Annotated in this window: 965 protein-coding genes, 9 tRNA genes, 102 pseudogenes and 1 riboswitch (1 of these 1077 cut by a window edge); of the genes and pseudogenes, 637 read left to right on the plus strand and 439 right to left on the minus strand. The window is 54.6% G+C overall.

What is annotated here, in order from left to right; translation table 11 throughout:
* The first annotated feature begins 681 nt into the window (after nucleotides 1-681).
* The 13 genes and pseudogenes from ACQ86N_RS03645 to ACQ86N_RS03705 all read left to right on the plus strand — a co-directional run bounded on the left by ACQ86N_RS03645 (nucleotide 682) and on the right by ACQ86N_RS03705 (nucleotide 18,755).
* Nucleotides 682-1,398: a hypothetical protein gene (locus ACQ86N_RS03645; protein WP_431213993.1), complete on the plus strand. Its 717-nt coding sequence runs from the start codon at nucleotides 682-684 to the stop codon at nucleotides 1,396-1,398.
* Between the two features lie 5 nt (nucleotides 1,399-1,403).
* Nucleotides 1,404-2,540 carry a RagB/SusD family nutrient uptake outer membrane protein gene (locus tag ACQ86N_RS03650; RefSeq protein WP_431213994.1) on the plus strand — a complete coding sequence of 379 codons (1,137 nt, stop codon included), beginning with the start codon at nucleotides 1,404-1,406 and terminating at the stop codon, nucleotides 2,538-2,540.
* Nucleotides 2,537-3,136 carry a RagB/SusD family nutrient uptake outer membrane protein gene (locus tag ACQ86N_RS03655; protein ID WP_431217971.1) on the plus strand — a complete coding sequence of 200 codons (600 nt, stop codon included), beginning with the start codon at nucleotides 2,537-2,539 and terminating at the stop codon, nucleotides 3,134-3,136. The genes ACQ86N_RS03650 and ACQ86N_RS03655 overlap by 4 nt, the downstream gene beginning before the upstream one ends.
* Nucleotides 3,137-3,289: 153 nt before the next feature.
* Nucleotides 3,290-4,300, plus strand: a pseudogene (locus ACQ86N_RS03660) (TonB-dependent receptor plug domain-containing protein); the annotation flags it as partial.
* Between the two features lie 115 nt (nucleotides 4,301-4,415).
* Complete coding sequence (locus ACQ86N_RS03665) at nucleotides 4,416-6,197, plus strand: SusC/RagA family TonB-linked outer membrane protein (RefSeq protein WP_431213995.1); 1,782 nt, start codon at nucleotides 4,416-4,418, stop codon at nucleotides 6,195-6,197.
* Between the two features lie 91 nt (nucleotides 6,198-6,288).
* Nucleotides 6,289-7,914, plus strand: a complete 1,626-nt coding sequence (locus ACQ86N_RS03670) for a GH92 family glycosyl hydrolase (RefSeq protein WP_431213996.1) — start codon at nucleotides 6,289-6,291, stop codon at nucleotides 7,912-7,914.
* The gene (locus ACQ86N_RS03675; RefSeq protein ID WP_431217972.1) at nucleotides 7,878-8,633 is read left to right on the plus strand and encodes a glycoside hydrolase domain-containing protein; all 756 of its coding nucleotides are present in this window, start codon (nucleotides 7,878-7,880) and stop codon (nucleotides 8,631-8,633) included. Before ACQ86N_RS03670 ends, ACQ86N_RS03675 begins: the two co-directional genes overlap by 37 nt.
* Nucleotides 8,624-10,786 carry a GH92 family glycosyl hydrolase gene (locus ACQ86N_RS03680; RefSeq protein ID WP_431217973.1) on the plus strand — a complete coding sequence of 721 codons (2,163 nt, stop codon included), beginning with the start codon at nucleotides 8,624-8,626 and terminating at the stop codon, nucleotides 10,784-10,786. The genes ACQ86N_RS03675 and ACQ86N_RS03680 overlap by 10 nt, the downstream gene beginning before the upstream one ends.
* Before the next feature lie 24 nt (nucleotides 10,787-10,810).
* A complete protein-coding gene (locus ACQ86N_RS03685; RefSeq protein ID WP_431213997.1) occupies nucleotides 10,811-13,612 on the plus strand; it encodes a discoidin domain-containing protein in 2,802 nt (933 codons plus the stop codon).
* A 2-nt stretch (nucleotides 13,613-13,614) separates the two neighbouring features.
* Nucleotides 13,615-15,087, plus strand: a complete 1,473-nt coding sequence (locus tag ACQ86N_RS03690; RefSeq protein WP_431213998.1) for a sialate O-acetylesterase — start codon at nucleotides 13,615-13,617, stop codon at nucleotides 15,085-15,087.
* On the plus strand, nucleotides 15,088-16,215 hold the full coding sequence (locus ACQ86N_RS03695; RefSeq protein ID WP_431213999.1) for a hypothetical protein: 1,128 nt from the start codon (nucleotides 15,088-15,090) through the stop codon (nucleotides 16,213-16,215).
* Nucleotides 16,216-17,463: 1,248 nt separating this feature from the next.
* Nucleotides 17,464-17,793, plus strand: coding sequence for a hypothetical protein (locus tag ACQ86N_RS03700; protein ID WP_431214000.1), 330 nt, complete (start codon nucleotides 17,464-17,466; stop codon nucleotides 17,791-17,793).
* Nucleotides 17,772-18,755, plus strand: coding sequence for a hypothetical protein (locus ACQ86N_RS03705; protein WP_431217974.1), 984 nt, complete (start codon nucleotides 17,772-17,774; stop codon nucleotides 18,753-18,755). Before ACQ86N_RS03700 ends, ACQ86N_RS03705 begins: the two co-directional genes overlap by 22 nt.
* Nucleotides 18,756-18,913: 158 nt before the next feature.
* On the opposite strand, the gene ACQ86N_RS03710 is transcribed toward ACQ86N_RS03705, so the two are convergent.
* Both ACQ86N_RS03710 and ACQ86N_RS03715 read right to left on the minus strand, forming a co-directional pair.
* Entirely contained in the window at nucleotides 18,914-19,555 is a 642-nt protein-coding gene (locus tag ACQ86N_RS03710; RefSeq protein ID WP_431214001.1) for a helix-turn-helix domain-containing protein, read from the minus strand.
* Nucleotides 19,489-19,809: a hypothetical protein gene (locus ACQ86N_RS03715; protein ID WP_431214002.1), complete on the minus strand. Its 321-nt coding sequence runs from the start codon at nucleotides 19,807-19,809 to the stop codon at nucleotides 19,489-19,491. The genes ACQ86N_RS03710 and ACQ86N_RS03715 overlap by 67 nt, the downstream gene beginning before the upstream one ends.
* A gap of 42 nt (nucleotides 19,810-19,851) precedes the next feature.
* On the opposite strand from ACQ86N_RS03715, the gene ACQ86N_RS03720 reads away from it, so the two are divergent.
* The gene (locus tag ACQ86N_RS03720; RefSeq protein ID WP_431214003.1) at nucleotides 19,852-20,277 is read left to right on the plus strand and encodes a DUF1810 domain-containing protein; all 426 of its coding nucleotides are present in this window, start codon (nucleotides 19,852-19,854) and stop codon (nucleotides 20,275-20,277) included.
* A 150-nt stretch (nucleotides 20,278-20,427) separates the two neighbouring features.
* On the opposite strand, the gene ACQ86N_RS03725 is transcribed toward ACQ86N_RS03720, so the two are convergent.
* Nucleotides 20,428-20,844: a hypothetical protein gene (locus ACQ86N_RS03725; RefSeq protein ID WP_431214004.1), complete on the minus strand. Its 417-nt coding sequence runs from the start codon at nucleotides 20,842-20,844 to the stop codon at nucleotides 20,428-20,430.
* Between the two features lie 977 nt (nucleotides 20,845-21,821).
* On the opposite strand from ACQ86N_RS03725, the gene ACQ86N_RS03730 reads away from it, so the two are divergent.
* Together ACQ86N_RS03730 and ACQ86N_RS03735 are read left to right on the plus strand one after the other, a co-directional pair.
* Complete coding sequence (locus ACQ86N_RS03730) at nucleotides 21,822-21,953, plus strand: hypothetical protein (protein WP_431214005.1); 132 nt, start codon at nucleotides 21,822-21,824, stop codon at nucleotides 21,951-21,953.
* On the plus strand, nucleotides 21,926-23,755 hold the full coding sequence (locus tag ACQ86N_RS03735; RefSeq protein WP_431214006.1) for a LamG-like jellyroll fold domain-containing protein: 1,830 nt from the start codon (nucleotides 21,926-21,928) through the stop codon (nucleotides 23,753-23,755). The genes ACQ86N_RS03730 and ACQ86N_RS03735 overlap by 28 nt, the downstream gene beginning before the upstream one ends.
* Before the next feature lie 3 nt (nucleotides 23,756-23,758).
* Here the strand turns inward: ACQ86N_RS03735 and ACQ86N_RS03740 are convergent, their stop codons facing one another.
* Complete coding sequence (locus tag ACQ86N_RS03740; RefSeq protein WP_431214007.1) at nucleotides 23,759-24,268, minus strand: hypothetical protein; 510 nt, start codon at nucleotides 24,266-24,268, stop codon at nucleotides 23,759-23,761.
* Nucleotides 24,269-24,511: 243 nt separating this feature from the next.
* Here ACQ86N_RS03740 and ACQ86N_RS03745 point away from each other — a divergent pair, with 243 nt between their 5' ends.
* Together ACQ86N_RS03745 and ACQ86N_RS03750 are read left to right on the plus strand one after the other, a co-directional pair.
* Complete coding sequence (locus ACQ86N_RS03745; RefSeq protein WP_431214008.1) at nucleotides 24,512-25,993, plus strand: ABC transporter permease; 1,482 nt, start codon at nucleotides 24,512-24,514, stop codon at nucleotides 25,991-25,993.
* 32 nt (nucleotides 25,994-26,025) lie between these two features.
* Nucleotides 26,026-26,943 (plus strand): ABC transporter permease, encoded by a 918-nt coding sequence (locus tag ACQ86N_RS03750; protein WP_431214009.1) that lies wholly within the window; start codon nucleotides 26,026-26,028, stop codon nucleotides 26,941-26,943.
* Nucleotides 26,944-27,389: 446 nt separating this feature from the next.
* Here the strand turns inward: ACQ86N_RS03750 and ACQ86N_RS03755 are convergent, their stop codons facing one another.
* The 4 genes from ACQ86N_RS03755 to ACQ86N_RS03770 all read right to left on the minus strand — a co-directional run bounded on the left by ACQ86N_RS03755 (nucleotide 27,390) and on the right by ACQ86N_RS03770 (nucleotide 32,313).
* Nucleotides 27,390-27,995 carry an OmpA/MotB family protein gene (locus ACQ86N_RS03755; protein WP_431214010.1) on the minus strand — a complete coding sequence of 202 codons (606 nt, stop codon included), beginning with the start codon at nucleotides 27,993-27,995 and terminating at the stop codon, nucleotides 27,390-27,392.
* Entirely contained in the window at nucleotides 27,953-29,710 is a 1,758-nt protein-coding gene (locus tag ACQ86N_RS03760; protein WP_431214011.1) for a lipase maturation factor family protein, read from the minus strand. Before ACQ86N_RS03760 ends, ACQ86N_RS03755 begins: the two co-directional genes overlap by 43 nt.
* A gap of 177 nt (nucleotides 29,711-29,887) precedes the next feature.
* Nucleotides 29,888-30,448, minus strand: a complete 561-nt coding sequence (locus ACQ86N_RS03765; protein WP_431217975.1) for an ABC transporter permease — start codon at nucleotides 30,446-30,448, stop codon at nucleotides 29,888-29,890.
* The gene (locus ACQ86N_RS03770) at nucleotides 30,448-32,313 is read right to left on the minus strand and encodes an ABC transporter permease (RefSeq protein ID WP_431214012.1); all 1,866 of its coding nucleotides are present in this window, start codon (nucleotides 32,311-32,313) and stop codon (nucleotides 30,448-30,450) included. Before ACQ86N_RS03770 ends, ACQ86N_RS03765 begins: the two co-directional genes overlap by 1 nt.
* Nucleotides 32,314-32,516: 203 nt before the next feature.
* Between ACQ86N_RS03770 and ACQ86N_RS03775 the strand changes: the two genes are divergently transcribed.
* From ACQ86N_RS03775 to ACQ86N_RS03810, 8 genes and pseudogenes are all read left to right on the plus strand, one after another.
* The gene (locus ACQ86N_RS03775) at nucleotides 32,517-33,041 is read left to right on the plus strand and encodes an RNA polymerase sigma-70 factor (RefSeq protein WP_431214013.1); all 525 of its coding nucleotides are present in this window, start codon (nucleotides 32,517-32,519) and stop codon (nucleotides 33,039-33,041) included.
* Between the two features lie 61 nt (nucleotides 33,042-33,102).
* On the plus strand, nucleotides 33,103-33,576 hold the full coding sequence (locus ACQ86N_RS03780) for a hypothetical protein (RefSeq protein WP_431214014.1): 474 nt from the start codon (nucleotides 33,103-33,105) through the stop codon (nucleotides 33,574-33,576).
* A gap of 89 nt (nucleotides 33,577-33,665) precedes the next feature.
* Nucleotides 33,666-34,256 carry a FecR family protein gene (locus ACQ86N_RS03785; RefSeq protein WP_431214015.1) on the plus strand — a complete coding sequence of 197 codons (591 nt, stop codon included), beginning with the start codon at nucleotides 33,666-33,668 and terminating at the stop codon, nucleotides 34,254-34,256.
* A gap of 299 nt (nucleotides 34,257-34,555) precedes the next feature.
* Nucleotides 34,556-35,131 carry a carboxypeptidase-like regulatory domain-containing protein gene (locus ACQ86N_RS03790; protein WP_431214016.1) on the plus strand — a complete coding sequence of 192 codons (576 nt, stop codon included), beginning with the start codon at nucleotides 34,556-34,558 and terminating at the stop codon, nucleotides 35,129-35,131.
* The gene (locus ACQ86N_RS03795; protein WP_431214017.1) at nucleotides 35,074-35,283 is read left to right on the plus strand and encodes a hypothetical protein; all 210 of its coding nucleotides are present in this window, start codon (nucleotides 35,074-35,076) and stop codon (nucleotides 35,281-35,283) included. Before ACQ86N_RS03790 ends, ACQ86N_RS03795 begins: the two co-directional genes overlap by 58 nt.
* A complete protein-coding gene (locus ACQ86N_RS03800; protein ID WP_431214018.1) occupies nucleotides 35,244-37,919 on the plus strand; it encodes a SusC/RagA family TonB-linked outer membrane protein in 2,676 nt (891 codons plus the stop codon). The genes ACQ86N_RS03795 and ACQ86N_RS03800 overlap by 40 nt, the downstream gene beginning before the upstream one ends.
* Before the next feature lie 9 nt (nucleotides 37,920-37,928).
* Nucleotides 37,929-39,152, plus strand: a pseudogene (locus ACQ86N_RS03805) (RagB/SusD family nutrient uptake outer membrane protein); the annotation flags it as partial.
* Nucleotides 39,153-39,273: 121 nt separating this feature from the next.
* On the plus strand, nucleotides 39,274-39,735 hold the full coding sequence (locus ACQ86N_RS03810) for a RagB/SusD family nutrient uptake outer membrane protein (protein ID WP_431214019.1): 462 nt from the start codon (nucleotides 39,274-39,276) through the stop codon (nucleotides 39,733-39,735).
* Between the two features lie 101 nt (nucleotides 39,736-39,836).
* Here ACQ86N_RS03810 and ACQ86N_RS03815 read toward each other — a convergent pair whose 3' ends face one another.
* The 4 genes from ACQ86N_RS03815 to ACQ86N_RS03830 all read right to left on the minus strand — a co-directional run bounded on the left by ACQ86N_RS03815 (nucleotide 39,837) and on the right by ACQ86N_RS03830 (nucleotide 42,927).
* Nucleotides 39,837-40,415, minus strand: a complete 579-nt coding sequence (locus tag ACQ86N_RS03815; RefSeq protein ID WP_431214020.1) for a molybdopterin cofactor-binding domain-containing protein — start codon at nucleotides 40,413-40,415, stop codon at nucleotides 39,837-39,839.
* Nucleotides 40,334-41,923: a molybdopterin cofactor-binding domain-containing protein gene (locus ACQ86N_RS03820; protein WP_431214021.1), complete on the minus strand. Its 1,590-nt coding sequence runs from the start codon at nucleotides 41,921-41,923 to the stop codon at nucleotides 40,334-40,336. The genes ACQ86N_RS03815 and ACQ86N_RS03820 overlap by 82 nt, the downstream gene beginning before the upstream one ends.
* Before the next feature lie 108 nt (nucleotides 41,924-42,031).
* The gene (locus tag ACQ86N_RS03825; RefSeq protein ID WP_431214022.1) at nucleotides 42,032-42,568 is read right to left on the minus strand and encodes a hypothetical protein; all 537 of its coding nucleotides are present in this window, start codon (nucleotides 42,566-42,568) and stop codon (nucleotides 42,032-42,034) included.
* Nucleotides 42,568-42,927 carry a hypothetical protein gene (locus ACQ86N_RS03830; protein ID WP_431214023.1) on the minus strand — a complete coding sequence of 120 codons (360 nt, stop codon included), beginning with the start codon at nucleotides 42,925-42,927 and terminating at the stop codon, nucleotides 42,568-42,570. Before ACQ86N_RS03830 ends, ACQ86N_RS03825 begins: the two co-directional genes overlap by 1 nt.
* A gap of 1,290 nt (nucleotides 42,928-44,217) precedes the next feature.
* Between ACQ86N_RS03830 and ACQ86N_RS03835 the strand changes: the two are divergent.
* The 6 genes and pseudogenes from ACQ86N_RS03835 to ACQ86N_RS03860 form a co-directional block, all read left to right on the plus strand.
* Nucleotides 44,218-45,692, plus strand: a pseudogene (locus ACQ86N_RS03835) (M36 family metallopeptidase); the annotation flags it as partial.
* Between the two features lie 45 nt (nucleotides 45,693-45,737).
* The gene (locus ACQ86N_RS03840; RefSeq protein ID WP_431217976.1) at nucleotides 45,738-46,091 is read left to right on the plus strand and encodes a hypothetical protein; all 354 of its coding nucleotides are present in this window, start codon (nucleotides 45,738-45,740) and stop codon (nucleotides 46,089-46,091) included.
* Between the two features lie 134 nt (nucleotides 46,092-46,225).
* Nucleotides 46,226-46,417, plus strand: coding sequence for a hypothetical protein (locus ACQ86N_RS03845; RefSeq protein WP_431214024.1), 192 nt, complete (start codon nucleotides 46,226-46,228; stop codon nucleotides 46,415-46,417).
* Nucleotides 46,372-46,563 (plus strand): annotated as a pseudogene (locus ACQ86N_RS03850) (hypothetical protein); the annotation flags it as partial. The gene ACQ86N_RS03845 and the pseudogene ACQ86N_RS03850, both read left to right, overlap by 46 nt.
* Nucleotides 46,564-46,729: 166 nt before the next feature.
* Nucleotides 46,730-47,206, plus strand: coding sequence for a T9SS type A sorting domain-containing protein (locus ACQ86N_RS03855; RefSeq protein ID WP_431214025.1), 477 nt, complete (start codon nucleotides 46,730-46,732; stop codon nucleotides 47,204-47,206).
* Nucleotides 47,207-47,275: 69 nt separating this feature from the next.
* Complete coding sequence (locus ACQ86N_RS03860; RefSeq protein WP_431214026.1) at nucleotides 47,276-48,652, plus strand: aspartate kinase; 1,377 nt, start codon at nucleotides 47,276-47,278, stop codon at nucleotides 48,650-48,652.
* A 9-nt stretch (nucleotides 48,653-48,661) separates the two neighbouring features.
* Here the strand turns inward: ACQ86N_RS03860 and ACQ86N_RS03865 are convergent, their stop codons facing one another.
* From ACQ86N_RS03865 to ACQ86N_RS03910, 10 genes and pseudogenes are all read right to left on the minus strand, one after another.
* Nucleotides 48,662-49,579 (minus strand): lanthionine synthetase LanC family protein, encoded by a 918-nt coding sequence (locus tag ACQ86N_RS03865; protein WP_431214027.1) that lies wholly within the window; start codon nucleotides 49,577-49,579, stop codon nucleotides 48,662-48,664.
* A complete protein-coding gene (locus ACQ86N_RS03870; protein ID WP_431214028.1) occupies nucleotides 49,576-49,833 on the minus strand; it encodes a hypothetical protein in 258 nt (85 codons plus the stop codon). The genes ACQ86N_RS03865 and ACQ86N_RS03870 overlap by 4 nt, the downstream gene beginning before the upstream one ends.
* A gap of 103 nt (nucleotides 49,834-49,936) precedes the next feature.
* Nucleotides 49,937-50,227 (minus strand): LytR/AlgR family response regulator transcription factor, encoded by a 291-nt coding sequence (locus tag ACQ86N_RS03875; RefSeq protein ID WP_431217977.1) that lies wholly within the window; start codon nucleotides 50,225-50,227, stop codon nucleotides 49,937-49,939.
* A gap of 114 nt (nucleotides 50,228-50,341) precedes the next feature.
* Nucleotides 50,342-50,512, minus strand: a pseudogene (locus tag ACQ86N_RS03880) (LytR/AlgR family response regulator transcription factor); the annotation flags it as partial.
* Between the two features lie 162 nt (nucleotides 50,513-50,674).
* The gene (locus ACQ86N_RS03885; protein ID WP_431214029.1) at nucleotides 50,675-51,121 is read right to left on the minus strand and encodes a sensor histidine kinase; all 447 of its coding nucleotides are present in this window, start codon (nucleotides 51,119-51,121) and stop codon (nucleotides 50,675-50,677) included.
* Nucleotides 51,070-51,396, minus strand: a complete 327-nt coding sequence (locus tag ACQ86N_RS03890; protein WP_431214030.1) for a histidine kinase — start codon at nucleotides 51,394-51,396, stop codon at nucleotides 51,070-51,072. The genes ACQ86N_RS03885 and ACQ86N_RS03890 overlap by 52 nt, the downstream gene beginning before the upstream one ends.
* A 481-nt stretch (nucleotides 51,397-51,877) precedes the next feature.
* The gene (locus ACQ86N_RS03895; protein ID WP_431214031.1) at nucleotides 51,878-52,051 is read right to left on the minus strand and encodes a hypothetical protein; all 174 of its coding nucleotides are present in this window, start codon (nucleotides 52,049-52,051) and stop codon (nucleotides 51,878-51,880) included.
* Nucleotides 52,052-52,129: 78 nt separating this feature from the next.
* Complete coding sequence (locus tag ACQ86N_RS03900) at nucleotides 52,130-53,989, minus strand: thiopeptide-type bacteriocin biosynthesis protein (RefSeq protein ID WP_431217978.1); 1,860 nt, start codon at nucleotides 53,987-53,989, stop codon at nucleotides 52,130-52,132.
* A 19-nt stretch (nucleotides 53,990-54,008) separates the two neighbouring features.
* Nucleotides 54,009-54,668 (minus strand): annotated as a pseudogene (locus ACQ86N_RS03905) (lantibiotic dehydratase); the annotation flags it as partial.
* Between the two features lie 10 nt (nucleotides 54,669-54,678).
* Complete coding sequence (locus ACQ86N_RS03910) at nucleotides 54,679-55,254, minus strand: lantibiotic dehydratase (RefSeq protein ID WP_431214032.1); 576 nt, start codon at nucleotides 55,252-55,254, stop codon at nucleotides 54,679-54,681.
* Between the two features lie 229 nt (nucleotides 55,255-55,483).
* Between ACQ86N_RS03910 and ACQ86N_RS03915 the strand changes: the two genes are divergently transcribed.
* From ACQ86N_RS03915 to ACQ86N_RS03990, 16 genes and pseudogenes are all read left to right on the plus strand, one after another.
* Nucleotides 55,484-56,578, plus strand: a complete 1,095-nt coding sequence (locus ACQ86N_RS03915; protein ID WP_431214033.1) for a carboxypeptidase regulatory-like domain-containing protein — start codon at nucleotides 55,484-55,486, stop codon at nucleotides 56,576-56,578.
* Nucleotides 56,517-56,954 (plus strand): annotated as a pseudogene (locus ACQ86N_RS03920) (outer membrane beta-barrel protein); the annotation flags it as partial. The gene ACQ86N_RS03915 and the pseudogene ACQ86N_RS03920, both read left to right, overlap by 62 nt.
* Before the next feature lie 22 nt (nucleotides 56,955-56,976).
* A complete protein-coding gene (locus ACQ86N_RS03925) occupies nucleotides 56,977-57,888 on the plus strand; it encodes an outer membrane beta-barrel family protein (protein ID WP_431217979.1) in 912 nt (303 codons plus the stop codon).
* A 26-nt stretch (nucleotides 57,889-57,914) separates the two neighbouring features.
* Nucleotides 57,915-58,112, plus strand: coding sequence for a class I lanthipeptide (locus tag ACQ86N_RS03930; RefSeq protein ID WP_431214034.1), 198 nt, complete (start codon nucleotides 57,915-57,917; stop codon nucleotides 58,110-58,112).
* A 34-nt stretch (nucleotides 58,113-58,146) separates the two neighbouring features.
* Nucleotides 58,147-58,344 (plus strand): class I lanthipeptide, encoded by a 198-nt coding sequence (locus ACQ86N_RS03935; RefSeq protein WP_431214035.1) that lies wholly within the window; start codon nucleotides 58,147-58,149, stop codon nucleotides 58,342-58,344.
* Between the two features lie 35 nt (nucleotides 58,345-58,379).
* Nucleotides 58,380-58,580 carry a class I lanthipeptide gene (locus ACQ86N_RS03940; RefSeq protein WP_431214036.1) on the plus strand — a complete coding sequence of 67 codons (201 nt, stop codon included), beginning with the start codon at nucleotides 58,380-58,382 and terminating at the stop codon, nucleotides 58,578-58,580.
* A gap of 73 nt (nucleotides 58,581-58,653) precedes the next feature.
* Entirely contained in the window at nucleotides 58,654-58,857 is a 204-nt protein-coding gene (locus ACQ86N_RS03945) for a class I lanthipeptide (protein ID WP_431214037.1), read from the plus strand.
* 38 nt (nucleotides 58,858-58,895) lie between these two features.
* Nucleotides 58,896-59,096, plus strand: a complete 201-nt coding sequence (locus tag ACQ86N_RS03950) for a class I lanthipeptide (RefSeq protein ID WP_431214038.1) — start codon at nucleotides 58,896-58,898, stop codon at nucleotides 59,094-59,096.
* Between the two features lie 29 nt (nucleotides 59,097-59,125).
* Complete coding sequence (locus ACQ86N_RS03955; protein WP_431214039.1) at nucleotides 59,126-59,998, plus strand: lanthionine synthetase LanC family protein; 873 nt, start codon at nucleotides 59,126-59,128, stop codon at nucleotides 59,996-59,998.
* A gap of 351 nt (nucleotides 59,999-60,349) precedes the next feature.
* Nucleotides 60,350-61,435, plus strand: coding sequence for a lanthionine synthetase LanC family protein (locus tag ACQ86N_RS03960; RefSeq protein WP_431217980.1), 1,086 nt, complete (start codon nucleotides 60,350-60,352; stop codon nucleotides 61,433-61,435).
* Nucleotides 61,432-61,716, plus strand: a complete 285-nt coding sequence (locus ACQ86N_RS03965) for an LLM class flavin-dependent oxidoreductase (RefSeq protein ID WP_431214040.1) — start codon at nucleotides 61,432-61,434, stop codon at nucleotides 61,714-61,716. Before ACQ86N_RS03960 ends, ACQ86N_RS03965 begins: the two co-directional genes overlap by 4 nt.
* Entirely contained in the window at nucleotides 61,716-62,033 is a 318-nt protein-coding gene (locus ACQ86N_RS03970) for a hypothetical protein (protein ID WP_431214041.1), read from the plus strand. Before ACQ86N_RS03965 ends, ACQ86N_RS03970 begins: the two co-directional genes overlap by 1 nt.
* On the plus strand, nucleotides 61,987-62,349 hold the full coding sequence (locus ACQ86N_RS03975; RefSeq protein ID WP_431214042.1) for a hypothetical protein: 363 nt from the start codon (nucleotides 61,987-61,989) through the stop codon (nucleotides 62,347-62,349). The genes ACQ86N_RS03970 and ACQ86N_RS03975 overlap by 47 nt, the downstream gene beginning before the upstream one ends.
* On the plus strand, nucleotides 62,346-64,658 hold the full coding sequence (locus ACQ86N_RS03980) for a lantibiotic dehydratase family protein (RefSeq protein ID WP_431214043.1): 2,313 nt from the start codon (nucleotides 62,346-62,348) through the stop codon (nucleotides 64,656-64,658). Before ACQ86N_RS03975 ends, ACQ86N_RS03980 begins: the two co-directional genes overlap by 4 nt.
* Nucleotides 64,643-65,476, plus strand: a complete 834-nt coding sequence (locus ACQ86N_RS03985) for a thiopeptide-type bacteriocin biosynthesis protein (protein ID WP_431217981.1) — start codon at nucleotides 64,643-64,645, stop codon at nucleotides 65,474-65,476. Before ACQ86N_RS03980 ends, ACQ86N_RS03985 begins: the two co-directional genes overlap by 16 nt.
* Nucleotides 65,477-65,496: 20 nt before the next feature.
* Nucleotides 65,497-67,680 (plus strand): peptidase domain-containing ABC transporter, encoded by a 2,184-nt coding sequence (locus ACQ86N_RS03990; protein ID WP_431214044.1) that lies wholly within the window; start codon nucleotides 65,497-65,499, stop codon nucleotides 67,678-67,680.
* 113 nt (nucleotides 67,681-67,793) lie between these two features.
* Here ACQ86N_RS03990 and ACQ86N_RS03995 read toward each other — a convergent pair whose 3' ends face one another.
* Nucleotides 67,794-68,771 carry an MBL fold metallo-hydrolase gene (locus tag ACQ86N_RS03995; protein ID WP_431214045.1) on the minus strand — a complete coding sequence of 326 codons (978 nt, stop codon included), beginning with the start codon at nucleotides 68,769-68,771 and terminating at the stop codon, nucleotides 67,794-67,796.
* A gap of 123 nt (nucleotides 68,772-68,894) precedes the next feature.
* Between ACQ86N_RS03995 and ACQ86N_RS04000 the strand changes: the two genes are divergently transcribed.
* The gene (locus tag ACQ86N_RS04000) at nucleotides 68,895-69,296 is read left to right on the plus strand and encodes a winged helix-turn-helix transcriptional regulator (protein WP_431214046.1); all 402 of its coding nucleotides are present in this window, start codon (nucleotides 68,895-68,897) and stop codon (nucleotides 69,294-69,296) included.
* Nucleotides 69,297-69,435: 139 nt separating this feature from the next.
* Here ACQ86N_RS04000 and ACQ86N_RS04005 read toward each other — a convergent pair whose 3' ends face one another.
* Together ACQ86N_RS04005 and ACQ86N_RS04010 are read right to left on the minus strand one after the other, a co-directional pair.
* Nucleotides 69,436-70,608, minus strand: a complete 1,173-nt coding sequence (locus tag ACQ86N_RS04005; RefSeq protein WP_431217982.1) for a S9 family peptidase — start codon at nucleotides 70,606-70,608, stop codon at nucleotides 69,436-69,438.
* Nucleotides 70,499-71,449, minus strand: coding sequence for a TolB family protein (locus ACQ86N_RS04010; RefSeq protein ID WP_431214047.1), 951 nt, complete (start codon nucleotides 71,447-71,449; stop codon nucleotides 70,499-70,501). The genes ACQ86N_RS04005 and ACQ86N_RS04010 overlap by 110 nt, the downstream gene beginning before the upstream one ends.
* A gap of 153 nt (nucleotides 71,450-71,602) precedes the next feature.
* On the opposite strand from ACQ86N_RS04010, the gene ACQ86N_RS04015 reads away from it, so the two are divergent.
* The 4 genes from ACQ86N_RS04015 to ACQ86N_RS04030 all read left to right on the plus strand — a co-directional run bounded on the left by ACQ86N_RS04015 (nucleotide 71,603) and on the right by ACQ86N_RS04030 (nucleotide 77,182).
* Nucleotides 71,603-71,836: a hypothetical protein gene (locus ACQ86N_RS04015; RefSeq protein ID WP_431214048.1), complete on the plus strand. Its 234-nt coding sequence runs from the start codon at nucleotides 71,603-71,605 to the stop codon at nucleotides 71,834-71,836.
* A gap of 123 nt (nucleotides 71,837-71,959) precedes the next feature.
* On the plus strand, nucleotides 71,960-72,808 hold the full coding sequence (locus ACQ86N_RS04020; RefSeq protein ID WP_431214049.1) for a hypothetical protein: 849 nt from the start codon (nucleotides 71,960-71,962) through the stop codon (nucleotides 72,806-72,808).
* The gene (locus ACQ86N_RS04025; RefSeq protein ID WP_431214050.1) at nucleotides 72,771-73,451 is read left to right on the plus strand and encodes a hypothetical protein; all 681 of its coding nucleotides are present in this window, start codon (nucleotides 72,771-72,773) and stop codon (nucleotides 73,449-73,451) included. The genes ACQ86N_RS04020 and ACQ86N_RS04025 overlap by 38 nt, the downstream gene beginning before the upstream one ends.
* A 179-nt stretch (nucleotides 73,452-73,630) precedes the next feature.
* Nucleotides 73,631-77,182 (plus strand): gliding motility-associated C-terminal domain-containing protein, encoded by a 3,552-nt coding sequence (locus tag ACQ86N_RS04030; protein WP_431214051.1) that lies wholly within the window; start codon nucleotides 73,631-73,633, stop codon nucleotides 77,180-77,182.
* Between the two features lie 142 nt (nucleotides 77,183-77,324).
* Here ACQ86N_RS04030 and ACQ86N_RS04035 read toward each other — a convergent pair whose 3' ends face one another.
* Nucleotides 77,325-78,317: a phytanoyl-CoA dioxygenase family protein gene (locus ACQ86N_RS04035; protein ID WP_431214052.1), complete on the minus strand. Its 993-nt coding sequence runs from the start codon at nucleotides 78,315-78,317 to the stop codon at nucleotides 77,325-77,327.
* Between the two features lie 128 nt (nucleotides 78,318-78,445).
* Here ACQ86N_RS04035 and ACQ86N_RS04040 point away from each other — a divergent pair, with 128 nt between their 5' ends.
* The 3 genes from ACQ86N_RS04040 (at nucleotide 78,446) to ACQ86N_RS04050 (ending at nucleotide 83,383) form a co-directional block, all read left to right on the plus strand.
* Nucleotides 78,446-79,336: a helix-turn-helix domain-containing protein gene (locus ACQ86N_RS04040; protein ID WP_431214053.1), complete on the plus strand. Its 891-nt coding sequence runs from the start codon at nucleotides 78,446-78,448 to the stop codon at nucleotides 79,334-79,336.
* A 29-nt stretch (nucleotides 79,337-79,365) separates the two neighbouring features.
* On the plus strand, nucleotides 79,366-79,857 hold the full coding sequence (locus ACQ86N_RS04045) for a ChbG/HpnK family deacetylase (RefSeq protein WP_431214054.1): 492 nt from the start codon (nucleotides 79,366-79,368) through the stop codon (nucleotides 79,855-79,857).
* A 541-nt stretch (nucleotides 79,858-80,398) separates the two neighbouring features.
* Nucleotides 80,399-83,383, plus strand: a complete 2,985-nt coding sequence (locus tag ACQ86N_RS04050; protein WP_431214055.1) for a T9SS type A sorting domain-containing protein — start codon at nucleotides 80,399-80,401, stop codon at nucleotides 83,381-83,383.
* A 72-nt stretch (nucleotides 83,384-83,455) separates the two neighbouring features.
* On the opposite strand, the gene ACQ86N_RS04055 is transcribed toward ACQ86N_RS04050, so the two are convergent.
* The 31 genes and pseudogenes from ACQ86N_RS04055 to ACQ86N_RS04205 all read right to left on the minus strand — a co-directional run bounded on the left by ACQ86N_RS04055 (nucleotide 83,456) and on the right by ACQ86N_RS04205 (nucleotide 115,267).
* A complete protein-coding gene (locus ACQ86N_RS04055; protein ID WP_431214056.1) occupies nucleotides 83,456-84,175 on the minus strand; it encodes an ATP-binding protein in 720 nt (239 codons plus the stop codon).
* Nucleotides 84,156-84,788: a hypothetical protein gene (locus tag ACQ86N_RS04060; protein WP_431214057.1), complete on the minus strand. Its 633-nt coding sequence runs from the start codon at nucleotides 84,786-84,788 to the stop codon at nucleotides 84,156-84,158. Before ACQ86N_RS04060 ends, ACQ86N_RS04055 begins: the two co-directional genes overlap by 20 nt.
* A gap of 146 nt (nucleotides 84,789-84,934) precedes the next feature.
* Nucleotides 84,935-85,627, minus strand: a complete 693-nt coding sequence (locus tag ACQ86N_RS04065; RefSeq protein ID WP_431214058.1) for a hypothetical protein — start codon at nucleotides 85,625-85,627, stop codon at nucleotides 84,935-84,937.
* A gap of 6 nt (nucleotides 85,628-85,633) precedes the next feature.
* Nucleotides 85,634-85,897: a hypothetical protein gene (locus ACQ86N_RS04070; RefSeq protein ID WP_431214059.1), complete on the minus strand. Its 264-nt coding sequence runs from the start codon at nucleotides 85,895-85,897 to the stop codon at nucleotides 85,634-85,636.
* Nucleotides 85,879-86,373 carry a hypothetical protein gene (locus tag ACQ86N_RS04075; protein ID WP_431214060.1) on the minus strand — a complete coding sequence of 165 codons (495 nt, stop codon included), beginning with the start codon at nucleotides 86,371-86,373 and terminating at the stop codon, nucleotides 85,879-85,881. Before ACQ86N_RS04075 ends, ACQ86N_RS04070 begins: the two co-directional genes overlap by 19 nt.
* Before the next feature lie 4 nt (nucleotides 86,374-86,377).
* The gene (locus ACQ86N_RS04080) at nucleotides 86,378-88,048 is read right to left on the minus strand and encodes a DUF4157 domain-containing protein (RefSeq protein WP_431214061.1); all 1,671 of its coding nucleotides are present in this window, start codon (nucleotides 88,046-88,048) and stop codon (nucleotides 86,378-86,380) included.
* A gap of 11 nt (nucleotides 88,049-88,059) precedes the next feature.
* The gene (locus tag ACQ86N_RS04085) at nucleotides 88,060-88,587 is read right to left on the minus strand and encodes a hypothetical protein (RefSeq protein WP_431214062.1); all 528 of its coding nucleotides are present in this window, start codon (nucleotides 88,585-88,587) and stop codon (nucleotides 88,060-88,062) included.
* Nucleotides 88,588-88,605: 18 nt separating this feature from the next.
* Nucleotides 88,606-89,514, minus strand: coding sequence for a hypothetical protein (locus ACQ86N_RS04090; protein ID WP_431214063.1), 909 nt, complete (start codon nucleotides 89,512-89,514; stop codon nucleotides 88,606-88,608).
* Nucleotides 89,456-91,126, minus strand: a complete 1,671-nt coding sequence (locus tag ACQ86N_RS04095; RefSeq protein WP_431214064.1) for a hypothetical protein — start codon at nucleotides 91,124-91,126, stop codon at nucleotides 89,456-89,458. The genes ACQ86N_RS04090 and ACQ86N_RS04095 overlap by 59 nt, the downstream gene beginning before the upstream one ends.
* Nucleotides 91,123-93,288, minus strand: a complete 2,166-nt coding sequence (locus ACQ86N_RS04100) for a DUF4157 domain-containing protein (protein WP_431214065.1) — start codon at nucleotides 93,286-93,288, stop codon at nucleotides 91,123-91,125. Before ACQ86N_RS04100 ends, ACQ86N_RS04095 begins: the two co-directional genes overlap by 4 nt.
* Nucleotides 93,285-94,553: a hypothetical protein gene (locus ACQ86N_RS04105; protein ID WP_431214066.1), complete on the minus strand. Its 1,269-nt coding sequence runs from the start codon at nucleotides 94,551-94,553 to the stop codon at nucleotides 93,285-93,287. Before ACQ86N_RS04105 ends, ACQ86N_RS04100 begins: the two co-directional genes overlap by 4 nt.
* Before the next feature lie 6 nt (nucleotides 94,554-94,559).
* Nucleotides 94,560-94,670, minus strand: coding sequence for a contractile injection system tape measure protein (locus tag ACQ86N_RS04110; protein WP_431217983.1), 111 nt, complete (start codon nucleotides 94,668-94,670; stop codon nucleotides 94,560-94,562).
* 13 nt (nucleotides 94,671-94,683) lie between these two features.
* Nucleotides 94,684-95,169 (minus strand): annotated as a pseudogene (locus ACQ86N_RS04115) (contractile injection system tape measure protein); the annotation flags it as partial.
* Entirely contained in the window at nucleotides 95,166-96,254 is a 1,089-nt protein-coding gene (locus ACQ86N_RS04120) for a contractile injection system tape measure protein (RefSeq protein ID WP_431214067.1), read from the minus strand. The pseudogene ACQ86N_RS04115 and the gene ACQ86N_RS04120, both read right to left, overlap by 4 nt.
* Nucleotides 96,255-96,257: 3 nt before the next feature.
* Nucleotides 96,258-98,921 carry a hypothetical protein gene (locus ACQ86N_RS04125; protein ID WP_431214068.1) on the minus strand — a complete coding sequence of 888 codons (2,664 nt, stop codon included), beginning with the start codon at nucleotides 98,919-98,921 and terminating at the stop codon, nucleotides 96,258-96,260.
* Nucleotides 98,922-98,926: 5 nt separating this feature from the next.
* Nucleotides 98,927-99,814, minus strand: coding sequence for a hypothetical protein (locus ACQ86N_RS04130; protein ID WP_431214069.1), 888 nt, complete (start codon nucleotides 99,812-99,814; stop codon nucleotides 98,927-98,929).
* Nucleotides 99,789-101,108: a hypothetical protein gene (locus ACQ86N_RS04135; protein WP_431214070.1), complete on the minus strand. Its 1,320-nt coding sequence runs from the start codon at nucleotides 101,106-101,108 to the stop codon at nucleotides 99,789-99,791. The genes ACQ86N_RS04130 and ACQ86N_RS04135 overlap by 26 nt, the downstream gene beginning before the upstream one ends.
* Before the next feature lie 4 nt (nucleotides 101,109-101,112).
* Entirely contained in the window at nucleotides 101,113-102,345 is a 1,233-nt protein-coding gene (locus ACQ86N_RS04140; protein ID WP_431214071.1) for a hypothetical protein, read from the minus strand.
* Nucleotides 102,282-103,112 carry a hypothetical protein gene (locus ACQ86N_RS04145; protein ID WP_431214072.1) on the minus strand — a complete coding sequence of 277 codons (831 nt, stop codon included), beginning with the start codon at nucleotides 103,110-103,112 and terminating at the stop codon, nucleotides 102,282-102,284. Before ACQ86N_RS04145 ends, ACQ86N_RS04140 begins: the two co-directional genes overlap by 64 nt.
* A 657-nt stretch (nucleotides 103,113-103,769) precedes the next feature.
* Nucleotides 103,770-105,410: a hypothetical protein gene (locus ACQ86N_RS04150; protein WP_431214073.1), complete on the minus strand. Its 1,641-nt coding sequence runs from the start codon at nucleotides 105,408-105,410 to the stop codon at nucleotides 103,770-103,772.
* A complete protein-coding gene (locus ACQ86N_RS04155; protein ID WP_431214074.1) occupies nucleotides 105,407-105,832 on the minus strand; it encodes a GPW/gp25 family protein in 426 nt (141 codons plus the stop codon). Before ACQ86N_RS04155 ends, ACQ86N_RS04150 begins: the two co-directional genes overlap by 4 nt.
* A 39-nt stretch (nucleotides 105,833-105,871) precedes the next feature.
* Nucleotides 105,872-106,162, minus strand: coding sequence for a PAAR domain-containing protein (locus ACQ86N_RS04160; RefSeq protein WP_431214075.1), 291 nt, complete (start codon nucleotides 106,160-106,162; stop codon nucleotides 105,872-105,874).
* 222 nt (nucleotides 106,163-106,384) lie between these two features.
* A complete protein-coding gene (gene vgrG / locus ACQ86N_RS04165) occupies nucleotides 106,385-107,944 on the minus strand; it encodes a type VI secretion system tip protein VgrG (protein WP_431214076.1) in 1,560 nt (519 codons plus the stop codon).
* On the minus strand, nucleotides 107,937-108,653 hold the full coding sequence (locus ACQ86N_RS04170; protein ID WP_431214077.1) for a hypothetical protein: 717 nt from the start codon (nucleotides 108,651-108,653) through the stop codon (nucleotides 107,937-107,939). The genes vgrG and ACQ86N_RS04170 overlap by 8 nt, the downstream gene beginning before the upstream one ends.
* Nucleotides 108,643-108,813 carry a DUF5908 family protein gene (locus tag ACQ86N_RS04175; RefSeq protein ID WP_431214078.1) on the minus strand — a complete coding sequence of 57 codons (171 nt, stop codon included), beginning with the start codon at nucleotides 108,811-108,813 and terminating at the stop codon, nucleotides 108,643-108,645. Before ACQ86N_RS04175 ends, ACQ86N_RS04170 begins: the two co-directional genes overlap by 11 nt.
* A gap of 3 nt (nucleotides 108,814-108,816) precedes the next feature.
* Nucleotides 108,817-109,278, minus strand: coding sequence for a phage tail protein (locus tag ACQ86N_RS04180; RefSeq protein ID WP_431214079.1), 462 nt, complete (start codon nucleotides 109,276-109,278; stop codon nucleotides 108,817-108,819).
* A gap of 13 nt (nucleotides 109,279-109,291) precedes the next feature.
* Nucleotides 109,292-109,753: a phage tail protein gene (locus ACQ86N_RS04185; protein WP_431214080.1), complete on the minus strand. Its 462-nt coding sequence runs from the start codon at nucleotides 109,751-109,753 to the stop codon at nucleotides 109,292-109,294.
* Between the two features lie 71 nt (nucleotides 109,754-109,824).
* The gene (locus ACQ86N_RS04190; protein ID WP_431214081.1) at nucleotides 109,825-110,793 is read right to left on the minus strand and encodes a hypothetical protein; all 969 of its coding nucleotides are present in this window, start codon (nucleotides 110,791-110,793) and stop codon (nucleotides 109,825-109,827) included.
* Nucleotides 110,794-110,811: 18 nt separating this feature from the next.
* Nucleotides 110,812-111,837, minus strand: coding sequence for a hypothetical protein (locus ACQ86N_RS04195; RefSeq protein WP_431214082.1), 1,026 nt, complete (start codon nucleotides 111,835-111,837; stop codon nucleotides 110,812-110,814).
* Between the two features lie 17 nt (nucleotides 111,838-111,854).
* On the minus strand, nucleotides 111,855-114,650 hold the full coding sequence (locus ACQ86N_RS04200; RefSeq protein ID WP_431214083.1) for a phage tail sheath family protein: 2,796 nt from the start codon (nucleotides 114,648-114,650) through the stop codon (nucleotides 111,855-111,857).
* Entirely contained in the window at nucleotides 114,650-115,267 is a 618-nt protein-coding gene (locus tag ACQ86N_RS04205) for a DUF4255 domain-containing protein (RefSeq protein ID WP_431214084.1), read from the minus strand. The genes ACQ86N_RS04200 and ACQ86N_RS04205 overlap by 1 nt, the downstream gene beginning before the upstream one ends.
* A 593-nt stretch (nucleotides 115,268-115,860) precedes the next feature.
* On the opposite strand from ACQ86N_RS04205, the gene ACQ86N_RS04210 reads away from it, so the two are divergent.
* The 3 genes from ACQ86N_RS04210 to ACQ86N_RS04220 all read left to right on the plus strand — a co-directional run bounded on the left by ACQ86N_RS04210 (nucleotide 115,861) and on the right by ACQ86N_RS04220 (nucleotide 117,662).
* Nucleotides 115,861-116,706 (plus strand): aldo/keto reductase, encoded by an 846-nt coding sequence (locus ACQ86N_RS04210; protein WP_431214085.1) that lies wholly within the window; start codon nucleotides 115,861-115,863, stop codon nucleotides 116,704-116,706.
* Entirely contained in the window at nucleotides 116,691-116,879 is a 189-nt protein-coding gene (locus ACQ86N_RS04215; RefSeq protein WP_431214086.1) for an aldo/keto reductase, read from the plus strand. Before ACQ86N_RS04210 ends, ACQ86N_RS04215 begins: the two co-directional genes overlap by 16 nt.
* 135 nt (nucleotides 116,880-117,014) lie before the next feature.
* Complete coding sequence (locus ACQ86N_RS04220; RefSeq protein ID WP_431214087.1) at nucleotides 117,015-117,662, plus strand: START domain-containing protein; 648 nt, start codon at nucleotides 117,015-117,017, stop codon at nucleotides 117,660-117,662.
* Nucleotides 117,663-117,679: 17 nt separating this feature from the next.
* Here ACQ86N_RS04220 and ACQ86N_RS04225 read toward each other — a convergent pair whose 3' ends face one another.
* From ACQ86N_RS04225 to ACQ86N_RS04245, 5 genes are all read right to left on the minus strand, one after another.
* A complete protein-coding gene (locus ACQ86N_RS04225) occupies nucleotides 117,680-118,066 on the minus strand; it encodes a response regulator (RefSeq protein WP_431214088.1) in 387 nt (128 codons plus the stop codon).
* Nucleotides 118,054-119,064 carry a sensor histidine kinase gene (locus tag ACQ86N_RS04230; protein ID WP_431214089.1) on the minus strand — a complete coding sequence of 337 codons (1,011 nt, stop codon included), beginning with the start codon at nucleotides 119,062-119,064 and terminating at the stop codon, nucleotides 118,054-118,056. Before ACQ86N_RS04230 ends, ACQ86N_RS04225 begins: the two co-directional genes overlap by 13 nt.
* Entirely contained in the window at nucleotides 119,061-119,423 is a 363-nt protein-coding gene (locus tag ACQ86N_RS04235; RefSeq protein ID WP_431214090.1) for a hypothetical protein, read from the minus strand. Before ACQ86N_RS04235 ends, ACQ86N_RS04230 begins: the two co-directional genes overlap by 4 nt.
* A 112-nt stretch (nucleotides 119,424-119,535) precedes the next feature.
* Nucleotides 119,536-119,679, minus strand: a complete 144-nt coding sequence (locus ACQ86N_RS04240) for a hypothetical protein (RefSeq protein ID WP_431214091.1) — start codon at nucleotides 119,677-119,679, stop codon at nucleotides 119,536-119,538.
* Between the two features lie 5 nt (nucleotides 119,680-119,684).
* Entirely contained in the window at nucleotides 119,685-120,143 is a 459-nt protein-coding gene (locus tag ACQ86N_RS04245) for a hypothetical protein (protein WP_431214092.1), read from the minus strand.
* Nucleotides 120,144-120,192: 49 nt separating this feature from the next.
* Between ACQ86N_RS04245 and ACQ86N_RS04250 the strand changes: the two genes are divergently transcribed.
* On the plus strand, nucleotides 120,193-120,771 hold the full coding sequence (locus ACQ86N_RS04250) for a hypothetical protein (RefSeq protein ID WP_431214093.1): 579 nt from the start codon (nucleotides 120,193-120,195) through the stop codon (nucleotides 120,769-120,771).
* Here the strand turns inward: ACQ86N_RS04250 and ACQ86N_RS04255 are convergent.
* Nucleotides 120,761-121,645 carry a sugar phosphate isomerase/epimerase family protein gene (locus ACQ86N_RS04255; protein WP_431214094.1) on the minus strand — a complete coding sequence of 295 codons (885 nt, stop codon included), beginning with the start codon at nucleotides 121,643-121,645 and terminating at the stop codon, nucleotides 120,761-120,763. The genes ACQ86N_RS04250 and ACQ86N_RS04255 overlap by 11 nt on opposite strands.
* Before the next feature lie 220 nt (nucleotides 121,646-121,865).
* On the opposite strand from ACQ86N_RS04255, the gene ACQ86N_RS04260 reads away from it, so the two are divergent.
* The 10 genes from ACQ86N_RS04260 (at nucleotide 121,866) to ACQ86N_RS04305 (ending at nucleotide 129,667) form a co-directional block, all read left to right on the plus strand.
* A complete protein-coding gene (locus ACQ86N_RS04260; RefSeq protein WP_431214095.1) occupies nucleotides 121,866-122,291 on the plus strand; it encodes a hypothetical protein in 426 nt (141 codons plus the stop codon).
* 65 nt (nucleotides 122,292-122,356) lie between these two features.
* Complete coding sequence (locus ACQ86N_RS04265) at nucleotides 122,357-122,965, plus strand: hypothetical protein (protein ID WP_431214096.1); 609 nt, start codon at nucleotides 122,357-122,359, stop codon at nucleotides 122,963-122,965.
* Nucleotides 122,966-123,049: 84 nt separating this feature from the next.
* Nucleotides 123,050-123,634, plus strand: coding sequence for a YncE family protein (locus tag ACQ86N_RS04270; RefSeq protein WP_431214097.1), 585 nt, complete (start codon nucleotides 123,050-123,052; stop codon nucleotides 123,632-123,634).
* Nucleotides 123,635-123,639: 5 nt separating this feature from the next.
* The gene (locus ACQ86N_RS04275) at nucleotides 123,640-124,212 is read left to right on the plus strand and encodes a YncE family protein (RefSeq protein WP_431214098.1); all 573 of its coding nucleotides are present in this window, start codon (nucleotides 123,640-123,642) and stop codon (nucleotides 124,210-124,212) included.
* 64 nt (nucleotides 124,213-124,276) lie between these two features.
* On the plus strand, nucleotides 124,277-124,825 hold the full coding sequence (locus ACQ86N_RS04280) for an AAA family ATPase (protein ID WP_431214099.1): 549 nt from the start codon (nucleotides 124,277-124,279) through the stop codon (nucleotides 124,823-124,825).
* Nucleotides 124,822-125,145: a hypothetical protein gene (locus ACQ86N_RS04285; RefSeq protein ID WP_431214100.1), complete on the plus strand. Its 324-nt coding sequence runs from the start codon at nucleotides 124,822-124,824 to the stop codon at nucleotides 125,143-125,145. Before ACQ86N_RS04280 ends, ACQ86N_RS04285 begins: the two co-directional genes overlap by 4 nt.
* Entirely contained in the window at nucleotides 125,093-126,430 is a 1,338-nt protein-coding gene (locus ACQ86N_RS04290; RefSeq protein ID WP_431214101.1) for a DPP IV N-terminal domain-containing protein, read from the plus strand. The genes ACQ86N_RS04285 and ACQ86N_RS04290 overlap by 53 nt, the downstream gene beginning before the upstream one ends.
* A complete protein-coding gene (locus ACQ86N_RS04295) occupies nucleotides 126,337-127,083 on the plus strand; it encodes a prolyl oligopeptidase family serine peptidase (protein ID WP_431214102.1) in 747 nt (248 codons plus the stop codon). Before ACQ86N_RS04290 ends, ACQ86N_RS04295 begins: the two co-directional genes overlap by 94 nt.
* Nucleotides 127,038-127,397, plus strand: coding sequence for a TfoX/Sxy family protein (locus ACQ86N_RS04300; protein ID WP_431214103.1), 360 nt, complete (start codon nucleotides 127,038-127,040; stop codon nucleotides 127,395-127,397). The genes ACQ86N_RS04295 and ACQ86N_RS04300 overlap by 46 nt, the downstream gene beginning before the upstream one ends.
* 671 nt (nucleotides 127,398-128,068) lie before the next feature.
* A complete protein-coding gene (locus ACQ86N_RS04305) occupies nucleotides 128,069-129,667 on the plus strand; it encodes a hypothetical protein (protein WP_431214104.1) in 1,599 nt (532 codons plus the stop codon).
* Here the strand turns inward: ACQ86N_RS04305 and ACQ86N_RS04310 are convergent.
* Nucleotides 129,648-131,231, minus strand: a complete 1,584-nt coding sequence (locus ACQ86N_RS04310) for a glycoside hydrolase family 43 protein (RefSeq protein ID WP_431214105.1) — start codon at nucleotides 131,229-131,231, stop codon at nucleotides 129,648-129,650. The two genes, ACQ86N_RS04305 and ACQ86N_RS04310, sit on opposite strands and share 20 nt — an antisense overlap.
* A 60-nt stretch (nucleotides 131,232-131,291) precedes the next feature.
* On the opposite strand from ACQ86N_RS04310, the gene ACQ86N_RS04315 reads away from it, so the two are divergent.
* From ACQ86N_RS04315 to ACQ86N_RS04335, 5 genes are read left to right on the plus strand one after another with little or no spacing between them, the layout of a single operon-like run.
* Nucleotides 131,292-132,605, plus strand: coding sequence for a serine hydrolase (locus ACQ86N_RS04315; RefSeq protein WP_431214106.1), 1,314 nt, complete (start codon nucleotides 131,292-131,294; stop codon nucleotides 132,603-132,605).
* A 32-nt stretch (nucleotides 132,606-132,637) separates the two neighbouring features.
* The gene (locus ACQ86N_RS04320) at nucleotides 132,638-132,799 is read left to right on the plus strand and encodes a hypothetical protein (protein WP_431214107.1); all 162 of its coding nucleotides are present in this window, start codon (nucleotides 132,638-132,640) and stop codon (nucleotides 132,797-132,799) included.
* A 53-nt stretch (nucleotides 132,800-132,852) separates the two neighbouring features.
* A complete protein-coding gene (locus ACQ86N_RS04325; protein ID WP_431214108.1) occupies nucleotides 132,853-133,158 on the plus strand; it encodes a hypothetical protein in 306 nt (101 codons plus the stop codon).
* Nucleotides 133,155-133,994, plus strand: coding sequence for a serine hydrolase domain-containing protein (locus ACQ86N_RS04330; RefSeq protein ID WP_431217984.1), 840 nt, complete (start codon nucleotides 133,155-133,157; stop codon nucleotides 133,992-133,994). Before ACQ86N_RS04325 ends, ACQ86N_RS04330 begins: the two co-directional genes overlap by 4 nt.
* A gap of 14 nt (nucleotides 133,995-134,008) precedes the next feature.
* A complete protein-coding gene (locus ACQ86N_RS04335) occupies nucleotides 134,009-134,803 on the plus strand; it encodes a hypothetical protein (RefSeq protein ID WP_431214109.1) in 795 nt (264 codons plus the stop codon).
* Nucleotides 134,804-135,280: 477 nt separating this feature from the next.
* Here ACQ86N_RS04335 and ACQ86N_RS04340 read toward each other — a convergent pair whose 3' ends face one another.
* The 4 genes and pseudogenes from ACQ86N_RS04340 to ACQ86N_RS04355 form a co-directional block, all read right to left on the minus strand.
* A complete protein-coding gene (locus tag ACQ86N_RS04340; RefSeq protein ID WP_431214110.1) occupies nucleotides 135,281-138,340 on the minus strand; it encodes a glycoside hydrolase domain-containing protein in 3,060 nt (1,019 codons plus the stop codon).
* Entirely contained in the window at nucleotides 138,333-139,073 is a 741-nt protein-coding gene (locus ACQ86N_RS04345) for a glycoside hydrolase domain-containing protein (RefSeq protein ID WP_431217985.1), read from the minus strand. The genes ACQ86N_RS04340 and ACQ86N_RS04345 overlap by 8 nt, the downstream gene beginning before the upstream one ends.
* Nucleotides 138,997-139,299, minus strand: coding sequence for a glycoside hydrolase domain-containing protein (locus tag ACQ86N_RS04350; RefSeq protein ID WP_431217986.1), 303 nt, complete (start codon nucleotides 139,297-139,299; stop codon nucleotides 138,997-138,999). The genes ACQ86N_RS04345 and ACQ86N_RS04350 overlap by 77 nt, the downstream gene beginning before the upstream one ends.
* A pseudogene (locus ACQ86N_RS04355) lies at nucleotides 139,193-140,376 on the minus strand (glycoside hydrolase domain-containing protein). The gene ACQ86N_RS04350 and the pseudogene ACQ86N_RS04355 overlap by 107 nt, the downstream one beginning before the upstream one ends.
* Nucleotides 140,377-140,676: 300 nt before the next feature.
* Between ACQ86N_RS04355 and ACQ86N_RS04360 the strand changes: the two are divergent.
* The 9 genes and pseudogenes from ACQ86N_RS04360 to ACQ86N_RS04400 form a co-directional block, all read left to right on the plus strand.
* Nucleotides 140,677-141,153, plus strand: a pseudogene (locus ACQ86N_RS04360) (carboxypeptidase-like regulatory domain-containing protein); the annotation flags it as partial.
* A 52-nt stretch (nucleotides 141,154-141,205) separates the two neighbouring features.
* Nucleotides 141,206-143,125 (plus strand): SusC/RagA family TonB-linked outer membrane protein, encoded by a 1,920-nt coding sequence (locus tag ACQ86N_RS04365; protein WP_431214111.1) that lies wholly within the window; start codon nucleotides 141,206-141,208, stop codon nucleotides 143,123-143,125.
* Nucleotides 143,126-143,166: 41 nt separating this feature from the next.
* A complete protein-coding gene (locus tag ACQ86N_RS04370) occupies nucleotides 143,167-143,619 on the plus strand; it encodes a hypothetical protein (protein WP_431214112.1) in 453 nt (150 codons plus the stop codon).
* A gap of 18 nt (nucleotides 143,620-143,637) precedes the next feature.
* Nucleotides 143,638-143,982 carry a hypothetical protein gene (locus ACQ86N_RS04375; protein ID WP_431214113.1) on the plus strand — a complete coding sequence of 115 codons (345 nt, stop codon included), beginning with the start codon at nucleotides 143,638-143,640 and terminating at the stop codon, nucleotides 143,980-143,982.
* On the plus strand, nucleotides 143,885-144,337 hold the full coding sequence (locus ACQ86N_RS04380) for a RagB/SusD family nutrient uptake outer membrane protein (protein ID WP_431214114.1): 453 nt from the start codon (nucleotides 143,885-143,887) through the stop codon (nucleotides 144,335-144,337). The genes ACQ86N_RS04375 and ACQ86N_RS04380 overlap by 98 nt, the downstream gene beginning before the upstream one ends.
* On the plus strand, nucleotides 144,231-145,154 hold the full coding sequence (locus ACQ86N_RS04385) for a RagB/SusD family nutrient uptake outer membrane protein (protein WP_431214115.1): 924 nt from the start codon (nucleotides 144,231-144,233) through the stop codon (nucleotides 145,152-145,154). Before ACQ86N_RS04380 ends, ACQ86N_RS04385 begins: the two co-directional genes overlap by 107 nt.
* Nucleotides 145,155-145,184: 30 nt before the next feature.
* Nucleotides 145,185-145,661: a fibronectin type III domain-containing protein gene (locus ACQ86N_RS04390; protein ID WP_431214116.1), complete on the plus strand. Its 477-nt coding sequence runs from the start codon at nucleotides 145,185-145,187 to the stop codon at nucleotides 145,659-145,661.
* A gap of 151 nt (nucleotides 145,662-145,812) precedes the next feature.
* Nucleotides 145,813-146,538, plus strand: coding sequence for an aryl-sulfate sulfotransferase (locus tag ACQ86N_RS04395; protein ID WP_431217987.1), 726 nt, complete (start codon nucleotides 145,813-145,815; stop codon nucleotides 146,536-146,538).
* A 345-nt stretch (nucleotides 146,539-146,883) separates the two neighbouring features.
* Complete coding sequence (locus ACQ86N_RS04400) at nucleotides 146,884-147,519, plus strand: c-type cytochrome (protein WP_431214117.1); 636 nt, start codon at nucleotides 146,884-146,886, stop codon at nucleotides 147,517-147,519.
* Here ACQ86N_RS04400 and ACQ86N_RS04405 read toward each other — a convergent pair.
* The 3 genes from ACQ86N_RS04405 to ACQ86N_RS04415 all read right to left on the minus strand — a co-directional run bounded on the left by ACQ86N_RS04405 (nucleotide 147,476) and on the right by ACQ86N_RS04415 (nucleotide 149,795).
* Nucleotides 147,476-148,066, minus strand: a complete 591-nt coding sequence (locus ACQ86N_RS04405; protein ID WP_431217988.1) for a phosphotransferase enzyme family protein — start codon at nucleotides 148,064-148,066, stop codon at nucleotides 147,476-147,478. The two genes, ACQ86N_RS04400 and ACQ86N_RS04405, sit on opposite strands and share 44 nt — an antisense overlap.
* Nucleotides 147,972-148,586 (minus strand): phosphotransferase, encoded by a 615-nt coding sequence (locus tag ACQ86N_RS04410; RefSeq protein ID WP_431214118.1) that lies wholly within the window; start codon nucleotides 148,584-148,586, stop codon nucleotides 147,972-147,974. The genes ACQ86N_RS04405 and ACQ86N_RS04410 overlap by 95 nt, the downstream gene beginning before the upstream one ends.
* Before the next feature lie 171 nt (nucleotides 148,587-148,757).
* Nucleotides 148,758-149,795, minus strand: coding sequence for a LacI family DNA-binding transcriptional regulator (locus ACQ86N_RS04415; protein WP_431214119.1), 1,038 nt, complete (start codon nucleotides 149,793-149,795; stop codon nucleotides 148,758-148,760).
* Nucleotides 149,796-150,523: 728 nt separating this feature from the next.
* Between ACQ86N_RS04415 and nudK the strand changes: the two genes are divergently transcribed.
* From nudK to ACQ86N_RS04445, 6 genes and pseudogenes are all read left to right on the plus strand, one after another.
* On the plus strand, nucleotides 150,524-151,105 hold the full coding sequence (gene nudK / locus ACQ86N_RS04420; RefSeq protein ID WP_431214120.1) for a GDP-mannose pyrophosphatase NudK: 582 nt from the start codon (nucleotides 150,524-150,526) through the stop codon (nucleotides 151,103-151,105).
* Between the two features lie 104 nt (nucleotides 151,106-151,209).
* Nucleotides 151,210-152,751: a carboxylesterase/lipase family protein gene (locus ACQ86N_RS04425; protein ID WP_431214121.1), complete on the plus strand. Its 1,542-nt coding sequence runs from the start codon at nucleotides 151,210-151,212 to the stop codon at nucleotides 152,749-152,751.
* A 115-nt stretch (nucleotides 152,752-152,866) separates the two neighbouring features.
* Nucleotides 152,867-153,675 (plus strand): annotated as a pseudogene (locus tag ACQ86N_RS04430) (dipeptidase).
* Between the two features lie 8 nt (nucleotides 153,676-153,683).
* Complete coding sequence (locus ACQ86N_RS04435) at nucleotides 153,684-153,851, plus strand: membrane dipeptidase (RefSeq protein WP_431214122.1); 168 nt, start codon at nucleotides 153,684-153,686, stop codon at nucleotides 153,849-153,851.
* Between the two features lie 75 nt (nucleotides 153,852-153,926).
* On the plus strand, nucleotides 153,927-154,631 hold the full coding sequence (locus tag ACQ86N_RS04440; RefSeq protein WP_431214123.1) for a hypothetical protein: 705 nt from the start codon (nucleotides 153,927-153,929) through the stop codon (nucleotides 154,629-154,631).
* 417 nt (nucleotides 154,632-155,048) lie between these two features.
* Entirely contained in the window at nucleotides 155,049-155,354 is a 306-nt protein-coding gene (locus tag ACQ86N_RS04445) for a YciI family protein (protein ID WP_431214124.1), read from the plus strand.
* A gap of 260 nt (nucleotides 155,355-155,614) precedes the next feature.
* On the opposite strand, the gene ACQ86N_RS04450 is transcribed toward ACQ86N_RS04445, so the two are convergent.
* A complete protein-coding gene (locus ACQ86N_RS04450; protein WP_431214125.1) occupies nucleotides 155,615-155,989 on the minus strand; it encodes a MarR family winged helix-turn-helix transcriptional regulator in 375 nt (124 codons plus the stop codon).
* Nucleotides 155,990-156,048: 59 nt separating this feature from the next.
* Between ACQ86N_RS04450 and ACQ86N_RS04455 the strand changes: the two genes are divergently transcribed.
* The 3 genes from ACQ86N_RS04455 (at nucleotide 156,049) to ACQ86N_RS04465 (ending at nucleotide 158,306) form a co-directional block, all read left to right on the plus strand.
* Nucleotides 156,049-156,375: a YciI family protein gene (locus tag ACQ86N_RS04455; protein ID WP_431214126.1), complete on the plus strand. Its 327-nt coding sequence runs from the start codon at nucleotides 156,049-156,051 to the stop codon at nucleotides 156,373-156,375.
* Between the two features lie 304 nt (nucleotides 156,376-156,679).
* Entirely contained in the window at nucleotides 156,680-156,892 is a 213-nt protein-coding gene (locus tag ACQ86N_RS04460; RefSeq protein ID WP_431214127.1) for a hypothetical protein, read from the plus strand.
* A 43-nt stretch (nucleotides 156,893-156,935) separates the two neighbouring features.
* Entirely contained in the window at nucleotides 156,936-158,306 is a 1,371-nt protein-coding gene (locus ACQ86N_RS04465) for a hypothetical protein (RefSeq protein ID WP_431214128.1), read from the plus strand.
* Here ACQ86N_RS04465 and ACQ86N_RS04470 read toward each other — a convergent pair.
* The gene (locus ACQ86N_RS04470; RefSeq protein ID WP_431217989.1) at nucleotides 158,281-159,012 is read right to left on the minus strand and encodes a GNAT family N-acetyltransferase; all 732 of its coding nucleotides are present in this window, start codon (nucleotides 159,010-159,012) and stop codon (nucleotides 158,281-158,283) included. The two genes, ACQ86N_RS04465 and ACQ86N_RS04470, sit on opposite strands and share 26 nt — an antisense overlap.
* 151 nt (nucleotides 159,013-159,163) lie before the next feature.
* Between ACQ86N_RS04470 and ACQ86N_RS04475 the strand changes: the two are divergent.
* Nucleotides 159,164-160,206 (plus strand): annotated as a pseudogene (locus ACQ86N_RS04475) (AI-2E family transporter).
* Here ACQ86N_RS04475 and ACQ86N_RS04480 read toward each other — a convergent pair.
* The 3 genes from ACQ86N_RS04480 to ACQ86N_RS04490 are packed head-to-tail and all read right to left on the minus strand — an operon-like array spanning nucleotide 160,168 to nucleotide 161,450.
* The gene (locus ACQ86N_RS04480; RefSeq protein ID WP_431214129.1) at nucleotides 160,168-160,581 is read right to left on the minus strand and encodes a DoxX family protein; all 414 of its coding nucleotides are present in this window, start codon (nucleotides 160,579-160,581) and stop codon (nucleotides 160,168-160,170) included. The pseudogene ACQ86N_RS04475 and the gene ACQ86N_RS04480 sit on opposite strands and share 39 nt — an antisense overlap.
* A gap of 12 nt (nucleotides 160,582-160,593) precedes the next feature.
* Nucleotides 160,594-161,016: a VOC family protein gene (locus ACQ86N_RS04485; RefSeq protein ID WP_431214130.1), complete on the minus strand. Its 423-nt coding sequence runs from the start codon at nucleotides 161,014-161,016 to the stop codon at nucleotides 160,594-160,596.
* Nucleotides 161,013-161,450, minus strand: coding sequence for a hypothetical protein (locus ACQ86N_RS04490; protein WP_431214131.1), 438 nt, complete (start codon nucleotides 161,448-161,450; stop codon nucleotides 161,013-161,015). Before ACQ86N_RS04490 ends, ACQ86N_RS04485 begins: the two co-directional genes overlap by 4 nt.
* Before the next feature lie 162 nt (nucleotides 161,451-161,612).
* Between ACQ86N_RS04490 and ACQ86N_RS04495 the strand changes: the two genes are divergently transcribed.
* The 6 genes from ACQ86N_RS04495 (at nucleotide 161,613) to ACQ86N_RS04520 (ending at nucleotide 169,921) form a co-directional block, all read left to right on the plus strand.
* A complete protein-coding gene (locus ACQ86N_RS04495; protein ID WP_431214132.1) occupies nucleotides 161,613-162,392 on the plus strand; it encodes a GlxA family transcriptional regulator in 780 nt (259 codons plus the stop codon).
* 31 nt (nucleotides 162,393-162,423) lie between these two features.
* Nucleotides 162,424-162,591 (plus strand): helix-turn-helix domain-containing protein, encoded by a 168-nt coding sequence (locus tag ACQ86N_RS04500; protein ID WP_431217990.1) that lies wholly within the window; start codon nucleotides 162,424-162,426, stop codon nucleotides 162,589-162,591.
* Nucleotides 162,592-162,652: 61 nt separating this feature from the next.
* Nucleotides 162,653-163,219: an RNA polymerase sigma factor gene (locus ACQ86N_RS04505; RefSeq protein WP_431214133.1), complete on the plus strand. Its 567-nt coding sequence runs from the start codon at nucleotides 162,653-162,655 to the stop codon at nucleotides 163,217-163,219.
* 180 nt (nucleotides 163,220-163,399) lie between these two features.
* Complete coding sequence (locus ACQ86N_RS04510; protein ID WP_431214134.1) at nucleotides 163,400-164,596, plus strand: FecR family protein; 1,197 nt, start codon at nucleotides 163,400-163,402, stop codon at nucleotides 164,594-164,596.
* Nucleotides 164,597-164,927: 331 nt separating this feature from the next.
* Nucleotides 164,928-167,768 (plus strand): SusC/RagA family TonB-linked outer membrane protein, encoded by a 2,841-nt coding sequence (locus ACQ86N_RS04515; RefSeq protein WP_431214135.1) that lies wholly within the window; start codon nucleotides 164,928-164,930, stop codon nucleotides 167,766-167,768.
* A gap of 551 nt (nucleotides 167,769-168,319) precedes the next feature.
* Nucleotides 168,320-169,921: a SusD/RagB family nutrient-binding outer membrane lipoprotein gene (locus ACQ86N_RS04520; RefSeq protein ID WP_431214136.1), complete on the plus strand. Its 1,602-nt coding sequence runs from the start codon at nucleotides 168,320-168,322 to the stop codon at nucleotides 169,919-169,921.
* 52 nt (nucleotides 169,922-169,973) lie between these two features.
* Here ACQ86N_RS04520 and ACQ86N_RS04525 read toward each other — a convergent pair whose 3' ends face one another.
* From ACQ86N_RS04525 to ACQ86N_RS04540, 4 genes and pseudogenes are all read right to left on the minus strand, one after another.
* A complete protein-coding gene (locus ACQ86N_RS04525; protein WP_431214137.1) occupies nucleotides 169,974-170,888 on the minus strand; it encodes a bestrophin family protein in 915 nt (304 codons plus the stop codon).
* 54 nt (nucleotides 170,889-170,942) lie between these two features.
* A pseudogene (locus ACQ86N_RS04530) lies at nucleotides 170,943-172,191 on the minus strand (S41 family peptidase).
* Between the two features lie 200 nt (nucleotides 172,192-172,391).
* A complete protein-coding gene (locus ACQ86N_RS04535; protein ID WP_431214138.1) occupies nucleotides 172,392-172,679 on the minus strand; it encodes a hypothetical protein in 288 nt (95 codons plus the stop codon).
* Nucleotides 172,680-172,823: 144 nt separating this feature from the next.
* Entirely contained in the window at nucleotides 172,824-174,134 is a 1,311-nt protein-coding gene (locus ACQ86N_RS04540; protein ID WP_431214139.1) for a hypothetical protein, read from the minus strand.
* A gap of 148 nt (nucleotides 174,135-174,282) precedes the next feature.
* On the opposite strand from ACQ86N_RS04540, the gene ACQ86N_RS04545 reads away from it, so the two are divergent.
* Nucleotides 174,283-175,425 (plus strand): hypothetical protein, encoded by a 1,143-nt coding sequence (locus ACQ86N_RS04545; protein ID WP_431214140.1) that lies wholly within the window; start codon nucleotides 174,283-174,285, stop codon nucleotides 175,423-175,425.
* A gap of 106 nt (nucleotides 175,426-175,531) precedes the next feature.
* Here the strand turns inward: ACQ86N_RS04545 and ACQ86N_RS04550 are convergent, their stop codons facing one another.
* Nucleotides 175,532-176,095, minus strand: a complete 564-nt coding sequence (locus ACQ86N_RS04550; RefSeq protein ID WP_431214141.1) for a hypothetical protein — start codon at nucleotides 176,093-176,095, stop codon at nucleotides 175,532-175,534.
* A gap of 96 nt (nucleotides 176,096-176,191) precedes the next feature.
* On the opposite strand from ACQ86N_RS04550, the gene ACQ86N_RS04555 reads away from it, so the two are divergent.
* A complete protein-coding gene (locus tag ACQ86N_RS04555; protein WP_431214142.1) occupies nucleotides 176,192-176,815 on the plus strand; it encodes a 3-keto-disaccharide hydrolase in 624 nt (207 codons plus the stop codon).
* Here the strand turns inward: ACQ86N_RS04555 and ACQ86N_RS04560 are convergent.
* Complete coding sequence (locus ACQ86N_RS04560; RefSeq protein WP_431214143.1) at nucleotides 176,750-177,514, minus strand: hemerythrin domain-containing protein; 765 nt, start codon at nucleotides 177,512-177,514, stop codon at nucleotides 176,750-176,752. The two genes, ACQ86N_RS04555 and ACQ86N_RS04560, sit on opposite strands and share 66 nt — an antisense overlap.
* 238 nt (nucleotides 177,515-177,752) lie before the next feature.
* Here ACQ86N_RS04560 and ACQ86N_RS04565 point away from each other — a divergent pair, with 238 nt between their 5' ends.
* Nucleotides 177,753-179,129: a glycosyl hydrolase family 18 protein gene (locus ACQ86N_RS04565; RefSeq protein ID WP_431214144.1), complete on the plus strand. Its 1,377-nt coding sequence runs from the start codon at nucleotides 177,753-177,755 to the stop codon at nucleotides 179,127-179,129.
* A gap of 113 nt (nucleotides 179,130-179,242) precedes the next feature.
* Here the strand turns inward: ACQ86N_RS04565 and ACQ86N_RS04570 are convergent, their stop codons facing one another.
* Both ACQ86N_RS04570 and ACQ86N_RS04575 read right to left on the minus strand, forming a co-directional pair.
* Entirely contained in the window at nucleotides 179,243-181,600 is a 2,358-nt protein-coding gene (locus ACQ86N_RS04570) for a M14 family metallopeptidase (RefSeq protein WP_431214145.1), read from the minus strand.
* A pseudogene (locus ACQ86N_RS04575) lies at nucleotides 181,584-181,916 on the minus strand (peptidase); the annotation flags it as partial. The pseudogene ACQ86N_RS04575 and the gene ACQ86N_RS04570, both read right to left, overlap by 17 nt.
* Nucleotides 181,917-182,002: 86 nt before the next feature.
* Between ACQ86N_RS04575 and ACQ86N_RS04580 the strand changes: the two are divergent.
* The 7 genes from ACQ86N_RS04580 to ACQ86N_RS04610 all read left to right on the plus strand — a co-directional run bounded on the left by ACQ86N_RS04580 (nucleotide 182,003) and on the right by ACQ86N_RS04610 (nucleotide 192,580).
* The gene (locus ACQ86N_RS04580) at nucleotides 182,003-185,416 is read left to right on the plus strand and encodes an amidohydrolase family protein (RefSeq protein WP_431214146.1); all 3,414 of its coding nucleotides are present in this window, start codon (nucleotides 182,003-182,005) and stop codon (nucleotides 185,414-185,416) included.
* 3 nt (nucleotides 185,417-185,419) lie between these two features.
* The gene (locus tag ACQ86N_RS04585; RefSeq protein WP_431214147.1) at nucleotides 185,420-187,420 is read left to right on the plus strand and encodes a gliding motility-associated C-terminal domain-containing protein; all 2,001 of its coding nucleotides are present in this window, start codon (nucleotides 185,420-185,422) and stop codon (nucleotides 187,418-187,420) included.
* An 89-nt stretch (nucleotides 187,421-187,509) separates the two neighbouring features.
* Nucleotides 187,510-188,292: a hypothetical protein gene (locus tag ACQ86N_RS04590; protein WP_431214148.1), complete on the plus strand. Its 783-nt coding sequence runs from the start codon at nucleotides 187,510-187,512 to the stop codon at nucleotides 188,290-188,292.
* Between the two features lie 183 nt (nucleotides 188,293-188,475).
* Complete coding sequence (locus ACQ86N_RS04595) at nucleotides 188,476-189,069, plus strand: hypothetical protein (RefSeq protein ID WP_431214149.1); 594 nt, start codon at nucleotides 188,476-188,478, stop codon at nucleotides 189,067-189,069.
* A gap of 57 nt (nucleotides 189,070-189,126) precedes the next feature.
* The gene (locus ACQ86N_RS04600) at nucleotides 189,127-189,549 is read left to right on the plus strand and encodes a gliding motility-associated C-terminal domain-containing protein (RefSeq protein WP_431214150.1); all 423 of its coding nucleotides are present in this window, start codon (nucleotides 189,127-189,129) and stop codon (nucleotides 189,547-189,549) included.
* A gap of 63 nt (nucleotides 189,550-189,612) precedes the next feature.
* Nucleotides 189,613-192,282: a hypothetical protein gene (locus ACQ86N_RS04605; protein WP_431214151.1), complete on the plus strand. Its 2,670-nt coding sequence runs from the start codon at nucleotides 189,613-189,615 to the stop codon at nucleotides 192,280-192,282.
* Nucleotides 192,283-192,361: 79 nt separating this feature from the next.
* A complete protein-coding gene (locus ACQ86N_RS04610) occupies nucleotides 192,362-192,580 on the plus strand; it encodes a hypothetical protein (RefSeq protein WP_431214152.1) in 219 nt (72 codons plus the stop codon).
* A gap of 35 nt (nucleotides 192,581-192,615) precedes the next feature.
* On the opposite strand, the gene ACQ86N_RS04615 is transcribed toward ACQ86N_RS04610, so the two are convergent.
* The 6 genes from ACQ86N_RS04615 to ACQ86N_RS04640 form a co-directional block, all read right to left on the minus strand.
* Nucleotides 192,616-192,738 carry a hypothetical protein gene (locus tag ACQ86N_RS04615; protein WP_431214153.1) on the minus strand — a complete coding sequence of 41 codons (123 nt, stop codon included), beginning with the start codon at nucleotides 192,736-192,738 and terminating at the stop codon, nucleotides 192,616-192,618.
* Entirely contained in the window at nucleotides 192,702-193,547 is an 846-nt protein-coding gene (locus tag ACQ86N_RS04620) for a quinone oxidoreductase family protein (RefSeq protein ID WP_431214154.1), read from the minus strand. Before ACQ86N_RS04620 ends, ACQ86N_RS04615 begins: the two co-directional genes overlap by 37 nt.
* A 59-nt stretch (nucleotides 193,548-193,606) precedes the next feature.
* On the minus strand, nucleotides 193,607-194,182 hold the full coding sequence (locus ACQ86N_RS04625; RefSeq protein ID WP_431217991.1) for a Crp/Fnr family transcriptional regulator: 576 nt from the start codon (nucleotides 194,180-194,182) through the stop codon (nucleotides 193,607-193,609).
* Between the two features lie 178 nt (nucleotides 194,183-194,360).
* On the minus strand, nucleotides 194,361-194,897 hold the full coding sequence (locus ACQ86N_RS04630; protein WP_431214155.1) for a hypothetical protein: 537 nt from the start codon (nucleotides 194,895-194,897) through the stop codon (nucleotides 194,361-194,363).
* Nucleotides 194,898-195,923: 1,026 nt separating this feature from the next.
* Entirely contained in the window at nucleotides 195,924-197,417 is a 1,494-nt protein-coding gene (locus ACQ86N_RS04635) for a protein O-mannosyl-transferase family (RefSeq protein WP_431214156.1), read from the minus strand.
* Between the two features lie 4 nt (nucleotides 197,418-197,421).
* Nucleotides 197,422-199,818, minus strand: coding sequence for an ABC transporter permease (locus ACQ86N_RS04640; protein WP_431214157.1), 2,397 nt, complete (start codon nucleotides 199,816-199,818; stop codon nucleotides 197,422-197,424).
* Nucleotides 199,819-200,019: 201 nt separating this feature from the next.
* Here ACQ86N_RS04640 and ACQ86N_RS04645 point away from each other — a divergent pair, with 201 nt between their 5' ends.
* Nucleotides 200,020-200,775 (plus strand): NADP-dependent oxidoreductase, encoded by a 756-nt coding sequence (locus ACQ86N_RS04645; protein WP_431214158.1) that lies wholly within the window; start codon nucleotides 200,020-200,022, stop codon nucleotides 200,773-200,775.
* Between the two features lie 15 nt (nucleotides 200,776-200,790).
* Nucleotides 200,791-200,955 carry a zinc-binding dehydrogenase gene (locus ACQ86N_RS04650; RefSeq protein ID WP_431214159.1) on the plus strand — a complete coding sequence of 55 codons (165 nt, stop codon included), beginning with the start codon at nucleotides 200,791-200,793 and terminating at the stop codon, nucleotides 200,953-200,955.
* Nucleotides 200,956-201,000: 45 nt separating this feature from the next.
* On the opposite strand, the pseudogene ACQ86N_RS04655 reads toward ACQ86N_RS04650, so the two are convergent.
* Both ACQ86N_RS04655 and ACQ86N_RS04660 read right to left on the minus strand, forming a co-directional pair.
* Nucleotides 201,001-202,509: pseudogene (locus ACQ86N_RS04655) on the minus strand (DUF6770 family protein); the annotation flags it as partial.
* A 102-nt stretch (nucleotides 202,510-202,611) separates the two neighbouring features.
* The gene (locus tag ACQ86N_RS04660; protein ID WP_431214160.1) at nucleotides 202,612-204,054 is read right to left on the minus strand and encodes a M48 family metalloprotease; all 1,443 of its coding nucleotides are present in this window, start codon (nucleotides 204,052-204,054) and stop codon (nucleotides 202,612-202,614) included.
* A gap of 184 nt (nucleotides 204,055-204,238) precedes the next feature.
* Here ACQ86N_RS04660 and ACQ86N_RS04665 point away from each other — a divergent pair, with 184 nt between their 5' ends.
* The 3 genes from ACQ86N_RS04665 to ACQ86N_RS04675 are packed head-to-tail and all read left to right on the plus strand — an operon-like array spanning nucleotide 204,239 to nucleotide 206,353.
* Nucleotides 204,239-204,508, plus strand: coding sequence for a hypothetical protein (locus tag ACQ86N_RS04665; RefSeq protein ID WP_431214161.1), 270 nt, complete (start codon nucleotides 204,239-204,241; stop codon nucleotides 204,506-204,508).
* Nucleotides 204,418-205,458, plus strand: a complete 1,041-nt coding sequence (locus ACQ86N_RS04670; RefSeq protein WP_431214162.1) for a family 16 glycosylhydrolase — start codon at nucleotides 204,418-204,420, stop codon at nucleotides 205,456-205,458. The genes ACQ86N_RS04665 and ACQ86N_RS04670 overlap by 91 nt, the downstream gene beginning before the upstream one ends.
* 46 nt (nucleotides 205,459-205,504) lie before the next feature.
* Nucleotides 205,505-206,353: a hypothetical protein gene (locus ACQ86N_RS04675; RefSeq protein WP_431217992.1), complete on the plus strand. Its 849-nt coding sequence runs from the start codon at nucleotides 205,505-205,507 to the stop codon at nucleotides 206,351-206,353.
* Here the strand turns inward: ACQ86N_RS04675 and ACQ86N_RS04680 are convergent.
* On the minus strand, nucleotides 206,318-206,629 hold the full coding sequence (locus tag ACQ86N_RS04680; protein WP_431214163.1) for a hypothetical protein: 312 nt from the start codon (nucleotides 206,627-206,629) through the stop codon (nucleotides 206,318-206,320). The two genes, ACQ86N_RS04675 and ACQ86N_RS04680, sit on opposite strands and share 36 nt — an antisense overlap.
* Nucleotides 206,630-206,928: 299 nt before the next feature.
* On the opposite strand from ACQ86N_RS04680, the gene ACQ86N_RS04685 reads away from it, so the two are divergent.
* The 3 genes from ACQ86N_RS04685 (at nucleotide 206,929) to ACQ86N_RS04695 (ending at nucleotide 209,883) form a co-directional block, all read left to right on the plus strand.
* Nucleotides 206,929-207,864 (plus strand): DUF1800 family protein, encoded by a 936-nt coding sequence (locus ACQ86N_RS04685; protein ID WP_431214164.1) that lies wholly within the window; start codon nucleotides 206,929-206,931, stop codon nucleotides 207,862-207,864.
* A gap of 12 nt (nucleotides 207,865-207,876) precedes the next feature.
* Nucleotides 207,877-208,512, plus strand: a complete 636-nt coding sequence (locus tag ACQ86N_RS04690) for a DUF1800 family protein (protein WP_431214165.1) — start codon at nucleotides 207,877-207,879, stop codon at nucleotides 208,510-208,512.
* 102 nt (nucleotides 208,513-208,614) lie between these two features.
* On the plus strand, nucleotides 208,615-209,883 hold the full coding sequence (locus tag ACQ86N_RS04695) for a DUF1501 domain-containing protein (protein ID WP_431214166.1): 1,269 nt from the start codon (nucleotides 208,615-208,617) through the stop codon (nucleotides 209,881-209,883).
* A gap of 157 nt (nucleotides 209,884-210,040) precedes the next feature.
* Here the strand turns inward: ACQ86N_RS04695 and ACQ86N_RS04700 are convergent, their stop codons facing one another.
* From ACQ86N_RS04700 to ACQ86N_RS04710, 3 genes are all read right to left on the minus strand, one after another.
* A complete protein-coding gene (locus ACQ86N_RS04700; protein WP_431214167.1) occupies nucleotides 210,041-210,400 on the minus strand; it encodes a hypothetical protein in 360 nt (119 codons plus the stop codon).
* 202 nt (nucleotides 210,401-210,602) lie between these two features.
* Nucleotides 210,603-210,998, minus strand: a complete 396-nt coding sequence (locus tag ACQ86N_RS04705; RefSeq protein WP_431214168.1) for a hypothetical protein — start codon at nucleotides 210,996-210,998, stop codon at nucleotides 210,603-210,605.
* Between the two features lie 226 nt (nucleotides 210,999-211,224).
* Nucleotides 211,225-211,386, minus strand: coding sequence for a DUF2059 domain-containing protein (locus tag ACQ86N_RS04710; RefSeq protein WP_431214169.1), 162 nt, complete (start codon nucleotides 211,384-211,386; stop codon nucleotides 211,225-211,227).
* On the opposite strand from ACQ86N_RS04710, the gene ACQ86N_RS04715 reads away from it, so the two are divergent.
* The 4 genes from ACQ86N_RS04715 (at nucleotide 211,385) to ACQ86N_RS04730 (ending at nucleotide 212,996) form a co-directional block, all read left to right on the plus strand.
* A complete protein-coding gene (locus ACQ86N_RS04715; RefSeq protein WP_431214170.1) occupies nucleotides 211,385-211,642 on the plus strand; it encodes a hypothetical protein in 258 nt (85 codons plus the stop codon). The two genes, ACQ86N_RS04710 and ACQ86N_RS04715, sit on opposite strands and share 2 nt — an antisense overlap.
* Nucleotides 211,643-211,715: 73 nt before the next feature.
* On the plus strand, nucleotides 211,716-211,952 hold the full coding sequence (locus ACQ86N_RS04720) for a hypothetical protein (protein WP_431214171.1): 237 nt from the start codon (nucleotides 211,716-211,718) through the stop codon (nucleotides 211,950-211,952).
* Nucleotides 211,953-212,046: 94 nt separating this feature from the next.
* The gene (locus tag ACQ86N_RS04725; RefSeq protein WP_431214172.1) at nucleotides 212,047-212,478 is read left to right on the plus strand and encodes an MFS transporter; all 432 of its coding nucleotides are present in this window, start codon (nucleotides 212,047-212,049) and stop codon (nucleotides 212,476-212,478) included.
* Nucleotides 212,448-212,996 (plus strand): MFS transporter, encoded by a 549-nt coding sequence (locus ACQ86N_RS04730; RefSeq protein WP_431214173.1) that lies wholly within the window; start codon nucleotides 212,448-212,450, stop codon nucleotides 212,994-212,996. The genes ACQ86N_RS04725 and ACQ86N_RS04730 overlap by 31 nt, the downstream gene beginning before the upstream one ends.
* Here ACQ86N_RS04730 and ACQ86N_RS04735 read toward each other — a convergent pair.
* Nucleotides 212,993-213,409 (minus strand): hypothetical protein, encoded by a 417-nt coding sequence (locus ACQ86N_RS04735; protein ID WP_431214174.1) that lies wholly within the window; start codon nucleotides 213,407-213,409, stop codon nucleotides 212,993-212,995. The genes ACQ86N_RS04730 and ACQ86N_RS04735 overlap by 4 nt on opposite strands.
* Nucleotides 213,410-213,444: 35 nt before the next feature.
* Entirely contained in the window at nucleotides 213,445-214,074 is a 630-nt protein-coding gene (locus ACQ86N_RS04740) for a DUF2652 domain-containing protein (protein WP_431214175.1), read from the minus strand.
* Nucleotides 214,075-214,098: 24 nt separating this feature from the next.
* On the opposite strand from ACQ86N_RS04740, the gene ACQ86N_RS04745 reads away from it, so the two are divergent.
* Together ACQ86N_RS04745 and ACQ86N_RS04750 are read left to right on the plus strand one after the other, a co-directional pair.
* Nucleotides 214,099-214,533 (plus strand): hypothetical protein, encoded by a 435-nt coding sequence (locus ACQ86N_RS04745; protein WP_431214176.1) that lies wholly within the window; start codon nucleotides 214,099-214,101, stop codon nucleotides 214,531-214,533.
* Nucleotides 214,515-215,420 (plus strand): serine hydrolase domain-containing protein, encoded by a 906-nt coding sequence (locus ACQ86N_RS04750; protein WP_431214177.1) that lies wholly within the window; start codon nucleotides 214,515-214,517, stop codon nucleotides 215,418-215,420. Before ACQ86N_RS04745 ends, ACQ86N_RS04750 begins: the two co-directional genes overlap by 19 nt.
* Here ACQ86N_RS04750 and ACQ86N_RS04755 read toward each other — a convergent pair.
* Together ACQ86N_RS04755 and ACQ86N_RS04760 are read right to left on the minus strand one after the other, a co-directional pair.
* Entirely contained in the window at nucleotides 215,417-216,283 is an 867-nt protein-coding gene (locus ACQ86N_RS04755; RefSeq protein ID WP_431217993.1) for a Gfo/Idh/MocA family protein, read from the minus strand. The genes ACQ86N_RS04750 and ACQ86N_RS04755 overlap by 4 nt on opposite strands.
* On the minus strand, nucleotides 216,181-216,414 hold the full coding sequence (locus ACQ86N_RS04760) for a hypothetical protein (protein ID WP_431214178.1): 234 nt from the start codon (nucleotides 216,412-216,414) through the stop codon (nucleotides 216,181-216,183). The genes ACQ86N_RS04755 and ACQ86N_RS04760 overlap by 103 nt, the downstream gene beginning before the upstream one ends.
* A 266-nt stretch (nucleotides 216,415-216,680) precedes the next feature.
* Here ACQ86N_RS04760 and ACQ86N_RS04765 point away from each other — a divergent pair, with 266 nt between their 5' ends.
* Entirely contained in the window at nucleotides 216,681-217,829 is a 1,149-nt protein-coding gene (locus ACQ86N_RS04765; protein WP_431214179.1) for a hypothetical protein, read from the plus strand.
* Between the two features lie 46 nt (nucleotides 217,830-217,875).
* Here the strand turns inward: ACQ86N_RS04765 and ACQ86N_RS04770 are convergent, their stop codons facing one another.
* Nucleotides 217,876-218,925, minus strand: coding sequence for a CsgG/HfaB family protein (locus ACQ86N_RS04770; RefSeq protein ID WP_431214180.1), 1,050 nt, complete (start codon nucleotides 218,923-218,925; stop codon nucleotides 217,876-217,878).
* A 240-nt stretch (nucleotides 218,926-219,165) separates the two neighbouring features.
* On the opposite strand from ACQ86N_RS04770, the pseudogene ACQ86N_RS04775 reads away from it, so the two are divergent.
* From ACQ86N_RS04775 to ACQ86N_RS04805, 7 genes and pseudogenes are all read left to right on the plus strand, one after another.
* Nucleotides 219,166-220,160, plus strand: a pseudogene (locus ACQ86N_RS04775) (pectinesterase family protein).
* Complete coding sequence (locus ACQ86N_RS04780) at nucleotides 220,130-220,279, plus strand: hypothetical protein (protein ID WP_431218058.1); 150 nt, start codon at nucleotides 220,130-220,132, stop codon at nucleotides 220,277-220,279. Before ACQ86N_RS04775 ends, ACQ86N_RS04780 begins: the two are co-directional and overlap by 31 nt.
* A gap of 83 nt (nucleotides 220,280-220,362) precedes the next feature.
* Nucleotides 220,363-220,998 carry a helix-turn-helix transcriptional regulator gene (locus ACQ86N_RS04785; protein WP_431214181.1) on the plus strand — a complete coding sequence of 212 codons (636 nt, stop codon included), beginning with the start codon at nucleotides 220,363-220,365 and terminating at the stop codon, nucleotides 220,996-220,998.
* A 216-nt stretch (nucleotides 220,999-221,214) separates the two neighbouring features.
* Nucleotides 221,215-221,772, plus strand: a complete 558-nt coding sequence (locus ACQ86N_RS04790; protein WP_431217994.1) for an SDR family NAD(P)-dependent oxidoreductase — start codon at nucleotides 221,215-221,217, stop codon at nucleotides 221,770-221,772.
* A 73-nt stretch (nucleotides 221,773-221,845) separates the two neighbouring features.
* The gene (locus tag ACQ86N_RS04795; protein WP_431214182.1) at nucleotides 221,846-222,706 is read left to right on the plus strand and encodes a sugar phosphate isomerase/epimerase family protein; all 861 of its coding nucleotides are present in this window, start codon (nucleotides 221,846-221,848) and stop codon (nucleotides 222,704-222,706) included.
* A gap of 633 nt (nucleotides 222,707-223,339) precedes the next feature.
* Complete coding sequence (locus ACQ86N_RS04800; protein WP_431214183.1) at nucleotides 223,340-224,530, plus strand: TIGR03118 family protein; 1,191 nt, start codon at nucleotides 223,340-223,342, stop codon at nucleotides 224,528-224,530.
* 191 nt (nucleotides 224,531-224,721) lie between these two features.
* Nucleotides 224,722-225,612, plus strand: coding sequence for a c-type cytochrome (locus ACQ86N_RS04805; protein WP_431214184.1), 891 nt, complete (start codon nucleotides 224,722-224,724; stop codon nucleotides 225,610-225,612).
* A 232-nt stretch (nucleotides 225,613-225,844) separates the two neighbouring features.
* Here ACQ86N_RS04805 and ACQ86N_RS04810 read toward each other — a convergent pair whose 3' ends face one another.
* From ACQ86N_RS04810 to ACQ86N_RS04840, 7 genes are all read right to left on the minus strand, one after another.
* The gene (locus ACQ86N_RS04810; protein ID WP_431214185.1) at nucleotides 225,845-228,418 is read right to left on the minus strand and encodes a DUF3857 domain-containing protein; all 2,574 of its coding nucleotides are present in this window, start codon (nucleotides 228,416-228,418) and stop codon (nucleotides 225,845-225,847) included.
* Nucleotides 228,419-228,704: 286 nt separating this feature from the next.
* Nucleotides 228,705-229,640, minus strand: coding sequence for a RagB/SusD family nutrient uptake outer membrane protein (locus ACQ86N_RS04815; RefSeq protein WP_431214186.1), 936 nt, complete (start codon nucleotides 229,638-229,640; stop codon nucleotides 228,705-228,707).
* Between the two features lie 20 nt (nucleotides 229,641-229,660).
* Nucleotides 229,661-230,071, minus strand: a complete 411-nt coding sequence (locus ACQ86N_RS04820; RefSeq protein WP_431214187.1) for a hypothetical protein — start codon at nucleotides 230,069-230,071, stop codon at nucleotides 229,661-229,663.
* 12 nt (nucleotides 230,072-230,083) lie between these two features.
* A complete protein-coding gene (locus ACQ86N_RS04825) occupies nucleotides 230,084-231,277 on the minus strand; it encodes a hypothetical protein (protein ID WP_431214188.1) in 1,194 nt (397 codons plus the stop codon).
* The gene (locus tag ACQ86N_RS04830; RefSeq protein WP_431214189.1) at nucleotides 231,274-231,801 is read right to left on the minus strand and encodes a hypothetical protein; all 528 of its coding nucleotides are present in this window, start codon (nucleotides 231,799-231,801) and stop codon (nucleotides 231,274-231,276) included. The genes ACQ86N_RS04825 and ACQ86N_RS04830 overlap by 4 nt, the downstream gene beginning before the upstream one ends.
* Complete coding sequence (locus ACQ86N_RS04835) at nucleotides 231,777-232,079, minus strand: hypothetical protein (protein ID WP_431214190.1); 303 nt, start codon at nucleotides 232,077-232,079, stop codon at nucleotides 231,777-231,779. Before ACQ86N_RS04835 ends, ACQ86N_RS04830 begins: the two co-directional genes overlap by 25 nt.
* Nucleotides 232,076-233,197 carry a TonB-dependent receptor plug domain-containing protein gene (locus tag ACQ86N_RS04840; RefSeq protein ID WP_431214191.1) on the minus strand — a complete coding sequence of 374 codons (1,122 nt, stop codon included), beginning with the start codon at nucleotides 233,195-233,197 and terminating at the stop codon, nucleotides 232,076-232,078. The genes ACQ86N_RS04835 and ACQ86N_RS04840 overlap by 4 nt, the downstream gene beginning before the upstream one ends.
* Nucleotides 233,198-233,342: 145 nt before the next feature.
* Between ACQ86N_RS04840 and ACQ86N_RS04845 the strand changes: the two genes are divergently transcribed.
* Both ACQ86N_RS04845 and ACQ86N_RS04850 read left to right on the plus strand, forming a co-directional pair.
* Nucleotides 233,343-234,602 carry a hypothetical protein gene (locus ACQ86N_RS04845; RefSeq protein WP_431214192.1) on the plus strand — a complete coding sequence of 420 codons (1,260 nt, stop codon included), beginning with the start codon at nucleotides 233,343-233,345 and terminating at the stop codon, nucleotides 234,600-234,602.
* Nucleotides 234,593-234,916 (plus strand): hypothetical protein, encoded by a 324-nt coding sequence (locus ACQ86N_RS04850; RefSeq protein ID WP_431214193.1) that lies wholly within the window; start codon nucleotides 234,593-234,595, stop codon nucleotides 234,914-234,916. Before ACQ86N_RS04845 ends, ACQ86N_RS04850 begins: the two co-directional genes overlap by 10 nt.
* Before the next feature lies 1 nt (nucleotide 234,917).
* On the opposite strand, the gene ACQ86N_RS04855 is transcribed toward ACQ86N_RS04850, so the two are convergent.
* Both ACQ86N_RS04855 and ACQ86N_RS04860 read right to left on the minus strand, forming a co-directional pair.
* Entirely contained in the window at nucleotides 234,918-235,526 is a 609-nt protein-coding gene (locus tag ACQ86N_RS04855) for a hypothetical protein (RefSeq protein WP_431214194.1), read from the minus strand.
* On the minus strand, nucleotides 235,445-236,032 hold the full coding sequence (locus ACQ86N_RS04860; protein WP_431214195.1) for a hypothetical protein: 588 nt from the start codon (nucleotides 236,030-236,032) through the stop codon (nucleotides 235,445-235,447). The genes ACQ86N_RS04855 and ACQ86N_RS04860 overlap by 82 nt, the downstream gene beginning before the upstream one ends.
* A gap of 84 nt (nucleotides 236,033-236,116) precedes the next feature.
* Between ACQ86N_RS04860 and ACQ86N_RS04865 the strand changes: the two genes are divergently transcribed.
* The 3 genes from ACQ86N_RS04865 (at nucleotide 236,117) to ACQ86N_RS04875 (ending at nucleotide 239,172) form a co-directional block, all read left to right on the plus strand.
* The gene (locus tag ACQ86N_RS04865; protein ID WP_431214196.1) at nucleotides 236,117-237,190 is read left to right on the plus strand and encodes a proline iminopeptidase-family hydrolase; all 1,074 of its coding nucleotides are present in this window, start codon (nucleotides 236,117-236,119) and stop codon (nucleotides 237,188-237,190) included.
* Between the two features lie 75 nt (nucleotides 237,191-237,265).
* Complete coding sequence (locus ACQ86N_RS04870; protein WP_431214197.1) at nucleotides 237,266-238,543, plus strand: gamma-glutamyltransferase family protein; 1,278 nt, start codon at nucleotides 237,266-237,268, stop codon at nucleotides 238,541-238,543.
* On the plus strand, nucleotides 238,540-239,172 hold the full coding sequence (locus tag ACQ86N_RS04875; RefSeq protein WP_431214198.1) for a gamma-glutamyltransferase: 633 nt from the start codon (nucleotides 238,540-238,542) through the stop codon (nucleotides 239,170-239,172). The genes ACQ86N_RS04870 and ACQ86N_RS04875 overlap by 4 nt, the downstream gene beginning before the upstream one ends.
* A 306-nt stretch (nucleotides 239,173-239,478) precedes the next feature.
* Here the strand turns inward: ACQ86N_RS04875 and msrA are convergent, their stop codons facing one another.
* A complete protein-coding gene (gene msrA, locus ACQ86N_RS04880) occupies nucleotides 239,479-239,922 on the minus strand; it encodes a peptide-methionine (S)-S-oxide reductase MsrA (protein ID WP_431214199.1) in 444 nt (147 codons plus the stop codon).
* Nucleotides 239,923-239,958: 36 nt separating this feature from the next.
* Nucleotides 239,959-240,356, minus strand: a pseudogene (gene msrB, locus ACQ86N_RS04885) (peptide-methionine (R)-S-oxide reductase MsrB).
* Nucleotides 240,357-240,705: 349 nt separating this feature from the next.
* Between msrB and ACQ86N_RS04890 the strand changes: the two are divergent.
* Both ACQ86N_RS04890 and ACQ86N_RS04895 read left to right on the plus strand, forming a co-directional pair.
* Nucleotides 240,706-241,905 carry an ABC transporter permease gene (locus ACQ86N_RS04890; RefSeq protein WP_431214200.1) on the plus strand — a complete coding sequence of 400 codons (1,200 nt, stop codon included), beginning with the start codon at nucleotides 240,706-240,708 and terminating at the stop codon, nucleotides 241,903-241,905.
* Complete coding sequence (locus ACQ86N_RS04895; protein ID WP_431214201.1) at nucleotides 241,902-243,065, plus strand: ABC transporter permease; 1,164 nt, start codon at nucleotides 241,902-241,904, stop codon at nucleotides 243,063-243,065. The genes ACQ86N_RS04890 and ACQ86N_RS04895 overlap by 4 nt, the downstream gene beginning before the upstream one ends.
* 6 nt (nucleotides 243,066-243,071) lie before the next feature.
* Here the strand turns inward: ACQ86N_RS04895 and ACQ86N_RS04900 are convergent, their stop codons facing one another.
* Genes ACQ86N_RS04900 through ACQ86N_RS04910 form a run of 3 tightly spaced genes read right to left on the minus strand, consistent with a single transcriptional unit; the run spans nucleotide 243,072 to nucleotide 244,677 of the window.
* On the minus strand, nucleotides 243,072-243,875 hold the full coding sequence (locus ACQ86N_RS04900) for an ABC transporter permease (RefSeq protein WP_431214202.1): 804 nt from the start codon (nucleotides 243,873-243,875) through the stop codon (nucleotides 243,072-243,074).
* 20 nt (nucleotides 243,876-243,895) lie between these two features.
* Nucleotides 243,896-244,147 carry a hypothetical protein gene (locus tag ACQ86N_RS04905; RefSeq protein WP_431214203.1) on the minus strand — a complete coding sequence of 84 codons (252 nt, stop codon included), beginning with the start codon at nucleotides 244,145-244,147 and terminating at the stop codon, nucleotides 243,896-243,898.
* Nucleotides 244,099-244,677, minus strand: coding sequence for an ABC transporter ATP-binding protein (locus ACQ86N_RS04910; RefSeq protein ID WP_431214204.1), 579 nt, complete (start codon nucleotides 244,675-244,677; stop codon nucleotides 244,099-244,101). Before ACQ86N_RS04910 ends, ACQ86N_RS04905 begins: the two co-directional genes overlap by 49 nt.
* A 245-nt stretch (nucleotides 244,678-244,922) precedes the next feature.
* On the opposite strand from ACQ86N_RS04910, the gene ACQ86N_RS04915 reads away from it, so the two are divergent.
* Nucleotides 244,923-245,270, plus strand: a complete 348-nt coding sequence (locus tag ACQ86N_RS04915) for a hypothetical protein (RefSeq protein WP_431214205.1) — start codon at nucleotides 244,923-244,925, stop codon at nucleotides 245,268-245,270.
* Nucleotides 245,271-245,338: 68 nt separating this feature from the next.
* Here ACQ86N_RS04915 and ACQ86N_RS04920 read toward each other — a convergent pair whose 3' ends face one another.
* Nucleotides 245,339-245,749 (minus strand): hypothetical protein, encoded by a 411-nt coding sequence (locus ACQ86N_RS04920; RefSeq protein WP_431214206.1) that lies wholly within the window; start codon nucleotides 245,747-245,749, stop codon nucleotides 245,339-245,341.
* Between the two features lie 344 nt (nucleotides 245,750-246,093).
* On the opposite strand from ACQ86N_RS04920, the gene ACQ86N_RS04925 reads away from it, so the two are divergent.
* Both ACQ86N_RS04925 and ACQ86N_RS04930 read left to right on the plus strand, forming a co-directional pair.
* The gene (locus tag ACQ86N_RS04925; RefSeq protein WP_431214207.1) at nucleotides 246,094-247,371 is read left to right on the plus strand and encodes a hypothetical protein; all 1,278 of its coding nucleotides are present in this window, start codon (nucleotides 246,094-246,096) and stop codon (nucleotides 247,369-247,371) included.
* Nucleotides 247,347-249,242: a S41 family peptidase gene (locus ACQ86N_RS04930; RefSeq protein ID WP_431214208.1), complete on the plus strand. Its 1,896-nt coding sequence runs from the start codon at nucleotides 247,347-247,349 to the stop codon at nucleotides 249,240-249,242. Before ACQ86N_RS04925 ends, ACQ86N_RS04930 begins: the two co-directional genes overlap by 25 nt.
* Before the next feature lie 54 nt (nucleotides 249,243-249,296).
* On the opposite strand, the gene ACQ86N_RS04935 is transcribed toward ACQ86N_RS04930, so the two are convergent.
* The 8 genes and pseudogenes from ACQ86N_RS04935 to ACQ86N_RS04970 form a co-directional block, all read right to left on the minus strand.
* On the minus strand, nucleotides 249,297-250,082 hold the full coding sequence (locus ACQ86N_RS04935; protein WP_431214209.1) for a response regulator: 786 nt from the start codon (nucleotides 250,080-250,082) through the stop codon (nucleotides 249,297-249,299).
* Nucleotides 250,083-250,332: 250 nt separating this feature from the next.
* Nucleotides 250,333-250,509, minus strand: coding sequence for a hypothetical protein (locus ACQ86N_RS04940; protein ID WP_431218059.1), 177 nt, complete (start codon nucleotides 250,507-250,509; stop codon nucleotides 250,333-250,335).
* A 36-nt stretch (nucleotides 250,510-250,545) separates the two neighbouring features.
* Nucleotides 250,546-250,920, minus strand: a pseudogene (locus tag ACQ86N_RS04945) (molybdopterin cofactor-binding domain-containing protein); the annotation flags it as partial.
* Nucleotides 250,904-251,446 (minus strand): annotated as a pseudogene (locus tag ACQ86N_RS04950) (molybdopterin cofactor-binding domain-containing protein); the annotation flags it as partial. The pseudogenes ACQ86N_RS04945 and ACQ86N_RS04950, both read right to left, overlap by 17 nt.
* Before the next feature lie 38 nt (nucleotides 251,447-251,484).
* Nucleotides 251,485-252,228, minus strand: a complete 744-nt coding sequence (locus ACQ86N_RS04955; RefSeq protein ID WP_431214210.1) for a hypothetical protein — start codon at nucleotides 252,226-252,228, stop codon at nucleotides 251,485-251,487.
* Complete coding sequence (locus tag ACQ86N_RS04960; protein WP_431214211.1) at nucleotides 252,170-252,511, minus strand: twin-arginine translocation signal domain-containing protein; 342 nt, start codon at nucleotides 252,509-252,511, stop codon at nucleotides 252,170-252,172. Before ACQ86N_RS04960 ends, ACQ86N_RS04955 begins: the two co-directional genes overlap by 59 nt.
* 9 nt (nucleotides 252,512-252,520) lie before the next feature.
* Entirely contained in the window at nucleotides 252,521-253,027 is a 507-nt protein-coding gene (locus tag ACQ86N_RS04965; RefSeq protein ID WP_431214212.1) for a (2Fe-2S)-binding protein, read from the minus strand.
* Between the two features lie 230 nt (nucleotides 253,028-253,257).
* Nucleotides 253,258-253,749, minus strand: a complete 492-nt coding sequence (locus ACQ86N_RS04970; RefSeq protein ID WP_431214213.1) for a DUF488 family protein — start codon at nucleotides 253,747-253,749, stop codon at nucleotides 253,258-253,260.
* A gap of 194 nt (nucleotides 253,750-253,943) precedes the next feature.
* Between ACQ86N_RS04970 and ACQ86N_RS04975 the strand changes: the two genes are divergently transcribed.
* A complete protein-coding gene (locus tag ACQ86N_RS04975) occupies nucleotides 253,944-254,477 on the plus strand; it encodes a hypothetical protein (RefSeq protein WP_431214214.1) in 534 nt (177 codons plus the stop codon).
* 165 nt (nucleotides 254,478-254,642) lie between these two features.
* Here ACQ86N_RS04975 and ACQ86N_RS04980 read toward each other — a convergent pair whose 3' ends face one another.
* From ACQ86N_RS04980 to ACQ86N_RS05005, 6 genes are all read right to left on the minus strand, one after another.
* Entirely contained in the window at nucleotides 254,643-255,149 is a 507-nt protein-coding gene (locus tag ACQ86N_RS04980) for an SRPBCC family protein (protein ID WP_431214215.1), read from the minus strand.
* A 1-nt stretch (nucleotide 255,150) separates the two neighbouring features.
* Nucleotides 255,151-255,471, minus strand: a complete 321-nt coding sequence (locus ACQ86N_RS04985; RefSeq protein WP_431214216.1) for an ArsR/SmtB family transcription factor — start codon at nucleotides 255,469-255,471, stop codon at nucleotides 255,151-255,153.
* Nucleotides 255,472-255,744: 273 nt separating this feature from the next.
* A complete protein-coding gene (locus ACQ86N_RS04990; RefSeq protein WP_431214217.1) occupies nucleotides 255,745-257,316 on the minus strand; it encodes a M1 family aminopeptidase in 1,572 nt (523 codons plus the stop codon).
* On the minus strand, nucleotides 257,313-257,957 hold the full coding sequence (locus ACQ86N_RS04995; RefSeq protein WP_431214218.1) for a molybdopterin cofactor-binding domain-containing protein: 645 nt from the start codon (nucleotides 257,955-257,957) through the stop codon (nucleotides 257,313-257,315). The genes ACQ86N_RS04990 and ACQ86N_RS04995 overlap by 4 nt, the downstream gene beginning before the upstream one ends.
* The gene (locus ACQ86N_RS05000; RefSeq protein ID WP_431214219.1) at nucleotides 257,902-259,593 is read right to left on the minus strand and encodes a molybdopterin cofactor-binding domain-containing protein; all 1,692 of its coding nucleotides are present in this window, start codon (nucleotides 259,591-259,593) and stop codon (nucleotides 257,902-257,904) included. Before ACQ86N_RS05000 ends, ACQ86N_RS04995 begins: the two co-directional genes overlap by 56 nt.
* Before the next feature lie 12 nt (nucleotides 259,594-259,605).
* Nucleotides 259,606-260,112, minus strand: coding sequence for a (2Fe-2S)-binding protein (locus ACQ86N_RS05005; RefSeq protein WP_431214220.1), 507 nt, complete (start codon nucleotides 260,110-260,112; stop codon nucleotides 259,606-259,608).
* Between the two features lie 109 nt (nucleotides 260,113-260,221).
* Between ACQ86N_RS05005 and ACQ86N_RS05010 the strand changes: the two genes are divergently transcribed.
* Complete coding sequence (locus ACQ86N_RS05010) at nucleotides 260,222-260,905, plus strand: DUF1345 domain-containing protein (protein ID WP_431214221.1); 684 nt, start codon at nucleotides 260,222-260,224, stop codon at nucleotides 260,903-260,905.
* A 1-nt stretch (nucleotide 260,906) separates the two neighbouring features.
* Here the strand turns inward: ACQ86N_RS05010 and ACQ86N_RS05015 are convergent, their stop codons facing one another.
* Both ACQ86N_RS05015 and ACQ86N_RS05020 read right to left on the minus strand, forming a co-directional pair.
* Nucleotides 260,907-261,515, minus strand: a complete 609-nt coding sequence (locus ACQ86N_RS05015) for a hypothetical protein (protein WP_431214222.1) — start codon at nucleotides 261,513-261,515, stop codon at nucleotides 260,907-260,909.
* Nucleotides 261,516-261,521: 6 nt separating this feature from the next.
* Entirely contained in the window at nucleotides 261,522-262,421 is a 900-nt protein-coding gene (locus tag ACQ86N_RS05020) for a hypothetical protein (RefSeq protein WP_431214223.1), read from the minus strand.
* 31 nt (nucleotides 262,422-262,452) lie between these two features.
* Between ACQ86N_RS05020 and ACQ86N_RS05025 the strand changes: the two genes are divergently transcribed.
* The 29 genes and pseudogenes from ACQ86N_RS05025 (at nucleotide 262,453) to ACQ86N_RS05165 (ending at nucleotide 288,837) form a co-directional block, all read left to right on the plus strand.
* Nucleotides 262,453-265,218, plus strand: coding sequence for a VCBS repeat-containing protein (locus tag ACQ86N_RS05025; protein ID WP_431214224.1), 2,766 nt, complete (start codon nucleotides 262,453-262,455; stop codon nucleotides 265,216-265,218).
* Nucleotides 265,146-265,424 (plus strand): annotated as a pseudogene (locus ACQ86N_RS05030) (hypothetical protein); the annotation flags it as partial. The gene ACQ86N_RS05025 and the pseudogene ACQ86N_RS05030, both read left to right, overlap by 73 nt.
* A 409-nt stretch (nucleotides 265,425-265,833) precedes the next feature.
* Nucleotides 265,834-266,376 (plus strand): RNA polymerase sigma factor, encoded by a 543-nt coding sequence (locus ACQ86N_RS05035; RefSeq protein ID WP_431214225.1) that lies wholly within the window; start codon nucleotides 265,834-265,836, stop codon nucleotides 266,374-266,376.
* A gap of 66 nt (nucleotides 266,377-266,442) precedes the next feature.
* Nucleotides 266,443-266,934: a hypothetical protein gene (locus ACQ86N_RS05040; protein ID WP_431214226.1), complete on the plus strand. Its 492-nt coding sequence runs from the start codon at nucleotides 266,443-266,445 to the stop codon at nucleotides 266,932-266,934.
* Nucleotides 266,935-266,975: 41 nt separating this feature from the next.
* Nucleotides 266,976-267,473, plus strand: coding sequence for a FecR family protein (locus ACQ86N_RS05045; protein WP_431217995.1), 498 nt, complete (start codon nucleotides 266,976-266,978; stop codon nucleotides 267,471-267,473).
* 4 nt (nucleotides 267,474-267,477) lie between these two features.
* A complete protein-coding gene (locus ACQ86N_RS05050) occupies nucleotides 267,478-269,577 on the plus strand; it encodes a SusC/RagA family TonB-linked outer membrane protein (RefSeq protein ID WP_431214227.1) in 2,100 nt (699 codons plus the stop codon).
* 91 nt (nucleotides 269,578-269,668) lie between these two features.
* The gene (locus ACQ86N_RS05055) at nucleotides 269,669-270,910 is read left to right on the plus strand and encodes a hypothetical protein (RefSeq protein WP_431214228.1); all 1,242 of its coding nucleotides are present in this window, start codon (nucleotides 269,669-269,671) and stop codon (nucleotides 270,908-270,910) included.
* Between the two features lie 24 nt (nucleotides 270,911-270,934).
* A complete protein-coding gene (locus ACQ86N_RS05060) occupies nucleotides 270,935-271,606 on the plus strand; it encodes a RagB/SusD family nutrient uptake outer membrane protein (protein ID WP_431214229.1) in 672 nt (223 codons plus the stop codon).
* The gene (locus tag ACQ86N_RS05065) at nucleotides 271,585-271,746 is read left to right on the plus strand and encodes a hypothetical protein (protein ID WP_431214230.1); all 162 of its coding nucleotides are present in this window, start codon (nucleotides 271,585-271,587) and stop codon (nucleotides 271,744-271,746) included. The genes ACQ86N_RS05060 and ACQ86N_RS05065 overlap by 22 nt, the downstream gene beginning before the upstream one ends.
* 188 nt (nucleotides 271,747-271,934) lie before the next feature.
* Complete coding sequence (locus tag ACQ86N_RS05070) at nucleotides 271,935-272,162, plus strand: hypothetical protein (RefSeq protein ID WP_431214231.1); 228 nt, start codon at nucleotides 271,935-271,937, stop codon at nucleotides 272,160-272,162.
* Entirely contained in the window at nucleotides 272,159-272,512 is a 354-nt protein-coding gene (locus tag ACQ86N_RS05075; RefSeq protein WP_431217996.1) for a RagB/SusD family nutrient uptake outer membrane protein, read from the plus strand. The genes ACQ86N_RS05070 and ACQ86N_RS05075 overlap by 4 nt, the downstream gene beginning before the upstream one ends.
* Nucleotides 272,394-274,376: pseudogene (locus ACQ86N_RS05080) on the plus strand (alpha-N-acetylglucosaminidase); the annotation flags it as partial. The gene ACQ86N_RS05075 and the pseudogene ACQ86N_RS05080, both read left to right, overlap by 119 nt.
* A gap of 97 nt (nucleotides 274,377-274,473) precedes the next feature.
* Nucleotides 274,474-274,698, plus strand: coding sequence for an alpha-N-acetylglucosaminidase C-terminal domain-containing protein (locus ACQ86N_RS05085; protein ID WP_431217997.1), 225 nt, complete (start codon nucleotides 274,474-274,476; stop codon nucleotides 274,696-274,698).
* A complete protein-coding gene (locus ACQ86N_RS05090; RefSeq protein ID WP_431214232.1) occupies nucleotides 274,682-275,077 on the plus strand; it encodes a beta-galactosidase in 396 nt (131 codons plus the stop codon). The genes ACQ86N_RS05085 and ACQ86N_RS05090 overlap by 17 nt, the downstream gene beginning before the upstream one ends.
* Nucleotides 275,064-275,246, plus strand: a pseudogene (locus ACQ86N_RS05095) (beta-galactosidase); the annotation flags it as partial. The gene ACQ86N_RS05090 and the pseudogene ACQ86N_RS05095, both read left to right, overlap by 14 nt.
* 302 nt (nucleotides 275,247-275,548) lie before the next feature.
* The gene (locus ACQ86N_RS05100; RefSeq protein ID WP_431214233.1) at nucleotides 275,549-276,505 is read left to right on the plus strand and encodes a beta-galactosidase; all 957 of its coding nucleotides are present in this window, start codon (nucleotides 275,549-275,551) and stop codon (nucleotides 276,503-276,505) included.
* Nucleotides 276,506-276,592: 87 nt separating this feature from the next.
* Nucleotides 276,593-276,913 (plus strand): hypothetical protein, encoded by a 321-nt coding sequence (locus tag ACQ86N_RS05105; protein WP_431214234.1) that lies wholly within the window; start codon nucleotides 276,593-276,595, stop codon nucleotides 276,911-276,913.
* Nucleotides 276,855-279,017 (plus strand): glycoside hydrolase domain-containing protein, encoded by a 2,163-nt coding sequence (locus tag ACQ86N_RS05110; protein WP_431214235.1) that lies wholly within the window; start codon nucleotides 276,855-276,857, stop codon nucleotides 279,015-279,017. Before ACQ86N_RS05105 ends, ACQ86N_RS05110 begins: the two co-directional genes overlap by 59 nt.
* Nucleotides 278,992-279,921: a hypothetical protein gene (locus tag ACQ86N_RS05115; protein ID WP_431214236.1), complete on the plus strand. Its 930-nt coding sequence runs from the start codon at nucleotides 278,992-278,994 to the stop codon at nucleotides 279,919-279,921. Before ACQ86N_RS05110 ends, ACQ86N_RS05115 begins: the two co-directional genes overlap by 26 nt.
* 26 nt (nucleotides 279,922-279,947) lie before the next feature.
* The gene (locus ACQ86N_RS05120) at nucleotides 279,948-280,166 is read left to right on the plus strand and encodes a hypothetical protein (protein ID WP_431214237.1); all 219 of its coding nucleotides are present in this window, start codon (nucleotides 279,948-279,950) and stop codon (nucleotides 280,164-280,166) included.
* The gene (locus tag ACQ86N_RS05125; RefSeq protein ID WP_431214238.1) at nucleotides 280,163-281,113 is read left to right on the plus strand and encodes a glycoside hydrolase family 95 protein; all 951 of its coding nucleotides are present in this window, start codon (nucleotides 280,163-280,165) and stop codon (nucleotides 281,111-281,113) included. Before ACQ86N_RS05120 ends, ACQ86N_RS05125 begins: the two co-directional genes overlap by 4 nt.
* Complete coding sequence (locus ACQ86N_RS05130; RefSeq protein WP_431214239.1) at nucleotides 281,014-283,329, plus strand: glycosyl hydrolase family 95 catalytic domain-containing protein; 2,316 nt, start codon at nucleotides 281,014-281,016, stop codon at nucleotides 283,327-283,329. The genes ACQ86N_RS05125 and ACQ86N_RS05130 overlap by 100 nt, the downstream gene beginning before the upstream one ends.
* A complete protein-coding gene (locus ACQ86N_RS05135) occupies nucleotides 283,256-283,717 on the plus strand; it encodes a hypothetical protein (protein ID WP_431214240.1) in 462 nt (153 codons plus the stop codon). Before ACQ86N_RS05130 ends, ACQ86N_RS05135 begins: the two co-directional genes overlap by 74 nt.
* 58 nt (nucleotides 283,718-283,775) lie before the next feature.
* Nucleotides 283,776-284,714, plus strand: coding sequence for a M20/M25/M40 family metallo-hydrolase (locus ACQ86N_RS05140; RefSeq protein WP_431214241.1), 939 nt, complete (start codon nucleotides 283,776-283,778; stop codon nucleotides 284,712-284,714).
* Nucleotides 284,696-285,124: a hypothetical protein gene (locus ACQ86N_RS05145; protein WP_431214242.1), complete on the plus strand. Its 429-nt coding sequence runs from the start codon at nucleotides 284,696-284,698 to the stop codon at nucleotides 285,122-285,124. The genes ACQ86N_RS05140 and ACQ86N_RS05145 overlap by 19 nt, the downstream gene beginning before the upstream one ends.
* 52 nt (nucleotides 285,125-285,176) lie before the next feature.
* Nucleotides 285,177-285,485: an ABC transporter permease gene (locus ACQ86N_RS05150; RefSeq protein WP_431214243.1), complete on the plus strand. Its 309-nt coding sequence runs from the start codon at nucleotides 285,177-285,179 to the stop codon at nucleotides 285,483-285,485.
* Nucleotides 285,470-286,612: an ABC transporter permease gene (locus ACQ86N_RS05155; RefSeq protein ID WP_431214244.1), complete on the plus strand. Its 1,143-nt coding sequence runs from the start codon at nucleotides 285,470-285,472 to the stop codon at nucleotides 286,610-286,612. Before ACQ86N_RS05150 ends, ACQ86N_RS05155 begins: the two co-directional genes overlap by 16 nt.
* Nucleotides 286,596-287,606, plus strand: a complete 1,011-nt coding sequence (locus ACQ86N_RS05160) for an ABC transporter permease (protein ID WP_431214245.1) — start codon at nucleotides 286,596-286,598, stop codon at nucleotides 287,604-287,606. Before ACQ86N_RS05155 ends, ACQ86N_RS05160 begins: the two co-directional genes overlap by 17 nt.
* A gap of 76 nt (nucleotides 287,607-287,682) precedes the next feature.
* Complete coding sequence (locus ACQ86N_RS05165) at nucleotides 287,683-288,837, plus strand: AI-2E family transporter (RefSeq protein WP_431214246.1); 1,155 nt, start codon at nucleotides 287,683-287,685, stop codon at nucleotides 288,835-288,837.
* Between the two features lie 75 nt (nucleotides 288,838-288,912).
* Here ACQ86N_RS05165 and ACQ86N_RS05170 read toward each other — a convergent pair whose 3' ends face one another.
* From ACQ86N_RS05170 to ACQ86N_RS05185, 4 genes are all read right to left on the minus strand, one after another.
* The gene (locus ACQ86N_RS05170; protein WP_431214247.1) at nucleotides 288,913-290,814 is read right to left on the minus strand and encodes a PDZ domain-containing protein; all 1,902 of its coding nucleotides are present in this window, start codon (nucleotides 290,812-290,814) and stop codon (nucleotides 288,913-288,915) included.
* A complete protein-coding gene (locus ACQ86N_RS05175) occupies nucleotides 290,811-291,773 on the minus strand; it encodes a hypothetical protein (protein ID WP_431214248.1) in 963 nt (320 codons plus the stop codon). The genes ACQ86N_RS05170 and ACQ86N_RS05175 overlap by 4 nt, the downstream gene beginning before the upstream one ends.
* A 76-nt stretch (nucleotides 291,774-291,849) precedes the next feature.
* Entirely contained in the window at nucleotides 291,850-292,059 is a 210-nt protein-coding gene (locus ACQ86N_RS05180) for a hypothetical protein (RefSeq protein WP_431214249.1), read from the minus strand.
* 23 nt (nucleotides 292,060-292,082) lie between these two features.
* On the minus strand, nucleotides 292,083-292,508 hold the full coding sequence (locus ACQ86N_RS05185) for a VOC family protein (protein WP_431214250.1): 426 nt from the start codon (nucleotides 292,506-292,508) through the stop codon (nucleotides 292,083-292,085).
* 67 nt (nucleotides 292,509-292,575) lie between these two features.
* On the opposite strand from ACQ86N_RS05185, the gene ACQ86N_RS05190 reads away from it, so the two are divergent.
* Genes ACQ86N_RS05190 through ACQ86N_RS05200 form a run of 3 tightly spaced genes read left to right on the plus strand, consistent with a single transcriptional unit; the run spans nucleotide 292,576 to nucleotide 294,291 of the window.
* On the plus strand, nucleotides 292,576-293,487 hold the full coding sequence (locus ACQ86N_RS05190; protein ID WP_431214251.1) for an SAM hydrolase/SAM-dependent halogenase family protein: 912 nt from the start codon (nucleotides 292,576-292,578) through the stop codon (nucleotides 293,485-293,487).
* 6 nt (nucleotides 293,488-293,493) lie between these two features.
* The gene (locus tag ACQ86N_RS05195) at nucleotides 293,494-293,898 is read left to right on the plus strand and encodes a helix-turn-helix domain-containing protein (RefSeq protein ID WP_431214252.1); all 405 of its coding nucleotides are present in this window, start codon (nucleotides 293,494-293,496) and stop codon (nucleotides 293,896-293,898) included.
* 9 nt (nucleotides 293,899-293,907) lie between these two features.
* The gene (locus ACQ86N_RS05200; protein ID WP_431214253.1) at nucleotides 293,908-294,291 is read left to right on the plus strand and encodes a VOC family protein; all 384 of its coding nucleotides are present in this window, start codon (nucleotides 293,908-293,910) and stop codon (nucleotides 294,289-294,291) included.
* Nucleotides 294,292-294,321: 30 nt separating this feature from the next.
* Here the strand turns inward: ACQ86N_RS05200 and ACQ86N_RS05205 are convergent, their stop codons facing one another.
* The 3 genes from ACQ86N_RS05205 to ACQ86N_RS05215 all read right to left on the minus strand — a co-directional run bounded on the left by ACQ86N_RS05205 (nucleotide 294,322) and on the right by ACQ86N_RS05215 (nucleotide 296,294).
* On the minus strand, nucleotides 294,322-294,912 hold the full coding sequence (locus ACQ86N_RS05205; protein ID WP_431214254.1) for an alpha/beta hydrolase-fold protein: 591 nt from the start codon (nucleotides 294,910-294,912) through the stop codon (nucleotides 294,322-294,324).
* 341 nt (nucleotides 294,913-295,253) lie between these two features.
* On the minus strand, nucleotides 295,254-295,646 hold the full coding sequence (locus tag ACQ86N_RS05210) for a hypothetical protein (RefSeq protein ID WP_431214255.1): 393 nt from the start codon (nucleotides 295,644-295,646) through the stop codon (nucleotides 295,254-295,256).
* A 90-nt stretch (nucleotides 295,647-295,736) separates the two neighbouring features.
* Nucleotides 295,737-296,294, minus strand: coding sequence for a MarR family winged helix-turn-helix transcriptional regulator (locus ACQ86N_RS05215; protein WP_431214256.1), 558 nt, complete (start codon nucleotides 296,292-296,294; stop codon nucleotides 295,737-295,739).
* A gap of 334 nt (nucleotides 296,295-296,628) precedes the next feature.
* Here ACQ86N_RS05215 and ACQ86N_RS05220 point away from each other — a divergent pair, with 334 nt between their 5' ends.
* Nucleotides 296,629-296,826: a hypothetical protein gene (locus ACQ86N_RS05220; protein ID WP_431214257.1), complete on the plus strand. Its 198-nt coding sequence runs from the start codon at nucleotides 296,629-296,631 to the stop codon at nucleotides 296,824-296,826.
* Nucleotides 296,801-297,534, plus strand: a pseudogene (locus ACQ86N_RS05225) (SMP-30/gluconolactonase/LRE family protein). Before ACQ86N_RS05220 ends, ACQ86N_RS05225 begins: the two are co-directional and overlap by 26 nt.
* On the opposite strand, the gene ACQ86N_RS05230 reads toward ACQ86N_RS05225, so the two are convergent.
* The 5 genes and pseudogenes from ACQ86N_RS05230 to ACQ86N_RS05250 form a co-directional block, all read right to left on the minus strand.
* Complete coding sequence (locus tag ACQ86N_RS05230) at nucleotides 297,535-297,930, minus strand: response regulator (protein WP_431214258.1); 396 nt, start codon at nucleotides 297,928-297,930, stop codon at nucleotides 297,535-297,537.
* A 9-nt stretch (nucleotides 297,931-297,939) separates the two neighbouring features.
* Entirely contained in the window at nucleotides 297,940-301,593 is a 3,654-nt protein-coding gene (locus ACQ86N_RS05235; RefSeq protein WP_431217998.1) for a CheR family methyltransferase, read from the minus strand.
* 6 nt (nucleotides 301,594-301,599) lie between these two features.
* Nucleotides 301,600-302,084 (minus strand): annotated as a pseudogene (locus ACQ86N_RS05240) (chemotaxis protein CheB); the annotation flags it as partial.
* Nucleotides 302,065-303,573 (minus strand): GAF domain-containing protein, encoded by a 1,509-nt coding sequence (locus ACQ86N_RS05245; protein WP_431214259.1) that lies wholly within the window; start codon nucleotides 303,571-303,573, stop codon nucleotides 302,065-302,067. The gene ACQ86N_RS05245 and the pseudogene ACQ86N_RS05240, both read right to left, overlap by 20 nt.
* Nucleotides 303,551-304,123 (minus strand): biliverdin-producing heme oxygenase, encoded by a 573-nt coding sequence (locus tag ACQ86N_RS05250; protein WP_431214260.1) that lies wholly within the window; start codon nucleotides 304,121-304,123, stop codon nucleotides 303,551-303,553. The genes ACQ86N_RS05245 and ACQ86N_RS05250 overlap by 23 nt, the downstream gene beginning before the upstream one ends.
* Nucleotides 304,124-304,259: 136 nt before the next feature.
* On the opposite strand from ACQ86N_RS05250, the gene ACQ86N_RS05255 reads away from it, so the two are divergent.
* From ACQ86N_RS05255 to ACQ86N_RS05280, 6 genes are all read left to right on the plus strand, one after another.
* Nucleotides 304,260-304,700, plus strand: coding sequence for an alkaline phosphatase family protein (locus ACQ86N_RS05255; RefSeq protein ID WP_431214261.1), 441 nt, complete (start codon nucleotides 304,260-304,262; stop codon nucleotides 304,698-304,700).
* The gene (locus ACQ86N_RS05260; RefSeq protein WP_431217999.1) at nucleotides 304,655-306,181 is read left to right on the plus strand and encodes an alkaline phosphatase family protein; all 1,527 of its coding nucleotides are present in this window, start codon (nucleotides 304,655-304,657) and stop codon (nucleotides 306,179-306,181) included. The genes ACQ86N_RS05255 and ACQ86N_RS05260 overlap by 46 nt, the downstream gene beginning before the upstream one ends.
* Nucleotides 306,178-306,579 (plus strand): phospholipase domain-containing protein, encoded by a 402-nt coding sequence (locus ACQ86N_RS05265; RefSeq protein ID WP_431214262.1) that lies wholly within the window; start codon nucleotides 306,178-306,180, stop codon nucleotides 306,577-306,579. Before ACQ86N_RS05260 ends, ACQ86N_RS05265 begins: the two co-directional genes overlap by 4 nt.
* A gap of 186 nt (nucleotides 306,580-306,765) precedes the next feature.
* On the plus strand, nucleotides 306,766-307,515 hold the full coding sequence (locus ACQ86N_RS05270; protein ID WP_431214263.1) for a S10 family serine carboxypeptidase-like protein: 750 nt from the start codon (nucleotides 306,766-306,768) through the stop codon (nucleotides 307,513-307,515).
* A complete protein-coding gene (locus ACQ86N_RS05275) occupies nucleotides 307,457-308,011 on the plus strand; it encodes a hypothetical protein (protein WP_431214264.1) in 555 nt (184 codons plus the stop codon). Before ACQ86N_RS05270 ends, ACQ86N_RS05275 begins: the two co-directional genes overlap by 59 nt.
* The gene (locus ACQ86N_RS05280) at nucleotides 307,929-308,393 is read left to right on the plus strand and encodes a hypothetical protein (RefSeq protein WP_431214265.1); all 465 of its coding nucleotides are present in this window, start codon (nucleotides 307,929-307,931) and stop codon (nucleotides 308,391-308,393) included. The genes ACQ86N_RS05275 and ACQ86N_RS05280 overlap by 83 nt, the downstream gene beginning before the upstream one ends.
* On the opposite strand, the gene ACQ86N_RS05285 is transcribed toward ACQ86N_RS05280, so the two are convergent.
* The 4 genes from ACQ86N_RS05285 to ACQ86N_RS05300 are packed head-to-tail and all read right to left on the minus strand — an operon-like array spanning nucleotide 308,362 to nucleotide 311,594.
* Nucleotides 308,362-309,690 carry a molybdopterin dinucleotide binding domain-containing protein gene (locus ACQ86N_RS05285; protein ID WP_431214266.1) on the minus strand — a complete coding sequence of 443 codons (1,329 nt, stop codon included), beginning with the start codon at nucleotides 309,688-309,690 and terminating at the stop codon, nucleotides 308,362-308,364. The two genes, ACQ86N_RS05280 and ACQ86N_RS05285, sit on opposite strands and share 32 nt — an antisense overlap.
* Nucleotides 309,647-310,693, minus strand: a complete 1,047-nt coding sequence (locus ACQ86N_RS05290; protein WP_431214267.1) for a molybdopterin-dependent oxidoreductase — start codon at nucleotides 310,691-310,693, stop codon at nucleotides 309,647-309,649. The genes ACQ86N_RS05285 and ACQ86N_RS05290 overlap by 44 nt, the downstream gene beginning before the upstream one ends.
* A 35-nt stretch (nucleotides 310,694-310,728) precedes the next feature.
* On the minus strand, nucleotides 310,729-310,791 hold the full coding sequence (locus ACQ86N_RS05295; protein WP_431218000.1) for a hypothetical protein: 63 nt from the start codon (nucleotides 310,789-310,791) through the stop codon (nucleotides 310,729-310,731).
* Nucleotides 310,779-311,594, minus strand: a complete 816-nt coding sequence (locus ACQ86N_RS05300) for a formate dehydrogenase accessory sulfurtransferase FdhD (protein WP_431214268.1) — start codon at nucleotides 311,592-311,594, stop codon at nucleotides 310,779-310,781. The genes ACQ86N_RS05295 and ACQ86N_RS05300 overlap by 13 nt, the downstream gene beginning before the upstream one ends.
* A 109-nt stretch (nucleotides 311,595-311,703) precedes the next feature.
* Between ACQ86N_RS05300 and ACQ86N_RS05305 the strand changes: the two genes are divergently transcribed.
* The 8 genes from ACQ86N_RS05305 to ACQ86N_RS05340 all read left to right on the plus strand — a co-directional run bounded on the left by ACQ86N_RS05305 (nucleotide 311,704) and on the right by ACQ86N_RS05340 (nucleotide 318,390).
* On the plus strand, nucleotides 311,704-313,380 hold the full coding sequence (locus tag ACQ86N_RS05305; RefSeq protein ID WP_431214269.1) for a penicillin acylase family protein: 1,677 nt from the start codon (nucleotides 311,704-311,706) through the stop codon (nucleotides 313,378-313,380).
* 272 nt (nucleotides 313,381-313,652) lie between these two features.
* Nucleotides 313,653-314,120 (plus strand): penicillin acylase family protein, encoded by a 468-nt coding sequence (locus tag ACQ86N_RS05310; RefSeq protein WP_431218001.1) that lies wholly within the window; start codon nucleotides 313,653-313,655, stop codon nucleotides 314,118-314,120.
* A 164-nt stretch (nucleotides 314,121-314,284) separates the two neighbouring features.
* Nucleotides 314,285-314,533, plus strand: a complete 249-nt coding sequence (locus ACQ86N_RS05315) for a PDDEXK nuclease domain-containing protein (RefSeq protein WP_431214270.1) — start codon at nucleotides 314,285-314,287, stop codon at nucleotides 314,531-314,533.
* Between the two features lie 118 nt (nucleotides 314,534-314,651).
* Nucleotides 314,652-314,981 carry a hypothetical protein gene (locus tag ACQ86N_RS05320; protein WP_431214271.1) on the plus strand — a complete coding sequence of 110 codons (330 nt, stop codon included), beginning with the start codon at nucleotides 314,652-314,654 and terminating at the stop codon, nucleotides 314,979-314,981.
* The gene (locus ACQ86N_RS05325; protein ID WP_431214272.1) at nucleotides 314,908-316,545 is read left to right on the plus strand and encodes a S53 family peptidase; all 1,638 of its coding nucleotides are present in this window, start codon (nucleotides 314,908-314,910) and stop codon (nucleotides 316,543-316,545) included. Before ACQ86N_RS05320 ends, ACQ86N_RS05325 begins: the two co-directional genes overlap by 74 nt.
* 129 nt (nucleotides 316,546-316,674) lie before the next feature.
* Nucleotides 316,675-317,556 carry a hypothetical protein gene (locus ACQ86N_RS05330; RefSeq protein WP_431214273.1) on the plus strand — a complete coding sequence of 294 codons (882 nt, stop codon included), beginning with the start codon at nucleotides 316,675-316,677 and terminating at the stop codon, nucleotides 317,554-317,556.
* 6 nt (nucleotides 317,557-317,562) lie between these two features.
* A complete protein-coding gene (locus tag ACQ86N_RS05335; protein ID WP_431214274.1) occupies nucleotides 317,563-318,213 on the plus strand; it encodes an RNA polymerase sigma factor in 651 nt (216 codons plus the stop codon).
* 18 nt (nucleotides 318,214-318,231) lie between these two features.
* Complete coding sequence (locus ACQ86N_RS05340) at nucleotides 318,232-318,390, plus strand: hypothetical protein (RefSeq protein WP_431214275.1); 159 nt, start codon at nucleotides 318,232-318,234, stop codon at nucleotides 318,388-318,390.
* Between the two features lie 3 nt (nucleotides 318,391-318,393).
* Here the strand turns inward: ACQ86N_RS05340 and ACQ86N_RS05345 are convergent, their stop codons facing one another.
* On the minus strand, nucleotides 318,394-318,654 hold the full coding sequence (locus ACQ86N_RS05345) for a hypothetical protein (RefSeq protein ID WP_431214276.1): 261 nt from the start codon (nucleotides 318,652-318,654) through the stop codon (nucleotides 318,394-318,396).
* A gap of 124 nt (nucleotides 318,655-318,778) precedes the next feature.
* Here ACQ86N_RS05345 and ACQ86N_RS05350 point away from each other — a divergent pair, with 124 nt between their 5' ends.
* The 20 genes and pseudogenes from ACQ86N_RS05350 (at nucleotide 318,779) to ACQ86N_RS05445 (ending at nucleotide 334,523) form a co-directional block, all read left to right on the plus strand.
* Nucleotides 318,779-319,966: a flavin monoamine oxidase family protein gene (locus ACQ86N_RS05350; RefSeq protein ID WP_431214277.1), complete on the plus strand. Its 1,188-nt coding sequence runs from the start codon at nucleotides 318,779-318,781 to the stop codon at nucleotides 319,964-319,966.
* Nucleotides 319,956-320,351, plus strand: coding sequence for a flavin monoamine oxidase family protein (locus tag ACQ86N_RS05355; protein WP_431214278.1), 396 nt, complete (start codon nucleotides 319,956-319,958; stop codon nucleotides 320,349-320,351). The genes ACQ86N_RS05350 and ACQ86N_RS05355 overlap by 11 nt, the downstream gene beginning before the upstream one ends.
* A 61-nt stretch (nucleotides 320,352-320,412) precedes the next feature.
* Entirely contained in the window at nucleotides 320,413-321,588 is a 1,176-nt protein-coding gene (locus tag ACQ86N_RS05360) for a pyridoxal phosphate-dependent aminotransferase (protein WP_431214279.1), read from the plus strand.
* 32 nt (nucleotides 321,589-321,620) lie between these two features.
* A complete protein-coding gene (locus tag ACQ86N_RS05365) occupies nucleotides 321,621-322,622 on the plus strand; it encodes a Hint domain-containing protein (RefSeq protein WP_431214280.1) in 1,002 nt (333 codons plus the stop codon).
* A 7-nt stretch (nucleotides 322,623-322,629) separates the two neighbouring features.
* Complete coding sequence (locus tag ACQ86N_RS05370) at nucleotides 322,630-322,758, plus strand: hypothetical protein (RefSeq protein ID WP_431214281.1); 129 nt, start codon at nucleotides 322,630-322,632, stop codon at nucleotides 322,756-322,758.
* A gap of 10 nt (nucleotides 322,759-322,768) precedes the next feature.
* A complete protein-coding gene (locus ACQ86N_RS05375) occupies nucleotides 322,769-323,392 on the plus strand; it encodes a hypothetical protein (RefSeq protein ID WP_431214282.1) in 624 nt (207 codons plus the stop codon).
* Nucleotides 323,377-323,802, plus strand: a complete 426-nt coding sequence (locus ACQ86N_RS05380; RefSeq protein ID WP_431214283.1) for a PUA domain-containing protein — start codon at nucleotides 323,377-323,379, stop codon at nucleotides 323,800-323,802. The genes ACQ86N_RS05375 and ACQ86N_RS05380 overlap by 16 nt, the downstream gene beginning before the upstream one ends.
* Before the next feature lie 4 nt (nucleotides 323,803-323,806).
* Complete coding sequence (locus tag ACQ86N_RS05385) at nucleotides 323,807-325,051, plus strand: glutamate-5-semialdehyde dehydrogenase (protein ID WP_431214284.1); 1,245 nt, start codon at nucleotides 323,807-323,809, stop codon at nucleotides 325,049-325,051.
* Between the two features lie 137 nt (nucleotides 325,052-325,188).
* Nucleotides 325,189-326,490, plus strand: coding sequence for an alpha-N-arabinofuranosidase (locus tag ACQ86N_RS05390; protein WP_431214285.1), 1,302 nt, complete (start codon nucleotides 325,189-325,191; stop codon nucleotides 326,488-326,490).
* A 40-nt stretch (nucleotides 326,491-326,530) separates the two neighbouring features.
* On the plus strand, nucleotides 326,531-326,707 hold the full coding sequence (locus tag ACQ86N_RS05395; RefSeq protein ID WP_431214286.1) for an alpha-L-arabinofuranosidase C-terminal domain-containing protein: 177 nt from the start codon (nucleotides 326,531-326,533) through the stop codon (nucleotides 326,705-326,707).
* Between the two features lie 24 nt (nucleotides 326,708-326,731).
* Nucleotides 326,732-326,827: riboswitch (TPP riboswitch) on the plus strand.
* Nucleotides 326,828-326,897: 70 nt separating this feature from the next.
* Entirely contained in the window at nucleotides 326,898-327,104 is a 207-nt protein-coding gene (gene thiS, locus ACQ86N_RS05400) for a sulfur carrier protein ThiS (RefSeq protein WP_431214287.1), read from the plus strand.
* Nucleotides 327,105-327,120: 16 nt separating this feature from the next.
* Nucleotides 327,121-328,638, plus strand: a complete 1,518-nt coding sequence (thiC, locus tag ACQ86N_RS05405; RefSeq protein WP_431214288.1) for a phosphomethylpyrimidine synthase ThiC — start codon at nucleotides 327,121-327,123, stop codon at nucleotides 328,636-328,638.
* Nucleotides 328,635-328,763, plus strand: coding sequence for a hypothetical protein (locus ACQ86N_RS05410; RefSeq protein WP_431214289.1), 129 nt, complete (start codon nucleotides 328,635-328,637; stop codon nucleotides 328,761-328,763). The genes thiC and ACQ86N_RS05410 overlap by 4 nt, the downstream gene beginning before the upstream one ends.
* Nucleotides 328,763-329,425 carry a thiamine phosphate synthase gene (locus ACQ86N_RS05415; RefSeq protein ID WP_431214290.1) on the plus strand — a complete coding sequence of 221 codons (663 nt, stop codon included), beginning with the start codon at nucleotides 328,763-328,765 and terminating at the stop codon, nucleotides 329,423-329,425. The genes ACQ86N_RS05410 and ACQ86N_RS05415 overlap by 1 nt, the downstream gene beginning before the upstream one ends.
* A pseudogene (locus ACQ86N_RS05420) lies at nucleotides 329,418-330,175 on the plus strand (hydroxymethylpyrimidine/phosphomethylpyrimidine kinase). The gene ACQ86N_RS05415 and the pseudogene ACQ86N_RS05420 overlap by 8 nt, the downstream one beginning before the upstream one ends.
* Nucleotides 330,160-330,345: a hypothetical protein gene (locus ACQ86N_RS05425; protein WP_431214291.1), complete on the plus strand. Its 186-nt coding sequence runs from the start codon at nucleotides 330,160-330,162 to the stop codon at nucleotides 330,343-330,345. Before ACQ86N_RS05420 ends, ACQ86N_RS05425 begins: the two are co-directional and overlap by 16 nt.
* 38 nt (nucleotides 330,346-330,383) lie before the next feature.
* Nucleotides 330,384-330,803, plus strand: coding sequence for a thiamine phosphate synthase (locus ACQ86N_RS05430; protein WP_431214292.1), 420 nt, complete (start codon nucleotides 330,384-330,386; stop codon nucleotides 330,801-330,803).
* 2 nt (nucleotides 330,804-330,805) lie between these two features.
* Nucleotides 330,806-331,569: pseudogene (locus ACQ86N_RS05435) on the plus strand (thiazole synthase).
* Nucleotides 331,570-331,581: 12 nt separating this feature from the next.
* Nucleotides 331,582-332,709, plus strand: a complete 1,128-nt coding sequence (thiH, locus tag ACQ86N_RS05440; protein ID WP_431214293.1) for a 2-iminoacetate synthase ThiH — start codon at nucleotides 331,582-331,584, stop codon at nucleotides 332,707-332,709.
* A gap of 425 nt (nucleotides 332,710-333,134) precedes the next feature.
* Nucleotides 333,135-334,523, plus strand: coding sequence for a M61 family metallopeptidase (locus tag ACQ86N_RS05445; RefSeq protein WP_431217284.1), 1,389 nt, complete (start codon nucleotides 333,135-333,137; stop codon nucleotides 334,521-334,523).
* A gap of 34 nt (nucleotides 334,524-334,557) precedes the next feature.
* Here ACQ86N_RS05445 and ACQ86N_RS05450 read toward each other — a convergent pair whose 3' ends face one another.
* Nucleotides 334,558-336,564, minus strand: a complete 2,007-nt coding sequence (locus ACQ86N_RS05450; RefSeq protein WP_431214294.1) for a LamG-like jellyroll fold domain-containing protein — start codon at nucleotides 336,562-336,564, stop codon at nucleotides 334,558-334,560.
* Nucleotides 336,565-336,770: 206 nt separating this feature from the next.
* On the opposite strand from ACQ86N_RS05450, the gene ACQ86N_RS05455 reads away from it, so the two are divergent.
* From ACQ86N_RS05455 to ACQ86N_RS05465, 3 genes are all read left to right on the plus strand, one after another.
* A complete protein-coding gene (locus ACQ86N_RS05455; RefSeq protein ID WP_431214295.1) occupies nucleotides 336,771-336,962 on the plus strand; it encodes a hypothetical protein in 192 nt (63 codons plus the stop codon).
* Nucleotides 336,925-337,785, plus strand: a complete 861-nt coding sequence (locus ACQ86N_RS05460; RefSeq protein WP_431214296.1) for a phytanoyl-CoA dioxygenase family protein — start codon at nucleotides 336,925-336,927, stop codon at nucleotides 337,783-337,785. The genes ACQ86N_RS05455 and ACQ86N_RS05460 overlap by 38 nt, the downstream gene beginning before the upstream one ends.
* A 479-nt stretch (nucleotides 337,786-338,264) precedes the next feature.
* Entirely contained in the window at nucleotides 338,265-338,651 is a 387-nt protein-coding gene (locus ACQ86N_RS05465) for a response regulator (RefSeq protein ID WP_431214297.1), read from the plus strand.
* Nucleotides 338,652-338,991: 340 nt separating this feature from the next.
* Here ACQ86N_RS05465 and ACQ86N_RS05470 read toward each other — a convergent pair whose 3' ends face one another.
* The gene (locus ACQ86N_RS05470) at nucleotides 338,992-339,372 is read right to left on the minus strand and encodes a hypothetical protein (protein ID WP_431214298.1); all 381 of its coding nucleotides are present in this window, start codon (nucleotides 339,370-339,372) and stop codon (nucleotides 338,992-338,994) included.
* A gap of 22 nt (nucleotides 339,373-339,394) precedes the next feature.
* On the opposite strand from ACQ86N_RS05470, the gene ACQ86N_RS05475 reads away from it, so the two are divergent.
* The 23 genes and pseudogenes from ACQ86N_RS05475 to ACQ86N_RS05585 all read left to right on the plus strand — a co-directional run bounded on the left by ACQ86N_RS05475 (nucleotide 339,395) and on the right by ACQ86N_RS05585 (nucleotide 367,158).
* A complete protein-coding gene (locus tag ACQ86N_RS05475) occupies nucleotides 339,395-339,661 on the plus strand; it encodes a sugar transferase (protein ID WP_431214299.1) in 267 nt (88 codons plus the stop codon).
* Complete coding sequence (locus tag ACQ86N_RS05480; RefSeq protein ID WP_431214300.1) at nucleotides 339,639-339,950, plus strand: sugar transferase; 312 nt, start codon at nucleotides 339,639-339,641, stop codon at nucleotides 339,948-339,950. Before ACQ86N_RS05475 ends, ACQ86N_RS05480 begins: the two co-directional genes overlap by 23 nt.
* 51 nt (nucleotides 339,951-340,001) lie before the next feature.
* Nucleotides 340,002-340,925, plus strand: coding sequence for a glycosyltransferase family 2 protein (locus ACQ86N_RS05485; protein ID WP_431214301.1), 924 nt, complete (start codon nucleotides 340,002-340,004; stop codon nucleotides 340,923-340,925).
* Nucleotides 340,926-340,931: 6 nt separating this feature from the next.
* Nucleotides 340,932-341,942, plus strand: coding sequence for an NAD-dependent epimerase/dehydratase family protein (locus ACQ86N_RS05490; protein WP_431214302.1), 1,011 nt, complete (start codon nucleotides 340,932-340,934; stop codon nucleotides 341,940-341,942).
* Between the two features lie 6 nt (nucleotides 341,943-341,948).
* Nucleotides 341,949-343,079: a glycosyltransferase family 4 protein gene (locus ACQ86N_RS05495; protein WP_431214303.1), complete on the plus strand. Its 1,131-nt coding sequence runs from the start codon at nucleotides 341,949-341,951 to the stop codon at nucleotides 343,077-343,079.
* Nucleotides 343,080-343,082: 3 nt separating this feature from the next.
* Nucleotides 343,083-343,841, plus strand: coding sequence for a class I SAM-dependent methyltransferase (locus ACQ86N_RS05500; protein WP_431214304.1), 759 nt, complete (start codon nucleotides 343,083-343,085; stop codon nucleotides 343,839-343,841).
* A 24-nt stretch (nucleotides 343,842-343,865) separates the two neighbouring features.
* Nucleotides 343,866-344,969: an acyltransferase family protein gene (locus tag ACQ86N_RS05505; protein WP_431214305.1), complete on the plus strand. Its 1,104-nt coding sequence runs from the start codon at nucleotides 343,866-343,868 to the stop codon at nucleotides 344,967-344,969.
* 311 nt (nucleotides 344,970-345,280) lie between these two features.
* The gene (locus ACQ86N_RS05510) at nucleotides 345,281-345,478 is read left to right on the plus strand and encodes a hypothetical protein (RefSeq protein ID WP_431214306.1); all 198 of its coding nucleotides are present in this window, start codon (nucleotides 345,281-345,283) and stop codon (nucleotides 345,476-345,478) included.
* Entirely contained in the window at nucleotides 345,468-350,723 is a 5,256-nt protein-coding gene (locus tag ACQ86N_RS05515) for a fibronectin type III domain-containing protein (protein ID WP_431214307.1), read from the plus strand. The genes ACQ86N_RS05510 and ACQ86N_RS05515 overlap by 11 nt, the downstream gene beginning before the upstream one ends.
* 202 nt (nucleotides 350,724-350,925) lie before the next feature.
* Nucleotides 350,926-351,258, plus strand: a complete 333-nt coding sequence (locus tag ACQ86N_RS05520; protein WP_431214308.1) for a hypothetical protein — start codon at nucleotides 350,926-350,928, stop codon at nucleotides 351,256-351,258.
* A 168-nt stretch (nucleotides 351,259-351,426) separates the two neighbouring features.
* Complete coding sequence (locus ACQ86N_RS05525; RefSeq protein ID WP_431214309.1) at nucleotides 351,427-352,467, plus strand: hypothetical protein; 1,041 nt, start codon at nucleotides 351,427-351,429, stop codon at nucleotides 352,465-352,467.
* On the plus strand, nucleotides 352,461-353,675 hold the full coding sequence (locus tag ACQ86N_RS05530; RefSeq protein ID WP_431214310.1) for a fibronectin type III domain-containing protein: 1,215 nt from the start codon (nucleotides 352,461-352,463) through the stop codon (nucleotides 353,673-353,675). Before ACQ86N_RS05525 ends, ACQ86N_RS05530 begins: the two co-directional genes overlap by 7 nt.
* The gene (locus ACQ86N_RS05535; protein ID WP_431214311.1) at nucleotides 353,587-355,932 is read left to right on the plus strand and encodes a fibronectin type III domain-containing protein; all 2,346 of its coding nucleotides are present in this window, start codon (nucleotides 353,587-353,589) and stop codon (nucleotides 355,930-355,932) included. The genes ACQ86N_RS05530 and ACQ86N_RS05535 overlap by 89 nt, the downstream gene beginning before the upstream one ends.
* Before the next feature lie 366 nt (nucleotides 355,933-356,298).
* Complete coding sequence (locus ACQ86N_RS05540; RefSeq protein ID WP_431214312.1) at nucleotides 356,299-356,616, plus strand: hypothetical protein; 318 nt, start codon at nucleotides 356,299-356,301, stop codon at nucleotides 356,614-356,616.
* A gap of 923 nt (nucleotides 356,617-357,539) precedes the next feature.
* Nucleotides 357,540-358,619, plus strand: a pseudogene (locus ACQ86N_RS05545) (fibronectin type III domain-containing protein); the annotation flags it as partial.
* Nucleotides 358,620-358,692: 73 nt separating this feature from the next.
* Nucleotides 358,693-361,332, plus strand: coding sequence for a fibronectin type III domain-containing protein (locus ACQ86N_RS05550; RefSeq protein ID WP_431214313.1), 2,640 nt, complete (start codon nucleotides 358,693-358,695; stop codon nucleotides 361,330-361,332).
* 90 nt (nucleotides 361,333-361,422) lie between these two features.
* Nucleotides 361,423-363,669: a GumC family protein gene (locus tag ACQ86N_RS05555; protein ID WP_431214314.1), complete on the plus strand. Its 2,247-nt coding sequence runs from the start codon at nucleotides 361,423-361,425 to the stop codon at nucleotides 363,667-363,669.
* 155 nt (nucleotides 363,670-363,824) lie between these two features.
* Nucleotides 363,825-364,456 (plus strand): annotated as a pseudogene (locus ACQ86N_RS05560) (acyltransferase family protein); the annotation flags it as partial.
* Nucleotides 364,414-364,770: an acyltransferase family protein gene (locus tag ACQ86N_RS05565; protein ID WP_431217285.1), complete on the plus strand. Its 357-nt coding sequence runs from the start codon at nucleotides 364,414-364,416 to the stop codon at nucleotides 364,768-364,770. The pseudogene ACQ86N_RS05560 and the gene ACQ86N_RS05565, both read left to right, overlap by 43 nt.
* Nucleotides 364,767-365,267: a lipopolysaccharide biosynthesis protein gene (locus ACQ86N_RS05570; protein ID WP_431214315.1), complete on the plus strand. Its 501-nt coding sequence runs from the start codon at nucleotides 364,767-364,769 to the stop codon at nucleotides 365,265-365,267. The genes ACQ86N_RS05565 and ACQ86N_RS05570 overlap by 4 nt, the downstream gene beginning before the upstream one ends.
* A 64-nt stretch (nucleotides 365,268-365,331) precedes the next feature.
* Entirely contained in the window at nucleotides 365,332-366,132 is an 801-nt protein-coding gene (locus tag ACQ86N_RS05575; protein ID WP_431214316.1) for a lipopolysaccharide biosynthesis protein, read from the plus strand.
* The gene (locus ACQ86N_RS05580; protein WP_431214317.1) at nucleotides 366,104-366,250 is read left to right on the plus strand and encodes a hypothetical protein; all 147 of its coding nucleotides are present in this window, start codon (nucleotides 366,104-366,106) and stop codon (nucleotides 366,248-366,250) included. Before ACQ86N_RS05575 ends, ACQ86N_RS05580 begins: the two co-directional genes overlap by 29 nt.
* Nucleotides 366,247-367,158: a hypothetical protein gene (locus ACQ86N_RS05585; protein WP_431214318.1), complete on the plus strand. Its 912-nt coding sequence runs from the start codon at nucleotides 366,247-366,249 to the stop codon at nucleotides 367,156-367,158. The genes ACQ86N_RS05580 and ACQ86N_RS05585 overlap by 4 nt, the downstream gene beginning before the upstream one ends.
* A 115-nt stretch (nucleotides 367,159-367,273) precedes the next feature.
* Here ACQ86N_RS05585 and ACQ86N_RS05590 read toward each other — a convergent pair whose 3' ends face one another.
* Nucleotides 367,274-367,477, minus strand: coding sequence for a hypothetical protein (locus ACQ86N_RS05590; protein ID WP_431214319.1), 204 nt, complete (start codon nucleotides 367,475-367,477; stop codon nucleotides 367,274-367,276).
* 262 nt (nucleotides 367,478-367,739) lie between these two features.
* On the opposite strand from ACQ86N_RS05590, the gene ACQ86N_RS05595 reads away from it, so the two are divergent.
* Nucleotides 367,740-368,486 (plus strand): TolC family protein, encoded by a 747-nt coding sequence (locus ACQ86N_RS05595; RefSeq protein WP_431214320.1) that lies wholly within the window; start codon nucleotides 367,740-367,742, stop codon nucleotides 368,484-368,486.
* A gap of 12 nt (nucleotides 368,487-368,498) precedes the next feature.
* Complete coding sequence (locus tag ACQ86N_RS05600; protein ID WP_431214321.1) at nucleotides 368,499-369,773, plus strand: glycosyltransferase; 1,275 nt, start codon at nucleotides 368,499-368,501, stop codon at nucleotides 369,771-369,773.
* Here the strand turns inward: ACQ86N_RS05600 and ACQ86N_RS05605 are convergent.
* Nucleotides 369,704-370,804 (minus strand): glycosyltransferase family 2 protein, encoded by a 1,101-nt coding sequence (locus ACQ86N_RS05605; RefSeq protein ID WP_431214322.1) that lies wholly within the window; start codon nucleotides 370,802-370,804, stop codon nucleotides 369,704-369,706. The two genes, ACQ86N_RS05600 and ACQ86N_RS05605, sit on opposite strands and share 70 nt — an antisense overlap.
* A gap of 671 nt (nucleotides 370,805-371,475) precedes the next feature.
* On the opposite strand from ACQ86N_RS05605, the gene ACQ86N_RS05610 reads away from it, so the two are divergent.
* The 6 genes and pseudogenes from ACQ86N_RS05610 to ACQ86N_RS05635 all read left to right on the plus strand — a co-directional run bounded on the left by ACQ86N_RS05610 (nucleotide 371,476) and on the right by ACQ86N_RS05635 (nucleotide 377,266).
* Nucleotides 371,476-372,000: a hypothetical protein gene (locus ACQ86N_RS05610; RefSeq protein WP_431214323.1), complete on the plus strand. Its 525-nt coding sequence runs from the start codon at nucleotides 371,476-371,478 to the stop codon at nucleotides 371,998-372,000.
* On the plus strand, nucleotides 371,960-374,218 hold the full coding sequence (locus tag ACQ86N_RS05615; RefSeq protein WP_431214324.1) for a PKD domain-containing protein: 2,259 nt from the start codon (nucleotides 371,960-371,962) through the stop codon (nucleotides 374,216-374,218). The genes ACQ86N_RS05610 and ACQ86N_RS05615 overlap by 41 nt, the downstream gene beginning before the upstream one ends.
* Before the next feature lie 28 nt (nucleotides 374,219-374,246).
* A pseudogene (locus tag ACQ86N_RS05620) lies at nucleotides 374,247-374,336 on the plus strand (hypothetical protein); the annotation flags it as partial.
* A gap of 51 nt (nucleotides 374,337-374,387) precedes the next feature.
* Complete coding sequence (locus tag ACQ86N_RS05625) at nucleotides 374,388-375,371, plus strand: PKD domain-containing protein (protein WP_431214325.1); 984 nt, start codon at nucleotides 374,388-374,390, stop codon at nucleotides 375,369-375,371.
* Nucleotides 375,329-375,475, plus strand: a pseudogene (locus ACQ86N_RS05630) (PKD domain-containing protein); the annotation flags it as partial. The gene ACQ86N_RS05625 and the pseudogene ACQ86N_RS05630, both read left to right, overlap by 43 nt.
* Before the next feature lie 9 nt (nucleotides 375,476-375,484).
* Complete coding sequence (locus ACQ86N_RS05635; protein ID WP_431214326.1) at nucleotides 375,485-377,266, plus strand: PKD domain-containing protein; 1,782 nt, start codon at nucleotides 375,485-375,487, stop codon at nucleotides 377,264-377,266.
* A 73-nt stretch (nucleotides 377,267-377,339) separates the two neighbouring features.
* Here ACQ86N_RS05635 and ACQ86N_RS05640 read toward each other — a convergent pair whose 3' ends face one another.
* From ACQ86N_RS05640 to ACQ86N_RS05650, 3 genes are read right to left on the minus strand one after another with little or no spacing between them, the layout of a single operon-like run.
* Nucleotides 377,340-377,756: a T9SS type A sorting domain-containing protein gene (locus ACQ86N_RS05640; RefSeq protein WP_431214327.1), complete on the minus strand. Its 417-nt coding sequence runs from the start codon at nucleotides 377,754-377,756 to the stop codon at nucleotides 377,340-377,342.
* Nucleotides 377,753-378,646 (minus strand): hypothetical protein, encoded by an 894-nt coding sequence (locus tag ACQ86N_RS05645; RefSeq protein ID WP_431214328.1) that lies wholly within the window; start codon nucleotides 378,644-378,646, stop codon nucleotides 377,753-377,755. Before ACQ86N_RS05645 ends, ACQ86N_RS05640 begins: the two co-directional genes overlap by 4 nt.
* Nucleotides 378,540-379,007, minus strand: a complete 468-nt coding sequence (locus ACQ86N_RS05650) for a hypothetical protein (protein ID WP_431214329.1) — start codon at nucleotides 379,005-379,007, stop codon at nucleotides 378,540-378,542. The genes ACQ86N_RS05645 and ACQ86N_RS05650 overlap by 107 nt, the downstream gene beginning before the upstream one ends.
* Before the next feature lie 284 nt (nucleotides 379,008-379,291).
* On the opposite strand from ACQ86N_RS05650, the gene ACQ86N_RS05655 reads away from it, so the two are divergent.
* The 7 genes from ACQ86N_RS05655 (at nucleotide 379,292) to ACQ86N_RS05685 (ending at nucleotide 386,765) form a co-directional block, all read left to right on the plus strand.
* The gene (locus tag ACQ86N_RS05655; RefSeq protein ID WP_431214330.1) at nucleotides 379,292-379,837 is read left to right on the plus strand and encodes a gluconate 2-dehydrogenase subunit 3 family protein; all 546 of its coding nucleotides are present in this window, start codon (nucleotides 379,292-379,294) and stop codon (nucleotides 379,835-379,837) included.
* Nucleotides 379,838-379,866: 29 nt separating this feature from the next.
* A complete protein-coding gene (locus ACQ86N_RS05660) occupies nucleotides 379,867-381,546 on the plus strand; it encodes a GMC oxidoreductase (protein WP_431214331.1) in 1,680 nt (559 codons plus the stop codon).
* Between the two features lie 33 nt (nucleotides 381,547-381,579).
* Nucleotides 381,580-383,253 (plus strand): PKD domain-containing protein, encoded by a 1,674-nt coding sequence (locus ACQ86N_RS05665; protein ID WP_431214332.1) that lies wholly within the window; start codon nucleotides 381,580-381,582, stop codon nucleotides 383,251-383,253.
* A gap of 205 nt (nucleotides 383,254-383,458) precedes the next feature.
* Nucleotides 383,459-383,995 (plus strand): hypothetical protein, encoded by a 537-nt coding sequence (locus tag ACQ86N_RS05670; RefSeq protein WP_431214333.1) that lies wholly within the window; start codon nucleotides 383,459-383,461, stop codon nucleotides 383,993-383,995.
* Nucleotides 383,904-384,647 carry a hypothetical protein gene (locus ACQ86N_RS05675; RefSeq protein WP_431214334.1) on the plus strand — a complete coding sequence of 248 codons (744 nt, stop codon included), beginning with the start codon at nucleotides 383,904-383,906 and terminating at the stop codon, nucleotides 384,645-384,647. Before ACQ86N_RS05670 ends, ACQ86N_RS05675 begins: the two co-directional genes overlap by 92 nt.
* On the plus strand, nucleotides 384,622-385,644 hold the full coding sequence (locus tag ACQ86N_RS05680; protein WP_431214335.1) for a PKD domain-containing protein: 1,023 nt from the start codon (nucleotides 384,622-384,624) through the stop codon (nucleotides 385,642-385,644). The genes ACQ86N_RS05675 and ACQ86N_RS05680 overlap by 26 nt, the downstream gene beginning before the upstream one ends.
* A gap of 143 nt (nucleotides 385,645-385,787) precedes the next feature.
* Entirely contained in the window at nucleotides 385,788-386,765 is a 978-nt protein-coding gene (locus ACQ86N_RS05685) for a T9SS type A sorting domain-containing protein (RefSeq protein WP_431214336.1), read from the plus strand.
* A 38-nt stretch (nucleotides 386,766-386,803) separates the two neighbouring features.
* On the opposite strand, the gene ACQ86N_RS05690 is transcribed toward ACQ86N_RS05685, so the two are convergent.
* The 5 genes from ACQ86N_RS05690 to ACQ86N_RS05710 form a co-directional block, all read right to left on the minus strand.
* Nucleotides 386,804-387,976: an ArnT family glycosyltransferase gene (locus ACQ86N_RS05690; protein WP_431214337.1), complete on the minus strand. Its 1,173-nt coding sequence runs from the start codon at nucleotides 387,974-387,976 to the stop codon at nucleotides 386,804-386,806.
* A 10-nt stretch (nucleotides 387,977-387,986) separates the two neighbouring features.
* On the minus strand, nucleotides 387,987-388,592 hold the full coding sequence (locus ACQ86N_RS05695; RefSeq protein WP_431214338.1) for an HAD family hydrolase: 606 nt from the start codon (nucleotides 388,590-388,592) through the stop codon (nucleotides 387,987-387,989).
* 86 nt (nucleotides 388,593-388,678) lie between these two features.
* Entirely contained in the window at nucleotides 388,679-389,326 is a 648-nt protein-coding gene (locus tag ACQ86N_RS05700; RefSeq protein ID WP_431214339.1) for an SDR family oxidoreductase, read from the minus strand.
* Nucleotides 389,327-389,346: 20 nt separating this feature from the next.
* The gene (locus ACQ86N_RS05705) at nucleotides 389,347-389,499 is read right to left on the minus strand and encodes a hypothetical protein (protein WP_431214340.1); all 153 of its coding nucleotides are present in this window, start codon (nucleotides 389,497-389,499) and stop codon (nucleotides 389,347-389,349) included.
* On the minus strand, nucleotides 389,462-390,151 hold the full coding sequence (locus ACQ86N_RS05710) for a UbiA prenyltransferase family protein (RefSeq protein WP_431217286.1): 690 nt from the start codon (nucleotides 390,149-390,151) through the stop codon (nucleotides 389,462-389,464). Before ACQ86N_RS05710 ends, ACQ86N_RS05705 begins: the two co-directional genes overlap by 38 nt.
* A gap of 602 nt (nucleotides 390,152-390,753) precedes the next feature.
* Here ACQ86N_RS05710 and ACQ86N_RS05715 point away from each other — a divergent pair.
* The 18 genes and pseudogenes from ACQ86N_RS05715 (at nucleotide 390,754) to ACQ86N_RS05800 (ending at nucleotide 403,834) form a co-directional block, all read left to right on the plus strand.
* Nucleotides 390,754-391,071 (plus strand): hypothetical protein, encoded by a 318-nt coding sequence (locus ACQ86N_RS05715; protein WP_431214341.1) that lies wholly within the window; start codon nucleotides 390,754-390,756, stop codon nucleotides 391,069-391,071.
* Nucleotides 391,072-391,091: 20 nt separating this feature from the next.
* Complete coding sequence (locus ACQ86N_RS05720) at nucleotides 391,092-391,940, plus strand: hypothetical protein (RefSeq protein WP_431214342.1); 849 nt, start codon at nucleotides 391,092-391,094, stop codon at nucleotides 391,938-391,940.
* Between the two features lie 87 nt (nucleotides 391,941-392,027).
* Nucleotides 392,028-392,336 (plus strand): hypothetical protein, encoded by a 309-nt coding sequence (locus ACQ86N_RS05725; RefSeq protein ID WP_431214343.1) that lies wholly within the window; start codon nucleotides 392,028-392,030, stop codon nucleotides 392,334-392,336.
* Nucleotides 392,337-392,438: 102 nt separating this feature from the next.
* The gene (locus ACQ86N_RS05730; protein ID WP_431214344.1) at nucleotides 392,439-393,638 is read left to right on the plus strand and encodes an ATP-dependent DNA helicase RecG; all 1,200 of its coding nucleotides are present in this window, start codon (nucleotides 392,439-392,441) and stop codon (nucleotides 393,636-393,638) included.
* Nucleotides 393,635-394,069, plus strand: coding sequence for a hypothetical protein (locus tag ACQ86N_RS05735; protein WP_431214345.1), 435 nt, complete (start codon nucleotides 393,635-393,637; stop codon nucleotides 394,067-394,069). Before ACQ86N_RS05730 ends, ACQ86N_RS05735 begins: the two co-directional genes overlap by 4 nt.
* Before the next feature lie 102 nt (nucleotides 394,070-394,171).
* Nucleotides 394,172-395,338, plus strand: coding sequence for a hypothetical protein (locus tag ACQ86N_RS05740; RefSeq protein ID WP_431214346.1), 1,167 nt, complete (start codon nucleotides 394,172-394,174; stop codon nucleotides 395,336-395,338).
* Complete coding sequence (locus ACQ86N_RS05745) at nucleotides 395,305-395,829, plus strand: hypothetical protein (protein WP_431214347.1); 525 nt, start codon at nucleotides 395,305-395,307, stop codon at nucleotides 395,827-395,829. Before ACQ86N_RS05740 ends, ACQ86N_RS05745 begins: the two co-directional genes overlap by 34 nt.
* The gene (locus tag ACQ86N_RS05750) at nucleotides 395,826-396,440 is read left to right on the plus strand and encodes a hypothetical protein (protein ID WP_431214348.1); all 615 of its coding nucleotides are present in this window, start codon (nucleotides 395,826-395,828) and stop codon (nucleotides 396,438-396,440) included. The genes ACQ86N_RS05745 and ACQ86N_RS05750 overlap by 4 nt, the downstream gene beginning before the upstream one ends.
* Before the next feature lie 123 nt (nucleotides 396,441-396,563).
* The gene (locus ACQ86N_RS05755; protein ID WP_431214349.1) at nucleotides 396,564-397,922 is read left to right on the plus strand and encodes a PKD domain-containing protein; all 1,359 of its coding nucleotides are present in this window, start codon (nucleotides 396,564-396,566) and stop codon (nucleotides 397,920-397,922) included.
* 26 nt (nucleotides 397,923-397,948) lie between these two features.
* Entirely contained in the window at nucleotides 397,949-398,176 is a 228-nt protein-coding gene (locus ACQ86N_RS05760; RefSeq protein ID WP_431214350.1) for a hypothetical protein, read from the plus strand.
* A gap of 51 nt (nucleotides 398,177-398,227) precedes the next feature.
* Nucleotides 398,228-398,938, plus strand: coding sequence for a hypothetical protein (locus tag ACQ86N_RS05765; RefSeq protein ID WP_431214351.1), 711 nt, complete (start codon nucleotides 398,228-398,230; stop codon nucleotides 398,936-398,938).
* On the plus strand, nucleotides 398,920-399,423 hold the full coding sequence (locus tag ACQ86N_RS05770) for a hypothetical protein (protein WP_431214352.1): 504 nt from the start codon (nucleotides 398,920-398,922) through the stop codon (nucleotides 399,421-399,423). The genes ACQ86N_RS05765 and ACQ86N_RS05770 overlap by 19 nt, the downstream gene beginning before the upstream one ends.
* A 946-nt stretch (nucleotides 399,424-400,369) precedes the next feature.
* Nucleotides 400,370-400,756, plus strand: a pseudogene (locus ACQ86N_RS05775) (PKD domain-containing protein); the annotation flags it as partial.
* A gap of 154 nt (nucleotides 400,757-400,910) precedes the next feature.
* Nucleotides 400,911-401,024, plus strand: a pseudogene (locus ACQ86N_RS05780) (hypothetical protein); the annotation flags it as partial.
* Nucleotides 401,025-401,033: 9 nt separating this feature from the next.
* The gene (locus ACQ86N_RS05785) at nucleotides 401,034-401,633 is read left to right on the plus strand and encodes a gliding motility-associated C-terminal domain-containing protein (protein ID WP_431217287.1); all 600 of its coding nucleotides are present in this window, start codon (nucleotides 401,034-401,036) and stop codon (nucleotides 401,631-401,633) included.
* Nucleotides 401,634-401,758: 125 nt separating this feature from the next.
* Nucleotides 401,759-402,679, plus strand: a complete 921-nt coding sequence (locus ACQ86N_RS05790) for a PorP/SprF family type IX secretion system membrane protein (protein WP_431214353.1) — start codon at nucleotides 401,759-401,761, stop codon at nucleotides 402,677-402,679.
* A 205-nt stretch (nucleotides 402,680-402,884) separates the two neighbouring features.
* On the plus strand, nucleotides 402,885-403,505 hold the full coding sequence (locus tag ACQ86N_RS05795; RefSeq protein ID WP_431214354.1) for a hypothetical protein: 621 nt from the start codon (nucleotides 402,885-402,887) through the stop codon (nucleotides 403,503-403,505).
* Between the two features lie 47 nt (nucleotides 403,506-403,552).
* Nucleotides 403,553-403,834 carry a hypothetical protein gene (locus ACQ86N_RS05800; RefSeq protein WP_431218060.1) on the plus strand — a complete coding sequence of 94 codons (282 nt, stop codon included), beginning with the start codon at nucleotides 403,553-403,555 and terminating at the stop codon, nucleotides 403,832-403,834.
* Here the strand turns inward: ACQ86N_RS05800 and ACQ86N_RS05805 are convergent.
* Nucleotides 403,753-404,094 (minus strand): annotated as a pseudogene (locus tag ACQ86N_RS05805) (LOG family protein); the annotation flags it as partial. The gene ACQ86N_RS05800 and the pseudogene ACQ86N_RS05805 sit on opposite strands and share 82 nt — an antisense overlap.
* 42 nt (nucleotides 404,095-404,136) lie before the next feature.
* Between ACQ86N_RS05805 and ACQ86N_RS05810 the strand changes: the two are divergent.
* From ACQ86N_RS05810 to ACQ86N_RS05840, 7 genes are all read left to right on the plus strand, one after another.
* On the plus strand, nucleotides 404,137-405,273 hold the full coding sequence (locus tag ACQ86N_RS05810; protein WP_431214355.1) for a sodium:solute symporter: 1,137 nt from the start codon (nucleotides 404,137-404,139) through the stop codon (nucleotides 405,271-405,273).
* Nucleotides 405,270-405,647: a hypothetical protein gene (locus ACQ86N_RS05815; RefSeq protein WP_431214356.1), complete on the plus strand. Its 378-nt coding sequence runs from the start codon at nucleotides 405,270-405,272 to the stop codon at nucleotides 405,645-405,647. The genes ACQ86N_RS05810 and ACQ86N_RS05815 overlap by 4 nt, the downstream gene beginning before the upstream one ends.
* A 101-nt stretch (nucleotides 405,648-405,748) precedes the next feature.
* Nucleotides 405,749-406,399: an O-methyltransferase gene (locus ACQ86N_RS05820; protein WP_431214357.1), complete on the plus strand. Its 651-nt coding sequence runs from the start codon at nucleotides 405,749-405,751 to the stop codon at nucleotides 406,397-406,399.
* Nucleotides 406,400-406,414: 15 nt separating this feature from the next.
* The gene (locus tag ACQ86N_RS05825; protein WP_431214358.1) at nucleotides 406,415-407,506 is read left to right on the plus strand and encodes a glucosaminidase domain-containing protein; all 1,092 of its coding nucleotides are present in this window, start codon (nucleotides 406,415-406,417) and stop codon (nucleotides 407,504-407,506) included.
* 8 nt (nucleotides 407,507-407,514) lie between these two features.
* A complete protein-coding gene (gene hpt, locus ACQ86N_RS05830) occupies nucleotides 407,515-408,051 on the plus strand; it encodes a hypoxanthine phosphoribosyltransferase (RefSeq protein WP_431214359.1) in 537 nt (178 codons plus the stop codon).
* Between the two features lie 50 nt (nucleotides 408,052-408,101).
* Nucleotides 408,102-408,866: a VWA domain-containing protein gene (locus ACQ86N_RS05835; RefSeq protein ID WP_431214360.1), complete on the plus strand. Its 765-nt coding sequence runs from the start codon at nucleotides 408,102-408,104 to the stop codon at nucleotides 408,864-408,866.
* Complete coding sequence (locus ACQ86N_RS05840) at nucleotides 408,836-409,870, plus strand: YfbK domain-containing protein (RefSeq protein WP_431214361.1); 1,035 nt, start codon at nucleotides 408,836-408,838, stop codon at nucleotides 409,868-409,870. The genes ACQ86N_RS05835 and ACQ86N_RS05840 overlap by 31 nt, the downstream gene beginning before the upstream one ends.
* Before the next feature lie 62 nt (nucleotides 409,871-409,932).
* Here the strand turns inward: ACQ86N_RS05840 and dnaJ are convergent, their stop codons facing one another.
* The gene (gene dnaJ, locus ACQ86N_RS05845) at nucleotides 409,933-411,009 is read right to left on the minus strand and encodes a molecular chaperone DnaJ (RefSeq protein ID WP_431214362.1); all 1,077 of its coding nucleotides are present in this window, start codon (nucleotides 411,007-411,009) and stop codon (nucleotides 409,933-409,935) included.
* A gap of 100 nt (nucleotides 411,010-411,109) precedes the next feature.
* A complete protein-coding gene (locus tag ACQ86N_RS05850) occupies nucleotides 411,110-411,667 on the minus strand; it encodes a nucleotide exchange factor GrpE (RefSeq protein ID WP_431214363.1) in 558 nt (185 codons plus the stop codon).
* 139 nt (nucleotides 411,668-411,806) lie between these two features.
* On the opposite strand from ACQ86N_RS05850, the gene ACQ86N_RS05855 reads away from it, so the two are divergent.
* The 3 genes from ACQ86N_RS05855 to ACQ86N_RS05865 are packed head-to-tail and all read left to right on the plus strand — an operon-like array spanning nucleotide 411,807 to nucleotide 412,979.
* Nucleotides 411,807-412,118: a hypothetical protein gene (locus ACQ86N_RS05855; protein WP_431214364.1), complete on the plus strand. Its 312-nt coding sequence runs from the start codon at nucleotides 411,807-411,809 to the stop codon at nucleotides 412,116-412,118.
* Nucleotides 412,027-412,347, plus strand: a complete 321-nt coding sequence (locus tag ACQ86N_RS05860) for a hypothetical protein (protein WP_431214365.1) — start codon at nucleotides 412,027-412,029, stop codon at nucleotides 412,345-412,347. Before ACQ86N_RS05855 ends, ACQ86N_RS05860 begins: the two co-directional genes overlap by 92 nt.
* Nucleotides 412,314-412,979: a class I SAM-dependent rRNA methyltransferase gene (locus tag ACQ86N_RS05865; RefSeq protein WP_431214366.1), complete on the plus strand. Its 666-nt coding sequence runs from the start codon at nucleotides 412,314-412,316 to the stop codon at nucleotides 412,977-412,979. The genes ACQ86N_RS05860 and ACQ86N_RS05865 overlap by 34 nt, the downstream gene beginning before the upstream one ends.
* 17 nt (nucleotides 412,980-412,996) lie before the next feature.
* Here ACQ86N_RS05865 and ACQ86N_RS05870 read toward each other — a convergent pair whose 3' ends face one another.
* From ACQ86N_RS05870 to ACQ86N_RS05925, 12 genes and pseudogenes are all read right to left on the minus strand, one after another.
* Entirely contained in the window at nucleotides 412,997-413,299 is a 303-nt protein-coding gene (locus ACQ86N_RS05870) for a T9SS type A sorting domain-containing protein (protein WP_431214367.1), read from the minus strand.
* 207 nt (nucleotides 413,300-413,506) lie between these two features.
* Nucleotides 413,507-413,980, minus strand: a complete 474-nt coding sequence (locus ACQ86N_RS05875) for a peroxiredoxin (protein WP_431214368.1) — start codon at nucleotides 413,978-413,980, stop codon at nucleotides 413,507-413,509.
* Between the two features lie 117 nt (nucleotides 413,981-414,097).
* The gene (locus ACQ86N_RS05880) at nucleotides 414,098-415,096 is read right to left on the minus strand and encodes a PorP/SprF family type IX secretion system membrane protein (RefSeq protein ID WP_431214369.1); all 999 of its coding nucleotides are present in this window, start codon (nucleotides 415,094-415,096) and stop codon (nucleotides 414,098-414,100) included.
* Between the two features lie 97 nt (nucleotides 415,097-415,193).
* The gene (locus ACQ86N_RS05885; RefSeq protein ID WP_431217288.1) at nucleotides 415,194-415,349 is read right to left on the minus strand and encodes a gliding motility-associated C-terminal domain-containing protein; all 156 of its coding nucleotides are present in this window, start codon (nucleotides 415,347-415,349) and stop codon (nucleotides 415,194-415,196) included.
* Nucleotides 415,350-415,742: 393 nt separating this feature from the next.
* On the minus strand, nucleotides 415,743-416,114 hold the full coding sequence (locus tag ACQ86N_RS05890) for a PKD domain-containing protein (RefSeq protein WP_431217289.1): 372 nt from the start codon (nucleotides 416,112-416,114) through the stop codon (nucleotides 415,743-415,745).
* On the minus strand, nucleotides 416,008-418,317 hold the full coding sequence (locus ACQ86N_RS05895) for a PKD domain-containing protein (protein WP_431214370.1): 2,310 nt from the start codon (nucleotides 418,315-418,317) through the stop codon (nucleotides 416,008-416,010). The genes ACQ86N_RS05890 and ACQ86N_RS05895 overlap by 107 nt, the downstream gene beginning before the upstream one ends.
* Nucleotides 418,318-418,337: 20 nt before the next feature.
* Nucleotides 418,338-418,460, minus strand: a pseudogene (locus ACQ86N_RS05900) (PKD domain-containing protein); the annotation flags it as partial.
* A 124-nt stretch (nucleotides 418,461-418,584) separates the two neighbouring features.
* A pseudogene (locus tag ACQ86N_RS05905) lies at nucleotides 418,585-418,794 on the minus strand (PKD domain-containing protein); the annotation flags it as partial.
* A pseudogene (locus tag ACQ86N_RS05910) lies at nucleotides 418,779-419,591 on the minus strand (PKD domain-containing protein); the annotation flags it as partial. The pseudogenes ACQ86N_RS05910 and ACQ86N_RS05905, both read right to left, overlap by 16 nt.
* A 101-nt stretch (nucleotides 419,592-419,692) precedes the next feature.
* The gene (locus tag ACQ86N_RS05915) at nucleotides 419,693-420,022 is read right to left on the minus strand and encodes a hypothetical protein (protein WP_431214371.1); all 330 of its coding nucleotides are present in this window, start codon (nucleotides 420,020-420,022) and stop codon (nucleotides 419,693-419,695) included.
* A gap of 109 nt (nucleotides 420,023-420,131) precedes the next feature.
* Nucleotides 420,132-421,247: pseudogene (locus ACQ86N_RS05920) on the minus strand (carboxypeptidase M32); the annotation flags it as partial.
* A gap of 40 nt (nucleotides 421,248-421,287) precedes the next feature.
* A complete protein-coding gene (locus ACQ86N_RS05925) occupies nucleotides 421,288-421,644 on the minus strand; it encodes a hypothetical protein (protein WP_431214372.1) in 357 nt (118 codons plus the stop codon).
* 107 nt (nucleotides 421,645-421,751) lie between these two features.
* Between ACQ86N_RS05925 and ACQ86N_RS05930 the strand changes: the two genes are divergently transcribed.
* The 12 genes and pseudogenes from ACQ86N_RS05930 (at nucleotide 421,752) to ACQ86N_RS05985 (ending at nucleotide 431,623) form a co-directional block, all read left to right on the plus strand.
* On the plus strand, nucleotides 421,752-424,055 hold the full coding sequence (locus ACQ86N_RS05930) for a hypothetical protein (RefSeq protein WP_431214373.1): 2,304 nt from the start codon (nucleotides 421,752-421,754) through the stop codon (nucleotides 424,053-424,055).
* A gap of 127 nt (nucleotides 424,056-424,182) precedes the next feature.
* Nucleotides 424,183-424,775 (plus strand): annotated as a pseudogene (locus ACQ86N_RS05935) (Nif3-like dinuclear metal center hexameric protein).
* The gene (locus ACQ86N_RS05940; RefSeq protein WP_431214374.1) at nucleotides 424,736-425,278 is read left to right on the plus strand and encodes a Nif3-like dinuclear metal center hexameric protein; all 543 of its coding nucleotides are present in this window, start codon (nucleotides 424,736-424,738) and stop codon (nucleotides 425,276-425,278) included. The pseudogene ACQ86N_RS05935 and the gene ACQ86N_RS05940 overlap by 40 nt, the downstream one beginning before the upstream one ends.
* Before the next feature lie 38 nt (nucleotides 425,279-425,316).
* Entirely contained in the window at nucleotides 425,317-425,559 is a 243-nt protein-coding gene (locus ACQ86N_RS05945; RefSeq protein WP_431214375.1) for a hypothetical protein, read from the plus strand.
* Nucleotides 425,484-426,071: a zinc ribbon domain-containing protein gene (locus ACQ86N_RS05950; protein ID WP_431214376.1), complete on the plus strand. Its 588-nt coding sequence runs from the start codon at nucleotides 425,484-425,486 to the stop codon at nucleotides 426,069-426,071. Before ACQ86N_RS05945 ends, ACQ86N_RS05950 begins: the two co-directional genes overlap by 76 nt.
* Before the next feature lie 58 nt (nucleotides 426,072-426,129).
* Nucleotides 426,130-427,431, plus strand: a complete 1,302-nt coding sequence (locus ACQ86N_RS05955) for a tetratricopeptide repeat protein (RefSeq protein ID WP_431214377.1) — start codon at nucleotides 426,130-426,132, stop codon at nucleotides 427,429-427,431.
* Between the two features lie 74 nt (nucleotides 427,432-427,505).
* Nucleotides 427,506-427,628, plus strand: a complete 123-nt coding sequence (locus tag ACQ86N_RS05960) for a hypothetical protein (protein WP_431214378.1) — start codon at nucleotides 427,506-427,508, stop codon at nucleotides 427,626-427,628.
* A gap of 111 nt (nucleotides 427,629-427,739) precedes the next feature.
* On the plus strand, nucleotides 427,740-428,888 hold the full coding sequence (locus ACQ86N_RS05965) for an AAA family ATPase (RefSeq protein WP_431214379.1): 1,149 nt from the start codon (nucleotides 427,740-427,742) through the stop codon (nucleotides 428,886-428,888).
* Nucleotides 428,882-429,394, plus strand: coding sequence for a hypothetical protein (locus tag ACQ86N_RS05970; RefSeq protein ID WP_431214380.1), 513 nt, complete (start codon nucleotides 428,882-428,884; stop codon nucleotides 429,392-429,394). The genes ACQ86N_RS05965 and ACQ86N_RS05970 overlap by 7 nt, the downstream gene beginning before the upstream one ends.
* Nucleotides 429,395-429,457: 63 nt before the next feature.
* Nucleotides 429,458-429,661 (plus strand): hypothetical protein, encoded by a 204-nt coding sequence (locus tag ACQ86N_RS05975; protein WP_431214381.1) that lies wholly within the window; start codon nucleotides 429,458-429,460, stop codon nucleotides 429,659-429,661.
* 36 nt (nucleotides 429,662-429,697) lie between these two features.
* Nucleotides 429,698-430,510, plus strand: a complete 813-nt coding sequence (locus ACQ86N_RS05980; protein ID WP_431214382.1) for an enoyl-ACP reductase FabI — start codon at nucleotides 429,698-429,700, stop codon at nucleotides 430,508-430,510.
* 456 nt (nucleotides 430,511-430,966) lie between these two features.
* A complete protein-coding gene (locus ACQ86N_RS05985; protein ID WP_431214383.1) occupies nucleotides 430,967-431,623 on the plus strand; it encodes an ABC transporter ATP-binding protein in 657 nt (218 codons plus the stop codon).
* 41 nt (nucleotides 431,624-431,664) lie between these two features.
* Here the strand turns inward: ACQ86N_RS05985 and ACQ86N_RS05990 are convergent, their stop codons facing one another.
* The 4 genes from ACQ86N_RS05990 to gatC all read right to left on the minus strand — a co-directional run bounded on the left by ACQ86N_RS05990 (nucleotide 431,665) and on the right by gatC (nucleotide 433,395).
* Entirely contained in the window at nucleotides 431,665-432,060 is a 396-nt protein-coding gene (locus ACQ86N_RS05990) for an ATP:cob(I)alamin adenosyltransferase (protein ID WP_431217290.1), read from the minus strand.
* Nucleotides 431,976-432,299, minus strand: a complete 324-nt coding sequence (locus ACQ86N_RS05995) for an ATP:cob(I)alamin adenosyltransferase (RefSeq protein WP_431217291.1) — start codon at nucleotides 432,297-432,299, stop codon at nucleotides 431,976-431,978. The genes ACQ86N_RS05990 and ACQ86N_RS05995 overlap by 85 nt, the downstream gene beginning before the upstream one ends.
* A gap of 32 nt (nucleotides 432,300-432,331) precedes the next feature.
* The gene (locus ACQ86N_RS06000) at nucleotides 432,332-432,991 is read right to left on the minus strand and encodes an ABC transporter ATP-binding protein (RefSeq protein WP_431217292.1); all 660 of its coding nucleotides are present in this window, start codon (nucleotides 432,989-432,991) and stop codon (nucleotides 432,332-432,334) included.
* A 110-nt stretch (nucleotides 432,992-433,101) separates the two neighbouring features.
* Nucleotides 433,102-433,395, minus strand: coding sequence for an Asp-tRNA(Asn)/Glu-tRNA(Gln) amidotransferase subunit GatC (gene gatC, locus ACQ86N_RS06005; RefSeq protein WP_431214384.1), 294 nt, complete (start codon nucleotides 433,393-433,395; stop codon nucleotides 433,102-433,104).
* A gap of 44 nt (nucleotides 433,396-433,439) precedes the next feature.
* Between gatC and trpS the strand changes: the two genes are divergently transcribed.
* Together trpS and ACQ86N_RS06015 are read left to right on the plus strand one after the other, a co-directional pair.
* Entirely contained in the window at nucleotides 433,440-434,447 is a 1,008-nt protein-coding gene (gene trpS, locus ACQ86N_RS06010; RefSeq protein WP_431214385.1) for a tryptophan--tRNA ligase, read from the plus strand.
* Nucleotides 434,448-434,468: 21 nt separating this feature from the next.
* Nucleotides 434,469-435,104: a deoxynucleoside kinase gene (locus ACQ86N_RS06015; RefSeq protein ID WP_431214386.1), complete on the plus strand. Its 636-nt coding sequence runs from the start codon at nucleotides 434,469-434,471 to the stop codon at nucleotides 435,102-435,104.
* Between the two features lie 212 nt (nucleotides 435,105-435,316).
* Here the strand turns inward: ACQ86N_RS06015 and pckA are convergent, their stop codons facing one another.
* Complete coding sequence (gene pckA, locus ACQ86N_RS06020; protein WP_431214387.1) at nucleotides 435,317-436,960, minus strand: phosphoenolpyruvate carboxykinase (ATP); 1,644 nt, start codon at nucleotides 436,958-436,960, stop codon at nucleotides 435,317-435,319.
* 192 nt (nucleotides 436,961-437,152) lie between these two features.
* Between pckA and ACQ86N_RS06025 the strand changes: the two genes are divergently transcribed.
* The 10 genes from ACQ86N_RS06025 to ACQ86N_RS06070 all read left to right on the plus strand — a co-directional run bounded on the left by ACQ86N_RS06025 (nucleotide 437,153) and on the right by ACQ86N_RS06070 (nucleotide 442,674).
* Complete coding sequence (locus ACQ86N_RS06025; protein ID WP_431214388.1) at nucleotides 437,153-437,590, plus strand: aminopeptidase P N-terminal domain-containing protein; 438 nt, start codon at nucleotides 437,153-437,155, stop codon at nucleotides 437,588-437,590.
* Nucleotides 437,485-438,099: a M24 family metallopeptidase gene (locus tag ACQ86N_RS06030; protein ID WP_431214389.1), complete on the plus strand. Its 615-nt coding sequence runs from the start codon at nucleotides 437,485-437,487 to the stop codon at nucleotides 438,097-438,099. The genes ACQ86N_RS06025 and ACQ86N_RS06030 overlap by 106 nt, the downstream gene beginning before the upstream one ends.
* Nucleotides 438,100-438,137: 38 nt before the next feature.
* Nucleotides 438,138-438,452 (plus strand): M24 family metallopeptidase, encoded by a 315-nt coding sequence (locus tag ACQ86N_RS06035; protein ID WP_431214390.1) that lies wholly within the window; start codon nucleotides 438,138-438,140, stop codon nucleotides 438,450-438,452.
* A 27-nt stretch (nucleotides 438,453-438,479) separates the two neighbouring features.
* A complete protein-coding gene (locus tag ACQ86N_RS06040; RefSeq protein ID WP_431214391.1) occupies nucleotides 438,480-439,286 on the plus strand; it encodes a CDP-alcohol phosphatidyltransferase family protein in 807 nt (268 codons plus the stop codon).
* A 6-nt stretch (nucleotides 439,287-439,292) separates the two neighbouring features.
* Nucleotides 439,293-439,538 (plus strand): phosphoribosylformylglycinamidine synthase subunit PurS, encoded by a 246-nt coding sequence (gene purS, locus ACQ86N_RS06045; RefSeq protein WP_431214392.1) that lies wholly within the window; start codon nucleotides 439,293-439,295, stop codon nucleotides 439,536-439,538.
* 8 nt (nucleotides 439,539-439,546) lie between these two features.
* Nucleotides 439,547-440,116, plus strand: coding sequence for a 16S rRNA (cytidine(1402)-2'-O)-methyltransferase (rsmI, locus tag ACQ86N_RS06050; RefSeq protein WP_431214393.1), 570 nt, complete (start codon nucleotides 439,547-439,549; stop codon nucleotides 440,114-440,116).
* Nucleotides 440,117-440,279: 163 nt separating this feature from the next.
* On the plus strand, nucleotides 440,280-440,741 hold the full coding sequence (locus ACQ86N_RS06055; RefSeq protein WP_431214394.1) for a PepSY-like domain-containing protein: 462 nt from the start codon (nucleotides 440,280-440,282) through the stop codon (nucleotides 440,739-440,741).
* 3 nt (nucleotides 440,742-440,744) lie between these two features.
* Nucleotides 440,745-441,791, plus strand: coding sequence for a hypothetical protein (locus tag ACQ86N_RS06060; protein WP_431214395.1), 1,047 nt, complete (start codon nucleotides 440,745-440,747; stop codon nucleotides 441,789-441,791).
* Nucleotides 441,788-442,183 carry a hypothetical protein gene (locus tag ACQ86N_RS06065; protein WP_431214396.1) on the plus strand — a complete coding sequence of 132 codons (396 nt, stop codon included), beginning with the start codon at nucleotides 441,788-441,790 and terminating at the stop codon, nucleotides 442,181-442,183. Before ACQ86N_RS06060 ends, ACQ86N_RS06065 begins: the two co-directional genes overlap by 4 nt.
* The gene (locus ACQ86N_RS06070) at nucleotides 442,153-442,674 is read left to right on the plus strand and encodes a hypothetical protein (protein WP_431214397.1); all 522 of its coding nucleotides are present in this window, start codon (nucleotides 442,153-442,155) and stop codon (nucleotides 442,672-442,674) included. The genes ACQ86N_RS06065 and ACQ86N_RS06070 overlap by 31 nt, the downstream gene beginning before the upstream one ends.
* 205 nt (nucleotides 442,675-442,879) lie before the next feature.
* On the opposite strand, the gene ACQ86N_RS06075 is transcribed toward ACQ86N_RS06070, so the two are convergent.
* The 8 genes from ACQ86N_RS06075 to ACQ86N_RS06110 all read right to left on the minus strand — a co-directional run bounded on the left by ACQ86N_RS06075 (nucleotide 442,880) and on the right by ACQ86N_RS06110 (nucleotide 447,661).
* Complete coding sequence (locus tag ACQ86N_RS06075) at nucleotides 442,880-443,398, minus strand: LuxR C-terminal-related transcriptional regulator (protein ID WP_431214398.1); 519 nt, start codon at nucleotides 443,396-443,398, stop codon at nucleotides 442,880-442,882.
* A 388-nt stretch (nucleotides 443,399-443,786) separates the two neighbouring features.
* A complete protein-coding gene (gene rsmG / locus ACQ86N_RS06080) occupies nucleotides 443,787-444,266 on the minus strand; it encodes a 16S rRNA (guanine(527)-N(7))-methyltransferase RsmG (RefSeq protein ID WP_431214399.1) in 480 nt (159 codons plus the stop codon).
* 338 nt (nucleotides 444,267-444,604) lie between these two features.
* Entirely contained in the window at nucleotides 444,605-445,366 is a 762-nt protein-coding gene (locus tag ACQ86N_RS06085) for a glycosyltransferase (protein ID WP_431214400.1), read from the minus strand.
* Between the two features lie 57 nt (nucleotides 445,367-445,423).
* Nucleotides 445,424-445,639, minus strand: a complete 216-nt coding sequence (locus ACQ86N_RS06090; protein ID WP_431214401.1) for a hypothetical protein — start codon at nucleotides 445,637-445,639, stop codon at nucleotides 445,424-445,426.
* Complete coding sequence (locus tag ACQ86N_RS06095; RefSeq protein WP_431214402.1) at nucleotides 445,636-446,079, minus strand: hypothetical protein; 444 nt, start codon at nucleotides 446,077-446,079, stop codon at nucleotides 445,636-445,638. Before ACQ86N_RS06095 ends, ACQ86N_RS06090 begins: the two co-directional genes overlap by 4 nt.
* Nucleotides 446,067-446,180 carry a polysaccharide deacetylase family protein gene (locus ACQ86N_RS06100; protein WP_431217293.1) on the minus strand — a complete coding sequence of 38 codons (114 nt, stop codon included), beginning with the start codon at nucleotides 446,178-446,180 and terminating at the stop codon, nucleotides 446,067-446,069. The genes ACQ86N_RS06095 and ACQ86N_RS06100 overlap by 13 nt, the downstream gene beginning before the upstream one ends.
* On the minus strand, nucleotides 446,167-446,430 hold the full coding sequence (locus ACQ86N_RS06105) for a hypothetical protein (RefSeq protein WP_431214403.1): 264 nt from the start codon (nucleotides 446,428-446,430) through the stop codon (nucleotides 446,167-446,169). Before ACQ86N_RS06105 ends, ACQ86N_RS06100 begins: the two co-directional genes overlap by 14 nt.
* Before the next feature lie 88 nt (nucleotides 446,431-446,518).
* A complete protein-coding gene (locus ACQ86N_RS06110) occupies nucleotides 446,519-447,661 on the minus strand; it encodes a glycosyltransferase (RefSeq protein WP_431214404.1) in 1,143 nt (380 codons plus the stop codon).
* A gap of 133 nt (nucleotides 447,662-447,794) precedes the next feature.
* Between ACQ86N_RS06110 and tgt the strand changes: the two genes are divergently transcribed.
* The 3 genes from tgt to ACQ86N_RS06125 all read left to right on the plus strand — a co-directional run bounded on the left by tgt (nucleotide 447,795) and on the right by ACQ86N_RS06125 (nucleotide 451,479).
* The gene (gene tgt, locus ACQ86N_RS06115) at nucleotides 447,795-448,934 is read left to right on the plus strand and encodes a tRNA guanosine(34) transglycosylase Tgt (protein WP_431214405.1); all 1,140 of its coding nucleotides are present in this window, start codon (nucleotides 447,795-447,797) and stop codon (nucleotides 448,932-448,934) included.
* Nucleotides 448,935-448,979: 45 nt separating this feature from the next.
* A complete protein-coding gene (locus tag ACQ86N_RS06120) occupies nucleotides 448,980-450,074 on the plus strand; it encodes an LptF/LptG family permease (protein ID WP_431214406.1) in 1,095 nt (364 codons plus the stop codon).
* Nucleotides 450,075-450,153: 79 nt separating this feature from the next.
* On the plus strand, nucleotides 450,154-451,479 hold the full coding sequence (locus tag ACQ86N_RS06125; RefSeq protein WP_431214407.1) for a citrate (Si)-synthase, eukaryotic: 1,326 nt from the start codon (nucleotides 450,154-450,156) through the stop codon (nucleotides 451,477-451,479).
* Between the two features lie 72 nt (nucleotides 451,480-451,551).
* On the opposite strand, the gene ACQ86N_RS06130 is transcribed toward ACQ86N_RS06125, so the two are convergent.
* Together ACQ86N_RS06130 and ACQ86N_RS06135 are read right to left on the minus strand one after the other, a co-directional pair.
* Nucleotides 451,552-452,715, minus strand: a complete 1,164-nt coding sequence (locus ACQ86N_RS06130; protein ID WP_431214408.1) for a trans-sulfuration enzyme family protein — start codon at nucleotides 452,713-452,715, stop codon at nucleotides 451,552-451,554.
* A 9-nt stretch (nucleotides 452,716-452,724) separates the two neighbouring features.
* Nucleotides 452,725-453,186, minus strand: a complete 462-nt coding sequence (locus tag ACQ86N_RS06135) for an OsmC family protein (RefSeq protein ID WP_431214409.1) — start codon at nucleotides 453,184-453,186, stop codon at nucleotides 452,725-452,727.
* A gap of 164 nt (nucleotides 453,187-453,350) precedes the next feature.
* On the opposite strand from ACQ86N_RS06135, the gene ACQ86N_RS06140 reads away from it, so the two are divergent.
* Nucleotides 453,351-454,385 carry a homoserine O-acetyltransferase family protein gene (locus ACQ86N_RS06140; RefSeq protein ID WP_431214410.1) on the plus strand — a complete coding sequence of 345 codons (1,035 nt, stop codon included), beginning with the start codon at nucleotides 453,351-453,353 and terminating at the stop codon, nucleotides 454,383-454,385.
* Here ACQ86N_RS06140 and ACQ86N_RS06145 read toward each other — a convergent pair.
* Together ACQ86N_RS06145 and ACQ86N_RS06150 are read right to left on the minus strand one after the other, a co-directional pair.
* A complete protein-coding gene (locus tag ACQ86N_RS06145) occupies nucleotides 454,364-455,839 on the minus strand; it encodes a TolC family protein (protein WP_431214411.1) in 1,476 nt (491 codons plus the stop codon). The two genes, ACQ86N_RS06140 and ACQ86N_RS06145, sit on opposite strands and share 22 nt — an antisense overlap.
* Before the next feature lie 10 nt (nucleotides 455,840-455,849).
* Nucleotides 455,850-456,514: pseudogene (locus ACQ86N_RS06150) on the minus strand (ABC transporter ATP-binding protein).
* A gap of 163 nt (nucleotides 456,515-456,677) precedes the next feature.
* Between ACQ86N_RS06150 and ACQ86N_RS06155 the strand changes: the two are divergent.
* Nucleotides 456,678-456,884 (plus strand): hypothetical protein, encoded by a 207-nt coding sequence (locus tag ACQ86N_RS06155; protein WP_431214412.1) that lies wholly within the window; start codon nucleotides 456,678-456,680, stop codon nucleotides 456,882-456,884.
* Between the two features lie 6 nt (nucleotides 456,885-456,890).
* Nucleotides 456,891-457,040 carry a hypothetical protein gene (locus ACQ86N_RS06160; RefSeq protein WP_431214413.1) on the plus strand — a complete coding sequence of 50 codons (150 nt, stop codon included), beginning with the start codon at nucleotides 456,891-456,893 and terminating at the stop codon, nucleotides 457,038-457,040.
* On the opposite strand, the pseudogene ACQ86N_RS06165 reads toward ACQ86N_RS06160, so the two are convergent.
* The 3 genes and pseudogenes from ACQ86N_RS06165 to ACQ86N_RS06175 form a co-directional block, all read right to left on the minus strand.
* Nucleotides 456,984-457,250, minus strand: a pseudogene (locus ACQ86N_RS06165) (ABC transporter permease); the annotation flags it as partial. The gene ACQ86N_RS06160 and the pseudogene ACQ86N_RS06165 sit on opposite strands and share 57 nt — an antisense overlap.
* A complete protein-coding gene (locus ACQ86N_RS06170; RefSeq protein ID WP_431214414.1) occupies nucleotides 457,186-458,196 on the minus strand; it encodes an FtsX-like permease family protein in 1,011 nt (336 codons plus the stop codon). The gene ACQ86N_RS06170 and the pseudogene ACQ86N_RS06165, both read right to left, overlap by 65 nt.
* Complete coding sequence (locus ACQ86N_RS06175) at nucleotides 458,193-459,125, minus strand: ABC transporter permease (RefSeq protein ID WP_431214415.1); 933 nt, start codon at nucleotides 459,123-459,125, stop codon at nucleotides 458,193-458,195. The genes ACQ86N_RS06170 and ACQ86N_RS06175 overlap by 4 nt, the downstream gene beginning before the upstream one ends.
* 2 nt (nucleotides 459,126-459,127) lie before the next feature.
* Between ACQ86N_RS06175 and ACQ86N_RS06180 the strand changes: the two genes are divergently transcribed.
* Nucleotides 459,128-459,283 carry a hypothetical protein gene (locus ACQ86N_RS06180; RefSeq protein ID WP_431214416.1) on the plus strand — a complete coding sequence of 52 codons (156 nt, stop codon included), beginning with the start codon at nucleotides 459,128-459,130 and terminating at the stop codon, nucleotides 459,281-459,283.
* Between the two features lie 31 nt (nucleotides 459,284-459,314).
* Here ACQ86N_RS06180 and ACQ86N_RS06185 read toward each other — a convergent pair whose 3' ends face one another.
* The 10 genes and pseudogenes from ACQ86N_RS06185 to ACQ86N_RS06230 all read right to left on the minus strand — a co-directional run bounded on the left by ACQ86N_RS06185 (nucleotide 459,315) and on the right by ACQ86N_RS06230 (nucleotide 468,621).
* On the minus strand, nucleotides 459,315-460,796 hold the full coding sequence (locus ACQ86N_RS06185) for an FtsX-like permease family protein (protein ID WP_431214417.1): 1,482 nt from the start codon (nucleotides 460,794-460,796) through the stop codon (nucleotides 459,315-459,317).
* Between the two features lie 115 nt (nucleotides 460,797-460,911).
* Nucleotides 460,912-461,541 carry an ABC transporter permease gene (locus ACQ86N_RS06190; protein ID WP_431214418.1) on the minus strand — a complete coding sequence of 210 codons (630 nt, stop codon included), beginning with the start codon at nucleotides 461,539-461,541 and terminating at the stop codon, nucleotides 460,912-460,914.
* 9 nt (nucleotides 461,542-461,550) lie between these two features.
* Nucleotides 461,551-462,450, minus strand: a complete 900-nt coding sequence (locus tag ACQ86N_RS06195; RefSeq protein ID WP_431214419.1) for an ABC transporter permease — start codon at nucleotides 462,448-462,450, stop codon at nucleotides 461,551-461,553.
* Nucleotides 462,410-462,604: a hypothetical protein gene (locus ACQ86N_RS06200; protein ID WP_431214420.1), complete on the minus strand. Its 195-nt coding sequence runs from the start codon at nucleotides 462,602-462,604 to the stop codon at nucleotides 462,410-462,412. Before ACQ86N_RS06200 ends, ACQ86N_RS06195 begins: the two co-directional genes overlap by 41 nt.
* A 307-nt stretch (nucleotides 462,605-462,911) precedes the next feature.
* Nucleotides 462,912-463,121: pseudogene (locus ACQ86N_RS06205) on the minus strand (ABC transporter permease); the annotation flags it as partial.
* 97 nt (nucleotides 463,122-463,218) lie between these two features.
* Nucleotides 463,219-463,941, minus strand: a pseudogene (locus ACQ86N_RS06210) (ABC transporter permease); the annotation flags it as partial.
* Between the two features lie 7 nt (nucleotides 463,942-463,948).
* Nucleotides 463,949-466,387 carry an ABC transporter permease gene (locus tag ACQ86N_RS06215; protein WP_431214421.1) on the minus strand — a complete coding sequence of 813 codons (2,439 nt, stop codon included), beginning with the start codon at nucleotides 466,385-466,387 and terminating at the stop codon, nucleotides 463,949-463,951.
* Between the two features lie 71 nt (nucleotides 466,388-466,458).
* Nucleotides 466,459-467,137, minus strand: a pseudogene (locus ACQ86N_RS06220) (ABC transporter ATP-binding protein).
* Nucleotides 467,138-467,410: 273 nt separating this feature from the next.
* Nucleotides 467,411-467,968 carry an efflux RND transporter periplasmic adaptor subunit gene (locus ACQ86N_RS06225; protein ID WP_431214422.1) on the minus strand — a complete coding sequence of 186 codons (558 nt, stop codon included), beginning with the start codon at nucleotides 467,966-467,968 and terminating at the stop codon, nucleotides 467,411-467,413.
* Nucleotides 467,968-468,621, minus strand: a complete 654-nt coding sequence (locus ACQ86N_RS06230) for a hypothetical protein (protein ID WP_431214423.1) — start codon at nucleotides 468,619-468,621, stop codon at nucleotides 467,968-467,970. Before ACQ86N_RS06230 ends, ACQ86N_RS06225 begins: the two co-directional genes overlap by 1 nt.
* Nucleotides 468,622-469,020: 399 nt before the next feature.
* Between ACQ86N_RS06230 and ACQ86N_RS06235 the strand changes: the two genes are divergently transcribed.
* The 3 genes from ACQ86N_RS06235 to ACQ86N_RS06245 are packed head-to-tail and all read left to right on the plus strand — an operon-like array spanning nucleotide 469,021 to nucleotide 471,694.
* A complete protein-coding gene (locus ACQ86N_RS06235; protein WP_431214424.1) occupies nucleotides 469,021-469,488 on the plus strand; it encodes a response regulator in 468 nt (155 codons plus the stop codon).
* Complete coding sequence (locus tag ACQ86N_RS06240) at nucleotides 469,488-470,381, plus strand: sigma-54 interaction domain-containing protein (protein WP_431214425.1); 894 nt, start codon at nucleotides 469,488-469,490, stop codon at nucleotides 470,379-470,381. Before ACQ86N_RS06235 ends, ACQ86N_RS06240 begins: the two co-directional genes overlap by 1 nt.
* 2 nt (nucleotides 470,382-470,383) lie before the next feature.
* Nucleotides 470,384-471,694 (plus strand): sensor histidine kinase, encoded by a 1,311-nt coding sequence (locus tag ACQ86N_RS06245; protein ID WP_431214426.1) that lies wholly within the window; start codon nucleotides 470,384-470,386, stop codon nucleotides 471,692-471,694.
* 38 nt (nucleotides 471,695-471,732) lie between these two features.
* On the opposite strand, the gene ACQ86N_RS06250 is transcribed toward ACQ86N_RS06245, so the two are convergent.
* A complete protein-coding gene (locus tag ACQ86N_RS06250; RefSeq protein WP_431214427.1) occupies nucleotides 471,733-472,047 on the minus strand; it encodes a LytR/AlgR family response regulator transcription factor in 315 nt (104 codons plus the stop codon).
* A gap of 16 nt (nucleotides 472,048-472,063) precedes the next feature.
* On the opposite strand from ACQ86N_RS06250, the gene ACQ86N_RS06255 reads away from it, so the two are divergent.
* Complete coding sequence (locus ACQ86N_RS06255) at nucleotides 472,064-472,321, plus strand: hypothetical protein (protein ID WP_431218061.1); 258 nt, start codon at nucleotides 472,064-472,066, stop codon at nucleotides 472,319-472,321.
* Here ACQ86N_RS06255 and ACQ86N_RS06260 read toward each other — a convergent pair.
* The 5 genes and pseudogenes from ACQ86N_RS06260 to ACQ86N_RS06280 all read right to left on the minus strand — a co-directional run.
* A pseudogene (locus ACQ86N_RS06260) lies at nucleotides 472,220-472,495 on the minus strand (LytR/AlgR family response regulator transcription factor); the annotation flags it as partial. The gene ACQ86N_RS06255 and the pseudogene ACQ86N_RS06260 sit on opposite strands and share 102 nt — an antisense overlap.
* Nucleotides 472,496-472,635: 140 nt before the next feature.
* Complete coding sequence (locus ACQ86N_RS06265; RefSeq protein WP_431214428.1) at nucleotides 472,636-472,794, minus strand: hypothetical protein; 159 nt, start codon at nucleotides 472,792-472,794, stop codon at nucleotides 472,636-472,638.
* Nucleotides 472,791-473,639: a sensor histidine kinase gene (locus tag ACQ86N_RS06270; protein ID WP_431214429.1), complete on the minus strand. Its 849-nt coding sequence runs from the start codon at nucleotides 473,637-473,639 to the stop codon at nucleotides 472,791-472,793. The genes ACQ86N_RS06265 and ACQ86N_RS06270 overlap by 4 nt, the downstream gene beginning before the upstream one ends.
* A 648-nt stretch (nucleotides 473,640-474,287) precedes the next feature.
* A complete protein-coding gene (locus tag ACQ86N_RS06275; RefSeq protein ID WP_431214430.1) occupies nucleotides 474,288-475,706 on the minus strand; it encodes a SusD/RagB family nutrient-binding outer membrane lipoprotein in 1,419 nt (472 codons plus the stop codon).
* 32 nt (nucleotides 475,707-475,738) lie between these two features.
* Nucleotides 475,739-478,810, minus strand: a complete 3,072-nt coding sequence (locus ACQ86N_RS06280; RefSeq protein WP_431214431.1) for a TonB-dependent receptor domain-containing protein — start codon at nucleotides 478,808-478,810, stop codon at nucleotides 475,739-475,741.
* Nucleotides 478,811-478,974: 164 nt separating this feature from the next.
* On the opposite strand from ACQ86N_RS06280, the gene ACQ86N_RS06285 reads away from it, so the two are divergent.
* The 6 genes from ACQ86N_RS06285 (at nucleotide 478,975) to ACQ86N_RS06310 (ending at nucleotide 486,313) form a co-directional block, all read left to right on the plus strand.
* Nucleotides 478,975-481,095 (plus strand): amino acid permease, encoded by a 2,121-nt coding sequence (locus tag ACQ86N_RS06285; protein ID WP_431214432.1) that lies wholly within the window; start codon nucleotides 478,975-478,977, stop codon nucleotides 481,093-481,095.
* Nucleotides 481,004-481,633 carry a hypothetical protein gene (locus ACQ86N_RS06290; RefSeq protein ID WP_431214433.1) on the plus strand — a complete coding sequence of 210 codons (630 nt, stop codon included), beginning with the start codon at nucleotides 481,004-481,006 and terminating at the stop codon, nucleotides 481,631-481,633. Before ACQ86N_RS06285 ends, ACQ86N_RS06290 begins: the two co-directional genes overlap by 92 nt.
* On the plus strand, nucleotides 481,630-482,781 hold the full coding sequence (locus ACQ86N_RS06295) for an iron-containing alcohol dehydrogenase (RefSeq protein ID WP_431214434.1): 1,152 nt from the start codon (nucleotides 481,630-481,632) through the stop codon (nucleotides 482,779-482,781). The genes ACQ86N_RS06290 and ACQ86N_RS06295 overlap by 4 nt, the downstream gene beginning before the upstream one ends.
* Entirely contained in the window at nucleotides 482,778-483,413 is a 636-nt protein-coding gene (locus tag ACQ86N_RS06300) for a gamma-glutamyl-gamma-aminobutyrate hydrolase family protein (RefSeq protein ID WP_431214435.1), read from the plus strand. Before ACQ86N_RS06295 ends, ACQ86N_RS06300 begins: the two co-directional genes overlap by 4 nt.
* 68 nt (nucleotides 483,414-483,481) lie before the next feature.
* A complete protein-coding gene (locus tag ACQ86N_RS06305) occupies nucleotides 483,482-484,846 on the plus strand; it encodes an aldehyde dehydrogenase family protein (protein WP_431214436.1) in 1,365 nt (454 codons plus the stop codon).
* A 441-nt stretch (nucleotides 484,847-485,287) separates the two neighbouring features.
* Nucleotides 485,288-486,313, plus strand: a complete 1,026-nt coding sequence (locus tag ACQ86N_RS06310) for a T9SS type A sorting domain-containing protein (protein WP_431214437.1) — start codon at nucleotides 485,288-485,290, stop codon at nucleotides 486,311-486,313.
* Nucleotides 486,314-486,525: 212 nt separating this feature from the next.
* Here ACQ86N_RS06310 and xseB read toward each other — a convergent pair whose 3' ends face one another.
* The 10 genes and pseudogenes from xseB to ACQ86N_RS06360 form a co-directional block, all read right to left on the minus strand.
* Entirely contained in the window at nucleotides 486,526-486,921 is a 396-nt protein-coding gene (xseB, locus tag ACQ86N_RS06315; protein ID WP_431214438.1) for an exodeoxyribonuclease VII small subunit, read from the minus strand.
* A complete protein-coding gene (xseA, locus tag ACQ86N_RS06320; RefSeq protein WP_431217294.1) occupies nucleotides 486,899-488,200 on the minus strand; it encodes an exodeoxyribonuclease VII large subunit in 1,302 nt (433 codons plus the stop codon). The genes xseB and xseA overlap by 23 nt, the downstream gene beginning before the upstream one ends.
* On the minus strand, nucleotides 488,124-488,876 hold the full coding sequence (locus ACQ86N_RS06325) for an NUDIX hydrolase (RefSeq protein WP_431214439.1): 753 nt from the start codon (nucleotides 488,874-488,876) through the stop codon (nucleotides 488,124-488,126). Before ACQ86N_RS06325 ends, xseA begins: the two co-directional genes overlap by 77 nt.
* Before the next feature lie 138 nt (nucleotides 488,877-489,014).
* Entirely contained in the window at nucleotides 489,015-490,649 is a 1,635-nt protein-coding gene (locus tag ACQ86N_RS06330) for a sodium:solute symporter family transporter (protein ID WP_431214440.1), read from the minus strand.
* A 13-nt stretch (nucleotides 490,650-490,662) separates the two neighbouring features.
* Nucleotides 490,663-491,301 carry an L-arabinose isomerase family protein gene (locus ACQ86N_RS06335; protein ID WP_431217295.1) on the minus strand — a complete coding sequence of 213 codons (639 nt, stop codon included), beginning with the start codon at nucleotides 491,299-491,301 and terminating at the stop codon, nucleotides 490,663-490,665.
* Nucleotides 491,278-492,184: pseudogene (locus ACQ86N_RS06340) on the minus strand (L-arabinose isomerase family protein); the annotation flags it as partial. The pseudogene ACQ86N_RS06340 and the gene ACQ86N_RS06335, both read right to left, overlap by 24 nt.
* A gap of 15 nt (nucleotides 492,185-492,199) precedes the next feature.
* Nucleotides 492,200-492,898 (minus strand): L-ribulose-5-phosphate 4-epimerase, encoded by a 699-nt coding sequence (locus ACQ86N_RS06345; protein WP_431214441.1) that lies wholly within the window; start codon nucleotides 492,896-492,898, stop codon nucleotides 492,200-492,202.
* The gene (locus ACQ86N_RS06350; protein ID WP_431214442.1) at nucleotides 492,891-493,151 is read right to left on the minus strand and encodes an FGGY-family carbohydrate kinase; all 261 of its coding nucleotides are present in this window, start codon (nucleotides 493,149-493,151) and stop codon (nucleotides 492,891-492,893) included. The genes ACQ86N_RS06345 and ACQ86N_RS06350 overlap by 8 nt, the downstream gene beginning before the upstream one ends.
* Nucleotides 493,142-494,008 carry an FGGY-family carbohydrate kinase gene (locus ACQ86N_RS06355; protein WP_431214443.1) on the minus strand — a complete coding sequence of 289 codons (867 nt, stop codon included), beginning with the start codon at nucleotides 494,006-494,008 and terminating at the stop codon, nucleotides 493,142-493,144. The genes ACQ86N_RS06350 and ACQ86N_RS06355 overlap by 10 nt, the downstream gene beginning before the upstream one ends.
* 153 nt (nucleotides 494,009-494,161) lie before the next feature.
* Nucleotides 494,162-494,545, minus strand: a complete 384-nt coding sequence (locus ACQ86N_RS06360) for a hypothetical protein (RefSeq protein ID WP_431214444.1) — start codon at nucleotides 494,543-494,545, stop codon at nucleotides 494,162-494,164.
* 87 nt (nucleotides 494,546-494,632) lie between these two features.
* Between ACQ86N_RS06360 and ACQ86N_RS06365 the strand changes: the two genes are divergently transcribed.
* The 25 genes and pseudogenes from ACQ86N_RS06365 (at nucleotide 494,633) to ACQ86N_RS06485 (ending at nucleotide 511,041) form a co-directional block, all read left to right on the plus strand.
* On the plus strand, nucleotides 494,633-494,869 hold the full coding sequence (locus ACQ86N_RS06365; RefSeq protein WP_431214445.1) for a hypothetical protein: 237 nt from the start codon (nucleotides 494,633-494,635) through the stop codon (nucleotides 494,867-494,869).
* Nucleotides 494,870-495,111: 242 nt separating this feature from the next.
* Complete coding sequence (locus tag ACQ86N_RS06370) at nucleotides 495,112-495,381, plus strand: helix-turn-helix transcriptional regulator (protein WP_431214446.1); 270 nt, start codon at nucleotides 495,112-495,114, stop codon at nucleotides 495,379-495,381.
* A 96-nt stretch (nucleotides 495,382-495,477) separates the two neighbouring features.
* Entirely contained in the window at nucleotides 495,478-495,927 is a 450-nt protein-coding gene (locus tag ACQ86N_RS06375; protein WP_431214447.1) for a hypothetical protein, read from the plus strand.
* Nucleotides 495,911-497,287 carry a tetratricopeptide repeat protein gene (locus ACQ86N_RS06380; RefSeq protein ID WP_431214448.1) on the plus strand — a complete coding sequence of 459 codons (1,377 nt, stop codon included), beginning with the start codon at nucleotides 495,911-495,913 and terminating at the stop codon, nucleotides 497,285-497,287. The genes ACQ86N_RS06375 and ACQ86N_RS06380 overlap by 17 nt, the downstream gene beginning before the upstream one ends.
* Before the next feature lie 43 nt (nucleotides 497,288-497,330).
* A complete protein-coding gene (locus ACQ86N_RS06385) occupies nucleotides 497,331-497,804 on the plus strand; it encodes an Lrp/AsnC family transcriptional regulator (protein WP_431214449.1) in 474 nt (157 codons plus the stop codon).
* A 5-nt stretch (nucleotides 497,805-497,809) separates the two neighbouring features.
* The gene (locus ACQ86N_RS06390) at nucleotides 497,810-498,781 is read left to right on the plus strand and encodes an EamA family transporter (RefSeq protein ID WP_431214450.1); all 972 of its coding nucleotides are present in this window, start codon (nucleotides 497,810-497,812) and stop codon (nucleotides 498,779-498,781) included.
* 112 nt (nucleotides 498,782-498,893) lie between these two features.
* Nucleotides 498,894-499,460: an HD domain-containing protein gene (locus tag ACQ86N_RS06395; RefSeq protein WP_431214451.1), complete on the plus strand. Its 567-nt coding sequence runs from the start codon at nucleotides 498,894-498,896 to the stop codon at nucleotides 499,458-499,460.
* Nucleotides 499,450-499,623, plus strand: a complete 174-nt coding sequence (locus ACQ86N_RS06400) for a hypothetical protein (protein WP_431214452.1) — start codon at nucleotides 499,450-499,452, stop codon at nucleotides 499,621-499,623. Before ACQ86N_RS06395 ends, ACQ86N_RS06400 begins: the two co-directional genes overlap by 11 nt.
* Nucleotides 499,620-500,219 carry a Pycsar system effector family protein gene (locus tag ACQ86N_RS06405; RefSeq protein ID WP_431214453.1) on the plus strand — a complete coding sequence of 200 codons (600 nt, stop codon included), beginning with the start codon at nucleotides 499,620-499,622 and terminating at the stop codon, nucleotides 500,217-500,219. Before ACQ86N_RS06400 ends, ACQ86N_RS06405 begins: the two co-directional genes overlap by 4 nt.
* A gap of 128 nt (nucleotides 500,220-500,347) precedes the next feature.
* Entirely contained in the window at nucleotides 500,348-500,758 is a 411-nt protein-coding gene (locus tag ACQ86N_RS06410; RefSeq protein ID WP_431214454.1) for a hypothetical protein, read from the plus strand.
* Nucleotides 500,742-501,305 (plus strand): hypothetical protein, encoded by a 564-nt coding sequence (locus tag ACQ86N_RS06415; protein WP_431214455.1) that lies wholly within the window; start codon nucleotides 500,742-500,744, stop codon nucleotides 501,303-501,305. The genes ACQ86N_RS06410 and ACQ86N_RS06415 overlap by 17 nt, the downstream gene beginning before the upstream one ends.
* Nucleotides 501,272-501,697: a hypothetical protein gene (locus ACQ86N_RS06420; RefSeq protein WP_431214456.1), complete on the plus strand. Its 426-nt coding sequence runs from the start codon at nucleotides 501,272-501,274 to the stop codon at nucleotides 501,695-501,697. Before ACQ86N_RS06415 ends, ACQ86N_RS06420 begins: the two co-directional genes overlap by 34 nt.
* 133 nt (nucleotides 501,698-501,830) lie before the next feature.
* The gene (locus ACQ86N_RS06425) at nucleotides 501,831-502,145 is read left to right on the plus strand and encodes a hypothetical protein (RefSeq protein WP_431214457.1); all 315 of its coding nucleotides are present in this window, start codon (nucleotides 501,831-501,833) and stop codon (nucleotides 502,143-502,145) included.
* The gene (locus ACQ86N_RS06430) at nucleotides 502,132-502,404 is read left to right on the plus strand and encodes a hypothetical protein (RefSeq protein ID WP_431214458.1); all 273 of its coding nucleotides are present in this window, start codon (nucleotides 502,132-502,134) and stop codon (nucleotides 502,402-502,404) included. The genes ACQ86N_RS06425 and ACQ86N_RS06430 overlap by 14 nt, the downstream gene beginning before the upstream one ends.
* A complete protein-coding gene (locus tag ACQ86N_RS06435) occupies nucleotides 502,362-502,619 on the plus strand; it encodes a hypothetical protein (RefSeq protein ID WP_431214459.1) in 258 nt (85 codons plus the stop codon). The genes ACQ86N_RS06430 and ACQ86N_RS06435 overlap by 43 nt, the downstream gene beginning before the upstream one ends.
* Nucleotides 502,620-502,690: 71 nt before the next feature.
* Nucleotides 502,691-503,419 carry a hypothetical protein gene (locus ACQ86N_RS06440; RefSeq protein WP_431214460.1) on the plus strand — a complete coding sequence of 243 codons (729 nt, stop codon included), beginning with the start codon at nucleotides 502,691-502,693 and terminating at the stop codon, nucleotides 503,417-503,419.
* A 50-nt stretch (nucleotides 503,420-503,469) separates the two neighbouring features.
* Nucleotides 503,470-504,315 carry a metallophosphoesterase family protein gene (locus ACQ86N_RS06445; RefSeq protein WP_431214461.1) on the plus strand — a complete coding sequence of 282 codons (846 nt, stop codon included), beginning with the start codon at nucleotides 503,470-503,472 and terminating at the stop codon, nucleotides 504,313-504,315.
* Nucleotides 504,258-504,842 carry a hypothetical protein gene (locus ACQ86N_RS06450; protein ID WP_431214462.1) on the plus strand — a complete coding sequence of 195 codons (585 nt, stop codon included), beginning with the start codon at nucleotides 504,258-504,260 and terminating at the stop codon, nucleotides 504,840-504,842. Before ACQ86N_RS06445 ends, ACQ86N_RS06450 begins: the two co-directional genes overlap by 58 nt.
* Complete coding sequence (locus tag ACQ86N_RS06455; RefSeq protein ID WP_431214463.1) at nucleotides 504,839-505,099, plus strand: hypothetical protein; 261 nt, start codon at nucleotides 504,839-504,841, stop codon at nucleotides 505,097-505,099. The genes ACQ86N_RS06450 and ACQ86N_RS06455 overlap by 4 nt, the downstream gene beginning before the upstream one ends.
* Nucleotides 505,047-505,757 carry a hypothetical protein gene (locus tag ACQ86N_RS06460; protein ID WP_431214464.1) on the plus strand — a complete coding sequence of 237 codons (711 nt, stop codon included), beginning with the start codon at nucleotides 505,047-505,049 and terminating at the stop codon, nucleotides 505,755-505,757. The genes ACQ86N_RS06455 and ACQ86N_RS06460 overlap by 53 nt, the downstream gene beginning before the upstream one ends.
* The gene (locus ACQ86N_RS06465) at nucleotides 505,750-506,835 is read left to right on the plus strand and encodes a hypothetical protein (RefSeq protein ID WP_431214465.1); all 1,086 of its coding nucleotides are present in this window, start codon (nucleotides 505,750-505,752) and stop codon (nucleotides 506,833-506,835) included. Before ACQ86N_RS06460 ends, ACQ86N_RS06465 begins: the two co-directional genes overlap by 8 nt.
* Nucleotides 506,836-506,942: 107 nt before the next feature.
* Complete coding sequence (locus tag ACQ86N_RS06470; protein ID WP_431214466.1) at nucleotides 506,943-507,095, plus strand: hypothetical protein; 153 nt, start codon at nucleotides 506,943-506,945, stop codon at nucleotides 507,093-507,095.
* Nucleotides 507,096-507,278: 183 nt separating this feature from the next.
* Nucleotides 507,279-507,560, plus strand: a pseudogene (locus ACQ86N_RS06475) (ligand-binding sensor domain-containing protein); the annotation flags it as partial.
* Nucleotides 507,561-507,574: 14 nt separating this feature from the next.
* Nucleotides 507,575-510,418 (plus strand): two-component regulator propeller domain-containing protein, encoded by a 2,844-nt coding sequence (locus ACQ86N_RS06480; RefSeq protein WP_431214467.1) that lies wholly within the window; start codon nucleotides 507,575-507,577, stop codon nucleotides 510,416-510,418.
* Nucleotides 510,379-511,041, plus strand: coding sequence for an ATP-binding response regulator (locus tag ACQ86N_RS06485; RefSeq protein ID WP_431214468.1), 663 nt, complete (start codon nucleotides 510,379-510,381; stop codon nucleotides 511,039-511,041). Before ACQ86N_RS06480 ends, ACQ86N_RS06485 begins: the two co-directional genes overlap by 40 nt.
* 34 nt (nucleotides 511,042-511,075) lie before the next feature.
* Here ACQ86N_RS06485 and ACQ86N_RS06490 read toward each other — a convergent pair whose 3' ends face one another.
* On the minus strand, nucleotides 511,076-512,122 hold the full coding sequence (locus ACQ86N_RS06490; protein ID WP_431214469.1) for a LacI family DNA-binding transcriptional regulator: 1,047 nt from the start codon (nucleotides 512,120-512,122) through the stop codon (nucleotides 511,076-511,078).
* Between the two features lie 298 nt (nucleotides 512,123-512,420).
* On the opposite strand from ACQ86N_RS06490, the gene ACQ86N_RS06495 reads away from it, so the two are divergent.
* The 5 genes and pseudogenes from ACQ86N_RS06495 to ACQ86N_RS06515 all read left to right on the plus strand — a co-directional run bounded on the left by ACQ86N_RS06495 (nucleotide 512,421) and on the right by ACQ86N_RS06515 (nucleotide 516,907).
* Complete coding sequence (locus tag ACQ86N_RS06495; protein WP_431217296.1) at nucleotides 512,421-513,785, plus strand: xylulokinase; 1,365 nt, start codon at nucleotides 512,421-512,423, stop codon at nucleotides 513,783-513,785.
* A 294-nt stretch (nucleotides 513,786-514,079) separates the two neighbouring features.
* A complete protein-coding gene (locus ACQ86N_RS06500; RefSeq protein WP_431214470.1) occupies nucleotides 514,080-514,925 on the plus strand; it encodes a hypothetical protein in 846 nt (281 codons plus the stop codon).
* Nucleotides 514,898-515,131: a hypothetical protein gene (locus ACQ86N_RS06505; RefSeq protein ID WP_431214471.1), complete on the plus strand. Its 234-nt coding sequence runs from the start codon at nucleotides 514,898-514,900 to the stop codon at nucleotides 515,129-515,131. Before ACQ86N_RS06500 ends, ACQ86N_RS06505 begins: the two co-directional genes overlap by 28 nt.
* Nucleotides 515,132-515,220: 89 nt before the next feature.
* Nucleotides 515,221-515,939: pseudogene (locus ACQ86N_RS06510) on the plus strand (sodium:solute symporter family transporter).
* Nucleotides 515,936-516,907 (plus strand): sodium:solute symporter family transporter, encoded by a 972-nt coding sequence (locus tag ACQ86N_RS06515; protein ID WP_431214472.1) that lies wholly within the window; start codon nucleotides 515,936-515,938, stop codon nucleotides 516,905-516,907. Before ACQ86N_RS06510 ends, ACQ86N_RS06515 begins: the two are co-directional and overlap by 4 nt.
* A gap of 52 nt (nucleotides 516,908-516,959) precedes the next feature.
* Here the strand turns inward: ACQ86N_RS06515 and ACQ86N_RS06520 are convergent, their stop codons facing one another.
* From ACQ86N_RS06520 to acpP, 5 genes and pseudogenes are all read right to left on the minus strand, one after another.
* The gene (locus ACQ86N_RS06520) at nucleotides 516,960-517,445 is read right to left on the minus strand and encodes an acyl-CoA thioesterase (protein WP_431214473.1); all 486 of its coding nucleotides are present in this window, start codon (nucleotides 517,443-517,445) and stop codon (nucleotides 516,960-516,962) included.
* Nucleotides 517,446-517,549: 104 nt separating this feature from the next.
* Nucleotides 517,550-517,687: a M13-type metalloendopeptidase gene (locus ACQ86N_RS06525; RefSeq protein ID WP_431214474.1), complete on the minus strand. Its 138-nt coding sequence runs from the start codon at nucleotides 517,685-517,687 to the stop codon at nucleotides 517,550-517,552.
* Nucleotides 517,688-517,767: 80 nt separating this feature from the next.
* Complete coding sequence (locus ACQ86N_RS06530; protein WP_431214475.1) at nucleotides 517,768-518,268, minus strand: M13-type metalloendopeptidase; 501 nt, start codon at nucleotides 518,266-518,268, stop codon at nucleotides 517,768-517,770.
* A gap of 65 nt (nucleotides 518,269-518,333) precedes the next feature.
* A pseudogene (locus tag ACQ86N_RS06535) lies at nucleotides 518,334-519,445 on the minus strand (hypothetical protein).
* A gap of 343 nt (nucleotides 519,446-519,788) precedes the next feature.
* Nucleotides 519,789-520,046, minus strand: a complete 258-nt coding sequence (gene acpP, locus ACQ86N_RS06540; RefSeq protein WP_431214476.1) for an acyl carrier protein — start codon at nucleotides 520,044-520,046, stop codon at nucleotides 519,789-519,791.
* Nucleotides 520,047-520,267: 221 nt separating this feature from the next.
* Here acpP and ACQ86N_RS06545 point away from each other — a divergent pair, with 221 nt between their 5' ends.
* Genes ACQ86N_RS06545 through ACQ86N_RS06555 form a run of 3 tightly spaced genes read left to right on the plus strand, consistent with a single transcriptional unit; the run spans nucleotide 520,268 to nucleotide 523,190 of the window.
* Nucleotides 520,268-520,426: a hypothetical protein gene (locus ACQ86N_RS06545; RefSeq protein WP_431214477.1), complete on the plus strand. Its 159-nt coding sequence runs from the start codon at nucleotides 520,268-520,270 to the stop codon at nucleotides 520,424-520,426.
* Nucleotides 520,402-522,009 carry an SNF2-related protein gene (locus ACQ86N_RS06550; protein WP_431214478.1) on the plus strand — a complete coding sequence of 536 codons (1,608 nt, stop codon included), beginning with the start codon at nucleotides 520,402-520,404 and terminating at the stop codon, nucleotides 522,007-522,009. The genes ACQ86N_RS06545 and ACQ86N_RS06550 overlap by 25 nt, the downstream gene beginning before the upstream one ends.
* An 8-nt stretch (nucleotides 522,010-522,017) precedes the next feature.
* Nucleotides 522,018-523,190 carry a DEAD/DEAH box helicase gene (locus tag ACQ86N_RS06555; RefSeq protein ID WP_431214479.1) on the plus strand — a complete coding sequence of 391 codons (1,173 nt, stop codon included), beginning with the start codon at nucleotides 522,018-522,020 and terminating at the stop codon, nucleotides 523,188-523,190.
* On the opposite strand, the gene ACQ86N_RS06560 is transcribed toward ACQ86N_RS06555, so the two are convergent.
* Entirely contained in the window at nucleotides 523,187-524,044 is an 858-nt protein-coding gene (locus ACQ86N_RS06560; protein WP_431214480.1) for a CvfB family protein, read from the minus strand. The genes ACQ86N_RS06555 and ACQ86N_RS06560 overlap by 4 nt on opposite strands.
* A gap of 88 nt (nucleotides 524,045-524,132) precedes the next feature.
* Here ACQ86N_RS06560 and ACQ86N_RS06565 point away from each other — a divergent pair, with 88 nt between their 5' ends.
* Nucleotides 524,133-524,663, plus strand: coding sequence for a FecR family protein (locus ACQ86N_RS06565; protein ID WP_431214481.1), 531 nt, complete (start codon nucleotides 524,133-524,135; stop codon nucleotides 524,661-524,663).
* A gap of 54 nt (nucleotides 524,664-524,717) precedes the next feature.
* Here ACQ86N_RS06565 and ACQ86N_RS06570 read toward each other — a convergent pair whose 3' ends face one another.
* The gene (locus tag ACQ86N_RS06570) at nucleotides 524,718-525,104 is read right to left on the minus strand and encodes a VOC family protein (protein ID WP_431214482.1); all 387 of its coding nucleotides are present in this window, start codon (nucleotides 525,102-525,104) and stop codon (nucleotides 524,718-524,720) included.
* Between the two features lie 83 nt (nucleotides 525,105-525,187).
* On the opposite strand from ACQ86N_RS06570, the gene ACQ86N_RS06575 reads away from it, so the two are divergent.
* The 10 genes from ACQ86N_RS06575 (at nucleotide 525,188) to ACQ86N_RS06620 (ending at nucleotide 533,361) form a co-directional block, all read left to right on the plus strand.
* Nucleotides 525,188-525,964: an RMD1 family protein gene (locus ACQ86N_RS06575; RefSeq protein WP_431214483.1), complete on the plus strand. Its 777-nt coding sequence runs from the start codon at nucleotides 525,188-525,190 to the stop codon at nucleotides 525,962-525,964.
* 259 nt (nucleotides 525,965-526,223) lie between these two features.
* Complete coding sequence (locus tag ACQ86N_RS06580; protein WP_431217297.1) at nucleotides 526,224-526,673, plus strand: carboxypeptidase regulatory-like domain-containing protein; 450 nt, start codon at nucleotides 526,224-526,226, stop codon at nucleotides 526,671-526,673.
* Nucleotides 526,615-526,917, plus strand: coding sequence for a TonB-dependent receptor plug domain-containing protein (locus tag ACQ86N_RS06585; RefSeq protein ID WP_431214484.1), 303 nt, complete (start codon nucleotides 526,615-526,617; stop codon nucleotides 526,915-526,917). The genes ACQ86N_RS06580 and ACQ86N_RS06585 overlap by 59 nt, the downstream gene beginning before the upstream one ends.
* Nucleotides 526,914-529,361 carry a SusC/RagA family TonB-linked outer membrane protein gene (locus tag ACQ86N_RS06590; protein WP_431214485.1) on the plus strand — a complete coding sequence of 816 codons (2,448 nt, stop codon included), beginning with the start codon at nucleotides 526,914-526,916 and terminating at the stop codon, nucleotides 529,359-529,361. Before ACQ86N_RS06585 ends, ACQ86N_RS06590 begins: the two co-directional genes overlap by 4 nt.
* Nucleotides 529,362-529,466: 105 nt before the next feature.
* Complete coding sequence (locus ACQ86N_RS06595) at nucleotides 529,467-530,222, plus strand: RagB/SusD family nutrient uptake outer membrane protein (protein ID WP_431214486.1); 756 nt, start codon at nucleotides 529,467-529,469, stop codon at nucleotides 530,220-530,222.
* Nucleotides 530,156-531,217, plus strand: a complete 1,062-nt coding sequence (locus ACQ86N_RS06600; RefSeq protein ID WP_431214487.1) for a RagB/SusD family nutrient uptake outer membrane protein — start codon at nucleotides 530,156-530,158, stop codon at nucleotides 531,215-531,217. Before ACQ86N_RS06595 ends, ACQ86N_RS06600 begins: the two co-directional genes overlap by 67 nt.
* A gap of 127 nt (nucleotides 531,218-531,344) precedes the next feature.
* On the plus strand, nucleotides 531,345-531,647 hold the full coding sequence (locus ACQ86N_RS06605) for a hypothetical protein (protein ID WP_431214488.1): 303 nt from the start codon (nucleotides 531,345-531,347) through the stop codon (nucleotides 531,645-531,647).
* Nucleotides 531,581-532,759, plus strand: a complete 1,179-nt coding sequence (locus ACQ86N_RS06610; RefSeq protein WP_431214489.1) for a glycoside hydrolase family 97 N-terminal domain-containing protein — start codon at nucleotides 531,581-531,583, stop codon at nucleotides 532,757-532,759. The genes ACQ86N_RS06605 and ACQ86N_RS06610 overlap by 67 nt, the downstream gene beginning before the upstream one ends.
* Nucleotides 532,692-533,018, plus strand: a complete 327-nt coding sequence (locus ACQ86N_RS06615; RefSeq protein ID WP_431214490.1) for a glycoside hydrolase family 97 catalytic domain-containing protein — start codon at nucleotides 532,692-532,694, stop codon at nucleotides 533,016-533,018. The genes ACQ86N_RS06610 and ACQ86N_RS06615 overlap by 68 nt, the downstream gene beginning before the upstream one ends.
* Nucleotides 532,987-533,361: a glycoside hydrolase family 97 C-terminal domain-containing protein gene (locus tag ACQ86N_RS06620; RefSeq protein WP_431214491.1), complete on the plus strand. Its 375-nt coding sequence runs from the start codon at nucleotides 532,987-532,989 to the stop codon at nucleotides 533,359-533,361. The genes ACQ86N_RS06615 and ACQ86N_RS06620 overlap by 32 nt, the downstream gene beginning before the upstream one ends.
* A 39-nt stretch (nucleotides 533,362-533,400) precedes the next feature.
* Here ACQ86N_RS06620 and ACQ86N_RS06625 read toward each other — a convergent pair.
* A pseudogene (locus ACQ86N_RS06625) lies at nucleotides 533,401-535,031 on the minus strand (DUF6377 domain-containing protein).
* A 321-nt stretch (nucleotides 535,032-535,352) separates the two neighbouring features.
* Between ACQ86N_RS06625 and ACQ86N_RS06630 the strand changes: the two are divergent.
* Nucleotides 535,353-535,832 (plus strand): nucleoside deaminase, encoded by a 480-nt coding sequence (locus tag ACQ86N_RS06630; RefSeq protein WP_431214492.1) that lies wholly within the window; start codon nucleotides 535,353-535,355, stop codon nucleotides 535,830-535,832.
* Nucleotides 535,833-535,883: 51 nt separating this feature from the next.
* On the opposite strand, the gene ACQ86N_RS06635 is transcribed toward ACQ86N_RS06630, so the two are convergent.
* From ACQ86N_RS06635 to ACQ86N_RS06645, 3 genes are all read right to left on the minus strand, one after another.
* Complete coding sequence (locus ACQ86N_RS06635; protein ID WP_431214493.1) at nucleotides 535,884-536,342, minus strand: hypothetical protein; 459 nt, start codon at nucleotides 536,340-536,342, stop codon at nucleotides 535,884-535,886.
* A 440-nt stretch (nucleotides 536,343-536,782) separates the two neighbouring features.
* The gene (locus ACQ86N_RS06640) at nucleotides 536,783-537,436 is read right to left on the minus strand and encodes an alpha/beta fold hydrolase (protein WP_431214494.1); all 654 of its coding nucleotides are present in this window, start codon (nucleotides 537,434-537,436) and stop codon (nucleotides 536,783-536,785) included.
* 54 nt (nucleotides 537,437-537,490) lie between these two features.
* Nucleotides 537,491-537,973, minus strand: coding sequence for a DUF1348 family protein (locus ACQ86N_RS06645; protein WP_431217298.1), 483 nt, complete (start codon nucleotides 537,971-537,973; stop codon nucleotides 537,491-537,493).
* Between the two features lie 128 nt (nucleotides 537,974-538,101).
* On the opposite strand from ACQ86N_RS06645, the gene ACQ86N_RS06650 reads away from it, so the two are divergent.
* From ACQ86N_RS06650 to ACQ86N_RS06675, 6 genes are all read left to right on the plus strand, one after another.
* Nucleotides 538,102-538,434: a hypothetical protein gene (locus ACQ86N_RS06650; RefSeq protein ID WP_431214495.1), complete on the plus strand. Its 333-nt coding sequence runs from the start codon at nucleotides 538,102-538,104 to the stop codon at nucleotides 538,432-538,434.
* A gap of 15 nt (nucleotides 538,435-538,449) precedes the next feature.
* On the plus strand, nucleotides 538,450-538,596 hold the full coding sequence (locus ACQ86N_RS06655) for a hypothetical protein (protein ID WP_431214496.1): 147 nt from the start codon (nucleotides 538,450-538,452) through the stop codon (nucleotides 538,594-538,596).
* 25 nt (nucleotides 538,597-538,621) lie between these two features.
* Nucleotides 538,622-539,377, plus strand: coding sequence for a helix-turn-helix domain-containing protein (locus tag ACQ86N_RS06660; RefSeq protein WP_431214497.1), 756 nt, complete (start codon nucleotides 538,622-538,624; stop codon nucleotides 539,375-539,377).
* A gap of 129 nt (nucleotides 539,378-539,506) precedes the next feature.
* Nucleotides 539,507-540,244: an SDR family oxidoreductase gene (locus ACQ86N_RS06665; RefSeq protein ID WP_431214498.1), complete on the plus strand. Its 738-nt coding sequence runs from the start codon at nucleotides 539,507-539,509 to the stop codon at nucleotides 540,242-540,244.
* A 51-nt stretch (nucleotides 540,245-540,295) separates the two neighbouring features.
* On the plus strand, nucleotides 540,296-541,048 hold the full coding sequence (locus ACQ86N_RS06670) for an SDR family oxidoreductase (RefSeq protein WP_431214499.1): 753 nt from the start codon (nucleotides 540,296-540,298) through the stop codon (nucleotides 541,046-541,048).
* Between the two features lie 13 nt (nucleotides 541,049-541,061).
* The gene (locus ACQ86N_RS06675; protein ID WP_431214500.1) at nucleotides 541,062-541,340 is read left to right on the plus strand and encodes a hypothetical protein; all 279 of its coding nucleotides are present in this window, start codon (nucleotides 541,062-541,064) and stop codon (nucleotides 541,338-541,340) included.
* A gap of 133 nt (nucleotides 541,341-541,473) precedes the next feature.
* Here the strand turns inward: ACQ86N_RS06675 and ACQ86N_RS06680 are convergent, their stop codons facing one another.
* Nucleotides 541,474-541,872: a GNAT family N-acetyltransferase gene (locus tag ACQ86N_RS06680; protein ID WP_431214501.1), complete on the minus strand. Its 399-nt coding sequence runs from the start codon at nucleotides 541,870-541,872 to the stop codon at nucleotides 541,474-541,476.
* A gap of 81 nt (nucleotides 541,873-541,953) precedes the next feature.
* Here ACQ86N_RS06680 and ACQ86N_RS06685 point away from each other — a divergent pair, with 81 nt between their 5' ends.
* The 3 genes from ACQ86N_RS06685 to ACQ86N_RS06695 all read left to right on the plus strand — a co-directional run bounded on the left by ACQ86N_RS06685 (nucleotide 541,954) and on the right by ACQ86N_RS06695 (nucleotide 543,510).
* A complete protein-coding gene (locus tag ACQ86N_RS06685; RefSeq protein WP_431214502.1) occupies nucleotides 541,954-542,196 on the plus strand; it encodes a GntR family transcriptional regulator in 243 nt (80 codons plus the stop codon).
* Nucleotides 542,197-542,356: 160 nt separating this feature from the next.
* On the plus strand, nucleotides 542,357-543,208 hold the full coding sequence (locus ACQ86N_RS06690) for a PLP-dependent aminotransferase family protein (protein WP_431214503.1): 852 nt from the start codon (nucleotides 542,357-542,359) through the stop codon (nucleotides 543,206-543,208).
* Between the two features lie 5 nt (nucleotides 543,209-543,213).
* Nucleotides 543,214-543,510 (plus strand): aminotransferase class I/II-fold pyridoxal phosphate-dependent enzyme, encoded by a 297-nt coding sequence (locus ACQ86N_RS06695; protein WP_431214504.1) that lies wholly within the window; start codon nucleotides 543,214-543,216, stop codon nucleotides 543,508-543,510.
* On the opposite strand, the gene ACQ86N_RS06700 is transcribed toward ACQ86N_RS06695, so the two are convergent.
* Nucleotides 543,505-543,873, minus strand: coding sequence for a DoxX family protein (locus ACQ86N_RS06700; protein ID WP_431214505.1), 369 nt, complete (start codon nucleotides 543,871-543,873; stop codon nucleotides 543,505-543,507). The genes ACQ86N_RS06695 and ACQ86N_RS06700 overlap by 6 nt on opposite strands.
* 377 nt (nucleotides 543,874-544,250) lie before the next feature.
* Nucleotides 544,251-544,511, minus strand: a complete 261-nt coding sequence (locus ACQ86N_RS06705) for a hypothetical protein (RefSeq protein WP_431214506.1) — start codon at nucleotides 544,509-544,511, stop codon at nucleotides 544,251-544,253.
* A 24-nt stretch (nucleotides 544,512-544,535) separates the two neighbouring features.
* Between ACQ86N_RS06705 and ACQ86N_RS06710 the strand changes: the two genes are divergently transcribed.
* The 3 genes from ACQ86N_RS06710 (at nucleotide 544,536) to ACQ86N_RS06720 (ending at nucleotide 545,943) form a co-directional block, all read left to right on the plus strand.
* A complete protein-coding gene (locus ACQ86N_RS06710; RefSeq protein WP_431214507.1) occupies nucleotides 544,536-545,096 on the plus strand; it encodes a Crp/Fnr family transcriptional regulator in 561 nt (186 codons plus the stop codon).
* Between the two features lie 62 nt (nucleotides 545,097-545,158).
* Complete coding sequence (locus tag ACQ86N_RS06715) at nucleotides 545,159-545,449, plus strand: hypothetical protein (protein WP_431214508.1); 291 nt, start codon at nucleotides 545,159-545,161, stop codon at nucleotides 545,447-545,449.
* Nucleotides 545,404-545,943, plus strand: coding sequence for a hypothetical protein (locus tag ACQ86N_RS06720; RefSeq protein ID WP_431214509.1), 540 nt, complete (start codon nucleotides 545,404-545,406; stop codon nucleotides 545,941-545,943). The genes ACQ86N_RS06715 and ACQ86N_RS06720 overlap by 46 nt, the downstream gene beginning before the upstream one ends.
* Here the strand turns inward: ACQ86N_RS06720 and ACQ86N_RS06725 are convergent.
* Nucleotides 545,936-546,478 (minus strand): RNA polymerase sigma factor, encoded by a 543-nt coding sequence (locus ACQ86N_RS06725; protein WP_431214510.1) that lies wholly within the window; start codon nucleotides 546,476-546,478, stop codon nucleotides 545,936-545,938. The genes ACQ86N_RS06720 and ACQ86N_RS06725 overlap by 8 nt on opposite strands.
* A gap of 107 nt (nucleotides 546,479-546,585) precedes the next feature.
* On the opposite strand from ACQ86N_RS06725, the gene ACQ86N_RS06730 reads away from it, so the two are divergent.
* The 8 genes and pseudogenes from ACQ86N_RS06730 (at nucleotide 546,586) to ACQ86N_RS06765 (ending at nucleotide 555,794) form a co-directional block, all read left to right on the plus strand.
* Nucleotides 546,586-547,170, plus strand: coding sequence for a hypothetical protein (locus ACQ86N_RS06730; RefSeq protein ID WP_431214511.1), 585 nt, complete (start codon nucleotides 546,586-546,588; stop codon nucleotides 547,168-547,170).
* On the plus strand, nucleotides 547,167-547,763 hold the full coding sequence (locus tag ACQ86N_RS06735; RefSeq protein WP_431214512.1) for a FecR family protein: 597 nt from the start codon (nucleotides 547,167-547,169) through the stop codon (nucleotides 547,761-547,763). Before ACQ86N_RS06730 ends, ACQ86N_RS06735 begins: the two co-directional genes overlap by 4 nt.
* Before the next feature lie 198 nt (nucleotides 547,764-547,961).
* A complete protein-coding gene (locus ACQ86N_RS06740) occupies nucleotides 547,962-551,459 on the plus strand; it encodes a TonB-dependent receptor (RefSeq protein WP_431214513.1) in 3,498 nt (1,165 codons plus the stop codon).
* Nucleotides 551,460-551,470: 11 nt separating this feature from the next.
* Nucleotides 551,471-551,800: a hypothetical protein gene (locus ACQ86N_RS06745; protein ID WP_431214514.1), complete on the plus strand. Its 330-nt coding sequence runs from the start codon at nucleotides 551,471-551,473 to the stop codon at nucleotides 551,798-551,800.
* Nucleotides 551,776-553,260, plus strand: a complete 1,485-nt coding sequence (locus ACQ86N_RS06750; RefSeq protein ID WP_431214515.1) for a RagB/SusD family nutrient uptake outer membrane protein — start codon at nucleotides 551,776-551,778, stop codon at nucleotides 553,258-553,260. Before ACQ86N_RS06745 ends, ACQ86N_RS06750 begins: the two co-directional genes overlap by 25 nt.
* A gap of 456 nt (nucleotides 553,261-553,716) precedes the next feature.
* A pseudogene (locus tag ACQ86N_RS06755) lies at nucleotides 553,717-553,863 on the plus strand (hypothetical protein); the annotation flags it as partial.
* A 532-nt stretch (nucleotides 553,864-554,395) separates the two neighbouring features.
* Complete coding sequence (locus ACQ86N_RS06760) at nucleotides 554,396-554,794, plus strand: MFS transporter (RefSeq protein WP_431214516.1); 399 nt, start codon at nucleotides 554,396-554,398, stop codon at nucleotides 554,792-554,794.
* Between the two features lies 1 nt (nucleotide 554,795).
* Complete coding sequence (locus ACQ86N_RS06765; protein WP_431214517.1) at nucleotides 554,796-555,794, plus strand: MFS transporter; 999 nt, start codon at nucleotides 554,796-554,798, stop codon at nucleotides 555,792-555,794.
* A 33-nt stretch (nucleotides 555,795-555,827) separates the two neighbouring features.
* On the opposite strand, the gene ACQ86N_RS06770 is transcribed toward ACQ86N_RS06765, so the two are convergent.
* The 7 genes and pseudogenes from ACQ86N_RS06770 to ACQ86N_RS06800 all read right to left on the minus strand — a co-directional run bounded on the left by ACQ86N_RS06770 (nucleotide 555,828) and on the right by ACQ86N_RS06800 (nucleotide 560,325).
* Nucleotides 555,828-556,244, minus strand: coding sequence for a SusD/RagB family nutrient-binding outer membrane lipoprotein (locus tag ACQ86N_RS06770; RefSeq protein WP_431214518.1), 417 nt, complete (start codon nucleotides 556,242-556,244; stop codon nucleotides 555,828-555,830).
* Nucleotides 556,245-556,264: 20 nt separating this feature from the next.
* Nucleotides 556,265-557,260, minus strand: a complete 996-nt coding sequence (locus ACQ86N_RS06775; protein ID WP_431214519.1) for a SusD/RagB family nutrient-binding outer membrane lipoprotein — start codon at nucleotides 557,258-557,260, stop codon at nucleotides 556,265-556,267.
* Between the two features lie 5 nt (nucleotides 557,261-557,265).
* Nucleotides 557,266-557,754 (minus strand): hypothetical protein, encoded by a 489-nt coding sequence (locus ACQ86N_RS06780; protein WP_431214520.1) that lies wholly within the window; start codon nucleotides 557,752-557,754, stop codon nucleotides 557,266-557,268.
* Nucleotides 557,681-558,097, minus strand: coding sequence for a hypothetical protein (locus tag ACQ86N_RS06785; protein WP_431214521.1), 417 nt, complete (start codon nucleotides 558,095-558,097; stop codon nucleotides 557,681-557,683). The genes ACQ86N_RS06780 and ACQ86N_RS06785 overlap by 74 nt, the downstream gene beginning before the upstream one ends.
* Before the next feature lie 79 nt (nucleotides 558,098-558,176).
* Nucleotides 558,177-558,788: pseudogene (locus ACQ86N_RS06790) on the minus strand (TonB-dependent receptor domain-containing protein); the annotation flags it as partial.
* Nucleotides 558,728-559,531 (minus strand): hypothetical protein, encoded by an 804-nt coding sequence (locus ACQ86N_RS06795; protein WP_431214522.1) that lies wholly within the window; start codon nucleotides 559,529-559,531, stop codon nucleotides 558,728-558,730. The pseudogene ACQ86N_RS06790 and the gene ACQ86N_RS06795, both read right to left, overlap by 61 nt.
* Before the next feature lie 113 nt (nucleotides 559,532-559,644).
* A complete protein-coding gene (locus ACQ86N_RS06800; protein WP_431214523.1) occupies nucleotides 559,645-560,325 on the minus strand; it encodes a TonB-dependent receptor plug domain-containing protein in 681 nt (226 codons plus the stop codon).
* 372 nt (nucleotides 560,326-560,697) lie between these two features.
* On the opposite strand from ACQ86N_RS06800, the gene ACQ86N_RS06805 reads away from it, so the two are divergent.
* Nucleotides 560,698-561,543 (plus strand): amidase, encoded by an 846-nt coding sequence (locus tag ACQ86N_RS06805; protein WP_431214524.1) that lies wholly within the window; start codon nucleotides 560,698-560,700, stop codon nucleotides 561,541-561,543.
* Nucleotides 561,512-562,126, plus strand: coding sequence for an amidase family protein (locus ACQ86N_RS06810; RefSeq protein ID WP_431214525.1), 615 nt, complete (start codon nucleotides 561,512-561,514; stop codon nucleotides 562,124-562,126). Before ACQ86N_RS06805 ends, ACQ86N_RS06810 begins: the two co-directional genes overlap by 32 nt.
* Before the next feature lie 9 nt (nucleotides 562,127-562,135).
* Here ACQ86N_RS06810 and ACQ86N_RS06815 read toward each other — a convergent pair whose 3' ends face one another.
* The 3 genes from ACQ86N_RS06815 to ACQ86N_RS06825 all read right to left on the minus strand — a co-directional run bounded on the left by ACQ86N_RS06815 (nucleotide 562,136) and on the right by ACQ86N_RS06825 (nucleotide 562,900).
* Entirely contained in the window at nucleotides 562,136-562,405 is a 270-nt protein-coding gene (locus tag ACQ86N_RS06815) for a Crp/Fnr family transcriptional regulator (protein ID WP_431214526.1), read from the minus strand.
* 130 nt (nucleotides 562,406-562,535) lie between these two features.
* Nucleotides 562,536-562,733 (minus strand): hypothetical protein, encoded by a 198-nt coding sequence (locus ACQ86N_RS06820; RefSeq protein ID WP_431214527.1) that lies wholly within the window; start codon nucleotides 562,731-562,733, stop codon nucleotides 562,536-562,538.
* 93 nt (nucleotides 562,734-562,826) lie between these two features.
* Nucleotides 562,827-562,900, minus strand: a tRNA-Ala gene (locus ACQ86N_RS06825).
* Between the two features lie 193 nt (nucleotides 562,901-563,093).
* Between ACQ86N_RS06825 and ACQ86N_RS06830 the strand changes: the two genes are divergently transcribed.
* Complete coding sequence (locus tag ACQ86N_RS06830) at nucleotides 563,094-563,267, plus strand: DUF6728 family protein (RefSeq protein WP_431217299.1); 174 nt, start codon at nucleotides 563,094-563,096, stop codon at nucleotides 563,265-563,267.
* Between the two features lie 80 nt (nucleotides 563,268-563,347).
* Here ACQ86N_RS06830 and ACQ86N_RS06835 read toward each other — a convergent pair whose 3' ends face one another.
* Both ACQ86N_RS06835 and ACQ86N_RS06840 read right to left on the minus strand, forming a co-directional pair.
* Entirely contained in the window at nucleotides 563,348-563,671 is a 324-nt protein-coding gene (locus tag ACQ86N_RS06835; protein ID WP_431214528.1) for a hypothetical protein, read from the minus strand.
* Nucleotides 563,649-564,487, minus strand: a pseudogene (locus ACQ86N_RS06840) (lipid-A-disaccharide synthase). Before ACQ86N_RS06840 ends, ACQ86N_RS06835 begins: the two are co-directional and overlap by 23 nt.
* A gap of 131 nt (nucleotides 564,488-564,618) precedes the next feature.
* Here ACQ86N_RS06840 and ACQ86N_RS06845 point away from each other — a divergent pair.
* The 5 genes and pseudogenes from ACQ86N_RS06845 (at nucleotide 564,619) to ACQ86N_RS06865 (ending at nucleotide 567,399) form a co-directional block, all read left to right on the plus strand.
* A pseudogene (locus tag ACQ86N_RS06845) lies at nucleotides 564,619-565,886 on the plus strand (APC family permease).
* A gap of 25 nt (nucleotides 565,887-565,911) precedes the next feature.
* Nucleotides 565,912-566,325 carry a glycoside hydrolase family 125 protein gene (locus ACQ86N_RS06850; RefSeq protein WP_431214529.1) on the plus strand — a complete coding sequence of 138 codons (414 nt, stop codon included), beginning with the start codon at nucleotides 565,912-565,914 and terminating at the stop codon, nucleotides 566,323-566,325.
* A 19-nt stretch (nucleotides 566,326-566,344) separates the two neighbouring features.
* Nucleotides 566,345-566,695 carry a glycoside hydrolase family 125 protein gene (locus ACQ86N_RS06855; protein WP_431214530.1) on the plus strand — a complete coding sequence of 117 codons (351 nt, stop codon included), beginning with the start codon at nucleotides 566,345-566,347 and terminating at the stop codon, nucleotides 566,693-566,695.
* Between the two features lie 14 nt (nucleotides 566,696-566,709).
* On the plus strand, nucleotides 566,710-567,021 hold the full coding sequence (locus ACQ86N_RS06860; protein ID WP_431214531.1) for a glycoside hydrolase family 125 protein: 312 nt from the start codon (nucleotides 566,710-566,712) through the stop codon (nucleotides 567,019-567,021).
* Nucleotides 566,972-567,399, plus strand: a pseudogene (locus ACQ86N_RS06865) (glycoside hydrolase family 125 protein). Before ACQ86N_RS06860 ends, ACQ86N_RS06865 begins: the two are co-directional and overlap by 50 nt.
* A gap of 40 nt (nucleotides 567,400-567,439) precedes the next feature.
* Here the strand turns inward: ACQ86N_RS06865 and tyrS are convergent.
* Nucleotides 567,440-568,711, minus strand: a complete 1,272-nt coding sequence (gene tyrS / locus ACQ86N_RS06870) for a tyrosine--tRNA ligase (RefSeq protein WP_431214532.1) — start codon at nucleotides 568,709-568,711, stop codon at nucleotides 567,440-567,442.
* A gap of 302 nt (nucleotides 568,712-569,013) precedes the next feature.
* Between tyrS and ACQ86N_RS06875 the strand changes: the two genes are divergently transcribed.
* From ACQ86N_RS06875 to ACQ86N_RS06910, 8 genes are all read left to right on the plus strand, one after another.
* Complete coding sequence (locus ACQ86N_RS06875) at nucleotides 569,014-570,153, plus strand: PorV/PorQ family protein (RefSeq protein WP_431214533.1); 1,140 nt, start codon at nucleotides 569,014-569,016, stop codon at nucleotides 570,151-570,153.
* Nucleotides 570,154-570,182: 29 nt separating this feature from the next.
* Entirely contained in the window at nucleotides 570,183-570,641 is a 459-nt protein-coding gene (locus tag ACQ86N_RS06880) for a hypothetical protein (RefSeq protein WP_431214534.1), read from the plus strand.
* Nucleotides 570,611-572,323, plus strand: coding sequence for a C25 family cysteine peptidase (locus ACQ86N_RS06885; RefSeq protein ID WP_431214535.1), 1,713 nt, complete (start codon nucleotides 570,611-570,613; stop codon nucleotides 572,321-572,323). Before ACQ86N_RS06880 ends, ACQ86N_RS06885 begins: the two co-directional genes overlap by 31 nt.
* Before the next feature lie 62 nt (nucleotides 572,324-572,385).
* Entirely contained in the window at nucleotides 572,386-575,286 is a 2,901-nt protein-coding gene (locus tag ACQ86N_RS06890; protein WP_431214536.1) for a hypothetical protein, read from the plus strand.
* A gap of 41 nt (nucleotides 575,287-575,327) precedes the next feature.
* A complete protein-coding gene (locus ACQ86N_RS06895; protein ID WP_431214537.1) occupies nucleotides 575,328-576,518 on the plus strand; it encodes an SGNH/GDSL hydrolase family protein in 1,191 nt (396 codons plus the stop codon).
* Between the two features lie 1,196 nt (nucleotides 576,519-577,714).
* Entirely contained in the window at nucleotides 577,715-579,544 is a 1,830-nt protein-coding gene (locus ACQ86N_RS06900; RefSeq protein WP_431214538.1) for a carbamoyltransferase family protein, read from the plus strand.
* Between the two features lie 15 nt (nucleotides 579,545-579,559).
* Nucleotides 579,560-580,078, plus strand: coding sequence for a DUF5989 family protein (locus ACQ86N_RS06905; protein ID WP_431214539.1), 519 nt, complete (start codon nucleotides 579,560-579,562; stop codon nucleotides 580,076-580,078).
* Nucleotides 580,079-580,086: 8 nt separating this feature from the next.
* A complete protein-coding gene (locus ACQ86N_RS06910) occupies nucleotides 580,087-581,526 on the plus strand; it encodes a hypothetical protein (RefSeq protein ID WP_431214540.1) in 1,440 nt (479 codons plus the stop codon).
* Between the two features lie 59 nt (nucleotides 581,527-581,585).
* On the opposite strand, the gene ACQ86N_RS06915 is transcribed toward ACQ86N_RS06910, so the two are convergent.
* Together ACQ86N_RS06915 and ACQ86N_RS06920 are read right to left on the minus strand one after the other, a co-directional pair.
* On the minus strand, nucleotides 581,586-582,701 hold the full coding sequence (locus tag ACQ86N_RS06915; RefSeq protein ID WP_431214541.1) for an SGNH/GDSL hydrolase family protein: 1,116 nt from the start codon (nucleotides 582,699-582,701) through the stop codon (nucleotides 581,586-581,588).
* Entirely contained in the window at nucleotides 582,685-583,275 is a 591-nt protein-coding gene (locus ACQ86N_RS06920; RefSeq protein WP_431214542.1) for a riboflavin synthase, read from the minus strand. Before ACQ86N_RS06920 ends, ACQ86N_RS06915 begins: the two co-directional genes overlap by 17 nt.
* A 185-nt stretch (nucleotides 583,276-583,460) precedes the next feature.
* Between ACQ86N_RS06920 and rpsU the strand changes: the two genes are divergently transcribed.
* From rpsU to nusG, 14 genes are all read left to right on the plus strand, one after another.
* Nucleotides 583,461-583,658, plus strand: coding sequence for a 30S ribosomal protein S21 (rpsU, locus tag ACQ86N_RS06925; RefSeq protein WP_431214543.1), 198 nt, complete (start codon nucleotides 583,461-583,463; stop codon nucleotides 583,656-583,658).
* 229 nt (nucleotides 583,659-583,887) lie between these two features.
* A complete protein-coding gene (locus tag ACQ86N_RS06930; protein WP_431214544.1) occupies nucleotides 583,888-584,046 on the plus strand; it encodes a site-specific integrase in 159 nt (52 codons plus the stop codon).
* Nucleotides 584,028-584,348: a site-specific integrase gene (locus tag ACQ86N_RS06935; protein WP_431214545.1), complete on the plus strand. Its 321-nt coding sequence runs from the start codon at nucleotides 584,028-584,030 to the stop codon at nucleotides 584,346-584,348. The genes ACQ86N_RS06930 and ACQ86N_RS06935 overlap by 19 nt, the downstream gene beginning before the upstream one ends.
* Entirely contained in the window at nucleotides 584,308-584,787 is a 480-nt protein-coding gene (locus ACQ86N_RS06940) for a tyrosine-type recombinase/integrase (protein ID WP_431214546.1), read from the plus strand. The genes ACQ86N_RS06935 and ACQ86N_RS06940 overlap by 41 nt, the downstream gene beginning before the upstream one ends.
* A gap of 201 nt (nucleotides 584,788-584,988) precedes the next feature.
* Nucleotides 584,989-585,282: an HPF/RaiA family ribosome-associated protein gene (locus tag ACQ86N_RS06945; protein ID WP_431214547.1), complete on the plus strand. Its 294-nt coding sequence runs from the start codon at nucleotides 584,989-584,991 to the stop codon at nucleotides 585,280-585,282.
* Nucleotides 585,283-586,050: 768 nt separating this feature from the next.
* On the plus strand, nucleotides 586,051-587,205 hold the full coding sequence (locus ACQ86N_RS06950; protein ID WP_431214548.1) for a hypothetical protein: 1,155 nt from the start codon (nucleotides 586,051-586,053) through the stop codon (nucleotides 587,203-587,205).
* A gap of 252 nt (nucleotides 587,206-587,457) precedes the next feature.
* A tRNA-Thr gene (locus ACQ86N_RS06955) sits at nucleotides 587,458-587,530 on the plus strand.
* Nucleotides 587,531-587,564: 34 nt separating this feature from the next.
* Nucleotides 587,565-587,646: transfer RNA gene (locus ACQ86N_RS06960), tRNA-Tyr, on the plus strand.
* 70 nt (nucleotides 587,647-587,716) lie between these two features.
* A tRNA-Gly gene (locus ACQ86N_RS06965) sits at nucleotides 587,717-587,789 on the plus strand.
* Nucleotides 587,790-587,854: 65 nt separating this feature from the next.
* A tRNA-Thr gene (locus tag ACQ86N_RS06970) sits at nucleotides 587,855-587,926 on the plus strand.
* Between the two features lie 119 nt (nucleotides 587,927-588,045).
* A complete protein-coding gene (tuf, locus tag ACQ86N_RS06975) occupies nucleotides 588,046-589,233 on the plus strand; it encodes an elongation factor Tu (protein WP_431214549.1) in 1,188 nt (395 codons plus the stop codon).
* A 152-nt stretch (nucleotides 589,234-589,385) separates the two neighbouring features.
* Nucleotides 589,386-589,456, plus strand: a tRNA-Trp gene (locus ACQ86N_RS06980).
* A gap of 94 nt (nucleotides 589,457-589,550) precedes the next feature.
* Nucleotides 589,551-589,748, plus strand: coding sequence for a preprotein translocase subunit SecE (secE, locus tag ACQ86N_RS06985; protein WP_431214550.1), 198 nt, complete (start codon nucleotides 589,551-589,553; stop codon nucleotides 589,746-589,748).
* A gap of 22 nt (nucleotides 589,749-589,770) precedes the next feature.
* Nucleotides 589,771-590,373: a transcription termination/antitermination protein NusG gene (gene nusG / locus ACQ86N_RS06990; protein WP_431214551.1), complete on the plus strand. Its 603-nt coding sequence runs from the start codon at nucleotides 589,771-589,773 to the stop codon at nucleotides 590,371-590,373.
* 178 nt (nucleotides 590,374-590,551) lie between these two features.
* Here the strand turns inward: nusG and ACQ86N_RS06995 are convergent, their stop codons facing one another.
* Nucleotides 590,552-590,806: a hypothetical protein gene (locus ACQ86N_RS06995; RefSeq protein WP_431218062.1), complete on the minus strand. Its 255-nt coding sequence runs from the start codon at nucleotides 590,804-590,806 to the stop codon at nucleotides 590,552-590,554.
* Nucleotides 590,807-591,532: 726 nt separating this feature from the next.
* Between ACQ86N_RS06995 and ACQ86N_RS07000 the strand changes: the two genes are divergently transcribed.
* The 14 genes and pseudogenes from ACQ86N_RS07000 (at nucleotide 591,533) to ACQ86N_RS07065 (ending at nucleotide 600,928) form a co-directional block, all read left to right on the plus strand.
* Nucleotides 591,533-591,850 carry a hypothetical protein gene (locus ACQ86N_RS07000; RefSeq protein WP_431217300.1) on the plus strand — a complete coding sequence of 106 codons (318 nt, stop codon included), beginning with the start codon at nucleotides 591,533-591,535 and terminating at the stop codon, nucleotides 591,848-591,850.
* Nucleotides 591,763-591,978, plus strand: a complete 216-nt coding sequence (locus tag ACQ86N_RS07005) for a hypothetical protein (protein WP_431214552.1) — start codon at nucleotides 591,763-591,765, stop codon at nucleotides 591,976-591,978. Before ACQ86N_RS07000 ends, ACQ86N_RS07005 begins: the two co-directional genes overlap by 88 nt.
* Before the next feature lie 88 nt (nucleotides 591,979-592,066).
* Nucleotides 592,067-592,579, plus strand: coding sequence for a 50S ribosomal protein L1 (gene rplA, locus ACQ86N_RS07010; RefSeq protein WP_431217301.1), 513 nt, complete (start codon nucleotides 592,067-592,069; stop codon nucleotides 592,577-592,579).
* Between the two features lie 171 nt (nucleotides 592,580-592,750).
* The gene (rplJ, locus tag ACQ86N_RS07015) at nucleotides 592,751-592,984 is read left to right on the plus strand and encodes a 50S ribosomal protein L10 (RefSeq protein ID WP_431214553.1); all 234 of its coding nucleotides are present in this window, start codon (nucleotides 592,751-592,753) and stop codon (nucleotides 592,982-592,984) included.
* The gene (gene rplJ, locus ACQ86N_RS07020) at nucleotides 592,969-593,283 is read left to right on the plus strand and encodes a 50S ribosomal protein L10 (protein WP_431214554.1); all 315 of its coding nucleotides are present in this window, start codon (nucleotides 592,969-592,971) and stop codon (nucleotides 593,281-593,283) included. Before rplJ (ACQ86N_RS07015) ends, rplJ (ACQ86N_RS07020) begins: the two co-directional genes overlap by 16 nt.
* A 126-nt stretch (nucleotides 593,284-593,409) precedes the next feature.
* Nucleotides 593,410-593,571, plus strand: a complete 162-nt coding sequence (locus ACQ86N_RS07025; RefSeq protein ID WP_431214555.1) for a hypothetical protein — start codon at nucleotides 593,410-593,412, stop codon at nucleotides 593,569-593,571.
* Nucleotides 593,572-593,630: 59 nt separating this feature from the next.
* Nucleotides 593,631-593,792, plus strand: a complete 162-nt coding sequence (locus tag ACQ86N_RS07030) for a ribosomal protein bL12 (RefSeq protein ID WP_431214556.1) — start codon at nucleotides 593,631-593,633, stop codon at nucleotides 593,790-593,792.
* A gap of 342 nt (nucleotides 593,793-594,134) precedes the next feature.
* Nucleotides 594,135-595,559 (plus strand): hypothetical protein, encoded by a 1,425-nt coding sequence (locus ACQ86N_RS07035; protein WP_431214557.1) that lies wholly within the window; start codon nucleotides 594,135-594,137, stop codon nucleotides 595,557-595,559.
* Nucleotides 595,525-595,608: pseudogene (locus tag ACQ86N_RS07040) on the plus strand (hypothetical protein); the annotation flags it as partial. The gene ACQ86N_RS07035 and the pseudogene ACQ86N_RS07040, both read left to right, overlap by 35 nt.
* 76 nt (nucleotides 595,609-595,684) lie before the next feature.
* Nucleotides 595,685-596,788 (plus strand): hypothetical protein, encoded by a 1,104-nt coding sequence (locus tag ACQ86N_RS07045; RefSeq protein ID WP_431214558.1) that lies wholly within the window; start codon nucleotides 595,685-595,687, stop codon nucleotides 596,786-596,788.
* 43 nt (nucleotides 596,789-596,831) lie between these two features.
* Complete coding sequence (locus ACQ86N_RS07050) at nucleotides 596,832-597,860, plus strand: hypothetical protein (RefSeq protein ID WP_431214559.1); 1,029 nt, start codon at nucleotides 596,832-596,834, stop codon at nucleotides 597,858-597,860.
* 107 nt (nucleotides 597,861-597,967) lie between these two features.
* Nucleotides 597,968-598,984 carry a M48 family metalloprotease gene (locus tag ACQ86N_RS07055; protein ID WP_431214560.1) on the plus strand — a complete coding sequence of 339 codons (1,017 nt, stop codon included), beginning with the start codon at nucleotides 597,968-597,970 and terminating at the stop codon, nucleotides 598,982-598,984.
* A gap of 109 nt (nucleotides 598,985-599,093) precedes the next feature.
* Nucleotides 599,094-599,327: a hypothetical protein gene (locus ACQ86N_RS07060; protein WP_431214561.1), complete on the plus strand. Its 234-nt coding sequence runs from the start codon at nucleotides 599,094-599,096 to the stop codon at nucleotides 599,325-599,327.
* Between the two features lie 29 nt (nucleotides 599,328-599,356).
* Nucleotides 599,357-600,928, plus strand: a complete 1,572-nt coding sequence (locus ACQ86N_RS07065; RefSeq protein ID WP_431214562.1) for a DUF6770 family protein — start codon at nucleotides 599,357-599,359, stop codon at nucleotides 600,926-600,928.
* 552 nt (nucleotides 600,929-601,480) lie between these two features.
* On the opposite strand, the gene ACQ86N_RS07070 is transcribed toward ACQ86N_RS07065, so the two are convergent.
* From ACQ86N_RS07070 to ACQ86N_RS07110, 9 genes and pseudogenes are all read right to left on the minus strand, one after another.
* Nucleotides 601,481-602,044, minus strand: coding sequence for an acyltransferase family protein (locus tag ACQ86N_RS07070; RefSeq protein WP_431214563.1), 564 nt, complete (start codon nucleotides 602,042-602,044; stop codon nucleotides 601,481-601,483).
* Between the two features lie 32 nt (nucleotides 602,045-602,076).
* Complete coding sequence (locus ACQ86N_RS07075; RefSeq protein ID WP_431214564.1) at nucleotides 602,077-602,475, minus strand: hypothetical protein; 399 nt, start codon at nucleotides 602,473-602,475, stop codon at nucleotides 602,077-602,079.
* Nucleotides 602,466-602,798, minus strand: a complete 333-nt coding sequence (locus ACQ86N_RS07080; RefSeq protein WP_431214565.1) for a hypothetical protein — start codon at nucleotides 602,796-602,798, stop codon at nucleotides 602,466-602,468. The genes ACQ86N_RS07075 and ACQ86N_RS07080 overlap by 10 nt, the downstream gene beginning before the upstream one ends.
* Nucleotides 602,799-602,824: 26 nt before the next feature.
* Entirely contained in the window at nucleotides 602,825-603,376 is a 552-nt protein-coding gene (locus ACQ86N_RS07085) for a hypothetical protein (protein ID WP_431214566.1), read from the minus strand.
* 2 nt (nucleotides 603,377-603,378) lie between these two features.
* Nucleotides 603,379-604,296, minus strand: coding sequence for a homoserine kinase (locus ACQ86N_RS07090; RefSeq protein ID WP_431214567.1), 918 nt, complete (start codon nucleotides 604,294-604,296; stop codon nucleotides 603,379-603,381).
* A gap of 14 nt (nucleotides 604,297-604,310) precedes the next feature.
* A complete protein-coding gene (locus tag ACQ86N_RS07095) occupies nucleotides 604,311-604,982 on the minus strand; it encodes a hypothetical protein (protein WP_431217302.1) in 672 nt (223 codons plus the stop codon).
* 85 nt (nucleotides 604,983-605,067) lie between these two features.
* Nucleotides 605,068-605,787 (minus strand): annotated as a pseudogene (locus tag ACQ86N_RS07100) (ACT domain-containing protein); the annotation flags it as partial.
* A 179-nt stretch (nucleotides 605,788-605,966) separates the two neighbouring features.
* Nucleotides 605,967-606,233: pseudogene (locus ACQ86N_RS07105) on the minus strand (bifunctional aspartate kinase/homoserine dehydrogenase I); the annotation flags it as partial.
* Entirely contained in the window at nucleotides 606,148-606,759 is a 612-nt protein-coding gene (locus ACQ86N_RS07110; protein ID WP_431214568.1) for a hypothetical protein, read from the minus strand. The pseudogene ACQ86N_RS07105 and the gene ACQ86N_RS07110, both read right to left, overlap by 86 nt.
* 328 nt (nucleotides 606,760-607,087) lie before the next feature.
* Here ACQ86N_RS07110 and ACQ86N_RS07115 point away from each other — a divergent pair, with 328 nt between their 5' ends.
* From ACQ86N_RS07115 to ACQ86N_RS07125, 3 genes are read left to right on the plus strand one after another with little or no spacing between them, the layout of a single operon-like run.
* On the plus strand, nucleotides 607,088-608,839 hold the full coding sequence (locus ACQ86N_RS07115; RefSeq protein WP_431214569.1) for a phosphoenolpyruvate carboxylase: 1,752 nt from the start codon (nucleotides 607,088-607,090) through the stop codon (nucleotides 608,837-608,839).
* Complete coding sequence (locus ACQ86N_RS07120) at nucleotides 608,803-609,321, plus strand: phosphoenolpyruvate carboxylase (protein WP_431214570.1); 519 nt, start codon at nucleotides 608,803-608,805, stop codon at nucleotides 609,319-609,321. Before ACQ86N_RS07115 ends, ACQ86N_RS07120 begins: the two co-directional genes overlap by 37 nt.
* A gap of 7 nt (nucleotides 609,322-609,328) precedes the next feature.
* Nucleotides 609,329-609,667 carry a phosphoenolpyruvate carboxylase gene (locus ACQ86N_RS07125; protein WP_431214571.1) on the plus strand — a complete coding sequence of 113 codons (339 nt, stop codon included), beginning with the start codon at nucleotides 609,329-609,331 and terminating at the stop codon, nucleotides 609,665-609,667.
* A gap of 846 nt (nucleotides 609,668-610,513) precedes the next feature.
* Here ACQ86N_RS07125 and ACQ86N_RS07130 read toward each other — a convergent pair.
* The 15 genes and pseudogenes from ACQ86N_RS07130 to ACQ86N_RS07200 form a co-directional block, all read right to left on the minus strand.
* Nucleotides 610,514-610,756, minus strand: coding sequence for a Na+/H+ antiporter NhaA (locus ACQ86N_RS07130; RefSeq protein WP_431214572.1), 243 nt, complete (start codon nucleotides 610,754-610,756; stop codon nucleotides 610,514-610,516).
* Between the two features lie 28 nt (nucleotides 610,757-610,784).
* Nucleotides 610,785-611,582: pseudogene (locus tag ACQ86N_RS07135) on the minus strand (Na+/H+ antiporter NhaA); the annotation flags it as partial.
* Nucleotides 611,488-611,745, minus strand: a complete 258-nt coding sequence (locus ACQ86N_RS07140; RefSeq protein ID WP_431217303.1) for a Na+/H+ antiporter NhaA — start codon at nucleotides 611,743-611,745, stop codon at nucleotides 611,488-611,490. The pseudogene ACQ86N_RS07135 and the gene ACQ86N_RS07140, both read right to left, overlap by 95 nt.
* 251 nt (nucleotides 611,746-611,996) lie before the next feature.
* On the minus strand, nucleotides 611,997-613,460 hold the full coding sequence (locus ACQ86N_RS07145; RefSeq protein ID WP_431214573.1) for an ammonium transporter: 1,464 nt from the start codon (nucleotides 613,458-613,460) through the stop codon (nucleotides 611,997-611,999).
* A pseudogene (locus ACQ86N_RS07150) lies at nucleotides 613,364-614,623 on the minus strand (outer membrane beta-barrel protein). Before ACQ86N_RS07150 ends, ACQ86N_RS07145 begins: the two are co-directional and overlap by 97 nt.
* Before the next feature lie 519 nt (nucleotides 614,624-615,142).
* Nucleotides 615,143-616,507: a glutamate synthase subunit beta gene (locus ACQ86N_RS07155; RefSeq protein ID WP_431214574.1), complete on the minus strand. Its 1,365-nt coding sequence runs from the start codon at nucleotides 616,505-616,507 to the stop codon at nucleotides 615,143-615,145.
* Entirely contained in the window at nucleotides 616,504-616,644 is a 141-nt protein-coding gene (locus tag ACQ86N_RS07160; RefSeq protein WP_431214575.1) for a hypothetical protein, read from the minus strand. The genes ACQ86N_RS07155 and ACQ86N_RS07160 overlap by 4 nt, the downstream gene beginning before the upstream one ends.
* Before the next feature lie 100 nt (nucleotides 616,645-616,744).
* A complete protein-coding gene (locus ACQ86N_RS07165) occupies nucleotides 616,745-617,563 on the minus strand; it encodes a hypothetical protein (protein WP_431214576.1) in 819 nt (272 codons plus the stop codon).
* A gap of 220 nt (nucleotides 617,564-617,783) precedes the next feature.
* Nucleotides 617,784-618,077, minus strand: a pseudogene (locus ACQ86N_RS07170) (glutamate synthase-related protein); the annotation flags it as partial.
* Nucleotides 617,968-618,324: a glutamate synthase-related protein gene (locus ACQ86N_RS07175; protein WP_431214577.1), complete on the minus strand. Its 357-nt coding sequence runs from the start codon at nucleotides 618,322-618,324 to the stop codon at nucleotides 617,968-617,970. The pseudogene ACQ86N_RS07170 and the gene ACQ86N_RS07175, both read right to left, overlap by 110 nt.
* Nucleotides 618,325-618,436: 112 nt before the next feature.
* Nucleotides 618,437-618,718, minus strand: a pseudogene (locus ACQ86N_RS07180) (glutamate synthase-related protein); the annotation flags it as partial.
* A gap of 353 nt (nucleotides 618,719-619,071) precedes the next feature.
* A pseudogene (locus tag ACQ86N_RS07185) lies at nucleotides 619,072-619,419 on the minus strand (glutamate synthase central domain-containing protein); the annotation flags it as partial.
* Between the two features lie 127 nt (nucleotides 619,420-619,546).
* A pseudogene (locus ACQ86N_RS07190) lies at nucleotides 619,547-619,657 on the minus strand (hypothetical protein); the annotation flags it as partial.
* A gap of 112 nt (nucleotides 619,658-619,769) precedes the next feature.
* Nucleotides 619,770-621,280 (minus strand): annotated as a pseudogene (locus ACQ86N_RS07195) (glutamate synthase central domain-containing protein); the annotation flags it as partial.
* Nucleotides 621,281-621,529: 249 nt separating this feature from the next.
* Nucleotides 621,530-621,736, minus strand: a complete 207-nt coding sequence (locus ACQ86N_RS07200; RefSeq protein ID WP_431217304.1) for a hypothetical protein — start codon at nucleotides 621,734-621,736, stop codon at nucleotides 621,530-621,532.
* Here ACQ86N_RS07200 and ACQ86N_RS07205 point away from each other — a divergent pair.
* Nucleotides 621,726-621,908, plus strand: coding sequence for a hypothetical protein (locus tag ACQ86N_RS07205; RefSeq protein ID WP_431218063.1), 183 nt, complete (start codon nucleotides 621,726-621,728; stop codon nucleotides 621,906-621,908). The genes ACQ86N_RS07200 and ACQ86N_RS07205 overlap by 11 nt on opposite strands.
* Nucleotides 621,909-621,911: 3 nt before the next feature.
* Here the strand turns inward: ACQ86N_RS07205 and ilvA are convergent.
* The 18 genes and pseudogenes from ilvA to ACQ86N_RS07295 form a co-directional block, all read right to left on the minus strand.
* Nucleotides 621,912-622,813 (minus strand): annotated as a pseudogene (ilvA, locus tag ACQ86N_RS07210) (threonine ammonia-lyase IlvA); the annotation flags it as partial.
* Nucleotides 622,797-623,872, minus strand: a pseudogene (ilvC, locus tag ACQ86N_RS07215) (ketol-acid reductoisomerase). The pseudogenes ilvA and ilvC, both read right to left, overlap by 17 nt.
* Before the next feature lie 68 nt (nucleotides 623,873-623,940).
* On the minus strand, nucleotides 623,941-624,258 hold the full coding sequence (locus tag ACQ86N_RS07220) for a hypothetical protein (RefSeq protein ID WP_431217305.1): 318 nt from the start codon (nucleotides 624,256-624,258) through the stop codon (nucleotides 623,941-623,943).
* Nucleotides 624,242-624,532 (minus strand): acetolactate synthase small subunit, encoded by a 291-nt coding sequence (gene ilvN, locus ACQ86N_RS07225; protein ID WP_431214578.1) that lies wholly within the window; start codon nucleotides 624,530-624,532, stop codon nucleotides 624,242-624,244. The genes ACQ86N_RS07220 and ilvN overlap by 17 nt, the downstream gene beginning before the upstream one ends.
* A gap of 3 nt (nucleotides 624,533-624,535) precedes the next feature.
* The gene (locus tag ACQ86N_RS07230; protein WP_431214579.1) at nucleotides 624,536-624,688 is read right to left on the minus strand and encodes a hypothetical protein; all 153 of its coding nucleotides are present in this window, start codon (nucleotides 624,686-624,688) and stop codon (nucleotides 624,536-624,538) included.
* 36 nt (nucleotides 624,689-624,724) lie between these two features.
* Complete coding sequence (locus ACQ86N_RS07235; protein ID WP_431218064.1) at nucleotides 624,725-624,913, minus strand: hypothetical protein; 189 nt, start codon at nucleotides 624,911-624,913, stop codon at nucleotides 624,725-624,727.
* 66 nt (nucleotides 624,914-624,979) lie between these two features.
* Nucleotides 624,980-625,308: pseudogene (locus ACQ86N_RS07240) on the minus strand (class I SAM-dependent methyltransferase); the annotation flags it as partial.
* A 6-nt stretch (nucleotides 625,309-625,314) separates the two neighbouring features.
* A pseudogene (ilvB, locus tag ACQ86N_RS07245) lies at nucleotides 625,315-627,007 on the minus strand (biosynthetic-type acetolactate synthase large subunit).
* Between the two features lie 178 nt (nucleotides 627,008-627,185).
* A pseudogene (ilvD, locus tag ACQ86N_RS07250) lies at nucleotides 627,186-628,864 on the minus strand (dihydroxy-acid dehydratase).
* Between the two features lie 3 nt (nucleotides 628,865-628,867).
* Complete coding sequence (locus ACQ86N_RS07255) at nucleotides 628,868-629,764, minus strand: branched-chain amino acid transaminase (RefSeq protein WP_431214580.1); 897 nt, start codon at nucleotides 629,762-629,764, stop codon at nucleotides 628,868-628,870.
* A gap of 304 nt (nucleotides 629,765-630,068) precedes the next feature.
* The gene (locus tag ACQ86N_RS07260) at nucleotides 630,069-630,332 is read right to left on the minus strand and encodes an isocitrate/isopropylmalate family dehydrogenase (protein WP_431214581.1); all 264 of its coding nucleotides are present in this window, start codon (nucleotides 630,330-630,332) and stop codon (nucleotides 630,069-630,071) included.
* 37 nt (nucleotides 630,333-630,369) lie between these two features.
* A pseudogene (leuB, locus tag ACQ86N_RS07265) lies at nucleotides 630,370-631,147 on the minus strand (3-isopropylmalate dehydrogenase); the annotation flags it as partial.
* Between the two features lie 26 nt (nucleotides 631,148-631,173).
* Nucleotides 631,174-631,764 carry a 3-isopropylmalate dehydratase small subunit gene (leuD, locus tag ACQ86N_RS07270; RefSeq protein WP_431214582.1) on the minus strand — a complete coding sequence of 197 codons (591 nt, stop codon included), beginning with the start codon at nucleotides 631,762-631,764 and terminating at the stop codon, nucleotides 631,174-631,176.
* Nucleotides 631,765-631,773: 9 nt separating this feature from the next.
* Nucleotides 631,774-632,894: pseudogene (locus ACQ86N_RS07275) on the minus strand (3-isopropylmalate dehydratase large subunit).
* Nucleotides 632,788-633,171, minus strand: a complete 384-nt coding sequence (locus ACQ86N_RS07280; RefSeq protein ID WP_431214583.1) for an aconitase family protein — start codon at nucleotides 633,169-633,171, stop codon at nucleotides 632,788-632,790. Before ACQ86N_RS07280 ends, ACQ86N_RS07275 begins: the two are co-directional and overlap by 107 nt.
* Nucleotides 633,172-633,190: 19 nt before the next feature.
* A complete protein-coding gene (locus ACQ86N_RS07285; RefSeq protein ID WP_431214584.1) occupies nucleotides 633,191-633,403 on the minus strand; it encodes a hypothetical protein in 213 nt (70 codons plus the stop codon).
* Entirely contained in the window at nucleotides 633,387-633,626 is a 240-nt protein-coding gene (locus ACQ86N_RS07290; RefSeq protein ID WP_431217306.1) for a homocitrate synthase/isopropylmalate synthase family protein, read from the minus strand. Before ACQ86N_RS07290 ends, ACQ86N_RS07285 begins: the two co-directional genes overlap by 17 nt.
* A pseudogene (locus ACQ86N_RS07295) lies at nucleotides 633,603-634,364 on the minus strand (2-isopropylmalate synthase); the annotation flags it as partial. The gene ACQ86N_RS07290 and the pseudogene ACQ86N_RS07295, both read right to left, overlap by 24 nt.
* A 195-nt stretch (nucleotides 634,365-634,559) precedes the next feature.
* Here ACQ86N_RS07295 and ACQ86N_RS07300 point away from each other — a divergent pair.
* From ACQ86N_RS07300 to ACQ86N_RS07310, 3 genes are read left to right on the plus strand one after another with little or no spacing between them, the layout of a single operon-like run.
* Nucleotides 634,560-634,841: a hypothetical protein gene (locus tag ACQ86N_RS07300; RefSeq protein WP_431214585.1), complete on the plus strand. Its 282-nt coding sequence runs from the start codon at nucleotides 634,560-634,562 to the stop codon at nucleotides 634,839-634,841.
* Between the two features lie 52 nt (nucleotides 634,842-634,893).
* Nucleotides 634,894-635,292: a hypothetical protein gene (locus ACQ86N_RS07305; protein ID WP_431214586.1), complete on the plus strand. Its 399-nt coding sequence runs from the start codon at nucleotides 634,894-634,896 to the stop codon at nucleotides 635,290-635,292.
* Nucleotides 635,292-636,110 carry a hypothetical protein gene (locus tag ACQ86N_RS07310; RefSeq protein WP_431214587.1) on the plus strand — a complete coding sequence of 273 codons (819 nt, stop codon included), beginning with the start codon at nucleotides 635,292-635,294 and terminating at the stop codon, nucleotides 636,108-636,110. Before ACQ86N_RS07305 ends, ACQ86N_RS07310 begins: the two co-directional genes overlap by 1 nt.
* A gap of 24 nt (nucleotides 636,111-636,134) precedes the next feature.
* Here ACQ86N_RS07310 and ACQ86N_RS07315 read toward each other — a convergent pair whose 3' ends face one another.
* Nucleotides 636,135-636,725 carry a hypothetical protein gene (locus ACQ86N_RS07315; RefSeq protein ID WP_431214588.1) on the minus strand — a complete coding sequence of 197 codons (591 nt, stop codon included), beginning with the start codon at nucleotides 636,723-636,725 and terminating at the stop codon, nucleotides 636,135-636,137.
* A 659-nt stretch (nucleotides 636,726-637,384) separates the two neighbouring features.
* Here ACQ86N_RS07315 and ACQ86N_RS07320 point away from each other — a divergent pair.
* The 11 genes and pseudogenes from ACQ86N_RS07320 to ACQ86N_RS07370 all read left to right on the plus strand — a co-directional run bounded on the left by ACQ86N_RS07320 (nucleotide 637,385) and on the right by ACQ86N_RS07370 (nucleotide 646,510).
* On the plus strand, nucleotides 637,385-638,434 hold the full coding sequence (locus tag ACQ86N_RS07320) for a hypothetical protein (protein ID WP_431214589.1): 1,050 nt from the start codon (nucleotides 637,385-637,387) through the stop codon (nucleotides 638,432-638,434).
* Nucleotides 638,352-638,807 (plus strand): hypothetical protein, encoded by a 456-nt coding sequence (locus ACQ86N_RS07325; protein ID WP_431214590.1) that lies wholly within the window; start codon nucleotides 638,352-638,354, stop codon nucleotides 638,805-638,807. The genes ACQ86N_RS07320 and ACQ86N_RS07325 overlap by 83 nt, the downstream gene beginning before the upstream one ends.
* Before the next feature lie 4 nt (nucleotides 638,808-638,811).
* Nucleotides 638,812-639,084 (plus strand): hypothetical protein, encoded by a 273-nt coding sequence (locus tag ACQ86N_RS07330; protein ID WP_431214591.1) that lies wholly within the window; start codon nucleotides 638,812-638,814, stop codon nucleotides 639,082-639,084.
* On the plus strand, nucleotides 639,041-640,051 hold the full coding sequence (locus tag ACQ86N_RS07335; protein WP_431214592.1) for a hypothetical protein: 1,011 nt from the start codon (nucleotides 639,041-639,043) through the stop codon (nucleotides 640,049-640,051). The genes ACQ86N_RS07330 and ACQ86N_RS07335 overlap by 44 nt, the downstream gene beginning before the upstream one ends.
* Nucleotides 639,993-641,333, plus strand: coding sequence for a hypothetical protein (locus tag ACQ86N_RS07340; protein WP_431214593.1), 1,341 nt, complete (start codon nucleotides 639,993-639,995; stop codon nucleotides 641,331-641,333). The genes ACQ86N_RS07335 and ACQ86N_RS07340 overlap by 59 nt, the downstream gene beginning before the upstream one ends.
* Nucleotides 641,305-641,496 (plus strand): hypothetical protein, encoded by a 192-nt coding sequence (locus ACQ86N_RS07345; protein WP_431214594.1) that lies wholly within the window; start codon nucleotides 641,305-641,307, stop codon nucleotides 641,494-641,496. Before ACQ86N_RS07340 ends, ACQ86N_RS07345 begins: the two co-directional genes overlap by 29 nt.
* An 81-nt stretch (nucleotides 641,497-641,577) precedes the next feature.
* Nucleotides 641,578-642,168, plus strand: a complete 591-nt coding sequence (locus tag ACQ86N_RS07350) for an OmpH family outer membrane protein (protein WP_431214595.1) — start codon at nucleotides 641,578-641,580, stop codon at nucleotides 642,166-642,168.
* A 50-nt stretch (nucleotides 642,169-642,218) separates the two neighbouring features.
* A complete protein-coding gene (locus ACQ86N_RS07355; RefSeq protein ID WP_431214596.1) occupies nucleotides 642,219-643,703 on the plus strand; it encodes an APC family permease in 1,485 nt (494 codons plus the stop codon).
* 23 nt (nucleotides 643,704-643,726) lie between these two features.
* Nucleotides 643,727-644,716: a bifunctional heptose 7-phosphate kinase/heptose 1-phosphate adenyltransferase gene (locus ACQ86N_RS07360; protein WP_431214597.1), complete on the plus strand. Its 990-nt coding sequence runs from the start codon at nucleotides 643,727-643,729 to the stop codon at nucleotides 644,714-644,716.
* 172 nt (nucleotides 644,717-644,888) lie between these two features.
* Nucleotides 644,889-645,836, plus strand: coding sequence for an isoaspartyl peptidase/L-asparaginase family protein (locus ACQ86N_RS07365; protein ID WP_431214598.1), 948 nt, complete (start codon nucleotides 644,889-644,891; stop codon nucleotides 645,834-645,836).
* 2 nt (nucleotides 645,837-645,838) lie between these two features.
* Nucleotides 645,839-646,510, plus strand: a pseudogene (locus ACQ86N_RS07370) (IspD/TarI family cytidylyltransferase).
* 25 nt (nucleotides 646,511-646,535) lie between these two features.
* On the opposite strand, the gene ACQ86N_RS07375 reads toward ACQ86N_RS07370, so the two are convergent.
* The 3 genes from ACQ86N_RS07375 to ACQ86N_RS07385 form a co-directional block, all read right to left on the minus strand.
* Nucleotides 646,536-647,576 (minus strand): hypothetical protein, encoded by a 1,041-nt coding sequence (locus ACQ86N_RS07375; protein ID WP_431214599.1) that lies wholly within the window; start codon nucleotides 647,574-647,576, stop codon nucleotides 646,536-646,538.
* On the minus strand, nucleotides 647,576-647,809 hold the full coding sequence (locus tag ACQ86N_RS07380; protein ID WP_431214600.1) for a hypothetical protein: 234 nt from the start codon (nucleotides 647,807-647,809) through the stop codon (nucleotides 647,576-647,578). The genes ACQ86N_RS07375 and ACQ86N_RS07380 overlap by 1 nt, the downstream gene beginning before the upstream one ends.
* Before the next feature lie 249 nt (nucleotides 647,810-648,058).
* Entirely contained in the window at nucleotides 648,059-648,193 is a 135-nt protein-coding gene (locus ACQ86N_RS07385) for a hypothetical protein (RefSeq protein WP_431214601.1), read from the minus strand.
* Between the two features lie 145 nt (nucleotides 648,194-648,338).
* Between ACQ86N_RS07385 and ACQ86N_RS07390 the strand changes: the two genes are divergently transcribed.
* Nucleotides 648,339-648,482 (plus strand): hypothetical protein, encoded by a 144-nt coding sequence (locus tag ACQ86N_RS07390; protein ID WP_431214602.1) that lies wholly within the window; start codon nucleotides 648,339-648,341, stop codon nucleotides 648,480-648,482.
* A gap of 195 nt (nucleotides 648,483-648,677) precedes the next feature.
* Here ACQ86N_RS07390 and ACQ86N_RS07395 read toward each other — a convergent pair whose 3' ends face one another.
* The 13 genes and pseudogenes from ACQ86N_RS07395 to ACQ86N_RS07455 all read right to left on the minus strand — a co-directional run.
* A complete protein-coding gene (locus ACQ86N_RS07395; RefSeq protein ID WP_431214603.1) occupies nucleotides 648,678-648,956 on the minus strand; it encodes a hypothetical protein in 279 nt (92 codons plus the stop codon).
* 8 nt (nucleotides 648,957-648,964) lie between these two features.
* Complete coding sequence (locus tag ACQ86N_RS07400) at nucleotides 648,965-649,603, minus strand: hypothetical protein (protein ID WP_431214604.1); 639 nt, start codon at nucleotides 649,601-649,603, stop codon at nucleotides 648,965-648,967.
* 47 nt (nucleotides 649,604-649,650) lie between these two features.
* The gene (locus ACQ86N_RS07405) at nucleotides 649,651-650,844 is read right to left on the minus strand and encodes a M1 family aminopeptidase (protein WP_431217307.1); all 1,194 of its coding nucleotides are present in this window, start codon (nucleotides 650,842-650,844) and stop codon (nucleotides 649,651-649,653) included.
* Nucleotides 650,808-651,395: a hypothetical protein gene (locus tag ACQ86N_RS07410; RefSeq protein WP_431214605.1), complete on the minus strand. Its 588-nt coding sequence runs from the start codon at nucleotides 651,393-651,395 to the stop codon at nucleotides 650,808-650,810. The genes ACQ86N_RS07405 and ACQ86N_RS07410 overlap by 37 nt, the downstream gene beginning before the upstream one ends.
* The gene (locus ACQ86N_RS07415; RefSeq protein WP_431214606.1) at nucleotides 651,392-651,799 is read right to left on the minus strand and encodes a hypothetical protein; all 408 of its coding nucleotides are present in this window, start codon (nucleotides 651,797-651,799) and stop codon (nucleotides 651,392-651,394) included. Before ACQ86N_RS07415 ends, ACQ86N_RS07410 begins: the two co-directional genes overlap by 4 nt.
* Before the next feature lie 23 nt (nucleotides 651,800-651,822).
* Nucleotides 651,823-652,332 carry a sugar transferase gene (locus ACQ86N_RS07420; protein WP_431214607.1) on the minus strand — a complete coding sequence of 170 codons (510 nt, stop codon included), beginning with the start codon at nucleotides 652,330-652,332 and terminating at the stop codon, nucleotides 651,823-651,825.
* On the minus strand, nucleotides 652,332-653,243 hold the full coding sequence (locus ACQ86N_RS07425; protein ID WP_431214608.1) for a nucleoside-diphosphate sugar epimerase/dehydratase: 912 nt from the start codon (nucleotides 653,241-653,243) through the stop codon (nucleotides 652,332-652,334). Before ACQ86N_RS07425 ends, ACQ86N_RS07420 begins: the two co-directional genes overlap by 1 nt.
* 7 nt (nucleotides 653,244-653,250) lie before the next feature.
* Nucleotides 653,251-653,379 (minus strand): hypothetical protein, encoded by a 129-nt coding sequence (locus ACQ86N_RS07430; protein ID WP_431214609.1) that lies wholly within the window; start codon nucleotides 653,377-653,379, stop codon nucleotides 653,251-653,253.
* Between the two features lie 148 nt (nucleotides 653,380-653,527).
* Nucleotides 653,528-653,935: a Gfo/Idh/MocA family protein gene (locus ACQ86N_RS07435; RefSeq protein WP_431217308.1), complete on the minus strand. Its 408-nt coding sequence runs from the start codon at nucleotides 653,933-653,935 to the stop codon at nucleotides 653,528-653,530.
* Nucleotides 653,930-654,222 (minus strand): annotated as a pseudogene (locus ACQ86N_RS07440) (Gfo/Idh/MocA family protein); the annotation flags it as partial. The gene ACQ86N_RS07435 and the pseudogene ACQ86N_RS07440, both read right to left, overlap by 6 nt.
* 122 nt (nucleotides 654,223-654,344) lie before the next feature.
* A complete protein-coding gene (locus tag ACQ86N_RS07445) occupies nucleotides 654,345-655,181 on the minus strand; it encodes a hypothetical protein (RefSeq protein WP_431214610.1) in 837 nt (278 codons plus the stop codon).
* A gap of 227 nt (nucleotides 655,182-655,408) precedes the next feature.
* Complete coding sequence (locus tag ACQ86N_RS07450) at nucleotides 655,409-655,945, minus strand: hypothetical protein (RefSeq protein WP_431217309.1); 537 nt, start codon at nucleotides 655,943-655,945, stop codon at nucleotides 655,409-655,411.
* Between the two features lie 48 nt (nucleotides 655,946-655,993).
* Nucleotides 655,994-657,477 (minus strand): annotated as a pseudogene (locus ACQ86N_RS07455) (glycoside hydrolase family 65 protein); the annotation flags it as partial.
* A 51-nt stretch (nucleotides 657,478-657,528) separates the two neighbouring features.
* On the opposite strand from ACQ86N_RS07455, the gene ACQ86N_RS07460 reads away from it, so the two are divergent.
* From ACQ86N_RS07460 to ACQ86N_RS07490, 7 genes and pseudogenes are all read left to right on the plus strand, one after another.
* A complete protein-coding gene (locus ACQ86N_RS07460) occupies nucleotides 657,529-658,623 on the plus strand; it encodes a vitamin K epoxide reductase family protein (RefSeq protein WP_431214611.1) in 1,095 nt (364 codons plus the stop codon).
* 37 nt (nucleotides 658,624-658,660) lie between these two features.
* A complete protein-coding gene (locus ACQ86N_RS07465; RefSeq protein WP_431214612.1) occupies nucleotides 658,661-658,942 on the plus strand; it encodes a hypothetical protein in 282 nt (93 codons plus the stop codon).
* Nucleotides 658,939-659,094, plus strand: a complete 156-nt coding sequence (locus ACQ86N_RS07470; protein WP_431214613.1) for a hypothetical protein — start codon at nucleotides 658,939-658,941, stop codon at nucleotides 659,092-659,094. Before ACQ86N_RS07465 ends, ACQ86N_RS07470 begins: the two co-directional genes overlap by 4 nt.
* Before the next feature lie 79 nt (nucleotides 659,095-659,173).
* Nucleotides 659,174-659,547, plus strand: a pseudogene (locus tag ACQ86N_RS07475) (cysteine peptidase family C39 domain-containing protein).
* Nucleotides 659,544-661,109, plus strand: coding sequence for a DUF6734 family protein (locus ACQ86N_RS07480; protein WP_431214614.1), 1,566 nt, complete (start codon nucleotides 659,544-659,546; stop codon nucleotides 661,107-661,109). The pseudogene ACQ86N_RS07475 and the gene ACQ86N_RS07480 overlap by 4 nt, the downstream one beginning before the upstream one ends.
* A gap of 284 nt (nucleotides 661,110-661,393) precedes the next feature.
* The gene (locus tag ACQ86N_RS07485) at nucleotides 661,394-661,585 is read left to right on the plus strand and encodes a hypothetical protein (protein ID WP_431214615.1); all 192 of its coding nucleotides are present in this window, start codon (nucleotides 661,394-661,396) and stop codon (nucleotides 661,583-661,585) included.
* Nucleotides 661,552-662,295 (plus strand): GyrI-like domain-containing protein, encoded by a 744-nt coding sequence (locus ACQ86N_RS07490; protein ID WP_431214616.1) that lies wholly within the window; start codon nucleotides 661,552-661,554, stop codon nucleotides 662,293-662,295. Before ACQ86N_RS07485 ends, ACQ86N_RS07490 begins: the two co-directional genes overlap by 34 nt.
* Nucleotides 662,296-662,326: 31 nt before the next feature.
* Here ACQ86N_RS07490 and ACQ86N_RS07495 read toward each other — a convergent pair whose 3' ends face one another.
* From ACQ86N_RS07495 to ACQ86N_RS07550, 12 genes and pseudogenes are all read right to left on the minus strand, one after another.
* A complete protein-coding gene (locus tag ACQ86N_RS07495; RefSeq protein ID WP_431214617.1) occupies nucleotides 662,327-663,109 on the minus strand; it encodes an FG-GAP repeat domain-containing protein in 783 nt (260 codons plus the stop codon).
* Entirely contained in the window at nucleotides 663,106-663,729 is a 624-nt protein-coding gene (locus tag ACQ86N_RS07500; RefSeq protein WP_431217310.1) for an FG-GAP repeat domain-containing protein, read from the minus strand. Before ACQ86N_RS07500 ends, ACQ86N_RS07495 begins: the two co-directional genes overlap by 4 nt.
* An 86-nt stretch (nucleotides 663,730-663,815) precedes the next feature.
* Nucleotides 663,816-664,397 (minus strand): FG-GAP-like repeat-containing protein, encoded by a 582-nt coding sequence (locus tag ACQ86N_RS07505; protein ID WP_431214618.1) that lies wholly within the window; start codon nucleotides 664,395-664,397, stop codon nucleotides 663,816-663,818.
* A gap of 136 nt (nucleotides 664,398-664,533) precedes the next feature.
* A pseudogene (locus ACQ86N_RS07510) lies at nucleotides 664,534-665,697 on the minus strand (FG-GAP repeat domain-containing protein); the annotation flags it as partial.
* Nucleotides 665,697-669,038 (minus strand): FG-GAP-like repeat-containing protein, encoded by a 3,342-nt coding sequence (locus ACQ86N_RS07515; RefSeq protein WP_431214619.1) that lies wholly within the window; start codon nucleotides 669,036-669,038, stop codon nucleotides 665,697-665,699. The pseudogene ACQ86N_RS07510 and the gene ACQ86N_RS07515, both read right to left, overlap by 1 nt.
* A 105-nt stretch (nucleotides 669,039-669,143) precedes the next feature.
* Nucleotides 669,144-669,755, minus strand: coding sequence for a RagB/SusD family nutrient uptake outer membrane protein (locus ACQ86N_RS07520; protein WP_431217311.1), 612 nt, complete (start codon nucleotides 669,753-669,755; stop codon nucleotides 669,144-669,146).
* Nucleotides 669,721-670,254, minus strand: coding sequence for a hypothetical protein (locus ACQ86N_RS07525; protein ID WP_431214620.1), 534 nt, complete (start codon nucleotides 670,252-670,254; stop codon nucleotides 669,721-669,723). Before ACQ86N_RS07525 ends, ACQ86N_RS07520 begins: the two co-directional genes overlap by 35 nt.
* A gap of 32 nt (nucleotides 670,255-670,286) precedes the next feature.
* A complete protein-coding gene (locus tag ACQ86N_RS07530; RefSeq protein WP_431214621.1) occupies nucleotides 670,287-670,790 on the minus strand; it encodes a hypothetical protein in 504 nt (167 codons plus the stop codon).
* 21 nt (nucleotides 670,791-670,811) lie between these two features.
* Nucleotides 670,812-671,267, minus strand: a complete 456-nt coding sequence (locus ACQ86N_RS07535; protein ID WP_431214622.1) for a hypothetical protein — start codon at nucleotides 671,265-671,267, stop codon at nucleotides 670,812-670,814.
* Nucleotides 671,268-671,464: 197 nt separating this feature from the next.
* Complete coding sequence (locus ACQ86N_RS07540) at nucleotides 671,465-672,643, minus strand: TonB-dependent receptor domain-containing protein (RefSeq protein WP_431214623.1); 1,179 nt, start codon at nucleotides 672,641-672,643, stop codon at nucleotides 671,465-671,467.
* The gene (locus tag ACQ86N_RS07545; protein WP_431214624.1) at nucleotides 672,627-673,796 is read right to left on the minus strand and encodes a TonB-dependent receptor plug domain-containing protein; all 1,170 of its coding nucleotides are present in this window, start codon (nucleotides 673,794-673,796) and stop codon (nucleotides 672,627-672,629) included. Before ACQ86N_RS07545 ends, ACQ86N_RS07540 begins: the two co-directional genes overlap by 17 nt.
* 180 nt (nucleotides 673,797-673,976) lie before the next feature.
* Complete coding sequence (locus ACQ86N_RS07550; RefSeq protein ID WP_431214625.1) at nucleotides 673,977-674,849, minus strand: hypothetical protein; 873 nt, start codon at nucleotides 674,847-674,849, stop codon at nucleotides 673,977-673,979.
* A gap of 215 nt (nucleotides 674,850-675,064) precedes the next feature.
* Between ACQ86N_RS07550 and ACQ86N_RS07555 the strand changes: the two genes are divergently transcribed.
* The 13 genes from ACQ86N_RS07555 (at nucleotide 675,065) to ACQ86N_RS07615 (ending at nucleotide 688,915) form a co-directional block, all read left to right on the plus strand.
* Nucleotides 675,065-675,301 (plus strand): hypothetical protein, encoded by a 237-nt coding sequence (locus ACQ86N_RS07555; RefSeq protein ID WP_431214626.1) that lies wholly within the window; start codon nucleotides 675,065-675,067, stop codon nucleotides 675,299-675,301.
* Nucleotides 675,302-675,469: 168 nt separating this feature from the next.
* A complete protein-coding gene (locus ACQ86N_RS07560; RefSeq protein ID WP_431214627.1) occupies nucleotides 675,470-675,739 on the plus strand; it encodes a hypothetical protein in 270 nt (89 codons plus the stop codon).
* Nucleotides 675,723-676,499: an NUDIX hydrolase gene (locus ACQ86N_RS07565; RefSeq protein ID WP_431214628.1), complete on the plus strand. Its 777-nt coding sequence runs from the start codon at nucleotides 675,723-675,725 to the stop codon at nucleotides 676,497-676,499. Before ACQ86N_RS07560 ends, ACQ86N_RS07565 begins: the two co-directional genes overlap by 17 nt.
* Nucleotides 676,500-676,512: 13 nt before the next feature.
* The gene (locus ACQ86N_RS07570; RefSeq protein WP_431214629.1) at nucleotides 676,513-676,737 is read left to right on the plus strand and encodes a CBU_0592 family membrane protein; all 225 of its coding nucleotides are present in this window, start codon (nucleotides 676,513-676,515) and stop codon (nucleotides 676,735-676,737) included.
* A 153-nt stretch (nucleotides 676,738-676,890) separates the two neighbouring features.
* Nucleotides 676,891-679,329 (plus strand): hypothetical protein, encoded by a 2,439-nt coding sequence (locus tag ACQ86N_RS07575; RefSeq protein WP_431214630.1) that lies wholly within the window; start codon nucleotides 676,891-676,893, stop codon nucleotides 679,327-679,329.
* 38 nt (nucleotides 679,330-679,367) lie between these two features.
* Nucleotides 679,368-680,672, plus strand: coding sequence for a serine hydrolase domain-containing protein (locus tag ACQ86N_RS07580; RefSeq protein WP_431214631.1), 1,305 nt, complete (start codon nucleotides 679,368-679,370; stop codon nucleotides 680,670-680,672).
* A 17-nt stretch (nucleotides 680,673-680,689) separates the two neighbouring features.
* Nucleotides 680,690-680,863 carry a hypothetical protein gene (locus ACQ86N_RS07585; protein ID WP_431214632.1) on the plus strand — a complete coding sequence of 58 codons (174 nt, stop codon included), beginning with the start codon at nucleotides 680,690-680,692 and terminating at the stop codon, nucleotides 680,861-680,863.
* 249 nt (nucleotides 680,864-681,112) lie between these two features.
* Entirely contained in the window at nucleotides 681,113-681,634 is a 522-nt protein-coding gene (locus tag ACQ86N_RS07590; RefSeq protein WP_431214633.1) for an RNA polymerase sigma-70 factor, read from the plus strand.
* A gap of 121 nt (nucleotides 681,635-681,755) precedes the next feature.
* Complete coding sequence (locus tag ACQ86N_RS07595; RefSeq protein ID WP_431214634.1) at nucleotides 681,756-682,424, plus strand: hypothetical protein; 669 nt, start codon at nucleotides 681,756-681,758, stop codon at nucleotides 682,422-682,424.
* Nucleotides 682,319-682,783, plus strand: coding sequence for a FecR domain-containing protein (locus ACQ86N_RS07600; RefSeq protein WP_431214635.1), 465 nt, complete (start codon nucleotides 682,319-682,321; stop codon nucleotides 682,781-682,783). Before ACQ86N_RS07595 ends, ACQ86N_RS07600 begins: the two co-directional genes overlap by 106 nt.
* Nucleotides 682,784-682,926: 143 nt before the next feature.
* The gene (locus tag ACQ86N_RS07605) at nucleotides 682,927-685,965 is read left to right on the plus strand and encodes a SusC/RagA family TonB-linked outer membrane protein (RefSeq protein ID WP_431214636.1); all 3,039 of its coding nucleotides are present in this window, start codon (nucleotides 682,927-682,929) and stop codon (nucleotides 685,963-685,965) included.
* 13 nt (nucleotides 685,966-685,978) lie between these two features.
* Complete coding sequence (locus tag ACQ86N_RS07610) at nucleotides 685,979-687,562, plus strand: RagB/SusD family nutrient uptake outer membrane protein (RefSeq protein WP_431214637.1); 1,584 nt, start codon at nucleotides 685,979-685,981, stop codon at nucleotides 687,560-687,562.
* Between the two features lie 201 nt (nucleotides 687,563-687,763).
* A complete protein-coding gene (locus ACQ86N_RS07615) occupies nucleotides 687,764-688,915 on the plus strand; it encodes an acyltransferase family protein (protein ID WP_431214638.1) in 1,152 nt (383 codons plus the stop codon).
* Here the strand turns inward: ACQ86N_RS07615 and ACQ86N_RS07620 are convergent.
* Nucleotides 688,912-689,208: a hypothetical protein gene (locus tag ACQ86N_RS07620; protein WP_431214639.1), complete on the minus strand. Its 297-nt coding sequence runs from the start codon at nucleotides 689,206-689,208 to the stop codon at nucleotides 688,912-688,914. The genes ACQ86N_RS07615 and ACQ86N_RS07620 overlap by 4 nt on opposite strands.
* 375 nt (nucleotides 689,209-689,583) lie before the next feature.
* On the opposite strand from ACQ86N_RS07620, the gene ACQ86N_RS07625 reads away from it, so the two are divergent.
* The 10 genes from ACQ86N_RS07625 to ACQ86N_RS07670 all read left to right on the plus strand — a co-directional run bounded on the left by ACQ86N_RS07625 (nucleotide 689,584) and on the right by ACQ86N_RS07670 (nucleotide 699,524).
* Nucleotides 689,584-690,285, plus strand: coding sequence for a serine hydrolase domain-containing protein (locus ACQ86N_RS07625; RefSeq protein WP_431214640.1), 702 nt, complete (start codon nucleotides 689,584-689,586; stop codon nucleotides 690,283-690,285).
* Between the two features lie 11 nt (nucleotides 690,286-690,296).
* Nucleotides 690,297-690,938, plus strand: a complete 642-nt coding sequence (locus ACQ86N_RS07630; RefSeq protein ID WP_431214641.1) for a hypothetical protein — start codon at nucleotides 690,297-690,299, stop codon at nucleotides 690,936-690,938.
* Nucleotides 690,898-691,107, plus strand: a complete 210-nt coding sequence (locus ACQ86N_RS07635) for a hypothetical protein (RefSeq protein ID WP_431214642.1) — start codon at nucleotides 690,898-690,900, stop codon at nucleotides 691,105-691,107. Before ACQ86N_RS07630 ends, ACQ86N_RS07635 begins: the two co-directional genes overlap by 41 nt.
* On the plus strand, nucleotides 691,107-692,141 hold the full coding sequence (locus ACQ86N_RS07640; RefSeq protein WP_431214643.1) for a hypothetical protein: 1,035 nt from the start codon (nucleotides 691,107-691,109) through the stop codon (nucleotides 692,139-692,141). The genes ACQ86N_RS07635 and ACQ86N_RS07640 overlap by 1 nt, the downstream gene beginning before the upstream one ends.
* A 16-nt stretch (nucleotides 692,142-692,157) precedes the next feature.
* A complete protein-coding gene (locus ACQ86N_RS07645) occupies nucleotides 692,158-692,433 on the plus strand; it encodes a hypothetical protein (RefSeq protein WP_431214644.1) in 276 nt (91 codons plus the stop codon).
* Nucleotides 692,405-693,763, plus strand: coding sequence for a DEAD/DEAH box helicase (locus tag ACQ86N_RS07650; RefSeq protein ID WP_431214645.1), 1,359 nt, complete (start codon nucleotides 692,405-692,407; stop codon nucleotides 693,761-693,763). The genes ACQ86N_RS07645 and ACQ86N_RS07650 overlap by 29 nt, the downstream gene beginning before the upstream one ends.
* 52 nt (nucleotides 693,764-693,815) lie before the next feature.
* On the plus strand, nucleotides 693,816-695,009 hold the full coding sequence (locus ACQ86N_RS07655) for a sodium:solute symporter family transporter (protein ID WP_431214646.1): 1,194 nt from the start codon (nucleotides 693,816-693,818) through the stop codon (nucleotides 695,007-695,009).
* Nucleotides 695,010-695,100: 91 nt separating this feature from the next.
* Nucleotides 695,101-695,412 carry a hypothetical protein gene (locus ACQ86N_RS07660; RefSeq protein WP_431214647.1) on the plus strand — a complete coding sequence of 104 codons (312 nt, stop codon included), beginning with the start codon at nucleotides 695,101-695,103 and terminating at the stop codon, nucleotides 695,410-695,412.
* Between the two features lie 17 nt (nucleotides 695,413-695,429).
* A complete protein-coding gene (locus ACQ86N_RS07665; RefSeq protein ID WP_431214648.1) occupies nucleotides 695,430-697,580 on the plus strand; it encodes an alpha-galactosidase in 2,151 nt (716 codons plus the stop codon).
* 12 nt (nucleotides 697,581-697,592) lie between these two features.
* Nucleotides 697,593-699,524, plus strand: a complete 1,932-nt coding sequence (locus ACQ86N_RS07670) for an alpha-galactosidase (protein ID WP_431214649.1) — start codon at nucleotides 697,593-697,595, stop codon at nucleotides 699,522-699,524.
* Here ACQ86N_RS07670 and ACQ86N_RS07675 read toward each other — a convergent pair.
* From ACQ86N_RS07675 to ACQ86N_RS07765, 19 genes and pseudogenes are all read right to left on the minus strand, one after another.
* The gene (locus ACQ86N_RS07675) at nucleotides 699,516-700,532 is read right to left on the minus strand and encodes a GntR family transcriptional regulator (RefSeq protein ID WP_431214650.1); all 1,017 of its coding nucleotides are present in this window, start codon (nucleotides 700,530-700,532) and stop codon (nucleotides 699,516-699,518) included. The genes ACQ86N_RS07670 and ACQ86N_RS07675 overlap by 9 nt on opposite strands.
* Before the next feature lie 264 nt (nucleotides 700,533-700,796).
* Nucleotides 700,797-701,906, minus strand: coding sequence for a sialate O-acetylesterase (locus ACQ86N_RS07680; RefSeq protein WP_431214651.1), 1,110 nt, complete (start codon nucleotides 701,904-701,906; stop codon nucleotides 700,797-700,799).
* Nucleotides 701,819-702,991 (minus strand): sialate O-acetylesterase, encoded by a 1,173-nt coding sequence (locus ACQ86N_RS07685; RefSeq protein ID WP_431217312.1) that lies wholly within the window; start codon nucleotides 702,989-702,991, stop codon nucleotides 701,819-701,821. Before ACQ86N_RS07685 ends, ACQ86N_RS07680 begins: the two co-directional genes overlap by 88 nt.
* The gene (locus tag ACQ86N_RS07690) at nucleotides 702,940-703,341 is read right to left on the minus strand and encodes a hypothetical protein (protein WP_431217313.1); all 402 of its coding nucleotides are present in this window, start codon (nucleotides 703,339-703,341) and stop codon (nucleotides 702,940-702,942) included. The genes ACQ86N_RS07685 and ACQ86N_RS07690 overlap by 52 nt, the downstream gene beginning before the upstream one ends.
* Nucleotides 703,238-703,906, minus strand: a pseudogene (locus ACQ86N_RS07695) (glycoside hydrolase family 27 protein); the annotation flags it as partial. The pseudogene ACQ86N_RS07695 and the gene ACQ86N_RS07690, both read right to left, overlap by 104 nt.
* Nucleotides 703,795-704,823, minus strand: coding sequence for a glycosyl hydrolase family 95 catalytic domain-containing protein (locus ACQ86N_RS07700; RefSeq protein WP_431217314.1), 1,029 nt, complete (start codon nucleotides 704,821-704,823; stop codon nucleotides 703,795-703,797). The pseudogene ACQ86N_RS07695 and the gene ACQ86N_RS07700, both read right to left, overlap by 112 nt.
* Nucleotides 704,824-704,860: 37 nt before the next feature.
* Nucleotides 704,861-706,133, minus strand: a pseudogene (locus ACQ86N_RS07705) (glycoside hydrolase family 95 protein); the annotation flags it as partial.
* A 26-nt stretch (nucleotides 706,134-706,159) separates the two neighbouring features.
* On the minus strand, nucleotides 706,160-707,371 hold the full coding sequence (locus ACQ86N_RS07710) for a DUF4998 domain-containing protein (protein WP_431214652.1): 1,212 nt from the start codon (nucleotides 707,369-707,371) through the stop codon (nucleotides 706,160-706,162).
* Nucleotides 707,372-707,387: 16 nt separating this feature from the next.
* Nucleotides 707,388-708,296 carry a DUF5126 domain-containing protein gene (locus ACQ86N_RS07715; protein ID WP_431217315.1) on the minus strand — a complete coding sequence of 303 codons (909 nt, stop codon included), beginning with the start codon at nucleotides 708,294-708,296 and terminating at the stop codon, nucleotides 707,388-707,390.
* Complete coding sequence (locus tag ACQ86N_RS07720; protein WP_431214653.1) at nucleotides 708,205-708,675, minus strand: DUF4959 domain-containing protein; 471 nt, start codon at nucleotides 708,673-708,675, stop codon at nucleotides 708,205-708,207. The genes ACQ86N_RS07715 and ACQ86N_RS07720 overlap by 92 nt, the downstream gene beginning before the upstream one ends.
* Nucleotides 708,676-708,697: 22 nt before the next feature.
* The gene (locus tag ACQ86N_RS07725) at nucleotides 708,698-709,702 is read right to left on the minus strand and encodes a RagB/SusD family nutrient uptake outer membrane protein (protein WP_431214654.1); all 1,005 of its coding nucleotides are present in this window, start codon (nucleotides 709,700-709,702) and stop codon (nucleotides 708,698-708,700) included.
* Nucleotides 709,703-709,852: 150 nt separating this feature from the next.
* Nucleotides 709,853-710,614 (minus strand): RagB/SusD family nutrient uptake outer membrane protein, encoded by a 762-nt coding sequence (locus tag ACQ86N_RS07730; RefSeq protein WP_431214655.1) that lies wholly within the window; start codon nucleotides 710,612-710,614, stop codon nucleotides 709,853-709,855.
* Nucleotides 710,615-710,634: 20 nt separating this feature from the next.
* Nucleotides 710,635-712,998 (minus strand): SusC/RagA family TonB-linked outer membrane protein, encoded by a 2,364-nt coding sequence (locus ACQ86N_RS07735; protein WP_431217316.1) that lies wholly within the window; start codon nucleotides 712,996-712,998, stop codon nucleotides 710,635-710,637.
* Nucleotides 712,923-713,315, minus strand: a complete 393-nt coding sequence (locus ACQ86N_RS07740; protein ID WP_431217317.1) for a TonB-dependent receptor plug domain-containing protein — start codon at nucleotides 713,313-713,315, stop codon at nucleotides 712,923-712,925. The genes ACQ86N_RS07735 and ACQ86N_RS07740 overlap by 76 nt, the downstream gene beginning before the upstream one ends.
* Nucleotides 713,312-713,845, minus strand: a complete 534-nt coding sequence (locus ACQ86N_RS07745) for a carboxypeptidase-like regulatory domain-containing protein (protein WP_431214656.1) — start codon at nucleotides 713,843-713,845, stop codon at nucleotides 713,312-713,314. The genes ACQ86N_RS07740 and ACQ86N_RS07745 overlap by 4 nt, the downstream gene beginning before the upstream one ends.
* A gap of 291 nt (nucleotides 713,846-714,136) precedes the next feature.
* On the minus strand, nucleotides 714,137-714,742 hold the full coding sequence (locus ACQ86N_RS07750) for a GlxA family transcriptional regulator (RefSeq protein ID WP_431214657.1): 606 nt from the start codon (nucleotides 714,740-714,742) through the stop codon (nucleotides 714,137-714,139).
* A gap of 10 nt (nucleotides 714,743-714,752) precedes the next feature.
* Entirely contained in the window at nucleotides 714,753-714,998 is a 246-nt protein-coding gene (locus ACQ86N_RS07755; protein ID WP_431214658.1) for a hypothetical protein, read from the minus strand.
* Between the two features lie 78 nt (nucleotides 714,999-715,076).
* Entirely contained in the window at nucleotides 715,077-716,543 is a 1,467-nt protein-coding gene (locus ACQ86N_RS07760) for a T9SS type A sorting domain-containing protein (protein ID WP_431214659.1), read from the minus strand.
* Nucleotides 716,530-716,796: a hypothetical protein gene (locus tag ACQ86N_RS07765; protein ID WP_431214660.1), complete on the minus strand. Its 267-nt coding sequence runs from the start codon at nucleotides 716,794-716,796 to the stop codon at nucleotides 716,530-716,532. The genes ACQ86N_RS07760 and ACQ86N_RS07765 overlap by 14 nt, the downstream gene beginning before the upstream one ends.
* A gap of 627 nt (nucleotides 716,797-717,423) precedes the next feature.
* Here ACQ86N_RS07765 and ACQ86N_RS07770 point away from each other — a divergent pair.
* A complete protein-coding gene (locus tag ACQ86N_RS07770; RefSeq protein WP_431214661.1) occupies nucleotides 717,424-719,745 on the plus strand; it encodes a beta strand repeat-containing protein in 2,322 nt (773 codons plus the stop codon).
* 178 nt (nucleotides 719,746-719,923) lie between these two features.
* On the opposite strand, the gene ACQ86N_RS07775 is transcribed toward ACQ86N_RS07770, so the two are convergent.
* Together ACQ86N_RS07775 and ACQ86N_RS07780 are read right to left on the minus strand one after the other, a co-directional pair.
* A complete protein-coding gene (locus tag ACQ86N_RS07775) occupies nucleotides 719,924-720,265 on the minus strand; it encodes a hypothetical protein (RefSeq protein ID WP_431214662.1) in 342 nt (113 codons plus the stop codon).
* A gap of 65 nt (nucleotides 720,266-720,330) precedes the next feature.
* Nucleotides 720,331-722,616, minus strand: coding sequence for a TonB-dependent receptor (locus ACQ86N_RS07780; RefSeq protein ID WP_431214663.1), 2,286 nt, complete (start codon nucleotides 722,614-722,616; stop codon nucleotides 720,331-720,333).
* 110 nt (nucleotides 722,617-722,726) lie between these two features.
* Here ACQ86N_RS07780 and ACQ86N_RS07785 point away from each other — a divergent pair, with 110 nt between their 5' ends.
* The 6 genes from ACQ86N_RS07785 (at nucleotide 722,727) to ACQ86N_RS07810 (ending at nucleotide 726,622) form a co-directional block, all read left to right on the plus strand.
* Nucleotides 722,727-723,929, plus strand: a complete 1,203-nt coding sequence (locus ACQ86N_RS07785) for a ketopantoate reductase family protein (RefSeq protein ID WP_431214664.1) — start codon at nucleotides 722,727-722,729, stop codon at nucleotides 723,927-723,929.
* An 11-nt stretch (nucleotides 723,930-723,940) separates the two neighbouring features.
* Nucleotides 723,941-724,480 carry a hypothetical protein gene (locus ACQ86N_RS07790; RefSeq protein WP_431214665.1) on the plus strand — a complete coding sequence of 180 codons (540 nt, stop codon included), beginning with the start codon at nucleotides 723,941-723,943 and terminating at the stop codon, nucleotides 724,478-724,480.
* A complete protein-coding gene (locus ACQ86N_RS07795) occupies nucleotides 724,386-724,709 on the plus strand; it encodes a S41 family peptidase (protein WP_431214666.1) in 324 nt (107 codons plus the stop codon). The genes ACQ86N_RS07790 and ACQ86N_RS07795 overlap by 95 nt, the downstream gene beginning before the upstream one ends.
* Complete coding sequence (locus ACQ86N_RS07800; protein WP_431214667.1) at nucleotides 724,615-725,043, plus strand: S41 family peptidase; 429 nt, start codon at nucleotides 724,615-724,617, stop codon at nucleotides 725,041-725,043. The genes ACQ86N_RS07795 and ACQ86N_RS07800 overlap by 95 nt, the downstream gene beginning before the upstream one ends.
* 228 nt (nucleotides 725,044-725,271) lie before the next feature.
* Nucleotides 725,272-725,547: a hypothetical protein gene (locus ACQ86N_RS07805; protein ID WP_431214668.1), complete on the plus strand. Its 276-nt coding sequence runs from the start codon at nucleotides 725,272-725,274 to the stop codon at nucleotides 725,545-725,547.
* Nucleotides 725,519-726,622 (plus strand): peptidoglycan-binding domain-containing protein, encoded by a 1,104-nt coding sequence (locus tag ACQ86N_RS07810; protein ID WP_431214669.1) that lies wholly within the window; start codon nucleotides 725,519-725,521, stop codon nucleotides 726,620-726,622. Before ACQ86N_RS07805 ends, ACQ86N_RS07810 begins: the two co-directional genes overlap by 29 nt.
* Nucleotides 726,623-726,837: 215 nt before the next feature.
* On the opposite strand, the gene ACQ86N_RS07815 is transcribed toward ACQ86N_RS07810, so the two are convergent.
* The 8 genes and pseudogenes from ACQ86N_RS07815 to ACQ86N_RS07850 all read right to left on the minus strand — a co-directional run bounded on the left by ACQ86N_RS07815 (nucleotide 726,838) and on the right by ACQ86N_RS07850 (nucleotide 731,836).
* A complete protein-coding gene (locus ACQ86N_RS07815) occupies nucleotides 726,838-727,365 on the minus strand; it encodes a DUF2199 domain-containing protein (RefSeq protein WP_431214670.1) in 528 nt (175 codons plus the stop codon).
* 1 nt (nucleotide 727,366) lies between these two features.
* Nucleotides 727,367-727,909, minus strand: coding sequence for a hypothetical protein (locus tag ACQ86N_RS07820; RefSeq protein ID WP_431214671.1), 543 nt, complete (start codon nucleotides 727,907-727,909; stop codon nucleotides 727,367-727,369).
* Nucleotides 727,910-728,125: 216 nt separating this feature from the next.
* A complete protein-coding gene (locus ACQ86N_RS07825; protein ID WP_431214672.1) occupies nucleotides 728,126-728,635 on the minus strand; it encodes a hypothetical protein in 510 nt (169 codons plus the stop codon).
* 353 nt (nucleotides 728,636-728,988) lie between these two features.
* Nucleotides 728,989-729,282, minus strand: a pseudogene (locus tag ACQ86N_RS07830) (nucleotidyl transferase AbiEii/AbiGii toxin family protein); the annotation flags it as partial.
* A gap of 104 nt (nucleotides 729,283-729,386) precedes the next feature.
* The gene (locus ACQ86N_RS07835) at nucleotides 729,387-729,635 is read right to left on the minus strand and encodes a nucleotidyl transferase AbiEii/AbiGii toxin family protein (RefSeq protein WP_431214673.1); all 249 of its coding nucleotides are present in this window, start codon (nucleotides 729,633-729,635) and stop codon (nucleotides 729,387-729,389) included.
* 77 nt (nucleotides 729,636-729,712) lie between these two features.
* Entirely contained in the window at nucleotides 729,713-730,540 is an 828-nt protein-coding gene (locus tag ACQ86N_RS07840; protein WP_431214674.1) for a type IV toxin-antitoxin system AbiEi family antitoxin domain-containing protein, read from the minus strand.
* A gap of 432 nt (nucleotides 730,541-730,972) precedes the next feature.
* On the minus strand, nucleotides 730,973-731,500 hold the full coding sequence (locus ACQ86N_RS07845) for an Arm DNA-binding domain-containing protein (protein WP_431214675.1): 528 nt from the start codon (nucleotides 731,498-731,500) through the stop codon (nucleotides 730,973-730,975).
* A 262-nt stretch (nucleotides 731,501-731,762) separates the two neighbouring features.
* Nucleotides 731,763-731,836 (minus strand) — tRNA-Asp (locus ACQ86N_RS07850).
* 152 nt (nucleotides 731,837-731,988) lie between these two features.
* Between ACQ86N_RS07850 and ACQ86N_RS07855 the strand changes: the two genes are divergently transcribed.
* The 5 genes and pseudogenes from ACQ86N_RS07855 to ACQ86N_RS07875 all read left to right on the plus strand — a co-directional run bounded on the left by ACQ86N_RS07855 (nucleotide 731,989) and on the right by ACQ86N_RS07875 (nucleotide 734,315).
* The gene (locus tag ACQ86N_RS07855; RefSeq protein ID WP_431214676.1) at nucleotides 731,989-732,408 is read left to right on the plus strand and encodes a glutamate--tRNA ligase family protein; all 420 of its coding nucleotides are present in this window, start codon (nucleotides 731,989-731,991) and stop codon (nucleotides 732,406-732,408) included.
* A gap of 56 nt (nucleotides 732,409-732,464) precedes the next feature.
* Entirely contained in the window at nucleotides 732,465-732,881 is a 417-nt protein-coding gene (locus ACQ86N_RS07860; RefSeq protein ID WP_431214677.1) for a glutamate--tRNA ligase family protein, read from the plus strand.
* Nucleotides 732,878-733,816: a sulfatase-like hydrolase/transferase gene (locus ACQ86N_RS07865; RefSeq protein WP_431214678.1), complete on the plus strand. Its 939-nt coding sequence runs from the start codon at nucleotides 732,878-732,880 to the stop codon at nucleotides 733,814-733,816. Before ACQ86N_RS07860 ends, ACQ86N_RS07865 begins: the two co-directional genes overlap by 4 nt.
* Nucleotides 733,807-733,911 (plus strand): annotated as a pseudogene (locus ACQ86N_RS07870) (hypothetical protein); the annotation flags it as partial. The gene ACQ86N_RS07865 and the pseudogene ACQ86N_RS07870, both read left to right, overlap by 10 nt.
* Nucleotides 733,912-733,976: 65 nt before the next feature.
* On the plus strand, nucleotides 733,977-734,315 hold the full coding sequence (locus ACQ86N_RS07875; protein ID WP_431214679.1) for a hypothetical protein: 339 nt from the start codon (nucleotides 733,977-733,979) through the stop codon (nucleotides 734,313-734,315).
* Between the two features lie 73 nt (nucleotides 734,316-734,388).
* Here the strand turns inward: ACQ86N_RS07875 and ACQ86N_RS07880 are convergent, their stop codons facing one another.
* Nucleotides 734,389-734,844 carry a class I SAM-dependent methyltransferase gene (locus ACQ86N_RS07880; protein WP_431214680.1) on the minus strand — a complete coding sequence of 152 codons (456 nt, stop codon included), beginning with the start codon at nucleotides 734,842-734,844 and terminating at the stop codon, nucleotides 734,389-734,391.
* Between the two features lie 45 nt (nucleotides 734,845-734,889).
* Here ACQ86N_RS07880 and ACQ86N_RS07885 point away from each other — a divergent pair, with 45 nt between their 5' ends.
* Nucleotides 734,890-735,123 carry a hypothetical protein gene (locus ACQ86N_RS07885; protein WP_431214681.1) on the plus strand — a complete coding sequence of 78 codons (234 nt, stop codon included), beginning with the start codon at nucleotides 734,890-734,892 and terminating at the stop codon, nucleotides 735,121-735,123.
* Nucleotides 735,124-735,229: 106 nt separating this feature from the next.
* Here ACQ86N_RS07885 and ACQ86N_RS07890 read toward each other — a convergent pair whose 3' ends face one another.
* The 5 genes and pseudogenes from ACQ86N_RS07890 to ACQ86N_RS07910 form a co-directional block, all read right to left on the minus strand.
* Entirely contained in the window at nucleotides 735,230-735,574 is a 345-nt protein-coding gene (locus ACQ86N_RS07890; RefSeq protein WP_431217318.1) for a formylglycine-generating enzyme family protein, read from the minus strand.
* Nucleotides 735,456-736,391: pseudogene (locus tag ACQ86N_RS07895) on the minus strand (SUMF1/EgtB/PvdO family nonheme iron enzyme). The gene ACQ86N_RS07890 and the pseudogene ACQ86N_RS07895 overlap by 119 nt, the downstream one beginning before the upstream one ends.
* Before the next feature lie 182 nt (nucleotides 736,392-736,573).
* A complete protein-coding gene (locus ACQ86N_RS07900) occupies nucleotides 736,574-737,434 on the minus strand; it encodes an MFS transporter (RefSeq protein ID WP_431214682.1) in 861 nt (286 codons plus the stop codon).
* 11 nt (nucleotides 737,435-737,445) lie between these two features.
* A pseudogene (locus ACQ86N_RS07905) lies at nucleotides 737,446-737,679 on the minus strand (MFS transporter); the annotation flags it as partial.
* Between the two features lie 4 nt (nucleotides 737,680-737,683).
* The gene (locus ACQ86N_RS07910) at nucleotides 737,684-738,121 is read right to left on the minus strand and encodes a DoxX family protein (RefSeq protein ID WP_431214683.1); all 438 of its coding nucleotides are present in this window, start codon (nucleotides 738,119-738,121) and stop codon (nucleotides 737,684-737,686) included.
* A gap of 73 nt (nucleotides 738,122-738,194) precedes the next feature.
* On the opposite strand from ACQ86N_RS07910, the gene ACQ86N_RS07915 reads away from it, so the two are divergent.
* The 9 genes and pseudogenes from ACQ86N_RS07915 (at nucleotide 738,195) to ACQ86N_RS07955 (ending at nucleotide 743,171) form a co-directional block, all read left to right on the plus strand.
* Nucleotides 738,195-738,581 carry a GntR family transcriptional regulator gene (locus ACQ86N_RS07915; protein WP_431214684.1) on the plus strand — a complete coding sequence of 129 codons (387 nt, stop codon included), beginning with the start codon at nucleotides 738,195-738,197 and terminating at the stop codon, nucleotides 738,579-738,581.
* Nucleotides 738,560-738,868: a hypothetical protein gene (locus tag ACQ86N_RS07920; protein ID WP_431214685.1), complete on the plus strand. Its 309-nt coding sequence runs from the start codon at nucleotides 738,560-738,562 to the stop codon at nucleotides 738,866-738,868. The genes ACQ86N_RS07915 and ACQ86N_RS07920 overlap by 22 nt, the downstream gene beginning before the upstream one ends.
* A gap of 69 nt (nucleotides 738,869-738,937) precedes the next feature.
* Nucleotides 738,938-739,465 carry an aminotransferase class I/II-fold pyridoxal phosphate-dependent enzyme gene (locus ACQ86N_RS07925; RefSeq protein ID WP_431214686.1) on the plus strand — a complete coding sequence of 176 codons (528 nt, stop codon included), beginning with the start codon at nucleotides 738,938-738,940 and terminating at the stop codon, nucleotides 739,463-739,465.
* 29 nt (nucleotides 739,466-739,494) lie between these two features.
* Complete coding sequence (locus tag ACQ86N_RS07930) at nucleotides 739,495-739,761, plus strand: hypothetical protein (RefSeq protein WP_431214687.1); 267 nt, start codon at nucleotides 739,495-739,497, stop codon at nucleotides 739,759-739,761.
* Nucleotides 739,762-739,796: 35 nt separating this feature from the next.
* Nucleotides 739,797-741,026: a GrpB family protein gene (locus ACQ86N_RS07935; RefSeq protein WP_431214688.1), complete on the plus strand. Its 1,230-nt coding sequence runs from the start codon at nucleotides 739,797-739,799 to the stop codon at nucleotides 741,024-741,026.
* 3 nt (nucleotides 741,027-741,029) lie between these two features.
* Nucleotides 741,030-741,278 (plus strand): annotated as a pseudogene (locus ACQ86N_RS07940) (DUF6597 domain-containing transcriptional factor); the annotation flags it as partial.
* Between the two features lie 70 nt (nucleotides 741,279-741,348).
* Complete coding sequence (locus tag ACQ86N_RS07945; protein WP_431214689.1) at nucleotides 741,349-741,819, plus strand: helix-turn-helix domain-containing protein; 471 nt, start codon at nucleotides 741,349-741,351, stop codon at nucleotides 741,817-741,819.
* A gap of 104 nt (nucleotides 741,820-741,923) precedes the next feature.
* The gene (locus tag ACQ86N_RS07950) at nucleotides 741,924-742,865 is read left to right on the plus strand and encodes a nitrilase family protein (protein WP_431214690.1); all 942 of its coding nucleotides are present in this window, start codon (nucleotides 741,924-741,926) and stop codon (nucleotides 742,863-742,865) included.
* 153 nt (nucleotides 742,866-743,018) lie between these two features.
* A complete protein-coding gene (locus tag ACQ86N_RS07955) occupies nucleotides 743,019-743,171 on the plus strand; it encodes a hypothetical protein (RefSeq protein ID WP_431214691.1) in 153 nt (50 codons plus the stop codon).
* A 5-nt stretch (nucleotides 743,172-743,176) separates the two neighbouring features.
* Here the strand turns inward: ACQ86N_RS07955 and ACQ86N_RS07960 are convergent, their stop codons facing one another.
* Both ACQ86N_RS07960 and ACQ86N_RS07965 read right to left on the minus strand, forming a co-directional pair.
* Nucleotides 743,177-743,548 (minus strand): hypothetical protein, encoded by a 372-nt coding sequence (locus ACQ86N_RS07960; RefSeq protein WP_431214692.1) that lies wholly within the window; start codon nucleotides 743,546-743,548, stop codon nucleotides 743,177-743,179.
* 285 nt (nucleotides 743,549-743,833) lie between these two features.
* Complete coding sequence (locus tag ACQ86N_RS07965) at nucleotides 743,834-745,234, minus strand: MFS transporter (RefSeq protein ID WP_431214693.1); 1,401 nt, start codon at nucleotides 745,232-745,234, stop codon at nucleotides 743,834-743,836.
* A gap of 196 nt (nucleotides 745,235-745,430) precedes the next feature.
* Between ACQ86N_RS07965 and ACQ86N_RS07970 the strand changes: the two genes are divergently transcribed.
* The gene (locus ACQ86N_RS07970) at nucleotides 745,431-745,823 is read left to right on the plus strand and encodes a cupin domain-containing protein (RefSeq protein WP_431214694.1); all 393 of its coding nucleotides are present in this window, start codon (nucleotides 745,431-745,433) and stop codon (nucleotides 745,821-745,823) included.
* Between the two features lie 147 nt (nucleotides 745,824-745,970).
* On the opposite strand, the gene ACQ86N_RS07975 is transcribed toward ACQ86N_RS07970, so the two are convergent.
* Nucleotides 745,971-746,044: transfer RNA gene (locus ACQ86N_RS07975), tRNA-Asp, on the minus strand.
* A gap of 155 nt (nucleotides 746,045-746,199) precedes the next feature.
* Here ACQ86N_RS07975 and ACQ86N_RS07980 point away from each other — a divergent pair.
* The 4 genes from ACQ86N_RS07980 (at nucleotide 746,200) to ACQ86N_RS07995 (ending at nucleotide 749,709) form a co-directional block, all read left to right on the plus strand.
* Nucleotides 746,200-747,213 (plus strand): acetyl-CoA carboxylase carboxyltransferase subunit alpha, encoded by a 1,014-nt coding sequence (locus ACQ86N_RS07980; RefSeq protein ID WP_431214695.1) that lies wholly within the window; start codon nucleotides 746,200-746,202, stop codon nucleotides 747,211-747,213.
* Between the two features lie 105 nt (nucleotides 747,214-747,318).
* The gene (gene dapA, locus ACQ86N_RS07985) at nucleotides 747,319-748,203 is read left to right on the plus strand and encodes a 4-hydroxy-tetrahydrodipicolinate synthase (RefSeq protein ID WP_431214696.1); all 885 of its coding nucleotides are present in this window, start codon (nucleotides 747,319-747,321) and stop codon (nucleotides 748,201-748,203) included.
* A 76-nt stretch (nucleotides 748,204-748,279) separates the two neighbouring features.
* Complete coding sequence (locus ACQ86N_RS07990) at nucleotides 748,280-749,407, plus strand: hypothetical protein (protein ID WP_431214697.1); 1,128 nt, start codon at nucleotides 748,280-748,282, stop codon at nucleotides 749,405-749,407.
* Nucleotides 749,401-749,709: a hypothetical protein gene (locus ACQ86N_RS07995; protein WP_431214698.1), complete on the plus strand. Its 309-nt coding sequence runs from the start codon at nucleotides 749,401-749,403 to the stop codon at nucleotides 749,707-749,709. The genes ACQ86N_RS07990 and ACQ86N_RS07995 overlap by 7 nt, the downstream gene beginning before the upstream one ends.
* Here the strand turns inward: ACQ86N_RS07995 and ACQ86N_RS08000 are convergent.
* The 3 genes from ACQ86N_RS08000 to ACQ86N_RS08010 form a co-directional block, all read right to left on the minus strand.
* A complete protein-coding gene (locus ACQ86N_RS08000) occupies nucleotides 749,706-749,840 on the minus strand; it encodes a hypothetical protein (RefSeq protein WP_431214699.1) in 135 nt (44 codons plus the stop codon). The two genes, ACQ86N_RS07995 and ACQ86N_RS08000, sit on opposite strands and share 4 nt — an antisense overlap.
* A 98-nt stretch (nucleotides 749,841-749,938) precedes the next feature.
* Nucleotides 749,939-750,607: an MBL fold metallo-hydrolase gene (locus tag ACQ86N_RS08005; RefSeq protein WP_431214700.1), complete on the minus strand. Its 669-nt coding sequence runs from the start codon at nucleotides 750,605-750,607 to the stop codon at nucleotides 749,939-749,941.
* Between the two features lie 972 nt (nucleotides 750,608-751,579).
* Nucleotides 751,580-751,885 carry an STAS domain-containing protein gene (locus ACQ86N_RS08010; protein ID WP_431214701.1) on the minus strand — a complete coding sequence of 102 codons (306 nt, stop codon included), beginning with the start codon at nucleotides 751,883-751,885 and terminating at the stop codon, nucleotides 751,580-751,582.
* A gap of 167 nt (nucleotides 751,886-752,052) precedes the next feature.
* Here ACQ86N_RS08010 and ACQ86N_RS08015 point away from each other — a divergent pair.
* Nucleotides 752,053-754,579 (plus strand): annotated as a pseudogene (locus ACQ86N_RS08015) (ATP-dependent Clp protease ATP-binding subunit).
* A 66-nt stretch (nucleotides 754,580-754,645) separates the two neighbouring features.
* Complete coding sequence (cmk, locus tag ACQ86N_RS08020) at nucleotides 754,646-755,323, plus strand: (d)CMP kinase (RefSeq protein ID WP_431214702.1); 678 nt, start codon at nucleotides 754,646-754,648, stop codon at nucleotides 755,321-755,323.
* A gap of 170 nt (nucleotides 755,324-755,493) precedes the next feature.
* Here cmk and ACQ86N_RS08025 read toward each other — a convergent pair whose 3' ends face one another.
* The 5 genes and pseudogenes from ACQ86N_RS08025 to ACQ86N_RS08045 all read right to left on the minus strand — a co-directional run bounded on the left by ACQ86N_RS08025 (nucleotide 755,494) and on the right by ACQ86N_RS08045 (nucleotide 760,264).
* Nucleotides 755,494-757,215: a glutamine synthetase III gene (locus ACQ86N_RS08025; protein ID WP_431214703.1), complete on the minus strand. Its 1,722-nt coding sequence runs from the start codon at nucleotides 757,213-757,215 to the stop codon at nucleotides 755,494-755,496.
* Between the two features lie 79 nt (nucleotides 757,216-757,294).
* Nucleotides 757,295-757,687, minus strand: a pseudogene (locus tag ACQ86N_RS08030) (glutamine synthetase III); the annotation flags it as partial.
* Nucleotides 757,688-757,885: 198 nt separating this feature from the next.
* Complete coding sequence (locus ACQ86N_RS08035; RefSeq protein WP_431214704.1) at nucleotides 757,886-759,127, minus strand: hypothetical protein; 1,242 nt, start codon at nucleotides 759,125-759,127, stop codon at nucleotides 757,886-757,888.
* Nucleotides 759,128-759,132: 5 nt separating this feature from the next.
* Nucleotides 759,133-759,576, minus strand: a complete 444-nt coding sequence (locus ACQ86N_RS08040) for a glycosyltransferase (protein WP_431214705.1) — start codon at nucleotides 759,574-759,576, stop codon at nucleotides 759,133-759,135.
* Complete coding sequence (locus ACQ86N_RS08045; protein ID WP_431214706.1) at nucleotides 759,554-760,264, minus strand: glycosyltransferase; 711 nt, start codon at nucleotides 760,262-760,264, stop codon at nucleotides 759,554-759,556. The genes ACQ86N_RS08040 and ACQ86N_RS08045 overlap by 23 nt, the downstream gene beginning before the upstream one ends.
* Before the next feature lie 81 nt (nucleotides 760,265-760,345).
* Here ACQ86N_RS08045 and ACQ86N_RS08050 point away from each other — a divergent pair, with 81 nt between their 5' ends.
* From ACQ86N_RS08050 to ACQ86N_RS08060, 3 genes are read left to right on the plus strand one after another with little or no spacing between them, the layout of a single operon-like run.
* Nucleotides 760,346-760,507, plus strand: coding sequence for a hypothetical protein (locus ACQ86N_RS08050; protein ID WP_431214707.1), 162 nt, complete (start codon nucleotides 760,346-760,348; stop codon nucleotides 760,505-760,507).
* Nucleotides 760,508-760,533: 26 nt separating this feature from the next.
* A complete protein-coding gene (locus ACQ86N_RS08055) occupies nucleotides 760,534-761,685 on the plus strand; it encodes an AIR synthase-related protein (RefSeq protein WP_431214708.1) in 1,152 nt (383 codons plus the stop codon).
* Entirely contained in the window at nucleotides 761,604-762,623 is a 1,020-nt protein-coding gene (locus ACQ86N_RS08060; protein ID WP_431214709.1) for an AIR synthase related protein, read from the plus strand. The genes ACQ86N_RS08055 and ACQ86N_RS08060 overlap by 82 nt, the downstream gene beginning before the upstream one ends.
* Here the strand turns inward: ACQ86N_RS08060 and ACQ86N_RS08065 are convergent.
* Nucleotides 762,620-763,705, minus strand: coding sequence for an acyltransferase family protein (locus tag ACQ86N_RS08065; protein WP_431217319.1), 1,086 nt, complete (start codon nucleotides 763,703-763,705; stop codon nucleotides 762,620-762,622). The genes ACQ86N_RS08060 and ACQ86N_RS08065 overlap by 4 nt on opposite strands.
* A gap of 48 nt (nucleotides 763,706-763,753) precedes the next feature.
* Here ACQ86N_RS08065 and rfaD point away from each other — a divergent pair, with 48 nt between their 5' ends.
* A complete protein-coding gene (gene rfaD / locus ACQ86N_RS08070) occupies nucleotides 763,754-764,749 on the plus strand; it encodes an ADP-glyceromanno-heptose 6-epimerase (protein ID WP_431214710.1) in 996 nt (331 codons plus the stop codon).
* 4 nt (nucleotides 764,750-764,753) lie between these two features.
* On the plus strand, nucleotides 764,754-765,536 hold the full coding sequence (gene proC, locus ACQ86N_RS08075; RefSeq protein WP_431214711.1) for a pyrroline-5-carboxylate reductase: 783 nt from the start codon (nucleotides 764,754-764,756) through the stop codon (nucleotides 765,534-765,536).
* A 15-nt stretch (nucleotides 765,537-765,551) separates the two neighbouring features.
* Here the strand turns inward: proC and ACQ86N_RS08080 are convergent, their stop codons facing one another.
* Nucleotides 765,552-766,565, minus strand: a complete 1,014-nt coding sequence (locus ACQ86N_RS08080) for a hypothetical protein (RefSeq protein WP_431214712.1) — start codon at nucleotides 766,563-766,565, stop codon at nucleotides 765,552-765,554.
* 212 nt (nucleotides 766,566-766,777) lie between these two features.
* Between ACQ86N_RS08080 and ACQ86N_RS08085 the strand changes: the two genes are divergently transcribed.
* From ACQ86N_RS08085 to ACQ86N_RS08100, 4 genes and pseudogenes are all read left to right on the plus strand, one after another.
* Nucleotides 766,778-767,047, plus strand: a complete 270-nt coding sequence (locus ACQ86N_RS08085; RefSeq protein WP_431214713.1) for a hypothetical protein — start codon at nucleotides 766,778-766,780, stop codon at nucleotides 767,045-767,047.
* A 372-nt stretch (nucleotides 767,048-767,419) separates the two neighbouring features.
* Nucleotides 767,420-768,942 (plus strand): annotated as a pseudogene (locus ACQ86N_RS08090) (CTP synthase); the annotation flags it as partial.
* A gap of 313 nt (nucleotides 768,943-769,255) precedes the next feature.
* A complete protein-coding gene (gene yidC / locus ACQ86N_RS08095; protein WP_431214714.1) occupies nucleotides 769,256-771,088 on the plus strand; it encodes a membrane protein insertase YidC in 1,833 nt (610 codons plus the stop codon).
* Nucleotides 771,089-771,271: 183 nt separating this feature from the next.
* Entirely contained in the window at nucleotides 771,272-771,937 is a 666-nt protein-coding gene (locus ACQ86N_RS08100) for a hypothetical protein (protein WP_431214715.1), read from the plus strand.
* Between the two features lie 239 nt (nucleotides 771,938-772,176).
* On the opposite strand, the gene ACQ86N_RS08105 is transcribed toward ACQ86N_RS08100, so the two are convergent.
* Entirely contained in the window at nucleotides 772,177-772,545 is a 369-nt protein-coding gene (locus tag ACQ86N_RS08105) for a hypothetical protein (RefSeq protein WP_431214716.1), read from the minus strand.
* A 371-nt stretch (nucleotides 772,546-772,916) separates the two neighbouring features.
* On the opposite strand from ACQ86N_RS08105, the gene ACQ86N_RS08110 reads away from it, so the two are divergent.
* The 5 genes and pseudogenes from ACQ86N_RS08110 (at nucleotide 772,917) to ACQ86N_RS08130 (ending at nucleotide 775,967) form a co-directional block, all read left to right on the plus strand.
* On the plus strand, nucleotides 772,917-774,338 hold the full coding sequence (locus tag ACQ86N_RS08110) for a tetratricopeptide repeat protein (RefSeq protein ID WP_431214717.1): 1,422 nt from the start codon (nucleotides 772,917-772,919) through the stop codon (nucleotides 774,336-774,338).
* A 120-nt stretch (nucleotides 774,339-774,458) separates the two neighbouring features.
* Nucleotides 774,459-774,917, plus strand: a complete 459-nt coding sequence (locus ACQ86N_RS08115) for a phosphosulfolactate synthase (protein ID WP_431214718.1) — start codon at nucleotides 774,459-774,461, stop codon at nucleotides 774,915-774,917.
* Complete coding sequence (locus ACQ86N_RS08120) at nucleotides 774,917-775,228, plus strand: phosphosulfolactate synthase (RefSeq protein WP_431214719.1); 312 nt, start codon at nucleotides 774,917-774,919, stop codon at nucleotides 775,226-775,228. Before ACQ86N_RS08115 ends, ACQ86N_RS08120 begins: the two co-directional genes overlap by 1 nt.
* Nucleotides 775,228-775,380 (plus strand): annotated as a pseudogene (gene aroE / locus ACQ86N_RS08125) (shikimate dehydrogenase); the annotation flags it as partial. The gene ACQ86N_RS08120 and the pseudogene aroE, both read left to right, overlap by 1 nt.
* A 56-nt stretch (nucleotides 775,381-775,436) precedes the next feature.
* Nucleotides 775,437-775,967, plus strand: a complete 531-nt coding sequence (locus ACQ86N_RS08130; RefSeq protein ID WP_431218065.1) for a shikimate dehydrogenase family protein — start codon at nucleotides 775,437-775,439, stop codon at nucleotides 775,965-775,967.
* Nucleotides 775,968-776,048: 81 nt separating this feature from the next.
* Here ACQ86N_RS08130 and ACQ86N_RS08135 read toward each other — a convergent pair whose 3' ends face one another.
* The 4 genes from ACQ86N_RS08135 to ACQ86N_RS08150 all read right to left on the minus strand — a co-directional run bounded on the left by ACQ86N_RS08135 (nucleotide 776,049) and on the right by ACQ86N_RS08150 (nucleotide 778,569).
* Nucleotides 776,049-776,480, minus strand: coding sequence for an acyl-CoA thioesterase (locus ACQ86N_RS08135; protein WP_431214720.1), 432 nt, complete (start codon nucleotides 776,478-776,480; stop codon nucleotides 776,049-776,051).
* A gap of 13 nt (nucleotides 776,481-776,493) precedes the next feature.
* Entirely contained in the window at nucleotides 776,494-777,363 is an 870-nt protein-coding gene (rdgB, locus tag ACQ86N_RS08140; protein ID WP_431217320.1) for an RdgB/HAM1 family non-canonical purine NTP pyrophosphatase, read from the minus strand.
* Nucleotides 777,264-777,596: a GrpB family protein gene (locus ACQ86N_RS08145; RefSeq protein ID WP_431214721.1), complete on the minus strand. Its 333-nt coding sequence runs from the start codon at nucleotides 777,594-777,596 to the stop codon at nucleotides 777,264-777,266. Before ACQ86N_RS08145 ends, rdgB begins: the two co-directional genes overlap by 100 nt.
* Nucleotides 777,597-777,747: 151 nt before the next feature.
* Nucleotides 777,748-778,569 (minus strand): hypothetical protein, encoded by an 822-nt coding sequence (locus ACQ86N_RS08150; protein WP_431214722.1) that lies wholly within the window; start codon nucleotides 778,567-778,569, stop codon nucleotides 777,748-777,750.
* A 115-nt stretch (nucleotides 778,570-778,684) separates the two neighbouring features.
* Here ACQ86N_RS08150 and ACQ86N_RS08155 point away from each other — a divergent pair, with 115 nt between their 5' ends.
* The 8 genes and pseudogenes from ACQ86N_RS08155 (at nucleotide 778,685) to rpsJ (ending at nucleotide 786,551) form a co-directional block, all read left to right on the plus strand.
* Nucleotides 778,685-779,749, plus strand: coding sequence for a branched-chain amino acid aminotransferase (locus tag ACQ86N_RS08155; protein WP_431214723.1), 1,065 nt, complete (start codon nucleotides 778,685-778,687; stop codon nucleotides 779,747-779,749).
* A 160-nt stretch (nucleotides 779,750-779,909) separates the two neighbouring features.
* Nucleotides 779,910-780,308: a 30S ribosomal protein S12 gene (gene rpsL / locus ACQ86N_RS08160; protein ID WP_431214724.1), complete on the plus strand. Its 399-nt coding sequence runs from the start codon at nucleotides 779,910-779,912 to the stop codon at nucleotides 780,306-780,308.
* Between the two features lie 33 nt (nucleotides 780,309-780,341).
* Nucleotides 780,342-780,809 (plus strand): 30S ribosomal protein S7, encoded by a 468-nt coding sequence (gene rpsG / locus ACQ86N_RS08165; protein ID WP_431214725.1) that lies wholly within the window; start codon nucleotides 780,342-780,344, stop codon nucleotides 780,807-780,809.
* A 430-nt stretch (nucleotides 780,810-781,239) separates the two neighbouring features.
* On the plus strand, nucleotides 781,240-783,387 hold the full coding sequence (gene fusA / locus ACQ86N_RS08170) for an elongation factor G (RefSeq protein WP_431214726.1): 2,148 nt from the start codon (nucleotides 781,240-781,242) through the stop codon (nucleotides 783,385-783,387).
* Nucleotides 783,388-783,554: 167 nt separating this feature from the next.
* Nucleotides 783,555-783,863 carry a hypothetical protein gene (locus ACQ86N_RS08175; protein WP_431214727.1) on the plus strand — a complete coding sequence of 103 codons (309 nt, stop codon included), beginning with the start codon at nucleotides 783,555-783,557 and terminating at the stop codon, nucleotides 783,861-783,863.
* A 226-nt stretch (nucleotides 783,864-784,089) separates the two neighbouring features.
* Nucleotides 784,090-785,156, plus strand: a pseudogene (locus ACQ86N_RS08180) (DPP IV N-terminal domain-containing protein).
* A gap of 218 nt (nucleotides 785,157-785,374) precedes the next feature.
* The gene (locus tag ACQ86N_RS08185) at nucleotides 785,375-786,118 is read left to right on the plus strand and encodes an alpha/beta hydrolase family protein (RefSeq protein ID WP_431214728.1); all 744 of its coding nucleotides are present in this window, start codon (nucleotides 785,375-785,377) and stop codon (nucleotides 786,116-786,118) included.
* Between the two features lie 127 nt (nucleotides 786,119-786,245).
* On the plus strand, nucleotides 786,246-786,551 hold the full coding sequence (gene rpsJ, locus ACQ86N_RS08190; protein WP_431214729.1) for a 30S ribosomal protein S10: 306 nt from the start codon (nucleotides 786,246-786,248) through the stop codon (nucleotides 786,549-786,551).
* Nucleotides 786,552-786,823: 272 nt separating this feature from the next.
* Here rpsJ and ACQ86N_RS08195 read toward each other — a convergent pair whose 3' ends face one another.
* Entirely contained in the window at nucleotides 786,824-786,964 is a 141-nt protein-coding gene (locus ACQ86N_RS08195) for a hypothetical protein (protein WP_431214730.1), read from the minus strand.
* 27 nt (nucleotides 786,965-786,991) lie between these two features.
* Between ACQ86N_RS08195 and rplC the strand changes: the two genes are divergently transcribed.
* The 29 genes and pseudogenes from rplC to ACQ86N_RS08340 all read left to right on the plus strand — a co-directional run bounded on the left by rplC (nucleotide 786,992) and on the right by ACQ86N_RS08340 (nucleotide 802,628).
* A complete protein-coding gene (gene rplC / locus ACQ86N_RS08200) occupies nucleotides 786,992-787,609 on the plus strand; it encodes a 50S ribosomal protein L3 (RefSeq protein WP_431214731.1) in 618 nt (205 codons plus the stop codon).
* 47 nt (nucleotides 787,610-787,656) lie between these two features.
* On the plus strand, nucleotides 787,657-788,295 hold the full coding sequence (gene rplD / locus ACQ86N_RS08205; RefSeq protein ID WP_431214732.1) for a 50S ribosomal protein L4: 639 nt from the start codon (nucleotides 787,657-787,659) through the stop codon (nucleotides 788,293-788,295).
* A 174-nt stretch (nucleotides 788,296-788,469) separates the two neighbouring features.
* Nucleotides 788,470-788,769: a 50S ribosomal protein L23 gene (gene rplW, locus ACQ86N_RS08210; RefSeq protein WP_431214733.1), complete on the plus strand. Its 300-nt coding sequence runs from the start codon at nucleotides 788,470-788,472 to the stop codon at nucleotides 788,767-788,769.
* A gap of 53 nt (nucleotides 788,770-788,822) precedes the next feature.
* Nucleotides 788,823-789,197 carry a hypothetical protein gene (locus ACQ86N_RS08215; protein WP_431214734.1) on the plus strand — a complete coding sequence of 125 codons (375 nt, stop codon included), beginning with the start codon at nucleotides 788,823-788,825 and terminating at the stop codon, nucleotides 789,195-789,197.
* Entirely contained in the window at nucleotides 789,115-789,663 is a 549-nt protein-coding gene (gene rplB, locus ACQ86N_RS08220; protein ID WP_431214735.1) for a 50S ribosomal protein L2, read from the plus strand. Before ACQ86N_RS08215 ends, rplB begins: the two co-directional genes overlap by 83 nt.
* A gap of 14 nt (nucleotides 789,664-789,677) precedes the next feature.
* Nucleotides 789,678-789,950: a 30S ribosomal protein S19 gene (rpsS, locus tag ACQ86N_RS08225; RefSeq protein ID WP_431214736.1), complete on the plus strand. Its 273-nt coding sequence runs from the start codon at nucleotides 789,678-789,680 to the stop codon at nucleotides 789,948-789,950.
* 10 nt (nucleotides 789,951-789,960) lie between these two features.
* Nucleotides 789,961-790,317 carry a 50S ribosomal protein L22 gene (gene rplV / locus ACQ86N_RS08230; protein ID WP_431214737.1) on the plus strand — a complete coding sequence of 119 codons (357 nt, stop codon included), beginning with the start codon at nucleotides 789,961-789,963 and terminating at the stop codon, nucleotides 790,315-790,317.
* A gap of 26 nt (nucleotides 790,318-790,343) precedes the next feature.
* A complete protein-coding gene (gene rpsC / locus ACQ86N_RS08235) occupies nucleotides 790,344-790,931 on the plus strand; it encodes a 30S ribosomal protein S3 (protein ID WP_431214738.1) in 588 nt (195 codons plus the stop codon).
* Nucleotides 790,885-791,196, plus strand: a complete 312-nt coding sequence (locus ACQ86N_RS08240; protein WP_431214739.1) for a hypothetical protein — start codon at nucleotides 790,885-790,887, stop codon at nucleotides 791,194-791,196. Before rpsC ends, ACQ86N_RS08240 begins: the two co-directional genes overlap by 47 nt.
* 72 nt (nucleotides 791,197-791,268) lie before the next feature.
* Complete coding sequence (gene rplP / locus ACQ86N_RS08245; protein ID WP_431214740.1) at nucleotides 791,269-791,688, plus strand: 50S ribosomal protein L16; 420 nt, start codon at nucleotides 791,269-791,271, stop codon at nucleotides 791,686-791,688.
* A 95-nt stretch (nucleotides 791,689-791,783) separates the two neighbouring features.
* Nucleotides 791,784-791,990, plus strand: coding sequence for a 50S ribosomal protein L29 (rpmC, locus tag ACQ86N_RS08250; RefSeq protein WP_431214741.1), 207 nt, complete (start codon nucleotides 791,784-791,786; stop codon nucleotides 791,988-791,990).
* Nucleotides 791,991-792,068: 78 nt separating this feature from the next.
* Nucleotides 792,069-792,311 carry a 30S ribosomal protein S17 gene (rpsQ, locus tag ACQ86N_RS08255; RefSeq protein WP_431214742.1) on the plus strand — a complete coding sequence of 81 codons (243 nt, stop codon included), beginning with the start codon at nucleotides 792,069-792,071 and terminating at the stop codon, nucleotides 792,309-792,311.
* 62 nt (nucleotides 792,312-792,373) lie between these two features.
* Entirely contained in the window at nucleotides 792,374-792,742 is a 369-nt protein-coding gene (gene rplN / locus ACQ86N_RS08260) for a 50S ribosomal protein L14 (RefSeq protein ID WP_325587660.1), read from the plus strand.
* A 111-nt stretch (nucleotides 792,743-792,853) separates the two neighbouring features.
* On the plus strand, nucleotides 792,854-793,129 hold the full coding sequence (gene rplX, locus ACQ86N_RS08265) for a 50S ribosomal protein L24 (RefSeq protein WP_431214743.1): 276 nt from the start codon (nucleotides 792,854-792,856) through the stop codon (nucleotides 793,127-793,129).
* Nucleotides 793,126-793,704 carry a 50S ribosomal protein L5 gene (rplE, locus tag ACQ86N_RS08270; RefSeq protein ID WP_431214744.1) on the plus strand — a complete coding sequence of 193 codons (579 nt, stop codon included), beginning with the start codon at nucleotides 793,126-793,128 and terminating at the stop codon, nucleotides 793,702-793,704. The genes rplX and rplE overlap by 4 nt, the downstream gene beginning before the upstream one ends.
* A 24-nt stretch (nucleotides 793,705-793,728) precedes the next feature.
* A complete protein-coding gene (rpsN, locus tag ACQ86N_RS08275) occupies nucleotides 793,729-793,998 on the plus strand; it encodes a 30S ribosomal protein S14 (protein ID WP_431214745.1) in 270 nt (89 codons plus the stop codon).
* 72 nt (nucleotides 793,999-794,070) lie between these two features.
* Nucleotides 794,071-794,469 (plus strand): 30S ribosomal protein S8, encoded by a 399-nt coding sequence (rpsH, locus tag ACQ86N_RS08280; RefSeq protein ID WP_431214746.1) that lies wholly within the window; start codon nucleotides 794,071-794,073, stop codon nucleotides 794,467-794,469.
* 134 nt (nucleotides 794,470-794,603) lie between these two features.
* Nucleotides 794,604-795,158: a 50S ribosomal protein L6 gene (rplF, locus tag ACQ86N_RS08285; protein ID WP_431214747.1), complete on the plus strand. Its 555-nt coding sequence runs from the start codon at nucleotides 794,604-794,606 to the stop codon at nucleotides 795,156-795,158.
* 73 nt (nucleotides 795,159-795,231) lie between these two features.
* Nucleotides 795,232-795,585: a 50S ribosomal protein L18 gene (rplR, locus tag ACQ86N_RS08290; protein WP_431214748.1), complete on the plus strand. Its 354-nt coding sequence runs from the start codon at nucleotides 795,232-795,234 to the stop codon at nucleotides 795,583-795,585.
* A 41-nt stretch (nucleotides 795,586-795,626) separates the two neighbouring features.
* Nucleotides 795,627-796,144: pseudogene (rpsE, locus tag ACQ86N_RS08295) on the plus strand (30S ribosomal protein S5).
* A gap of 22 nt (nucleotides 796,145-796,166) precedes the next feature.
* A complete protein-coding gene (locus ACQ86N_RS08300) occupies nucleotides 796,167-796,424 on the plus strand; it encodes an uL30 family ribosomal protein (protein ID WP_431214749.1) in 258 nt (85 codons plus the stop codon).
* Complete coding sequence (gene rplO, locus ACQ86N_RS08305; protein ID WP_431214750.1) at nucleotides 796,421-796,870, plus strand: 50S ribosomal protein L15; 450 nt, start codon at nucleotides 796,421-796,423, stop codon at nucleotides 796,868-796,870. The genes ACQ86N_RS08300 and rplO overlap by 4 nt, the downstream gene beginning before the upstream one ends.
* A 102-nt stretch (nucleotides 796,871-796,972) precedes the next feature.
* Complete coding sequence (gene secY, locus ACQ86N_RS08310) at nucleotides 796,973-798,310, plus strand: preprotein translocase subunit SecY (RefSeq protein ID WP_431214751.1); 1,338 nt, start codon at nucleotides 796,973-796,975, stop codon at nucleotides 798,308-798,310.
* A gap of 79 nt (nucleotides 798,311-798,389) precedes the next feature.
* The gene (gene map / locus ACQ86N_RS08315) at nucleotides 798,390-799,208 is read left to right on the plus strand and encodes a type I methionyl aminopeptidase (RefSeq protein WP_431214752.1); all 819 of its coding nucleotides are present in this window, start codon (nucleotides 798,390-798,392) and stop codon (nucleotides 799,206-799,208) included.
* A 29-nt stretch (nucleotides 799,209-799,237) separates the two neighbouring features.
* A complete protein-coding gene (locus ACQ86N_RS08320; protein ID WP_431214753.1) occupies nucleotides 799,238-799,492 on the plus strand; it encodes an NAD(P)/FAD-dependent oxidoreductase in 255 nt (84 codons plus the stop codon).
* Nucleotides 799,392-799,760 (plus strand): NAD(P)/FAD-dependent oxidoreductase, encoded by a 369-nt coding sequence (locus ACQ86N_RS08325; protein ID WP_431214754.1) that lies wholly within the window; start codon nucleotides 799,392-799,394, stop codon nucleotides 799,758-799,760. The genes ACQ86N_RS08320 and ACQ86N_RS08325 overlap by 101 nt, the downstream gene beginning before the upstream one ends.
* 11 nt (nucleotides 799,761-799,771) lie before the next feature.
* Nucleotides 799,772-800,650 carry an aminoacetone oxidase family FAD-binding enzyme gene (locus ACQ86N_RS08330; protein WP_431214755.1) on the plus strand — a complete coding sequence of 293 codons (879 nt, stop codon included), beginning with the start codon at nucleotides 799,772-799,774 and terminating at the stop codon, nucleotides 800,648-800,650.
* Nucleotides 800,651-800,868: 218 nt separating this feature from the next.
* Nucleotides 800,869-801,981: a 30S ribosomal protein S1 gene (locus ACQ86N_RS08335; protein WP_431214756.1), complete on the plus strand. Its 1,113-nt coding sequence runs from the start codon at nucleotides 800,869-800,871 to the stop codon at nucleotides 801,979-801,981.
* Nucleotides 801,978-802,628: a S1 RNA-binding domain-containing protein gene (locus ACQ86N_RS08340; protein WP_431214757.1), complete on the plus strand. Its 651-nt coding sequence runs from the start codon at nucleotides 801,978-801,980 to the stop codon at nucleotides 802,626-802,628. The genes ACQ86N_RS08335 and ACQ86N_RS08340 overlap by 4 nt, the downstream gene beginning before the upstream one ends.
* A 53-nt stretch (nucleotides 802,629-802,681) precedes the next feature.
* Here ACQ86N_RS08340 and hxpB read toward each other — a convergent pair whose 3' ends face one another.
* The gene (hxpB, locus tag ACQ86N_RS08345; protein ID WP_431214758.1) at nucleotides 802,682-803,377 is read right to left on the minus strand and encodes a hexitol phosphatase HxpB; all 696 of its coding nucleotides are present in this window, start codon (nucleotides 803,375-803,377) and stop codon (nucleotides 802,682-802,684) included.
* Between the two features lie 88 nt (nucleotides 803,378-803,465).
* Between hxpB and ACQ86N_RS08350 the strand changes: the two genes are divergently transcribed.
* The 3 genes from ACQ86N_RS08350 to ACQ86N_RS08360 all read left to right on the plus strand — a co-directional run bounded on the left by ACQ86N_RS08350 (nucleotide 803,466) and on the right by ACQ86N_RS08360 (nucleotide 806,044).
* Nucleotides 803,466-804,245 (plus strand): lysophospholipid acyltransferase family protein, encoded by a 780-nt coding sequence (locus tag ACQ86N_RS08350; RefSeq protein ID WP_431217321.1) that lies wholly within the window; start codon nucleotides 803,466-803,468, stop codon nucleotides 804,243-804,245.
* A 91-nt stretch (nucleotides 804,246-804,336) separates the two neighbouring features.
* A complete protein-coding gene (locus ACQ86N_RS08355) occupies nucleotides 804,337-805,905 on the plus strand; it encodes a hypothetical protein (protein WP_431214759.1) in 1,569 nt (522 codons plus the stop codon).
* Nucleotides 805,898-806,044: a hypothetical protein gene (locus ACQ86N_RS08360; RefSeq protein ID WP_431214760.1), complete on the plus strand. Its 147-nt coding sequence runs from the start codon at nucleotides 805,898-805,900 to the stop codon at nucleotides 806,042-806,044. Before ACQ86N_RS08355 ends, ACQ86N_RS08360 begins: the two co-directional genes overlap by 8 nt.
* 3 nt (nucleotides 806,045-806,047) lie before the next feature.
* On the opposite strand, the gene ACQ86N_RS08365 is transcribed toward ACQ86N_RS08360, so the two are convergent.
* On the minus strand, nucleotides 806,048-806,569 hold the full coding sequence (locus ACQ86N_RS08365; RefSeq protein WP_431214761.1) for an acyl-CoA thioesterase: 522 nt from the start codon (nucleotides 806,567-806,569) through the stop codon (nucleotides 806,048-806,050).
* Nucleotides 806,570-806,587: 18 nt separating this feature from the next.
* Between ACQ86N_RS08365 and ACQ86N_RS08370 the strand changes: the two genes are divergently transcribed.
* Nucleotides 806,588-808,117: a sulfatase family protein gene (locus ACQ86N_RS08370; RefSeq protein WP_431214762.1), complete on the plus strand. Its 1,530-nt coding sequence runs from the start codon at nucleotides 806,588-806,590 to the stop codon at nucleotides 808,115-808,117.
* Nucleotides 808,118-808,139: 22 nt separating this feature from the next.
* On the opposite strand, the gene ACQ86N_RS08375 is transcribed toward ACQ86N_RS08370, so the two are convergent.
* The 4 genes and pseudogenes from ACQ86N_RS08375 to ACQ86N_RS08390 form a co-directional block, all read right to left on the minus strand.
* Nucleotides 808,140-808,289 (minus strand): hypothetical protein, encoded by a 150-nt coding sequence (locus tag ACQ86N_RS08375; protein WP_431214763.1) that lies wholly within the window; start codon nucleotides 808,287-808,289, stop codon nucleotides 808,140-808,142.
* Between the two features lie 40 nt (nucleotides 808,290-808,329).
* Nucleotides 808,330-808,413, minus strand: a pseudogene (locus ACQ86N_RS08380) (hypothetical protein); the annotation flags it as partial.
* On the minus strand, nucleotides 808,374-808,628 hold the full coding sequence (locus tag ACQ86N_RS08385; RefSeq protein ID WP_431214764.1) for an enolase C-terminal domain-like protein: 255 nt from the start codon (nucleotides 808,626-808,628) through the stop codon (nucleotides 808,374-808,376). The pseudogene ACQ86N_RS08380 and the gene ACQ86N_RS08385, both read right to left, overlap by 40 nt.
* Nucleotides 808,537-809,319, minus strand: a complete 783-nt coding sequence (locus ACQ86N_RS08390) for a hypothetical protein (protein WP_431214765.1) — start codon at nucleotides 809,317-809,319, stop codon at nucleotides 808,537-808,539. Before ACQ86N_RS08390 ends, ACQ86N_RS08385 begins: the two co-directional genes overlap by 92 nt.
* 59 nt (nucleotides 809,320-809,378) lie before the next feature.
* Between ACQ86N_RS08390 and ACQ86N_RS08395 the strand changes: the two genes are divergently transcribed.
* From ACQ86N_RS08395 to ACQ86N_RS08405, 3 genes are all read left to right on the plus strand, one after another.
* A complete protein-coding gene (locus tag ACQ86N_RS08395; protein ID WP_431214766.1) occupies nucleotides 809,379-809,858 on the plus strand; it encodes a hypothetical protein in 480 nt (159 codons plus the stop codon).
* Nucleotides 809,858-810,547 (plus strand): proline dehydrogenase family protein, encoded by a 690-nt coding sequence (locus ACQ86N_RS08400; protein WP_431214767.1) that lies wholly within the window; start codon nucleotides 809,858-809,860, stop codon nucleotides 810,545-810,547. The genes ACQ86N_RS08395 and ACQ86N_RS08400 overlap by 1 nt, the downstream gene beginning before the upstream one ends.
* A 154-nt stretch (nucleotides 810,548-810,701) precedes the next feature.
* Nucleotides 810,702-810,775 (plus strand) — tRNA-Val (locus ACQ86N_RS08405).
* Between the two features lie 239 nt (nucleotides 810,776-811,014).
* On the opposite strand, the gene ACQ86N_RS08410 is transcribed toward ACQ86N_RS08405, so the two are convergent.
* The 12 genes and pseudogenes from ACQ86N_RS08410 to ACQ86N_RS08465 all read right to left on the minus strand — a co-directional run bounded on the left by ACQ86N_RS08410 (nucleotide 811,015) and on the right by ACQ86N_RS08465 (nucleotide 816,083).
* Entirely contained in the window at nucleotides 811,015-811,245 is a 231-nt protein-coding gene (locus ACQ86N_RS08410; protein ID WP_431214768.1) for a hypothetical protein, read from the minus strand.
* A 7-nt stretch (nucleotides 811,246-811,252) separates the two neighbouring features.
* Entirely contained in the window at nucleotides 811,253-811,696 is a 444-nt protein-coding gene (locus tag ACQ86N_RS08415) for a DUF6625 family protein (protein WP_431214769.1), read from the minus strand.
* An 11-nt stretch (nucleotides 811,697-811,707) separates the two neighbouring features.
* Nucleotides 811,708-812,175: pseudogene (locus tag ACQ86N_RS08420) on the minus strand (DUF6625 family protein); the annotation flags it as partial.
* Nucleotides 812,156-812,410 (minus strand): annotated as a pseudogene (locus ACQ86N_RS08425) (DUF6625 family protein); the annotation flags it as partial. The pseudogenes ACQ86N_RS08420 and ACQ86N_RS08425, both read right to left, overlap by 20 nt.
* On the minus strand, nucleotides 812,406-812,546 hold the full coding sequence (locus tag ACQ86N_RS08430; RefSeq protein ID WP_431214770.1) for a DUF6625 family protein: 141 nt from the start codon (nucleotides 812,544-812,546) through the stop codon (nucleotides 812,406-812,408). The pseudogene ACQ86N_RS08425 and the gene ACQ86N_RS08430, both read right to left, overlap by 5 nt.
* A complete protein-coding gene (locus tag ACQ86N_RS08435) occupies nucleotides 812,546-812,812 on the minus strand; it encodes a hypothetical protein (protein WP_431214771.1) in 267 nt (88 codons plus the stop codon). Before ACQ86N_RS08435 ends, ACQ86N_RS08430 begins: the two co-directional genes overlap by 1 nt.
* Nucleotides 812,784-813,692 (minus strand): hypothetical protein, encoded by a 909-nt coding sequence (locus tag ACQ86N_RS08440; RefSeq protein ID WP_431214772.1) that lies wholly within the window; start codon nucleotides 813,690-813,692, stop codon nucleotides 812,784-812,786. Before ACQ86N_RS08440 ends, ACQ86N_RS08435 begins: the two co-directional genes overlap by 29 nt.
* 185 nt (nucleotides 813,693-813,877) lie before the next feature.
* A complete protein-coding gene (locus ACQ86N_RS08445; RefSeq protein WP_431217322.1) occupies nucleotides 813,878-814,363 on the minus strand; it encodes an ATP-binding cassette domain-containing protein in 486 nt (161 codons plus the stop codon).
* Nucleotides 814,364-814,418: 55 nt separating this feature from the next.
* Nucleotides 814,419-814,595: an ATP-binding cassette domain-containing protein gene (locus ACQ86N_RS08450; RefSeq protein ID WP_431214773.1), complete on the minus strand. Its 177-nt coding sequence runs from the start codon at nucleotides 814,593-814,595 to the stop codon at nucleotides 814,419-814,421.
* 328 nt (nucleotides 814,596-814,923) lie between these two features.
* On the minus strand, nucleotides 814,924-815,448 hold the full coding sequence (locus tag ACQ86N_RS08455; protein ID WP_431217323.1) for an ABC transporter transmembrane domain-containing protein: 525 nt from the start codon (nucleotides 815,446-815,448) through the stop codon (nucleotides 814,924-814,926).
* 48 nt (nucleotides 815,449-815,496) lie between these two features.
* Nucleotides 815,497-815,784, minus strand: coding sequence for a hypothetical protein (locus tag ACQ86N_RS08460; protein ID WP_431214774.1), 288 nt, complete (start codon nucleotides 815,782-815,784; stop codon nucleotides 815,497-815,499).
* Nucleotides 815,781-816,083 (minus strand): cysteine peptidase family C39 domain-containing protein, encoded by a 303-nt coding sequence (locus tag ACQ86N_RS08465; RefSeq protein ID WP_431214775.1) that lies wholly within the window; start codon nucleotides 816,081-816,083, stop codon nucleotides 815,781-815,783. The genes ACQ86N_RS08460 and ACQ86N_RS08465 overlap by 4 nt, the downstream gene beginning before the upstream one ends.
* A gap of 186 nt (nucleotides 816,084-816,269) precedes the next feature.
* On the opposite strand from ACQ86N_RS08465, the gene ACQ86N_RS08470 reads away from it, so the two are divergent.
* Nucleotides 816,270-816,494, plus strand: coding sequence for a helix-turn-helix domain-containing protein (locus tag ACQ86N_RS08470; protein WP_431214776.1), 225 nt, complete (start codon nucleotides 816,270-816,272; stop codon nucleotides 816,492-816,494).
* 221 nt (nucleotides 816,495-816,715) lie between these two features.
* Here the strand turns inward: ACQ86N_RS08470 and ACQ86N_RS08475 are convergent, their stop codons facing one another.
* Nucleotides 816,716-817,576, minus strand: coding sequence for a TlpA family protein disulfide reductase (locus ACQ86N_RS08475; protein ID WP_431214777.1), 861 nt, complete (start codon nucleotides 817,574-817,576; stop codon nucleotides 816,716-816,718).
* Nucleotides 817,577-817,814: 238 nt separating this feature from the next.
* Between ACQ86N_RS08475 and ACQ86N_RS08480 the strand changes: the two genes are divergently transcribed.
* From ACQ86N_RS08480 to ACQ86N_RS08495, 4 genes and pseudogenes are all read left to right on the plus strand, one after another.
* Nucleotides 817,815-818,378, plus strand: a complete 564-nt coding sequence (locus tag ACQ86N_RS08480) for a hypothetical protein (RefSeq protein ID WP_431214778.1) — start codon at nucleotides 817,815-817,817, stop codon at nucleotides 818,376-818,378.
* A pseudogene (locus tag ACQ86N_RS08485) lies at nucleotides 818,357-818,623 on the plus strand (hypothetical protein); the annotation flags it as partial. The gene ACQ86N_RS08480 and the pseudogene ACQ86N_RS08485, both read left to right, overlap by 22 nt.
* Before the next feature lie 36 nt (nucleotides 818,624-818,659).
* Complete coding sequence (locus ACQ86N_RS08490; RefSeq protein WP_431217324.1) at nucleotides 818,660-819,385, plus strand: DsbA family protein; 726 nt, start codon at nucleotides 818,660-818,662, stop codon at nucleotides 819,383-819,385.
* A gap of 101 nt (nucleotides 819,386-819,486) precedes the next feature.
* Complete coding sequence (locus tag ACQ86N_RS08495) at nucleotides 819,487-819,687, plus strand: hypothetical protein (protein WP_431214779.1); 201 nt, start codon at nucleotides 819,487-819,489, stop codon at nucleotides 819,685-819,687.
* Nucleotides 819,688-819,746: 59 nt separating this feature from the next.
* Here the strand turns inward: ACQ86N_RS08495 and ACQ86N_RS08500 are convergent, their stop codons facing one another.
* Both ACQ86N_RS08500 and ACQ86N_RS08505 read right to left on the minus strand, forming a co-directional pair.
* Nucleotides 819,747-820,172 (minus strand): DUF1801 domain-containing protein, encoded by a 426-nt coding sequence (locus ACQ86N_RS08500; protein WP_431214780.1) that lies wholly within the window; start codon nucleotides 820,170-820,172, stop codon nucleotides 819,747-819,749.
* Between the two features lie 14 nt (nucleotides 820,173-820,186).
* A complete protein-coding gene (locus ACQ86N_RS08505) occupies nucleotides 820,187-821,089 on the minus strand; it encodes an MBOAT family O-acyltransferase (RefSeq protein ID WP_431214781.1) in 903 nt (300 codons plus the stop codon).
* Nucleotides 821,090-821,099: 10 nt separating this feature from the next.
* Between ACQ86N_RS08505 and ACQ86N_RS08510 the strand changes: the two genes are divergently transcribed.
* Nucleotides 821,100-821,510 (plus strand): hypothetical protein, encoded by a 411-nt coding sequence (locus ACQ86N_RS08510; RefSeq protein ID WP_431214782.1) that lies wholly within the window; start codon nucleotides 821,100-821,102, stop codon nucleotides 821,508-821,510.
* Between the two features lie 160 nt (nucleotides 821,511-821,670).
* Here ACQ86N_RS08510 and ACQ86N_RS08515 read toward each other — a convergent pair whose 3' ends face one another.
* The 5 genes from ACQ86N_RS08515 to ACQ86N_RS08535 form a co-directional block, all read right to left on the minus strand.
* On the minus strand, nucleotides 821,671-821,826 hold the full coding sequence (locus ACQ86N_RS08515) for a hypothetical protein (RefSeq protein WP_431214783.1): 156 nt from the start codon (nucleotides 821,824-821,826) through the stop codon (nucleotides 821,671-821,673).
* A gap of 86 nt (nucleotides 821,827-821,912) precedes the next feature.
* On the minus strand, nucleotides 821,913-822,695 hold the full coding sequence (locus tag ACQ86N_RS08520; protein WP_431214784.1) for a hypothetical protein: 783 nt from the start codon (nucleotides 822,693-822,695) through the stop codon (nucleotides 821,913-821,915).
* Between the two features lie 189 nt (nucleotides 822,696-822,884).
* Nucleotides 822,885-824,012, minus strand: a complete 1,128-nt coding sequence (locus ACQ86N_RS08525) for an ABC transporter permease (protein WP_431214785.1) — start codon at nucleotides 824,010-824,012, stop codon at nucleotides 822,885-822,887.
* A gap of 113 nt (nucleotides 824,013-824,125) precedes the next feature.
* The gene (locus ACQ86N_RS08530) at nucleotides 824,126-824,974 is read right to left on the minus strand and encodes an ABC transporter permease (RefSeq protein WP_431217325.1); all 849 of its coding nucleotides are present in this window, start codon (nucleotides 824,972-824,974) and stop codon (nucleotides 824,126-824,128) included.
* A 51-nt stretch (nucleotides 824,975-825,025) separates the two neighbouring features.
* Nucleotides 825,026-825,274, minus strand: a complete 249-nt coding sequence (locus ACQ86N_RS08535) for a hypothetical protein (protein WP_431214786.1) — start codon at nucleotides 825,272-825,274, stop codon at nucleotides 825,026-825,028.
* Between the two features lie 99 nt (nucleotides 825,275-825,373).
* Here ACQ86N_RS08535 and ACQ86N_RS08540 point away from each other — a divergent pair, with 99 nt between their 5' ends.
* From ACQ86N_RS08540 to ACQ86N_RS08575, 8 genes are all read left to right on the plus strand, one after another.
* Nucleotides 825,374-825,733 (plus strand): hypothetical protein, encoded by a 360-nt coding sequence (locus ACQ86N_RS08540; RefSeq protein WP_431214787.1) that lies wholly within the window; start codon nucleotides 825,374-825,376, stop codon nucleotides 825,731-825,733.
* Nucleotides 825,658-826,020, plus strand: coding sequence for a hypothetical protein (locus tag ACQ86N_RS08545; protein WP_431214788.1), 363 nt, complete (start codon nucleotides 825,658-825,660; stop codon nucleotides 826,018-826,020). The genes ACQ86N_RS08540 and ACQ86N_RS08545 overlap by 76 nt, the downstream gene beginning before the upstream one ends.
* A 131-nt stretch (nucleotides 826,021-826,151) precedes the next feature.
* Nucleotides 826,152-826,808, plus strand: coding sequence for a hypothetical protein (locus tag ACQ86N_RS08550; RefSeq protein ID WP_431214789.1), 657 nt, complete (start codon nucleotides 826,152-826,154; stop codon nucleotides 826,806-826,808).
* A 23-nt stretch (nucleotides 826,809-826,831) separates the two neighbouring features.
* On the plus strand, nucleotides 826,832-827,002 hold the full coding sequence (locus ACQ86N_RS08555) for a twin-arginine translocation signal domain-containing protein (protein ID WP_431214790.1): 171 nt from the start codon (nucleotides 826,832-826,834) through the stop codon (nucleotides 827,000-827,002).
* Nucleotides 826,936-827,583: a Gfo/Idh/MocA family protein gene (locus ACQ86N_RS08560; RefSeq protein WP_431214791.1), complete on the plus strand. Its 648-nt coding sequence runs from the start codon at nucleotides 826,936-826,938 to the stop codon at nucleotides 827,581-827,583. Before ACQ86N_RS08555 ends, ACQ86N_RS08560 begins: the two co-directional genes overlap by 67 nt.
* On the plus strand, nucleotides 827,481-828,161 hold the full coding sequence (locus tag ACQ86N_RS08565; RefSeq protein WP_431214792.1) for a hypothetical protein: 681 nt from the start codon (nucleotides 827,481-827,483) through the stop codon (nucleotides 828,159-828,161). Before ACQ86N_RS08560 ends, ACQ86N_RS08565 begins: the two co-directional genes overlap by 103 nt.
* A gap of 196 nt (nucleotides 828,162-828,357) precedes the next feature.
* On the plus strand, nucleotides 828,358-828,612 hold the full coding sequence (locus ACQ86N_RS08570) for a hypothetical protein (RefSeq protein ID WP_431214793.1): 255 nt from the start codon (nucleotides 828,358-828,360) through the stop codon (nucleotides 828,610-828,612).
* On the plus strand, nucleotides 828,612-829,238 hold the full coding sequence (locus ACQ86N_RS08575) for a phosphatase PAP2 family protein (protein WP_431214794.1): 627 nt from the start codon (nucleotides 828,612-828,614) through the stop codon (nucleotides 829,236-829,238). Before ACQ86N_RS08570 ends, ACQ86N_RS08575 begins: the two co-directional genes overlap by 1 nt.
* Nucleotides 829,239-829,257: 19 nt before the next feature.
* On the opposite strand, the gene ACQ86N_RS08580 is transcribed toward ACQ86N_RS08575, so the two are convergent.
* The 5 genes from ACQ86N_RS08580 to ACQ86N_RS08600 form a co-directional block, all read right to left on the minus strand.
* Complete coding sequence (locus tag ACQ86N_RS08580) at nucleotides 829,258-829,986, minus strand: ThuA domain-containing protein (RefSeq protein ID WP_431214795.1); 729 nt, start codon at nucleotides 829,984-829,986, stop codon at nucleotides 829,258-829,260.
* Between the two features lie 120 nt (nucleotides 829,987-830,106).
* Nucleotides 830,107-830,451, minus strand: coding sequence for a c-type cytochrome (locus ACQ86N_RS08585; protein WP_431214796.1), 345 nt, complete (start codon nucleotides 830,449-830,451; stop codon nucleotides 830,107-830,109).
* A 127-nt stretch (nucleotides 830,452-830,578) separates the two neighbouring features.
* Nucleotides 830,579-831,634, minus strand: a complete 1,056-nt coding sequence (locus ACQ86N_RS08590) for a sugar phosphate isomerase/epimerase family protein (protein WP_431214797.1) — start codon at nucleotides 831,632-831,634, stop codon at nucleotides 830,579-830,581.
* A gap of 31 nt (nucleotides 831,635-831,665) precedes the next feature.
* Nucleotides 831,666-832,400, minus strand: a complete 735-nt coding sequence (locus ACQ86N_RS08595; protein ID WP_431214798.1) for a Gfo/Idh/MocA family protein — start codon at nucleotides 832,398-832,400, stop codon at nucleotides 831,666-831,668.
* A gap of 50 nt (nucleotides 832,401-832,450) precedes the next feature.
* Nucleotides 832,451-832,828 carry a Gfo/Idh/MocA family protein gene (locus tag ACQ86N_RS08600; protein WP_431214799.1) on the minus strand — a complete coding sequence of 126 codons (378 nt, stop codon included), beginning with the start codon at nucleotides 832,826-832,828 and terminating at the stop codon, nucleotides 832,451-832,453.
* A gap of 114 nt (nucleotides 832,829-832,942) precedes the next feature.
* On the opposite strand from ACQ86N_RS08600, the gene ACQ86N_RS08605 reads away from it, so the two are divergent.
* The 3 genes and pseudogenes from ACQ86N_RS08605 to ACQ86N_RS08615 all read left to right on the plus strand — a co-directional run bounded on the left by ACQ86N_RS08605 (nucleotide 832,943) and on the right by ACQ86N_RS08615 (nucleotide 836,911).
* Complete coding sequence (locus ACQ86N_RS08605) at nucleotides 832,943-834,271, plus strand: MFS transporter (RefSeq protein WP_431214800.1); 1,329 nt, start codon at nucleotides 832,943-832,945, stop codon at nucleotides 834,269-834,271.
* Between the two features lie 156 nt (nucleotides 834,272-834,427).
* Nucleotides 834,428-835,198, plus strand: a complete 771-nt coding sequence (locus ACQ86N_RS08610; RefSeq protein WP_431214801.1) for a hydroxypyruvate isomerase family protein — start codon at nucleotides 834,428-834,430, stop codon at nucleotides 835,196-835,198.
* Between the two features lie 30 nt (nucleotides 835,199-835,228).
* Nucleotides 835,229-836,911, plus strand: a pseudogene (locus ACQ86N_RS08615) (GMC oxidoreductase).
* A 23-nt stretch (nucleotides 836,912-836,934) separates the two neighbouring features.
* Here ACQ86N_RS08615 and ACQ86N_RS08620 read toward each other — a convergent pair.
* Nucleotides 836,935-837,204: a hypothetical protein gene (locus tag ACQ86N_RS08620; protein WP_431214802.1), complete on the minus strand. Its 270-nt coding sequence runs from the start codon at nucleotides 837,202-837,204 to the stop codon at nucleotides 836,935-836,937.
* Here ACQ86N_RS08620 and ACQ86N_RS08625 point away from each other — a divergent pair.
* Nucleotides 837,112-837,519, plus strand: coding sequence for a gluconate 2-dehydrogenase subunit 3 family protein (locus ACQ86N_RS08625; RefSeq protein WP_431217326.1), 408 nt, complete (start codon nucleotides 837,112-837,114; stop codon nucleotides 837,517-837,519). The two genes, ACQ86N_RS08620 and ACQ86N_RS08625, sit on opposite strands and share 93 nt — an antisense overlap.
* 70 nt (nucleotides 837,520-837,589) lie before the next feature.
* Here ACQ86N_RS08625 and ACQ86N_RS08630 read toward each other — a convergent pair whose 3' ends face one another.
* Nucleotides 837,590-837,901: a hypothetical protein gene (locus tag ACQ86N_RS08630; protein WP_431214803.1), complete on the minus strand. Its 312-nt coding sequence runs from the start codon at nucleotides 837,899-837,901 to the stop codon at nucleotides 837,590-837,592.
* A gap of 228 nt (nucleotides 837,902-838,129) precedes the next feature.
* On the opposite strand from ACQ86N_RS08630, the gene ACQ86N_RS08635 reads away from it, so the two are divergent.
* The 21 genes from ACQ86N_RS08635 (at nucleotide 838,130) to ACQ86N_RS08735 (ending at nucleotide 857,499) form a co-directional block, all read left to right on the plus strand.
* Nucleotides 838,130-838,468 (plus strand): carboxypeptidase-like regulatory domain-containing protein, encoded by a 339-nt coding sequence (locus ACQ86N_RS08635; protein ID WP_431214804.1) that lies wholly within the window; start codon nucleotides 838,130-838,132, stop codon nucleotides 838,466-838,468.
* 109 nt (nucleotides 838,469-838,577) lie between these two features.
* The gene (locus ACQ86N_RS08640) at nucleotides 838,578-838,904 is read left to right on the plus strand and encodes a TonB-dependent receptor plug domain-containing protein (RefSeq protein ID WP_431217327.1); all 327 of its coding nucleotides are present in this window, start codon (nucleotides 838,578-838,580) and stop codon (nucleotides 838,902-838,904) included.
* A 50-nt stretch (nucleotides 838,905-838,954) separates the two neighbouring features.
* A complete protein-coding gene (locus tag ACQ86N_RS08645; protein WP_431214805.1) occupies nucleotides 838,955-841,318 on the plus strand; it encodes a SusC/RagA family TonB-linked outer membrane protein in 2,364 nt (787 codons plus the stop codon).
* 29 nt (nucleotides 841,319-841,347) lie between these two features.
* On the plus strand, nucleotides 841,348-843,165 hold the full coding sequence (locus ACQ86N_RS08650) for a RagB/SusD family nutrient uptake outer membrane protein (protein ID WP_431214806.1): 1,818 nt from the start codon (nucleotides 841,348-841,350) through the stop codon (nucleotides 843,163-843,165).
* Between the two features lie 86 nt (nucleotides 843,166-843,251).
* The gene (locus ACQ86N_RS08655; RefSeq protein ID WP_431214807.1) at nucleotides 843,252-845,672 is read left to right on the plus strand and encodes a CRTAC1 family protein; all 2,421 of its coding nucleotides are present in this window, start codon (nucleotides 843,252-843,254) and stop codon (nucleotides 845,670-845,672) included.
* The gene (locus tag ACQ86N_RS08660) at nucleotides 845,647-846,600 is read left to right on the plus strand and encodes an FG-GAP repeat domain-containing protein (protein ID WP_431214808.1); all 954 of its coding nucleotides are present in this window, start codon (nucleotides 845,647-845,649) and stop codon (nucleotides 846,598-846,600) included. Before ACQ86N_RS08655 ends, ACQ86N_RS08660 begins: the two co-directional genes overlap by 26 nt.
* The gene (locus ACQ86N_RS08665; protein WP_431214809.1) at nucleotides 846,561-846,809 is read left to right on the plus strand and encodes a hypothetical protein; all 249 of its coding nucleotides are present in this window, start codon (nucleotides 846,561-846,563) and stop codon (nucleotides 846,807-846,809) included. Before ACQ86N_RS08660 ends, ACQ86N_RS08665 begins: the two co-directional genes overlap by 40 nt.
* Nucleotides 846,810-847,124, plus strand: coding sequence for a hypothetical protein (locus ACQ86N_RS08670; protein WP_431214810.1), 315 nt, complete (start codon nucleotides 846,810-846,812; stop codon nucleotides 847,122-847,124).
* On the plus strand, nucleotides 847,118-847,903 hold the full coding sequence (locus ACQ86N_RS08675) for an FG-GAP repeat domain-containing protein (protein WP_431214811.1): 786 nt from the start codon (nucleotides 847,118-847,120) through the stop codon (nucleotides 847,901-847,903). Before ACQ86N_RS08670 ends, ACQ86N_RS08675 begins: the two co-directional genes overlap by 7 nt.
* A complete protein-coding gene (locus tag ACQ86N_RS08680) occupies nucleotides 847,825-848,178 on the plus strand; it encodes an FG-GAP-like repeat-containing protein (protein WP_431214812.1) in 354 nt (117 codons plus the stop codon). The genes ACQ86N_RS08675 and ACQ86N_RS08680 overlap by 79 nt, the downstream gene beginning before the upstream one ends.
* Before the next feature lie 25 nt (nucleotides 848,179-848,203).
* Nucleotides 848,204-848,350, plus strand: coding sequence for a hypothetical protein (locus tag ACQ86N_RS08685; protein ID WP_431214813.1), 147 nt, complete (start codon nucleotides 848,204-848,206; stop codon nucleotides 848,348-848,350).
* Between the two features lie 16 nt (nucleotides 848,351-848,366).
* The gene (locus tag ACQ86N_RS08690) at nucleotides 848,367-849,383 is read left to right on the plus strand and encodes a zinc dependent phospholipase C family protein (RefSeq protein ID WP_431214814.1); all 1,017 of its coding nucleotides are present in this window, start codon (nucleotides 848,367-848,369) and stop codon (nucleotides 849,381-849,383) included.
* A gap of 89 nt (nucleotides 849,384-849,472) precedes the next feature.
* Nucleotides 849,473-849,904, plus strand: coding sequence for an EamA family transporter (locus ACQ86N_RS08695; RefSeq protein WP_431214815.1), 432 nt, complete (start codon nucleotides 849,473-849,475; stop codon nucleotides 849,902-849,904).
* A 138-nt stretch (nucleotides 849,905-850,042) separates the two neighbouring features.
* Nucleotides 850,043-850,471: a hypothetical protein gene (locus ACQ86N_RS08700; RefSeq protein WP_431214816.1), complete on the plus strand. Its 429-nt coding sequence runs from the start codon at nucleotides 850,043-850,045 to the stop codon at nucleotides 850,469-850,471.
* A 297-nt stretch (nucleotides 850,472-850,768) separates the two neighbouring features.
* Nucleotides 850,769-851,365, plus strand: coding sequence for an RNA polymerase sigma factor (locus ACQ86N_RS08705; protein WP_431214817.1), 597 nt, complete (start codon nucleotides 850,769-850,771; stop codon nucleotides 851,363-851,365).
* A gap of 99 nt (nucleotides 851,366-851,464) precedes the next feature.
* Nucleotides 851,465-851,920, plus strand: coding sequence for a hypothetical protein (locus ACQ86N_RS08710; RefSeq protein ID WP_431214818.1), 456 nt, complete (start codon nucleotides 851,465-851,467; stop codon nucleotides 851,918-851,920).
* Nucleotides 851,859-852,518 (plus strand): FecR family protein, encoded by a 660-nt coding sequence (locus tag ACQ86N_RS08715; RefSeq protein ID WP_431214819.1) that lies wholly within the window; start codon nucleotides 851,859-851,861, stop codon nucleotides 852,516-852,518. Before ACQ86N_RS08710 ends, ACQ86N_RS08715 begins: the two co-directional genes overlap by 62 nt.
* A 244-nt stretch (nucleotides 852,519-852,762) precedes the next feature.
* On the plus strand, nucleotides 852,763-854,007 hold the full coding sequence (locus tag ACQ86N_RS08720) for a TonB-dependent receptor plug domain-containing protein (protein WP_431214820.1): 1,245 nt from the start codon (nucleotides 852,763-852,765) through the stop codon (nucleotides 854,005-854,007).
* Nucleotides 854,004-854,663, plus strand: coding sequence for a hypothetical protein (locus ACQ86N_RS08725; RefSeq protein ID WP_431214821.1), 660 nt, complete (start codon nucleotides 854,004-854,006; stop codon nucleotides 854,661-854,663). The genes ACQ86N_RS08720 and ACQ86N_RS08725 overlap by 4 nt, the downstream gene beginning before the upstream one ends.
* Before the next feature lie 255 nt (nucleotides 854,664-854,918).
* Nucleotides 854,919-856,085, plus strand: coding sequence for a hypothetical protein (locus tag ACQ86N_RS08730; protein ID WP_431214822.1), 1,167 nt, complete (start codon nucleotides 854,919-854,921; stop codon nucleotides 856,083-856,085).
* A gap of 10 nt (nucleotides 856,086-856,095) precedes the next feature.
* Nucleotides 856,096-857,499 (plus strand): RagB/SusD family nutrient uptake outer membrane protein, encoded by a 1,404-nt coding sequence (locus ACQ86N_RS08735; RefSeq protein ID WP_431214823.1) that lies wholly within the window; start codon nucleotides 856,096-856,098, stop codon nucleotides 857,497-857,499.
* A 319-nt stretch (nucleotides 857,500-857,818) separates the two neighbouring features.
* Here the strand turns inward: ACQ86N_RS08735 and ACQ86N_RS08740 are convergent, their stop codons facing one another.
* Nucleotides 857,819-858,256, minus strand: a complete 438-nt coding sequence (locus ACQ86N_RS08740; protein ID WP_431214824.1) for a MauE/DoxX family redox-associated membrane protein — start codon at nucleotides 858,254-858,256, stop codon at nucleotides 857,819-857,821.
* Between the two features lie 438 nt (nucleotides 858,257-858,694).
* Here ACQ86N_RS08740 and ACQ86N_RS08745 point away from each other — a divergent pair, with 438 nt between their 5' ends.
* Complete coding sequence (locus ACQ86N_RS08745; RefSeq protein ID WP_431214825.1) at nucleotides 858,695-859,108, plus strand: CAP domain-containing protein; 414 nt, start codon at nucleotides 858,695-858,697, stop codon at nucleotides 859,106-859,108.
* 506 nt (nucleotides 859,109-859,614) lie between these two features.
* On the opposite strand, the gene ytxJ is transcribed toward ACQ86N_RS08745, so the two are convergent.
* Nucleotides 859,615-859,947 carry a bacillithiol system redox-active protein YtxJ gene (gene ytxJ / locus ACQ86N_RS08750; protein ID WP_431214826.1) on the minus strand — a complete coding sequence of 111 codons (333 nt, stop codon included), beginning with the start codon at nucleotides 859,945-859,947 and terminating at the stop codon, nucleotides 859,615-859,617.
* A gap of 516 nt (nucleotides 859,948-860,463) precedes the next feature.
* Here ytxJ and ACQ86N_RS08755 point away from each other — a divergent pair.
* The 7 genes from ACQ86N_RS08755 (at nucleotide 860,464) to ACQ86N_RS08785 (ending at nucleotide 865,236) form a co-directional block, all read left to right on the plus strand.
* Nucleotides 860,464-861,822: a UDP-N-acetylmuramate--L-alanine ligase gene (locus tag ACQ86N_RS08755; RefSeq protein ID WP_431214827.1), complete on the plus strand. Its 1,359-nt coding sequence runs from the start codon at nucleotides 860,464-860,466 to the stop codon at nucleotides 861,820-861,822.
* A gap of 29 nt (nucleotides 861,823-861,851) precedes the next feature.
* A complete protein-coding gene (locus tag ACQ86N_RS08760) occupies nucleotides 861,852-862,619 on the plus strand; it encodes an exonuclease domain-containing protein (protein ID WP_431214828.1) in 768 nt (255 codons plus the stop codon).
* 32 nt (nucleotides 862,620-862,651) lie between these two features.
* On the plus strand, nucleotides 862,652-862,972 hold the full coding sequence (locus ACQ86N_RS08765; protein ID WP_431214829.1) for a glycosyltransferase: 321 nt from the start codon (nucleotides 862,652-862,654) through the stop codon (nucleotides 862,970-862,972).
* Complete coding sequence (locus ACQ86N_RS08770; RefSeq protein ID WP_431214830.1) at nucleotides 862,902-863,471, plus strand: glycosyltransferase; 570 nt, start codon at nucleotides 862,902-862,904, stop codon at nucleotides 863,469-863,471. The genes ACQ86N_RS08765 and ACQ86N_RS08770 overlap by 71 nt, the downstream gene beginning before the upstream one ends.
* 6 nt (nucleotides 863,472-863,477) lie before the next feature.
* Nucleotides 863,478-863,987, plus strand: a complete 510-nt coding sequence (locus ACQ86N_RS08775; RefSeq protein ID WP_431214831.1) for an EamA family transporter — start codon at nucleotides 863,478-863,480, stop codon at nucleotides 863,985-863,987.
* Nucleotides 863,950-864,357: an EamA family transporter gene (locus tag ACQ86N_RS08780; protein WP_431214832.1), complete on the plus strand. Its 408-nt coding sequence runs from the start codon at nucleotides 863,950-863,952 to the stop codon at nucleotides 864,355-864,357. The genes ACQ86N_RS08775 and ACQ86N_RS08780 overlap by 38 nt, the downstream gene beginning before the upstream one ends.
* A 183-nt stretch (nucleotides 864,358-864,540) precedes the next feature.
* Nucleotides 864,541-865,236 (plus strand): lytic transglycosylase domain-containing protein, encoded by a 696-nt coding sequence (locus tag ACQ86N_RS08785; protein ID WP_431214833.1) that lies wholly within the window; start codon nucleotides 864,541-864,543, stop codon nucleotides 865,234-865,236.
* Nucleotides 865,237-865,325: 89 nt separating this feature from the next.
* Here ACQ86N_RS08785 and ACQ86N_RS08790 read toward each other — a convergent pair whose 3' ends face one another.
* The 8 genes and pseudogenes from ACQ86N_RS08790 to ACQ86N_RS08825 form a co-directional block, all read right to left on the minus strand.
* Nucleotides 865,326-865,898 (minus strand): hypothetical protein, encoded by a 573-nt coding sequence (locus ACQ86N_RS08790; RefSeq protein WP_431214834.1) that lies wholly within the window; start codon nucleotides 865,896-865,898, stop codon nucleotides 865,326-865,328.
* A 43-nt stretch (nucleotides 865,899-865,941) separates the two neighbouring features.
* Nucleotides 865,942-866,171, minus strand: a pseudogene (locus ACQ86N_RS08795) (2-oxo acid dehydrogenase subunit E2).
* Nucleotides 866,113-866,526, minus strand: coding sequence for a 2-oxo acid dehydrogenase subunit E2 (locus ACQ86N_RS08800; protein WP_431217328.1), 414 nt, complete (start codon nucleotides 866,524-866,526; stop codon nucleotides 866,113-866,115). The pseudogene ACQ86N_RS08795 and the gene ACQ86N_RS08800 overlap by 59 nt, the downstream one beginning before the upstream one ends.
* Nucleotides 866,418-867,245, minus strand: coding sequence for a biotin/lipoyl-containing protein (locus tag ACQ86N_RS08805; protein ID WP_431214835.1), 828 nt, complete (start codon nucleotides 867,243-867,245; stop codon nucleotides 866,418-866,420). Before ACQ86N_RS08805 ends, ACQ86N_RS08800 begins: the two co-directional genes overlap by 109 nt.
* A 171-nt stretch (nucleotides 867,246-867,416) precedes the next feature.
* Complete coding sequence (locus tag ACQ86N_RS08810; RefSeq protein ID WP_431214836.1) at nucleotides 867,417-868,217, minus strand: nicotinamide-nucleotide amidohydrolase family protein; 801 nt, start codon at nucleotides 868,215-868,217, stop codon at nucleotides 867,417-867,419.
* 2 nt (nucleotides 868,218-868,219) lie between these two features.
* Complete coding sequence (locus tag ACQ86N_RS08815) at nucleotides 868,220-868,669, minus strand: competence/damage-inducible protein A (RefSeq protein WP_431214837.1); 450 nt, start codon at nucleotides 868,667-868,669, stop codon at nucleotides 868,220-868,222.
* A 17-nt stretch (nucleotides 868,670-868,686) separates the two neighbouring features.
* Entirely contained in the window at nucleotides 868,687-869,097 is a 411-nt protein-coding gene (locus ACQ86N_RS08820; protein WP_431214838.1) for an acyl-CoA thioesterase, read from the minus strand.
* Nucleotides 869,098-869,219: 122 nt separating this feature from the next.
* Complete coding sequence (locus ACQ86N_RS08825) at nucleotides 869,220-869,516, minus strand: DoxX family protein (RefSeq protein WP_431214839.1); 297 nt, start codon at nucleotides 869,514-869,516, stop codon at nucleotides 869,220-869,222.
* 175 nt (nucleotides 869,517-869,691) lie between these two features.
* On the opposite strand from ACQ86N_RS08825, the gene ACQ86N_RS08830 reads away from it, so the two are divergent.
* From ACQ86N_RS08830 to ACQ86N_RS08860, 7 genes are all read left to right on the plus strand, one after another.
* The gene (locus ACQ86N_RS08830; RefSeq protein ID WP_431214840.1) at nucleotides 869,692-870,444 is read left to right on the plus strand and encodes a tetratricopeptide repeat protein; all 753 of its coding nucleotides are present in this window, start codon (nucleotides 869,692-869,694) and stop codon (nucleotides 870,442-870,444) included.
* A 41-nt stretch (nucleotides 870,445-870,485) separates the two neighbouring features.
* On the plus strand, nucleotides 870,486-872,756 hold the full coding sequence (locus tag ACQ86N_RS08835; RefSeq protein WP_431214841.1) for a tetratricopeptide repeat protein: 2,271 nt from the start codon (nucleotides 870,486-870,488) through the stop codon (nucleotides 872,754-872,756).
* 24 nt (nucleotides 872,757-872,780) lie between these two features.
* Nucleotides 872,781-873,941, plus strand: coding sequence for a hypothetical protein (locus ACQ86N_RS08840; protein WP_431214842.1), 1,161 nt, complete (start codon nucleotides 872,781-872,783; stop codon nucleotides 873,939-873,941).
* A gap of 16 nt (nucleotides 873,942-873,957) precedes the next feature.
* Nucleotides 873,958-874,233: a hypothetical protein gene (locus ACQ86N_RS08845; protein ID WP_431214843.1), complete on the plus strand. Its 276-nt coding sequence runs from the start codon at nucleotides 873,958-873,960 to the stop codon at nucleotides 874,231-874,233.
* 341 nt (nucleotides 874,234-874,574) lie between these two features.
* Complete coding sequence (locus ACQ86N_RS08850; RefSeq protein WP_431214844.1) at nucleotides 874,575-875,036, plus strand: hypothetical protein; 462 nt, start codon at nucleotides 874,575-874,577, stop codon at nucleotides 875,034-875,036.
* A complete protein-coding gene (locus ACQ86N_RS08855) occupies nucleotides 875,029-875,178 on the plus strand; it encodes a hypothetical protein (protein ID WP_431214845.1) in 150 nt (49 codons plus the stop codon). Before ACQ86N_RS08850 ends, ACQ86N_RS08855 begins: the two co-directional genes overlap by 8 nt.
* Before the next feature lie 16 nt (nucleotides 875,179-875,194).
* On the plus strand, nucleotides 875,195-876,088 hold the full coding sequence (locus ACQ86N_RS08860) for a methyltransferase domain-containing protein (RefSeq protein WP_431214846.1): 894 nt from the start codon (nucleotides 875,195-875,197) through the stop codon (nucleotides 876,086-876,088).
* Nucleotides 876,089-876,133: 45 nt separating this feature from the next.
* Here ACQ86N_RS08860 and ACQ86N_RS08865 read toward each other — a convergent pair whose 3' ends face one another.
* The 3 genes and pseudogenes from ACQ86N_RS08865 to ACQ86N_RS08875 all read right to left on the minus strand — a co-directional run.
* A complete protein-coding gene (locus ACQ86N_RS08865; protein WP_431214847.1) occupies nucleotides 876,134-876,283 on the minus strand; it encodes a glutaminyl-peptide cyclotransferase in 150 nt (49 codons plus the stop codon).
* Nucleotides 876,284-876,305: 22 nt separating this feature from the next.
* Nucleotides 876,306-876,512, minus strand: a pseudogene (locus tag ACQ86N_RS08870) (glutaminyl-peptide cyclotransferase); the annotation flags it as partial.
* A 22-nt stretch (nucleotides 876,513-876,534) separates the two neighbouring features.
* Nucleotides 876,535-876,846: pseudogene (locus ACQ86N_RS08875) on the minus strand (glutaminyl-peptide cyclotransferase); the annotation flags it as partial.
* A 397-nt stretch (nucleotides 876,847-877,243) separates the two neighbouring features.
* On the opposite strand from ACQ86N_RS08875, the gene ACQ86N_RS08880 reads away from it, so the two are divergent.
* The 3 genes from ACQ86N_RS08880 to ACQ86N_RS08890 are packed head-to-tail and all read left to right on the plus strand — an operon-like array spanning nucleotide 877,244 to nucleotide 878,491.
* Nucleotides 877,244-877,756: a hypothetical protein gene (locus ACQ86N_RS08880; RefSeq protein WP_431214848.1), complete on the plus strand. Its 513-nt coding sequence runs from the start codon at nucleotides 877,244-877,246 to the stop codon at nucleotides 877,754-877,756.
* A gap of 55 nt (nucleotides 877,757-877,811) precedes the next feature.
* The gene (locus ACQ86N_RS08885; protein ID WP_431214849.1) at nucleotides 877,812-878,345 is read left to right on the plus strand and encodes a M43 family zinc metalloprotease; all 534 of its coding nucleotides are present in this window, start codon (nucleotides 877,812-877,814) and stop codon (nucleotides 878,343-878,345) included.
* The gene (locus ACQ86N_RS08890; protein WP_431214850.1) at nucleotides 878,339-878,491 is read left to right on the plus strand and encodes a T9SS type A sorting domain-containing protein; all 153 of its coding nucleotides are present in this window, start codon (nucleotides 878,339-878,341) and stop codon (nucleotides 878,489-878,491) included. The genes ACQ86N_RS08885 and ACQ86N_RS08890 overlap by 7 nt, the downstream gene beginning before the upstream one ends.
* Nucleotides 878,492-878,527: 36 nt before the next feature.
* Here ACQ86N_RS08890 and ACQ86N_RS08895 read toward each other — a convergent pair whose 3' ends face one another.
* The gene (locus tag ACQ86N_RS08895) at nucleotides 878,528-879,823 is read right to left on the minus strand and encodes an NAD(P)/FAD-dependent oxidoreductase (RefSeq protein ID WP_431214851.1); all 1,296 of its coding nucleotides are present in this window, start codon (nucleotides 879,821-879,823) and stop codon (nucleotides 878,528-878,530) included.
* Between the two features lie 80 nt (nucleotides 879,824-879,903).
* On the opposite strand from ACQ86N_RS08895, the gene ACQ86N_RS08900 reads away from it, so the two are divergent.
* Genes ACQ86N_RS08900 through ACQ86N_RS08910 form a run of 3 tightly spaced genes read left to right on the plus strand, consistent with a single transcriptional unit; the run spans nucleotide 879,904 to nucleotide 881,603 of the window.
* Nucleotides 879,904-880,455 carry an AraC family ligand binding domain-containing protein gene (locus ACQ86N_RS08900; protein ID WP_431214852.1) on the plus strand — a complete coding sequence of 184 codons (552 nt, stop codon included), beginning with the start codon at nucleotides 879,904-879,906 and terminating at the stop codon, nucleotides 880,453-880,455.
* Nucleotides 880,452-880,877, plus strand: coding sequence for a helix-turn-helix domain-containing protein (locus ACQ86N_RS08905; RefSeq protein ID WP_431214853.1), 426 nt, complete (start codon nucleotides 880,452-880,454; stop codon nucleotides 880,875-880,877). Before ACQ86N_RS08900 ends, ACQ86N_RS08905 begins: the two co-directional genes overlap by 4 nt.
* Nucleotides 880,878-880,937: 60 nt before the next feature.
* Nucleotides 880,938-881,603 (plus strand): hypothetical protein, encoded by a 666-nt coding sequence (locus tag ACQ86N_RS08910; protein ID WP_431214854.1) that lies wholly within the window; start codon nucleotides 880,938-880,940, stop codon nucleotides 881,601-881,603.
* A 72-nt stretch (nucleotides 881,604-881,675) separates the two neighbouring features.
* Here ACQ86N_RS08910 and ACQ86N_RS08915 read toward each other — a convergent pair whose 3' ends face one another.
* Nucleotides 881,676-882,122: a hypothetical protein gene (locus tag ACQ86N_RS08915; RefSeq protein ID WP_431217329.1), complete on the minus strand. Its 447-nt coding sequence runs from the start codon at nucleotides 882,120-882,122 to the stop codon at nucleotides 881,676-881,678.
* Here ACQ86N_RS08915 and ACQ86N_RS08920 point away from each other — a divergent pair.
* Nucleotides 882,040-882,216, plus strand: coding sequence for a hypothetical protein (locus ACQ86N_RS08920; RefSeq protein WP_431218066.1), 177 nt, complete (start codon nucleotides 882,040-882,042; stop codon nucleotides 882,214-882,216). The two genes, ACQ86N_RS08915 and ACQ86N_RS08920, sit on opposite strands and share 83 nt — an antisense overlap.
* Nucleotides 882,217-882,286: 70 nt before the next feature.
* Here the strand turns inward: ACQ86N_RS08920 and ACQ86N_RS08925 are convergent.
* The 6 genes and pseudogenes from ACQ86N_RS08925 to modA form a co-directional block, all read right to left on the minus strand.
* Nucleotides 882,287-882,454, minus strand: a pseudogene (locus ACQ86N_RS08925) (hypothetical protein); the annotation flags it as partial.
* The gene (locus tag ACQ86N_RS08930; protein WP_431218067.1) at nucleotides 882,430-882,600 is read right to left on the minus strand and encodes a hypothetical protein; all 171 of its coding nucleotides are present in this window, start codon (nucleotides 882,598-882,600) and stop codon (nucleotides 882,430-882,432) included. The gene ACQ86N_RS08930 and the pseudogene ACQ86N_RS08925, both read right to left, overlap by 25 nt.
* On the minus strand, nucleotides 882,597-883,100 hold the full coding sequence (locus ACQ86N_RS08935) for a molybdate ABC transporter permease subunit (protein WP_431214855.1): 504 nt from the start codon (nucleotides 883,098-883,100) through the stop codon (nucleotides 882,597-882,599). Before ACQ86N_RS08935 ends, ACQ86N_RS08930 begins: the two co-directional genes overlap by 4 nt.
* Nucleotides 883,028-883,267, minus strand: coding sequence for a hypothetical protein (locus ACQ86N_RS08940; RefSeq protein ID WP_431214856.1), 240 nt, complete (start codon nucleotides 883,265-883,267; stop codon nucleotides 883,028-883,030). Before ACQ86N_RS08940 ends, ACQ86N_RS08935 begins: the two co-directional genes overlap by 73 nt.
* Nucleotides 883,260-883,463, minus strand: a complete 204-nt coding sequence (locus ACQ86N_RS08945) for a TOBE domain-containing protein (protein ID WP_431217330.1) — start codon at nucleotides 883,461-883,463, stop codon at nucleotides 883,260-883,262. The genes ACQ86N_RS08940 and ACQ86N_RS08945 overlap by 8 nt, the downstream gene beginning before the upstream one ends.
* Nucleotides 883,394-884,476 carry a molybdate ABC transporter substrate-binding protein gene (gene modA, locus ACQ86N_RS08950; RefSeq protein WP_431214857.1) on the minus strand — a complete coding sequence of 361 codons (1,083 nt, stop codon included), beginning with the start codon at nucleotides 884,474-884,476 and terminating at the stop codon, nucleotides 883,394-883,396. Before modA ends, ACQ86N_RS08945 begins: the two co-directional genes overlap by 70 nt.
* A 111-nt stretch (nucleotides 884,477-884,587) precedes the next feature.
* On the opposite strand from modA, the pseudogene ACQ86N_RS08955 reads away from it, so the two are divergent.
* From ACQ86N_RS08955 to ACQ86N_RS08970, 4 genes and pseudogenes are all read left to right on the plus strand, one after another.
* A pseudogene (locus tag ACQ86N_RS08955) lies at nucleotides 884,588-885,591 on the plus strand (NADH:flavin oxidoreductase/NADH oxidase).
* Nucleotides 885,592-885,702: 111 nt separating this feature from the next.
* Nucleotides 885,703-886,020, plus strand: a complete 318-nt coding sequence (locus ACQ86N_RS08960; protein WP_431214858.1) for an MBL fold metallo-hydrolase — start codon at nucleotides 885,703-885,705, stop codon at nucleotides 886,018-886,020.
* Nucleotides 886,017-886,382, plus strand: coding sequence for an MBL fold metallo-hydrolase (locus tag ACQ86N_RS08965; RefSeq protein ID WP_431214859.1), 366 nt, complete (start codon nucleotides 886,017-886,019; stop codon nucleotides 886,380-886,382). The genes ACQ86N_RS08960 and ACQ86N_RS08965 overlap by 4 nt, the downstream gene beginning before the upstream one ends.
* A 156-nt stretch (nucleotides 886,383-886,538) precedes the next feature.
* Nucleotides 886,539-887,339: an arylamine N-acetyltransferase family protein gene (locus tag ACQ86N_RS08970; RefSeq protein ID WP_431214860.1), complete on the plus strand. Its 801-nt coding sequence runs from the start codon at nucleotides 886,539-886,541 to the stop codon at nucleotides 887,337-887,339.
* On the opposite strand, the gene ACQ86N_RS08975 is transcribed toward ACQ86N_RS08970, so the two are convergent.
* Both ACQ86N_RS08975 and ACQ86N_RS08980 read right to left on the minus strand, forming a co-directional pair.
* On the minus strand, nucleotides 887,336-887,542 hold the full coding sequence (locus ACQ86N_RS08975) for a hypothetical protein (RefSeq protein ID WP_431214861.1): 207 nt from the start codon (nucleotides 887,540-887,542) through the stop codon (nucleotides 887,336-887,338). The two genes, ACQ86N_RS08970 and ACQ86N_RS08975, sit on opposite strands and share 4 nt — an antisense overlap.
* Before the next feature lie 65 nt (nucleotides 887,543-887,607).
* Nucleotides 887,608-887,895 (minus strand): annotated as a pseudogene (locus ACQ86N_RS08980) (glycosyltransferase); the annotation flags it as partial.
* Nucleotides 887,896-887,944: 49 nt separating this feature from the next.
* Here ACQ86N_RS08980 and ACQ86N_RS08985 point away from each other — a divergent pair.
* Nucleotides 887,945-888,196, plus strand: coding sequence for a hypothetical protein (locus ACQ86N_RS08985; RefSeq protein WP_431214862.1), 252 nt, complete (start codon nucleotides 887,945-887,947; stop codon nucleotides 888,194-888,196).
* Here the strand turns inward: ACQ86N_RS08985 and ACQ86N_RS08990 are convergent.
* A complete protein-coding gene (locus ACQ86N_RS08990) occupies nucleotides 888,193-888,480 on the minus strand; it encodes a hypothetical protein (RefSeq protein WP_431214863.1) in 288 nt (95 codons plus the stop codon). The genes ACQ86N_RS08985 and ACQ86N_RS08990 overlap by 4 nt on opposite strands.
* Nucleotides 888,481-888,573: 93 nt before the next feature.
* Nucleotides 888,574-889,272, minus strand: a complete 699-nt coding sequence (locus tag ACQ86N_RS08995) for a DUF5020 family protein (protein ID WP_431214864.1) — start codon at nucleotides 889,270-889,272, stop codon at nucleotides 888,574-888,576.
* 244 nt (nucleotides 889,273-889,516) lie between these two features.
* Here ACQ86N_RS08995 and ACQ86N_RS09000 point away from each other — a divergent pair, with 244 nt between their 5' ends.
* The 4 genes from ACQ86N_RS09000 to ACQ86N_RS09015 all read left to right on the plus strand — a co-directional run bounded on the left by ACQ86N_RS09000 (nucleotide 889,517) and on the right by ACQ86N_RS09015 (nucleotide 891,119).
* The gene (locus ACQ86N_RS09000; protein ID WP_431214865.1) at nucleotides 889,517-889,957 is read left to right on the plus strand and encodes a hypothetical protein; all 441 of its coding nucleotides are present in this window, start codon (nucleotides 889,517-889,519) and stop codon (nucleotides 889,955-889,957) included.
* On the plus strand, nucleotides 889,954-890,151 hold the full coding sequence (locus ACQ86N_RS09005; protein ID WP_431214866.1) for a hypothetical protein: 198 nt from the start codon (nucleotides 889,954-889,956) through the stop codon (nucleotides 890,149-890,151). Before ACQ86N_RS09000 ends, ACQ86N_RS09005 begins: the two co-directional genes overlap by 4 nt.
* Nucleotides 890,148-890,429, plus strand: a complete 282-nt coding sequence (locus tag ACQ86N_RS09010) for a hypothetical protein (protein WP_431214867.1) — start codon at nucleotides 890,148-890,150, stop codon at nucleotides 890,427-890,429. Before ACQ86N_RS09005 ends, ACQ86N_RS09010 begins: the two co-directional genes overlap by 4 nt.
* A 108-nt stretch (nucleotides 890,430-890,537) precedes the next feature.
* Nucleotides 890,538-891,119, plus strand: a complete 582-nt coding sequence (locus tag ACQ86N_RS09015; protein WP_431214868.1) for a hypothetical protein — start codon at nucleotides 890,538-890,540, stop codon at nucleotides 891,117-891,119.
* A gap of 52 nt (nucleotides 891,120-891,171) precedes the next feature.
* Here ACQ86N_RS09015 and lpdA read toward each other — a convergent pair.
* Nucleotides 891,172-892,311 (minus strand): annotated as a pseudogene (gene lpdA, locus ACQ86N_RS09020) (dihydrolipoyl dehydrogenase); it runs 208 nt beyond the window's last position.

Below are 892,311 nucleotides of genomic sequence, written 5' to 3' on the forward strand. Positions count from 1 at the left end.
CCTGCTCAACTACGATATCCCGTCGCAGATGACGAATTTCGCGGGTAAGGCAGCCTATAACTACAGGGAGAAATACTTCGTTGAAGGCGCGGCCAATTACAGCGGGTACAACCGGTACGCGCCCGGTCACCAGTACGGACTCTTCTACGCGGGCGGTCTCGGCTGGAATCTGGCTAAAGAGAACTTCCTGAAAGGTCAGTCCAAATGGCTGGACAATTTAAAGCTACGCGTCACCTACGGCCGCACCGGCAACGCCAACGTCGACTACTACGGCTATTATATCTGGCGTCAGCATTTCTCCGCGGTAGCGGGTACCTATCCCATCGGCAGCAACTATCCCAATGGCGGAGGTCTCGCCGAGCAGGGCAACCCCGGGAGCCAGGTGCTGGCCAATGTCAATGCCACCTGGGAACGCGCCGACAAACTCGACGCCGGCCTCGACGTCGCCGTCTTACACAACCACCTGCAGCTGACGGCCGACTACTATCACGAAAGATATTTCGACGTCATGCAGACCCGGGCCGCAGCATCGCGCTCATCGGTAGCGGATATCCCGTAGAGAATATCGGCATAGATCTCTATCAGGGCGGCGAGCTGACGCTGACCTGGCAGGACCATATCGGCGACCTCAACTATTTCTTCACCGCCAACGGATCGGTCCAGCAGTCGAAGGTCCTGTTTATGGACGAGCAGTACCAGGCCTATTCCTGGAACGTCCATACGGGCCATCCCGTAGGGCAGCGCTACGGACTCATCGCAGACGGGATCTTCCAGACGGCCGCGGACGCGACCGCCGCGGCGACGATCGCGGGCTATGCGCCCCATGCGGGAGATATCAAATACAAGGACCTCAACCACGACGGGGTCATCGACCAGTTCGACGTCGCGCCCATCGGCAAACAGCGTCCGGTCATCTGGTACGGACTGACGGGCGGGCTTAGCTATAAAGGCCTCGAGCTCAGCGTGCTCCTGCAGGGCGTCGCCGACCGGGACGAATACGTGAACAATTCGTATCTGGACGCCGGGTTCCAGGGCCAGAACAACGGCTACTCGCAGGCCTATATCCAGTCGCTCAACCGATGGATACCCGAGGTCTCCACGACAGCGAGCTACCCGAGGCTGACTGCCGGCGGCAACGGCTACAACTATTCGCCGCTGTTCACGTCGAGCAGCTTCTGGCTGCGGGACGGCAGCTATATCCGCGTCAAGAACGTCAGCGTCGCGTACAATCTTCCCTACGACTGGATCAGGAGACTGAAATTAAGAGGCATCCGCGTCTTCGCCAACGCGCAGAACCTCTTCACGCACGCGGGTTACAGAGGCGTCGACCCCGAAGTCGCCATGCCCGCCTATCCGCTGCAAAAAGTCATCAACACCGGCGTCACCGTCAAACTCTAACGATCATGAAAAAATTGCTGTATATACTTTTAGTCCTGACAGCGGCCGCCTGTCAAAAATCTTATGAAAGCGTGCCGCTCGGCCAGCAGCAGACGCTGGACCTGGCCTTCGATACCCGTGACTCGCTGGGCAAGCAGGCGATGGCCTATCTGCTGACCACCTACCAGCAGTGCACCTACAACGGGCACAACCGCATCAGCGGCGCCTATCTCGATGCCGCCTCCGACGACGCGGTATCCTCCGCCCCGGGCATACCGGCGGTGCAGTCCATCGCCACCGGCGCCTATTCTGCGGCCTCACCCAACAACGACGACCTCTGGGCGCGCAACTACACCGCCATCCGAAACGCCACGGTCTTTATCGTTTATATCAACCGGGTGCCACTCCTCGAAAAGCTGCCCAACGGCTACCCCGCCCGGTCAGCCTACCGCAGCGAAGCCCGCTGGCTCCGCGCCCTGCTGTACTTTCAGCTGCTGAAACGCTATGGCGGCGTCCCGCTGCTCGGCGATACCATCCGACAGATCACGGACAACGTACAGCTGCCGAGAAATAGTTTTGGAGACTGCGTCAACTATATCGTCAGCGAATGCGACAATATCAAAGACAGCCTGCGCACCGCCCCGATGGTCAACCCGACCACCTATGGCCGCATCACACAGGGCGCGGCGATGGCGCTGAAGGCCGACGTGCTGCTGTACGCGGCGAGCCCGCTGTTCAACGGCGGCAATATCGACCCCAGCAACCCGCTGACCGGCTATACCAGCTATGACGCCAACCGCTGGAAGCTCGCCGCCGACGCCGCAAAGGCTATTATCGACAAGGGCGATTACCAGCTGATGAAATCTTTTAACGACGTCTTTGTCACGCAGGCGGCGCCCGTCGGCACCAACACCGAGACCATCGCCTGGATGCAGCTGGGCAGCCCCGCCAACAGCGTCGAGTCGGCCAACGCCCCCGTAGGCTTTACCTCGCAGGGCGGCAACGGCGCAACCAGCCCCACGGAAAACTTAGTCGACGCCTTCCCTTCCGATTCGGGATACGCGATCACCAACCCGCAGGCCCATTTCAACCCCAACGACCCCTGGTCGCACCGGGACCCCGTCTCAGTCTCACCGTCTTTCACAACGGTTCGCTCTGGCTGAACAGAAGCGTACAGACCTTCGACGGCGGACTCGACAAACCAGGCGGCAGCGTACAACAGACGAAAACGTCCTACTATATGCGCAAATTTATGGGCGCCTTCGAGAGCGTGAGCAGCAACCCGCCCTCGTATTCCGGGACCTTCCACGACTGGATCTACTACCGCTATGCGGGTGTTCTGCTCAACTACGCCGAGGCTACCAACGAGACGGCGGGACCCACCACCGATGTCTACAACGTGTTATACGCCCTTCGCAAGCGGGCGGGTATCCTGACGGGCCCCGACAATACCTACGGGGTACCACAGGCCATGACCCAGGCGGATATGCGCGAATTCATCCACAACGAACGCCGGATCGAAATGGCCTTCGAAGAACAGCGCTACTGGGATATCCGGCGCTGGAAGACCGCGGCGACAGTCTATAATGCCGCACCCCTCCAGGGCCTCGACCTCCAGCTGTCCAGCGGGGGCCAGCTGTTCTACAATCCGATACCCGTGCTGACGACTAAGTTCCGCGACCCGCAGATGTACCTCTATCCCATTCCTTATTCGGAGGTCATCAAGAACGGTCAGATGAAACAAAACCCCCAATGGTAGAATCACGCCAAACTATTTTATATGAATAAGCTTTTTATATTTTTATTAATCCTGCTGCTTCCGGGTCTGGCTCACAGCCAGACGGGCGGCCAGCAAAAGGTCATCACGGGCGCGGTGAAGGACGCCAACGGCCCGCTGGCCGGCGCCACGGTCATGGAGAAGGCGCAGCCCAGGAATCAGGTCGCGGCGGACGAACACGGAAAATTCCGGATCGTCCTGCACACCAGCACCATCGTCATTACCTATACCAACTACCAGCGGCAGGAGGTCACCGTCAAAAAGTCGGGCGAAATACAGGTCGTGATGGAACGCTCGAGCCAGGGCCTCGAAGAGACCGTCGTCGTCGGCTTTGGGCGTAAGAAGAGGATCACCAACACGGGCGCCGTCAGCAGCATCAACGCCGACGAGATCCGCGACGTTCCGACCTCCAGCGTCCAGAACGCACTCGCGGGCAAACTGCCGGGCTTCTTTACCCAGCAGCGCTCGGGTCAGCCGGGTCACGACGCTTCCGACTATTTCATCCGCGGCGTCAGCTCGCTGAATCCCGACGGCAACCGCCCCCTCATCGTAGTCGACGATATCGAATATACCTACGAACAGCTGGCACAGATCAACGTCAACGAGATCGAGAGCATCTCCATCCTGAAGGACGCCAGCACCACCGCGATCTATGGTATCAAGGGAGCGAACGGCGTTCTCGTCGTCACCACCCGCCGCGGCGCCGCGGGCAAGCCGAAATTCGACGTGAGACTCGAAGGCGGCGGCCGGGCTCCGGTCCGCACCCCGAAATTCCTCGACGCTTACCGTACCGCGACACTCGTCAACGAGGCCTATACCAACGACGGCCTCAACCCGCTGTTCTCGCAGGCGGACCTCAACGCCTTCAAGGCCAACAATGACCCCTATGGGCATCCCAACGTCAACTGGTACAAGGAGATCATGCGCCCCTATTCGCTGCAGGCGAACACCAACCTCGATATCTCCGGCGGGACGTCCAACGTAAAATATTTTATCAGCGGCGGCGCCTTCACCCAGAACGGTTCCATCCGGAATTTCTCCACCAATTCGGACGGCGTCAACAGCAACTATTTCTACAAAAGATACAATGTCCGGTCCAACCTCGACATCCAGGCCACCAGAAACCTCAGCCTGCGGCTGGACGCCACCGTTCGTATCGGCGATATCAACCAGCCCTACGGGTTGAACGCCATCGGAAGTATCTACGACTTCACCAAGATACACCCCTATTCAGCGCCCTTTATCAATCCCAACGGCAGCTATGCCTACGCCTTCGACACGCAGAACCAGCTTGCCGACCATCAACGCCTCGCTGGCGACGCAGGGCTATACCCGCAACCGCCGCACGGACTTCAACGTCCTGATGGGTTTTACCGAGAAGCTCGACGATATCACCCGCGGTCTCTCGCTGATCGGCCGCGTCGCCTATGCCAGCGTCGAACAGAATACGCTCACCCTGTTCCGCGGTTTCCCGCCGACCTATCACTATGACCCGAGAGATCTCAGCTATCACCTGAATACCGGCGTCAGCAGTGGCGGCTATACCTATGGCACGTACCGGACCCTGGGCAATACGGACCTCGACAACCAGCGGACCAATATACAGATCTATCTCAACTACGACCGGATGTTCGGCGCCGACCACCACGTCTCTTCGCTGCTGCTGTGGAATCAGGAGAGCTATCGCGTCGACGAGGACGCGACGGGCATCTTCCCGATCAGCGGCCAGGCGCCACAGAAATATCGCGGCTATTCGCTGAAATTGGGCTATGACTACAAGCAGAAATACCTGATCGATTTCAATGGCGCGCTGAATGGCTCGGACAGATTTCAGGCGGATAAAAGGAACGGCTTCTTCCCTGCCGTCGGCGTGGGCTGGAACGTCTCGCGCGAAGACTTCTTCAGCAAGCGCCTGCCCTCCGTCAATCTGCTGAAACTTCGGGCGACCTATGGCGTGGTGGGTTCGGACGTCGCTCCCGGCAACCAGTACCTCTACAACCAGGTCTATATCCAGGGCGCGAATCCCTATAGCTTCGGCCAGACCAACCAGACCGCCGGCGTCATTTCCGAGGGCGCGCTGGGCAACTATAATGTCACCTGGGAGAAAGCAAAGAAATGGGATGCCGGTCTCGACCTCAATCTGTTCAATGACAAGATATCCCTCTCGGCCGACTATTTCCACGAATACCGCTATGACCAGCTCGTAACGCCGGGCAACACCCCGCTGATCCTCGGCATCGGCGTGTCTCCGTCGAACGTGGGCATCACCGTCAACCGCGGATGGGAAGAGACGATCACCTACCAGGACAAGATCGGGGCGGTGCAGTACAGCATCGGCCTCGTCTGGTCGTACGCGAAGAACAAGATCTTGTATATGGCGGAGGCTGCTCCGCGCTTCCCATGGCTGGCAAAAACGGGCCATTCCATCAACCAGCCCCAGGGCTATAAATTCGCCGGCTTCTACAGCGCCGCGGACGTAGCGGATACCAAGGTGGCAAAGCCGGTAGGTGGAATCGCCATCCAGCCCGGAGACCTGAAGTACAAGGATCTCAACGGCGACGGGATCATCGACCAGAACGATATTACGAATATCGGGAAGCCCAACCTGCCCAACACGACCATCGGCATGCCGATCAAAGTCCGGTACAAGGGTTTCGACGCGAGCGTACTCTTTCAGGGCGCATTTGGCTATAGCCTCGGTCTGACGGGGACCGCCATCGAACCCTTCAAAGGACAGTTTCAGCCGCTGCACGAGCTGCGATGGACGCCTGCTACGGCTGCAAGCGCCGAGTTCCCGCGTCTGACCTCCAACCCATCCACGATCAACAGCCCGGGCTCGTACAACTCCGACTTCTGGGTGATCAACGCCCACTATATCCGCCTGAAAACCGTCGAGCTCAGCTATATCCTCCCGCGGAAATGGCTGCCGCTAAAGATCAACAACGGCCGCATCTACCTGAGCGCCTACAACCTGCTCACGTGGAGCAACGTCAGCAAAAAATACCAGTCCGACCCCGAAGCTGGCCAGCAATTCTGCCGGTGATGCTTACCTGACACAGCGCGTGCTCAACCTCGGATTGCAGCTGGGCTTATAGAATGAACAAGTTATGACGATACAACTGAAAATGTCTTTCATGCCGATCTGTTCCCTTTTACTAACGACCTTATCCTCTCCGGGGCAGCCGCCGGGGCACGCCGCGGGACCGGCGGACTTTGTCAACCCCTTTATCGGCGCCAGTACCAGCGTCGCCAAGGCGGGTGCCAGTCACGGCCTGGGAAAGACCTTCCCCGGAGCGGCCACGCCCTTCGGCATGGTGCAGGTCAGCCCCAACACGATCACGGGCGGCGATAACGGATCGGGATACAGCTATGAACACGAGTCGATCGAAGGCTTTGCCTTTACACAGTTGAGCGGTATCGGCTGGTACGGCGACCTGGGAAATTTTCTCGTGATGCCGACCACGGGGCCGCTGAAGACCGTCGCGGGCAAGCTGGGACATGAAGACGACGGCTACCGGTCCGTCTATGACAAGCAGACCGAAAAGGCGAGCCCTGGCTATTACACCGCGACGCTCTCCAAATACCACGTGAAGACCGAGGCGACGGCCGCGCCGCATAGCGGGATGCTGCGATTTACGTTCCCGGCGGGTCATACGTCCCGTATCCAGATCGATCTGGCGCGCAGGGTAGGAGGGACTTCGACCCTGCAGTCCGTCCATGTCGTCGACGACCACAGCATCGAGGGTTATATGCAGTGCGAACCAGGGGGCGGAGGATGGGGCAACGGCGAAGGACACGCCAGCTATACCGTCTATTTTTATGCGCAGTTCAGCAAACCCCTTAAGGACTGGGGCGTCTGGAGCGCGGACATCCCGGACGAATGGTCGCGTAAAAGAGAAGACGTGGAGAGCGATCGGTACCAGCAGCGGGTGGCCGCGGCGACCGTCACGCGCCGGCCGTCGAAAATGACAGGGAAGCATCTGGGATTTTTTACGGAGTTTGCCACCGCGGCCGGCGAGCAGGTGCTGATGAAGGCCGGTATCTCTTTTACAGACATTGAACACGCCCGTCTGAATCTACAAAGCGAGATCACGGGCTGGGACTTCGACGCGGTGCGCCGCGATGCGCATTCCCGCTGGAACGAAGCGCTCGGCAAGGTACAGGTCGAAGGCGGAACCACGGACGAGAAGACGATCTTTTATACCGCGCTGTATCACACGATGATTGACCCGCGTGGCGTATCGGACGTGGACGGTAGTTATAAGGGAGGAGACGGTAAGATACATAAGGGCCCGGGCGTCCGCCGCACCGTCTTCAGCGGCTGGGACGTATTCCGCAGCCAGATGCCGCTGCAGACGATCATCAATCCGGCCGTAGTAGACGAGCAGCTGCGCTCGCTGACCGAACTCGCGGACGAGACCGGCCGGCACTATTTCGAACGGTGGGAGCTGCTCAATGCGTATACAGGTTGTATGATCGGTAACCCCGCCGTCTCCGTGCTGGCCGACGCCTACGCCAAGGGCATCCGCGGCTATGATATTCAGAAGGCCTACGAGTACGCGCGCAATTCCTGCGAGCGCTTTGGCAACGGCGACCGTGGCTGGAGCGATATCTGCGAGCCAGAGGACCACCGGCGCAATTCCTATGGCAATTCCCCTTCGTCATCTCCAACACGCTCGAGAATGCCTATTCCGAATGGTGTCTCTCGCGTCTTGCGGGCTGGCTGGGGAAGAACGAGGACCAGGAAAAATATGCCCTGAGAGCGGCGAGTTATAAAAATATTTTCGACCCAACCCACCGCTGGTTCCGGCCAAAAAAGGAAGACGGCACCTGGGAAGACTGGCCTTCGGAAGGCCGGCTGAGACAGTTCTACGGCACCGTCGAAAGCAACCCCTACCAGCAGGGCTGGTTCGTACCGCACGATATACCCGGCATGGTCCGGCTGATGGGCGGACGGGACAGCGTGATCGCGGACCTGCTGCGTTTCTTCCAGGGAGCACCCGCCTCCATGCTGTGGAACGATTATTATAACCACGCCAACGAACCGGTACACCACGTGCCTTTTCTCTTCAACCGCCTGGGCGTTCCCTGGCTCACCCAGGAATGGACGCGCCGGATCTGCCAGCGCGCCTATCACAACAGTGTGGAAGGGCTGGTCGGCAACGAGGACGTGGGCCAGATGTCGGCCTGGTATGTGCTGGCGGCCGCGGGGCTGCATCCCGTATGTCCGGGCGATACGCGGTATGAGATCACGAGTCCTGTTTTTAGCAGGATCGAAATCGCCCTGGACCCGCACTATTATAAAGGGAAGCGGCTGACCATTGTCACGCACAACAACTCTCCGGAGAACGTATACATCCAGAGCGCCCGCTGGAACGGGCAGCCCTGGGCCAACTGCTGGCTTGACCATGCCGACCTCGCCGCGGGCGGCGTCCTCGAACTCGAGATGGGGCCGAAGCCCAACAAGGCCTGGGGGTAGAGCAGGACCTCGTCCACTATGCCAACACCCTGCAGGGCACGGCCAGCGATTTTGGTCTTAGTTACGGCAATACCTATCCGACGACGGCTCTTCCTTTCGCCATGAACGCCTGGAGCCCCCAGACCGGCCCCAACGGGGAAGGCTGGAAATACCAGTACAGCGCCCCGACTATCCGGGGTTTTGGACAGACGCACCAGTGCAGCCCCTGGGTCAGCGACTACGCGGTCTTTAGCCTGATGCCCGTGACCGGCCGGCTCGTCACGGACCAGAATGCCCGCGCTACGGGTTTTCATCATTCGAGGGAGACGGGCAACCCCGACTACTATACCGTGACCCTCGACGATTCTATAAAAGTCGAGATGACCCCGACAGAAAGAGGGGCGCATATGCGGTTTTCGTATCCACGCGGCGCCGATGGCTGGCTCGTGCTGGACGGGTATATCAGGAATCATAGCATGAATATCGACTCCGCTCACAGGAGGGTTGCCGGCTGGGTCGACAACGCGCGCTGGGCACCACAAGGCTTTCGCAACTATTTTGTGATGGAGTTCGACCAGCCTTTCGCCGGGGCCGGCGTCTGGGACGGGGGCGCGTGGCTAAGATTTCCCGGAGGCTGCGTGGTACAGGTAAAGATCGCCTCTTCCTATATCAGCCCCGAACAGGCTTCGCTGACACTGGACCGTGAGCTGGGTGGTTTCGCGGGTTTCGACCAGACCAGGTCCGAAGCACACCGTGTCTGGAACGAACTATTTAACCGCGTCCTCGTCGAGGGCGGCACCGAAGAACAGCGGGCTACTTTTTACTCCTGTCTGTTCCGCGCGAATTTATTCTCTCATCAGTTCTTCGAATACGGCCGCGACGGCAAACCGTACTATTATAGTCCCTATGACGGCAAGATCCACGACGGATATATGTATACGGACAATGGTTTCTGGGACACATTCCGGTCTCAGTTCCCGCTGAATACGATCCTGCATCCCACGATGGAGGGCCGCTATATGCAGGCGCTGCTGGCGGCACAGCAACAGTGCGGCTGGCTCCCGGCCTGGTCGTTCCCGAGCGAGACGGGCGGCATGCTGGGCAATCATGCCATTTCTTTGCTGACGGACGCCTGGGTCAAGGGAATCAGGACCTTTAGTCCCGACTCCGCGCTGAAAGCCTATCTGCACGAGGCCACCAATAAAGGGCCCTGGGGCGGAGCCAACGGCCGGCAGGGCTGGAAGGACTACTACGAACTGGGCTATGTGTCATATCCCGCCAGCCAGGGCTCGACGGCGCAGACGCTGGAATATGCATACGACGACTTCTGCGGCTATCAGCTGGCGACGGCGACCGGCCGGCCCTTTTATGCGGGCGTCTTTGGCAAGCAGATGTATAATTACAGGAATGTCTATGATTCTGCCACCGGATTTATGCGCGGTCGCGGCGCCGACGGCCGCTGGACTTCGAATTTCGATCCCCTCGACTGGGGCGGGCCCTACACCGAGGGCAACGCCTGGCACTATACCTGGTCGGTCTTTCAGGACGTGCAGGGGCTGATCAATATCATGGGCGGCGAGAAGAAATTTGTCATGAAAATGGACAGCGTGTTTACCGTGCCTTCAACGATAAAGGTCGGCACCTATGGCACGGTCATCCACGAGATGAAGGAAATGCAGCTGGCGAATATGGGTCAGTATGCCCACGGCAACCAGCCCATCCAGCATATGATCTATCTCTACGACTACGCGCGCCAGCCCTGGAAGGCCCAGCAGCACGTTCGCGACGTGATGGAGCGGCTCTATAATGCCGGCGAGAAAGGCTTTCCGGGCGACGAGGACCAGGGCGGAATGTCCTCCTGGTATGTCCTCAGCGCGCTGGGCATCTATTCTGTTACTCCCGGCACCGACCAGTGGGTCATCGGCAGCCCGGTGTTCCCGAAGGTGACGATATCGCTGGACAACGGCAGGCGATTTACCATCGAGGCCGCGGGCAATAACAAACAAAACGTCTATATACGCCGGGCGACGCTCAACGGCGTCCCCTATACGCACAATTTTATCCGGCACCAAGACATCCTCCGCGGCGGCCTGCTTCGCTTCGAAATGAGCGACACCCCCGCCTACGACAGGGGCATTCAGGATTCCGATAAACCATTCTCTTTAACAAAATAATGATGGGTATTTTCAAATGGATGGGTGTGCTGCTGCTCTGGGCCACCGTTAGCGCTACAGCTCAAAAAAGTCGCTCTTTCGAACTGGCGGCTCAGGCCGGCGGATAGCACTATCGGGGGATGGATCCCCGCGGTGGTGCCGGGCTGCGTCTTTACCTCCTATGTTCAGGCGGGTATCGAGAAGGACCCCAACTATGCGGACAATATCTATAAGGTCGACAAGAGCAAATATGACCGGGACTTTGTTTACACGACGGAGTTTGCAACGCCCGCGATAACGCCGGGCCAGAAGGTTTGGTTGCGTTGTGACGGGATCAATAGGAGGGGAGAGTTATTTGTCAACGGCCACCGGCTCGGGCAGCTCGACGGATTTATGGACCGGGGTTGTTTTGACCTGACGGGTTTGCTGGCTTCGGCCGGGCGAAATACACTTGTGGTTGTCGTGGGGTGGCCCGGACGTCCAATCGCGAATCACGCGAGTCCTACCTATATATCGAGCGACAGCTGGGACTGGATGCCCTCCGTTCCGGGACTGTTGCAGGGTATCACCGGGGATATATATCTGGAAGTTACGGGTGGGGTTCGGATCGCCGATCCCCGGGTCAGGACTTCTCTTGGCGCCGATACTTCGGTGTCTGTTAGCCTTGGGCTGGATAACCATGGAGGCGCCTCCGACTCTGGCATCGTCACTTGTACGATCGAACCGGGGAATATCGTGGTGACGCAAAAGGTGCGGCTGCGGGCCGGGGAGCATACCGATATCGGATTTCGGACGGTTATTAAGAACCCGCGGCTGTGGTGGCCCAACGGGTACGGGGAACCGAATCTTTATACCTGTAAGGTGGCTTTTTCCGGCTCCGACAGCCGGGCGATCTCCTTTGGCATAAGAAAATATAGCTACGATACCCTCGGCGGTGTGCTTCATATTTCCGTCAACGGCCGTCGCATCTTCGTCCGGGGCGGCAACTGGGGCATGAGCGAGTATATGCTGCGTTGCCGGGGCGCCGAATACGACCTCAAGGTCAGGCTGCACCGCGAGATGAATCTCAACATGATCCGCAACTGGATCGGCAGCACGACCGACGAAGAGTTCTACGACGCCTGCGACAAATACGGCATCATGGTATGGGACGATTTCTGGCTCAACTCGCATCCCAATCTGCCGGACGACGTTGATGCGTTCAATCACAACGCCGTGGAGAAGATCAAACGCCTGCGCAACCACGCCTCTATCGCCGTCTGGTGCGGGGACAACGAAGGCTATCCGCTGCCGCCGCTGAACGGCTGGCTTCGCGAGGACATTACTACCTATGACGCCGGCGACCGGCTCTACCAGCCCAACTCGCATTCCGATGCCCTCACCGGCAGCGGGCCCTGGGCCAATTTTCACCCGACCTGGTATTTCACCAAATATCCCGGCGGCTTCGGCGGCAGTCCAGGCTGGGGTTTCAGGACCGAGATCGGTACCGCGGTATTCACTACCTACGAGAGTTTTAAAAAATTCATCCCGGATAGCTCGGCCTGGCCGATCAACGAGATGTGGAACAAACATTTCTTTGGTCCTTCCGCTGCCAACGCGGGACCCGACCGCTACGACGACGCCATCAACAAAGGCTATGGAGTCGCTACGGGCATCGAAGACTACTGCAAAAAGGCGCAGCTCGTCAACATCGAGACCAACAAGGCCCTCTACGAAGGCTGGCAGCACCATATCTGGGACGACGCCTCGGGTGTGATGACCTGGATGAGCCAGCCGGCCTATCCGAGTTTTGTCTGGCAGACCTATGACTACTACTACGACCTGACGGGCGCCTACTGGGGAGTGAAGAAGGCCTGCGAGCCGCTGCATATTCAGTGGAGCTATGCCGACAATTCCGTCAAGGTGGTGAATACTACGCCCACGGATCGCACGGGCCTCCGCGCCGAAGCGATCGTCTATGGCCCCGATGGCCGGGTCCTGCCCCGCTATGGAAAGAACGCCACCGTCAATGCTCCCGCTGATACGGCGGTGCGCTGTTTTGATATCAACTTTGCGACGGAGAACCTCGCTTATAAGAAGCCCGCCTTCGCCTCTTCCGGTGCACCCGAGGCGCCGGATGCCGCGGCTGTATCCGACGGCAGCAGCGGTTCGCGCTGGAGCAGCCGACACTCGGATTCGGAATGGGTCTATATCGATCTGGGGCAGCCAACGCAATTCTCCGCGGTGACCCTCAACTGGGAGGCCGCCTATGCGAGCGCATATAAATTGCAGGTCTCATCCGACGCCTCGCGATGGACGGATATCTATCGTACTTTGGAAGGCAGGGGTGGGGTTGAGCAGGTGCGGTTTGCCCCCGTGACCGCTCGCTATGTGCGGATGTTGGGCGTTAAAAGGGCGACCCATTTCGGCTATTCATTGTATGATATCGAAGTTTATAAGGGTGGAAGACCTGTCTTGCCCGATGTACATTTTATCCGACTTTTGCTGAAGGACGCGGAGGGCAGACTGGTATCGGATAATTTTTACTGGAGAAGCAATAAGTTGGGGGACTATACCGCCTTGAACAGCCTGGCGCCGGCGCGGCTGCGGGTTAGTTCCCGGATGGTGACGCGCGGTGACCGTGACGTCATCGTCGCAACAGTGAACAATCCCTCTTCGCCCGTAGCGTTTGCTGTTCGCGTTCAGGCGGTGCGGGCTGTCGATGGCGAGCGGCTGCTGCCGGCACTGATGAACGACAACTATTTTACCTTATTCAAGGGCGAGAGTAAGACCATCGAGATCGACTTCGATCCATCCCTGCTCAAAGGCGGCAGCTACAGACTGATCGTAGAACCCTATAATAAATAACTATGCGAATATTTTTTCTTTCATGCTCCCTGGTTATTACACATCTTGCCTTTGCCGGCATCCGTCTCGGCAGCGGGCTTCAGGACGGGATGGTCGTGCAGCAAAATAAGCCCATGACCGTTTGGGGCTGGAGCGATCCCGGTGCATCGGTGGCCATCCTGCCGGACTGGGCCGCCGGCGCGACGACCGTCGTCGCCGATGCTTCGGGATATTTTTCGGGCATCGTGGCGGTACCCGCCGTACGCGCGGGGGACTACGGTGCTCATGCGCTGACCGTCAGCAGCGGGGCTTCACAAATACGCCTTTCCGATATCCTCATCGGCGAGGTATGGCTTTGCAGCGGTCAGTCGAACATGCAGTTCGCGCTGCGCGAGGCGCTCGACTCCACTGCCGAGGTCGCCGCGGCCCGGCATCCGCATATTCGCCTGCTAGACGTCGCCCTCAATTTCAGCGCGGCGCCGATCGATAGTTTCAGAGGCAAATGGACCGAATGTACGCCAAAGACGGCGGCCAGGTTCAGCGCCGTAGGTTATTTCTTCGGCCGCCGTCTCCAGCAGGCCCTCGACCTTCCCGTCGGCCTCGTCTTCTCCGGCATCGGCGCCTCCGCGGCCCAGGCCTATGTACCGCAGGACGTGCTGGCGGGCGATACGATGCTCGACAGGCTATACCTCGAACCGTATCTGAATAGTTCCCGGTCAAAAGAGATCGTCAACGGCGGTTTCTCCTTCGAAAAGGTCACGCGGCCGTATCTGTTGTATAACGCCATCATCTATCCGCTGCGGCGCATGTCCATAAGGGGGATTTGCTGGTACCAGGGCGAGGCCAACCGGCTGGAGCGGCACCCGTATACGCATTTGACACAAACCATGATCGCCAGCTGGCGCCGCCTCTTTGGACAGGGCGAGCTACCTTTTTATTATGTGGAGGTCGCGCCCTTCTTCTGGGATAACAAAGACTCCACGCTGGCGGACTATGCCTTCTTCCGCGAGGCGCAGCGCAGGATCTCGGAGCTCGGCAATACGGCAATGGTTTCCACCGTCGACGTCGGTGAGGCAAAAAATCTGCATCCGCACAACAAGAAGCCCATCGGCATCCGCCTTGCTCAAACCGCGCTGAACCGCACCTATGGACGGCTCGATACGCCCTGCTGCGGACCGCGCTACCAGCACCTCGAAATAAAGGGGCGTAAGGTCACGGTCTTCTTCGAACCAGGGACGGCTGATGGCCTGCATACGGACGGTGGCTCGGAACCGCGCGATTTTGTGGTGGCGGGCGCCGACCAGCGCTGGTATCCGGCGAGGGCAAGCATCGAAGGGGATAGGATAGTGATTTGGTCGGACGAGGTGAAGAAGCCCGTGGCGATTCGATATGCTTTTACCAATGCCGCGGTGACTGACCTGCGAAATGCCGCCGGATGGCCCGTGCCGCTGTTCAGAACCGACGCCTGGCCCGAACCGCCGATAAAAACGAAGTAAATGAAAAGATTACTCACGCTTCCGCTGCTGCTGGCTTCCCTTATCGGCGCCTCTCAGACCGGCGCCTCTCAGACCGCCTACTTCATCGACGGCTACCACGGCGGGATCTACGGCCATCTTCCCTCCCGGCAAACAAAGTTCATGGTCGAACAACTCGCGGCGCATCCCGACTGGAAGATCAACCTCGAACTCGAGCCCGAGTCCTGGGATTCCATTGAAAAATCCGATCCCGTCAACTACGCCGCCTTCCAGCGGCTGATCGCCGACCAGAGCGCCGGCGGCCGTATCGAGTACGTCAACCCCGCCTACGGGCAGAGCTATCTCTACAATATTTCGGGCGAGAGCATCATCCGGCAGTTCGACTACGGCATGAAAAAGTTGCGACGGCATTTTCCAGGAATAGTTTTTAGCACCTATTCCTCGGAGGAGCCCTGCTTTACGAGCGCCCTGCCGCAGATCCTGCGTTCCTATGGTTTCCGGTACGCCTCGCTGAAGAATCCCAACACCTGCTGGGGTGGGTATACGCGGGCTTTTGGCGGCGAGCTCGTCAACTGGATCGGCCCCGACGGGAGCTCGGTCCTTACTTCGCCGCGATCCGCGGTGGAGGCGCTCAAGCCCCGGTCGATATGGGAGACCATCGCCTCTTCCAACAGCGAGGAATATGTAAAAGCGGCCTTCGCGGCGGGTATCAGCCATCCGGTCGGCATGTGCTTGCAGGACGCGGGCTGGTCTTTTGGTCCCTGGCTGAGGGGACACGGATATGCTCCGACAAAGTACGAGACCTGGAGGGGCTATTTCGCAAAATGTTCTTCACAGCCTGCAGACTGGCATTTCTCGCAGGAAGACGTATTGGTAGGATTGATGTGGGGTTCCCAGTGTTTTACAGCGTATAGCCCGAAGCGTAAGACATTCGGAGAACTTATTGATTCAGGCCGAGAAAATGGCCGCCATGGCGGGTATCTGGAACGGGGCTCCCCGGCCATCGGTATCGCTCGACGAAGCCTGGCGAACCCTGCTGCTGTCTCAGCACCACGACTGCTGGATAGTACCCTACAACGGCAAGCCCGGCGACACCTGGGCCGACAAGGTTCAGCGCTGGACCGCAGGCACCGACGCGCGCGCCGATAGCATCATCAGGTCATCAGCCGGGTACGGCTCGGGCTGGGTTCGAGTGTACAACACTACCGGTGTGGCGCGTAAGGAATGGGTCAGCTATGACGGACACCGCTTCCCCGCCGATGTGCCTCCCATGGGGTATACTAGCTACAGAGCCGATGCTCTTCGATCCGATGCCGCTCGCGTCTCCCGTAACCCCAACGGAACCGTTACGATAAGATCCGACCTCCACACGATCGTGCTGGACCCCTCGAAAGGCGGGACCATCACCAGCTGGATCTTCGACGGACATGAATTGGTCGAACCAGGCAAGGGCCTCGGCGAACTACGCGGCAATTTTTACAACGACGGAGGCTTCCGCAGCAGCACCGAGGCCCATGCGGACATAAACACAGATCCCGACGGCTCCGTCACCGTCAGCGGCAAAATCGCGGGCCATCCGTTTACACAGAAGATAATAGTCCGCCCGGGCGAGCCCCGCGTCGACTTTCACCTGCGCATCGACTGGAAATCCAGCCCCGCCATCGGCGAATATGCCGACAACCCCAAAGACCAGGAAGTACGGAAAGCCTACTACGACGACCGGTACAAGTTGCTGGCGCTGTTTCCCGTGAATCTGGGCCCTGCAAAGATCTATAAAAATGCCCCCTTCGACGTGACGGAAAGCCGCCTGAGCAGCAGCTTTTACAATCGCTGGGACAGTATCAAGAACAACGTGATCCTCGACTGGGCGGACCTTGAAGGGCCCGCCACCGGTCTTCGCGCTCTTCACCGACCACACCACCAGCTATGCCCACGGCGACAGCATCCCCCTCGGGCTAACGGTTCAATATTCCGGCAACGGCATCTTCTACCGGAACTATACCCTCGACGGTCCGACCGAGCTCAACTATGCCCTGCTGCCCTCCATACCGGCCGCTGGGACTCGGCGAGACTCTGGACCGCAGCGACAAAATGGAAGGAGCCGCTGATCGTGACGGAGGCCGGCGAAGGAGGCTCACGATCGCTGCTGCGCCCCGACCCGGGTATAGAGGTCGAGCCCGTGCAACGACAGACCGACGGATTACTCGTCCGACTTTTCAACGCCGAATCCTCCCAACGCGAGACGGTACTGCGCCTGGGCTTTCTTCCACGGGTGGCCGAAGAGATCGAACTCGACGGGCGAAAGATAAAGGAACTAAAAATCCACCGCGACCGACACGGCGCCTGGGTCCGGCCTCGAACTACCTCATTTTGGAATCAGAACAATAAAATTTGAACATGAATAAGTCCACGATCTTTTTCCTTGCGGCAACTTTGTCCTGTTGCCTGACATCCGCCCAACCCCAGACCGCTGTTAACGCTCGCGGGTCCCAGCCGATCACCCCCTTCCAGACCGGCGACCGCGTCGTCTTCGTCGGCAACAGCATCACCGAAGCGGGCTACTACGAGTCCTATATCTGGCTTTACTATATGCTCCACTATCCAGGCCGCCGGATCACGGTATACAATGCCGGCATCGGCGGCGACCGTGCGAAAATATCAATGCCCGCCTCGACGACGACGTCTTCGCAAAGAAGCCGACCATCATCTGCCTCACCTTCGGCATGAACGACACCGGCTATTTTGAATTTCTCCAGGCCAACGCCGACTCGACCGCGAAAGCGCGTATCCGCGAAAGTCATCTCTACTTTGACAGTATCCGCGCGCGCCTTAAAGCCTACACGCCGGCGAAAAAGATCATGATCAGCAGCTCCCTCTACGACGAGACCGTCAAAAATCCAAAGAACTATTTCCCCGGCAAGAGCCGCGCGATGCAGCAGATCGCGGCCTTCCAGCAGGAGGCGGCCAAACAGGAGGGCTGGGGCTTTGTCGACTTCCTCAATCCAATGACCGAGATCACGCTTCGCCAGCAGCAGAAGGATACGGCCTTTACGCTGACGGGCTCCGACCGCATTCACCCCGGCAACGCGGGTCATTTTGTCATGGCCTGGCTCTTCCTCAAACAGCAGGGCATGTCGGGCAAGGCCGTGGCCGAGATCGCCGTCGACGCCAGGACAGCAAAGGTTCTGCAATCCGACAATTGCAAGCTGTCGAACCTTACGACCAAACGCAACCAACTAAGCTTCGACTATCTCGCTGCCTCCCTTCCCTTTCCCCAGGACAGTCTCCCCCGGCTTTGGGAGAACCCCCACCGCCAGACAGAGGCGCTCGACGTCATCCCCTTCAATGAAGGGATGAACAGGGAAATGCTCACCGTCAAAGGACTTGGCAGTAACAATTACAACGTCCTCATGGACGGTCACGCCATCGGCTCCTGGACCGGCGAACAACTGTCTTCCGGCATCAACCTCGCGTTGGTGCAGACAACCCCCGAATACGAGCAGGCCATGTCCATACTCTGGCTCAACGAAAGAAGGATGGAACTCGAGTCCAAACTCCGCGCGTACTACTGGCTCCAGTTCGACTATTTCCAGGACCGCGGAATGAAATACAACGACGACGCCCGCGCCATGGACTCGGTCCTCGTCAAAGCAAAAGACCGACTGGGCCGTCGCCTCCAAACGAGATAACTACCGCGCCGCGCGCTACCCCGCCGTCCGCGCCTCCTGGCAGAAGGAAATGGACGGCATCGTCGACGAGATCTATCGCCTCGCCCAGCCGAAAACACATACAATTACAGTGAAGGCTCAATAACTATCCTCGGGGGCGGCGGATCCCGCCGTCCCCTTTAAAAAAACCTCCTCTCCCTCACATTCCCATGCCGGGCCCGAAATTCCTTCGGGGTCAGGTCCTTCTCCCTTTTAAAAGTCCGGTTGAAATTCGAGATATTGGTAAAGCCGCAGGACGCGGCGATTTCGGTAATGGGGTCCTTGGTATCGATCAGCATACGTACAGCGTGTCCGAGGCGTATCTCGTTGAGGAAATCGACAAAATTGACACCCGTTTTGGCCTTAAAAAACCGGCTAAAAGCCGTCTCCGCCATACCCACCAGCTCCGCCGCCTCCGCCAGCCGCACCGGCCGGTCGAAATTGGCGTTCATGAAGTCGATGAGCTTTTCCATCCGCACGCTGTCCATATAGATATAGTCGGCATTGTAGATCTTGTCGCCGGAGAGACAGCGCGCACCCTCGTCCTTCGCCAGCTCGTTGAGGATGGACATCAGTTCGATCACCGAGTCGAAACCGCTCTGGTTCTCGAGGTCCCGGAAACGCGGCGCCAGCCGCCGGATGGTCTCCGTAGAGAAGAGGATGCCCTTGAGGGATTGCTCGAAAAGGCCGCGGATCGAGCTTAGCTGGGTCCTTTTCAGGAAGATTTCATGAAAAAGGTCGCGGTGGAACTGGATCGTGATCTCAAAAACTCCGTTTTGCACTTGTGCGTAAACCAGGCGTGGGGAATATTGGGGCCGATCAGCACCAGTTCCCAGTCCTCGATCTCCTCGACGCTGTCGCCGACGATCCGTTTGACGCCTTTGGCGTTCTCGATAAAGTTCAGTTCGTATTCTTCGTGGTAGTGGACGGGGAAGTCAAACTCCGTTTTTGACCGGGCAAAGACGGAGAAACAGTCGGCCTTTTTCAGGGGCGGCGACTCTTTAAGTATGGACTTGGACGACATAGGCTGCCCCAAGGTAATATAATTTTCTACCTTTGTTAGGAGAAATTCCCCCATATGGTTAACCAGCTAAACCGCTTTCTCACCGCGCAGGAGCAGGACTACGACCAGGCCCTCTCGGAGATTCGCAGCGGGAGAAAGAGAACACACTGGATCTGGTATATTTTCCCGCAGATACAGGGGCTGGGATTCAGTACCAATGCCGTCTACTACTCCATCACGGATCTCCAGGAGGCAGCCGCCTTCCTCAAACATCCGGTCCTCGGCCGCAGACTCGTCGAGATCTCCCGGGCCCTCCTTGCTTTGTCCTCCAGCAACCCCACACAGGTCATGGGCAGTCCTGACGATATCAAACTGCGCTCGAGTATGACGCTGTTCTCGCTGGTACCGGGAACGGACCCCGTTTTTGGCGAGGTGCTGGAGAAATTCTTCGGCGGGGTGAAGGATGACCGGACCGTGGCGATCGTGTCCACCAAAAGGTGAACCACCCTCCGGCCTCGCGTGAACTGTCACACTCCAGCCGGCGTGAACCGCGGCCACCCTCCGGCCCCCGCGTGAACCAGCGCGGGACCCGGCCCCGCTTGAACCGTCCGTGAACCGTCACACTCCAGCCGGCGTGAACCAGGGTCCCCCTTAATTCAACCCCACCGTCAACTCCAAATGCTGCCGCTCCGTATCATTAAACAAAATCCATTTATCTCTCTTCCTCACATACGTATTTGGCGAGATCTCGATGTGGTCCTCCTTTGACGCCTCATACATTTTCCCCGAGAACGGCCGCATCAGCCGAAAACTAAATATGCTCCGGTAGTCCGCAAAGTACAGCGTATTCTTCGCCGGCAGCGTCACCGCCACCAGGTCCGTCTTCAGCATCGCCGCCGCCCGCCGCCAAAAATCATCCACCAGCATCACCGACGAATCGAGGTGGTTGCCCATCCGCACCCGGTAAAAAGGCTCCGCCTCGGGAATCGAGGAGGAAAAATCCATCCTTTCGATATTGATCCTGCCGTCTGTCCTTGCCAGAAGGTTGCGCGCGAGACAGCGCGGCAAGATCCTGATTGGTGATTCCAAACTTCTTGCACTGATTGGGGCCGATCATCTCATAACTCCCGCCAATGTCCAGGCCATAGGCGACGACAATACCCTCCGCGAGCTCCCGGGTAATAATGGGATTGGACGTGAATCGTGACGCCAGCAGTCTGCTATCGTCCACAGCCCTGATCATCGGAAAAATACTTTTGCCTACGGTGATACTCTGGCGGTTCCTTAAATAGTCGTCGGTTGTCTGGTCGAGCGGAGAACGTGAATTTGTGGTTGAATTCTTTCGGAGGAAGCTAAAGAAGCCCATGCGGGAATTAGTTTTTTTAGGTTTGGATTAGAGGTCACACCACACAATATAGAACGACCGTTTTCAAATTTTGCACTGCATAAACAATTTAACCTCCGCCAGAAGACATTCGGATCAACACACAATAAAAAAATCGCGACCCCCACAATAAGGCGTCGCGATGTTAAAGACCAAATTAATCACTGTGTGCACCCCCTTCTATGGGAAGGCGGGCAGATCGGTGTCGTGCCCACGTTTATTCGACCGCTGGGACAGAAAGTATTCTCTTGCTTTTCTCAGTCCAATCTCAATCGCGCGGGCTTCGTCTACACCATTCATCAACAGATTGTTTGCAATTTCCACAGCCTTCTGCCGCAGCCGCACGGGCTGGTGCCGGTAAGAGGGGGGTAATTGCCATTGTGCCGGGGCATAACCATTTCCTTTTTACAGTCACCATATAAAATATCGTGCCATTCGGCGGTTTCCGAGCTCCCATCGGGAACTGGAACAATAATTGCACCTAACGTCTATACTCAGCCCAGACCCGGGCTGATCCTTTACAACTTCCTGTCTTGTTTTCCCCATGCGCCGCAGAACAGTCTTCTGCGGGCATTGCCTTTTGCGTCGCATACTAATCCGCTACCTTGGTCTAATGCTCTGATTCAGCACTAACTATGTATTTATTGGAAAATTAATGCTCATGAAAATAGTCTTTACCTGCCTGTTTTGGACCGTCCTCTTTGTTCTCTCCGGCACCAGCCTTTCTGCACAGAACAACGCCATGAACATCCCCAGCGGCATGCGGTGGACTGCGGAAATAATTCCGCACTGAACGCCAATAATATTAAAACCCTCGAATGCTGGATCAAATTCGGCAACCTCACCAATGACCAGGAGATCATGAGCCGCAGTATCGCCGGCCAGGGGATCGAGTTCCTCGTGTATGCCAACAATCTGGCCATGTATGTCATGAAGGATGGCAGTAACTACGCCTTTACCAGCTATCCCATGACCAATTTCGTCACCGGCGTATGGTATCATATCGCGGCCTCCTGGGATGGCGCCAGCGGGACGACCCTCGCGATCTATGTCAATGGCGTCAAGGTCAGCGGCGTCCCCACCTCCGCCGGCAGTCTGGCCACCGGCCCCACCACTCCCACGGGTACCTTCAAGATAGGCGACTGGTCCGACCCTACCCACCGCTACCTGATCGGCACCGTCGACGAGGCGAGGGTATGGAGCACGCAAAGGACCGCCGCCCAGATAAAGGCAGGTATGTATGGCACCGTACCCGGTACCTCCTCCGGCCTCATCGCCTACTACAACTTCAACGAAGCGAGCGGCGCCGCCGTCAGCGCCACGGGCGTAACCGCACTCAACGGTACGCTCAACGGCACCGCCGCGAGGGTCACCTCGCCCGTTCAGTTCTCACAGAATATGGTAAATTTTGATGGGGTCGACGATGTTGCCGTAGCTCCTGCGAACAGCGCCTATGACCTTAGTTCGGGCACTGTAGAGCTGTGGGCACAGCCGACCGCGATCAACACCGTGCACCAGACCGTTTTCGGGGTTCGGGGTGCCGGCGGATCACGCTACAGCTTCCACCTGGACAACGCACACGTTGGGATGTGGAACTCCGGCGGATACCTCACACTCAACTATGCATTTACCAACAATACCCGGTACCATCTCAATTTCGTTATGTCGTCCACCAATACGGAAGTCTATGTCAACGGCACCGACATCGGCGGCATACCGCAGGGGCCGGGCACAGCCACCGGACAGGCGCTGCGCATCGGAGGCACGGAGACGGCCGGTGAAAACTTTACCGGAAATATCGAAGAGGTCCGTCTCTGGAATTTCCAGATGACTCCCACCCAGGTCACCACCTATATGAACACCAGTCTCACCGGCGCCGAAGCCGGTCTGATAGCCTGGTATCCTTTCAACGAAGGCAGCCCCGGCGCCGCCAACAGCGGCCTGACTTACGCCATCGACTATTCGCCGACCAGCAACCATGCAGTGCTGAACAATTTTGCCCTGACCGGCGCTACCTCCAACTACTCCCTGGCCACGATAGGGACGCTGCCGGTAACATACAGCTATTTCAAAGGCGCGCCGTCCGGGGACAACGTTCTGTTGACCTGGCAGACGGCCCAGGAGCAAAACAGCAGCAATTTCGTCGTCGAACGCAGCACCGACAATCAGAATTATACCGAGTTGGGCACCATTGCGGCATCGGGTAATTCGGCCGCGCCGGTCAACTACAGCTACACCGACAATTCTCCCGTTACAGGCAGCAACTACTATCGTCTGCGGGAAGTGGACCTGGACGGGAAATCGATGTATTCATCGACCGTACAGATCAATATGATGACCGGCTCCGGCAGGGCCCTGCGGACATATCCCAATCCTGCCAGGGAGACGATCAACTACATAGTCAGCGGTCTCAAAGGCGAAGGACAGGTGATGATAACCGACCTCTTCGGACGGCTGATGTTGTCCCGCGGCGTGAGCCTCGATTCCGGCACCAATTCTCTGCAGACAGGAAGCCTGCCCGCCGGCAGCTATCTGCTCAGGGTGGTCCCGGCAACAGGCAGCCCGGTCGTCACGCAATTCCAGATAGTAAAATAGTGCTTACTTCTTCCAGGGTACGTAGAAGTCGCCGTTAGTAACCGTCTTTTTCGGCGAAGACGGATCGCCGTTGAGGTAAAAATCGCCGCTGAAACTGCCTCTGACGGCAGTAGAATCGATAGAGCTGATGGTCAGTTTCATGTGGGTGCCACCGGTCATTATCGAACTTCCGCTGACGTACGTCACGCTGATGGAGGGATTATAGTTGCCTCCGATCGCGTATTTGGACGAGGTATCGCCATAGGTGCCCACTACGAGGTTTTGTCCGGCATAAAAGGAATTCCAACTGACGGCCATCACCTGCGGGTTACTCTGGTTGCCGGCAAAGCCTTCGAAAGCGATCATTGACACACCGGCGTTCGAGACCTTTACGGCAAGTGGAGAGGTGTTGAAACTTTGGGATTGTCCGTCGATGGTGGCGGTAAAATGGTAGTCGGAAGAAGAGCCGCCACTCTTTTTACAGGCCGCAAATACACACAAGGAGAGCACGCAGAAAAAACTGAGCTTTTTCAAGATCATTGGTTTAGGGGTTTTGTCAAAAATAAACTTCTTCCCTTACCGTATCGGGAAGACTGTATAGACGTGTCGAAAAAGCGCACAGTCGTGTTACTTCGGGGGATAGACGTGTCCGAAAGCGGACAAAAAATGTACGATAATGAACCCTCAGACACCCCGGGGCCATGGCGACGGTCTGGCTTTCAGTAGTTTGTAAGGTGGCACCGGGATTGGAGCGGATAATTATCCAAAACTTCTCCCATGCTCAGAGACTACTTCAGGATCGCCTGGCGCAACCTGCTGAAGAACCGGACCTCTTCGTTCATCAATATCAGCGGACTTGCGGTAGGCATCGCCGTCGCCATACTCACCGGCCTCTGGCTGTATGACGAGTTCTCCTTCAATACGTATCACGACAACTACGATCGTATTGCCAAAGTCGAGCTGAAAGGCGTCGGCCCCCACGGCCCCTATATGAGCCCGTCGCTTTCTTATCCCCTGGTCCTGGAGCTCCAGGAAAAGTACAAAGAGGAATTCCGCCGCATGGTACTGGTTTCCTGGACCTCTGGTAAGGTCCTGTCCTCGGGTGATAAGCAGCTGTCCTGTGACGGTCAGTACATGGGCAGTGAAGCGCCCGATCTGTTCGGTCTGAAAATGGTATGGGGCAGCCGGGCTGGACTGGCGGATCTACACTCCATATTATTAGCCCGCAGCGTGGCCAGGTCATTGTTTGGAGACTCGGACCCCACGGGTAAGATCATAAAATTGCAGGACGAGAGCGTAAAAGTCACGGGAGTATACGAGGACCTGCCGCTGAATACCGACCTCAGCAAGACCAAATTTATATCGCCGTTCGGCCTATGGCTCAGCAAGAATGACTGGACCCAAAAGACGAATACCGAATGGTTCAATCACTATATGCGGATGTTCGTTGAAGTTAGGTCCTCATCGGACTTTGCCTCCGTCGATCGCCGGATAAAGAATATCGTGATGGACAATATCCGGGATGCTACAGACGCCAATACGGTCGGCGAACGCAACACCAAGCCCGAAGTGGTGCTCTATCCCATGCCCAAATGGCATCTGGACGCGGCAGACCAGCGCCGACATGATTCTGATATCGCCCCAGGTCGTCTGGTCTGGCTTGTCGGGCTCATCGGCGCCTTTGTCCTGATCCTCGCCTGCATCAATTTCATGAATCTCTCCACGGCCCGCAGCGAGCGGCGGGCGCGGGAAGTCGGCATCCGCAAGGCGGTAGGCTCACTGCGCATCCAGCTGATCACCCAGTTCTTCGGCGAATCGGTGCTCATGGTCGCTGTAGCTTTTGCGGTTGCACTGGCGCTGACCTCGGCGACCCTGGGCTGGTTCAATCAGCTGGCGGCAAAACAAATGACCATTCCCTGGGCCAGCCCCTGGTTCTGGATGGTCAGTCTGCTCTTTATTCTTATTACCGGTGTCATCGCCGGCAGCTATCCCGCCCTGTATCTATCCTCCTTCCGGCCCGTAGTGGCGTTGAAAGGAAATGTCCGCCTGGGCCGCGATTCAGTAATGCCGAGGAAGGTGCTGGTCGTCCTGCAATTCACCATCTCCGTTGCGCTGATCAACTGTACCATCATCATCCTGCAGCAGGTGCAGCACGCCAAAGACAGGCCGGTTGGCTATGACCGCGAGGGGTTGCTCACCATGGAAATGCGCAGCGGCGAGTTCTATACCAAAAAGACCTTATCCGCAGCCAGCTGCTGAAGACCGGCGTCGTCGAAGAGGCCGCGCAGTCGATGGGTAAAGTGACGGAGCTGGCTTCCAACAACGGCGGGTTCTCGTGGGCTGGCTACGACCCCGATAAAGAACAGAACTACGGCACCATCGCCGTCTCTCCGGAATATGGAAAGACAGTAGGGTGGCAGTTTGTGCAGGGGCGTGATTTCCGCCGGGACTCGCAGCTGGACTCGTCGGGTATGATCATCAATGAATCGGCGCTGAAGTCGATGGGCCTGAAAGATCCTATCGGCACCGACGTCACCTGGACCTGGTGGATGGACAAGACACAGGTCATGCACTATAAGATAATCGGCGTGATTAAGGATATGGTCGTGGAGTCGCCCTACGCGCCTACAACAGCAACGGTGTACTACCAGAAGGGCCACAACGGCGGCTATAGCAATATGGAGATAAAGGTTCGTCCCGGCGTCGCCATGAGCCAGGCCCTGCCGAAGATCGCCGCCGTCATGAAAGAGTTGGTACCCTCAGCCCCGTTTGATTATAGGTTTGTCGACGAAGACTATGCAAAAAAATTCGCGCTGGAGGATCGAATGAGCAAACTGGCCGGCTTCTTCGCGGCCCTGGCGATCTTCATCTCCTGTCTCGGGCTCTTCGGCCTGGCGTCGTTCACGGCCGAACAACGCACCCGCGAAGTGGGCATCCGTAAAGTGCTCGGCGCCTCCGTCGTGGGCGTCTGGAGACTATTGTCCTCCGAGTTCGTGATCCTCGTGGGCCTCTCCCTGCTGATCGCCATGCCCGCCGCCTGGTATATCATGGGCCGCTGGCTGACGAGCTACAACTACCGTATATCGATCTCTGTTTGGGTCTTCGTCGCCTCCGGCGCGGGCGCGCTGCTCATCAGTCTGGTCACCGTCAGCTGGCAGGCCATTAAGGCGGCTGTCGCCAATCCTGTGAAGAGTTTGAGGACGGAGTAGGGAGGCTCCCGCCGGTGATGTCGAATCCTTCTTCGTCGTGTCCGCGCGTGGCGCCGCGGAATCTTTTGGTACCGTCGCGCTGTCCACTTTTACCGCGGGGACAGCCGCACTGTCAACGTGAACCGTCGCTGAGTCCGCGTGAACCGCCGCTGAGTCCGCGTGAACCGCCGCCGAATCGGCGTGAACCACTGCTGTATCCTTCGGAGACGCCACAACCGTATCCTTAGCCACCGTCACTACCGAATCCTTCGGGGCCGGCACCGCCGCAGCAGGCTTCGCAACCACCACTGGCACCTCCTCATCCTCCTGGCCTTTCTTCCTCTCCAGCAGGCGCAACAACTGCTCCGTCGGCGGAACGATCACCGCCCTCACCCGACGGTTGGCCGCCCGCCCTTCGGGCGTCTCATTCGGCGCCACCACCACATATTCACCATGCCCCGAAGCCGTCAGCCGGCGGGGGAAATATTATAGTCGTTCTGCAACGACCGCACGATAGCGGTCGCGCGTTTGACACTGAGGTCCCAATTGTCGAGCAATATGTCCTGGGGATAGGCGATACTATCGGTATTCCCTTCAACGATACAGCTGACCTCGGGATGGTCGTTCAGCACCCGCGCCAGCCGGCCCACGGCCTGTTTGGCCTTTTCTCCAAAGACATAGCTGTTGCTGTCGCTGCTGAACAGCAGCTTGTCGGAAAAGTCGACATTGACAAGGCCGCGCAGCACTCTTATATGGACATCCTCGCCAAGGCTGCCCATAGCCGCCTTCAGCTCGATCAGCACCGCCAGATTTGTCGAATCGCGCCGCGAGACCGCCATTTGCAAGGTCTGGAGATAGTCGTCCTTGGAGTTGATATTGTCGATCGACTTCTTTATACTTTCGGCTTGTGCGCTGGAGATCGCGGAGAGGGACTGCAGCTGCTTTTTCAGCTGCGCATTGTTCTCCTGCGTGACGGTCAGCATCAGATCCTGATCGCTCATTTTGGTCTGGATATCGATCTTTTGTTTCTTCAGCTGAGCGTTGTCGTCCTGGCAGGCCTTGAGGGTGCGCATCGACCAGGTGTACAGGGTGTCGTACTTATCGGCCTCTTTCTGCGCAGCCTTATACTGGCTGGAGCTGACGCAACCGACGAAAAAGGGTACTGTGAACAATAGGGTAAACAGACTGGGATGGACAGATCGCATATTGACGGTTTAAGATACGGGTCAAAGATAATAATATTCGCCGATCCGACCGATCCGGGGAGACACCCCTCCACTCCGACCGATCCGGACAGCCACTCCTCCACATTCAGTATCTCGCGCAGCTTCGGATTGTCGGTCGACATCGGCGGTATCCACGGGTTCCCCACCTGCTCGCGCCGCCACCAGTGCCCCGACCTGACAAAACTATAGCGGTAGAGGATTGCCCTTATATACCTGGGCGGCCTGTCAGGAAAAGGGTTGCCCGCGAACAGCCGCAGCGCCCCCGGGTCGTTGTGCAGCAGTTTCCAGACGAGGTGATAAGTCCAGGCGTATTCCTCGGGAGTGGCCATGGCCGCAAACCACATCTGCCAGTCCAGCCGCAGATGATACGGCGCGATCTGCGGTGGACGCTTGTCAGGGTCGGCCGGCAGTCCCTTATAGGGATAGGGTTTCCATACACCGGTCGTGTCATCCGCCCCCTCAAACACCACGTTCAGCCGTTCCCTTCCCACCGACCCAAAAGCTCCATAAGTATTCACCAGGTCCAGCGGGTCGTACGACGTATTCATTATCTGACGTGAAGAGAGAATATTCAGCGCCGGCTCGACGCTCAGCAGGACGACGATGACGGTAACGCTCCAGATGACGGCACCCGCGTCCCGTCCGGGTTCGGCGGCACGCGCCTGAGCCTGCTCCGCCATGCGAACGAGACGCCGGGGCAATACGCGGGCCCACCAGCCGTCGTCAAAACACGCGAGTGCCGGGACGATGGTGAGCCAGTTTAAAAAGGAGAGGTTGCCGCTGAGGATAAGGATCACCTGCAGCAGTATGATCACGCATCCCGCGATATGACGCCCGATCCGCGGCCAGAAAACGAACCATGGCGCGACCAGCTCAGCCAGCCAGTTGAACCACACGCCGACTTGCAGCGTCCACCTCGGCAGGAAATGAAACCAGCGGCTGAAAGGCCCGGGCATCGGCTGGGTCTCGAAATGATAATAGAGCGCCGTCCGGTTGGTCCACGTCTCGTCGCCCCTCAGCTTGATCATCCCCGAGCCGACCATGATCCGAAAGATCAGCCAGCGGAAGAGTATGATTATCTGCAGTGGCGGAGGCATCCGCGGAAACGGCCGCGGGTCAAGCAGCGGACAAAGAAAAATGGCGAGAAAGCCGGTCTCCAGCAGCTGGATCTCCCAGCCGTATCCATACCAGTCCTGTCCCACGTGGACAATGGACATGTACAGGAACCATAGTACCGTCATGACCAGCGCGTTTGCGTAACCGGCAAGTAATATACAGGAAAGTATCAGGCCCACCCAGGCCGTCGTCAGAAGGGCCGTATCGGAATGTACCAGCCAGAACAGCGACGGCAACCGTCTAAAACCCGCGCCGGCAGACCCCAGCGTCCCGCTCACCCGGCGTAGAAAAGTTCCGACAGGCAGCAACCCATCGGAACCTATCAGGGGAATGATCTGGTTGATCGCCGCAAGAAAGGCGACCGCATACACCAGTCCCAATAGCCGGAGAATAACGAATCTTGTTAGCCAGTAGGTAGGCTGACCGCCCTCAGTACCGTAGACCATAACAATTAAGTCTACCAGTAATTTACTGAATTATACCCAGGCGGTAAAATGCTAGTTGTACCAGGCGTCAAAAGCTGCTCTCACGGTATCTTCCACGGACGGCGCCTGCGAGTTGGCTATCTGCGTGTAGTGTATCTGGCCGAAGCGGCCCCGCCATTGATGGATGGTTTCATCGGCTTATTCGGATCGTAAACTATTGACCGGATTGACTACGGCCGCCTTTGCCGACTGAAATACCGTAGTAAGCGCTGCTATCGAAAAAACAATACCCGCCGCTCCCACAAAGATCCAGACGGAGATATCAGTGCGGTAGGCAAAATTCTCCAGCCAGCGGTGCATCATCCACCACGACAATGGGACGGCGATACAAAGCGCCACGGCGATCAGCCGGGCGAAATCTCGCGACAGGAGCCCGACGATCGATGGTACGCCGGCGCCCAGCACCTTGCGAATGCCAATCTCCTTTGCCCGCTGCTCCGCCGCATAGGCCGCCAGACCGAAGAGGCCGAGACAGGCGATGAATATGAGCAGTCCGGTAAGCACACCGATCAGCCCGCCCATCCGCTGCTCGGTCCGGTAGACGGCGTCAAAGTCCTGGTCCATGAAACTATAGTTGAAGGCCCGGTTCGGCTCGAATGCCTTCCATTCCGCTCTCACTTTTTCCAGGACATCGGGGATATGCCCCGGGGCGATCCGGATGGCGAATCCCGCCTGGTTGTCCTGCGGACGGCAGACCATCACCAGGGGCCTATACTTGTACGGATGGATGAATAGTTGAAGTCTTTTACGACACCGACGACATGAAAGTCCTTTGTGCCGCCGAGATAGCCGGGATAGCGGACGGTTTTCCCAAGGGGATCGCCGGCGATGCCGAATTTGCGTGCGGCTGATTCGTTGATGATGATGGCGGTGCTGTCGGTTGCCATTGTTTGGGAGAAATTTCGGCCGGTTACTATGCGCATATCCATGGTGGGGATATAGTCGGCGTCGACGATCCACAACTCGGTCTGAAGGTACATTCCTTTGCCGTCTGCCTGGCCGTAGTTGTGCCAGCGGCGGGTTCCTGTGGGCAGGTAGTCGGTCATGGTGACGCCTGTGACGCCGGTCAGCCGGCCCAAGGCTTTTTTGAGGTCTTCGGCGTGGGGCATGCCGTCGAAGTCGGAGATGACCAGCATCTGGTCGCGGCTATAGCCCTGGTCGCGGTGCTGTATGAAGTTTAGCTGCCGGAAGACCACGAGGGTGCCGACGATGAGGAAGACGGAAATGGAAAACTGCAGGACGACCAGTCCGCTGCGCAGCCCGCTGCCTTTGCCGCCTAAAGCCAGCTTGCCTTTTAGCACCTGGACGGGCTTGAAGGCGGACAGGAAGAACGCGGGATAGGCGCCGGCAAAAAGGGACATTGCTATGACGATCAGGAAGAGGAGGAGCCATGGGGTATTTGACAGCCGCAGCTCTTTTCCGGTGAGGTCGTTGAACCATGGTAAGGACAGCCAGGTAAGTGCGACGGCTATGATTGTCGCGGCCGTTGTAAGCAATAGCGCCTCGGTGAGGAACTGGCTGATCAGCTGCCGGCGCAGTGATCCGAGTACCTTTCGGACCCCTACTTCACGGGCGCGGTTGGCCGAACGGGCGGTGGACAGGTTCATAAAGTTGATGCCCGCGATGAGGAGGACAAAAACTGCGATCGCGGAGAATATCCACACGTATTGGATGCTCCCGTTGACGGCCAGCTCGTCGGTGCGGTGGGAATGGAGGTGGATGTCGGTCAACGGCGTCTCGCTGAGGGTTATCATAAATTCGCCTTTGGTCTCTTTCTCCATCTGTGCGTATTTGGCGGCATAAATGTTCATGAGCCCGGCGAGCTTTGTATCAAATGCCGCGCGATCGGTCCCCGGACGCAGCAGCACAAAGGTGGACATTGGATAGATGGCGAAAAAACTTGGGTTGTCGTCCAGCTGGTGGGCGGCGTGGATCGAGACCAGGAAGTCGAACTGCCAGCTGGATTGTTTTGGGACGTCGCGCAGGACGCCTGTGATCCTGAATGGTTTGTTGTCCTCTGCGTTTATGATGGTGCGACCGATGACGTGGGTGTTGTTGAAGTATCTTTTCGCTGCGCTTTCTGTGAGGACGATGGAGTGCCTGTCCTTCAGGGCGGTTAGGGGATCGCCTTCGATCAGCGGCAGGCCAAAGAAGGGGAAGACGTTGTCGTCGGCCCGGGCAACATTGGGTTCGGCTATGGCGAGCTGGTCTTTGTAAAAATGCGCGTCGGGATAGCGGGCGATGCGGGTGGTAGCTTCTACTTCCGGGTAGTGCTGTCGCAGGGTCGCCGCTATGACGGGGGAGGCGTTGGCCAGCTCTGAGACGGCGCCGTTGGACTTTACGTCGGTATTCAGCCTGACGATACGATCGGCGTTGGGGTGCCAGCGATCGTAACTTCGCTCGTCGGTCACATACAGTACGATCAGCAGGAAGGTGGTCAGGCCGACGGTCAGGCCAAAGATATTCAGGGCGGTAAACCCCCTGTTCTTCTGTAGCTGGCGGAGCGCCAGTTTGAGGTGGATGCTGGACATAGGCGTTAGGATGCGGCGCCCGCGGATTTCCATACGCCCAAACCGCGCGTGCCATGAATTATAAGGGTCCCCGAACGATCCGAACCGGCGCTCCACCGCGAGGATACCCCCACATTATTATGAGTTTATTAACTTTTACTCATTATATTTAGAAAATGTCCCCCGCATTTTAATTTGTGGGCGGATTTAATCTTAACTATCTGCCGGAAGGAATGCATCAAGAGGATACTATATGGATGGAAAGGCTCAGGAATGGGGACATGCAGGCCTTCGAAGTGCTGTTCAAGGCGTATTACGAAAAGCTTTGTCTGTTCGCCAACCGCCTCACGGATGACCTCCACGTAGCCGAAGAGATAGTGGCAGATACCTACGCCTTCATTTGGGAGAAAAGGGAGACGCTGCTCATCAGTTACTCCTTCCGCGCATATATGTATAGGGCCGTCCAGAACCGTTGTCTCAACCACCTCAAGCACCGCAACGTCGTCCGCGAATACGTCGACCACGTCCTCCAGGCGCACCTGCCCACCCACGACTACCAGGACCTCGTAAGGGAGGAGGAGCTCGAACGCGAAGTGGCCGAGGCCATCGAGAGCCTGCCCGAAAAATGCAGGGAGATCTTCAAGCTCAGCCGCTACCAGCATCTCCGGTACTCGGAGATCGCCCGGCAACTCGGCCTCTCGCCCAAGACCGTCGAGCGCCAGATGTCCATCGCCCTGGAAAAGTTGCGGCGCCACCTCAAACACCTCCTCGCCCCGGCCTAAAAAATATTTTTCCCCCTTTGAGGGTATCCGCCCATCCGGTTGTCTTAGGCTTCGTCCAGCTATGAACGAACAGATCCAGACACTCATAATCAGGTATATCACAGGCGAGGCCGACCAGGAGCAGCGCGAATTCGTCCGGCAATGGATTGCCCGGAGCCAGGAGAATATGGACTACTATATCCAGCTGAGAAGCACCTGGGACGACGCCCTGCACCACCCCGGCCAGCCCGCCGTCGATACCAATAAAGCATTCGAACAGTTGAGGCAGCGTTTGCAGGCCGGCCCGGATCCCGTTACGGGTCCGGTCGCCGCTCCTCATTCGTCGCCGGCCAGCGCGCCGCCCGCCACCTCGGCCAGCGGCCGAAGCCGCCTGATCACCCCGATAAAGGCCGCCGCTGCCATCCTCATCCTCCTGGCAGCAGGCACGGCAACCATCCTGCTGTCAAAAACAAAAACCGACCGCAGCCGCCACCGCCTTCGACACCTTCGTCGGCAACGGCAAAAAGAAACGACTCGTCCTGCCCGACAGCACTGAAGTCTGGCTCAACGCCGGCACCCATTTCAGCTATTCGGCGGGCTTCGGCCAGACCGACCGGGAAGTGGCCCTCGACGGAGAAGGATATTTTGCCCGTACACCACGACGGGAAGCTCCCATTCGTCGTAAAGGCCCGCGGCTACCGGGTCCGCGACGTCGGCACCATCTTCACCGTCAGCGCATATCCGGGCAGTTCCAGCTGGGTGGCCGCCGTAATGGAGGGCAAGGTCGAGGTGTCCGCCGACGGAGACAGCAGCAACACCGGCGAACAAAAAGGCGTCGTCCTCACCCGCAACGAAGTCCTGAAGATCCGGCAAAACGCCGGGGCAACCGTCCGCAGCAACGGCGCCAGGTATACGCCAGACCGGCAGAGCATCGACATCGGCACGCCCCAGGTCACCACCGCCGAACATATGGAGAAATACCAGGCCTGGCGCGACAACACCCTCGTCTTCGAAGAAGAGTCATTCGATGACGTCGCGCGCCGGCTCGAAAGGACGTTTAACGTAAAGATCAGGATCGTCAGCGCCGGCCTGAGCAGGATCATATACACCGGGAAATTCACGCGCGTACAGTCGATAGAAGAAGCCATGAAGATCATCCGAGAGACGACTCCCATCGTCTACGAGATAAAAAAAGACACGGTTACTATTCGCCAAACTAAAACTACAATCGAATGACACAGCCATAGCCCTAAAAAAACGCCGGGAAAAGTTGCAGCTTTCCCCGGCCAGAAAGATCATCAGCTAATAACGTACTGTTTTACCAAGGCAGTTATTAACTAATTAATCCATAACTAAAGGTATGCATTTGCACGCTATTTCAAAACAGCGAAAGGATTTTTTGCGTCAAACCCAAAAGATCATGAGGCTCACAGTATTCTTAATTCTTACCGGACTGATGCACGCGTCTGCGACACGTATACTCGCAGGACGCACGGTTCAATATTCAAGAAAGCAACGTCTCCCTTCATAAAATATTGAAGGAGATCGAGTCTTCCAGCGACTACAGCTTCTTCTACCGCCTGGACCAGATAGACCTGAGACAAAAGGTCAATATCTCCATCCACGACGGCCTGCTCGAGGCGGTGCTCAAACAGGCCCTCCACGGCCGGGCCCTGACCTACCACGTCATCGGCAACGTCGTCGTGATCAAGCCGATGGTAGAAAAAGAGAACCCCAACTCAGTCATCACCATCACCGGGGTCGTAACCGACTCCTCGGGCAAACACCCGCTGGCCGGCGTATCCGTCCAGGTCAAAGGATCCAACAAAGGCGACGTTACCAACGAGCACGGACAGTTCGCCATCAGCGCCCCGGACTCTTCGGTCCTCGTGTTTTCGCTGATCGGCTTCCAGCAGCAGGAAGTGCCTGTGGGTGGACGGAATAATATCTCGGTACACCTCATTGGTGCAAACACCGGTCTCAACGAGGTGGTAGTCGTGGGTTATGGTTCGCTCAAACGATCCAATATCACCGGCGCGGTATCCAGGTCGATATGCGGGACGTCGACGACCGGCCTATCTCCAATATCGGACAGGGCCTGCAGGGCGTGATCCCCAATCTGAACATCACTTTCAGCGACGGTCACCCGGGCGCTACGGCCAATCTCAACGTCCGCGGCTTTACGTCTATCAACAGAGGATCCCCCTGGTCGTCATCGACGGAATGCCCGGCGACCTCAACAATATCAACCCGAAGGACGTAGAGACGATCACCGTGCTGAAGGATGCCTCTTCGGCGGCTCTCTATGGCGGAAGGGCGGCCTACGGCGTGATCCTGGTCTCGACCAAACACGGAAAAATAGGGAAGGTCCAGGTCAACTACAACGGCAACTACTCCATCGCCACGCCCACGACCAGCCATTCCTTTATGACCGACGGCTACGCTACCGATCAGCTGATCGACCAGGCCTTCCAGATAGCAACGGGCAGCCCCTATACCGGCTATACGGCGGCGGACTATCAGCAGATGCAGGCGCGCGAGACCAATCATTCACTGCCTTCTGTCGTCACCGACACCCGCAACGGCCGTCAGCAATACATCTACTACGGCAACACCGACTGGTGGCATTTTATCTTCCGTAATACCCTGCCTTCGATGAGCCATTCGCTAAGCTTCTCCGGCGGCTCCGACAATATGGACTACTATGTTTCCGGCCGTTACTACCAGCAGAAGGGCATGATGCAGTTCAACCGCGACGCGTATACCAACTACAATATCCGCGCGAAGATCAACGCGAAGATGAATTCCTGGCTGCACCTGACCGAGAACCTGTCGTTCATGACCTCTACCTATAATTTCCCGGGATGGGGCATCAATACCACCTTCGTGGAAATGGGTGTACACGCCCTGCCTTCCTATGTGCCGACGAACCCGGACGGGACCTTTACCTACCGCACGCAGCTAAACAACTACGGCATCGCCGACGGTATGGCAGCGGATATCCAGTACGGTAAGTCAAAGGGACAGAACCAGAACTTCGACATGACCAATGTCGTCACCCTTACAGCCGGCCTGACGCATGATATCAGTCTCGTAGGCAGCTATGGTTTCGACCTGAATACCTATGGCAGCTGGCAGCGCCGCACCGAGGCGCCCTGGTCGGTCTACCCCGGCGAGACCGACTACGCCGGATCGGACTCCTATACCGAGAGCTCCAACACCGATCAGTACCACGTGATCAACGCCTATGGCACCTATACCCATTCTTTTGGCGATCACAACCTCAAGGTGACGGCGGGGTATAACCAGGAGTTGAAAAAATATAAATCCATCTCCGGCTCGACCATCAACCTGCTCTCGGTCGACCTCAACTCGCTCGACCTGGGTACTTCGGCGCCGACTACCAACGGCAACCAGGTGGAATGGGCGCTGCTCGGCTTTTTCGGGCGTGTCAACTATGACTACAAGAGCAGATACCTGCTCGAACTCGACGGCCGTTATGACGGCAGCTCGCATTTCCCGCCCGGACAGCGTTTTGGCTTCTTCCCGTCTGTCTCCGGCGGCTGGAGGATCAGCGAAGAGAATTTCTTCGATCCGCTGAGGGACATCTTCTCCGACCTGAAGATCCGCGGCTCCTGGGGCTCGCTCGGCAACCAGACCCTGAACACCAACCTGCGCGCGTCGGACTATCCCTATATCCCCACCATCGGCACCGGCACTTCCAACTGGCTGATCGGCGGCAACAAACCCCAGATACTGGCGGGTCCTACCCCTGTGAGCCCCAATCTGACCTGGGAAAAAGTCGCCAGCACGGACATCGGTACAGATATCGGCCTGTTGCGCAACCGGCTGAATATCGTGTTTGACTGGTACAATCGTACTACAAAAGACATGCTCATCCCGGGGCCCACGCTGCCCGTTATCTTTGGCGCGGCAACGCCCCAGCAGAACGCGGGCGACCTGGACACAAAGGGATATGACCTCGGCGTCGGCTGGCAGAGCAGCGTCCGCGCGGGAAGGAAGACGCTCAACTACCACGTTGGCATCGTCCTGTCCGACTTCAAAGCGCATATCACCCGTTTCAACAACCCGACAAAGCTGCTCAGCAATTACTATCCCGGTCAGCGCATCGGCGATATCTGGGGGTATACCGTGGACGGCTACTTCAAGAGCGACGACGAGGCGCAGCACTACTCCGTCAACCAGAAGGCGGTCAACTCCAATATTGGCGGCTCTCCCGGCGACGGTCACCTCCTGCACGCCGGCGATATGAAGTTTGTGGACCTCGACGGCAACGACACCGTCAACGCCGGACAAAATACGCTGGACAGGCACGGCGACCAGAAAATACTCGGCAACTCCCTGCCGCGCTACTCCTTTGGCTTTACGGCCGGCGCGGACTGGAACGGTTTTGACGTCTCCATTTTCCTTCAGGGCATCGGGCACCAGGACTGGTATCCCGGCAGTGAGACCTATATGTTCTGGGGCTTTTATGGCCGTCCGTACTACAGCTTTATTCCAAAGGACTTTCAAAGCAAGATCTGGAGCCCGCAAAACCCGAACGCGTATTTCCCCAAGCTGCGTGGATACGAGGCACTCAACGGCAACAACGAGCTGACCAGCGTGAACAATCGGTATATGCAAAACCTCGCTTACATCCGGTTGAAGAACCTGCGCGTGGGCTATACTCTGCCTGAGCGGATGACCAGGTGTCTCATGCTGACCAGGGTCAAGTTCTATGTCAGCGGCGACAATATGTTTACCATCTGCGGGCTGAAGACGAAGTATATCGATCCCGAGCAGGTGAGTGCCGACGCCAACAACGTCAGGGGAGACAACAATGCCCGCGACTATCCTTTTATGAAGAATTACTCGTGCGGACTGGACATCACTTTTTAAAAATGCGAAATGAAAAAATTACTCATATTCTTTGCACCCTGCGTGCTCCTGTTGTCCTGTAGCAAGTTCCTGGACCGCAAGCCCGTGTCGCAGATCTCGCCTGACAATGCGTTCAGCAGCGAGAGCGAGCTGCAGCTGTACCAACACTCTTTTTACGGGATGTTCCCGACGGCAGACGGTCAGTTTCCCTATGGTATCTATAATGAATCGATCGACAATATCGTGCTGGGCAGCCTGCCCAGTCAGTCGACGGGCCAGCGCGTGGTTCCGGTGACGGACGCCAACTGGAGCAATACGACGTCCTATGGCGCCGCTTCCAGCCCCAATGGCAGCTGGGGCAACCTCCGGAACGTCAACTTCTTTCTGCAGAACTACCAGAAGGGAAAGCTTCCGAACAATATTGCGGCTCCCTATGCAGGCGCCGCCCGGATGTTCCGCGCCTGGTTCTATTACAATATGGTCGCCATGTACGGCGCCGTTCCCTGGATCGGAACGGCCATTGATGCCAACGACACGACAGCGCTGAAGAGGCCACGGGATTCGAGGCAACTGGTGATGGATTCGGTGCTGGCCGATCTCAACTATGCCATCGCCAACATGACGTCCACCAAGACCATCGACCAGGTGTCGAAATATACGGCCATGGCGCTGAAGGCGCGAGTATGCCTCTTCGAGGGGACGTTCAGGAAATACCATGCGAACGACCTGTTTGGCCAGGGCCTGACGGGTGCTAACGACCTGCTGCAGCAATGCGCCGACATCTGTGACACGCTGATGAGGACGGGAGGCTACAAGCTGCACACGAGCACACCCGCCGCAGCCTACGGCGAGCTTTTCTCCGCGCAGGCTTCCGATCCGGGCGAGACCATCCTCGCGCGTACGTACAGCGCGCCGCTCGCAGTCTATCATAACCTCAACTACTATACGTTGTCTCCCTCCTACGGCAAACCGGGCCTCGAGAAACGGCTGGTCAACAGCTATCTGATGAAAGACGGCAGCCGTTTCACAGACATTGCGGGATACGATACACTGACATTCTACTCCGAAACCCAAAATCGCGACCCGCGGCTTGCGCAGACCGTGCGTGCGCCCGGTTACACCCGCATCGGAGCTACGCTTCAGCTGGCGCCTGACTTCAGCGCGACCACGACGGGCTACCAGATGACAAAATTCGTCTCCGATGCGTCGCAGGACGCGAATTCGAGGTCGGTGACCCCGCTGCCACTTTTCCGCTATGCGGAGGTGCTGTTGAACTTCGCAGAGGCGAAGGCCGAGCTCGGGACGCTGACCCAGTGCGGACATCGACCGCAGCATCAAGTTGCTGCGCGACCGCGTCGGGATGCCCGACCTGAACATGGCCCTTGCCAATGCCAGCCCCGACCCCTATCTCGCCGCCCAGTATACGCAGGTCTCGGGCGCGAATCAGGGCGTGATCCTCGAGATCCGCCGCGAGCGCCGTGTCGAGCTGGTGATGGAAAGCTTCCGCTGGAACGACCTGATGCGCTGGAAGGAAGGGCATCTGCTGACGCTGCAGTTCAAGGGCGAATATTTCCCCGGTCCCGGAACTTTCGATCTGGACCATAACGGTACGCCGGACGTGTGTATCTACACCGGTACCAAGCCCGTCGCGCAGCAGGGCGTAGTGTATCTGAAGCTGGGTAGCGACGTCGACCTCGAGAATGGCGCTTCCGGCGGGGATGTTGTAATTAATAAGACGATACCGAAGACGTTCCGCGAGGACAGGGACTATCTGTTCCCGATACCGTTGCAGGAGATCCTGCTGAATCCTCGGCTGACGCAGAATCCGAATTGGTAAATTCTACAGGGCGCCCCGGTCGGGGCGCTTTTTTTCCGTTCACTTTTTTCCGTTCACCGGCAAATGTCTGACCCGCTGTCCCGTGACACGATAGACCGCGTTCACGATCGCCGCCGCGGCCGGACCCTGAGCCGCCTCACCCGCACCCAGCGCGGGTTCCATCGGGCGGTCCATGACGGTAACCGAGACCTCGGGGGCCTGGCTGATATTAAACACGGGATAGGTTGCCCAGTTGAGACTCGTGACCCCTGGCTGTCGAAGGACACCTGCTCCTGCATGGTCCAGGAGGCGGACTGAACCATACCGCCTTCCGTCTGGTTTTTGATCCCGTCCATATTGATCACCTCGCCGGCGTCGATGACGGCCCACATTCGTAACACGCGCAGGTGATTGGCGACGCGCGCCACTTCGGCGGCGACCGCGCAGTATGCTCCGTTGTTCTTATATCGGGAGAAGGCGATGCCTGCCGTTGGCACGTCTCTGACCAGTTTTCGCAACTGCCCGACCACAGCCCTCGCGCGTGGGTCGTCGAGGTGTGCCAGTCTGAACTCGAAGGGGTCCTTACCCGCCGATGAGGCGAGCTCGTCCATGAACGATTCTATCGCGAACAGGTTCGCATAAGCGCCGAGGCTTCGAAGGGAAGAACTGCGCAGCGGTCCGTCGAAGAAATGCGCTTCCACCTGTTGGTTGGGAATAGAATAATAGGGCTGGGCGTTGCGGTAGGCCCCCCGCTGAAGCCGGATGCCCGCTCGGGAACCGGCTTTTCGATATAGTGTGCGGACAGCAGATTGGCGGCGTTGCCTCCGGGCCGGACGCCGTGCGTATCCGACCAGAGATCGTATTTCCAGTGGCTGATCTTCCCCGATGCGTCGATCAACGCCTCCAGCTCCATGACCATCGCGCTGCCGTAGGGCTCCCATCCGTGCTCTTCGTCCCGCGTCCACTGTACGCGGATATGTTTGCCGGGAAGGGCGATGGCTGCCAGCGCCGCGTCTGCGGCGACGTCGTCGGCGCCGTTGTGTCCATAGCAGCCGCTGCCGGGTACGCCTTTTATATGGATATTCTCCTCCGGCATATGGAGGAGGTTGGCGATCGTCGCACGCAGCGGATATACGCCCTGGCTATGGCTCCAGATATGAAGGTGGTTGTCGGTGTCGAATAGTGCGACGGCGCAGGAAGGGCCGATGGCGCCGTGCATGATATAGGGTTTGGAATAGCGGGATTTAAGGCTATGGGAGGGTATGGGTTCTCCTTTCTTTGTTACCTCTTCCGTCTTTACGGGAAGGGTCTGGAGATAGTCGGGCAGCTGCTGGTCGCGGAGATCCGGCAGCGGCGGGCCGTCCGACCAGCGTGAATTTTTTCGGAGTAAGTTTTGCGCCTGTATCGCCGAATATTCCCTCGCGGCGATGACCGCGACCCAGCTGCCGTTGACGATTGTTTGAATATAGTCGGGAATATTCTTTTTCAGTTGCTCGTCGTCCCACTGCAGCAGCTTGCCGCCAGGATTTGGCGGACGGAGTATGCGGGCGTGGACCATACCGGGCCAGCTGAGATCGTGTACATATACGGGTTCGCCCTTCGTTATTCGGGGGACGTCGCTGCGCGGGATAGCCTTGCCTACGAGTTGGTAACTGCTTTTGGGCTTTAGTGTCACCGATGCGGGAACGGTACCGGTCAGTTGTTTGCCGTCGAGTACTTCGTCGATGGTCAGTCCTCTGCCGCCGCTGCGCGGGATGATGATTCCTTTCGATAGCGTGAGGTTCTCCGTTGAAGTATTCAGTCGTTTCGCGCCTATCTCGAGCAGACTCTGGCGCGCGGCCGCGGCGGCGCGACGTATCGACATAGCGCTGCTTTCGATGGAGTTGCTGCCTGCGGTATAGCCTTCGTCGGGAGTACGGCCCGTCTCGGCGATGAGGACTTCGACCTGGGAGATTTCCATATCCAGCTCGTCGGCGGCCACCTGCGCGACCGCGGTGCTGATGCCCTGGCCGAGTTCGATCTTTCCGGTGAGGACGCGGATGCGGCCGTCGGCCAGCACTTCGAGCCAGGGCGTTGATGGTGGATTCGGCGGGCGGAGACGCTGCCTCTGCGGCGCCCTGCGTCGCGGCAAGCCCTGTCTCAGCGAGATCAGTCCGCGGCGAGATCGTCCCCGGATACAGCGGGTCCCTGTCCGGTCTGGACCTTCCACCGAGACAAAAGCCGATAGTAAGACTTCCGGCCGCCTTCAGGAACTTTCTTCGGGAGATAGACATAACACAGGATTGGTCGACGGGTGTCGTAAAAAGTTACAACAAAATCAGCAATAATAATACCATGCGGTAGCCGACCCATTGGCTGACAAACCCCATCCCAGCCCGAGAAGTTTGGTCCTGCGGATATGTTCGAGCAGCATACCACCCGCTACAAGAAGAAAGTAGCCCGCGGCGAGGGTAGGGGTGAGGATCGAATGGGCCGCCAGGCCAGGTCTGAGGATCGAGTGAGCCAGCAGGGCGGGTACCAGTAGCAGCGATCCCGCGAGAGATATCGTCATCATGTTGCCGAGATAATCCCATAGGGTTCGGCGGTTGCGGCTGATCAGGGCCGCCATCAATCCCTGAAAGACGATCTGTCCCACGCAGATCAGGTATTCCCGGTAGGCGCCGCCCGGTGTTACTACACCCGTCAGGAGGCGGGCATATCGGGTGAGGATGAATCCGGAAACCAGGACGGCGACGACGAGCCAGGCCAGCCGATTCCGCAGGCTGAAAGAAGGCTGTAAGGAGGCGTTGCCGGACGACGGCGCGGGGATAATGACTTTGCGGTTATAGGAAATAAAGGAGTAGAACTTGCGCATCAGCCAGGCGAATGGCCGGCATGCGAACAGGGGGCGGAAAAAGGGAATGAATGGCCGATGACTTTGAACAGACTATCGATCCCGTAGCTGACGGCCCCCGTCGTCGTATCGACCAGCGCGATCTCGTTGACGGCCCTCTGCCGGTCTACGACGGGGCAGACGCCGCCGCCCGCTACTACACCAGCGCCGACGATCTTCCCACCTCCTCCCAGCACCGTCCCACCTCCTCCCAGCACCTCCTGATAAGGCTCGCGGCCATCCCCGTCCAGCATCCCGCTGGCCACAAAACCACGGGAATAGAGATCACACATCGGGCACTCGGCGTCAAAAAGGATGATATGGTTTCTAAGGGTCCTCATAACTTATGGTTTTGTTATACAAATTTAATTAAAGTTTCTGAAGTTTCAGTAAGTAATGAAAATTAAGTAAAAATGATTTTCGAATAGGACCTTCTTATAATGTATAAAAAGACCTAATTTCACGGTATACCGCACCCGTTCCGGTATATCGCACCCGTTCGGCCCGTCCACCAAGCCGAAATTTCTTACCAAAATCGTCTCCTTCAATTTATTATCCTACAAAAGATCGTCGTCCCCAGGGTCATCCAATAACTGAAACCTGCCAACGGCTAAATGGTTAGAGTCCGGGGTTGGAATACTCGGTAACTTTTTCGCCCGAATCACTAACCATGACTATTACAGCTATCTATGAACTCTAATTTTACCCCTCTCCGGAAATTGATTTTCCTGTTCATCCTTCTCCCTCTTATTTCGACCGCCGTCACGGCGCAGGTCAAAAGCCAGCCGCCGACGAAGCCGGCAGGCCAGCCGCCGGCCCAGCTGCCTGTCCAGCTGCCTGTCCAGACGCAGATAAGTCCCAACCAGACTACCGGCCCGCAGGCACAGGCGACAAAGCTTCTGCAAAAAAATCTTCGGCCCGCCGGCCTCACCCAGGCAGACGTCGGCAGCTATTTCATTACCGACGCTTACGCGGACAAAAAGACCGGCCTGTTCATGGTCTACCTGCAGCAGACCTGGTCGGGCATCCCCGTCTACAGAAAGATCGGCGTCTTTGTCTTCCGCAACGATACCCTGGTCTCGAAAACCACCAATTATATTCCCGCAAGGGAAAGAGCGGCAGGACTGTCCCCCACGCCGGCCATCGACCCGACATGGGCCATCAGGGCCGCCGCTACTCATCTGTCGCTGCCCATGTCCCAAACGCCGCGCCTGCTGAACAAGACGGTCCTCCGACAGCATTTTGTCTACAGCGGATCCGGCGTCTCGAACGAGGACATCCCGGCCGACCTCGTGTGGCTCCCCGGCGATAGCACCAGGCGGCTCAGGCTCGCCTGGAACCTCCGTATTGCTACTCCCGACGGCAGCAGCAACTGGTGGATCAGGGTCGACGCCCAGTCTGGTGAGGTTATCGACAAAAGCAGCCTTATCGTCAGCGAGAAGAACAGCAATGACTGCACGCCGGCGACCGCGCCGGCCACCACGCCCGCGACCCGGCCCACGCTGCCTCCGGCAACAAGGCCCGCGCCCACGACCGTACCCGCCGGAAAGTCTTCCGCGATGGCCGAACCCTCCGCCTCATTCGGATCCCCCTCCGCCACCAGCGTCTCCTACCGCGTATATCCCTTCCCGATGGAGTCCGCCAACTTCGGCAACCGTGTCCTTGACCTCAATCCCTGGCTGCGCGCCGGCAGCGGCAATGACGCCGTGACGCTGGGCTGGCACTACGACAATACCAATAACTATAACTATACCCGCGGCAACAACGCCTGGGCAATGACAGATTTCAACGGCAGCTACGATATCGGCGGCTATGCCGATACCTCCACCACGCTGAGCCCCAGCCTGACCTTCGACAAACTGGTCGATACCAGCCAGACGGCGGGGACGTCCGGGAATATCCACGGCGGCCTCGACAATATGTTCTACTGGGTCAACATCATGCACGATATCAGCTACCAGTATGGTTTCGACGAGGCTGCCGGTAATTTTCAGGCCAGCAACCAGGGCAGGGGAGGGGAAGAGAACGACTACGTGCTGGCCTTTGCGCAGGACGGCGCCGGCATCAACAACGCCAACTTTCTTACCCCGCCCGATGGCTACAATCCGAAGATGCGGATGTATCTGTGGGACCTGACCAAGACCACAAAATTGCATATCTCCGCTCCCGCCGCCGCCGCTGGCGACTATAACGCAAGCGAAGGGGACTTCAGCTTCAAGAACAGGCTCGCCGATATCGGCCCCATCACCGGCAGCATCGTATACCTCGCCGACGCCACCGGCGGCACCCATCTCGCCTGCGGCAGTATCAACCCCACACCCAGCCTCACGGGTAAGATCGCGATGCTCGACAGGGGCACCTGCAATTTTACCGTAAAAGCAAAGAACGCGCAGAACGCCGGCGCCATCGCCGTCATCGTTGTCCAGAACTCCGCTGCCGCCATCGGCATGAGCGGCACCGACACCACCCTTACCATTCCGAGCATCATGATATCCCAGGCCGACGGCGCCACGCTGAAGGCCAACCTCACCAGTCTCAGCGGCACCCTTTCTTCCGGCGGTACCTATCGCGACGGCGCCATAGACAACGGCGTCATGGCCCACGAATTCACACACGGTATCTCCAATCGCCTGACAGGAGGCGCCGCCAACGCGGATTGTCTCGTCAATGCCGAACAGATGGGCGAGGGTGGAGCGACTATATGGCCCTGATGGTCACCACCGACTGGTCCGCCGCAGCCGTCACGGATGGCACGAAGAGCAGGGCCCTCGGCACCTATGTGCTGGCCGAACCTGCAACGGGAGGGGGTATACGCACCTACCCCTATAGTACCGATATGTCGGTCAACCCGTGGACCTACGCCATGCTGTCGACGAATACGGGCGGCGAGGTCCACACGATCGGGGAGATCTGGTGCGCCACCATCTGGGACATGACCTGGAATATCATCCAGCAGGAAGGCATCGACGCGGACATCTACCACGGCACCAAAGGAAATAATATAGCGCTACAGCTGGTCGTCATGGGCCTGAAACTGCAAACCTGCAGCCCGGGCTTCCTCGACGGCCGCGACGCCATCCTGAAGGCCGACTCCCTGCTGTACGACAACCGTCACAAATGCGCCATCTGGAACGCTTTCGCGCGCAGAGGCATGGGCAAGAGCGCCATCGAGGGCAGTTCCAACAGCTATACGGACCAGACGGCGGCCTTCGACCTGCCCAAAGGACTGGGTCTGGCAATTACGGCGAACAAGAGCCTGCTTTCGCAGGGCGACAACGTCACCTATACCGTCAAGGCCTCCTGCGACTGCCAGGCGCTGACCAGCATCTCGGTCGTGGATACGCTCTCCGGCAATCTGGCCTATGTCTCGTCCACCGGCGGCAGCGGGTCTACCTATACCGCTCCGGCCGTACACTGGGACAACAACAACTTCTCCGCGGGTGAGACAAAGACATTCACCGTCACGGCGAACGTCACCGGTCAGTATCGTGCCCTGATACCCTGATCTACGATTCGCAGGACCCATCAAAATACACCTGGACGCCATCGGCGATCGGCGCCTATCAGTTCGCCGTCTCGGGCGCAAGAGCGCACACCGGCACGCATTCCTGGTTTGCCACGGATCAGACCAACCAGGACATGCGCCTGACCTCCGGCGACCTGGTGCTCGACACCGCCTCGACACTTTCCTTCTGGCACTACTATGATACCGACCCGGCCTATGACGGCGGCGTTGTGGAGATCTCCACCGACGGAGGCACCACCGGCAGGACCTCGGATCCTATATGTCGGTCAACGGCTACACCGGCGCGCTCGACCCGACCACGCTGAACCTTAGCAACAGACCCGCCTTCTCAGGCAGCAGCGGCGGCTTTATCCAGACGGTCGTGACGCTGAGCAGCTTCGCGGGGAAGACGGCGAAGATCCGGTTCCGATTTGCCAGCGACGCCAGTTTTACCGTCGACGGATGGTATATCGACGATATCCTGCTGACCAACGAGAGAGGCGCTGTGAATCTTACCAGGTCTTTCAACGGCGCCTCGCTGTTATCGACCTCCAGCTTCACGTCCAAATTCGCCGTCGCCCCGCTGCCCGTCAACTTCGTCGGCTTCGAGGCTAAAAAGATCAACGGCTCGTCGCAGCTTGCACTGGACCGTCAACAGCGAGATCGACGCGGAGAAATATATCATCGAACGCAGCACCGACGGCTCCGCCTACACCGCTATCGGAGAAGTGCCGGCGACCAACTCGGGCGACTATTCCTTTACCGACGCCGCGCCGAAGGACGGCAGGGACTACTATCGCATCCGCGAGCAGGACTTCGACGGCAAGCCGACCCTGTCGGTGATCAAGCTGCTGCAGTTCAACAGCAAGTCCTTTGTGGTCAGACTTTCGCCGGTGCCGACCTATACGCACAGCGTTCAGCTCGAGATCGACGCCGACAACAATTCACCCGTGACCGCGACCCTGCTGAGCATGACCGGCCAGACGCTAAAAGTCTTTGTCGTCAGACCCGGTACGAACCAGCTGAATCTTGATAATTTTTCAAAAGGGATGTACTTTTTGAGAATTCGAACTAATACCGACGACACGCAGATCAGGAAATTAATCATTCAATAAACCTGCCATAGGAGGGCCAGAGTATGCAAAAATGTCATAGCTTTGGCCCTCTTTAAAGTAGTTTTTGTAATGTTAACAGTTGAGAAGATAGGCGGCACGTCGATGAGTGCCCTTCAGGAAGTTATTGACAACATTGTTTATTTCGACCGTTCAGGAGACAAATTATACAATCGCGTGCTGGTGGTCTCCGCATTTTCCGGAGTTACCAACATGCTGCTGGAAGACAAGAAGACGGGCGCTCCCGGCGTCTATCACCGCATCGTAAAAAGCGAAAATTTCCACGACTCGCTGAAAGAGATGGTCGCGAAGCTGAAAGAGATCAACAGGAAATACGTAGGTCTGGGGCTGGACCTTGCCGTCGCTGATAGTTTTATAGAGCAGCACGTCGCCAAGGCGCAGACCTATCTGGAGAACCTGGCCAATATTCTCGCCTCCGGCTACGTCAGCCGCGAAGGCATTCTGCAGGCCGCCCGCGAGATCCTCGCCTCCATCGGCGAGACCCACTCCGCCTTCAACCTCACCAATATACTCGTGAAGAAGGGACTCAACGCAAAATTGGTCGACCTCAGCGGTTTTGACGACCAGCGCCCCTTCACCATCGACGAGCGCATCAAGGACGCTTTCTCGGCCATCGACCTTCCCGCCTGCATCTGCATCGTTACCGGCTATGCCAAGGGCACGGAAGGTATCATGCGCGAGTTCGACCGGGGCTACTCCGAGGTGACGTTCTCCAAGATCGCCGAGATCCTCAGGCCGCAGGAAGCCATCATCCACAAGGAATACCATCTTTCTACGGCCGACCCCGCACTCGTCGGCGTCGAGAACGTAAAGCCCGTGGGATACACCAACTACGATATCGCCGACCAGCTGGCGGACGTAGGCATGGAAGCCATCCATCCCAAGGCCTCGAAACCTCTGGAAATTAACGGGATCAACCTCCGTATCAAAAATACTTTCGAACCGGCCCATCCGGGTACGCTCATCACGCGGGAATACGTCAGCGACACGAAAAGGGTGGAGGTCATCACCGGGATGACAAAGCTGATCCTGATCGACGTCTACGACCCGTTGATGGTCGGCAATGTGGGCAGCGACTTCCAGATCATGCAGCTGTTCCATGACCACCATATCAGCTATACGTTCAAGACGACCAGCGCCAACAGCATTTCGATCGCTATATGGGAGGCGGACTTCAAGCAGGAATTGATCGACGACCTGAAGAATGCCTTCGAAGAGGTCACGGTCGAGCCGGTAGCGATGGTCTGCCTGCTCGGCACCAATATGGACCAGCCCGGTCTGCTCGCCAAGAGCGCGGCGGCCCTGGCGGCGGAGAATATCAATATCGTAAGTGCGGGATTTGCGCTGAGGAAGGTCAACTTCCAATTCCTGATCGCGAGAGAAGATTTTAAGGGGGCGATCATCGCGCTGAACAAGGCGATGGGGTAACGCGGGCCCCTACAACAACAACGATCTACTCCACCCCAGCTTACGGTCAGATATATACGAAAGCAGCGAGAAGCCAACCCCCACCAGCCCATCCAGCAGCTGGTGTTCCTTCCCGTCGTACAATCCGCCCGCCATATCCTTCTCCAGATAGATCAGCGTCCTCTCCGTCCAGTACTCATAGGCTTCCTTATAAGCAAGCAGCGACCTCTCGGCGTACAACTGCCGATAGAACTGCGCCAACCCCGACGCCCCGTGACAAAAACTACTGTCGACAACCAACGTCGACCTCTGATCCTTCCGCATCAGCGTCTGCGCCCCGATCAGATCCGCCAGACCCGTCAGCTCCCTATCGCCAAAAGCTTCCCCCGCCCGATAGAACAGCAACACCTGATTGAGGTCTCCATAACACCAGCCCAGCCGGTTGGGAGCCGTGATCTCGGTTGCCTCCTGTCTGAATAGAGTTGGAAAGAAAGAATATTCTTCGTTGGAATAGTCGATATCCATTTTGTACTTCCGGATAAAGCGGATCCCTTCCCGCACGACCTTTTCGATGAGGTCCTTATGAACGGACAGCCGGTAGGCATTCAGGAGGATCAGCAGGATCCCGCTGAGCCCGTGCGAGAGTCCGAAATTGATATAGTCCTCTTCGCCCGTGCGAACGAGATAGTTGCGGAACCAGTATCCGGCGTCCTTTCTGACGGCCCGGTCGCAGAGCGCCCCGATCAGCTGGTCCAGACGGCGCAGGGTGTCAGGAGAAGGCTTCCTGCACGTGAAATAGTGGATGACCCCGATCGCCCCGTGCAGGTAGTCGATAAAGTCTTCGTCCATCTGGTGCAGGGCCATATTGAACAGCGACTCGTCAAGGTCGGCAAATTCGCGGTCGATATCGAAGTCCACGAATCCCTCCTGCTGCAGAACGCTCATCACATAGCCGAGACCCGATCCGCCGCTGCCGAACGATGCACCCGCCAGCCTGGAGACTCGGCGTTCAGACCGGTCATCACCGCGTCCAGCATGTCTTCGGCCTTATTGCCGTATTCCTGCTCGCCGGTTACCTTATAAAGATGGAAATAATAAAAGATCAAACCCAGCTTTCCGTTCAGGAAAGAGTCGTCCCTGCTGCTGGCCCCCCCGATGGCAGCATTTATCCTATCCAGCTGTGTTTGAACGATATGTCTCATTAAAAATCCGGTTTTCTTAGCTTCTGTAAAACTACGCCGGGGGTGTAAATGAGCTACTATTCTACACGAACTGGCCGATTGTCGGTACGTAAACGGTTTTTCGCTACAACAACTTATGTTTCATCGTCTCCAGGAATTCCGTCCGGTAGGTGTCCCCGAGGAGTATTTCCGCCCTGATATTGTTGAGGTGGATCCGGTTGCCTTCGACTGCGGTGATCTTGCGGAGAGAAACAATAAACGACTTGTGTACCCGCATAAAACCTTTTTTCGGAAGACGGTCCTGCAGGTCCTTCATATTCAGCAGCGCCATCGTCTTGTGACCATTGTGAACGATCGCGACATAGTTCTTCATCCCTTCGATATAGTCGATCTCGCCGAGATTGATCTTCAGCATCTTTCCCTTGGACTCGGTCTTCACGAAGATATAGTCGTCTTCGATGGGCTCCTCGGTCGGGCTGGGCGCAGACAGCGTGATCAGGTTGAGCGCCCGCTGGGCCGCCCTCAGGAATCTGGGCAGCGATATAGGCTTCAGCAGATAGTCGACCACGTCCAGATCGAATCCCTCCATTGCGAACTCGCTGTAGGCCGTCGTCAATATTACGCGGGTCTTGCCCTGCATGGCCCGGATAAAATCGAGACCCGAGATCTCGGGCATTTGAATGTCCAGAAAAAGGAGGTCGGGCTTTTTGGTATCTCACCAGGCTGAGCCCTTCTATCGGATTGGCGGTGGCGCCCGCCAGCGTCAGGAAAGGCGTTTGCCGGATGTGGTGGGTCAGAATGTCGATAGCGTGTTGTTCATCGTCGACGATCATGCAACTGATCATGGTAAAATGGTTTTAGATTAAGGTTTATTTATCGTCAGCTCAACAGAATAGTGCTGTTCTTCGTCGGTGACGACCAGCCGGTAGTTCTCGTGGTAGGCGTAGTCCAGTCTTCTGCGGATATTGTCCATTCCTATCCCGTGTCCCAATTCTTTGGGGCCGGTCTTTTTACGGTTGTGAATCGAAAAATGGATCCCCCCGCCACTGCTATCCATACACAGCCGGATTCTCACGGGATCATTCGGATTGATCAGCTCGCCGTGCTTGAAGGCATTCTCGAGCAGCGTGATCAGCACCAGCGGAATGATCCGGACGCTATCGATACTGCCCGTCACAGAAAAGTCGATGTTGAGCCGGTTGCTGAACCGAAGCTCGTTGATCTTGATGACCTTTTTCAGATTGTCGACCTCCCGGCTCAGCAGGACGCGTCCGTTGTTGTCGTCTTCCTGCTCCAGTGAATAGCGCATGATCTCGGAAAGCGTGAGGATAGCGTCGGACAAGTTCGGGCGAGGACGCGCAGTGATTTGGCGTAGAAGAAATTCAGGGTATTGTGCAGAAAATGGGGGTTGATCTGGCTCCTCAAAAAGGAGTATTCGGCCATCAGCGTCTCCTGTTGTGCCTGCATGCTTTTCTTTTCTGCGATCCGCAGCTCTTTCTGCCGCCTGATCGACTGGAAGGCGAAATAGTAGCCGAAAGAAAAGGCGGAGTAATTGAAGAACACCCACAGGGACGCGACGAGCATGCGAACCGCATTGAACGCAGGGACCGTCGAGTTGGCCAGGAGTAGCGGCGCGATCCGGTACCCGATAAGATAGGCCAGCGTAACGTAGGAAAAAAGAGCACGATCTCCGCGAACACCAGGCGGATATATCTCCGGGAAGGCAGACAGCGGAAGAAGACAAATGCGCTGCCATAAAAAACATAGATCCCGGGCAACTGGGTCAAAAGGATATCGGCGACATTGATCGGGAGATTGGGATGCTGGGTCACCTTTTGCAGGGTCCCAAGGAGCATGTAGGCCAGCCAGGCTATGGCATGGAGCAAAACGACCCGGTATTTTTTTTCGCCAGATAAGGTGATCATACTTTGCACGTCCTCTTCCCAAATATAGTAAAAATTGCGCTCCATCAATATTGGTTTGAATCGGTGACCTGGACCAAACTACTACGGGAGTCCAGACTTCGCTGGCTCCCGCGGGTAGCAAAAAGTAAAGGACGGCAGTACTATGGTGTGACGATGCCAGTCGCGCCGGTGATCGTATCGCATTCCGGAATGGTCGATACTACAGTCGGAATGACGTAATTCCTGATCCCGTTGTCGCTGGCGACGGTGTTTCTGATGACGGAGATAACGACTTTCTCAAAGGACAGTTTCTTGGGTTCGCGTTGTGTTGTCATGGCTTTAAAGTTAAATGGTTTGTGTTTGAGTTTTTTGTCTGCGTTTGTATAGTAAAGATAGTACGCAGAATACCCGGTCTAAAATTCGTTACACAAATCACTCTTTTCGATATACGAACGCGTCACATAATTTCTGCAGAGGAAATCGTATATAACTAACTCGTGTAGCCGAGAGTCGGAAGTGACGATCCTGTTCACCATCATATGTATATAGCTTCCCAGCAGACTGGTCAGCGAAACCTCGAGTTTTCCTTCGGCCACCAGCGAGTTGATGCGGTCGGCGATGGGCTGCATTTGCGCGGACCTTTCTTTCAGTACCGACACCAGCGGATACCACCTTCCGTCCAGCGGTCCCGCGCCTTCCATGAGTCCGGCGATATCGATCCTGTACGATCTGTATTTGTCGTTGAGCTGCGTCTTCAGCTGCTTGTCGAGACGGAACTCGACGGCAAAAGCGTCCCGCAGGTGCTGCAGCAGGGCTAGCCTTTCCGCGGCGCCCAGGCCAAAGCAGTCCAGCAGGTGGTCGATGGCGGGAAGCGCCCACATCCATCTCACCGTACCCCTTTCTTCTTCCGGGGTATGGGCCAGCATCTTCAGACAGGCCTCGCTGTCGCAGTGGAACAGCGATTCGGCCAGACCGGTAGCGAGCCGCCCGTATCTTTCCAGCTCGCGCGTATATGTCTCCGTCTGCAGGCGCCAGATATAGCCGTCGTTCTCGAAGCCCTGCAGCCAGGAATGCACGATCAGGATCACGTCTCCGATATGACGGGTGTCTTTGAGGCGAAACCTCACTCGCAGATGAAACTCCGGGTCGTTATACCGGATAAAGAACCATTTGTCGATGAGCCCGAACTGCCGGAGCTCTTCCGTCAGCGGAGCGATGGCCTCTGTAAGGATCCTGTCGGCTGACCGGATGCCGCAATAAAGTTTGAAATAGAGCCATTCCGAACCCAGCGTAAAATCTCTCTTTTCTGCTGTCTCCTCCGCCGCAGCCGGCCGCTGCGCCGCACCGGCTGCATAGCTACTGCTATTGCGGTGCAGCACCGCGATGAACTGACCCGAATAGACTGCCCCATTCCCGTCGCTGACGATCCCCTCCGGACGAATGAATTCTTTCAGCAAAAAATTTTCCCTGCCACGGACACTATCCAGGAGAAGCCGCACCATCGTCATATCCCCGAGGTCCAGGGGCAGCTCGTTATCCCCTTCGCAAAGCAGCACCTGCGCCGGCAGTCCCCATTTCGCACGAAGTTCCGCAACACGTGCAGCCAGCTCCCCCGCAGCCCATGTCCTTCCAACCTTCGATATCCTTCGACGCGGAAGATTCCAGCTGGCCAGCGACAGGATTACATTTCTATAACTGACGCGCGGCAGATGAGCGTGCTGCATTCTCAGGCTTCCCCAGCTGAACGTCAGGCTGGATTTTTTGCCCTGCGTCTGCAGGTCACAGAGCAGGCGATACACAGGCAGCGTGCTCAGTGCATAGTTGTGTGCGGTGCTCAGCCGCGGGACGATCGTTTTTCCCAGCCGGCGCGACCGGAGCACGACCTTTCCATTCTTCACGGACATATACAGGTCCTGCAGGTCGAGCTGAAATTCTTTTTCCACCGACGACTGCGCGAGATAGGGTATCTCGTACGCACGAAAGGCGGGATGAAGAAGGATATTCCCCGTCCTCGATTCCGGAAGATGCGCGATCTCGGCAAACACGACGTCCGGGTCCTGCTGCTGCTCGCCACAGGCGATATCTGTGGCCAAATCATTTATAGCCGGGTCGGCGTGGGCAAAACGGCCGAGGAGGTTGACGGCGCTCGACCCACCGGCGAGTTCGAGATAGACAGAGTCGGAGCCGGCGCACCGGAACATCACCGGCAGCGACGCCGGCAGGTCCCCCGACGGGGCCGGCAGTTTTCGCAGGTCCTCGTCCGTGAGACGGATGCCGGTCCCCTTCGCCCTCGGCTTCCTCCAGCCGCTGGTGCAGCAGCATCTCCACTTGCCCCCACCCCAACTTTTGTTCCGGAGTGGCCGTGCTGATCTGCAGGTCGCCTACCAGCGGACAGACGCCCATGCCACTGCCTTCGAGATAGCCGATGCCCGTCTCCGTATCCAGCACTTCGGGAAGCGACATCTCCTTGTCCCCATAGCGCTGCGTATACCGGCTGGCAAACGACCGGAGGGCCTCTCCACTTCTCGCCGGAGAAAGCCTGTCGAGCGCGTCCAGCGCTTCCGTGATCCGCGTTTGGACACCGGCGGGCATACCGCCCTCAGGCGCGAGTACCGCGTCGGTCTGGAACAGCCTGCTTTCATTATAGGCAACGCCAAGTCCGTCCAGTTGCTGCATGATCGACTTATACCAGGAGAGGTCTCCGCTGCGGTCTTCGTCCAGCCGGTCGAGAAGGAGCCGGACATGATTCAGCGCGCGCAGAACGGCCTTTATTTCCGGCGCGTCTTCCGAGACCACTCTCCGAAGGGTGACGAGCAACTGCTCCATATATTCCTTACCCGTTATACAGGGCTCCAGTTCGCTGACCAGCAACTGGCTGCTGATCAGTTTGTCTACATATTCTCCCGCGTCGCGCGCCGGGATATCGTCCTTCATCAGGAATTCGGTGAGCACTGCCGGATGGTCACGCCTTCTTCCGCCAGACCGCGGATGGCCTCCAGATAGTCGTTGGTGACGACCGAACTGATATGATAGCTGCGCGTTCCTCGGAATGCGCGTACTCTACATAGCGCAGCTCTTTGCCGATACGGTACAGACTATTATTGGGAAAATACAGCAGGCGGCTCCTCAGCAATGGCTGCGCCGAAAGATGCCGGGCCAGCGCGCAGAGATACTGCATATCCAGCCGGGTATGGCGCCGGACGCCTGTGCTGTCCATCCGGATGGCCGCACCGTCCTCTCCCCACTGCGTCACGGCACAACCGGAGAAAAGGCCGAAGGGCGTACACCTGCTGCTCATGCGCAGATAGTATTTGCGCACAGACCGCATCAGCCTGTCCACATCCTTTTTGGCCGTAAGCGTTCCGTTCTTCCATTTGATACATTCTTCATATAGTACGGTGGAGGCGAGGTAGAGGGCTTCGAGAAAAATGGGGTCCTGCAAAAGACGGTGGGTGTCGATATCCTGACCAGATTGGGGCAGCGGTAGCAGTGGAGTTCTGATGACCAGACGACGATCAAAGGAATAAGGAATTGGCATGGTGGATAGAGTTTTATCTAATATATATCCTTGCTGACCACCGGCATAATCGACTGTACGAACGGGCCGATTCGCGGTACCAACTCAGGAGGCCTCCCCGGGTGCCAACGCCACTGCAGCCAGAGGACAGTAAGGCGTTCGTACGGCGAAACAGCTTGTAGATGTATCAAATTTCCAAAGGGGTGTCCGCGATCTATTTTCGAATCAGCAAACACAAAAATCCCAGATCATGACACACCAACATCACCTCCTTCGGCCGCTGCCCCTCCTGATCGGGCTAGCCCCGGCAAGTTCTGCAACCCCGGGGCAGACCAGCCTGAAGGGGCGGGTCACGGACAACGGAAACAATCCCGTAGGGTTCGCCAACGTATCGTTGAAGGGCGGCGAGACAGCCGTCAACACGGTATCGGACAGCCTGGGACGCTATTCCTTCTCCAATCTCAAGCCACAAAACTATACCCTCGTCATCAGCTTCCTGAAAAGCGCAAGGACGATGACCATCCAGCTGAATCATGACACAACGATCGACGCGGCCCTCGACGTCTCCGAAAAAAGCCTTGCAGGCGTCACCGTCAGCGGAAGAAAGCCCCTCATCGAAAGAAAGGTCGACCGCCTGGTCTTCAACGTAGACAATTCGGTTGCCGCGACCGGAGGAGACGGCCTGGATGTACTAAAGATCACGCCGGGAGTAAAAGTCACCGACGACCAGCTGCAGATCATCGGCAAGAGCACCCTCAAGGTGATGGTCAACGGGAAATTCGTCCAGCTCTCGGGAGACAACCTGATCGCCTATCTCCGGAGCCTGCCGGCATCCAGCATCCAGTCCATAGAGGTGATCACGACCCCGCCGGCGAAATACGAGGCCGAGGGCAACAGCGGACTGGTGAATATCGTACTGAAGACCGCGCGGCTGGACTCGTGGAATGCCTCCGTCCGGGGTTCGCTCACGCAGAACTCGCTGCTGGGATACGGCGCGGGAGGCAGGATCGACTACCAGAAAGGCAGGCTATCCCTTTTCGCAGACGCCGGCAACGCGGAATACCAAAAGACCAACCACTACCACAACGAAATATATTATCCCGTCCAGACCTGGTCCAGCGATCGCGCTACACCGTCTTCCTTTAAAAACACCTATGCGAGGGTCGGGATCGACTATGCCCTTACACACCGATGGTCGGTCGGCGGCCAGTACGAAGGGGACTTCAGCCGCTCATCGCTAAACACCAGCTCGACGACCACTATCCTCAGCAGCGCGCAGCCAGGTGGACAGCTTTATCCGGTCGCAGGGCTATACCCAGTCCCGGAACACCGGCAACTCCTATAATATTCACAGCATCTATAAGATCGACTCTTCCGGCCGCCGGCTGTCGGTAGACCTCGACCTCTTCGACAACCACGGCAGCACCGGCGGGTATATGAGCGGTCTCAACCTCTATCCCACCTCCAAACCCATCGGTAACTCCGACTTCAGCAATTCGAACACCAACAACAGCTCGATCCGCAACTATTCGGCCGGCGCCGACCTCGAATGGCCGACGAAATGGGCCAGCCTGGACCTCGGCGGAAAAATATCCTCCAACGCCGTCGACAACGACTACCGCTTCACCAGCACCGGCGGGGTGTGGGATACCGACCAGAACAACCTCTACCGGTACAAGGAGGATAAACAGGCCGTCTATATCTCCGGCTCCCGGAAATTCGGCAGCCGCCTCGGAGACCCAGCTGGGGCTAAGGGCCGAGAATACCCGAACCTCCGGCTATTCCCGCGACTCCGACTCCACCCACACCAACAGCTACCTGAAATTTTTTCCCACGGCCTATCTTACCTGGCACCTGGGCGACAATAGATCACTATCCGCCGCTTATAACAAACGGCTCGACCGGCCCGGCTTCGGGATGCTCGATCCGTACAGGACCTACCTCAACTCGCAGACCAGCGCCCAGGGCAACCCGCTGCTGCAGCCATCCTTCACCGACAACGCCGAGCTGGTCTTAAATTTCGGCAACAACGAGACAAAACTCTACTACTCCTATACGACCGGAGGATTCGACCAGATCGCCTATATCGACCCGAACAACAATACTACGAGCTATACCTACGAGAACTACCTGAGATCCCGCACGTGGGGCATCGAACAGTCCCTCAGCATCAAACCGACGAACTGGTGGACCTCCAGCAATACCGTCAACCTCAGCTATTATCAGAACCGGTCGACCAATCCCTCCACCCCGCAGAAAGCCGACCTGCTGTCCGGCTACTTCTCGACCAGCAACGACCTTACCCTCAATCACAAAAAGAACCTGTTCTTCTCCCTGGGATACTGGTACAACCTGCCGCAGGTCAGCGGAGTGACGCATATCTCGGCCATGGGATCCCTCTCCGCCTCCTTCAAGGCCCTGCTCTTCGACAAGAAGGTGACCGTCGGACTGTCCGCCACCGATATCCTGAAGACACAGCTCGCGACCTGGAAATATGCCTCCAACGATATACAGGCTTCCTCGCGGAACTATTTCGACGCCCGGCAGGTAAGGCTCTCCGTCAGCTACAAATTCGGGAATAAGAATATCAGCGTAAAGAAAGAGACTTCGGCAACCAGGAAGATCGCAGCAGATCAGGCAACTAACAGTCACTAACCATTCATCTATATAAAATAAAAAAAATGAAACCTTCAAAGCTCAAGCTCGACAAGAACAAGCCGTTGAAGCTGGACAAGGAAGCGATAACCAAGCTGCAGGAGACGCAGCTGGCCAATATCAAAGGCGGCAACGCCGATGTGATCGATTCCTGTCTCGCCGACTCCTGTATCAAGTCCTGCAATCAGAACAGCTGTAACCACGCAGCCATCGAAAACATTTAGTAAACTCTTTTTTCACCATTTAAATCAAAACAAAATGAAACAAAGCAAAATCAAGCTCGACAAGAGCAAAGGTCTGAACCTCGACAAGGAAGCAATCACCAAACTGCAGGAATCTCAGATCGACGGCGTCAAGGGCGGTAATGCCGAAGTAGTTGGCTCATGCGCCGACGTCTCCTGCACGAAATCCTGCGCTGAGCAGAGCTGTAACACACACGCCGCTCTCGACGCCTAGTAAACAATTTTTATTCACCAACAAAAGCGATCGACATGACACCAAAGAAGATCAAGCTCGACCAGAACAAAGGCCTCAATCTGGACAAGGAAGCAATCACCAAGCTCCGGGAAACCCAGATCGAGAACATCAAGGGCGGAAACGCTCAGGAAGTAGGCACCTGTGTGGACGTCTCCTGTACCGCATCCTGCAACAAGGGATCGTGCAACACCGGCGCGGCTGAAGCTGCTGCGTAGCACAATATAGGGGCGTTAAGAGTGGCGATCCCATTTGATACGCCCCTATTATTCACCAATCAAACAATTAAAAATGAAAAGGAAGATCAAGTTAAAAAAGACGCTTTTCTTTCTCGACAAAGAGTTCATCACGAAACTTCAGGAGACGCAGATCGCCCATATCAAAGGCGGGAACGTCCCGACCAACCAGAACTCCTGCTACGTGCAGTCCTGTACGGGTACGGGCCCCGGAGGCACCAAGTCCTGCAACAACAATAGCTGCGACATCCCGGAATAAGCAATCAACCATCTATTTAACAAAATCAATCATTGTTTATGAAACAGAAGAAGATCAAGCTCGAACGCAGACTCACCCTCGACAAGGAGTCCATCGTCAAACTGCAGGAATCCCAGCTGGCGCACATCAAAGGCGGCAACTTCGCCGAGGCCCTGCCCTCCTGCGCTGCCTTTACCTGCAACCAGTCCTGCGACAAGAATACCTGCAATGGAGTCGCAGAGCCTGTCAACGACCTCTAACCTTTTCTTTCCATCTAAAAAGAACAGCCATGAAAGACAAGATAATCGAACAAATAAAGGAGGCTATCGGAAATAAGTTCCCGATCCTTTCGTCGATGGGCGTGTGCAACGGGCTGGCCGGTGTGTCTCTGTTCTACTATTATTACGCGACGTACAAAAAGGACCCCGACTACCTGGAGATGAGCGTCCGGTTCCTCGAAGAGTCCATCGACGGGCTCAACGACTGCTACAACGGAACCACCATCCTTCGGGACATCGTGGAGATCGGTACGCTGCTCAACTTCTACGCGAAGGAGAACGTGATCGACAGATCCGACATCGACTTTTTCTATATCAACTTCGATGATACGCTGGTGTCCTTTTTCAGGGAGAGCCTCTCGGCGGCCGACCTCAGCCCCATCTCCGGCGCCATCCACTACGGCTACTATTTCATCGACCGGCTTCGCGACAAGGACTTCTCGGCCGAACTGAATAACCTGATCGACCGAATCGAAGAACTTTCCTGGACCGATGCCAAAGGCATCTACTGGTACTCCAGCATCGAACGCCGGGGACACCACCTGATCGAACTGGGAGGCTCGCACGGCATCGCGGGTATCGTCAGCTTCCTCCTTCACGCCTGGGACAACGGGATCCAGCGGGACCGCGTCGGCCAACTCATCACCGGCGCCCTCGAATACCTGCTGCAATTCCGTCACGAGGACAGCAGCCTGTATACCTTCCCTTTCGACACCACCGAAAAAGGGCCAACCCCGGGATCAACCTGGCATACGGGGACCTCAGCATCGGCTATGCCTTCTATAAGGCGGGCAAACTGCTCGGCATCGACAAATACAAACTGGCCGGCATCGAGATCATCACCAAGTCGGGCAACGTCAGGGACGACAAGGGCGCATTCGTAAAGGACGCGATCCTGCTGTACGGCTCCGAAGGCATCAGCTCGTTCTTCTCCCTCTTCAGAAGCGAGCTGTCGACCGACCGGTTCGACGACGCTATCCACTACTGGAAGGACAAGACGCTCGGCTTCAACAACCACAGAAATGAGTTCGCCGGCTACAGGTCCTACTTCAACCAGTTCGACGTCAATACGCCCCTGTCGCTGATGAACGGTATCATCGGCATCGGGATCTCCCTGATGGCCGAAGAGATCGGCCCCAACGGCTACGAATTCCTCAAATATTTAAGATATACGTTATGAACACCGCCATCGACGATATCCTCGGCGAACTGCATTCCGAAATTACCGGCGCCGACTGGCTGGGACTGCAGGACGACGGACTGCTGGGGGGCAAGCTGGGCCTGGTCTATTTTACCACACCCTCTACAGGCAGTCGGGAGACGCCTTCTACCGGGACAAGATAGACGAGATCCTTTCGCACCTGCTCGACGAAATAGCAGACAACCGCAGCAGCGTGCTGCTGAGGTCCTCCCTAATGAGCGGTTTGACGGGGTTCGGGTATATCCTGCACCTCCTCGCGGAGGACGGCATCATCGACGAGGGGTTCCTGGGCCAGCTGGACGCCATCAATGACCTGGCCCTCAACGAATGCCTGCTGCTCATCGGGAACAGTAACTTCGACTTTTTCAACGGGTCCATCGGCATCCTCTTCTATTTTACGGTCATCGGCAGCCGGGAGAACGTGGCGATGATCGTCGACAGGCTCTACGAGGCATTCATCGCCGGCGACGGGACCTTTTACAACAACGCGGGCTACCTGGAAGGCATCCACCTCGGATATGCGCACGGGCTCCCGGCCATCATAAAAGTACTGGATGGGGTGAGGGACAACGAAAAGAGCGACCTCATGATCCGCCGCCTGCTGGAAGGCCTTCAGGAGATCGTCAAAGGCGCGGACGTGACCCTGGCCGAACGCCGGTACTACCTGCCGCGGAGCATCCACAGGGGCGCCGCGGAACAATACGAACACAACTGGCGGCCGGTGCTGGCCTGGTCCAACAGCGACCTCAACTTCTCCACGCTGGTGTATTCGATCGACGCCAGGCGCGGGGGCGCATACCTTCCCCAGGCGCTGGATCTGGCGAGGGGTACCACCGACAGAAGACATGAGTCTCAGACGCGGGTCTGGGACTACCGCTTCAATTTCGGCAGCGCGGGCGTAGCCCAGATGTACGGGAGGCTGTACAAGGAGACCGCCGACCCGCAGCTACAGGAAGCTTACCGGTTCTGGATAGACGAAAGCATCCGGCTCTACAGGGAGCCCGGAAAAATAAAAGAGCACAAGCTCAGTCTCATCGATAACCTGCCGGGCCTGTACCTGGTACTATTAGAATACAGCAACCCCGCCGTTGCCGGCTGGGACAAAATCTTCCTGTTATGACAAACGTAAAAATAGGGATCCTCGAGCTTGGGTACCGGACGGGTTCCGACTCGTTGTCCATCGTCAACGACATCCTGCAATACGGGATAAAGGCAGAGGAACTGAATTTCTCCCGGCTCTGGCTGGCGGAGCACCACAATGCGCATCCGCTGCATCCCTATACCAACCCCGAAATAGTCATGACCCTGCTGGCGGGCTTTACCGACAGGATCCGGATCGGCTCGGCCGGCGCGCTCATCGGCTACAGCTCCCCTATTTTCTGGCCAGTAACTACAAGTTGATGAACAATCTGTTCAACGATCGCATCGACTTCGGCTTCTCCAAAGGCCGGCCGGCCAACTACTCCAAACACGACTATTTTGGAGGCAAGGGCCAGGAGCATATACAGCTGTTCCGGAACAACCTCAACGATATCTGCGACCTCTACCTCAACGAGAAGACAAAATACGAGGAACAGGATATCGTACTTCCTCCCTTCGCCGGCCAGCTTGCCCCAGCTGTGGTACCTCTCCAACAGCTATACCGACGCGACACTGGCCATCGCCAAAAGAATGAATTATTGCCGCTCGCTGATACACGGCCTCGGCATCCTCAATAAGAACTATCATAAAGACCAGCTCGACGAGTACCGGGGACGATTCTGCGAGGCCCACGGCTACTGCCCCGGCACGTCGATCGCCATGGCCGTCAGCTTTACAAAGACCGCCGAAGAGATCGCGGAGACCGAGTCCCGCGCCGTCAATCCGCGCGAGGCCTTCTCTGTCATCGCCGTAACTCCCGAATCCCTCGGCGCACTCGTAGAGACATACAAGGACCTCTACGGCATGGACGAGTTTGTCATCTACGACACCGAAATGGACCCGGTCAGAAAAACGGAAAACCTTTTTAAAATCAGTGAAACCTTTGACTTATGATCAACAGCGCCATCTTTAAAGACAAGATCCTCCGGGAGCCCCTGTTCTCGCTCGACCACCTGCTCCGGATCCCGGAAGAGAAAAAGGCCTTCGACGCCTTTGTGGACTCCCTGTATGACAATATCCGTTTCAGGGACGCGATCTTTCTTTCTTCGCCCGAGTTGTTCCGGGAATGGGAGAAGGTGAGACAGGGCAAGGACAGAGGGACGGTGAGCCTGTCGATCATGAAATTCTTCCTGCGCAGCATTTCCAATACAGTGCCGTTCGGGCTCTTCGCCGCGTATTCGGTCAACAACGAAGCACCCGGGCACGCCGCGACCGCCGGAGAGTTCACGCGGTTCAGCGATATCGACTCGGACTACCTGATCAAGCTGATCGCCCGGCTGAACGACCACCCCGCCGTGAAAAAGATCGTCCGCTTTCGCAACAACAATACCATCTATCAGGTCGGCGAAAAATACCGCTATATCGAACCCAGCGTCGTCAACCGCAAGCTCAACTATACGCTGACGTCGATAGAATTCAGCGAAGTCGTGAGGCTGCTGCTCGACCTCAACCGGCAGGAACTGGCGTTCGACGAACTCGTCTTGGCCGTCGTAGACAACGTGGAGGACGTGGACGCGGAGACCGCCGCGGGATTTATCGACGAACTCATCCGCTCGAAAGTATTTCTGAGCAGCCTCGAGCTGGCGCTCAACGAAGGAGACCTGCTCGACCAGGTGATCCGGGTGCTGGAAGACGCGGGCGGGATGGTGCGCAGCGACGAATACCTCAATATAGTCATTGAGTCGCTGACAGAAGTCCGGGACAGGCTGATCGCGCTGGACCGCGAGGTGTTCAACGACCACGAGTCCTATACGGCGATCTTCGCCGCGCTCGAAAAGATCGGCATCGAATTCGATCGCAAGCTGATCGTGTGCTCGAACCTCCGCAGGAATGGCGCGAAATTCGAAGACCTCGAAGGGAAGGTGCAGCAGCTGATCGGCGCCCTCGAACGACTGTCTCCTCCTCCGTCGGGCAACGACAACCTGGTCAAGTTCAGAGAGCGGTTCTACCGCCGCTATGAAGACGCCGAAGTGCCGCTGCTGGAAGTACTGGACAACGAACTGGGCATCGGCTATCTGCCCGACCTCGAAGAACATTTTGTCTTCTCGGACCTCACCGACAATATCGAGCTGCCGGCCAAAAAGGTGACGCAGCAAAAGATCACCATCACCCCCGCGATATATCAGTTCTGGCAAAACTGCCTGCTGTCGGGCGAAAAGACCATCGACCTGAAACAAAAGGACCTCAGCTGCTTCGGGACGGAGTCGACATCCCTTGGGACCTTCTCGGTCATGTTCAGCTACGCCAATGGCCGGATCTCCCTGAAAAATGCGGGCAATTCGAGCGCGACCATGCTGCTAGGGCGATTCAGCTCGCGGGATAACTCGGTAAGAGATATGCTCAACGGAATAGCCGACGTCGAAGCCGGGTATTTTAAAAATGAAGTGCTGGCCGAGATCGTACACCTTCCCAACAACCGGACCGCCAACGTGACCATCCGGAACATACGGCGCAAGGCCGAGATCAGCATCCTCTCGAAGAATTCGGGACACGCGGAGAATATTCTGCTGGAAGACCTGGGCGTCAGCGTAAAGGGCGACAAGATCGTACTACGGTCCAGGACCAGCGGGAAAGAGGTCATTCCCTTCCTGACCTCCGCGCAGAACTACAGTTTCGACTCCCTGCCCGTCTACCAGTTCCTCTGCGACCTGCAGATGCAAAGCAGGAGGAATTATTTCACGCTCCATTTCGGTGGGCTGAGGCTTGGAATGATCGACTTTTTCCCAAGGGTCAGCTACGGAGACGATATCATCCTGCGCAAGGCCAGCTGGAGACTGAGGAAGAGTGAAGTGCTGAAGCTGGCGGGCTCCAAAGCCGAAAAAATAACATCCGATCAGCTGCTCGCCTATGTGCAAAAGGCGGAGCTACCCAAATACGTCTACTTTACCGAAGGCAATGAGGATAAGATGATCATCGACACGACCAACCGGACCCTGCTCGAGATCCTCGTCCAGGAGATCAACAAAAGGAGTATGTCGAGACGGTGGAATGCATCTACGATATCACCGAAGAACAGAACTACGCCAACGAATACATCTATTCCTGCTATTCGAAGAACGAGATCCCCGTGGGCCGGGCGGGTGGGGCAGGGCAGAAGGAGGTTCGCAGACAGTTTGTACCCGGCGACGAATGGCTCTATTTCAAACTCTATACGGGCCGTGTCACCGCCGACAATATCCTCATCGGCATGCTCACGCCGCTGATGAAAGATCTGCTGGGTCAACAACTGATCGACAAATGGTTCTTCCTCCGCTATAACGACCCCGACTTCCACCTTCGCGTCCGTCTGCACCTGAAGGACCTGGCCGCGATCGGCCCCGTCATATCCCGGATCAACAACGCATTCCGCGCACCGCTGGACGAAAAGAAGATCTGGAAGCTGGAGTTCTCGACCTACAATCGCGAGCTGGAACGGTACTACTGGGACAATATCGAGCGGACCGAGACCCTTTTCTTTTATGACAGCGAGTTCTCCTTGTCGCTGCTGGCATGGCTGCGGCTGAACAGACAGCCGGAAAAGGTCTGGCTATATATCCTCCGGTCGGTGGATGCGCTGTTCGACGCCTTCAATATCCCGCTGACCGAAAAGCTCACGATCGTCTCCGGGATGTTCAATTCCTTCTGGCTCGAATTCGGCGGCGACAAGGGCGTTCGCCAGCAGATCGCCAAAAAATACCGGCAGTACTACCCGGATATCGAACGCGTGTTCGGCGACCTGCCGCCGGGCCTCGAAGACATCTTCCGGAGGCGCGCGAACAAGCTGGGTACGCTGGTCTTCGACGGCTATAGTCACGCGCAGGTGGTCAATCTCTTGTGGAGCTATATCCATATGAACGTCAACCGTCTGGTCAGGTCCAGCCCCAGATTTCACGAGATGGCCATCTACGGGCTGCTGGAGAAGCAGTATAGCCGGAAAGTGGCGCTGGCCAACCAGGCTCTGAACGCGGGCCAGGCTCTGAACGCGGGCCAGGCTCAGAACGCCAACCAGCGGCAGGATGCCGCGGAAGCACTGCCCGTATAACAACTATTAAATCGTTTTGTATGAAACATATCAGACAGTATGACGCCATGGACTGCGGTCCGTCCTGTTTGGCGATGATCGCGGACTACTACGGGAAAAAATATTCACTGCAATACCTCAGGGACAGCTGCCATATCACCAAGGAAGGCGTATCCCTGCTGGGGATCACCGAGGCGGCCCACGCGATCGGCCTCGAGACGACCTCGGCCCTGGTCACACCCGAGCAGCTGGCGAAGATCAACCAGCCCTGCATCCTGCACTGGAACCAGAACCATTTCGTCGTGCTCAAACACGTGGGCAAGGGCCGCAAACGCTGGCGCATAGCCGACCCCGGCCACGGCATGATCTCCCTGAGCGACGAGAAGTTCGTCAAGGCATGGATAGGAGAGGGCCGGTCCAGCGGTATCGTCCTCCTCCTCGAGCCCACTGAAAAATTCTACGAACTGGACCCCTCCGGCGGAAATTCGCTGTCGGTCAAATACCTAGTCAATTACCTGAAGGCTTATAGCCGGCAGCTGATGATCCTCTTCAGCCTCCTCCTGCTGGGAAGCCTGATCACCTTCGTCTTTCCCTTCCTGTCCAGATCGCTGATCGACAGAGGCGTTTCGGGTAAGAACATCGGCATCATCAAGCTGATCCTCCTGGCGCAGCTGGCGCTTTTCACCGGCACCATCGTCATCGAGATCTTCCGCAACTGGATCATGCTCGTCATAGGGACCAAACTGAGCATCAATATCATTTCGGACTTTCTCGAGAAAATGCTGAAGCTGCCCATGAAATTCTTCGAGACCAAGATGATGGGAGACTTCAACCAGCGGATCCAGGACAACGAGCGGATAGAGTATTTTCTGACCTCACAGAGCCTGCTCACGCTGTTCTCGCTGATCACCTTCTCGGTCTTCCTCGGCGTACTGAGTTTTTATGACTATAAGGTACTGCTGATCTATATCGGTCTTACCGCGCTGTCCGTCGGATGGTCGCTGTACTTCCTGAAGAGGAGGAAGACCCTGGACTACTACCGCTTCCAGCACCAGAGCAGCAACCAGGAGTCCATCTACGAGATCCTCAACGGCGTCACGGAAATGAAGCTCAATAATTTCGAGGACTACAAGCGGTTCGAATGGCGGAAGATCCAGCACAAGCTGTTCCAAATCAATATCAAGATCCTCAAGAACGACCAGCTGCAGCTCTCCGGGTTCGACTTTCTCAACCAGCTGAAGAATATCCTGGTCACCTTTCTCGGCGCCACCTTTGTGGTCAGGGGCACGATGACGCTGGGAACCCTGTTGAGTATCTCCTATATCATCGGTCAGATGAACGCCCCCATCAGCCAGCTGGTTGGCTTCTTCAAGTCCCTCCAGAACGCCCGGCTGAGTCTCGACCGGCTCAACGAGGTCCAGAATCATCCCGACGAGGAGCGTCCCACCGACGTCGCGCTGGAGCCCGCTCCTCCTCACCGCATCAGCCGGGGCATCGAGCTCCGCAACCTGAGCTTCCAGTACGAAGGACCCCGTTCGCCCTATGTGCTGAAAAACGTCAGCCTCCACCTCCCGCACGGCAAGGTCACGGCCATCGTGGGCGCCAGCGGAAGCGGCAAGACCTCCCTGTTGAAACTGCTGCTGAAATTCTATCCGCCCACCCATGGACAGATCTTGTACGACGGAATGGATATCGGCGACCTATCCGCCCGCAGCCTCCGCGGCAACGTCGGAGTGGTTATGCAGGACGGCTTTATCTTCTCCGACACGATCGAACGCAATATCGCAACCGGCGACGACACCATCGATACTGCCCAGCTGGAGCGCGCGGTGAAGATCGCCAATATCGAGTCGTTCATCGCTGGTCTGCCCCTGCAATACAAGACCAAGATCGGAGCCGCGGGCAATCCCATCTCGGGCGGCCAGCGCCAACGGATCCTCATCGCAAGGGCCGTCTACAAGAACCCACACTATATCTTCTTCGACGAGGCCACCAGCGCGCTGGACGCCGAGAATGAAAAGGTCATCCACGGCAACCTGACCGAGTTCTTCAGGGGCAAGACCGTCGTGATCATCGCCCACCGCCTGTCAACCGTAAAAAATGCCGACAATATAGTCGTGCTGAAAGGAGGCGAGGTCGTCGAGAACGGCAATCATACCAAGCTGATCGGGGAGAGGCACGTCTATTTCAATCTGGTAAAGAACCAGCTGGAACTGGGGGCGTAGGCTGGGGGCCCGGGCCCCTCGGCTAGGTGAACCGGGCCCCTCGCGTGGCCGGGCCCCTCGCGTGAACCGGGCCCCAGGTCTGAATTCGCCCGAGGCCCCTCGCGTGAACCGTGTTACCCCGGTATCGGATAGCTCTCCACTACCCACTCGAAATTTTCTTCTTTTCTCCTCGCATGGCCGATCCCGGGCCAGGGCAGGTGATAGGCGAACACCTTTGATCTGGACGCCGCCAGCCGAGCCAGCACCCTCTGGCGCGTCGCCGCCGCCTGGGCCCCATCGGTATCGCCATAGAAGCCCCAGTCCGGATGCGCGAACTGCAATACGTCGGAATGCAGAAGGTCGGCAATATGTACCAGCTCCTCCCCATCCGAGAAGACATGCACCAGCGTATGACCAGGCGTATGCCCGGCTGCCGTTTGCAAACGGATACAGCTCCACAGTTCGTCGCCGTCCGCAAAGAAGTGCAGACGCGGCTTCAGTGTCTGCAGAGCGGCATGTGTGCTGCCGATGATCCCGCGAAGCACCTCCGTGTTGTTCAGACTGCTCTTCGAGAAGTCGGGTGCGTCCTGCATCCAGAACTGGTATTCTATTTCTGAAATATGGACCTCCGCCTGCGGGAAGACCAGGCTCTTATCGGGCTTCAGCAGCCCGCCGATATGGTCGGGATGCGCGTGTGTGATCACGATATCGGTCACGTCGGCAGGATTCATGCCCGCGTCCGCAAGAGAAGAGGGCAGCCAGCCGGAACCTGCGCCGAAGCCCGCGCCGCAGCCCGTATCCACGAGGATCAGTCTTGTGCCGGTCCGGATAGCCAGGACGTTTATGCCCAGCTCGATGGCTTCCTTCGAACGGAAATTATTCTTTAGCAGACTGTCGACGGCGGCGGCGGGCACTCCCTCGGCAAAACTTGGCTGTACCGGACTCATCCTTAACGACCCGTCTGTCACGACGGTCAGGTCGAGCTTACCCAGTTGGAAGTGATGAAAAGGGCGTGTAGCATTCGCTGCGGGACCGGCAGCGGCCGCCCATTTTGTAAAATAACTCCCCACTCCCAATAAAAATATGTTCTTCAACAAAACTCGTCTTTCCATTATGTGTTAATTTAACTGGCAAAATTATCCGGCCCGATTTTAGCAAACAAGTAGGTACCAAACGGTATCCTGGATACTAAAACGATACTAACACTGACAATCAGGGAAATAAATATGACAACGGTGGCAAAAAATCAGGAGACGGGCGTCTGCAGCATCGACTACGCCTTCCGCCGCCTCGGCGGCAAATACAAGGCGCGGATACTGCTATACCTCTGGCACAATAAAGTGCTGCGATACGGCGAGCTGCGAAGGAATATCACGGACATTACGCCCAAGATGCTGACCCAGACCCTCCGCGAACTGGAAGAGGACCGGCTTGTCAGCCGGACCGTCTACAGCGAGAAACCGCCGCGGGTCGAGTACGCGATCACGGAGACAGGACTGCGATTTATTCCTTTTATCCACCAGCTGAAAGAGTGGGGGGATACCCTCCTCGCCAGCGCCGATATTTCCACGCTTCCTCCGCTGGGATGTAAAGAGTTTGAGCGGTATTTTGGCCCGGGTTCGGACAAGGAGGCGTGAACCACGCAACTGCCGGCGCACCCTCAGCGTGAACCGCACCGCTACTTCAAGAATTTCCTCACAAAGAAATCCGCCGCCGCACCATACACTTTCACCGCATTCTCAAACCGCATCCAGTGGTGCGTATCATCCACGATCATCAGCGTCTCATACGGCACCCCCTTTTTTCGAGCCGCTGCACCAGGTCCACGCTCTGACTGAATCTTACGTTGCGGTCGTCGTCACCCTGTATGATCAGCACCGGCGAATGCCAGGTATTGACGGAAGCGACAGGAGAGGAGAGCCAGGCTGTCTTTTGCGCGGCGTCGAAATCGGGAGCTTTCTCGTATTTGTCCCTGCCCGATGCTGTGTTGCCCTGGACCGACCAGTCGTGTACGCCATGAAAATCCACCCCCGCCGCGAACAGCCGCGAATCGCGCGCCAGCGCCAGTGCGGTCAGGTATCCGCCGTAGGAACCGCCGTATATTCCGATCCGGCCGCTGTCCACAAAAGACTGACGGCGCAGCCACTCCCCGGCCGCCCGGATATCTTTGTATTCTGCCGCTCCCGCAGCACCCGCCTTCGCGGGCTTGTGAAACTCATATCCATAGCCGATCCCAAGGCGATAATTGACGGACAGCACCACAAATCCGAGGCTCGCGAGGTATTGATTGCTCGAATAGGCGTTGGAGTAATAGTCGGAATAGTGCCAGCCCAGCAACATTTGCCGCGGCGGTCCGCCATGGACAAAGACGATAGCGGGTTTTTTGCCCGCTCCGCCCGGTGGCATAAACAGATCGGCGTGTACCACCACACCGTCTTCCGACTTGAACAGCACCTGCTGCGGCGTCACGAGACCCGATGGATAGTCCGCGAGCTTATCGGCAGAGAGCAACTGTATCTTTCCCCCCTTCAGGACGGCGGGCAGCGGTGGCCGTTTGGCCGTCGCGCTGAGGAACACATACGCCGACCCGTCACCCGTCAGCGCGGGCGTCCATTCCAGCCCATCGCCTGGCGTCAGCACCCGCATATCGGGATGGTCCACGCTTACAACGGCAGCATGTCTTCTCTCGATATCGAGCGCGTCGGGCCCGGCGTTCGCGCTGAACAGCAGACGACGCCTGTCGGGGCTTAGCCGGATATGCTCGCACATAAAATTACCGGGCGTCAGCAGGGTCGGCTCCCCGCCTCCCGCGTCGACGGAATACAGGTGCGGCCACCCGTCATGGTAAGAAAGGAAGACGATACGGTTGCCGGCCGCCCAGTGCAGGTTGGCTCCGCCGTCCGTCGTGGGATACGACCCCCTCAGCGTCGCGGGCGCCTTCCAGAGCAGCGCGGGGGCGCCGCCCATGGTGTCGGCGATATAGATGCTCCGAGGGCTGGTGTCTCGCCGCGAGCAGCGAGTCGGGAGCGCCACCCAGTCCCGGCCTTCTGACAAATACGATCAGCCTGCCGTCGGGCGACCACTGCGGGTCCTCGTCCCTGCTGAAAGAGGGCGCGATCCATTTCAGCCCGGCAGTCCCTTTCGTATAGATGCCTATGACGCTGTGGTCGACGCGGCTGGCGACGAACAACAGCCGCCTGCCATCGGGTGACCATTGCAGTGATCCGACCCTGCCCCGTGTCGTGAACATACTCTTTGCAGCGGAACTGCCGTCCAGCGGCGCCGACCAGACCTGGTCGTTTTTGATGAATGCGACCTCCTTGCTATCGGGAGAAATGACGGGGTCATCGCCTTCCGACAAATATTTTACCGGGCCGCCGGAGAAAGGCGCGACGGCCACCTGCACCTTGAAGGGCTGCGTCTCGAAGGAAGGATTCACGGGCAGGTCGTTGTCCCAGTTGGCACCATGATCACCGCCCCGGACAAATAACACCCATTGCCCGTCCGGCGACAACGACAGGCTCGAGATCTCCTGTCCGTCGTCCTCCGTATAGCTGGTCAGTTGCCGCGGGATAAAGGCGCCACCGGTCGTCACGTATACATTGCGGCGGCCCTCCTCGTTGATGGCCCACGCGATATTCGATCCGACAGCGGCAGCCGTCAGCTCGGTTGGAAAGGGATATTTTTTAAAGGAAAGATAGGGCTGGCTTTGGGTTTGGGTTTGGGTCTGAGTCTGGGTTTGGGCGAACAGCTGCATCGGAAGCAGCAGCAGGAACAACAGCTTTCTCATGAGTATTCTTTGTCGTTTGGCGGGAAAAGGTACGGTTAATAACATGGAGTACCAAACGATAAGTAGAACCAATTAATTTTTCCGAAATGGCCTCTTTTCCGCAGCCCGGGCCCGTTGCATACGACTAATTTTATATCCTAAATCAATCGAACCATGTCCAGAATTTGGCGCAACCCCAACAACCTCACCAGCATCTCCTTCATCTTACTGGCCCTCGCGGGCGGTCTGGCCGTAGAAGCGTTTATGCACAACGGCTCTGTCTTGTATATCCTCGGATCGGTAGGTTTTCTCCTGCTGGCGATCACGGCATTTACAAAGGCGTTCCTGGAAAGCCAGCGGACCCTGGCCACGGCACGGCCTACCCGCCGCCCCAGCGACCACAACTAAGACCCAACGACCACAACTGAACACCGACCGTCCGTTAGCGGACATCCCGGGCCGAAGCCGTTACCTAAACCTCTGATTTTTACCTGACTACCACTCTGGCACCATTTTTCCCGCTGGTAGGACATGAAGCGTAATTTCCTTCTCTTCCTACTCCTTTTTTCGGCAGGAGCCTATAGCCAAAACGTACAAAAGATCATTTTTGAGCCCAGCGACAGCCTTAACGGGTACTACCTCGCCATTCCCCCATCGTCGGGGACCGTCAGGGGCGTAGTGGCCCTATTTTGTCCTTTTCAGAAGGCCGAAAGCATCCTGCCTGAGACGAGGCTGCACAATATCGCGGCAGCTACCGATCTGCTGACCGTCTATTGCTCTACGGGCCTCCGGCTGCTGCCGGACAGTCCGGCCATCCACCGGATGGATCGCGTACTCGCCCATGCCGCGGCCAAATTTGGCGCCGACACCAGCCATTTTGCGGTGGGAGGCTTTGACCTGGCGGGCACCGGCGTACTGCGCTACGCGGAACTGGCGCAGGAGCATCCACAGGATTTTTTCATCCATCCTCACGCCGTATTCGGCATTGCCGCCCCCGTCGATCTCACGGGACTCTACCACCTCTACGAACGGCAGATCAAAAAGAACTATTTCCCGCCCGCGGTGGGCGACGCGAAATTCATACTGAATTATTTCAACAAGGAACAGGGAACCCTTGCCGAACATCCGGAGCACTATAGTAGGCTTTCGCCGTTCAGTACGGCTTCGTCGGAACCCGGCAACGAACGGTGGCTGCATCGCCTGTCGCTGCGGCTGTACTACGACACCGATATCGAGTGGCAGTTGAGGACGCGCCGCAACGGATACTATGATACCGATCTTCCCGACGCTTCCGAGCTCGATCGACCGGGTGTTGCTGCAGGGCAACGGGCGCGCGGAGTTTGTGGCGTCGCGCCTGCCCGGTATGCGGAGCAATGGTAATCGCCATAGTTCCTCGTATTCTATCGTCGACGAGACCGACTGTATCCGGTGGATCATTCGATCGCTGCATATCTTCAGTCCTTCGAATCCGATGTCTTTCGCCGGTCCATATACTTTTACAGCGCCCGAGAGATGGGCTATCGAGCGGTCGTCGTTCCCTCCGCCATTCGCTCCCGACGTTGCGCTCACGGGCGTCGAGGAAATTCGCTTTATGCCGGGCTGGGGCTCGGCCGGCGCGCCCGACTACTGGTCGCTGGCCTATATGTTCTGGCTGGACGCGGGACAAAAGGTCGACGCCGCCGTCCTCAAGGAGAACATACGGCGCTACTACGACGGCCTCATCGTCAACGGCGGAGGCGGCGGCCCGCGAAACATTCCCAAAGACAAACTGATCCCTACCAAAGTCGGCATCCAGCAGGTGAAGCCGGAACCCGGCGACACCGGCACCTGGACAGGCACGGTAGACATGCTCGACTATATGGCCATGCGGCCGATGCGGCTGTACTTTACTGCGCACGTCAGACCCTGCGACGACAGGCAACACTTTCCGTTATTTCTCGAGCTGTCACCGCGACCATTCGAAGACCCTATCTGGCTGCAGTTGAAGCAACCAAAAGAGAATTTTGTTTGTTTACCTGAATAATTTTTTAAGCTATGCTAAAAACCGGCCGGTATGGGCCTCACCGCCGCAGGATGGTGAATTCGTCAAAGGGCGTCTCCGGCAGGCGACGCCCTGGACCCTGCCTTTTATAAGGAGATGAACGGTTGGCATAGACGCAAAGGTACACAATACCGTTTTTTTTGTATTTTGTACCCATCTCCATGAAACTCTTAACCCTATTACTGCTTTTTAGCCTTATCACAGTCGGTTTGCGTGCCCAGCGGGATATTGTCGAAAAGGCTCGCCTGAACACCCCGCATTTGCGTATCGATGCATCGGCACTGACGCAGCCGGCCAGACTGGCGGCCCTGATCGACAACGCGGAAAGAAGGCTGGATCCCGCTGCGCGACCCACCGCCAGCACCCGCCCCACCACCAAACCCGCTGCCGCTGGTGGTACCCGATCGACCACCACCGGCCCGCGCACCCTCTCCGCCAACTGTACCAACAACTCATTCCTCCAGACCATCGCCCTCACCAACCGGGTGATCTACCTGACCTCGATAGCCCATACCTCCGACGACGCTGTGCTCATCGGAGGCGAAATGTACGACAGCACGGTCCTTCACGGCGCCTGGAACAGCGACGCCTTTCTCATCAAGGCAGACGCCAGCGGAAATATCATCTGGACCAATTCCTTCAAGGACCTGCAGGGTGACCAGTTCTATTTCCTGAATATGTACCGCATGAAAGAGCTGTCTAATGGAGACATCATCGCGATCACCCATATCGATATCACGGGCGGAGCGAATACGATAGAGGTGATCTACCGGCTGACTCCAACAGGCAACGTCATCTGGCATACCGACCTCAACTCAATAATGCTCCAGAACGCCGTCAACCCCAGCCATGTTTACGTTGCGGTCGGCGATATCCAGGAGGGACACAACGGTGAACTCGTGCTGACCGGCACCAGCATCAGCCAGACCCATGGCGCACAGACGGCGACCGTCATCCGCCTCGACGCCAACGGGCAGTACCTGTCGGACACCAACTTCGGAAATCTGGGCAGCGACTACGACCTCGGCGTGGAGGGGCTCTCGTCCTATATCTCGGGCAATAGTATCGTCCTGACCGGCATCTCACACGGCAACAGCTATACCTGGTCGGAGGCCATTTTCTTCGTTACCATGGACTATTACACCGGCGCCACGCAGAACAAGCGTTTCTTCGTCTTTGACTATACCAACAACGACGCCCTGTTCAAATCTATCAGCTATTATTACAACGCGGCCATCCGCCAGGTCAACGGCCACACGCTGGTATATGGGCTCACCTTCCAGGCCACGTCAATGCCCTACGATACGACCGACTATTTCGACGTTGTCGATTTCGACGCGAACTATAATCTCGTGAACTCCTACAGCATCAGTTCGAAGATGCACACCAACTATGAGAACGAGATGATCTATTTCGACAACAAGGGGAACGGGCTGTATTCCATCGCGCACGAGACGTCTATGCCGGGGGGCGAGGCGACCGTATTCGGATCGGTGAGGGGAGGCTGGCTCTCCAAAGAGAGGGCCGCCGACTACGGAGCCAATATCATCACCGGCAACCGTATATGTCCCACTTTTTTCAACGATGGTGGATATGTCTTCGCGGATGGGTGGTACGACCGCACGCAGGGCAGCATGATAATGTATAAAAAGATGTACGATACGGACACAGGTACCGTGTGTCTCGGAAGAGATACCGCGATCATGTTCCTGCGGCCGGTGAAAGTAAAGGAAAATCCAGCTTATCCCTTTCTCAACCAACCCACGTTCGGTTTTATCAGGCCGGTCAGCTACAACCTCGGAACGGGGCCTACCCCGGCCAACAGAATGATGAGTCCCTGTCTTCAAACCAGCCACTGCGACCTGGTGAAGATCGACGGGCCGGCCACCTTCTGCGGCGCCGGCCAGCCTCACGAGTTCGTCGTGCACAGAAATCCGGAATGCGGAGCAACTGCGAGCTGGACCATCGACACGACCGTCGTCGAAAACCTGACTACCGTCAACGACTCTACGATATCGATCACGTTTAAGAACATCAACTGGCAGGGCAAGCTGCACGCCGACCTGCTGCCGGGCGTCTGCCAGCTGCCGCCGGCCGACTCCCTGACGGTGCAGATCACCGGCGTTCCCGAAGCCGTCGATCTGGGAGCCGACACTACCATCTGCACGGGGAATACCATCATACTCCACGCCGGCGCCGCCTACTCTTCCTATGCACTGGCAGGACGGGACCACCGGGCCGCAGGACTCGACCTATACCATCACGGCCGCGATGGTGACGGCCCCCACGGACTATACCGTGACGGTGTCCGACTTTTGCGGCAACAACAGCAGCAGCACTGTGCGCGTATCACCGGCCAACTTCCCGTTCACGGCCGGCCCCCCATATCCAAATGCAACGATGACGGCGTCGAACTAAAGGCTACAGGCGGGTTTACCAACTACCACTGGACCGCAGGCGCCTTCGATGAAAGCGGATCTGTGGACAGCATCGTTTACGTCATTCCCGTCACGAGCACCGACTATAGTGTCGCGGCGGAAAAATGGGCGGGCTGTACGGTCAATGCCTCTGTTCACGTCGACGTACTGCATTCCTCGGCCATCGACCTCGGCGCGGATATCGCCCTGTGCGAAGGCGGATACCGGCAGCTGGACGCCGGAGCCGGCTTTGACAGCTATGCCTGGAATACAGGACAAACAACCCGATCTGTAAATGCAGGCCAGGCAGGTACTTATTCTATCATTGCGACCGCGGCCAACGGCTGCAAGTCTTATGATACGCTAAACATAACGAATGTCTGGCCGCTGCCGGCTGTTGTTCTCGCGGGTGCACCCGATACCGCCATCTGCAGCGGCCAGCCGCTGCGTTATATTCTGCCGTCGAATGGCAACAGCTATCGGTGGAGCGACGGCAGCCAGTCTCCGTCGTATGTAATAGACAAGGCGGGCAACTATGCGTTGACGGTGACGACTCCCCACGGCTGTATCGCTACTGCCGCTGTCGTGGTGGCCGTCAAGCCTTCCCCGACGGTCCACCTGATCGCGGATACGACGCTATGCAAGGATAAAACACTCCTCCTGGATGCGGGCTTTAGTGGCGCGACCTACCGCTGGCAGGACGGCAGCACGGCCGCGCAGTATGTCGTTACAAACGCCGGCTTGTATTCGGTAAGCGTCGACCTGTCGGGCTGCGTCACGACGGGCTCTTCCCGCGTAGACTATACCGACGTTCCAAAATTCTCTCTCGGTAAGGATACCTTCCTCTGCGAGGGGCAGCAGTTCGTGCTGCAGCCCCCACCGGATCCCCAGACCCGCTACCTCTGGCAGGACGGCAGCAGCCGGGACTATTTTATTGTGAAGGATACCGGCCTTTACAGCCTTTCTGCTTCTAATGTCTGCGGTACCGGCTCCGCGTCATTGTACGTCGCCGAGGGCCTTTGCCGGCTGGTGATGCCATCGGCCTTCAGCCCCAATGCCGACGGAAAGAACGACCTGTTCCGCGTAAAATATCCTTTTGCCGCACGGGCATTTTTAATGGCGGTCTACGACCGGTTTGGCCAGCCCGTGTTCCAGACAAAGAATATGAGCGAGGGCTGGAACGGCACCTTTCACGGACAAACCCAGCCGATGGGCACCTATGTGTGGTATATTTCTCTCACCGATATACACGGGATCCGGCAGGAAGCAAAGGGTACGGTGTTGTTGGTGCGGTAGTGGCCGCTCCGAGGCTGCCTCCCGCGTGAACCGTTCCCCCCGCGCGTGAACCGTCCCCCTTCGCGTGAACCATCTCCCCTTCGCGTGAACCATCCCCCGCGCATAACCCGCGTGAACCACGTGAACCACCCCTACAGGGTCCCTACCAGCGGTCCAGCCCCAGTAACTTCCTCCCTAACGGTGACAACTCTGCGACCGGATTCCGGTGTTCCCGCTGCAGCGGGTCGCCGGGAAAGGCATACCCCTCCATCGCATCCCGGTTGCGCCAGCTGTCGATCCTCCACTGCCTCAGCGCGTCGTTGTCTTCCTGCGCCGGCATCATCGAGATATACTGGGCGATCCTGACTTTGTCGCCACTGGTGTTTGGACGGATACCGTGCGGTTCGAGACTGTTGAAGATCAGCAGGTCCCCGGCCTCCATCTTTACCTTGACCAGCTGAAACCCCGTCGTGTCGGGCTTGTAGTGGTCCCTGTCCTCCGGCTGGGTCAGCTTCCACGCGTCATAGGTGCGGTACAACTCGGGGATACACTGGAATCCTCCCATATTTTCGTCGGTCTGGTCGGCAAGCGCCAGCACACCCTGTACGTTGACCGGTCTCGTCTCGGGGTCATAGTCCCAGTGGATAAAACCCTTGTATTCAAATCCGGGGCGCAGCGGGAAGTTGAGGTTGGCCCTGTCGATCGTGACCCACAGCTTCTCCGTGCCCCAAACGTCGGCGAAAGCCTGGTGAACCCGGGGGAACTGCCGGTTGTCCCACATATACTGGTGGTTGTAGATCTCCACCATACCCGTATTGTTGAGCTCCTTCATCTGCATCGTGGCATTGGGCTTTTTGTACCAGCTCTCGATATCGTTGGGGTCCTTGTCCTCGTACTCCCAGAGATAGTCGGCCAGCCTTTTGACCTGCTCTTTCGGGACCGCGTTCTTTATGACGACATAGCCGTTGGTGACCCAGAAGTTCCAGTCCTCTTCGCTGAGTACCCGCAGGGGCTCCCCGTTGCTGCGGTCGTTGAGTTTCATCTGGCTCGACTTGGCGGTGGATGGGTTGCCGGGTATCTCTTTGTGCTCGTTGACCAGCGGCTGCGGAGACATCGCATTCGCGGCGGGACCAGGAGTCATCGATGGAGTATTCATAAATTTTCAGTTTTATAATCCAAAGGTCGGACAGTACTAAAAATCGGCCGTCCTGTCCGTTGACCACTCTTTGCGCTGTATTGACATTTTTTGGTAAATTCAGGGGGCAAAACCGGGCAATACAGCGCATGGGTACCCCAAATTCCATCAAACTCGAAAAAATAGACTTCAAGCCGGGACGGTCTTTCCGTCTTTTCTCGCCCCGGCTGCGGAATACTTTTTTCTGGCACTACCATCCCGAATTCGAGCTGGTATGGGTGGAAGCCGATGCCGGTATCCGCCACGTGGGCACCCATATATCCACTTATACCCGCAACGACCTGGTCTTTATCGGCGGTAACCTGCCGCACCTCAATTTCGACTACCGCGTCCGCAGCGAGTACCACCAGGTCGTCATCCAGCTGCGCACCGATTTCCTTGGCACGGCGATCGGTACTACTCCCGAGTTTGCGGGGATCCACAAGCTGTTTAAAAAGGCGCAATACGGGATAGCCTTTCACGGCACGACGAAACTATCCGTGGGCGGGCAAATGAAAGACCTCCCGAGATTGTCCCCGATGCACCAGCTCCTGCAGCTGATCAGCATATTCAATCAGCTGGCGAACGCGGAAAAACACGAACAGGAGGTATTAAATACCGGCCTCACCAGCACCAACTTTATTATCAGGGACAAGATCCGTATGGGCGCCATATATGAATACATCGACGCCGAATACCACCGCGACCCCGACGTCAACGAAGTCGCAAAAAAGGTCAACCTCACCACGCCGGCCTTCTGCCGGTATTTCCGCCGCCAGACCAATATGACCTTTACCGAGTTTGTCAATCAGTACCGGATCGAGCGCGCGAAGAGCCTCCTGATACAGGACAACAACGTCAGCGAGACCTGCTACGCCGTCGGTATTGGCAGCGTCAGCTATTTCAATAAGCTGTTCAAGGACATTGTGGGGGTAAACCCAACGGAGTTCAAGAGGTTGTACGACTTCGATACCTTCGAAGACGAGGGTACCCTCGATTAATGTGTATATTCAGACACCAAACCCATCTCATGAAACATAAATACTTATTCCTACTTCCTTTTCTATTCCCTCTCTTCTCCCGCGCCGGCGACACCACCTACGCCGAACGGCTCGGCTACCCCAAGGGCGCGAAAGTCCTCATCCTCCACGTCGACGACGCCGGCATGAGCTACGAGTCCAACGCGGGGGCGATCAACGCCCTCACAAAAGGCGCTGCCACCTCCGTCAGCGTGATGATGCCCTGTCCATGGGTCCCCGGTTTCGTCCGGTGGCTGAAACAGCACCCTGGCAAACGAAGGGACTTCAGCGACTATGACATCTCCACGCTGACCATGACCCCGACAGACACCACCGTTAGAAGCCTCGGCCCGCTGATCAACGACGGCGTCGCCCACCGATGGGGCGAATACGTCTCGCCCGAAGGCAAATATCCTTTCTACTCCCGCGGAACCAGCCCAAAAGATTGCCATGTATACTGGGTCCGCTTCGATACCCTCCTCAAAAAACTTACTCCGCGATAGCGCTTCAAAAGACAGGCGGCCTCCTTCAACCGGTAAGGACAGGCCCCTACCGGCAGGAGGATGCGATCAGTCCGGTAACGCCAATCACCGCCGCCGACCTTTTCATTGGCGCGGCCGCCGCGTCCACAAACGCCAAAAGGCCGCTCTTCTCAAACGGCCCCTGGCTGGTTTGTCGAACCAAGACAAACTATCACTGTGAACCCCCGGCTCGACTGCGTATAACTTAATGGATTCTTACATTCAGCCAGGTAAAGTTAACTCCACAAAGTCTCTCATTCAGCACAAATCACCCACCGGCGGTGAACAACCGATATACGGCAATTGACGATTATCAAGCGGTCCTAAGTAATACCCTTAATTAACTTTTTCTTTTCTGTTTTGAAGATATTGGCACGCCTTACTGGCAACATTATTGGATAGTGTAGGAAAATCCTCAGCGTGTATAGGTACTTCCACAAAAGCCTGGAAGTAGTTGGTTGAGGAAGAATATATCCAATTATAGCCGTCGTAATTTAGCGCCGAAATCCAATATCAGCATCTGATGAAGAGAATCCGTGCCGTTGTTACCCTATGGGTATGCCTATTATTTGCCCTCACCTCAGCCAGCAGAGCCAGCGCCCAAATGATCTCCGTTTATGCGTCACCGAATGGAAGTGCCTCCGGAGATGGCAGCATCAGCTCGCCCGTCAGCCTTGACCGCGCAGCAGCGATCGTCAGGACCCATCCGCAAACGCCCTGTACCGTCTGGCTCGCCGACGGAACTTACAAGCAAGTGAAGCTGGGCCCATCCGACTCCCGCTCGTCATCCGCCGCTGTAACCTACCAGGCCGTCAGTCCGCACGGCGCCGTCATCCTGCCTGAGAACGTAATGGACCTTCATCAGTTCAAACCCATTCCCGACAGTATACGCAATCGCATCATCAACACTACTGCAAAAGGAAAAGTCAGACAGTTGCCTCTGTCTGCGCTCTCACTCAACGATACGGCCGACTGGCCGCTGATGTTCACGCTCTCCAATCTGAGATCGCCGAAATTCTATAGGAACGGTAATCCACTGCCGATGTCCCGCTACCCGCAGGACACCACCATGACCATGGGCGAGGTCATCAGCAAGGGAAAATACAAAACCACGCCCGGTGGCAGCTTCCGGTTCAAAGACGACCGGGTGCAACAATGGCAGAAGGCCATCGAAGACGGCGGCCTCTTCCTCTGCGGCAACTGGCAGTTCACCTGGAAACTGGACGTGGTAAAGACCCTTTCTGTAGACACGAAGGGCAAACTGATCAAACAGGCCATCGGGTTGCAGGACGGCATCGGGACGCAGGACCCTGGCAGACTGGCGCCCGGAACGGAGCCCTACTACGCCCTCAATCTTGTAGAGGAGATCAACGCCGAAGGACAGTGGAGCATCAACTTCAGGACAAAGATGCTTTATATGTGGGTTCCGGAAACCGGCTCGGTAACTATGGATGGCGATTCCCAGACGCCGTCGGTCGATCTGGACAGCGTGAGCAATACTAGTTTTATAGGCATTGACGTCCGCGGGGGATCGGGTGACGCCTACGAGCTGAACCATTGCAAAAATATACTGATCGCCGGTTCGCATATCAGCCTGTGTTCGGGATATGGAGTTCGAATAGCAGATGGCAGCTCCTGTACGGTACAGAGCAACGATATCAATCAGGTCGGGGCGGGTGGTGTCATCATAACGTCGTCATCTCTTGAAAATGACCAGTCGGCACTCCGCGGCTCGGGGCACCAGGTCATCAATAACCATATCTACAACTATGCGACCGAGGCTCCCGTCTATTCGGCAGCCATCGACGTCAGTTCGGCAGTAGGCGCTTATGTCGCCTATAATAAGGTACACGACTGCCCCCACGTCGGCATCATGCATGGTGGTAACAATAATATCCTCGAGTACAACGAGGTCTATGACGTCGTCAAAAAATATACGGATATGGGCGCCTTTTACAAATTCCAGAAGACCCCTACAGGATGGAATGCAAGAGGCAACAAGATCCGCCACAACTATATCCACGATGCCCCCCGCGCCAATGGAGTGTACGAGGACGACTGTGCTTCGGGCGACAGCATCAATCACAATATCATCGCGAACACCGTCATGGCGACCTACAACCACAACGGTTATTTTAACAACTACTCCAATACCATCTACTTTGGGAATACCTATCCCGCGACCAGCATGGTGGAGACGCCGGGCAGCGCGGGTTATAGCGAGAGACACTCTGGTCTGGGCAAGATCTGGAATAATAGTTCCGCCTACAAGGGTGCTTATCCCGAGGTCGGCGATATGATCGGATCGGCTGGGCGTAATAATAAATACAACTCCCGGATCTGGCCCTCGATCATAGGCAGTGTGTTCGTCGGTGCGGAAAGCCTCTCCAACGTCAACGGGGACAAACTCTTCAATGCCGACGGAACGACCAATCCCGAGTACGCCGAGACCGGCGCTCCTTTTAAGAAGGATAATGTAGTGTTTAAGAATAATAGAAGAGTGTTGAACAGACTACAACAGCCGATCGTTCCATTCCGGATCGACAGCCTCCGTGCGGCCGGCGTTTTTGCGATGACCGGGGACAGCGACTGGCATATCAACCGTATCGGGCTTCACAAGGATAAATACAGGACCGATATTTCGTCGGTTAAGACCGAGGGTATCGATCCTTCCCTGACGGTGGCAGTTACGGGTAAACCCGGTGGGGCCTCGGCATCGGGTGGGGCGGCCTCGGGTGCAGGCTCTGCCCCGGGTGGGACGGGCTCGGGTACTTCCGGTTCCACAGTTTTCAAAACCTCGGACACCGTCCGCCTTACAGCCGGCATCAAAAGCCCCAATGCGGGATATATTTTTTCTTCTGTAAAGTTTATGGAAAACAACAAGGACATAACGAAGGACCTCATCGTCTCAAAAAAGCTGGTGTCCTATGATTCCGTGAAGTACAATATCGAATGGAAGAACCCCGCCGTCGGCACACATCGGCTGACTATGCACGGGTATGACGGAACGATTTGGGAGTACACTTCGAATGCGGTGGTGTTCACGGTGGAGGGAGATACGACGAAGAAACCCAAAGATTCCATCGTCACGCCGAAGCCGAAGCCCGAGACGCCAAAGACCACACCTGTACCCCCCACGACTACGCCAGTCCCACCGGCCGCCACTCCCGCGCCACCCGCGGACTCCACACCCGTAGCACAACCCTCAAAACAGGGTTCCTCGAATATCGACAACATCGATATGGGCCACAGGAAAATGGTTGTCTATCCCAACCCTGCCAGCAGCGTCCTCAACCTGGCCTACTGGAGCACCCAGCCGCCGGGCAACGTCAAAACGATGATCTACGACAACGGCGGCCGCCAGATCACCGGCAAAGCGGTCTTTATGCAAACCGGACAAAACCAGGTGAGCTATAACGTTACGTCTCTGGCGAACGGCATCTATGTGCTGCTGGTCGAGAACCCGGACCATACGATCGCTTCGCAACGGTTTATCGTCGCGCACTAGCCGGCCGGCCGCGTGAACCGCGTAACACGTCAACCGCCGCGGGACCCGGCCTGCCTCGTGAACCACGCAACACTACGGCGTAAACGGTTTGCCGTGCTTGTTCAGCTCGATCTGTATCCCCTTGTGTACATCGGACAAATAAATTACCGGCAGGTGGTTCACGCCCTGGCCGTCCCCGGGGCCATTCGCGCCGGGAGCCCCGGCCGACCCGTTCACTGCGGAGCCATTCGCGCCGGGAGCCACGGCCGCCACCCCATTCACACTCCTCTCCACCGCCTTCAGCGACGCGTAGTGTACCACATTGATAATGCTACCGCCGGCCAGCTCATATTTCTTCACCACTTCAGGCAGATCAACAACCCCGGCCCCGCCGACCCCAACACCAGCCCCGCCGTTCGCCCCAGGCGCCGCCGCAAACTCCGCCCCAGCCGGAAACGATTTCTTCCAGATCAGCTTGCGCTCCGCCGCCTCAGGGAAGGGGAACCGCAGGATCGCATTAAAGCGCCGGATAAACGCCTCGTCGATATTATTCTTCATATTCGTCGCCAAAATGATCAGCCCGTTGAAATCCTCGATCCGCTGCAGCAGATACGAGACCTCCTGGTTGGCGTACTTGTCGTTGGCGTCGCGGACGCTTGTGCGCTTGCCGAACAGCGCATCTGCTTCGTCGAAGAAGAGGATCCATCCCTTATCCTCGGCGCGGGCAAACAACAACTCGAGGTTCTTCTCCGTCTCGCCGATATACTTGGAAACGACCATCGAAAGGTCGATCTTATAAACGTCCTTCCGCATCTCGTTGCCAAGCAGCGCCGCAGTCAGCGTCTTCCCCGTACCTGGGGCCGTAGAACAGCGCGCGGTAACCTTTCTTCAGCCGGTCACCCATGCCCCAGTGCTTCAGGAGATGGTCGTTATACTTGAGCCAGTTGATGATCTCGCCGATCTGCGACTGCAGCTCGTCGCCGATCACCAGCGAATCCCGGCTGCGCTTCTCGGTGATCAGCCGCGCGGGGAAGCTGCTGTTGAAATGTGGTGGCGACGGACGCCCCAATAAAAATACGTCGATATAGTCCTGCGAGATGATGATCCTCCCGCTCATGACCGGCTCGCCATACGGCACCTCTTCCAGCCATAGTATTTTTTTCTGTCCCAGGAAATCCTCGACGCCGAACAGCGACTGCATCGCCAGCCGCTGCCGCCTGTCTTCGCCCGCCAGCAGGAACAGCGCCGTCTCTCCCGTCGGCAGGAAGCTGCGGGAGTTCTTTCCCCGCACACCACCCAGCTTCGGAAAATTACCCGCCCCCGGGATCTTGCTCTCTATTACTTCGTCAAACAGCTCCGGCTGGAAATGCGGCGCCAGCGCGATCAGCAACAGCGTGGCCTCGCCGACGTTGAGCCCGTTGTCCAAAATAAATTTCCCCAGGGGTAAATGCCACCCCGAAGGATGTGGCATCGCGGGTAGGGCTCCTTCCCCCGCACCCCCGGAAAATAATCATTCAACCGACTCCGGATCAGCTGCTCTAAATACATAAATTCTGGAAGACTATTCATACGCTATGAAGGTGTTTTCGAATCAATAACATTTGGACTCATTCCATTGCTGCAACAGCTCCAGTGATAGCTGAGCTCGTGCGGTATCGCCGGCGAGACATTGCCGCCAAGCCGCGGATCCTGCGTGCTCGACAACAGCGCCCCCGCGGCGGTCTTCGGATTGTTGCGCACCATATGGCCCGGGATCTCCGACTCACCGACATTGTCATGATAAGTCGCCGCCGCGGTCCAGAGCGCAGACCCATAGGTATGCGCCGTATGGTCCCGCGTCTCTACGTTGAAGAAGAAGCTGTCGGCATTCTCCGGCGTGATCTCAGTAGAATTGGGTTCCACCCGCCAGACCTCATAGTAGTGGAGCGGCATCTTTTTGTGCAGCGATATCGGACGGTTGTGGCAGTCGAACGCCAGCGCCATGATCGTGATGTCCTGAACGATATACCCGCCCTTCGCCGAAGAATTCCCCGAAAGCTCCCAGTTGATCCCCGATTTCAAATCGCTGCAGCCGTCGTTGGTGAGATACGATGGTTTGGCGGCCAGCGTCGGCGCCGTACTGGCCGGGTTTGCCTTGCTGCCGGACTTCACCGGCTGCGGAGTAAAGAACGCTTTCTCCTTTTTATCCCCGATACTCTTGTCCGCCGGGCCTCCGCCACGCATGGCGCCAGACTTACTGCTTCTGTAACTTCTGCTTCTGAACATGATATTTTATTTATTGAACACCCCCTCCACAGTACTAAATCTGTGTTCGCGATGATATTTATTGATATCGGCCGTCGGATAAAGAACCAGTGCCTGCCGCTGAAACTCCTGGATCAGCGTGTCTTCGCTGTCGACATGATGGGTCGGCGGGAACAGGAAGGACTGCAGGGCCGTATAGGCCGCTGCCGCTTCCGGGCCGGCAGCCGTAGCCGCGGCCTTGTCGATCGTGATCTGGCTTTTTTCTTTTGTGTTTATGGTGCTTCCCCACAAGGAGCCGCTGGCTCAGCCGGTTTAGGCATACTATCCACCACCGCCTTGACCAACTCCGCCGTCCTGGCCTTCGGATCGGTGCCGGAATCAAGAGCCCGCCACAGCGAATACTGCACCCAGGCAGGCCGGTTGACGCCGAGCATGATGGCATTGGCGACCGCCCTCTCCGAAGAAAGAAAATCACCCACGGTAGAAGTATTATCCGGCGCACTAACGACGACCTTGTGTTCGCCGTCCGCCTCGAAGCTGGCCGTTTCATTCCCCGGCTTGTAGCCTTTGCCAAGCCTGCCCATACCCGTTGCTCCGGGCCAGACGGTGTGCGACTTGAACTCGGCGATCCAGTCGTGCGCCGCCACCAGCTGATAGGTCCTCAGGTCGGTATCGGACCCCAGCACGCCGTGCATGGCCGTTTCGACCTCTCCACCCGTAGCGCGTTTTCCTGCGAGCGTGATAAATCCATCCTTGTCTATGTCCATGCCCTCATTCGTGCAGGCAGCCCAGTGCGTCGACGTACAGGTGCTGTTCCTCCGTCCGGTCGGCGGACTTGGTCTTTTGCGCTTCCGTCGCCCTGTTCTTCAGGTTTTTAAAAAACATCGCCAGGCTCGAGGAGGCGTCTTTTTTATTTCGCAGCATCCCCCACTGAAAGATCCCCAGACTCGCCATGATGTCCTTCGACGCGGCGCCCCCGCTGGTGGACCCAAATCCACCCTCGACCGTGCTCACGACGCCCAGCGTGGTCAGCTGCGGTTCGATATCGCCCTTCAGATTGTCCGGCAGCTTTCCGCCCTGGTCCGTCATCACCTTCTGCTGCGCCTTCGTCGATTTTGCCGGGACCCATCTGGCCTTGTCCGCGGTCTCTCCGTGTTTGTGGAACGACATCAGCATCCACGCCTGCCCGTTGCTCAGGGTGATGAAGGAACCCTCCCCGATATCGGACTTAACATCGGCGGGCAGCTTGTCGAACTCCGCCGGAGAAATGGCGCCTTTGGCGGAAACGCTCAACAGCTGGTCGCTGAAATTACCCTCTACAGCGTCAAAAACTACCGTTCGGGCATGACCGCTATTTTTGAGATGGACAGACTTGTTGTCCCCACCCGCATCACCCATCTCTGTCGCCGTCACCTCTCTGATCCTTACAATACTGCTGTCCCCGTTATTCGCGCCGCCTTTCAACCGCACTACACCAATGGCAGCCTCGCCCGCCGGCGCGATATCCCCCTGCTTATTGACAAAGGCGAATTGCTTGCCGTCCTGCCGCACCCCGACCCGGTGTTCGTCGCCCATCGCGGCATCGTTGAAAAGCGCGCCGTCACCAGCCTCGAAGAACACGGGTTCCGGCTTTGGCGCGGCCGCGTGCTTTGGCGCCGACGCGTGCTTGTGATGGGTATGCGGCTTGGCCTGAACCATCGCTCCCGACGCGCCCTGCTGTACGACGTGCGTCAGCTCATGCGCAAGCAGGTGCTTGCCCGTCGAACTGGACGGATTGAACTTGCCGGTATTGAAATAGATATCGCTGCCATGGGTAAAGGCCTGCGCCCCGAGTTCGCGGTTCATGCTGACCGCGTCGGAATCCGTGTGGATATTCACGCCGCTAAAGTCCCGGCCGAAGGAGGACTGCATCTCGGACAGCGTGGATGAGGGTAGGGGAGCGCCCCTGCCCCTGCTGCCGTCGACGCGGCCGGACACCGAATCCGGCGCCACCCGCGAACCGGAAGCCACCCTCGAATCCGTGGCGGCGGGCGAACCCGGCTTCATCTGAACCCCCATCTTCTCTTCCTCCTCGCAGTGCGCGCACTTCATCTGTACCTCCGGCTTCTCGCGGAGTTCGCGGTCGCGCCTCATCCGCTCGTCGTTGGTCGCGAAATTCTCGTCCTCTTCCGGCGTGGCCAGCCGCTGTATGCTGCTGATCTCCTGGCGCTGGATCGCCGGCTCGTCGTCCATATCCTTTTTACTGATCACCTTGTCGGCGACGCTGTCGGCCTCTTTTTCGTATTTGTCCCCGGCCTGACCGATGGACAGTTTGGTCTGGAAGAATGGTGTTTCTTCCTTTTCCTGTACCGGCGCCTGGGGCGTAAAGAAGGCCTCCTGTTCCGGTGACTGTGTCGCCGAATACGCCGCTTTTGTGCTCCGATAACTGCTGCTCTTATGCATCTTCGATGATTTTATAAATGATAGACTTCTACGGTCAGATCGAGATCGTCCAACAGTTCGACGAGCGTATGACCCGTAAAATTCGCGACTAGCCTCGTCAGCCCGGTCTGGTTCGCGGAAAGGCCGCCGTCGTACTCCGTCCCGCCGCCATAGTCCAATAATGTCTCTCCTCCGGAGACGCTGTTGACCCTGACCCTTTCCCCTCCGGAAAAGATCGAGTAGGCATAGGTGCCGGAGCCGCCGTCGATGAGAAAACAGACGATATCCCGTTCTTTGGACAGCGCTGCCAGGTCAAGGTCCAGAGCGGACTGCTTTTCGCCCTTTTCAAATGAGCAGGCATAGGGAATATCGCGTCCCAGGACGACGACAGCGTCATCGACCCGGGCGATTCCGATGCCTTCAAATTCCCGTGACGTAGCCTCGTCCATATTGGTGGTCCCTCCGTCCGAAGCATCGGCGTGGCCCAGGATAGCCAGTATCTTTTCGTCGCCGATCGACTGCCCTTTTTTTAATAACAAACCACCCATTGAAATTCCCATATCGATAAGTTTTATTCATTAAAGCCCTGACGGCCTTTCTATGTCCACTGCCATTGCTCTAAAGTTCGGCATTTTCTTGCCTCCGAATGCTTTTATAGCGTGCGGTCCGGACGGCCTCAGCTTGTCGAGCTCACCCTTTCGTAGCCTGTCGTACACGATATCCTGCGTTCCTTTATTTTCTTCCGCCGTATCGGAGGACTTGAATTCTTTGTAAGCTACCACCTCGTCGCCCTTCAGCAGGACGGCGTCGAGCATCGCGTAGTCTCCTGTCTCCCGTCCGTGGTCGTCCAGTATATTGATGCGGACCTCTCTTATTACTTCGTAGGTCTTTCCGTACACTTTCGACTTTGCGGCAGCCCAGGCTTCGCCGATGATATTGTTCTTCTGAATGGTGACGAGGTCGGTATTCTCGAACATTTCCCGGACCATCCTCCACTTCATCGGGTCGATGGCCGACCCGTCCGGCGTCAGGATTTGTTCGAGTATGGCGTCGATATGCGCATTGACGTACGCCCTGGCCTGGTCCCCCGCTTTTTTCCCTTTGAGGGATTCGCCGATGAATACCTTTATCTTTTTCCCTGTGGGCGTTTCCTTCGTCTCGACCTTCCGGACCTTGTCTCTGAAGATCTTTCTGGCCAGCGCCTCCCCGCCTTTCGAGAAGGCTTCCTTCAGCTCGATCTCGAACTTCAGCTGCTCTCTGATCTGTGCGGGAGTAAATTTGCCTTCGCCCAGCTGTTCGAGCGCTTTTTGCAGCTTTGCCAGTCCCATTTCTCCCGGGTCTGCCTCGTTCAGCAGGTCGAATACATCATTCCGGCTTCCTTTTGTGCGCGCAACGACCAGTCCGAGGGCCTCTCTGAAGTCCTTGTCCTTACCGGCCGGATATTTTTCCCGCAGGTTGCCGACGTCGGCAAAGCTCAGGGCGTCCATGATGACATTTATATCCTGATTGTTGGCCCTTCTTCTCATCAGGAACTCGGCCCCCTTGTAGCTGCCCGGAGTGGCAAGTCCTTCCATGAGGCTGTCGAACCTGGGTTTGCCAAGTGCCGTCTGGTCCTGACTGAGGAATAGATTGAAGTCGCCCAGCACGGCGTTCGGGTTGGGATACCGGTCGGCGATATTGTGCATGACCTGGAGGATCGTTGCGTCGGGGACATTGGCCTGTCTCATCTTCTGGAGGCAGTGATCCAGCAGCGGCGGCCTCTTGCCGGGCTGCTGCCAGTGTCGTAGGCAGAGACTCCTCGAAATTCTTTGGCGCGGGCCTGACGTCCGGCTTTGGATCCGTACCGGTGCCGGGCGGTTTTTTGCCGGAACCCGTCGGGTCGGAATCGGTGTCCTTAGCCGTGCCGATCAGCTTCATTTTTGCGCGGATAAAGGGCGGCGCTTCGTCGGTAATGATCGTCTTCCCGCCCACCTTTTTGATCCAGCCGCGAGCCTCCCAGGTATGCCAGGAAACGCCCGCGGTCTTCGCCTTGAAATGTTCGAAAACTCCGCGGCCCATGCTGTAGGCCGACACCGCCATCATAGCGCCCTGCTGTATCGCCTCTAAATTGACCTGCGCAAGCAGCTCTTCTTCCTCCGCCTTTGGGAGGTGCATGGCTCTTATCGCGTTGGCGTCCTCCTTGACCTTTTCATTGATCAGCCAGACATTTGCGCCGATATTCACCGCGTCGTAGATAAGGACAAGACCCCTCGCCTTTTCGATCGTCATCAGCAGATTGACCGATCTCGAGATCACCTGCGTCAGTTTGATTGCGGTCCCGGCCGCGAGGAAAACGCCGGCGATAATATTGATGATGTCCAGCGAGGTCTCGGCATCCCATTCAAAGGTCCCTTTCTCCCTTCGCTCCTGGATATTCCGGATGGACAGATAGGCTCCCGCCACGCCGACCGCCACCCCGAGCGCCGATACGACGGCAGCGGCCGCAGGCGACAACAGGCCACCCGACGCGACCACGCCGGCGATCAGCAGCACCAGCCCCAGCGCGGCCACGGCCATTTTCAGATAGTCCGTCCACTTGGTATACGAATCGAGGTTGCCCTGGAAGTCGGTACCCGGTACGCGATAGATGATCCTTCCTTTTCCGTAGTGGTGGCTGCCCGCAAAATTGTGGAATGCGCTGGCGATGCCGTCTCTTTCACCACTGGCCTTGTCACTGGCTTCGACGGTATCGCCGACGTAGATCATGTCGCCGGGTTTGGGCGCATCGAAGGTCACGTCCACCAGTTTCATCTTGTATTTTCCCTTCTCCGGTTCTGCATCGGGGTGATAGCCCGCCAGCATGATCAGGGGAACCAGGTTGCCGTCCTTCTCCTTGACCAGCCCTGCAACAACGCGGTAGACGGGCGATCCGCCTTTAAAAGCTTCACCCGCAGTGATAGTCCGCTTCCTCAGTTTCTTGATATCCTGCTCCTGGTTCCTGAGGGTTGCGATATATTCTTCGACGGCATGCTGGTCGCCGTATTTGTTTTCGGGGTAGGTCTGGCGGATCATGGCGAACAGTTCGTACAGCACGTGGTCCTCTTTTTTCAGCTGTATCATAAAGGGGTCGGCCGTTTTACTGCCATAGTAGGGCTCTCCTTTTTGCGATACTTTATGATAAAATTGAGGAGCCTCTGGGCATTGGCCAGCAGCGTTCTCGTATCTTCCAGGTCCGCCTTCGTCAATACCATCAGATCCGTCGTCTCCCGCTGCTGCAGCCGGTCGATCTCTTTTTCGAGCGCGGCTTTGGCGATCGGGTCCTTTTCTGTCGCGGCCTGTTTCTTCAGTCTGTCGATCTGGTCCGGGTTCTCGAACGCCGAGCTTCTGGCCAGGTTCACGGCTGTAGTGACGAAGAAGGGGAATCCCGCTGTGCTCGGAGGCTGGACATAGTCTTTTTTGTAGGAAGGCACGGCCTTGCCCATAAGCACAAAGTCGCCGAAGCCCAGCGGCTCCATATTGATCCTTCTGTCGGGGTCTTTGTCCGGCTCGTAACTGTCCACCGGGTCTCCGAGGTTTTGCGGCGAGTTCTTTACAAATTCATTGGTGAGATTTTCCATGTCCGCGGGGCCGGCGCCGGCGTCCTGTACCTTTTTGAGGGATACGGGCATTTTGAACACCTTCCAGGAATGATACAGTTTCATACTCGTGTCCATGGCCATGAGGACGCCGTTCAGCAAATTGGCGCCGTGTACCTCGGAGAAATCCGTGACCATGACGAACCGGTTGTGGGCGGTGTCTACGGTCGAGTGGTCCGGATTCAGGTCGGTCGCCCGGATAAAGGACGGGAAGGGCGGCAGCATCTGGATGGCGTCTTTGGGAATATTGTATTCATCGGCGAAAGTCGTCAGCAGCCGGACCCTGCCCTTGGACTGTGTCCTGGCCTCGGTGGCCATATCCTCGTGTTTGTGGGCCACCCCGATAAAGGCCATCGTTCCGCCCAGGCTTCTCAGCGCAACCGGAGTCTTGCCGGTTTTCTGGTCCTTGTCTATCTCCCAGATAAAATAATAGGCGAGCTGCGTATCCGGATTTTGGGCGAGGAATGCGTCCTTCCGGATCTCTTCGAGCAGGACGACCTCGTCGTATATCGGCTGGAATATCTGGTTGACCGTGGCAAGGCCCATATCCGCGGCGTCCTGGCTATTCGATTTTTGGAAGTCTTCCAGCGCCTTTCCATAGTCATCCAGCAAGGGGATATACTGTGACATCTGCACGTTAAAGACCTCTCTGCTATACCATTTGGGCAGGGGATATCCCGTCTCTTTAAAAGTCTGGACGATATCGGCCCAGAGGCTCACGTTGTTGACTGCCCGCCGGATCTTTTTCCTTTCGTCATCCGACAGCCGCAATTCCAGCCCTTTTTTGGTGAGGAAGGATTGGAAATCGAGGAAGACAGTGATGCCGATAAAGAGATCTTTCATCCTTTCTCCCTGTATGGCATCTTTGGTATCGCCGAAATGTCCAAATCTCTGGATATTCTTGTCGCCGAGCAGTATTTTGGACATGGGTTCCACCAGGGATTCGTCGTACTTGTCGTCCACGAGTTTTTTCAGAATGACTCCCAATAGTTGGGGAAGTTTCGGTCCCGGCTGGAAACTGGCGTCCGGAGAGACGACAAAGGTCACATACCCGAGGTTGCTGAGATCGAGCGTGGAATTGGGAATGAACTGATAAAAATCCTTGTCGATCTTTTTCTCCGGCGTTTTAGCCTGGGGAGCGGGCTGTCTTTGAATGGACGCTGCCGGGCTGCCTCCCTGCTGTACCGTATGGGTCAGCTCGTGGGCCAGCAGGTGCTGGCCGGCGCTGCTGTTCGTGTCGTATTTGCCCTTATTGAAATAAATATCGCTGCCATGGGTAAACGCCTGCGCCGAGAGCTCGCTGCTCATCTGCACGGCTTCCGGGTCCTGATGGATCCGCACCTTGCTGAGGTCGGCCCCGATCGAAGATTCCATTTCCTCCATCGTATCTTCCGGCAGGGACTCGCCGCGTCCGCGGTTGGAACTCAGCCTGCTTTCCAGAGAGGGAGCGGCTTTCGGTGCAGGCGCAGGTGCCGGGGCAGCAACCGGCGCCGCAACAGGCGCTGGCGCAGAAGCCGCGGCAGGCGCTTTCTGAATCACAGGACCGGAAGCGCCGGGCACAAAAAAGTCCTGCGCCGCCTCCTTCCCGAAGAAGGGCGTATTCGATTTGGCCGGCGTGGCCTTTTGCGATGATTCCGTTGTCTTCATTTGACGTCCCATTTTGCGTCCGGCTTCCCGGTGGCGGCCTGTATCTCCGGTCTGGTCATCGCGTCTATCGCTGCGACAAACATGACATAGTGTCCTCTTTTTACGGTATTACCCCTCGACATGATATTGGACGAATCCGTGATCTTCAATTCATCGGCGGCGTCCTGCCCGATCAGGTCTTTCACGGGATCGTAGTGCGTCGGCTTGTCTCCAAAGAATTTTGCCCTCGCCCCCGGCACGTCGGGCCTGGTGTCGACGTATTCGTCGCCAAGCCCGATCATATGCCCAAATTCATGGGCCGCCACATTCTGTTGATCGGTCTTTGGCCTGGTGCTGTCCTGTCTGAAAACGCCCACGCTGACATGCCTGAAGCTTGCGTCGGTCGTGGCCTCTTCCTTCCCCGCCGCCAGTCCGATAGTTAGGCATAGTCCCGGCAGCCCGTCCAGTTCTTTACTCACCGAGTCCATCCTCCGCTGGCTGAGCGCCTTGTTATAGGCTACGCTGCCCTCCGCGCTTGCCCTCCCCGTAAACTGCAGCGAGAAAGTGCAGTCGTTCGGGTCTTTGGCGGGCGGGATAGTAGCGATGAAATCTTTGATCTTTTTTATTGCCGCCTGACAATCCGTGTTGAGGTCGGCTTTGTCAAAATCGAAATTGCCGACGTCCTGGAGGAAATCGGGTTCATTCAGTTTAGTATCCTCCGCAACGGTCGGATCGCGGAGGTCCATTCTGGCCTGGTGGGTAGTGATGCTGCCCGCGGGCGCCGCCTGACCCGTCACCCTGGACCGGAATCGTTTTTCTTTGGCGCCGGGTTTGACGACATGGATGACCGTATGGGCATCCCCGGCCTTTGCCTCGGGAACCGCCGTCACGTCCACATTGGCCCTGTATTTGGAGAATCCGGGTTCGTTGAGCGTGAGCAGGTGCTTGTTGCTCCATCCGTCGTGGATACTCTTCACAAAATCGGTTTCGAATGTCGTCTGTTCCGGCTTTGTAACGCTCCTGGGGAAATCGAAGAACACATGGTGCGAAATAAAAAGGGTTCCCGTTGCCGGTTCAGGCCCGACTACAGCGTACTGCGAGTTGAAGAAGCCAAAATTGTGAACGAAATTATTGACCGAAAACTCGGGAGTTTTTGCCTGGGGCTGTCGCTGAATAGCGAAAAAAGGTTCTCCCCCTCCCATGTCTTTTTGAAAGAAGGGCTGTCCGGTGTCTTTGGCCGGGGCTTTTGTCGAAGTGCTCGTATGTGTCGCATCGGCAGCCTTCATAGATGATCACCAGTCGAGATGAATGGCCTGTTGCAGCCAGGGTAATTTAATGATACTCATATTCCAAGGGAAAGGATAGGTACGCACGAGAATATCCACCGCGTGCTTCTCGATCACCAAGCTGCAGCTTGTCGTTCTTCGGACTCAGCTTGCCGCTGCGCATGAGAAAATTCGCCCGCAGCCCTTCTACCGTTATATTTTTGACACCCCAGTGGGCGAGCAGACCTTCCAGCAGGTCGTCCGCCTCCTTCAGCTCTTCCAGGGTGATGAGCGACTGTTTCTCTACCGGGTATTCCAGCGGGCACCCGCAGAGGACCTTCGCGGCCGTCAGTTCGAACTCCCCGGCGACCGTGCGGCCGGTCGCGAGATAGTGCAGCAGGTGGATCGCTTTCTGCCGCGCTTCGTCGGCGATGAACTTTCCGCCGGCGAGCAGACCGCTGAGCTTAAACAGATGGCTAAGGAAAGGGTGGGTGAGGACGACGCCCGCATTCAGCAGGAAGAGTCCCTCCTCCGGCAATTGTTCGATGCTGAGATGGGTGGGCATGGCCGGGGGAAAGGGTATCGCTTTCCCCGGGATTGTGCTGGTAGCCGCTGCGGCGGGAAGAGGCGTGCTCATGGGAGCGCTGCTGTCGGCGCCCGGCCTCGCCCCCGGACCAACTGCGACTGATCTCCTGCTACGCCCGGAGCCGGTAACGCTGCGCGTCCGCCGATGGCCGGTGCGTCGGGAGGGCGCAGGTCCGCAGGTGCGGAGCCCTCCGATGCTTCGGGGTGACTTGCTGTCCCGGCGGGGCGCGGCTCGCGCGTTTCGGAAGACTGCTCAGTGCCCGCCGCAGGCGGCTCCACTATATCCCTTGCAATAGGATGCGTCGTCAGATAGTCCTGCAGCCCGGGTAGAAATTTCGCATAGTCGGCCCAGTAGTGCGTCAGCAGCCGGTGGGCCAGGGTTTCCGTGCTGGCTTCCTTTCCAAGACTTGCCGCCAGCATCAGCGCGTCCTGCCAGGCCTTCCCGGGCGTGGGGATGAGCAGCCCCGGCTGATAGTCCACTGTCTCCAGATTGACCGCATAGATCAGCAGGCGGCGCAACTCCTGCAGCGTCTGGGGCAGGGGAGACTGTACCACGGTGGTCAGTATCTCCGTAAGTCGCATCAGAAAAATATCGTCGTGCTGCTGCGCGATACGCGTCAGCGTCGCAGGCCGGTTGGTCAACAGACTCCGGACGCGGGTGATGGCGGGATAGTCGGTGGCCAGTGTCTCCAGCACCTTGTGCTCCCATTCCGGGGTCACGCGCAGAAGGCTCCATGGCAGATAGCCCTTCTCCATATACCAGATCCATTGTTCGAAAGCGTTATGACGGGCGCTCCGGCGCTGCACGCCACCGCCACCAGCCGGCGCAGAACCCTGCCCGGCGGAGAGTGCTTCCACCCCTATCGTCCGGGTGATATCGGGCGAACTCAGTTGTTCGATCAGCCGTTGCTTCAGAAGCCGGTCGTCAAAATCCCTCCTGCTGAACTCCCCCAGATCCAGTACCAGTCTGTCGATGAACAACACCTCTTCATCCCCCGCCAGTTGGTCGAACCATTTTTCGAGCACAGGCAGCAGCGTCTGATAGTACTGATCGCTCAGCCTGTTCTGCAGGTCGAAGGGTGGCTGTCGTCCGTCGAGTGTCAGCTCGAGCAATTGCCGGCGAATGATGTGGTCCATGGACTATTGATTTTGTGGATGAGGCCAGCAGTACAGCTCACTCACCTGCCCGGAGAAGGCAGGCAGCGCGTCCCAGCGGGTATTGAAAAGGTATTGTATGAAGTCGCAGCCGTTGTTGCCCGCAAGCCAGCCCTTGTATCTTGTTTCGAACTGGTGACAGTCCTTCGGGTCCAGCCATAGTACCCGCAGCATGACGTGCGCCGGCGCCTCCCTGTATAAGGCATTTTCGAGAACGAGCTTGTTGTCCGGCGGATAGAATTTCTCCGGCCATGCGGGCAGCACTACCGTGGCGATAAAGGACCACGGATCGTTGCCGGGTATAAAGGTCGGGCTCACCACCGGCGCGCAGGGGTCTGCGTCAGCATCGGGCAGGGTCCAGTCGTAGCTGCAGGCCGGAGGCTCACCGCAGTAGGCGACGCCGAGACAGGCGCAGTCCGCCTTGTCGCTATGACGCAGCAGAATATGTTCTATCAGGTGCAGCCCTTCCGTATTGACGGCCTTCTTCATGCGGCAGACGGCCGCAACCACCGCCTCGCGCGCATTATAGGACTGCGGATGCACGGCGATGACCGTCCCCGGATCCAGCAGGAATATGCCAAAACTCCGGCAGTCGCAGCCGAACTCGGGCAGGAAATTCGCGGCGACAGACACCAGGGGTAATGCGCCGTCGAGCGCCGCCTGCGCGCTGGCCTGGCTGTCATAGGTCGCCGTTCCGATCCAGGCCTCGGGCATATCCGTCAGGTCGATCGCGATGGACCAGCGCCCGTCACGACCCTGTACGACCGACTGCGTCCCCGTCTGTCCGATAAGCGTCGCGATAGCCGCGTCCCGCTGCCCAGGCGTGGAATAAGTATAAGGATGTTTCAGTACCGGCAATCCACCGACGACCAGGAAGCTATTGGAACAATCTGTCTTTCTGTAGTCCACAATCGTACCCTCTATGCGAAGCGCCGAAATGTACCCGTCCACCCCCGTCCACGCATCGTCTTCCGTCTTAAATCGCCCCGCGCTGAGGGCCAGCACCTCGGCCACATAAATATGATATACGGGGGCGCCGGAAGCAAGCTCCGTGAACAGATTCACCGGATTGCGCAGCAGGCTCATCAGATACGCAAAGTCCAGCTGGGCTTCCGCGATCGTCTTGTGCTGACAGGCGCATTTCAGTACAAATGGGGTCGTATCCGGAATCGTGAGACTGCAGTAATAAATATCGCCCGATTTTTTTATCGGATAAGCCCCCGTCATCGCGACGAGTCTGGCGATCACGTCCGCGTCCGCGCCGCCCAGCGAGACCTTTGTTTCTTTCGGGATATAGACCAGCGGGCCGTCGGGAGGAGGATTATTGCTGAAGACCTCCGTAAGACTGATCAGCGGACCGTAATTGCTCTCAAGCCCTGCGCCCTCGAGCAACATGAGATAGGCCGCGGTAAACGCCTGTTTGGCTTCATCCTCCGAAGGATAGCCTTTTACGCTTTCGAACAGTATCAGCTGTCGGCCGGAAGAATAGTAATAATTATGACTCTTTATCTGCCAGTGATAGCCGAAGACGCCCGTCACCGGGTCCCTTCTTTTTCGGGTGATCCTGCCGTCTACACAGACCTCGAGATATTTGATCCCCTGCGTGATCAGGTCGGAGAGCCGTTCTTTGGCGGCATCGGCGCTGGCCTGGTCGGGATAGTCCTGCGTGCAGAAGGCAACGCGCTGGTCGACGTCCGTGCAGAGCCAGGAGTATTGCCCCTGCTGGCTGACCGGGTCCATCCGGATCTCCGTATAATCCGCCGGGTTTTCTGAGCCCACGGCTTTCTGTATATCCTGATATAGTTTTAACCCCGAAACGTCCGACGTCCCCACCTCCACCACACTGGCGAGGTCCTCCGGCTTGCTCCACAGCGCGCGCAGCGCGTCCATGGCCGCGGCCGAACTCTCATAGTCCGCCTTGCTGTCGAGGGTGACCCTGCCGGCGTCCTCAAAGCCCAGATAGAAATGGAATTTCCATCGCGAAGGCTCGCTGCCGGTCTGTACTGTATAGAGTTGCCGGCGTACCTGGTCCTGGATCTTCGAGGCCAGCGCGGCCGACTCCGCCTGGGGCTGCCCGGTTGCATATCCCGCCACCTTGCGTCCTGCATTCGTGATCCAGATCGTGCAGGTCCCGGCTACCCCCTCCTCGACATAATAGTTAGCCGGTACCGTGAGTAGTAAGATCAGCTCTTTCGCGCCGGCCATCGCCGCGTCCCGCGTGTCATAGTCGTCGGCCGCCTGGAATTTGTATCCGTTGGGGGCCGGCTGGCCGTTCGCGACCGCCTGACCATTAGCCACCGGCTGCAGAGAGTAGTCGACCCGCCCCGGCTTGTCGGCTATCGTGTCGTTGATATCGATCCTGAACGCGTCCTGGTCGATATATTGTTCGGTGTCGGTTGCCAGCGTATTCCTGGTGAGCGTATCCGCCGTGCGGGCGGTGCTGCGTTTGGAGTAGTCGACGAGCCGCGTCGTCTGGGCAAAAGCGCTGGCGAAAACGTCGCGCGGCGAAGGCCGCTGCCCGAACAGCGCAGACAGTCTGTCCGCGATCGTATTGGCATATTCCTCGGTCGGATATTTGTCGGCGAGTATGGCGTTCCCTACGGTGATCGTTCCATCCGCGGCGACCGAATAATTGGACCGGTCGGCCATCTGCTTCAGCAACGCCGCGGCAGCCTGACGCGCCGCGTCTTCCGATGCGAATCTTTCAGGCGGGCTAAAAAGGTCTTGCCCCCGATCTTCAGCGAATAGCTATACTGGGGATCGGTCTTGCTGACGATAAAATTGCAAAGGCTATGACGGCTTTCGATAGGCGCGCCGATCAGCCCCTTCCATTTCTTCCCGAATCCATCGGCCTGCCCGCGCGTGCTGCTGAGGACGGCATAGTCGGACAGGTAGCGCTCTTCGGCGGCGTTAATATCCCCCGGCCTGAACTGCAGCAGCGCGTAATCTGTAAATCGCTCTGCAAACCGTGACAGCAGATGGTCCAGAAAATACTTGCGGCGTTTGTGATACAGCGCCGGCTCCTCCAGCTCGCCCCGCAGGACGGTCTGAAGATCGACGGTCTTGTAGTCGACCGTGAACGTAAATTTGTCCCCCGCAATGCTGAACAGGGAGTAAAGCGAATCCCCCATTCCGTTGCCCACCACATAGGCCGCGTGTTTCTGCGCGTCTCCCGCGTTCGCGAAAGTTCTTTTACTTACGAGCACCATGTCCGTGGAGGACGTCGTAATAGTATAGTAAAAACATTCCTGATACTGTAATACATTGACGGAACTCCGGTCCTCCAAAAGATCGGACTTCAGTATCGCGATCGCGTCCCGCATATCGCTCCAGTTGGTGAAGTCCAGAGCCGCAATATCGGCCGGCGCGACAGCCTGCCCCGGAGTACCCGCCGGCCCCGGCGCCGCGGGAAATACAAGTGTCGTTCCAGCCGGGCCCAGCAACCCCGCCAGATCGCCGGCCACATAATTCCCCCATAACTTCCGGACATCCGGGACATAATTCGGTCCATCCGGATCATCCCCATTGTCCAGAAAATTCAAAAAATAGCTCGATCCCCCTCCGCGGCCCATCGAAAAAAGCTCGCGTATATTCGCCAGCTGCGCCAGGTAGTCCGCCAGCAAGCTGGTCAAAGAACAGCAAAAAGCCTTTCAGCTGAAGCGCCCACGCCTGTCTCGCCTTAGGCGCATCTGCCGGAACACCTTCCCTGCTGATGCCGTACGCGTATGGAAAATCGTTCTGTATGGAATAGTAGTCGCCCAGGTCCGGCCGGTAATTGCCTTTGGGGAAGGGCAGGTCCAGATTGGGCAGCAAAGAATTAAACATATTCTTCTTCGCCCCAGCCGCCAGCAGGGCTTCATACTGCGTCGGGTCGAAAGGCACCGGCTTGCCGTTGCGCATGAACTGCAGACTGCAGCACCCCACTGTAAAATCCACCACACTGTTCTCGGGAATATTGAACTTCCATCCGGCACGGGCCGGGCTGCCGCAGGGCTTCCACTGCAGGTCGCGGATAGTTGTGATACCGGTAACCCCGAACAGCGCTTTATACATATCGGAAAGATGGATCTCCTTTTTCAGCTGGATCTGCTGCAACTCATCGGTGTCGAGAAAGCCATGGCTCACGCTGGTAGCATACGGACGACCCGCAAAGATCGCGTCGATCGGCCTGCCCTTGTCCAGCAGCTCCTGCAGCGTATAAAAATGCGGCGAAGGCGAGAGGAAGGCCCCCAGCGCCGCCATCATGTCCAGATAGACCTGTGCAACATCCGCTTCTGTCCCGAGCTCAACGATGGCATAAACCCCGAGCTCCAGTTTCCCCAGGACTATAACATCAGCCAGATCCTCGCAGAGATTGCGGTGCTCGCGCATCGCGTCCTTTACCGCCGCGACGACCGCCGTCTGATCCACGCCGTCTTCCAGCTCGACGAGGACGTGATAGAGCCCATTCAGGTGACCCGGCTTCCTGCCCTCCGGCAGGCAATTGTCCGGCTGGTCCAGCGCCACTTCCAGCCAGGCGTTGCGGACGCCGTCGATATCGGACAATAACTTGCGGTAGTCGACGATGGTCAGCGGATTGCACGCGAGTATCTGTGCCGGTGAATAGAAATTGTCGTCAGCTGCGCCGGCCCCGGCCGCCGCCGGATGGCGTGCAAAGATATCGGCCGCCGGCAACTTCGTCCTGTAGTCGAGGTCCAGCAAGGCATAACACAAAGCCTCCAGTATCGTAATACCAGGATCGTGAACATTATAGTCGGTCCAGAGTTTCCCCGTCAAATTTCCCAGATGGGTGATCCCTTCATTGCGGAGGTCGTTGAAATCAAGATAGGTAGTCATTTGATTAAATTTTTCCGCCCCATTTCGGGCAATCGTCCTGGACGATCGTTATATCAATATTACCCGCTATCAGTATCGAGCGCGGCGTCATCGGGAAGACCTCGGCCTGGTCGGAAGGCGTCAGCACAACCTCATCCTCCTCATGCCTCCACTTCCAGTCGAGAACATAGTCGAGATAGTCCCGGGTCTCTAAAAATCGGATCACGTCCGACCGGTTGACTACCTGGCCAAACCGGAGTTTGTCAAATTCTCCCACCGCCCACGGCGCCATGAACTCCCGTATATCGTCGCTGAGCTTCTGTTGATAAAAGACCGGGCCCTTCCCGCGAATGAGCTTTACCTGCAACACAAAATCCACCTTCTCGTACCTTGGATTCATCGCGCGGAACCGGACAAAGGGCGAGGTCACTTCCTGCATCTTCTGTTCGAGCTGCTCCAGCAGACTCAGCGGCGCACGCGGCTCAAAGCTCGCAGCCGCCTTCAGTTGGTTCAGGTCCGGAATGACGGCCATCAGCACATATCCCGGAGCCATCGGATAGTCGTTGGCGTATTTGTGCGCATTCAGCCCGATGCTATGGTTGATGCACTTGGCCTTGAACAGCTGCGGGAATGAATCCAGCGCTATTCTTTCATAATCGCAACGCTGGATCGCCCGGCCCTTGTGCCGCAGCGTCTCACTGACGCGGACATAAAAATAGCCGTCCGTCTCCGGCACCCTGCCTCCAAAGGAATCGTATGGCTGGTCGACCTTCTTCACATTCGCATCGGCGACCTCCAGCCCCTTTAGCGCGCCGGCGGCCAGCGGTACAGACAACCTCGCTTCGTCGTCGCCCGGCGCATCCGCGAACGTGGCGCGTATCGCCTGCGTAAAGACCTGGAAGGTCTCGGCGACGATCTTGCTGTTGCCGGCGATAGCAGCCTTTATCCACCAGTGACCGGCCGGCATCACCGTATTGTCGTTGGTTATATTGTCGGGTATCGCAAACTTGATGATCCCCGAAGCAGAGAGCTCGTCCGTAGCGTCGTCCAGCACTTCGAATCCCTTCCGCAGCGGCTTCCAGACATTGTGCCCGAGATAGCTCCATTCGACGGGTACAGGGTCCTCTTCCGTATCGGAGGTCGCCTCCGCCAGCTGGAAGAGCACGTTGACATCGCTGCCGGGGATGAGTCCGTTCATACCCAGGAACAGCGTCCCTTCGTCAAAGAAGGCCGGGAAGAGGGCGGGCGACTGCGACAACTCTTCTTTTTATACGTGCCGGCAAAAGGATAGAGATGGATCAGATCGACATCCGTCGCCGCGGCCGTCGCCGAATAGTCCAGCGAGATCCCCTGAATGATCGGCGTCCATGGCTCGTTGGGGATGATGGCCTGCTTCTGGTCGGTGCCGTCGATGATCTTCTGTCCGCTCGCGACATCCGCCTGTATCTTCTCGACCTCTGCCCGGAAATCGCTTCCCGGCCCCGGCGTGTACAGTCCGTGGCGAATATCGTCCGCCGTATTCGGACCGATGCCGGTACCGGGCGTGACGTCGACATTGGGCAGGATATCGGTCATCAGTCGCTGGTGAATATCGTCGATCGTCGCGCCGATATCGTTGACGCTCGACCGGATGGCATTGCTGCTGAAGACGATCGGCTCGCCGGTCTTGTCATAATAGACGGCGTTCTCGAGTCGCAGCTCGTCGTTATTGCCGTCGCTCTTTCCCGACAGCTTGCTCAGCGCCATCATCTGCCGCGCCAGCACGTATGCATAGTCCTTCTGTAAAAAGTCCTGGTTGCGCAGGTTCACCTTCAGAAAGCCATACATGGTCGCCGCTTCGTATTTGGTCAACGGCGTGGCGGGATCGATATGAAACCCTGGCGTGAGCCCCGGAAATCCACCGCTGCTGACCCCGATGGTCTGCTGGTATCCGGCCGGCGGACAGCCCAGCTGCACCGCGCTGTTGTCGAAAAGCCGCCGATCGGCCGACTCGGGCAGCCAGCCCTGTCTCTGCAGCGCTGCCACGTTGACGTGAAACCCGTCGGCGTCGAGCCCGTAGTGGCCGTGGTCATTGGGGTCTACCCAATAAGCCCGGTAGTATTCGTTGAAGCTGGAAGGCTTGTCCTTCCAGTTGAGATTGATATTTACGGAAGTCCATTTCTTACAGAAGATCTCCTGGCTGCCGATATAGAAATTGGGCCCGATCAGATTTTTCGGGGGCGGTGGGGGAGGAGCTTCGACCCCCGGCGGAGGGGGGAGGCGCCGGCAGCTGCGGCTCTGTCACGATATCAAAATCTATGATCGTAGGCCGTGTGCCGAAAGGATATATCGGCTTGTTGACGTCCTGAAGGCTCTCGTCGTTCTGTACCACGAATTTCCTGATACCGCAGGCGCTCACGTCGATATGGGTGTCGGTGATCGTAACATTCCGGAAGAAATGATACAGGGAGACTTCCGTTTGCTCCGTCGAAGGCGGCCGCAGACAGCAGCCGGCGTCCGAGGCGTTTGGCGGGTCGAGATAGACCTTTACCTTATCGTTTAGGCTTATGCGCGCGGCGGGGTTGGTGGTATTGATATCCTCTTTCAGGGCATCCTTATTGTAGAACGTGACGGCCGGCTCTTCGGGATCAAGGGTGACGGATACAGTCAGCGTGAAGACCCCGTCTGCCAGACCGCCGGGCGTCAGGGTAGGCAGCGCCTTCGGCGTGATCCAGTCTTTGGCGCCGCTAAGCCCAACCAGCAGACTACGCTGTGGCGGGAAAAAGGATAAAGACTCGCCAGCACCGCCGCACTGAACGCGGGCCACCGCGACGAATCCACCGTCACCTCATACTGGGTGGATGGCAGCAGGGCCCTCAGCTGGGCTTCCGTCGCAGGATCGACACCGGCCTTGACGGCCTGTTTGATCAGGTCCTGATTGAGGTAGTAATACGTCTTTGCAAAGGAGTCGGCCACCGCCTGATAGATCGCCGACAAATTGAAGATCGGCGAGACCCTGCAATTGAACGTGACCGTTATCGTCCTGAGCCCCTCGTTCAGTAACAAGACGGGCGAAGCAAGTACAAAAGCCAGACGCGCATTCGGATAGGCGCGCAACAGCCGGTCCGGATCGGTATACTTGCTGTACCGGTCTCCCAGCGTAGGCCAGCTGCCGGGGTCGTCGGTCTTGAAATCCTTGTCGATCCCGTCGGCCTTCGTGGCGTTCGGCGCCATATAGACTCCCTGAACATAGCTCTGGTCCAGTACGGCCTGGTCGTTGACATACAGCGTGCGCAGATCGGTGACCTGCGCCTGATTGACGACGATCTCGTCGTCCAGTGCGAAGAGGATATCCGCCTTGTTGGCGTCTTTCGGTCCCTTCACATTGACCCCTTTGGCAACCCGGTATTCCGACAGCTGCTTCTGGATCGTCAGGACGATATGCGCCTTGTCCGGAGTCGCCCCCTTCGGCTGCAGGGCCAGCACCTGCCGGTAGAAAAAGTCCAGGTGGTTCTTTGTGAATCCGTTGAGGCTGTCCTGAAGATGCCGGAAAAGATTTAAAAAGGCGAAGATCAGCGCGAGATGGGGCTGGTGCCGCTGCTTCAGGTCGTCGCGCAGGCCCTCGAAACTCTGCTGAAGGCTCAGCGAGGCGGCGCCCGTGCTACTGTTGATCGCCTTGAGAAAAGGCGTCATGCCGCCGAGGATAGCGTTGTATAGCGCGATCAGCCGGTCCCTCCGCGTACGCCCCAGCGCCTGAAATTGGTCGGAGGTCAGCGTCGCCGTCAGGTCGTCCGGCGTCAGACCCCATGTGGCGGTAAAGCTGGAGAATCCCACCGGCCGTATTCGAAAACATTTTACCCCGGAGTTGATATTAATGACCAGCGTCCGGATGGCATTCGGCAGATTCTTCTTGATCAGACCGTCGAGCACGTTCTCGATCGGCAGCCCCGTGTCGTTGAACTGGCTGTCCCAGCCGTTCAGCGGGCTGAGCACCGTATTATAGACATAGTTGACCAGAATGTCGAGCCCCGCTTTTGTCGGGCGGCGGAGGAATTTTTTCTGATAAGCCGCCACCTTCGAGGTAAAAACGTCCTGCCTGAAGTTGAGTATCGAGGCCGCGACAAAGGGAAGGCTGTCCCGGAAAAAGGGCTGCCAGTTCTTTATGCTGAGGTCTTCGTCATAGAAGTTGATCTGCCGCGAGAACTTTACGAAATATCCGAGCATATCCGCGATGGTACGGCCGTCCAGTTGTGCGGGGCCCTCCAGCAGATCGTCCATGATCCGCTGGCTCTGGCTCGTACCGGTATCGTACTGAAAGGGATGTATTAGCGCTTTGCAGTTCATATAGGTTGTGCCGCTTCGTTGAGATAATAGTCGAATACGTAGTTGAATCTGGAGTTGACGTTGGGTATCGTATACTCCACGGCGATCGTAAAGCGGCCTTCCAGGTTATCGACTGACCCGGCCGGCGTCACGCTGATATTCTCCACCGAAATACGCGACTCGTAGAAGAGTATCGATGTCTGCACCCTGTCCTTCAGATAGCCGATGACGGAGGCGTCGAGCGCGTCAAAAACGTGGCTGACCAGATTGCAGCCATATTCCGGTTGCATCACCCGTTCGCCAAGCGACGTGGACAAAAGAATATTCAGGCTTTGCTCTATGTCCTGGACCCCACTCACCAATTCAATCTTCGCTGTCTTATAGTTAAATACCGGCGGAAAGGCCCAGCCGGTGCCCAGGAACGGAAATGAGTTATCAGGCATAAGTTTAATATTTATCCGGCCGCTCTCGCGGCGCGGGATTTATCCCCCGATCTGCACGGTGGGAAGGCCGGCGACAATGACCCCGCTGTGCGCGGTCATATCACCCTGTCTTGCTGCCGGACGCCCTCCGATCAGCACAGATGTCGACCCCATGACAATGACGTCCGGAGGACCCACACAGACCAGCATATCCCCCACTACCGCGGCGGGAAGCCCGCCGATCAGGACATTGGGGACGCTGGGTCCGACCACGGGCCCGCCTACATGGGGTACCGGTCCGTTCGACAACGGGCAGGTATGCATATCGGTGATTCTTGCTGCGGATGGCATCGTCGGCTAGTTTATTTTTACGATCGAACCGCTGATCTCCATGATCCCCTGCGCGGCCAGTTTCGCCAGTGGCCCCTTCGACGTCCAGGTCGGCATCAGCCTTTACGGAGACAGACGCGGCGCTGATCGACAAAGAGGCTCCGGCGGAAATAGTAAGATTGGCGCCGGCCTTGATAGTCACATCCATAGGACTATTGACCGTGACGCCGCTGGTATCCATGGTTATCTGATTGCTGTTCTGATCCTTGATCTCGATCTTTGTCCCCTGCTCGTCCAGCTGTATGCTGTTGCCTGCGGGAGTATCGATGGTAATGGTCCTGGTCTGGTCGTTGAAATGCACGCGCATCTGACTGCGCGTCGTAATACCTTTTTCATTATTGGCGTCGGCGGGGTTATCGGCGCCGTCTTTGCGCTGCTATGCAGCATACCCAGTATTACCGCATGACGGGGGTCGTCGTTGATAAAGCCTACGATCACCTCGTCCCCGATCTCGGGCATAAAGAAGGCACCCCTGTTGGAGCCCGCGTCGAGACTGGCGACCCTCGTCCACAGCCCCTGCGCATTGTTGTCGATGACCGGCACCTTCACCAGTATGCGGAACTCGCCGTCCGGATCGTTGCCGAGCTGGACGACCACCCCGACCTGGAGCCCGTGTACGGAGCCGATCAGCCCCGCCGCCTGCCTGTCGTCGATATTCCTGTAGGTCTCCGAATACCGTTCGGGATCGAGACCAAATTGTATCTGCGTGTCCCAGGAGCCCTGCGTCACGTCCTGTCTGACGGCGGTCACATATACATTGCCGTTCCACCGGTCGCCGACGCCGTCGAGCTTCGCCATATCGCCGGGATTGATACCCGAAAAGCCCGTGACCCTGACGCGGCCCCTGGTCTTGGCGAGCCGGCTTCGAAGCATCAGCCCGTCCACCCAGTCCTGCAGCTCCTGCTCGAGCAGGTAGCCGCTGTGGTGCATTTCGTAAGAGTCGGGGCTGACTGCCCCCGCGAGGTCGCTGCCAGCGATATTACCCGGCTGCTTAAAGGCGGAGGCCTCGGTCGTATCCGCGTTGAACAGCTGCTGACCCGCATAGTCCCACGAATGCGCCTCGACCTTCTTCCACTGCTCGCGAGCGTCCATATCCGCCTCGAACTCCATGATCGAATAGCCATAGGCGACATTGACCACCGGACTCGTCGTCGTGTCGGGTGGACCGATCTTTATCGTCCCGTCCTGTACGTTCACCAGCATGCCGTTAGCCTCCGCGCGCAATAGCAGAAAATCCCAGTCCGAGACGTGGTGCTGGACTATCTGCTTGTGCGTCAGCTTCGTCGTTTTCAGGTCACCGCTGATTCCCGGATAGCGGGCAATGATATCGTCAAAGAGTTCGCTGTCCTTTTTGTTCTGGAAGTAGCGGCTATGCCTCCCAAGCGTCATCCTTACCGCCTCGTCGCGGCATTCGATGGTCAGGTGCGTATTGCCGCTCTCCTGGATGCACACCGACTGGCGCGTGATGACCCCTTTGAAGGCCTGACCGTTCTGCCCGTCGAATCCGATCCTGACGACAATCTTCTTCCCGGGAATAAAACTACCGGAGTCACTCACCTCGAATTTCCGCTGCGCGGCGTCCCCGTCCCTGACGATGATACGGGCCGTCGGTATCCTGTTCACCTCCTTCATGATGCTGATGCTCATTATCTGGTAGGTGGCATCGATCGTCTGGCCGTCTACCTGTATCGAAAAGGTGACGACGTCGTGCTTCGAAGGATTGGGTATTAACAGATCATCCATTGGGACTTAGCTTTATCAATGGTGGAAGAGATAGCTGAACACCGGCTTTCAGCTTTCTTATCGTCGTCAGCCCGTTGTAACCGGCCAGTTCGGTAAGGAATCCCGGATCGTCATACACGGAGAAGCTCAGGTTGTCCAGTCTGTCGCCCTGCTTCACCTTCTGATAGTGCGTCAGGTCGGGCGAAGTGGGTTTGGCCTCCGCCAGTATCTCCTCCCTGGACTTGTGGTGCAGAAAAGTCGCACTGATCTTCGCCCGGAGAGGACTCCCGTCCGGCTCGAACAGCGTGTAATTGATATCCACGTTGGACAGCACACAGCGGAAATTGATCTCCGACCCCCACATCACGATCAGGAAATTGGGCCGGTGGATCGGACCGTTCATGTCATAGCAGCACTTCAGGAAGTCCTGCGCTCGCAGCGTGACCGGCCTGGCGGTGTAACCCGCGGGAAAATTCGAATAACCCTCCATCGTATTCGTGCCGTCGAGGACGAAGTCCAGCTTCAGCTCTTCCGGAGCGGTACTCCTGTAGCGGATCTCCGTGCCCTCGTTGCCGTGCGCCTGCTGCTTGTCGACGCTCACCTTAAAATTCCTGGTGAACGTCTCCGGATTGATGGGGGCGACGAACATAAGGGTGGTCAGCTCCTGCTTGAACTGTCGGTCCTTGAATGACCGGATGCGAAGTTTTTCCAGATTTTTCCTATCGCCCATTTTTTTCTTTTAAAATTTCCAGTATCCTGTCGACGCACAGTTTGACGATTTGCTCCGGGGACTGAACATCCCCCGAGCCGGCGGCCGGCGCCGGGCTGCCCGATTTGCCGTCTTCGGTGACGGTAGCCCTGATAACCAATTCTCTTATCTCTACCGGCATAGTCTATCCTTTTTCTGCAAAGATCAAACGATTGTAATTTAACTCCAGCGTCTCCAGCAACACCTCTCCGCGCTCGGCGTTGAGCTCGCCGATCTTCCAGCTGCGGGGCCATACATTATTGATGGTCCAGTGGAGTATCGGCTTGTGCGTCTCGCCCAGCAGATAGATGTTGACCGTTGCCAACGGCTGGTATTTTTCCTCATCGAATGTCTGTTTCAGCCACGTCGTCACGCCCGAGCTGTCGGGGCCCAGCAACCCTCTCTTCAGGATCAGGGGCCCGTATTTTCTCCGCGTGGGCAGGACGTGCTCAAATCTGTTCTCTCCACCCTCGCGGATCGTCTCCGTATCGATCGTCGAGTCCAGCCCCGTGACGGACTGGAAACCGACGTCCACGGATTTGGCCGTAGACAGCGTGAAATTCACGCGGAAGTGGAAATTGACATTCTGATAAATAGTGTCAGCCATGGGGTATTTTTTATTACTGTGCCTCCACGATCCTCAGGCCTTCATGCACCAGATCCATCGACTCGATAGCGACCTCGTTGGCGTCCGCCTTCAGATTGGTAGACTGCACCTTCGACGGCCAGGCCTTGGTCAGGGCCCAGGTGATGATGGGCTTGTGCTCTTCGTCCAGCAGCTTGATCGTGATATCCCTTCTGTACTGGGCTGCGCCTTCCTGGAACATCATCGTCTTCTTCCACAATTCGAAGAACTTGAAGTCGCCGAGGAACGTACCCCTCTTCAGCGAAATATTGGCGTACTTGGTGAGACCCGGCTGTTTTGTCTTGTGATACACGGGAGCATTGCCTTCGCGGTACTCGATGACCTCGGTCTCGAAGTCGAGGCCGCTCACTTCGGTAAAGCCAAATCGATCTTCCCCCCATTCTACCTGGAAGTGAAATTTCGGGAGGGGATAATTCTTTTTAGGATCGTCTGCCATAAATTAATTTTTAAAACGTGAATAGATGATTTGAATGTTTAACTCCTGTCTGGCCACGGGCCGGCTCCTGCTTATTTGGCCGGTGCGCACCTTGTTGCCGGATCGACTGCTTTTATGACGGCGTCCAGTCCGTCCTTCCAGGCTTTGAACTTGTCGCGTTCCTTGGTCACCTCGAGCAGCTGCGTATTCAGCTCGTCCACGAGTTCGCTGTCTTCGTCGAAGATATCCGAGATCTCGTCGTAGTACTCGCTGTCGCAGATGGGGAACTGGAGCATCGGCGTGAGACCGATGTCCTCGATCTGGCCCTCGCCCTGTACGTGGTGATGGCGGTGACGGTGCTCCTTCTCTACCCGTCCGCCATAGCAATGCTCCTCGCAGTGGAAGGCTTTCTTCCATTCCTGCAGCACCGTATGGAGACCGAAATGGTGGCCGAGGTTCTTGTCGAGCCGGTTGGCCAGGTCGATGACGGCGATAAAGGCGTCGAGCAGCCCGTCGCGCGTGGCGATGAGGGCGTCCAGCTTCTTTCCGTAGTCTTCGATGACGAGGCGGATCCCCTGTCCTGCGGGCAGCGCGGGATTATTGATACACTGGATACAGGCGATGAGCGCGTCGTACTTTCTCTTCAGCAGGTCCAGCTGCATATAGAAGTCCCGGATCATACAGTAAAGTATCTGTATCGACTTTACCGTCAGCCTCGAATTCTTCTCGATGCGGTGGAGATGATGGATGAGGATCTCCAGCTGGTGGCAGATCTTGCGGGCGGAGTCGTCGATCTTCGTGAGCTCTTCGTACCACACGCCCCAGAAATCGCGCTGGGTCTTTATATAATTGAGATGCCCGGTGACGGACGCCACTTCCTTGTCGGCGGCGTTCAGCTGCGCGGTGACCTCGTTGTATTCTTCCATCCAGCCGTCATAGCAGCAGTCGCCCGTCGGAGGAGGTGGTTCATCGGGCTTCCCCTGGTTTCTTTTTTCACAACATTCCTTCACCTTGGGTTCCCATTCAACTATTTCACAGTTTTTATAGCTAAGTATGAGCATGGCATTGTTTTTAAATAGTTAAGTGTTGGGCGTTTGCGGCTGCTGTCCTCCGGTCTTGCCGGTCAGGTCCGAGAACGTGTCCCTTACTTCACCGCAGATCTCGCATACCTCGCAGAGACAGTCGTCGAGCCGGGGTTCGCAATTCCCCTTGCCTGCAGCGACGCATCCGCACTTCGGACAACATATCTCAGATACCGTGTGGTAGACGCCGTCATAGTCGCATCTCTGGTTATACAGGTCGATGATAGAGTCGGTCCTGTCGGCGAGGGACTGGACCAGATCTTTTTGCGCATTGTCCAGATCTGTTTTGCGGGTTTTGATGATGGTTTGCAGCAGCGTATCGAAGTCGACGGTCCTGGTGGAAAGCTCCGTCTGGAGCGCGACCAGGCTGACGACATTGCCGAATTTCTGGATGCCGATAATGTCCGAAGAGGCTTTGAAGATCGAGTCGATATCGAAGGCCAGCGCCTTGGGCATACAGACCAGCAGCTTCAGGATCTCCTCGGCGTCCTTGCACCCTTCCTCGGGATTGGGCGGCGGTGGGTTGTCGTCCTTGCAGTTGTCGGGATTCTTCCCGGTGATGATGCTCCACTGCGCGGCGCTGCAGCTGTCGTTGAGAGAGTTCTCGAGCTTGACCGCGGCGTCCCTGAGGTCGCCGACCTTTGTCTTCACGTCCTTGATGGTCGCAAAGACGCCTTTCATCGCGGTGGCGAGACTGTCGTCCCAGGTCTTGTAGTTGCCGACATTGGTCGTGATCCTCTTATTGGCCTGCATCAGCTGCGAGCCCATGGAGATCTCCGTGTTGATATAGCGGGAGAGGTTGTCCTGCGTGCGGAGGAACTTCTTTTCCTTCTTTTTATAGAGCGTCTCTTTTCCGTCGTAGGCGATCTCCAGTTTCTTCACGTTATCCCGGGCGGTGCCGAGATTGGTGCAATAGACCTTTTTCACAGCATTTATCTTCTTCTGCGTGGCGTTATCCTTTTCCTCGCAGTCGGGGATGCTGCTGGGTGGTTGCTGGGATGATCTTTGGTATGAAGTAGCCATAAATACTATTTTTTAGATTAATTTTCTGCGAGCATTTTGTGCATGAACTGCAGGATGATGAACTCGGCTGGCCTTACGGCTGCGAGTCCGATCTGGATGATCAGGCGTCCTTCCCAGATATCCAGCTCGGTCATCGTCTGTCCGAGCCCTATATGGACGAAATAGGCTTCCTTGGTAGACGCCCCCATGAGCGCTCCGGCCTTCCACTGCTGGGTGAGGAAATTCTCGATCATCGCCTTGATGCGCGTCCAGGTGTTCTCGTCGTTGGGTTCGAAGACGAATTGCTCGGCGGCGTTCTTCACCGAGGTCTCCACCATGATGAAGAATCTGCGGACCGAAATATAGCGCCACTCGTTGTCGTTACCCGCCAGCGTACGCGCGCCCCAGATGATGGCAGGTCCTCTGCCGGGGAAGGTGCGGATGACGTTGATCGATTTGCCCGCGATGGGGTCCACGTTCAGCGTCTGCTGGTCGTTGTTGGTGATCGACAGCTCGGGCTTGATCGCGTCGATGATATTCACGTTGGCCGGCGCCTTCCACACTCCGCGGTTGCTGTCCGTGGCGGCATATACGCCCAGGGCTCCCGAGGAGGCAGGCAGCAGCATGTTGAAGTCGAGGATGGCCGTCTGCGCCATGAAATAATACGTATTGGCCGTGGCCTTTGCGCCGTCCATCTTGCCGCTGAATACCGTTGCGCCAGTGGCGTCCTTCACCGTCAGCGTAACGTCCGAATCCTTGTAGACGAAGCTGACGTCCGTATAGATCCGGGGATAGTACACGGCCGCATATTTCAGGTCTTCCGGCGCCTGGAAAAGGCTCGCGCTGCGCAGATTGTCCACGTTGGAAGGATTGCCCGGCGCGATCGGCGTGGGGCTCATCCATACGTCCAGCACCGTGAACCGGTCCTTGAGATTGACGCATTGCTGGATGGCTTTGGAGTGGATCGTATAGTAGTCCTGCATCGACATGCTCATGGCGTCCGGGAAATGGATCAGCGTGACGTCCTGCAGCTTCTCGATCTCCGTGAGACCGGCTTCCAGGTCGGGCAGCTGTGGCGCGCCCTTGCTGTAGTCTCCGACCGAGACGATATAGCAGTCGCCGCCGCCGTTGTTGAAATACATCTGCAGCGCATAGTAGAGCATGAATACCGGCATAGCCTTCGGCTTGGTCACCACGCTGGGGGTGGTAAGAGAGAGATCGATGCTGACGACGATATCCGTCTCGGGCAGCGCCGGGGTCTTGACGCCGGGTGTACAGAAGATCTGCTGGTATTCGAAGATAGAAGATATCTTGACGGGCTTTTTGATCGTAGTGCCCGGCTCGGTCTCTCCGAGCGCGATCTCCGTGTAACCGATGAACGCGGGAATTGCTGTCTCGACGGACGCGATGGAAGGCGGGAGCTTTGGGATCTCTTCTATATACACTCCCGGCGTTTTGTAATCTGCCATAAATTTTGTCTTTTTTTTGTGTGAAGAATTTAAAATATTTGGGTGGGAGGGGGTGTTCTGGCTGAATGGGCCTGTCAGGGCCCCAATGGAAATACGTCGGATGCCGGAACAATGATATCTGCAAAGATTTGCTGTCCTTCCGGCTTGACCGGGAAGAATGGCTTTGGATTGGGCAGCTTCTGCGTCTTTACCGGTGTAGGCGCGAACGTATGAGACTGCGGCGCCAGCGAGACGAGATTGCCCCCGGTCAGTTTGAGAACGGCGGGGTAGCTGTCCTTTAGCGGCTTGCCCTGGTCGTTGATGTAGCGCCAGAAGGAATAGCGGCTCTTCATCCATACCCTCGAATACCGGCGGCGCGATAGCTACCGTGTAGTCCGTATTCCTGCGGGTGATGAGCAGTCCTTTGTCGTCGATGATGCTGAGGGGTGTGTTGCCGGGTTGGTTGATTATATTGACCATACCCCACGCATTGCTGCCGGCATAGATCCCGGAGAGAAAGACCAGCTTATAAGTTCTGTTATAGCCGCCGTTGCCGGTGACGGCGAGATTGTAAACGAAGAAATTCTCGGCGACCGTTGCGGGAACCGTATTGACCTTCTGTTCGTCTATGCGGATGGAGACCGACTGGAGTATGGCGATGCTGTTCACTGTTTGGGTATAGACGGTCTTATTGCTCATGTCGGTAACAGTGAAGCTGGCATTCTTTACCCCGTCCGCGGCGTCGAAATAGTACTGGAACTCCGGCGTCACCAGGATGCGGTCGGCCTCGCTGAGGAAGTTCTTTCCGGTGATGGGGGCGAACTGACTGGCGCCCCCGGCGTCGACATAGAAGGCGTTCACCGTGTTATTTGCCTGGGACAGTTCGCCCTGTTCGTAGTTGACAGTGGCCGACTGCTGGGGGATGGGGTTGGTGAGAAATGGCGCAGTCTTCGCGCCGGTGACGATGCCGTTGGAGAAATAGCAGAGACTGTCGAAGGCGGGGTTGAGCCGCCGGTTCGTGTATAGGTCAAAATCCGTATTCGTACGCGTGAGCAGCACGGGAATGCTCATGCCCTGGGAGAGGTCGGCCACCGGCGCATAGGCGATCTTCCCGCTGTCGGTGGTGGGGGTCACCTCGATACCGACCTTGAACCCCGAATAAGTGCGGATCAGCTTGAGCCGGTAGTCCTTGAACAGGCGTTGCGACGGGACGTAGTAGTCGATATCGCTGTTGATGCTCCGCTGATTGCGGTCAAAATAATCTTGCAGGAAGGCGTCGCGGGCCGCCGGGGACCCGACGCCGAAGATAGAGGAGCCGTCGGCGTTGGTGAGATAGAATTCGTGCAAAAGCCGTACTTCGAATAATATTTTATAGATCGTTTGCATTATCCCTTGTTCGTTGTATTGGATAGATTGGCGTTTACCTCTTCGACCAGCGGTATATCGCGCAGGCGCTTGCGTCCGGAGATGGCCACCAGCCTCAGTTTGTACATCACCGACGGCATCTGTTTCCCGCCGAGGACACCCCAGAGGTGGTTGATCTGTTCGAAGGTCAGCGTATATAGCTCGGGCTTTATCTTGAAATCCGTGATATCGTCATAGACGCTGAGCTTTGCGGGATCGTAGGCCGTAAAGGAATTCTTTCCCTGGAAGAAGCGGATCACGTGCGACAGCTTGGTCAGCGTGTCGAGGTATTCGTTATTGCTGGATATATTCTTGTTGACGCAGGATACCAGCAGGTATAGGTTGAGATACACCGGCGGGTTCTCGTACCGGGCCCTTCCCGAAGCGTCCTTCTTGAGTGCGGGGGCGTTCTTGAGCGTGCTTTCCTCTTCGATATTGACGACGGAGAAGACGATGCTGTTGTTCAGGTTGGTGGTCGTGTCACTGTCCAGCAGCGCAATATTTTCTACGGCAACCAGCGTTTCCGGCTGGGTGTATCCGTTAGCTCTTAGGTACTCGACGAACTCGTCCCGAAGTAATGAGATAGTTGTGTCTATCATATGTCAGTATCAGACTTTTGACAGGTAAGGGCAATACGGTTCCGTCGCGGGGAAGCCCATTTTTTCCCGCGCGGATGCAGGAGGCTATTTTTTAGCCACTTGCAAATAATGGTGGATCTGAGCTACAGGTAAGCCTTACGGTACCAGATGACTAGGGTCGAGCCAGGAGCAATGTCCCGGATCAGTAGAGGGGATAGTGTCATAGTTGGGCGTTGCGAGAGTCTCGGCACCCTGGACGGACGGGAGTTAAAGGGAACCCGGATAGTTGGTCCTGTTTGAGAGATGGTTTGTTAGATAGTTCGGATGCAAATCTGAAAAAACTATTTCATATTGTCAATACCATTTATCGGTAATAGTACTTTTCCGTGTTAAGTATTGCGCCGACTACGCTGATCGCGATTGCCGAAAGGCAGGACGAAATCACCCAACGGACCGCCGCCGCAGAATGTAAACAATTGAATTATAAAATCCTCCGCCGCGGCCTTCACCTCCCGCGATTCGCATAGTTCACGCGTCCTCCTCCATCAGTTGTTCACGCGGTTCACACCCTCCTGGACCAAAAATTGCGGCAAAATCAAATAAAATCCCCGGATATGAAATACAAACTTCTCGGTAACACGGGTCTCAAAGTGTCCGAGCTCTGTCTCGGCACAATGACGTTCGGAGGCAAGGGCTGGGCAAAGATGGTGGGCTCCCTCGACCAGCAGGCCGTCGACAAGATCATGCGGCGGTCCATCGACGCGGGTATCAATTTTATCGACACGGCCAACGTCTACTCGGAGGGACTTGCCGAGGAGCTTACCGGAAAGTCAATCAGGAACCTGGGCCTCAAACGCGACGATCTTGTCGTTGCGACAAAAGTGCGGGGACAGATGGGGGAAGGGCCCAACGACAGCGGCCTGACCCGCAAACATATCCTGACACAGGTGGACGCCAGCCTCAAAAGGCTCGCAACCGACTACATCGATCTCTATCAGATACACAGCTTCGATCCGCTGACGCCACTGGCAGGAGACGCTGTGGACCCTCGACGATCTGGTGAAAAGCGGCAAGGTTCGCTACATCGGCGCCAGCAACGTCGCGGCTGGCGGCTGATGAAGGCGCTGGACTTCTCCAACTACACCCGTGTGGAGGCTTTCGCATCCCTGCAGGCCTACTATACCATCGCGGGCCGCGACCTCGAAAGGGAGATGATCCCCCTGCTGAAGGACCAGCGGCTTGGATTGCTGGTATGGAGTCCGCTGGCGGGTGGCCTTCTTAGCGGCAAATACCGGCGTGGCGAAGAGAAGGGTGATACAGGTCGTCGGTCGGGCTTCGATTTTCCGCCGGTAGACAAGGAAAGGGCGTTTAACATCATCGACGTGCTGCGCCCGATGGCAGAGAGCAGGAAGGCATCGGTCGCCCGGCTCGCCCTCGCCGGCTGTTGCAGCAGGAAGTAGTGACTTCCGTCATCATCGGCGCGAACAAGATGGAGCAGCTGGAAGACAACCTTGCCTCCGTCGACATAACCTTCACGCCCGACGAACTCAAACGCCTCGACGAGGTAAGCCAGTTGCCACCCGAATACCCCGGCTGGATGCTGAGCTGGACGGCAAAGGACCGACAGGCGTGAACCATCTCGGGACCCCTGCGGTGAACCATTTCGGGACCCCGGCGTGAACCATCTCGGGACCCCGGCGTGAACCATCTCGGGTAAATTTTGTTTTTGCCAGAGGACAGGCTTAATTTACCTTAGTTTATTCCTGATATGACCTATAGAATCGGCTTTATTATCCTCCTCCTTCTTTGGGGGCCGGCATCGCTGCGGGCCCAGGAAGGCTGGCGACTCAAAACAGACAAGGACGGCATCGCCGTCTATACCCGTCTCTTTCCCGAATCCAAATTCAAGGCGATAAAAGTCGACGTGGAGGTCGACGCCACGCTGTCCCAGCTGGTCGCCGTCATTCTCGACGTCAACACCGGCGCCGAGTGGGTATACAGCACCAAGTCCTCCGTGTTGCTGAAACAGGTGTCTCCGTCGGAGCTGTACTACTATTCCGAGGTCAGCATCCCCTGGCCGGCAGCCAACCGGGACTTTATTGCACAGCTGAAGGCGGTGCAGGATCCCCATACAAGGGTCGTCACCATCTACGGGCCCGTCTTCCCCGACTATCTGCCGGAGAAAAAGGACATCGTGCGCGTGCGGCATTCCGAGGGAAAATGGGTTATCACACCCGTGGGCGGTCATCGCGTAAAAATAGAGTATACGCTGCGGGCCGACCCCGGCGGCGATCTGCCGGCATGGCTCGTCAATATGTTCGTGACAAAGGGCCCCTATGAGTCATTTAAAAAATTAAAAGAGCAGCTGAAGAAGCAGGTCTACATCAACGCGAAGCTGCCGTTCATAACGGACTAATCCCACCGCGTGGGCGATCAGTTCTTCCCTAAATGTAAAAGGATATTCCGGTGCATCTCATCGGGCTGAAAAGGCTTGTGCAGATAGCCGTTGAACCCGTGTTTCTGGAGGTCATCATACATATTCTCATAAACCGCAGCTGTAAACGCTATCGCCGGTATCTCTTTGTTGACCGACCGCACCTGCGTCAGCAGCTCCTTCCCGTCCATGAGCGGCATCTCGAGGTCGATCAGCAACAGGTCGAAGGACTGCTGCTGGAACATCTGCCAGGCCACGACCCCGTTCTCCGCCGTATTGATACTGGCTCCCCAGCTGTGCAGAAACCTCCGGGCGATCTTCATATTCACCGCATTGTCCTCGACGAGCAGGATCTTTACGCCATTTAGTTTTTTCAGGCTCTGCAAACTATCTTTCGGGACGATGGCCGACCGCGGTCTGAAGGACAGATAGATCGTGAAATAAAAAGGCTGCCCTTCCCCGGCTGACTCCTCACCTGCAATTGCCCGCCCATCTTCCAGACCAGCTCTTTACAGATGCTCAGGCCGAGCCCCGAGCCGCCATATTTACGCGTCGTCTCAGCGTCCGCCTGTGTAAAACTATCAAAGATCAAATGTATCTTCTCCTCCGGTATACCGATGCCCGTGTCCGCAACGGCGAAATAGATCTCGGCCCCCGAGTCCGTCAACTGTTTGACATGCGCGATCAGCCGGACCGAGCCCGTCTCAGTGAACTTGACGGCGTTGGACAGGAGGTTGAGGAGCACCTGCTTGAGGCGCATCTCGTCGCCGACAACCTTCTGGTCCTGCGGGACCGAACTGGTGTCGAGCAGCAGGTCGATATTTTTCTGTTGTATCGTGCTCGTGAACGTATCCGCGGCCTGGCGCAGCATCCCGCCCAGGTCGAAAGGTTCGTGGACCAGCTTGAGCTTGCCCTCATCCAGCTTGTTGAAGTCGAGTACCTCGTTCACGAGGTGGAGCATATGCTCCGAAGAATCCTTTAGTATTTTGAAATGATCGCTGTCCTGCAATTGTTCGTGCTCCTGCATCAGGAGATGCGTCGTGCCGATGATGGCGTTTAGCGGCGTGCGGAGCTCGTGACTCATATTGCTCATGAACCGCGTCTTGGCGGCGGCCGCTTTTTCGGCCCTGTCCTTTGCCTGCAGGATCTCGAATTCGGCCTGCTCGAGCGAGGCGATATGCTTCCTGTTCCGTTTTTCCTTGGCGTCGAGCAGCCTCAGCACCACATAGAAAAAGACGATCACCAGCAGGAAGTTGATGATGATATTCAGCTTGCGGTGGTTATAGGCGATGGCCGATGCCACGTCCTCCACAGCGGAGTGCTGGGGCAGGAAAAGAACGATCACCAGCAGATTGAGAACGGTGCCGATGGCGAATATGGTCACGACCAGATCGTTCCTGCGGACCCGCAGAAAAAGATCATGGCCATGACAAAGGGGAAAAGATATAGGAAAGAGCCCTGGTCGGAGCCCTGAACATAACAAAGGGAAAAGGCGTGAAGGTTGACAAAAAAGATGCTTAGCAGGGTCGGGACGGCCGAAAGCCCCTTTAAATTGAATAGAATAAAGATCGATAATACGAAGATCCCGGCGATTTCGATGATCGCGCTTTGCGTCATTCCGTCCGCGATATAATATATGAAATTGATGAGATTGCAACACATGGCCAGCACAATGAAGGTATTGAGCTGCCAGAATCTGGACTGGGGACTCGGTTTAGAGAGTAGTGTTTCCTGGTTTTTCAACTAGTTATAAAGATTGGCCAGGGCTAAAATATACTAAAATTTTAGTATATGCAACACAATAAAATTTGTTCCCCAGGCGTCCTCCGCGGTTCACGCGAGCACGCCGCGGCGTCTACATCTTCACCACCGGAAGATAGAACGAACCGTTGGAAATAACTTTTTTACCCGGACCCACCGTCTGGGTCGTGCTATTGACATAAATAAAATCGCCGCCGAATGTCCCCGTAGCGGTCTTACCATCTATAGAACTAATCACTATCTTTAGCGGATTGCTGGGGTTGCTGGAGATGACGGCGCCGGCGGCATAGACCTCGGAAGTACTGCCCGGATTATATACACCCTGGACCAGATAGTTGAGTATATCGGTTTGTGTGAGGTACCTGTTCCAATGGGATTGTCGCTCGGAGCATTATTGATGATGAGGCTTATATTCTCCAGACCGCCGCCGGCACTGGAACCCGCGACGAATGTGAGGACGGTCGCGCCCAGAGCATTAGTCATCAGCGCCTGCGGCTGTACGTCGAAATTCTTGGCGGTGCCGTCCAGCGAGAACTTGATATAATAGTTCGTATTGGTGTTGCCCCCGGTATTTCCTCCGGTGTTGCCACCTGTATTACCGCCGTTGTTATTATTGTTGCCGGTATTGACCTCGATGGATGTGTTCTTGCTGCAGGCGGCAAATAACAGGATCGTCAGGCAGAGTGCGCCGAGCTTTTGCATGGAGTTTAGGGTTTTGCGGGGTAGACCCGGCCCACAAGATATATAAAATATGGAAAGGATCATAGGCATATTATCGGGGTTGATCATCGGCAGCGCACAGCTGATCTATCTGGCGAACACGCTGCGCAGAAAGGTGAGACCCAGTGTTTTATCCTGGCTGGGATGGGCATTTCTGATGGGGACGAGCCTCGTCTCGCAGATCGTCGTAAAAGGATGGCAGTGGAGCCTTTCGTCCATACTTTGTTCCACCGCGGGTTGTGTGGCCATCGTTCTTTCGGCGCTGTTGAGCCGCAACTTTTCGCTCGTCAGGCAGGACTGGATCTTTCTCCTGCTGGGCCTATCCTGTATGGGGCTGTATTACTGGTCGGGGGACGCCTGGGTCACCACCGTATTCGCGATCCTGGCCGACGCCCTACTGGCCGTACCCACCTTCCTGAAAGCCTGGCGCGATCCCTCGAGCGAGCGCTCCGTCGCCTGGCTCCTCGGCGTAATCTCTTCCGTGCTGGCGCTGATCATCTGTATCGGCCACGATCCGCTGTACTTTATGTTCCCGGCCTATCTTCTTTTTCTGAATGGCTGGCTGGCCTGGATAACGAGGCCCGGCATCCCTTCTCCTTCTAACCAATAGCCTTTTGCAGCCGCGCGAGCATGGCCAGTATCTTCGGTTTCGGGTCGCCGTTACCAAGGGACTCGATGGGCAGGTATCCGTGATAGGACGAGGCTTTGATCATATTCACGATCCTGTCTACGTCGGTATCGGTCTCGACGCCGTTGACAAAGATCTTTTCCTTTAGCTGCCAGTTGATGGCATAGGGCAGGGACGCTGCGATCTCTTCATAGGGATCGTGTACCCGGTAGCTGCCGGTGTCGAGGATGAGGCCGAACCATTCCGAGTTGATCTCTTCGATCATATGCGTGACCTGCTCTGCCGTCTGTATAAAATCGTTGTGGTTCTGGATCCCGATGATGACGCCGTGCTGCTTCCCGTATTCGACGCAGGTAAGGATATCCTTCAGCATCCAGTCGGTGACCGTCGCGGGGCTGACCCCCTCATTCTTCTGGCTGCCCGCAAAGATGCGGAGCACCGGCGCACCCAACTTCGCCGCGACTTCGACCCAATTCTTTACAAGCGCCACCTCCTCCGCGCGTTTGACGGGGTCGGCGATGGTAAGATCGTTGCGTACTCCCGTGCCGCTGATGCCGACCCCCAGCCGGAAGGCCTTCCTCTTTATCGCATACAGATAGTCGTCGGGCGGCGGGGCAGGGTAGCCGCTGAGATAGTAGCCGGTGATATCCACCCCCTCGAACCCCGCTTCCGAGCAAAACGCGAGCATGTCTGCGACGGTCATCTGCCCGGCCATCAGCGGGGCGTTAAATGAATACGCGTTGAGGCTGGGTTTGATCTTTTTCGCCGCGGCAGGCGTCGAGCCGGGCGGGGTCATCCCCGTCGCAGCGAGCGCCGGAACACCCAACAGCGAGGTCAGAAAAGATTTACGGTCCATATGGCGGTTTTGAAATAAATATAACAAAGTTCCAAAAATCCGCCTCCCATCATTTCAGCGCTGAAGACGAAGTATTCTTTGGAAAGCTTCTCGGTATTGACGACCTCGTAAGTTTCGAAGGCGCCTCGGTCAGAGACCCCGACCGACCCCTACCGAACGGAACGATATTTGCTTGTAAGTCTAAATTTATCTTTCTATATTGCGGCATTCCAATGATCGTATGAAAAGAATACTTCTTTTTACCCTCTTTATTCCCTTCGTCGGCGGGTCCGGCTTTGCAAGGGCTACTACCTCTTCAGAGATGACTCTCGCAGACGTGCGGACGGGCAAATGGCCCATCAGCCTCGAAAAATGGAGCGGTCACCGCGATACATCTTTCGTATTATTATTCCGTGATCAGGGCGTTATGATGGAAGAAGTGATGGACACGCTGCCTTTCAAGGACTTGCGCCAGCTTCGCTATCTGGACAGCGCCTTTTCCCTGCTGAAGAACGACGGCGATATCGCCAATTTCGACCGCTTCAGCGTCAAGCGCACCACCACGCGGATATATGGAACCTCTTACCTACTGCGATATCAGGAGGGAGCAACGGAGTTCAAGCAACCCGAGGTGACGATCCTGCGCGGCACCATCAAAAAACTCTGACCGCCTTCACTCGCGAGTTATCCACAAATACAATATTCATTACAAACATCCGTTATAGCACAACTATGAAAAAGCTCATATTAATCGCATTGATAGTTCCCTTTTTCACGAAGAAGTCTGAGGCTCAGTTTACGCTTTCCAATTCTTCAACGGTCAGCCTGGTCGAGCTGCGATCGGCTTCCGACGCATGGCCTCTCGACCTGCAGCGGATAATCAAACAGACAGATACTTCCTATGCGCTCAATTTCCGCGACCAGCAGTACGCGAATACGGTGGTCATGTCGACACTGAAGTTCAAAGACAAGGCGCAGGTAAAATATTTTCAACAGGCCTTGTCCTCCCTTACGTCGCTGGGCACGGGGACCACGGCCAATTTCAAGGGTTTTAGCATCAAGCGGGCCGATAAAATGAATTTTGCCGAGGCCGACCAGCCGGTCGTTGCACCGGATCCGGCGCCCGCCCCCGTCACAAAAACCACTACCGCCAGATCCGGCGGAAAGACGGCGAAAAAGCCCGCCACCGTTGTGGCTCAACCCGCACCTCCGGTCGCTACAAAGAAAGTATCGAAGAAGGTCGACGAGGTTTGGTATCTGCTGACCTGCGAGGACGGGACAGTGACAAATTTCCAACAGTCGGAAGCTGACAGAATGATCGCGGCAATCCTGCCTTTGTAGGCATTATGTCGTTATAATAGAGCGCTGGGCCGTACCAAATTCGGTGCGGACCGGGCTCGCCAAAACATAGTATCTTTAGGTACTATGAAAAAATATTGCTTAGCCACACTGCGCTCACTCCTGGTCGTTCTGCCGATGATCTTCTGCAGTGCGATCCCCCGGGACGCCACCACCGGCCCCGGTCCACTAAGGGTCCCACCCAACGTCCATCACTATCTCTATGTCGCCGCGCCCGGTATCCGCAACTATCTTCAGTACGGAGGCCACGGTCTGCTGGTATACGATATGGACGATCATTTCAAATTCGTAAAACGCATTTCAACCGCCGGCCTCGACAAAGGCCAGCCGTCCAATGTCAAAGGCGTAGCGGTCAGCCTCTATACCCACTGTATCTATATCAGCACCATCCAGACCCTTCAGTGCATCGACCTCCTCACGGAAAAATCCCTCTGGGAAAAACAATACGAAGGCGGCTGCGACCGGATGTCGGTGAGCCCCGACGGCAAAACCATCTATCTCCCCTCCTTTGAAGGCGACGACTGGAAGGTGCTGGACGCGCGCACCGGCGACGTACTCCACAAGGTCGTAACCCATTCCGCGTCTCACAATACCATCTACGGCCCCGACGGAAAAAGGTCTACCTCGAAGGACTGCACTCCAACTACCTGACAGTAGTGCGCGCCTCCGACTACTCGACCTCGTTAGCAGGTCCCTTCTTCAACCATATCCGCCCGTTCACCATCGATGCGAGGCAGCAGCGCTGCTATGTCAACTGCGACAGCCTCCTCGGATTTGAGGTCGGCGACCTCGTCACCGGCAAGATGATCGCCCACGTCGACGTAAAAGGCTTCAGCATGGGACCCGTAAAAAGACACGGATGCCCGAGCCACGGCATCGCGCTGACGCCGGACGAAAAAGAACTCTGGCTCGCCGATGCCTTCAACGAGTCCGTACACGTTTTCTCCCTCGGGCAACCGGGTGACGAGACCGCCGGCCAGCTGAAGATCCGTCAGGCCAGTACCATTAAACTCACCGACCAACCCGGCTGGATCACCTTTAGCCTCGATGGAAAATATGCGCTTCCCTCGACAGGCGACGTCATCGACTCCCGCTCGAAGGCCATTGTCGCCACCCTCCGCGACGAAAAGGGCGCCCAGGTACAGAGCGAAAAGATGGTCGAGATCGGTTTTGCCGGCGGCCGGCCCGTAGTGGCCGGTGATCAGTTTGGGATAGGGAGGAAGAAATAGTGAATATACAGCTAACGAGATCAGGTAAATTACCGTAATTTCCGACCTTCAAGCGGTCAACATCGTGATTAGTAATAATGCGTACTTCATAATTACAGGCGGACCGGGCGTAGGCAAGACGACGCTGCTGGCCGAACTGAAAAGACGGGGCGCGCGTTGTGTGGACGAGGTCGCGCGAGATATTATCAGACAACAGGTGAGGGACGGCGGGAACGCGCTGCCGTGGGGTGATACGATGCGCTATGCGGAACTGATGCACCGGCGTTCGGTAGAAACATATCAGGAGGCCGGCGACGAAGGCCCCGTATTTTTCGACCGGGGGATACCCGATACCCTCAGCTACCTCCGGCTGATCGGTCGCGACATACCCGCGGCAATGGACGAAGACGCGCGGAACATCAGGTACAACAGCACCGTCTTCATCCTTCCTCCCTGGCAGGAGATCTACGGGACGGACACGGAAAGAAAACAGGACTGGCCGGAGGCGGTGAGAACCTTCGGACAGCTGCAAAAGACCTATGGGGAATACGGATACCAGCTGGTCGAACTGCCAAAGACCAGCGTAGGTGAGAGGGCCGGTTTATTACTTCAGAGAACCAACACACACATATGAGAAAACAACTACTTACACTGGCTGGATTCGCGGTGGCATTGACCACATCCGCGCAGCAGCCCGCGAGACTTACGACAAAGGACTATGAACGCGCCGAGAGCATGCTTGGCTACAGCGCCGAGCAACTGGTGGACCGGGCCAATGTCCGGCCGAACTGGCTTCCGGGAGATAAATTCTGGTACCGGATACTAACGGCCGAAGGGCATGAGTTCGTCCTCGGTCGATCCGGCAAAGGCTACGAGAACGGCCGCCCCCGACCTGGCAAATTTGGGCGTCGAAGCGCCCGCAAAAGCAGAGGGGCGCCGCGGCAGGGTCAATGAGGTGCTCTCTCCCGACGGGACGAAGGCGGCATTTATAAAGGACTACAATCTGTGGGTTCGGGATGTCGCGTCCGGCGCGGAGACGCAGCTGACCACCGACGGTGCGAAAGATTTCGGCTATGCGACCGACAACGCGGGCTGGAAGAGCAGCGACCGGCCGATACTGTCCTGGTCGGCGGATTCCCGCAGGATCGCCACGAACAGGCAGGACGAGCGCAATGTCGGAAATATGTACCTGGTGACGACCAACGTCGGCCACCCCGTACTGAAGGCCTGGAAATATCCGCTGCCGGGCGACAAAGACGTTGCCATGATCCAGCGGGTGATCATCAACGTGGATACGCCGAAGGTCGTCGTTCTCAACGTTCCCGCCGATCCCCACCGCGCCACGCTTAGCGACGATATCGCCAGCAGCGGGACCCTGGACGACGTGGAATGGACTTCGGACGACGCTCAGCTGGCATTTGTGTCTACCAACCGGGATCACAGACAGGAGAAGTTCAGGATCGCCGACGCCGCTACCGGCACAGTCCGCGAAGTCTTCGAAGAGACCGTCCCCACGCAATACGAGTCGGGCCGCGGCGCCATCAACTGGCGCTATCTCCCGCAGTCCGGCGAGGTCATCTGGTACTCCGAGCGCGACAACTGGGGCCATCTGTATCTCTATGATGCAAAAACAGGGCAGCTGAAGAACCAGATCACGAAGGGCGAATGGGTGGTATCCCGCATCGTAAAGGTCGACGAGAAGAGAAGGCTGATCTATTTCCTTGCCGCGGGCAAAGAAGCGGGTAACCCCTATTTCAACCATCTCTACCGCGTGAGCTTTGACGGCAAGAAGCTGACCGCCCTGAGCCCGGAGGAAGGCAATCATACGATAACCCTGTCTCCCGGCGGCAATTATTTGATCGACAGCTATTCGCAGCCCGACGTTCCGCCCGTGACCGTCCTGCGCAATCTCGACGGGAAATTGCTGACCACCCTCGAAAAGGCGGATATCTCCCGCCTGCTGGCGACGGGATGGAAGGCGCCCGCACAGATAACGGTAAAAGCGGCGGACGGCAAGACCGATCTCTACGGCCTGCTTTTCACTCCTTCCCATCTGGACAGCTCAAAAAACACCCGATCATTGACTATATCTATCCTGGCCCGCAGGGCGGCAGCGTTGGCAGCTGGTCATTCAGCGCCGGGCGCGTGGACGATCAGGCCCTCACCGAGCTGGGCTTTATTGTGGTCGCCATCGAAGGCACCAGCAATCCCTACCGCAGCAAGAGCTTTCATGACATGAGTTACGGTGACATGTCCACCAATACCCTCGCGGATCAGGTGGCCGGCATCAAACAGCTCGCCGGTCAGCACTCGTATATCGACCTCGACCGCGTAGGCATCTGGGGGCATTCCGGTGGCGGCTTTGCAACGGCGGGCGCCATGTTCAGGTATCCCGATTTCTTCAAGGTGGGGATCTCCGAGTCCGGCAACCACGACAACCGCAACTACGAGGACGACTGGGGCGAGCGCTACGACGGGCTGCTGACCATGGGCGCCGACGGCAAATCCAACTACGAAGCCCAGGCCAACGAGAACTATGCAAAAAATCTGAAAGGAAAGCTGATGCTGGCGCACGGTTTGATGGACAACAACGTTCCGCCTTACAATACCCTGCTGGTCATCGAGGCGCTGACAAAGGCGAACAAGGACTATGACCTGGTGGTATTCCCGAACGCGCCGCACGGCTATGGCGTCTACAGCCCCTATATGATGCGCCGCCGCTGGGACTATTTCGTGAGAAATCTGGCGGGTATGGAGCCTCCGGCAGGTTACGAGCTAAAGACGAAGACGGACCCCGCAGCGATGGGGAGGAGATGCAGGGGAGGAGAAGGTAGACAATACTATTTATGCCTTATAATGAAAAACTGGCCGACCGCATCCGCGAGGCGCTGATGGACACGCCCAAAGTGAAAGAGAAAGTGATGTTCAGCGGGGTGGCATTTATGGTGAACGACAAAATCTGCATCACCGTCGGGCCGGACAGGATAATGTGCCGGATCGACCCCGCGATCCACGACCAGTTGCTGGAAGAACGAGCCTGCCGGCCCATGATCATGAAGGGGCGTGAGTATAAGGGGTATATTGTTGTGAACGAGGAGGACGTACAGCGGAAGGCCGAGCTGGACTATTGGATAGGGCTTTGCCTGGATTTTAATCCGATGGCTAAATCGTCGAAGAAGAAAAAATCAGCTAACCGAAAAAAATAAGCCTGCTATGGAAAACTTAAGCGAAACCTTTCACCCGATCAGGGAACTACTCCATCCCAAAGCGCTGAAAGAAAAAGACCTCATGTCCCATGAAAACCCCATCAATCTTAAAGCGGAGAAGTCCTGGCCGGTAACCCTCCAGGACATTACCTTCTCCTTTGGGGCTGGCTCGGCCATGAAAGTAGGCCTGTTCAACGACGAGGATGACAAGGACGACGACGCATTCATCGCCACAAAGGACAAGACCCCCAACGCCCCCATCGTCCTGGACACCGCCAACGACGCCTATCTGAAATATACCAACTCGGTGTCCGCAAAGGCCAACGGGCAGCTGACCATGGCCAGCATCGGCTTCAATCTCAACCTGTCCCCCGGCGGCAGCGCCCGGTCGGTTTTCTATAAGCGGCACCCCAACACCCAGCTGGTACGGGACGCCTTCGCCGAGGACCTGAAAAGCTTCAGGACCATCTTCAAATTCGAGGACGTCGCCGCGCTCGAATCCGGCAACGGACTGGGATTCGCCGTCAACGGCACACTCAGCTGCAACCTGCAGATCCAGCGGTCCAATATCATCGCCACGGGTATCTCCGCCCTGAGCAGCCACCTGCCACTTGCCGGTAACACTCGACATCAGCCTTACCCCCAGTCTGACGGCGAACTTCAACGTTTCGGTGACGGACGATTTTGCCTACCTGCTGACCAAACTACCGGACGGGCGCTACCGGATCTGCGTCACCAAAAAGAAGACTACTTCAGAGAACGTTTCGCTCGGCGCGTCGATCGGTGTTCAGTTCGCCGACCCGACAACGCTCGGGCAGCAGGTCGGCGCCATCTGCGACAAAGTAATCCAGTCGGTGCTGGGCAACACCATCACCGAGATCAACACCGCAGTACAAAATTTCCGACAGGGGAAAAAATCACCGATTGTCGAAAAGCTGTTTAGTCTGTTCCACCTCGACCAGCTGCCGCAGCCCATCGACCTCCTCACCCCAAAACTCAAACAACTGGAGACGGATATTTCCAACACCGTCACGAAGCTGGCCACCGACAGCGTCCATCTTTCCTTTTCGTATCAGTATGGCCGCATCCAGGACGACCAGGAGATCCTCTCCATCCTGATCGGCGGCGACGACCTGAAGAACTACCATAGCGATCTGCTGAAGTTCAAGACCGGCGCGCTGCTCGACTCGATCCGAAAGAACGCGATACCCTATACGCTGGTCTCCTATCTGAACCAAAAGGTGCTGACCATCACCAAATCCTGGGGACTGGGTCTTACCCTCTTTGACTTCACCCTGCTGACCAGCAGCGACTATGAAAAGTCGACCACCAACGTCCAGACCGACCTTCAGGGAACCAACAGAAAAGTACAGATCGACAGGGAGAAGGGATACAAGTGGCGGCTGTTAAAGGCTACCGGCTCATGGAGCGGACAGATCAGCGCCGCCATGACCGATTTCTCACCGACTCCTACGCTGGAAAAATTCGGCTATACCTTCCTGTTGAATACGGTGTTGAAAGACCCCAGCGTCGGCGACAACGACCTCCGTTCATACCTCGACAGCGCCGCCGTCTGGATGGCGGTGAATCCCTCCGACATCGAAGGACTGGTGCAGAAATATGCGGCGGTAAAGGGGAAGGAAGTCCTTATAGAAGGCAAGCTGGTGTTCCCCGACAAGGTCATACGCACCCTGCTGCAGCAGATAGCCGCCGACGGCTGGGGGACGGCCAGCAAGAAACAGCTGCCCCGGGCAATGGGCGCGGCAATGACGTGGCTGCCCGACTATAGATCAAGGTCGAATATGCAGGCCCGGCAGGACATGTACGCGCCGCTGTTTGCTGAATACCTCGACAACCCCGACCAGGAGATAGAAGACCTGGCCTCCCTCGCCGAGACCGAGATACAGGGGCTTGGTGACGAAGACCACCTGGCCGAGTTCGAGGCCGATCGCGACAACTGGACCTTCGGCAATACCTTTGCCGGCGTCATCCGGAGCAACCCCGGACTGCAGGGCTGTCTGAAGAATTTTGTCACGGGCATGATCGATCTGCAGAATAAGATGGAGAAAGGCGCTGCATACACCGTTTTTGATCAGGCTTACGACAATATCAGGGACTGCCTGCAGTATTCGTTTGCTTCGATCACAGTGGGACGCTTCCTTCTGCTCTATGCCTCCGACCTCAATCTGTTAAAGGACGTGCGGCGTGTGCTGACCCTTAGCTACGGTCCCGACAACAACAGGACGGTGATCAGTTGCTCCGTCGTATAGTACGGGCTTCCACCCCTTCTTTGGTGATCTTTACGGGCTTTATCGTTCCGTCGGGGTCGAAATACATATGGTCGATACAGGTGACGCGGTGGTTGCCGTCGGTCTCTCCCAGCGGGCGGCGATGATAGACGATATAATAGTCGTCGGTCCCGGGAACATGGAGTATCGAATGGTGTCCGGCGCCGGTCGCGACGGCCATATCCTGCTGTAAGATCTTGCCGATACGTTTGAAGGGCCCGACAGGAGAGTCGGCTATGGCATAGGCAACAGAATAGTCGGGGCCGGTCCAGCCACCCTCGGACCACATGAAATAGTATTTGCCATTCCGCATGAACATATAGGGACCCTCGACATAGTGTTCGGGTGTTATCTCTCTGAACGTCGTCCCGTCGCCGAACGGCAGAAAGCCGGTGAAGTCGGATTTGAGCCTGGCGATATTGCAGTGCCGCCAGCCGCCGTAGATCAGATAGTTTTGTCCGTCCTTGTCCTGAAAAACGGCCTGGTCGATGGGCTGTGCGCCATTGTGGAATTTGTCGATCAGCGGGTGGCCGAGATAGTCCCTGTACGGCCCCTCCGGCTTGTCCGCTACGGCTACTCCGATGCCGCCGACCGACGAATCGTTCTGGATATCGTTGGCGCCGAAGAAGAAATAATATTTGCCGTCTTTTTTTGTGATCGCTGGAGCCCACATGGCGCGCTTTGCCCAGCGGATGGCGGTAGTGTCTAAAATATTCCTGTGCTCCTGCCAGTGGATCAGGTCGGTCGAAGAGAACGCGTCGAAATGGACCTGGTCTTTATATTTAGCCGAGTAGGTAGGGTAGACCCAATACGTCTTGCCAAAGATGGCGGCTTCGGGGTCGGCATACCAGCCTTGAAAGATGGGATTGCCGGAGGTCGGCGGCGCGGGCGTTTGGGCTGAGGCGAGCCTAACGGTCACCCAGACTAAAGTTGCCGCAATAGAGAGGAAGAAGATCCTCTTCCCATGGTGTCTTGCCCAGTGCGGATAGACGGGGACGGTCCGGCCATCAGGCAGGGTCTTTCGCGTATACGCGAAGATATATCCGATGATCAGCCCGAAAAGCCCTCCGAAGACGGCGCAGAAATATCCGAGGACGATCCAGCCCATATGCGTCCGCTCGGGGCGCGAAAGCTCTCTTATCCGTTGCTGTTTGAGGTCTTCGGCCTCGTCGCGCGTAATGGCCTGCCCCCTTTCTGCCAGTAGCTGTTTGGCCAGGGCGTAGTCGAAATGCCCCCATTCGTCCGGTTTGGCGATGATGTCTTTCAACTCTTCGTTATTGAACGATAATAAATAATAGCCGGGATCGACGTCGTGTAGGTGTTGACGGTAGTATTTTTCAAGCGACTCGTGGGCCCGGTCGAAATCCCGCGACCGCAGTTTGAGGTGGATCGTAGGCTCGACGACGTTGGTGACAAAACTTGGGTTGAAATTAGGGTTCTCGTCGACTATCTCCGAAGGAATGCCCAGCTCCGTTAGCTGTCCCGCGATAGTTTGGGCCAGCTGCGGATCGTTGAATTTCTGGAAGGTCTGGTAGTCTTCACTCATATAAACCGAAAATTACGTTATTTTAGACCAAATAATGAATATGAGAACCAACCCCTCCCGGTGCGACTGCTGCTGTCCGTCTGGCTTCTTTTGCCCTGCGTCCTTTTCGCGCAGACCCCATCTTTTGTCACCGACAGCCTCGACTCCTACGTGCGTCAGGGTATGAAGGACTGGCAGGTGCCGGGGCTGGCACTGGTCATCATAAAGGACGGAAAAGTGGTCGTTGCAAAAGGGTATGGAGTGAAAGACCTGAAGACGGGCGAACCGGTGGACGAGAACACGCCCTTCATGATCGCCAGTAATACGAAGCTGTTTACCGCTACGGCGCTTGCTCAGCTGGAGTACGACCACAAGTTGTCTCTGGACGACAAGGTCTCCAAATACATCCCCGACTTTCGGTTATTCGACCCGGTTGCCAGCCAGTTGGTATCCATACGCGATATCCTCAGCCACCGTATCGGCACAAAAACTTTTCAGGGCGATTTTACTTTCTGGAACAGCAACCTTAGCCGGGAGGAGATCATCCGCCGTATCCGGCTGCTAAAGCCGTCGCGTCCCTTCCGGCAGACCTGGGGATACTGCAACAGCTGTTTTCTGACGGCGGGACAAATCATCCCGAAAGTTGCGGGCAAGGCCTGGGAAGACTATATACAGGACAGCCTGCTAACGCCGCTGCAGATGACCAACACCTATACGAGCCTGCGGCTGGTGCCATCCACGGTACGACTGCCCACGCCATATACCACTGCCTTTACCGGAGACCTGCATCCGGTACCGCCTGACCACTGGGACAATCTCGGACCCGCCGCCGACCTGATCAGTACCGTCGCCGACCTCAGCCACTGGCTGCAGTGTCAGCTGGACAGCGGGCGCTGGCAAGGAACGAGGGTGGTTCCCTTCCAGGCGATGCTCGCCACGCGCGACATCAACTCCCTGATGACGAGCCGCAAGTCTTCCGAAGTTCCGCAGAACTTCATGGGCTATGGCCTCGGCCTCGTCGTCAGCGACTACAACGGCCACCAGACCTACTGGCATACCGGCGGAGCCGCGGGGATGGTGAGCATCCTGACGTTCATTCCCGACGAACGCCTTGGGCTGGCCATACTCACGAACCAGGACAACCAGGATTTTTTCGTCCTGCTGCGGCACCAGATACTCGACGCCTATCTCGGCGTCCCTTACAGGAACCGAAGCGCTGCCGCCCTTCCCGGTTTCCGCCGGGTGATGAAGGACACGCTGGCCACGATCAACGGCTGGAAGGCCCGCGTTACCGGCGCGAAGCCTCCGCTGCCTTTATCCGCCTACACCGGCCACTACAGCAATCCGGTATATGGTTCGATGGATATTCGTCAGAATGGGGGGCGCTCGCGCTGAAGTTCAACAGTCACGACAACCTGACCGCGAAGATGGAGTATATGGACAATGGGGAGTGGTTATTGTCCTACGACAATATCGAGTATGGCATCTATTCGACGAAGTTCATTGTGAAGGATGGAAAGGTGACGGGTGTGGAGACAAGACAGAGTGATTTTGTGGAGTACGATGGATATACGTGGAAGAAGGAGTAGAGAACATTAAACTTTTTTCACCCCCGTCAGTCTATTACTCCAAACCATCTTATATGAGGCTACCGGGAGTATACCTAATACTACTATTGAGCGTCGCCGGCGTCGGCCGCGTCAGCGCGCAGGATCGCTGGGGGAAGCTGGACGACTGGATGGCGGATAACGCGAAGGAGATGGGTGGCCGGGCCATCCTCGTGGTGTATAAGGATGGTAAGGTAGCGTATATGAGGTCGGTGAATGACATGAGCCGCCGGCAGAAGATGGTCACCAAGTTCATCAGCAGACGCCGGGGAAGGAAACGGATCCGGGCGACTATACCATTGAGAGCCGGCAGCCCATTGCGAGCTGCAGCAAGTGGCTGAGCGCCGCGCTCGTGATGACGTTTGTGGACGAGGGGAGGCTGGACTTAAATGACACGGTAGGAAAATATCTGCCGGTATTGTCGGAACACGGAAAGGGCGGGATCACGGTTCGCGAATGTTTGTCCCATCTCACGGGCATCAACGAGCCACCGCTGAAGCAGTCGATAAAGGAAATGAGAAACATCGCCAGCATGGACCAGGCGATAGCGACCATCGCGGACATGCCCATGGAGGGCCAGCCGGGAAAAGTATTTCACTACAGCAGTGCCGGTCTTCAGATCGCGGGAGCCATTCTGGAAAAGATCGGCGGGAAGTCGTTTGAGACGCTTTTCGCGGAGCGCATCGCGCAGCCGCTGGAGATGAAGAATACGGATTTTGGAAAGGGACCGGTAGCAATGCCCGCGGGCGGCGCGGGGAGCACGCCGGAAGACTATATGCATTTTCTGGTGATGATACTCGACAAGGGAATGTATAAGGGGCATCGGATTCTCAGCGAAACAAGCATAAATGAGATGCAGATCAACAGGATCACTCCGGACGTGACCATCGCGTATTCACCGGCGCAGGCGCTTGGCCTCAACGGTCTCGGGTATGGCTACGGCGAGTGGATCATGGGGACGGCGGTGACGAGTCCGGGTCTGTTCGGCAGTTTCCCGTGGGTGGACAGGGACAAAGGCTACTGCGCATTTCTGATGACGGTGTATATTAAGAACGACGGACGCGGCGAAAGATATACAACATTAAAACAGCTCGTCGGAGAGGCCACTGGAGCCCAGCCGGTAAATAAATTGTTAAATAACGAGCCGTTATCGTCATCCCGGCAGGTGCCGCGTTAGTTTGGTAGCCGCAAATGAAACAGGCAAAACTTCTGCTCCTCATCTTATTTTCATGCGTCGCGGCGGAATCGCAAAACGTCCGCCTGACCGGTACCATCTACGACGCTTCCGCGCGTTTTACCCTGCAGGGCGTCAGCGTAGTCGGGACCTCGGGCAAGGGAACCACCACCGACACCCTCGGACGCTACAGCATCAGCCTCCCCGCGGGCGATAGCGTATCCTTTTCCTATCTGGGCCGGGCTACGGCAAAAATACCGGTAAAAGAGATCCCGGAGGGAATCCCCTTCGACATGAGCCTGGACATTGCGGTCGACTCGCTGCCTGCTGTATTCGTTCGTTCACACAACTACCTGCTGGACTCCCTGGAGAACCGAAGGGAATATAAAAAGGTATTCGACTATGACAAGGGTTATGTCGACGGACTTAAATCGGGCCGCGGTGGCCGCGGTCTGGGCGTTGGGATCGATTTCGACATGCTGCTCGACGGAAGGAAGAACAGACAGATGCTGGCGCTGCAGAAAAGACTGGAATACGAAGAGGATGAAAAATATATCGACCACCGCTGGAACAGGTCCCTGGTACACCACATTACCGGGCTGGACACACCGGCGATCGATACATTTATGAGGGCGTACCGTCCTACTAAGGAATTTATCCTCAGCTGCGAGACTGAATACCAGTTCGATCACTTTATCCAGGAATGGGGGAAGTATTTTGCCGACGACTGGGTAAAAAGCCACGCGATGGCATCCGATTCTACCGCTCCAGAAATAGCCTTCAACAACTCGTCCTCGCGGCGCAGGTCCTGATCGGCGGGATATGGCTCGCCGACACCGAGATTCTCGGGCCATTGCTTCGCTGCGGCGACGAGCCGCTTCGCCTTATCAAACTGGCGCTTTTGAACGCATTCTTCGGCTTGTGCCAGCAACGCATCACGATACACGTCGTGGGCGACGGTGGCGCCTTCGAATGGAATAATCGTCAACTTGCGCAGAACCCCGACACTGGTGGCGTATTGTCGGCTGGCCAGGAGTGACCTGGCATACAACAGACCCATGATATAGTTGTCGGGATGTGATGAATAGAAGTTTCCCGCCAGTGCAACGGCGTGGGATATATTTCCATGCACCAGCTCATACTCCGCAAGCAGTTTCGTATACCTCCATGTCGGATCGAGCGCAACTGCCTTCTCAAGGTCCGCCTCGGCGCCCGAAGAATCCAGCACCGCGCGGAATGCATAAAAAGGCGCGAACGAAGGACTCAGCCCCGCTACCAGCCGCCGCGCTTCATCGAGTCTGTTGCGGTCTCTGTAGATCAACGCCAGTTGGTATCGAAGCAGCCACGACGAGCCCTTGCCAACCATGGACTCGAGCACGGCCGCTGTTTCCGAACGAAAGGAAAAGCCCGCACCGGATCGAGCGCCGTCGTATCCAGCGGCTCGAGTGCGTAAGCCAGGCCTGCCAGATCTTCACCTCGGCCACCGGCGGAGCAAGCGCCAGTACGCGGATGGCATCGCCGGAAAGCCCGCAGCCATGATACCAGATGGCCAGCTCGAGGTAGGTCTCCTGCGGCAGTTCGTTGCGGATCAGCGCCGTGACGGCTGCGCCTTCGTTTTCGAATCTCGCGAAATGATTTAGGTGGATCCAGCGTCGCAGCAGCGTCGCCAGCGTCGAGCGCCACGAGCGGGAATCCCCGCGCTGACGCGCAATCACGGCCTGCAATTGAAGCGCGTCCATATTCTGCGGCTGCGCCACAAGCGCTTTTTCGGCAGACACGGCCGCCCGGGGCCAATTTCCGGAAATCAAATACAGCCGTGCCAGCTGCGTATACGCCGCACTCCTCCAGGCCGGACTCAGGCTCGCGATGTCAAATCCATCGGCGGCGTCCGCATTCTTCCCCAATTGCATATTCACGAGCCCATAAATAAAATTGGCGCCGCCGTCTTCGGTATTGACGCTAAGCGCGCGCCGCGAGTAATCCAGCGCCTCCGCATACCGCATATTGCGATACAGCAGCCCGGCCTTCTTCACCAGCGCCGGCAGCAGCCACGCGTCCCGCAAAAGCGCGCTGTCGAACGAAGCCTCCGCTCCCGCATAGTTCTTCTGGTCCATATCCTCACACCCGGCGAGGTAGTGGCCGTAAGCCGAAGTCCAGTCAAAATTCGCGGGTGCGTCGACCGGACGCGACAAGTCACCCGCCGTCGGAGACGAAGACCAGGTTAGTAGCTGGCGTCCGAGGGTGGCAGTCAGCGAATCCGGGCCCGCCAAAGAGAACGAATCTACAAACAACTGCAGCGGCGCCAGATGCAACGCCCTGAGATAAGAACCGACCCGCAGCGTATCGTCGATCGCCTGCGTCGGTGAAAGCGGATCTTCACCCAACCCCCTTCCCGCACGATATTCAGCGCGCCGACATCGCTGGCCGACACGATTCCGCGCGTGCCCAGCACCGGATACCAGTACTCCTTCCAGCTGTCCGTCTGGAAAGGCGCCAGGCCGAGGTGCTTGAAAGGCGTCAGGCTGCTCTTCTCCCGTATTTTGATTGAACAGGCGGCCCGACTGCAGCTCCACATACTGGCCGTCTGTGTCGGTGAGCAGCCGATCCCAGATCATCCCCTGCCGCGAGAGCCCCCAGATCCAGATCTTCTTCCCGGCCTTGTCATCGTGTGTGCCATACCTCACCATGCCGTAGTCGTCGTTATGCCAGTAGGCCCCGGCGAAATCGGTATACTTGCCAAAGACGTGATATGACTTGTATCCGCCAAAATCATTGTTCTTATAGAAGGCGACGTTCTTCCCGTTGGCAGGATTGATTGGCCAGCTGCCATATTCGCCGTTATGACCGAGGTATTTGTTGCCGGGATACACGAACTCCAGGTCGCCATCCGCCTTGAGACCCGCGTTCATCCAGTGATAATAGGGCTGGTAGAGTGGCGTGGCATTGTACCAGAACGAGCGGGTCGTAAAATAGGCCTTGTCGGCGGGCAAGCGGATCTCCACGCGCCAATAGCTGCGGGTCAGCAGGTCGAGCGTGCCGATAAAACAACTGACGCTGCCGTCGTCGTTGGTCCGCGTCAGGTAGTCCACCGGCGTCGCGCAGTTGGGGGTATGGCCGATGATGCCGTAGTTGGCTTCCAGGCCGCCGCTGGTCCAGGGGCCCCGCATAGCGATATCGCGGAACTTGACCGCGTGGTTGTAATAAAGGAAGGGCTTGTTCGTCGACTTCTCGATGGCAGCCCAGACCTTGCCGCCAATTTCGGGAAGGATCAGCAGGCGTATCCACTGGTTCTCCAGCTCCACGACCTTCCATTGTTTGTCGACGGCCTTGGTCGTGAACCCGTCATAACGGAAATACGGATATACCGCCGTGTTCATCGGGATGGGGCTGGGGTCGGAAAATGGATAGGTCGGGAAGTCTTTTTTATATTCCTGAACTTTAGCGACTGCCGGTGCGGCTTTGATGATCAGCAGCCAGCCTTTTCCTTTACCGACGCTGATCGCGTCGCCCGGCCGGAAGTCCGCCGCGGGCTGGAAATTGCGGATCGCCGGCGCCTCGATCACGGCGCGGGAAGAGTCGATGCCCAGCCGCGCCCAGTCGATCTTAAGCCTGACGGTGGTGTCGGATAAGGCCCAACTCGCGATCGCGACGAGGGCAGCGTTCCGCCTCTTATAAACGGTAGAGAGAATGTTATTATTAGTGGTCGACACAGGACAACGCCCACTCCAATACCCAATCATCTCCGTCCCCTTCATCCCAAACTCATCCCATACTTTCCATATGGCCCGCGGGTCCGCATTATCCGACCAGGGCATCCGGTTCGTCATCCCATAGACCATTCCCCGCCAGGGGTTGCCGCCGTCCTGCAGCATCTCGCCCATGAGCCCAAACGGTATTCCGCTAACTTCAGTCAGAAAAAAGGAAGGATCGTTCTTCTCATAGTCGAAATATTCCCCGAACCACAGCCGGTTGAGATAGGGGAAATGCTCCATATAGAGATTGGCGCTGTTGTTGAAACCGTCGCTCTTGTTGTACTGGTTGGCGGAGTGGAGGTCGATGATACCGGGGTGCCCGTCGCGGGTCAGGACCCGTTTGATCCGCTTCATCGTCACGCGATCAAAGGCTACATCGTCCAGATAGATGCCGTCGATCCCGACATTCTGCACCAGCCAGTTCATCCCCTCCACATAATAGTTATGCCAGCGCGACATGCCGCTGTTGATCAGCGCCGCATCCTTTATCTCCGGGACGAACCACGCGGGGATATAGTCGTCGCCAACGTGCTCCTGGAGCCAGCTGAAACCTCCGCCCTTACCGGGTGAATAGATCTCGTGGCCAAGGCTACGCATCGGGAAAAAGTTCCCAGGCCCTGTCCGACAATTCACGGACCGTGTTATAGATCTTGACCTTTAACCCCTTTGCATGCGCCTCGTCGATATAGTTTTTCATCGCCTTCCACTCGATAAAGGGATAGTTGATCCAGGGATTGATCGGCGTCGCGTGATGAATATTGACGACGGTGGCGCCGGTAGCCGCAATGCTGTCGATCTTATTATAGCGGTGATAAAAACGCGTTGCCCACTGGAAGTCGGTATTGATAGTATGGAAAGGTGTGATCAGGAACGTAACATTATAATATAGCGTGTCGCCCTTCTTCATCGCGCGGCTGCCGCTGTAGTTATGGACAAGGAATGAATTCTCGTTGGTCGACATGCTGATACCGCCTTTTTCTTCGTTGCCCCAGCTGGAGGGCAGCAGCAGCGGTTTCTGCAAGTAGAAATTGGTGTTCAGCGGCCGCGAGTACTTTTCGTCGCGGAGCGAATACTGCAGACCCGCGTTGACCGAGCCGATCCATGCGCCGTCCTGGTTCTTCGTCGCCACCTGCCATTTCCAGTCAAAACTATCCGGACAGTCGCCGCCCTTTCTCCCGAGTCCCATCATATACCGCGCCATCGTTTTCTTAAAAGGCATGTTCAGGCTGATATCGTCAAACGAAACCGCTTCATTAGCGACCAGTCTTATCTGGTACTGGAGGTAGCCGTCGAACTCCAGATGGGCCGAGGTCAGTACACCGGACCCCATCACCGGTAGCCGTCGTTGTCCACTCTACTGTTCCCGCTTCTTTTTTGGTAAACACGACCGGATCATACTGCAGCGCACTAACCCCCGCAATATCAAAGGACAGAGGAGCACTGAGCAGATCACTCGGCGTGGCGCCAATCCCCGTCATCTCGGGAGTGAAGAAAGTCTGTATCTGGGCGGGCAGGCCGGACGGCGCCAGCGTCAGGCGGCGACCCAGCAGTGAGATCGTGTTGCCTTCCAGCTTTCAGGTCGGTATAGGGAGCGATCACCGTATTCTCCTGCATCAGGGTAGAGTTCAGCCATTTCAGCCGGGTTTGTTCTTCGGGCTGACCGATACCGCCGTCATCGAGGATGGTCTGGTTGATCTGAAGCGTGATGGGGACCTTCGTCTGGGCGGCGTCTGCGGGTGAGATAGTGACGGTGCCCTTGTAAATACCGGCAGGAATATCCTTTGGTATATCCGCCAAACACCAGAGTGCCTGCACCTGGCCGGCCGGGACATCGACTGTTTTTTCAAATGACTTTCCCGTATAGTCGACCCCGTTAGTGTTTAGGCAGGATAGGGAACCTGCCGGAATCGTTGCGTCATTTTCTCCGAGAAGATCGCTGAAGGTAAGGTGTAGACTGGATATTGGTTTCAGAGTGTAAATCCCCAGCTGAAAAGAATAATTCTCCCCCGCGAAGCGGTCCCCGCAAAAGTAGCACGATACCCACGGCTCGTCCATCGCTGAGGCAACCGGTCCCTCATTCGTATGGGATAGCGCCGGTCCTCGGGGAAGACGAGATATTCCTTCTGTCCGCTGGCTTTTATGATGGCAGCGGTCTCTCCAGGCGTCGCGATCACCTGCATCGGCGAATAACTATTGAAAGAGTCGATGGGTTCGATGGACCTGCATACCGCAGTAGCCGGTGTTCCCGCCGGCTTCCAGTCACCGGCAAGAGGAGGGAGATAGACGCCCTTCGGATAATTGCTGCGGCCTTCATTCCGGTAGGGCATATAATAGACATAGTAGAGCCCTTTGCCGGAGGGCACCTGAAAGGTGACCTCCCCCGATGCATTGCTGATGGCGCCGACGGCAACACCGGAAACAAGAGCGCCCGTACTGCTGTCCTGCACGATGATCCTTTTCTGTTCGGGATGCACGTCGGGCCGGCGCCAGGGAATCACAACGCGGGTGTACTGGCCGTCGGATGTGACGGCGACAACGGCGCGGATATTGCCGAGAGAATCGGCGTTCCATTTTGGCTGGGCTTGCAGTGTAAGAGCCGTGCAACAAACAATGACAGAGAGTATTCCTTTCATGTACAGCTGAATTTTGGATGCTCTAAGGTAAAGGAGGCGTTTCGGGCAAAAAATGCGCAAACGTTTGCGCGAAAATATCAAACGTTTGCATTGACCCAAAACGCCGACCCGTCGCGGTCCCCGAATTTTTTTAATAAAGAAAACCTCTACTTTTATTTCGACCAAAACTATAATTGTATGAGAACGGTTTCCCTTCTTAGCTTATTCCTTCTAATGCTCTACGCAACCTTATCCGTCAGCGCGCAGACTAAAGTTACCAAAGAAATTACGGGTACTGTGACAGACGCCAAAGGCGTGGCGATGTCCGGTGTGTCGATCAACGAAAAAGGAACACAGCGGGGTACTGTGACCGACGCCAACGGATTCTTCAGGCTTCGTGTAACAGGCAAGTCGCCGGTGCTGGTGGCCAGCTATGTCGGCTACGAAGACCAGGAGATGAAGGTCGGCAGCCTGACCATCCTGACATTCGCGATGCAGGAAAGCACAAAAAAACTCGAGGAGATGGTCGTTATCGGTTATGGCGCGCAGAAGCGCAAGGACCTTACCGGATCGGTCAGCTCCATCAGCGCCGACCATATGAACCTGGGAGGCACCAGCGGCAACGTAGGGCAGGCCATCGCGGGCCGCGCGGCAGGTGTGCAGGTGCAGCAGTCCGATTTTTCGCCGGGCGCCGGGATGAATATCGTCGTGAGGGGCGGCAACTCCATTAATACGTCTAACCAGCCGCTGTATGTCATCGACGGCTTTACCTCCGACAACGGGTCTTATATCAACCCGAACGATATCGAGAGCATACAGGTATTGAAAGACGCCTCCGCAACCGCTATCTATGGCGGCGCGCGGCGGCAACGGCGTCGTCATGATCACCACAAAAAAGGGCAAGACCGGCAAGATGCTGGTCGACGTCGACAGTTCCGCCGGCACCCAGAGACTGACCTACAAGCCTTCGCTGATCAGCGGCAGCCAGTACCAGTCGATACAGAATGCGATCGCTGTGGAGAACGGCACTACCCCGCCTTTCAATGCCAGCTTCCCCAGCACCAACACCGACTGGTATGGCCCGGCGACGCGGAACGCCACGATCCAGAACCTCAGCGTCAGCGCCAGCGGCGGCGACCGGAATGGCCATGTCTATATCAACGGCAGCTATATGAAGCAACTGGGCGTACTTCGCAATACGGATCTCAACCGCTACAGCGCCCGTATCGGCGCGGACAGGACGGTCAGCGACAAGATGAAGGTCGGCGGCAACGTCTACATCGCGAGCAGCAACTCCGATGTTCAGAAATATTCCGGCGATATCACCGCGCCGTTGTATTCGATACTGACCTATGGTACCAATATCCCCGAGTTCAACAAGGACGGCAGCTACTACCGTCTGAACGGAAAGGACAACCCCATGGCCACCCTGCTGCTGCCGACCAATACCTCGGGTAACAAGCTCGTCAATGGCAATATCTTCCTCGACTACGATATCATCAAACACCTCACCTATCATGTCAGTGTCGGCGGGGAATTCTCGCAGACCACCAACGGCCAGTACCTGCCCCTTTCGCTGGTTGCGGGTCAGGCCAACGGCGGCGTGGCCTCCGAGCAGATGTTTACCACCGAGAGATGGCTGGTCGAGCAGTACCTGACCTATAAATACGTTATCGGCGACCATTCCTTCACTGCGCTGTTCGGTACGACCAACCAGAAGGACATTCTGCAGTCGTTGCTCGCGGGCAGCAAGGGCTACTCCACGGACGTGTTCCTGAATAACAATCTGGGCGCGGGCGCTACGAGTTACCCGGCGCCGGGCAGCTACAAGGACGAGATCAAACTGAGCAGCTATTTCGGCCGTCTCAACTATTCTTATAACGACAAGATCCTGGCGACCTTCACCCTGCGTGACGACATATCATCAAGGTTCGGAGCGAACTACCGGCACGGTCTTTTCCCTTCCGGCGCGCTGGCCTATCGCTTCACGGACGAGGGCTTTATCAAGGACAGCAAGGTGATCTCCAACTTAAAAGCCCGTGCCAGCTATGGCGTTACCGGTAATGACCGCATCGGCAACCATTCCTATCTCCCCACCTTTACGCCGTACAATACCGTGTTGTCCGACGGCAGCACCTTGTCTACGGGTATCGAGCCTTCGGGTCTGGCCAACCCCAACCTGAAATGGGAGAGCACGGCGCAGTTCGACTTCGGCGTGGACCTCGGCTTTGCCAACAACAGGGTCAACGCGACCGTCGACTACTATCACAAAAAGACCAAGGACCTGCTGCTGGCGGTGCCCGTAGGGCAGTGGTGGGGCTTCGGCTCGCAGACGGCCAACGTTGGATCCGTGCAGAATCAGGGCGTCGAACTGGGCATCAATACCGAAAATATCAGCGGGAAGGATTTCTCCTGGAACACCACCTTCAATATTGCGTACAATCGGCAGAAGGCCCTGTCGCTGGCCCCCAGCATCGCCTTCATCAGTAGTATCACGGCCAACCCCAGCGGCGTCGTTTCCGCGCAGGAATTCACCAGACTGGTGCCGGGAAGAGAACTGGGTGAGATCTACGGCTACAAGTACCTGGAGTCATCAAGACCGGCGACCAGCATACGACCGAGCCCAACGCCAAACCGGGCGACCCGCTGTTCGAGGACGTCAACCACGACGGCAAGATCACGCCCGATGACCGCACCTATCTGGGCAATACCAATCCGCACTGGATCGCGGGCTTCAGCAATGATTTCCGCTACAGGGGGATCGACCTGAGCGTCTTCTTCCAGAGTGCATTCGGATACCATCTGTACGACATGAACAGACTGGTACTGGAGTCCACTACGGGCGCAGCGGCGCTCGACCGGTGGGTGGCAGGTACCCACGAGAGTACCAGCGTGCCGAGGCAGGGCTATTTTCTGACTACCTATGGCAGCTATGTCAACTCGCGATTTGTCGAGAATGCGTCCTATGTCCGGTTGAAACAGGTGTCTCTCGGCTATACCCTGCCCGAAAGCCTGATCCGCCGCCTGCATTTCTTCGAAGGCATCCGGATCTATGCTACGGGTCAGAACCTTTGGACCATCACCGGGTATAAGGGTACGGACCCCGAGGTCAACGTTCACGCCGGCAACAATCCTGTGGGCGGCAGCCTTTCCGGATCGGCTGTCGTCAACGGTACCGTCAGCAATATCGCCGGCGGCCTCGACTTCAACTCATTCCCCGCATTCCGCACCTATACGGTGGGTTTAAAACTGACTCTCCACTAAAATTCAAACTCTGCAGATATGAAAAGATATTTTGCTCTTGTTGCGGCTGTGCTATTCCTCGGCGCCTGTAACAAATCGCTGGACCCGAAAGTATACAGCAGTCTTACCAGTACCAACGCATTCGTCACCAAATCCGACGCGATCGCCGCCGTCAACGCCGTCTATGCCCGTCTGAAGGGGCCAAGCGTGGGCGACAACTTTACCTACTGGACCGTGCGCCATTTCGCGCTGACCGATCTGTCGACCGATATCGGTCACTGCAGCTATGGCGGCGACCCGGGACAACTCTCGCTGGGGCAAGTGGAATTCCGCGAACGGTCTCATCGGCCAGGACTGGCAGTACGCCTACAAGTTGGTCTCTGACGCGAACAACGCGATCTATAACATCAGTTCGATGACGGGTATCACCGACGCCGAGAAGTCCCAGTTCCTTTCAGAGATCAGGTTCTGCCGCGCCGTGGCTTACAGCGATCTGACCGATGCTTTCGGGCCGGTGATCCTCGCTACCGAGAAAGACCTCGGCGAGCCCCAACTACACGGGCCAGCCGAAGCCGTCTCCCGTCGCCAGTGTCGACAGCCTGCTGGTCAGCGATCTCACGGCCGCCGCCGGTGTGCTGCCCCTCAACTACCAGAACAATCCGATCTATTCCACCAACGACGTGGGTCGCGCCACGAAGGGTGCGGCGCTCACGCTGCTGGCCAAGCTCTACCTGCGTGAAAACAACTGGCAGAAGGTAGTCGACCTTACACAGCAGGTCATGAACCTCAACACCTACAGTCTGTTTCCTTCCTATCTGGGGTTATTCAGTGAATCCAACAAATGGTGCAGCGAGAATATCTTTTCGGTGCTCTGTGACGCCAACACCAACGGAGCCGAGCTGATGAACCACTTCGGACCGCTGAACCACCCCGTGGTACAGAACCGCTGGCAGTACTATGCCGTGACCTGGGATTTCTGGAACAGCTTCGACACCGTGGATGACCGGAAATGGTGTTTCTATCCGGTGTATAAAGGAGTGGATGACCTGATCTACAAGCAGGGGCCGACGCTGACCGCGACCGCGCCTCCCGGATTCAGCTATATGGCCGATATCGCCACGAAGAAATACGCCGACTCGCTGGGTTCCGTGACCTCTTACTACGATGGTCACAGCGTGGACATCCTGCGCTATGCTGACGTTCTGCTGAGCAGGGCAGAGGCGCTCAACGAACTCAACGGACCTAACGCGGAGGCTTTTAGCCTGATCAATCAGGTAAAGGGACGTTCGCACGCGAAACTGCTGGATCCGGCGGGAGGATATACAAAGGATAGTTTTCGGGACGCGCTGCTGAAAGAAAGGGGCTGGGAGTTTTTCTATGAGGGCAAGCGCCGGGCCGACCTGATCCGCATGAACAAATACGACGTTCTCGTCAACGCCTACCTCACGCGCGTAGGACAGACTCCCGCGATCTCGTTGCCAAAGAATAAATATTTCCCCTACCCACTGAGCCAGGTACAGGTGAACCCCAATCTGAGCAATGCCGACAGACAATGATGAGAAATTTTGCGATAGGTTGTATGGTGCTTGCCGCCAGCTCGCAGATACGGCGTTGGCGGCGCCGTTAAGGAGATCCATATCGGAAGGCACCATAACAACGCCCTTCAGATAGAAGTGGACGCTTCGACGGCGGACTCTGTCGACGCCTATGTTCGCTACTGGCCGGATAGCGCGGGAGAGGCAGCGGCTTTGTCGTCGCCTTCTTCGCCGAAGGGCCTGGAGCACCGGATGGTCCTGCTGAACCTGGTGCCGGGTACGAAGTACTCTTATCAGGTGGTGGCCGGCGGCGTGGCGACGAAGACATATGGGTTTGCTTCCCCCGTGTTGCCGATGTGGTTGCAGGAGCAGTTCAAATACAGCAGTGATTCGCTGGCGCTGATACCGCAGGTCTTTAAGGAAGGGTTTATGCTGCTGAACAAAAGGGAGACGCCCGGCGTCGACTATATCGTCGACTACAAGGGCCGCATCCGCTGGTACCACGAAGCTGGACGGGACGGGTTTTAAGGTGACGCATTTTACCCGCGACCATACAGTGTTGTCCATCCTCGGGGAAGAACGACGAGCCGACCAGCTACGGCAGCGAGATCCCGGAGATCGATCTGACGGGAGATACGGTGAGATACCTTCCTAGGGGACGGGTGACCTTCGGTATTCGATCCACCACGAGATCCTGAAGGATTCGCTGGGGCGGTATCTGACCTTGTTCGTAGACCAGCGGCTGCTGGACCTGCGCCCGGTCGGCGGCGGCGCCAGTGATACGGTCAACGGCGACGGCATCCTGATACTGGATTCAACGGGAAAGGCGCTCTGGCGCTGGAGCGTGTTCGACGTGGTCGACCCGCTGCGCGACCCGCATTTGCTAAAGACCCGGCGGGACTGGATGCACGCGAACAGCCTCAACTTCGACAGGGACGGAAATTTCATCGTTAGTTTTTATAACAACGGACAGATCTGGAAGGTCGACGCGCATTCGGGGAAAGTGCTGTGGAAATTCGGGAAGGGCGGGGACATCGCGATGCCGGCGGAGTGCAAATTTACGCAGGCCCACGCCGTGCATATCAACCCTTCGGGGGCGCTGATGTTCTTCGACAATGGGGTCGAGAACAGGCTGTCAGAAGTATTTGCGGTACGGCTGGACGAAGCCCGACACAGCGCCGATATGGACCTGCACGTCAAGCTGCCTCCGGATATTTACAACGACCGGATGGGCAGCGCGTATATGATCACCGACAGCACGGTATTGTGCTGCAGCAGTAAGAGAAAGATCACCGTCCTGGTCAACAGGAAGGGAACCCTGCTATGGGATATGGAGACGGCGATACCGCCCTACCGGGTCGAATTTTTAAAGAAACAACAGGTGGCGCCCTGGCTGGTGCCGTGATAGTATATGAAAAAGTTACTAGTTGTCGCGGGAGGAGTTCTGGCTTTTGGGCCTGTACCAATGGGGTGAGTGAAGTTCCGCCGAAGGCGGCTGTCGTCGACGCCGTGCTTACCGTTGATACCTCCGCTATCCCGAATGATAAATTTGGAGAGCTGGTTCGCTATGGCAAGGAGTTAATGTACAACACGGCCTACTATATCGGTCCCGAGGGGGTCAACGGTCACTATACCCGGAATAAGATGAACTGCACCAACTGTCACCAGAATGGGGGCACCAAGCCGTTCTCGTTCAATCTATTGGCGTCACACGCCAGCTATCCCCAGTACAGGGCGCGGGAAGGGGAAGGTGCTGACGCTGGCCGAGCGGGTGAACAACTGCGTGATGCACCCGCACAATGGCCGGCCCCTGCCGCTGGACAGCAGGGAGATGGTGGCTTTTCTCTCTTATCTGAAATGGATCAATGGCGCGACGGGCGGCCGCGCTCACTTCAAAGGAGAAAAGAATCTGGAAGTGCAGTTCCCTTCAGTTGCCGCCGATCCGCAGCGGGGCCGGCAGCTGTATGCGGCCAACTGCGCGCGCTGTCACGGCGCCGACGGGGAGGGGATCATGCGCGGCGACAAGTCGACCTATGCCTATCCGCCGTTGTGGGGGCCGAACTCCTACCAGCCGGGCAGCAGCATGCACCGGATCATCAAGGAGGCGCAGTGGCTGAAGGCGAATATGCCTTATGACAAGGCCACCTGGGAAAAGCCTTTCCTGACCGACGCGGAGGCGCTGGATCTCGCGGCCTTTATCAATGACGACCGGCAGCACAGCCGCCCGACCGTAAAGAATTTCGACTATCCGAATATCGGCGAGAAGTCGATCGACTACGACCGTGGACCGTTCGTAGACCATTTTTCCGAACAGCAGCACAAGTTCGGGCCGTATAATGATATTATTGCAGAGTGGAGGAAGAAGGGAATGCGACCTGTCTGGTGATCGTCCGCAGCCGCGGGGCCATCTCGTTGTATTTTCTCAGCAGCGTAGCCTGATTGAGTGCGCGTACGTAGTTGTGGTCTTCGTACCTGCGTCCATAGTAAACGTCGTCATTCAGATAGTCGGACAGGAACCGGAGGGCCTGCATATACATCATAAACGCCCCGGCATACACGAAGGCGTCCTTCTCGGTCGGAGTCAGTTCGCCCCTCATCTCCTCCATATACCCTTCGACGATAGCTTTGAAATAAGATTCCCGGACTGTTATCTGTGTGAGGTCCTTTTCCTCTTCCGAGACCGGGGACAGATAGGTGCGCAGCATGTCCCCCACGTCGCTGATAAAATAACCCGGCATCATCGTGTCCAGATCGATCACGCAGATGCCCTTGCCCTGACGGTCGAACAATACGTTGGAGATCTTGGTGTCGTGGTGGGTGACGCGAAGCTGAAACCCTTTATTGGCACGGATATCCTCGTATTCCGAGACGATATTGTTCTGCGATTCGAGGTAGCCGATCGAGCCGTCCTGCGCTGCGGATTCGCTGTATATTGCCCTCGTCCAGCGCCGTCCGGAAATCCCGGTAGCGGCGGGACAGGTCGTGGAAGCCGGGCAGGGTCTGGTGGAGATTGTGGGCCGGGAAGCCGGACAGCAGGCGCGTGAACTCGCCGAATTTTTTGGCCGCTTCATAAGCCTGTGAGGGTGTGTCGGCGACGTCGATCGTTACGGAATTACCGACAAAGGGATAGAGCCGGAACCAGGCAGGGGCCGCTGCCTGCGACTCCGCGGTTGAGTCCTGCGAGCCGGCCTTCACGAGCGGCTGACCTTTCAGAGATAAGACAGGCCGGGGAAATATGGCGTCCGGGTAGTGCTTCGACAGGTAATTGCCCACCTGCCCGATATTATCGGCGATCGTCGCCGGGTCGGTGAATACCTCGCTGTTGATCTGCTGCAAAACAAAATCCCCTTTCGGACTCCTGATCCGCCAGGTGCGATTGATGAGGCCGCTTCCATGGGGAATGATTTCACAATCCGGGGAAAAACCATAAGCAGACAGGATCTGATCCAGCATAAGGTGTTTATTCTATCTCCAAACATAGGTAAGTTATCGGAGCTTTCCATGCGCAAACGGTTGCGCGAACAACCGACTGGAAGGAGGTTGGCGCCGCGGCAGCGGCGCAAAAAAATGGCCCCGGTATAGCCCTCGCTCGCGAGGGCGTAGCGGAGAGGGTAACAGATGCGCTTATTTCTTTCCGTGTACGATGAGTTGCCCGTTGATGACGACATTCTGGAAGGATTCCGGCTCGTCGGGCCGGGTCGGTTTTTCCTCTTCGGAGAGTATCCCGATCAGCATATCGGCGGCCTGCGCACCCTGTTCGTAAGGGTACTGTTCGACGCTGGCCATCGGCGGATTCTCCAGATAGCTGGTGATGGGCAGGTTGGCATAGCTGACGAAGCAGACGTCCTTGTTGATCTTCAGTTTTTGCTGGCGCGCGTACTGCATGGCGTCGAGCGCGATATAGTCGTTGATCGCGACGATGGCGGTGGGACGGGGACGCTGGCTCAGCAGGTCCTGCATGGCCCTGTGCGTGCTCTCGCGGGTGAGGTCCGTGGATACGACGAGTCCCATATCGATCTTGAGGCGGCGTTTTATCAGCACCTGTTTGTAGGTCTCGGTCCTTTCCTTCGAGGACCGCATCTGTTCGGGGCCGTTGAGGACGCCGATACGCCGGTGCCCCTTTTCGATCAGGAACTCGATCGCCTCGCGGGTGCCGCTGTTCATATTGGAGTAGACCTTGTTGAAGTCGGGCAGCGAAGGGACCCTGTCGAAGAAGACGACGGGAATATTGTATTTCTTCAGCGCCGTGAAATGGTCGTAGGTCGTCGTCTGTTTGCTGAGGGAGACGATGATGCCGTCGACGCGGTTATTCTTAAGGGTTGTGACGATGCGCCGCTCTCGGTCGATGTCGTCTTTGGACTGGCTGATGAGGACGCTGTACTTGTTGCGGCTGGCCGTTTCTTCGATTCCGTCGATGGCCTGGGAGAAGAACTCTTCCTTTAGATTCGGGATGATCACGCCGATGGTGAAGGTCCTGCGCTGTTTGAAGAAGATGGCCGTCTGGTTGGGTTCATAATTTAACTGCTGCGCCAGCTGCTGTACCCTCATCCTCGTCCGGAGGCCGATGCCGGGGTGGTCGTGCAGCGCCCGCGAGACCGTGGAGACCGAAACATTTAGCTGTTTGGCTATTTCCTTAATAGTAGGGAGTTTGGCATCCTTCATGGGATAAAGATAGGGGTTTCCTTTTACGGCCGCCCCGGAGTGGTCTTATCCCCGCGGTTCACGCCTTGCCCTCACCCCGGAGCCCAAAAAACCCGCCAGGGTCATGGCGGGTTAATTCATTCACTGTAAAGGGTTAGACGTTTTGTGGTACAGTGGTTTCAGAGACAGGCGCCGGATGCGCCACCGACGGCTTTCATTTGGATTGGATCACGGTTCTCAGGGATTGGATTACAGTTTTCAGGGAATTGGATCATTGGTTCATAGGGACTGGATTCATGGGTTCATAGGGGTGGATCGTTGGTTTCATAAGGATTGGATCACGGGTTCATAGGGACTGGATCGGTGTTCTCAGGGTAAAGACCATTGGGGTTCATAGATACTGGATTCGGGCTTTCCCGGGTACTGGATTCTGGGTTTTTCGGGTACTGGATTCTCGGTTTTTCAGGAATTGGATTTTGGACTTTTCAGGTATCGGATTTTCGTTTTTCGGCTTTTCGGATTTGGACTTTGCAACGGGTGTCTTGCGCTTTGACAACACAAAGATGCTACGGAAATCAGGGCTTTCCGAGTTTTTTCACATGCTATTCACATCATTGCCTGGTTAACTTAAAGGGCTTTACGAACAAACACCTAAAATGGGGTTTACCCTATCGGGGACCTTCGTATATTTACGATAGTTTGATGCCCCTAAAAGGTCAGATATTGCCCTAAAATCGGGATATTTGAATATGGCAACCAGCAAGACCACCATTCTCCAGACAGATATTCTTTCCGATAACTGGTATACACTAAAGAAGATCACCTATCAGCGGCAGAAAAGCGACGGGACATCAGAAACACATACCCGCGAAGCATACGACAGAGGCAACGGTGCAGTTATCCTGCTATATAACCGCCAGACAAGAACCGTCATTCTGACGCGACAGTTCAGGCTACCTACCTTTATCAACGGGAATCCCGACGGGATGCTGATCGAAGCCTGTGCGGGACTTCTGGATCTGGACCACCCCGAAGTCGCGATCCGCCGGGAGACGGAAGAAGAGACGGGGTACAAGCTATCCGCGATAGAGAAAATATTCGAAGCCTATATGTCTCCCGGTTCGGTGACGGAGATCCTCTATTTCTTTATCGCCGAATATTCCAGCGATATGAAAGTGCACGAAGGAGGAGGCCTCGCGGCGGAGGACGAAGACATCGAGGTCCTCGAATTGCCTGTCGACCGCGCGATGCGCATGATAGAAAGCGGCGAGATCAGGGACGGGAAAACGATCATGCTGCTGCAGTACGTCAGACTAAAGAACATCTTATAATATACAATCCACATGAAAAAACTTGCCTTATTCGCATCCAGCCTTTTGATCCTGGCCGGCACCACCGGCGCTCAGTCCGCGACACCCAACACCAGGCCCCTCAGGTGACGACAGCCAACGGCGTCATCGAAGGCGTCAAAGAAACCAACGGCATACTAACGTTCAAAGGCGTTCCTTTTGCCACCCCGCCGACCGGCGACCTGCGCTGGAAGGCGCCGCAACCGGTGAAGAATTGGAGCGGCGTGAAAAAATGCGACCACTTCGGACCACAGGCCATGCAGGCCCGCATCTACAGCGATATGATCTTCCGCTCCGCGGGCGTCAGCGAAGACTGTCTCTACCTGAACATCTGGGAGCCGGACGGCGACGCGAAAGACCTTCCGGTGCTCGTCTACTTCTATGGCGGCGGATATATTGCGGGAGACGGTTCGGAACCCCGCTATGACTGCGAGAGTATGGCGAAACAGGGCATCATCGCCATTACCGTCAACTACCGGCTTGGCGTATTCGGATTTCTGGCGCATCCCGACCTCACAAAGGAATCACCGAACCACGCCTCGGGCAACTATGGTCTGATGGACCAGTGCGGCGGCCCTGGCCTGGGTACACCGGAATATTCGTGCTTTTGGTGGCGATCCCTCGAGGGTGACGATCGCCGGCGAGTCGGCTGGCTCCTTTTCCGTGAGCGCGCAGATGGCCTCACCCCTGTCGAGGGGCTTATCGCCGGCGCTATCGGCGAGAGCGGCTCGCTACTGGGCGACAAGACCAAAACTCTGGCCGAAGCTGAGCAGAATGGCGTTGCCTTTGCCCACAGCTGCGGGGCATCGAACATCGCCGATCTCCGCGCCATGACGGCGGAGAAAGTACAGGACGCGGCGAAAACATTCAGCAACTACCGTTTCCCGGTCACCGTAGATGGCTATTTCTTCCCCAAACCCCCTGTCGATATCTATCAGTCGGGCGAGCAGGCGCACGTACCTCTGCTCGTGGGCTGGAATTTCCAGGAAGGCAGTTACAAATCTATTACGGGCAACGATGCGCCGACACGGGACAGCTATGAAAAAGGCGTCCGCAAGATGTACGGCTCCACGGCCGACGACGTGCTACGGCTCTATGCCGCGGCGGGCGACGCCGACGTAGAGGAGCTGGCGACAGAACTTGCAAGTGACAAATTTATCGCATATAGCACCTGGCGCTGGTCCGACGTCCAGGCGAGGACGGGCGGCAAGCCGGTATATCGCTATTTGTTTGGAGACTTCCATCCCGCGACCTTCCCGAGCGAAGCGAAGGGAACGAACGAGAAGGAGCAAGGGACGACGCTCCGACGAAGTCCCGCGCGTCAGCCGACGCATTCGGCGGAGATCGAATACGCACTGGGCAATCTTCCGCTGAACAAAGTATATTCCTGGACTCCAGTCGATGAAAATATCTCGTCGACCATGCAGGGATATTTTGTCAACTTCATCAAATCCGGCAATCCCAATGGCAAGAGTATTCGTATGGCTGCTTTACCGCAAGTGGCCCGCGGTAAAGCCCGGAGTACCCGCGACGGTTATGCATATCGGTGTGGAGACAGGAGCAAAAGTCGAGCAGCACCGCGACCGGTATTTGTTCTGGCAGAATCAATAAAACTATCATATGCGTAAAGTCTTGATCCTGGTAACGCTATTGCCCCTCTTTGCAACCGCACAGTCCTGGCAGAAACTGCACGATAAGGCCGTCGTGGTGGACACGCACAACGACGTGCTGAGCTCGGCTACGATGAATGGGCTCGATATTGGTACCGACCTGAAAGGAAAGACGCATTCCGACCTGGCGAGGTTCAGGAAGGGTGGGGTCGACGTACAGGTCTTCTCCATTTTTTGTGACGACAGGTATGGGGTGGGGAGCGCCTTCCGGCGGGCCAACCAGGAGATCGATTCGCTGTACGCAATTGCTGCGAGAAATCCGGACAAGATGCAGATCGTGTCGAGCCCGGAGGGGCTGGATCAGGCGGTTAAGCGGCACCGGCTGGGGGCGATGATGGGCGTCGAAGGCGGGCATATGATCGAAGACAAGATGGACTATCTCGATAGTTTGTACAAAAGGGGGTTCGGTACATGACCCTGACCTGGAATAACAGCACGTCCTGGGCTACCTCGGCGGTAGACGAGACGAGCAGGGCGTTTACCGTGACCCCCTATGGCCTGACGGAGAAGGGTAAGGAAATAGTCCGGCGGATGAACCGGCTAGGGATGATGGTCGACCTTTCCCATGTTGGCGAGCAGACCTTCTGGGACGCCATTCATACGACGAATAAGCCCGTGCTCGTGTCCCACAGTAGCGTATACGCGTTGTGCCCCGTTCCGCGCAATCTGAAGGACTCCCAGATCAGGGCCGTCGGGTTGAATGGAGGGGTGGTCATGGTCAATTTTTACTCGGGCTTTCTGGACAGCGCCTATGGCAGGAAATTGCAGGCCTTTTTGGCCAGACACAAGCCGGAGCTCGATTCGATGGCGGCGGCCAAAACTACCAGCTATGCGGTCAACGAGTTCCTGTCCAAAAATACCCCGAAGAGGCCGACTCCCTGAGGGCGCCCTTGTCGCTGCTGATGGACCATATCGACTATATCGTAAAGCTCGCCGGCATCGACCACGTGGGTCTGGGTTCGGATTTTGATGGGATAGAGTCTCCGCCCAGAGGACTGGACGACGTGACGACCTATCCATTGGTCACGGCGCAAGCTGGTGAAGAGAGGATACGGTAACAGGGATATAGAAAAGATACTGGGTGGCAACTTTATCCGGGTATATAAAGCCAATGCCATAAATTTACAACCATTATGACCTCGGGACCTATACTCATCTGCATCTCAGCGTGCGCTTTTCTCTTTTCCTGCCAGCAAATGGAGACCAGCGATACGAATACCACACCAACAGACAGCCTCGTGGTGACCAGCGTCTATCCCGTGCAGCCAATGCAGCTGGTCGCGCCCGTCGGTCTTAAACTCTCCTATACCGGCAGGACGACCACCGACAGCTCGGTCTTCTACCAGGTGATGTCGACCTATAACGGGGAAACATATGGGTTCAACCTCAGCGTCCCGAAGAAAGAGACCGGCACTGCCTATCTTTCCTCAAAAGGCAAGGCCAGCGATGACCTGCTACATTTTATGCAGCGGCTCTATGGACAACCCGTAGACTCCGCCAGCCGTATGGGCGACTATATCCCTGCCAGCTACTCCGCCCTTGGCGCGCTGATCGAGACGAAGACCGATACCACCGTCGGCAAGGCTGCGGGGGCTGCGGCGGGCGTGGGAACAGCAGGGAAGCCGGGGGCCGCGGTGTCCGCGGTCAGATCCGTGGACACTCTAAAAGTTCAAAAACCAGTCAGTCTGGGCACGCAGAACAAGCTCGTCTTCAGAAACGCCGCCGGCGACCAGGCGGAGATCTATCTCGACATCGACGAAAAGACGCACCTGATCGGTCTGATGGAAAAAGACTCCGTCAACCGGGCGCCCCTGATCAGGTGCCTTCAGCAGAAATAGCACTATGGATCTCGCGATCACTGGCGCGCGCTGTCCCGCCGCCGGGCGGGCCTATTTCCTTTGAAAAGGAAACCCGATAGGGGTTAGCTATCGGGCCTTTAATAGTTTGTACAATTGGACCAGAGCAACGGTAAAATGACTGAGAGGTTAGGGGTTTCCCGGTAAAAATTATACCGCACTAAAAGTATTTGATTCTGAGGAACTAAAAAATAGACCCCGGGGTTTGTTTTGGTTTTTTTGGCCGGCGGTCCCCCCGCCGACGATTCATATCCCCATCCTACCGCCTTCGATGGTTCACGGACCGGTCGAAGGCCCAAACCAAGACGGTCCCCATCCGACGGTTCCGTTCCCCGCCACCTCTCCCTGCGGTCAAGCATCCGTATGGGGAAAAGGAAAATCCGCCAGAAAAACGCTATTTTGGAGACAACTATGGACAAAAAATACTTCTTCCTCCGCCTGAACCCCGTCCGGCCTGATTTCACGCAGACGATGACCGACGCCGAGCGCGTGACGATGCACCAGCATGCTGCCTACTGGCGCCAGTTTATGGAAGAGGGAAAGATCGTGGTTTTTGGACCCGTCTTTGACCCGAACGGGGCGTTTGGGATGGGAGTGGCCCAGGTAGACGAGGAGGAGGAGCTGAAGCAATTCATTGCCGGGGACCCCGCTCTTGCCTTGAGTACGATCGACTATTTCCCGATGCGCGCGGTAATGCCGGGTTGACCCGCGGCCGCCGGACGTGAACCAGCCGGACGTGAACCAGCCGTGAACCGTCCGTGAACCAGCCGTGAACCAGCCGTCCGTGAACCAGCCGTGAACCAGCCGGACGTGAACCAGCCGTGAACCAGCCGGACGTGAAACACACGTCCCGGCCTACCCCAAAACCCGCCGCAGTGCGGCACCCCGATCCTCTGTCAGCAACCCACCAAAATCTTCCTCGATCCCATTCAGGTAACGCAACAACTCCTCCCGCACCCGCGCCGTCATCTCCCCAAAAACGAATCAGCGATCCGCCCTGCCAGCCGCTGCGCCCGCCGCAGGATTGCCTTCCCCTCCTTCGTAATGCCAAGCAGCCGCGCCCGCTTGTCCGCCGGATCGACGGCTTCAGTCACCAGCCCCGCCTGAATCATCCGGTTCAGGATATCGATACCCGTCGTTGGCCCGAAGAGGAGATTGTAGCTGATGATATCCGTCTTGCGGGCCGACCTCTTACTTTCGATCGCGTGCAGGAAGAAATACCATTCCACCTCGATGTCCAGCTGCTCTTTCAGCGCCAGCTTCAGATAAGTGCGCTGCAGCGAGGCGATACGCCCCATCATGCGGGACAGCTGAAAATTGGTTGCGTTTGACGATGCCATGCGACAAATATATCGAATCCGATGTAATTTTCTCCTACCTTCGCGCTATAAATAAGACCATGAAGAATTTTCTCGTACTATTCCGGGAGCCGGATGGAAGGACAGAACAACACAGCGAAGCCGACATCGCCCGTCACCGGGAGAACTGGGCGGAATGGATGACACGCTGGGGCGCGAGCCTCGCCGGAGGCAGCGGGCTTACGCTCAACGGCAGGCTGATCAAAGACGGTAACACCAGCGACGACATTCATCGCGTCGGGACGGAGATCGTCGGAGGTTTCCTGATACTAAAGGCAGAAAGTCTCGATGAGGCAGCAGGCATCGCCGGGACCTGTCCGATTTACGAATTCGACGGCTACGCCGAAGTGCGGGAAATGCAGAAATAAATGTCGGGCAAACGGTTTTTAGGCCGAATAAGGTAAATTAAGCTGGTAGCACTTATTGTAAATGAATTTAAAATGTCGTCACTTTAGACGATCGGGACATTTAACGGTATAGTGTACCCGAAACTTTTGCTCCCTATTTACTCGATGATCCTACCAACGCCGTAATGCGGGGGCAAACGCGATTTTCCAGCAGGCCGCGAATAAATACCTGATCGACTACTATCTCGGTGCGGCCGGCCATACCAACTATACTACTTTCCCGATCTCGCCGAAAAGCCGGTTTAAGCTGCGGGTATTGAAAGATATGCCCCTTCATCAATCCGCCGCTGTCGGCTCGGCCACGCTGGAAACACTGAAGAAAGGCTCGGAGGTATATTATGTGGACCGCAGCCCTAATACGGACTCGGTCGCCAATGTCGGAAAATGGGTCTGGTATAAGGTGAGTACGAAGACCGCGCATACCGGGTGGGTCTGGGGATATCCGTCCGGGATACAGGAAGCGACAGATGAGCGTTGAGAACCTTATATTTGCGGCCAAAACCTATCACCAACACTCTCTGATGACCGAAAATAAAGCGCTTACCCGATCGCTGCACGCGGTCCTTTTCCTGTTGTTCTCCGGCTGGCTTTACCTGTTCGTTACCACTCCCGTTCGAATCTGCCCGGACTCCTACGGATATTTTGCCGACGCCGATCACCTGTTCGAGCCAGGATACCAGACCATAAGGCCCGTCCTCTTCCCACTGTTCCTTCGGGTCTTACACGGTACCCCGCTAAAAATGAGCATAGTCGCCTATTTACTCAATTGTGGGAGCCTGTTATACATGGTAAAGCTAGGCAGTGGGAAGGCCCGCCCGCTGTTCTCGCGGCGGAATACTATCGTACTGATCAGTTTCCTGATGCTCATAGGGATATGGAGTTACTGCGGAACCTATCTGACTGAGTCCATTCTCTTTGCCGTACAGATATGGATCTTCATCTTTCTTTATAAGATCGTATTCCCCATAAAAGCCCCAAATGTCCTGGCGGCCATCGGCTATGCCCTGGCGATATGTCTGCTGGCAACCACGCTCAAGCCGTGGATAATGATCATGGTATTGCTGACCGCAGTTAGCCTGTTCATCGCAAGTCTTGCCATCCGGTCATTCCGGTCAAAAATGCTCTCTTCCTTTATACTGCTTGTCGTTGCAATCGTTGCGTTCGGCGTCAGCATGGGATATAACAGAAGTAAAAGCTTTGAAAAGGCCAATATAGTCGTCTTTATGGCCGGCTCGGGCTTCGAACGGACCCTGCAGGAAAGACTGACGGGCGACAAAAGCCTGAATAAAGAGGACTCTTCATTTCTGGCAGCGGTCCTTTCCGACATGGACCTGATCCTCCACAAATACGACCGGAATCCGTGGGATGCCTCAAAGGCCCGCGAACTCCGAGTATTGAATGTTCTCGATCCAGCATATGGACCAGGCATCGACAAAGCCTATCGGCTCGTGTATTTTCAGCGGTTCAGGGATTTTATGGGATTGGTCGGCCTGGCCTTCGAACGGCATATATCGGACCTCCGTCTCGACACGTCCTGCTTTGAGATCGCATACGGTCCCGAATTACCGGGCCTGCGGAACCTATCCGTCATCCTCATCGTCGGATTTGCAGTGCTGCTGCAGGCCTGGAACTCTACCAGGCCAGATCCGTCCACCGGGCGAAGGACCGGACTGCGGCCTATCGGGAACTATCTGAAAGAAAATAGACAGCTTTCGGTCTTCATCGGCGTCATGCTGTTGTCGGGAATTATTTTCAGCCTGCTGCTTACACTGGCCGGCGCGTTCGAGCTTAAGCGCACCAACCTTCCCTCCGCCATTTGCCAGGCGATCGCTATCGCGTGGATCGTTGTGAGTTACCCGGGCTCCGCTAAAACTCCTCCAAAAACGCGATGATATACCCGTCCGGATCGGAGATATAAAACTCACGTCCATACGGCATCTCCCGAAGGGGCTGGACCACATCGACCGAAGAGGCGGCGAGCCCGGCATAAAGATCGCCGACGGCCGCGACGGAGAACGTTATGTCGACGTGTTCATTTTCCCTTTTATATTCCCTGTCCGCGGCCGGCGGCTGCGCCGTCTGCTTGAGGTGAATGGAATAGCCATCCCGTCCGATGCCCGCATAGAAATCCTCGTAGCGGAACTGCACGCTAAATCCGAGGACGCCGGTGTAAAAGCCGATCGACCGGTCCAGGTCGGATACGAGCAACAGCGGGCTCATACCTTTCAATGACGGACGTGTGGCCGCGGGAATCGTTAACCCCATCCTCATTTCTATAAGGTGTTTGATAAACCCGGCCTTTTCATATGCGGCGATCGCGGGCTGGTTGTCGTAGTAGACGTCCAGGCGCAACTCGTTGATATTTTGTTCGATGGCCCAGTTTTTGAGGGCTTCGATAATGAGGCGGTTGACGCCTTTTCCGCGGTGTTCGGGGACGACGTACATAAATCCGAGATAGGCGTGATGGGTATGTTTGAGATAGTGCCTTCCCTTTTCGATGCGGGCATAACCCGATGCGATGAGGACGCCGTCGAGTTCGGCGACCATGAGCCGGATCTCCGGCGCGCTCAGCATATAGCGGATGTCGTAGTAGTTGATCGCCCCCCGCGGATGGTCGGGTCGAACGGGCGCTCTGCAGTAATGACTCCCTGCTCAAACACTAACAGGGCCGCGAGGTCCGATTTAGCCGCCTGTCTTACGTTGATAGATGACATGAGTAAATTTAAGGCAATAACACTACATTTATACTATGGCGGACCGATATAACGACCGACTGCGTCAGCTGCTGCTGCTCGCCGCGATACTGGGGCTGGCTTTGCTGCTGTTCCAGGAACTGTGGGCTTTCTTCCCGGGTTTTCTGGGGGCCGTCACCTGGTATATCCTGTGCCGCCGCATGTACAACTATCTGACGGAGAAAAAGCACTGGAACAGGTCGCTGGCAGCCTCTCTTTTCCTGGTAGGATTCCTCGTCTGCGCGGGCCTGCCTGTCTACCTTGCGGTCCGTCTGATGACGGCCAAGCTGAATACGGTCTTCTCCGATACCCACGAAATCATGCAGGTATTGCGGACCTTCTCCAATCAAATAAAGAACTGGACCGGTGAGGAGCTCCTCACCGATGAAAATCTTAAACAGCTGCAAAAGGGAGTCACGGGTTTTATACCGACCCTGCTCAACAGTACGGCGTCGATGCTGGGCAACCTGATCATGCTGCTGTTCCTTTCCTTTTTATGTTTACGGGCGGACAGCGGATGGAAAAAGGCCTGCGACCATGGATGCCCATGCGGGACGACAATATCCGGGTCCTGACGAAGGAGACCCACAACATGATCCGGGCCAACGCCATCGGGATACCGCTGATCTCGATGATACAGGGGCTGGCCGCGATGCTTGGCTACGCGCTGTTCGGCGTAAAGGACTATGTACTCTGGGGATTCCTGACGGGTCTGTTCGCCTTCTTCCCGGTCGTTGGGACGATGGCCGTCTGGATACCGGTCGTCGTCTATCTATCCGCGTCGGGCCATGGCGGCGCGGCGATCGGACTGGGGATCTATAGCCTGGTCGTAACGGGCAATATCGACACCGTGGCGAGGATCACGATACTGAAAGGTCTGGGCGATGTACACCCGCTGATCACGGTCCTCGGTGTGATCGTAGGGCTGAAGTTGTTTGGATTCTGGGGATTCATTTTCGGTCCGCTGATGGTCAGCTATTTCCTGCTGTTGTATAAAATATACTGTTCCGAATACGGAGCCTTACATGCTGAGGCCAGGGACTCTGGCGGAGCCGGCTGATATGCGGCTGCCGGTCAGCAACCTGTTATAGCATACATACGATACCATGAGAATTGCCAGCACTACCAGCGGAAACCAGGTCTGTCCGTCGGCGATGCCGTCGACCATGCCGTGCGAGATAGAGGCGAAGATGAAATCGAACGTAAATCCGGCATAGGCCCAGTCTTTTACGCGGCGGGGCAGGCGGGGAAGGATAAGGAGGATAGCACCGATAACTTTAAAGACGGTGAACCATACCCGGAAATAGTCGGGGTAGCCGAGGTGGCTGACACCCTGTCTGGCGATCTCCGTATTAAAGGTCAGCGCAGGCACCAGGCCTTCGAAGAGCACGATAAGGATCGTGCTGGTCCAGAAGATGATCTTTGTACTTTTCATGATGGTTGATTTTTAGCGTTGATTAATTTTTGTGTAGTTGAGCATCCATTTGATGCCATACCGGTCGGTGAGCTCTCCGTAAATACCGCCCCAGATGGATTGGTGGGGAGGCATCGCGACAAGGCCGCCGGAGGAAAGTCTGTCGAAACATTTGTTGAGTTCTTCGTTGCTGCTGCAGTGCAGGCAGAGCGCTATCGAATTGCCCTGTTTGAGCCGGGCGCCCATCAGGTCGGAGCCCATGACGATGGTGACTCCGTCCTTTGTCAGGCTCCCGCGAAGGATATTGGCGTCGGCCTTCGAGGGCATCTGCGCCCCCATGGCGGATTCGCCGACCTTTTGCATATTGAGCTCGCCGCCCAGGCACTGCTGGTAGAAGGTCAGTGCTTCCCGGCACTGGCCGCTGAAATGGAGGTAGGCGATCAGTTGTGTCATCATTTGTTGGTTTGGTTGGGGGTTAGTTGGGGGGCGAGGCGGACCATACAGCGAACTTCTTTTTCGCTGAGATACATTTCCACTCCCGCGCCCTGCGGGTCGATTCGCGGGTCGGCGGTCAGTTCGCGGAAGGCCCTGCCAAAGACGGAGGTGTCGGCCATAAAATCGTGGAGGACGATGCTGATATAGTCGCCTTTTTTTACGACGAAAGTTTCCGCGCCGAGTTTTTCCGTCTCGCCGGGGTAGGCTTCCTCTACGCAGGCCTTATAGACTATGGTGCCTTTGCTGTCCATCCAGGAGATGCCGAAAAAATGACGTCCTCCGGTTGGCGGGACCAGGGAGTGCAGTTTCTGGTATGCTGCGGCGACCCCATCCGGGAAACTGGCGGCCGGAATGCAGAGCAACTTGATGTCGTGGTCGAGTTTGTATGGTTCCATCTGGGTTATTTTGATACATCAAAGCTACCCCGCAATTTCTGTACGCGCGGGGCGGTAATCCGTCAATGTGAGGGGTTGTTTACGACAGTAAATGGGGTTATCTTTATGATCCAGGCGGCCTTTTGGAAGGACCGCCAATGACAATCAAAAAATGCTCGCACTATGAAGAATATAGCCATCCTTGTCCCCGAGACCGCCGTTATAGAGGCGGTCGCCGATCCACGTTATCTTTTCACGGCCCTCAACGAGTTTCTGAAAAGCCAGGAGCGCGAACCGCTGTTCAACGTGCAGCTGGTCGGGCTTACGCCGGAAGTCAGGCTGAACGATGGCATATTCTCTATTCATGTCGACGCCGTGCTGAAGATGGCAAGAAAACCCGACCTGATCATCGTCCCGGCCGTCAGTGGGGATATGGAGCACGCGGTGCGGCTGAATAAAGATTTTCTGCCATGGATCGTCAAGCAGTACAAGGAAGGCACCGAAGTGGCGAGTCTTTGTCTCGGAGCGTTCCTCCTCGCGGCTTCGGGGCTTCTCGATGGCAAACCGTGTTCGACGCACTGGCTGCTGGCCAATCAGTTCAGGACCATGTATCCCGACGTCGAACTCTGCGACGACAAGATCGTCACCGAACATAACGGTCTTTACACCAGCGGTGGCGCCAACTCCTACTGGAATCTGCTGCTATATCTCACCGAAAAATATGCCGGGAGGGAAATGGCCATTCTTGCTTCCAAGTTCTTTGTACTGGATATCGACCGCAACAGTCAGTCGCCCTTTAGCATCTTCAAGGGGCAGAAAATACACAACGACGCGGATATCGTAAAAGTGCAGGAGTTCATCGAGACCAACTACCAGGACAAGATCACCGTCGACGAGCTCTGCGAAAAGTTTGGGATAGCGCGCCGCACGTTCGAGAGAAGATTCAAAGAAGGCGACCAATAATACGGTACTCGAATACTGGCAGCGCGTCAAGATCGAGGCGGCCAAGCGGCAGCTCGAGCTGAGCCGTAAGACGATCGGCGAGGTCATGTACGAGGTGGGCTACAACGATACAAAAGCCTTCCGGGACATATTTAAAAAAGTCACCTCTATGTCGCCTGTGGATTACCGGAATAAATACAATAAGGAAGCATTCAATTAACAGTCTTGGTGGGGGTGCACAAATTCGTAAATTTGCACGCTAAAATCAACTTTACAGCCCTTTGTTGCCTTCCTCCATCCTGCATGACGAAAAGGTTCTCTTACAGCAAATAGCTCATGGAGATGAGGCTGCTTTTTCCACTTTGTTCTATGCGTACTATGCGAGCCTGCATCCTTTTATCATGAAGCTGACGCGGTCCGCGGAGGATACGGAGGAGGTGATACAGGAGACCTTCCTTCGTTTGTGGCTGGGCCGGGACCGGCTGCTGGAGGTGGAGACGCCCCAGGCCTGGATCCATACGGTCGCGGTGAACGAGTGTTATAAATATCTGAAGAAAAGAAGCAGTCGGAAGGACGGGCTTGCCGGGCTGAGGATGGTTCGGTCTGAGGATGGGGAGGAGACGCTGCACGCGGTGCAGCTGAAGGAGATAAGACAGCTCGTCGCGGAGGCCGTGAACCGCCTGCCACATCGCCGCCGGAGAATATTTCAGATGAGCCGGGATGAGGGGATGACGATACCGGAGATCGCGGAGGTGCTGAGGATCTCGCCGAATACGGTTAAGAATACGCTGGTTACTTCTCTCCGGAAGATCCGGGAATATTTGGCCGCGAAGGGGCATGGCGTGTAGGGGAGGGTTCCCCGGGGCACCCCCAAAAAAATATTTTTCCCCCCAATAGTCCTGATCCCCGTCCCGGTGTTCTTATTATACCGGAGGACTTCTATGCAATCTCAAAACATTCTTTATCTGCTGGAGCAACATCTGGCGGGACAATTGACGGAATCACAACGGAGTCAGCTGGATGAAATAATGCAAAATCCTGATTACGAGGATGTTGTGAAAGAGTGTTTGTTGCAGTTGATGCAAACGGCAGACGAAAGCGCCCAGCCCGGCGGCGACCGGATCCTCCAAAATATACTGTCGGTCGATAAGACAGCCGGCCAGCCGGCGGAGACCCGCGGGGGACCCTTCTTCTTCCTGCGCCGCCCGCTGGTGAAGCGCTTTGCCGCAGCCGCCGTGGTCCTGGTCGCAATAGCCGGAACCTGGTTCTTCCTCCACACCCCAAAATCCACCCCCGCGGTAGCCACTGTACCCCCAAAAGCCACAACCATCAAACCGGGCACTAACCGGGCCATACTCACCCCGGCCAACGGACAGCAGATCGTCCTCGACGACGCACAGAAAGGCGTACTCGGCCAGCAGGGAAAGACCCGCGTAATAAAATTGGATAGTGGCCAGCTCGCCTACGCCGATGCGGACGGGCCCAACGCGGGAGCCGCCGGAAATCCGGCCGGCACCGGAAACCCCGGAACCGCCGGAACCAACGCGGGAACTGCCGGAAATCAGGCCGGGACCCCCGGAACCACCGCCATCCTCTTCAATACCATCGCCACGCCCCGCGGGGGACAATACCAGGTGACCCTCCCCGACCACACCAGGGTCTGGCTGAACGCCGAAAGCTCACTTCGCTTCCCCACCGCCTTCACCGGGAAACAACGGACGGTCGAACTCACCGGCGAAGCCTACTTCGAAGTCGCCCCCAACAAAAACCAGCCCTTCCTCGTCAGGGCGGGCTCCACCGAGACCCGCGTCCTCGGCACCCAGTTCAACGTCATGGCCTACGGCGACGAAGGCCCTGTGAAAACTACGCTGCTCGAGGGCTCCGTTCAGATGGGCCGGGGGCAGGCTAATGCACTGCTCGTACCGGGCCAGCAGGGACAGTGGGACGCCGCCGCCGGCAAAATGGCGACCCGGATGGTCAATACCCGCCAGGTCACGGCCTGGAAGGATGGATACTATTATTTCGACCGTACCCCGGTGCAGAGCGTCATGCGCCAGATCGCCCGTTGGTATGACGTGAAGATCGTCTATCAGGGCCAGGCGCCCAAAGACGAGATCGTTGGGAAAATACCTCGTACGGCCGACGTGTCGGAGGTCCTCCATGTCATGGAACTCATCGGGATCCGGTTCAAAATAGAAGGCAGGACGATCACCGTGCTCACCTAGTTCAACTACTACACATAAGGCGCGCTCCAGAAATGCCGGTCAAAACAGGATTGCCTAATCATATAAAAACCATTGCGATATGAAAACTTAACCGCCTAACTCAATTCCCCCTCATAAAAAATGCCGGAGGTGCTACCAACACCCCCGGCGAATAACCTGGCTGTGACCAGGGAGAGGGTCCCGAAAAACACGTCAGCGTAACGACTATTTCACGGTTCTAAAACCCAATCTTAACAAAGTTATGAATTCTCCGATCTTCTGCTCCCCATTATATAATGGGCGGCAGACGCCTGCCATCAGACGCGGGTTGTTTGCTAAAACGTTTTTGATTATGAGGTTGACCACCTTTTTATTATTAGCCACCGCCCTTCAGATCTCCGCGACGGGCCTCTCCCAGAAAATATCCATTTCCGGGAAGAATATGTCCCTGGAGAAGGTCTTCTCCACCATCGAGAAACAGAGCAACTACTCTTTTCTCTATAAATACAACGACCTCCAGAACACCCGGCCCGTGGACCTCCATCTGAAGAATGCCGATATTCGGGACGTTCTCGACGCCTGTCTGAGAGAACAGCACCTGGCCTACACCATCGAGAACAATATCATCGCCATCCGAATCGCGGCGGCGGCAACAAAGGCATCGGCGACAGAAATAGTGGCCGAACAGCCCCCAGCCGTCGTCAACGGCGTCGTTTTGAACGAAAAGGGCGAGCCCCTTGCCGGCGTCACCATTCTGGTGAAAGGCACCCAGCGCCAGGCGCTGTCCAACGACAAGGGCGAGTTCAGGATCCAGGCCGACGAGACCGAGACGCTGGTCTTCACCTATGTCGGATACGCTCCCAAAGAGGCCCGCGTCGTGTCGGGGCAGCCGATGCAGATCAGCCTCAGCCTCGCACAGGCAACGCTGAATGATATCGTCATCACGGCACTCGGTATCCGCCGCAGCGAAAAATCGCTGACCTATGCGACCCAGCAGGTGAAGGGCGAAGACCTGACCACGGTAAAGTCGGACAATCTGATGAACACCCTCAATGGTAAGGTCGCCGGTCTTACGATCAGCCCCAGCGCCTCGGGAGTGGGCGGGTCCGCAAAAGTGATCCTGCGCGGCAGCCGCAGCGCCAACGGGAACAACCAGCCCCTGTATGTTATCGATGGTATTCCCATCTCCAACGGAGCTAACGGCAACGGCCAGCCCGGGGGTACGTTCGGCGGCACACCCGACGGCGGCGACGGCATCTCCAACCTGAACCCCGAAGATATCGCCAGCATCTCCGTACTGGAAGGCGCCAGCGCGGCCGCCCTTTATGGCAGCCAGGCGCAGAACGGCGTCATCCTGATCACCACCAAAAAAGGCAGGGCCGGTCAGACGCAGATCAACTTCTCTTCGTCCGCGTTTGCCGAAAGCCTGGCCTACAAGCCGCAGTTCCAGAACTCCTACGGCCGCACCACGCCTACGGCGACGGACAGCTGGGGTGTAGCCACCAGCGGCGGCCAGGACAACCTGAAGGACTTCTTCCGGACCGGCACCAATTTCACCAACGCCCTCAGCGTCAGCGGCGGCGGTCCCAATGCACAGACCTATTTCTCCTACGCCAACACGCTGGCGAACGGCGTCCAGCCGAACAACAAGTTGCAGCGTCATAACTTCACGCTGAGAGAGACGGCGCGTCTGTTGCACGACAAGCTGACCGTAGACGGTAATGTCAGCTATATCACCCAAAAGATCAACAACAGCCCGGCCCTCGGTATCTATCAGAACGCGCTGACCGGTCTCTACCTTTTCCCGAGGGGATTGAGCATCCAGCCCTATAAGGACCACTACCTGAACACGGACAGTACGGGCTTCGCCCGCCAGAACTGGCCCTTCCAGGACGGTCTCTACCAGCAGAACCCCTGGTGGGTCCTGAACCAGCAGCCCAGCGTCGCCAACCGCAACCGCATCCTCTTCCAGGGAAGCCTGCGCTACGAGATCGCTTCCTGGCTGAATGTCCAGGTTCGCGGCAACGTAGACCATATCGCGGATGACTACGAGTCCGATCTGTACTCCGGCACCAACGGTCTCTACAACAGCAATGGCCGCGGTCATATGGTTCTCAACAACCAGACCTCCGAGCAGAAATACGGCGACGCCATAATCAACTTCAATATCCCCAGCCATTCCGCTGTCAAAGTCAACGGTCTGGTGGGTACGAGCATCACCGACTACAAGACGAAGGGTATCTACCTGCAGGGCGACCTGTCCACTCCCGACTTCTTCACCACCGGGAATATCATCGCGGCTCTTCCTGGTCTGACCACCGTGACGACGAGCCCTGCTACGCAGAACATTCCGGCTAACGGGATCAACAGCGTGTTCCCCGTCCATAACCAGATACAGTCCGTTTTTGGCAACGTCGACGTCTCCTATAATGACTGGGCCTACCTGACGCTCACGGGCAGGAACGACTGGTCCTCCAACCTTTCGTTCACTCCCAACGAGTCGTTCTTCTATCCTTCGGTCGGTCTGTCCCTGATCCTGTCACAGCTGCTGCACCTGCCTTCCTTTATCAACTACGGCAAGGTCCGCGGCACGTATGCGGAGGTCGGCAATACCGTTCCCGCCTACCTGACCCAGGTGCAGAACACCCAGAACTCTTCCGGTCAGCTGGTCTTCAATACGGCCAACGCCTTCCGCACGCTCAAGCCGGAGAAGACAAAGTCCATCGAGCTCGGCACCGAATGGCGCATGTTCGACAACAGACTGAACCTGAGCTTTACTTATTATAAGACGAATACCCGCAACCAGTACTTCCCGATACAGCCCGTCACGGCATCCCTGTTCTCTACGGGTTATGTCAACGCCGGGAATATCCAGAATACCGGTATCGAGTTTACCGTCGGATACGCCGTCATCCGCGAGCGTGACTTCACCTGGACTACCTCGGTCAACGGGGCGCTCAACCGGAACAAGATCATCGACGTGGACAGCCGCGACAGCATCAATACCTTCCAGCTGACGCAGAACGGGAACAACGCCTATGAGTCACACATCACGAAGGGCGGCCAGTTCGGCGATATCTACGGCTCATGCGCTGCAGAAAGACGCGCAGGGACGGATCCTCTTCAGCGGCAGCGGTACTTCCGCCGATCCCTACATTCCGAAGAGCAATGGTACATTCAGCCTGATCGGTAACCCCAGCCCGAGGTATCAGCTGGGATGGCGCAACGATTTTACCTATAAGAAATGGACGATGGGCCTGCTGGTCGACGGCAAATTCGGCGGACACGTGTTGTCCCTGACCCAGGCCATCCTGGACCAGTATGGCGTATCGAAAGAGACGGGTGACGCGCGGAATGCCGGAGGCGTAAAGGTCAACGGTGTAGACGGCACGGGCAAGCTGGTCTCTACTGTCGATCCCAAGACCTGGTACGAAGCCATCGGCGGCCGCAACGGTATCTCCGGAGAATACATCTACAGCGCTACGGTTGTCCGTCTGCGTGAAGCATCCATCGGATATACCCTTCCAATACCTGACGGTTTCTTCAAATCCATCAAGGTATCCGCGGTAGGGCGTAACCTGGTGTACTTCTCGAAGAAGGCTCCTTTCGATCCCGAGCTGACCCTGTCTACCGGCAACGGTCTGTCCGGCGTCGACGTGTTCAACCAGCCCGCTACGAGGAATTTTGGTCTGAGTATAAATGCAAATTTCTAATTCAAAGTGAGCCACAGGCTCAAGCACAAATATGAAAAAATATATTTCCATTCGTACAATAGGGTTGTTTGCCGCGGCGGCGATTGCCGGCAGCAGCTGTACGAAGAATTTTGAATCCTATAATACGAATCCGACTTCGCTCACCAACAGTCAGTCGCTGGCCATCATCAATTCCGCCTACGGTCCCCTCGAGCAGGAGATCTATCATAACTACCAGGTCGCCCAAAATCTGAGTGCGGATGGTTTTGCAGGCTACCTCATGTCTCCGACGCCCTTCAAGGCCTCCTACGACCTCAACTATGGCCTGGTCGATGGCTGGGACCGCAACGGATTTGTAGACCAGTACAACTATATCATGGCTCCCGTCAGCAAGATCGCGGCGGCGGGCGCGCGCAGCGGCCGGCCCGAGCTGTGGGCAGTGGCGCTGGCGATACAGGTGGATGCGATGAACCGGGTCACCGACAGATTTGGTCCCATTCCTTACAGCAAGGCGGGTACATCGCTGACGGCCGTCCCCTATGATGCGCAGAAGGACGTTTATAATATGTTCTTTGCCCAGCTGGATACGGCGGCTTCCAATCTGAACACGTATATCGCCGCCCACCCGAACGATACGACCTCGCTCGGCGCCAACGACCTGGTCTATCAGGGGCATATGGATAAATGGCTGAAGTTCGTCAACTCGCTGCGTCTCCGGCTGGCAATGCGCATCGTAAAGGCCGACGCTACTACGGCCCAGGCCCAGGCCGAGAAGGCGATGACGGCCGCCGGTGGTCTGATGTCTACGCCTGCCGACGACGCAAAGTTTCAGCAGTCGGGTGGCCGCAACAACGATATCTGGATCGTGGCTTTTCAGTATCAGGGTGACTGCCGTCTCAATGCGGCGATCGCTACCTATATGAACGGCTACAACGACCCGCGTCTGCCGAAATATGCTTCTCCCGCGACGGACCCGACGGTGGTGGCTGCGGTAGGTTCCGGTAAATACGTGGGCATCCGCATCGGCATCAGCATCGCTGCAAAGGCCGACTACGTCAACTATGCCGGTCCCAATACCGACCAGACCTTTACGCAGACCGCGCCCCAGACGCTGATGACGGCAGCCGAGAGTTGGTTCCTGAAGGCTGAGGCCGCAGTACGTGGATGGAACGGCGCAGGCGATGCGAAAACCGACTATGAGACCGGTATCAACACCTCCTTCCAACAGTGGGGTGTATCCGCCGGCGGCTATCTCTCCGACGCCACCAGCACGGAGACCGCCTATGTGGACCCAAAGAACGCCGCCAATAATTCACCGGCTTTGTCGACGATCACCATCCAGTGGGATCCTGCGGCAGCCAACGAGACCAAGCTCGAGCGGATCATCACGCAGAAATGGATTGCGATGTTCCCCGACGGACAGGAAGGCTGGGCCGACTATCGCCGTACCGGTTACCCGCGCCTGTTCCCCGTGGTCAATAATACCAGCGGCGGGACGATCAGCACGACTACGCAGATCCGCCGTCTGGCTTTTCCGCAGAGCGAGTACACCTCCAACGGCGCGGCCGTGCAGAATGCTGTATCGGGCCTGCTGAATGGACCCGACAATGGCGGGACCCGTCTCTGGTGGGACGTGAATAAGGGGAACTTCTAGGACTAAGGGAGATTCGAATATGGAGGGCGGACCGTAGTGGTCCGCTCTTTTTTTATGTCAAATAATATTTGTCTTCTTCGTCCTCGGGGTCAGGGTTAAGCGGCCGCTCGTCCATCTCGAGCAACGAGTTCTCGAGGTTGCGGCACATCGCGTCGAGGGCCAGGTCGTTGGGGGCGGTGCCGAAAGGGTCTTCCAGTTCGTCGGCGATGGCCTCGAGCGCCACATAGGTATAGGCGATAAAGGTGACGACGATGGGTGTCATCCAGCCCAGGCTCTCGACGAGGCCGAAGGGCAGCATGAAACAGTAGACATAGACGGTCCGGTGCAAAAGGACGCTGTAGGAATAGGGCAGGGGAGTGGAGGCGATGCGTTCGCAGCCGCCGATGATATCCGACAGTTGGTTCAGCTGTTGGTCGAAGGACTGCTGGCGGATGGAGTCGATATTCCCGCACTGTTTGACAGACTGGACCCAGTAGCCGAGTGTCTTCAATAAGAAGACGGGCTTCCAGCGCGCGGCTTTGGCGCGGGAGGCTAGGTTTGCGGGCAGGAGACGGTCGAGGTCTGGGTCGGGGTCGGTCTGGCGCAGCTGGTGTTTCAGCGAGAAGGCCAGGGCGATAAGACAGTTGACGAAAGGCGCGGGCTGGCTGGGCTGGTCGACGAGGGTATGCGCCTGGCGGGTCAGCGATCTGCCCGTGTTGAGGAGGCCGCCCCAGAGGCGGCGGGCTTCCCAGAACCGCTCGTAGCTCGCGCTGTTGCGAAAGCCGAGGAAGAGGGCCAGCGCAATACCGAAGAGCGTAAAGGGCGCCGGGTTCATATGGATATCCCATCTGGCCAGGGTGGGCTCGTAGTAGACGACGGCGATGGCGACGATCAGCAGCAGGACCAGACGCGGCAGCAGGCGCGGCAGAACGGAGCCCCGCCAGATGAATAGCATCAGGAACCAGTGTTCTTTTTTGCGGATGATCATATAGGTAAATATCGTGAAATTTTTTGGGAGCTGCGGCCCCGCGTGAACCGCGGGTTATTTCCCCGCGGATAGCATCTCCTTCACCGCGGCCTCGATCTGCTGGTCCTCGCCGGCCAGGACGCGGCCGTATTCGTTGGGCACGCGGATATCGGGCTCGAGCTGGTGGTTCTCCGTGGGATGGTCCTCGCCGGCGCCGTAGCTGGCCACCATCGGGATGCCGAAGACGATGCGGTTGTTGATCTGCGTCTCCCACCAGACGGCGGTGCCGGTGCCGGCGACGGGCATGCCGATCAGCTTGCCGATCTTCAGCTCCTTATAGGCGTAGGGGAACATAAAGGCGTCCGAATAGTTGCCTTCGCTCATGACGACGCAGCTGGGTTTGGTCCATTTGTTCAGGGACTCTCCCCCTGGTCGTATGATTCTGCGGGTGGAGGGTGAAATACAACTTGCCGCCGAGGAAGGTGACCAGGTCGTCGTGGAGCCAGCCCCCGCCGTTGTACCGGGTGTCGACGATCAGCGCGGACTTGTCGATATTCTTCCCGAGCACCTTGTCGAAAGTGACTCTAAAACTTGGGTCGTCCATGCTCCGCACGTGCACATATCCCACCTTCCCGCCCGAAAGGCTGTCGACCATATGCTCCATCATCCGCGTCCAGCGGTTGTACAGCAGCGTGGAAGTCTCCACCTGTGGTTTGATGGGTTTGATATTCTCGTCATACGAGGCGCCGCCGCCACCGTGAAAGGAGATCAGCGTCAGCTGTCCCGCTTTGTGGTTCAGCAGCGAGGCCCAGTCGGCGCCGGCGGTGATGGGCTGTCCGTCTATCCTGTCGATGACCATACCCGGCGCCATATGCGTCCCGTCGATATCGAAGGGGCCGCCCGCAATAACTTCTTTCACGACCAGTCCATCGCCTCTTTTTGAAAGGTCATAGAGCAGTCCGAGCGCCGCCGTCTCGTCCCCGTTGGGGAAGTCCGGACGGTAACGGCCGCCCGTATGCGAAGCGTTGAGCTCGCCCAGGAACTCGCTGAGCAGGACCTGAAAGTCGTAGTAGTTGTTGATATGCGGGAGGAACTGCCGGTACAGCGTGTGGTAGTAGTCGAAATCCACGCCCTGCAGGTGCGGGTCGAAGAGCTTCTTCTTCACCTGGCGCCACGCGTGGTCGAAGATATAGGCGCGTTCGCCCGCGGCGTCGAGCTCCATTTCCGTATTGATGCGAACCGGCGAGATCTTGCCGTCTTCCGTCGTCACGCGGTACATACTGCCGCCCGCCAGCACGAACAGGAATTTCCCGTCGCGCGACATCTCGAGGCGGCCGCCTGCGGCGTCCAGTTTGGCCAGCTGCCGGGTCTCGTGCGTACGGAGCGTGGCGACCCACAGGTCGAAGCCTTTTTCATAGCTGGCGAGGTAATAGAGTTTTTCGCCGTCTTTGGAGAGTTTGGCGCCGCTGATCAACGTGGAGGTCGAGGTCAGGCGCTGGGTGCGGTCTTCCAGATTGCGAAGGTTTATGACGGGTAGCTCGGGGGTTTTTTGGACGCCGAGTCTTTCTTCTCCATCTCCTGGCGGAGTTCGAAGTCTTCCTTACTCAGCTGGCTGCGGTCCCAGGCCCGCGGGTCGAAGAACATCGCGTATACGTCTGTCTGGCTGCCGCGGCTGAGGTTCTTCATTCCCTGCCGGTTGTTGAGCCAGTACATCATTTTGCCGTCGAGTCCCCACTGCGGGCGCTCGTCGTCGAAGCCGCTCCATGTGAGATTGGTGCGTTTGCCCGAGCCGTCGTCCTTTATCAGCACCACCTCGTGGTTGTTCCAGCCGCCCCCTCGCCGGACTGGGCGAGAATATATTTGCTGTCGGGGGACCAGGCATAGTACTGGTCGCCGTCGGCATAGGAATAGTTGACGCCTTCGGGGATCAGGACCGTGCTGTTGTGCGAAGCCAGGTCATAAGATTTGAGGATATTGCGCTCTTCGAGGTAGGCGATCTTCTTGCCGTCGGGGGAGTAGACTCCGCCGAACTCTTCTTTTCTGGTGGCGATGACGGGTGTGGTCGTCGAGCTGCGTGGCCGCGTAGAAATACAGCTCGTCCTTAGCGGCTATGCTCACCTGCTGAATGTCCCAGGAATCGTGCGCTTCCGCCGAGTAGAGGAGGCTGCGGCCGTCGGGGCTGAAGTTCAGCATCCTTTCCTGGTACGGCGTGCTGGTAATGCGGCGGGTAGTGGCGCCGTCGGCCGAGGTGACGAATATATCTCCGCGGTAGACGAATGCTATCTGCTTGCCGTCGGGGGAGACCGCCATTTCCGAGACTTCTCCTTTTACGGGGATGATCGCCGTTTCGTCACCGGAGAAGTCGGCGTTGAGTATGATGCTCAGCTTTTGCGGCTGGCCGCCTTCCGTCAGCGTATACAGGTCACCGGCATAGGTAAAGACCAGCAGCCCGTCGTTGCTGCGCGAAAGCTGGCGCACGGGGTTTTTGTCGAAATGTGTCAGCTGCTGTGCCTGGGCGGGGTTGTCCAGGGAGGCCCGAAAGATATTCTGATTACCGGCCCTTTCGCTGAGATAGTAGAATGCGCCGCCCTTGCCCCAAACGGGCTCGCGGTCTTCTCCTTTAAAGTCGGACACCTTTGTATACTCGCGCGTTGCCGTATTGTAGACCCAAATATCGCGGGTGACGGCAGAGCTGTGGTGTTTGCGCCATGGGTCCTCATAGCCCTTGCGGTCCTGGTAGATGAGCCTGTCGCCTTTGTCGTTGTAGTGCGCGAATTCCATTCCGGCGCTGTTGAGCATAATGCTCGATCCGCCTTTCACGGGAACGTCGTATAGCTTCATGAAATTCCCGTCCGATGGGTAACGGGCAGAAGTATTGATATCGTGCCTGTCGGTCCCAAAAATGACGGACAGGTCGTCCGGGGAAAAATCGTAGGGGATATCCCGGGCCGAGTTGGTGGTGAGGCGGGTGGCTTCTCCGCCGCCCGCGGACATGACGTATATATCGAAATTGCCGTAGCGGTCGGAGGCGAAGGCGATCTTTTTGCTGTCGTGGCTCCAGACGGGGTAGCCGTTGTAGGCGTTGTTCAGCGTGAGCGCGACGGCGGCGCCGCCGGAGGAGGAGACCTTGAACAGGTGGCCCTTGTAGCCGAAGGCAATCCATTTTCCGTCGGGGGAGACGCTGGGTTGTTGAATCCAGCGGGGCTGGGACTGGGCAATAGTATGAAGGGATAAGGCCAGCAGGCACAGGGGCAGCAGATTTCTCATGGCGTGATTAATTTTTGGTCAGCCTAATGTAGGTAAAAATGGGTGACTTTGCTTTTTATGAGTTGTGATTGGCCTTGAACTAATTTGAACTGCGCCTGAACAGCGATTGTGCGCTGGCTTTCCCAATTTGCGGGAAAGTATAATTAAAATGAAAAGACTATTTTTCTTTTTGGGGTTGTTGCCCTTTATAACAGTAATGGCGCAGCGGAAGGCTGCGGGTGCTCCGCCAAAGGCAGATGCGGTGCCGCTGACGGCGGAGAACTGGGACTTCAGGCCGGGCGCCGTGGAATTTACCGATAGCGCCGGCGCACCCGCGATGAAGATCGTGGGGGACGGGCTCGTGGTGCTGAAGAACACCGATTTTGGCGACGGGACTATTGAATTTGATGATGTACTGGCCGAGAGAGGGTTTGCGGCATTCTATTTCAGGTGGCAGGACACCCTCGAGAACGAGAACTTTTATTTTCGAACACCGGTTGGGGCCGGGCATCCTTATGCCATCCAGGGCGTGCAGTATGCGCCGACCATCAAAGGCGTCAACTGCTGGGATCTGCTATATCATTTCCAGACCGGCGCTACCTACGACGTGGGGACGCCGCACCACGTTAAACTGGTGATCAGCGGCAGGCAGATGCGCGTGTATGTCGCCGGCCAGCCCGTGCTGGACGTGCCGAGGCTCGAGGGGAACACGACGCATGGCACGCTGGCCATTTCCGGCAACCGAATCATCTCCCATCTCGTACTGCGGCCGGGTCAGACCGAGGGTCTGTCGTCCGTTGAAGGAGCGGATCCTACTGCCGCCGACACGAGGTGGCTCCGGCGCTGGCGGGTGACGAAGGCCGAGACCATGCCTGCGGGCATCGATTTTGGTATGTCGATGATGCCGGGGAAGGACGCGGCATGGACCCCGATAGTCGCGGAGCGCCGCGGCCTGGTCAATCTCACGAGGCTCTATGGGGGCAATCCTTCGAACCGGAATCAGCCGCGTCGTATCTGCTGGCTGAAGACGACGATACACGCGGACAGCGCGCGGCCGGTCAACCTGCGGCTGGGGTTTGTGGACGATGTGTGGATGTTCCTCAACGGCCAGTGGTTGTACGCGGACAAGAATCACTATGGGGAGCCCATTGCAAAGAAGCCGGCCGGAAGGATCTCACTGGACAATGCCCAGGTGACCCTGCCGCTGAGAAAGGGGGATAATGAGCTGCTGGTCGGTATCGCTCATGATTTTTGGGGATGGGGGTTCGAGGCCCGTCTCGACGACCTGGACGGGATTGGATTGGAGCGGTAGGACGCGGTTCACGCGTGGTTCACGCCGCTGCGTGGGTCCCGCGGTTCACATGGTTCACGCCGCTGCCTGGGTCCCCCGGTTCACGACCGTTCACGCGACCCCCGGTTCACGCCCCCCTCAACCTCTTGGCCGTCAGCAACGACCAGGCCACCCGAAACGCGACAAGACTCTGCGCCGGCGCGCCACCCGCGACAAAGACGTGTTCGTACCGAAGACCAAAATTCAGTGGGACGGAGGAAGACGGGATGATATATCCCACACCCAGACCGGCCGCGGGGCCGCTGGCCCTGACGTCTTTTTCCGTCCCATCCGTATTGTACAGCGGGTTGCCGGCGGCGTCGGTCTGCTGGATATCGGTGGAGCCGATAGTATAGCCGGCGAGGGGCTCGACATAAAAACCGGTTCCGTTGGGGCTGAAGGCATGACGAAAGCTGACCAGCAGCGGCAGGAAGAGCAGGTGGCTATTCGCCGTGGCGTTAAAGGCATAGATGCCGGCCTCGAGACCGATATCGTCGGCCTTACCTACAGGAATGGCGCCATGGATAAAACCGCCAAAGCCGGTGGAAGACAATCCTTTTGTTGTTAAATGGGCTACTTCGATCTGCGCCTGCAGGGTGGCGCTAAAAATTACGGAGAATACAGACAGGAACAGGATCTTGCTGAGACGCATGATGGACAGATATTGGATTTGACCGAAAAATAGCATTTGTTTATTTGCTAAAGAAAAATATCGATACTTTTATTATTGCAGGTCAAAACTTACTATATGAAAAAAGTCTTATGTATAGCAGCGTTCGCGGCCCTGATGGCCGCGACTCCGAAGGAAGCCGCCTGGATCTCTCTGTTCGACGGCAAGACACTCAATGGCTGGAAGGTAGGTAACAACGCCGCTACTTTTTCCGTAGAGGACGGGGCGATCGTAGCACATGGCCAGACCGCTCACCTCTTTTATGACGGCGCCGTAAAGAATCACAACTTTAAAAACTTCGAATTCAAGGCCGACGTGATGACAGAGCCCGGCTCCAACTCGGGCATCTATATCCATACGCAGTATCAGGAGAGTGGCTGGCCCGCGAAAGGATATGAAGTACAGGTAAACAACTCACATACGGACTGGCGCAGGACGGGCAGCCTCTATGCCGTCGAGGACGTGAAGGAAGTGTATGTTAAGGACAATGTATGGTTCACCGAGTATGTCAGCGTGAAAGGAAAGCATATTACTATTAAGATCAATGATAAGACGGTAGTCGACTACACCGAGCCCGACAACGTTCAGCGGCCAAAGGATATGGCGGGACGCGTGCTGTCCAGCGGGACCTTTGCACTACAGGGCCATGACCCCAACAGCAAGGTTCATTTCAAAAATATAATGGTGAAGCCGTTGGATTAGTACAACGGTCCCCCTCTGGTCAGTTGAGGGGGCGAGATACACCAACTGATTATTCAAGTCCTTCTCCAGCCGGCGGGCCATGGGGATCAGCACCTCTTCTTCGATATGGGCGTGGACGCATAGGTCCTGCTCGAATATCTGCAGCTGTGTCAGCAGGATGCGGTAGAGCGATTCGTTGTCTTTCGGCGGCTCATACAGACGTATCGTCTGACGGATATCCTTCAGCTCGTCTTCGGTATCGTGGTGTTCACTGAGAAATCGGTCGATCGAATAGTCGCGGCGCGCGATGAGGATCCGGGAGAAGTCCGCGGGGCTTTCTTCGGCCTCGCGCAGCAGCTGAATATATGGGAGGAGGCGGGCTTCCTCTGCCTGGATATGCTCGGAGAGGTCCTGGACATACCGGCGGAAGAAGTTTTGAAGCGCGATGAGTATGGGGTGACCGGTCTCGTAGTGGCCGGACAGCAGCAGTATACTTTGCTCGATCTCGGGAAGCTTCTTCTCGAAGTAATAGATATGAGTTCGCTGGATATAATCCACGATCATCCCAATGGGAAAGGGGTCAAAGTCCCGGGCGTTGAATATCTTCTCTTCGAACACGCGCAGCAGGGTGGCGATAAATTCCGTCTGTTCTCCATCCGTCACCTGCTGAGTCTTATAGCGTTGCATCACCTGGGGATAAAAATCGCTGTTTTCGGGCATAGCCTTCCTACATTTAAACTAACACCAAATTTAGGGGAAATTCCCATAATTAGATGTGAAAAGGGATGAGGGGAAATCCGGAGAAAAGCTTCCCACGGCGGGGCGCCCGCGGCAAGACTGCGGGTTAACGAAAACGTTTGCGGAAAATCGGGCATTTGAAGTAGTAATGAAGTGGTGCCTGGAAAGGCCCGGACAGGTCAAAACAATATCTTTAGCCCTCATTAAAACCTATCTTATCATGAGAAAAAATTCAGTGCTTACCTGGGCCGCTGCGCTGGTCCTGCTCCTTTCGTCATGTCGTAAAGACATCAGTGTCAGTAGTACAACGGGGACCGTCCCCCGGGCGGCGACGGCCACGAACTTCAAGGTCATGGGCTATCTGACCTCGTGGGCGGGAAATGTCAGTCAGGTGCAGTTCGGGAATCTTACCCACGTCACCTATGCCTTTCTGATCCCCACGTCCAGCGGTGGTTATCAGCCGGTCGACAACCCTTCGAAGCTGTCCAGCATGGTCTCGTCCGCGCACGCCAGTGGGGTGAAGGCCCTGATCTCCGTAGGCGGCGGTGGAGGCGGCGGCGGGTTTGCGGGCATCGTGGCCAGCCCGGCGAACATCACCAACTTCGTCAACAACATGCTTGCTTTTTGCAACCAGTATGGACTTGACGGCGTGGACATCGACTGGGAATACCCGTCGACGGGGACCCAGGCCACCAATTTTCAGACCATGCTGACGCAGCTGTCGACGGCGCTGCACAACAGCGGCAGGATCCTGAGCATCGCCGTTATCGGGCTGGGCGGCGACTATGTGCTGAGCGGCGTATTCAACGTCGTGGACATCGTCATGGTCATGGCCTATGACGACAACAATTTCCAGCACTCGACCTACGAGTTGGCGACGCAGTGTATGGCGTACTGGCTCGGCAGGGGTTGTCCGGCTTCGAAGGCCATTCTGGGCGTGCCTTTTTATGGGCATGACTCTTCACAGGATCCCAATTCGGATGCGGCGGAGGTCAACTATAACACGATCCTTTCGAAGGGGGCCAGTCCTTCGCTGGACGTCTACAGCACGTTCGGTTACAATGGGCTGCTGACCATGAAGAGCAAGACCAGCTATGCGATGAGTGTCGGCGGAGGCATCGGCATCTGGGAACTTTCGGGGGATGCGACGGGCGCCAGTTCACTGCTGTCGGCTATCAAGTCGGTGGTGAATGCGGGTGGCGCGGTGAACACCAATGCGCCAACGGGGACAACGGTTACTTTCAGGGGCAATAACGGACTGTATGTCAGCAGTGAGAACGGGACAAAGGCCATGACCTGTACGCGCACGGTGGCCCAGGGCTGGGAGAGCTTCCTGGTCGTAGACGCGGGGCATGGCAAGGTGGCGCTGCAGGCGATGAGCAAGTATGTTTCATCCGAGGACGGTCAGCAGGCGATCACCTGCAACCGTACTGCCTACAGCACCTGGGAGGTCTTTGACTGGATCACGGCGGCGGACGGCAACGTGACGCTGCGGAGTACCAACGGGCTGTTCGTTTCGAGCGATAACGGAGCGAAGAGTATGACCTGTACGCGAACTGCGGCCCAGGGATGGGAAGAGTTCGGGATCAATCAATAGGCAAGGAGCCTGGGATCCATCAATAGGCAATCGTTCATACATATAGCAATCGTTAAAGGCCCGGGTTTATACCCGGGCCAATTTTGGACGTCGGCGCCGCGTGCGGCGGCCCACTATTTTGTTGTGTACAATTGGTTGAACAATAATTTAAACGTCCCGTGTGTCTGGGCGCGGAAGGTGATCTCCGGGCCGAAGGCGTAGAGTTGGCCCTGGCCGATGGTGGCGACGAAGGCGGCGACGCCGTCGCGAAGATAGGCCTGACCCCAGGCCCAGCCGCTGCGCAGCGGTTTGTCACTGGCGAACCACGCGATGGGGCGGACGCTGCCGTTGGCGACGGCTTCGGGGTTGATATTGAACACGGGGCTTTGGTCGAAATAGGTGTCGGCTTCCCTGGGCATGCCCCAGGTGGCGGCGGCGGTGCTGCCGGGGTTGACGCCAGGGGCGCTGGTGTCGAGAGTGACGCGCAGGACGCTGCCGGGGATATAGAATTTCTCGTTTGGCAATTTGCGCTCCTTCGCGCCGACCATCTCGACGAGGGCGTCGTGTACCGGTACGCCGAGGTGGTACGCGAGACTGGTGCTGCTGCCGATGGTGATGATGCGGCCGCCGGCCCTGAGGAACTGTTCCAGCTGCGGAATGGATTTCTGCGGAGTGATGCGTCCGAGATGGCTGCGGTACTCGGCGGGTATACTGTCGGGGTTGGGGTCTGTCCGGTTGAAGCCGCCGCCGCGCGCGTTGCTTTCCGCGCCGGGTGCAGCAGGGATGGCGCCGCCGACGAAGATGATGACGTCGTATTTGCTGCGGAGGTTGCCGGAGTCGATGCTTTTGCTGTAGATAATTTCGTAAGGGAAATGGTACTGTTCGAGAATATATCGGGTCCAGCCGGAGGGCATCGACCCGCCGTAGCTGTCCCAGAGGGCGACCCGCGCGGGAGTGATGCGGGAGGAGTTGGCGTGGCTGCCGATATAAAAATCACCGTTGGCATTACTTCTGGAGACGGACTTGCCGGCTTTCAAAAGGTCGTTGACGGCGGTATAGGATGCATTGCTTCGGGTATCGAGCCGCCCGTCTTTCGGAGTCGCCGGCGCTGCCGTCTGCGGCTGGCCGTAGGGAATACGCTCGAAGGGACCGTCGAAAGCCTCCACCAGCCGGTCAAAACGGATGCCCATGGTATAGGCCGAGGTCCAGCCGGCGGCGTCGTAGGGTGGTATCGGCGGTCCGCCGGGATAGGCGAAGTCGTTAGGGTGGTCCTGCGGTTCGAAGAGGTCGAGGACGTGGGGACGGAAGGCCTGATTAGTCCTGACGATATAGGAGCCGGCGGGGTAAGTCTTTCCGGCCACTGTAAAGGAAGCCGTAGCTTTTTCGACGGCGATGCCGGTGCCGATGAGGGCGTTGATGAATCGGATGGCGGTAGGGAAGTCGGGTTGATCGGAAGGCAGTATATAGCCGCGGGCGTCGCGGTTGGCGGGGTTCTTTAACACGCTATCATAAAATCGGACGGCGACTGTGTCCACACGGCGGCGGGCCGAGTCGCGGGAGTTGCGGGTGACGGCGAGGTCGGCGAGCCGGTTGATCTCCTCACTGCGTTTTGGCGAGAGCGTCCAGTTGTCGCGGCTGCCGCGTACTATGGAGTTGCGGCCCATCTTATAGATGTTGTAGAGCAGCTCGTCGCGGTAGCGGACGGCGTAGTCGAGTACCGCATAGTTCAGCGAGACGGAATAGTCGATGGATTGCCGGAAATGCCATTTCTGCGGGGTGACGGGGTTCGGCGTCGCGCCGCTGGGGATCAGGCGCTGCGGTACGAGGGGTATATCGGTGGGAGTCGGGCTGCCGATGATCTCCGTCAGCAGGCCCACCATATTGTGGAAATAGGTCGTGGTACGGAGGCCGCCGTTGTACCAGGTGGAATAGACGGAGCCGGCGCGCTGGGTATAGCCGGGTTTGCCCTCTATATTGAGGCGGTTGTTCATGGCTGCGCCGACGGCGTCGAGGCTGGTGATGACCAGCGGGTCGAAGACATAGTTGAAGGGGTCGCGGTACGGCGGCCCGGCAACGACCGAGCCGGGAGGTCCCGTCTGGTGGTGGTTGTACATGATCTGGGGGATCCATTCGACGAACAACTGGCGGCAGATATTCTGTGTCTCCCTGAGATTGAGCATATAGAAGTCGCGGTTGTTGTCGTGGCCGGCGTATTTCTCGTAGAGCCGGGGCACCTGCTCGAGCGACCTGGACTCCGGCCGCTGGCTGCGCATATACCAGTCCGATACCAGCTGCTGTCCGTCGGGGTTCACCTGGGTGAGCAGGACGATCACGTTGTCGAGTATGTGCTGTGTTTCGGCGTCGTTGCGGCTCAGCAGCTGGTACGCTATTTCGATGAGCTGCTGGGTGGCGACCAGCTTCGGTGGCGTGGAGGCCGCCGTCGATCCATACGACCGTCTTTCCTTCTTCCGCCAGGGCATGGGCCTGTTCATCGGTGATGTTCTCCGCGTGCGCGAGCTGCTGGGAGATGGTCTTATAGCGGTCAAGGTTCTTCAGGTTGGCGGGAGAGGAGATGATCATCATCAGCTGGTCGCGCCCTTCTTCTGTCTTTCCGATGACCGTATATTTCGCCCGGTCCGAGGCGGCCGCGATCGTTTTGAGATAGGCTTCTTCACGGGTATAGTTGGCGAGCTGATAGTCGTCGCCGATGTTCCAGCCGAAGAAGGACTTTGGGGTCGGGATATTCTGTGCCCTGGTTATCAGGGTCAGGACAAGGAGGGGGAGCAGAAGGAGGCTTTTCGGTCTCATGTGCAGTCTAAATTTTGAGGTGATGACTCCCTGCCGCAGGGAAATCGCCGTTAGGTGAATATCGTAATAAAATAGTAAATTTCGGAATGACACTGCTTATAACATTGTTGTTTGCACCGCTAATATCGGCAAACCAGCCGGTCGACTCTACCGGGAAAGACACCAGCAAATATGAAAAATTTACCGACCTGCCGTTGAAACCCCAGCGCAGTATTCAATTCACCACCACCGAAGGGACCTGGACATCCCTGGACGTTAGTCCGGACGGGAAAACCATCGTCTTCGACATGATGGGCGATCTGTTCACCGTGCCGATAGGCGGCGGAACGGCGACGCCGGTGACAAAGGGCCTGGCCTTCGACTCGCACCCGCGCTGGAGTCCGGACGGGAAGAAAATCCTCTTCTCTTCCGACCGCAGCGGCGCGGAGAATATCTGGTGGATCGATCTGGAGAAGAAGGATACCTTCCAGGTGACAAAGGAAAGGGACCAGAACTTCCCGAGCGCGGCCTGGACGCCCGATGGCGACTATATCGTGTATTCGAAAGGGAAGATGCAGGTACAACTATATATGGTACACAAAAATGGAGGCGGCGGCGTTCAGCTGATCAGCACGCCGCCGACGCTGAAGACCATCGATCCGGCGGTGAGCCCGGACGGACGCTATATTTATTTCTCGCGCCGCACCGGCCCGTGGAACTATAACGCGGGCCTCCCGCAGTACGAGGTCGGCTGCTACGACCGGGAGAACAGCAGGATGACGACCGTCACTACCCGCTATGGCTCCGGCTTTACCCCCGTCCTTTCCAAAGACGGAAAATGGATGGTATACGGAAGCCGGTTCGAGGACAAGACCGGACTGGTGATCCGCGACCTCGCCAATGGAGACGAGCGGTGGCTGGCCTATCCGGTACAGCGGGACGACCAGGAGTCGATCGCGACGATGGGCGTGCTCCCGGGGATGTCATTCACGCCGGACAGCAAATTCCTGGTGGCGGCCTATGGCGGCAGGATCCACAAGTTGCCCGTCGATGGCGGCGTTCCGCAGGACATTCCCTTCAGCGCCGACCTGCGGCTCGAACTGGGCCCGAGGCTGGCCTTCAAATATCCCATTGCCGATACGGCCTGGGGGCTGGCGACGCAGATACGCGACGCGGTGCCTTCGCCGGACGGGAAGAGGCTGGCCTTTACTGTGCTCGACAGGCTCTACGTGATGGACTATCCGAAGGGGACGCCGAAGCGGCTTACCAATAATAATTTTATCGAAGCGCAGCCGGTGTGGAGCCGGGACGGCAAGTCGATCGTCTTCGTGTCCTGGGCGGCTCGGGGCGGAGAGCTCTGGAAGTCAGGCGCCGCGGGCGGACCCGCGCAACAGCTGAGCAAGCTGCCGGCTTTGTATCAGAACCCGGCATTCAACAACGATGGGTCGAGGATAGTTTTTGTCCGGACGCACGCGCAGCGCTTTAGGAATGCGATCGAGATCTCCTATGACGACGCCGAGGACGAGCTCTGCTGGATGCCCGCGGGCGGCGGCGGCGTTACGGTGATCGAACGCGCGAACGGGCGATCGAATCCGCATTTCGTGCAGGGAGAGGACCGGATCTATCTGAATAACGGGAATGGGGATCTGCTTTCCATTAAATGGGACGGGACGGACGAGAAGACCATCGCGCACGTGACGGGGATCACCACCTATGGTATCAGTATCTACAAGAACGGCAGACCGGTGGGCGGCGGCGAAGGCGAGGGCAGATACGATATGCTGAGCGAGTCCATCGGCGAGGCGGGAGAGGTGAATACGCCGTCTCCGGCGGCAGTCATCACGATGGCGCCCAACGGGAAAAGGGCGATCGCGGAGATCAACAACGAGATCTATGTAGCCACGATCCCGCGTACGGGTAAGCCCCTCAATATATCGCTGGCCGAGGCGGGTTCGGCGCAGTTCCCGGCGAGGAAGCTCACCGAGCTGGGCGGAGAGTTCCCATTCTGGGAGTCCGACGGCAACAAAGTACACTGGTCGCTGGGCAACGCGCATTTTGTCTACGACGTGAATGCGGGCGAAGCGTATGACGACAGCGTGAAGGCGGCAAAGAAGGACAGCGTCGCTGCCAGAGCGCTAATGGACAGTGCATCAAGGGCTAAATCCGACAGTATAGCGAAGAAGGCCGGCCCCAGGCCGCCGGCGCTGTTCCATCCCACGGAGAACCAGGTCAAAGTATACTATCAGCGCGATATGCCGAAAGGCGCGGTCTTGCTGAAGGGCGCGCGGGTCATCACTATGGAAGGCGAACAGGTCATCGAGAACGGCGACATCCTGGTGGAGAACAACCGGATCGCAGGGATCGGCGCGTCGGGCAGCCTGACCGTGCCGGCGGGCGCGAAAGTCATCGACGTGGCGGGGAAGACCATCGTTCCGGGGTTCGTCGATACCCATGCGCATATGTGGCCGCAGTGGGGGATCCACAAGAATCAGGTCTGGAAATACGTGATCAATCTGGCCTATGGCGTCACGACGACCCGCGACCCGCAGACGGGGACCACCGACGTGCTGACCTATGCCGACGAGGTCGACGCGGGCAGCGTCATCGGGCCGCGGATCTATTCCACGGGTCCCGGCGTGGGATTCTGGGACTACAACGTCAAGGACTCCGCGCAGGCCGAGAGCATCCTGCGCCAGTATAGCAAGTACTACAATACCCACTATATCAAGATGTACCTGACGGGCAACCGGCAGCAGCGCGAGTGGATCATTATGGCGGCGAGGAGCCAGCAGCCGATGCCGACCACCGAGGGCGGGCTGAATACCAAGCTCAATATCACCAATCTGCTGGACGGCTATCCCGGGCATGAGCACGCCATTCCTGTTTTCCCGCTATACAACGACCTCGTCCGGTCGATCGCCGAGTCGAAGATGTGCGTGACGCCGACGCTGATCGTCTCCTACGGCGGACCTTTTGCGGAGAACTATTTCTGGGAGACCGAGAATCCATATCATGATACGAAGGTCCAGTACTTTATGCCCTATGAAGAGCTGGCGGGCAAGACGCGGCGGGTCAAGGCCGGATGGTTCATGCCGGAGGAGCAGGTGTTCCCTCTCCACGCCAGGTCGATGCGGTCGCTGGTGGAGAAGGGCGGTCTCGCGGGCATCGGCAGTCACGGGGAATTCAACGGCCTGGGTTATCACTGGGAAATGTGGGCGATGGGTTCCGGCGGGATGAAACCTTTTGACGTGTTGCGCACGGCAACCATCCTTGGCGCTACGGGTCTTGGTCTGGACGGCGATCTGGGCAGCCTGAAGACGGGGAAGCTGGCTGACCTGGTCGTGCTGGACGCAAACCCGCTGGAGAATATCCGGAATACAAATACCGTAAAATATGTGATGAAGAACGGCCGGCTGTTCGACGGAAATACCTGTAATGAAGTTTATCCGGCCGCGCATGCCCTGGACATGAGCGAATGGAAATATGACAAACCCGCGAATACGACGGGCTTGAAGGAGTAGTAAGTGAAATACGCCATCACCATCATCATCTCTTCTCTTTTCCTTTGGCAGGCGCCCCGTGCGCAGACCTGTCAGGGCGGGCTCGGGGATCCGATCGTCAACATCAGTTTTGGCAGCGGGTCGGGTGTGGGCCCTGCATTGGCGAATGGTATCACCACGCTGCAATACGTCACTTATCCCTGTCCGAATGACGGGCAGTATACGATCACCAGTTTTACCAGCGGTTGTTTCAGCTCCTGGTTGACGATCACGCAGGACCATACCGGTGACGCCAGCGGCTATTTCATGCTGATCAATGCGTCCTATAACCCGAGCGATTTTTATGTGCAGACCATCAGCGGGCTTTGCGGAGGTACTACCTATCAGTTCGGAGCCTGGATGATGAATGTGGGAGTGATCTCCAGCCAGATACGCCCCAACGTTACATTCAGGATCGAGAAGACCGACGGGACGGTCCTCCAGACCTATAACACCGGCGATATTCCACTGACCTCGACGCCCAACGAATGGACGCAGTACGCCTTTTACTTCGACACGCCGCCGGGTGTTTCGTCGGTGGTCCTGCGCATGATCAACAATGCGCCGGGAGGCGTCGGCAATGACCTTGCGCTCGACGATATCACCTTCCGCGCGGCGGGCCCTTCTGTCATGTCTCACGTCGCCGGATATCCGAACGATACAGTCACACTTTGTGACGGCAGTGTGCCGGTACTGCACCTGGCCTCGACGGTGGAGACCTATTGTTATACCTCGGTGGTCCGGCAGTGGCAGCTGAGTACCGACGGGGGAACCAACTGGAATGATATCGCGGGGCAGAGTGCGCTCATCTTTGACGTGCCGCCGGCCGGTCCGGGCAGCTACCTCTACCGGATGACCGTTGCCGATGCGGGCAATGCCGGTATAAAGACCTGCAGCGTGTCTTCCGACCCGGTGGAAGTGGACATCCTCCGGCTGCCGAAGCCTTCCGTGAACATATCTTCGTCACCCTATGTGTGTACGGGTCAGTCAGTAATTTTTGCCGCAGCGCCGGTGGACGGCGGGCCGGGGCCTGCCTTTCAGTGGAAGCTGAATGGTTTTAGCACTGGCATGGTTACGGGGGATTCGACTTTCGTCCTTTCCGCGCCGGTCAGTACGGACGTCGTCAGCTGTGTGATGACGAGCACCGCGGCCTGTGCGGTCGATCCGGTGGCGGTCAGCAACGAGTTGTCTGTTCCGGTGATTCCTATCCCGGTGACGGGTGTGGATATGATGACTTCGGCGGACCATATCTGTCAGGATAGTCTTGTCGTCTTCACGGCGACGCCTTCCAATGGGGGCGCCAGTCCTTCCTTTTTCTGGCTGGTCAATAATTCTGTAGTGGATTCGTCCGGTGCGGTCTATTCGACCTCGCGACTGCGTAATGGGGATGAGGTCAGTCTGATTATGAAAGGAAGCCTGCGATGCAGCCCGCCGGTGGGTGCGCCGGAAGTGGTGGCAATGACCGTCTGGGGTCTGCCGACCATCTCGGTGTTCTCAGATACTATCATTGCGGGTGGGTCTTCGTTAATGCTGTCTCCTGCCTACACCGGCGATATAGCCAGCTATCTGTGGAGTCCTGCGCAGGGGCTGGACGACGTGGGGGCGGCGAGGCCCATGGCTCGTCCGGCGGTGACGACCGCTTATCGACTGGACGTCGTTAGCGCAGAAGGCTGCCGGGCTTCGGCTACGGTGAAGGTCGAAGTCTACTACGACCTGCAGCTGCCGGGGGCGTTTACGCCCAATGGCGACGGAGTTAACGACGTATTTCGTATTCCTCCCGTTGTACCTGTACATATAAGGCGTCTGGCAGTGTATAACAGGCAGGGGGCGATGCTGTTTCTGTCGGAGAATGCCGGTGCCGGCTGGGACGGGACTGTTGGCGGCGTCGCACAGCCTACTGGCGTATATGTATGGTATGTCGAGTACGACGATCCGGTGACGCGTCGGGTGGAGAGGAAGAAAGGGACGCTGGTGTTGATAAGATAATTGCCAGGGCCTCTTGCGAATCTCATATATAAACTGTAAATTCAGTGAGACTCTTTCAACACTGCCTTTTACACCGTATGTTTCGGCGAATGAGCGTGGCGGAGCGACAAGGTGCGATACGTAGCAATCATCTTTTTCATTTCCCTTTGGCGGATGGCGGATGGACAGACTTGCCAGGGGGGCTCGGAGACCCTATCGTCAACATTAGTTTTGGTAGGGGGGCAGGGCTTGGCCCTCCGTTAGCCCCTGGTATCACCAACCTGCAATATGTCACCAACCCCTGTCCTTCCGACGGAGAGTATACGCTGGTCAGTCGTACCAGCGGATGCCACAGGAATACGTGGATGACGGTTAACCATGACCACACGGGCGATAACAGCGGCTACTTCATGCTGATCAACGCCTCTTTCAAACCAAGTGATTTTTATGTCCAGACCATCAGCGGACTTTGCGGGGGTACCAGCTACCAGTTCGCGGCCTGGCTGATGAACGTGGGATATCTGGTTCTGCAGATACGCCCCAATGTCACCTTCCGGATCGAGAAGACCGACGGGACGATCCTTCAGAGCTTTAATACCGGAGACATTGCGATCGGAGCGATATGGAGGCAGTATGCTTTCTATTTCGACACGCCGCCGGGTGTGGAGTCGGTGGTCATACGTATGATCAACAATGCGCAGGGAGGGCCGGGCAATGACCTGGCGCTGGACGATATTTCCTTTAGGGCGGCGGGGCCGCTGGTGACCGCGGCCGTTGCGGGATACAATACCAGGAACGTTTCCATATGCGACGGCGCCGTGTCCGTGCTGCACCTGACCTCGGCGATCGAGAACAATTGCTATCCTTCCGTAGTATACCAGGTGGCAGACTAGCGCCGATGCCGGAAAGAACTGGAAGGATATAGCCGGGGGCAATGCAAGGAATTATGATCTGCAGCTCGGGGGTACCGGACGCTGTCCGTCTCCCCAAATCCGCCGGGTAGTTACCAGTACCGCCTGGCAGTAGCGGAAGCGACTAATGCCGGTATAAAGAACTGTACCGTCGCTTCCGATCCGGTGACGATCGATATCGTTGCGCGGCCCCGCGCTTCGGTGAGCATATCTTCGTCTGCCTATGGCTGTGAGGGGGTTCCGCAGTTGTATGTTGCCGCGCCCGTGAATGGCGGGCCGGGACCGTTATTTCAGTGGAAGCTGAATGGTTTTAGCACGGGTGGGGCTTCGGCCGATTCGAGCTTTATGCTGCCGGCGCCGGTCAGTACGGATGTCGTCAGCTGTGTGATGACGAGCAACGAGACCTGCGTTTCCAATCCTGTGGTGGTGAGCAATTCGATCACGGTACCGGTCGAGCCGGTTCCCGTGACGGGTGTGGATATGACGGCGTCGGCCGACCATGTCTGTGAGGACAGTCTTGTGGTGTTTGGCGCCAGGCCCATCAATGGCGGGAGCAGTCCTGCTTTTGGGTGGCTGGTGAATGGGAAGGTGGTCGACAGCTCGGGGCCCGTATACGCGACGAGGTCGCTGAAAAATGGGGATGTGGTGGGGCTGGCGATGAGGGGAAGTCTGACCTGTAGTCAGTTGGTGCGGGCGCCGGAGGTGGTGTCGATGACAGTTTGGGATGCGCCGACGATCGCTCTTTTTCTGACACGGTAATAGCGCCGGGGGCTTCGCTGCTGCTGGATCCTGTGCTTACGGGTAATATCGTTTCTTATGTCTGGAGTCCCGGGACGGGGATTGAGTGACGTTTCGGCGCCGCGTGTCATTGCGCGTCCGGCGGTGACCACCGGATATCGTCTGGATGTCACTACCGTCGACGGATGCCGGGCTTCGGCGGAGGTGAAGGTGGGGGTTTATTACGATATGAAGATGCCGGGGGCGTTTTCGCCGAACGGGGACGGTCATAATGATCTGTTTCGTGTTCCGCCGGTGGTGCCGGTGAAGATTAAGAGGTTATCCGTGTTCAACCGGTCGGGAGCGATGCTATTCTCTACGGAGAATGTGGGCGTGGGGTGGGATGGTACGGTGGATGGAATTGCCCAGCCGGCGGGTACATATGTGTGGGAGGTGGATTTTGACAATCCAGTGACGCATATAGGTGAGAGGAGGAAGGGGGCGGTGGTGCTGGTGAGATAATTTCAGAAATGCTGTGACCGGCCGGAAGATATGCGTATATTACCGGGCAATCGGATAATTACAATGAAACCTCTATTCCTGGTGCTTGCAGCACTGCTACCCGTATCCGCCCTGTTTGCTCAACAGTGGACCGCGATCGACCCTCCTGATAATATTTTCAATAACGTTATATCTACTACGGTCATTGACAAGGCCGGAAATGTCTATGCCGCCGGCGAATTCACCAACGGCAGTCACAAACACGTAGTCGCCACACTGTCCAATGGCAAATGGATCGAGCTGGGCGGGTCGGCTTCCCTGCAGGCCAGCGGCGGCGTTTATGCGCTGACGACCAATCCCGCGGGGAACCTTATCGCAGCGGGCGGCTTTGTCGATGCCACGGGTAATTATTATGTCGCGAAATGGGACGGGACGCAGTGGACTGAGCTGGGGACCGGAGCCAATGCACTTCACATCAACGGAATCATTTATGCGCTCACGACGGACCCGGCGGGGAACGTCTATATCGGGGGGAGTTTTAGCGACGGCGCGGGCAATTTTATAGTCATGAAATGGGACGGCGTCCACTGGACAACGCTGGGCAGCGGCAACCAGTCGCTGCGGGCCAATGGTCTTATCTATTCGATCGTAGCCGATGGCGCGGGCAGCGTTTATGCGGCGGGCTCCTTTACCAATGCGGGCGGCGCCTACTATGTCGCCAGATGGGACGGCAGCTCGTGGACCGAAACAGGCAGCGGCGCAGGCGCACTTGGCGCCAACAGCTGGATCAATTGCATCAGGGGCGATAAGTCGGGAAAGATTTACGCGGGAGGGGATTTTCATGACACCAACGGCGACCGGTATGTGGCCGTCTGGGATGGCAGTGGATGGAATCGCCTCGGCGGCACCGGGTCCGCGCTGCAATTCAACGACGCTATCCAGTCGATGGTTATTGACCCCGCCGGGAATCTCTATACCGGCGGCCGCTACAACGACGCGATATCGGGAGCTTTCTTTGTTGCAAAATGGGATGGCGCGACGTGGACCAGCGCGACGGGTGTCAGCGTGACGGCGACTCCCAACGACGTCATCAATTCCATTTCGGTGGACAGTACAGGGAAAATATATGCAGCGGGCCGCTTCAAAGACTTCAACGGAGACTATTATGTTGCGGTTTGGGATGGTGGTAAATGGAACGAACCCGGACTCTATGGCGCCAAACTTCATGTCGGGGGCCACGGAATATCGGCGTTGACAGTGGACAAGGCAGGGTATGTGTATGTTACGGGTGATTTACAGGGCAATGCTAATGGCGTTACTCCGGTTGTCGAGCGATGGGATGGCACGGGTTGGTCGCAGCCGGGCGGCGGGGAGAATTTCGCCGGTGCCGCCGGAACGGCGACCTGTGTCCTGGCAGACGGCGACTACGTTTATCTGTCCGGAGATTTTCAGCTCGGAAACCAGCATCACTATCTCGCGAAATGGGACGGCAGTACATGGAGCGAGGTGGGTGATTTTATGACAGCGCTTGGCCCTACCGGTAAGGTCGACTGGATGGCCAGAGACGGCCGGGGAAATATTTATCTATCAGGAAATTTCAGCACCGGATACAAGGCGGCCAAATGGGACGGAAAGTCCTGGCAGCCATATATTGGCGGCGTGGACTGGCTGCCTTATTTTGTTTCAGATCCCGCCGGTGATCTGTACTATGGCGACTCTTATTATGAGCCGGTAGGCGGTCTCAGGGAGTTCAGCAACGGCGGCTACAACTGGACAGAACTGGGTGGTATCCGATATCCGGACGCCACTAATAAGTTCAATGCGCTGGCCTTCGACAGCAAGGGTAATCTGTACGCGGGCGGCAGCGTGACCAATGCGGCAGACGATAGTTATGTCATGAAATGGAACGGCCAGTTCTGGGACACGGTGGGCGGGTCCGCGGCACTGAGCGCAAGCTACCCCATCAATTCGATAGTGGTCGATGCGGCCGACAACGTGTACGTGGCAGGAGGGCTGTCGAAGGGTTTGCAGGAACATATGGCTAAATGGAACGGTAGTTCGTGGAGCTGGATCGACATGCCGATTGATTACACAGGCCCTGGAAGTGGCCCGGTTAACGCGTTGACCCTGGACGGAAAAGGGAATCTTTTTGCCGCCGGATCGTTCTATGACGAACACGGCAATTTTTATGTAATAAAGTATCAGCTGGCCGACACGCAGTACCCGGTGATCTCTGCGATTCCGCCTGTCTATTGCAGCACCCAGGGAGTGCAGACGGCCAGTGTCGTCAATTTGCCGGGCGATGCCAGCGTAGGGGTAACGGTGCAGCTGGATGGCAGTCCGATCGTATTACAAACGGGAGGAAGCTTTAGCTATGACGTCGATCGGCTGTCGGCGGGCACGCACCGGATCGTCGTCGGTTTCTCCTATGGCAGCGAGGTCAGGACCAGCACCGATAGTTTTCTGGTCAGGGTAGCGTCTACGCCCGTTGTCAGACTTAGCGCCAGTCAGCAGACGGTTGCGGGCGGCGATGTCCCCGTGCATCTGACAGCTGTCAATGCCGGCGGGGAGGAATCAGTCCCCTTTTCACGTTTGCGGGCGACCGGTCGTTCAGGGATATTCTGCAGGCCTCTTCGTCTGTTAATACGGTTGCCGTACCCGTCGACGGACTCGTTGCCGGCGTCAACAGGATCTATGTGCAGATGCAGACCAGTGACAGTTGCTACACTGCTGCTGTTGCGATCGATAGCATAGATATTACCAAAAAGGCGGCAACGGCATCGTCGATCCGGACAACCCGGGCCGGACGATCACCGCGGGGCCCAATCCTTTCGTGCAGGACGTCCGTTTGACGGGGCTCAGCGAGACAAAGGCCTATACATTGTCTATCCGGAGCCCCAGCGGGAATGAGGTGTTCAGGGTGGCTGTTACCGGGCAGACGAGTGCGGTGCTGGAAGTTTCGTCGCTGAATCCTGGATTTTACTGGCTGGAGGTATATGATAATACGCGTAATCGCAGGATCGGTCATTTGTCGTTGTTGAAGGTGCAGTAAGCGTGAGCCGCCGCGCGACCCTGGGGTTGGGGCCATCAGACGATCACGACTAACCGCTGACCGCCGGGGACGTCGACGTCCCAGACTGAGGCGATATCTTCCATCTTCAGGGTCGCAGCCTTCAGCCGGAGCACACCGCTCTCCGCCAGCCGCAACATCTCCGGTAATATTTCTTTGAAAAGCACACCGACCTCGGACCGGGACCAGGCGCCGAGACCGGAACCCGTCGATGCTGGAGGTTGGCGCTTCGGAGGCTGGCTGCGTACAGCTGGATGGCGTCTCCCGACATGCTGCCGACGGATACATATCTTGTAAAGTTGGTGAACCCGCCGTTGCCTTTCAGACAGCCAAGAATCATTTCGGCGCTGTGGCCCCACAGGTAGTCGATGACAATATCGATGGGCGTCGCGGCGTGGATCGCGGCGAGTACCTGCTGGAAGTCGGCTTGGGACAAAGAAATCGTCTGGTCCGCTCCGAGGCCGGCCAACTCATTCAGCGACTCCGGGTTTCTTCCGGTCGCGATCACCCTCGCCGCACCGTAGTGTTTGGCGATCTGTACGGCGATTCGCCCGGTAAATCCGGTTGCGCCGTTGACGAGTACTGTGTCGCCGGGTTGGATGGCGGCCTTGAACCGGAGACCCATCGCCGAGCCGATGACGGCGTTGGGGAGGGCTGCCGCTGTGGCGTCGTCGAGGCCGTCGGGTATCAGCACCAGGGTGTCTTTTCTCAGGCTGGCTGTTTTGGCCGGGGTTCCGTTGAAACCTATGCCGTAGACACGGGTGCCGTCAGGGAGTAGGCCGACCCCGTCGCTGCCAAAAATTGGAGTGGGGATGGCTCCAGCCCCTTTCCCAGTCGGGGCCTTCCTTGAATAGTGGGTTCCAGCGGCTCTGGATCTGTCCAGGTGTTTGATGGCTACGGCTTTCATGGCAACCATTACTTCATCGCTGGTAATTACTGCTGCTTTCATTTCTTTTTTGACAAAGCTAGACCGGAGGGGTGCACGGACGATAACATATGTTATCCAATTCAGAAATGGGCCTTTCCTTTTGCCAGCTTGCTCTTGATGCGGCTGAGGTGCACCTTGCTCACGCCGAGATAGGAGGCGATATAGTGCTGCGGTACGCGGCGGATGATATGTGGTCGTTGCTTCAGAAGATTCTGATACCGCTGTTCGGGCGTGTCGCGGATGAAGGAGACAAATTCATTCATATAGCGCAGCTGCCGCTGGGCCATCATCTGCAGCATCATCTGTACAAACCCGGGTTCGAGACTCAGCTCGTCCATCAGCCGCGTAACGTGTTTCTTGTGCAGCAGGTAGACTATGGACGGCTCGATCGTTTCGATCGTGACGGGACTGGGGACATTGTTGATAAAACTTTCCAGCGAGCTCAGCCCCTCGCCCTCGAAAAAGAACTGCACCGTCTTGTCGGCGCCGTCCTTGTTGAAAAAGGTCCTGACACAGCCTTTTTCGATATAGATATAGTGCTGGGACCTGCGTCCTTCTTCAAGCAGGACCGTCTTTCGCCGGCGCCTCCATCCGGCGTTGCAGGGGCAGGTATCGTTCCCAATAATCGTTGAGTGCGGGAAATTTATTTCTGAAATGAAATAGCATGGATAAAGCTAATTTTTTCTACGCAGACGCAGCAACCCGACGTCCTGAAGGACGCAGCTCAATACAAAAAAGCGAAAAAGGCGACGCCAATTATTTTTCCACAATAAAACGGCTCACCGGTATCGATGAGCCGCAATACAATCAGTTTGTATGGAAGTTGATCCGCTCTTAGTTCGCGCCTCCCGGCCGCGGCTGATATTTCTGTTTCATCTGTTCCAGCATCATCAACAACCGGTAGGCCGATAAGATATCCGTGGCAAAATTCAGCTGCCGCTCGTCAAGGCTGCTGCCCTTTCCCTGCAGCGCCTCCTGCGCGTTGACTGCCAGTTCCTCGTCCGTCATCGGCGGACCATCACTCAGCGATTGATAGTAGACCATCTGCTGCTGCAGGTCCTTCTTTACCGAGGCGGCGACCTTCGCCGCGAGCCCGTAGTCCCCCGACTCATAACAGTCCTGGAGGAACCGGGCAGAGGTCTGGTTGTCGATATTGCCGATATTGCAGGTCATGCCATAGGGGAAATTGGATTCGCTGACGCCGGCGTCGTAGTGTTCCAGCACCTTTCTTGCTTCGTCCTTCCGGCCGGCGGAGATAAGACTGGCGGCCAGTTCGGCGTGGGCCTGTTTGATGATGTTGAGCCTTCTTCTGTTCTCTTCGTCAAAATAAACGCCGGGCCGGGCGGCGTTTCCGTAGCGGAATTTCTGCATGACGGTATTGTAGGCGGGCGCTGTTGTCGACGCGCTGGTCGGCGACGGGCACCAGTTGGTAGGCCATGCCCCTGCTGCGCGCATAGCGGGTGAGGCCGAGGGCGTCGAGTTCATTTGTGGAGGTGAAACAGACGGGGCGCTGCCATTTGTTGGCGGCGATGAGGGCGAGCATGGTCAGCTCGTTTTTCAGCAGATACCGTTTGTTCGGACTGATATCCAGGTTCAGTTGTGGGACGATGGCGTCGTCGCGATGCGCCGTGCCGTTGGCGACAACCCGGCCCGCGTCCACGGGGACGGAAAATTTCCGGGTGGGCAGGGTATTCAGCGGAGTGCCGTTGTTCGCCTCGACCATATACCGGGGATCGTCATTGGCCAGCACCGTCCTGAAGGTATCATAGAGGTCATAGTATTTGTTCTTGTCATAACCCGGGTGGTCGGCAAAATAGACGATGCTTTTCCTGTCGCCCATCACCTGTTCCGGTGTAAAGATCACGTCGAAGGGTGCGCTGTTGTTGATCTTATACCGCAGCTGGTTGATATACCAGTCGGAGCCCGTGAGCGTATTGACCATGACGCGGACGTCGGGGCGAATGCCCTCCACCTCCTGTGCATACCACAGCGGATACGTGTCGTTGTCTTCAAAAGAAAAGAGGATGGCGTTGGGCGGGCAGCTTTCGAGATAGTCGACGGCGAAGTCGCGGGCCAGGGTCTTCCTGCTCCGGTCGTGGTCATCCCATTCCTGTGTTCCCATCAGAACGGGGACGGCCAGGAGACAGAGCAGCGCGGCGGCGTAGGGTGCGAGGCGGCCGGCAGCGCGGAACTTCAGGCGTTGCAGCATATTCGCGACGCCGATAACCCCCAGCCCGATCCATATGGCAAAGGCATAGAAGGACCCGGCAAAGGCATAGTCCCTTTCGCGCGGCTGCATCCCGGCCTGGTTGAGATAGATCACGATCGCCCATCCGGTAAAGAAGAACAGCAGACCGGTGACGAGGAGGTCGCGGCGGTTGTGCTTCCACTGCACGATCAGGCCGAGCAGGCCCAGCAGGAAAGGCAGCATATACAATTTATTCCAGGACTTGTTGTGGGCGCGGGCGGTATCCGGCAGCTTCGACTGATTGCCATAGAGCAGGTTGTCCACGACGGGGATGCCGCTGATCCAGTTGCTGTCGCGGGGATTGCCGAAACCCTGCAGGTCGTTCTGTTTGCCGGAGAAGTTCCACATAAAGTAACGGAAGTACATCCATCCCGTCTGATAGCGGAGGAAGTATTTGATATTGTCGGCCATGGTCGGCTGGTCGCCCTCGTCCAGTCCTGCCCAGCGACGGTAGGTGCCGATCTCGTCGCGCTGGGTCGAATTATCGTACATACGGGGAAAGATATGCGCGGATGGGGTGTTCGCCCAGTCCATGGTATATTTCTTTCCGGCGGTCTCGTATTTGTCCTGTCCCTTTGCGAGGAAGTCGCCGGCTTCGACCATCGGGGGGTGTCCGTAAAGTCGGGGCCGTATGCGATCGGCCAGTCGCCGTAGTATTCGCGGCTGAGATAGCTGACGAGGCTGATGGGATTGTCGACGTTGTACATGTCGACGGCGGTGTCTGCGTTGCTGCGGATGAGGGTAGTGAAATAAGTGGAATAGCCCAGCAGCATAAAGGAGGCACACCAGAGGCCGAGCTTCATGAAGGGCCAACCCCTTTTCGTCGCCCAGCGGATGAGCAGGAAGATCGTAATGGCCAGCAGGATGAAGAAGGTGGTGAAGCCCGAGAAAAAGGGCAGTCCCATCGAGTTGACAAAAAAGATATCAAAGGAGCTGGCGCTCTTTATCGTGGACTGGATGACAAATTTCTGTACGACGCCGGTGATGACACAGCCGATGAGGAAGGCAATGATCCCGCCTTTCAGGCTGGGTTTGTATCTTCTGAAATAATAGACCATCACGATGGCGGGGATGGTGAGCAGGTTCAGCAGATGGACCCCGATAGAGAGCCCCATCATATAGAAGATAAAGACGATCCATTTATCGGAGCCCTTCTCGTCGGCGTGTTCTTCCCATTTGAGGATGGCCCAGAAGACGAGGGCCGTGAAAAAAGCCGAGGATGCATATACTTCTCCTTCGACGGCGCTATACCAGAAGGAGTCGCAGAAAGTATAGGCCAGGGCGCCGACTACGCCGGCGCTGAGGGCCGTGAACACATTCGTTGTCAATTTCCGGGCAAAATGGGTGATCGTCCAGAACAGGAACAGGATCGACAGGCCGCTGGCGATCGCGCTCATGAAATTCACCGCACGGGCTGCGGTATGCGGATCGTCGCCGAATAATACAATAAAGAATCTACCCAGCAGGATGAACAGCGGCGCGCCCGGCGGGTGCGGGATCTGCAGTTTGTAACAGCTGGCAATAAATTCACCGCAGTCCCAGAAACTGCCGGTAGGCTCCATCGTGAGGATATAGACAGTACACGCAAAGAGTCCTACTATCCATCCCGTGATCCGGTCGAGACGCTGAAAATTTCCCTGCATATGCTTATTCGGTTTTTAGTGTTTCAGATGGATTGCGGCTGCCGACTTTCAGCGAGTGAAAGCTGACCGTCAGGAAGGCGAGCAGAATGCCTCCGGCGCCGGCCAGTAAAAAGATCCATGGCTCGACGCCGACGCGATACGCAAAGCTCCCGAGCCAGCGGGAGACGGCCAGCCAGGCCAGTGGCGTAGCTATCAGCAGCGCCAGGACGACCAGCACTACGAAATTTTTGGCCATCAGCAGCGTGATATTGAGAAGGCTCGCCCCGAGTACTTTGCGGATGCCGATCTCCTTCGTCCGCTGGATGGCGGCGAGGGCGGACAGGCCGAACAGTCCGAGACAGGCCAGCAGAATGGCCAGCGAGGCAAATATCGAGAACAGACTGGCCGTGCGGGTCTCGGTCTGATAGAGACGGTTATAGTCTTCGTCGAGAAAATGGTATTCGAATGCCTGTTCGGGCGAGTATCCCTTCCAGATAGTCTGGAGCGAAGCGATCGTCGCGGGCATCCGGTCGCCCTTTAGCCGGACCAGCATATAGCGGACCCATTGGGTATCGGCGAATAGCATGAGGGGGCCAATTTCGTCGTGCATCGAGGCGAAGTGAAAGTCCTTTACGACGCCCTTTACGATGCCGGGGATGCCGCGGGAGATCTTCTGGCCGATGGCCTGCTGGGGTGTCCAGCCGATCTTGCGGACGGCCGTCTCGTTAAGTATGAACCGGTAGACCGGAGTGAGGGAGTCGTTGTCGTCGACGTGCGTGGGAATATCCGAGGCTGTAAAGTCTTCACCGGCGAGTAGCTGCATCTTCATCGTCTTCAGAAATCCGAGGTCGCAGGGAATGGCTTTGACAGGAAAATGAACCTGCTGACGGCCGTTGTCGGCCTGGAGGATATCCCCCCAGCGGGCGGCAACGGGAAGGTCGTGGGCGCCGGAGATGCTTTCGACACCGGGACTGGACAGCATGGCCGTCTTTATCTGTTCGTAGCGGGAGAGCGCGCGGTTGTTGACATGCACCACAAGGACGTGGTCGCGGTCGAGACCAAGCTTTTTGTTCCGGATAAAGTCGACCTGCCGGAGGATGACGATGGTTGCGCTGATGAGGAAGAAGGAGATGACGAACTGCAGTACTATCAGCGTGCGGCGGAGTCCGCCTTTTCCGCCGCCGATGCGGAAGCCTGACCGAAGGATGTTGACGATCCGGGTATTTGCCAGCACGAGGGCGGGATAGGCGCCGGCCAGGACGCCGATGACAAGACCCGTCAGAAGCAGCGTCGCCAGCGGACGCAGCCGCAGCAGACCGGATGCGTGCAGCTCTTTGCCCGTGAGCCCGTCAAAGACTGGTATCAGCTGGGTCGCCGCGATCACAGCGAGGACCAGCGCGATCATCGTGATCAGAAGGGATTCGCCTGCGAACTGGATGAAGAGTTGTGTCCTCACCGCGCCGAGCACCTTGCGGACGCCTATCTCTCCCGTGCGGCTGGAAGACTGGGCAATGGCGAGATTGGTATAGTTGAAGCCCGCGATGACGAGGATGAGGACAGCGATACCGGTCAGGATCAGGACATAGGTGATACTGCCGTTGGGGGTAAAACCTTCGAGCGTCGAATACAGATGAACCCTCTTCAGCGGTTCGAGGTGGTAGTGGAGATAGTCTGTCCCGTGGAGTTCGGCGTTCTGCCGGGTGGAAGGCTTTTCCATATAGGTGTTCACCTGATGTTCCAGGGCGGGAATGCGCCGGCCGTCTCTTACCAGCAAATAAGTCACATAATTGGCGGTGTACCATTGTTCGTACCGCGAGGCGCCCAGGTTGTTAAAGCTGACGATAAAGTCGAATTGCAACTGGGTATTGGAAGGTGGGTCCGCCAGGACGGCGGCGACCCGGTAGTCTTTATCGTCGTTGATGCGAAGCACTTTGTTCAGCGGGTCAGCGGCGCCAAAATATTTTTTGGCCGCGGAGGCGGTCAGGGCAATATTTGTTAGTTCCCCGAGTGCGTTGGCGTCCCCTTCCAGGACGGGGAAGCTGAAAATGTTGAAAAAGGAAGCATCGGCGTAGAGGAAACGGGGCTCTGTAAACGAAGTCGCCCCGTAGCTGACCTTCGAACCGTAGACGAGCGTCCGCGTATAGTCTTCGACTTCCGCGAAGGTTCTTTTTAACTGCGGACCCGCTTTGGTGCCTGTGGTGGCGAAGGCGGAGATCGTTCCGCCGCTGGACCGCTCGCTGGTGATCCGGACTATGCGGTCTGCTTTTTGATGCATGCTGTCGTAGCTAAGCTCGTCGGTGATATACAGACCTATCAGGATACAACTGGTCAACCCTATCGTCAGACCGAAAATGTTAATAAAGGAAAATATTTTTTTCCGGGCCAGATGACGAAGGGCCAGTTTCCAGTAATTGCTGAACATGCGAATCGGTTTGCGTTGAAAGCCAGCTTCAATGCCTGTGCCAGTTCTGTAATCGATTTACAAGCAGGTAATTAGGGGGTGAATGTGGAAAACTGTCCGAAAGCGGACAAAACATTGTTCGAAATTGAAAGCTATATTCGCGGGTAAGGCGGCACAGGGGCATTACTTTTGTGACAGGTTATTCACCAAATAAAAAAATTTATGAAAGCGATCGTTTTAAAGGATTTTGGCGGGGTTGATCAGCTGCAGGAAATGGAGCTGCCGGCCCCAGGAATTAGCGACGGTGAGGTTTTGGTAGAAGTGAAGGCCATTAGCATCAATCCTGTGGATATAAAGACCCGGGAGGGCAAAGGACTGGCGGAGAATCTGAAAGGCAGCAGCCCGATGATCCTGGGATGGGATATTTCCGGGGTGGTGACGGAGTCGAAGTCCGACCTGTTCCAGGAAGGGGACGAGGTCTTTGGGATGATCAATTTCCCGGGGGTAGGGCGGGCCTATGCCCAATACGTGGCTGCGCCGGCGGACCAGCTGGCATTAAAGCCCGAGCAGGTCAGTCATCCCGCGGCGGCGGCGGCCGGTCTGGCTGCTCTGACGGCGTGGCAGGCATTTGCCGACCACTCCAGACTGAAATCCGGGCAGCGGGTTCTGATACACGCGGCATCGGGCGGGGTTGGACATTTTGCGGTACAGATCGCCAAACATATCGGCGCCTACGTCATCGGGACCTCTTCCGCGGAGAACAGGGACTTTGTCCTGGGGCTCGGGGCCGACGAACATATCGATTATAAGACACAGGACGTGGGCGCGGTCGTAAAGAATGTCGACCTCGTTCTCGATCCGCTGGGTGGCGCCAATATCGACCTGTCCCTGAAGACCCTGAAAAAGGGGGGACACTGGTCAGCCTCGTTGCCGAGCCGAAGGATAAATTGGAGGAGAAGGCAGCGGCCGCGGGTGTGACGGGAAAGAAGATGTATGTACAGTCCAGCGGGGAAGATATGGAGGGTATCAGCGCAGCTGCTGGCCGATGGTGATCTGAAGCCCGTCGTTCTGAAACTGTTTCCGTGGGATAAGATCGCAGAGGCGCACCTGCTGGTGGAGTCGGGCAGGGCCCGGGGTAAAGTGGTGGTAGCCGTATAAAATTTAAAAGCCCCGGTTCTTCGCCGGGGCTTTTTTGGGCTCTGTTTACAGCGCTTCGATCGAGAATCTTGTTTGCCTTTCCTTCTGGTTGTATTCCGATATCATCACGTGTCCCTCCTTGGCGGGGAATACCGCGACAAAACTGTTGCCGTCCTTGTGCGGGATCGTGCGGGCAACCTTATTCTGGTTCGTATTATAGATAACGATGTTCTTTTGGTCGTCGACGACGAGGTAGTTGGTTTTCGTGTCGGAGTTGCTCACCGTATAAAAGGTACGGTTAGCGTAGTCGTCGGCCCGCCACCTCGCAGCCGCCGGGAAGCCGCCGAATGCCGGAAGGGATTTTTCGACGGTCAGCTTGCCTTTGGGGTCCTGTTTGAGCAGCAGAACCTTTCTACTCACATAAGAGTGCGTGCCGCCTCCCATCAGAACGGCCGGGATGACGATGCTCCAGCAAGTGGCAACCGACACGCCGACCGCTACCGCCCTGAATCTGCGGTGTATGCCGTCGCCGGTGAACCAGGTATTGCCCTCGAAGTCCCTGAAGGAGCTTTTGAGATAGGCATACCCGCGTGACTCTTCATAATACCCGTATTTGTCGATCGTCTCGCCCTGCGATCCGTCTGCCCAGTAGGAGAAGGAGGCCTGGATGTCGTTGCGTTTGTGTCCGTTGAGGGCGATAGAGAAGACGCCGCTGTAGGGTCCATGACGCAGATTTCTTCCGCTCATGTAGTGCATCCCGTAGATGTATCTCCTCGCGTTGCCTTTGACGGGGTCGATGACCAGGCCGGATACGAAGGGTTTGCCGGTGGTGGGATCGTTGCCGAAGGCCAATACTTTCAGGGAATTGCCCTTTCTGTCCTTCAACAGGAATTTGGGGTAGGTGGTCGTGTCGACCGCGTTGTAGCTGGCGACCTCATAGCCGCCTTCTTCCATCTTGTCCTTTTTCTGCATGAGCAGGGACACTTCCTGTCCGGAGGTCAGCAGGGTGAAGCTATTGGCCACGTCTTTCACCGTCTTTTTCCAGTAGAGATTGCCGTTGGCGTTGAAGATAAGGAGATTGTTTTTGTTGTCGTCGCCATAGAAGACGGCAAAGCCTTTGCCGGCGACGTTGCTCATTTGTACCTGCTGTTTCAGGCGGCCGCTGCCTTTTATAGTTTTGTAGCCGTACCAGTACGATTCCTGGACGTCTGCTTTCACGTCGAGCCTTTCCGTATACTTATTGAGGATCTTTCCGTGCAGGTCGACGAACTGGGCAAAGAGGTCTTCCTTAAAATTATCTTTCTGGCGGCGGAATTCCTTGTTGGAGCGGAACTCCTTTCCGGCGTAGTTGCTTTTTACATACACCAGGCAGATGACGTCCTGTTCAAAAGCGACGGACTGCAGGAGCAGTCGTTCTTCGTGGAAGTTGACCGAGCCGATGTCGTTGAGGTTCTCGTCCATGATCGAAAGACGGTAGTTGAACGAATCAGCGCTTACCCTTTCCAGTTGGGTGAAGACGAGATAGCCTACCAGATTGCCGTCCTGGCGGATGATCTGCAGCGATGACGAGACGCTGTCGGCGACCTCTTTGAAGACCTTGGTCTGGGCACTGGGTCATCATAGGAATGATAAGAAGAGAGAATAGCAGGGTTTTTAATAGGGGGTTCATGGATGGATTTATTTTTCAAAGTTGTTGGCAAATTCACAGTACATGCTGTTCGCGTTGGCGCTTGTGAATGCGCGGGCGGCCCAGGCCTTGTTCTTGTCCGAGTTGTCGGGGTCGAGGGCCAGGGTGCCGAGCAGGGCTCCGAGGTCTTTTTCGTCGGGCGACCGCCAGAAGGCCTGGGTCTGCATGCTCTGACAGTATTGTTTCAGGTTGTCGCGGGGTATCTGTTCCAGCATGGTCTGCAGTGCGTAGTAGTCCTTCGAGATCAGTTCTTTCTGGACGATGCCGATGGCGTTGAAGCGGGCGAGCTCGCGGTCTGCGTAGTAGAGTCCGGAGAATACGTTGCCGGCCATGAAATCGTACCAGGGGTCCTTGTCGCCTTTGTCCTTCAGCTGGAGGATGCGGTAGAGGCATTCGGTGAGGTCGGTCGTCGAATAGAGGTCCCAGATGATCATTTTATTGACCTTTTCCACTATGGGCGCGGGTATCGGTGTCTGCCGCGCCGTGGCGACGGACAGGGCCTTTGTACGGTTGTATCGGATGAGGCAGTCCGGGTGGGTCTTCAGCGAGTCCGCGATGCTTGTCGTATCGGTGAAGGCGTATGCGCGGGAGGAGAGTCCTTTCGATCGGCGTTGGGCCCAGGCGTCTTCGTAGGGGAGCTTCCACGCGGCAAAATAGTCTTTCAGGGGGTGGTGGAGCGGCTGCTTTGGCTGCATGTCCGAGCTGTCCAGCCGAAGGAAGAACCTGGCGTTGAAGGGAATATTGGTTTTCTTCAGCAGGATGACGGCCAGCGAATCGGCGTCGGTCTCGAGGTACCGGTCGTGACGGTTGCGGCTGAACGTATACCCCTGAACGACTTTCGAAAGTCGGGAGAAGCGGTCGTATTTCGAGTCGAGGACGGCGTTGAGCGATTTTTTGTAGTCGTCCGACCCCAGCCACTGGGCACGGAGATAGATGGAGGTCTCGACGTGGTGGAGAATATTGTGCGACAGTTCGTGGGCGATGATCAGTGCGAGCTCTTCGCGGCAGGAGGCAAAGGCGATGATGCCGACGTTGACGGCCAGTACGTTGCCGCCTGTGGAGTAGGCATTTATCGCGGGACTGCGGTCGATGAGCAGCAGGGGTTTTACGGGGATCATGGTCTTGTTGGCGTCGACCAGCTGACGGACGATATCGTCGACATAGCTGTAAACCTCCCGGTCATGCACATAGTCGTTGTCCGTGAGCGCGCCGATCACCGAGTTGGTACGGCGGTCCCATAGTTCCCTGTATTCCTTTTGGGTAGCCCTGTCCCTGAAGGCGTCGGGGCATGACCATGCCTTTTTCAGCGAATCCTTTTGTTTTTCGTAATAAAAATGGGAGAGGTCCTGGTAGTTGTACAGGTTTTTTACCTGGGCGCTGGCGACGGAGCCGGCGAGGACCAGAATGAGAGGCAGTAACTTTCTGAAGGACATGGATCTGCGGGTTTACATTTAGGTTACCCATAATAACGAAAATCCGGTCGGAATATTTTTCCACTCTAGTAGTAAAAGCGTAGTCGATTATTTGGCGCGGAGCCTCTTTGGAAGCATATTTGGTTATTCGCGGAGACGCTGTTTCCGCGGGGTATTATAATCTTATCACTTAAAATGTTTGCTTATGAAATTCGCAAAGGTCACATGTCTGTGGGCCCTCGCCCTCGGTACGCTCACCCTCTTTTCCTGCAAAAAAGACGTAAAACCCTCTGAGACAACCAGTGCCGTCACTACGCCGCGCGCCGCGACCTACACGCTGGTCTGGTCCGATGAATTCAACGGCACCGGCGTCGACGGCGGTAAATGGAACATCGACAACGGGAATCCCGGTGTCAACAACGAAAGGAGTATTACCAGGCGGCCAATGCTACCGTTACCGGCGGCAATCTCGTGATCACGGCCCGCCAGCAGTCGATGGGTGGCCAGCCCTACACCTCCGCAAAACTGGAGACCTACGGCAAGTTCTCCACCACCTACGGGCGTATCGAAGCCCGGATCAAACTCCCGATGGTACAGGGCACTGGCCGGCCTTCTGGATGCTGGGTAACAGCATTAACCAGGGGAACCCGCTGGCCCGACTGCGGGGAGATCGACATCATGGAGCATGTCAACACCACCAACACGATCCTGGGAACCATGCACTGGAATGGCGGCAGCGGGCATGTCCAGTATGGCAGCAGCACCAACACCACGCCCGGCGACTATCACGTCTATGCGGTGGAGTGGGACGCCCAGGGTATCCGCTGGTATGTCGACAATACCCTGTACGTCAACGGGAACATTGCCAACAACATCAACAACACGGGGGCTTTTCACAATCCCTTCTACATCATTCTGAATCTGGCCATCGGCGGCGATCTGCCGGGGAATACCATCGACAACGGGTCGTTGCCGACGACCATGATGGTAGACTATGTCCGCGTCTACAGTATGACCAATTCGGGTGGTTCGGGCGCGCCGATCGGGCAGACCATTACGCTGAAGGGCAGCAACGGACTGTATGTCAGTGGCGAGGATGGTACGAAGGCGATGACCTGTACCCGGACTACGGCGCAGGCACTGGGAGCAGTTCCTCGTGGTCGATGCAGGCAACGGGAAGGTGGCGCTGCAGAGCATGGGACAGTATGTCTCCTCCGAGAACGGGGTCAATCCGATCACCTGCAACCGTCCGGGCTTTTCCGATTGGGAGGAGTTCACCTGGGTCAGCAATGCGGACGGGACCATCTCGCTGCAGGGCAACAACGGAAAATTTGTATCTTCCGAGAACGGGACCCAGGCGATGACCTGCAACCGGGCGACGGCGCAGGGCTGGGAAACTTTCCGGGTAAATCAATAGGATTATGAATGTTGAATATTTTCATCCGGCGGTTCGCTGCCGGATGTTTTTTTGGTGTTGTTGTTTGGTGGTGTTGCGGCCTTTGGACAGGGGGATGACGCACGCTTTACGGTCGATGCGACCGGCGGCTATCAGCGCCAGGATCTTCGCTGGTCGATTGCCGGGAATAGTGCGGGGACGTCTCCCAATGTCTATTCCGAACTGAAATGGAAGGGGGTAGGGCGTGTATCGACCGGTCTGGATATTTCGTGGAAGGCGTGTAAGAATTGGGTGGTATTCGGTGAGGGCAGCAGGTCGTTCACGGTGTCAGGGGCGGTATCGGACAAAGACTATGGGGCTGATGACCGGAGGGACGTGATCTATGACCAGTCCTTCGGCGCGAATAAAGGTTATGCGTATGCGCTGTTCTTTGGACTGGGATATCGATGGCGGGTTGGTGGCCGACTTCGCCTGACGCCAGTTGCTGGCTATGGCCTTAGCGGGCAGCGGCTTTCGATCACCGACGGCGGCCTGCTCGACAGCTATTACAGGACCCGGTGGAATGGTTTTGGGGGCCGGCTATCGGGGGATTGGCAACTGGGTGCAGGGTGGGGCCTCCTGTTCAGGGCAGCGTACCATCAGGTGAACTACCGGGCTGAGGGAGACTGGAATGTTATACAGAATTTCCGTCATCCGGTGAGTTTCAGGCACTGGGGGGATGGATACGGGCTGGAGGGGCGGCTGGGGGTAAGCCGCAGTCTTGGTGGTGTAGTTGTTTTTTTAGAGGGGGGTTATGCCGGCTGGAGCACGGGTAAGGGCGTGGACGAACTCTATCTCGCCTCGGGACAGACGAGTCAGACGCGGCTGAATGAGGTCGTTTCCGGTGAATCAGGGATTGGTGCCGGGGTCCGTATCGGCTGGTAGTCTTTTATTTCCTTTCCGTTTTTGTCTTTGTTCGTCTTTTAGCAACTCATATTTTGCGCGCTGGTCGTTATTGAGGACCGCTGAGATCTTTGCGTCGGTGTCCTGTGCCAGACCGCGCCGGGCCTGTCCGTCCTGTCTTTTTTGTCCGGAAGAGTGGTTGCGGAGGCTGTCGAGTGAGACGGTGGCATCGGCGAGGATCGACCGGATCTTTTCGACCTGGTCCTCGTTGAGACTGAGTTGTTTGGTCAGGGTGGTCAGCCGGTGCGCGGCCCGCATGGCGGGAGAGGCCGGAGTTTTTGTCGCGCAGTGTCCGGGGTCTGGGCAAGAAGGGTGGTGGTCAGGGTCGACGCGAGGAGTACAAATAAGAGACGATTCATGCTGTGTAATTTAGGTGCTGGCAACTGAGACCGGATTTATGCGCCGGAGTTTAAAATAGATTAAAAACGAATTAAACCTTAGGGGCCTGTCAGCGTCAAAACGGGCACGGAGGCCTTTTTGTTATGAGAACAGCTTTTTTAATATTCGCGATCATCGGCGTGGCGTGGGGGTCCGGGCCGGAAGGCGGGGGCTCTAAAATGTCGTTTCCCTATCGGAAAGCGGGTCTTTCGGAGCGTCAGGCCGCAGCGCATCTGCTAAGCCGTTTTACCTACGGTCCTGGTCCGGGGCAGGTGGACGAGGTCGTCAGCATGGGTCTGGAGAAATGGTTTGCCCAACAGCTGGACGGGGCGGAGCCGGACGACTCGCTCGGACAGGTGCTGGACCGCTATGACGCGCTCAAACTAACCAATGAGCAGGTGATCAATATCTACCCACGTGCCGGGCAGGTGGTCCGGATGGCTATCCGCGACGGCGTGGTAAACAAAGATTCGGTGAAGGCCGACCGGAAAGAATACCGGGACCTCATCCAGTCGTATATGCAGGAGAAGGGATACAAGCGCGAGCAGGAGTTGTTCCGTCAGTTCATCTGCCAGAAGATACTTCGCGCGGCCTACTCGCAGAACCAGCTGCGGGAGGTGATGACGGATTTTTGGTTCAACCATTTTAATGTTTCCATTACGAAGAATGACTGTGCTGAGTTCATCCCGGCTTACGAGCGGGATGTGATCCGGCCTTCGGCGCTGGGCAGCTTCAGCGATCTGTTGATAAAGACTGCCAGTTCCCCGGCGATGTCATACTATCTGGATAATTTCAACAGCAGCGTGCCCATGAACAACCGCGGCCTCAACGAGAACTACGCGCGCGAGGTAATGGAATTACATACGTTGGGTGTGGATGGGGGTTATACGCAGCAGGACGTGACGCAGGCGGCGAGGGTGCTGACGGGATGGGGCGTCTATCCGATGACGGAGCAGGCGCGGGGGGTTGTGGCGCGCTTCAGCGAAGACCAGCTGGCTAGAAAAGGTTTTGTGCACAACGGCGATTTTTCTTCAACGCCAACCGCCATGATAAGGGAGAAAAGATGGTACTTGGACACGTTTTTCCCGCTGACGGAGGATATGAAGAAGGCGTAGAGCTGCTGCAGCTTGCTGGCGCACCATCCCTCGACGGCAGCTTTTATCACGCGGAAAATAGCCGTGCGTTTCGTCAGCGACAACCCGCCGCAGTCCCTGCTGGACAAGATGGCGAAGACCTTTCGGGAGAAGAATGGCGATATCCGGCAGGTGCTGATCACGATGGTCACGGCGCCGGAGTTCTGGAGCGCGGAGGCGGTAAGGGAGAAGACTAAATCACCATTCGAACTGGCGATCGGCGCGGTGCGCAGCCTTCATGGGACGATAGAACAACCTTTTCAACTGTACAACTGGGTCTCAAGAATGGGCGAGAAGAAATACTACTATCAGGCGCCGACGGGCTTTCCGGACAAGGGTGCGTACTGGATAAACACCGGCTCGCTGCTGAACCGGATGAATTTTGGACTGGCCCTGGCCACGGGACGTATACCGGGAGTGCGCATCGACCTGGGGGCGCTGAACAACGGGCACGAGCCGGAAAGCGCGCAGGCCGCATTGGTGACCTATGGCAGGATCATATTGCCCGAGCGTGATCTGGAGCCGACGATCCGGCGCCTTACGCCGATGCTGACCGATCCCGCGCTGGCGCAGAAGGTGGATGAGGCAAGCTCGAAGGCCACTTGTGGCACCGGGCGAGGGGCAGGTTGACAAGGCGATGGGTAGCGGCAATCCGATGCTGGGACAGGTAGTGGGTATCATTATCGGATCACCGGAATATCAAAGACGATAACCTTTAAAACTATTACCAGCATGGTATCGAGAAGAGGATTTTTGAAGGGAGGCGGACTGGCTCTTTTTGGCGTAGGCCTGATGGGCGGCATCCCGGCATTTATGGCGGAAGCGGCGGCAAGCGACAAGATCGTCGCCCCGTACAAACGAAGGAAGGCGCTGGTCTGCATTTTTCAGCGGGGGGCGATGGATGGGCTGATGGCCGTGACGCCTTTCGGAGACAGCTATCTGCGGTCGGCGAGGCCGGGGCTCTTCATGTCTGCGGCTGCCAGCGACAAGAATCCGCTGATCGATCTGGATGGTCGCTGGGGGCTTCATCCGGCCATGAAGGCATTTGAGTCATTGTATAAAGAAGGGCGGTTGGGCATCGTACACGGCATTGGCTCGCCGAACAATACGAGGTCACATTTCGACGCGCAGGATTATATGGAATCGGGAACGCCTTTTAACAAGGGTACGGCCAGCGGCTGGCTGAATCGCGCGGTCGGACTGTTGGGGCATGACGCCGCAACGCCTTTTTCCGCGGTCAGCCTGACCTCGGCGCTGCCAAGGTCCCTCTATGGCGACAATCCTTCGGTGGCGATCAGCAACCTGCAGGACTTCGCAATCCAGCTGAAGGGCAATCCGGGTGCGGCAAGCACGGCGGCCCGAAGTTTTGAAGACCTCTATGACCAGACCTCGCCGGGGCTTCTGCACGAGACGGGTAAAGAATCTTTCGAAGCCATGAAAATGCTGCAGCAGGCGGACGTTCGGAACTATCAGCCTTCCGGCGGGGCGGTCTATCCTCCCACACCGTTGGGCAACTCCCTTCGTCAGGTGGCGCAGCTGATCAAAATGGATGTGGGTCTGGAAGTCGCGTTTACGGAGTCCGGTGGATGGGACACGCATTTCAACCAGGGTACGGACAATGGCATATTTGCAAGGAATGTGACCGACCTCAGCAACAGTATTGCGGCGTTCTGGAAAGACCTCGGGGCTTATCAGGATGACGTGACTGTGATGACGATGACAGAGTTTGGGCGTACGGTCCATCAGAACGGGACAGGGGGCACTGACCACGGTCGGGCCTCCTGTAATTTTATTCTTGGTAATAATGTGGCCGGGGGCAAAGTATACGGTAGCGTTCCCGAGCTCGCCGTCGAAAACCTCGAGGACAGGCGCGACCTGCCGGTAACCACGGACTTCCGCAGCGTGTTCAGCGCGGTGGCGGATGCACACCTGAAGATAGCTGATGATAAAGCATTATTTCCCGGTTGGGATGGAAAGAAAGCCGAATTGATGAAGGCTTAAAATTGAACCGCCGCATCGGGGACGCGGCGGCACGGTGAGGTCGTCGCGCAAATACCCTAATTTTAATGAGCCGGTGCAAATAGAGGAACTGCGTTTTTGAGGTGCCTTGCGGCATAGGCGCAGGGTAGCCCTATCGCGATCATCAATATTATCATATTTACAAGGACGAATGAAAGAGAAGGGGCCTGCGCGCTGCTTTCGACAACGGCACAACCACAAGGTTCATGACGACCCAAACCAACAGGCCATACGCTGCAGCATCGACAATTATCCCTGAGTGCATCCATGGATATATAACGAAATAGCAAAGCACCCAGCACATCGCAATGACAAAATGGAAGAGTACGCCCATCGCTACCATACCGGCGCCGCCGGTGAATGCCGTCTTGCCGAAAACGGCGCTGGCGATATAGCGGAATAGTGCTGACGGTTGTTTGTTGCCCCTGGCGATAAAAAAGAGCGTGGCAGCGAGCAGGTCAAGAGCTCCGGCGATCAGGCCGGTGACGAGAATGGTCATATTTTTTTCTCAAAAGTATTGGGTACCCGCTATTCCCGTTTTGTAAAAACGCGACAATTCGGAGGGAGGATGCCTGCGTATTTTTTGAATTCGTTGGTGAGGTGGGCGTGGTCGTAGTAGCCGAGGTCGAAGGCGATGCGGAGAAGGCTTTCTTCGGTAGCGGGCGTGGAGGTTTCGCGCGTGCCGGCCTGCCGCAGCTGTTTTAGTACTTCCTGGAACCGGACGATCCGCAGAAATTCCTTTGGGGGATGCCTACATTTTCCCTGAAGATCCGTTCGAGGGTTCGGATGCTTACATGGGCTTCGGCGGCGAGGGACTCGACAGGGATTTGCCCGCCGGAGTGGAAGGCTATTGTATAAAGGGTAATAAAATTGTGTTTTTTATCGATTGTGATGGGGTGACTGGCGAACCATGAGTCCAGTTTGTCGGGCTGGGCTTCCTTCAACAGTTGTTGCAAATCCTCGTTGTGAAATTCCAAAAGGGTGTCGACCGCTGGTTCCATCGGGATGCCGAAGTAATGATAGAACCCGCCGGGTTTGAAACGGATTCCGCTGAGAATGGCGCCTGCCTCGCTATGAACCACGCCATAGGCGGTCATCGTTCCACCGAGGTAGAGCCGGCTCTGGGTGTAAGGGGATCATCTCTTCGGGGCGAGCCATGGGATTGAAGTGGACGGTGGTATTTCCACTGTTGAAGATCAGGTCGGAGCAGCCGTCAGCATATACCCTTCGGCCGGAGGATGAGGGGGCCGGTCCTGCGGATCCAGTAAGCGGCAATATGGTCCTGCAGGGCTTCCGCGGGTATGTGCTCAGTATAAGGCATCTCTAGGAATTCTTAATGTACCCCTTCTGCTTCAGCTGCTCGATCACTTTTTCGCTGAGTTGTTTGCCCCATTCCGAGCCGATCTGCATCGACTGCTGCATGATGATGGGCATTTTGTCGATCATTTTTTTGCCGACGGGTGACTGGTAGAAGGCGATCAGCATGCTGGATGTCGTTGTCGGTAAAGTTTTGCTCGTAGACGGGGATTACCTTTTCGAAGAGATCCGACATGTCGGCTTCTTTCATGAAGGCGTCCCAGAATTCGGTGGTTGCGGCGGGGTAGTTCTGTTTGTAGGAGGAGACGATATTGGTCATCATCTGGTTGCCCAGTTTGGCCATGCCGGTGAGTTCCATCAATTGGCGAATATGTTTGACCTTTGTGCTATCCTGGGCTGCAAGACTGAGGGAGGAAAGGAATAAGGCTGCGATAATAGCAGTTCGGAGCATAAAAATAGGTTTAGGTAAATTTAACGTATAATTGGAGAAATAAAGTATGGGAGACACCAGGCAGGGAGTATTCCCGATAATTGCCGACAATTTTACCATTCTGCGGAACAGGGATATCCGGATCTATCTTTCCGGCAATGCGGTCAGCCTGATCGGCGACTGGATGCAGCAAACGGCGCAGGCCTGGGTGGTCTGGGAGATGACCCATAGCACGGTGGCACTGGGGATCGTTGCCTTCTTTGGTCAGATACCTTTTTTCTTTTTGGCCCCTGGGTCGGGGTAGTATCGGACAGGTATGACCGCAGAAAGATCCTTCTGATAACGCAGTTCCTCATCATGCTGTGCGCTTTTGTGCTTGCCGGCCTGCTGCAGGCCATTTGCTAAAGCTGTGGCATGTCTACGTGCTGGCCTGCGTGCTCGGGATCGTTTCGGCTTTCGACGTTACGGCCGAACAGGCTTTTATCAGCGATATAGCCGGGGATGGGAATATCCGAAAGGCCGTGGCGCTGAATAATTCCATTACCCAGCTGACGAGGCTCGTTGGGCCGTCGATTGCCGGCTATCTGATCGCGAAGGTCGGGGTTGCGCTTTCCTTCTGGCTCAATGGGCTGACCATCATCGTCACTATCCTGAGCATCGCCGCCGTACACACAAGGTCGAAGCGGTCGGTGGCGGCGGGCAACGGACTCAAACAATTTCTCGAAGGCTGGCGCTATTTCCGGAAACACGGTCTGCTCAAGTTGATCATGGTCTTCGCGGCGACCCAGGCATTTTTGGATTGTCTACTATTCAGTTGTTGCCGGCGGTAGCGTCGGATATCCTGAAAGGGAATGCGGCCACCCTGGGTAGGTTGCTGGGCGCCGCCGGCGCGGGTGCGCTGGTAGGCATCGTCTTTGTCATGCCTTTTGTCGAAAGGATCAAAAGACCCTGCATGGCTATCGGAGGGGCTTTGATGTGGTCGGGGGTCTGGTATATCCTGTTTTCGCGGAGCAACAATTTTTACCTTACCCTGGCCTGTCAGTTCATGACGAGCCTGGGCGCGGCCAACGTAGTAACCCTGTCCATCGGACTTTCGCAGGAGCTGACGCCTCCCGGTATGCGGGCACGAATCGTGAGTACCTTTCTGATGATCATTTTTGGGTTGCAGCCCGTGGCTTCGTGGCTGATAGGGACCGGGGCCCACAAATGGGGACTTCAGCCGATGATCCTGGTGAATGGTATACTGATGGTCCTGGTACCGGCGATACTGCTGACGCTGCCGCGGCTCAACCAATTGCGGCGACCGGACAATGCGTCGAAGGGGCATGACCGCTGTGTCGGATTTTAGGTCACTTCGTATGCGAAGGAGGGTATTTCCTGCAGCAGCCTGTCCAGATTGAGCAGGGATTGCTGAAGGCCCGCGGCTTTCTTTTTCTTTTGGGTAAGATTGAACAGGGAAGCGGCGAGGATATTGTTCTTTATGTACAGTTCGATGGTCAGCCTTGTTTCGGTCGGGCCCAGTTTTTCGAGAATATAGTAGGTCGAGGTGGTCCGCTGCTCGTCCGTTTCGCTGAACTCGATCCTGTCTGACTGGTAGGAATAGCTGCTGGCGTATACGGCGGACTGGCCATTAGCCAGTATGAATCGGGAGCGCATGCCGATGCGGGGCAGATAGTGGTCGATATCTTCTACTTTTACGATGCCTTCCTGCCATCGGCTGCGATAGCTGAGGTCACCGGTCGCGTGAAAGAGGGTGATCATGTCTGTCTGGTAGGTGCGGGTTAGTGAGAGGACCTTTAGTCTTTTGGCCAGCCCCAGTTGAGGTGAGGGGTCGGGGGAAGGCTGTTTTTCAGATGGCTCAGCTGGGTATATTGGAAGGGTATATCGCCGGTTTCCGTCTGTTTGACGCTGTCATTCCATTCCATCCACTGGGTGAGTGCGGCCAGCGGTCGTTGCGGGGCAAGGTTTTGGGTGACGAGCCAGTATTCGTGCTGCTCTATGTCGTTCTTGAGCAGCTGATGGGCGACGATGACGTCCCTGCCGATCAGCTTGTTAAAGTTCTTTACGTTGTAGCCGGTGAACTCGCCGTAGTGGGTAATCACCTTGAGTGTAAGTGAAATGGCGGATTTGCAGGCCTTGCACTGGCAGAACCGGCTGTTGTCGTAGGCGACGAGGTGCTGGTGAAAACGGCAGAACATCTTTTCGACCTGTTTGTAGATCGATTCAAGGCTGGGGATCTCGCCAAATTTGTAAAAGAGGATGGCGTCGCCTTCGATCTCGGACACCTCGAGTCCGATCTGGTTCGTATTGATCAGGATCTCCAGCAGTTCCTGAATGATGAGACGGCTGTGACCGATATCGTTCTCGTTGACGAACTTTGTAAAGCCGCTGATATCTGGAATAAAAAGAAGGCCTTTGTCCTCCATTTTTTTCTTTAAAGTTAACTACTTATGCGCGCACAGCTGAGGCTTTTTATACGGTGTTTGTCGCTGGTCCTGGGCGTTGTCTTTCTGATCTTTATCTGGAAGAGCCTTCCGATCGTTAGTGGCTATGCCGCAAAAGTCGTGGCTTCGGGTGTCTTTGTCGCGGGGAGACCGGCGAAGGATGTCGTCATGCAGGACCTTGTAAGCTTTCCGGCGAACCTGGCCTCTTGTAGCGTGGACAGCAGTGATAGCAGCGTGACTGCAAGTGTTTGGGGGCTGGCGCGACGAAAGGCTATATACCGGAAAGGACTTGGGGCAACGCTTGTCAACGGTGTGAGCGAGGCAGAGTTAAGGGGACAACAGCCGGTGCTGGCGTCGCCGCCCGCGGTGGATCAGGATACGGTAGACTGGCCGATCGGGGATAGAGGGGGGCGGGTGTTGGTGTGGATGAGGCGGGTATGAGCGGCGCGATGGGATTGGCTTTTGGAGGGCGGGAGAATACCGGAACAAGGGCAGTGATAGTGATCTATCATGGGAAAATAGTAGCTGAGCGTTATGCACCCGGCTTTGACCGGCATACCCGTCTCGCGGGCTGGTCGATGACGAAGGGGGTGACGAGCGCGATGGCCGGCATCCTGGCAGGGCAGCACGGCCTGGACGTGGGCGAGGCTGCGCCGGTGGAGCGATGGAAGGCAGATGACAGAAGCGGGATAAGAGTGGAAGACCTGCTGCACATGAACAGCGGCCTCAGCTGGTGGGAGCTGTATGCTGGTCCCGCGGCCGCCACGCGGATGCTGTTCGAAGAAAAGGATATGGGTGACTTTGCCGAACGGTCGGCACTGCGTCATCCACCGGGAAGCGTGTTCAATTATTCCAGCGGGACCGCCAATATTCTCTCGTCGGTCATCCGGGACAGGATCGGGACCGGCTACTACCGGTGGCCGTATGAACAGCTTTTTTACAGGATAGGTATGTATAGCGCCGTGCTCGAACCGGATGCAGGCGGCACTTTTGTCGGGTCGTCCTATTGCTACGCCACGGCGCGGGACTGGGCGCGGTTTGGGCTGCTGTACCTGCAGAACGGCGTGTGGGACGGGCAGCGGATACTTCCCGCGGGGTGGGTTGACTATACAAGACGGGGCAGCGGTTACGGCGCGATGTGGTGGCTGAACGCGGACGGACGACGGTTTCCCGAAGTACCGAGGGACTGTTATTCCTGCGAAGGCTATGAGGGGCAATACATTTGGGTGATCCCGTCCCGCGACCTTGTGGTGGTCCGGCTGGCGATGGAGCATGGCCCGCGACTGAATGGTGCCGTCTTTCTAAAGAGTATATTGTCAGCCCTCTAGTCCAGCATTATCTTCTTCCCCTCTTTTGCCGACCTGGTTGCGGCTTCCAGTATCCGCACGACGATGAGGTTGGTGGGCAGCGAGGTCAGGTCGTTACCCGGGTCGAGTTTGCCGCTGAGTACGTCGGCCAGGTAGGGGATATTGTCTCTGTAGACGGCGGGATGAACCGAAACGCTGTCATAGCTGCGGTTGTTCCTTTGCAGCAGTGACTTGTCGTTGAGCGCATGCAGATAGCCGGTAGTCCCGAATACTTCCCAGTCTTTTATGCTGAAGGGCCAGTTCGAGGAGGCTTCGATGATACCCGTTGCGTCGGGGTATTCGAGGAGGATAGTGGCATCGTCCTCGACCTTCGGATAGACGGAGGGTTTGATGTGGTGGGCGATCGTAGTGACGGAGATGGGTGCCTTGCCGTGCATGAGCCATGTCATCAGGTCCGCGCCATAGCAGCCGAAGTCACGGAGTGCGCCGCCGCCGTTCATGACCGGGTCGGTCAGCCAGTTGAGGAAGTCGGGGCTGCACCCTATCTCTTTCGGGCCCTGGTGTCCGTCGTGGACGATCATCTTGCGGGGTGCGCCGATCGAATTGTTGTTCACCATTTCAAAGATCTGCTGGTTGGTATCGTACCAGGTCGTCTCATAGTTGGTGAGGACGTGGATATGGTATTGTTTGGCGAGTGCGGCAATACGGTCTGCGTCTTTTACCGTGGTTGCCAGCGGCTTCTCGACCATGACGGAGATGCCTTTCGGGGCGCAGGTCTCGACTACTCCCAGGTGCAGGGAGATAGCGTTATAGGCCAGTACTGCGTCGGGATGCGTATGGTCGATGAGTTCTGTGAGGCTGTGATAGAACAGCGAGTCCGGCAGCTGGTAACTTTTTTATACCGGGCGATCAGCTGCTGATCGGATTCGGCAATGCCGGCGATAATGACCTGCCCTTTTTTGAACTGACGCATAACGTTGTGGACGTGATCGTGGGTCAGACCGGCTACCCCCACGCGTAGAATTTTTTGCCCGGTGGCGGCGTGGATAACCAGCATATTTATTGCCAGGAGGATGGCTGGTTTTCTGCTAAAAAAACGGCTAAATAAAGAGTTGATAGTCATAACGATTGATTGTTCGGTGTAGCAAGTCTTAACAGACTCTTTGCAATATATATGCTTTTATACTTAATCTCTGGCTGCAATATTGTATCTAATAATGCAGGATCAAATTTAATGTTATGAAACACACAGTGTTCGCTAACACCTATAAAAATACAATTATGTCAGTTAGCAAAAAGACCATTTTATCACTCAGTTTATTGTTAGCGGTTTCCCTTGCCGCTACAAAAGCGAGTGCTCAACTTAGCGTTGGTATTTCAATCTATACTGCACCACCTGTCATACCCGTATACACGCAGCCGCCCTGTCCGGTGGACGGATACATCTGGATTCCTGGCTACTGGGCATGGGACTCTGATATGGAAGGATATTTTTGGGTGCCGGGGTATTGGGAAGCACCGCCTCAGGTAGGGTTTTTATGGACACCAGGTTACTGGGCCTTTGCAGGCAGCGTCTATAGCTGGCACGCCGGCTACTGGGGACCTCATGTAGGCTACTATGGTGGTATTAACTACGGATGCGGGTATGGAGGCAGCGGTTACTATGGCGGCGAATGGTACAACGGGCGCTTCCGGTATAACACGGCTGTGACGCGCGTCAACACGACCGTCATACACAATACTTATATCAACAGAACAGTGATCAACAATGTGACCGTCAACAAGGTCAGCTATAACGGCGGCCCGAACGGGGTGAGTTATCGGCCAAATGCCCGTGAAGAAGCGGCTATGCGTGACCGGCATATCGAGCGGACGGCGGAACAGCAGCAGCATCAGCAGACGGCTATGCGGGACCGTAACCAGTTTGCTTCTGTGAACCACGGACGGCCCGGAAGTATGGCAGTAGCGAGGCCCGCGGTATATCATCCGAGCGCGCCTATAACGGCGAATAACAGACCCCGTCCCATGGAGAACCGGGCTCAGCCGCAGCAGCAGAACAGCAGACCGCGGCCCGAGATGAACAGGCCTACTCCGCGGGAGAACCGTCCTCAGCCACAGATGAACCGGCCCCAGCCGCAAATGAATCGTCCGCAGCCTGAGGCCAACAGACCGCGGCCCGAGATGAACAGGCCTACTCCGCGGGAGAACCGTCCTCAGCCACAGATGAACAGGCCTCAGCCGCAGATGAATCGTCCACAGCCGCAGATGAATCGTCCGCAGCCGCAGATGAATCGTCCACAGCCGCAGATGAACAGGCCGCAACCTCAAAACAGGCCTCAGCCGATACAGCGCCCGCAGCCACAACCACAACGGCCCCAGCCGCAGCATGGGGGAGGTGGGGGCCACGATGACCATCATAACGGCAGATAGCCGGTAAAATACAAGAAAGCCCTCCGGAGGGCTTTCTTGTTGCGTGCTATTTCACCTTCATTTCGATCTTGCCTGCTTCTTCTCCGGTGACCTCGTAGTTGCTGCCCAATTTCCTGGTGATCTGGGCGAGGAGGTCGTCCGTCGATCCGCTATGGACGACCGAATAGTTGCCAACGCCGCCGGAGAAGGACTTGTCCATCGACTTATAGCCGGGTACTCCGGAAATGATATTGGCGAGGGCGGTATAGGTGGCAAAGCTGGCGTTGTTGAGGGTTATCTCGGTGGATTTGTCGCCGTTGGAATTGCCGTTGCCCGCAAAATTGCCGTCGGCAGTGATGTTGAGTGAATCCCGGACTTTGGCCATATACTGTACGGCTTCCACGATCCCGTCTTCCATAACGGCGGCTACAGCCGGGTCGGTATCACCTGTCTTGACCAGACCGAGTACCGAAACGCTCTTGCTTGCCCTCGATTCCACCCGGAATACATGGGAGATGATGATGTCGCGGGTCTCGGGGTTGATCATCTTCAGGTTGAATCCCATCTTGACATATTTCTTATTGCTTCCGACACCTACGACGGATACGCCTTTAGTCTTTTCGCTGTACTCGATAACCTCGCCGGTGACAACGATCTGCGCCCCCAGCTGCTTGCCTGCCTTTGGTGTCTTCTTGCTGCTGTAGCCGTTGCTGCCGGCGTCGATCTCCCCTGTAAGGTCCTTGTTGTTGCTGAGGCTTTCCAGGACCCTGTAGCAGTTGACCTCCTGGAGGGCATTGGTGAGCATGGTCGTCAGGTTGTCACCGAGTATCGGGGGGATCTTGTCTGCCTCCGGGGCCTGCCCCTTGTTGAAGATCGTTCCCAGGGCTTTGAGTCTATTGTTGGCGGCGGCGTTTTGCTGGGTCTGTCTGCCTGGTTGTACCGTTGTCACCGTGAATCGGGTGACGCTGAGCCTGGCCCTTTTTTCCAGCGGCAGTGCGTTGCACTCCTGTTTGACCGCTTCCATCTTGACTTTTTCATCTTCCTGCGCAAACAGGACGTGGCAGAAGAGGATCAGGCCGGGGATCATTCTGATCGATCTGGAGAAGATTGCATTCATAAACTTTACAATTTGAGTTATGGGTTAAGAAATACACAGTGAGGGACTGGGATTGGGTGGGATAAGAAGGGATGGGAAGAAGGTCGGAGGACGGAGTAACCCGAGTCGTTGGTCGACGGTATTCGATTTTGGATAGTGGAAAATGGATAGGATGGATCCGGACGGACGTAGTAAAATGAGAAGAAGCTCTTTGTGGAGGAAGTAAAGTCTATTAATTTACGTACTCTAATGTAACAAAAAATGTCGAAAAGCTGGTTATTGGTCCTTTTATTTATACTGCCGGGTATATGGGTATTTTCCCAGCCGACCACCTATCCCGCATCCTTTACCGTAGCCCAGGACGGCACCGGAAACTTCAAAACCATTCAGGAGGCCGTGAATGCGGTTCGTGATCTGTCGCAGCAGTGGGTCACCATTCATATCCGCAAGGGAGTGTATCGTGAGAAAGTCGTTATTCCGTCCTGGAAGACCATGGTCCGGCTCGTCGGCGAAAACCGCGACAGCACGACCATCGAGTGGGATGACTTCTCCGGAAAGCCCAATCCGGGTGGAAAGGACGCTTTTGGCCGGGACAAGTTCACGACCTATACCTCCTATACCGTACTGGTTGCCGCCAATGATTTTTCGGCGGAGAATCTGACCATCAGGAACACCGCGGGCCGCGTTGGGCAGGCCGTTGCCCTGCACGTGGAGGGCGACCGGTGTGTGGTCAGCAACTGCAAACTGCTGGGTAACCAGGATACGCTATATACGGGTACTGAGGAGAGTCATCAATATTATAAGGACTGTTTTATTGAGGGGACGACGGACTTTATCTTCGGCGAGGCGACGGTCGTCTTTAGTCACTGCGTGTTCAGGAGCCTGATCAATTCCTTTCTGACTGCGGCGTCCACGACGCCCCGTCAGGCTTTTGGTTTTGTGTTCATGGATTGCCGGCTGGAGGCTGACGATTCGGTAAAAAAGTGTTTTTGGGGAGGCCGTGGCGACCGTATGCAAGGACGGTCTATATACGGACAGAAATGGGGCCGCAGATCGCGGCTGCGGGTTGGGATAACTGGCGGAATCCGGAGAACGAAAAGACCGCTTACTATGCCGAATATGAAAGTCGTGGACCGGGTGGGGCGTCTGACCGGCGGGCGGCGTGGTCGCACCAGCTGACGGCAAAGGAAGTCAAACAGTACACGGTCGAAAATATCCTGGGACAATGGATAAAACAATACCAGCCTACTCGCTGAAGCAAAATAGTCGGGACGGGCATTCGCTGATAGAGGTCGCGCATATGGGGAAAGGCATCCATCCCGAGCCTGGCTTTCTGATCCCGCATCGGAAAGACTATTTTCTTTTGTCTTTGTAAAGAATGGCAGCAGCCGGCACTGGGTCGACTTTATTCCGTATACGCTGGCGCCTGACACGCTGTATTTTACTACCCCGCACCAGGTGCATTTAAAAGAGGAGCTGCGGCCTGCGGAAGGAATGGCGTTGCGTTTCACCGAGGAGTTCCTGCGTCTGGAGGATATCCGCTCGCTTATGGACCTTCCCATCATACAGAATCCTGCCAACGGACACGTGCTGAGGCTCGCGCCGGAAAACGTCCAATTTTGCGGGGATTCGTTCCTGCGGCTGATAGCGGAGTTTGGGGCCGATGGTGCGTGGAAGAACCGGATGCTCGCGGCCCTGTTGCAACAGCTGCTGGTTTATATGAGCAGGCTCTATCAGGAACAATATAGACAGGGCACTGCACCCAATCCGGTGCTCCGTGCGTTTCAGAACCTTGTCAACCAGCATTTCGGAGAGTTGCATGCGGCAGCCGACTACGCGGGACTTCTGCATCTCAGCGCCGATCACCTTAACGAAGTAGTCAGGCGCCACAGCGGAAAGACGGTACTCACGCATATCCATGAACGCATACTTGTCGAGGCAAAGAGACTGCTGCTTCATACCGAACATTCCGTAAAGGAGATCGCCGACCAGCTGGGATTTGCCGACGCTGCCTACTTCAACCGGTGGTTCAGGCGGATGGAAGAGACGACACCGTTGTTATACCGGGAAGGCATCCGGGAAATGTACCGTTGATGCCCGGTAATGTGCAGGGGTTATTTGTCCGTAGCGATCGACCTTTGGTGCATGAAAACACAGACAGCACTTCGTTACGGGCGCCAATAAGAGTATTGGCTTTGAAGTCGTCCGCCTTTTGGCCGGCGCAGGATATCATGTTTTTTTAGGCAGCAGGGACAGTGAAAAGGAGAGGCAGCCGTCCGCCGACTGGCCGGGATCGGCCGCGTAGAGCTGCTGGTCGTCGACGTTAGCAGTGAGGGGTCGGTGAAGGCCGCCGCGGAGGAGCTGGAGCGGCGGGTCCCTTGTCTGGACGTACTGGTGAACAATGCGGGCGTTCGCGGTAGTCTGCCGCAGACGCCGTCGGCTGCGGGCGACGACAATATGCACGAGGTATTCGAAACAAATTTCTTTGGTCCGGTGAGGATGGTCCGTCATTTTATGCCGCTGCTCGGAAGGTCGGAGCTGCCGCGTATCGTCAATGTGACCTCCGATCTGGCTTCGCTGACCCTGCACAATGATCCGCAGTGGCGTTATTATCCCATCAAGGGGGCGGCCTACGGACCTTCCAAAACGGCGCTGAACGCATATACCGTGGCGTTGGCTTATGAGCTCAGGGATAAAGGCTTTAAAGTGAATGCGGTGAATCCGGGGTATACGGCGACGGCGTTCAATAATTTTCAGGGGCATAAAAAGGTGGAGGATGCCGCCGCGATCGTCGCGGAGTACGCCCGGCTGGAGAAGGACGGCCCGACCGGCAGGTTTGTCAGTGACTATGGGGAATCGCCGTGGTAACGAAATCGTTTCCGTGGAAATCCTGTCTGTAAAGGCGGGATTTGTTCTATATTGGGAAAAATTGAATTGACATATGGAAAGAAGAAATTTTTTGCGGGGTGCGGGGATGGCGGCCGCGGCTGCGGGGTTTGGTCTTAAGGGAGTAGCGGGGACGGTCGCCGGGTCCGCGGCGGGTCCCGGTGCTGGTCGTTCGTCCCTGTCTGTGACACAGCTGGGGATCGCGGGATATACGTTTGCTAAAATACCGCTGGACCAGGGGATAGCGATGATGAAGAGGGTGGGGGCAAACGCTTTGTCGATAAAGGATTTTTATCTGCCAATGAACAGTACGCCCGAGACGATACAGAGTATGAAGGAAAAGTTCACTTCCAGCGGGATAAAGATCTATGCGGCCGGGGTTATTTATATGAAGACGCAGGCCGAAGTGGACAGGGCTTTTGAATATGCAAAGGCATTGGGCGTGGACCTGATCGTCGGGGTCCCGAATCCTGAGCTGTTGAGCTATACGGAAGGAAAGGTGAAACAATACAATATCCGGATCGCGATCCACAATCATGGTCCCGAGGACAAATTGTATCCTTCGCCGGTGAATGTTTATGACCATATCAAGGGGCTGGACAACAGGATGGGGCTTTGCCTGGATATCGGCCATGCGGCCCGCGCCGGCGCCAATCCCGTTGAGGTCATTGGAAAATATGGGAACAGGATTTTCGATCTGCACATCAAAGACCTGTCCGAGATCGCGGTAAAACCAAAGCCGATCGAGCTGGGGAGAGGAGTGCTGGATATTCCGGGAGTGGTGAAGGCGCTGGCGAAGATCCGTTATGCGGGGTATTGCAGTATCGAGCACGAGATGGATATGTCGGATCCCCTGCCGGGTATTGCTGAGTCGGCTGGATATTTCAGGGGCGTGGTGAAGGGAGAGGCTTATTAAGCTGTGTTCGGTTATTCGCAGGTGAAATGAGGTCGTAAGGTCTGTTAAATGCCTCCTGCGAGACCTTAAAATATTCTGCCAGCCGGCGAATGCCCTCCTTGGAAAAGGAATAATTCTCAACGGTCTCACTTTTTATCAGGTTGACTTTCATAAAGGCAGAGTTTTTATTTATAAGTTCTCTTTTTGAGAACTTATTTTTTTGTTCCTATAAATTTTTTTTGTGTGGGGTAAACAGCCTGGAAATTAGAATGAAAGGAAGAGAGTGGCGCAGCGGGAGGTCGTAGTAATTCGGAGGAAGTTTCGGAAAAATACGCTGATTTTGGAGAGTTTCTGAAGGGGGCGGCGGAGTTAGGCGGCGTCACGGTGACTGCGTTGGGAGGGAGGGGGCGGCGGGAATTTAGATAATTCGGGGCAGGCAACTCCTGCCGGAGAAGCGCCGTTTGTAGTTGTACCTGCTGAAACCTTCTGTGCAGGACTTTCTTCGGCAGGAAGCCCTTTCTTTGATTTGTTTTGCGTTGTTCTATGGCCATGGGATCGAGTCCCCTTACCCTCTCCTTCGGTGCGGCGACTGCCAGGCGGCGGTCGTCTGGTGATCTTTTTTGGTCTACTCATCCAACTTAAAAAATCTAGGTTATGAACAATGTCTTCACTCAACTTTTATGGGAAACGCGGTCCCGCCGGCATGCGGCTGGGCTGGCATTGGCGTCACTTCTGCTTTTGACGATTGGCTGCCGGAGGCAGGTCATCGACAAAGACGACCTGCGTAATTTTCAACAGGTGAATCTGGTGGCGAATAGCTGGAGTTACGGTCCGAAACTAAAGGACTCGACTTTAATGAATGCCTGGGGGCTGGCTTTTTCGTCCAATGGTATTGCGTGGGTCAATTCGAATGGCGCCGGGCTCAGCGAGTTGTATACTGCTGAAGGGGCCATCGTCCGTGCCCCGGTACTGATCCCCTCCCCTACAGACACGATGGGGGGTACGCCTTCCGGTATCGTATTCGCGGGTGGAAAGGGTTTTAAACTGGCCAACGGTCAGGCGGCGGCCTTCCTGTTCGTCGGCGAGGACGGCGTCGTTTCCGGCTGGAATGGCGCAGCCAACAACAAGGCGCTGCGGATTGGCAACAATTCGGCTACGTCCTCGTACAAGGGGCTCGCTCTGGCGTCGAATGGCGGGCACAACTATATTTACGCCGCCAATTTCAAGACCGGAAAGATAGACGTCTGGGATACGACCTTTACGGCGGTGTCGATGCCGTTCAAGGATCCGGGTATCCCTTCGGGATTTGCTCCCTTTAATATCCAGGCGATCGGTACCTGGCTTTACGTCTCGTATGCGAAGGTCAAGCCGGACGGTGACGATCAGGCGGGACCGGGCAATGGTTTTGTCAGCATCTTTACGACCAACGGAACCTTTGTAAGGCGGTTTGCGAGCCGGGGATCCCTGAACTCGCCATGGGGACTGGCTATGGCGCCCGCCGGCTTTTTGGAATCCAAAGACATGGACGGGGATGACAATAGCGGAAGCAACAGCGGGCCTGGCAAAGACGGGGAGATCCACGACATTATTCACCATTTCTTCGACAAGAACCAGCCGACTATCCTGGTGGGTAATTTTGGGGATGGCACGATCAATGTCTTTACCCAGGACGGGACATTCTGGGGACATCTCCGGTCACACAGCAAGACGATCGTTATCCATGGGTTGTGGGCCTTGTCCTTCCCTCCGTCCACGGCGACTGCCATCGATCCAAATCGGCTGTATTTTACGGCAGGACCTAACGATGAAGATGACGGACTCTTTGGTTATCTGATCAAGCAATAATTGTGGTGTCCCGGTGATAGATGGGGGATTGGTTCCCCTTGTGTCCGATGGGGAATCGGGTGCCCCGGCGGTGTCCCGGGGTCCGGTAAAATAAGTTTAGGGTTCGCGCCTGGCGAACAGGGTTTAGAGGGCGGCTGACTTTTTCAGGTCGGGCTGTCCTCTTTTTTATATTTTTGGCCAAAAGCTAACTTATGAGAAAGGTTCTTAGGGTTCTGTTACTGATAGTTGCCGGGCTCGTGGTTGTCGTTGCGCTGCTGGCCCTCTACGTGAAGAAGGGGCTGCCACATGTGGCGGTGGTCAAAGAGCTAAAGGTCGAGGCTACGCCGGCGCGGGTCGAACACGGACGCTATCTCGCGAACTCCGTTGCCGCGTGTATAGTTTGTCACAGTAGCAGGGACGAGCATATCTATGCGCTTCCCGTGAAGGACGGCACGCTGGGAAAGGGAGGGGAGGTCTTCAGCCGCGAGTTTGGTTTCCCCGGCAATATCTACGCAGCCAATCTCACCCCCTACCATCTCGGCAACTGGTCGGATGGGGAGCTGTTCAGGGCGATCACCTCGGGGGTCAGCAAAGACGGACATGCGTTGTTCCCCATTATGAACTATCCGGCCTACGGGCGGATGGACCAGGAAGACGTCTTCAGCATCATCGCCTATGTCCGCAGCCTGACTCCCATCAGTCATGACGTGCCGCCTACCGAGCTGGATTTCCCGTTGAATTTTATCGTCAATACTATTCCTTCGCCGGCGACGCTGAGTCCGCAGCCAGATTCCAATAATGCGTCGGCCTACGGCAAATATCTGGTGACCATGGCCAGTTGTGTTGAATGCCATAGCAAGGCGGACAAGGGGAAGATCATTGAAGGGACCGAATTTGGGGGAGGAAGGGATTTCGGGGTCGTGAACGGGAAGACCATTTATTCCGCGAATATCTCGCCGGATACGGCGACGGGTATCGGCAACTGGACCAGGGAGTTGTTTATCCGGAAGTTCAAACAGTATACGGACAGCAGCTATAAGCCCAGGACCGTGGCCCAGGGGAATTCAATACGCCGATGCCCTGGACTGCCTATGCGGGGATGAGGGAAAAGGATCTTGCCGCGATATTCGCGTATTTGAGGTCCGTGAAGCCGATCCACAACGCAGTGACGAGAATCGCCAACCCGTGAACCATGTGAACTGTGGAGTCAGTGAACCATGTGAACCGTGGAGTCCGTGAACCATGTGAACCATGTGAACCATGTGAACCATGTGAACCATGTGAACCAACCCGCGAACCAGGGAACCAACCGTGAGCCATGGCCAGGCGGCTCCATCAATAGGCATATGGCTCCAGAAATGTACTCTTCACCTGTTCCGACCGGATGATATAGTACACCCATACAAAACCGTATACGCAGTTGCGGACAAGCCCGAACGTCAGGTCCTCCCTGTATGCGTCAAAACCCGAAGGCATGGGGATAAGGTGATAGAGGAGGATCAGCAGCAGCTGTCCCGAAAGCAGTATGCCTACCTGCCAGATGAACATGCGGGGAAAGATGTCCCTTCTCCGGAGAAACCAGACCAGCGTGGCCCCGGAGGCGGCCAGACAGCTGAGGTGGACGGCCATCCTGCCGAGATAGAGGTACTGAAGGGCGCGGCCGCCGGCGCTGCCGTATGCGGCCCAGTTGCTGTCGCTGTAGTAGTTGGAGCTCAGAAAATTGTACAGGTTGAAGCCCAGGCCCACCACGAGGCTCGCGCCAAGGAGCAGGAGCCATCCGCCCAGCGGGTAGCCCGAACCGGGAGAATAGAGTGTCTCTACGCTGCGGCGGTTTAGCCAGACGAACAGCCGGGAGAACAGAAGCGAGAAAAAGAATGTCAGCCAGATGGCGGGCCAGCAGGCCTTTATGTTCTCTGACGGCGGCATGGACATGGAACCCGTCCGCTCACCGGCGGGCTTTTGGGCTGAAGGGAGGCCGGCCGGGACTTCATTCACGGTGATCTGGAAGGAGACCGACTCTTCCATTTTGTTGTAGTCGTCCCTGTATTGTTTCACGGCTGCCGCGGGTATCCGGTCTTTGAAGGTCCGCAGCGTGTAATAGAGTGACACGTGCGAACCGTTGGTTTCGGGAACGAAGTCGAACTGATAGAACTCATTTTTAATATGCACCGGTGTCCATTCGATCTCGTTGGATTCGGGCAGGTCGAGGTTCAGCGTAAAGTGGATATTGCGGGGATACGAGAGGAGGACGGGCTCGTTTGCTTCGATGTCAGAAGGGTCAGGGATGTATTGTTTAACCTGTCTTGCATAGTAGTCGAAAGACCTTGCTCCCTTTCCGCCGGTCTGCCACAACTGGGGTATGGTATAGGTTTCGGTGACCCTGAATTCGTTCTTTATGCTGTCGTCGCTGTAGACAACATTCGATTTCATTTGAATACCGTCGAAGGTGGGGGCGTAGTACTGGCGGTACGATTCTTCGATATCTTTTATGCTGTTCTCCGCGAACACCTGCCGCTCGTCGTCGGCCGCTCCTCCCGTATAAACGCTGTTGATGGTATAGCGGGCGGTATCGTCAAACCGCGCATCGAGCTTTTCGATAATAGTATAGTCATAGATATGTCCGGGAGTGACGGGCACCAGCCCTTGTTCGCCTTCCTTCAGCATCAGCGCGTAGCCGTAGGCGGGGACGTAGATGCTGGTCAGTTCGCCCCTTTGCTCCGATATTGTGGGATCGATGAAGAGCCAGCTGCTATCGGGCCGGTGGATGCCGACGATGGAGTGGTCAAAAACGGCCGGTGAAGGCCCGGCATCGACCAGTTCGCTGCGGTCGCCGGTACTGATTAACGCAACGTAGGCGGGTATCCCCTCCTGTTGCAGGATGACGGCCAGCAGGAGCGCCTTGTCCTTGCAGTCGCCAAACAGCTGGCCGAAGACCTCGGCGGGGGCGTGGGGGCGGTGGGTATTGGCGCCGATCTCCAGCCCCAGATAGCGGACGTCGTTCTGTACAAAACGGGCGGCCTGGTTGGCGAAGAGGTCTTTGTCTCCCTTTGCAATGGCGCGCCATGACGCCATTTTCTTCAAAAGGGCCGCGGGCAGCTGATAGTGATAGTTGTTAAAGGTGGTAAGCCCCCATCCGACCACTTCTTTCCACCCGGCGTATTCCGAGATATAGGTCGTGGAGTTGTTGCTGTAGGGCGGATTGTCCCAAAAATAGACCAGTGAGCCGGCCTGGAGCGACTCTTTGGGAGCGGGGGCCTTGTCCCGGGGCAGGATATGCAGTCTGCGGGAAGGGGTTGTGACGATGGCCTTATAATAATTACAGACGGCGGTCGCCCTGTTGAAAGTATACTCGTCCGAATACTTATTGCCAAATACGGGGTTGAAGCCGACAACGGAATACGCTACTTCTATCCGGTCGTTCTTTCGTACGCCTTTCAGTGTCATAAAAGCCCGTTTGAGCCCGGTGTACTGAAATTCGTCCGCGTCCGTCTCTTCCTGGACTACCTTGATCTGGTCGTTCCGCAGCTGATCAAGTGCGGCGCCGTCCCGAAAGATGGTAATACGGTGAAAAATGACCTGCTGAAACTGGGGAGAGAAAGTCACGGAGACCTCGGATTCGTTCTGGACCCCCGTTTCATTAATGATGTGTTTAATATAATGCGTGTATTCCGTATTGGCGGGCAGGCTGGTTTGTTCTTCGAGGAGCTCGAAGTAGAAGCCGTCGCTGATATCGCGCTGAACGGGGCTTTTCCCGCAAGTGGGTGTACCGGGAATAGCCAGGACGGGAGGGTGCCGGTCCGGACTCCGGGTGCTGCCTGGCTGTTGTAGCCGATAAGGGCCAGGCTTAGGATAATGGACAGTGCGATACGCATGAAAGGATTTTATATTTAGCGGTCCAAACTTAGTCAATAAGGTGCATTAAAAGAAAAAGGGCCCGGATAGAAATCCAGCCCCGTTTTTAAATCCAATATCCTATGAAAAACCGAGTAGGATAATACAAGCTGCGTGCCGGAAGGCCAACCCCGACCCCAGGGTCATAATTATTTATTTATGCAATTGATTTGTATGGGGTTATGTTTTTAATATTTCCGTGAGGACTGGGACAGGATTGTGGCATAGCCACCATTTTTCTCCCACGGATGGAAAAAAATTCCAGCGGGGGGAATGGGGTGAATCAGCCCTGGGATGAAGCCAGTTACTGGTATCCCGGATTTTGAACCAGGTGAGAGTTGGCCAGGATCTCGGTTCTCGGAATGGGGAGAACGAGTTTGTCGTTGTCAAAGTCAAGTCCGGTGATATCTGCCCTGATCCGCCGGAGGGTGGAAAGGCGGTCGCCTTCGAAGGCAAGTTCGCGGAAACGTTCTTCGACAAAGTCGGCAGCGGCAACCGTGGTCAGTGCGGCTGCGCCGGCCCGTTGTCTGACTGTATTAATATCCGTCAGGGGCTGGGTACCCCCGGCCGGGCTGCCGGCCCGCAGGTTGCCTTCACCGCGGGTAAGGTACATTTCAGAGAGCCGGATGACGGGGATTGCCTTGAAGAATTTTACCCATTTGTTGGTATAGTCGCCGGTAAAGCCGGAATTGCTGGACCCGGGACTGACGAAGCCCAGCCGCACGTCGTTGGGGTCGTCAAAAACCCCGGAATAGAGGGGGCTGACCTGTGCGTCGCCGCGTCCGCCGGTCTCGTAGGGAGAGTAGAAGGTTGTAAGGCCGTTGTTGGCCGTGCCGGCGTTACTCTGGGTATTCTGCTGGATGGCAAAGACGTCTTCGGTCGAGTTGCCGTCGATATTGAAGGTCTTGTCGAACGTCGTGAGGGCGAAATTCTTTGACGCGATCACGGTATCGGCGTGGGCGGCGGCGTCTGCATAGCGTCCCATATTCAGGTATACGCGGGAGAGCATGGCGTGTGCGCTGTAGACGTCCGCCCGGAAATCGCTGTTGGAGGAGGGAAGCAGCGCCGCGGCGGCGGTGAGGTCTGCCACGATCTGCGAATAGGTTTGCTGGACGGTTGCCCGGGATGGCTTGCCGGCGGCGGAGGAGTCATAACTATAGGTGGGCTTCAGCACAAGAGGAAGGCCCGGGTTGGCTGCTGCGTTGCCGTCGGACCAGGGTTTGGCGAAGAGGTTTACCATCTGGAGAAAGGTCGTACCTCTTATAAACAGCGCTTCCCCTTTGTCGCCTGGCGGTCGCCGGCGTCGACCAGGTCGATCTTGTCGATGATGGTATTGCAGAGGTTGATGATGCTGTAGCCGACGCCCCAGGCGTTCTGGGCGATGATATTGTCCGCTTTAATTGTTTTATGCTGGACGGCCTGGTAGTCCTGGAAGGTGCCTATGAATACGACCTGGCTGTCGGACGCGAGGAGGTCGGGGGTGAGGATAAAGGCCTCGCCGAATGCCCCGGGCGACTGCATCTGGCTGTACGCGCCGAAGAGCAGGGCTTTTACGTCATTGGATGTCCTGATCTGGTCGGCGGTCAGGGAGTTCTGGGGGACGGTATTCAAATTTTTATTACAGGCTGTGAACAGCGCGAGGGAGATGAGGATGTATATTCTGAGTTTCATACTGATCGGAGATTAGAATTTGACGTTCAGACCAAAGGTGAATGTTCTGGGTTGCGGAATGGTATAGAAGTCCACGCCGCCCGAGGTAGATCCTGAAGGCAGGCCTGTGCCGTTGAACAGCGTGCTCACTTCGGGGTCCGATGGATACTTCGTCCAGGTCATCAGGTTGGTGGCCATGAAGTACACCCTGACTGCACTGACCTTTAGCGCCGTCGCCGCGGCTGCGGGCAGCGAATAGCCCAGCGTCAGGTTTTTCAGCCGGAGATATTTTCCGTCGTAGAGCCAGCGGGTGGAGGTACCTCCTCCGGTAGCGAAGCTGTAGCCGTCGGGTGTGATGCTGAGTCCTGCCCTGGGAACGTGCGTCTTCTGACCTGGCGTCTTCCATGCGTTGAGGATGTCGGTGGTCTGGTTGTCGAAATTGGAATTGGCAAATCCATCTGACATGTACTTACCCGCAGAGTTGAAGATCTTGTTCCCCGTGACGGCATAAAGGAAGAAAGAAAGGTCGAAACCTTTGTACGAGAAGGTATTGGTCAGGCCTGCGGTATAGTCGGGGGTATATTTCCCGACGGTGAAGAGGGCCGCGTGGCCGGTGTAGTCATTGGTCGGTTTGCCGTCTGCGTCCGCGTAGAGGGCGTCCCCGTTGGCCGGATCGACGCCGAGGTATTTTTGCATATACCAGCTGCCGATCGGCTGGCCGTCCACGGCGCGCTGCAGGCCATCGCCGGTGGTGACGACCTGGCCGCCCAGACTGCCGACCCGGTTCCTGTTATAACCAAGATTGAAGGTCGTCGTCCATTTGAACTGGCCCGTGAGATTTTGCGAGGCAACGCTTAGTTCAAATCCCGCGTTGTTCATTTTACCCAGATTTTCATAAATGGTCGTGGAAGCGGGAAGGAATTGGTAGTATCCGGTCGTGGCGGGGATCGATGTTTGCAGCAGGAGGTCGGTTGTGCGTTTATTGTAATAGTCGATCTCTCCGGTGATGCGATTTTTCCACAGGCCAAATTCCAGGCCGATATCCGCCTGAGCCGTCTTCTCCCAGCGGAGGTCGTTGCTCGCGAGTTGTCGGGGAGTGAAGCCTGGAAGGTTGGGGTAGTTGGTGACCGAGTAGAGCGACTGGTATTGGTTCTCGCCGATCTCCGAGTTGCCGGTGAGGCCGTAGCTGGCTCTCAGTTTGAGGAGGCTGACCGGACTGTGTTTCATGAAGTCTTCCTCTGATATGATCCACCCGGCGGATGCCGCGGAAACCAGCCGTAGCGACGCTGGGAGGAGAAGCGGGAGGACCCGTCGGTTCGGATACTGGCGGTAAAAAGGTATCGGTTCCTATAAGAATAATTGGCTCTCAGAAAATAAGACAGGAAAGTATAGCGGTCGCCGATGGTGGAGGCGTTGGTGATGTTGGTGGCGCCGGAAAGATTTTTTATGGCGTCGGAGGGATAGTCGCGGCCCTGGGCATTGCTTTGGCTGAGGTCGTTTTGCAGGTAGCTCATACCGATGACGGTATTTAGCCGATGATCGTCTCCGATAAGCGGGGTATAGGTGAAATAATTATTGGTATTTAAGGATGTGCTTTGGGCATTGATCGTCTGTCCCTTGCCCACTCCTGCGCCGTCTTGGCTCTCTTTTCCCCTGAACAGGAACTCGTTGAGAGAAAGGATGTCGGCGCCCAGTTCGGACCGGAAAGAAAGTACGGGCAGGATCGTTAAATTGGCATAGGCGTTGCCCATAGTACGGTAGGTAGTCTGACGATCGAAATCATAGAGCGCATCGTAAATGCCGCTTGGATAAAGGGGATTTGGGTTGGGAAGTCCCGTGGATGGGTCGGTGGCCGGCGCAAAAGGCAGTTCGGCAACCAGCTGACCAGGGTAGAGAATTCGTTGTCATTGGTTACTTTATTCAGTTGTGACCGGTCGACGGCGAGGTTGACGCCGAATACCAGCCGGTCCGTTGCATTGTGGTCGATGTTGAATCTCCCTCCATACCGCGTGAAACTGTTGTTGATCACAATTGCGTCCTGCTTATTATAGAATCCTGAGATAAAGAAACGGGTTTTGTCGCTGCCGCCGCTTGCGGAAAGATTGATCTGATGGGAAGGAGCATTCCTGTGAAAGCCCGCGGCCTGCCAGTCCGTATTGATGGCGGCATTCTGCCAGTCGGTACCCAGTGAAAAGTTATCGTACACATATTGGTAGTCATTTGCCCAGTACCATTTGACGGCCGAGTCGGCGGATGGAAAGCCGGTGATTTGGTTGTTGAAGTCGTAGGCGCCGTCTGTCTCCGACGCCTGTCTGGCGAGTGCGAGGTATTGACGGGCGTCGAGGAACCGTCGTTTTCTGGCGGGGTTGCTGATGCCGGTAGTTGTATTGAGCTCGAAGATCGTCCTGCGGCTGTTCTTTCCTTTTTGGTGGTGATCAGTACCACGCCGTTGGCTGCCCTTGCGCCGTAGATAGCGGAAGCGGAAGCATCCTTCAGGATATCAACGCTTTCGATGTCGTTGGGGTTGATATCGGTCAGCGGATTGGTCGGCTCGTTGTTGCCGTCGGACATGGTGGCGGTGGTTACGGGCAGGCCATCGACTACGAACAGTGGCTGACTGCTCGCCGAGATGGAGGAGATGCCGCGAATATTGATCTGGATGGCCTGGCCCAGCTTGCCGCTGCCGGACTGTACCACGACGCCGGGCGCCTTTCCCTGGAGGGCGGATTCAAAACTGGGGGCGGGGTAGTTCTCAACCGCTTTTGCGTCGAGCTTGCTTACCGAACCCGTGATATCCCTTTTGGCAGCCTTGCCGTATCCTACGACCACGACCTCGTTGAGGGCCTTTTGAGAGGAGGAGAGTAGTATCGTCAGGGGTTCATTTTCAGCAGACAGGGTTAGTTGCTGGTCGTCATAGCCAATATAGGAGATATTGAGAGTGGTGGTTTTTGGGGAGACGCGAAGGGAAAAGCTCCCGTCGGGTCCCGAGACGACCGTTGTCCGGGATCCCCTGGCGTTAACCGTGACTCCCGACAGAGGGGACTTATCAGCGGCATCCAATACCTTACCGTAAACCTGCCGTGACTGGGCCGAAGCCTGACACCAATGGAATAGCAGAAGCCATAGGACACAGTGGAATTTTCTCATAAGAGCGTCAGTTAACAGTGAAAATTTTGAGTCCGTGAAATTAAAAAAAACATTACGTAGAAGTCCTTTTATTTATATATAAAATTCCGTAACTTCAAAAAGCACGCTTGTCGCCATGGGATGGAAGTTCGTCATATCAGTAAGCTTGTATATCACTTTTTATTGTCCTTCTCTCTCCGCTCAACGGGTCTATTACTGTGAACCGTACAGTGATAGATTTACGATAAAGGAAGAGTTACTGGGCAAGGTAGCGGAGTATTATTGGGTAGCTTCGACCACCCGAAAACGGCTGCCGAAACACAGTACCGAACTGGCGGAAGAGAGGAATTTCGCGGTATACAATACCCGGATGAACCTGGTCAACTTCATCGGAGAGGCTTCCTCTTATCCGGGCGATCCCATCAAGGAATACCTTATTACTACCAACGATCATTTCGACCAGGTACATCTCCTGAAGAACGACCGCAAGCAGGTCGACGTTTTCCTGCAGCGCTATGAGGCCGACGGAAAGCCGACTGTCCCGGGTGTGGTCATCGGGACCTTTCCGTTTGACGAGCCAGGCAACAGCTTCATGCTCGTTCGTTCGGAGGACCGCAGCAAGCTACTCCTCGTCGGTTACGAATTTATTGCCAACTCCGCGCCCAGGATACATACGATGCTGTTCGATCAGGACTGGCAGCTGCTGGCCGAGAATGTGTACAGGCATCCCTATCTCACACAGCCGATGATACAGGACGACTATACCAGCTTTCCGCTGGAGGATTTCAACAGCGCACCCGTGAAGCTGGCCAACAACGGAGAGTGGCTGATGATGGCGCCTTCGAGGAAGGACCATAATTTCCTTTTGTTCCATTTCAGCCCGACAGACACGACGGTCAACTGGAAAGGCATTTTGCTACCCGGCACGTCCGATATGGAGGACGTTTGTTTGTCTATAGACAATGTGCACGGAGATGTAGTGGCAGGCGTCCTCTCTACCTTTCACTATTCGACGCTGAAGAACGTGCAGGTCGTGCACTACTCGATGCAGTCCCGGGCTTTCGATTTTGATTCTTCCTACCGGCTGACGACGCTTGGCGGTAAGAAGGTAAAGAACGGCAATCTGGTGAAGGAGAATTTTATGGCGGTGCCCGGCAGGGGGTTCCTGCTGATGAAGGAATACGGAAGGCCATTCGATCTGGATATGGACGACAATACCTATGACGACGGGTGGGATCCTGCGATGCTCTTTACGAGCAATGGGATCCCCGACGCGGGCTCAGCCGCCGGGCGTCTCCGCTGGCCGGCTCCGAAGTATGGGTATTCGCGTTATAAGTCGTCGGTCAATCCCCGTATCACGACAGGGGTGACCTCAGCCTGTATTATTTCCCTGCCACCAGAAAGGACAGTTCCTGGATGGGGATGATCAGTCAGGAACAGGTGACCGAGCTCAATTCGCCGAGTCTTTCCTATATGGTGGTGCCGTTGCAGGACAAGCTGTTCTTTCTCTACAATAGTTTTGTACACGGGCAGAGTATGTATGCTTCCACGACCGTGATCAACCAGCAGGGCGAGCTGGTGTCCGACGAGGGGATCCTGTTCTGGGGACTGAAGAACACGCTGAATTTTCAGCAGTCCAGACAGATGGCGCCGGACCAGATCGTCATTCCCTACGACCGGTATCTCAACGGCAGCGGGAATGTGCAGGGCAGGATCGGGTTTGCCGTCGTTCAGTTCTAAACTATTTCTTTGCCAGCCCCTGCTTCGGCTCGGAAGCTTTCATCAGTTCCACCAAATAATTGCCCCAGATGGTGGGGTTGGAGTGCGTGCCGTGACCGGAGGTCAGCTCGGTGGTGGGCAGCAGGATATATCTTCCTTTTGGTACTTTCTTTATACAGGTGTCGAGGATGCCCATTTCGGGGGGATTGCATTCGTCATCGGCGGAATTGACGGCGTAGAAGGTGCATTTGATCGTGCCCAGCCGCGGCTCGGGGTTGTAGTAGCGCGAGGCGTCCATGGCGTAGATAAAATCGTTGGCGTCCTGGCGGCGGATAAAGCCTTCGACGGCCATGTCAAAACCCTTTTCTGTCTTTTCGCGCGTTGGCGATCTCCGCTGCATCTGCCAGGGACTGCTGGTCATCCACATCATCGAGGTATAGGCGCCGCGCAGCCCTTCTGCCGGTGGCTCCGTGTATTCTCCGCCCTTCCATGCCGGGTCGTTCTTGACACACTGGATGCCGGCGTAGCGGGTCATCCGGTTACGGCCTGCTATCTCGACGGGCAGACTGGCGTTGGCCATACAGGCGTCCATGAAGTCGGGATAGGTCTCCGCCCAGACCCAGCAGTGCATAGCGCCCATCGAGGTCCCGATGATGAGGCGCAGGTGGTTGATCCCCATTTTTCGGTGAGCACCTTATAGTCCGCCTGGACCATATCATCGTAGGTATATTTCGGGAATTTCATGTGCAGGCCGTCGCTGGGCTTGCTGGACTTGCCGTGGCCGATGCCGTCGGGCAGGATGATAAAATATTTCGAGGCGTCGAGGGTCTGGCCGGGTTCGAAGAGGTGACCGCCAAAACCCTGGTTGACGAAGTTATGGCTGTTGCCGGTGGTCCCGTGCATGATATAGACGGCGTTGGCCACTTTACCGTTCTTGTCCTTTACCGGTTTGCCAAAGGTCGTGTAGTGCAGGCGGAGGGCGGGAATGGTCTCGCCGTCCTGAAATTTAAAATCTTTCAGCTCGTAGTCGACTTCGGCGGAGTCGGTGAGATTCAGGGGGGCAGAGTTCCCCCGTTGCGCTTGCGTGACCAGGTTCGCCATGCCGAGGACGGCGATGATGAAGAGTTTGATTTTCATGGAGTGAATGTATCGAATTAATCGGTCCTGCGGTAGACGGATATTAATCCGGTTTTTACGTATTTTGATGGACAAAATCAACATATGAGAAAATTATTGTTTGCGGCAATTGCCCTGGTGGTCTTTGCTTCCTGTCAGCACCCCGCCGGTCTGGTCACGGTGTCCAGCTATTTTGCGACGCAGGATTCGGGGGTGCAGAACGGGAATATCACAATGGTGCCTATCAAAACGCCAAAGGGTGTGTTCAGGGTCTGGACCAAAAGGTTTGGGCTTCATCCTACCATCAAGGTATTGCTGTTGCACGGCGGACCCGGCGGGACGCACGAGTTCTTCGAGAGTTTCGAGAACTTCCTGCCGAAGGAAGGGATCGAGTTCATCTATTATGATCAGCTGGATTCCTATTACAGCGACCAGCCCAATGACAGCAGCCTCTGGACGACGGAACATTTTGTAGAAGAGGTAGAGCAGGTGCGTCAGGCGCTGGGACTGAACAAGGACAATTTCTATTTGCTGGGGCACAGCTGGGGTGGAATTCTGGCGATGGAATATGCGTTGAAATATCAGGATAACATGAAGGGGCTGATCATCTCCAATATGATGGCGAGCATACCGGAATATGAAAAATACAATGGGGTGTTACGGTCGAAGATGCGCAGGTCGCTGGTGGATTCCCTGCAGGCGTTTGAAGCGAAGGGAATGTACAAGGACAGCGTCTATCAGTCGCTGGTCATAAAGGAATATTATAATGAGCATCTATGCCGGGTGAAACCCGAGTGGCCTGACCCGGTGATGCGGGGTTTCAAACACCTGAGCGAGGGTATCTATGTAGCTATGCAGGGGCCGAGTGAGTTCAAGACCGGCGGGCGGCTGATCAAATGGGACCGGAGCGCAGACCTCCCTAAAATAAAGGTGCCGACGCTGACCATCGGCGGAGCGTTTGACACTATGGACCCGAAGTATATGGAGTGGATGAGCAAGCAGGTACAGCATGGGTCTTATGTTTTCTGTCCGGAGGGCAGTCATTGTGATATGTGGGATGACCAGGCGCATTATTTTCCGGGGCTGATCGGTTTTCTTAAGGAAGCTGGATGCCGGTACTGCCCACTGAGGCGGGACGCCCCCGACCTCACTAAGCAAAAAATGAGGGACCCTGGCTAATATACGGGTAGGCCGGAGTTTATTAGTCATTACCTTTCCATCTTCTAAATCATATTGCAGATGAGAACATTTTGTTTGGCCATTTTACTGCTGGCGGTCGTAGCCAGCGGGATGGCGCAGTCCACAGAAAAGCCGCCGTTACACGGCAATCACTGGATGGCGGTGACGGGTAAGCCGCTGGCGGCAGAGGCCGGAGCGCAGATTTTTCAGAAGGGAGGAAATGCGATAGACGCGGCTTGCGGGATGCTGGCGGCGGTTTGTACCATGTGGGATGTACTAAGTTGGGGCGGGGAGACGCAGGCGATCATTTATAACCCGAAGACGGGGAAGGTGATTGCGATCAATGCGCTGGGCTGGGCGCCAACCGGGGCTACGCCGGCATTTTTTAAGGGGAAGGGATATGCTTTTCCACCGGAATACGGTCCGCTGGCGGCGGTGACGCCGGGGACGCCGGGCGGGCTTTGTTATATGCTGGCCGAATATGGGACGATGAGTCTGAAGGAGGTGCTGGCACCTGCGATGGAGATGGCGAAAGGCTATGCGATAGAGGCGCAGACCGCGAATAGTTTTGAGGCGCAGAAAAGGCGACTGAAGGAATGGCCATACAGCAAGGCGCTGTTCCTGCCGCATGCGGGTGAGGGCAGAGAGGCTCCGGAGGCAGGGGAAGTATTCGTGCAGAAAGACCTGCTGGAGACCCTGACGAAGATGGTGGACGCCGAGCAGGACGCGCTGAAGCATAAGAAGGGTAGGAAGGAGGCGATCATGGCTGCATTTGACCGTTTTTACAAAGGCGATATCGCGCAGGAGATCGTTCGCAGCAACCGGGAGCAGGGTGGGTTGTTCACGATGGAGGATCTGGCGCAGTGGAAGCCGATCGAAGAAGAGCCGCTGCATGTGAGCTACCGGGGTACGGAAGTTTACAAGCTGCAGCAATGGACACAGGGGCCGTCGATGCTGCAGGCGCTGAATATCCTGGAGAATTTCAACCTTAAGGATATGGGCTTTAACAGTACCCGGTACATACATACCGTCTACCAGGCGATGAATCTGGCTTTCGCGGACCGGGACTTCTACTATGGAGACCCTTATGTGACGACGGGGCAGCCGATGAAGGGGCTGCTGAGCAAGGAGTATGCCGCGGCGCGGGCCAGGCTGATCTCGTATGATAAGAACAATGCGACGGCCGCGCCTGGTGATCCTTATCCGTATGAGGGGCGCACGAATCCTTTTACGGATCTTTTGAAGCAGCGGGAGAAGATGAGTCTGCCGCCGGTGCGGGGATTTGGGGGGCCGAATACGGGTGGATCGATGAATTCTGTTGTAGGCGTTCCGGCGGGGACCTGGCTGGCGTGAACCGCGGGACCAGCAGCGTGAACCGTGACGACCTGGCCTTCGACCATACCGACCCCTCAGCGGGGACCGACGAGAACCTCTATCATGACCGTCTGTGGCGGGGTACGACGAGCATCGAGGCGGCGGACAAGGACGGCTGGGTGATCTCCGTCACTCCGAGCGGCGGGTGGAATCCGGCCTGTGTTGCGGGGCATACCGGGGTCGGAATGTCACAGCGGATGCAGAGCTTTGTGCTGGACTCGATCGTCTGTCCCTTTAACGTCGTGGCTCCGCATAAGCGGCCGCGTGTGACGCTGACGCCGAGCATGGCGCTGAGGAATGGCAAACCGTTCCTTTGTTTCAGCGTACAGGGGGGAGATACGCAGGACCAGAATCTGCTGCAGTTCTTCCTCGACGTCGTGGACTTTGGGATGACGGTGCAGGAGGCTACGGAAGCGCCGAATATCAACTCGGATCAGCTGTGGCTGTCGCTGGGTGGAGAAAGAATGGAAGACCGCAGGCCGAGGCCGGGGCATATCCTGCTGGGTAGTGTGACGCCGCCTTATGTACGAAAAAGACCTGCGGCAGTTGGGCTATACGGCGACCTATGGAGACAGGACGAGCGGGCCGATCAATGCGATAATGGTTGATGACAAACACAGCACCTTCTGGGGTGGGAGCAGTAATAACGGGGAGGATTATGGGATAGGGTGGTAGAAAATAGTAAAGGGACCTTACGGTCCCTTTTTTATGGCCACTGGCCGGATCAGGATTTGAAGGGCGCACCCTTGAAGGTTTTTTTGAATTCCAGCCAGTCTGGTATCGAGACGTGCTGTACGTATGGGTTTTCGGGGTGATTCTTTATATACTCCTGGTGGTAGCCCTCTGCGGGATAAAATCCGGTGTAGGGCAGTACCTGGTGACGATCTTCGCGTGGTATTTTTTCTGGTCACGTGTTACTTCCTCGTCGATGATCTTTTTTCGTTGTCGTTGCGGTAGAAGACGGCGGAGCGGTATTGGGTGCCTTCGTCGGGTCCCTGGCGGTTGAGTTCCGTCGGGTCCATGCTGGCGAAGAAGGCAGCGACCAGGGTGGCGTAGGATATTTTGGCGGGGTCGTAGAACACCTGTACCGTCTCGGCGTGGCCGGTGGTGCCGGTACATACCCTTTCATAGTCGGGGTGTTTGTCTGTCCCGCCGGCGTAGCCGCTGACGGCGTCGCGCACGCCTACCAGGCTCTGGAAGACGATCTCTGCGTGCCAGAAACAGCCTTCTGCGAAATAGGCGACCTGTTCGTTGGCGCCGGGTTTACTGGATTCCTTTGCGGGAATATTTACGGGTTGTGTCTGGCCGCAGGCGGCGAGGAACAGGATGCTTGCGGCGGTAAATAGAAATTGTTTCATAATTATTTAAGGGCTTTTGAAGTTGATTGGGCCGGTCTATCTGAGGGCTTTTGAAGTTGCCGGGGGCTGGCCGCCTTCCGGGACAAAGATCAGCGCCGCGGAGTTCATGCAGTAGCGTTTGCCGGTGGGGCTCGGGCCGTCGTCGAAGACGTGTCCCAGTGCGAGCCGCTCTTGCTGTCGACCACTTCCCATCTTACCATGCCGTCGCTGTTGTCCTTTACCAGGCGCACCGCGTCGGGGTTGATCGGCGCCCAAAAGCTGGGCCAGCCGGTGCGGGAGTCGAATTTCTGTTCAGAGCTAAAGACGGGTTGAAGGGAGGCTGCGGAATAATAGGTACCCTTCTGGTAGAAATGGTCGTATTTTCCGGTGAAGGCCCTTTCCGTACCTGCTGGCGCAGGATATAGTACTGGTCGGGGGTGAGCCGGGCCTTCCACTCCGTGGGGGTAAAGGCCATCGGGTATTTGGCACTGGTGTTGGCTATCGGCGGGTCGGGATATTTTTGGGACTGGGCCTGGGCGGCGAAGCTGCCCAGCGCAAAAAGAGAGATCAGTGTAAATGCTGGAAATTTCATGACGCGTTGTTTTACGTATAATAAACGAAAGATGACCCGTAAGGGTTTTGTCCAAAATGTTAAGGTATTAAACATATTCAAGATTTTTAAATTTGTAAACCGCGGGGAACCGCCGGCCGGGATCCAGGGAGTTAGTCGTGGCCGACTGAAATAACTTACAGGCATTTGCAACATTTTAACAGTATGGGCGACCCTATAGGAAATGGCAATCCATGTTCAAGAACTACCTGAAAGTCGCTTTTCGCAATCTTTGGAAAAATAAGGGCTTTTCCTTTATCAATATCATCGGTCTGGCGATCGGGATGTCGAGTGCCATCCTGATCCTGTTATGGATCCAGAACGAGGTGACCTATGACGGGTTTCACGAGAAGAAGGACAGGATCTACGAGGCCTGGAACCGGGCGGCGTTCAGCGGCGCCATGCATAGCTGGCATACCACGCCAAAGGTGCTGGCTGCTGCCATGCAGCGGGACTTTCCGGAGGTGGAGCATGCGACGAGGGTCAACTGGTCGAGCCGGCTGCTGTTCACGGTCGGCGAGAAACGACTGATGGAGCAGGGGAATATGGTGGATTCCGTCTTCCTGCAAATATTCAGTTTCCCGATGCTGCAGGGAAACCCGGCAACGGCATTGAATGACGGGCATTCCATCATACTTACGCAGGGTTTTGCCAGGACCCTTTTTGGAAGCGCCGACCCCATGGGAAAGGTGGTCAGGATCGACAACAAAGAGAATTTTACGGTGACGGGTATCCTGAAGGACCTGCCGAACAATACGCGTTTTGACTTTAAATACCTTTTACCGTGGGCTTACCTGCGGCGTCAGGGGAATGAGGACGCCAACTGGGGCAACAACAGTACGCGGACCTATGTATTGCTGAAGTCAAATGCGACCCTGGCATCGATAGAGCCCAAGATGAAGGTGATCAAGACGCGGTACGACAGCACCGAGAAACACTGGGAAATGTTCCTCTATCCCATCAGCCGGTGGCGGCTGTATTCCAATTTCAAGGGCGCCGTGGAAGACGGCGGCCTGATCGTGTTCGTTCGGTTGTTCGGAATCGTTGCCGCCTTTATCCTGCTGATCGCCTGTATCAATTTTATGAATCTGTCGACGGCCCGCAGCGAGCGACGCGCCAAAGAGGTCGGCATACGAAAAGTCGTGGGCGCGCCGCGGGGCACGCTGATCGGGCAGTTCATCGGAGAGTCGGTGCTGTTGTCCTTTATGGCGGCGATACTTGCGATAGGGATCGTGCTGCTGAGTCTCCCGGCATTCAACGAGCTGACGAAAAACACCTGTATATTCCTTTCGGGAGTGTCTGGTTCTGGGTATCGGGTATTGGATTCATTCTTTTTACCGGGCTGCTGGCGGGCAGCTATCCGGCCTTTTTCCTTTCGTCCTTCCGGCCGGTGAAGGTCCTCAAGGGGACTTTCAAGGCGGCGAATGCGCTGGTAACGCCGCGTAAGATCCTGGTTGTTCTGCAGTTCACGTTTGCCATCACCCTGATCATCTGTACCATCATCGTCTCGCAACAGATAGACTACGCGCGCAACAGGGATACCGGTTATGAGCGGGGCAGTCTGGTCTTCCATTTTATGACGGGCGATATCGAAAAGAAATACGAACTGATCCGGCAGGACCTGTTGTCGTCCGGTGCGGCTGTCGCGGTGTGTAAGACGAGCTCGCCGCTGACCGAGAGTTATAGCGATACACTGGGGTTTCAGTGGGAGGGGAAGGACCCCGGTGACAAGACGGATTTTAACTTTTTCTGCAGCGACCAGCATCTGGCGAAGACCACGGGAATACAGCTGGTGAAGGGGCGTGACTTCGATCTGCGGCAATACCCGACTGACAGCACGGCTATGATGCTGAACGAGTCGGCGGTAAAAGCGATGCATTTCAAAGAGCCGATCGGGCAGATCGTCAGGGAAGACAATACCGCCTATCACGTGGTTGGTGTCATAAAAGACTTTATCATGCAGTCGCCCTATGAGCCCATTCGGCCGATGGTGGTCATCGGGGCGAAGGGCTGGTTTTCCGTGATAAATTTCAAATTGCCCGCCAATGCGCTGACGTCGGCCAGTCTGAAAAAGGCGGAGGCCATTTTCAAACGGTACAATCCCGACTACCCGTTCGAATACCGTTTTGCCGACGCCGAATACGCGCAGAAGTTCGACGACGAGCAGCGGATCGGGACCCTGGCGGGGCTGTTTGCCGCGCTGACCGTGTTCATTTCCTGTCTGGGGCTGTTTGGGCTGGCGACCTATATGGCGGAGAACCGGATCAAGGAGATCGGCGTAAGAAAAGTCCTCGGCGCATCAGTAGCCGGCATCGCTGCCCTGTTGTCGAAAGATTTTCTAAAACTCGTACTGCTGTCCTTCGTGGTGGCGGCGCCGGTAGCCTGGCTGGCGATGCATTCCTGGCTGAAGGACTATACCTACCGGGTAGAGATCAGGTGGTGGGTATTTGCAATGGCTGCGCTGTTGTCGATGGGGGTTGCCTTGCTAACCGTGAGCTATCAGGCCGTGAAGGCGGGGCTGGCCAATCCGGCGAAGAGTTTGAGGTCCGAGTAAAATAAATTATTTAGTACTCCACCTGAACCAGCGCACACCCATCGTGGTGAAGACCAGGGTATAGCCCAGGTTGCCGAGAAGGTTCATATAATTTGTACTGGTCCAGCTGCCTGGCGTCAGGGCCGAAGCAATGAGGTTTTTTGTGGTACCATAGGGTGACCAGTCTGCGACCTTTCCCCAGACGTCTCCGAGCATTCCGAAGGAGGCGAACTGTCCGATCATGATAAAGGCGAAGAAGACGAGTCGCGTCGTGACGTTGACCATCTCCGGATTCTTTACCAGTCCCACGATCATCTGACCGAGGGCGAGGTAGACGGCGCCTCCAAGGATAGCGGCGAGAAAGGCGAAAACATAATCGGCGACCCCCAACTTGATATGGTCGATCTGGTAGCCGATATAGAAGAGCACGAGCGTCGTGATCATGATCATGACGAGCTGAACGATCAGGCGGCTCACGATGATGGTCCACCGCGGGGCCGGCGTGACGCGCAGCCGCTGGAAGATACCTTTGTCGCGGTCGCGGGCAATGGCGTTGGTATAGCCCATCAGGCCGATGGCGTTGAGGCCGACGGTGATGCAGTTGGACAGCGCGAAGGCGCCGCCAAATTTGTCGACCAGCCCTTTCCATGAGATCAGGATGATGGAGGGAATGAGGATGACCAGGAGGCTTGCGCGCCGGTTGCGCCACTGGGCGGTAAGGTCGGCCTTGAGCAGACTGGAGAGGACGGTGCCCGCCGGGGGAAGGTTGGCCAAAGGACGGTCGTTGTCAATTGGAATGGTCGTAGTAGCCGGAGTAGTAGTGGTTGACATGTCTTTTGATTATAATAGGATTATGATCGTATAGCGGTTCCTGTTAGTCCGATAAAAACGTCCTCCAGCGTGATCTTGCCCTTGCGGGAGGCGCGGATGACCTCGGGTCGGTCGCGGTTGTCGTCGATGATCGCCTGGGGGGTATCGGTGGTGATGATCTGGCCGTGGTCGATGATGGCGATGCGGTCGCAGACGGACTCCGCCTCTTCCATCGAGTGGGTGGTCAGCAGGATGGAGTGCCCCTGGCGCGCATGGCTTCTATTCTTTCCCATAGCTGGCGTCGGGACTGGGGATCGAGCCCCGTGGTGGGTTCATCCATCAGCACCAGTGGTGGTTGGTGGATGGTCGCGATCACCAGCGACACGCGTTGCTGCTGCCCGCCGGAAAGCTGCCCGAATCTTTTAGATCCGGAATCTTCCAGCTTGATGTCAGCGAGTATATCGGCGGTCCGTTCCGCGGAGAGGCCAATGCCGTGGATGCCTGCATAGAGGCGGATGATCTCCGACACGGTCAGCTCGGGCTGAAAACTCGTGGACTGGAACTGGACGCCCATCGACGCCCGGGCCTGCAGGGGGTGTTTGCGGTTGTCGTAGCCTGCAATGAAGACGGCGCCGCCGGTAGGTTTCACCAGCCCCTCAATGGCGCTGAGCGTGCTGGTCTTGCCGGCGCCGTTGGGACCGAGGAGACCGAATATCTCTCCCTGGTGTACTTCGAAGGAGACGTCCCGCACGGCCTTGAAACTGCCATAGCTGACGCTCAGATTGGCGACCCGGAGGACCGGGGGATTTTGGTTGCTGTTCATAGGACTAAGTTAATCCGTTGGACGGGAAGGCCAAAGGCAAAGGCGGCGATTTTTGGGAGATTCCCGGTAAGTGGTGGCCCCGGGGCGGTGAACGGGTGGTAGCGGCAGCGGGGAATGGCCAGCGACGTGGTGGGGGAGGGTGGGGTAGGCCAGGAGTTGAAATGAGAATGTTACCTTATCGCTAACATTGACCAATGACCGTTGCCGGGGAATGAGAACCTATAACTTAGGCGCAAATTTTTGTTATGCATAAGTTAGCAACAAGTCTTATCGCTCTGTTTTTGTCTGTAGCCTTTTGCGGTGGGCTGCACGCTCAGTCCCTGAAGAACACCGCGTGGAAATTTTATGTCGACCAGCTGCACGACTCGCTGGTCTTCCATATCGGTATGGATTCCAGCTATACTACGACGGTTACGGGTGAAGTGGTGGTCCGGTCGTTCTGCAGGATCGACAAGGATACCGTAAAGATCAAGGACTTTGAAGGGCAGTATAATTGTCCGGACGGAGAAGGTGTTTACCGGTATGTAGTGGAAGGGGATGTGCTGAGTTTTTCCTGGTCACCGATCCCTGTCCAACGCGGGCCGAAGTCTTAAATGGTGTAAAATGTAAAAAAACCCCGGCATAACCGGGGTTCTTTATTATTGCTTTTTGCGTTTACAGATTACAGGCGGGTTACAACTGTGCTCTCGGTCAGCGTCCTGTTGACTTCGAACTGACGTACGATCTCGTTGTTGGCACCCGTGCGGATGATGAACGTGGGGTGGATCTGAGCATCAGTGTTCTGGAAGAATACAGACTTGGAGAAGTGTGCATCCGAGAACTGCTGGTGGTATACTACGTCGCCGTTATCATTCTTGATGATCAGGGAGAATTTCTCAGAAGTGGGGTTCTCGAATTCTACCTTGAAGATGATGTTGTTCTCGGTAGTACCCTGGTATTTAACAGAAACCTGTTCTTCGGTTACAGAAGATGTCTTTTTGCTGTTGATGCCGCCTTCGTTTGCGCTTGCTGCGTTGCTGAAGAAAACTACGATGGCGGTGAGTGCTGCTGCGATTGATTGCTTAGTGTTCATAATATTATTCTTTTATTTTTTACGATGTTGTTAACTAAAAATGTTATAGGCGACAATCGTGTGAGTTTACCGGCGGCAATCGTAAGAAGTATATGGCAGAAGCAAAAGGCAGGCAGTTCGGTTGGACTTATTCAGGAGCAGGACGCTTATCATCTGAATTGTTACACAAATTTAGAGTGCCGTGGAGGCGTATACAAACCCACTTTAATCGTTTTTTATTACGCCAACCGGAGAGGGTTATGGTTTATTTTGTTGATAATTAGTTATTTGTATCGCCTTTTTGAATGATAACCAACCCTTTTTTGTTAAGGAAATATGAATGGATATTGCGTATTTTCGATTCCATGAAGCCATTAACCATAACCCTTGCCGCCTGTCTGCTGATGGGATTGGCCTTTGGGCAGGACAGTCCATTATGGATGCGTTATCCTGCTATTTCACCGGATGGTCAGACCATCCTTTTTAGTTATAAAGGAGATATCTGGTCGGTACCGTCCCGCGGCGGTTCTGCCGTTCCGCTTACGATCAGTGAATCCTATGAATACGCTCCGGTATGGTCGCATGATGGGCGCTGGATCGCTTTTGCTTCGGACAGGTACGGGAATTTCGACGTCTTTGTCATGCCGGCTGCCGGAGGCGAGGCCAAACGGCTAACTTATTTCAGCGGCAGGGAGATACCGAGCAGTTTTACCGCGGATGATCGGCGGGTACTGTTCAGCGCCGTGAGGCAGGATCTGGCGACAAATGCGCAGTTCCCCACCGGTGCTATGTCCGAGCTCTATAGTGTTCCCGTTGCCGGGGGCAGGGTCGACCAGATATTGCCCGTACCGGCGATCAATGCGACTGTTAACTCGACGGGAGACAAGATCATATACGAAGACAACAAGGGATATGAGAGCTATTGGAGGAAACACCATACCTCCTCTGTGACCAGGGATATATGGTCCTACGATACTCGGTCGGGGAAATATGACAGGCTTACGAGTTATAAGGGCGAGGACCTGAATCCGGTGTTTGATGTCAACGACAAGGACTATTATTATCTGAGCGAGCAGGGCGGCTCGTTCAATATATATAGGGGTGGCGGCGCAGCGCTGACACATTTTGCCAAACATCCTGTACGGTTCCTGACCCGGGCGAAAGACAATACCCTTTGTTTCGGTTTTGACGGCGAGATATACACGCTGAAGCCTGGCGGCGAGCCGCAGAAGGTCGCAATCCGCCTCGCGGCGGACGGTAGGGGTTCGATGGAACGGATACTGCCTTTCAGCGGCGGCGTCACCGAAATGAAACTATCTCCCGGCGGCAAGGAGATCGCTTTTGTATTCAGAGGCGAGATCTTCGTGGCGGCTGTGGAAGGGGGCATCGTCAAGCGGGTCACCAATACGCCCTGGCAGGAGCGAAGCGTCAGCTGGAGCCCGGATGGACGCCAACTGCTGTATGCTTCGGAGAAGGACAATAGCTGGAATATCTATACTACGGGCATCGTTCGGAAAGAAGAGCCCTATTTTTACGCGTCTACCGTGCTGAAGGAAGAGCCCGTTATTGCAACGCCGGCCGAAGAGTTTCAGCCCGCGTTCTCGCCCGACGGAAAGGAGTGGCCTATCTGGAGGACAGGGTAACCCTGAAAGTGGTCAATCTGGCCAGCAAAAAAACCCGCACCATCCTGGCTGCCGAGAACAACTATTCCTATTCTGACGGGGACCAGTACTATCAGTGGTCGCCGGACGGCAAATGGTTCCTGGTACAGTATGGGCTGGCCAATCGCACGATGAGCTCGGAAGTAGGGCTGGTGGCGTCTGACGGGAGATCACCTTTGACAAACCTGACCCTTAGTGGCTATGACGATTTTACTCCCAAATGGGCGATGGGCGGGAAGATGATGATCTGGGGGTCGAATCGCGAGGGTGCGAGGGTACAGGCGGGTTATGCAATAACGGGGGATGTATTTGGGATGTTCTTTTCGAAGGAGAGTTTTGACCGGTTCAAGTTGTCGAAGGAAGATTTTGCCCTGCTGAAGGAGGTGGAGGATAAGAAGAAGGAGGATAGCACGAAGGCAGTGAAGGGGGCCAAAGGGAAGAAGGATACAGCCGGCGCTGCAGCGAAAAAGGATTCCACGATAAAGATCGACTGGGACAATCTGACCGACCGCAAACTGCGGTTGACCACGCACACGTCCGACGCGGTGGACTGGCTGCTGTCGAAGGACGGAGAGAAGCTGTACTATCTCAGTCGGTTTGAGAAAGGGTACGATCTCTGGATGACGGAGACGCGTACGAAGGAGACGAAGTTGTTTGCGAAGTTGGGCGCAAAATACGGCGGGATGGAGTTGTCGGCGGACGGGAAATTCATTTTCCTGCTGGGAGACGGCCGCATAACGAAGATCGACGCTGCCAGCGGAAAGGCGGAGCCGATGGGGATCAACGGAGAAATGGCGCTGAAGGACGCCGAAGAGAAGGCCTATATCTTCGACCATGTCTGGCGCCAGATCAAGGCGAAGTATTATGTGGTGGACATGAACGGGGTGGACTGGAGCTTCTACTACACGGCGTATAAGAAATTCCTTCCTTATATAAATAATGACTATGACTTTTCGGAGATGCTGAGCGAGATGCTGGGCGAACTGAACGTGTCTCATACCGGGTGTTATTACTTCGGCGGCGGCCGGCCCACGGCGGACAGGACGGCTTCGCTGGGACTTCTTTTCGACTATAAGCACAGGGGCAATGGACTGAAGATCGCGGAGGTCCTCGACGGCGGGCCGCTGGATAAATTTTCCGAGCGGGTAAGGCCGGGCGTGGTGCTGGAGAAGATCGACGGGGAGGATATTACCGATACGGTAGACCACTATAAATACCTGAACAGGAAGGATGGCAAGCTGCTGTTGCTGTCGCTGCTGGATCCCGGGACGGGTGTGCGCTGGGAGGAGACGATCAAGCCGATATCCATGGGTGAGGAGAACGAACTTTTGTATAAGCGCTGGGTGAGGCTGCGCCGTGCGGAGACCGATTCGTTGTCGAAGGGGAAGATAGGTTATATACATGTCCGGGCGATGGATGACGAGAGTATGCGTACGGTATTCGAGGAGGCGCTGGGCAGGAATTTCGGGAAGGATGCGATCATCGTCGATACCCGGTGGAATGGCGGGGGGAATATACACGAGCAGCTGTCGGATTTTCTCAACGGCAAGAAATATTTTGATATTATACCGCACGGGCAGTATGTGGGTTCGGAGCCTTATGATAAGTGGGTGAAACCGTCGATCGTGCTTATTGGTGAGTCGAACTATTCCGACGCGCATCTTTTCCCCGCCGCCTACAAGCTGAAGAATGTGGGCAAGACCTGGGTATGCCGGTCCCGGGTACGGGGACCTTTGTCTGGTGGGAGGTGCAGATCGATCCGGGTCTGGTTTATGGCAATCCCATGGGCGGATGGAGGGCGCCGGACGGCCTGTTCGAAGAGGGGCACCAGCTGGAGCCGGATATCCTGGTGAGGGATGAGCCGGAGAAATTATCGGCCGGTCATGACCAGCAGATAGAGGAAGCTGTTAAGGAGTTGATGAAGAAGTAGGCGGGGCACCCCATTTTGTGAGCATGGCGGTGAGTTCGGAGAGGTCGATGGGTTTGGACAGGTAGTCGTCCATGCCGGAGGTGAGGCATTGTTCGCGGTCCTGCGGGGTGGTGTTGGCGGTCATGGCGATAATGATAGGGTTGGGCGCCGCGGGGAGTTGGGCTGTAGCGGAGGTGGAAAGGGACGCTGCAGCCGCGGCCCGTTTTTGTGTCCGGATGGTGCGGGTGGCTTCGAGTCCGTCCATCTCGGGCATCTGGACGTCCATGAAGATGAGGTCATAGGGTTCTTTGTGGAGGAGTTCGAGTACTTCTTTTCCGTTGTTGGCGATGTCGGGAGAGTAGCCCATTTTTTTGAGGAGGATGAGGGCGAGTTGTTGATTGATGGGGTTGTCTTCTGCCAGGAGGATATGGAGGGGGTATTGTTCTGCGAGTGATGGGATGGTCGAAGGGCTGGATGATAAGGAAGACCTGAGGCAGGTGTTTCCCGGCTGGTTATCGGGATGATCGGGATGGTCGAGTGTGATACTGGCTACTTCGAGTAACTGGTCGCAGCAGGTGCGGATGGTGCTGAGGTAGTGGCGTTGTTCTGTGTTGAGGGAGGTCTGGTCAAGTAGTGTGGACATGCCGATGATACCGTTCATGGGGGTTCGTATCTCGTGGCTGAGCCAGGAAAGGAGGCTGCTTCTCCGGAGCTGCATACGGCGGATATACAGCAGACAAAGGCACAGAGCGATAAGGAGTATGGCTACCAATAGGAGTAGCATTGGCCAGGGTTTTCAGAGCATTAACGAATGAGGACAAGGGGCCCTGTGACGACCAGGGGCGGCAAGATAACGATAGTGGGAGGTATGTATTTTTTATTGAGGCCCTTTTTTGGATAGGGTAGGTGTTTTAACTTATTTTTTGCCAATACAAATTGGAGTGGGCCTTACCGTTAGATGGGCGTAGCAGGGATGACGGGGTTGTCGCCGGTTGGCGTTAACATCCCCTGGGTACTTGCGGGCGGTGTTGGCTCTAGACCTCGTCCAGGTGGAAAGGCAGGCGCCGGATGCGTTTGCCGGTAAGGTCGAAAATGGCGTTGCAGAGGGCGGGTGCGAGTGGTGGCAGGCCTGGTTCGCCAACGCCGCCGGCTTTCTCATTGTTCTCAGCGATATGGACTTCTATATCGGGGATTTCATTAATGCGAGGCATTCTGTATGTGTCGAAATTCTTCTCTACGGCCATGCCGTCCTTGAAGTGGGTGTCGTGTTTGATCGCGGCGCCGAGTGCCATGACGATACTCCCTTCCACCTGAGCCCTGATCGTGTCGGGATTGACGTACCAGCCGCAGTCGATAAGTGCGGTGACCTTGTCGATCCTGAGCTTGCCGTCCGGTTTTTTCGAGACTTTTACCACTTCGCCGACGATGCTGCCAAAACATTCGGTGACGGCGGCGCCCCAGCCTTCGTTCTTCCCGCGCTGGCGCCAGCCCGTGAGGTCCATCGAGCTGATCGATGAGGGTCTGATAGCGTTCTTCGCGGAGGTATTGTCTCCGGAATGCCAGCGGGTCTTTGCCTGCCGCGTGTGCGAGTTCATCGATAAAGCTTTCGTAGGCGAAACCATTGGTCGAGGAGTAGACCGAGCGCCACCACATTACGGGAATGGGGGATTCTGTCGGGATATCCGAGATGCTGTAGTGGGGAATGGATTCGAGCCAGGGTTTGGGGAAGCCTTCGAGGGCGCTGTTGTTGTAGGCGCCTTTGTCGGCGCCGGCGTTCTCGTGGTCCATGTTCTGTGCGGCGATCTTTGTCTGGAAGGCGTTGATCTCCCCTTCCTTGCTGAGTCCGGCCTTACAGCCGTATACCGCTGCCGGCCGGAATGGTCCCTGCGTCATGTCGTCCTCTCTTGTCCACACTACCTGTACGGGGGCCTTTATTTCCTTCGAGATCAGTACTGCCTCGTGGGGATAGTCGAGGAAGGCCTTGCGGCCGAAGCCTCCGCCGAGGAAGGTCATATTGACCACGACTTTTTCGAGCGGCAGGCCCATGCGCTGTGCCAGGTCGGACTGTACCCAGTCGGGTCCCCGGATGGGTCCCCATACTTCGATGCCGTCGTCTTTGACGTGTGCGATACAGTTGAGGGGTTCCATGCAGGCGTGGGATTCGTAGGGTGTTTCATAGACGGCCTCTATCTTTTTTCTGATTTTTCAAATTCTCTTTCGAAGTTGCCGGCGCTGCGGTCGTTGAGTCCGGGTTTGTTGAGGTCGTCGTGCATGCGGGCAAAGAGCTGTTCGGTATCGAGGTGTTCGAAGCCGGTGTCGTCCCACTCGATCTTTAGGAGTTTGCGGGCCTGCATAGCTGACCAGAGGTTGTCGGCAACGACGGCTACGCCTTCCTGGAGGTGGTCGAAGACCGTGCGTTTCACTAAGAAGACGTGGGTGACGCCGGTGATCTTTTTGGCGGCTGTATCGTCGAAACTTTTGACCTTGCCGAGGATGCGGGGACTGCGTTCGACCACCGCGTAGGACATATTTGGTAATTTTTTGTCTATTCCGAAGATCGCTGTACCGTTTGTTTTTAGCGGGTTGTCCTGGCGGGAAAGGGGTTTGCCGATGAGCTTATAGTCTTTTCGTTGTTTGAGCGGTGGGTTCTTTGGCGGTTCGAGTCTTGCGGCGTCCTCTACCAGTTCGCCATAGGCGAAGCTTTTGCCGGAGGTTTTGTGGAGGATCCGGCCTTTTTCCGCATAGCATTCTTCTTTTGGCACGCCCCATTTTTTTGCGGCCGTTTCGATGAGCATTTCGCGGGCGCATGCACCTGCGTGCAGCAGCTGCTGGTAGGACCCGCGGACGGAAGAGCTACCGCCGGTGATCTGGCTACCGTATTTCCTGTTGTTGCCGGGGGCGAAGGAGATGCTGACCTGGCTGAGGTCCACTTCCAGCTCTTCGGCGATTATCTGCGGAATGGCCTGGTAGGAGCCCTCGGCCCATTTCGGCGCGGTGGTTCCAAAGGGTGACCTTGCCAGTCTTGTCGATGGAGATCCAGGTCATGAGTTCGATGGACTGGCCTTCGGAGATGGCGGGGTTGATGATACCGGGGTTAGTGGGAGAGGTGCCATCCGCGTTCTTCGGGAATGCCCGGATGCCGAGTGTAAGTGCGATGCCCGAGAGGCCGGCGTTTTTGAGGAAGGCGCGGCGGGAGTTGGTAGTTGGTTCCATGGCTGGAAATTATTTGTTGGTTTTGGCAGGGGGGTTAGGGGCCTGGGTGGTGGAGGTCTGAGGGGCGGCTGCGGCGGTATGGATCGCTTTTCGAATGCGGTTATAGGTGCCGCAGCGGCAGATATTGCCTTGCATGGCGATGTCGATGTCTTTATCGGTGGGGTGGGGGTTCTTTTTGAGCAGGGCCGCAGCGGCGAGAATCTGACCGCTCTGACAGTAGCCGCATTGGGGTACCTGTTCATCGAGCCAGGCCTTCTGCACGGGGTGTGAATTGTCCGGGGAGAGTCCTTCGATCGTGGTGATGGGCTGGTTGGCCACCATCGACGCGGGTATCGAGCAGGAGCGGACGGGATTGCCGTTCAGGAGGACCGTGCAGGCGCCGCACTGAGCTACGCCGCATCCGTATTTGGTGCCTGTGAGGCCGGCGAGTTCGCGGATGGCCCATAGCAGAGGCATTTTCTCGTCAGCGGTAACGGGTGTTTTTTTCCCGTTGATCAGCAAGGTAAATGTTGGCATGGCAGGGCGGTTGAAGTGTGCTTAAGGTAGCGAATTTGGAGGAGCCTCTGTGTGAATTTACGTCAGTGGTAGGGCGTTATTTATCGGGGGAACGAACGGTTCACGCCGATGGGCGGAGGCTCCGCGGTTCACGCGGACGGAAGCTCCGCGGTTCACGCGGCGGGAGGCCCCGCGGTTCACGCCGATGGACGAAAGCTCCGCGGTTCACGCGGACGGGGGTGAATGCGGCCCTATTGAAAGAGAAGCAGTGCGGGGTTGACGGAGAGCAGGGCCTGGTGGACGAGGGTTCCTTCTTCGTCGATATGCTGTACGGGAATTTCCCGTTGTTGCAGGGACTTGCCGATCAGTTTGCTGCGGTGGCAGTTGGCGGGTTTGCTTTCGCTGCATAGCAGCGCCACGCGAATGCCCTTTTCGTGGGCGGTGACGATGCGTTCGAGTCCTTCGAGGAAAAAAGGCTGGACGCGTACGAGGTCATAGTCCAGTTTGCCGTAACTATTATAGCATCCGGGGTCGGTAGGGCGACCGCCAAGGCTGTTGCCCATATAAATATAGCGAAAGCCTGCTGCGCGGATGGCGGTGACCAGTTCGGGCTGTCGGTATTGGGGGTTGAAGGTGGAGTAAGGGACCGACCTGACGTCGATGACGAACTCGATGGAATATTGTTCCAGAAGCTCGAGGAAGGTGGATAGCGGGCGGGTGCCGTGGCCGATTGTGAATATCATAGCGCTAAGGAAGTTGGTTGAACAATGCTAATTTAATTAGTAATCCCGAAATATAAAAATGTTTGCGTTAATTTTCTCTTTAACATTTCTTTACAGATTGTTATAGATAAGTTATAGTCTTTATGTGTCGCCCTTTAGTATTAAACCTGGCGGTATTTTTACGTTCTCATATACGCACATTAAATCAGAGAATCATGAAAAAGCTATTAATCATACTGTTCTCGCTCGGCCTCGCTTATGGGGCTTCGGCTCAGCGGGGTCATGGCATCGTCCGCGGCGGCGGTTATCATTATTATCCCCGGACTTATGTTGGAGTTGGGGTGGGACTGGGATACGGTTTTTACCCCTGGGGTTATCCCTACGGATGGTATGGTCCCTATGGCCCGTACCCGTCCTGGTACTATGGCTACGGGGCGATGCCTTCCCGTCTGGCGCTTCAGATAGACGATATCAAGAACGACTATAGCGCGCAGATCAGGGATGTGCGTCACGATAAATCGATTGTCCGGAAGGACAGAAGGGCTAAGATCGACCAGTTGAAACACGACCGTGATGCAGCGATCATACAGGCCCGCAGGGATTACTACTATAATTCCCGCAGGAATAACAATAACAACGCCCGGCCGGGCCAACCCGGTAGTGCACCCAATGATCAGAAGAATGGTTCGTCGTCGAATGACCAGCCGGAGTATCAGGATCAGAGGGGTTCAGATAATGCCGGTCAATAGGTAAATGAATTCCGACACCCTGTCCAAGGTAAATGGATTCCGACACCCTGTCCAAGGTAAATGGATTCCGACACCCTGTCCAAGGTAAATGTATTCCGACACCCTGTCAAGGATTCAGTATCTTATAAGTCAAACACGTGTGGTCCGCCTCGGCGGACCACTTTTTTATTTGATCTTTTTCTGCAGGAATAACTGTTCCAGTTGGTTCATGCACATCGTGATGCCCTGTTCCATGCCCATTTCGATGACGGTCTTCAGGTCGTTCTCGCTGGCGTAGTACATTTTGAATTGCACGAAGGTGCCGGTGGGCGTTTCCGTAAAGGTATTGCTGCCGGTCGAAGAAGGAAGCGCAGGATTCGGCGCGGCGTTCTCGTCGGCGAAACTATCTCTTATACTATAGCTTTTGTGATGGTCGATGGCGAGATAGTCCATTCTTGCCCAGTGCTTCTCGCCTTCGGGGCTGACCATCGCATAGTGCCAGTAGCCGCCTACAGCAAAGTTCATTGACTTTGTCTCCGCCCTCCAGGGATGGGGTGCAAACCACTGGTCGAGCAATTCGCTCTCGGTATAAGCGCGCCATACAAGGGCGAGCGGGGCGTTGAATTCACGGGAGACAAGAAGCGATTTTTCCTTGAAGTCTTTCTCAACTTTGGTCTGGCTGTTAGTTACCATTTTATTTGTTTTTAAGGTTGTTCAATACATTTTCGAGCTGGTTGAACTTGGTGTCCCACATCGAGCGGAACTGTTCGATCCATTGGTCTATCTCTTTTAGCCGGGGTGCATCTAATTCGTAATAGACCTCCCTTCCGGAGGATTTGTGCTTCACGAGCTGGCATTCTGTGAGGATGCGGATATGTTTCGATACCGCCTGTCTGCTGGTATTGAAATGGTCGGCCAGGGCGGTCGGGGTCATTGCCTGTGCTGCGATCAGCACCAGGATCGCTCTTCGTGTGGGGTCGGCTATCGCCTGAAATGGGTCTCTTCTTGTTTCCATCGTTTCGTTTTTGGCAACTATCTGGTTGCAAATATAAGCGCAACCATTTGGTTTATCAAATTTTATTTTGAAAAATTTACAATGGGGGGTGGGGCGGACCCGGCGGGGATTTGACGCGCTGGAAGCCGCGCGGAATGCCGGGTGGACCGAAAGCGGGGACGCGCAGGGTGGACCGAAAGCGGGGACGTGTCGCGTGAACCGAAAGCGGGACGTGACGGGTGAACCGAAAGAGGGGACGTGCCGGGCTGGCGGGGCATTGCCCCGCGGGTGCGCTTAGTCGATCACGCTGACCAGTGTATTTGCATGAGGATCGATCCGGATTTGTGTTGGTTCTGCTGCCAGCGATATTTTTACGGTGGTGGCCCTGTCGCTGATATCGACGTTATATGGCGTTCCGTCGAGGGTGTACGCGAGTGGAAAGTCCCAGGAGCCGGTGGCTGTCTGTGTAAATGTCAGTGTAAGTTGTTTTTTATCGGTATCATAGCTTCGGCTCACCCGCAAAGTTGGATGACCGGGCTGTTCGAGCCATTGATGGAAGAAATTATGGAGATCCTGACCACTGATCTCAGACATGATCTTTTCGAAATCGCTGCTTGCGGCATTTTTGTTCCTGTAAGCGGTGTAGTAGGCCGAGATGCCCTTCCAGAAGAGTTCGTCGCCGATGCGGCGACGGAGCATATGCAGAACCCAGCCGCCTTTCTCGTAGCTGTTGGGGTTCAGGAGTGTCATAAAATCGGTCCTGACGCTGCTGTCTATTACGGGCGTGTGTCTTTTCGCCTCGAAGGCGATCACTTTCTCCCTGTCTTTCCGCATTCTTTTTTCCAGCGTATCGGCGCCGTATTTATTCTCCAGATAGCAGTGGGTCATATAGGTGGCGAACCCTTCGCTGAGCCAGAGGTATTCCCAGCGGGACTCCGTGGCCGCGTCGCCGAACCACTGGTGCGCTATTTCGTGCGCCATCAGTGACTCTACGTCGGGAGAGTTGACAGAATTTTCGAAATAGCAGATGGCGCTGGCGTTTTCCAGTCCGCCAAAACGGGTTTTCGACTGTACGTTCCCGCATTTCTCATACGGATAGGGGCCTATGTGCTTTATGTAGAAAGGGAGTATCTCAAGCGCATAGGAGTAGCTTTTGAAACCGGCTTCCCTGTTCTCTTTATAGACATAGTCCATAACGGGAATGCCCATCGCGTCGCCGGGATGGTCGACGGCAAAGTCGGAGACGCCGATCATCATTACCTTGGGGGCCAGCGGTACGGCTTCCTGCCAGTGCGTTAGCTTCCTGTTGCGGCCAATCGTCTTTTCTTCTTTGAGCGCGCCGTTGGCGACGACGGTATAGTGTTCGGGTGCGGTGATATGCCAGTCGAGCGTCGCCTTGTCGGAAGGATGGTCGACGCAGGGCAGCCAGTTGTGGGCGCGGTTGGGCCAGTTGTCGCCGAAGAAGCCGCGGTTCCCGAATTTGTTTTTGGAAATGATGAGGCCGTCTGCGGGTATGCCTTCGTAGACGATGGAATAAATATGCTTTTCCCCGGCTTTGGCACTAACATGGAAAAGGAGCTCGCTGACGTTCTGGGTAAAGCGGACTCCGGCGCCGTTCTCCGTGATCTTTTTAACCACCATTCCCTTGCCGGATTCATTCTTTCGCGTGAGGTCCAGCTGGAAGCCTGCTGCGGCGTCTGTCCGGAACAGCACGGTCACGGCCGCCGTGCCGCGTATGACGTTGGTGCTGTCATTGAGGTCCAGGGAAAAATCATAGTGCTGGACGTCGATGGAGGGATTATATGGTTGGGCATGCGCGGAGACCACGAGGCCAGCCGCCAGGATGAGGAAATAGAGCTTTATCATGCTACGAATATACGTTTCGCACAACAATAATGCTTTCCCGTTTGTATCCAATGGTTAGCCCATTTTAACTGGCCGCGGGTCCTGGATGAGCCAGATCGATCGGCAAGCGGCGGATTCTTTTGCCGGTGGCGGCAAAGATCGCGTTGGCCAGCGCCGGAGCGACAGGAGGCAGGCCGGGTTCCCCGACGCCTTTGATCACCGGGCCGCCGTCGGCGAGTATGTACGTTGAGGGCGGGCATTTCATTGATCCGCAACATCCGGTTGTTGTGGAAGTTGCTTTGTATGGACCGGCCTTTTTCGAAGACGATGCCGTCTTTTGTCGCTGCGATGATACCCATGACGATCGCGCCTTCCGTATTGGCTTTCGCCATATCGGGATTTACGACCGTGCCGAGGTCGAGTACGCAGTGGACCTTTTCGATCCGGATGCTGCCGTCCTTTCGCGCCGATACTTCCACGACGTGTGCGGCGAGGCCGGCGAAGAACTTATACTGCGCCACGCCGCGGCCCCAGCCCTGCGGGAGGGGCTTGTCCCATTCCGAGATCTCTTTGAGGCGCGTCAGCAGTCTTTTTGTATCCGTCTCTTTAGTCAGCATTTCCAGACGGAAGGCCATCGGGTCTTTTCCCGCCGCTACCGCCATCTCGTCGATAAAACATTCGTGGGCGAAGGCCAGCGTCGAGCTCGTGACCGAACGCCAGGGCTGCATCGGGATATGTATATCCGCGAAGACATAGGCGTTCTTCATATTGGGAATCTCGTATTCCTCGGTCGCTGATGCCTTCGGTCATCGAACGGTCGGGTTTGCTTTTGTCGTAGTTGGCGTTCTTCGTGGCATTGATGGAAGGCGAGATCACCTTGTGCTGGAAGGCCACGGCCTTGCCGTCTGAAGAGACGCCGCCTTTCATGGCCGAGAAGGTCATGGGTCGGAAGGGCCCCAGCTGGATATCGTCTTCGCGTGTCCAGATGACCTTGACGGGTTTGCCGACGGCCTTCGATATGCCGGCTGCTTCGCCCGCGTAGTCGGCTGCCAGGCGACGGCCAAATCCGCCGCCGAGGAAGGATATATGCGGAGTGATGTTCTCCTGGGGGATGCCGAGAGATTCCGACAGCTCGCGCTTGACGATCGACGCGCCCTGTACCGAGGTCCAAATGTCCACCTTGTCGCCCTCCTGCCAGTGCGCGAGACAGTTCATCGGCTCCATCGTGGCGTGGGCGACGACGGGCGTTTCATACAGGACGTCCAGTTTGTGCGCGGCCCCGGCCATCGCGCCGTCGAAATCACCGCTGTTGTGTGCAACCAGTCCGTCGGTCTTTGCCAGCTCGCGCAGGTGTACTTCGTAGTCTTTTGTATTGAAACTGTCGAAGCCCTGGTGATCCCAGACCACCTTCAGCGCCTTTCTTCCTTTCAGCGCCGCCCAGTAGTTGTCGGCGATAACGGCTACACCCTCATAACGGTTCTTGCCCAACACGCGCTCGGCCTTTACCGTGCGGATAACGCCTTTTACCTTCAGGGTCTCGCTGTCGTCGTAGCTGACGAGCTTGCTGCCGAACACGGGGCATCTTTCGACCGAGGCGTACACCATTCCGGGCAGCTCCATATCGATGCCGTATACGGCCTTACCCGTCACCTTCAGCGGAATGTCGGGACGGGGCGTGGACTTACCCAGTATCTTAAAATCTTTGGGATCCTTGAGTGTGGGATTGGCGGGCACTTCCAGCGTGGAGGCTACTGCTACCAGTTGCCCATAGCCGAGACTTTTGCCGGATGCCTTGTGGACGACGTTTCCGTTCTCCGCCCTGCACTCTTCGACGGGGACATTCCAGGCGCGCGATGCCGCGGTGCATAGCATTTCCCGGGCCGAGGCGCCGACCTTCCGCAGGTTCATATAGGAACCCCTGACGGACGAGCTGCCACCGGCGGACTGGCCGGGTATCTCTTTTTGCCCGCTGCTGTTGATGATGGTCACCTGGTCGAGGGAGACCTCCAGTTCTTCTGCTATAAGGGAGGGAATGGACTGCCAGGTGCCCTGGCCCATTTCCGGCTTGGGATTGATGATGGTGATCTTACCCGACGGTTCGATGCTGATATACGGCGTGATGCCAAAATGTTCGGGCAGGTCCGTCAGACCGGTAGGCGGGATATCGCCCGCTGACATCTTTTGAATACCGGCTGCGTCGGCGTTGTTCACCGACGATACGCCAAGGATGAGGGCCAGACCGGAAAGACCCGTATGTCTCAGGAAATCGCGGCGGGCTATTTTATTTGTGGAAGACATAGTATTGAATTTTTATATCCGGGTAAGGGACTTTTTCACAGATGTGGGCGCCGTGGGTTTGGCGGCGGAAGCGGCCAGATGAATGGCCTTGCGGATCCTCTCATAGCATCCGCAGCGGCAGATATTCCCCTGCATCGCGACGTCGATCTCGGCGTCGGTGGGGTGGGGGTTGCGGTGGAGCAGGGCCACCGCGCTCATGATCTGACCCGACTGGCAATAGCCGCACTGCGGTACCTGCTCGTCGACCCATGCCTTTTGGACCTCTTCGCCCTGTTTGTTGCCGGTCAGCCCTTCGATGGTCGTGATCTTCTGTCCCGCGACCGCGGAGATGGGAAGGCCGCATGACCTGACCGCGCTTTCACCGAGGTGTACCGTGCAGGCGCCGCACTGCGCGATCCCGCACCCGAACTTGGTGCCTTTCAGCCCGATAATATCACGGATGACCCAGAGCAGCGGCATATCGGGCTCGGCTTCAACCTTCACGGGTTTATTGTTAATGGTAAGCGAATAGGAAGGCATAGTCTGAATTTTACTATGAATTTACTATTAATTTGGGAGACGAATATTTTCCCGCGGGAGCCGGGGGCTAATTTTTTGCTTAGGAGGCTTTGTGCTAATTTACAACGTTATGGCGAACTATATCAATTGTCCCAACTGGATGCACCGGTTACCAGCTGTTTACAAACTTATCGTCAGTTTTGCGGTCGCCACCATCATCTCGGCCGGACTTCTGCCGATCCGTATGGAGGGGCTGACGCGCATCATGATCGGATGGGACTGTTTCAGCATTTGCATGATCGTTATCAGCGGGGTCATCTTCGCCAGCATGCGGCCGCGACAGATTCGGGTACTGGCCAAGACGGAGGACGCCGGCCGGATCGTGGTCTTTTTTATCGTTCTTGTGGCGATCATCGGCAGCCTGCTCGGGGTAATGCTGCTGCTCGGCAACAGGAATGCGTGGCTGCTGAACAAAAGCATCGAGACCTTTATATACCTGTCCGGGGTCGCCTGCTCCTGGGTGTTACTGCATACCATGTTCGCCTACCGCTACGCCCTGCTCTATTACGGCGACCATCCGCTGGACCCCGATATACACACCGTCGGACTGCAGATCCCCAACGAGCTGTGGCCGGACTACCTCGACTTCGCCTACTTCGCCTTTGTGATCGGTATGACCTTTCAGGTTTCCGATATCGAGATATCCTCCAGGGTGATCCGGCGCGTCGCGCTGGTGCATGGGGTGCTTTCCTTTCTTTTCAATACCGTGATCGTGGCGCTGACGATCAATGTGATCGTGGATATAAGGAATTGATCTACCTGAACCTGTCCGAGATCGTATACGCCACGCGGTCCGTCACGCGGCGGAACGTCTCCGCATTGAACTTCCGGATGCGGCGCAGGCGGCGGCCGACGAGGAGGCGGCCTTCGGCGTCGTAGTACTGGGGCTGCTGGAAGTAGGTGAGGATATAGTATTTTTTGTTGACGAAGGGGGAGTTGAAAACGCGGGGCCAGAGGGAGATGTAGACGAGGGAATGTTTCTTTACGTCGGGATAGGTCCAGTAGTTCAGGTTGTCGACCCAGGTACATTCCATCGAGCGCATATTGGAGATAATGTAGTTGATGGCGGCGGTGTCGTAGCCATAGCGGAGCAGGGTGTCCTGGAGACGGGGTTCGCCTACATTGTATTCGTAGATATAGGTGAGGGTGTCGGTGATGAGCTCGAGCGAAAGGCGGTTGAAGGGCCGGTCTGTGAATTCGATCGAGAACGGTTTTTGGGCATAGGCCGAGCGGAAGGTCTCTTCGATGCTGTCGAGGATCGGCCGGTTCTTGCGGTAATAGTTGGAAATATTGATGGTCGTACAGGACATGCCCTGGATGAGCACCAGCAAAAACACGATATATAGTCCAGGTCGATGGCGCATAGAGTTTTATTTTGTCGTTGACGGAGGCGAGCAGTGCGTCACTCCAAAAATGATCTTTTTAAGAAACCGGAGGCTGACCTGTCTTAGTGTGCGGCCGCCATAGTCCCAGTATACGATATCGACCATATCGCTCTCCGGGTCGTCGTCCGCCTTCCGGATGGAGGAGAGTACGATAAAATGCGTGGGGAAGCTGTTCCTGAACCGTCCCTTGTCGTGATTCTTCTTGTGCAGATAAGTGTTGTTCACATAAAGATAGGTATACCCACTTTTCAGTTGTTCGGTCAGATAGCCGTAGAGGTCCTTAAAGTGGGGACGAAAGATATCCGATCCTGTAGCATCGACCTCATAGCCGATAAGGTCCCTGATCATACGGTTGAACTTCCCATAGCTGACGGCGGCCCAGAAAGTGTCTTCCGCTCCGGGCTTGAAACGGCACCAGAAGAAGTTGAGATAGGACCGGAAATGATCCGCCAAAATGAGGAACCAGATCTGGTCGGCGGGGCGGATGTCGAGGATGCCTTTGAACCGTAGTGTTCCCGCGGCCCGGTGTACTTCTTTGGATGGTGTAAAGGTGATCCTGCCCCATGTTGCCTCTCCCTTTACAAATAGCTCAACCATGAACCGGGTATAGGTCAGCGGGTCGTCGTGCAGCGGCAGATAAGAAAGCGCCGCGTAGCCGCAGAAATTGGTATTGCTGCCCTGGTAGATAGCCAGCGGAGCCGTGATATTGGCTTTCAGGTTCTCGATAAAAAGGCTGCGTCTGACATTGGGCCAAAATTTACTGGAATCGGGCAGTTTGGTCTTTTCCAAAAATTCCAGCGCTTCATTGGGTGTAGACGGGGGTGATGCGGTCAGCCGGGAACAAAGCAGTAAAAGGCCGGCGAGAAGGGCATAGGTGTTGTTCATGCGGAGTAAATTTACTGTAATATTGTCTAATATGAAAAGAGTCAAACCCTGCCTGGTCCTTCTGGCGAGCACAGTATTATTGTCCTGCGGCAACGGTGACGGCAGGGGTTCCGGCGACTCGACGACTGTATTTACATCGATGCCGGCGAGCTCGACACATATCGATTTCCGGAATGATATCAAGGAAGACGAGGACTATAATGTACTTACGTACGAATACATTTACAACGGCGGGGGAGTAGCCGTGGGGGATGTCAACGGCGACGGACTGCCCGATCTTTATTTTACGGCCAATATGGGGCCGAACAAGCTTTATCTGAATAAGGGGAACTTCCGGTTCGAAGACGTTACCGAACGGGCTGGAGTGCAGGGGAGGCCGAAATGGAAGACGGGGACGGTGATGGCGGATGTCAACGGCGACGGACTGCTGGATATTTATGTCTGTTATTCCGGACCCGGGACGGACGCTGACCGGGCGGACGAGCTGTATATCAATAATGGGGTGAAGGACGGAGTGCCCAGCTTCACCGAGTCGGCGAAGGCCTATGGGCTGGATGCGCCGGGTACCTATACGACGACGGTGGCTTTTTTCGATATGGACAACGACGGCGACCTGGATATGTTCATGGTCAATCACGCCGCGATGTTCTACAATCCTTTCTACAATACGGACAAGCTGAGGGCGAAAAGGCATCCGCAGTTCGGCAACCGTCTCTACCGCAATGACAACGGGCATTTTACGGATATCAGCGAGCAGGCGGGTATCTATGGCAGCGGGCTGAATTTCGGGCTGAGTGTTTCGGTCGGTGACGTCAATGGCGACGGCTGGCCGGATCTCTATACCACCAATGACTATGACGAAAGGGATTTTCTTTATCTGAATAACCATAACGGTGGGTTCCGCGAAGTATTGGACAAGGCGGCTGGTCATATTTCGGAGTTTTCGATGGGCTCGGATATTGCTGACTACAACAATGACGGGCTGGACGATATTATGGTTTTGGACATGCTGCCCGAAGGCAACCACCGGCAGAAGCTGCTCCGTGGGGCCGACTCCTACGACAAATACGTTATGCGGGTTGACCACGGCCTGCACCACCAGCAGATGCGAAACACCCTTCAGCTCAACAGGGGTATGGACAGCAGCGGTATGCCGTTGTTCAGCGAAGTGGGGCAGATGGCCGGGGTCAGCAGTACGGACTGGAGCTGGGCGCCACTGTTCGCGGACTTCGACAACGACGGCTGGAAGGACCTTTTTGTCTCCAATGGCATCCTGAGGGATATCACCAATCTCGACTTCGTGAAATATACTTCCGGTTATTCGTCTGGTTACAAGGAAGTCGGAGGCGACAAAAAGGAAATGTGGCGGCTGGTGCAGGATATGCCTTCGACCAAACTCCGCAACTATCTTTTCCGGAATGACCACCGGCTGGGTTTTTCGGATGTGACGAAAGAGTGGGGGATCACGGAGATGGGTATACATGACGGTGCGGTATATGCTGATTTAGATGGGGATGGAGATCTGGATCTTGTGGTCAATGATCTTAATGGACCGGCGCTGGTTTATAGAAATAACACCATGCAGTCATCGAAGGCGCACTATCTGCGGCTTCGGCTGAAGGCTGACGGCAAGAATACATTTGGCCTGGGGACGAAGGTGGAGGCAATTGCGGCGCACGGCAGGCAGGTCCTGGAGGAGTTTACGGCGAGAGGATTCCAGTCATCCGTAGACCCGGTAATGCATATCGGGTTAGGGGAGGACAGTGTGGTATCCTTATTGGTAACCTGGCCTTCGGGGAAGACGGGATATATGGCTAGTGTAAAAGCCGATACGCTGCTGACGCTGGATGAGGGTAGCATGGGCGCTGCCGACGTTGCACAGAAGGCGGCGGCGGGTGGGGTTGTTTTCAAGGATGTGACGGGCGTCAGCGGGGTGGATTTTGTCCATGATCAGGCGGCGACGATTGATTTCAAGATATCTCCTTTACTGCCTTTTCAGGTGTCAAAGACCGGTCCGGCGATCGCCCGCGGCGACGTCAACGGTGACGGTCTCGACGATCTTTTTGTCGGCGCCTCGGCCGGATTCGCCAGTCAGCTATATATACAGACCGCGAAAGGAAAATTTGTGGCGGCGGCCGACCAGCCCTGGAACGCCCCGAAGGACTACACCAATTCGGATGCGCTGTTCTTCGACGCGGATGGAGACGGCGATCCGGACCTTTATATCGTCAGCGGCGGCGCGGACTATCCTCTTAACGACAGAAGATACCAGGACAGGTTGTATGAGAACTATGACGGACGCGGACATTTTCGCCTTGTAGCCGGTGCGCTTCCGGCGGAGACCACCAGCGGCTCGTGCGTACGCGCGGCCGATATCGATCATGACGGGAAGCCCGATCTGTTCGTTGGCGGATATGTACTGCCGGGGCAGTGGCCGGCGCCACCCGAAAGCTTCGTCCTAAAGAATAAGAGTACAAAAGGTTCGATCCGATTTGAAAAAGACATGATTGACACCACGCTCAGCCGTTGCGGAATGGTGGCGGACGCGATGTGGATGGACCTCAACAAGGACGGATGGGAAGACCTGGTCGTCGCCGGACCGTTCATGCCGATCGAAGTCTTCGAGAATCACAGCGGGCGGCTTGAAGACCGCACAAAGGTCTATGGCCTGGGGAGACGGCGGGCTGGTGGTGCCGCCTTGCAGCGGCAGATGTCGACGGGGACGGAGACAGCGATATCGTGGCGGGGAATATGGGACTCAATACCCAGTTCAGGTCGGGGCCCGCGACGCCGCTGACGGTCACCTATGGCGATTTTGACGGGGACGGGGTTATGGACCCGATATTGTGCTATTACAGTGAAGGGAAGAGTTATCCCTATATGACCAGGGACGAACTCTTTGACCAGATGCCTTCGAAACAAAAGAAATACAGCAGGTATGCGGACTATGCGGATGTACAGTTGACGGACCTTTTTACGCCCGGGCAGCTCGGCGACCGGTAAGACGATCAGGGTCAATACGACCCGGTCTCCTGCTGCTGCTGAAAAAAGGGAAGGAATTCCGTACGCAGTCTCTTCCGGAAGAGGCGCAGGTCAGCGCTGTCAATGGAATAATTATAAAGGATATGGACGGCGACGGAAAGCAGGATCTCCTGCTGGCCGGTAATTTTTTCCCCTTCAAGGTACAGCAGGGTCCACTCGACGCGGGGATGGGTGTTTTTTTGAAAGGCGACGGCAAGGGAAACTTCGATGCGGAGCCAAATAGTTTGACGAAGTTGTCTATTATGGGAGATATTCGTAATATTACGTCGTTAAAAACGACTGCCGGCCTTCTGATAGTAGCAGCAAAGAACAAGGGTGCGGTGCAGCTCGATAAGGTATCAGGTGAAATAAATCTATGCAACCCTCACTATTGCATCGAATACAGTTTGACAATGATGAGACTGCTTTCCGGCAGTTCTATACGGATAATATGTTCCGTCTGTTCCAGTTCGCATTCACCTTTGTACAGAACAGGGAGCAGGCCGAAGAGATCGTCAATGATGTCTTTTTGCGGCTGTGGCAGAACCGGTCGCGGATCAGTCAGATCGAGAATATCTCCGTGTACCTCTATGTGGCGGTGAAAAATACGGCTGCCAATTACCGGCGGCAGAGTAAACCCAGGGATCTCGGGGCGGTGCACCATTTTTACCTGAGTCCCGACCCCGAACAGATACTGATCACGGACGAGCTGCGGAAGAAAATAGCCGCATCGATAGACGGCCTGCCCGCACGCTGCAAGCTGGTATTCAAATTGGTAAAAGAGGACGGTCTTAGCGCCGCCGAGGTTGCCGCCATATTGGATATCTCCTACAAAACGGTTACCACACAACTGACCATAGCACTTAAAAAGCTGGAAGAAGCGCTTAGACCTTCCCTTCCGAAAAATTTTTCGGCTTCTTTTAAGAAAAAGTAGGAATTGCTGTGTCCTGCTCTCAGAATGAGAGATAATTCAACCGAATATGACCGGGTCATTGAACTAATGGCTAAACGACTGGGGAAGACGGCCTCGTTGGGCGAGCTTGATGAGCTGGATCGACTTTTGTCCGTCAATCCTTCATATTCGTACCTGGCAGAGGTGGTTATGTCACTGAAGGGGAATTCCGAACACGTGGAAAAAAGCATGCCGGAGGCCGAGCTGGCCAGCAATGGCTGGGCCCATCTGGCAGAGCGGATGAATAATGCGACCGGCGGCAGACGCAAGGCCGGCGTGATAAGGCTGATGCGGTGGAAATGGGCGGCGGCGGCTGTGGTATTCGTGACGACGGGATGGGGTGTTTACCGGTGGAGCAGCGAGCCGGCGCAGTCGACGATGTATGGTTCCACACAGGTGGAATACGGGAAGAAGACGATGCTGGTGCTGGAGGATGGGACGCAGGTCTGGCTGAATGCGGGCAGTCGCCTGCTGTACCCCAAAACCTTTAGCGGGAAGACGCGGGAGGTCCAGCTGGAAGGAGAGGCTTTTTTGACGTAGCCGAGCGCGCTCACCAGCCATTCTTTGTTCATACGGGTAAAATAACGGTACGGGTATTGGGGACAAGGTTCGACGTGAAGGCTTACCGCGAGGACGAGAAAGTTTCGGCGACGCTGATCAGCGGGAAGATACAGGTGATCATGAACGACGATCCCGAAAAGAAGATATTGCTTTCCCCGCACGAGAAGCTGACGGTAGTGAAAGGAGAAGTGAAGGGCGGTACGATCGTGGAGAATGAACTCCGCTATCAGGTGCAGTTGCTTCCACAGGCCGATCGCACGGAGACCGTCGCGGAGACCGCGTGGATGGATAACAAGATGGTGTTCAACAACGAGACCTTTGAGGATGTGGCCGTGCAGCTGGAACGGCGGTATGCGGTGCGTGTCGAGTTCGGGGATGACGGGCTGAAACACGAGCACGTCAGCGGCGTATTCGAGAAGGAGACCCTGCAGCAGGCTCTGGACATTCTAAAGATGACGACGAAGTTCAATTATCAAATAGACAGCAACATGGTAAGGATTGTTGCCAACCAAAACTAAATTTATGGTGCGAGTATGTTTTGTCCTGCTGATGGCGGTCTGTCTGCAGGTGTCAGCTCATGGCTATTCCCAGGAGACGTTCAGCTTTCACCTCAAGCAGGTGGGAGCGCACGAGATCTTCAATGCTATTCAGAAAGAAAGCAGGTACCGATTCTTTTACAACAACGACTATCTCCGGCAGCTCGGAAAGGTGGACCTCGATGTCACCGACGCTTCGCTTCCCAGTATCCTCGACCGGGTGCTGGCAGGGAAGTTCGGGTATACGATCAGGGACGGCCGCAAAGTCATCATCATTCCCGTAAAACAGCCGGATCCGCCTTCGCATGAGGCCAAACCCGATACGGCCGTTAAGGGGAAGATCACCGATGAAGGCGGTAAGCCGCTGGGCGGCGTAACGGTGAAGCTGGGTCGTGGCGGACGCGCCGTTCAGACGGATGAGAACGGTAATTTCAGCATCGATGCTTTGGCGGGAGACGAGTTGGTGATCAGCTATGTCGGCTACAAGGAGCAGCGAATTGCTGTAGGCTCCGATAAAGCTGTCGCCGTACAGATGCAGCCCAATGCTACCGGTCTTGCCGATGCGGTCGTGGTGGGATATGGCGCGCAGCGCAAACGGGACGTGACCGGCAGTATCGCCACTGTAAAAGGCGAGGATTTCAGGAATCTGCCGGTGAGCAATGCGGGTGATGCGCTGCAGGGGCGTGCTGCGGGTGTGGATATCATCAGGGACGATGGTTCTCCCGGCAGCGAGCCCAGCATTCGTATCCGTGGTACGGGTACGCTGAACAATTCGGATCCGCTGGTAGTCATCGACGGCGTACCGGCTACGGGTCTGAATGATGTAAACCCCAATGATATCGCCTCCATAGAAATACTGAAGGACGCCAGCGCCTCGGCCATCTACGGAAGCCGTGCGGCGAACGGCGTTGTACTGATAACGACAAAGAAGGGAAGTTTCGGCGAGCAGATGAAGACCAGTGCGGGTTACTACTGGGGCTTCGACAAGGCGGCCAGGTATCTGGACCTGCTGACTGCGCCTGATCTTGTGAAACTGAAACAGGAAGCCTACAACAACGACGGCCTGCCGGTGCCCGGCGTATGGCTTGGAAATACCTACAGCACTCAGAAGACGGACTGGCAGCGGGCGCTGTTCAATACCGGGCATACGCAGAATGCGGACTTTGCGGTGAGGGGCGGGAATCCCAACAGTACCTACAGCTTTTCCGGCAACTATTTCGACCAAAAGGGGATGATCGTCAATTCCTATTTCAAACGATACAGTTTCCGCATCAACTCGGAGCACAAGATATTCGACCGGCTGAAGGTGGGCGAGAATATCGTCTATTCGCATACGGACGGGGCCGCGCCGAATACAAAATCGTCTCAGACGGGGTTGGTGTGGAGCGCGATCCGATTTAATCCCGGCATACCGGTAGTCAATCCGGATGGCAGCTGGGGCAGCTCGAAGGCGGACAACCAGCTGGGGGATATCAACAACCCGGTAGCGACGGCCACAGAGGTAGACAAGTCCGATAAATTCGACCGGATCCTGGCCAACGGATACGCAGAACTGGAAATACTGAAGGGGTTGAAACTTAGGGCCAACTATGGCTATGATCAGCAGACGGAGGACTTTTATGAGTTCGACAATGCGCTGGCCAACCAGACCCGCGGCCCTTCTACTGCGACCCTGACCCGGGGCTCGGGCAAGAGCTGGTCGTTCCTCGAGGAATACTATCTGACCTATAACAAACTGTTCGGCTCACACAGCCTGACCTTCACGGGTGGATACTCCGCCCAGACCTTCAAGGGAAATTATTTCAACGCGACCCGCGTGGGATACGACGACACCAGCGCCTATCAGCGGGTGCTCAACCTGGGCAACAGCAGCAGTGCGGGCAACTCCGGATTCAACGTGCCGACGGCGGGTCTGCAGTCGTATTTCGTACGCGCCAACTATTCCTTCATGGGTAAATATTTGCTGACGGGCACGTTCAGGGCTGACGGCAGCAGCAAGTTCGCGCCGGGCAAGCGCTGGGGCTATTTCCCTGCGTTCTCTGCAGGATGGCGGATCTCCGACGAGGACTTTTCCGCGACAACGTGAAATTCGCTAAATACCCTGAAGATCACGGGAGGGTGGGGACAGCTGGGTAATCAGAATATCGGCGACTTCCAGTACCTCAGCGGTATCGGGTATGGCGGCGGCGGCGGGCTTCGGCGGAGGTGGATACGGCTACAGCACGGGCACGGGAACCGTCTACCAGAACGGCGCCTATGTGATCAGCATCGCGAACCCGAATATCACCTGGGAGCGCGCGGTCATGACGAATATCAGCGCGGAACTGGCGACCCTGAACAACCACCTCACGGCGACCATCACTTACTTCAATAAGAATACTTCGGACATGCTGATACCCTATCAGCTGGTAGAAACCTTTGGCGCACAGAACGGCGGTAATGGTCTGGCCAGCGACGACGCCGGGAATATCCGGCTGCCCGACCTCAATCTGGGGAAGATCAACAACCATGGCATCGAGCTCGAGCTCAACTATTCGAACACCGCAGGCAAGCTGGGCTATTCGTTCGGCGCCAACGGATCGTTCCTCAGAAACAAGGTGACCAAACTGTTCGGGGATGCCGCCTATATCGGCGCTCCGTTGTACGGACGTGAGAACGTGGATATTTCGAGGACTTATGAGGGACAACCGATCGCCTCCTTCTATGGCTATAAGACGAATGGTCTCTACCAGACCCAGGCCGATATCGACAAGTCCGCGGATGTCGCCAACGATCCCAACAAAGGTGATATCAAGCCGGGGGACGTACATTTCCGGGACATCAACGGGGACGGCGTGATCGACGACAAGGACAGGGTGAGACTGGGAGATCCTAATCCCAGGTTTGTATTCGGCGTTCATGGTTCGGTCAACTACAAGGGATTTGACCTGAGTTTCAATTTTACGGGCGCTACCGGATTTCAGCTGTACGACGCCGACCGTCTGGTCGGGCTGGACGCGACGCAGGTATACAACTGGTATGCGGAGCAGAACGGCCGCTGGCATGGGGCAGGTACGAGCAACAGCATTCCGAGGCTTTCCACCTATAACCTAAATGACAACTACAGGTCGTCCGACCTCTGGGTAAAGAACGGAGCCTATGTCACGCTGAAGAGTGCGTCGATCGGGTATACCCTACCTAAGCAGCAGATCGGCGACGTGAAGCTCCCCGAGATAAGGGTCTATGTCAGCAGCTACAATGTCTTTACCCTTACCGGGTACAAGGGATATACTCCGGAACTGGGTTATACGAATCCCGGTTCTTCCGGTCCCAGCGAGCCGCATCCGTATTCCTCTACGCCAGGAGTGCAGCGTGGAGTGGATGTAGCGCAGTATCCCCAGTCGCGTAATATCACTTTTGGGGCTACCGTAAGCTTTTAACCTTAACCCTTCAAAAAAGACAATATGAAACTACGCAACAATATAATATTGGGTTCCCTGGTGGTGGTGACGGCTGCGGTGGTCGCGGGCTGTATCAAGCATCCGCTGGACCAGGTGCAGAGCGGGCAGTACAATACCGGCAACTACTGGCGCAACCAGGCCGACGTTATTGCCGGCATCAACGGTATCTATAACGTTCTTTATACGGAAGACTGGATAGGACATCATATCTATGTTTTCGACGACCAGTCGGATGATATCTATGTCGCGGGCGACCACCCCGACTTCAAGGCGGTGGGCGTATTCAACGCGGATGCGACGCAGCAGATCATTGGAGTCACCTGGTCGTTTGCGTATGAGCAGATCGCCAGGGCCAATAATGCGCTGATCTATATCCCGAAGGTGCCGGTGATGGATGATGCGATCCGTCAGCGTTCGCTGGGTGAAGCGCATTTCCTGAGAGGCTACGCCTATTTTGTCCTCAGTGAGATCTACGGTGAAGTGCCGATCATTACGGAGAAGAATGTGACCGACGTCAACTATAATGTGGCCAAGTCTTCGGTCGACAGCGTTCGTGCGCTGGCGGAGGCGGATTTTCTGGCGGCGGCAAGCATGCTGCCGGAGACCTATCAGGATGCGGACAGGGGCAGGGTGCCGCAGGGGCTGCATGGGGGATGCTGTGCAAGTTGTATATGACCGAAGACCGGCTTGCCGATGCGATCAAATACGGCACTTTTGTTTTCAACGACAAAAACTATGCACTGGCCGGAGACTACACGGATAATTTTACTGTAGGCAATCAGGAGAGCAACTCTGAGATCTTATTTGCCGTCTGAATAACAGCCAGCTGACCTCGAATGTTCCGAGCTCGGCCATCGGCCAGTATTTTACGATCCGCGCCTGGCAGGGCTGGGGTTTCCACCAGCCGACCGAGAATTTCGCGGAGGAGTTCGAGAAGGCGGATAGCGTTCGCAAACGGGCTACGCTGATATCCGTCGGCGACTCCCTTCCCTACCAGAAGAATATGGTTCAGATCGAGGCCCCGGATGCAGTCCAGATGTTTACGGGCATGACCGGCCAGTCGACGGGCCGGATGCTGCCGTCCATGTCTGCGACGGGCTATGCGGTCCGGAAATATACGGCCTTTGTGTCCGATGGCAACCCCACGCACGATGGCATGATCGATTTCAACCTCAAGCAGCCCTGCTGCGCAGCGCGGATGTTTATCTGCTGCTTGCTGAGGCTAAGATAAGGCAGAGTGGTCCCGGCAGCGGAGATGCAGAGTTGAACAAAGTGCGGATCCGCGCCGGGTTGCTGCCGAAGAGCGGGGCGACGATGCGGGACCTGGTGCACGAGCGCCGGGTAGAGCTTGGCGCCGAGAACACGCGCTGGCAGGACCTGCTTCGCTGGGACAAGGACAAGCTGGTCAATATCGATACGATAGTGAGCAAGCCGATGGCGGCTTCACCTTTGCCGCCATTTAATGGCGCTACTGTCATTCCTCCCCGTACCTTTACGAGGCCAAAAGATTATTATATGCCGATACCTCAGCAGATCGTCGACGAGAGTAAAGGCATTATCAAACAAAATCCGAATTACTAATTTGAGAAGATTCGTCGTCGTCGCTATCGCCCTGGTCTGTGGTCAACTTGGTTATAGTCAGCTGGACAAGGCTGCCGTGGGAGCTTTTGTTCAGCGGGTGGTTGGGGACAGGGCCTCAGCATTTGTGGTCGAGTATATTGCGCCCGCGGGTGGCAGGGATGTCTTTGAGCTCGAAAGCAGGGGCGGGAAGATCCTTTTGCGGGGGAGTAACGGGTTGAGTGTGGGTTCTGCGCTCAATTGTTACCTGCGGGAATACTGCCACAGTCTGATCACCTGGAATGGAGTTGACCTGCGGCTGCCGGCTGCTCTGCCTCTTGTGAAGGGACGGGTTCACCGTGAGACACCGTATCAGTACAGGTATTATATCAACTACTGCACGTTCAACTATTCGATGGCCTGGTGGGACTGGGCGCGGTGGCAGCGGGAGATCGACTGGATGACCCTCAACGGGATCAATATGCCGCTGGCCCTTACCGGTGAAGAGGCGATCTGGCAGCAGGTCTACCGGAAAATGGGCTTCAGCGACGGCGAGCTGGACCGGTTCTTTTGCGGGCCGGCGTATTTCAGCTGGTTCTGGATGGGGAATCTGGACGGATGGGGCGGCCCCCTGCCGCAGCACTGGATGGATTCGCACCGCGAGCTGCAGAAGAAAATACTCGGGGCTGAGCGGTCGATGGGCATGAAGCCGGTGCTGGCGTCGTTCACGGGCCATGTACCGGCCGGGTTCACGCAGCGCTTCCCGGGTGCAAAAGTGAAGAAGACGAATTGGGGAGCGGGTTTTGACGACGTGTATATACTCGACCCTTCAGACCCGATGTTCGAGAAGGTCGGGCATCTTTTCATCGAGGCGCAGACAAAGGAATACGGCACCGATCATTTCTATTCCGCGGACACCTTCAACGAGAATACGCCTCCGACGGATGATTCCACCTATCTCAGCGGGATGAGCAGGAAAGTATTCGCGTCCATGGCGGGCGCGGACCCAGGGGCCGTCTGGGTGATGCAGGGGTGGATGTTCCACTATAACGCGAGCTACTGGAAGCAGCCGCAGATACAGGCCCTGCTGAAAGCCGTTCCGGATAACCAGATGATCGTACTCGATCTCTACAGCGAGAGTCACCCGGTATGGAACCGGACTTCGGCCTACTACGGAAAGCCCTGGATCTGGGATATGCTACAGAATTTTGGGGGTAATATCTCGCTATGGGGAAGGATGGATGCTGTGGCGGCCGGGCCTTCCAGGGCTCTGCATGATCCGTCGGCCGGGAAGATGAGGGGAATTGGACTGACACCGGAAGGGATCGAGCAAAACCCCGCCCTGTTTCAGCTGATGCTCGACAATGTGTGGCGGGACAGTGTTATCGATCTTTCGGACTGGCTTCGCCGGTATGCCGTTCAGCGGTATGGTCTGGAGGATGAGAAGATCGGGGAGGCGTGGAAGATATTGTCAGAGACAGTTTATAAGGGTGGGTTGGGTGAAGGGGGGCCGGAGTCTATTATCGTATCGCGGCCGATGACGGACGTGTGGGGAGACCGGGTGAGGACGGTGCTGGACTACGAGCCGGTACAGCTGGTGAAAGCATGGAGCCTGTTCGTGGGAGAGGCGGATCTGCTGGGCGCAAGCGATGGCTTCCGGTATGACCTTGTGGACATAACGCGGCAGGTGCTGGCGAACTATGCACTACCCATACAGCAGAAATGGGTGCTGGCCTATTTGCAGCATGATAAGGCGGGATATGATAAATACACCGGGGAGTTCCTGGAATTGATGGACGATATGGACAGGCTGCTGGCGACGCGGAAGGAATTCCTGCTTGGGCGCTGGATCGGCGATGCGCGTCGTTGTGGCGCCGACGCCGCGGAGAAGGACCTGTATGAGAAGAATGCGCGGGACCTGGTGACGCTGTGGGGAGACAAGGAGAGCGGTCTCGCACGAATACTCCTGCCGGCAGTGGGCGGGTTTGATAAAGGATTTTTACAAGCCGCGCTGGCAGAAGTATTTCGACGTCCTGCGGCACAAGATGGAAATTGGCGACCGGATGGAGACCACGGTGTTCGAGCAGAATATAAAGGACTGGGAGTGGAAATGGGTGAACAGCACCGGGGGAAATTATTCGGAAGAACCGGTGGGGGATGCGGTCGAGGTCGTGAAGGGGATCTACAAGAAATATGCGTCACGTTTATAGTTGGTTGTTGGCGGTGCTGTGGCTTGGCATAGTCCAGGCACAGGAGCCGAATGATCATATCTTTCCGGAGGCGGCAATTGCGAGTCGCTATATTCATTTCGACAGTAAGGGATTCTTTATCCATGGACGGCGGACCTTTTTGGTATCGGCGGGGATAGAGTATGCGCGGGTGCCCAGGGGTTTGTGGGAGGACCGGCTGCTGCGGCTGCAGCGGGCGGGGTTTAACTGCGTGGAGGTATATGTCTTCTGGAATTTTCATGAGCCAGCCGGTGGGAAATTTGAGTTTGGCGGGGACAAGGATTTGGGGGAGTTCCTGCGGCTGGTTGCCCGGATGGGGATGTATGCCATTGTGAGGGTTGGCCCCTATGACTGTGCGTGAGTGGGACAACGGGGGTTATCCGTTGTGGCTGAAGTTTAAGACCGGGGTGCGGGTGCGGGAGCACAACGCTGAATTCGAAAAATATGTGGGGCGCTTTTTTGACAGGGTGGTGCCGATCGTTGCCGCGAATCAGATACATCGGGGCGGACCGGTGATCATGGTGCAGCTGGAGAACGAGCATCCGCTGGGATGGGGGACGGACAAGCCGAATGCCTATTTTGATTTTTTGCAGCGGAAGGCGCTGGAACTGGGCGTTGAAGTGCCTTATTTTTTTAGTGGTCTGCACCATTCGAGCGATCCTGCGGGGGATGCCCCGACACTCTACGACCCGGCACGGCCGAATCCCTGGTTCACGACGGAGTTCTGGAGCGTGTGGTATAACGGATATGGGTCCGGGCCCGCGGAGGCGCGTCTTTTGAGGCGCGGACTTGGAAGATCATCCAGCGGGGTGGTGGCGGATACAACTACTATATGGCTTATGGCGGAAGTAATTTTGGCTATACGAATAATGATGAAGACGCTGCTTCCTACGACTATGGGGCGGCTGTCGGGCAGGCGGGTGATCTGCGGCCGATATACTATAGTTTTAAAAAAACGGCTCTGTTTGCGAGGAGTTTTGCGGAAGAGCTGGCCGGGCGGAGGGTTCATTTTTCGGATAGCGGCGTTGCCGTTGACGGCTATGTCCGGGTGACGGGGGATTCGGCGAAGTTGCTGGCCCGGTGTGGCGCGGGACTGGTGGTGTATGGAAAGGCAGGGAGTATGATGGTACTTAGGTTTGAGGGTGGTAAGGAGATCAGTGTGCGGGTGCCGGATGGGTTGTTGCCGGAAAAATATGATGTTGGTGGATCGAATGTGCTGGTGACGAACTTTGAGGGGGCGGAACGTTGCTGGGTCATTGGGGACACGATCGTGTGCGGGCCGAAGTTTGTGGGTACTCTGCGGTTGGCGGAGGGATCGATGGTGACGGAGGATCCGGATGATACCGTTCATGCGGTTGTATATACGGCGCATGGCGTGCGGCAATTTTTTTCCACCGGTAGTCATTCGCTGCCGGCTACGCGGGTTGGTCCGTGGAGCTGGACGAGGGCGCCGATGACGAGGATGGCTATGCCGGGCTTCGACGATCATGACTGGAAGTCGTCGCCGGAGCCGCTGCAGATGGGCGCGGATGGAGACAGTACCGCGGATGCCTGGTACAGGACCTGGGTGGAGGCGCCGGGCGATGGCGATTATACTTTACTGGTGGAAGGCGCAGACCGGGGGCTGGGGTTTCTGGACGGAAAGGCTCTGGGTGCGGTGAATATAAAGGAGGGGGGCAATTGCCCTGCATTTGACGAAGGGCCGTCACCTGCTGGCGGTGTTTACCGCGCACGACGGAAGGGACAAGCTGGCGGCGTATATCGGGGGACTGGATTCCGTGGCGCGTAAAGGGTTGTTTGGAAGAGCCCTGCTGGTAGGGGGAAGCCGGCGGTCAGGACTTTGGATGGGTGGCGGGTGTTGAAGGGAGGCGTTTGGGTGCCATATAAGATAGGCGATGACGTTTTTGACAAGAAGGCGGGGAAGGCGTGGTTTGAGGCGGAGCTGCCGGATGTGGCGCCGGGGGTGCGACAGGCCGAGCTGAGGTTTGCCAGCGTCGACGAAAATGCGGACGTGTATATTAATGACAGAAGGTTGGTACGCCACGAAGGATGGAATACGCCTTTTAGCGTGTTGCTCGACCGGATAGATACGATGCGGAGGCCGGTGCGGCTGAAGGTATTTATTGAGAACTATAGCAATGAGGGGGGATCGATCAGCCGGTGCGGTTTTCGCCCTGGGCGTCGCCGGCAGAGGTGAGGGGCTGGAAGATGAAAGGTGGGCCTGGGGCGGCGGGGGTGGTTTTGGCGTGGGGCCGGTGCTTTGGAAGACGAAATTTACTGTGCCGGCTAACCGGGGTTGGGTGAGTATCTGGCGCGTGGTACCGGATGGCCTTGGGCACGGCTCTGTGTGGGTGAACGGGCATAATCTTGGCCGGTATCCGGAGAAGATACCGGTGAATGGGCTTTATATACCCGAGTGCTGGTTGCGGGCAGGGGAGAATAGCCTGGAGATATTTGACGAGGACGGAAAGGATGCGAGCCGTGTATACATCGGATTGGAGACGGCTGCGAGCAGGAAGGTCTCTGTGCTGAAAGGGCTTGGGGCTGTCGGTGGCAGCCGGGCTGCGGAGGCTGTGGACCTTGTGCGGTGGGTCAATCCTTTTATCGGTACGGCGAAAAGTGACGTATTTACTCGCTGGGGTAATGAGGGTGGGACCTATCCGGGGGCAGTGGCGCCGTGGGGGTATATACAGCTTTCGCCTGAGACGAGAGCTGGCGGCGGGTATGACTATGGGGACAGCGTGATACGTATGTTTAGTTGTATGCGTCATCCGAGCGGGTTTCCCAATGGTTCGGCGGGGAGGTTTTTTGTAATGCCAGTTCGGGGTGGTAGCCTTCCGAAGGGAAGGGTTGCCCGCGCTTTCTCGCACGCCGACGAGATGGCTGAGCCGGGGTACTACCGGGTTCGGCTACGCGATGATGGTACCCTTGTCGAGGCGACGGCGGACACCCTGTCCGGCCTTTTCAGAATGACCTTTCCCGCGGGAGTTGCGCGCGGGATATTTGTCGGTGACACCGCGGGTCTGCATTTCGGATTTAGCGAGCGATATCTGTCCATCCGATCTGTGGAGGGAGGAGAGGTCTTTTCTTTTCCGGCGGGAACGGGACCGATACTGGTGTGGGTCGGCGGGGAGGAGAGTGATTTTGAAGGGATGCGTGCCTCCGTTAAACAGAAATGGAATAAGGTCTTGTCGGTGGTGGATGTTGATGGGGAAAGTGACAGGGACAAGACGATATTTTATACCGCATTGTATCATTCGCTGCTGGTGCCCTGGGTGGCGCCCGGCGGTGGCTATGGTAATTTTTCTCCCTGGGATACTTACAGGAGTTTGCATCCTTTGCTGACCCTGTTGTATCCGGAAAGGCAGGCGGCGATGATGCGGTCGATGATGGAGATCTATCGCAAATACGGGCATCTTCCGACCGAGTCGATGACCGGGAATCATGCGGTATCCATATTGGTGGACGCGTATTTGAAAGGGGTAAGGGCGGTGGATGCGGGTGTCGCCTATGAAGCCATGATGAAGAGTCTCGTCAGGGGACCTTTCCAGCAGGAAGACCGTCAGGTGTATGCTGACAGCGGGTATGTGCCGATGACCTGGCCGGAGTCGGTGACCCGCACGGTGGAATATGCGTACGACGACTGGGTGCTCGGGCAGTACGCGGGGTTGGTCATGGGTGATGGGGAGAAGGCGGGGGTGTTGAAAAGCCGCTCGATGGGCTGGCGGAAGAGCCTGTATGTTCCGTCCCTGCTGTTGTTGCCGCGTGCGGGGGACTCTTTCCGGGTAAGGCCGGGCAACACGGGATACAAGGAAGGGGACGCCTGGGTATACAGCTATTTTGCGCCGCAGGATGTGGAAGGGCTGATCGATATGATGGGCGGGGACGGGGAATTTGCACTCCGGCTGGACTCCGCGCTGAGGGACAGAAGGATCGTATTCGACAATGAGACCGTATTACATCTTCCTTACCTTTTCAATTTTGCGGGCAGGCATGATCTGGCGGTGTATTGGTTGGATCAGATCATGCACCACCGGTATACCGACCAGCCGGGGGGCCTGCCGGGTAATGATGACCTGGGGGCGATGTCGAGCTGGTATGTATTCAGCGCGCTGGGCTTTTTCCCCTGGTGTCCCGGGCGGGCGGAATATGCGGTCGGAAGGCCGTTGTTTGAGAAGGTGGTGTTGCACCTGGCGGGAGGAACAGATCTGGTGATCAGGCGGGGCGGGGGTGGTTATGATGGGTTGACGATTCCTCATAGTATGATCGCTGCCGGTGGTGGAGCTGGTAATTGGAGATAGGGTAGAGGCACCGGAAAGGCGGCGACCGGAATTTATAGTTTCGGGGGTAAGGCTGGCGTCGTCCCGGGTGCGTCCGGGGCAGGTCAATATGGTGAAGTTCTTTATCGAAAATAAGGGAGTCGAGGGTGTGAGGGTCCTTCGTCTTTTTGTCGGCGGACGTGTGGTGGGCAGTGTTAACTGTCTGGCCGGGACGGGCATGCGAATTGAGGATTCGATACGGTTCAGGTGGTATCCGAAGGGTGAGTTTCGGGTTTGTCTGGATAGTGCGGGGGCGGGAGTCCTTACCGTGGCCCCCGAGCCTGGTGTTCCGCTGCCTTCGGCACCGGAAGTGCAGGAGTTGGATATGCGGGCAGTATTTCGGATAGGCGATAGTGTTAGATTGTCGTTTGTGGCTCAAAATGTCGGCTGGAATCCCGGGAGTTTCCGGGTTCCGGTCATGGTGGATGGGAAGCCGGTAGCGGTGGATACTATGCGGCTGGGGGCGGGAGAGCGGAGCTCGCGCCGGATGTCGTGGAGGGTGGGCTCGCGGGGTTGGCATCAACTTTGGGTAGGTAATAGCCGGAGGCGTTTCAGGGTTTACGACAGCGCGGCCTCGGCCCTTGTGCTCGATCTGGACGGAGGCTGGAAAGACAGGTCGGGTTTTGGGAATAACGGGGTTGTTTCGGACGGACTGGTGCGTCTGCCGGGCAGTTACAGCCTGAATGATCTGGGCCGGCGGCTGACGATGCTGCTGTGGGTATATCCGGAAAAAAGCGGCCGGGGTCTGACGGATATATTTACCAACGGTGACAATCACGTCCTTCAGGTCGTGGATGGCCGCCAGCCGACTTTCTTCGCCGGTGGCTGGGGAAGGGGGACTGCACCGTCGACCTGCCGTCCGACTGGGAGGGGCACTGGCATCTGATAGCCGGGGTTTGTGATGACAGCGGGTTGAAGGTATATATTGACGGTGTGCGGCGGGGCTTTACGCCGTTGGAAAAAACTGTACATTTATCCGGGGGAGAGAATGTGTGGATGATCGGAGGCAATGAGGAATTTCCCGGGCAGCGGATCTATAAGGGGAAGGTGCGGAGGCCGAGGATTTTCCAGGAGGCCTTGTCTGACGGTGAGATCGGCGAGATCTATCAAAAAGAAAGTAAGAATCCATGAAGTATTATCTGACCTTTTTTACCCTGACTTGCATGACGGTCGGGGTTTTTGCGCAGGGGAAGCCCGGCGCCGCGGGGTTGCAGAAGCCCGGGGCTCCGGCGCCGCAGGACAACCGGCTGTGGTACCGGCGTCCGGCGGACGTGTGGACGGAGGCTCTGCCCGTCGGCAACGGAAGGATGGGTGGGATGGTTTATGGCCGGGTGGGCGATGAGGTGGTATCGCTGAATGAAGCGACGCTTTGGTCGGGAGGTCCGGTCCGCGACGGTGTGAACCCCGAAGCGAAACAGTATCTGAATCCACTTAGGATGGCGTTGTTCACGGAGAACTATGAAGAGGCCGGGCGTTTGGCGAGGAAGATGCAGGGGGGCTGGTCGGAGAGCTATCTGCCTCTGGGCGATCTGCAGCTACACCAGGAGACCGGGAAGCCCGCCTCTTATTCGAGAGAGCTGAATATCCGCGATGGCATTGCGCGTACTGCCTACACGGTCAACGGAGTGAAATATATTCGGGATGTGTTCGTCTCGGCGCCGGACCAGGTGATGGTGATCAGGTGGACCAGCAGTGGAAAGGGCGCCATCAGCCTGAGGCTTGGCGCCTCGAGCCTTCTGCGGAACAGCCATGCGGCGAAGGACAGTGTCTGGACGATGCGGGGAAAGGCTCCGGCGCATGTAGATCCCAGCTATGTGGACTATACCAAACAACCCATCGTTGATGACGATGTGGATAGCTGCCATGGAATGCCCTGGGCGATGTCCATGCGGGCGGTGAGCAGGGATGGGGCAGTGACCGTAGACACGGCAGGTATAGCAGTCAGCAGGGCTTCGGAAGTTGTGCTATATGCGTCTCGATGCGGACGGGATTCAGGGGTTACGACCAGTGTCCCAATGGAAGTGTCGAGGAGGCAGGGGTTATCGAAAAGGCGGTTCAACTGGGGTATGACGAATTAAAGTCCAGGCATCTAACGGACATGCACAACTATTTTGACAGAGTGACGCTGAATCTGGGCATCGGATCCGCACTACCCACCGACGAGCGGCTCGCCGCCTACACAAAAGGCGCAGCCGACCCCGGTCTGGAAGCACTCTATTTCCAGTACGGCCGGTATCTTCTGATCAGCAGCTCAAGGACTCCGGGTGTACCTGCCAACCTGCAGGGTATCTGGAATGCCGAGTTGCGGGCTCCGTGGAGCTCCAACTATACGACCAATATCAACTTGCAGATGAACTACTGGATGGCGGAAGAGTGCAACCTTCCGGAGATGGTGCAACCCCTTATCGGCCTCATCGGGGACATGTCGGTGACGGGCGCCCGGGCCGCGAAGGAATTTTACGGTGCGAAAGGGTGGGTAGTCCATCATAACAGTGATATATGGGCGATGGCGACCCCGGTCGGAGACAAGGGCAGGGGTGAGCCGAAATGGGCCAACTGGCCGATGGGCGGCGCCTGGCTGGTAAGGCATCTCTGGGAGCACTATCTGTACACTGGTGACAGGACGTTCCTGAAAGATACGGCACTGCCGCTGATGAAGGGTGCGGCGGAATTTATCGGAGACTGGCTGATACCGGATGCGCGCGGGCGTCTGGTGACGGCGCCGTCGATGTCGCCGGAGAATGATTTTATCTATAAAGACGATAAGGTCGCTGATGTTTCGGTCGCGACCACGATGGATATGGGGATCATCCGGGACCTGCTCGACAATCTGGCTGCCGCGGATAGCGTGCTGGGGGATACCAGCCTCTCCGGTCTGCTGGCGTTGCGCGCCCGTCTGATGCCTTATCAGGTCGGCAGCCAGGGCCAGTTGCAGGAATGGTACAAGGACTATGCTTCCCCCGACCCGCACCACCGGCACGTATCGCATCTTTACTCCCTGTATCCCGCACACGAAATATCCGTGGCGCGGACCCCCGATCTGGCCGCTGCGGTGAAGCAGTCGCTGATACTGAGAGGGGATGTAGGCACCGGCTGGAGTATGGCCTGGAAGGTCAATCTCTGGGCGAGGCTGCTGGACGGCAACCATGCTTATCAACTATTCCGGCATTTGCTGCGGCTCACACGGGTCAACGAGATCCGCATGGGTGGCGGCGAAGGCGGCGGCGCTTATCCCAATCTGTTCGACGCACATCCCCCTTTCCAGATAGACGGTAATTTTGGGGGTGCGGCGGGTATAGCGGAGATGCTGCTGCAGAGCCAGGACGGGGACCTTCACCTCCTCCCGGCCCTGCCGGATGCGTGGGCAGGCGGTTCGGTGGCGGGGCTGGCCGGAAGGGGCGGATTTGTGGTGGATATGAACTGGAAGAACGGCCGGCTGGTCTGGGCCGAGGGTTCTTTCGAGGCTCGGGGGAAGGTCGTCATCCACAGCGGCACGCCCCTGATAATGAATGAAATGCGATCGAGGGAAGGATGGGGCGGGCTATGTATTGGAACTGGACACCAAAGAAAATGTAACTTTTTATCTCAGCGGGACGTAGTAGATATCAGTCGCGTGCAACATTGTTCACGAGGCGGTGACTTTAACAAAAACATCTACTATATGAAGCGTATTCTTATCGCGTTAGCTTGCGGTCTGCCCTTTATCACACTAAGTGCGCAGACTCCCTATATGCAAAAATCTTTTCCCCGCGACGCCGTACATCAGGTGGAGGCCGAGACTTCCGGTGGGAATATATCGGTAATGGGTGAGTCGTCAGGGGAAGCCCGCATCGAGGTATATATAAAGTCCAACAACGGCCGCGAGGTCTCCAAAGAAGAGATACAGCAGCGTCTCAACGAGCAGTTCGACCTCACGGTGGGCCTCGAGGGCGGAACGCTGAAGGCGATAGCTAAGCATAAGATACGCGATATCAACTGGAACAGGACGTTGTCGATCTCTTTCGTGATCCATACGCCTTCGGCGGTCGGCTCTTCGCTGAAGACCAGTGGCGGCAATATCGATCTGGCGAATCTTTCCGGGAAAGAAGACTTCAGGACCAGCGGCGGCAATCTACATATCGACCAGCCGAGGCGGTATGATCACCGGCCGGACCTCGGGCGGCAACGTCGCGATCGTCAATTCGAAAGACAATATCGACCTTCAGACCAGCGGCGGCAACATGAGCGCGCAGCACTGCGAAGGGACGATCCGTCTCCAGACTTCGGGCGGCAATCTCGACCTGGCAGATGTTAAAGGTAACGTCAGGGCAACGACGTCCGGCGGTCATGTCGGCGGCACGAATGTTACGGGTGACCTGCAGGCGCGGACTTCGGGCGGCAATATAGATTTCGATAATATGAACGGTAGTCTGGCGGCCTCGACCAGCGGTGGCAATATTCATGTCACTATCAACCCGGCAAAATTTGTCGATCTTTCCAATTCAGGCGGCAATATCACGCTCGAGCTCCCGAAAGACAAGGGTATGGACCTGAATATCTCGGGCGACCAGGTACACTCCACGGCGATGACAAATTTCAAAGGGGACGTGGACAAGCACCGCATTAGTGGCAGCCTCAATGGCGGGGGTGTATCGGTGAAGGTTGATGGAAATGGCGGAAGCGTGCATTTGAGTTTCAGATAAAAACACGGAGATAGTATATTTGTGATAGCCCCCGGCCAAATCCCGGGGGCTACTGCATATGAGAAAATATATTCTTACAGTCCTTGTTTTCGCCGGCTTCTTTACCGGACACGCACAGGTGATCGTCGACAGAGACCCCGAGATAGCAAATATGATAAAAGAAGTGAATGCGGATTCCCTTCAGTCTTATATCAAAACGATGGTGTCCTTTGGGACGAGGAGCACCGTGAGTTCGGTCACTGACCGGAAAAAGGGCATCGGGGCCGCCAGGGAGTGGGTGCTGTCGAAGTTCAACCAGTTTGCGGCGGCATCCGGCGGACGACTGACGGCATTTGTGGATACTACTACCTATGCGGCGGATGGCCGACGGGTGAAGGAGCCGATCAATCTGGGCAATACGGTGGCGACCCTGAAGGGGACCGACCCCAGCGACAACCGGATCTTTATTATCAGCGGTCACCTGGACAGCCGGCGGACGGACGTAATGGATGGAGTGGCTGATGCGCCGGGCGCCAATGACGATGGCAGCGGAAGCGCGGCGGTGATGGAGTGCGCGCGGGTGATGAGCAGGCATTCTTTCCCTGCGACGATCGTCTTTGTCACGGTCAGTGGGGAAGAGCAGGGGTTGCTGGGTTCGGGGTATATGGCAAGGAAGTCGAAGGCGCAGGGCCGTACTATCGAAGCGGTGCTGAACAACGATATCATGGGCAGCAATAACAGCAACGAGACCAATATCATCGACAATACGCGCGTGAGGGTTTTCAGCGAAGGGTTGCCTGCCTACGATCTGGACAAGCAGGCCAAACAGATCAGGCAGCTGGGGCTGGAGAACGATGGGGCGGCCAGGCAGCTGGCGCGTTATGTAAAGGAGGTTGGGGAACGGTATGTGGACAATCTGGAGGTTGTGATGGTCTACAGGAACGACAGATTCCTGCGCGGGGAGATCATTCACCTTATGTCGAGAACGGCTATGCGGCGGTGCGGATCACCGAGATGAATGAGAACTACAATCACCAGCACCAGGACGTGCGGACGGAGAAAGGGGTTGTTTATGGCGACCTGGCCGAGTTTATGGATTTCGAATACCTGCGGAAGAATACGGCCATGAACCCGGCCAGTCTGGCGAACCTTGCGAAGTCGCCGGGGATGCCGCAGGAGGTGCGGGTGGAGGTGCGCAGCCTGACCAACGGGACGCAGCTCAGCTGGAAGGCGCCGGCCTATGGTAAGGTGAAGGGGTATTATATACTGATGCGGGAGACCACCAGCGCGGTCTGGCAGAAGAAAATATTCTCCGCGTCGACTGATATTAAATTACCCTTTTCGAAAGACAATTATTTCTTTGCTGTTCAAAGTGTTAGTGAGAATGGGAACGAGAGTTTACCCGTAGTGCCCTTGCCGGGGAGATAGCGGGTGTAACCTTTTTCCCGTGATAGGCGTCCAAGGGGATTAACCTTCAACTATGTTTTCCAACTACTTCAAGACTGCGCTCCGCAACCTGTGGAAGAACAAGGGTTTTTCTGCCATCAATATCGTCGGCCTGGCCATTGGCCTTTCGACCTGTCTGCTGATCCTGATATTCGTAATGGACGAAACGGGATACGACAAGTACAATGAGAATGCAGACAGGATCTACCGGCTGGATGGGGACATCAAATTCGGGGGAATCATTTCATTCTGGCAACTGCGCCGGCGCCGGCGGGCCCCGCGATGCTGCGGGATTTTCCCGAGGTCGAGAAGGAAACGCGTTTTCGGATGTACGGGGGGCTGACCGTGAAGAAAGGGAATCAGAATATCCGCGAAGACGCGGTTATACATGCGGATTCCACGCTGTTCGATGTGTTCACGCTGCCTGTGCTGGCCGGGGACCCGCATACGGCGCTGGTCGAGCCACGTACCATCGTCATCAGTGAAAAGATAGCCAAAAAATATTTTGGGGATGCGCCGGCGGTTGGGCGCAACCTGATCGTCAACGACAGCATACCCTACAAGGTGACGGCCGTTATCAGGGATATGCCGGAGCAGTCGCATTTCCGGTTCGATATTTTTGTAAGCCTTTCGGAATCGAACGAGGCAAAGAGCACGACGGAGTGGGTAAGCAATAATTTCAATACGTATGTCCTGCTGCGGAAGGGTGCGGATCCCAAAAAGCTGGAAGCGAAGTTGCCGGGGATGGTCCGCAAATATGTCGGTCCGCTGCTGATGAGTGTGGTGAACACCTCCCTGGATGATTTCTTTAAAAGCGGCAATTTCGTGGGCTTTTATCTGACCCCGCTGACCTCGATACATCTGCACAGCAATAAGACCTCCGAACTGGGGGCTAACGGGAATGTCCAGTACGTTTATATTTTCTCCGCGATAGCCCTGTTCATACTGTTGATCGCCTGTGTCAACTTTATGAATCTGTCGACCGCGCGTTCGGCCAACCGTGCCAAAGAAGTGGGTGTCCGCAAGGTGCTGGGCTCTTTGCGCGGCCATCTTGTCTCGCAGTTCATGATGGAGTCCCTGCTGATCAGTCTGGTATCCATGCTGCTTGCGCTGGGGCTGGCGTGGGCGTTGTTACCCGTCTTCAACAATCTTGCCGGGAAGCATATGTCGATCGGTCTGTTCTCCCGGCCCTGGCTGGCGCCGTCGATACTCGTGCTGGTTGTGGTGGTTGGCATTCTTGCCGGTAGTTATCCGGCGTTCTTTTTGTCGGCGTTCCGTCCTATTGCGGTATTGAAGGGGAATTTGGCTTCGGGTTTCAAGACCAGCTGGCTGAGAAACTCGCTGGTCGTCTTTCAGTTCGGTATCTCGATCTTTCTTATCGTGGGTACTGCGGTTATCTACCGGCAGGCTGGGCTATATCCGCGAGCGGTCGCTGGGCTTCAACCGGGAGCAGGTGCTGATCATCAATAATTCCTATACGCTGGGTAACAAGGTCAGGGCCTATAAAGACAATCTGCTGAAGCTGCCCGGTGTAAAAGGCGTGACCATGACGGGTTTTCTGCCAACGTCGGATTCGCGCAATGACGATGCCTTTTTCTTTACGCCCGACCTGGACCCGAAGAAGGCTATATCGATGCAGGACTGGAACATCGATGAGAGTTATATCCCGGTTCTTGGAATGGATATGGCGGCGGGAAGGAATTTTTCAAAGGATTTTCCGACCGACTCCAATGGTGTCATCATTAACCAGGCGGCCGTACAGCTAATGGGTGGCGGAGACGTAATTGGCCGCAAACTCTATGAGCTGGAGAGTGCGACGAGCAAGAAGCTGATCGAATTTCATGTGGTAGGGGTAGTAAGAGATTTTAATTTCAACTCCCTCCGGCAGGTGGTGACGCCGGTGGGTTTGTTCCTGCACAACGACAGGGGAAGTATAGCGCTGCGGCTTGGTACGGGTGGCGATCTTTCGCGGCTGGTGAAACAGGCGGAAATGGAATGGCGGAAATTGGCGAATGGGCAGGAGTTTAGCTATGTCTTCATGGACGACCAGTTCAATTCCATCTATAAGGCCGAACAGCGGATGGGAGGGATATCGCTGTCCTTCTCGCTGCTGGCTATATTTATCGCCTGTTTGGGGCTTTTTGGTCTGGCGGCATACGCGGCGGAGCAGCGAACGAGGGAGATCGGCATCCGAAAGGTGCTGGGTGCGAGTGTCGGCGGAATTATTACGCTGCTGTCAAAAGATTTTCTCCGGCTGGTGCTGGTAGCGGCCATACTGACTTTTCCACTGGCGTGGTGGGCCATGCACGGCTGGCTGCAGGATTTCGCCTACAGGATCAGTATTGGCTGGGAGGTATTCGCGCTGGCGGCTGCGCTAGCGGTATCGATCGCGCTGGCGACGGTGAGTTTTCAGGCGGTGAGGGCGGCGCTGGCAAATCCTGTAAAGAGTTTACGATCGGAGTGAGCCATGGAGAGCCTGCCCGGCCGGGGTCTATGTTTGCGCTAAAATTTATATTAACTTTAGTCGCAAGCCCTGAATTATGAGCAAATCTATGCAAAACAACTCCCGTAGTATTATAGAGACCATTCTGGTGCTGCTATTGTTGTTGAGCCTGATGCTGGCATTGTATGACGTGCTGAAGGTCTTCTTCGGCGTCCTGACTTTCGCGCTGATCTTTTCCGTCTCCTTTTCGGGTATATTTGAACGTTTGGTCCGCCTTGTCGGCAACCGGCGCAAGCTCGCGGCCGTTGTCTATTCCATCCTGCTCGTCGCTATTGTCGCGTTGCCCGTCATCCTGATCGTTGGGGCGGTGCGAGCCCATATCAGGGAGGCTATCGAATGGATCGGCCGTATCAGGGCCAGCGGTATTCCGCCATTGCCGGAATGGATCATCAGGCTTCCGGTCGTCGGATCGGATATCCAGGCTTTCTGGCAGCAGCTGCAGGATAGTCCGAGGGATACGATAACCCATCATGAAGAGCAGGTCCGCATGCTGTTGCGTCGTGTGCTGGCCAGCGGCGTTGGGATGATCAGCACCATTCTCCAGGTAGTAGTTGGAATAGTTATTTCGGCGTTCTTCCTGGTCTCGGGGGACAAGATACTTCAGCCGATAAAGGCGACCGTCGCCCACCTGCTGGGCCGGAGGGATGGCCTGACTCTGCTGGCGGCTACCACGCAGGCGATCAGGGGCGTCTCTATCGGCATGATGGGGACGGCATTTATTGCGGCGATACTGGCGTGGGTCGGGCTGGCGATCGCGGGTGTTTCGTTTTCGCTGGTCCTTGCGGGGGCCGTGTTCTTTCTGGTGCTGATACAGGTGGGGCCGTTGCTGGTATGGGTGCCGCTTGTCATCTGGTCGGCGATGCAGGGGCATACGGCGATGACGGTATTTTTGATCATCTATGGAATAGGACTGCTGGTCATCGATGGATTTTTAAAGCCGGTGCTGATCGCGCGTAGTGGGGGGAAGCTGCCTTTTCTGGTGATGTTTCTGGGAGTGATTGGGGGGCTGGCGGCGTGGGGGTTTACGGGAATGTTTAAAGGTGCCATTATAATGGCGGTTTTTTATACGCTTTTTACTTCGTGGTTACAGAAAAAAGAATGGCCATCAGCTGACGCTGGCGGCCATTCGCCGGGTAAGCGGTACGCTTACACCATTAGCGGGGCTCAGCGGCCGGGCGGGCCGGAGCCGTAAATGCTTTCTTCATTAGTTCGGTTACTTCGGAAATGGCGCGTTCGAGCTGGTTGTCCCTGCCACGGGAGCCCTGGGTCAGGTCTTCCGGAACGAGGATATCGGGGTCGACGCCGTGTCCTTCTTTGAACCAGCTGCCATCGGGGTTGAGCATCCGGAAGGTGGGGACGGTGACGTTGCCGCCGTCGATAAGACCGGGAGCTCCGCTGATGCCGATAAGACCGCCCCGGTGCGCGTTCCGATGAGGGGGCCGAGGCCTGCCTTGCGGAAATAGTCGGGGAAGGCGTCGCCGCCGGAGCCGCTCCATCCATTGATCAGCATGACCTTGGCTCCGAAATTACCTGCCGGAGGGGTCTGGAAGGCTGCACCATCGCGGGTCGCAAAGAAGGCCAGCGGCTTGCGGTTGAGCATCTCAACGAACCGGTCGGGTATCTGGCCGCCGTTGTTGAATCGTTCGTCGATGATCAGCGCCTTCTTCTCGAGCTGGCCTGTGAACTGCCGGATGAGCTCGTTCTGTCCGTCGAGGCCTGTGCTCGGCACGTGGATATATCCCACCTGGCCGTTGGTGGCCGCTTCGACCCTCGTTCTTTTCTCTTCTATCCACGCCAGATTGCGCAACCTGAACTCAGTCGGCATCAGCTGGACGACGACCGTATGTGCGCCGCTCCAGCCAGCGCTGCTGCTGTATGTAATTTCCACCGACTTGCCCGCGAGGTTGACGAAGGGCGCAAAGACGTCGGTCTTTGTAGTAAGCGGAATGCCGTTAACGGCGAGTATATAGTCGCCCTCTTTGACGGGGACGCCTGGTTGTGACAGCGGCGACCGGACCTCTGCATCCCATGAAGCCCCGCGGATGATCTTTTTGATCTTATAGTAGTCGCCTTCGGGGGTCCAGTCGACGCCGAGATAGCCGACCGAGGCGCGTTTGGTCTCTTCGATCGCACCCCCGCCGTGATAGGTATGCGAAGAGTTGAGCTCGCCGATCATTTCTCCGATGATAAAGTCAACTTCCTCGCGGGTAGAGGCTTCGTCGACCAGTTTGCCGTATTGCGTGCGTACCTTTGCCCAGTCGACGCCGTGCATAGCCGCGTCATAGAAATAGTCGCGCTCGAGCCGCCAGGCGTCGGTATATATTTGGCGCCATTCCTCGCGGGGAGTGACCCACTGCTGCATCTCGGAGGTCCGCAGTTTCTTTTCCATTTTCTGCCCTTCGTCGGCGGCTACGATGAAATAGCCGTGATCTTTTTCGACGAGGATGTGTTTGCCGTCTGCGGCCAGCTCGATAGCCCCCACGTCTTCGAGGATAGTTTTTGTCTTTCGTTTGTCGATGTCGTAGAACCGGAGGGCCTGTGCCTTCAGGCCCGATCCCGTATTGGGTTGCTGCAGATAGAGCAGTTTGCCCTCGGCCGCCTGGAGATTGTTGTAGTTACCCGCTTCACCCGGCAGGATGATCAGCCGGCTCTCCAGTGCGTCGAAGTCGATCTTTACTTCGGGCGCGGATGGCTTCGACGCGGGTGGGACGACTGGTGGTTTTGCTTTCTTGTCCGCTGCGGCGGTTTTCTCTTCCTCCTTCTTAATGGCTACCGTATCGCTTTTCGGATACAGTGGAGAAGGCGTGGACTTTTGCAGGACGATCGCCGCGAGTCTCGTTGAATTGGGATAGATAAAGGTATTGTCCAGGTCGCTGTACAGCGGCTCGAACGACTGATTGGTGGCAACGAACAAATATTTGCCGGAGGGGTCGAACGCCGGGCTGCTGGTGCTGTAGAAGGGCGACGTTACCTGGTGGAGCTGTTTGCCGGAATAGTCGTAGACGAATACCGCGCTGTGGGTGTTTGGCAGGTCGCGGCCATAGGCCAGCCAGCGGCTGTCGGGAGACCAGCTTGCCTTGAAGGATTGTAAGGGGCCGTCGGTCATATAGGTGCCGTGGTCGACGACCGTGGTCTGGTCGGTGCCGCGGTCATAAATATTTATCTTCATCGCCTTGTCGATAAAGGCGAGTTTTTTGCCGTCGGGTGACCAGTAGAGATTGTAGCGGAAGCCCGGGCCGTAGGACGTGAGCTTTTTTCGGGGGTATTCTTTCCTGCTTCGCGGATCGTGAGCTCGTATTCACCCGAGCGGTCCGACCAGTAGGCAATGTATTTGCCGTCCGGAGACCAGGCGGGAAAGCGTTCGGCCACGCCGGAGCTTTGGGTAAGATCGATCACCGGTCCATCCTCGGCCGGGACGGAATAGAGATCGCCGCGCGCCTCGAACAACACCTGTTTGCCGTCGGGACCGACGAATGCGTTGTAGATGAGCTTTTCCGTTGGCTGGAGGCTGGGGCGCAGCGCGGACTCGTCGCTGACCAGCTGTACGGACACCTGTTTGTACTGGTGAGCGCCGAGCGAATACAGAAAGAGGGAGCCGCCTTCCTCGAAGACGATATCGTCGGGGCCGAGGGAGGGATAGTGTACGTCATAGTCGGTGAAATGGGTCAGCTGGGTAAATTTTTTGGACGTGATGTCGTATTCCCAGAGGTTCATTCTTTTTTCATCGCCACGGTCGGAAAGGAAGTAGATGCTGTTGCCGTGCCACATGGGCAGTTCCTCGTCGGCGTCGGTGCCCGCGGAAATATTCTCGTCGGCATAACCGTTGAGGTGGAAGAGGTGGATCTTGCCCGCCCAGCCGCCGCGGTAGCGTTTCCAGTTGCGGCCTATCTGTGAGGTGTAGGTGAAGGCGAGTTGTGTCCCGTCGGGAGAGAGCGAGCCGTACTCGGCGTAGGGCATTGGCAGCGTTTCGGCGGGTCCGCCTGCCGCAGCGATGGAGAAGAACCGGTTGAAGCGTTCGCGGCCGCTCTGCCGGCCCGAAGCGAAGAGCAGGCGCTTGCCGTCGGGATACCAGTCGACGACCCTTTCGGCTCCGCTGTACCATGTGATGCGGGAGGGGATGCCACCCATTGTCGGAATGGTATAGATCGAGTTATTGCCGTCGTAGTTGGCGGTGTAGGCGATGGTATTGCCGTCGGGCGAGAATTTAGGGAAAGACCTCGACGCCGGCGGGCGAACTGAGGTGGATCGCTTTTCCGCCTTCCTTAGGAACGACCCACAGGTCGTTGGCGTAGGTGAAGACGATCTGCGTCGCAGATACGTCGGGATAGCGGAAAAGTGCGGCATTGGTCTGTGCCTTTGCCGTAGTGGCGAAAAGGCACACGAAGGATAGGATGGTTAATGGAGTTCTTTTCATAATGATGATATTTGATCGGCGGGCTATTTTGCGAACAATTGACTGATGTCCTGAAAGGCCTTGAATTCGAGGGCGTTTCCCGAGGGATCGAGAAAGAACATGGTGGCCTGTTCACCGGGAAGACCTTTGAACCGGATGTAGGGCTCGATGACGAATCGGATACCGCGTTGTCTGACGCGCTGTTCCAGCTCGTGCCACTGGTCCCATTCGAGGACCACGCCATAGTGGGGGACGGGAACGTCGTGTCCGTCGACGGGATTGGAGTGAAGGCCTTCGGCGGCGGGCCTTGGTTTCAGATGGATCACCCACTGATGGCCGTACAGATCAAAATCCACCCATGCGTCCGAACTGCGCCCCTCTTCACAGCCAAGGACCTCGCGGTAAAAGGTTCTGGCTTCCTGCAGATCATAGACCGGGACGGCGACGTGGAAGGGTGTGATTTTTTTCATATTTTCAATTATTGTATGTGCCGGTGCTTTTGCCGGGACGATGCCTTAAAGATAAAACATTTAACCTATGCTGAAAGTAAGGCTCATAAGGGCTGTCGCGATTTCTGGATTATTGGTGCTGGGACTGTGTGGACGGTCGCAAAACAAGATCGTTGTATACCAGACCGATTTTGGCCTGAAGGACGGCGCGGTGTCGGAAATGAAGGGCGTGGCAATGGGCGTTTCGCCTGACCTGAAACTCTTTGACCTCACGCATGAGATACCCGCCTATGATATCTGGGCGGCGGCTTACCGGTTGCAGCAGACCGTACCCTACTGGCCGGCCGGGACGGTATTCGTCTCCGTGGTAGACCCGGGAGTGGGGACGGCGAGAAAGTCCGTAGTGCTGAGGACGAAGACGGGGGTATTTGTCGTAACGCCGGACAATGGGACGCTGACGCTGATCGCCGAGACGCTTGGTATATCCGAGATCAGGGAGATCGATGAGTCGGTGAACAGGCGCCCGGAGTCGAGGAATTCTTATACGTTCCATGGCCGGGACGTATATTCCTATACGGCCGCGAGGCTTGCGGCAAGAGTCATCAGCTTCGAGCAGGTGGGCCCTCTGCTACCCAGACAGGAGGTGGTATCGATACCCTATCAGAAGGCTGAACTGAAGGGGTCGGTCATTGCGGGGACTATACCTGTATTGGACGTGCAATACGGTAATGTATGGACGAATATCCCCGGCGAATTATTTGGACAACTGCACGTGTCCTTTGGTGAATCTGTGGATGTTCGCATCTTCCATCAGGGAAAGGAGGTCTATAAGGGAGATATGCCCTATACGTCAACGTTTGGCTCTGTGCCGGTGGGCAAGCCGCTGGCCTACCTGAACAGTCTGCTGCAGCTGTCCTTTGCGCTCAATCAGGGCGATTTTGCCGCAGGCAATAAGATCGGCAGTGGCGGAGAATGGCGGGTAGAGGTGCGTAAAAAATAATCGGCCATGACCTTTTATGAGCAGGAAGTAAGGAGGATCAGCGCCATGCTGTATCCCCGGCCCGAGCTGAGCCGGCGGATCGTAGAGGCGAAGGAATACATCGACCGGCAGTATCAGGGGCCGGTGGACCTGTCGTCGATAGCCGGCAGGGCTTTTGTCTCGAAGTTTCATTTCCTGCGGCTTTTCAAACAGCACTACGGGATGACGCCGCACCAGTACCTGACGGCGGTGCGTCTGCGGGAAGCGAGGCGGCTGCTTGCGGAGGGGCTGCCCGTCTCGCAGGTATGCGGGGCCGTGGGATTCGACAGCATCTCGTCCTTCAAGGGACTGTTCAAACGATACTGGGGTAAGACGCCGTCGATGCTGAAAAAAGCAATTTTGAAGACGGGGGCGGAGGTAAAAGATCGATAGCTTCGGGTCATGAAAATAGCAATAGCACATGTAATGGTCGACGACCAGAAGAAGGCGCTCCATTTTTATACGGAGGTGCTGGGTTTTATAAAGAAAAGAGATATTCCGATGGGGGAGCATTCGTGGCTGACCGTGGTCTCGCCGCAGGAGCCCGATGGTACGGAGTTGTTGCTGGAGCCGATGGGTTTTGAGCCGGCGCGCGTATTTCAGAAAGCCCTTTTCGACGCGGGTATACCTGCTACGATGTTCAAGGTGGAGGACATACAGGAGGAATACCGGAGGTTGCAGGGAAGGGGTGTGGAGTTTAAGATTCCTCCGACGCAGATGGGGCCGTCGACGATTGCGACGTTTGCGGATGGGTGTGGGAATTATTTGCAGATATTTCAGGTGTGAATTTGGCTCCCGGGCGGGCGGCCGCGGCTCTCAGAAGTACAACTGCACCATATGTCTCCAGTATTTGGCCTTGTGGGATTCTCCGTCCCACAGGTGCAGGGCGTTCCAGATGCCTTTTTCCCATAGGGCGTTGCTGATGGCGCGGTTATTGTCGATGAAGACGTCCTTTTCTCCTATCACAAAGATTATCTCCAGTGCTTTCAGCTGTTGTATCAGCATGGGGTCGTTCAGGTTGGGGATGAACTGGCTGGGCATGTTGTAGTAGATATTCTCGTCGCGGTAGCCCTCGAAGAGGTCGTCGAAATGTTCCATCGAGCTGGTAAGGTCATAGCGGCCGCTGAGGCCTACTACTTTATGGAACAGGGTGGGGTGTTTGAAGGCGAGGTTGGCGGCGTGGTATGCCCCGAGGCTGCAGCCGGCGGCCACTATCGTGGCATGAGGGTTGGCGTTCCCGATGCGCTCGAGGACCTCGGTGAGGATGTATTTTTCGTATTGCAGGTACCTCAGGATGCGTTCGGCGGGATGCAGGTGTCTGGAATAGAAACTTTCCTTGTCTACGCTGTCGACGCACCAGATCTGGATGGCTCCTGCCTCGATCTTTCTCCGTAGGGCTTCGATCACGTGCCAGTCCTCATAGTCGAAAAAGCGGGCGGTGCGTGTGGGAAAAAAAGGATGGGATCGCCTGCGTGGCCAAAGACCAGCAGTTCCATGTCTCGTTCCAAAGAGGGGCTGAACCATTTATGATATTCTCTTCTCATGGCGTCCGGGCAGATAGATATTGCAATATGATCTCTTTCCATAAAGCATAGCCTTTCGCGTTGATGTGCAGTCCATCGGGGTCCAGAAATTCTCTTTTCGGATAACCGGAGTTATCGGTCATCCTATTATAGACATTTATAAAGTGCAGGTTGTTGCCTTGCCTGGTAATTTCTTCTTCGATAATTCTGTTCGTGTAGCGGATACTATCGACGATGTTCCAGCGGGTGATGCTGGGTTTTATGGAGATAAAGGCCAGCGGGATATCGCCAAAGCGCTGACGGGTGCGGGTGACCAGCCTGCTGAAAGAAGATGAACACCTCTTCGGGGTGGCGGCCGTCGCCCAGGTCGTTGTCTCCGGCATACACGATGATGGAAGAAGGGCGGAATGGGGTTAGCAGCCGGTCGAAGAACCAGTCGCAGGCCGCGAGGGTCGAACCTCCGAAACCCAAATTGGCGGGTTGCCAGGGTGCAAAATCTTCGTACAGGCTCTCCCACAGGCGAATGGACGAGCTGCCATAAAAGAGCAGTTTAGGATCGTAGGTCAAGGACGTCCTTTCTTTTTCTAGCCGCTGGACTTCGTTCTCATACCAGACCATAGACGGGGTTTGTCTATCAAATATAAGTGGAAGTAAGGATAACGGACCGCTTCGACCAATTGATAAAATTAAGATAACGGGCGCAGTTGGCTAGGACAGCGGGGGCAGTTGGCGCGTGTGGTATTCGTTCAGCCGGGCGAGCATGGATACGAGCTGCTTCTTTTCTTCTCCTGTCAGCGTCGCCAGGAATTCGGCGTGAACAGGGTTGAGTTTCGTGTAGCCCTGCAGGAGTGTTTGTTTGCCTTTTTCCGTGAGGCTGAGCAGGGCGGAACGTCTGTCGTCGGCGTCCGGTGTTTCTTTCAGAAAGCCTTTTGCCGCAAGTCTTTTCGTGATCTCGACGCCGGTGGAGCCTTCAATAAGCATTTCCTGGCAGAGTTGTTTTTTATTGGGGTTGTTCATGATGGCCGCCTGGACGAGCATGGCAAACTCCTGGGGTTTGGTGAAGCCGAGGTATTTGACGATGGGCTTGCTGCGGAATTGGAGGATGCGGTGTAGCCTGGTGATGAGGAGGATGGTCCGGGCTGTGGTGTCGGTCTCCGCGTTCACGGCGGTTGGTGCGGATTCGGCACTTGTCGCATCAGGTTTGGCGGTTGTCGCTGCGCCGGCTTCGGCCGTCTCTGCCAGGATCCACCGGGCAAAACCAGTCATATCCCCGTCGGGGAACTGGTTGAGATACTCTTCCCAGCTTTGATAATAAAGGCATTATGGAAGAAGCGGACAAGCCCATGCACCAATTTTGGTGCAAATTATAAAAAATATCCGACAAAAATGCTGCATATTGAACCGATATTGTTTATTTTCACTTTCCTAATTAGAACAAAATTGTTTCATTATGGAAAATATTTTGCTCGGCCTTATCGTCTTCTTTTCCCTCGGGCGGGATTGGCAGTTTTGGCTTATTGACCTGGCCGGTTTCGTGATAGAAGCGCTGGAGCCCGGGAGGGTATAGGGCGTCTGCCGTATATTGCTGAAAATTTGGACTATGAAAAAATTCTTATGGACAATAGCAGTGGCCGCGGGGGTGATTGCGGGCGGACCTGCGATAGCGCAGCAGCCCGGTTTCGATACCGCGGGTATAGTCGGCGGGGCTCTGGAGCAGGTACCGAGGGCAGTTCTCGTTCACGGAAGGCGCGGCAGTCGACCCGAAAGGCAATATCTTTTTTACAGATCAGCCCAATAATAAAATATGGGAATGGCGCCTGGACGGGCGGCTGGTGCTGTTCATGGACAGCGCTGGTCGGTCGAACGGGATGTATTTCGACCGGAAGGGCCGGCTTGTCGCCTGTGCCGACGAGAACGATCAGTTGTGGGCGATCGATAAAAATAAAAAAGTTCGCGTCCTGCTGAAGGGGCTTGGAGGAAGGAGGTTTAACGGCCCTAACGATCTCTGGATCGACCCGCGGGGGGCATCTGGTTTACCGATCCCTATTATCAGCGGGATTACTGGACGAGAACAAAGCCCGACCTCGATGCTCAGAACGTGTACTACCTGGCTCCGGGTGCAACGGAGGCCGTGATAGCCGCGGATGGCTTAAAGCAGCCTAACGGTATCGTGGGTACGCCGGACGGGCGCTATCTCTACATATCGGACCTTGGAGCAGGAAAAACTTATAAATACAGCATCGGGTCCGGCGGCCGGCTGTCGGACCGGGAGTTATTCTGCGGCAAGGGCTCCGACGGAATGACGCTGGACGCAAAAGGAAATGTTTATCTCACCGGCAATGGGGTTACGGTCTACAGCGCTTTGGGCAGGAAGGTAGCATATATACCGGTGCCCGAAAAATGGGTGGGAAATTTGTGTTTTGGGGGTGGGGACAGGAAGACGTTGTTCATTACAGCGTCCACGGGAATTTATACAATTCCAATGAGGGTAAGGGGCGTAGAATAGTTAGTGCGTGACTAAGAACTGTTCGATCATTTCCCGATAGGCCTGCATGGTATCCGGCTTGGCTACTACGTCCTGGGCTCCGAGTTCGAGGCATTCCTTGTAGAAGTCCCGCACCTGATAGGTGGAGTAGACGATGGTTGGGATATTCTTGTACCGCGGCTGCGCCTTGAGAAATAAGAGGCTTTCTTTCCCGGTCATCCTGGGCATATTCTGGTCGAGGATGATCAGGCCAGGGAGGTCGTCATCCGCGGCATTGTTAAGTATAGCTACCATTTCAAGACCATTCTCGGCGTTGTTGATAATGGAGTCGGGGTCTAGTTCATGTAGTAACTCTTCGAAGATCTGACGATCGTCGGCGTCGTCGTCTACAAGTAGGATTTTTTTGTACTTCAACATAACTTGATGTTATAAATCAGTGTTTTTTTGGCAATATCCACTCAAAAATGGTCCCTTCACCCTCTTTACTGTGGACCGCGATAGTGCCATTGTGTCGTTCGATGATCTTTTTGTTATTGCAAGACCTATGCCCGTGCCTTCAAAGCGGTCTTTGGAATGAAGGCGCTGAAAGAGTTTGAAGACGTCATCGGCAAACTTTTCTTCGAAGCCGATGCCATTGTCAGTCAGGGTGAACCGATAGTAGTCGCCATAGGGATCGGCCGGGCTGTTGAAATCCTTGCCGCGTATGCATTGGGCATCCAGTCGTATGATGGGTGGGACGCCGGGTTTACTGAATTTCAGGGCGTTGCTGATAAGGTTGTGCAGTACCTGGCGGATCTGCCCGGGCAGGATATCGATCTCCGGCAGATCGCCCGCGGTGAGTTCTGCTTTCTTTTCCCGGATATTTAATTCAAAGTCGTCCACGACCTCTGCGAATACGACCTTAAGGTCGGTTTTTTTGAAGAACGAGACTTCGGCAGAGAGCCGGGAGAAATTGAGGATGTCGATGATCAGCGCCCGCATGCGGTCGGTGGAACGCACGATCTTGTTGAAATGGGTCCTGACGTCATCGGGCATTTGCCCGTCATACCGTTCGCGGATGGCATTGGCGAACATATGGATCTTTCTCAGTGGTTCCTGAAGGTCGTGCGAAGCGATGGAAGCGAACTGCTGCAGCTCGTGGTTGCTCGTCTCCAGGGCCTCGTTCATCTGTTGCAACTGGGCGGTGCGTTCGGCTACTTTCTCTTCCAGGAGCTGTTTGGCGCGGGAGAGTTCTTCGGTGGCCTTCTTTAGGTCGGTGATATCGAGCATGGAGCCGAGCATCCGATAAGGCGTGCCGTTGGGGTCGTGCAGGATATAGGCGCGGTCGAGGATGGAAGCGTAGCTGCCATCCTCCCTGCGGAAACGGTATTCGCGGCTCCACTGTGTCTGGTGGCTGTTGATGGCTGCATAGATGCTGTCTTCCGTCGCGGCGCGGTCGTCCGGGTGTATCCTCAGGAGCCAGCCATTCCGGTCGGGTGGCTTCCCCGGAATCTCGTGGCAGAACCGGTGGAAGAAGGTATCGCTCCACCATACGATGTTATTGACGAAGTCCCAGTCCCAGAGCGCGTCGTTGGTGACGCGGGAGACGAGACGAAATCGTTCTTCGCTGACGGCCAGCGCCCGGGTCCTTTCGGCCACCTTGTCTTCCAGTTCGGCATTCAGTCGCCGGAGCGTCTCCCGGGCAGAGACCAGCTCCATATAATTGGAGCGCAATTTTTCTTCGGCCTGTTTGCGTTCGGTAATATTGGTGAATGTGGCTACGAAACCATCCATCATCTTTACGATGGTGACCTCGTACCATTTATCGTCCTCTGTTATCCGGATAAAACCGTGGAAATTCCTGCCCCCGTCGACAACCTCCATATATTTTTTGAGGAGGTCGTTGGTCGTCAGCTGCGGCAGCTGACTCTTCAGGAAAGCTCCTTTCAGGTCCTCGTTGGACCTGTGTACCATGGCGTTGGCGGCGTAGTTGGATGAGAGCAGTGCAAAGTCGATGATGTGGTTGCCTGCGTCGCGACTGGCCTGGAAAGCGAATATGGCGCTGGGACTGGAGTTGAACACTCCCCGGATAATATTGTTGAGGTCCGTGATCTTTGTGATATCGATGAATGCGATGATCACGCCCTCATTCCTGCCGTCGTGGGTAAGATAGGGCATAATACGCATGAGCAGGTTCTTCCCGCCGACCAGCTGCACTTCCTTTTCGAGGGCCCGGCCATTCTTTAGCACGGACTGCGCGTCACCCAAAAGATTTTCCGAACGGATATTATTCGAGATATGGGTAAGAGGCCGGCCGATATCCGATTCGATGAAGTTGATCATCCTGGAGGAGGCCGGGTTGAATTTCCGGATACGGAGCTTGTCGTCGAGGAATACCTGGGCGATATCGGTACTACGGAAATAATTGTCGAGGTCGTCGTTGAGCTCGATCAGCTCTTTGATCTTCAGCTGGTGTTCGGTGTTTAGCGTGATGAGCTCTTCGTTGAGGGACTGCAACTCTTCATTGGAACTCTGCAGTTCTTCGTTCGCAGAGAGCAGTTCTTCGTTGGTAGACTGTAGTTCTTCGTTGGTGGTCTCGAGGTCTTCAATCGCCAGTTGCAGGTGGTTCTTGGTCTCGTTTAGTTCGGATTCCAGGGCGCGAACGTATTCTTCTTCGTGTCCGTTGTGTTGCCAGGTGTGACCGTTGCCGTTGCTGGTTGCTTCCTCGGAGGCAGTCTCCCTTATGGCAAGCATCGTATAGGATTCGGAGGAGTTTGCGGCACCCGGGCGGATGAATATTTCCAGCGACACCATTTTGTCGTCCTTGAGATAGCGGATGTTGCGCAGGTGAGCCTTCTCTTTGGTTTTTTCCGCCTTTCTGATCTCGGCGCTGAGCAGGATCGAAATGCCGGATGGGACCATCCTGAGGAGGTTGAGGTGCAGCTGCCTGCGGGGGAGCGTCAGGAATTTCTCGTAGGGGCCGATGGTCTCGCGGATCTCGAAATTGCTATCTACGTAAATTGCAACAAAGGAAAGGTCTTCCGTCAGTACCTGTCTGAAGTCTTCCCATAGGATGGACTGCGAGCGGGTATCTTTCGGCAGGGCGGACTTTGCGCCTTTGGCGGTGCGGCTCGTATATCCTTCCGCGAGTCCCTGCTGGTAATGGTAGCTGGGTTTTGTTTCGGCGGTCTTCCGGTAGATCTTCCACCTGCCACTGACCTCTTTGACGTCTTTTTTGAGAAGGCTGGAGTTTTCGCTCGGTCCGAGAAAGATGAATCCGTCTCTACCGGCAGCGAACAACAGTAAAGAGAAAATACGTTGTTGCAGTATTGGGCTGATATAGATAAGCATATTGCGGCAGCTGACCAGGTCGTTGCGGATGAAGGGTGGGTCCTTGATGATATTGTGCCGGGCAAATACTATCTGTTTGCGGATGCGTGGAATGATCGTATAGGTCTTGCCGGTGCGGGTAAAATATTTCCGGAGCAAGTGGGGTTCGATGTCCTTTTCGATCGAGGAAGGGTATTCGCCGATGGCAGCGAACTGGATGGCTTCCGAGTCAATGTCGGAGGCAAATATCTTGACGCTGAGATTTCTGGGGCTGTTCCCGAGAACCTCGTCAATGACCATAGCGAGCGTATAGGCCTCCTCGCCGGTGCTGCATGCGGTGACCCAGACCTTGATCGTATCGTCCTCGTCCTTGTTTTCGATGATGGCTGGAATGACCTTCTCCCGCAGCAGGTCGAAGGCTTCCCTGTCCCGGAAAAACCGGGTCACTCCGATAAGGAAATCCTGTCCCAGTTGGCGGACCTCGTCTTTGTTCTCCTGCAAATACGACACGTACTGGTCGGGGCCTGAAAAATTGCCCTGCATTATTCGCCGGTTGATGCGCCGGAGGATTGTCGGGGTCTTGTAATAATGAAATTCGACGCCGGACTGCTTCTTTATAAGGTCAAAGACCGATGTGAGGAACTGCTCGTCTTTTTTATCGTTGCTATACAGCTGGGCGGGCGGGGGAGATATGATCGAGTATCTCGTTGCAGATGGCTGAGGGGGCAGGATAAAGTCGGCGTTACCGGCGGCGATAACGCTGTTGGGCATGCCGTCGAATTTCGCGGTGGAGGGGTCCTGGACAATAACGAGGCCTCCTTCTTTTTTATCGATTCCGTGCCTCTGGTGCCGTCGGTGCCCGTTCCGGACATGATGACGGCGATGGCCCTGGTTTTCCGTTCTTTGGCGAGTGAGTTGAAGAATACGTCGACGGCATTGTTGGGAACCTTCAGGTTGGTCTTCTCTGTCAGCCGCAGCTGATTCTTCTGAATGGTGATCAGCTTGGTATTGGGGATGACATAGATGCATTTCCGTTCGATCTCCTGGTGATCTTCCGCCTCGAATACCTTCATATCCGTATGGCGGCCGACCAGCTCGACGAGCAGGCTCTTATAGTCCGGCGAGAGGTGCTGGATGATGATGAACGAAAGGTTGGGCGTATTGGGCATACTGTCGAAGAACTCGTGGATAGCCTCCAGACCGCCCGCGGACGCTCCTATGGCAACGATATAGTGGTCATATTTATTTGTTGCTGTACTCATATAAAAAACTTCTGAGCGTTTCTGCGACGGACAGCTCGTCTTCCGCCCAGGGAAGGGAAGTACCGCTTACGGTCTGGCGCCACAATTTGAATGAATTGCGCGGATGGTAGTTGAGACCATCCTTTTCATAGACGATCCTTCCGCCGGGATCTCCGCCCCAGTCGATGATCTTTTTGACCTCGGGTCTGAACAGCAGTACGTATTCTTCCTTGTGAGGGTTGAAGGGGATCGCCAGCAGGCCGCTGGCCATATCCATATACGGAGCCGCGTGGTCGAACTGTCCGGAGAGGTGGTCTGTCTGGTAAGACCGGGTGAGCCGGCGGGTATGCAGCCAGAGGAGTAGTTCGTCCAGGCTGTCCTTGTCCGGCAGAGAGCCCAGTGTGGTTAGTTCACCGTTGAGAGTGACTGCGGCGCCGGTGGCTTTGAAAAGGTCGAGGACCGTCGTGTCTCCATGCTGCAGGGCCCCGGGAATATTGTTGGTTTCGAATACCTGTGCAACGATCCGGGCATATGACTGCTGGGTACTGGTATAGCTGTTGTGCTTTTCCTTATTCTGGAGCGTATGCATGCGGGACGAGATGACGTTGGACAGGAGCTCGAAGATCGAGCAGAGTTCGAAACTGAGCGTTCTCGCCGTCCTGTGATGGCAGGCGATAAGCCCCCAGAGCCGGTCGTTGTTGAGGATACGGGTCGACATCGACGCGGTAACGCCCATATTGGCCAGATACTCGAGGTGGACCGAGACGACTCCACGGACATTGCAGTCGGAGAGATCGGTGAAGGAATGCGTGACCGGGTTGATCACCGGGTATAGTTTGACCGGCCGGTAGTTGCGGTCGGGAATAAAGCGATAGGGGTTACGGAGGTAAAGGTCGCGGGCTTGTTTGGGAATGTCAGATGCGGGGAATGTAAACCCAAGGTAGGCTTCCATGTCATCGGCCAGTTGTTCGGCGATCACGGTACCGTTCCAATCCTGGTCGAACCGGTAGATCATGACCTTGTCGAAACCGGAAAGGCGCCGGAGCTCGCGGGCCGCGATGGCACAGATATCCGTCGTTGTCGTGGCGCTTTCGATGAGGGCCATGGAATATTTTATCTCCTGGTAGATGCTGACGAATGAGCGGAGGCTTTCTTCCTCGTGGGGCCTCACCTCGAGCTCTGCGAGAATATGGTCCTCCTTTATATGGACGAGGGCAAGATATTTTTTGTCGCCGATGGACCAGACCTGGGGTATCCTGTCGGAGCTATTTCCGCCTGCCAGCAGTTGCAGAGCGGCGGCAGTGGGCGCGGAGAGGAGGGTGTCCAGCTTTGTCCGGATCAGCTGTGGCGCGGACAGGCCAAATATCTGGTCTGTGTTTTCGCTCGCCTGGATTATGGCAAGAGAGGTCCGGTCCAGGACAAGCAGGACGCCATAGGGTTGCACGGTGTTGATAAGGTGGATAGGTACTTTACCGCAGAGTTCCGAATCATAATTGGGGTTGGAGCTCATGTTTTTCGATCCAGTTTTTAAAAGTTAGGAAAGTGTCTTCTGCCGCCGCTATTATCTCGCGGCGCTCTTCTGTTGAAAAGGGTTGATTGAGATAAGTCTTAAAAGTTGTCCACATATGGCCGGTCTCGGCCCCATAGCCGTTGAAAAAGGACAGGCACCTGGTCGAATCCAGCGAGCGGCAGATCATGCCTGCGATGATGCGTCCGCCAAGGGTGCTCCCCTCGAGGACGTACATGGCGCCCAGCGCCCTGTGGAACGAGTCGATGACCGGCAGCCTTTCGCAGACCTGCTGATCGGGCACGGGAAGGCCCGACTCGCGGATATCCCACAGGATATATTCTGCGCGGCTTCGCCGGTTGATGTCCGTGAAATTGTCTTCTGTCAGGTATTGGCGGATCTCCTGTTCCACCGGGGCATAGAACCCGTGAAGCCAGTTGAGCATTCGTATATAGTCTTCGTAGGAGGAGATCTGTTTCAGAGCGACGATCATCCTCTTTTCCGAAGCGTGGTGTACTTCTTCAGTGTATTCCTTTAGTTCGTCTGTGAGCATGCCTAAAGTTTTTACTTGTTACCGATTGGCCAAAGTTATATTTCCGGTAGCTTAGAGGCTGTAGAACGTGTGTGGAAATAGTTCCACAAAATGGTCCTATCTTTCGCTCAGACATCATTCTATCTATCTATAACTTATGGACAATCGTAGGGAATTCATCAAAAAAGCGGCCATACTTGCGGGAGGGACAGGTCTGCTGCCATCGTCGATCCAGCGGGCACTGGCTATTGACCCTTCGCCGGGCAGTACCTGGCTGGATGCGGAACACGTAGTGATCCTGATGCAGGAGAACCGGTCTTTCGATCATTGTTATGGAATGCTGCAGGGCGTAAGGGGATACCGGGATCCCAGTGGCTGTCACCGTGCCTGGAGGCAATCCTGTCTGGCTGCAGTCGAATGCCGCGGGAGAGGTCTACACGCCTTTCAGGCTGGATATCAAGGATACAAAGGCTACGTGGATGGGGTCATTGCCCCATTCCCTGGACAGACCAGGCAGACGCGCGCAACGAAGGGAAGCATGACCACTGGCTGCTGGCCAAGCGGTCGGGGAACAAGGAGTTTGCGGGCATGCCGCTGACGATGGGGTATTATGACCGAAGAGACCTTCCTTTCTATTATTCACTGGCGGATGCTTTTACTGTAGCGGATCAGAACTTCTGTTCGTCGCTGACGGGTACTACGCCAAACCGCCTGCATCTGTGGACGGGCACCATTCGCGGCGGGGCATCGGCGAGGGCAAGGGTCAGGAATGAGGACACGGACTATGGTGTGGAAGCGTCCTGGACCACATTCCCGGAGCGGCTGGAGGATGCGGGCGTAAGCTGGCGCGTCTATCAGAATGAGATCAGTATCTATCAGGGATTTCAGGGAGAGGAAGACGCCTGGCTGTCCAACTTTACGGATAATCCGCTCGAGTGGTTCACCCAGTATCAGGTGCGTTTCTCGCCGGCGTATATGGACCATCTGCCGGAGATCGTTGCGGCGCTGAAGAAAGTGATCGCGAAACTGGAGGCGAAGCTGGCTGCCACGCCTTCCGACGATGTCATCAGACATAGGGTCGCGGAGCGGCAGGCCGTATTGAAGATCGTGGAAAAGGACATGACGGTGGTCACCCCTGAAAACAGGGACAGGCTGGACCAGCGAACGAAGAACATCCACGGGCGCGCGTTCACACGAAACAGCGGGGATCCGGATTTTCATTCACTCGAAAGTCTGGACTATACGGATGGCGACCGGAAGAGGGAAATGAAGGCTCCGAAAGGTGACGTTCTGTGGCAGTTCAGGAAGGACGTTGCGTCGGGCGATCTCCCGACGGTGTCATGGCTGGTGGCGCCGGAGAATTTTTCCGATCATCCCGGCGCGCCCTGGTATGGCGCGTGGTATGTTTCGGAAGTGATGGATATTCTGACAAAGAATCCGGAGGTCTGGAAGAAGACCATCTTTGTACTTTGCTATGACGAGAACGACGGATATTTCGATCATGTCCCTCCGTTCGTTGCGCCTGATCCCGCGCGGCCGGAGACGGGCAGGGTGTCGGAAGACATCGACGCGGCTTCTGAATATCACAGCCGTGAGCAGGACCTGAAGCATGCCAGCGAAAAGGCGGCGCGGGGCGGCCCTATCGGGCTGGGCTATCGTGTACCGCTGGTGGTTGCTTCGCCGTGGAGCCGCGGCGGCTATGTCAACTCGCAGGTGTTCGATCATACCTCTATAATAATGATGATCGAGAAGTTGGTACGGCATCGAAAAGGCAGGGAAGTCCGCGAGACGAATATCAGCGGCTGGCGTCGCGCGATCTGCGGCGACCTAAGCTCGATGTTCAGGCCCTACAATGGTGAGAAGATCGTGCTGCCGGAGTCGTTGGGTTTTGAGGAGACGCTGAAAGGCATCAACAAGGCGCAGTATCTGGGATTGCCGATGGGATATAAGCAACTGTCGGAGGGAGAGATAGCTGCCGCCCGTCACGAAGGCCATAAATGGAAGGGGTTGCCTGGCCAGGAGAGGGGACGCGCAGGTCCTGTGCTTTGCCCTATCTGCTTGGGGCCCGGGTTAGGGTGAATGGGGGCTACTGCGAGTTGACGATGGAGGTCCACGGTTCGGCCGGTGCGCCCTTTACGGCGTATATGGATGGTAGTATCCGCAACTATGCGGTCAAATCGGGTAGTCTGACCGATAAGTTCTCACTTGGAGCAGGTAAGTATGACCTGCGCGTTCATGGGCCCAATGGTTGGTACTGGGAGATGAGGGGAGCGGCCGGTGAAGTGGATTTGGGAGTGCGGCTAATGATTCAGGATGGCGTGCTGATCCTCGGCCTCGGTGGTGCTCATACTGTGGAGATAACGGATAATGCGTATGGTGAGGGGACGAAGGTCCGGAGGCCGGGGGACCGAACAAGGACGGGAGTTTTGGTATCCGGCTGCCGCTGCAGAAACACCGGTGGTTCGACTATACGGTGAGGGTAGATGGGAATGAAGGATGGCTGCGGCGGTTTGCGGGGAGGGTGGAGAATGGGCAGGATGGGGTGACGGACCCGGCGATGGGTTGACGCTCCGCGGATTGGCAGCGGACTGCAAGGGAAAGTTAATATCCGGGAAGTGCTGCGTATGTTTCCATCCTATATTTATCCCTATCAAAGTTAACATATGCGAAAAATTACACTTTTGTCTTTTCTGTTGCTGGGAATGGTTGGCGGGTATGCACAACGAAATGCCGGCGCCGTGCCGCCTCCGGCTACTCCACAGGTGGAGAAGATGCCGCCGGGCAGCCGGGTGCTGAATATCGATTCGTCGGTGACCACGCATTCGCAGGTCACGATCAAAGGCCAGGTAGTGCCTTATGACGCTACGGCCGGGACGATGCCCGTCTGGGACGAAGAGGGCAAGCCCGTAGCCGGCGTGTTTTACACCTATTATGAACGTTCGGATATCAAAGACCGGGCTGCTCGGCCGCTGGTCATTTCCTTTAACGGCGGGCCCGGCACTCCGTCGGTGTGGATGGAGATAGGATATACGGGGCCGCGTCGTCTGAACATCGACGATGAGGGATTCCCGATCCAGCCGTACGGCGTGAAGGAGAACAACCAGTCGATCCTCGACGTGGCGGATATCGTCTATCTCGATCCGGTGAACACCGGCTTTTCACGGGCGGTGAGCGCGGCTATTCCCACCTCGCGGTTCTTTGGCGTCAACGAAGACATCAAGTACCTGGCGCAGTGGATCTCCACATTCGTAAGCCGCAAGAATCGCTGGGCGTCGCCGAAATTCCTTATCGGCGAGAGCTACGGGACCACGAGGGCTTCCGGGCTTGCGCTCGAGCTGCAGGAGGCGCAAGTGGATGTACCTCAACGGGGTCGTGCTTGTATCGCCTACCGAGCTGGGTATCGAGCGGAGTGAGTTCGTTAAGGCCTCGTTGCGCGTACCGTACTATGCGGCCACTGCCTGGTTTCACAAGGCCCTCGGTCCGGATGAGCAGCGTCGCGACCTGACCGATCTGTTACCTGAAGTAGAGAATTTTACGATCAACGAGCTGATACCTGCGCTGGCCAGGGGCGGATTCCTTGAGGAGGCGAAGAAGAAAGAGCTCGCGGCGAAGATGTCCAAATATATCGGGTTGTCGGAAAAGGTGATCCTCCAGTCCAACCTCGTGATCCCTTCGAATTTCTTCTGGAAAGAGCTGCTGAGGGATAAGGGCTATACCGTGGGCCGTCTGGATTCGCGCTACAGGGGCATCGACGGGAGCGATGCAGGCGACAGCCCGGATTACAATGCGGAGCTCAACTCCTCGGAATCACGCCTTCATGCCGGCGATGAATGTTTATCTGCGCGAGGAACTGCACTACAGGACCGATCTCAACTACTACCTGTTTGGTCCTGTCCGGCCGTGGAATAACCAGAACGATCATACGGGCGAGAACCTGCGGAAGGCGATAGCGGAGAATCCTTTCCTGCATTTGATGATACAGTCCGGATATTATGACGGAGCCTGTGACTATTTCAATGCGAAATACAGCCTGTGGCAGCTGGACCCTTCGGGCAAACTGAAGGATCGTTTGTCCTGGGAGGGTTATCGCAGCGGGCATATGATGTACCTGCGGAAGCCTGATCTGGAGGCGGCGACAGAGAGCCTGAGGAAATTCATTAAAGCATCGTTGCCGAAACCGGGGAATCGGCTAAGTACTAGAAATGGGGAATCGGTGAACCGGCGCCTTATCTTCCACAAGAATCTTTTTTCAGCCGGACCTATTGGGCCGGCTGTTTTTTTATCCGTATGATGACCAGCTTGGACACAGGCGTATTGCTTTTTTCCGCAACGGTATCAATGGGCACGAGCACATTTGTCTCGGGGTAGTAGGTGGCGGCACAACTGCGGGGGATGGGATAGGGAATCACCACAAATCTGTGGGCGACCCGCTGGACGCCTCCGTGCTCATTGTATATGTCTACGATATCGCCCTTAGTGAGGTTTTGCTCCTGCATATCGGCTTCGTTGAGGAAGACGACGCGCCGTTCGTTGTATACGCCGCGATAGCGGTCGGTGAGGCCATAGATGGTGGTGTTGAACTGGTCGTGGCTCCGGATGGTCATCATCATGAGCTGTCCTTTTTCCAGGGGAGTCTCGCGCGGGTTGGCGACATTGAAATGGGCTTTCTGGTCGGGCGTTGCGAATTTGCCGTCGCGTGCGCTGTTGGGAAGGTAGAAGCCGCCCGGCTCGCGCACGCGGAGGTTGTAGTTCTCAAATCCCGGGATGACGCGTTCGATGTCGTCGCGGATAGCGTCGTAGTTGGAGATGTATTTGTCCCATTTGATTTTGGAGGCGGCCAGCCTTCTGGTCTCGTGCTCCTCCTTTCCGCGGCCGAAAGTGGCTTTGGCCGGGCGGCAGACGATGGCGGGTTCGCTGAGCAGGTGTTCGCTGACGGGGTTCAGCACTCCCTGTGACGACTGGACCACGCCCATTGAATTTTCGCAGGAGACGAATTGTTCCTGGCCTCCGGTAAAGTCCCGGTCGCTGCGCGCGAGGCAGGGAAGGATATAGGCTTCTTCGCCGTGTACGAGATGGCTGCGGTTGAGTTTAGTGGATACGTGTACGGTCATTTGACAGCGGCGCAGCGCTTCGGCGGTATAGGTCGTATCGGGAGTGGCGGACAGGAAATTTCCGCCCATGGCAAAAAAGAACTTTGCTCTTCCTTCGTACATGGCTTTTATCGCGTTGACGACGTCATAGCCGTGTTGCCGCGGAGGTTCGAACCCGAAATTGTCGCGGATGGAGTTGAGGAGCTTTTCTGTCGGTCTTTCCCATATGCCAACCGTGCGGTCCCCCTGGACATTGCTGTGCCCGCGCACCGGGCAGGTGCCGGCGCCGGGTTTGCCGATGCTCCCTTTTAAAAGGAGGAGGTTGGTGACCTCCTTGATCGTGTCGACGGCGTTGGTATGCTGGGTAAGCCCCATTGCCCAGCAGATGACGATCTTCTTCCTGTCTTTTATCATGTCGGCGGCTTTGCCGATGTCTTCGATGGAAATTCCGCAGTTATGGGCCAGATCGGGTAGGGATACCTGTTTGAGGTGCGCCATGAATCTCGCCGTAGCCGGTGGTTTGGTCCCGGATAAAATCGGTGTCGAAGACGGACCCCGGCGCTTTTTCTTCCTCCAGCCATAGCAACAGTTCGATAGCCTGCAGGAGGGCCATATCTCCGTTGAGTTTGACGGGGAGGTAGAGGTCCGTCAGCGGGGTCGCGAGGCCGAGAAGGCCTTTGATCTGCTGGGGGTTGTTGAAGGCCATCAGCCCTGTTTCCGGCAGCGGGTTGACGGAGATGATTTTCCCCCCGTTGAGTTTTGCCTTTTGAAGGGCCGTGAGCATGCGGGGGGCGTTGGTGCCGGGGTTTTGCCCCATGATAATGATCAGCTCCGCGATATGCAGGTCTTCGAGCGTCACCGATCCCTTGCCGATGCCGACCGTCTCGCTCAGGGCCACTCCGCTTGACTCGTGGCACATATTGCTGCAGTCGGGAAGGTTGTTGGTGCCGTATTCCCGGGCGAACAGCTGGTAGAGGAAGGCGGCTTCGTTGCTGGTGCGGCCGGAAGTATAGAAGATCGCTTCGTTGGGGCTGCTGAGACCGTTTAGGGATCGGCCGATATGGTTGAACGCCTTGTCCCACGAGACCGGCTGGTAGTGGGTGGCGCCTTTGGGCAGATACATGGGCTGGGCGATGCGGCCCTGGCCGCCCAGTTCGAAGTCTGTGAATGTGGCGAGTTGGGCGACGCTGTACTTTTCGAAAAAGTCCGGAGTGAGTTTTTTGGTCGTCGTCTCTTCCGCCACGGCCTTGGCGCCATTTTCGCAGTATTCGGCTAAGCCCGAACGTTCGTCGTCGGGGTCGGGCCAGGCGCAGGAGGGGCAGTCGTAGCCGCCCTTCTGGTTGAGGTGCGCGAGGGCCTTCAGACCCCGGGCAAGGCCGGCTTCGCCGATGACGTGGCGGAAACTGGAGACGATGGCAGGCAGGCCGACGGCGTCCTTCTTAATCTTTTTTTGATGAAGGTCGTTGAGCTGATCGGGGCTTTCGGCTGATGGTTGGTCCATATACTTCGTTTTATATCCGGTTCATGAGCCGGGTTTTATACCCGGATGCGGTGAGCGCCGGAATAGATATTGAATCGTTGTTCTCTCAGGAATCCCACCAGGGTGATATCGGATTCGTCGGCCAGCTGTACGGCCAGGCTGGAAGGGGGCCGATAGCTGCTATTATTTTTATTCCGGCCATGGCGGCTTTCTGAATGAGTTCAAAGCAGGCGCGGCCGGAGAGTAGAAGAATGACGTTTGTCAGTGGAAGGAGGTTGTCCTGGAGGGCGCGGCCGATGAGTTTGTCGACGGCATTGTGACGGCCGATGTCCTCCCGGAGTGACAGTATCATTCCTGTGCGGTTAAAAAGGGCGGCGGCGTGGAGTCCCCCGGTAGTTTCAAAAATGCTTTGTTCCTGCCGGAGCATTGGTGGAAGACCATGAAGGATATGGGCTTCGACAGGAGGGGCTTCTTTTCCGCCTGTCGTCGCAGGGGCTACGGTCCGTAGCGCCTCTATGGAGGACTTTCCGCATACGCCGCAGCTGGAGCTCGTATAAAAATGACGCTGGAGACGGTCGATGTCCGGAGCGATGTTTTCGTGCAGGCTTACTTTGATAGTGTTATAGCCTGAGGTTATGGCTTTTATGGCCTGGGCGTTTGGCAGGATGGCTTCGGTGAGGAGGAAACCGATAGCCAGGTCGGTATCCTGACCGGGTGTGCGCATGGTGACGGAGACGTTTTGCTGCCGACGCGCGGCAGCCGGACCGTATTCCAGGCTGATTTCCAATGGTTCTTCGACTGCGACGGCGTCCGTGATCAGGACGGGCGCGGCTTGACTGGTTATCTTTTGCACGGGTATTAGCGTGACTCCGCTGGCCATATCGCCGGTCGGGACAGTTGGTATCGTGGAAAGGTTGGCCATAACACTAAGTTACGCCAAACCGGACGTAGTCCGGTTTGGATATTTACCGTTGCTTTTGCAAAAATTGGGCGAAGGGCTCGCGGGACGGAATTATACAGTAAATTAGAGAATGAATAGACTGCTGGTGCCCCTTGTGACTATCGCCGGATTTGTGCTGCCGGTGATCTCTTTTGGTCAGCCATCTTCCGCTGGCCCGTCTTTTTCCGCTGACGAGCTACGCCGTTATGAAACGGAGGCAAAGGCCGTGACGATCATCCGGGATGATTGGGGTGTGCCGCATATCTATGGAAAAACGGATGCGGATGCCGTTTTCGGGCTGATGTATGCCGAGTGTCAGACCGATTTCAGCCGCGTGGAGAAGAACTATCTGGAGATGCTGGGCCGGCAGGCCGAAGCATATGGTGAAGGCTATTTATATACCGACGTGACGATGCGTCTGATATATGACAGTGCACAGGCAGTGGCCGACTATCAGAAGAGTCCGGCGTGGATGCACAAATTGCTGGATGCTTTTGCCGACGGCGTCAACTACTATCTTTATAAGCACCCGGAGACCAGACCGCTCGTGCTGCGGCATTTCGAACCCTGGTATCCGTTGATGTTCACTGACGGCAGCGTATCGGCGACCAGTCTGGGAGGTGTACGGCAGGACGAGATCAGGAATTTTTATAGTAAGGGTCCGGTGACAGGGATCGTGCCTGTGAGGAAGGTGTCGGCGGTTGAGAGGATGGTATTGGCGGACAGGGGAATATTGCCGCCGGCAGAGCCTCAGGCGGTTACCGGACCGGTGGGTAGTAACGGGTCAGCGGGTGGTGATGGTTCCCACAATGAGCCCGCGGCTTTGAGTAGCGGCGGTTCGCAGCCGTCGGATGAAGACGAGACAGAGAAAGGTTCCAACGGATTTGCGCTGGCCGGGTTCCGGACTGCGTCGGAGGGCACGGAGCTATATATTAACCCCCATGTACCATTCTACTTCAGAATGGAGGCGCAACTGGTGAGTGACGAAGGACTGAACGTCTATGGAGCGGTGACCTGGGGCCAGTTTTTTATCTACCAGGGGTTTAACGCGCACTGCGGATGGATGCATACGTCGAGTTATGCGGACGTGGCCGACCTGTATGAAGAAAAAGCCAGCCAGGGTGATAAGGGTTGGGTCTACGAGTACGAAGGACAAAAGAAGCCGGTGACGATGAAGCCGTTCACGGTCTACTATAAAAAAGACAGCAGTCTGCAGTCTGTGCCGGTGACGGGACTCTACACGCACCATGGTCCGGTGATGGCGAGCCGTGATGGAAAATGGCTCAGCCTCCGGGAATACAACCGTTCGCTGAATGCGCTGATGGAAGCGTGGATGATCACCAAGGCGAATACCTTCGACGAATACAAGAAGGCGATGGATATTCGCGCCAATACGACCAACAATACGGTGTATGCGGACGACCAGGGAAATATCGCCTACTGGCACGGCAATTTTATGCCGAAGCGGGATCCCACCTACGACTGGTCGATGCCGGTAGACGGCTCAATTGCCGCCACTGAATGGAAGGGCCTGCACGAGCTGGACGAGATCGTGCATGTATATAATCCGGCTACGGGATGGATACAAAACTGCAATTCCACCCCCTACAGCCTTTCGGGGAACAGCAGCCCCGAGCGAAATAAGTATCCGCCCTATATGGCTCCCGACGGAGAGAACTTCCGGGCCCTGAATGCGGCCAGGTTGCTGAGCGGCGCGTCCGAATTTACTATCGACAGTCTTATCTCCAGGGGTACGATAAATATCTGATGGCCTTCGACGTGTTGTTGCCGGCTCTGTTCGAGGCTTATGCCTCGGCGCCGGATTCTACAAAGAAAATCTGCAGGAGCCGATAAGCGTTTTGCAGCGATGGGACAGGCGTTCGGACACCAGGTCGGTTGCGACGACCCTTGCGGTAGAGTGGGGTACGAGGATGATGCAGTATATGCCGCGTCCAAAGACTTCCGAGGAAGCGTCCAACGCGGTAGCGAATATAAAGGCTGAGCTGGAGCAGTCTACCGCGGCCCAGAAGACCGGCGGCGCTGAGCGCTGTGGTCAGCGAGTTGAAGAAACAATACGGTACCTGGAAAATAAATTGGGGTGACCGTTGCCGTTATCAGCGGCTGACGGGTAAGATCACGGAGACCTATGACGACGCCAGGCCAAGTGTTGCGGTGGGTCTGGTGGCGTCCTCCTTTGGGGCTCTGCCTTCCTATGTGAGCCGGGTGATGCCGAATACGAAGAAGCGGTATGGGTATTCGGGGAATAGTTTTATTGCGGCGGTGGAGTTTGGCAAGAAGGTGAAGGCGAAGACGATCGTGACGGGAGGGGAGAGCAGCGATCCTGCCTCGCCGCATTTTTCGGACCAGGCTACGATGTATCTTTTTGGTGTGTTCAAGGACGTGCTCTTTTATAAGGAGGACGTGCTGAAGAATGTGGAAAAGAAGTACCAGCCGGGGAGGAGTGAGTCTGCCGGGCGGCGTGTGCGTATCCGGCCATCAATTTTGTGAACCGCGTGGCGAACCGAGTCATCCCACGCGGTTTTTTTTATTTCATTTTGCTAAAAAATGTAGTAAATTGGATGCCCTAAAGGGTATTTTATGAGGCAGGAGTTGACGGTGGACAGGAATTATAGGGCAAGGCAATCGACAATTTTAGCCTCACCCTGCCGGAAGTGCAGTCCGGCCTGGTTCGGGAGACGCTGAAGAATCCCTACAATTTTGATTTCCTGATGCTGGGGAAGGAGGCAAAAGAGCGGGATCTGGAAACTGCGCTGACAAATCATATCCAGCGATTTATTTTGGAGTTGGGACGGGGCTTTGCCTATATGGGAAGGCAGTATCCGCTGAAAGTCGGCGGCAGTGATTTTTTTCTGGACTCCGGATTCAACAATATAAGGAGGCGGGTATATATGTTATTTTGATGATGGAACCGGGAGGAAAATGGGGGATAAAAAGGATACGCAAAACAGACATGGGGAGAAATCCCAGCACGAATTTTGGGAATCTCTCCTTCGGGAATTTAAACCTAAAACACATCGTATGAAATCAACGCGTCAAGACAAGAATGCCGGAGAAAAGGGATTAACGCCGGCGACCGGAGCAACGGCAGGAGACAGCGGGACTGGCTCGGGAGCATCGGGCAGCGGATCTTCGGGAAGCTGGAGCATCAGGCTCGCGCGGAACCGGCGGATCGGGCTCAGGATCTTCGGGCCGCAGTTCCGGATCGGGAGGGAGCAGCGCTGGCTCGCACGTCATCTTATCCGGAAGTATGCGGGCGGTGCGGCCCGGGGCAAATGTGCTGGGCGTGGCGGACCCGTCGGAGTGGATAGAGCTGACGATAAAGATCCGGCGGAAAAAGCCGCTGCCTGAGATCACCAGGGCCTTAACGGCAACACCGATGAGCCGCGCCGAGCTGGAGGCGCAGTATGGGGCCGACCCGGCAGATATGGAGCTGGCGAGGACGGTATTTACCAGATTGGGCCTGAAAGTATTGAAAGAAGACGCCGCCAGCTGCAGCATGAGGGTCGGCGGAGATGCGCAGGTCATCGAATCGACCTTTCAGCTGAAGTTGTTTCATTATTCGCACTCGTCCGGCAACTATCGGGGAAGGAAGGGCGATGTAATGATTCCTGCCGAGCTGAAAGATATCGTCACGGGGGTTTTTGGTCTGGATACCCGAAGCATGGTCAAGAGAAGGCCGATAAAAAGGAGGAGGACCTCGCTGGACCTGGCGGAGCGGGCGGCGGCCAGCCGGTCGTGGTTCTATCCGGCAGAGCTGGCTTCGATATATTCTTTCCCGGACGGCAACGGGAAGGGACAAACTATCGGACTGGTGGAGTTCGGGGGCGGTTATTTCGAAGCTGATCTGGCGACTTTCTGCAAGAATGCGAATGTCTCCATGCCCTCCGTCCGGACGGTTTCTGTCAACAATACGCCGACCAACCAGAAGGATGGGGCGGAAGGAGAAGTGATGCTCGATGTTGAAGTGGTAGCCGGCGTCTGTCCGGCGGCGGACATCGTGGTTTATTTCTCTTCATTTGACGAGAGCGGATGGGTCAGTGTCGTCGATACGGCAGTCCACGACCAGCAAAGTCAAATATCGGTATTGTCGATCAGCTGGGGGTATGCGGAAGATGCGCCGGGCGCCTGGACGCCCGCCGCGCTGAATTCGATCAACGACACGCTGAAGGCGGCGGCCCTGCTGGGGGTCACCATTCTTGTGGCTTCGGGCGACGATGGCTCGGACGACCAGGTCGGTGACGGACACGCGCACGTAGACTTTCCTTCGTCCAGCCCCTATGTGCTGGCTGTTGGAGGGACAACGCTGAAAAGGTCGCCGACCGGCGCCGTTACCGAGACGGCCTGGAAGGATGGGGACGGCCTGCGCCAGGACAACGGCGGCAGCACGGGCGGGGGTGTGAGCACCTTTTTCCCGCGTCCCGACTGGCAGACGGCGACGATCGATTCTGTCAACCCGGGGAGTATCGCCGGCAGGATAGTGCCCGACGTGGCGGCGGATGCCAGCGCCAATACCGGCTACTGGATGGTGGTCGACGGCCAGGGAGGAGCAAGCGGTGGAACCAGCGCATCCGCACCATTGTGGGCGGCACTCATTGCGCGCATTAACGCAAACCTGCCCAGCCCGGTAGGTTATCTGAACCCGTTGCTGTTTCAGAAGGGGGCGGACGGAACGCCCCTGGGCGTGTCCGGGTTCCGGGATATTGTCCTGGGGGACAACAGTACTGCCTCTATCGGAGGCTACCAGGCAGGGACGGGATATGATGCGGTCACGGGATGGGGAGTGCCGGTAGGGACGGCCCTGTTGGATGGGTTGAAGACAATTAAGAACGGATCCGGAGGTTCGGGCGGCTCCAATGGCGGCCCGGGCGGTCCCAATGGCCCCGGGGGCCCGGGTAATCCCACCGGCTCTTAGTAGTCTTCAAATTAGGAAAAAGAACTACCCGGACCCCCCGAATTAACAAAAATTTCAACATTCAGTAATCGAATCATAATGTACCAAAGGGTACCCTACCCCGGAAAACGTGGTAATGTTGCATAACTTATGCGACCTCTACTTCTGCTTTTGCTGGCTGGGCTTACCGCGGCACCCGTCTCCTTCTTCCAGGGAAAACCCGGCATGTCGTTATCCCGTAGTGTTACCGTCGATTCATTGGGCGCCTGTCAGGGTATCTCATGGCTGAATGGCAGGGCCTATCTGTATGGCGACAGGGAAGTTGGGATGATCCGCGAGTTCGACTGGAAGGGTGACTCCCTGTCCTATACGGGGCACGAATACCGGCTTACCATGCATGACACGGACGTGATCAACCACCCCACGGGACTGGCTGTGCACGGTCATATGCCCGTCTTCATGGGTAACAGCGTGATACTCAACAAGGCCACCAATCAGTGGAAGGCCATTATATATTGTATCGACTGGGATGGTCTGAAAAAGACCGGGACCCTCGACGGCGGCAATCTGAAGAACGTCATAGAGGATGATGCCTGCATCCAGGGCACCCGCCCCGAATACGTGGAATACGATCATAAATGGTATGTGGCTACGGCGGACTACGGCAACAGGGCCAACGAGGTCCGGCTCTACGATCCGAAAGCGCTGGAACGCGCAAAGAAGACCACCGACAAGGGTGTCGTCTATAAGAAATTCACCTGCGGCCCCTGGGTTCAGAACATGCAGCGGATACCGAAAAAGAATCTGTTGGTGCTGATCCAGAATCAGATCGAAGGAAGGAAATGGCAGTTTACCTATGTGGACCTGAAGAAGTCATTGGAGTCGGGACAGGCGGAAGTAGTGAAGGTGGTGACCGGCATCGATAGGGGAGACGAGTTGGAAGGGTTCTCCTTTATGTCTTCCATTTCAAAAGGAGTAGCAGTGACATCCTCCCGTAGGGGAAATGTCAATTTTTTGGATATAAACTGGTAAGGCGACATGCAATCGGATAGGCGTAGCGATAAAGAACTCTGGCGGTTGGTCTCGCAGGAGAGCGACAGATCTGCGTTCGAACAGTTGTACAGGCGTACCCTGCATGCACTGATGGCGGCCATCTACAAATGGTCGGACGATGCGGCAGAGGCAGAGGATATACTTCAGGAAGTCTTTCTCGACCTGTGGGACAAGCGTGGAAAGATCAGGATACAGAACGAGTTTTTCCCCTACTTATACAGCATGGCCCGGTACAAGATATTCGACCGCCTGCGTGCCGGGCAGCTGTCCGAAAAGCAGGTGCATGCATGGATAATGGTCATGCAGGAGGAGGCGGTCCTCACGGCGGCTTTCCGTGAAGAAGAGCTGGAAAGCAAAGAGGCGCTGGTGACGTCCGAACTCGAACAACTGCCCGCCCAGATGAAACGGGTTTATCTGCTTAGCGCCCAGGAGGGAAAAAGCATCCGGGAGATATCGGAAGAACTATTAGTCTCACCATATACCGTAAAGAATCATCTGCAAAAGATCCGTAAGCGTCTGCGTACGGCGGCCTTGCGGCTTTCGTGCGGGCACACAAAGCAACAGCACCCGCCTGTCTGCCTTCTATATACAGAATGGCAGCTTTATCCGCTGTACCAATATAACGCTGGGATATAACCGCCAACGATAACGGCGATGCACAAGGCGGGTATCCAGGATATCCGGTTATACGCTGCCGTTAACAATGATTTTACGATCACCGGATACAAGGGTTACAATCCGGAGGTTGACTATAATTACAGCGTCAATGGCAGCTTCGATCCGGTGAAGATGTATCAGAATATGGGGTACTAGGGATCAGAGGATCCCCGGCGCTTGCCGCGGGCGGCTAACTGCGTAGCCATCGTTTGGCGAGCAGTAAGATGGGCAACCGCCAGACGGGGCAGGTCTGTCGAATATTCCACCGGCGATTTGACGGAAGATGCGCGCCGGCTGGTGATTGCCGGAGAGGGTGAACTGGATGATAGCGGAGAGTGCGTCGAGACTTCCGGCCAGCAAAGTGGTCAGGAGGACGGCCTGGACAAAGGTGGTATTTCGTTCGAACGAAGATGTGGACACCTTTAAATTTAATAAGTTTGGCGTAGATTTAAGAACCCTTAAAACACAATATTTTTAATTGAAACTAACTCGAAGGGAATTTCTGCAGAGGTCCGGGCTACTGGCCGGAGGAACCGTTCCGGCAATGCTGGGCGGCGCAACAGGTGCGGCGATGCTGGCTGACGGAACATATCCGGCAATGCTGGCTATGGGGCTAATACCGGCTGCTCCCGCGCACGAATTTCGGCCGGAGGGGGATGGCGGCGGGAAGCAGGTCCTGATACTGGGGGCGGGGCTGGCCGGAATGACCGCGGCCTACGAACTAACGAAACTCGGCTATAATTGTACCATCCTTGAAGCAAGGGACAGGGTGGGCGGCCGATGCTGGAGTGTCCGGAAAGGCGCTGTCAACGAGGAAGTTGGGCTGGGGCTGCACAGGGCTGCCTTTGACGAGGGGCTGTATTTCAACGCAGGCCCTTCGCGGATACCACACCATCATGGCCTGACGCTGCACTATTGCAAAGAGCTGGGGGTTCCGATCCAGGTATATAACAATGTCAATGAAAATGCTTACTATTTTAGTGAGGGGAAGGGGCCTCTGTCCAACCGGAAGATAAGGGTGAGGGAAGTGCATAATGATATGCGGGGCTGGATGGCCGAGTTGCTGGCCAAGGGTTTGGACGGGGGTAAGATCGAAATGGCGATGAGCAGGGAAGATACGCTGAAGGTGATCGAGTACCTGCGTGCGGAGGGGGGACTCGATATCGACAAGCTGTACAAGGCGTCGGCCCGGAGGGGTTATGCCGAGACTCCCGGGCCGGGGGACAGGGAAGGCAGGCTGGGTGATCCGATGGCGCTGGCGGCCATGCTGCAGTCCGGGCTGCTGGACCCCGACTTTTACAACGTCGCCGAATACACCTATGAGTTGCAGGGAACTCTGTTCCAGGCGGTTGGGGGGATGGACAGGATCGCGACGGCGTTTCAGCAGAAGGTGGGGCATCTGATCCGTCTGAATGCCGAGGTAAGGTCGATCCGTAACCTTGAGCAGGGCGTAAATGTGGTCTATAAGGACGGGACCGGAGAAAAGAGTCTGCAGGCCGATCTGTGCATCTGTACGATCCCGCTGCCGGTGCTGAGCAATATCGACCATAATTTTTCTTCCGATGTCAGCCGGGCCATAGATTCTGTTGTATATATGAATACGGGGAAGATCGGGTTGCAGTTCAGGCGCCGGTTCTGGGAGGAGGACGAGGGCATTTACGGAGGGATCACGCATACGAACAACCAGCTCGACCCAGCTATTTTATCCTTCCAACGATTACTTGAGCGGTAAGGGAATTCTCATAGGATACTATAACTTTAATGACAAAGCCGTGGCCACGGGAAATCTATCTTATCAGCAGAGGGAGCAGTTGGCGCTGGAGAAGGGCAGTCAGATACATCCACAGTACAGGCAGGAGTTCGAGAATGCGTTTTCGGTGAGCTGGCACAGGACGAAATATAGTCAGGGTGGCTGGGCGCTGTATTCGCCGGAAGAGCGGCAGACTTTGTACAAGCCCATGCTGCAGCCGGACAAGCAGGTCTACTTCGCCGGCGAGCATATGACGTATTTGAATGCCTGGATGGCGGGGGCGCTGGAGTCGGCGAGGAGTGTGGTTGCGGCCCTGCACAGCAGAGTGACGAATCAAAGATTTACATATCCCGTGTTAGGGAGTTAACGGAGTTGGGCCCTATGAAACGCATGAGAAAATAGTCATTTAACCACCAAAATATACTCTTATGGGCAACTCCATCAGTCGTCGTACACTAATAAAAAGGGGCGCCTTATTAGCCGGCGGATTTTCCATTGCCGGCGGCCTGCTCGAAACTGCACAGGCCAGCCCGGTCATCAAAAGCCCGTCTTACTCTTTTCCCGAGGTCTGGTCGGAAAGAGATATTCCGATGGATCCGATAGTGCCGATGAAAGCGCGGCTGTCTGCCAACGAAAATCCCTTCGGTCCCTGCGACAAGGCTAAGGCTGCGATCATGGAGGCGCTGCCGACCAGCTATCAGTATCCATTTATGGCGCTCGGCGACCTGGTCCAGAAGATCTCCGATTTTGAAAAGGTCAAAAAAGAGAACATTCTGTTGTCATCCGGTTCGTCTCCCCTTTTGATGGCCGCCGGTCTGTACTATGGCAAGCCCGGCACCAATATCATCACCGGCGATCCGTCCTATGCCGACCTGCCCTCGAAGGCCGAAAGAATGGGTGCAAAATGGGTGAAGGTGCCGCTGACGGCCGACTACAAGCTCGACCTCGACGCAATGGAGAAGGCGATCGACGCCAACACCAGTCTTGTCTATATCTGCAATCCCAATAACCCGACGGCTACGGTACTGGATAAGGACAGGCTGAAGTCCTTCTGTGAGCGGGTATCCAAAAAGGTGACCATCTTTGTCGACGAGGCGTATATCGACTATCTCGACGACCCGCAGGGTACGACGCTGATACCGCTGGTCAGTTCAGGCGCGAATATCATCGTTGCGAGAACCTTTTCAAAACTCTACGGTTTCGCCGGTCTTCGTATAGGCTATGTAGTTACACAGCCGGAAACGATAAAGAAGCTCACGATGTATTCCGAGGCTACCTGGTCGATATCCGCCACTACGCTGCATGCGGCAATCGCGAGCTACCAGGACCGGGAGTTCCTCGACGCCGCGCTGAAAAAGACGATCGCGTCAAAGAACTATCTCTACGAAGTGTTGAAGAAAGAAGGATATACTTATGTCCCGTCCGTCGCCAATTTTGTGATCTTCCCGATAAAGATGGACGGCGAACGATTCGTGGGCGAGATGATGAAGCGGGGCGTCAGTATCCGTAACTGGAAGTTCAATAGCCAGGACTGGTGCCGGGTGAGCATCGGCAGGATGGACGAGATGGAGGCTTTTGCATCGGCGTTCCGGGAAATATCCTAAATTCATCGATCATAAAATAATTGCTATCACACATGAGGAAATTCCTTTTTTCTTTCTGGCTGCTGGCAGCCGGCCTGATCTCTGCGCGGGCGCAGGATAGCGTCAGCCGGGCCCTTACAATGGCAGAGTACAACAAGGCTAAAACATTCTCGGTCGCCGATCTGGACAAGGACACGTATATCAAGTTCGAGAACGCCTATATTCTCGACAAAGGCGGATTCGGCAAGCCCTATTTCATCACGGGGGATGACGGCATGAAGAAGAGGGTCGACCTTTACCGGCTGATCCTTAAGGAAGGGCGGGTCGATCTGGGGACCGTCATCTATTATACCACCGAGACGGGCAAGCGGTATACAGCAGTAATGCCGGGTTATAAGGCCGACGGCAAGGTTTGGGAGAAGTATTTTGAAGACATCCATGGCATCGACAACGAAGAAAAGTTCTATGTACTCAAGCTGTCTTATGTACTGTCGAAGGAACTGGGTTTTCAGTTCTACCGCTCTGCAACCGGCGGTACGGGCAAAGAGATCAGCCGGGAGTCCGGGACGTATGGAAATGATATTTGCTTTCCCGGTGATATGAAGGTGGAGATGGCGGGCGGCGGGTCAAAGCCGGTCAGCGAAATAAAGAGCGGCGATAAAGTTATCGCCGTGGATCCGTCCACGCATCTTGCGACGACCGTGACGGTGAAAGACCTGACGGTACATGCTGCGAAGAACTATGTCATCACAAATCTCCTGCTGTTGTCGGCGAGCGGCTCCGGCCGGGACCTGACCCTCGTTACAAAGAGTCTGCAGGCGACGCCCAACCATCCGATGGTCACCGCGGAGGGAGAACGAAAGGCGGGAGACCTGAAGGAAGGCGACAGGGTGCTTTGCCGGGATGAAAAGTCGGGGATCTGTCAGGAGTTCACGGTATGGAGCAAGAGGGAGGCTGCCGGGGGTGCGCAACCCGTTTATAATATCGTTGCAGGAGCAGGAAACACGTTCATCATGAATGGGGTGATGGTGTTGCAAAAGCCGTTGAAAAATTAACCATGGGATGGAAACTGTCAATGATCCTGGTAAAGGCGCCCACGCTACCGCCGGGCGGGGTATTTGTGCGCGGCTGAAGCTGGTGGTTTGGAAAGTGGTAGTAGTTGGGCGGCTGAATGTCAGTAGAATGGGATAGCTTTGCGGCCATGCAAAAACCCGTACTGGTCATCAAGCTTGGTACTGCAGTACTCACCAATGATAAAGGCGAAATAGCGCAGGCCACCATCAAAAAGGTGGCGGCAGGGATTGCCGAACTCATCCAGGACTATAATGTTATTTTGGTGTCCAGCGGGGCCGTGGGCAGCGGGAAGTCGTTTTTTGCACGGTATAAGGGGACGCTGGCCGAGCGAAAGGCGGCTGCGGCTGTGGGAAACCCCATTCTGATCAGGCATTATCAGCGGCATTTTTCTGTATATGGCATACCGGTGGCGCAGGCGCTCTGCGAGCGGCAGCATTTCTCGAGCAGACCCAGGTGGCTGCAGCTGAGGGAAACCTTTGCCGAGTTCTGGAAGAATGGCATTTTGCCTGTAATGAACGAGAATGATCTTGTCAGCAATGTGGAGCTGAAGTTTTCGGATAATGACGAGCTGGCTACGCTGACGGCCGTCGGGTTTGACGCCGATGCGCTGTTATTGTGTACGTCGGTGGGCGGGTTCCTCGACGGGGACAGGCGGGTCATCCCCCGGGTGGAGAAGGTGGACGGCCGGATACTGGGTCTGGTGCAAAAGGGTAAGAGCAGTCTGGGTCTGGGGGGATGGTGTCGAAGCTGACCTTTACGCGGCTGGCCTGTTCGCTTGGGATCCGGGTGGTTATGTGCGGGCTGGGTGGGAAGACGCCGTTTGCGGATGCGCTGGCGGGGGTATCGGGGACGACTTTTGTTCCGAGCACCAGCAACCTGAAGGCCCGTCAGAAATGGCTCGCGAGCGGCAGCATCACTCTGGGGAGCATTTTCGTCGACAAGGGCGCCGCAAGGGCGCTGGAGCAGCGCCGCAGTCTGCTGAGCGTTGGCGTCAAAAAGGTGATGGGGAAGTTTGCGCAGGGCGAGGTAGTGCAGCTGAAAGACGAGGATTCGACCATCATCGGGGTGGCGAAGGTCAAAATGGGCGCGGCGGAGATGATGGGCAGCCTGACGAGTAAAAATACCATTGCGGCGCATGCCGATGATATAGTCCTATTTTAACGATATGAATAGCATAGAACCTCTTATCATAAAGACCTATAAGGCGGCGGTACAACTGAGGAAGACCGGCGACCGGCAGATGAAGGCGGCGCTGCAGCTGCTGGCGTCCGAGCTGGAGAAGAATGCGAAACTTTTATTAAAGGCCAATGCCAGCGACCTCGCGCGGCAGGAACCCGACAATCCGCGCAATGACAGGCTGATGCTGAATGAGCAGCGAATAAAGGCTATCGCCGGGAGCATCCGGAAAGTGAGCAGGCTGCCCGATCCTTCGGGGCGGCTGCTGGCGCAGCGAACCCTGTCCAACGGGTTGAAAGTGGAGAAAAGGTCCGTGCCGCTGGGTGTGGTAGGGGCCATCTATGAGTCGAGACCCAATGTTACGTTCGATATTGCGGCGTTGTGCCTGAGAAGCCGCAACGGCTGTGTCCTAAAGGGCAGCCAGGAGGCCAGGGATACGAATGAGGCGGCTGTGGCGCTGATCAAAAAAGTGCTGAAGGCCAGCGGCATCCATCCGGATGCCGTAACCCTACTGCCTTCAGACCGGGACAGTGTGCAGCAACTTTTCACGGCTACGCGCTGGGTCGACGTGCTCATACCGCGCGGGTCCGATTCGCTGATCCGTTATGTAAGGGCCAATAGTCAGGTGCCGGTGATCGAGACGGGGGCCGGCGTCTGTCATGTCTATGTCGAGGCTACTGCAGATGTAAAAATGGCGACGGATATCGTTGTCAATGCCAAGGTTTCGCGCCCATCCGTCTGCAATTCGATGGATACGATGGTCGTGGATGCGGCGATCGCTGCGTCCTTTCTGCCGGTGGCCGCGGCAGCGCTGGAAAAGTATGGCGTCGAGATCTTTGCCGATGCGCCGGCGGCCAGGCTGCTCAAGGGCTATCCTTTTCTTCAGAAGGCCACGGAGGCCGACTATGCGCGGGAATTCCTCAGCCTGAAATGCGCGGTCAGGGTCGTTAAGAATATGGACGAGGCGCTGGACCATATCCAGCGTTATTCCACGCGGCATTCCGAGGCGATCGTGTCAAAAGATAAGGGCAAGTGCGAACGGTTCCTTGCCGAGGTGGACGCGGCGGCCGTGTACGCCAATGCCTCTACTCGTTTTACAGACGGGGAAGAGCTGGGGCTGGGGGCCGAGATCGGGATATCCACCCAGAAACTGCATGCGCGCGGCCCTTTTGCGCTGGAGAAGCTGGTGACGGAAAAATGGATCATCCGCGGGAAGGGACAGATCAGGAAGTGAGATCAATCCGACGGAAAAGGCAGATCAGGAAATGCTATTAAATGTAATTTCTACATTTACTTGTTCGTTTTGTAAAATAAAATAATTATCTTTTCGACAATTATTGTTTGTTTAACCAAAACCACACAGTTTGGCATATGAAAAAGACACCAGTCCTCCTTCTGCTAGTTGCCCTATTCCTGACTTCCGCGGTCCGTTCGCAAACGGTGCAGCTCAGCGTCAGTGATACTTCGGGGCCTCAGATCAGCCGTAATATCTATGGTCATTTTTCGGAACACCTGGGCCGCTGTATCTACGACGGTTTCTGGACGGGTGATCATATCCGGATGGATATCGTCGACGCGCTGAAGAAGATAAAGATACCGGTGCTCCGGTGGCCTGGCGGGTGTTTTGCCGACCAGTACCACTGGCGCGACGCGATAGGGCCAAAAGATCAGCGCAAACGGACCGTCAATGCCACCTGGGGCATGGTGACAGAAGACAATTCTTTCGGTACGCACGAATTCCTCGAACTCTGCGGGCTGCTGGGCTGTCAGCCCTATGTCGCCGGCAATGTCGGCTCGGGCACTCCCGAAGAGATGGAGAACTGGCTGGAATACCTCAACTTCAATGGTAAAAGCACCCTGGCGGATCTGCGCCGTCAGAATGGGCGTCAGGAACCGTGGAACGTCTCCTTCTGGGGAGTAGGCAATGAGAGCTGGGGCTGTGGCGGGAACATGACGCCGGAGTACTATGCCGGGGAATACAACCGGTATTCAGAATTCTGCAAGGATTATCCCGGCGCCCCGCTAAAGCTGATCGCCAGCGGCGCCAACGGACCCGACTACAACTGGACCGAGGTGGTCATGAAAAATATTAACCGCGGACGCACATGGGGACTGTCGACACACTATTATACGGTCGCAGGCACCCGGCAGCACAAGGGTTCCGCAACAAGTTTCGGCGAGGACGACTATTTCAAGGCGATGGAGGCCTGTCTGCGGATGGAAACCATCGTCAACAAACATTCGGCGATCATGGACAAATACGATCCGAAGAAGAAGATAGCCCTCGTAGTGGACGAATGGGGGATCTGGACCGATGCCGAGCCGGGTACGAATCCCGCCTTTCTCTATCAGCAGAACAGCATGCGTGACGCCCTGATAGCGGCGACTACGCTGAACATCTTCAACAACCACGCGGACCGGGTAAAGATGGCGGCGCTGGCCCAGACGGTGAACGTCCTGCAGGCGCTGGTGCTGACGGACAAGGACAAGATGCTGCTGACGCCAACCTATCACGTTTTCGATCTGTATAAAGTGCATCAGGATGCCCACTCGCTGGCGGTGAAGTTCAGCAGCCCTGACTATGGTCATGGCGGAGAGAAGATACCGGCGGTGAACGTTTCGGCTTCGAAGGATTCCAGCGGCGCCGTGCATATCTCCTCGGGTAAATCTTGACCCGGCAAGAAAAATAACACTTAAGACCAGCCTTGCGGGGGTGTCATTCCGGACTGTACAGGGGCAGATACTGACCTCTTCCAAATTCAACGATTTCAATTCTTTCGATCAACCGGACAGGGTGAAGCCGGCGGTATTTAACGGAGCGAAGAAAGACGGTAACAGTCTGTCGGTCGAGATGCCTCCGATGTCGGTTGTTGTACTCGAGTTGAAATAATTAAATTTTTCTCCCTACCTTCGTCCTGTACTTTAGGGGTGCTCGTTCATACGGGCTGAGATAATACCCTCAGAACCTGATCCGGATAATACCGGCGAAGGGAAAAGACGGACTCTCTCTTACGCGTCAATGCGGCACCTCGTGTATCTATTTTTTGTGGAAGCGGATTCCACGCAAATAGCAAATAGTCATGATAGAGGTGTCCATCAATCAGCAAAAATTTCAGATCCATGAGACCGGCACGCTGGCCGATGTGCTTCCCTTGTTGGAGATCCAACAGGCAGACGGGATAGCCATTGCCGTTAACGGAGCGGTGATCCCGCGGACGGAGTGGCCGTCGTGTGCGCTGAAGCCCGGGGATCGGGTTTTTGTCATAAGAGCGACGCAGGGAGGTTAAACTAATATTTACCTATATGAGAGAAGATATTATCAGCCGGGAGCCGCTGTCCGCTTCGCAGAAAGTATACACACCAGGAGAGCTTTATCCCGGACTGCGGGTGGCGGCCAGGGCCATCACTCTTACGGGACCGAACGAACCGGTAGTCGTGTATGATACCAGCGGGCCTTATACCGACCCATCGGCCGAAATCGACGTGCAGAAAGGTTTGCCGCGTCTGCGCGAAGGCTGGATCGTGCGGGGAGAGTCGGAGCCGAGGCGGGTCAGGCAGGGGGGAGTGGTGACGCAGATGTACTACGCGAGAAAGGGAGTCATTACTCCCGAGATGGAATATATTGCTATCCGGGAAGGTCTCAGGCCGGAATTTGTGCGGAACGAAGTAGCGAGGGGCAGGGCGGTGATCCCGTCCAATATCAGGCATCCCGAGGCGGAGCCGATGATCATCGGGCGGAATTTTCTGGTGAAGATCAACGCCAATATCGGCAACTCCGTGGTCAGCTCGGGCATCGGGGAAGAGGTTGAAAAGGCTGTATGGGCCTGCCGCTGGGGAGCCGATACCATCATGGATCTCTCGACCGGGAAAAACATACACGAGACGAGGGAATGGATACTGCGCAATACGCCGGTGCCGGTGGGGACCGTCCCCATCTATCAGGCGCTGGAGAAAGTAGGGGGTAAGGCGGAAGAGCTGAGCTGGGAGATATTCAGGGATACACTTATCGAGCAGGCCGAACAGGGTGTGGATTATTTCACCGTACACGCGGGTGTGCTGTTGCGTTATGTTCCGCTGACCGCCAGGCGGGTGACGGGAATCGTCAGCAGGGGCGGCTCCATCATGGCCAAATGGTGTCTCGCGCACCACCGGGAGAACTTCATTTACACCCATTTCGAAGAGATCTGTGCCATCATGCGGGCGTATGACGTTTGCTTTTCGCTGGGGGACGGGCTTCGTCCGGGGTCTATTGCCGATGCCAATGACGCCGCGCAGTTTGCCGAGCTGGAAACGTTGGGCGAGCTGACGAAGAAGGCGTGGCAGCGGGACTGTCAGGTGATCATCGAGGGGCCTGGGCATATCCCCATGCACCTGATCAGGGAGAATGTGGACAAGCAGCTAAAAGAATGCGACGAGGCGCCCTTCTATACGCTTGGACCGCTGACGACCGATATTGCACCGGGCTATGACCATATCACGTCCGCTATCGGCGCGGCCATGATCGGCTGGTACGGCACGGCCATGTTGTGTTATGTAACGCCAAAAGAGCATCTGGGTCTTCCGAATAAGAAAGACGTTAAGGATGGTGTGATCGCCTACAAGATAGCGGCGCACGCGGCCGATCTGGCGAAGGGACATCCGGGAGCGCAGCTCCGGGACGATGCGCTGAGCAAGGCGCGGTTCGAGTTCAGGTGGCAAGACCAGTTCAATCTCTCGCTGGATCCCGATACGGCCCGGTCGTTCCATGACGAGACCATGCCCGCGGAAGGGGCAAAGATCGCGCACTTCTGTTCGATGTGCGGCCCGCATTTTGTTCGATGAAGATCACTCAGGAAGTGCGGCGATATGCGGAAGAAAAGGGGATGACCGGCGAGACCGCGCTGGAAGAGGGTATGAAGGAGAAGGCCGATGATTTCAAGAAGCAGGGCGCCGAAATTTATTTGTAGTGAACAGTGAACCTCAACGATCTGTGATGACCAGTGATTTTTTAATAGCTGTCTTAACGCTGCCGGCGACTTTCGACGGAGAAGCGGAATTGCTGGAGGGCCTGCTGGAGGCGGGACTGCCCAAACTGCATATCCGGAGGCCGGGCGGGGCTGTGGAAGGCCTGTTGTCCCGGCTGGCGCCGCGCTGGGCTTCGAGGCTGGTGCTGCACGGGAGTGTGGAACTTGCGGTGGAGTTCGGGATCCCTCAGGTGCACGGGAAGGTGGGGTTCAGGGATGGGGATGGAATGAGTGGAGGAGGGCCGGTCGTTGAATTTCCGGTGCCGGTGGCGACACACGCCTCCCGCGGCGCCGTGGCTGTTTCTACTTCCGTCCACAGCTGGGAGGAATTTGCGCGGCTGCCGGAAGGGCTGGCCTATGCATTTATCAGTCCGTTGTTCGACAGCATATCCAAGCCGGGGTATGGTGCGAATCCGATGCTGCTGCGCCAGCCCGCGGGGCCGTTGCGCTGTATGCCTGTCGCGCTGGGCGGGGTCGGCGGGGATAGTCTCCCCGAACTGCTGCGATGGGGCTGGAAGGGAGCGGCGGTGCTGGGCTGGGTATGGGACGAGCCGCACGAGGCTGTAAGGCGTTATGAACAACTAAAAAAGATATTGAATGGCTAGCGGGAGGGTGAATGTGCTGGTAGTGGCGGGCTATGACCAGAGCGCGGGGGCGGGGGTGTTGTCGGACGTCAAGACGCTGGAGGCGCATGGCGTATATGGTTATGCGGTATGTACCGGGTTTACCTTTCAGAACGAGCGGATGATCAGCCGGGTGAAGTGGTTTTCTTTGGGTGATATTTTTGAACAGATCGACGTTTGTTTTGCCAGTGTGCGCTTTGACTGGGTGAAGATCGGCATTACCGAATCGATGGAGTCAGCGCTTGTTATCATCCGGCATTTGCGGCAGCACAACCCTGATATAAAGGTCGTTCTGGACCCGGTGATAAGGGCCAGCAGCGGAGAGGTGTTTTGGGGTGGCGTGGAAGGCTGGGAGGTGCTGGCCGGGCAGTGTTATCTGCTGACTCCTAATTGGGAGGAGATCGGGTGGTTGTATCCGGGAGAGGATGTGATGGAGCGATGCCGGCGGCTGACCAGTGAAACGGGGGCTTCCGTCTATCTCAAGGGGGGCACCATCCTGAACTGCCGGGCCGGGACTATCTGTGGAGCCGGGGCGAATTGCGGGTGTTGGACGCGCTGGCGGGCGGCGACGAGGTGTATCCCAAGCATGGCAGCGGCTGCGTCCTTTCCTCGTCGCTCGCGGCGAATCTGGCCCTGGGCTACCCGTTGGCGGAAGCCGCTGTTTATTCGAAGCGATATACCGGGCAATTTTTGACAAGCAATAAAACTTTACTTGGATGGCATCACCGATGACCTGGCGGCCCTCGGGCAGGCTTTATTTTCTGACAATGGACGGAGCGCCGATCGACCATTTGCAACAGGTCGAGGCGGCCTGTCTTGCGGGCATCCGCTGGATACAGCTGCGAATGAAGGATGCGCCCGATGACGAGGTCCGGCGCGTGGCACTGGCGGCAAAAAGATAACCGATGCCAGCGACTGCGCTCTCATCATCAACGACCGGGTGGAAGTAGCGTCGGAGGTGAAGGCACACGGTGTACACCTGGGCAAGCAGGATATGCCGGTCGGGGCTGCAAGAAAGATACTGGGAGAGGACGTGATCATCGGAGGGACGGCGAATACGATCGAAGATATCCGCGAACATCGGCGGCAGGGGGCGGACTATATCGGACTCGGGCCATACCGGTATACGACGACCAAGAAGAACCTGAGTCCGATACTGGGACTGGACGGTTACAGGCGGATCATGCGGGAATTGCGCCAGGAGCAGCTGTCCATTCCCGTGGTAGCGATCGGCGGGATAGAGATGAAGGACGTGGGACAGTTGTTTGACGCGGGTCTGCACGGCGTCGCTTTCAGCGGAATGCTGGTGCACGCGGGAGACCGGAACGCGGTAATTGGATCACTCAATAAACTATTTTAACTATGTTGAAGATTGCGGATAAGAGTTTCAGTTCCCGGCTTTTTACGGGGACGGGGAAATTCGGGTCGTTGCGGGTAATGGAGCAGGCGATCCTCGAGAGTGGGTCGGAGCTGGTGACGGTGGCGCTGAGAAGGGTGGATGCGGGGGCTGGCGACGGCGATATCCTGTCCCATCTGCGGCATCCGTGGTTGAATCTGCTGCCCAATACGTCGGGGGTCAGGAACGCCCGGGAGGCGGTATTTGCGGCGGAGCTGGCGCGGGAGGCGCTGGGCACCAACTGGCTGAAGCTGGAGATCCATCCCGACCCGAGTGGCTGCTGCCCGATGCGGTGGAGACGCTGATAGCGGCGGAGCAGCTGGTGAAAATGGGGTTTATCGTGCTGCCCTATATACACGCCGATCCTGTGCTGTGCAAGCGGCTGGAGGACGTGGGTGTTGCGGCGGTGATGCCGCTGGGAGCGCCGATAGGCAGCAACAAGGGGCTGAAGACCTATGATTTTCTGGAGATCATTATACAGCAGAGCGCTGTGCCGGTGGTGGTCGATGCGGGCATCGGCGCGCCTTCGGATGCGGCCAGGGCGATGGAGATGGGCGCCGACGCGGTGCTTGTCAATACGGCGATCGCGGCCAGTCCTGACCCGGTGCTGATGGCGAAAGCGTTCAGACTGGCTGTGGACGGCGGAAGGATGGCTTTCGAGGCCCGGCTGGCGGCGAGGTCTGCCGGGACGGCGGTGGCGAGCAGTCCACTGACGGCGTTTTTGGACTAATACAATACGACTATGTTCAGCGAAATTTTTGATCGGTATAGCTGGGATGAGGTGAAGGAGAGTATCTACCGCAAGGGGGCGGCGGATGTGGAGCGCGCGTTGTCGAAGGATCGGCGCGATTTGGAAGATTTCAAGGCCCTGATCTCGCTGGCGGCGGCGCCTTATCTGGAAGATATGGCCCAGCTGAGTCATCGGCTGACGCAAAAAAGGTTCGGGAAGGTGATCCAGCTGTATATCCCCCTGTATCTCTCCAACGAGTGTCAGAATATCTGCACCTATTGCGGGTTTAGTCTGGACAACAAGATACGCCGGCGGACGCTCGCGGCGGGTGAGCTGCTGCGTGAGGTGGAGGCCATAAAGGCGATGGGGTACGAGCACGTGTTACTGGTCAGCGGAGAGGCTAGCCAGCAGGTGGGCGTGGACTATTTTCTGAAGGCGCTGGATCTGGTGCGGCCGCATCTGGCCCATGTTTCGATGGAAGCGCAGCCGCTGGATGAAGAGGAATATGCGCGGCTGACAGAGCGGGGGTTAAATGCCGTGCTGGTCTATCAGGAGACGTATAACCGGGAAGGGTACAAGTTCCATCATCCAAAGGGGAAGAAATCAAATTTTGGGTACCGGCTGGGGACGCCTGATCGTCTGGGTGCGGCGGGTATTCAGAAGATGGGGCTGGGGGTCCTGATCGGATTGGAGGACTGGAGGACGGATAGTTGGTTTACGGCCCTTCATCTGGGATATCTGGAAAAGAAGTACTGGAGGACAAGATATTCGTTGTCGTTCCCGCGGCTCCGGCCTTTTGAGGGAGAGGGGGTCAAGGGGGCGGGTTTGCAACCCAGGGTCGTCATGGCGGACAGGGAGCTGATCCAGCTGATCTGCGCCTACCGTTGTTTGGACGAGGATGTCGAGTTGTCTCTTTCGACGAGGGAGAGTCCGGTATTCAGGGATCATGCGATCCGGCTGGGAATAACTTCGATGAGTGCGGGGTCGAGGACCAATCCGGGAGGGTATGTGGTGGATACAGGGTCTCTGGAACAGTTCGAGATACACGATGACCGGAGTCCGGCTGCGATCGTGAAGATGATCCGCCGGCAGGGATATGAGGCCGTGTGGAAGGACTGGGACAGGGTGTTGCAGGTGTGAGTGGAGGGCGGGCGGAGGGGAGGTGGCTGAGGCTCAGGATGCGTCCCTCGGTGGAGGGTGACGGCGGGGAGGTGGCGGAGGCCCAGGGATGCGTCCGCGGTGGAGAGTGACGGCGGGGGCTCAGGATGCGTTCGCGGTGGAGGGTGAGGGTGTGTCCCTGGTGGAGGATGGAAGCGGGCTCCGGGGGTATTGGACCGGGAAGGTTAAAATCGGTGTAGGGGTGAGGCGGGGTTTGCGATAAATTGGAGAATGGAAACACCAAAACTGATCATGACAGGTCTTTTGTTCGCACTGGCGTTCGGGGTGAACGCGCAGGCATCCCGGGAGACCACGCAGACACGCGGCGGGAACACGGGGAGCCCGAACTTCAGCTACACCATCTCGATGGACGATCCGTCCACGCATCTTTACCATGTCGAATTTCGTTGTGCCGGGCTCGGGGGGCGACAGTGGATCTTAAGATGCCGGCCTGGATGCCGGGTTATTATCAGCTGCTGGACTACGCGAAGAATGTACAGAATTTTCGGGCTGTCGGTGCGGCGGGGAAGGAGTTGGGTTGGGAGAAAATCTCTTCCAATGCCTGGAGGGTGGAGAATCCGAAAACGCCAATCACCGTGAACTATGACGTTGTGGCCACGAAAGCCTTTGTGGCGCAGCCCTGGCTGGACAGCACGCGGGGCTACGTGGCGCCGGCGGGAGTTTTCCTCTATGTCAGCGGGTATATTCACGAGCCGGTGACGGTGGAAGTGAAGCCGTGGTCGGGCTGGAATAAGGTAGCTACAGGTCTGGAGCCGGTGGCTGGCAGGAAGAACGTGTACAGGGCTCGGGATTTCGATATTTTGTTCGACAGCCCGATACTGACCGGCAACCTGGACGACCTGAAGCCATTCACCGTGCGCGGTGTTCCCCATTATTTTACCGCTTATAAGCCGGGGCAGTTCGACGGGGACAGCCTTATGAACGACCTGAAGAAGATCGTGCAGCAGGGCGTTGATGTCATTGGCGACGTGCCGTACACGCACTATACCTTTCTGGCGATCGGGCCGGGCAGGGGTGGTATCGAGCACCTGAACTCTTCGACCATCGGGTTTTCGGGAGAGGCCCTGAGTAAGGCGGGCGAGCGCCAAAGGACGCTCTGTTTTATCGCCCATGAATATTTCCATCACTTTAATGTAAAGCGGATCAGGCCGATTGCGCTGGGGCCCTTCGACTATGACCGGGAGAACAGGACCAATATGCTGTGGGTCTCGGAAGGTCTGACCGTCTATTATGAATATATGCTGGTGCGCCGGGCCGGTCTGATGAGCGGCCAGGACCTGCTGCAGCATTTTCAGTCCGATATTGCGGCGTATGAGAATAAGACCGGACATCTCTATCAGAGCCTGGCGCAGTCCAGCTATGAGACCTGGTCGGAGGGGCCGTTCGGAAGGACGGGGGATACGGTAAACAAAACGATCTCCTATTATCAGAAGGGGCCGGCGGTCGGTCTGCTGCTGGATATGGCCATCCGGCATTCGACGGGTAACCGGAAGACGCTGGACGACGTGATGAGGACAGTGTACCGGACGTATTACAGGGAAAAGCAACGGGGGTTTACGGATTTGGAGTTCAGAAAGGTATGCGAGAGTGTGGCCGGGGCCGATCTGTCGGAGCTGTTCGATTATGTATATACGGTGAAGGAGCCGGACTACGCCAAATACCTGGCTTATGGGGGACTGGGGATCGAGGCGGGTGAAAAGACCTGGAAGCTCTATCCTTTACAGGAGGTGGATGAATTGCAAGGGAAGATCAGGAAGGACTGGATGAGGGAATAATTAAAGGGCCCCGGATGATCGGGGCCCTTTTTGCTTAGTATAAGAAGAGTTTAGTGGTTAACGCGTCACCCGTGCGGGTCAGTACCCGAACGATATAGACGCCAGCCGGCAGATTGGATACGTTGGCCTTCCCGCCGGAGAGCTGGCCCTGGCGGAGGATATGTCCGCCGATATCGCATAGCGAATAGCTTTCGTTGTTACCGCGCAGGTAGACGATCTGGGCGGTCAGGTGACCGGTCTTGAACCAGGTGACTCTGCTGGACTCGCCGAAGTTGAGCACGCGGACAATACTGTAGGTGTATTTGCTGTCCAGGTCCGCTTCCCTGAGGCGGTAATAGTTGGGACCGTTGATGGGTGTCAGGTCGGTGAAGTTATAGTCAACGGCCTGGCTGCTTTTGCCGGCGGCGGGGACCGTGCCGATGGCGGTAAACGTCTTGCCGTCAGAACTTCTTTCGATGACAAATTCTTTACTGTTCTCTTCCTGGGCGGTCTGCCATTGCAGGTAGCCTTGCAGTCCGTTGCGGAATGCGTTGAATTTGGTAAGGGTCACCGGCAGAGGGACGGGGATGACCGTCAGGGCGTGTTTAACGAAATTGGAAGTTGAGCCGGTCAGTGCAAAATTCTGCAGCGTTCCGTTGTTGGCTGCTACCTGGTCGAATGCGGTTGTCATGCCGGTATTGTCACTGGCGGCGATACCCTGGTCGAACGTGAACTGGCTGATCAGGCCGGGTTCGGTACCGCTGAGCGTCTTGTCGTAGTTGCTGAAGATGGTCAGGGCGTCCAGCGGTGAGTTCCAGAGGCGGACCTCGTCGATTGCGCCGTTAAATGGTTGTTTGTCGCCGTTGACGGGGTCTTTTGTGATTCCCAGGGTCACCGGAAGGGCGGCGCCCAGCGTATTCGTCTGGGGTGTTCCCATCGTGCCGGGGATATCGGCGAAGAACATACCGTCATAATAGATATGGGTAACTGAATTGGTCGGGTCGTTGACGAGGGCCATCTGGTGCCATTCGCCTGTCGGTATTATATCGTTGGGGAGGTCGCCGGGTTGAAGGCTGTACAGCAGCGGCGTGGCGCTGCCGTTGTCGATGGCGATCTGGGTGGTGTTCATCAGGATGCCGTACTGTCCGAATTTGCTCAGGACGGTGCTGAAGGACGGCGCCGTTGGGAGGGTGGTGGCGTTAAAATTGAACTCGATCGTTCCACCCGTTGCGGTGGCGCCGTTCAGTATATTATCATAAGCGGCGCTGTCCGGGATGATCACCTGGCTGTTGGCGGAGCCGTCGAACAGCAGTGCGTTGGATGAATCCGATATTGGCGACCAGGTCCAGTAGTTGGCCGGGACGGGGTCGCTGTCGAGGCCGCCGTCGCCTTTTATCTTACCGACATTGGTGTTGCTGTTGGTAATGGAATTGTCCAGGAGGTGGGTACCGTTGTCGTTCATTTTGTACCAGGCCAGAAGGGTGGGGTCGGAGGGATTGGGATCCGAGAACATGTCCCTTCTGATGGTGAACGGCGAGCGCATTGCGCTCCAGGATTTCATGTCGTCGATCTTCGCCTTTGCGAACTGGGGGTCGGTCGGCGTCGTGACCATGGCGCCGATGCGGAACGGCTGGCCGGCGTTATAGGTGACCCATCCGGTGGCTACGACCGTACCGTTCAGGTACAGTGTGCCGTCGAGCGTGCTGCTGTTGACGGACAGGGCGACGTGGGTCCAGCGGTTGGTCGGCATCTGAACGCCGGTGGTAATAAGGTTCTGAAGCCAGAAATCACCCGCCAGCATGGTGCCCGTCGCGTCGTATCCGATGTAAAAGCCGTTGCCGTTGACGTCACCGACGGATACGAACTGGTGTGGCAGGCCGTCGATCGCGGCGGCGTCCACATAGACCCAGAATTCGAGAGTAAAGTCGGCGGTGCTCAGGGTACTTGCATCCGATTCGATGTAGTTACTGCCAATGAGATTGAAGGCCTGATGCTGGGCAAAGGAAGGACTGACAAACGTTACTAATGCGCATGTGGCGAGAAAAGTATAAAGTTTTCTCATAGGAACTGAATTTGGTTGTCAAGATAGAAAAAATGTAAAGTCGGTCCTAGTTGCCGAAATGAATTTACCTGCGAGTAAGGGTAATGACTGATATAATACGGCATTTATTTTCTACAGTGCGAGAGTTTACGAAGCCAGGACTTCTGGCTTCTACGAAGAGATAGAGGGAATTCACTAACTTAGGGAACCAACCATCACTAGTACGTATGGCGACGACCAGGAATATACCATCACTGGATGACAGGCGCGAAATATCGACTGCGCAGCGCGACGAGTTCAGGGACAACGGGCATTTGCTTGTGCGTGGATTGCTGGGTGCGGAGGGAGGCGGCGGCATACCGCGGGGTTATTCTCGAGGCGGTGAAAAAGCAAAGCAGGGAGAAGCGGCGGCTACCTGATCGGGGCATCTATGGACGAATGTTCGGGCAGATGGTCAATCTGTGGCGGGTAGACGAGGGGGTCAGGCAATTTGTGTTGTCGAGGAGGCTTGCGCGGGTGGCGGCAGATCTTCTCGGCGTATCGGGGGTGAGGATCTATCATGACCATGCGTTGCTGAGGGAGGCGGGAGGCAGGGCGACGTACTGGCATCAGGATCAGTATTACTGGCCGCTGGACACGGCGGATACGGTGACGATGGCTATGCCGCTGGTGGATCAGAGCGTCGAGATGGGGATGTTCGTATTTGCGTCCGGATCGCATAAGAACGGCACGGTCTGGGATGCCAAGCTTTCTGTCGAGCCGGACAGTACATACAAAAGATATATCAGGGAACATCATTTTCCGCTGAGTTATCCGGCGGGTATGCGCGCGGGTGATGCGACCTGGCATTATGGAAATACGGTGCATCATACGCTGGCCAATGAATCGGATCGGCGTCGCGAGGTGATGACCATTACTTATATGGCGGATGGGGCCAGGGTGACACAGCCGGCGCACAAGGCGCAGGTACACGAGTTGAATACCTGGCTGATGGGATTGCCGCCGGGCAGACTGGCGGCGTCTGGAATTGAACCCGCTGATAAAATAAATGTGGAGTATTTTCTACGGAGTGACCAGATTCTCCGACGGGTTAACGGTGAAGACCAGGTGGGCCGGATTTTGCAGTGGAAAATGGTGGGTCCGGGGATGCCAGAATGGGAAACCGGTGGACACCGTGGCGGTTACTGGTGGGTAAGGAGGTCAGGGTTTATCGGGTACGTCTACCGGTTATATTCGAGGTGATCCGGAGCATACCGGCGCAGTGCAGGGAGGTTGAGCTATTTATATATACATATATATAAATGTATGTTTTTTTTGGGGTAAATGGGCAATTTCGGAAAATACCATTTATTGGGTATTTTTTCTATCTGGAATTATTCCCATTTTTGCATCGGCATCCAAAAATAGTCTCTAAAAGATTTGAATATTAGGAAAACTAGCTTTACTTTTGGTCAACTATTAACGCCTGCCATATTCAAATCCTCTGAATAAAGGCTATTTAACTCTTGCATGTATTTTCTTATTCGAGCCACCATCCAGTGAAATTCCTATTTCTGTCTTTGGAACCTGAAGTTTAGAAATAATCCACGTCGCTACAGATAAGCCTGCTTCTCTATCATAAGAAGTATACGCCAATACCTCTTGTTAGCCAAGTTTTCCATTGCCAATCCTGGAAAGATTAGTTACTAGTTTAGTGACCCTAAAAAATTGAACCCCCGGTAATGAAAAAGCAAATTCTGGCGATTGATGATAGTAAAGCGATAAGGTTTTTGTTGCAGACTGTTTTGGGAAGAAGCTATCAGGTTGTGACCGTTCCAGACGGTTATTCGGCGATGTATTATTTGTCTAATCGTGAGCTCCCGGATATTATCATTGCGGATCCTCAACTTCCGGATATGGAAGAATGGGAATTGATCGCGCAGCTTTCGACGAGCGGATTATATGGAGAAATTCCTTTGATCGTGCTGTCGGGACTGGACGAAGAGGAAACGGCCGCAAGATCACTTCAATACGGAGCCGTCAAATATTTCTCAAAGCCTTTTAATCCTGTGGACCTGGTGAATTTTCTGGGAAACATGGTCAGGAACGATTCTGTCAAAGCCTCATAAGAATAATAGCGAAGGTTGTCATATGAAAAGAACGCACCGTTGTGTTTACCAAGTCGTGGACGTATTTTCCTATTAGCATCAAGCGCTATTTCTGAACCACCGTATGTATGAAACTTAAACCTTTTTTATGGAGTTAGCACTACAACTCAAGACCGTAGAGAAAAGAACTAAAACAGCGTTCGTCCCGGGTTATCGTTCGTACCATCTGCCCGTTGCCGCCGAAATGCACTATGAAGGTTTCTATTATATCGGTAAGAACACCGATCATATTGAGAAGCTGGTAAAGATGTATGACCGTGGTTACGCAACAGAGGGTCTGGACAGTGCCAGGGCTGAGCTTTTAAGGAACCTGAATTCCGAGCAGCACCTCGTACCCGAGGTTATCATCTGCGAGGCCAGGTTTGGGGTTGAGGAGGTACAGGAGCTTGCCCGTTTTGTACGGCAGCATCCGGATCTCCGCAGCATTCCTTTTATTCTGGATTGCTCTGGTATTGCGGTTGCCGACCTTGCGGTCTGCAAGAAGCTCATCCGCCCGGATGAGGTAGTTTATCTTCGTGATACTACGGAAACGGACCTGAAATGTAAGGTAGGTTTTCTGCGCAAAATGAAGACGGTCGAAGCCAATGTGTCTGTTCCCGAGGATCGAGAAAGAGGCGAGGACGGACCGCTGGAGTCTGGGTCCCCTTTCGAAGAGGGCCTTCGATATTATTGTGGCATCCATTGCTTTATTTATACTGAGTCCTTTGTTCCTGCTGATCGCGATAGCTATACGGATCGAATCCCGTGGGGGCTTTATCTATATTGCGAAGAGGGCTGGACGGGGATATAAGATATTTAATTTTTACAAGTTCCGTACGATGTACCGGGATGCGGATAAGCGCGTTGCCGAGCTAAATCACCTGAACCAGTATACTACAGGGGATGGCAAGGGACCGGTCTTCTTCAAGGTAAGCAATGACCCCCGTATCACCAGTGGTCGGCAGGCTGTTGAGGAATACCAGCCTGGATGAACTGCCCCAGTTGATCAATGTGCTGCTCGGGGATATGTCCCTGGTGGGTAACAGGCCGCTGCCTTTATATGAGGCTGCAACGCTGACTACGGATGACTACGCGGCCCGCTTCCCTGCGCCTGCTGGCATCACCGGACTGTGGCAGGTAAAAAAGAGGGGTAATAAGGACATGTCAGTAGAAGAGAGGATCAGCCTTGACATAGACTATGCGTCCAAATGCAATTTCAGCACCGATCTCTGGATCATAGCAAATACGCCGACGGCGCTATTCCAAAAGGAGAACGTTTAAAAAAAAGATAGTATATTTAACCGCTTACCCAACTGATTACTCTACTGTTTTATGTCAAACGATCAACCCTTAATCTCCATTGTTACTCTAACATGGAACCAGACGGAAGTTACCTGTCAGTTCCTTGAATCCACCCGTCATCTTACCTACAAAAATTACGAAATACTCGTCTGCGATATGGGGTCGGAAGTCGATCCGACCGAACGGATCAACTCGGCGAATTACCCCAATACCCGCGTCCTGCGCAGCGAAAAGAATCTCGGCTTTACCGGCGGCAACAACTGGGGCATGCGCCAGGCCAAGGGTGATTATGTATTTATCGTCAATAACGACACTGAGGTAACGCCGGAGTTGCTGGATGTTCTTATACAGCCTTTCTTCGACGATCCGACCATCGGAGTCACCTGCCCCAAGATCCGTTTTTACCAGCAGCCGGACATGATCCAGTATGCCGGGTTCAATCCCATCAATGTATTTACCGGCCGGACCACCGCGGTTGGCAGCAAGGAGACCGACAGGGGCCAGTGTGACGTCTCGGGTTATACCCATGGCGCCCACGGTTGTGCCATGCTTGTTAGCAGGGAAATTATCAACAAAGTTGGTATGTTTCCCGAAAACTTCTTTATTTATTATGAAGAATGGGATTGGAGTGCCCGCATTCTGAAGGCAGGGGTATCATATTTACTATCAGGCCAAGGGGCTGATCTACCACAAGGAATCGATCACGATGGGCAAGAAGAGCGCCATCAAGGTCTACTACCATACCCGCAACCGCATTCTCTACATGCGGAGAAATACTGCATGGTATCAGTTTGCAGTGTTCATAACTTTCTTTATTTTGGTCGCGGCGCCAAAGGCCACCATTACGTACCTTTTGAAACGGCAATTCGAACACCTGCGATCGTTTATAAAAGGGACTACCTGGAACCTGACCGTGTCAAAATATTCACCTGTATAAAAAACCCTTTTAAATAGTCAGCGATGGCAAAATCACTTGTTACCGGCGGAGCAGGATTCATCGGCTCCCATGTTGTTAAGCATTGTTTGGCGCTCGGCCACGAAGTAGTCGTTCTGGACGACCTGAGCGGAGGATTCGAAGACCATATTCCCGATGGAGCACAGTTCGTAAAGGGAAGCGTGGTGGATCACGACCTCGTCACCGATCTTTTCAACGAGCACCGGTTCGACTATGTATACCATCTGGCCGCTTATGCAGCAGAGGGTTTGTCTCATTTTATACGACGTTTTAATTATAACACCAATCTCGTCGGCAGTATCAATCTGATCAATGAATCGGTCAAGCACAAGGTGAAATGCTTTGTTTTCACCTCTTCCATTGCCGTCTACGGCAAGGGTCAGCTGCCCATGACCGAGGCGCTGGTTCCGCAGCCCGAGGACCCCTATGGCGTATCCAAATATGCTGTAGAGATGGACCTGAAGGCTGCTCATGAAATGTTCGGTCTTAACTATGTTGTTTTCCGTCCGCACAATGTATACGGCGAGAACCAGAATATCGGCGATAAGTACAGGAATGTGATCGGGATCTTTATGAACCAGATCATGCAGGGTAAGTCGATGACCATTTTTGGGGATGGCACCCAGACGAGGGCGTTCAGCTATATCGACGACGTCGCCATTCCTATCGCAAAGTGTGTGAATATTCCCGCCTCCTACAACGAAGTATTTAATATCGGCGCCGACAAGCCCTACACAGTCAACGAGTTAGCTACTGTCGTCTGTGAAGAGTTCGGCGTTGAGCCCAAAATTTCCCATCTCAGCGCAAGAAATGAAGTGCTGCACGCCTATTCCGATCATACCAAGGCACATTCCATATTCGGAAGTCCTACGGGTATCGATCTGAAAGAAGGTATTGCCCGTATGGCCGCCTGGGCCAGAGTGGTAGGAGCCCGTCAGAGTCAGGAGTTCGGAAACATCGAGATCACCGAAAAATTACCGGACGGCTGGGGTATCAAAAAGCAACCCGCATTATAGTCAGCCATGGCAAACAGGGTTAGGTTACTGGAGTGTATCCGGCAGGGACAGATCGGTGGAGGAGAGACCCATTTGCTCAGCCTCGTCGAGAATATCGATAAAGAGCGGTTTGACCCCGTTGTTCTTTCTTTTACGGAAGGACCGATGGTAGACAGGCTCAGGGCGATGGGGATCCCTACGCATGTTATCTACACGGAGAAACCTTTCGACGTCAGCAAGCGGAGAGAGGTCCGGCAGTTCCTGGAGCGGCATGGTGTGGAGCTGATCCATGCGCATGGCACCAGGGCAGCTTCTAATGTCATGCATGTTGCCCGCCAGCTGAAGATACCGGTCGTATATACCGTTCACGGCTGGTCATTTCATAGCGACCAGTCTTTTCTGGTGAGGAATCTGCGTAAAATGGGTGAGCGTTATCTTACTTCCCGGTCCAGTCTGAATATTTCTGTTTCGGCGTCCAACAAACAGACGGGTGTCGAGGCGATCAGGGGATTCCGGTCGCAGGTGATCAACAACGGGATCGACCGTAATAAATTCGACCCGGCGAGCGTTTCAGGGCGGCTGCGGCAGGAGCTGGGGATTGCAGAAAATGAGGTATTGATCCTTTTTATAGCCAGATTTACTGCGCACAAGCAGCCGCTGACGCTGATGAAAGCCTTCAAAGATGCGCTGCCGGAAATGCCGGATATGCGTCTGGTACTTGTAGGTGATGGCGACCAAAAGGCTGAAGCTCAGGCTCTTTTGGAGCAATGGGGTCTGGGAAGGAAGATTTGTCTGCTGCCTTTTCGCCAGGACGTTCCCGAGGTGTTGGCCAGCGCGGACGTCTATGTGCTGCCGTCTCTTTGGGAGGGGTTGCCGATCGGGCTGCTCGAGGCGATGGCTATGGGCAAGGCGGTGGTCGCGACGAATGTGGACGGTACAAGGGAGGTAGTGCGGGATGGCGAGAATGGCCTAATGGTGGGGTCCGGCAGCGTGGAGCAGCTGGCGAAGGCGCTGATTACCATCGCTAAGGATGGGGAGCTGCGGGGCCGGCTGGGGCGATGTGCCAGAGAGACCGTGCGGTCGAAATTCGACGCGGCGGCCATGACAAGAGAAATTGAAGCTGCTTATACCGAAGTATTAAAACAAAAAGAAAACTAAGTTATGGAGTTCGAACGGATTGCCGATATCAAGCGACTCAACTTCATTATTGAAGTATTACGCAGCAGGCTGCCTGAAGGCGCGGAAGTGCTGGATGTAGGCTGCGGCAACGGAGTCATCTCCCGGTCGCTGGGCGCACAGGGATTCAAGGTGCGCGGCATCGACGTCAGCGACAAGGCTATTGCCAAGGCGAAGTCTCTCAATACCCTGCCCAATGTTCGTTTTGAAGTCGTCAGCGCCGAGCAGCTGGTGGCGGAAGGCAGCAGGTACTATGCGGTCATCTGCAGTGAAGTGCTTGAGCATCTTCACGAACCCGGCAAGTTGCTGGGCGTCCTGAGTCAGTCGTTGCATCCGGACGGTATCCTGGTTGTAACGGTGCCCAACGGCAAGGGTCCCCGGGAAAGCCTTGTGACCAAGCCTTTTATCAATATGCAGAAGAAGCAGGACTGGCGCTGGCGGATGCTCCTGAAGGCGAAAAAGTTATTTGGATACAGCGGAACCACGAAACAGAGCGACGCCGAAGACCTCACGCATATCCAGTTCTTCACCCGGAAATCGCTGGATCGGCTTGCGCAGGACAACAGGTTCCGAATCGTACGATACGGCAAGACGAATTTTATCGAAGATGTGTTCCCTTTCAGTTTCTTTACCAAGAAAATAAAGGCGCTGCAGCGTATGGATTGCGCCATCGCCGAAATACTACCCTATAGTTTTACAGGAGGCTTTGTGACCGTGTGGGAAAAGAACCAGACGGCCTCGTGACCTGATGAAAAAAACTAAACCGACATGAAACTTTTCGACCTTAAGAGACCCGCAGCACTTTGGATGAGACCCGTTCAGCTGGATTATGTACCAGGCACCTATGTCAAGGAATTTGACGGCTGGCGCGGGCTGGGTATCTGTTTCGTTGTGCTGGCGCACTATTTCCCGGTCTATTTCATCGGGTCCTGGGTCTTTATGGAGATGTTTTTTGTCATGAGCGGTTTTCTCATTACGGGTATCCTGCTGGACTCGAAAAATAAGAAGGACTATTACAAAGGATTTATCCTGCGCCGGGTGCTACGGGTCTTTCCGCTGTACTATATCGCTCTTATTCTCCTGTTTTTCGTGGTGCCGGCCAGCTGGATGGAGTTGTCCTATTACCGGCAGCATCAGGTATGGTTCTGGACCTATCAGGAGAACTGGCTTTTTTCGGTGGAAGGCTGGCCTCCGGGCAAGGCTCTCCGTCATTTCTGGTCGCTGGCTATCGAAGAGCAGTTCTATATCGCATGGCCGCTGATCGTCATGCTTTTCTCGCCGAAGAATCTGGTGCGGTTTTGCGTTTTTCTGTTCTTTTTCAGCTGGGGATTCCGGAATATCGGTATGCATATCGGATTTGTCAACCCTTTTCCCTATGTCGCCACCCTTGGCCGTATGGAAGGGATCGTGCTGGGCGCGATCATCGCCGTGCTATCCCGCACCAACCGCGGCATACTGGAAAGGCTGGCGATACCGGTCACCGTGGTATCCGGGATACTTTCGGTCGTCGTGTTCTTTGTGGCCAGGACGATGCATATGGAATACTATGTCAACTACAGCGTCAACTATACCCTGGTGGACCTCTTTTTTGCGGGGATCATCGTTATGACCATGTGTAAGAGCGAGCTGATCGGGCTGAAAAGACTGCTGAATCTGCAAGTGTTTAAGCAGCTGGGGGTCATGTCTTATTGTATATATATATTTCATCATCCGATACACGTGCTCGTTACAGAGAATTTTACTGACTATTTCCGGGCGCTTACCGGTAATGACAGCCTTGCCAAGCTGATCTGTGTGGGTATTGCCTTTGTCATTACTGTCCCCGTCGTATACCTGCTGCACAAAAAGTGGAGGTTCCGATGTGGAAACTGAAGAAGTATGTGTGATTTTGTTAATGAAGTATCATCTACCCCGGAAAAGTTTGCAGAATCGGAAAAATTTGAGTTTATTTGCATGCGATTTACTGCTATCACCTCTCACTCCTTATCTACCTATTGTTGAAAATCCCTTTTATCCCTGAATTTCCGCATTTTACTCAGTTCCATTAGTCAGTCCATTTCCTTCCATTTTTTAGGTCCAGTGTGCCTACTGTAAAACTATTTCGGCGATTGCCGGGATGGCTTGGCGCAAGCTTATGTCTTGTTGTGAGCTGTTTTTATAAATAGTTAATTACCCTTCCAAATATGAATCAGAGATTTACCCGACGACTAAACCTGCTGCTTGTGGTGCTGGCTTGCCTTTTTGGGCAGTCGCTCATGGCGCAAACCGGTGTCCTGAACCCTAATGACCCTATTGTCATTTACAACTCTGCCAATCCCCCCACGCTACCGCCTGCGGGAGTACTGGCCAAGCTGGGTGAAGACGACCCGTATGAGCTATAACACAGACGATTTCAAGTGTTATGTTTATAACTATGTACAGTTCCGCCTGAAATGGCCGAAGAGCTGGACCCCTGGTGATACGAAGAAATATCCGCTGTATGTTTTCTTCCACGGAGTAGGTGAGGGTGGAAACTACACGGACAATGAGTTCCAGATGGCGCATGGTGGCGACGTCCACCAGAAGGCCGTGAATAACGGAACTTTTGACGGCTTCCTGCTCTATCCCCAGAGTGCAGCCGCCAGTGGTGGCTGGAGTCAGGCGCAGCTGGACGCCATGGCGGATGTGATCATGAATCACCTCGTCCCCGAGATGAGGGTGGATCCCTTCCGTATCAACGTGAATGGTCTGTCAGGCGGTGGCGATGCGACCTGGGAATTTGCCGAGACGCATACGAATCTGTTTGCGGGCGTTATTCCGATGAGTGCGGCGAACATCTCAGACATGAACTATGTCAATCAATTGAAGTTTACGCCCATCTGGCTGTTCCAGGGTGGTCTCGACAAGGCTCCGGACCCTTCTACGACGATCCAGTTGGTGAACGCTTATAATAATGTCGGCGGCAACCTGAAGTATACTGTGTTTCCCAACGACGGACACAATACCTGGGATGACGCCCGGAAACAACCCGACTATTTCCCCTTCATGCTTAGGGTATACCAATCGAATCCCTGGGTACTGACGGGGAAGAACCAGTTCTGCCCCAGCGAGGCGATCAATGCGACGATCGGCGTGGTCGGTGGTCTGGACGGTTATCAGTGGCGCAAGGACGGAGTGATCATCCCCGGTGCGACCACCAACACGATAACGGCGACGGCAACGGGAACTTATGATTGTCAGGTCCTCCGCGGGTCGACCTGGTCGCGGTGGTCGCCGATCCCAATGGTGATCAGCATCAAGCAGCCGACGGTTCCGCCGACGATAACGCTGAGCGGTCTGGCGAGCAATGTTCTTCCTGCGCCAGATGGCAACACTTCGGTAAACCTGATGGTACCGGCGAACTATACGAGCTATGTCTGGAAAAGAGTGGATTCTCCCGCAACCCTCGATGCCACCGGTAATATTCTGACCGGCGCTACGCCTGGTCAGTACGCGGTGCAGGTATCGGAGCAGTTCGGTTGTGCGAGCGCTCTTTCAAATCCCTTTACGGTGATCAGTGCGAACGGTCCCAATCCGCCTTCGGCGCCCGTGAATCTTCTGGCGACGACCCAGTCCAAGACCCAGATCAAGCTGACCTGGGGCGAGGGTGGTGGAAATCCGGAGACCCAGTTCGAAGTCTATCAGGCTCAGTCGCAGGACGGTCCCTATCAGCTGGTCGGCTTCTCGCCGGCGAACGTGGACTCTTTTGTGGTGGGCAACCTGACTCCCAAGACAACCTATTTCTATCTGGTCCGGGCGATCAACGCGACGGCAGGGTCTGCAGTTGCCGGTCCTTCCAGTTCGCAGACTCAGGCGGACGTTACGTCGCCCACTGCGCCAGCCAATCTGCGCATCACCGATCTCGGTCCGACGTCGGTGCAGCTCGCGTGGGATACTTCTACCGACAACGTCGCTGTGACGGCCTACGATGTCTTTATCAACGGTAACAAGGCCTACACCATCGGCAACGTCAATACCTTTACGGTACCGACCCTGGTGCAGGGGCAGACCTATACGTTTGCGATACGTGCAAAGGATTTTGCAGGCAATATCTCGCCTTACAGCAATCAGGTAGCCGGCGTACCACAGTTCACGGGCCTGAACTACAGCTACTATACGGGTTCCTGGACGAAGCTGCCGGACTTCAACTCGCTCACACCCGCGGCCATCGGCAATGTCAACAACGTAACGCTGAGTAATGCCCTGAGCACGACGAACTACGGTTTCAAATGGACGGGTTATATCTATGCACCTGTAGCGGGCAGCTATACTTTCCAGACCTCTTCGGATGACGGCAGCAAGCTGTACATCGACGTTCCCTATTCGGTGAACGCCAGTGCGAACGTCAACAATGACAATACGCACGGGACAACGACGGTCACCGGCAACACCCTGACCCTGAGCAAAGGCGCGCATACCATTACGATCACCTATTTCCAGGGCACCGGCGGATTCGCGATGGGCGTCCAGTGGAAGACTCCTCAGACGAACAACAAATTCGTGGCGATCCCGGACAGCGCGTTCACGCAGGGGCTGCAGCCTTCGGGTGCGGTACCTGCCGCGCCGTCCAGCCTGGTGGCTACTACCGCGTCCGCCAAGAAGATCAATTTGACCTGGCAGGACAACGGCAGCACGGAGACTGGCTTCCAGATCTTCCGTTCGACCAGCGCTACCGGTGCGTTCCTGCCCATTGCAACGGTGAAGCCTAACCGCACCAGCTATGGCGATTCGTCGCTGAACCCATCTACGACCTATTATTATAAGATACAGTCCATCAACAACTCCGGATCTTCGGCTTTCAACAATCAGGGCGCTCCCGGGCTGACCTACGCGCTGTACACCAATTACACGGCGAACACCCTTGCGGCGATAGCAACGTCTACGCCTGCCTCTACGGGTACGTCTACCAATTTCAGTACGGGCGTGACTTCGCAGACGACCAAATTCGCGCTGCAGTTCAACGGGAACATCCTGATCAAGACTACGGGAAGTTATACGTTCTACTCCAACAGCGGGGACGGAAGTACCCTGCTGATCGACGGAAATCAGATCGTAAGCAATGACGGCGTCCACAACACGCAGGAGAAATCCGGTGTTGTTGCGCTGACGGCGGGCTTCCACACTATCCGGGTGAATTTCTTCCAGCAGACCGGGTCATTTGCCCTGACGACTTCATGGGCTGGCCCCGGCATTTCGAAGTCGGTAATACCCGACTCTGTCCTGGTCATTCCTCCGACGAGTGCGACGACACAGGCGCTGCCCGCGGTACCGGCCGATCCCAGTGGTCTCAGTGGTACCTCGCAGGGCCCGACCCATGCCAGCCTCGGCTGGTCGAATAATGACGGCAGTACGACTGGTTTCGAAATATGGCGTTCGCCAGGATCGAACTCCAACTACGTGCTGGCGGCGACTGTGCCGGTATCATCTTCCTTTGTGGACAGCGGCCTGACGAACAATACGCAGTATTTCTACAAGGTGCGTGCGTTCAACGAGGGCGGCGTCTCCAACTACAGCAATGAGATCAGCCTGACGACCAGCAGTGCGGCGGTCACCACGGTGAGTTTTGCACCGGTCCCCAACCAGGCCCTGGTCAACGATACCACGGTTGTAGTAGCGCTCAGCGCGTCCAGCAGCAATGCCGGCGCGGCGATCACCTGGTCGTCCAGCGGTCTGCCGTCCTTTGCCACGCTGGCGGACAACCACGACGGTACGGCGTCTCTCACGATGAAGACCAACAGCTCCAGTCTGGGGGCGTATAACAATGTTATTCTGACGGCGACGGACGCCTTTGGCGGCGCCACCAGCGATACGTTATCCATTACTGTAACCGGCCGGAATGTGAATACGGTGCAGGTGTCCTTCAATACGAACAACAGTCCGGTTTCGACGCCCGGCTGGAACGGCATGAACATTTCGGGTGCGGTCAATGGTGCAAGCGCGACGAATTTCGTCGACGTCAACGGGGCTGCGACCACGGAAGGTGTCACCATCACCAGCAACTACGACGGCGCCTACCCGGCGGGTATGAATACCGGCAACAACAGCGGTATCTTCCCGGACGATGTGCTGAAGAACTTCTACTTCGGCTCGACCTTCAACACCTATTCGTTCAAGGTAACGGGTCTGAGCAGCAACAAGAAATATTCTCTGGTGCTTTATGCCGGCTATCCCTCGGGCCCCAGCGACGTGGCGACCTATGGTAATCTGACCGCCAACTATACGGTGGGCAGCCAGACCCAGAGTCTGAATGCGGCCAACAATATCAGCAAAACGATCCAGTTCGCCGGTCTGTCACCTGACGCCAGTGGTTCGATCACGGTCTCGATGGCCAAGCCTCTGGGTTGTGCCTACGTGCTGATCAACGACATGCAGATCCTGTCTTACGACGCGCCTGCTACCCCGTCGTCGCTGCTGCCGCCGACGAGTCTGGTGGCGAATGGTATCACGAACAGTTCGATCCGTTTGACCTGGGTCAATTCGTCGGATGCGCGCACGGGCCTGCAGATCTGGCGCGGTACGAGCCCGAAGGGAACGTTCACTCCGCTCGCTACGGTAGCCGCAAGCGCGACGACCTATACGGATGCGAGCCTGCCGGCCAATTCGACCTATTTCTATGAGGTGCGCGAGGCGGTCAGCGGCGGTCAGTTCTCCGGCTTTAGCAATATCGCCGGCGGCTCGACGGTACAATACACGGTGAATGTCAGCCTGAACTCGCAGACGCTGGGTGCCCAGCCGGCTCCGTGGAACGATATCAATACGCTGATGGACGTTGGGTTCAGCCTGAACAACCTGACGGATATGAACAACAATGCGACGGGTATCAATTTCAACCTGACGAGGCCTTTCACGAGCTTCAACGACCAGTTGGGCCTTACGACGGGTAATAACAGCGGCGTTGTGCCGGATGCGGTCATGAAGACCTTCTATTACAACTCGCAGGGTGATACCGCGACGGTGAGCATCACCGGCCTGTCCAGGACCCAGATCTATAACTTCGGGTTCTATGCGGGTACTGTCTTCAACAGCAGTCCGACCATCGGTATCTATCAGATCGGCAACCAGATCGTCTCGCTAAGCGCCTACAACAATACTACGAATATGGTATTCATCTATGGCGTCAAGCCGGATTCGACCGGTACCGTGAACATCTCGTTCTACACCGATCTGACGACGGCCTATGCGATGTGGAGCAGCCTGACCATCCAGGGTATGCCTTCGCCGGATGTGATCGCCGCTGATTCTGCCGGCACGGCGGGCACGATCGCAACCCGTCTCAGCAACAACGGGACTACGGCAACCGCCAATAGCTTCCAGCTGACCGGCGCGAACCAGCAGCTGACCAGCGGTGCGATCGGGGCTTATCCCAATCCGTTCGTTGACAATGTAGTAGTTAGCCTCAATCTGGCTCAGGCAGCCGACAAGTTCACCCTTGTCGTGGTCGACGCCGCGGGCAGGATCATGCAGAAGCAGGAGTTCAGCGGTGTTCCGGCCGGAACCTGGCAGCAGACCCTGAACTTCTCCAGACTGACGAAGGGTGTCTACTTTATCCAGGTGTACGGTTTGCCCGATGGGAAGACGAGGTCCTTCCAGATGGTAAAAGTCAACTGATAGAAATAACAAATAGTTGGTACAAACGAGGACCGGTCGAAAGACCGGTCCTTTTTTTGCTAGTAAATAATGTGAGATTTGTGTCTCCCGATCTCCCATTGCTATTTTCTATAATATCCCATTTCCAAGTCAGCTGTTGCTAAGCGTACGATGCCTTTGCGGCACATAGTTTTTTCTATGTATACTTTTAACCATAGCTAATATGAATACCCTTTTTACGCGAATTCTGACTTTTGGATTGACATTGGGTGGGTTTTGGGGAATAGCGAATGCGCAGACCGGCGTGCTGAATCCCAACGATTCGGTGATCACTTACAATGCTTCGCAGCCGCCGGCGACCCCTCCGAATGGGACGCTTGCCAAGTGGGTAAGGACTGTACGGATGAGTTATCCGACGACGGACTTCAAGTGTTACTACTACAATGGCGTCCAGTTCAGGCTGAAGTGGCCGACGGACTGGACACCGGGGGCTGATGGCAGGACCTGGCCGCTGGACATTTTTTCCACGGAGTGGGGAAGCGGGCACTATTTATGACAATGAATTTCAGCTGTACCATGGCGGGAACGTCCATCAGGCTGCGGTCAACACTGGAAAATACAATGGCTTCCTGCTTTACCCGCAGAGTTCCAGTGGGTCAGGCGGATGGTCCCAGGGGCAGATAGATGCCATTGCCCAGCTGCTGACGCAGTATATCATTCCCCAGTGCAAGGTGGACCCCAACCGGATCGGGGTGACCGGGTTGTCGGGGGAGGTGATGGGGCCTGGCTTTTCTCCTATAGTCATCCGACGCTTGCCGCCGGGCTGATCCCGATGAGCTCGGCCAGCCTCCTGGACATTCCTTATGTTCAACGAATGAAATGGACGCCCATCTGGCTATTCCAGGGTGGACTTGACAAGTCTCCGGACCCGGGCACTACGCAGCAGTTGGTAAATGCCTATGGCAATGCGGGCGGCAACCTGAAATATACCCTGTTCCCCGCGGATGGGCACGACACCTGGGATGATGCCTGGAAACAGGTAGACTATTTCCCTTTCCTGCTCAGGGTGAACACGGCCAATCCCTGGGTGCTGAAGGGGCAGAACCAGTTCTGTCCCGGCGTCGCGATCAATGCCACAATCGGGGTAGTCACCGGCCTTGATGGCTATCAGTGGCGAAAGGACGGTGTTATCATTCCGGGCGCGACGAGGGATTCGATCAAAGTGACGGCGACGGGCACGTACGATTGCCAGGTGAAGAGGGGGACGGTCTGGTCGGCGTGGTCGCCGATACCTGTGGTGATCAGTACGAAGCAGACCACACCTGCTCCGACGATCACGACGACCGGTCTCGAAACGATAGTGGAGCCTGCGCCCGACGGCACGACGGGGGCATCGCTGATGGTCCCGGCCAACTATGCGAGCTATGTCTGGAAGCGGGTGGATTCTCCGGCTACGCTGCCGAGCAAGACGAATATACTGAACGGCGCCACCCCTGGACAGTATACGGTATCGGTGATGGAGCAGTTCGGTTGCAATGTGGCCACGGCGAATCCATTTACGGTGATCAGTGCGAATGGTCCCAATCCGCCGGGGGGTCCGGTAAATCTTCTGGCGACGACGACCGGAAAGACCCAGATCAGGCTGAACTGGGGTGAAGGAGGGGTAGTGCAGAGACGCAGTTCGAGGTCTACCAGGCTTTGGCGCAGGCGGGACCATACAAATTGGTCGGTTTCTCTCCGGCCAATGTGGACAGTTTTGTGGTAAGCAATCTGATACCGAATACGACGTATTTCTATAAAGTGCGTGCGATCAATGCAACGGCGGGGTCTCCTGCGGCGGGGCCGTCGAGTTCCAGGACCCAGGCGGATATCATTCCGCCGACGACTCCGGGCAATCTGCACGCCAGCGGTCTTTCGCAGTCCACGATCACGCTGGTCTGGAACGCTTCCACGGATGATGTGGGGGTCACGGCTTACGATATCTATGTCAACGGTAATTTATCCGGCACCGTGGCGGGCAATGTGACGACCTACCAGGCGTCCAACCTGATCAATGGCCGGACCTATTCGTTCGCTGTGAAGGCGAGGGACATTGCGGGCAATGCGTCGCCCTTCAGTAATCAGTGGGTGGGGGTGCCTTCGCTGATCGGCGTCAACTGGAAATACTATATGGGTACCTGGACCAGTCTGCCAAATTTCTATGCGCTGAGTGCAGTCTCCGCGGGTACGCTGAGTATCTATTCGCTCAGTCCGAAAACGGTGAACTTCAACTACGGCTTCCTCTTCCAGGGCTGGCTCTATTTCCCGGTAGCGGGTTCGTATACTTTCCGGCTCATCTCCGGAGATGGCAGCAAACTTTATATCGACGTGCCCTATAGCGCGACGGCGACGGCGACCCTCGACAATGACGGCGTACACGGCGACAAGACCGTTACCGGGAGTGCCCAGAACTATGCCGCCGGCGCGCATAGTTTTGCCATGACCTATTTCAAGAGTTCGGGTGGAACTTACGGCACCCTTACCCTGCAGTGGATGACGCCGCAAACGAACGGTCAGTTCGTAAACATTCCCAACTCTTCATTCGTTCAGAATGCCGTTGTCGGCGGGGCGGTGCCTTCGGCGCCATCCAATCTGTATGCTGCGGCCGCAACGGCAAAGAAGATCAACCTGACCTGGCGGGATAACAGCAGCAACGAGACGGGGTTCCAGGTATTCCGTTCGGCTTCCGCCGGTGGGACCTATCTGGCTGTGGGAACGGTGCGACCCGGCGTGACCTATTTTGGCGACTCGACGCTGGATGGGTCGACGACCTACTACTACAAAATCTGGGCTATCAACCAGTCCGGTTCGAGCGCCTATTCGTCGATCGCCAGCGCAACTACCCTTGCGCTTCCTCGGGCTGCCGGCCGCGCCGGGTGGTCTCAGCGGTGTGGCGAAGGGGCCGACGGGAGTCAGCCTGAGCTGGACAAATAACGCGAATAACGCCACTGCCGTGGAGGTCTGGCGGTCGCAGGGGTCGAACACCAATTATGGATTGGATGTGAGGTTGCCGGTCGCTGTTTCGTATACCGATACCGGTCTTACAAAAAATACGGTCTATTATTACAAAGTACGTTCGGTCAATGAAGGCGGCAATTCCGGCTTCAGCAACGAGATCAGTGTGACGACTCCAGGTTCGGCTACGACTACGGTGACGATGACGGATATACCTAATCAGACGATGGTCAATGACACGACGGTTGTGGTCAACCTGAGCGCGTCGAGCAGTATTGCGGGGACGGCGATCTCGTACTCTTCGGCAGGTCTGCCGGTTTTTGCTGTGCTGGCGGATAACCATAATGGTACGGCGACGCTGACCATGAAGCCGAAAGGTACCGACCTTGGCAGCTGGAAAGGAGTCTCGGTCACGGCTACGGATGCCTTTGGCGGCAGTACGACCGACTCATTCAATATTTCGGTAAATGGCCGGAATGCGGACGTCGTGCAGGTCAGCTTCAATACCAGCAACAACCCGGTGACGGCAGCGGGCTGGAACGGGATGAATATTTCCGGTGCGACGAACGGAGCGAGTGCAGGTAGTTTCAGGAACACCGGTGGAACAGTCACTACCGAGGGCATCACGCTCACGAGTAATTTCGACGGCGCGTATCCGACTGGTATGAATACGGGCAATAACAGCGGGATCTATCCGGACAACGTATTGAAGAACTTTTATTTTGGATCGGGGACCAGCAACTATTCCTTCAAAATAACGGGGCTGAGTGCCGGCAGGAGGTATTCGCTGGTGCTGTATGGCGGGTATCCCTGGTCGGCCAGCGACATGGCCAGTTATGGCAATCTGATCACCAAATATACGGTGGCCGGTCAGACACAGACGCTGAATGTCGGGAACAATATCAGCAAGACCATACAGTTCTCCGGTCTGGCGCCGGATGCGACCGGTGCGATCGCTGTAACGGTGAGCAAGCAGGCGGGTTCGGCTTACTGTATCATCAACGACATGCAGATCATCTCCTATGATGCATCCGCGACGGCGCTGACCCCGCCGTCCGGCCTTAAGGCGATCGGCCAGAATTTCGCGGTCAGGCTCAACTGGGTCAATTCGTCCGACGCGCGCACGGCGCTGGAGATCTGGCGGGGTACGAGTCCATACGGTAATTTCAGTCTGCTGAATACGATCGGGGCCAGTGTCACGACCTATCTGGACGCGAACCTGCCGCCCAACAAGACCTATTTCTACAAGATCCGTGAAGTGGCGGGCGGCGGACAGTATTCCGGTTTCAGCGATACCGTCGGCGGGTCTGTCGTGCAGTATACGGTAAATCTGAGTCTGAACTCGCAAACGGCGGGATCGCAGCCGGCTCCGTGGAATGATATCAATACGCTGCTGTCCAATGGGTTCACTTTGAGCAATATGATGGATATGAATGCACAGAGGACGGGTATCAACTTCACTTCGGTGAGGACATTCACCAGCTTTAACGACCAACTGGGTCTGACGACGAACAACAACAGCGGCGTGGTGCCTGATGCGGTCATGAGGACCTTCTACTATAACTCGCAGGGGGATACCGCGACGATCAGCATCACCGGTCTGTCGATGACCCAGATCTATAATTTTGGGTTCTATGCGGGCACTAATTACAGCAACGGGCCGACCGTGGGAATCTATCAGATCGGTAACCAGGTAGTTTCGCTGAACGCGTATAACAATACTACGAATATGGTATTCATCAACAACGTCAAACCGGATTCGACGGGTACGGTGAATATCTCGTTCTACACTGACGCCAGCACCGCCTACGCCATGTGGACGAGCCTGACTATTCAGGGCATGACTTCGCCGGATGTGATCGCGGCAGATTCGGCGGGTATTGCGGGATCTATCGCGTCGCCCGCGGGCGATACTATCAGGACATCGGATACTGCAGCGACCGGCCTTGCGGGCAGCCAGCTGGTCAACGGGAAGATAGCAGCCTATCCGAATCCATTCATTGATAATGTTGTAGTCACCCTCGACCTCGCCCAGGGGGCCGACAAGTTCACGCTCGTCGTGGTGGATGGCGGCGGCAGGATCATGCAGAAGCAGGAATTCTCCGGTGTTCCGGCGGGAACGTGGCAGCAGACGCTGAATTTTTCCAGACTGACAAAGGGCGTCTACTTTGTCCAGGTCTACGGGTTACCAGGTGGAAAGACGAGGACCGTCCAGATGGTAAAGGTCAACCGATAGACAGAAGCAAATAAATAGTTGGATCTCCGGAGACCGGTCTTTTGCGACCGGTCTCTTTTTGTTATTTACCGACTCAGTAATGTTCAGAAATAATATAGGGAAATGCTTGTATGGATAAAAAGATTAACATATCTTGCACTGCATCGTTCTCTCCTCCCCTCTATCCCCTGGATTTCCAACTCTACTTTTTAATTTCCAATTTCTCACGGAATGTCGACCATCGACTGTTATCCTTCTTCTGCATACCACGACTAATAAACGCCAGACGCACGTAAATTACCAGGTCCTATACAAACCATCACCTCCAGTATCGGTGCATGAATTAGTCATTTATAACCGGTTTGTATACTCTTAACCTTAAGTAATATGAATACCCTTTCTACGCGAATTTTCCTTCTCGTCCTGACAATGGGTTTGTTTTTCGGATCTGCACGTGCGCAGTTTGGCACCGGCGTCCTGAACCCCAATGACCCTGTAGTGACCTACAATCCGGCGGCTCCGCCCGCGAACCCTCCCGGCGGCAACGTTGCGAAATGGGTTCGGACCAAACGGGTCAACTACAACACGGACGACTTCAAGTGTTACATCTACAATGGCCTCCAGTTCCGGCTGAAATGGCCTACGACCTGGACCTCCACCAACGACGGCAAGACCTGGCCGTTGTATCTTTTTTCCATGGCGTAGGAGAGGCGGGTACGGTTTACGACAACGAATTCTCCATGTCTCACGGGGGCAATGTCCATCAGGCTGCCGTCAACAGCGGCAAGTTCGATGGCTTTTTGCTTTATCCGCAGAGCAGTGCGGCGTCGGGCGGATGGAGCCAGGCACAAGTAGACCTGATCGTGACGCTGCTGAATAATTTTATCATTCCGCAGTGTAAGGTAGACCCCAACCGTATTGTGGTGAATGGTCTGTCCGGCGGCGGGGATGCGACCTGGATGTTTGGCGAGACCCACGCGATAAATACGGCCTGTCTCGTCGTGCTGAGTGCGGCGAACATTTCGGATATCAACTATGCGAATACGCTGAAGTATACGCCCATCTGGCTTTTCCAGGGAGGACTGGACAAATCTCCGGACCCATCCACGACGATTCAGCTGGTCAATGCCTATAACAATGTGGGCGGAAACCTGAAATATACCGTCTATCCCAACAACGGTCACAATACCTGGGACAAGGCCTGGCAGGAGCCGGACTATTTCCCCTTCCTGATGCGGGCGCACGTAGCCAATCCCTGGGTGCTGACGGGGAAGAACCAGTTCTGTCCCGGCACAACGATCAATGCCACACTCGGTGTTGTCGCCGGTTTGAGCGGCTACCAGTGGCGGAAGGATGGACAGATCATAAGTGGAGCGACTTCCAACACGCTGAATGTGACGGCGACGGGTACCTATGACTGTCAGGTAAAGAGAGGCACGACCTGGTCGGTCTTTTCTCCGATCCCGATGGTGATCAGTCTCAAGGCGCCGACGGTTCCGCCGACGATAACGACGGTTGGTCTCGAGACGATCGTCGAACCTGCGCCCGACGGTACTACCGGGGCTTCGCTGCAGGTACCTGCCAACTATACCAGTTATGTATGGAAACGGGTGAGCCCCGCGGCGACCATGCCGAGCACGACCAATGTGCTGACGGGTGCTACGCCTGGACAGTACACGGTGGCCGTGACCGAGCAGTTCGGTTGCGCCGCAGCCACCTCGAATCCCTTTACGATAATCGACGCGAACGGTCCGAATCCTCCCGGCATACCCGGTAATCTCCTCGCGACGACCACGGGCAAGACCTCGATCAAAGTGACATGGGACGAAGGCGGAGGAAATCCGGAGACCCAGTTCGAGGTCTATCAGGCCCTGTCGCAGAGCGGCCCATACAAGCTGATCGGCTTCACAGCGGCAAATGTCGACTCATTTATAGTCAATGGCCTGCTGCCCAAGACGACCTATTTCTTTAAGGTCCGCGCGATCAATACGACCGCCGGGTCGCCCGTAGCGGGTCCCGCGAGCTCGCAGACGAATGCGGACGTTACGCCGCCGACGGCGCCGGGGAACCTGCGCTCGACGAGCCTCTCGCAGTCTACGGTAACGCTGGCCTGGAACGCGTCCACGGATGACGTGGGAGTCACGGCCTATGATATCTATGTCAATGGCAACCTGACAGCCAACGTAGCCGGGACGGCAACCAGCTTCCAGGTCGCCAATCTGGTCAACGCAAGGACCTATACGTTTGCGGTCAAGGCCCGGGACGTTGCCGGCAATGCTTCGCCGTTCAGCAACCAGCTGTCGAGTACGCCATCTCTGACCGGCGTCAACTACAAGTTCTATACGGGTACCTGGACCAGCCTGCCCGACTTCAATGCGCTGAATCCTTTCACTGCGGGTACGCTCAGCAGTCCTTCACTTAGCCCCGCGACGCAGACGAGGAGCTATGGGTTCCTGTTCACCGGCTTTATCAATTTCCCGACGACGGGACAATATACCTTCCGGATCACTTCGGTCGACGGCAGCAAGCTGTACATCGACGTGCCTTATACAGCCGGTGCGACGGCTAACGTCAGCAATGACGGCGTGCACGGCAGTACGACGGCTACGGGTTCGGCCACGACCTTTACTGCGGGCGCTCACCCGTTCGCCCTGACTTATTTCAAGAGCTCGGGCGGCAACAACGGCAGCCTGACCCTGCAAGTGGCGGACCCCGACGAACAGCAATTTCGTCACCGTCCCCAGTTCGGCCTACAACCAGAGCGCAACCAATTCGGGTACGGTGCCCGCAGCGCCATCCAATCTGGTAGCAACCACTGCGACGGCGAAGAAGATAGGCCTCACCTGGCAGGACAACAGCAGCAACGAGACCGGCTTTCAGCTCTTCCGTTCGACCTCAAGCGGCGGCACCTATGTGGCAGTGGCCACCGTGAAGCCCGGAGTGACCAGCTATGGCGACTCTACGCTGAACCCATCCACGACCTACTATTATAAGTTGACGGCCATCAACCAGACCGGGTCCAGCGCCTTCAGCAATATCGCGAATAATACGACGCAGGCACTGCCAGCAGTGCCCGCCGATCCGAGTGGTCTCACCGGCATGTCTGAAGGCCCGACCCATTCCGCCCTCAGCTGGACGAACAATAGCGGCAACGCCAGCGCCATCGAGATCTGGCGTTCACCCGTCTCCAATGCCAACTACGTGCAGGCGGCGACGATACCGGTCAATACCTCCTACACCGACAGCGGTCTGACGAACAATACCCTGTATTTCTACAAGGTCAGGGCGCTCAACGAGGGCGGTGTGTCCAACTACAGCAACGAGATATCCCTGACGACGAGCAATACGGCCGTCACCACGGTAGTGCTGACCAACATTCCGAACCAGACCATGGTCAACGATACGACCATTGCACTGGGCCTCACGGCGTCCAGCAGCAGTCCGGGTGCAGCGATCACCTACTCGTCGACGGGTCTTCCCGCCTTTGTAACGCTGGCGGATAACCATGACGGTTCGGCTTCGCTGACGTTCAAGCCGAACAGCACTAACCTCGGCACGTACAGCAACGTTATCGTAACGGCAACGGACGTATTCGGCGGTAACACCAGCGATACTTTCGCCATCACGGTGAACGGCCGGAATATGAATACCGTCCAGGTTTCCTTCAACACCAGTAACTATCCGTTCAGCGTCGCAGGCTGGAATGGCATGAACGTAGCCGGAGCTACCAATGGCGCCACCAGGAATAACCTGGTCGATGTCAACGGAGTCACGACTACCAATGGCGTCACGATCACCAGCAACTTCGACGGTGCCTATGCAACGGGCATGAATACCGGCAACAATAGCGGTGTCTATCCCGACGCCGTCCTGAGGAACTTCTACTTCGGCTCGACCTTCAACAACTATTCCTTCAAGGTGACGGGTCTGAGCGCCAGCAAGAAATACGCGCTGGTACTCTTTGCCGGATATCCGTGGAGTGCGCAGGATCAGGCGACTTACGGAGCCATGATCACCAACTATACGGTGAACGGCGTGTCGAAGACCCTCAACGTGGCCAACAACATCAGCAATACGGTGACATTCCCGGGTCTGTCTCCGGATGGTACGGGAGCGATCACGGTCACGATCAACAAGCCGCTGGGTTCGGCCTACTGTCTGATCAACGATATGCAGATACTGTCCTATGACGCGCCTGCATCACCGTCGGCCCTGTTGCCGCCCACTAACCTGGTGGCCAACGGCCTGACCGGAACGTCGATCAAACTCAACTGGGTCAACTCATCCGACGCCCGTACGGGCAACCAGATCTGGCGTGCTTCGAATCCGGCCGGTACCTTTAGCCTGCTGACGACCGTAGCGGCGAATGCAACGACCTATACCGACCAGAACCTGCCGTCCAACTCGACCTGGTTCTACGAAGTGCGTGAAGCGGTCAGCGGCGGTAACTTCTCGGCCTTCAGCAATATCGCCGGCGGTTCGACGGTACAGTATACGGTCAATCTGAGCCTGAACTCGCAGACTGCGGGTGCACAGCCGGCTCCGTGGAATGACCTGAACGTGCTTTCTTCGCAGGGCTTCACGCTCAACAACATGATGGACATGAATGGGCAGCGGACGGGTATCAACTTTACGCAGACCAGAGAATTCACCAGCTTTAATGACGGGCTGGGTGTGACGACGGGCAATAACAGCGGTGTGGTACCGGATGCGGTCATGAAGACCTTCTATTATAACTCGCAGGACGATACCGCCGTGGTCACCATCAGTGGTCTGTCGAAGACCGGTATCTACAACTTCGGGTTCTATGCGGGTACTGTCTACCCCAACTCGCCGGTAGTCAGTATCTACCAGATCGGCAATCAGTTCGTTTCGCTGAACGCCTTCCAGAATACCACCAATATGGTGTTCATCAACGGTGTCAAGCCGGATTCGACCGGTAGTGTCAGCATCACCTTCTATGCGGATATCACCACCCCGTATGCGATGTGGAACAGCCTGACGATCCAGGGTATGCCTTCGCCGGATGTGGTTGCGGCAGATTCGGCCGGCACAATGGGTACCATTGCCACACGTATCGGCAACACGAATGGGGTGATGGCCACTGCAAACAGCTTACAGTCAACGAATTCTGGGACCAACTTTAGCCAGGCACAAGGATTGCTTGTCTACCCGAATCCGTTCGTAGATAATGTGGCTGTGAGGTTGGATATTCCCCAAAATGTTGGTAGATTTACGCTCGCAATTGTAGATGCAGCCGGGCGGATCGTGCAAAAGCAGGAATTTAAGGATGTGCCGGCGGGTGCATGGACAAAGGTCCTGAACCTCGGCGCCCTGAGCAAAGGAATCTACTTCGTCCGGGTTTATGGATTACCAGGTAACCAGGCAAAAGCATTCAGACTGGTGAAAGTTCAGAAGTAAGGCAGATATCAGAAGATAATATCGATTGCAGGACCGGTAGAAAATACACCTACCGGTCCTGCCTTTGAATATAGACCAAAAAGAAAAATAATGGAATTTTTGTATTTGTTTAGGGCGCTCCTGCGCCGTAAATGGATCATTTTGATTTGTGTTGTTGTATCGTCCGCAATCGCTTTCATTCTTACACGCAACGTCAAAAAATCGTATCGATCCACTGCACAGCTGTCAACGAGATTTACCGTAAGCGACCAGCCCAATGGCGCGGTGAACTATATTCAGAGTGAATTTAAATTTGGGAACGTAATCGAGAATATCACCTCGCCCAACGTGATGAGTCTCGTATCCTATCATCTTCTTCTCCACGATCTTCAGTCACCCAACCCCTTTACGGTCCTGAACAATAAGCAGCAGGCGGACGCTTCGAAGGCCGACAAGCAGCGGGTCATTCAGAACCTTTCCGCGCACCTGGAGTCGATCAGTATGCTGTCGACGACGGACGCGATAGACAAACAGATACTCAGTCTCCTGTATATCTACGGCTATGGCGCCGATGCCCTCACCAGCAATCTCAAGGTGGAGCGGTACCAGAAGACCGACTATATCAATATCGATTTCAAATCGGGGAATCCCAATCTTTCCGCCTTTGTTGTCAATACGCTATGCGACGAGTTCCGCCGGTTCTACAACCAGACGGAAATGCAGCACACCGACAATAATGTCACTTCTCTCGACTCCATCGTCAAGGCAAAGCGGGCGGCTCTCGACCAGAAGCAGCAGACTAAGGAGCAGTTCATGGCCAATAACAAGCTAGTGGATGTCAACCTTGAAGGCTCGAACAAACTGGCGCAGCTGAGTGCCTACGAGAACCAGCTGATCGAAGAGAACAGCACACTAAAGAATGCTTCCTACCGGCTGAAGCAGCTGGACGACCTGATCCGTGGTGTCCGCAACAAGGGGCAGAGTGTGGCGGAGGATCCGGCCACTACCCCGAAAACCACCAGGCCCGTCCAGACGGGCACGTCGGCCAATGGCGAATATATCCGTCTGCGCAAGCAGTATAACGACCTCAACAACGAGTATATCGCCAAGGGCGGCAACGACCCGGAGATGAAGAAGAGGCTCGATGGCATCCTGCAAAGCATGTCCCGTCTCAATGTCTCCGATGGGGACGATGGCGGAGGTATAACGACGGGCGGCGGAGGCGGTGGCGGATCGGCGACGCTCGACCAGCTGACCCAGCGAAGGATAGACGCGGCGGCCGAGGTAGAGGCATCCAACAATAAGATCGCCAGCATACAGGCCAAGATCGACCAGCTGCGCAGCGGTCTGTCGGGCATGGCTTCCAAGGGGGCCAACCTGGACCAGTTCGACAAGGATATCCAGCTGGCGTCGGCCGAATATACCGCGGCAAAGGACCAGCTGAATATGGCGCTAAATGCGCGGGAGAGCCTGCCGGATTTTAAACAAACGCTTACCGGTGAACCACCGCTGGGTCCCGAGCCATCCAAGCGGCTGCTGATCGTCATCGTCAGCGGGCTGGGCGCCTTTATCATTGCCTCGCTGGTGATCATCTTCATCGAATTTTTCGACAATTCCATCCGGAGCCCGAGCCAGTTTCAGCGGCTCACGGGGCTGCGTCTGCTGGGGGCTGTCAATCGCATTAACCTCAAGGGACAGGAGAACGTTCTCAAGAAGATCGCGAAGTTCGACGAAGAGGAGAAGGCCCGCGCCAGTACCTTTCTCGAGCTGCTGAGGAAGCTGCGCTATGAGGTGGAGGCGTCCAATAAGAAAATATTCCTTTTTACCAGTACGGAGCCCGGGCAGGGTAAGACCATGCTGGTCCAGGCCCTTTCCTATATCCTCAGCCTTGGCAAGAAAAAGGTACTGATCATCGACACGAATTTCTGTAACAACGACCTCACCAAGAATATCAACGCCGAGCCCGTTCTCGAAAAATATGACCTCAACGGACATTCGTTTGACAAGGGTGCATTCCGTCGCCTGCTGACTCCTACCAACATCGAAAGGGTGGATATCATCGGCTGCGCCGGCGGGGACTATACGCCTTCGGAGATCCTGCCGAAGAACCACCTGCTGAAGCACCTCGCCGAATTGAAGGAAGAATACGACTTTATCCTGCTGGAAGGGGCGCCGCTCAACGAATACACCGACACCAAAGAGCTGGAAAGCTATGTGGAAGGTATTGTAGCCGTCTTCTCCGCGGAATCCAGCCTGACGGCTATCGACAAGGAGTCAATCCGTTTTCTGCATGACAACCGTGATAAATTCCTTGGCGCCATTCTGAACAAGGTGGAGACCTTCAATCTTGAATTGTAAACAAGACCCCCTAATACCCTCCAGTCGATGACCGTTCAAACCAAAGAGGTGCAGCAAAATGTGTTGAAAGTACCGGGAAACAAAGCCTCGACCTCGCGTATCTCCTGGGTAGACCATGCCAGGGGATCGCCATCCTTCTTGTCGTCTACCGCCATGTGGTCATTGGCCTGCAGCGCAGCGGCGTTGCGATCACCAGTACGCAGTTCGATATACAGGAGCTGTTTTACAATTTTCGTATGCCGGTGTTCTTTATCCTTTCCGGGATCTTTGTGGCGAACAGTCTCCGGAAAAAACCCGCGTGGACGTGCTGAAGGACAGGGCGCAGACGGTCCTGTATCCCTATCTGGTCTGGGGAGTCATCATGGTCACGCTGGAGATGGTCTTTGTACGGTTCGCCAATGCGAGGCGTACGTGGATGGACTATGTGGACATCCTCATACAGCCCAGGGCGATCGACCATCTCTGGTATCTTTATGCGCTGTTCAATACCAGCGCGCTCTACCTGCTGCTGAGCCGACTGATAAAAAATCCCTGGATACACGGGGCGATCGCGATAGTGCTGCATTCCGTCACGTATCTGGCATTTTTGCAGGGAAACAGTCTGGTATCCGACGCCTTTTTCTTCTATCCTTATTTCCTTATCGGGACGCTGATATCGCCGGTGCTGCTTAACAGGGAGCGCGCCGACAGGCTGCTGTCTTCCCGAAACCTGCTGTGGGTCGTGCCGCTCTTCATGGTGGGACAGTGGTATTATTTCATGCACCGAACGAAGGAAGAACAGGAAGGCTATTTCCCGCTGCTGTTCGTCATCAACCTCGTCGCCTGTTACTTTGTATACCTTATTGCAAGGTTGCTCGAAAAGGGGGAAATGCGTGGTTGTCCTGGCTTGGAAAATATTCACTGTATATCTACATCCTGCATGTTCCGATCGCGGCCATCGTGCGTAATCTGGCTTCCCATTCGGGTATTGTCTTTAACAGCTGGGTACTCATCTTTACCTGCTGGGGCCTTGGCGTGACGGTCCCAATTTTGCTATACCAGCTGTTGACGCGCTTCGGCTTTGGCAAGCTGTTCTCATTAAAAAACAAACCGGCCGCATGAGCATTTTCAAGAAATATGCCTACTGGATAAATTCGGGTAAGTATACGGCCATACAGAAATTCTCGGTGCTGGGTATGGGGATCGTGTCCTTTATGCTGCTGACCCGCAATCTGAGCAAGACCGGTTATGGGGTATGGGGGTTGTTTCTGACGATCTCCAGCATCACAGAGACGGCGAGGACGGCGCTGATCAAGAATGCCTTCATCCGGTATATGCACCAGACGCCGGAGGCCGAACACGGGCGGCTGCAGTCGGCGGCGCTGGTGCTGAGTCTGTCGATCAGCACGGTTCTTGCGGTCCTATTCCTGGGAGCGGCCATACCGGCGGCGTCCTGGCTGAAGGCCCCGGACCTGGCGGCGATGCTGCAGTGGTATGCGCTGACCCTGATGCTGACGGCCTTTTTTCGCAATGGGAGATGCTTCTCAATGCCAAAATGGACTTTCGGGGCGTCTGTTTCATGTATTGCATCCGGCAGGGGCTCCTGCTGCTGGCGATAGCCGTATATTTCGTTCTGGGGAGGGCCATCACCCCGGTCTGCTTTCATTTTATTACATGCTCTCTGTGCTGGTGGGCGCGGCTGTCGGGACGCGGTATGCCTGGCGCTATACCCGCTGGGATTTTACCGGCTACCGACCCTGGATCGGCCAGCTGTGGCGGTTTGGGCGCTATGTATTCGGTAATAATTTCTGTTCGCTGCTCTTCAGGAGTACCGATAATTTTATGACCTCCCATTTTATCGGAACGGCAGTTTCAGGATCTTACAACGCCTGTCTGCGGATCGGTAATCTGGTGGATATGCCCTCGCAGGTATTTGGCGACGTATTGTTCCCGAAGGCCGCTAAGTTCAGCGCTTCGGACAGGTCGGCCGTGAAGCATATGTACGAGCGGACGGTTGGGGCGACTCTCGTCTTTTCCTTTCCGGCGCTTCTGCTATTGTTGTTGTTCCCCTCCCTGATCCTTCATATTCTGGCCGGCGGCAAGTTCATCGACGCGGCGCCGATCCTGAGGGTGACGGCTTTTTTCGGCTTTACCTTACCCTTTATGAAGCAGTTCGGGACCATCATGGACGCCACCGGCGACCCGAAGACCAACTTCGGGGTCATGTTCCTGGCCCTTTGTATAAATATCGTCACTAACTGGGTCGGGATCCATTATTTTGGGATCATCGGGGCCGCGCTGGGCACCGCAACCACCTATTTGATTATCTTTATTGTCATCCAGACCATCCTGAACAGGAAATTCGGCGTCCGGCTGTGGAATGTCTTCCGGAATATGGCGTCGTTGTACCGTGAGCTCTTCCTGCACGGGATGGCAGTCATAAAACCCAAAGTCAATGTCGGATCTGCAGGAAAAGAAGGGTAATCCACAGCGCCAGAATGCGCATGCATTCGTTGTCATCCCTTTTGTGGCCCTGGTCATTCTTGCGCTGGGTATCAAGATCACTTTTTTTAGCCGGTATATGGAGGTATGTGAATCATGAAAAACACGTCCAAACTCATCAGGAATATTGACCGTCCGAAGACTGTCCTGCTACCCGTCCTCCTCCTCGGACTGACGGCAGCGGCGGCTATCGTCATGGTGAAGCTGGGGTTGCCGATGGCTATGTTGATCGTCCTGGGCGTGTTGGGCCTGGGCGTAGGCATCTTTATGATCGCCTATCCGGAATTTGCGTTTTACGTCGCCATCAGCTCGAGTTTCTTCGTCTTCTGTCTGCTGCGGCTTATCGGTTCGGATATTCCACTGGTGACCCTGATCGACGTCATGGTATGGGTAACCTTTGTGGCGGTGCTGATCCGGAAAGGCATAAAAGGGGAATCTTTCTGGAAGTACTGTGACAGCCCCATCATGCTGATGTACCTGATCATTCTCCTGTACACCTTCCTCGAATACTTCAATCCGAATGGCGGCAACAAGGAGCTCTATTTCCTGTTCCTCCGGCGAGTCATTACGCTGCTGCTCTTTCTTTATTGTATTCTGCAGCTGCTGACCAATATGCGCGCAATAGACAGGTTCTTCAAGGCCTTGCTGATCCTGATGTTCGTATCGGCGCTGTATGGCTGTTATGAGAGCTGGTTTGGCATGCCTGCCTTCGAGCTGAACTATATCACCTCCGACCCGCTGCGTGCCGCACTGGCGTCGCTGGACGGGGGCGGCTTCCGGATATCTTCCTTTCTGCCGAGCTGTATGGACTTCGGTCTGCTGATGGCTGCCTCGACGATCATATTTCTGGCCTTTTATCTGCGTCTGAAGACGACTAAGCGCCGGAAGCGATTGTTCCTGATCGCGATGATCTGCTCGGCGCTTTCGATGAGGTTATTCCGGGACCAGGACGGCGACCCTGATGCTCATCGTGATGGTCGTTCTTTATGTCCTGATGACCATCAATGAAGTGAAGACGGTCATCTTTTCTTCCATTTTCGGGTTCCTGCTGCTGGCGGTGATCTTTGGACCCAGCTACGGCAATGGCCAGCTGCGCCGGCTGAAGAGTACCTTCGACCTGAAGTCAGAGGAATCGCTGAATGTACGCGATATGAACAGGCACGCCATCCAGCCCTATATCTACGGGCATCCCATCGGTGGGGGCGTCGGCACTACAGGAGTACTCTACATCAGCTATAACCGCGGTCATCCGCTGGCCGGCTTTCCCGACGACAGCGGCCTGCTGGCAATCGTGCTGGAATACGGGTATATCGGACTTCTGATCCACTTGCCTGACCTATTTTATCATCCTTCAGCAGGGTATCCTGACCTATTATCAGACCAGCGATCCCAAAAAGAAGATCTATCTGCTGAGCTCGGTCCTGTTCGTATTCGGCTTTGTCTTTGCCCAGTACGCACAGGTTGCGATAGGGCAGCTGCCGAACGGCTTTGTCTATCTGGGCCTCAATGCGGTCATCATCCGGCTGCGGCAGATGGAAAAGGAAAAACAACCAAGTTTAACCACTTAATCAATGGAAAAAATCAAACGCATGAAAAATTGTACCCTTGTCCTCATTGGATTGCTGTTGTGTGCCGGCAGCCATGGCCAGTCGCAAAAGAACGCGAGCAACTACAATCAGAATGTCGACAGCGTGGCGGAGGCTCTGGTGGCCATGGCTATGAACAATGCGTCGATAAAGACCGATATGATGCTGGCCGAGCAGTTCAAGTACCTGTACAAGGCGAGCAAGACGAGCTGGCTCAACAATATCGCTATCCAGGGCAACGTCAACGAGTTCTCCTTCAAGAACCAGAACACCGACCCTCTGAAGTCCAGCACCCAGTACCCCAAGTATAACTTTGGCGTTGTCATCCCGTTCGGTATGTTCATCAACAATCCGAAGCAGGCCAAGGCGGACTATTACAAATATCAGTTTGCGATGGAGCAGGTGAATGTCGACAAGCAGAATGTTCGCCGGGACGTCCTCATCAACTGGCAGGACTATAAAATGAACAAGAAGCTGCTCGCGCAGCACGAAGAGCTGGTCAATGACTGGCGCATCATTCATCAGAAGAACGAGCAGAAGTTCTCCAATGGGGAGATCAGCCTCGAAACTTTTTACAATTCCACGAAGACCTATACGGAAGAGCTGAACAAGCAGGAGACCATCAACAGCGCCCTGAGGACCACCGCCGCAAAGCTGGAGGCCCTTATCGGGATGAATATCGAGGATGCTCTGACGCAGATAAGTGTCCAGAAGGGCAGCACACAGACCACCGGCGGCGGTACAAAATAAGAATCCCTGACAATGATAAAGAACAGAGACATCGTTGTCGTGGGGCTTCAGCCCTGGGATATCAAGATCGGCAGCAATTGCAAGAATATAGCGCTCGAACTCTCGAGGCACAACAGGGTACTGTACGTCAATGCGCCGGTGGACCGTATAACCCGGCTGCGCCAGCGCAAAGAGTCGGGCATGATCCGGAGGATGGACATCCGCAGGACCGGCCAGAACCTTGTGTCCATCGGGGACAATCTCTGGAACCTATATCCCAAGAGGCTTATCGAGTCTGTCAATTGGATTCCGGAGGGGCCAATCTACCGTATAGTAAACCGCCGCAACAACAGCCGCCTTGCGGCTGATATCCGGGAGGCCATGGCTGTGCTTGGTTTCGGGGATATCATTCTCTTCAACGACAGCGATATGTTTCGCTCCTTCTACCTGCCGGAAATGCTGAGACCGGAAATCTCCATCTACTACAGCCGTGACAATCTCATGGCCGTGCCCTATTTCGCCAAACACGGCCGTACCATGGAGCCTGCGCTGATGGCGGGTAGCTCGCTGGTCTGCGCCAACTCCGAATATCTGGCCGACCTGGCCAGGTTGCACAACCCCAACTCTTTTTATGTGGGGCAGGGCTGCGATCTTTCCCTTTTCGATCCGTCCCGGGTACCGGAAATACCAGCGGACCTCGCTGCAATCAAAAGACCCGTTATCGGCTATATAGGGGCGATACTCAGCTATCGACTGGATCTTCCGTTGCTGGTCGAGCTGTGCGGGAGCAAGCCGGAGTGGAGTTTTGTCTTTGTCGGAAAGGAGGACGAGGCTTTTGCCGCGAGCGAGCTGCATGGGATGCCGAACGTGCATTTCCCGGGGCTGAAGAAAGAGGACCAGCTGCCTTCGTACCTTGCGCATTTCGACGTTGCGATGAATCCACAGAGCGTCAACGGTATGACGGAAGGCAACTATCCGCGTAAGATCGACGAATACCTCGCGATGGGCAAACCGGTCGTTGCGACGGCGACGAAGACGATGAGCATGTTCCGCGAGCACGTTTATACGGGTACGACCAGCGTGGAGTACATTGACCTTATTGCGCGGGCGCTTCGCGAGGATAGTGGAGAGCGGGCGTTGAAGCGCATCGAATTTGCGCGTGGGCATACCTGGGAGAACAGTGTCGCGGCTATCGCCGCTGCGGTGGAAAACAGTGGAGGCGGCCCGGTCCGGTGGAACTACTGCGCGGGGGTAGGGGTCTCTCTCCTCGCCTTGTCCCAGAGCACCGACTGGCGTCCCCTGAGGTGACGAAAAAATCCCTGATACAGCGAAAAATTAAGAAAGAAGAAATAGTATGGCACGTAGAGCAACTTCGACTTTACGTTGCGGTTAGCCAGCATCCACCCTGCGATCGCCGCGAGATAGAACAGGATCTGGCCGGCGAGGACCAGTTCGTATAGCCTGCCTGCCCCGTCCAGCACGAGTACAAGGTTGAATATAAAGATCACCGGCAGCAGCAGCGGGCACAGCGTCCACCGCAGTACGCGGTGCGATATATACTGGAAGGAGAGGACGGGGTATTTGAAAAAGTTGAGGAGGCCTGCCAGCATTCCCATGGACTGGAAAGCGCCGGCGCTGATGCGGATCTTTCTTTTTCTTTCGTCTTTCAGCGACGCGGATGGTGTTTCCATTGCGTAGGCGTCGGGCTCGTAGTGGACGCGGTAGCCTTTTTGACAAACGCGCAGGGAGATGACGAAGTCGTCCAGCAGCACGTTGTCGCCCACGGGCTCGTACAGCTGAGTTCGTATGGAAAAGAGTTCGCCTGCCGCCCCGACGACGGTATACAGTTCGGCGTCCTGCTTTTTCAGGAAGGATTCGTATTTCCAGTAGAGTCCTTCTCCGATGCCGGCTACCCTTGCCGTTGCTGGTTTCCATGATCTTTTTTCTCCTGCGACACCGCCTGTTTTCGGGTCCAGATAGTGTCTTGCGATATTATAGATACTTTCTTTATTCAGGAGAGTATTGGCGTCGGAAAATATGGCGATGGGTGTGGTGACCTGCTGCATGGCGCGGTGCATGGCTGCGACCTTTCCTTTCCGTTCGGGCCGGTGCAGGACGGTGATCCTGTCGTAGCCGCGCGCCAGGGTGGGTGTGGCGTCGGAGGAGCCGTCGGTGATGAAGATGATCTGAAGTTTGTCTTCCGGGTATTCCAGTGCGAGCGTATTCGCTATCTTTTCCCGGATGAAATCCTCTTCGTTATAGGCTGCGATGATCAGTGTGACTGCGGGAAGGTCGGCGGCGGGCACGCCTGCAATTTTGATGCGCGCCTTTCCAAACATTTTTTTGCCGCTAACAGAAACCATACCAGGAGGCCGTAGCCGGCGTAACTATAGACAATTGTCAATATTCCGACCCAGAACACTATTTTGAACAGCACCATGGCTGTAAAATAAGGAAGAATGCGGGCTTTCGCGTAAAAAAAATAATGAGAACCCCGGGCTATATTTTTTTATTGGGACTCAGCTACTTGTAGTGAGATACACGTATATTGCGGAAAATCCTATCAAAAATAGCATAATTACTCGATCGTCCTCCTTTATACAAACAAGCGCCTGAGGCTCTCTGACTTGTTTTGTAAGAAAATTACGCACGTAGACATATTGTGTAAACCTGTGTAATTATTTTCCCACAAATGGTATAGTTCTTGTGTGATACGCAAGACCTATGAGAGCGGACCCTAACAGGCATCAGGGTCGAAACATTTTTAATCCACATATCCTAAATGAGTCATGAACCGAACTTTACAACACCTGTCGCAAAAGAAGATTCTGGTTTTATGCTGTTTTCTGTTACTGCTCTGCGGAAATGTCTTCGCCCAGAGCGAGCCCAATGATCCGATCACTTATGACACGACCATTACCGAGAAGGCAATGGGAGAAGGTCCTTTACCTGGCAGGTAAGGATCACGAGGCAGAAAACAGACAATAGTCCGCGTCCGGCCATCTTTTCGATGCCGGGTTCCGGCGAGGTCGGCACGAGTCTGGCCAACCTCGTTGCATACGGTCCTCACTACTGGCTGAACAACGGCTGGGATGGCGGCGTCAAGCTGGGTAACGGTGTACACTACCCGATAATCATCACTGTCGAGCAGCCGACCAACAACATGCGCCCCCGGCATTTGAAGGCCGTTCTTGAAACTCTGCTGAACACATTTCCGATCAAACGCAATTCCGTTCACGTAGCCGGGCTTAGCCAGGGTTCTTACGAATGGGGTGAGCTGATCGGTTTTGCTGCTTCTGCGGGTGACGAGACTGCCATGAGCGAGATCAAGAGCTGGGTCGACCTCGAGGGCGTCGGACCCGGGGATAATTTCCTGGGCTTCGATCCTGTCTTCCCGCAGGCGTATCAGACGTGGGTAAAGAAATACGGCGGAAGGTTCTTTGGTCTCGAAGGTACTGCCGACTCGAGGAATCTCTGGCAGCTTGTCCCAGGCGATGAACAGTGCGGCCCCCAACTCGGCTTTCTTCTCTTATGAGAATATCGGCGGCGGTGCTCACTGCTGCTGGAACTCCATGTACGATCCGTCTGTGACCAACTGGACCTGTGTGGGCACGCCCGGGAATCCCAACGTGGTTCCGTCCACCAATCCGGCGAGCACGATGGGTTCCTATTTTTATTCTGCCACTACGGGGTCCAATATATTTCAGTGGATGCTGCGTCAGGGGGACACGACCCTGGTTACGGGCGGTTCATCGACTCCGCCGTCGTCGTCGCCCACGGTGAGTGCGGGCTCCAACCAGAGTCTGCAGTTGCCCACCAGCACTATCAATCTGACCGGTGTTGCCACGCCGGCTTCGGGTCATACCATTGCGTCTTCTGTATGGAGCTGGACGAGTGGCCCTGCTACTTACGCCATCAGCACACCCAACAGTCTTGCGACGGCTATCACCGGTCTGACGACGGCAGGGGCCTATATCTTTACGCTGACAGTGACCGATGACGCGGGCCAGACCAGTACTTCCCAGGTGACGGTAACTGTGAGCGCGCCTGCGCCGCCCACGGTCAGCGCGGGCAGTCCTATATCGATCACGCTGCCGACCTCGACTGTCAATCTTTCGGGTACGGCTACAGCGAATGGCGGCGCCACGATCTCTTCCACGCAGTGGACGGTGACCGGTCCCAATACGCCGGTGATCGTTTCTGCAGGTTCGCTGGCGACTGCGGTGACGGGGCTCGTGCAGGGCAACTATACTTTTACGCTGACTGCGAAAGATAATAACAACAGTACGTCGACCTCGCAGGTCGCCGTCACAGTGAGTGCGGCGAGCACTCCGCCGCCGGTGACCGGTGGTCCGAAGATCCTCGTTGCGACTGGCGAATACCAGGTATTCTTTATCGATCAGAATAAGAAGCTGTGGGGTGTGGGTACGAACCTTCGTACGCTGGGTATCAACGAGACCGGGACTCCCGGCGCTATAACTGCACTGGCGGTACCGTCAAATCTGACCTTCGTGTCTGCGGCCTCGGGCCTTCATGGCGGGGCTGCGATCGACAACAGCGGAAATGTCTGGTCCTGGGGCGACAACAGCCAGGGCCAGGTGGGTATCGGCACGGTAACCGCGACGGAGGTAATGACGCCGACCATGGTGGACAAGGACGTCAACGGCAACCCTTTTGGTAGTGTCGCTTCGATGTGCGCCTTCTTTTCGGGCAATGTCGGTCAGGGCTATTACGCTATTAAGAATGACGGAACGCTGTGGGTCTGGGGACAGACGCTCGGCGGCATGCAAGGAGATGGTACTGCGGGTACTGCCAACCTGACCCGGCCCAAGCAGGTGGTCATGCCCGGCGGGCGCCTTGTCAAACAGGTATCTGCGGGTAATCACGCGATCGTCCTTTGTACGGACGGCACTGTCTGGACCTTTGGCGGTTCGGGCGAAATGCCGCAGAACCTTGGTTATGCGGTCTCGGGAACCAGCTATTATGCTCCGGTCCAGCTGACCACTCTTTCGAATATTGCCCAGGTATCGGGCGGCGGCAGTTTCAACTATGCGCTGAAGGCCGACGGCACCCTGTACGGCTGGGGATACTATGGATATTATATGGGCGGCACGGGTGGTGTGAACTCCCCGATCGCCACGCCTACCGATCTGACTACCCGGCTCAATTTGCCAAAGCCTATCAAGACCATCGTGTCGAACATGGTCTGTACGCACGTCATCCTTAGCGATGGTACGCTGTGGGGTTGGGGGGATAATGCGCAGGGTACGATCGGTATCGGTAAAGAGTTGGATTACTCCAAGACCGCCTATCCTTATGCGTGGGACTGGAATCCGGGGGAGCTTCTTGTGCAGTCTCCCGTCCAGGTGACCACCCGGACCGACTTTGTCGGTATTTTCGCTACATGGCCGTTTGTCCTATTCACCTATGCGGAGACGTCTGACGGCCAGTTGTATTCCTGGGGGCGTAACAAGAGCGCCGTGCTTGGCAACGGCGTAGTATCGTGTTCGCCCGATGTGGCGGCGAGCTATCCGAACTCCTGGGACGTTGTGACGGCGACGCCGGTAAATCCGCTGGCGCAGACAAAGACGACGGTGGTCCCTTCGCCATATTGTATGGCTAATCCTACTACCAGTCCCTGTAATCAGTGTTCACTGGGTGTTTTCCCGGTAGCCAACGCGGGGGCGGCGACTACGATCGCGCTGCCGACCAACTCGGCGATCCTCGGACGCGAGCGCCTCTTCCAGTCCTGACGGCAGTGCGCTGACCTATACCTGGACCCTGAAGTCCGGCCCTTCAACGTATACGATCTCGGCCCCTTCTTCGGCCAAGACGCCGGTAACGGGTCTGGTACAGGGTGTTTATACTTTCCTTGTTACTGTTAAGAATGCTTCGGGCAATAGTTCGACGGCGACGGTGACCGTGACGGTCAACCCGCCTGCTTCGGTCACTCCGGTGGCCAATGCGGGTTCGAATGCGACCATCACCCTGCCGACCAACTCGGTAAACCTGGATGGCAGCGCCTCTTCGACTCCTGACGGCACGTCGCTGACCTATGCCTGGTCGCTGTTGTCGGGTCCTGCAACCTATACTATTACCAGTCCCGCTGCGGCCAAGACGCCGGTGACGGGTCTGGTGCAGGGCACATATACCTTCCTGCTGACGGTCAAGAACGGTTCGGGTGTCTCGGCGACCGCGCAGGTAACCATAACTGTCAATCCGGCTCCGGCCGTCATCCCTGTGGCCAATGCGGGCACTGCTATCAATATTACGCTGCCGGTCAATTCGGCTTCGCTGGATGGCAGCGCCTCTTCGAGCCCGGATGGCAGCTCGCTGACCTATGCGTGGTCGCTGCAGTCCGGTCCTGCCGCCTATACGATCACCAGCCCGACCGCGGCCAAGACGACCGTAACGGGTCTGGCGCAGGGGACCTATAAATTCCAGCTGACGGTCAAGAACAGCGGCGGCAATTCGGCTACCGCGACCGTGACGGTGACGGTAAGCCCTGCCGCGGTGGTCACCCCTGTGGCCAACGCGGGAGCTGACGTGAGCATTACGCTGCCGACGAGTACGGCAAATATTGACGGAAGCGCGTCTGCGAGCCCGGATGGCAGTGCGCTGACCTATGCCTGGACCTATGTTTCCGGTCCGGCAGGCTATACGATCACCAGCCCTGCAGCGGCTACGACGACCGTAACGGGTCTGGCGCAGGGTACCTATATCTTCCAGCTGACTGTAAAGAACGCCGGTGGCAACACGGCTACGGACCAGGTGACGATCACGGTCAATGCGGCTGCGACGGTCACTCCGGTGGCCAGCGTAGGGGGCCGATCGGTATCACGCTGCCGACCAACTCGGTTACGCTGGATGGCAGTGCCTCTTCGAGCCCTGACGGCAGTTCGCTGACCTATGCGTGGACCTATATCTCCGGCCCGGCCGGCTATACCATCGCAAGTCCTGCCGCGGCTAAGACGCTGGTATCGGGTCTGGTACAGGGGACGTATAAATTCCAGCTGACGGTGAAAAATAGTTCGGGCAATACGGCGACTGCGACTGTAATCGTTACTGTCGGCGCCGCGCCTGTGGTGGTCCCGGTGGCCGACGCGGGCAGCGATATCTCCATTACACTGCCGACCAGTTCGGTAAGTCTGGATGGCAGCGCGTCATCGAGTCCTGATGGCAGTGCACTTACCTATACCTGGTCGGAGCAGTCCGGTCCGGCGGCCTATACGATCGCAAGTCCTGCGACTGCGAAGACGGGTGTGACGGGTCTGGTTAAGGGTGTCTATACGTTCCAGCTGACCGTTAAGAATGCCAGCGGCAATTCTTCGACGTCGAGCGTGACCGTGACTGTCAATGCCGCGCCGGTAGTCATTCCGGTGGCCAGCGCAGCCGGGCCTATCGGGATCACACTGCCAACCAATTCGGTGACGCTGAATGGCAGTGCCTCTTCGAGTCCTGATGGCAGTGCGCTGACCTATGCGTGGAGCTATGTTTCGGGTCCGTCGAGCTATACGCTGGCGAGCCCCACGTCCGCACAGACGGCTTTGACGGGTCTGGTCGAGGGGACCTATACCTTCCTGCTCAAGGTGACCAACAGTCAGGGCAATACGGCTTCGACTTCGGTCATCGTGCTGGTGAATCCTCAGCCGGTGATCACGCCGCTTGCCAATGCCGGCGCAAATATCTCGATCACGGAGCCGGCCAGCTCGGTGACCCTTGATGGCAGTGGCTCTTCGAGCCTGGGTGGAGGCGCGCTTACCTTTGCCTGGAGCTATGTTTCGGGTCCTGCCGGATATGCGATCGCCAGTCCGACGGCGGTGAAGACCGGCGTGACGGGTCTCGTGCCGGGTACTTATGCGTTCCAGCTGAAAGTTACCAATGCGACGGGTGGCACGGCCACGGCGATGGTCTATGTATACGTGAACAGCCTCAATGTGGCGCCGGTTGCCAACGCAGGCAATGATACGACCATTACGCTTCCCACGAATAGTGTCAAACTCAACGGAACGAAGTCCTATGATCCGGATGGCACGATCGTCTCCTACAACTGGTTCATGTCCTCGGGGGCTTCCGGTGTGACCATTGTCAATGCGAATACTGCAACGCCTACGGTGGTCGGCATGCCTTCGGCCGGAAGATATACTTTCGTACTAACAGTAATGGACAATGGCGGCATGACGGCGACGGCTCCTGTTACGGTAACGCTCAATGCCGGCAGCGGTACGGGCAACCCCGGCAGCGGAAGCGCCTCTGTGATAGCCGATGCGGGCAGCGATGTCTCACTGGCTCTGCCGGCGGACAGTCTGGTCCTGGACGGAAGTCATTCGTCGGCGGTTGGCGGGACGATCACCAGCTATGTCTGGGCGCAGCTGAGCGGTCCCGGAACGGCAGTTCTGAACAATCCCGGCGGCGCGGTCTGTCCGGTGGGTGGTCTGCAGACGGGTCAGTATACCTTCCAGCTGACCGTTACGGACGACAAGGGTAATGTGGCGATGGATACGGTAGCTGTTTCGGCGGTCTTTACGAACCGGAGTGCCGAGAACATTAACGCCGATATCTTCCCCAACCCGGCGCAGGATGTCGCCAATCTGACGATCAACAGTCCGGCTACCGGCCAGATGCAGATCAATATCGTCTCGATGTCGGGTAGTCTTATACAGTCCAGCCAGTCGGATAAGAAGCTGCCCACTGAAACGCGGACGCTGAATGTAAGCAACCTTTCGAGGGGTGTCTATGTGGTGCAGATCGTGATCGGAGATGGCAGGACGAAGATCGTCAAGAAGCTCGTGAAGCAATAAGAAGTCAGACGCTGAATAGATAAAATGAAAAGAGGGTCCCGGCCGGGCCCCTCTTTTTTATTGGAAGCTGTTCTTAGAATTTGAGCAGCTGCTGGCCACCGATTCTGTTGTAACCCTGGTAAAAGGTCAGCTGGTATACGCCGGGGGCGAGGTCGCTGGTAGGAGTCTGGTGGAAGCCGCGGTTTAGCCTGAGCTGTTTGACGGTTCTTCCATTCATATCCGTAACGCCGATCATGATATTGTCAGCCTGTACGGTAATATTCAGAAGGTCTCTTACCGGGTTGGGGCTGGTCTGGACATAGACAGCGCTCTTTGAGCCGAAGCCGATGACGTCGATCTGGGAATAGCTCTTTTTGCCGTCGAGGTCGGTCTGCTGCAGGCGGTAATAATTATATCCCTGAAGAGAAGGAGAGGCATCGGTAAAGGTATAGGCGGTGGTCTTGCTGGTATTGCCGCTGGCCTTGACTGTGCCGATCGGAGAGAAGCTCACGCCGTCGGAGGATCTTTCAATAATAAAGGCGTCGGTATTCGATTCCTGCAGTGTCGTCCAGTTGAGGACGGCCTGAGAACCGGCTGCCCTGACGTTAAAACTGCCCCAGGTGAGGGGAGTGTTCCGGTCCTGGTGACGGTGACGGTGTTGCCGCTGACGGTCAGGGTGCCGATATTGGCGGGGAGGTTGGCGGTTGCGAAACTGCCCGTGAAAGTGCCTGCTGTCGCGGTCATCACTGTATAAGTCGCGCCGATGGCGTCGCCGAATGCGTTATCGACCACGGTGAGCGTCGAGGAAGAAAGATTGACGCCGTTGGCCAGTGCGACCTGGGAGTAGCTGGCGCCCGCGGTCGGGGTTGCGCTGTTGGAGACGAGGTTGACCTTGTAGGTGGGTGATCCGGTCGTAGCGAAGTTGCCGCCGACGTTGAGTATGGCTGCTGCGTTGTCGTCGCCGGGGATGACCGTGCCGGTATTGCTGCTGGTGTTCGAGAAGCTAACCTGTCCGAAGCCGCGGATCGAACCACCACTGGTAGCGAAGGTGTTGCTTACTGTTAGGTTCAGGGCGGGATCCTTCAGATACAAGACACCATTGTTGGTGAGCGTTCCGGTGTTATTGGTAAAGAGGCTGACTGCGGCTGCCGGAAGGACCGCCATCGAGTCGTTATTGATGATACTGGCGCCGTCGAGGGTAAAGAGGTTGCCGTCGATCCAGTTGATCAGGTTGCCGTTGGTCAGTACTGCGCCACCACCTACCGCTGAGGTATTTGAAAACTGGACTTCACCGCTATTGGTCGTCGGGGCGGCCAGGATACCACTGTTCTCGACTTTCAGCAGCGCGTTGAGGCGATTGAGGATGCTGCCTGTTCCGGAAACGGTCCCATTGATCAGCATACAATCTTCCGGAGTTGTCGATAGCATTGGGAGGAGTATTGGCCAGCGTGATGGTATTACCGCCACCCATTGCCAGTTTGCCGCCCGTTGCAACGACGACCTGGTCGATAGTGATCGTAGCCTGGAGGGCCACACTGTCGGTGCCAAGGATCGTTATAACGCCGTCGGTGGAAGTGGGGAATGCAGCTGCGGCTACCCAGGCAGAGCCATTCCAGGTCTGCCAGGTTGCGATAGTCGTCCAGTCGCCACCTCCTGTGCCGTTGGTCTGGTAGTCCCCGACGGACTGGGCGCTGGCTGAATTTGTCGTGACGAGAAGTGATAGGCAGGCGCAGGCAAGAAAAAGGGTAAATTTCAATTTCATTTGAAGAATTTTGCGGTGGTACTTGAATAATAGAAATTAGTGCGGTTCTTACGCAGGACATTGGAGAGAGAGCAATGTGGATATAAAAGTGAGTTTCCCGAGAGGATATAAGATTAACCCAATAGTGAGAAGGTGCAGCGTCTGGTGCCCGCCAAAGATAGAATAAAAATAAAGATACTAAAAATGGCGTTTTTCGTTTTTGCTTTAAAAAAGGGCTTTTATTTATAGTAAATTTACGGCTGAACCCCTAATTATACATGAGACGTAGGAAAGCAATAAGAAATATGGGGCTATTGTTCGGCGGAGTCCTCGCCGGAGGGGCGGGTTGGGAATGGTGGAGCCTGTACAAACGGCCCTCCATGGAGCTGCTACAGCGTAATCTGGCCCTCCTGGACGACCTGGCAGACACCATCATCCCGGCGACCGACACTCCGGGTGCAAAGGCGGCCGGGGTAGGGGCGCTGATCTTTGTGATGGTCCGGGACTGTGCCGATAGAAAGACCCAGAACAATTTCACCGAAGGGCTTCAGGATCTTATCGACAAGGCGAAGAGCAGGTACGGAAAGCGTTTTGGCGAGTGTACGGCGGCTCAGCGGGAGGCGCTGCTGGATTCCTTCGAGGACGCCGGACGGGCCGGCGGGGTGCTGGGAAAGGTCCGTAAAAGGCTGACAGGCGACAGTTTTTACACGACACTGAAAAAATACACCGTGCTCGGCTATTGTACCAGCAAGCCGGGGGCGACAGAGGCGATGCGCTACGACTATATACCGGGCAAATATGTGGGCAGTCTTCCACTCCAGCCGGGGCAGCGCAGCTGGTCGACGCGGTAGACCCTCAATCAACAAAATAAATTTTGACCATGGGTGATCCCGCACAGGACATTCATTTGAATATCAAGGCTAAGGAACAGCATACCTACGATGCGATCGTCATCGGGTCGGGTATCAGCGGGGGATGGGCTGCCAAAGAGCTCTGTGAAAAGGGCCTTAAGACGCTGGTGCTCGAGCGGGGCCGGGACGTCGTCCACGTCAAAGACTACCCTACAGCGCTGTTGAATCCCTGGGAATTTGAGCACCGGCTTCAGAACCCGGAAAAGGACCGGCAGGAGAATCCCGTTCAAAGCACGGCATACGACGAGGGGAACAAGCATTTTTTTGTCAGCGACAGGGAGCATCCTTATATCCGGGCTTCCCCCTTCCATTGGATACGAGGCTATCAGGTCGGCGGCCGTTCGCTCACCTGGGGCAGGCAGTGTTACCGGCTCAGCGACCTCGACTTTACGGCCAATGCAAAGGAGGGGATCGGCGTGGACTGGCCGATACGATACAACGATATTGCTCCGTGGTATGATTATGTCGAGCGGTTTGCCGGGATCAGCGGCCAGAAGGAAGGGCTCTCTCATTTACCAGATGGGGAATTTCTCCCAGCCATGGAAATGAACAGCCTGGAAAAGCATTTCAAGGATACGGTCATGCGCAAATTTGAGGGGCGTTGTGTGACGATGGGTCGCACGGCCAATCTTTCCACCGGGGTGGGGGGACGGGGCCCTTGTCAGTACCGCAACCTTTGCAGCCGGGGTTGTCCATTCGGCGGGTATTTCAGCAGCAATTCGGCAACCCTGCCTGCGGCGATGGCGACGGGCAATATGACCCTTCGTCCTTTTTCCGTTGTTACGGAGATCCTCTACGATCCGGATAAGAAAAGGGCAACGGGCGTCAGGGTAATGGACGCCGTGACGCACCAGACGGTGGAATATTATTCGAAGATCATTTTTTTAAATGCGTCGACCATCGGCTCGGCGGCGGTTCTGCTTCGGTCGAAGTCGCATGCCTTCCCCAACGGGATGGGCAATGGCAGCGGACAGGTGGGGCATAATCTGATGGATCATCATTTCCGTGTGGGTGCGGAAGGGATTTATGGAGGGTTCGGCGATGAATACTATTCGGGCAGAAGGCCGAATGGAATATACATCCCCCGATTTAGAAACCTGGATGGTGCGACGGGCCGTAAGGACTATGTCCGCGGGTTCGGTTATCAGGGTATCGGGTACCGTAGGATATGGATGGATACCGGGGAGAACATCTCCGGTACGGGGGCGAAGTTCAAGGACCAGCTGACCAGGCCCGGGCCTTGGGCGCTATGGCTGAGTGCATGGGGAGAGACCCTGCCATATTATGACAACCGTATCGAGCTGGATGGGGGGCAGAAGGACCAGTGGGGGCTTTCGCTCGTGAAGGTTCATTTCAGCTTTCGCGACAACGAGACGGCGATGCGAAAGGATATGCAGGCTTCGGCGGTGGAGATGCTGTCGCAGAGCGGGTTCACGGACGTCGAGCCGTTCGACTTTCATGCGGTGGGTGGGGATTGCGTGCACGAGATGGGGACGGCGAGGATGGGCCATGACCCTGCGAATTCTGTCCTCAACCGGTGGAATCAGCTGCATGAGGTAAAAAATGTTTTTCTGACGGATGGGAGTTGTATGACTTGCGTGCCAGAACCCATCGCTTACTTATATGGCGCTGACGGCGCGCGCGTGTGATTTTGCGGTGACGGAGTTAAAGAAAGGAAATTTATGATCTTGCAACGATATTGCCTTATTCTATTGATCGTCCTTCCCGCCTGTCTCAGAGGGCTGGGACAACAGCGAACGCTTCCGCGTTATCTTATCGGCTGCGGCGAATACCAGGTCTTTTTTCTAAACAATTCGACCGGTAAATTATACGGCATCAGCACCAATATGCGTCTGCTCGCGCGGGGCGATAATGACGGCGAGCCGGGACTGCCGGCAATGGTTGCCATTCCCAGGAACCGGACGATAAAGGCGGTTGCTTCCGGTCTGCACAACAGTGTTGCGGTGGATAATAATGGAGAGGTATGGACATGGGGCAGCAATGAGAACGCCCAGGCGGGTACCGGAACTTCGGAGAACCCGACAGATGATTTTCCTCACAGGATCATGCAGGATAGTCTTGGCAACCCGTTCACGAATGTTGTACAGGTTGCGTGCTGGGCCAACCAGACGGCGGAGGGCTGTCTGGCAGTGAAGGATGACGGCACGGTCTGGATATGGGGGAAGACGGGTGGAGGTTTTCGCGGCAATGGATTATATGGCGCCATCAACAAGCGGCCCGTTCGTGTCGATATCCCAGGCAATAAAAAGATCGTGAAGGTCGTAGCCGCGGAAGTGATACTTGCGCTGGCGGCGGACGGAACTGTGTATAGTTGGGGCGGTGACAACCGGCCCTTTCTGCTGGGCAGGACCGGTGCGGATTTTCGGAGGCCCACAAAAGTTAGTTTGCCAAAGCCTGCGAAAGATATTGCGGGAGCGAGCTATATCAGCTATGCGCTTGGTGTGGATGGAAAATTATATGGGTGGGGATACGCAGGAGCTTACCTGGGTATAGGTAAGGATGGGTACAAAGGAAACGAGCCTGTTGCGTTACCGCGCGACCTCAGCGACGAACTACGCCTTGCAAAGCCGGTGATGGCGATCGCAACGAACAGTGTCAGTACGCATGTGATCCTCACCGATAGCACCCTCTGGGGGTGGGGCGATAACGCGACGGGCTGTATCGGTAATGGCGAAGAACTCGATTTTGCAAATCATATGCCACCATATGCCTGGGATTTCGGTCCTGCGCAGCTATTCGTGCAGAAGCCTGTACGTATCGCACCTTCCGTGCATAACTTTACTTACCTGTCTGGAGGCAGTGCATATGTATTTTATACATACGCTGAAACAGCCGATGGGCGGCTGTTCTCGTGGGGTCGTAATAAGGGCGGCGTGCTTGGAAACGGTGTCGTAGGCGCAAGTCCTCAGATAATTTCCGTGTATCCCAACTCGTGGGATGTTCCACTGGCTACAGAGGTCGATCCCTTTGCCCTGAAGAGGTATTACGTATCAACCAGTCCCTATTGCGTACTCAATCCTGAAGGCAGTCCCTGTAATGAATACAAGATATCGGATAACCGCAAACCCGTTGCAGACGCGGGTTCTGTCGAACAGACAGCTGTTCGCGGTATCGTCCGGCTGGACGCGCGGAAGTCATACGATCCGGACGGACGTATATTGTATTACAGATGGACTCAGACCAGGGGACCGAAAAAAATAAGGATTGATACCCCTGGAAGCGATATAATTACTCTTAATAATTTGTTGAAAGGAGAATATGAAATTCTTCTGACGGTCACCGACAACTCCTGGACTACTGATAGTGTGAAGGTTAAAGTAATTGTTTCCAATTAACGTTGAGTAGCGCCCTCAGTAAATCGTACGAATAACCTCCTAATTCGTATGGATAGTGGTATTCTGGTATATTTCTTGTTTAGTGTCTACCGTTTTCTACAGGTGCACGGTTAAACCTTTTTCCAGAACAATTTTAGTAAACAAATCAATTTCATTTCTATCGGGACTATTTGGTTAGGCTCCGACAGCTAAATCCATTTTGACTATGAAAGCATTTTACACAACCAAGACCATGCTGGCTGCGTACCTCTGCTGTGTGTTTTACCTCTTTATTCCATCAACTTCTTTTGCTCAGGCCGAGCCGAACAACCCCGTCACTTACGACACAACAATTACCGAGAAAGCAAATGGTGAAGGACCTTTCACCTGGAATGTACGCATTACGAGACAGAAGTCGGACGCATCTCAGCGGCCCGGCATTTTCTTTATTCCCGGTTCCGGTGAAGTGGGCACTAACGCCGCCCTGTTGAGAAGCTATGGACCGCACTACTTTATCGCCAACGGCTGGGACGGCGGTATCAAGCTGGGAAACGGCACGCACTATCCGGTGATCGTGAGCATCCAGCAGCCGACGCAGAACATGCGTCCCCTGGCACCTGAAAGCCGTACTCGAGACGCTGCTGAACATTCTTCCGGTCAAGCGCAATTCCGTGCATGTCGCCGGTCTCAGCCAGGGTTCCTACGAATGGGGCGAGCTGATCGGCTTTTCCGCCTATTCTGGCGATCAGTCTGCGATGAGTGAGATCAAGAGCTGGGTCGACCTCGAAGGTGTTAGCCCCGGCGACAATTTCCTTGGTTACGACGCCCCCTTTCCTCAGGCCTATCAGACCTGGGTCTCCAAATATGGAGGTAAGTTCTTCGGTCTCGAAGGAACGAATGATTCCCGTAATATATGGAAACTGTCCCAGCCGATGAATTCGGCAAAGGCTAATTCTGCCTACTTCGCATACGAGAACATCGGCGGCGGTGCGCACTGCTGCTGGAACTCGATGTTCGATCCTTCCGTAAAGAGCTGGATCGCCGGTCAGAACGCCAATGTTGTCGCCTCCACGAATCCGGCGACTACGTATGGCTCCTATTTTTATTCTGCTACAACGGGCTCCAGTGTGTTCCAGTGGATGATCCGTCAGGGCGATACTTCGATGGTTGGTTCTGTGAGCGCGCCTCCTCCAACGAGCACTACGGCGCCGACCGTCACTTTCAGCGGTCCGGTCTCCACCCAGTTGCCGACCAATACGATTACGCTGTATCCTTCTGTAACATATTACGGCGGGGCGACGCTGAAGTCGCGGACGCTCAGCCAGGTCAAGTGGTCCGAATACGGCCGTCCTTACCAATATCACAGGCACGACTCCGTATGTGGGCGGGATGGTAGCTGGCACTTATTACTTTAAAGAGACTGTTACGGACAGCTATGGCAATGTCGGATCTGCAACGGTGAGTATCACCTGCCGGGCTGCAACGTCCACGACGTCTTCCACGACCTCTTCGACGGACGCGATAAGCACGCAGGCTCCTACGGTGACGTTCAGCGGTCCGGTATCTACACAGCTGCCTACCAATACGATCACGCTGTATCCGTCGGCTACCTTCTATAGCGGTGCCACGCTGAAGTCGCGGACGCTCAGCCAGGTCAGCGGTCCGAGCACGGCTACGCTTACCAATGTGACCGGCACTACGCCGTACGTAGGGAACATGGTTGCGGGTACCTACTCTTTCAGGGAGACGGTGACGGACAGCTACGGCAACACGGGTTCGGGCACGGTCAGCATTACCTGCCGTCCGGCTTCGACGACCGGTTCTACGGGCGGTACCGGTTCGACGGGTACTACCAGCGGTACGGGTACTGTTACGCCTTCCATGGTCAAGACCTTTGTGGCCCCCGGCGAGTACCAGGTGTTCTTCCTCGATCAGAACAAGAAACTCTATAGTATCGGCACAAATCTTTATACGCAGGGTGTGAATGGCGCCGGTGTCCCCGGTACCACGCTGAAGCCTGCGGTGCCTTCCACGCTGACCTTTAATTATGCGGCGGCCGGTCTGCATGGCGGTGCAGCCGTCGACAACAACGGCAATGTATGGGCATGGGGTGACAATGATCAGGGCCAGTGCGGCAATGGGGTGACCAGCACCAGCCAGCAGCTGACTCCGGTGCAGGTCACTACCGATGTGACTGGGGCCACCTTCACCAATGTCAAATTCCTGACCGCCTTCTACTCGGGCAACGTCAGCAGCGGATGGTATGCCATCAAGAATGACGGCACCCTTTGGGTCTGGGGTCAGACGCTCGGCGGTATGCAGGGCGATGGGACAACGGGTAACACGGCCCTGACGCGTCCCAAGCAGATCTCTGCCTGGTGGCCGGAAGGCTTCGCAGATCGTTGCGGGTAACCACGCTATCGTCCTTATGACCGACGGTACCGTGTGGGTATTCGGCGGATCTGGTGAGATGCCGCAGAACCTTGGCTATGCTTCTACTTCGACCAGCTATCTGAGTCTGGTGCAGCTCGACGGGTCTTTCCAATATTGTCCAGGTGTCCGGCGGTGGTCCGTTCAACTACGCTCTCGACGCCAACGGCAAGCTGTTTGGATGGGGATACTGGGGTGCTTACCTCGGTGGCGCCAGTGTCAACAACCCGGTCGCAACGCCGACCGATCTGACCAGCCGGCTGAACCTGCCGAAAGCGATCAAGATGGTGACGTCCAATATGGATTGTACGCACGTGATCCTTACCGACGGCACGCTTTGGGGCTGGGGTGAGAACGCGCAGGGTGAGATAGGCATCGGCTCGGAGCGCAACTGGGCTACGGCTCCCTACCCCTATTCGTGGGACTACAGCCCGATGCAGCAGATGCAGATAGCGCCGATAAAGATAACTTCAAGGACTGATTTTGTCGCAGTATTCGGTACGCAGCCGTTCGTAATGTATACCTACGCTGAAACGTCCGACGGAACGATCTACTCGTGGGGAAGGAATAAGGGTGGTGTACTCGCCAACGGCATCACGGGATGCAGCAGCGTAACCGCATCTTATCCCAACTCATGGGACGTTACCTCGCCGACGATCGTCACCCCGCTGGCCGTGACCGTTGCCACGCAGGTGCCTTCGCCCTACTGCATCGCGCATCCGACCACTTCGCCCTGCAACTCCTGTTCACTGACAAGTATTGCAACGAAGGCGACGGCTGACGAGCCCGGGGCTACTACGGCAAGCGCGAATACCCTGGCTGCCGACGCTGCCAGCACCTCGCTGACGAAGGAAGCGCTCGATATCTATCCGACCGTCACCAACGGTACGCTGAATATCCGTCTCGCCAGCGATGTTACCGGGATGGTTCAGATGGCCATCTACGATGTCAGCGGAAGGCTGATGGAGATCGACAGGACGGGCAAGGAAGGACAGATCATGACGCAGACCCTCAATGTATCGAGACTGCCCGCGGGTATCTATACCATGCAGGTACTCATCGGTACGCAGAAGAGAATGACGGGACGATTCGTCAAGCAATAACAGAATACCTGATCGTACACTTATAATCAACGGGCGGTTTACTGCCTCTCAAGGGCCTCAGCTTTAGCAGCTGGGGCCTTTTTCTTTAGTGAGAGCAGCCACCAGATGGTCCAGGACCCGAAGATGATCATAAAGGGATGCGCCGGATAGGCGTACCGGGGAATGGCCACAAGAATAGTATGGATACCTGTCAGCACGACGAAGGGGAGGATCAGCAGCCAGGCGTCGAAACTCCTGCGGTTGAGCCAGAAGCCGACAATACCGAAGACGACCAGGAAGAAATTACAAAGGCCCAGCATCAGTCTGGTGGCCGGCGACCGGAACCCCTGTGCGTCGGAAGCGACAAAGCCCCACAGTTCCCAGAGATTGGCGATGCGCTGGCTCAAAAATTCCCCCGGTTCTTTCTTCATATGGTCCATATATAGTTGGACGGCCTTGTCCTCGGTGTCGATCTGCGGGTATTTATCGCCTATTTCGAAGTCGATATAGTTGCCTTTGGCGGTGACCGAGTAGAGGATGTTGATACGGGCGTTGCCTTCTATGGAAAACTTACCTGTCTGTAAGTAACAGTAAGAGCCGAGGAGAATGATAGGAATGAAAGCCGTGATTAACAGGCGGTAGTTGAGCCGTCGTTTCCAGACGAGCTCGATCGCGACGATGAGAAGAAAGACGGGAGCTATGTTGGTTCTGACCAGGGTTGTCAGGCCGAAGAAGAGGCCGCTGAGCCAGTTCTTTTGCCGGAAATAATAATAGTAAGACCCCAGGAGGAAGAAGAAGGTCGGCCCCTCGGACATGATCCAGCGGACATAGTTGAGCAGGGGAGGGAAGATGGCGAAGATGATACCGGCGGTGAGTGCCACCGTCCTGTTCTTCAGGGTACGGAGGGCGATGTCGTAGACGAACCAGATAGTTGTGGTCGACATGAAGATATTGAGCCAGAGCAGGAGTGTCTGGGAGTGGTTGGCGGTGATCTGTTTGGCGATGAAGACCATCAGCGGGTATCCGTTGGGGAAATAGTTGAGATAGCGCCCCTCCCGGAGGATCTCGGCCTGGCGGTAGTATTCGAAGGAGTCCCTGTGCATGTGGATCAGCGGGACGAAGAACACGAATGCTACCCGTATCAGGAATCCGGCGACGAGCAGGATGGTCAGGGCCTTCTTCGATCGGGCCGGATCGAGCGGATCTTTAGGGAGGGAATGGGCTTGGTTCATGATCGGTTTTTTAACGAAAGGGTTTATAGAAAGCTATTTTTGCAAGGGCGAGCATCGGTCTGTCACCGCTGCTGTCGCCGTAGGCATAGATCTCGTTGTATTCATCCAGCGGGTGTTGCTGACGGATGCGTCTGACTTTTTCTTTGCCGTGACAGTTGGCCCCTTCGATGGAGCCTGTGAGTACGGGCCGGTCTTTTTTGGTGGTTACCGAGAGTTGTGTAGCGATGAGGGATGCTCCTTCCGATGCTGCCCATTTGCTGATCCAGTTGGACGGCGAGGCGGAGACGATGACGATCTCGGCGTCCAGGTCTTTGAGCTTTTTCAGCTCGTCCAGCGCTTTGGGGCGAAGGAGGCCAGGCAGCATTTCGGTGGAGAAGCGGTCGCAGCTGGCCTGAAAGTCGTCGAGCGGGCGGTTACGGAAGAAAAAGGAGAGCACCCTTTCCTTGGCCTTCTGGTTGGAGATGATCTTCAGCTTCCAGGCGGCCAGCCATGGTGCGGCCAGCAGAAATCCGAGGCCGAACAGTAGTCCGCCTCTGTCATAGCGGATAAATTCAAGCAGCGTATCCTTTGTTGTAATCGTGCCGTCGAAGTCGAATAATGCGATGCGCCTGTTCATTCGTCAGAGTTTGAGCTTTTTGAACATAAATTCCGGTATGCTTTTGATGATCAGCATGATCCAGCGCCAGAACCATTTGACGTAGATCACGTTCTTTTTCCTGCGGCGGCAGCATAGATGGCCTGGGCCACTTTGTCGGGTGTGGCGGTCAGCAGGGGTGAGAGGGGCATTCCCTCCGTCATGCGGGTATATACGAAGCCGGGCTTCACGGTCAGCACGTGGATGTTCTTGTGGTACAGTCGGTTACGAAGGCCGGAGAGGTAGGCGGTAAAGCCCGCCTTGGCGCTGCCATACAGGTAGTTGCTCTGGCGTCCCCTTTCTCCCGCTACGCTGCTGATGCCGACGATGAGGCCATGGCCCCGGGCCTCGTAGCGCGAGGCGGCTATATTCAGGATGCTGACGGCGCCGGTGTAATTGGAATCGAGGATGGTCCTGCATTCGGTCCAGTCCTTTTCCGCCTTTTCGTTGTCTCCGAGGAGTCCGAAGACGCAGATGGTGATGTCGGGTATGACCGGGAGGGCATCGAAGAATGCCTTGTGTCCGCCGAAGTCGAGGGCGTCAAATTCGTGCATTGTACAGGAGACCCCGTACCGGATGGCGAGGTCCGACTGGATTGGTGCAAGCCGGCTGGTCCGGCGAGAAGCCAGCTGAAGGTCGTAGCCGTGGGAGGCGTATGTTTTGGCGAGGCTGGCTGCTATGTCCGAGCTCGCGCCCAGTATAAGCACTGAAGGCATCTCCTATGAACGATTTTTAGTTAATTGAACAGTTGTATATCCTTTATATACAGTAACACGATATAGCTGGCTACCCAGAGGAGCAGCGTGATCTGTATAAAGCGGTCCCGGTACAGGATCTTGGTTGGTGAGCCGCTATCGGCCGTTACATAGATGATCTGGAGGTATCGCATCAGTCCTGCAAATACGAAGATGCAGGGTATAATAGAGTCTCGAGGTACCCATCTTGCGGGTCGTCTCGTCCGATATGGTATACATCAGGTAGGCGACGGGGATGACCGCGCAGACGATGGCCAGCAGCACATTGAGCAGCTCGAGATTGTATCCTTTGATCGACTTTCTCATGTCGGTGCCGCTGCTGATCTTGAGGAGGACGTCGTCCCTGCGTTTGCCGATGGCCATAAAGATAGCCAGCAGGAATACCATGATCACGATCCACTCCGACAGCGGCACAAAGCTAACGACGGCGCCGGCCTTTATGCGCAGGACGAAGCCGATGGCCAGAATGAAGATATCGAGAATGGCGACGGACTTCAGCCCGAGTGAATAGGCGAGGTTGATCAGGAAATAGATGGCCAGGACGAAGAGGAATTTCTCGCGGATCAGCCAGGCGATGGTAAACCCTCCTATCACGAGCACGATCATAATGATGATGGCGGCGGTTGGGGAGACGGTGCCTGCGGCCAGCGGGCGTTTGCATTTTGTGGGGTGTTTTCGGTCGTCTTCCCGGTCGCGGTAGTCATTGAGGATATAAATACTGCTCGCGGTGAAGCTAAATGCGATAAAAGCCAGAAATACGGCCGTCAGCTTGGCAGGATCGAGAATTCCCCGGCAAAGAACAAGGGTATGAAAAGAAACAGATTTTTAGCCCAATCTTTCGGTCTGAGAAGTTTAAGATACGCCACAGCATTAAATTATCGCGACAAAGTACAAACAAAAAGACAAAATTTATAATATTGTCTCGAAATAATATCAAGTTAACCCACCCGTTATGCGTCGAAACCTGACCCGAAATTTAGAGCTGCTGATCATTTGCTTTCTCGCTATTGTTCCTTTATTCATCCACCTGCCATACAGGGTCAATATTTTCCTGTCCTGGGAGGGGGCGTATCGTATCAGTCAGGGTCAGCTGCCCTTCAGGGATTTCGGGACTCCTCTTGGGGGGATGTACTGGGTTATCCCTGCGTTATTTTTTAGATTACTTGGTTCGGGCCTGTTTACGCTGATAGTGGCGCAGGTCTTTATCAATATTATCTCGGGGCTTGCGTTCAGGTCGATCCTGAAGAGTCTCGGCGTCGATGCCGGGGTCCGGCTGGCCGCGGTGCTGCTGTTTTGCATTTCGTACTCGTTCTTTAATTTCTGGCCGTGGTATAATCATTCGGTTATAGTCTATGAGCCTGGTGGGGCTTGCGTTTGTTCTATCGTATATGGCTGGGGGCGGTGTCTGGTGGAAGCTGGCTGCGGGGTCGTTGTTCGTGCTCTGTTCGTTTCTTACCAAGCAGGACGGCGGCGGTCTGGCGATATTGACTGCGCTGGTGCTGCTGGCTTATCATGGATTGCAAAGCAGACGGTGGATGCCATTGCTGATATTTGCCGCGTCGTTTGTTGTCTTGTGCCTTATCGTGATGCTGCCGTTGTCGCACTATGGGTTCGGTTACTGGTTCAACCATGGGCAGCCTCCGCATACTGCGAGGGTCTCGCCGTTCGATATCGTCTCTGAATTTTTGGAGCGAGTCAGTGGATAAAATTCTATATCGCTCTGATCGTGCTGCTGCTGGTGTTTCGCTACCGTGGCTGGCGGCAACTGGCCGAAGACCGTCAAACCGTGCTGATCGTATTGCTGACGATATGTATCCTGGGTGAGGCCAGCGTGCTGCAGGTGACCAGCTATACGCCTCCGGACAACAATATCTTTTTTCACAGTTTTGCTTTTGTGTGCGTGTTGACGCTGCTGGCGCCGCTGCTGCCGGTGAAGTTGGGTTCTCCGCGAATATATATCACGCTGTGCTGCTGCGTGCTGCTGTGGTGGAGCGGAGTTTGGTGGAAGTATACGCAGCGGGTGGCTGGAAAGTTCCTGGCGTCCAAAGCGGCGGCTTCGCCTACGGGTGAGAATGTGATCAATAAAGATACCTATATGATCAACCGGGATACGACGACGGAGATCCCGACCGAAAAGTGGGTAGAGTGCGGATTGCCCGCTTTCCGGAAGATAACGATGCCGGCGCCTACAGTGGATGGCATCCGCCGGCTGATGGAAATGCCGGTGGTAAAAGGGGGAAGAGGGGGCGATCTGAAAGTACTGAATATGTCCGAGCTGACGCCGCTGGCGGAAGAGATACCGTATCGGCTGGAGCGAAATCCGCAGCTACCGCTGTGGTTTCACCTTGGGGTGGGCATGTTCAACCGTCAGGCGGAAATTTATGAGACGAGGATCAGGGACCACTATTATGATCTGGTCCTGTTCGAATATGTTCCAACGCTGAATAATTTTTATCCTTTCCGGGTGAGGGATTCCCTGCAGGTGCACTATTCGAAGGTGGATTCTTTTATGGCACCGCGGCGGGGAGGGGAGACCCAGGGGGTTATCGAGGTTTTTGTGAAGCAGAAGGAGTAATTTTACCGGATCATTTCGGGTAACAATTCCATATTATCGAATCCCATTGAATATCTGAAGGGGGTTGGGCCGTTGCGGGCAGAGCTTTTGAAAAAGGAGCTCGGGATCTTTACTTTCCAGGACCTTTTGGAGCATTTTCCTTACCGGCATGTGGACCGGACGAAGGTGAATCTTATCCGGGAGATCGGGCCGGGGACGGAGTTCATCCAGGTGGCGGGCCGGATAACCAGCGTCAATCTGCTGGGGGACAAGCGGGCGAGGAGGCTGGTGGCGGAGCTGAGGGATGCTTCGGGCACCCTTGAACTGGTCTGGTTCCAGGGGATCAACGGGGTGCAGAAGCTGGTGCAGGTCGGGGGGAGTTCCTTGTGTATGGGCGGGTTGGTTTTTTCAGGGTAGTCCGCAGATCACCCATCCGGAAATTGAAGCTGGTGGAGAGGGGGAGCCGCGCCTGCGGCACGGCAGGAGTATCTCGAACCGGTATATCCTACTACAGAGAAGTTGAAAGTCAGGGGATTAGGTGGGCGACAGCTGGGGAAGCTGACGCAGGTACTGATGAATATGTTGAAGGAGAAGGACTTACAGGAGAATCTGCCGGAACGGGTGATTCCGGAGGGGGCCTGGCCCAGCCGGTACGAAGCATACAGACAGGTGCATTTCCCTGCGAGTCCGGAATTGTATGAGCAGGCGGTGGGCAGGCTAAAGTTCGAGGAGTTGTTCATGGCGCAGCTGCGGCTGGGGCTTATTAAGTCCAGGCGGCACCGCTCCTCGAAGGGGGTGGTATTCGGGCAGGTGGGCGAGCTTTTCAATCGATTTTACACGCAATATTTACCCTTCGAGCTGACGGGCGCTCAGAAGCGGGTTTTAAAAGAGATAAGGCGGGATACGGGCAGCGGCCGGCAGATGAATCGTCTGTTGCAGGGGGACGTGGGCAGCGGAAAGACCATTGTGGCGCTGCTGGCGATGCTGCTTTCGCTGGACAACGGGTATCAGGCCTGTATGATGGCGCCGACGGAGATACTGGCGCGGCAGCACTATGAGGGTATTTCGGCCCTGCTGAAGGAAATGCCGGTAGAGGTGAGGCTGCTGACGGGTTCTTCCAAATCGAAGACCAGGAGGGAGGCGCTGGAGATGGCTGCTGACGGGAGGCTGCATATTCTGATCGGGACGCATGCGGTTTTGGAGGAGACGGTGCAGTTCCGGCGGCTGGGGCTGGCGATCGTCGATGAGCAGCACCGGTTCGGCGTGGCGCAGCGGGCGCGTCTATGGGCGAAGGCGGACATTCCGCCGCATGTCCTGGTCATGACGGCGACCCCCATACCGAGGACGCTGGCGATGACGGCCTATGGCGATCTGGACTACAGCGTGATGGACGAATTGCCACCCGGAAGGCAACCAATTTCGACTGTCCATCGTTTCGAAGATAGGAGGCCGCAGGTGATGGATTTTATCCGGTACGAGATCGGAAAGGGTCGTCAGGTCTATATCATTTTCCCGTTGATCGAAGAGTCGGAGAAGCTGGATTATGAGGACCTGATGAAGGGGTACGAGAATATAAAGGCGTGGTTTCCGGAGCCGAAGTACTGGGTCAGCATGGTACATGGGCGGCAGACCAATGAGGTCCGGGATACGAACATGCAACGTTTTCTCGCCGGAGACACTCAGATAATGGTCGCAACGACGGTGATAGAAGTGGGGTGAATGTGCCGAACGCGTCGGTGATGGTTGTTGAGAGTGCGGAGAAGTTCGGGTTGTCGCAGCTGCATCAGCTGAGGGGAAGGGTTGGTCGCGGGGCGGAGAAGAGCTTTTGCATTCTGTTAACGAGTCCCCGTTTGGGAAAAGAGGCCCGGGAGCGGATGAGTATCCTTACCGAGACGAACAATGGCTTCAAAATTGCTGAAAAGGACCTTGAATTAAGGGGGCCGGGAGATATAGAAGGGACCCGGCAGAGCGGCCTGCTGAACTTTAAGCTGGCCAATATTGTTCAGGACAGGGAATTGCTGGAGCTCGCCCGCGAAAAGGCGGCGGTTCTGCTGGAGGAGGACCCGGAGCTCGTGGCCGAAGAGAACAGGGCACTGAAGGTCTATCTGCAATCACAACATGGTAAAACGGCCTGGAGCAAGATATCATAGGAAGGATTTGCGCGCGGAATATCGTAAATTGTAAGAGGCCGATATTAAGTCAAAACGAAACACAACAACTTGGGAAGAATATGCCTTATTGCTACATGGCTAATGTTCTCCTTCTTTCAGCTTTCAGCACAGTCGGGAGGTTACTCCAGTCTTGAATTTGTCGAGAATAAGGGGCAATGGGATACGCTGGTAAAGTTCCGTGCAGAGATGACGGCGGGCTCTCTTTTTATGCAGCATAAGGGATTTACGGTAGTGATGCATGATACGAATGATCTGCGACGGATCAGGAGGTTGTTGCACGGAGATGCTGTGGATGGCGTTTCAAAGACGGCTGTGAGTTCGCCGGCGGCGGCGGCCGGCAGGAAGGTGACTACGTCCACCGACGACGGTCAGGGGAAGAATGGCGGAAGCGGCGGGGCGCCGGGGAGCGGCGCCGATCCTTATCTGCTGCACTCGCACAGCTACCGCGTGAGTTTTGAGAACGCGAGCGACGGAGTGGAGATAGCCCCGGAAAAGGCGCTGAATTCCTACAACAACTACTTCATCGGGGACAGTAAGTATTGGAAGAGCAATGTCAAAATATATCAGGGTATTCTTTACAAAAATATGTACGACGGTATCGACGTGCATTATTATACAGAAATGGGCTTTGTGAAGTACGACATTATCGTTCGGCCCGGAGCCGATCCGGGGAAGATCGTATTGAAATACGAGGGACAGAACAAGCTGACCGTAAAAAAGAACCGGCTTTATGTTCAGACCTCGGTCGGTACGGTGCAGGAGCTCGAGCCCCATTCTTATCAAATAACGGATAAGGGGAGGGCGGATGTGGAGTGTAACTATGTCCTGCTGCCGGGCAACAGGGTACAGTTCCTGGTAAAGAACTATTCTCCCGGCGCGATGCTGGTCATCGATCCCCTGCAGATATACTGTACTTTCACCGGCAGCAAGTCGGACAACTGGGGCTATACGGCGACGTATGACAATGCAGGCAACTTCTACGCGGGCGGGATCGTGCTGGATGAGTCGAAGCTGAACCCTCCGGGACTGGGAGGAACCGGCTTTCTGGTGAGCACCGGGGCTTTCCAGACCACGTTCCAGGGGGTGATGGCAGTGAGGGCGGACCTTCGCCGGGTTATGACTACGACGTCGCGATCATCAAATTCGATTCGAAATTGCAGGGCAGGTCTTACGCCACCTATCTGGGGGGCAGCGGGGACGAGCAGCCGCACAGTATGGTCGTCGACAATGCCGGTGACCTTATCGTGACGGGCCGTACCAGCTCGCCGAATTTCCCGACGAATCCGGGCAACAGCACGTATGGGACCGGCGGTAACTTCGATCTGTTCGTCACGAAATTCAATCCCGGCGGGACGGGTATCATCGGGTCGAGGAGGATCGGCGGGTCGGGGTCCGACGGCGTCAATTTCAAGCCGAAATATCTGGTCTCTCCGGGCGGGGCCGACAGAGGAGCGCAGGACCTTCGGCTCAACTACGGAGACGACGGCAGGAGCGAGGTGATCCTCGACAACGCCGGCAATATCTATATCGCATCCTGTACGCAGTCGACGGACTTTAAAATAACGAACGGCTTTCAGGGAACCTCCGGCGGCGGCCAGGACGGCGTGGTGATCAAGGCCAGTCCGGATCTGAATACTATTCTCTTCAGCACCTATATCGGGGGCAGCGGCAGTGATGCGGCATTTGTGCTCAAGATCAGTCCGCTGGACAACAGCGTCTGGGTGGCCGGGGTACGATGAGCAGTAATTTTCCGGGCACGGGAGGAAATGTGGTACAGCCAAAATTCGGCGGCGCGGTGGATGGGTTCGTGGCGCAGATCAGCAATGACGGCTCTGCGCTGATGAAAGCGTCGTACTATGGCACCGGGGGGACGGATATGATCTATGGGCTCGAGTTCGACAAGTCGGGGTTCCCCTATGTCACGGGTACAACTACGAGCGTGCTGCCCGTATCCAATTCCAGTTTTAACTCCGGGGGCAACCAGGCCAGCGGCAAGCAGTTCATCACCAAATTCAAGCAGGACCTTTCGGGCATAGTATATTCGGCCAATTTCGGGCCGGGCAATGTGAGCTCGCCCAATATCTCGCCGACGGCTTTCCTGGTCGATCGCTGCGAGAATGTGTACGTCGCGGGATGGGGTGGGGGAGCGGATATCAATGACGGATTATCTGAACAGCGGTACGTCGGGGCTGTCGGTGACCTCCGACGCGAACAAGTCTACGACGGACGGCGAAGACTTTTATTTCTTTATCCTGCAGAAGAACGCGACCGGTCAGTTGTACGGCAGCTTTTCGGGGCAGAACAGGGGTGGCTTTGGCGACCATGTGGACGGGGGAACGAGCCGGTTTGACAAGCAGGGGGTCATCTACGAGGCCGTCTGCGCTAACTGTTACGGGGGGCGGCGTTTCCTACCACGAGTCCTACCCGGTCGCAATCGAACGGGACCGGCGACAAGGGGTGTAATGAGGCGGCGGTGAAGATAACCTTTCAGTTTGCGGGCGTGGTCGCGGGGCTGAAGGCGGTGACGCACGGTCGCGGGGACAGCGTGGGTTGCGTTCCGCTGGCGGTGACCTTCTCCGATACCGTCCACAACGGCAAGAGCTATATCTGGAATTTTGGGGACGGGACCACGCTGAGTACGACGAATACCTCGGTGGACCACAGCTATACGGCGGTGGGCAACTATCAGGTGATGGAGGTGGCGATCGACAGCAACAGCTGTAATGTCGCGGACACGGCTTACCGGACGATCGAGGTGCGGGACAATCCGGCATTTCTGGATTTCCGCTATGACAAGTCCGGCCCCTGTGACCAGTTCAACTATATCTTTACCAATCTGTCCACGCATGCGCCGCGTGCGCCGAACTTTACGGATACTTCGTTCACGTGGACTTTCGGGGACGGTTCGCCCGCGGTGACGTCGGGACTTGTGCAGCAGCCCTCGCATTCCTATGCTTCACCGGGGCCGTACAACGTTACCCTCACGCTGATAGACACTAATTATTGCAACTATCCGACAGATACGGTGAAATTGCTTTACGTGGCGCAGAACGTGAAGGCGCAGTTCACTACGCCGGCGTTTGGCTGCGCTCCTTATACGGCTGTATTCAGCAATACGTCCGTTGCCGGTCAGAAGTTCTACTGGAATTTCGGCGATGGCAGCGGGATAGACAGCGTGGAGATCTCCCCGAGCCATCTATACCCCAATGTGGGTACGTATACGGTGACGCTGACGGCGGTGGATTCCGCTACGTGCAATATATCGGATACCTATACCCTCACCCTCAACGTGCAGGGCAAGCCGACGGCCGGATTTACCTATACGCCGCTGCCGCCCGCGCCGCCGAACACGCCGACCGTCTTTACGGATGCGTCCTCGCCGTCGCCGCTGGTAAAGTACGAATGGTTCTTTGGGGATGGGTTTTCGGAGGTGAAGACCACGCAGGATACCGTGGTCCATCAGTACAACAAGACGGATACTTTCCGGGCCTGTCTGGTCGTTACCAATCAGTCGGGGTGTACCGATACCGTCTGTCATGACGTGCCGGCCCTGATCAATCCGTTGCTGGACGTTCCGAATGCGTTCACGCCGGGCCGGTTCGGGCAGAATGCCATCGTCAAGGTGGTGGGCTTCGGGATCATACGGATGGACTGGCGGATCTACAATCGATGGGGTCAGCTGGTCTTCCAGAGTAACGATCCGTATTTTGGATGGGACGGGACCTTTAAGGGTCAGCTGCAGCCGATGGACGTGTACGGATATACGCTGGAGGCGGAATATTCCGACGGGACGCGTGCGGTCAAAAAAGGAGATATTACGTTGATCAGGTAGATTAATACCTTTGTAAAATGCACTATTTGAAACACCAATTGAGGAGAAGGCTTTATATCGTGGTTGGCCTTTTGATCGTCCTGCTGAAGGGTTTTGCCCAGGACGGCTCGTCCAATATTGAATTTGTCGAGAACAAGGGACAAGTGGGACAGCCGGGTAAAATTCAGGGGCGAGATAGGCGTAGGCGCCGTGTTCACTGGAGAACAACGGCTATTCTGCCTTATTGTACAATGTCGAGGACCTCGACAGGATAACGAACAACCACCACGGGGTAAAGCAGGGCGGTTATACGAAGGTGGGTAATTTTGTCTCCCCCCAAGGGTCCCGGGACGGGCGGGCCCGATCCGCAGGACGCGCTGCGGTCGCACGCTTACCGGGTGAGTTTTGTCGGCGGGAACGAACAGGCCCCTGTCGAGGCTGACAAGGTACTTCCGGGATACAACAACTATTTTATAGGCAATGACCCCTCCAAATGGGTGTCGAACTGTAAGGTCTATCAGGGGGTTCTTTATCGTAATATTTATCCGAATATCGATATCCGTTATTATACCTACAATGGGCTACTGAAATACGATATCGTCGTGCATCCGGGCGGCGATATCGGCCAGGTGCGGATGAAGTACGACGGGGCCACGAAGCTGTCCGTCAAAAAGGGCCAGCTGATCACCGGAACGACTGTGGGTGATGTAACGCAGCCGGCGCCGTATTCGTATACGTTCGATCCTGCCAAAGGTCGGGCGAGCGTCGACTGCCGGTATGTGGTCACGGACGGGAATACGGTGAGCTTCAAAGTCAGCGGCGCCGATCCAGGGGCTACCCTGATCATCGATCCTTCGATCGTCTTTTGCACTTTTTCCGGCAGCAAGGTCAGTAACTGGGGTTTTACGGCTACGCCTGGTCCGGGAGGTACTTTTTCGCCGGCGGCATCGTGTTCGGCGGGGCGTTCCCATGGACTACGGGGGCTCTGCAGCCGGTATATGGCAACGGGCAGTTCGACGTGGGGATCATCAAGCTGAGCAGCAATGGTGCAAGCAAGATATATGCGACCTATCTGGGCGGTTCGGATTCCGAGACGCCCCATTCTCTTTTCTCCGATCAGCAGGGCAATCTGGTGGTGCTGGGACGGACGTATTCGACGAATTTTCCGTTCAAGACCACGGCTGGTGTGGGTGGCGCGGCGGATATGTTCGTGGCCAAGATCAACGCCGCGGGGAGTGCGCTGATCGGGTGTATGCGCATCGGCGGGTCGGGGAATGACTGTGTCAATATGGAGGATCAGGTTAGGACGCGTTATGAGGAAGGCCGATTCGCTGATCCGCAATTACGGGGACGATTCCCGCAGCGAGGTCATCATCGACGGTTCCGGAAATATCGTTGTGGCTGCTTCGAGCCAGTCGCCACAGGGGCCGAACGGCTTCCCGATCATCGGGTCTGTCTTTCAGCCGACTTTTGGCGGCGGCCGTCAGGACGGGGTGGTCGTGAAGATCGATCCCAACTGTGATCATATCATCTGGAGCAGCTTCCTGGGCGGCAGCAGCAGTGACGCGGCATTTGTGGTCAAGGCGAATCCCATGACCGGGGACATCTACGTCGCGGGTGCTACGGCCAGTCAGAATTTTCCCGGGGATCATACGGGAGTCGTGCAACCCGGTTACCGGGGTGGTATCTGTGACGGTTATATTGCTCAGATATCTGCCGACGGATCGACGCTGAAGCGGTCGACTTTTCTGGGGACGGACGTGGCGGACGCCATATATGGGCTGGATTTTGACAAAAAGGGATTTCCCTATGTGATGGGGACGACGAATGGCAGTTGGCCGGTGATCAATGCGGCCTATTCGATAGGCGGATCCAAGCAGTTCATCGTGAAGCTGCAGCCGGACCTGTCGAACATGATCTACTCTACGACCTTTGGCACCAGCGGCCCCGCGCATGGGCTTCCTAATATATCGCCTGTGGCTTTTCTTGTGGATCGCTGCGAGAATGTATACGTTTCGGGTTGGGGCGGCTGGATCATCGGCGGCGAGTCCGATCCCTACGGGCAGGTCGGGACCATCGGGATGCCGGTGACGCCGGATGCCCAGAAGAAGCTTAGCGATAACCGGGATTTTTATTTTATAGTCATCCAGAAGAATGCGTCGGCCCTGCTGTACGCGACTTTTTTCGGTCAGAACGATAATTCGAGGAGTATCAGTGAGCATGTGGATGGCGGAACGAGCCGTTACGACCAGAACGGGGCTATTTATCAGGCAATCTGTGCGAACTGTAATGGCGGGCAGACGGGTCGTTTCCCGACGACGCCGGGGGTGTGGTCGCCGAATAACGGAGCGGGCGTCAACGGATGCAATCTGGCGGCGGTCAAGATAACGTTCGGTTTTGCCGGTGTGGGTGCGGGCCTGAGGGCGTCTGTCAACGGCCGGCTTTATGACACGGCGGGTTGTATCCCGATGGACACGCGGCTGGAGGATACCATTCGCAATGGCAAGTCCTATATCTGGAATTTCGGGGATGGGAGTCCGGATACTTCCACCAACACGTATGCGGTGAATCATACCTATGTCAATCCGGGAACGTATAAGGTGATGATGGTAGCCATCGATTCCAATAGTTGTAATGTTGCGGATACGACCTACCGGCATGTGATTGCGCGGACGGACAGGGCGGTGCTGGATTTTGATTATATAAAGGATCCGAACGTGGCCTGCAATCTGCTGACCTATGATTTTACGAACAGGTCAACGGCGCCTCCGACGAAGCCGTTCAGTCCTGATGCCTTTACCTGGGATTTCGGGGATAATTCCCCGCGGATCGTGACAGGAACGGCCGGACTGGTCCATAGCTTTGCGGCAGCGGGGACCTATAATGTCACCCTTGTGCTCAATGACACGGGCTATTGCAACTATCCCGATTCGGTGACTAAGCCGGTGAGGGTTTCGCCCGTGGCCAAGGCGCAGTTCGAGACGCCGGCCAGTGGCTGCGTGCCGTATAATGCCGAATTCAACAATACTTCGCTTGGCGGGGCGACCTTTACACTGGGATTTCGGGGATGGCAGTCCGGTCTCGACCGATCCGAACCCGACGCACCTGTACACCAGTACGGGGACCTTTACGGTGCATTTGCACGAGGAAGACCCCAATACCTGTAACAAGGTATCCGACACTTCGATGACGATCACCGTGAATGTGAATCCGACGTCGGCCTTTACCTGGATGCCCAATCCGCCGACCCCGAATACGCCGACGGTATTCACCAACGGGTCGCTGGGGGCAATAAAGTTCGCCTGGGCCTTCGGGGACGGGGATTCCACCTTCAAGAACTCGATGGATACGGTGATCCACCAGTATCAGCAGACGGATTCTTTTCCTGCCTGTCTGGTGGCGACGAATCAGTTCGGCTGTTCGGACACGGTCTGTCATACCGTACTGACCCTTGTCAATCCTTTGCTGGACGTGCCCAATGCGTTTACGCCGGGCAGGTTCGGTCAGAATGCTATCCTGAAGGTTCACGGTTTTGGTATCATGAAGATGATGTTCAGGATCTACAACCGGTGGGGAAAGCTGGTTTTCCAGTCGGACAGTCCGGACTATGGCTGGGATGGTACCTATAGCGGGCAGCTGCAGCCGATGGATGTCTATGCTTATACACTGGAGGCCGATTTTGCGGATGGAAGGCATGTGAGCAGGAAGGGGGATATTACGCTGGTGAGGTAGGGGTGCCGGCGGTTCACGCCGGGGGTGAGGTCAAGGCAACCGCGCGATTCAAGCAAGCGGTTAATGTCAAATTAAAAGACAACCAAAGTTCTGGTACTTACGTTAAATAGATTAAATTGAGGGGAGTGAAAAATATATTTCTTTTGGGTTGCTGTGTCGTTCTGGGTATCACGACCGTATCCGGCCAGGACCTGCATTTTTCGCAGTGGTTCAATTCTCCGCTGACGACCAATCCTGCGAATACGGGTTTTATCCCGGACGCGGACTACCGGCTGGGCGCCAATTACCGCAACCAGTGGTCGGCGATCATGGCCCTGCCGTACCGTACTTTCAGCGCCTGGGGTGACGCCCGGGTCTTCCGTGACCGGTTCGAGAATGGCTGGATGGGGCTGGGGGGCGTGGTTCTGAGGGATGACGCCGGATCGAGCGCCCTGACGACGACGCAGATCTATGGTTCGGCGGCTTATCACCAGATGGTGGGGTTTGCGAGCCTGATCTCGCTGGGTTTTAATGTGGGGTGGGTGAACAAGCATATCAACACGCAGAATCTGAAGTTTCCGGATCAGTTCGACGGAAAATTCTTTGACAATACGCTGCCGACCACCGTCGTGATCGACCGGCCGTCCGACAATTATTTCGACATGCAGGTGGGGTTGAACTATGCCTATTTCCCGACCAAGAATATCTATCTGAACGGAGGGTTTTCGATACAGCATATCAACCGGCCCCGGGAGTCTTTTTTCAGCGTTGACCCGGTAGGTTTTGACAGCAGGATCTCGCCGCGCTATATCGGATTCGTAAATGCCAGTCTGAAGGTGAATGACCAGGTGATCATCAATCCGCAGGGGTATTATACGCAGATGGCGCAGTCTTCGGAGGTGGTGCTGGGGATGAGTGCGCAGTACAATCTGCAGGATGACGGCGATCAGCAGGTCATCGGGGGGCTCTACTACCGGGCGGGTGATTCATTTATTCCGATGATCGGATTTATCTACAAGAATATCAAGCTAACCTTCACATACGATGTCACCAGCTTCATCCATTAAACATTATGATAATGGGTATGGAGCTTATGAGTTTGCCCTGCAGAGTCAGGGTTTTTACAGCCAGTATAACGGTGACCGGAGGCAGTCCCTGTGTCCGACATTCAAACAATGATGAAATGGGTTTGGGCGTGAATCGGATTTTATCCGATGTTTGCGCCAAATCGGACGAAGTCCGGATCGCACAAGTATTGAAATCTTTTAAAACATGATAAAAAAGGTTCTGGTCGCCTTTGTCTTTGGCATTATGGGACTGGGTGTTCGGGCTCAGCATATGCATGCGCCGGTGAATACGTATACGGATGAGGGTTCCGGTACGGGTTTTCGAAAGGAGAATCTGTTCCTGGGAGGAGGTCTTGGGCTTGGTTTTGGGTCCTATCAATTCAATCTCGGGCTTTATCCGGAGGTTGGCTATTCGCTCAATAGCTGGCTGGATGCGGGGGTTACCGTCAATTTCAACTACAATTCGATAAAGGCGGATCCCTATTATAACGGAAATATACGGACGCACCAGTTCGTGTACGGGGGCGGAGTGTTTGGAAGGGCGTATGTGTTGCCGTTCCTGTTCCTGACGGTGCAGCCGGAGTTCAACTGGCTTAGTGTGAACCAGAAGGATATGGGGTCGGGCGCGACTGCGAATTTCAGCGCGAATGCGCCGAGCCTGATCCTGGGCATCGGGTATGGGCAGCGGATCGTGGGCGAAAGCAGCTTTTATATCCTATTAGGATTCGATGCGATATCGAATAAGAACTCGCCGTATAATGATGTGAACGGGCACCCGCTGCCGGTGGTGAAGGCGGGGTTCGATGTGTTTGTACACAAGAGGTAGCGGCATGGACGAAGGTCTGTTCGCGGTGTGCCGGCGGTTTACGCGATATGGTTGGCGAGGTCGGCGGGGGACGCACAGAACGTGATACGCTCGTCGACTTTGTCATAGAGGAACCCCTCTTTTTCGAGGCTGCGCAGGTGTTGGAGCAGGTGGTCGTAGAATCCGTCCGTATTGAGGACAAAGATCTTTTGCTGTGGATCTTCAGCTGGTTCCAGGTGAGCATTTCGAATAGTTCGTCGAGGGTCCCGAAGCCGCCGGGCAGGATGATCGCTGCGTCGGACCGCTCGTACATCATTTTTTTACGGACGTGCATGTCGGCGACAATATGAAGTTCGGATATGCCCTGGTGGTGGTGTTCCCATTCTTTCAGTAATTCGGGTATGATGCCAATGACCGTGGCGCCTTCCGCGAGGGCGGAATTTGCGATGAGTCCCATGAGCCCGGTGCTGCCGCCGCCATAGATGAGGGTCAGTCTGAGGTGGCCGATCAATTTTCCCAACTCGGCGGTATGCTGGGCGAAGCGGGGGTTTTTCCTGTTTTCGAGCCGCAGAAGACTGCGACGGATGTTATTTTCATATAGTTGGCGCAAAATTAAACTTCCTGTATTAATTGCGTTTTACTATTTTGCAAGATGCCATCTTTTCTTCTATTTTCTTTTGTTATCGGGTATTTTCTATTGTTGCTGGCCGTGGCCTGGCGGACATCCCGACATTCCAATAATGACTCTTTTTTTATCGGCAACCGCAATTCCAACTGGATGCTTGTGGCGTTTGGGATGATCGGCACTTCGCTGAGCGGAGTGACCTTTGTGTCGGTGCCGGGTACGGTGGGAGATTTTGCGGGTGAGGGGTACAAGGCGTTTGCCTATTTTCAGGTCATCATCGGGTATTGGTTCGGGTATCTGGTGATAGCTTTCGTCCTGCTGCCCCTGTACTACAGGCTGCAGTTGACCTCCATCTATAACTATCTGCATAGCCGATTTGGCTCGGTTGCATACCGGACCGGCGCTTTATTCTTTATCATTTCGAGGACGGTGGGGGCAACGGCGAGGCTTTATCTGGTCATCAATGTATTGCATATTTTTATTCTGAAGAATATGGGGGTACCGTTTGGCGCCACCTGTTTTGTCATTTTGCTGATGATCCTGCTGTATACGTTCGAAGGCGGGGTCAAAACGATCGTCTATACGGATACGCTGCAGACGACGTTCATGCTGCTTGGGCTGGTGGTTTGCACCGTCTATATCCTGCAGCATCTGGGGCTGAGTGTCGGTGGCGCTATGCAGGCGCTGGAGGCGAAGGGGTACACCCGGGTTTTCAACTGGGACTTTAACAGCAGGGGATTCTTTCCGAAGCAGTTACTTGGGGGGATGTTCATAGCGATAGCGATGACGGGTCTGGACCAGGAGATGATGCAGAAGAATATCAGTGTCAAAAATGTCCGCGATTCCAAAAAGAATGTGGTTGTGTTCAGCTTCATCATGGTGCTGGTGAGCTTTCTTTTTCTGTTGCTGGGAGGGCTGTTGTATCTGTATGCGGAGGGCAACGGGGCGTCTTACCGGGGGCATCAGCTGCTGCTGGGCGGGCAGGGTGTCATCGGTGATGACCTGTTCCCGACGCTGGCGCTGCACTATCTTCCTCAGGCGGTCAGCGTCATATTCATCATTGGACTCATATCGGCGCTGTTTCCGAGCGCGGATGGCGCGCTGACCGCGCTGACGTCTTCGTTTTGTATCGACCTGCTGGATCTGAAGAACAGAGGGGGATGAGCGAACAGCAGAAGAAGCGGACCCGGATGACCGTGCATATCTGTTTCGCCCTGGTGTTCCTGATTTGCATCCTGATCTTCAAGTGGGTGAATAATAAATCGATCGTCAATACCATTCTGGATCTGGCGGGGTATACGTATGGGCCGTTGCTGGGTCTGTTTGCGTTTGGCATCTTTACGAAGCGGGTGCTGGAGAATACGTGGAAGATCACCGCGCTGTGTTCTGCTGGCGCCGGTGGTCTGTTATTTTATCAGCCATTATTCGGCTGTATGGTTCAATGGGTTTCAGATCGGGATCGAGTTGTTGCTGGTGAATGGGATATTGACGTTTTTGGGGTTGTGGGCTCTTTCGCGGCCGCAGGGAGGAGTGGTTAGGGGGTAGGGCAGCGGATGGCGGATCACGGGGGGGCCTTGGCGGATGGACGGGCCGGGGTGTCCGGTGGGGATATCTTATCTTTGGCACAAATTTTTTTCAAATGGAGATGATAGAGCCGCTGGTTCAGGCTTATGCGGAGCGTTATTCTTCGGCATTAAGCCCTCTGTTACAGGAGATAGCCGACTTTACAGCGAAAAACCATCCGGAGGCGCAAATGCTCAGCGGTCCGCTTCAGGGGAAATTCCTGCAGCTGCTGAGCCTGCTGGTCGGGCCGCGGCGGGTCCTCGAAGTGGGAACTTTTACGGGGTACAGTGCTCTTTGTCTGGCGGAAGGGTTGACGGAGGATGGCCGGCTGCATACGCTGGAACTGCGGAATGAGGATGCGGACCGGGCTGAGGCTTATTTCAGGCGGTCAGAGCATCGGGACAGGATAGTATTGCACCGGGGGAACGCGTTAGCGATCATTCCAACCCTCGACGAGACCTGGGATCTGGTGTTCATCGATGCAGATAAGGTGAATTACGCCGAATACTATAAAATGATCCTGCCGCGGGTCAGAAAGGGTGGATTGATCGTTGCGGATAATATATTTTTTCATGGAGAGGTGCTGCCTGTGATGGAAGGGAAGGCGGTGAGTGGCAAGAATGCCAAAGGGATACAGGCGTTCAACGAGCTGATCGATGCCGACCAGAGCGTGGAAAAGGTGATGGTGACCCTGCGCGATGGTCTGTTCCTGATCAGGAAAAAGTAAAAAAATCGGGTGCCGATGAAGTATAAGTGGTTTATCATATGGGTGTTGCTGCTGGCGGGGGCCGATTTGAAGGCGCAGATCAGCGCCAACGGGGTGATCTATGTCAATACCTATAAGCTCATTGCGATAGCCGAGATGCAGCGGTCCGGTATCCCGGCTTCCATCATTCTGGCGCAGGGGCTTCACGAGACGGAGGCGGGGACGAGCGACCTGGTGAAGCAGTCCAATAACCATTTCGGTATCAAGTGCAAGGAGGACTGGAAGGGACCGGTCGTTTATCACGACGATGACGCCCGGCACGAGTGTTTCAGGAGCTATGCCACGGCGGCGGACTCTTACCGGGATCATTCCGATTTTCTGAAGAGGGGTAGCCGGTATGCCTTTCTCTTCGACCTGGACCCGACCGACTATGAAGCCTGGGCGTACGGGTTGAGGAAGGCTGGCTATGCCACGAATATCCGTTATTCGCAGATACTGATCAAGCTGATCAGGGACTACAATCTGCAGCAGTATTCCCTGATCGCCATGGGGAAGATCAAGCCTTCCGAGGAGGTGGCGCTGACTATGCCAGTGGCTGGCGCCGGTTACGGCTTTGGCGGCGGATGCGGGGGCGCAGGGGGCTCTGCGGTGGATAGCGGGTCGGCAGGGAGCGGCACTTATGGCTATGGTGGGAAATCTTCCGGCTCCACAGGTGCAGCCGGGGGCCAGGCCCAGGTGTCTTATCCTGAGGGTGAGTTCCAGATCAACCGGACCAGGGTGGTATATGCACAGGCGGGTACGTCTTTGCTGTCGATAGCCAATCAGTACAGTGTGTCGCTGCCAAGGCTCCTGGAGTTCAATGACATGAAGGAGGAGGACGTACTTGTGAAGGGACAGTTGCTATTCCTGCAGCGCAAAAGGCGTGAGGGTTCCATCGGTTTCCACGTGGTAAGGGCAGGGGAAAGTTTGTATGATATTAGCCAGGTAGAGGGTGTTCGGTTGCAGGATATGCTGGAAATGAATCAGTTGACTCCTGCCGACCAGCCGGCTGCGGGAGAGAAGATATATTTACAGGGATCAGCGCCGTCGCGACCCCGGCTGGAAGGGACGGCGAGTAACAAAAAATAGTTGCAGGTATGTCTATAGTACGGGTACACGACAAGGATTTTGAGCCCTATTTGCCAGCGGAGCAGATCACGAAAAAGATAAAGGAGATAGCGGAGCGGATGGATACGGATTATGATGGGAAGAAGCCTTTATTTGTGGCTATTCTGAACGGTTCGTTCATGTTTGCTTCGGACCTTTTCAAGTCGCTGACCATCGAGGCGGAGATCTGCTTCATAAAACTGGCTTCCTATAAGGGGACCAAGTCATCGGGTCAGGTGATCACCGCGATCGGTCTTGACACTGATATGCATGGGCGGCACGTCGTTATTCTCGAAGATATTGTCGATACGGGGAAGACGCTCAGCGAATTTCTGCCGCAGCTGGAGCACCAGCAGCCGGCTTCGCTGAAGATCGCTGCTTTGCTGCACAAGCCGGAGGCGACGGTATACCCGATATCTGTAGACTATCTGGGTTTTTCGGTGCCGAACAAGTTTTTGCTGGGCTATGGCCTTGATTATGACGGCCTGGGACGCAATATACCATCCATTTATAAGTTAGTAGAGTGAGGGGGCTTGACAAAGAGGAGGGAACGCATTAATTTAATGAAAATATCCGATTGAGAAGTGCACTACTGCTGCTGTTGAGTATTCTGCTATCGTTGGCCCCGCGGGCGCAGTATTACTTGCGCGGGGAGATCAAAGACCAGAATAACAGCCTCTTGCCAGATGTGAAAATACTGCTGCATTCGAGCGGATATCTCTATCATTCGGGCAGTTCGGGGGCTTTCGGGATACCTATACCCCAGACATCGGATACTTTAACGCTTTCTGCCGAGGGTTTTCAAACGATCACATTGCGGGTGGAGTCCAGCGTTTATCAGACGATCCTGATGAAGGCTAACCATAATTCCGCGCCGTCTACCGCTGTGCCGAAGAAGAGTCTGTTGTCGCTGACCAAAGACCTGCGGGCTACGGACAGAAAGGGCTGGACCGTTGGTGCGGAGACCTATTCCTCGCTGGTGGAGAACGATTTTATCCCGGCTACGCGGTTTCCGGAGACGGGGTTTGCGGTCACCATCGACAAGGCTTCCTACAGCAATGTGCGGAGGTTCCTGAATATGGGCAGTACCATTCCTCCGGACGCGGTACGGATAGAGGAGTTGCTGAATTATTTCAATTTCGGATATGTCGATCCTCCGCGGGACAGCTGTTTTTGCTGCATTCCAATTTATCGGACTGCCCCTGGAATCCGGCTCATCAGCTGTTGTTCCTGCAGGTATGCGCGCGGAAACTGGATCCGTCGCGGATACCGCCCGCGAATCTGGTATTCCTGGTCGACGTTTCGGGGTCGATGGACCTGCCCAATAAGCTGCCGCTGCTGAAATCAGCTTTTAAATTGCTGGTCAACAACCTACGCCCGATAGATACCGTCTCCATCGTGACCTATGGGTCGTCCGTGGCGGTCTCTCTTCAGCCCACTTCGGGGCGTGACCAGAAGAAGATACTGGAAGCGATCGAGGACCTGGCTCCGGGTGGCGCTACGCCGGGCGAGGCGGGTATACGGGCGGCTTACCGGGTAGCGAAGAGTCAGCTGATCAGGGGAGGGAATAACCGGGTGATCCTGGCAACGGACGGGGATTTTAACGAAGGAGAGACTTCCGAGGAAGAGTTGGAGAAGCTGGTGACGCAGTACAAGGACTGGGGTGTTTATCTGACCTGTCTGGGGGTGGGGATGGGCAACTATAAGGATTCGAAGCTGGAAGCGCTGGCGAAGAAGGGCAACGGGAATTTTGCGTATCTCGACAATGCGATGGAGGCGGAGAAGGTCCTTGTGAGGGAGTTTACACAGACGGTCTATGCCGTGGCGGACGACGCCTATCTCAATATCGATTTCAATCCGGGGCTGGTAAAGAGTTACCGGCTGATTGGATTTGACAATAAGGAAAAGGTACTTTCGGACACCCTGAGTCAGCTGCAGGGCGGGGAGGTAGGGTCGGGGCATTCCCTGCTGGCGCTGTTCGAAGTGGCGCCGGTGGACGCGGACAGTGTCAGGGGTAATGCGGACAGACTGGCCAGGGTAGTGCTCAACTACAGGCTGCCAAACGACCATGTGGCGAGGGCCAGCTATTATGAGTGTTCCAGCCAGCTGACGCCTTTTGAGAAGCTGCAGCCCTGCTATCGTTTCGCTTCTTCGATCGCCCTGTTTGGCGGGTTGCTGAAGAAGTCGCGGTTTATCAGGCAGGCTGACTGGAAGGACGCGATCCTCATGGCGGAACACGCCAGTGACCCGGGTGATGGGATGCAGCAGGAATTCATCGCGCTGATCGAGAAGGCCCGGCGGATATATGGAAAAAGCCACAGACGCCGGCACGAGGAGCAGGACTAAAAAATGAACCCGGCCGGGGCCGGGTTGTGAAATATTTAGCGCCGAACAGCGCACGGAAGAATTTAGCTGAACATTTCCCTTACTTTATCGAAAAAGTTACGCTCGTTCTTGTCCGGTTTGGGCTGGAAATTCGGGGAATCGCCCAGTTTCTCCAGTATGGATTTTTCTTCCGGTGTCAGGTGCTGGGGTGTCCAGACGTTGACATGGATGAGCTGGTCGCCTCTTTCGTAGGAGTTGACGGCGGGGAAGCCCTTGCCTTTCAGCCGGAATATCTTACCGCTCTGGGTGCCCGGGGGTATTTTGATCTTGGCCTTTCCGTCGATGGTGGGTACTTCGGCCTGGAGGCCGAATGCCGCGTCGGTAAAGGAGATATGCAGTTCGTAGGCGACGTTGAGTCCGTCGCGGTGAAGTTCGGGGTGTTGTTCTTCTTCGATGAGGATGATGAGGTCGCCGGGGGCGCCGCCGCGTTCGCCGGCATTGCCTCTGCCACCGACGCTGAGCTGCATGCCTTCCTGGACGCCTGCCGGTATGTCGATGGTGACGGTCTCTTCACCGTAGACCCGTCCTTCGCCTTTACATACAGAACATTTAGCGGTGACGATAGAGCCTTCGCCGTTGCAGGTCGGGCAGGTGGTGACGGTCTGCATCTGGCCGAGGAAGGTATTGCTTACCCGGCGTACCTGGCCGCTGCCGCCGCAGGTGCCACAGGTCTGGACGCTGTTCTTGTCTTTGGCGCCGCTTCCGCTGCAGGTGGTACAGGAGACGTGCTTTTTGACTTTTATATTCTTGGTTACGCCTTTTGCAATCTCTTCGTAGTTGAGCTTGATCTTTACGCGCAGGTTGCTGCCTCTTACGCCGCGTGAACGGCCGGTTCCACCGCCGCGACGGCCGCCGCCGAAAAAGCTGCCGAAGATATCGTCGCCAAAAATATCACCGAACTGGCTGAAGATATCATCCATGTTCATGTTACCGCCGGCGCCGAATCCGCCCCGGCCATTGCCCGAGAGACCTGCGTGCCCATAGCGGTCGTATTGCGCTCTTTTGTCCGAGTCGCTGAGTACTTCGTAGGCTTCGGCTGCCTCCTTGAATTTATCTTCAGCGCCCTTGTCGCCGGGGTTGCGGTCCGGATGGAACTGCATGGCGACCTTCCTGTAGGCTTTTTGATCTCGTCTGCGGTGGCGCCTTTCGATACGCCCAGTACTTCGTAATAGTCTCGTTTTGACACTGCTTTTAATAGTTTTACTTACCCACTACCACCTTGGCGAAGCGGATGATCTTGTCATTGAGGTAATAGCCTTTCTGCACTTCGTCGATAACCTTCCCTTTCTGAGCCGGGTTCTGCACGGGGATCTCCGTGATGGCTTCGTGTTTTTCAACGTCAAAGTCGGTATCGATGCTTTGCATGGCCCTGAGCCCTTTTCCCTGAAGAACCGAGCGCAATTTGGAGAAAACCAACTGAACGCCTTCCTTTATCTGGTCGATATTGTCCGTTTTCTTTAGCTGCTGTTCGGCGCGGTCGCAGTCGTCAAGAACGTCCAGTAACGATGTAATCACTTCTTTACCAGCCGTTTGCCTGATCTCGAGGTTTTCGCGTGCGCTGCGTTTCCTGAAATTGTCAAATTCCGCGAACAGACGGAGGTATTTATCCTTTTGTTCCTGGAGCTCGTCTTTGCATTTGTCCAGCTCTTCTTCCCGGGCGCTGATATCGTTGAGATGAGTGGTGCCGGCGATGTTCTCGTCGGTATTCATGTCGTCCAGCGGGTCGGGTTGCTGGTCGTCTATATTGAAATTGGTCATAATTCGTATTATTTGGGCAACAAAGGTAAGGTTGTCAATATTCCTGCCAAGCGTAAAAGAGAGACAAATTGTCCTGATTTTCCCGGGGGGTATGACGGAGCTGACGGAGGGTGCCAAAATTGGGAGTACCTTTGCGCCCATGACGAAAGTTTATTTGAAAAGGAAGATCAGCAGGAGGGTGGAGAACGGACATCCCTGGATATTTGGAAATGAGATAGATAAGGTGGAGGGGGATACGGAAGGAGGGAGCATCGTGGACGTTTTTACCCACGATAAAAAGTTCATGGGCCGGGGGTATCTCAACCTGCAATCCCAGATATCGGTAAGGCTGCTGACGAGGGACAAGAACGAGAGTATCGATGACGACTTCTTTTACAACCGGCTGCTGGCGGCACTGGGAATACCGGCAGCGGATCGGATACGTGGAGAACTGCCGGCTGGTCTTCGGTGAGGCGGATTATATGCCGGCCCTGATCATCGACAAGTTCAACGACTATTTTGTGTTGCAGACCCTGGCGTTGGGGATGGACCGGTGGAAGCCGGCCATCGTTGCGGCACTGGAGAAGATATTTCAGCCGAAGGGTATCTACGAACGGAATGACGTCCCGGTGCGGGAGCTGGAGGGGCTGCCCCAGCAAAAGGGTTTTTGTCGGCGCCATTTGATACTCAGATCATTATAAACGAAAACGGCCTCCAGCTGCACGTCGACATCGAGAATGGGCAGAAGACGGGGTATTTTTTGGATCAGCACGACAACAGGAGGGCGATCCGGCATATCGTGAAGGGGGCCGACGTTCTGGGCGCCTTTACCTATACGGGCAGTTTTGAGACCCATGCGGGGTTCTATGGCGCGAAGTCTGTGCTGGGGCTGGATATTTCCGAGAATGCCGTCGCGCAGGCGCGTCGCAATGCGGAGCTCAACGGGCTTTCCGGGGTGTGCCGGTATGAGGCGATCAACGCTTTTGATGCGTTGAAGCAGTGGAGTAAGGAGGGGCGGCAGTATGACGTGGTGATGCTGGACCCGCCGGCCTTCACCAAGAGCCGGGAGACGATACAGAAGGCCATTACAGGATACAAGGAGATCAATCTGAGGGGGATGAAGCTGGTGAAGAAGGGAGGATTCCTGGTGACCTCTTCCTGTACGAATCTGGTGCAGCCGGAAATGTTCCTGGACACGATCCAGCTGGCGGCGAAGGATGCGCGGAGGAGACTGAGGCAGGTGACATTTCAGGCGCAGGCGAGTGACCACCCGATCATCGAGGGATGGGAGAATACGAATTACCTTAAATTTTTGATTGTTCAGGTGTTGTAAAAGCAGGGGGACTGCCCTTATTTGTTGACCTGGAAGATCCCTGAATCAGTGATACGACCGCTTTCATCCTTTAGCTGGAAGGTATAGAGGCCGCGGTTGAGGTCGCTGAGGTTGACGGTTCGTTTATCGGTGATCTCTTTTTCGTCTTTTACCATTTTTCCAAGGAAGCTGAAGATCTGGAGGGTGTAGCTTTTATTGGCTTCTTTGACGAGCTCAAAGGTGATGTAGGAGACTGCGGGGTTGGGGTAGAATTTGTAAACCCTCTTCTCCGTATCGGGGAAATTGCTCCTGACCTGGCTTTTTGCCTGGAAGGAGTTCATAAGAATAATGGATAACAAAATGTAAAAAATCCTCATCCGCGGGTACATTTTACAAGTGATTCCAAAATATAGGTTTTACTTCAAAGATACAAATCCCAGGCCGAATTTCCCTGCGAAATTATATGGCCGGTAGGAAAACCGGCCATATTTAATTAATTGATTGCTATTGTTTTGCGACGTGTTAGAGGCCCCGGGGGCCGGGGGACTTCAGGAAAGTCCCGCCAGGGTCTTCTGGATGGCTGTGAAATCGGGCAGGTCGCTAGCTTTTCCGAGGACCTCGGCATAGCGGACGATGCCGTCCTTGTCGATAACAAAGGCGCTGCGTTTGGAGACGCCCCGCAGGTCGACGGCGAAGGTTTCGTAGAGGCAGCCATACGCTGTCGAGGCCTCTTTATTGAAATCGCTGAGCAGGGGGAAGTTGAGCTTTTGTTCTTCCTTGAATTTGGCGAGGCTGAAGGGCATGTCGACGCTAATGCCGAATACCTGGGCGTTGGCCTTGTTGTAAAGGGCGATGTTGTCGCGGGTGCTGCATAACTCCTGTGTACATACGCTGGTGAAGGCGGCCGGGAAGAAGAGTAGAAGGACGTTCTTTCCTTTGTAGTCGGAGAGGTTTACTTTTTGTTTGTCGGAGTCGTATAGTGTGAAGCCGGGGGCTTGCTGGCCGATTTGGATAGTGCTCATGGGAATGTTATTTATTGGTAAAGGTTACAGCAAAAAATTATTTTAAGAAATAATTTTTTTGCGGCGGGTCTAATGATTGTCCGCGGAGCGGACGAACCGGCTCCGCCGGTTCAGGGACTAAAATTTCGGACAGAGGATTCGGTACTTCGCATTTTCCCGATCGAGAAAACCGATATAGGAGATGGAGAGTTCAAAGCCTCCTCTGCCCTGGCTGGCGGTCTTTAGTTCGGAGATATTGGCGTCATAGCTGAGTGCGACGGCGAGAGAATTCATTTCCAGTTTGATAACGGGGATAAGGGCGTCCTTCCATCGGACGAAGCCGCCGAGGTGGAGGGTATAGCCGGAGTTTTCCGGATCGTCCCCGAGTTTGTAGGAATAGAGCACCCCGGCGATGGTCTCCTGCGACGGCCCCTGGCGGGAGTGGTCGGCCTGCACGGTAAAATAAGCCTGTTCGTTGATGATTGCTTTTATACCCGCGGAGAAAACGTATTTGGGGTCCAGCTCGACGGAGGGGTTCTTATAGAAGGAATTCTTTGGCCGGTTGAGGTGGTGGTAGGCGAAGCCGGTGAAAAAGGTATTGTGATTGTCGGGGCCGAAGGTAGTATTGAAACTGATACCGAGGCTGCCGTCGAGATAGTGGACGTTTGGGGAGAAGTTGGTTTCGCCGTTGGGCAGTGCGGGGTCATAGGCCGTCCCGTTGTACTGGCTGTTGGTAGTGACTTTGGTGATGTCGATCGATTTTGTGACGAGGCCGCCCATAAATCCAACGGAGAGGTACATGGCCTTTTCGTTGCTCAGGGACTTGTGATAGTTGAGGGCGGGCAGCAGTTCGGTAGTGGTCAGGGCAGCCGTGCCGGCTTTGTCGTAGAGTACTTCGAACGCTGTAGTGAAATAGTCGCTGCTTCTGCCGACGGGCCATTTGTATTCACCGCTGAGCGAGCCGGTGCGGTAGGCGTTGGTGAAACTGTTCCACTGGTCGCGGAAGACTGTCTGGATGCGGTAGTCGCCGGTGAAGATGCCGGCCAGGGGCCGGGTTGCGCAGCAGCGGTGTCTCGAAGAACTGCGAGAAGTGGATGTCCTGGGCCGACGTTGACCGGGCGGTGGCCAGCAGCGCAAGAAGGACGATATGGCGGAGATGTCTTTTCACTTTTTAGTTTTTAGGTCCTATCGGATCAACGAGACGTCGCCGTGCAGGCTTATCACCTCGGCGTTGTTACAAATCACCCTCAGCGATATAGATATAGGCGTCTACCGGCGCCGGGCGGCCGTTGATATTGCCGTCCCAGCCCAGCGTCGGGTTATTCGCGGGGAAGTCCCTCCGTTCGAACACCAGCTGTCCCCAGCGGTTGAACACGCGAAGCGACTGGATATTGTAAAGATTGCTTCCACGGGGAAGAAATAGTCATTGTTGCCGTCGCCGTTGGGCGAGAACGTATTCGGGATAAAGTAGTTCTTGTCGTTACAGATAGTTTTGACAAGGATGGAGTCGGACGCCACGCAGTTATTGACGTCCGTAACGGTGACGCGGAAAAGCTTTTGAATACGAGGGTCGCGGAGGGGTTGGCGCAGTCGGCGCAGCTGAGACTGTCCGCCGGCGTCCATACCCAGGTGGTGACGTTGCTGCTATAGGTAAAGGGAATGGTGATCGGAAAGCCGACGGGTGAGGTTATCTCGTGGGGACCTTTTATTTCGGGAAGGGGGTTGACGACAATTGCTGCCGAGGTCGTGTCTTTGCAGCCGAAGGGTACCGAAGTTTGCAGACTCACGGTGTAGGGGCCGGGCTTATAGCTGGAGGACGGGTTCTGAACGGATGATTTCTGTCCGTTGCCCATATCCAGGCCCAGGAGACGGGTTCGGTCATGGCGTTGGTGGTGGTGCCCGCGAATGTGATAATTCCGGTACAAAGCGGACTGGTCACTGCAATCACCGGATGAGGGGTGGGGTGAACTTTTACGGTGTCTGTATATGTTTCCGCGCAGGTACTGTTGGTGGTGACCTTCAGCGTAGCCAGAAATGTGCCGGGTTTGTTATAGAAATGTTCGGTATTGAAATCGGCGACGCCCGAGTTGTGCATCTGCGGCGAGGTTCCGTCGCCGAAGTCGAGGGTCTCGTTGACGATACCGTCGTTGGTGATGGTATAGTCTGTGAAGACGACCGTGCCGCTGTCGCAGAATGCGTGGGGGTCGAGGCTGACAAAGGGAACCGATCCCGGGACCTTGATTGGGCCGATGAAGGTTCCGATATTGACAATACAGCCTGTTGCGTCGGTCAGCACGAGCGTTGGGGTATAGACGCTTGGACTTCGGTACATGTGGAAGGGTGTGAGGTTCTGCGAAGAATCCGAGGTATTGTCGTCGAAAATGAGGTGTGAACTTCGTATATCCGGGGACGGTAAGGTTGAATTGGATGGGCACGGAATCGCATTTGCTGAGGTCGGGGCCGTAGTTGAGTCTGGAGGTTTTGTTGGGATCGAGCAGCAGGACGCGACGGGTGGCCGAATCGAGGCAGCCGCCGGGACCGCGGACGAACAGCTTTGCGTAGAAGGTGTCGAGTGTATTGTAAAAATGCGAGGTAACGGGGAGGGTCGAGGTCGAACCGTCGCCGAAGTCCCAGTAGAGTGAATCGTAGTACTGCCCGTGGGCGGTGAACTGGGTTTGCAGCGGCGCGCAGATAGCCGTGGTGTCGGCGATATCGAAGGCTGCGATGGGGTTCTGGATGCGGATGGATTTGGTGGTCGTATTGACGCAGCTGTAGCCATCTGTTACCGTGAGGGTGACATTATACGTTCCATTGGCGGCATAGGGATGGATGCCAGTCGCGTCGTCGGGGCTGCCATCACCATAGGTCCGCTGGTCGGTGAGGTTGTAACCGATGGAGGTGTCTTTGAATATCAGCGGCGTTTTCGGGCAGTAGAAACTATCGGGGCCGATAAAGCCGGCGATGGGGCCGGTGATGTGGATGGGTGTTGGGGATGTGAAGGTGCGGGCGCAGCCGTTGGCGTCCTTGATCAGGAGTGTTACAGTATACAGACCCGTGTCTTTAAATTGGTGGGTTGGGTTTTGGTTGTTGTTGTCGGGCTTCGAGCTGTCTCCAAAGTCCCATGCCCAGAAGGACACTGGACTACCGGTGGCTAGGTCAGAGGTTGATTTGTCGGTAAAAAGAACATTACTGTTAATGCAGCTTCCAGCGGGCATGGTAAAGGATGCGTCGGGATAAGTTATTTGCACCGGATGGAATATGGAATCTGTGCAGCCGCTGGCTAATTGGATGACCAGCCAGAGATCATGGGTTCCCCGTCTGACGCTTTGGATCTTTGCCGTGTTGGAGGGGCTAAAAACGTATGGCAGATCCTTATCATAATCCCAGTGCCAGTAATAGCCTGTTATCAGTTCTGGATTGGGAGACATTGCAGTCAACGAGATCGGAACACCTGAGCATTGGGGCGAAGGGACGCTGAAACTGAAGGACACGTTGCCTAGCGTAATAGTCTTGGTTAAGTGCTGGACGCAGAAGCCCTGGGATACTGTCAGAGTGACGTCAAAGGATTTGAGGCCTGGAGGGCTTGGAGGAGTATAGGGATGAACGACTGTTTGGTTGTTGGGGCGCGTCAAACTTTGGGTGTTGCCATCACCAAAGTTCCACACTGCAGAAAACGGGTCGGTCTCGTATTCCTGGGAAGTGTCCTTGAAAGTTACGAGATAGGGATTGCCATGAACGCAGTCTGCTGTATTTGTCCAGAGTACGATCGGCGGGTTGATGCGTATGTCCAGTTCTGCCGACTGCGGGCAGCCGTTGTGAATAAGATCGAGCTTGACGATCTTTTTTGCTACACTGAAATAGCTGTGTTTTATACTGGGCTGGTTGGTGTTGACGATATTGCCGTCCCCAAAATCCCAGTGCCAGACAAACTCGCCGGCGGGGCTGGCGGGATCGCTGAAGGTGATCGAATCCCTGCCGCAAAAAGTATTGTCGGGCGGCAGCGGCGCCGGGTCCGTCGTGATACTTGCCGGGACGGGCGTTCCTATCTTTATGACGTCGGTAAAGGTCTGCGAGGTCTGGCATCCTCCGTTGGTAGTGACAGTGAGGCTGACCGAATGGGTGCCGGTGCCGGCAAAAGTGAACTGGGGGGACGCCGCAGTGGAAGATGAAGGCGTTGCATCTGGCGCCGTCCGAGGACCGAGGAGGCGATGCCATCCGGCGCGGTGACGCTGGCCGAGGGTTGGATGATCGTATGGTCGGGCGTTGTATTGATACAGGCCCCGAGGACGCCGCCGAGACCCGTGATCACGGGAGGCTGGACCTTTATATACTGCGGCATGGTCGTGGTGCCAGAGCATCCTCCGGTCGTAGTGGTCAGCGTCACGTCAAAATTTCCGGTCGACGTATAGGTATGCACCGGGTTCTGGTCTGTGGAGGTTTGGCCGTCGCCAAAATCCCACAGCCAGCTGGTTGGCCGCGGGAGTGGTCTGGTCGGTGAAATGGACGGTCAGGGGAGCCGCGCAGCTGATCGTCTTGTCGGCGATAAAGACGGGATTGCCTGCAACGCCTACCTGGATAGTTTTTGTTGCGGTAGTGGCGCAGGAGGCGTACTGGATGTTCGCCGTGACCGTATAGGTGCCGTTTGCGGCATAGGACTTGGTAGGAGTGGGGTCGGTCGAGGTCGAGCCGTCACCAAAATTCCACTGGGCGGCCAGGGTGCAGGTCCCGATCCGGTACCGAATGTGACGGGCGTATTGACGCAGGTATTGTCGGGTCCGCTGATCGTGGCGGTGGTATTGTTGAGTGGGACGGTCTGGGTGAGCGTGCCGGTGCATCCCAGGTCGCTGGACACCTGGAGCGTAACGTCGTAGTTGCCTGTGGCCGGATAGCTGATACCCGCCGGGTTGGCGTCGCTGGAAGTTGCGGGGGTGGCGCCGTTGCCGAGGGACCAGTTGTAGGTGAGCGTACCGGGGCCGGCGGTTTGGTTGACGAAGTTCAGCGCGAATGGGGCGGAACAGGCGGCGGACGCCTGGTTCCACGCAAAGTTGGGCTTGATGCCGTCGACCACCCGCATATAACGGCTGTGTATAGTCGTATAGGAGCAGCCGCCGGAATTGGTGACCTTCAGCGACACATTGTAGTAGCCGGTCTGGTTGTAGACATGCGTCGGGTTCTGTGCGCCGGACCCGGTGCCGTCGCCAAGGTCCCACTGCCAGGATACGATAGATCCCTGCCCCGGTGTCGACTGGTCGGTATACTGTATATTGGCCGGGACGCAGGCGAGGGTGACGTTGGACGTGAAATTGGCCACGGGGAAAGGGAATACGGTGATGTAGTCTGTTTTCCGGATGGCGTCGGCGCCGCTGCGGTTGCGGGCGATCAGGGTTACCGTGTAGGTGCCGGGGCTATTGTAGGTTGCGGTGGGGTTTTGTTGGGCGGAGGTCTGTCCGTTGCCAAAGTCCCACTGCCAGAAGGTGGGGGTGTTGGTGGAATTGTCCTTGAATTGTACGACGAGAGGGCCGCAGCCGCTGGTGGTAGACGCCGAAAAATCCGGGACGGGCGCCTGCGCTCGGGTACTTACTATTCCAAGGGTACAGAAGCAGCTAATAATGATCAGTAGTCTTCGTATCAACGAAATTGTTGTTTTGATATTCCAATGAATGCAAAAACCTTTCCAGTCAGAAAATGACTGAAGGCTGAATAGGAGACAGGAGAGTCTTCGGGAGGAGCGGATTACTGCTTTTTCAACTGCAGGATATTGGTAGCGTGTTTGACTGTATCTATCGACCAGGCGGATACGCTATCGGTATAGCTGTCTTTTATGGTCCATGTCGCGTTTAACAGGGACACCGGCTCTGTAGCTCCCGGAAAATTGGAGGCAATGGTCCGGTTGGCGATATTGACCGCCCATTGACCAGTGACAGATGCGCCGGCCTTCGTACCCGTGACCGTATTATTCGCGTCAAATTTAAAGAGATAACCGGAGAAAGAAGCTGTTATATCGCTATCATTTTGCTTATACCCACTGACATACCAATAGCCGTTAGTCATGATCGACAGCACGGCGTTCTCAGCCTTTTTCTCGATAAACTTTTTACACGAAGTTCCGAGCAACGCGAACGAAGCCAGTAAGGCCAGGGGAGTGTGCTTTTCATGGCAACTTGGATTTACCTCAAAAGTTGTAAATATTCCGGTATTTTTCAAGCAAATAGCTCAAAAAATAACCGATATCGAGGATTTTTCCGGTGGCTTTGGCGCACAGCTCCTCACTGGTGTAACGTCGTCCGTATTGATGGACGTTGACTCTCAGCCATTCCAGGAGGGCAGTTGTGTTGCCTTGTTCTATACTGTTATGTAAATCAGCGATTTGTGCGGTGGCGGCCGAAAATAGCTGGGCGGCGTAGAAGCTGCCGAGACTATAGGTCGGAAAATAGCCAAAACTGCCATGGCTCCAGTGCACGTCCTGAAGGCAGCCTTTTTTGTCGTCGGGTACCGTGACGCCGAGCCAGGTGTGGTAATTCTCGTTCCACCATGCCGGGATATCGGCGGTTCGGAGTTCGCCGCCGATCAGCCTCTTTTCCAGTTCGTAGCGGATCATCACGTGAAAGTGATAAGAGACTTCGTCGGCCTCTGTGCGGATGAGGGAGGGCTGTACCTTATTGATGCCCTTATAGAACTGTTCGGTATTGGTTGCGCTCAGCTGTTGGGGAAAGATCTTCTGAAGGCCGGGATAGATGGTCTTCCACCAGGACAGGCTTCTTCCAATGTTGTTCTCCCAGAGCCGCGACTGGGATTCGTGGATGCTTAGCGAGGCATATTCTCCCAGCGGGAGTCCGTATTCCTCCGGTGGCAGGCCCTGTTCGTACAGGGCGTGGCCGGTCTCGTGGATACAGGACCATGTCATATGATTGAAGTCGTTCTCGTCGACGCGGGTGGTGATGCGGACGTCGCGGCTGTTGAAGTTGGTGGTGAACGGGTGTTCGGACAGGTCCTGCCTGCCGGCTTCGAAATCGAAGCCCATTTGTTTGATCAGACCCATGCCGAAATCCCATTGTTGTTGTTTGGGGAAGTGGCCGTGCAGGAAGCTATCGTCGACCTGTGGCCGGCCGCCGATGGTTTGCAGCAGGTCCTTCAGCGGGCTGCGAATTTCGGAGAAGACTTTGTCGAGGAGGGTGATCGTCGCGCCTTTCTCGTACTGGTCGAGCAGGGCGTTGTAGGGATGCTGTTGATAGCCTGCGAGCTCCGCCTCTTCCTTTTTCAGCTGAACCAGTTGATCGAGGTCCGGCTGGAAACGGGCAAATGAGTTGGCATTTCTCGCCTGGAGCCAGCTATGAAAGCTGCGGGAGGTAGTTCTCGCTGAGTTGCCGGATAAAGGCCGGGGTGAATTTCTTTTGTTTGTCGTAGTCTTCCAGACTCAGGTCTACGTTGCGGCGCTGTGATTCGCCGAGGTCTCCGCGTCCCTGCAACTCCTGCAGGAGAAGGCCCGGGGAGGGATCGATAAACCATTCGTGGGCGATCTCGGAAAGGGTAGCGAGCTGACGGCCCCGGAATTCCGCGCCTTTGGGCGGAAGGTAGGTCTCCTGGTCCCACTGGAGTACGGCCGCCGAGTATTTTACGTCGGCGATCTTCTGCATGCGATCCGTATATTCCTTATAGAGGTCGGCGGTAGACTTTGTTAAAACCATTTTAACAATTTTTCTGGCTGGGAATTTTTATAAATTAATTGCATTTTAAGCATCTTTTTCTGATTGAGTTGAATAATTTCACCGTATGAACAAGCATCGCTGTCTTTTTGCCCGTTGTCCTGCCATTGTTTTCACTGCTGCTTAGCCTGATTGTTTCTCCGGTCAGCGCCCAGAAGCTGGACTCTATGCTGAACGTCTACGCAAATAATTTCCCTCAGGAAAAGGTCCATATACAATTCGATAAGAAGATCTATGCTCCCGGGGAGACGATCTGGTTCAAGGCTTATATATTTTCGGGAGCGGACCCGTCCCTTTACAGCAAGAATTTTTATGCAGAGCTGTCCGATGCGTCGGGAGCTATTCTCCAGCGTAAGGCGTATCCGGTTTCGGAGTCGAGTACGGCGGGCAATTTCGACCTGCCGAAGACTTTGAAGAGCGGGCATCTGCATTTCAGGGCCTATACCACCTGGATGACGAATTTCGATACGGCGTTCTATTTCGAAAAGGATATCCGCATTTTCGATAAGCAGCTGGACTCTGCCGGGGTGACGGTGACGCTGGTGCAGCGTCAGATGAAACTGCAGTTCTTTCCCGAAGGCGGAGACCTGATAGCCGGAGTGGAGGGTACTGTTGCATTCAAGGCGAACGATCAGTTCGGCTATCCCTTTCCCGTGAAAGGGTCTGTGGTTGACAAGTCGGGTAAGGAGGTGCTGACATTTGCCTCGGATCACGACGGGATGGGGAAGTTCCTGGTCACTATGGATAAGGACGATTCGCTGACGGCGGTATGGAAGGACGATGCGGGGATCGAGCACCGGACGGGGCTGCCTGCTGCAAAGACCTTGGGTGCTTCGCTGCGGGCCATACCCGGCAATCAGAAGGTGTTGTTTTCCGTTGCGCGCGCCCAGGATGCGGGTGCGGATTTTCAGCATCTGACCATCATCGCGCATATGCACCAGCATCTGGTGTATAAGGCCAAGATCAACCTGGAAGAAAATTTTATGAGTGGGGGTACGATCCCAACGGGGCAGCTGCCGTCGGGTGTTTTGCAACTGACAGTTTTTACGGCGGATATGGTGCCGGTGGCTGAGCGCGTGGTCTTTGTCAATAACCATGAATTTCTTTTCCATCCGGATATTGCGGTGACGCTGAAGGGCGTGACCAGGAGGGGTAAGAACTCGCTGACGATCGATGTCCCGGATACGCTGAAATCGAATATGTCGCTGGCTGTCACGGATGCCACGGCTGACGGCGAGTTCCCGGGCGATGACAATATCATATCCCGCCTGTTGCTGACCGGGGAGCTGCGGGGATATATTCACAACCCTGCCTATTATTTCTCCGGGACGGCGGACAGTCTGACCAGGCACCTGGATCTGGTGATGATGACTCATGGCTGGCGGCGGCTGAAATGGGATATGCTTGCCCGTGGGCAGGTGCCGGTGATCAAAAATCCCGAGCAGGACTACCTTTCCATGAAAGTGCAGGTGCTGGGTGTGGACGCCAGTAAGATCAGCAGGGACGAGTTCATGAATGTCATCATGAGCCGCAAGGACTCCAGCACGCAGATGCTGCAGATACCACATTTGTCGGGAAATAATTTTGGCGTAACGGGGCTTGTCTTTTTTGATACGGTGCGGGCTTTCTACCAGTTCAATGTCAATCGCGCACTGTCCGATCAGGCGGCCATCACCTTCAATACGGGTCTGGTAAGAGGACCGCGTACGGCTAAGCCGCAGACGGCGGCATTCGAAGGGTGGACTGCGGAAGACTCCGCCTATCTGAGGCGCAACCGGTATATAGCGGAGGAGATAGCGAAGGTAAAGCCGATAGACGATGCGAAGGTGAAGACCCTCGAGTCGGTGACGGTGAAGGGGCGTGTGAAGAGCGAGGTTGACAAGCTTGACGAAAAATATGCGTCGGGTCTGTTCGGCGGCGGGGATGCCTACAAGTTCGACCTTATAAACGATCCGCTGGCGGCCTCGCAGCTGGATATCTTTACCTATCTGCAGGGCAAGGTCGCGGGTCTGCAGATCACGCCTGGAAATGGGCCGGGTGGCACGCCGTCGCTGAGTTGGCGCGGGGGCAGTCCGCAGTTGTACCTGAATGAGATGCAGGTGGACGCTCAACAGCTGCAGAGCACGCCTGTGACCGACGTCGCCCTGATCAAGGTCTTCCGGCCGGGGTCGGGAGTAGGATTTGGCGGTGGTTCGGGCGGTACGATCGCCGTATATACCAAGAAGGGGGGCGACGAGAAGAGGTCCGATCCCAATTTCAAGGGGCTGTCCCGGGCGATCCTTATCGGGTATTCGATGCCGAAGGAGTTCTATGTGCCGAACTACCGGAGAACACCGCGCAGAATGAGAATGGCGATCTCCGGACGACGCTGTACTGGAAGCCCTATCTGCTGACGGACAGGGATAGCAAGCGCGTGAATGTCGACTTCTTCAACAACGATATTTCCAGGAAGCTGAGAATAGTGATGGAGGGCTTTAATGAAGACGGTAAACTGACACATATTGAAAAGATCATTCAGTAATGAGAATATCTGAGGTCATCGGTCATTTGGAGGCACTTGCGCCATTGTCCTGGCAGGAGTCGTACGACAATGCCGGATTGCTGACGGGGCGTGGAGGATGGGAGTGTTCAGGAATTCTCACCACACTGGATGTGACCGAGGCGGTGGTTGCGGAGGCTGTTTCGCGCGGGTGCAATCTCGTGGTGGCCCATCACCCCATCGTGTTTGGCGGGCTGAAGAAGATCACCGGGCGCAATTACGTCGAGCGGACGGTGATCGCGGCTATCAAAAGGACATCGCCATATACGCCATTCATACCAATCTCGACAATGTTGTGCGGGAGGGAGTGAACGGGCGGATTGCGCGGCGGCTGGGGATTTCGGGAGGCAGGGCGCCGTTGCCGCGGGCGGGAACCCTGCAAAAGCTATATTGTTTTGTTCCTGTGGATCACCTGGACACGGTCCGGGCGGCGATTTTTGCGGCCGGGGCAGGGCATATTGGGGGGTACAGCGAGTGTAGTTTTGGCGTGGGGGGATCGGGACGTTCAAGGCAGGGGAGGGGACGCAGCCCTACGTGGGGCAGCAGGGGTTGCGGCATGAAGAGATGGAGGTGAGGCTGGAGGTGGTCGTTCCGGCGCATCTCAGCCGGAAGGTGGCGGAGGCCATGGTCGCTGCACATCCTTATGAAGAGGTTGCGTATGATCTGGTGCCGCTGGCCAATACCTGGTCCGGGGTCGGATCGGGGCTGGTGGGTGAATTGGCTGAGCCGATGGCGGAGCGGGCGTTTCTGGACCTGTTGAAAAGGGAGTTCGGGGTGCCGGTGGTCCGGCATACGCCGCTGACGGGGAGGACGGTTTCGAGGGTGGCTGTTTGTGGAGGCGCCGGTAGTTTTTTGATTTCCAATGCTTTAGCTTCTGGGGCCAACTTTTATGTGACCTCGGATGTTAAATATCATGAGTTTTTTGACGCGAACGACCAGTTGGTTATAGCCGATATCGGTCATTTTGAAAGCGAGCAATTCACTGTTGACTTGCTTTTTGAGGTTTTGCGGGAAAAATTTAGTAATTTTGCGGTCCTTAAATCGGGGATCAAAACGAATCCGGTTAATTATTACTGAGCCGCGGGGGAGTGGTTCGGTAGAAGTAAAATAAACTTATGTCAAACGTAAAAGAATTCTCTGTTGAGGAAAAGCTCACATCGCTTGTGACCCTCCAAAAAATTGAATCGAAGTTAGACGAGTACAAGATCCTGAAGGGTGAACTTCCGATGGAAGTCAGCGACCTGGAAGACGAGATACAGGTCTGCACGCTCGTCAGACTCGCGTGGAAGAGGAGATCAATGGGATCCAGGAATTCATCAATCAAAAGAAGGAAGCGATCAAGGAAGCCGATACCCTGATCAAGAAATACGACAAACAAAGCCAGAACGTAAAGAACAGCCGCGAATTCGAGGCGATCAACAAAGAGATCGAGATGCAGCAGCTGGAGGTCAAACTGGCGGAGAAGCATATCAAGGACGCCAACGAGGAGATCGCCGAAAAGGTACAACTGCTCGAGAAGGCGAAGAAGAACATCGGCACGAAAGAGTCTGTTCTGAAGAACAAGAAGGATGAGCTGGACAAGATCATCGCTACTACAGAAAAAGAAGAAAAACATTTTACAAAGCTGTCCACAGACGCGAGAGAGAAGGTAGAGCCCCGGCTGCTGCATTCCTATGACCGCATTCGCGGCAACTACCGGAATGGTCTGGCGGTAGTGCCCGTGCTGAGAGACGCCTGCGGCGGGTGTTTCAACGCTATTCCGCCCCAGCGCCAGAGCGAGATCCGCCAGCGGAAAAAGATCATCGTGTGTGAGAACTGTGGTCGTATCCTGGTCGACAACGAACTAAATGACTCTATTGAAGTTAAATAGGTTGGTTTCGGGAATATCTTTTAAAAGGCGTTCGATAACAGAACGCCTTTTATTTTGCGTGGTGATCACGGCTTGCATGATGATCGCGGCGCCCAGGGCAGTGACGGCAGAAAAGCACTATGATTTTAGCGCGGGCTGCCGGCAGGCCTATCAGGCCATCATCCGGTTGCGGCTGGAAGAAGGCGCGAGGCTACTCGAGCAGGAGAAGCGACGGGACCCGTCCAATCTCATCCCTTATTTTCTCGACAATTACGTCGATTTTTTTCAGCTATTCTTCAATGAAGATCCGGTACTATACCAGGCCGCCCGCGGCCGGCTCGACGCGCGTATCGCCCTGATGAGCGAGGGGCCGGAGTCTTCGCCTTTTAGTCTGTTCACGAGGAGTATCATTCATTTTCAGTGGGCTGCCATCCGGATCAAGTTTGGCAGTAATTGGGATGCAGGCTGGGAGTTCCGGAGATCGTTTATCCAGAGCAGGGAATGTGAAAGGAAATTCCCTGATTTTGGACCGGCGAAGATGTTGAGTGGGGCGATGCAGGTCGTGGCCGGGACGATACCAGATGGATACAAATGGCTTAGCAATCTGCTGGGGATCAGGGGAAGCGTGGCGGGCGGAATGGCGCAGCTGGAGAGGTTCATGGCGATGGAAGGTCCCGCTGCAGAACTGTACAGGGAGGAGGCGATCTTTTATTATCTCTATTTGCAGTTCTACATCGGGAACAGGCACGAAGAAGTGTTTCAGTTCATCCGGCAGCGCCGGCTGGACGTGAAGAATAATCATCTTTTCACTTACCTGTACGCCAATCTGTGCATCAACGATCACCGGTCGGCGATGGCGGAACAGGTCATCTCGCAGATGAACGACGGACCTGGTTATATGGACATGCCGGTCTGGGATTTGGAGATGGGTTATGCGAGGCTGAACCATCTGGACCCTTCGGCTGCTGCATACCTGGGGCGTTATCTGCAGCGGTTCAGGGGCCGGTTCTATGTAAAGGACGCGCTGGAAAAGCTGAGCTGGTCTTATTATCTGAGCGGAGAAATGCAGAAGGCGGATAGTTGCCGGTTGCTGGTAATACGGCGTGGCTCGGCGGAGGCGGATGCTGACAAGCAGGCGTTGAAGAATGCGCGCATCGGGAAATGGCCGGACAAGAGGCTGCTGCGGGCGAGGCTGCTTAGTGACGGCGGGTATTATTCGGAGGCGCTTCCCTCGCTGGAGGGGATGAGCAGTTCGGACCTGGCCTCGCCGGAGGATAAGTGTGAACTGGCCTACAGGCTGGCGCGTATCTATGACGGATTGGGGAGAAGTGATGAGGCGATCGGGGCTTATCTGACGGCCATCAAGACGGGGAAGAGCTAAAAGAATATTACGCTGCCCGTGCGGCGCTGCAGACGGGATATATCTATGAGCAGCGGGGGGATAAGGTGCGGGCGGTGGCATTTTTTCAGAAGTGTTTGTCGCTGAAGGATCATGACTATAAGAATTCGCTGGATCAGCGCGCCAAGGCGGGGATTGCGAGGTGCAAGGGGAGTGAGGTCGTGAACCGCTGCGGGTGAGGCCGAGAACCGTGTGAACCACGGCCGGTTGTGGAAGTGAACCGTGACCTTTCGGGTGTGGGAATTTTGTGCGGTACAGAATGGGCTAAATCATTAATTTGCCGTCGTCTTATGTTACAAAGCATCCATATTCAGAATTACGCCATTATCGACGAGCTAGGTATTCAGTTCTCGCACCGGATGAATGTCATCACGGGTGAAACGGGGGCTGGTAAGTCCATCCTGATGGGGGCTTTGTCGCTGATCCTGGGGGACAGGGCCGATACGGCCGTGCTGCTTCAGCGCGACAAAAAGTGTGTGGTCGAGGGGAGTTTCGGGGTTAAGGGGAGGAAAGAAGTGCTGGCCTTTTTTGCGGAGAACGAGCTGGATGTGGAAGATGAAGTGGTGATCCGGCGGGAGATTGCTCCTACGGGCAAGTCCAGGGCTTTTGTAAATGATACGCCGGTCAACCTCGAGCAGCTGAGGAAGCTGAGCTCTCTGCTGGTGGATCTGCACCGCCAGTTCGATACCCTCGAGCTGGGTGAATCCGATTTTCAGCGGGAGGTGCTGGATGCGCTTGCGGGACAGGGTGCGGCTCTGGAAGAGTACCGCAATACTTATCGGACGTGGCAGTCGGCAGTGAGGGAACTGGCGACCCTTCAGGAGCAGAAGGCGCAGTTCAACAAGGAGTTCGACTATAATAAATTTCTTTTTGACGAATTGAGTGAGGGCGGCTGGAAAGACAACGAGTTGGAAGAACTGGATCAGGAGCTGAAGTTGTTGAATAACTCAGAGGGTATCAAGAACGCGTTGTCGAAGGTATACTATGACCTGAAGGAAGGTGAGCAGCCGATGGTACAACAGCTGAAGGTGCTGCAGCATTCACTGCATCAGTATGCGGCGTTCCATGAGGAACTGAAGGGTCTTGCCGACAGGATTTCCTCTGTACAGATCGAATTGCAGGATATTGCCGGGGATGTCGAAAGGGTCAACGAGGACGTGGGCTATGATCCGCGTCGTATCGAGGAGATCAACGAGCGGCTGTCCATGGGCTACAAATTATTAAAGAAACATGGCGTGCATACTACGTCCGAGCTTCTTGTGATCTCCCGGCGGCTGGAGGAGAAATTGAAGGATTCCCTTCAGGTGGATGAGAGCATTGCGGCCGGCGAGAAAGAGGTGGGGCGGCTCTTGCAGGAGGTGAAGAAAAGGCGGCGGCTCTGTCCAAAGCTCGTCAGGCGCAGGTCGAGTCGCTGGAGCAGCAGGTCAACAAGTTGCTGAAACAGGTGGGGATGCCCAATGCACGACTGAAGGTGGAGGTGCAGGAGGCTGGGCTGAATGCCTTTGGGATGGACGATATTCAATTCCTGTTCGACGCCAATAAAAGCAACCGCTTCGAGCCTATCCGCAAGGTGGCGTCCGGCGGCGAGCTGAGCCGGCTGATGCTTTGTATCAAGTCTCTGGTGGCGGAGTCGATCGATCTGGCTACGCTCATCTTCGACGAGATCGACACCGGTATCTCCGGGGAGGCGGCGAAGCAGGTCGGGATCATCCTGAAGAATCTGGCCAAAAAGAGACAGGTCATCTGTATAACGCACCAGCCGCAGATAGCCGGTAAAGCCGACGCGCACTATTTTGTATATAAGCAGGTGAAGGGAGAAGCGATCAAGACGAATATCCGGCTGCTGAGTCAGGATGAGCGGATCACGGCCATCGCCCAGATGCTGAGTGGGGAGAAGCCTACGGCCGCGGCGCTGGAGAATGCGAGGGAGATGGTTATGCAGTAGGGGTCCGCGGCGGCGGGTGGACGCGTATTGCGTACCGGGAGCGGGGATTAATGAGGATTATCTATGAGACTTCGATCGCTACTTATTTTATTGGTCATTATCGTGGTGTTGGTTCCATTCTACTATCTCAACAGGTGGTTGCAGCGGGTGATAAAGCCGCGGGAGGCGGCGGTGCGGTTCTTCCTATTTATTTTCGCGAATTTTTTGCTGATCATCATCTATACCGTCCTGATAGTGGGCATTGTAGTGAGGTTGTTTGGTCAATAATTTGTTATTTTGCGAGACTAATTAAAAATTCAATCTATGTCATACAACCTGTTAAAAGGGAAAAAAGGGATCATTTTTGGCGCATTGGATGAGAAGTCCATTGCGTGGAGGACGGCTTTGCGTTGTCATGAGGAAGGGGCGCAGCTGGTGCTGTCGAATGCTCCGGTGGCATTGCGGATGGGTGAGATCAACAAGCTGGCCGAGGCGGTGAATGCGCCGGTTATCGGGGCTGACGTGACCAATATGGATGACCTGAAGAAGCTGTTCGAAGAGTCGATGAAGCATTTTGGCGGGCCGGTCGATTTTGTCCTTCATTCCATCGGGATGGGGCTGAATGTGCGGAAGGGTAAGCACTATGTGGAGATGGACTATGAGTGGAACAAGAAGACTCTGGATATATCGGCTATGTCGCTGCACCGGGTGTTGAGGACGGCCTGGGATATGGATGCCCTGTCGGAGGGCGCCAGCGTGGTGGCGTTGACGTATATCGCTGCGCAGCGGGTATTCCCTGACTACAATGAGATGGCGGACGCGAAGGCTCTGCTCGAGAGTGTAACCCGTAGTTTTGGCTACCACTATGGCGTGCGGAAGAAGGTAAGGGTCAATACGGTCAGCCAGTCTCCCACCCGGACGACGGCGGGCAGCGGGGTAAAGGGTTTTGATGGGTTTATCAATTTCGCGGAGAAGATGAGTCCGCTGGGGAATGCATCGGCGGACGAGTGCGCGGACTATTGCGTGACCTTGTTCAGCGATCTGACAAAGATGGTGACTATGCAGAATCTATTCCATGACGGAGGGTATTCTACCACCGGGGTTACGGGAGCGGTGATCGATCAGATGGAGAAATAGGAGGGCTCAGGCCTTATGATAAAAGAAAAAGCGCCCTAAAAGGCGCTTTTTTATTGATTCGTTTAGTATTCGTCCTCGTTAAAAAAGAAGTCCTCCTGACTCGGATAGTCCGGCCAGATGTCGTCGATGCCTTCGTAGATCTCCCCTTCGTCTTCCAGCTCTTGCAGATTCTCAACGACTTCGATGGGGGCACCGGAACGGAATAGCGTAGTCGATCAGTTCATCCTTAGTAGCCGGCCAGGGGGCATCTTCGAGGTAGCTGGCTAATTCAAGTGTCCAAAACATCTTTCTTAATTTTTCGCAAAAGTAATTGTAAATCCGAAACCACCAAATACCGTTTGAAATTAAACCTTTTTACCCCGGTCCGGCCGGGATTTTTCCAAATTTATGCCCCTGATATGGGTCCTAACGTGTAGGTTTGCGTTGAACAGTAACGACATTCCACAACTAAATAGTATGTTAACAGCCAAGAGAATAGAGAAATATTACGGCAACCTGCATGTATTGAAAGGGGTAGATGTTTCGATCGAAAAAGGCGAGATTGTGAGTATTGTGGGGCCTTCCGGTTCAGGGAAAAGTACCTTACTGCATATACTTGGCACTCTGGATGAAGCGGCAAAGGGTGAGATCTTTTTACGGGATAAGAAGATCCATGACCTGAAGGGACGCCCGCTGGCAGACTTCCGTAATCGTCATATCGGGTTCGTGTTTCAATTCCATCATTTGCTGCCGGAGTTCAGCGCGCTGGAGAATGTTTGTATCCCTGGCTGGATTGCCGGTAGGAAACGGCGGGAAGTCGAGGATAGGGCGCGGCAGCCGCTCGAGGCATTAAGGGTCGGGCACCGGGTAGAGAATAAGCCAGGTGCATTGTCCGGCGGGGAGCAGCAGCGGGTGGCGGTAGCCAGGGCGCTGATCAATAATCCGGATATTGTTTTTGCCGACGAGCCGACTGGCAATCTGGATTCGGCGAATGCGAAGGAGTTGCACCAGCTGTTCTTTGACCTGCGAAGACAGTTCAAGCAGACATTTCTGATCGTGACGCATAATGAGGAGCTGGCTACGATGAGCGACCGGGTTCTGCACATGAAGGATGGGCTGATCGCGCAGGGGTAGGGGCCGGCCGGGGGGACGGGGTCTGCGGGGCGGGGACCGGATCAGATCCGGGGCTTCGAGGGAATTTCGGGGGCGTTGAGGACGTGGGCGATGTAGCGGGAAAGTTGAAAAAAGTAGTCGCTCAGGCGGTTGAGATAGCGTATGACGATGGGTTCGACGTACAGCTGTTCTTCCTGCAGGCGGACGCAGGTGCGTTCGGCGCGGCGGCAGACGGTACGTGCGATATGCGCGGTTGAGACGGCGAGGTGGCCTCCCGGCAGGAGGAAGGAGCGCATGGGGGGAAGGACGGCATCCATCCGGTCGATCTCTTTTTCGAGTGCGGTGATATCTTCTTCTTTAAGATCGGGGATTTTTAGTTTGGGTTCTTTTTCCGGGTCGCAGGCGAGGGACGAGCCGATGGTGAAAAGGCGGTCCTGGACGTCGCGAAGGACCGGGATCGTATCGGAGAAGAGGGGGCGGCCGCGTAGGTAAGTGACGAGACGGCGGATCCGGCGGGGCCGGAAGAAGGTGGGGCGGCGGCCAGGCTGAGTTGATCGCCGAGCAGACCGACAAAGGAATTCAGTTCGTCCACCGTCCCGTAGGACTCGATACGCAGGTGACTTTTGGGGACTTTGGTGCCGCCTATCAGAGAGGTTGAACCCTTGTCTCCTGTTTTGGTATAAATGCGCATAGCCATGGTGGAATGGAGTTGATTTGAGGATGGGGGGCCTAAGGGGCGACGGTTTCGGCGGCACGCCTGCGGTCGCTTTCAATGAGCCCGTCGCGCAGTCTCACTATCCGGTGGGCATAGGCGGCAATATCTTCTTCGTGGGTTACGAGCACGACCGTATTGCCGGCGGACTGTATACTCGTAAAGATATCCATAATTTCAACAGAGGTTTTTGTGTCGAGGTTGCCTGTGGGTTCGTCTGCAAGGATCAGCGAAGGATTGTTGATCAGGGCGCGGGCGATGGCGACCCGCTGGCTCTGCCCTCCTGAAAGTTCGTTGGGTTTGTGGTGGCTACGGTCCGCCAGACTCACTTTTTCAAGGACGGCGAGGGCTCTTTCGTGGCGTTCTTTGCGGGGTACGCCTGCGTAGACGAGGGGAAGGGCGACGTTCTCTGCGGCGGTCAGCCGGGGAAGCAGGTTAAACTGCTGGAAGACAAAGCCAATCTCGATATTGCGGACGTCGGCCAGGCTGTCGTCCGGCATTTTACTTACGTCCTGTCCGTTGAGGATATAACGGCCGGCCGTAGGTGTATCCAGACAGCCCAGAATATTCATTAAAGTGCTCTTGCCGGATCCGGAGGGGCCCATCAGGGCAACGTATTCATTTTTGAAGATGTCGAGGGATACGCCTTTCAGGACGGGGAGTTCCTGTTTACCCATGAAATAGCTCTTCCGGATGTTGTCCAGGTGTATGATTGGTACCCCCGCACGGGTGGTAGGATTATTCACAGGAAAACTGTTTACAGGTGTTGGGTTCATGGGTCAGCGATTCATGATTTGCGGATGACTTTCGGGACGTTGAAGTAGACGCCGTCGGTCGCGGGCGCGGCGGACAGGGCTTCTTTCCGGCTGACGGAACCCTGGGGAAGGTCTTCCCGCAGGACGTTGATTTCCGGGCTCATATGTAATAGCGGTTCGACACCGGTGGTATCGAGTTCGCCCAGTTTTTCAACGAAATGGATCATTCGCTGAAGATCCTTCTTTATCTCTTCCTTTTCCTTTGCATTAAACTCGAGTCGCGCCAGACTGGAAAGATTTTCTATCAGTGCATCATTGACTTCCATGCGGAGGTGCTTTGGGGTAAAAATAACTTATCTTCGCCGTTCTTATGGAAAAAAAGCGTGAAATCGTTATGAGCGGCATCCGGCCGACGGGATTCCTGCACCTTGGCAACTATTTTGGCGCGGTGAGGAACTATGTCCGGATGCAGGACTCCTATACCTGTTACTTTATGGTGGCCGATCTGCATGCTCTGACGACGCTTAGTGAGACCAGGGACCTGAAGGGGCATGTACGGCGGGTGATGGCTGAGAATATTGCCTGCGGGCTGGACCCCGACAAAGTGGCTTTTTATTGCCAGAGTCATGTGCCGGAGACCGCCGAGCTTTATCTGTTCTTTAATATGCTGGCGTATGTTGGTGAGTTGGAGAAGACGCCGACTTTCAAGGATAAGGTGCGGCTGCATCCGCAGAACGTAAATGCAGGGTTGCTGACCTATCCTGTACTGCAGGCGGCGGATATTCTGTTGCACAGGGCGACGCTGGTGCCGGTAGGAAAGGATCAGGAGCAGCATCTGGAAATTGCGCGGAACTACGCAAACCGGTTCAATCATCGATATGGAGGTGAGGTTTTTCCGGAGGCCTACGCCTTTAATTTTGGCGAGGCGCTGGCGAAGGTGCCCAGTCTGGATGGAACGGGGAAGATGAGCAAAAGCGAGAACCAGATGGCTACGATCTACTTGTCGGACAGCGATGAGATGATCGTCAAAAAAATTAAGGGGGCAAAGACAGACAGCGGTGCGGCCGAGCCGGGGGCCGCGATGTCAGAGGCGGTTGCGGGTCTGTTCCAGCTGCTGCGGCTGGTGGCATCCGAAGATGTCGTGTCGAAGTTTGAGGCAGACTATCAGGCGGGTACTATTCGCTATGGTGATATGAAAAAAGAGCTGGCGGCGGGTATGGTGCAATTCATTGCGCCGATCAGGGAGAAGGCGGAAGCCATCCGGAATGACGATGTCTATCTGCGCCGGATCATGGAGCAGGGGGCGGCGAAGGCGAGGGCCAGTGCCGCGGTAACTATTCAACTGGCGAAGGAGGCGATCGGCCTTAAATACTACTAAAAACTAGCTGAACTAAACACCATGGTAAAGAATAAGAAGCCTAAGCATATCGCAGTAGCCGGGAATATCGGCGCCGGGAAGACGACGTTGACAGAGATGCTGAGCAAGCATTATCGTTGGATACCGCAGTTCGAGGACGTCGACCACAACCCTTATCTGAATGATTTTTACGAGGATATGCCCCGCTGGTCCTTCAACCTGCAGATATTCTTTCTGAACAGCCGTCTGAACCAGCTGCTGGAGATTCATACCGGCACGGAGACGGTGATACAGGACCGTACCATCTACGAAGACGCGCACATTTTTGCGCCCAACCTGCACGAGATGGGTCTGATGAGCAAGAGGGACTACAACAACTATTTCCAGTTCTTTCAGACCCTGAAAAGGATGGTCCAGCCGCCGGACCTGCTGATCTATCTGCAGGCGTCGGTGCCTACGCTGGTTGCGCAGATACAAAAGCGTGGGAGGGAATATGAAGAGAATATCCGTCTGGACTATCTGAAACGGCTGAACGACTTTTACAACAAGTGGATCGAGGGATACAAGGAAGGTCCGTTGCTGATCATCGATATCGACAAGAATAAGTTTCCGGAGAATGAGGAGCATCTGGGTGAGATCATCACGAGGATCGACTCGCAGTTGTATGGACTGTTCTGAGGGACGGCTTCCGCGGGGAAATAAAAACCCCACCGGGGATGATGGAGTTAGTTTTGGCAAACAATCGAAGACTACAATTGTCGATTGAGACGCCAAGTTCTGTAAAATCTTTTTAATTTAAAAAAGTTTTTTAACCTTTTTTTCATTTTTAATGTGCCGCCCGGCCTGCGCCGGGCGGCTTTCTTGTTATTTAGACCCTGGGGTAGGGGTAGTCAAAGGGTAGCGCCGGGTCGGGGACCGGCCGCCAATATCTCTGAGCTGACCCCGGAGGCGTATTTTTCAAAATTGGTAAGGAACCAGCCGGCTACCTTGTCGGCCATCAGGTCGTAGGCGGCCGGATCCGGCCAGGTCTGGCGCGGGTTCAGCAATTCGGGCGGTACTCCGGGGCAGCTGAGGGGCATTGCCACGCCAAAAACGGGGTGCGCCCGGTATTCCAGGTTGTCCAGCGCGTTTTCCAGCACGGCGGTGATCATCGCTCTGGTATAGGCCAGGTTGATCCTGTTGCCTTTGCCGAAGGGGCCGCCGGACCAGCCGGTGTTGATCATCCAGACCTTTACCCCCTGTTGTCTGATCTTTGCGCCGAGCAGCTCCGCATAGCGGCCGGGGTGCAGGGGCAGGAAGGGGGCGCCGAAACAGGCGCTGAAGGTAGGTTTGGGTTCTGTAATACCGGTCTCCGTTCCGGCCAACTTGGCGGTATAGCCGGAAATGAACTGGTACATGGCCTGGTCGGGGGTAAGCCGGGAGATGGGGGGCAGCACGCCGTATGCGTCGCAGGTCAGAAAGAAGATGTTCTTTGGAGTAGGGCCCACTGAGGGTTCGAGGGAATTGCCGATATAGGACAGGGGATAGGAGACCCGGGTATTTTCGGTGACCGAGCCGTCCTCGAAATTAATGCGGTTGGAACCGGTGAAGAATCTTATGTTCTCTACCAGGGCGCCGGGCCGGATGGCGTGGAAGATCTCGGGTTCCCGGTCTTCTTTCAGATGGATACATTTAGCGTAGCAGCCGCCTTCGAAATTGAAAATATTGTCGGTGGTCCAGCCGTGTTCGTCGTCGCCGATGAGGAGTCGCGAGGGGTCGGCGCTGAGGGTTGTTTTGCCGGTGCCGCTGAGGCCGAAGAAGATGGCCGTATCGCCGTCCGCGCCTTTGTTGGCAGAGCAGTGCATGCTCAGTACTTTTCTTTCGCGGGGCAGGATGAAATTGAGGATGGAGAAGATGCTCTTTTTGATCTCTCCGGTATATCCGGTGCCGGCTAGCAGGATCAGCCGGTGGCGGAAGGAGATCGCTACGGCGTTCGGGCTGCGGGTGCCGCATGCCGCGGCGTCCAGCTGCAATCCGGGTGCGAAGAGTATCTGCCAGTCGGGTGTAAAATTATCCAGTTCTTCTTCCGTGGGGCGGAGGAACATGTTATATGCAAAGAGGTTGGTCGAAGGAGTTTCGTTAACCACGCGGATATTGAGCCGGTGACGGGGATCGGCGCAGACATAGCAGTCGCGGACCCAGACCTCGGGCAGCTGGTTGAGCCAGTCGCGGATGGACGCGAAGAAGGTGTCAAAATGGTGTTCTTCCATGGGCTGGTTGAAGTCATTCCAGTGCACGGCGTCTGCGGTGGTCTCATCTTTCACGATATAACGGTCTTTTGGGCTTCGGCCGGTAAAAGTACCTGTCTGAATGACCAGGGCGCCCGTGTCATTGAGTTCGCCTTCCCTTCTCCGGAGACTTTGTCTGGATGAGCTCCGCTGGCGGTAATTGGTAGTGGAGTTTGTCTGCGACGTATAAACCGAGCTTGGCCAGGCGGTCGGCCGGGGCTGCAATAACAGGTACTGACATAGATAGCAATCGTTTGTTTGGGGCAAAGCTAAAATTAAATTTTTCATTAGCTTGCCGGAAAAAGGGGGTAAAATTAGAAATTATCAAATCTGGCGTACCATTGGTTAAAATATTGCCAAACTAACAATTGTTAGTTTAAGTGGTTTCGGGAGAAACTGGGGAATTAATGATCAATCCATAAATTTGTCGGCCCCGGGGGCGAAGACCTAAATTTGAATATGAGATATTTTCCGATACTTCCAGAGCTGTTCAGTGCCAACCGATCGCGTTTTGTCCAGGCCATGGAGCCGGGCTCGATCGCTATTTTTGTGAGCAATGACGAAATGCCATCCAATGGGGACGCGCACTATTCTTTCAGGCAGAACAGCGACCTGTTCTGGTTGTCCGGGATCACTCAGGAGGACAGCATGGTCGTGCTTTTTCCGGATCATCCGGATACCAGGTACCGGGAGGTGCTGGTGCTGGTCCGGCCGAACGAGCTGAAGGAGAAATGGGATGAGCACGCCGGCTGCGGGCTGAGGAGGCAAAGAAGGTTTCCGGCATCGGCACGGTGGTCTGGCTGGACGCTCTGGATGGGTTGTTGCAGCAGCGGGTGCACCAGGCGGATACCATTTACCTCGACTCCAACGAGAACGATCGTAAAGGCGGGCCGCTGATCACCCGGGAGTACCGCTATATCCGCGAGATGAAGGAGAAATATCCTTTACACAATTACCGCCGGAGCGCGAAGGTCCTGCGCGAGCTGAGGGCCGTCAAGACGGCGCTGGAGGTCTCGCAGATGCAGGAGGCATCGGACATCACCGGCGCGACCTTTCTGGACGTACTGGGAATGATGAGGCCGGGGGTGATGGAATACGAAATAGAAGCGGAGGTCTACCGGGGATTCCTGTCACGGCGGAGTTCGGGGCCTGCATACAGCAGTATCATTGCGAGCGGCGATCGTGCGAGAACGTTGCACTATATCAGCAATAATCAGGAGTGTAAGGATGGCGAGCTCGTGCTGATGGATTTCGGCGCAGAGTACGGAGGGTATTGCGCCGATCTGACGAGGACGGTGCCGGTGAGCGGAAAGTTTACCAAAAGGCAGAAGGAGGGTATACAATGCCTGTCTGGACCTTCATCGTTTTGCAAAGAGCTTGTTAAAGCCTGGGATCAGCCTTGCTGATTATCACAAGCGGATGGGGGAAGAAGCGAACAAGGCGTTTGTACGTATCGGATTGCTGGAGTGAATCCGACGTCAGGAACCAGACGCCCGAAAGTCCGGCTTATTTTAAATACATGTACCATGGCGTTTCTCATCATCTGGGTATCGACGTACATGACCTGGGGCCGCGCAGCGAGCCGTTGAAGCAGGGGATGGTGCTGACGGTCGAGCCTGGTATCTATATCGAGGAAGAGCAGCTGGGGATCCGTATCGAGAATGACGTGTGGATCACCGCGGATGGGAATAGGGACCTAATGGAGAAGATACCGATAACGGTGGAGGAGATCGAAAGGGTGATGGCCGGGAGGAAGTGAATCATTGAAAAAGATATATATTTACGAATGAAAAGTATACCGAACCTGTTCACACTGCTCAATTTGTTCTTCGGATGTATCGCTGTGATCCTGATCCTTCAGAATGGAATTACTGTACTTACGGGTCCCGAGGGGGCGCAGTATATCAGCATGCCGGAAAAGATAGGCGTTGCGTCGCTGTTCATCGGGCTGGCGGCACTGGTAGACTTTCTGGACGGGCTGGTTGCAAGAATATTCAATGCTACTTCTCCGATGGGCAAGCAGCTGGATTCGCTGGCTGATCTGGTGAGTTTTGGCGTCGCGCCGGGGATGATCCTGTATCAACTGCTGCGGATGAGCTTTGCGGGACAGGAGAACGGGCTTGACGTATCGATCGTATATCTTCTTCCTGCCCTGTTGTTCCCCTGTGCGGCGGCTTACCGGCTGGCTCGGTTCAATCTGGACACTTCTCAGCAGTACGGTTTTAAGGGGGTACCTACTCCGGCTGCGGGGCTGCTGATCGCTTCGCTGCCGTTGATCTCCTGGTATACGACCAGTCCCACGGTGGAGGCGGCTCTGGCGAATAAGTGGGTGTTGTACGCGCTGATCCTGCTGGTTGCCTGGCTGATGGTCAGCAGGCTGCCGCTGATGGCCCTGAAGTTCAGGGATTATTCGTTCAAAGGCAATATGCCCAAGCTGGTCTTACTGGCGCTGGCCGTGCTATCGGCCGTGTTCTTCCGCTGGCTGGCTGTACCGTTGGTATTCATACTTTACATAATTGTATCTTTACTGACAGCCAAAAAAATGCGTAGTTTTGGCGCCCGGCCGGAACAAGCCGGGGATAATTTAAAATAAAATATCATGACCTTTTCTGTTCAGGTAAAAGTTATGCCGCTAAAAGAGCTGTTGGATCCGCAGGGTAAGGCGGTGATGGGTGGATTGCAGAATCTCGGGATCAGGAGTGTCAGCGATGTACGCATCGGGAAGAGCATTTCGCTGCAGATAGAGGCTGCAACTGCCGAGGAGGCGAAGTCTATTGCGGAAGAGGCGGGTCGTAAGCTGCTGGCCAACCCTGTCATGGAGTACTTCGAGATAGCCGTAAATTAGTCGTCGTTTTGCTGTATATAGTTCCTTCTCCCATTGGTAATCTGCAGGATATTACGCTCCGGGCGCTGGACGTATTGAAGGGGGCAGATCTCGTTCTTGCCGAGGACACGCGTAACTCTTCGAGGTTGTTGAACCATTACCAGATAATTAAGCCGTTGTCGCCTTATCACCAACACAATGAACATAAAGTATTGCATCACCTGGTGGATCAGCTGTTGCAGGGCAAAAAAATGGCTTTGTTAACGGATGCGGGGACGCCAGGTGTTTCGGATCCGGCATTTTTGCTGGTAAGGGAATGTATCAAAGTGGGGGTGAAGGTGGAGTGTCTGCCGGGTGCTACTGCTTTTGTCCCGGCGCTGGTCAACAGCGGATTGCCGATGAACCGTTTTTGCTTCGAAGGTTTTCTGCCGCCGAAGAAGGGAAGGCAGACTGTGCTGAAGCAGCTGGCGACGGAGGAGAGGACGATCGTATTGTATGAGTCGCCGGTGCGGCTTGTGAAAACCCTCGAGGAGCTGGCTGTATATTTCGGGGCGGAGCGGCAGTGTTGCGTCAGCCGCAGAACTGACGAAGATCTATGAGGAGAACAGGCGGGGTACGCTGCGCGAGGTATGCGATCATTTTAAAGAAAGGGGTGTAAAGGGCGAGATAGTGATCGTTATCGAGGGGGTGTCCGGGGGAGGAAACAGCGGGTGGAAGAGGACGAAGATGAATAAGTGAACTATAACCTAAATATATGTTTTTATGAAGAAGCTACTTTATCTGACACTTATCTTTGGTTCTTTGCTGACGTCTGTCGGCGCGAGCGCGCAGTTCGGTTCTGTACCCGGCGTTGTGACCGATTCTTTTAAGACCAGGTATCCGAATGCAAAGTCGGTGAGCTGGTCGAGCAAGATCGGCGGGACCTATCAGGCTAGTTTTACTGCGGATAACGGGAAGGAAGTGGCGAAGTTCAATAAGAAGGGTGAATGGCAGAACACGACGAAGGAGATAACCCAGGACGCTTTGCCTTCTGCGGTAAAGGACGGGTTGGCCAAGAGCAAGTATGCGGATAAGACCGAGTGGGAGATCAGGTCGGTGACCATTCGTTATTTGCCAGGCAATGTTACGCAGTATATCCTTCTGGCGGCGAAGAACGATATTCAGAAGAGGAGTCTGCTGTTCAGCGCCGATGGTCAGTTACTGAAGGACGGAAATACATTGTAATCCATGAGAAATAAAATCGCTCTGGCGACGGGACTTGTCCTGTCGCTTAATTATTTGCAGGCTCAGCCCGACCGCTGGCAGCAGCGGGTGAAATACACGATGGACGTCAAAATGGACGTTCAGACGAACCGATTCACGGGTGACCAGACGCTTGCGTACACCAATAACTCCCCGGATACGCTTTCAAGGGTGTTTTATCATCTCTACTGGAATGCGTTCCAGCCGAACAGTATGATGGATAGCCGCAGCCGTGAGCTTGGGAAGGTGATGATCGGCGGGCGCCGTGGCGAGCAGCCGGACTGGGACAGCCGGGTAAAGGATCGTATCCAGCACCTGAGCCCCGACGAGGTCGGCTACCAAAAAGTGATCTCGCTGACCATGAACGGCGCGCCGCAGACCTTTAAGGTCGACGAGACTATTCTCGAAGTCGGTCTGAGCAAGCCGATACTGCCGCATGCAACGGTCGTATTTCAGATGAAATTCGAGGCGCAGGTGCCGCTGCAGATACGCCGTAGCGGCAGGGACAACCCGCAGACGGGGGTTCGCTATTCCATGAGCCAGTGGTATCCCAAGATGTGTGAGTATGACTATGAGGGATGGCATCCTACTCCCTATGTCGCCCGTGAGTTCTATGGGGTCTGGGGGGACTATGACGTCACTATCAATATCGACAGGCACTACATGCTGGGCGGCACGGGCTATCTGCAGAATCCGCAGCAGATCGGGTTTGGGTATGAGGCGCCTGGGACAAAGGCGGTACAGCCCGCGGGGGACAGGCTGAGCTGGCATTTTATCGCTCCCAATGTGCACGACTTCATGTGGGCGGCGGATCCGGACTACAGGCATCTTGTTCGCAGGGTTCCCAACGGACCGGTGATCAATGTCCTTTACAAGAATGCTTCCGGTGATCCGAAGGCGGACACGGCCTGGAGCGAGCTGGCGGATGCCGCGGTCCTGGTGTTGCCTTTTATAGAGAAGACGTTTGGCAAATATCCCTACAAGCAGTATTCCTTTGTCCATGGTGGTGACGGGGGATGGAATATCCGATGAGCACGCTTATCAATGGCCCAGGGCTTGGCACTGCCTTCCACGAGTGGATGCATAGCTGGTATCAGGGGATGATGGGAACCAACGAATCGATGTATCCCTGGATGGACGAAGGGTTTACGAGCTATGCTGCGGCAAGGGTGAACAGCTTTTATTATCATGAGCGGCTACGGCTGCATCCGAACGACGCGGGTCTTCAGCAGGTGATCGAGCGGGAAAAGGAAGAGCTTCCGCTGTATCATGCTTCGGCATACAACGCCTATTTTGCACTGGTAAGAAGCGGACTGGAAGAGCCGATGACGACGCACGCCGACCATTTCAATACCAATTTTGCCTACAGTATCGCTTCCTACGGGAAGGGGAGATGTTCCTCGAACAGCTGGGCTATATCGTGAGTGACAGCGTGCTTGACAGGATACTGCTGGAATACTACCGGTCGTGGAGATTCAAGCACCCCAATGCGAGTGATTTTGTCCGGGTGGCGGAAAGGGTAAGTGGCCAGCAGCTGGACTGGTATAAGGAATACTGGGTGAGTACGACCAAGACCATTGATTACGGAGTGGACAGCCTTTGGGAAGAGAATGGAAAGACGAAGGTCCGGCTGAAGATGGTGGGGAAGATGCCGATGCCGGTGGATGTCCTTATACAATTCAAGGACGGGAGTAAGGAGATGGCGTATATTCCCCAGTACTTGCAGTTCGGGGCAAAGCCCGTGGAAGATGCAGGCATTCCAAGGACGGTATTCGAGCCGTGGAAGTGGACGCATCCGACCTATACATTTGAAATAAATCACCGGCTCACGGATATGGTGGTACTGGATATCGACCCGAGTCAGCGCATGGCCGACGTCGATAGAAAAAATAACAGACTTGAGTTGAAGTGGTAGAGTTCAGATGAAAGTGAAACTAAATAAAAAGGGGAGCGATACCGCTCCCTCTTTTTTTGCAAATCATTCTGTTACGCGTGATGGATAAGGTGAAATGACTAATCGTACTTGATGCAAACAGCCCATAAAACAAAGGTATATGACCCTTCAGGGTATAACAATACCACTTTGTGGTAGTTTTGTTATCGAATAGGCTGCGCGCGTCCTATCTGCCATAGAATTTGTTAATGGCTTCGACCCTATTGTTCACATGTAGTTTTTCATATATGTGATATACGTGCTTGCGGACCGTTTCCTGGCTGATAAAGAGTTTGCCGGCTATTTCCTTATAGAGCATGCCCTGGGCAAGGAGTTCGAGGATCTCGTTCTCCCGGTTGGAGAGGATGCTGATGGCTTTGGCGGGGGCGCTGGTGGCGCTGGTGTCGGCGGTAGCGGCGCCTATCTGGAAGGCGTTGACGACCTTCCTGGCGATCTGGCTGCTCATCGGGGCGCCGCCCTCGTACAGTTCACGGAGGGAGTCGAGCAATTTGCCGGGGGCCGTCTTTTTCAGGATATACCCATTGGCGCCGGCTTTCAGGGCTTCAAAGATCTTTTCGTCTTCTTCATAGATGGTACACATCATGAAGAGTATTTCCGGGTACAGCGGTTTTAGCTGTCGTACACAATCAATTCCGTTCTCTCCGTCTCCGAGGTTGATATCCATCAATACGACGTTTGGTTTCACGAGTGGAATCTTTTGCAGTGCTTCTTCGGCGTCTACAAAGGACCCAGCCAGTGGTATACCCATCTGCCATCAGGATGATCTGTTCGAGAGCAGAGCGGATGTCTTTGTTGTCATCTACAATGCAAACAGATATAGTCATGGGACAAAGGTCCGATGGATTTTGCTAAAAAAATACCATGAAGTGGTAACTTTTTTGCCGCGGTACGCGGTTTGTTGGGAGCGGGGTTACGAAAAAGGAACCTGCAGGACGTATTTCTCTTTAAAATACTCCTGGGGGAAAAGTTCATATATCTCCATGATCCTGGGGCGGGTATGGCTGTCTGCTATTTCCCTGGTCAGGTCGCCGCCTTTCAGACAGATCAGTCCACCCGGGCGTTGAGGGGCTGGCTTACGGAGAAGGGGGCGGGCCCGGACCAGAGCTCTCCGAGGGGGCGACGGCGCGGGAGACGGCGACGTCGAATTTCCTGTCCTTTATTTCTTCGGCGCGGGTGTGCCGGGTGGTGATATTGCTGATGCCTGCGCCCGCTGCAACGGCCTCGACGACCTTTATCTTTTTGCCGATGCTGTCGACGAGGTGAAACCGGGTCTCGGGGAACAGGATGGCCAGTGGGATGCCGGGGAAGCCGCCACCTGTGCCGATATCGATGACCTCCTGACCGGGTGTGAACGCAAAGGCTGCCGCGATGGCGAGGGAGTGGAGGACGTGCTTTTCATAGAGGCTGTCGATGTCTTTGCGGGAGATCACGTTGATCTGTGCATTCCACTCCTTATAGAGTTGCCCGAGCGCGGCCATTTGTCCGATCTGCGCAGGCGTAAAGTCGGCAAAGTATTGCAGGACTATTTCCAGGCCTTCCGGGGCTTTTTCCATAGCGTGACAGAAAAGATGAGGTAATAGATGAACATCCAGATATCGAGCAGCCACCACCAGGGAAGAGATCGTCTTCTCCCAGCCGGTGCATCGTTTTCTGGAAAATATATCCCTGTATGGCGAGGCGTATGCCGTAGAGCACGAGTGTGAGCCGCCAGTCGAAGAAGAGGCTGATGATCAGCAGCGGATAGAAGAGGACGTGACTAAGGGAATAGAGGCCCAGCAGAAATTTGTGCAGGGGTTTATAATATTTGGCGGTCGTGTAGTGACGGGCCTTTTGCCGGAACCAGTCACCGAAGTTCTTTTGGGTTCGGAGAACGTAAAGGTGTCGGGGTCGATCACGATCGTCGTGTTCTCTTTGGTAGCCACCTTGTTGATGAACAGGTCGTCGTCGCCGCCCGGTACGTGGTTGATCGCGGAGAAGCCTTTGTTGCGGGAAGAACACGTCCTTCTTGTAAGAAAGGTTTCTGCCTACACCCATGTAGGGAATGCCGGCGAGGGCGTAGGAAAGGTACTGGAGGGGCGGTATGAAAAGTATCGAAGCGAATGATCTTATTGAGTATGCCGGGGCCTTTTTTATAGGGGCTGTAGCCGAGCACTACTTCTATTCCGTTGTGGTAGCCGTCCTGCATCTTGTGCATCCAGTTTTCGCTGGCGGGGTAACAGTCCGCGTCCGTGAGAAGAACGATCTCGTAGCGGGCTTCCTTGATTCCCATGCTGAGCGGGTATTTCTTGCCGGGGATCCCGATGGCTTCGTGTTCGAGGTTGACGATGTGGAGACCTTTGAATGTCTTCTTAAATTCGTCGAGCAGGAACCGGGTGTCGTCCTGGCTGTTGTGGTTGACGACGATGACTTCGTGTGTGCTTGTATAGGTCTGACCGAGCGCACCCAGCAGATGGTTTACGAGGCGGGCGGCTTCATCGCGGGCGCAGATGATGACGCTGACGGGGTGTTGCTGGGACTGCTCTTTATCCCTGGGTGTATAGAACGCCAATCTTCTGAAGAACCAGCCATAGTAGAACAGCTGTACTATGGTGATCAGACAAAAAAGAATAAACAACAGTTCGAGCCAGGGGAAACTCCAATACAGTTTAGTCATAAGTGTTCTGGGGGCGGGTGCCTGCCTGCGGTCCCGCGACAGGCACGAAAGTACGAATTATCGCCGGATATATTGTTTGCCGAAGGCCGTGCGCGCGATATTGTAACAGAGTACCGTCTTAACCATCCGGTCGATGGGAATGTCAGGGTTTTCACCTATGAACCGGTGCACAACCCGCGGATTCGGTTCGAGCATGGCGGTGGTGTTTCCCAGGATAAGGTCCAGTTCGGGGACTTCCGGGTTGACCAGTTCGTCGAAGAAAGTCTTGCTCACGCCTGTGTCCACGTGGGGGAATGCGAAAGTCCTGTATTTTGGGGTGAACTGCTCCCTGTACCCAGGCCGTGGATTCCCTGGTCTGTCTCCAGCTGCTCGGCGAGGGGCACCAGAGAGTAGAGGGGGTGGTCGATGCTGTGGGCGCCGACGGAGAAGCCCTGCGCTATCAACCGGCGTATCTGGGCCTTATCCATGAAGGGCTTTTGTTCCTTGCGAAAGTTCTCAAAATCGAGGTCAAAAAGGGGCGCCAGTCCGTCGAACAGCTGTCTGTTGAGGTAGTTCACGCTGACGATGCCCGTTCTCAGCTGGTCGGCGGTCGTAGCCTGTATGCCGAGTATATCGCCGGCCGTCTTCAGTAGGCCCGGTGTGATGGTCATCCGGTCGAACCTGTCGAGGATCAGGCTTTTTGAAATTATGGAAGACCGACCTATTGTCGACAAAGGCCGGGTTGAGGGAAGAATGCTGCGGGCACTCCTTTTCGTAGGAGGATCGGCGCTGCCGTCTCGTATACCTGCCGTAGGCCGTCGTCAAAGCAGATCAGAAATCCTTTTTCCGCGAAAGGGCGACCGCCTCTGTGCCTGTTCGGCTACCTGATCAAGACTCAGGGGGCGAAAGTTCCGGAGCAGCCAGTCCAGGTCCGTCTCAAACTGCCGGGAGTTCTTGTAGCCGTAGAGTTTGTCGATCCGAGGGGACGGGCTCGTCTGACACCGAGGTGATGAAAAGGGGCTGACCACGCCGAGGCCCGACTTTTTCTTCAGCCATTGAATATTCAGGGAGGAGACGCCTCGCAAAAGCGATCCGTTTTATTGCTGATGTCATGGCTTGAGAAGATCGTCTATATACAAAACTTTGCTATGGTCGGTCTTGAGGAAGGCGTTCTTACTTTGTCCCAGGCGGAAGAACGAGCGTACCTGATGAAAGAAGAACAGAGGCATATACCATACACCTTTCGACGGAGTCCTTGTCCCGCGCCATGGTCGTGCAGATCACGATAAAGGAGAGGACAAAGAGCCCTACAGCGGCGAGCCAGGCGACCGAAAGCCATTTACTTATAAAGAAATTGACAACGATAAAGAAAAAGGCGATGAGCATCTGGAGGAAATAGGGCGGCCGGGTCAGGTTGTAGCCGAAGTAGGCGAGGTTGAAGTCAAATCTCCTGACGCCGTAGAAGAACAGGTCAAAGGCTTCGGAGAGGAATTTAAAGTAGGCCCTGATCCAGCGGTTGCGCTGCTTTTCCAGATTGTGTGCGTCTTCGACTTTCTCGTCGTAGATGATGGCCTCGGAGGCATAGCCGATCCGGTGAACCCGTTTGGCGATCTCGGCCTGCATCTTTTTATCAAAGCCGCCTACCCGGCTTCTATTGTCATACAGGATCTGTTCGTAGAGCGCTCTGTCGACAGATACGCCGGTGCCCCAGATATTTGTCGACAGGCCGAGGGCGGTCCGGCTATCCCTGTCGATGAAGGTATTGAAGATCGCTCCGGCGCTGTCCATCTTTTCGTATGTGCCACCGACGTTCTTCGAGGACAGGTTGCCCTGGACGGCTTTGTATCCTTTGTTGTACCATGCGTTCAGTTCTTCCAGAAATTTGGGATGTACCAGATTGTCCGGGTCGAAGATGATCAGGACTTCGTCAGCCGGCTGAAAGCGGGCGAGTGCGTAGTGGATCGATCTTGTCTTCGAGTGCAGGGCTTCCTCCGGCCTCAGCAGGTGGATGCGCGGGTCGTCGAAATGGAGGTCGCTGATATCGCAGTCGTCCGCTACTAGATAGGCGTTGAACTTGCTGTAGGCCTGTTTTTGCAGGGAGTCGACGATCGGCCGTAAAAAGGTGGTATCCTGGTGACTGGTGACGATGATGCCAAACTGATAATTTTTGAGTGGCGCCGCCGCGGGTTTTTTCTGCGAAAAACCTTTTGTTATTCCATATAGAAGGAAAAGGACAAAGGGTTGGATGAGGAAGGAAGCAAGGAATGCCTGCAGGAGGAGATAGAGGACCCAAAGTATAGTTAAAAGTATTGCCATTCGCATCATTTAGGGTGCCCAAAAATAATATGGAAAAAGGGATTTTTCAGACAAAATTAGGTATTGATAACCATTAACTTATATATTTTGAAACCGGGGGATTGGGTAGATGCTGTAAATTGCGCCACAAATCATGGCAGCACTACAATTTGAGCTCAGCGGAAAGGACCCGCATTCGGCGGCCCGGGCGGGTACGATCACGACCGATCATGGCAGTATTCAGACGCCCATTTTTATGCCCGTGGGTACGGTGGGCAGCGTAAAAGCGGTGACCCAGCAGCAACTGAAGGAAGACGTTCAGGCGCAGATCATACTCGGGAATACTTATCACCTGTACCTGCGGCCAGGTCTGGAAGTTCTGGAGGCGGCCGGCGGTCTCCATCGTTTTAATGGCTGGGACAGGCCGATCCTGACCGACAGCGGCGGATATCAGGTCTTCTCTCTTGCGGGTACGCGGAAGATACAGGAGGAGGGGGTGGTATTCCAGTCGCATATCGACGGGTCGCGGCATCTCTTCAGTCCGGAGAAGGTGATGGATATTCAGCGGTCCATCGGGGGAGATATCGTAATGGCATTCGACGAGTGTCCGCCGTATCCCTGCGACTATGTCTATGCGGAGAAGTCGATGCGTCTAACTCATCGCTGGCTGGACCGTTGCTGGGAGCATTTTCACGAGACTCCGGACAAGTATGGCTATACGCAAAACCTTTTTCCCATCGTACAGGGCAGCGTCTTCGGTGACCTGCGCAAGGCTTCGTGTGACTACGTGGCCGGAAAAGGGGCGGTGGGCAATGCTATTGGCGGGCTCAGTGTCGGAGAGCCGGAGCAGGAGATGTACGATATCTGTCAGGCGTGTTGCGAGGACCTGCCGGCAGACCGGCCCCGCTATCTGATGGGGGTTGGCACGCCCTGGAATATTCTGGAGTGTATCTCTCTGGGCATTGATATGTTCGACTGTGTGATGCCGACCCGCAATGGACGAAACGCGATGCTGTTCACGTCGAAAGGGGTGATCAATATCGACAACAAGAAATGGGAAAAGGACTTCTCGCCAATCGACGATGGGATCGACAGCGGCATCAGCAACTATTACAGTAAGGCCTATTTGAGGCATCTGATAAAGGCGAAGGAGATACTGGGGCTGACCATCGCGAGTGTGCATAATCTGGCGTTCTATCTGCATTTGGTAAAGGAGGCGCGGAAGCATATTTTGAGCGGAGATTTCGTGGCGTGGAAGAACGAGCAGACAGAACTGTTGCGGAGGCGGCTTTAACCTTTTGTAGTGAATTGAAATTAAAAGATTTATATATATTTGGCCATGTTGAAGCTACTTGACCGGTACATACTCAAGAAATTCCTTGGAACATTTTTATTCACGATGGTGGTGATCACCACTATTGCGGTGGTGATCGACTGGAGCGAAAAGGCCGACGATTTTGTCCGGTCGGGGCTGACCGGCTGGCAACTGGTGATGCTTTACTGGATCGGGTTCATCCCCTTTATCATGTCGATGATCTATCCGCTGATGGTCTTTATCGCCGTCATCTATTTCAGCAGCAAGATGGCGGGGAGGTCGGAGTTCATTGCCATTCTGGCGGGCGGGGTCCGGTACAACCGGATGCTGAGGCCTTTTATCATCGGTTCGGTATTCCTGTCGCTCATCTTCTGGCTGGCCAGTCAGTATTGGGTGCCGAGGGCCAATGAGATACGGACGGATTTCCAGGCTGTGTACGTGGACCGGAACAGCAGCTACAACGGTGATCCATACCGGAACAATAATTTCTATCTCCGCGTAGACCCGACAACTTTTGTCGGCTTCCGCTATTACGATACGGTAAACAAGACGGCCAGCAATTTCTTCCTGCAGCGGGTGAAGAACAACAAGGTTGTCTACAATGTGCGCGCGGAGACTGTACGGTGGGATCCCCAAAAGAAGGACTGGCGGTTGTCGGGCGTTATCGAACGGCATATCAACGGAGTGGAGGAGTCCCTGTCCAAAGCAGACAGTATGCATATCAATCTGAATGTTCAGCCGAGAGAGCTGAGGAGGGACGACTACCTGAAGGACAAGCTGACGACACCCGAGTTGCACCAGTTCATCCACATGGAGGAGGTGAGGGGCACGGAAGGGTTGAATACTTACAAGGTGGAGTTGTATCACCGGGATGCTACGCCTTTTTCCGTGATCATCATGGCTGTGATAGGCGCTATCCTGGCCACCCGGAAGATCAGGGGAGGGAGCGGTCTGCATCTTGCCGTAGGGATCGTTATGGCGGCTATATTTGTCGTGATGGACAAGTTCGCGGTGACGTTCTCAACGAAGGGGAGTCTGCCGCCGATGCTGGCCGCGTGGCTGCCCAATATCATATTCAGCGGGGTAGCCGGTATTTTATACCTCCGGGCGCCGAAATAGATTAAATTAATCTAAAAGTGGTCTAATTCATTTGCTCCTCCGCGATTCCTACACTACCTTTAGCCACCAAAAGAGCGTTATGGCAACTATAAAAGAAAGGTTTAAGTCAACGTCCGATGTGGTGGCGGCAGAGATCAAGGAATTATTAAAGGAGCATGGAAGTAAGAAAATAGGGGAGGTTACGCTTTCACAAATATATCAGGGGATGAGGGGGATAACGGGGCTTGTCACCGAGACCTCGTTGCTGGATGCACAGGAAGGGATCCGTTTCCGCGGTTATTCGATACCGGAGCTGCAGCAGAAATTACCGAAGGCCAATGGTGGCACGGAGCCTCTGCCTGAAGGATTGTTTCACCTGATGTTGCTGGGTGAGCTGCCGTCGGATGATGATGTTCACGATATCACGGCCAACTGGCAGCGCAGAAGCCATGTTCCCAATCATGTCTTTGCGGCGATAGAAGCGTTACCGCTGGATTCCCATCCGATGACGCAGTTCGTAGTGGCTATTATGGCCCTTCAGACCGAGAGCAAGTTTGCTGAGCGATATGCGAAGGGAATGGCCAAGAAGGACTACTGGGAGGCGGTATTTGACGATTCGATGGACCTCATCGCCCGTCTGCCGCGTGTTGCAGCCTATATTTACCGCAGGAAATACAAGAACGAGGATCATATTCACCCTGACGGTCTGCTGGACTGGGCGGGGAATTTCGCGCATATGCTGGGCTACGAGGATGAGACCTTCCGTGAGCTGATGCGGTTGTATATGACGATACACGCCGACCATGAAGGCGGCAACGTGAGCGCGCATACGACGCATCTGGTGGGTTCGGCGCTTAGCGATCCGTATCTGAGTCTGGCAGCGGGGATGAATGGTCTGGCGGGCCCTCTGCATGGTCTGGCCAATCAGGAAGTGATCAAATGGATACTGGAGATGCGGGAAGAGTTGGGAGTAGAGTTGCCCGGTAATGTGCAGATAGAGGCCTATGTAAAGAAGACGCTTAATGAGGGGAAGGTGGTGCCGGGTTATGGTCATGCGGTGCTGAGGAAGACAGATCCCCGATTTGCCGCGCAGATGGAGTTTGGCAAGAAGCATATGCCTGACGATCCGCTGGTGCAGACGGTCTGGAATATCTATGAGACCGTGCCGCCGATACTGCAGTCGTTGGGTAAGATCAAGAACCCGTGGCCGAATGTGGACGCGCACAGCGGAGCGCTGTTGGTGCACTACGGGCTGGTTGAATATGAATTCTATACGGTGTTGTTTGGGGTGAGCCGTGCGCTGGGAGTACTGGCCAGCTTGTGCTGGGACCGTGCTCTTGGTTTCCCGCTGGAAAGGCCGAAGTCGGTAACGACTGAGCTGGTGAAGGATTGGCTAAAGGGGGAAGGAGAGATCTGGGGAGACTAAATTTTTTGATGATAAATGAAGAGGTCCGGGTAGCCCGGACCTCTTTTATTTTGGAGCTGCCTGGGCGGTGAATTATTTTAGAGCCTGAAGGATGTCCTGGAGGATATCGTCGCGGTGCTCGAGTCCGACTGAGATGCGGATGAGTCCCGGGGTGATATTGACGGCGGCCCGTTCTGCATCGGTCAGTTTGGCGTGGGTCGTGCTGGCCGGATGTGAGGCGATGCTTTTAGTGTCGCCGAGGTTGGCGGTGAGGGACAGCATTTTGAGCTTGTCGAGGAAGCTTTTGCCGCTGGCGAGTCCGCCTTTCAGTTCAAAGCAGACGATACCGCCGCCATTTTTCATCTGGCGGATGGCGATGGCGTGTTGGGGATGGCTGGGAAGGAAGGGATATTTCAGTGAGGAGATAGCGGGATGTCCTTCGAGCGCTGTTGCGATATGGAGCGCATTGGAGGAATGTCTTTCCATTCGTACGTCGAGTGTTTCGAGGCTTCTGCTGAGTACCCATGCGTTGAAGGGAGACAGGGCGGGGCCGGTGCTGCGGCAGAAGAGGTAGACATCTTTTATAAGTTCTTTCTTACCTACGACAGCGCCGCCGAGTACGCGGCCCTGACCGTCGATCCATTTGGTGGCGGAATGGACTACCAGGTCGGCGCCGAAGTCGATGGGTGTCTGGCCGATGGGTGTGGCAAAGCAGTTGTCGACGTTGTAAATCAGGTTGTGTTTTTTGCACAGCTGGCCCGCGGCTTCCAGGTCTATTATGTCCAGGCCCGGGTTGGTGGGGGTCTCCAAAAAGAACATTTTGGTATTGGGTTTTACCGCGGCTTCCCAGGAAGCGGGGTTGGATCCGTCCACATAGGTATACCCGATGCCATATTTTGGAAGATATTTGGTGATTACTCCATGCGTGCTGCCAAAGATGGCGTTGCAGCAGAGCAAGTGGTCGCCTTGTTTGAGGAAGGCGAGGAAGGTTGCCATAATGGCGCTCATCCCAGAGGCCGTGGCGAAGCCGTCTTCGGCGCCTTCGAGGGCGGCGAGCCGGTCGGTAAATTCCTGGACGCTGGGGTTGCTGAATCGGCTGTAAATATAGTCGTCGTTCTCGTCGGCGAAGGTAGCGCGCATTTGTTCGGCGTCGTCGAAGGCAAAGCTGCTGGTCAGGTAGAGCGGCGAGGAGTGTTCGCGGTCTTTGGTACGGTCTGAACGGATGCGGATGGCGTCTGTAATGCGATGACGTGACATGAAGTTCTTTTATTGATGTTTACACTGCTGCTTTGGTCGAGTAGGCGTGGGCTCCGTTGACGGTGACGCCCCAGGTGATGCTGGTGTGTCCTTCGCGGAGGGTGGCTGCCACAGAGCAGTATTTGTCCATTGAGAGCTCGCAGGCTTTTTTGCCTTGTCGGGGTCGATGTCGCCTTTTAGTTCGAACACGATGTGGACGTTGGTCCAGAGAGAGGGTTCCTTGCCGTGTTCGCGGTGTCCTTCGATGGACATGTCGAATCCTGTGACCGTCTGTCTTTGTTTCTTCAGAATGGATACTATGTCGATGCCGCTGCAGCCACCCAGCCCCATCAGGAGCATCTGCATGGGGCGGACGCCAAAGTCTTCGCCGCCCGATTCGGGGGTGCTGTCCATTCGCACAATATGTCCAAAAGCGTCTTTTGCTTCAAATCCAAAGTCTCCGTTGACCCTGCTTAGCTGAATCCGTACCATATAATAAAATGCTATTTTTTACAAAAGTACACATAAACCGCCGGAGGTGGTTTGTCCGAAGGACGGACGTAAATAAATTACCGGAAATGCCCCATATTTTTCCGATAGGGGCATTTCGGTATACTCGCAAGCCCTTATTTTGCATCGAAATTAGCAACGGCTCCATGAATTATTTTACATATGACGCCCCTTTTGCCCTGGAAGGGGGGCCCTCCTTACCCGGTATTACGATAGCCTATCATACGTATGGCAGGTTGAACGAGGACCGGAGCAATGTGGTGTGGGTCTGTCATGCGCTGACTGCTAATTCCGACGCGGGTCACTGGTGGCCTGGGGTGGTAGGGGAGAATGGCGCGGTCAGTCCGGACGATTATTTTATAGTATGCGCGAATATTTTGGGGTCCTGTTATGGCAGCACGGGTCCGCTGAGTGAGGACAGCCGAACGGCTAAACCCTATTTTAGCCATTTCCCGGCGGTGACGATCCGGGATATGGTGAGGGCGCACATCCTGTTGCGCAAGCATCTGGGGATCGGGAAGATCCATCTGCTGATGGGCGGGAGCATGGGAGGATATCAGGCCCTGGAATGGGCGGTAATGGAAAAAGACGTTATTCAGCAGCTATTCCTTATAGCGACCTCGCCCGCGGAAAGCGCCTGGGGGATCGCCGTTCATACGGCGCAGCGGCTGGCTATCGAGGCGGACGGCAGCTGGCGGGATGAGCGACCGGATGCGGGCGCCCGCGGACTGAAGGCCGCGCGGGCCATCGGCATTCTGACCTACCGCAACTATGGCATCATGGTCCGGAAGCAGACGGATACGGATGTGGAGAAGCTGGATGGTTTCAAGGCCTCTTCCTATATCGACTATCAGGGAGACAAGCTGGTGAGCCGGTTCAATGCCTATTGTTACTGGCTGCTGACCAAGGCCATGGACAGTCATCAACTGGCGAGAGGAAGGGGAAAGACTGTGGAAGACGTATTGAAAAGCATCGAACAAAGAACGCTCCTGATAGGTGTTACCAGTGATATCCTCTGTCCGATGGAAGAGCAGCGGCATATGGCCGATCACCTGCCCAATGTCCGGCTGGTGGAAATAGATTCGGTCTACGGACACGACGGCTTTATGGTAGAGGGTGCTACTATAGCCACTCACTTGCGTGAGTGGCTAGGGAGAACTTACCAGGAAAGTTTGCCCTGATAGTAGTCCATTACTTTTGTCCGGAATATATAGGTATATTTTGCCGCGGCAAGATTCGTATTGGCCCTGTCGACATTATTTTTCGCGATCACATACACGTCTGAATTGACAACTCCCTCATTGAAACGGATCTCGGTAGTACGGAAGGATTCGGCAAAGGCGGCGGCCTGGTCCATAAAGAACTTATATTGTTTGTAGGCGGCCTGCATGCTCTGGAAGGCCAGTTCGACGTTCTGCTGCAGGGCAAGCCTGGCGTTTGTGGCGTTGAGCTGGGCAGTCTTAAGATTGATCTTTGCGATGCGGACGTTGTTCCTTGCCCGAAGGTTGTTGAGGATGGGTATATTCAGCTGCAGGCCGACGTAGGAGTTCTTGTTCTGGGTGAACTGGTCGCCCCAGCTGATTTTCTCGTTGTGTGAGAGCTGGGCGGTATCCAGCACGGGCAGTTTTGCACCACCGTTGCCGATGACATAGGACCCGGTGTTGTGTGCGGGGTCGATCCCGATGGGGATGGACTTGAATGCCAGACTCGAATAGTTGGTGGAGATACCGCCACCGAATGAAAGGCTGGGGTAGTACTGGCCTTTTACAGCCTGCAGGAATTTCTGATAGGCCTTCAGCCTGAGGTCGACGGATTTTATAGAAGGATAGATATCCAGCGCCGTCCTGTAAATGCTGTCGGACGACTGCTGATACTCGGAGATAGAGATGGCGGCGGTGACGCTGTTCTCGTACTGTACATCCCTTTTGTAGGGGACGTTCATCAGTTGGAAGAGGGTTATTTTGGAGGCTTCCAGCGAGTTGACTGCTGCTGCGATATTGACCTCATCGCCAGCGTACTGGCCTTTAAGGTCGGAGAGGTTCGACAGGAGGAGCAGGGCGCCTGAGTTGTTCAGTGTATCGAGCCGGTCGACCTGCCGTTTGTCGATATCTGCCTGTTCCCGGAGGATGGTGAGCTGGTCCTGATTGCTCAGGATGAGCAGATAAGCCAATATGACATTGAGCGTGATATTGTCTTTCTGTTGCTGCAGGTCGTATTTGCTGGCTCCGTATGCATAGTTGTTCGCCTGCAGGTTGTGCAGTAACTGGAGGCCGTTGAACAGAACGATGCTGCCGCTGACGCCGTAGTTGCCGGTGTTCACCTGATTGACATAGGTGTAGTCATAGGAGTTGAGGGTACGGCCAAAACCGATCTGTTGCGACGCGGATGCGCTGATATTGGGCAGCATATTACCCCATGCCTGATCGTACTGGACCTTACTGGTCTGGGACTGCAGGTCGGCCTGGTTGACGACCAGGTTATTCTTCAGGGCGATGTCGACAGACTGTTTGAGGGTTAGGATGGAGCCGCCGATCGAGTCCATGCCTGGGGTCATCCCCTTTGCGTACTGGGCGTCGGCCGTTGGTGCGGATAGAAATAAGACCGAGAGAAAAAGAAAGCAATTCAAATATCGCATAGTGACTTTATTAAGATTTATCGACCCGGCCGTCGAGGAGGTTGATGATATGTGTTCCGTAGGCGGCGTTCTTCTCGGAGTGGGTCACCTGAATGATCGTAACCCCCTCGTTGTTCAATTGTTTAAAAAGTTCCATGATCTCTTCGCCCTGCCGGGAGTTGAGGTTGCCGGTCGGTTCGTCGGCGAGCAGCAGCTTGGGTTTGCCGATCAGTGCGCGGGCGATGCCTACCAGCTGTTGCTGGCCGCCGGATAGCTGGGTGGGGAAGAGGTCTTTTTCCCTACTATCTGGAAGCGGTCGAGGATATCCGCTACCATCGCCTGGCGTTCGGAGGATTTGATGTTTTGGTAGATCAGCGGAGTTTCGATGTTCTCGTAGACCGTCAGCTCGTCGATGAGGTGGTAGGCCCGGAATACGAAGCCTATATACTGTTTGTACAGCTGTGAGCGTTGTTTCTCTTTTAGGGTGTGCACGGGCTGGTTCAGGAAAAAGTATTCTCCTTCGGAGGAATCGTCGAGCATGCCGATGATGTTGAGCAGGCTGGACTTACCGGAGCCGGAAGGACCCATGATGGAAATAAATTCCCCTTCTTTTATTTCAAGGTTGATGTCTTTTAGTATAAAGTTCGGTTTGCCGCCGACGTTGACCCATTTGGAGATGCGCTTTAGTTCGATCATTGTTGTTGTTTTTTGATTTTTGAGTTCCAAGATTACGAATTGTTTTGATTCGAACCTTTGGGGTCACGGTCTTATTGTTAAAGACATGCCGGAATGTAATTGTATGATTATTATATAATTATGGAGGTGTGGAGGGTTTTTTAGTCCGGTTTCGATACAAGAAGTGTACGTTTTTGATACAGGTGGCAAACCGGAGGAGTTCGCACACGAGGCCCAGGGCCGGGTGTGCAGATATTATTCGGTGCGGAGGTTCCTGATCGGGTTGCCGGTGAGTGCCCGCATGGTGAGGAGTGTGATGACGGTGAGGATCAGTACCAGGATGGGCAAAAGGGTTAGGAGGAAGGTGATGGGCGTGATTGTGATCCGGTAGGCGAAATTGCTGAGCCAGCGGTTGGCCAGCCACCGGCTTGACGGGCAGGGATATGGCAGCGGCGATCGTGGCCAGGCGGATGATCTGGGTGGACAAGAGCTGAAGGATATTGATATTTTGGGCGCCGAGTACTTTTCGGATGCCTATTTCCTTTAGCCGTCGCTCTATGGTGAAGAGGGTGAGGCCGACGAGTCCCGGGGTTGCGAGGACGATGGCGAGGATGGTAAAGAAGCTAATGGCCGGCCGAGGAGTCGTTCTTTGTCGGCCAGACGGGCGAAATTGTCGTCGAGAAAACGGATGGTCAGTGGCGTTTCGGGTTGAAATTCCCTGCCTGTCTTTTGAGCCAGTCGAGGAAGGCTGCGGTATTACCGCCGCGCAGGCGGATGGCGAGGGTGCTGCCTTCCGGGGTAAAGCGCAGGATGGCCGGGCCGATCTTTTCGTGGAGGGAGGCGTAATTGAAGTCCTTTACGACGCCGATGACCCTTTCGCTGCCGTTGATGATGCTGCCGACGGGTTTGAACAGGCCGAGGGCTGCGACGGCAGATTCGTTCAGTATAAGAGAATTGGTATCGGACAGCATTTGCTTATTGAAATTCCTTCCGTCGGTGAGGCGCATTTCCATGGTACCGATATAGCGGTCGTCGACGGGGAAGGTCTGGATGTTCATGTCTTTTGTCATGGACAGCGAGCGGTAGCTGGCCATGACGATGTTGGTGCCGGCCGGGGTCCGCTGGCAGAAGCTGGTGCTGGCGACCTGGGACTGCTGTTCGACGAGTTGGCGGAAGGCGGCTGACCGGCTCTTCATATCGCCGATATTCTCGACGAGCACGACGCCTTCGGTCTGAAAGCCTTTGTCTTTGTTCTTCATGTATCGCAGTTGGCTATAGACGACGAAGGAAAGGAACACGAGAGCGGTGGCGATGACGAACTGGAGAGTGACCAGGCTGTTGCGGATGCCGGCGTTGCCTTTCCCGGAGCCGGTGGCGGAGGTTGTACGGATTGCGGTCAGGGGCTGCATTCCGGTCAGATAGAATGCGGGATAGAGACCGGCCAGTATTCCAACGACAAGGGAGAACAGGATCAGTGCGATGTAGTTGGAGGAAAGAAAGGGTATGGGGCCGGTGAGCGAGATACCCGTGGAGTACTGGTAGAGGTAGAGGATGACCTGGATCAGGCCGCAGGAGATGACCATGGCAAGTGTGCTGAAGAGGATGGATTCTTTTAGTATCTGGCGGGCGAGGCGGGTGCGGGAGGCGCCAAAGGTCTTCTTCAGTCCCATTTCCCTGGCGCGTGTGGACGCGCGGGCTGTCACGAGGTTGATATAGTTGATGATGGCCAGGGCGATGAGGAGGATGCTGATCGCGCCGAGCAGCCGGACCTGGGTGATATTGCCCCGGGGGTGATATCGAATTTCATGTCGGCGTCGAAGTGGATATCGGTCAGTGGCTGGACGATAAAGCTGACGGCCATATTGCTTGCGGCCCATGAAGTATAGGAAGTGGTGGCGCCGCTGGCGGGATAGATCAGTTTCTCACGGAGTGTTTCCAGCCAGGTGTGGAGTCCTTTGAGAGAGCCCTGCGGTTTTAGCTTGACGTAGTTGTATTGGGCAGCCGACATCCAGTTGGCCAGGTTGCTGTTGGTGGCAGCCGGTTGAGGCAGGAGCAGCTGGGCGTCGAGGTGGGATCTATTGAATTCTTCTTCGAGGACGGCGACGACTTTATAGGGCTTCATTTCTTTTCCGACGAGCAGTGTTCTGCCGATAGGGTCTTCTTTGCCGAAGAGCTTGCGGGCGTTGGATGCGGAGACGACTGTTTCTCCCGGAGCGAGGCCAGCCGCGGGCAGGAAGCCTCTGGACGCTTTGTAGGAAAAGACTTTGAAGAAAGAGCCGTCGATATAGTAGGGGCGGATGCCTGTGAAGGCCCTTTCCTGAGCACCGGTGCGGATGGGGGTCTCACTGACGTCCGTGATCGAGGTCGTGTACTCCACGTCCTTGCAAGACGCCTGTAGAAGGGCGGGCAGCTGGGGCTGGCTTACGGCGAAGGGGCCCATGTTGAAAAAGTCCGTGCCGATACGGGCGATCCGGTCGGCGTCCCTGAAATGACGGTCGCAGTTGAGTTCGCGCCGGGAATAGATGAGCAGTATAAAGGATGCGGCGATGCCGATGGAGAGGCCGCCCAGGTTGATCACAGAGAAGGCTGGGTATTTCCGGAAACTGCGCAGCGTATGGGACAACTCTTTCATAATTGAAGATAAGTTATTATTCGGTATGGAGGCTGCGGGCCGGGTTGGCGGAAGCGGCGCGCAGTGTCTGTGTGGTGATGGTCAGCAGGGCGATTGCGAGGATGAGCACGATCGGAAGTGCGAACATCCAGGCGTTGATGGATACCCTGAAGGCGTAGTTCTCCAGCCATTTCTGCAGCAGGAACCAGGTCAGGGGATGGCGACCAGGAAGGAAATGAGCACGGGGCGGATAAAGTCCCTTGTCAGGAGCACGAGCAGGCTGGGGAGGCTGGCGCCGACGATCTTGCGGATGCCAATTTCTTTTGTGCGCTGGTTTACGACAAAGGCGGCGAGGCCGAGGAGGCCCAGACAGCTGACGAAGATCGCGAGGCCGGCAAAAAGACCAAAGGTCTGGCCGAACTGCTGGTCGGCTTTGTACTGCTGTGCGAAGTGGTCGTCGAGGAAAAAATAGTCGAAGGGGTTGCCGGGGAAGTATGTCTTCCATTTTTGTTGTATGGAAGCGATCAGGGCGGGCCAGTTGTTGCGGTCGCCCGTCAGTGTCAGCGAATAGTAGCCGCCTGCGTTGGGGAAATAGCGGTAGATATGGGCGTCATAGTCCTGGTGCAGGGACTCCTGATGGTGATTGCCGACGACGCCGACGATCGTATACGTTCCGCCCCAGAATTCGATCTTTTTATTGAGTGCCTGTTCTGCGGTGGTAAAGCCAATCTTTTTCAGTGCCGCTTCGTTGAAGAGGACGGATTGGGAGTCGACGAGGCCGGGATAGAAGTTGCGGCCTTTCAGCAGGTGGAGGCCGTAAGCGCTGAGAAAGTCGTGGTCGATGCCGATGATCCGGTATTGCTCGGTTTTGTCACTGCCGACCAGCTTGATGCCGCCGGCGTTCCAGCCAACCTTGTTGCCGGGTACTTCCGTGGAAGTCGTCATTTGCTGAACGCCCGCGAGGCGCAAAGCCTCTGTCTTGAATGCGGTGAATTTATTGTCGTAGGTAGAGTCTGTGACGCGCGGACCGCTGAGGACAAGGGTCTGGCTGATGCGGACGCCGAGGTCCTGGTGCTGCATATAGTGCAGTTGTCTGTATACGGCGAAGGTGCCTACCATAAGGATAACGGACGCCATGAACTGGATGATCACGAGCGACTGGCGCAGCAGTGCCCCGTGTCCTGTTTTTGCCAACCGGCCTTTCAGGACTTTGATAGGGGAGAAGGAGGATAACACAAAAGCCGGATACAGGCCGGACAGGAAGGTACCGGTTATGAACAGGCCGGCGAGCGCCAGCCAGAAGCCGGGGTCTTTGAACAGGGATAGGTGCAGGTCGTGTCCGGTCAGGGTATTGAACAGGGGCAGAAACGCGAGGATCAGCGCGAAGGCCGGGAGTATGGCGATGAAGTTGATCAAAAAGGATTCGAAGAGGAACTGGCCGATCAACTGGCGTCGGAGCGAGCCGAGGACTTTGCGGACCCCTACTTCCCTGGCGCGGTCGATAGAGCGGGCGGTTGCGAGGTTGACGTAGTTGATCCAGGCGATAACGATGATGAATACGGCGATGATCAGCAGGAAGTAGACGGTCTTGCCGTCTCCGTTGACCTCGGTCTCGAACATGTAGTGCGAATAGAGGTGGATGCTGGGTAGCGGCTGGAGGTGAAAGACCATGCCGGCGTGGTCCTTTTTCATATCTTCCCCCCATTTGGCCTGTACTACTCCGTTGATCTTTTTTCGAGCAGGTTCGGATCGGTTCCGGGCCGGGCGATTATGTAGGTCAGGAAAGCGTCCCAGTTCTTTTCCGTCTCTACTTTCGGGCCGCGCCACTGGACCAGGGTGGCCCAGGAGACGAGGATGTCGAATTTAAGATGCGTATTTGGGGAGGATCCTGTATGACGGCGGTGACCTTGAAATTATCCCTCCGGTTCATGCTGATGATCTTGCCGACGGGGTCTTCGCTGCCGAAATACCTGCGTGCGGTGGATGCCGTTATGACCGCAGAATAGACGTCTTTGAGTGCGCCGTTGGTCGTGCCGGCCACGGCTCTGTATGAGAACATGGGGAGAAAGGCATCGTTGCAGAAATACATTTTTTGTTCTCTGAACTCCCGGTCCTTGTAAGACATGACGGCGCCCATCCCTGCCAGCCTGGCAAATGATTCTACCTCGGGAAGACCTTCTTTGACGATCGGTCCGATGCCGGTGCATCCGGCGGCCCATTGCGTACTGAGTTTGCCGTTGTCATAGCGGTCGAGCTGCAGGCGGTAGATGCGGCCGGAGTTGGGTTCGTAGCGGTCGTAGCTGAGCTGGTAGCGCGCATACTGGACGATCAGGAGGCTGGCGGCGATGCCGAGGGCAAGGCCGAAGATATTTATAAAAGAGAAGACCTTGTGTTTGAAAAGGTTTCTCAGGGCGACAGTGAAATAGTTGATGATCATATGATGAGGTTATTCTGACCGAAGGCTTTTCACGGGATTTGCGAGTGCGGCGCGGATCGAACGGTATCCGACAGTCAGTGCGGCGATAACTGCGGTGAATCCGAGGGAGGCGAGAAATACGGCTGGTCCCAGCGGGACGCTGTACTTAAAGCTTTCCAGATAGCTGTGCATGGCCCACCAGGCGATGGGGGCTGCGATGACGAAAGCGATTAGTATAAGGCGGCTGAATTCGTTGCCAAAGAGCCAGAGTATCTGGCCGATGCCGGCGCCCAGCACTTTTCGTACGCCTATTTCTTTTGTTTTCCGGACGGCCATGAAGGACACCAGTCCGTACAGGCCGAGGCAGCTGATGAAGATCGCGATGCCGGCAAACAGTTCGACGAGTGTCAGCAGGATATTGTCCAGAAAATAGAAGTCGGCGATCCGTTCGTCGAGGAAGGTATAGGAATAAATATAGTCGGGATAAATACTGTTCCATGTCTTTTCGGCTGTGGAAAGGAAGTCCCGGACATGGCGCGGGTCGAGGCGTACGCTGAGCCCCTGGTAGCGGTGGTAGTTGGATACGATGCAGACCGGGTCGATATCGCTGTGGAGGGAATAGTCGTGAAAGTCGCTGACGACCCCAACGATCGGAAGGTTGTGGTCGTCGACGTTGATCATCTTGCCCAGGAGGTCCTTCGGGGCAACGCCGATCTTTTTGGCGAAGGTCTCGTTTACGAGGTATTCGCGGACGGTGTCCGAGGGGAAGATGTTCCTTCCTGCGATCAGTCTGAGTCCGAAGGCGGAGAGGTATTGGTCGTCTGCCGACTTTACGTTGACGCTCCAGTGTTCGGACAGTGTGCGGTTGTCATAGCGGACGTCGGTGCTGTTATTGCGCCGGGAGGCGGGAGGCTGATAGTTGAGCGACATTTTTTCGACGCCGGGAAGGCTGGCCAGTGCGGTCGCGGAGCGAGCGCATTTTTGTGAGGTCGCCCGTGGGCAGGGAAAGTGTAACGATGGAATCTTTTTGGAATCCCATATCCGCGGTCATCGAATAGTGCATCTGGTATGCGATGATGATCATGGACGTTATCAGCAGCTGTGCGATGGTGAACTGGACGATGACGAGGATACGCCGCAGGGAGAAGCCGCCGACGTGTGCCTGTGACAGCCGGCTTTTGAGCGCCAGGACCGGCTGGAAACGGGCGAGTACGAGGCCGGGATAGGAGCCGGAAAGGAAAACGATGACGACGATAATGGAAACCAGGGAACAAGGGGACCCGCCAGTCGGAAAAGAGACGGATATGCATTTGTGCGAATGTCAGTTGGTTGAGGCCCGGCAGCGCCAGCGGCGACAAACCATAGGCGAGGGCGCCGGCGAAGACGGTGATCAGCGCGGTCTCGGCGATGAACTGCCAGAACAGCTGGTTGCGGAGGCTGCCCAGTACCTTTCGGACGCCGATTTCGCGGCTGCGGTTGAGCGCCTGTGCCGTCGCCATATTGACGAAATTGACGCAGGCGATGATGACCGAGGAATATGCCGATGAACAAAAGAGACGCGCTGTATTTTTTATCGAAATAGCCGTCATAGCGGGCGTCATAGTGGATGTCGGCAAGCGGCTGGAGGAGGAAATGCCAGACCTTTAAATCGTCGGGGTCCTTGAAATATTTTGCCACGAGGCCTGGCAACGCCTTATCGACCAGTGCGTCACTGACGCCCGGCCTGAGCCGGACGAAGCACATGCTGCCTGTGTACACATTGCTCCAGCTGCTGTCGCTGGCGAACCAGCTGTTGTAGTCCTTAAGATTATCGTATGAGAGATATATTTCCTGGGTGCGGTCGGTGTTGCCGGGAATGTCTTTCAGGATTCCGGTGACCGTGAAGTCAATGCGGTTGTCCATCCGGATCCTTTTGCCGATGGCGGATGCATTGCCGAAATATTTCTGTGCGATGGATTGGGTGATGAGGGCGCAATGGGGGCGGACGAGGGGCGTCTGCCTGTCGCCTTGGGTCAGGGGAAAATTAAATATATCGAAGTAGGCCGGTTCTGCGAAGGCGACGCCCTTGTCTTCGACGAATTTTTTCACCTCTTTTTCTTCCGGCAACGAGATCAGGGTATTGCGATAGGTGACCACCCTGGCTGTAGCTTCTGCGAAGTTATAGTCACTACGGAAGGCCTTTCCCAGCGGCTGCGGAACAGAGGGGCTATAGCTGATGCCCTGGTCATGAAATTCCGTTACGATCCTGTAGATCCTGTCTTTGCCGGGATGAAAATTATCGAAGCTCAGCTGATAGGAGAGGATGGTGAAAATAAGGATGGCGGCGGCGATGCCGAGGGTGAGGCCGACGACATTGATCGTCGTATAGCCCTTGTAGCGGAGGAGGGTGCGCCAGGCTATTTTCAGATAGTTCTTTATCATAATTTTTTTATTCTGACCGAAGGCTTTTCACGGGATTTGCGAGTGCGGCGCGGATGGCCTGGAAGCTGATGGTGATGAGTGCGACCACGGCTGCCAGGATACCGGCTGTCAGGAATACCCACCATTCGATGGAGATCCGGTAGGCGAAGTCCCGGAGCCAGTTGTGCATCGTATACCATGCAACCGGGAAGGCGATGAGTGCGGCGATGGCCACGAGTTTTAGGAAGTCACGGGAGACCAGTGTGACTATGCTGCCGGTGCTGGCGCCGAGGACTTTTCGTACACCGATCTCTTTCACGCGCTGCGAGATGGAAAAGGCGGAAAGGCCCAGCAGGCCGAGGCAGGCGATAAAGATGGCGATACCGGCAAAGCAGGTAAAGAGGCTGCCCTGTTTCTGTTCGGAGCGGTACAGCTGGTCGAATTTGTCGTCGAGGAAGCTGTATTCGAAGGGCACTTCGGGCAGGTAGGTCTTCCAGGTCTTTTCCAGTGCCGCGAGGGCGCCGGGGACGTCGTTGCCGGAGAGCCGGACGGAAATATTGTTGAAAGAGTTGCTCTGATAGCGGGAGTTGGGCATTACCAGGATCAGCGGGACTATCTGCTGGTGCATGGACTCGAAGTTGAAGTCGCCCATGATGCCGATGACTTTTCCTTTTGCGTCCCCATAGCCGAAATTCCTTCCGATCAGCTGGGCGGGGTCTTTTATCCCGAGCGCTTTTGCGGCCGCGACATTGAGCAGGAAGTTGGTGCTGTCCGTGGCGTAGTCGCGCGAGTAGTCTCTGCCCGCGACGATGGGGATATGGTAGGCGCCGACGAAGTCGTGGTCAACGGACACAAATTTGATGTCGGCTTTGACGGGTTGCAGGGAGTCGCCGCTCTCGGTGGATGCGCCGCTTTCGTCCAGCAGCCGGCCGCTGGGGATGCGGGATGACCTGGCGACCTCCAGTAATCTGGGGTCGTGGGTCAGGCGGGTGCGGAAAGACTCGTAGGTCTTGTCGAGGCCGGCGTTATAGTTCATGACCAGGACGTGGTCCTTGCTAAATCCGAGGGATGCGGTCTGCATATAGTGCAGTTGCTGGAAGACGATGGCCGTGCTGATCAACAAAATGATCGAAACGGCGAATTGAACAACTACCAGTGCTTTGCGGAAGCTGATGCTGCTGCCGCCGGCCTTGAACAGTCCTTTGAGCACCTGCTGGGGCTGGAAGGAAGACAGGAAGAGGGCGGGATATAGTCCGGACAGCAGACCCACAACGAGGGGCGTAAGGATCACGGCGATCAGTACGGCAGGCTGGAGAAGGCTGTGTATCGAGAGCTGCAGGCCCGTAATATCGTTGATCCATGGAATACATAGCCAGGTAAGGGCGGCGGCCAGCAGGACGGAGATATAGGAGACGAGTACCGACTCGCAGAGGAACTGCAAAATGATCTCCTGCCGCTGTGCGCCGGATACTTTTCGGATGCCGATCTCCTTCGCGCGAAGGGTGGACCTGGCCGTGGAGAGGTTCATGTAGTTGATGCAGGCGATCAGGAGGATAAAGAGGGCGATTGCGCCAAAGATATAGACTCTGTTAATGTCGCCGTTCTCTTCCATCTCCTCGTCGAGGTGCGAGCGGAGGTGGACGTCGGTCAGCCGCTGCAGGTAGAGGCGGGTGCCGGAGGAAGCTTTGGCCAGCGGATCCCGTTTGTTCGTCGGCATATGCCGGTCGATGAAGGCGGGAAACTGGGCTTCGATGTTGTGGGCCGGGTAGTTCTCAGGAAGGAGCAGGTAGGTAAAGAATGCGTTGTTGCTGAAGCTTGAGGCCGGGTTCTTTGCCCCGTAGATGGTCGAGTCGTTGAGCGTGGGGAAGGAGAGGAGCACTTCCGGGTGAAAATGGGAGTTGGAGGGAAAGGGGGCGATGATGCCGGTGACCTTAAAGTTGACCTGGTTGTCGAGGCGGACGATCTTGTTGATAGGGTCGGCGTCGCCAAAGTATTTCCGGGCGACGGCCGGTGTCATGACGATAGAGAACGGATCGGCGAGGGCGTTGTGGCGGTCGCCTTTGAGCAGGTTGACGTCGAAGACGCTGAAGAGGTTGTTGTCCGCGAAGTAGAGGTCCTTTTCGTTGAACACCTTGTCCTCGTAGCGTATGGGGCTGGGGTTGGAGGCCAGCAGCCGGGTCATTTTCTGAATATCGGGGAAGTCGTTGAGCAGGAGTGGGCCGAAGGCCGGCGCAATGGCTCCGAGGTGGAGGGAGACGATGCCCTCCTTGTTGTTCCAGCTGCGGGTGACGCGCCAGATCCGGTTCGCCTGTGTATTGTATTTGTCGTAGCTGGTCTCGTGCAGAATATAGGTGAGGATCAGCAGACAGCAGGTGAGCCCTACGGTGAGCCCGAATATGTTGATGAACGAGATGAACTTGTATTTGGCGAGGTTGCGGAAAGTGATCTTGAGATAGTTTTTAAACATGACGGTGCATTTGGGTCATTTCCGACCATTTAAGAATTAAATCAATATGTCTCTTTCCGTAACCTTCTAACTTAGATAAGGATATTTTCCGTCACGGTCTGACCGTCCAGCATCCGGATGATACGGTGGCTGTAGCGGGAGTCGTGTTCGGAGTGGGTTACCATGATGATGGTGGTACCTTGTTCATTGAGATCCGTCAAAAGCTGCATTACTTCATTACCGTTGCTGGAGTCGAGGTTACCTGTCGGTTCGTCCGCGAGGATGAGCTTGGGGTTATTGACCACGGCGCGGGCGACGGCGACGCGTTGTTGCTGACCACCGGAGAGCTGCTGTGGGTAGTGGTTGCGGCGATGCATGATCTGCATTTTGTCCAGGACGACCTCTACCCGCTGTTTTCTTTCGGGGCCTTTTACGCCCAGGTAGATGAGGGGGAGTTCCACGTTCTCGAATACGGTGAGTTCGTCGATCAGGTTGAAGCTCTGGAATACGAAGCCGATATTCCGTTTGCGCAGGTCGGCCCGTTTGCGCTCGTTGAAGTGGGCCACTTCCGTGCCGTTGAACAGGAAGCTGCCGCCATCGGGATCGTCCGAGGAGGCCGAGGATATTCAGCAGGGTGGATTTGCCGCAGCCGGAGGGACCCATGACGGAAACGAACTCGCCTTCTTTTACCTCAAAGCTGAGTTTGTTGAGTGCGATAGTTTCCACTTCTTCGGTACGGTAGACCTTCTGGAGTTCACTGATCTTGATCATATTAAAATCTGTTTAGGTGATTAACGCTGGTTGTTATATAGATAAAAGTCTAAGGATTGGTAAAGATGTTGCAATCGGCGTGACCGAAACCTTCACTTTTACTTTTCTGACGGAGTCGCCAGCGGCCCCTGGGCAGCAGAAGCGGGCGCGCTCGTTGGATGAGGCGGCGGTGCTCAGGCAGAGGAGGAAGAGCAGGGTGTAGAATTGTTTCAGTCGCATGATTGTTAGTTTTTTATGGACGACGGCCCGAGGCCGGATGTTACAGATGCCGGGTTACTTTTTCAAAACCAATTCCTGAATATTGCCATACGTTTCGTAGCTGGAGGTTATGACCTTGTCGCCGGGTTTCAGTCCGGAAGTCACCTCATAAAAGTCCGGATTCGCGCGGTTCAGCTGGATATCAACGCGATAGGCCATTTTACCGTCTTCGCTGACCTTGAAGATCCAGTTGCCGCCGGTCTGCTGGTAGAACCCGCCCTTGGGTACGAGGATGGCGGTCGTTTCGTCGCTGAGGGCGAGGGTGATCTGCAGTGTCTGGCCTTTGCGGATACCTTTGGGGACCTTCCCTACGAAGTTCATGTCGACCATGAAGCGGCCGTTGGTAACCTGCGTATAAACCTTGACGATCTTGAGTTTATACGTTGTATCGTTGAAGGAAAAGGTCCCGGTCTGGCCGGTGAAGACCCGGTTGATATAGTGTTCGTCTACGTCGGAGAGCCGGACCTTGAAGCCGTCGAGGACGTCGAGCTGGCCGAGGTTGTATCCCGGGGTCTTCTGCTGGCCTATTTCGGCGTCGAGCGAAGTGAGCTGGCCGTCGGCCGGCGCGACCACTACGAGGTCGTTGACTCTTTTTTGAGAATAGCAAGCGTGTTCTGAGCGCCGGCAAAGGATTGTTTGTCCTGTTCTTCCTGCTGCTGGCGGGAGATGGAATCCTGTTTGAGGATCTCTTCTGTAAGCTCTTTTTTCTTCAGGAGGTAGTTGTAGTTATTCTGTGCGGTCTGCCATTCCTGGGAGCCGATAACCTTCTGGCTGTAGAGCTTTTTGTCGAGGTTGTAGATCCTTTCCGCCTCGTTGTACTGGCTTTGGACGTCGGCCATATTGTTCAGTTTGCTGACTGTATTCTGCTGGGCGGTCACTTTGGACAGCTGCATCTGGGCCAGCATGGTAGATACGGTGGTGGTGTTGTTGGCCAGGGTCATTTCCAGTTCGGTATTGCTCAGCCTGAGAATCGGGTCTCCTTTTTTGAGGGTGGCGCCGTCCTCTACGTACCGTTGTTCAACGCGCCCGCCGTCAGCAGTTATAATGTAGATGGTTGTCAGGGGCAGTACGGTTCCGTTCTGGGGAATGGATTCCTGAAAGGGGGCCTTGGTGACTTCGCTTATTGTAATACGTTCCAGATCGACGTTCAATTTCGACTTTCCGGAGGTGAAATAAAAGCTTCCGGCGATGAGGACGATCAGTGCCGCGATTCCGCCGATGGTCATGAGACGTTTGGTGGTCCAGGTTTTCTTTTTCTTATGATGTCTACCATAACAGATTCAAAAAATTTGATTTACTTACCGATGCCGGACTTGGTCCGTTTTTTTAAAAAACCACCCAGTATAAAGATACCAGGAGGTATACACATGAGAAAATTCCAAACGGTAGTCTATCAAACACATGCCAGAAAGCAACCCCGATGATTTACAGTTGGTTAGGAGCGATCCGGCCTGATTATAGTTCATTTTTGATACAAAAACTGTCCGGTTTTGATACAGTAGGCCTTTTGGACAGTTTTATATAAAAAATTAATTGCCATACATTTACATTTAAGGTATACTTGTAGATGAACGATGTTGCACGGATGGCGAAAAAATTTGCCGTCCATAAAACGTAAGAATAATATGAATCTGAAAAATGCTTCCATACTAGCTGTTGATGATGATCCGGATGTTCTGACCGCGGTGCGGCTGTTGCTGAAGACCGAGGCGGCGGACGTGGTGACCGAGAAGAACCCGGAGAACCTGCGATCTATCCTTTCGAAGCGGAGTTTTGACCTTATCCTGCTGGATATGAATTTCAACAGCAGTATAAATACGGGAAATGAGGGGTTGTTCTGGCTGCGGAAGATCAAGGAATTCGGTTCGACTGCGGCGGTCATCATGATCACGGCATACGGCGATATCGATCTGGCGGTGAGGTCTCTCAAGGAAGGGGCGGCCGATTTTGTGGTCAAGCCCTGGCATAACGAGCGGCTGATCACGACCATCAAGGAGGCGCTGAAGAAGAACGATCCCAAGCGTAGCGGGAGTGGGAAGGACGAGCCGTCCGACTCGGTGATAGGGTCGGGCTGCTGGGAGAGTCGGAGGTGATGCGGGACATCTTCTTCAAGGTGGAGAAGATCGCGCCGACTGACGCCAATATCCTGATCCTTGGAGAGAACGGCACGGGGAAGGATCTGATCGCAAAGGCGATCCACCAGCATTCCCTGAGAGCGGAAAAGCCCTATATAAAAGTGGACGTGGGAGCGCTGACGGAGACGCTTTTCGAGAGCGAGCTTTTCGGGCACAAGAAGGGGGCGTTTACGGATGCGCGGGAGGACAGGATAGGGCGTTTCGAGTCGGGCAGCGGAGGGACGCTGTTCCTGGATGAGATCGGGAATATCTCCCTTCACCAGCAGGCTAAGCTGCTGTCTGTGCTGCAGAACCGGCAGGTGACGAGGCTGGGGTCGAATCAGCCGGTGCCGATCGATATCCGGCTGATCTGCGCCACGAATGTGCCGCTGACGGAGCTGGCGAACGAGAGCAAGTTCAGGAAGGACCTTATTTACCGGATCAATACGGTAGAGATCATGGTCCCGCCGCTGCGCAGGCGGGAGGACGATATTATTCTGCTGGCGAGGCATTTTGACCGGATCTATACCAATAAGTACATGAAACCGCAGCATGATTTTGACGCGAAGGCGATCGAGAAGCTGAAGTCCTACCACTATCCCGGGAATGTCCGGGAGCTTCAATATACGATCGAGCGGGCGGTCATTATGGCGGAGGGGGATGTTTTGCAGGCGAAGGACCTTATCTTCTCGCCGATAGAGACCGTTATGCCCCAGATGGACGAGCCGCAGGAGCTGAAGCTGAGCACGATCGAGAAGAATGCCATTCTCAAGGTAATCGAAAAGCACAATGGCAATATCTCAAAAGCGGCCAAGGAGTTGGGTCTGACCCGGACTGCGCTATACCGAAGGTTAAGTAAATACGATATTTAATTATGGTTTTCAAGCGATACCAGGAGCGGATCCTGATACGGGTGTTATTCATGTTCCTTACGCTGTCCTGCGCCTCTTTTCTGCTGGTGAAGGGCAGGTATGGGATCGAACTGATCGTCCTGATCCTGCTGATCATCTTTCAGCTGGTGGATTTTTACAATTTCCACCGCAAGGCGCAGCAGGAGGTGGAGCAGTTCGTGGAGTCGATCCACTACCGGGACTTCTCGCGGTATTTCGACGTCAAGGAGGCGCCGATCGAGCTTCAGTCGCTGCGGCAGGGGTTCAATGAGATCAACAGTACGTTCAAGCTGATCAGCCGCGAGAGGGAAACGCAGTTCCAGTACCTGCAGAAGATACTCGAGCTGGTCAATACAGGAATACTCAGCTATGAGCATAAGAGCGGGGATATCGGGTGGATGAACGAGTCGTTCAAGAATATGCTGGGGGTGCCCTATCTGAAGACCATCGCGTCGCTCGAGCGGAGGGATGCCGCGCTGTACCAGGAGATACTGAACCTTCGGCCGGGGGAGAACAAGATCGTTTCTCTGACAAAGGATAAGACTGTCTTCAAGACGCTGATGGCCGCCACGGCGTTTCAGACGGACGGACGGGTGTATAAGCTGATCGCCTTTCAGGACGTGAATGAGGCGTTGGATGAGACCGAGGCAAAGGCCTGGCAGAAGCTGCTGAGCGTGATGACCCACGAGATCATGAACTCTGTAGCGCCGATATCCTCTCTTGCGGAGACCATGCTGCACCGGCTGCAGGAGTCGGCGCGATTGCTGGAGGGGCAGCCGGGAGCGCTGGAGGATCTGGAGCTTGGTATCGGAACTATCCGGCGCCGAAGCGAGGGGCTGTTGAAGTTTGCGGAGACCTACAGGAGTCTGAATAAGATCACCACGCTGAATCTTAAGCGGGTGTATGCCCGCGATCTGTTCGAGACCCTGCATATCCTGATGGAGCCGACGCTGGAGCAGAAGAAGATCGAGATGGACATTTTGCTGACGGATACGGAGCTGATGCTCGACGTGGATACGAATCTTATCGAGCAGGTGCTGATCAACCTGGTGGTAAATGCTATCGACGCGGTGAGGGGCAGCGCGGAGCCGATGATCACGCTGTCGGCCTACACGGGCGGCAATAGCCGGCCAATCATCAAGGTGGGGGATAACGGGATGGGGATGTCGCCGGAGGTAATGGATAATATTTTTATACCCTTCTTCAGTACGAAGAAGACTGGCAGTGGAATAGGTCTAAGCCTGTGCAAACAGATCATGCTGCTGCACAAGGGAATATCCAGGCACAGTCGATAGAGGGAGTCGGGAGCTCGTTCCTGCTGCACTTTTAGGATCTAGGATTCTCCTATCCATTTTTTGAAGGAGGCGGAGTTCTCCTGGCTGATGATGATCTCCTCGTTGACGGGAAGGGTAAGCTCGACGCTTATCTTGGAGCGTTCGAGGGGTTTGAAGCGTTTTACGTAGTTAGCGTTTATGATATACTTGCGGTTGGCGCGGTAAAAGATATTTCTGTCGAGCTGGTCCTCCAGGTCGCTGAGGTTGGTAGTTTCCGCCATGTATTTTTTGTTCTCTTTGTCTACCAAAAAGATCAACTTGTGTTCGGTGAAGAAGTAGCAGGCGTCTTCGATGCGGACGGTCTGGAATTCCACGCCTCTGCGGACGAGGATGCGGGACCGCTTTGCGGTCGTGGTTGCCGAGGTAGTCGGGCAGGGGATAGGCCTGGTTGGCGCCTGTGAAATGGTTTTGGAGGGTCTTGTATTTGCGGATGGCGTTCCTCAACTTGTCCTGGCTGATTGGTTTGAGCAGGTAGTCGATGCTGCTGTATTCGAATGCCTGGGACAGGTATTTGTCGTAGGCGGTCGTGAATATGACGGGGCAGGTGACCTTGCAGGCCTTGAATATGTTGAAGGAAAGTCCGTCTGATAATTGGATGTCCATTAGTATGAGGTCGGGCTGTGGATTTTTGTTGAGCCAGCGGACCGTCTCGTCGACGCTGCCACAACTTGCCGCTATGCTTATGCTCTCGTCGATGGCCTGAAGTTCTTCTACAAGGTTCTCGGAAGCAGGGCGTTCATCTTCTACAATCAGGACTTTCATGTGGCGAAATTTATGATTCAAAAATAGACACCATTGTCGAGTAATTAGTTACCGTTCGTATAGTTTTATATATGACGTTGACGAGCGGCAAATGTTGCATATTTTTCAACGACAGGGCAGGATTTTTCAACCATCGGTGTTCAGAATTTTATTATCGGCAGTTTTACTGTGAAAGATTCAAAATTATTCTCCACGATGATATTTCTTTTCGTCAGCAATTTGTAGCGGTTATCCAGATTGCTCAGGCCAATTTTGGAGCCTGGCTGAGCGCCATTTCTGCGGTTGAGGTCGTTTTTCACGATGACGTAGTCGGAGTGGATGGAGACGTTGATGGCGAGCGGTTTTTCTCGCTGAATTCGTTATGCTTGATGGCGTTCTCCACCAGGGCTTGCATTGAGATAGGTGGTATCAGGTAGTTCTCGGCCGAGAGATCGTTGATCTCGATGGTCATGCTGATGGCGTCGGCGAACCGGATCTTGAGGAGATAGAAATAATTGCTGATGAACTCTGTCTCTTCGCGGAGCAGGACGAGGTCTCTTTCCTTGTTGCTGAGAATATACCGGTAGACGCGGGCGAGGGTATCGTTGTAGAGCCGGGCGCTTTTGGGGTCGCGGGTGATGAGGAAGGAAAGGGTGTTGAGGGAATTGAAGATGAAATGGGGGTCGATCTGGTTCTTGAGCGCTTCCAGTTCGGCCTGGGCTTTGGCGACGTTCAGTTGTTCGACGCGGGTTTCGGTGTCTTCTTTTTCGCGGTTGAGAAAAAGGATCTCATAAATATTGGTGATGAAGCAGGCGGCGATGATGATGACGAGGACGCTTTTGAGGACCGATTCGTTGCCGGGTCGTATTTCGTGTGAGCAGTAGTGCCAGAGGTTGAGGAGGACGGCGGATACCAGTCCGGAGTACACGATGTTGGCGAAGAACAGGGAGACGATGATCTTGTAGTAGGTTTTTTTTGACCATGGGTAGCGGGCGCGGATAAAATACATGAGGCGGACGTTTCCCTCCCATACGAGAAAAGCGACTGTAATAAAGAAGAGGTAGCAGGCGATGAGTTCTGTGGCGGTGTAGAGGCGGTTACTGATGAGACCTGTGAGGTTTGGTATAAGCAGGCCCAGGGCTGGGATGCCTATTAGCTTGACCATTCTGTCATCCAAAACTTGTTGACTGTTCATAGCAGTTGTAGGGCCAGGGCGTTGAGACCTGCGCGCATTCGATTTTTAGCGTTTGGGAAAAGTAGTGTTCGTTGGTGTAGTAGAATGGAATAACGGCAAGTAATTCAATTGTGCTGTGATAGAAAAGTTAATTTATTGTAAAAGGAAGGAATGGAGGGATTAGTGATGCAGCGTTTCTATGAGTGGTTTTGGTCGCCGCCCGGCTACGCCTGCTGCGCAGGGATGGCCCGCCGGGCATCCTGAACCGCAGAGCAAAGTGAATTCGTTCATACATCTAATTACGCCATTGGGCCTCGATATTTCCCGTTTGAGTCAGTTTATCTCAGGCCTGAGGGGTTTTATGTTTACCTTGCCGCTCAGCAAACTTGTTCGAGGGTAAAAATATTTTTCTAATGGACAACTTCCTCGGACTTCAATCTAAAGTTGTCCTTAGAAGTTTTCTCATGTGACCCGCAGGTGGTTTCTACCACCTGCTTTTTTTTTGTACAAATTTTTTGCACGGTGATAGTTGGATCGGGGAGAGTGGGTAAAAAGTGCGACTAGGGGAAGTGGGTAGTTTAGTGCACAAATTCTCCAGGAAATTAAAATATTAAAAAAGCCGCCTCGTGGCGGCTTTTTTTATTGCGTGTCCCACCAGATGCGGTCGGTGATGTTTGCGGTCTGCTGGGGCTGTGGGTTCGAGGTCAGTTCGGCCAGGGGGTAGGGGAAGCGGCGTGGTATAGAGGGGACGTAGGGATTCTGGACGATGGTCAGTGCCGGGAAGCCGGTGCGGCGCCAGTCCGTGAAATTTTCGATCGACAGGAAGTTGGCGATATCCTTTTCTTCCATGATGCGCTGGATGCCATTTGCGGCTGTCAGCGGGCTGCGCGCCGCGAGATAGGCCAGTACGGTGGCTGAGGTGGTATCGAGTCCCAGTGCGGACATATGGCTGTTGATCGCGTTAATATATACCGGTGTGGCCGCGGCTGCTCCCGACGTGCGGAAGACGGCCTCTGCCTTTATAAAGAGGGCTTCCGGGTAGTTCAACAGTGCCTGCGGGGCGGCGGCGCCTGCGTAAAAGTTGTTGATGCCGGCATATACCTTATAGTTGGGTGCCGGGATGGTCCCGATGATCCGGCCGAGATAGCTGCCGCCGGAGCCTTTTTCGCGATGATGGGCAGGCGGGGGGTCGTTGTTGGCGGTCAGGAAATTGACGAAGGTGGATGCGAGTACCGTGGGGCCTGCGGTTGGGTCGGCGTTCTCGAACCAGGGGTTCTCGCTGCCGGAGTTATCGGAATAGGCGGCAAAGAGGGCTTCGTCGGAGGCGTCGGCAAATCCGTTCTGCAGAGCGGTGAGGGCCAGGCCGGACTGGGTCGCAGGGTCGTGGCCGGGTGCTTTTGTGAGGTGCATATGGAACCGTGCTTTCAGCGTCCATGCGAATTTTACCCATTTATCCATGTCTCCTCCGTAGAGCAGGTCGTCGGCGCCGGGCGTGACGGTTCCGGGGTCGAGGGCGTTCTCGGCGATTGCGCTGTCGAGCATAGTCTGGAGTGATTTATAGACATCTTCCTGTTTGTCGTAGACCGGGTGCAGCGCGCCGTTGAGGGCCTGGGACCATGGGATGTCGCCCCACATATCCGTGACATAGCCGAGTGTATAGGCCGTGAGTACTTTGGCTACGACGCCATAGGAGTGGTGTTTCATGGTTTCGGCCTTGCTGTCGATGATGCGCAGGTTTTGGAGGATAGTGCTATAGATGGACAGGAATTGCTGGTCCATGTCGTCGGGACGAACGCGGTAGGTGTCGTTCTGGGGGAAGAGCTGGTTGAGGGCCGGCTGCTGGGTCCAGTAATTGGTGACCACAGCCACGGCGACGTAGTTGCCAATGGTGAGGGCTCCCCCGGCGAGGTCCGTAGAGATGGCTGTCTGGGTGGGGACGAGGAGGAGGGTTCCCTGGACGTCCGCCGGATTGTTCGGGTCGGTGTTGACGTCGAGGTATTTTTTGCAGCCGGCCGAACTGATTGCGAATGCCAGCATATATATGATGATCTTTTTCATTGAGTTTGTTTTGGGTGATTAATGATTTCGGGTCAAAATGATGCCCGGAGTCCCAAAATATAGCTGCGGGAGGTTGGTGTCAGGAAGTTGATCACGCCCTGGCCGTTGCCGCTGCCCTGGAGGCTTACTTCCGGGTCGGAGCCGTTGAAGTGCGGCTTATAGATCCAGAGGTTGTTGCCGGAGAGATTGATGCTGATCGACCTGAAGGGGGCGTTCTTCAACACCGACTTATTGAGCGTATAGCCGATGTTGACCGACCGCAGCTTGATATAGGTAGCTCTTTCGATGACCTGTTCGTCGATGCTGCTGACCTGCTGGAACCAGGCCTGTGAGGTGATGGCGGTCGTGTTGGGCTTACCGGTGCTCTGATAGACGCCTTTTACGACGAGGGGTTTGTCGCGGTCCTCCGTTGCCTTCGGGGTGCCGTAGAACCAGTTGTAGTGATTGTCGAGGTTAAAGAGGTCTCCGCCCTGTCTCCAGTCGAATACGAAGCCCAGGGAAAAGGCCTTCCATGTAAAATTATTGACCAGTCCGACCTGGAAATCGGGACTGTTATTGCCGATGATGCCGTTGGGTCCAACGATGGGCAGGCCGTTGTCGTCGACCTCTACGTTGCCGGCGGAATCCCGCAGGTAGCGGGAGCCATAGAGGACGCCATAGGGCAGTCCCGGAAAGGCATATACGCCGCCGCCGCCGCCGAAGCCGCCGAACTGGAGTTTGTCAACGCCGGTCGCCAGTTTGAGTACCTTGTTGCGGATGCGGGTGAAATTGACGTCGACGTCCCAGGAGAAATTGTTTGTGCGGACCGCGGTGCCGCTGACCAGGAGTTCGAACCCGCGGTCGCGCATGCTGCCGGCGTTGAGGTTGTATTTATAAAAGCCGGAGGAGGGGTTGATCGGCGTTGGTGTCAGGAGGTCGGAGGTCTTTCGGTCAAAATATGCACCGTCAAAGGAAAGCCGGTTCTTCAGGAATTTCAGTTCGAGGCCGATCTCGTATTCGCGAAGTTTTTCGTTCTGTAGTGTTGGGTTGCCGAGTATGTTGGTGAGCACGAAGGCCGTCTGTCCGTTAAAGGGGTAGTTGATATTATTGGCGGTCCCTGTCGCGGGGACGAAGGGTGTGGTGAGCGAATAGGGAAGGAGGTTGTCGTTGCCCACGGCCGAATAGGAAAGCTTGATCTTGCCGAAGCTGAGCGGAGTGTTGGGAGACATCAGCTCGCTGAAGATAAAGCCGAAGGATGCGGAGCCGTAGGGATAGTAGTGTTTTGCCGCGGCCAGCACCGAGCTGCCATCGTAGCGACCCGTGAGGCCGAGGATCAGCATTTTTCTGTATTCCAGGTTGGCCTGGGCGTAGTAGCCGACCTTTCGGTAGCGGGAAAGGTTATCCGTGGCGTTTTGTACGCTCATGGTGGCGACGTTGTAGAAATTATCGATCGTCTGTCCGAGTCCGGTCTGTGTGTAAAAGCGGGAATACTGGGAGAATATGTTCATCCCGATGGTGATGCTGCCGTAGAGGTCCTCCGTGATGTTTTTGTGCGCCTCCGCGATGAGGTCGTTGTTGAACTGCCGGAAATTCTGTGTCCTGTTCGACACGCCTCCATTGTTGAAGAAATAGCCGTTGACGATCTGGTTGGATTCGTGGTAGCTGGATTCGTCGGTATAGATATCCGCGCCCAGTCTTTCGGTGAATGAGAGCCAGGGCAGGGGAGTATAGACCAGGGTCGTTACGGGCAGAAACCGGTTGATCGTCGAAACGAAGCCCGTGTTGTCGAGAATAAAATAAGGGTTGTTCCTTCCCGTGCGATACAGTCGTTGTGTTCCGTCGGGGTTGGTGGTGGGCAGCGGGTTCCAGGAGATCGGGGCTGCGTACACTGTCCACAGCGGGCTCGAGAGGCCGTTGCCTTCTTCGATGCGGTTGTTTACCGAGTTGACGTAGTTGACCTGAAAAGTAGCAGTGAGTGTGCTGGTGATCTGGTTGGAGAATTTGCCAAAGACCGAGTGGCGGGTGAAGTCCGTATGGGGCATGATGCCGTCCGTCTTCAGGTAGGAATAGGATAGCACGTAGCGGGATTTGTCGGTTGCGCCGGTGACGTTGATGTTGTTGTCGTAGGTATATCCCGTCCGGAAGAATTCTTTTGCGGGTTGTGTTTGGCTACCGGGGCGCCGTTGACCTTCAGCGTGTCGATGAGGGGTCCCCGGGAGCTGGACGCGAACTGGCCGTTGTTGCCGTCGATGTACTGTCCGTTGAAGCCCTGGGCGTATTTGTCCTGCGTCGCCAGGTAGATGGGTTTGTTCATACTGACGCTGCTGCTGACGGTCAGCTGGGGCTTGGCCGCTCTGGAGCCGGTTTTCGTTGTGATGATGATCGCGCCTCTTGCCGCGGCCGAGCCGTAGAGCGCCGGTTGCGGCGGCGCCTTTCAGCACGGTCATCGTCTCGATGATATTCGGGTCGATGTCGATGCCGCGGTTGGACGTGCTGCCCTGGTTGAGGGAGACGTTGTCGGCGCCCTGGCCGAAGGCGTCGATGGCGCCGGCCTCAGAATTGTCGATCGGGATACCGTCTACGATGAAGAGCGGCTGGTTCTCGCCGACGAGGGAGGTGGCTCCGCGGATGACGATGCGGGAGGAACTGCCGGGCATGCCGGTGGAGTTGGTGACCTGGACGCCGGATACTTTACCCGCGAGGGCGTTGACGATGTTGTCCTGTTTGGCGGCTACCAGCGTCTCTCCCTTTACTTCCTGTGCGCTGTAGGTGAGGTCTCGTTTTTCGCGGCGTATGCCGAGTGCGGTGACGACCACTTCGTTGAGCATTCTCGATCCTGCTGCGTGAAGATGGATGTCGGCGTTGGTGGTATTCGTTACGTCGACCTCCTGTGGCTCGAATCCGACGGCGCTGACGATGAGGACGGAGTTTGGTGGGACATTTATTTTGAAGGAACCATCGGATGTGGCGCTTACGCCTTTTTTAAAACCTTTAATTCTGATGGTGGCTGCGGAGATGGCGTTTCCGGCAGAGTCTGTCACTTTTCCATTGACTTCCCTGCCCTGCGCGCCGGCCCATACTGCGCAAAGCAATAGCAGTAGGAGCAGCGTGAACTGCTTTCTCATAAATCTGTAGTTTGGTGAATGGTTACAAAGTCAGAATAAGAAGTTAAGAAAGAATATGCAAGGGTTGGTGGGGTTTGTGACCGAACCCTGAAATTATACGTCCAGGGATGTGCTGTCAGCGCCTGAATATTTTTTATCTTCAGCAAAAACCAAAATTCTTCCTTATGTCGAATGCTACTGGTGGTCTTTCCCGGACTTTAGGTCCATGGATGTTGTGGGGGCTGGGAGTCGGTTACGTCATTTCGGGGATGTATTTTGGCTGGAATCTGGGACTGGAGAAGGGTGGTACGGCGGGTCTTGCGCTGGCTACGGGAGTAGTTATTCTCCTGTATATCACCTTTACGTTCTCATACACCGAGCTGGCTTGTGCTATTCCAAAGGCCGGGGGTGTCTTTGACTATGCCACGCGGGCGATCGGCAGAGAGTGGGGGTTTGTGGCGGGGGCGCGCGCTGCTGGAATTCCTGTTCGCGCCGCCGGCGATAGCGGCGGCTATCGGGGCGTATTTTCATATTTTTTCCCGGGGGTGCCGGTGAAGGTGATCGCTGTGGGGGCATTTTTGGTTTTTACGGCGTTGAATATTTATGGGGTGAAGGCGGCTGCGGGTTTTGAGCTCGTCATAACGCTGTTCGCGGTGTTTGAGTTGTTGTTGTTTGCGGGCATCTGTTTCCCGCATTTTCAGTGGAAGAATATCAGCCGCGATGCGCTGCCGCACGGCTTGGAGGGGGTCTGGTCGGCGATACCATTTGCGGTGTGGTTCTTTCTGGGCATCGAGGGGGTGGCGAATGTGGCGGAAGAGGCGATCCGGCCGCAGCGGAATGTGCTCATCGGTTTTGGGTCTGCGCTGGTTACGCTGATCGTGCTTTGTGTGCTGGTCTTTCTTTCCTCCATCGGGGTTGCGGGCTGGCAGGCTATCGTATACCCGGCGCCGGGAGCGACGCCTTCCGACAGTCCGCTTCCGCTGGCTTTGTCGAAAATAACGGGAACGGATGGGTGGACGTATCATCTGCTGATAACGATCGGGCTGATGGGGCTGGTTGCGTCATTCCACGGGATCATCCTGGCGGCGAGCCGGGCGACGCTCGAGTTTGGCAGGGCCCGCTGTCTTCCGGCTTTTCTCGGGCGGGTACACGTCCGCAGGCATACGCCTGTTGCCGCCCTGCTGGTCAATATGGGGTTTGGAATTGTCACCCTGTTGCTGGCTCCGACCGAAGATATCATTACCATTTCCGTCATGGGGGCATTGTCCCTGTACGTATTGTCGATGATATCGGTGGTGGCGCTGCGCAGGAAGGAGCCGGGGCTGGAACGGCCTTTCCGGGTGCCGTTGTATCCCGTCTTTCCGATAGTGGCGCTGGTCATCGGTTTTGTATGTCTTGTGGCGATGATCACGCTGAATATTAAATTATCGGGTATCTATTTTTTGCTTCTGGCGCTGAGCTATATTTGGTTTCATTTTTTGTTAAAAAGTCCATCGATGCCAAACAAACAATCACTACCTGAGCTGCTGGAAGGGCTGGCGGCTGCGAAAACGGAGAAGGTCAAGCTGGCGATAACGGATATTGACGGAGTGTTGCGGGGAAAGGTGATCAGCTTTGATAAATTCAGGTCTATTGCCGAAAAGGGTTTTGGTTTCTGCGACGTCGTGTTTGGCTGGGATGCGCAGGACCAGGCCTATGACAACGGCGCTTTTACCGGCTGGCATACGGGCTATCCCGATGCGGTTGCGGCGGTGGATATCTCCACGCTGCGGAGGGTGCCCTGGGAGGGTGGGATCCCCTTCTTTCTTGCCGACCTGAAGGGGGAGGCGGTATGTCCGCGCAGCCTGCTGAAGAAGGTGATCGGCCTGGCGGCGGAGCTGGGGTATTCGGCTGTTTTTTCGCAGGAGTTCGAGTGGTTCAATTTCCGGGCGGGGAGTGATGTGCAGGTTTTTGAGGACCTGCGGCCTTTGTCGCAGGGGATGTTCGGATATTCGATATTAAGGGCGTCGCAGAACAGCGACTATTTTCATGCGCTGTTCGACGGGCTGAAGCAATTCGATGTGCCGCTGGAGGGATTGCATACCGAGACCGGGCCCGGGGTGTATGAGGCGGCCATTGTATATGCGGACGTGCTGGAGGCGGCGGACAGGGCGGTTCTTTTCAAGTCCGGGGTCAAGGAGATCGCTTCGCATCGGGGGTATTCTTCCGACCTTTATGGCCAAGATCAGCGAGACCCTGCCCGGCTGCAGCGGGCATGTGCACCAGAGTCTGTGGACGGCGGACGGCTCGGCGAACCTGTTCTATGACGGCGCATCTTCCACGGGGATGAGTGCGCTGATGGAGAGCTATATTGCGGGGCAGCTGTATTGTCTTCCGCATGTGCTGCCGATGTATGCGCCGACCGTCAACAGCTATAAGCGGCTGGTCGAGGGGGCATGGGCTCCGACGACGCCGACCTGGGCGGTGGACAACCGGACGACCGCACTGCGGGCACTGCCTGGAGGGGCATCGTCCACGCGGCTGGAAACGAGGGTGGTTGGGTCCGATTCCAATCCCTATCTGGCTATGGCGGCCTGTCTGGCCACGGGATTATACGGGGTGCGCAACGGGATGAAGCTGACCGTGCCGGCTACGAAGGGCAGCGGGTATGCCGACAAGAGCAGGGGAATATTGCCCCGGAATCTTTGGGAAGCGACCTGGGCGATGAAGCAGTCTCCGTTGGCAAAGGAACTTTTCGGCGAAGAATTTGTGGATCATTTTGTAAGGACGAGGGAGTGGGAGTGGCGCCAGTTTGCGCAGGCGGTGACCAATTGGGAACTAAAAAGATATTTAGAGATCATATGACAGACTTCAGCGTAATCAGACAGTACAATTTTCCGACGACCGTCAGGTTCGGTGCGGGAGTGGTGAACGAACTTTCGGAGCATCTGGCCGCCATAGGGCTCAGTAAACCTTTGCTCGTTACCGATCGGGTGGTGGCGGATCTGGATTTTTTCCGGGCGCTCAGGAAGCGCCTGGAGGCAAGGGGCAGCTCGGTGGAGGTATTTTCGGACATCCACAAGAACCCGGTAAAGTCGGATGTGCTGAAGGGAGGAGATGTATTCGATGCGACGGGCCGGGACAGCATCATTGGCATCGGAGGGGGTGCCGCTATGGATGTGGCGCGGGCTATTGTTCTGCGGGTCCATCATCGCAGGGACTTATTCGATTATGACGACCTCATTGGAGGAGATCAGTATGTGACCGGAAAGGTGCCTTACTTTATTACTGTGCCGACTACGAGCGGGACGGGGAGCGAGGTAGGGCGCAGCGCCATCATATCCGAAGACGATACGCACCGCAAGCGGATATTGTTCTCGCCAAAGCTGCTGGCGAAGGTTGTATACGCGGACCCGCTGCTGACGATGGAACTGCCGCCTTTTGTGACCGCCGCGACCGGTATGGACGCGCTGACGCACAATTTGGAGGCGTATATCGCGAAGATGTGGCACCCGATGTGTGAGGGCATTGCGCTGCAGGGGATCGAGCTGATCAACGAAGTTATCGTTCAGGCCGTGCATAAGCCGGACGTGGATTCGAGGAGTAAGATGATGATCGCTTCGCTGATGGGAGCGGTGGCCTTTCAGAAGGGGCTGGGGGTCGTGCATTCGCTGGCGCACCCGATGTCGTCGTTGCTGGACACGCACCATGGGCTGGCCAACGCGGTGAATCTGCCCTACGGGATGCGGTTCAATATCGCGGGCAGTGAGGCGAAGTTCCGGAAGATCGCAAGGACTATGGAATTGAAGGAAGATAACGGGGAGGCCGTGGTCGCGAGGTTATTCGAACTGAACGAACAACTGGGATTGCCGGTGAGGCTGAGGGATGCCGGCGTGAAGGAGGAACATTTGGCGACGCTGGCTGATCTGGCGTTTGCGGATTTTTGTCATCCCAACAATCCCAAGCCGGTGAACAGGGAGGATTTTTTAAGACTGTATAAGGAGGGTCTATGAAGATCGGTTTGACATATACGGGGACGTTGTGGAAGCACGAGAACTATGTAAGGTGGTTGCAGGGAGGAAACGGGGATATCGAGGTGATCCGGCTGGATGCCGGCCTCGGGAACCTGGCCGATCTGCAGGAGTGTGAGGGATTGGTGCTGTCGGGCGGCGTGGATATCGATCCGGAACTGTATGACGGGCCGATGGCATATGTGAAGGCGCCCGAAGCCGGCTTTCAGACGGAGCGGGACCTTTTCGAGCAGGCGGCGTTGCAGCTGTCGTGGGAGATGGGGCTGCCGGTGCTGGGTGTCTGCCGGGGACTGCAGCTGATCAATGTGAGTTGCGGCGGTACGCTGGTGCAGGATCTTGGGGAGACCGGGGATGAGGTACACGAGAATGTGGCGGGGGTGGACAAGCAGCATCCGGTGAGTCTGGTCGCCGGGAGTCAGTTGGAGGCGATGGTGGGCCATGAGACCGGTGTGGTCAACAGCGCGCATCATCAGGCGATAGACAGGCTGGGTGAGGGGCTGCGGATCAACTGCCGGGCGGAGGATGGGACGATAGAGGGTATCGAGTGGGAAGAGCCGGCGGACAAGCCGTGGATGATGGCCGTGCAAGTGGCATCCGGAGCGGATGTTGAGTAATGGACTGACGGACGAGTTCCTCTACCGTCCGGTCAGGGATCAATTTATTAACGCGATAAAATCAAGATATGCAGATCATTAATCCGGCTACGGAAGCCGTTATCGACGAGATAGCGGAGGATACAGAAGCAACGGTAAAAGAAAAATATGCCCTCGTGAGGAAGGGACAGCGGGGATGGGCGACCTGGCCGGTAGATGAAAGGCTTGACGTTATCGGTCGGTTCTTCGAATTGCTGGAAGCGGAGAAAAAGGTGCTGGCGGAGACCCTGACGGCGGAGACTGGCAAGCCGTTGCAGCAGTCGTATAACGAGCTGAATGGGGCCAGGGCGCGGATCCGCTGGATGCTGGATCATTCGACGCAATGGCTGAAGGAGGAATGGATCGTGACGGAGGGGGCAACGCGGGAAAAGATCAGCTATGAGCCGCTTGGCGTCATAGCCAATATATCTGCGTGGAACTATCCCTATCTCGTTGGCGTGAACGTATTCATTCCGGCCCTGATCGGCGGTAACGGGGTGCTGTATAAGCCGTCGGAATATGCGACGCTGACGGGAATGCATATACAGCGGTTGCTGTATAAGTCGGGGGTGCCGGAAGGCGTCTTTCAGCTGGTGGCGGGGAGGGGCAGGGCCGGGGAGTGGCTGCTGGAGCTGCCGCTTGATGGTTATTTTTTCACCGGCAGCTATCGTACGGGTCGGTTGATCGCGGAGAAGGTGGCTTCGCGGCTGGTGCCCTGTCGAGCTGGAGCTGGGGGCAAGGATCCGTTGTATGTAATGGATGACGTGGAAGATATCGGGAAGGTGGCTGCGGCCGCTCTGGAAGGCGTGGTTTACAATAACGGGCAGAGCTGCTGTGCGGTCGAGCGGATATACGTACAGGAAGGGGTATATGACGATTTTGTGAAGGCGTATACCGAGCAGGTGCGGAAGATGGTGGTCGGTGATCCGATGGATCCGGCTACGGAAATAGGTTCGCTGAGCCGGCCGGGTCAGCTGGAATTCCTGCAGGATCAGATAGCTGATGCTGTGGGGAAGGGTGCGAGGCTTTTGTATGGCGGGGGCAGGATAGGCGGGAAGGGCTATTTTATCGAGCCGGCGGTGCTGGTGGATGTGGATCACGGGATGAGGCTGATGGTGGAGGAGTCTTTTGGGCCGGTGGTGGGTATTCAGAAAGTGAAGGACGATGCGGAGGCTGTGGAATTGATGGGGGATACCGAATATGGATTGACGGCTGCGGTGTATTCGAAGAGCTATGATCGTGCCGAGGGGGTTATGAGGCAGTTGAATACGGGTACCGTATATTGGAATTGCTGTGACCGGGTGAGTGCCGGTCTGCCGTGGTCGGGGAGGAAGAATTCGGGGTTGGGGATGACGTTGTCTTATCAGGGTATCAGGGCTTTTGTACAGCCGAAGGCTTATCATATACGGCCGTAGACGGGCGGCCGGCGGTGAGGTCCGGGGACGGCGGTTAGGCCGGTGGTGGCCGGGAGATCGCCGCTCCTCAGGGCGTGGGAATGAACGTTATACACGCCCTGTGTATATCTAATTCATAGTTTTTTCTTATATGTTTACTAACATTATGGTATGACCCGCCCTGGTCGCGCCGAACCTGTGTTAACGTATAGTCCCGGCCCTCTTTTTTAATCCACAAGTACTTTCCATTATGGTCAAGTTTTACTATTCGTTTAGTAGGGGAGGGAGTTTTTTTTTGATGACGGCCCTTTGTTGTGTGGTGGGGATGGGGTTGAGGGCGCAGACGCTGGGGTCGAACATCATAACAAACGGCGGGGCAGAGGTTACGCCGGTAGCCAATGGTACCAACTGGGCGGACGGGGGGCGACGACGTTTGGCGATGCAACAGGTACAGACGGCGGGGTGTGGTATCTTACCAACAGTACTACTTATCCGCAGCCGTATAATGCTCCCATGCGGTCGTTCAGCGGGAATCAATTTTTCAATGCGGGTGTTAATGTCGCTCCTTCTACTGATACGAGGACGCTATTTCAGCAGATCAAGAATTTGCCGTCTGCGTTCACCACGCAGGACCTGACGTTTAACCTCGATTTTTATGTGGCCAGCAATGGTTTGTTCGGCACCGACTATAATCTGGTGGACGTAAAAGTTGAATACAGGGATGCAACCGAGTCCAACATTTATGTCTTCGAATATTCTCTTATACCTACGGCCGTTGGTCCTACAGGCTGGGTCCATGTTAGTGATACGCACGATATCCTGGTGACTGATGCACTGGATCATATAAATATTACGCTGACGGCGGACAATTCCAATACGTCCAGTCCTGTACAGGCTTATTTTGATGAGATCAGCCTGATCGCGAATGCGAAAGTATTACCGGTGACGCTGGTGGATTTTCATGCGCTGAGGGATGGTGACGGTAGTGTGGATCTGAAATGGGAGACGGCGCAGGAACAGAACAGTAAATTCATGGAAGTACAGCGTAGCGGGGACGGGAAGGTTTTTACGACGATCGGCCAGGTGGCGGCGGCGGGGAACAGTACGACGCCCAGGGATTATACGCTGACGGATAAGTCGCCGCTGGCGGGAAGAAATTATTATCGGTTAAGAATGGTAGATATAGACGGGACTTTTAAATACAGCAAGGTGCTGCAGGTGGCGATGGGGGACGTGACGGAGGGGATTGGCGTGTATGGCAATCCATTTCACGATCAGCTGGGAGTAAGGATACCGGCGCAGTCGACCGAGCGGCTGGTGTTGTCTTTATTCGACCAGACGGGTAGGGTTTGTCTGCGTCAAAATTACACGACGCAGAAAGGAGATAATCTCATCAATCTGTATCCGCAGGGGTTGGCGGCGGGGGTTTATCTGTTGCAGGTCCGCGGTGACCGGACGAATCAGACTATCAGAGTATTGAAACAGTAGTATACCTTATTGATGGGGAGTACGAGGAAGCCTCCGCCTGTCGGCGGGGGCTTAGTATTTGTGGGAAATTGCCGCATTTCTAAAAAAGAGAGGGCAATAGAAATTGCCGCATTTCTAAAAAAGAGAGGGCAATAGAAATTGCCCTCGCGTCACGACTTTTGTGACCATTCAAAACTAAAAATATAGAAAAACTTAAATGTTTGGATTAGACGCTAAAACCGGCGTGCAATTTTCCGCTTAATTGTCAAAATTACTGTTCTGATTGGATAAATCAAATCATTCGATGCACTAATTGCCAGCTTAATGTTAAAAATTGGCGGTTTGCGTAGGTATGGCGTAGAAACCAGTGCAGGGAAGGGTTCCGCAAACGTTTGCGGGAGCGTTTGCGTAAAATATACATGGGTTAGGGGTTGTTTGTCCATTTGGGAAATGATCTTATTTACTTCTGTTTCGCTGGTGCGGAGTTTGGTCTGGCACCAGGTGATCAGTTCGGACGCCCGACGGACTTTTTGGGCCAGAACGTCTACGGCAACGGACTCGGATTCGATCTCTCTTGCGATGGCTGCGAGTTCCCTGTATGCTTCTTCATAGGTGAAAGTCGGTTCCATTGTAGTCATTTTTTGCGGTTACTGTTGCTGTGATCTCTTTATCGGCCAGGACGATGCCGATGTCGTTGCCGATGGTCAGGTCGTCGGGGTTGCTGATTATTTTATCGTTGTGTCTGATGATGGCGAAGCCGCGCCGGAGTGTGTTTTCGGGAGAGGCTATTTTGATGATGGATACAAAATGGTCGAGGTATCTTTTCTGGTTTTTGCAATAGTTGTTGCTGTGGATCAGCAGGGACGTTCGGGTGGATACCAGTTCCTGCTGGCGGCCGGCGAGGATGGTACGGGATTTATTAATGATGCTGTTGTTTACTCTGTTGAGGGCTCTGTTATTGTCGGCGAATTGTTGCTGCGCCCTGATGACGATATTCTGCCGGAGGCGGATGACGGAGTCTTCGAAGGACCGGTTCTGATTGATGATAAATTCGGCGGCTTTTGTCGGGGTTTTCGTGGGGGTATGGGCCATGAGGTCGGCGATCGTCTCATTCTTCTGGTGGCCGATGCCCGTGATGATGGGGATTGGGAATTTGGCGATTGCCTTTCCGATCATATAGTCGTCGAAGATGAGGAAGTCGGTTTGTGCGCCGCCGCCGCGGATGATGACTACGGCGTCGTAGTTGTTGCCGCTGTTGAAGACGTCGATGAGGCGGGAGAGGAACTGCTGGGTGTTGTTCTCTCCCTGGACGACCGTGAAATATTCGTCGATCCTGAACGTATAGCCGAAGGGGTTGTTGCCGAGGGTGTGGTGGAAGTCCTGCCAGCCTGCCGATGTGCGGGAAGCGATGACTGCTATGTGCTGGATCACTCCCGGGAGGGCCAGTTGTTTATTCTTTGTGTCGAAGCCGCCGGGTGTTTGCCAGATAAATCCGGGGTTTTCGCGGACGAGGCGGACGAGGGTGGCCTGGCGCTGCTGTTCGAGCTGGCCGAGGGTAAAATTGCTGTCGACTTCGTTGACGTTCAGCTGGAGGCCGAATACGGGGTGGTATTCGACGGTGACGTTGACAAGGACATTTATATTATTGGTAAAGCGCTGGCCGGTGATGTTCTCGAAGCTGGCGACGCTGGTAGCGCCTCTGCCCCATGCTTTCGCCTGTATTTTGGCGATGAGGGCGTTGGAGGCCGTGTCTTTTTCGACCAGGTCGAAGCTGTGGTAGTTCTTTTCCTGCCGGAAGGTATGGCTTGTTACGTCTGCTACGACCCAGAAACTAAGGCGCCGGAAGGCGTTGTTCAGCGTCTCCGCGATATTGGTGGTGAGCTGGGAAAGTCGTATTGGCTGGATCAGAGTAAAAGTTTATCCGGATTCGGGATAAAGTTAAGAAAGGCCTGGAAATTGGCTTTGTATTTCCTTTTGTCGAGTTTATAGTAGAAGGCGCCTTTTTTTGAGTTGGCCTTATCTTTTTCTTTTGTTTGATCAGCAGTTCGGTGGACAGGACTTTGCGGCTGAAGTTGCGGTTGTCGAAGGTGGTATCATAAATGCCTTCGTAGAGGATCTGCAGCTGTGGGATGGTGAATCTGGAGGGCAGCAGTTCGAACAGGATGGGGTGGAGAGCGGCTTTGTAGCGAAGCTGGCGTTTGGCGATGTCCACCATTTTCTTATGGTCGAAGATCAGGTCGGGCATTTTTTTGACGTGGAACCATTCGGGGTGGTATTCGTTGCTGAGCTGTTTCTCGTACTGGTGGATGTCGATAAGGGCGAAGTAGGCGATGCTTAGGGTCCGTTCGACGGGGTCGCGTTCGGGTTCGCCGAATGCGCGCATTTGTTCCATATAAACGCCTTCGAGCCCGGTCAGTTGTTTGAGGATGCGGTTGGCGGCCTGTTCGAGGCTTTCGCCGGCTTGGAGGAAGCCTCCCATGAGGCTCCATTTTCCTTTTTCGGGTTTTAGTCCCCGTTGTACAAGCAGCAATTTAATGTCAGTCCCGTCGAATCCGAAGATGATACAATCTACGGCAACAAGCATACGGGTTTCTCCCGGATAACGATTCATGAGTCGATTGGTATAGGTTTATATATACGGTTCGAATATACTACCAAAACTTTACATAAAGTGCCATCAGTATCAGGATTGTAACGACGATGAGTGCGATTGTAGAGGGTTTTAGGCGGAACATCTCCCGATCGAGCTCGAAGGCTTTGGGGTTGACTTTGGGTCCGGCGAGGCTGAGCCCGACCATGACGATGACCGTGAACAGGAAGGCGAGGCCCATGCAGATGAGGAAGGGGATCTGCCAAACGGTAGTGGCGACGCCGTTTTCGACGATTTGGGTCGGGTATGCCGTATAGAGGAGTGTTTCGTGGCCCGACAGCTGGGGGCGTATTCGTTGAAGTATACCGAAAGGACGAAGCCGGTGACGAGGCCGGCGACTGCCGCGGTGGCCGTGGTCCTTTTCCAGAACATGCCGAGCAGGAACATGGCGAGCACGCCGGGGCTGATAAAGCCGGTGTACTGCTGGATGAAAGTAAATCCGCCTTTTCCGCCGATGCCGAGGACGTCTTTCCAGGTGAAGAGGATGCCGATGAACATGGCTATCACCACGGCCAGGCGTCCGGTCCAGACCATTTTTTGTTCGGTAGCTTCTCTGTTGAAATACTTTTTGTAGATATCGAGGGTGAAGATCGTGGAGATGCTGTTGACCTTGCCGGCGAGGGAGGATACGATGGCGGCGGTGAGGGCGGCTATGGATAGTCCTTTCAGGCCGCTGGGCAGGAATCCGAGGATGGCGGAATAGGCGTAGTCTTTTCTGCCGTCGGTAAGGTTCAGGTGTCCATTTTTGTACAGGACGAAGGCGGCGATGCCGGGAAGCATGACGATGATGGGCATCATAAGTTTGAGCAGGCCGGCGAAGAGGATGCCGGTGCGGGCGGTGGTGATGTTGGCGCCGAGGGCCCGCTGTGTGATGTACTGGTTGCAGCCCCAATAATTGAGATTGACGATCCACTGACCGGCGAAATACATGGCGATGCCGGGCAGGACGAGGTATTTGTCTACTTCGAGCTGCGTGGAGGCGGCGGTCGGCTTGTGGAAGATCATGCGGAAGTGTTCCGGTGCGTTTTTGAGGAGTGCGTTGAATCCGGCGAGGGCGCTGCTGCCCAGACCGAAGCTTTCCGAGACGACTGTGAGGGCGAGGTAGGTGGTCGCGAGGCCTCCGATGATGAGCACTGCTACCTGGATGACGTCGGTGAAGCCGATGACTTTCATCCCGCCGAGTGTGATCAGGAGGGAGAAGATGGCCAGGGCGATCATAATCGTATGAAGGTGTTCGCCGGGTATCAGGCCGTTGATGGCCACGGCGCCGAGGTAGAGGATGGAGGTGAGGTTGACGAAGACGTAGAGGAGGAGCCAGAAGATGGCCATGATCAGGGCAACCGTTTCGTTGTAGCGTGTCTTCAGGAACTGGGGCATCGTGTATATTTTGTTCTTCAGGTAGACCGGAAGAAACCATACGGCGATGATGATCAGGGCGAGGGCGGCGATCCATTCGTAGGCGGCGACGGCGATGCCGGCGAAAAAGCCTTCGCCGCTCATTCCGACGAATTGTTCGGCGGAGATGTTGGAGGCGATGAGGGAGGCGCCGATGGCCCACCAGGTGAGGGAGCCTTCCGCGAGGAAGAAGTCTTTTGTATCGGTGACTGCCTTCCTTTTCCGGCGGTAGATCCAGATGCCATAGGAGGCGACCAGCACAAAATAGATGATGAAGACCACGTAGTCAGCGAATGCGAGTTTCCTGTCCATATGCAAGCAAGATTTATGACTGTCCCCCTTGCGGGGGGACAGTGGTGGGGTTATTTATAGTAGGCTTCGTTCCAGCGGAGTTCGTTGCGGAACTGATACAGGTCCGTCTTTTTCCGATAAGTGCGAATTCGATGCCGGCCATGTCGGCGAAGTCGCGCATGTGTTCGGCCGTCAGATTTTGGCTGTACCCGGTGTGGTGGGCGCCTCCTGCCTGGATCCGGGCCGAGCAGCCGGTCTTCATGTCCGGGTAGGGTTTCCAGAGGACGCGGGCCACGGGCAATTTGGGCAGGGCGTGTGCGGGCGCGATGGCTTCGACCTCGTTGACGAGGAGGCGGAAGCGGTTGCCCATGTCGACGATGGACGCGTTGAGGGCCGGGCCGGCGGCGGAGTTGAAGACGAGGCGGACGGGGTCAGACTTGCCGCCGATGCCGAGCGGGTGTATCTCGCAGGACGGTTTGCCGTCGGCGATAGATTCGCAGATCTCGAGCATGTGCGCGCCGAGGACGAGATTATTTCCTGGTTCGAAATGGTAGGTATAGTCTTCCATGAAGGAATTGCCGCCGGGGAGACCGCTACCCATGACTTTCATAGCGCGGACGAGAGCGGCTGTTTTCCAGTCGCCTTCGCCGCCGAAGCCGTAGCCGCTGGCCATGAGTCGCTGGGAGGCGATGCCGGGCAGCTGGGCGATGCCGTGGAGGTCTTCGAAGGTGTCGGTATAGCCTTTGTAGTTGCCGTCCTCAAGGAAGCTGCGCATACCGAGTTCGATGCGGGCTGCTTCGCGGAGGTCTTTGTGGCGGTCTTTGCCTTTGTGCAGGGGGCGGCGAGTGTATAGCTATCCGCGTACTCCTGTACGAGGGTGTCGATGGATTTGTCGGTGACGCCATTGATGACTTTTACGAGGTCGCCGACGCCATGGGTATTGACCGAGTAGCCAAATTTCAGTTCGGCTTCGACCTTGTCGCCTTCCGTGACAGCGACGTAGCGCATGTTGTCGCCAAAGCGGACGAAGCGGGCGCCCTGCCAGTCGTTCCAGCCGGCGGCGGCGCGGGCCCAGGCGTTCACCTGGCCGAGCGTTTCGGGATCCTGCCAGTGGCCGGTGACGACTTTACGGTCGAGGCGCATACGGGTCATCATGAATCCAAATTCCCTGTCGCCGTGGGCGCTCTGGTTGAGGTTCATGAAATCCATATCGATCGTATCCCAGGGAATATCCCTGTTGAACTGCGTGTGAAGATGGACGATGGGTTTCTGCAGGATGCGCAGTCCGCCTATCCACATTTTTGCGGGGAGAACGTGTGCATCCAGGCGATGATGCCGATGCAGTTGGGTGCGGTATTGGCCTCCTGACAGGCGGCGTAGATCTCTTCCGGGGATTTGACGGTAGGGCGGAAGACGACCTTTACGGGGATCTGGGGGGAGTCGTTGAGCGATTTTGCTATCGTTTGGGAATGTTGTGCTACCTGGCGGAGGGTTTCTTCTCCATAGAGGTGTTGGCTGCCGGTGACAAACCAGACTTCGAGTTTCTTTAGATCCATAGTGTAATTGTTATTTTATTGTCCGTAATAGGAATTCGGACCGTGTTTGCGTTCGTAGTGTTTTTTTATCAGTGAGTCTTTTAGTCTGGGTGCGACGGAACTGATCTGTTCGGTCAGGTAGGCCATCTGTGCGATGCTCTCGAGGACTGCGCTATTGTAGACGGCTTTGTCGGGCGTTTTGCCCCAGGTGAAGGGAGCGTGGTTGCCGACGAGGACCATTTCCACTTCTTCGTAGCTGAGGCCGCGGTCCCTGAAGGCGTTCATGATCTGAAAGCCGGTCTGGTATTCGTAGTCGCCCTGGATCATGTCGTCGTTCATCGGCGGGGCACATGGGACGTCGACGGTGTTGTGGTCGGCGTGTGTGGTGCCGAAGATGGGTATGTCGCGCTGCGCCTGGGCCCATGCGGTGGCGTAGGTGGAATGTGTATGGACGATACCGCCGATCTTTTCCCAGTGCTTGTACAGCACGGCGTGGGTGAGGGTATCGGAGGACGGGCGAAGTTTGCCTTTGACGGTCTTCCCGTCGAAGTCGACGATCACCATGCTGTCCGGTGTGAGCTCTTCGTAGGGTACTCCGCTGGGTTTGATGGCGAAGACGCCGAGGTCACGGTCTGCGGCGCTGACGTTACCGAAGGTAAAGAGGACGAGTCCCAGCCGGGGCAGTCGCATATTGGCCTGGTAGGCGGCTTCGCGGATGTCGGTGTATTTACTCATGGGTTGCTGTTTCTTTTTCTATGAACCCGCCGAGCCGTGCATAGGCGTCGAAGCGGTCGGCGTATATTTTTACTTTGGACGGGTCGGGGCGATAGGTGGCGTCGAAACCTTGCCCGATGGCTGCCATGGCGTCTTCCACTTTGGGGTAGATGCCGGCCGCGGTAGCGGCGAACATGGCCGCGCCGAGTGCGCATGTCTGTTCGCTGCCGTGGATGCGAATGGGTCTGTCCATTACGTCGGCCATCATCTGCATGATGAAGGGGGATTTTTTGCCACTCCGCCGAGGCCGATGAGGCCGCGCACGGGAACGCCTTCCTGGATGAACCGGTCGACGATAGTTCGTGCTCCGAAGCAGGTAGATTCGACGATGGCTCTGAAGAGGCGGGGGGCGTCGCTGCCGAGGCCGATGCCGGTGATGGCTCCTTTCAGGAGCTGGTTGGCGTCGGGTGTGCGTCGTCCGTTGAACCAGTCGACGGCGAGTTCGGCATGGGTGTCGGCAGGCAGGGCCGCGGCCTGACGGCTGAGTTCGGGTATAATCTTGTCGATGATCGAGTTGGCTTGCGCTTCGTCTGGCCATAGCTGGCGGACGGGCCAGGCGATGAGGTTGCGGAACCAGGCGTAGGCGTCGCCGAAGGCGGACTGGCCGGCTTCCATGCCCATCATGCCGGGAATGACCGAACCGGGTACCTGGCCGCAGATGCCTTTGACCAGTCGGTCCTTTACTTCGTCCAGAGGGGCGACGAGCATATCGCAGGTAGAGGTACCCATGACCTTGCTGAGGTGGTAGGGTTCGATCTGGCCGCCGACCGCGCCCATATGTGCGTCGAATGCGCCAACGCCTATTACGACGTCGGCGGACAGACCGAGGCGGGTCGCCCACTCAGGGGAAATGCGGCCTGCGGCCTGGTCGGAAGCATAGGCCTTTTCGTAGAGCCTTGCGGTAAATCCTTTTAACAGCGGGTCGAGGGAAGCGAAGAATTCGTCCGGGGGATAGCCGTTGAAGGCCGTCGCCCAGAGCGCCTTGTGGCCGGCTGCGCATACGCTGCGTCGCATTTCCGAGACGTGTTTGCCTCCTGTGAGGAGGAAGGGGATCCAGTCGCAGTGTTCCACCCAGGGAATAGCAGGCTTTTCTGACGTCGGCGTCGACGCGAAGAATGTGGAGCAGTTTGGCCCAGAACCATTCGGAAGAGTAGATGCCGCCGACAAACTGCAGGTAGTTGACGGGGAATTTTATCGCGTGTGCGTTGATCTCCGCCGCTTCTTTTACCGATGTATGGTCCTTCCAGAGGACGAAGAGTGCGTTGGGATTTTTTCGAAGGCGGGCAGAAGGCCAAGGGGCGTGCCTGTTTCATCTACGGCAACCGGTGTCGAGCCGGTGGTATCGACGGAGATGGCTCTTACTGCTGCTGCTGCCGCGGGGCCGGCTTGTGCGAGACAGGCGCGGATGGTGTTCTCGAGTCCTTCTATATAGTCGAGGGGGTGTTGTCTGAACTGGTTGTCGGCGGGGTTGCAGAAGAGTCCGTCTTTCCAGCGGGGGTAATAATATACGGCTGATGCTATTTCGCTGCCGTTGGCAGTATTCACGAGAAGGGAGCGAACCGAGTCTGTTCCGTAGTCTACTCCGATTACAAAATTATCTTGTCCCATATGGCTTTTGTCCAGGAGATTCCGTTTGTTTTGAGGGAATTCCTGTCAAAATAACATTTATTTCCCGGGTTTTTAAAAATTAATTTTTTGGGGGAGGCGAGCAGGGGTGCATTGGGGGGACGGAGGGAGCGGTTGGGGTGCCGGGGAGACGGGGGCTGCGGATGGGTGCCGGGGAGAAGGGGGCTGCGGATGGGTGCCGGGGAGACGGGGGCTGCGGATGGGTGCCGGGGAGACGCGGTCGGGGGGCGTGCGGTGGGGTGGACCGTGCCGGGGGTGTGGGTGGTGGGAGAGTTGGGCTTGTTGGGGAGGATTGGGGGATTTTAGGATGGATTTGGGGGGGATTCGGGGGAATTTTGGAGAGAATTGGGGGAGAATTTGGGGTTGGAGAATTTTTTTGGTGGCGACTAGGACTATGGAATGGAAATGTGGTCTTGTTGATAGGGAATTGAAGGACGATACGTAAAGATTATGCTATCATACTTTTTACGGATCATAAGATACCAATTCCGTATAGTTGAAATCGGAACGTGTTGATTCCTAGAAACTTATCTTCAAAATTACACACTATGTTAGACGGAAATAACCTAAATTACCCTGCCCCTCAAACCGCCGGAGAAAAAATGGAAAAAAAATTAAAAATCAACAGGATCAAGGCTGTCCTAGCAGAAAAAGATATATCGCATAAGGAGCTGGCTACCAGAGTCGGCATCGCGCCCAACAGCGTTACGCGTATCTGCAACAACGAATTTCAGCCTACTTTAAAACTGCTTCGCGAGATCGCTCTCGCACTTGATGTCGACATCCGGGAGTTACTGATCCCGACCCGCACCTTCTGATCAGATCGCCTTTTATGGACTTATTTTTCTGACCCTCCAATATTTTACGGGGGAGGGTTAACGTACGTATCTTTAGGCCGATGAATCTATTGGCCTATGTTTAGACGTTATTCTTTGTCTCTTTTTGTCTTTTTTGTTTTCTTTTCTTTTTTGGTGAGAGCCCAGCCGGATAGCGGACACGCCGGAGGGCAGGGGTATGCCCCGGCGGAGGGACTGTCGGGCGACCGATTCATCGACAGCCTCAAACTGGGTTTGTCGAAGGCGCAGACTCCATCCGACAAGGTGCAGTATCTATTGGAACTTGCGTTGTCTTCCTATATGGACCCGCTGATGGGTGACCTGTATGTCAGCCGCGCGATGGAGACGGCCGAGCTGAGCCGGGACCGCAGGCTGATGGGTACGACCTATATGACTATCGGACGGCGGTATATGAACAACCCGGGCCTGTCCGACAATCTCGAGCGGGCTATCGGCAATTTCAACAGGGCTGCCGCCATTGCAAAGGCCAACGACCTGGAACTTTTTGCAGGTGCGCGCCTACAGTGAGTTGTCGACGGCCTGGATCTACAAGGGGAACAGACAGAAGGGTCTGGAATACTGCAACCAGGAATTGTCGATAGCGGGCGCCAGCCAGAACGATACGACAAGGGCCATGGCTTATGCGTCGATGGGCGACTATTATCTGTCTGCAGATGAGAAATTGCTTGCATTCAGGAATTTTCTGGAGGCGCTGCAGGTTGCCGAAAAGAGCAATAAGGAAAGTCTGCTGAGTGATGCCTGGGAGCATCTTTCCAGATTCTATTCAAGCATCGGTGAATACGGCAAGGCGATCGACTACCGGATGATGATGTACCGACAGGACAGCAAGGCGGGGCGCCCGCTGGACGTCATTCGGGACATGTACAGCACGGGCGATCTTTTTACGCGCAGCAAGCAGCCGGACCTTGCGCTGAAGATGTATGAGAAAGCCATTCTGTTTGCGGACTCGATGCACTATGACCTGCTGAAGGTGGACCCTTATTTCCGCATTTTCAATATGTACTTCAACCTGCATCAGTATTCAAAAGGTTACAGCTATCTGATGACCCACCAGTCGATCGTTATTTTCCTGCAGAATATGGGGTACCAGTATTTTCTCGATCAGCTGTATGCGATGAGTATGACCGAACTCAAGAAATTCGACAGTGCGGGTTATTATTTCCGGAGGGCGGAGCCGGATATGGACAGGAAGAGCAATCCCGAGCAGCACTATAATTTCTATACGGCGGTCGGCGACTATAATATCCGGAAGAAGGACTATCCACAGGCGATTGCCAGTTATCTGAAGGCCTACCGTATCGGCGAGGAGATCAAGGACCTCGAAGTGCAGGAGACCTGTGCGCAGATGCTGGACTCCGTATATAGCATGGCCGGGGACTACAGGTCGGCGCATCTGTACAATATCCGTTATCATTCCGTGAAGGACAGTCTGAGGGATATGAGCCGGGACGCGGACCTGCTGAAGATGGAAGTGGAGAATGACAATCAGCGGCGCGAGCGGCTGGCGCGCGAAGAAGAGGAAAGGGTCGAACACCGGCACAATTTGCAGTATCTCGGTTTCACCATCGGCCTGGTGGCGCTGTTCGTCGTTCTGGTCATGCTCGGGTGGTTTGCCGTGCCGGCGGGTTTTATCAGGGCGCTTGGCTTTGTGTCCTTTATCTTTCTTTTCGAGTTCATCATTCTGCTGGCGGACAAGTCGATCCAGCGCTGGACGCACGATGAGCCCTGGATGGTGCTGATGATAAAAATCGGGCTGGCGGCCGTTCTGGTGCCGCTGCATCACTGGCTGGAGCACAAGGTGATACACTATCTTAGTCATAGGAAAAGGGTCGTTACGGAGAAGAAAATACAGAGTGAGGCGTCGTAGAATGAATTTTATTCTAAAAATAACTATCTTTACATAATAAAATATGGAAATCCTTTTAGACAATATCGATATGCGGATACTCCGGCTGATGCAGGAGAATGCACGTATCTCGAATGTGGAGCTGGCGCGCGAGCTGGAGATGGCCCCTTCGGCTATGCTCGAACGGGTGAAGAAACTGGAGCAGAAGAAGGTGATCCTGCGATATAACGCCCAGGTGAACGCGTCATTGATCGGTCAGCGGCTACTGGCTTTCATTTTTATAAAAACCACGGACGGATTTGGTTCGCCCGTAACGGGTCCGGCGCTTGCCAAGATCCCGGAGGTGCAGGAAGTGCACAATATTGCCGGGGATGACTGTTATCTCGTCAAGGTCAGGACGGCGGATTCGGCGGCGCTGATGTCGCTGATGCGAAATGAGTTTGCTCAAATCCCTACGATCCATTCTACGAAGACTACGATCGTGCTCGAGACCGTAAAAGAGGAACAGCGACTAAATATTCCAGATTCCCAAAAATAGTAGTTATGTCTACTCCTTCTAACAGGCCTGCCTCCACGATAATGGTGGTGGTAGCCTTCGCAATCGTATACGTTGTCTGGGGTTCGACCTATTTCTTTATCCGGCTGTCGGTGCTGCATATTCCGCCGATGATGGTGGGCGCATTCCGATTTATACTGGCTGGGACCCTTATGCTGCTGTGGTGTCTATTTACCAGGAAAAAACTATTCTCGTGGAAGGTCATGCGGCCGGCCATCGTGAGTGGTCTGCTGCTGCTCGGGACGGGCAACGGGGCTCTGATCTGGTCGGAGCAGTATATTCCAAGCAGTCTGGCGGCTATTCTGCTGGCGGCGGGGCCGGTGTGGTTCGTGTTGCTCGATAAGGGGAAGTGGAAGGAGAATTTCCGGAGCCGGTCGACGATCGTCGGGCTGGTTGTCGGGTTTGTCGGGGTGTTGCTGCTTTTCGTGCAGCAACTGAGCAGAGGGTTGTCCGGGGAGCATATGGAAACGGTGGCTCTGGTGGTACTGGTGCTGGGGTCGGTCTCGTGGGCTGCCGGTTCTCTTTATTCCAAATACAGGACGGCCGAAGGCAGCAGTAATGCGGTGAATGCGGGCTGGCAGATGTTTGCGGCGGGTGTTGCGTTTATCCCCGCGAGTCTCGCCAGCGGGGAGTGGGGGGCGTTTCATCCGGCGGAGGTGCCCCTGAGCTCGTGGATGGGGATCGTCTATTTGGTGACGATGGGTTCGCTGGTCGGTTACAGCGCGTTTGTCTGGCTGCTTCAGGTGAGGCCGGCTACCCAGGTGAGTACGCATGCCTATGTCAACCCTGTAGTTGCGGTGTTATTGGGCACTTTATTTGCCGGCGAGCGGATGAGCTGGCTTCAGCTGACCGGCCTGGCGGTGATACTGGTCAGTGTGCTGCTGATCAATTTGTCAAAATACCGTTCGGTCCCCGGCACCAGGCCTCAAAAGAGGGCGGGGGTGATGGCGGCGGAATAAAATAAGTTGTACATACCTACTATATTGATGTCATTTTCTCCGAGGATTCAACCAGAAAGGGAGATAATTTGTTAATTTGGGGCCGGAGGGAACTTCCTACAAAACACCGGCCATGGACCAGACCAGTATCGACTATAGCAGTATTTTAGAACAGGCGCAGCATTATGTCCGATCCTTTTTCGACACGCACATCAGTGACAAGCTGGTTTATCACAACAGAAAGCATACGGAGCGGGTCGTGGAGGCGGCCGTACAGATCGCGCAGCATTATCAACTGAATGATGCTGAGTTCTTTACCGTTAAGATTGCGGCGTGGTTCCATGATATCGGGTATCTTACCGGGGAGGGGCCCGGTCACGAAGAAAGGGGCGCGCGCATGGCGGAGTCTTTTCTGGAAGGGACGGGAGTGGACAGGGGAATCATCGATTCCATCCGGAAGTGTATCCTTGCGACCCAACTGCCCCAACGGGCCGTGACCCTGCTGGAGCAGATCGTCTGTGACGCTGATCTGTATCATCTGGGGACGGAGGAGTTCTCTGACCGGAACAAGGCGATGCGCAGGGAGGCTGAGGCGGTGAAGCACCGGAAGATAAGCAAGGACGAATGGCGAAAGGGTACGATCCGTTTTCTGGAGAGTCACGCATTACTATACCGACTATTGCCGGCTATTGCTGAATGAGAAGCAGCAGGAGAATCTGGAAAAGCTGAAGGCAAAGGAGCCGGATGACGAAGAACATGTGCTGAACGGGCTGTTGCGGCAACATGGTTTGCTGGATTCCAATGTCGCGGGCAACGGGAATCCGCTGGAGGAGGTTGCTACGCAAGGCGGGGGTCTCCGATGACGGCCATGGTGATTCCGACGGGGAAAAGCCTGCGGCGAAGAGAGAAGAAGAATAAGAAAAAAGATCCGGGCCGTGGTATCGACACGGTGTTCCGGATCACGTCGAATAATAATCAGCGGCTGAGTTCGCAGGCGGACAGCAAGGCGCATATTCTGATACAGGTGAACGCCATCATCATTTCGGTTTTGCTGAGCCTGCTGCTGAGGAAAATAGAGGATCATACCAATCTGGCAATACCTGCTACCCTGTTGTTGTTCGTGAACCTGGTCACGATCATATTCTCCATCTTGGCGACGCGGCCGCATGATTCCGCCTGGTACGTTCACCAAGGCAGACCTCGACGAAAAAAGGTCAATCTTTTGTTCTTCGGTAATTTTTACCGGATGAGTCTCGAGGAGTATGCGGGCGGAATGCTGGTCATGATGGATGACAAGGACTTTCTTTACGGCAGTCTGATCCGGGATGTATACTATCAGGGGATCGCGCTGGGCAAGAAGTATTTGTGGCTGAGGTGGTCCTACAATGTGTTCATGTATGGTTTGATCGCGTCGGTACTGGCATTTTTGATAGCGGCGCTTTTCTTTCCGTCAAGGTAAAATTTTTATGCAGAATACTGTCGTACATATTATTAAAGGGATCGAGGGAGCCGACCAGCCGGATTCCCGCATTTCCTTTCAGGGGTTTTATCAAATTCCTGAAGGAGAGGAGGCGGGAGGAAGGGACTATGCGGGTCAGGTTCCTGGATTTTGTGATCCAGCACTTCGAGCAGCGTCTGGGGGACAAAAACTATGTGGAGCTCGATGAGTTGGATAAGTATGCCGATCTGCTCGAGCTGATGTATACCTGTATTTCGCCGGCAATCTCCGACGAGAGCGATCTGGTCTGGGCGTTGGCCGTACCTGTGAGGCCCACGATCTTTTACGGGACGGACGCGATGTATGATCTTTTACGGGATCCCGACACCAATCAGAAAAAGGCCAGGATCCTCGAGAAGGACAAGGAGCGTCACGAGCTGAAATACGATCTGATCTATTCTCTGATACTGAAGCATCTGTATCAAATCGAGCTTCCGGCGGGAAACAGTCTGGTGAAGTCCTGGCTGAATGAGGCGACGAGGGATGAGCACTTATTATAATGTCAACATAGATACGCGTTTTACGGAAGTGACGGCTAAAGGGCCGCTGCCGGAGATCGATGCGCGGCTGTTCAGTTCGCACCTGTCCCATCCGGAGCTGATGGTCTGGCTGAAGCAGCATCTGCCGCTGAATCTGTTCCGCTTCGAGGGTATCAATGCGATGACGCTGACGGATGTCACCACGGAGTATGTGATGGACAGCATGAAGAATATCATACTGGATTCCGACTGCTGCGGGACGGATGTACGCAATCAAAAGGTGATCCAATTTCTGAAAACGCTGGCTCACAAGACCGGTGTGGAGATCGGGCTGGTGCGCTTTCCTGAAGGTGAATGGAAGGCCGGTGTTCTCCCGGAGATCTGCCGTCACAGCGTACTCGCGGAGGCATTTACCGATGATGCCATGGCGAAGAGCTATCAGCGCATGGTGGAGGACTATTTTCTCGATCCGCAGCAGTTGGTGTATGAGTCGTTGCCGGCACAGCAGCCGGGGAGGTCTTTTTCCTCGAGCCATTGCGCAGGATTGGGGTCTGTTGTTATGCGCTGATACCGGTGTTTTATAATAACCGGCTGGCGGGGGTGATGGAGGTTTCTTCGAAGACGGAGGGACAGGTGGACAGCGAGCTGTTGTCGAGGCTGGACGTTGCTGTCCCGCTGCTTGCTCAGATGCTGCAGCGAAGCGTGGATGAATTTGACGCCCGAATCAAGGCGATTGTCAAGGAGAATTTTACGTCGATACAGCCGGCGGTGGAGTGGAAATTCAATGAGGCGGCTTGGCATTTCGAGGAAATGCAGGAACAGGGTGAGAATCCGCCGGTGATCGAGACGATCTATTTCAAGGATGTGTATCCCTGTACGGGGCTATCGATATCCGCAATTCCACCATCGGGCGGAACGGAGCCCTGCGGAAGGATCTCGAAGTCCAGTTCGACATATTGACGCTGACGCTCGGGCCGTCTGCACGAGGCGGTGAGCCTGCAGCTGATCGAGGAGCTGCTGTTCCGGGCCAGGGGATGGCAGAAGGCGCTTGGGGGTGCGCTGACGACGGCCGATGAGCTGAGTCTGAATGCTTTTGAAGGATAAGGTCGGCGGTTTTCTGGAACATTTTGCGGAAAGCCGGCCGGAGGTAAAGGAAATAGTCCGTCCTTATCTGGAGGCGATCGACGAGGAAAAGGGGGTTGCATTTTCCAACCGCAGGGACCTGGAGGTGTCGATCCAACTGGTCAATAAGACGATCAACCGGCATCTGGAGGTGGCAGCCGACGAGTTGCAGAAGTCCTATCCGTCCTATTTCGAGAAGTTCAGGACGGATGGTATCGAATCACGATATTTATATCGGGCAGTCTATTGCGCCCGGGCATCCGTTCGACCTTTTGTATCTGCGTAATCTTCGGCTCTGGCAGCTGAATTCGATGGCTACGATCGTTCGGCTGACGCATGCGTTGTTGCCGCAGATGCCCGAACGGCTGGAGACGACGCAGCTGATCTTTGTGCATTCTTCCTCGATCGACATCAGTTTTCGCAAGGACGAACGGCGGTTCGATGTCGAGGGTGGATACAATATCCGCTATCAGGTGGTGAAGAAAGAATCGACAAGGTGCACGTGCGGGACACGAATGAAAGGCTTACCCAGCCCGGTAAGATAGCGATCATCTATCTCAACGAGCGGGAGGCGGATGAGTACTGGGGGTATATCCGGTATATGCAGGAGAAGGGTGTTCTCGGCCTGGAGGTAGAGAATCTGGAGCTGGAAGAGTTGCAGGGGGTGAGCGGGCTGCGGGCGTTGCGTGTCGGGGTGAACGTAGAGGATGAAGAGGGGAAGAGGGAGTTTCGCGTAGAGATGGAGCGGATGAAAGGCTAGTGGTCACGATGTATCAGTTCATTTTTATAGTGCTGTTTTTTTCGATCTCAGGGTGCAGGGAACCGGAGCCGGTGTTCTCTCCTCCGGGTTATGATCTGGCCTCTCCCCAGAAGTTTGTGATGGGTGAAGTGCTCCATGAGATATCGGGTATTGTGTTCCTGAAGGGTAATCCCGATACGATGTATGCCATCGAGGATGAGGCGGGCAAGCTATTTCATTTTCATTTAGGGGATCGCAGTTTTCCATACTGGAAGTTCGGAAAGCACGGTGACTATGAGGATGTCGCGATACTGGACGATAAAGAGTTCGTGGTGCTGCGAAGTGACGGGAGTCTTTTTTGTCCTTCCCAAAGAACAGGCCGAGAAGGGGGAGGCCGCGACGAAGGTCTACGAGCATATACTCCCGACAGGAGAATACGAAGGGCTGTTTGCGGACGAGGGGGCAGGCTGATCGCGCTGTGTAAGAACTGCCCGGATGACGACCAGCGGGAAGAGGTCACTGCCTATGTGCTGCAATACAATGCGCGGCGTGAGTTGGCGGTAACCGACCATTTCCTGATAGAGGCGAAGGCATCGAAGCTGCGCAGCTCGGACCATAAGAAGGTGAAATTCCATCCGTCCGCGCTGGCCCGGCACCCGCTGACAAAGGAATGGTTTATCCTTTCGTCCGTCAACAAGGCCCTGCTGGTGCTGGACGGACAAGTGGAAGCTGAAGAAGACCTATCAGCTGGACCCCATCCTTTTCAAGCAGCCGGAGGGGCTTGCTTTCGACAGCAGGGGAAATATGTATATCAGCAATGAGGGACATGGGGAAACGCGAACGCTTTGTTGTTCAACTATAAGCCATAATTATGAGCCGAATTTTAAGAATCGTCAGTCTGGTTTTATTGGTTTCAACCGTTTGCCGGACGGGATATGCGCAGGGCGACCGGGTTGTGCAGCGGATCTATCTTGTGGGGGATGCGGGAGAATTGAAGGACGGGCATCATCCCGTGTGCGACTGGCTGAAAGGGCATGTAGACTGGAATGACACCGGCAATGTGCTGGTCTATCTGGGGGACAACGTCTATCCGCATGGTATGCCGCCGGAAGGGGCCAGGGGTGTGGACGAGGCCAGAGAAATAATAGACTATCAGTTGTCGGTAGTAGCGGGTAAGAAGGCGAGGGCCTTTTTTGTACCGGGTAACCATGACTGGAAGCAGGGGAAGCCTGGAGGATGGCAGCAGGTCAAGAATGAACAGAATTATATCGATTCGGTGGGACTGGCAAATGTCGATTTTTTGCCGAAGGACGGTTGTCCGGGACCGGTAGCGGTGGAGGTGGGAGAGAAGGTGGTGCTGGTGGCGATGGACAGCGAGTGGTGGCTGCAGGAGGAGGGGGAGCGTCCGGGGCTGGAGTCGGGCTGCGAGTGTAAGGACCCGAAGGCGATTACCAATGCGTTGAGGGATATCATCAGCAGCTATCCGGACAGGCTGATCCTGGTGGCCATGCATCATCCCCTATACACACATGGCGAGCACGGCGGATACTACACCATCAAACAACATATTTTTCCACTGACGGATATAAAGCCGGGGCTTTGGATTCCCCTTCCGCTGATCGGGTCCATCTATCCGATAGCCCGGGGGTATTCGGGAATGTGCAGGACGTGGCGAATCCCCGGTATAAGGACCTGCGTGAGGCGGTGGAGTCCGTGATCGCCGGGCATCCCAATGTGGTGCATGTGGCGGGGCATGAGCATACCCTTCAGCTGTTGCGGCACGACAGCATTTATTATGTCGTCAGCGGATCGGGTTCCAAGAATACAAGGGTAAAGATGGGGCAGTATTCGCTGATGGCGAGGGAGGGGCATGGATTTTCGGTGATAGAGGTGACGCAGAGCGGGAAGGCTGAAATAAAGTTCTATTCGGTTCCTGAAGGGGAGACCATCTATACGGCTGCTTTGCCTCCGCTGCGGCCCAAACCGGTGGTGGAAGAGCTGGCTAAGAGCTGGCCCGATTCGGTGACAATCGCCGGTGATCCGGAATTCCGCGCCGGTGGGTTCAAGCGCTGGCTGCTGGGTGCCAATTACCGGAAGGAATGGGCGGTACCGATCAGGGTAAAAGTATTCGATATGACGGGGTGGACGCCGTTGCAGAGGGGCGGCGGGAATCAGACGCGGTCGCTGCGGATGACCGGTCCTGACGGGAAGCAGTATGTGCTGCGGGGGTCAGGAAATATGTGACCGAGAATGCGTTGCCGACGGTCGTTGCCAAGGATGCGCTGGTGCAGGACCTTGTGGCGGACGGGGTTTCCGCGTCCTATCCCTATGCTGCGATGTCGATACCGCCGTTCGCGACGGCGTTGCATGTACCGCATGCCAGCCCCAGGATGGTGTACGTCCCGGATGACCCGAGGCTGGGGAAGTTCAGGAGGCGACTATGGCAACTTGTTCGCCTTTCTCGAGGAGCGGGAGCCGGGCAACGGGAAGAAGACCTATAATATGGAGGATATCGACAAGAAATTGTTTGAGGATAATGACAACGGGGTGGATCAGCATCGGGCGCTGCGGGCGCGTCTGCTGGATATGTTTGTCATGGACTTCGACCGCCATGAGGACCAGTGGAGGTGGGAGGCGGATGATTTTGGCAAGGGGAAGCTGTTTTCCCCGGTGCCGAGGGACAGGGATCAGCCTTTTTTTATCAATAAGGGGGTGTTGCCGTGGATTGCGGGGAGTGCTTTTCTCGCGCCTCAGCTGCAGGGGTTCAGGCCGAAGGCGAGGAATATCAACACCTTTAATTTCAATGGCCGGAATTTCGACCGCAACTATCTGAACGAGCCAACGGAAGAAGAGTGGCGCAGGGAGGCTGAGGCCATGGTCGCGACGATGACCGACTCGCTTATCGAGAATTCGCTGCATTTACAGCCGGTGGAGATCCACTCCTATTCCATGAATTCGATCATCGCGAAGCTGAAAGAGCGGAGGAAATACTATGTGGAGGATGTGATGGCTTACTACAGATTCCTGTCGAAGCAGGTGAGCGTCTTTGGCAGCAGCAAGAACGAGCTGTTCGATATCGACCGGCAGGGGAGGGATTCGGTGACGGTAACCGTCTCGAAACTGACGAAGGAAGGAAAAGACGGGACGGCAGATGTATAAGCGGACCTTTTATTCCGGCGTGACGAAGGAAGTAAGGCTGTATGGACTGGGAGGCAACGACGAGTTCAGAACCCACGGTCAGGGCGGCGGTGTGCTGGTCCGGATCATCGGAGGCCCGGGGGAGGATGTCTATAAGACGGAGGCGGCTTCGCCTGCGGTGAAGACGAAGATCTACGACCTCAGCACCGAGAAGAGCGATTTCGAAGGAAAAGGAGGGCATCGGGAATTCCTGTCGGATAATGCCAGTGTAAACGGTTTTGACCGGCTGGGATACAAATACAATATACTGACGCCTTTGCCGAATATCGGATATAACCCCGACGACGGCGTGTTGATCGGATTGATGTTCAGCTATGTCACCCGCGGATTTCATAAGGAGCCGTATAAGCAGCTCCACAATCTGACCCTGCTGCATGCCTTGTCGACGAAAGCCTATGCGTTCAAGTATAATTTCGAGGCGATCCAGGCGGTCGGGAAGCCGGACCTTCTGGCGGATGCGGATGTCAGGGCGCCGAGCAATACTATCAATTTCTTCGGTCTGGGCAACGAGAGTGTTTATGTTAAAGACGCGAAGGAGGGCATCCGTTATTACAGGGCCCGGTTCAACAGCTATGATGTAGACCTCCAGCTGAGGAAGCGTTTCGGGAAGGCGTTCTCATTTGCGGTGGGACCTGTATTCCAGTATTTCTCGCTGGATAGCGCCGACAACAGGGACAGGTACATCAACCAGACGGGGCAGAACGGTTTGGATCCCGGCTCTCTGTATCTTTCCAAGGCATTTTTGGGTGGAAGGGCAACGGCGACCGTCGACAACCGGAATGACAAGGCGCTGACCTCACGCGGGATCTTTTGGCAGACCCGCTTTAGCAGTCTCGGAAATCTGAATAATAATAGCCATGCTTATTCACAGCTGAACTCCGACCTTTCGGTGTTCATGAGTTTCAATTCCCGGGCGGACGTGGTACTGGCTTCACGGGTAGGATACGGAAAGACCTTCGGCCAGTACGAGTTCTATCAGGCGCAGTATCTGGGGGCTGGAGAATCTGCGGGGCTACCGGAAATACCGTTTTGCGGGTGACGAGATCTTCTATCACAATCTCGACCTGCGGGTGAAAGCTGGGGGATTTCGAGACCTATCTGTTTCCCGGTTCGCTGGGGCTGCAGTTCTTCAACGATATCGGCAGGGTGTGGCTGAAGGGCGAGGACAGCCATCAGTGGCATGATGGGTATGGCGGCGGCATATGGATAAGTCCGTTGAAGAAGTTCGTATTCTCGGCCAGTTATGGGCAGGGGACGGATGGGGGTGTGTTCCTGTTCAAGCTGGGATTTCAGTATTAGATAGAAGGGACGGACGGTGGCGTTGGTGGCCCCGGTGGCATAGTGATTGCATATTGGCGGAAATCGGGCCCGGCGGAGGCCGGCGAAGACCCGGCGGCGGCGGAGCTAAGGGGAAATTGATAAAATTTGTAATAATCTGGTTGTAAATGCGTTCTCGGAAGTGAAACCGGATTGAACGTATTTATGGTGCCTTACCGTTACCACTTTTGTGCCTTACTGCTGCTGTTTCATTCAATCCTGGCCTATCCTCAATCAGAGCATCTATCCTTTGAGCATCTGGGGACGGCCCAGGGTTTGTCCCATAGCAATGTCATCTGCACTCTGCAGGACAGCCGGGGTTTCATGTGGTTTGGGACGAGGGAGGGGTTGAACAAGTACGACGGATATCTTTGTACAGTTTACAGAAACAAGATAGGTGATGACAGGAGCCTGACCAACAATCTGGTCAATGCCATCGTAGAGGATGACAAGGGTTATCTGTGGATCGGGACCTGGGGGGCGGGCTGGACCGTTATGACAGGCGCACCGATCAGTTCGTTCATTTCCGGCATAATCCGGCGGATCCGAACAGCCTTTCGAGTAATCTGGTGCTGTCGCTGCTGAGGGACAGCCGTGGTTATCTCTGGATAGGGACGGAGGACGGTGGTCTGAACCGGATGGATTCCACGGGCCGCTGTGTTCATTATATCCACGATCCGAAAGACGAGCATAGTATCGCGGCCAATTATGTGAAGGCGCTCTGTGAGGATGCCGACCACCAGATATGGGCCGGTACCGCCAGTGGACTTTGCCGGCTGGACAGGAAGACGGGGGCCTTTTACAGATGGCTGCACAACGAGCATATACCTTCCTCGATCAATAACAACTCGGTTACTTCTCTTTTTACGGACAGTCATCACCGTCTCTGGATAGGAACCTACAGCGGACTTGACGGCTATGACCGGGCGACGAGCGGATTCAGGCATTATCAGAAGGGCGGTCATTCCGCTAAGGGTATCACCAATAATACGATCAATTCGGTGACGGAAGACGGCGACGGTAATATCTGGATAGGTACGGAGAATGATGGTCTGGTGATCCTCGATCCGGAGACGGGTAACTGGAAGCACTACCTGCACGATGAGGTAGATGCGTCGAGCATCGGAACCAACTCACTCTACGGTATTTGCAGGGACAGTAAAAAGAATATGTGGGTGGGGTCCTTCAACGGAGGCGTCGACTTCGTCAACAGGGATGCACGCAAGTTTGCCCACTACAAGCATAATTCGTCTCCGTATAGCCTCAGTAATAATCATGTGCTTTGTATCTATGAGGATCACCGGGACAATCTGTGGATCGGGACGGACGGCGGAGGTCTGGATCTGCTGGACCGTAAGACCGAACGGTTTAGGCATTTCCGGCATGTTCCGGGGAACTCCGCGACCATCTGCGGCGACTATGTGCTGCGGGTGGTGGAAGACAGCAGGCACAATCTGTGGGTCGGGACCTGGGCGGATGGATTGACGATCTATAACCCGCAACGAAATACTTATACTCATTTTAGAAATAACCCTGACGATAAGCATAGTCTTCGCAGCAATAATGTATGGGCTTTGTGTGAGGACAGCCGTCATCGTATGTGGCTGGGTACGTATGGGGGCGGACTGGAGCTGTATGACCCTTCCATCAGGGGATTCATCCATTATCAGCACAATGACGAGGACACGAATTCTCTGGGTAATGACAAGATCCACGTGATCTTCGAGGACAGCCGAGGGCGTATCTGGATAGGGACGGATGGAGGAGGGCTGGACCTTTTCGATCCTGAGCGGGGAAAGTTCAGGCATTATCGTCACAGGGATGGGGCCAATAGTCTCTGCAGCAATTATATCAATGGAATATTCGAGGACAGGGGCGGGAATCTGTGGATAACGACTACGGAGGGAATGTCGAAGATGGCAGGGGACCGATTTGTGACGTATACGATGCGGGATGGATTGCCGGACGATGTCATTTTTGCATTTCTTGAAGATTCCGCGGGGGTGAGATGGATCAGCACCAATAAGGGGCTGTGCCGGTGGGATGCGGTAAGCGGGAAGATAAAAAATTATGGCGTATACGACGGTCTGCAGGCGAACGAGTTCAAGGAGAATGCCTGGTGCAGGAGCCGTAACGGGCTGCTCTATTTCGGCGGCGGAAATGGATTCAATGTGATATCGCCGGAGCATATGCGTTCAGAGCCTTTCGATCCTCCGCTGGTGATGACGAGTTTCCAGATCTTCAACCGGGAGGTACCGATCGGTCAGGACGGGGATATGGTTTCGCCGTTGAGTGCTTCGATCGGGGAGACGAAGTCGATCGAACTGCCGTATAAGAATTCCGTCATCACCTTCATTTTTGCGACGCTGAATTTTACCGACCGGGAGAAGAAGAAATATGCGTTCATGCTGGAGGGATTCGACAAGACCTGGAACTATGTGAACCTGAAGCGTTCCGTGACCTATACGAATCTGGACCCCGGTACGTATCAGCTGAAGGTTAAGGGGTTGAACAATGAAGGGGAATGGTCCGGCAGGATACTTAGTTTGAAGATAGTTATCACGCCTGCCTGGTGGATGACGTGGTGGTTCCGGGTTTCGCTGATCGTGGTCATTCTGGTCTGTGTGTTTGTCTTTTATCGTCTGCGGTTGCGGACCATGAATCAGCTGAACCGGGAGTTGGAGAGACAGGTCAGGGAGCGGACGGAACTGCTGACGACGCTGAGCCAGGAGGAGCGGAATGCGAGGGAGGAGGCGGAGCGGGCGCGGGAAGAGGCGGAGCAGGCGAGCAAGGCGAAGAGTGTCTTCCTTGCTACCATGAGCCATGAGATAAGAACGCCCATGAATGGCGTGATCGGGATGGCTTCCCTGCTGGCCCAGACGCCTCTTACGTCGCAGCAGAAGGAATACAATGCTACCATCATCAATTGCGGCGAGAGTCTGCTCAACGTGATCAATGATATTCTGGACTATTCCAAGATAGACAGCGGGAAGATGGAGATCGAGCAGCGGAATTTCGACCTGCGTCAGTGTCTCGAGGAAGTGCTGGGGCTCTTTTATGAGCGTGCGATCAAGTCGGGACTGAGGCTGGGATATCATATCGATCTCAAAGTACCGATGTATGTCGTCGGGGATGCGCTGCGGCTGCGGCAGATCCTGATGAATCTGGTGAGCAATGCGGTGAAGTTCACCCACGAAGGAGAGGTGACTGTCGTGGTGCGTGTGCTGACGGCCGATGGCCTGGGGGGCTCGAGCTGGGTTTCGAAGTGCGGGATACGGGCATTGGAATACCGGAGGAGAAGATAGAGACATTGTTCAAGCCGTTCTCGCAGGTGGACTCGTCGACAACGCGTAAGTATGGCGGCACCGGACTTGGGCTGGCGATCAGCGAGAAGCTGGTGGCGCTGATGGGAGGTAGGATCAGCGTGCGGAGCAGGGTAGGAGAAGGGACGCAGTTTGCGTTTTCCATGAAGGCGCGGGCGGGTGAGAAGCCGATAGACCCGGCGAAGGAAGAGACTGTGGCGCGGGAGGTGATGAAGACGGGTTTTGCGGAGGAGTTCCCCCTGCGGATACTGATAGCGGAAGACAACCTGATCAATCAGGAGCTAATGAAGCAGATACTGGGTAATCTGGGATATAAGCCGGATACGGTAGAGAATGGGGTATTGGCGGTGGAGGCGGCTTCGCGACATGCCTATGATCTTATCCTGATGGACGTTCAGATGCCGGAGATGGATGGGTTGGATGCGACGAGGAAGATAAGGAGGGAGTTGGAGAGGCAGCCGGTGATCGTGGCGTTGACGGCGAATGCTATGCAGGGCGACCGTGAGGAGTGTTTGCAGTCGGGGATGGATGACTATATCAGTAAGCCGGTGAGGTTGGGGGAGTTGATGCAGATGCTGGAGAAGTGGGCGAAGCAGGGGGCTTAGAGCTCCGTGGAGGGGTGGCGTGGGTTCGGGATAGTTAGATCTTTCGGTGCATGGAGGAATCGCGGATGATGAGTTCGCTCCGGATGATGATAGTATCGGTCGAGTTGGCGGAGGGGGATCCGCCGAGCTGATCGAGGAGGCTGCGGGCGACCTGTTCGCCCATCTCTTCGCCGGGATAGTTGATCGTGGATAGTTTGGGATGCGTGATCCTGGAGATAGCGTCGTTATTGAATCCTACGATAGCGATGTCCTGGGGTATGGCAATACCGCCTTCTTTCAGTGTCTGGAGAAATACAGCAGCAAAGAAATCATTGGTTATAAATACGCCGTCGGGGCGTGTCTTAGCGCTCATGCCGATGATCTGGCGGGCGGTGCGGACCGCGGAAATTTCGCTGAGGTCGTTGACGATGAGCAGGGAAGGATCGTATTCGAGGCCGTAATCGGTGAGGGCTTGTTTGTAGCCTTTGAGGCGTCCGGCGTAGACATTGCGGTGGAGGTCGGCGGTGATGTGGGCGATGCGGCGGCAGCCCTGGGCGGCGAGGTGGGCGGTGGCTTCGTAGCCGGCTTTGACGTTGTCGATGACTACGCGGGTTCCATATGGGAATTCTTCGACCCGGTCGAAGAAGACCACGGGGATGTTTTTGCGGACGAATGGTTCGAAGTGGTCGAGGTCGGCGGTATCGAAGGCGAGGGAGGCGATGAGTCCGTCCACCCGCTTGTGAAACAGATTGTGTACGTTGGCGACTTCCTTTGTATATGTTTCGGAGGAGTGGCCGATGATCAGGTCATAGCCGGCTTCGGTGGCGACCTTTTCGATACCTGCGAGGACGGAGCTGATGAACTGGCTTTTGAGCTCGTGTACGATGATGCCGATAGTATGGGTCTTTTGCATCCGGAGGTTGCTGGCGAAAGAATTGGAGCGGTAGCCCATCTCTTTGGCCTGGTCCATGATACGTTTGCGGGTCTTGATATTAATCGCAGGATGGTCTTTGAGGCCGCGGCTGACGGTAGCCGGGGAGAGATTGAGCACTTTGGCGATGTCGTAGATCGTGATCTCTTTTTTCCTGTCATTTGAGGGCAAGTTATTTATTTGGGGGTAAAATCGCCAAAATAAATAAACAATAAATAATCTGGAAATAATCTAAGCTGCAATCGGTTGCAATTCGATTAATGTTGCTATATTTACCGCTCTGCGGGGTGGGGACGGTGAATTGTCGCGGGGGGCGGATGGCCGCGGAGAAATTGCGTATGAAAAATTGTTTGCTGCATGTTGTTATTAGGTATTGATCTGGGGACCTCTTCGATAAAGGTGGCGGTGACCGACGCGGATAGTCATAAGGTGCTGGCTACGGCGCGAGTATCCGGAAAATGAGGCGGTCATTACGTCCCGGCAGCCCGGCTGGGCGGAACAGTCTCCCGAAACCTGGTGGGAGTATGTACAACAAGCTATAAAGCGGGCGCATGCCAGCGGTGCTTATGATCCTTCGGAGATCGGGGCTATTGGGATTGCGTACCAGATGCACGGATTGGTGCTGGTAGACAGGGAGCAGCGGGTTTTGCGGGACAGCATCATCTGGTGTGACAGCAGGGCCGTGCCTTATGGGGACAAGGCCTTTTCTACTATTGGCGAGGCGCGCAGTCTCGACCGGCTGCTGAACTCACCGGGGAATTTTACCGCCGCGAAGCTGGCCTGGGTGAAGGAGAATGAGCCGGATGTATATGCCGGGATCGACAAGGTGTTGTTGCCGGGGGATTTTATTTCTTTGCGGCTGACGGGGGAGGCGACGACGCATATCTCTGCCTTGTCGGAGGGTATATTCTGGGATTTCAAGGATGATAAATTGTCTTCGGACGTTTTCGGGGTCTTTGGCTTTGACGAGCGAATGATCCCCGAGGTGCGTCCCCTATTCTCGTCGCATGGCGAGGTCAAGCCAGGTGTGGCGGCCGGGCTGAAGCTGAAGGCGGGGATCCCCGTGACGTATAAGGCGGGGGACCAGCCGAATAACGCTTTGTCGCTGAATGTGCTGGAACCTGGGGAAGTGGCGGCAACCGCCGGGACCTCCGGCGTCATATATGGGGTCAGCGACCGGCTGACCTATGATCCAGGTTCGAGGGTAAATTCGTTTGCGCATGTCAACTACCGGCCCGATGCGAAGCGGGTTGGGGTCTTGCTGTGTATCAACGGTACGGGGATATTGAACAGGTGGATAAGGGACCTGACGGGAGGGCGCGAGTATTCGAAGCTAAATGAGGAAGCTGCGGCCATCCGGCCGGGGAGCGATGGATTGAGCGTGCTACCGTTCGGGAACGGAGCCGAGCGTATCTTTTACAATAAAATTATCGGGGCGCAGGTACTGGACGCAGATCTGAATGTCCATGGAGCGGCGCATCTGTACCGGGCCGGGCAGGAGGGGATCGCATTTTCCTTCCGGTATGGACTGGATATCATGCGGGAGAATGGGATGAATCCTTCGATCATCCGGGCGGGGAAGGCGAATATGTTTCTGAGCCCTGTGTTTACGGAGGCGTTCGTGAATGCGACCGGTGTGCCGGTGGAACTGTATAACAGCGACGGCAGCGTGGGCGCTTCGCTGGGCGCGGGTATCGGCGTCGGTAAATTCAGACATGCGAAGGAAGCGTTTGCGGGATTGAAGCCGTTGTCGCTGGTGGAGCCCCGCCGTGTATCGGAATATGAGGAACTGTACAGAAGATGGAAAACAAAATTGGACCTTTTTTTAAAATAATATAAAATATATAGCTATGCCAGTTATCAGCGGAGGAGAAGGAGTTCTTTAAAGGAATAGGACAGATAAAATATGAAGGCCCGGGGTCTGATAATCCCCTTGCCTATCGTTGGTATGACGAGAAGAAAGTTGTAGCAGGGAAGACGATGAAGGATCATTTACGGTTTGCGGTCGCCTACTGGCATTCTTTTGTCGGTAATGGGGCCGACCCGTTCGGAGAGCCCACCCATGTATATCCATGGAATGAAAAATCCGATCCGGTAGCAAGGGCTAAGGATAAGATGGACGCGGCTTTTGAATTTATCACCAAGCTGGGTCTGCCTTACTTACTGTTTTCATGACGTCGATGTCGTTGACTATACGAATGATGTAGCCGATAACGAAAAGCGGCTGAATGCGCTGGTCAACTATGCGAAGGAGAAGCAGGCGGCCAGCGGGGTCAAACTGTTGTGGGGTACGGCCAATCTGTTCTCCAACAGGAGGTATATGAACGGCGCCGCCACCAACCCGGATTTTCATGTGCTGGCGCATGCCGGGGCACAGGTGAAGGCGGCACTGGATGCGACGATAGCGCTGGGGGGAGAGAATTATGTGTTCTGGGGCGGAAGGGAAGGTTATATGAGCCTTCTGAATACGAATATGAAACGGGAGCAGGAGCATCTTGCCCGATTCCTCCATACGGCTAAGGACTATGCGCGCAAGCAGGGCTTTAAGGGAACGTTCTTTATCGAGCCCAAGCCGTGTGAGCCGACCAAGCACCAGTACGACTATGATGCGGCTACGGTCATCGGATTTCTGCGGCAGTATGACCTGCTGGGTGATTTCAAGCTGAACCTGGAGGTCAACCATGCTACGCTGGCGGGGCATACTTTTACGCACGAGCTGCAGGTGGCGGTGGATGCGGGGTTACTGGGCTCGATGGATGCGAATCGCGGGGACTACCAGAATGGCTGGGATACGGACCAGTTCCCGACCAATATCAATGAGCTGGTGGAAACGATGCTGATTATTCTTGAAGGCGGTGGTTTTCAGGGGGTGGTATCAATTTCGACGCCAAGCGCCGGAGGAATTCCACGGACAACGCGGATCTGTTCTACGCGCATATCGGGGGCGTGGATAATTTTGCCCGGGCGCTGGTGATAGCGGATATGGTCCTTACGAAATCGGACTATTGGAAGGTGCGTGCCGATCGGTATGCTTCTTTTGACGGAGGGAAGGGCGCTGCCTTTGTGAAGGGGCAGGTTAGTCTGGAGGACCTGAGGGAGTATGCTGTTGCTAACGGCGAGCCGAAGGTGATCAGCGGAAGGCAGGAGTACCTCGAGAACCTCATCAACCGGTTTATATAAATTTTTAGTATATGTGCGGATAGCCGGCATATGTCGGCTATTTGCCTTATTTTTAGGACTTCACTCAACCTCATCGCTACCATATGCAAATGTTACAATCGCTGGACAAGGTCGTTTTCTTCATCTATTTCTTAATCGTTGCATTTTACGGATTTTGGATCTACAGGCGAAAAAAGGCTGCGCAGACCAATTCCAAAGATTATTTCCTGGCGGAGGGTGCGTTGACATGGTGGGCCATCGGTGCGTCGCTGATAGCCTCGAATATTTCTGCGGAGCAGATGATCGGCATGAGTGGATCGGGTTTTTGCTCGGTCTGGCTATTTCCACCTATGAGTGGATGGCTGCCGCGACGCTGGTCATCGTGGCGATCTTCTTTATTCCCGTCTATCTGAAGAACAAGATCTATACGATGCCGCAGTTCCTGAGCCAGCGGTATAACGACAAGGTAGCGATGATCATGGCGATATTCTGGCTGGCCCTTTATATCGTGGTGAATCTGATGTCGATCCTTTATCTTGGGGCGCTGGCGGTGAGCGGCATCTCGGGTCTCAATATCAATCTCTGTATCTTTCTTCTTGCCGGTTTTTCCATTATTATCACGCTGGGGGGGATGAAGGTCATCGGGTATACCGACGTCATTCAGGTCTTTTTCCTGATACTCGGCGGGTTGGTGGCTACTTATATCGCGCTGAATCTGGTGGCTGAGAAGTCCGGCCAGTCGGGGCTGCTGGCGGGCTTTAAGATACTGACGAAGGATGCCCCGGACCATTTCCATATGATCTTTAAAAGGATTCACCCAACTATGTGAGTCTTCCGGGTCTGACCGTACTGATCGGGGGGATGTGGATCGTAAACCTTAACTATTGGGGTTGTAACCAGTATATAACGCAGCGGGCATTGGGGGCAGACCTGAAGACGGCGCGCAGCGGTATTTTGTATGCGGCTTTTCTGAAGCTGCTGATGCCGGTGATCGTCGTGTTGCCGGGCATCGGCGCCTATGTTCTGTACCAGAAGGGAATGTTCCATACCGAGATGCTTAGCTCATCGGGGGTTGTGGACGTAAACAAGGCGTACCCCAATCTGATGACGCTGCTGCCCGATGGTTTTAAGGGGCTTGCGTTTGCGGCACTAACGGCTGCGATCGTGGCTTCCCTGGCGGGTAAGGCGAACAGTATCGCTACTATTTTTACGCTGGATATTTACAAAAAGGCGATCAACCGGAATGCCGACGAGAAGCATCTGGTGACGACGGGTAAGATCACGGTCATTGTCAGCATGCTGCTGGCTATTCTGATGTCGCTGGTCATCGGTGAGAAGCTGATGGGTGAAGGAAAGCAGGGTTTCAACTATATTCAGGAGTATACGGGGTTTGTGTCTCCGGGGATCTTTGCGATGTTCATACTAGGATTCTTCTGGAAGCGGACGACCTCGAATGCGGCGTTGTTTGCCACTATCGGGGGATTTATTATGTCCTGTGTCCTGAAATTCCTTCCGTCATGGGGAGTTAACCTGGACTGGCTGACGCCTTACGGGTTCTATCAACCGAACTTTGCGAATGGCGGCAAGTACGAGATACCATTCCTTGACCGGATGGGGTTTGTGTTCCTGTTCTGTATCGCGGGGATGGCGGTCATCAATTTTGTGGAGAACAGGCGGGGTATTAAGAACAATGGGATGGTGGTTGACACTAGCATGTTCCGGGTATCGAAGGGTTTTGCGGTCGGCGCGCTGATCATCTGTGTGCTGCTGATCACCTTGTATACGGTATACTGGTAGTGGTAGTCGTGAGATAATATTGGAGACCGCCTCAGGAGATGGGGTGGTCTTTTTATTTTAGCCGTTCGACTTTTGTTTTAGCTGTTCGAGTCTTCCTTTGAGACCGGCCTCTATGTCTATTCCTTCGACCAGTGTTGCGTGGATCCAGTGTCATGAAATCGTCAGGGTGAGTCTGGCTCTTTCCTGTCCGGGCGTTGATGCGTGTAAATCTCGTCCAGAGGATGGCTTTGGGCTGGCCCGACTCGTCCATCATGAGCATTTCCACGACAAGCCAGGTATCGCCCCAGGCGATGAGCGCCGACTGGATGCCGACGCGGTCGTTGTAGAATACGGGCCGGAGATAGCGGATCTCGTGCTGGCTGACGACGAACATGTCACCGCGCTGCGCCCATTCTTTGAGGTCGATGTCGTAGTGAGTTTTCAGGTGGTCTTCCCGGGCGTTGAGGAAGTAGTCGATGTATTTGCTGTTGTTGAGGTGGCCGAGCGGGTCGCAGTCGTTGAAGCGGACCGTATAAAAGGAGACAGGTGTTTTTTCCATTTATGTGGAATTTGGCTGAGCAAAGATAAGGGTCCTTGCGGCCCCGGGTAAATCAAAAAGGCAGCCGGTGAAGGCTGCCTTTTGCTGTGTGTGACCTTGTGTGACTACCAGATGTTAACACGAAGACTGTCGGCGCGATACATCTTGTCGCCGTATTTGACATTAAAAGCCTGATAAAATTCCGGAATGTTGACTACGGGGCCGTTGACGCGTTCTTTCGCCGGAGCGTGTACGTCCGTCATCAAGCGGGGAGGCCGGGGCTTCCTTTCTTTCCTGGTACATCCAGCCGTATGCATAGCCGAGGAAATAGCGCTGGAGGGAGTCAGTCCGCCGAGCTTTTCGTTGTTCTTATAGGCCGCGGTTTTTTGAAGGCGTCCAGTCCGAGGAGGAGTCCGCCGAGGTCGGCGATATTCTCGCCCTGGGTGGCGTCGCCGTTGACGTGGAGGGTATCCACGGGGTTGAATTCGGAAAATTCTTTTATGATCAGGGAGGCGCGCCGGCGGAATTGTTTTTCGTCTTCGGGCTGCCACCAGTCTTTCAGGTCGCCGTGTTCGTTGAACTGGCGGCCTTCGTCGTCGAAGCCGTGGGTGATCTCGTGGCCGATGGTGGAGGCCGCGGCGTATCCGTATACGAATGCGTCGTCGAGCTCGCTGTCCATTTTGCCGGGAACGGCGAAGATGCCGGCGGGGAGCACTATTTCGTTGTTGCTGGGATTATAATAGGCGTTATAGGTCTGCGGGGTCATGTCCCATTCGGTGCGGTCGACGGGTTTACCGAGGCGGCTGAATTCATAATTATGCCACCAGGCGGCGGCTCGCTGCATATTGAGAACAAAGGGGCCGCGGTCGATGTGCAGCGCGCTAAAGTCTTTCCATTTATCGGGGTAGCCTACTTTTTGGTGATATGGGCGAGCTTGTTGAGCGCTTGTTTTTTGGTCGGCTCGCTCATCCAGGTGAGTCGTTGGATCCTTTCCCTGTAGGCGTCGCGGATGGCTTCGACGAGGTCGGTATAGCGTTGTTTAGCTGCGGGCGGAAAGTATTCTTTTACAAAGAGCTGGCCGAGGGCTTCACCCATGGCGCGTTCTTCTGCGTCGAGAACCCTTTTCCAGCGCGGACGGGGGATGGCGGCGCCTGTCAGGGTCCGGCGGTAGTCGAAATAATTATTGAATGTGTTTTTGTCGAGGTAGGGTGCGGCGGACAGAACGAGGTGCACCCGGAGGTAGTTCTTCCAGTCGCTGAGGCTGGTTTGGGTCAGCTGGGCGTTGAGGGCGGCGTAGAATTCGGGCTGGCCGATTATGATGGAGTCGACTTTTTTGAGGCCGGTGTTCCGGAACCAGTCTGCCCAGGAGAGGGCGGGGGTGGCTGCTGGAGTTTGGTCCAGCTATATTTATTATAGTTCTTTACGGGGTCGCGGAGTTCGGCGAGTTTGCGGGAGGCTTTGGCCAGGCGGGTTTCGAGGTTGAAGACTGCGGTGGTGCTGGCTGTTGTGCCGGTGGAGACGGCGGTTGCTCCCGTGTGGTAGAGGCTGTCGAGCTGATGGAGGGTGATGGAGATATATTTCTTGTAGGCCTCCCGTACGAGTACAGATTTTGGATCGGTTTTGAAATAGTATTCGCGGTTGGGGAGGCCGAGGCCGCCTTGTCCGAGCTGGAAGGCCATGAGGTCGCTGTTTTTGGCGTCCTGTCCCACGCCGTCGTCGAAGAGGACGCCGATATTCCTGTTGTGAAGTTTCGCGGCGATGCGCAGAAGGTCTTTTGTAGTATGGATGGCGCGGATGGAGTCGAGGTCCGGGCGGAGGGGGCTGAGGCCCTGTTGGTCTGCGCCGACGGAGTCCGTGCCGGAGTACCAGAGGGCTCCGATCTGCTGTGAGACGACGGTTTCGGTGGGATGGGCGGTGGCACGTTCGCTGATGTTGCGGGAGGCGTTGGTAGATGTCTTCGCGTACGAGCTGGCCGATGCCCCAGCTGCTTTCTTCGGGGGGATACGGTTATTTTTATCCAACCGCCATTCGCGTAAGTAAAGAAATCTGTGGCGGGGTTGATGGTTGTGTCGAGGTTTCGGACCAACAGGTCGGGAGGGATCGACTGGTCGTGGGAAAATGCGAGGGCAAACAGGGGTAAAATGAACAAGGCTTTCCTGCTAATCATGCACTAGTATAGTACAAATATTAACGGCAACGACGCTTTTTAGCTAAAATATTGACTAACGGAATTTTAGCAAGATGAGTGGAGGGGCACGATAAGGGTGGTTGGGTAAAATATGGTTTATCTGCAGCAGTCTTTTTTGCGGATGAAGATCGCTTTGAACAGACGGACGAAAATATTTCCTATGGTTTTCGCGGCGCTCATCTGGTATTTATGGTGATATAGTCGATCACCGACCCGACGGTGGTAAGTTTTTCAGCTTCTTCGTCGCTGATCTTTATATTAAAAGCTTTTTCCATTTCCATGAATGCTTCGAGGACATCGAGGGAGTCGAGGCCCAGATCGGTGGAGAATGATGCTGTGTCGACGAGGGCTGATTCGTCTACGCCGAGCTTTTCGTGGATGATGTTCCTTACTCTTGCCGCGATGTCGGACTTTCTGGTGGTAAGCGTGCTCATAATCAATTTTTTAATGGGGGGGTGGCAGGGCTTGCAGGCAATCGTGCGGTCAGTATGGAGTGTACAAAGATACTGCGAAAAATGATTGTTTATTGGTAATTTGCGCGGCCAAAACTGGACGAAGTCCAGTTTGTACACGAGGCTTTGCCGAGTGTACTGACATAGTGATACTTGGGCAAAAAAGTATTTTTTGGTGAACTTTTTTGCCCAAATTTTAACATATGAGTAATACGCCTAAGAAAACAATCATTGTGACTTCGTCTTCGTCCGCTCCTGCGGGGGCAGCGGCGAAAAAGAAGGAGATGCCGGTTAAGATCGGACTGCTATTGAATTTTGGTCAGGAGAAGAGGGGGGATTGTCGGTCGAGCTGTTGCTGGTGATGGAGAAGAAGGAAGGGAGGAGCTATCAGCGTATACCGCTGACGGGTGCATTGTACAAGACTTATTTACCGAGTCTGCCCCCGGCGGTTGCTTCGGTGATCCGGAAGCTGGCGGATGAGGCTTTGCTCGAGTGTCTGGTAAAGGGAGGGTTTGCGTGGCTAAGGGATGCGGATAAGCCCTGGGACAGTCTGGACGAGCGGCACTATATCGTCCTGCGGCATTGGATGAGTGATGCCCTTCAGGAGTTGAAACCGCTGACACCCGCGATACCGCTGTTGTATTATTTGCCGGCCGGGCAGCCTTTTATGAGCACGAATATCCGGCCGGCGTCGATCAGCACGGCGACCCCAGCGCTGCGCTGGGTGCTGGAAAGAAAGGGTGGCTATCTTTCGCTGCGTTGTTTTGTCGAGATCAACAGTGGCGTTTTCCCGCTGGAAGAATTTCAGCGGCCTCCTTATTTTTTGAAGAGCGGGAACGAATATTTTTTGCTTAAGAAGGATGACAGCGCTGTGTTGGATGAGCTGGCCGCGGGGGCGATGGAGGTTCGCGAGGAAGGGCTGCCGCGTTTTCTGACGGAGGTGGTCAGGCCGCTGGCGGAGCGGTATCCTGTTGATATGGATGCGGTGATCCGGAAAGAGACGATCGATGTGGCGCCTTCCGGTCGGGTATATGTAAGCGAACTGAATGAGAATTTCCTGCTGATCAAGCCCAAGCTGGCTGTATGCGGAGCACGAGCTGGAGGATGGCGAAGAGGTGGAGACGCGTATCGAGGAGGACGAAAGGATCACTATCATACCGCGAAAAAAGATATCGAGCAGGAACTGATGGGTGTACTGCGGGGTTTGCATATGAAGTTCGAGGGGCAGACCAACGGATATTTTTATCTGAATTTTAAGGAGGCGCTGGAGAAGAGCTGGTTCCTGCGGTTCTATCAGCAGATGCAGCAGATGGATATCCCCGTGCTGGGGATGAACAAGCTGCGGAAGTTCAAATACAACACGAGTGTCCCACAGTTCGAGATCATCACGGGTCGCAGTATCGACTGGTTCGATCTTACTATCCGGGTCAGCTATGGCGATCTGGTAGTTCCGTTGAACGAACTGCGGAAGGCCATTCTGGGCCGGCAGGATTATATCCTGTTATCTGACGGAAGTCTGGGGATATTGCCGAAGGAGTGGATAGACAAATATTCGCTGTTGTTGCGGATGGGGCATATGCGGGAAGGGGGTATGCGTCTGCCAGCGGTACACTGGGCGATATTGCAGGAGTCGGGCGGAGCGGATGAGGAGCTGCAACGGGAGCTTTCCGAGAAGAAGCGGCGGTTGCTGGAAGTGGACCGGGACCGGCGGTGGCCGGTGCCCGCCGCTGTGAATGCCCAGCTGAGGGATTATCAGGTGGGCGGTTTTCAGTGGATGTGTCTGTTGGATGATATGGGTTGGGGAGGTTGTCTGGCCGATGATATGGGTCTGGGAAAGACGCTGCAGACGTTGAGTTTTTTACAGCACCTGGTGGAGACCTATCCAGACGAGACACATCTTGTCGTATGTCCGACCTCGTTGTTGTATAACTGGGAGGGGAGCTGAAGAAATTCGTGCCGGGTCTGGATTGGTACATCCATTACGGCGCCGACCGGGAGCTGGATGAGGAGCGGTTCAGGCGGGCGCATGTCATCATTACCAGCTATGGGATGGTGCGGAACGATATCGAGCATTTTTCGAAGTGGAAGTTCGGATACGTCATTCTTGACGAGAGTCAGGCGATAAAGAACCCTGCCTCGCAGGTGCGCAAGGCGATACAGCAGCTGCAGGCGCGCAACCGCCTCGCGCTGAGCGGGACGCCGGTCCAGAATAATACTTTCGACCTGTATGCGCAGATGGATTTCCTCAATCCGGGTATGCTGGGCAGTTCGGAATTCTTCCGGACCGAGTTTGCGACGCCGGTCGACAGGAATGGGGATAAGGAGGCAGCGTTGCGGCTTCGCCGGCTGGTATATCCCTTCATTCTGCGGCGTACCAAGGAGCAGGTGGCGCGTGATCTGCCGGACAGGACCGAGATGATCCTCTGGTGTGAGATGGGGGAGGAGCAGCGGAAGATATATAATAGTCATAAAGAACACTACCGGGAGAGTCTGCTTGACCGGATCGCGGAAGATGGGATGGGGAAGAGCAGTATTTACATTCTGGAGGGGTTGACGAAATTGCGTCAGATCTGTGATAGTCCGGCGATGCTGAAGGATGGTGAGTTTCCGAATGTCTCGGCTAAGCTGGATGAGTTGGTGAGGGAGATCGAGGAGAATACCGGAGAGCACAAGGTACTTGTCTTCTCACAGTTCACGTCCATGCTGGGGTTGATCAGGGAGGCGCTGGATTCGCGGGAAATCGGGTATCTGTATCTGGATGGGAGTGTGCCGGCGGAGGCGCGGCGGGAGAGTGTGGAGCGATTCCGGGAGTCGCCGGATATGCGGGTTTTCCTGATCAGTCTGAAGGCTGGCGGGGTGGGGTTGACGTTGACGGCGGCGGACTATGTATATCTTGTGGACCCCTGGTGGAACCCGGCGGCGGAGCAGCAGGCTATCGACCGGAGTCACCGTATCGGTCAGCAGAAGAAGGTGTTTGCGTACCGGATGATCTGTAAAGACTCCGTGGAGGAGAAGATATTGCAGCTGCAGGAGAGGAAGAAGGCCCTGGCGGCGGATCTGGTGGCCGATGAGGGGGGATTTGTGAAGCAGCTGACGCAGGAGGATGTGGCTTATTTGTTCAGTTAGGCCGTGGTTTGGTGGTTTGGTGGTTTGGTTTGACGGGTCGGGTGCCGGTGGTTAGGTGAGGCGAATGCCGGTGTCGGTGATGGAGATCTTTTTTCTTTATAGAGGCGGCCTGTGGTCATTTTGAAGGTTTTTTTGCTCATGCCGAAGAAGGAGTAGATGGCTTCGGGTTCGGACTTGTCGTGATAGGGGAGGAAGCCTTTATGTTCTTTAAGGAGGCGGAGGATCTTTGCGGACGCGTCTTCGGTGCGTTCGTAGCCGGGGGCGCCTGCCACGACGTCGATCTGTGTCTCGCCCGAGGGGGACTGGTCGGCGGCGACGATATTTTTTATGAAGCCTTTGAAGCGGTCGCCGACCCTGATGTCGCGGAATATTTCGTTGAAGTGGAGGACGCCGGTGTGGCGGTTGTTGATGATGACGACGTAGCCGATGTCGGTGCGGCGGAGGACGGTGAGGTCTACGAGGTCTTTTTCTTTTACGGTGAGGTCTTCGTTGCTGAGGAAGGGTTCGATCTTTTCCGTGGCGGCCAGGCGGCCGGTTTGTTCGTCGAGATAGATCTTTACGAGGTAGTCGCCGCCGAGGCGCATGCCGCTGAGTTGTTTCGATTTTGGTACGAAGAGGTCCTTCATGAGGCCCCAGTCGAGGAAGGCGCCCAGCGGGGTGACGCTGACGACGCGGAGTCTGACGATGTCGCCGAGGATGCCGAAGGGTTCCTGGGTAGTGGCGATCAGGCGGTCTTCGCCGTCGTGGTAAAGGAATACTTTCAGGGTGTCGCCAGGCCTGGTTCCTCTGGGCACGAAACGTGTGGGCAGGAGTATACCTTCTTTGCCGTCATCGAGGATGAGGCCGAAGTTCAATTCTTTTTTACGGTGAGCGTATTGTATTCGCCGATGCGGATCATGGTGCAAAGATAGAAGTTACGGGATATTTATTAGATTCACGTTTATGAAGCTTTCAAACTTAGTGGTATTGGTGGTTCTGACGGTTCTGGCGGCCTGCAATGGCGGGACGAGCCGGAATATCACCCTCGGTGAGGGTACTCGGTATACGAATAATTCGGGGGATTCCCATGAGGTGAAGCTGCCGGACGGGAGCCGGGTCGTGCTGCGGCCGGGGACGCAGCTTTCCATTGCGAAGGGGTTTGGGAAGGACAACCGGGATCTCGAGCTGGATGGGGAGGCGCTTTTTGACGTGGTAGCGGTTGCGGGGCGGCCGCTGGTACTCCACACCCGGAATCTGGAGATCACCGTGCTGGGGACCCGGTTCCATGTGGATGCGTTCAGGAAGAATGCCGGCGAGCAGGTGGATCTGCTGGAAGGGAAGTTAAGGGTAAAGAAGTCCTATCATTCCGACACGGATAATGAGCCGGAGGTGCTGGATTCGGGAGATATGGTGATGATCAACCGGGATATCGACCTGATGGAAAAGGAGAAGATGAGTCCGGCTGAACTGGAGAAGGTCAGAGCGATGAGGTGAGGATGGATTCTGCGGTTTTCGCGGACAGGTGTGTTGCGGAAAAAGGAAGGGGAATTATTCCCCTTCGTCTTCGGCAAAGGTCAGGACGTAGTTATTATTGTCGGTGATCGAGAATTCGGTCGCGCCGTAGAAGGTTTTTTGGAGTTCCTGGACGACGTTGACCTTGCCTTTTATCTGACTGAAAAAATCCCGGATACGGGGCAGCCGGATGTAAAACAGGAGCGATCCACCGTCCTGGCGGCTGATGATGGGAAGTGTGTCGCCAAGGCTGGTTAATGTCTGGAACATGATCGTGACACTGCCGTTGGTCATCATGGCCCAGACAAGGTCGCCTTCTCCCTGCTGGGGTACCGACATGACCAGGCCGAAGCCGAGCTGTTCGTAGAATGCGATGGTTGCGTTGATGTCCTTTACAAAGATGTTTGGTGCAAGTGATTCCATTGTCGTAAATTTTGTGGGAACTAAAATACTAAAAAATTTAGTATTTTAAAATTAATTTGGGGAAAATCGAGTAATTTGGACATATGCTGCACGTTGTTTCCTATCAGATCGCAGACAGTATCGATGTCAGGGGGTTCCGGGCTGCCTATAAGGAGGGGATCTATCATTATGACGCGGATGAATTGTTCTACAAAACAGGGGATGACACCTATATATACATCTTCAAATATGGCGTGGTTTGTTTTACCAACTGCAGCGAGGCGGGCCGGGAGGAGTTTCTGCAGCGGATAGCGCCGTTTGGCAAGAATGTATTCGAGCTGAAGCTCAGTGAGGAGTTTGAGGTGGAGACGGACGCCAAAGAGAATAAGTTCGGGTATAATAAAATAGAGGTAACGAAGCCTGATGAGGAGGTGATCCGGCTGATCATGCTGAATGTCAGTCAGTCGGTGGCGCTGGACTATTTTCAGGAGCAGACCAATCTGATACAGGAAGAGACGAATGAATATACGCTGAGGCTGGAGCAGAAGGGGCGGCTGAGTATGTCGCGGCAGGACCTGAAGATGTATATCGGGAAGACGCTTAACCTGAAGAACCGCATTGCGGAGAACCTGTATATATTCGATAGTCCGCCCGAGACCTGGGAGGATGAGAATTTGAACCGGATCGATCTGGGGTTGAAGCGGACCTTCGACCTGCAGGAAAGATACAGGGATATCCGGGAGGGTCTGGAGATCGTGAAGGAGAACCTGGAACTTTTTAAGGATTTACTGCAATACCGAAACAGCACTTTTCTGGAGTGGATCGTAATTATCCTGATTGCGGTCGAAGTGTTGAATTTACTTTTCGATAAATTGTTTTAGGGGGTGGGTTGACGTTATCGTGTCCGGTTTACATATTCAAAAATGGGTATAAACAACAACAAAGCCGATATATTTCAAAAAAATTAATCTGAATACAGCTGGTTGATTATTAGGTTTTTAATTTGTAAAATCGGACGATTTTTGCCAATATTTCCTATACTTCGCGAATATAAATTGCGCCTGGCTGCCCGGCCTTTTTTCTTTGGTGCAAAAACTGTTTATGAGCAAACAACGATTGCCGGGCGCGATACTGCGTGGAATGCTGCTATGCATTTTCCTTCTTTTTCTTTATCCATTTGCGAGGGCTCAGAATAAAACCGTGACGGGAACGGTATTGGATGATAAGGGTGTTCCGTTAACGGGGGCGACTGTGCGGGTTAAGGGGGGTAGCAGTTCAGGGGTCAGTTCGGATGCTGCCGGTAGATTTAGTCTTTCTGTTCCGGTTAATGCTACGGCACTGGTGGTGTCGTATGTGGGATTCGAAACGCAGGAGGTTGCGCTGCGGGGTGGAGCCGATCTTCGGATCGGTCTTCAGGCTGGGCACTCCTCCATGGACGAAGCTGGTGGTTGTGGGGTATGGAACGCAGAAGCGAAAGGATGTGACGGGGGCGGTCTCTTCGGTGAAGGGTTCGGTCCTAAAGGATCAGCCTGTGACCAGTATCACTGCGGCATTGCAGGGACGGGCGGCAGGTGTGGAGGTCATCAATAACTCGGGGCAGCCGGGGTCTTCGACGCCGACGATCATCATCCGGGGGCTTTCGTCGCTGCACCAGCCGGCTCCGTTATACATTGTCGACGGGGTGCGTGTCCCGGGAGACAATATCAATATCCAGGACATTGCGACGGTAGATATTCTGAAGGATGCGAGTGCGGCGGCCATCTATGGTTCGGCGGCTGCCGGGGGCGTGATCCTGATCACGACCAGGAGGGGCGCAGGGGCAAGCCTACGGTGAATTTCAATGTGAGGTATGGCATCACCAAACCCCTGCTGGTGGATGATCTTTTGGGTAAGGCGGACTATATCAAGCTGGAAAATGTCATCAATCCTTCGTATTTCAAGAATGCCGCGCATACGGATACGTTGTCGAATACAGACTGGGTCCATGCTCTTTACGGCAATGCCTATGAGCAGAACTACAACCTTTCTGTCTCGGGGGCAACGCCGGCGGTGAACTATCTCTTATCCGGATTTTACAATGCGCAGAAGGGTATATTCATCCGCAATTATTCCAATATCGGCGGGGCGCGTATCAACACCGATTACAAGCTGGGAAATATATTCAAGATAGGCGAACAGATCGCCTTTTCGCAGCGCAAGACGGCGCCGTTGGTGGGTGACGAGGCTCAGTTGCACAACGCGGCTTTCCGGACCTCGCCGGTGATCCCTATCAAGAGCGGGGATGGCAGCTGGGGGACCGTTCCGCCGGGTTACGGGATACAGTTCGGGGCGCCGAATCCGGTAGGAGCCGCCTGGTCCGCCGATGCGGTGGATGTACAGAATAATTTCCAGGGGAATGTCTATGGTGAGATAAAGTTGCCGCTACATCTCAATTTCAGGACGACGCTCGGCTATTCCTATTATCAGGAAACGCAGGATTATTATCAGGCGCCGTTCAATTTCGGGGCCGTTGTCAACTCCACGAACGCGCTGAACAAGATGTATAACCAGAACGGGCAATTGCTGAGCAATTTTGTGCTGACCTATGATCAGGAGTTCGGGAAGCATCATGTGACCGCGGTAGCCGGTTATGAAGAGATATCGACAAAATACAATAATCTGGCTTCGACTGTGTCTGCGAACGGATTGCCGGATTTTTCGATCGTTACGACCTCGCAGTCGGCGACTACCGCCAACGGCAGCTATGACCCGAACAGTCTGATCAAGTCGGAGTTCGGGAGGGTGAACTACAGCTATGACGGACGCTATTATTTGTCGGGGTCGATCAGGCAGGATGCGAACTTTACGGTGTTTGGGCCGAACAAGCAGCGAGGAACCTTCACTGCCGCGTCGGCGGGCTGGAATATCAGTAATGAGGACTTTTTCGGATCGCTGCTGCCCGTCGTCAATCAGCTGAAGCTGCGCGGAAGTTACGGCACGCTGGGGAACAGCAATGTGCCGCCTTATACCTTTGCTGCGTTCTATGGGCCCTATTCAGGGGTCGCCGGATTTAACAATACTTCGGTGAATGCCGCCAATTTCGCGCCCGGTGCCCCTCTTTATATCGGCTCATCCATCAATACCATTCCCAACTCTAATCTGCACTGGGAGTCGGTCAGGGAGACCAATATCGGGCTCGACGGAGAGCTGCTGAAGGGTAAAGTCTATTTCAGCGTCGAGTGGTATAACAAGACGACGAAGGACATGCTGTATGCGTTGCCGCTGCCACCCAATTCGGGCTATTCGGCTCCGTTCTTTACCAATATCGGCAGTGTCAGCAGCAAGGGGCTGGACGTGTTGCTGGGGTATAAGGACAAGACTGGGGACCTGGGTTATGATATAAGCGCTACAGCGGGATTCAATACCAATAAGGTGACCAATCTGGACGGGATCGCCACAGATGCGTTGTACGACGGCTACAACTACTACAATAACGGCAACGAAGGGTATGGCGTGATGGCCAATCAGCCGATAACGATCACAAAGAACGGACTGCCTTTCGGTTCTTTTTATGGCTATAAGGTTGTGGGGATGTTCAAGACCGATGCCGAGGCCGCGGCGAGTGCGCAGCCGAATGCACACGCGGGGGACTTAATTTTTGCACATGATCCGAAGAACGGCACGTCGCTCAGCTCTGCCGACCAGCAGGTGATCGGCAATCCCAATCCCAGGCTCGTGTATGGGATCGATATCCGGCTAAACTACAAGGGGTTCGATGCGGCGCTACTCTTCAACGGCGTAGCGGGTGTGGACCTGTTCAACGGGGTGAAGGCCTATGAGCAGTATCCTTTTGTCAGCGATGCCAACGTAACGACAAAGGCGCTGGGCGACTCTTATTTTGGAAGCAACGGAATTACCGGGCAACCGCGGATGGGTATTGTCAAGCCTGACGGGACGTTCAGCTATGACCCCAACGGAAATTACACGAAGGTGAACAGCTATTTTGTGGAGAGCGGCGGCTATATAAAGCTGAAGAATCTTCAGGTCGGGTACAGCCTGCCTTCGGGAGTATTGGACAGGCTGAAGATCAGGAGTGCGCGCATATTTGTGATGGCCAACAATCTGTTTGCGATCACCAAATATTCCGGTCTCGATCCCGAGGTCGGCAGTGCGTTCTCGCATGCGAATCTCAGCGGGTACGTTGGAAATTCCGTGGGTGTGACGACGCGTGGGTTGGATGCGGTGTCGCAGTATCCACAGAATCGTATTTACTCGGCCGGTATTGATTTGAATTTTTAAAGAATCCAAATGGACCACGGGTCCATCGGCCGAAGGCCAATATATTATCAAATTTTTGCCGAATGGCTAAGGTTGGAATTGCCATTCGGCAGCAAAGAATTTAATATGAAGAATGTAATCTTTTTTGTTTTTGCGGTGGTCCTGGCGGCGGGTTGTTCGAAGGATCCCAGGTCCGTAGTGCCTCCTAATCTTTATTCAACGGCGAATTACCCGAACAGTATCGACGGGTTGAACAGTGTGCTGGCGACGGCGTATTCTTCGATGAGGGACGCCAATATGTTGGGGTTCAATCTGCTGCCAAAGGCGATGGCCAATTGTACTCATGCGGCGGATGACGGCGGATACGATGCCGGGTGGGTGGAGATGTGCAAGACGGATTTTTCCGTTTCGAACTCTTATGCGCTGGGGGTATGGCAGGTCTGTTATGCCGGTATCAAAAATGCTAATACGGTGCTGCAGGCTTCGAATGAATATATGGTTAAGTATGCGCACGCGGGAGATGACAAGACCGTGAATCTGATAAAGGGGCAGGCTTATGTGCTGCGGGCCTATTATTATATCCAGCTGGAGACCCTGTTCGGTCAGGACAACGTGCCCGGCGGAGGGAGTGGTCTGGGGGTTCCTATCGACACTTTGCTCAGCACTTCGCTGGCTGCGTCGCAGGTGGCGCGTGCGCCTATCAAAGACGTATGGGCGCTGATCGAGAGCGATCTGACCCAGGCTTCGGGGCTGCTGCATGGCCGGTGTGGGCCGGGACCGAGCGGGGGCGTGCGAGCGAGTGGGCGGCGAAGGGATTGCTGGGCAAGGCATACGTATTTACGAAGGACTATGCGAATGCCAGGACGGTGCTTTTGGACGTGATCAATAACAGCGGCAAGTCGCTGATGTCTTTTTCGAAATACCGGGATGCTTTTACCGGGATCAGCGCGAATGAATTCAATGAGGAGTCGCTGTTCGAGCTGAATATCGACTATTCTGCCAATGGCAACTACGGGGTGTACGGCGGAGCTCCGAACTCGACGAGCATCAACGGGCTGATCTGGTCGCCGTGGATACTGGGGACTGATGGCAAGGAGGATGACGCTATTGCGCTGGGTTATGGCAACGAGGTGGTACACGACAAGAATGTGCTTCGATTTGGGTTCCCATTGCCGCCGTATACGCTGGTGGCCAATCCCGTGTATGATCCGTCGCAGAAGGCGTCGCCGTCGAATCCGGCGAAGATCATGGATCCGGTGTATCGCGCCAGTTCGCTGGCGGTAAGGGCGAACAAGACCTGTGATCCGCGTCTTTTCGTCAATGCGCTGCAGCCGTGGGTGGATTCGGCGATCAGCAGTCCGGCGGCTGGCTATGTGCCGGGGACGATACCTGTGGCCGGGTTTGTGCCTGTTTCGCGGCCCGCGGGCGCGCCCGATCCCGGTGTTTATAAATGGAGTTTCAGGAAGTATGCGCCTGTTTATTGTAATGTGAACAATGTTCCAGGCGGACAGGCTGACGGGGCGAATATTTATCTGTTGCGGCTTGCGGATGTATATTTGTTGTATGCCGAGGCCTGTATCAACAGCGGCGCTTCGGCCGAGGGGTTGAAATATATCAACATGGTACATCGCAGGGCTTATGATCTGCCGGTCGCTGCGACTTCGGGTGTAGACTATGCGACGCTGACCAGTGCGACGCCGGCGGCAGCGGCGAATGACCCGGTGCTGGGGAATAATCCGCTGTATTATGAGCGGTGGGCCGAGCTATTCAATGAGGGGCATTGGTGGGTGGATGTCTCGCCGGTGGCATCTCGGAAAATCGGAGGCTGCATTTTATGTGGGGAATATGGCTACCAGTACGCTGAGTTTTCCGGATAAGTCGTATGCGTGGCCGATACCGCTGCAGGAAGTAAACGCCAATTCGAAGATCGGGGGGCAACAGAACCCTGGATATTAGATTTGATGGCCGGGGCCTTTGGTCCCGGCAAATTTTAAGAGAAAATGTATGAGGCTTATTGCTTGTTTTTGCTTATTGCTTGGAACTTATTTGGTGAACGGACAGGAGACGGTTCAGATGGGGAGGGTGAAGTTGGTGGTTGCGCTGGATAGGGAGGGGACGCCGGTGTATTCGGTGAATTTTGGGGACAAGGCGGTGGTGTTGCCCTCGCGGATGGGATTTGTGCTGAAGGAGGATTCCCTTTTTACAGGGGGTTTAGCTGGAAGGGGGTGGACCGGCGGTCTGTGGATGAGAGCTGGAAGCCGGTGTGGGGTGAGGTGGCTACTATTCGTAACCGTTATGAGGAACTGACCGTACATCTAAGAAAGGAGGATCGTCTGCTGGATATTATTTTCAGGGTATTTGAAGATGGGGTTGGGTTCAGGTATGTATTTCCCGTGCAGCCGGAGCTGAAATATTTTGTGGTGGAGGATGAGCGGACGCAGCTGGCGATGGCTGGCGACCACAAGGCCTTCTGGATACCGGGAGACTATGATACCAACGAATATCTTTATACGGTGTCGGCGTTGAGTCGGGTAGATAATTCTGCGATGGTGGCGTCTTCGGCGGATATAGCCGTGCGGGTGGCGCCGGATCCGCAGTCGGTGCAGACGCCGCTGATGATGAAGAGTGCGGATGGGTTGTATGTAAATATTCATGAGGCGGCGCTGGTGGGGTACCCGGCGATGCAGCTGCATGTGGACCGGAAGTCTTTTGTGCTGGAGTCGGCGCTTGTGCCGGATGCTGTGGGGAATAAGGCGTATCTGCATGCGCCGTTCGCTACGCCGTGGAGGACGGTGATCGTGAGTGATAAGGCGGCGGATATTCTGGCGTCGAAGATGATACTGAATCTGAATGAGCCTTGTGTTATTGGAAATACGGGTTGGATACATCCGATGAAATTTGTCGGAGTTTGGTGGGAGATGCAGACGGGGAAGAGCACGTGGTCGTATTCAAATAATGCCGACAGTCTTCCACTCGTGGCCAGTGGGCGGCATGGGGCGAATACGGCGAATGTGAAGCGGTATATCGATTTTGCTGCGGCCAATCATCTGGGTGGGGTGCTGGTGGAGGGATGGAATGTGGGGTGGGAGGATTGGTTTGGCAACTGGAAGGAGAATGTATTTGATTTTGTGAGTCCTTATCCGGATTTTGATATGCGGGAGGTGTCGGCTTATGCTGCCGCGAAGGGGGTGCAGATGATCATGCACAACGAGACGTCGGGATCGGCCACCGGCTATGAGCGGCAGATGGATACGGCGTTCCGGTATATGACGGCCTGGGGATACCATTCTGTAAAGACGGGATATGTCGGGAAGATCATTCCGAGGGGAGAGCATCACGACGGGCAAGTGGATGGTGGATCATTATGTCCGGGTGGCGAAGAAGGCTGCTCAGTATGGGGTGATGCTGGATGCGCATGAGCCGGTGCGGCCTACGGGTCTGCAGCGGACCTGGCCCAACTGGATGGCCTGTGAGGCGGGCAGGGGGAATGAATACAATGCGTTCAGCAACGGGAGTCCGCCGGAACACGAGACCATTTTACCGTTTACAAGGCTGATGGGTGGACCGATGGATTATACGCCGGGGATATTCAAGCTGCGGAATTATACGAATGTGGCTGGGAGGCAGATGCATTCGACGCTGGCCAGTGCAGCTGGCGTTGTATGTGACTATGTATAGTCCGCTGCAGATGGCGGCCGATCTGCCGGAGAACTATGCGGCGCATATGGATGCCTTTCAGTTCATCAAAGACGTGCCGGTGGACTGGGATGATACGAAGATACTGGAGGCGGAGCCGGGGGATTATGTGACGATAGTGAGGAAGGGGAAGGGGGCGGACGGCTGGTATATGGGGGCGATCACGGACGAGCGTGCGCGGGTGGTGAATGTGGGTCTTTCGTTCCTGGACCCGGGGAAGAGGTATAAGGCTACGGTATATAAAGACGCGGCGGGTGCAGACTGGAAAGAGAATCCGGAGGCGTATGTCATCGAGACGCTGACGGTGGATAGTGGCTCTTTTTAAAGATCCGGTTAGCGCCGGGTGGTGGGGCGGCGGTTAGTATCACACCGTTTTGATCTCCATGATGCGTTGTTCGAACTCTTCGTTGGGGACGATGGATTTGTTTCTGATGCGGGTTTTGTAGGTGTTGATGGTATTGACGGAGTATTCGAGGATGCGGGCTATTTTTTCGTTCTCGTGGATGCCCATCCGGATGAGGGCGAAGATCCGGAGGTCCGTGTTGAGAAATTCGTTGTCTTTTAGCTGGATGCGGTCTTCTTCGCGGAAGAGGTCGTTGAAGCGCTGGATGAAGTCCGGAAATAGTTTGAGGAAGACCTTGTCAAAATTTTGAAGGAGGTCTTCCTTTTCTTTTTGAGGTTGGTATTGTTGACGATGGTGATGACGTCGTCCCATTTCCGGTAGGCGATCTTTTGCTCGAGGGATTTTTTGAATTTCTCGATTCTGGCAAAAAATTCGGAGTCGGCGTTGAAGAAGTAGCCGATGTATTCTTCCTTGATCTTATTGGCTTCGGAGAGCTTGCTGTTGGTCTCCACCAGCCGTTGGTTGATGGCCTGTTCTTTTATGTGAGCCTCCGTGATGGTGCGTTGGGCGGCCTTGAGCCGGCGGACCTGGCGAAGGATCACGACGACGAGGGTGATGACTACCAGCAGGAGGATGGTGGCGATGACGGACCATGTGAGGAGTACGCTCTTTTGCTCTTCCACCCGGCTGATCTTTTCGCCTTCGATGAGCGGGAGGATGGCGCTGACCTGTACTTTCCGTTGGCGGGCGCCGTAGAATGTTGCGTCGCGGATGGCTATTTCGATGTAGGAGGAGGCGTTGCGGACGTCTCCTCTTTTATAGAGCAGCTGGGCCAGGTTGAAGATGGCGGATGTTTCTTTAGTGGAGGACTGGATGTCGGCGATGGCGGCGCGGATGAGCAGTATGATGGCGGAGTCGGTCTGTCCGCTGGTGATGTAGATGTCGCTGAGGGTGGAGGTAGTGATGGCGAGCTGGTGAAGGGAGAGGTCGGGGCGTTTGAGCAGCTCTGCGAATTCTGCCAGGGCTTCGGCGGGGCGGCCCGATTTGATTTCTTTTAGTCCTTTGTAGTAATTACCGGAGAAGGTGCCCTGCGGATAGAGGCGGAGGGCAGAGTCCATGTATGCATTGCCCTTCTTAGTGTAGGCGGGGGTGTTATAGCGATCGTTGTCGAAATCGCCGAGGTCGTAATAGTAGCGGCCCATGAGTGCGTAGTATTCGGCCTGGAGGCTGTCCGGGGCGCTGTGAATGTCGATCTGGCTGAGGCAGTCGTGCGTCTCTTTGAACATGCCGGAGGACAGGAGGCAGAAGCCGAGCTTTAGACGGGCGTAGGTGATACGGTTGGGGTCGCCGAGGCGGGAGGGCTGTTTCCTGGAGCTGGCTGGCGTAGCTGAAAGCGGAGTCATAGTTAAAGACCTTGTATTCCTGAAAGAGCCTGAGGATGGCGTCGAAGTTTTCGTTGTCGCTGCGGGCGGCGGCGGCGCTGTACCATAGCTGGTGGATGGTGGTTCTTTTCGCGGCGTCGTAGCGGGGGTGGCTTCGACGGTCAGGTTGAGCTGGTGCAGGAGGTTGCTGATGGTTGACTGGGTGTTCTGGCACCAGGCCGGGGATAGGGCAAGGAGTAAAAACCCGGTTAGGATCTGTCTCATAATCATTGGCAATGGATGGCCAAATTAGACATTTTTTTCGTGGATGTATCGGGTAAATTCTGCAGTTATAGTGCAGGGAAGGGAGGGTATTAAATCGGTTGAATTTGGGGGGACCGGTGATGCCTGAGCGATGAGGTAGGGGTAAAAAGAAGCCCAGATAGAAATCCAGGCCGTTGCTAAAATCCAATATCCTATTAAAAGCCATGATAAGTATATCAAATTAGATTCCACATTTGTCAAAGCGGGAAATTGCGGTTTTTGTGTGGCCTGGTGTAGAGGATAATCCTCAGTGGGGGTGGTAATTTCTCAAAAGTGTATTTTTACAGTATGATTACGGAAAAAGATAAGGTCTATCTGCGAATGGCCATCGAGCTGGCGAAGCAGGGTGTGGAAGAGGGGCAGGGTGGCCCGTTTGGTTGTGTAATTGTTAAGGACGGAGAGGTGGTGGGAAAAGGGTGTAATGGGGTGACCTCGACGAATGATCCGACTGCGCATGCGGAGGTGATGGCGATCCGGGATGCGTGTCGCCGGTTGGGTGATTATCAGCTGAGCGGTTGCGACGTTTATACATCCTGTGAGCCGTGTCCGATGTGTCTGGGAGCGTTGTATTGGGCGAGGCCGGACCGGGTGGTTTATGCGGCTTCGCGGTTCGAGGCGGCGGAGGCGGGGTTTGACGATGCGTTCATCTATGCCGAGATCGGTCTGCCGGATGAGGACAGGCGAATACCTTTCATACACGGTGTAATGGATGAAAGCGGGGATGTATTCCTGTTGTGGAAGGAGAAGGGGAATAAGAGGTTGTATTAAAAGCCGATTCCCCCTTGCGGGGGAATCGTTTATAGGCGGCTTTCGGTTGGGTTATTTGCTTCTTTTGCTATAGAACTGCCAGTTTTCGGAGCTGTTTGCGCGGAGCGTGATGGAGGAGTCGGCGTTTTCCACTGTTACATAGTAGCTATTGACGCCGTCGCCGTTGAATTCGAACAGGTCGGTGATCCAGTATTTGGCGAAGTCCCTTTTCAGGTCGAGGAGCAGCTGGATCGGCAGCTGGCTGGACTTGATGTTACGGGTTACGGCCAGGAGGTCGCCGTTGTCTGAATAGAAGGCGTAAAGGACCATGTCATTCATTTTAAAGGTCAGCTTGTTATAGCTGGTGGTAGTTTCCAGGCCGATGATCTCGGCTTTCTGGAAGTCCTTCTGGAAGGAGGCCTTGATGACGTCTGACTTGTCAGAAGGTGAGGTGTTAGCGAAGCTGCTCATAACACCTATGGTGAGGAGCAGGGCTATTGAAAGGGCGATTTTGTGAGCTGAACGTTTCATATACTTTAATTTTATTGGTTGTTTGGTGATTGTTTGCATAACAAAGATAAGGTACATGGAAGGTACTATGCAATACATATTACCTTGAATGGCATATTAGCCGGTTGAACGGTTATTTTTGCTGGATGAGCTGTAATTTGTTGTTTCATTTGAGTGGCCGTTGGGAGGGATTTGGTAGCTCCGGCGGGTTGATTAGAGGGATGCCAGCGGGGTGCCATAAAATCTTATAGCTGATTATCAGTTGGTTATGATTTTCCGGGGGATGGAGACCGTACGATTTTGACAAGTGGAGTGTTCGGAAATGGGGGATGGCGGGGGAAGGATGGATGGTTTCAGTGGTGGGTGGAGTGGGCCCTGGGGAAGGGAGGTGGTTTTTGGGACGGGTGGAGCGGGTGGGGTCTGGGCCCGGCGGGAGGCCCGGAGTAAGGGGGTAGGTGGTTCTAGGGATGGGTGGCGAGGATGATCTCTTTCAGGAAGTGGTTGACTTTTTCGGGTTGGCTTACGACGAACATGTGGTCGCCCTTTTCGACGATATGGGTGGGGGAGGTGAGGCCGATGGGGAAGATCTCGTCGCGGGTGCCGTGGATATGATAGAAGGGTTGTGGTATTTCCCTGTTGTCCCATTCCAGTACGGCGTTGATGGCCCAGCGGATGAAGCGGTCGTCGCCGTCGCGGATGATGTCGAACATGAGTTGGCGGTTGGATGCGGGGCGCATGGTGAGTGCGTGTTTGGCCGAGCTGGCTGCTTTAAGAAAGGATGGGGAGATGAGTTTGCCCATGCCGAGGCGGCCTGCTAACCGGAAGTAGCCGGGAAGGTGGTCGGTGACGGGAATGCTGCTAATAATGATGGTGCAGACGGGCCGGATCCGTTTGGCGATCTCGACGGCCATCATTCCGCCGAGGGATAGTCCCACGAGAATAAAGGGTTCGCTGGTATCGATCTGTTCGGTGAGACGAAAGGCATATGCCTCCAGGCGTTCGTTTTCGATGGGATCGATCCAGTGGACCCAGGAAGGAGTGTATCCTTCGGGTAGCCGGATGTGGGTGAAAAGGCGATAGTCGGCGCCGATGCCTGGGATAAAGTAGACTTTCAATTGATAGCGATTATTGCCGCTACGAATTTACGCCGATTTATTGGATTGGCCCTGTCAGAGCCGGCGTTCGGACTCCTTAATGGGGAGGTCGTTGATGCTGGCGTATCGTTTTTTCATGAGGCCGTTGGGATCGAATTCCCAGTTCTCGTTGCCGTAGGCGCGGTACCACTGTCCGTCCTTGTCGTGGTATTCGTATTCGAAGCGGACGGCGATGCGGTTGTCAGAGAACGCCCATAGTTCTTTTTTTAGCCGGTAGCCCAGTTCTTTCTGCCATTTGCGGGTGAGAAATTCGACGACCTCCTTTCGGCCGTTGAGGAATTCCGATCGGTTGCGCCATTCGGTGTCAGCGGTGTAAGCCAGCGAAACTTTTCCGGGGTCTTTTGTATTCCATGCATCTTCGGCCATTTGTACTTTTTGGATGGCGGTCTCGCGGGTGAAAGGGGGAAGGGTGGTTTTTGTTCTGTATTTGACATTGTTATGATTTGTTGCGTAAAGGTAGACCGACCAGGTTGTCCTGGGATGGTGTCTTTTATTTATTCTCTGGTATTAAATACTGATCGACGGCAGGGGAAGGTGATGGCCAAGTGGCGGAGGGTAGGTAATCTGTGCCATAAAATGGATGGAGTGTGCCGTATTTTGGGGGTGGCAGGGGGTAGCTTTGCATTATGGTAGTCCGGCTTTTTTACGTTCGGGAGAATGGTGAGCGTTGCTGTGTTAGTTTGTCCGGGGAGTTTTTTAAAAGCTTCTCGTGGGACCCGGTGTATATCGAGCGGTTTGCGTTTCTGTCCGGGGGAAATGGGGAGTGGGAGATTGCGGGAGAACTGAGGTCGCGGATAGGAGGACTGCTGGATGAGTTGAGAGAGTTGAGTGCGACTGACGGGGCAGGGGCTGCCGAGCTGGAAAAGCTGTTGCTGCTGCGGTTGTTGTTTGTGCTGGAAGAAGGAAAAGCGTATCTTACACCCGGTCACCGAGGCGCTGAAACGGCTCGTGGAAGATAATCAAATCAATCGGGTATGGGCAAGCCTATCGTATTTTACAAGAACCTGTATGATACATACTACAAGCTGGGGCTGCCTGTGGAGGGCATCGATCCTGCCTCGGATTTTACCATCAACAATCTAAAGGACCTCCATCCGGAAGCTGCCATTCAAGTCTCATAGTTACCGCCCCAATTATTTTTCCTTTTTGTTCGTCAAGGATGCGAACGGCAGGTATTCGACGGATGACCTGAGTTTCGAGTCTGTTCCCGGCACCATCTATTTCACCAATCCCGGTCATCAGAAATCCTTTGAATGGACGAGGATGGAGGAAGTATACCTGATCACTTTTACGGAACAGTATCTCAAGGAGAATGTACACCAGGATATTTTTGCGGAATTCCCTTTCCTGCTGGCGGAGACGGTGCATCCGAAGGTGCTGGAGCCCGCGGTGTTTGCGGAGTTCGAGCAGTTGTATCTGCAGATCTATAAGGAGTACCAGCTGGATTCGGTCTTTAAGAAGAAGATCATCGCCGGTCTTTTTGTGGTCCTGCTGCTCAAGATAAAGGAATATTTCTGGCTGGATTACAACCCTATTTCGGAGGGCAACAGGAGCTCTCAGATCGTCAGGTCCTTTAAGAAGGATCTGGAGTCGCACTACCGGGATCTGGTGAACGGGAAGGCCGACAGGGTGTACAGGGCGCATGACTATGCGGTCTTACAGAGCCTCCATCCGAGCTATTTAAATAATGTCATCAAGAGTAAGACGGGGAAATCCATCACTTCCTGGATCACGGAGAAGACGATAGCGGAGGCCAAGTCGTTGTTACAGCAGTCGGCGCTGTCGATAAAGGAAATCGCTTACGTGTTGGGGTTTGCCGAGTCCACGCATTTTAGCAACTATTTTAAGAAGTATACGGAAAGTTCGCCGGCTGACTACAGAAAGCAGGCGGTGAGGGTATAGGTCCTGGGGCCGGGGAGGACGCCGTTGAAGGCGGCAATCTTTAAATTTTACATCTCTTCCTATAATCCTTGTAATTAAGTCGGGGTATCGCCAGCGTAGCTTTGTGTTATCAAATTAAAACATAACACAATGAGCACGTTAAAAGGAAAAACAGTTTTGATAACCGGGGCATCCGGTGGTATCGGTTCTGAATTAACCCGTGAGTTTGCGAAGGCGGGGGCACAGATCGTGGTTCACTATGCAGGCCGGAAAGATCCCGCTCAACAGCTGGCTGATGAGATCGTCAAGGGTGGCGGCGAGGCTATCATACTGCAGGCCGATGTCCGCAAGTCTTCCGAGGTAAAGAAATTATTCGATGACTCCATCGCGAAGTTCGGCAAGATCGACGTGGTGGTGAATACGGCGGGTATCATGATCACCAAGCTGATCAAGGATACGACGGACGAGGATGTAGAAGCACAGTTCGAGTCCAATATCAACGGTACCTACTATATTCTTCGGGAGGCTACCGCGAAACTGGCCAATAATGGAACCGTCATCAATTTCTCCACCAGCAACAACCGGTTGATGGTGCCTACCTATGCGGCTTATGCGGCTACAAAATCCGCCGTTGAGACGATGTCGAAGATCGCCGCCAAGGAGATCGGACGTGGGATCAGGGTCAATACCGTCAGTCCCGGGCCTGTCAATACCCCTCTGTTCACGCACGGAAAGCCCCAGGAAGTGATCGACCGTCTTGCTGCGATGTCGGCTTTTAACCGGATCGGTGAGCCGGAAGATATTGCGCCTGTAGTCGTGTTTCTCGCATCGGATGAGGCCAGGTGGATCAGCGGACAGAATATCGGCATCAATGGCGCATTTGCTTAGGATGTACCTGCTCAATCAATCATTACTATAACAATCTTAAAAAAATCAGTCATGAACAGTCTGAAAGGGAAAGTTGCCCTGATCACCGGTTCCGCAAGGGGACTTGGGAAAGCAATCGCAGAACGGTATGCTGAGATGGGCGCGGATATCGTACTGAATTTTTCAAGGGATAAGGCAGCAGCGGAAGAGACAGCAAGCATTATCAGTAAGAAAGGTGTCAAGGTAGTGGCCATCCAGGGTGATGTGAGCAAGGTATTGGATATTCAAAACCTGTTCAATGAAGCGCTAAAGGCTTTTGGAAAAGTCGACATCGTCGTTGCCAATGCGGGGGTCGAGATGGTCGAAACGCCGGTAGTGGATTTCACGGAAGAGCAGTTCGACAGGGTATTTACCATTAACGCGAAGGGTTCGTACTTCACCATGCAGCAGGCGGCGAAATATGTCGCTGACAATGGCCGCATCATCTATATCGCCAGCAGCACGACGTCCTTCCCTGTCCCGGGTATGGCGGTTTACGGCGGGAGCAAGACGACGCCCCGTTATATGGTAGACGTATTGTCCAAGGAAATAGGTCATCGTGGTGTCACGGTCAATTCGATCATTCCATTTGCCGTAGACCACGCCGGGATCTTTGTAGACCCGACTGCTTATCCCCGGCTGCGCAAACAGCTGCTGGACAGCTGTCCGATGGGCCGTCTGGCGGAGGTAGAGGACGTGGCGAATGCGGCGGAATTCTTTGCCAGCAATCTGTCGTCTTTTGTGAGTGGTCAGCACCTGCTGGTCAATGGCGGAGCAACCAACTAATTCCTGACATTAGATGGAGAAGGGAGGATCACCCGCCCCGATATCGGGCAAGCTGAATATTAACCCGACGGTGAGGAAAGCCATAGACGCCTTGCAACGCGGAGAAGTAAGGATCTGGCTTTCCCTGTTCGTCAGGAATGCGGTCTTGTACGATCACGGAAATGCGATGACCGCTGCGGAGTTTATCGAGAAATCGGTCGGGCGGGAATGGTTTACCCGTATTGACGGGACGGAGGATGCGGGGTTGTCCGTGTTTGGGAGTTATCATACTGCACAGTGGGGGATTTTCTGATTAGGTTCTTATTTGTACTGGATGGCGGGAAGATCCGGCGGCTGGAAGTTTCGCAAGCGGCCTACTGAGATTGTTTTCCTCGCGTTTGGTCTCTTCTTCGCTCCGACAGGGAGTGCGATATGCGTAAAGGCAGCTATTTTGCGCGTTTGATAATAAATCCATTGTTTACGGTGTCCATTCCTATCCTGGGGTAGTAGTCCATTGCGGAGGGCGCCGCCAGTAGGAGGAGCATGCAACGGTCTCCGATAGCCTCTTTTGTGAGCCCGACCAGCTGTTTGCCGATGCCGGCCTTCTGGTATTCCTTTCTAACGGCCAGGTCTGACAGATAACAACAATAGTGAAAGTCGGTCAGTGCCCGGGATACTCCGACCAGGAGCGGACCGTCCCAGGCGGAGATGACGAGATTGGAGTGATAGTACATGGACTCTATTCTACCCGAGTCGTCGATGGGGCGGGAGAGGCCTGAACTTGCATAGAGGTCGATGATGGAAGCGGTGTCGGGGAGCTGGTCTGTTTTGTACGTGATATTCATAAGCGGCGATTTTATATTCCAAAAATACGGTGGGATAGGACTACCTTTATGGCCCAGATCTAATATATCAAGTAGTCCAGCATGCTTCCATTCGACAAACTTCTTCCTATCGACAGGGGCGCGGCGCCCGCCGTCTATCTGCAAGTGGCGAATTCCATGATCCAGCATATCCGCAGCGGGGTGCTGAAGCCCGGTTATTCCTTGCCGGGGACGCGTGAGCTTGCGGGTATTCTGGGGGTTCACCGAAAGACGGTGGTCGCGGCGTTTGACGAGCTGTCCGCGCAGGGTTGGATAGAGGCGGTTGCGCGGAAGGGTTTCATGTAACGCGGGAGCTTCCGGAGGTGAGGCCAGGGAAGTGGGCTAAGTATGGGAGGAGCGGGAAATGGGCTAAGGGGGGAAGACGGGAGAATGGGATGAGGATGGGACGACAGGGGATTGGGATGAGGATCGGGGGACCGGCAAGGGGAATGCTTTTTCGAGGGAGATGGCCGCGCCTTTTTATGTGGTTGGTAAGGGCAATATGCGGCTGCCGGCGCTGACGGTTCCACCGCGTCTGATCATCGACGACGGGCATCCCGACAGCCGGCTTGCTCCGCTGGAATTACTGGGGCGGGAGTATCGGGCGAGGTTGAACAACAGGGGCGGGCGGCAGCAGGTGTATGCGACCATGACGGCCGGGTCGCCGCGGATGCGGGAGGCGATGGTGGGCTATCTTGCCGATACGAGAGGGATGCAGGCGTCTGTGCCCAATATACTGATCACGCATGGAGCGCAGATGAGCATTTATATCGCGGCGCAGCTGTTGTTGCGGCCGGGAGATGCGGTGGTCGTGGGAGAGCCGGGGTATTATGTAGCGACGCAGGTATTCGAGAACATGGGAGCCAATTTGCTGCGGGCGCCGGTGGATGAATATGGGATCGACGTGGATGCCGTCGAGCGGTTGTGCAGGGGGAAGATCGTGCGGATGCTTTATCTTGTACCGCATCATCACCATCCGACTACGGTGACGCTGAGTCCCGAGCGGAGGATGCGCCTGCTGGAGATCGCGGAGAAATATAATTTCGCCATTGTGGAAGACGACTATGATTACGATTTTCATTATTCGTCCTCTCCCTATCTGCCGCTGGCCGCCAGCGGTCACAACAACCGCGTGGTTTATATCGGTTCGTTTTCCAAATCATTGTCGAGTTCGATCCGGGTGGGGTTCATGGTCGGTCCGGAGGCGTTCATTCTCGAGGGAGTCTATCTGCGGCGGCTAATCGAACTGCGCGGAGATAATCATATGGAGGATGCGCTGGCCGAGCTGATCCGGAACGGGATGTGGGACGGCACCTGAAAAAGGTGAACAGGGTCTATGAGGGACGGAGGGATCGTCTGTGCCAGCTGATCGATGGGCATCTGGGGGGTATCATCGACTATCGCAAGCCTTCGGGCGGGATGGCGATATGGGCCCGTTTCAGCAAGCGGGCTCCGGTGAAGGAGCTCGCTGCAAAGGCGCTGAAGATGGGGTTGTATATGAGCGACGGCCAGGCATATAATACGCATAATAAAGACTATAATGCGATCAGGATGGGATTTGCGTCGCTGAGTGAAGAGGAGATGGACGAAGCCATTCAAATATTGAAGAAATGTTTATAATATGCGGCTGCGTCCGAGGATAACGAACAGGGAGAGCAGGAGCAGTGTCATGTTCACCGCGACGTTCTTCGGTTCTCCGAGGCGGTAGTGGATGGGTGCAGCCAGGAGCATGACCAGTGCGAAACAGGCGGCGCTCGCTATGGTAAGAAAGGGAAGGATGTTTAGTGCCCATGGCAGGATGATCCCGATCGAGCCTGCTATTTCGCTGGCGCCGATGATGCGGATCTTTGCCTGCCGGAGGCCGACGACGCCTGTCTGACCGCGGGCGATCAGTCGTTGTTCCGGGAGTGTGGTTTTGCAGAGACCGGAATAGAAGAAAGTGGCGGCGAGGATGCTTTGCGTTATCCAAAGTATGGTATTCATGACTGTGCGTTTTTCTGCCACAAAGCTCTAACGGGACGAAGGGATTTCCTTTGATATATATCAAAAACGGGGTTTAGGATTGAGCGCGGATGCGGCTGAGTGTTTCCTGTGTCATGCCGAGCCAGGAGGCGATCATCCCGAGGGGCACTCTGTTGAGCAGTGTAGGATTGGTAGTGATGAGCTGCTGATAGCGGTCGTGGGCGGTGGCAAAATGCAGGTCGTCAAAGCGTTGTTGCAGTTGTATGATACCCTGGCTGAGGAATAGCCTTCCCAGGCGGTCGATGCCGGGGTGTTCCAGGTATAGCCTTTCGAGGCTGGTGTAAGAGAGCGCCCAGAGGGTGGAGTCCTCGAGGAGCTGGATGCCTCGTCTGTCCGCGTTACGTGTAAGGAAGCTGATGATGGAGACCGCGATGCTGTTCTCGGTGCTGATCCAGTCCGTGACGTCTTTTCCTTCTTTGATGTAAAAGGTTCTTGTGAGGCCTTTTTCGATGAACCAGAGATAGTGACAGACCGAGCCAGTGGCGGAGGAGATGGTGACCTTTGGGGAGGTCGAGGCGTTCGAGGGCGGAGGCCAGGGCGGCTTCGGCCGTTTCTGACAGGCGGGTAAAGTTTTTTATATAGGAGAAGAAGGAGGTCACGGGAGCAAAAATAAATTTTATTCTATGATGGTCCATGATTTTATCGAGGGTATCGTTCCGGTGTCGGCCGGCCTCAGGGAGCGGCTTGATTCGATATTAAAGCCGAAGATTTTTGGGAGGAAGGAGTTCCTGCTGAAGGAGGGGCAGGTTTGCGATAAGATCTATTTTGTCGAAAGGGGATTGGTGCGGATCTATTATTTAAATGACGGCGTGGAAATTTGTTCGGGGTTATTGCTGGAAGGCGGGTTTATGATATCGGTCGAGAGTTTTTTCAGGAGGCAGAAGAGTTATGAGTTCATCCAGGCGGTGGAGGAGACGGAGGTTTGGTATATTTCGTTTGATGAGCTGGAGGCGGTATACAGGGATTTTCCGGAATTCAATATTGTGGGCAGAAAACTGATAACGGAGTATTATATCCGCAGTGAAGAGCGGAATTATGTATTGCGGAGGCTGTCCGCGAGGGAAAAGTATAGATATTTTCAGGAGTTGTTCGGGGCGAATACCGTGAGGATCCCGCGGAAGGATATTGCCTCCTATCTGGGCATCAATCTGGAAACGCTGAGCAGGTTGTCGCGGAAAATCTGACTTAGGTCAAATTTTTTCCGTGGTCTTTTTCTTATTTGGCGTCAGCTAAATAAGGTAATCCAATGAATTATAAGTATTGTTTGTTGGCGGGGCTGACGGTCGTGTCGGTGCTTGCTGTAGCATTATTGCGTCCGATTGCGCAGCCTCCCGTGTTTCATCATTTTGCGGGTGGGGGCAAATTTTTCGGGGTGGTGAATGGGGCGAATGTGCTCAGTAATCTTTTGTTCCTGATCGCAGGAGGGGTGGGATTGGTTGGTTTGAGAAAGGGGGCTATAGCCGTGTTGTCCTGTTGTATGGGGTTCTTTTTATGGGTGTGGCGCTTACGGGTGTGGGTTCGGCCTGGTATCATCTGAGGCCGGATAATGGCCGCCTCGTTTGGGATCGGATGCCGATGACGATCGTATTCATGGCGTTATTATCCATAGTAGTGGCGGAGTTTGTGAATCTGCGGCTGGGGGTGGGGTTGCTGGTTCCGTTGGTTTTGGTTGGTGTGGGGAGTGTTTGGTTGTGGAGCTTTACGGAGGAGTGGGGGTTTGGGGATCTGAGGTTGTATTACTGGGTTCAGTTCTATCCGATGGTGATAATCCCGGTGATCCTGTGGCTATATCGGGCCAGGGGTGGGATCGCCGGGGCGGAGAGTACGGTTATGGAGGGAAGCCGGCGGAGCAGGGGGACGGTTCGGCCGTTGGTGTGGGTGGTAGTTTGGTATGCGGTGGCGAAGGTTTTGGAGTGGAAGGACTGGGAGGTTTATCGAATGACTGGGGTTAGCGGGCATGTGTTGAAGCATCTGGCGGCGGGGGTGTCGACGGTGTATTTTGTGGTGATGTACAGGAGGAGGGTCAGGTAGCCTGTCTTTTGGCCGTGCAGTAGGCCTTTATATTGCGGATGGCCTCGTCCAGGTTCGACTTGACCGTTTCGGAGGAGACGTTTAGGATGGTGGCGGCCTGTTGTCTTTTCAGTCCTTCTTTTTTTATCAGGATATAGGTGTTCTTTTGTTTGGAGGGAAGGTGGTTGACGGCTTCTTCGAGGAGTTGTTCGTATCCTGGATTTGGGTCTTCGGAGGGTTGGGGGATTGCGTCTATACTGCGCTGAAAGGTGGCCTCCCTGCAGATTTTTCTCAATGCGCTATAGATGGTGTTCTGGGCGATGGTGAAAAGCCAGGCGTTGAACTGTTCTATCCGGGGCAGGGATGTTCGTTTGAGCCAGACCTTCAGAAAGACGTCCTGTACGATCTCTTCCGAGATGGCGGCGGACTGGGTCAGGCGGAGGGCGGTCAGATAAATAGTCTTGCGATGGGACCTGAACAGCAGCCCGAAAGCGTGTTGGTCGCCTACCGCTATTTTACAAAGCAGCTCTTTTTCGTGAGCGATCTTTTCCTGCAAAGTAGTTCTGGTTCGGTATGTTATGAAATTAAAAAAAATTTTCGAATGCCGTACCCCCGAATTAGTTTTTCCTGCGTCTATTATGGTATAAATACCAGATTTCAATCATGAAGAGCCGAATCGAGCAACTGATGGAGCGGTGTATGGGGGAGGGAGCCACAGAGGAGGAGCGGAAAGAACTGCTCGGTCTGCTGCAATTATCTGAGAATGAGGAGGAGGCCCGGGGACTTATCCGGGCCGCGCTGGAAGATACTGCCACCCGGGGTGGGGATGAGGGGGATATGGATGAAGAAAGCGCAGGCAGGGTGCTGGCGACGATATACGGGGAGGGCCATGGCAGGGGTCTTATTCCTGTACTATTGAAGTGGGGACTGGCGGCGGCGGTGTTGCTGTCTGTGGTCTGGGGGACCAGTCTTCTTTTTAGGCAGAAGGAACCTGTAAAGGCAGTAGCCCAGCAGCGGAGGGACAGTGTTTACGATATCCCACCGGGCCGGAATAAGGCGACGCTGACGCTGGCGAGTGGAGAGGCCATTCAACTGGATGATGCAAAAGCCGGGAATATCGCCGATGACGGAGGGGCGGAAATCAGGAAGGCCGGGAATGGCGGAGCGCTTAGTTATCGTGCTCTTGGAAGGGAGGGGAAGGAAGTATTCAATACCATCACAACGCCCCGGGGGGCCAATACCAGGTGAATCTTGCCGATGGAAGCAAGGTATGGCTGAATGCCTCGTCGTCGCTGGTATATCCCACAACATTTACGGGTAAAGACCGGACGGTGGAACTGACCGGGGAGGCGTATTTTCAGGTCGCCAAAAAGGCCGGGTGTCCTTTTTTTGTAAACATCAATGGGGTCAGGGTGGAGGTTCTGGGGACGGCGTTCAATATCAATGGATATGACGATGAGCCCGTCATAAAGACGACTCTTGCAGAGGGAGTGGTGCGGGTGGAGGCGGCGGGCCGTCGGCTGGTGCTGAAGCCGGGGCAGCAGGCGGTGTCTGAAGGCAACGGGAAGGCGTTGCGGCTTGAGCCGGATGCGGACCTCGACGAGGCCCTGGCGTGGAAAAACGGAGTATTCAATTTCAACCGGCTTGATATCGGAACGGTCATGCGGCAGATAAGCCGCTGGTATGATGTGGATGTCGTCTACGAAGGTGTCAGGCCGGCGGGGCATTTCAGCGGTATGATCAGCCGGAATACGTCGGTTTCGACGGTGCTGAAGCTACTTGAATTTGGAGGCGTGCATTTCAGGGTTGCAGGCCAAAAGATCGTCATCATGCCCAATTAAAAACCGGAAGTGGGTCGAAGCACTTCCGGCGAATATGGGTCTTGCTGAATAAAAGTCTGGGAAAGACTGTTTTTATTTCTCAACCCGTCTGACCGGGGTCATCCGGGCGGACCCAAAGTGAACAAAACTATGCAATTAACTGCTGATTGCAAAGTTTCGCCGAGGCGGAGCTTTGCATTGAAAAAGATCTTCCTTTACATGCGAATTACCTCTATTCTGCTTTTGGCGTGCATGACCCAGGCGAGCGCTTCGGGTGTCGCGCAGACAGTAACTCTTTCCGGCAGAAATATTCCGCTGGAGAAAGTTTTCCGGGAGATCCACTATCAGACCGGATACAATTTCTTTTATCGCAGTGAATGGGTTTCACCGGGAGACAAGGTGAGTCTTTTTGTACGGGATGTCCCGCTGCAGGAGGTGCTTGACATCTGTTTTCGCGGGCGTTCGCTGAGCTTTTCCATTGTCGACAAGAGTATCGTAGTAAAGAAGGCGGAGGCGGAGGTGGCCGTCAGTCCCGCCTTTGAGACGATATCCGGCCGGGTCATCGACGAGACGGGGCAGCCGGTAAACAAGGCCAGCGTCCGCATCGAGGGTAAGAGTGGCGGGACCGAGACGGATGCTGACGGAAGGTTCAGTATCAGTGCCTCGCCAGGAGATATTCTCCTGATCTCGTATATCGGCTATAATACCGAAAAGGTCACGATACTGAGGGGGAAGAGCAGCTATAACTTCTCCCTGACGCTGGCAAACAGGCAGCTGAGCGATGTGGAGGTTGTGGCGGTGGGCTATGGGTCGACAAAAAAGAAGGACCTTACCGGCGCGGTATCCGTAGTGAATGTGGACGATATGAATAAGCAGCCGACCAATCAGATCACCAGCCAGCTGCAGGGGCAGGCTCCGGGCGTGACGATCATCGGCAGCGGGCAGCCCGGAGAGCAGCCGCAGGTGCGGATACGGGGTATCAATACCTTTGGTGACAATACTCCGCTGTTCGTAGTGGATGGGGTTCCTACGCTGAATATTTCCGATCTCAACCCCAATGATATCGCGTCGGTGCAGATACTCAAGGATGCCGGTTCGGCGTCTATTTACGGATCGAGAGCGGCGAACGGAGTTATTATCCTGACGACCAAGAAGGGGAAGAACGGCAAGCCGGTGGTCTCCTATGATTCCTACACAGGATTCCAGACGGTCAGGAGAAACAATGTCTGGAATACGCTGAGTCCGCTGGATATGGCCAAGCTGAAGTTCGAGGCGCTGGCCAATTCGGGTACGCCGGTGACTCCTTCCGCTGCCGATGTTCTGTATGGGGGCGGGCCTGATCCGGTGTTGCCGGACTATATCAATCCGGCCGGGGCCCATGAAGGTGATGCGTCAGTAGACCCCTCGCTGTATTTTGTCAACCCGAACTATACCGATCCCAACGATCCGAATAATTTCTATCAGATAACGAAGGCGAACAAGACGGGGACAGACTGGTTCAGGGAGATCACGCGGAGTGCGCCGATGACCAACCAGAATCTCAGCGTAAGCGGAGCAACGGATAATGCCCGGTATCTTTTCTCGTTCAATTATTTCAACCAGCAGGGTGCGATCGTCAATACTTATCTAAAGAAATATGTGATCCGGTCGAATACCGGCTATAGTATTTCCAAAGACATCCGCGTAGGTGAGAATATATCCTACAGCATTTCGCGGAACCCCAGGGTGGAGCCATTGCAGGCTTACGGGGCTATTGCCTATACGTTCCGGGACCAGCCGATCATTCCGGTACACGATATAAAGGGCAACTATGGCGGCACGAGTTCCGGCGCCGATCTTGGGGATTCGCCCAATCCGGTGGCGACGCAGGAGCGGACGTCCAATGACAGGAGCCTTGACCGGCGTCTGTTTGGCAATGTCTATGCGGAGGTCGACGTCCTGAAGCATTTTACGCTGAGGACCTCTTTCGGCGGCGAGGACTACAGCGGGTATTCCCATAGTTTTTCCTATCCGACGTATGAGAACAAGGAGAACACGCTGACGAACTCTTATTCGGAGGCTTCCTATTCCGGGTACGACTGGACCTGGAGTAATACGCTGACCTATCATACTGTAGTCGCCGGCGATCACGATATCAAGGTGCTGGGTGGTGTGGAAAGCTATGACGAGGAGTCGCAGCGGCTTGGCGCTACCGGATTTGGATATTTCTCTTTCGATCCCAACTATGTAACGTTGTCGGATGCTTCGGGCAGCATAACGGCCAACAGCGGCCGGGTCGGATATGGGCTCTGGTCGCAGTTCGGCCGGGTGGACTATGGGTATAAGGATAAATATCTTGTTAGTGCGACGGTCAGAAGGGACGGTTCGTCGAAGTTCATGAACCATCCTTATGGCGTATTTCCGGCGTTCTCGGCGGCGTGGAGAATTTCGCAGGAGAAATTCATGGAAGATATTCCCTGGCTGACCGATCTGAAGATCCGCGGGGGATGGGGTATCATGGGGAACCAGATCAACCTGGGTGCGGATAATGCCTACTACACTTTCAAGGGGAGCAAGGCTAATTCCTATTACGATATCGGGGGCACCAATAACTCGGTAGTGGAGGGTTTTGCGATCGGTCAGATCGGGAATCCGGATGCAAAGTGGGAGAGCGACGTCAATACGAATATCGGATTTGACGCGACGCTTTTCAAGGGTGCGATCGATGTTACAGCGGACTATTATATAAAGGCTATCCGCGATCTTTTGTACAACCCGACGCTGCCAGGGACATATGGTTCGGGGATCGTGCCCTATCAGAACGTGGCGGCGATGCGGAATCATGGTATCGACTTTTCGATCAGCGGCAAGAAGACCTTCGGCCGGGACCTCCGTCTAAGCACGACGCTGACCTTTACTTCGTTCAATAATAAGGTCACGCAGGTGACGCAGAGCACCAATTATTTCCTGTCGGGAGATGGAAGGAACTTCGGTCAGAAGTTCATTCGTAACCAGGTGGGTCATCCGGTCGGTTCGTTCTACGGGTACAAGATCAACGGTTTTTGGAATACCGCGGACGATATCGCGAAGGCGGATGCCGCAGCACAGCAGTCGAAGAGTGATCCTACGGCGATATATCAGACGGATGAGGGCGTCGGCCGTTTCAGGTACGCCGATGTGGATGGAGATGGTCAGATCACGGATGCGGACCGCACTTTCCTCGGTAATCCCAATCCGAGTTACAACTACGGCATCAATTTAGGGGCGGCGTATAAGAATTTCGATCTCTCCATCTTTTTCTACGGAGTATCGGGCAACCAGATCTGGAACCAGGTGAGGTGGTGGACGGATTTCTATCCTTCGTTCGGCGGCGGAAAGAGTCATACGGCGCTGTACGACAGCTGGACACCCAGCCATACGAATGCCAAAGCGCCGATCCAGGAGAATGCCGGCTATGCCAGCACCAACGGGGCTCCCAACAGCTATTATATCGAGAGCGGGTCGTATTTCCGGGCGAAGAATGCGATGCTTGGCTATAGTCTGCCTAAGGACCTCATCAGGAAGGCGGGCGTGCAGAGTCTGCGTTTTTACTTACAAGTCACGAATATCTTTACAGTCACGAAGTATTCGGGTCTTGATCCGGAGATCACCGGAAAGGGTGTAACGGAGTTCGGGATCGATGAGGGGTCCTATCCCAACAGCAGACAATATCTTGTAGGCGTAAGTCTTAAATTTTAAATCGATCAGTCATGAAAATCAAAATAATTTTCTATATAGCGTTGATGGGAATGTTGTTCGGGTGCAAAAAGAGTTTTTTGCAGCGGACGCCGCAGGGCTCTCTGCAGCCCGGTGATCTTGCAACAAAGGCCGGTGTGACCAATCTGCTGATAGGGGCGTATGCGGCGCTGGACGGACAGGATACGGTGGGGACCGGGGATATGGTCAGCCTGGGCGGCGGCAATGCGTGGGGTGTTTCTCCGAGTAACTGGCTGATGGGGAGTGTGGCGGGGGGGACGCGCATAAGGGCAGCGATGGTACGGACCAGATCGTTTTCATGCCGCTGGTTACTTTTACGGTAGACCCGAGCAACAGTATTCTCAACGATAAGTGGGTAGCGGTATATGAAGGTATCACCAGGTGTAACAATGTGCTTAAATATCTGGCGCTGGCTACGGATATCCCGCATGCGGACGGGGTGAATATCAAGGCGCAGGCGCGGTTTCTTCGTGCGCATTATTATTTCGATCTGAAGAGGGTCTTCGACAAGGTGCCGTGGATCGACGAGGCTACGACAGACTTTACGCCGACCAATACTGTTGATCTCTGGCCGAAGATCGAGGCCGATATGAAATATGCCTACGACAGTCTGCCGGAGTCGCAGGGTGATATCGGCAGGGCCAATAAATGGGCGGCGGGGGCATATCTCGGCAAGATATTTTTGTATGAGAAGAAGTATAGCGATGCCGAGCCGCTCTTCACCGCTGTCATCAACTCGGGGAAAACGCCCAATGGTCTTGCGTATGGTCTGAACGATCAGTTCGAGCACAATTATATGCCCGCTTATGAGACGAATAATCCGGAGGCCGTCTTTGTTATCGAGATGGCCGCCAATATAGCGGATGGGACCATCGCGAACGGCAATCAGGGGGATGCGCTCAATTTTCCTTATGGGGCGACCACTCCTTTTCCGTGCTGCGGGTTTTTCCAGCCCAGTTTTGACCTCGTCAACTCTTTCAGAACGGATGCCAACGGCCTGCCTTATCTCGACGACTACAATTCACATCCGATAAAGAGTGATGAGGGGTTGCTTTCCTCTGACCCGTTCACGGCGGATGCAGGTTTTATCGATCCGCGCCTGGACTGGACGGTTGGGCGCAGGGGAATCCCATATCTGGACTGGGATGTTTATCCGGGTCAGGACTGGGTGCGTGACCAGCGTTACGCGGGGCCCTATGCGCCAAAGAAGAATGTTTACTGGAGCGCGACGCAGGCGGCGGATGCGGATCAGAGTCAGTGGGCGCCGGGATCGTCGATCAATGTGTTCGTGATCCGGTTCTCCGATGTGCTGCTGATGGCGGCGGAGGTGGAAGCGCAGCTGAACAATCTGGATCAGGCGGAAGACTATGTGAACCGGGTGCGGAACAGGATGGCGTTGCATCCGGAAGGGTGGGTATACAAGTATTCAGACGATACCGATCCTTCGGCTGGTTTTAGTGGAGATCTGGCGGCGAATTATAAAATAAGTCCTTATCCGGCGGGCGCTTTTGCGAGCCAGGCTTATGCGCTGAAGGCGATCTATTTCGAACGGAAGCTGGAGTTGGCGATGGAGGGATATCGTTTCTTCGATCTTGTGCGGTGGGGGCTGGCGCCGACGGCGCTGAACGGATTTTTTGCGAGTGAATCGAAGCTGGTCACGGACGTGACGGGTGGACATTTTACGACGGGAAAGAATGAGCACTATCCAATCCCGCAGCAGCAGATAGACCTGACGCAGAAGGCAGGGAAGAATACGCTGACGCAGAATCCGGGGTATAATTAACGAGGGTGGGCATTTTGCGGAGGAGAAGGTATTTGGGAAGCCGGACCTATGGTCCGGCTTTTTGTATATTTAGGTAAACATTGTATTATGGGTGCTGCGGGAGGGTAGTCGGGGAGGTCCGTCCGGGGGATGTGGTGTGGTTTTCGGCCGGAGAGCGGCACTGGCATGGACTGGATGGAAAAGGTATCGGATGAGCAATACCGAAAATAGAAATAAAATGAAGACCTTAATTTTAACTATGCTGATGATATCTGGCGTGGGACGGGTGGCTGCGCAAGGGGACAAGCCAATGGTGCGGATGGCGAGGATCGTCGTGGATTCGGCGCAGCTGGATAGTTACAGGGCTGCGTTGAAGGAGGGGATCGAGGCGGCGGTTCGTGTCGAGCCGGGGGTGCTGACCTTTTTGCCGTCTATGACAAGGAGCATCCTACCCGCGTTACTGTCTTCGAGGTTTACAGGGATGAGGAGGCTTATCGGGCGCATCTGGAAACGCCGCATTTTAGAAAGTATAAGAGTGCGACGAAGGATATGGTGAGGTCGCTGGAGTTGGTTGATGTGGCGCCGATCGCGCTGGAGACGAAAATGGGAAGGGCACCCCACTGAGTGGTGAGGTGCCCCTGGTTATTTGTGTAATTAACGTCTGTCCTCGTAGAGCCGGAAGTAGAGGGCTTTTCTGAGGGAGATGTAGGCTTGTCTGAGGTCCGTCTCGGCACTGGGCTTTGTGGCCACCGAAATCGTCGGGGGCATTGTGGAGGGCGTTCATCGATGCTTCGATGTCGCGCATGGCCTTTGTGATGTTGGGGTGCCGGGATTCTTCTGCGCGCATCATTTGGGCTTCGTTGGGGGCCGGGGGCCTGTTGCCAACGATGACGTCCAGACTGATCCTGACTTGCGCATGCGTGACAGTTGCTACTGCCATGAAAAGGAAGGAGAGGAAGAGGATTTTTTTCATACCTTTTGAATTGTTAATGAATAGGCGGTCCGGGATAGGACCGGTAGATTTCATTGAAGTTTAATTCACAGGTTTTTCAGCAGGAGAAAATTTAAACGGAGGTCTCGGAGATTTATTTGATGGTGGGTGGATAATTTTGTGGCCCGCCGGGGTGGCGGTTCATAATTTTCAAAAGGATAAGCATTGAATAACGGACAGTCGAGCAATCTTTCGTTCGGATATATTGTAGGGACTACCAGTCTGGCATTTGTAGTATCGCAGCTGGATGTATCCATTGTCAACATCGCGTTGCCGAGTATTGCCAAGGCATTCTCGGTGAAGATAAGTTCGCTTCAGTGGATAGCGGATGCCTATACCGTCGCGTTTGCCGCATTGATGTTGTCGGCGGGAGGGATGAGCGACCGGCTGGGCTCGAAGCGTGTTTTTCAGATGGGGCTGGTGCTGTTCGGGCTGGCGTCTGCGGGTTGCGGGCTGGCATGGAGCGCCGGTGGTCTGATCGGGTTCCGGGCTTTGCAGGGGATTGGCGCTGCTACGATGATCCCGAGCTCGCTGTCCATCCTCAACCAGGCGTTTTCACGATGAGGTGGATCAGCGGGCGAAGGCTGTTGCGCTGTGGACAATGGCGGGGGCATCTCTATCGCTGCAGGGCCCATTTTGGGCGGTCTGCTTCTTCATATCGCCAGCGCGGAGGCTGATATTTATCGTCAATATCCCTATTTGTGTGGCGGGGTTTCTGCTGAGTGTGCGGCTGAACGAGAGTGAACGGCACCCGCATCAGGGGTTGGACGTTTCGGGGCAGGTCCTTTGGATGCTGGCGCTTACGACCTTTATCACGGCAATTATTGAATGGCATGCGAAGGAAATCCCGCATTCACTGGTCCTGGGGTTTTTTCTTTTCAGCGTGATCATGCTGCTGCTTTTTCTGTGGATCGAGAAGAAGGCCGGGACTCCTATTCTGCCGCTGGAGTTCTTCAAGGCCCCTGTCTTTAATGTGCTGATGCTGTTCGGAGTGATTGTGAATAATGCCTATTACGGTACGGTATTCGTGCTTAGTCTTTACCTGCAGGGTGTTTTGCACTACGATGTTGTCAGGGCAGGACTCGCGTTCTTGCCGCTAACCGGAGGGTTTGTTATCTCGAATATTGCCAGCGGAAGGCTGACGGCGAAGTTTGGCATCCGTCTACCGCTGCTGGTGGGGAGTCTTCTGGCAGCGGCCGGATATGCGGGATTGCTGATCGCCACTCCGGAGACGCCGTACTGGCATCTGTTCATTCCATTCCTGGTCATTCCTCTGGGTATGGGAGTAGCCGTTCCAGCCATGACGACGGGTATTCTTTCGAGTGTCGAAAAGACCAGGAGCGGGACGGCGTCCGCGGTGCTGAATACTTCGCGGCAGGCGGCGGGTGCCATGGGGGTCGCGATATTTGGGGCTATGGCCGGGGGAGGGGCAGCGGGTATTGCTTCTGCGGTAAGGGTTAGCGGAATAATCTCCTGCGGTAGCTTGCTGGTGGTGGCGGTGCTGATCTACAGATATATATGGAATAAAAAAACCGGACGTGAAGTCCGGTTTAAAGATTGGTGAGCGGTGAGTGTTTTATCGGTGATTGACGATGTTTTAAAATTTGTCAAACCATAATTTTGTCGTCAGCAGGTCGGGGCCCTGGTCTGCGACTGCTTTCTGGTAGCTCGCGCCGTTCAAAGTCTGCTCGGACCCGGGGTATATAAATCTTTCGGGCATCTTTCCGCCCAGCGTGCCGGCGACAGCCGGAGTCAATTGGGGGTAGTCCAGTCTTCTCCATTCGGCAAAGGCTTCGAGGCCTTGTCCAAATAGCGCGATCCATTTTTGGTTGCCGACGGATTTCTTGTAGTTGGAAGCGTCGTATTGTACGGATGCCTGTGCCAGGTAGTTGCCTGTGACGGTAGCGTCTGTGATCCCATATTGGCCAAGGCTTGCCAGCACGGCCTGATTGTAAAGAGCGGCTGCGTCGCCCGTGGTAAATCCGCGGGACACCGCTTCGGAGAGGTCGAACAATACTTCGGCGTAGCTTATAATTACGGCTGGTGCGTGGGGGCTCTGAAATAGTCCCCGGGACGCGAAGTCCTGCTCAGGCCAAGGTTATTGGCGTCTCCGGTGAGGAGGCCGTTGGGCACGCCGACATATCCGTGTGGGGCGTCATCGGTTGGCTGTGCGTAGATGGGGAGGCGCGGGTCGTTGAGTGCGGCTAGTCTGTCCACGATGGTCTTGCTGATCCGGTAGTCCTGTCTTGTATCGAACGTAAGGCTTACCGGGTTCTGGTTGGGAGAGTCCTGGTAGACGAGTGCTGCGAGGTCTGCATTACTTGTGAAATAAGAGCCGCCCTCGCCTTGAATATCGGTCAGGACTTGCTTTGCAAGTGTGGGTTCCTGGTCGGCGATCCGCAGGGCGATGCGGAGGCGGAGACTGTTGACGAATTTCTTCCAGTTGGCGATCTTTCCGCTGTAAATCGGATCACCCTGTATAGCAGGTCCTGAAGGGTCCAGCAGGGTCTGGGCCGTTTTCAGGTCGGAGAGCAGTCCCAGATAGACGTCTCTTTGCGGATCGTATGCCGGCGTCAGGAAGCTGTCGATATTGCCGGCCTGTTTGTAGGGGATGTCGCCGTAAGCGTCGGTAAGGATCTGAAAGGTCCATGAACGCAGGGCGAGCGCAACACCCTTGTAGTTGTTGTTCTGCTGCTGGCTGCCGATGGATATCACCTTGTTCAGGTCGGTGATGCTTTGTCCATACAGCGCTTTCCACAGCGAGGTAAAACTACTGTTGTTGAAGATATAGCGGTCGGGGTCCGTATACTGGATCTTTGCCCAGTGCTGGATGAAGAGCAGGGAGGAGTTCAGGTTGTTGTCCACTCCCCAGTAGGCGTCGGACGTGAGCTTTTCTGCGGCCGTGAGCAGATAGTCCGGTTGCGGGTTCTCGGTAGCGTTGGGATTCTTGTTGATACCGGCCAGTTCTTTCTTGCAGGACGTGGCGCCCAGTAACAGTCCCCCAAGTATCAGTTTATATATATTGTTCATCGTAATTAGAATTTGAAGTTTACATTGATGCCATAGCTGCGTGTGCCGGGAAGGCTGAGATCCTCGAGGCCCTGTCCGTTGCCTGTGTTGAAGGCTGTCTCGGGGTCAACGTTGGGGACCTTCTTATGGATGATCCAGAGGTTGCGTCCTACCAGGCTGATGTTGGCACCGACAAAGCCGATGGACTGTATCCATTTAGAGGGCAGGTCGTAGCCGAGCTTAACTTCCCTCAGCTTGATAAACGAGGAGCTATAGATCCATGCTTCGTCGAAGTTGTTGAGTGTCTTATAGTATTGTGATGCGGGCAGGATGGCCTGGTTGGCTTTGCCGGCCTGGGTGACGCCTTTGAAGATGATGCCGTCGTCGTAGACTTTCTCTCCTGCGGGACCGGCCGATCCCGGCACGGGCGCTTTGGAGTTGTCATTGCCCGGATAGTAATAAGAGAGTCCGCCGTGGGCTGCGTCCCTGCCGAGGGAGGGTCGAGGCCAGGACACCTGTGTAAGCGCCTGTGGCGTTTGTGGAAGAATATTGTCTTCCGCCGAAGGAACCGTCTATCAGGACGCTAAGGGTGATATGGTCGTAGGTGAACGTATTGGTGATACCGCCGAGCCAGTCCGGGGTATACTTACCCAGTACCTTGTTGTTGGGATTGGTCGCGGGTGTTCCGTCGTCGTTGACGATGACCTGTCCCTGTGCGTCGCGCAGGAAGGCTGTTCCGAACAGGCTGCCGTAGGCCTGACCTACGGTGGCTACGGTCTGGATGGAGCCGTCGCTGCCGAGTACATAGTTCTTCAGCAAGCCCTGGTTGTCCAGCGATATCAGCCGACTGCGGTTCATCGCGTAGTTGGCGTTGATATCCCAGTGTAAAGTGGGTGGATTTGACGGGGATGAAGCCCAGTTGCACTTCGAGGCCTTTGTTGTTGAGTCGGCCGGCGTTGACGAGCTTTTGCGAATAGCCGGTAGAATTGCTGACGTCGACGTTCAGGATCTGGTTGAAGCTGCTGCTCTGGTAAAGGCTCAGGTCGAGGCGAATTCTGTTGTTGAAGAAGCCTGCTTCGACGCCTACTTCGGAGGAATTGGTCGTCTCCGGCTTGAGGTTCGGATTGAGGTCGAGAGCGCCTGCCGTCAGCTGAGGATTGGAGCCGAAGGTGGGCGTAATGAACGGATAGGTGTTCAGCAGCCGATACGGCGTCGCGTCGGCGCCAACCTTCGACCATCCGCCCCGCACCTTGGCATAGCTGAGGACGTCGCTTTTGATGTCGAATGCGTCAGACAGGACAAGCGAGCCGCTGATGGACGGGTAGAAATAAGAAAGGTTGTTGACGGGCAGGGTAGAAGCCCAGTCGTTGCGGGCGGTGAAATTTATAAAGGCGTAGTTGTGGTAGCTAAGCTGAGCCGATCCGAACGCGCTGTATGTTTTCAGCTTGTAGAAATTATTCGATGATACCAGCGGGTCCCTCGAATTGGTCAGCGTGTAGAGGCCTGCGACTGCCAGCCGGGGGCTTTCTGGTCGTTCTCTTCGAAGGATTTGGTCCGCAGGTTGGTTCCGCCCGGGACTTCGAGGGCGAAGTCGTCGTTTAGCTTCTTATTGTAGTTGAGGGTAAACTCGGTATTGGTCTCGTTGACCGTGTAGGCGTCTTCCTCGTAGGAACCGTAGGGAGTTCCGCTGGTTCCGTAGGCGATGCGGAGCTTTCGCCTGTCGGTATAGTAATCGGTGGCGGACTTTATGTTTGCCGTTAATTCGCTGGTGATCTTATAGCTGAGGCCGATGTTGCCGATCAGGCGGTCGCGGCGCTGGCCGACCGTATTCTGATTCGCGACGAAGAATGGATTGCTATAGTATGAGTTGTTCCAGTTGAGGGGGCTGCCGGTGCTGTAGTAGTGATCGCGGAGTTTGTCCATATCTACCTGGCGGCCCATCCAGATGAACTGGAGCATGGTGCTGGTAGACCGTTTGCCGCCCGAACCGGGCAGGTTGCCCGCGCTGGTCTGGACGTAGTTGGCGTTCACAGTCAGCGTGAGTTTTGGATCGAGTTTGAGTGTGGAGTTGATCGTGAAATTGTTTCTGCCGAGGTCGCTGTTGGGTATGACACCGAACATCTTCTGCGTATTTGCAGAGAATCTGTAGTCGTATTTGTCGCCTGCGTCTCCGATGGATACGCCATTGCTGTAGCTGACGCCGGTCTTGAAGAAGCTTTTTACGTTGTCGGGGTGCGCGATGAAGGGTTGCGGTGTGCCGTCGAAGAACTGTGGGATGAGCTGGCCGTTCATCTTCGGGCCCCAACTCTCGTCGACGTTGTCATTGACGCCGCCGCCGGCGCCGTCCTTATAGCTAAATTCTCCGTTTGCGCCCTGGCCGAATGTGTTCTGGTATTTCGGGAGGGTCAGCAGGTTGTCAAAGCTGGTATTAGAGTTGACGGTGATGCCGACGCCTTTTTCTTCCTGCCGCTCTTGGTCTTGATGAGGACTACGCCGTGTGCTGCGCGCGAGCCATACAGGGCGGCTGCGTTGGGTCCTTTCAGGAAGCTGATGGATTCGATGTCGTTGGGATTGATGTCGGAAATCGGGTTGGCAAAGTCGCGGGAAGGGGCCGTACCCAGCTGCTGGTCGTTGTCGACGGGAAATCCGTTGATGACGAACAGGGGTTGGTTATTTCCCGAGATAGAGGTCTCGCCGCGGATAACGATGCGGGAGGATCCCATATCTCCCTGGCTGTTGGTGACGCGGACGCCGGCCACTTTACCTTCGATGGTATTGACGAGGTTGGGCTCGGAAGTTTCGGAGATGTCTTTGGCTTTCAGCTCCTGTACGGCATATCCAAGGGATTTCTTTTGTCTTACGATGCCCAGGGCGGTCACGACGACTTCGTTGAGAGAGCCTTTGGCCTGGTCGAGTGAAATCTGAATGGGGGCTGTTGATGCGGGCAGTTCCTGTGTGGTATAGCCAATGAAGCTAAACTGAAGGATGTCTTTAGCGGAGGCGGATATTTCGAACTGGCCCTGTGTGTTCGTCTGGGTGGCTTTGGCGCTCCCTTTTATACGGACGGTAACGCCGTCGAGGGGCAAATTGTCCGGTTTTCCGGTGACTGTGCCTTTTACAGGGAATGTTTGAGCATGAGACTGGAGAGAGAAAAGATAAGCATTAGTCCGGTGAGGCTGGTGAATAGAAGCCTCCGCCTTGCCGGCATGAGCCCGGTTAGCAGTTTTTTCATAACAGTGAAATTTAGTGACTCGATGTTTTCGAACTGCAAATATAAACCCTACTTGGTTTATGGACTAATATTTTTTACTGAGGTATTTGTATGGTTTATCGAAATGTGGATGAGCGGCATGGGAAATTCCTCTGGCGTATGAGGAGCATGACATGTGACAAATGTCAACGTCATATTGTGTCATTTGCCTCGTGATCGGGACGTGGTTGTTGGCCAATTTTGTCTCATGCAAAATAAAAAAAGCAACAACGATCCTGTTTTTTATCAGGACGCGACGAGGTTAGCGGAGCTGATCCGAAATCGCGAAATTTCCCCGGTTGAAGTCGTAAAGGCTCATCTGGACCGTATCGAAGCCGTCGATCCTCAGGTCAACGCCATCGTAACGGTGGCGGATACTGCAATGGAAGCCGCAAAGGCCGCGGAAGCGGCGGTGTTGAGAGGAGGTCCGCTGGGTGCGCTGCACGGCGTTCCATTTACTGTCAAGGATTCTATCGACACGGCGAATGTGTTAACACATCGAGGATCGCCTATTTTCAAGGGACGCATGCCTGCGACCGATGCGACGAGCATGGCCCGGTTGAAGAAGGCAGGTGGTGTTTTGCTCGCGAAAACTAATTTGCCGGAGTTCTCTTACTGGATCGAGAGTGAGAACCTGCTTTCCGGCAGGACGAACAACCCATGGGACCTAAATCTTTCTCCGGGTGGTTCGAGTGGCGGGGAATCGGCTGCTGTTGCGGCGGGTCTGTCTCCGCTGGGGCTGGCGACGGATCTGGCGATCTCTGTGCGTTGGCCGGGTGCGCTGACGGGCATTGCGTCTTTGAAGGCCACACATGGCAGTATTCCGATGACGGGGATCTGGCCGCGTCCTCCGCGCCGGTTCTGGCATGTGGGACCGATGGCGCGTTCGGTCCGGGATCTGCGGCTAGCCTATTCCGTGCTGGCCGGACCTGATGGGCAGGATGGATTTTCGTCCAGCATGATGGGGTTCGATGCGGGGATTGGTGATTCTTTTCAGGGGACGTCTTCGAATAGGCTGGTTGGTGGAACCGGGGTTCGGAGCGATCGATCCTGAGATTGCCAGGACTGTAGAGGCAGCGGCCGATGCGCTTCGGCAGTTGGGGCATATTGTCGAGCCGGTTCATCTTCCTGCACTGGAAGCGGAGTTTGCGCTGGACTATTATGTCAAAATGCATATCATGGACATCAAGCCCGCGATTGCGGAAGCCGTTGCCGGCCGGGGTGAGGATGAGATCTTCAAAATGGCGAGGACTGTGCTTGCTTTCCCTGACACGCCGATGAAAGATTTTATTGCGGCGGAGCAGTCGGCGGAGCGGTTGCCGGACGGGTATGCGGAATATTTTCAGAAATACGACGCGATGATCACGCCGGTATTACCTGTCGTTGGACACGGACATAATATAAATGAGATTGTTGTAAAGGGTCAGAATGAAAGCATCTTTTTGCTGCAGGGGGCTACGGTACCGTTGAATATAACGGGTTTGCCGGGCGTGTCGGTGCGGTTCGGTACTAGTGAAAGCGGCTTGCCGATCAATGTGCAGGTCGTCGGGAGTTGGTTGGCTGAATCGACGATACTTCATATTGCGTCTCTTTTGGAGGAGGTGAGAGTGGTGGACAGGCTGCATCCTGAACTTTAGATTTTTGTGTTAGCCTTCCGGGTGTTTTCCTGGAAGGCTTATTTTGTCGTTGTGAAGTCTTTTTCGAAGACGGCTCAGGGTTTCGCGGGAAATGCCGAGGTAGGAGGCGACCATGTGGAGGGGGACTTTGTTGAACACTTTTGGGTAGGTCCTTTGGAATTCGAGGTATCGTTGTTCGGCTGAGCTGCTGATGAGGGAATAGATGCGTTCCTGTGCCATTTCGTAGGCTCTGGCGGAGAGGTTGTCGTAGAAAGTTTTTAGTGCGGGGATGGTGGTCAATAGGTTTTCCCAGTCGGTTGTGGCGGAGTCGCGGATGGATTGGAGGTCCTGGGGCGATGAAGTATAAAATTACAGGGTAAGTTGTTAAAGATTTACCCTGTTGTCGTTTTCAGCGTCTTCGCGGGAATTATTAATTTTCGAGGGCTCCTTTCAGCTGTTGCAATCCGGTATTCAAGTTTTTGTTAAGCGCCGCTTCGATGATTGGTTTCATTTTGTTCATTGGATATTTCAATTCGGGGTCCATGGAGGCGAAAAAAGCCATTTCTTCATCCGCGGCATTTACCGGGTGGCCTGTCAGAACGATTGTGGTTTTGCCATTTTGGTCCATGAAAGGGTAGAATTGGGGTGACGCCCGGCGAGAAAAGACTATTGGACGTTGATAGAAATGAAGAAGCCGGACTTTTGGTCCGGCTTTTGGGAGTGGAGATTACCGGAGTCGAACCGGTGACCTTTTGCATGCCATGCAAACGCTCTAGCCAACTGAGCTAAACCCCCTTGTTTTTCCGGCGTGGGCCGGGATTGGGTCCCTAAGCTGGTGGATGCCTGAGGGGCGGGTGATGCCCGGTGGGGCGGCCAGATTTGGGAGTGCAAATATATGGGATTTTTGGGTTAAACAATTCAAAAATTCCCGGTGTTATATATTTTTGGGGACTGCTCCGGATTGGGGCAGGGAATCAACTTTACCGATATGGGATTTCTGAGACAACTTGCCGAGTATTTTTATCTCAAGAAGAGGGATCCGAATGCGCCGCATACGCAATGGATGAAGTATATGCATGGGATCAACCGCATATCTATTTTTATGTTTTTGGTTGCCATTATTGTGATTATTGTAAGGTTGTTATTTTTCAGACATCATTAGTGGGACCACGCGGGGTGGGGTGTGAACCGCGGGATGGTGGGACGTGAACCGTTGGACCGTGGGGGTGTGAACCGAGTGGGCTAGGACTGCGGCTGTGTGGCGGGGTGTTCGTGCATGAAGCGGAGGATGCTGGAGGCGGCGTTGGCTGAGGCGTGGCCGCCCCGGCTGAGGAGTTCTTTCAGGTTGAGATAGTCGATGCGGAGTTGTTGGCGGCGATCGGGGTTGTGGAGGAGGTCTTCGAGTTCGCGGCGCAGGTTTTCGGGAGTCAGCTGGTCCTGGATCAGCTCGCGCACGACGAGTTTGTCCATGATGAGATTGACGAGGGAGATATATTTTACTTTGATGAGGCGTTTGGCGATCTGGTAAGAGATGTTGCTGCCTTTATAGCAGACGACTTCGGGCACGGCGAAGAGGGGCGGTTTCGAGGGTGGCGGTGCCGGAGGTGACGCAGGCGGCTTCCGAATGGAGGAGGAGCCAGTAGGTCTGGTTGCAGACGGAGGAGACGTTGGGGTAGGGGGAGAGAATGTCTTTATAAAACTCTCCGTCCTGGCCGGGGGCCTGGGCGACGACGAACTGGTAGTCGGGGAAGAAGCGGCTTGCTTCGAGCATGACGGGGAGTTTTTTGAGGATCTCCTGTTTGCGGCTGCCAGGGAGGAGGGCGATGATGGGTTTGGAGGATGGGGCGCCGGTGTTGTTGGAGGAGTCGGCGGAGCGGAATTTGTCGATGACCTCGACGAGGGGGTGGCCGACGTATTCGACGTCGTAGTTCCATTTTCGGTAGAACTCTTTTTCGAAGGGAAGGATGACGAGCATTTTGTCGACGTTGGCCCGAATTTGCTTGACCCTGTTCTCTTTCCAGGCCCAGACCTGGGGGATATATAATAGATGATCCGGAGGCCCTGCTGGCGCGCCCATTTGGCGATTCGCATATTGAAGCCCGGATAGTCTACCAGGACGAGGGCGTCGGGGCCGTAGCCGGTGATGTCCGCCTTGCAGAAGTCTATATTGCGGAAGATGGTGCGGAGGTTCATCAGCACTTCGGCGAATCCCATGAAGGCGAGGTCTTTGTAGTGCTTGACCAGGTGGCCGCCGGCTTGTCGCATCAGGTCGCCTCCCCAGCACCGGACGTCGGTGGAGGGGTCTTGTTCTTTTAGCTGTCTGATCAGATTGCTGCCGTGCAGGTCACCGGAAGCTTCGCCTGCGATGATATAATACTTCATGAGGGGATAAAGATACGGACGCGGGTTGGTCACGTCAAACAAATCATCGATATTAGCTGTTTTGGAACGTTTATTCCATGATGAAAAGAGAAATCAGTTTATTACAGGCTACCTCAATCAATATGATCGACATGGTGGGTATCGGACCGTTCGTAACCCTGTCGATAGTCATCAGTATAGTTGGCAGCAATCTTTTTATCTGGGCCTGGGTATTCGGGGCTGTGACGGCCCTGATCGACGGGATGATCTGGAGTGAACTGGGGGCGGCTTATCCGCTGGCGGGTGGAAGCTATAATTTTCTCAAGGAGGCGTATGGCCCAAAAGGGGGGAAACTGATGTCCTTTCTTTTTGTGTGGCAGACCTGTCTGCAGTCTTCCATGGTCGTGGCTTCGGGCGCCATCGGGTTTGCGCAGTATTTCAACTACCTGATGCCGCTGGGCTTCTGGTGGGAGAAGGTAGTTTCAGGGTCGCTGGTGATCGTGATCACGGCGTTGTTATACCGAAATATCCGGACCATCGGAAAGATGGCGGTGTTCCTCTGGGCGGGGGTGATCATAATTATCCTTTGGATCATCATCAGCGGGTTCACCCACCGGCAGGTCAGCTACAGTTGTCTGCCTTCGGGCGGTCAGTCGATGTTCAGCACGGCGTTTGGTCTGCTCGTCGGGCAGGCGTCGGTGAAGACGATCTACAGCTATCTGGGTTATTATAATGTCTGCCACCTGGGCGGGAAATCAAGAATCCGGGTCGTAATATTCCCCGCAGCATTTTTATCTCCATCTTTTGTATTGCGGCCCTCTATCTGGCCATGAACCTCAGCGTGGTCGGGGTGATTCCCTGGCGCGAGGCGATGGGGTCGAAATTCGTAGTAAGTCTTTTTATGGAAAGGATCTATGGTTCGCATACGGCGCAGATCGCGACGCTGCTGATCCTGTGGATCGCCTTTGCGTCACTATTTGCGGTAGTGCTCGGTTATTCCCGGGTGCCCTATGCGGCAGCGGCGGATGGCAATTTCTTTCCCATTTTTGCGCGGCTGCATTCGCGCAAGGATTTCCCCTATGTCTCATTGCTGTTCGTCGGCGGGCTTGGATTCGTGTTCAGTCTGCTGCTGAAGCTGCAGGAGGCGATCAGCGCCATTCTCGCCATGCGGATCCTCGTGCAGTTCGTGGCACAGGCGGTGGGGGTCGTGTTGCTGAGAAAGCGAAACGGGACGGCGAACCTGCCGTTCAAGATGTGGCTGTACCCCTTGCCGGTAGTGCTTTCAGTAGCGATCTGGCTGTTCGTTCTGTATTCGACGGGCCTTGCTGCTCTGCTGGGAATGTTTCTGACGGCCTGCGGAGTGATCGTATATTATGCGTTCAGGGGGAATTTTGAACGTGCTAAACTCAAAATATCGTAGATTTCCGGCCATATATTTTTTACATATGAAAAGAAGGAAGTTTCTTCAGCAAGGAATGATTGCTTCGGCGGGATTGCTGGCCGGAGGAAAGATAATGGCAAACGATGGGCCTGATGGCAGCGGGGGTGGGGGTTTGGGCGCCGAGTTCCCGGTGGTGAGGATACCGGAAGCCAAGCGGAAGTTCAAGTGTCAGGCAGTAGAGAAGGTGATCCGGGAGGTGAGGCAGAATATCGGGAATAAAGAGGTCGGGTGGTTGTTCGAAAACTGTTTTCCCAACACGCTGGATACGACGGTAGACTTTGAACTGATCGGCGGCAAGCCGGATACGTATGTGATCACCGGAGATATCGACGCCATGTGGCTGAGGGACAGCAGCGCCCAGGTATGGCCCTATATCAGTCTCGCCAAAGACGACAAAGACCTTCAGCAAGCTTGGTGAGGGAGTCATCCATCGCCAGGTGAAGTGCATCCTGAAGGATCCATATGCCAATGCTTTTTACAAAGACGAATCAAAGGTCAGCGAGTGGAAGGCTACGGACCTTACCGATATGAAACCGGGGATCCATGAACGGAAATGGGAGATCGACAGTCTCTGCTATTCCATCCGCCTTTCTCACGGATACTGGCAGATAACGGGGGACAAGTCGCCCTTCGACGAGCAGTGGGTCGCGGCCATGAAAACAGTGCTCGACACTTTTAAAACTCAGCAGCGCAAGAATGGCGACGGGCCATATAGCTTCCAGCGGAAAACGAGCTTCGCTACCGACAGCGTTCCCCTGCGTGGTTACGGGTACCCCACTAAAAAGTAGGTCTGATCCATTCGATGTTCCGTCCCAGCGATGACGCGACGATCTATCCTTTTCTGATCCCCTCCAACCTGTTTGCGCTGAGTAGTCTGCGGAATTTGCGGACGATGCTGGCAGCACTGTCTGTCGGGAAAGACCTGGATGGGGCGGCTTTCGCGCTGGAGAACGAACTGAATGCCGCGCTGCTGGAGCACGCAATCGTGACGCATCCTGTTTTTGGGGAAGTGTTTGCCTATGAGGCGGACGGTTTTGGCAACCATACCTTCATGGATGACGCCAATGTACCGGAGCCTTCTGGCGCTGCCCTATCTGCAGTCTCCCCACTATGAGGGCGATCTTTCGGTGCTGCATCCCGACAAACGCGGGTACACGGTCTACCAGAATACGCGCAGGATGTTACTGAGTGAAGCCAATCCTTTTTACTTCAAGGGCGCCGCGGGGAAGGGATCGGTGGCCCTCATGCCGGGCTGAATATGATCTGGCCGCTGAGCATCATTATCCGCGGGCTTACCAGCCATGACTCGCAGGAGGTGGCGCACTGTCTGAAGCTGTTGCAGAACAGCCATGCGGGGAAGGGTTTCATGCACGAGTCTTTTCACAAGGACGACGTGAATAAATTCTCCCGCCCCTGGTTTGCATGGGCGAATACCCTGTTCGGGGAATTTGTGCTGAAGACCTATAAGACGCAGCCGGCGTTGTTGTCGTAGTGGGACGCCGGCCCGGGGACCGGCCGGCGGGTGAATGGGTCTAGCTAACGGTTACGAGGTAGTAATTCTTTTTCCCTTTTTGTACCAGAATATATTTTCCGTGAAGGAGGTGAGAGTCGTCGACAAGTGCTTTGACGTCTTCCACCTTCTTTCTGTTTATGCTGAGGCCTCCGCCCTGGACCAGTTTGCGGGCTTCGCCTTTGCTGGCTATGATGCCCGAGTCCGCCAGGAAGCTGACGACGTCGACGCCGAGGCGTGCAGTATCGTAGCTGAACTGAGCGACGCCTTCGAGAGATTGCAGGTCTTCCTCGCTGAGTGATTCGGCGGGGGCGGACTGGTTAGCGAAGACTTTTTCGGTATCGGCCAGGGCTTTCTGGTAGCCGGCTTCGCCGTGGACGAAAGTGGTGACGTGCTGGGCTAGGGTCTTTTGGAGTATACGGTGTTCCGGGGTCTTTTTGTGCTGGTCTTCGAGAGCGCCGATCCCCGCTGGGGAGAGGAAGGTGAAGATCTTTATCCATTTTTCAGCGTCTGCGTCGGAGGCGTTGAGCCAGAACTGGTAGAAGAGATAAGGGCTGGTTTTGTCGGGGTCGAGCCAGACGTTGCCTTTCTCTGTCTTGCCGAATTTGCCGCCGTCGGCCTTGGTGAGGAGGGGGCAGGTGAAGGCGAAAGCTTCGCCGCCGGCTTTGCGGCGGATGAGCTCGGTACCGGTGGTAATATTCCCCCACTGGTCGCTGCCGCCCATCTGGAGTTTGCAGCCACGGTGCTTGTACAGCCAATAAAAATCGTATCCTTGAACGAGTTGGTAGGTGAATTCAGTGAAACTCATGCCGTTTTCGCCTTCAAGACGCTTTTTAACGCTGTCTTTGGCGGACATATAGTTTACTGTAATATGTTTCCCGACGTCTCGGATAAAGTCGAGGAAGGACATGTCCCTGAACCAGTCATAGTTGTTGACCATTTCGGCCTTATTAGGGAGGCTGGGATCGAAGTCGAGGAATTTTTCCAGTTGTTTTTTGACGCCGGCCAGGTTATGGTTTAGGGTCTCTTCGCTGAGAAGGTTGCGTTCTTCACTTTTTCCGCTGGGGTCGCCGACCATTCCGGTGGCGCCGCCGACGAGCGCAAATGGTTTGTGTCCAGCCTTTTGTAAATGAACTAGCAGGAGGATGGGGACCAGGCTGCCGATATGGAGGCTGTCCGATGTGGGGTCGAAACCGATGTATCCCGAGGTCATTTCTTTGGAGAGCTGTTCTTCTGTTCCGGGCATGATGTCCTGTACCATGCCGCGCCATTTGAGTTCTTCGATCAGATTCATGGGGCAAAACTATGGTTTTTTTCGGGTACCTGGTCTCCGGATGAAAGGGGATGATGCGGGTCAGGAGGGGTGGAAGAATGGGTGGTTTGGCCGGTTGCAGGGTGGGAGGTAAGGGTTTGTTTGTAAAAAGCGGGTTTGTGGTTGATTATGAGCGGTTTAGTGGAAAAGAAAGGCGGATGTGATAATATGTTAAGCGTACAATATAATGAATGAAAGCCCGTTAATCCTGGAGGCCCAAAAATTCCGTAGAAGCAATGATCCGATCCGTTGAAAGCCCACAAAAATACCATAACCGTTGGCTTATGCTGAAAAGAATGCGGGGTAAGACAAGTATCTACTCCTTTTTGCTATTCGTAGCCGGATCCTTATGTCACCTTTCTGCAACCGCTCAGTTCACCAAATATTCCAATGAGTTCCTAAATATCGGTGCGGGAGCCCGGGGGATGTCCATGGGGGGCGCCCAGGTCGCATCTGTTTCGGATGGTACGGCGGGTTACTGGAATCCGGCCGCCCTGGCGAATATCCGCGACAACCCCCAGCTGAATGTGATGCACGCCGAGTATTATGCCGGCGTGGGTAAGTATGATTTTGCCAATCTGGTGCTGCCGCTGAAGGACAACAAGCGGACCATCGGATTGACCCTGCTTCGTTTTGCGGTAGACGATATTCCCAATACCATATTTTTGGTCCAGCCCGACGGGACGGTGAATTTCGACAATATCACGACGTTCTCGTCTGCCGACTATGCTTTTATCTTTTCCCTTGCGCAGCAGGGTACGCTGGGGAGGAACACTCATTTCAATTTCGGGGGTAATGCCAAGATCATTTACCGTAAGGCGGGGGATTTTGCGACAGCGTGGGGGTTTGGATTTGACGCGGCCGCGCTGCTGAGCGGAAACCGATGGAAGGTAGGGGTTGTGGCGCGCGACGTGACGACCACCTTCAATGCCTGGTCGTTCAGCCTTAATGAGGCGATCCGTCAGGTCTTTTATGAGACTCAGAATGAGATACCGGGCAAATCGACGGAACTGACCGCTCCCCAGCTGATGGTGGGTGGCTCTTATAGTTTCAGGATCAACAAGAAGTTGTCTCTGCTGGCGGAGGCCGATCTGGACGTGACGTTTGACGGCCGCCGGAATACGGTGATCAGCACCAACCCTGTGAGTATCGATCCGAGGTTGGGACTGGAGCTTTCCTTCAAAGATGTGTTCTTTGTCCGGGGAGGAGTCAATAATTTCCAGAAAGCGCTGGATGACAGAGACACTTTGAACCAAAAGAAGATATGGGTCTATCAGCCCAGTGTCGGGGCCGGCTTTCGTGTCGGGGATGTGCAGATCGACTATGCGTTCACCAATCTTGCGAATCAATCGTATCCATTATACACCCATGTATTTTCACTGCGTATCGATATGAGAAGGAAGGATGAAAAGAAGAAAAGGTAGTGGGGTATAATTTAACGAAACCAGATAGTATGAAAAAGTTTTTTACTATTGTTGGCTTACTGGTATTATCGATCGGGGCATTTGCTCAGGCCTATAATAACGAATGGATAGACTTCAGTAAGACCTATTACAGGTTCAAGGTTGGGGCTACGGGCTTATACCGCATTCCCCAGGCGGTGCTGGCCAGCGCCGGAATGGGTGGCGTATTTGCACAGAATTTCCAGCTGTTCCGCAACGGGAAAGAGGTGCCCATCTATGTAACCGGGAGCAATCCGGGCGCTCCTTTGGGCAGTACGGACTATATCGAGTTCTGGGGCCAGAGAAATGATGGTGTGCCGGACAATCCTCTATACCGCAGCCCCAATTATCAACATACACAATACTATAGTCTCGAGACGGACACCGCTGCGTATTTTCTCGTAGAGAATACCAGCGGCAGTGCCTTCATTATACCGACGTGGCGAATAATGCAGCGGGTTCATCGCTGACGCCCGAGACTTCTTTTATGTATACGGCAGGCAGTTATTTCAAGTCGGGTTCCGGTTATCCCAATCCGGGGTTTGCGCAGGTGGTAGGGGAATATATTTATTCTTCGTCCTATGATATCGGCGAGTTCTGGGCGACCGATGCGATAGCGCCCGGTGCGCCCTATACTGATACGAAGGGAGGGTTATTCGTCTATACGGGTGCGGGTGCGCCGGATGCGAGTATCAAGTTTGGGATGGTTGGGACGGCCGACAATATTCGCACTGTTCAGGTGACGGTGAACGGGACGACGGTGGATAACGAATCCATGAACAGCTTTAACGACCTGCTGACGACGAAGACGGTTCCGTTGGGAGTGATCAGCGGGGGCTCGGCTTCCGTCGCGTTTGTCAACAGCAGTGCGGTCAGCACGGACAGGATGGTGGCATCTTTTTATGAGTTGACCTATCCGCGTCAGTGGAATTTCGGCGCGCAGTCCAGTTTCCTTTTTCAATTGCCTGCCAAGGCCGCCGGATACTTGCTGAATATCACCAATTTCGCGGTATCAGGCAGTATTTTGCCGATACTCTATGATCTTACGGATGGATCGCGCTATAGTGCTGTGGTGAATGCAGGTACTGTCTCCTTTGCTCTGCCGCCTTTATCGGCAACGCATAGCTATGTACTGGTGAATGAGGACAATACGACAATCCGTACGGTGACGGCGCTTACGAGCAAGCGGTTTGTGGATTTCAGCCAGCCTGCCAACCAGGGGAATTATATCATTATCAGCAATCCGCTATTATATACGGGATCCAACGGGAATAACCCGGTGGTGGACTATAGGAATTACAGAGCGAGCGTTGCGGGAGGCAGTTTTGCCGCGAACATTTATGATATCAACGAGCTGGTAGATCAGTTTGCGTTTGGCATCAAGAAAGATCCTTTGTCGATACAGAACTTCCTGCGTTACGCAAGGGCGAAGTTTGCGGCCAAGCCGCAGTACGTGCTGCTGATCGGTCATGGGCTGATGTATTCAGACTATTATTATTACAGCGAGTTATCGCATCTCCCGGAATCCGAGATATTGGACGCGGTGCCTACCTATGGCGCGCCGGGGTCCGACAACAAACTGGCGGGCAACAATGGCGTCGATGCGGTACCGGCGATCCCGATCGGAAGGATTTCGGTCGTGTCGGGGCAGGAACTGGAAGTATATTTAAGTAAGGTAAAGGAATACGAGCAGGTTCAGCAGACGGCACCCAACACGCTGGCCGGCAGGCTTTGGATGAAGAACGGCGTTCACCTGACGGGTGCGAGTGAGCCCTTTCTGGGAACGATCCTTTGTAATTATATGAATGCCTATGCAAACCTGATCACGGGGCCTACGTACGGTGCCAATGTGACGACGTTTTGCGATGGAAATGCGTCGAATGTGAGTCAGGTTCCCACTACGACCATTTCGAATCTGTTCAGCACGGGCATGAGCCAGCTGTGTTATTTCGGGCACTCTTCGAATCAGGTACTGAGCTATAATCTGAACTCTCCGCAGGACTATAATAATGCGGGAAAGTATCCGGTATTCTTTGTAAATGGGTGTGACGCGGGTGATTTTTTTGTCTATGATCCGGGTCGGCTTTCGACGAGCAAGACCCTTTCGGAGTCGTGGGTATTGGCCAATGGCAGGGGTCTGTGGCTTTTGTAGCCTCCACGCACTTTGGGATAGTTAATTATCTCAATATTCTTCTAAACGGGCTTTATACGCTGATGGACAGCCTGGATTACGGAAAGCCGCTGGGCGTTTTGCAAAAGGATGCACTGCAGAATCTCATGAATGTTGCGCCGACCGACTATTTCGCGCGGTTGCATGCGGAGGAGATGACGACGCATGGTGACCCGTTCATAAAGCTTAACCAGGGTCCTACCGACTACGCCATCGAGTCCTCGGGAGTGGATATCAACCCCAGCTTTGTATCCATTTCCAACAATTCGTTCACGATGAAGGCGCGTTTTTACAATCTTGGCCAGGCGGTCTCGGGGAATGTGGTAGTCCAGGTAAAACGAACCTATCCGAATGGAACTACGGACATCATCCTGACCAAAACGATCCCTGCCATAAAATATGCCGATTCCATCGAGCTCAATATTCCTATTGTGGGATCGAGAGACAAGGGGGATAATAAGATTACGGTTTCCATCAATCCGGACAAGCTCATCAATGAAGTAACTTACGCCAATAATTCGGTTACCACGGATGTGTTCGTCTATCAGGATGAGGCTACGCCGGTATATCCATATAATTATTCGATCATCAACGCGTCGTCATCAAAGCTGATCGCGTCGACTTCCAATCCCCTTGCTGCTCCGCAGCAATATATCATGGAGGTGGACACGACACAAAATTTCAATTCTGCACTGAAGGTATCGAAGACGCTAACCACGTCTGGCGGAATTCTGGAGTTCGATCCGGGGATCGTTTTTATGGACAGTGTGGTATATTACTGGAGAGTGGGGATAGTACCGACCAATCCTGGAGGAAACTACACCTGGAACAATGCCTCCTTTATATATATCGATCCGGCGCATAGTACGGAGGGTTTTAATCAGTCTCATTATTTTCAGCATCAGCAGTCCACCGCAACAAATATGCAGATGGCGACGAATCGTCAGTGGCAATTTCAGCCGTTCAACCATGATATTTACCAGACAAACGCGGTCTATCCTGACGGTGGTACCTTCGACAATCAGTTCGCGGTAGCCGTCGACGGGAATCAGGATATCCAGAGCGCCTGCGTCGGGCAGTCTCTGATCTTCAACGTATTTGATCCGGTGAATTTCAAGGCCTGGAAGAATGTCGACGCCAATGGCAACAACCTGCATCTCAGCGGCAGCGGCGATGCGAACTGTGCGCCGTCGAGAAACTGGAATTTCGAATTTACCTATATGGATGCGACAGACCGTCAGAGGATGGTCCGTTTTATGGACAGCATCCCGAACGGATACTGGGTGACTGTAAAAAACATTCCTTTTGACTATCAGTCCGGGAATGTCTACGCGTCCGACTGGCTTGCCGACACGTCACTTCCGGGTGTTGGTCCTGGGAATTCCCTGCGCGACAGGCTGTTGAGCGCGGGCATGGCTATTATAGATTCGTTCACCAGGCCAAGGGCGTTTGTATTTATTTATAAGAAAGGTGATCCGTCGTTCGCGCCGCAGTATAAGATGGGGGACAAGATGACCGATTTTGTAACGCTGGAGTCTTTGTGCCCGGGTCCAATTCTGAAAGGAAACGTTGTGTCGCCGCAATTCGGCCCGGCCAAAAAGTGGGGAGCTGTTCATTGGAAGGGAGTGGATTTGAGTAGTCCCGCCACGGATACGGTAGGGATACGTGTGATCGGTGTCGATACGCTGGGAAGACAGGATACCTTGTATGCGCTGAACAGGGCGGCACAGGATTTTGATATTTCCGCCGTAGATGCGAAACGGTATCCCTTTGTAAAACTACAAATGACGACTGCCGATACGATACACGGGCAGCCTTACCAGTTGAAAACGTGGAGGGTAAATTATACGCCCGTTCCGGAAGGGGCGCTGGCGCCGTCTGTATTGCTGAAAGCGCCGGATACTGTCGTTCTGGGCCAGCCATACGAATTTGCCATTGCGTTCAAAAATGTGAGCCCTTACGCTTTTGACAGCATGCGGATAAAGTTGTATATCCTGGACAAGAGCAATGTAATGCATACGATAGCGCTTCCGCGGAGGAAACCGCTGATCAGCGGCGATACTCTGAGGCTGGATTATATCCTTGATACAAAGACGTATGCCGGTGCAAACACGCTATACGTCAGCTTTAACCCGGACAATGACCAGCCCGAGCAATATCTCTTCAATAACTTTCTGTATAAGGCATTTTATGTGAAGGGGGACAGCAGGAGTCCGACGCTCGATGTGACCTTTGACAATGTTCATATCCTGAACAACGATATCGTGTCCGCGAGACCGCATATCCAGATAAAGCTGCAGAGTCAGTCTCAGTATCTGCTGCTGAATGACACTTCGATGATAAGCGTGCAGCTAAAGTATCCCGACGGGTCTTTGCATACCTACGGGTTCAACAGCGACACGCTAAGGTTCATACCGGCGGCGAGTTCGACGAATAACGTGGCGACGGTGGACTTCAACCCGGCGTTCCTGAAGCAGTATACCGCGGACGGCGATACTTATACACTGATCGTCACCGGCAAGGACCAACTGGGCAATGCTGCGGGTGCAACGCCTTACAGGGTAAGCTTTAAGATCATTACGAAGGCGATGATCTCGAATATGCTGAACTATCCGAACCCCTTTACGACGTCGACTGCCTTTGTGTTCACGATCACGGGCAGCGAAGTACCCCAGAACATTAAGATACAGATACTGACCATAACCGGTAAGATCGTCCGTGAAATAACCAAGGAAGAGCTTGGGCCGCTGCATGTCGGGCGGAATATTACAGAGTTCAAATGGAACGGAACGGATATGTACGGTTCGAGGCTTGCAAATGGGGTATATCTGTATCATGTGGTCACGAATCTAAATGGTCAGTCGCTGGATAAGTATAAGGCTTCGGGTGATAATACCGACAAATACTTCAACAATGGATACGGGAAAATGTATCTTATGAAATAAAACGGTATCTTGGGCTGACCCAATTCTTTAATACGTCTGAGATGACCGCAAAGCGCAGCATTTTCCGGAGGGCTGTCTATTTGTTGTATGTACTTTTTGCAGTTTTCCTGCTGCTGGAGATCGGTCTGCGTGTATACAATCCTTTTCATTTCAGGCTAAAAGGAGACCGCATCGTGCTTCCAGCCAATCAGAAGCAAATCATTACCAATCGAATCAATCCCCGGCTGGATCCGAAGATCGTCAATACCCGCAATTCCCTTGGCTTTCGGGGCCCCGAGCTGCCGGATACAGGCGGTGGGCTACTGAAAATCATAACGATCGGTGGCAGCACGACCGAATGTCATTTTCTGAACGATGAGAAGACGTGGCCCTATCTGTTGGGGTTGAAACTTTCCGATTCGCTGCCGGGGTGCTGGGTTAATAACGCGGGGCTTGACGGACATTCCACTTATGGACATATAGTACTGCTCAATGGGGTTGTCAAACAGCTGCGACCTTCCGTGGTGATATTCCTAACGGGTATCAACGACGTAGAGAACGACGGGCCCACATTTCATGACAGGCTCAATACGCGTGGGTCGGCTGCGGACTGGCGGCATTATATTTTCGAGAACAGCGAAGTGCTCAATCTGGTGCTCAATTTCGTCAGGGGTTGGAGGGCGCAGAAGTTCAACAACACAACGGATGAGTGTATTGTCCTGGACAGCACGCAGCGGAGGCCGTTGGCGGACACGGTGGTCAGGAGGCGGATGGCGTTGCAGGGGCCTTATCTCGATGCCTACCGGGGCAGGCTGCTGCAGTTGGTGGACACCTGTCTGGCGTGGCATATCTCACCGGTGCTGATGACCCAGCCCAATCTGTTCGGAGCGGGGAAGGATCCGGTTACGCATGCCGATCTGGAGCTGTATCCTACCGATCCTGGGGATCATGACATGAACGGAAAACTGATATGGGCGATGCTGGAGCAGTATAATGACGTGGTTCGGGAGGTTTGCAGGGAAAAGGGGATATTACTTATCGATCTGGCGCGGATGATGCCCAAGAATAGCCTTTATTATTATGATATGTCCCATTTTACCAATGAAGGGGCGAGGCTGGTAGCGGAGATCGGTAGCCGGCCAGCTCGGGCCGGTATTGCGGCAGATGCCGGGAGGCTATACCCGATAGCGCCGGCAAGGGCGTTTGCGAGCTTGATATGGCCGGAAGGTCTGATATGGTCATCCAGAATGTAGTAGTCAGCGGGAGTAAACAGATGCTCTATATGCACCGTGTGAACGTGGTCTTTGAACTGCGTTTTCGGGATGGCGCCGGCTAGCTGTCTCTCCAGCGCGGAGATGAATTTTTCGGACAGATCGTCGTAGGCTTCGATGTTGAAGACATACACGTTTACGCTGTCGAAATTGAGGTCCGATCCTTTCAGGACTTCGAGGAACAGGCTTGCTTCCTTGTCGAAACGGGCGGTGTCCTCTTTGCCCGACGGCCCGTGCAGAAAGGCTTTGGAGGCAGCCGGGATGACCTGCCGGGCAAGAAAGATCTTGGCCGATGTGCAGAAATATTTGAAGGGAAACCAGGTGGTGCTCCATTTCAGCACGTCTTTGGCCGAGTCGTATACGGATGGCGGAGAGATGAAGGGCTTGTCGCCGTTGCGCACGTAAGCCTCGTTCTCCTCGGCGTCGTTGCTACAGTATTGAATGATGACGGTGCGGAGTGCTGATCGGTTGAGGTATCTTATGGAGGCGAGTTCCCTTGCTGTTCCGTAGGAGGACATTCCGGTATTGAGAACGGTAGTCCCGGTCATTTGCTGCAAAAGAGATGGAAAAGCTTCGTGTTGTTGTACGCCCCAGCCGAGCGTGTATGAATCTCCCAGGCATACGATGCCTGGAGAGTCCAGTGCGTGGCTATCGTCGCGAAAGCCGCGGGAGTCTGTATAAATGCTGTCGGAGAATTCGATATTGCTGAACAGGCATCGGTTGTCGCTGATCAGCCGGTAGAAAAGTGAGCTGTCGTACCGGGACATGGCCGGGTCGAACTGAACGATATTCCGCGTGTAGTTGTTATAGTAGTATTTTGCGGTGGGTAACAGGATGCGGGGGATGGATGAGGGGTGGTGGATCATCAAATAGCTGACTGTTTCAAAAGAACACAAAAGGAAGACGAAGGTCAGGAAACTTTTCCTGCGGGCTTCTAGATGAGGCAGGTTTTTCCATGCGGTGGATTCGAGGATGCCTGTGATCACGGCCCAGGAAAGTGTAATCAGCTGGATGCAGCTGAGCAGGTTGAAATGAAATTGAAGTGAATGCGGGAGCCGTTTTTGAAGGACTATTTTGATTACGGCCAAAACAATGAGGATAACGAGGGCGAGCAGTATTTTGCGCAGAAATCTCATTAAATCCGGGAAGATAGGGATTTTTTGCAAATTTGGCCCTGCATGAAGATACTTGGCATTTCGGCATTTTATCATGACTCGGCGGCGGCGATCATCCAGGACGGAGTGATCGTGGCTGCGGCGCAGGAAGAAAGGTTCTCGAGGATCAAGAACGATCCAGGATTTCCCTCGAAAGCTGTTGAGTTCTGTCTTCATTATTCGGGGATTCGGCTGAGCGAGCTCGATGCCATTGCTTTTTACGATAAGCCATTTTTGAAGTTCGAACGTCTGCTGGAAACATACTATTCCTTTGCGCCGTCCGGACTCGGATCTTTTTTGCAGGCCATGCCTGTCTGGATAAAGGAGAAGCTATTCTTAAAGAAAATATTGTACAGGGAGCTGGGGAAGCTGGGGCCGCTGGACAAGCGAAAGGTTCCGTTGCTTTTTCCCGAGCATCATCTTTCGCATGCGGCCAGCGCCTATTATCCTTCGGGGTTTGAGGATGCGGCTATCTTAACGCTGGACGGGGTGGGAGAGTGGGCTACGATGTCGCTTTGCAGAGGAAGTGGAAAGGATATTACTATACTGAAGCAGCTGGATTTCCCGCATTCGCTGGGATTGTTGTATTCGGCGTTCACCTATTATTGTGGATTCGCGGTGAATAGTGGCGAGTACAAGCTGATGGGGCTGGCACCTTATGGGAACCGGGATGGGGCGGATTGCCGGAGGATGGTGGAGATCATAAAGACGAAGCTGGTTACGATAAAGGAGGACGGGTCCATATTCCTTCATCAGGAAAATTTCGGCTACGCTACCGGGGACAGGATGGTGAAAGACCGGGTATGGCAGCAATTGTTTGGTTTTCCGCGGCGGACTGAAGATGGTCCGTTGGACCAGCGGTATTGCGATATGGCGCTGGCGGTTCAGGAGGTGACGGAGGAGGTGGTCATGCGGCTTGCGCGGGAATTGAAGGAGCTGACCGGATGCGAGAACCTTTGTATGGCGGGTGGAGTAGCGCTGAATTGTGTCGCTAACGGCAAACTGGACAGCGCGGAATTATTTAAACAGATGTTCATACAGCCTGCCGCGGGGGATGCCGGTGGTGCGCTGGGGGCTGCGTTGGCGGCTCAATATATCTATTTCGGGAAGGAGCGGCGGGTTGAGTTTCCGGATGCCATGCACGGCTCGTTGCTCGGCCCGGAATACGGCGAAACGGATATTTTGCCGGTAGCAAGGAAGTATAACTATCCGCACCGCATGTTCAGCGATCCGGCGGAGTTGACCACGGCGACGGCGAAGTTGATCGCGGATGGAAATATCGTGGGGTGGTTTCAGGGGCGGTCGGAGTTTGGTCCAAGGGCATTGGGTGCGAGGAGCATACTGGCGGACGCCCGTAGTCCGGAAATGCAAAAAAAGCTGAATCTTTCGATCAAGATGAGGGAGGGGTTCAGGCCATTTGCGCCGGCCGTATTGGCGGAGGAAGCCGGCAAATATTTCGAGCTGACGAGTTCTTCGCCGTATATGCTTCTGGTAAAGGAGGTGAAGAGGAGCAGGCAAATACCGGTGCCTGCGGATTTTGAAGGCCGTGGGTGGGCGGACAAGCTGTATCTTATGAAAAGCGATATCCCTGCCGTTACGCATGTCGACTACTCGGCCCGGATACAGACCGTTGATAAGCGTACCAATCCTTTGTTCTGGCAGCTGCTGCGAAACCTTGAAGCGGAAACAGGGTACGGGGTAGTTGTCAACACAAGTTTTAATGTCAGGGATGAACCGATCGTAAACAGCCCTGAAGATGCCTTCCGGTGTTTCGGTCAAACGCAGATAGATTATTTGGTTATAGGGAATTATATATTTGGCAAGAAAGAGTATATTGTGCAGAGTGATACTTAATACTAAATCAGGGTTATGGATTTTTTGAAGGATTTGTGGGCATTTTTGAAGGCCAGAAAAAAATGGTGGCTGGCGCCGTTGATCATTGTTCTGATCCTTTTAGGCCTGCTGATCGTTCTTGGGGAAGCTCGGCGCTTGCTCCCTTTATTTACACACTTTTTTAGTGATTGTTTCATGGAAAAAGACAAGCAACTGGAGACGCTGTTGGTAATCGTGATTGCGTTGGTGTCCGTCTGGTTTTTCAGGAGGGCGCAATGGCTGCTTGTCGCGGCGGTCGTCGTCGGGTTGCTGGGGATACTATCGCCGCTGTTCAGGATGGTCGTACATAGTGCATGGATGTGGCTGTCGAAGATGATGGGTGAAGTGTCGGGGAGGATCCTGCTAACGGTGGTCTATTGTTTGTTACTTCTGCCCATTGCCGTTGTGGCCAGATGGATGGGGAAGATAGGTCTTCGCCGGCGTCCGGATGGTGACAGCTGTTTCATAGAAAGGGGACACACCTATAAAAAAGAGGATATGATCCACCCATGGTAGGCACGGGGATGAACACAAAGAGAATGCTGGCGCCTTTTGCGCGGCTTTTTTTGTTGATTACCGGTTCGGTTTGTCTTTTCTTTTCCAATTTTTCCAGGACGTTTGCCTCGGATGATTTTGAGGTGATAAAGAGGGTCGGTCTGGACGGGGATATCCGAACCCCAGGGTTTTTCCGGCCGCTATCGGATATCACGCTTCTGATCAATTATAAGTTAGGAGGGGTCGATCCCTGGGGATATTACCTTTTCAACATTCTCCTTCATGGGGTGAACAGCTATCTTTTATTTTTATTTTGTCTGCGCTGGAAATGGACGGATGATATGCGGCAACAGAGGGCATATGCGTTGTTGGCTGCTGTTTTATTTCTGGTCTATCCATTTCATAGTGAGGGTATCAACTGGGTGCTCGGGAGAGGAGCGTTGCTGGCTGCATTCTTCGGTCTTGCTTCTCTGGTAGTGTTGTGCGGTCATGGCGACCCTGTTGGAAAGCGGGCATGGGTAGGGTGCTTTTATTTTTTCGGCATGGCTGGATATGAGACGGCGATAGTGCTGCCAGTGTTGTGTATAGTCGTTCTATATGTACAAAGGACGGAAAGGAGAGAGTTATTCCGCTGGGGAATTGCGTTTGGAATTGTGCTGGCAGCGCATATAGCAGCAAGGGTGGTTTTCTCGGGCGGTCTGGCCGGGGAATATGGAGGGCTGTTTTTTAAGAGAGGGGCCGGAATATATTTTTCCAATGCGGCTAAGGTTGGGGCCCGTCTATTGCTCCCGCCGGATGACGATAGTTACAGAATGTGTTTATTGGCTGCGATACTGCTGGTCGGGCTTTCGGTGTGCGGGGTGGTGTTTTACCGCCGTTCGCGGGGATTGTCCGCTCTGAGGGGCTATGCGTCTGCTCTGTCGGGAATGCTGGTTGTCTCCTGCATTTTGCCGATGCTGACGGCGGTAAGTACGCGTACTTCGGAGAGTGACCGGATGCTGTACCTGCCGTCTGTGTTCGTGTGCTGCCTGATAGCGCTGATGCTGATCTTTTTGGGGCGCGGGCGCTGGGTGCTGTTATCAGGAACGTTGGTCCTGGGATATATGGTCTTTTTCCTTGAAAAGGGAAATCGCAACTGGGCGGAGGCATCGGCTATCACCAAAAAGATCCTTTTTCTGGCGGATAACAGGCGTAAAGCAAGCCACCTGTTCATAGTCAATTTGCCGGATGAGAAAGACGGGGCGTTCATATTCCGGCTGGGATTTTCGGAAGCGCTGGTGCTCTCGGGAATCGATACGACGGGGATAGTGGTAGTCAATCACCTTTCGAGAGATGAGGAGTTGCTGCTGGGTGACAGAATCGAAGCGAAGGCGCTGGCTGCGCCGCCGGGGGTATTTTTTCGCCCCCGCGGTGACTGTAAGGCGAAGGTTTGCAGGGGATGGGGTGGAAATAAGTGGACCCGTGCGTAAATGGATAGCGGGGCCGGAGGATCAACTGGTCGTGTTCGACAAAAAGAGTTTCAGGCTGCTCACCTATTGACCGCGGGGCCGGGTTTTGGTCTGAGCTCAGGGAAGTTTGTGCCGAGCCAGGGCGAAAGGTCCTGGCAGATGATCTCCGATACTTTTTCAGCGCCTTTGTTGGTGTAGTGCAGTTTGTCGTAGTAAAAAGCGGTATCCCGGGGCATTTTTTCCGCCAGGTCTATACAAAGTATATTTTTTTCGCGGGCTACTTGTCTGGTGGTTTCATTATAGGGTTGAAGCTCCCGCCAGAGCAACTGCCATTTCCCTGGCGGGGAGGAGGTGTCGACGGCCATTGGCTGAGTGATGAATACCGGTCGGATATTGCTAAGCCGGCAAATATCAATTAGCCGGTATAGTCTTTGTCTGTAGGCGGTAAGCAGGCAATCCTGACTTTTTACGGCGGAGTCCATTTCCTGATGACTGAGCGGAGGTCCTCCGGACGAATCTTCGCTGGCGGGAGGTAAGATGCTGACGGGGAATAGTGTGTTCTTGAGATCAAAGAGCAGATTTGCCGTTTCGAGATGAAGGAGCGCCCATTTCCGGATCCTGGAGCCGGGATAGTCATCATAGGATCGTTCGTTGCTGTCGAGGTCCCGTCTGTTCACGTCATTGAAGCCGACGAGGAAGAGGGCAATCTTCGGCCGGAATGCAAGTGAAGGAAGATAGTAGCGGAGAAGGTTGTAGTGACCGTAGGTAGAATGTCCGTCTATTCCGGCATTGTTGATCCAGACGGATGGGAACGGTTTGGAAAGTTTTTGTTCCATCAGGTCGGTCCATGTCCGGCCTTCGCTGAGGTAGGTGCAAGCGGTGGTACTGCCTCCGACGGCAAGGATGCTGAGGCGGCCGGTCATATCCCGGGCTGGTTCGCTGCCGCGGAAGCCGATGCTGTTCCGTCTGTTTATTATGACACTGTCGAGACGGGGGAATGTGTGATTGCGGATGCGGAACGTGGTATTGGTCGATAATTCGAAACGATCGCCACGGATCCTTGTTGGAAAAGGATAATAGATACGCAGGATGATCTCCAGGCAAATAAAAACTACTATAAGGAGGTAGGCCGTGTAAAAGACGGTCCGGAAAAGCCTGCTTCTTAGGGCCGGAGGCGGGTTATTGCTGGAGGTCATTTAGCCTCGATACGTATTTTCCGATGATATCAAATTCCAGATTCACTTTGCTTCCGGGGGTAACTGATTGAATATTAGTGTGCTCGAATGTGTATGGGATGATGGCGATGTCGAATTTGGTCTTTTTGACGTTGAAGATGGTGAGGCTGATGCCGTTGAGGCTGATGGAACCTTTTTCTATGACGAGGTGGCTGAATTTTTTGGGGAATTCGAACCGGAATTCCCAGCTGCCGTCCTTGTCGGTGCGTTCGAGGCAGGTGGCGGTGGTATCGACGTGTCCCTGGACGATGTGGCCGTCGAGGCGGCCGTTCATGACCATGCATCTTTCGAGGTTGACGAGGTCGCCGGGCCGCCAGTCGCCGAGGTTGGTTTTTTCGAGGGTTTCTTCGATAGCGGTGACGCGGTGGAGGTTGCCGCCGGTCTCTTCAACGGTGAGGCAGACGCCGTTGTGGGAAAGGGATTGGTCGACTTTTAGCTGGGGTCCGAGGGTGGATTCGACCCAGTAGGTTTTGTTGGTGCCGCTGGTTTCCAGGGAGTGTATTTTTCCCAGTGATTCGATGATTCCGGTAAACATGGGGGTAAAGATCGGTTTTTTGGAGGAGATTTGGTTTTTGGCCGGGCGGATGTGGGATTTTGGTAGGGTATCCAGGGATGGTTTGTGATATTTTTGGGGCCGGAGATTGATTTTTGGAAGGGAGGAGGTTGATTTTTCGGGAATTTAGCCTATCTTTGCTGTCCACTTAAAGGAGGTATATAAAAATGTTAATCATCGATTCCAAAGATTGCGAGAATATCGACAAAGCGCTGAAGAAGTACAAGAAGAAATTCGAAAAGGCTAAAACCTTGTTGCAGTTGAGAGAGCGTCAGTCGTACACCAAGCCTTCTGTTCAACGGAGGGGTCAGGTGTTGAAGGCGATCTACAAACAGCAGGTTGCCACCGGCAAGTTCGAGAAATAGCATTGCTACTTATAAATTTGTGAGGCTGTCCCGTCAGGGGTCAGCCTTTTTTGTTTTGGGGTGGATGGTATGGGACGGTTCACCGGGTGGTTTTGGAAGTGGAGGAGGGTGGGGCGGTTCAAGTGTGGTTTTGGGTCGGGGGATCAGGGTTGGAGAGCCGGGGCGTGGGTGACCGGGGCGTGGCGCCGGGGTGGGGGAATGGATTAGATTGTTTAATTTAGAGGAAGTTATGGAGTTTGATGCGAGAATACCGGTGCAGTCCTTCCTCGACTATTTGAAGTTCGAGAAGAGGTATTCTGCGCATACGATACGGAGCTATCAGGATGACCTGGTGGCTTTTTTGATTTTATCCAGCTGGAGTTTGGGGGAATGGGGTTGGGGGAGGTGAAGGCGGCGATCGTGAGGAGCTGGCTGGCTTCGCTGCGGGATGGAGGGCTGAGTCCGAGGTCAGTAAACCGGAAAATATCTTCGTTGAAGTCCTTTTATAAGTATCAGTTGAAGACGGGTGGGGTGGAACAGTCGCCGATGGGGGCCATTATTGCGCCGAAAAGCCGGAAGCGGCTGCCGGTATATGTCGAGCAGGGAGATATGGCGGTACTTTTTGATCAGGTGAGGTTTGCGGACGACTGGGGGGGGGACGAACCGGCTGGTGCTGGCTATTCTGTATCATACCGGGATGCGGCTCAGTGAATTGGTAGGGTTGAGGGAGCGGCAGGTGGATAGTGGGAATGGGTCTGTTAAAGTTGTGGGCAAGGGAAATAAGGAGAGGGTGATACCGGTGAGTCCGGTGCTGATCGGGATGGTAAAGGAATATTGTGCCAGGAAGAGGGCGGAGCTGGAGAATCCGGATACCGAGTATCTGCTGGTGGGAGCGAAGGGGAAGAAGCTATATCCCAAATATATATACCGGGTCGTGCACGGGTATCTTGCGCAGGTGACGACGATCGATCAGAAGAGTCCGCACGTGTTGCGGCATACGTTTGCCACGCATCTGATGAATGCGGGTGCCGAGCTGAACGCTGTTAAGGAGTTGCTTGGCCATGCGAGTCTGGCGGCGACGCAGGTGTATACGCATAATACTATTGAAAAATTGAAGGATGTCTATAAAAGAGCGCATCCTAAAGCATAAAAAAAATTGGGGTTGGCGCAATATTTTTTAGTGGTCATTTTAACGTTTGTAGCCGCATAAATTCTGCGTTTTATTTGGAAAAAACCATTTGATAGGTTAACTTCATTGTCTCACTATTCGCGTTGTCTGAACCTTATCCACGACTTTCTCGCAGCAGTAGTTCTTTAATTTATTGTTCACTGATTAAAAAATGGGAATGCTATGAACGTAAACATTCAAACTGTGCACTTCGATGCAGACGGTAAACTGGTAGATTACGTAAACAAAAAAATGACCAAATTAAGCACCTTCCATGACAGAATTATCAAAGTAGATGTGTTCCTGAAGCTTGACAATGTGGTCCACACTATCAAGGACAAGATAGCTGAAATCAGGGTCCATGTTCCCAGGCATCATTTTTTCGTAAAATGCTCCTCAAAATCTTTTGAAGAATCCTTTGACAGCGCTTTTGATTCGCTGGTCAATCAGGTAAAAAGAAAAAAGATAAGACACTAGCCTAAAAAAATTATTTAAAATTAAAGACCTCCGATCGGGGGTCTTTTTTTTGTGGGTATGGGACAGGGACGGGTGGTTTTGGGCAAAGTCCGCGTTATATTGCGGACATGAATTTTCAGCATCGGTTAAAATGGAGCCGTAGTCTGCCTTTGATGATCGTTGTGCTGGCTGTAGTTGTGCCTTATGGGTTGTTGTTGCTGCGTTTTTCGCTAAGGAATGACCAGATAGAGTATTACCTGCCTGTCCGTATGTACATGAGCGATGCTTTCAGGCATCATGAATTCATGTGGTGGAACCCTTTTATGTCGGGGAGTTATCCGATACACTGCGATATGCAGTCCTCCGGGTGGAACCCGATAGCGCTATTGCTGGCGTGGTTGTTCAACTACAATGCGGCGTTGCTGGCGGTGGAGTTTTTGCTTTGTTATGTGATCGGCGCCGTCGGCTGTTTTTATTTTGTGCGGAATTTTTCGGGCAGCTTTTACAGCTGTGTTCTGATGGCTGTTGCCTATGGCTGTGGCGGCTATGCTGCTACCATCTCCGAGTTCATGAGTTGGGTTGGGAGCTTTGCTTTTTTGCCGTGGGCGCTGCATTTTTTATCGGATGCTAAAGGGAGGGGATTTATATTCCGCTGTCAAACTTGGGGTGGTTATGTGGCTGCTGCTTGTCTGCGGGTATCCGTCTTTCCTGATCTATCTCGGATATGGGATCGTTTGGGTGATGCTGGCTTATTCGTGCAGGATGTATCTTACCGGGCGGCAGAAGGATGTGCCGGGGCTATTGGGTTTGGGGTTATTGGCGTTGCTGGTGATGGTGTTGTTGTCGTTACCGGCTATTCATTCCTTTTACGAGTACCTGTCCTATTATTCGCGGGGGACGCGGGCGGAGGATGAGCATGTCAATACCGAATATTTCGCCTGGAATTATCCGATCAGTCTTTTGCTGCCGGTGGCGGGAGTATTGGTGTTCAACAACAACCTCTATATGGGGCTGCTGATCGTGCTGGCTTTTGTGACCGGGCTGAAAAGGAAGGTGTTTTCTTTCAGGGACGGGGTGTTGCTGGCCGGGTTCCTGTTTACGCTGCTGTTTACGCTGGGGAGAAGTACGCCGGTGAGGATCTGGGCGGCGCATCATCTGCCGTTGATGGGGGCATTTGGGTTTTCGCATAGTGCAGGTGTTTTTTTGATGCTGGTCGTTTTTGTGTGGGCGGCGCCGGAACTGGACAGGCTGTTTGAGGGCAGAGGGGATATGCGTGTTGTGCGCTGGTGCGCGGGTATAGCGGGTGTGCTGGTCGGAGTTTGTCTGTTGTCGGGCGCCGGCAGGGAGTTGCTGAAGACGAAGCTATTGTATGATTTTTATTATTTGTCGGGTTGCTTTCAGCTGCTGATGCTGGCGGTACTGTGTTTTTTTCCGTGGGTTTACAGGAGTGGGCCGAGGCTGCTGGTGTTTGGGTTACTGGATCTGGCCGCGGGGGTGTTTGCGATGATGCCGTTGTCCGGATTGACGAAGACTCCGCCTGGCGTTTATGACGGGAGTGCGGCGGCTTTTTATCGGGAGGATGCGGGGACTTATCTGTTTTCGCCGGCTGCGAGGGTGGCGAGGATACTGGGAAGGGATCCGCATACGAGTGTGAATGCGATGAAGGTGACGGCGCCTGGTGTTTTCGCGTCCCATACGCATTCTCAGGCTTATTACGACTATGTTATGGACGCGGGGAGGTATAGAAGGTTGTTATGGGGGCCGTTTGCTTTTTCGAAGGATAGTACGAGGCTGCGTGTAGATGCGGTGGAATTGCGTTATGACCGGATAGCGATCGATGTGGAGGCGGACGATAGCTGCAGGATGGTGATCCAGCAGACTTATTACGGGAGGTGGAGGGAGGAGGGGAGCGGTTCCGGGGTTTATTTGGAGGAAGGGGGCTAATGGGTGTATCTTTGCGAAAGGGTGAGAACAGGGTGCGGTTGTATTACTACTGCAAGGATCTTGTCGCCGAGGGGGTGATTTCGGTGGTTGTTTTGTTAGTGATCGGGGTTGTTTTACTGATTGGGGAGAGAAAAAGAAAATTGGATGTAAAAAAAGCGGTTTAAAATTTTTGATTTTGACAATAATACCTACCTTTGCCTTCCCAAAAAAAACAGTAGATCAGTGTTTTAAGGGTTTTGGGGTGAGTTATAAGCCGGAGTAGCTCAGTTGGTAGAGCAACTGATTTGTAATCAGTAGGTCGGGGGTTCGATTCCCTTCTCCGGCTCGTGAGGGGAGAACGGTTCCCCAGGAATTTAGCCGGGCAAGTAGCCAGTGGCCAACGGCAACAGACTGTAAATCTGTCCTCTTCGGAGTTCGGTGGTTCGAATCCATCCTTGCCCACAACTCAGTTTCCGGGGTCCTGCTGCAGCGGGACCCCGGTTAAACGGGTTAATGTTCTTTTAGGGAATATGCGGAAGTAGCTCAGTTGGTAGAGCGACAGCCTTCCAAGCTGTAGGTCGCGGGTTCGAACCTCGTCTTCCGCTCAGGTTCAAGGAAAGTAGATGGCGGCGGGTGTATGCCGCAGGTGTGAAGCCACTGGACTTAATCAGCCGTTGTAGCTCAGGGGTAGAGCACTTCCTTGGTAAGGAAGAGGTCGAGAGTTCAATTCTCTTCAACGGCTCAGTAGTTTTTTTGAGATAGCAAGACTGGAAGATCAAGATTTACGAATATTGCGGAGTGCTTTTCCGAGAAGGGGTGCCGCATCAGAATTTTTAAACACAACTTTAAAAACAGATAACAATGTCAAAAGAGACCTTCAAGAGGGACAAACCCCACGTTAACGTTGGTACGATTGGTCACGTTGACCATGGTAAAACCACTTTGACTGCTGCTATCACCTCTATTCTGGCTGGAAGAGGGTTGGCGCAAGCAAAAAAATATGATGAGATCGATGCAGCTCCGGAAGAAAAGGAGAGGGGTATTACCATCAACACAGCACACGTCGAGTATCAGACGGCTAACCGTCACTACGCGCACGTGGACTGTCCCGGTCACGCTGACTATGTAAAAAATATGATCACCGGTGCTGCTCAGATGGATGGCGCTATCCTGGTAGTTGCTGCGACTGACGGCCCGATGCCTCAAACGAAAGAGCATATCCTGCTGGCTCGTCAGGTAGGTGTTCCCCGTATCGTTGTTTTCATGAACAAGGTAGACCTGGTGGACGATCCTGAGCTCCTGGAACTTGTTGAAATGGAAATCCGCGAGCTGTTGTCTTCCTACGGCTTTGACGGCGACAATACTCCGATCATCAAGGGTTCTGCAACTGGCGCCCTGGCTGGTGAAGACAAGTGGGTTGCGGCAATCGACGAGCTGATGGCAGCTGTTGACAGCTATATTCCCCTGCCTCCCCGTCCGGTCGATCAGCCTTTCCTGATGTCTGTTGAAGATGTGTTCTCTATCACGGGTCGTGGTACTGTTGCTACGGGTCGTATCGAGAGAGGCCGTATCAAGGTAGGTGAAGCTATCGAGATCGTTGGTCTGCAGGATCAGCCGCTGAACTCCACCGTTACAGGTGTTGAAATGTTCCGCAAGCTGCTGGATCAGGGTGAAGCTGGTGACAACGCAGGTCTGCTGCTCCGTGGTGTTGAAAAGACTCAGATCCGTCGTGGTATGGTTCTTTGCAAACCCGGCTCTATCACTCCTCACACTGAGTTCAAGGGTGAAGTATATGTGCTGAGCAAGGAAGAAGGTGGCCGTCACACGCCGTTCTTCAACAAGTATCGTCCCCAGTTCTACTTCCGTACTACGGACGTAACGGGTGAAGTTACTCTGCCTGCTGGTACTGAGATGGTTATGCCTGGTGATAACACTTCCCTGCACGTTGTGCTGATTCAGCCCATCGCCATGGAAAAGGGTCTGAAGTTCGCTATCCGTGAGGGTGGTCGTACGGTAGGAGCCGGTCAGGTAACCGAGATCATCAAGTAATTTGATGGGGCAATCAGATAGGAATCTGACGAATCTGATAGTCTCTGTAGTCAATTTTTTATATCTTTGTGAAGTTCTGAAAGCTGTTCCGATTGCCTTCGGGATAGCTTTCAGACTTTAAATCGGCATCGTCCGATTTGAATAAACAAGATACGGGCATAGTTCAAAGGTAGAATAGAGGTCTCCAAAACCTTAGATCTGGGTTCGAATCCTAGTGCCCGTGCAGCTTAAGACGCCGAAGGCGTCTTTTGAGTGAAGGCTGGTTCCGAGTTGAAGGGGGTGAGTGATTCAGACGGACTGGCATAAAAACAATAAAAATGAACAAAATCACGACCTATTTCCGCGAGTCATATAAGGAGTTGCTGGAAAAAGTGACCTGGCCTACCTGGCCTCAATTACAGTCGTCGACGATCATTGTATTGGTTGCGACGTTGCTGATCACGTTGCTTGTATGGATCATGGACTTTGTTTCCAGTTCGATCCTGCATTTCGTTTATTCGTTGTTTGGGAAGTGATATTGCCTGCAAAACTTATTTTATGACAGAAACGATTAATCAACAAGACGTCAAGCCCCAACCGGAAGGTAAACCCCAGCCGGAGACCAAGTGGTATGTCCTCCGGGTTGTGAGTGGTAAGGAGCGTAAGGTAAAGGAGTACCTGGACAAGGAGATTTCCCGTGGTGGGTGGAGCGAGATCGTGAAGCAGGTGTTTCTGCCGGTGGAGAAGGTATACAAGGTACAGAATGGTAAGAAGGTGATGCGTGAGCGCAACTATTATCCCGGGTATGTGATGGTTGAGGTGACGGATGGCAAGCTCGGAGACGATTTGAAGGAGACGATCAAGAATACGAATAGTGTCATTCATTTTTTAGGAAAGGAGAATCCGATCGCATTGCGGAAGGCTGAGGTGAACAAGATGCTGGGTAAGATGGATGAGATGGCCGAGTCGGGCAGCATGAGTATGAGTGAGCCGTTCATCATTGGTGAGACGATCAAGATCATCGAGGGGCCGTTCAATGACTTTAACGGTATTATCGAGGAGGTGAATGACGAGAAGAAGAAGCTGAAGGTGACGGTGAAGATCTTTGGTCGCAGTACGCCTGTGGAGTTGAACTATATGCAGGTAGAGAAGATCGCTTAGCGTTAGTTGATATATGGAATTAAAAAAGCCCTCTTTTAGAGGGCTTTTACATTATATGCACCTATAGATTAGTTGTTGCTGTCATTGTCATTATCGAAGTCGAAAGTGGGTGTGCTTGTCGGCTCGTCGTAAGCGCTGGTGATGGGTTCTGTTGTTGTAGGCTCGGGGGTGGGCACAACTACGGCGGGCTTAGGCTTGGGGGCCGAAGGTCTTTTTTTGGCGGCTTTTTTAGGAGCTGCTTTTTTGCCGGCGCTTTTTTGGCGGGTGCTTTTTTAGCGGGCGCTTTTTTGGCGGCTTTCTTAGCTGCTTTTTTAGCGGCTTTTTTTGGAGCTGCCTTTTTAGCTGCTTTCTTAGGGGCTGCTTTTTTCTTTGCGACTTTCTTTTTCGCAGCTTTCTTGGGAGCAGCCTTCTTAGGAGCGGCCTTCTTTACCACTTTTTTGCAGCCTTCTTGACAGCCTTCTTAGCTGCTTTTTTAGGAGCTGCTTTTTTTGCCGGCTTTTTCTTAGACTTTGACATAGTGTGTTGAGCGTTTTAAGTTGTTATGTGAATTGTAATGGATTATGAATGCAAAAGTTAGTCAGAAATATTCAAATATAAAAAAATGGGCTAAAAAATTGTTCACAAAACTCGCGAGGGGTGGGGATTCCGGGTAATGGTTGCCGGGGGAAGTCTTGTGGGGAGAGGGTTTGCGGGGCGTCGACTTGTTCGGGGGCTTGCGGTGGCGTGAACTGTAACCGAGGGACCGAAGGTTACGGCCGAGGGGGAGCGTGGCGAAGCAGCTCCGACGAAGGACTACGCTGTTCGGCCTACTATGGGTGGGTGGTAGGATAGTGGTGGGCAGGGGTGAGGATGGGCGGTAGGTTCTTTGTTGGGGCGTCGGCCCAAAGGCGGCTTACACAGCACGCCACGCCGGCCCTGGGAGTCGGGTCCCGAGGTAAGGGGTTGGGAAGAGCTGGCGGGATGGATTTGGGGAGGGTTGGGAAGAAGGTGGGGGAGGGAAATGTTGGGAAAAGTGGGGGAAATAGTGGTGGAATTGGGAAAAAATGTTACCTTTGCGTCCCCAAATAGAAAGTTCTTACAAGAGTTGGTTTGGGAGTTTCCGACGGGTTTAAATATTCTTTTTAGGCGCGGAGGGGACGTTAACACCAAAAAAAGTAACATGGCAAAAGAGATTTCCGGTTATGTTAAGTTGCAGGTTAAGGGCGGTCAAGCCAATCCTGCTCCTCCTATCGGGCCGGCGTTAGGTTCTAAGGGTGTGAATATCATGGAGTTCTGCAAGCAGTTCAATGCCAGGACCCAGGATAAGATGGGTAAGGTCCTCCCTGTTCTCCTTACCGTCTACACCGACAAATCGTTCGAATTTATTATCAAGACTCCCGCCGGCGGCTCGTGCAGCTGCTGGAAGCCGCCAAACTGCAGAGTGGTTCAAAGGAGCCGAATCGTAACAAAGTTGGAAAGGTTACCTGGACGCAGGTAGAAGCGATCGCGAAGGACAAAATGCCTGACCTGAACTGCTTCACTGTCGAGAGTGCAATGCGCATGGTAGCCGGTACTGCCCGTAGCATGGGTATCACCGTCGAGGGAAAAGCTCCCTGGGCCAATTAATTCCCTAACTATTAAATCATTACGAGATGGCTATCGCGAAAAAAGAAAAGCAGTTGCAGCGAAGGTTGATAAAAATAAAGTTTATACGCTGAAGGAAGCTTCTTCCCTGGTGAAAGAAGTGAATACTACGAAGTTCGACGCTTCTGTCGACCTTCATATCCGCCTTGGTGTGGATCCCAAGAAGGCTGACCAGTCCATTCGTGGAACGGTGAACCTGCCTCACGGTACGGGTAAGACCAAGCGGGTACTGGTACTTTGCACGCCTGACAAGGAAAACGATGCAAAGAATGCCGGTGCTGACTATGTAGGTTTGGATGAATTCATACAAAAGATCGAAGGCGGATGGGTAGACGTGGATGTGATCATCGCCACTCCTTCTGTCATGCCTAAGATCGGTAAGCTGGGTAAGGTACTGGGTCCCCGGAACCTGATGCCCAACCCCAAGACCGGCACGGTAACGAATGATGTCGCTGCTGCTGTCAACGAGGTCAAGGGTGGTAAGATCGCTTTCAAGGTAGACAAGGCTGGTATTATCCATGCTTCTTGTCGGCCGGGTAAGTTTTTCTCCCGAGAAGCTGCAGGAGAACAGCCGGGGAGCTGATCAACGCCATCATCAAGGCTAAGCCGGCTACGGCAAAGGGTACTTATGTGAAGAGTGTTTTCATGGCGAGCTCTATGAGCCCCGGGATCGCTCTGGACGCAAAAGCATTCATCCAATAAAAATTGATTTCACCGGGCCCGGTGTAAGCCGGGGCCTACAAAGCAAGTGGATATGAACAAAGATCAAAAGAACGAAGTAATTGAACTGTTGAAAGACAAGTTCAATCAATATAACAACTTCTACGTCACCAACACGGAGTCGTTGACGGTAGAGCAGGTTGGTAAGCTTCGCCGCATCTGTTTCGACAAGAACGTCGAGATGAAGGTGGCTAAGAACACCCTGATCAAGAAGGCGCTGGAAAGCATCGACAGCACGCGTTTCAGCGCGGTATGTTCGAGTCGCTGAACGGCGTTACGGCACTGCTGTTCTCCGAGAACGCCAAGGAGCCTGCAATGATCATCAGTTCTTTCCGCAAGGATGCAAATACGGAAAAGCCCGTTCTGAAGGCTGCCTTCATCGACGGGGACGTGTTCGAAGGCGACGACCAGCTGAAGGCACTGACTACGCTGAAGAGCAAGCAGGACCTTATCGGCGAGATCATCGGTCTGCTGCAGTCTCCTGCGAAGAACGTCATCAGCGGCCTGAATGCCGGCAACAAGCTGGCAGGTCTGATCAAGGCGCTGGAAGACCGTGCTGCGAATTAATGATACCCGCGAAGCGGGTGAGTAAGATAAAGCCCAGGCTCTGGGGCGTGAAGACAAGAGCGAATTTTTTAAAAACCTCACGCCGGAGCAGATAAACAAGCCGTGAAGGCGGAAAAATTTACAATTATGGCAGACTTGAAAGCATTTGCTGAGCAGTTAGTAGGACTGACTGTAAAAGAAGTTAACGAATTAGCTAAGATCCTGAAGGAAGAGTACGGTATCGAGCCTGCAGCTGCTGCTGTAGCCGTTGCCGCTGGTCTCCGGTGCTGCAGCTGCTCCCGCGGCTGAAGAAAAGGACCTCTTTCAACGCGTTATCCTGAAGGCCGCTGGCGCCAACAAGCTGAACGTTGTTAAGGTTGTGTAAGGACCTGACCGGTCTTGGTCTGAAAGAAGCCAAGGACCTCGTTGACGGCGCTCCGAAGCCCGTTAAGGAAGGTGTAAGCAAGGCCGACGCTGAGGCGCTCGTAGCTAAGCTGAAGGAAACCGGTGCTGAAGTAGAAATTCAGTAAGGTTTTAGCGATCAGAACGCATCGACTCCCGGCCGAGGCCGGGGTTTTTTGGCTTTTTTGGAGTTGTAGCAAAATTTGTGTAGTAATTGAATATTTGCTACATTTGCGGTCCGTTTCCCTGCGCCAAACTGTTCATTGATAATCGTTTACATTTGTAAAGCAATGATAATCAATGATTGCGGTTGGCGAATTGCGTGGAACGGAGCAGAAAGCTTAGATATTTTGGGTAGAAAGTCGAATTAAAAAAACCGGTTTTAAACAATATGTCTTCAACAAAATTGCAAAAACAGGATCAATTTCGGTAAAATCAAGCACCTTGCCGAAACCCCTGATCTTCTGGAAGTGCAGATCCAATCTTTCAAAGAATTTTTTCAGTTAGAGACCACGCCGGACAAACGCAATATCGAAGGTTTGTTCAAAGTGTTCAAAGAAAATTTCCCGATCACCGATACGCGGAATATTTTCATGCTGGAATTTCTGGATTACTTCATCGATCCGCCCCGCTACACGATCGAAGAGTGTATGGAGCGTGGTCTGACCTATGCGGTCCCCCTGAAGGCCAAATTGCGTTTGAGTTGTAATGACGAAGAGCACGTGGACTTTCAGACGATCGTTCAGGACGTGTTCCTTGGGAATATTCCCTACATGACGCCCCGCGGTACCTTTGTCATCAACGGGGCCGAGCGTGTGGTCGTCAGCCAGCTGCACCGTAGTCCCGGTGTATTCTTCGGTCAGTCGATCCACCCCAACGGCACAAAGATCTACTCTGCACGTGTGATCCCCTTCAAGGGTGCCTGGATGGAGTTCGCTACCGATATCAACAACGTGATGTATGCTTACATCGACCGGAAGAAGAAATTCCCGGTTACGACGCTGTTGCGTTCGATCGGCTATGAAACGGACAAGGATATCCTTGAGCTGTTCGGCATGGCCGACGAGGTAAAGGCCGACAAGAAGGCCCTCCAGAAATATATCGGTAAGAAGCTGGCTGCCCGCGTACTTCGTACCTGGGTGGAAGACTTTGTGGATGAGGATACGGGTGAGGTCGTGTCGATCGAGCGTAACGAGATCGTGCTCGAGCGTGATACGATACTTGACGAAGAAGCCATCGACATGGTGGTGGAAATGGACGTCAAGAGCGTTTTCATCCAGAAAGAAGACGTCGGCGGCGACTATGCCATTATTTACAACACGCTGAACAAGGATACCTCCAACTCCGAACTGGAAGCGGTACAGCATATCTACCGCCAGCTGCGCGGTGCTGACGCTCCGGACGACGAGACTGCGCGTGGTATTATCGATAAATTATTCTTCAGCGACAAGCGCTATGACCTGGGCGAAGTTGGTCGTTACAAGATCAACCGCAAGCTCAACCTGAACCAGCCGCTGGATCAGAAGACGCTGACAAAGGAAGACATGATCGAGATCATTAAGTATCTCGTTCGTCTGACCAACGCCAAGGCCGAAATAGACGATATCGATCACCTGAGCAACCGTCGTGTGCGTACGGTCGGTGAGCAGTTGTATGCTCAGTTCGGTGTAGGTCTCGCCCGTATGGCGCGTACCATCCGCGAGCGGATGAACGTACGTGACAATGAGGTGTTCACTCCGGTGGATCTGATCAACGCCAGGACCTTGTCGTCCGTAATCAACTCTTTCTTTGGTACGAGCCAGTTGTCCCAGTTCTCTCGACCAGACGAATCCCTTGTCCGAGATCACGCACAAGCGTCGTATCTCCGCCCTCGGACCGGGTGGTCTGAGCCGTGAGCGTGCGGGCTTTGAAGTTCGTGACGTACACTACTCCCACTATGGCCGTCTGTGTACGATCGAGACGCCGGAAGGTCCGAACATCGGTCTGATCTCTACGCTGTGTACACGCGAAGATCAACGAAATGGGCTTTATCGAGACCCCCTACCGCAAGGTCGCCGACGGACGGGTCGACCTGAAGAAACTCACTTATCTTTCCGCCGAAGAAGAGGATATTGCCAAGATCGCCCAGGCGAATATTGCGCTGGACGAGAAGGGAAATTTCGTCGAAGAAAAGATCGTCTCCCGTCAGACGGGTGACTTCCCCATACTCGACAAGAGCGAGGTAGAGTTCATGGACGTAGCGCCGAATCAGATCGTTGGTCTGAGTGCGTCGCTGATCCCCTTCCTCGAGCACGATGACGCCAACCGCGCGCTGATGGGATCGAACATGCAGCGTCAGGCCGTGCCCCTGATCCGCCCCGAGATGCCGATCGTCGGTACAGGGCTGGAAGCGAAGGCTGCCCGTGACGCGCGGATACAGATTCACGCCGAGGGCGAAGGTGTCGTCGAGTTCGTCGATGCCAACGAGATCCATGTTCGCTATGATCGTAATGACTCACAGAAGCTGGTGTCTTTTGAAGAAGACCTGAAAGTGTATAGACTGACCAAGTTCATCAAGACCAACCAGGAAACCTGTATCAACCTGAAGCCTGCTGTGAAGAAGGGCCAGAAGGTAAAGGAAGGCGACTTCCTGACCGAGGGCTATGCAGTTCAGGATGGTGAACTGGCGCTGGGTCGTAACCTGAAGGTGGCGTTCATGCCACTGGAAGGGTTACAACTTCGAGGATGCCATCGTAATCAGCGAGAAGGTGGTGAAGGAAGATCTTTTACTTCCGTCCACATCTCCGAATACGAGCTGGAAGTCCGCGATACCAAACTGGGTGAAGAAGAACTAACGCCGGATATCCCCAACGTATCGGAAGAAGCCACCAAGGACCTGGACGAGAACGGTATCATCCGTGTCGGCGCCCAGATCAAGGAAGGTGATATCCTGATCGGTAAGATCACCCCGAAGGGCGAAAGCGATCCTACTCCGGAAGAAAAGCTGCTGCGTGCCATCTTCGGTGACAAGGCGGGTGACGCAAAGGATGCCTCTCTGAAGGCTCCGAGCGGTACTGAAGGCGTCGTTATCTCGAAGAAGCTGTTCCAGAGGGCGAAGAAGGATAAAGAACGCAAAGGTTCGTGAGAAAGCTGCCCTGGAAAAGATCGAGAAGGTTCACGAGAAGAACGTGTCCGACCTGATGGAGATCCTGCTGAGCAAGCTGACAGTGCTGCTGAAGGAGCATGTCTCTGCCGGTGTCAACAACAACTTCGGTGAAGTTCAGATCGGCAAGGGTGCGAAGTTCACCTCCAAGAACCTGGCCGGTATCGACTACCTGAATGTGAATCCGCTGGGCTGGACGGGCGACGCAAAGACCGACGAATCGATCAATATTTTGTTGCACAACTACAGCATCAAGTATAATGAAGAGCTGGGCCGCTACAAGCGTGAGAAGTTCAATATCTCGATCGGTGATGAGTTGCCGGCAGGGGTACTGAAGCTGGCCAAGGTGTATCTCGCCGTCAAGCGTAAGCTGAAGGTGGGTGATAAGATGGCCGGACGGCACGGTAATAAAGGTATCGTTGCGAAGATCGTGCGTGCAGAAGACATGCCGTTCCTCGCTGACGGAACACCTGTAGACGTAGTTCTGAACCCGCTGGGTGTACCTTCCCGTATGAACCTGGGTCAGATCTATGAAACGGTTCTGGGCTGGGCCGGTGAGAAGCTCGGTGTCAAATTTGCAACGCCTATCTTTGACGGTGCTACTGTCGAAGAGATCGCTGACCATATCCAGAGGGCCGGGTTGCCGAGCTTTGGTCATACCCATCTTTATGATGGTGAGACAGGAGAGCGGTTCGACCAGAAGGCCACGGTGGGGATCATCTATATCATCAAACTGCACCACATGGTTGACGATAAGATGCACGCCCGTAGCATCGGACCGTACAGTCTTATCACGCAACAGCCGCTGGGTGGTAAAGCCCAGTTCGGTGGCCAGCGTTTTGGTGAAATGGAGGTTTGGGCACTGGAAGCCTACGGCGCATCGAATATCCTGCAGGAACTGCTGACGCTGAAGTCGGATGATATTATCGGCCGTGCGAAGACCTATGAGTCGATCGTGAAAGGTGATAATATTCCGAGGGCGGGTATTCCTGAGTCCTTCAACGTACTTGTGCATGAGTTGAGGGGGTTGGGATTGGATCTGAAGTTTGATTAAGCCGTCGGTGCGGTTAAAATTGGCTCCGCTAACTGATGAATAAATACGCAAAGCCACCCCGGGAGCGGGGTGGTTTTTTTGTTATATTTGCATCCAATCCTAACCGTGTGCCATACCAAGCGTCTCTCCTTGCATTGACACTTTCTATTTGTCTATTCAGCAATGCCCAGAACAAAGCCTTTGTTCCTGAGAGAGAAGATTCTGTTTTACTTTCCCGTCTGAGCGACAACTACTTTAAGATATACGAGCAGGAGGAGTCGAAACTGCCTTTGCAGTACCGAAGGGATTACAGGCAAATCTATGCCGACCGCTGGAAGTCCATCAAGGAGCGATTCGACAAACAGGAAGTGTATACCCCGGGGCCAGCCCAGGCCTACCTGGACTCTTTGCTGGAAGGGATCGTCAAAGCCAATCCAAACTTGCGGACCTATTCCATCCGGTGCTATTTTTCGAGGTCCTGGATTCCCAATGCCAGCTATATCGGAGAGGGGATCATCCTATTCAATATGGGTCTTTTTTGCCGGCTGTCCGACGAAGGACAAGCCGTGTTCATATTGTGTCATGAAGTTGCGCATTGTGTGTTGCAGCACCCGGAAAAAAGCATTGCGCAATACGTGGAAACGCTGAATTCGGTTGCTGTGCAGGACGAATTGCGGAGGCTGAAGAAAACAACTTATCAGAGGAATGAACAGCTGGAACAAGTGATGAAGGGCCTTGTTTTTGATGATCGCCGGCATAGCCGTTACCATGAATCCGAGGCCGATTCGGTCGGAGTGGAGTTGATGAGACATACTGCGTATGACGCCCGGGTTGCGCTTAGCACACTGGCCCTGCTGGATAGTATCGACGAGGATAATTTCGATATAGAATCCTTTTTGCCCGCTCTATTCAACTCGAAGGACTATCCATTCAAAAAGAAATGGCTGCATAAGGAAACCGGGTTTATGGGAGGACAGGTAGAAACGGTCAGCATGGTCCTGACCGATTCGCTGAAGACGCATCCTTCGTGTAAGGACCGTATTAAAAGATTGCAGGGTTGGTTAGCTCCGAATGGGAATGGGGCCGGAATGGACAAAAAAGCAGGGAAATGGGACAGTTGCAGGATCTTTTCCGGTACGAGCTGATCGAATATGCGTATCAGAGTCATGCCTGTTCGGAAAGCCTTTTTTATGTCTGGAACTGTTAAAGGAGCGTCCCGCGGACGTTTACGCGATTGCGCATACGGGAAGGGTAATGAATGAGTTTTTCGTGGCGAGGAAAGGACATTTGCTGAGCCGGGTAACTGACCTGCCCTCCCCCTACTATCCCAGGAATTACAATGTGCTGCTGCAGTGGATCCAGAACCTCTATATGGAAGATATGGCTTCGATCAGCTATTATTTCCTTAGCTCGCGACAAGCACAATGCCGGGGCTATGCGCTGTTTAGGGAATCATATGAGCAAAGTGAACGGCAACTTCAACAATAATTTCATTCATCCATTTTAAAAATACCCCCATGTACACCCTAAATCCAAGACGATGCCGGTTATTTCCGCTCCTGATATTACTATGTTTACCTGTGACTGCCCTTTTTGCGCAAGGCAAGCTGAGTATCGACAAAGTATATACCGCTTATTTACAGAGTAGTGGTCCGATCATGGAAAAGGGACAGGTCAAGGGTTATTTCTTTCTATATCAGAGTGATAAGATCGACAAGACGACCAACGAGTATACCCTCCAGATACTGGATGAGAACCTGAACAGGATAAAGAGTATAAAGTTTGACGATAGCAAGGACATCAGCCTGCTGGAGGCAGCGTATAACGGCTCGACCATTGCATTTTTATTCAGAAATGAGGAGGGCAAGACGCTTGATCTGAAAGTGTATGATTTCAGCGGCAAGCTAAAATACACTTATAGCAATGAACTGGATAAGCGCAGCGAGGAAATGATAAAACAGTTTGGCCTGGGGGTGCACGGAGAGGCTGGAGGCAACAGGCTGGTATTCGATATCGGCGAGAGGGGATATGTGTCGGTCACACCGCTGAAAGATGGAAAAGCAAGGACTTATCAGGTGGATATTTATTCTTCGCAGTCAAAGAAGCAGTGGAGCTATCTGCCTGCCGACGACCAGGGCAAATTCAGCTACGCCGAATACCTGGGCTGTACGGACAGCCTGGTTGTCCTGCAGGTATTCAGGGCCAACAACATGTTCGGCAACGATGCGACCTCCCACATAGTGGGAATCAATTTTGTGACCCGTAAAAAGCAGTTCGATATCAAAAGCGATGATGAGAAGAATCCGTTCGCTCCGACCAATATCGTTGCTATCGAGGGAACCCACAACCTTATGGCGATCGGGCCTTATTTTGAAAAGGAAAACAATCCGTTGAAGGATGCCAGTAAGGGGCTTGAGGTTTGTGAAATTACGACAACGGGACAAATAGTGAGCAAGACCCTTAATTCCTGGGCGGGGGATTTCAGCAAATTTCTGCCGATTAATAATGCGAAAGGAAAGATCGATGGGATAGGTTACCTGTATATCCATAAGGTGATCCGGACCCCGGATCAACGGACTTTTATAGTAGGGGAAGGATACAAACGGGAAGCCAGTGCGCTGGGGATTGCGACAACGCTGATGGGGCACTATAACGGCGTCACGAAGATTGTTATCACGGATCTGGTAATTATGGAGTTCGACGACCATTTTAAAGTGCAGAATGCGACCGTTTACGATAAAACGAACAATACGGCGGTCGCAGGCAGTATGTCCGATATAAATAGCCAGCATGGTCTGGCGGTAGATTTAAAGGCGATGGGCGCGTTTGATTATGAATTTACTACCGGGGAAGACGACAATTCAAATTTTGCGGTATGTTATAGCGACTGGGTGAGGAGTTCGGATTATAAGGGACAAACGTTCAACAGTATCCGGTACAACGGTAAGAAGTTCATTTCGGATAAGATCGAATTGAAATCGAAAGCGACTTCGCTGCGGGTCTTGCCTGGTAAGGCAGGGACGATCATGATCATAGAGTATTTTAAGAAGGATAAACGTCTTGAGCTGAGGCTGGAGAAGCTGGGATAGCCCTTTGCGGCGGGCGAGGAAGCGGTCGCGGAGGCGGAGGAAGGGTTTTTCGATGAGGAGGTGGAGGAGCCAGCCACCGAGGAAGGAGGTGATGACGGCGGCCCAGAAGGCGGTGTAGCTGTCCTTGCCGATGCCGTATTTTTCGAGGACGAGATGGGTGAGGTGGATCAGTTGTTTATGGGTGAGGTAGATCGAATAGGAGAGGGTGGCGATGAGGCGCATGGCGCGTGATGAATAGCGGTAGAGCAGGCTGCTGGGGCTAAGGGCGCCGAGGACGGCGAGGCCGTAGGCGACGGATATCAGGGGAAAGCCGAAAACGGCGCCGGAGAACTTGTACTGGTAACCGTTGTGATCGGTCAGCCAAAGTCCGATGAGGAGGAGCAGGCTGGTCAGTAGCAGCGGGTTGCCGTAGCGGGTGGCTTTTTGCCAGCATGCCGGGGCGGAAGTGGTAGAGGGCGGCCAGGGCTACGCCGGCGAGCAGGCCGTCGAGGCGGGTATAGGTAGGATAGTAGATATATCGATAGTAAGCCAGGCCGAAGCTCGGGCTAGGTTCTACCAGGAGGTACCAGCGGCCAGGCGGACGGCGAGGCCGAAGACGAATACGATGGGAATAAGCCAGACGGCCTTTTGGCTGGCTTTCCTACTGACGAAGCCGATGATGAAAAGCGGGAGGACGAGGTAGAACTGTTCTTCGATGCAGAGTGACCAGGCGTGGGAGAAGGCTCCCTGGTGGATGATGTCCAGCCCGAAGTTCTGTGTAAAGGTGAGGAATTTCCAGGTGGGGGGCAGCTCGCTGCGTTCCTTAAAACCCGGAAACAGGAGGTAGAGGGCGAGTATGAAGAGGTAGGCGGGGACGATGCGCAAAAACCGTTTGAAATAAAATTCCCCATAGGAGATATTTTCCTGTCTGGCCATTTTGGCGAAGAGCTGGCCGCCAATCAGGAAGCCGCTGAGGACGAAGAAAAGGTCCACTCCAGTCCAGCCGAAGCTGCCGATGAAGCTTAGCCCGTCCGGGTGGCCAAAGATACCATAGTGATAGATAAAGACGAGGATGATGGCCGGGGCCCGGAGGTGGTCCAGGCCGGCGAAGCGATTGACGGAAGCGCCGGTTTGCACAGGAAAGAATAAATAGTATGAGGAATAAAATGCTATTTGTAAGATAGCAGGAAATCCTTCAACTCTTCATAGCGCGGCGATATTTTTTTGCTATGTTTTTCCTTTTTCAGTAACGGTGCGATGGCGGGTGGAAGTGCGATCTTTTCGCCGGTGACCTTTTCGACGGTATCGTAGAATTTTACGGGATGCGCTGTCTCGAGGAAGATGCCTTTTTCGCCCGGGTGCCAGTCGAGATAGTTCTTCAGAGCGAGATAGCCGACGGCTCCGTGGGGATCGGGCAGGTAGTGGTGGTTCGTGTTCAGGTCTTTTATTGTCGCGACTGTCTCGGCGTCGGATATGCTACATGCACTGAGTGTCTGTTTGAGCTGGGGCAGCTGCTGGCCGAAAAGTTCCAGTATGCGGACGAAATTGCTGGGGTTGGCTACGTCCATTGCATTGGAAAGTGTTGGGCGCGCGAGTTTCGAGCGGTATTGGCCCGTGGCGAGGAAGAGAGGATGGTGTCGTTGGCGTTGCAGGCGGCGATGAAGTGCTGAACGGGGAGACCTGCGCGCCAGGCCATGAGGCCCGCGCATATGTTGCCGAAGTTGCCGCTGGGTACGCTTATTACCGGCGGATGGTTTTTGTCGGCCCATTGCTGCCAGGCGAAGAAATAGTAGAATTGCTGGGGCAGCCAGCGGGCGACGTTGATAGAGTTGGCGGAGGTGAGGAATAACTGCTGCTGCAGTGCCGGGTCGGCGAAGGCGTCCTTTACCATCTGCTGGCAGTCGTCGAAGCTGCCTTCTACTCGAGCGCCTTTATATTCTTTCCGAGGGTGGTCAGTTGTAGTTCCTGTACGCTGCTGACTTTTCCTGAGGGGTAGAGGATGACGACCTCCACGCCTTCCACGCCGTAGAAGCCGCTGGCGACGGCGCCGCCGGTATCGCCGGATGTGGCCACGAGGACGGTCACGGATTTGTCGTTACCCCTGACGAAATAGCCCGGGCAGCGGCTCATGAACCGGGCACCCACGTCTTTAAAGGCGAGGGTAGGGCCGTGAAAAAGTTCGAGCGACCAGGTGCTGTCTGTGACGGGTACCAGCGGGAAGTCGAAGTTGATCGTTTCGGCTACGATGCGCTGCAATTCGGTGTCGGGGAGGGTATCACCGGTGAAGGGACGGATAACCTGTTCGGCGATCTCTTCGTGCGAAAGCTCCTGGATGTTGTCGAAAAAAGATCGGGAAGAGGTGGGGATATTTTCGGGGAAATAGAGACCCCGGTCGGGGGCCTGCCCGCGGATGGTGGCTTCTTTGAAGCTGACTTTGTCGGATGGATTGCTGAGGCTATAGTAGATCATTGTTATATCGGTTTTACTCCCTGTTGATTGATGGTGGTCACGTAGGTGTGGTGGTCGAGGCCGATGCGGGAATAGACATCGTGCATGATCGTTTCGAGCTGTACGGCCGTGCTTTGGTCTTTGCTGAGCATGAAGATGGAGGGACCCGAGCCCGAGATGCCGCCGCCGAGAGCGCCTGCCGACTTGCATTTTGTTTTTATTTCGTCGAAGCCGGGTATGAGCATGCTGCGGACGGGTTCGATGATAACGTCTTCCAGCGAGCGGCCGATGAGGTCGTAGTCTTCCTTCATAAAGCCGGCGACGAGGCCGGCGATATTTCCCCACTGCCGGATAGCGTCCTTGAGCAACACCTGTTTGCGAAGGATCTGCCGGGCGTCGGAGGTGCGGACCTCGATCTGCGGGTGTACAACGGTGACGTGCAGGGGTGGCGCGGGGATGGATACGATGTCGAGGGGGAAGATGCTGCGGATAAGGGTGATGCCGCCATAGATGCAGGGGGCGACGTTGTCGGCGTGTTTGACGCCGGACGCCACTTTTTCGCCGAAGAGGGCGAAGCGGACGAGGTCTTCTTTGGAGAAGCGGTTGCCGAGCAGGTGATTGGCGGCGACTATTGCGCCCGCGGCGCTGGCTGCGCTGCTGCCGACTCCGCTGCCGGGTTTTATCTGCTTGTTGATGATGACTTCGAAGCCGATGGGTTCACCGATCTCTTCGAGCATGGCGATCAGCGGGGCTCCGGCGGTGTTCTGGGCGGGGTCGGCGGGCAGTTGGAATCCGTCCCTGCTGGTGATGACGATGCCGGGCTGGTCGAGGAGGCGGACCTCCATGAGGTCGTAGGGCTTATCGAGGGCCATCCCAAGGATATCGAATCCACAGACGAGATTGGCTACGGTGGCGGGACATTGTACTGTGACCTGTTTCATGTATCTATGGGATGTTATGAATTGATGATTCGGAGGATGTCTGCAAATACACCGGATGCGGTGACCTCTGCGCCGGCTCCGGCGCCCTTGATGACGAGGGGCTGTTCGGAGTAGCGGTCGGTATAGAAGAGGACGACGTTGTCCTTTCCATACAGGTGGTAGAGGTCGTGGTCGGGGCCTATATGGTGCAGGCCAACGGAGGCTTTTCCGTTGTCGTAGCGGGCTACAAACTTCAGTTTTTTGCCTTCTTTTTCCGCGGCGAAAAAGAGCTTTTTAAAGTGCTCCTCTTCCTTCATCATCGCCTCATAGAAGTCCTCGACGCTGCCCTGCATACAGGATGCGGGGAGGAAGGAGTTGTTGGTAATGTCTTCCATCTCGATCTTTTCTCCGGATTCGCGGGCGAGTATCATGATCTTGCGCATGACGTCCATGCCGCTGAGGTCGAGGCGGGGGTCGGGTTCCGTATATCCTTCTGCCTGTGCCTGGCGGACTACGAGGGAGAAGGGGCGTTCGCCGGTGTAGTTGTTGAAGACGTAGTTGAGCGTACCGCTGAGTACGGCCTCGATACGGCGGACCTTGTCGCCGCTGCGCAGCAGGTCGTTGAGGGTGCCAATGACGGGGAGGCCGGCGCCGACGTTGGTCTCGAAGAGGAACCGGGCGTTGTATTCGCGGGCCAGATCCTTCAGGCGGCGGTAGTTGACGTAGGGGGAGGAGCAGGGCTATTTTATTGCAGGCTACGACGGAGATGCTTTTCTGAAGAAGGGCGTCATAGACCTGGGCTACCTCTTCGTTGGCGGTGACGTCGGCGAACACCGTATTGCGGAGGTTAAGGGAGGTGATACCATTTATCCATTTATCGAGCTGCATCGGCTGACCATTGTCCAACTGTTCTTTCCAGTTGCGGAGGTCGATGCCGCTGTTGTTAAATACCATTTTGCGGCTGTTGGCCAGACCGATGACCCTCACATGGATGCGCAGTTGTTGTTCGAGAAAGGACTGTTGCTGCTGCAGCTGGTCGAGGAGGCGGCGGCCTACGTTGCCGGTGCCGGTGACGAAGAGGTTGAGCTGTCTGTAGGAGGTCTCGAAGAATTCTTCGTGGAGGACGTTGATGGCCTTCCTCACGTCTTCGGAGGCGATCACGGCGGAGATATTCCTTTCCGAGGAGCCCTGGGCGATGGCACGGACGTTGACGCCGTTGCGGCCGAGTGCGCCGAACATTTTGCCGCTGACGCCGGGGTGGCTCTTCATGTGTTCGCCTACGAGGGCGATGATGGAGAGGCCGGTCTCTATGATGAGGGGTCGACCGTTCCGGCGTTGATCTCGGAGGTAAAGGCGCGGTCGACGGCGGCCCCGGCGGCTGCGGCGTTGGACTCGTCGACGCCGACACAAATGGAGTGCTCGGACGAGCCACTGGGTGATGAGGATAACGTTGATCTGCTGGTCGGACAGGGCTTCAAATAGACGCCGGGAGAAGCCGGGTATGCCGACCATGCCGCTGCCTTCGAGGCTGAGGAGGAGATTTTTCCTATGCTGGTGATGCCGCGGATGCTGCTGCCGTTGTGGGCGGCTTCCGGGGCGATGACCGTGCCCGGATCTTCGGGGGCGAATGTATTCTTGATCCAGACGGGAATATTCTTTTTCATGACCGGCTGGATGGTGGGCGGGTAGATGACTTTTGCTCCAAAATGGGACAGCTCCATGGCCTCCTGGTAGGAGATATGAGGGATGAGTTTTACATTGGAGACCAGGCGCGGGTCGGCCGTCATCATGCCGGATACGTCGGTCCAGATCTCGAGGACTCTTGCGTCGACTGCGGCGGCGAGGATCGCGGCGGTATAGTCCGAGCCTCCCCTACCGAGGGTGGTGGTGATGCCTTTTTCGTCGGAGGCGACGAAGCCGGGAAGGACGAACAGCCGGGTAGTCGCTTCGTCTTTCATGTATTCGAAGATCCGGCGGTTCGTGGTGACAAAGTCCACTCGCGGCGTGGCCGAAGCGGGAGTCGGTGCGGATGAGGTCGCGCGAGTCCTTCCACTGGTGGGGGACTTCGAGTGAGGTTAGGCGGGCGTCGATGATCAGGGACGAGAGCAGTTCGCCGTAGCTGACGATCTTGTCCTGGGTGCGGGCGGAAAGCTCACCGAGCAGGAAGATGCCGCTGCAGATGTCTTCTATTTCGTTGCAGCGGGTCTTTACGAGGCTGAGGGCGCTGCTCTGGCGGGTAATGGGAAGGAGGGCTTTTACTGTATCGAGGTGGCGGCGTTCGATGTCCTGTACCTTTTCCTTGTAGGATTCGTCGCCTGAAGCGGCTGCCTGTCCGGCCTGGATCAGCATGTCAGTGATGCCGCCGAGTGCGGAGACTACGAGGATGGTTCGGTCGTTGGCGGTTGCCTGTTTGACCAGTTCGATTACTCTATTGATATTGTCGGCATTTGCTACGGAGGAACCGCCGAATTTGAGAACTTGCATAATCTATTTCGTTTATAGATGCTGTATTATGTGTTTTGAAAACGGTAGCTAGAGGAGCCCAGGAGGTAATATGGAATTGTACAACCCTTAACGGGTTGTAGTGGAGGTGATAATTGTTGTAAATTGTGCAGCCGTCGTGGTTGCACCGGAGAAGAGGGTTGTATCGTGTGTTCTCTTTATCACCTTTTGAATCTGAATGCAAGATAAGAGAAATGAATGGTAAAACAAAAAATGGCGGTTTCTTTAGGCAAAATAAAGTAATTTCGGGCCTCCATTGAAGGACTACTGCGCTTTAGGTGTATTCTTTGAACAGTTTTAAATTACGGTTATGAACTATCAACCATCCCAGGGGTTGCAGCAATTCAAGAACCTGGTCGGTATCAAGTTTCAATTATACAACAGTCTTTTTACTTCTCTGCCGTTTCACCGGATAGAGAAGACGGGGATCATGTTGTCCCTTTTGCTGACCATTTGTGAAGAAGGATATCTAAAGAAGCAGAGTCCGGAGCAGATACTGGAAGAGTTCTTTAAGAAATATACGGCGGCGGGCGGCGAGAGGGAGAAAGTGGATGTCCTCTTCCGATTTGTTCAATATGTGGAGCGGCAGATCGTCCTGTTCGATGCGCTGGAGGATGCGGCGTTCCGGCATGTGAACGATATGGGCGGGTCGGGGACGATGAAGAACCTGCTGTCGGAGGTAGCGAGGACGGGGAAGGAAGAAGAGCTCGAGGAGAAGTTAAAGGACTATTCGGTGCTGATGGTGCTGACTGCGCATCCCACCCAGTTCTATCCCGGTCCGGTGCTGGGGATCATCAATGATCTGTCCAGGGCGGTGATAGAAAACAATGCGTCGGAGATCAATCTTTATCTGCAGCAGCTGGGCAAGACGCCCTTCCTGAAGAAGCAGAAGCCGACGCCTTATGATGAGGCTGTAAGTCTGATCTGGTATCTGGAGAACGTATTTTACCAGGCGAGCGGGCGCATCATTTCCGCGCTGCGTGAGCAATTCCCGCATGCGCTGAGCAACGAGAATCCGGTGATCAAGATGGGTTTCTGGCCCGGCGGAGACAGGGACGGCAATCCGTTCGTCAAGTCCGAAACGACGCTGCGGGTTGCTGAGGCTTTGCGGGGGGCCATTATCCGCTGCTATTATTTCGATGTGCGCCGGCTCAAGCGCAGACTGACCTTTAAGGGAGTCGACGTGCTGCTGGCCGATCTTGAGCAGAAACTGTACAATAATATATTCGTTCCCAATCAGCGGACGGATATTTCGAAGGAGGAGATACTGGCCGTGCTGAACCAGATAAAGGAGATCATTATCTACCAGCACAACGGTCTGTTCGTCGACAAGGTGGACAATCTGATCGGGAAGGTGATGATCTTCGGGCTGCATTTTGCGACCCTGGATATCCGTCAGGACAGCAGCGTGCATGGGAACGTCCTCAGGGCTATCGCGGCGAATGAGAAGCTGTTGCCTTCGGACTATGATGCGTTGTCTGTTGCCGAAAAGGTAGAACTGTTGCCTGCGCTGAAGGGGAAAGCTCAGCCGAAGTTGTATGAAGACGCGCTGATCCGGGATACGATCGAGAGTGTGGCCGCGATGCGGACCATCCAGGAGCTCAACGGGGAGAATGGCTGCTGCCGCTATATCATCAGCCAGTGCAGCAGCGCGCTGAATGTGCTGGAGGTAATGGGTTTGCTGTTGCTGGGAGGGTTCAGTAAGGATTCCCTGACTGTAGATATCGTACCGTTGTTCGAGACGGTGGACGATCTGAAGGCTGCGGCGTCCGTCATGCAGGAGCTGTATGAGAATCCCTCTTACAGGAAGCATTTGAAGAAGAGGGGGGATGTGCAGACGATCATGCTGGGTTTTTCGGACGGCACAAAGGACGGTGGCTATCTGATGGCCAACTGGGCGATCTATAAGGCGAAGGAAGAGCTGACGCGGATATCGAGAAAATACGATGTGGACGTGGTGTTCTTTGACGGGCGGGGCGGTCCTCCTGCGAGAGGGGAGGCAAGACCCACAGATTTTATGCGTCGATGGGCAAGAATATCGCGAACAAGCAGATACAGCTGACGATACAGGGTCAGACGGTGAGCTCGAATTTCGGGACGATCGATACGGCTCAGTTCAATATCGAGCAGCTACTGAATGCGGGGATCTCGAACGATCTTTTCTCGGCCAAGGAAGAGACGCTTCAGGAAGGGGAGGAGGCGCTGCTGCAGGCGCTGGCGGAAGAAAGCTATAGCGCCTATATCGCGCTGAAGGAGCATCCCTATTTCCTGCCTTATCTGAATGAGGTGAGTCCCCTGCGGTTCTATAACGAGACGAATATCGCCAGCCGGCCCACGAAGCGGAAGAGTTCCGGCAGGCTGGAGCTGAAGGATCTGCGGGCGATCCCGTTTGTAGGCTCCTGGTCGCAGCTGAAGCAGAATGTTACGGGCTATTACGGTGTAGGGAAGGCGTTGCAGACGCTGGACAAGCAGGGGAAGTGGAAGGCGGTAGAAGCAGCTATACGACAATTCGCCCTTTTTCAAGACGCTGCTGGACAACTGTGAGATGGCGATGAAAAAGTGTTTCTTTCCGCTGACCGAGCATTTTTCGCGTCATCCGGTGTATGGGGAACTGTGGACGCTGATCTATGATGAGTTCGAGCTGACGAAGAAATATATCTTCAAGCTGTCGGGGAAGACCGAATTGATGGCGGACTATCCGGTGGAGCAGCTGTCGATACAGATGAGGGAGCGGATCGTACTGCCGTTGAGTACGATACAGCAGTACGCGCTGACGAAATTCCAGGAGCTGGAGAAGACTGGCGGTAATAAGCCGATGAAGGAGGTGTATGAGAAGTTGATTATGAGGAGTAGTTTTGGGATTATCAATGCAGCGAGAAATTCGGCTTAGGGTTTCAGGATGTACCGAATTTATTGGGGCCGCGCATAAGCGCGGCCCTTTTTTAGTTGGAGCGTAGGATCTGACGGATGTAGATCTGGTACAGGTCGGATAATGGGATCGAATATTCTGGTGATGACGAAGATATGCCTGGTCTCAGCATTGGTGACCAATAAAGAGATTTCTTATGGAGGTAGGGAATTCTACGATAATCCAGGCAGGGGTCAATAAAATGGAGCGACTTTAGGTGTTCTTTTCTTTAATTAACATCGTTTTTATTTCTGTAGATATATGCGCCAGATAAGTGCTATTGTAGCAATCAGGATATAAAATGCATATAACAAATGAATGGGTTTCAGTTTCAACTTCGGCGTCCTGTAATAAAGTCTCATATATAAAACGATTTAGGTAGATGAACATAGTTCCTTGCATATGAGGAGGCGGTGTTAGAGTTCCTGATGCATATTTTTGAATTTTAATAAGAATTTCTATTATGACGTAAAGGTAGGTGGAATATTGTTCGAAGTACATGACTGCAATTGGTGATGCATGTCATGAAGCGCTGTACTGGCAAGAGGTTCAAAGGATGCAAGGTGGGACAACTGATGTTTTTTTTGGAGAATGAGCGAGACAGGAGGACCAGGAAATGGAATCTTCAAATATTAAATCAATGATCAGGAAAATTTAGAGGAGAAAAAAGGAAAATTTTATATGTTTAATTTATTTAATATATTTAAAAAATTTTTATTGGATTTTTTGCGGTTGGTCTGAAAGCTAAAACGCTCCCTGAGGTGGAAAAATTCAAAAAGAAGCCTGCGTGAAGCAGGCCTCTCTCAGTGCGTTATATGGATGCGGGTATTATGCAGCATTAATACCTGGTTGCGGAACCTGAGATGGTGGTTCCAACTGGGTAGAGCCGAGTTGTGCCGGAACGGCGAATTTTCCATTGACTATACGGAAGTAGATGAGGCTGACGATGACGGAAACGACGACAGCCAGCAGTATGGCGATCCTCGCGATGTCCCGGTAGACTTCTTCGGAGAAGGCCAGCATGGTGGTAAAAATGGACATGGTGAAACCAATGCCTGCAAGGGTTCCCATGCCGAAGATCTGTTTCCAACCTCGTGTTGGAGGGCAGGTGAGCGATCTTTGTAGCGACCATTACGCGGCTGACGATGAAAATGCCTACCGGCTTGCCGATCACCAGACCGAGCAGGACTCCCAGGCTTACGGTGGTGCCAAGTGCTTCCATGAAATTTCCGGGTATATGAATGGCCGTGTTGGCCAGCGCAAAAAGAGGAAGAATGAAAAAGTTGACCGGTTTATGAATATATTTTTCTATGAGAGCCAAATCTTTTACGGGCGTGGAGAAAGCAAAGAGCACCCCTGTGATGCTTGCTTCGACGCCTGAGCGGAGCATGGCGTACCAGAGGCCTGCTCCCAGCAATATCTGCAGAGCGCCGAAGGCGAGTTTACGGTAATTGCAGGTAAGGAGGAGAATATATAATATTCCGGCAATGGACAGCCAGAGTGCGCTAACATGGCCTCCATAAAAGAAGGCGACGACAACGATAGCGCCAAGATCATCTATAATGGCCAGTGCCATGAGCAATATTTTGGCGCCGACGGAAAATCGTTTACCTAGCAGTGAGGCGATGCCGATAGAAAAGGCGATATCTGTAGCAGTTGGTATACCCCACCCGTGCGCGTGAGGGGTATACAAGTTAAAGGCGGTGTAAATGAGGGCGGGCATGAGCATACCGCCGAGCGCTGCGCCGAAGGGAAGCACGGCTTTTTGAATGTGGCCAGTTCGCCGTTGACCAATTGTCTTTTTATTTCCAGGCCTGCAAGCAGGAAGAAAAAGCCATAAGGAAGTTGTTGATCCATTCCAACGGAGAGGAAGGAAGATGGCCGGACGCCAAAGTATGAGATTCTGCTTTCCATCCGCTGGTATACCAGGAGCCGCCTGAATTGGATATAAATAAAGAGACGAGGGTGCAGCCGATGAGAAGGATGCCAGTAGAGCGGCTGTCGTTGATAAAATCGCGGAGGGAGTCATGATCCGGTGGCGGAGTGGACTGGTCGTTGATGCGATTGCCATACTGGGAAGATTTAAATTATAAAAATATCTATGTGATATTATTTATGCTCTTATATTAAAATTAATGAATTCTTGCGAATATATTTTACATAACCGCCATTTTAAGTATTGAAAATTAACATATAAAATTATATAATATAAAATTAAAAGGATAATAAACTATTGTCATTCATGCTGCTGGAAAGGAAAATAAAATGGGGACTTAACGTCCCCATTTTATTTCGCGCAAATTATATCAAACTAGTCTACATAGCCGTGTACACCCATTTCTGGGATGTCGAGGCCTGCGATCTCGTCTTCTGCCCTGACCCGGATCGGGGTGATCTTGTTGGAGAGCTTAAAGAAGAAATACATGACGGGGAATACAAAGGCGGCGCAGGTTACCGTTCCGATTAACTGGGCAACGAACTGGCTGGCATCTCCGTAAAAAAGGCCTTTGACTGTACCTGAGACTCCGTTCCATCCATCGCCGTAAGACCCGTCAGCGAAAAGGCCCAGGGAGAGGACTCCCCATGCTCCATTGGCGCCATGAACTGCGAAGGCTCCTACGGGATCATCGATCTTTAGTTTGCGATCGACGAAGTTGTAAACGACTATGACGAGAATCCCTGCGACTCCTCCAATGATGACGGATCCGATGGAGTTGACGAAGGCACAGGGTGCGGTGATGGCCACCAGGCCGGCAAGGAGTCCATTACAGAGCATTCCGGGATCGGGTTTCTGGCGTTTTGCATACATGTAGAGAAGCGCTGCGAGCGTACCAGCAGTTCCTGCCATCATTGTATTGACTGCAACTACAGCGATGCGATAGTCCTGGCCTGCCAGAGTTGAGCCCGGGTTAAAGCCGAACCAACCGAAGGCGAGAATGAAAGTACCCAGGATAGCCATGGGAATGTTGTGGCCGGGGATTGTGTTGACAGTGCCGTCCTTTCCGTATTTGCCGATGCGGGGACCGATAACGATGGCGCCTGCGAGTGCGGCCACGCCGCCGACCATATGGACAACGGAAGAGCCGGCGAAGTCGACATGACCGTGTCCCAGGTGAAATTGGGTTCCGAGAGTAGCGAGCCAGCCGCCGCCCCATACCCAGTTGCCATAGAGCGGGTAGACGAACATGGAGATAAATAGCCCGAAGATGATGAACGACTTAAACGACCATCTTTCTGCCATAGAGCCTGTAGGGATGGTTGCTGTGGTATCCATAAAAACCATTTGGAAGAGGAACAGGGTAAAGACGCCTACGTCATAAACCTTGCTGTTCAGGAAGAAGCCCACGGTGCCGATTATATTGAAGTCGTGGCCGAACATATGTACGGCATATTCGTGAGGTATGACACCGGGCGCTCCCCCCAAAGTAGCTGCGTTCAGTCCGCCTCCGAACATGAAGGCAAAGCCGCAGACCCAGAAGCCAAACATACCGAGGCCGTAAACGAGAAAGTTCATGCCCATGGTATGGGCTACGTTCTTTTTCTGCGTGAAACCAGTCTCCACCAGAGCGAAGCCGGCCTGCATGAACATGACCAGGAAACCTGCGATCAGGGTCCACATGATGTTGGTCGCGATCTTGTTATGGCCGTCGGCGTTGCCGATGGTGTTAACAGTGGAGATCACCTTGTTGAGGGCGGAGTCTTTGGTGGCGGCGAGTGTGTCGGTTCCGAGGTCTTTGATGGTGCCGGTCTGGGCTCCGGTGGGATCCTGCGCCATGGATGCGAGGGGGCGCCAAAGTGGCAAGCATCAGGCCAAGCGCGGCCATCGCAAAAAAGAATGAACGAATTTTGAACCTGCTCTTTTGTTTTACTCCCATTGTTCAGTTGTTTTTGATGAAGAATTAGTTTAGGCGGTGTTGTATAGATTAGAATGAATACACTGCAGCGATCAGGAAACTGGCGGTGCCTTTTGTACCCGTGCCGTCGCTCTTGCCGAATATTTCCATATTGGCCTTGTCGTAGCGGAATTCGGGCATAAAGATGAATCCGTCTGACCTTGAACTGAGCGGTAAGGGTCGTGGCGAAAACCTTGTCGGCGCCGATCTTTACGTGGTCCTTGTCGCTGAAGTATTCGCCGCGGAGGGTCATGCCAAACCAGGACGCGGGATCGAGGTTGAGATAGAGGGCTGAACCCCACCATGTATGGCTCATGGCGTAGTCTTCGGCGAATTTGCTGGACTTGTTGACCGTTCCGTTGATGCCGAGGCTGAACAGGCTGCTGATTTTGGCGGTGCCAACGAGGTCGTATTGGTGGACCTTGTTGTCGCCGGTGTCTCGGCCACCGACGTAGTTGAGGTATAGCTTAATGTTGTCATTTGGGGCGTAGCTATACTGAGCGATCAGGTTCTTTTTGTCCGTGTAGCCAGTGGGAACACTACGCCAATCGGTGGGGTTGGAAACGCCGATCATGAAGCCTGACTTACCGACGGTGATATCGGCTTTGGCGCCGGTGTGGGTAAATGGGCCGTTGGTGAACATGTAGGACATGCTGTAGTTGCGATTGGCATAGGCGTCGACTACTTCGTAGCCGATGTGAGGTGGCCCAGAGTGCCTCCCGTGAGTTTCAGGTGCTCATTGACCGTATAGCTTAGGTACAGCTGTTTGACCGCCTGGGTTATGCCGTTGACCATTGTAGGCGAATTCCTGGGCCCGGGGGCCGAATCCGAGGTCGGCGACCAGGTCGACCCTGGCCGTCTTGTGCTCGAGCTTGAGGGTTGCCATTCCAATGCGCGCCTGGCCATGGCTGCCGGTAAATGAGGTGTAATTGTTGACTTCTTTATTGAAATTGTAGCGGCCGTATACGTCGGCTGATCCGGTGATGGACAGTGCGGGCGGAGCGGGGCGGCGGCTTTGGCTGTATCGGCAGGAGCCTGGGCCCATGTAACGCGGGAGAAGCAGGTAACGATAAGGCACAAAAAGATTTTCCTAAGCATTTGCAGAAATGTTTTGGTTAATAAATAAATATGGAAACGGAGGATGTAGGGCTTAACGGATTTTCACATTAAAAAAAATCACAAGTGATGGTGTGTAATGCTAATATAGTCAATAATGACCAATGAAGGGTATAATTAATTATATATCGCAAATATTAATATGATAAAAATAACGTTGTTAACCACGTATAAAGAATTAATAAAGAATTATTTAGAATGTTTTATATGTTTTTTATAGTATTTCAAATATTAATTTTATTAAAAAATAATACAGAAAATCTAGCTTTTATTTAACCGCAGAAATACTAATGTGTGAAAAGGACGTATTAGTTAATGGCGGAAATGGAGGTGTGGACGGGGGGCAAAATGTTGGATCGGGGATGGAGGAGGAAGCGGGTCGGGGAAGTTGGATATGTGACTGGGAAAAGAAAGGCCGCCTTTTGGGAGGCGGCCCGGTGTGGCTATTTTATTGGGATCCGGTCTTTGGGGCCGGGGTACCCTTAGAGTGCGATGATGCTTTGGTCTCTGCGTTCGAGCAGGAGGAGCCAACGAGGTATTCGTCGACTTTGCGGGCGCATTCGCGGCCTTCGCTGATGGCCCAGACGACGAGGGACTGTCCGCGGCGCATATCGCCGGCCGTGAAGACTTTGGCGATATTGGTCACGTAGTTCTTTTCGCTTGCTTTGACGTTGCCTCTTTCGTCGAGTTCGACGTCGAGTTCTTTGAGCAGGCCCTGGTGCTGGGGGTGGACGAATCCCATGGCGAGGAGGGCGAGTTCGCAGGGGAGTTCGACTTCGCTGCCGGGTACTTCGGTGAATTTGGCGGTGCGGCCGTCCTCGGTCATTTTCCATTCCAGTTTGACGGTCCGGAGCGCTTTCAGGTGGCCTTTTTCGTCACCGATGAATTCTTTTGTGGCGATGGCCCAGTGTCTGTCGGCGCCTTCTTCGTGGGAAGAGGAGGTCTTGAGGATCATGGGATAGGTGGGCCAGGGCATGAGTTCGGTGCGGGCGTGCGGGGGTTTGGGCATGAGTTCGAACTGGGTTACGGACATCGCCTTGTGACGGTTCGATGTGCCTACGCAGTCGCTGCCGGTGTCGCCGCCGCCGATGACGACGACGTTCTTATTGGTGGCCCATATTTCCTCCCCCTGTACCGGGAGGGAGGAGACGCGTTTGTTCTGTTGTTTGAGGAAGTCCATTGCGAAATGGACGCCTTTGAGTTCGCGGCCGGGGATCGGCAGGTCGCGGGGGATGGTGGATCCTCCGGCCAGTACGATGGCGTGGAATTCGCGGAGCAGGTCGTTGATGCCGACGTTGACGCCTACTTCGGAGTTGCATTTGAAGGTAATGCCGGCTTCTTCCATGAGGCGGACGCGGCGGGCGACGACCCATTTTTCCAGTTTGAAGTCGGGTATACCGTAGCGGAGCAGGCCGCCTGGTTCGTCGTCTCTTTCGAAGACGGTGACGTTGTGTCCGGCGGCGTTGAGCTGGTCAGCCGCGGCGAGTCCGGCGGGGCCGGAGCCGACGATGGCGACTTTTTTGCCGGTGCGGACGGCGGGGTGGTTGGGTTTTACGAAGCCTTTGTCGAAGGCGACTTCGATGATATGTTTTTCTATTTCCTCGATGGCTACCGGGGGCTGGTTGATGCCGAGGACGCAGCTGCTTTCGCAGGGTGCGGGGCATATGCGGCCGGTGAATTCGGGAAAGTTATTGGTAGAGCTGAGGATATCGTAGGCTTCCTGCCATTGCTGGCGGTAGACGGCGTCATTGAATTCGGGGATGACGTTGCCCAGAGGGCAGCCGCTGTGGCAGAAGGGAATGCCGCAGTTCATGCAGCGGGCTGCCTGGTGATTGAGTTCCTCGGCCGGACCAGGTGTTCACAAATCTCGCGATAGTCGTTCTTCTCCTGCACGGGGCGTTTGGAGGGTAGTTCGCGCGTATATTCCAGAAATCCAGTGGGTTTACCCATGATCGATATGTTGAGAATTTGAGGTTGGAAAATGGCGGCCGCAGAGAACAACGGAGTGGCTGAGTCACACATGAGAGCCTACTCCGCGTTCTCAATTTCTTTACTTATGAGTTGTTCTCTGCGGACGGCCGGATTTTTCCAGTAATACTCTTTTATAGTCTGTCGGGAAGACCTTGACGAAATGCTGCAGCTGGTTCTCGAAGTCGTCCAGTACGAATTTCGCGACGGTGCTTCCGGTATAGGCGTAGTGGCGCTGGATCATGTCTTTGAGGTCGCTGATATCGCCTTCTTCGACGGGGTCAAGCTCGACCATCTCGCGGTTGCAGCGGGATGCGAATTTGCCGCGGACGTCGTAGACGTAGGCGATACCGCCACTCATACCTGCGGCGAAGTTCCTTCCGGTTTCGCCGAGTATGACGATCCTTCCTCCTGTCATGTATTCGCAGCCGTGGTCGCCTACTCCTTCCACTACCGCCCTGACGCCGGAGTTGCGGACGGCGAAGCGTTCGCCGGCTTTGCCGCGGATAAAGGATTCACCGGAGGTAGCGCCGTAGAAGGCGACGTTGCCGATGATGCTGTTCTCCTCGGGGACGAAGCCTGCGTTCTGAGCAGGGTAGACGATGAGGCGTGCGCCGGATAGACCTTTTCCAAAATAGTCATTGGCGTCGCCTTCGAGCTCGAGAGTAACACCCTTCGTGTTGAAGGCGCCGAAGCTCTGTCCGGCGGTGCCGGTGAATTTGAAGCTGGAGGGTGTCTTCCGGGAGACCTGCGCCCTTGTATTTTTTCGAGATCTCGTTGGACAGAATAGTGCCTGCCGTGCGGTCGGTGTTCCTGATGTTGAAAGATGCGAAGACTTTCTGCTGGTGCTGGAGGGCCGGTTTGGCGGCTTCGAGCAATTTCCAGTCGAGGACGTCTGCAATGCCGTGGTCCTGGTCTTCCATTTTGTGCAGGCCGGTATAGAGTGATGCCGGCTCTTTGTACAGGATGGGGGAGAGGTCGAGCTTGCTGTATTTCCAGTGGCTGACGTTTTCCCTGATCTGCAGGCTGTCGACCTGTCCGACCATTTCGTCGATGGTGCGGAAGCCGAGTTCGGCCATGATCTCTCTCAGTTCCTGGGTGATGAACTTGAAGAAGTTGACGACGTGGTCGGCGTCACCGGTGAAGCGTTTGCGCAGCTCGGGGTCCTGTGTGGCTACGCCGACGGGGCAGGTATTGAGGTGGCATTTGCGCATCATGATGCAGCCTTCGACGACGAGGGCGGTTGTTGCCGGCCCCATTCTTCGGCGCCGAGCAGGGTAGCGATGGCGATGTCGCGGCCGGTCTTCATCTGGCCGTCTGCTCTGGAGGACGACGCGGCTGCGCAGCTTGTTCTTTACCAGTGTCTGGTGGGATTCGGCGAGGCCGAGTTCCTGCGGCAGGCCGGCGTGGCGGATAGAGCTGAGAGGGGATGCGCCTCGTGCCGCCGTCGTGTCCTGCGATGAGGATCACGTCGGATTTAGCTTTTGCTACGCCTGCTGCTATGGTGCCTACGCCTGCTTTGGACACGAGCTTGACGCTGATGCGGGCGGCGCGGTTGGAGTTCTTGAGGTCGAAGATCAGCTGTGCAAGGTCTTCGATGGAGTAGATGTCGTGGTGAGGAGGCGGTGAGATCAGGCCTACTCCGGGAGTGGAGTGGCGCACCTTGCCGATCCATTCGTCTACTTTGTGACCGGGCAGCTGGCCGCCTTCGCCGGGCTTGGCGCCCTCGGGCCATTTTGATCTGCAGTTCGTCGGCCATGGTCAGGTAGTAGCTGGTGACCCCGAAGCGGGCGGACGCGACCTGCTTGATGGCGGAGCGCATGCTGTCGCCGTTGGGCATGGGTTCGTAGCGCATTTCGTCTTCGCCGCCTTCGCCGGTATTGCTTTTGCCGCCGAGGCGGTTCATGGCGATGGCGAGGGTGGAATGGGCTTCGTGGCTGATAGAGCCGAAGGACATGGCGCCCGTCGCGAATCTTTTGTAGATAGCTTCCGCGGGTTCGACCTCGTCGACTGAGATCGAAGGGCGGTTTCGTTTGAAGTCGAACATGCTGCGAAGGGTTGCTGCCTTCTCGGTCTGTTCGTTGACGGCCTTCGAATATTTTTGAACGTGTTGTAGTCGTTGGTCCGGGTGGAGTACTGCAGCAGGTGGATGGTCGTGGGGTTGAAGAGGTGGAACTCACCTTTTCTTTTCCACTGGTAGACGCCGCCTACGGGGAGTCTTTCCACGGGGATGTCTTTCCGGCTGAAGGCGAAATAGTGCTTGGAGAGTGTCTCGCGCGCTATCTCGTCGAGGCCCATTCCCTCGATGCGGGAGGTGGCGCCGGTGAAGTATTTGTCGACGACGGTCCTGTTGAGGCCTATGATCTCGAAGATCTGGGCGCCCTGGTAGGACTGGAGTGTAGAGATCCCCATTTTCGAGAAGACCTTGAGGAGGCCGTCGCAGACTGCCTTTATATAGTTCTTTTTGAGGGTTTCGGCGTCGAGCGATGTTTGAATTTTGTCGCTGAGTTTCATATCCCGGATGCTGGACAGGGCCAGGTAGGGGTTGATGGCTGTGGCGCCGAAGCCGATGAGGCATGCAAAATGGTGTACTTCCCAGACGTCGCCTGCTTCCACGATGATGCCTACCTGTCCTCTGTATCCTTTGCGGATGAGGTGGTGGTGTACTGCGGCGGTGGCGAGCAGGGAGGGGATGGGAGCGTGGTCGGAGTCGATGGCCCGGTCGCTGAGGACGAGCACTTCGAAGCCGTCTTCCACTGCGTCTACCGCGTACCGGCAGAGGCGGTCGATACCGGCCTTGAGGGAGCCGGCTCTTGCCGTCGGCGCGGAAGTAGGTCTGCAGGGTCTTGGCCTGGAAGACGCCGGTGTCGATACTGCGGATCTTTTCCAGCTCGTGGTTGCCGAGTACCGGGTTTTTGAGGGCTACGCTATGGCAGGCCAGCGGGTCTTCTTCGAGAATGTTGCTGTTGCCCCCGGCGAAGGTAGCGAGTGACATGACGAGACGTTCGCGAATGGGGTCGATGGGAGGGTTGGTCACCTGGGCAAACAGCTGTTTTGAAGTAGCTGCTGAGGTGCTGGGGCTGGTCGCTGAGGACGGCCAGCGGCACGTCGGTGCCCATGGAGCCGATGGGTTCTTTTCCGTCGACGGCCATCGGTGCGATGATCGTATCGAGGTCTTCGGTGGAATAGCCGAAGGCTTTCTGGTATTTAAAGATCTGTTCCGATTCGAGGTGGGTAAACAGGACCCGGGGTTCGGGCAGTTCTTCGAGTCTGATCTTGTATTTGTTGAGCCATTCTGCGTACGGCTGCTGCGAGCAGACAGAGGCTTTGAGTTCGTCGTCGCTGATGATGCGTTCCTGCTGGAGGTCGACTACGAACATCTTGCCGGGCTGGAGGCGGCCTTTTCCTTGATCAGAGACTGATCGACGGGGAGGACGCCTGTTTCGGAGGCCATGATGACGCGGTCGTCGGTGGTAACGCAGTAGCGGGAGGGGCGAAGGCCGTTGCGGTCGAGTGTTGCGCCGATGATGCGTCCGTCGGTGAAGGAGATGGACGCGGGTCCGTCCCGTGGTTCCATGATGGAGGCGTGGAATTCGTAGAAGGATTTTTTCACGGGGTCCATCTGGTCGTTGCCGTCCCATGCTTCGGGGATGAGCATCATCATGACGTGTGGCAGCGAGCGGCCGCAGAGTGTGAGCAGCTCGATGACGTTGTCGAGGCAGGCGGAGTCGGACTGGCCTTCCGAAATGATGGGAAGGAGCATGTCCATTTCTTCCTTGGAGAAATAGGGTGAGGTAAAGCTCTTTTCGCTAGCCTTGAGCCAGTTGAGGTTACCCTGGAGGGTATTGATCTCGCCGTTGTGGGCGATGTAGCGGAAGGGCTGTGCGAGTTTCCAGGACGGGAAGGTGTTGGTGGCAAAACGGGAGTGGACGAGTCCGAATGCGGAAACGACGCGCTTGTTGCCGAGGTCCGGGAAATAGGGTCTTACCTGGCCGCTGGTGAGCTGGCCCTTGTATACGACTGTTTTATAAGAGAGGGAAGCCACGTAGAAGCCGATGGCGTCCTTTTTTATCGAGTTGTTGATGGTATGGCTGGCGTAGTTGCGCAGCAGGAACAGTTTGCGTTCAAAGTCGTCGGGCTGTTTGATATGATCGGGGCAGGCGACGAAGACCTGTTCCATTTCGGGTTCGACGGACAGGGCTGTGGGGCCGATGCCGTCCGGGTTGACGGGTACTTTGCGGTAGCCGAGTATTTCGAGACCCAGTTTTTCCGCCGAGCGGGCGAAGATGTCGCGGCATTCTTCTTTCAGGCGGATATCGCGGGGAAAGAAGAGCATGCCTACGCCGTATTTGCCATAAGGGGGGAGGTGGATGCCGAGACGAACGCATTCGTCAAAAAAGAATTCGTGGGGCGTCTGGATCATAATACCGGCGCCATCTCCGGTATTGTTCTCACAACCGCAGGCCCCGCGGTGCTCCATGTTCTCCAGGATCGTCAGGGCGTCGGAGACGATCTGATGGGATTTGTTGCTCTTGATATTGGCAACAAATCCGATACCACACGCATCGCGTTCAAACTCAGGGGAATAAAGACCTTTTTGATCATGTTTTGCTAGCAAGATTAGACGTTATTCAAAAAAATACATAAATAATTAGATTTTCTTATGGCATTTGCAATGATCAAGCAAATAAAAATACGAAAAAAACAGGTTTTACTCGGATATTATTTAATTTTTTTTCGTCAATTTAGTCACAGGGTTGCAATTTTTGTGAATATCCCGGTGGGTAGACCGGTGATGGGCCGGCCCGCCGGGGGACCGATGGGGCCGTGGGATATTGGTAGTACGGTGGTTTCGGGGGCTGGCTGGTTAAACCAGATACCCGAACAGGGTGTCGTCCTTGTTGAGTTCGGTGTATGTGATATTGCAACGGGTCAGGTTCCGGATAAGGGTTGTATAGTCTTCTCTGGAGGTGAGCTCGACGCCGACGAGGGCGGGGCCTGTCTCCTTGTTGTGTTTCTGTATGAATTCGAAACGGGTGATGTCGTCGTTGGGCCCCAGTGACGTGGTTGACAAATTCCTTGAGGGCGCCGGGGCGCTGGGCAAAACGGATGAGGAAATAGTGTTTGAGTCCTTCGTACTGGAGGGATCTTTCTTTTATTTCCTGCATGCGGTCGATGTCGTTGTTGCTGCCGCTGACGACGCAAACGACGGTCTTTCCTTTTATATCGTCAGCGAAGTCGTCTAGTGCGGCGATGCCGAGGGCTCCGGCGGGTTCCACTACTATTGCGTCCTCGTTGTAGAGTCGCAGGATGGTGGAGCAGATCTTTCCTTCGGGCACGAGGTGCATGTCGTCGAGGACCTCGCGGCAGATGGAGAAGGTCAGTTCGCCTACTTTTTGACGGCGGCGCCGTCGACGAAGCGTTCGATGTTGTCGAGGGTGACGGGGTGGCCGGCGTCGAAGGCGGCGAGCATGGAGGGGGCTCCTTCGGGTTCGAGGCCGATGATCTTTGTGTTGGGCGAAAATGTTTTGAAGTATGCGCCTGTTCCGGAGGCCAGTCCGCCTCCGCCTACGGGTACGAAGAAGTAGTCGATGCCACGGAGGTCTTCGAGCACTTCGAGGGCTACCGTGCTCTGGCCTTCGATGATGCGAAGGTCTTCGAACGGGGGGATGAAGGTCATGTTGCGTTCTTCGGTGTACTGGCGGGCTGCGACGGCGCAGTCGTCGAAGGTGTCGCCGACGAGGATGATCTCGATGTTGTTCTCCCCGAACATTCTGGTCTGGTTGACCTTTTGGCGGGGGGTAATAATGGGCATGAAGACGACGCCTTTGACCCCGAGTTTGCGACAGGAGTAGGCGAAGCCCTGGGCGTGGTTGCCTGCGCTGGCGCAGACGACGCCTTTGTTCAGTTGTTCGGCCGGCAGGGACACCATCATATTATAGGCGCCTCTGAGTTTGTACGAGCGGACGACCTGGAGGTCTTCGCGTTTGAGGTAGACCTTACAGTCGTATTTTCTCGACAGATTGTGATTGTAGGTCAGCGGGGTACGGCGCACGACGTTCTTGAGCCGACTTGCGGCGGCCTGGAAGTCTAATCCCCAGCTCCTTGCGGAGCCGGGGGTAGAGAGTGTATCATTAGTTGTGTACTGCATTTGCTTTTTGTGCTGGTTGATTTTCGGGGCGGAGACTTCTGACGGTCTTACCGGCCTGCCAGAGTTCGCTTTCGCGGAGCTCTTTCAATTCGGCGTCCAGCTTTTCGCGATAGTCGGGCTGGCTGTTGGAGTCGATGGAGCGCTGCGATTCTTTGCCTGTGGCTACGCTTTCGTACAGTTCGGCGAAGACGGGCAGGGTAGCGTCGCGGAATTTCTTCCACCAGTCGAGTGCGCCGCGCTGAGCGGTGGTCGAGCAGTTGGCGTACATCCAGTCCATGCCGTTCTCGGCAACGAGGGGCATCAGGGACTGGGTCAATTCTTCGACGGTCTCGTTGAATGCTTCGGAAGGAGTATGGCCTTTTTGCGCAGTACTTCGTACTGTGCGGCGAAGATGCCCTGGATGCAGCCCATGAGGGTACCGCGTTCGCCGGTGAGGTCGCTGAATACTTCTTTGCGGAAGTCGGTCTCGAACAGGTAGCCGGAGCCGACAGCGATGCCGAGGGCGACGACGCGGTCTTTTGCTTTACCGGTTGCGTCCTGGAAGATAGCGTAAGAGCTGTTGAGGCCGCGGCCCTGGAGGAACATGCGGCGGAGCGAGGTGCCAGAGCCTTTGGGGGCTACGAGGAATACGTCTACGTCTTTGGGAGGAACGATGCCTGTCTGTTCGTTAAAGGTGATGCCAAAGCCGTGGGAGAAGTAGAGTGCTTTTCCGGCTGTGAGGTGTTTTTTTACCGTCGGCCAGAGGGCGATCTGGGCGGCGTCGCTGAGCAGGTAGCAGATGATGGTTCCGCGTTGGAGGGCTTCTTCGATCTCGAACAGCGTCTCGCCGGGAACGAAGCCGTCTTTTACCGCCTTATCCGAGGTCTTGGAGTTCTTGCGCTGGCCGACGATCACGTTGATGCCGTTATCCTTCTGATTCAGCGCCTGGCCCGGGCCCTGTACGCCATAGCCGATGACGGCCACCGTCTCGTTCTTGAGAACCTCCTGAGCTTTGGCGAGAGGGAATTCTTCGCGGGTAACTACATTTTCTTCTACACCGCCGAAATTGAGTTTTGCCATGATTTTTTGTTGTTTGATTGTGTTTTAGTTAGAGTTATTTTTCCGCCCCTTTGGGGCTTATCGATGGTTTACATACTGAATACCTTGTCCTGCTGGCTGAGGAATTCGTTCTCGACGACTTCTTCGCCGGGTTCGGTGAGTTCGAATTCTTTGAGTTTTTCGTGGAAGCCGTGGCTGTCCTTTATAATAGCCACCCTGGCGCTGCGAACGAATTCGATGAGGCCGTAGGGTTCGAGGGCTTCGGTGAGGCGGTCGATCTCTTCGCGCTGGCCGGTGGTTTCGAAGACGGTATAGTCTTTACGGATCACTACGGCGCGGGCTCCGTACTGGCGGAGGAGGCGTTCGACCTTTACTTTCTCGACAATTTCATCAAGTGGGGACTTTATAAAGCGCTAATTCCTGCCAGATGATCTCGTCATTATTATTGTAATATGCTTTCAGGATCTCCACCTGCTTTTCCAACTGGCGACAGAGTTTGCGTACGACCTCTTCGGTTTCGTTGATAACGATGGTGAAGCGGTGGATGCCTTCTACTTCCGAGGGGGAAGTGTTGAGGCTTTCGATGTTGATCTTTCTGCGGGAGAAGACGATGGCGATGCGGTTGATGAGGCCGATCTGGTTCTCCGTATACACTGTGATGGTATATTCCTGTTTACTCATGATTTATAATTTAATTGCTTCTATGCGAAGACGTTTATAATTGCCGTACCAGGTGTGGTTGCGGTAGTTGGTGGGCCGGACTGCTTCCTGTATCTCGTCGAGGATGGGTTCGATCTCCGACTCGGGGATATCGCTGAAGAAGGCGTTCCCGAACATTTTGACAAAGTCCTTGATACCGTTCTCCGTGTCCTGCTAGCTCGGTCGGCCTGTCGAAGTGTGCGGCGAACCGGACGCGGAATCCTCTTTTTCCAGCAGGGAGGAGTACTCGCTGAGGGAGGGGAAGTACCAGACCTGTGTAGCGGCGTTGCTATAGTATCCGTGGCGGGTGAGTGCCTTGCGGGTCGCTACGACTATTTCCTCTACGTTGCCTTTGCCGCCCATTTCGAGCATGAGCCGCCCGCCGGAGCGGAGGTTCTTATAGATATTGTCGATGGCAGCTTCCTTGTCGAGCACCCAGTGGAGGGTGGCGTTGGAGAAGATGGCGTCGAAGGGGGTATTGAAGTGAAAGTCCGTAGCCGTGCATACCGGAAGTCGAGGTCCGGGTAGGCGGCGCGGGCTCTTTCGATCATCGAAGCCGACTTGTCGATGCCGACGACGCGTGCTCCTGCACGGGCTATCTGATTAGTCAGGTAGCCGGTGCCACAGCCGAGGTCCAGGATGCGTTCGCCCTGCTGGGGCGCCAGTTGCTGGACCACGTCTTCGCCGTACTTAAAGACAAAGCTGTGTTTGTCGTTGTACAGGCGGGCATTCCAATTGGTGTTGGTGGTTGTCGTCATACCTTGTTATTTAAGTCTGATCTCGCTGACGCTGCAGCCCTGGGAACCATGGGGAAAACGTTGTTTTCTTTTCCCGTGAATACTTCCAGCAGGTAGGAACCGTCGTGGTCGAGCATGGCTTTGACTGCGGCTTTGAGGTCTTTGCGATCACTGATGCTTTGTCCTTCGATATGGTAGGCCTTCGCCAGCGTTACGAAGTCGGGGCTGGTGATATCGACAAAGCTGTATCGTTTGTCGTGGAAGAGCTGCTGCCACTGGCGGACCATTCCGAGGAAGCGGTTGTTCAGGATGAGTATTTTCACCGCGGCGCCGAACTGCATGATCGTTCCGAGTTCCTGCAGCGTCATCTGGAAACCGCCGTCGCCGATGATGGCTACTACTGTCCGGTCGGGTGCTCCGAATTTTGCGCCGATGGCGGCGGGCAGGCCGAAGCCCATGGTGCCGAGGCCACCGGAGGTGATATTGCTTTTGGACTGGTTGAACTCTGCATAGCGGCAGGCCACCATCTGGTGCTGGCCGACGTCGGTGACGATGATCGCGTTGCCGCCGGTGAGTTCGTTGAGTGTCTTCAGGACCTCACCCATCGTCATATCCTCGGTGGTGGGGTTGAGTTCGTCCTTGATGACGGTCTCTACTTCCTGCTGGTAGGCGTCTTTGAATTTTTTGAGCCATTCGGGGTGGCTTTTTTCTGTATAGCTTCTGTCAGCAGGGGGAGGGTCTCTTTGCAGTCGCCCCAGACGGGAACGGTTGCTTTGACGTTCTTGTCAATCTCAGCGGGGTCGATATCGAGGTGGATGACTTTGGCCTGTTTGGCGTATTTGTCGAGGCGGCCGGTGACGCGGTCGTCGAAGCGCATGCCGACGGCGATCATCACGTCGCATTCGTTGGTCAACAGGTTAGGGCCGTAGTTGCCGTGCATGCCGAGCATGCCGACGTTGAGCGGGTGGTCGGTGGGCAGTGCGCTAAGGCCCGGGATCGTCCAGGCTGCGGGGATGCCGCTCTTTTCGACGAAGGCCCTGAATTCCTGTTCTGCCTTGCCGAGGATGACGCCCTGGCCGAATAGGATGAAGGGTTTTTGCCTCGTTGATGAGTTTCGCGGCTTCGGCGATGTATTCCTTACGGACGATGGGTTTGGGCCGGTAGCTGCGGATGTGTTCGCAGCGGGTATAGCCTTCGTAGTTGAATTTCTGGACCTGGGCGTTCTTTGTAATGTCGATGAGCACGGGTCCGGGGCGGCCGCTGCCGGCGATATAGAAAGCCTTGGCGAGTGCTGCCGGTATTTCGTTGGCGTCGGTGACCTGGTAGTTCCATTTGGTGACCGGTGTGGTGATATTGATCACGTCTGTTTCCTCGGAAGGCGTCGGTTCCGAGGAGGTGGGCGAAGACCTGGCCGGTGACGCATACCAGCGGGGTGCTGTCGATCATGGCGTCGGCGAGGCCGGTGACGAGGTTGGTAGCGCCGGGGCCGCTGGTGGCGAATACGACGCCGGTCTTGCCGGGAGGCGCGGGCGTAGCCCTGGGCTGCGTGTATGCCTCCCTGTTCGTGGCGGACGAGGATATGCTTCAGTTTGTCGCTGTAGTCATAGAGGGCGTCATAGATCGGCATGATGGCGCCGCCGGGATAGCCAAAAATGGTATCTACTCCTTCTTCAAGGAAGGCTTCGAGTACGGCTGCGGAGCCACTCAACTCCCGCACCACCGGGGTTGCTGTTTTTGATGCAGCGGCCGTCTTTGTGGAGAGTGGATTTGGGTGTTGTCGTCGTGTTGCTCATAATGTAAATTTTATAATTAAAAGTGGACCACAGGTCCGCTGCCCGAAGGGCAATTTATTAGCGGTTTTGAGCCGGGGGTATTATTGTTGGACCCCCGTTGAAAAATCATTGTTCGTCGGTTACGCAGCCTTCGGCGGCGGTTTTAACTTGTTTGGCGTATTTAAAGAGGAGGCCGCGGGTTGCTTTGAGGGCCGGCTGTTTCCAGGCGGCTTTTCTTTTGGCGAGTTCTTCCGGGCTGACCTTCAGAGTGATAGTATTTTTTGTCGCGTCGAGTTCGATGATGTCGTCGTCCTTGACGAAGGCAATGGTCCCGCCCTGGTGGGCTTCGGGGGTGATATGCCCTACGACGAAGCCGTGGGTACCGCCGCTGAAGCGGCCGTCGGTGATGAGGGCGACGCTTTTGCCGAGTCCGGCGCCGATGAGGGCTCCGGTAGGCTTGAGCATTTCGGGCATACCGGGTGCGCCAACGGGCCCTACATAGCGGATGACCACTACGTCGCCGGCCTTGATCTTACCGGTGTTGATGCCGTTGATGAGTTCGTGTTCGCCGTCGAAGACGCGGGCCGTGCCTTCGAAGCGTTCGCCTTCCTTGCCGCTGATCTTGGCAACGGAGCCGCCTTCCGCCAGGTTGCCGTAGAGGATCTGGAGGTGGCCGGTCGCTTTGATCGGGGTTTCGAGCGGTTTGATAATATCCTGTTTTTTGAAGTCGAGTGTGGGGATGTCCTTCAGGTTTTCGGCTAGCGTCTTGCCGGTGACCGTGAGGCAGTCTCCGTGCAGCAGTCCTTTTTCGAGCAGGTATTTCATGACGGTGGGGATGCCGCCGTGTTCGTGGAGGTCCTGCATGAGGTATTTACCGCTGGGTTTGAAGTCGGCGAGGACGGGTATTTTGTCGCTGATGGTCTGGAAGTCGTCCTGGGTGAGGGGTACGTCCACACTTTTCGCCATGGCGATGAGGTGGAGTACGGCGTTGGTGCTGCCGCCGAGGACCATGATGGTGGTGATGGCGTTCTCGAAGGCTTTCCGCGTCATGATATCGCGGGGTTTGATATCTTTTTCCAGCAAGAGGCGGATGGCGGCGCCCGCGGCTATGCATTCGTCTTTTTCTCTTTGCTGATAGCGGGGTTGGAGGAGGAGTAGGGGAGGCTCATGCCGAGGGCTTCGATGGCGGCCGCCATGGTATTGGCGGTATACATGCCGCCGCAGGCGCCTGCGCCTGGGCAGGAGTTACGGACGATGCCCCGGAAATCGGCTTCGTCGAGTTTGCCGGCTATTTTTTGTCCGAGGGCTTCGAAGGAGGAAACGATGTTGAGGTCCTGTCCCTTGTAGTGACCGGGGGCGATGGTGCCGCCGTAGACCATGATGGCGGGGCGGTTGAGCCGGCCCATGGCGATGAGGCAGCCAGGCATGTTCTTGTCGCAGCCGGGAAGGGCGACGAGGCCGTCGTAGTATTGGGCGCCGCAGATGGCCTCGATGGAGTCGGCGATGACGTCGCGGCTGACGAGGGAATAGCGCATGCCGTCGGTGCCGTTGGCCATGCCGTCGCTGACGCCGATAGTGTTGAAGGTGAGGCCAACGAGTTCCTGTTGCCAGACGCCTTTTTTGACGATCTGCGCGAGGTCGTTGAGGTGCATGTTACAGGTGTTGCCGTCGTAGCCCATACTGGCGATGCCTACCTGGGCCTTTTTGAGGTCTTCGTCTGTCAGTCCAATGCCGTATAACATCGCCTGAGCGGCGGGTTGGGTCGTATCCTGAGTGAGCGTCCTGCTGTATTTGTTAAGTTCCATTTTTTAGATCGTTTCCGGTAAATATTGTTTTTCTATGACTAAGTTGTTGTAGGCTGACTGAATCTTACGTCCAAGGGTAGACGCCCAGGGTTTCGGGAACTGGTATTGGTCGATCGAGGCCCAGCCGATCACTTCGGCGGCGGTGCCGCAGAAGAAGGCTGCGTCGGCGGTCTTGAGCTGGTCCACGGTGAACTGTCCTTCCTCGACGGGAATGTCGTTCTCGCGGCATATTTCGAGCACGGTGGCGCGGGTGATGCCGGGGAGGATATTTCCCGTTGCCGGGGTAAAGAGTTTGCCGTTCTTTTCGAAGAACATATTGGCTCCGGGTCCTTCGGCGATGAAGCCGTTGCCGTCTGTCAGGAGTGCTTCGTCGTAGCCATTGCCTTTTGCTTCCTGGCTGGCGAGGATCGAGTTAACGTAGTGTCCGGATGCTTTTGCTTCGATCTTAAAGCCCTTTGGATTGGGGCGCTGGAAGGAAGAGGTCATTACTCTCAGGAGTTTTTCACCGAGGAAGGGGGCCATTTCCCAGACCTGGATGACGGTATACGACTCCGTGTTGAGGTTGAAGCTCATATTGGCGGGGCTGTATACGACGGGCCGGATATAGGCGTCCTGGAGGTTGTTGGCTTCGAGGACCTGGTAGGTGGCTTCGATGAGTTGGTCCGTGCTGTGGCTGTAGGGTATGTTGAGGGCATCGGCGGAATTCTTCAGTCTGTCGTAGTGTTCGACGGGTTTGAAGATCTTCGTTTCGCCGGAGGCGGTACGGTAGGACCTGATGCCTTCGAATACGGCATAGCCATAGTGAAGGGACTGACTGTAGAGGTCAATCTTTGCTTCGGAAGCTTTGAGGAGCTTGCCATCCAGCCAGAGAACAGTGTTCTCGTTATAGTAGTTTGCCATGTTAAAAAAAGAGACCCGCCTTTGGGAGGCGGGTCTCTGGTATTTTTATGTTTGTATTTAATTTACCACCCTCCTCCCGGAATTGCAGGAATAATAATCACCACCACCACAATAATTGCGGCTAAGAATCGCTTGGTGATCATATTTAGACTGCGTTTTTCCACGAAGGAGATATTATTCGTGCTACGAATATACGTCCGCCAATTGAACAAACAAAGAACTATTTGCAACTATTTTGTGCAGTGCCGCATAAACGCGGCGCTGACATTATATAATAGTCGACTTTCTCAGTTCGATATTCCCTTTATGAATATCGCCTCGGGATTTTTCCGCCAACGTAGTCGCTGATGAGCTCGCCGATGGTGGAGGTGAAATAGAAATTTATAGGGTCGATGTCTTTTGTTACGAAGCCGTTCTGCAGGGTCCAGTTGGCTGCTTCGCGCACTTTACCGGCGTCTGCGTGGAGGCCGAAGTGGTCGAGGAGCATGGCTGCGGAGAGGATGCTGCCGAGCGGGTTGGCGATGTCTTTCCCTGCGGCACGGGGATAGGGAGCCGTGGATGGGCTCAAAGAGGGCTGCGCCTTTGCCGATGGAAGCGGAGGGGAGCAGGCCGAGTGAACCGCTGATCACGCTGGCTTCGTCGCTGATGATGTCGCCGAACATATTCTCGGTCAGGATGACGTCAAATTGTTTGGGGTTGAGGATGATCTGCATTGCCGCGTTATCTACGAAGAGGAAATCCACCTTGACGTCGGGGTATGCGCCGGCGATGTTCTGAACGACCTTGCGCCAGAGGCGGAGGTTTCCAGAACGTTGGCTTTATCGACGAGGGTCAGTTTCTTTTTGCGTTGTTGTGCCGCCCTGAAGGCGAGGTGTGCGATGCGTTCGATCTCTTCGCTCGTGTATACGCAGTCGTCGGAGGCCTGTGTCGCCTCCGCGTTGATCTCTTTTTTCCGAAATAGATGCCGCCGGTGAGTTCGCGATAGATGACGAAGTCTACGTCTTCGAGGATCTTCGCTTTCAGCGGGGACAGGTGCTGGAGGGACGGATAGGTCGTTACGGGGCGAATGTTGGCAAACAATTGCAGCGATTTCCGCAGTTTGAGCAGACCTTGTTCGGGGCGTATTTTGGCGGAAGGATCGTTGTCATATTTAGGGTGACCGATGGCTCCGAACAGAATGGCGTCGCTGTTGAGGGCCGCTTCGATGGTTGCGTCGGGAAGCGGGCTACCGGTTTTGTCGATCGCGTCTGCGCCCATCAGGTGGTACGAGTAGGTAAACTCGTGTTCACCCTGTTCGGCGACGGCGTTGAGCACCTTGATCGCCTGACGGGTCACTTCCGGGCCGATGCCATCGCCTTCAATGACTACAATGTTTTTTTGCATAAGATAGAATGTTTGGGTATGGGTTTTTATGCGTGTGCTTTTTCAAAGTTTTCGATCTCTCCGCGGATACTCAGCAGGTAGTCGATGTCGTCGTAGCCGTTGAGCAGGCAAGTTTTTTTATAGTTGTTGATCCCGAATTTTTCGGTTTGGCCTCCGAAATCATTAGATATCGTCTGGGCTTCGAGGTCGACCGTGAATGTTGCTCCGGGGTTTTGCCGGATGGAGGCAAAGGCCTCTGCGAGGAATTCTTCGCTAACGGTAATGGGGAGCAGGAAGTTGTTGAGGGCGTTATTCTTAAAGATGTCGGCGAAGAAGCTGCTGACGACGACGTCGAAGCCATAGTCTTTTATGGCCCAGGCGGCGTGTTCGCGGCTGGAGCCGCAGCCGAAGTTCTTTTCGGCGACGAGGATCTTGCCGCTATAGGCGGGGTTGTTGAGTACAAAGTCTTTTTTGGGGGTGCCGTCGCTGTTGAAGCGCCAGTCGCGGAACAGGTTCTCTCCGAATCCTTCGCGGCTGGTGGCTTTGAGGAAGCGGGCGGGGATGATCTGGTCCGTGTCGACGTTCTCCTGCTGGAGAGGGACGGCGGTGGAGGTGACTTTATTTATTGACTTGCTCATTTGGTTTGTTTATATGAATTCACGGATATCGGCTACTTCGCCGGTGATGGCTGCGGCGGCTGCGGTCAGCGGGCTGGCGAGCAGTGTGCGGGCGTTGGGTCCCTGACGGCCTTCGAAGTTGCGGTTGGAAGTAGAGACGCAGTATTTGCCAGCCGGAATCTTGTCTTCGTTCATGGCGAGACAGGCGGAGCAGCCGGGCTGGCGGAGGTTGAAGCCGGCGGCTTCGAAAACCTTGTCGATACCTTCTTTTATGGCCTGCTGTTCTACCTGTTTGCTACCGGGGACGACCCATACTTCCACGTTGTCGGCTTTCTTTTTCCCTTTACGAAGGAGGCCACCATGCGGAGGTCTTCGATTCTGGAGTTAGTACAGCTGCCTATGAAGACGTAGTCCACTTTTTTGCCTTTTATGGGTTCGCCTGCGTGGAGTCCCATGTAGTCGAGGGATTTGCGGAAGGCTGGTTGTTCTTTTGCCCCAATCTCCTGTTCTGCCGGGATATGGCCTGCAACGCTGACGCCCATGCCGGGGTTGGTACCGTAGGTGATCATGGGTTCGATGCCGGCGGCGTCGATATTTATCTCGAGGTCGAATTTCGCGTCGGCGTCGGAGTAGAGTTCTTTCCATCCGGCGAGCTTTTGATCCCATTCGGCGCCTTTGGGGGCGAACTCGCGTCCTTTGATATAATCGAAGGTTGTCTGGTCGGGGGCGATCATGCCGCCGCGGGCGCCCATTTCGATGCTCATGTTGCAGATGGTCATGCGGGCTTCCATCGAGAGGTCGCGGATGGCTGAGCCGGCGAACTCGACGAAGTAGCCGGTGGCGCCGCTGGCCGATATTTTGGCAATGATATAGAGGATGATGTCCTTGGAAACGACGCCCTTCCCGAGGGGGCCTTCGACGTTGATGCGCATCAGGCGCGGCTTGCTCTGCATGAGGCACTGTGTGGCCATTACCATTTCCACTTCGCTGGTGCCGATGCCGAAGGCGATGGAGCCGAAGGCACCGTGGGTGGAGGTGTGGCTGTCACCGCAGACGATGGTCATGCCGGGCTGTGTGAGGCCGAGCTCGGGCCCTATAACATGAACAATGCCCTGGTAGGGATGACCAAGGCCGTATAGTTCGGACGTGATGTCTTTTGCAGTTCTCCACCAATTTTTGGACCTGTATCCGGGAGAGTTCCTCCTTTATGGGCAGTTCCCGGTGGATGGTGGGCACGTTGTGGTCAGCCGTGGCAACGATCTGCCGCGGACGGAAGACTTCGAGGCCTCTGTTCTCGATGCCTTTGAAGGCCTGCGGGCTGGTGACCTCGTGGATGAGGTGTTTGTCGATATAGAGTACGGAGGGGCCGCCGTCAATAGTTCTGACGATGTGACGGTCCCAGATCTTTTCAAAAAGTGTTTTTGCCATATTGGATAAAACGTTTTATTTAAGCTGTTACGGCTGCTTTGTTGTGTGCCTCCGCGAGCCGGACCAGGTCGGTATCTTCTACTTCTTTCTTGCTGTCTGCTACCTGGAGGAATTGCTGGTACAGGATGTCCACGGCGTCGCGGTCGAACTCGAATCCGAGGGTGCGGAAGCGGTAGGCGAGGGCCGAACGTCCGCTGCGGGCGGTGAGCACGATCTTAGAGCTCTGCTGCACCGACCTCTTCGGGTCTCATTATTTCGTAGGTGGTGGATTCTTTCAGGAATCCGTCCTGGTGGATGCCGGAGGAGTGAGAGAAGGCGTTGCTGCCCACAACGGCCTTGTTGGGCTGGACGGGGACGCGCATCGTGTCGGAGACCAGCTGGCTGAGGGGGTTGAGCATTTCGGTTCGAACGCCGGTGTAGAGGCCGAGGGTTGAGGCGTGCTGTTTGATCACCATGACCACTTCCTCGAGGGAGGTGTTTCCGGCTCTTTCGCCGATGCCGTTGATGGTACATTCGATCTGGCGTGCGCCGGCGATGGCTCCTGCGATGGAGTTGGCGGTCGCCGGGCCGAGGTCGTTGTGACAAGTGGCAGGAGACGATGGCCTTGTCGATATTGGGAACGTTGTTGAAGAGATACGCTATTTTTTCGCCGTACTGGTGGGGAGGCAGTAGCCCGTGGTATCGGGTATGTTGACTACCGTAGCGCCGTTGGCGATAACGGTCTCGACCAGTCGTGCGAGGAATTCTATGTCGGCGCGGCCGGCGTCTTCGGCGAAGAACTCGACGTCGTCGACGAAGTTTTTGGCCCATTTGGTGGCTCTGGCGGCGCGTTCGAGGATGTCTTCGCGGGTAGTGTTGAATTTATATTTGATATGGATGTCGGAGGAGCCGATACCGGTGTGGATACGGGGTCTTGCTGCCGGCCTGAGGGCTTCGGCGGCTACTTCGATGTCTTTTTGTACGGCGCGGGTGAGGCCGCAGACGGTCGCATTTTTTACAATTTTCGCCACCTCATTGACCGAGGTGAAATCGCCAGGGCTGGAGATGGGGAAGCCGGCCTCGATGATATCGACGCCAAGGGCTTCGAGCTGGAGAGCCAGCTGGATCTTTTCCTTTGTATTCAGCTTGCAACCGGGTACCTGTTCTCCGTCGCGGAGGGTTGTGTCGAAGATGAAGATTTTCTTGTCGGTCATTAGATTATTTTAAAAAGGTTCGAAATTGGCGGTTTAGTGATGGGTTGGTGACGGTTACCGATTTAACCGTACCTTCGAAAATAGTTGTGATTTTTATCGATCTCAAACTATAATTGGTCTGATTTTACACCCTTTAGGAGGGTGTAAATGAGCCGAAACCCACTGCTGACAAGGATTTTAAAGTTTTAAATTACGATGCCCAACCGTTCGTCAGATGCTCTGTTTCAGCTGATCAAATCCCTGGAAAAGTCCGAAAAACGGAACTTTAAGCTCTACATTACGCGTAATTCCTCCAGTGAGGACCTAAAAAGCATACAACTCTTTGATGCTCTGGACAAAATGGATGAGTACGACGAGGTTCAGCTGTTGAATAAGAACAAAAATCTGCGAAAGGCTCAGCTGTCCAATGCCAAGGCCCATCTCTACCGGGAGATCCTGAGCAGCCTCTCGTCTGATTCGGCAGGACGAAAACATTGATATTCAATTACATGAGCAATTAGATTACGCTCGGATCCTCTACAATAAGGGGTTGTATCTGCAGAGTCTGAAGACGCTGGACCGGATCAAGGAACTGGCGAAGGCGAATAATCAGGTGACCTTTCTGTTGCAGGTGTTGTTCTTCGAAAAGACCATCGAATCACTGCATATCACGCGAAGCATGCAGGACAGGGCGGATCAACTGGCGGGGGAGACCGACGCCGTGAATGAGCAGCTGAGGATGATCGGGAGACTGTCGAATCTTTCGCTGGAGCTATACAGCTGGTATATCCGCAATGGGGTGGCGAGGAATGAGAAGGATGAGGAGGCAGTGCGGGAATTCTTCGAGAAGCAGCTGCCCACGGATATCTCGGGATGTCAGGGGTTTTATGAGAAGCTGTATCTGTATCAGAGCTTCTCTGGTATGCGTATATCCGGCAGGACTTTCTGATGTACTACCGGTATACGCAGAAATGGGTCGATCTTTTTGACCGGGAGCCCTATATGATGGTGACTGAGACCTCGCACTACATCAAGGGGATGCACAACCTGCTGGGAGCGCATTTCGACCTGCTGAACGACGAGAAGTTCAGGGATACGCTGAAGCAGTTCGAGGAGTTCTCTGAGTCGGACATCGTGAAGAACAATATCAATAACAGGATACAGACCTTTGTGTACCTCTATATTTCCAAGCTGAACCAGCATTTTATCGACGGCACGTTCACGGAGGGACTGACGCTGGTGCCTTATATCGAGGACAAGCTGAAGGAGTACTGGATCTATCTCGACAGGCACCGCATCCTGGTGTTCTACTATAAGATCGCGTGTTTGTATTTTGGGGCCGGGGACTATGGGAAGACGATCGACTACCTGAACAAGATCATCAACTGGAAGGTCGATCTTCGGACGGATCTGCAGTGTTATTCGCGGTTGTTGCATCTGATCGCTCACTACGAGCTGGGGAATTTCGATCTGATGGAATATCTGATCAAATCGGTATACAGATTTATGGCGAAGATGGGGAATCTGAGCGGGGTCGAGGAGGAGATCTTCCGGTTCCTGCGGAGGTCGTTCGGTCTTTCTCCGGGGAAGCTGAGGCCGGCGTTCGAGCAGCTGGTGGAGAGGCTGAGGAAGTTCGAGGGCAACCGCTTCGAGACGAGGGCTTTTATGTATCTGGATATTATTTCGTGGATGGAGAGTAAGATCCGCAGTGTGCCGGTGCAGGATGTGATACGGAAGAAATATCTGGAGGGGGAGAGGAGAGGGTAGGCGGCCTCTCCTGAGTCGGCCCGTCTATTTGCATTCGTAATCGTATTTGGTGATAAAGGTTTCTCCGACGGTGTCCTTTGCCGTGGTGGAGATGATCTTGCCGTCGGGCCGGAATTGATAGGTATAGGTAAGCCCGTGGCGGGATTTGAGCAGGTTTTTGGTTCGGGTTACTTCGAAGCCTCCTGCGAACTGGTCGAAAAAGAAAGCATCTCCCTGTTGGCGTGGCTGGTCGGTATAGTATTCGAGGCGGCTCGTTGTGGTGTCGTTCGAGAAAGAGATCATATTGCCGCCGGACCGGGTAAATTTCGTAACGATGGCGTCGGTTAATGTGGAGCTGACAAAGATGGACTTAGTGAGCTCCTGCCCGTTGTATTCGTAGTCTACGTTGAACCAAAGCTCGCCGGCTGCGTCGAGGGTCCCGTGGATATTGGAGGCGAGGCCGTCTTTGTTGTTGGTGATCACTGTCCTGGTGATTGCCAGTCCTTTGACGGTCGTAATGGCGACGACGCTGTCGGCGGCGCGGGTGAAAATGGTTATGACGGTGTCACTTTCCTCCGATCGAACGAGGTGTCCCTGTGCGTCGTAGAAATATTTGGTAGGTCCCCTGGTTGACAAGGGCGCCGGAGAAGCTGGCCCGGCTGATGAGGCAGGTGGGGGGTGTAGGGGGAGGCGGATCGTGTTTTTGCAGGCCGCAAGGACGAGGAGGGGGAAAGGAAAAGTAAGTATTTCATGAGCTGGATGAGATTTAGGATGTAAGTTAGCGGGGGGCGGGGAAGGGATGGAGAGAGGATTTCCCGGCGGAGGGGAGGGTTTTTCCAACGGAAAGTGAACGAAATGGGGTTGGGGGGTGTTATAGGGAGGAGGGTATTACAGGCGCGTGGGCGCCGTCGTCTTGTGTGTATAAAAATAGTTCAGGGCATTGGTGGAATTTTGGAAAACGGGTTTTTCCGATTAAATTCGTACCTTTGCCCTCCTTAATTTAGGTTTATTGGCATTACTTGTGAGCCGGTGGGCCTTTTTCTAAGGTGTAGGAGGTTGGTTATCAGTTGAGTTGGCAAAAGAATAAAAACCGCATATTGCAATATGGCTATTAAAAAAGAAAATCGTCCCAGAGCCACTTTTTCAAAAATCACTATCGGATTAGCTTCGCCTGACAGCATCCCTGGAAAGGAGCTACGGGGAAGTATTGAAGCCTGAGACTATTAACTACCGCACGTACAAGCCGGAGAGAGACGGTTTGTTCTGCGAGCGTATTTTCGGGCCCGTTAAGGATTATGGAGTGCGCCTGCGGCAAGTACAAGCGGATCCGCTACAAGGGGATTGTGTGTGACCGTTGCGGAGTGGAAGTCACCGAAAAGAAGGTAAGGCGTGAGCGGATGGGCCACATCAAGCTGGTGGTTCCTGTAGTTCACATCTGGTATTTCAAATCTCTGCCCAACAAGATCGGTTATCTGCTGGGGATGAGTTCGAAAAAGCTTGAGAGCATCATTTATTATGAAAGATATGTAGTAATTCAGCCCGGCATCCGCACGGACAAGGGGCAGAATTACGGGGATCTTCTGACGGAAGAAGAGTATCTGGAGATACTGGAGACCCTGCCGAAGGACAACCAGTACCTGCCTGACGAGGATCCTGCCAAGTTCATCGCGAAAATGGGTGCGGAAGCGGTTCATGACCTGTTGGAGCGTATCGAGCTGGATCAGCTGTCCTTCGATCTGCGGAATGCGGCTGCGAATGAGACGAGTCAGCAGCGTAAGGCAGATGCCCTGAAGAGGCTGAGTGTCGTGGAAGCTTTCCGCGACGCGAATTCCCGGATCACCAATCGTCCGGAATGGATGGTGATGCAGTATATTCCGGTGATCCCTCCAGAGCTGCGTCCGCTGGTTCCGCTGGATGGCGGCCGTTTTGCGTCTTCGGACCTGAACGACCTGTACCGTCGGGTGATCATCCGGAACAACCGTCTGAAGCGTCTGCTGGAGATCAAGGCGCCCGAGGTGATCCTGCGTAACGAAAAACGTATGCTGCAGGAGGCTATCGACTCCCTGTTCGACAACAGCCGTAAGTCCAATGCGGTGAAGGCAGAGGGCGGCAGGGCGCTGAAGTCGCTGAGTGATGTACTGAAGGGCAAACAGGGCCGTTTCCGTCAGAACCTTCTTGGTAAGCGCGTGGACTACTCCGGCCGTTCGGTTATCGTGGTAGGTCCCGGAGCTGAAGCTGCACGAGTGCGGTCTTCCGAAGGATATGGCTGCCGAGCTGTTCAAACCCTTTATCATCCGCAAGCTGATCGAGAGGGGTATTGTAAAGACGGTAAAGAGCGCTCGTAAATTAGTCGACAAGAAAGAGGCTATCGTTTGGGATATCCTCGAGAATATACTAAAAGGTCACCCGGTGATGCTGAACCGTGCCCCGACGCTGCACCGTCTGTCTATCCAGGCCTTCCAGCCCAAGCTGATCGAAGGTAAGGCTATACAGCTGCACCCGCTGGTGTGTACGGCGTTCAACGCCGACTTTGACGGTGACCAGATGGCCGTTCACGTGCCGTTGAGCAGCGCTGCCATTCTTGAGGCGCAGCTGCTGATGCTGTCTTCGCACAACATCCTCAACCCGCAGAACGGTACGCCTATCACGCTGCCTTCCCAGGACATGGTCCTTGGTCTTTATTATATCACCAAGGGGCAGAAAGTCTACGCCTACTGAAAAGGTGAAGGGAGAAGGCAAGCATTTCTACAGTGCCGAAGAGGTGATCATCGCCTATAACGAAGGTCAGGTGGACCTGCACGCCTATATTAAGGTCAAGACGCAGGTGCGTACCAGCCTGGATACGATCGAGAACAAGCTGCTCGAAACGACGGTAGGCCGCGTATTGTTCAACCAGACTGTACCTGTCGAGGTGGGGTTTGTGAATGCGCTGCTGACGAAGAAATCTCTGCGTGAGATCATCGGTAATATCATCAAGCTGGACGAATATCCCTAAGACGGTGAAGTTCCTGGATGATATCAAGCAGCTTGGTTTCCGTATGGCCTTCCGTGGCGGTCTGTCCTTTAATATCAATGACCTGATCATCCCCGATACGAAGGAAGAACTTCTGGACAATGCGAAGGGTGAGGTTGACGAAGTATGGGAGAACTACAATATGGGTCTGATCACGAATAACGAACGTTATAACCAGATCGTCGACATCTGGTCGCGTGTCGACACCCGTATCACGGAAACGCTGATCACCGAGCTGAGCTCCGACAAACAAGGGTTCAACTCCGTGTACATGATGCTGGATTCCGGAGCCCGTGGCAGCAAGCAGCAGATCAAGCAGCTGGCTGGTATCAGGGGTCTGATGGCCAAGCCGAGAAAGTCTGGTTCTACGGGTAGTGAGATCATCGAAAACCCTATCCTTTCCAACTTCAAAGGTGGTCTGAACGTATTGGACTATTTCATCTCCACGCACGGTGCCCGTAAGGGTCTTGCGGATACGGCCCTTAAGACGGCCGATGCGGGTTATCTTACCCGTCGTCTGGTGGACGTCGCACAGGACGTGGTCATTACGGAAGAGGATTGCGGTACGCTGAGGGGTATTGCAACTTCCGCGCTGAAGGATAATGAGGACATTGTTGAACCATTATACGATCGTATCCTCGGACGCACCTCGCTGCACGACGTTTACGATCTTGCAACCGACAAGCTGATCGTTTCTGCCGGTGAGCAGATCACTGAAGAGATCGGCCACGCCATCGAGGAAGCCGGTATCGAAACGGTGGAGATCAGGTCGGTTCTGACCTGCGAAAGCAAGCGCGGGGTGTGCGTCAGGTGTTATGGTAAGAACCTGGCGACGGGTTACACGGCTCAAAAGGGTGACGCGGTCGGTATCATTGCCGCCCAGTCCATCGGTGAGCCTCGGTACCCAGCTGACCCTGCGTACCTTCCACGTGGGTGGTGTTGCGGGTAGTGCCTCGGTAGAATCGACGATGCCCGCCAAATTCGAAGGCACCATCCAGTTCGATGGTCTTCGTACGGTAACGGCGGAGAACAATGAGGGTGCAAAGATCCAGGTGGTCATCGGCCGTACGGGTGAGGTTCGTATCATGGACCTGAAGAACGACCGTCTGCTGGCTACCAACAACGTGCCTTATGGTGCCATACTGAATGTAAAGGACGGACAGAAGGTCATGAAGGGTGAGGTGATCTGTACATGGGACCCTTTCAACAACGTCGTGGTCGCCGAGATCGCGGGTACTGTGAAGTTCGACGCCGTTATCGAAGGTATTACCTATCGGGAAGAAGCGGATGAGCAAACGGGTCACCGTGAGAAGGTGGTTATCGAAACCAAGGACAAGACGAAGATACCTTCTATCAATATCGAAGGCAATAAGGAGGTCAAGAGCTATAACCTGCCGGTAGGTTCACACATCATCATCGAAGGCGGTGAGGAAGTGAAGGCCGGTCAGGTAATCGTGAAGATCCCGCGTGTGCTTGGTAAGTTAAGGGATATCACGGGTGGTCTGCCGCGTGTGACGGAGCTTTTCGAAGCGCGTAATCCGGGCAACCCTGCGATAGTGAGTGAGATCGACGGTGTGGTATCGTTTGGTAATATCAAGCGTGGTAACCGCGAGATGATCGTGGAAGCCAGGGACGGTGTCATCAAGAAGTACCTGGTACCGCTGACGAGGCAGATCCTTGCACAGGACGGTGACTTTGTCAAGGCCGGCTCGCAGCTGTCCGACGGCCAGGTCGCTCCTGCGGATATTCTCTCTATCAAGGGTCCGTTCGCCGTACAGGAATATGTGGTGAATGAGATACAGGAAGTTTATCGTCTTCAGGGTGTGAAGATCAACGACAAGCACATCGAGGTGATCGTTCGCCAGATGATGCGTAAGCTGACGATCGTCGACCCGGGCGATACCCGATTCCTCGAAGAAGATACGGTCGACAAGTTCGATTTCCTGGAGGAGAACGACTGGATATTCGACAAGAAGGTTGTCTCCGATCCGGGCGAGTCTACCAAGCTGAAAGCCGGTCAGATCGTAAGTCTGCGGGAAGTCAGGGAAGAGAACTCGATCCTGCGTCGTAACGATAAGAAGCTGGCTGAATTCCGGGATGCCAATGCCGCCACTTCGGCGCCGTTGCTGCTCGGTATCACGAAGGCTTCTCTGGGTACGCAAAGCTGGATCTCGGCTGCGTCCTTCCGAGGAAACGACGAAGGTGCTGTCTTCTGCGGCCATTCAGGGTAAGAGCGACGATATGCTCGGTCTGAAGGAGAACGTGATCACGGGCCATCCGATACCGGCTGGTACGGGTCTGCGTGACTTCGAGAACATGATCGTGGGCAGCAAGGAAGAGTATGAGCTGCTGCAGACGACCCGGGAAGCGATGCAGTTCGACGAAGAGGAGTAGTCGGTTATACTTAAAGAAGGAATTGTTAAAATAAATGTAAGTAGGGGGTAAATTACCCCTACTTTTTTATCTTGCGATCTTATGAACAAAATCTCTACTATTCTGGCCGTTGTCGCCATTGCCCTGGCAGCGAGTTTCTATGTTATTCAGAACAAGCAGATCCGGGAGTTGAAGGCGGAGGCGGGTGCGGTAAAGAAGCCCACTGCGGGTGTTAATTTCCGTATAGCCTATTTCGATCTGGATTCGCTGCAGGCCCACTACGACGGTTTTAAGGAAGCGCAGGACCAGGCGAGGACGAAGGAGAATGATATGTCGATGACGCTGACGAGGATGGACCGGGACAACCAGAAGAAGATCGAGGCCTGGAGGCAGAAGGGGAATACGATGACGCAGGCGGAGGGAGAGCAGGCGCAGCGGGAGTATGCGGATATGCAGCAGCGGTTTGCGGCTACGAAGCAGCAGCTGGAGCAGGATCAGTATAAGTTCACGGAAGAGCTGCGGTCGAAGATCCGGAAGAATATCGAGGACTTTTTGAAGAAGTACAATAAGGAGAGGAATTACTCCTATATTTTCGCATACGACCCCAATTCGTTTGTGTATGGAAAGGATTCCGCGTATGATATTACTTCGGAGATCGTGAACGGGTTGAATTCGGAGTATAAGAAGAAGTAGGCCGGGGACGGGGACTTGCGAAATGCATCGATTTTCTTATCTTGGGGGTTATGGCAGAAACTACCAATACAACCACCATTTCGGGGAAGACCTCTGTTGCAGAGGGGATTACCAATCATTTCAAACCTACGCTGGGATTGCTGGACGGTACGATGATCGTCGCCGGGTCGATGATCGGGTCAGGGATCTTTATCGTCAGTGCGGATATAACGCGGAATGTCGGGAGTGCCGGATGGCTTATTCTTGTCTGGGCGCTGACGGGGTTTATGACGCTGACGGCTGCGGTCAGCTATGGCGAGCTGAGCGGTATGTATCCGAAGGCGGGCGGGCAGTATGTCTATTTAAAAGAGGCTTATAATCCGCTGACGGGGTTTTTGTATGGCTGGAGTTTCTTCGCTGTAATCCAGACGGGGACCATTGCCGCCGTGGGGGTGGCTTTCACCAAGTTTGCGGGGTATTTCTTTCATTCGCTGGAGCTGAATGATCCGCAGAACATCGTCGTATCGCTGGGTTCGCTGCATATCTACAATGCACATCTGGTCTCGATCGTCCTGATCGTTTTCCTGACCTTTGTCAATACTCTGGGTGTCAAGACGGGGAAATGGATACAGACCATCTTTACGGTTACCAAATTACTATCGTTGTTCGGGCTGATCGTGTTCGGATTTTTCCTGGGCGCGCAGAAGGGGGTATGGCACGCGAACTGGGCGGATGCCTGGAATATGCATCGTCTTGTGCCGGCCGGTAGTGGCGGTGACCTGCTGAGCAGTCCTATCGTCGGGCTGGCCGTGGTCGGCGCTGTTGCGGCGGCTATGACGGGCTCTATCTTTTCGAGCGATGCCTGGAACAATGTGACGTTCATTGCGGGCGAAATGAAGAATCCGAAACGAAATATCGGGCTTAGCCTGTTCTTCGGGACGCTGATCGTCACTGTCATTTATGTATCGGCCAATCTGATGTACCTGAGTGTGATGCCGCTGAATCATATCGCCACGGCTCCGCAGGACCGGGTGGCTGTTGCGGCTGCCAATGTCATCTTCGGGAACGCGGGGACCTATGTCATCGCCGTGATGATCATGATTTCTACGTTCGGCTGCAATAACGGGCTTATTCTGGCTGGCGCCAGGGTGTATTATACGATGGCGAAGGATGGGTTATTTTTCAAACAGGCCGGGGTGCTGAATAAGGCGGCGGTGCCGGGCTGGTCGTTGTGGGCTCAGTGTATCGTGGCGAGCGCGCTTTGCCTTAGTGGAAAGTATGGGGATCTTCTGGATATGATCTCGTTCGTCGCGGTGTTCTTTTATGCGCTGACGGTGCTGGGTATTTTTATCCTGAGGAAGAAGCAGCCTGGTGTGGAGCGGCCGTACAAGGCGTTTGGATATCCGTTGCTCCCGATCGTGTATATCGTACTTGCGCTGGTGTTCTGTATAGCGCTGATCATTCAGAAGCCGACTTATGCTATTTGGGGCGCGATCATTGTGTTATTGGGCATACCTTTGTACTATATCGCAGTTTCGCGTAGGAAAGTTGAATAATTCGCGGAGGAAAGCTGAATAATATGACGGATTTTACAAAGTTATTCGAAGGGTTCGGGCAGATCAGGGCCGGGGTTATCGGAGATATTATGCTGGATACGTATTTGTGGGGGCATGTAGAGCGGATATCACCGGAGGCTCCTGTGCCTGTCGTGTCGCTGGACCGGAGGGAATACCGTATCGGCGGGGCGGGGAATGTGGCGCTGAATCTGGCTTCGCTCGGGGCTCGTGTAGCGGCTTTTTCGGTCATCGGGAAGGATGCCGATGGCGAGTCGCTGGAGGGGATGCTTGAGGCGAATGGAATCGAAACGGGATATCTTACGCGCAGCGGCGGCCGGATCACGACGAACAAGGCGAGGGTGATGGGGCGGAATCAGCAGATGATGCGGCTGGATTCGGAGACGACGGCAGACCTCGCGACAGCGGAGGAGGACGAGCTGCTGGATCAGTTGCGGATATACCTCGAACGGGAGAAGCCACAGGTTGTCATCTTCGAAGACTATAATAAGGGAGTACTGACGGCGCGTGTGATCCGGGAATCGTTGGCGCTGTGCCGGCATCACGGGGTGATCACGGCGGTCGATCCCAAACGAAAGAATTTCTTTTCCTATACCGGCGTGACGATCTTCAAGCCCAATCTGAAAGAGGTGAGGGAGGGGCTGAATCTATTGGTAGACGACGTGCAGCTGCCCGTGCTGAGGCATATTCACGAACAGCTGGCGGCCCAGTTGCGGCACGACATATCCTTTATAACACTCTCGGAGAAAGGGGTTTTTTATCAGAAGGGAGAGGAGTCGGCGCAGGTGTCGTCGCATCTGCGGAATATCGCGGATGTTTCCGGCGCCGGGGATACGGTGATCGCGGTGGCTTCGCTGGTATATGCGGCTACGCGGGATGTTCGGATAATGGCGGAGGTGGCGAATATTGCCGGTGGGTTGGTGTGTGAGGAGGTGGGGACTGCGGCTATCAGCCGCGAACGGTTGCTGCAGGAGTGTGGGAGGTTGTTGGGTTGATGGGCCTTCGCGGGCGTGGACTGAGGCCGGGGCCAGGTCCCGAAGTGGGCGAGTGGATGATATTCAATGATTTTGCCCAGGTGTTAGTGGCTGTTCAAGCATGTGCGAATAATCTTCAAAAATCTCAGGCATAAATTTTTCTAGTTTTACCGGTCAAAAAATCATTAGCGCTATGTCGAGGTTTACTCTCGCGATACACGGCGGGGCCGGTACGATACTTAAGGAAGATATGACCCCTGAGCTGGAACTGGCTTATCTGGAAGGTCTGCAACAGGCCATGGATGCCGGGTTCGCGGTACTGGAGCAGGGCGGTTCTGCCGTCAATGCCATCAAGGCGACGATCGTCATTCTGGAAGACAATATGTTGTTCAATGCCGGGCGTGGCTCGGTGTTTACTAAGAAGGGGGTTCAGGAAATGGATGCGGCGATCATGGATGGAAAGAGCCCGGAAGCGGGCGCTGTCACGGGAGTCCGTAACGTCCGCAATCCGATAGAGTTGGCCACGGAGGTGATGCAGAACAGCAATCACGTATTTCTGAGTGGAAAAGGCGCCAGTGATTTTGCGATCAAGCAGGGGATCAAACTGGAGCCGGATGAATATTTCTTTTCGCAGTTCAGGTACGACCAGTGGAAGGCCATTCGCGACAGCGATACTTATTCACTCGATCATACTCATCAGCGGCTGGAAGAGCTGATGCGGGACAAGAAGTTTGGTACGGTAGGGGCGGTGGCCTGTGATCAGGATGGGAATATTGCCGCTGCGACCAGTACGGGCGGGATGACCAATAAGAAGTATGGCCGTATCGGGGACAGCCCGATGATCGGCTCCGGGACTTATGCGAACAATCTGACCTGCGGCATATCCTGTACGGGCCACGGAGAGATGTTCATCAGGGCTGTCGCGGCGCATGACGTGAGCTGTCTGATGGAGTACAAGGGGTTGTCCCTGCAGCAGGCGATGGAGGTGGTGGTACACGAGAAACTGATGGCTATCGGAGGAGAAGGTGGGATGATCGGTGTGGATGCTGAGGGGAATGCGGCGCTGGTGTTCAACAGTCAGGGCATGTACCGGGGATATAAGAGCAGTGACGGCAAGGAGATGGTGGCGATCTATAAATAGTTATGAAAAAATATGCTGTTATTGTAGCCGGAGGTTCCGGAAGCCGGATGGGGGCTGCGGTGCCGAAGCAATTTCTTTTGTTGAGGGGAAGGCCGGTCCTGTGGTATTCGCTGGAAGTTTTTTAGGGGCATATACGGATGTGGAGATAATCCTGGTAGTACCTGCGGGGTTTATGGCGGATACGCAGGCAATGGTGGACACGACGCAGTGTCCGCGGAGAGTCCGGCCTCGTAGAGGGAGGGAAGACGAGGTTTCATTCGGTGCAGAATGGTCTGCAACTGGTGCAGGAAGAGTCGGTCGTTTTTGTGCATGACGGGGTGCGTTGTCTGGCGAGTGAGGCGTTGGTGAAGCGTTGTTATGAGCAGGCGATGGTGTCGGGGTCGGCCATTCCCGTCGTCAGTTCCAAAGATAGCGTGCGTATTGTGAATTCGGAGGGGCATGCCACCATTGACCGGGACAGGGTGAAACTGGTACAGACGCCGCAGACCTTTTTAAGCAGGATCCTTTTACCCGCTTTTGGTGTCGAATATCGCGAGGAGTTCACCGACGAGGCCACGGTAGTGGAGGCTGCGGGGCATCCGGTAAGCCTGGTTGAGGGCGAGGTGAATAATATCAAGATCACGACTCCGGTAGATCTGCTGGTAGCGGAGCAGCTATTGGGGTTCCCGAGTTAACGAAGTTCTGCCGGTGTTGGGGGAGTTACCGGGGTGTTTTCAGCTGCCAGAGCTGGTGGAGTGGCGTTTCGGGTATATTCACTATTTCGTAGTGATCGTGGAGGAAGTTTCGCCAGATAGTTTTTGCCGACTGGTCCCGCCAGTTGAAATCGGTATCCTCGAGGATATATTTTGTCCGGTGGCTGCGGAGGTCGCCGATGATGCCTTCCAGTTCGTTATGGCCGGCGTCCCAGCCATCGAACCATCCCCAAAAATGGTGATAGATCCAACGGGAAGGTGCGAGGATGTGAAATTTATTGTAGGTATATACAAAGTTGTTGTCTCCAAAAACATATAACTGATAGTCTTCGTGGCTGGTCGCGACGGGTTGGCGGCGGAGATAGTCGTAGACCGGATATCCCTCGACCATATCGTTGTTTTGCGTCGTAAGGTGGGTGCCGTGCTGGATGGCGTTGTAGAGTGGAAGGCAGCCGATGAGGATGCCGAACAGCGCCTGGCATTTTCTGTCTGCGAGGAAATTGTTCCGCTGAAATGCGAAAACGGTGAACACGAGGATTGTCAGCGTTGCGGAGAGGGGCAGATAATAGTAGTTGAAGGCGGGGCCTGACCTGGATGAAAGAAATTCGGGGAAGAAAGCCGCGCTCAGCAGGGCGACGACAACAAGTTTTTTGTTTGCAGCGTCCTTTAGCAACAGTGCGGTGAGGCCCAGCGACAGTGCGATGAGCAGGGGCATCTCACAGTTGGTGAATTCCAGCCCTTCTTTTAGCGCGTGAAAGTGTTCTGCAAGAGATCTTTTTTCGGTATACCAGGAGAAGTTGAAAACGAAGGCGTCCTGCCAGAAGGCGGTGAGTGCGTGGTGGGTGCTGAAATAGAGAAGGATCGGGAGGGTGACGATGGCCGATCCGATCATGGTTTGAATCAGGCGGGTGGCAATGGTAGAAGCGGATCGGGTCAGGAGGGCATATATCAGCAGGGGCAGGAGGGGGAGGACCTGGTCCTGCTGCATGAAGAAGATGAGTGCAGTAAGAATGCCCATCCAGTAGTAGCGGCGACGGCCGGCGTCCATCAGGAAAGTAAAAAGATGAGCTGGAAGACGGCGGTATATTCTCTTGTCATGCCGATGCCGCGGCAGACCTGGTAGTTGCGGAGCAGCAGGTGGAAGACCAGCGGCAGCAGCCAGGGTAGTGCGAGGCGGTACTGGCGGCAGGTGCGGAAGAACAGCATAGTGGCCAGGGAAGCCAGCAGGGTATCGATGATCCAGAGTCCCCAGGGACCGAGAAGGAGGCCAAAGTAATTCAAAAAAGATAAGGGGTGGTTTGTGGTCGAAGAGGTCGCGGTAGGGTATGCCGCCCCTGGATATGAGGAAGCCCGCATACCGGAATATTTCCTTGTCGTCATAGAAGAGGTCGACGGGTGGACAGTATAGCAGGGATAAGAGCAGACATGCTGCCAGGAGCAACATTTGCTGCAGCCGGTAGTTCTTGCCGATGTCTGTGGTGGTGATGGTCATTTTATCTTTTTAACAACCTGGCCGGCCAGGGCAGGTTGTTATACCGGTAAAAAATATGGCTGGTCGATACTGCCGAAGTTCGCATAGAAATGTGCGATGCCTGGCTGGTCGGAGCCTTCGAAATCGAGGGTCAGTCCGCTGCCTGCAAATTCCCGGATCAGCTGGTCCAGCAAAAAGTGGTTGGCTTCTTTTTTCGGCCATCCGGCAGGGTGGTTGACTGTAGCAAATATAGTCTGTCCGCGTCGCGGAACAATAGGGCCGTCGCCAGTAATTGCTGTTGCGGACCGGTGACGGCGCGGAGCAGCAGCTTTCCTCTTTTTGCATCAGTGCGCAGAGCTGTTCGAAATGGCGGTAGTCCTCCGGCCGGAAATAGGGCAGTTTTTGGGCGTACTGGCTGTGGTAGCTGTCCAGGACGGTTGGGAGGTGGTAGTCGGGAAGATAGTTGAGTTCGGCGGCGGCTGAGAGCCGGAGGTTGCGGACCAGGTCTTTTTGTAGCGGGAGGCCAGCGTGTGGTACGGGTCGTTGAGGGCAAGGATATAGTTGACGCGGGGTTCGGGGGAGGTATTGTTTGCGGGGGGACCGGGGTGGTATTTTTATGGTTCAGGTAGAGTTCGGCGAAGCGGAAATGGGTGTGTAGTTGGTGGAGGAAGGTATCGGTCAGGGCGGGGTCGATATGGGGGCCGAAGATACCGAGCTGTTGGGTAAAGGCTGGCTGGTAGATGTAGCGAATGCCCCATTTCCGTCTCCGGGGAGGGGCATGACGGCCTGGTAGTCTCCGAGTACGAGTGCGCTCCACTGGCCACCGGCCATGTGGTCGAGGTAGAAATGAAAGCCGTAGACCAGGCGGTTGGAGGCTTTTTCGATGCAGGCGTCCCACCGGCGCGCGTCGATGTCCTTTCCTTCCAGAAACCGGATATGGACATTGCCATTGCTCATACTTATGACTACTTGCTCCCCAGGAGCTTCGCGAAGTTAAAGTTTGTGATGTCTATGCTGAATGAAATTCGTTTCCAGAACGTGTTCTGGTCTGGTACGGTCTTCAGCTGGTCGCCGAAGTCCTTGCTGTAGACCAGGGGAGCGTATATGCGGACAATGTCTTTGAGCAGCGACAGCTGGAGGCCGCCGACGTAGAGGAAGTGGCTGGTAGGCGGATTGTCCTGCCAGGCGCCGGAATAGGTGCCGGCGTCGAAGAAGATCTTCAGGGGTACCCAGGCCGGGACGATCTGTTGGGGCAGGGTGGTGGTGAGGTTGAGGGCTGCCACCCAGTTGTCCGAGCGTCCCTGCAGGCCCTGGAAGAGGTCTGTCCTAAGATGGAGGTCGCCGTCGCGCAGCATGATCTGCTGGCTGGCTATGCCGGTAAATTCCGACCGGCCGATGAAATAGTTGCTGTAGGTATAGTCTTCGTCGCCTCTTATAGCGGTGAGTTTGGGTTCGAACCGGATGAGGTCTTCGTTGATCGAGCGGGTTCCGATGTAGCCGAATTTGGCGCCGAAAATACGTGCTTCGAGGCCTCCTCCTTTTTCGTAGTTGAAGAAATAGCTGCCGGTGAGGTTGACCCGGTAAAAGGATGCGCCCTGCTGCACCTGCAGCTGGGCTTTATAGGGATAGAGTACCCGCTCGTCGCGGAGATCTAGGCTGAGCTGGTTGAGGTAGCGAAAACGGTATTTCCCCTGTATAGGATAGTAAACGGAATCGGTGGATTTTTGTATGTATTGATCCAGCAGTCTTTCGCCGATGAGGAAGGTCTTCCATTCGATGAAGCTTTCCTGTGTGCTGCGGGCGTCCTTTTGGGAAAGGTCAGGCGCAGGGTTGGGACGAGCTTGTAGAAACCACCGGTAATGCTTTTTCCGTTGCTGTCGATACCGGAGATGGTGGAGAATCGCTGACCATTTATTCCGAGGTCTATTTTTCCGAAGGTCCGGGTGGGATACCAGGTATATTTCAGGCCGGCCGCACCGACGAACTGGTGACTACCGGTGGCGTACATGGGCGCCAGGTAGAACTGTAACGGGTCGGCGGGAAGGTTATAGTTGTGAATGAGGGCTCCGACGATGAATTTGTCGTATTTGTTGTAGGCGAGGGCCGGTAAGAGATTGATATAGTCGAATTGTCCGGTATGGTTGAGGTTGAACAGGATGGTCGGTTTCAGTCTGCGGTGCGCCGGTGGAGTAAGAGGGCCTTTTTTGCCGAGGAGGGCAAAGATCCGGCTGTTGTCGCGGTGGCTGGTCTCGTCGACGACGGAAAGAAAGTCTTCCGGATACGGGTGTCTGAATGCCCATCTGCGGAAGTATTCGCGCATGCAGCTGTCGAAGGTGGCTGTACCCAGGGTATCGGCGAGCAGTCCGAGCCAGTAGCCGGCCTTGGAATAGGCTGTCAGGTAGTAGTTGGTCTCGGAGAAGTCTTCGGAAGGGGTCGATATGGGCTGGTCGCGGTGCTGCGCGTATGCGACGTCGAGGCCCCACTGTTCGTCGTCGGAAGGGAGCTTGTTCTGCAGCCAGTCTCCGGGTCTTTCGGGTTTGTATTTGGACGCTTCGTAGCGGGCGTCGTAGTAAGTATTGATGCCTTCGTCCATCCATGCATACCGGCGTTCGTCGGTGGCCAGGATGCCATAGAACCAGTTGTGGCCGACTTCGTGTTCAATGGTCATGTCGAGGGACCGGGGGCTTGCGTCGGGGGTATTGATGGCGGTGATCGTCGGGTATTCCATGCCACCCGTGGAGCCGGCTTTTGTCTGTACGGCCGTGACGGTGTTATAGGGATATTCGCCGATGAGGGCGCTCCGGAATTTTATGGCGTCCCTGATGTACCTGGCGCTTTTTGCCAGGCTTGACCTGCAGCCGGTGTATAGTACGAATAGATGTGTACGGTATGGCCGGAAGGGAGGGTCAGGGTGTCGTAGTCGGTCGTAAATCGCCGGTCAGCGAACCAGGCGAAGTCGTGGATGTTGCTTTGCCTGTAGCGCAGGGTTTTGGTGGGGGCTGGCGCGGGGGGCAGTTTTCGAATGGGTTTTTGAATGGGTTTATGGATGGGGTGGCCGGGGTGGACCGGTGCCCTGGGCTTTTGAGGGGGGAGCGGGGGAGCTATTTCCTGCAGGCCGGGGGCGTCCTGGAGTTCGCCGGTGGCTGCAATTGTGTATGGCGCCGGGACGGTGATACGGACGTCATAGGAGCCAAATTCGCTGTAGAACTCGCCCTGGTCGAGGTAGGGTATGGGATGCCAGCCGTGCCTGTCGTAGACGGCTGGTTTGGGATACCACTGGGTGATCTGATAAGAAGTATAGGTCCTGCCGGTTTGGGGGTCGATGGTCGTGGTATAGCCGCCGCGTGAGAAGTTGTAGGGCAACTGCACGTGGAAGGGGGTGGACAGGGTGGTCATCCCTCCGGGAGGAAGGGGGTGGGGAGGATGACCTTTACGATATCGATGTATTGGGGATGGTCTTCCATCCGTGCTTCCTGGTCGTCTACGCGGAAGTTGAGCCGGTTGACATAGCCTTTTTGTTGTTTTTCCGAGAAATAGAAATCGGTGCGGCCGTTGGTGAGCAGTTGATCGCTGAAGGCGGTGCGGTCGTTCTTGTAGGCGTTGGGCCAGCAGTGGATCCAGATGAAGGGGAGGGTATCGGGGGAATTGTTCGTGTAGTTGATCTTCATGAAGCCGTCGAGGGTGCGTTCGGCGTCGTTGAGGGTGACGTCGATGGTGTAGTCAACTTTTTGTTGCCAGTATTTTTGGGCGGACGTGGTGAGGCCGGCCAATATGAGTAATAAGAGAAAAAGTTTTTTCATGTTGTTTGCGCCTGTCAGTGTTCCTACCGGCCTTGTGCCATGAAGATGATCCGCAGGGTATGCACCATGATCTTCAGATCGAGGCCGAGAGAAATGTTTTCGATATACATCAGGTCATACTTCATTCTTTCGAGCATTTCTTCGGTGTTCTCTGCATAACCGAACTGGACCATTCCCCAGGAGGTGAGACCCGGTTTTACTTTTAAGAGGTAACGAAAATACGGGGTGCGGAGATATAACTGATTGACATAATATTCACGTTCGGGGCGGGGGCCTACGAGGCTCATTTCGCCTTTCAGGATATTCCACAGCTGGGGGAGTTCGTCGATGCGCCATTTGCGCATGGTTTTGCCCCAGGAGGTGATGCGTGGATCCTGGTGGGAGGAGAGGGCGGGGCCGTCTTTTTCGGCGTCGGAATACATCGACCGAAACTTATAGATCCAGAATTTCTTGCCTTTGTAGCCGATCCTTTCCTGTTGGTAGATGATCGGGCCGCTGGAGGACAGGCAGACGCGGATGGCGGAGTAGAGCATCAGGGGGAGAACGCGATCAGGCCTATAACGGAGATGGACACGTCGATGAGGCGTTTGACGTTGAGCTGCCATTCGGGCATGAGTCCGGTGTGTATGTCCGACAGGAGTGCTCCCATGACGTCGCTGGTCCTTACGGAACCGGAGAGGATGTCGAGGGTGCTGGGCAGTGTTTTTATGCGGACGTCCTTATTGCTGAGTTTTTCGACGATGGTCTCGAGGTCTTTGCGGGAGGAGCGTTCGAGTGCGACGACGACGAGCTGGATATCGTGGCGGTCGATGGTTGTCTCGATCTGGTCGGGCTTGCCCAGTTCGGGCAGATATCGGGCGATGCCGTTGTTCTGCTGGTTGGGGCTGCTGATATAGCCGGCGTAGTGGTAGCCGGACTGCCGCAGGCCTTCCCGGGATTCCTTGTAGACGCGGGTTGCGACGGCGTCGCTGCCGATGAGGAGTGCGTTGAAGGCGACCTTTCCTTTTCTGACCTGGTTGCGGACGTAGTTGAGTATAACGAGACGGCCCGTGACGGTCAGGAGGAAGTGGCTAAAGAGGAAGACGAAGTATGTTTGATAGAAATAGTGGTAGTCTTTTACGGGGTCGTTGATCACGATGGCAAAGAATACGATCGTACATCCGACGATGGAATAGATAAATGTGTTGGTGCTTTCGTTCAGCCGGGATTTCTGGTACAGGTTGCGGTAGGAGCCCATGAGGGTGTAGAGGGCGAGCCAGCCGAGGGGTATGGTACTGGTGCCGAGCCAGAATCGCTGGGTGAGGAGAAGCTTATGGTTATAGAAGATGGTTTCCGATAGCAGGATCCGGCGGCTGAAGTGGAAGATAATGGAAGACAAGAGCGCCGTTGCATAGTCGCTGAGAATATACCACAGGATAGAGACTGTATGGAGCTTTCTCTGCATGCCCGAATCAGGTGTTGATCGTGTTGTGTTTTATCTTTTGAAGGATCTGGTGAGCGATGTCCATTGCCCGTAGTCCGTCTACTTCGGAAACGCGCGTTGGGGTATTGGACAGGATGGCGGTGCAGAAGGCTTCCAATTCCAGTCTGATGGCGTTGACTTCGGGTACGGACGGATTGGAAAGCGCGATCGTCTTTTTCCGTTGGGGGTCTCTATATCGAAGGAGAAAACGTCAAGGTCCTGGGGCGTTTTCAATTTTATGATCTCGGTCTTTTTATTGAGGAAATCTATTCCAATATAGGCATCTTTCTGGAATAGTCGCATTTTGCGCATTTTTTCATCGATATGCGGCTGGAGGTGAGGTTGGCTACGCAGCCGTTGTTGAATTCTATGCGGACGCTGGCTATGTCGGGGGTGTCGGTCATGACGGCGACACCGCTTGCGGAGATAGTTTTTACTTCGCTTTTTACGAGGCTGAGGATGATGTCGATGTCGTGGATCATCAGGTCGAGGATGACGCTGACCTCGGTGCCTCTGGGATTGAACTGGGCCAGGCGGTGAACCTCGATGAACATGGGGTGAAGGGGCGTGGATTGAACGGCCAGGTAGGCGGGGTTGAAGCGTTCGACGTGTCCGACCTGGAGTTTGATGTTCGATTCCCTGACGAGTTGTACGAGCTCGCGGGCTTCGTCCATGGTATTGGCGAGGGGTTTTTCCACGAATACGTGTTTTCCCTTACGGATGGCTTTTTCGCACAGGTTGAAGTGGAGGGGGTCGGGGCGACGATATCGATGAGGTCGCAGGCTTCGATCAGGCGTTCGGGGTCCAGAAATCTTGGGATCTGATATTTACCGGCGACTTCCTGGGCGATGCTGTCGTTGGGGTCGTAGAATCCTACCAGTTCTGCTACTTTTATTTCTTTCCAGTTATTGAGGTGAAATTTTCCGAGGTGACCGACTCCAAAGACGCCGACTTTAAGCATTTATTAATTTTTATTCGGCCCCAAACCTACACTAAAAAAATGGAAAGTATGGGGACGGTTTGTGCGTTAAAAAATGAAGCACCACGCGGGGTGGTGCTTCGGGGGATGGTTTATAAAGAGATTTAGTGTGTGTAAGAGGTCCCTGCTATCCTGGGCCGGATATATTTTACGAAGTTCCGGAAGGTAAACGGGGTGTCCTGACTCGGGAATATCTTGGTTTTGATGACCAGTCTGAAGGTCATCAGGAATATGGGAATAAAGAGTATGAGAATGGTATAGAACCAGACGGAATAGGCATTCATGAACAGGGTACGGATGCATACCTGGTTGGCCTTTTCGGTGCCCATGGTCAGGTTGAGTACGCCTTTGACCGAGGGGAAAAGGATGGGGATCTTTGTCCAGTTGGCGTAGCGGACGTCTTCGTAGTGATACTGGAGGTTATATTCCGGTGATACCTGTTTGGAATAATAGGGCCAGTTGTTCTGGACGTCCGCGAAGCTTGCGAGCCGGGCGTCGGGCCTGACGAAACAGAGGTCGAATGTGGGGTCGAGGATTACCCAGCTGGTGCCGTTGTAGGCTTCGACGAGATTGTGCGCGCCGTAGATGCCGTTTGCTTTCATCTGGGCGATACGTACGGGGAAGTGGTAGGTTTTGACGATCCGGGCGAGGACCCGGGAATAGCTGCCGCAGGCGCCCCGGGTGGTCATGAGGTCAAAGGCGGTGGAGTGAATGGCCGCTTCTGCGCCCATGTCCGATTTTGCGTCCTGAAAAGTATATGCTCTGTCGCTCATCAGCTGATGGCAGACATTCATGGATTTTACGAGGATGGAATCTGGAGTATCATTGGCATCGATCCTTCCATCGATGGTGTTCTTGATGCTTCCAAAGAGGCCGTTCTCGTAAGTGGCCTCCATTTTGAAATAGCACATGGACGCTATTGCAAAGCCGTTCAGAAACATCAGGAAATACAAATTGCTAAAGGCAGCTTTAATAAGCAGGAAAGGGTACCTAAATCCCATAGTTTATGTATAAGGTTGTATAAGGTTATTAACAGGTTTGGATCTACTACTTGCTTTAACGCCTAATGAGGGTTTTATTGTATGTAGCCGGATTTTGACCTCGGAAATTGTCTTATTATTTAAGCTGTCTGAAAAATACAGCTAAAAAATACCCTTTTCCTATAAGCTTATTTGATCATATAAATCAGCCTTTCCGGGCCTATTCCGGTGGCCTTTAAGGCTTTCCATTTAGACGGCAGCCGGGTAGGCAGCTGCGTAATTCCCGAAGGGGTGATCTCGAGGCCGAGGAAGCCGTTCAGGACGGCCTGGAGCATTCCGCCGGCGCCCGTGGCGAAATAGGGATTGTTGCCGGTGGCCGTCTCGGCGATCACGCCGAAGGGCGGGCGGAGGTTGGGTCTGTATCCGCCGGTAAAATCGGCCAGTGCCTTGTCGGGCATACCCAGTCTGGCGTAGAGGATGGCGAAGATGGCGTGGGTCATGGCGGGGCCTTCGCCTACGCGGGGTTCATAGTAGTCGAGGTCTTTCCGGATAGCGGCGGGGCTGGTAATTTCCTTCAGGGGGTAGGCGAGGAGATTGACGTCGGCCTGTTTGATGGACTCGCCGTTGTAGCCGGCGTGTTCGCGTGTGACCCCGTCGGGAAAGCGGAGTATCGGGATATTATTTTTGACGTTGAGCCAGTCCGGGTCGGGTGTCAGGCCGAGGATGCGGGCGGCGTCGGTGGCGTCCTGGAGGTTGGCGCGCGCGGCGGCGTTGGTATAGGCGTTGTTGTCTACGTTCTCGGCCCATTCGTCGGCGGCGACCACGTTGTTGATGTCGTAGTGTCCAGGGTCGTTGCGCTGTACGCGGCTTGCCCAGAAGTCGGCTGTAGCCTGCAGGAGGGGTAGCCTTTTTCCCTGAGCCAGGTCTTGTCACGGGTGACGCAGAAGTAATTCCATGCGGCGATGCCTACGTCTGCGGTGATATGGTGTTCGAAGGGGCCGCTGAGCGCCCATACGGGCGTTTCTTCGTTGCCGCTGGCTGCACTTTCCCAGGGGAACATGGCGCCTTTATAGCCGTGGCTGGCGGCGTTGTGCATGGCTGCGGGCAGGCGCTGGTAGCGGTATTCCATCAGGGAGGCGGCAATTTTGGGCTGCAGGAGGAGTAGGGCGGGGTACATCCATATCTCGGTATCCCAGAAGGTATGGCCATTGTAACCGAGGCCGCTGAGTCCCATCGGGGAGAGGCTATAGGAGGTGCCTTCGCGGGCGAAGGAATAGAGGTGATAGAGCATGAGCCGGACCTCGCGCTGGGTGACGGGGTCGCCTTCTATGATGATGTCGCTCTGCCATAACCGGTCCCAGGCCATTTCGTGGTCTTTTATTAGCTGGCGGCTACCCTGGAGGGTGGCGAAGAGCGTGAGGCGTTCGGCTTCGTTGAGGGGGTCGTCGTCGTGGGCCGATGTGAGCGTCGAGCCTACGATGGAGAAATGGTAGGTCTGTCCGGCGGTGAGCTTCTTTTTGAATTTGAGCAGGTGCATGTTGTTGTCCCACATTTCGTGGATGACGCGCGGTTCGGAGCCGTGGGGCTCGTCGAAGACAAAGCTGTTGGAGGCTGCCATGAGGAGCTTGCCTGTGGGGCTTTTGGCGGTCGAGGTCAGGAGGGATATGGTGACATGGGGGCGGTCGATCTCGTTGTAGTAGTTCTCTACGTCTTTGAGCATGTCTGGGGCTTCCATGACGCTGGCGGGGACGATCTCGATGTCTTTATGTGCTGTGATGGTGATATCGACGAGGGCTGTATAGGGCAGCTGGCGAAGGGAATACCAGGAATAGCTGACCGAAGCCCTATCGGCGTAGTCGAAGCTGGTCGTCAGGCAGGCTCTTTTCATGTCGAGGCTCTGGCGGAAGTGGGATAATTGTTTGGCGTTTTCCAGGCGGCGGCCGTCTATATCGAGGTAGCAGTTGACGAAATTGAATGTCTTGAGAATATTGCTGACGCGGCCCCGGCCGTAGAGGTCGAAGGCACCGTTGAGGACAATGTCTTTGGCTTTAAAGGGTTCGGTAGAGGACACCAGGCCGAGCATTCCGTTGGCGACCGTGACGCCGTAGTAGTTGGATGGGTCGATGGTGTCGGCTTTTACGAACCAGGTGGAGGAGTCGGACGGTGCGGCCTGAGTATGTTGGCCGGGGGTTTGAGCCTGAGGAAGCAAAGGAAGGCAGGTACTGGCGGCGAAAAGCAATACGATGACGATACGCATGGGTACAATTTACCATATTATTTGTTAACTTGCCTTCAGACCTTATTCTATATGAAAAATTTTGCCAATGAAGCGGGCACGGCGGGGAAGGATCCCGTGAATATCGTTGCCGCCCTTCTCAGGGAGCTGTCCGTACCGGTGACCGATGCTACCATCAGGGACAGTCTTCTTTCTCATCCAAATTATCCCAGTCTTTTGTGTGTGTCTGAAAGTCTCGAACAATGGGGACTGGACACGATGGCGCTTGACATCGCTCCGTCAGGGCTGTCTCAGTTGCCCTGTCCCTTTCTTGCTCACTGTCCCACGGTCGGGGACGACCCCTACTGGATAGTAAAGTCGGCCGGCGATGAAGGGCTTGTTTGCATGGACAGCCGGCGGCGCATCCGGCCAGTTGCATTCCAGGATTTTTGTGACGTCTGGGATGGAAAGGTGCTGGTCATGGAAAAAAGGGAAGTGTATGGCGAAGCCGACTATCGGGAAAGGAGGCGTGCGGAGAGATGGGGGCGGGTGCGGATAGCGCTGGGAGTATTGGTGCTATTGCTGCCAATGGTCGCGGCGCTTCGGGTGTATATGAGGGAAGGCGGGGACGGCCGCTATTTTTCGGCATTACTGGCGGGGAATATTTTTGGTGTGGTGGTGGGGTTGCTGCTGCAGGGTTATGAATATGGGTGGGCGGGTGCGGGGTTGAAACGCTGGTGTTCGCTGAATGGGAAAATGAGCTGTGAGGCGGTGCTGCAAAGCAGAGGAGCCAGAATTTGGAAGGATGTGTCGTGGGGTGATCTGGGGCTTGTGTACTTTGCCGGGTCCCTTGCATACGGCTGGCTGGTGGCTTACGTCGGGCTATCGCCGGCGCCGCTGGTGGTGTGCAATTATCTATCTGTCGGGTATGTCATTTTTTCTTTGTTCTATCAGGGGCTGGTTGTGCGGAAGCTGGTGTTTTCTCTGTCTTCTTATACAGGGGGCGCTGGTGGTCGAAGGGTTAGCTGCGCTTGTGACGAGGCAGCCGGCAGGGCTTGCGGACGGTATGTCTTTTGTTTTTGTCGAAGCGATAGCGGGGGTTTGCTGGATCTTGCTGAAGCCGTTGTGGGTGCGGTCGATGGAAGCGGTAGTGCTAAGACGTGGGCTGACGAGGCTGAAGAGAAATGAGCTCGTTTTTCGCGGGCTTCTGGGGAATGAGGATGCGTTGAAAAGCGATCCCGGGGCAGTGGGGCTTGTCATCGGTGATGCCCATGCGGAGCGATCGCTGGTGCTGGTCAGTAACCCGTACTGCGCGCCCTGCGGTAAAATGCATCAACAGCTGGAGCGGCTGCTGGAGAACGACAGGCGCTGGAAGGCGCGGATCATTTTTTCCATTGCGGGTCAGGATGAGGATGCTGTCGGGGCCGTCAGGTCTTTTTTCACGCGGCGGATAGTGGAGGTGAGGCGGGGCTCAGGCAGGCTTTGCGTGACTGGTATGGGGAGATGAAAAGAGGGGCGGAGGGTTTCGGCGCGGATAAGAGAATAGCGGAGATGCTTGACTGGTGCGGGAAGGAAGAGATCCGGTATACGCCGGCGGTATTTGTAGACGGCCGCCGGCTGCCTGAGCCTTATGATATCGGGGACCTTCAATTTTTATAAGTGAAAACATTCTATCAGTGAACGGGTTTCCTTTTTTCCTCAGACGGGCAGGATGGATTGTGGTCCTGCGTGTATTGCGATGATCGCGCAGTATTATGGGATGCATTGCACATCGGCGAGGGTTGTGGAGCTGTGTGAAATGACGGCGGATGGAATTAGCCTGCTGGGGCTGAGCGGCGCGGCTGAGGCGGTCGGTTTCCGGACGATGGCGACGGAGGTAACACTGGAAGTGATAGAGAAAGGGAATTTGGTACCGTTCATCGCGCACTGGTCGGAGCGGCATTTTTGGTGGTGTATGAAATAAGTGACGATCGGGTATGGGTAGCCGATCCCGCGCGGGGTTTGTTTGATATGGGGAAGGAGGAGTTTTTGGAGCAGTGGGGCAGTGAGGGGAAGGGGATCGCGCTGTTGCTGGAGCCGGGGCCGGGGTTGCCGATAAAAAGCGAGCTATGAATTATATTCAGACATTTTGGTCGGGTCCGGGTGTAAGGACCGGGGAGGAATTGTATGGGTTCACGGGAGGGTGGCTTTCGGCCGAGTATCATTGGATGAGCTGGGCTCTCAGCGTCCTTCAGGCGCATAAGATCTTCGGGAAGGTCGGGCTGGTCACGGACGGGCCGGGTGCGGAAATGCTGGTGGGGGTGCTGGGGCTGCCGTATTCGCGGGTCTCGACGGCTCTTGACGGGATGTCCGGGCGTTATCCCGCGGGTCTTTGGTCGATGGCCAAGATCTACTCCTATAGCCTGCAGCAGGAACCCTTTTTGCATCTGGATGGAGACCTTATACTCGGGGCGGCGCCTTCGGATGAGTGGCTGGGTTCGCCGCTGGTGTGTCAGAATATCGAAAAGGATCTTTTCTTTTACCGGGCGACGCTTGACAGGATAAATGCGTGCTTTTCTTATCTGCCGCCTCCATTCGGGCGTTCGTGTTATGCGGGCAGGGAGATATACAGCTGTAATGCCGGCCTTTTTGGCGGGACCGCGATAGCTGTTATTCAGGACTATTGCCGGGCCGCTTTTGAATTCGTGGAAAAGAATCTGTCCTGCCTTGGAGAGGTGCAGCCGAACGATCTCAATTTTATCTACGAGCAGTATTTGTGTTATTGCATCGCAAAGGAGAAGGGTGTGGACGTCGCCGCTTTTTTGCCGGAGGTAGTGGAAGACCCGTTATATAAGGAGCTGGTGCGGTTTCAGGATGTTCCGCCGGCGCCGCTGATCCATCCGGTCGGCGGATTTAAAAAATTGCAGTGGGTGTGTAATAGTCTGGCGAAGCGTCTGCGGGATGAGTATCCTGATAGTTATTACCGGATCATCGAATCGCTGCGGGGGGTGGGGACGGCGTTGCGGAGCAGGATATATCTGGGTAAGATGGGGGATGATGGGGCGGGGTATGAACGGACGGAAGCGGCGCGGGCCTGGCTCACCAGGAAGTATGGATCGTGGGATGAAGCGAGTCTTGCGCCGCAGGAGCGGCGGTCTTTTGAAGAGGTGAGCAGGCTCGAGTCTGCGAGTGTCCGGCATGCGCGGCATTTGTTTGGGGAGGGAGCGGACCTGGGCATGTGCGAAAGAAAGGAATTCGAAGTTTACCGGGGGATCCTGAATCTGTTCTCGCTGCCGCCTGGGGAGCGGGCGGAATGTTATTTCCGGTGGAACCCGGATGCGCTGGTTGTCGATGTGAAAAGAAAATGGGTAAACGAAAAAAGCAACCGGATCGAAGATATCATTTCTCTGAACTTTAACTGCGGTGAAGACGAGGAGGTGCTGGTATCGGGGAAGGTGGTGATAACGCCTGCGGCGTTACAATTATCTGTAAGCGAATATTATCTGGACGAACTGGATGCGCTGATCGCAGAGGCTTGTCAGGAGCCGCGTTCGTTGAAGGACCTGCTTTCGGAGTTGGAGGAGTGTTTCGATCCGGAGGATATTCAGCGCGATTATACTGCATATTCAGGGCTGATAGAAGAGTGCGTAAAGCGATTGTTATTTGCGGGTGTTTTAGTAACTTCAGAGCATTAAACATTTTCCATATGAAAGAAAAATTAAAACAGCTTGGTTCCCTGAAATTGGGAAAGGAGCTAACTAAGAATGAAATGAAAAAGGTTGTCGGTGGCGACAGCTGCTACACTGTGTGCACGGGTGGAACTTATTTTGGGTTTTGCCAGGCTTCGTATTGCGCCGCGGCCGGCCATGGTAGTTTTGTTTCCTGTGGATCCGGCTGTTTTGGCGGAGGTCTTTAATTTTTGCTGAAATTTTTTGTTATGGTCCCGGCTCAGGCCGGGATTTTTTTACTTTACGTGCTTATGAAACTGATACTATCATTGGTGGGTGTTGTGGTTCTGTTGATAGCCGGGAGCTATCTGGTCATTCCGGGGCAATTGCATATCGTAGTAACGAAGACGGTCCGGTGCACGGCGAGTGGCGCCAGTCGTGCGATCATCGAGGAGGCCAACTGGGAGAAATGGCAGCAGGGGGGGCTCGGGTTTTTGCGCTGACCGGTAAATATTATCATGCGGCGGAACTTGGATTTGATCAGGCGGGCGGCGGTTTCAGGGATAGCGGCCGGGTGAATATTCTGCCGCTGACGCTGGATTCTCTTCTTCTGCAGTGGACCTGTGTGGTGCCGACGAGTGGGAATCCACTGCTGCGTTATGCGCGATACCGGGATGCTATAGGGCTGAAGAAGGCGATGGACGTCATGCTTGAAAATGCGCGCGCCTGGATGGAGAAGAAGGAGAATGTTTATGGAATCGACGTATGGAATGCGATCTCAAAGGATTCGGTGTTGCTGATCGCCAAAATGAAGACTGTGGGCTATCCTGATACAAAGGATATCTATAAGACGATCGGGGCGTTGCGGAAGTATATCGCCGAGCATGGCGCAAAGGAAACAGATCATCCGATGCTGCACGTGACACCGCTGGAGAATGGGCAGTATGAGTCGATGATCGGTATTGCGACGGACGTTGCGCTGGACGGGAATGCAATTTTTGAGCGGAAGCGGTTTATTCCATGGAAGGTGGTGGTGGGGCAGACGAGGGGCGGTCCCTGGAAGGCTGAACGGGCGATGAAGCAGTTGCAGCAATACCTGACGGATTACGAGAAGGTGACGATGGCGCTGCCGTTTCAGCTGCTGGTGACGGAAAGGGATCAGGAATCGGATACGACGAATTGGGTAACGCAGGTGGTACAGCCCGTGTCATAGGCGGAATTAGGGTAGGGAATTTTGGGGGGAATCAGGGTTGGTGAGTTTTTGCGGCGGGGGCTGCGGGTGAGGAGAAGCGGATGATTCTTGCGCTGTCGTTGTTTCTTGCGAGTATAAAGGAGGGGGATCCGGCGATGGTGAGCGGGAGGATGTGGCGGACCTGGCCTTTTATGGCGAGGCTGTTGAGCGGGGTGACGGAGAAACTGTCCTTTCCTTTGTTGAGGAGGATGGTGCCATAGTCTGCGTCGTAGCGCCCCATCTGGATGTTGTTTTCATAGTAATTACCAAAGAGGAGGATATCGGGAAGGCCGTCTGCGTTGACGTCGGCGACCGCTGCGTCCCTGTAGGGGGAGAGCTGGGCTTTCCATGGGAGGGCTGTCGCCGTGAAATTGCCGTGTCCATCGTTGATGAAGATGGAATTGGCGAAGTAGTCGGCGGTGAAGGTATCGGCCTGGCTGAGTTTTTCTTCAGGAAAGAGGTCCGTGAGTGATGCCTTTGCGAAGTCTTTTGCGTAGAGGAAATTCTTTTTCAGGGAGGGCATTTGTCGTTCGAGCTCGCTTTTGTCGGCAAAGGGGAGCTGTTTTCCGTTGAGGTAGTAGGTGAGGATCTGTTCTTTTTTTCCGTTGCCGTCGAAGTCGTAGTAGTACATACGGACGGGCTGCTCGGAGGAGGCGCTGAGGCGGCTGTTGAGGCCGAGGTTGCCAGCGATCAGGTCGATGTCCCCGTCATTGTCGATGTCGACGGGCATAAGGAAATTCCACCATCCTTTTTTTGTAGTGACCATCTTTTTGACGAAGCGGCCCTGTGTATTCATAAAAGCGACGAGCCCGCCCCATTCGAGGGAAAGGAGGAGGTCTTTGTGGCTGTCTTTGTCGAGGTCGCACCAGCAGGCGCGGGTAACCAGTCCGATGCCGGAGAGGTCTTTTCCGAGGGTGGTTGTGACGTCGGTGAAGTGGCCTTTACCGTCGTTGCGGAGCAGGTATGAGTTGGGGATCTTGCCGTATTCCCGGGAACGGATCTCCCGCCTATGAAGAGGTCGGGGTATCCGTCTCCGTCAAAATCGTCGACCGCCACCGAAGAAGCGTTTATATAGAGGTCGTGAAAAGCGTCGCTGAGTTTTGTGAGATGGCCTTTGCCGTCACCGAGATATATGCGGGGGCTGAGGAGTGTATCTTTTCCGTAATACTCGTTGCCGCCGCTGGCCACCACGAGGTCCATATTTCCGTCCTTATTGAAGTCTGCCCATTGTGCGTCGACGTCTTCATAGCTGCTGTCGGCACCGAGGGTGGGTATGGCGGCGCGGGCAAATGTGCCTCCTTTTGCCTGGAGGAATACGGCGTTCTTTTGCCATTTGGAGGCTCCGATAAAGACGTCGTCGAGGCCGTCGTTGTTGATGTCGGCTACTGCCAGTGCGGGTCCTTCGGTGGACAGCATATGGGGAAGCAGCGGTTCGCGGTCAAATTCGTGAAAATCGTTCTCTGTGTGCCGGTAGAGCAGTCCGGTGCTATTGGTAATATCTTTTACGGGTGGTGTGGGGTTGGCATAGTGGGCGGTGAGCAGTCTGTAGTCGAAGCGGGGAAGGCCGGGCTGCCAGGAGAGGCTGATGGATGTGTCGCCGGCGTGCCGGTCGATGCGCTGGCAGCTGTTGTCGGGCCATACGAGGAACAGCGAATCGATGGATGCATGGCCGAGGCCCATGTGCAGGGGATATCCATGCTGGACATAAATCCTCTGACGGGGTATTTTTCGCAGGTGCGGATATCTTTTCCACTGAACAGGATGAGTTTGCTTCCGAGGGCCCGCAGGTTCTTTTCGGGGCCGTGCAGCCGGACGTCGAGGTAGTCGGCTTTTTGCCGATTACCGGAGTTGTTGCGGTAGATAAGCGCGGGTCCGTCGATGCTGTTGACGACGAGGTCGAGGTCGCCGTCGTTGTCGAGGTCGGCGTATATGGCGCCGTTGGAGTAGTTGGGGATGGATCCGGAGATGCTGTCGGCTTCGTCGGTGAACTTCATCGAGCCGGTATTCCTGTAGAATTTGCTGGGCAGTTTGATCTCGGGAAATTTCTTTATGAGGTCGATGTCCTTGTCGGTGCTCTGGTGCATCTGTTCCTGGAGCTGCTGGTCGGATAGGAAATTGATGAAGTCGATATCGTTGAGTCTTTTTCGGGATGCCGTTGGCGATGAAGAGGTCTTTGAGGCCGTCGTTGTCGAAGTCGATCCAGAGCGGCGACCAGGACCAGTCGGTGGCGGCGACGCCCGAGTAGAGTCCGATCTCGGAGAAGTTGCCGTCGGGGCGCTGGAACTGGAGGTTGTTGCGGGTATACTGATAGCTGTAGCCGTAGCCGATCTTCATCCTGTAGATGTCCCGGGTATTCTCGCCGAGGGAGCGTTTCAGGATGCTGGGGTCGTAGGCGAGCATGTCCATGGTGATGATGTCGGGATAGCCGTCGTTGTTGGCGTCTGCGACGTCAACGCCCATGGTGAACTGGCTGGTATGCATGATCCGCTGTTCTGTGGCGTCCGTGAAGTGTCCTTTTCCGTCGTTGATATAGAGATAGTCGTTCTCGTGGAAGTCGTTGCCGATGTAGATGTCTGGGTAGCCGTCGAGGTTGATATCGGCGATGGTGATGCCGAGGCCGTAGCCGATGACCGAGCTGTGGATGCCGGCCTGTGCGGTGACGTCGGTGAATTTTCCGTTGCCGTCATTGCGGTACAGGCGGTCGCCGGAGAAGGGGTTGGACGTAGCGAGTTTTTCTTTTCTCGGCCCGAAGGTACCGTTCTCGTGGATCGAGTGGTTCATGAGATAGAGGTCGAGGTCGCCGTCGCCGTCGTAGTCGAAAAAGGCGGCCTGTGTGCTGAAGCCGGAGAAGTCGAGGCCGTATTGAGCGGCTTCGTCTTTATAGGTCGGGACGCCGTTGCTGTCGATGCCCTGGCAGATGAGGAGTTGGTTGTGGGTAGTTGGGAGGCCACCGAGGCGGCCCACTTTGCAGACGTAGATGTCGAGGAGGCCGTCGTTGTTGACGTCGGCGACGGATACGCCGGTAGACCAGCCGTGGTCCTGGGGGATGCGGGCGGTTTGGGTGACGTCGCGGAATTGGGGACCCGTGTTTGGACCGGTGGTGGTGTTGAGGAAGAGGCGGTTGTCTTCCTGGTTGGAGGCAAAGAAAAGGTCGATGCGGCCGTCGTTGTTGAAGTCGCCTGCGCCGATGCCGCCGCCGTTGTAGTAGTACATATAGTCCAGAACGTTGAAGTTCTGGTCGGGATGCAGGGTATTGCTGAATGCGAGGCCTGTTTTGCTGCCGTCCAGTACTTCGAAGAGGGGGTTGTCGACTTTCCGGCCCGGGTTGCTACAGCTGGAAAACAGTGTGACGACGGTGAGAAGAAGACAGGTGATATAGCGCATTACTGGATTTCCTTTCTTTTGTCGGATCGGGTTTCGAAGAGGACCGGATACTCGTCATTCTGCAGGAAGAGTAAATATACATGATTCTTCCCGGGAATCAGGCTGATATCTCTGATCTGGCCGGGCAGGCTGAGGCCTGAACGGTTCGACGGGAGGTCGGTGAAGCGTGCGTGTCCATCGTTGAGCAGTACGTGGCCGAAACTCGCGTCGAGGCGGCCAAACTGGGGAAGGAATCCGAATTCGTTGCCGCCCATGACGAGGTCGGGGTGGCCGTCCTGGTCGATGTCGGTGGTGCGGATGGCGTTGACGGACGAGAGCTGGACGCTGGTGGGCATCCGGGTGATGAGGAATTGGCCGTTGCCCTGATTGATGGCGACGATGGAACTGCAGAAGTTGAAGGTGCTGACCTCTGCGCTGTCGAGGGCGCCGGGGGGAAACAGTTCCTGGATGGACTTGTGGGCGTAGGCGTCGTGTTTGAGGTTCTGTTTTTTGAGCATGGGCAGCTGGAGTTCCATATCGTGTTTGAGGAAGACGGGCATGTCTTTGTTGCCGACGAAGCGGGTGAGGACTTTGTCGTAGATGCCGTTGTGGTCATAGTCTTTGACCCAAAGTTTGACGGGGTGGGCGGAGTCGGGTCTCAGGTAGAAGTTCTCGCCGAGGTTGCCGAGTACGAGGTCGGGGCGTCCGTCGCCGTTGAGGTCGGTTGCGAGTGCGGATTCCCACCAGCCATAGAGGTTGCGGAGGCTGGTCGTTATTTCGGTGCAGTGGTTATTGCGGAAGGAGAACAGGCGGGGCGCCATCCATTCTCCGGTGACGAGCAGCTGCGGGTGTCCTTCGCCGGTGAAGTCGGCCCAGCAGGCGGCGGTGACCATGCCGAGGTGACGAAGGGCGGGGTTGATAGAGTCTGTATTGTCGGTGAAGTGTCCGTGTTTGTCGTTGAGGTAGATAAAGCTATAGGGGCTGCTTCCGTATTCGCGGGGGATGCTGCGGCCACCGATGAAGAGGTCGGGATAGCCGTCGTCGTTGAAGTCGGCGGCGATCGCGGCGGAGGTGTTGACCCCGTTGCCGTTGTTCTGGAAGGTGGAGGCGTCGAGTGTAAAATGGCCGTGTCCGTCGTTGATGAACATGCGGAATTGCATCTGGCGGCTGTCGGGCGGGTTGTTGTTGCCGGCGGGGCCGATGAACAGGTCGCGGTCGCCGTCGTGGTCGGCGTCGAGGAAGAGGATGGCGCCGTCTTCGAAGTCTTTGAATTGGTCAAATGCGGGCTGGGGGCTGAGCTGAAATCCGCCTTTTGCGGTTTGCAGGTAGAGTTGTCCGGGGTGACCGGGCGTTCCCCCGACATAGACGTCTTCGAGGCCGTCTCCGTTGACGTCTGCCACGGACGATCTGGGTCCTTCGCGGGAGAGCATTTTGGGCAGGTTGCGTTCGTAGTGGAAGTCTTCGTTCTCGTCCTCCGTGTGTTTCAGAAAGGGTCCCTGGAGGCGGTGGAGAAGGAGGGCTGCGGAGTCGACGGGTGGGGGCGGGGGATAGTGTGGGTTGACGGAGGCGGTTGTCTGGTCGAGTTTCAGGGTCTCGTTGATGCCGGGATGGTCGAGTTTTGTCCAGGAGTTGTCTGGCCAGATGACGATAATGGAGTCGAGGTTTTTTGTCTGGCCGATGCCGATGGTCGTCTTGTAGTCGACGCTGGACTGGAAGCCGCGGCTGGGGATGAGCTCGCGGTAGAACTGCTGGCTCCCTGCGAAGGCCTTGATTTTGGCGCCGATGGCGAAGGTATTGGGGCTTTTGCCCTTCAGGGTGATGGCGATATAGTTGTTGCCGTTCTGTTCGCGTGCGTTGTTGTGGTAGATGAAGGCGGGGCCGTTCTCGTTGTTGATGACTAGGTCGAGGTCGCCGTCGTTGTCGAGGTCTCCGTATGCCGCGCCGTTGGAGAAGGAGGGCTGGCTGAAGCCCCAGCCGGCGCCCATATCTGTAAAGCTGAGCTGCCCTGTGTTGTGGTAGGCTTTGTGCAGCATGGGGTTGACGGGTATTTTGTTCAGGATGGTCTCTATACCCTGTCGCTGGCCGGTGAGGACCATTTTCTGAAGGACCTCGTTGGCGAAGAAGTCCATGAAGTCGAGGTTGGTCACGTCCTTGTTGACGCCGTTGCAGACGAAAATGTCGTTGAGGCCGTCGTTGTCCATGTCGAAGATGAGGGCGCCCCAACTCCAGTCCGTTGCGGACACCCCGCTGTAGTTGGCGATGTCCATGAACTGGCCGTTGCCTTTGTTGAGCTGGAGGCAATTCTTCATGTACTGGTGGTAGAACCCTGATTTGAGTTTTGCGTTGTAGAGGTCGATATTGTCGAAGGAGCCGAGGGTTTTGAGGCGATAGTCGTCTTCGGGGAGCATATCCGTCGTAAAGATCTCCGGCATCCCGTCGTTGTTGATGTCGGCGAGGTCGGCGCCCATGGAGGAGAAGCTTGTGTGTCCGAAACAGTTCTCCATTTCGTCTTTGAAGGTGCCGTTGCGCTGGTTGATGTAGAGGTAGTCTCTTTCGTAGGAGTCGTTGGATACGAAGACGTCGGGCCAGCCGTCGTTGTTGACGTCGCCGACGGATACGCCGAGTCCGAAGCCGATGAGGCTGCCGTGTATACCGGCCTGGCGGGTGACTTCGGTGAAGTGGCCATCGTCGTTGCGGAAGAGGTGGTCGCCGCCGCCTTTGAGGAAGGGTGCTACGGGCCATTCGGCGTCGGGGAGGTCGCGGCGGTTGGAGTTGTTGAGCGTATTGACGGGGATGGGGCTGTTGTTGATCATGAAGCAGTCAAGATCGCCGTCGTTGTCGTAGTCGAAGAAGGATACCTGGGTCGTATATGCGGAGATATCGAGACCGAATGCTTTTGCGGAGTCGGTAAAATGATTGTGGTGGTCGTTGATGTAGAGTTTGTTGCGGCGGTGGCCGGAAGCCATGTGACCGGAGTTGCAGATATAGATGTCGAGCCAGCCGTCGTGGTTGATATCGGCGAATACGACGCCGGTGCTCCACATGCTGTCCTGAGTGATGCCGGACTGGCGGGTGATGTCTTCGAATTTAAAATTGCCTTTGTTGAGGTAGAGCTTGTTGTCGCCCATGTTGGAGGTGAGCAGGACATCTGGGAGTCCATCGTTGTCGATGTCTCCGATGGCTACGCCTCCGCCGTTGTAGAAATTGCGGAACAGGAAGCTATTTTCCACCCGGCCGTCGTCGACCTTGTTGTTGAAGTCGATGCCGGTATTTTGTTCGAGCCGGAACAGGGTTGGGGTGGTATTGTTGTTGTGGCAGGCGCAAAACAGGAAGATAACGGTGAGGAGTGGGAGTGATCTCATTGGCAATTCCAGTTGGGATACAAGGTAGTATATTCTTAGGGGTTCGGAAAAAAACAAGGGGCCATTTTTGAATGGCCCCTGTTAAAGTTTATTGATCAGCTATTGTTAGTAGCCGGTGTTCTGTTTCAGGTTCGGGTTGGCTGCAAGGGCGGCTGTCGGAATCGGATACAGCAGGTTCTTGGTATCGCCAGTAACCGACTTGTATGCCCATGCTTTCAGGAACATGCCATAGCGGATGAGGTCTGTACGGCGGGTAGCTTCCCAGTACATTTCGCGTCCCCTTTCTGCCAGCAGCGTGTTGGGCGCGTAGACGTTGGTGGCGTCGTTGAGGGTCATGGTAGTCATGGCCGTGGTTCCGCGTGCTGCTCTCAATTTGTTGACCAGGGCGAGGGCGCCGGCGTTGTCGGGAGATGCTTTGCGCATCATGGCTTCTGCCACCATGAGGAGTGCGTCCGAGTAGCGGAAAAGGATCGCCCAGTTGCCGGCGGTGTTGTTATAGTTGACACCCGCGTTGGAATAGTCGGCCGGGTATTTCAGGATGCGGTAGCCGGTGACTTCGAGGTTTGCGCCAAGCTCTTTAAGGTCGGACGCGATAGTCGGTGTAAAGATCAGGGGTTGCCCTTGCGGTCTGTGTAGGGTTTGTTCTTTTCGTCGTATTGCTGTCCGATGAGGATACCCGGCCTTACGCCTGAAATGTCCGTGGATCCCTTGTAGAATCGTCCGCCGATGCGGGGTCTATGAGCGTGTCATTGGGCGTTGCGGTCATGGTCGCATTTACTCCGAATGTGTTGTAGAAGTCGGCGACGGTGGAGAATCCGTTCCAGCCGCCCTGTGAACCATACTTGGTAAAGTATTGGTTATAGTGCAGGGTCGACCACCATTTGTTGTGGATGCCTGTGTTGTTGGTGACGACGCCGGCGGTGTTGGGGCAGGCGAAGATGGTCTCTTTGCTCGAACTGTTGGTCGGGTTGAAGTTGTCGAAGAAGTTCGCGCTCCAGGCATATTTGGGATTATTGAGAATAGTGTTGCCGAGAGTAATGACCTGCTGCATATCCGCATCGGAGAATGTCGGCGCGGAGCGGTTGACGAATGCGCCGTGGTTGAGGTAGAGTCTCATGAGCAGGAATCTTGCCGCGTCCTGGTTGGCCTGGATTACGGTATTGCCGGCGTCGAGGTCGGGCAACGCGGCGTTGAGCTCGGAGATGATGAACTGCACGGCGCTGTCTCCGGTGTATACCTTAGGTGCGTTCAGCAGGTTGTCGCCCGGCGGACGGAAGGGGAACTGACCCCACAGGTCGAGGATCTGGTAGAGGGCGATGGCGCGGATGAAGCGCGCTTCGGCGATCTGACCCTTCGAGGCTTTGAACGAGGGGTGAGTACGTTGGTTGCGTCGAAGTTGATCTTGTTCATTGCGTTGAACATGGCGAGAAAGACATCGACTCCGTCGACGGTCCAGTTGTGCTGGTGGAGGGCTCTCCATTTTCCGTTGTCATCCCAGTCGCTGCCACGGGTAGGGATAAGGCATTCGTCGGCCGAAACTTCTTCCAGTGCGAAGATGTTGCCGTTGTCCGAATAGGGATTGCCTACGTCGTTGTATGCATTCTGGAGTACGAAGGCGGCGCCGAGGGCATTGGCCGCCTGTTGGTTGGTCAAGGTACTATTAAGGTTTTGGTCCAGCTTGGTACAACTGGCGACAATCGCCAGTGTCACCATCCCCGCGGCCATTTTAATATATTTATTCATAGTGTTCATATGTCTGAGTTTATCAAATTTTTATAATCCAAGGTTAAGTCCAAAGCTGATCGAACGGGGAGTAGGATAGGGAATATACTCCATGTTACGTGAAGGATAGTTGTTATTGCTCTTATCCACGTTGACTTCCGGGTCGAAACCTGTGAATTTGGTGATCACGAAAAGGTTGGTACCGCTGACAAAGACGCTGAGGTTCTTAACCTTTCCGCCGGCGACGTCACCAATCATATAAGAGAGGGTGGCGTTTCTGAGCTTGACGAAATTGCCGTTCTCGAGGTATCTGCTGGAGGCGGCTACGCCGTCGGAGATGCTTTCGGTGGTCTTGAAGTCCTTGACGTCGGAGTTGAGGCCTTTGGAGAACTGTCCGATGTTGGTGATGGTGTTATGCGTGTTGTTGTAGATCACATAGCCGGTGGCGCTGTTGAAGTTCATGCTCAGCGAAAGCTTCTTATACCTCAGGGAAGTGCTCAGACCCATGAGGACGTGGGGATTGGGGTCGCCTACGAAAGAAGGCGTATCGGCGATGATCTGGTTGCCACCCTGGTCGAATCCATTGAATTTCTTGAGGTAGAATTCGTTGACGGGCTGGTTGTTTGTGATGATCTGTGCCAGTGCTCCGGATACGCCGTTGCCGCTGACCTGTGCGGTCGGGATGGGCGCCTGGTCGAATTTGGTCAGCTTATTCTTGTTATAGGCGATGTTGAAGTTGACGTCCCGGAGAAGTCCTTCTGCTGAACCACTGCTGCTCCGATCGAGAACTCAACACCGGAGTTGATCAGGTGAGCGGGCAGGTTGATGAAGTAGATGGAGGCGGGGGCAGGTTGAATAGCCGTGCTTTGGAAGAGCAGGTCGGTGGTGTTCTTGTGATAGTAGTCGATGGCACCGTAGATCCTGCCTCTCAGCAAGCCGTAGTCGAGGCCGAGGTTGATGGAAGTCGTTTTTTCCCATTTGAGGTCGGGGTTGGCGACGTTGGTCTGGCCGATGCTGTTATAAGCTGAGGAGCTGAACTGTTCGAGCGCGGCGCCGGCGGGGAATTCCCGGTTACCGGTGATACCCCATGAAGCGCGGAACCCGAGGTTGTTGAACACTTCGCTGTTCTTCATGAAGTCTTCGTTGCTGATATTCCATTTAGCACCGACGGAGGGGAAGTATCCATACTTGTTGTTGGAGCCGAATTTGTTGGATCCGTCCGCGCGGATGGTACCGGTAAGGTAGTATTTGTCCCGGAGGTTGAGGGTGACCCTGCCGAAGTAGGATTGTATCTCTGTTCTCGGGTCTTCGATGGTGCTCATCGGGAACTGGGTCTTTGCGTTCTGCATAAACTCAGTATACTTGACGCCGACGCGGTTGTTGAAGTCGACGTTGGTATTGAAGCCCGTGGCGGCGCTGGCGTCGTTGGAGAAGTCCGTTTTCCAGTATTCATAGCCGGCTACGGCGTCGAGTTTGAGGTCTTCCGTGAGGTCGGTGCGGTAGTTCAGGGTATGTGTGAAGGTCTGTGAGGTCAGGACAGTCGTGTTGATGGCTGCGAAGCCGGCCCCGGATACGCCTTTCAGGTTGTCGACCCAGCCGTCCATGTTGGTTCTTCTTCCGCCGCTGCCGTGGTTGATGGCGTAGAGGAATTTATAGTCGAGGCCTTTGATGATGTTTACGGTAGCGGAGATATTGCCAAGGAAAACGTTGACGTCGGCTACGTCGCTGAATCCGTCGAGTACGGCCAGCGGGTTGGTTGCCGAGAAGCTGTTAGCGGCAAGGCTATAGCCGTTGCCGTTGCGCAGCGCCTTGGTGGGGTTCCAGTTGAGTGCGTATGACATCAGGTTGCCACCTGCGCCGGCGGTATTACTGAGCAGCTGCATGTTTTCCGTGGTGTGGCCCGCGATGAGGTTGAAATCGAAGGTGATCCTTTTGTCCAGGGAATTTATAGGTACCTGCGAAGTTACCGAGGTATTTGTCGAGGGAAGTCTTTTTGATGAGGCCCTGGTTGCTGGAGCCGAGGAAGGAGACGCGGAATTTTCCGTTGTCGTTGCCGCCGCTGAGCGCCAGGCTGTAGTTCTGGGACAGTTTGTGCTGGGCGATCTCCTTGAGTGGGTCGACGGATGCGCCGGAGTCGAATTTGAGATTGTATTTCGCGAGATTGGCCCTGTATTCGGAGGCATTCATCACGTGGTATTTTTTCATGTACCCGATGTTGACGCCCCAGCTGGTATTGAACTCGAGCTTGGTGCCGCTGGAGGCCGCCTTTTTGGTAGTAATGACGATAACGCCGTTGGCGCCGCGGGAACCGTAGATGGCTGCGGAGGAGGCGTCTTTAAGGATGTCGATCTGCTGGATATCGTTGGGATTGATATAGAGCAGGGGGTTGGTTTCCGGGGTAGGACCGAAGTCGAGACCGTTCTGGCCCAGGTTGAGGCTGGGGCGGGCGGTGCGGCCGTCGAGGGGAACTCCGTCGATAACATACAGCGGGTTGTTGTTAACCCGGATGGAGTTGTTACCGCGGATCTTGATGGTTGTTGCGGCGCCGGGCTGGCCGCTGTTGTTGGTAATTTCCATGCCCGATACTTTACCGGTGAGGAGCTGGTCGGGGGAGGTAACTACGCCCTGGTTGAAGTCTTTTGCCTGGACGGATACGAGTGAGCCGGTGACGTCCTTCTTGCGTGCGGTACCATAACCGACGACTACGACTTCGTTGAGGTTGGAGGTGGTAGTGGCCATGGTAACGGTAAGGGAGGTCTGGTCACCTATCGTGACCTCCTGGGAGGTATAGCCAACGCCGCTGAAAACCAGTGTGGTCGCGGTGGTGGGGACGTTGACGGAGAAAGATCCGTCGGCTGAGGTGCTGGAACCGGTTTTGGAGCCTTTTACGGTAACGCTGATGCCGGCGACAGGTGTGCCTTTGTCGTCGGAGACCTTACCGGTGATTGTTTTGGTTTGGGAAAATGCGTTTTGTGTGAAAAGTACACAAAGCAGGAGGAAGCTAACCCATCGGGCAAGCGATCGTTGAATGGTCATAAAGCAAAAGTTTAGCAATTAATGATCAAAGTAAAAAAATTATAGATTACTTAACAAATTTTTTTTCCGATCTATAATCCTCTGTTACTGACAGGTATGGACATTATAATTGAATTGGGTGCTGCAAGGGTGGGATGGAATATTAGCTAAAAGGAATTAGCAAAGGGTGAAGGAGGGGATTTAGCGGTTAGGGTAGGTGGCTTTGGCGAGTGTGAATAGTTCGATGGGGGTATTGGGAGAGGACTGGCGGAGGGCGTGGATGATGGCGCGGGTGGTGGCGCCGGTGGTGAAGATGTCGTCGATGACGAGGATGGGGTGGTGGGTGGGAAGGGAGCGGGAGATGGAGTAGATGTTTTGGAGTTGGGTTTCGCGTTGTTCGCGGGAGAGGGTTTTGTTGCTGAGGGTCGGTTTGGATTTTTGGAGGTGTGAGGGGAGGTATTGGCAGTTGAAAGAGGTGGCGAGTTTTTGGCCGAGGAGGTCGAGGGGTGTGGGGGAGGTGATTGATATTGGGAAGAGGGATGGGGTGGTTGGTGACTGGGAAGATTGTTGGGTTTGGGGTTCGGCGGGTTGTTGGGTCTGGGCGGTTTCGGGGGACTGGGTTTTGGGGGATTGGGGGATCTCGGTTTCGTCGTGGCGGAGAGCGCGGAGGATGATGGTGTCGGGGGAAAGGGGATTGTGGCTAAAGCCTTCGAGGGCTGCCCTGATCCAGTTGGCGAGGTCGGGTTGTCTGCCGCGTTTGAATTTGAGGAGGCTGCGGGAGAGGGGATCGGCAGTTGCGGTCAGGGGGAGATAGGAGCAGAGGTAGGAGTGCCGGATCTGTTCGTCTTTATATATTATATGTGTCGTCTGCAGCCCCATTCTTCTTCTTATTGTAGCCGAGGGTAAAAGTACGACTTTCTTCGAGGGGGTGGATCCGGAGCGGCGGGATTCCATGAAGAAGTAGACGAGCCAGAAGGCAATTCCTGTCGGTATCCACCATACGGAGGAGAGGACGAGGAAGAAGAAGAAGGCGCCCGACAGGAAGGACAGTATACAACCCTTGACCGAGAACATATCCAATGAAGATTTGATGGTTAAAACTACTATACGAAATTAGTATTATTATTGATTCGTTGGATAGAGGAGAATTGTTGATGGTGGAGAATTAAAGAGATCGGCTGCGATCTTTTAGGGGGAACCCACTAAAATTTTGAGACGGCGGGAAAGTTGGTGATAGGCGGGGACGAATTTTAGGAGAGGTGGTGGGGGAATAGTCTTATGTTTGGTGGATGGAACATTTACTGGCCAACTGGGAGAAGAGGTTTACGGAATGGATAGAGTCTAACGGTGATCATTCGGATGGATCGCATGATCTGGGACATTTTCAGCGGGTGTGGAAGGCGGCGCGGTATATCAACCGGGAGGAGGGGGGCAGGCTGACGAGCTGGTTCTGCTGGCCGCGGCCTATTTTCATGATCTGGTATCGTTGCCCAAGAATCATCCGCAGCGTAGTATGGCCTCGCTGATGAGTGCCGAGCGGACGACGGCGTTGCTGGAGGCGGATTTTTCCGATTTTCCCCGGGAGAAGATAGCCGGGGTGCGGCACGCCATACACGCGCATAGTTTTTCGGCGGGGGTGAAGCCGCTGACGGCCGAGGCCGAGGATCCTGCAGGATGCGGACCGGATGGAGGCTGTGGGGGCGATAGGGCTGGCCCGGGTATTTTATACGGCGGGTCAGATGAGTCAGCGGCTGTTCGACGGCCGCGATCCGATGGCAAAGGGGAGGGTAGTGGATGACCAGCGGTTTGCGCTGGATCATTTTCAGGTGAAGCTGCTGAAACTGCCGGCCATGATGAATACGGGGGCGGGGAGGCGGCTGGCGGAGAAGAATGCGGATTATCTGCGGGAATTTTTGAAGAAGATAGAAGAGGAGATCGATGGAGTATATGGAGAGACAAAATGACGATATCGGGCGTTTGCTGGACGACGCGGAGACGCATTTTCTGGCGCATATTTCGCTGGACTGTGTCGTGTTTGGCTGGCACGCCAATGAGCTGAAGATACTGCTGCTGAAGATGAAGAATCTGGACAGGCTGGCATTGCCCGGTGGCTTTGTGATGCATGAGGAGACGCTGGAAGAGGCTGCCATCCGCACGCTGCGGGAGCGGACGGGACTGGAGAACATATTTCTTCAGCAATTCCAGGTGTTTAGCGACCCTCTGCGGAGCGATCCGGAGAACCGGGCGAAGGACCTGGAAAAGATGGGGATCAACCGGAAAAGGGCGGCGTGGTTCGGACAGCGGTTCATCAGTGTGGGATTTTATTCGCTGGTCGACTTTTCGAAGGTGGATCCGCGCCCCGACATGTTCTCCGATGCCTGCAGCTGGTATAATCTCGGGGACAGGGGGACGATGGTATTGGACCACGATCATATCCTGCAAACGGCTCTGGCCGTATTGCGGACGCAGCTGAACCATCAGCCGATCGGCTATAATCTTTTGCCAAGGAAGTTTACGCTGCCGGAGCTGCAGAAACTGTATGAGACGATACTGGACCGGAAGCTGGACCGCAGAAATTTTCAGCGGAAGGTGTTTTCCTATGGCATTCTGCGCAGTCTGGATGAGAAGAGGACGGGGGTAGCGCATAAGGCTCCGTACCTGTATAGTTTTGACCTGCGGCAGTATCAAAAAGCACTAAAACTGGGATTGCAAGGTGGGTGGTAATACACAAATCATATTGATCGAGAGCGTCGGGTGGATCGGGAGCGTGGCGATCGTGCTGGCCTATGCGTTAAATATGTTCAGGAAGCTGGCATCCGACTCCGCGGCTTATTATACCCTCAACATTGCGGGGAGCCTATGTCTGATCGTAAATACACTATATCATCACGCCATTCCTTCCGCGGTAGTAAACGTCATCTGGATCTTTATCGCGCTTGTGGCGGTCTTTCGTAAGAAGTGAAAATCAGTTGATTGAACCGGCCAGGCAACTTGGACAGCTTTTCCTTCGTATTCGGTAGGAAGGGGTGGGAAAATATTGTATCTTGAGCTTCCCTCCTTTTGAATCTTCATATCCCCTGAGAACCCGGACGCAGATCGCCGAAAAAATCCCACGATGAAGCATTTTGTACTTCTATTTTTTCTAGTAACTGCCGTAGCTGCGTGTTTTGCGCAGTCACAGTCCTGCCCGTTGAACAACAATTTTTCACTGGGCAGTCTTACGCACTGGGCTGCTTATACGGGGAACAATGCGACGGGGAATCCGGCGCCGGACGACCGGTTGCAGCATTATGATTCCTCTTCGGGGGCTCCTTCGGGCACCCAGGGTGTCAGTGTTATCTACGAATATAATCTCCCCAGCGTTCCAGGGATACAGATATTGTCTACGCCGGGGACGGATGCCTACGGGAAGTATCCTACGATACCTACGATCAACGGTTATAAATACACTAATTCCATCTTACTGGGTTCGACTACCATTACTCGTAGCAGCGGTTCGGGGGTAGGCGGGGGCTATGTGCGGGGAGTGAGCTATCGGATAAGTGTTCCGGCGGGCCCTCCCGAGGAGCCCTATACGATGACCTATGCGTATGCGATGGTGCTGGAGAACGGGACGCATAATTCCGCCCAGCAGCCGCTGTTCTCGGCGACTTTGAAGACCAATGACGGCGTTATCGCCTGTGCCTCGCCGTCTTATTTTTTGCCAACGCTGAACAATGCGGACAGCAGGGGGAGTGGTGCGATACTGGATTCAGCGCTGGCGAAGAGTCAGGGGTTCTATCTGAGCGACCTTCCTTCTCCCAACTCCAACCCCAATTCCCAGAGCCCGAATGCGGAGCATCTCCGGGATGTGTGGGCGAAGGGCTGGACGGAGGTGACCTTTGATCTGTCGCCCCGGCGGGGGCAGCAGGTGGTACTGACGTTCGAGACGGATAACTGTGTGCCTGGCGGGCATTTTGCCTACTCCTATATCGCGCTGAGGAATACCTGTGCCGGGCTGCAGATCAGTGGGCCGGCCGTGGCCTGTATCGGCAATACGCTGACCTATTCCGTGCCCGGGCTGACGGGGGCAACCTACCAGTGGTCCGTGCCGGCCGACTGGCAGATCGTATCGTCTACGGATACGAGTGTGCTGCAGGTAAAGATCGGCAATGCCGTCGGGACGGTAGTCGTCCATGAGGCCAACAGCTGCGCCAACCTGAGTGCGACGCTGCCCGTTACGACCGCGCCGCCGACGATTGCCGGTGATGCGACCGGCGGAATCGAAGTGTGCACGGGTACAAACGCCAGTGTACTGACGGTGACGGGCAACCGGGGGAGTGTGGTGAATTGGCTGTCGACGACGGACGGAACGAACTATAGTGTGGTGAACAGCCTGGCGATGCCGTATACGGCCCAGAACCTTACGGCGACGACCACCTACCGGGCGCTGGTGCAGAATGGAGAGTCCTGTACGATAGATACTACCACGGCTACCACGGTGCTGGTGGATCCTAAAACCGTAGGTGGCAAGCTGACGCCGCCTTTCATGGCATTCTGCAAGGACCAGACGAAGGATGCGCTGCTGACATTACAGGATGAGGTGGGGAAACCGGTCAACTGGCAGTCCTCTCCGGATGCGATCGGCTGGACGGATTTTGCGCCCGTATACAAAGAAGATCAGTATTCTCTGGTGGGGCTGTCGGCGCCTACAAAATATCGGGTGCTGGTACAGAGCGGTGTTTGTCCTTCTGCGTACAGCGATATCGCCGATATCGATTATGTCAATGTTCCTTTCCCGAAAGCCAGTTCGGCGCCGGCGGATACGCTGATCTGTTATAATACGCCGGCTACGCTGACCAGTACTATTTCGATCGGCACCGACTATTCCTGGAACACTACCGCGAACCTGACCGGTGCGGGGAATGGCAGTGTGTCTGCGCTGCCCTTGTCGATGACCATCACGGCCGCTCCGCTGACGACGACCCTTTATGTACTGAGTGTGGAGAATGCCGGTTGTCCCAATATCCTGAAGGATACGTTTCTGGTCCAGGTGCTTCCGAAGATAAATGTGGATGCGGGAAACGATACTTCGGTGGTGATGAACCAGCCTCTGCAGCTGCATGCAAGTTCGGACGATACGACGACGGCGGGTGGTGACAAGTTCACCTGGACGCCCATTATCGGACTGGATAACCCGGATATTGCGGACCCTATTGCGAGCTATACCGGTGAGACCGATAGTGTAAGGTATCTCGTGACGGCAACGTCGGCGCACGGTTGTACGGGTTCTGCGGAGGTGAAGGTGACTGTGTATAAGACTTCCCCGGATATATTTGTGCCTAGTGCTTTTACGCCGGATGGAACGTCCAACAGGGTGTTCCGGCCGATTGCGCCAGGGATGGCCAGTTTGCAGTTCTTTGTGGTATATAACCGATGGGGACAGCTGATGTACAGGACCTCGCGAGCTGGGACAGGGATGGGATGGGATGGTCAATGGGAGGAGGGCCGATGTCGGCGGGTATGTATGGATGGTACAGGGGACGACGTATACGGGGAAGGTTATCTCGCATAAGGGGACGATGGTTCTGGTGAGATAGGTATATTTGTCCAATGAGACATTTTTTATTAGCCATTTCTTTATTGTTGGTGAGGCCGGGGATCTCGCAGGTGACTGCGGATATGAGCGCCGCATTTCCGGTGATCGACGGATTGTATAAGGGTTATGCCGCCCGGAATCATTATCCGGGATTTGTGTATGGTATCGTGGCGGACGGACGGCTGGTCTATACGGGATCGGTGGGGTATAGTGATGTCGGGAAGAAGATACCGGCCACGCCTGCTTCGGATTTCCGGATCGCGTCGATGACGAAGAGCTTTGTGGCGGTAGCCATTTTGCAGCTGAGGGATGCGGGGAAGTTGGGTCTGGATGATCCTGCTTCGATGTATATACCGGAGCTAAAGGGGCAGCAGGGGCCGGCGTCGGATGCTCCGCCGATAACTATCCGCCATCTGCTGAGTCATTCGGCGGGTTTTCCGGAGGACAATCCGTGGGGGGACCGGCAACTGGAGGTGAGTGATGATTCGCTGATGAGGCTGGTCAGAAAGGGGATTAGCTTTTCGAACAGCCCTGGTATCGGTTATGAATACAGCAACCTCGGATTTACCTTGCTTGGCTATATCGTGCAAAAGGTGTCCGGACAGCCTTATGAAGACTATATCACCGAACATATTTTGGGACCGCTGGGGATGGGGCATACCTATTGGGAATATACCAGGGTGCCGGCGCCGCGGCTGGCGCTTGGGTATCGCTGGCTTAACGGGGGATGGGTGGAGCAGCCGATGCTGCATGACGGGGCCTACGGGGCGATGGGCGGGATGATCACGACGATCGAAGATTTTTCCAAATATCTGGCATTTCAGCTGGCGGCCTGGCCTTCACGGAGCGGGGCCGAGGAGGGACCGTTGAAGCGGAGTTCCTGCCGGGAGATGCAGCAGCCCTGGACATTCAATTCGCTGAATACGCAGTTCAGGTATTATCCAGGCGGTCAGGCATGCGCGGTGAGTTCTGCCTATTGCTATGGTCTGCGGTGGAGCAGGGACTGCAAGGGAAGGACGATGGTCGGGCATACCGGCGGGCTGCCTGGTTTCGGCAGCAACTGGATGATGCTGACCGACTATGGCGTCGGGGTTGTGAGTTTTGGCAATCTTACTTATGCCAATGCCGCGGCTATCAATATGCAGGTGCTGGATACGCTGGTGAGGATACTGGGTTTGAAGCCGAGGACGGTGCCGGTGACCGGGATACTGGAACAAAGAAGGAAGGAACTGCTGGCGTTGTTGCCCGGTTGGGAAGGGGCAAAGGAATCGGGGATATTTGCGGTGAATTTTTTGAAGACAATTTTTTGGATTCGTTGAGGAAGGAGGCGGGGGCTGTGTTTGAGAATATCGGGAAGGTGGTGAAGGTAGGGGAGATGAAAGCGGAGAATAACTTACGGGGAAGTTTTTTTATTGAGGGTGAAAGGGGGAATGCGGAGGTCAGGCTGACGCTTACGCCGGAGAATCCCGCGATGATACAGGAATATCATATTCGACTTATTGGAAAGTAGCTCTCGCAAACGTAGGAAGTATCAGGGGGAGGGTTAATGCAAACGGCGGGTTAGGGATCAAAATTCCGAATCAGACATTGCCTTTTGATAGTCTGGGGCTTAGCAGGGAGGAGCGCAAAAATGTAATCGCTTTCATGCGAAGTTTGGATAACAGATAGAATATATCACCCGTTATTAATAGTAAAATAATCTTATATTGATACCGGTTTTCAAAACTAACTAAGACCTTTGAGCCCCATAACGCAAGCTGTGCTCATACAAACCAAGGATATAAAAGAAGGTAATAAGGAGGCTTTTTATAAAGTTTTCGAGCAGTATCATTTAAAACTTTATCAGTATATCTACAGATATACGGGGTCTGTGTATTATTCGGAGGAGACCGTCCAACTTAGTTTTATAAGGCTGTGGGAGAAGAGGGAAGGGCTTTCCGAGGAGTATACCATTTCCACGCAGTTGTTCCGTATAGCGAGGAGTATTCTGGTCGATCTGCTGCGAAGGGAAAAGATCAGGAGCACGCAGGAGTTGTCGGATGTATTTGTTTCGGAGCAGCTGGAAGACGAGCGGTTCATATATAAAGAGGAGCTGGGGATGGTGCTATCGGCCATCGAGGAGTTGCCGGAGCAGTGTCAGCAGGTCTTCAAGCTGAGCCGGTTCAATAATCTTTCACATAATGAGATCAGCGCCCAGTTGTCAATTTCTCCAAAGACGATCGAAACTCATATCTCGAAGGCGTTGAAGTATCTAAGGAAGAGTATTTTACAATTTTTTTAGGGAAGGATGGATTATTGTTTGTGAGGGACTGGTGGTCCCCACGGGGAGATTTTTTTGGGAAATGGAGAAATATTTTTTTTAGCGGGCTAGGGGTAAGAGCCTTTTCAAACGAATAATAGATATGCGCATTTCAAAGCAATTAATTGAACTGGTTCTTTCCGGAAGGGGTAATGAGGAGGATGAAGAGGTGGTAAGGGCATTTTTCAGGGAGTATCCGGAGAAGCTGGCTCAATATCTTACGGAGGCAAGCTGGGAAGGGTTTGAGGGAGATGTGCGTTCGGCTGTGCCCAGAGAGAAGATGCTGGAGGTGATCGAGGGGAAGGTTGGGAAGATGGAAAGGAGGGCGCCGGTGAGGAAGATGCGCTATGCGTTGGCTGCCGCGGCGGCTGTGGTGATCGTGGTCGTAGGGGCGAGCAGGTTGCTGAACAGGAGTAGGGGGGCGGTGGCTATTCAGAAGCCGGTGGTGTCTGCGCCGGTGGTTGCCGCGGCTGTCGCCGGGCTTAGGACGATAGAGAATAGTACGCTGAAACCGCAAATATATTCATTCCCTGACGGGAGCCAGGTGAAGTTGTCCGGAAGGAGTAAGATCAGCTACAATAGCCCTTTTATCAATAATCGCCGGGACATTTATCTGGAGGGGGAGGGGTTTTTACCGTCGCGAAAGATAAGGCGAGGCCTTTTGCGGTGCATGCGGGGAATATCGTCACGACGGCACTGGGAACGGTGTTTCGCGTCAGCGATAAGAGCAGTCCGGTCACGACTGTCCAGCTGTATAGCGGACGGGTGGTAGTAGGAGGCCAATCTTTTTCGGATGTATATCTGCGGCCTGGGGAGCGGGTGTTGCTGAACAACAGCAATTTTACGGTGCAGGTGAGGAGGGAGGAGTCGAAAACGGTGGCCGCGGCCGGGCCTCAGCCGGTGGTGTTGTCTTTTACAAAGGAATCTTTGGCAGAAATATTCAACCAACTACAGAAGGAATGTTCCGTTACTATTTCGTATGATGGGGTAAGCCTGCAGAATATGGAATTTACGGGGGTGTTCAACGGCGGGATGGAGACCGTGGAGTCTTTCCTGAGTACGCTGTGCGAGATCAATGAATTGACGCTTAAAAAGACGGCGGGGAAAAGTTACTCCATACAGGCGAAATAAGCAACCGGCATATTCATCTTTTTGACGAGGCCCATGGGCCCGATGGGCTTGTCTATTCTATAAAACCTGATACAAAACATCAAATTAAGGCTTATGAACAAACTGTTTACGGGACTATTATTAGTAGCCTTTGCCTTGCGGGGATGGCACAAGGGACGCCCAACACCGCGACCGGTATCGTCCGGAACGAGGGTGGCGAAGGGCTGGAAAGTGCGGTCGTCCGGCTGATGAGCAGCGCGAACGGATACAACCAGACCACGACGACGAATGACAAAGGCATTTTTACTTTTGGGAGGGTACCTGTTGGCGGAGGGTATCAGTTCATCATCAGCCATATTGGTTATGCCAGCGATACGCTGATGGGATATGAAATGAAGGAGAATGGCCGGATCTCGCTGAGTGTGATCCTGCAGAATAAGAATTCGAGCCTGGACAGGGTAGTGGTGATCGGGTACGGGACCGTGAGAAAGAAGGATCTTTCGGCTGCCGTCTCGGAGGTGCCGAATATGGACCAGATCAAGGAAAGGCCCGTGGTGAATGTCGAAAATATGATACAGGGGCAGGTGGCCGGTGTTACGGTTGTCTCCAATGGCGGCCATCCGGATCAGACCCCCAAGGTGACGATCCGCGGTACTGGTTCGAGGGGGAATGAAAGCGTGCTCTATGTTGTGGACGGAGTGCCCAATGCGCCCTATAATCCGGCGGATGTCCAGTCGATCACGGTATTGAAAGACGCGGCTTCGGCGGCGATCTATGGTGCGTTTTCCGGTTCGGCCGGGGTCATCCTGATCACCACGCGTCAGGCGATGGCGACAAAGGGTAGTCCGAGTATCGACTATACGGCGTTTGTGGGTGCGAAGACCGCGTGGAGGCTTCCGCAGTCGCTGGCGGCGGACAAGACCGCGCAGGTGGCGAATCTGGCGGCGAAGAATGCGGGGCAGCAGCCGCTGGATGGCTGGGATGCGACCAAGAATCCCTATGACCAGGTGACGAGGACCGACTGGGTCCATTCGATATTTCGCACGGGGCTGACCCATCGTCATACTATTGCAGTCAATTCGGGTACGGACAAGTTCTCTACGCTGTTCGAGGGACGGTATGAGGACAATGAAGGTACTTTGCTGAATACTTATGCCAAGAATATTTCGGGAAGGATGAATGCGAACTACGTTTTTAGTCCGCACGTGAAGTTCAAGCAGGACGTTTTCGTCAACAATAATGATAATCGGGGAACCTCTACTGACAATGGATATAGCGGGACGATCCTTTCGGCGATCTATATGCCCAGGTCGGCCACGGTCTACTATAACGACGGTAGTTACGGCGGTGTAGGTCCGATCGGGTCTCCTTACAATGGGATCCACGGTGACGCGATCAATCCGGTGGCTACGTTGCGGCGTAACCAACCCTACAATAAGACGACGGACATCCAGTCGATATCTGAACTGAAGGTGACGAATATCGTTCCCGGTCTTTCTTTCCTGACCCGCTTCTCCTACCGGTCGTCGAACTGGCTGTATAAGGATTTCGATCCGAAGCGGCCCGAGCCTCGAAAGCCCAACAATCAGAATACGCTGACCTATAAGACGAACCGGGAGCACTACTGGATCTGGGAAAATACGGCGAATTACGAGCATCATTTCGGACGGCATAGTCTTGGCCTTATGGCGTCCACGACCTCGCAGGAAGACTATAATATGGGTTTTACCGCGTCGGGAAAGACATTCGACAACGAGGCGACCTGGGCGCAGTTCTTTGTCAATGCCGGAGACTTTACCGGTATGATCCCTACGGACTACGAGACGAAGGACAGGAACGTTTCTTATGTAGGCCGTTTGTCCTACAGCTGGGCCGACCGTTATTTTCTGACGGGCAGCTACCGGTATGATATTGCGGGCCGTCTGGCGGCGGGATATCGCGGAAAGGGTCTGCCGGGTGTCACGGCTGCGTGGAAGATCAGCTCGGAGCCCTTCTTTAGTGTAGCCCCGATAGACCTGCTGAAGATCAGGGCCAGCTGGGGAAGGATCGGGAACCTGGGTTCAATCAACCTTTACTACGGTTATCCGACGCTGACGCTGGACAATTCTTATCAGGTAGGTGACGGCGGTCCTTATTCTCCCGCGCTGTATATGGCCAATGCGGTTACTCCCTCCCTTTCCTGGGAAACTTCCGAGCAGAAAGATCTGGGGGCTGATATCAGTTTGCTGGGTGACCGGCTGAGTTTCACGTTCGATTATTTTGACAAGCTGACCTATGACCTTATTCAGCAGCAGTTCACCAACTGGCCCAATACGATGGGTATCGGCGCGCCGCTGGTCAATCAGGGAAAGATCCGGAATTCGGGTTTTGAGTTTTCGGGTACCTGGAGGGGTAAGATCGGAAGGGTGAGCTATGATGTGGGCGGCAATATGGCAACGCTGAAGAACAGGGTGGATTATATCGATGGTAATCCCAAGTCGGTTTGGACGTTTGGCGATGCCTGGAGGGGTACGCTGGTTCCTTTCCAGAGCGTAGTGGGCCAGCCCTACTATTCCTACTGGCTGGTTAAGACGGCGGGGATTTTTCAGAGTCAGAAGGAAGTGGACGACTATGTCGGTCCGAATGGGAAGATACAGCCCGGCGCGCGTCCCGGCGACCTGAAATTCGTCGACCAGAACAAGGACGGGAAGATAACGGATGCGGACAAAGTTTATATGGGCAGTGCGGCACCCAAATTCACCTACGGATTCACCGCGAATGTGAGGTATCATGGTTTCGACCTGAGTCTGTTCCTGCAGGGGGTGAGCGGTGTGAAGCTGTTCCATGCTTTCAAGGAGTCTACGCTCAATGGTGCGGAGCAGGGGTATAACCGCTGGGATAAAATTCTCGACGCCTGGTCTACCACGAATACAAAATCCAATATTCCCATCATTTCCGCGAACGATCCCAATAACAATTTCCAGACGGCCTCCGACTGGTACCTCGAAGACGGGAGTTATCTGAGGGTGAAGAGTGTCATTATCGGATATACCTTCCCCAAGTTCATCAAGAAAAGCAGTCTGCGGGTATATATCAGTGGGGACAACCTGCTGACCTTTACCGGATACAGCGGGATGGACCCCGAAGTGGGCGGCAATGGTCTGGATGGCGGGCAGTTCCCTGTGTCGCGGGTATACTCAGCCGGTGTAAAACTTAGTCTCTAAAAATATTTCAACTATGAAAAGGATTTATTCGATCATATTATTGATTGTTGTATTCACCTCGTGTTCGAAGAACTGGGTGGATACGAAGCCGAACGGAAATCCGTCCACTGCGAATCTTTGGGATGGGACAACCAACGTGGAAAAGGGGATTGCAGGATTGTATGTGTCCATGGCATACGAGAATACCTGGGGCCGGAACCTTTTCTGGATGCAGAATGCCGGCGATGATCTGATTGTGGGCAGGCCGAAAGCGGACGGGGAGAATATCAAGAATTTTGTTTGTACGGGCCATGAAGGATATATGTCCGGCGCCTGGAACGACCTGTATGGGACGCTGACCAAGGCCAATGAGGCTATTGCGGGTCTGCAGAACGCGACCAATATCTCTGCCGATCTCAAGAACAGATCGCTTGGTGAGGCCTATTTTATGCGTGGTTTTGTACATTTCTGGATCGCTTATCTGTGGGGACATAAGGATCAGGGTGTACCTTATGACGGCGTGGAGAATGCCGGGTATGGCAAGCGGATACCGCCCCAGCTGAAGTCGGTTACAGAGAACTATGCGATCATAGCCAGCGATATGCAGAAGGCCGCCGATCTGCTGCCGTTGTTCAGCACCTACAGTTCGGCCGATCAGGGCCGGGCGCATAAGGCGGCTGCGCTGGGTTATCTGGTCAAGACCTATGCATACTGGGCGCAGTACGATGCCAGCAAATGGGCGCTGATCCCTGATTTGTGTGACCGACTGAAGAACGAGTGCGGAAGGGCGCTGATCGCCAATCAGGGCAGCGGAGCAAGCAATTACAGGGCGGTCTTCAAGGTGGCTAACAACTGGAGTTCGGAATATATCTGGTCTGTGACCTCGGGTACGCTGGGCGGATCGGAGTTCATGGGGGTCGTGCTGGAGAATACGGGATGGGGGCTCTATAATGGCTGGGGTTATTTCCAGCCGACGGAAGAGTTGTATGACGAATATGAAGCTGGTGATCCGCGCCGGGAGGCTACTATCTTGAATTTCGGGGATCAGTTCACTTATTTTGGACTGCCGTGGAAATATTATTCGACGAACAGTCTGTCGGGTTTTCAGATCAACAAATATATGGAGCCTTATTCCTATGGTACCAATGGGGATGCGGGGACCAATTCGAAGATCAATCAGAATGGGGACTATCCCACGACGAGTCTGAATCTGCCATTGATGCGGTATGCCGAGATCCTGCTGTTCAGGGCAGAGGCGCTGATACAGCAGGGGAAGAATGCCGACGCTGCGGCGCCGTTGAATGAAGTGCGTGCGCGGGTTGGGCTGGCGCCGATCGCGGTGCCGACGATGGCGGACCTGAAGCATGAGCGTCGCTGTGAGCTGGCCTGTGAGTGGACGGACAGGTGTATGGATCTAAAGAGATGGGGTGATGTGGCCGTGATCAATGCGCCGTTGCATGGAAGGATACATTCGGTGAAGACCGATCCTGCGTCGTCATATACGATACAGCAGGTGTGGCCTGCTCGCAACTATAGCGCAGCTAAGATTGCGTGGCCGATGAATCCGGATGTGATATCGAGTAGTAATGGCGTGTATAAGCAGACGCCGGGGTGGTAGTTTTGAGTAATGATTTGGGAAAACCCTGCCAGACGGCAGGGTTTTTTGTCTATTGGTCAAAAGAAATTGAAGAGGCGGGGTAGAAACTGTTGTTTTACAGAAAAATAAACAACATGGAAAATACGCAACGTCAGAGTTACCTGGATTGGTTGAGGATCCTATCAATAGCAGGGGTTTTGATCCTGCATTCCGGAATGGCCTATGCGGGATGATCTGTGGTGGCATATCAAGGACAAGAACAGCAGTCAGCTGATACTGATGCTGAATATTGCGATGCATCTGGTTCGGATGCCGTTGTTGTTCTTTATCAGCGGGACGGTCAGTTATTATATGATGCAGAGGAGGAGCGCGGTTAGTTTTATCGGGCTGCGTTGTACTCGTTTGCTGGTGCCATTGGTGGTGGGGATGCTGGTGGTAGTGCCGCCGCAGATCTATATGGAGCGGCTTACGCAGGGTTATAAGGGAAGTTATATGGAGTTCTATAAGACCGTCTTTCGGTTCAGGTTCTATCCTTCGGGAAGTCTTAGCTGGCATCATCTGTGGTTCATTGCGTATCTGTTCATCTATGATCTTGTATTTGCCCCTTTGTTCGCGTGGATGATGAAGAGTGCGAAGCTGCAGCGGGCGCTGGGCTGGCTGAGCAGGGGGAAGCTGGTGTTCCTGCTGGCTGTGCCTTCTATCGTTTGGTTTGTCTGTTTGTGCAATCCTTTTGATGAGTTTCCGGACCTGGTACATGACGGAGCGTATTTTGTGTACTGGCTGTTGTTTGTGCTGGCGGGGTTTGTGTGTATTCTGACGCCTCAGCTGATGGAGGCTTTGCAGCGGAACAGGCGGTCTGCGATGAGCATTGGATTGGTGTGTCTCGCAGGGCTGTATTATTTTGCGCTGAATCCCGGTTCCCGGGGCGGGTCGCTGGCCTGGATGAATGTGTTGTTGCGGCCGGTGATGGCGTGGTCATGGGTATTTGGGTTGATCGGGTATGGGAAGCAGTATCTTAACCGTTCGCACCCGGTGCTGGGGTATGTGAATCAGGCCGTGTATCCTTTTTATATCCTGCACCAGACGGTGATGGTGGTCCTCGTATACTATATCACGCGGTTTCATGACGGGGTCGGGATGAAGTATGTGTTCACGATCTTCGGAACCTTCTTTTTTACGGTGGGAATCTTCCACTTTTTTATAAAGCCATATCCGGTGATGCGGTTTTTGTTTGGGATGAAGGTTTCCGGGGGCAAGCGGAGGATGGCCCGGGTTTCCGCGGGTGAGGATGAGCCTATGGTGGGACAGGATCCCGTTGGTGAAAGAGGGGGTGGGAGGAGCTTCGTGGGAGGATTGGTTGGCGCAAGGGGTTAGGCCGGGTGGTTAGTGGATGGAGAGTAAAAGAGCCGGCTCTTGCGAGCCGGCCGGCAGAAAGGCTGATTAAGGTCTAAAGGGAAGGTAATGGTTTCTCCTCCGATCAGGGTGAACATTTCGGAAAGGGTGAGTGAACAGAAATTGCCGATCAGGGCGAGTTCCTGGATGGTAAACTCGCCCAGGTGGTCGGTCAGTTCCATAAAACGGTCGTTCTCCTTTCCGAGGTCTGATGCGACAACCGAACGTGGTACGACATTAAAAATGTCCCGAAAGGTCTGGATCTTATTCTTCAAGAACAAAGGTCTAATGGATTGATACCGTTGATCCCTCATCATAATCAAAGAAAGTATTTTATAATAGTTATCGCCTGGCGCGGCTCGGTTTCTTGGTTTTTTTGGGCCAGATTCTTAGTTTTTCTGGCTCAGTTTTTTGGGAAGCGGGATAGTTGCTTTGGGATAGTAAGAGGGAAAGGAGGTTTGTGTTTGTAAAAATACTAAATAATTTGGTATTTTGGACGTTTTTGGAGGGGGATTTTTTTGGGGGAATTCGGGTAAATGGTGGTATATTTTGAGTATGAATACAAATAGAAGGCAATTCATTAAGACTGCTGGGTTGGGGATTGTTGGGGCGAGTTTGATGGGTAAGGGACTCGCCGAGGTGGGTGGTGTATGGTGGGGGAAGGGTTTGGGCGGGCTACGCCGGAATCGCAGGGAGTATCATCGCGGTCGATAAGGGATTTTTTGGCTGCGGCGAATGCGTCGGGGATCAGCTGGCATAGTATGATGCTGGTCCGGCATGGGCAGGTGGTGGCGGAGGGGTGGTGGAAGCCGTATGAGCCGGGGTTTGTGCACAGTCTGTATTCGTTGTCCAAGAGTTTTACCAGCACGGCGATAGGATTGCTGGTGGAGGAGGGAAAGTTGGATATACATGCGAAGGTGGTATCCTTTTTTCCCGATGATCTTCCGGCTAGTGTGAGCGATAATCTACGGCAGGCGACTGTAAGGAGTCTATTGACGATGAATACGGGGCATGCGGAGGATACGATGCCGAAGATGAGGGCTTCGTCCGATAGCTGGGTGCGGACTTATCTGTCTCAACCGGTGGAGTTTACTCCGGGGACGCATTTCTTATACAATACGGGCAATACTTATATGCTGGGGGCGATCCTTCATAAAGTGACGGGTCAGACGCTGGAGGAGTATTTGAAGCCGAGGTTGTTTCAGCCTTTGGGCATCACGGGTTATGACTGGGAGGTCTCTCCGCAGGGACTGAATACGGCGGGTTATGGTTTGCGGGTAAAGACGGAAGATATTGCAAAGCTGGGACAGTTGTATCTGCAGAAAGGAAGTGGAAAGGGGGTGAGGTACTGACGGAGCGGTGGGTGGATGAGGCGACGAGCAAGCAGACGGAATCGCAGGTCAATAACGGGGACTGGTCCGAAGGATACGGCTATCAGTTCTGGCGTTGCACGCACGGGTTCTACAGAGGAGATGGAGCGTATGGTCAGTTCTGTATCGTCATGCCGCAGTACGACGCGGTACTGGCGGTTACGGGTCAGAGCCCGGACATGCAGAAGTCGATGAATATTATCTGGGATCATATACCTGGCGGGATGAAGGACGGCGCATTGCCGGAGAATCCCGAAGAACACATGGCGCTGAAGAAGGAATTGTCTTTGCTGGAGCTGCCGGTGGTAGCGGGTGGGATATCGGTGTTGCCGGGCGTGAAGAGAGGTGGAGGTTCTTCGCTGGCGGAACGGGGAGGCGGGTCGGTGCCTGCCGGGGCTTACGACAGGAAGCACTGGGTGGTGGGGGAGAATGAATTTGGAATTAAGAAATTGATGTTCGATTTTTCCGGGAAGGGTGGGGTGCTGTATGTCGAGAAAGATGAGCGGCCGGCGAAGCTGGAGTTTGGCTGGGGGAAGCTGGATCCTGAACCGTCAGCGGGAAATGTATGTGTTCGGGGCGGGCGGACTTTTCCCGATGCCTTCGCGTGTGGCGGGTACGGCGGGCTGGACAGATGACAAGACACTAAGACTGAACCTTCGGTTCGTGGAGGCGATCTTTGGGGATACCCTGACGTGCCGGTTTGATGGGAACGAGCTGAAGGTCGAATTTTTGAACAGTTTGGCGGAGACGGCAACGAAGAAGACGCCGGACCCGAGGAAGCCGCTGGAGGGGAGGATGGGGTGATGGATGGAGGCTTTAAAGATATCCTGAAATTCTGGAGGGCGGCCGAGCTATTTAATCTTCCGGACGTGCCTGTTTCCAAAAAGAAAAAGCAGTATTCGGATCTGCTCCCGGGCGAAGACCTGCCGTGGGAGCCAGGGGTGCTGCCTTCGCCGAAGGAAGGAAAACGGTGGCGGCATACGCTGTATTTTCACGTGTTGAATAAGCAGGAGGTAGTGGCTTTATTGTCCCGGCTGAGCGACCCGAAAGAATTCAGAGAGCCGGTCGGCGGGGATACCTGTCTTTCCGCTCTGGTCATAGATCATCAGGGACGGCCTGCCGGGCGAACGTATGCGCCGGCGGCGTTTCCTTATGGCATAAAAATCGTCCGGGAGAAACTGGACTATGAGGAGTTGCCGGGATTGTTGCGGAAAGCCGGTGAGGATTTTCTCAAACGGTGGGAGGTGGATGGAGGGATGGTTGACTGGCGGATGCTAAAGAATGAACTGGGCTTGCTGGGTGAGGTAGCGGGGAAGGATCTGCAGGCGCGTGTTCAGGTGCGGTGTATATCGGATCAGGTAGATGAGAGGGCTGTGGCGGAGGCTCCTTTTCTTAACAGCTATTATTTAAGGGACCTGAATAGTCTGATCAATTCTTCGGAGGATGCGGGTTTGCCGCTGCGGACCTTTGTGGGTTTGGGGATGGATCATAATGCCCGCGTCGATCTTCTTCAGCAGCGGGTGTTATTGGAAAAGATGCATCCACGGCATCAGTCTCCGGCGAGATGGCCTTCCAGTCCTTTGTTCGGTCTTTACAGCGCACAGCAGGCGGCGTTGAATATTTGTTTGTCGGGGCTCAGGGATGGCGGCGGTCTGATAGGGATCAATGGTCCTCCGGGGACGGGGAAAACGACTTTATTGAGGGAAATAATTGCAGACGTAGTTGTGAGAAGGGCGCAGCGGTTGCTGCGGGTTGGGGCTCAGAATCTTTTCGACAGGAAGCTGGATTACGATCGATGGACCGATCGGGTATTACAATATCGATCGCAGCGTATTTGACAATGACGGGATCGTAGTGGCGAGCAATAACAATGTGGCCGTCGAGAATATCTCTAAGGAGTTGCCGGTTTCGAAAAGCATCGATTATGGGAGTTACGGTCCGGCGGATTATTTTTCGCGTATCGCAGGGCTGATCCACGATGAGCCGTGCTGGGGGATGGTGAGTGCGGCGCTTGGCAGGTCGGATAACCGGAGGGCGTTTGTCAGCAAATTCTGGTTTGGCAAGGACTACAATTTTCGAAAGCTTTTGAAGGAGGATTGCCGTGGACGCTGGTGTGATCATGGAGAATGAGCGGGAGTTTGAAAAGGTGGCCGGGGAGTTTGCGGCTCAGTTGGAGGGATATCTGCGTTTTCAGCGGCTGGCGGGTGAGTACCATGATCTGCTGGAGCGACTGGTGGTTGAGGGGAGTGATTCGGGTTGGGTGGAATTGGGTGGATTGGGGGATCGGCTGGTTGCCGAATATGATATTGCTCCGGAGTGTTTGCCGGGGAAAGATTTTTTGAAATTGCCGGTGGAGGAAATTCACCGGCTGACGCCTTATTCGTCGGAGAAGATAAATATTCTCAGGGGAGAGATATTCTTAAAAAGTTTGCGGCTGACGGAACTGGCTATCCGTGTGAATGCGCGGTATTTCAGTGCGAATCTGAATGCCTTTGTGAATATGTCGCCGTATAAGGTGATCGCGGGGTTGGATGAAGGGGTCGCGTCTGTCCTGTGGAGTAGTTTTTTCTTTTGTATTCCGGTGGTGTCGGTGACGCTGGCTTCTTTTCAGTCGCAGTTTTTTAATATGGGGAAGGGGTCGGTGGGGTGGGTGCTGATCGATGAGGCGGGGCAGGCGACGCCGTCGTCGGTATGTGGTGCGATCTGGCGGGCGAAGCGTTGTGTCGTGATCGGGGATACGCTACAGATACCGCCGGTGGTGACTATACCCAGGGGTTTGGGGAGGATGCTTCAGGATGCGTATGGAGTTGGGGAAGAGTGGAGTCCGGTGGGATCTTCCGCGCAATACCTGGCGGACAGGGTTACTAAATATGGAACGTATATCGCGGGGACTTGGACGGGGGTGCCGTTGCGTGCGCACAGGAGGTGCAGTGAGCCGATGTTTTCTATTGCGAATGAGATCGCGTATAACAGGCAGATGGTGAAAGTGACGAAGGACAGGGGCCGTGATCTCCCTACGGGTGGAAGCGGGTGGATCGATGTTTTGCCGATGACGGTGATCGGTCATACCGTTACCGAGGAACTGCAGGTGGCTGAAGATCTGATTCAGCAGTTGGTGGGGTTTGATGGGAAGGTTTTCGTCATTACTCCGTTTCGCTCCGTTGTGGAGGCGTGCGGCGGTCGTCTGAAGCAGTTGTATGGGGTGGATTGCGGCACGATCCATAGTTTTCAGGGAAAGGAGGCCGAAGTCGTGATCCTTATTCTGGGAACGGGTGCCGGCGCCGTCGAAGCGCGGAACTGGGTCGCTGAAAGCCCCAATATACTGAATGTCGCGGTGACGCGGGCGAAGGAAAGGCTTTATGTGGTCGGGAACCGGGAGGCCTGGGGAAGGCATAGGTACTTTGATTACCTTACGGGAGTATTGAGGAAGAAAGATCATCATAGCGGGAGGTTGTTTTAGTTGGAAAAATACTTTATGTTTGTAGTATAGTATAGGATAGAATAGAATGGCTTTGAACTCGACCGTAATCATAAGTTTTCTGGCGTTCACTGTAGTTGCCGCGGTGATCGCGGTATATAAGACGAGGGGACAGAAGCTGGGAACTTCCCTGGCCTATTTTCTTGGGAACAGGAATTTCGGCTTTTGGATGATCGGGTGTTCTCTTTTTCTTACCAACATGAGCGCTAACCAATTCGTTGGCGAGAACGAGTATGTGTATACGACGGATATGTCCGTGATGTGCTGGGGGATGAGTTCGATACTGGCAATGCTGGTAGTGGCGGAATGGCTGATGCCGGTCTATCTTCGGATAGGCGCGGTTACGACGCCTGATTTTCTGGAGCGGCGATTTGACCGGGCTACCAAGCGCATGATCTCCATTATTTTTTTGGTAAGCTATCTTGTAAATCTTATTCCATCTGTCCTATATGGCTGTGCTGTTGCGCTGAACGGAATCCTGCACATCGATCAGCGGCTGGGGCTGAGTTATTTTGCCGCCATCCGTGTGCTGGTGGTGCTTGTCGGGGTGATCGGCGGCTGTTATACTCTTTTGGGTGGACTGAAGGCTATAACGATCAGTGATGTCGTGCAGGGTGTGGGCATGGTGCTGGGTGGGGCGTTGCTGACCTGGTATGGGTTCAGCTATCTGGGAGGGGGTAGTGTGGCGGAGGGTATACATCGCGTGGTCAGCAGTAAGCAGGAGCATCTGAATGCGATCGGGGGGCCGGGGAGTGCGGTGCCTTTCAGCACTTTGTTCACGGGCATGCTGCTGATCAATGTCTATTACTGGGGGATGGAGCAGTATATCGTTCAGGAGACGCTGGCTTCGCGGGATCTGGCGACGAGCCAGAAGGGGATCGCACTGGCCTGTGTGGGGAAGCTGATGGCGCCGTTGCTGCTGAATGTGCCGGGGTTGATGGCGCTGCATTTGTATACAGGGTTGGGAAATTCGGTGAATGCCTTTCCTCAGCTTGGTCAGCGATGTGATGCCGCCGGTAATATCGGGATTTATGGCGGCGATCGTGTTTGGCGGGGCGTTGAGTACGTTCAATGCAGGACTGAACAGTCTCGGGACATTGTTCACGGTGAATATATATCAGCCGTGGATGCAGCGCAGGGGGAACGGCCGGATGAGAAGGAGATCGTTCGGGGTGCGAGGGTATTCCAGGTGCTGGTGATAGCGGGGGCGTTTATTTCGCGCCTTTGATCATCAATTTCAGCGGTGGTTTTTACAACTATCTGCAGAAGGCGGCCAGTTTTTTCAGTGTGCCGATATTCACGGTGATGACGGTTGGTTTTTGACGAAGAAGACGCCGGCGATAGCGGCGAAGGTGGGGTTGGTATTCTTTGTCGTGAGTTATATGCTCACACAGTTCGTGTTCCATACGGGGTTGCACTATTTGCACGTGCTGGCGATCCTGTTCGTGGTCACGGTTGCGGGGATGCTGCTGATCGGGAGGTTTTATCCGATGAAGGAGCCATTCAGGGTCGTGAATGAAGGTGTTGCGACGCTTTCGCCGTGGAAGCAGCGCTATTGGTATTTTGGGCTGCTGATCCTTGCCATGATAGCGATGTTCGTTGTTTTTTCCCCATTGGGTCTTGCACATTAATCTTTTTAATATTTACGATGAGAAAACCTTGTTTATCCTGTCTGTTGCTGTCGAGCATTTTGCTTGCCTGTTCTGGTCTGCTGGCGCAGCAGAAGATCGATGTCCATACCCGGAATATGAGTTTGGTATTAACTATAGGACCGAATGGAAAGTTATACCAGTCCTATCTGGGGACGAGGGTGGCCGTAAGTTCTACACCGTCCGATACGTTGGTAGAGAGCTATGCGCAGGGTGGCGGGAGTTATCTTTTCGAGCCGGCTATCCGGATCGTTCATGCGGACGGGAATCCGTCTCTGGATCTGCGGGTGGCTTCGTGGGGGACAGATAGCACGGATGGCAATATACGGGTGACGAGCATTGTCATGAAGGACCCGGTCTACCCTGTAACGGTGGTACTGGAGCTGAAGTCGTATGTGCGGGAGAATGTCATTACTTCGGGAGTCAGGATCAGTCATGCCGAGAAGGAGCCGGTGAGGGTAAGCAATTTTGCTTCCTCGATGCTGCATTTTCATGCGGACAGTTACTGGCTGACGCAGTGGCATGGCGACTGGGCCCGGGAGATGCAGATGGACGAGAGCCGGCTGACGAGCGGGATCAAGATCATCGACAGTAAGTTGGGCACCCGTGCGGATATGTACCAGACGCCGGCTTTTTTATTGTCTTTGAATGGAAAGTCTACGGAGGAGACGGGAGAGGTGCTGGCGGGTACGCTGGGATGGTCGGGCAGTTTTCAGCTGTTGTTCGAGGTCGACGAGAAGGACAGGCTGAGTGTGCTGCCGGGAATGAACCCTTATGCGTCGGATTATGTACTCGATCCTGGGAAGACGCTGAAGACGCCTGAATTTATTTTTACGTATTCCGATGGGGGCCGGGGTCGGGCGAGCCGCAATCTGCATGACTGGGCGCGCAGTTACGGAGTACTGGACGGAAAGGGGCCGAGGATGACGCTGCTGAATAACTGGGAGTCGACGCAGTTCGAATTCAACGAGCAAAAGCTGGACACTTTATTCAGCGAAACGCGAAAACTGGGTGCGGATATGTTCCTGCTGGACGATGGGTGGTTCGGTAATAAATATCCCCGCAACGATGATCATACTTCGCTGGGCGACTGGCAGGAGGACAGGGCCAAGTTGCCGCATGGGATAGCGATGCTGGAGAAGGATGCCGCCGAAAAGGGTGTGAAGTTCGGTATCTGGGTCGAGCCGGAGATGGTGAGCCCAAAAAGCGAGTTGTACGGGAAGCATCCTGAATGGGTGCTGAAACTGCCGAACCGCGCAGAGAATTATTTCCGGAATCAGCTGGTTCTGGACCTCGTCAATCCGGCGGTTCAGGATTTTGTCTTCCGGACCGTGGACGATCTGCTGACGCAGCATACCGGTATCGCCTATCTGAAGTGGGACTGCAACCGGATGATGACCAATGCTTATTCGCCTTATCTCGGGAGTCGTCAGTCGAATCTTTATATCGACTATGTGGCGGGTCTGTATGCCGTTCTCGAGCGGCTGCGGGCGAAACATCCGTCCGTGCCGATGATGCTGTGCAGCGGCGGCGGAGGAAGGACGGACTACGGGGCGTTGAAATATTTTACGGAGTTCTGGCCCAGCGACAATACCGATGCGGTCGAGCGGGTGTATATACAGTGGGGTTATTCTTATTTCTTTCCGGCCAATACGATCGCCTGTCATATTACTTCCTGGGGGAAGGAGCCGCTAAAATTCCGTACCGATGTGGCGATGATGGGGAGGCTGGGTTATGATCTGGACGTGTCGAAGATGACGGAAAAGGAGCTTGGGTTCAGTCAGCAGGCGCTGAAGGATTATCGCCGGCTGAGCGCTGTCATCGGGCAGGGCGATCTGTACAGGCTGCTTGCGCCTTATGATGCTCAGCGGGCTGCACTGATGTATGTTGACAGTGATAAGAAGAAAGCTGTATTGTTCGGCTATGTGCTGCATCCGCGGTATGGCAGTGTCTGGGCTCCCGTGAAGCTGCAGGGGCTGGACGGGGCCAGGACCTATCGGGTGAAGGAGATCAACCGGTATCCCGGAACGCCTGCGGTGCTTGCGGAAGACGGGAGAACGTTCACGGGAGAATACCTGATGAAGACGGGGATCGGCGTTCTGGGTAAGAAGGAGTTGACGAGCGCAGTTGTCGAGATCACGGCAGAATAAAACAAAATAACTATGTCTGGCAATCGTATATTATTGTTGGCTGTATTCCTTGTGTTGTCGGGTGTAGTGGCGGGGCAGCAGGTCTGGAGTTTCGGAAAGGCGAACAGGATCGTATATGACCTGAACCGCGGGGTGTACTCTCTGGTCCTGAATGGACGGCAGGTGGTTGGTGATGCGTATGCATTGTGCAAGGGGGACGGGGTGTTCGATTCGCGGGTGGCCTCGTCGCCGAGGAAGGTGGTGAGGACGGGGAATTTGTATACGGTGAGCACGGGGAAGCTTCGGCAGTTGTTCTATGTTTATCCGGGTAAGGACTATGTTGAGATGGAGGTGAGGGTCGGGGGAGCGAAGTGTAATTATATGTCCGTGATGACGGGGGCATTTGCGGGAGGTAATATGCGGGCTTTGAAAGTGCCTTATGACAACGATATGTATGTTCGCTATGATGCGCGTGATCGGGGGAAGGGAAGGTTTATGAGCTCGGAGGTCACGGCGGTTTATAATGACTCGACCAGGGAGGGGATTGTCATGGGTTCGCTCGAGCATGATGTCTGGAAGAGTGGAGTGGATGTGGGGGATTCGGTGTCGCTGTTTGCGGGTCTTTCCGATACGACGATCACCCATGATCGTGTGCCGCATGGGATGGTGGGCCTGATGAATGGCTATTGCCGAAGTCCGCGGATGGTGGTTGGCCGCTGGGCCGACTGGAGGAACGGGATGGAAGAATATGCCTGGCTGAACATGCGGCTCGGGCCGCGGGTGGTATTTGGCTGGGACAAGCCGGTGCCGATCGTCTGGAACAGCTGGGGTGCGATACAGGATAAGCTGACGCTGGGGAAGGTGAAGGGGGTTGTGGATTTTTTGCATGATTCGGTCATCGGCTTCCGGCGGTCGGATGGCAGTCTTTTTATCGATCTCGATGCTTTCTGGGATAATATGACGCCGGGTGGTCTGGATGGGGATGTGAGCAAGCTCCGGGAATTTGTCGCTTATTGCCGGGAGAAGGGGATGCATCCGGGAGTATACTGGACGCCGTTTGCAGAGTGGGGGAAGAGTGAGCGGCCGATAGCGGGGACGAATTACCGGTATGAGCAGGCGTGGACGCGGCAAAACGGGAAGCCCGTGGATATCGATGGGGGCAGGGCTCTTGACCCGACGCATCCGGGCACGCGGTGGATGATCGTGCATGTGCTGAGCAGACTGAAGGCGCTTGGTTTCGAGATGATCAAGGTGGATTTTCTCGGGCATGGGGCGGTCGAGGCGGATCATTTTTATGATCCTTCCGTGACGACGGGGATGGAGGCTTTTCGCCGGGGAATGTCGCTGGTCGACAGCGTACTTGACGGGAGTATGCTGATGTATGCCGCTATCTCACCGAATCTCGCTACGAGCAGGTATGTGCATATGCGACGTATTGCGTGTGACGCGTTTTCGGCGATCGACAATTCCGAGTATACGCTGAACAGCACGGGGTATGGCTGGTGGCTGGGGCGTATGTATAATTTTATCGACGCGGATCATGTCGTGTTCAATGTGGCGCCTGATGGTATGAACCGGGCGAGGCTGGCTGCGTCGCTGGTGACGGGTACGCTGACCACGGGGGATGACTATTCGATTCCCGGCAAGTGGCGGAGGATGGCGGAGTCGTTGTTACAGAATGAGGAGATGCTGGGTATTGCGAGGAAGGGGGTCAGCTGGAGGCCGGTGGAGGCGAATACGGGAGACAGAGGAGTGAATATTTTTACGCAGGTGCTTGACGGGGTGAGGTATGTGGCGTTCTTTAACTATAGTGATAAGGATCGGGAGTATTCGTTGCCGCTGTCGCGGCTGGGTATTGGATCGTGCAACGCCACGGAGTTGTTTGGTTCGGGGGCAATGGATGTTGTCGGACAGCTTAGGGTAGTGGTGCCGGCGAGTGATGTAAAGTTGTATCGTTTAAAGTGAATTTCTTCGGATAAGTATGGTGGGGATGGTTTCGCGGACCGGCTCGCGGCGGAGGACGAATTCGGCGGCTTTTTCGGCCATGTATTTGAAGTCTGCCGAATAGGTGGTGATGCCGTTGCAGATGATCTCTTTGACGACGTCGTCGTTGTGTGAGAGGATGCCCACGTCTTTTCCAAGGGTCAGTCCTTTGGCCACGCAGTCTTTGAGCATGGCCCAGAGTTCGGTATTATTGATGGTAAAATATACGTATCCTTTCTGGATGGAGCCGGGCTCGTAGTTGGTTGCGATGGTGCTTTTCACCTTATAATCTTTTACGAATTTCTTGTAGGCGTTGAGTATTTCGATAGGCGTATCGGAAGAAGGGCGGTAGTAGTACACCATGCCCTTATAGTGGCTGATGGTTGAGCTGAGTTTGCTGAATGCTTCGTAGGAGGATCGTTCGAACTCCTGGGTGATGTGCGAGAATTCGCCGCCGATGGGTTCGTAGCGGTCGATCATGAGGAATTTGGACATGGGGAGGGTATGGATGATGTCGGCGGTCCTTTTGTGGGGGATGGGCGCTACGACATACATTCCGTATTTCCCTCTGACGTTGGATATGATGCTTTCGAAGACGTCGATGTTGTTGTGGTGAAAGAAGACGTCTACGTGTGTTGTTTCGCCGAGCAGGTCGCGGAATGTCTTGTAGAAGACTTCCTGGAAGCTGTCGAAGGCGAAGATGATGAGGGCGAGTCTCAGTTGTTTTTCGGTGTCGCCGTTGGCGACGTAGAAGCCGACGCGGTTCTTGGACTCGACGATGCCGCGGCTGGTGAGGTCTTTGTAAGAGCGGGCGATGGTTTCTCTGGCGAAGCCGAATTCGCGGATCAGGCTATTGACGGAGGGGAGCATGTCTCCCTGGGAGAGGATCTTGTCGTTGATGGCATTGATGATGCCCTGAACCAGCTGTTCGTGTTTCGATAGTCCTGCTATGCCTTCCAACTGTCGTATTTCCTGGAATACGTCGCGCATAGATAAAGATGTTTTTTTTGTTTCAGGCGTATAGCCCGCTCCGGTAGGTTGGGGCTATACTACACTGTGCTACTGCAAATATATTGTATATTTTACGGTTTTTGTGATTTCCGGCCATCGATCGGTTCGGAATGGTGTGGCGGGAAAACCTTCCTTATTGAACAGATTGGATTTGCTGGCGTCGTCGGCCCGAGGCGTACCGTGCGGCGACGGGGTGTGGGACTTCGTGAGCGTATAGGTCTACCAGGTCGCCTGTGAGAGAGGCTATTGCCGGGAAGAAGTGTTTGTCGGGGCCGGCGAGTTCGAATCCGGTGAGGTTGCCTGCGGCAGCAAGGGGGATCCCGTGAAGCGCAATTTGATGTGGCTGCCTTTTATTTCCATTGATTTGTATTTGGGGCCTTCGGCGACGACGTGTTTTCCGTAGGTGTCTCTGAGGGCTAGCATTGCCAGTCTTTTGCCGACGTCCTGTTTGTTTTTGGGGTGGATATCGTTGGGCTCGCCGATGTCGGTGGTTACGGCCATGCCGGTATGGGGGACTGATAGTGTCCGGGTCTGGGACTCGCGGAGTTCGGTCCAGGCGCTGCCGGTATTGCTATTTCCGTGGTCTGCGCTGAAGCTGGCGATCTGTACGTAGTAGAAGGGGAAGTCTTTTTCCTTCCAGTGGCTGCGCCAGTCCTCAATGATCAGGGGCATGGCTTTCCGGTACTGGTAGCCGCGTTTGGCGTTGTTCTCGCCCTGGTACCAGATGACGCCTTTTATAGGAAAGGGTGTTATCGGGTGGATCATGGCGTTGTACAGGAGGGATGGATAGCTGTTGGGGCCGATGTTGGCGTGGCCGGTGGCTACGGCTGCCACCTGGAATTTCCAGGGGCCGGAGAGGTCGGTGCGGGTTGAGCCGGAGACGAGGCAGATGTCGTTGATGTTGCCGTAGACGCCGCCTCCGCCGCCGGTGTCGTCGACCTTTATAGTTATAACGTTCTTGCCTTCGTGGAGGATCCCGGGCGGTATTTTGTAGATGCGTCTGAGGTTGTAGCCGTTGGTGGAGCCGACGGAGATGCCGTTGACGAAGGTTTGGTCGTTGTCGTCGATGGTACCGAGGGAGAGCGTGACGGTGTCGGTGTTGGCGGGGTTGGTGGGGGTGTTGCCGGTGAGGATGGTGGGTGAAGGGTTGGAGGGTGAGTTGCCGGTGAGTGAGCCGGGTTTGAGTTCGAATTCTTTTCTGAACCAGACCTGACCGTCGAACATGTTGCCGAGCTGCTGGTTGTCCCAGAGGCCGGGGAGCTGCATTACCGGCCATTTGCTGTCGTCGAAGGATATCGTATTCCAGGCGCCGATGGCTGTCGTATCGGGCAGGTGCCCCTGTACGTTATCCACCAGCCGGAGGATCTTTTTCCGAGGTTATCCCGCAGTGAATCCATGTCGAGTACCGGGAGGTTTTTTACTGCGTCGTGGTATTCCGCGCTGGTGTCGAGGCTGTTCCTGCTGATCCATGATTCGATGTCGGTGCCTCCCCATGAAGAGAAGACGAGGCCGATGGGGACCTTCAGGGTTTGGTATAGTTGCCTTCCGAAGAAGTAGCCGACGGCCGAGAAGGGGCTGATGGTAGAGGGGCTGCATTCCTGCCATAGTGCGGGTCTTACGTCTTCTTCGGGTTTGCCGCTAATGCTCTTTTTCACGGTGAAGAGCCGGATATTGGGGTATTCGGCGTGTGCGATCTCGTACTGGTAGTTGTTGACGCTGGACCATCCGGAGACGGGAAATTCCATATTGGACTGGCCGCTGCAGACCCATACATCGCCGATTATGATGTTCTTATAGGTCAGGCTATTGGTGCTGCCGGCGATCTTTAGTTCGAAGGGACCGCCGTAGGGGGTTGGGGGAAAGGTGGCTGACCATTTTCCGTTGGCGCCTGCGACCGGTGTCCGGGTTTGTCCGTGGAAGGTGACGGTCAATTTTTTGTTGTTGGGTGCGTAGCCCCAGATCTTTACGGGTTGGTCGCGTTGGAAAACCATGTTGTCGCTGAAGATGTGGGGGAGGCTGACCTGAGTGATAGTGTGTTTTAGTCTCAGGAGTTTGGTTTCGTGGGGGGCTATTGTTTGGTTGAGTGTTGTGGTCCCGTGTGTCCAGACGTCGCGGGCTTCGTATGTGCCGCCGGAGGCGAGGCCGAGGTCGTTCCAGTTGAGATTGGGTTGTTGAGATCTGTCTGATTTATTGAGGATGGCGACTGCGATGTCGCCGTTTGCGAGGGGTTTGGTGAATATCGCGCGGGTGGAGTCGTTGACGATGCGTTTGCCCTGTATGCCGAGTGGGTCCTGGTCGATCGCGATGGCTTCTTTGTTGGTGAGGGTCGTCTTTGTAACGTCGCTTAGGCTGCGGAGGTCGTTGCTGGCGGTGAGGGGTGCGGCCATTATACAGTATAGGCTGAACTGGCTTTGGTATTCCTGGTCGTTGCAGCCGATTCCGCCGAGGTCGGAGGCGGGGCCTTTTTTCCGTACAGGCCTACCACGAGCATGTCGGGGTCGTTCCAGTGTCCTTTTTGTGCGAAGCGGTCGAGGCCGCCGTTGATGTCGACGATGTTGAGGATGCCCATGCCTTCTTCTCCGGGCTTTGCCTTCCATTTGTCGCGGACGTCGCCGGTGGTTCGCCAGACGGTGCCTCCGGCTTCCGCTGCCCATAGCCAGGAGTTGTCTGTCGCCCCATTCACAGATGCCCAGACGGATGGTGCGGCCTGAGGCGTTGAGGGCGTCGGCCATCGCTCTGTATCTGGCTTTTGCCGTGGCGACGTCCGTGGGAGCGTTGCAGTAGTCATATTTGAGGTAGTCGATACCCCAGGAGGCGAAGGTGGTGGCGTCCTGCTTCTCGAAGCCGAGGCTTCCGGTGAATCCGCCGCAGGTGAGGGGCGCCGCGTCGGAATAGATGCCGAGTTTGAGGCCTTTGGAGTGTACGTAGGCGGCCAGGGCCTTAATTCCATGGGGGAATTTTTTAGAATCGGGGACGAGGTTGTTTTGGGCGTCGCGACCGCTGACCCAACCGTCGTCGATGAAGATATATTGGTAGCCTGCGGCTTTCATGCCTGAGGTAACCATGGCGTCGGCGGTTGATCGGATGACGGATTCGTCGATGTTGGGGCCGAAGCTGTTCGAGGACATCCAGCCCATCGGGGGTGTGGATTGGGAGGGGTGGCCTATCGGGGATGTGGATTGGGCGTTGCAGGTGAGTGATGCCGCGAGTAGGAATGGGAAAATGTGTTTTCGCATGGTTGTTATCTGATTGGGCTGGTTTTGACGGTATGGATCTCGCCGTTGAGCCTGACCTTTAAGATACGGGATTGTTTTGAATAGACGTGATAGCTGGTGATCCGGCCGTTCTTCCATTTGAAGTCGACGGTAAAGTTGCCGCGCGCTTTGAGTCCTGTTACTTCCCCTTCCTGTTGCCATTCGTCGGGGATGGCGGGCAGGAAGTTGATATATCCTGCGTGGCTTTGGATGAGCATTTCGGCGAGTCCCGCCTCTCCGCCGAAGTTGGCGTCGATCTGGAAGGGCGGGCCGGCCGAGAACAGGTTGGGGTAGATGCCGCCTCCGGCGCCATAGTTGATATTGGTGGCGAAGGTGGGGCGCATGAGGTGTTTGAAGAGCAGATAGGAGCGGTTGCCGTCGTAAAGCCTCGACCACATCAGCATTTTGTAGGCGATGGACCAGCTGGGGCCGTCGTCGCCCCGGGCGTCGAGGGTCTTTTTGCAGGCCGCTGCAAGGTCGGGGGTGCTGTCCGGCGTGATCAGGTTGGCCGGATAGAGCCCATAGAGGTGGGAGATATGCCGGTGGTGGGGTTCGGTTTCGGGATAGTCCTCGAGCCATTCCATGATGCGGCCGTCGGGTGCTATTCGTCCCGGGGGAGGTATTTGCGACAGCTGTGTCTGCAGCGTATCCCTGAAGGACCTGTCGATGCGAAACAGTGTGGAGGCGGCGATCACGTTGTTATAAAGTTCGCGGACGATCTGGTTGTCGATGGTCGGGCCCATGCAGATGCTGGCGTGGTTGCCGTTGGGCAGCATGAAGGCGTTTTCGGGTGAGGATGAGGGAGAGGTGACGAGCCAGCCTGTTTTGGGGTCGCGGATCAGCATGTCCTTATAGAAAGCGGCTGCTCCTTTCAGGATGGGATAGATCCTGCGCAGGTAGGCGGTGTCGTTGGTGAAGGCGTAGTACTGCCAGAGATTGTTGCAGAGCCATCCGGAGCCGGATTTTGTCGCGCCCCATGAGGCGCTTTCGCCCGGTTCCGTGAAATGCCAGGGGATTGGTGATGACGTGGGCTACCCAGCCGTCGGCCTGATAGTAGGCGCGGGCTGTCTTTTTTCCGTAGGGTACCATTCCTTCCACCAGTCGCGCTAGGGGCAGGTCGAGTTCGGACAGGTTGCCGACGTCGACGGGCCAGTGGTTCATCTCTACGTTGACGTCGAGGTGGTAGTCGCCGTTCCAGGGGTATGTATCTGGTTCGCCCAGAGACCCTGCAGGTTGGGTGGCAGCAGACCGACCCTGGTGCTGCTGATGCTCAGATAGCGGCCGAACTGATAGAAGAGGGTTGCGAGTCCGTTGTCGGCTGCCGGCGTTGACTGGAAGGCGATCAGTCTCTCGTTGGTTGGCAAGTCGTCCCGGGACTGGGGCCCGAGGTTTAGGGATACCCTGTTGAAGAGGCGCTGATAATTGGCTATATGGTTTTTCTTTTCTGTCGCGAAGGGCTGGCTACTGGCTTTTGCCAGGAGTTGTGTCGTGTTGCCGGCGTACTGCGGGTTGTTGAAGTCGGTACCAGCCGAGACATACAGCGTTAGCTCTGTTGCTCCTCTAATGATGAGCTTGTTGTCTTTTGTGTGCTGGCTGCCGTCCTTCAGTACCGCCTGCACTTTGGCGAGGTATTTCATGCCTTTGCCGTCGGTGCCGTTGTCGAGCTGGCCTTCCATCAGGAGGGTGTTACCGTTGCTGGTGATGGATCTTCTTTCGGGGCGGTCGATGGATATCGCGCAGTTGACCATTCCGGGTTTGTCGGACGAGATCCGGACGATATCGACGTCGGTGCCGAAGGAGGTGAAATATTCTTTTCTGTATTTTACGCCGTTAACCTCGTAGGTGGTGGTGGCGATGGCGCTGTCGAGGGAGAGCTGGCGGTGGTAGTTGGTGTGTGTGCCGCCGCCGCTTCCGTAGGAGAAGTCGAGCTTCAGGGTTCCCAGCATCTGGAAGCAGCCCCACTGAGGACCTCCGGAGCCGGGGCCTTTGCAGATGAAGTTCTTGTCCACCAGTTGTTGTGCCTGGTCGTTCTTTCCTTCGAAGAGCAGTTGTCTTATTTCCGGCAGGCTTTTGTAGGCGTCGTAGTTGTTCGCGTCCTGGGGGATCCGGACCATAGCGTGATGTCGTTGAGAACGATGTTCTCTGTGGTGACGCCGCCGTCGGGGGTCATACCGAGCCTACCGTTGCCGAGAGGGAGGGCGCCCTCCCATTGGGCAGCGGGCTCTTTATACCAGAGGTGGAGGGGATGAAGATGAGTTTGGGCGATGCCTGTCTGTGAGAGACAGGCGATCGCCCATGTTAAAAATAGCTTGTAGTTGAACGTCATAATTTTCAAACTTACGGATTGCGCGATTATTGCTTGAACCAGAATGTCAGCTGGCTGAGGTTGACGTAGCTGGGGTCGTCGGTAGTTTTTAAGATGCGGACCATCATATAGCGTACTGGCGGCGGATTGGAGATCAGGTCCGCGTTGACCGGGGCGACGCCGTCGTCCGTGCGAACCACTTCTTTTAACAGGGTCCAGCCTTTTGTTACTGCTTCGTTCTTCCATCCGGGGTCGTTGCCTGGGAGCAAAGTCTCTGCCCCGGTGGTATCGGCGATGCCCCAGATCTCGAAGTCGATGGGGTTGTGGCAGCAGTTGCGTCCTATTTCCTGGACGCGGATCAGGTTGTTGTAGGTAGTGCCCATGTCGAAGCTGAAGTGCTGCGGAAAGGGCGCGGAGCCGTCGGAGTGGAAGATGTCGGGGTAGCCTTTTGGCTGTGTGGCTCCGTCCCAGAGCTGGCTCATGGAGGTGCCGAAACCGGCGTTCATGTCGTTGGGCAGGTGGATCTCTTTGAACAGGCTTTTGTCGCACTGTACGATCCTGAAGATAGAGGGGAAGGTGTCATAGCCGGTTGCCAGGAACGTGTCAATAGCGCTTCTCACCGGGATATAAGACGACCGGTACAGGACGGATGTGCCAAATTTGAAGTTAGGGAGCAGGATCGCAGTACTGTCCGGGGAGATCTGTGTTTGCTGCGCGCCCGTGTTGTCGGTGTATTTGATCACCGTGGTGATATTGATCGAATCGGGTCTCCGGAAATTGATCGTTACGTCTGAATTGTTGCTGCTGATCACGAAGGGCGTGTCCTGGTTAGCGGGACGGTTGTGCAGGTAGTTCTGGTAGATGCTCCCGTAGATGCGGACGTTGTCCAGTTCGGTCGTGATGGACTTGTTGCCGGCGTTGTCATAGGAATTGATGAAGAACGTATAGTTGTATTCCTGGAGGTTGCTGATCAGGCATCCGACGGTATCGGAAGGGTTGTGTTTACTGGCGGGAATGACGAGAGAGTCGGCATAGTTATTCCAGTAGACCACGTATCTGGCGACGCTGGGGTCCGGGCTTGGGTGCCAGGTCAGTTTCACCCTGAGGTTGCCGGGTGAGATAGCGACGGCGCTGACGGCGCCGGGGTATGTTTTCTCGCTGCCGTTGAGGAAGGCCCTGAAATCTGTCGGTTTCCTCGAGCAGGAGAACGCGTTACAGAGGAGCAGGACTATGAGAAGGGTTCTTGTATAGTACTTCATAATAATTTGATGTTGGTTAAAATGGGTTTCCGTATACCGACATTTCGTTCATGTTGTAATAGTTGTTGGTGCCGCCCATGGTCTGCAGGCATTCGAACCGGATATACCGGACTTTGGGAAGGTCGATCGAGAAGTCGAAGCTGAAGCCGTTCTTCCATGTTTGGATATCGTCGTTGGTCAGGGGGTTGTGAGCGGGTTTGGGCGGCGCATTGAAGAGGCCGAGGTTGACCCATCCGCCTGGAGTTTTACTGCCGACCGCGGGCAGGTGTGCCGTGTCGGATGGCATCAGTTCGTCCTGGGGGACGTCGGCTCTGCCCCACATGACCCATGTCTGGGGTGCGCCGGAGTTCCATACGAATATATTACCGTCTCCGACCCTGTCCCAGACGACGTAGCGGCTGAGCTTTGCAGTCTGGCCCATGTCGAATGTCGCCCATGCAGGCCAGATATTTGGCTTGGCGCCTGTGGGTAGTATGGGCTGCTGAGTATTGTAGCAGAATTCGCCGTAGTTGTTGTCCCATAGGTTGCTCAGGTTGAAGAGGCCGTTCTGGTAGTTGCCTACGTCGGTGGCGAGTACGTATGCCTGGAATCTGGACTTATCGAGGATCGTCTCGAAGAGGGGTTTGATGGTCTGGAAGAGCGTGTCGGAGACATTACCCCACTGGTCGGTGACGTAGAGGCCGAATTTCTTCGGGATGGTATCGTAGCCGCGGAGGCTGTAGTCGATGGACGCGTCGCCGGTATAGTGCTGGTCCTGGATCTGGTATTTGCTGGTGATGGGGTCGGGGAGCAGGGTGATGATGCCGACCGGTGCACTGGTGGTGTCGGTCGTTTTAATGTTGATACCGCCGAAGTCGGCCTGCAGCGCCAGGGCTGCATAGACGAGCTTGTAGGGCGGTGTTTTGGGATGAACCGTTACTACTATCGAGTCCGACTTTACCTCTGCGCGGGAAACGGTCCACAGCACCAGCTTTATAGTCTATGGTGTCCGCGAAGCCGCTGACCGTAATGCTGTCGGAGTAGTAGGAGGATTTTGTCTGACGGCTGGTCTTGCTGTTGATCTGGTAGTTGGCCAGTACGTAGAGGATATTCTTCGAATCCGGGAGCGTATAGGTGATATAGGCGCCGCCGTTGAAGTTGACGACTTTGATATTTGAGACCACTCCTGGTTTCGTTTTGTCGTTCGAAGTGACGGCGTTGTAGTCGGAGGCCTTTTTACAGGAGGCGACCACGAGGCAGACTATCGTCAGGACTGTGAGCCATGATGGCGAGGGTTGCCGTTTTTTGAATATTGCAGATACCATATAATAATTCGTTTTTGTGTTTTTACCAGTAGGGAGTTTGGACGAGATTGGAATTGACCAGCAGGTCGTATTTCTGGATCGGGAAGAGGTAGTCCTTCAGTCCGAACTGCGGCTGGTAGACGGTATGCAGGTTGTAGTAGGCGGAAGTTGTCTTGGCCAGTGTCTGCACGCTCCATCCGACGAACGGTGTCGCAAAGAGGTTCTGGAGTTCTTTCCATCTTCTGAGGTCCCAGCCTGCACGGCCTTCGAAGGCGAGTTCGATCCTGCGTTCCTGGTGGATGATGTCCCTGAGGCCTTCCTTTGTAGACGGTTTGGAGGGGTTTCTCGAATAGGTCGACCATGCCTGCTGAACGCCGGGCAGGCCGGCTCTTGTGCGTACCGCGTCTATCCATTTATAGGCGTCCGCGGTGGGGCCGTTGGCTTCGTTGAGGCATTCGGCGTAGAGCAGCCAGAGGGCGGTCAGTCGCATGAAGGGCCATGAGTAGCCTTTTTGGACGAAGCTGCTGTTGGCGGAGGCTGTCAGATAGGGCACCAGCTTTTTGGGCCAGTATCCGGTGCTGTTGTAGGAGATGGGGTCGCTCGGCGATGCGGCGCCATTGACGGCGTTGATGTAGTTGGGATTGTTGTCGTCGGTGTTGCCGAAGCCGAACCAGATGCTGCCGTCGAAGGCGACGTCGGCATAGTATCTTTCTTCCCTGTTGAGGTTGCCCTTGTTCGTCGAATAGCCTTTTTTGACATAGTAGCCGTTGGCGTCGTCGCCCTGTACGACCTTGTACCGGTTGGGGTAGTCCCATGAAACGTCTTCACTGATGGGTACGCCGTGGTTGGTATAGAACAGTTCGGTCTCGCCCATCGGGACGGAGAAGTTGGAGAAGAAGTTATAGACGGTCGTTGCGTCGGATGTAACGCGGGGGCAGGCCTGTATCTGGTATCCGAATCCGGGGTTGAGCGTCCAGATCTGTTCGACGTTCCAGCTGTCTGTTACGGCGCCCTGGATATTCATCAGCTTTTTGGTAGAATCGCTCATATGGGTAATGCCGCTTTGCGCCACGAACTGGTACAGGGCGGCTCCGGAAGCCTCGGGCGGCGTCGATGGCGGCCTTGCAGGCGTCGGCGGCCTTCTGCCATTTGGAGGCGTCGGGGCTGGCCGGGTAGAGGGGTCTGCCGGTGACGTCTTTTATGCTGGCGTAGTCAGGGTTGCCGTTGAAGAGGGGCTGGCCTGGGTGGCGAGGACCTCTGCTTTTACGGCGAGTGCGATGACCTGGGTGATGCGGCCGTCTTCTGTGATCGTGTTCATGATGGTCGGCGGGAGGTTGGGGATTGCCTCATCGAGCAGCCGAACGACATAGCTGAAGCAGGAGTCGACGGGTTGCTGTTTTTGCCTTACCTGGTCGGAAGGTGCGTTGACCGGAAGTGCGGCGTCGGCGATAGGGATTGCGCCGTACATGCGGATCAGCCAATAGTGGTAGTATGCTTTCAGGAATTTCGCTTCGGCTATCCACCTTACTTTGAGGTCCGGTGTGAGGTCGGGGGCGGTATTTACGTTGTCGAGGAACGTGTTGCAAAAGCGGATGGCCTGCCACATGTTTAGGCCCTGGTTGTAGGCGTCCCAGTAGTTCATCAACGGATTTTGGGCATTCTGGAAGCCGCGCATCAGATTGAAACCCGCGTCCTGTCCGTTGCCCGGAAGACTTTGATTGGCCGGGAGGTCGGTGGGGATGATGACTTCGCCGGAGGCGGTAAAGCCCGGATTGCGTACGACGTCGGCCAGCCGCTGCATTATGGAATAGCAGTTGCCGACGAGGTAGGATTGCGTTTCGTTGGCGTTGGCGAATGAGCTGTTGAGGGTTGCCACGTCGTCGGGCGTGACGTCGAGGTATTTCTTACAGGACGCCCCGGACAGTAACAGCGCTGACACCAGCAGTATTTTGTAGTTCATTTTATGATGATTTGTGCGGATTAGAAATTGAGGTTGAGGCCGACGTTGAACACGCGCTGGATAGGATAGCCGAAGCCCTGACCGGCCATCTCGGGATCCCAAAGTTTGAATTTGCTGAAAGTCAGCAGATTCAGGCCGCTAAGATAGATCCTTGCGTTATCCATGTAGGCGCGTTTGATCCATCTGCGGGGGAAGGAGTATCCGACCTCTGCTGATTTGAGGCGCAGGAAGCTGCCGTCGCGCATCCACCAGGTGCTTGTCTGCTGGTTGTTGATCGCATTAAATGTAGACAGGCGGGGATAGAGCGCGTAGAGGTTCTGGTTCCCTTCGGACCAGTGATTGTCGGCGTAGGCTTTCAGCAGCTGGGCGTTGTTGACGAAGGGAGCGGTACCATAGATCCCGTTAGAGATGTCGGTATTGGCTGTAGGGTTGATGAAGAAGGATTCCCTTGCCAGGCCCTGGAAGAAGGTACTGAGGTCGAAATTCTTGTATTGCAGGGAGAATCCGAAGCCGTAGATGATCTGGGGTGTCTGGGGCAGTCCGATCGCTACCTGGTCGTCGCCGTCGACGATACCGTCACCATTGACGTCCCTGTATTTGATGTCACCGCCCTGAGGTGGGATGCCGTTGCCGAAGTTCTGGGGTGGGGCGTTCCGGGCCTCCTTATCGTCGACGAAGAGTCTTTCGGCGATATAGCCGTAGGGCTGGTTGATGGGCTTTCCTTTTCTGTATTCGTAGCCGTACTTGTATTGGGGCTCTTCGGTGTATACTACCTTGTTGGAGGTGACGGTGAGGTTGCCTAGGAATTGGGCGGTGAGGTCTTTCGAGATCCGCTGGTTGTAGGTGAGGTTCAGGTCGAGACCGTTGGCGGTAGCTTTGCCCAGGTTGGCCTGGAGGTTGGCATTGGCCGTATTCTCGATACCGACGGATACGGGAATATACCCGCGGGAGATCAGGATATCGTAGCGGGATTCGTGGTAGATCTCCGCGGTGATGCTGAGGTCTTTTAAAATGGTAGCCTCAATGGCGATATTGCTCTTTTTCGACCGTTCCCAGGTGACGTCGGGGTTAGGATAGGCCTGAATGGTCGTTCCGTACAGCGTGTATGAATTGGTGTTGCCGAAGGAAGAGTAGAACAGCGGGTTGTAGTTGGGGGCGCTGCTGTTGCTCTGGTTGTTGTCGTCCGGCGTGACGCTCGAGAGGTAGAAGAAGCGCTGGCTTCCGATGTTGTCGTTACCCACGAGGCCATAGCTGCCCCTTAGTTTGAGCCGGGTGATGACGTTGGCTATGCCGCCGTCCCAGAATTTTTCGTTGGATATCACCCATCCGGCGCCGATGGTCGGAAAGAAGCCATAGCGGTGGTTGGGGGCGAATCTTTCCGACCCGTTGTACCCGAAGTTGAATTCCATGAAGTAGCGGCTGTCGAAAGAATAGGAAGCGCGGCCTGAAACGCCGAGGTTCCTGTAGGGCAGAGAGCTCAGCAGGTCGTTGGCGTCGCCGTACTGGGTTTGCTGGCGGGTACCGATGACCGTTGCACCTACGGAATGTTTGCCGAAGCTGTGGCTGTAGTCCACGGTGCCCTGCAGGTAGAGATAGGTATAGACGGTCTTGTTACCGGGATAGTAGCTGAGGAATTCCTGAGCGTCACCGGGTTTGTTATTGAGCCAGTTGAGGGTGTAGAAGCCGGTTTTGGGATCGGAGAAGCCGATGCCGTAGTAGAAAGGTTTGTACGAGCGGGTCAGGTCAAAGTAGGAGTATCGGTTGGTGCTGAAAATGCCGTGGAAGCTGAGGCCTGGGATAAAGTCAATTTTCTGCGTCAGCTCGAACTGGGCGGACATTCTGGACTCGGAGAAGCTCTTGTATCCGTCCATCAGGTCGGCATATGGGTTGTCGAGGAGGCCGCCGGTGAGGCCGGGGTTGTTGCCGAAGAGGATATGATGTGTCAGTCGGTTTGCGCTGTCCGGCTGGTAGTACGGCGCGAAGGCAACGGGGCTGGTATGCAGCGCCTTTACGTAGAGGTCTGTGGAGAAGCCGTCCTGGCTGCTGGTTATCGGTCCTGTATAGTCGTTGAAGTTGCCCCAGAGGCGGACTTCGGCTTCGGTGGATTTTGTCAGGCTGAGGTTGATGTTGGCGCGCAGCTGGTAGTTCTCGTACTTCATTCCTGAATTGAAGTTGTTGACCGGGTTGACCTGGAGAATGCCGTTGTCTCTGGAATAGGACCCGGACATATAGTATTTGGCCAGCTGGGAGCCGCCGCTGGCGCTGAAGTTGGCGCGGTTGGTGGTGGTGCGGTCTCTGAAGAGCGTGCTCATCCAGTCGACGGCGGGAAAGATATAGGGGCTGTTTCCCGGGGCCTTGTCGATGGTCTGCTGCGTATTAAAGATATCGTTAGGGGTAAAGGGGGTGTTTGCAGTGGATTCCTTGTGGTGACGGCTTCGTTGAAGTTTTTCATATAGGATATGGGATCCGCCAGCTGTATCTTTTTTGTGGGCTCGGAGATGGAGGTCTCTGCGCGGACGTTGATCCTTGCCTTGCCAATTTTGCCGTCTTTTGTCGTGATCAGTATGACGCCGTTGGCGCCGCGGGCGCCGTAGAGGGCGGCTGCGCTGGCGTCTTTCAGGATAGAGAAGGACGCTATGTCGTCTACCTGGAGACGGGCGAGGTCGCTGGCGCTGAGCTCGACGTTGTCGACGAGGATCAGGGGCTGGCGCTATAGCCGAGTGTAGTGACGCCGCGGACGAAGAAGTTGGCGTTGTCGCGGCCGGGCTGGCCGGCGCGCTGGAAGGATATCAGGCCTGCGACTCTGCCGGCGAGTGCGTTGGTAAGGTTGCTGGAGGGGATCTTAAGCTCAGTCGGATCGATGCTGGTGACGGATCCGACGACGGCCTCTTTTCTTTGTTTGCGACCGTAGGCTGTGACGACGACGTCTGATATGTTGGCTGCGACCGGGTGCATCACGAGGGCTACTTCTTTTGTCGATTCCGTTATTGTCAGCCGCTGGTCGGTGAAGCCAACGTAGGAGAACTCGATAACCGAGCGGGGGCCGACGTCGAGGATGAATCTGCCGTGGCTGTCGGTGTAGGTACCCGAATTCTTTCTGCTGGTGTTTACGACGCTTACGCCTGTCAGGGGTTTGCCTGTCGAATCGACCACTGTACCGGTGACGGTGATGGGTTTTTGTGCGGATGCGGTAATAGAGGAGAGAAAGAAGAAGACGAGAATGATTGGCACACGGGGAAATAGCCGTTTGCGCAAATCGTAGAGATTTGTCATAAGCAAGTAACGTTTTAGTATTGGTTAGTGTAGTGGTAGGCTGTGGCCTTTCCGCGACATGTGCGCAGCGTCCGGCTGTTCTATACTATACTATACTACAAATATAGCCAATTTTGGATGTGGTGCAAGTTTTTTAGACGGCGATGGGCTGCCTGTTGTATTTGGCTTTATAATCCAAAGGGGATAAGCCAGTTAGTCTCTTAAAAACTTCTCTGAATGCCTTGTCGTCCGAGTAGCCGACTTCGAACATTACTTCGAAGATGGTTGTCCTTTCTTTTCGAGGAGTCTTTTGGCGACTTCGATCTTAACGCGCTGGAGGTATTCCATTGGCGTGTTGCCTACTGCTTTGACGAAGCGTCTGTCGAAGTTGCGTCTGCTGATGGCCAGTCGGGAGGCCAGGTCTTCGAAGGAGATCTTTTCGGTGAGGTTCTCTTCGATAAAGGTTTGGGCCTTGCTGATCAGTTCGTCGCCGTGGTTCTTTTGGGGTTGGAAGACGGAGAAGGGGGACTGGGATGTTCTTTCGATGTCGATCTGGAAGATCTTCGAACAGTGGATAGCGATCTCTCTGCCGAAATATTTTTCGACGAGGAAGAGGACGAGGTTGAGGAATGAGAATGCGCCTCCGTTGGTATATATTCTTGGTCCGACGGTGATGAGGCGGTCGGTATGGATGCCGATATTGGGAAAGCGTTGTTTAAAGTCGGAGGCTGTATTCCAGTGGATGGAACAGGACTGACCGTCGAGGAGTCCGGTGGAGGCCAGAAGGAATGCGCCTGTGCAGATGGTGGCGATCTCAGCGCCGTTGTTGTATTGTTCTGTGATCCATGTGATGAGCTCCTTATTCTTTCCGATCACGTTGTCATAGTCATAAGATATGGCGGGTATGATCAGCAGGTCGGTTTTTTATCTCGTTGACATTGACGGGGTGGACGGAGAAGAAGCCGTCCTCCAGTTGAATCTCCTTTACGAAACCTGCGAGGCGTACGTCGATAATGGATGCGTTGCCGAGCTTTTGCCAGTATTGGTTGGCCCGGGTCAGGATCTGGAATGTGCCGGTGATGCTACTCAGGTTGACGTCGCCTTCGGGGACGACGATAGTGACTTGCTTCATTGCAGGAATTTGAGCAAGAAAGTTACGATTATTTGTTGTCCATATCGCCCCTGTGCGGGGTGTTTTTTGGTATTGCGGTTATTGTTTGATAAATGTAATGGGGAATGATCGCTGGCCGCTGAGGACGTAAGCGATATACGATCCGGCAGTAAGGCTGCCGACGGGTAGGGTTGCGCCGTCTGGCTGTGAAAACTTGTAGCTGGCGAGCACCTGGCCGGAATTGGAAATGATATTGACGCTGCCGCCTCCGCTGATCCCCGGTGCGCTGATATGAAGCATATCTTTTGCGGGAATCGGGTAGAGGGTCAACTGGCGGGGTGATCCGCCGAATGCCAGGGTGACGACGGGGGAGTAGGATGAAACGCCCGAAGCATCGGTCATCAGTAGTCTGTAATAGTTGGTGCCGCTGAGGGGTGAATTATCCGTAAAGCTATAGCTCTGCGAGGAGAAGCCGTTACCGACGCCTGCGATGGCAGCGATCGAATTGAACTGCGATCCGTCGGCGGAGCGCTGAAGGGAGAACTGGTCCTGGCCGAGGTCGGCGGCGACCGTCCATTTTGCCAGGGCTGAATTGTCGGATTGTCTGGTGACTGTAAAGGCTTCGAGTGATATGGGAAGGACGTTGTTCTGGTTGTAGACGATGGTATAGTATCCCGCGGGCAGGTTGGAGGCTTTTACAATCATTGAAACGATGTTGCCTGAGATGCTGCCCTGGGTATAGCTGACCAGCTTGTTTGTCCCGGTGGCGAATGTACCGTCCGTTGCGTTATAGAGGATGCTGTAATAGTAAGCCGGATTTGGGGTCGTCCCGTTGTAGTCGTTAAAATTAAAATTCAGGGTGACGTTGCCGGAGCTGTTGCCGTTGAATGTTCTGACGTACCAGGAACGATTCCATACATAGCTGTTGACGGGGACATTGGTCAGGCCTGAGTTGAAGTTGACCGTATTGGTCTGGGCGTTGTGTGCGGCCATCACGTAGCCTGCTGAGCCAAGGAAATCAGAAGCCGTGATACCGCTGCTGAATCCCAGTCCGTCTGTGGAACCGGCTACGTCGGAGAGAACGTTGTCGGTGCTAAGGATATATCCGATACCTACGAGGTTCTTGTTCCAGGTGGGTTTTGTGGGAGGAGTGAATTTTGTATATCCTGAAGACGGGAGCGAGCCGCCCAGTCCCCATTCGGATGCCTGGTAATTCTCCAGCAATACTCTCTGGGTATTGCTGAGAGGGGCGCTGTAGACCAGGAGTTCGTATACGGGGTCATTGTTGTACATGCCCCTGTTCAAAAAGGTGTTGCTGATGGAGTATGTGCCGTTGGTAGGGCTCTGGGCTTGCGCGACGACAATGTGCGTGGCCGCGGTGGTGGTCATACTTTGTACGCCATTTAACCACATGGTGGGTGTGGCCCCTGTGTTGTACGCCCAGTCGTTGACGTTGGGGCCGTCGGTATAAGACGGGGCGGCTGTACCGGCACCTCCGGTGAAGCGGACGCTGAAGTCTGTGAGGGAAGGCGATGAAAACAAGTACTGGTAGCTATTGCCGAGCATGGCCACTGGTACTGACGATGGTCATATAGGCTCCGGCAGGCCCTGTCATGTACTGGGTGTTATTCGCGAAAGTGACGGCGCCAAAGCCGTTGAGCTGATTGGTCTTGTAGATCGGCCGATTGGTGTTGGTGCCCTGTACGGCGTCCGCGCCGTTGCCGCTCTTGTCCTTCCAGGTCGCAATGGAGGCGCCGTTGGCGGCCTGTGTGCCTGATGAGTTCAATATAGTTGTGGGATCTGCCGCGGTCAGCCACAATTCAAGGTTTGAATTTCCGAGACCGGCCGGGTAATAGTGTTGTGCGCTTGTTGCGAGTGATAGGAATAGCAAGCACATTAGAGGATATGGGCTTTTCATGATATTGATTTAAGGGCGACAGCTGGACTTATTCAGCCCGTCGCAAGTTAGTGACAATAGTTGTGCCTTTCTACACTTCTTTGATTTTCATGACGTTTTCGGACACTGACATTCCCAATTATGGAAAAATCGACTAATTATTGGAAATTGATTATCAACGGCGTCTGTGTGTGTGTGTGAATCGATAATCAGGTCTTCCGTGAGATGGAAATCTTCCCATGATGAATAATATTTCCAATTATTTTTAGTTATTAGGTTGTATCAAGGAATAAAAAGATACACTTAGTCCTGCATACCTCTGATATCTTGACTGAGTTACCGTGATATAGTGGAAAGCATCGGGATTGTAAGCCCATGTTGAAAGCTGTATCCAGTGACACTTTATGAAATATCTGATAATAGTAGCAGGGCTAATGGCAGTCCTTGTAAAGTAATTCTTTTGGTCAGACAACGCAGTCGAGTGGAAACTGGAGTGATCCGAGTATCTGGTCGGGCGGTTCGGTGCCGGCAGCCAGCGGTACGGTGACTGTGAGTAATCCCGTCACTATTGATGGTAATCTCTCGCCGACCGGTACGTGGACATTTGGAAGTAATGCCAACGATCAGCCCGGTGGGACTGCATATACATTCAACCCTAGTGCGGGCTCCAATACCATTACCGTTAATGCGAACGAGGTAGTCAGCTTCGAAGGAGGGAGTTCGGGCACGCCTAATCAGTTCAACAGCGGGACGATCAAGATTTACGGCACGCTAATCCTTGGCTATACCGATTTCAACAACAGCGGGAATCTGAATATCACCGTTGAGCCGGGCGGGACGCTTATTATTAACGGAGACCTGAACAGCAAAAATAACAGCGGTCTTTTTGAAATCGACGGCGCGCTGATCGTCAACGGAAATTTTACCGCATCGACGGGGAGTGTTACGGTTAGCGGGACAGGTACGATCAATACCACGGGGAAACTGACGTCCACCGGTAGTTCGACGATATTCGGCACAGGCAATGACTGTAATACAGGTCCATGTTCGGGGACTGCATTGACTTGCAGTTTTGCCAACAGGGTCACGCCTGTGGGAGGTGTAGTGTGTTCGGGAACTACTCCCGGTACGTTGACGTCCACGAATACGGCTGGCAGTCCGACCTATCAGTGGCTGGTCAGCACGGATAATATCATCTACTCAAATGCATCCGGGGTCAGCAATGCTTCGACCTATGTTGTGCCTTCTCTTACTCAAACGACCTGGTATAAGGTGAAGATCACTTCCGGCGGATGCACCAGCGTATCGCCGGAGGCGAAGTTTACGGTCGTCAGCGGCGGCGGCTGGCTTGGAGGGACGAGCACCGACTGGAACACGGCCAGCAACTGGTGTAGTCTAACCGTTCCTACGAGTACGACCGATGTAACGATTACCAATACCGGTTCGAATTATATGCCGAGGATACTTACGGGGGAGGCAGCCACTGCCGGGAATATAACTATCAGCAATACCTCGCCCAGGTCGTCGATCACTATCGTCGCGAGCGGCACAGCTTCTCTGGCTGTTTACGGGGACCTGACGAATAACGGACTGTTTACCGACAGTTCCACCGCTGCGTCGGCGGGAATGATCGTGGCGGGCGGCGTTGCTCAGAATTTCGGCGGTACCGGCGGCCTTGCACTTAACAATATGACCATCAATAACGGGTCGGGGACTGCCACTACTCTGAATATCAACAACAATAATCTAACGATTAGCAGTCATCTAACAATGACCTCCGGCATCGTCAATCTCGGGGGTTTGTCCGTTTCGTTGGGGTCATCGGCGGCCAGTACCGGCGTTTTAAGCCATTCTGCGGGGTCATGGTTTTATGGGGGAGCATTCGTCCGGTGGATGCCAACGTCGGCGGTCACTCTGGGAGTTGATGCGAGCCTTTTTCCTGTTGGCGACGTTTCCAACTATCGTCCGATGTATCTGGGCAGCAGCGGGCTCACGACGGGTGGTACCGTCAAGGTAACTCATACGAGTGTGTCCGGCGCCTCGGCTGTTTCGTTTGCCGACGGAGCGTCGACGGTCTCGATCAGGTCGAATTCCTATTGGACGGTGGCTACCGGCAACGGGATCGCGGGTGCGGGGAATCCATTTACTGTTCGCACGGAGGGGACGGGGTTTGGCATTGTCGGCAGCGTCAGTGACCTGCGGCTGACGCTCGTCAATTCTGCTGCGCCGGGGACCGCGGGTGTGAATGCGGGCAGTACGGGCAACCCGCAGGTGAACAGGAACAGTTTTTCCGTTGCCGGTCTGGCCAACAGCTATTACTGGGGATCGGTCAATCCCGGAATGACGACCCTGCCTGTGACGCTGCTATCGTTCACCGGTGTGGCCCGGTCGGGAAGGGTGGTGCTGAACTGGACGATCGGAGAACTGACTGCCAGCTATTTTTCGGTGGAGCGGTCGGTCGACGGGGTAAATTTTGTGGAGATCGGCAGGGTTGCGGCTGCGGGTAGTGGGTATACATATACTGACGGGGGTGCGTTTGTGGGGAAGGACTATTATCGTCTTCGGCTGGCCGATCAATCGGGGAGTTTTTCTTATTCGGGGGTTGTCGTGGTTGAGTTTGGCGGCAATGTCGATTTTGTTCTATTCCCGAACCCTTCGGATGGACGGGCCATTACGGTACGCGTTGGCGGTGCGGTGGCCTGGTCGATCGATGTATTCGACGATCAGGGCAGGAGGGTAGGGCGCGGGTATTCCGCGGATGCGGCGCAGACGATATCCTTTGGTCCCAGGTTGCCGCAGGGAGTCTATTTTGCAAGGGTGATAAGTAAGACGGGTGCTCGGGTAAAGCAGTTCGTGGTGACGCGGTTATAGATTCAACGCGATCTTTCCGAATAGCCTCATTCCGTTGAAGCCCATCTGGACTGAATCCCGGGGGCCACCTGACTCGTTGTCTCCCGCCCATCCCTTTGCGAGCGGGTTTACGCCGAGGTCGGGGTGGACGTTGAACAAATTGTCGACGCCGATGAAAACGCTTACTTTTTTGGAGATCTTATAGGAGCAATAGAGGTCGGTTGTCGAGCTTGCCGTCGAAATTAAAGTGTTCGGGTACCAGTACATGGGAATCTGCGTCCGTAGGCACCATCGGATCGATCCCCGTCTGGTTGGGGTTGTCGTCTGTCGCGGCTCCGAAGCCCAGCAGGGTTATTTTCCCAAACCAGGTAAGATGTGTGCCAATCCCGAATTTATCGACGTTATAGTCGATGTTCAGCGCAAATTTTTGTTTTGGAGCGGATGCGATCAGGAACGCTTTTTCGCGATCGCTGAAGAAGGTCTTCTGGTTGAGTGCGGTTCCGTTGAGAGCGGGCGGAACGTGTATGGCGTCGAGATCCATCTTTTGAATATTGCCGGCGAAGAGGACCTTGAGTCCGTTCTTTCCCCATCTGGTGGAATAGTCGGCTACGATATCCAGCCCATAGTTAGTTGTATTGACGGCATTGGCAAAGAACTGGACGGTGGTGACCTGGGGCGGGATCTGCGAGGTAAAGGATGGGGGAGGGTGTTGTCGTTCTTGCTAAAGAGGCCGGACAGGACGATCCTGTTCTTTACTTTCACCAGATAGCCGTCAATTGTAAATGTAAGTCCTTTGGCAGCTTTCCAGCTGAAGCCGGCGCTCGCGTTGACGGAGGTTTCCTGTTTCAGTTCGGGTATGCCGGCGGCTTTTGTAATGGGGTCGTCGTTGCTGGCGATGCGGGACTGGATGAGTTGGCCGCCGCTGAAGGACGTCAGGGTGTTGCTGAAATTTATTTGTTGCAGGGAGGGTGCGCGGTAGCCGGTGCTGAAGGAGCCTCTGATGTTGAGGTCGTTTGTGAGGCTGTAGCGGGTGGCGAATTTAAACGTTGCGACGGAGCCAAAATCGGAATAGTGTTCGAACCGGATGGCGCCGTCAAGCAGCCAGTCTTTTGTAATGTTGAGTTCGGCGTCGGCGTAGAGTCCCTGGTTGGTGCGTGATTTAGCTTTTTTGTCGGCGGGGCTGAATCCTGGAAAGCCCTGGGCGCCGGAGGCTGCCGTGCGGAGGGAATCTGCGCTGCCGTCGCCTATGAGGTTGGGGTAGATGCGCTGGCTGGAATCGTAGCTTCCGTACGATCCATACTCACCTACATAAATCCCATACCTTTCGTATCGGAATTCGGCGCCCAGGCCGAGGTTCAGGCCATTCGCAACCGTCTTGAACGATCTGCTGAAGTCGAGGTTCAGCGTATTCTGCAGGAAGTTAAAGCCTCCGTCGTCGAAGTGGTTGGGTTTGGTGGCGCCGATGATGGAGGCGTTGTATGTTTTGTCGCCGTAGTAGTGAAAATCGTTTCTTCCGAGGGTGTTGCTGAGGTCCCAGGTCCATTGGTCGCCTGCGTCTCCTCTTAGTCCGAGGGCGATGGAAGCGTCCTGGATATGGGTTTGGATATGGGGGTTATAGTAGGTTTCGCCGTCGATAGACCTTCGCATGATGGAAGGGTCATAGAGGAGGTTGCCGCCGGCGTCTACGGGGAATCGTTCGGGTTTCGCGCTGAAGTTGCGGGAATAGGCGTAGGCGTCGGAAGCCTTGTAGTTATATCCGCCGAATGAGTAGAAGGTAGTTCGTTTTGAGGGGCTTGTCGGGATCTCCATATTGTACATGACGCCGCCTGTAGTAAGGGAGCCGTCTCCGAAGGCCCTTCGTCCGGTATTGAGGTATGGAATAGCATTTTTATCGTTTTGCCAGTTGGATGTGTCAACCTGGCGATAGGTTTTGCCTTGTTTCAGGAATTCGGCGGAAATATTGATGAAGCCTCCGTTCTTGCCCAAGGTAAAGCCGTCGTTGGCGGAGATGGTCGCGGTATTGCCGTCGATGGCGCTGCCGGAGTAGTATTCATTGCCTTTGTTGAATTTTCTGGCATTGAAGGAGTAGTCGTCGTAGCCGCTCCAGCCGGCGTTGATGGCGAGGCGGTGGACGTCTTTTTTCAGAATAATATTTATAACCCCGGCGATGGCGTCCGAGCCGTATTGTGCGGAGGCCCCGTCGCGGAGGATCTCTACCCGGTCGACCGCGGATTCGGGAAAGGCGTTGAGGTCGACTCCCGAGTTGCCTCTTCCTCTGGTGCCGAAGAGCGTGACGAAGGCGGTTTGGTGTCTTCTTTTGCCGTTGATCAGTACCAGGGTTTGGTCGGGGCCGAGGCCTCTGAGGGTGCCGAGGTCTATGTGGTCCGCGCCGTCGGCGCCGCTCTGTTTATTATAATTGAAAGATGGGGCGGCGACGTTGAGGATGGAGGTGATATCCATTTTGGCGGTAGGAAGGTCTATCTGGTTGATCTTTATGACGTCGACGGGGACGGGCGTTTCAGTTTTGGCTCTTCCGGCGCCGCGGGTACCGACGAAGACGATTTCGGTGAGTTCCGAGGAGGCGGGCAGCAGTGCTATGGTGATCTGGGTTTGTCCGTGAAGGGGGAATGACTGGGTGGTATAGCCGATGAAGCTGATTTCGAGGATATCGTTTGGGCTGGCCTGGATCCTGAAGGCGCCGTCGTTGCTGGTGGATATTCCGCTGGATTTTGCGGACCGGACCTTTACGGTGGCGCCCGCGAGGGGGAGCCGGTTTGAGCGTCGACCACTTTGCCGGTGACTTGTGCGAGCAGGACACAGGGAATGGCCAGCCAGCAGGTGGCCAGGAGGAATATTCTCATATGATTGGTTTTGGTTATAGGAAGATAACAATAAAAAAAGGGGTGAACAAATATTTTGATGATGGGTTTGGGGGCTGGTATGGTCGAAAATGGTAAAACTGCACCTGTTTCGGTAGCCTATTAAAGCTGATATTTGTCCATATGAGTAATATCTATATTATCGGAGCGGGAACTATCGGGAGGGCTTTGGCAGGGGTCCTTCGGCGGCATCGGCGGGATGTTGTATTGGTGAGGGCGAGTGAGGCGGTGCCGCCGTCGCTATTGCGGCTCAGGGTGGTTTATGAAGGCGTTCCTATAGAGGAGGAGGTCGCGGTTTGCGGGTTACAGGATGTTGTCCGGTTTGACGGCGTTGTTGTGGTGGCGACGAAGTCTTATGGCAATGCGGCGCTTGCCGGGGTACTTAAAGACAAGGTTGGGGATTCGCCGGTTGTCATTATGCAGAATGGGCTGGGAGTGGAGGATGCATTTTTGCGGGAGGGTATCGGCAATGTGTACAGGTGCGTATTGTTTGCAACGAGTCAGTATCAGGAGGATGGAGGAGTGGTATTCAAGCCTGTGACTGCTTCGCCGATCGGTGTAGTGGATGGGCGTGCTGATATTTTGTCTTCGGTAGTGGATGCGATCAATACGCCGGTATTTCCGTTTGCCGGCACGCCGGATATAACGCCGATCGCCTGGTCGAAGACTATTGCAAACTGCGTTTTTAATTCCGTCTGTCCGCTGCTGGAGACGGATAACGGCATTTTTCACCGGAACGAGGAGGCGCTCGGGCTGGCGAGGAAAATAATAGCGGAGTGTGTTGCTGTGGCGGAGCTGGAGGGGATACGGATCTCTGCGGAAGAGGTGACTGCGCGTCTGCTGCTGATCAGCAAAGCGTCGGATGGGCAGCTGATCTCCACGCTGCAGGATATACGAAGCGGGAGGCCGACGGAAATCGATACGCTGAATTTTGCTGTTGCGAGGGCGGCGGAGGCGAAGGGCAGGGATGTGCCGGTAACGAAGGCATTGGGGGAATTGGTGAGGTTGAAGTCGCTGGCGCTGATGTTGGTTTTTGTTCTTGTGTTTTTGGGGTGCAGGGGGCCGGTGAAGGATGGGGGGCGGGTTTGGCATCGGGGCCCGGTTTGGGTGCCAGTGCTGATTCGGGTGTGGCGGCGGGTTCGGATCTGGGGGTGGGTTCTGGTTTGGCAGCCGGCTCCGGTGCTTCGCCGGGGTTGCTTTCGGTCAAAAGCATGCAGAGGGATCTATTGGTTCTTTGGGGCAGTATTCAGGAGATACACCCGGCCTATGGTTTGTATACTTCGAGGGACAGTATGTTGCAGATGTACCACCGGACGGCGTCGTTAATTGACAGGCCAATGTCGGAGAATGAATTTATTGCGACGGTCTATCCGTTGTTAAGTGCGTTGAAATGCGGGCATACGCAGCTGAAGCATTCTTCGGCTTATAAGTCTTCTGCTGCGGACAGGATGTTTCATTTGCCTTTTGAGGTGCTGGTCAGGGATGGCAGGGTCTGGGTGACGACCCATCAGGTAAAGGAGTTGGCGACCGGAGACGAGATACTGGCGATAAATAATGTGCTGGCATCGGAGATCGTACGTCATGGCAGTGATCTGTATGCCGGAGATGGTAATAATAAAACTTTCAAGGAATTATTTTTGAGCGAGTACGACGGGTTTGAAGATGCGTGCAATAAGTATTATCACTGGAAGTCGCCGTATCGCGTCGCCCTTCGTAATGGGCGGGGTGAATTCAGGATCGTGTCTGTGGACACAGTTGCTTATGCGGCGCCGCAGGCTGAGCATGTTACCGAAGCGGACAATTACAGGGGGTGGACGGTATCTGCGAAGACGGATTATCTGCCGCTGCGGTTCCTCGGGGTCGACTGCATGTTTTGAAGTTCATAGTTATCAGTATTCCGACACTGGTGTTTATGACAAGGCATTTGAAGAGATACGGGCTAAGGGGGTTAAGAATCTGATCATCGATCTGCGGCATAATACGGGGGGATATCCGGATCGGCGCAAAACTGATGACCTATCTGGCGGACGAGCCTTTTCAGATGGTGGGGGAGGTGTGGACGAATGTGGCGGACCCGGCGAAGGGCAGGTATGCGCAGTATTTTGATACGGTTCGCACGGAGAGTTTTTATCAGAGCTTTAAGCCGACAGGTGTTGTTGAAAGTGGGCATTATAAGTATGATTTTCGGCCGGCCTTTGGTCATTTGCTGGGAAGAACGGCGCTGGCCCGGAGAAATCATTATAATGGCCGGCTATTTGTGCTGGTCGACGGCGCGACATTTTCTTCGGGGGCACATACTGCGGCTGTTATTAAGGAATATTGTAAAGGGGTGGTCTTTGTCGGGCGTGAAACGGCCGGTGGTAGTGAGGGTTGCAGCGGGGGGACATTGCAGCATCTGACGCTGCCGAATACGGGGGTTGTTGTGGAGTTTCCTGGCTGAGACTGGTGTCGGTTTTGAAGAAGCCGCGAGTTGGGCGGGGTATAGTGCCTGATCATGTGGTGGAGTTTACGGCGCAGGATGTGGTTAGAAAGGAGGATGTGGATTTGGAGAAGGCGATGGGGTTGATTCGGTAGGGCCGGGCGCGGCCATATGCTGTATGGCGGCTGGTAAATACAACTATGCGGGTATTGCAGGTATGATAATTTATTTCCATTTTAACGGGGATAAATGAAAACGGCTGGGACAAAGGCTTCGGCCAATATTGCCAAAAAGGATGTGCCCTTCTTTGGAAAAGAGAAGAGGCTGGAATTTTTTCGTCCCCGTCCAGGGGTGATCCAGGCGAAGTCAGAGGCGCCGGAGACGCCAGACGACCGGCATCTAAAATCAAACAGATTCAAGGGCGATGAAATTTTGGAAGCCTGCTTTGATGGCGAGCAGGATAAATATTTACGGAACGGGTCCCAGGGCAAAGCGATTGAAAAGGTTCAACTCACCTCTTGTTGAACTAGGTCTTGATCTTTCGAAATTCGGAGCAGACGGAAAATTTGGGGATGAGACGGGTAAAGCCGTGGCAAAATTCAAGGCAGATCATCAGATATTCCCTTCGGATCCTGTGGTGGGTACAAAAACGATCAAAGCATTGGATGATATCCTGTTCAAAAAAGGAGGGGGAGGTGGTAGTCCGGCATCTACCTGCGCCGATGGTGCGGTAAGCAATGAAAAGGAACCCCTGCCTCCGATCCCGCAGCCGACGATCAAAGAAATGAATGCGAATGATCTTTTGGAGTTGGCGAAGAAAAAGCAACCTGCCGGACAACCTGTTCCGGCACACCCTCCACTTGGGTTTACCAGCCCGACAATTGGAAATATAAAACCAGCTTCGGTCAGATCGGTTCCGGGAGATCAGGAAGGCTGCCTTAAATGCGTGGCCGACTGGGATGTTCCAATCCCCACTGTCGAGATATTTATCGCCACGGGGATTTTTCCGATGAACCGAAGCGATTTTTCACCTCGAGGGCGGGGATGCGTCAGGTTGCCCCCGGTAGCCATCCCTTCGCTGGTACCTGTAAAAAAGAGGATACTGCCGGAAGCGGAGCCGGTGATCCTGAATGCTGAAATGGAACACTGGTCTGATTTTGTTATAACTTTTTTGATCGTCGCCGGGAGATATCTTTCTAATATCAGGAGGCTTACGCCTGAGAGAACGCATTTGCGCGGAAAGGATCAGTCCGAATGTCTACTGAAGGTATCTCAATTCCTTTTTGATACTACAACCGCTCCGATCCCACTGCCGCCGCTGTCAGTTTTTGGCAGGTTAGCCGGTGAAGATGTAACAGATGTATACATCAATACGACCTCTAAGCGAGAACCGGCTCATACGGCAATTTCCGGGCCGCCTGCTGATCAAACGCCGGTGATTCCGAATATCGATCCTGATAAAAACCCGTTTGGATGTAAGGCGTACTTTCGAAAATTCGATAAAACTCTGGCGCCGGGAGTACCGGGTCCGCCGTTTAGCCAGATTGTCGAAGACAAGAACGGGAGTATTCCTAAGGGAGAACCCTGGCATACTCTTTAGGCTCTAAAAATGGGATGGGTCGATCGAGGGTGAAGTTGGAATTGAGTTCCAAATGGTAATTGAAGATGCGGACCGGACGGGACTCGAACGAGGGCGCGTTTATGCTTTAGATACAACGAGTTGTTGGGGTGGCGGTTTCGGGGCGACCGGATTGCGACCGGGGAAAGAGCTGGGGTGAAGGTACGGTAATTAGTTGTTCGGTTTATGGAATTATTTTAGGATGGCCTCCACTTTTTGGCGGCGGTGTCAAAGGTAATCCCATTTCTCTGGTCCCGGGTCAAGGAGTGGCCTTCTTCGATGATCTCAATGGTCGGGATTAGGCCTACTTCCTGCTCCCGGGCCAGTGTATTTAGGTTGAGCGTATTTCCGTACGTCGGCACCACCGTCTGCAGCCAGCCAAAATAAGGCTCATTATGCACCCTTCCCGGATCATTCCACATTGAATTGCGGATAGTAAAATTTTCCCTGCTGATGGAAGTCCAGACGTTAAAAATGAGGTCTTCACTGTGGTCAAGGATGGGTATTGTTACTCGCCCCCGGTGGAAAAAATGCTCCTGGTCGATCACGCATAGGCTTTCTGCTAATTCAATACGGGTTGCCCGCTCTTCCGGCGGCACCGAAAAATAATAGTCCGGATATTCGTCGCCAAAGCAGAGGGGCATTTCATCGTAGACCTGGCCACAGCAGGAGCATTGGTATGAGAATTTCTTTTTCTTGGGGTTAAAAAATTGAAACAATTTCATATCAATCGGTCGGATGTTTGGATAAAAAAGGTTGTCTGGTAAGGTGGTTGTCGTACTCTGACTTTCTAAAAAATGGCCAATAATCGAAATCGCTCGTTTTTTTGAACGCTTTGTAGGCTATCAATTGTGCCTTTCTTCTTTTTCGGAAATTTTGCCCCAGGGTCAAAAGGCACACCAGAAAATCCACAAGCGAAAATGAGAAGATGGGGCTCTTTGTATCAAATGCCGGCCATTCATATTCGAGTTCCGTGTGAAGAAATAGTATGCAGCGTGCGATGACTTTTAAACTTTCAGCGGAAAGCTGATCGGGCCCCTTCAATTTATGATTTCTGGTATCGTCATATAAACCCCAGCATACTTCCAAAATGGGTAAAATAACCGGGTCGTCGGTCTTTGCATAATTGGATCTGTAATATTGTTCCGGCAACCAACCGTGGCTTATATCGTCAAGAATATCACTCTCAAAGCCATCATTAGAGATTGTTCCTACTGATAGCTGACGCATGTGATATGCTAGTCGTTTTCTTCGTTCTTTGTCGACCATGATTATCCCTGGGTTGACATTTTCTGCACTACCTGAAGCAATTTATTCATTTTATCGTTATGTGCCTTCACCTGATCCGGCTGGCCGAATTGCCTCGTGATAATGGACAACGACTCCCTCTGGATAGTTTTGGCGACATAGTTTTTTAAAGCCGGATCGATCTTTCCTTCAATTACAAACTGGGCAAAGGCCGTTCCAATAATCGCCTCGTCTATATCATTTAAATAGGATGCTCCCCATGTTCTTTTGCGAGTTCAGGGCTATCTGGCGGAGTTGTTCGTCAGTTAATTTCTTACCTCCGCCAGGCATAGAGGAGTATCGTTCATTTTCTTTCTTCAGCATTTCGATCTCCTGGGCGATGAACGATTCGTCCAGATGGGCTGGGGTGGAGGTGTACAATTTTATCCTTGCAGTATCCAGTTCGTCCCAGGCGAAAGGCGGAAAATTCCAGGAGTCAATTAGTTGTTTTAAGTAAAGTATGGGGGAGGTTGTTGGATGGCTTTTCCGCCATTTTTGAAATCCGTATGCGGCGTCGGATCCGGCGTCACTGCCAAAAGGGCCGGATTCGTCGATCGGGCTCCAATAGAAATCCTCCTTCATCAATTTTTTCGCATTGGGATGAGCGGTTGTGAGAGAAAACTCAAATCTTTCGCCATTCGTCTGACCTTTGGTGGTGAGGCCTAGAACAAAGAGCGAAATGGACAAGAGTAGTAAAGTTCGTTTCATCAGCTAATATAGTTTTTGGATTTGTTTTCCTGATTCATATCCGGTAAGAGACAACCTTTCAATGTGGGGCAAATTCAGCTTTTTGCACGGAATCCTAGTAACAGCCCGCACGGAAACCTAATAACGGTACAGTCTCGATATTGGCAAAATGCGATCTATATTTCTGTAAATAAGCATTATACATATGCATGTAGGAATATTTTACTGCGTCAGATTAGTATAATCGCACAACATCATCCTAGTATTTTTGCCCGCCCGGCTCATTGCCGACGCTAGAGCTTAAAATGCCTTTTTGATTCCCGAAACACGTCCGCAAATTTGGGAAGGTCATAGACCTGATCTTGCAGTTTCCTTTAGCCAGGCCTGACCGAGATTTTTTTCCTTTTCCAGTACCTTTGCTCGAATAGTCGAAAGTCATGCCCCTTATTCTTTGCCTTGCGTTCAAATTCCGGTTTAAGATGCCCGGTATCCAGGCGTTCGCTTTCTGTCAAGTGCCAGAAATCGTATAGATCTCTTGGTTCGGTTCTTCCCATTAGCGCCGCCATTTTTTCGATCAGGATCTCTTCCAAGGGATAGCATTTCAATGAAAACGACTCTTCCGGCAAATCGCTATAAAGGATAAATACTTTTTTTACCACGACCGGAAATTCAAGGACTTCCTTTCTGGTGAGATCTCATCTTTATATCCCGGCTGGTCAGGCTTCCTTGCAATGGACCAACGTAATTTACATAGAAGGCAAGACTACCGCTTTCATGCGTCATGCTTTCTTTTTAGTTGCAAGGTAATATTCGTTTCTTCCTTTAAAAAGCCATAGACTTTTTCGAACTCTGCCAATAGATCCTCGTTCATGATACCATTATCGAGCAGAGTGAAATCCAAATCTTCAGAAAATCGATAATCCGGAAAGTAGACCTTCTTGAGAACTGTACCTCCTTTGAACACCAGGTTATCGGAAAGGATGGCATTCTTGGAAATACCAAGCAACAGCCAGCTCAGCACATAATCCTTTTCTATTTGGGTGTCCTTGAGCTTGTATTTTTTAGCGACGGCATTAATTTCTTTCGAGGTGGATCATATCATGTGAATATGGGTGAAGTAATGTCTGTTGTTTCCATATTCTGCAAAACATTCCACTTGTGTATCCATTTTCCTTTCTTTTCGTAGGAGGGTTCTAGCAGAATAAAGGAGTTGGATCTTATTCGCTGAAGATCGTCAGAAATAGGGTTACTTATATCCAGCAAATCCAATAGAAATCCTAACCGTTTAATCACTGATTGGGCTTTAAACCGTTCGCAATAATGATATAGTTTTGGATAATCTATTTTGTCTTTCGATTTATATAATGCTTTCGCTATTTCGACGATACCGCCGGAGTAATCTGGCTTATAGAGACTGTCGACAAATGTTTTCTCCAGGTCGGAGCAGCTTACCTTGTTAAAAGCATCGATCCATATTTTCTTGCCGCCAAAGAAATGGTGGGCATTGTGATATATGAATTGAAATTTGATGCCCTGGATTTCTAGTATGGAAGGCTTTACCTGTTGGTTCACGACAATGCGTTCAACGAGGGAAGGTTGGGTAATCAGGCTATGGATCTCCATCGCGCTGTAGTAGCCGATATAATGTTCCGCATCACCGACAAGGTATTTTGCGATCAAATGCCAGTTGGGGAAATAGGTTTTCCGGTCTTGTTCATAAGGTATAATCCAATAAACTCCTTCTTTCAGACGTAAGAGTAACCCGCGTTTAATCATGTCACGCATCAGCTTCTTGACTGCGTCTTTGGTAGAAGTCTTTAGTAATGAGTATGCTTCGTCTGTTGTAAAGGCTGGCCGATTCAAGTCGTTGAAGTGTTTTACGACTTGAGCAGATTTGTTTGACAATGTTTTGTATGTTGTATCCATTTAGGGACTTTTGAAGTCTCTATAAAGATAGAAAATATTTTATAATTTATTATAAAGCTTCTTGGAGACTTGGGAGGTCTCTAAATGAATATAAAAACAGTTACAATGGGTAATTGGCAATTAACCAGATTGTTATGCCCGCAAATCGCTCTTCAGCTTTAATAACAGGGGCTCAGTCTACCATTAGTAATTTACAGGGCGTGGGGTCAATTGCCGCTAACAATGACCTCGCAATACTTGGTGTTGAAATTATAGCTTGGCCCGGAGCCAGATTCGGCAGGTTGTTCCATAAACTGTTGTCTACTCCGCCTATGGAACGTTTTAGACGATTGACTACATTAGCATCATTGATTTTGTGCAAGATAAAACTGTTGATCAGACCCAATACTTCATCGGGTAAGTGTTGAGGGAGCTGGATAACGAAAATTAAACCTAGCCATCTTTTCCTCCCTCTACGGGCAATTCTGGCGACCTGTTCAAATAGGTTAGACATTCTTTCAATCTTTTCTCTGGATAGGAACTCATGCGCTTCCTCAATAATGATGGAAACGGGGGTAGGGCTTTTTCCTTTTTTAGGGCAGACTCGTAGGCCTCTTCCTGTACCAATTGTATTTCGCGCAACAAGTTGGCGATTACAATATTGTTTATCATGGTAGAGTCTGTATCGCTTAGATCAATAATAGACATTGCGCCTGCCTGGATCAACTCTTTAAATGGAATTGGGATCCGGAGGGACCCCTTAATGGTTTCGAGGTGGGCATTGATGGTCTTCGCTTCCTCTGTGTTTCCCTTCACCCGCTGAGCTTTGACATCCCAAAGGATAGGGGGAATTTCGCGATTGGTGCGGATCTCGGCCCGCTCTCCATTGACAGAGACGCGGACGGAAAGAGGGGCCTTGCCGTTTTTCAGGCGGTGCTTGACTTGCCAGATGAGGATCGAGAAGGTGTGCTTCGTGTTCATACAATTCAATTTTTTGATAACCGAATAGTTGTTTTGAAGCTCTTTTCCCAGGGTGAAATCCGGTTCGGCCAAACCGCTGAAACCGCGGCCAGCAAGGGTTTCTGGACTATTCGGTTATCAAATTTCCGGTGGCTAACGTGATAACCGAATTGCGACCGAATAGATGGACATGATTGATAGCGATTGGACATGCCCGAAAAGCAAAAACCCGCATCAGCATTGCATCTGAAGCGGGTTTAAACGACTTGGTCTGAGTGACTTGCGGACCGGACGGGACTCGAACCCGCGACCTCCGCCGTGACAGGGCGGCATTCTAACCAACTGAACTACCGATCCGTGGTATGTTGATTTGTTGGGGGTGCAAAGATAGGGGAAGGAGGGGGGAATAAACAAATTGGAGAGATAAAAATAATGGGTGTGGTTTTGACGTAGAGAAGTAGTGGTGGAAGTGATGGATTGTTGGGGGAAAATGGGGATGTTTGCGGGGAATGGAAGGGAAACGGACATACAGCAAGACAAGAATTGCGCCCACCCCGAGTGGGTTTTTGCATTTGGGGAATGTGGTGTCGTTCGTGAGGACGGTGGGTCTGGCGAAGTCTTTTGGTGCAAGGATTTTGCTGAGAATCGATGATATGGATCGGGAGCGGGTGGTGCCGGAATATGTGCAGGATATTTTTGATGTGTTGAATTTTTTGGAACTGCCGTGGGAGGAGGGGCCCCGGAATGTGAAGGAGTTTGAACGGGAATGGTCACAGGTGCATCGCATGGGGATGTATCGGGAGGCATTGGAAGATTTGAGGGAGAAGGGGGATGTCTTTGCCTGCAGCTGTTCGAGGGCGAAGGTAATGAGGGATAGTCCGGATGGTGTTTATGCGGGGACTTGCAGGGATAAGGAGTTGTCTTTTTGATTCCGGGGATGTGGAGCTGGAGGTTGAGGACGGGGGATGAGGAGGTTGAAATTAGAATGATGGAAGGAGGAATTGTGAAGAAGAGGTTGCCGAAGGAGATGAAGGATTTTGTGGTGCGGAAGAGGGACGGGTTTCCGGCGTATCAGCTAAGCTCGTTGGTGGATGATCGTTTTTTTGGCGTGGACCTGGTGGTCAGGGGAGAGGACCTCTGGGCGTCGACGGTGGCGCAGTATTATCTGGCGGTCAGGCTGGGGAGAGAGTTTGTGGCGACAGGTTTTTATCATCATGCGTTGCTTATGGCGAAGGAGGGAAAGAAATTGTCGAAGTCAGCGGGGGATACTTCCATTCAGTATCTGAGGAAGCAGGGTTGGAAAAAGAAGGATGTGTATACGATGATCGCGCGGATGATGGGTGTGGCGGATGAGCCCGCGGACTGGGAGGAATTGTGGGGACTATTAAATGAAAGCATATGAAAAGATTGTTGGTATTGCTGATGGTTGCGATGACGGCCGGGCAGGGGTTGGGGCAAAAGGTTATGAAACCGAATGTGCTGATCATTCTGATGGATGATATGGGTTATGGCGATACGGAGCCTTATGGGATGACGGGGATATCGACCCCTAATTTTAACAGGCTCTGCGGGGAGGGGACAAGGTTTACGCATTACAACGTGGGGCAGCCCGTGTGTACGGCTTCGCGAGCAGCCTTGCTGACAGGCTGCTATCCCAACCGGGTCGGCATGTGGGGTGCATTGCTGCCCGGGTCGAAGATCGCGCTGGACCCAAAAGAGGAGACGCTGGCCATGCTACTGAAGAAGAATGGCTATGTCACGGGAATGCTGGGGAAATGGCATCTGGGGAATAAGCCATCCTATTGGCCGTTACATTATGGGTTCGATTCGTTTTTGGGGCTGCCCTATTCGCATGATATCTGGCCGAGGGATAAGGATGGGAACCCGATCACAGACCAAAAGAATATGAGAAGTCTCTGGCCGGAGCTGACGATGATCGAAGGGGATAGGGTCGTGGACACGATAAAAACGCATGCACAGCAGGAACAGTTCACGACGCTATTTACTGAAAGGGCGGAAAAGTTCATACGGGCTAATCGACAGCATCCGTGGTTGCTCTATCTGGCGCAGCCGATGCCTCATGTGCCTTTGGCGGTTTCGGAAAAGTTCAGGGGAAAGAGCGAACTGGGGTTGTTCGGGGACGTTATTATGGAGCTCGACTGGAGTCTTGGACAAATTATGAAGACGCTGGATGAAACGGGGCAGGCTAAGAACACGATACTCATCGTGGCCAGCGATAATGGACCGTGGCTGAACTTTGGAAATCACGCCGGCAGCTCGGGGGATTCCGGGAGGGAAAGGGAACGACGTTCGAGGGTGGGACGAGGGTGCCTCTGATCATTCGCTGGCCGGGACAGATTCAGGCAGGAGGAGTGAACAGCCATTTAATAACAGGGATGGACCTGCTGCCGACCATCGCCGCCGCAACGGGGTCCGGGCTGCCGGCCAACCGGATCGACGGGTTGAACTTTTGCCCTCGCTGCAAGGGAGCAACAGCGTGGGGCCACGGGAAACGTTCTACTATTATTACAACAAAAACAGTCTGGAGGGAGTGCGATATAAGAATTGGAAGCTGGTATTGCCGCATCCTGCCAACGTTTATACGTCATCGTTGCATGGAAAGGATGGAAATGGGGGAAGCATTCTGAAGCAGGATATACCGATGGCGCTGTATGATCTGGCGCATGACCCGGGAGAAGCTTATGATGTACAGCAGCTATACCCGGAGGTTTTGCAGCATTTGCTGAAGATAGCTGACGAGGCGAGGGCTGACCTGGGAGACGATCTGACGGGACAGGAGGGCAAGAACAGGAGGGCGGCGGCGAAGGTGGAGTAGTTGCCCGGGAAGTGATGGCCCCGGGTGGAGACGTGGCCCGCGGCGGGAAGAGGTTGTGCCTGAGAGGTGGGGGTTATTTTTTGTGGCACAGGAAGACGGATTCGTTCTCCTGGATAGCGTAGATGCGGAAGGGGGCGAGGGTTTCCGGTGAAAGGGGGTCGACGTGAAACCCGGCTTGCCGGAGGCGATGGATATAGTCCGTTTTTGAATAGATGCGCACGTGGTCTTTTTGACCGTACAGGGCCGCCTGCCGGACGGGGTCGTCGATAAAGGGTTCTTCGATGGTCGTTGGCAGGGTTTCGGAGTAGGGTACCTGCAGGATGGCGAAGCCGTGGTTACGGAGCACGCGGAACATTTCTTTCATGGCCTTTGCGTCTTCGGGGATATGTTCGAGGACGTGGTTGGCGATCAGCACATCAAAACTATTATCAGGGAAAGGGAGACTTGTCGCGTCGGCATAGCGGACTGAGCTGTCGATGTTGCGATAGAATCCGGGGGTGAGGTCTACGGTGGTGACGTGGCCGGTCACTCTTATGTAATTATAGAGGTGTTTTTCGGGAGAGAAATGGAGTATATGTTTTTCGGCGACGGGGAGGTTGGTTTCGAAGACGGCTTTCAGGAGTCGTTCTCTGTTCTTACTAAGGCAGCGGGGGCAGCAGACGTTGTCGCCAAAGCCCGCGATAACGTGGTTGTCGATGATGGCCGTCGCTATGTCGGGGCCGGGATATTCCGGAACGAATTTTTTATAAGTAGCGCCGCAGAAGTTACATTGGAAAAATGGGGCTTGCCGGTGGCGTATTTTGCATAAGCGATCCTGAGATATTGGATGCGTATCCCGTCGAGGACCGCCCTGTATGTGGATTGGAGAGGGTGGTAGAGGCGAAGTTTCTTTAATAGCGTTTTCAGGTATTCTTTCATAAGCTTTCAGCGATGTGATATACAGCGGAAGCCCAGGTGCTCCATGCCGGAGTCTTCGGTACTTTCATACGGCGTGATACGCGATAGCCGGAGCAATAAGAATCGTTGCAAAGAAAGGAGCCGCCGCGGATGACGCGTTTTGTCGCATATGGTTCGTCAGGATCATAACTTTTGACCGGACCTTTTGGGTTTGTTAAACCGTCGGAAACGGAGTAGTAGTTATTATTGTAAAAGTCGGAGCACCATTCCCAAACATTTCCTGCTATATCGTAGAGGCCATAGCCGTTGGGGGCAAAATGATCCCACCGGTGCCGTATGATAGTAGTGGTCGGTCTCTGTATTCCTGTCCGGGAAATGGCCGTCCCAGAAATTCCCCTTTGCCTTGCCGGAGTTGACGCCTTCGTTGCCCCAGGGATAGTCGTTATCTTTCAGGCCGCCCCGCGCCGCAAATTCCCATTCCGCTTCGGTGGGCAGGCTCTTGCCGGACCATTTACAATAGGCCATTGCGTCGTACCAGGAGATGTGCACAACGGGGTAGTTGTCTTTTCCTTCGATATTGCTGCCGGGTCCCTGCGGATGTTTTCAGCCGGCGCCTTTTTTCCAGGCCCACCACTGGCTGTAGTCGTCGAGAGGTATGGGGTGATCCGGAGGAGAGAAGACGAGTGATGCGGGGACGAGGAGGCTTTGGTCGGGTGTGGGCGTACCGGGTGGAAGTTGTTGCTTTAGCTGATCCCAGTCGGGCTTTTTCTCGGCGGTGGTGATATAGCCGGTTGCCTTGACAAAGGCGGCGAACTGTGCGTTGGTGACTTCCGTCCTGTCCATCCAGAAGCCGTCGACGGTAACGGTGTGTTTAGGGTATTCGTCGGGTTGGGCTTCTTTGTTGTCTCCGCCCATATGATAGGTTCCGCCGGGGATCCAGACCATGCCTGGGTGAGGGGTGCCGAGGCGGGGTGTGTCGGGGTTGGCTGGTTGTTGGGTGTTTGACGTGCCGGTGGCGGCGAAGCGGGAAGGGATGCCGGATTCGCAGGAGATCGCTTTTGTTTTTGTGGATGCGAGTTTGGTCGGGTCAGTGGCGATGGCTGCGTTTTGCTGTTGCGTATTGTCGCCGCAACCGGCAGCGAAGAATAAAAGAAAAATGATCAGCCTCCCGCGTAGCATACTCCTGAATTGTAGGACGCAAAATAGGGAATATTTATTGAAGTAAGACGGGATTGGCGCGGGGGATCAGTGGGCCGCGAGGATGGAAGTTGCGGGTTTGTGGTTGAAATTATAGAACAATAGGGAGCAGGCGACGCAGGTAACGATCAGCACGATCCAGAGAGTGATGAAGCTGTAGCGCTCTACGATGATCGAGCCGATCGCAGGGCCGGCGATACGGGCGACCGACCAGAGAGGGCGTAGGCGCCGGAGTATTTGCCGATGTTGTGCTCTTTTGCGCGCTGGAGGACGAACGAGCCGATGAAGGGCATGGCCAGCATCTCGCCGGCGGTGATCAGCAGGACGCAGGCGCCTCCTGAAATGAGGGGGAAGCTGACGGGGAGGATGAGGAGCAGATAGCCGACCGCGGTGAGGGCCACGCCGGCGGCGATATACATGGAAGTATTGGGTTTGCGCTTCTCGAAATAGCGGACCAGTGCCAGCTCGAAACCCGCGACGACGATACCGTTAAGACCCATCAGTATGCCAATAGTAGACTCGTTCATATTCCACTGCTCTTTCCAGTAGACGGGTACCAGCCTGAACAATAGGAAAAAGCAGGTAGTGTAGACTGTTGCGATTCCCAGGAAACGAATAAAGATGGTGTCGGTGAAGACGGAGGCTTGTTTCACTGTGGCGGTTGTGGATTGTGAGGAGTATTTGAAAGGGGCTGCTTTTGGTAAGAGGGCGATGATCAATGCGCTTCCCAGCAGATAACTGGCTCCTTCGCCCCAGAAGAGCCACTGATAGTTGAAGGCGGCGAGTATCCCTCCCAGAGAGCTGCCGATGCCAAATCCGATGTTGGTCGCCAGTCTGTTCAGTGCGTTGGCGCGGGTGATGGTGCCTTCTGCGGCGTAGGTGGCGATGGCCGCATAGTTGGCCGGGCGGAAGGCCTCGGCAAAGAGACTCGCGCCGGTGCAGAGCGCGCACAAAACCCAGAAGTTGTGGACGGCCCCAAAGCCGATGAAGAGCAGGCCGGTGGCGGCCGTGGTGATGATCTGCACCGGCGGAAGCCCAGCCGCCCCGTCAGATAGCCGCCGAAGAGGGAGCCGGCAATTGCGCCGATGCCAAACAGCGTGATGATCAGGCCTGCGTCGGCAAGGCTGCGGTGGAGCTGTTCGGTGACATAGATACTCATAAAAGGAATGGCCATCGTGCCGCAGCGATTGATGAAGATGACGAGACTGAGTAAATATGTTTCGCGATTGAGGCCCTGAAAGGCGTCGCGATAGGTGGTGGCGAGTGACATGGCTCTATTGTTTTTTATTGATCAGTGCGTCGATACTCCAGCGATACCCTGCCTGGGTGCTTAGCAGGAAGCCCGCGGCACTGACGGTGAAGACGGAATAGTTAATGGGTGAAGTAATGCCATAGCTGATGGCCATGGCGATGGCGAAACCGGCGGTGAGTATTCCGCTGGCGAAGGCAGCCTGCCGGGTAAACAGGCCGAGGAGAAGGAGGATACCCACGGAGATCTCGGCGATGGTAGCGACGACGGCCAGTATCTCTGCGAGCCCGCGCGGAAGGAAACCCATCACTTCGTGTGCGTAGGCGGAGAAGTGCTGCCAGTCGCCCCAGCTGACCCAGGGTTTGCCGTTGGGGCCCCAGACTCCGAGGCGATCGAGGCCGAGGATGGTGAAGCCCGATCCCATGGCCAGGCGGAGGTAGAGTTGTGTTATGGCTTTGTTCATGTATGCTGAATTATTTCAAAACAAATATCTAACTTTACTGGACCAGTAACATGGTCCAGTTTTTATATAGCAGATGGCCCAGATATTACCTTTTGACCGACTGATCGTTTTCGACAGAACCGGGGATACCGCGGTATACCTGCAGATAGCCAATGCCCTTGTCCATCATATCCGGACGGGGGTATTGAGGCGGGGATCGCAGCTGCCTGGGACGAGGGAGTTGTCCGTGATGCTGGGCGTGAACCGGAATACGATAAAGGCGACCCTCGATGAGCTGCAGGCGCAGGGGTGGATCGAGGCTATACCGAGGAAGGGCGTGTATGTGGCGTCGGATCTCCCGGAGGTGAGGCCGGGGAGGGAAATAGGGGGAGGTGGGGCCCTGGGGAGGGAGACCGGAAAGGCGGGAGAACCGGGGACCGGAGGGGTGATGGTGGGCTGGTGGGTGCGGGTCTGCCGTTGAGTGAGCGTGGGGCCGCCGCTGCCAATTTCGATCTGTTGTACGAAGATGAAGGGGGAGTTATGGACAGGAGGCGCAAACCAGGGAATATTTTTATCGACGATGGTTTTCCGGACAGCCGGCTTGCTCCGATGGATGTTTTTTTGAGGGAGGTAAGAAGTCTGCCGGGTTTGCCTTCCTTCCGCCAGTATATGCAGTATGGGTCGCCGATAGGGACAGACTATCTGATCGGCATCCTGACGAACTATCTCAACGATACGAGGGGCTCCGTATCGGCAAAGGAACGCTGATGATCACGAGGGGAGTGCAGATGGGGACCTATCTTGCTGCGAATGTTTTGCTGAAGCCGGGGCAGCCAGGTGGTGGTGGGTGAGCCCGGTTATGCTTATGCCAATAAGACGTTCGAGAAGCTGGGAGCGGTGCTCAACCGCGTTGCTGTGGACGAGCAGGGTATCGACGTAACGGCGGTGGAACGGCTTTGTAAGAAAAAGAAGATATCACTGGTATATGTCATGCCGCATCATCATAGTCCAACCACGGTGCGGCTGTCCCCCCAACGGCGGATACGGTTGCTGGAGCTTGCGCGTCAGCACCGGATGGCGATCATCGAGGACGATTATGACTATGACTTCCATTATGATTCCAATCCGGTATTGCCGATGGCCAGTCTGGATCACTATGGAAATGTCATCTATGTCGGAACGCTGAGCAAGACGCTGGTGCCGGCGGTGCGTCTTGGATTTATGACGGGACCGGAGGATTTTATACAGCTTGGCGGCGAAAAGACGATCGATCATAGATTTTCAGGGGGATGCATTTACGGAGCTTGCAATGGCGGAGTTATTCCGAAACGGTACGGTCAGCAGGCATATACACAAATCCGTTAGAACGTATCACCAGCGAAGGGATCATTTTTGTGCTCTGCTGGAGAGTGAGCTCGGGGCCAGTGGTCCAGTTCGTTCGGCCGGAAGGCGGGATGGCGGTATGGGTGAAATGGCCGCAGGTGGATCTGGCGAGATTGTCGGAACTTGCGGGTGGTAAGGGGCTTGATATCAGCGATGGTAAATTTTATAATCCGCCGGGGAGGAACTATTTTGGCATGAGGATGGGGTTTGCGTCGCTGGATGAAAGGGAGCAGGAGAAGGCGGTGGGGATATTGAGGGAATGTTTGAAGAAATTGTGACGGATATTTTTGGAAGGAGAAAAAGATGTTAATCAATGACGTTTGAGCAATTAATGAGGGAGCCGAAGCATCTGCTGCTGAAGAGTATCAGCGGGAACCGGGCGTATAATCTGGCGCCGGCTTCCTCAGGTTCGGATATCAGGGGCATATTTGTGTTGCCGCAGAGGGAGCTTTATGGTCTGAGCTATACGGATCAGGTGGCAAATGAGAGTAATGATGAGACCTTTTTCGAGCTTGGGAAATTTATGGGGTTGCTATGCAGGAACGATCCTGATATGCTTGAATTGATCGGCGTACCGGAGAATTGCATATTGGTCCGTCATCAATTGATGCAGCTGATCAGGCCGGAGGATTTTCTTTCCCGGTGGTGTCTGGATACGTTTGTGGGGTATGCGAAGGAGCAGCTGAAGAAGGCAAAGGGGGACGGGAAGAATTATCGCGCCGAGAATATGATGCATAGTATCCGGCTGTTGAATATGGCGGAGGAGATTGCCAGGTATAAGAGGGTGGTCGTATATCGGGAGGACCGGGAGTTTTTGCTTCGTATCCGCGGCGGGGAATTCGGGTATGAGGAATTGATGGATATGGTGGAGGGGAAAATGCTAAAAGTAGAGGAGGCATACAGGAAAAGCGACTTGCCGGACGCGCCGGAGATTGGTCCTGCAGAGGAGTTGCTGGTAAGGATCAGGGAGGAATTTTATCAGAGAAGTATCGTGCATGCGGTCTCCATTCATCCATATGATCCGGGTTGGCCTAAGCGGGCAGGGGAGATTGCGGTGCAGCTTAAGCAGGTTTTGGGGGAAAATCTGATCAGGGTGGAACATATCGGTTCGACATCCGTGCCGGGTCTTTCGGCCAAGCCTGTGATCGATCTGATACCGATCGTGCGCGATCTGGAAGAATTAGATCAGCAGCAGCATCTGATAAAGGCCTTGGGGTATGAGTGGAGGGGTGCTTTTGGTATCAGCGGCAGAAGATTCTGTCCGTTGACCAGTCCGTCGGGGGAGCGGGTCGTTCATCTGCACTTTTTTCAGGAGGGGGCGGTCAATATTTTGCGTCATCTCGCCTTTCGCGATTATCTGCGTGCTCATCCGCAAATTGCACGGGAGTACGAAGCCGAGAAACGGAGGGCCGCCCGGCTGCATCCGGCGGATTCGCTGGCGTACAATGATGAGAAGGCGGCGTGGGTGCAGAAATATGAAAAGGCTGCGGTCGAATGGTATGAGAAGAATGCCGATATCAAAAATAAGTCAATAGCTTTGTAGTGAATGCAGATACCTCCGTCCATCGACGTCGCCGGGTTTGTACGGCACTATCTTTTCCTTGACGGGGAAGGGGATGCGGTGCATCGGCTGCGGCTTTTTCCGGATGGGAATACGGGGATAGTCGTCAATTCGTCTTCGCCGCTGACGCTGGATGGCCAGATTCTTCCCGATGCGTTTCTGTATGGTCAAATTACCGAGTTTAAGGATATTTATTGTCACGGACCGTCCCGGTTATTTATCGTCGTCGTGCGGCCGGATGGTTTTAACCGTCTGTTTGGATTGAGTGCCGGTGAGCTGAAAGACAAAGTAGTTGCGCTTGGGGATGTATTTGGGGTTGAGGGGGAAGGTCTGGAGGCGGGCGATTGCCGGTGCGGGTGGGGCGGAGGAAACGATAGGGATCGTGGAGGATTTTTTCCGGAAGCTGTCTTCAGAGCGATCGTTGGATGGCAATTCATTGGTTGCAGCGTCGCTGCAGCTGATTCAAAAAAATAATGGAATGATTGCCGTGGGTCAGCTTGCGGAGGGCCTCGGATGTCATAAGCGGCGGCTGGAGCGCCAGTTCATGAATGCCGTTGGGCTTAGCCCCAAGCGGTTCTGTAATATCGTTCGCGCCCATGCATTTTTGAAGCATTTGCCGGAGGGGGAGAGTCTCACGGGATATGCCTACGAGAGTGGATATTATGACCAGGCGCATCTGATCCGGGAGTTTAAGCAGATGACGGGGCTGACGCCCTCGCAGTATTTAAAAAAGACCGTGCCGCTGGCGGTGAATTTTCTTCGGATGGAGGGGTGAGAGAATGTGAACCGCGGGAAGGGACCGGATGGATAGATGAGGTCGGGAGCCCGGTTGTCGCGTTTGTACAATTTTGAGTCCCGAAGTTTTTTCAGTTTTGCAGCATGAAAAAACTTGCAATTGCAACTGCTCAGTTCGAGCATCGGAGTGGGGACAAAACTTACAACCTCAATACTATCGAACGGATGACGGCTGATGCCGCCGGGAAAGGCGCGGATGCCATTGCTTTTCATGAATGTTCGGTTACGGGCTATACGTTTGCGCGTAAACTGTCGAGGGAACAAATGCTGGATCTGGCCGAACCGATGCCGGACGGACCTTCCATACAGCGACTGACGGATATCGCGGCCAGGTACGATGTAGCGGTTCTTGCGGGTCTTTTTGAAAAGGATGAGGAGGACCGCCTTTACAAGGCCTATGTCTGCGTTGACAAAACGGGCCTTGTGGCCAAATTCAGAAAGCTGCATCCCTTTATCAATCCATATCTGACGCCTGGGAATGCGTACTGCGTTTTTGAGCTGTTTGGGTGGAAATGCGGGATACTTATCTGCTACGACAACAATGTTATCGAGAATGTAAGGGCGACAAGGCTGCTGGGAGCCGATATTATCTTTATGCCGCATGTCACAATGTGTACGCCCTCTACGCGGCCGGGTGCGGGTTTTGTCGATCCTCAGCTGTGGATGAACAGGGAGAATGATCCGACGTCATTGCGGCTGGAGTTCGAAGGGATGAAAGGACGGGACTGGTTGATGAAATGGCTGCCGGCGAGGGCTTATGACAACGGTATCTATTGTGTGTTTGCCAATGCGATCGGGATGGACGACGATCAGCTGAAGAATGGCCGTTCGATGGTGCTGGACCCCTTCGGCGATGTTCTTGCGGAATGCACGGAGCTCGGTGATCAGTTCGTTCTCGCCACGCTGGTGCCGGAGAAGCTGAAGCAGGCAGGCGGGTACCGCTATATTCAAGCGCGGAGACCGGAGTTGTACCGGGATATTATCGGGCAGGACCATGTCTCCGAACAGAAAGTAGTGTGGCTTTGAAGGGGTTGGGGATGCCCTCGCGGTGATGTGGCTTTGAGTGGCGGTTAGCCCTCGTAGAAGGGTAGTGTTTTTGAGATAGCTGGAAGAAACGGCCAGCCGCGACGCGTAGAATTTGACGCTCATCTTTTTTGAATAGTTTGACTCCAGCAGGTGTTGAAACCGTTGGTAGAGTTCGACGTTGCGGTCTTTTGTCGCCATCGGGGTGATAGTATTCGAATACCGGTGCAGGTAGACCAGGAAGATCCGCAGGAGGCCGAGAGCGACGTCGGTCTGCTGGTAACGCATATGCTCATATTCGCTCCATAGCAGCCTTACCACGCCGTTGAGCTGGGTTCTGTCCGCGTCCGCGATCTGTATCTCGGTATATTCGACCGCGCCGCCGTGAAAGCAGTCGGAGCTGAACAGGGGGCGGAAGTGACCCTGGCCGCGTCGACGAATGTTTTGTCGAATGAGAAGATATATCCTTCGGCCTCCTGGCCGAACCGGAGCTGGTTCATATTCAGGAACCGGAAGCAATAGACTTTGTTAGCGGAAAGGTGGCCTTCGTTGCCGCCGCTGTAGTACATCCCTTTGCCGCGCTGTAGCCAGACGATACAATATTCTGACCAGGACAGGCTCTCCTGTTGGTCCGCTGTCGTAGATGTTCTGATCGTTTGCAGAGAGATCGATGTCGTGCATTTCATTTTTAATAATTTATGAAATGGCTGATCCAAAGTGCATACCAGTTCGGCAGGCAATTGTATGTCAGTATTTTGCGTTGCTTTTTGGCCACGGTGAGGTGATTGAGGGCATTGATATATCGTCGTTCGGCGATAGGTCGTGGCGAGGGGCAACGGAGGGGGTGTGTCTGTGGTATTATTTGACTGCGCGCAGCCTTATTCCGACGAATGCGGTGACGAGGAAGACGGCGCTCGCGCAAATGGCTGCCGTCAGATTCATAGACCGGACGAAGGCTGTTCTGGCCGTATTCACAAAAATGGAGCCCAGCGGCTCACCGAGCTGGATGCCCGCGGACAGGGCGGCTCCAAGGGTGTTGCGGGAGGCTTCCCGCAGCGAGACGAGATGCCTGCCGGAACTCCGAAGTCCATTCTTGCCCTATAGGCTGCTGTCCAGATGCTGCCCAGCAGCGCGATGCCCAGTGCGCTGCCGAGGGTGGTGCTCGTTTCCGAGATGCCTGCCGCGGCACCGGCGCTTTGGGGTGGGGCAGAAGCAACCACCATATCGATGCCGAGCGTGACGACTGTGCCGCAGCCCAGAGAAATAACAACGGACCCTGTGAGCAGGCCTGCCAGATCATGTGTACCGGTAAAGGCGAGCGCAGCTGCGCCGGCGCCCATAACGGTCAGGCCTATCGTCATGAGCGGTCCCCGGCGGATGCGGCGCGCCAGTACGGGGGCGAGCGAGCATACGACGATGCTGGCCGCTGCGCTGGGGATGGTCAACAGTCCTGCTGTAACGGCATCCATTCCGAGGACCAGTTGAAGGTACTGACTGACAAAAAGGAATATTCCGGACCAGGTGAAGAGGGATATCATCAATGCTGACAGCGAAGTAGTAAATGTGCGATTTCGAAAAAGGCTGAAATCGACGAGGGGGTCTTTTATTGTCCGTTGCCTGTTCCAGAAAGCGGCGCCGAGTACGAGCCCGACGACTATGAAGGCGAAGGACAGGACGCCGGCACCTGTCTGCGATATCTGTTTGATACCGTAAATAACTGCGAGTACCGTCATAACGAGCAGGCCGGTGCTGACAAGGTCCATCGGCGCAGGCCGGGTCGCGCGAAATTCCGGCAGCAGGCGGGGGGCTATCAGGAGCAGGAGGAGCATAACCGGCACCGGCATCAGGAATACCGCTCCCCACCAGAATTTGTCGAGCAGGAATCCACCGATGAGGGGCCCGAGCATGGTGCCTGCGGAGAAGCAGGTGGTCCGGGCGCCGATGGCCGTCGTTCGCTGGGCTTCGTCATGAAACATATTCCGGATAATGGACAGGGTAGATGGCAGAAGGGTGGCTCCGGCGATGCCCAGCATGCCGCGGGCGAAGATCAGCGTGAGGGCGCCGGGGGAGAAGGCTGCTGCTACGGAGGCTATGGCGAATGCGACCCCGCCGATGAGGAGTAGTCGCCGCCGGCCAATTCTGTCGCCGAGGGTTCCCATGGTGATCAGGAAGCCGGCTTCGAGGAAGCCATAGCTGTCGGAGATCCAAAGCAGCTGGACGCTGTCGGGCTTCAGCGCGGTGCTGAGAGCGGGTACGGCGAGGTACATGACCGTCATGTCCATTGACACCAGCAGCGCGGGGAGGGCCAGTACGGCGAGGCCGATCCATTCTTTGCGTCCGGCCTTTTGTTGCGGTAGTGCTGTGGTGTCCATGAAATGTTTTGGTCAAACTTACCATTAATGGGTTGGGTTGGCAAGGCGTGATTGCGACAATTTTGGGGTGTGGGTGCGACACGAGGATAGTTCGGGTGTGGTAATGGCCATCCCGGGAGTGATCTGGTCCACTATGGGAGTTAGTGTTTGGGGGTGGTTGAAGAGAGGGTTAATTTGGTGGTATAAATTGTCTAAAATGAAAAAGTCCCTGTTTTCTTTGTTTGTTGCCGTCGCGGCTTTTGGTGGGTCTGTCAGTGCGCAGCAGTCCGGGGTGCGGAGGACCGACCTTCAGCGGCACGATCTCAGCGCTCCGGGCCGGGAGGCCATTCAGGTGCGTGTCGATATCGATCCTGGGGTGACCGCGCCGGCGCATAAGCATCCGGGTGAAGAGATCATTTATGTTCTGGAAGGGGTGATGGAATATGACGTTGAAGGTAAGCCGCCGGTGACGCTGAAGGCGGGGGATGTATTGTTCATCCCGGCGGGGGTGGTACACTCAGCGAAAAATGTGGGGACCGGGAATGCGGGTGAACTGGCGACATATGTGGTGGAAAAGGGGAAGCCGTTGGTAGAGGTGGTGAAGCGATAACGCGGGATGGCGTTTTGACAAATGAGTACCAGAGAGCAACCATTCACGAAGGAATGCGTCTACCGGGACCCGCATCTCTGGAAGGATGCATATAATCTACGGGCGCATAAAAAAGCCCCGGCAAAGCCGAGGCATTTTTTGATCTTGCGGACCGGACGGGACTCGAACCCGCGACCTCCGCCGTGACAGGGCGGCATTCTAACCAACTGAACTACCGATCCGGCTCATTTCCGGTTGTTGGGGCTATACGGGTGTGTAGCCTTTAAATTTTCGGGATGGCAAAGATAGGAGATTTTTGATTTTATCCAACAAACTGAAACAAAACTTTCACAGAAAAATTTGCATCCCTTAATTTTACAACCTTATAACAATCCTGGTGGGCTTTGGCGCGCCGGGTGTAACACAATCAATATGCCCCAAGCAAAAAATCGACAATTCCCTGGACTTTGAAAAACCGATCAAGGAGTTATTTGATGAGATTGAAAAACTTAAGCAGACTGCCGAGAAGACCAAGGTGGATCTGAGCGATTCTATAAAGAAGCTGGAAGATCAGGTCATTGAGAAGCGCCGGGAGATAACGCAGCATTTGACGGCCTGGCAGAAGGTACAGCTGAGCCGCCATCCTGACCGCCCCTACACGTTGAAATATATCGATAAAATGTGTACCAATTTTGTGGAGTTGTTTGGAGACCGGAATGTCAGGGATGACAAGGCGATGGTGGGTGGTTTTGCCCAGCTGGATGGACAGACGGTGATGATGATCGGGCAGCAGAAGGGGACCAATACCAAGATGCGGCAGCTGAGGAATTTTGGGATGGCCAATCCGGAAGGATATCGTAAAGCGTTGCGACTGATGAAGTTGGCCGAAAAATTCAACAAGCCTATCGTGACTTTGATCGACACGCCCGGGGCCTATCCCGGGATGGAAGCGGAAGAAAGGGGTCAGGGAGAGGCGATTGCCCGGAATATATATGAAATGATGCGTTTGAAAGTGCCGGTCATCTGCGTGGTGATTGGAGAGGGGGCCTCTGGCGGGGCGCTCGGCATTGGAGTGGGAGACCGGGTATTTATGCTCGAAAACTCCTGGTATACGGTCATTTCTCCGGAAAACTGCAGTTCTATTCTCTGGCGCAGCTGGGATCAGAAGGAGAAAGCCGCTGAGGAGCTTCGCCTGACGCCCGACAATATGTATAAGTTCGGGTTGATCGATAGCATCGTCCCGGAGCCGCTGGGCGGGGCCCATTGGGACTACAGTGAGGCGGCTGGGCTGCTGAAGCCTAAGCTGGTAGAGACGCTCCGTGAGCTTGGGCAGATAGACCCCGGGCAACGGATAGAGAAGCGGATCGAAAAGTTTGGCCGGATGGGCTTCTGGAATGAAGTGCCGGCGTAGATGAACCCGGGACCGGGGCGGCCGGGCGGGGCCCAACTGGGACTGGGGCCGGGTTGAGGGGAACGGGGTAATTTAACAACATATTCTTTTTAATACTTAATAATAATGGGACTTCGTGAACAGCTCCGTGGGACCGGAGTGGCTTTGGTAACGCCTTTTCAAAAGAATTTTAGCGTAGACTACACTGCACTGGGCAAGGTGATCGACTTTGTCATCGAAGGGGGTGTCAACTACGTTGTCAGCCTCGGGACGACCGGGGAAACGCCGACTTTGTCGAAGGAAGAGAAGAAGGAAATCGCGCTGTTCACCTACGATAAGGTGGCCGGAAGGGTGCCCGTGGTCGTGGGAATCGGGGGGAATAATACGGATGAACTGGTGCAGGAACTGGGTTCTTTTCCGCTGGACAAGGCTGTGGCGGTACTGAGCGCCAGCCCTTATTACAGCAAGCCGTCACAGGAAGGGCTTTTTCAGCATTACAAGGCGCTGGCTGCGGCTTCGCCAAAGCCTATTTTACTGTACAATGTTCCCGGCCGCACGGGCAGGAACCTGAATGCCGCTACGACGATCCGATTGGCAAAAGAAGTGAAGAATATCGCGGGTATCAAAGAGGCCAGCGGCGATATGGCGCAGTGCATGGAAATACTTCGGGACAAGCCGGAGGATTTCCTGGTCGTCAGTGGGGACGACGCGCTGGCTTTTCCGCAGATCGCCTGTGGAATGGAAGGGATAATCAGTGTGGCAGCCAATGCCTATCCCAGGGCGTTCAGCGATATGGTCAGTGCGGCTCTAAAATCAGACCTGCGCAAGGCCAAACAGATCAATGACAAGCTGATCGCCGGTTATGAGCTGATGTTCGCAGAGAACAACCCGGCCGGCGTGAAAGCCTTTATGAGCGAGATGAAGCTGATCGGCAATTATCTCCGTCTGCCGGTTGTGCCGGTCAGCGAGGGGTTGCAGGGGAAAATAAAAGAATACATAGCGGGATCATAGGCTTTGTTATATTTTACTGGCCGACGGGCTGCATGGCAACGGATATTGCTGGCAGCCCGTTTGCATTTTAAAGGTTATGCGAAGGGGAGTAAAATTTCTGATCTATGCCGCAGGCGCAATCGTCATATTGCTGGTGGCTGCATATCTTGTCGCAGGTCCATTGATCAGGCAGAAAGTGGACGCGGCATTGCGACAGTTGCCACCTTCCCTGCAGGTCAGTTATGCGTCGCTGGATCTGGGAGTCTTTACCGGGTCGGCAGTTCTTCGTGGTGTAGAGGTAAAGTTTGTTCCATTGGCGGATACGCAGCACCGACACTGGGTAGAAACCGGGAGGGTCGAACTTTCGGGGGTGCGCCTTTGGGACCTGGTTTTTTCGAAGGAGCTTAGGGCGGCCAGTCTGACTGTGGAAGGATGCAGGGCCGAACTGGATGAGTATCTCCTGAAGAAGGATATTCCGCTGCCTCGTGTGGAATCGCCTTTTGCTGTTGTGTCGATAGCGAAGATCCGGTGGAAGGATGTGAGGATGGAGGTGCATAGGGGAGGGGTGAAGACGGTCTATCTGGCAGGAGAAGGCTCGGTGAACAGAGATCGCCTGGCTGAGCTTCTGATCGATACTCTGAGGTCATGGCCTGGAGTGGACAAGTTGGAGCTGGGCCGGACGAAGGGACATCAGGTTGATTGGGTGGCGGCGAGCGGCGGCGATATAAGAGTTACGGGTCTGGATGTTGACGGACTTTTTGCACATCGGCTGATTGCGGATGAGATAAGTGTTGGACATGGCGTCGTATACGTGTTCAGGGACAGGCGGCTTCCGCTGGAGGCCGGAGAAAAGCCGATGCCGGCGGAGATGCTGAAGCGGCTGCCGATGGAGGTAAGGGTGCGATCGGTCAGGCTCGGGCTGACCCGATTTACGTATGAAGAGTTCCCTAAAAAAGGAGATAGCACGGGTGTCCTTCGGATACTTCGTCTGCGGTGCGTTGTCGCTCCGCTGATCAATCATCCTTTGCCCGGCGATCCGGACTATGTTGTGGTAAAGACCGAAGGATCGCTGATGGGATCGGGGACGGTGGAGGCGGCTACGAGGGTTCCGTTACAAAAAGGTGAAGCCTATAGGGTAGAGGGTGCGTTTCACCAGCTGGATCTGACAACGTTGAATCGGTCGGCCGAGACCCTGGGGGTATCCATCTGGAGTCAGGGATGCTGAACAGTCTGGAATTTGCGTTCCGAATGGATGAAGAACGGGCGACGGGGCAGATCGTTGGAGAATATCACCATCTTGTGGCGGATAAGCTGAGGGGCAATAAAAAGGTGGATAAGCTTAAATCGTTCTTTTTGAAGAGCCTGATCATACCGAAAGACAAGGACAGGAGTCTGTCCCTGGCGAAGCGAACGGGCAAGGTGGACTATAAGCGGGACCCGGAACGGTATTTTTCCTATTATTTACTGCATTCGTTGCTGGTGGGTGTCAAATCGAGCTTTTCACTGGGCTTTTTGTTGCCGGGCTAGATCTTATACGTGACGCCTTCGAGGGCGAGGTCGGTGTTGGGGAAGATCTCGCGCGCTTCCTGTTCGAAGGCCTGGAGTTTTTCGTATTTGGAGCTGAAATGGCCGATAAGGAGGCGCTGGACGCCGGCCATTTTTGCGATGGTAGCCGCCTGGGCGGTGGTACTGTGAAAGCGGCGTCCGGCCTGTTCTTCGAGGTCTTTGAGGTAGGTGGTTTCGTGATAGAGGAGGTCTACGCCGCTAACGTTGTGGGCGATGCGTTCGTCAAAAAGTGTGTCTGCGGCATAGGCGTACGATTTGGCTTTTGTTGCCGGCTCGGTGACCCATTGGTTCTCGACGATGCTGCCGTCTTTTTGAGATAGCTTTCGCCCCATTTGAGGCGGTCGAAAAAGGAAGAAGGAACCTCGTAGGTGCGGGCTTTTTCGGGGTTGACGCGACGGAACGGGCGTACTTCGCGGAATCGGAAGCCCCAGCAGGCGACGCGATGGTATACGGGGAAGCAGCTGACCTCGAATTTGGGTTCCCGGACGATGACGCCTTCGTCCTGGAGTGGATGAAAGCGGAGGGGATAGGGGAGCTGTATATCTGCGACCTTTAGCTGCAGGTCGATGATGTCTTTGAGGGCGGCGGGCGCGTGGAGGTGTATCTCCTGGGTCCTGCCGAGGAGGCCCATGCTGGTGAGCAGCCCGATGAGTCCGAAATAGTGGTCGCCGTGGAGATGGGAGATGAAAATATGGTTGATCTTGCTTCGGCGGATCTTGTATTTGGCCATTTGCATCTGGGTGCCTTCGCCGCAGTCGAGCAGGAAAAGCTGTTCTTCCATCGTAACCACCTGGGCGGTCGGGTGACGATCAAAAGCAGGTAGAGCGGAGTTGTTGCCTAAAATTGTGACGGCCAGCATTACTCGATTTTAAGGTTACGATCCTGACTGAACGGAGTCCAGTTGGCAGGGCAGGCTTGCGGCCGGCGCTACCGACACTTATTTTCCGTGGTTTAGACGATGGATATGCGTTATCCGCTGCATAAGTCCGGAAAAATGATGGTGTTATAGCGAATATAGGGTTAACGTTCCTTAAAAGCGTTGAATTGTGTGTAAAATATTTCTCAGATACCCGAGCCCTGGCGAAGGGTACGAGCGAGAAGGAGCGAGGAACGACGCGCCGCCGAAGCTCTCTTGCGGCCGAAAAGATTGAGGTGAATCAGGAGGAGATACGGTGGATGAAGAAGTCGACCCACTTGGGGGAGGGGTGTTGTTTTGGGGGAGGGAGCCATTATAATGGTTGTGGTCGGGGCCGAAGAGGGGTTGAGGAGGGTTAGGCCGTTGTTCTCTTTTTCAAATAAGTCTGGAAAATGTCCGATATCGTTAAACTTAGAGAACCATCGGTTGTTAGACTTCGTAAGTACTTGATATGTACTGTTAATGGAGCCCCTCCGACGGGCTGGCAGGTCAGGGGACCTGGGGATGGAAGACCGGTCGCGCCGGAAAGCACTCTTTGAAGGATTCGTTCGATATCCGCTGACATTACCGGGATTTTTCTGTTTTTCTGACTTTCTGTCTTGTTGTCTCTGTTAGAGCCGTCAACCCTTCAGGGGTGAAGTGGCCGGGGTTGACCGATCGCCTGATGTGACCCGCGGGCGCTGGGTAGTGAGTGTAAACCGCAGTTGGGATGCGGGGTGTAAACCGCAGTTGGGATGCGGGGTGTGAACCGGGGAGGGTACGGGGTGTGAACCGCAGGCAGGGTATAGGGTCCCGGCCGATGGGCGGGGGCTGGTGGGGACAAGGAAGGTTAGGGGGATGGAAAGATAGGGCGCCGGAAGATGTAGGGTTGATGGGGAAATATAGGGGGGCCGGAGGGGCCTGCGGACCCCGGGGTTAGAGGTCGTCGCCCAGCATTTCTCTTTCGACCTCTTCGAGGTGGACGATGTCCCAGGCTTCGCTTTCGGTGGGGGTGACGTTCATGAGCTCAAGGAGGCCGCTGTCCTCGAGGCTTTTTTCGACGGCGGGGGTGAGTTCGCAGATGACGAAGGAGGCGCTGTTGTCGTAGAAGCTTTGCTGGACCTTTACGAGGAATTCGGCGGCAGCATTGTCCACTTCGGCGATGTCTTTTAGTATGAGAACCACGTTTTTAACGTCTTTTTCCAGAAAGGGGAGTAAACATTGCTGCAAATCTTCTGTCATATTAGCAGCAAGGGACGGTTCCTGGATAGTAATGGCATGAAATTTTTTCTCTGGTATCAATTTTGACTTGCATATACACTTAAAGATTATTAACGGCCGTTAATAAAGAGGCGGAAACAGAAGTCAAAAATATTCGTTATTATTGTATAAAGCTCAATAACTTAAAAATGGATAATAATTTTTCAGCCCAGGTAAAGGAGATTATATCGTTCAGCAGGGAGGAGGCTTTGCGACTGGGGAACGATTTTATCGGTACGGAGCATTTATTGCTGGGGTTGATCCGTGAGGGTGATAATACAGCTGTGCGCATTTTGAAGTCATTTAATGTGGACCTGTATGAATTACGGAAGGAAGCTGGAAATGGCAGTAAAGGATAAGACCGGTAAAAACATAGCTAATATCAATAGTCTGCCGCTGACCAAACAGGCGGAGAAGGTGATACGAGTGACTGTTCTGGAAGCAAAAGCCCTGAAAAGCCCCACTGTAGAGACTGAACACCTGATGCTCTCCATCCTGAAGAACAAAGAAAACATTGCTACTCAAATCTTAAATCAATTTGACGTGGACTACGACTTATTTAGAAACGAACTTGGCGTTGTTAAAAGCAATGACGTTCGCAGCGAGTATGCAGAGGAGAATGATGATGATTTCGATGAAGAAAAGAAGTACTCACAACAGAAAGCGCGTTCTGCCGGGAATGCGAAAAGCAAAACTCCGGTACTTGACAATTTTGGCCGGGATATCACCAGACTGGCGGAGATGGGGGCACTGGATCCCATCGTAGGCCGGGAGGAAGAGATCGAAAGGGTCTCGCAGATCCTGTCCCGCCGCAAGAAGAACAACCCGATCCTCATCGGCGAACCCGGTGTGGGTAAGACGGCGATCGTGGAAGGTCTGGCCCTCCGGATCGTTCAGCGGAAAGTATCGAGGGTATTGTTCGACAAGCGTGTTATTTCCCTCGACCTGGCGGCTCTTGTTGCCGGTACCAAATACCGGGGTCAGTTCGAAGAAAGGATGAAGGCGATTATGAACGAACTGGAAAAGAACAGGGACGTCATCCTGTTCATCGATGAGATACATACGATCGTCGGCGCGGGCGGCGCAAGCGGTTCGCTCGATGCGTCCAACATCTTCAAACCGGCTCTGGCCCGTGGCGAGCTCCAGTGCATTGGCGCTTCGACGCTGGACGAGTATCGCATGTACATCGAGAAGGATGGTGCGCTCGACAGACGTTTTCAAAAGGTAATGGTCGATCCCCCAAGTGTGGAAGAGACCATCCAGATACTGAACAATATCAAGTCCAAATACGAAGACTATCATAACGTAACCTATTCGGATGATGCGATCGATGCCTGCGTAAAGCTGAGCGACCGCTATATGACGGACAGGCTGCTGCCCGACAAGGCTATCGACGTACTGGATGAAGTAGGCGCAAGGGTTCACCTGAAGAACATCAATGTTCCCCAGAACATCGTCGACCTCGAGAAGAAGATCGAAGACGTGAAGAATGAAAAGAACAAGGTGGTAAAGAGCCAGAAGTTCGAAGAAGCGGCCTCGCTGAGGGACACTGAAAAGCGTCTCCAGGAAGAACTGGAAAAGGCTAAGGCGGAATGGGAAGAAGAAAGCAAGCACAAGCGCTATCCGATAGACGAAGAGAATATTGCGGAGCTGGTCAGTATGATGACCGGTATTCCCGTCAAACGGATGGTTCAGGCCGAAACGGAAAAGCTGAGGAATATGGCCATCGACATGCGCGGCATGGTAGTCGGTCAGGACGAGGCAATCACCAAGGTGGTGAAAGCTATCCAGCGCAACCGGGTAGGTCTGAAAGACCCAAAGAAGCCGATCGGCACCTTTATTTTCCTCGGACCTACCGGGGTTGGTAAGACAGAGCTGGCCAGGGCGCTTGCCCGCTATATGTTCGATTCAGAGGATTCGTTAATCCGGATCGATATGAGCGAATACATGGAGAAATTCACGGTGAGCCGTCTTATCGGCGCGCCTCCGGGATATGTAGGTTATGAAGAAGGCGGTCGCTTGACGGAACGAGTTCGTCGCAAACCCTACTCCGTGATCCTGCTGGATGAGATCGAGAAAGCACACCCGGATATTTACAATATCCTGCTGCAGGTGCTGGACGACGGACAGCTGACGGATGGACTGGGCCGCAAGGTGGATTTCAAGAACACGCTGATCATCATGACATCCAACATTGGTGTACGTCAGTTGAAGGACTTCGGCGACGGGGTTGGTTTTGCAACAGCAGCCCGTACCCAGAATGCCGATGAGAACAACAAGGCGGTTATCGAAAAGGCACTCAAGAGGACTTTTAGTCCCGAATTTTTGAATAGGATCGACGACGTTGTGATCTTCAATTCGCTGAATAAGGAGCATATCTTCCAGATCATCGATATCCTGATGAAGGGTGTGCTGAAACGTCTGAACAACCTGGGCTTTACCTTGGAACTGACGGACGAGGCGAAGAGCTTCCTTGCGGATAAGGGATACGACTCACAGTTCGGGGCGCGTCCTTTGCACAGGGCTATCCAGAAATATCTGGAAGATCCTCTGGCGGAAGAGATCCTGAATATGAATATCAAGAACGGGGATGTGCTGATCGCGGACCTGGACAAGGAGAATTCCAAGATCAAGTTCAGCCTGAAGGAGAAGACGAAGGAAAAGTCAGAAGCCTAGAGCTCATTGTATAAAAAAGAAAAGCCATCCGTCCGGATGGCTTTTTTTCTGCATTTTTGTGGTGCAATGGACAAAATAATCATCACGATCGATGGCTGGTCTTCGTGCGGGAAGAGTACGCTGGCAAAGCAGCTGGCACGGGAGCTACACTACGTATATATCGACAGCGGCGCCATGTACCGGGCCATTACGTTGCATTTTCTTCGGAACCATGTGGACTGGACGAATCCTGAGGCGGTGGAGCATGCGCTGGGGGAGATCCGGCTGGAGTTCATGACCAACCACAAGAACGGGCAGACGGAGATGTGGCTTAACGGCGAGAATGTGGAGTATGTGATCAGAGATCTGGTCATCGCCGAAAAGGTCAGCGAGGTTGCGGCTATCCGGGCGGTCCGGGAGTTTGCCGTTTCCCGTCAGCAGGAGATGGGGAGGAAAAAGGGGATCGTGATGGATGGACGGGATATCGGCACCGTAGTGTTTCCGCATGCCGAGCTGAAGATATTTATGACGGCGGACGAGGACGTGCGGGTACAGAGGAGGTTTAGGGAGTTGTACGAGAAGAACCCCAACGTCACGCTGGAAGAAGTGAAACACAATTTATCCATGCGGGATTATATCGACTCGCACAGAGAAGTGAGCCCGCTGAGGAAGGCGGAGGATGCGATCGTGCTCGATAATTCGCATGTGACGATGAAGGAGCAGCTGGATATAGCCAAGAAATGGGTAAAGGAGATACTGGGCTGAGGCCCGTATACTATTCAGGCGGCAGCTGCGGATTCCGGGCGATCTCCCACAGATGCCCATCGGGGTCCTTGAAATAACCGGAATAACCTCCCCAGAATGCTTTTTGCGCCGGTTTTGTAAGAAAAAACCCACCTGATGGTGGGTTTTTATATGGAAGGTTTTTAAAGCTTCTAGCGAAGGAAGAGCATTTCGCGGTACTTCGAAAGGACCCACTCCTTGTCGTCGACGAGCAGTTCGAGCTTGTCAACGTGGTAGCGGATCTGGTCGAAGAAAGGCTCTTTCACCTGGCTGTTGTAGGCGATAGCCTTGGTGCGGGTGTCAGAGATTGCGTTGGCAACCTTGCGTGCTTCGATCATTTTCTGTACCAGCTCGCTAACTTTTGCGATGTGTGTGGAGATCTGTTCGAGGATCGCCTGCTGGTTGGAATAGAAGTTAGCGGGGAGGCCGAGTTCCTTCATGCCCCTGATATTCGCGATCAGCGTATTCTGGTATTTGATAGCCGGGGGCAGGATGTGGCTGGTAGCCAGTTCGCCCATGATGCGGGCTTCGATCTGTACCCGTTTGATGTACATTTCCAGCTGGATCTCGTGGCGGGCTTCCAGTTCGATATGGGTATAAACGCCGTTGGTCTCGAAGAGGTGCTTGGCTTTTTCGGTAACCATGGCGTCGAGTGCCAGCGGGGTTGTGCGAACGTTGGGCAGGCCGCGTCTTTCGGCTTCGTGGTGCCATTCGTCGCTGTAGCCGTCGCCTTCGAACAGTACTTTTTCGCTGCCCACGACGTATTCGCGGATAACGTGCATGATGGCGATCTCTTTCTTCTCGCCTTTTTCGATGAGGGAGTCGACGTCTTTCTTGAACTTCTTGAGCGTTTCGGCAACGATGCTGTTGAGCGAGATCATCGCGTTGGCGCAGTTGGCGCTGGAGCCTACGGCGCGGAACTCGAATTTATTGCCGGTGAAGGCGAAGGGCGAGGTTCTGTTGCGATCCGTGTTGTCGAGCAGCAGTTCGGGAATACTTCTGTGCAGGTCGAGTTTGAGGATCGCTTCGTCCTGTTCGTCGAATTTATCGCCTACTCTTTCTTTTACGTCGGCCAGGACCTTGCTGAGGTATTCGCCGATAAAGACGGAGATGATAGCGGGAGGAGCTTCGTTCGCACCCAGGCGGAAGTCGTTGCCGGCGGAGGCGATGGCAGCGCGCAGGATGTCGGAATAGTCGTATACGGCCTTGATCGTGTTGACGAAGAAGGTCAGGAACATGAGGTTGGTCTTGGGCGTTTTGCCGGGAGCCAGGAGGTTGACGCCGGTGTCGGTAGCCATGCTCCAGTTGTTGTGTTTACCGCTACCGTTGATGCCTGCGAAGGGTTTCTCGTGGAGGAGTACGCGCAGTTTGTGACGGCGGGCAACGCGGTCCATTATGTCCATGAGCAGCATGTTGTGGTCGACGGCAACGCTGACCTCTTCGAAGATGGGAGCGCACTCGAACTGTGCGGGAGCCACCTCGTTGTGACGCGTACGCAGGGGAATACCCAGTTTGTAGGCTTCGTTCTCGAAGTCGCGCATGAAGGCGTATACTCTTTCGGGAATGCTACCGAAATAGAGGTCTTCCAGCTGTTGGCCTTTTGCGGGGGCGTGACCGAATACGGTACGGCCGCTCATGACCAGGTCGGGGCGTGCGTTGAACAGGCCTTCGTCGATGACGAAATATTCCTGTTCCCAGCCGAGGGTGGCCGTTACTTTACCTACGTTCTTGTCGAAATAGTGGCAAACGTCGACGGCTGCCTTGTCGAGGGAGGCGAGCGCCTTCAGCAGGGGAGCTTTGTAGTCGAGGGATTCGCCGGTATAAGAAACAAATATCGTCGGGATGCAAAGGGTTTTGCCTGTGCCGATCTCCATGATAAATGCAGGAGAGGAGGGGTCCCAGTGCCGTGTACCCGCGGGCTTCGAAGGTTGCGCGCAGACCGCCGCTGGGGAAGGAAGATGCGTCGGGTTCCTGCTGGATGAGCGCGGCGCCGTCGAATTCTTCGATGGGCGTGCCGTCGCTCTTGATCGTGAAGAATGAGTCGTGCTTTTCAGCGGTAGTACCTGTCAGGGGTTGGAACCAGTGTGTGAAGTGGGTCACGCCCTTGGCTTCGGCCCATTGACGTAAACCAGAACCAATTTGATTGGCCACAGCGCGGTCAATCTTCTTGCCGCCCTTGATGGAGGCCACCAGGCTCTTGTACGCTTCGTCACTTAAAAATTCACGTGCAGTTTTCAATGTGAAAACGTTCTCGCCGAAGATGGCGGTTATTTTGGCCGTACCAGGAACCTGGCCGTCCGTGAAGGTGTTTAAATTGTCAAGAGCTTTAAATCTTAATGAGGACATATGCTTGAAAAGTTTTAGCGAAACTAACTGATTGTGCGGATATAAATAAATTTTTGACACCGTATGTGTAAAAATGGAAATTTCACAATAAAAAAACCCAAAAAAATGAGTTTTAGCCGGTTTTATGGGTGCTTTATGTCAAGTTTTTGACTATGCTAAATATTTTTAATTTAATCAATTAAACAATATGAATATTTTTCAATATGAGTGGTTGGAATTGAGGATGTGATTTTCGACCAGGTCGTCCAGCCGGCGGATAATCGGGAAAGTTTTCAGCCACCAGAGGGCCGGGGCCAGCAGGAATGGGAGGAAGAAACTGCGGTACCGGACTATCGCGCCGGCGAAGGGAACCATGGCGCCTATCACGAGAAGGCCCGAGAGGGAGAAGAAAAGGCAAAAAGCCAGGAAGGGTTGGGGCGCGGAAGGGTGTTTGCGGCGCCAAAGCAAAGATATTATTATAAGACACCATATTGTCACGAGCTCAACGGAAAAGGCCAGATAGAGTGGTTTTCCTCCTGAACCGGGCAAGTGGTTCGAAGAGGCCATTGCGGAGGGCTGCGGGGAGGACCCTAAAAATGCCGGGCCAGGTGCCGTCCATCGGGGGAGAGGAAGGCGGGAATTGCCTTCCAGCTGCGAAAATTCGAGCTGGCGGGCGGTGATGGCCTGGGCGAGCCGGCCGGACAGCCCTGGGGCGAATACAAGCAGTAAGATCGTGAGGGCTGCTATTGCCGCGACCGGAGTGAGGAGCCGGCGGGTAAGGGAGGGTTTCTCCAGGAGCAGCCATATAACCAGGGCCGGCAGCAGAGAGAGGACAATATAGAACCGGAAGAAAAGGATCAGCAACAGCGAGAGGAGGCAGCAGTATAGTGATCTCCGGTGAAGGCGGGGCGAGACGAGCCAGCGGTCGAAGGCCCATGTCAGTAATCCCAGCAGCATATACAGCACGCCTTCCCGGTGGATGCAGACGGTCCAGAACAGGGTAGAGGGCAGGAGGAAGACGGTAAGTGCTGCCGCGGCGGCGTCGGGAAAACGCCTGCGGAAGACCCGGAAAAGGGCGATATTCCCGAGAAATACCGGAAAGGAGAACAGGAGCGTATTGATATCGAGGTTGTCCCGGGAGAATATGTTCAGGAGCATATTGACACCGATGATCCCGTTGTGGGTGATGTAGGTGAGGGTCGAATTGTCTTCCATGAACCGGGAAAAATCGGACAGCAGGCGGGTGCGGTACATAAAGCTCAGCTGGTAGAACTGCCATGGATCGCCGTGTCCGGGGTAGTAGCGAAAGGCAATCCAGTTGTGGAGGATGCCGGTGGCGGCGTGCAGCGCAAAGAAGAGCAAAACAAAGACGGGTCTGATCCCGCAGTCGCGGACAAAGGGGATCTTCAGCAATCCGTATATGATCAGGAGACTATAGCCTATAAACAATAGCAGGTGCATTATTCTTAGGAATGTAGGATAGAATTGATCTTTGTCCTGTAGATATCGACGATTATATCGTTTGAAAAATGTTTGAGCACTGTCTTTCGGCCTTCGAGGCCCATTTGATGTTTTTCGGTGGCTGAAAGATAATAATAAGTGGTCATTTTTTCCGCCAGGCTTGCGACGTCCTGTTCTTTACACAGGTAGCCGTTGACGCCTTCCTCGATGAGCGTCCGGCATCCCGGCGTGTCGGCTGCTATGAGCGCCTTGCACATGCTGGCTCCTTCGAGCAGGCTCAGGGGGATACCTTCCCTGTAGTAGGATGGAAGTACGATGCAGTCCGCCTGTTCGATAAAGCCGGCAACGGCGTCTGTGTGTCCCAGATAGTCGATGGTCTTGTCGTTGTGCCATTCGTGTATCTGACTTCGGGGGATTGCAGCGGGGTTATCGTCGAAGAAGCCCAGCAAGCTGGCAGTTGACGGCGAGTCCTTTTTGCCGGAGCAGCCGTGCGGCCTCGACAAATTCGTAGATGCCTTTATAGCGGATCATGCGGCCTACGAAGAGAAAGGTGATGTCCTTCTTTTTATTGTCAAACGGGGCAGGAAAGAATTCGTTGGGGTCTACTCCTTCACCGGGCAGGAGGAATGTTTTACGGGGGTCGACGAGGCGCGAGGCCGTGAAGGTGTGCAGGTCGTCTTCATTGAGAAACCAGACTTCGGCGGTGGTTCGCAGGCTGTTCCTGTATAAAAACTTGACTGCGGACCGGAGCCAGCCTTTTTTGGCGAAAGTATATCCGAGGCCAGTGATGATACTGACAGAAGCGACCCCGGCGTTCCGCGCGGCGATGGAGCCGTAGATATTTGCCTTGATGGTATAATGAAAGATAAGGTCGGGTTTGACCCGGTTGTAGTGGTGCTGTAATTCTTTCCTTAGCAGCCTGTTCTGAAAGACCGAGTAGGCGGTGGCCCTGAAATGTTTCAGTTCGATATATGTCAGGCCTGGAATCGATTCAAAATGAGGTGTGTAAGAGTCGCGGGGGGCGAGGACGAAGATGGTGAAGCCGTTGTCGATCAGCCGTCTAATAAGAAATAGCCTGAATCTGTAGATACTCCAGCTCGTATTTGCAACAAAAGCGATCTTTCGGTGTGAGGCCATGGGGGACAAACCTACTGATTCATGGTGATTTATTCAAAATAAAGGGTTGAGATTGGGAAGGGGTTCGTACTTTTGCGGCTTATGGAAATAACCATCAAAACAGCCGAACAGTTGCGTCTTACTGCGGAAGAGTTCGGGTTAATTCAGAAAAAGCTGGGTCGTACTCCAAATTTTACAGAATTGTGTGCTTTCAGCGCCATGTGGAGCGAGCACTGCAGCTATAAAAATTCGATCAGTGGCTGAAGACCCTGCCGAGGGAAGGTAAGAGGATGCTGGTGAAAGCGGGCGAAGAGAACGCGGGTTTGATGGATATCGGCGATGGATTTGGGGTTGTTTTCAAGATCGAATCACATAATCACCCGTCTGCCATCGAGCCCTTTCAGGGGGCGGCGACAGGCGTAGGCGGTATTCACCGGGATATATTTACAATGGGGGCGAGGCCTATCGCTTCGTTGAATTCGCTGAGGTTCGGGAACATCGCGGCCGCAAAGACCCAGCATCTGTTGTCGGGTGTGGTACACGGCATCGGCCACTACGGCAACTGTTTTGGCGTGCCGACGGTAGGCGGAGAGATCTATTTTGAGGACTGTTATCATACCAATCCTCTGGTGAATGCGATGAGCGTTGGTATTGTAAAGAAGGGAGAGACCATATCGGCGACGGCGGAAGGCGTAGGCAACCCGGTGATCTTTGTCGGCAGCGCTACCGGCAAGGATGGTATCGGCGGGGCGTCGTTTGCGTCTGCCAATATCACGGGTGAAAGCACGAAGGAGCTGCCGGCCGTACAGGTGGGTGATCCTTTCCAGGAAAAGAAGCTGCTGGAAGCCTGTCTGGAAGTGATAAAGACGGGCGCAGTGGTCGGCATGCAGGATATGGGCGCCGCGGGAATCATCTGCAGCACCGCGGAGATGAGCGCCAAGGGCGAGGCCGGGATGCGGATCGACCTTGACAAAGTACCTGCCCGTCAGGAAAATATGAAAGCCTGGGAGCTGCTGCTGAGCGAAAGTCAGGAGCGTATGCTGATGGTTGTGGAGAAAGGAAAGGAAGCGGAGGTTATCCGGATATTCGAGAAATGGGATCTGCCGGCCGCCACAATCGGCGAGGTTACGGGCGACGGCCTGCTGAAATTCTATATGAATGGCGAACTGGAAGCCGAGATCCCGGCTGTTGAGCTGGTGCTGGGCGGCGGTGCTCCGCAGTACGAGCGTCCCTACAGCGAGCCTGGCTATCTGGAGAAGATCAGGGCATTCGATGCTTCGAAAATAAAAGTTCCGGCCGATCTTCAGGAAGCTGGCCGAGCAGCTGGTAGCCATACCCAATATTGCCTCCAAGAAGCTGGGTGGCTGTCCAGTATGACAGCACCGTTGGGGCGGCCAATACCTCGACGAACCAGCCCAGCGACGCTTCGGTGGTGCTGGTGAAGGTGACCGAGCCTGGCGAAGGTTACGAACGAGGAAGCCTGAACAGTGTTCAGGCCCGAAGTTCTGGCAAGGCGCTGGCCGTGACTACGGATTGCAATAGCCGCTATGTATACGCCGATCCCTACAAGGGGGCGATGATAGCAGTTGCGGAAGCCGCCCGGAATATCGTCTGCAGCGGTGGTCTGCCGCTGGGCGTAACCAACTGTCTGAACTTTGGAAATCCCTACGATCCGGGAGTCTACTATCAATTCGTCAACGCGATCAGGGGTATGGGTGATGCGTGCCGCAGGTTCGATACTCCTGTGACGGGCGGTAACGTCAGCTTCTACAACCAGAATCCTGACGGAGCCGTCTATCCGACGCCGACGATCGGGATGGTAGGGCTGCTGGAAAACGTGAAAGATAAGATGACGCTGAATTTTAAGGAAGAGGGGGATCTGATATTCCTGCTGGGGATTCCCACGGATGATATCGGGTCATCCGAGTACCTGCATAAGATACAGAAGGTCGAGTTCAGCCCGGCCCCTCATTTTGATGTGGAAGAGGAGGTGCGGTTACAGGAGAAAGTGGCCGAGCTGATCGCGGGTAAGCTGATTCGCAGCGCCCATGACGTCAGCGAGGGAGGTCTTTTTATTACGCTCGCTGAATCGTCGTTCCCCGGCGAATTCGGTTTCGACGTATCCGCTTCCGACGCGGGGATCAGAAAGGATGCCTACTGGTTCGGGGAATCCCAGAGCCGGGTGGTGGTGAGTGTTGCGGCGGATGCCGTTGACGCCTTTAAGAAGGCTGTCGGGAAATTCCCTGTCGCGCAGCTGGGGGTTGTCACCAATGGTGAGTTTAAGGTGGACGGAAAGGACTGGGGAACCGTCGTCGAATGGAAGGACAGGTATGACCGGAGTCTCGAGAATTATATGAACAAGCTGGTCGAGCTTAACTAGACACCGGCGCTCCGGGGGAGCCTCCTGAGGGTTTGCAGGAGCGGATATTCCACGTACCTGTAGAAAAGAATACCGTTGATGACGGCAATCAGGAACCATGTAACGATGGAGAGGTTGAAGTTCATTACCGGCCCGATCCTGACAAAGAGCGCTTCAAGTGCCGTATACGTAATATAGTGGGTGAGGTAGAGTGAATAGGAGGCATTCCCAAGGAGCTGGACCCACCGACGATTCCATAGCGGCAGAAACAGGCCGTTCTTTTCGAGGAAAACACACCCGGACATTATCAGAGCGGCGGGTATACCCATTTGAAGCACCCGCTGAAATGCAATACGGCCTTCTGCGGTACCGGATAGATCGTTCAGAAACATTGAGCCATAGACAGTATCAAGCAGGTATAAAGCAACTCCACCAATCAGCAGTCCATACGCAACTGCGCGCGACGGCAAGACGTGGCGATACCACAGGTATATGCCGGCTCCCATCAGAAATTCGAGCAGTATCGGATTCGTAACAAACCAAATTCGGGCGTCTGTGATGCCTGGAATGTAATAGCAGGCTACGAGTATGATGCCGAGTGCGATTAGAAACCGGGGTTTGTTCTTTACGGGAAGGGCGATCGCGATTGCAAAAAGGATATAAAAATACCATTCGAAATTCAGCGTCCATGCCACAGGCAGGATACATACGTTCCATATGGCGCTATCGGCCAGCGGCAGAAGGATTACCGACTTCAGGAATACCTCATACCCCGGAACATAGTCCTTCAGCATGTGGTGAATGTTGAGGGCCAGAAAAATCAGCAGGGCGATATAGTACACGGGGTTGAGTCGTATGAATCTTTTCTTCAGGAAATGCAGGCTCTGGTCCCGCCCGTTGTAGCCGGCGGCGGTCAGGGAGATGATAAAACCGGAGATCACAAAGAAGATATCGACTCCGATGCCGAGCGCGCCGACCTCGCGTGATATGGGCCGGGAGGGATAGTAGCCGGGCGGGGTATATACCTGTGTTTCTATGCCGTGGAGGCAGGCGATAAGCAACGCGGCAAGCATCCGTAGAAATTGTATCGATCCCAGTCTCATCTGTTGCAAAAGAGTATATTTGCACAATTTCGGTAATTCCGTCAAAATATGAAAGAATCGACAGGTATCGGCAAGCAATATATAGTAGTCACCGGTGCTGCCGGGTTTATCGGCAGTTGTCTCACGGGGTATCTCAATCAACAGGGGTATCGTGACCTGATACTGGTGGATGCGTTCGGAGACCCGAAGAAGGATCCCAACCTGGACGGTAAAGAGTATGCGTTCCGGGTGGAGAGAGAGGAGTTCCCGGACTGGCTGGAGGAAAATAAGCCGGCTATTTCCTTTGTCTTTCATATCGGGGCTCGGACGGACACGACGGAGTTCGACTATTCCATTCATGAGCATCTCAATGTCGACTATTCGAAGAAGATATGGGCTTACTGCGTGGCTCACGGCATCGGTCTGGTCTATGCGTCTTCTGCCGCGACTTATGGCGCAGGAGAGAAGGGGTACGATGACCGGCATGGGCTGGAGAAGGAGCTAAAGCCGTTGAATCCCTATGGGGTTTCGAAAAATGAATTCGATAAATGGGCGCTGCAGCAGGAATCGGCTCCGCCTTTCTGGGCTGGTCTTAAATTCTTCAATGTGTATGGGCCGAGCGAGTATCACAAGGCGAGGATGGCGAGTGTGATCTTTCATTCCTTTAATCAGATAAGGAAGGATGGGGTGGTAAAGCTGTTCAGGTCGCATCGTCCCGACTACAAGGACGGGCAGCAGCTGCGGGATTTTGTCTACGTAAAGGATGTGATAAAAGTGTGTTACTGGCTGATGGAGCATCGTCCGTCGAGTGGGCTCTACAATCTGGGAACGGGAAAGGCGAGGTCGTTCGAGGACCTGGTGAGGGCGACCTATGCGGGGCTGGACATGCCAGCCAATATTCAGTATATCGACATGCCGGAGGATATCCGTGACAAGTATCAGTATTTTACGGAAGCCAATATGCAGAAGCTGCGGAGTGCGGGTTATACGGATGCGTTCTATTCCCTGGAAGAGGGCGTGGGAGATTATGTCCGGAACTATCTGGCGAAGGGTAAATATTATTAAACTTATGAATAAGAAGATCGCCATCATCGGGGGCGGCAACCTGGGTACGGCCATTGCCGAAGGTTTGATACAAAGTGGTTTTGTTTCTCCCAAGCATATCCTCATTACAAAAAGGAATTTACAGACCCTGAATCATCTCGAGCGGCAGGGGGTATTGGTCAGTGACAAGAACGAGGAGGCGGTGCGATATGCGGACCTCGTCATTCTGGCTGTGAAGCCGTTCCAGGTGAATGATATTCTGTCCTCGCTGAAGGCCGAGTTCCGGGCAGACAAGCAGCTATTGGTATCCGTGGTGACGGGTGTCAGCATCGGTCATATTTCCGAGAGGCTGGGAGGCAAGGTGCCGGTGGTGCGGGCGATGCCCAATACCGCGATAGCCATACAGGAGAGTATGACCTGTATCGCGGCGTCTCCGAATGTGCCGGAGGACCAGCTGCAGTATGTGCTGGAGATCTTCGACCAGCTGGGCAAGGCCGTAAAGATAGACGAGAAGCTGATGGACGCGGCAACGGTGCTTGGCGCCTGCGGAACGGCGTTCGCCATGCGGTATATCCGGGCGAATATCCAGGGAGGTATCGAGATCGGATTCGATGCGGCGACGGCCAATCTGATTGCGGCGCAGACCGTAAAGGGGGCGGCGGAGCTGCTGCTGAAGAAGGGTTCGCATCCCGAGCAGGAGATCGACAAGGTGACTACGCCGAAGGGCTGTACGATTGCCGGGTTGAACGAGATGGAGCACCAGTGGTTTCAGTTCCTCTCTGATCAAGGGTCTGGTGGCGAGCTATGACAAGATAGCGAAGGACTAGTAGAGGGTTCCGTTGTCCATGTCTACGGTGCAGCCTATGAATCCGGTCGACGGAGTTATGGCCGGGTCGGGGCTGCCGGAAATATAAAAAGCCTTGCCTTCTTTCCAGGCGGGGTACAGGATCCCGTCTCTCATCACGAATATGTTTTTTCCATCGCAGTATCCCCATGCGTCGTGGGAGTAGTAGGAACTGTTTGCTCCCTCCGAAATATAGAGGAGTCGTTTGTTGTTCTCCAGTCTAATTTCATAGTGCCGGATGGACGGGTCGTTGTTCCTGAACTCTTCGAAGCTGGCGTAGGCTCCCGGGACGAGGGAGCTGTCTCCGTTGATGGGCAGGCCGAAGCGGGATTCGTTGAAACGGTGGATGTCTTCGAGGCGGAGCCTTCTGTCTGAGGAGGAGGGGCGTTGTGCGGTGAGAAGGGAAGCGCTGTCGGCCAGTTCGCCGAGGATGGCCGAGAGGTCTTTGTCCCATACGGAGTAGGGGCTTTTGACCGAATAGACGGCTTTTGTGGTGAACTGGAGGGTATCGAAGCGGAATATAGGTGTGTAGATGCCGTCCTTTTGGGCGTAGACCTCGGCCTTGAGGCGGATATGCGTCCTTTCGTTGAGTTTTCGGGGGTCTTTTTGTTTGTCTTCATTGCCGTAATTGGCGTCGGAGAGCCAGAGGGTGCGCAGTACGATGAGGGCGGTATAGGGGGCGCCGGGCCGGGCGTATTGTTTGTTGAGCCAGGCGGCGATCTCGGTGGCGGCGGGTTGGGCGAGGACGAGCTGGCGGTCGCGGGAGCGGCTGAACGAGGAGGCGGCCTTGTTGGTGTGTAGGCCGATGCGTGCCGTATCGGGTCGCTGGTCGATAAGTTCAAAGTGGCTGAAGAGGCCCTGGGGGGTGAGGGCGGCGTCGCTTACAAGGCGGATGGTAGTCATGGGCAGGCCGGAAAGTGTGGGGGTGACCTGGGCGTAGGTCAGGGAACAGACGAAAAGGCCCTGGATAGAAAGGAGAATAGGTAGTTTCATAGTATATCGGATAGACGTGTAAAATACTCAAAATAATTTGAGGGATGAATTATTTTTTCTTATATATATAAGTGATTGCTAGTGGGTTAGGTTTTGGATGGGATGGATGATTTTCGTAAAAGTCCCCGGAAACATGCCGGGTTTTACCTTGTTGGTAAAATAAAGAGGCCTTATCTTGCGTTTGAATTGGCGAGCATTTAGACCTTCCGTGGTTGTTTGGCTTGGAGGAGTATGGAAAGGAAGCGGGAAAATTAATCAGTACCGTAGAAAAGCACTTAAATCCAATCCATTATATCATGAAGAAAGGAAAAACCCTTACAGCCTTAGTGTTAGTTCTTGAAATTGCTTCAATCGCGGTCCTCCATGCTGTAAAGATCAATCAGACGGAAAAAACCGTCAGCAAGGAGGTTTCCGGGAATGTGAATCCTGAGCCGATGGATTCCCGGGTTAAGCCCACGTATTCCATGGCAGCGTTTAAGTAGAAAATTGAATTAAGTAATAGAATGATGATGAGAAGCCGGTGTCAGCCGGCTTTCTTATTTTATGATAGCTGTGCGCAGGATGTGCGCAATTTTTTCGGGTGTATTTTTCCGGCAAAAGAATTTGATGTAACTTTGCATGACCTCCTGGAATTTATTTTTCTATTATCTTTTTCGGCAGGTCAAACAGCGGGCCGGGCTCAGCAGATGAGCAAATGGTCCACGGTATCTTTTGATTGCTGGAAGCCCGTCTTTTTGATAGATGGAAGGCGACTTTTGATACCGGAGAGCGGGGATCGGGAACGTAAAATAATCCTTTTTCGCTGTCGCCAATAACTAAACAACGCATTTAATAATAAATTAATTGACCATTATATGGCTAAGTATATTTTTGTTACAGGTGGTGTTACTTCTTCGCTCGGAAAAGGAATTATCGCGGCTTCGCTTGCGAAGCTCCTGCAGGCGCGGGGTTTGAGGGTGACGATCCAAAAGTTCGATCCTTATATCAATGTAGACCCGGGTACGCTGAATCCCTATGAGCACGGGGAGTGTTTCGTGACGGAAGACGGTGCGGAGACCGATCTCGACCTTGGGCACTACGAGCGTTTCCTGAACATATTTACTTCGCAGGCCAATAATGTGACTACGGGAAGGATCTACCAGACGGTGATCAACAAAGAGCGGGAGGGAGCCTATCTCGGGAAGACGGTGCAGGTGATCCCTCATATTACGGATGAGATCAAGCGGAGGATGCTCCTGCTCGGTCAGGGTAATAAATGGGATATTATTATTACGGAGCTTGGGGGTACGGTGGGCGATATCGAGTCGCTGCCTTTTATAGAGGCGGTGCGGCAGTTGCAGTGGGAGATGCCCGAGGAGGACTGCGTAGTGATACATCTTACGTTGATCCCTTACCTGAAGGCAGCGAAGGAGCTGAAGACCAAGCCTACGCAGCATAGTGTCAAGTTATTGAGCCAGGAAGGCGTTCATCCGGATATTATCGTTTGCCGGACGGAGGAGCCCCTTTCGCCGGATATCCGCAAGAAGATCGCTTTGTTCTGTAATGTCAAGCCGGAGGCGGTGATCGAGGCTGCGGATGCACCTACCATTTATGAGGTACCGCTGACGATGATGCGGGAGAAGCTGGATGTCATCTGTCTGAAGAAGATGAACATTACGAACTATCGTGAGCCTGAGCTGGTGAAATGGAAAGAGTTCCTCGACAAACTGAAATATCCCAAGAGCCGGGTGACGATCGGTCTGATCGGAAAATATATCGAGCTGCAGGACGCTTACAAGTCTATTCTCGAATCTTTTGTGCATGCGGGGGCGATGAATGAGTGCAAGGTGCAGATCGTCAACGTACACAGTGAATTTATCACGGATGAGAATGTGGCTGAGAAACTGGGCAATCTGGACGGTTTGCTGGTCGCGCCAGGATTTGGGCATCGTGGAGTCGAGGGGAAGATAATAGCCGTGAAGTATGCCCGGGAGAACAAGTTGCCCTTTTTCGGGATCTGTCTGGGGATGCAGATGGCCGTCATCGAATATGCCCGCAACGTATTGGGTCTGAAAGACGCGCATTCGACGGAAATGGACGTGCATACGCCCCATCCGGTGATCGATCTGATGGAAGAGCAGAAAAAGGTGACGGCGAAGGGTGGAACGATGCGGCTGGGGTCCTATCCCTGTGTACTGAAAGAGGGTACGCTGGCCTCGGGTATCTATGACGGGAAGAGCGAGATCACGGAACGGCATCGTCATCGCTGGGAATTTAATAATGCTTATCTCCAACAGTTCGAGCAGGCGGGGCTGGTTGCCAGCGGCTCGAATCCCGAAAGCGGGCTGGTGGAGATCATCGAACTACCGAATCATCCTTTCTTTTTGGAGTACAATACCATCCCGAGCTGAAGAGCACGGTGGAGAATCCCCAACCGATATTTGTCCATTTCGTAAAGGCCGCGAAGGAGTTCGCGGAGGCGAAGAGCGCGGTCAAAAACCCGCTGTTGCAGAGCGAGATGATATAGGGGTTTACCGGTCGCATGGGGCTATTGGCCGCTATTGTTTTGGCGGCGTGATAGGCCCGTGCTATATTTGCACTTCTTTGGCCCGAAAGGGCCTTGTCCGAAGGACAATTATTAGCGCTTTGTCGGAGATGCGCTAGTTTTTGGAGAAGTGCATCTCCGACACATAACAAAAAATGTCATGGGAATGGATCGCAATACGGTAATTGGGTTTGTGCTGCTGGGGGTTTTACTTTTCATCTACTTATTTACGTCAACCAAGAGCAGTAAAGAACTGGCGGCCCGGCAAAAGCGGGAGCAGGACTCGATTGCGTTCGTCAATTCGCGCAAGCAGGCGGCGGCTGCGAAAGAGCAGAAGGCGATGGATACGGCCACGACCGCGGCTGTGGTCGATTCGAATAGTTTTGACCGGGCGTTCAGGAGTGCGGAGAGGCAGGTTACGGTCGAAAATGATCTGGTGAAGATCGTTTTTAGCAATGAAGGCGGGCAGCCGGTAGACGTGGAGTTGAAGAAGTTCAAGTCCTATGACAGCACGCCCGTCAGGCTGGTAAGGCCTGGTACGGACAGCCGCATCAGCTATTCCATCAATACGGGTTCGAATCAGTCGGCGCAGATCGCCGATCTTTATTTCGATGCCGCGCAGGTGGTGAAGAATGCGGACGGAAGCCAGACGGTCCGGTTCAAACTGCCCTCGCCGGCGGGAGAGTCGCTGGAGCACGAGTTCGTGCTGCCTGCCGATAGCTATCTGCTGAGCTGGAATGTCCATGTGGGCAACCCGGACAAGCTGTTCACCCAGAATACGATGAATCTGACCTGGCATGCGCAGCTGGACAAGACGCAGGAGAATGTTTCGATCGAAAAGCAGTATAGCAGCATCGGTTTCTTCGAGAACAATAGCTTCGACTATATGTCGCGGGGGACGGAAAAAGATTTTGAAAAGCCGGTGCAGTGGCTGGCCTTGTCCCAGCAGTTCTTCAACAGGACGATTATCGCAAAGAACAATTTTGTTGCGGGCGGCGTGCGTGTCGTGAAAGAGACCTCGGACACGTCGAGCGTCATCTCGAAGGTTGACGCCACTCTGCAGACAAAGATCCCGGCTGAAGCGTCGGCGACGGTCCCTTTACAGTTGTATTTCGGTCCGAATGATTTCGATATCCTGGACAAGCAGGCTCCGGGCATGACGCATATCATCGATCTGGGCCGCGGGATGTATTCCTTTGTCCGTCCGGTGAACGTATATATTATCCGTCCGGTTTTCAATTTTTTCAAATCGCATATTTCTTCTTTCGGCATCGCGATCCTGCTGCTGACCCTCTTTATCCGTCTGGTCACTTCTCCGCTGGTATATAGCAGTTATCTCAGCGGTGCGAAGATGAAGGCGCTGCGTCCGGAGATAGAAACACTCCGCAAGAAGGTAGGCGGCGATCAGCAGCAGATGGGGGTCGAGCAAATGAAGCTGTTCCGGGAGGCGGGGGTGAATCCGCTGGGGGGCTGTATCCCGGCGTTGCTGCAGATCCCGATATTCTTTGCATTGTATAGTTTTTTTAGCTCGAATATCGGTCTGCGGGGAGAGCATTTCCTTTGGTCGAAGGATCTGTCGACATATGATACGATCGTGCATTTCGGTTTTAGTATTCCGGGTTATGGGGACCATGTGAGCCTTTTTGCGCTGTGTGCTGTGGTGACGAGCTTCCTGATCTCCCTGTACGGGATGAGCATGACTCCGGACCAAAGCAATCCGGCGATGAAGTATATGCCTTATTTTATGCCGGTGATCCTGTTGCTGGTGTTTAACAAGCTGGCTTCGGCGCTGACCTGGTATTATACGGTTTCGAACGTGATAACGCTGGCGCTACAGTTTGTGATCCAGAATTATATTATCGACCACGAGAAGATACTGGCGAAGCTGCAGGACAACAGGAGCAAGCCGAAGGCGAAGTCCAAGTGGCAGGAGAGGCTGGAGCAGATGCAGGAGCAGCAGAAGGAGATACAGAAGAGGACGCAGGGGCGGAAGGGATAGATTTTTGGGATCTCGTCTGTGGGCCTGCGGTCGTGTGGACTGTTCCGCCGCTGTTCGGCCTGCTATAGGGGGGCGATAGTAACGGATTGGGCGATTGGGGGGATCGGTGGAGGAGTGGTTTTATAAAAGGATAGTTGGGTGATTTGCAAGTCTGGCGGGTCTTTCTTATTTTTAACGGATTTTATGAAAAATCCGATCTATACGACCCTTTTATTGATATGTTTTGGGCTTTTGTTGTCGCCGGCCTCGAAGGGGCAGAAAAAGATAGCAGAGTTGACCCTTATCTACGACTATTCCGTTTTTATCGGGAATGTCAAATCTGATGATATTGGGGCTGCGTCGCATACTGTCTATATCAAGGGGAGCAAGTCCCGCTCGGAAATGAGCAACGCGCTATTTTCTTCCACAACTATATTTGATGCCAATACGGGTTTTGCCGTCGTTCTGAAGGAGGTCAGCGGACAGAAGCTGCTGATCCGCCTGAATCCCCAGAACTGGTCGGAGAAGAATCAGATGTATGAGGGCATTGTTTTCAAAACTACGGGTGAGACAAAGGATATTGCCGGCTACAGGTGTGTAAAGGCGACGGGACAGACGAAGTCGGGGATGCTGATCTCGGTCTATTATACCCGCGATATCATTCCTGAGAACCGCCAGTACGACCCGGCATTCCGGACCCTGGACGGGCTTCCGCTGGAGTATGAGCTGACGAACGGGAATGTGCGGATACAGTACCGGGTATCAAGGATCAATTTGAATCCGGTGCCGGCGTCGAAGTTTGACCTGCCGAGCTCGGGTTACCGGGAAATGAACTATGAAGAGAGTAAGACGATGAATGTTGGGGGATAGGAGAAAGGGGGAATAAATCTTTGGAGGCTCCGGGACCGGGGCCTTTTTTTCTTTATGGGGGTTGACTATTTCTGTAAATTGACGCGAAGGTCAAGCAGGCGCCAGTCGAGCGAAGCGAGACGATTATTTGTGTAAATTGACGCGAAGGTCAAGCAGGCGCCAGTCGAGCGAAGCGAGACGATTATTTGTGTAAATTGACGCGAAGGTCAAGCAGGCGCCAGTCGAGCGAAGCGAGACGATTATTTGTGTAAATTGACGCGAAGGTCAAGCAGGCGAAGATTGCTGCCGCTGTTGTTGAGATAAACCGAGGTGTTCATCTTGTAGCGATAGGGGAGGATGAATACGCTGTTTCCTCTTTCATAGGTAACTAAAGTGTTGAAAGACACGTAATTGGATGTCTTTTCGGTACCCAGAAGGTAGGAGCCGGTATAGGTGGGGCCGGCCTTAAGGGTGAAGCCGGTCGAGGTGCGGATGGGGGTAAAGCTGGTTTTGAGGGGAACGCTGTTGTCCTTTTCTTTTCGCCACCGCCGCCTTTGCTGGCGAAACTGAGGCCAACCACTGCAATCAGCAGGGCACTGACGAGCGTTCTGCGCATCAATTTCCTCCATTGTATGGTTGTTGATATAAGCATTCTAACACAAATGTAGTAAAAAAAATTGGGTATTTTTTAACCGCTCGTCACAAACTTTAATAAACCTTTAACGCATTGATGGCTAAAAAGTTACAGATTAGCCATTTTTTCTTCTGTTTTACCGGTCTTTTTTAACATTTTTTTGCCGGCAAAGGTTCGTTTGTCAAAGTTCGAAAACCGAGCCAGGTTTTCATTCTGTTAAATTATACGGATCGCAGCTGCCGTAGGTTGCCATGGCAGGGACATTTTTTACCTTGAGAGGGTAAGAGTGTTTTACCACCATGGGGTGGGGTGAAATATTTTCGGAAGAGAAATTTTTATCCCGTAACTTACAATAACCTTTAACACATGCAAGAAAATCCATACCACCAGGATAGAGAAGAATTGAAGGAATTGTTGAAGCAGTATCAGGATTTGAAGAGTGGCAGGCGTCATTCCTTCATGGAAGAGGAAGCTTTCGAACGCATAATTGACTATTTCGACGATACAGAGGATCTGATCCAGGCGATCGAAGCGGTTGAACTGGGGATCGAGCAGTATCCGTACTCGTCGGCCCTGATGATCAAAAAAGCGGATCTGATGATCGCCACCCGGCGATATAACGAAGCTCTCGCTATTCTCGAGCAGGTGGAGCTGCTCGATAGTTCGGATATCAACCTTTACATACTTAAGACGGATGCTTATCTGGCGCTGGACAAGCCCCAGCAGGCGGCCTCGTTGCTGGAGAGCGCACTTGCGCATTTCGAGGGGGACGAGCGGATCGAACTATTGTTCGAGCTGGCCGATGTATACGACGACTACGAAGAATTCGACAAAATATTCGATTGCCTGAAGCTGATACTCGAGCAGGACCCGGCTAATGAGGAGGCGCTGTACAAGATCTGTTTCTGGACCGATTTTACGGGGAGGAACGAAGAGAGCATCAAGCTTCACCAGCAGATCATCGATGAAAAGCCTTACAATGAACTGGCCTGGTTCAATCTGGCTGCGGCTTTTCAGGGATTGAAGCTTTATGAGAAGGCGGTGGACGCCTATAAATACGCGCTGGCTATCGACGAAAAGTTCGACTATGCGTATCGCAATATGGGCGATGCGTATATTCGTCTGCGTAAGTTCAGGGACGCCATCGAGTCGCTGGAGAAAGTGCTGGAGTTGTCCAGGCCGGAGGACGTGATCTATGAAGCTATAGGTCACTGTTATGACAAGCTGAACAACTATGGGCAGGCCCGGTTCTACTACCGCAAGGCGTCGCATCTGAATCCGGATGACAGCAAATTGTATTATAAGCTTGCCTGTACCTATATCAACGAGGACCAGTGGGGGCAGGCGGTAAAGCAGCTGGAAGCGGCGATGCGGATACACGCCATGCAGCCGGAGTACAATCTGGCGATGGGGGAATGCAAGATGCAGCTGGGTGAGTTCAAGGAGGCGATCCAGTACTTTTCCAATGTCGTTCGTATCAGGCCGAGAAATATCTCCAGCTGGGAGGCGCTGATCCGTTGTCTGTACAACGCCGAATATTTTGAGGAGGCGCTCGAGCAGGTGGAGACGGCTATCCGGATCACGGGGAGCAAACCATTGTTCATCTTCTATCTTGCGGCCGTATACTTTGCTCTGGGCAAGAGCCGCGAGGGGCTGCTGCAGCTGGAGAATGCGATGGCGAAGGCGCCGAAACTGTTAAAAAAATTACTGGAACTGAATCCCGTCATACTTCAATACCAGCCGGTGGTGGATGTGATTGCCCGCTACAAGAAGAACAAGTCTATTTAGTCCCCTCCATACATTAGAATATTCTGTATTGTGTTCGCATGCTCGCGTTGTAAGCGATTGTTTCCTATTTTTGCGACGCTTACTAATGTTTTACGTAGTATACGAACCAAAAACCAGAAGATGAATTTTAAACTTACGCAAATGCCGGATCGGTTGCAAAAACCGCGGCAGAATGGAATTACGATGGTCATGGACAAGGGGTTGAGTATCGATGAGGCGAAGAATTTTCTGAGTGTAGCGCATCCGCATGTAGATATTGTCAAACTCGGTTTTGGAACTTCTTTCGTAACGCCGAACCTGAGGGAGAAAATAGAAGTTTACCAGTCATACGGTTTACCCGTCTATTTTGGCGGGACTCTTTTTGAAGCATTTCTTATCCGCGGGCAGTTCGACGACTATGTCGCTGTTTGCAAGGATTATAATATCTCTTATATGGAGGTCAGCGACGGATCGATCACTATTCCGCATACGGAGAAATGCGGTTATATCGAGAAACTGACCAAATACGGCACCGTGCTGAGCGAAGTAGGCAGCAAGGATGCCGCGCACATCATTCCCCCTACAAGTGGATCGAACTGATGAGTGCCGAGCTTGGCGCCGGAGCTTCCTATGTCATTGCCGAGGCGCGTGAGGCGGGGAATGTCGGGATCTATCGAGGCAGCGGCGAGGTGAGAGAGGGCCTGGTGCAGGAAATCCTGACGCAGATACCTGCGGAAAAAATACTATGGGAAGCTCCCCAGAAGGCGCAGCAGCTGTATTTCATCGAACTGATCGGCTGTAATGTGAACCTGGGGAATATCGCCCCGACGGAGGTTATCGCCATGGAAGCCATGCGTGTGGGTCTTCGCGGAGATACCTTCCATATGTTTCTCGACAAAGCGAATTCCTGATGCATAAGTATGGTCTGATCGGCTATCCGCTGACGCATTCCTTTTCCCAGCGTTTTTTCACGGAGAAATTCGGGCGGGAGGGTATATCCGACTGTCTGTATTCCAATTTTTCTTTGGCTGGCATTGATGGTCTGTCCGGGGTTCTGGCCGATCCGGAACTTCGCGGGCTGAATGTGACTATTCCGTACAAGGAAAAAGTGATCCCTTTTTGCATGGTCAGAGCCCGGTGGTGGCGGAGACTGGCGCCTGTAATTGTATCCGGATCGAAGGGGGCAGGCTCTTCGGCCACAATACCGATGTGGTGGGGTTCGAGCAGTCGCTGGCGGCGAAGCTGGCAGACCATCACCGGCAGGCGTTGGTGCTGGGGACCGGAGGGGCTGCAAAAGCTGTAGAATATGTACTGCGAAAGCTCGGTATCGGCTATCGTCTTGTGACCCGGAGGCCGAGGCCTGATACGGGGGATCTGGGATATGAGCAGGTGGATGCGGCGGTTATGGGGGAACACACGCTTATTGTTAATACGACGCCGGTGGGGATGTATCCAAAGACGGAGGAGGCTCCGCCTTTGCCTTATGAGGCGCTGACCCCGCGGCATTATCTTTTTGACCTGATATACAATCCTTCGCGCACCCTCTTCCTTCAGCGGGGAGAAGAGAGGGGGGCGGTAGTGGAGAATGGATATGACATGCTGATCCTCCAGTGCGGAGGAGAGCTGGAGGATATGGAATGCCCCGAATGAGGGGTTATGATGGATGGGGCGCCGGGTAGTGGAGCCCTTGCGGGGCGAGCCTTTGGCCCGGATTTGGAGCCTCTGGGCAGGTTATGACAAAAGTTTACTGCATACTTCTTTGGGAACGGCTGCTATTTTCTTCAATGAGTAGTCGTAGCAAACCATGCCGGTGCGGGCGTGGGTAACGGAGACCCATTTTTCTCCGCTGAGCTTTTCCAGTTTGTAATAAAGATCGAAGCCAATTTTTGAGAATTCGGCTGCCGCGACCGAGGCCCGGAGGGTTTCTCCGTAGAACAGTTCGTGCCTGAACTCGATGGTGACGTCGGACATAATGAGACCTATGCCGGCGACGTTGAGCTCCTCGTAGTCGTGGTGGCGGAGGAACTGGACGCGGATCTCGTGGATGAGAGCGAGGATAGAGTCGTTGCCGACGTGGCCGCCGTAGTTGAGGTCGGTGATCCGGACGGGGATCTGGGTCATAAAATTGAAACTGGCGGGCATGGTGAGTTTGGTTCTGGGCATATGCAATCGTTTTTTATTCGTGGTCTTTGGGTTGTCTTTGTAAAAAGGCCACCAGCTGGTCGGCGGCTTTGCGGCGGTGGCTGAAGCGATTCTTTTCTTCGAGAGACATTTGTGCGAACGAGCGGCTCTCGCCTTCGGGGACGAATACGGGATCATAACCGAAGCCTTTTCCTCCGGTGGGCTGCTGCAGGATATGGCCGTTGCAGATGCCTTCGAACTGGTATTCTTTCTCCTGCCAGATGAGTGAGATGACGGTTCTGAAGCGCGCCCGGCGGTCGGGGTTGTTGCCGAGGTTTTGCAGCAGCTTTTCTATGTTATTTTCATTGGACCTGCCATCGCCGGCATAGCGGGCGCTTTTCACCCCGGGCTCTCCGCCCAGGGCGAAGACTTCGAGGCCGGTGTCTTCGCTGAAGCAGTTGTCGCCGGTCAGCCGATGGATGGTCGAGGATTTTTCCGTGGCATTGGCTTCGAGTGTGGGGTGGGGTTCGGGGATATCGATATCGATGCCTGCCTGGCGGAGGCTAACTACATTCAGGGTGTCGCCGATGGCGGCCTGGATCTCTTCTACTTTATGGTCGTTGTTGGTGGCGAAAATGATGCGCATGGTTGAGGATTGCAGGGCCTGGCGGATGAAGTCCGATTTGGCCCGGGAATAAGATTCGCGGTCGTCGCGGTGTTGCTTTGCGAGGGTAGTTTTTAGGGCGGCGTATTGCTGTTTCAGGTGTGGGTTCATTTGGAGGAGATCCCTGAATTGGCGCTGGTCCTGTGCTTTTAGGTCGCCCTTTAGGTGAAAATGGAGGTGGGCGGCTCTTTTGTTGTCGCGGACACGGATAAAGAAGCGGCGTTCTGGCCGGTTGTCAAGTTCGGGGGGACGTAGTGCCAGTCGAAGGGGCGAAGGCGTTCTGCGATGGCGTCGATGTCATCGAATGTTGTGAGCTCCGTCATCAGGTCGATGATCGGCTTGGCCGGAAGTCCTGTCACGGAGGTACTGCCGAAGTGTTCGATGGAGTGGATAGCAAATGGGGCGAGGTGGAGGAGCAGGGCGTTTGTTTCCTCTGCCGCCCTTGCGGGCCAGGAGGGGTCCGGGGGAGTATGAGGACGGTTTCGGTTGCCCATGAAGGCCAGTCGGCGGATGGTTGGCTTTTGCCTGGTGACGCGGCAGAGCGGGGTTGCTCGCCGGTGTCGAGTGTCTGGCTGGCGTCGGGCGACTCGCCGGTGTCGGGTGCGTGGCTGGCGTCGGGTGTTGTGACTGTGTTGGAAGTTTTGCTCATACGTCGAATAAGGTTTTGAGGCAGACCCATAGTTTGCTTTTCAGGAGTTTGCTTTCATCGGAGTTTTGGACGAGTTGTTCGAGGGGTGATGCGGAAAGATATGTACACTGGTCGTAGGGCTGGAGCTTGAAGACCGGGAAATTGATGGGTAGGCGGATGGTCGTGGGTTCCAGTCCGAAGAGTATGACGACGGATGGCTGCAGCTGGTCTCTCAGTGCTGTGATATTGACCGCGGCTGCTGCATGGTTGACGATGGCGACGTCGCCGATGTTCATGCGGCAGGCTTCCAGTATTTTGGTGAGGAAGTTGAGCTGGTTGTCCGGCAGAAATGGGGTGCCGGGGGCGTTGACCAGAATGGTCACTTTCCGGCGGTGGTTACCCAGTGTTTTGTAGGGTTGGGTGGTGTCGGGTGTTTTTGTGGCGTCGGGTTGCCGGGATATGGCGCCTGCGGGTGGTGGGGCTGCGGCGGCGGTAGCGGGGGTGGATTGTGCGGCCGTGGTGGATGTGCCTTTACGCATGGCGGCGGCGATATCGCCGAGGGAGGCGCCGGGACTGGGTTTGGCTGCCACGGGTGGGTTGGCCGGCGGGGGTGCTGGTGCCGCGGGGGATGATGTGGCGGTCGTTGCGGATGGTGGTGTGGCGGTTAACGTTGCCGTGGCTGGCGTTGTTTTTTCAGTTGTTGGTGTTGCTGGTGCCGCGGTTGGGGCAGCCGGGGGAATGGGGCGGCGTGCGGGGACCGAATCGGGCGAGGTCAGCAGGGTATCCCTGTAGAGTTCGTCCACGATGAAATCCTGTAACTGAATGTTATTGAGGCTCATAATTTACTTTCGGGTTTGATAGCAGATCCTGTTGTAAACTAACAATTGTTAGTTTTTGATTTTGCAGGGACAAAGATTGTTCGTTTCTTTGTGCCAACAAAAAATAAACAACCATATGATCGCAGCGTTGGATATCCAAGTTACGAAAACGGGGAAGAGTAAGTTACCTGAAATCGATTTTAATAATCTTCCTTTCGGTAAATATTTTACCGATCACATGCTGGAAGTCGATTATGCGGATGGGGAATGGAAGAATGTGCAGATAAAGCCTTTTCAGAATATGTCTTTGTCTCCGGCGCTGGCGGCGATCCATTATGGTCAGTCTATTTTTGAAGGTATAAAGGCATACAAGGACCGGGAAGGGAATCCTTTCATATTCCGTCCTTATGATAATTTCCGGAGGTTCAATATTTCCGCGGAGAGGATGATGATGCCGGTGGTTCCGGAGGATATTTTTATCGAGGGGATGCGGAGGCTGATCGATATCGACCGGGACTGGATACCGATGAAGAGCGATTATTCGCTGTATATCCGGCCGTTCATGTTCGCTTCGGACGACGTGATCGGGGTGAAGGCGAGCGATACCTATAAATTTATGATCCTGCTGAGTCCCACGGGGCCTTATTATTCGGCTCCGATGAAGATCTATGTGGAGGAGAAGTATACCCGTGCGGCCCGTGGGGGTTTCGGATTCGCCAAGGCTGCGGGTAACTATGGGGGCAGTATGCTGGCGACGGCTGTGGCCAAGCAGCAGGGATATGACCAGGTCCTGTGGACGGACGCGTTCGAGCACAAGTATGTGCAGGAGATCGGGACGATGAACGTCTTTTTCGTGATCGGCAACAAGGTGCTGACGCCGGATCTGGAAGCTGGTACCATTCTGGAAGGGGTAACCCGTGACAGCGCGATCGAGGTGCTGAGAGAAGAGGGGTATACGGTGGAAGAGACGCCTATACATATCGATGACGTGGTCCGGGCCTATCAGGCGGGTGAGTTGAAGGAGGTGTTCGGGACCGGTACGGCGGCCACCATATCCATGATCAAGGAGCTGAAGTACGAAGACTATACGATGAAGTTCGATACGGACACCTGGAAGGTAGCTCCTACCGTGAAGAGGGTGCTGACGGATATCCGTGAGGGCCGGAGGGCCGATACGAAGGGATGGATGTTCAGGATATAGGTCCAGGGAGTGGGGGGCACAGTCAGGAAATGTGTGGAAGCCGCGTGGAGCAAGGAAATATTGGTCGATGAAGCCCGTTTTGTCTGTTTTTTTGTGAAATTATTTGTTTATTTCCCGATAGAGTGCTAGCTTTGCAGTCCCAAAATAAAATAGGTTCAGAATGCCTACGATACAACAATTAGTAAGAAAAGGAAGAGAGATCATTCGTGCAAAAAGCAAATCCCGTGCGCTGGACGCCTGTCCTCAGCGTCGTGGTGTTTGTACCCGCGTATATACGACAACCCCTAAGAAGCCTAACTCCGCGCTCCGTAAGGTAGCGAAGGTTCGTCTGACGAACAAGGTGGAAGTTATCGCGTATATCCCTGGTGAAGGGCACAATCTCCAGGAGCACTCCATCGTGCTGATCCGCGGTGGTCGTGTAAAGGATCTTCCCGGTGTACGTTACCATATTGTTCGTGGCAGCCTGGATACGGCTGGCGTGAAGGATCGTAAGAAGAGCCGTTCGAAGTACGGTACGAAGAAGGACAAACCCGGTGCAAAACCCGCCGCTAAGAAATAAATAATAATAGTTAAGAATATATAATCTCAAGCAATGAGGAAAACGCAAGCCAAAAAATTACCGCTGGCCCCTGACGCAAGGTATAACGACACGCTGGTGACCCGCTTTGTGAACAACCTGATGTGGCAGGGTAAAAAGAACACGGCTTACAATATTTTTTACGATGCCATCGACAAGGTCGCGAAGCAGACCAATGAAGATGGGTATGATATTTGGAAAAGGGCTCTTTCCAATGTTACTCCGGCCGTAGAAGTACGCAGCCGTCGTATCGGTGGTGCTACCTTCCAGATCCCTTCGGAAGTTCGTGCTGACAGGAAGATCTCTCTGAGCATGAAGTGGTTGATCCGCTACAGCCGGGAAAGAAACGGTCGCAGCATGGCTGATAAGCTGGCCGGTGAGATCGTTGCGGCAAGCAAGGGTGAAGGTGGCGCTTTCAAGAAGAAAGAAGATACGCACCGTATGGCGGAAGCCAATAAGGCTTTTGCACACTTTAAAGTATAATTATTTACTTTTTTATATATCAGAGCCCTGCGGTTTACCGCGGGGCTTTTGGTTTTGGGGCCGGGGGAGTGAGGCCGGGTGCGGGTGCGGGGGCACCGGCAAGCGAGGGCGGGGGTAGAGGGGAATGGAGGGACTTGTAGGGGCAGGTGGGGCGCCGTGCCGGGGGATTAGGCTGGGTGTAAGACGGAGGGATGGGCGTAAGTGAAGCTGGGAAGGGGGTGTCGGGGGAGGATGGGGTTGGAACTGGGTAAATTTTGTGTGTAAAGGACCATTGGGCTGCGTTTTGCATGGAATATTTTAGTTACCTTTGCGCACCGAATTTATTTTCAGCCCGAGGAGGGTCCCGCAAGCGGGGATTTCGAGGGAAACCGGTTGAAAATCAGGAATTTGGGACTAAAAGTAAAAGATTCAAACTTTTTAATAATTAAAAATGGCAGACTTAAAATTTCAGAGAAACTTCGGGATTGCGGCTCACATCGATGCCGGCAAAACCACCACCACGGAGCGGATCTTACGCTACACGGGGATGATTCACAAAATCGGTGAGGTGCATGACGGTGCTGCTACTACCGACTGGATGGAGCAGGAAAAGGAGAGGGGTATCACGATCACCTCTGCGGCTGTAAGCTGCCAATGGAACTTCCCTACCGTAAAAGGTACGGCAGACGCCAATACCAAAAAATATTATTTCAATATTATCGATACTCCGGGTCACGTGGATTTCACCGTAGAGGTGGAACGTTCCATGCGTGTTCTGGACGGTCTGATCGCTCTGTTCTCTGCGGTTGACGGCGTTGAGCCTCAGTCCGAGACGGTATGGCGTCAGGCTAACCGTTATAAAGTACCGCGTATCGGCTTCGTCAACAAGATGGACCGCAGCGGTGCTGACTTTCTGATGGTTGTCAACCAGGTTCGTGAGATGCTGGGTGCGAAGGCCGTTCCCCTCCAGCTGCCGATCGGCGCTGAAGACGATTTCAAGGGTGTGGTCGACCTGATCAAGATGAAGGGTATCATCTGGCATATGGAAACGGAAGGTATGACGTTCGATGAGATCCCCGTGCCGGCCGACATGAAGGAAGAAGCTGAAGAATGGAGGGCGAAGCTCGTAGAAGCCGTTGCCGAATACGATGACAAGCTGATGGAGAAATTCTTCGATGATCCCAACAGCATCACTGAAGAGGAAATGCACGAGGCTATCCGCAAGGCTACCCTGGACCTGAGCATCGTTCCGATGATGTGTGGTTCTTCCTTCAAGAACAAGGGTGTGCAGACTGCGCTTGACGCTGTGTGCCGCTACCTGCCTTCTCCGGTCGATATCGAAGATACGCATGGTACCGACCCCAACACGGGCGAGACCCTGATCCGCAAGGCCAATGCGAAGGAGCCCTTCGCTGCGCTGGCTTTCAAGATCATGACCGACCCCTTCGTAGGTCGTCTGGCGTTCTTCCGGTGTTATAGCGGCCACCTCGATGCCGGCTCTTATGTCCTGAACGTAAGAAGCGGTAAGAAAGAGCGTATCAGCCGTATCATGAAAATGTTCGCCAACAAGCAGAACCCGATCGACTTCATCGAAGCCGGTGATATCGGCGCCGCTGTTGGTTTCAAGGAGATCAAGACCGGTGACACACTGTGTGACGAAGATCATCCGATCACGCTGGAGAATATGTTCATTCCCGAGCCTGTAATCGCGATCGCCGTTGAGCCCAAGACGCAGGCTGACGTCGACAAGATGGGTCTGGCTATCTCCAAGCTCGTCGAAGAAGATCCCACCCTCCGTGTAAATACGGATGAAGATACCGGTCAGACCATCCTTCGTGGTATGGGCGAACTGCACCTGGAAATCATCATCGACCGTATGAAGCGCGAATTCAAGGTTGAAGTTAACCAGGGCGCGCCCCAGGTTGCCTATAAAGAAGCGTTCACCAAGGCTATCCAGCACCGTGAGGTGCTGAAGAAGCAGACGGGTGGTCGTGGTAAGTTCGCCGACATCCAGTTCGAGATCGGGCCTGCCGATGAAGAGTGGCTGAAGGAGAATGAAGGAAAAGACTTCCAGTTCGTCAACGATATCTTCGGTGGTAGCATTCCCAAGGAATTCATCCAGCCGATACAGAAGGGTTTCGACAGCTGTATGGGGACGGGCGTACTGGCCGGTTATCCGCTGACCAGCATGAAGGTCCGGGTATTCGACGGTAGCTATCACGATGTCGACTCCGACGCAATGAGCTTTGAGCTTTGTGCCAAATCCGGCTTCCGTGAAGCTGGTGTAAAGGCTAAGCCGCAGCTGCTGGAGCCGATCATGAAGGTGGAAGTTCTGACTCCCGACCAGTACATGGGTGACGTGACGGGTGACCTCAACCGTCGTCGCGGTATCCTGGAAGGTATGGATAGCCGGAACAACCTGCAGGTCATCAAGGCTAAGGTGCCGCTGAGAGAGATGTTCGGTTATGTGACCGAGCTTCGCTCGATGAGCTCCGGCCGTGCTACCTCCACCATGGAGTTCTCTCACTACGCTCCGGCGCCGAACAATATCGCCGAAGAAGTGATTGCCAAGGTGAAAGGGAGAAAGGTGAATGCCTGATTTTTACCGGTAGACAACTAAATATTTCCAGCCCCGCCGTACCGGCGGGGCTTTATTTTTGATATATTAAACCTTGAAACCCCAGGATAATCCAACTGTCAAACTTAAAAACCAACATATGAAATGCAAAGCATTCGCGAACACCATCTGAAAAATCAATTTTGGGGGTGAGCAAAAAGTATGTAGTAAAGCTGATGTTTTTGGTCATGGTCCTCGCAGGGGCGGGTTCGTTGTCCGCCTCCGCACAGGTCTATGTAACGGTACGTCCTGAATGGCATCGCGTGGAAAGAAGGCCTGTGGGGCCCCGTGGTAGTGTGTGGGTCGAAGAGGATTGGGAGTACCGGGGCGGCAGGTATGTTGCCGTTGGCGGTCACTGGGTTGCGCCTCCCCATCCGGGATGGGTCTGGATCCCCGGCCGCTGGGTACACGAGCGCAGGGGCTATCAGTGGATCCCCGGCCGCTGGAGAAGGCGCTAGTCGGGTTATTTGAAAATTAAGTAAAGAAATAAGCCTGGTGTTTCAGCCAGGCTTTTTCGTTGTAATTTCCGGGCGAAAATTTTTCATTATGCGGTTGTTCGTGGTGGTTCTTGTCCTTTGTTCTTTCTGCACGGTCAGTGCTCAGCCGGGGTCTTCCAGTCTGAAATGGAATAAGGCGGGTGACGCGTACTATATGGTCAGTGGCGGAAATATCAGTCAGGCCAGTATGCTGGGTGGCGAGAAAGTGGTCGTGTCCCGCGAATGGCTTAGGCCGGAGGGGAAACCGCTGGAAATCCGGAGTTTTGCTTTTTCGGAAGACGGGAAACAGGTGCTAATCTATACAAATGCCAGGCGGGTGTGGCGGTATGATACACGGGGAGACTATTGGGTGCTGGACCTACATACGCGTGCGCTGAGGCAGGTGGGAAAGGGTCACCCGGTCTCATCGCTGATGTTCGCCAAGTTCTCGCCAGACGGCACGAAGGTGGCCTTTGTAAGCGAGCATAATTTGTATGTGGAAGAGCTGTCGACGGGGAAGGAGACCTGTCTTACGTCGACGCACGGCACCCGCAAACTGATCAACGGAACTTTTGACTGGGTATACGAGGAAGAGCTGGAATGCCGGGATGGTTTCCGGTGGAGTCCCGATGGCCGGAATATCGCCTACTGGCAGATCGATGCCAACCGGGTCAGGGACTATCTGATGCTGAACACGACCGACTCTGCCTATCCTTTGTCGTACCCGTGGAATATCCCGTGGCCGGGGAACCGGCTTCTCCTTACAGGATCGGGGTCGTGGATGTGAACACCGGAGCCAACAGGTGGATGGATATTCCTGGTGACCCTACCCAGAGTTATCTGCCGCGGATGGAGTGGGCAGATAATTCTTCGGAACTGGTACTCCAGCAGCTGAACAGGAAACAGAACGAAAGCCGGCTTCTCCTGAGCGATGTTGCGACCGGGAAGACCACACCGATCTATTCCGAGAGGGACAGCGCTTTTATCGAATGCAGGGGCGCATGGCAGGACGGGGTGATAGCGGGCTGGGACTGGATCAATGGAGGGAAAGAGTTTTTATGGGTGACGGAGAAGGACGGCTGGCGGCATATCTACCGGGTCAGCCGGGATGGAAAGAAAGAAACCCTGGTAACGAAAGGGGACTATGATATCATCCGGATCTCTTTGGTCGACGAGAAAAACAATATGGTCTATTTTATAGCCAGTCCGGAGAATGCGACGCAGAAATACCTTTTCAGGACCCGGCTGGACGGGAAGGGAGGCTGGAAAGACTGACGCCCTTGAGCCAGCCAGGGGACGCACGGATACGATATCGGTCCGGGCGGAAGATATGCGCTGCATGTCTACAGCAGTGCCAATGCGGGCGAGAAGCAGCAGTGGGTCCGGCTTCCGGGGCATGAGGTGGTGGCCACGGGGTCTTCCGGGAGTGGAGACGGACCGTCGGGGAAGAAGGTGGGAATTCTTTACCGTCAGGACGGCGAGATGGGGTCCGGATGGATGGCTGGATGGTGAAGCCGGTGCCTTTCGACAGCACGAGGAAGTACCCGGTCGTATTTTACGTTTATGGCGAGCCGGCGGCGCAGACGGTAACCGACGAGGCCGGGACCGGCAGTAATTACCTTTATACGGGGGATATGGCGGCGGACGGGTATATTTATGTCAGCCTGGACAACCGGGGTACGCCGGCTCCGAAGGGCCGGGAATGGCGTAAGTCGATCTACCGGAAGATAGGGCGGTTGAATATCCGGGATCAGGCGATGGGGGCCCGGGAGGTGCTGAAATGGCCGTTTGTGGACACGGAGCGGGTGGCGGTTTGGGGATGGAGCGGGGGTGGTTCGACGACGCTGAACCTGCTATTCCAGTATCCCGATATTTATAAGACAGGGATTGCCGTTGCGGCAGTTGACGACCAGCGGACCTATGATAATATCTACCAGGAGCGGTATATGGGGCTGCCTTCGGAGACCGCGGCGGACTATGTGGCGGGGTCGCCGATAACCTACGTTAAGGGATTGAAGGGCAATTTATTATATATTCACGGGACCGGGGATGACAACGTGCATTTTCAGAATGCGGAGCGGTTGGTGAATGCGCTGGTGAAGAGTAATAAGTTGTTTCAGCTGATGGTCTATCCGAACCGCAGTCATGGAATATTTGAGGGGGAGGGGACGCAGCAGCATCTGGCGCATTTGTACACCGATTTTTTGAGGAGGAATTGTCCTCCGGGAGGAAGGTAAGGGGTAGACCTGGGCTTAAGCGCTGGCCCGGGGGCGAGATTTTTTTAAAAAAAGGTTCGATTTTTTGGGCAATAAATAAACAAATACATACCTTTGCATCCCCGTTCGAAAAAATGGGATTTGGCTTATGTCTCAACGAATCAGAATCAAATTACAGTCATACGATCACAATCTGGTGGACAAATCCGCTGAGAAGATCGTTAAAACGGTACGTAGTACCGGAGCAAGGGTAACAGGTCCTATTCCTTTACCCACTCGTAAGAAGATCTTTACTGTACTGCGTTCGCCGCACGTCAACAAGAAGGCCCGTGAGCAGTTTCAGCTGCATACGCACAAGCGTCTTCTGGACATCTACACTTCCTCTTCGAGGACTGTAGACGCGCTGTCCAAGCTGGACCTGCCGTCCGGTGTGGATGTTGAGATCAAAGCCTGACCGGGTCTAATGATTAGACCGGGCATTGTGGCAACGATGATCTTTATGTCACGAGCAATGGTCGACAAGTTCTTTCAAAATCTATCTATAAACTCCTGGCTTCGGCCCGGATAAAATAGCGCTGGATTTGGCCCGTTTCGCTGAGGTGTGATAGTGAGTTGTGAGAGGCAGCCTGGGGAAACAAGAGGGCAAAATAAATGAGTAAACTACTTCGGGGGCCTGCGAGCAGGCCGGACGGGGTGATACATATGAACAAGCCATTCAGGGTTTGTTTACTGCCGGTACTTCTGTTCGATCCGGATCCACACAAGGTGGTAGAAGGATGACGCAAAGAAAAGGTCGGCTGCAAACGAGGGATTGAAGTTATAGATCGATGCTACATTACCAGGTAGTATGTCTATGGCCGGTCTCATACCCGATGGCATAAATTTTTAAAAGAAATGAAAGGCATTATTGGTAAAAAAATCGGGATGACCAGCATCTTCAGTCCTGATGGCAAACAAACAGCCGTCACGATCATCGAAGCGGGTCCCTGTGTCGTTACACAGGTTAAGACAAAAGAATCTGACGGTTACACTTCCCTCCAGCTGGCTTTTGGCGAAAAGAAAGAAAAGCACACTACTGCAGCAGAAAAAAATCACTTCGCAAAGTCAAGCAGCTCTCCCAAACAGTTCGTTAAAGAATTCCGCAATTTTTCCATAGAAAAGAATCTTGGTGATTCCATTACTGTTGACATTTTCGCCGAAGGCGACAAGGTCGAAGTCGTTGGTACTTCGAAAGGTAAGGGATTTCAGGGTGTCGTTAAGCGCCATGGCTTCCATGGTGTAGGCGAGCAGTCTCACGGTCAGCACGACCGTCAGCGTGCTCCCGGTTCTTTGGGTAACTCTTCGGATGCCAGCCGTGTAATGAAAGGTGTTCGTATGGCGGGCCGCATGGGTGGTGATCGTGTGAAGGTGAAGAGCCTGAAGGTCGTGAAGATCTTCCCTGAGAAGAACTACATCCTGGTCAGCGGGTCTGTACCTGGTCACAATGGAGCAATTGTTTTAATTCAGAAGTAAGTTAAGAACCATGGCGGACCCCGGTTCGCCACATAAATCGAACTACAATGCAAGCAGACGTATTAAATATAGAAGGAAAGAAGACAGGCAGAACGGTGGAGTTGCCGGAGGAGATCTTTGGGATCGAGCCGAACGACCACGTGATCTACCTGGCCGTTAAGCAATATCTTGCCGCTCAGCGTCAGGGTACGCACAAAGTGAAGACCCGTCTGGAAGTACAAGGTTCCAGCAAGAAGCTTCACCGTCAGAAGGGAACCGGGGGCAGCCGTAAGGGTAATCTGCGTAACCCGTTGTACAAGGGTGGTGGTACCATCTTTGGACCCAAACCCCGCGACTATGATTTCAAGCTGAACCGTAAGGTGAAGGATCTGGCCAAGATGTCTGCCCTGGCTCACAAGGCTAAGGAGAATGCCATCGTGGTTGTAGAAGATCTCAACCTGGAAGCTCCGAAGACTAAGCAGTTCGCTTCTGCGCTGAAGAGCCTGAACATTGCGGACAAGAAGGTTCTTTATGTATTGCCTGGCGAGGAGAGCGAGAATCTGTATCTGAGCCTGCGGAATGTGCCGACCGTAGAAGGTACGCTGCTGGCTGATATCAATACCTATGATATCGTCAATGCCCAGGTGCTGGTGTTGTCCGAGTCTGCGGCGAAGATCTTTGCTGCTGATGAAGAGGTTAAAGCCTAGGGGACCACGGGTCCACCGGCTGTAACCGAGCGAAGCGAAGGTTACGAACGAGGAGGAGCGTGGCGGAGCAGCTCCGACGAAGTTCAAATATATAAGATCTGCGACGGGGACGGGATAAATTTGAAGGAAGACCGGACACGAAGCAATTGTATAACAACTGAAAAATTATAAGAGATGAAACTCTCTGAAGTTCTAGTAAAACCGATACTGACAGAAAAGGCGAACTCCCAGCAGGACAAGCTGCGCAGGTATGCTTTCCGTGTCAACCGTAAGGCCAACAAGCTGGAGATCAAGAAGGCTGTGGAAGAATTCTATGGTGTCAACGTAATTGACGTGAACACTTCTGTAGTACCGGGGAAGAACAAGACCCGTTTCACAAAAGCTGGTTATGTTCAGGGTCGTAAGCCGGCCTATAAAAAGGCTTTGATCACTGTGGCTGAGGGTGAGACGATCGATCTCTATGCAGCAATCTAACTAATTCATTAAAGCACGCGGAGCTGATAAGTCCGCAAAAACGATAAAAAGACATGGCACTGAAAAAATACAAACCGATGACTGCCGGCACCCGCTGGAGAATCGGGAACGCCTATGCCGAGGTCACTACGGATACGCCGGAGAAGACCCTGCTGGAGAAAGTAAAGTCTACTGGTGGTCGTAACGTACAGGGTAGGAGAGCGATGCGCTATATGGGCGGCGGTCACAAGAAGATGTACCGTATCATCGATTTCAAGCGTAGCAAGAAGGGTATCAATGCGACTGTTGCGTCGATCGAGTATGATCCGAACCGTACGGCTTTTATTGCGTTGCTTAACTATGCGGATGGGGAGAAGAGGTATATCCTCGCACCCCAGGGGACTTCAGGTAGGCGCTACCGTTGCCTCGGGCGACGCTGTTGCTCCTGAGGTTGGGAATGCGCTGATGATGAAGAACATGCCGCTGGGTACCAACGTACACAATATCGAAATGCAGCCTGGTCAGGGTGGCAAGCTGGTGCGTAGCGCCGGTACTTCGGCTCAGCTGACCAACAAGGAAGAAAAATATGCCGTTCTGAAGATGCCTTCCGGCGAACTGAGAAAGGTGCTGATCAATTGCTATGCAACTGTCGGTGTGGTTTCGAACAGCGACCACTCTCTGCAGAGCATGGGTAAGGCGGGTCGCAACCGTTGGAGGGGTATCCGTCCGAGAAACCGTGGTGTAGCGATGAACCCTGTAGATCACCCGATGGGTGGTGGTGAAGGTAAGGCCTCCGGTGGTCAGCCCCGCAGCAGGAACGGTCAGTACAGCCGTGGTCTGAAGACCCGTCAGAAGGGTAAGGGCAGCGACAATCTGATCATTCAGAGGAAGAACGGTAAAAAATTAGCGAAATAATTTAACAATCAATCATGGGTCGTTCAATTAAAAAAGGTCCTTACGTAGACTCCAACCTCGAAGACAAGATCCTGGCCATCAATGAAGGTACGGCCAAGAAAGGGGTGATCAAAACCTGGAGCCGTCGTTCCACTATTACCCCCGACTTCGTGGGTCATACGCTGGCGGTGCACAACGGTAACAAGTTCATCCCCGTGTACGTGACAGAGTTCATGGTTGGACACAAGCTGGGTGAGTTTGCACCTACGCGCAACTTCAAAGGACATTCAAGTAAAAAGATCGCATAAACTCATTATAATGGAAGCAGTAGCTAAATTGAGAAATTACCCGACGTCGCCCCGTAAGATGCGCTTGCTGGCTGATGAGATCCGTGGTATGCATGTTGAGAAGGCGCTGGCCTTGCTCGAGCATCATCCGCAGCATTCGTCTACTCCGCTGCACAAGCTGTTGTGGTCTGCAGTGAAGAACTGGGAGCAGAAGAACGAAGGTCAGAGCGCGGCCGATGCCGGTCTGGTTGTTAAGACGGTTTTTGTGGATGGCGGCAGGACATTGAAGCGTATGCGTCCGGCTCCTCAGGGAAGAGGTTATCGTGTCCGTAAGCGGAGCAATCACGTAACCATCATCGTTGATTCAAAAGTCGTTTCGCAAAATTAATTGATAAAACTTATTTAATTATAAACATGGGTCAGAAAACGAATCCTATTGGGGCAAGACTCGGGATCATCCGCGGATGGGAGTCTAACTGGTATGGCAGCAAGAAAGATTATGCTACCAAGCTGATCGAGGATAACAAGATCAGGACTTACCTGAATGCCCGTATCAATAAGGGTGGGATTGCCAAGATCGTTATCGAGCGTACGCTCAATAAGCTGATCGTAACGATTCACACTTCCAAGCCTGGTATCATCATCGGTAAAGGCGGTGGTGAGGTTGACAGGATCAAGGAAGAGCTGAAAAAGCTGACGGGTAAGGACGATGTCCAGATCAATATCCTGGAGATCCGTCGTCCTGAGCTGGATGCGAACATCGTTGGGGATACCATTGCCCGCCAGATCGAAAACCGTATCAACTACAAGCGTGCAATCAAGATGGCGATCGCCTCTGCGCTTCGTATGGGTGCCGAAGGGATCAAGATCAAGGTGAGCGGTCGTCTGGGTGGTGCTGAAATTGCCCGTACGGAAGAGATCAAGCAGGGGTCGTACTCCGCTGCACACGCTGCGTATGGATATCGACTATGCGAATGTGTTTGCGCTGACTGTATACGGTAAGATCGGTATCAAGGTATGGATCTGTAAGGGTGAAGTGCTGGCGAAGAGGGATCTGAACCCGAATTTCGTCGGCGGTAAGGAAGGCGGCCTGAGCGATCGTCGTGACAGAAGGGATGGTGACCATGGACATGGGGGTCGTGATGACCGTCGTGGTGGCGGTGACCGTGATCGTCGCGGTGGTGGTGGACACAGGGATGATCGTCGTGGCGGTGGTGAGCATCGTGGAGGCGGAGATCGTCGTGGTGGTGGAGATCGCAGGCATTAATCGCATTGGTTGCGTCCGGAATGGGATGGACCGAAGTAAAAACAGATACAAGAATCTCGAAAATAATTCAAGATGTTACAACCGAAAAGAACAAAGCATAGGAAAGCACAGAAGGGTCGTATCCGCGAGGTGGCTAAGAGGGGTGACACGATCTCTTTTGGTTCGTATGCTTTGAAATCGCTGGAAGCGATCTGGCTGACAAACCGCCAACTGGAAGCTGCCCGTCAGGCTTTGACCCGCGCAATGAAGCGTGAGGGAAATGTCTGGATCCGCGTTTTCCCTGACAAGCCAATTACCAAGAAGCCTCTTGAAGTGCGTATGGGTAAAGGTAAAGGTAACCCTGAATACTGGGCTGCAGTAGTCGAGCCGGGTCGTATCCTTTTCGAAGCTGACGGCGTACCGCTGTCGGTAGCGAAAGAAGCCCTTGAGCTGGCTGCGCAGAAGCTACCGATCAAGACGAAGTTCATTGTTCGTCGTGACGTAGTAGCCTAAACGACCCGGAAGGGAGTTGGTGGCCGGAGGCCGCAGATATTAGCGAAGACCGGGGCCCGGTGGAACGAAATATAAACTAGTAAAAAGACTATACGATGTCAAAGAGAATCGATTTTGTAAATAGCCTGAAGGACCAGAATGAAGCTGATCTGAAGGCCCGTATCCAGGAAGACGAGTTGCGCCTGAAGAAGCTGGAGTTTGCGCATGCTATTTCTCCGCTGGAAAATCCGATGAGCATTCGCTCTTTGAGAAAGGATGTTGCCCGCCTGAAGACGGCGCTGGCGCAGAAGAAAACTAAGTAAAAGAATTGCCGTGCTGCCCCACCGGGCGTAAAGCGGCCGTAATAAAAGCAAAAAGCTAAAAAAATGGTTGAAAGAAATTTGCGCAAAACAAGGATCGGGGTGGTACAGAGCAATAAGATGGACAAGACCATCACTGTGGCTGTTGAGCGGAAAGTGAAGCACCCCATCTACGGTAAATTCGTAAAGAAGACTACCAGCTTCCATGCACACGACGAGAAGAATGAGTGCACGGTTGGAGATATCGTGAAGATCATGGAAAGCCGCCCGCTGAGCAAGACGAAGCGCTGGCGTCTGGTGGAAGTCGTTGAAAAGGCGAAATAACAAAGCAGATATTAATTATATTTTTCGGGCCGTGATGCGGTCCGGCTCTAAAAGCTAATAAAATGATTCAGCAAGAAAGCAGATTAAATGTAGCTGATAACAGTGGTGCCAAGGAAGTATTGTGCATCCGGGTATTGGGTAACAGCGGGCAGGATTATGCCGGCATCGGTGACAAGATCGTTGTCACGGTTAAGGATGCATTGCCTTCCGGCGGGATCAAGAAGGGTACCGTTGCCAAGGCGGTTATCGTGAGGACCAAGAAGAAATTACGTCGCAAGGATGGCAGCTATATCAGCTTCGACGACAATGCTGTGGTATTGCTGAATGCTTCCGACGAGCCCCGCGGTACGCGTATCTTCGGACCTGTCGCAAGGGAACTGCGTGACAAGGGCTATATGAAGATCATCTCTCTCGCACCTGAGGTGTTGTAGTATTAATCTAATGGCCTCGCTGGTGTGCGGGGGAAAAACATAAACAAATGATCAACAGATTTAAACCCAAGTTCAATATTAAAAAAGGTGATAGCGTGGTAGTCATCACCGGTGACGATAAGGACCCCAAGAAGGCCCGGAAAGTCCTCGGAAGTTTATCCCGACAAGGCGAAGGTCCTGGTCGAGGGGGTGAACATTGTGACCAAGCACACCAAGCCTTCCGCACAGAACACCAAGGGTGGTATCGTGAAGAAGGAAGCTCCCATTGCCATTTCCAACATTATGTTGTGGGATGCCAAGGCTGGCGCCGCCACGAAGGTTAAGCGCAGCAGGGAGAACGGGAAATTAGTTCGCATCGCTAAAAAATCAGGGGAGGTTATCAAATGAGTACTGTAAAATACACTCCGCGTCTGGCAGACAAGTACAAGAAAGAGGTTGTACCTGCCCTTATGAAGAAGTTCGGCTATGCTACAATCATGCAGGCGCCGAAGCTGGAAAAGATATGCATCAACCGCGGTGTTAACGGCGCCGTCACCGACAAGAAGCTGGTGGAAGTAGCCGTTGACGAGCTGACGATGATCACCGGCCAGAAAGCTGTGACCACTCAGTCCAAGAAGGATATCTCGAACTTCAAGCTGCGTAAGAACATGCCGATCGGTGCGCGTGTTACGCTGCGTGGCGAGAAGATGTTCGAATTCCTGGACCGTCTGGTATCTACGGCCCTGCCCCGTGTACGTGACTTCAAGGGTATCAACGAGAAGTCGTTCGATGGCCGCGGTAACTATACGCTGGGTATCACCGAGCAGATCATCTTCCCGGAGATCGATATCGACAAGGTGAACAAGATCACCGGTATGGATATCACTTTCGTGACCACTGCCGGTACCAATGAGGAAGCGTACGAACTGCTGAAAGAGCTGGGTATGCCTTTCCGCAACATGCGCAAAGAAGAGCAGCAATAATTAAAATAATAAACGTAATAAAACATGGCTAAAGAGTCTGTAAAGGCTAGACAAAGAAAAAGGGAAGCGCTGTCGGCAAAGTTTGCTGAGAAGCGCGCCGCTTTAAAGGCCGCCGGTGACTATAAAGCACTGGACCAGTTGCCCAGGAACGCGTCTCCTGTAAGGCTGAAGAATCGCTGCCAGTTGACTGGCCGTCCCAGGGGATATATCCGTTATTTCGGGATCTCCAGGGTTATCTTCCGTGATATGGCCCTCGCCGGCAAGATCCCGGGTGTGAAGAAAGCGAGCTGGTAATATTTCCCCTACGGGGTGAGGATATCGCATTGTAAAATTTTTTTGATCATCTTTTTTAATTGTAGATAGACAATGGTTACTGATCCAATAGCAGATTTTCTGACAAGAATCCGGAATGCGCAGATGGCGAATCACCGGATCGTCGAGATCCCGGCTTCCAACCTGAAGAAGCGTATGACTGAAATACTGTACGACAAGGGGTATATCCTGAAGTACAAGTTCGAGGATGATACCAAGCAGGGTGTTATCAAGATCGCATTGAAATATGATCCGGCTACCAAGGAGCCCGCGATCAAGTCTCTGGAGAGAGTCAGCCGTCCGGGTCTGCGTCAGTACGCGAGCCCCGCTGAATTCCAGCGCGTGAAGAATGGTCTTGGTGTATCGATCATCTCTACCTCCAAGGGTGTAATGACGGACAAGGAAGCGAAGCTGCAGAATGTCGGCGGCGAAGTGCTTTGCTATATTTATTAGTCGAACGGGCCTGCTGCTTATAGCAGCAGGCCATTGTAATATAAAAGCTTCCGGTACATTAAGCCAGTACCTATACAGGCTGACCGGCCGGCGGCGGGAATTGAATAACAATCATCTAATTAATTGAACTAATTATGTCACGTATAGGTAAACAGCCGATCGTCCTCCCGAAGGGGGTAACCGTAACGGTAAGTGCGGACAACGTATTGACAGTAAAAGGTCCCAAGGGGGAACTCAAGCAGACTATCGACCGCGATATCAAGGCGGAAGTAAAGGACGATCATCTGACGTTCACGCGTCCAACTGATCAGATCCGTCACCGGGCGCTGCATGGTCTGTACCGTGCGCTGGTGCAGAATATGGTGAAGGGTGTTACGGATGGATACAAGAGGCAGCTGGAGCTGATCGGGGTAGGTTTCAAAGCCTCCAATCAGGGCAATATCCTGGACCTGGCTCTGGGTTATTCTCACAATATCATTTTCGAGATCCCGAAAGAGCTGAAGCTGGCTACTTCCCAGGAGAAAGGGGAGAACCCGAAGATCACCCTGGAGGGTATCGACAGGCAGCTGATCGGTCAGGTTGCGGCCAAGATCCGCGGTCTGCGTAAGCCTGAGCCGTACAAGGGTAAGGGTGTACGTTATGTGGGTGAGGTGGTACGTAAGAAGGCTGGTAAGTCTGCGGGTAAATAGTCTGCGGCGCGGCTTTAAATAAATTTTAAAATACGCTCCCTGGCTGGAATCAGGGGGTTCAAATAGAGAAAAAATGGTTACGAAAGCAATCAGAAGACAAAAGATCAAGTTCCGTGTCCGCAAGAAGATCGCGGGTACGGCTCAGCGGCCGAGACTGTCGGTATTTCGCAGCAACGGCGATATTTACGCACAGCTGATCGACGACGACGGCGCCAGGACGCTGGTGTCTGCTTCTTCCCGTGATAAGGATATCGCGGCTCAGAAGGGTACGAAGTCCGAGCAGAGCAAGCTGGTTGGTGCGGCTATCGCACGCAAGGCTGTCGAGCTGGGGTTGAAGGACGTGATCTTCGACCGTGGCGGTTATCTGTATCATGGTCGTGTCAAGGCTCTGGCAGACGGCGCCCGTGAAGGTGGCCTGCATTTTTAATCAGTAAAGTAATTTTGTAAAAAGCTTCGTAAATAATTACAATGTCAAAAGTTATCTTAAACAGAGTTAAAGCCGGTGACCTGGAACTGAAGGAAAAGGTGGTTGCTATCAATCGTGTGGTAAAGACGACCAAGGGTGGCCGGGCATTCAGCTTCTCTGCATTGGTGGTAGTCGGAAATGAGAACGGCGTCGTCGGTCACGGTCTGGGCAAAGCCAAGGAAGTACAGGAAGCGATAACCAAGGGTATCGAAGATGCGAAGAAGAACCTGATCAAGGTTCCGGTGATGCATGGCACTATCCCTCATGACCAGCTGGCCAAGGAAGGCGCTGCGAAGGTGCTCATCAAGCCCGCCGCTCATGGTACGGGTGTGATCGCCGGAGGCAGTATGCGTGCGGTGCTGGAAAGCGCCGGTGTAACGGACGTACTGGCGAAGTCGCTGGGTTCCGCCAACCCCACAACGTGGTCAAGGCTACGTTCAAGGCGCTGGCGATGCTGCGTGAGCCTATCAATGTCAGCCGGACCCGTCATATCTCATTAAAGAAAGTTTTTAACGGATAATACCCGATAATATCGAATTATTATGGCAAAGATCAAGATCACACAAGTAAAGAGCGGCATCGACCGTCCTGAGCGTCAGAAGCAAACCCTGCGCGCGCTGGGTCTGAAGAAGATGCATGCTACCAAAGAAGCTGGAAGCTACTCCGCAGATACTGGGTATGGTCCGTACGGTGGAGCACCTGGTGAAAGTCGAGGAAGTAAAGTAATTATTCTGTTCGCGGGCCTTTCCGGTCCGCTCGCGAGGGGCGATTCCCCGTTAAGTAAAAATCAACAACAATGAATTTACACACTATCAGGCCTGCAAAAGGCGCAACGCATAAAGAGAAACGTTTAGGCCACGGTGAAGCTTCCGGTAAGGGTGGTACTTCTACCAAGGGTAACAAAGGTGGACAGAGCCGTGCTGGTTATCAGCGCAAAATGGCTCACGAAGGTGGTCAGATGCCTATCCAGAGAAGAATCCCCAAGCGTGGTTTCAGCAATATTCACCGGGTAGAATATAAAGTGTTCAACCTGGGCCAGATCGAGCAGCTGGCCGAGAAGTACGGTATCACGGAATTCACTCCTGAAAATCTGTATATCAATGGTTTAATCGCTCAGACCGATCGCGTCAAGATCCTGGGTAACGGCGAGCTGAAGAGCAAGCTGACCTTCAGGGTGAATGCAGTGAGCGGGAAGGCTAAAACGGCTATCGAAGCTGTCGGCGGAACAGTCGAAATTTTGAAATAATTTTTATGTAGCTTTACAGACGCATCGGAGTGGTGCGTCTTTTTGGCTTTGGTGCCGGAGGCGAAAAAAATTACGTGTTTATTAAACTTACACATTGTTCCCGTGAAGAAACTCATACAGACACTACGAAATATATGGAGCATCGAGGATCTTAAAAGCAAGATCATCGTGACGTTGACTTTGTTATTCGTATACCGGTTTGGCACGTACATCGTGCTGCCGGGTATCGATCCGAACAAGCTGAGCGCGCTCAGCGGTAACGCAAAGGGCGGGGCGCTCGGTCTGATCGACGCTTTCTCCGGTGGGGCCTTCTCTCAGGCGTCCATTCTTGCGCTGGGGATCATGCCTTATATCTCCGCTTCCATCTTCATGCAGCTGATGACGATCCTGATCCCACAGATGCAGAAGGTACAGAAGGAAGGAGCCAGCGGTCAGAAGAAGATCAACCAGTGGACCCGTTACCTGACCGTGATCGTGACCTTCGTGCAGGCTTATGCCTATGTCACCTATCTGAAGGGACTTGGAAGGGAAGCGATCGTCGACTCTTTCAGCACTTATTTCTGGCTGACCACTCCGATAGTCCTTACTGCAGGTACTCTGTTCGTCATGTGGCTGGGTGAGAAGATCACGGATAAAGGACTTGGAAACGGTACGTCCCTGATCATCATGATCGGGATCCTTGCCCGTCTGCCCCGCAGCTTCGTCCAGGAATGGAACGCGAAGCTCGCCAAGGGTACGGGTGGCATACTGATCTTTGTGATCGAAGTTTCGGTGCTGATCGCCATCATCATGGGTCTGATCATTCTGATCCAGGGTGTACGCAAAGTGCCCGTTAACTACGCCAAGCAGATCGTGGGTAACCGCCAGTTCGGTGGCGCCCGTCAATTCCTGCCGCTGAAAGTCAACAGCGCCGGTGTAATGCCGATCATCTTTGCCCAGGCGATCATGTTCCTTCCGACCATCTTCGCCAGCTTTGACTCGACGAAAGGCCTTGCCCGGCTGTTCTCCGACCCCCGGGATTTCATCCATATGCTGATCTATGGTGTGATCGTGATCGGTTTCACCTTCCTGTATACGGCACTTATCTTTAACCCGAAGCAGATCGCTGATGACCTGAAGCGGAACAACGGATTCATCCCGGGCGTAAAGCCTGGCCAGCCTACGGCGGACTATATCGGTTCGGTCATGGACAAGATCACCCTCCCCGGCGCGTTTCTGCTGGCACTGGTGGGTATCCTGCCTGGTTTTGCACAGCGTCTGGACATCACCCAGGGTTTTGCTTCCTTCTTCGGCGGCACTTCGCTGCTGATCATGGTCGGCGTTATCCTTGATTCTCTGCAACAGATTGAAACTCAGTTGCTGATGCGTCAGTATGATGGTCTGATGAAGAGTGGACGGATACAGGGACGTCAGTCGTCTGTGGCGAGCTCTGTGATCTAGGATAGTTTGACAGAACAGATAAACATTTTTATATTTAACCTGTTAGGTAATAAAGCCTAACAGGTTTTTTTACTAAGACATGATTCATTACAAAACAAGCACCGAGGTCGAGTTAATGCGGGACAGCGCCCGGTTGGTCAGTAAGACGCTTGCAGAGGTCGCCAAGGTGCTGAGGCCTGGGGTAACGACCCTCGAGCTGGACAAGCTGATAGCTGAATTTATCCGGGACAATGACGCGATCCCATCCTTCCTGAACTATCACGGGTATCCATTCTCTTCGTGCATCTCCGTCAATGACGTGGTGGTACACGGATTCCCCAATGAACAGCCGCTGAGAGAGGGTGATATCATCTCGGTGGATATCGGGGTGATCAAGAAGGGCTGGCATGGCGACCATGCCTATACTTTTGCGATCGGAGACCCGGGGCCTGCGGTGATGCAGCTGATACGGGTGACGAAGGAATCGTTGTATAAAGGCATTGAAAAGGCTGTAGCCGGCGGCAGGGTTGGTGATATCGCTTATGCTATTCAGGAGCATACGGAGAAGAAATATGGCTATGGCGTTGTGCGCGAGCTGGTGGGGCATGGTCTGGGTAAAAGCCTTCACGAAGAACCGCAGGTACCCAACTATGGCCGCAGGGGCACGGGCGCGAAGTTGAAGGAAGGCCCGGTGCTGGCGATCGAGCCGATGATCAATCTTGGGAAAAGGGAAGTATATACGGAGAGTGACGGCTGGACCGTGCGAACGAATGACCACAAGGCCTCCGTGCATTTTGAGCACGATGTGTGCGTGAGGAAGGGACAGGCAGATATACTTTCGGATTATAGTATTATAGAAGCGGAGGAGATCCTGAATCCGCATTTGTTTACGGTTCAGGCGGCGCCGATGCCATCTTAATAGCTGCCCCTCTCCGAGGGGCTTTTTTTATGAGTAAAAGACTGATCATTGTTGGTGGCGGCGCCGCGGGAATATTTTGTGCTGTCAACGCGGCGCGCAGGGCTCCCGGCCTGAAGGTGATGGTGCTGGAGAAGACGGGTAAGCTATTGAGCAAGGTGAAGGTGAGCGGCGGCGGGAGGTGTAATGTCACGCACGCATGTTTTGACATTGGAGAGATGGCCGAGGAGGTATCCCAGGGGCGGGCATTTTGTGCGGAAGGCCTTTCACCGATGGTTCACGAGTGATACTATAGAATGGTTTAGGGAGAGGGGAGTGGAGTTGAAGAGGGAGGAGGATGGGAGGATGTTCCCCGTGAGTGATGATTCGCAGACTGTTATCGATTGTTTGATGAAGGAGGTGAACAGGTATGGGGTGGAGATCTGGCAGCATGCTGAGGTGGTTTCGGCGGTTGCCGGGGGGATGGTGCCGGGGTTGCCCCGGGTGGTGGTGCCGGGGTTGTTGGGGGGAAGGATGGTGCCCGGGGTGGTGGCCCGGGTTTTCGCCTCGTTTTGAAAGATGGGCGCGTGCTGGAGGCGGATTTTGTTTGCGTTGCGTGCGGGGGGTATCCGAAGTCGGAGATGTTTGAATGGATCCGGAGATTGGGGCATACGGTAGAGGAGCCCGTACCGTCTTTGTTTACCTTTAACATGCCGGGTGATCCGATCACGCGGCTGATGGGCGTGTCGGTGCCGGAGGCGCAGGTAAAGATCGTAGGGAGCAAATTGACGGAAAAGGGCCCTTTGCTGATAACGCACTGGGGGATGAGCGGTCCGGTTGTTCTGCGGCTCTCGGCCTGGGGCGCGAGGGGAACTGCCGGGGGCGGGTACAAGTTTCAGATACAGGTCAACTGGGTTCCCGATCATAGCGAACAGGCGGCGCGTGAGCGGATGCAGGACATGCGCTACGAGCGGGCGGCGCAAATGGTAGGAGGGAAAAACCCCTTTGGACTTCCGCAGCGGCTGTGGGAGTATTTTTTGACTGCGGCCGGTGTCGGAGAAAGCGTTCGCTGGTCCGACCTGCCATCGAAGGAGCAGAATAAGCTGGTGAGTTTGCTTTGTGCAGGCGGGTTTACCGTTGGGGGAAAGACTACCTTCAAGGAGGAGTTTGTGACGGCGGGAGGGGTTCGGCTATCGGAGGTGGACCCGTCGAGTTTTCAGAGCCGGAAGGTGCCGGGGTTGTTTTTTGCGGGAGAGACGCTGGATGTGGATGGGATAACGGGGGATTCAATTTTCAGCATGCGTGGACGAGTGGATGGGTGGCGGCGGATACAGTGGTGGGGTTGGCGGACGATTGTGCTGGTGACAGTTTTTGTCGATGATCCGGAGGCATTGATGGCCAAGGCTTTAGCTGCGGGTGCCGGGGAGCTGAACCGCGAGCGCGCGGCGACTCCGGGATGGTGTTGAAATCAGCCGATTTTTTCGTATCTTTGCAGCCCCGAATCAAAAACTTCGGGGTTTTATTATGTCTGAAAATAATATTGTTAACTCAAACGCTGAATCACAGGAGACTCCGGAAGCTGGCGACTGCTACTGCCGAGGCTACAGCGACACCAAAAGTACCTGCGTTCGTGCAGACTCCGCATGACGATTTTGATTGGAGCATTGACAAAAGGAACGTAGCTGTGTACACCAAGGAAGAAAAAGAAAAGTATGACAAGGTGTATGAGAATACGTTCGTAGCTATCACCGACGGTGAGCTGGTTAAGGGCCTGGTTGTGGGTCTGACCAAGACGGACGTGGTAGTCAACATCGGATTTAAGAGCGATGGTCTGGTGTCCCTGAACGAATTCCGCGATCTCGCTAATCTGAGGACTGGCGACGAAGTGGAAGTAATGGTTGTCGAGAAGGAAGACCGGGAAGGTCATCTGCACCTCAGCCGCAAGCAGGCCCGTATCACGCGTGCATGGGAAAGGATCGTGGAAGTACACAAAACCGGCGAAGTGGTTACTGGTACGGTTACCAGCAAGACCAAGGGTGGTCTTATCGTCGACGTATTTGGTATGGAGACGTTCTTACCCGGTAGCCAGATCGACGTCAAGCCCGTTACGGACTACGATCAGTTCGTCGGCAAGACTATGGAGTTCAAGGTCGTCAAGATCAACGAAGCGATCAAGAATGCTGTCGTATCTCACAAGGCCCTTATCGAAAGCGATATCGAAGCACAGCGTGCAGAGATCATCAGCAAGCTGGAGAAAGGACAGGTACTGGAAGGTACGATCAAGAATATCACCGATTTTGGTGCGTTCATGGACCTCGGCGGTCTGGACGGTCTGCTGTATATCACGGATATCAGCTGGGGACGTATCAGCCATCCGAGCGAGGTGCTGAAGCTGGACCAGAAACTGCAGGTTGTAGTTCTGGATTTCGACGACGGCAAGAAGCGTATCAGCCTTGGTCTGAAACAGCTGACTCCGCATCCGTGGGACGTGCTGCCTGAGACTATCAAGGAAGGCGAGATCGTCAAGGGGCGTGTTGTCAATATCGAAGACTACGGTGCGTTCCTGGAAATCATGCCGGGCGTAGAAGGTCTGGTTCACGTGAGTGAGATCACCTGGGCGAATACTCCGATCAACGCGAAGGAATTCTTCAAACTGGGCGACGAGCATCAGGCGAAGGTGGTTACCCTCGACAAGGAAGCCCGCAAGATGAGCCTGTCCATCAAGCAGCTCAGCGAAGATCCCCGGAACACGATCGAGCAGAAATTCCTCAGGGCAGCCGTCACAACGGTCTGGTGAAGAACATTACTCCCTACGGCGTATTCGTGGAACTGGCTCCTGGCATCGGTGGTATGATCCATATCAGCGACCTGAGCTGGCTGAAGCGTTTCAATCACCCGTCCGAGTATACGAAGGTTGGTCAGCACATCGACGTGATGATCCTCGGTATCGACAAGGACAACCGCAAGCTGCAGCTTGGACACAAACAACTGGAAGAAGATCCCTGGAATGCTCTGGAGGAAACCTTCTCTGTTGGTAGCGTCCACGAAGGTCTTGTTATCCGTAAGGACGACAAGGGCGCCATCGTACAGCTGCCTTATGGTCTCGAAGGCTTTGCCCCCAACCGTCACCTTAACAAGGAAGATGGCAAGCAGGTACAGGCTGACGAAACGGCTCCGTTCATGGTGATCGAGTTCGATCGCAATGAAAAGCGTATCGTTCTGTCTCATACCCGCATCTGGGAACAGGTGAAGACTGAAGAGAAGGAAGCTGCGAAGAAGGAAGCAAGGGTTGATGCCGATAAGACGCGTAAGGCTGTCAAGAATATCCAGAGCAAGGTTGAGAAGCCGACGCTTGGTGATCTTGGAGCTTTGGCTTCTATCAAGGAGAAGCTCAAGCAGGAGGAGAAGGATCAGAATCAGGGTGGAGAAGGTGCTGCGCACTAATTAGTGTAACGCTGAAAATACAAGGTCCCGGTGCTAACCGGGACCTTTTTTATTTAATTATGGGCCTTCGGCCGGCGAACTCGGGGTTCGCCCCGGAGGGCGGCGAGGTGGTCGTCGTTGAATTCGAGGAGGGAGTTTAGTTTGAGGTCGGCGGCGCCCCATTTGGGGAGGTGGGACTGGTCGGGGACTGGAATGGAGACGCATTTCATGCGGGCGGCTTTGGCGGCGATGAGGCCGTTGAAGGAGTCTTCGAAGGCCAGGCACTGGAGGGGGTTGGCGTTGAGGGCGCGGATGCAGTCCATGTAGACCTGGGGATGGGGTTTGCCGTAGGGAAGGTGTTCTGCGGAGGCGACGGTTTCGAAGTAGTTGCCGATCTTCAACTTGTCTACGACGACGTGAACGAGGGAGAGGGGAGAAGAGGTGGCCAGGCCGATGTGGAATTGCTTTGCCGTGAAGTATTCCAGCGCTTCGTGGACCCCGGGGAGGGGGGCGGCGTTTGTCAGGATCTTTCCGATAACGTTTTTGTGGAGGGCTGCTTCGGCGGCGGGGATGGTCGCCTTGTCGATCCCGAAGTGGGTGAACCAATAGTCCAGCCATTCGCGGGTGCGGAGTCCTGTAGTGTGGTGGTACTGGACGGGAGTCAGGGTAACGTTGAACTGGAGAAGTGTTTCCATACCGGCCTCCTGCCAGCAGGGTTCGGAGTCAATGAGGAGCCCGTCCATATCGAAGATAACAGTATTGAGTTGCATAGGGCTCAAAGTTAGTGAGATGAGATGACTCTGTAGTCCAATAGTTTTGCGTACATTCGAAGCTGGCGATGAAACGCCAATACACGTGATGGTTCCACTGAGAGAACGTTTGAAGGGCTTTCGCCTTGTGCGCAAGCTGGTATATGCCATTGTGGGGATGATTTCTTACCCCGGACTGACAATTGTGAACCGTCTAAAGATCAGCGGGACGGAAAATTTACGCGAATTGCCCAGGGGCAATGTCCTTTTTGTCAGCAATCACCAGACTTATTTTGCGGATGTGATCACTTTCCTCCATATATTTTGTGCGGTCAAATGGAGGAAGAAGAACAGGCTAGGCGTGCCTTATTATCTGCTCAACCCTTTCACAAACGTATATTATGTAGCGGCGGAAGAAACGATGAAGGCTTCGTGGGTGAGCCGTCTTTTTACGATGGCCGGCGCCCTGACGGTAAAGAGGACCTGGAACAGCGGAACCTCTGAAGTACGTAAGGGATTGGATCCTTCCGATACGCGGAAGATATTCCGGGCGCTGGAGAGCAGCTGGGTGATTACTTTCCCGCAGGGCACGACGAAGGCCTTTGCGCCAGGACGAAAGGGTACCGCTCATATCATCAAGCAACAGCGTCCCATCGTGGTGCCTGTGGTCATCAGCGGATTTTGGCGCGCGTTCGACAAGAAGGGGCTCAAGTTTAAGAAGAAAGGAGTGCAGTTGTCTGTAACGTTCAAGGAACCGCTGAATATCGACTATGAGGCCCCGGTGGAGGAGATCCTGGCTCAGGTGATGGACGCCATCGAACAGAGTAAGAAATATATGATGAAGGGGGCGCATCACTGGACCGACCGGAGGGAGGTCGCGACGCGATAGCGGCGCAGATATCGGCCCCGGTATAGCCGCCGCTTGCGGTGGCGTGGCGGAGGATGGAGGCTGGACTTTCGAGTTTGCAAAAACGGGTTTTATGAAAAGGATACTCCTAATCTGTCCGTTGCCCTTTTTGCTGTTATTGTTTGTTTCATTAAGGATGGGTCCGCGGGAGCGTTTGGAGGGAGAGGCTGTGGGATGCGGGCCTGGGTCTGCCGGGGCGGACGCCGGGCCGGATGCCGGTGGACGTTATGCTCCAGCGTTCAAAGGCTGGGGACACTATCAATACCGTATTTCCACTGCCGACGACAGCGCGCAGTATTATTTCGATCAGGGGCTGAGCCTCTATTACAGCTATCATCTTAAGGAATCGCTCGCGTCATTCCGCGAGGCCGCGGTCAAGGACAGCAATTGCGCCATGGTTTACTGGGGGCAGGCGCTGGCTATGGGCCCCTATTACAATGACACTTATTACTACAAGGAGCCGGCGCAGGTATTGCCGGTACTGGCGCGGATGCGGGAACTGTCCGGCGCCGCTTCCGCGAAGGAGAAGGGGCTGATCGCTGCGCTCGCTGAGAAATATTCGGAAGATACGACGGACAGCCGCAGGATTGCGCTAAACAGGGCCTATTCGGAGCATATGAAGGCCCTGATGGGCGATTATCCCGAAGACCTGGACATAAAAGCGCTTTATATCGACGGGGTAATGGTCGAGCATGCCTGGGATATGTGGGACGGAGAAGGGAATTCAAAAGCCTGGACGCCGGAACTCGTCAACTTTTGTAAGGCCATCCTTGCCGTCAACCCGGATCATCCAGCCGCCCTCCACTACCATATCCATCTGCTGGAGGCCTCGCGGCATCCGGAGGAAACGCTTTCAAGCGCCGACCGGCTCAAACGCGAAATGCCAGGCGTCGCGCATATGGTGCATATGGCGAGTCATTCCTATCAGCGTGCCGGGTTATTCGGAAAGGGCGTGATGGTCAATGATTCGGCGAGCGCGGCGCAACTGGGTTATTTGGGAATGGCTCCGCAGCTGCATCTTACGCCGAGGGTCATACACTATTATGCGGTAGAAGCTTATTGCGCGATGACCGGCGGAATGTATGAGAAGGCCATGCAGGCGGGAGCGCAGTGTGAGCAGATCGTCACGGCAGGGGCTACGGGCGCGCCTCCCGGGCTTTATCTGCAGTATCTGTATATGATCCCCGTCGTCGGACAGGTGAGGATGGGCAGGTGGCAGGAAATACTTGACAGGGCTTTGCCGGATCGGCGTTGGGTGAATGCAAGGCTTCTCAGCGATTTTGCGAGGGGGATGGCTTTTGTGCGAACGGGGCGCACGGATGATGCGCAGCGTTGTCTCGACAACCTGCGGGAGCGTCTGAAGGATCCGGCGCTAAGGGTGCGGCGACTGCCGGGGAATGCGCCTATTGAGGGAGCATCCGTTGCGGCGGGCATCCTGGAAGGAGAGCTGCTTTTTTCTCAGAAGAAGGCCGATGAGGCGGTCGCCGTCCTTGGCCGCGCGGTTCAGCGGGAAGATGCCATGGCCTACTCCGAGCCGAAGGACTGGTTATTACCAGCCAGTGCAGTATCTGGGGGCAAGGCTACTGCAGTTGGGGAGGCCGGCGGATGCAGAGAAGGTCTATCGCGAAGATCTGGTGCATAACCCGGGATGCGGATGGTCGCTGGTGGGTTTGGCGAAGAGCGTTGAAGTGCAGCATAAGGAAGGTGCGGCGGAATACAGGGCCCGGGCACGGGAGGCGTTCGGGCAGGCGGAGGTGGTGCCGGTGGCTTCGGTGTATTGAAGTTTACGACTTGAGGAAGAAAGCCTTTAACTCACCGGCGTCTTCGGGTTTCATCTTTCCGCCGAGGATGAGGCGCAGTTGTCGTCTGCGAAGGGCTCCGTCGTACATGCGTCGCTCTTCGTCTGTTTCGGCGATGAGTTCGGGGACGAGGCGCGGGCGGCGGTTGGGGTCAAGCGCGACGAAAGTGTAGTAGGCCTCGTTGCTCTTATATTTATATTGCTGTGTATGGTCTTCGCCCCAGACCTTCATGTGTACTTCCATCGAGGAGTTGAAGGCGCGGCTGACCCTTGCTTCAATGTGTACGACGTTGCCGAGTTTTATGGGGTTTTCGAAGGAGATGTTGTCGACGGAGGCGGTGACGACCGGGGCGTTGCAGTGTTTGCCGGCGGACAGGGCGGCGGCGATGTCCATCCAGTACATGAGGCGGCCACCCATGAGGTTGCCAAAGACGTTGGTATCATTGGGCAGGACCAGCTCGGTCATAATGATCAGGGATTCTTTGGACGTTTTTGCCTGGGTTTTCATACTGCAAATATATAACAGATGAAGAGATATATCGTTTTGACCGGAATGTTCCTGTTTTATTGTGCCGGCGGGCCTTTGCTGGCGCAGCGGCGGCCCAATATTATTTTTATTTTATCCGACGATCATGCCTATCAGGCGATCAGCGCCTATGGGAGCCGGCTGGCCGTGACGCCGAATATAGACCGGATCGCGAAGGAAGGTGTTCTTTTTACACGCGCGATGGTGACCAATTCGATTTGTGGTCCCAGCCGGGCCAGTCTGCTTACGGGGAAATACAGTCATAAAAACGGATACACGCTGAACGAGAAGAGATTTAATACCGATCAGCCTGTTTTTCCGGCGCTGATGGCGGAGCATGGTTATCAGACGGCGTGGATCGGGAAATGGCATCTGGGGAATCTACCGAAGGGTTTCGACTATTTCCGGATCCTAAACGGGCAGGGAGAATACTACAATCCGGATATCATTGGTCCAAAAGACACGACGCGGGTGAACGGATACGTGACCGATATCATCACGCAGATGACCGAAGACTGGCTGAACGCCCGGGATACAAGCAGGCCGTTTATGCTGATAATGGGGGAGAAGGCGACCCATCGGGAATGGCTGCCCGATCTTCAGGATCTGGGAGCTTTTGACAAGACGGATCTGCCGTTGCCTTCGACATTCGATGATCGCTATCAGGGCCGGCGGGCGGCGGCGGATCAGGATATGACAATCGCAAGGACGATGCGTCTGAAGGAGGACCTGAAGGTACACGCGGACTATGAGCATGGCGGGATCTACAACCGGTTCACCCCCTCACAGAAAAAGGCATTTTACGATTATTACGAGAACAGGATCAGCAGGGAGTTCGACGATCGTAAGGATACCGGCGAGGCGCTGGTGCGCTGGAAGTATCAGCGTTATATGAAAGACTATTTGTCGGTCGCGCGTTCTCTGGACCGGAATATCGGGAAGGTGCTGGATTTTTTGGACGAGAAGGGCTTGACGCGCAATACGGTGGTAGTTTATGCTTCGGACCAGGGGTTCTATCTGGGCGAGCATGGGTGGTTTGACAAGCGATGGATCTATGAGGAGTCTTTGCGAACGCCTTTCGCGGTGCGGTACCCGGGCGTGGCGGCTGCGGGGTCGCGGGTTTCGGCGATCACGCTGAACGTGGACTGGGCGCCTACTCTTTTGGATATGGCGGGGATAAAGGCGCCGGCGGATATGCAGGGAGTTTCGTTCTTGCCGCTGTTAAAGGGGGATGGTGCGGCTGCTTCGCGGTGGAGGAAGGCGATGTATTACCACTACTACGAGTACCCGCAGCCGCATCATGTCTATCCGCATTTTGGGATCAGGACAGAGAGGTGGGTGCTGGCGAGGTTCTACGGTCCGGCTGATTTCTGGGAATTGTATGATCTGGACAGTGACCCCAATGAGTTGAAGAATCTATATGGGTCTAAGGGATATGAGAGTGTGATTGCCGGGTTGAAGAGGCAGTTGCGGGATTTGATCGTCCAGTACGACGATCGGGAGGCGCTGGGCATGATGGACATGAAGTGATCAGACGGTAGTTTCCGCGCGATCAGACCGTGACCTTTTCGCATTGCTGCAGGAAGGACTCGTCTGCGTCGGCGCCGAGGCCGGGTGTATCGGGTATCTCCAGAAAATAGCCTCTGTACCGAACCCCGCCGGTGACGGGATCGGTCTTGTGTCCGAGCATGCAGGTGTCCATGTCGTGGAAGATGATGTTGTCGTGCGCCAGTGGCGAGCTGGGCGAAGGCGGTGAGGGCGACGCGGCTTTCCAGCATACCGCCCATCATACAGGGGATGCCGCGCTGTTCGCAGACGGCGTTGATGCGGGCAGCCTCGAGGATGCCGCCGGATTTTGCAAATTTGATGCGTTGACGTAGTCGCAGGCCCTGTCGGTGATGAGGCGGAGGGCGTCGTAGTGATGAAATACGCTTTCGTCGGCCATGATCTTAACGGGGACGGATGATCGCAGTTCGGGCAAGTGCGGGTCGTTGTAGGTGCGCATGGGCTGCTCGCAGAACTGGACGCCGAGATCGCCCATCTCTCCGAGGGCTTTTTGGCGGATTCAAAGTCCCAGCCCTGGTTGGCGTCGATGCGGAGGATGATGTCCGGCCTACGGCCTGGCGGATGAGTCGGACGCGCAGGATGTCTTCATCGGCGGTACGGCCCAGTTTGATCTTGATCATACGCACGCCGTCCTGTTTAAATTTTATCGCCTTTTGAGCCATGTTTTCCGGAGTGTCGATGCCGATGGTGAGGTCGGTTTCGATGTCCTTTTTCTTTCCCCCGAGGAATTTATAGAGTGGCTGGCCCGCGGCTTTTGCGGCCAGGTCGTGGAGGGCTATGTCGAATGCGCTTTTGATGGTAGCGTTGAAGGCGGTGAAGTCGTGGAGTTCCTGCATGCGCTGGCTGGTGGCCAGCGCGTCTTTGCCTTCCAGAGGGCAGCGAAGTCCTTTGCCATTTCGAAGCAGGTAGCCGTGGGTCTCGCCGACGATCATGGGGAAGGCCGAGCATTCTCCGACGCCGTAGTATCCGGCGTCGGTGTGGACGCGGATGAGGATGTTCTGGGCGTAGTGCATGGTGCCCGTGGCGATGGTGAAGGGGGTGCATCGGGATGCTGAACTTGTAGATATCGGTATGGGAGGATGGTCATGGTGGCCGCAAAGATAGGGGTTATGGGGTAGTGTCCGTGAATTGGCGGATAGTAGCAGGATATTAACCGGTGGTCCCAAATAGCGGGACGGAGCGGGATTTCCTTACCTTTGCCGCCAAAATCAAGGTCCGACAGATAATGAATACAGAGCCAGCCCCTGTCTCTTTCGAGAATACCGCCAATGCCTTCGAATACAAGTCTGACAAGGAATTAAAGAAAGCCGCCTTTTTGTTTTCCAGTATGGGTTATTCCTCGCTGGTTAAGCTGGGGACCCGGCTGACGCCCTGGATGATCCGGGCGGGGTTGCCGGTGAAGGGGCTGATAAGGGGGACGATCTTCTCACAGTTTGTGGGCGGTGAGACGCTGGAAGAGACGGCTGCGGTGGCGAAGAAGCTGGGGGGGTATCATGTCCAGGTGATCCTGGATTATGGGGTGGAAGGGGGTGATGAGGGGGAAGAGGGGTTTGATCATGCCAAAACCGAGTTTATCCGGGTTATCGAATATGCGGCTACGCAGCCGAATATACCGCTGATGAGCGTGAAAGTGACTGGCTTTGCTCGTTTTGGACTGCTGGAGAGGCTGGATGGGGCCATGAAGAGTGGGGGACGGGGAGCCTGATGAAGCGGTATACGCGGGCGCTGGCGGGGCTGACGGAGGCGGAAAGGGAAGAGTGGCAGCGGGTTAGTCAGCGGATGCAGCAGATCTGCCGGGCGGGCGCCGACAAGAATGTCGGGGTGCTGGTGGATGCAGAGGAGACCTGGATACAGGACCCGGTGGACGTGCTGACGATCCTGATGATGGAGCAGTTCAACAGGGGGCGGGTAGTGGTCTACAATACGATACAATTATATCGCTGGGACCGGCTTGCGTTTTTGAAAGACTCGCATGAGGCGGCGGAGCAGAGGGACTTCATTCTTGGGGCTAAGTTGGTTCGTGGAGCCTATATGGAAAAAGAGCGCAGGCGGGCGGAGGAGATGGGGTATGCGTCGCCCATACAGGCGGACAAGGAGGCCACCGACAGGGATTACAATCTGGGGGTGGAGTTTTGTGTCGCGAATCTGGAGCGGATCGCGCTGATCGTTGCGTCGCATAATGAGGAGAGTAATTTACTGGCTGTTGAGCTGATGCGGCACCGGGGGCTTTCGCTTTCGCATCCGCATCTTCATTTTTCGCAGCTTTATGGGATGAGCGATAATATTACGTTCAACCTGGCGAAGGCGGGTTGTGCGGTAAGCAAGTACCTGCCGTTCGGGCCGATCCGGGATGTGATCCCCTATCTGATGCGGCGGGCGCAGGAGAATGAGTAGCGTTTCGGGGCAGACGGGGAGGGAGTTGGGGTTGATAAAGAAGGAAATGAAGAGGAGGGGAATGTAAAAATTTGCCCCGGTTTTTGCGTAAATAACGAAATTTACAACAAATTTGCAGTCCCAAAGGGGAAGGGGTCCCGGGGATGAAGTGAAAGGATCGTTAGCTCAGTTGGTTAGAGTACTTCCTTGACATGGAAGGGGTCACCGGTTCGAATCCTGTACGATCCACGAATTTAAAGTTGAAGGCGCGTCATTCGATGCGCTTTTTTTTGCCTGAAATGGATTGGTTGACAGTTTGTTATGCGGGTTTTATCCGTTGTAGATCCTGGTTTGGCTGATATGGAATGTTTCGGGTATCCGTCTCTCTCCTCACTACCGGTGAATATATCCTCTTTAGAGCATATAAATGATAAAGTATGGCTTCGAATCTATTATGATAGATTAGCTTTCCGTTGACAAACTTCACTTTACCAGGGAGAGCCTTCCAAACAGATAAAATCGAAATGGGCCTGAATTTCTCCACTTTTTTGGGCATTTCTAACGATCAGTGTAAATGTTTCTATCTCTGTCTCCACGTCCCAAACGGAGTGTTCCTGATCGATCAAAAAGTGCTTAAAATTGAACTCGTCAAACCCCCAATACTTTGGGTCAGAAAATACCTTTCGGGAATCCTTACCGCGCTTGAATAAGGTATTCATCTTCTCATTATTTCTGAACACTGAAAAAAAGCCCAGTCGCCCAGGTGTCCCGACAACTCACGAAATCATAGGCATTCAAAAACCCTTCATCCATAAAACTACGAAGATCCCCCAGAATAATATCGATATCGCATTGCCCCCAAAAATCATATCCACTTGCATAGTGATTAAAAATTAAACCCAGCACCGGTTTGTAGTCACAAAGCTTGTAGGGGGTATCGATATTTACAGCATATCCGAGTTTCTCACTCACCAATGTTCTAATGTCATTCAGCGACTTTATTTCAACAGATACGTTGTCAGGAAGTTCCTCTTTGCAGGGAATATCAGTGAAAATAATGAAATCTACAGAGGGATTAAATTTACAGGAATGCAGGAAGTACTTGAAATACCAGGGAAATGTACCATAGTAACAGACGAAAATGACAATTCTGTGTTTAAAGTTACTCATTTCTCTTCGACTTAAAGTAAATGCGGGAGGGACTGATAAAATAGGTGTCGGGAATGGCTGACCGGATATTTCGTGGCTGATAAACTCTCTTCAGCCAATAGAGATGATAAAGAATGCCATTCGAAACGGTTTTTATAAATAATCCTCCCGTTTTCGAATCTTATTTTTCCCGGCAGCCCTTCCATAAGCATGAAGTCAAAATGGGCCCTGATCTCATGGTTGATCTGCGCTCTCCTGACTATGTGAGTGAAACTTTCAATTTCAGTCTCAAGATCAAATATGGACTTGCCGGCCGTTAGCTCATCCTGCACAAAATTGCATTCGTCAAAGCAAAAATGCCTATTTCCGGAAAAGACCTTCACATAGTCTTTGCTTCGCATAAAAAGGGTGTTGACCGTGTTATTGTTCCTATAAATTGCGAAACATCCGGTCGTATAGTCGTGTCTTAGGCTTATATAATCATATTTTGCAAGGAAATCCTTTGTGAGAAAGCCTCAGAATATTTCCATAGACAATGTCAATGTCACTTTGGCCCCAAAACTCATAGTCATCTATATATTCTGAAAAGATCTCACCATACGCCGGCTTGAAGTCGCACAGTTTGTATGGGAAATCCAAATTGACCTCAAATCCTAATTTGCGGCTGACCATTACCCGTAATTCACCCAATGACTTTCTGACTATTTTGACGTTCGCGGGTAAAGAGCCGTTATACCCGCAGTCTGAAAAATATTAAAAAATCAATCTTAAAATTGAATTTGCAGGAATGCAGAAAGAAATCGAAATACCACGGCAGGCTACCGAAGTAGCAAATAAAAATTATGATCTTAGATTGTGCTTTTCGTTTCACTAGTCAAATTTGCTTGTTAGACTACTTAAAAGTCTATCCAATAAGCGCCTTTTATTGGTAATAATGTCAATTCGAACTGTCAGACCTGTCCTGTATTGAATGGCTTTTTTATAGTCGGTAATCAAACCTTCAGGAAGTGTTAGCCTTGCCAGGTAGCCGCTATCCGTGGAAATGCTGCTTATAAAATCGATCTTTCCTTTTACCTTTCCAAATTCTTCGTGGGGATAGGCCGGGAACTTAACCCATGCCTGCTGACCGCTTTTCACTTTTACCGAAATTATTTTGCGATATAACTGCTTCTATATAATACCTCGAATTGGCCGGATTAATAAAAGCCAGTACCTGTTCTTGTTTTAACTGCTGATTTTCCTGGATAAATGAGGAAAAATTAACTTCGCCGTCGATGGGTGCACTGATGATGTATTTTCTTTTCCATTCTCCAATTTGACTCTTCAGGGTATTGGTGGCTTGAGTAAATATTTCTTTTTGCTGTAGTATTTGATTGTCAAGTTCAGCTATCTCCTTCAGTTTTTCGTTTTGCGCACTTTCGTTATTTATAACTGAAATTAAAATCTGTGGCAGCGACATCTTTTTGCCTATATGTTGGCTTTTTTCATTCCGATACTCCATTGCAGAGGTTACTTTTCCCTGATTGAGGATTTCCTGAGCGTCAAAAGTGGTATCCGACAGGGCAAGATCCTGCTTTGTTAATAGTTGCAGGTCCATTAAAGTTGAATGCATTTGTTTTAAATACCCCATATCAGTATTCAGCATCCTTCTCTTTTCCAGGTAAAATCCATTCCTGAGATAGTTCATAAAGCTGGTATATGCCTGAATAAAGATCTGATAGGGTGACTGAATCTCTCCCAGATGATTAAAGGAGGGCGCCGGCAGCAAATCGATCACCCGATGGGTAGTTTCACCTCTCAGTTGTGCGCCAAGACTGTCCAGGTAGTTTGAAAGAATTATTACCTCTTCCGGATCGGCGACGCTCTCCATGTAGCCGACAATCTGATCTTTATGGACAGTTTCCGCTTCTCTTACGAATAATCTCATCAGTTTGCCAGTATTATGAACTACCAGTTCCTTTGGTGCATTGATCGAATTCAGGTGCCCTTTAGCTTCAACAATATCAGAGTATCTCATGAACCAGGTTAGCGCCAGTAGAAAAAGCAGGACAAGAAAAAGGAAACCGATGCCCCACCGGACGATCAGGGGAAGGCTTTTCCGAGACGATCTCATCCATTTCGGTCACGTTCCCGAAAGCGGTTTGCGTGGGAGAAGCGTTGTTAATTGCCTTGTTGACGGGATGGCTCAGCTGTTTCGTTACTTCAGTTTCCAAGTTCCAGTTGATTTTTTACGAGATTGTAGTATTTCCCTTTTTTTAGGGTCAGTTCCGTGTGATTCCCTTCTTCAGCGATCACTCCGTTTTCGAGTACAATGATCTTGTCGGCTTCTTTTACCGTGCTGAGCCGATGTGCTACTACTACTACTGTTTTCCCGTGAAAGAACGCCTGCAGGTTCTCGAGTATCACTTTTTCATTGTTGGCATCCAGGGAGTTGGTCGCTTCATCGAAGAAGATGATCTTCGGATTCTTATATACAGCCCGGGCAATGGTAATTCTTTGCCTTTGGCCGCCGCTGACGCCCGTGCCTTCGGCTCCGAGCTGGGTATAAAAACCCAATGGCAGTGATTCTATAAAGTCTAGAATATTTGCTGTCCGGCAGGCTTCAATAAGTCGTTCTTCGTCGATCGCATCATCGGTAACCGTAATATTTTTCCTAATGTCGGCATTGAAAATAAAACTGTCCTGCATCACAGCGCCGCATACGCCTCGCCAGAATTTGGGGCTTACCGTCTTTAAATTGGAATCACCCGAGGAAAATTTCACCCTGGTACGTCTCGTAAAAGCGTAGCAGCAATTTAATTAAAGTTGTTTTGCCGCTTCCGCTGGTTCCTACGATAGCCGTTACTTTCCCCTGAGGTATCGACAGGTTAATATTTTTCAGTACGGGTTCATTGCCCGCGCCTGCGTAGGTAAAAGACAAATTCCTGACCCTGATGCCATGTCTTTCAGGCAGGTATTTTTTGAATTGCCTGTCTGAGGGTTCTTCATCGTCCAGCGAATGGATATCGTTTAGCCGTTCCAGAGATATTTTTGCATCCTGCGCGCGTTGCGTAAATCCAATAATTTGCTCGGATTGGGCTATTCAACTGTCCGATAATATACTGGATCGCCAGCATCATGCCCATCGTCAGAGATCCGTCTACAACCAGTTGGGCGACACAAAAGTAATTAGGATATTTTTTCCCTGGTTGAAGAAGAAAGCTCCGACTTGCTGAAGTTGGTCGAGAGTCAGGCTTTTAAAGCTCAGTTTAAACAGACTCGCCTTTAGGCTTTCCCCATGCCCACCGATAGGTGTTTTCCGCGTTGTTGAGTTTTATCTCCTGCATTCCATAAACTAACTGCATCGTCGCATTATTCTCTCTTGCTGCGACTGAGAATCTTTGATAGTCCAGCTTGCGCCGATACTTTAGGAAGAAGAAGATCCACAATACGTATAAAACGCTTCCGACAGCGAAGATGCCGAATATGCCAACGCTATATTGAAGTAGCACTAGCGAAAATACAACGATGCTGAATACAGAAAAGAGTGTATTTACTACAGCCCCTGTCAGGAAGGTTTCGATCCTTTGCTGATCGTTTAATCGTTGAATGATGTCCCCGGGGTGTTTGCTGTCAAAAAAGGTCAACGGCAATTTTAACATCTTAGACCAGAAGCTTGAAAGCAAACCAATATTGATTCTGGTGCTGATATGCAATAGTAGACGGTTTCGAATAAATTCGACCAGGGTTTGTGAGAAAAGTAGCATAAGCTGAGCTGCCAGAATGACCTGTATAAAGCTTCATATCCCTGCTATCGATACCGGTATCCACGATACTTTGAGTCAGGTAAGGAAAAAAACCCGCAGTACTCCGGCTATCAGGAACCCCAAAATTATTTGAAACAGGTATCGCCGGTGCTGTTTTACATATGCGAATAGATGCTCCCATCCTATCTTTTTGTTGGGGCTGTCATTCCTCCCTTCATAGTCCAATTCTTTAAAAGTAGGCGTGGGTTCTAACAAAAGAATAGTACCCTTCATCAATCCGTTGTCGTTTGTCGAAAGCCAGTTTTGGAGGAATTGTTCCCTGTCAAGCGTGATCAATCCTTTAGCGGGATCGGCGATCGTCAATTTATTTTTGTGGAGTCCGGTGTCAGGACTACAAAATGATATTGTTTCCAGTGAATGATCCCGGGTAGTTTTGCGTCCTCTATCAACTGGTCGAATGTAAGTTTGGCGCCTACGGTCCTCAGCCCGATGCTTTCGGCGGCGTCGGCGAGGCCGAGCATCGATACCCCATTTTTTGCATATTGTGATTTGTGCCTGAGATGGTCCAGCGAGACCACTCTTCCATGATACTTAGCGACCATGCGAAGACAGGCAGGACCACAATCCATCGCATCAAGTTGTCTATAGACGGGGAATTTCAATTTTTAGAATTTCTCATTCAATTATATTCTGTGAGTGCGGTTATCGAGCCGGTAGGTAATTTAAAAATAGTTGGCCAGACCCGTCCGATTTTCGCTCTTGAAAAAGTCAATAAGCAGTATCCTTTAGCCGAATTATTTTTTTTATTAGGAAGAAAAATTTACATTAGTTAACATTAAACCTAATCCATGTTTACCACCCGTGATATCAGATTGCTTCGCATTACCAGGCAAATGAAACAGGAAACGATTGCGAAAAAAATGAATATTAGTAAGCAGCGATATTCGAAACTTGAAAACCACGGCAATCTACGTCCGGAAAGAGTGGAGGAGATATTGATGGTGCTGGGATATACAAGTGGAGAGTGCGAAGAGATATTTGGATTCTATTCCACCTCAGTAAGTCTTTTCTAAGTTCCTGTACAGTTGCAGCCTGGACTCAAATGCGGCTAAACTGCCTGCTGGTGCATGATTTCCAGTCTTCAAGGCTTCGATGGCTTTTTCTTCGGCAGCTATCGCCTTCGATGTGTCGTGTGCGCGCCAATACCAGTCCGCTATAATATGATACGTGTTGGGAAGGTCAATGGTCTTCGGTGAGTCGTCGATCCTGGCCTGATAAAGCTTCGGCGCCCAATTCATAAATCCGGGGCGGTAGCCTCAGTGTTTCGAGAATACGACTTGACATTGTTGAATATGATATAATAAGGAGGAGTGCGATAAGTCGACGTCACCATGAAAACTTTGCCATACTCGTAGGCTTTTTGCGGGTCCGTTTTGAGCAGCAAATTAAAAGTACAGGCGGCAACGTTCGGCGCATATTTAAGATCGGGTTCATTTTCAACTATTTCGTTAACTCTTCTTAACAGGAATGAATCCGATTTCTCAGGAGCGCGCTTTTCGAGATCGGCTTTATAATATCGCAATTCATCACCTGCTGAATCATCCAGTGCTTCCCATCGCTTGTTCAATTTCCGATCGACCGATGCTTTTTCAATGTTCAGGCTATCGTTCAATAGTCCAGGCAAGACTTTATCAAGGGAGTTAGGGTGCCCGATCCAGGCCACCCTTCCCTCCTGATTTACGACAAAAGAGACGGGTATGCCGGCCTCCCCCGAAGCATTCAACCAGGTGGTCGTCATAAAAGTGCTGTCTTCTGCCGCTACTGAGTAATTCATCGCGCTTCCCATGCTGTCTACAAATGCCCTTAGGGAATTCATCGCAGGCGTTTTCTCCATCACATCGACCCCAATAACGGTGACCGCCCTCTTGTATTTAGCTGCTACCTGGGAGAGATGAGGCATCGCCGCAATGCAAGGTCCACACCAGGTGGCCCAGAACTCCACTATGTAGACTCTGTCTCGTTCGAAGCCATGGATTGGTGTACCCTTTAGCCATGCACGCATCCGAAGGGGCGGCGCGGCATCACCGATGTTGAGGGGACGCAGTTGCGTCTCCTGTCCATTTGTGGCTATCGCCAATAGACAGAATACCAGCATCAGCGAATATATTGACCGCATACGGCAGACCTTTAGTGTTATTCAAATTTAAGAAAATTATCGTCGGATCGGGATAAAGGTATCGACTTATTGATTTTTTCAACTCATCGTAATTTGGTAATGAATGAGGACAAATTTAGATTTGGCTAGTACCTGTTCCGCATTCATCGATTTATAAGTCTGAATTATGCTTTTAGAATATAATCCCACTGTTCGAGCGGTAATCAACTATCTGCGATTGTTAGGCGTAAAAGTGAACTATGCGACTGTAGACGAAACCTTGCAAAGTCATCCGAATTGGCCCAGCCTGCTTTGTATCAGCGACAGCTTATCGAAGTGGCGCATACCCAATGCCGCGGGTCGTATTGATAAAGAGGAAATCAACCAATTATCGGTCCCCTTTCTGGCGCCCGTTCGTGACCTGGACAGCCCATTTGCCATAGTAAAGGATGTTACGGAGACCGAAGTAGTGTATTTCCCGAAGGGATACGAAAGATACATCGTGGAGAGAAAAGAGGAGTTCTTTAAGATCTGGGAAGGGTTTTATTTATTGGCCGAACCCAATGAAAGCTCCGGTGAAGACGAGGGAGAATTCCGTAAGGTCAGAAAGCATGGCCGCATCAGAGCCCTGATCCAGGGTTCATTATTGGTGCTATTGCTATTTGCATCATTTCATATTTTCCGGACCAGGATCGATAGAATTGGCCCGATTTCGCTTTCGAGCGTATATATTCAATTTTTCATTTTCCTGACGGGAGTTGTTGTTACTCTATTGTTACTATGGTACGAAGCTGGACGATAATAACCCTCTTTTTGCAAAAGGTGTGTACGGGATTGGCCAGGACGAATTGCCGGGCTGTACTCAACAGTGCCGGATCCAGACTATTCAACTGGATTAGCTGGAGTGAGGTTGGTTTTATTTATTTCAGTGGTAGTTTTCTTTTGCTTTTATTCTCATCCGGTTCCCTGAGCGGCGCCATGGTACTATTGGGGTGGTTGAGCATCCTGGCCTTACCCTATCCGGTGTTCTCTGTCTGGTACCAATGGAGAGTGGCGAAACAATGGTGCCTGCTTTGTCTCAGTGTGCAGTTCCTGCTGGTCATTGCAGCGCTGAATGCGATGGGCGCAGGTCTGTTTCGTGCTCAGTTCGATCATCCTTTTGAACTATTGGTCAGTGCCGCCGTCTGTTTTCTGTTACCTGCCCTGATCTGGGAATTCGGCAAGCCCTTTCTATTTAAAATGCAAAGGGCGAAGAACATACACAGGAACTATCTGCGGTTGAAATTTAGCGATGAGATATTTGACACTTTGCTAAAGAAACAAATGGCATTGACGATACCTGCGGACGGGTTGGGTATCGATATGGGAAATTCGGGAGCTGCCAATACATTAATAAAAATATGTAACCCGTATTGCGGCCCTTGTTCAAAGGCACACCAGCAGATCGAGGAGTTACTTGAACAACACGACAATCTGCGGGTCAAAATAATATTTACCGCTTTAAATGACGACAGCGACAAGGGCGCGATCCCTGCGAGGCATTTAATGGCTTTGGCTGGAATGGGCGACAGGAGGTTGACCAAACAGGCGCTGGATGACTGGTATCTGGCGGAAAAGAAGGACTACACCCTTTTTGCAGCCAAATACCCGCTAAATGGCGAGCTGGCAAAACAAGGCGTCTACCTTGAGGCGATGTCGTCCTGGTGTAAGGAAATGAAGGTAGCCCAGACTCCAACCATCTTTTATAACGGATACCGGCTACCGAGTGCTTTTAACATTGATGATATAAAATATTTTCTTTGGGAATGAGTCCGGTGGTCCTGCGCCGATGTTACCGCATCGACATTCCTGCGGCGGATCGGAAAGGGAGAATGTCGTTGTAACCATTGTTTACTTTAAAAATAGAAAAAATGAAAAAGACAACGAAGATCAGTCTTGCGGCTATTCAGGGGAAATTAAGCCGCGCCGAAATGAAGAAAATTATGGCGGGCAGCGAAGCCGGCTGTGACGCCTGGTGCAATTGCACCCAGTGTTTATTTTCAGATAACACGATCGGTTCATGCAGGGCGTCTTCCAGCGGGTCATGCTACTGCGCGACGGGCACCTGTTAGCCTGCCTGTTGTTATCCGCAAGGCTGGAGTCGACTTACCAGGTCGGCTGCGGCCTTGTTCTATTTGTGGGCGGCGAGGCCGTACCGGATGGCCGATTCGAGGGTATCGAGGTGGATGTCTTTGAGGGTTTTGAATTTGATGCAGTAGCCGGTGACGCTGGCTTTGCCGAGTTGTTTGCCGAAGGTGGCGGACAGGTAGGTTTTGTCGGCGAGGCCGAGGATGTAGACGGAGATGCCGGTGGTGTTGGCGCTCAGGCCGATGATGAAGGATTCTTTGGTTGAGCCATCGGCATATTTTATGGTGTAGGAACCGTGGCCGATATTGGGGTTACTGACAATTTTGCCGTCGCTGTTTTTGCCGTCGAAAAACCAGAGTTTGCCTGTTGGTGTGATGTGCAATGTGAGTTGGTGGAGGGTTTGCAGGTCGGTGCGTTTTGGTTCGGGCTGGCTGGCGATATATTCTTCGATCTGTTGTTGTACGGTCATACCGGTATGGATGGTTAGAATTGAAAATAGATAAAAGAGCTGCTGCTCTCCTGGCTGAGGATCAGGAGGATGAGCATTAGCGACCAGGACAGGCCGGTGACCCACCAGGGGAGGCGACGGATGAGGTCCAGGATGGTGGTGTTGCGCATCAGCCAGTGGGCGACGAGCATCGCGGCGACGATCACGGCTACCTTGATGATGGCGATGGTGGTGAGCAGCGGGGTAGCTTCATGGACCATCCCGAACATAGACTGGAGCACGTTGCCGGCGCCGGTGAAGGTGGGGCTCCGGAAGAAGACCCACGTAATATTGATGAGAAGGAATGTCAATAGCGCATAGGCCCATCTGTTAGACGCCGGCAGGCCGATGCCTGCTTTTACCGGTTCGGCCATGGCGGGAATGGGATTTCCTTCGCGGGAGAGGCGCGAGTCTTTTCTGTCGGTGAAGAGTCGTTCTCCCCAGAGGTAGAGACCGTGGAGCCCGCCCCAGGCGACGAAGGTCCAGTTGGCGCCGTGCCAGAGGCCGCCGAGCAGCATGGTGATCATCAGGTTCATATAGGTCCTGAGGCGGCCTTTGCGGTTACCGCCGAGTGGAATGTATAAGTAGTCGCGGAGCCAGGCCGAAAGGGTGATATGCCATCGCCGCCAGAAATCAGTAAAACCGATAGCCGCATAGGGGAAACGGAAGTTGAGGGGCAGGATGAAGCCAAGGCAGAGGGCTGCTCCGATGGCGCAGGTGGAGTAACCGGCAAAGTCGAAGAAGATCTGCCCTGAAAATGCCAGCACGCCCGTCCATGCGTCGAGGGCTCCCAGCTTTCCCTGTGAACCGAATATCGTATCCGCGGAGCCGGCGAGCATGCTGTCGGCGAGCACTACTTTCATGAACAGTCCAAGGGACAAAAGGAAGAGTCCTTCCATCAGCTGTTGTTTGGTAGCCTTGCGTGGGCTTTCGAACTGGGGCACCGAGCTGCGGGGGCCGTACGATCGGGCCGGCGACAAGGTGGGGGAAGAAGGTCACGAACAGGGAGAAGTCCAGGAGAGATCGCACGGGCTCGCTTTTCTGTTTAAACATATCGACGGTGTAGCAGAGCGTCGTGAACGTATAGAAGGATATGCCTGCCGGCAGAATGATATTTGGTTTTGCCGGATGGAAGTTGACGCCGACGAGATTGAGGACGGCGACGAAATTGTCCAGCAGAAAGGTCCCGTATTTGAAGAAACAGAGCATCCCGAGGTTGCCGATGAGGCTGACTACGAGCAGGAGGCGTTTCTTATGAATATTCGTTTGTGTATACAGTGCGCGACCCACAAAGAAATCGACCACGGTAGACAGCCATAGCAGAAAAATAAAAGGAGGATTCCAGGCGGCGTAGAAAAGATAGCTGGCCAGCAGCAAATTGATCTTTTTTTGCCGCCAGCTGAACGGAAGGTTGTGCAGGATGACCACGATGATGAAGAAGACGACAAATGTATAGGAGTTGAAGACCATGGCAGGGGTGTTAGTGGGTGAAAGATGGGGGAAGCTCGGTGATCAGGGCCTTTGTGTAGGTGATGGCATCCTGAGGACTGAGGTGGGACCATTCGGGACAGGTGAAATGACTGGTCTCCGGGTAGTCGGTGAAAAAGATGCCCTTGCAGTTGGTGGCTGCGAGCAAGTGGGTCCCAAAATCTGTCCCTTGTAAAGACGTGTTGCTCGGCTCCTCCCATCACGCCGCTTGAAGGGGTCCGAATGAAGACGACCTCACCGCCGCGGGATTGAATCTTGCCGACCGCTTCTTTGACCTTTGCCAGCATCGGGGGAACAGGGTTCTCTTTTGGCGGGGGCGCATTCTTTCCCATCTCCATGACAAATAACCAGACATTTTGTACACGGTGCTGAAGGCTGGTGTCGGCGAGGAACCTCGGGGGTCATTTTGCTTCTCCGGTCGAAGTCCGAGCAGTTGAAGTCGTCTGGGAATGTTGGAAATACAAATACTCCTGGCCTGTTGGGGATATTGAGCCTATCCAGTCCGGCGTTGAGCGAGTATTTGTCCTGGTCGAGGAAGACGAACCAGGACTCGAGGGCGTGATTGAGCACGAAGCTGGCTTTTTGCGCGGGTGTTCTTTTTTTGTAACAGTCAAGATATGCGGTGGGTTTTTCCAGGCTCATATGCTCGCTGGAAAAGAAGATCGGTTCTGTCACGTCGACGACCAGCCTGCCGCGAAAGTTGGGATCGTTGCCGAGGTCGGTGAGTATGGGTACCGGGGAGCTGCCTTCTGCTGCGAGCTGTACGGCGTGTCTTCCCGTGGTCTGCTGCCATGTGTCGATGTCGAGGTCGAATTTGATGCGGGAAGAACCGATGAATACGGTTGTTTTGTCGGCCGGCTCGTAGACCATAGCCCGCTTGTCCGCCCATAGCTCTTTGCTGTTGTCGTAGGAAATGGTCACGCCTCTGCTGCGCAGATAGAGCTCCCAGCTGCCGATGGTCAGAACCACGAGCACCAGGGCGAGGATGGCTGCTTTCCGGAGATTGTTTGCAGGCATGCTTTTGTTTTGGATTGAATAAAGGGGTTACAAAATCGGTTGTTTTGTGGTGGTGTGAGGCGCTATGGATAAGAGGAAAGGCGGAAGGGCGGAATTCCGGCAAGATAGTTTTTTTATTGGAACGGGCCAATTCCCGAAACTGGGTATTTGTTTTTTGGTGGAAGCGGTGGGAAGGATGACGGGGCGGGGTTATTCGGTACGAAGGTTTTTGATGGGGTCGGCGAGGGCCGCGCGGATAGTTTGCAGGCCGACGGTGAGCAAGGCGATGCTCATGGTCAGCAGACCGGCCAGCGCGAAGATCCACCAGGATAGGTCGATCCTGTAGGCGAAGCCGGCCAGCCAGTGGTGCATGCCGTAGGCTGCGAGGGGCGCTCCGATGGCAAATGCGATCCCCACCAGTACTACGAACTCTCTGGCGAGGAGGCCGATGATGCCGGAGACGGAGGCTCCCAGCAGCTTGCGGATACCGACTTCTTTTGTGCGTCGCAGGGTACTGAAAATGGTGAGGCCGAAAAGGCCGAGACAGGAGAGGGAGATAGCGAGGGCGGAGAAACAGATGAAGAGTCTGCCAAAATGTTGTTCGGTGCTGTACTGGGCGTTGTATGTTTCGTCGGCGAAGAACCAGGTAAGGGGGAGGCCGGGCGCCAGTTGCTGCCATTTGTTGCCGAGGGCGCCGAGCATGCTCTCTGTCGGCGGGGTATTGATATCTAGGGTGAGAAAGGTGTATGAGCCGCTGAGCATCCGGATGGTGAGCGGCTGGACCTTTTCGCGGAAGGAGTGAAAGTGGAAGTCGCGGATGACGCCGGTGATGAGTCCTTTTCCGGAGGCCTGTTCAAACGGTCGACCGATGGCGTCTTTTGCGCTATTGTAGCCGAGGCTTTGGGCGGCGGCTTCGTTGATGAGCATGGCGCCCGTCGAGTCGGGGCTTTGGCTGCCGGAGAAGCCTCTGCCGGCGACGAGGCCGATATGGTACTGTTGTAAAAATCCGGTGTCGACGAAATAGACGTCGGACTGAAAGTCCTGCATTTCTCCCCAGCTGTTTTGTATACGGGTATCTATCTTATTGTTCCTTTTGCCCGGGACGCCCGAGGAGATGCAGACGTTGTCCACGCCGGGGATGCTTTTCAGCAGGGTGGTGACCTGGCCGAGATGGCCTGCGATCCGCGGATCGAACTGGAAGTCGATGACGAGCTGGTGGGCGTTGCGGAACCCGAGCTGCCGGGTTTGCATAAAGGTCAGTTGCCGGTACACGACAATGGTGGCAATGATGAGGACGATGGACAGTGTAAACTGTGTAACGACAAGCGTCCTGCGCAAGAGGGCGCCTTTCAGACTGGTTGCAAACCGGCCTTTCAGGGTGGTCAGCGGATCGTAGGCGGAGAGGACGAAGGCTGGGTACAGTCCGGATAACAGGCCAGTCAGGAGGGCGATCAGGGGAGGAGGATGAAGGTTGAGGCGTGTTCGAAAAGGCTCGTGACGATAGTCTTGCCGACCAACTGGTCGAATACCGGGACCAGCAGGGATATGGCCAGTAGCGCGAGGAGGAAGGCGATGGCGGTCAGCGTCAGTGCGTCGAGCAGGAACTGGATGATGAGCTGGCGCCGGGACGCCCCAAGAACCTTTCTGAGGCCGACCTCTTTTGCGCGATAGGTCGAGACGGCGGTGGTCATGTTGATAAAGTTGAAGCAGGCTATGAAGAGAACGAAGACGGCCAGTAGCGAGAAGATATAGATATTCCGGATGCTGCCGGTGACTTCAGAGCCGGCGCGTCTGCCCCTTGGCTTGCCGTGCAGGTAGACGCTGCTCAGTGGTTCGAGGGAGAGTGCATATTTCCGGATGGACTGGTCGTAGTGACGGGTCACGAAGCCGGGCAGCTTTGAAGTGAGGTGAGCCGCGGCTGCCGGTGTGGGCAGCACGAGGTAGGTATAGAAGCCGGAGCGCATCCAGTTGGTTTCCGTCCCGGGATTCCAGACCTGGGTGAGGGTATGGAGAGACACGAGGATGTCGACGCGGAAATGGGAGTTAAAGGGCATGTCTTTCATGACGCCGGTGATATAGGCTGTGTCCTTTCCGTTGATCAGCAGCGTGTGACCTAACGGATTTATATGGCCGAAGTATTTTTCCGCCGCCGACTGCGACAGGATGATCCGGAACGGGTCGTTGAGTGCGGTATGTGTATCGCCGCTGACCATCGGGAGGGTGAACACGGAGAAGAGGGAAGAGTCGGCGTAGGCGATGTTCTCTTCGTAGTAGACGCCGCGGTCGTTCTGTACGATGATATAGTCGAGGAGGAAGCGGGTGGCGGCACTGGACTTCGGGGAATTCGTTCTTTAGGGTGGGTCCGAGGGGGCGCAGGCGCTCTGGTAGTCGATGCCGGATGGGGTCCTGACGTCGGTGACGACCCGATAGATATGGTCCCGTTGTTTGTTGTAGTTGTCGTAGCCGGATTCGAAGGCGACGTACCGGAGGGCGAAGAAGCAGACGGAGATACCGGTGACGAGGCCGAGGATATTGATGGCGGTGAAGACCTTGTGGGTGCGGAGATAGCGGAAGGCCGTCGTGAAGTAGTGGGGTAGCATGTTGGTTGTTGTGCGGCGTTAGGAAATCGTTAACAAATGTCGAATAAACGTTTGCAGGCAAGGGCTTGTCAAAAGGGATCGAAATATCCGTTGTAAATTATGAAAAAATTCATTGCTTTTTGTTTGATCGTATCCTGTGTTGTGATCGTATCCTGTAGTAAAAGTTCGTCGGGTCCCGATCAGGGGCATGGGTCAAATTCGTTGTTCCCGCTGGCTTTAGGAGATCAGTGGGACTATGTGGATTCATCGTTTTCCGATACCGGTCTGGCGGAGATCGGCCATGATACGATGACGGTGAACAGCCAGCGGCTGCAGGACAATTTTGGGACTACCTATGTCGGGATCACCAATCCGGGGGATGGTTTCAGGGGAGCTATATACAGGTGGATCCTTCCAATTCGATCGTCTATGAGGTGGACAGTCCTGCGTATTCACCGTATACGTTCTTTCAGGCGGTAGGGCAGGATGGGCCGATAGGGACAGGGGCCGACTATTCCAATCCGGGTTGTCCGATACAGTCCATCCAGTACGGTTATGCAGCGCCGGTATCGGTGGCGGGGTATTCCTGTCTGAAGAATGCGGAAGTGGTGACGGACTGCAATAGCGTGATCAGGGAGGAAATATTCTCTTATCTCAGTCCCGGGGTTGGGGTGGTACGGATAGAGGACTATGTTTCGGATACGGCCAACGGTAACAAGTTGTATCAGGACTATTCGCAGACGCTCACGAATAAGGTATTGCACTAGGATTGGAAAGTGGATGATCTATCCATATCGGTGATTTTCAGTGATCTATAAATAATTGATTAGGCCGGATTTAACAGCATGCCGAAAATAAGAGCACGATTTTTGCGTTAGATTGGGAAAACGAATCCGTTATGAGAAAATATGCTTTTTGGGTGGCAGCGGGCTTTATGGTGCTGGTGATGGCCTGTAGTAAGAACAAGTCGAGGCCCGGCGGGCAGACGGGACAGCTGGTCGGAAATTATAGTTTTCAATATCTGACTACAACTATCAACGCAAGCGAGTCGGTCACCTATTTGGGGCAGACGGCTTCTGTGGTGCTTATCGGCGGTTATAAGACGAAGCAGAATACCGGGACCGTAGTGTTTACGGCAGACTCTGCAATCGGGAATGGAATCGGTTATTCCTACGACAGTACCGCGATGGCTATAAAGACTATACCGGGGGCGCCCAAAGACACGACTTATCAGCAGCTCTCGGATACGGTGTCTGCAACTTCTTCTTCGTCCCAGTATACCATCATCGGTACGGACTCTATCTATTTCCCCGGCGGGGTGATCGGAGCGGGGTCTGCACTGGCTGGTTCGCCGATCCCCGTTGCCCCTCCGACCGGCGGTCATTTTTCCTTTGTGGGTGACACGCTGGTCATCACCACGGTGATCAATACCACTTACCCGGATAATTCGCTGGGTGTGCCTGCGACTGTGAATGCAAATGTGAATGCTACAATTAAACTTTTTGAAGCAGTAAAAAGTCTGCATAAAGAATTTTCGTATATTGAAACAGCGTAGACGATCTCTGCGCTGTTTTGCATATGAAAAATTCACGTCGCAGTTTCCTTCAACAAACAACGGCCCTGGCTGGCGGGGCGCTTATATTACCGTCTCTGGGGATCCAGCCCTGGGGCATTCCAGAACAGTGTCTGCAGCCGACAAGATCAATATCGGCGCTATCGGCATCAATGGTATGGGCTGGGCGGACCTGAGGGCCGCACTGAAGCAGCCCGGGGTGAATGTCGTGGCGCTGTGTGACGTGGACAAGAACGTGCTGGACCGGCGGATGAAGGAATTGGCAGATATGCAGGTGGACACCAGCGCCATCAAGACCTACGGCGATTACCGCCAGCTGCTGGAGCGGAAGGATATCGACGCGGTGATCATCGGGACACCGGATCACTGGCATGCGCTGATCATGATCGAAGCGTGTCAGGCGGGAAAGGACGTGTATGTAGAGAAGCCAGTGGGTAATTCCATCGGGGAGTGCCGGGCGATGATCGCAGCGCAGCAGAAGTACAATAGGGTGGTGCAGGTCGGACAGTGGCAGAGGAGCCAGCAGCATTTCAGGGATGCGGTCGATTTTGTCGGTACGGGACAGTTGGGAAATGTACGTACCGTCAAAGTGTGGTGCTACCAGGGTTGGATGAAGCCGGGGCCGGTGGTTCCCGATTCCGATCCCCCGCGGGAGTGGACTATGCGATGTGGCTGGGGCCGGCTCAGACGCGGCCTTTTAACTCCAGCCGGTTTCATTTCAATTTCCGGTGGTTCTGGGACTATGCGGGAGGATTGATGACTGACTGGGGCGTACACCTGCTGGACTATGGCCTGCTGGGGATGAAGGCGGAGGCACCGAAGACGATTGCGGCGCTCGGGGGTAATTTCGCATATCCGGACCTGTATGAGGAGACGCCGGATACGCTGACGACGCTGTATGAGTTCGACAAGTTCAATCTGGTCTGGGATCACGCGATGGGTATCGATAATGGATCGTATGGCAGGGATCACGGGATCGCCTATATCGGCAATAACGGAACGCTGGTGCTTAGCCGTCAGGGTTGGGAAGTTATCGAGGAAAAGCAGGGCAAGAACAAGGTAAGCAAGCCCTGGGCGGCCGTGGCAGACAACGGCCTGGAGAATCATATGGCCAATTTTATCAGTGTCGTGAGGAGCCGTAAAATGGAGGAACTGCGTTGTTCGGTGCAGGAGGCTTCGCATGTGGCGACGGTGGCGCAGATGGGCAATATCAGTCTGAGAAGCGGGGAACGGCTGAGCTGGGACAGGGAGGCGGGGAAGTTTACCGACGGGAAGGTGAATAAAAAATATCTGATGAAGGAATACCACAATGGGTACAGATTGCCAAGCATTTAGAGGCTTAAAGGGGTGTGATTTCGGCCCCTATAGGGTAGGATTGCGACGTTTGCAAGTTGTCCTTAGGAAGTTAAGTATTTTATAACAATTTGTCCTAATGTCTTGTTAAACCAGGCCGGTATGACCGTTTGTCCGGAGTTACCTCAAAATTTTCTCTCATTTTTGCCGTTTAACAATTAAACTTTAGGAACCCCATATGAAGAAACTCGCTGCTGTAGTAGTCATTGTACTTGGATGCAGGGTGGCCAGGTGCCAGGATGTGACCGGAGGGGTTAGCCCGATGGTTAGGGATTCAAATGTCGTTGTGGTGAGTAGAGATACGATCCGGGAGGTGAGTATGGCAACGGGCTGGGGGTCGAAGGCGGATACGGTTCCCCGTTTCAACTGGAGTCAGGGGCTGCCGGCGTGGAAGCAGCCATTCCCTTATAAGTCGTTTTTGTTCCGGCGGTGATGATCGCCTATGGTGCGACGGCTGTGCATAACGGCACGCTGCAGAAGTTCAACGGATCTTTGAAGGAACAGGTCTGGGAGGACAATCGGCACAGCAAGACGCATATCGACAATTTTCTGATGTTTAGCCCTGCGCTGGCCGTTTATGGGCTGAATGCGCTGGGTATCCATGGTCAGCATAATTTTAAGGACAGGACGATGATCTATCTGCTGGCGAATGTGTTCGCGCAGGGGACTGTGTTCTCGGTAAAGGGTTGGACGCACGAGTTGAGGCCGGATGGATCGGACCGTATGTCATTCCCTTCTGGTCATACTGCGGAGGCTTTTGCTTCGGCGGAGTTTATGCGTCTGGAGTATAAGGACGTGTCACCGTGGTATGGTGTTGCGGGCTATGCGCTGGCTACGGCGACGGGCGCGCTGCGGATGTATAACAATGCGCACTGGTTCAGCGATGTGGTCGCGGGGGCCGGGGTCGGTATCGCGTCGACTCGTCTTGCCTACTGGCTGTATCCGAAGATGCAGCACTGGTTCGGAAAGAAAGAGACCGACGAGCGGGGGCCGGTAACGATGCTGACGCCTACGTACCAGAATGGAGCTGTCGGTCTCTCGTATATTAAAGTGTTCTAGACGGGGAGTTTGCCCCGCGTTAGTTCTTCCCTATCGCATATTGGATGCCTGCAAGGACGTGGTGCAGGAACAGCGGGTCTGCCCATGAAGCGTCGGTATGACCGAAGCCGGTGTAGAATGACCTGCCGCCTTCGAACTCGTGGTACCAGGCAATGGGGTGGTTGTCGCCGTTGGCGCCGCCGGTGTAGGATGTCTCATCCAGCTTTAAAAGTACTTTGATGCCGGGGTTGTAGTATTTGTAGTTGTACAGCTCGTCGAAATGTGTCCAGGGATCGGGGATGCCCTGGGTAGCGGGATTGTCCTTGTCGACGACGGCGACTTTGGCCTCCTGTTGTTTCGGGTGGGACTTAAAATAACCGCCCACGAGGTCGCCGTACCACTGCCAGTTATACTCACAGTCCGCTGCGGCGTGAATGCCGACGAAGCCGTGTCCGGCGTGTATATAATCCTGAAGGGCCTTCTCTTCATCGGGGCCGAATACCTTGCCGGTGGGGTCCAGGAAGATGAGTGCGGCGTATTTCTTCAACGTTTTTTTACGGAACTGGAGCGAGTCTGTGGTGGTATCCACCAGGAAGCCGTTCTCTGCGCCGAGTTTTTTGATGGCTTCGATGCCGGTTGCGATGCTGGCGTGGTGATAGCCATTTGTTTTGGAGAAGATGAGTATTCTCGGCTGGCTTTTGTGGTGTGCCGCTGTGAAGGCGGTGCTGATGATAAGGAGGGTCAGGACCGCGGTCGCTATTTTTTTCATGGCAAATATTTATTAAAAAAATCCCGGGCTTTGGGCCCGGGATCATGTGTTATTTTTTGAGGGTCATGATGTAGGTGATGATGGTCTTGATGTCGTCAGCTTTCATTGCAGGATGGGGAGTCATCGGAACTGTTCCCCAAACGCCGCTGCCGCCGGAGATGACTTTTTAACGAGGCGGTCGATGGTAGTGTCGGCTGCCGGAGCATATTTGGCTGCTACGTCGCTGTAGGCGGGTCCGATGGAGGCGCCGCTGGACTCTTTCTGTACGCGGTGGCAGGTGGTACAGTCGCTGCCGGCGATCAGTTCGAGGGCCTTGTCGCTGGTAGCTGAGCTGGCTGGTGCAGGCGTGGTGCTGGGGGCAGCGGCTGCAGTGTCTTTGTTTTCGGTAGCTTTGGTTTCTCCGTTATTCCCACAGGCGGCCATGAGAACGGCGGCCGACAGGACTACTGCTAATTTTTTGCTCATAGTATTCTAATTTGATGTATATGTGCCGGAGATTCACTCTTCCAAATATTAGCGAACCTCCGGCAAAGCGCTAATAATTGTCTTTCAGACGAAGCCCTCCCAGGGCTTCCTTTGAAGCGGTTCGAAATTAGCTCAAACCGAGCACTTTGCGGTTAAAATTTTCGTCGCTTCCGGTGCCTGCGAAGTCGTCGAAGGCGCGTTCGGTGACGCGGATGATATGGTCTTTTATAAACGGTGCGCCTTCGCGGGCTCCGTCTTCGGGGTGTTTGAGGGCGCATTCCCATTCGAGTACGGCCCATCCTTTATAGTCGTACTGGGTGAGTTTGCTGAAGATGCCTTTGAAGTCGACCTGTCCGTCGCCGAGCGAGCGGAAGCGGCCTGCGCGGTTGACCCAGCTCTGGTAGCCGCCGTAGACGCCCTGTTTGCCGGTGGGGTTGAATTCCGCGTCCTTTACGTGGAACATGCGGATCCTTTCGTGATAGTTGTCGATGAATTCGAGATAGTTGAGGCACTGGAGTACGAAATGGGAAGGGTCGTAGAGGAGGCAGGCTCTGGGGTGGTTGCCGGTATGTTCGAGGAACATTTCGTAGGTGATGCCGTCGTGGAGGTCCTCTCCGGGGTGCAGCTCGTAGCAGACGTCTACTCCGTATTTGTCAAATTCGTTGAGGATCGGCATCCAGCGGGCGGCGAGTTCTTTAAAGCCGGTCTCCACCAGGCCTGCGGGGCGCTGGGGCCATGGATAGACCGTGGGCCAGAGGAGGGCTCCGCTGAAGCTGGCGTGGGCGTTGAGCCCCAGGTTGGCGGAGGCTTTGGCTGCGTATTTCAATTGTTGGACGGCCCATTCCTGTCTTGCTTTGGGGTTGTTGTGGACGGCTGCCGGGGCGAAGCCGTCAAAGAGAGCGTCATAGGCGGGGTGGACGGCGACCAGTTGTCCCTGCAGGTGGGTAGAGAGTTCGGTGATCTGCAGGCCTGCAGCGTTGACGATGCCTTTTATTTCGTCGGCGTAGGTCTTGCTTTCGGCGGCTTTCTGCAGGTCGATGACGCGTCCGTCCCAACTGGGTATTTGTACGCCGATATAGCCGAGTCCTGCGGCCCATTTGCAGATATTGGCGAGATTGTTAAAGGGTGGTTGGTCGCCCAGGAACTGGGCGAGGAATATGCCGGGGCCTTTGATAGTGGTCATAAGACAATGTTTTTTAGTTGTTGTGTTCGCGTTATTGAGGGATTTCGAAAAATGTCCATTTCTCCATGCTTTCGTTGCTGCGAATGACGTTGTCGATGAAGGCCATTCCGCGGACGCCTTCTTCGACGGTGGGAAAGTCCTTTTCTTCCGGAGTGGGCTGTCTGCCTTCGAGTTTGGCGGAAAGCGTCAGCGCGAAATTCCGGTATAGGTTGGCAAAGGCTTCGAGGTATCCTTCGGGGTGGCCGCCGGGCGTACGGGAATTGTGTTTGGCATAGGTCGAGAGCCATGGCTGACCGGCGCGGTAGATCTGGGTGGGCTGGTCGAGCCATTTTACCAACAGCGTATTGGGTTCCTGCTGGGCCCATTCGAGGCCGCCGTTCTCACCGTAGACGCGTATTTTGAGGGCGTTCTCTTCTCCTGCTGCGACCTGGGAGGCGACGAGTATGCCCGTAGCGCCGTTGTCAAAGCGCAGGAGGACGTTGCCGTCGTCGTCGAGCGCGCGACCTTCCACCATGATGCTGAGGTCGGCGCAGAGTTGTTTGATCTGCAGGCCGGAGATATATTCGGCCAGGTGTGCGGCGTGTGTGCCGATATCGCCCATGGCGCCTGCTTTTCCCGAACGGGATGGGTCGGTGCGCCACTCGGCCTGTTTGCTGCCGTCTTTTTCGGAGAGTCGGCTGAGCCAGCCCTGGGGATATTCCACGTAGATCTTGCGGATCTTTCCAAAGGCGCCTTCCTTCACCATCTGACGGGCCTGTTTTACCATGGGGTAACCGGCATAGGTGTGGGTGAGGCAGAGGAGGAGTCCGGTCTGCTCTACTTTCTTTTTAGCAGGATCGCTTCATCGAGGGAGAAGGTCATGGGTTTTTCGATGACCACGTGAAAACCGTTGTCGAGCGCCATCATTGCGGGAGCGAAGTGGGCGTGGTTGGGGGTCACGATAGCGACGAAGTCCATTCTCTGGCCGGCCGGCAGGCCTGCTTCTTTCCGGATCATCTCTTCGTAGGACAGGTAGACGCGGTCGGAGGGAAGGAAAAGGTCCTTGCCGGACTGGCGGGCGTTCTCTGGACTGCTGCTGAATGCCCCGCAGACCAGTTCGATGAGTCCGTCCATATTGGCGGCGATGCGGTGAACGGCGCCGATGAAGGCGTTGCGGCCGCCGCCAATCATTCCCATTCTTAGCTTTCTATTCATGATGATAAATAATTAATTTAAATATGAAGTGGAGGATTTTTCGGGTGATCGCAATTTAGGCGGTTTTTTTAATATAAATCGATTACATTTAAGCAATAAAAAAACGATTTTGCCATGACTTCAACCTCTGCCATTCAACGTAACAAACTTTTTGTCTCGAGTTGTCTTGCGCTGCTGGTAACTTCTCTTTCCTTCGGGATCCGTGCGGGTGTTCTGAATGACCAGGGTGTTATTTACCATCTCAATGCGTCTCAGTTGGGGACTATTGCGGCTACTGCCTTCTGGGGTTTTCCTCTCGCTATTATCATTGGCGGATTTGTGGTGGATATCATTGGCATGAAGAAGCTGCTGGTCTCGGCTTTTGTATTTCACCTGCTGGGGATCCTGCTCACGATATTTGCAAACGGGTACTGGACGCTCTTTTTGTCCACCTTATTAATAGGGATAGCAAACGGTACTGTGGAGGCTGCCTGCAATCCGCTGGTGGCGTCGCTGTATACGGAGAACAAGACGACGAAGCTGAATCATTTCCACCTGTGGTTTCCCGCGGGCATTGTGATTGGTACGCTGGTCGTATTTGCGTTGAATTCGCTGCTCGCCAGCGGGCAGGCCGTACGTCCAGAATGGCTGTTGCGGGTAGAAGTTGCGGTGATGCTGCTCCTGACGCTCATTTATGGTTATCTGTTCTCGAAGCTGAAGTTCCCTGTGACAGAGCGTGTGGCTGCGGGTGTGAGCACGGGAGATATGTATAAGGCGCTTTTTAATCCATTGTTCTTTTTTATGATCGTCTGTATGTTCGGGACGGCGATAACCGAACTGTTCACGAATCAGTGGACCGACGTACTGTTCAAGACGGTTACCGACAATGCGATCCTGATCCTGACGTTCGTGGCGGGTGTGCAGGCGCTGGGGAGGGCTTTCGCGGCGCCTGTTGTTCACCGGCTGGCGCCTCAGGGAGTGCTGCTGATCTCGGCTATTCTCTCGGCCCTGGGGATCTATCTGCTGATACATCTTCATGGTTCGGCGATCTTTGGCGCGGCGATCATTTTTGGCCTTGGGGTAGCGTTCTTCTGGCCCTGCATGATCGGATTTGTAGCGGAGAATCTGCCGAGGACGGGCGCTGTGGGGCTGAACCTGATGGGTGGCGCGGGGATGTTCGGGGTATCGATCTATATGATGTTCATGGGCGGATACTACGACCAGCTGATGATCCAGAAACTGCCCCCAGGAGCTAGTTTGGATGCCTACAGAAGTGCGGCTCCCGGAACGGAGATGGCGAAGGCCTTTAATGATGCCCGGTCTGCGGCGGGGCCGGAGGTGCTGAGCACGACAATGGTAATACCTGTAGTTTTGATAATTGCTTTTGCGGGTCTGGTGTTTTTCATGCGGAAACGTAAAAAGGAAGACATATTAATTGCGCCGGGAATGCAGAATCTTTCGTAATTTCCTTTTTTGTTTTACCTGTTGACCTGATCAATTATGTCTAATCAACCCTCGAGACGTCTTGCTATAAAAAATATTGTTGCGGGCACTGCGGCCCTTGGAACAGCGGGACTTTCTTCTCTCAATGCATCGGCAGCGACCAAAACCAGCGAAAACGTGAAATTAAAAGGTAATATCAATCACTCCGTATGCCGGTGGTGCTACGGAGATATTCCATTGGATGATCTTTGTATTGGGGTAAAGAAGATCGGTTTCAGCGCGATCGATCTGGTCGGTCCAAAGGAATGGCCGACGCTGCAGAGCCACGGTATTTTTTCTTCAATGTGTAACGGCGCGGAGATCAGTCTTACCAAGGGCTGGAATCATGTCGAGTATCACCCCACGCTGATCAGGAGTTATCTGGAGCATATTGATCTGGTGGCTAAGGCCGGGTACAAGAATCTCATCTGTTTTAGCGGCAACCGGGAAGGCATGGATGACGAGACCGGGCTGAAGAACTGTGTGGATGGTCTGAAGCAGATACTCAAGCTGGCGGAAGAAAAAGGAGTGGTCATCCAGATGGAGCTGTTGAACAGCAAGGTCAACCATAAAGACCAGATGTGCGACAATACCAAATGGGGGATCGAGCTGGTGAAGCGGATCGGGTCTGAGAATTTCAAGCTGTTGTACGATATTTATCATATGCAGATCGATGAAGGGGATGTGATCCACACGATCAATGACGGGCACCAGTATTTCGGGCATTATCATACCGGAGGGGTGCCGGGAAGGCACGAGATCGACGAGACGCAGGAGCTGCATTATCCGGCCATTATGAGGGCGATCGTGGCGACGGGGTATAAGGGGTTTGTGGCGCAGGAGTTCATTCCTTCGTGGCCGGACAAGCTGAAGGCGCTGAAGGCCGGGGTGAAGATCTGTGATGTCTAATTTAACACTAAACAAAAATAGCTAACGATTATGGCTGACAACACGTATGATGCGATCGTCATTGGGTCCGGGATCAGTGGCGGCTGGGCTGCAAAGGAACTTACGGAGAAGGGGCTGAAGGTAATCATGCTGGAGCGGGGACGGAATATCGAGCATATCAAGGACTATGTGAATGCAAATAAGGAAGCCTGGGATTATCCTCACCACGGCCGGGCGACAGAACAGATGAAGAAGGATTACCCGGTACTGAAGAGAGACTATCCGCTGAATGAAACTAATCTCGACTACTGGGTGAAGGACAGCGAGTGTCCCTACACCGAGACCAAGCGTTTTGACTGGTTCAGGGGCTATCATGTCGGCGGGCGTTCGCTGATGTGGGGGCGTCAGAGCTATCGGTGGAGCGATTTTCAGTTCGAAGCGAATGCCAAAGAGGGCATCGGGATCGACTGGCCTGTGCGGTATAAGGAGATCGAGTCGTGGTATACCTATGTAGAGAAGTTTGCCGGTATCAGCGGATCGAATGAGAACATTCCGCATTTGCCGAACAGCCATTTTCTTCCGCCGTATGATATGACCTGTGTGGAGAAGGATGTTTCTGCGCGGCTGAAGGAGCACTATAAGGGAATGCGCCAGATGATCATTGGCCGGGTGGCCAATATCACGGTGCCTCACGGGGCCGGCCGGGTTGTCAGTTCCGTAACAAGTGCTGGCTGGGCTGTCCGTTCGGCGGCTATTTCAGCACGCAGTCTTCGACGCTGCCCGCGGCGATGAAGACGGGCAATCTGACGCTGCGTCCGTGGTCGATCGTTACGAAGATCCTTTATGACAAGGACACGAAGAAGGCGACCGGAGTGGAAGTGCTGGATGCGGAGACGAACCAGACGTATACGTACAAGGCAAAGATCGTCTTTTTGAATGCGTCGACGCTGAACAGCGCATGGATCATGATGAACTCCGCCACGGATATATGGCCCGACGGGCTGGGCAGCAGCAAGTGGCGAGCTGGGGCATAACCTGATGGACCATCATCTGGGAGTTGGCGCGAGTGGCCGGGTTGACGGGTATGAAGACAAATATGTGTATGGACGCCGTGCGAACGGAATTTATATCCCGCAGTTCAGGAATATCAACGGCGACAAGCGGGACTACCTGCGCGGTTTTGGCTACCAGGGTGGTGGTCTGCGGGCCGGATACGAGCATATGCCGGTGGCGGAATACAGCATCGGGAAAGAGTACAAGGAGTCGCTGACGGAGCCGGGTCCCTGGATGATGAATATCGGCGGATTTGGCGAGATCCTGCCTTATCATGAGAACAAGGTAACGCTGGACAAGACGAAGAAGGATAAGTGGGGATTGAATGTCCTGAATATAGACTGCGAGCTGAAGGAGAACGAGCTGAAGATGCGTAAGGATATGGAAGCCGACGCTGTCGAGATGCTGGAAGCCGCGGGTGTGAAGGATGTGAAGAGCCGGAGCGACAATCCCTTCCCCGGCCGTGGGATCCACGAGATGGGTACGGCCCGTATGGGGAAGGACCCGAAGACCTCGGTACTCAATTCTTTCAACCAGGTATGGGACGCGAAGAACGTGTTTGTTACGGACGGGTCTTTCATGACTTCTGCGAACTGTGTCAATCCTTCGCTTACCTATATGGCCTTTACGGCGAGGGCGGTGGATCATGCGGTCAGCGAACTAAAAAAAGGGAATTTATAAATCATCAATCATTAAAAGATATTTTATGAATAGAAGAGATGCGATCGCCCGGGTGAGCCTCCCTGCTGGGCGGAGCCATACTGGGTACAGAAGCTTTTCTTTCGGGCTGTACCAATGCCCCCGACAAGAAGATCGGCGGGGTAGGTGCGAATTTTTCCAACGATGATATCGCTTTCTTTGACCAGATAGCGGAGACTATCCTGCCTAAGACGGATACTCCGGGTGCGAAGGAGGCGAAGGTCGGGGAGTTCATGGCCCGGATCGTAAAGGATTGCTATACCGATAAAGACCAAAAAGTCTTTTTGGACGGTATGCAGGCATTGAACGACGCCAGCCAGAAGAAGAATGGCAAGTCCTTTATGGACAGTACGCCGGAGCAGCAGCACGACCTCCTGGTCGATCTGGACAAGGAGCAGAAGGCCTATATGGATAAGAAGGGTAAGGATGATCCTTCGCACTATTTCCGGATGATGAAGGAGTTGACCCTCTGGGGGTATTTTACTTCTGAGCAGGGGGCGACGAAGGCGCTGCGTTATGTGGCTGTGCCGGGGAAATGGGAAGGATGCATTGACTATAAGAAGGGGGATAAGGCCTGGGCTACGACTTAGAATAATAAGAAATGAATGATATGTTGATGGCGCCGTCAGGCGCCATTTTTTTGGGCGGATGGGGTAGGGCCTATTTTTTGGTGACTTTGGAAAAGTCTTTGGAGATGCGGCTTTTGATGATGCCGGTGGTATCGGTGCCGTCGGGACGGGTGAGCCTGACCGTGAATTCGCATATATAATAGGCCTGTTCCTCGAACCAGGAGACCTCTTCCATTTTGAATTTGAGCGGCGGGGCACCGGCGGGCTGTTCTTTTTGGAGGTATTCGGTCATGGTCTTTTCGAGGTTGTCTTTTACTTGCTCACGAGTAAGTTTGCGTTCGCAGGCGCTTAGAATAACGGTGATGGCAATGCAGCCGGGCAGCAGTAGACGAAGTGGGTTCATTTAAGATTGAATTTAATAAAATTGAGGCATTTGGCGGATGGAATAAAAAAGTGCAAGAAAATGTTAAAATAATATTAGTTTTAGAGAACATAAACGATGTAGTTTCACATATTGAATAATGTCACGGCTTCATCAGCTATGTAAAAACATTTTTTGCTTATGCCATTCAAAACTAACTCCCTTCTACGGGTATGCCTGCTCGCATGCCTAGTCCTATCCGGGTTTAATTTGTTCGCTCAAACCAAAAAGGTTACAGGTAAAGTTGTCGGAACTGCTGACAAGCAGCCGGTCATTGGCGCTACTGTCCAGGTGAAGGGCGGTAAGGCCGCCGTTCAGACTGGTCCCGACGGCAGCTTTGTGATCGATGCGGGCGACAGAAGCACCCTGGTCATCTCATCGGTGGGGTATGAGAAATTTGAGATCCCTGTTGCGGGTCGTACCGATCTCGGAGCAATATCGCTGGCCACTGCCAATACTGCCTTAAATGAGATCGTTGTAACGGGTTATTCCGCACAGAAGAAAAAGACATCACCGGGTCGGTTGCGGTGGTGGATGTTAAAAGTCTGAAGTCGGTGCCGGGCGGTACTTCCGAGTCGCTGTTGCAGGGCCAGGCTTCGGGTGTGAACGTCGTCAACTCGGGCGTCCCAGGGGTGGCAGCAACGTCAGGATCCGGGGTATCACGTCGTTCGGGAACTCCGATCCGCTGGTTGTGGTCGACGGTGTTCAGATCCCCGGCGGTCTACATGATCTCAATGTAAATGACATCGAGTCGATCCAGGTGCTGAAGGATGCCGGTGCGGCCGCCATTTATGGTGTTCGGGGTTCTAACGGCGTAATCGTGGTCACCACGAAGAAAGGCCGTCAGGGCAAGGCTGTGATCACTTACGATGGTTATGTCGGTACCCAGCGGCCCCTGAGCGGCAATCCTTTTAATATTGCCAATACGCAGGAGACGGCCAACGCGATCTGGAAGGAATTTGCCAATTCCCCGCTATTCCGCTGAATCCCAGCAACTACAAGAATAGCCAGTTCGGTTATGGCGCTACGCCGGTATTGTATGATTATCTGACGCCGATCAACACCAATAATGGCGGGCCGAACACGGATCCGTCGACTTACAAGCTGTATACCAACCAGATCACCAAAATGAATAAGGTTGGAACCAACTGGTGGGACGAGATCACGCATCCCGCGATGATCCAGAGCCATACGGTTGCTGCGAGCGGCGGCAGCGACAGGTCGAGCTATTATTTCTCTTTCGGCTATTTCAATCAGGAGGGTACACTGATCGACACCTATTTAAAGCGCTATACGGCCAGAATGAACACCGTCTTCAATATCAAGGACCATATCCGCGTAGGTGAGAATGCAACCCTGATCTACAGAAAGACGCCGGGTCTGCCGGGGAATAACCAGAACGAGGGTAACCCGATCTCTTATGCCTATCGCGAGAGCCCGATACTTCCGGTGTATGATATCATGGGTAATTTCGCCGGTTCGGGTGTAAAGGGTGTCGGTAATCCCCAGAATCCTGTAGCGAACCTGGAGCGCACCAAGTACAACAAGTACAATGACTACCAGATCGCGGGTAACGTCTTCGCTGAAGTCGATTTCCTGAAACATTTTACGATCAGGACGAGCTTTGGCGGCGTAGTCGACAATTTCTTCAATAACGAGTTCAAGTATACTGCGTACGAGAATGCGGAGAACAATACCAACCCGAACTCTTATGTAGAAACGCAGGGTTTCAATACCAGCTGGACCTGGACCAACACGATCAAGTATAACAATACCTGGGGCGACCATTCGCTGACCGTACTGGGTGGTATCGAGTCCATCTCGAACTACCAGCGTCAGTCACAGGAAACCCGCGGTAACTACTATATTACGGATGCCACCCGTCTGCTGGTCGACCCCGCCCTCTGGACCCTGTCATTTGGCGCACCGGCGACTCAGACCAACACTTCCCGCGTAAACAATGTCGACTATCCCATCACCAGTTCGCTGTACTCTTATTTTGGTCGTGCTGACTATGCCTTCCAGGACAAATACCTGCTGAGCGGTACATTACGCCGGGACGGAAGCTCGATCTTCGCTCCGGACAAGCGATTTGGTGTGTTTCCCTCGGTGACCGCCGGCTGGCGTATATCCAGGGAGGACTTCATGAAGGATGTGACCTGGATCAACGACTTAAAGCTGCGCGGCGGCTGGGGTAAGCTGGGTTCTCTGGCCAATACCCGGGCAACGAACAGGTTCAACCTGTTCGGTCAGGCGGCTGCCAACTCTTCCTATGATATCGGCGGAACGGGTACCTCTTCTTTGCTGGGCAGCTATGCCAGCCAGTTCGGCAACCCTGCAACGACCTGGGAAGAGGATAAGGTAACCAACGTCGGGTTTGACGCCACTATCATTCGAAATAAGTTCGACGTCTCTCTGGAGTTCTACAAGAAATCGGTAAGCGGTCTGCTGTTCAATGCTCCGCTGCCGGGAACTGCGGGTAATGCTCTTGCGCCGTTCAACAATACTGCCAACGTTGAGAATAAAGGTATCGATGCCGCTGTATCTTATCATGGCGCTGCTGTCAGCAACCAGCTGAAGTTCGATATCGGTCTTACTTTCACCACTTACAGCAATAAGATCAAGACACTGGGACCAGGTATAAAATATCAGGCCAAACCCAGCAACGGTTCGAATCGTATCGGCGCCTTCACGCGTCTGCAGCCGGGCCAGCCTGTCGGCGAGTTCTTTGGCTACAATGTGGTCGGCATCTTCCAGAACCAGTCGGATGTTGACAAGGCTCCGACACAGGATGCCAAGGCGATCGGCCGTTTCCAGTATCAGGATATTAACCATGACGGAAAGATCAGCGACTCGGACCGTACGTTCTTCGGAAACCCCAATCCCAAGTTCGTTACGGGTCTGAACCTTGCTGCGAGCTTTAAGAACTTCGACTTCTCTGCGTTCTTCTATGCTTCGGTCGGCAACAAGGTCATCAACTACGTTCGCTACTGGACGGATTTCCCGCAGGTGTGGGATGCCGCCATGAGTAAGGACGCGGCGCTGCACAGCTTTGGTCAGCCTGGCTGGAATGGCAAGACGCCGATCCTGGAAAGAGGTGGTACTTTCTCTACGACGGACCAGTTCAACAGCTATTATATGGAGAGCGGCAGCTATTTCCGCTGCAAACAGATGCAGATCGGATATACCCTGCCCGCGTCGAAGATCAAACAGTTCGGCATCGACCGTTTCCGGATCTATTTACAGGCGGCTAACCTGTTCACGATCACCAAGTACAAGGGGCCGGATCCTGAACTTCAGACTTCTGATCTGAACGACAATACAAACTTTGGCATCGATCTGGGTAACTATCCTGCCAATATGCGGAACTATAACTTAGGCGTACAGGTCACTTTCTAATCCATTAATAAGTCCCAAAAAACAATAATATGAGATTGCTGAAATATAAATATCTAATACCCGGTCTTATCGTAGCGGCAACAGGTGCGGCCTGCAGTCACAGCTTCCTCGACAAAACACCGGCCGGCGCCTTGCAGAGTTCGCAGCTGGCCAATAAGGCGGGTGTAAGCTCGCTGCTCATCGGCGCTTATTCCATGCTGGATGGCGAAGGGGCTGCAACGCAGGGTAACCAGTACGGTTCCGGCGCTTCCAACTGGGTGTTTGGCGGAGTAGTAGCAGACGATGCCTATAAGGGGTCTACCGGTCCCGACCAGAACGATATTACGCCATTGCAGACCTGGACGGTGAGCCAGTCGACCAGTTCGTATCTTCAACAGAAATGGACGGCCCTGTATGATGGCGCACAGCGTGCGAATGACGTTATCCGTACGATGGCTATCGCGACGGGCATATCCGCTGCGGATCATGCGCAGCTGATGGCCGAGGCTAGGTTCCTTCGGGGATTCTTCCATTTCGAGGCCAAGAAGATCTGGGGAAATGTTCCCTGGGTGGACGAGACGATCAGTGCTGCCAATAAGAACGTAAATGTTCCGAACAATGCAGATATCTGGCCGAAGATCGAAGCTGATTTTCAGTTTGCGATAGACAGTCTTGCGGAGATCCCTGCTGACAAGGGCCGCGCCAACAAGTGGGCTGCAAAGGCATATCTTGCAAAGACCTATATGTACGAGCACAAGTACGACAAGGCCAAAACATTACTGGACGACCTGCTTGCCAACGGAAAGACGAGCACCGGAGCTAAATATGATTTCAATCCGGGCGGCTATTTCAATAATTTCAACCCCGCGGCCGGGGCGAAGAACAGCAGTGAGTCGGTATTCTCCGTGCAGATGTCGGTCAATGACGGTAGCGGAACCAATGGTAACTACGGGGACGTGCTGAACTTCCCGAACGATGGTAGCGGTCCCGGCGGATGCTGCGGTTTCGATAACCCTTCTATCAATCTGGCCAATGCTTATAAGACAGATGGCGGCGGTTTGCCGTTATTCAACACCTATAACAGCGGCAATTCTGTGAGCGATCCGAATACGCCTTATGTAGGTAATCTCGATCCCCGGGTAGACTTCGTAATGGGACGTCCTGGCATTCCTTACCTGGACTGGGGTCCCCATCCCGGCGCTCTCTGGGTTCGTGACGGTACGGACGGTTATTTCAGCCCGAAGAAGAACGTTTATGCCAAGAGCCAGAAAGGTATACTTTCTTCCAATGAGACCAGCTTCTGGGGGCCCACCCAGATAGTTGCCAATAACGTAAATCTGATCCGTTATTCCGACCTGTTGTTGTGGGATGCTGAGTGCGAAGTGGAGATCGGCGATCCTGCCAAGGCGCTTACCTATGTCAATATGGTACGCAACCGCGTCGCTACCCATCCGGAGACCTGGACCTACAAGAATTCGGATTTCGATGCGGGTACTTATACCTATAAGACTACTACGACGCCCGCCGCCACTTATGTGATCAGCCCATATCCGGTAGGAGCGTTTGCCGACAAGAACTATGCTATGACGGCCATCCGCTTTGAAAGAAGGCTGGAACTGGCCATGGAAGGGCAGCGTTTCTTCGACCTGCAGCGCTGGAATTCGGATCCTACCTATCCTATGGATATGTCGGTGGTGCTGAATAACTATGCTACGGTTGAAAAGACCAGGCCCAGCAGCTATAGCGTTAACCCGACCGCGACCTTCCACAAGGGAGTGAATGAGCTGTTTGCTATTCCGCAGAATGAGCTCGACCTCGAGAATGCTACCGGAACGGTTATCCTGAAACAGAATTCGGGGTACAATTAGAAGAGATATCATTACCTGACCCATTAACGAGAGGGGAGATTTAGGTCTCCCCTTTTTTCTTTATTTTCAGTCTTAAATCTCTTTCCATGCGTCTGCGTTTGACGATAGCTTGTTTTTCTCTTCTTGTACTGGCAGCGTGTACTCGCAAAAAGCCACTGTTCGTCTCCCTGCCGTCTTCGGAGACGGGTATACATTTCAACAATACCATCGTGGAGAACGATTCGATCAACCCCGCGGATATGATCAATGTATACAATGGCGGCGGCGTGGGTATCGGAGATTTCAACAGGGATGGTTTGCCGGATGTCTATTTTACCGGCAATCTGGTGGCGAACAAGCTGTATTTGAATAAGGGTGGGTTCAAGTTCGAGGACATAACCGCGGCGGCTGGTGTGGACGGGGCCGGGAAATGGTGTAAGGGTGTGGCGGTGGTGGATATCAACAATGACGGCTGGCCGGATATCTATGTCTGTTCGTCGATCTACTCCGACTCTTCGAGGAGGATGAATCTGCTTTATATCAACCAGGGGAATGGGGCGGACGGGGTGCCGCATTTTAGGGAGATGGCTGCGGAATACGGACTGGGTGCGGGTTGTCATTCGACGATGGCGAGTTTTTTTGACTACGACAAAGATGGAGATCTTGACATGTATCTTGTGGTGAACGAGAATATCCGTTCTGACAATCCCAATTTCTTTCGTCCGATAAGAACGGATGGCTCGAATCCGAGTACGGGGAGGCTGTACCGGAATGACTGGAATGCGGCGCTCAGCCATCCTGTTTTTACCGATGTTTCACGGGAGGCGGGTGTGCTGGTGGAGGGGTATGGGCATGCGGCGACCGTTACCGATATCAATCGGGACGGGTGGCCGGATATTTTTGTCTCCAATGATTTTTTGTCGAACGATATTCTTTACATCAATAATCGGAACGGGACGTTTACGGACAGGACCAGGGAGTATTTCAAGCATACTTCCGCGACGGCCATGGGGCAGGACGTAGAGGATATCAATAACGACGGCCTGATGGATATCATGGAACTGGACATGAACCCGGCGGACAATTACCGGAAGAAGACGATGATGGGCGGGAACAACTACCTGACCTATCAGAACTCGGACTATTTCGGATATCAATACCAGTATGTGCGCAATACGCTGCAGCTGAATCAGGGTCCGAGGGTGGGCCAGAACGATAGTATCGGAGCGCCGGCGTTCAGTGAGATCGGCTGGTATGCGGGGATGTCGGAGACGGACTGGAGCTGGACGCCGATGGTAGCGGATTTTGACAATGACGGGTACCGGGACCTGGTGGTCACGAATGGATATCCGAAGGACGTTACCGACCATGATTTTACCGTGTTTAGGGCAAAGGCGAATAATCTGTTGCCGAAGGCCGAGCTACTACAGCAGATACCGGAAGTGAAGCTGCGGAAGTATGCGTTCCGGAATTCGGGCAATTGCAGGTTTTCGGATGTGTCGGCGGACTGGGGATTTACGACAACGGCCTATTCCAACGGGGCTGCCTATGCGGATCTCGACAATGACGGTGATCTGGACGTGGTGATCAATAATATCAATGATGAGGCGATGGTTTATCGGAATGATTCCCGCACGGCCGATGGCGGAGGCGCTCACTGGCTTGGAGTTGTGTTTAACGGGGATTCGTTGAACAGGGACGGTATCGGAGCGCGTGTCGAATTACATTATGGTCATGGGCGTCAGCAGGTGTACGAGAATGAGCCCTGGCGTGGGTATCTCTCTACGATCGGGGCCGGGGCGCATTTTGGGCTGGATACCGTGACGGTGGTGGATACGGTGCGGGTTATTTGGCCTGGTGGGAGGGTGGGTATGTTGTTGCATGTCCCGGTGGACAGGGTATTGAAGATGGATATCAGGGATGCTTCTGCGGCGGGTGCAAGCGGCCGGGTGGCCGGGGCCATGTTGTTCAGGGAGGTGACCGATTCGGTGGGGATACATTTCAGGCATGTGCAAAAGGATTATATCGACTTTACGGTGCAGAAGATGTTGCCGCATAAGTTTTCGCAGTATGGTCCGGCGCTGGCAGCGGGGGACGTGGATGGTAACGGACTGGACGATCTGGCGATGGGCGGCGCGCCGGGGCATGGGACCCAGCTGTTCCTGCAGCAGTCCGACGGCCGATTTGTCCAGCGGCCGCTGGCGGCGGGGGATAGTCTCAAAGTTTCTGAAGACATGGGTATGTTGTTGTTCGATGCGGACGGGGATGGGGACCTGGACCTTTATATCGCCAGTGGGGGTTATGGGAGCAGTCCGCAGGCGCCGGTATACCAGGACAGATTGTATATCAATGACGGGAAGGGGAATTTCGTGGTCGAAGCGAAGGCGTTGCCGGTCAACCTGACCAGCAAGTGTTGTGTGCGGGCGGCGGATTTTGATCATGACGGGGACCTCGGACCTTTTTGTTTCGGGACGGGTAGAGCCGGGGCACTATCCCAAACCGGTGACGAGCTATATACTGCGCAATGACAGTAAGAGCGGGGTGGTGAAATTCACCGATGTCACCGCGCAGGCGGCGCCGGGGCTTGTGGGGGTGGGGTTGGTTTGTGATGCATTGTGGACGGACTATGACGGTGACGGCTGGCCCGATCTGGTGCTGGCGGGGGAATGGATGCCGGTGACGGTGTTTCACAATGAGAAGGGCGTATTTCAAAATGTTACTTCGGGTACGGGTGTGAGTGACCACAAGGGTTGGTGGAACAGTATCGTGGCGGGGGATTTCGACAAAGATGGGGATATCGATTATATCGTGGGGAATATGGGAGAGAATTCCTTTTACAAAGCAAGCATGTCCTATCCGGTGCGTGCCTATGCCGGGGATTTTGACAAGAATGGCATATACGATATGGTCCCTTCCCTGTATCTGCCGGACCGGGAGGGTAAGCTGAAGGAATACCCGGCGGAGTCGAGGGACGATATGCTTCGTCAGATAAATGCTTTGCGGAAGAAATTCCCGGACTATAAGTCTTATGCGGTGGCTACGATGGATGATGTATTGGGTGCGACGGAACGGAAGGGAGCACTGGTGGTGGAGGCTACTGATTTTAGAAGCTGCCTGCTGAGGAATGACGGCAATGGGCGGTTCAGTCTCGAGCCTTTGCCGATGCAGGCGCAGTTGTCTTCGATCAACGGGATGGTGGCGGAGGATGTAGACGGGGATGGAGCTGTGGATGTCGTTCTCAGCGGGAACGACTATGGGGTAGAGCCTGCTGTGGGCAGGTATGATGCGTTCAATGGTCTTGTGCTGAAGGGGGATGGGAAGGGAGGTTTTTCGCCTTTGTCGATATTGGAGAGTGGATTGTATTTGCCGGGAGATCAGAAATCGTTAGTTAGTTTGAGGGGGCTGGTGGCGCTTGTTTGCTGGCTGCGGGGCAGAACAGGGGGCCGCTGCAGGTGATGAGGTGGAAGACTCCGGTGCGGGTGGTGGCGCTGGGGCCGTCGGATGTGAGCGCGGTGATCAGGTATAAGGATGGCTCGTCGAGGAAGGAGGAATGTTATTATGGTTCTTCCTTTATGTCGCAGTCGGGGCGTTTTCTGGCGCTGACCGGGGACGTCGCCGGGGTGACGGTTAAGGATGGGACGGGGAAGGAAAGAAAGGTTTATTAGATGAATGTTATGATAAAATGGGTATTGTCCTTGTTTGTGTTGTTTGTTAGCTGTAATCGTCTGCCGAGGAACAAGAGTCACGCCGGGGTACCGGAGGAGTCGGTCCTGGAAGGGAGGCGCCTGGCTGCGGTGTATTGTCAGTCCTGTCATGAGTTGCCGGACCCGGCTTTGCTGAATGCGAAGAGTTGGGAGAAGGGTGTGTTACCGCAGATGGGGCCGAGGCTGGGGATCTTTTATAACGGCTTTGATCGCTATCCTTCGAGCCGGGGGACGCGAACGTACCTCCGGGCTATTATCCATCACAGCCATTGCTGAAGCCGGAGGAATGGCAGCATATCATCGATTATTATACGGCTGTATCGCCTGATTCTTTGCCGGGGCAGGTGCGGTCTCATCCGATACAGATAGGTTTGCCTTTGTTCGAGGCGCGTGTTCCTGCTATGAGGTATGAAATGCCTGCTACTAGTCTGGTGAAGGTGGATACTGTGGGAAGCCTGGATATTTTTGACGTCCATTATCAGAAGCTATATCGGCTGTCAGGGGGGCTGCAGGTACGCGACAGCGTCAAGGTGGAAGGAGGGATCGTTGGTCTTGAGAGGCAGGATGGGAGCTGGCTGGCCTGCAATATCGGTGTGCTGAATCCCAATAACGGGAAATTTGGGCAGCTGGAGCGGATCGTTGGTGATAGTGGTTCATTGCGGGTGGACAGTGTTCCGCTGACGACAGGTCTTCGGAGGCCGGTGCAGGCGCAGGGGGTCGATCTAAATGGGGATGGCCGGATCGACTATCTGGTCTGTGAGTTTGGGAATCTGTTAGGAGAACTTTCGTGGCTGGAGAATAAGGGAGGCGGCCGGTTCGAGCGGCATGTGCTGCGGGCGACGCCGGGAGCGATAAAGGCTATCGTGAACGACTATAATCATGATGGGAAGCCGGATATATGGGCGTTGTTTGCGCAGGGGGATGAGGGTGTTTTTTATTCACGAACAAGGGTGGAGGGGAGTTTGATTCACGGACTGTGCTGCGGTGGCCGCCTTCGTATGGATCGTCGTATTTCGAGCTGGCGGATTTCAATGGGGATGGGTTTGCGGATATAGTTTATACGTGCGGTGACAATGCGGATTTTTCGCCGGTCCTGAAGCCGTATCATGGGGTTTATATCTATCTCAACGACGGTCATAACAGTTTTAGGCCATGGTATTTTTTCCCCATCAATGGGTGTTATAAGGCTGTAGCAAGGGATTTTGACGGCGATGGGGATCTGGATCTGGCTGCTATCGCTTTTTTCCGGATTTCAGTCATCAGCCGGAGGAGGGTTTTGTGTATCTGGAGAACCGGGGCGGGGGGATTTCAGGCCGTACAGTTTGCCTGAAGCGCAGCGGGGGAAGTGGTTGACGATGGACGTGGGAGATCTGGACGGGGATGGAAGGGTGGATATCGTGCTGGGCAATTTTTCTTTTTTTGCGCCTGTTACGAAGGCGGGGGTCGACTTTAAGCGGGAGGCGCCTTTTCTTTTTTTGAGGAATACGGGGAGGAAGGAGTAACGCCTATCTTTGGCGCATGAAAAAATATTTTATGGTTCTGGTCCTGGTGGCTGGTTGCTTCACGCTTGCTCTTGCGTGGGGTCCCCGGGGGCATCAGCATATCAACCGTGCGGCCGTGTTGGGCCTACCGGTGGAGGTGCGTCCTTTTTTCTACAATCATATCGATTTTATTACGGAGGAGGCGGTGGTACCCGACCTGCGGAAGTATACAATTAACGACCGGGCGGAGTTTCCGCGTCATTATATCGATCTGGAGTTATACAGTCCGGAGTCGAATGTTGCGGAGCTGCCGGCGACGATGAGGGAGGCGAAGTCGAAGTATCCGGATAGTATGCTGAATAAAGCGGGGACTTTGCCGTGGACGATCCTGGAGGTGGAGGAAAAGCTGACGAAGGCGTTCAGGGCGAAGAAGAAGACCGAAATACTTTTTCTGGCGGGGGATCTTGGGCATTATATTGGGGATGCGCATATGCCGTTGCATACGGCTTTGAATCACGACGGTCAGCTGACGGGGCAGAAGGGGATTCATGCTTTATGGGAGGGACAGTTGCCGGAGACTTTTGGGGAAGGGTATAATCTTTATACGGGTGAGGCGAAGTATATCGACGATCTGAGCAGGGAGACCTGGGCGATGATCGACTCTTCGCACCGGCTGGTGGAGAAGGTGCTGGCGGTGGATAAAGAGTTGGCGGCGTCTATGCCGCGGGAAAGGGTTTATGTGCTGGATTCGGCGGGTCGTGTTGTGGCGAATCAGTATGGGGATGTGGTACATACGAAGGAGTATGCGCGGGAGTTCCACAGGCGGCTGGGGGGAATGGTGGAGAAGCAGTTACGGGGAGCAATAGCCGAAGTTTCGGCATTTTGGTATACGGCGTGGGTGAATGCGGGGAAGCCGGATCTGTCGGGGTTGGATCCGATGGAGCTGACGGAGAGGAATAAGAAGGATATGGAGAGGGATTTGAAGAGATGGAAGGAGGGTAGGGTGGAGATGGTGAGGCCGACGGGGGATTTTGAGCGGAAGTGGGTGGAGTAGGGGGCGTGGGGCGGCTCGGGAGAACCAGGGGTTAGTGGTGAAAATACGGGGATGGGAATTAAAATTTGATTAAGGATTAAACTTTTTTTATGGCGGGCCTTCCATATTGGTTAGTATACGCTTTGTTGTCGGCGGTCTTTGCCGCTCTTACGGCGATCTTTGCGAAGATGGGGTTGAAGGATGTGAATTCGGATCTGGCGACGGCGATACGAACGGTGGTTATTTTGGTGATCACGTGGGGGATTGTGTTGTGGAGGGGGAGTGGTGCGGGATGGAGGAATCTGACGAGGAATAACTGGCTATTTTTGGTTTTGTCGGCGGTGGCTACGGGGCTTTCGTGGCTTTTTTATTACAGGGCGTTGCAACTGGGGAAGGTGTCGGAGGTGACTGTGATCGATAAGGGGAGTATATTGTTTACGATACTGTTGTCGTTTGTTTTTTTGCGGGAGCCTCTGACGCCGAGGGTGCTGATTGCGGCGGCGATGATCTTTGGGGGGATGCTGGTGTTGGTGTGGAAGTAGATGGGGGGATGAAGCCGGATGGAGAGAGCTGTGTTGAGGGCCGGCGAACGGTGAATGGGGCCGCGGCGGGGAGAAGTAGCATAATTATTGCGGGGGGATTATTGATTGAAGGTTATACCTATTTAAAACATAAGTACTATGCGAAAACACGTGTTGGTCAGAAACATTGCTCTTCTATTTTTATGCGTTTCGGTATTTGGGATGGGTTCCTGTAAGAAGGAGATCACCCAGGTAGTGAATCAGGGTTTTTCAGCGATCTATACGATCAAGGCGGGTGACTGGAAGGTTAATTCCAATTCCACCTACATTAATGTAGAGCTTAGTGTAAAGGAACTGGATCAGGTAATCCTGGATCATGGCGGCGTTTCGGTCTATATTTCACTGGACGGGGGCAAAACGTATGAAGCCGTGCCGGAAGTCGTGGATAACGTGGCCTATGGCTCTTACCATTATTTGAATACGGTAGGTATCGATCTTAGCCCGGCGGACAATACGGGGACGGTAACGCTTCCGACGGGTGATATCCTTGCGAAGATCGTGCTTTTGGATGCCCAGCCCCTGGACTAGGCGCTGCTGAAGAGATGAAATTATGGATGCCTCTCCGGGTTATGCCCCGGAGGGGCATTTTTGGTGTAATGTCGGGAGGTATAGTTGGACCGCGCTGGTATAGAGAAAAATAAATCTTTGAAATGGACAGAAAATCAGGGCTGAACGGGAATAACTTGTTACTTTTAAGAACAAGAACCCTGATCGTAACCATGTCGTCCCTTAGAACCCTCTTGAATCCTGATAATCAATCTGCTGTCGATCCTTTTTGCCCGACGCCCCCGCTGTATAATATTTTCCAACCTACTAATTACTGGTGTGTCTTCTGAGGGTATTCATAACGAAAAACAGCTGCTATTGCAGATAGCCCAGGGGGATAGGGATGCTTTCAGGGCATTCTATGCCGCGTATTATTCCAGGGTGCAGCAGTATGTGGCCTTGTTTGAGCCTGCGCGGACCAGCCAGGACGAGCTGACTCAGGACGTGTTTGTGCGGATATGGGAGAAAAGGGCGAGGCTGGCGGCGGTGGAATCGCTGAAAGGCTATTTATTTCTGGTGACCCGTAATGTGGTATTCAATTTTATCCGGGCGTTGAAGGTGCGGCAGCGGGTGCAGCAGCTGGATGAGTCAGTTCAGGTGGTTTCTAACGAGCTGGAGCATGAGCTTTTGTTCAAGCAATACTACCGGATCGCCATCGAGGCGATGGACAAGTTGCCGCCTGGACGTCGTAAGATATTGAAAATGAGTATCGATGACGGGTTTAGTCTGGATGAGATCGCCAGCGAACTGAATATTACCCGGGCGGGTGTGAAAAAGCAGCTGTATGCTGCGACTGCATTTGTACGGCAGTATCTGCAGGAGCATGGGGAGATAACCCTGCTTTTATTTGTTTTTCTCTCTCTTTTTGAATTGTAGATCAGGCTATTTTCGTGGCGACCGGAAAAAAAGTAAAATTTTTTTCGGGCGAGGTATCCTTTGTTTGCCGGCGCGTGTCTTTATAATAACACCTTATTTATGAATTTACCGGAAGCCAAGCAATTTGTCGCCCAGTTCATCAAAGGAGATTACACTCCGGGGGAATATGAGGCCTTCTTGCGGTGGTTGAAAGGTGCGACGATGGACGAGTTGAATGCGATAGCGGATGAACATGAATCGATGGATGATCAGTGGGCCGCTCTTGCTTCGGAACCATCTGCTGACTGGGCGAGTAAATTAGAGCGAAGAATAGACGTCCTGGAAGAAAGGGGTTTGATCCGCAGGTTGAGTCCGGAAAGATTTATTCGCCGGAGGACCTGGGTAGCCGCTGCTTCTGTGATCGTCATATTGTCGGCCGGTGTATATCTCTTTGTCAAGGAAGAACACAAAAAGGCGCCTGTGCCGGAAATTCCGGCAGCAGTAGAAGCTGGCGATGAGCACTTATACGAACCCGAAGGGTGGAGATCAGAAAGAGCTCATCCTTGCCGATGGTAGTAAGGTGTGGCTGAATGCTGCCTCTACGCTGAAGTTCCCGAGTGACTTCAAGGGTTCAGAGAGGGTTGTTGAATTGTCCGGTGAAGGCTTTTTCGAAGTGACTAACGACGTCGCCAAACCTTTCCGGGTGAAGATAAAGGACGCAGCGGTGGAAGTTCTTGGTACGCATTTCAACATCAAGGCGTATGAAGATGAGCGGATTAGCAGGACAACGCTGGTAGACGGTTCGGTGAGGATGGAGAGTGGATCGCAGCGGGTTGTGCTGAAACCGGGGGAGCAGGCGGAGATACCTTATCCTTCGCCGGGGGTAACTGGAAATATAAAAGTAGTTCCGGTCGGAAATACGGATGTTGTGCTGGCGTGGAAGAATGGGTTCTTTCAGTTCGACGGTGAAGACGTGAGGTCGGTCATGCGTGAGTTGTCGCGGGCCTATAACGTTGATATAAAGGTCGATCCAAACGTTCCGGAGGACAAGGGTATAACGGGGATATTTAAGAGAGAGGAAAGTCTGGAAAGTAATTTGAAATTAATAGAGCATATAAAGAGTCTGGGTATACATTTTCACGATAATGGAAAAATAGTTAGAGTCACACTTTGATATAATATTTTCCATAACCATTGAACCGAGTCCAACAGTTACAGCCGCGGTCACGGGTAAATAATAAAATAAGTATTTATTTTATGTTTATTCATGATTTGTAGGCTGTAACTTTATTTCTTAAACCCGAGGTTTGATGGGGATACTAAGACTAGCTGTCTCAACCATATTAATAGCTTGCCTACTTAATAGCCTGCCGGCATATAGCCAGCCTAGTCCTCTCATTACCCTCACTAAAAAGGATATGAGCTTACGGGAGGCATTGGACGAAATTCACAAGCAGACGAACTACACGTATGCGGGGGAATCTAACTTCACACAATACAGTCATCGGATAAGTATTTCTGTCAGGAAGGCGCCGCTGAGGCTGGTGCTGGACAGTTGTTTCAGGGATCAGCCGTTCACGTATGAGATCGTCGGAACGGCGATCGTGATCAATGCGCGGCCGGTCAGGGATCAGACTGTTCATGGGTGGATATTCGATGAGAAGAAGCAGCCGCTGGAGGGTGTGACGATTCTGGTCAGGGGTGAACCGATGACGGCGGCGGTGAGCAGGGTAAGCGGAGAGTTCAGTATTCATATGCATTTTGCGGATGACCGGCTGGTGTTCAGCAGTGTGGGGTATGAGATGCAGGAGTTGGCGCCAAAGGAGGGTGAGGATGCTGTGGTGGTTCTCAAAGAGAGGATAGGAGAGTTGAGTGATGTTGTGGTGGTGCATAACGGTTATACGGAGAAGACGCAGAAGGCTAGCACGGGGTCATCGGATGTTGTGGGGACGACTTTGATCAGCCGGAGGGTGTCGACGAGTCTGATGGACCGGATCGATGGGGTGACCAGCAGTGTTTTATTCAACAAGAATATACAGGCGAATACGAATCAGTCTTCGATCACGATACGTGGGCGGAGTACGATATTCGCCAACCCGAATCCGCTGATCGTTATCGACAATTTCCCCTATTACGGGGATATCGGGAATATCAATCCGGAGGATGTGGAGAGTATTACCATATTGAAGGATGCGGCTGCTGCGTCGATCTGGGGAGCGACTTCGGGGAATGGGGTGATTGTGATCACGACGAAGAAGGGGAGGCTGAATCAGGCGCCGAAATGGAGTTTTACGACGAGTCAGACGGTTGGGGCGAAGCCGGATCTTTATTATCAGCCTATATTATCGTCTTCGGATTATATAGATATACAGCAGTTTCTGTTTAGGAATAAGTTTTATAATGGCGCGCTGAGCCCTATTCAGCATGGAGCTATTTCGCCGGCTGTGGAGATATTTGATGCTGCGAATAAGGGGACGCTGTCGTCGACGGACTCGGCGGCGCAGATCAACGCGCTGAAGGGGCTGGATAAAAGAAGGGATTTGAGTAAATATTATTATCAGCGTAGTCTCAATAGTCAATATGCATTGAACGTAAGCGGCGGGGGGCAAAGAATAGCTATTATTTGTCCGGGGGATTCGACGAGAACAGGAGTAACCTTGTGAGAAATCTGTATAAAAGGGCGACATTAAATGGTAGCAATACTTATCTGGTGTTGCAGGACAAGATGGAGGTGACTACGGGAGTAAGTTTTGCGACCAGTAAATTTTATAATAACAATAGTGGAGTCGTTCCCGGATCTTATCCCTATGCGAGATACGCCGATGCCAGCGGAAATCCTTTGCCGATAAATTTTGGACTTAAAAACTCTTACATAGATACTGCGGGTGGCGGCCAATTGCTGGACTGGCACTATGTACCATTGAATGAACTGAAAAATTCAGACAATACAACGAATCTGGCGGACTATAGGATCAATGTTGGATTGAAATATGCAGTTCGAAAGGGATTGGAGATACGTGTTTATTATCAATATGGATGGGGGGATTCGATTAGTAGTAACTACCAAAGTCTGCAGACCTATTCTACCCGGAATTTGATAAATAGCTATGCACAATATAATAACGGCCTATTCTCTTTTCCAATACCTCACGGCGGGATTCTGGATGAAGTTCGAAATACCTACACGGCGAATAACGCCCGTTTGCAGATCAGTTATCAGGACTCTCTATTTGATCATGGGTCGCTTAATGCAGTCGGCGGAGCCGAAATTAGGGGATATAGAGGGAGAAAGCCGTCGGACGAGGCTATATGGATATGAGAAGGGGGTAGGAAGTAGTGTTCCTGTCAACTATGATTCGTCGTGGCAGCAATTCCCCAGTTTTGGAGCGAGTAAGATACCCTATCTTGATTTAAATGGGAACACAGCAGAAAGATATATTTCGTACTATGTCAATGCCGATTATACCTATTTCGGACGATATACGCTATCGGGCAGTGCGAGATGGGATGAGTCAAATCTTTTTGGTGTAAAAGCCAATCAACGAGGTGTGCCGCTATGGTCGGTCGGCGGGGCTTGGTTTTTGTCCAGGGAAAATTCTATAATGCAGACTGGCTGCCATTCTTGAAGCTGCGCGTAACTGATGGAGTCAATGGTAATATTGACCGTAGCACCTCGGCATTTACTACTGCCTATTTTAACCAGGGAGGAAATTCTTATGGATCTGGAAGCGCAACGATCACCAATCCTGCTAATCCTTCTCTTCGTTGGGAGAAGATCAATATTTTCAATGCCGGATTGGATTTCTCTTTTCGGAAGGACAAGTTTGGTGGCAGCATTGATTACTATATAAAAAAGGGAGAGGACCTGATAGGAGAAAGTCCGTTGGACCCGACGGTCGGCCTTACCACATTCCGGTCAAATGTGGCAAATATGTCGGATCATGGGCTCGATTTTACATTGCATACTAATGTAAACATCGGGAAAGTTCTCTGGAATAGTGTTTTATTATTTAACTATGTCGAAGATAAGGTGACTGTTTACAAGGAGAAGATAGGTCCGGTATACAATTACATTACAGGCACTTCCATAAGTCCAATTATTGGAAAGCCGTTGTATTCGTTGTTTGCGCTTCGCTGGATGGGGTTAGATTCAAAAGGCAATCCTCAGGGGTTATTTAATGGCAAGGTTTCAACGCAGTATGGTACGATGCTTGGGTCCGGCGATTTGAATGATCTGGTCTACATGGGTCCACTGACGCCGAGGGGATTCGGAAGTTGGAGAAATAGCCTGTCGTGGCGGCAATGGGGACTGTCATGGAATATTGTCTACAAATTTGAATATGTCTTTCGGAGGAACTCGATATTTTATTCCTACGTATTTAGCGGAGCGTCTCAAGGACATCCGGACTACGAGCGCAGATGGCAGAATCCAGGCGATGAAAATAGGACCAACGTACCTTCAATGATCTATTCGTTGGACCGAACCAGGGACAATTTTTATCAGAATTCGACAGTGCTGACTGAGAAAGGAGATCATATTCGCTTGCAGGATATCCAGCTGAGCTATGATCTGGTTCGACCGGAGCATCAACGAATACCGGTGTCCCATGTCAAGGTTTATCTGTATGCGAATAACATAGGGATACTGTGGAAGGCAAACCATGCCGGAATTGATCCTGATTATATCTCGGGGACGCCGAATCCAAGGACCCTGGCTATTGGACTAAAAACAGACTTCTAAAGCTTTTGATATGAATAAATCGATCTGGTCTTTTTTTGTCGGCTGGCTCATGCTAGTCCTGGCCGGAGCGCTTCTCGAAGGCTGCCATAAACAGGATTTTTTGGGTAAGAATCCCAATTCGACACTCATTGTTCCCAGTACATTGTCGGATTTTCAAAATTTGTTGGATAACGATTTGGTGATGAATCAGGTTCCGGCGTTGGGCGATATATCTGCGGATAATTATTTCATGAGTGACGATTTGTGGCAGACTTCGGGAAGCAGGGTACAGAACGCTTATTTATGGAAGCCGGATATTTTCGTTGGCCAGGGTAGCGTTGAGGACTGGAATTACCCTTATCAGCAGGTTTATTACGCTAACGTAGTGCTGGATGGTCTGGAGAAAATCAAGGTTGACAACAGTAACGCCGCTACCTGGAATAGTTTGAAAGGCCAGGCCCTATTCACCAGGGCGTTTGGCTTTTTCAATATTGCCCGGCTGTTTGCTCCGGCATATGATGAGGGTACGGCAGTAACTGACGTCGGAATTCCTGTGCGTTTAACCCAGGACGTTCAGTCTCCGTCGGTGCGTAGTACGGTAAAGCAAACCTATAGTCAGATAACGGGAGATCTGCGTATTGCTGCGCAATTACTGCCGCAACGAGTCTCGATGACTTTTGTTAATCGAGCGTCCCGTCCAGCTGCGCTGGCGATGCTGGCGAGAGTCTATCAAAGCATGCGTAAGTATGATTCAGCAATGATTTATGCAGATAGCGCATTGTCTTTGAATCTTCCCCTGCTGGACTACACTGGTCTTAGTGTAGGAGCTATAACTCCTTTTACCAAGCAAAACGCAGAAATTCTTTTTCAGGCCGTTTTTGTCAATTATAGTAATAGCAATTCACAAATACTGGCCTATGGCACCCCCAGTTGCTTTATTGACTCAACTTTGATTCGAAGCTATGATAGCAACGATCTCCGACTGGCCCTTTATTATGCCCCGACGGGTGGATCGACCTTTGGTCTGAATGGAAGCTATACAGGTAGTATATTTCCTTTTGGAGGCCTTGCGACCGATGAACTCTATCTTATCAGGGCGGAATGCAAGGTTAGGACAGGTGATACGACCGCGGCCGCAAATGATCTTAACGCGCTACTCGCCCTAAGATGGAAGAAGGGTAAATTTACCGGAATTAAATTTGGTTCGATGGGCGGGGCTTTAGATACTGTACTTTTAGAAAGAAGAAAGGAAATGCCATTTCGTAATGTGAGATGGACCGATCTGCGCAGACTGAATAAAGATGACGCCAGCATAACTCTTTTCCGGGAAATTAAGGGAGTCCGAGATACGCTGGCGTCAAATGATAAACGCTATGTCTTACCAATTCCTCCTGACGTGTTACGGCTAAGCGGAATACCTGATAACCCGCGTTAATAGGAATGTGGAACTTACACGGACTATTTTTTATTTATTTTGCTATCGTTCCCTACGAGTTGGATGAAATGGTAAACACCCGACCGGCAGGGATAATAATTGCCAAATCCATCGGTAGTATAAGTGCAAGTGCTGAGTGCCGCATCACAGGTGTAGTTAACTCCAAATGTGCCGGCAGGCATATAAGCGCCTCCAGTCTGATAAAATTGCTGCTGCGTACGGCAATCGCCTTGCGGGGTTGTTGCAAGAGCGCCGCCAATGCTGAGACAAACAACAAGGGTCATAATCGTCCATTTGATCTTTTTTCATACGAACTGTTTTAAGTGATTGTTATGGGTTTAAATTGTTTTTTACGTTGAAGGATAATGCCTCCAATTGATAAGGCCACGAAAAACAGGTTCAATGCGACGTGTTGTTTCCAGGTCAGGCGTTTGATGACGCCGCCACAGGAACAAGGTATCCGGCCAAAAAAATTGAGCAGTATCATTATACTGTAAACAGAGAACGCGGTCATGAAAGAGAATGAGATCCAAAAACCTAATAGGCGTGTGCGTTCGAGGAGAACGAAGATGCAGATCAGGATCTCGCTGCAAGGTATGATCCAGACCAGGAAAGGAGTCCAGGAATTGGGTAGCGGCTGGTTGTTCATCTCGCCTGTAAATGTTTGGAAGTCCAAAAATTTACTGAGGCTGGCATACAGAAAAAGCATGATCAACAAGGCAGAGATACACTCAAGGAGTACCTGTCTTTTAAACATAGTTCGGTTGGTTTAGACACAAGCTTTTGGCTAAGCTATTGGCTAAGCAAATTGTTAAAAGGTAATCATGAGCGGATAGGAAAACGAGCATTGTACGGGTCGGATAGTGATGCTAAGAGGGATAAAAAGGAACAGGTTATTAATTAGATTTTAAATATCGGCAAAAATCGTAAGACTACAAAGACCAATCTGAAAAAAATTAATGCTAGATGTTGCTCTGTATATTGCAATAATCGAACCACTCAGTTTTTTAAGAATCCGTTTGCAACATTTCCTGTAGGCGATCGTTAGAGAACATTCAAATGGCGGCAATAGTTATCATCTAATCAACGTTTGGTCATGCGCTTCAACTATTTCATCCTATCCTCATTTCTTATATTCTCCGCTCATAAAGGACGCTCTCAGAGTACAAATACTGTCTATAATGATCCCGGGTTCGTGTCTGCGATTTTGCAACAACATAATACGTATAGAACGACGCTGGAGTTGCCTCCTCTCGTCTGGTCTCCGGATCTTGCAAAAGATGCCCTGGGCTGGGCCGAACACCTCGCAGACATTGACAAAGGTCAACATGATCGGTCTATCGTGGGTAAGGAAGGCGAAAATTTATGGTGGGGAACGGCGGGCGCCTACTCCTACACGGATATGGTTGGTTTTTGGGGAAATGAGAAGAGCGCTTTTCACTATGGTGTGTTTCCCGACTGTGGGAAGGGGATGATCGGACACTACAGCCAGATCGTTTGGAAGAACACAAAGACGGTGGGTTGTGCGCTGGCTAGCAATGGGCAGACCGATTATCTGGTTTGTCGGTATGCCCCGCCGGGAAATGTTTACGGAGAAAAGCCCTGGTAAAGCAAATTCTGGAAATGAAATTCCTGGTTGAGAGTCTCGCGATGGCTGCTTACCTTCATGTAAATTAACTGATATGTTAAAGTATTCCTTCCTTTTAGGTTTGAGTCTGTCGGCTGGGGTTGTGGCGAGTGCGCAGGTCAGGACGATCCCCGCCGGGGATGCCGCGAAGCATGTGGGCGACAGCGTGACCATTTGCGACAAAGTTGCCAGCGCGCGTTGGCTGGAGAACGCAAAGAATCAGCCTACATTCCTGAATTTGGGTGAGACTTATCCCAATCAGCTGCTCACCGTCGTCATCTGGGAAGACGTCCGCAAGGCTCTTGGATATAAGCCGGAGGAGAAACTGATGGACAAAAAGGTTTGTGTGACGGGAAAGATAGAGGAGTTCAGGGGAAAACCTCAGATCGTCGTGCATCAGCCGGCTCAGCTAAAGGAAGAGCAAGGCAGCGGCCTGTTCCGCCGAAGAAAGAGTAGGGGACCGGTAGCCTCGCGGGGAGTATATTTGATCAGGACTCCGAAGCGCGAATCAATTCGTCCATCGAGATTCCCATATGACTTTCTTCATAGACGCATTTGCCGTCGCGGATCAGCAGTACCTGCGGGGATTCGTGGCGGACATTGAAGGTGTCGGCGATCTTGTTGGAGACGGGCCGGTTATTGATGAGGTCGAGGTAGTAGAAGTCGATGGAGTCGGGAGCCTGATTCCTTTCAAGCCGGTTCTTGACCAGGGCGCTTGTGGAGCAACGGATACTGTGTTTGAAGATCAGCTGGGGACGGGAGCTGGATTTTGTTCTGATCTCATCCAGCTGGTTCTCGGACTCTAATTTGATCCAATTCATGGGCGCAAAGATAGTATGTGGTTTGGACATACCCCATTATAACAACGGACATAAAAAAGGTTATCAATTGGATGATAACCTCTATAATATGATATCTACTGGTTCCGGGGAGAGTTAGGGTTCCGGATCGGATGTACTAGCGACCGCCGTATCCGACAAAGCCCTGGCTCATTTTGCAGCCACCGTGAGCACCGGCACCGCGGGAAGAGGCGCAGGAAGCAAAAGAAGCAGCAATAGCGAATACGAGGGTTACAATTACAATTGTCTTTCTCATTTTTTGTGGTATTTAAGATTGCGTGATAAATTGCCTGGTAAATCTCTGTCCCGGGGACAGGGGGGAATTGGAACCAGGTAATTCAAAGGACGGGATCCGGATGTGGATAGAAGAGATTAGTAGGGGGCTGTTTCGAAAGGATAGAGAAAGATTAACTGTGGAGCCGACACAAAGTAAATACAAAAATCCGGAATTCGCAAGAGGGGGCGCGCCGGAATTATAAAATTATGTAAAATTGACCCATGAAAATACATTTTATAGCGATCGGGGGTAGTGTGATGCACCAGCTGGCTATCGCGCTAAAGCGCAAGGGATATATAGTTACGGGCAGTGACGACGAGATTTTCGAGCCGGCGAAGGGCAATCTGGAGAAAGAGGGGATCCTCCCGGCCGAGATGGGGTGGTTCCCGGCGAAGATCGAGCCGGCACTGGATGCGGTGATCCTCGGGATGCACGCAAAGGCGGATAATCCTGAGCTGCAGCGGGCGGGCGAGCTGGCCCTGCCCATCTATTCCTTTCCGGAATATATTTATCAGGAGAGCAGGGACAAGACCAGGGTGGTAGTTGGCGGAAGTCATGGGAAAACTACGACTACCGCTATGATTATGAACGTTTTAAAAGATGCAGGCAGGGATTTTGACTATCTGGTGGGCGCCAGGCTGGAGGGCTTTTCCCAGTCCGTGAACATTACTCAGGCGCCCGTGATCGTGTGTGAGGGGGATGAGTATCCGGCGAGCACGCTCGAGAAAAGGCCGAAATTCCATTTTCTGTTCCCCCATATCGCGGTGCTGACGGGGATCGCCTGGGACCATATCAATGTATTTCCGACTTTTGACAACTATCTCGAGCAGTTCCGCATCTTTATCGACAAGATCGAACCGGGCGGGGTGCTGATCTATAATGAAACGGATGAGGTGCTGGCACGGCTGGTAAAAGAGCAAACAGGGAAGAAGGCTCTGCGTACGATCGGATATGGGGTACCGGAGCATCGTATCGAAAACGGCATAACAGTTGTGACACTGGAAGGTCAATCCGGCTCCCTGAAGGTGTTTGGCGAGCATAACCTGTTAAATCTCCATGCTGCATATCTGGTTGCCAGGGAGTTAGGGGTTGGAACGGCCGAATTTCTGAAGGGTATGGCTTCTTTCTCAGGGGCCGCCAAACGGCTGGAATTGCTGGCCGCCAATGACAGTGTGAATATTTACCGGGATTTTGCGCATGCGCCATCCAAGGTGAAGGCAACGATCCGGGCGGTGAAGACCCAGTTCCCGGGGCGGAGGCTGATCGCGGTACTGGAACTGCATACCTACAGCAGCCTGAATGAGCAGTTTTTATCCGAATACAAGGGATCGCTGGACCCGGCGGATGATGCGGTGGTTTTTTACTCGCGGCATGCGTTGGAACTGAAGCGGTTGCCTCCGTTGCCGGTAGAGAAGGTAAGGGCGGAATTTGGCAAGCCTGGGTTGGTGGTGATCCAGGACAGAGAAGAATTAAGGGCCTGGTTGATGCGTGAATCTTTCAAAAATGTTAATTTGCTTTTAATGAGTTCGGGTAATTATGATGGGCTGGATGTGACGGCCTTGTCGGCCGAGGTCATATAACAGAAGACCATATAATTATTATATAGAGAATGTTACAACTTACACGCCCCTTAGCGATCATTGACCTGGAAACGACCGGTGTCAATCTTGGCAGTGACCGCATCCTGGAAATCGCCATCGTGAAGATCATGCCTGATGGCAAGCAAATCGTAAAGCGCAAGCTGATCAACCCCGAAATGCCTATTCCGGCGAGTTCTACGGATATTCATGGTATCACCAATGAAATGGTAAAGGACGCACCCAGTTTCAGGCAGGTAGCGAATGAAATGAAGCAGTTCCTGGACAATTGTGATCTGGCGGGGTATAATTCCAATCGTTTCGACATACCGATGCTCGTGGAAGAATTTTTAAGGGCGGGTATGGATTTCGATGGCAAGGGGCGCAGATTGCTGGACGTGCAGAAAATCTTTCATATGATGGAACAGAGGACGTTGAGTGCCGCCTATCGATTTTATTGCAACAAGGAGCTGGAGGGTGCGCATGGGGCTGAAGCGGATGCGTCCGCTACCTGGGAAGTGCTGGTAGCCCAGGTTGTAAAGTATCCTCAGTTGGGTACGAATATTGAGACAATACTTAAGTGCATCGGCGAAGAGCCGGTTGTGGATTTTGCGAGGCGTTTTACGATGGAGAATGGAATAGAAGTGTTTAACTTCGGAAAACATAAGGGGCGCAGCGTAGCGGAGATACTGAAGGCTGAGCCTCAATACTATGATTGGATGATGAAGGGCGATTTTCCGCTTCACACCAAGCAGAAACTGACGGAGATATTCAACAGGACTATGTTAAAAAAGGGCTAACGGGCGGTCGCAGGCGGTAAAAATTGTTAACTTTGTACATCAATCACACAAACAGGCAGTTGGAAAAGATAGTTATCATACCTACTTATAACGAGAAGGAGAATATAGTAAATATCCTCGATGCCATATTTCAGTTGGGCCAGGGGTTTCATATCCTGGTCATCGACGATAGCTCGCCGGATGGCACAGCGGATATTGTCCGGAATTACCAGTCGAGGGTTCCGGGACAGCTTTTCCTCGAAGAAAGGCAGGGTAAACTGGGTCTTGGAACTGCCTATATCCATGGATTCAAGCTGGGCGGTGCGGAACAACTACCAGTTCATTTTCGAGATGGACGCGGATTTTTCCCATAGCCCCAAAGACCTGGACCGTCTCTATAATGCGTGTAAGTATCAGGGTGGGGATGTGGCGGTCGGTTCCCGTTATGTCAAGGGCGGTGGCTTTGTGAACTGGCCCAAGGATCGTATACTGCTGTCCCGCGGCGGCTCGATCTACACCCGGCTGATCACCTGGATGCCGGTGCAGGATCCCACGGCGGGGTTTGTTTGTTATAAGAAGGAAGTGCTGGAAACGATCAATCTGGACCAGATACTTTTTGTCGGTTATGCGTTTCAGATCGAAATGAAGTTTGCGGCCTGGAAACTGGGCTTTAAGATAAAGGAAGTGCCGATCATCTTCGAAGACCGTAAGTTCGGCGTTTCCAAGATGAATAAGGGTATTGTCAAAGAGGGCATACTCGGAGTATTGAACCTGCGCTGGCAGTCATTGTTCAAGAATTACCGTAACCGGGTCAAGAATGATGTAGTGCCTATGCGTAATTTTTCCCGTGAGCCGGTCGCCGAGGGAAAATAAGGGTCAATGAAGAAAGCATTTATCCAGTTGCATATCGCTGTCCTTCTCGCGGGGCTTACCGGTGTCCTTGGTAAGCTGATCTCACTCAACGAAGGTTTATTGGTTTGGTACCGGCTATTGCTGACGGCGCCGTCGCTGTGGCTGCTTGCATTGGTGCGCAGCCAGCAGGTGCGGATTGACAGGCGCGATGTCTGGCGAATCTTCGGAATCGGCGGTATCGCCGCGCTGCACTGGGTTGCCTTCTATGGCAGCATCAAATACTCGAATGTGTCGGTGGGGCTGCTTTGTTTTTCGGCGATCGGATTCTTTACTGCGGTGGTAGAACCGCTGGTCTTACGGCATCGTATAGATGTAGTTGAATTGCTGCTTGGTGTGCTGGTCATCGTCGGCATATTCTTTATATTTCAGGTCGACCCGCATTTCAAAGCTGGGGATTGGGATCGGACTCGTCTCGGCGTTCCTGGGCAGTCTTTTTCCGGTGTTGAACAAGCGTATTTTGCGCCGGGTTTCTTCTGAAAATGTGACGCTGTACGAGCTGAGCGGTGGTTTTTTGGTGCTGACGGTACTAATGCCTTTGTATCTATGGCTGTTTCCGGCCCCTTCGCTGTTGCCGGGCTGGTCGGATCTCGGCTGGCTGCTTATTCTTGCCTGGGCTTGTACGGTACTGGCTTTCAATCTTTCCATGAGCGCTCTCCAAAAGATATCCGCTTTTACCGTGAACCTTACCTATAATCTGGAGCCGGTGTACGGGATCCTTCTTGCCTTTGTATTATTCAGAGAAGATAAATATTTAAGTACGGGATTTTATGTCGGTTTTTTGCTGATATTGCTTTCGATTGTGCTGCAGATGATGAGGTTGAAGAAAAAGCAATTGAAGACAACGTAGTGCGTATTGACCAGGGTGGGAAGATAGTTTCCGGAATTGGGAAACAAAAGAAATGGAGACTGTTCCGAACATTCGGGTTATTAATTGGTTATAAGCTGGCATCCGGTTGGAAAACGAATGGCAGCCGAGCGTTTGGGATAGTGAGAAAGGAGGCCAGTTGAGACCCTGAAAACTATTAACACTATGGTAAAAGAATTTAACAGAAGGTTTTTTACCGGCATTTCGTTCTTGTTCATCATGCCTTTTGCGATCGGTTCCGGAAGTTCTCATTCCGTGGACAGGTCAACCGAGCGGATGTATCTGGACAAGCATTCAAAGGAGTTTGTACTGCGCTATGTCCAGAGCAACACACCTACTTTATTTTCCATCAAGCAAAAGAGTCATCTGCCTTTTATTATTGCCGACTCGATCTTCCGTCAATATGATCTGCCTTCATCGCTGAAATATCTGGCGGTGGTAGAATCGGAACTGAACCCCAATGCGGTCAGCCGTGTCGGCGCTGTAGGCGCTTGGCAGCTAATGCCGGCTACGGCGAGGATGCTGGGGCTAAGGGTCGGTCAGGGCGTCGACGAGCGGACGTTGTATAACAAGAGTACACGTGCCGCTGCCCGATATCTCAGGGACCTGTATGCGCAATTCGGGAACTGGTTGCTGGTGCTGGCGGCGTACAACAGCGGTGAAGGAACGGTAAACCGTGCGATCCGTCTTTCGGGAAGCCGTAATTTTTGGGAGCTGCAGTCTTTTCTTCCCGCGGAGAGCAGGATGTACGTGAAGAAATTCGTTGCCTCTTATTATTATTTCGAAGGACAGAATGATGAGGTATCAGGCGGCCTTGCCGCTAATGTACCGCACCAGGCTTCTCTTGGCGATAGGCAGTAGGGTCTCGTCCATGGGAAATTTCAGTTCGGTTTCGATGGAAAAGACGGCCGGGTTGGGCAGGCTGTTGTTGATCCGAATGAGTTCCGCCTTTATATTCTCGTAGGTGTTGACGATGTTGCGCGCCCAGCTGTCGATGTATTCGGTGCGGATGCTGCGGTATTTCTCGTCGTGTTTTTCAAAATCGAAAGTCTGTACTGGTAGACCCTTGTGTCGGAGTAGTGGCCCGAGCTGAGGAAGAAATATCCTTCGTGGCTGTCGAGGGGTACGATGCCGACGGGGTAGATCACCAGTTTTTCTTCCACAAATTCATAGATCTCGGTTCCGCTGCTGATGGTCTGGCGAATCTCCTGAGTGGCATAATTGATGATCTCTTCCAGCTCCTGCATGAGCTCGTCGTCTTCGATGAGCTGTTCGTAGAGGACCTGGAGTTTCTCTATCTGGATGCCTGTGAGTTTCTTAGGGAATTGTTCCTGAAGGTATTTTTTGTTCTCCCGGAAAGCAACGAGGTTGTTGTAGTGGAAGATGATGTCTGCCAGCTGGGGGTAGAGCTTGTTCTCATTGAATTGGCGGTGTATCTCCTGGAGATAGGCCAGCAGGGTATACTTTTTCAGCTCGAAGTCGATGTAGCCATCGGCGAACCAGGTCTCGGATAGTGCTTTCATGTTACTGAATTTACGAAAATCCGGCCAAAATTGCAAGTGGGGGCTACAACTGTCTGTCGGGCGAGAAGTTTTCCAGTTCGCGGGCCACTGCGGAGCAGAAGGTAGCGCCCAGGCTGCCGTCCACGATGCGGTGGTCATAGGAGAGGGAAAGGTACATCATGTGTCGGATGACGATGGCGTCTCCTTCCGCTGTCTCGAGGACGACGGGGCGCTTTTAATGGCGCCTACGGCGAGGATGGCCACCTGAGGCTGGTTGATGATCGGGGTTCCCATGAGGCTGCCGAAGGTGCCGACGTTGGTCAGGGTGAAGGTGCCTCCCTCGGGAATCTTCGGGGCGAAGTCGGCCCTGTCTTGCGTTGTCGGCGAGGGAGTTGACCTGCCGGGCGAGGCCGGTGAGGTTGAGCTGGTCGGCATTGCGGATGACGGGTACGATCAGGTTGCCGGAGGGCAGCGCTGTGGCCATGCCGATATTGATGTCTTTTTTGACGATGATCTTATCGCCGTCGAGGGAGCTGTTGATCAGCGGGTATTTTTTGATACAGCGGATAATGGCTTCGATGAACAGCGGTGTGAAGGTGAGTTTGGTATTCTCTCTTTTTCGAATTCTTTCTTCACTTTTTCGCGCCAGTTCACCAGATGGGTCACGTCGGCTTCCGACATGCTGGTGACGTGGGGGCTGGTGTGGACGCTGCGGACCATGTGGTCGGCGATGAGTTTGCGCATCCGGTCCATTTCGATGATCTCGACGTTGCTGCCGTAGAGGTTCATGGGCTGTTGGGCCGGTGGTTCGGATACTACGCGGGCCGGGGTCGGGATATTGGGCGATGCCGTGGTGATCTCGGCGGGTGTTTCTGCCTGTGCGGCGATTGTGCCGCCTGTGGCGGGTTGGAGGCCGGACCTTTTATTGGCTATATATTGTAAGATGTCTTTTTTGGTGACGCGGCCTTCGTTGCCGGTGCCGGGGATGGATTCCAGCTCGGAGAGAGGGACGCCTTCGCCTGCGGCGATGTTGAGGACCAGAGGGGAGTAGAATCGGGCGTTACCGTTGGTCGGAGGCGACGGCGGGGGCGGGGTCGCCTGGGTTATGACCGTCGGCTGCGCTGTCACGGTCGGCTGCGCTGTCACGGGAGCCGCCTGCCGGGTGGCCGTGCCGTTGGTGCGGATGCGGGCGATGACGGCGCCGATCGGAACTACGTCGTTGACATTGTATAATATCTCTTCGATGACTCCTTCCGTTGCGGAGGGGACTTCGGAGTCGACTTTGTCTGTTGCGATCTCGAGGACGGTTTCGTCCTGTTTGACGGCATCACCGGGCTGTTTGTTCCACTTTAGAATGGTGGCTTCCATTATACTTTCACCCATTTTTGGCATTACCAGGTCGACGAGAGACATAGCGTTAGTTGAATTTGAGCCAAAGGTAATTAATTTGGGGATAATCGCGTCAACCGGGGGACGGGCCGGAGTTGGCTGTGGACCAGGGAGTGGGGGTGATGGGACAAAAGGATTGACCGATTTTAATCAGTCATTCGAGAGAATGAATTTTCTCAAGAGATTCATCGCATTTGTTGCAGCCAGTTCAATATTTCGCCCTCTGTCGAATCGGAAATTGAATTTTTGGGTGAGGACCCCTTGGCGGTTGCCGACGGCGATCCAGACGGTGCCTACCGGCTTTTCGGGGCTGCCGCCGCCAGGACCCATGATACCGGAGGTGGCGATGGCATAGTCGACGTCCAGCAGGCGGATGGCGCCTTTGACCATTTCTTCCACGGCGGGTTCGCTGACGGCCCCATTGGCTGCGAGGGTGTCCGGGCTGACCCCGAGGACATTTTCCTTTACGGAATTGGCGTAGCTGACCACGCTGCCGTTGAAATATTCGCTCGAGCCGGGGATGGTCGTTATGAGGTGGGCGATGTGGCCGCCGGTGCAGCTTTCGGCTGTTCCGAGGGTTTTGCCGCGGGCTTTCAGGAGTCGTCCGATGGCTTCCTGGATGGAGATGTCCTCGTCTGTGACCATCCATTCCGCGACCAGTCCCTTCAGGGTATCGAACTGCTGCTGGATGAGCGATTCCAGTTGGGGGGCGTCGTCTCCGTGAATGGTGAGGCGCAGGCGCACCATTCCATAATTGGGCAGGTAGGCCAGCTTGATAGAGGGGGGAGGGGCTTCTTCGAAGGTCCGTATATAGTCTGCAAGGAAGGATTCCCCGATGCCCGCTGTCAGCAGGGTTCGGTGGGAGATGAAGGGGAACTTAAAATGTTGATGGAGGGCCGGGATGACGGTGTCTGTCATCATGCCTTTCATTTCGTGGGGGACGCCGGGCATGCTTACAAAGATGCGGCCTCTTTTTCAAACCACATACCTGGGGCTGTTCCCCGGTGGTTGGGTATGACGGTGCAATTATCGGGTACCTCCGCCTGTGAGAGATTGCGGGCGATCATGGGCCGCTGGAGCCGTTCGAAAATCTTCTTTACGTTGTCGAGGGCGCCCTGGTCGACCACGAGCTTGCCGCCGAAGTATTCGGCGAGCAGGGGTTTGGTGATATCGTCCGCGGTAGGTCCCAGGCCGCCGGTGATGAGGATGATGGAGGCCCTTTTGAATTCGTCGTCGAGCGCCTGCCAGATGTCATCTTTTACGTCGCCTACGGCGAGGCGGTGGCCGACCCAGATGCCGTTCTTATTGAGCTCCTGCGCCATCCAGGCGCTGTTGGTATCGATTACCTGCCCGATCAATAGTTCGTCTCCGATGGTGATGATGCTCGCCGTGATCTTTTCCATGGGATAAAAATAACGAGTTAGGGGAAAAAAGGTTTGAGCTTTTCGGCCATTTCTTTGGGCATGGGGGTTTTTTCCATGGTCTCAGACCGCAGAAAGTACAGGAGGACGTCCCCAACCGTGAGCAGCTTGCCTTCGGCGTTGAAGACTTCCTGACGGAAGCGGAGGCGGTGGTCGGAGGGCCATTCGCTGAGGGTGGTGCGGACGGTGAGGAGGTCGTCGTAGCGGGCGGGGCGCAGGAATTTGGCGTTCCATTCGACGACGGGGAGGATGGTGCCGCTGTCTTCAAGGTCTTTATAGCTGATGCCCGCTTGGCGGATGGCCTCTACGCGGCCTACTTCAAAATATTGGGCGTAGTTGCCGTGATATACGACGTTCATACGGTCGGTCTCTGCGTACCGGACGCGCATTGTGGTTTCGCTGATGTACATAGTTGTGTTATTTGCCCATCATTCCGTCTACGCTGAAGCGGCCCGGGCCAACCATGAGGACGGCGAAAAAGGCGGCCGGGTAGGTCAGGGTAAGTTCTTGCTCGTGCAGGGAGTGGCCTTTGTCAATGATGAAGACGATCACTGCAAACTCGATGGTCAGCACCAGTGGCGGCCAGACGGGTGACGAAGCCCAGGACAAGCATGAGAGCGCAGAACACTTCCGCGAATATGACGAGCACCACGGTCCAGCGATGGCCGAGGTGGAACGGGTTGGGAAAGGTGTACTCGTATTTGCCGAAGTGGAGCATTTTATCGAAGCCGTGATTGATGCAGATGAGCAGGCCAAATACCAGGCGCAGTACAAGAGACGCCACATTGAAGGCGTTTTCCGAATACTGCGTTGACAGGAATTTTTTCATGTTAGGTTGGAATTTGGGGCCTAAGATAGGGGATTTATAAGGAAATGTTAATCTAGGCAGTTATCCACAGGTGTTTGGAACGATGTTTGGTCAAAGGCAAAATAATTAGAAACTTAGCACGTTAACGGCTCAGGGAGCCTTCCAGCGAAAAACACCGAAACGGGCTACGGGCCCGTTGGAGACGATAAAAATCAAATCATTTTCCAGTGAAGTATACTGTATTATTTTTTTCGTCATTCTCTTCAGCTCTTCGTCATTTGCCCAGCAGACCAGATATTATGACGACCCGCAGGCCAGCTTCAGGCAGGGGGTGGAGTTTTTCGAACACGAATATTACTCCCTTGCGTTCCCCATCTTCCGGGACCTGAAGTATTCACTGCGCGAGACGGACAAAAGCAATAACTATGTTGAGTACCAGGACGTAAAATACTATTATCTGGTGTGCGCCCTGGAGCAGAATGACAAGACGGCCGTAACTGCGGCCCAGGAGTATATCGATCTGGAGAACAATGCTCCGAGGGTGGGTATGATCAGTTTTCACCTGGGAGAGTATTATTTCCGGCAGAAGGACTATACCGCCGCGCTAAAGTCTTACGAGCACGCGGATATCGACAATCTGAGCAACAAGGATATAGCGGATATGAAATTCCATCAGGGGTACTGCTATTTTACGAAGAAGCAGTTCGATAATGCCCTGCCTTTGTTCAATGCCATCCGGCAGCTGCCAAAGGATCCCAACTATATCGACGCCAACTATTACTACGGCTTCATCTGTTTCTATCAAAAGAAGTATTCCGAGGCACTGGCGGCTTTTAAGATAGTGGAAGATAATCCCACATATGAGAAAGTAGTTCCCTATTATGTGGCGAACATCTACCTGGTCCGGGGGAGAAGGACAAGGCGATCGAATATGCGGAGGCGAGGCTGAAGAAGGGGAACCAGTATTATGACGCAGAACTGCGGCAGCTGGTGGGGCATGGCTATTATGAGAAGCAGGATTTTGTGAAGGCGCTCCCTTATCTCGAGCAGTACGTCAATATGTCGAAGAAGGTCACCCGGGAGGACCTTTACGAGCTGAGCTATTGTTACTATCAGACCAGGAACTGGAATAAGGCGATAGCCGGGTTCAGGCAGATGGCCGGCAGCAAGGACTCTCTATCGCAAAACGCTATGTATCTGCTGGGAGATGCCTATCTGAAGACGGCGCAGAAGGCGAATGCGCGGAATGCGTTCCTGTTCTGTTCGATGAACAGCAGCAATCCGAAACAGAAGGAGATATCCAAATTCAATTACGCTAAGCTGTCCTACGAGCTGGGTTACCAGGACGTGGCGCTCACCGAGTTCCAGGGCTTTCTTCAGCAGTATCCCAATTCGGAATACGGCCGGGAAGCGCGTGAGTTGCTGGTCAGCGTGCTGGCGGGCACGAATAACTATAAAGATGCACTAACGCTGCTTGAGAGTGTGGATCATCCGTCGGATAACGTACGCCGCCTTATTCCCACGGTCCTGTACGGCAGGGCCACCGAGCTGGTGAATGACGGTCTGCTGCTGAATGCCAACGAGCTGCTGGACAGGGCGCTGAAGGACCCGAATAACGGCAGCGTGCTGCCCTATATTCAGTTCTGGAAGGCAGAAATTGCCTACCGGCTGAACCGGATAGACGACGCCATCCGGTATTTTCTGGAGTATCTGAAGAGCGGTGGTGTCAACGGGGAGGTCAATCCGACGGACGCAAGGTACAATCTGGGCTATTGTTTCCTCAAAAAGGAGAATTACCGTCAGGCGCAGGGCTTTTTCGAGCAGGTGGTACGCAATCCAAAGATCGGGTCCTCGCCGCTGGAGCAGGACGCTTATGTCCGGGATGCGGACTGTTATTATATGAACCGGGATTACCGGACGGCGCTGGCGATGTATAATAAGGTGGTGGATTTTTCGTGGCCTGCCAGCGACTATGCGACTTTCCAGAAGGCGATGATTGCGGGTGTAAGCAACGGCAAGGACAAGATAGCCCTGCTGAATACGATCAACCGGCTTTATCCCGGCAGCAATCTGTCGGCGGACGTGAATATGGAGATAGCGGGTACCTATCTGGCCGGGGAGAACTACCGCGAGGCGCTGTCCTATCTGAAGAATGTTCTCCGGAGTCAGGGGGCCGATGCGCTCAAACCCAGGGCATATCTGCAGTCGGGTATCGCCTGGTACAATCTCAATAACAACAAGGAGGCGCTGAATCAGTATGATTCGCTGCTCCGGCAGTATCCCAATTCTCCCGAGGCTCAGGACGGGCTGGACAATGCCAAAACCATCTATGTGGAAGAAGGGCGCAGTGCCGAGTACGTGAATTTTGCCAAGGGCATGGGGGTCGAGGTCAGCGCGAGCCAGGAAGATCAGCTGGCTTATCAGGAGGCGGAGGTGCAGTTCAATAATGGAAATTTCCCCGGCGCGACGCAGCGATTCGAAGCATATCTGGCCAAGTTCCCGGAAGGAAAATTTTCGCTGGAGGCCAATTATTATAAGAGCGAGATCTATTTCTCCCAGAAAGACTGGCCGAAGGCGGTAGTCGGGTATGCCGTTGTAGGGGACAAGGCGCCGAACAAGTTTGCCGAGAAGTCGCTGCTGCAGGCGGCCCGTCTGTATTTCTTCAACCTGAAAGACTACGCCAACTCGGAAAAGTATTTCGGCAAATTAAAGGATTTCAGTTCTTCGCAGGAGAACAAGATGGAGGCCATGCGGGGTCTGCTGCGAAGCCAGTATCAGTTGCAGAAATGGCCTGACGCGGTCGCCAATGCGAAGGAACTGCTTACTCAAAAGGGATTGAGCGTGGACGACAAGGTGCTCGCGAATATGGCGATCGCCAAATCCTATCAGTCGGCGGGTCAGTGCGAGACGGCGCTTCAGTATTTCCGGGTGGCGGCGCCGCTGACAAAGTCGGCTTATGCGGCGGAGGCGCGTTATCAGATAGCGGACTGTCTCTTTAAACAGAATCAGCTGAAGGACGCGGAAAAGGCGGCATTCGAGGTCATCAACAAGTCGGGCTCCTATGAGGAGTGGGTAACGAAGGCTTATTTGCTGCTGGGGGATGTCTATGTGGCGGAGAAAGATTATTTCAACGCGAAGGCCACTTTCCAGAGTATCGTGGAGAATGCCAAGATAGAGGAGCTTCGGCTGCAGGCCCAGCAGAAGCTGGCGCAGGTGACGGAGGAGGAGAAGAAGAACAGCAAGGTTGATTCGACCAATTAATCATTCATTCCAGAAACTCGATCCATGTATAGAATATCATTCTTTTTACTGGTGTTGGCGGGAACAGGATCTTTTGTGCAGGCGCAGGATACGACTAAGCGCAGGACCATCGATATTACTTCTTCCTTCAAGCCGGTGCTGCGGGATGCGGTAAAGATCAATTTCAATGCGGCGCCCCCGGCGGTGGATACGTCCCGGCCGAAGCTGGCGTACAATATTCCCGCCCAGTATCTTTTCCTGAACTATCTGCCGGGGGAGATGAAGCCGGTTGCCCTGCAGCGGGATTCGGTGAAACCCTGGGAGAATTACAACTATATCAAAGTGGGAGTAGGGAATATACATGTGCCGTATATCCGTACGGGGTTTAGTTTTGGCGACGGTCAACGTACTTTTTTCAATTTGTTCGCCAGTCAGCTGTCCTCGAAGGGGAATCTGCCTTTTCAGAAGAACAGTCTGACGGACGTAAAACTGGTAGGGACGGTGAAGACGGAGAACAAGCTGGAATGGAACGGGTCGCTTGGATTCAAGAACGACGCCTATTACCGGTATGGTTACCGGCCGGATACGCTGAAGTTCACGTCGGATGATCTGAAGGTGACCTATCAGACCTATGAGGGCCAGCTGAGTCTGCGGAATACAGAGCCGACGGAGTTTGGGCTGCTGTATCATCCGAATATCAGAGTGAATGTATTTTCGAGCAAATGGAAACGCGATGCCAACGAGGTCAATACCGTATTCAATCTGCCGCTGGAGAAGACGCTTGGGGACAATTATGCTTTCGATCTCGGATTTACGGCGAATCTGACCCATTACCATCAGTCGCTGGTGGGGGCGACGGTCGACCAGAATAACAATATCTATATGGTGAATCCGGCGTTTTTGGTGAAGACGTCGAATTTGTTCCTGCAGGCGGCGGTGACGCCTTCATGGGATCAGAAGGTCTTTCATCTGTTGCCGAATTTTCTGGCGGATATCTCCACTTCGGACCAGCGGTTCACGGTGCAGTTGGGATGGATCGGGTATTATGACAAGGGGTCGTTTCAGCGGTTCGAGTCGATCAATCCCTGGCTGGCGGCTCCGGATTCTTTTGCTGAATACGCGCGTGCAGGAGTGGTATGGCGGGTTCAAGGGGTCTATCAGCAACCATTTCAGCTATGCGGCGAAGGTCGGATTCCAGCAGTATAAGAATATTCCTTTGTTTGTGAATGACTCGGCGGTGGCGATGAACAATCAGTTCGACGTGCGGTATGAGCCTTCGATGGATGCGTTGCAACTGCATGGCGAGTTGAGCTATATCGTGGGAGATGAGTTTTCGGCTACCGCGGGTGTCAATTTATATGACTACCGGCATCTGAAGGTGAATGCAAAGGCCTATGGGTTGTTGCCAATAGAGTTCAATACGCATGTGAAATGGCAGTTCTTCAAGGATTTCTGGGCCAAGGCTGACTTTTTGCGTTTGGCGGCGCCCGCTATCTGACGCCGGACGGAAAGGCCCTTAAGGGAAACAGCGGGGCTGATCTGAATGCGGGTGTCGAGTTCAAGGTATTGAAGCAGCTGAACCTTTGGTTCCAGATGAATAACATATTTAATAACAAATATGAGAGGTGGCACCAGTACCCGGTATATGGCTTTAATGTTTTGGGGGGTGTGGTGTTTACGTTCGGACAGAAATAGGGGGACGAATTGGGGTAACAGAATGGACCACAGGTCCAGCGGCCGAAGGCCCATCATTAGATGTTTTGCGTCATTCGGGCAAAATTGAGAGGAAACGAATGACGCAAATGTGCTAGATTCGCAGCCAAAGCTAAAAAATAAGCCATGTTTGCGGTTTTGAATGCCTATTTGTTTCAACACAGAAGTATCAGTATTCCGGGTCTGGGTACGATCTACCTGGAGACTTTGCCTGCTGAGGCAGACGTGGCTGACCGCACCATGTTGCCGCCGGTATACCGTTTCCGATTTGACAAATACTTCGATGCTCCGGACAAGGAGTTCTTCTCTTATTTGGCTTCCCAGCGAAATATACTTGATTTTGAAGCCATTAAATGGTATAACGAGTTCTCCTTCGAACTGCGTAACCGGATAAAGGCCGAGGACGAGGTCAGCTGGGACGGGGTGGGGATACTGAAGAAGGATGACTCGGGTAGTGTGTTGTTCGAGTCGGCGAAGGCGCCCGCATTTTTCGTTCAGCCTACGCCTGCCATAAGGGTGCAGCGTGAGGATGCGCAGCATACACTTGTCGTTGGGGACAGGGGAGCGGACCAGCGGCGAGATGAATGAATGGCTCCAGGAGGAGAACAACGGACGCCGAAGGCTTTCGTGGTGGGTGATCGCGATCGTGCTGGCCGTAGCGGGGCTGGCTGTTCTTGGATGGCATTTCTATACTCATGGCTGGTCTACCGGCAACCAGATAAAATTTTAATTCCTCCGTATCGTATATGTCTTTAATCCATTATAGTCAATGTCCTTCCTGTAGCTCGGAGAGTATAAAGTTTGCGTTAAAAGCCATCGACCATACGGTGTCCCGGGAAGGTTTTGAGATCTGGGAGTGTCAGAATTGCGGATTACGATTTACCCAGGACGTACCGGATGCCGGATCGATCGGCGTGTATTACCGGTCCGACAATTACATTTCCCATTCGAATACGAATAAGGGGCTGATCAATCAGCTCTATCATATTGTCAGGGAGCAGACCCTGTCCAATAAATACAGGCTTATTTCATCGGCTACGCGTAGCCGGCAGGGTAAAATGCTGGATATCGGCGCGGGGACGGGGGCTTTTGTGGCGCATATGAAGGAGAAGGGCTGGGAGGCGACGGGATTGGAGCCGGACGAGGTAGCGCGGGAGAAGGCGCGGACGGACAACCGGGTTCAGCTGCTGGAGATGGATCATCTGTACTCCCTGCCGCAGGAGAGTTTCGACGTGATAACGCTGTGGCATGTTCTGGAGCATGTCCATGATCTGCATTCCTATCTGGAGCGGCTAAAGACGCTGATTAAGCGGGACGGTCGTATTTTCATCGCGGTGCCAAATTATACGTCGCATGATGCTGCGGTTTATAAGGAGGCCTGGGCGGCTTACGACGTGCCGAGGCATCTGTATCATTTTTCACCGGATTCGATGGAACGGCTGGTGAGCGGGCACGGGCTTCAGCTGCAGTATAGCCAGCCGATGTGGTTTGACAGTTTTTATATCAGCATGCTCAGCGAGAAGTACCGGACCGGGCACGGCAATCTGGTGCGGGCCGTGTGGAATGGGATGGTATCCAATATAAAAGCCTTCATAGATAAGTCGAAGTGCAGTTCGCTGATTTATGTGATCTCGAAGTAGGGAATGGGGGTCGTGCCGGGCAGTGTTAGCCCGTGACCGCGCCGGTTAGAAGGGGAATTTTATTTCGTAGATACTCGGCCAGAGTTTTCCTGTTACGTATACTTTTTCATTTGTGGAGTCGTAGGCGATGCCGTTGAGGACTTCGGCTCCGGGGTATTTGTTGCGGGCGTCGTTCTCGAGGCCGTCCAGGTTCATTTTTCCTACCAGCTTTTCCGCTGGCGGTGTCAATTTTCAGAATGTAGTTGGTCTGCCACTGGTTGGCGTAGAGGTAGCCTTTTATCAGCTCGAGCTCGTTGATATTGCTGACGGGTCCATTGTTGTCGGTGACGCCGAGGACTCTTATCAGCCGGAAAGTTTTGGGGTCGAGGTAGTTGATATTGCTGGTGCCGTCGCTCATGATGAGGCTGGCGCCGTCGGTGGTCATTCCCCAGCCTTCCTTGCTTGGGAAAGTAAATTCTCCTAATTTTTTGAACGTTTTGGCGTCGTAGACGAAACCGACTTTGGTGGTATAGGTCAGCTGGTAGACTTTGCCGTCCGAGGAAGACGATGCCTTCGCCGAAGTATTTATTCCGGTCGAGGGTGACTTTCGGGGTGATCTTTCCGGTGGAGAGGTCGACGGTGCCGAACATTGACTTACGGCTTTCGGGCATTTCGGGTTCGGTCCCTGTGGCTTCGTAGAGCTGGCCGTCGTGGAAGAGGAGGCCTTCGGTATAGGCGGAGGTGTCGTGAGGGGTAGCTTTTATGACTGAGTAGTTGATCGCCGGGGGGTATTATCGGGTGTTTTGGTAGTTTCGGCGGTGGTATTGTCCTGCCGGTCGTTATTGTTACAGGCGGTAAGCAGGCAAATGAGGGCAAAAAATACGGAGACTCTGTTCATGGTGTAAAAATTGTATAAAAAACTTGCATTTACCAAAAAAAATTTATTGTTTTACAGCAGCTTATCTTCTGGATACCATTCCTGCCAACACTACACCACAATACCAGGCCGGAAGGAATCCGGTGGTTTCTCATCTCACCGAGAAGCAGTATCCTTCCTGAATAACTAAATTAATTCCAATTTAACCTTCTTACGTCCAAAACGGCGTCAACGGGCTTGCTATATGCTATCCGGTTACCCTCCAATACCGATGATCTACCGCTGTAAAAGACGGTAAAATGAAGTATTTTCTACCCTTTGTAGGATGCATGTTGATCTCATTACCCGGTCTGACGCAACGAGACTGTCGTTCGTTCGACTACAGGCAGCAGCAGGTGAACGCTGACCCCTCTCTGGCCGCGAAGGTGGAGGCAGTCGAGCAGTTCACCCAGATGCGGCTGCACAGGTCCTCTGTCACCATCGCCGGTGAGGGGATAAAGGAGACTATTCCCACCATTATTACGATCCCTGTGGTCGTCCATATCGTTTATAATAATTCTTCCCAGAATATCAGCGATGCCCAGGTGGCGTCGCAGCTGGATGTGCTGAATGCAGATTATGGCAAGCACAATGCGGACACTTCTCTGGTGCCGGCGTATTATTCGGGGCTGGCGGCGGACTGCGGGATACGCTTTGTTCTGGCGGGTGTCGACACGGATGGCCGTGTGACGACGGGCATCGTCCGAACGCGTAGCAGTGCTGTTTCTTTTTCTCTCAATGACGACGTGAAGTTCAGCGCCCGCGGGGGATGATGCGTGGGATCGTGACCGATATCTGAATGTCTGGGTATGCAATCTTTCCGGGGATGTGCTGGGGTATTCCAGCCTGGTCGGCGGGCAGAAGGCAACGGACGGCGTGGTCATCAGGTATACGGCGTTTGGTACGAAGGGGACGGCTTTGTCTCCCTACAACCGGGGCCGGACCGCCACGCATGAAGTCGGTCACTGGCTGAATCTGATCCATGTATGGGGGGATGCACCCTGCGGGGATGATCAGGTGGGGGACACGCCGCCCCAGCAGCAGGCGACCTACGGCGATCCCGGCGGGATCGTCATTTCCTGTAATAATGCCCCATACGGCAATCTGTATATGAATTATATGGATTTTACGGACGATATCGGGATGCATCTGTTTACCAATGGTCAGCGGGACCGGATGCGGGTGTTGTTTGCGGATGGAGGTTTTAGACATTCTTTGCTGACTTCGCCTGCAGCGATCGTGGCGACTCAGGTGCAGGGCAGCGGAACCGGGGCTGTGGTATCGGGGGTTTTGCCGGGTGCATATCCCAACCCGACTATGAGTGGCACTACGGTCCGGGTGACGGAGGTGGGGGAGTGTTAGGAGTTTATAACATGATGGGTGACCGGGTGATGTCGGTGCGGGTTACGCAGACTTCTGTTCGGCTGGAACTTTCCGGGCTGACCGGCGGTGTATATTTTGTGAGGATGGAGGGCAAGAGTGGGGGAGTAAGGGTGGTGAAGTTGTAGGGTGCCCGGGTCGGGTGGTTGGGATGGTGGCGGGTGTTAGCCCGGTTCACCGCCGCTGGTCATGAGTGCTGCTACTTTTTCGCCGACGATGGGGGCGAGGGCGACGCCCATGCCGCTCATGCGGACGGCGCAGAAGACGTGTTCGTTGACGGCTCTGATGATGGGCATTTTTTCGCTGCCCATGCCCATGATGCCGCTCCAGCGGTGTTCGATGGTATAGAAGCGGCCGGGGAGGATGGTTTCGGCGAGGAAGCGTTCGAGCTCGTTCTGGATCTGTTCTGTGGTAGTCATATCGGTAGTGGTCTCTTCTTCAAAGGCCATGTTGCGTGCTCCGCCAAGGAGGACGCGGTCACCGAGGTTCCTGAAATAATAGAATCCTTCGTCAAAATGAAAGCTGCCTTTGAAGGGCAGACCGTCGACAGGTGAGGTAACGAGTACCTGACCCCGGGCGGGGGTGATGTCCAGCTGTGGCAGCAGCTGGCGCGCGAAGGCATTGGTAGTGACCAGCAGCTGGTGGGCTATCAGAGGGATGCCGTGCTGGGTATGGAGGAGCAGGTGGCCGTGTACTTTTTCGAAGCCGGTGATCTCGGTGTTGTTGAGTATGTTGACACCCATGGATTGAACCAGGCGGATGAGGGCCTGGCAGAGTCTGCCGGAGTGCAGCTGGCCTTCGGACTGGTTCTCGATGAGGTATTGAACGCCGGAGAAGCCGAACTCACTGATGCGTTCGTTCTGGAGGCGGAAGGTTTTCTGCTGGCCGGTAATCTTTTTTAGGTGGCGGTTGAATTCGTCTATGGAGGACCGAAGTTGGTCGAGGTCGGAGAGGTCGGGGATTTGCCGGTCGGAGGTTTCTTCTTCGGTTTCGGGTGATTGTTGGGTGGTATGGTTTGCCGGGGTTGTGGAGGCCTCGTCGGAGGGGCTTGTCGATGTGGGGTTTGCAGGAGTGAGTTTTGTTGGGTTGGAGGCTGCGGTTTTGCCGGCGCCGATGAGCTCGTATCCGCCGAATTTTTCATAACCGATGGCTTCGGAGCCGAAGACTTTTTTATTTTTGATCCCACGATAGCGCATATCCACGAGTTCGAGCAGCTGGTCCATGCCGAGTTGGTGGGAGTCGGTGACGAGTTCGGAGAGGCTCCCGAAGCAGGCGAAGCCGGCGTTGCGGGTGCTGGCACCAGTAGGGATGAGGCCGCGTTCGATGATCGTTATGCTTAATGAGGGGGCTAGTTTTTTCAAATAATATGCGCTCCAGAGTCCTACCAGGCCACTGCCTGCGATGACGATATCGGCAGGCGCAAAAAAACTTTCTTTTTCCCAGACGGATAGCTGTAACATACTTGTGATTTCGGCTGAAAAGTAAACATTAATTTTGACTTGCGATTTTTTGTCCCACATTAAGTCAATCAAGTGATACAATGCCGAAAAGAAATACTATACCGGTGCACAAGCTGCAGGAGCATACCGACCAGCGGTATCATCTCGAGCGGGTGGACCGCGAGAACGACCGAATCAAAAAATCTGCGCCAATAGATGCGCATCGGGATGACCATTATATTTTCATGGTGCTGGAAAGAGGGTGGACGAGGATGATGGTGGATTTTCAGCAGTTTGAATACAGGGGCAGTGCGATCTATTTTGTACTACCCGGACAGGTGCACGATTTTCAGGGTGTGAGTGACGATGCGATCGGGTGGTACCTGGCGATAGAGCCGGGGCTGGTTCCGGATCTCTTCAGGGCTGTGCTCGAGGACCCGTTGCTGCATCACCGTCCGCTGTCTCTGGATGAGCCGACGATCGGGCCGCTGGCGCAGTGTCTGATGCTGGCGCATACGCTAAGGCGGCAGCAGGAGTCGGTGTATTCCCGTCAGTGTATTTTTCGTTGCTGGGTTCGTTCGTGGGGTTGGTTGCGGATGGTTATGCGGGGCGGCCGGTGGCGGCGGACGGGAATCTTTCGAGACCTAAGATGATCACGCTGGAGTTCAGGCAGATGGTGACGCAGCGGTTCAGGACGATGAAGAGTCCGGCTGACTATGCGGAGGCGATGCATTTGTCTTTGTCGTATCTGAACGAGATCGTGAAGGAGACGACGGGGTTTCCGGTGAGTTACTGGATACAACAGGAGGTTATACTGGAGGCAAGGCGGCTACTTTATTACAGCCAGTGCAGTGTGAAGGAGATCGCGTTCGAGCTGGGGTATGAGGACCATACTTATTTTTCGAGACTGTTCAAGAAGCAGGCGGGGCAGACGCCGGGGGAGTTTAGGGCGGGTTACAGGGGGAGGGGGATGATGGAGGGGTGGTTCACGCGGTGGAGGGGGATGATGGAGGAATGGGTCACGCGGAAGGGCGGGCAGGTTTGGGGACGGCGGGCTGGGGGTACCCGCGAATAGTCCAATGCTTACCCGCGATACGCCATTGGCGGGGAGGACCGGTTGTCGTTGTTTTGTAGCATGAATAAGCTAACACAAAAGGCGCTATCGCTGGCGGAGAGTCCTTTTATCCATAGTGCGAAGGTTTTGGCGGTCCGGACCTGGGAGCCGGATTCGATGCGGGAGATCGACCTGCATCTGCCGGACTGTGATATGAGAAGGTGGAACAGTGCTCAGCACATTAAATTCAAGGTTGGGAATTTTGTATACCGGGATTATACGCCTTCGGGTTGGGATGCGGAGACGAGGACCTGTACGCTGATCGTGGTTACGGCGCATGACGGACCGGGAAGCCGGTGGGGGCGGTCGCTGAAGGCGGGGAATATGGTTTCCTACCTGGGGGTGGATTCGTCTCATCAGCAGCCCGCGCCGGGTAGGCCGCTGGTGTTTCTGGGAGATGAGACGGCTATCGGTCATTTTCTTGCCTTGCGGCAGTTGGCGGGTAACGGGGTTGCGATCAGCGGGGCCGTTATTTTGTCGGAGGAGCACCACCGCGATGAGTTTGGGCAGTATTTTACGGGTTGGGGGTTGCAGTCGCTGAGAAAGAAGTCGTCAAAAGACTATTTCGAGCTGGAGGAGTGGGTGACGGGGTTGAGTATCGAAGAGCATAAAGACACCATCTTTTATCTGGCAGGATATAGTCGCGAGATGGTAAAGCTGAGAAGACTATTGCGGCGGAGGGGGTGAGCCCGGGGCAGGTGAAGGCGCAGGGGTTTTGGAATTAGGGCGGTGGCTCGGTTCGCGCCAATGGCGTGGAGGTCAGCCCAGCGGGAGGATGATGGGGTTGAAGGCCTTGGAGGCGACCATTACTTTTTGTCCCACGCGGAGGCTGGCGATCTCCGTGGAGGTGGCGACGACTTTCACGATATTGTTTCCGGACAGAATGCTTACAATATAAACGATGTCCGCGGGTTGGATATCGACGATCTCACCGGTGGTCCTGAATTTACTACTTATCTTTTCTTCGAGGAAGACCTGGGGCGCGGGGCCTTGTTTTTGGATCTTTCCATTTTCCAGTACTATTACGTCATCGGATAAACGAAAAATCTCCGGCAGGTAGTGGCTGACGAGGATCGTCGTCAGTCCGTACGTCCGGTGTACTTTTCCGATGAAGTCCTGCAGTTTGAAGCGCATTTCGTCGTCGAGGGCCGAGAGGGGTTCGTCGAGGAGGAGCAGGCTGGGGCGGCGGGCGATGGCGCGGGCCAGGGCTGTGCGTTGTTGCTGGCCTCCGGAGAGGAGGGGCGGGTTTGCGGTGCTGGAGTTCCTGCAGCTCCAGCATTTCGAGGGAGGTCGTCAATGATATGGCGGTCGGCGTCTTTTGGGAGGGCAAATTGTAGTTGCTGGCGCACGGTCATGTGGGGGAAGAGGGCGAAGTCCTGGAATACAAATCCGATGGAGCGGGATGGTGTGGGGAGGTGCGTGATGGAACGCGATGGCGTATGGGAGGGCTTGTGATGGCCGGTGTCGAGCCAGGTCTCGTCATTCATCCGGATATAGCCGGTGTTAGGATCGGTCAGACCCGCGAGGATGCGAAGTATCGTTGTTTTGCCCGCGCCGGAAGGGCCGTAGAGGGCAAGTAGGCCACCTTTTTCAGCTGGAACTCTATGTCGAGCAGCTGGCTGCCGGCAGCGGTATGAAGGGTTTTGGTGGCTTTGAAATGGAGGCCTGCGCCGGATGTCGTCATAGGGGGGATTTGTTGTGGCGGTAATTGATGAGATAGACCGGCAGCAGGACAGAGAAAGAGAGGGCCAGCAGGGCCAGCGCATAATGATTGGCTTCGGGGTAGTGCGTGGACTGGACTTCGTCGTAGATGGCTACAGAGGCTACTCTTGTGACGCCTGGTATGCTGCCGCCGATCATCATAACGACGCCAAACTCTCCGATGGTATGGGCGAAGCTGAGTACGGCACCGGTGACGAGTGGCGCGCGCAGACAGGGAAGCAGGACACGGATGAGGGTTGTCCAGTCTGATTTGCCGAGAGTCCGCGATGCTTCGTTGAGGTCGGCAGGGAGGTTCCGGAAGCCGGCCAATAAGGGATTGACCATGAAGGGAAGGCTATAGATGACGGAGGCGATGACGAGGCCGGGAAAAGTAAAGACCAGGCGGATATTCAGCCAGTGGTCGAGCAGTCTGCCGGGTCCTGACGAAGGGCTGAAGGCCAGCAGCAGGTAGAAGCCGAGCACCGAGGGGGAAGGACCATGGGGAGGCTGATAACGGCTTCGGCGAGCGCCTTCCATTGCCGGCGACGTTCGGCCAGCCACCAGGCCAGGGGAATGCCGAGCAGCAGCAGGATCGCCGTGGTCAGGGTGGCCAGGCGCAGGCTGAGCCAGAGTGGTTGCCAGTCAATCATGCGCCAAACTTACTTCATTCGTTTTGATCAGCGCAATTACGTCCTGATTCTCTTTGAGAAAGAGGGACTCGCAGGCTGATCGGGTGATTACCGACACTATATTGGAGGTGGTGGTGAGGGAAAGGGTCAGCTCGCAGAGGATGGCGCCTTCGGTGACGGCGGTGATGCGGCAGGGCAGCTGGTTGCGGACGCTGATCTGAAGTGGGGGAGGGCGATCATGACCTCGGTCTCTTTGAAGAGGACGCGGATGGCGGCACCTTCTTTTAGCCAGGGGCTTGTGGAGGGTGTGTCAATTATAAGGGAGTGGAAGAGGTAGCCTTCCGCAAGGACTTTTACAAGTGAGATATTTTGTTCGGTCGTGATGGATGTGATGTGCCCGTGGAGTGTATTCATAGCAGTGGGTTGGCGGTGACGAATCGGGATTGGGTGGTTAGGGTTGGCCGAAGCCGAAATTTTTGAGGACGGAGGCTGCTGCCGGGGAGGTAAAGAAGGCGGCGAATTTTTCGGCGCCGGTGTTGTTACTGCGTGGGGCAGCAGGGCGTAGCCCTGCTGAAGGGGCTGGTGTGCCGTTGCGGGAATGAGCCAGAACTTGCCGCCGGTCTGCTGCATGGCAGGGGAGAGGGCCAGCGAGAGGGCGATGATGCCGACGTCCGCTGCGCCGCTCTGTGCGTACTGGGCGGTCTGCGCGATGTTTTCGCCGAGGACGAGCTTGTCTTTTATCTTGTCATAGAGCTGATAGTAGCGCAGGCTTTCTTCCGCGCGTTTGCCATATGGAGCGTGCTGCGGATTGGCGATGGCGATCTTTTTTATGGAGTTGTTAAGGAGAGTATTCATCCCCTCCATAGCGGGGTCGAGTTCTTTGCTCCAGAGCACCAGCCGGCCGATGCCGTAGAGCTTCGGATCGGAGAGGGTCAACTGTTTTTGCTGCAGCCGGCGGGGGTAGTCGACGTCGGCGGAGAAGAAGAGGTCGAAGGGGGCTCCGTTGCTGATCTGCTGGAAGAAGTTGCCGGATGAGCCGTATACGACTTTTATTTTTATTGTTGGGTTGGTGCGGGTGAAGACGGCGATGGCGGAGTCCATGGCGAATTTGAGGTCGGCCGCGGCGGCGATAAGGACCTCGGAGGATTGCGGCGGGTGGGATGGGTGAAATGATTGGAGCGGAAGGGTTGCGGCCAGGGTGATCAGCAGATATAGAAGAGCTCTTCTCATGAATGAAAAATTGTACCATAAATTTATGACCTTTGCCGCCATATGAGCCATTTATTTACTGCTTTTACGCTAAGAGATATTGTTCTCGGGAATCGTATCGTGGTCTCTCCGATGTGTCAGTATTCTGCGATCGACGGCATGCCAAACGACTGGCATCTGGTACATCTGGGTGGCAGGGCCGTCGGCGGCGCGGGGCTGGTCTTTACGGAGGCGACAGCGGTCTCGCCCGAGGGGAGAATCTCCCCTTTGACCTGGGGATATGGAAGGATGAGCATATTGAAGGGTTTCGGCGCATTGTGAAGTTTGTCCGCGCGCAGGGCAGCGAGATCGGCATACAGCTGGCGCATGCGGGACGGAAGGCTAGTGTGAAGGAGCCCTGGAATGGGGGAAAACTTATAAAGGAAGCGGATGGCGGCTGGCCGGTGGTAGCCCCGAGTCCCATACCCTTCAGCGAACACTACGGAGAGCCGGTCGAACTTACGGTGGCGGGTATCCGTCATGTGGTCGAAGACTTCAGGATGGCGGCGCGGAGGGCGATGCTGGCGGGATTTAAGGTGGTAGAGGTGCACGCGGCGCATGGTTATCTGCTTCATCAATTCCTGTCGCCGCTGAGCAATCACCGAAAGGATGAATACGGAGGCAACTGGGAGAACAGGGCCCGGTTGCTTGTTGAAGTTGTGGATGCGGTCAGATCGGTATGGCCTCCGGGTTATCCGTTGTTCGTGCGGATCTCCGCGACCGACTGGGCCGATGGCGGATGGTCGGCCGACGACGCTGTAAGGCTGGCGCCGCTATTGAAAGAAAAAGGCGTAGATCTGGTGGACTGCTCGTCGGGAGGATTGGTCGCGCACCAGAAGATACCCGTGGGACCGGGGTACCAGGTAGGGTTTGCCGAACGTATCCGGAAAGAGACCGGTATGTCCACCGCCGCGGTGGGTATCATTACCAGCGCTGCTCAGGCCGAGACGATACTGGCGAGCGGACAGGCTGATCTGGTGGTCATGGCCCGACAAATGCTGCGCGATCCATATTTTCCCTTGCATGCTGCCGATGAGTTGGGGTATAAGGAAATGCACTGGCCTTTACAGTATGAAAGAGCCCGAAAGGGTAAATAGTGAAGAGGGCAGGATGAGAAAGGAATGCCGGCGCATTTGTGGGGGAAAAAAACAGGTTTTGATGAACCAAGGTTAAACCATTTTGTAGTACAGCTTTCTTAAAGTTACCCAATGAAATTGACGTATTACGGACATTCAACCCTATCCATCGGAGTAAACGGAAAAACGATACTGTTCGATCCCTTTTTTACAGGGAATCCATTTGCGAAAGACCTTGATATTGATAAGATTGAAGCAGACTATATTTTTATAACCCATGGACATGGCGATCACACGGCCGATCTGGTGAATGTGGCGAAAAAAACGGGCGCCAGGTGTGTGGGAGCGGCGGAGGTTGTGGGGTGGCTGAAGAAGAACGGGGTGGAGAATGCGCATCCGTTGAATCACGGGGGACCGGTGCCCTTTGATTTTGGGAAGGCCAGGGGGTGAATGCCATTCATTCGTCTTCCTTTGGCGATGGCAGTTATGCCGGCAATCCGATGGGATTTGTGTTTACGACGCCGGATGGCAATTTTTATATGGCTGGGGATACGGCGCTTACGATGGATATGCAGTTGATCCCTCTGTGGGCCAAACTGGATTTTGCTGTAATGCCGATCGGGGGCAATTATACGATGGACCCGGCGGATGCGATACACGCGTCCGACTTTGTAAAATGTAATCGAATAGTGGGCGTACATTATAATACCTGGCCGATCATAGCCATTGATACAGAGAAGGCTAAATCAGATTTTGAGGCGGCAGGCAAGCAATTGCTGCTGCCGAAACCGGGAGAGACGATCGGACTGTAGCCCGGGATTTTGTTATTGAATTGTAAATAGGGGCATATTGCGGACCTTTCAGACTAAGAATTTGGGAATGTTGCAGCGCAATTAGCCAAATAGCTGTCATTACACTGGCAGAGGAATTGATAAATCAACTAATAAACTGGCCTAAAGCATTCGGATTTGATAAAAATTTACAAGCATGGACATAATGGCTATTTAAGAAGAATCAATTATGATGGCGTAGTCTATAATGATCTGGATACGCTGCGGGCACTGCAGAGAAATCATGTCTTTTCGATCCCTTTCGAGACGCTGGATATTCACAATCAAATACCTATTTTATTACAGATCAATTTTTTGTACCAGAAAGTAATTCTGGACAAGCGGGGAGGATATTGTTACGAGCTGAATATTTTATTCCATCGGCTGCTGACGCTGTGCGGATTCGACGTGAAGATGGTTGCGGGTCGTCTGCATCATGGCAATAATAAGTTTGGGCGGGAGTGCGAGCATATGGCGCTGCTGGTGGAACTACATGGGCGAAAATGGCTGGTCGATGTCGGTTATGGCGATTTCTCCCTGGCGCCTCTGGCGATCATGCCGGGCGAGATCCAGAGCGATGGCCGCAATTATTACCAGATCATCGACCCGGTAGTCGTGGATGGCAAGTCCTATCTTGGCGTGGCCAAATGGAATGCGACGAAGCAGGACTTCAGGATCGATTATATCTTTACAGTTACTCCAAGGGCATTGTCGGATTTTCATGCCATGAACGAATATCACCAGACCTCTCCCGAATCGCATTTTCGCCGGAGTCTGATCTGTACGCTACCCACTAATGAAGGGAGGATCAGTCTGATCAACAACAAGCTGGTCCGCACGGAGAATGGTAAGCGGCAGGTGAAGGTGATCCAGGACGAGGAACACCGGGAAGAAATGTTGGAGCAATACTTTCATATGGATATGGTATATCTGCCCTAGGCTTCCGGCTGGAACATGTGGCAGAAATCGTCTTTATACGGGTTGCGTTCGATGAGCTGGTAAATGTAGCGCTGCGAAGAGTCGCACCATTCATTGTATTCTTCCTGGTCCATGTTTGCCGCGGTATCGATGGCGCGGATAAATTCTGAATGATCGTTAAAGGGAGGTCCCAACCTACTTTCTGCGGGGCGAGTTTTTGCCATGGTGTATTTGCCGATGTTATTACGGGCCGGCCCAGGCTGAAGGACTCGAGGATCGCGTATCCGAAGTTTTCGCCCGTGGTGGGGAGGGCGAGAAAATGGGACTGTTCGATGTAGTTTCTGACCTGGGCATTGGGTATGGCGCCTGTAAAGGTGACAGAGATATTCCGGGGCAGTTCTTCGGAAAGGTGTTTGCAATTCAGGAAATAGCCCGCGTCTTCGGCGGGACCGACCACCTTCAGTTCTATTCTGGAACTCATTTTTGACAGACATTCGAGCAGAAAACGGAGGTTTTTTACGGGGTGAACGCGTCCAAGGAAAAAGGAGCAGCAGCTCGCCGGGGCGTTTCGTGGGATGGGTTACGGGTTTTTGCGGGAATGGCGGGGGATATGCGATCCTTGAAATATGCACCTGCCTGCCAAATGTTCTGGTGATGTCGTTCTGTTCCTCGGCGTTGGTTGCGTGAAAGTTGATGAATTTCGGGATCCTCATCAGTCTGAGCAGGGCGAAGTACAGCCGTTTTTTGAAGGGTTTTATTTTGAGCGCAAAGCTTTGCAGCATTCCGTTGGGGGACAGGAATATTTTTTGCCGGATGAGCCCCATTCGTTTTATCAAAAGGGGGAAAATGGCGAACCACACGGAGTACATATTGCTTAGGTAGATGAAGTCGATATTGTTCTTCCTGATCTGCCGAACAATATTTCTGAATCCCAGTGATTTCGGACTTGCGTAGTAGACGTTGATATTGTCCATGCTTGTCCATTGGTCCGTCTGGACTCCCCGTAGGGTTGGGAATCTCCAAGGTCCCGGTCAGAGGTCATAATAAAGATGCTGTACTCGTCCCTGAGCAGCATTGCGAGGTCGTAGACGCTGGTAATGATACCGCCGGCTTTGTAGCCCGGGTAGAACCAGTCCGTTAAAATGAGCAGACGTTGTTTCATAACAGTTGGTTGAATCAACGGAACCTAGGAGAGAGGGAGTTGTTTGCTTTGACGGAAGGAGGAGGATTCTCGGATCTTATGCAAAGATAATGCCTATAGCCGCCATCTTGCAGCGATGGTGGGAGCGATCTGGAGGGGACCATTGGTATCTGAGGGCCGGTACAGGGTAAGTTTAGTACCCAAAGACAATTGCTCTAAGAGTTTGTACCATAGTTGAGGTTCGGCGAAGAAATAGATGCGTTTGCGTCCGTTGGTGTTCTGTGTCCATATGGAAAAGTCGCCTGCGATTTCGAGGCGATAGTGTAGAAAACCTTTCCACCAGTACAGGGTGAAGAGTGGATCGACGGACGAGGGTGTGTACCTGAGGTATAGTTGTGACGTGAGCCAGACGCCTTTCCATTGAAAGGGATATTCGAGGCCCGCGGAAAAGGTGTTGGAGATATAATAGCTATATTGTTTGGGTTCCGTGATGCCAGCGCCGCCACTATATTGCAGGGCCAGATAGATCTTTGGTTTCCAGAACCGGAGGGATTGCGAGACCTGCAGAAAGAATTTGCCGATATTGTTGCCGGCGCCGTAGAAGTCGGCTTCTGTCTTGAAGAGGAACGAGCGAGGTTTGACAACCGAACGGCCGGAGTCCTGCTTCTTCCAGTATTCGAAATAGAGGGTTGTGAAGTTGCGGGGATTTTGCGCCGGCGAAACGGTATGGCGGAAGTCATAGTGGAGCTGGAGGTTTTGGGCCTGGGTCATCAGGGATGCGGAGGCGATCAGGATCAGGAGGAGTCGTTGCATATGTGTCGTTTTTGTGAATGTCAGGCAGGGGAAGAAGGCGGTCCGGAATTGCGGCGTAAATCTGGCGTAAATGATATATCTTACTGTCAACCAATGAGTAATAATAGCATTGACCTGCGGGTTTTTGACCGGCTTTTCCGGGACGCGTGCCTTAAATGTTACGGGCATCCGGTGGAGGAGCCGTTGACGGAGACAGAAAGCAAGCTGTTGTAGCAACCGGATACTGGAGGAGACGGGTTTGGTAGTGGGCTGGAAAAGCCTGAAGAATTATTCGCTGTTTGTGATGGGGGCGTCAGGCCGTCAGGAGAATCCTTCGGTGGCCAGTCTGGATACTTTGTCCCGTTATGTTCTGTCGGCGCCGTATGAGACGGAGGCGGAGAGGAGGAAGTCCGCCGAGCCGTATTCGTGGTGGTTTAAATATAAGAGAGAATGGAAGCCGATACCGGGAGTGGAGGCGGAGAGGCCCCGGCGAAGGGTGTGGGTGGGGCGGCTCGGTTTGCTGATAGGGCTGGCATTTCTGGTATTCGCGGCGACATTTTTCTTCCGAAGGAGAGGCGGTGGCGCGGAAATCTTTACAGAAGAATTCCATTCGCTGTCGGAAGATTCGCTGAAGGCGAGGGGTTGGTGGGTGGCTGCAAAAGACGAGGGCTGGTGGGCGAAAAGGGGGATAGTCCGGGTAGTTTGACGTTGTATACGCTGAAGGGAGACAACTGGCCCGATCCCGTGGAGGCGCCGGCGATCCGGAATTTGTTGTGGCGGTCGCTTTCCTGTGACTGCTGTACGCTGGAACTGCGCCTTAACGATTTTATTCCGCGTCAGAACTGGCAGCAGGCTGGGCTCATTCTGTCGGAGGATACGGGTTTCGGGGGAGGAGCATGAGGGTATCCATTGCATATAATGATTTTGGCGGCGGATACCGGATACCGGGGGCCGTCATTTTACAGGCGATAACTTCTTCCGGGGGACGGGCCGGTAAGCCGGAGGAGATCGCGCATTATTCGATTGTCAATATGGATACGCTTACGAGGCGTCCGCTGCTGGCGAAGAATCTGGACCATTCGGCGATCAGGATAGAGAAACAGGGCAGCCACTGGCGTCTGCTCTATGCCGATGGCATACTGGAGAATACTTCCTTCAAAGAAGTTGGTGAGCCATGAGTTCGCGATGAAGCCGCGGTATGTTGGGTTGTTTGCGCTGAAAGGGTTTGTGGATAGTGCCCCGGTGGTACCGGCACGTTTCTCGTTGTTCAGCGTCCGCAGCGAATCTTGTCCGTAGTATCGGGATTTGGGGTGCGGGATAGGAGATGTCGCAGGGAAGGACTATTTTTAGGGCATGAACTTTTTTACCGCTGTCTGCTGATCGTAATGACTGTTGCTTTTGTCGCGGGCTGTGATGAGCCTGCTCCTTCTTCGAAGAGACATGCCGCGCGCCGCGATTCTTCGGCCGCCCCTGCGGAGAGGAATACGCTCCCGCCGCCGGATGTTTTTGTTGCGGCTCCCCATACTATCGAGGGTTGCGTCGGGTTGTATACGTATGATTCGCTAAAGACGTCGTTCGACAATCTGGATGTAGACAAGGGGAAGAAGATACTGGCGACCAAGACGGCGGAGATTGCGTATCTGCGATATCACGGCAAGGATGTGGTGATGAAGTACGACAAGAAGGAGAGTAAAGTGGTGGATAAGCAGACGACGAGGGAAGTTTACAGGGGCAGTGGGTATGTGGTGGTGCTGACGATCCAGATCATACAGGTAAAGGGAGAAGAGATGTTATCGACCGGGACGCTGGAGATCACCCAGGGGGATAAGAAGGTGAAAATAAAAGTGAGCGGGGTCAGCGGGTGTTAGGACAGATTATTATAGAATGAAAGAGGCCCCCGGTTTGGGGGCCTCTCTATTTTTAAAGGTGGATTGCTTCTCCGTAGGCCACTTCGACGGCGTCCTTCACGGACTCGCTGATGGTGGGGTGGGGGTGGATGCTGTTGAGCACTTCATGATAGGTCGTTTCGAGCTTGCGGCCGACGACGGTCTCGATGATGATCTCGGTTACGTTGTAGCCGATCATATGTGTACCGAGCCATTCGCCGTATTTGGCGTCGAAGACGACTTTACAAAACCTTCGGTATGTCCGGCGGCGGATGCTTTGCCGGAGGCGCTCAGCGGGAATTTGCCGACTTTTACCTCGTATCCGGCGTCGCGGGCCTGTTTTTCGGTCATGCCGACAGATGCGATCTCTGGAGTACAATAGGTACAGCCGGGGACGTTGTTGTAGTCGAGGGCTTCGGGCTGGTGTGCGTATTTCTTTTCGTTGTATGCGATGTTCTCCACGCAGATGATGGCTTCTTTGGAGGCGACGTGGGCGAGGGCCTGGCCGGGGGCGCAGTCGCCGATGGAGTAGACGCCGGGGACATTGGTCTGGTAGAATTTGTCGACTGCGATCTTGCCTTTCTCGGTCTTGACGCCGAGGGTTTCGAGGCCGATGTTCTCGATATTGGCGGCGATGCCTACTGCGCTGAGGAGGACGTCGGCTTCGAGGGTTACTTCACCGTTGGGGGTCTTGACCTTTGCCTTTACGCCGTTGCCGCTGGTATCGACTCCGGTGACCTCGCTGTTGGTGAGTATTTCGATGCCATTCTTCTTATAGATCTTCTCCAGTTCTTTGGAGATGTCTTCGTCTTCTACTGGCACGATGCGGGGAGGAATTCGACTATCGTGACCTTTGCGCCCATGGACCAGTAGAAGTAGGCGAATTCGACGCCGATGGCGCCGCTGCCGACTACGATGATGCTTTTGGGTTGTTCGGGAAGAACCATTGCTTCGCGGTAGCCGATGACCTTTTTGCCGTCCTGTTTCAGGTTGGGCAGTTCGCGGCTGCGGGCGCCGGTGGCGACAATGATATGTTTGCCTTCTACGATCTGTGTTTTACCGTCAGCAGCGGTGACTTCGAGCTGGCCTTTCGCCTTTAGTTTGCCATAGCCCATGAAAACGTCGATCTTGTTCTTTTTCATGAGGAACTGGACGCCGCGGCTCATTTTGTCGG

This window comes from Puia sp. P3 (assembly GCF_050632245.1).
Classification (GTDB): Bacteria; Bacteroidota; Bacteroidia; order Chitinophagales; family Chitinophagaceae; genus Puia.

Coding starts and splice junctions, on each gene's coding strand:
- ACQ86N_RS03645 (WP_431213993.1), top strand. CDS start 682: ATGGACGAGCAGTACCAGGCCTATTCCTGGAACGTCCATACGGGCCAT.
- ACQ86N_RS03650 (WP_431213994.1), top strand. CDS start 1,404: ATGAAAAAATTGCTGTATATACTTTTAGTCCTGACAGCGGCCGCCTGT.
- ACQ86N_RS03665 (WP_431213995.1), top strand. CDS start 4,416: ATGCCTACGCCTTCGACACGCAGAACCAGCTTGCCGACCATCAACGCC.
- ACQ86N_RS03670 (WP_431213996.1), top strand. CDS start 6,289: ATGCCGATCTGTTCCCTTTTACTAACGACCTTATCCTCTCCGGGGCAG.
- ACQ86N_RS03690 (WP_431213998.1), top strand. CDS start 13,615: ATGCGAATATTTTTTCTTTCATGCTCCCTGGTTATTACACATCTTGCC.
- ACQ86N_RS03695 (WP_431213999.1), top strand. CDS start 15,088: ATGAAAAGATTACTCACGCTTCCGCTGCTGCTGGCTTCCCTTATCGGC.
- ACQ86N_RS03700 (WP_431214000.1), top strand. CDS start 17,464: ATGAATAAGTCCACGATCTTTTTCCTTGCGGCAACTTTGTCCTGTTGC.
- ACQ86N_RS03720 (WP_431214003.1), top strand. CDS start 19,852: ATGGTTAACCAGCTAAACCGCTTTCTCACCGCGCAGGAGCAGGACTAC.
- ACQ86N_RS03730 (WP_431214005.1), top strand. CDS start 21,822: ATGAAAATAGTCTTTACCTGCCTGTTTTGGACCGTCCTCTTTGTTCTC.
- ACQ86N_RS03745 (WP_431214008.1), top strand. CDS start 24,512: ATGCTCAGAGACTACTTCAGGATCGCCTGGCGCAACCTGCTGAAGAAC.
- ACQ86N_RS03750 (WP_431214009.1), top strand. CDS start 26,026: ATGGGTAAAGTGACGGAGCTGGCTTCCAACAACGGCGGGTTCTCGTGG.
- ACQ86N_RS03755 (WP_431214010.1), bottom strand. CDS start 27,995: ATGCGCACCCTCAAGGCCTGCCAGGACGACAACGCTCAGCTGAAGAAA.
- ACQ86N_RS03760 (WP_431214011.1), bottom strand. CDS start 29,710: ATGGTCTACGGTACTGAGGGCGGTCAGCCTACCTACTGGCTAACAAGA.
- ACQ86N_RS03765 (WP_431217975.1), bottom strand. CDS start 30,448: ATGGTCTGCCGTCCGCAGGACAACCAGGCGGGATTCGCCATCCGGATC.
- ACQ86N_RS03770 (WP_431214012.1), bottom strand. CDS start 32,313: ATGGAAATCCGCGGGCGCCGCATCCTAACGCCTATGTCCAGCATCCAC.
- ACQ86N_RS03775 (WP_431214013.1), top strand. CDS start 32,517: ATGGAAAGGCTCAGGAATGGGGACATGCAGGCCTTCGAAGTGCTGTTC.
- ACQ86N_RS03780 (WP_431214014.1), top strand. CDS start 33,103: ATGAACGAACAGATCCAGACACTCATAATCAGGTATATCACAGGCGAG.
- ACQ86N_RS03795 (WP_431214017.1), top strand. CDS start 35,074: ATGCGGGACGTCGACGACCGGCCTATCTCCAATATCGGACAGGGCCTG.
- ACQ86N_RS03800 (WP_431214018.1), top strand. CDS start 35,244: ATGCCCGGCGACCTCAACAATATCAACCCGAAGGACGTAGAGACGATC.
- ACQ86N_RS03810 (WP_431214019.1), top strand. CDS start 39,274: ATGGCCCTTGCCAATGCCAGCCCCGACCCCTATCTCGCCGCCCAGTAT.
- ACQ86N_RS03825 (WP_431214022.1), bottom strand. CDS start 42,568: ATGCGCAAGTTCTACTCCTTTATTTCCTATAACCGCAAAGTCATTATC.
- ACQ86N_RS03830 (WP_431214023.1), bottom strand. CDS start 42,927: ATGAGGACCCTTAGAAACCATATCATCCTTTTTGACGCCGAGTGCCCG.
- ACQ86N_RS03840 (WP_431217976.1), top strand. CDS start 45,738: ATGGGCAAGAGCGCCATCGAGGGCAGTTCCAACAGCTATACGGACCAG.
- ACQ86N_RS03845 (WP_431214024.1), top strand. CDS start 46,226: ATGCGCCTGACCTCCGGCGACCTGGTGCTCGACACCGCCTCGACACTT.
- ACQ86N_RS03860 (WP_431214026.1), top strand. CDS start 47,276: ATGTTAACAGTTGAGAAGATAGGCGGCACGTCGATGAGTGCCCTTCAG.
- ACQ86N_RS03870 (WP_431214028.1), bottom strand. CDS start 49,833: ATGAGACATATCGTTCAAACACAGCTGGATAGGATAAATGCTGCCATC.
- ACQ86N_RS03875 (WP_431217977.1), bottom strand. CDS start 50,227: ATGCTGAAGATCAATCTCGGCGAGATCGACTATATCGAAGGGATGAAG.
- ACQ86N_RS03885 (WP_431214029.1), bottom strand. CDS start 51,121: ATGCGCTATTCACTGGAGCAGGAAGACGACAACAACGGACGCGTCCTG.
- ACQ86N_RS03890 (WP_431214030.1), bottom strand. CDS start 51,396: ATGCTCGTCGCGTCCCTGTGGGTGTTCTTCAATTACTCCGCCTTTTCT.
- ACQ86N_RS03895 (WP_431214031.1), bottom strand. CDS start 52,051: ATGACAACACAACGCGAACCCAAGAAACTGTCCTTTGAGAAAGTCGTT.
- ACQ86N_RS03910 (WP_431214032.1), bottom strand. CDS start 55,254: ATGCCAATTCCTTATTCCTTTGATCGTCGTCTGGTCATCAGAACTCCA.
- ACQ86N_RS03915 (WP_431214033.1), top strand. CDS start 55,484: ATGACACACCAACATCACCTCCTTCGGCCGCTGCCCCTCCTGATCGGG.
- ACQ86N_RS03930 (WP_431214034.1), top strand. CDS start 57,915: ATGAAACCTTCAAAGCTCAAGCTCGACAAGAACAAGCCGTTGAAGCTG.
- ACQ86N_RS03935 (WP_431214035.1), top strand. CDS start 58,147: ATGAAACAAAGCAAAATCAAGCTCGACAAGAGCAAAGGTCTGAACCTC.
- ACQ86N_RS03940 (WP_431214036.1), top strand. CDS start 58,380: ATGACACCAAAGAAGATCAAGCTCGACCAGAACAAAGGCCTCAATCTG.
- ACQ86N_RS03945 (WP_431214037.1), top strand. CDS start 58,654: ATGAAAAGGAAGATCAAGTTAAAAAAGACGCTTTTCTTTCTCGACAAA.
- ACQ86N_RS03950 (WP_431214038.1), top strand. CDS start 58,896: ATGAAACAGAAGAAGATCAAGCTCGAACGCAGACTCACCCTCGACAAG.
- ACQ86N_RS03955 (WP_431214039.1), top strand. CDS start 59,126: ATGAAAGACAAGATAATCGAACAAATAAAGGAGGCTATCGGAAATAAG.
- ACQ86N_RS03965 (WP_431214040.1), top strand. CDS start 61,432: ATGACAAACGTAAAAATAGGGATCCTCGAGCTTGGGTACCGGACGGGT.
- ACQ86N_RS03970 (WP_431214041.1), top strand. CDS start 61,716: ATGAACAATCTGTTCAACGATCGCATCGACTTCGGCTTCTCCAAAGGC.
- ACQ86N_RS03975 (WP_431214042.1), top strand. CDS start 61,987: ATGAATTATTGCCGCTCGCTGATACACGGCCTCGGCATCCTCAATAAG.
- ACQ86N_RS03980 (WP_431214043.1), top strand. CDS start 62,346: ATGATCAACAGCGCCATCTTTAAAGACAAGATCCTCCGGGAGCCCCTG.
- ACQ86N_RS03985 (WP_431217981.1), top strand. CDS start 64,643: ATGCTCACGCCGCTGATGAAAGATCTGCTGGGTCAACAACTGATCGAC.
- ACQ86N_RS03990 (WP_431214044.1), top strand. CDS start 65,497: ATGAAACATATCAGACAGTATGACGCCATGGACTGCGGTCCGTCCTGT.
- ACQ86N_RS03995 (WP_431214045.1), bottom strand. CDS start 68,771: ATGGAAAGACGAGTTTTGTTGAAGAACATATTTTTATTGGGAGTGGGG.
- ACQ86N_RS04010 (WP_431214047.1), bottom strand. CDS start 71,449: ATGAGAAAGCTGTTGTTCCTGCTGCTGCTTCCGATGCAGCTGTTCGCC.
- ACQ86N_RS04015 (WP_431214048.1), top strand. CDS start 71,603: ATGTCCAGAATTTGGCGCAACCCCAACAACCTCACCAGCATCTCCTTC.
- ACQ86N_RS04020 (WP_431214049.1), top strand. CDS start 71,960: ATGAAGCGTAATTTCCTTCTCTTCCTACTCCTTTTTTCGGCAGGAGCC.
- ACQ86N_RS04030 (WP_431214051.1), top strand. CDS start 73,631: ATGAAACTCTTAACCCTATTACTGCTTTTTAGCCTTATCACAGTCGGT.
- ACQ86N_RS04035 (WP_431214052.1), bottom strand. CDS start 78,317: ATGAATACTCCATCGATGACTCCTGGTCCCGCCGCGAATGCGATGTCT.
- ACQ86N_RS04040 (WP_431214053.1), top strand. CDS start 78,446: ATGGGTACCCCAAATTCCATCAAACTCGAAAAAATAGACTTCAAGCCG.
- ACQ86N_RS04045 (WP_431214054.1), top strand. CDS start 79,366: ATGAAACATAAATACTTATTCCTACTTCCTTTTCTATTCCCTCTCTTC.
- ACQ86N_RS04050 (WP_431214055.1), top strand. CDS start 80,399: ATGAAGAGAATCCGTGCCGTTGTTACCCTATGGGTATGCCTATTATTT.
- ACQ86N_RS04055 (WP_431214056.1), bottom strand. CDS start 84,175: ATGCGGAAGGACGTTTATAAGATCGACCTTTCGATGGTCGTTTCCAAG.
- ACQ86N_RS04065 (WP_431214058.1), bottom strand. CDS start 85,627: ATGTTCAGAAGCAGAAGTTACAGAAGCAGTAAGTCTGGCGCCATGCGT.
- ACQ86N_RS04075 (WP_431214060.1), bottom strand. CDS start 86,373: ATGGACATAGACAAGGATGGATTTATCACGCTCGCAGGAAAACGCGCT.
- ACQ86N_RS04080 (WP_431214061.1), bottom strand. CDS start 88,048: ATGCATAAGAGCAGCAGTTATCGGAGCACAAAAGCGGCGTATTCGGCG.
- ACQ86N_RS04085 (WP_431214062.1), bottom strand. CDS start 88,587: ATGGGAATTTCAATGGGTGGTTTGTTATTAAAAAAAGGGCAGTCGATC.
- ACQ86N_RS04090 (WP_431214063.1), bottom strand. CDS start 89,514: ATGGACGCCCTGAGCTTTGCCGACGTCGGCAACCTGCGGGAAAAATAT.
- ACQ86N_RS04095 (WP_431214064.1), bottom strand. CDS start 91,126: ATGATACAGCTGAAAAAAGAGGACCACGTGCTGTACGAACTGTTCGCC.
- ACQ86N_RS04100 (WP_431214065.1), bottom strand. CDS start 93,288: ATGAAGACAACGGAATCATCGCAAAAGGCCACGCCGGCCAAATCGAAT.
- ACQ86N_RS04105 (WP_431214066.1), bottom strand. CDS start 94,553: ATGAAGGCTGCCGATGCGACACATACGAGCACTTCGACAAAAGCCCCG.
- ACQ86N_RS04120 (WP_431214067.1), bottom strand. CDS start 96,254: ATGGACCACATCATTCGCCGGCAATTGCTCGAGCTGACACTCGACGGA.
- ACQ86N_RS04125 (WP_431214068.1), bottom strand. CDS start 98,921: ATGGCCGACCGGTCCAATTATTCGGTCGCCGCGGATGGAACGATCACC.
- ACQ86N_RS04135 (WP_431214070.1), bottom strand. CDS start 101,108: ATGACTACCTATCTTGATTTCAACGACCTCCGCAATGAAGGGATCACC.
- ACQ86N_RS04150 (WP_431214073.1), bottom strand. CDS start 105,410: ATGAACTGCAAAGCGCTAATACATCCCTTTCAGTACGATACCGGTACG.
- ACQ86N_RS04155 (WP_431214074.1), bottom strand. CDS start 105,832: ATGCCTGATAACTCATTTCCGTTCCTGGGCACCGGCTGGGCCTTTCCG.
- ACQ86N_RS04160 (WP_431214075.1), bottom strand. CDS start 106,162: ATGCCATCCGCAGCAAGAATCACCGATATGCATACCTGCCCGTTGTCG.
- vgrG (WP_431214076.1), bottom strand. CDS start 107,944: ATGGATGATCTGTTAATACCCAATCCTTCGAAGCACGACGTCGTCACC.
- ACQ86N_RS04170 (WP_431214077.1), bottom strand. CDS start 108,653: ATGGGCGATAGGAAAAATCTGGAAAAACTTCGCATCCGGTCATTCAAG.
- ACQ86N_RS04175 (WP_431214078.1), bottom strand. CDS start 108,813: ATGCCGGTAGAGATAAGAGAATTGGTTATCAGGGCTACCGTCACCGAA.
- ACQ86N_RS04180 (WP_431214079.1), bottom strand. CDS start 109,278: ATGGCTGACACTATTTATCAGAATGTCAATTTCCACTTCCGCGTGAAT.
- ACQ86N_RS04185 (WP_431214080.1), bottom strand. CDS start 109,753: ATGGCAGACGATCCTAAAAAGAATTATCCCCTCCCGAAATTTCACTTC.
- ACQ86N_RS04190 (WP_431214081.1), bottom strand. CDS start 110,793: ATGCTCATACTTAGCTATAAAAACTGTGAAATAGTTGAATGGGAACCC.
- ACQ86N_RS04195 (WP_431214082.1), bottom strand. CDS start 111,837: ATGGCTACTTCATACCAAAGATCATCCCAGCAACCACCCAGCAGCATC.
- ACQ86N_RS04200 (WP_431214083.1), bottom strand. CDS start 114,650: ATGCAAACGATCTATAAAATATTATTCGAAGTACGGCTTTTGCACGAA.
- ACQ86N_RS04205 (WP_431214084.1), bottom strand. CDS start 115,267: ATGATAGACACAACTATCTCATTACTTCGGGACGAGTTCGTCGAGTAC.
- ACQ86N_RS04210 (WP_431214085.1), top strand. CDS start 115,861: ATGAAATACAAACTTCTCGGTAACACGGGTCTCAAAGTGTCCGAGCTC.
- ACQ86N_RS04220 (WP_431214087.1), top strand. CDS start 117,015: ATGACCTATAGAATCGGCTTTATTATCCTCCTCCTTCTTTGGGGGCCG.
- ACQ86N_RS04245 (WP_431214092.1), bottom strand. CDS start 120,143: ATGCAAAAGCTCGGCGCACTCTGCCTGACGATCCTGTTATTTGCCGCC.
- ACQ86N_RS04250 (WP_431214093.1), top strand. CDS start 120,193: ATGGAAAGGATCATAGGCATATTATCGGGGTTGATCATCGGCAGCGCA.
- ACQ86N_RS04255 (WP_431214094.1), bottom strand. CDS start 121,645: ATGGACCGTAAATCTTTTCTGACCTCGCTGTTGGGTGTTCCGGCGCTC.
- ACQ86N_RS04260 (WP_431214095.1), top strand. CDS start 121,866: ATGAAAAGAATACTTCTTTTTACCCTCTTTATTCCCTTCGTCGGCGGG.
- ACQ86N_RS04265 (WP_431214096.1), top strand. CDS start 122,357: ATGAAAAAGCTCATATTAATCGCATTGATAGTTCCCTTTTTCACGAAG.
- ACQ86N_RS04270 (WP_431214097.1), top strand. CDS start 123,050: ATGAAAAAATATTGCTTAGCCACACTGCGCTCACTCCTGGTCGTTCTG.
- ACQ86N_RS04285 (WP_431214100.1), top strand. CDS start 124,822: ATGAGAAAACAACTACTTACACTGGCTGGATTCGCGGTGGCATTGACC.
- ACQ86N_RS04300 (WP_431214103.1), top strand. CDS start 127,038: ATGCCTTATAATGAAAAACTGGCCGACCGCATCCGCGAGGCGCTGATG.
- ACQ86N_RS04310 (WP_431214105.1), bottom strand. CDS start 131,231: ATGAGTGAAGACTACCAGACCTTCCAGAAATTCAACGATCCGCAGCTG.
- ACQ86N_RS04320 (WP_431214107.1), top strand. CDS start 132,638: ATGGAGTATATGGACAATGGGGAGTGGTTATTGTCCTACGACAATATC.
- ACQ86N_RS04325 (WP_431214108.1), top strand. CDS start 132,853: ATGAGGCTACCGGGAGTATACCTAATACTACTATTGAGCGTCGCCGGC.
- ACQ86N_RS04335 (WP_431214109.1), top strand. CDS start 134,009: ATGAAACAGGCAAAACTTCTGCTCCTCATCTTATTTTCATGCGTCGCG.
- ACQ86N_RS04340 (WP_431214110.1), bottom strand. CDS start 138,340: ATGCGTAGCCTTGGCCACGAGATCTATTCACCCGGTAAGGGCGGAGGT.
- ACQ86N_RS04345 (WP_431217985.1), bottom strand. CDS start 139,073: ATGGGGTCCGGTGTACTGACCTCGGCCCATCTGGAGTTCGACGGCTAC.
- ACQ86N_RS04365 (WP_431214111.1), top strand. CDS start 141,206: ATGGCGGCGCGCGGCGGCAACGGCGTCGTCATGATCACCACAAAAAAG.
- ACQ86N_RS04370 (WP_431214112.1), top strand. CDS start 143,167: ATGAACAGACTGGTACTGGAGTCCACTACGGGCGCAGCGGCGCTCGAC.
- ACQ86N_RS04375 (WP_431214113.1), top strand. CDS start 143,638: ATGAAAAGATATTTTGCTCTTGTTGCGGCTGTGCTATTCCTCGGCGCC.
- ACQ86N_RS04380 (WP_431214114.1), top strand. CDS start 143,885: ATGGCGGCGACCCGGGACAACTCTCGCTGGGGCAAGTGGAATTCCGCG.
- ACQ86N_RS04410 (WP_431214118.1), bottom strand. CDS start 148,586: ATGCTGGATCAGATCCTGTCTGCTTATGGTTTTTCCCCGGATTGTGAA.
- ACQ86N_RS04415 (WP_431214119.1), bottom strand. CDS start 149,795: ATGAAGGATGCCAAACTCCCTACTATTAAGGAAATAGCCAAACAGCTA.
- nudK (WP_431214120.1), top strand. CDS start 150,524: ATGGCAACCAGCAAGACCACCATTCTCCAGACAGATATTCTTTCCGAT.
- ACQ86N_RS04440 (WP_431214123.1), top strand. CDS start 153,927: ATGACCTCGGGACCTATACTCATCTGCATCTCAGCGTGCGCTTTTCTC.
- ACQ86N_RS04450 (WP_431214125.1), bottom strand. CDS start 155,989: ATGGCATCGTCAAACGCAACCAATTTTCAGCTGTCCCGCATGATGGGG.
- ACQ86N_RS04455 (WP_431214126.1), top strand. CDS start 156,049: ATGAAGAATTTTCTCGTACTATTCCGGGAGCCGGATGGAAGGACAGAA.
- ACQ86N_RS04460 (WP_431214127.1), top strand. CDS start 156,680: ATGCCCCTTCATCAATCCGCCGCTGTCGGCTCGGCCACGCTGGAAACA.
- ACQ86N_RS04465 (WP_431214128.1), top strand. CDS start 156,936: ATGACCGAAAATAAAGCGCTTACCCGATCGCTGCACGCGGTCCTTTTC.
- ACQ86N_RS04480 (WP_431214129.1), bottom strand. CDS start 160,581: ATGAAAAGTACAAAGATCATCTTCTGGACCAGCACGATCCTTATCGTG.
- ACQ86N_RS04485 (WP_431214130.1), bottom strand. CDS start 161,016: ATGATGACACAACTGATCGCCTACCTCCATTTCAGCGGCCAGTGCCGG.
- ACQ86N_RS04490 (WP_431214131.1), bottom strand. CDS start 161,450: ATGGAACCATACAAACTCGACCACGACATCAAGTTGCTCTGCATTCCG.
- ACQ86N_RS04495 (WP_431214132.1), top strand. CDS start 161,613: ATGAAGAATATAGCCATCCTTGTCCCCGAGACCGCCGTTATAGAGGCG.
- ACQ86N_RS04510 (WP_431214134.1), top strand. CDS start 163,400: ATGCAAAATCCTGATTACGAGGATGTTGTGAAAGAGTGTTTGTTGCAG.
- ACQ86N_RS04515 (WP_431214135.1), top strand. CDS start 164,928: ATGAGGTTGACCACCTTTTTATTATTAGCCACCGCCCTTCAGATCTCC.
- ACQ86N_RS04520 (WP_431214136.1), top strand. CDS start 168,320: ATGAAAAAATATATTTCCATTCGTACAATAGGGTTGTTTGCCGCGGCG.
- ACQ86N_RS04525 (WP_431214137.1), bottom strand. CDS start 170,888: ATGATCATCCGCAAAAAAGAACACTGGTTCCTGATGCTATTCATCTGG.
- ACQ86N_RS04540 (WP_431214139.1), bottom strand. CDS start 174,134: ATGAGAAATCTGCTGCCCCTGTGCCTGCTGGCCTTATCCCTTCATACT.
- ACQ86N_RS04545 (WP_431214140.1), top strand. CDS start 174,283: ATGAAAAGACTATTTTTCTTTTTGGGGTTGTTGCCCTTTATAACAGTA.
- ACQ86N_RS04550 (WP_431214141.1), bottom strand. CDS start 176,095: ATGCGTCTCAGCAAGATCCTGTTCCTGTCTGTATTCTCCGTAATTTTT.
- ACQ86N_RS04555 (WP_431214142.1), top strand. CDS start 176,192: ATGAAAAAAGTCTTATGTATAGCAGCGTTCGCGGCCCTGATGGCCGCG.
- ACQ86N_RS04560 (WP_431214143.1), bottom strand. CDS start 177,514: ATGCCCGAAAACAGCGATTTTTATCCCCAGGTGATGCAACGCTATAAG.
- ACQ86N_RS04565 (WP_431214144.1), top strand. CDS start 177,753: ATGAGAAAAAATTCAGTGCTTACCTGGGCCGCTGCGCTGGTCCTGCTC.
- ACQ86N_RS04570 (WP_431214145.1), bottom strand. CDS start 181,600: ATGAACAGGCCCATGCCCTGGCGGAAGAAGGAAAGACGGTCGTATGGA.
- ACQ86N_RS04580 (WP_431214146.1), top strand. CDS start 182,003: ATGACACTGCTTATAACATTGTTGTTTGCACCGCTAATATCGGCAAAC.
- ACQ86N_RS04590 (WP_431214148.1), top strand. CDS start 187,510: ATGAGCGTGGCGGAGCGACAAGGTGCGATACGTAGCAATCATCTTTTT.
- ACQ86N_RS04600 (WP_431214150.1), top strand. CDS start 189,127: ATGTCTGGAGTCCCGGGACGGGGATTGAGTGACGTTTCGGCGCCGCGT.
- ACQ86N_RS04605 (WP_431214151.1), top strand. CDS start 189,613: ATGAAACCTCTATTCCTGGTGCTTGCAGCACTGCTACCCGTATCCGCC.
- ACQ86N_RS04615 (WP_431214153.1), bottom strand. CDS start 192,738: ATGTTGCGGCTGGCGGAGAGCGGTGTGCTCCGGCTGAAGGCTGCGACC.
- ACQ86N_RS04620 (WP_431214154.1), bottom strand. CDS start 193,547: ATGAAAGCAGCAGTAATTACCAGCGATGAAGTAATGGTTGCCATGAAA.
- ACQ86N_RS04630 (WP_431214155.1), bottom strand. CDS start 194,897: ATGCAGAAATTCCGCTACGGAAACGCCGCCCGGCCCGGCGTTTATTTT.
- ACQ86N_RS04635 (WP_431214156.1), bottom strand. CDS start 197,417: ATGCAGGGAAATTTTCAGCGTCTCGACCGGATCACGGGATGGATAGTA.
- ACQ86N_RS04640 (WP_431214157.1), bottom strand. CDS start 199,818: ATGTTCAGCAATTACTGGAAACTGGCCCTTCGTCATCTGGCCCGGAAA.
- ACQ86N_RS04645 (WP_431214158.1), top strand. CDS start 200,020: ATGAAAGCGATCGTTTTAAAGGATTTTGGCGGGGTTGATCAGCTGCAG.
- ACQ86N_RS04650 (WP_431214159.1), top strand. CDS start 200,791: ATGTACAGTCCAGCGGGGAAGATATGGAGGGTATCAGCGCAGCTGCTG.
- ACQ86N_RS04660 (WP_431214160.1), bottom strand. CDS start 204,054: ATGTCCTTCAGAAAGTTACTGCCTCTCATTCTGGTCCTCGCCGGCTCC.
- ACQ86N_RS04665 (WP_431214161.1), top strand. CDS start 204,239: ATGAAATTCGCAAAGGTCACATGTCTGTGGGCCCTCGCCCTCGGTACG.
- ACQ86N_RS04670 (WP_431214162.1), top strand. CDS start 204,418: ATGGAACATCGACAACGGGAATCCCGGTGTCAACAACGAAAGGAGTAT.
- ACQ86N_RS04680 (WP_431214163.1), bottom strand. CDS start 206,629: ATGCGGGCCGCGCACCGGCTGACCACCCTGACCAAACAACTCAGTCTC.
- ACQ86N_RS04685 (WP_431214164.1), top strand. CDS start 206,929: ATGTCGTTTCCCTATCGGAAAGCGGGTCTTTCGGAGCGTCAGGCCGCA.
- ACQ86N_RS04695 (WP_431214166.1), top strand. CDS start 208,615: ATGGTATCGAGAAGAGGATTTTTGAAGGGAGGCGGACTGGCTCTTTTT.
- ACQ86N_RS04700 (WP_431214167.1), bottom strand. CDS start 210,400: ATGACCATTCTCGTCACCGGCCTGATCGCCGGAGCTCTTGACCTGCTC.
- ACQ86N_RS04705 (WP_431214168.1), bottom strand. CDS start 210,998: ATGACCGCCTATGGCGTGGTTCATAGCGAGGCAGGCGCCATTCTCAGC.
- ACQ86N_RS04715 (WP_431214170.1), top strand. CDS start 211,385: ATGCTGGATGTCGTTGTCGGTAAAGTTTTGCTCGTAGACGGGGATTAC.
- ACQ86N_RS04710 (WP_431214169.1), bottom strand. CDS start 211,386: ATGCTGATCGCCTTCTACCAGTCACCCGTCGGCAAAAAAATGATCGAC.
- ACQ86N_RS04720 (WP_431214171.1), top strand. CDS start 211,716: ATGGGAGACACCAGGCAGGGAGTATTCCCGATAATTGCCGACAATTTT.
- ACQ86N_RS04735 (WP_431214174.1), bottom strand. CDS start 213,409: ATGATCACCCTCTTTCACGCGACCGGTGACCTCAGCTATCGCAGCCGA.
- ACQ86N_RS04740 (WP_431214175.1), bottom strand. CDS start 214,074: ATGGAGGACAAAGGCCTTCTTTTTATTCCAGATATCAGCGGCTTTACA.
- ACQ86N_RS04745 (WP_431214176.1), top strand. CDS start 214,099: ATGCGCGCACAGCTGAGGCTTTTTATACGGTGTTTGTCGCTGGTCCTG.
- ACQ86N_RS04765 (WP_431214179.1), top strand. CDS start 216,681: ATGTCAGTTAGCAAAAAGACCATTTTATCACTCAGTTTATTGTTAGCG.
- ACQ86N_RS04770 (WP_431214180.1), bottom strand. CDS start 218,925: ATGAATGCAATCTTCTCCAGATCGATCAGAATGATCCCCGGCCTGATC.
- ACQ86N_RS04780 (WP_431218058.1), top strand. CDS start 220,130: ATGGATAAAACAATACCAGCCTACTCGCTGAAGCAAAATAGTCGGGAC.
- ACQ86N_RS04795 (WP_431214182.1), top strand. CDS start 221,846: ATGGAAAGAAGAAATTTTTTGCGGGGTGCGGGGATGGCGGCCGCGGCT.
- ACQ86N_RS04800 (WP_431214183.1), top strand. CDS start 223,340: ATGAACAATGTCTTCACTCAACTTTTATGGGAAACGCGGTCCCGCCGG.
- ACQ86N_RS04805 (WP_431214184.1), top strand. CDS start 224,722: ATGAGAAAGGTTCTTAGGGTTCTGTTACTGATAGTTGCCGGGCTCGTG.
- ACQ86N_RS04815 (WP_431214186.1), bottom strand. CDS start 229,640: ATGGTAAACCTCTTCGCCAAACCCTGGTCCGACGGCAACGCAGCAGCC.
- ACQ86N_RS04820 (WP_431214187.1), bottom strand. CDS start 230,071: ATGAAACTCAGAATATACATCCTCATCTCCCTCGCGCTGTTCACAGCC.
- ACQ86N_RS04825 (WP_431214188.1), bottom strand. CDS start 231,277: ATGAAACACAGTCCGGTCAGCCTCCTCAAACTGAGAGCCAGCTACGGC.
- ACQ86N_RS04830 (WP_431214189.1), bottom strand. CDS start 231,801: ATGGGCAACGCCTATGCCAATTTAACGATCCTGCCCGTACTTTCTTTC.
- ACQ86N_RS04840 (WP_431214191.1), bottom strand. CDS start 233,197: ATGAGAAAATTCCACTGTGTCCTATGGCTTCTGCTATTCCATTGGTGT.
- ACQ86N_RS04850 (WP_431214193.1), top strand. CDS start 234,593: ATGGGGATGATCAGTCAGGAACAGGTGACCGAGCTCAATTCGCCGAGT.
- ACQ86N_RS04855 (WP_431214194.1), bottom strand. CDS start 235,526: ATGCACTGCTGGGTCTGGGCGGAGACCTATCCCGACTTCATGGACGCC.
- ACQ86N_RS04860 (WP_431214195.1), bottom strand. CDS start 236,032: ATGAAAATCAAACTCTTCATCATCGCCGTCCTCGGCATGGCGAACCTG.
- ACQ86N_RS04865 (WP_431214196.1), top strand. CDS start 236,117: ATGAGAAAATTATTGTTTGCGGCAATTGCCCTGGTGGTCTTTGCTTCC.
- msrA (WP_431214199.1), bottom strand. CDS start 239,922: ATGAAACAATTTCTATTTACCGCCGCAAGCATCCTGTTCCTCGCCGCC.
- ACQ86N_RS04890 (WP_431214200.1), top strand. CDS start 240,706: ATGTTCAAGAACTACCTGAAAGTCGCTTTTCGCAATCTTTGGAAAAAT.
- ACQ86N_RS04900 (WP_431214202.1), bottom strand. CDS start 243,875: ATGTCAACCACTACTACTCCGGCTACTACGACCATTCCAATTGACAAC.
- ACQ86N_RS04905 (WP_431214203.1), bottom strand. CDS start 244,147: ATGGGAAAGAATAGAAGCCATGCGCGCCAGGGGCACTCCATCCTGCTG.
- ACQ86N_RS04910 (WP_431214204.1), bottom strand. CDS start 244,677: ATGAACAGCAACCAAAATCCCCCGGTCCTCCGGGTCGCCAATCTGAGC.
- ACQ86N_RS04915 (WP_431214205.1), top strand. CDS start 244,923: ATGCATAAGTTAGCAACAAGTCTTATCGCTCTGTTTTTGTCTGTAGCC.
- ACQ86N_RS04920 (WP_431214206.1), bottom strand. CDS start 245,749: ATGAACACTAAGCAATCAATCGCAGCAGCACTCACCGCCATCGTAGTT.
- ACQ86N_RS04925 (WP_431214207.1), top strand. CDS start 246,094: ATGAAGCCATTAACCATAACCCTTGCCGCCTGTCTGCTGATGGGATTG.
- ACQ86N_RS04935 (WP_431214209.1), bottom strand. CDS start 250,082: ATGCTACTCCTATTGGTAGCCATACTCCTTATCGCTCTGTGCCTTTGT.
- ACQ86N_RS04940 (WP_431218059.1), bottom strand. CDS start 250,509: ATGCCTCGCATTAATGAAATCCCCGATATAGAAGTCCATATCGCTGAG.
- ACQ86N_RS04960 (WP_431214211.1), bottom strand. CDS start 252,511: ATGGAACCAACTACCAACTCCCGCCGCGCCTTCCTCAAAAACGCCGGC.
- ACQ86N_RS04965 (WP_431214212.1), bottom strand. CDS start 253,027: ATGCCAACATTTACCTTGCTGATCAACGGGAAAAAAACACCCGTTACC.
- ACQ86N_RS04970 (WP_431214213.1), bottom strand. CDS start 253,749: ATGATATTCACAATCGGCCACGGCACCCGCCCGCTATCCACCTTCCTC.
- ACQ86N_RS04975 (WP_431214214.1), top strand. CDS start 253,944: ATGAAAAAGCTATTAATCATACTGTTCTCGCTCGGCCTCGCTTATGGG.
- ACQ86N_RS04980 (WP_431214215.1), bottom strand. CDS start 255,149: ATGGTAACTAACAGCCAGACCAAAGTTGAGAAAGACTTCAAGGAAAAA.
- ACQ86N_RS04985 (WP_431214216.1), bottom strand. CDS start 255,471: ATGGAAACAAGAAGAGACCCATTTCAGGCGATAGCCGACCCCACACGA.
- ACQ86N_RS04990 (WP_431214217.1), bottom strand. CDS start 257,316: ATGATAAAGCTCTATTTCCTCATCCTGGCGGCTGGCCTCGTGGTCTCC.
- ACQ86N_RS04995 (WP_431214218.1), bottom strand. CDS start 257,957: ATGGCGGTAGCGGCGGGAAAAGACCCGATGGCCTTCCGTCTGGAAATG.
- ACQ86N_RS05000 (WP_431214219.1), bottom strand. CDS start 259,593: ATGTCTTCCACAAATAAAATAGCCCGCCGCGATTTCCTGAGACATACG.
- ACQ86N_RS05005 (WP_431214220.1), bottom strand. CDS start 260,112: ATGCCTTCCTATTCGCTTACCATTAACAATAAACCCGTGAAGGTTGAA.
- ACQ86N_RS05010 (WP_431214221.1), top strand. CDS start 260,222: ATGGCGAACTATATCAATTGTCCCAACTGGATGCACCGGTTACCAGCT.
- ACQ86N_RS05015 (WP_431214222.1), bottom strand. CDS start 261,515: ATGCGCCATCGACCTGGACTATATATCGTGTTTTTGCTGGTGCTCATC.
- ACQ86N_RS05020 (WP_431214223.1), bottom strand. CDS start 262,421: ATGAACAACACCTATGCCCTTCTCGCCGGCCTTTTACTGCTTTGTTCC.
- ACQ86N_RS05025 (WP_431214224.1), top strand. CDS start 262,453: ATGAAAAGAGTCAAACCCTGCCTGGTCCTTCTGGCGAGCACAGTATTA.
- ACQ86N_RS05040 (WP_431214226.1), top strand. CDS start 266,443: ATGGCTAAACGACTGGGGAAGACGGCCTCGTTGGGCGAGCTTGATGAG.
- ACQ86N_RS05050 (WP_431214227.1), top strand. CDS start 267,478: ATGGTGCGAGTATGTTTTGTCCTGCTGATGGCGGTCTGTCTGCAGGTG.
- ACQ86N_RS05055 (WP_431214228.1), top strand. CDS start 269,669: ATGGCGGCGGCGGCGGGCTTCGGCGGAGGTGGATACGGCTACAGCACG.
- ACQ86N_RS05060 (WP_431214229.1), top strand. CDS start 270,935: ATGAAACTACGCAACAATATAATATTGGGTTCCCTGGTGGTGGTGACG.
- ACQ86N_RS05065 (WP_431214230.1), top strand. CDS start 271,585: ATGCTGTGCAAGTTGTATATGACCGAAGACCGGCTTGCCGATGCGATC.
- ACQ86N_RS05070 (WP_431214231.1), top strand. CDS start 271,935: ATGGTTCAGATCGAGGCCCCGGATGCAGTCCAGATGTTTACGGGCATG.
- ACQ86N_RS05090 (WP_431214232.1), top strand. CDS start 274,682: ATGCGTCACGTTTATAGTTGGTTGTTGGCGGTGCTGTGGCTTGGCATA.
- ACQ86N_RS05100 (WP_431214233.1), top strand. CDS start 275,549: ATGGCTTATGGCGGAAGTAATTTTGGCTATACGAATAATGATGAAGAC.
- ACQ86N_RS05110 (WP_431214235.1), top strand. CDS start 276,855: ATGAGGGGGGATCGATCAGCCGGTGCGGTTTTCGCCCTGGGCGTCGCC.
- ACQ86N_RS05125 (WP_431214238.1), top strand. CDS start 280,163: ATGAAGTATTATCTGACCTTTTTTACCCTGACTTGCATGACGGTCGGG.
- ACQ86N_RS05130 (WP_431214239.1), top strand. CDS start 281,014: ATGCGGACGGGATTCAGGGGTTACGACCAGTGTCCCAATGGAAGTGTC.
- ACQ86N_RS05135 (WP_431214240.1), top strand. CDS start 283,256: ATGAGCGCGCAGCACTGCGAAGGGACGATCCGTCTCCAGACTTCGGGC.
- ACQ86N_RS05140 (WP_431214241.1), top strand. CDS start 283,776: ATGAGAAAATATATTCTTACAGTCCTTGTTTTCGCCGGCTTCTTTACC.
- ACQ86N_RS05150 (WP_431214243.1), top strand. CDS start 285,177: ATGTTTTCCAACTACTTCAAGACTGCGCTCCGCAACCTGTGGAAGAAC.
- ACQ86N_RS05155 (WP_431214244.1), top strand. CDS start 285,470: ATGTACGGGGGGCTGACCGTGAAGAAAGGGAATCAGAATATCCGCGAA.
- ACQ86N_RS05165 (WP_431214246.1), top strand. CDS start 287,683: ATGAGCAAATCTATGCAAAACAACTCCCGTAGTATTATAGAGACCATT.
- ACQ86N_RS05170 (WP_431214247.1), bottom strand. CDS start 290,814: ATGAAGATAAATATTTATGACCGCGGCACCGACCAGACCACGGTCGTC.
- ACQ86N_RS05175 (WP_431214248.1), bottom strand. CDS start 291,773: ATGGGTGGCATCCCCTCCCGCATCACATGGTACAGCGGAGCCGAAAGG.
- ACQ86N_RS05180 (WP_431214249.1), bottom strand. CDS start 292,059: ATGAAAAGAACTCCATTAACCATCCTATCCTTCGTGTGCCTTTTCGCC.
- ACQ86N_RS05185 (WP_431214250.1), bottom strand. CDS start 292,508: ATGAAAAAAATCACACCCTTCCACGTCGCCGTCCCGGTCTATGATCTG.
- ACQ86N_RS05190 (WP_431214251.1), top strand. CDS start 292,576: ATGCTGAAAGTAAGGCTCATAAGGGCTGTCGCGATTTCTGGATTATTG.
- ACQ86N_RS05195 (WP_431214252.1), top strand. CDS start 293,494: ATGACCTTTTATGAGCAGGAAGTAAGGAGGATCAGCGCCATGCTGTAT.
- ACQ86N_RS05200 (WP_431214253.1), top strand. CDS start 293,908: ATGAAAATAGCAATAGCACATGTAATGGTCGACGACCAGAAGAAGGCG.
- ACQ86N_RS05210 (WP_431214255.1), bottom strand. CDS start 295,646: ATGGTCTGGTATGAGAACGAAGTCCAGCGGCTAGAAAAAGAAAGGACG.
- ACQ86N_RS05215 (WP_431214256.1), bottom strand. CDS start 296,294: ATGACTGGTTTTGCCCGGTGGATCCTGGCAGAGACGGCCGAAGCCGGC.
- ACQ86N_RS05220 (WP_431214257.1), top strand. CDS start 296,629: ATGAAAAAATTCTTATGGACAATAGCAGTGGCCGCGGGGGTGATTGCG.
- ACQ86N_RS05230 (WP_431214258.1), bottom strand. CDS start 297,930: ATGTTGAAGTACAAAAAAATCCTACTTGTAGACGACGACGCCGACGAT.
- ACQ86N_RS05235 (WP_431217998.1), bottom strand. CDS start 301,593: ATGCCCAACAGCGTTATCGCCGCCGGTAACGCCGACTTTATCCTGCCC.
- ACQ86N_RS05245 (WP_431214259.1), bottom strand. CDS start 303,573: ATGAGCTCCAACCCCAATTATGATTCGGAACTCTGCGGTAAAGTACCT.
- ACQ86N_RS05250 (WP_431214260.1), bottom strand. CDS start 304,123: ATGCTCACAGACGAACTAAAGGAATACACTGAAGAAGTACACCACGCT.
- ACQ86N_RS05255 (WP_431214261.1), top strand. CDS start 304,260: ATGGACAATCGTAGGGAATTCATCAAAAAAGCGGCCATACTTGCGGGA.
- ACQ86N_RS05270 (WP_431214263.1), top strand. CDS start 306,766: ATGCGAAAAATTACACTTTTGTCTTTTCTGTTGCTGGGAATGGTTGGC.
- ACQ86N_RS05275 (WP_431214264.1), top strand. CDS start 307,457: ATGTACCTCAACGGGGTCGTGCTTGTATCGCCTACCGAGCTGGGTATC.
- ACQ86N_RS05280 (WP_431214265.1), top strand. CDS start 307,929: ATGAATGTTTATCTGCGCGAGGAACTGCACTACAGGACCGATCTCAAC.
- ACQ86N_RS05285 (WP_431214266.1), bottom strand. CDS start 309,690: ATGGCGCACCTCAAACAGGTATCCCTACCCGATCTGGCCCATAACTGC.
- ACQ86N_RS05290 (WP_431214267.1), bottom strand. CDS start 310,693: ATGGACCAACCATCAGCCGAAAGCCCCGATCAGCTCAACGACCTTCAT.
- ACQ86N_RS05300 (WP_431214268.1), bottom strand. CDS start 311,594: ATGGCCAACCTTTCCACGATACCAACTGTCCCGACCGGCGATATGGCC.
- ACQ86N_RS05305 (WP_431214269.1), top strand. CDS start 311,704: ATGAATAGACTGCTGGTGCCCCTTGTGACTATCGCCGGATTTGTGCTG.
- ACQ86N_RS05320 (WP_431214271.1), top strand. CDS start 314,652: ATGAAATCAACGCGTCAAGACAAGAATGCCGGAGAAAAGGGATTAACG.
- ACQ86N_RS05330 (WP_431214273.1), top strand. CDS start 316,675: ATGCGACCTCTACTTCTGCTTTTGCTGGCTGGGCTTACCGCGGCACCC.
- ACQ86N_RS05335 (WP_431214274.1), top strand. CDS start 317,563: ATGCAATCGGATAGGCGTAGCGATAAAGAACTCTGGCGGTTGGTCTCG.
- ACQ86N_RS05340 (WP_431214275.1), top strand. CDS start 318,232: ATGCACAAGGCGGGTATCCAGGATATCCGGTTATACGCTGCCGTTAAC.
- ACQ86N_RS05350 (WP_431214277.1), top strand. CDS start 318,779: ATGCTGGGCGGCGCAACAGGTGCGGCGATGCTGGCTGACGGAACATAT.
- ACQ86N_RS05360 (WP_431214279.1), top strand. CDS start 320,413: ATGGGCAACTCCATCAGTCGTCGTACACTAATAAAAAGGGGCGCCTTA.
- ACQ86N_RS05365 (WP_431214280.1), top strand. CDS start 321,621: ATGAGGAAATTCCTTTTTTCTTTCTGGCTGCTGGCAGCCGGCCTGATC.
- ACQ86N_RS05370 (WP_431214281.1), top strand. CDS start 322,630: ATGGAAACTGTCAATGATCCTGGTAAAGGCGCCCACGCTACCGCCGGG.
- ACQ86N_RS05375 (WP_431214282.1), top strand. CDS start 322,769: ATGCAAAAACCCGTACTGGTCATCAAGCTTGGTACTGCAGTACTCACC.
- ACQ86N_RS05380 (WP_431214283.1), top strand. CDS start 323,377: ATGGTGTCGAAGCTGACCTTTACGCGGCTGGCCTGTTCGCTTGGGATC.
- ACQ86N_RS05385 (WP_431214284.1), top strand. CDS start 323,807: ATGAATAGCATAGAACCTCTTATCATAAAGACCTATAAGGCGGCGGTA.
- ACQ86N_RS05390 (WP_431214285.1), top strand. CDS start 325,189: ATGAAAAAGACACCAGTCCTCCTTCTGCTAGTTGCCCTATTCCTGACT.
- thiS (WP_431214287.1), top strand. CDS start 326,898: ATGATAGAGGTGTCCATCAATCAGCAAAAATTTCAGATCCATGAGACC.
- thiC (WP_431214288.1), top strand. CDS start 327,121: ATGAGAGAAGATATTATCAGCCGGGAGCCGCTGTCCGCTTCGCAGAAA.
- ACQ86N_RS05410 (WP_431214289.1), top strand. CDS start 328,635: ATGAAGATCACTCAGGAAGTGCGGCGATATGCGGAAGAAAAGGGGATG.
- ACQ86N_RS05425 (WP_431214291.1), top strand. CDS start 330,160: ATGGCATCACCGATGACCTGGCGGCCCTCGGGCAGGCTTTATTTTCTG.
- thiH (WP_431214293.1), top strand. CDS start 331,582: ATGTTCAGCGAAATTTTTGATCGGTATAGCTGGGATGAGGTGAAGGAG.
- ACQ86N_RS05450 (WP_431214294.1), bottom strand. CDS start 336,564: ATGAGAAAACTTTATACTTTTCTCGCCACATGCGCATTAGTAACGTTT.
- ACQ86N_RS05455 (WP_431214295.1), top strand. CDS start 336,771: ATGGCGACGACCAGGAATATACCATCACTGGATGACAGGCGCGAAATA.
- ACQ86N_RS05465 (WP_431214297.1), top strand. CDS start 338,265: ATGAAAAAGCAAATTCTGGCGATTGATGATAGTAAAGCGATAAGGTTT.
- ACQ86N_RS05470 (WP_431214298.1), bottom strand. CDS start 339,372: ATGGATGCCACAATAATATCGAAGGCCCTCTTCGAAAGGGGACCCAGA.
- ACQ86N_RS05485 (WP_431214301.1), top strand. CDS start 340,002: ATGTCAAACGATCAACCCTTAATCTCCATTGTTACTCTAACATGGAAC.
- ACQ86N_RS05490 (WP_431214302.1), top strand. CDS start 340,932: ATGGCAAAATCACTTGTTACCGGCGGAGCAGGATTCATCGGCTCCCAT.
- ACQ86N_RS05495 (WP_431214303.1), top strand. CDS start 341,949: ATGGCAAACAGGGTTAGGTTACTGGAGTGTATCCGGCAGGGACAGATC.
- ACQ86N_RS05500 (WP_431214304.1), top strand. CDS start 343,083: ATGGAGTTCGAACGGATTGCCGATATCAAGCGACTCAACTTCATTATT.
- ACQ86N_RS05505 (WP_431214305.1), top strand. CDS start 343,866: ATGAAACTTTTCGACCTTAAGAGACCCGCAGCACTTTGGATGAGACCC.
- ACQ86N_RS05510 (WP_431214306.1), top strand. CDS start 345,281: ATGAATCAGAGATTTACCCGACGACTAAACCTGCTGCTTGTGGTGCTG.
- ACQ86N_RS05515 (WP_431214307.1), top strand. CDS start 345,468: ATGAGCTATAACACAGACGATTTCAAGTGTTATGTTTATAACTATGTA.
- ACQ86N_RS05520 (WP_431214308.1), top strand. CDS start 350,926: ATGAATACCCTTTTTACGCGAATTCTGACTTTTGGATTGACATTGGGT.
- ACQ86N_RS05540 (WP_431214312.1), top strand. CDS start 356,299: ATGAATACCCTTTCTACGCGAATTTTCCTTCTCGTCCTGACAATGGGT.
- ACQ86N_RS05555 (WP_431214314.1), top strand. CDS start 361,423: ATGGAATTTTTGTATTTGTTTAGGGCGCTCCTGCGCCGTAAATGGATC.
- ACQ86N_RS05570 (WP_431214315.1), top strand. CDS start 364,767: ATGAGCATTTTCAAGAAATATGCCTACTGGATAAATTCGGGTAAGTAT.
- ACQ86N_RS05580 (WP_431214317.1), top strand. CDS start 366,104: ATGTCGGATCTGCAGGAAAAGAAGGGTAATCCACAGCGCCAGAATGCG.
- ACQ86N_RS05585 (WP_431214318.1), top strand. CDS start 366,247: ATGAAAAACACGTCCAAACTCATCAGGAATATTGACCGTCCGAAGACT.
- ACQ86N_RS05595 (WP_431214320.1), top strand. CDS start 367,740: ATGAAAAATTGTACCCTTGTCCTCATTGGATTGCTGTTGTGTGCCGGC.
- ACQ86N_RS05600 (WP_431214321.1), top strand. CDS start 368,499: ATGATAAAGAACAGAGACATCGTTGTCGTGGGGCTTCAGCCCTGGGAT.
- ACQ86N_RS05605 (WP_431214322.1), bottom strand. CDS start 370,804: ATGTTTGGAAAGGCGCGCATCAAAATTGCAGGCGTGCCCGCCGCCGAC.
- ACQ86N_RS05610 (WP_431214323.1), top strand. CDS start 371,476: ATGCCGGGTTCCGGCGAGGTCGGCACGAGTCTGGCCAACCTCGTTGCA.
- ACQ86N_RS05615 (WP_431214324.1), top strand. CDS start 371,960: ATGAACAGTGCGGCCCCCAACTCGGCTTTCTTCTCTTATGAGAATATC.
- ACQ86N_RS05645 (WP_431214328.1), bottom strand. CDS start 378,646: ATGCTGATCAATGGGACCGTTTCCGGAACAGGCAGCATCCTCAATCGC.
- ACQ86N_RS05650 (WP_431214329.1), bottom strand. CDS start 379,007: ATGAAATTGAAATTTACCCTTTTTCTTGCCTGCGCCTGCCTATCACTT.
- ACQ86N_RS05655 (WP_431214330.1), top strand. CDS start 379,292: ATGGGGCTATTGTTCGGCGGAGTCCTCGCCGGAGGGGCGGGTTGGGAA.
- ACQ86N_RS05660 (WP_431214331.1), top strand. CDS start 379,867: ATGGGTGATCCCGCACAGGACATTCATTTGAATATCAAGGCTAAGGAA.
- ACQ86N_RS05665 (WP_431214332.1), top strand. CDS start 381,580: ATGATCTTGCAACGATATTGCCTTATTCTATTGATCGTCCTTCCCGCC.
- ACQ86N_RS05670 (WP_431214333.1), top strand. CDS start 383,459: ATGAAAGCATTTTACACAACCAAGACCATGCTGGCTGCGTACCTCTGC.
- ACQ86N_RS05680 (WP_431214335.1), top strand. CDS start 384,622: ATGGTAGCTGGCACTTATTACTTTAAAGAGACTGTTACGGACAGCTAT.
- ACQ86N_RS05690 (WP_431214337.1), bottom strand. CDS start 387,976: ATGAACCAAGCCCATTCCCTCCCTAAAGATCCGCTCGATCCGGCCCGA.
- ACQ86N_RS05695 (WP_431214338.1), bottom strand. CDS start 388,592: ATGAACAGGCGCATCGCATTATTCGACTTCGACGGCACGATTACAACA.
- ACQ86N_RS05700 (WP_431214339.1), bottom strand. CDS start 389,326: ATGCCTTCAGTGCTTATACTGGGCGCGAGCTCGGACATAGCAGCCAGC.
- ACQ86N_RS05705 (WP_431214340.1), bottom strand. CDS start 389,499: ATGCGATACCTCCAGATCATCTATGTAACGGCCGATAGCGGCTCACCA.
- ACQ86N_RS05715 (WP_431214341.1), top strand. CDS start 390,754: ATGGCTGGGGGCGGTGTCTGGTGGAAGCTGGCTGCGGGGTCGTTGTTC.
- ACQ86N_RS05740 (WP_431214346.1), top strand. CDS start 394,172: ATGTTCTCCTTCTTTCAGCTTTCAGCACAGTCGGGAGGTTACTCCAGT.
- ACQ86N_RS05745 (WP_431214347.1), top strand. CDS start 395,305: ATGGTCGTCGACAATGCCGGTGACCTTATCGTGACGGGCCGTACCAGC.
- ACQ86N_RS05750 (WP_431214348.1), top strand. CDS start 395,826: ATGAGCAGTAATTTTCCGGGCACGGGAGGAAATGTGGTACAGCCAAAA.
- ACQ86N_RS05795 (WP_431214354.1), top strand. CDS start 402,885: ATGATAAAAAAGGTTCTGGTCGCCTTTGTCTTTGGCATTATGGGACTG.
- ACQ86N_RS05800 (WP_431218060.1), top strand. CDS start 403,553: ATGGTTGGCGAGGTCGGCGGGGGACGCACAGAACGTGATACGCTCGTC.
- ACQ86N_RS05810 (WP_431214355.1), top strand. CDS start 404,137: ATGCCATCTTTTCTTCTATTTTCTTTTGTTATCGGGTATTTTCTATTG.
- ACQ86N_RS05815 (WP_431214356.1), top strand. CDS start 405,270: ATGAGCGAACAGCAGAAGAAGCGGACCCGGATGACCGTGCATATCTGT.
- ACQ86N_RS05820 (WP_431214357.1), top strand. CDS start 405,749: ATGGAGATGATAGAGCCGCTGGTTCAGGCTTATGCGGAGCGTTATTCT.
- ACQ86N_RS05825 (WP_431214358.1), top strand. CDS start 406,415: ATGAAGTATAAGTGGTTTATCATATGGGTGTTGCTGCTGGCGGGGGCC.
- hpt (WP_431214359.1), top strand. CDS start 407,515: ATGTCTATAGTACGGGTACACGACAAGGATTTTGAGCCCTATTTGCCA.
- ACQ86N_RS05840 (WP_431214361.1), top strand. CDS start 408,836: ATGGACCTGCCCAATAAGCTGCCGCTGCTGAAATCAGCTTTTAAATTG.
- dnaJ (WP_431214362.1), bottom strand. CDS start 411,009: ATGCAGTTCCATCCGGACCGCAACCCCGGCGACAAGGGCGCTGAAGAT.
- ACQ86N_RS05850 (WP_431214363.1), bottom strand. CDS start 411,667: ATGACCAATTTCAATATAGACGACCAGCAACCCGACCCGCTGGACGAC.
- ACQ86N_RS05855 (WP_431214364.1), top strand. CDS start 411,807: ATGACGAAAGTTTATTTGAAAAGGAAGATCAGCAGGAGGGTGGAGAAC.
- ACQ86N_RS05860 (WP_431214365.1), top strand. CDS start 412,027: ATGACGACTTCTTTTACAACCGGCTGCTGGCGGCACTGGGAATACCGG.
- ACQ86N_RS05870 (WP_431214367.1), bottom strand. CDS start 413,299: ATGAACTCCTTCCAGGCAAAAAGCCAGGTCAGGAGCAATTTCCCCGAT.
- ACQ86N_RS05875 (WP_431214368.1), bottom strand. CDS start 413,980: ATGAGCACTATCCAAATCGGCCAGCAAGCCCCCGGCTTCACACTATAC.
- ACQ86N_RS05895 (WP_431214370.1), bottom strand. CDS start 418,317: ATGCTCTGGCACCACGACCATGCCGCAGTATATAAAGGTCCAGCCTCC.
- ACQ86N_RS05925 (WP_431214372.1), bottom strand. CDS start 421,644: ATGGTTTTAACAAAGTCTACCGCCGACCTCTATAAGGAATATACGGAT.
- ACQ86N_RS05945 (WP_431214375.1), top strand. CDS start 425,317: ATGTCAAACGTAAAAGAATTCTCTGTTGAGGAAAAGCTCACATCGCTT.
- ACQ86N_RS05965 (WP_431214379.1), top strand. CDS start 427,740: ATGTTACAAAGCATCCATATTCAGAATTACGCCATTATCGACGAGCTA.
- ACQ86N_RS05975 (WP_431214381.1), top strand. CDS start 429,458: ATGAGACTTCGATCGCTACTTATTTTATTGGTCATTATCGTGGTGTTG.
- ACQ86N_RS05980 (WP_431214382.1), top strand. CDS start 429,698: ATGTCATACAACCTGTTAAAAGGGAAAAAAGGGATCATTTTTGGCGCA.
- ACQ86N_RS05985 (WP_431214383.1), top strand. CDS start 430,967: ATGTTAACAGCCAAGAGAATAGAGAAATATTACGGCAACCTGCATGTA.
- ACQ86N_RS05995 (WP_431217291.1), bottom strand. CDS start 432,299: ATGGCTATGCGCATTTATACCAAAACAGGAGACAAGGGTTCAACCTCT.
- ACQ86N_RS06000 (WP_431217292.1), bottom strand. CDS start 432,991: ATGGGTAAACAGGAACTCCCCGTCCTGAAAGGCGTATCCCTCGACATC.
- gatC (WP_431214384.1), bottom strand. CDS start 433,395: ATGGAAGTCAATGATGCACTGATAGAAAATCTTTCCAGTCTGGCGCGA.
- trpS (WP_431214385.1), top strand. CDS start 433,440: ATGGAAAAAAAGCGTGAAATCGTTATGAGCGGCATCCGGCCGACGGGA.
- ACQ86N_RS06015 (WP_431214386.1), top strand. CDS start 434,469: ATGGTAAAGAATAAGAAGCCTAAGCATATCGCAGTAGCCGGGAATATC.
- ACQ86N_RS06025 (WP_431214388.1), top strand. CDS start 437,153: ATGAGATATTTTCCGATACTTCCAGAGCTGTTCAGTGCCAACCGATCG.
- ACQ86N_RS06040 (WP_431214391.1), top strand. CDS start 438,480: ATGAAAAGTATACCGAACCTGTTCACACTGCTCAATTTGTTCTTCGGA.
- purS (WP_431214392.1), top strand. CDS start 439,293: ATGACCTTTTCTGTTCAGGTAAAAGTTATGCCGCTAAAAGAGCTGTTG.
- ACQ86N_RS06055 (WP_431214394.1), top strand. CDS start 440,280: ATGAAGAAGCTACTTTATCTGACACTTATCTTTGGTTCTTTGCTGACG.
- ACQ86N_RS06060 (WP_431214395.1), top strand. CDS start 440,745: ATGAGAAATAAAATCGCTCTGGCGACGGGACTTGTCCTGTCGCTTAAT.
- ACQ86N_RS06065 (WP_431214396.1), top strand. CDS start 441,788: ATGAGCACGCTTATCAATGGCCCAGGGCTTGGCACTGCCTTCCACGAG.
- ACQ86N_RS06070 (WP_431214397.1), top strand. CDS start 442,153: ATGTTCCTCGAACAGCTGGGCTATATCGTGAGTGACAGCGTGCTTGAC.
- rsmG (WP_431214399.1), bottom strand. CDS start 444,266: ATGGAAAAAGCCCCGGAAGGCCTGGAAATAGTCCTGCAATACTTTGCC.
- ACQ86N_RS06085 (WP_431214400.1), bottom strand. CDS start 445,366: ATGACTAAACTGTATTGGAGTTTCCCCTGGCTCGAACTGTTGTTTATT.
- ACQ86N_RS06110 (WP_431214404.1), bottom strand. CDS start 447,661: ATGGCAATACTTTTAACTATACTTTGGGTCCTCTATCTCCTCCTGCAG.
- tgt (WP_431214405.1), top strand. CDS start 447,795: ATGGCAGCACTACAATTTGAGCTCAGCGGAAAGGACCCGCATTCGGCG.
- ACQ86N_RS06120 (WP_431214406.1), top strand. CDS start 448,980: ATGTTGAAGCTACTTGACCGGTACATACTCAAGAAATTCCTTGGAACA.
- ACQ86N_RS06125 (WP_431214407.1), top strand. CDS start 450,154: ATGGCAACTATAAAAGAAAGGTTTAAGTCAACGTCCGATGTGGTGGCG.
- ACQ86N_RS06130 (WP_431214408.1), bottom strand. CDS start 452,715: ATGTCACGTCATCGCATTACAGACGCCATCCGCATCCGTTCAGACCGT.
- ACQ86N_RS06135 (WP_431214409.1), bottom strand. CDS start 453,186: ATGGTACGGATTCAGCTAAGCAGGGTCAACGGAGACTTTGGATTTGAA.
- ACQ86N_RS06140 (WP_431214410.1), top strand. CDS start 453,351: ATGAATTATTTTACATATGACGCCCCTTTTGCCCTGGAAGGGGGGCCC.
- ACQ86N_RS06145 (WP_431214411.1), bottom strand. CDS start 455,839: ATGCGATATTTGAATTGCTTTCTTTTTCTCTCGGTCTTATTTCTATCC.
- ACQ86N_RS06175 (WP_431214415.1), bottom strand. CDS start 459,125: ATGAAAGAGTTGTCCCATACGCTGCGCAGTTTCCGGAAATACCCAGCC.
- ACQ86N_RS06185 (WP_431214417.1), bottom strand. CDS start 460,796: ATGAAAAAGGACCACGCCGGCATGGTCTTTCACCTCCAGCCGCTACCC.
- ACQ86N_RS06190 (WP_431214418.1), bottom strand. CDS start 461,541: ATGATCATCAACTATTTCACTGTCGCCCTGAGAAACCTTTTCAAACAC.
- ACQ86N_RS06195 (WP_431214419.1), bottom strand. CDS start 462,450: ATGTCGCTCAACTATCAGCCTCCCGCCTCCCGGCGCAATAACAGCACC.
- ACQ86N_RS06200 (WP_431214420.1), bottom strand. CDS start 462,604: ATGATCATCATCGCATACCAGATGCACTATTCGATGACCGCGGATATG.
- ACQ86N_RS06215 (WP_431214421.1), bottom strand. CDS start 466,387: ATGTTTAAAAACTATCTCAAGATCACTTTCCGCAACCTCGCCAAATAC.
- ACQ86N_RS06230 (WP_431214423.1), bottom strand. CDS start 468,621: ATGACCATCGGCGGAATCGCGGCACTGATCGTCCTCATCGCCGGAAGC.
- ACQ86N_RS06235 (WP_431214424.1), top strand. CDS start 469,021: ATGAATCTGAAAAATGCTTCCATACTAGCTGTTGATGATGATCCGGAT.
- ACQ86N_RS06240 (WP_431214425.1), top strand. CDS start 469,488: ATGCGGGACATCTTCTTCAAGGTGGAGAAGATCGCGCCGACTGACGCC.
- ACQ86N_RS06245 (WP_431214426.1), top strand. CDS start 470,384: ATGGTTTTCAAGCGATACCAGGAGCGGATCCTGATACGGGTGTTATTC.
- ACQ86N_RS06255 (WP_431218061.1), top strand. CDS start 472,064: ATGCGGGACCGCTTTGCGGTCGTGGTTGCCGAGGTAGTCGGGCAGGGG.
- ACQ86N_RS06270 (WP_431214429.1), bottom strand. CDS start 473,639: ATGGTCAAGCTAATAGGCATCCCAGCCCTGGGCCTGCTTATACCAAAC.
- ACQ86N_RS06275 (WP_431214430.1), bottom strand. CDS start 475,706: ATGAAAAAGATCATCATATATATGCTGGCATTCGCAATCAGTTCGGCC.
- ACQ86N_RS06280 (WP_431214431.1), bottom strand. CDS start 478,810: ATGAGAAAGCAGTTCACGCTGCTCCTACTGCTATTGCTTTGCGCAGTA.
- ACQ86N_RS06285 (WP_431214432.1), top strand. CDS start 478,975: ATGTCGAATGCTACTGGTGGTCTTTCCCGGACTTTAGGTCCATGGATG.
- ACQ86N_RS06290 (WP_431214433.1), top strand. CDS start 481,004: ATGGCCAAGATCAGCGAGACCCTGCCCGGCTGCAGCGGGCATGTGCAC.
- ACQ86N_RS06295 (WP_431214434.1), top strand. CDS start 481,630: ATGACAGACTTCAGCGTAATCAGACAGTACAATTTTCCGACGACCGTC.
- ACQ86N_RS06300 (WP_431214435.1), top strand. CDS start 482,778: ATGAAGATCGGTTTGACATATACGGGGACGTTGTGGAAGCACGAGAAC.
- ACQ86N_RS06305 (WP_431214436.1), top strand. CDS start 483,482: ATGCAGATCATTAATCCGGCTACGGAAGCCGTTATCGACGAGATAGCG.
- xseB (WP_431214438.1), bottom strand. CDS start 486,921: ATGGAACCGACTTTCACCTATGAAGAAGCATACAGGGAACTCGCAGCC.
- ACQ86N_RS06325 (WP_431214439.1), bottom strand. CDS start 488,876: ATGCTTGTTGCCGTAGATTGTATCATCTTCGGATTCGACGGGACTGAC.
- ACQ86N_RS06330 (WP_431214440.1), bottom strand. CDS start 490,649: ATGGACAGGAAACTCGCATTCGCTGACTACGTGGTCTTCATCATCTAT.
- ACQ86N_RS06335 (WP_431217295.1), bottom strand. CDS start 491,301: ATGGCCAGCGGCTACGGCTTCGGCGGCGAAGGCGACTGGAAAACAGCC.
- ACQ86N_RS06345 (WP_431214441.1), bottom strand. CDS start 492,898: ATGAGTAAATACACCGACATCCGCGAAGCCGCCTACCAGGCCAATATG.
- ACQ86N_RS06350 (WP_431214442.1), bottom strand. CDS start 493,151: ATGCAGATGATGGCCGACGTAATGGACAGACCCATTCGCATCCACGGC.
- ACQ86N_RS06360 (WP_431214444.1), bottom strand. CDS start 494,545: ATGGGACAAGATAATTTTGTAATCGGAGTAGACTACGGAACAGACTCG.
- ACQ86N_RS06370 (WP_431214446.1), top strand. CDS start 495,112: ATGTTAGACGGAAATAACCTAAATTACCCTGCCCCTCAAACCGCCGGA.
- ACQ86N_RS06375 (WP_431214447.1), top strand. CDS start 495,478: ATGTTTAGACGTTATTCTTTGTCTCTTTTTGTCTTTTTTGTTTTCTTT.
- ACQ86N_RS06385 (WP_431214449.1), top strand. CDS start 497,331: ATGGAAATCCTTTTAGACAATATCGATATGCGGATACTCCGGCTGATG.
- ACQ86N_RS06390 (WP_431214450.1), top strand. CDS start 497,810: ATGTCTACTCCTTCTAACAGGCCTGCCTCCACGATAATGGTGGTGGTA.
- ACQ86N_RS06395 (WP_431214451.1), top strand. CDS start 498,894: ATGGACCAGACCAGTATCGACTATAGCAGTATTTTAGAACAGGCGCAG.
- ACQ86N_RS06405 (WP_431214453.1), top strand. CDS start 499,620: ATGACGGCCATGGTGATTCCGACGGGGAAAAGCCTGCGGCGAAGAGAG.
- ACQ86N_RS06410 (WP_431214454.1), top strand. CDS start 500,348: ATGCGGGTCAGGTTCCTGGATTTTGTGATCCAGCACTTCGAGCAGCGT.
- ACQ86N_RS06415 (WP_431214455.1), top strand. CDS start 500,742: ATGAGCACTTATTATAATGTCAACATAGATACGCGTTTTACGGAAGTG.
- ACQ86N_RS06445 (WP_431214461.1), top strand. CDS start 503,470: ATGAGCCGAATTTTAAGAATCGTCAGTCTGGTTTTATTGGTTTCAACC.
- ACQ86N_RS06465 (WP_431214465.1), top strand. CDS start 505,750: ATGTATAAGCGGACCTTTTATTCCGGCGTGACGAAGGAAGTAAGGCTG.
- ACQ86N_RS06520 (WP_431214473.1), bottom strand. CDS start 517,445: ATGGAAAAAACACCTGTCTCCTTTTATACGGTCCGCTTCAACGACTGC.
- ACQ86N_RS06525 (WP_431214474.1), bottom strand. CDS start 517,687: ATGACGGACGTACACGCTCCGGCGAAAGAACGCGTCAACGGCCCCGTA.
- ACQ86N_RS06530 (WP_431214475.1), bottom strand. CDS start 518,268: ATGCAGCGAGCCGCCGCCTGGTGGCATAATTATGAATTCAGCCGCCTC.
- acpP (WP_431214476.1), bottom strand. CDS start 520,046: ATGAGCACGCTTACCACCAGAAAGTCCGACATCGCGGCAAGAGTAAGG.
- ACQ86N_RS06545 (WP_431214477.1), top strand. CDS start 520,268: ATGAGTAATACGCCTAAGAAAACAATCATTGTGACTTCGTCTTCGTCC.
- ACQ86N_RS06565 (WP_431214481.1), top strand. CDS start 524,133: ATGAAGCTTTCAAACTTAGTGGTATTGGTGGTTCTGACGGTTCTGGCG.
- ACQ86N_RS06570 (WP_431214482.1), bottom strand. CDS start 525,104: ATGGAATCACTTGCACCAAACATCTTTGTAAAGGACATCAACGCAACC.
- ACQ86N_RS06575 (WP_431214483.1), top strand. CDS start 525,188: ATGCTGCACGTTGTTTCCTATCAGATCGCAGACAGTATCGATGTCAGG.
- ACQ86N_RS06580 (WP_431217297.1), top strand. CDS start 526,224: ATGCTGCTATGCATTTTCCTTCTTTTTCTTTATCCATTTGCGAGGGCT.
- ACQ86N_RS06595 (WP_431214486.1), top strand. CDS start 529,467: ATGAAGAATGTAATCTTTTTTGTTTTTGCGGTGGTCCTGGCGGCGGGT.
- ACQ86N_RS06605 (WP_431214488.1), top strand. CDS start 531,345: ATGAGGCTTATTGCTTGTTTTTGCTTATTGCTTGGAACTTATTTGGTG.
- ACQ86N_RS06615 (WP_431214490.1), top strand. CDS start 532,692: ATGGTGGATCATTATGTCCGGGTGGCGAAGAAGGCTGCTCAGTATGGG.
- ACQ86N_RS06630 (WP_431214492.1), top strand. CDS start 535,353: ATGATTACGGAAAAAGATAAGGTCTATCTGCGAATGGCCATCGAGCTG.
- ACQ86N_RS06635 (WP_431214493.1), bottom strand. CDS start 536,342: ATGAAACGTTCAGCTCACAAAATCGCCCTTTCAATAGCCCTGCTCCTC.
- ACQ86N_RS06650 (WP_431214495.1), top strand. CDS start 538,102: ATGGTAGTCCGGCTTTTTTACGTTCGGGAGAATGGTGAGCGTTGCTGT.
- ACQ86N_RS06655 (WP_431214496.1), top strand. CDS start 538,450: ATGGGCAAGCCTATCGTATTTTACAAGAACCTGTATGATACATACTAC.
- ACQ86N_RS06665 (WP_431214498.1), top strand. CDS start 539,507: ATGAGCACGTTAAAAGGAAAAACAGTTTTGATAACCGGGGCATCCGGT.
- ACQ86N_RS06670 (WP_431214499.1), top strand. CDS start 540,296: ATGAACAGTCTGAAAGGGAAAGTTGCCCTGATCACCGGTTCCGCAAGG.
- ACQ86N_RS06675 (WP_431214500.1), top strand. CDS start 541,062: ATGGAGAAGGGAGGATCACCCGCCCCGATATCGGGCAAGCTGAATATT.
- ACQ86N_RS06680 (WP_431214501.1), bottom strand. CDS start 541,872: ATGAATATCACGTACAAAACAGACCAGCTCCCCGACACCGCTTCCATC.
- ACQ86N_RS06685 (WP_431214502.1), top strand. CDS start 541,954: ATGCTTCCATTCGACAAACTTCTTCCTATCGACAGGGGCGCGGCGCCC.
- ACQ86N_RS06690 (WP_431214503.1), top strand. CDS start 542,357: ATGGCCGCGCCTTTTTATGTGGTTGGTAAGGGCAATATGCGGCTGCCG.
- ACQ86N_RS06700 (WP_431214505.1), bottom strand. CDS start 543,873: ATGAATACCATACTTTGGATAACGCAAAGCATCCTCGCCGCCACTTTC.
- ACQ86N_RS06710 (WP_431214507.1), top strand. CDS start 544,536: ATGATGGTCCATGATTTTATCGAGGGTATCGTTCCGGTGTCGGCCGGC.
- ACQ86N_RS06715 (WP_431214508.1), top strand. CDS start 545,159: ATGAATTATAAGTATTGTTTGTTGGCGGGGCTGACGGTCGTGTCGGTG.
- ACQ86N_RS06720 (WP_431214509.1), top strand. CDS start 545,404: ATGGGTGTGGCGCTTACGGGTGTGGGTTCGGCCTGGTATCATCTGAGG.
- ACQ86N_RS06730 (WP_431214511.1), top strand. CDS start 546,586: ATGAAGAGCCGAATCGAGCAACTGATGGAGCGGTGTATGGGGGAGGGA.
- ACQ86N_RS06740 (WP_431214513.1), top strand. CDS start 547,962: ATGCGAATTACCTCTATTCTGCTTTTGGCGTGCATGACCCAGGCGAGC.
- ACQ86N_RS06745 (WP_431214514.1), top strand. CDS start 551,471: ATGAAAATCAAAATAATTTTCTATATAGCGTTGATGGGAATGTTGTTC.
- ACQ86N_RS06750 (WP_431214515.1), top strand. CDS start 551,776: ATGCCGCTGGTTACTTTTACGGTAGACCCGAGCAACAGTATTCTCAAC.
- ACQ86N_RS06775 (WP_431214519.1), bottom strand. CDS start 557,260: ATGAACAATATATATAAACTGATACTTGGGGGACTGTTACTGGGCGCC.
- ACQ86N_RS06785 (WP_431214521.1), bottom strand. CDS start 558,097: ATGAACCGCAGTCGGCTGATATCGCTGGACAACCAGGGCTTGCTGAAG.
- ACQ86N_RS06795 (WP_431214522.1), bottom strand. CDS start 559,531: ATGAACGGCCAGCTCATCCCACAGTTCTTCGACGGCACACCGCAACCC.
- ACQ86N_RS06805 (WP_431214524.1), top strand. CDS start 560,698: ATGCAAAATAAAAAAAGCAACAACGATCCTGTTTTTTATCAGGACGCG.
- ACQ86N_RS06820 (WP_431214527.1), bottom strand. CDS start 562,733: ATGGACCAAAATGGCAAAACCACAATCGTTCTGACAGGCCACCCGGTA.
- ACQ86N_RS06830 (WP_431217299.1), top strand. CDS start 563,094: ATGGGATTTCTGAGACAACTTGCCGAGTATTTTTATCTCAAGAAGAGG.
- ACQ86N_RS06850 (WP_431214529.1), top strand. CDS start 565,912: ATGAAAAGAAGGAAGTTTCTTCAGCAAGGAATGATTGCTTCGGCGGGA.
- ACQ86N_RS06860 (WP_431214531.1), top strand. CDS start 566,710: ATGTTCCGTCCCAGCGATGACGCGACGATCTATCCTTTTCTGATCCCC.
- tyrS (WP_431214532.1), bottom strand. CDS start 568,711: ATGAATCTGATCGAAGAACTCAAATGGCGCGGCATGGTACAGGACATC.
- ACQ86N_RS06875 (WP_431214533.1), top strand. CDS start 569,014: ATGCTGAAAAGAATGCGGGGTAAGACAAGTATCTACTCCTTTTTGCTA.
- ACQ86N_RS06880 (WP_431214534.1), top strand. CDS start 570,183: ATGAAAAAGTTTTTTACTATTGTTGGCTTACTGGTATTATCGATCGGG.
- ACQ86N_RS06890 (WP_431214536.1), top strand. CDS start 572,386: ATGGACAGCCTGGATTACGGAAAGCCGCTGGGCGTTTTGCAAAAGGAT.
- ACQ86N_RS06895 (WP_431214537.1), top strand. CDS start 575,328: ATGACCGCAAAGCGCAGCATTTTCCGGAGGGCTGTCTATTTGTTGTAT.
- ACQ86N_RS06900 (WP_431214538.1), top strand. CDS start 577,715: ATGAAGATACTTGGCATTTCGGCATTTTATCATGACTCGGCGGCGGCG.
- ACQ86N_RS06905 (WP_431214539.1), top strand. CDS start 579,560: ATGGATTTTTTGAAGGATTTGTGGGCATTTTTGAAGGCCAGAAAAAAA.
- ACQ86N_RS06910 (WP_431214540.1), top strand. CDS start 580,087: ATGAACACAAAGAGAATGCTGGCGCCTTTTGCGCGGCTTTTTTTGTTG.
- ACQ86N_RS06915 (WP_431214541.1), bottom strand. CDS start 582,701: ATGACCTCCAGCAATAACCCGCCTCCGGCCCTAAGAAGCAGGCTTTTC.
- ACQ86N_RS06920 (WP_431214542.1), bottom strand. CDS start 583,275: ATGTTTACCGGAATCATCGAATCACTGGGAAAAATACACTCCCTGGAA.
- rpsU (WP_431214543.1), top strand. CDS start 583,461: ATGTTAATCATCGATTCCAAAGATTGCGAGAATATCGACAAAGCGCTG.
- ACQ86N_RS06930 (WP_431214544.1), top strand. CDS start 583,888: ATGGAGTTTGATGCGAGAATACCGGTGCAGTCCTTCCTCGACTATTTG.
- ACQ86N_RS06935 (WP_431214545.1), top strand. CDS start 584,028: ATGGGGTTGGGGGAGGTGAAGGCGGCGATCGTGAGGAGCTGGCTGGCT.
- ACQ86N_RS06945 (WP_431214547.1), top strand. CDS start 584,989: ATGAACGTAAACATTCAAACTGTGCACTTCGATGCAGACGGTAAACTG.
- tuf (WP_431214549.1), top strand. CDS start 588,046: ATGTCAAAAGAGACCTTCAAGAGGGACAAACCCCACGTTAACGTTGGT.
- secE (WP_431214550.1), top strand. CDS start 589,551: ATGAACAAAATCACGACCTATTTCCGCGAGTCATATAAGGAGTTGCTG.
- nusG (WP_431214551.1), top strand. CDS start 589,771: ATGACAGAAACGATTAATCAACAAGACGTCAAGCCCCAACCGGAAGGT.
- ACQ86N_RS07000 (WP_431217300.1), top strand. CDS start 591,533: ATGGCAAAAGAGATTTCCGGTTATGTTAAGTTGCAGGTTAAGGGCGGT.
- rplJ (WP_431214553.1), top strand. CDS start 592,751: ATGAACAAAGATCAAAAGAACGAAGTAATTGAACTGTTGAAAGACAAG.
- rplJ (WP_431214554.1), top strand. CDS start 592,969: ATGTTCGAGTCGCTGAACGGCGTTACGGCACTGCTGTTCTCCGAGAAC.
- ACQ86N_RS07025 (WP_431214555.1), top strand. CDS start 593,410: ATGGCAGACTTGAAAGCATTTGCTGAGCAGTTAGTAGGACTGACTGTA.
- ACQ86N_RS07045 (WP_431214558.1), top strand. CDS start 595,685: ATGGGCTTTATCGAGACCCCCTACCGCAAGGTCGCCGACGGACGGGTC.
- ACQ86N_RS07060 (WP_431214561.1), top strand. CDS start 599,094: ATGAATGAGTTTTTCGTGGCGAGGAAAGGACATTTGCTGAGCCGGGTA.
- ACQ86N_RS07065 (WP_431214562.1), top strand. CDS start 599,357: ATGTACACCCTAAATCCAAGACGATGCCGGTTATTTCCGCTCCTGATA.
- ACQ86N_RS07075 (WP_431214564.1), bottom strand. CDS start 602,475: ATGGACGTAGCCAACCCCAGCAATTTCGTCCGCATACTGGAACTTTTC.
- ACQ86N_RS07080 (WP_431214565.1), bottom strand. CDS start 602,798: ATGGTAAAGGACGCCTTCGCCGACCCGGCACTGCAGCAGCAGTTATTC.
- ACQ86N_RS07085 (WP_431214566.1), bottom strand. CDS start 603,376: ATGATCTACTATAGCCTCAGCAATCCATCCGACAAAGTCAGCTTCAAA.
- ACQ86N_RS07090 (WP_431214567.1), bottom strand. CDS start 604,296: ATGAAACAGGTCACAGTACAATGTCCCGCCACCGTAGCCAATCTCGTC.
- ACQ86N_RS07110 (WP_431214568.1), bottom strand. CDS start 606,759: ATGCAAGTTCTCAAATTCGGCGGTTCCTCCGTAGCAAATGCCGACAAT.
- ACQ86N_RS07115 (WP_431214569.1), top strand. CDS start 607,088: ATGAACTATCAACCATCCCAGGGGTTGCAGCAATTCAAGAACCTGGTC.
- ACQ86N_RS07120 (WP_431214570.1), top strand. CDS start 608,803: ATGGGCAAGAATATCGCGAACAAGCAGATACAGCTGACGATACAGGGT.
- ACQ86N_RS07125 (WP_431214571.1), top strand. CDS start 609,329: ATGAAAAAGTGTTTCTTTCCGCTGACCGAGCATTTTTCGCGTCATCCG.
- ACQ86N_RS07130 (WP_431214572.1), bottom strand. CDS start 610,756: ATGGGAACCCTTGCAGGCATTGGTTTCACCATGTCCATTTTTACCACC.
- ACQ86N_RS07145 (WP_431214573.1), bottom strand. CDS start 613,460: ATGGCGCAGGATCCCACCGGAGCCCAGACCGGCACCATCAAAGACCTC.
- ACQ86N_RS07155 (WP_431214574.1), bottom strand. CDS start 616,507: ATGAACTGCGGCATTCCCTTCTGCCACAGCGGCTGCCCTCTGGGCAAC.
- ACQ86N_RS07160 (WP_431214575.1), bottom strand. CDS start 616,644: ATGGGTAAACCCACTGGATTTCTGGAATATACGCGCGAACTACCCTCC.
- ilvN (WP_431214578.1), bottom strand. CDS start 624,532: ATGAGTAAACAGGAATATACCATCACAGTGTATACGGAGAACCAGATC.
- ACQ86N_RS07230 (WP_431214579.1), bottom strand. CDS start 624,688: ATGTTCGGGAACGCCTTCTTCAGCGATATCCCCGAGTCGGAGATCGAA.
- ACQ86N_RS07235 (WP_431218064.1), bottom strand. CDS start 624,913: ATGGGCGGCAAAGGCAACGTAGAGGAAATAGTCGTAGCGACCCGCAAG.
- ACQ86N_RS07255 (WP_431214580.1), bottom strand. CDS start 629,764: ATGGCAAACTACTATAACGAGAACACTGTTCTCTGGCTGGATGGCAAG.
- leuD (WP_431214582.1), bottom strand. CDS start 631,764: ATGAGCAAGTCAATAAATAAAGTCACCTCCACCGCCGTCCCTCTCCAG.
- ACQ86N_RS07280 (WP_431214583.1), bottom strand. CDS start 633,171: ATGGCAAAAACACTTTTTGAAAAGATCTGGGACCGTCACATCGTCAGA.
- ACQ86N_RS07290 (WP_431217306.1), bottom strand. CDS start 633,626: ATGGTGATCAAACAGCACGCCTCAACCCTCGGCCTCTACACCGGCGTT.
- ACQ86N_RS07300 (WP_431214585.1), top strand. CDS start 634,560: ATGCCCAACCGTTCGTCAGATGCTCTGTTTCAGCTGATCAAATCCCTG.
- ACQ86N_RS07310 (WP_431214587.1), top strand. CDS start 635,292: ATGTACTACCGGTATACGCAGAAATGGGTCGATCTTTTTGACCGGGAG.
- ACQ86N_RS07320 (WP_431214589.1), top strand. CDS start 637,385: ATGGAGTGCGCCTGCGGCAAGTACAAGCGGATCCGCTACAAGGGGATT.
- ACQ86N_RS07325 (WP_431214590.1), top strand. CDS start 638,352: ATGGCTGCCGAGCTGTTCAAACCCTTTATCATCCGCAAGCTGATCGAG.
- ACQ86N_RS07350 (WP_431214595.1), top strand. CDS start 641,578: ATGAACAAAATCTCTACTATTCTGGCCGTTGTCGCCATTGCCCTGGCA.
- ACQ86N_RS07355 (WP_431214596.1), top strand. CDS start 642,219: ATGGCAGAAACTACCAATACAACCACCATTTCGGGGAAGACCTCTGTT.
- ACQ86N_RS07360 (WP_431214597.1), top strand. CDS start 643,727: ATGACGGATTTTACAAAGTTATTCGAAGGGTTCGGGCAGATCAGGGCC.
- ACQ86N_RS07365 (WP_431214598.1), top strand. CDS start 644,889: ATGTCGAGGTTTACTCTCGCGATACACGGCGGGGCCGGTACGATACTT.
- ACQ86N_RS07375 (WP_431214599.1), bottom strand. CDS start 647,576: ATGGACGCCGGCCGTCGCCGCTACTACTGGATGGGCATTCTTACTGCA.
- ACQ86N_RS07395 (WP_431214603.1), bottom strand. CDS start 648,956: ATGAGCAATGGCAATGTCCATATCCGGTTTCTGGAAGGAAAGGACATC.
- ACQ86N_RS07410 (WP_431214605.1), bottom strand. CDS start 651,395: ATGACCACCCTGTCCACCCCCTTCCACGTGCAGTTGCCCTACAACTTC.
- ACQ86N_RS07415 (WP_431214606.1), bottom strand. CDS start 651,799: ATGAAAAAACTTTTTCTCTTATTACTCATATTGGCCGGCCTCACCACG.
- ACQ86N_RS07420 (WP_431214607.1), bottom strand. CDS start 652,332: ATGCTCTACTCCGCCATCCGCGTCTGCCTGTCCTCCAGCGGCCCGATC.
- ACQ86N_RS07425 (WP_431214608.1), bottom strand. CDS start 653,243: ATGCAGAGAAAGCTCCATACAGTCTCTATCCTGTGGTATATTCTCAGC.
- ACQ86N_RS07435 (WP_431217308.1), bottom strand. CDS start 653,935: ATGGACGAAGCCCGCGAGCTCGTACAACTCGTCAGGGAATCGAACATC.
- ACQ86N_RS07445 (WP_431214610.1), bottom strand. CDS start 655,181: ATGTTTCTGAACGGCTTTGCAATAGCGTCCATGTGCTATTTCAAAATG.
- ACQ86N_RS07460 (WP_431214611.1), top strand. CDS start 657,529: ATGAAAAATTTTGCCAATGAAGCGGGCACGGCGGGGAAGGATCCCGTG.
- ACQ86N_RS07470 (WP_431214613.1), top strand. CDS start 658,939: ATGAAAAGAGGGGCGGAGGGTTTCGGCGCGGATAAGAGAATAGCGGAG.
- ACQ86N_RS07480 (WP_431214614.1), top strand. CDS start 659,544: ATGAATTATATTCAGACATTTTGGTCGGGTCCGGGTGTAAGGACCGGG.
- ACQ86N_RS07485 (WP_431214615.1), top strand. CDS start 661,394: ATGAAACTGATACTATCATTGGTGGGTGTTGTGGTTCTGTTGATAGCC.
- ACQ86N_RS07490 (WP_431214616.1), top strand. CDS start 661,552: ATGGCAGCAGGGGGGGCTCGGGTTTTTGCGCTGACCGGTAAATATTAT.
- ACQ86N_RS07495 (WP_431214617.1), bottom strand. CDS start 663,109: ATGAATACACAGGGCCGCTTCGTCAAAAAGATGGTCACTACAAAAAAA.
- ACQ86N_RS07500 (WP_431217310.1), bottom strand. CDS start 663,729: ATGCTGTCCACCGAAGGACCCGCACTGGCAGTAGCCGACATCAACAAC.
- ACQ86N_RS07505 (WP_431214618.1), bottom strand. CDS start 664,397: ATGCACCAGAGCACCGACAAGGACATCGACCTCATAAAGAAATTTCCC.
- ACQ86N_RS07515 (WP_431214619.1), bottom strand. CDS start 669,038: ATGAGATCACTCCCACTCCTCACCGTTATCTTCCTGTTTTGCGCCTGC.
- ACQ86N_RS07530 (WP_431214621.1), bottom strand. CDS start 670,790: ATGAACACTATGAATAAATATATTAAAATGGCCGCGGGGATGGTGACA.
- ACQ86N_RS07535 (WP_431214622.1), bottom strand. CDS start 671,267: ATGGGTCTGAGCACTTCCCTGAGGTATAAGAAGCTTTCGCTGAGCATG.
- ACQ86N_RS07540 (WP_431214623.1), bottom strand. CDS start 672,643: ATGCAGCTGCTCAGTAATACCGCCGGCGCAGGTGGCAACCTGATGTCA.
- ACQ86N_RS07545 (WP_431214624.1), bottom strand. CDS start 673,796: ATGACCATTCAACGATCGCTTGCCCGATGGGTTAGCTTCCTCCTGCTT.
- ACQ86N_RS07550 (WP_431214625.1), bottom strand. CDS start 674,849: ATGTTCTCGGTCAAGGGTTGTATACTGTCCTTCCTGTCGGGCGCCTTC.
- ACQ86N_RS07555 (WP_431214626.1), top strand. CDS start 675,065: ATGGAACATTTACTGGCCAACTGGGAGAAGAGGTTTACGGAATGGATA.
- ACQ86N_RS07565 (WP_431214628.1), top strand. CDS start 675,723: ATGGAGAGACAAAATGACGATATCGGGCGTTTGCTGGACGACGCGGAG.
- ACQ86N_RS07575 (WP_431214630.1), top strand. CDS start 676,891: ATGAAGCATTTTGTACTTCTATTTTTTCTAGTAACTGCCGTAGCTGCG.
- ACQ86N_RS07580 (WP_431214631.1), top strand. CDS start 679,368: ATGAGACATTTTTTATTAGCCATTTCTTTATTGTTGGTGAGGCCGGGG.
- ACQ86N_RS07595 (WP_431214634.1), top strand. CDS start 681,756: ATGCGCATTTCAAAGCAATTAATTGAACTGGTTCTTTCCGGAAGGGGT.
- ACQ86N_RS07605 (WP_431214636.1), top strand. CDS start 682,927: ATGGCACAAGGGACGCCCAACACCGCGACCGGTATCGTCCGGAACGAG.
- ACQ86N_RS07610 (WP_431214637.1), top strand. CDS start 685,979: ATGAAAAGGATTTATTCGATCATATTATTGATTGTTGTATTCACCTCG.
- ACQ86N_RS07615 (WP_431214638.1), top strand. CDS start 687,764: ATGCGGGATGATCTGTGGTGGCATATCAAGGACAAGAACAGCAGTCAG.
- ACQ86N_RS07625 (WP_431214640.1), top strand. CDS start 689,584: ATGGTGGGGGAAGGGTTTGGGCGGGCTACGCCGGAATCGCAGGGAGTA.
- ACQ86N_RS07635 (WP_431214642.1), top strand. CDS start 690,898: ATGCCTTCGCGTGTGGCGGGTACGGCGGGCTGGACAGATGACAAGACA.
- ACQ86N_RS07640 (WP_431214643.1), top strand. CDS start 691,107: ATGGATGGAGGCTTTAAAGATATCCTGAAATTCTGGAGGGCGGCCGAG.
- ACQ86N_RS07665 (WP_431214648.1), top strand. CDS start 695,430: ATGAGAAAACCTTGTTTATCCTGTCTGTTGCTGTCGAGCATTTTGCTT.
- ACQ86N_RS07670 (WP_431214649.1), top strand. CDS start 697,593: ATGTCTGGCAATCGTATATTATTGTTGGCTGTATTCCTTGTGTTGTCG.
- ACQ86N_RS07675 (WP_431214650.1), bottom strand. CDS start 700,532: ATGCGCGACGTATTCCAGGAAATACGACAGTTGGAAGGCATAGCAGGA.
- ACQ86N_RS07690 (WP_431217313.1), bottom strand. CDS start 703,341: ATGACTACTGCAACGCTCCCACGGACGTCGCCACGGCAAAAGCCAGAT.
- ACQ86N_RS07710 (WP_431214652.1), bottom strand. CDS start 707,371: ATGAAGTACTATACAAGAACCCTTCTCATAGTCCTGCTCCTCTGTAAC.
- ACQ86N_RS07720 (WP_431214653.1), bottom strand. CDS start 708,675: ATGGTATCTGCAATATTCAAAAAACGGCAACCCTCGCCATCATGGCTC.
- ACQ86N_RS07725 (WP_431214654.1), bottom strand. CDS start 709,702: ATGAGCGATTCTACCAAAAAGCTGATGAATATCCAGGGCGCCGTAACA.
- ACQ86N_RS07730 (WP_431214655.1), bottom strand. CDS start 710,614: ATGAACTACAAAATACTGCTGGTGTCAGCGCTGTTACTGTCCGGGGCG.
- ACQ86N_RS07755 (WP_431214658.1), bottom strand. CDS start 714,998: ATGAAGCAAGTCACTATCGTCGTCCCCGAAGGCGACGTCAACCTGAGT.
- ACQ86N_RS07760 (WP_431214659.1), bottom strand. CDS start 716,543: ATGCTCGGCAATAGCTACCAGTACTTGTTTTCATCGCCTTCCCTCACA.
- ACQ86N_RS07775 (WP_431214662.1), bottom strand. CDS start 720,265: ATGGATCTCGACGCCATACACGTTCCGCCCGCTCTCAACGGAACCGCA.
- ACQ86N_RS07785 (WP_431214664.1), top strand. CDS start 722,727: ATGAGTAATATCTATATTATCGGAGCGGGAACTATCGGGAGGGCTTTG.
- ACQ86N_RS07790 (WP_431214665.1), top strand. CDS start 723,941: ATGTCGGAGAATGAATTTATTGCGACGGTCTATCCGTTGTTAAGTGCG.
- ACQ86N_RS07795 (WP_431214666.1), top strand. CDS start 724,386: ATGTTACCGAAGCGGACAATTACAGGGGGTGGACGGTATCTGCGAAGA.
- ACQ86N_RS07800 (WP_431214667.1), top strand. CDS start 724,615: ATGACCTATCTGGCGGACGAGCCTTTTCAGATGGTGGGGGAGGTGTGG.
- ACQ86N_RS07805 (WP_431214668.1), top strand. CDS start 725,272: ATGAAAACGGCTGGGACAAAGGCTTCGGCCAATATTGCCAAAAAGGAT.
- ACQ86N_RS07815 (WP_431214670.1), bottom strand. CDS start 727,365: ATGAAATTGTTTCAATTTTTTAACCCCAAGAAAAAGAAATTCTCATAC.
- ACQ86N_RS07820 (WP_431214671.1), bottom strand. CDS start 727,909: ATGGTCGACAAAGAACGAAGAAAACGACTAGCATATCACATGCGTCAG.
- ACQ86N_RS07825 (WP_431214672.1), bottom strand. CDS start 728,635: ATGAAACGAACTTTACTACTCTTGTCCATTTCGCTCTTTGTTCTAGGC.
- ACQ86N_RS07840 (WP_431214674.1), bottom strand. CDS start 730,540: ATGGATACAACATACAAAACATTGTCAAACAAATCTGCTCAAGTCGTA.
- ACQ86N_RS07845 (WP_431214675.1), bottom strand. CDS start 731,500: ATGAACACGAAGCACACCTTCTCGATCCTCATCTGGCAAGTCAAGCAC.
- ACQ86N_RS07855 (WP_431214676.1), top strand. CDS start 731,989: ATGGAAGGGAAACGGACATACAGCAAGACAAGAATTGCGCCCACCCCG.
- ACQ86N_RS07860 (WP_431214677.1), top strand. CDS start 732,465: ATGATGGAAGGAGGAATTGTGAAGAAGAGGTTGCCGAAGGAGATGAAG.
- ACQ86N_RS07865 (WP_431214678.1), top strand. CDS start 732,878: ATGAAAAGATTGTTGGTATTGCTGATGGTTGCGATGACGGCCGGGCAG.
- ACQ86N_RS07885 (WP_431214681.1), top strand. CDS start 734,890: ATGTTTTTCGGCGACGGGGAGGTTGGTTTCGAAGACGGCTTTCAGGAG.
- ACQ86N_RS07910 (WP_431214683.1), bottom strand. CDS start 738,121: ATGAACAAAGCCATAACACAACTCTACCTCCGCCTGGCCATGGGATCG.
- ACQ86N_RS07915 (WP_431214684.1), top strand. CDS start 738,195: ATGGCCCAGATATTACCTTTTGACCGACTGATCGTTTTCGACAGAACC.
- ACQ86N_RS07935 (WP_431214688.1), top strand. CDS start 739,797: ATGACGTTTGAGCAATTAATGAGGGAGCCGAAGCATCTGCTGCTGAAG.
- ACQ86N_RS07945 (WP_431214689.1), top strand. CDS start 741,349: ATGTATTTGGGGTTGAGGGGGAAGGTCTGGAGGCGGGCGATTGCCGGT.
- ACQ86N_RS07950 (WP_431214690.1), top strand. CDS start 741,924: ATGAAAAAACTTGCAATTGCAACTGCTCAGTTCGAGCATCGGAGTGGG.
- ACQ86N_RS07960 (WP_431214692.1), bottom strand. CDS start 743,548: ATGAAATGCACGACATCGATCTCTCTGCAAACGATCAGAACATCTACG.
- ACQ86N_RS07965 (WP_431214693.1), bottom strand. CDS start 745,234: ATGGACACCACAGCACTACCGCAACAAAAGGCCGGACGCAAAGAATGG.
- ACQ86N_RS07970 (WP_431214694.1), top strand. CDS start 745,431: ATGAAAAAGTCCCTGTTTTCTTTGTTTGTTGCCGTCGCGGCTTTTGGT.
- dapA (WP_431214696.1), top strand. CDS start 747,319: ATGGGACTTCGTGAACAGCTCCGTGGGACCGGAGTGGCTTTGGTAACG.
- ACQ86N_RS07990 (WP_431214697.1), top strand. CDS start 748,280: ATGCGAAGGGGAGTAAAATTTCTGATCTATGCCGCAGGCGCAATCGTC.
- ACQ86N_RS07995 (WP_431214698.1), top strand. CDS start 749,401: ATGCTGAACAGTCTGGAATTTGCGTTCCGAATGGATGAAGAACGGGCG.
- ACQ86N_RS08000 (WP_431214699.1), bottom strand. CDS start 749,840: ATGGCCGGCGTCCAGCGCCTCCTTATCGGCCATTTCAGCTCCAAATAC.
- ACQ86N_RS08005 (WP_431214700.1), bottom strand. CDS start 750,607: ATGCTGGCCGTCACAATTTTAGGCAACAACTCCGCTCTACCTGCTTTT.
- ACQ86N_RS08010 (WP_431214701.1), bottom strand. CDS start 751,885: ATGACAGAAGATTTGCAGCAATGTTTACTCCCCTTTCTGGAAAAAGAC.
- cmk (WP_431214702.1), top strand. CDS start 754,646: ATGGACAAAATAATCATCACGATCGATGGCTGGTCTTCGTGCGGGAAG.
- ACQ86N_RS08025 (WP_431214703.1), bottom strand. CDS start 757,215: ATGGAGATCGGCACAGGCAAAACCCTTTGCATCCCGACGATATTTGTT.
- ACQ86N_RS08035 (WP_431214704.1), bottom strand. CDS start 759,127: ATGCACCTGCTATTGTTTATAGGCTATAGTCTCCTGATCATATACGGA.
- ACQ86N_RS08045 (WP_431214706.1), bottom strand. CDS start 760,264: ATGGCCTCACACCGAAAGATCGCTTTTGTTGCAAATACGAGCTGGAGT.
- ACQ86N_RS08050 (WP_431214707.1), top strand. CDS start 760,346: ATGGAAATAACCATCAAAACAGCCGAACAGTTGCGTCTTACTGCGGAA.
- ACQ86N_RS08055 (WP_431214708.1), top strand. CDS start 760,534: ATGCTGGTGAAAGCGGGCGAAGAGAACGCGGGTTTGATGGATATCGGC.
- ACQ86N_RS08065 (WP_431217319.1), bottom strand. CDS start 763,705: ATGAGACTGGGATCGATACAATTTCTACGGATGCTTGCCGCGTTGCTT.
- rfaD (WP_431214710.1), top strand. CDS start 763,754: ATGAAAGAATCGACAGGTATCGGCAAGCAATATATAGTAGTCACCGGT.
- proC (WP_431214711.1), top strand. CDS start 764,754: ATGAATAAGAAGATCGCCATCATCGGGGGCGGCAACCTGGGTACGGCC.
- ACQ86N_RS08080 (WP_431214712.1), bottom strand. CDS start 766,565: ATGAAACTACCTATTCTCCTTTCTATCCAGGGCCTTTTCGTCTGTTCC.
- yidC (WP_431214714.1), top strand. CDS start 769,256: ATGGATCGCAATACGGTAATTGGGTTTGTGCTGCTGGGGGTTTTACTT.
- ACQ86N_RS08100 (WP_431214715.1), top strand. CDS start 771,272: ATGAAAAATCCGATCTATACGACCCTTTTATTGATATGTTTTGGGCTT.
- ACQ86N_RS08105 (WP_431214716.1), bottom strand. CDS start 772,545: ATGGAGGAAATTGATGCGCAGAACGCTCGTCAGTGCCCTGCTGATTGC.
- ACQ86N_RS08110 (WP_431214717.1), top strand. CDS start 772,917: ATGCAAGAAAATCCATACCACCAGGATAGAGAAGAATTGAAGGAATTG.
- ACQ86N_RS08115 (WP_431214718.1), top strand. CDS start 774,459: ATGAATTTTAAACTTACGCAAATGCCGGATCGGTTGCAAAAACCGCGG.
- ACQ86N_RS08120 (WP_431214719.1), top strand. CDS start 774,917: ATGAGTGCCGAGCTTGGCGCCGGAGCTTCCTATGTCATTGCCGAGGCG.
- ACQ86N_RS08135 (WP_431214720.1), bottom strand. CDS start 776,480: ATGCCCAGAACCAAACTCACCATGCCCGCCAGTTTCAATTTTATGACC.
- ACQ86N_RS08145 (WP_431214721.1), bottom strand. CDS start 777,596: ATGGGCAACCGAAACCGTCCTCATACTCCCCCGGACCCCTCCTGGCCC.
- ACQ86N_RS08150 (WP_431214722.1), bottom strand. CDS start 778,569: ATGAGCCTCAATAACATTCAGTTACAGGATTTCATCGTGGACGAACTC.
- ACQ86N_RS08155 (WP_431214723.1), top strand. CDS start 778,685: ATGATCGCAGCGTTGGATATCCAAGTTACGAAAACGGGGAAGAGTAAG.
- rpsL (WP_431214724.1), top strand. CDS start 779,910: ATGCCTACGATACAACAATTAGTAAGAAAAGGAAGAGAGATCATTCGT.
- rpsG (WP_431214725.1), top strand. CDS start 780,342: ATGAGGAAAACGCAAGCCAAAAAATTACCGCTGGCCCCTGACGCAAGG.
- fusA (WP_431214726.1), top strand. CDS start 781,240: ATGGCAGACTTAAAATTTCAGAGAAACTTCGGGATTGCGGCTCACATC.
- ACQ86N_RS08185 (WP_431214728.1), top strand. CDS start 785,375: ATGGATGGCTGGATGGTGAAGCCGGTGCCTTTCGACAGCACGAGGAAG.
- rpsJ (WP_431214729.1), top strand. CDS start 786,246: ATGTCTCAACGAATCAGAATCAAATTACAGTCATACGATCACAATCTG.
- ACQ86N_RS08195 (WP_431214730.1), bottom strand. CDS start 786,964: ATGAGACCGGCCATAGACATACTACCTGGTAATGTAGCATCGATCTAT.
- rplC (WP_431214731.1), top strand. CDS start 786,992: ATGAAAGGCATTATTGGTAAAAAAATCGGGATGACCAGCATCTTCAGT.
- rplD (WP_431214732.1), top strand. CDS start 787,657: ATGCAAGCAGACGTATTAAATATAGAAGGAAAGAAGACAGGCAGAACG.
- rplW (WP_431214733.1), top strand. CDS start 788,470: ATGAAACTCTCTGAAGTTCTAGTAAAACCGATACTGACAGAAAAGGCG.
- ACQ86N_RS08215 (WP_431214734.1), top strand. CDS start 788,823: ATGGCACTGAAAAAATACAAACCGATGACTGCCGGCACCCGCTGGAGA.
- rplB (WP_431214735.1), top strand. CDS start 789,115: ATGGGGAGAAGAGGTATATCCTCGCACCCCAGGGGACTTCAGGTAGGC.
- rpsS (WP_431214736.1), top strand. CDS start 789,678: ATGGGTCGTTCAATTAAAAAAGGTCCTTACGTAGACTCCAACCTCGAA.
- rplV (WP_431214737.1), top strand. CDS start 789,961: ATGGAAGCAGTAGCTAAATTGAGAAATTACCCGACGTCGCCCCGTAAG.
- rpsC (WP_431214738.1), top strand. CDS start 790,344: ATGGGTCAGAAAACGAATCCTATTGGGGCAAGACTCGGGATCATCCGC.
- ACQ86N_RS08240 (WP_431214739.1), top strand. CDS start 790,885: ATGGATATCGACTATGCGAATGTGTTTGCGCTGACTGTATACGGTAAG.
- rplP (WP_431214740.1), top strand. CDS start 791,269: ATGTTACAACCGAAAAGAACAAAGCATAGGAAAGCACAGAAGGGTCGT.
- rpmC (WP_431214741.1), top strand. CDS start 791,784: ATGTCAAAGAGAATCGATTTTGTAAATAGCCTGAAGGACCAGAATGAA.
- rplN (WP_325587660.1), top strand. CDS start 792,374: ATGATTCAGCAAGAAAGCAGATTAAATGTAGCTGATAACAGTGGTGCC.
- rplE (WP_431214744.1), top strand. CDS start 793,126: ATGAGTACTGTAAAATACACTCCGCGTCTGGCAGACAAGTACAAGAAA.
- rpsN (WP_431214745.1), top strand. CDS start 793,729: ATGGCTAAAGAGTCTGTAAAGGCTAGACAAAGAAAAAGGGAAGCGCTG.
- rpsH (WP_431214746.1), top strand. CDS start 794,071: ATGGTTACTGATCCAATAGCAGATTTTCTGACAAGAATCCGGAATGCG.
- rplF (WP_431214747.1), top strand. CDS start 794,604: ATGTCACGTATAGGTAAACAGCCGATCGTCCTCCCGAAGGGGGTAACC.
- rplR (WP_431214748.1), top strand. CDS start 795,232: ATGGTTACGAAAGCAATCAGAAGACAAAAGATCAAGTTCCGTGTCCGC.
- ACQ86N_RS08300 (WP_431214749.1), top strand. CDS start 796,167: ATGGCAAAGATCAAGATCACACAAGTAAAGAGCGGCATCGACCGTCCT.
- rplO (WP_431214750.1), top strand. CDS start 796,421: ATGAATTTACACACTATCAGGCCTGCAAAAGGCGCAACGCATAAAGAG.
- map (WP_431214752.1), top strand. CDS start 798,390: ATGATTCATTACAAAACAAGCACCGAGGTCGAGTTAATGCGGGACAGC.
- ACQ86N_RS08320 (WP_431214753.1), top strand. CDS start 799,238: ATGAGTAAAAGACTGATCATTGTTGGTGGCGGCGCCGCGGGAATATTT.
- ACQ86N_RS08325 (WP_431214754.1), top strand. CDS start 799,392: ATGTCACGCACGCATGTTTTGACATTGGAGAGATGGCCGAGGAGGTAT.
- hxpB (WP_431214758.1), bottom strand. CDS start 803,377: ATGCAACTCAATACTGTTATCTTCGATATGGACGGGCTCCTCATTGAC.
- ACQ86N_RS08350 (WP_431217321.1), top strand. CDS start 803,466: ATGGTTCCACTGAGAGAACGTTTGAAGGGCTTTCGCCTTGTGCGCAAG.
- ACQ86N_RS08355 (WP_431214759.1), top strand. CDS start 804,337: ATGAAAAGGATACTCCTAATCTGTCCGTTGCCCTTTTTGCTGTTATTG.
- ACQ86N_RS08365 (WP_431214761.1), bottom strand. CDS start 806,569: ATGAAAACCCAGGCAAAAACGTCCAAAGAATCCCTGATCATTATGACC.
- ACQ86N_RS08370 (WP_431214762.1), top strand. CDS start 806,588: ATGAAGAGATATATCGTTTTGACCGGAATGTTCCTGTTTTATTGTGCC.
- ACQ86N_RS08375 (WP_431214763.1), bottom strand. CDS start 808,289: ATGGACACCTGCATGCTCGGACACAAGACCGATCCCGTCACCGGCGGG.
- ACQ86N_RS08385 (WP_431214764.1), bottom strand. CDS start 808,628: ATGGGCGATCTCGGCGTCCAGTTCTGCGAGCAGCCCATGCGCACCTAC.
- ACQ86N_RS08395 (WP_431214766.1), top strand. CDS start 809,379: ATGAATACAGAGCCAGCCCCTGTCTCTTTCGAGAATACCGCCAATGCC.
- ACQ86N_RS08400 (WP_431214767.1), top strand. CDS start 809,858: ATGAAGCGGTATACGCGGGCGCTGGCGGGGCTGACGGAGGCGGAAAGG.
- ACQ86N_RS08410 (WP_431214768.1), bottom strand. CDS start 811,245: ATGAATACCTTATTCAAGCGCGGTAAGGATTCCCGAAAGGTATTTTCT.
- ACQ86N_RS08415 (WP_431214769.1), bottom strand. CDS start 811,696: ATGAGTAACTTTAAACACAGAATTGTCATTTTCGTCTGTTACTATGGT.
- ACQ86N_RS08440 (WP_431214772.1), bottom strand. CDS start 813,692: ATGAGATACTCTGATATTGTTGAAGCTAAAGGGCACCTGAATTCGATC.
- ACQ86N_RS08445 (WP_431217322.1), bottom strand. CDS start 814,363: ATGCAGGACAGTTTTATTTTCAATGCCGACATTAGGAAAAATATTACG.
- ACQ86N_RS08470 (WP_431214776.1), top strand. CDS start 816,270: ATGTTTACCACCCGTGATATCAGATTGCTTCGCATTACCAGGCAAATG.
- ACQ86N_RS08475 (WP_431214777.1), bottom strand. CDS start 817,576: ATGCTGGTATTCTGTCTATTGGCGATAGCCACAAATGGACAGGAGACG.
- ACQ86N_RS08495 (WP_431214779.1), top strand. CDS start 819,487: ATGAAAAAGACAACGAAGATCAGTCTTGCGGCTATTCAGGGGAAATTA.
- ACQ86N_RS08500 (WP_431214780.1), bottom strand. CDS start 820,172: ATGACCGTACAACAACAGATCGAAGAATATATCGCCAGCCAGCCCGAA.
- ACQ86N_RS08505 (WP_431214781.1), bottom strand. CDS start 821,089: ATGGAAGGACTCTTCCTTTTGTCCCTTGGACTGTTCATGAAAGTAGTG.
- ACQ86N_RS08520 (WP_431214784.1), bottom strand. CDS start 822,695: ATGCCTGCAAACAATCTCCGGAAAGCAGCCATCCTCGCCCTGGTGCTC.
- ACQ86N_RS08535 (WP_431214786.1), bottom strand. CDS start 825,274: ATGCTACCCCACTACTTCACGACGGCCTTCCGCTATCTCCGCACCCAC.
- ACQ86N_RS08540 (WP_431214787.1), top strand. CDS start 825,374: ATGAAAAAATTCATTGCTTTTTGTTTGATCGTATCCTGTGTTGTGATC.
- ACQ86N_RS08550 (WP_431214789.1), top strand. CDS start 826,152: ATGAGAAAATATGCTTTTTGGGTGGCAGCGGGCTTTATGGTGCTGGTG.
- ACQ86N_RS08555 (WP_431214790.1), top strand. CDS start 826,832: ATGAAAAATTCACGTCGCAGTTTCCTTCAACAAACAACGGCCCTGGCT.
- ACQ86N_RS08570 (WP_431214793.1), top strand. CDS start 828,358: ATGAAGAAACTCGCTGCTGTAGTAGTCATTGTACTTGGATGCAGGGTG.
- ACQ86N_RS08575 (WP_431214794.1), top strand. CDS start 828,612: ATGATCGCCTATGGTGCGACGGCTGTGCATAACGGCACGCTGCAGAAG.
- ACQ86N_RS08580 (WP_431214795.1), bottom strand. CDS start 829,986: ATGAAAAAAATAGCGACCGCGGTCCTGACCCTCCTTATCATCAGCACC.
- ACQ86N_RS08585 (WP_431214796.1), bottom strand. CDS start 830,451: ATGAGCAAAAAATTAGCAGTAGTCCTGTCGGCCGCCGTTCTCATGGCC.
- ACQ86N_RS08590 (WP_431214797.1), bottom strand. CDS start 831,634: ATGACCACTATCAAAGGCCCCGGCATATTCCTCGCCCAGTTCCTGGGC.
- ACQ86N_RS08595 (WP_431214798.1), bottom strand. CDS start 832,400: ATGGTAAAACAGGCCCGTCAGATGGTGAAGGAAGGCGCCTTTGGAAAG.
- ACQ86N_RS08600 (WP_431214799.1), bottom strand. CDS start 832,828: ATGAATAGAAAGCTAAGAATGGGAATGATTGGCGGCGGCCGCAACGCC.
- ACQ86N_RS08605 (WP_431214800.1), top strand. CDS start 832,943: ATGACTTCAACCTCTGCCATTCAACGTAACAAACTTTTTGTCTCGAGT.
- ACQ86N_RS08630 (WP_431214803.1), bottom strand. CDS start 837,901: ATGAACCCACTTCGTCTACTGCTGCCCGGCTGCATTGCCATCACCGTT.
- ACQ86N_RS08650 (WP_431214806.1), top strand. CDS start 841,348: ATGAGATTGCTGAAATATAAATATCTAATACCCGGTCTTATCGTAGCG.
- ACQ86N_RS08655 (WP_431214807.1), top strand. CDS start 843,252: ATGCGTCTGCGTTTGACGATAGCTTGTTTTTCTCTTCTTGTACTGGCA.
- ACQ86N_RS08670 (WP_431214810.1), top strand. CDS start 846,810: ATGAATGTTATGATAAAATGGGTATTGTCCTTGTTTGTGTTGTTTGTT.
- ACQ86N_RS08685 (WP_431214813.1), top strand. CDS start 848,204: ATGGACGTGGGAGATCTGGACGGGGATGGAAGGGTGGATATCGTGCTG.
- ACQ86N_RS08690 (WP_431214814.1), top strand. CDS start 848,367: ATGAAAAAATATTTTATGGTTCTGGTCCTGGTGGCTGGTTGCTTCACG.
- ACQ86N_RS08695 (WP_431214815.1), top strand. CDS start 849,473: ATGGCGGGCCTTCCATATTGGTTAGTATACGCTTTGTTGTCGGCGGTC.
- ACQ86N_RS08700 (WP_431214816.1), top strand. CDS start 850,043: ATGCGAAAACACGTGTTGGTCAGAAACATTGCTCTTCTATTTTTATGC.
- ACQ86N_RS08710 (WP_431214818.1), top strand. CDS start 851,465: ATGAATTTACCGGAAGCCAAGCAATTTGTCGCCCAGTTCATCAAAGGA.
- ACQ86N_RS08715 (WP_431214819.1), top strand. CDS start 851,859: ATGAGCACTTATACGAACCCGAAGGGTGGAGATCAGAAAGAGCTCATC.
- ACQ86N_RS08720 (WP_431214820.1), top strand. CDS start 852,763: ATGAGCTTACGGGAGGCATTGGACGAAATTCACAAGCAGACGAACTAC.
- ACQ86N_RS08735 (WP_431214823.1), top strand. CDS start 856,096: ATGAATAAATCGATCTGGTCTTTTTTTGTCGGCTGGCTCATGCTAGTC.
- ACQ86N_RS08740 (WP_431214824.1), bottom strand. CDS start 858,256: ATGTTTAAAAGACAGGTACTCCTTGAGTGTATCTCTGCCTTGTTGATC.
- ytxJ (WP_431214826.1), bottom strand. CDS start 859,947: ATGAATTGGATCAAATTAGAGTCCGAGAACCAGCTGGATGAGATCAGA.
- ACQ86N_RS08755 (WP_431214827.1), top strand. CDS start 860,464: ATGAAAATACATTTTATAGCGATCGGGGGTAGTGTGATGCACCAGCTG.
- ACQ86N_RS08760 (WP_431214828.1), top strand. CDS start 861,852: ATGTTACAACTTACACGCCCCTTAGCGATCATTGACCTGGAAACGACC.
- ACQ86N_RS08770 (WP_431214830.1), top strand. CDS start 862,902: ATGGATTCAAGCTGGGCGGTGCGGAACAACTACCAGTTCATTTTCGAG.
- ACQ86N_RS08775 (WP_431214831.1), top strand. CDS start 863,478: ATGAAGAAAGCATTTATCCAGTTGCATATCGCTGTCCTTCTCGCGGGG.
- ACQ86N_RS08785 (WP_431214833.1), top strand. CDS start 864,541: ATGGTAAAAGAATTTAACAGAAGGTTTTTTACCGGCATTTCGTTCTTG.
- ACQ86N_RS08790 (WP_431214834.1), bottom strand. CDS start 865,898: ATGAAAGCACTATCCGAGACCTGGTTCGCCGATGGCTACATCGACTTC.
- ACQ86N_RS08805 (WP_431214835.1), bottom strand. CDS start 867,245: ATGGAAGCCACCATTCTAAAGTGGAACAAACAGCCCGGTGATGCCGTC.
- ACQ86N_RS08810 (WP_431214836.1), bottom strand. CDS start 868,217: ATGCCCGGCGTCCCCCACGAAATGAAAGGCATGATGACAGACACCGTC.
- ACQ86N_RS08815 (WP_431214837.1), bottom strand. CDS start 868,669: ATGGAAAAGATCACGGCGAGCATCATCACCATCGGAGACGAACTATTG.
- ACQ86N_RS08820 (WP_431214838.1), bottom strand. CDS start 869,097: ATGTACATCAGCGAAACCACAATGCGCGTCCGGTACGCAGAGACCGAC.
- ACQ86N_RS08825 (WP_431214839.1), bottom strand. CDS start 869,516: ATGAAAAAATTCCTGTCAACGCAGTATTCGGAAAACGCCTTCAATGTG.
- ACQ86N_RS08840 (WP_431214842.1), top strand. CDS start 872,781: ATGTATAGAATATCATTCTTTTTACTGGTGTTGGCGGGAACAGGATCT.
- ACQ86N_RS08850 (WP_431214844.1), top strand. CDS start 874,575: ATGTTTGCGGTTTTGAATGCCTATTTGTTTCAACACAGAAGTATCAGT.
- ACQ86N_RS08855 (WP_431214845.1), top strand. CDS start 875,029: ATGAATGAATGGCTCCAGGAGGAGAACAACGGACGCCGAAGGCTTTCG.
- ACQ86N_RS08860 (WP_431214846.1), top strand. CDS start 875,195: ATGTCTTTAATCCATTATAGTCAATGTCCTTCCTGTAGCTCGGAGAGT.
- ACQ86N_RS08865 (WP_431214847.1), bottom strand. CDS start 876,283: ATGAACCTGGACGGCCTCGAGAACGACGCCCGCAACAAATACCCCGGA.
- ACQ86N_RS08880 (WP_431214848.1), top strand. CDS start 877,244: ATGAAGTATTTTCTACCCTTTGTAGGATGCATGTTGATCTCATTACCC.
- ACQ86N_RS08895 (WP_431214851.1), bottom strand. CDS start 879,823: ATGTTACAGCTATCCGTCTGGGAAAAAGAAAGTTTTTTTGCGCCTGCC.
- ACQ86N_RS08900 (WP_431214852.1), top strand. CDS start 879,904: ATGCCGAAAAGAAATACTATACCGGTGCACAAGCTGCAGGAGCATACC.
- ACQ86N_RS08905 (WP_431214853.1), top strand. CDS start 880,452: ATGATCACGCTGGAGTTCAGGCAGATGGTGACGCAGCGGTTCAGGACG.
- ACQ86N_RS08910 (WP_431214854.1), top strand. CDS start 880,938: ATGAATAAGCTAACACAAAAGGCGCTATCGCTGGCGGAGAGTCCTTTT.
- ACQ86N_RS08930 (WP_431218067.1), bottom strand. CDS start 882,600: ATGACGACATCCGGCGCAGGCCTCCATTTCAAAGCCACCAAAACCCTT.
- ACQ86N_RS08940 (WP_431214856.1), bottom strand. CDS start 883,267: ATGATTGACTGGCAACCACTCTGGCTCAGCCTGCGCCTGGCCACCCTG.
- modA (WP_431214857.1), bottom strand. CDS start 884,476: ATGAGAAGAGCTCTTCTATATCTGCTGATCACCCTGGCCGCAACCCTT.
- ACQ86N_RS08960 (WP_431214858.1), top strand. CDS start 885,703: ATGAAATTGACGTATTACGGACATTCAACCCTATCCATCGGAGTAAAC.
- ACQ86N_RS08975 (WP_431214861.1), bottom strand. CDS start 887,542: ATGGCAAAAACTCGCCCCGCAGAAAGTAGGTTGGGACCTCCCTTTAAC.
- ACQ86N_RS08985 (WP_431214862.1), top strand. CDS start 887,945: ATGCACCTGCCTGCCAAATGTTCTGGTGATGTCGTTCTGTTCCTCGGC.
- ACQ86N_RS08990 (WP_431214863.1), bottom strand. CDS start 888,480: ATGAAACAACGTCTGCTCATTTTAACGGACTGGTTCTACCCGGGCTAC.
- ACQ86N_RS08995 (WP_431214864.1), bottom strand. CDS start 889,272: ATGCAACGACTCCTCCTGATCCTGATCGCCTCCGCATCCCTGATGACC.
- ACQ86N_RS09010 (WP_431214867.1), top strand. CDS start 890,148: ATGAGGGTATCCATTGCATATAATGATTTTGGCGGCGGATACCGGATA.